Genomic DNA, 922,746 nt, shown 5'->3' with positions numbered 1-922,746 from the left:
TAAGCAAGCACAGAGGGATGATACACTCCTTCTCATTTCCAAACACACTATATGAGCCACTCAAATCTTTAAGCCAGAAGGAGAATGTTCCTCTATTTGATATTCTATTCACGGCATTTCAAACGCTACTTTTTCGTTACACGGGGCAGGAAGATATTATTACGGGAATCTCAAAACTTAAGTCTTTTTCTTCCCAAAGAGACACTCTTGGCACTCACTTCATTAACTTATTACCACTTCGCACAAAGATATCTAACAATTCTACTTTTCAGGAATTGTTAAGGCACATGCATGAGGTGATACTTACAGCAGAATTTCACTCCAATTTACCTTTTGATTTTGTAGTAGATGAACTGATGATCAATCTTAATAATAAGACACACCCCGCTTTTCAAATTTTCTTTGATTTAAACAATAAAACACAATCAAATATGATTTCGATCGAAACACCAAACATATTAAAAGATACATCTGAGGTAGCTAGCAAGTTTGATTTAGCACTTCTCATTGAAGTATATGAGGATAGTCTATATGGTTCTTTGGTATATAATCCAGACCTTTTTGCCGCTACTACGATAAGTAGGATGGCAACACATTTTCAGACGTTATTAGGTGGGATTGTAGAGGATCATACTCAACCTATTTCGCTTCTCCCCTTATTGACATCAGGAGAGCAGGTGCAAGCTCTCTTAACCTGGAACAATACAGCTTGTGGCTATCCAGAAGAGTTATGTGTTCATCAGCTTTTTGAAGACCAGGTAAAGAAAACTCCAAATGCTTGTGCTATTGTCTTTGAACATCAGCAATTGACGTACCATGAATTAAATCAACAAGCTAATCAGTTAGCTCACTATTTGCAAGAGTGTGGAGTCAAACCAGAAACTTGTGTGGGTATCGCCTTAGAGCGTTCTATTGACATGATTGTTGCCGTTCTAGCTGTTTTTAAGTCCGGCGGTGCATACTTGCCACTAGATCCCAGATATCCTTCGGAGCGCTTGGCGTTTATGCTGGAGGATGCGCAAGTCTCTATTATCCTTACTCGACAAGATATTGTTAAAAAGCTGCCATCGCACAACGCTCATTTTGTCAGAATGGATGAAGATTGGAAGACTCTTGCACAACAAAATGGAAACAATCCTAGGAGTGAAACAATCGCTCATAATTTGGCTTATATTATCTATACTTCTGGTTCTACAGGTACACCAAAGGGCGTATTGGTTTCTCATCAAAGCTTATGCAACTTGGCTACAGCCCAGATCCAGGTATTTCATGTTTCTCCACAAAGCCGTGTTCTTCAGTTCGCTTCTCTGAATTTTGATGTTTCTATTTCTGAAATACTGATGGCTTTGCTTGCTGGAGCGACTCTCTATCTTGGATCACAAGAGGCGATATTGCCAGGTACAGTTTTATTACACTTTCTACAACAGAATGCTATTACCATAGCAACGTTTCCTCCGGCTGTATTAAAAGCCCTGCCAGATGCACTATTGCCGTCACTGCAAACAATCATTAGTGCTGGGGAAGCTTGTTCCCCTGATATTGTCGCACGCTGGGGACACAATCGCCAATTCTTTAATGCCTATGGCCCAACTGAAACAACTGTTTATGCCACTATTGATGAGTGTACTAGTAGACAAGAAAAAATATCTATTGGTCGTCCTATCGCGAACACTCAAGTCTATATTTTAGATCAGGAAATGCAAATTGTGCCTGTAGGGATACTAGGTGAGCTTTACATAGGGGGAGCGGGAGTCGCTCGAGGATATTTAAATCGTCCCGAACTTACAAAAGATCGCTTTGTTCCCCATCCATTTAGCGATACAATTGGAGACCAACTTTACAAAACGGGAGATTTAGCCAGATATTTACCAGATGGCCGTATAGAGTTAATAGGGCGTGCTGACCGCCAAGTGAAGTTACGAGGTTATCGGATTGAATTAGGCGAGATAGAGTCTGCTTTATGTGGCTATCCAGGTGTTGATCAAACGATTGTCATGCTACGTGAAGATAAACCTTCTGATAAGCGACTTGTGGCATATATAACAGTACATAAAGAACATCAAGTAACAGGTACAGTGCTACGAAACCATCTGCAAAAGCGTCTGCCTGATTATATGCTGCCTTCAAGCTTTCTATTTCTAGAAACCATTCCTTTGACTCCTAATAACAAAATAGACTTTCGGGCGTTGCCGCAGCCCACATTAGACCAATTTGAACGGGAATCTCCTTTTGTTGCACCTAGCAATGATGTAGAGAAAATGCTGGTAGATATTTGGAACCATGTATTAGGTGTGACAACGATTGGTATCCATGATAATTTTTTTGCGTTAGGAGGACATTCTCTTCTTGCAACGCAAGTTCTCGCTCGAATACGTGATATATTCCAAGTCGATTTGTCATTTCGAGATTTCTTTAATGGGCCAACAATAGCGCGTATAGCAGAAAACATCCTTACTGCGCAGAAAGTAAGGGAATGGAAACCAAAGCTTCCTCTTTGTCCATTTAACAATCGCCGCGGTGTTTTCCCACTCTCATATGCGCAGAAACGTCTTTGGTTTTTAAATCAATGGGATCGAGATAATGTTGTTTATAGTATGCCCATGGCACTACGGCTTGTAGGCCTGTTTGATGCGTCAGTTCTCCAACAAAGTTTGTGTGAAATTGTAAAACGCCATGAAACTCTACGCACAGTGTTTAAAATGGTCGGTGGCCAACCTATGGTTTTTGTTGCAGATACTACTACGCAAGATTTTCAGTTAATAATAACTGACTTAACGTTTTTGCCTTGTCTCGAAGAGCGTGAGCAGGCGGCAATGAATTTTATATCTCAAGAGGTGAAAATTCCCTTTAGTTTAAGTGAAGGTCCATTGCTACGAGTGACTCTTTTCCGCTTGGAAAAAGAAGATCATGTCCTGCTTATAAACATGCATCATATTATCTCTGATGCCTGGTCTGCAAGTATCTTCTTCCGTGAGCTAAACACACTTTATAGTGCTTACGTTCAAAATTGCTCTTCTCCTCTTGTAGATCTACCTGTGCAGTATGTGGATTTCGCTTCTTGGCAACGGCAATGGCTCCAGGGAGATCTCATGGAAACACAGTTGTCATACTGGAAGCAGCAATTGAGCAACGCCCCGTCAATTCTTCAACTCCCTACTGATAAACCTCGACCTTCTGTTCAGTCTTTTCATGGTTCTTCCCATAGTTTCTTCCTTTCCCCTAAACTTACGAATCTCCTTAAGAAGCTCAGTTTAAAAGAAGACTGTACTCTCTTTATGACATTGTTTGCAGCTTTTACTATTTTACTCCACCGGTACACAGCTCAAGATGATCTCTGTATAGGTACTCCTGTTGCTAATCGCACACACACTGAAGTTGAGCAATTAATTGGCTTCTTTGTCAATACTCTAGTGTTACGCACAAAATTGTCGAGCACCTCAACCTTCCTAGAGTTATTAAGCAACGTACGTGATATCGTATTGGAAGCTTACTCTCATCAGGACGTTCCTTTTGAGCGCCTTGTAGAGGAAATGCAACCTGAGCGAAACAGTAGTTACCATCCTCTAGTTCAAGTTATGTTCGTCTTGCAAAATGCTCAAGAAACATCACTTACCCTTCCCGGTGTTTCGGTACACCCATTTGAGATTGATAATGTTACCTCGCAGTTTGATTTAACCCTTGAATTGAAAGAGTTTGCTGGAGGCCTACAAGGCCGCTTTGAATACAACACTGATCTTTTTGCCTCCTCCACGATAAAAAGAATGATAGGCCACTTTCAAACCTTACTTGAAGATGTCGTTGAGCATTTCGAACTTTCTATAAATGATCTGTCCATCCTCACAAAAGATGAGTTGCAGCAATTTCTTCTTTGGAATACTACGGATAAGTCTTATCCAGATAACAATTGTGTTCATCAACTGTTTGAGCAACAAGCTCAGAAGACTCCTGATGCAATTGCTGTTGTTTTTGAGGATCAACAATTGACCTATCAGGAGCTGAATAAGAAAGCAAATCAGCTTGCCCATTATCTCCAAGGCTTAGGCATAAAACGAGAGATATCAGTAGGGGTTTGTGCAGAGCGTTCTATCGAGTTGATCGTGGGTTTATTAGGCATTCTTAAAGCTGGGGGTATTTACGTTCCTGTAGATCCATCATATCCACAAGAACGCCTAATGTTTATGTTAGAAGAAGCGCAAGTGCCCGTGGTGTTAACGCAACAACAATTCCTTGTGACATTATCCTTCTATAAGCATCAAGTAATCTGTTTGGACATGAGGAACGAAAACTTAGAACATTGCGCAGAAGGAAACCCTATCGATACCGTAACCTGTAAAGATCTTGCATACATTATATACACTTCTGGCTCTACTGGTCGTCCTAAAGGTGTGATGATCGAACATAAGGGGTTACTTAACCTTATTTATTGGCATCAACAAACGTTCAACGTAACTAATATTGATAAATCAACACAAATTGCTGGGCCCGCTTTTGATGCATCTGTGTGGGAGCTTTTGCCATATCTCACTATTGGTGCAAGCATTTTTATTCCTACAGAGCAGACTCGTAGAGACGTTTCACGCCTACGTGACTGGTTAATAGAGCAATCAATAACAATTTGCTTCCTACCTACACCCCTAGCCGAAAGAATAATCACTATTACATGGCCTCGTCATACTTCATTAAGGTTTCTTCTTACGGGTGGCGACAAACTTCGTCATTATCCTCCTTATGGCCTGCCGTTCACGTTGGTAAATAATTATGGACCAACAGAGAACACCGTCGTAACAACATCTTGTACTGTACCCATTGAGCAAGATGGAATATCTCCATCTATTGGTCAGCCCATTTCTAATACACGTGTTTACTTGTTAGACCATTGCTTGCGTCCCGTTCCCGTTGGAGTACCAGGAGAACTTTTTATAGGTGGAGATGGTTTGGCGAGGGGCTACTTAAATCAACCTTCATTGACTGACGAAAAATTTATTTCGGATCCATTCTATAAAGATTCGCAATTGCGTCTGTATAAGACTGGGGATATAGCCCGCTTCCGTAAGGATGGATCTTTAGAGTTTCTTGGACGAAGCGATAGCCAAGTAAAGATTCGCGGCTTTCGCATTGAACTAGGGGAGATAGAAGCTGTACTCCGTCAACATATAGATGTACGTGAGGCTATCGTCGTAGCACATGAAGAAAATACGTATGGTAGCTACCTTATAGCTTATATAGTGCTTGAAAGAAAGCTCTCGGAGGCAACTACTGAGCTACGAAATTACCTTAAAGGGGTGATTCCTGACTACATGCTGCCTACCGTGTTTATTTTCCTAGATACCTTTCCCCTGACACCGAATGGTAAAGTAGACTATAATCACCTGCCGCTCCCTAATTATATTGATCATAGCTCTAATAGTGCTTTAACTACTCCCTCTTCTCCTACAGAAGAAGTACTCGCAACTATCTATGCCCAAACTTTAAATATTGAGCAGGTGGATATCCATGCAAACTTTTTTGAAATGGGAGGTCATTCTTTGCTTACGACTCAACTTGTTACTCACATTTACGATACCTTCCATGTGGAGGTGCCTTTAACTCAAGTTTTTGATATGCCTACGATCTTCGAGATGGCTCAGTATATAGAAAAGAGGTTGAAGAAATAGAGTAGAGACTAAATTAAAAATGATGGCAAAAAGAAAATAAAGTATCATTAAATCGGATTTTTTGGGCATTTTCAGAGGTATCCATTACATTCTGCTAGTCGCAGGGAAAGAGAGAGAATATGGGTATTGTATTGAAAGAAAAGTTCCGCTTTACCCAAGCTTTGCAATCAAAGCCATTTGCACTCTTATGGGCAGGCCAATCTATTTCGGCACTTGGCAATGGCGCTTATATAACAGCCATTAGTTGGCAAGTTTTACAACTGACGAATTCTGCAGCTGATACAGGGCTTGTCTTATCAGCATATATGATAACTCATATTATATTTCTCCTAGTTGGAGGTGTAATTGCTGATACGCTCCCTCGTCGTTTAATTATGCTTTGGTCTGATATTGGCCGAGCGTTTATTGTGTTATTTATTGCTGGTTTGAGTTGGACACACACCCTGCAATTCTGGCACTTGATTGTTCTTGCTGTTTTCTTTGGCATCATTAGCGCCTTTTTTAAGCCGAGCTATCGCTCGCTTCCCCCCCAACTGGTTCACGCAACCTCTTTATCTTCCGCTAATGCCTTAACTGAATTGAGCGATCAGATGGGCACTTTTATAGGTCCTTTGTTAGGAGCAAGTTGTATCTCATTCGCTGGATCTGCTGGTGCTTTTGCGTTTGATGGTGTCACATTTCTCTTTTCTGCAGTTTTCCTTTTCCTCTTGCGTGTACCAAAAAAACTGAGAGAAAGCGAAATTGATGACGTAAATGAAGTGAATTTGCAATCTAAAGCAAATAAACAGGGCATATATAATGCTCTCTCCCTGATAGGAGATAAAACGCACCAAATGGTTGCAGAGATAGGTGAGGGAATCAGTTATGTTACACGTTCTATCTGGCTCTGGATGACTATCCTTGTTGTTTCTATTGTTAATATTGGCTTGACTGGACCTTTAGAAGCGTCTTTACCGAAACTCGTTCATGACTTTTACAAGGCAGATGTTTGGCTTTTAGGGGTGTTAGGTACAGCGAGCGCTATAGGCCTAGCGTTAGGAACCCTATTGGTAGGACAATTTCGTCACTTACGCCGTCGTGGTTTACTGGCATACCTTGCGATTATTATCGCATCCGTTGGGGTTATCGCATTTGGCCTTCCAATAGCGGAGCCTTATGAAGCAATGGTGGCCTTTCTCGCTAGTGCTAGTGTTGGCTTTGGTTTCGGGATGCACGGAGTGATATGGCTAACTATTTTACAAGAACTGGTTCCTAGTGATAAGCTCGGGCGCGTAAGCAGTATCGATATACTAGGATCATTTTGCTTAATTCCCCTAGGATATACAATTGCAGGATTGTTGTCCGATCGTATTGGCCCGAGTTATGTATTTATCGCTGGAGGTCTTCTCTCACTGATTGTAACGAGTGCCGCTCTCTGTGTAAGCGATATTCGTTCACTTGAATAAAATGTTAGGATTTGAGTCCTTGCATACCAAGATGCAAGGACGGCAGGATGGAGAAAATAGGTTTTAAATTATTAATTAAAGGAGTCTATAGTTGCTGATTGAGCCAGAAACAGAGGGTATATGCATCGGCCCCGCTCTCAACAATTGGTTGCGCAAGTGTCACAGATCGCGCGCCTATGTGCCAATGAGGGAGCGAACTCGCCCCAACCCGCGGCTTTGATAGGCTCCCGCTTGAAAAGAATGGGTTTTGCGAAAAGGGATTTGCAGAAGAAAGCTCTTGCTTCGCAAGAAGGTTTGCAGCTTGGGGAGCCCGTAGTGGCTATCTACTCCCTTCGTGTCTTTAAGTAGAAGGGGAGCAATCTTCCCATCGACCTCATTGGCAGAAACCTGAAACGGATGGGTGAGTATACCAGGCCAACTGAGTTGAGCATTCAAGCGGAAGCCGTAAAACGTTTGTCGGTTCGCATGATCTTTTCTCTAGCTGGCTTGGCCCGCAAACCAGGGAGCGCGAGCAAAGCGACAGACGGGAAGAGGGACGCTATCAACAATCAGCTCATAGCTGATTACCTCGTTACGCAGCCAACACCACAAACACTCTTTGATGACCCACAGATTGGCGGCTTGCCTGACAAAGGCTGTGCGATGGATACGAGTCATTGCTGGGAAAAAGTGGGTGTAGTGACGTCGAAAGTACTCGTAGAGTGCTTGATCCTGGCTCAGGCCAAGATAGCTGCCCGACATTTCCAAGGTGATCACTTTACTGTTACTCAGCTTGGGCTCTTGGCCGTGTTGGCGCACTTGCTTTCCTCCTATGATCTGAGGCAGTACCTCGTCAATCAGGAAAAAAACATGTGAGGATGAAGTCGCCCAGGCTCATGAAGCCTCTCCTCCGATGCGTTTTTTGGGCGTTCTGAGGAGAATTCATGAACCTTGGTTTGCAGCCCAACTTGCACATCGCGTTCGTTGGATTCAGCAGAAAGGAGCTTTATGTTTTTATTTGGTATTGAGCATGAGGTTGCTTTTTTTGATAAAAAAGGGCAGTTCGTGGATTTTTTATCTACCACATTTGAAGATCTTAATGTTCTTATTAGAGAACTTCCTTTCTATGTGGAGGATCTTTCGCAATTGCGTATTGAAGAGGATGGAATTAAAAGAAAGCGATGGTATATCGAAGGTCTTGAGCGCTTTAATCTTTCAGGAAAAGCGACTGCATTTTTGCCAAAGGGTATTGAAATTAGGACAACTACTCATACAACTATTCAGGAGACAATAGTAGAGCTGGAAGAAAATTTCCAGCTTTTATGCGAAGTTGCAGTTCCTAGGGGTTTTGATCCTGTGTTGATTAGCTTTAATCCTTATCTTACTAGGTATATGCCTGATCCTCCTTTAAATAAATTTGAGTTACGTCAGAGGAGGCTATCTTTAGATAAAAGGACTGCTGAGATTCCAATACTAACGTATGGGCCAGATCTCAATTTCTCACTTCAAGGTTTGTCTGATGAAGAGATTATTGACGTTGGACGAAAATTAACGTTTTACAGCCCCTATATCATTCCTTTTAGCTATAGCTCTCCATTTTATGGGGGTCGGCTTTGGGGAGGAAGATCCATCCGAACATTTGTGCGTACAGGAGCTCGACCATCTACCAGAGTTTTTTTAAGCCGCAAGAGTAGCCTATTAGCTCGCTATGAACCACTTATTAAAATAGCGCGCATCCCTGCTGAAATGGGAAGGATCGAGTTCAAAGCATGTGACAGCTGCGCAGATTTTGCCATCTATGCGGGCTTACTCGCGCTGCTTAAAGGTTTAACATTGGATAAGACCCTTGCGGGTCGAGCTACAGTACCAGACACAGCGCTTCATCAGTTATCTGCACATGAAGGTTTTACTAATCAAATTATTGCCACGGGAGCAAAAGAGGTTGCGCAAGCTGCAAAACAGGCTCTAGGCACAGACCCAGATAGCCAGTTACTTGTACCATTACTTGCTATGTTACAAAGCCATAAAACGCCTGCTGATGACCTTATAATGCTCTACAAAGAAACAAAGTCAATTGAGATAACGCTGAGATCTACTTACGCTGACAGAATGAATATTAAAATTAAGCGATAAGTGGAATGATGCGGGAAGTAGCTTCAAAAATATCATTACATTCCCAATCATGTTGTCGCACGACAAATTGTCTATGGTGATTGCAAATTGTGCAAAAAGAGGTCGCGTGTTGTGCTTCGAACAAGACAGTTTTTGGGTTTGACTTTCGAGTTGTCTATGCCAGGTTATTACTTTCACCCAATTGGTTGTCGTACTTGATCGCGCAGGGCGTTTATCGCTGCATCCTAAATACCAGCTAATTTACAAAAATAGAAGGCGAGATACACCATTTTCCCCTTGAGCTAGTCATGACGTATCTGGTACCAAGAACATCCTGCAAGTATAAAGACACTACCATGATTATCCTTTTGTATAAGGAGTGGTTTGATGGAAAATTTTACTGTTAGACCAATGAATAGAGAAAACGCCCTTATCGTTCAATCGTGGCGTTACGAAGGTCCTTACGCGGTTTATAATTGGACAGAAGATTCTAAAGCAGCTTTGTGTGAGATGCTCAATCAGCACAGTCCTTACTATTCAGTCCACGATGAACAGGAAGAAATAGTTGGCTTCTTCTGTTTTGGTACATCTGCCCAACCTTGGATAAGCAAATCTGCCTCTTTAAAAGATTGTGATGGAATTATTGATATTGGGTTGGGTATGAGACCGAATTTGATAGGTCGGGGATATGGTCTGTCCTTTGCATCCACTGGTGTATCTTTTGCGCAAACATCTTTCTCCATAGAAACCCTTCGTTTGTTTGTTCGAAGTTTCAATACAAGAGCTAGGCACGTTTATGCTCAAGCTGGTTTTATGCCTATCAAAATTTTCTTACTTAGTAATATAGAGCATCCTGATAAATTCTTAGAAATGCGCTGGCATCTGTAGGCGCGAGATATCTACATTGGATTTTCGTGCAAAAATCAAAGGATTTGCATGTAATTAGAGGATTTAGAGGGAGACTTATGTCGATAAAGCGTAAGGCTGGTTTCATTTTGTTTGGCGGTTTTACTGCCTCTATCTATCCAGCAATTCTCACTACTCTTAAAGAATGCCAATTTACAGTTCTTGTCATTGATGATCCAGATCCAATGTACTACCATTTTCTACGCATACGAGCCTTTGATGCTAAACATCCATTCTGGCAGATGGATGAAATTGTCTTTATTTCTCCTGTTAGTCAGAATACAATCCTTAAACAGGTATTGGCATGGGAAAGTAAATATGACATTCGAGGCTTATGTTGTATAGAAGAAGAGTTTGTTGAGATAGCAGGTATTGTTGCTAACTGTTTGAGCGTGCCTCACCCTGGTTTGCATGCTGCAAGAGTTTGCAGCGACAAATTCTTGCAAAGGACGTATTTACGTGAATGGAGTCCAAATTTTACAGTTTTAACACCTAGAGATCGGCAAGAAATATGTAGCCATTTTCATACCTTCCCTATTCTTTTGAAGCCCACAAAGAGACACTCGAGTTCAGGTGTTCAGCTTATCAATGACCAACAAACCTTACTTTCTCGTTTATCTGACTACGAGCCTGAAGAAAATCTCCTTCTTGAAGAATATATTCTTGGAAGAGAGTTCTCTGTCGAAGCTTTAGTGCAAAAAGGTGTGGTTATATTTTCGAATATAACTCAGAAGCGGACAAGAGAGGTTAACAATCGATTTTTTATCCCTATAAGTCACACTGTTCCAGCTGTGGACTTGACAAATGATGAGACTGCAAATTTGTTACGAACAAATCAGTTAGCTCTTCAACGGTTGGAGTTTCAGGACGGAATTGCTCATGCTGAGTACCGGATTGCATCTGATGGGCGGGTCTATTTAATAGAAATTGCTGCTCGTTGTCCTGGCGGAAGTATCATGACTTTGTATCATCTAGCTACTGGCAAACCACTTGAATCGGTTATTATCAACCTTGCTCTTGGAATTCATACAGATTATCCGCAGCCACAGCGATTTGCAAGACAAGTATATCTAAATCACTATCCAGGTTTTCTCTACGATGTTGTGATTACAAACTCTTTTTACTCTTCTCCCATTTGGCTACCTCTAACAGGAGTGGTGAGGGCGTTACGTCCTGGGCTAATAGATGAACCAGCTACATTAAGAACAATTATCGTTTTTAAATCGCGTGGTGAGTGGTTAGAAGAGGTAACCTCAGGAGAAGACAGGGTTGCCACATATCTTATTGATGCCGCCCAACCTGATGATTTGGATAGATTGGAACAGTCATTACTTGCCGCAATGACCGTCCTTACAACGATATAAGTTGAAGGAACGGAACATTTCCTTCTCAACAATCACACCTCCCTGTAAAATGATGAAGTATTCGTCGCTCTCTCGATGTGCATGTGGCAAAGGGTCAACCCATGCTTCTGTGGTGTGATTGTACCAAATTTGAAGCCGATCCGATTGAAAGCCAATTTCGTCAGGTGAAAGACGCCCTGCTAATAAAGTGGAATAGTTCGGTAACTTACGGTGGTGAAAGTATGTCATCGGTGCCCTCCATGGCTCGAAATAGTCAGGTTTTGCTGGATTCAGGGCAGTCAGAAACCCCTTGTGTACTCAAACGTGCATGAGGAGTGTCGTGGCACTGCACTAAGACCTTTGGAGAGGAAGTGCTGGCCGAAGAGAGGGCACGAGGCAAGGCATGCTTGTCCGAGGAGAGAGCCGATGGTGGCTGCTGGGAGCGAAAGTCAAGCCGTTATCAAACTGAGTGAGATGGCAAAGGTTTCTGGAACGCCGAACAGTCTCATCGTCACCTGCTCAGATGTTGAAACGCGAGCATTGCGAGCCAGCCGCTCTTGTCACGAGAGATGAGTATGTGCCCGTAGCGCGCGGGAAAGAGGCGAAGGCGAAACGGCGAGAGTGGCAGAGGCAGCGCCCCTGGACTCTGTTTGCGCCTCCACGCGTTGGTGGCGAAGCAATTGGATGCAGGCCCGCCGATGAATCCTTCGACTCCAGTCCCGCTATTGAAGAGGAACTGAACCGATAGCCACTGGATGCAGCAGAACTAGCCGTCCATCGGAGAGAGCGTTACACGCCCAGCTACAAATGACGTGTATTCCGATTTCATCGCGTCAGGTATGCTGCGATGGGCCAGTGCTTAGACCATTAGAAACTTGGTTGGGTAGACCGTTGGCGAGTTACTCAATATATCTTAAGCACTTTTCCATCGGTCCCCCGCAGAACCGTGCTTGAACCTTTCGGTCACACGGCTCGCCAGTGATTCATTCCGAGTGTGGTTGTGGTAATGGTTTCCCGGCATGGATAGCTTGATGACATTGTCAGCAGATGATGAGTGTTTTTCGTCGTCTGGCTGCCATCATGTGTACCCAAGCCGGTTTCTCCTTACTGACTGTTAACGGTCAATCATTTTGGCCCTTCACTAAAAGAAGTGAGCCTGCTTGCTACGAATGATAAAAAAGATAGGGGCATCCGCATGTACTTCAGTTGGAGGGGAGATACTGAGGTGGCTCGCCGAAACAAGTTGACCGGTTTTGCCCTTTGCGCCTGTTCGCTGGAGACAAAAAATGGTCAACTTATTTCGGAGGGAGCCCTGAGAGGAGAAACTCCAATGACAAACAGAGGATGAAAGAAATATTTTACAAATTAAGCCGCATTGAGCAAACGCTGCCGCAACAGGGGAAGCTTGGCACGGCCAAACATGGAACGCTTGACTAACTTCAGCTTCTGGACCTGTGCCTCGACCGGCCCATTACTGTAGGGTAGCGTGAGCCCTGCTACCACCGCATCCTTGTCCTTGAGGATACCAATGGCAAATCTTTGCAACTCGGAGATCGCACTCTCCTGGACGGCTTCAATCCAGCTATCCAAGCGTTCTCCCTCTCGCTTGCGCACCATGGTCAAAAAATCCTGTACGAGTCCGTAAGCTCTCTCAACCGTCAGGCTAGCTTGCCTAATGAACGTGAGTTCCTCTTGTTCGCGGATGGTGAGAGCCGTTTGTTCATGGATAAAAAGCCAGACCGCTTTGCGTGCCGAAAATCGTTCGGAAGGCAGCGGAGGAACCAGTTCAGTCAACGGGCGGCGCTGCTCTCGAAGCGTTTGGAGAAAACGCCTTACCAGACGAGCACTTCCTTTGAACCCCTGAGCCTGGATTTCTTCAAACAGTTGCTGACCATCATGCACTCCCTCTTGCCAGCGCCCCAGCACATAGGCAGCATACGGGTCAAAGATACTGTGACGGCTCGGGCGGCGATGGAGGGGAGGACCGCCTTGCTTGATCCATTGACGGACACTCCGCTCTCCCATACCAACACGCTTGGCAATCTCAGCGAAGAAGAGTCCTTGAGACCGCAGGGCCATGATTTGTTGAAACCGATCCTCTCTCTCGCTTCGATGGGCTTGATATTTGCGTTCCATCTGTTGGGGAGGCTGCTGCTTCCAGGTCGTGGGGTGAGGGAGAGGATGTGGAGGTGAAGCGGCAAGCTCAAGCAAGCGTGCTTGTTCCTCCTGACGAATTTCGGCACGGCAACGGGCAAGCAATTGCTCCAGGACATCAGCAAGATTACGCACGAGATGAAACCGGTCAGCTACTTGCCTTGCCTGGGGAGCTGCTTCTCGCGCAGCGGCAGCGTAATCGGTTCCCCGATCACGGCTGATAATGTCAACCTCTGGATGAAACCGTAACCAGTGAGCAAACGTTTTTTATCACGGTCTGGCAGGAGATCAATAATCTTGTGCCGCTCTAAATCGACCAGGATCGTTCCATAGCGTCGCCCTTTCTTCCAACTCCAATCATCCACTCCCAGCACCCGGACCGCTCTTGCCACGGGAGAAGAAAACTGCATCAGATAGCGTAACAGAGTGGACGGGCTAGTGGCGATGCCTGATCGGTCGGCCAAGCGGGTGCCCATTTGCCCACCTGCCACAAGCCCATAAGCTTGCAGGAGCGCGATAAGCCTGCTGGTCATCCGTGCATAGGACTCAACCAACCCTCTGAGGACAGGTCGGCGTCGTACAGACAAATTTGCGCACCGTGAACTCCAGGATCACGTTGCGACCAGCGCAAGGCAAATCGGCAACCGTTCGTTGGTAATGTCCATGGATGCGAGCCGAGAGCTGGTGGCATTCTGGACACGGCATGCTGGGAGTATGACACGCTATGCCAATAACGAGTTCGGTGACACTGGGATGAACAGAGGTGACTGTGATTCCAGTAGGAAGATGTAATAAGGAGGACAGGAGAGCTGCCTCTCTGGGGTCCATTGATAGATTACTCCTAATAGAGAATGTTGCATGCATTCTATCACACATCTGAGGTATTTACAGCAAACAGGCTCACTTCTTTTAGTGAAGAGCCGTATTTGTGATGATGCTGGCAGTGCGCCGAGGCTCTGATCTGGATGCCTGGCTGATCCAAGCTGAACATTGTGGTCTGCCCGAATTCCACAAAATGGCGAGAGGGATTCGCCTCGATTATGCAGCGGTGAAGCCCGCGTTTTCTTCAGAATGGAGCCAGGGTCAGGTCGAAGCGCAAGTGAACTGCTTGAAACTTCAGAAACGGATCGTGTTCGGTAGGGCAAACTTTGACTTATTGCGGCTTCGCGTTCTTTGCCGTGTGTAGCCCTTCTTTACCATACAGGGAATCATTCCTCTTCACTTGATATGGGGGCAGACACCTCATAGACCACTCGCGTTGCATGGGGACGAAAGCCTACACGCTCATACACGCGACCAGCTCGCGCGTTGGCTGCAATGAGGAAAACCAGTGTTGCCCCCTGTTGAAACGCTCTCAGTGTCATATATGCAGTCAAAGCTGCAGCAATTCCTCGTCGGCGAAATGGCTCCAGGGTTGTAATGCCAACGTGTTCTGTCAATCCCTCATAGATCTCCGTGAACATGCCTGCTCCAACAGGTTGTCCATGGAGACGAGCGGTAAACGCTCGGCTGAGAAAGAGGGATGAACGGAACTCCTCAGCTTCGTGAATCGTCGCCCGTTCTGCTTGCGGGTCAAAACCCAATGCGTTAGTATCAAGTCCCTCGCAGATCTCCTCCACTCTCGACTTATGAGAAAGGGTGGTGATCGCTAATCCTAAAACCTCGGGGGCTAGTCGATAAGTTTCTGGAGTGCAGATCATGACCTGTGATCGTTCGACCTTCGACCAACCAGAAGAGCGGAGTATGGGCACAAGATGCGAGAACCCTTCTTCTATGAACTGAAGGCAGGGTTTTCGGGCACGCTCTGTAAAGATGGTTTGCAGTCTCCTCAGGCTGTCTCGAAGATCACTGCTTTCAAACGCGTCTGGAAGAGCATAGTTGGCGTCTGAACTTTCGTCGGTTGTGTGGAAGAAAAGAGTAAAGGGAGGAGCGGAAACCACTTCGTGATGTTGGCTGGCTTTGAAACGCAAGTACTCTTGGAGGCTGATCAGTGAATGCATGATACTCCTTTTACGAGCTGTATTCTCTCAAGTTCATTATATGATACTTTGCCCCGTAGTAAAGCAAGCAGGCTCACTTAATATGAGGACGAGCCCAAATACTTGCCCCAATTGATAGGCTGTCTCCAGATCAAGATGGGCAGCTTTGATCTGCTCAACCGACTTCTGTTGTTTTTCATCGAGCTTATCGGGCTGACTGACGCAGAGCCAGGATGCACGTGTCCCGGACATCCGACGAGTAATACGAGGCTTGGGTGGGAGGGAAGTTGGAATTTCGAGAACCTGTGTAGCAGTATCCAGTGTGAGAACTGAGGCTGATCCTGCTTCCTGATGCTTTCTCCTCAGTTCTGCGAGAAACATTCCCAGCAGAGGAGCCGATCCTGGATATCCGCGAGCTTTGATCTCATCATAGAGTTGAACACCATTGGTGCATCCATGTTGCCATCGCTCTAAGAGGTAGGGCTTGTAGGGATCAAGGATACTCCTTTTTTCTCCTCGTTTTGGGTGGTGCATCTCTGGATACTCTTCGGCCTGAGCAAATTTGCTGACCGTCGCCCGCGCCAGGTGCAGTTTCCGTGCAATGGTACGCAGCGAGAATCCTTGTTCCACGAGAGTACGCACTTCTTCATAGCGAGCCGTGCGTTTGTCTCGTCGGACCTGCTTTTGAAATTCGTCGTATCGCATCCCTTCTGGTTGCTTGTTGGGAAAGGCTGATCTGTTTTTGTAGTGTTTCTCTGGTCCAGACTCCGCTAGCAGTTCTGCCATCTGGTGGATGCCCTGATCTTTGATGCCTCGCGCCCTGGCCGGGATTGCATCAGAAGCGCGCTCTTCGATTTCAGGCAAACAATCTTGTTTGCGATCCATGACCTCTTTGAGCCTCTCACGTAAGTTCTGCAAGAGGTGGAAGCGATCAGCCACCTGCGTCGCTTGGGGAGCACCTTTTTTTGGCCGCCGCTGCGTAATCTCCGCCTCGGTCGCGGCTAACTACCTCCACTTCAGGGTGGGTACGTAGCCAGGCTTCCGCAGTCGAGGCTGTTCGATCTGGCAGTAATTCGATGGGCTTACGTAATTCGAGATCGACAAGAATACTGCCGTAGGTCACGCCTTTTTTCCAACTCCAGTCGTCAATGCCCAGGATGCGTACGGAAGCTGGCTCTGGACAAGCACGCGTGCGCATCCTCCGCAAGAGCGTGGGGCCTGAAACCCGCATTCCCAGTTTGGGAGCGAGACGTTCTCCTAATTCTCCGCACGTGGCAAAACCAAGTGTTTGGAGAGCGTCCGACAGTCGATTGGTCATGCGAGCATACGACTGCACCAGCTCAGAGAAGCGCTCCGTGAAAATCTGGCGCGGGCAGGTGGCTGTGTCACAGACAAATTTGCGCACTGAAAGCTTCAAAATGATGCGACGACCGCCACAAGGCAGGTCTGCAACCGTCCTCACATAGTTGCCATGTATCCGCTCAGATGGCTGCCCGCAGAGGGGACAGTGGGCGATGGAAAAACAGCAACCAATATGAACGACCACCCTGCTCGTCTCAGCATCAATGGCAACAATGACCATGCCATCTGGAAGAGGTAAAAAGGGAGAAGAGGCGTCTGCCTGGCTCATCGATGATGCCCTCCTTGCAACATAACAGCACATAACCATCGATGAGAATCTATCAGAAAACCGAACCGTTGTACAAGCAAGCAGGCTCACTTAATGTGAGGATGAGCCACTATCCTCTTGACGTTTACAACCAGTCCCCTCACATCTTTCGGCTGGAAGTAAGGGTCTGCGTTACTCACCTCGCCTGAGTGAGGCCGCGCTCTCGCACGACAGAAGATCGTGTGCCTCTTTGGGCGCACTTGCGAGCATGCTCTGTTCCCATATGACGTTTCCATCTCCGGTAAGCTCGTTGACCATACGGGCTCTCTCTACCCGTAGCTTCGTTTGAAGTAATAAGAAAGGCGTTTTACGGACGCACTGCTACTTTCGTTTCCTCGTCAGGTAGGTTGGATGTCCTTGAAGTCGATTGCCCTCAACCTCATCTCCTTTTGCAGAGATTTGATCAGCGCCGAAGCGGCGCATGTAGCTATTGTTTACGTCTTGAGAATTGGCATTCCAATGGAATGCCTTGCCTCGTGAAATGGGAGCTAGTTCCACCGTCTACGGCCGGCTCCGCCAATGGGAAGGGATCTAATTGTGGTATATTCTTATGAAAAATATTATTTGTGCGGAAATTTATTCTATCAGACGCGCAATGACTTTAAAAGCTTGACATGGCAATATGTAGCAATATATAATAAGTTTTGTGCTAGAATACAGTTAAATAGAATTGATTCTTGTAAAATAGTATTGCAATAAAAAAAATTGATACTATTTGGTAAAATTTGTGAGTTATTGGGTAGTAGATGGCTAATATTTTCATTGTGGATTTGATGCAAAATAGATGAATATACCAATAAAAATGTTAAAAGTGTATTTACTGCTTTGAGTTACTTGTCTTTCTATTTGAATCGAAGGTAGATGAGCAGTATACCTAAGTTTTGGCCAAATAAATGGCGACATGCGCAGGAGCAACGAACGATTGCAAGGAACTGAGTAAAAGTGGGACAAGGGGAGCATCCTGATTGAGTCCTATTTGACGAACGCGCCCCCACGCATCAAGGAGCAGAAAGCCACTGATATGAAAGACCTCGCGCACCAGACGCAAAGGCCCGTAGCGCCGCACCGTGGAGGCCGTGGCTGCCAACCACTTCTGTGCCCAGACGAGGACATTGTGAGCCAAGGTTGCCAGGAGCATGACCATGTGTTGCGCTTCAAACCGCTTTTTGTTGCGTTTGCCCAGCGAGAGCCCTTGTTTGTCGCCCTTGAAAGACGTTTCCACGCCGCCTCCCCGCTGGCCGTAGAGTCGCGCAGAGGCAAGCAGCAGATCTTTCGCAGGATCAAGGCTGCGCGTCAATGGACGTTCACTCAATTCTTCGACCTCGGCGGGCAGCAAGTTGGAGATCAGGACAGCGATGCCCCTTTGTCCATTGGGTTTGCGCTTGCGAACAGCGATGCGACCAACCGGGCGCACCTATTCGCGGGCCTCCAATTCGACCCAGCCTACTTGTCGGCCTGGTTCGTTGGGATCGTCTACCCAACGAGTGACGGAGGCTGCCAGTCGAGTGGCGCGCTGGCCAGAGTAATCCTTGCACAAGAGCAGGTAGCCCCGGTTCAGAGCCCAGTTCACGTTGTCCAGGCTGCCTCCCCCCGCATCAATGCGCAGCAGGGTGCGAACCCGTTTCGCTTCATCCAGTTCCAGGATCTGCTCGGCGGCTTGGACCAGAGGAACCAACGCCTCGGACAGCTTGGTCCGGCCCTCAAAGAGTTGATCAACTACCACTTTTCGGTAACGGGTCGCCAGCACTCGGCCCACCTGGCGTCCACGGCGGTTGCGCGCTCCAGCAAAGGAACCTTTGGTAGCCAGCGCAGCCTTTTTGCCACACGGCAAGCCGGTCAGGTCCACATCCAGGATGTGATACTGTCGATGGGAGTCATGCCGATACCCCTGGCTGTGCTGGCGAGAGATCTGCGTCATGGCTTGCTCCATCTGCTTGACCGTTTCGGCAGTGCAGGCCGAGAGCGTCTCCTGGACCACCAATTGCTCGGCACAGCGCTTCCGCCCAAAGGCTTGTTGCAGCCCACGGTCGCTCCTCAAGCGGCTGTTGATTCCCACCAGCCCACCGGCCCCTGCCAGCAGATTGATCAAGGCATCGAACACTTTCTCAAACGGCGTGTCCTTCACGGTTTTCTGCAGGATCTGCATGTGCTGGCGGATTGGTGCCAACAGGTCCAGTTTCCGCAACTTGATCCCCAGAGCGGCCAGGCTGGCGCATCCTGTAAAATGTGGGGTCAACTTCATGGGAGATTCTGTCATGATGATGGTTTTCCTCTTGCTCGGTTGATTTCCTGCAAGAGCTAGAGACCATCATCTTTTCCTTTGCAAGCTCTTCTTCGGCCAGGCTTGCTGCCGCTACTTTGGCCAAATTTTACGTTGGAAGCATAATCAGATATATTTTGTTTTACGTCGCAGAAAGGACTAACCTTGGAAGAAAACCAACTGTTGAGGAAAATTGTAAGCCCTGCTTTGCCTCCTGCTTTACTATATCGAGAGGCGCTGGTCAGGAGACTTAATGATGCCCTTTGCGGAAGAGTATCCGAAACGCAGGAAAGGTTGCCAAACTACAAGCTTATAGGGCTGTATGCACCTGCCGGTTATGGAAAGACGACTTTGCTTGCTGATCTTGCCCGGCATACTACAATACCATGTTGTTGGTATTTACTTGATCGTACGGATACGGATAAACTGGTTTTCCTCAAGCTTATTATTTTTAGTATACGTCATTGTTTTCCTACATTTGGTTCTGCGCTTGACCAATTAATTGAAAGCGTTGCTATTCCCAATGTGAATAAGCCGAAGGATAGCTCCCACTTCGATGCTCTTGTGGAGGCTCTTATCACAGCAATCAATACAGAAATTACTGAGCGTTTTGCTCTTTTTCTTTCTAATTATCAAGAGATAAATGAATGTCCTCCAGTTGTTGAGGTAGTAAATCAATTATTACAAAAAGTATCTGAACACTGTATCATCGTTATTGAGAGTCGTGTTATTCCTGATCTTGACTTTGCTCATTTGTTGGCCTACCGAGAGGTATATTGTCTAAGTAGCAAAGAACTGAGATTTACTGCGCATGAAATATGCTCTCTTGCACAAATACAAGGCGTTACTGCTCTAAATTACCCGGAGGCGGAGCGACTTTCAACATCTTTTGATGGATGGGTTATGGGTATATTATTAGGGACTCGTATAGGCGATATGCAATTTTTGCGTACACATCAAGGAGATAAGCAACTTTTATTTAAATATGTAGTTGATGAAATATTTAAACAAGAAGCTCATATCTATCATTTCCTAAAGGAAGCGTCTGTGCTCCAACAGATGACTCCCTCTCTTTGCTCGAAGTTGCTCATGATTTCAAATGCAGAAGATCATCTAGTATATTTGGAGAAACATGGGCTGTTTGTCACGCGTTGTGATAGTTCTCTTGAAAGCGTTTACACCTGCCATCCTATATTACGAGATTTATTGAGGGAGGAATTGAAACGAGAAAATTATGAACGTTTTATTTTACTTCATCGACAAGCTGCAGATTTATTTTTAGCTAATCATGATTACGAACAGGCTATCTATCATGCTCTAGAATCCGGAATGGAGGATATTGCCATTTATCTTGTCTCTAATATTTACCAAGATCTTTTTTCCCAAGGCCATGTAGACACCCTTACACGCTGGATTCGATCTTTTTCGAGTACTGTTCTCGCTACCAATCCTCTTCTACTTTTGATTCAAGCTAACATTGCTTTGCTGTCTGGTGATTATGTATTGGCACTTACTCTACTTGATGCTGGCGACCAGGAACTCAAACAGCAAACGCCGTCAACGGTGACTCAATCATTCCCTCCTTTTGAGACCACTATGGCCCTTGCACGAAGTAAAGCACTTTTTCAGGCAGGAGAATATCGTCAGTCTTATAATCTATGCCAAATTGTACTAGCGCAACTATCTACTGATGATGTTTTCTCACGAGCCGAGGCTTATATGCGTATTGGGATATGCATGAATTTATTAGGAGATTTTTTTACGGGAATTGATTACTTACAAAAAGCGCTACTATTATGGGGACGGCATACAATCAAGTTGCAGGTTGCAGATGTCCACAGTGCTTTGGCTAGCGCATATAGTTTAGTCGGAAATTTTTCTTTGGCTGATCATCACCTCTCTTGCGCTATTGCTTGTGGAAACTTCTTACATAATGAACAGGACAAAGTGACTAACTTAACAAGGATGGGATTACTCAAAATGCGTCAGGGAAAGTTCTCTGAGGCAGAAACTTTCTTATCGGATGCTCTGCTACTAGCTCGTGGCCTTCTTCATTTTCGACGTGGAGAGGCATACGCTTTGGTAAATCTAGGAGAGCTTTTTTTAGATCAAGGGCAATATGAGCAGGCTCTGACTTATGCCGAAAATGGATTGGCCCTTGCTCGAGAGATTAAGGATTACTATCTTGCTGGATGTGGTCTCTATGTACTTGCTATGATCTATCTTCTTCGAGGTGATATTTCCACAGCATTATTGCTCGCATCCGAGATGGAACAACCCAAGGATCAAGAAAACTCTTTTAGCTATCAACGTGTAATATATGAGATTATTTGTGCTACAATATTGTTCTATCAGCAACGCTACGAAGAAGCTTTGGCCTCTTTTTCTAAAATAGAGGAAATCCTTGAATTTGTTGGGTTGAGACGGGAACACCTTCAAGTGATGGTGCGCATCGCTGCCTGTTATTCAGCTATGAATCGACTTTCTATGGTCAATACCTACCTAAAAAAAATTATGAACTTTTTGTCGGTTTATGTGCATTATACTCAGCTGGCTTTTATAGAGGTAAGCCGGCATTCTTCGCTTCTTTACAGTATAAGAACTCAACAAGAAGCCACTGAAATACGGAAAATACTTCATATTGAAGCAGAAGAATTGCCTGCTGCTAAAGAACTTCTGGGCAAGGAAGATATCATAGTAGCTTTAGATTCTAAAATAACCATCAAGGAGCGATTTAGACTCCAACTTGTAGCGTTAGGAGAGCCTGTAGTCCATAAAGATGGAATGCCTGTTACCAACTGGCGTATGGCGCGCACAATGGAACTCTGTTTCTTCTTGTTGGATCGTAGCCGCCCAATTCGTAAAGAACATATCATTACAGAATTATGGTCTGAGATTGATGAACAGACAAGCCATACATTTCATACCACTTTATACTACTTACGTAAAGTCTTTGGTGGGAAATGTGTTGTTTTCCAGTCCGGAACTTATACACTTCAGTTAGATACTATTTATGGTAATGATATATGGTACGACGTGGAAGTATTTCAGACATATTATGCTCAAGCAAAGCAGTCCCTTGCAGCAGGAGATGATGATAAAGCGCAGAATGAATTCTTGTCAATGATTGAGTTATACCAAGGCGATTATCTCCAACCCATTTATAGTGATTGGTGCGCCCTTAAAAGGGACGAATTGCGAAATGTTTATCTTGATGCCCGCCGTTCCTTAGCCCTTATTGCTTGGCGCAAAGAAGCCTTTGATGAAAGTGTACAACATTGGCAGCGTATACTTGTAATTGATCCCTCTCAAGAAGAGGCTCATTATGGGATTATGCGTTGTTACGCCCGTCAAGGAAAAAAAGGATTAGCCTTACATCAGTATAGAGTATGCCAGGAAATCCTGCAACAGGAACTGAATACTGCACCAAGTCAAACATTACAACGTTTCTATCAACGCTTGTTAGGTACTTCTTAATACTATTCTGTGGGGTTCGTCCAGAATGAAAAGCTTTGGCAGTATTCAAGTACTGTGTGAAAGGGCAAGATCTGGTTGAGCTTGCGATGCTGGTGGCATTGTGAGCTTGTGGGAGGTCAGACTGCGAATGACGGCATCGAATAGCAGTAGACAACTCCCTCCGTTGCGAAAAGCGGTAGTTATCTTGTGCAAACTACGCTTGACTATAATGATCCTGCGATTTTGGACAAGAATTAGTCGGCTTGTAAGGTGTAAACTGGAGTATGCAAAAGAAAACCCGGAAACAGTATAGCACCGAATTCAAGGCAAGAGTGGTCAGGGAGATGCTCAAGGAAGAAAAGACAGTGGGGCAACTGGCCGCCGAATATGGTGTGCATAGTAATATGTTGTATCGCTGGAAAGATCAGGCATTAGCTGGCTTGCCCAGCCTTTTCAATGACCAAGCTGCCCAGGAGCTAGCCAGAAAGAAGCCGAGTGGCAGCAGGAATGAGACACATTATATGCTGAGATTGGCCGCTTAACCACGCAGGTGGCGTGGTTGGAAAAAAAGGCTGAATGGCAATCTTTACATGAGGCGAGCTTGAAAAGAGACCATTTCAAGCTCGCCTCATGTAAAGATTGCCATTCAGCCAAAAAACTGGTAGGGCAATATCACGCACATGTTCCTGGCTCCTGCCAAAGTTCATGAGGGCGAGGTCGCTTTTGATCTGACCACTGGCACCCATGGGCTGCTCTTGGGCGATCGCAACTACTGGCTTCCTTCGCTCAAGGAGACCTTGCGTTCCTCGGGAGTGCTCTTGTTGACGCCTTATCGCAGCGCCAAGCATCAATCGCCGCACAGTTGGAGTCTGATCTTGGGGCGGGTGCGCTATCGCATTGATACCCTCTTTGGGCAATTGGTAGAGCGAGGAGGAGCCAAACGCGAGTGGGCGCGTGATGTCTGGCATTTGCGCAATCGTTTGTTGCGCTTGGTGTTCATGCATAGCATGGCTCTCCTCTTCAATCTCGAGTTGGGTCACGCTCCCCTTCAATTGGGGGCCTTAGTCGCTTCGTTTAATAACTTGCACATCGGGTTAATTAGTCATTGAGACGATACATCAATGTCTTAACCTAGTTAATCGCACCTATAGAGAAGGAGATAATGCAAATGACAAACAACAATTTAAAAAGCAGAACACCTTTTATTGAAGGAGATCGCATTCGTCTTTGTCTATTTGATCCTAAGCGCGACTTCCATTTACTTTCGTCATGGCATAATAAAGAAGAAATACGGCGTTATTTTTCTACTTACCCGTGTAGCAATTTCACGGTTAGGAAAGGACTCGAATCCAGCGAAGAGGATTATAAAGAATTTATGTTTGGAATAGAAATGATCGATAGCAATCGATTAATTGGTTTGGTAGGCCTAGAAAGTATAGATTACATTAATCGTAATGCAGAATTGTACTTACTTATTGGTGAACGCTCATTATGGAACAGGGGATATGGAACCGAAGCAGAAAAGTTAATGTTGCATTATGGATTTATGGAACTAAATTTAAATCGTATTTATACCTTAGATATGGAAGAAAATCTTGCAGCACGAAAATCCGATGAGAAAGCAGGTTTAAAGTATGAATTTACAATGAGAGATGCAATACTAAAGTTTGGAAGATATCATAATGTTTTTGTCTATAGTATCCTCAAAAAAGAATATCTTTCTGTATTTTTCAATAAAAATAAACCTATTTCTACTGATTTATTTTCACAAAACAGTTGGGCACCGCTGGAGCAGGGCCATGCATAAAGCCTTCTCAACCAACTGTTCATCGGCTGAGATGTCCATCGCCCATCCGACAACCCTGCGTGAAAACAGATCAAGCACCGTCGCCAGGTACAACCAGCCATCGTACGTCCAAATCGCGGTAATGCCCCCGACCCATTTTTCGTTGAGGCAAGTTGCTGTGAAGTTCCGATCCAAGTGATTGGGCATAAGCCTCGCCTTCGGATCACGACCACCAGGCGTGATCCGAAGGCGAGGCTGGCACGCAACGAGTTCCAGTTCACGCATCAGACGGGCAACCCGCTTGTGTGCACAGACAATACCTTGAGCATGCAATTCTACATGTACACGTGGACTTCCGTAGCGTCCTCGACTCTGCTGGTACGCCGCCTGGATCTGTTGGGCAAGTTGGCCATCTTCTCGCTGATGCCGGCACATCGGACGGTCGCGCCAAGCGTAGTACGCACTGACGGAGACACCTAATGTCTCGCAGAGGACCTTTACCGGATACAGGTGCCGATGCTCTTCAACGAACTGAAATCTCATGGCTGGGGGCACGAGAAGATGGTGACTGCCTTCCTCGGAAAATCTGCGTCGTCGGAGCGGAGGACGAGAAAACGTCTCCTCTCAGGCAATGTGAGCAGGGGCAAGTTTTACATTGAAACCCAGCTGCTCCAAGCAGCGAACGTGATAGTGCTGTGTCCGTTCGGTATCTAACCGATCAAAGTAGTCTGGACCAAGTTCCTCATATGGCTTCTTCTCACGCAAAACGTGATAGGCGATGACAAGAAAACTGTGAGCAACTGCCATCACGGCACGACGTTTGCCTTTCCCTCTCCTCTCTAAATGACCATTTTGGTGCTGGGTGGTGTCCCCAGACATGATGGTCTTCTGTCAGAACGTGTGGTTTGCCAATCCCCCCGCGGCCGGTTTGATGCCATACCGAGTTTTGTGTAAAGGAGCAAAGTGGAAAAATGCGAAGCCTCCTCTGGAGAGGGATGAGCGGTCACTTGCTATCCATGATTACACAACATTCGGTATGGTGTCCACTTTTTTTTTGGTGGAAGAAGAAGAAAACTTCTTCTTCCACCAAAGTGGGTCAAGGTCAAATAAGATGCAGTATTTTTGCTGTCAGAATGCTGAGAGTAGTCTTTTATACTCCAATCATACAAATTAAACAAAGTATTGCTTATTGATGGAGGGATCAGCCATGCTTGCACAGCGCAATCAGAATAGCTACACCAGATTTCTAAGAAAGACATACAGTAGCTTTCATTTTCTTTTCCTTTATACACATGCCTTAAGAGTAATAGCAATGGTCGTATTGGTAAGCTTGAGCATAGCTCATATGCATTACTTTGTCTCCGACATTAATGCTCTCGTTGCTATAAATCCTTCAGCTGATCCATGGCCGATTTCAATCAAATAAAAGCCTAAAGCGATTATCTGCAGTAAATTGCGTATGTCTTGAATGCCAATATAGGAGCCAGCCCTTTTCACTCTTTTTTCTATCAAGTTGTCAGAGTTTGTACTCATCGCGCGTAGCGGCAGTATCCTGAGTAGTGTGTAAAAAAGGTCTGGTATCCTGAACTGGTGAATGAAAAAAACAGAACCAGGAGGATACCTATGACGCATACTAACAACACATCGAAGACATCCTCACACGTCAAGAGGCCTTTGAGCAACTGGTGAGAGAGCGACCCCAATACGCCGTTCGCATCGCGCTCATCAGCGTACTGGAGGAAGAAGTGACGGCTTTTATTGGAGCCAAGCCCTACGAGCGTAGCCCTCATCGCCGAGACCAACGCAATGGACACTATAGCCGCCATCTGGACACCACCGTGGGGGAGATCGCTGGTTTGCCCGTTCCTCGCACACGAGGAGGGTATCACACGCAGTTGTTTGAGCGGTATCATCGTCGTCGCGAGGAGGTCGATAGCGCCATGCAAGACATGTTCATCACGGGGGCCAGTATGGCCAAAGTGGGAGAGGTGATCGAAACACTGACCGGCTCGCATCCCAGCCCATCAACCGTCTCGCGGGTGTTCCATACGCTGGAGGAAGAGTACGAGCAGTGGAAAGCGCGTCCCTTGGCCGAGCGTTATGTCTATGCCTTTGCCGATGGAACCTACTTCACCGTCATCTACCAGGGAAGGCTGCAAAATGCCGATCTTAGCGGTGGTAGGCATTGCCACCACAGGAGAGCGCGACGTGCTGGCCTTTCGCGTGGGGGATCGAGAGAACCAGCAGGCGTGGGAGGATCTCATGGAGGATCTCAAAGCCCGAGGCGTCAAGGAGATCGGGCTCTGGATCAGTGATGGCAACCAGGCGATGTTCAACGCCATCACCAAGGACTTTCCGGCTTCGCAGAGGCAGCGCTGTGTCATGCACAAGATGGAGAATGTGCTCAGCTACGTTCCCAGTAAGCAGCGAGAGCAGCTCGAACCTGAGCTCAATGCCCTCTTTTACCAGGGAAGTCGCCAGCAGGCCGATCAAGCCGTAGCTGCTATCATCGAGAAGTATCAGCAGATCTATCCCACCACTGTGGAGTGTCTGCAGCGAGATCTGGAGGCGTGCCTGACATTTTATGCCTTCCCGAAGCAGCATTGGAAGACGATTCGCACGAACAATGTGATGGAGCGTCTCTTCGGAGAAGTCAAACGTCGTTCGCACAAGATGGCTGCCGCTTTTCGCAACGAAGGCAGTTGCCTCCTACTGTTCTATGCTGTGATTCGCAGCTTGACCTTCCATAAGCTCACGATGCCATCGCCATCGCAAGCTCAGCCAGATCTTGCCCTTTTACACAGGACTTAACATACTGCCCGCGTAGCACCTTCACACGCAAACGTTTAGAGAATTAGAATTAAAACCACCTACGATGAAGACTGCTCAGTAATTACAGAAGTCAGAAAGACGAAAGCAATGTCTTGGAAAACTATCAATCAGATCCTTGGTCTCGCGACAGCTGACCAGGAGTTTTGGAAAGCCCTTCAAACCAATCCTCTCGCAACTATACATTCTCAAGGGTTCGAACTCACAGCGGAAGAGCAAGAGGTCTTTAAAAATATGGAGGCGGAAACTATTTCCGAATTTTGCAGATATTTGCTGGACAAGCTTAGCTCAACATAACGTTAATTTAAGCGCATAGACAGCTATATCTTTACTCACACCTGCATAGAGCTAATCCTCTATTGCTAGATAAAACCCACGTGCCTTAATTGATAACCTCTTTTTAGTTCCTTTGCTAGGAGTAGCCAATGCAAACATACAAAGCATCCATGCCTACGTTACTGAGAAAACCCCATTTGGTTGGTAACAGTAACGATTCGAAAACAGAGGACAGGGAACCTATTGAAATTGAGCAAGATCTGACCGTTTTAAATGAATGGATCCGTGTACAAGAAGAAATTCTTAAATCTATGATCACTCCTAATACATCAAAAAAGTCATGGCGCAACAGAATAGAAGATACAATCTACCATTGTACACATGGGTATGCGCAGGTTTTGTGGGATCCTATCTCTCTAGAACACTTAAGGGGAAACTGCCATCTTATTGAAATTTGTTTCCAACAAAAACGGTATGGAATGTTGAAACTAACATCAGGATATTTAGTTTCCCATTCTGCACCGAATATTCCTCAGTCATTTGCAAATTTATGTGCACTCATTATTAACCTTGCAGAGCATCAAAAGCTTGTTGAGTCATTGATGAAACAATTACCTTCTCTAGACATAAATGACTCGCTTTCGCCTCGTGAAAAAGACGTTCTGAATGGTATGGCTTTTGGCGAAAACGAAGATGCCATAGGACAACGGTTAAGTATCGCATTAACAACTGTTCGCACACATCGACATGCTATTTATCGATGTTTAATGGTTCGAAATCCTCGAGATGCCGTATTGAGAAGTTTTGCACTTGGGCTTGTGAACTGGTTGGATCTATCATGTGACCCCCCCCATTAGTACGATGTCATTGGACTGAATCCATTTCAATACTAGGGAGCTGTTTATAAAGGGGCAAAATAGGCAAGCAATTTCGAAGGAGTAATATGGAGAAAGTTGATTCAAACCTGAAAGCTGCCATGAGACAGCAAATTACAAAGCGGAATCATTACACAAAATCTCCAATGAATTGACTATTCTCTTTTCAACTTAAATCAAGGAGGATTTTACAGCGTGAGTCATAGGCAGTATTTGAGTGGCGCGCAAGCAATTATTGCTACGTTACGGGCATATCATGTTGACACCATCTTTGGTATTCCTGGTATACACACGCTTCCACTTTATGATGAGATCTACAAGACACCCGGTTTACGCCATATCCTTGCACGACACGAACAAGGTGCAGGCTTTATGGCAGAAGGTTACGCACGCATCACCGGTCGCCTAGGAGTCGTTAGCACCATTACTGGTCCTGGCCTCACTAATGTCACGACGCCTATTGCCAGTGCTTATGCCGACTCTATTCCTCTGCTTGTCATCAGTAGTAGCCTGCCGCAAGCTACTGCTGCGCTTAAGCGCGGAGAACTACACGAAGTTAAAGATCAATTAGGTGTGATGGAATCGCTTGCAGGTTGGGCATATGCAATTAAAAGAGTTGAAGAAATCCCTGAGATGCTACAAGATGCATTGCGAATCATGAGTCAGGAGCGATCCAGAGGAGCATACCTACAAGTTCCACTTGATCTTCTGAAGGAAAGTGCATATGTTTCGCTTCCGACGGAGGAAGACTTTACCTTTGAACCAGTACAGCCACATCCATCAGATATTGCTCAGGCATCCAGTCTCCTACGTAATGCACAGAAACCTATCATTATCGCTGGAGAGGGAGTCTCAATGGCTCGTGCCAATAATCAGCTTATAAAATTAGCTGAATGTCTACAAGCTCCTATAATACTAGGAAGCAAGAGCCACGACGTTATACCTAGCGATCATCCTTTGGTAGTGCATACTACTACTTATACAAGTAAGGAATTGTATCCATTGCTAAAAAGCGCAGACTTGGCCTTGGTCGTAGGTAGTAAATTAGGAGCAGAACGTACCGCATATGGTCAATATCCGTTACCAGCTAATTTAATTCATATTGATATTGATCCCGCTGAAATAGGACACAACTACCCAGCAACGTTGGGTATCGTTAGTGACGCACGCTGTGCACTTGAAGCTCTCTACGAGCAATCTCAGGACTTTACTGTACTACGCCCAAATCTAGAACAGGAGTTACTCCAAGTACGGGCAGAGATACGACAAGAAACACGAACGCGATTTGGCAAAGATGTGGCATTATTGGAAGGGGTACGGGAAGGCGTACCATCTGAGGGCATTATTGTTGCAGACATGACTATGCTCGGCTACGCCAGTACAGTTTATTTACCTGTGTATGAGCCGGGTACCTTCATTCATCCATGCGAGTTTTGTACAATTGGCTGTGCCTTTCCCTTAGCACTAGGAGCCAAAACTGCCAGGCCAGAGCGCCCTGTAGTAGCACTTTGTGGAGATGGTGGTTTCCTCCTTAACTCCAGTGAACTCGCGACCGCAGTGCAAGAGCAATTACCAATCGTCGCTATCATCTTTAATGACTCGACTTTTACAGCTGTAAAGACAGATCAGTGCCACACATACGGTAGGCGATATATAGCTACAGATATCATTGAACCCGACTATGCTGCATTGGCACAAGCATTTCACGTGCGCGGCGTGAAAGTTGAAGGGCCAGAGGCACTACGTGATGCTATTAAAGAAGCACTAGAAGAAAAACGACCAACTGTCATTGAAGTCCCTTTGTCTGCTAAATCATGGTAGCCTAGTGTCTAGTTCGGTTAGGTCTTAAGGAGGTGGTATACTGAGCGAAAACGGAGGGAAGCCCCATGCCACGTCAGCCAGCCGTCAGCTTGACCCAAGAGGAACGGATAGCCTTAGAAACCTTTGTCCATCGAGGCAAAGCCAACGCGCGCACCCTGACACGTGCGCATCTTCTGCTCAAATCCGCAGACGGGTGGAGTACCGCCGAACTGGCCGCCGCCTTCGATGTGTGTGAGGGCACTGTGACCAACGTGCAGGGACGCTTCGCACGAGGAGGACTGGAGGCGGTGTTACACGACAAGGTGCAGTAGCATCGCCGCAGCGCCCTCTCGGGTCTGCAAAGCGCCCACTTGATAGCCGTGGCCTGTAGCCCGGCCCCCGACGGTCATGACCACTGGACAGTACGCTTGCTGGCCGACAAGGCGGTGGAACTCGGCTTCGTGGAGAAGATTTCGCTGGATACCATTCACCGCCTGCTCAAAAAAATGAACTGAAGCCCTGGCGATACGAGCACTGGTGCCTGCCCGCCGTCGGAGGAGAGTTTGTAGCCGCCATGGAAGACGTGCTGGAACTCTACGCAGAACCCTATGATCCGTTGTGTCCGACTGTCTGTTTTGATGAGAAACCAGTGGTCTTGCACGCCGAGGTGCGTCCTCATGTGCCAGCCTCTGCAGGGCAGCCAGAGCGCATTGATTGCGAGTACCAACGGCGAGGGAGCGCCAATCTGTTCTTCCTGGTTGAGCCACTGCGAGGTTGGCGGCAGGTTCACGTGACGGCCCAGCGGACCAAGCAGGACTATGCCGAGCAAATGCGCTGGCTGGTGGATGTGGCCTATCCGTCTGCTGAGTACGTGCGCGTGGTGCAAGACAACTTGAATACTCACACGCCGGGAGCGCTGTATGAGGCCTTTCCGGCTTCGGAAGCCTGCCGCATCTTGCGTCGCCTGGAGTTCCACTACACGCCTAAGCACGCCAGTTGGCTGAATATGGCCGAGATCGAAATCGGGGTTTTCCAGCGCTCCTGCTTGCAACGCCGCATAGCCGATGAACAGCAACTTCGCCAGCAGGTCACGGCTCTGCAAGAGGAACGTAATGCCAACACAAAGGAAAGTCATCGCTCTCTCAATCACCTGTGCACAGAGAGCGATGACTTTCCTTTGTATGCGTGAGGTTATTGATGGCTATCCCTTTAAGACGGCATCTTCAAGGAAGGTGCGCAGCTGGGATTCATATTCCTGGGAATTGGCATTCCAGCATTGGGTGTGTTCTGCATCAGGAAAACGGACATACGTGATAGCGGGGTGAATCGATGCAAATTTGTCGCTTAGTGCTATGGGGGCGCTCGTATCATCTATGCCGTGAAAGAGCAGAGTTGGAACACCACGGGGTGGTTGTGTGAGGAGATTCAGCGCCTCAAAGTTGATGTGTGTGCGCCTTGAGATAACAGCTTCTGCTCCTCTGGCAATGAAGGATGGGAGACGGTTCTTTCTCGTTTGGCTCTCGATCGTGGCTCGCCAATCAAGTACAGGCGAGTCGAGGATTACCGCGTGAATATGGTCCGTATAGGAGGAGCGAGCCAGGAAGACTTCGACAATGGTTCCTCCCATGGAGATGCCATAAAGGAGAATGCTTTGTGCTCCCTGCCCCAAGGCATACTTGATGCTGGCTTCCACATCTTCCCACTCCGTATCTCCCAGGTGCGATAGCCCATCAGTGCTTGCCGGAGCGTTGGTATCATTGCGGTACGTGATATCTAAAATGGGGAACCCCAGGTTAGCCAGCGTTTTAAATGCACGGAGCCCTTGTTCTTGTGTGCCCGTTGCGCCATGAACGAGAACGACCCAGATCGGTTGCTGCCCGGGAACAAACCATGCTGGCATAGTGCCGAGAGGGCCAGGAACGGATACCTCATTGATGGTGAGGTGGAGCTGCTCTCGTAATTTCCCTCCGTAGACAGTCGTGTTCCAGGCGACGTTGGTCTGAGGGGTAAGCGTTCCTGCTACGTGGAGCAGCTGGCGAGTAACCGTCCTGGTATCAGCGGAGAGAATAGGCCCCACAATTGCCTGTCCCTCTGGACCCTGAATACCAAACACCCCTGGCCGCCTGGTATTCTTTGTGCTTTGCAGCGTAATTGCCTCCGCAGTGATATCCACAAGTGGAAGGGTAAAAGATGTCGATGCATGTGTTGTGCGATGGAGCAGTCGGCGTGTAACATACCAGCACAAACCGGCACTGAGTATCACTAGCAGAAGCAGAACGAGAAGAAGAATAAATACGAGTAACGTCAACATAATCAATCCTTTAGCACTGTAATAGGTATGGTAATAAAGAATGGTAGTTGATACTACTGGAAGCTCTCCCATTAGAATGCGCTGAGCTCCTGGTGCACACTGCGTTCTTTGGGTTCGCTGAGCGCAGATCCTGGCCCATTATGCTGTGATGAAGCGAGCTGCGCAAAATACTCTAAGAGCAATCGGTGCGTGAACATGTAGCCTCCTCCAACCTTGCGCATCAATGCATAGCTGGTGACACAATTGAGAAAGTTCACGTAGTTCCTGGGAATGCGATTCCACTTCCAGAGATACCAGCGGAGCGTATAATGCTCTATCCATGCAATACCACCATGGGCTATGGTAAAGATGACGAAGAACACGACCGCAATCATCACCGCAAAGGCTTTCGCCATCACTGGCCAGGTTGAAAGTTGTCCAAGAAGGCCAAAACCGATGCCAGTAGCGAGACCGCTGGCAATTCCTCCAATTGGAGCAAATATACAAGCTCCAATCAGTGCATTTCGTCCCGAACGTATGATGCCTTCATTAGGAATCGTATGCTGGTCATCTGCGAGAATATCACTTGACCAGGCACTTTGAAGCATACTTGTTAACATGCCCGCAATCCCAACAATGAGGCCACTGATCGTTCCGAAAACCAGCCCGTAGTGGAGACCATAAGCAGGATCGGCAAAAAAGAGGCTTGTGATCCCGGCGATGATCACGCCTACGCTCGCGAGTGTGACGAGTGCAACCAGGAGACTCTTTGTGATATTGCTTCCCATATCCTGGGCCATCTGTTTCCAGGACCAGGTGACAATCTCAGCTGGTTGAATGGTTTTTCCCAACGAGGTGAAGAGATGTGTCCCCCCACCAAAGCCAAACGCCAGAAAATAGAAGAGCGCAGCGATGAAGCTGTAAATGATGGTGGACTGGTGATTGACCTGGAGCAGCAGTTCGACGATAGAGAAGCTGAGTCCTCCCCCAACGCCAAAAATCAGACCGTCAACAAGTCGATCTCCAAATGACTCCTTTTCTGGTGGTTCTTCTTGTGGGTAGCGTAATCCATCTCCTAATCCACTGAGCAATCCGATTAACATGGCGAGAAAGAAACTAATTCCCACTCCATAGGAGATCCCATGTACAAGACCACCAAGAGCGGTAAATAAGGCAATGGAGCATGGACTGATGATGAGGCCAAACTTCACTCCAGTGCGTAGTCCTTTCACCAACCCATGCCAGATGGCGCGAGGGGTCAGCGTTGGGAGAGAGGGACTTCCCACCAGAATGGAAACCAGCCAGATCACGATGCCAAGTATGAGAATGAGACTGGCTCCCCCTTGGCTTCCACCTCCAATGCCTGGTGCCATCCACCCGAGCATGCTATTGCCTGTTCCTCCACCAAAGAGCCCCAGGATCCCATTCCCAGAGCCTACCACCCCATTCTTGAGCCCGCCTTTCAACCACGCTGCCAGGGCTCCTCCGACGATGCACTGGATGACGGTGACGAGACGAATGACCGTTCGCTGATAGTGATGTTGCTCACGGTTGCTTTCCAGCCAATCGGGTTGAAGGCGCTCGATATAGAATTATGTCTGGTTGTGTGCTTGTAGATGCCGCGCCAGCCACGTCAAATACTGTTTGATGTGTGCGCTGGTGTACGTCTTTGTAGTAGCACCTCCTCGCTCAATCAAGCGCTCAACATATTTTGCAAAGATCCTCTGTCGTTGTATCTGAAATGAACCATGAGTAAGGACCTCCTCCATCGGTACGCCCTGGTAGGCAATGGCCAGGGTATTAAGCATTAAGGGGGTGGAAGCCATTTCTCGGAGGGCCGCATCACGCTGGAGCGCCAGACGAAGGATGGCAAGATCCTGGCCCGCCTGAGCCACAAATTCGTCTATCTGCTCGGCGGTCAACGTGTTGACCACGATCGCCTTGTTCAAGGCAAGACGAGCTGGTTGGGCCAGATAATCTGCAGAGCGGCAACAGACCACGACCGGCGCCAACCCGTATTTTTGCCGGAAGGTGTTGATCTCCTGAATACATGCTGTCCGGTATTCAGGTGCAACGTCATCCAATCCATCCAGCAGAACTGCGATGTGTTCCGCTTCAATCCATGTTTGGGCAAGTTTGGGTGAAATTCGATATTTGATATTGATTTCGTCGACCAGCCATTGTTCCAACGGAAGCTGCCTCTCTGCCCACGATGCCAGGTTGAAATAGATTGGAAGAGGATATCGTTCATATTGTCTGGCGCGTGCAATCTCATGACGAGCCAGTTCAAGGAGCAGGGTTGTCTTGCCTGAACCAGGCTCACCAAGAATGAGCAATTCTCCATCCGCCTGGTCATACACTTGCGTAATCCGTGTTCCAGGTGGCAACGAGCGTGATGGCAAGGAAGGCTCCTGAAACACCTCTTGCCATGGGTCTTCAAGCACATCGGGTCGTTCTTGTAACGGTACAACGAGAAGGGTGGAATGATAGAGCGATTCTTCAAAAACGCCCTTGATCCAGCGCTCGTAAACACGGGTGAGCAGACGTTGGCGGTTCACATCATCGTATACATATGCGAATGTATTCCGATGAGCAGTTTGTGATGGTTTCGCAACATCCCGCCTCCGCTCTGAACCCTCTTCTGGGAAGACGTTATCTTCTTCAGCAGAGAGCACCACTGTGTAGGTGACGTGGTCTTTCTGGGTTGACGAGTGGCGTAATCCTTGATCGAACGGAGGTAAACCAAGTTCCTCTGGAGACTTTCCTAAGATCTCACATAATCGTTTGCGAAAGATCTCACATAATCGTTTGCGAACTTCTGGCTGCGGAGCGCGTTTTCCCCGTTCCCAACTGCTGACGGTTTGAACACCAACATGGAGTTGTTCGGCCAGATTTACCTGAGTGAGACCCCGTTCTCTTCTTGCTTTTTTGAGGAAGGTATTCGAACTCATAACGCATTCCCTGCAACAGCTAAGAAGACAATGTGTAACAATGTATAGAAATACATGATTCTAATCCTTACAATCTACAAATATTCAAAAACACAAACTGATAGTAGCACAGCTTTTCATATTTAACAAGGTTTCAAGCACTTTGAAGCGATGAGAAGCTGTATGGATCCTCCTGTATGAGTCTTGTATAAGTTTTGTCTGAGTTTTGTGTGATTGCTGTAGGTTCTTTTCTCACATGAAAAACTGCATACTAACACCAAGTGTTTGGAGATAAGTGCCTGCTCTGTCATCGAGTGACAGGATTGTTTGCATGGCTTACGAGGGGACGCTGCTCGTCCCACTCCATGCACTTCAGGAAAGGAAAGAAGAAATGTATCGTACCGCTTAAAGAACAGAAAGAGACGGTGAGATAATGATTGTTCTTGAGAATACTCTATCGCCGATAGATTTCCCGGCTCAGCACCAGGGGCAGAATGGATCTTCAGACCACGCTCCCACACTCATTTCATGCTGGTCCTATAAGGCGCTGATTTTCCACGAACGTTTTATTTACATTTTTCAGCGCAAACAGCTGACTGAGGGCTTTCAACTGCATTGTACCCCGATGCAATGCCGCCTTCTGGTTGCGTTCCTTCACCATCCTGAGCAAGAACTCTCCTTTCGTGACCTGGCTGCCTATGCTTTTCGTCTTGATGTCTCTCGCTGTGACTTGCGAGATATTGTGGCGCTACAGAAGCACATGTCCAAACTCAAGCAGAAATTGCCACCATTTCTTGAACTGGTTGTCGTCAAAGGGCATGGCTATGTGCTTCGCCATTGCCAGGATGAGCCAAAAGAGAGCCGCAATCTAGCGCCTGAATGAGTAAACGCCTGGGGCATTGCTCACATGGATAGCACTTCGCCCAGAATTGGGAATTACTTCGTCCACTATTGGGTGGTTTTCATCTTCCCTTGTCTCCTTTGCTTCAGGTACACTTAGTCACGTACTTCACGATGTTGACCGGAGCACCCTGGACCATGTTGGTGGTAGTGATGATGGCTGACTGAGTGCCAGGAATGGATCAAGGATTGCTTCATCATCTAACGCTTTCATAGCAACGGTTTACACGCTAAAGACGTATCGACAGAACAACAGTATGTCTAGTCAAATTACAAAATTTTGGTAAAATCGGAGGATTTTTCGCGATGGGAACATCCCTTTTACCTTGCTCTGATCAGCATGTTCCTCTTCACTCAGTCGGACGACGAATATGGTGCCGTTTCGCAGGCACCCCTGAGAACCCACCATTGCTTTTGCTTCATGGCGAGTGGCAAAGTAGTGCCGTGTTTACCCCCTACTTTGAATCTCTTTCTCGCCACTACTACGTTGTGGCGCCGGATCTCCTTGGGCACGGTTTTTCTTCCAAACCAGTGGAACAGTCTGCTTATACCATTTCCGCCTGGGTTGAGGACCTGGCGAGCCTGTACGATACCACTCTTCATTTGGACGATATACACGTGGTCGCAGTAGGCCGGTTTGGCCTGTGTTTGCTCGATGTGCTTCAGTGGCACGTGGTTATGGCAGAGCGTCTACGGGGATTCGCTCTTCTTCCCTTCCCATGCGCTTATCCTCTCTCTCTCCTGAAGCACCTGGCCTCAACTGATGTCGACATTTCCTATAACGCTGCTCAAGAGCTCACAATGGTGCTGTCCCCTCTTTTTCCACAGGATGGAGTAGGCGTAGAGCGTGTACATGGAGAACTCCTGTCACAGGTTCGACTGGTGCATCCTCAAGCCAATCATGTTCTCTGCCACCTGGTTGAACATATGGAGACGGAGTACACACGTTGGCAAACGCCGCTCATGATTCTTCAGACGCTCAAGAACCTCTCCTGCCTTGTGCCGCAGAGCGATGTGTCTCTCGTCGCGGAAACCGATTCTCAGGAGGAGAACCAGATGACAGATACTGTGCCTTTCTCGCTTCCATGTGTTCCTGATCTGTCCTGTTGACGGTAGTTGTGCGTTCATAAACGCCCCAGAGGACAGGCAGTTTTCTATCGCGGTCTTGTTTGTCTGGCAATGACAACAGGAGGATATGTTGTCTATAAAGAGAAGAGATGAGAGTATGATGCATATAGTTTCCCACTCCATCCATCCGCAGGAAACATCGCCACGGTCTCAAGGTGAGCAGCAGTGGCTCCCGCTTTCCCATGTGCTCCTTGAGAACGTGCTTACACAACGCGAGGCTCCCCTTGATGCCGTAGCGCTTCATTGTCTTCCTCCTCTTCAAGAGGAGGAGGCTTTGCTCCTGCGGTTCTGGCACCAGGGACGCCCTACACTCACGAACATTGTGACAACGCCACTTGGGCGCGTAGGAAATATACTTCTGCCCATAGCGATCTCGCATGCTGATGACGACGAGCAGCGACAGAAGCTGATTCAGCAGGCCTGCCAGGCGGTAGCCATTGCCCGGTCCTGTGGTGCCAGAAGTGTTTCCCTCTCTACTCCTCTTGCCTCTGTCACGCATGAAGGGCAGCTGATCCAGGAGTACCAGGTTTTGCGGGCAGATGATCGGCCAAGGCTCACCACTGCAGATGCAACTACCAGCGCTGCAGCGCTGCTCACGCTTGAATGGATACTTGCTCGCGTCGCCCGTGATCTGCGTCGTGAACAGATTGTGGCAGTAGGATCTGACCCTCTTGCCAGCACGTTCCTTCGCCTTTTGCTTGTAACTTTGCCCCATCCTGCATCCGTAATTCTCTGTTCTCAGCCGGGTCAGCAGGCACAGATTGAGCGGCTTGTGAGAGAACTACGCGCCTCTGGCTTTGAGGGGGAAATACTGCTTATCGACACGCTGCAAGAAGGCGAAAGCGCTCCAGATGCTGTGTACGAGGCAACGCTTCTGCTTGGGACAGGGAGTTTTCTTGAACGGCTCAACATCGATCGCATTCGCGCTGGTACGATCGTCTTCAGGTTTTCCGGGCTCTCGCCTCTTGTTGCAGAGCCGCTTTTGGCTCGGGTAAGAGCACACGAGGACATCCTTGTCCCCCTGGTAGATGAGCTGACATTCCCCACAGCAGTACAGGCGCACCGGGGGTTTGAAAAAGGATCGATGCTAGATCTGCTCTTACAAGCTGAGGAAAGGTGGGGAGGACGCACTCCATACCAGATCAAAAGCTCCTTGCTAGCCGGGCTTGCTGTGGCAACACTCGATGTTCCCCCGGCCCTTGGATGGGTCGACACAAAAACGGCACAAAGCCACTACCTTGCGCTCAGGCGGGCCGGGGCCCGAGGAATTGCGCCTCATCTGGGCGTACAGGACGCCCCATCGGCATGCCTTATGGAGTTTCGAGCTCGCTTTCGCAACCGTGTGTGAGGGGATTCTACCAGGGAGTGTTCTCTCTGCTTGCCTCTGTAGAGCAAAGAAGGAGGGTTGTGGTACACACCCACCATGTTGTTTACACGAAGAATATGCTTCATTGGATGTGATGACTCTGAAGGATTGGTGAAGAGATGATGTTTGACCCCACGCTTTTCTTAAGGATATGCTTTTCTATCCTTACTGGTATGGCGTTTTTACTCTATGGTGTCCGATCGTTGCTGATCCACGGAGGACGAGATACGACGGTTAACCCCCAGGAACTGGAACGGCTGGTTGCGGCTGCGCCTGATTCTACTGAACACTGGCAGGTGTCAGGGGCAGAGCACTGTCGGGCGTATTTCGCGGATCGTCAGGCGTATCGCACACGGGTTCTGACGTTCTTTGAGCGTGCTTTACGCCCGGTTCCCAACCCCATGACGATCTCTCAGAAAGATCGACAGCAAACACGTTCGCGACGGACTGTTCTGCCTGCAGAATCGCGCGCCCTGATGGAAGAACAGGATGCGCCCAAACAGGAAATCCCTGCGGCACATCGAAAGCGAACCATGTTTCATGCTTTCGCGATGTTCACGGGATATCCCCGAGCCTACTGGTACCTGCTGTTTGGGACATTGATCAATGGAACGGCCACCTTTGTCCTCCCGTTTGAATCGCTCTACCTGGTCTCAGTCCGACATCTTCTGGTAAGCCAGGCGTCGGCCATTGTCGCACTCTATGGGATTGGCTCGTGCGTCTCGGCACTGCTTGGAGGAGTGCTAGCCGATAGGATTGGACGTCGCCCCACCATTCTTTCTGGCCTGGTGGGCCTGACCGCGACGACCTTTGCCCTGGCCTTTATTCAGGAGACCTGGTTGATTGCACTGCTCACATTCCTGATGGGCTTCTGGATCTCGTGGTATCGCCCCGCGTCGAATGCGGTGCTGGCCGATCTCATTCCGCAAGCGCGCCAGGCCCAGGCCAATAGCCTGGTGTATTGGGCCTATAATCTGGGCATGGCCGCATCTCCCCTGTTGGCAAGTATCATCGTCCCATATATTGGCTATACCATCCTGTTTTGCGCCGATGGCATCGGGACCGCACTCTTTTGTCTGCTGATTTTCCTCGGTCTACCGGAAACACGTCCAACCGCGACCAGATCCTCCATGCATTCAGTGCCTCAGCTCAAACAGGCGGCGAGTACGTCCGGAATCTGGCGGAATGGTCGCTTCCTGCTCTATACTGGTCTGTCTTTCTTCCTGACAAGCATATACTTTCAATACTCTTCCACGCTGCCAGCAGATATGCAGCTCCATGGGCTGGATGCCGCGCATTATGGCCTCGTAATCTCTATCAACGGGATCGTGGTGGTCCTGCTTGGCCTGCCACTCTCCCATCTGCTGACGCGTTTTGCCCCTTTCAAGGCCCTCGCGGTATCGGTCTTGCTCCTGGGGGCGGGATTCGGCCTGACCGCTCTCGCTGACTCCCTGTTTTCGCTTCCTCTGTATGCTGGCTCGGTTCTGGTGTGGACGATCGGGGAAATCATCTTTGTCCCCGTCTCAGCCACGATTGTTGCTCTGCTTTCTCCCACCACTGAGCGTGGGCTGTACCAGGGGGTGGCACGCATGTCCTGGGGCCTCTCTGCCTTTGCTGGTCCTCTGTTGGGAGGCCTGGTCCTTCAGCAATGGGGATTCGCCTTATGGATCGGTTGTGCGGTGCTGGGAACTGGACTGGCGTGGAGTTTCCTCCTGCTCGGGCGCGTGAAGAACCGCGCTCAGCTCAACGAAGAAGCCCTGCCTTCATCTGCGAATGCTTTAGCTTCAAAGCTGGTACCTTCGCCCGAAATGGAGATGTACCTGGCAAAATGTGGGAAGAGTGTCCTCACTGACGGCAAGCGGAAGGCAAAAACGGCTGCTTCGTAGAAAACTAAGGGAGGCTCTCCTCTGTTCTGCCACGTCTCCCTGAAGGTTAATGATCTCCAGCGAGATGATCGGGAGGAAAACAATCACCCAGGTGCACGGAAATGCGCGAGCGCCTGGGTGTAATCGACTGTTTTGAAGGCTCTACTCATGACAAGGAACATCACAGTGAGACGTTACTGTAACAGACTAAGACAGCCAAAATCTCGTGCGGCACTCAGCAGGCAATGTGAGGGAGATGCAGGTATTCACGTGTTGATCCCCAGCGGTTCTTCCTCTCAACGTGGCGTGGAAACCTCGGTGGTTCGCTGAAATCTCTTCCCTTTTGCTCACTGAACAGAGCCGTCGCGTGATCTGGGGCTGAATTCTTGCCATTGCTGCTAGTCGTGGGTTTGTGCCGAGGAAAAGGAGAGTCAGGCGAGGCGTCGAATGCGGTACAATAAGGAGGGCTATGGAACAAGGAGGGCTCATGCGGTTGATGAAGAGGCAAGAGGGAGTGACAGTCCACATTTCCTTGCCATGGGAGATTGAGTATTTGGCATCTCTGTCCGAGCAAGGAAGAGAATGGGTCCCTCTCTCAAGTACTGGAGATAATGCCCAGGTAGTGGGTATGATCAATAGCCGGTCGTACGAAATCCAACTCCATCCAGGAGTGGAGATTGTCGATCGGCAAGTGGTGGTCCTTTCGCCACCAACGTCTTCCAAAGGCTAAGTGGGAGATTGCCAGGGGAGGGATGCAGGGCATCCTCGAGGATGCCCTGCATCCCTCCCCTGGTTTTTGCTGTATGCTCTGGCAATTCGATACAGATAACAGTACGTTTTCGCTTAAGAGGGCGGAAAGGAAACAACTTCATATGCGATTTGGTCTGGCGCTGCCCAATGTCGGCAGATATAGTGATATTGCTACGCTGGTTGACCTGGCGTTTCTGGCGGAAAGCGATGGCTGGGATGGTATCTTTCTCTGGGACACACTCCACTACCAGGCCGATAGCCAGGAGGTATGTGACCCTTGGATCGCGCTAACGGCCCTCGCGTTGAACACCGAGCGCATTCACATTGGTACCATGGTTACGGCTCTGACGCGCCGCCGACCCTGGAAGGTCGCGCGCGAAACGGCCACGTTGGATCGCCTGTCTGGTGGCCGCTTGATTTTTGGCGTGGGTGCTGGCGACGAGGGTGATAAGGGCTTTACCCATTTTGGTGAGGAGCAAGACAGTCGCACACGTGCCAAATTGCTCGACGAAAGCCTGGATATCCTGAATGGTTTATGGAGCGGAGAGCCGTTTAGCTACAGTGGCGAACATTACCAGGTGCAGAAGATTACCTTCCTACCCACTCCTCTCCAGCAGCCGCGCATTCCAGTCTGGATAGCTGGAACTTGGCCGCGAACGGGACCTATGCTTCGTGCCGCGCGCTGGGATGGTGTGAATGCCTTTGCCCAGCGCGAAGATGGAACCTTTGGAGAAATCTTGCCAGAAGAGGTTGTCCAGTTGCGTGCCTTTATGGATGAGCACCGCGAATCCGATCTACCACTGGATATAGTCGTAAGCAGCAATGTCTTTGCCGCATATGATGATGAGGATGCTCAGGCGCTTTTAATCGACTATAAGGACGCGGGCGTGAGCTGGTGCCTGCAAAGCGTCTGGCCTGAGACCGATCCAGAAGACGTGCGAACTGGCCTCCAGCGAGGACGTGACACCTGGTACAAATATTCACTCCGTGAATAAGTTGCCTTGTGGAGAAAGAGGATACTGTCCCTGGCTTCGTCAGGGGCAGTATCCTCTTTCTCCACAAGATCACTGTCTGGCTGCCTTGTAGGGATAATGCAAGGTCTTGTCGTCCTCCCAGTTCTCGCGGAGGCCCGGTTTGGCGAGATCCCAGTCAGGGCGCGTCTTCTGCATGACGGCGCGTAAATCTTGACGGAGATCGTCAGGCGACGGGCGCCCCCAGAACCAGTAGCCATTGTAGATCTTGTAGATCATCAGTCCTGGCTCTAATACGATGGTATGCGGGATCATAGGATTATGGTGGGGATCGGTGTATTCCTGGATATCCAGGTCTTGCTGAATCTTGCGACCTGAATCGGAGAGGAAGGTCCATTGCGCCCCCACTGCGCTGCGAAACTCGTTTGACTCCAGAATATTATCCGTCGAGATAGTCACGATCTGGGTATAAGAGACGGCTATTTTTGGATAGAACGCAGCCAGCTCCAGGTGTTGCTGATGATCTTTGGGACAGTAGTGTCCACGCGAGAGAATCAGGATCATCGGGTCGATGCCCTGTAGCTCACTAAGCTTACGCCTGGTTCTGGTGTGATCGGTCAGTTCATAGTCGGGAAATTGTGCACCGGGAATAATATCTGCTCGCATACTAGATCTCCTCTATGTTATAGATGGAACGGCCGAAGGCCTCACTCCTACTATCGGTAGTTTGTTGACTTCGGATTTCGGCTTGTTTTAAGCTCACCAGATCGTGACAACTTGAGCTCAAATTGCTCAGGATAGATACCCGAAATCAGGCATGCTTTCCCAAGTCAACAAACTACCGCTATTGCTCAATTCCTCAAAGGCGGTAAGAAAAGAGACGGTGCAGGTGGCGTCGCGTTTTGGGCGGCCGTCCCCAGATCCACGGTTTGGCTCGCCGATTGAGTTGCGCCGTGGCGACGCTCATCGCTCGCTCGATCTCATGAGCATTGGCAAAACTCTGGCCAGCGAAGGCATCGCGTCGGAAGAGGCGCCACCACCCTTCTTGCAGATTGAGCCAACAGGCGCCTTTGGGAATGAAGATGTGCTGGATGCGCGGATGGTCCACCAGCCAGGTGCGGGTTTCCAGACTATTGTGACTGGAGAGATTGTCCGTGATGATAAAGATGTCCCCTGTCGGATTATCCGCCTCGATGTCTTTGAGCAGCTCAATGTAGTTCTTGGAATTACGCGCAGCCGCACAGCGCGTGATCTCCTTGCCATCGCGGACCCGCAGCGCTCCATAGATCCACACCTTGTCATCCCCACGACTGTATTCCAGGGGAGCTTTGATGCGGTGCCCATCCGCTGACCAGCCAGGCGCTGGCGCGAAGGTACGCGGGGTCACCGGTCCTAACTGGTCAGTGCAGATGGTCGTCGACCCGTCGGGTGGCTCGGTGTAGTGGGTGACGACCGCAGTTCTTTTGGGGCAAAGTCTTTGTCATCACTGGTTCCCCAACTATGGCGATTGCGCCAGCGTACCCCTTCACGCAGGTAGATCCGTCGGATCTGGCTCCGCTCCACCTGGATACCCGCGGCATGGGCCGCCTCCGTGAGAGCATCCAAGCTCCATTGCGCTGAACCTTCTTCCTCGCGGGCCTGCAGGCTCCCATCGGCATACCGCTCTAACCTCCCTGGAGGTGGTCGCTTCACCAGGGCGAGAATCCGGCTGCGCTCCTGCTCGGTCAAGCGCGGTTTACGTCCCGCTCCTTCCCGCATTCCCAGGCCGTTGATCCCTTGCGCATTGAAGCGGTTCAGGTGGATGCGCACGGTTCTCGGATGGCATAAGAGCGTGGTGGCGATCTCTTGCGGCGTCTTGCCTGCCCAGCTCTCCACCACCATCTGGGCATGAAACTTCCAATCAGCAGGTGCGTGGTGACTCCTGGCCAGTTTGCGCACCTGGCGTTCTTCCTGGGCATCCTGCGCCGCTCGGGCTTGCACGTGTTTGGGCATAGCTCTGCTCCTCTCTTGGTGACTTGCTTTCTCTCTTTTAGCGTATCACCAATGAGGAATTGAGCACTATATCGGTGTTCACAAAGGTTGAGCCACCTCATTCTTTCGCCTGTCTTTCAAACCAGCGTGCTCGCCCTGGTAATCTCCGTGTGATGAGATTGCCATCTCTTCTCCACAACACATACAATAACTGTAGTGGGTGCTCTTTTTCTCAGCTTGCAACACGATTGAGCATTTCTGAAAGGAGTTCTCAGGTGGGGAAAAGCTCGCAACATGTCACACAACACAAACAGGAACGGGGTGGGATGTCTGGAGGAAAACCCGTACCTCACACTCGCCCTTTGCGGGTAACACACAAGTTCCTCAACCGAGTGGAAGCCATTTGGGAGTCTTTCCCGGAGGGTCTCATTGCGTGTGATCGCAACCAGAAGCTTGTCCGGATCAATGCCGCTGCTCGCAAGCTCTTTGAAATGGGTTCCGAAGCTCAATGTCAAGGAAGAGACTACCAGCAATTTCTCACTTCCTACATCAGCTCTGATGAGCAGCCACCATTCGTTTCGAAAGAGCAATGGCTGATGAACCTCGCTCTTGCCGGGATAACAGGAGCCTCTTCGCCAGCACAGACGCTGCTGCTGCATCTGCCTTCGGGGCGCAAGATCTCGGTCACGGTTCGCACCTTTCCCATGAGTGCTCAAGGGCGCGACACAGCAGAAACCGTCTCGGTCTTCCATTGTGGGGATGAAATCTCCTATCTCCGACGTGTCCACGAGGCCATGTTGGACCTGATCACCGCGATCGCGCAGATTCCTGAGCAGATGGAATGCGTCTTGCCAGAAGAAACCTTCCTCCTCTCGCCTCCGGTGCTCTATGTGGCCCAGCAGGTAGTGGATATCATCCAGTCTGTCCTGAATTGTCACAATGTGAATATGCTCGCGTTCGGTCATCGAACAGGTCATCTGTATTATGTCGCAGGAACTGGCTGGACCGCTGAACAAGAACAGTACTGGCGGGACATCGGGGGATACTTCCATGGCTCAGAAATGGTTGGCGACGCGGCATGGGCTCGCTTGGGCGCCAACCAGGAGGTCGTGCTTGCGATGGATCAGTTGCACACGATTGAACGTCTCGGGAAACAACTGCCTTTTCCGGCGTCTCTTTACCCCGTGTCTCCTGGCTCCGAGACCATCCTGTTCCTTCCTCTGTTTCTGGAGCAGCAGTGGGTTGGTGTGCTGGTTGTCGTCAAAGCGCGTTCGGAAGGGGCGTACACGCCAGAGGAGATCGCGCTCGTGAAAGCTGTCACCGCGCAGACCATGCTGCTCATTGAGGGCATTCACGGTTTCTCTGCACAGGAAGGGAAAAAGAACAGAGCCCTTGCCCAGCAGGAAGTGAGTCGCCTGGCTGGCGAATTTCTGACCCTGGCTACCCATGAACTGCGCACCCCACTGACGGGGATCATGGGCAATCTGCAATTAGCACAGCGCCGATTGCAGACCTTCAACGGGCAGTTTGCTCCTTCGCCTGTTCAGGTCCGCGAACCTCTTGCCCATGTTCAGCAACCCCTAGCAGCCGCCTCGCAGAGTGCCCAACTTCAGCAGCGTATCATCAATGACTTGATCGATGATGCGCGTATCCAGACCCATACGCTCACGTTGTCCTTGACCCCTGAGGATCTGGGCACCCTGCTCAGAGAGGTGGTGGCCGGGCAGCAACACGCCGCGCCAGAGCACCCCATCATGCTGGATGTTCCTCCTTTGGAACAAGGCGTGCCCATCCTCGCCGATGCCGGGCGGATCAAGCACGTGCTTACCACCTATCTGACGAATGCACGCACCTATGCTCCCCCAGGACGGCCTGTGACGGTGCAGTTACGCATTACGAAAGCGCTCGCCCGTGTCTCCGTCCATAATGAGGGATCGGGCATTGCGAGAGAAGATCTTGATCATATCTGGGAGCGCTTCTATCGTGCCAAAGGCAGTGCCGTCCAGCATGAACTGGATCTGAGCTTCGGATTGGCCCTCTATTTGTGCCGAGTGTTCATTGAACGGCATGAGGGGAGCGTTGGGGTACAGAGTGCTCCTGGCGAGGGCGCCACGTTCTGGTTTACCGTGCCCCTAACACCATCTCTAGGGAAATGATACACGTTCCCTTGCCATCTGGCTCCATCTTTGTGAACACCGCTGTAGCGGTAGTTTGTTGACTTCGGATTTCGGCTTGTTTTAAGCTCACCAGATCGTGACAACTTGAGCTCAAATTGCTCAGGATAGATACCCGAAATCAGGCATGCTTTCCCAAGTCAACAAACTACCGGTAGAAACTTGACTGCTTACTTCTCTAGAACACATGAGGCGCGAGGCTTCTTCCCCTGGCTGAAGTTGGTACCGTGTACTGCCGAGTGTGTCTGACATTCAGTATATCGATCAAGAACCAGCTATTCATAATATGAAGTACATGAGAATGATGCATATGCGTTTTCTCTTTCTACTAGTGTGTTTCTGGAATCGCCTGAGATGGAACAGGGTGAGAGACGGCCTGTTGTTCTGGGAGTGAGACCGATGTTTCCTGGAGAGGAATCGCGGTTGATGCCTGTATTACCGGTGCCTTCGGGTGGCGAATACGGACCCGTTTCTCGCTCGGTGCGTGTGTCTGTTTGTCTTGAACAACGACCTCTTGTGCTTCCTGCGAGTGTGAGGTTTTCTCTTGTGCCTCCAACCTCGCGAGAGGGGATGCGGGGGTGATAGCAGGTGAGGAGGAAGATGCCATATGTTGATGTTCTGCTCCCGGAGCAGTGGGGATTGACTCCAGGTGTGGGAAGGGGGAAGGGGGAAGCTGTCGGTTCATGGAGACTCTCTTTCTTGCGTGGACGCGTTCCATGGCGCGCATTGAGCACATCAAGCAGAGTATCGACCTCACTAACCGGGCGACCGTAGCGCAGCGCACATTGCTCGCGCAGGCGCTCTGCTCCCTCACGACTCCCAGACGGGGGGAGATCGAGGGTGAGGGAAAAGAACGGGAGCCGTTGCCCGTTGAGCGACCAGCGAGCGTAGCAGGTGTAGTCGGGGAGGTTGGTCACGTCCTCGGGACTGAGGAGATGCCCCAGTTCATGTCGCAGCAAGTAGGCATCTTCTCCGGCGAGCGTAAACACAAAGAGATGATCGGCGTTCGCAAACACCGTCGGCCGCAAGGCCCGATCCAGCACATCGAGTTGAGCCAGGGATTGGGTGGCCAGGACCAGGAAGGTGCCTGCTTTGCGCAGTTCACTCAGGATGGAGCCGTAATTGACCGGGTAGTTCTTGAACTCGTCGACCAGGAGCAGGAACGTGTTGCGCTCCGCCGGCGGGAGGGACAGTTGCCGGGAGAGCGCCGCGGAAAAGAGTCCCAGGATCGAGGCCCCAATGAGCGAGGAGACATCCTGGCCGACGTGCCCACTGGCAGTATTGAGGAGTAGGATCTGTTGCTTTTCAACAATGTGCGAAAAATTGATGGTTGAGGTGGGTTGCCCAAGCAGGCGCCGTGAGATCGGAGCACTGGCATAGGCCGAGATTTTGGTCAGGACGGGCGTGGTAATCTCCTCCTGCATTCTGGCATCAAGACGTTCATAATACTGGTACCACCAGTCAAGCACATGGACGTCTTCCACCAGGTCGAGCACGCGTGCGCGGAAGCTCTGCTTATTGAGTAAGACGGTCACATCCAGTAGGGTATATTGTTGCTCCAGACCCTGGTGGGGATCCGTATGTACGAGTGTCCGGTTGGCCTCTAACAACGTCTTCAACGAAAAGCGCATGACGTTCTCCACACGCGGTCCCCACGCTGTGCTCCAGATGCCTTTGAAGGTGGTCAGCAGATGGCTGACGATGAGGTCCGCTTCTTCCAGAGAGGTGACCTGGGTGGCATCAAGGGGATTGATCCCGGGAGGAAAACCCTGTTGATGTAGATCAATGAGCACGACCTCCTCTTCTCGCTCTGGTGGCAGTAAGCCCAGAAGATCCTCGATCAAATCTCCATGCGGCTCGATGACGCAGAGGCCAGGATGCGGTCGTGGACAGGTGGAGAGATGCGCCAGTGCCAGGTGATGAAAGAGCGTGCTCTTGCCTTTGCCGGTACGCCCGATCACGAATTTGTGCGTGAGGAGTTCCGAGGGAGGAAAGCGCACCGGCACGCTTCGGCCAGCGTGAGTGGAGGTGCCAAGCTGCCACCCGTTCCCGGTAGTGAGCACGTGGGGGGCGAGCAGGGAGCGCTCCTGCCGTTGTTCGACATTGGTCCCTTCACTCAGATGATCTCCAGACGGCAGATGCCAGAGCGTCGCTACCTCCTCCCCGGTGAGGAAGAGTGTGGCTCGTTGGAGTCCCCGCCACCAGGTACCTTCCCGGGTCAGGCGCTGGGCGTGACGTGTCGAGAGCCTGTGAGAGGTGAAGTAGGCCGTTGAGGTGTGGCAGTGCCGGTAGGCGGCAAAGAGCATGGCATGGATCTGCTGATGGCGTCGTTGTTGTGCACACTTCCGCTGCACTGCGTGCCAGGAGGAGGTGAACTGTGCTTTGATGGTATGATTGAGCATGAGCGGTTGTGTCTGATGTGCGTCCGTCCTGGGAGCCTCTTCGATGAGATAGACCCGCAAATGTGCCCGATAGGCACTCTTGCCGATTTTCTCGGCCACTCGTTTCATGTCGTAGTACCGTGTGCCTCCAAACACATGCTCTCCCAGCCAGCGTATCCCTCTGCCCAGCACCGCGATGAGCATGATCACGACTACCAGTCCTATCCCAACGATGGCTTGTTGGGAAGAGGAGAGATGGGGAAGGGAGCCATGGAGCAGGCTCAGCACATCCTCTTGAAGCCACCGCGGGAGGAGGTGATGGGCCTGGGCGTAGTTCCAGGTTACCAGGAGCCCCACCACGATGCCCAGGAGCAGGATCTGTTCCCAGCTGGGTGCGCCACGACGCAGGCGCGCTTGCGCTTCTCGACGTTGCTCCCGCTCTTCCTCAAGCGGGTGTTCGACGGAGAGGCGTTGATATTTGCGCGCCCAGGTCGGCGGCAGTGGGGTCAGTACCAGTTGGGTGACGGCGCGCATTCCGACAGGGAGGTGCTCAAGCGTAGTCAGCACCCCTATCAACGGATCGCTCCCTTGTTCATGAGGTTTTCCCGCGGACCAGGAACGCAGCGTTTCGTAGGCTGCGCCCCCGGCTCGCAGTTCCATCGCACTCACAAACGCATGTGTCCCCACCTCGAAGGGGTCTTCTTCCGGGGGGACGGGACGCACGATGGCCTGGGGATAGCGCACCTGGATCTGCCGCGTGGCGGCACGTAAGGCGTCTTCAGAGGGGGCGCGCAGCAGAAATTGCACGCTTCGTGCCTGGTGCCGGTCTGTTGGTGTGCTTGCGATTTCCAGGGCGAGCGCGCTTCCTTGCAGCACCAGTGACTGCATGGTACCCTCCAGAGCACTACGTTCTACCAGCGTCATCCCACGAGCGGGGATGATGCGGGCGAGAGAGGGTGTGCTTGTTTCGTGTGAAAACGGCCAGATGTCTTTCATGTTCTGCCTGCTTTCTCATGGGTCTGCTGGCGTCGTTGCGCCGCCAGTTCCTGGGGGTCGGTAGTGATCAGAGTATGCTCTTCGGGTGATGCGTTCATTTCGACCAGCATGCGTTTGGAGCCAACGGAGAGCAAGGCCCGGTTCTGCTGTATGGAGAGGAGCAACTGCTCTTCTTCCTGTGTCAACCCGAAGGCCTCACGAGCGGCCTGAGCCCCCACGCTATCCAGGCGTTTTAAGACTTTGATGAGCGCGTTCTGTGCGATGATGTTGCCATAGGGATTGAGGATGAATTGTTCCGGGTTCTGGGTGATGGTGATCAGGCTCAGGTAGTGCTTGCGTGCCTCACGTGCCAACCGTTCCAGAAAGCGTCCCCCTTCCTCGTGCGCGATCAGGGACCAGGCCTCATCGATGTAGCAACGCCTGGGGCGTGGATGAAAGAGGGCCTGGGACCAGATCAGTTCTGCGATCAAAAACATGCCAATGGGACGCAGTTCTCGACTGCCCCGCAGTTCGCTCACATCAAAGCTGATGAGCGCGGTCTCAAGGGTGACACTGGTCTGGCGGTTAAACAGGCCAGAGAGGCTTCCATGAACGTAGCGCTCCAGCCGGTCAGCGAGACCGTAGTCATCCTGGCCCACGACCCCGCTTTTGAGCACATCGTAGAGGTCTCGTAGCAGGGGCGCCTGCCGATCATGGGTGCGTGGGTCTGTCGTGATGCCTACCCTCCGGTAGCACTCGTAGAAGGCCCGATCCAGGAAGGCCTTCTCCCGTGCCGAGAGCGTGGTGGGATGCGGGATGTACTCCGCGAGTAGTAGGTCCAGGAAGGCGTGCAACTGCGTCATCTTTTCCGCGAGCCGGTCCCCTCGCCTCTGGGTGGTGACATACCAGTCCATGTCGACCCCACGGGGGAGCACATCAAAGGGGTTAATGGCATGCTCTGAGCCTGGTGAGAGGCGAAGGACCGTCCCTCCAAACACGTCGACCAGGCGCTCATATTCGCGGGAAGGATCGAGAATGAGCACCTGGGTGTCGGGATGGCGGAAGCGTTCATGCAACAGCCACAGCTTGACGGCATAGGATTTTCCACTCCCGGTGACTCCACCCCAAAATTCGTGCGGGCTCTCTAGCGCCCAGGGATTGAGCAGGACGGGTTCGCCACTGGTGGTCACCCCCACAAAGGTGCCGTCCTGCATGGCGAATGACTCACTCATAAAGGGAAAGGTGCAGGCTGCGACCGTGCTGGTGGTCGTGAAGGTGCGCCCGAGCGTATCCATACAGGTGGGCTGACATGCGCGGAAGGCTTCGGCGTGTTCAAGCGTCGTCGGATGGGCCACGAAGAGATGCTGATGTAGGATCTGGCGCAGGCGGTCGGTGCGCGCGTTGAGCGTGGCGAGGTCGGGCGCACGTACTAATACGTAGAATCCCATCTCCAGCATGCTCTCTTCCCCAGCGGCGAGCGGCCCAATGAGTGCCGTCACATCGGCTTCAGCGACCTGGAGGGTCGGGTCCTGCTGTCTCCCTCGATGCAGGTTCATGCGCTGAGTGGAGGCGTACTGCTCTTTGCGGAAGAGCAGCCGCTTGACGAATTCCGCCGTGTTTTGTGGCGAGAAATGAAAACACAGATCAAAAATCTCATCACAGGCGAGGAGCGGCGAGAGACACCCCTCCACAATCTCGCGTGGGAACCCAACGACCGCGAGCCCGCGCACGTACTCCTCACCGACCTGCGCGTAGCGCGGGGTGACGCGAACGCTTTCCGGGGCGAGCAGGTCTTTGAGGGCCATGAGGTCGGCTGGTGCCAGCAAACGATCACGTGCCGAGGGCAGGAGCAATGCCTCCTCCATCTGCACGGCGTAGGGATCGAACGAGGTCTCTTCCTCCTGGGAGGAGGGCGTGAGCACGTCAAGAGCCGGACGTGCGAAGGGTTTGTCGGAGAGCGCGAAGATGCTCTCAGGCAGCGGAAAGCGTATTGCCTGCTCTCCCTGGAGCGTGCCGTGGGCCAGATCGGCCAGTTCTTTGCCTGCCAGGCGGTGGCTGAGTAACCCCATGGCGGCCAGTTGATGCTGTATCGCCTGAACGCGTGTAGCGAGGATCTGTTGGGCCTCGTCCAGACGCGCCTGTCGCGCACGCGTTCTGGCTCGACGGCTGAGCATGCGCCAGAGGGAGCTGTTCCAGGTGCTCTGGACCCCCTCTTGATCAGCGGTGAGCAGGAGGTAAAAGCGGCGATCAATGAGCGTGCGTTGTGCTCCAAGCAGACGCATCGCGCGTTCATGCGAGATAGCAATCTCCAAGGCTTCTCCTTGCCAGAGGCCTTCGTGGGTCTGAAGCTGTTCCACATAGGAGGAGAGATCCATCGGCTTCGAACGAATAAGGATCTGGAGAGGAAAGCGGAGCGAACGCAAGAGCGCGCGAAAGGCCAGCATCATTGTCGAGCGCTCCTGAGGAGACTTGAGCGTGTAGTTGGTGGCTCGAATCTCAAGGGCTGCCAGATACTCACGTTCCTGCGATCCCTCTGCCAGAGGCGCACGATTGACCTGCACATCCTGTACAACCTGATCGAGAAAGACAAAGTGGCGCTGTACGCTCCCATGTTTCCTACGCTGACGATGCTGGCGATGAGCACGAGGTGGACGCTGCGGGCGTGCATGTTCTGGACGAATGATTTCTGTCTGCGAACGCTTCTGCGGCAATAGCTCGTTGGCGAGCTGGTCATTCTGTGAGAGCATCATACCTCTTCCCTTTCGAGTTCATCCAGGCCCTGCTCATGTTGTTGTGTGCGCGCTCGTTTTCGGGCCTGGAGCGCCCGTTGCTCGGCCTCATCCCATTTCGCGCTGCGCCAGACATAGGTGGTCGGGGCCAGATGCGCGCGCATCCAGACCACGGCCCAGAGTTCAAGCGAGCGATCTGCAATCTGGACAAAGGTGCTGGCGAGCGTCACCAGCAGGAGTGGAAGCACGATCAGCAAGGCGAGGCCTCGACTCCAGAGGAGGTCCAGCCCCCAGGCCATGGCCCAGGAGAGGACCTGGAGCCAGACGGCATAGACGACACTTGCACCGGTAATCAGGACCAGGAGCTGACGAGCCGTCAGACCAAAGAGCAGCTTATCCGGTTCATTGATATGCGTAGGGACGGTATAGGACTGGCGCGTGGACGAAGCATCGGTGGTGGATGTCATCGTAAAAGTCTCCTTTCCTTGAGCAAGATGTGAACCCCCGAGAAACGTTAGTTGGGGGCCGCATTATTGATAATGGAAGAGATAGCCGTTGCTAAGAGGACAAGCGCCAGTCCTCCCAGAGCGCGGTAGAGCGCGGCCTTCGCATGATCCTGGGAGCGTTCATGAGGAAACATCAGACCAATGGCACCCCACGCAAAGAAGAAGAGGGCGACGGCGTAGGCCACGGGTTTGATGCCGTTGTCATAGAGATTTTTGAAAAACTGCGTGATCGTGGAGGCATCTCCACCTCCTCCCGTGGCTGCTAGTGAGAGTGGGAAGAGGGGATTGGGAATGGGAGCGCCAGCCAGCGAGGTCACAAGGTGATGCACGGGCAGGTCTCCCAGGACCCGCGCCACGGCGGAAACGAGCGCCGGGTGCCAGTAAATCAGGATAATCATCGTCATGCTCCTTTTCGTTCTTTATTAGGAAAGGGTGAGGGGGTGGAGGTAGCCCACCACCTCAAAGGCATTCCAGTACCCGTTGTGGGTATTGACAGTTCCATCAGGATTGAGCGGAAGGGTTTGAATCGGGAACTCGCCATTGGCCTGGGCAAAGGTGATGGCGCTGTGATGAGGGTCAACGCCAAGCACAATGCTCACATGGCCATAGGCTCCTCCATTCCAGGCCATGATATCGCCTGCCTGTGGCACATTCCCATGTGCTGGCAGGCGCTGCCAGCCAGGTTGGGAGGCAAAGTGCTCCCAGTACTGATTGGCATTTTGGCCCTGAACGGGAAGTGGTTGGACATAGGCGTAGGCCGCAATCACAAAGACCACACATTGAAAGCTGTCTGGACTCCAGGAAGCGCACCCTGGGCAGTGTGCGTTGCCCCACGCGACGATCTCAGGCGGAAAGCCTGCGTCATAGTAGTGGTCAGCGCCACTGCCCTGGCAATCCGTGACAAGGCGGAGAGGCGTGCAGTGCAGGTGGGCCGCCATCTTGAGCGCCCATTGCACCACTTCAGCCCGCCGTCCAGTGCCCGACGTATCAATGGTTTGTGTGCCAGGACTTATCATGAGAGGTGACCCCTGAGCCTGGGCGTCCATCGCGGCTGTCATGCTCGTGGCGAACATCATGAGCACCATGAAGAGGCTTCCGCCAATCAGGAGTAGCTTGAGCATCCCTTCTCGTTCTCCTTTTCTCTGCTAAAGAGCTGCAATGGCTCGGATAGCTACCTGTTCGACCTGGGTACTGATCTGAGTTTGAACATGGTCTGCGTGTTGTTGCGCTTGTAAGATTGGGCGCAGGGCGTAGTCCTGGATCATGGAAGGCAGGCGTGGGACCAGAAAGAACACAGCTCCACTCAAGAGTAGCGAGACGATCTGCTGGATGACTGTTTCCAGCCCCTCGATTGGGCCGGTGGAGACCTGAATGCTGGTGCCATAGCTCACCAGGAGGCCACCTAAACTCAGCGCCGTGATCTGGACAAACTGGATCATGACCGTTGAGACAAAGGCGGAGAGCCAGATCTGTCCCCAGCGCTGTGTCTGTGGTAGGGCCAGGCAGAGAAGTCCCAGTGGCGAGAGGGCCGTCAGCAGGACGATGACTGCCAGACGGACCAGCATCTGCCAGGCCAGCCAGAGCATGTTCCAGAAGAGGAAGATCACAAACCAGACCCGGAGCAAGAAACCAAGGGCCACCTGATCGGGCGTCTGCCCCACAAAGTTGATCATCAAGGAGAGTGTGTCCTTGAGAAAGGAGTGGAGAAATAACTCGTCGACGCCCAGGCAGAGGGCATTATTAAAGTCAATGATGAGTCGACACACATACAGGCTGATGTGGGCGGCGAGAAAGGCCACGCAGAGCCGCGGGAGGGCTTCGTGCAGGGAGGGCATGGGCACGCCGATGCTTCGTCCAATGAGCACGTTGTAGGCCAGAAAGCCGACCAGGATGACCACGGCAGTATCCAGAAAGCCCAGCTCCCACTGCACCATCTGCTGAATCTGGCTATTGTCATAGGTGGCGAGCGCTGGTGTCTGAGAGAGGAAATTAAAGGGATTCTGCATAAAGAGCTCGATGATGGGGCGCACCACATTCCAGATCTGCTCGGTCACGTAGGCCAGGAACTCATTGCTATAGCAGGCCACATCTCCAATGCCACAGGCTGTTGAAAGTCAATAAGAATCGGCATCAAATGGCGATTACTCTGACCGAAAAGGGTTCCCTGGTAAAAAAAACAGAAAAGCTGAACAAGGAACGCCGATTACCTCAGAACCAGGTGTCGATTACGGCATCGGAGCTGCTGCTGCTCCCACTCCCGTTTCGGACGGTGTATGGTCATCCCGCGCCTGAGTTGCACGGAAGCTCTCCACCCCTGCCATATCGAGAATGACTGAGTGATGAACCACACGATCGACCGCTGCTAAAGTGGTCATGGGATCCTTGAAGATCCGATCCCAGGCAGAAAACACGAGATTAGTGGTAATGAGCACCGAGCGTTGCTCGTAGCGCTCGGCAAGGAGCGTGAAGAGCACCTCCATTTCTTCCCGATCCTGTTGGACATAACCAATATCATCCAGGATCAGACAGGCGACTTGCTGAAGCTTAGCAATCTCCTGAGGGAGACGCAGCTCCCGTTTAGCAGCAAGCAGGCGTTGGACAAGCGCTGCCGTAGAAGTCCAGAGCACGGTATGCCCCTGTTGGATGAGCTCATGGCCTAACGCCGCCGCGACGTGACTTTTCCCGACGCCTGGCGCCCCAACGGCAATGACATTGTGAGCATGAGTGACAAACGCCCCGCTGCGCAAGCGCTCAATTTGGAGCCGTAAACCCGCCGAGAGGCGCTCCCACTGAAAGGTGCGAAAGGTTTTCTCACGCGGTAATTTGGACTGCGCCAGATAGCGCTCGATGCGCCGCTGCGTTCGCGCCTCGCATTCCAGGCGTGCGAGTTCGTAGAGAAAACCCTCATGGGTCAGATTCTCTTTGCTGGCTTTGAGCGCGATCTGAGCAACGGTGCTGGCCATGGTCGGCAGACGCAGTTCGCGCAACATGGCCGTCAATTCTTCCTGTCGATTAGGCATGGGCACACCTCTGGGAGGGCAGCAGCTGATCGTAGGGCTGCAAATTGACCGGTACGGTCGTTACCTGGCGGACCTCGATGGGACGGACCAGATCGCGCACTGCCTCCGCTGTCGGCACCGTCTTGGCTTCTTCTAGCAACAGCAGCGCGGTTTCCACCTCGGCCTCTGAAAGGGTAGCTGCCAGATGGAGCACGCGCACATATTCCCGATCGGCACGCGCAGGTAGATCACTCCTGAGCCGATCGTAGGCCCGGCGAAAGGCCAGGGTCGGATAGAGATCGTCACGATAGCGATAGGCAGCAAAAGCCCCCGGTTTGCGCACCAATGACCAGATGATATGGCGATAGTTAATCACGTGCTGCGCGCGTCCGTGCAGGCGAGGCAAGGTCACCACGTGTTTGGAGCCAAGATAGCCCTCCAGGTGTTCGGCACGAACCCGTATCAGCAGCGTTGCTCCAATCAGGCGGGAGGGCACGGAATACATATTGCCTTGCACCACGATGGTGCTGAAGCGGCTCACGCTCACGCGGACCTCGCGGCAGGGAGCTAACGGCTGCGCTGGTAAAGGGCGCAATGCCTGCTGCTCCTGGGCATACCGTCCGGCGCGGGTCTGGTTGCGATAGCGCGCCAGATCCTGGAGGAAACGCTCATAGCTGGCACGATCAGGAAAATCTCTGCTTCCCCGCACCCGGAGTGCTTGGTCTAGCGCCTGTTGAAAGCGGTAATGCGATTGTTCGACATCTCCGTTCTCGTGAGCGACCCCTGCGTTGTTTGTCGTCGGCGTCATCGCGTAGTGCTGCATGAGCGCCTCATAGCGCTGCGTCCAATCTTCGCGCCCTGCCTTGTCCAGGCGACGTACTGCTGCGCTGAGATGATCGGTGCGATGCTGGGCTGGGACTCCGCCAAACTGCCACAACGCTCGCTCCAGGCCTTCAGCCAGCGCCTCAAACGTTTCTGCGAAGCAAATGCTGATAGCTTCGACGTTGGAATACGTGAGCACGCAATGATAGAGGAGATGAGGAAATGCTTCCCCAGCGATGGTGACGTTGAACTCCTCCATGTGGGTAAAATCGGACTGCGCACCTTCCCCAGGGGTATGCACTTGCTCAAAATAGACCTCTTTGTCCGGTCCCTGCGTCGCTTTCCAGGTCGCAATATGCCGCTGCAGGGTGCGTACCTGCGTCGGGCGATATTTGCTCGGATGCCGTGCACACAACAAAGCAAACAAGGTTGCCCCTTGCAGTGCTGGATCGCGTTGTAACTGTTCCACCACCCAGAGCCAATCTTCCTCAAAAGGGTTCTCACGTGTTCTCCAGATTCGGGGACGTTTGAGCTGGCTGGGCAATTTCCCGGCTCGTTCATACCGACGGGCAGTGCGTTCACTCATGCCTGCCCGTGCCGCAGCTACTTGCTGTGTAGTACCTTTGTGTCTTTCCCGCATATACAACATAACCTCCGCGTCTTTCTTCATGACACTCTCCTCATTGCTTGATATGAGTGTCATTCTAGGCCATCTTGCGGATTTCTGCCTCAAGGTGGCCGGACTTTCTCATTGTCGCCATCGGACGCGGTAATTATCTCTCAACAACAGGCAAAGGCTTGTTGCTGAGAGGATGGGCTGAGACGTATGCCTGTGTCTTCGCTTCCACCAGCCTGTGTGACGGGAGGAGCAGAAAGCGAGGTCTCCTGAGCAGTGGAAGATGCGGCATAGGGAGCAGGCGTATGAGCAGTGAGGAGCATCCCCACGATCACGAGCAGAACAATACCTCCCCATCGTGTGAGTATGACGTACGGTCTTCTTGTCATCAGGGATAGCAAGGCGCGAGTAAACAGGTGAGACATCAGGTGGCTCCTTCCTCGTTGTCGATCTATCTGTGTCAGGGGTAAGTGTACTCAAAGAGGATGGTGAATGGGAAGAGGAAAACCACCCAATAGTGGGCGAAGTAATTCCCAGTTTTGGGCGAAGTCGAGGATGCGAGCGTGCCTCCACGCCTCTGCCCTCATAAAAGAGGGATATTTTTCAACCGTCAAGCGTCTCTGGGAGGGTGTTTATGACCAAGAGGCAGAAAATTTTGATATGTTTTTTATGGGTTGGGGTGGATGAGGATGCTATAGTATTCAAATTGTCTGGATATTAGCGGAGACTGGGGAAGAGAGGAAAATGAATCGACGAGTCATCGCTTTTTGCGCTCATCTGGCGAGAAGCAAGGTAAACCAGAAGGTTGACCCCTGACCTGGAGCGCTCTGTACCCCAACATGGCCCTGATGCAGCTCGATGAGCGATTTGCACAGATACAAGCCTAAGCCGAAACTCAAGTCCAGTTCATGCTGGATAGAACTCCCTTTGCCGCGATGGAAGCGGTCCCAGAGATGCGCTTGCTCTTCGGCAGGGATGCCCGGCCCCTCATCATGTACCGAGACTCGCGCGACCGTATCCTCAACCGTCAGCGCCACCGACACGGGTCGTTCAGCAGGGGCAGAACGCAGTGCATTCGTCAGGTAAGTGGTGAGGACCTGGGTAATCCGCTGAACATCGGCGAGGATGGGCACGGCTTGCTCTGTGGGTATCTTCTCCAGTATGATCGCGTGTTCTGGCCTATCGTGTTGCTGCTTGGCTATTGCTTCTTTTAGCAGCGTAGACAGATCACAGGGGGTCATGGATAACGCCAGTTGGTTGGTCTGAATGCGTGCGTCGTCGATCAGGTCATTAATCATGCGCTGCAGAAGCCAGGCACTCTGCGAGGCAGAGGTTAAGGGCTGCTGGGCGCGTGTAATGTGCTCACTCACCTGGTCGGTTTGCTGACACTTCAAGGTATCTAACCGGCGCTGTACTAATTGTAGATTGCCCATGATTCCCGTCAGCGGCGTGCGTAGTTCATGACTGGCCAGTGTTAGGAAGTCATTGCTGAGGTGCTGTACTTCATGCAACACGAGGGTCCTGGTCTCTGTCTCAGTCTGTTCGTGCAAGCAGCGGAGACACCCCATGACCAGTACTGCCTGCGCCGCGACGGCTTTCACCAACTCCACCTCTTCTGGCGAGTACTCCCTCTCACCCCCGGCCTTAACGATGGCCAGATACCCAGCCAACTGTTGATCCAGAAAGAGGGGGACTATCAGAAGGTTCTCAGGCTCTCCTCCTTCAGGGCACACAAGGCGTCTTAGCAGGCTATCAGACGCGAGAATCGCCTCCTGGTTGGCGGGAAGACGAGCGATTACTGTTTCATCGACTCCCTCTGAGGGCAAGTATTTCCCTCTTTCCTCCCGGAAATGCTGTTCTTGCTCAGGAGTGAAGCCACTCCCCGCGACATAATACAGATACCTTGCTGGAGGCCGATAGGCGAGCAGCGACACCCGCAAACAATCCAGGACGTGACGAATCACCTCTACCAACCGTTGGGCCACGAAGACGGCTGGATGCGACAGGAGGAGGGTTTCTTCTGGCCAGGCGAGATCGATCAGCTCAGGAATCTGTGAGATAGCTGCATTCAGGGTCAACAGTGTCTCGTGGACGCGTTGGAGCTGGATGGCTTTCTGATGGCAGTAGGTGAGGTCATGGAACGTATAGGCGTTTCCCATCAGGTGCTTCTGTGCCTCACCTATGGCTACATTCCATAGGGTGACAGCAACCTCGCGCCCGGAGGGCAGATGCAGGATGAGCGCCTTTTCTGGCGAACTGGAGGCTGCTTCCTTGTTCAGTACGAGGTTCATCAGCCATTGTTCTGAGGAAATGTCTTGCTTTTGCTCGTCAGGCTGGGTGTAGTGCTTAAGAAACTGCTGATAGTCTGTTCCTCGACAGGACACTTCAGAGGGCACTTCAAAGAGCTTGCGGGCTGCGGCATTGATCCAGAGGATCTTCCCTTCCCGATCACAGGCGATGATACTTTCCGGGAAAGCCTCCAAGATTGCTTCTGCCTGGTTGAAGGGCATCCTGCGCTTGTGCCGTGTTTTCACCGAAGGAGAGCGAGGAGCGTGCTTCCCTACAGGTGTCATACCTGGCCTCCATTTGCTCTGATGAACCTGCTGCGGGTTTTTCTCCATCTCGTTCATCCTTGAAGATAGGACGGCTTCGACACAGACATGAGATCGTTCTCCCCTCTTGCCTACCCCCTAGACAAATAGCCAACGCACATGTTCGCGCGCCTGCACTCCTATCAGAGCACAGGTCACGGCGCTTTGGGCTGAGAACGCTCTGCCACATTCAGCGAGCCCTGTGAAATGTATGCGTTAGGAAATTTCTCTCTTACCTTCATTGTAGAAGGAACTGTCAAAGGCAAGATCACTGTTCCTTGTGACACTCCGCATGGGCTTAAGCCCAGCAGCTTCTGACACGGCTCCGTAAGCGCCTCCGTGAGACATATCCCGTAGGGACTACTCAAAATGGAGGCGTAGTGTGGTAGCCATATCTGAGAGGCGCGCACCCATCCGGCGCAATCCCCCCTGGGCGGTGCCAGGCCCGTTGGCGTGATCCCCTTGCCTTGCTTGAGCAAGAGATGGTTGCCCTTCGCGTTCGGCATCCTGAGAGATCCCAACACCTGGGTCTTTCGACCCCCTCATCGCACATCGCGAACGAGCATGAGGCTTTTCCTTCAACGGTTCTTGGGAGCGCTCGATCAAGCGCTGCCCGATTCTCAGACTGGCATTGCGGTCGGCATGGTCGCGCATCTGGCATTGTGGGCACAGGCAAAGCGCCGCGCCGGGCGTGTATCCCTCAACCGGCTCGCCCTCATTGTAGCGAATGACGGGCGCGTGACAGCGATGGCATTGCCGGCTCGTATTGCGCGGATTGACGCGGCACGTGATGAGACCACGTGCATTCCACGCCTTATACTTCGCGTACTTGAAGATGCGCCCTGCGCATCCAGTAGGCGCGTTTCCTGTTGCTGCGGCGCGAATACCTGCCTTTTTCCGGGCGCAGGGTGCCTAGATGCTCGAAGACGAGAATACTCGCCTCGTGCTTGGTGGCGAACTGGACAATGCGAGCGCTCACCAGGTGCGCGATCTGTTCGTCCACGTGCCTGATTTTGGCCCAGAGGTCGGCATTGTCCCGTTCGTTCTCGGCAATGATGCCAGTCTGAGATCGGTTGCGTGCAATGCGTCCAAGCAGTTTCTTCCTACAGCCCGATACCGCTGTGCCATTTCCAATGAAGGAAGTAGCCAGGATGGTGCCGTCAACCGTCTGGACGCTGCACACCGCGAGATGCTTGTCGAGATTGAGATCCACCGCGCAGAGACGTGTCTGCGCGGTAGTGAGTTGCTCTCCGCTCTTTGCGGGAGCCTCGAAGGTCTTCTCAATGGGAGTATGTAACCACCAGCGATCCCCCTTGCGAACAAGCTGTGGACTGCCCATCGCGTACCCCTGGGGAATATCGCGAGAAAGCGCACCAATTTTGAGCCAGGACCAGCACGAGCCAGTCCACACTCTGAGCATGATGGAGTGCTCAGCGCGTTCTTTCCACAAGCCCGCGTAGAAGGAGGCCGATGTGTTCCAGGTGCGCGGCGGGACCGGTGGCCGCTCCCTGAACGGCGGCTTCTTCTTGCCCTTTTTGCCTGGTTTGGCCTCGTGCTTCTCTTTGCGGGCTCGCCACGTTTTGAGCGAGGAGAAAAATGCGCGAGCAGAGCCAAGGGCCGCATTGATGGCGGCGCGGCGGAACATCGCGGGGATATCCGGGGCGATGTCGGAGAGTGGCAGAATGGGATGGGGGCTCTTCTCCGTCGCATGGGTGAGTTTCTCCAGGGCGGTGAGGGCCTCCTTGCTCTTGAGAGAGAGGATGCCCTCATGGGCCTGGATGACCTCAAAGTAGAAGGCCACGACACGATTGTAGAGCGCCTGATTCTCCGCGAAGGAGTGGGCTGACTGTGGCGGATACTGCAACGCTTGTCTGATTGTTTTCGTGGCTTTTGCCATTTTTCGTACGTTTCTCTCAAAAAATATATATCGTGCCTCTTGTAGAGTATACTCCAATGTATTGGAGTTGTCAAACATATGTTCTATAGTGTGCTATACACGGGCGAAAGCCGGGGCACGCCTCACTGCCGCCGTTGAAACGGCGCAGCTTGCGGCGGGCTAAAGCCCGTTGTGTCAACTCCACATCGAGCATAGAGCAATAACGTATATGTTGGCGAAGGATAAAAACGTCGCAGTCTCAATGCATGAGATATTATGATCTCGTGTTAAATATGTTGAGCATGCTCAAGAAGAGGAAATATGAGCTCGTGATAACGAATGTGAAAGGCCTTTTCATGCTGTTTGTGACGCAAAGAAGAGAACGCCTTTCAAGAGAAACGTTTGACGAAGAAGTACTCATCAAATCGAGGCAGGAGACCCCCGCATTCATGCGCGGGGAGGAATGCCGAGTCCTTTTCAGGCGCATGGGTGGCGGGGTCTGCCCTCTCCTTTCCGGTTTTCCTGTGTTGCCTAAGAATAGATGTGTATATGTTAAGAACAGGCTAGAGCAAAGGCACTCCTCTGACTCAAGAGAAACTGTTTGTGATGCATGGATACCTGCATCAGCCAGACCGTTCAGCATGCACGGATCGGCATGAGGGCCAACGCCCTGTACGCTAGCTCAACCTGCGTACCCTTTTCCGTGTGGGGCGACTTCCTCCGGGAAGTGGCGGTTGGTTGAACCGCTTGTCACCCGTCCTAGTGGTGTTCAGGCTTGTCCTGAAGGCTAACGTATCCTTCCCTGATCCATGGGTAAGCGTGAGGAGAGATACAAGCCCCCGGCTTTAGCCGTGGGGTCTGGTGACTGCAGAGTGGTACAGGGTTGGCGGAACCGATACCCAACACCTGTAATCGTTTCCAGATAGGTGGGATGCCTGGGATTGTCTTCCAACTTGAGGCGTAACGTATGCAAGTAGACACGAATGTAGTCCACTTCCTCATGATACCCTTGACCCCACACAGCATGGAGTAATGCCTGGTGGGCGAGTACCTTTCCTCCTTCGCGCATGAGGGTGAATAGCAAAGTGCATTCAATGGGTGTGAGACGAAGCACCTGCCCACGAACGACGACACACCGCTCTTTGCACAGTAAGCGAATCTGCTGATCCTCGCTTTCAAGTACCGTGCAAGGGCCAGCCAGCCTTGAAGCATCACATGAGGACGCCAGAGACGCTCGATAGCGCCTGGCATGTCCGTGTAAGCGGGCATGTAGTTCCTGTTTGCCACAGGAAAAGAAGACATAATCGTCGGCTCCAGCATCGAGCATGCTGACAATGTGTGCTTCCTCCTCCTGCCTGGAACAGATCACCAGCGGTGTGCGAGGCGTCATCTGACGAATCTGTTGGACCTCACGTGAGCATGTGCAGCAGGCAAGCCAGACATCGTGTTGCATCAGCCGCACCGTCATGGCGGAGGCACTACTCCCTAGATGCACCAGATGCGTGACCTTGAACTGGCCTCCTCGCAGTCGTGGCCGAAGCATGCGCGCTTCATCCCGAGTACCGAGGAGGAGGATGTGAGGAGGGTGCAACGGCACGGTCTCTCTGGTGTCTTCTGCGTTCATAGCTTCTTTTTTCTCTCCTTTGTTCAGTGAGGCCGTCTTAGTCGGGATTGAGATGAGAAAACGCCTGTGTACACGATGTGAAGGCCATTGGGCGACGCGCTCAGGATGCTCTCAACTGCCAGGTCATCAGGTTGCGCTTCTGGAGGATCTGGATGAAGCGCTCGACCTCACCCAGCGGCAACCGCAACACGTTCGCAATGTCCTGGGGCGTACGCTGCCCATTACTGAGCAAAAAGACGTGGCGTACGCGCACAGGGAGCGCAGCCAGAGGCGCTTGCTCAACAGGAACGGCTTGGAGCGGAACATGGACAGATGCTTCCGTGGTGCTGCTGGTGGCTGTGATCGCCGAGACGGGCGCTGTTTCTGCCTCATGGTCGTGCTGGTGTGCGTGAACCTGCCAGGGAAGAGCGCTGACTCCGTTCAGGACCTGCAAGGCTTCGCCCTGTTGCATGAGCACGCGTCTGCTCGTACGCAGGCACAGCTGGCAGCGAGTGATCCTTCCCTGCTCAAAGGACAGCTCTGCGATGACCTCCTGCCCTTCCGAGCGTTCGGCAACAGGCACAGATGGGGGAAGGATGGCAGAAAGGGAGAGGGTTGCTTGCGCAGTGCGCATCTGCTCAATTAAGGCGGCGAGTGGCATGTGATAGACCTGTGCTGTCTGTGTCGTGTGTCTGTGTTGCATAGCGTATCTCCTTGTTCTTGGTGTGATGGTTTCTCTGGGCTGATCTCTTGTTTTTTTTCTTCTTGTTTGGCTGCTCTTTCTCGCGCTGCTGTGTTCACTCCTGCTGGATGAAAAGGGAACAGGACTGGGAGCATGGTCGAAGGGACTGTGGGATGGGTCGCTCCACCTGCATGCTGCGGACCGTTCGTGGTACGCGTCCCGATGGCTTGTAGCCCCAGATGGTGCAGAGGTGCCAGTACCCACGAAAGGTGGGTTCGAGGAGCTCCAATTGCATCTCGTGATAGACCTGTTGATAGGCCTCGCGAGCAAGAGGACTCTCATGACGGGTGCAGAGTGGCGCCACGAGCTGATAGAAGTCATCGGCCTGCTCACGGAGCGTGCTATGAAAGGGCGTTCCGGCAGAGAAGTCGAGCAGACTCTCGTGTTGCTCAACAGAGACAAAGCCTCTCTTCTCCATCCGGGCGGGGAGGAGTTCAGGTCGAGAGAGACGTACTGTTCGTGCTCCTGGGAGCGATGGACGAGCCGCCGCTCGCAGCCTGTCCACCTGGTGCCAGTAAGAGGCACACAGGGTGCCGGCAGTAGCGCTGGTACTCGCTCCTTGCACACATTCCAACAGGCGCAAGACCCCACCTGGTCGAAGGAGCCGAAAACAGTCGTCAAGCAACAACGGCCACGCGTACTCAGGCAGGGCCGCATGGAGGAAACGTCCGCTGATGAGGTCCATACTCTCAGCAGGGAAGGGAAGAGGTCGGGTGAGTGGACACACCTGAAGAGAGACCTTGCGGCATCCCTGGACGGCGGCAAAGAAGGCAGCCTGTCTGGCATAGATCGCCTGCGAGGTGACGCCGATGATCTCCGTGGTTGGCTTCAAGGAAGCCAACTGTCGCAGCCACTCGCCGTGAGGATCTGTTCCGAGTTCCAGTACGCGCTTCATCTGGATGCCCTCGCCTTGCTCGGGAAGCGGCGTACGGAAATGCTGCACGAGCATACGCGCCTGCTGGCAGCGCCGCCGCCATTCCAGAGGATGCACCGGGGACACCAATACCTCCTCATCCAGGACCAAAGGATCCGAGGGGGTATAGAAGGGGTAGAGCGCCCCCTCGTGTGCACGAGGCGCCTGGCATCCCGCGTCTTCACGAACCTGTGGCATGAGGATGTGGGACGGCTTGTCATGTGCCGGGTGCTCGTTCTTTTCTTCAAAGAAGAGCAGGCCTTGTGATGATGGAAGGTGAATGCTCTGTTGCAGGCTCATTGCACGCCTCCCGGTTTGTAGGCATGGACACGAGAGAGGGTCCAGTGCCCCTTGAAGGTGGGGGCACTCATCTCTGCTCGCATCTGCTCAAAGATGTCTTCAAACCTCGCCTGGGTCAGGTCGGTGGTCTGGTAGAACACTGGGGCAAGCTGGTAAAAGAAGGATTCGGCATTGGTGCGCATACTGGCCTGATAGAGGGTGCCCGCCGAAAAGTCGAGCATCATCCGTTGTTCTTCAATGTCACAGTAGCCGATGTCGTGCAGGAGTTCGAAGAGGTGTGTGTGTTGCAAAGGTGAACTGGCAAGCTCTGAGCACTCCTGGCGTTCTTTGTGCTGAGAGAGAAGCGTCTGTGTGCGCACGGCAAGGGCTTGCTCATAGAAGCGGGTCAGCGTTTCACAGGCGAGGCTATTGGAGAAGGCGGCGATGCATTCCGTGAGGCGGAGCAGCCCTCCAGGGCGTAGGACACGCCAACACTCTCGGAGCAGTCGGAGCCAGCCAGCCTGGGTGAGAAAGGTGCGTAAGAAGCGAGCGTTGATGAGCGTGGAGAAGTTGGCAGGGCAGCACAACTCCCTGGCAAAGTCCATCTGGAGAAATTGGACGCGCTCCTGGGCCTGCATCTGGCGAAAGGTCGTGGCCTGCCGGACGTAGGGGGCAAGGGCCGAGACGCCAAAGACCAGGCAGAAGGGATCGTCAAAGGCCACATCACAGGCCCATGTGCCTCCTGGCCCACACCCAAGGTCCAGGATGATTTGTGGTGAGGTGGACGTGGTGATACTCATCTCTTCCAGTTCAGGTAAGGGTTCCTTGAGGGCTGAGGCGAGCATATGATATTGCGCGATCACGCGCGCCTGTTCGGCGGAGGCCAGTGGATCAAGCAGCAGGGGGCCATGTGCACTGGTTTCGGCGTAAATACGATGGGAGGCGTGAAACATCTTTCCCTTCCTCTTCTTCTTTCTACTCTCAACCTGACAAAATGACAAGCGTATCTCTCTTTTTACATCAATCTCATTGGTGCTGCGTATAGTCATGCTCTGCCCACGTTTCCTCGCGAGGGGTGCCTGAGAGGGGAGCAGTGCCATCCTTCCCGTGTGGTGGTTGTGCTTCCTCTGGTGCTTCACCAGGCTGATCGTGCTGCCTGAGAGGAGCACCATAATACTGTACTTTGTGGGCTTGTAGGCGGGTGATGAGGCGATGTTTGCCGTCGGTGGCGTGCTCCCAGTGGTGGGCAAACCAGGTGGTGAGATGATCCAGGAGCAAGAGGGTAGGGAGTCGGGCAGCGAGCAGACGTTGCTCCTGAGAGCATTGGAGCAGGAGGGTGTGTTCCTCTCGCTCTAAGAGGCCTCGGAGACGCTTGAGCGCGATGTCCTCGTGGGTGAGGTGGGCGCGATGCACAACGTTGAGTTCGGCGTTGGTGAGGAGCCCTGCACGGGTGATATCGGATGAGCCAATGATCGCAGTCTGAGGTGCTATGCGTGCACTATCCTGGTCGGCGTAGAAGAGAAAGCAGCGGGCGTGGAGGTGGGTGTGTTCAGCAGCAAGGCGGACCTCCACGTGGTTCTGCTGCAAGAAGGCGATCAGAGCTTCGATGTGCGCGGGCTCCTCGTAGGCGCATTTGGAGTATTCGTTGCTTGACGGCTTGTGTGTGTGCGTGACGTACGTGTCCTCCAGAGGCTCATCGTCACTGGTGGCGAGGGCAGCGGGATGAAGGAGGAGGCGAAGGTTTCCTACCTGTTGGAGTCCTTCACGCACAAGTGCCCACCCTTCAGGGGTGAGACGTGTGGTACAGATATCAAGGGCTCTTCCAGCGTGGTGGGCCAGGAGATGGTGTAAGGTCTCGTTGAGCGTAGTATGTTGGTTGTCAAGCAGCAATGGGCGCGTCATGCTGAGTGGCTGGATGGTGTTCATGGTAAGAGATGATCATCCTTTCCGCATTGATGTTCGTCACTTTGGTCAAAATGGGTATGGGAATGCTTCTGTGCACACCAGTTCATCCGGGCAAATGCCTGGAACACGCAAAGGCCCGATCTGAAAGCCGTTTGGGCAGGAGGTGAAGGTGTGATTGGGAAGATGGGGATGTTGGGCAAGCCAGGTTTGAGTGCGAAACTGTGCCTCCAGTTCGTCACGGGCATAGACAAAGTGGTAGGCATCTGTACCCTCTCTTTCTCCACCTTCCTGTTGTTGTTCTGAGGCGGAGGCTCGAAGAAGCCAGAGGGTCAAATATTCTTCCCAGAGCATCATGTCAATGTTCTCAAGGGTCAGTGTGAGCTTGGTGCAATTGGAGAGTCCGTGAAGGATCTTTTCGGCGTCCTGGCGATGAACGGGGCGCAGAAGCAAAGCCTGATAGACAATACTGGTTTCTACTCCTGCGGCTCGCGCTAGATCGGGCACATCGAAGGGAAAAAGGGTTCGTATCTGCTCTAACGTTGGTTTTTTCTTTCTTTCATGCATTGTTTTACCTGCTACTTTTTAGTGGAGTAAGTTGTTCTTGATGTGTCTAGAGATGCTATTTGCGAGCGATAATCTTGTGACATGCAATTGAAAATAGACTATAGAGATCCCTGACATTCCAGTTCAAACTGTTTCTTCAGTTGAGCTACCTTGCTTACAGACATTTAAAATACTCCTCTCTTATTGGAAATTTAAGGCTTGAATTCTTTTGTCGATATTGGTTTTAAGTACCACTCTTTAAGTGATAACCACTTAAGTAATACCATTATAGACTAGCTTACGTCAAGAAGCAAGCTGTAGTAGTATGAACTACATCTGGTGAGTTATGAGGTAGGAAATTGCTACGATTGCGTGTAAAAGAAGTTGCCCAAGAGAAGGGTATGGGGATGGCGAAATTATCGAGACTTTCCGATATTTCGTACAAGACGATACAGAAGATATGGCGTAATCCCTATCACGATGCCTCGCTTTCTACACTCAACCGTATAGCAAGAGTGCTTGAGGTTCCAGGGACCGAGCTACTTGAGGATGTTCCTGAAGACCAAGTTCCAGAAGAGTTTCGAGTATAGGGTAAATCTAACTTGCCCTATTATTATTATGCCCATAACAGCCGTCCTCGATTTAACCCCTACTATTTATTTGAAATGAGTTCGTCAAAAATTTGGATCCCCATCGGAGTAGGAAAAGTATCTTTTTCGTAGATGAAAGCCAGAATTCCATGTATATTTCCTTCATAGGCGTGAGAAGTAAAACACGTGAGCGTATGAAGGAAAATGTGAAACATGGAAGACATTCATTCAATCCTCATCAATGTCCTTTCTAATATTGTTTGGTTGCCTGTTGGTGCCTTTCTCGCCTACATTGGTTTTTTCTTCAGTGTTCGTCTTCCCCATAGAGCGCTCTGGCAGGTCAAAGATCCCGCGAATCTCGTTATCTGTGCCTCTACTTCCACCACAACAAATACTGGTGTGTACAACCGCCCAGCAACAGGAATCGGACAGGTGCGGGCTTTAGCCCTTGCTCTTCGCTCGCTCCATCATGCCTATCATAAGCATCTCGATATTCGAAATATTTTGCTTTCGACAGATCACCTGCAAGAACGTATTGAGAGCGATTTGCTCATTCTCGGGAGTTCTAAAACCAATGCTGTGACTGCACGCTTTCTAGAATTGTTGGAAGATGAGCAACCAGCTAAAGTCATTGACAGCCTCATCATCTGGCGTATTCATAAGGCAGGAGGACAGTGGGTTGATCAAGGAGCCATTGAATATGAGGGGAGCGCGATGAAGCGCCAGGTCGTGAACGACTACGGCCTCATTGTACGCGCATATAACCCCTTTACCTCGCGGAAAAGAACGGCAATCCTCTTTTCAGGTTCGCATACCTATGGTACGGTAGCAGCAGCAAAATTTTTTACGGAGAATATGCAAGGTCTGCTGCGGAAACTCACAAAAGATGGGCGAAAAAACTTTGTGGTGCTCGTAAGTACGCAAGTTGTTGAAGGTTATCCCACTCGCATGAAAGTTGAGAGAAGTTACGCATGGTAGAGAACAACGCTTCAAGGCAAATGTCAACATATGTTACCTCGCTTCAATACACTGTGGAAGAGCAGTTCCTCGCATCAAAGACGGGTGTCGAGGCGGATTGTGAAGATGTCTTCTACGTTGGCCCTCATTTTGTTGCTGTCATTGATGGGGCGACCTCGAAAACGCCGAGAAGATGGGATGGTCAAACGGGAGGTCGTATTGGTGCAGTGGTCATACGAGATGCGTTTGAATTGCTGCCACCTGATGCCACTGCGCGCCAGGCCATTGATCAATTGACGATGGCACTCCAGCAATTATATGAACAGCATAAGGTCGTTGATATCATGCAAGCTGACCCTGTGCAACGTGCGGTTGCTTCATTTATTGCGGTGAGCTTCTTTCGGAAAGAGGTGTGGTTCGTTGGTGATTGTCAGTGTTTGCTCAATCAGGAACACATTGTCAATACCAAGGAAGTGGATCGTATCACGTCCCTGGCACGCTCACTGTTTTTAGAGGCTGAGATGGTTCAGGGAAAATCGCTTGAGCAGTTGCGTCAGGAGGATACTGGCCGCGCATTTATTCTCCCCCTGTTAGAGCGGCAAATGATATTCCAGAACAACCCTTCAGCAGGTCAATACTGGTTCCCCGTACTTGATGGTTTTCATGTCCCTGATGAGGGTATCCGTGTTCTTCCTTTGCCCGAGGATATTACAACCATTGTGCTGGCTTCAGATGGATACCCAGCATTGAAAGAGACATTGGCTTCTTCTGAGCAAGCGTTGCAAGAACTGCTAGACGAAGATCCTCTCCTCTTTCGCAAATACCTATCCACAAAAGGCGTGGTATCTGGGAATAATTCGTATGATGACAGAGCATATATAAAAATTCATGTGGTTAAAAACCGTTGAAGGGGCGTTTTTCTATAAAAGAGACTTTTATTAGTATAAAGTGAAAGGACTACATGGGAGCATGGATGCTTCTTTTGTATCCGGGCAAGATCCGTATATTCTTGCTCTCTACGCTGCCAATGAGAAGAATGCAAGGTATTTGCAACGCCTAAAGACACACCTCGCTCCTTTTGTACGAACAAAAAAGCCTGGAGATGTGATATGGGATATCTCCATGACACCGGTGGGGTAGATACACTTGCTTATTTTGCGCAACAACTCCAGAAAACAAAGGCCGCTGTATTATTGCTTGATGCCGATTTTTTTGCATCCCCCTTGATCCTTGATCAAGCACTGCCTTTGTTGCTCACGGCTGTTGAACAAGGAACACTTCGTATTTTTCCTGTGCTTGTTGGACCCTGTCAACTTGAGCTCTATCCAGGGATTGCTCGTTATCAGCCTGCTCATGATAGTTCTCGCCCGTTATGGGTTATAGCGACCCCGCAACGGCGCGAAGAGTGGTGGGCTCAGGTGGCACAGACTATTTATACGGCAGCATTTGCTTCAGGTGAACAGGATGGGAAGCAACTTTCTCATGCAGAAAAGATTGCTTCTGAGCAAAAGACGAATGTTCGTCCACGCAAGCAGCAAAACATACGTCAGCCAGGCCTCTTTGATCAGCCGATGACGACTCCATCGTTTCCTGTTACGCTCAATCATCCTCAAGGGACAGTAATTGGCGAACATAATACTGTTACAATATCGTTCTATAATACAACCCCTGCCGTTCCAGTCGCCTCTGAGCCACCGCTACAACTAGATGATTTTCTTGCAGTGTATCGCGAAAAATTGCATGATGACCCAGAGATCGCGAAGCTTCAGATCTTGGGGATGCGAGAACCGCTTTCCGTGTCTGATCTCTATGTGAGAGTACGTCTGCATGATGATCCACGCCCCCATTCACGTCTAGATTTTGAACAGCAGCAATCGCGGGACCCGCTAATGGCCTTGCAGCAGCGACAGGCATGGATTGAGCGCCGTTCCTCCTCCTCAATGGACCCTGCCGAAGCTGTAAAAAGGCATCGTAATTGTGTCATTGTGGGGGATCCTGGTGCTGGAAAAACGACGCTACTCAAGCGCCTGACACTTTCAGCAATTGATGGGGCATTGGAAGCTATGCCTGTATTGCCGCTCTATATCAAGCTCCACAAAGTTGCCAGGAAACAGCAATTTGATCTTTTCGCTGCGTCTGTAGACGTATTAGTTGCATATGGTTTTTCCCGTGCCCAGGTTACCTTGCTGCTTGAGGAACGTATGAAGGCAGGCGATATTTTGTTGCTGCTCGATGCGCTGGATGAGACGGTAATTGGTGAGACAAGCCAGGCCGCCGAAGAGTCGTATCGACAGGTTCATGAGGCGATCCTCAATATGAAACGGCGATTTAATCGCATTCCTGTTGTAGTGACTGCGCGTAAAGCTGGCTACTTTCAACGTGGACAGCTTCCAGGTTTTACTGAATTAGAGGTTCTGGATTTTTTACCCAGGGATATTGAAGAGTTTATAGGCAAATGGTTTCGTCATGGCAGCGAAGAGCGTCAAGCTCTTGCCCCGCGTTTGATCGCTGCACTCAAAAATAATCCACGAATTGCTACTCTGGCTGCCAATCCTCTATTGCTTTCCCTTTTAGCAATTACCTACGAGCATGATGACCCAACATTACCTGAGAGTCGTGCAGATCTTTATAAACGTTGTGTTGATACACTTCTTTCCCGTTGGGATGCTGAGCGTTTTATTCCTCGATACCATATTTTGAATCGCGAGGATCGAAAGCAACTGCTTCAACAAGTGGCCTGGCATTTCCATCAACAAGGTTTGCGCTACTTTAGTAAGAGGGATCTCTGCCCCCTTATCGAGGACTTTCTAGAAAGTTTGGGAAAATCATCAGCATTAACGGAAGCTGTTTTGCAAGAAGTTGCAGGTGAAGAAGGTCTGTTACGTGAGCAGGCCGATGAGATCTATGGTTTTCTTCATCTGACAATGCAAGAATACTTTGTTGCTGTATTTGCGAATGAAGATGTGAATCTTTTACTCCCTTACTTGGGGTCTCCATGGTGGGAAGAGATTGTATTACTTTTTGCCGGGCAGGTACGCGATGCTAGTATGTTGCTTGCTTACCTTGTTACTTATCGTGGAGTCGATGAAGTTCCCGAAGATATATTCTCAACGAAGTTAGTTCTGGCTGGACGCTGCCTTGCCGCGCGTCCTCGTTTGAGAACTGACAGGTCGTTACGTGATACGATTCCGCAACGCCTTTTCCAACTTCTTGAAGAGGTTCCCTATGCACTTCTACGCCAACATGTTGCGGAAGTACTGACTGAGATTGCACGCACAGATCCTTACAGAAGTATTGCAGGGAAGTTATTGTCATATATGCTGACAATGCCAGAAGAGGGAGCCCCTCTATCACAGGATGCTTTATTTGAGGTGTTAAGCTCCTTCGGGTCAGAGCAATTGGCCTCTCTCTTGCTTGATCTTTCACTCGAACAGCACACACTGACTGCCTCTCCATTTTTTTTAGATATTTTTAGCAGGTATGGCACATCTGATATGGCCTCTCGTCTGTTACCTCTCCTTAATGATGCTCAGGCTGATAATTGGTTTCGTATGTATGTGATCTCGCTACTTGGGGCGATAGGTGATCATATTGTGTTACCCACATTGCATCGTCTACTTCGTGATACTCAACAGGATGAATTGCTTCGAGTCGCATGCATTAAGTCCCTGGCAATGCTCAAAGATCTCTCCATAGTGCCAGCTCTTCTTGCTTTTCTTGCCGATCCTCATACCTCGAAGACATTGCTTTCTACGAGCATTATTGCTTTGAGGCGAATAAGAGATCGCTCTATTGTTGCAGATGTGGTTCAACTTCTCTCGGATCTCTTTCTCTCTGAGGATGTTCGAATAGAAATCTCACTTTTAGTTGATGTGTTGTATGAGGAGCATATTGTTGCTCATCTGGCATCGCTCCTTCATGATAGCTCTCTTGGAGCAGGTTTGCGCGCTCGTATTGCCACTCTGCTTGTACATCATGGCGGTTCTACCTTTGAAGAAGACTTGATTCACCTAGTAAATGACGAGGCAACGAATATTTCCATTCGTTGCGCCATTATACGAGGATACGGGCTAAAGGGTAATAGTGCCTACATTCCTCTCCTGCAAAAATTGACCCTAGAGAAGCAACCAGAAGAAGTCCATAACGAAACTGTTTTAGCTCTTGCCATGTTAGGAGATCACCATGCGCTTCAGGAACTGTTACAGCTTTGTATGCAGAAACAATTCGCTGAACGGCACCAGAGGCAGTTAGCTCTTCGATGCCTTGCTCTACATAGTGATGTAGCAGAACTATTACCCCTTCTTGAAGGCACTACCTTGTCTCTAGAGTGGAGGATATATCTCGTTCGCCAGCTTAGGAAGAGGGATGAGAAGACTGTCATTCTGCCTTTGCTGGAACTCCTGCATAGGCGTGTCATTATTAGGGAGGTGCGAGCTGTTATTGCCGATGTTATTGGAATGCTTGCCGATGATGAAGCGACTGTGCATCAGCTTGTTGATCTATTACCTGGTTCTGATATTGCCAATCAGATTCATCAAGCGCTTTGGTCAGTCTGCCGTCGTGCTGGTGTCACTGTTATTGCTAGTGGCCCTGGTAACACGCAGTTACGCGTTGAGAAAAGGCGTCACTAGTTTTGCTATAAATTCCTCTTATTTATTTTTAGGTAGTAAACACACGAGGTCTATTGACAACTCTTCAGTAGAAATGATAGCCTTATTTACACGTATTGATATTTTTGTTGTTTAGACTTGCACTTCTGCTAGAATTTGAGATGGTACTATGCTACTCAATGAGTATGAAATTCCTTCGCAAGTTATCTTAGATCTCTCTTCGATTGAGCGTATCGCTGAATTCTTTGCCGCCCTTGGCTATAATCCTAATCCTGAAAGTTTCCCTCAGTCCACAGATGCCTTAAAAAACAATTTACATCCAAGTGATGAAGAATTGCGTAACAAAATACGCTGGATGCGTCAAATTGGTTTTCGCAGCGATGTTTCTTTTTCCAAGTTTTATGTTTATGTTTATGTTTTACCATCTCTTACACAGACACTCATAAAAAGAATATTTCGTGATTTGAGCAAACATGAGGGCGATTATCTCGTAGTCGTTTGCGACGAAAAAATTGAAGAAATTGATATCGTATATATTGATCGCACCTTTGGAAGCAATGCACAATTTGCCACACAACCCTCTCTTCCAGAAATACAGCCTGTTTTTCAAAATCCTGTTTCCACCCGTATGCGCCTTCTATCTATTAAGCGTTCAAATCCTTCCCATGTGGTTCGCCGTGTTTTGAATCGTTTTCGCTGGCCTACCAACCGAAGTGTGGCTACGCAATGTGAAATTCTGAGTGGGGCATATGATGTGGCCGAGTGGAGTGAGGAATATTTTAACAACCGCGCGCTTTTCTCGGATCACTACCTAACGACGAATGTTCCTGAACAAGGCGAATGGTTTGACTCACGAAGCAACATGCGTGAGGCAAATCATTTAACAGCAGCTTATCTGGGGCTGCGTAGATTTTACGATGGCGCAGCCGATACTTTTTTTGATCAGTCGGTCGGAGCAATGAGGCAACAGCTCATTGAACGAGCGCTCAAGATCCTTGGCTTTGCAATAGAGACCGCATCTCAATCCTATACGCAGGATGGTGAGAATCGTCGTTTCCCTGACTACACACTTTATGTACCAGATGACATGGGACAGCCTACATCAAAAGTGGCGATTTGCCTGGCCTATAAGTGGGGGCGTAATTTAGATGGTTATGAAGAGGTAGATGATGTGCTTGGCGTGACGTCTCTTGATCCAACTGATCGTGAAAATCCAGGCGCTGTAGTGGTGAGTTTACTTGATCAGGAACAGGTTGATTGGGCTTTCCTAACAAATGGACGTACCTGGCGTCTCTATTCGGCCAAAACTCATAGCCGAGCAACAAATTACTATGAGATTGATCTCGATGAAACACTTGCCATGCCGCGCGATCATGCAGATGCTAAAGAAGCGTTTCGCTATTTCTGGTTCTTTTTTCGAGCCAACGCTTTTCTTCCAAAGAAGCGTTATGGCTATGAAGAAGCCCTGTCATTTCTTGACTGGCTGTTGCGTGAGTGTGAGCGCTATTCGCTGGCTCTTGGTGATTCGCTGAAGAAGAACATCTTCGAAGAGGTGTTTACCTATTTTGCGGGAGGACTGGTGCATGATGCACAGCGCCGAGGAGCACTCCCTGAGGACATGGGGACGTTAACATCCGAGGATCGGGATAGTTTACTGAAGCCTTTCTTTAATGCTACCCTGACCCTGCTTTATCGCTTACTCTTTTTGCTCTATGCTGAGAGCCGATATCTGTTGCCACTACATGAGCGACGTGGTTTCTATCCCCATAGTTTGACAAATCTTAAGGCTGAAATTGCAGGGTTTGCTGAGAACAATGAAGTTCAGGTTCGCGCGAAACTGCAACAACACCACAGCGATAAGTCTTATGACCTCTATGCTCGTTTACAGGCGCTTTTTGAGGCTATTGATCGAGGTCGTGAGGATTGGAACGTACCGGTCTATAATGGCGGTCTTTTTGCGACTCAAAGTGCTATTACGCATCGACCAGCTACACCTGCAGGTTGGAAGGAGTTGATTGACTCATCAACTCCGGAAGAGGTTGTGACCTATATTCTGGCAACATTCCGTGTGCCTGATCTTTCTCTATCACTCGGCCTTGATAAACTGGCTCGCGGGGTGGATCTAGCTCGTCATGAACTAGTCTCTGTTGATTATAAGAGCCTTGGGGTGCGCCAACTTGGGAGTATTTATGAGGGATTACTTGAGTTCAAATTACGTATCGCTCTTGAAGAAATGGTTGTCATCAAAGAAAAGTATCTTCCCTTGAGTGAGGCGGTTCGTGGGGGAAGTTATGTTGTAGGGAGAACACCTGTTATTCAGGCTAATGAGCTGTATATCGAAAATGATCGCCAGGAGCGCAAAGCAACTGGAAGCTACTACACTCCCGATTATATTGTTGAGTATATTATTGAGCAGACCGTTGGTCCAGTTCTGGACATGAAAGAAGCACAGTTGCTGCCAAAATTTCGTTCATTTGAACAACAGATTCTGCAGCGTCAACGCGAGAGCCGGGTGTTGCAGCTACGTAATATGGTAGCAACAGATCTCAACGATATCTACAAAGGCTATCAGCATCTTGTTGAGGAATTTTTTGACATAAAGGTGCTTGATCCAGCTATGGGGAGTGGACACTTTCTCGTCGAAGCTGTTGATTATATCACGCGTCGCATGCTCAAATTTCTTGATCAGGTACCAACAAATCCTGTGCGCTATGAGCTGAAACAAATCGAGCTCTCTATTGCCGAGGAGATGGAACGGCAACATATCGTCATTGATCGCTCAAAGTTGACTGAAATCAATTTGCTTAAACGTCAGGTTCTCAAGCGCTGTATTTACGGAGTTGATATTAATCCTATGGCTGTTGAACTGGCAAAAGTGAGTGTCTGGTTGGACAGCTTTACCCTTGGGGCTCCGCTCTCTTTCCTTGACCACCACTTGAAGTCGGGAAACTCGCTAGTAGGTGCAAAGATAAAAGATGTGCGTAAAACTATTGAAGAAGGGCAACTTTCCCTATTTTATGGCAATAATGTTTGGGCTGGTGCGCTCCTCTCGACTGAAGGTATGATTCGCGTAAGTAAGCTTACTGATGTCACGCCTAGACAAGCACGAGAAAGCAAAGAAGAATATACTCGTGCTGATGAAGCTATTAAGCCTTATAAACGCTTACTAGATATTTATTTAAGTCGCTGGTTCGGCAATCCCATTGTGGTCAGCAAACGTGACAAGGTCAACAAAGATATAGCTCTTGACTTTTTGCGGTCCGAGGAAGTACAGCTTTGGGTGGAAAATGGAGTTCGACAGCAGATCAATGATGAGCAATATTTGGTACTGGAAAATGCCGAAAGAGATGCTATTATGCATTCATTTTTCCACTGGGAACTAGAGTTTCCAGAAGTGTACATTGATTTACAAAATGCAAGCTTGAAAAGTAGCCCTGGTTTTGATGTGGTCATTGGCAATCCTCCATATGGTAGTGCGCTAGATACTTTGACAAGGGATTTTGCCAACTCAGACTATCATGCTACAAAATCTGCTATGGACTTATTTGCCCTTTTCTTAGAAAAGGCATCGGTTTTAGGTAAAACCCAAGCTAATGTTGGTTTTATTGTTCCCAGTGGTTGGCTTACATCTCCGCATCATGAGTCCCTAAGAGGATACCTTTTAAGTACAATTTCTTTTCGTTACATTATACATTTGCCATATGATGTATTCCCGGATGCCTATATTGATACCATTATTTGTATCGGAACAAAGCAGTCATCAAAGACTAGGATTCTGGAGAATGTAAAAGTTAAGAGGCTGGGTAAACGTGATAATGCTGAAGATGCTTTCACTAAGGGACTAGAATATCAAGAAGTTGATACAACACGTTGGTATCAAGATGTCTCTAAACGAATGATTACTGAGAACCTTGAAAGAGTATCTATTGCTCATAAAATAAGCACACATTCTATAAAAGCTGGGGAGATTTTAGATGTTGACAGGGGCATAACACCCATGGTACGAGTCAGTGAAAATATGCTCGTCAATGCGGCAGAGGCTTTTGAAGGAGAATTTAGGCGTTATTATTTTTCAGAGACCTCGGTGTACGTAAAATATGATACGACATTGGCTGAGTATACGCCTCCAAAGTATTTTTCAAAGAAAGGGATTGTTATTAGGCGCATCATTAGTAGGCAACAACGTATAGTGGCATCTCTAAACGAAAGAGGATATGTTTTTAATAAATCTTATTTAGTTGGTTTATGTTTGCCAGGATCTAATTACAACCCGTATTTCTTGTTGGCAATTATAGCGTCTTATTTGCAGTCACGTCTATTCATATGGTCTTCTGAAATTGCTAAGCGTGATGATTTTCCACAGCTAGATATTCAAACCATTCGAAACATACCTATTCGTCGCATCAATTTTTCATCTTCTCAGACAGAGCGAGAACTTGCTCTTAAAAATTTCCAACTGATCTATAATCGCTTTTTACGTGATACTGACCTTCGTCCTGTATTGGTGTTTATTGATAATTGTTTACAATCCCAGCCGGAGGCTTCAGATATTGTGCATGATTTACTTGCTTTCCTGGCTAAGGAGATGCTAGATCTGAACAAAGAAAAGCAGTCTATTCAGCATGAATTTCTCGAATACTTGACCTCTATACTGCGTATTCAGCCTCAACCTGATAAAAATGGCAAGATTGGTATTGATTCTTTGAAATACAAGGCTGAATTGCTCAATTATCCTGGTGATTATCAAAAAGAAGAGTCGCATCTAACATTTGAAAAGCTAAAAGGGATCCTCTTGGAGAGCAGCAATAGGAAGCGTTATCTAATACCCTTAACTGCTGGTGTGCTTGAAGATATTGAGAAGGCTTACCAGAATAATCTGCCAGAGGTATTACAGCTCAAGAAGCATTTGCAACGCACTGACTACCTTATTAACCAAATCGTCTATCGTCTCTATGATCTAAATGACGAAGAGATTCGTGTGGTGGAAGGTGAGGTTCATTAATGGAATATCTTGAGTCTGCTAACAAACAACTGAGCCTCCCACTCGATGATGACGGTGTGCAAACCAAAACGCTCGACGAACTTCCTTTTGTTATTGATAACCAGCAATACATAATGAGTGATGTCCTTAATACTTTATTAGAACATCACCAGGGGCATGCACTCGATATTGCAACGGCCTATTTTAACATTGGTGGCTGGCGTCTTCTGCACGAACGTCTCATTGCTCTTGCTTCTTTCCGCTTACTCCTTGGCGATGAGCCTGAGGTTGGTGCTGATATTGGTTTACGTGAGATTGGGGCCAGGCCAGTGAAACGGCTTATTCAGGAACTGTCTGAGGTGAGCTTCAATGAGCAGATGCTTCGTCTTGTTGAGACGCTCGTTGCTTTTTTACGCCAGGATTCTGTACAGGTACGTCGGTATACCTCTTCCTTTCTGCATGCCAAATGTTACCTCTTCTACAACGATAGCGACTTTGCGCGTTTCTCTCCCCATACGGCCATTGTTGGCTCGTCCAACTTTACTCGGGCGGGTCTTTATGCCAGTAAAGAGTTGAACCTGGTGCATCGAGCTGCCTTACTTCCTGAGGAGATTGATCCTGAGCGCCTCAAAGGTATTATGGAGCGACCTGAGCGGAAACAGTTGACGCAAATGGACGAGGAGCAACGTGTCCTGGCTGGTAACGTTCCAGGATTGCTTGCTATGAACCAACTCTCTCAATGGTATGAGCAACACTGGGAGGCCTCTCAGGATTTTAAGAAAGAGCTCTTAGAACTGCTCAATGCCTCCAAGTTTGGGCAGAAGGAATACAGCCCCTATCAGGTGTATATGAAGGCGATTTATGAGTATTTTCGCGATGACCTGGAGACGGAGCAAGAGGACAAGCCTGTCGCGCGTTCTGCCGTAGAATTGAGCGAGTTTCAGGAGGACGCGGTTAAAAAGGCCAGGAAGATTCTCGCACGCTATGATGGAGTGATGGTGGCTGATAGCGTGGGACTAGGGAAAACCTGGATTGGGAAGAAACTGCTTGAAGATTATGCCTACCACTTGCGCTATAAGGCGGTGGTGATTTGTCCTGCGGCATTGCAAAAGATGTGGCATGATGAGCTCCTCAACGCCAGTATTGCCGCGCAGATCATGACCCAGGAGGCGCTGGGGCGCGAGGAATTTGACCTACACAGTGTTGCCGATGCGGATGTGATCCTGATTGATGAGAGTCATAACTTTCGGAATCACGCTACCCAGCGCTACGAGAACCTGGAGCGGTTACTTGCCGCAAATCAGCGCCGCGGGGGGATTAGTCATGAGCGCAAGAAAATTATTTTGCTCACGGCTACCCCCATTAATAATGGTGTCTTTGACCTCTATAATCAGATCAACCTGTTTACCGGTGGGGATCGCAGCTATTTTGCCGCTGCGGGTATTGGTGATCTACAACGCTACTTTGCCGCCGCACGGCGGATGAGCCGCCAACGTGAGAGCAGTATTGCCCTTTTCAACTTGCTTGAAGAAGTGGTGATTCGTCGTACACGTCCTTTTATTAAAAGAGCGTATCCTGATGCGACAATCAATGGGCAGCCTATTCACTGGCCGGAACGTCGACTCAGGACCATTCGCTATCACCTGGAGCATGCCTATAGTGGTATTTATGGCCAGATTGTTGATGGCATTGAGACGTTGCGCCTGGCTCCTTATCGTCTGGAAACGTACAAGAAGAAAGGGGTCGAGCGCGATCAGTTTGAGGAGGGGCGTGAGGAGGCGCTGGTAGGCATTTTCAAGAGTCGCTACCTGAAGCGCTTTGAGAGTAGTATCGAGGCCTTCCGTATCAGTGTGCGGCGTGCGTTGGAGTTCCTTGAAACCTTTGAGAGCTATATCCTTGATGGCAAAGTGCTTGATAGTGCGAGTTTCCAGAAGGCAATGCGGTTCCTCTCACGTGAGGATGAGGAAGATGATGCTACGGCTATGCCCAACTCACGTGCAGATGACCTGGATGCCAATTTGGAAGCGCGTCAGTTCCTGGAGGGCTTGCCCACACTTGAGGCATCTCAGTACGATCTTAAGCGATTGCACAAGGATATTCGGAAAGATGTCGATGCATTGCGTGTCATCTGGCAACGTATCAATCTCATTACGCCGCAGAATGATGCGAAGTTAGCGCGCCTCAAGGAGTTGCTGGCCGGGGAACTTAAAGGGCAGAAGGTCCTGATTTTTACATATTATAAGGATACTGCTCGCTACCTCTACCGAGAGCTGTGTGCCGATGATGCAGCGAGCGCGCAGTGGCGCAGTGAGGCGGGGAATCCACATATTCGCCGTATGGATAGTGGGGCCGATACCAAAGAACGAGCACGTCTGGTGGCACAGTTTGCCCCTATTGCGAATAAGCGGACCGAGATTATGGGGACAGATGATGAGATTGATATTTTGATCTCGACGGATGTGCTCTCTGAAGGACAAAATTTGCAGGATTGTGGTGTGCTCATCAACTACGATCTGCACTGGAACCCAACGCGTATGATTCAGCGTGCCGGTCGTATTGATCGCCTGGGGACGAGCTTTGAGACGCTCTGGGTCCATAATATGTTTCCTGATGATGGGTTGGAGCAACTGCTCAATCTGGTGGAGAGCCTCTCGCGCAAGATTAGTGAGATTGATCGCAATGGTTTGCTTGATGCAAGCATTCTGGGTGAGGTGGTGCACCCTCAAAACTTTAATACGCTCAAAAGAATTGCGGAGGAGGATGGAAGCGTCATTGAAGAGCAGGAGCAATTCGCAGAGCTGGTCAGCAGTGAGTTCTTATTGCAACACCTCAAAGATCTCTTAGGCCAGGGCCTGCTACAAAGCCTGTCAGATTTGCCTGATGGTATTCATAGTGGGTTGAGGCGTCGCGGGGCCAAGGGTGTTTTCTTCTATTTTACGGCGCAGGAGAAGAAACGTCGCCAGTCTGGATCTGCGTTGAGTTTTGAGCGAGGGCAAGTAACGACGACTGGAAAACGGCAGCACTTTTGGCGATACATTGACCTGGTGGATGGGAGTGCTGACTATGGTGAGATTGAAGAGAACCGGTATCTGATTACCAATCTTGTTCAGTGCCAGCCAGATACCCCACGTATTGTTCCTGTACGTGGAGAGGTGAACATCTTTGAATTGCAAGAGAAAGTGATCGCTTCTATCTTGCAATCATCGGCTGAGCAAGTGGCTCGTGAGGAAGCACCGCGGGTACTGGATCCCATTCAACAAACGGTGGCTTCTGTGCTGAAACGGTATCTGAATCATCCTGGCGTACAGCGTCAGGAGGTTATTGCCGCGTTGCAACGGGTAAATGTACCGCAACCGAGAGTCTATACGAGAACGCTGCGTAAGGCCTATGATACGTTCAAGCGTGATGGACAACTTACGGATTTACTTTCCATTGTGCTCAGTATTGGAGAACAACGCCCGACCCAGGAAGAAGATCGGGAGAAAACCGAGCGGATACAGCGTGAAGATCTCAAGCTGATTTGCTTTGAGTATGTCTGGTAATTAAGCATATTTCTATGATGACCTTGGGAAGTAGCAAACTTAGAGGAAAACATGGATACACCTACTAACTTTGAAGATTCAAGGGAACTCTCTGAAGCTGTTCTTATCAGCCAAAGGATAATTCCATATCTAAGAGGTATGGGCTATAGGTACATAAACAGCGAAGTAAAAGTACATTCAGCTAGTTCAAGTCCGACCGCAGATGTAGTTGTTTACCTCGATGAAGCAAAGTCCCATCCTTATATTATAGTTGAGATAAAACAAAAACTCTCCAATGAAATAGAACTACTTGACCCAGTCGTGCAAACGACTTTTGTTAAAGCAACGGCCATAGGAAAACAGGTTCGTTATTTATTAATAACTGATGGACAAAAACACTTTTGGTTTGAACGAAGTTCAGAAGGGCGATCAATAGTTCAGTTAAGTCGTGCCCCTGAAAATTTACCCGGAAGCCAATCTACATTATTAGAAGTGCCTCTAATTACCGTGGAAGACCCCCAGCAGTTTTCGAAGCTTATGTATCTGTCGCTTGATAGCCTCAGGCAAGATGGAATGGATTTCGGGATAAGAATGGGCATTGAACTAAACAGAGTATTGATTGCAAAGTTGCAGGATGAACGAGTAATACAAACTGGGGGTCCTCGTCGTTTTAGAGCAAGTAACTTATCAAATCATCAAATTAAAGCAAATATTGCTCAGCTTTATAAAGAAGCGTTCATTAACCTTGATGGAAAACCGATTGAGGAAAAACCTTGGTTTTTTTCTCCACATGCACTGTCAAATATTGTCAAAATTCTTGAGCCTTATGCATTACTGCCAGTAACTGACAGTATACGAGGACACCTTTTCTGGCAGATGTTTGCCGAGTTCATGAGAATGAACGAAACTGGTTTCACAACCCCTGTGCCACTAGCAGATTTTCTTGTTCGACTTACTCAGCTACGTGAAGGACAACGTATTATAGATCCTGCCTGTGGTACAGGTTTACTATTAATAGTTGCACTGGAAATTATCAAAGCGCAAGTGGCCACGAACCATTTATCCTCACAAGATAATCCTTCGCTACAAAAGAAGCCCCAATATGTAATAGCAGGGATAGAAATAGAAGCAGAAGTAGCTGAACTTGCAGCCACAAATTTAGTGCTTAATGGAATTTCGCCAAGCGCCGTTATAAATGCAAATGCTCTTGACAAGCACAATTTAAGATATTCTGGTGTTCAATTGAGCACCTATGATACTGTATTACTTCATCCACCAATGGGCTTAGCCCCAAAAAACGAAAATATTCTAAGTCAATATGAAATTATTGGTAATAACAAAAGGCCAACCTTAGAAATGCTGTTTATAGAATTAGCTATTGACCTTCTTCGTCCGGGTGGACTTTTAGTTTCTTTGGTGCCTGACTCATTTTTATCTTCACCATCTTATCAAAGCGCCCGCTCTTGGCTTCTTCAGAGAACTCTACCGAGGGCGATTATTAGTCTCCCGCCAGAAACGTTAATGCCAATAGGTCACTCAGGAAAAACCACAGTTCTATTGTTGGAGAAAAAAAACATACAACAAAATCACCAAGATAGAGTGCTTATAGCAGATGTTCAATCTGTAGGGTACAACAGGTTTGGACAACCTACAGGCGAAAATGTTTTACCAGATCTATTGGAATCATTTGAAACATATTGCAAAAGAGGGGATATCGAAAATAGTTTCTCCAATGAAAAAATACGTGTCTGGACAACTTCTACAAACGATTTGAGCTCTAAAAGGCTAGATATTGGTCAATTTGATCCTACGAGTACTGATCTTGTGTATACACTTAAACATGGTCAATATCCTTTTGTAAAGCTCAATGAGATTGTCAACATCATCGGTGGGCGAAACTTTAAATATGTAGAATATGCTGCCAATACAGCAATCGTTATTCAGGCCGGAGCAGTTCGAGATTTAACACTTGATCTTTTAAATGCGCCATCAATATCAGTCAAAGATTTTGATAATGCCAAAAATGCTCATGTCGAATTTGGCGATATACTTGTAACTACTACAGGAGCCTATTTAGGAAGGGCTTGTGTCTTTGATAAGAAAGATCTGCGGGCAGTTGCAAGTGGTTCAGTTACTATTCTCAGGCCACAATTTAGAGACGATATTGATCCCTTTTTTCTGACCTCGATAATCAATAGTAAACTAGGTAAAGATCAGATTTTCCAATTACAGGCCGCCTCAGCTAGCCAACCATATATTCGTCGAGCGGATTTAGGGGCGATTACTATTCCTCTTCCTCCTTTATCTAAGCAAAAAGAATTAGCTCAACGCATTAAAGTACTACTTACTGAAGCTCAGGATCTAGTAAGGCGTGCTCAAGAAATCGAAACAGAAGCTAAAAAGTTAATAGTTGACGAGCTTTTAGGAGTTAACAACAATGAGTGATCGTTTTGCTCCCAACTCGTCCAGAGTAAGGCCTGTATTGGAGAAGCTGAAAAATGATGGATATGGAGAGTATTTAGCAAAAGCTTACTTTACAATAACTCATACAAACTCCAAAACCAAATCAGTATCAGACATAGAACGTGATTTACTTGCAAGAATGGATATGGGCCCTAGTACGCCGTGGGTACTGTATGATCTCTTTTCAGAATTGATGAAATCTTCTCCTCTTGCATCAAGGCAGGCCCTGAGAGAAAAAATAAAGATAGAAACAGGATATATGTATGAGCGGTTGAGAATCACCATTGATGGACATTGGCAAATTACCTGGGAAGTTGATCCAGATGCAGACTCTGAATACAAGGAAGTTGCATTAAATTGGTATATACCGCCTAATCAAGATAGTGCTCCTATTGTTCCCTTAGCTATCATTGATTGCATAGCTAGTAGCGTTTTGCTGCTAAGGCAAAATTTAGTGCTTCCAGCAGCAACAAACTTATCAATCGCCCTCGAAGCTGCCTTGTGGGATGCGCTTACATATAGTGGTTTTTCTCGATATAGTGAGCAACTTACATACATCTCTGTCAAATGGAACATTAAAAAGACCGCTGATAAATTTCTATTATGGATTGAAGGTGCAGATAAAAGCGTTAAAGATTTAAGCACTAATGATGGCTCACCATTTACCGAGACGCTAAACCTCAGAAAATTGCAGTCGCGCGACTCCTCAGAAGTTGTTGGGCTTAGGGTGGAAGTTAACAAAAAACTCGCAAGTTTTTTAGTCTCGGACAAGGTTGAAGCAACAGAGCAGATCAAAGATAGAGGATTTTCTGTAGCCATACAGAAAGCAAGACGAGAAAAATTAAAGTGTATAGAAGAGATAGTTCCAGATTTCTTGGATAGTACGCTAGTTTCATTACGTAATAACCTTGTCCATCTTCCATCTCAAGGTAAACTTGATCAACCCATTCCAATTGAAGGGCAGAGTAGCCTACAAAATGTAGACGACCTAAGAACAAATATCCGCTTTGTGCGCTCTCTTCTATATAAAGTTGTTGATATCATTAATACAGTTTACGCTGATCAAGTACAGCCTGTAGATGATGAGAGTAGCACTGGATTGGCTGAGGCTACTAATAGAGTAAATAATAATGAGAAAACTGCTGCTGAATTTCTTAATCAATCTCCAGCAGATTTAAAGGCACGTTTTGAGTTGACTAAAGGTTTTTTGTTGTCTCTAGGTAAAGATGTACAAATGAGTTCGCGAAAAACATATTTTGCCTTCAAGCGTACTAAAAATTTCGCTTGTGTGGAAGTCCATCCACAAGCAAAATGTATTGTTATATATGTCAAGGTTGACCCTGATAGTATCAGCCTTGAGAAGGGGTTTACTCGCGATGTGCGTAACATAGGACATTATGGTACAGGTAACTTGGAGATTACTATTCGAAGCAATGAGGATCTGGATCGAGCAAAGAAAAATTTGCTCAAGAGTTACGAAGCCAATTAGATCAATGAATGCGGATGAGCGAACTTTGGTAAATTTGTGAATGCCGGAGCTGATTTCTTCCACCAATATCCTGTAAATTGAGGTAATACAAACGTTGATGCTACAAAGGATAGGAAAGCATATATAGCTGGCGTTCTCCTAAGAAGCAAGCTAGGATCGATACTTGTGCTTGTTTCTTGCTAGAGGGAAAAATAGCTACTCTTTGTCATGTCGAGTAGCAGAGTTAATAATATCTTAGAGGGGAAGTGCAATGTCAATTAGTCCTAGCACTGCCAACGTACTAACGCCTCCTCATGAAGAGGTGAACAAATTAGCCGTTATAGTCGGAATCAATTCCACATCGAGTGATTTCGTTGTACCTCTTCAATACGCGGAAAATGATGCTATTGAGATAGCACAAACTCTACAGCAACCGGCTAGTAACTTTAGGCTGTTAACTCCTCCTCTACTGGACGAAAAGGCTGATAGTGCAAGTGTAAAACGAGCCGTGATAAAGTTGGCGCAGCGTAAAGCAGAGCAAGATTTCTTGCTCTTTTATTTCTCTGGTCATGCGATGCCGATAAAGCTAACTGCGGAGACTAGCGATATCTATCTAGTTACATACGACTTTAATCCGGAAGAAGTTGAAGCTGACTCAAATTCGCATATTTCTTTGTCCTGGTTAAAGAAAGTACTCTATGAGCAGACCGAAGCAGGGAGAGTACTAATCATCTTAGATTGTGCTTATTCTGGAAACATTTTGCAGACAAATGTTAGTCGCTTCGTCGAAGAAGAATTTAACACTTCTAGTTTACTAAGGGGAACAGGCAATACACGGGCTATTCTAACAGCAACTGGGATAGGCGGCATCACCATGGAGATGAACGGACATGGTCTCCTGACAGGTACATTATTACTTGTATTAACAGGCCAGGTAGCAGAGGCCTTAGATAGCAATGGGCGGGTTGATATTCTTTCGCTCTACAGATATCTAACAAGCAAGCTATCTGAATCTTCATTGAAGCAGGGAGCTATGAAGCAGGTTCCCGCATTAGCGGGAGAGTTTGGACGTGATTTGATTTTAGCAGATTTTTCTCATCCATTTACTTTTAGTAGTAGACCACTTCAAGAGGGTTCTCCAGTACAAGATGTTTCCACAAATCCTACATCTCTCGCATCTCCTCAGGAACAAACTCAAGATAAGGGGACAAGTACAACTGGAGCTACTTGTGTAACTTCTCAGCGAGATCAAGAAAACACTCAGATTCTGAAAGAGGTACAAGCACTTTCACAAATACCTGAAACAATTCCAAGTCAGACTGAGCCAATCGAGGTTGAGGTTACTATCAGTGCCCTATCAGATATCCCAAACAATCAAGACCTACTGGAATTTTCTGATTATGCGAAGGCCATAGTTGACTTAATTAAGAGTGACAAAACCCAGAAACCCTTAACGATAATGATTGATGCCGCATGGGGTATGGGCAAAACAACCTTGATGAAACTGATACAGGAAGAGTTGGAGAAGAAGCAGATGGGTAGATCATTTCCCACTGTATGGTTTAATGCTTGGAAGTATGATCAAGAAGAGTCAGTATGGGCGGCACTTGTATTGACTATCCTACAGCAAGTACAAGAGCAGTTCAATATGCAGCAAAAGGTAAGGTTTTGGTGGAATCTTAGTAGAGACCGCTTCCATCAGAACTTTCTTCTGAAGAGCTTCTTCAAATCGTTGCCATATATTTTCGGCTTAATCCTTATATTGGGAGTACTTATTGTAGTAGTATGGCTTGTATCAGGCTACACATTACAGGAAACAATCAATATACTGATATTACGCTTCAAACTGTATGTCATGCTCATAGGTGGGGGATTTCTTGCGCTATTTTTTACTGTTGGCAAGGATATTTACAACCGGATTGTCAAACCACTCAGACCAAATATCACTAAGTATGTTCGAGGGCCTAATTATGAGGAACGAGTGGGCTTTCTAGCACAATTCGAGAAAGATTTTGGCTTTGTCGTAAAAGCGATGACTGATGGAGGTAAATGGCCTTTAGTCATTTTTATCGATGATCTTGATAGGTGTGCACCAGCTAAATGTGTTGAAATTGTAGAGGCAGTCAATATATTACTCGATACGAAGTACTGTGTGTTTCTAATCGGGATGGATGCCCAAACAGTAGCAGGAAGTATTGAAGCAAAGTATAAAGATTTGCTCGGATATCTCGACGACCTCGGTAAATCCAGTGACTTGACATTGGGGGAGCGTTTCTTAGAGAAGATTGTACAGATCAACTTCCGTATTCCTAAAGCTGAGTCAAAGTTACTGGAGTCTTTTATTGATACAAGCCTTCTTGCACTGGAGCATGATTCAGCTACTGAATCCATATCAGAGACATCAGGGGAAAAGAAGTCAACCAGATCGGAAACAGCGGAGCTAATTCAAGCGGAGATGAGAGCGGGTAAGAATGTGGAGAATGCGGCTCAAGCTGTGAAAAAGGAGAACCCTGGAATCTCGGGCATGCAAATAGAGGATGCAAAAAAAGAAATAAAGGATAAAACGTCTAATAACGATGCTATCCAGTTTGCCATTCACGGTGTGGCTTCCTACTTAGATGCTAATCCTCGCAAGATTAAGCGATTCATCAATATTTTTAGACTTCAAACTCTGATTGCAAGCCGACGGGGGCTATTAAAATATAGAGCGATTCAGTTGGATCTGCTTGCGCAATGGCTAATTATTACAATGCGCTGGCCTGATGTTGTTGAAGCGATAATTGAAGACTCGGACTTTATAAGCAATCTAAAGGACGCATATGAAGCAAAAGAACGATTGAGGAACATACGGCGTGATAGCGCTGGAAAAGCAGAAGAAGAGGTTCTAGAGAGAGCCTACCAAGCCAGAATTGACTACCATACGGCCAATCCTTATATAAAACGACTGATAAATGCAACAGATCTGATGATCTTATTGAATAAAATGACCAACGCTCAATTGCTCAATTATCTCTATTTCACTCAAACAACTCTCTGAAATCGATCCAATGTGTGATGGCTTACGTAAGCAAATATTGAACAGTGTTTCAGCCAAAGGTGGAGATGGCTCATGTAGAATAAGAAGCCTGCCGTCAGGTAGCCGTGGCTGGATCTCGTTGACACGCTGACAAATGGCGAACAGATCATGATTCATAGTATGCAGCGTCGGCTACAATCGAGTGCGTGAGACTGACCAGGGAGACGATGAGCGTTGTGGAAACCCAACTTCAGCGATTGTCCTCCCTGAAAGGGCAGTTCGTGGACATTCGGAATGTTCCCGGCTAAGATGTCGGGATAATTAAAAACGCTTGAGTCTTTTACGAATCGAGCAGCTTATCCTCGAAATGCTTTGTTTGAGTCAGAAAGACGAAGTAAAATAGGGGGTGAAAAGTTCCGATATGAAAAATGATATCGGCAAGTCAAACGCATGAGAAATCGGAGTGAAGTGTGTTTATGAGACAGGAATGGCCGACGCTCCACGATATTCAACAGGCCTATTTTACCCTGGTGGAACGATACTTTGCTCAACCCTTTGCTGAGATGCAACGCTATAAGGTAAGTCCACACGATGTTGCGGAACAACTTGCCAATCGTGAACCCACAGTACAAGCATTTCTGCACGGAGCAGATGAAATGGCTGCTGAGTTTCAGCAATTCTGGCAGTCGGTCCGCGCTCCTCTTGACCACCATCTCCACCAACTTCAGGGACTCAAAGCTGTCTTTGGTGGCGACATCGCTCCTTCCTATACCACCAATATCGTGCGTTCGACAGGTCTGTATATTGATACCATTCTCCTCCCAGATCCTTTACAAAGGATTCCTGAGTTCTTTACTTCGATGCGACCCCACGCTGCTGTCTATTACATGACAAAGCATGCACTCAACATCCTGAACTACAAATCCCTTGCTCTGACCAGGCTCTCCCCACCACTTCTCCTCGTAGTCCCTGATTATGCGCTCATGGATGCTTCTACCAGACAGATGCTTACCACATCAAGCATTGCCGATTTGCTTCTTCACAGCTCGAAGCTCTTCGGACGTGATTTCTCGATGCAGGAAGAACTCTCGTCGTTCCTTCATAACCTCTCGGGCTGGGAAACGTTTATGTCACGGCTCGTTGACCCTTCGCGAATGCTCATCGATGCTGAATCATCAGCAGGTCTACAAGAGCAATTGCAAGAGATGCGGAGAACGCAAGGGGGCAACTTCGACTTTCAGCAATATGGAGATCAATGGGCCACTATCATCTTGATGAATCTTCTCGGAAGAATGTTGACTACCAACAAACTGGTTATGGGCAGTTCGTATTATCATGGTACACCACTCATCGATGCACCGACGTCATGGCAATATTTGCTCTGGAAATATCAGTATGATAGTGAGAGAGGCAGTGAAACGCATCAAGACATGAAAGATCTCTTCCTATCCAAGGTACTGCAAGATCTGACGCTGATCACAGATCTCCCAGAACAAAGACTAATTGACCTGCGCCGCCGTGGGGCGCTTGCCGAGTTACGAGAAATACTTAGCCGGAATATTCATGAGGTTGATGCGGCCTCTCCATCCGCGCTTGCCGAAGTGACTCAAACAGTGAGCACCAACCTGGAAGAAGCCTTTCAGAAGCATAAACACGATCTTGACACATATTCACAAGTAAAGAGGAATTTTGGTTTTGATGTTGGTGCTTTCATCGCGACAGGAAGTGTGACAATCGCGGCAACATCGACAGGAAGCATTCCCCTCTCTCTTCTTGCACTTGGGCTGACATTAACGGTTGGCGCTCCATCGGCCAAAGAGTTATGGCCAAAGGGAAAAGAGCTTGTGAAGACACACCAAACAATTAAACGATCACCGGCAGGCATTCTTTTTCAACAAAGGAAACGGAAAAAATAGAGTATGAAAAAGGACCTACTGATGCAGGAGATTCAGGACCATCTTCCGAGTACTGGAGCCCTCATCACCGAACCACTGACCCTAGCACAAGTCGCCAAACTTGCTACCACTGCCGCTCAGGCACGAGCTTTATAGGATTCCAGGAGTGCAAAGTTGAGGCGCTCCTGTGTTGCAGCGGGCCGCCTTGGCTGCCTTCTCCAGTGCTTGATCCCCTGCAAAATTACCATTCCTGCCGGATTAGCTAAGAATCTTTCTGACCTACATCACTAGCTTTCTCGATACAACTATTTTATCTTATTACATTATCCAGTTCCCGAGGTAATCTTAGTTTTGTAGTTGAAATTTTCAAAAAAGTCCTTTTTTTGAGAGTTTTACTCATAATTTGGAAGGTAAGTTTTATATCGTTAGAAAAGATAAAATTCTTTCCGCTTCTTAATGTAGCGCTCTGTTCTCTTAAGTTATAATTTGCTGTATACTAGCCTGGGATAAGTTAAACGACTTGCTATTCAGATAGAACACAGCAAGTCATAGGCTCTACATTCAGACGCGTCGTGTACTTTCAGCGCTACATTGCCTTGGAATATCGCCTGAAAGGCTTCTGATTATGAATATGGCTTATCCCTCTCGTGATTCTTAGTAGTTCTTGAAGAAGGGTTTCATGGATCAGTACACCTACCTCATTACCTTTGATGATATCTCATCTGCTGATGCTAATCAGTACGCTCAAGAATTGAGGGAGTTTGTGTTGGACGCCGTACCGGATGCCAACGTTCAACGAAAAAGAAGTGATCTGCGTACCCAGGATTGGGGAACTATTCTAGAAATTGTCCTGGGATCGGCATCAGTTGTATCTCTTGCACAAGCAGTAGGCAATTGGTTGCAGCGTCGTCAAAGTGTTAGTTTGACATTTAAGCGGCCAGAAGGAGATGTCATTGTACAGAATGTCAATAATAAGACAGTGCTGAAACTTACTGAGCTTCTTCTTCAAAATGCTAAAGAGTGAGGCTTGTGCTTACATAATGGCAGAACTATTACTTCCTTCTCCTCAAACAACGCTTGTCGTATTACTTGGCGCGAGTGAGTTTCCCCAGGCTCCCAGCTTCGAGTCATCTGAGGCTTTTGTCAATTCTGCAAAAAGCCTCAGAGCATATTTTATCAACATCTTCAAACTTCCCAAAGAGAACCTATTAGATCTATTTAATGCTGATGGCAGTCCCCCAGATATAGAAAAAAGGATTGGAAATTTCCTCAAGACACGTGTGTCAGAATTAAAGCAATCCGGGTTTGTTGCAAGGGATATTATCTTTTATTACGTGGGCCATGGAGGATTCGCAAGATCAAACCGATACCAACTCCTTATTCGTTCCTCGCAAGAACCAGGACCACAATCCTCTAAATTAGAGATGGAATCATTGGCGCACACTATTAAAGAGAACGCACGCTTTCTTCGGCGTATCCTGATCCTCGATTGTTGTTTCTCTGCAACAGCAGTCCAGTATCAAGCGCCAATGCCATTGATTGCTCTTAGACAAACTATGCAAGCATTTGAGGAAAAAGATAAAGGGAGAGGCTTTCCTTCCCGAGGAACGTCTCTTCTTTGTTCATCTAATCGCTATAGCCCTTCTGTAACCCTTTCTGGCGCTAAATATACGACGTTTTCAGAAGCACTACTATTTGTCTTGCAAAATGGTGATGTACATTCACGCAATAATCTTTCTCTTTATACGCTTGCTCACTTAATGGATGAGTTTCTATTCAAGAGCTATCAAGATAGTGTTCCCCGACCGGAAGTTCACTCTCCAGATCAGAGCGAAGGAGATATAGCAGAGATTCCCTTTTTTCCTAATATTGCGTTAGTAGATCAAGAAGTACTAGACGCTAATGCACATATAAATTCATCAGAATCTCTCCAGCTAACTAACGAAGCTTTTCTTAAGCCCATAAAATATATTCATTCTTATAATGCAATTAAGGGATGGGAATACGTTACTTACGAAAATCAGCGAGATTTAGGAGCTGCTTTAGCTGGACGTTCGCTTGGACCCTCAGACGTCGAGTCTTGTCCACAATTGCCCGAGGTCAAAACCATCTTACAGCAATTATCTGTCGCCTATAACGCCATAATTAAGGGAAGAAGCGGTTGTGGAAAGACAATCACAGCGTTTCAATCCGCATATGAGATGCATAAGCAAGGTTGGAAAGTCCTGCGTTTAGTAGAGCCTCACCTTGCTGTAGATGAGCTTATTGGTGCGATTAGTAATCTCCCGCAGCGAACAGTCTTAATACTCGATAACGCACAGTCACTTGATCAGCATTTAGTTCGACGTTTACAGGAACATTCCGGAAGTAACTTAGCAGTTATCATTGTTTTAACAGAAGAGGGTATTAACCCTCTTGATCATGATGCTGTTTCTATTGTTAACTCACGAGCAGTAGACATTCTTGCTAAAGCTATCCGTAATGGGGAAAAAGAAATTCTGTCTATAATTCAAAAATTGGATCCACACATCGGAGAAGGTTTCTTCGATGTACCTCTTGAGCGACGTATTGAAGAAGCTGTTCAATGCGAAACGCCTTGGCAATTCAACTTTGTATTAACAGGGGGAGAACTGCGCTCAAGGGACATCCTGGCTAAGGCAAGTGAAATGAATCGTGCAGATCTACTTCTTGTAACAATTGCAGTAGGCCAAATAGTTACCCTTGATGAGGGTGTGCCAATGTCTTGGCTCGAACGAGCTATATCCTTTCTGGGAAGAGACAAACAGTGGCTCGAACAATCTTTTCAACTGTTGCAAAAACAACGGGTGGTTTTTGGAAAAACTTACTATCGGTGCTCCCATTTACGGTTTTCAGTTTATGCTTTGCGTTTCTTGGTTGAGGACACAAAAAACCTAGAATGGAGCAACGTGGTAACAATGCTTCGAGGAATTATCTCATGGGAAAGCACCTCCTTACGAGGTATTAGTTGGCTTCTACGTGAGTTGCGCTTTGCTGACACCTTTATGTATCAGCAAAAAAACTATTCGATAGTTACTTATTCCAACTGGCAACAAATAGTTGAGAGATGCTGGATTGCTAATAGCGGAGAGGATCGCCGTGATGCTGCTTTTGTCTTAGACACACTAATCGATTGGTATCCTAATCATATACAAACTATTTCAGACAACATATTACTTCTTGCTCAGTGGATCGAGAATGCTGATAAGCATTCAGGCTTTGGCTTAGGATTACTGGTGAACAGTCTCAGCCAAGAATATAGGCAGAGCAAGCATGTCATACTAACTCTTATGAAGCATATTGATCCTCATGTTATGGCTTCTAAGCTCCCTCAATTAAAATGGGAAGGAGTTGCAGCATGGTCCTTTCTCATAGGTCGATTGTATGTAGCTTTTACTCAAGAGTGGCGAGTACAATTTAACCTTTGTTTAGACTTTACCTGCTTTAACGCATTGGTTGATGCGATGTCTAGGAATGACATATATGCCTTCGATCTCTTTCTTAATAATATAGGTCCTTCTCATACTGATAAGGCTTTAAATCTCATTGAAAGAGCCATCCCTCAGCTTGTGAATGCATTTCATAACGATTTTATCGAGACCTTTAAAGAATTTCGCGACGCTATTTGGTTTGTGCTCGGTTATGCACGAGGATTTTTACGCCGTAAGAGGCCCTCATCCTCTCAACACAGAATTGCAAAAAAAATTGCTAACGCTTTACAGCCACAAATAATAGCTAATGCAATATCATGTGCTGCACAACGTGATTGGGGTTCCTGTGCAGATATGCTCTCTTTCATCAAAGAAGCGGCCCCAACACAAGCTGCTAAAATTGCAAATTTGATTAAATTTTCCCAACTGGATGCAACAGCACAAGGACTTTGGGGAAGTTGTCCCCATGAACTATTACAGCTAATCTTATCTTTATCTATCTTGCCAAATCATGAACCAGCTAGATCATGGATTACGCAGCACTCAGAAGAGCTAAAAGAGATACATTGTGTTCTTGCTGTTGTTGCACCACAAACTATTGTAGAAAAGCTACGGACTGGTCATAATCTTCCGTTAACGCTTTTTAATTCAGAACTTTCTCTGCTAGCCTTGCGGTCAATCGCTACTATGGACAGTTTGCTAGCGGTTCGAGCCTTCAAACATAATGTAGCTACAATTGCAAAGGAGATATCAGAGCTTCAACCACACAATTGTCAAGGTGTATCCCCATTGATATCTTATCTTTATAGCTTATCGCAAGATGACTTTATTGCAATGATTAAAGATGTTAATCCAGTGGAAGCTAAGAAGAATTGGGGCTTGTGCTTACAGGGGAATACTGAATCTAAGAAGACTGTTGCTCTGATATTCGCATATTCTCAATTAGCAGAAGGTCCCATTGCAGAGATTATAAGTCATCTGAAAATGAAGTATCCAAGAGCATCTGTGTGCTGTAACCAGTGTTATGTATAAGTTGGTTGATCCGCTCGGTACGTCGCTGATTGACCTGCGTGACCGTGCGTTACTCCTGATCGGCTTTGCTGCCGGTGCGTTTCGACGTTCCGAGTTGGCGCAGCTGCGCCTGGCCGACATCACTGAAACCGAGGGCGGTTTGCGCGTGCAGCTCCGGCAATCCAAGACCGATCAAGAGGGTGAGGGCTTTGTCAAAGGCATCCCCTACGGTCATGAACAAAAAACGCGTCCAGTGCGCGCTTGGAGAGCATGGAAAGAAGCAGCAGGCATCACGGACGGCCAGGCGTTCCGGTCGATCACTCGCCACTCCAAGCTTGGCACTTCTCTATCAGATCGGGCAGTGGCCGAGATTGTGAAACGGCGTGCGAAGGCCGCAGGGCTTGAATATAACGACTTTTCTGGACACTCATTGAGAGCAGGATTGTGACGGCTGCGGCTCAAGCTGGGGTGAGTGAGCGGGTGATCGCTAAACAGACGGGGCATAAATCGCTGCAGGTGCTGCGCGGGTACATCCGCGATGGGTCACTGTTTACGGAGAATGCAGCGGCGAAGGTGGGGTTGTAGATCGGTTAACTCCTGTTCTAAAGTGCTGTGTGGTAGAGTGGGCGTTGATACTCAACCTACTTAATAGTGCCAATCGAAGATCAGCTGCTTGTTACATATTTACACCAGAATTTTGGTGATTTATTGACCCTCTTTATTCTTGTCATAAAGAAGGAAAGAAGAGTATAATAGGCGCGATTAAAAACTTATGCAAATATTAGTAGTATCAAAATTGTTTGCAGCAAGAAGTTTTTCCTAATGAGATTGCAGTAGCAGAGGAGAACACGAATTGGGTTTATTAAGTCTTCAAGGAGAAGGCCCTTTACTGGAGTATAAACTAGCCATACCTTCGTCACCTATGCTTGCTCATGTTATTGCGAGTTTTGCGAATAGTGAGGGTGGGGAAATTATCATTGGGGTGGACGATGATGGGACTATTAGAGGACTTGACTCTACAGAGTTAGAGAAGTCTCCTGGTGCAATACGTTCAGCTTTAAAGCTATTAAGACCTCATCCGGAGCTTAGTCATCATATTAAAGAGGTAGAAGGGAAAAGCCTCTTCGTTATTGAAGTACAAAAATCTCCGACGCCAGTTCGCACAGTAAATGGTCGTTTATATGTTCGCCGTGGGAGCAGAACAGTTTTAACGGAAGAGATCGCTTTCCAAGCGCTAGCGAATGCGGTTCCTACCGCAAAGCAAAATATTCTTTCATCGCTCGGAGTTAATGCACAGGAAACGGTTAGAGCTCAAAAATCTAACCAATTTGAAGAAATCGTTCATAAGCGAATTGAAGAGGAAACAGGTCTCAAAGCTAGCGAAGCTCTAATCGAGACAATCAAACTTACCCGCCAAGAACTTTTTAGCGAACGGAGAGAGAAACGCCTACAAGGACGCATCGCTTTTTTCGCCGCACTTATTGCCCTTGCGTTTGCTCTATCCTTGATATTTGTTGGAGTTATTTATATCTATGCTGGTATTCTGCAAGCTGGTATAGTTACCTCTGCTTCAAGTATTGTTTCTGGGATAGTCAGTGGGTTGGCATTTGTCTTTTTCAAGCAAGTAAGTGATAGATTGGATGAAACAGCGAAGGAGTTAGTTACTCTAGAGCAAACTCATACAGCTATAGAGTATATTGTTTTGTATATCAAAGATGAAACAAAAAGGGATGAGGCAATTATCGATTCTGTAAAGAGCCTCATGCTTAAAAAGTAAAAATAGAAGAGAAGTTCCTCTTAAGATAGGCTAGCAAACAGCGCATATATCTTACGTTCACGTCATTTTTGCTAGCGCTTCGGATTTCTAGTGACTCTCTATATTGTAGTATCGCTAATAGTACACCTCTACCTGTCGATCAGCAATACTATTCCAACCTCTGGTGATCGATGAAATTCGCAGAGTCATTCCGGCTCTCCCCTCCCCCACTTACCTATCAGAAGAGACCATGGCCATAAAGCGGAAAGGCTGGCGCGGGCGCTTCATAAGAAGGATGAGAGTGCTCGTGACTCTGCGAAGTAGTATAGTAGGGGTATGACTATAGATCAGTCTACCCTCTTTGACCGCAGAAAGTACGCAGGAGCACCGGAGCAGGTGTATCAGATAGAACCTCCAACTTCCCACCATACTGTACTGAAGATCCTGCTTGCCAACTATGCATATTTACAGAGCGGAGATTATTCCAAATACACGCCAGCCGATTTTACCAGCGATGTCAAACGGTTTGGCTTATTCGTCAAAGACACGCCGCTTTGCGAGATGCGGACGACAGATGTTCAGCAGTGGATTGGCGAGCTAAAAAAGACCCTGACGGCAAAAACGGTGAGCCGCAAACTATCGACAATGAACAATTATTTTAACTGGCTGGTGCAAACCGAAGTGATCGCCACCAACCCAATCCAGGCAATCCCCTACGTGCGAGTCACCTCCCCACTTCCCGATATCCTCTTTGAGAACGAGTGCCGCCAGTTGCGGGCGGCGGCCAGCCAGTACCCGCGCGCCTACTTACTGGCGCTGCTTTTGTTGGAGACCGGCATGAAGAAAGCCGAGTTGCTTACCTTAAAGCTGTTCCATTTTGATCTCTCCGATGCCTATGCTCCCGAGGTATGGCTGAAACATATCGATAAGCAGGTACACAAAGACTGGAAACTGAAGCTGCCGCCAGAGGTTGTACCAGTGCTGGCCGATTACGTCAAGCAATACGCCATAACCGACGCGCTCTTCCCCTACACGCCACGCTTTATTGAACAACTGCTCACGTCCACTGCTAGGCACGCCAGGCTCCAGAAGAACGTGACTGCCAGTATGCTGTGTGATATGTTTGTGGTCCTCAGTCTCAAGCAGGGAGCGAAGCTCGAGGACGTATTGCAGAAGATCGGGCAGAGCAACTCACCCTGGGCTGATGCGCAGCGGAAGTGTAGTAAGTTGGCGGCAGCGGGAATGTAAAAGAAGATATACAGTGCGGTAAGATTCCAATACTCATAAGCCATTACTAGGATGATCTGCTCGGTCTGGTAGGTGAGAAGATGGCTGATCCGGTGGCCGTCGTCGTCATTGATGAAACAGGCTTCTTGAAGAAGGTGACCAAATCGGTGGGAGTGGCACCGCAATATAGTGGGCAAGATCAGCAACTGCCAAATCGGTGTCTTTGTGGCCTATGCCGCCCAACAGGGACAGGTGTTGGTCGATCGGGAGTGGTAAGTATTATGATTGTTCCTCGGCGGGCGGCAATGGGTGGGTTTCTCCCGGTCAAACATCGTGTTATACTCCAATGGTGGGTGATTACCACTCATCTGAATCTGCCTATGCTGCTGGCTTTTATTCGACGAACGGCACATGGAAGCAGGTAGCCACCACAGCATCGTATTAGTCCCTCTCTGACATTTCTGGAGTCAAGTGGCTGGCTTGCACATTTCCAATGCATACCCTTCCCAGGCCGCTTGATGGAAATTCCAACAGCCTGTTGGCGAACATTGCAGAAGTATTCTGTGGGTGAGTTCTCTCGAATATCAGGATAGTTCTACAATGTTCGTCAGCAAACTGTTGGGATGGACAAACAACAATCAATGCTCTGGCGCTTCAGTGGCCTATGTACACCGTGGTGATGGCAAGAATACCATCGGGAGCGGCTTTCCCTGGATGACCACCACCAATTCCCGTGATTGACGCTGATTTCAAATCGGTCGAAGTTTGCCCAATGTACCAGCTCTCTCCCATCGTACTGTCTCTCTATTGCTCTGGATGAGCTCGGCGCAAAAAAACTTGCGCACCCATCCAGAGAAGCTGAGATAATGCGTGCAAATGTCACGCTGATATTTTCTCACCCTTCTTCGAGAGCCTCAGCGAGGTCGGAGAGCAGATGTCCAATGATTGAAGAGAGAGAGGGAATCAAGTGGGTGAGAATCGGTACACGCGTTCGAGAACTAAGAAAAGACGCTCTCCGCTCTTTTGAAACCCAAGATTACCAAACTTTGGTAATGTGATTATTTATAGAATTGCTTGTGCGAAAAAAAGAACATTTGACAGACTTAAAGACACCTTCAGGTACTGCATCCTTTCACACTACTGCATCCTTTCACACTACTGCATCCTTTCACACGCAGTGCCTGAAGGTGTCTTTCATTGCCCATTATTAGGGACGCTTCCGTTTCTCTTGCTGGAGGAGGGCTCTCATTTCCTCTTCGGAAAGGCAATCCGATGGACGCTCGTTGGTGGGCCATGGCTCCTGTCGCGCGCCATCAAGGGCGACTTCGGTGACCAGACACTGTGTGAAGCCAAAGGGAAAACGGAATGTGGAACTATCAATAATCCACGCGTGAAACTGATTTGATGTGTCCACTTCCCTTGAACGAGCAGGAAGCAGCTCAACACCTTCGCATTCTGGTCCGACGAGTTCGTCTTTGATACGTATTTTGTCCCTATACGGCAGAAAGATTTCTCTGTCTAAGCGCCGAAACGAGAGGTGGATCAGATCGGGTCCACCGTCGTTTGCCTTGAGGCGTCTGAGATGGACCTGATAGCGACTGTTAAGATAGATCTCACTTTCAGGGTCTCGTGGATCCTTCTCGCATTGGACAAACGGCGTCCAGGGGATGCTCAGAAGATCGTGTGTGGTGCTGTTTCTTGCGTTTCATCGCTTGTTCTTTCTTTAGAAAAACAGACGAAGCCTTACTGGGGCGTCGTCTGTCACTTTTCAAATCATTTCTTGTGGCGTTTGGCTCAGCGCTCATCTTCGTTGTAAGCAGTCGTTTGCTCTTGCTGCGCTGCGAGAGGAGTTCCTGTCACCTGCTGACAGTAGCGTTCTGCCGCTTCAGCTCCAAAGAATCCGGAGAGGATTTTTTGAGCGTCAAAGTGGTGACCAAAACAGGTGACCCCACCAGGCGCAAATGAGAGCACCGCCAGGGCTTGCGCTGTCTGATTGAAGATGTCAGCTGTTTCACCTCTCACCTCGCTCCGAAAGAGAAGGCGATCCCCCTTTGATGCAAGGAGTGTTCCCACGTGATGCGCTGCTTCCAGGTCGTTTTTATCGGGACCTTGCCGTTCATAGAGCCCGAGCACGCGAAGAGGAACGGCTGCACTGAGTGCGATGGCAAGATGGCTTGAGGCGACTGAAGGCTGCCCAGTGAGGTGAGGTGATGCACCCAGGGGAGGGCGAGGTGGTATTGCCTCGTGGGTAGCTGCCGCTTTTCGCTCGGCGCGACGTTGGCGTTTCGCTTGTCGTTCTGACATGTCTATCTCCTTTTTTGAACACAACAATGCCTCCTGCCCAGCCGTGATCATGGCCGGGGAGAAGGCATGCTTTTCCATGACAAGAGCACAAAGATGCGCGTGTCTTCTCTGCGTGCTTGTCGTCTTGATGCTGTTCCTCTCTCTTCCTTCCTACCTGTCTGTGAACGTGTGGTTCAGATGCAACAGGAAAGCGATCCGCTTGCCGTGGAGCAGTGTGCTCTTACTGGAATCAAAGCAGCACACCACTGCGGGTGTGCAGAGAGGAGAAAGTGGAGGTAATGAAACGGGGAAACTGGCTAGGAGGTGGGCCAGTCAATGAGCGTCGAGAGGATGCTACAATCGCAAGTGATCCCAAGCGCTCTGAGGTGTGTCAGGTGACTCTCCACCTCCAGACCCTGACGTCTCAGCCAGACTGCTGTATGCTGAAAGGTGTGGTTACATCTATAGCGCCACCCATTCTTGCTCGGTTGGGCATGGCACTGGTGTGGTTCTTGCAACCAGGTATAGAGTGCATCAAATTGCCGTTGATTCAACATCGTTATGCTGTCCCTCCCATGGTGTTTCCATCACCCCCTTCGATATCCTCTGGAGTAGGTGTCCTCTGAGACTCACTCGTGCTTTGCAGAGGATTCACCGGAGTGAAGAGGGAGCCTTCGTAGCCAATCTCAGCACACCTGGCCCAGGACAGCAGGAAGAGTTGCCACGTGGCTTCAAGCAGCGTAGTGTCCTCTTCCTTGGGAAACAGGAACCAGACGGCCCTGGGGAGGCGTTTCTGACAGGCAGGGAGCATCTCTGGGTCTATCCAGGGAGAGAGGTAGGTCAGCACCTGCGTCCAGGGAGTGAAGAAAAGATGGAGACAGTAGAGACGCGCCGGGTAGGCCACCTGATCTTGCCGGGAGAACAGTTCATCAAAGCATTGCCAGTGCATACGTAGAGCATAGCCATGAGCCTCAAAGCATAGTTGATTGACCAGGGCAATGGCCTCTTGCAGCGATGCCTCATCCTGTATCACCTGTCGACTTCGCTCATATGACACCCTTCCCAACGTTACCACCTGCCAGGGTCGCGTGGCGAGACGTGCGCGCAGCGCCTCTTCCTGTTGGGCACAGGTGGCCAGGGTACGCTGGAGCATCTCCACTGCGTTTGCCAGGAGTGTGCCTTCCCCCAGACGAGAGAGGGGACCAAAGAGTATCTCTGGATCAGGATCTTCTTCAGGTTCATGCACCATTTCCCCGCAGGCATGAAGGACGCAGCGATCAAAGGTGAGCATCTCACCAAGCAACCCAGGATCAGACCTGGTTCCTGTGAGTACCTCATGCAGTAGTTCACCCGTCCACCCACGCGCATCAGCTTCAAGCCAGAGTTGTTTGAGTGCACGCTCAGTTCGCTCCATATCGGTACTGCCCACGATGGACGCGGTAGCGAGACGCTGCTGCAAACACGCCTCCACCTCTTCCAGGAGCTCTGCAATGATCTCCTCCGAGAAGAGATGGCTCACTCTCCAGGCGTGCGCCAGGGCAATGGCGCGCTTCCAGGTCGCGCGTTCTTCCGCCCACTCTTCTTCGAATGACGCGTAGGGCAGTGTGGGAGGACACTGAGCATGGGCCAGTTCGTGGAGAAACGTACGCAAGGCCTGCTCCTCTGGTACATCGGAGGAATACCAGACCCAGATGTCGTGATCCTCGATGGAATAGGCCCCCGCTGCGCGAAGATCAAGTGGCTGGCGAACCACCAGGAGGTCGCTCACGACGATCCCCGCGGCTCTGGCGCACTCCCATAGGTGGAGGAATGCGTCAGGTGGCGGATCGATCAGGGGGTCAGGTGCCCCTGGAGGCAGTGACGCACGCAGCTCCTGGAGTTGACGGGTGAACGTGGAACGTCGGCGGTTATGCATGCGTGGCTCTCCCTTTCGTGCGTGGGGTAGAGGTGGTAGGCACGGCAAGCTGTGTGCCCAGGCGTTGCATGACGATGAGGAAGCAATCCGCCAGTGCCTGGTCTTCTGGCATTTCGTGTAAGGCATGCCAGAGATCCTGATAGGCCGCCTGCCAGTGCTGCTGTTTAGCATGGAGCAATCCACGAATGTGAAAGAAACGCGCACACGTTGGATGGAGCCTGATCGCCGCGTTGAGGTCCTCAATGGCATCCTGATGAGAGTGCAACAGGGAACAGACGCCACCACGCTGGGCATAGAGTTCTGCATAGGCCTCAGCCCGTTCCTGCTGCCGTGGCAGGCGTGGATCAGGGCTGACTGGCGTGAGGATGTCTGTAAGCACCTTGTGCGCCTTGTGCAGGTGTTTGAGCTGAATGAGGACCTTCGCGTCGTACCAGGTCCATGCTAGCGGGTCATACTCCTGTGGCTGAAGCCAGGCCCGCGCCTGTTTCCAGAGTGGAAGCGCATCTGGGTAGCGTTCCTGTGCTGTGGCGAGGACCGCAAGCACCAGACAGGCGAGCCCTTCCAGTCGCCTCGTTGTTCCCCCATTGCTGCTCACATGTTGCAGGAGCGCATGCAGATCCTGCCGTGCCTGCTCAGGCGCTCCAAGCAGGGCATAGGCTGTCCCACGTTGTAGCAGCAGGCGTTGTGTATTGTTGTGTTGAAAGAAGAGCACGCGTGAGTTGGCTTGAGGACGCCTCAATTGTGATGACCAGAAACTCACGTGCTTCGCGAGTCGTGAGCGCTCAACGGTGCCGTCGTCGCTCACGCGGGAGCACACCTCTATGAGCGGATGGGTTGGATTCAGCATGAGGATCTGGTGCAAGGCGTACCCGATCTCTGATGCGAGCGTTGGTGCTGATATGGTGGACATGATGGAACTTACTCCTTTCAAAACTGAGAGCATGGTCTGATGGTGAGGTACCAGAAAGAGGGCAGCATTGTCGCCCTCTCCCTGGCATGGCTTGTGTTGTGTGGGCAAGGGTTAGTCTTCTCCCCCCGCGTGGGCCATGGCGCAAAGCACGGCATGGAAGGCCTGGGCACATTGAAGGGGATTGGGTGTGGGTGGCAGGGTGATCCCGCATCGTTGGCAGAGATCTGAAAGCCGTAACCCCAGTTCGCCAAAGTAGGCCCGGGTATGAGCGCGCAGATCTTCCATCTGGACGCAGAGAGGCGGGAGGTGCAACTGTGCAGCGGCTTCTGCAAGTCGTGCCAGATCATAGTCACACTGGAAACTAAGCAAGAAGCGGCCCTGACAGGATTGGGCAAGGTGATCCCACACCTCAGGCAAAGAAGGTGCCGACGCCAGTTGGGCTGCGCTCAGCCCATAGGTCTCCCCGCGTGCAAAGGAAATGGGGTTCATTGGGCGAACTACGAGCTGTTTGATGGGCAGACCTGCTCGATCAACCAGGGTGACCGCGATGATTTCGGCGTCATGTGAGAGCCCGGCGGTGGTTAGGTGGAAGATGGCCAGGTCAGGGCGTGCCAGTATCTCCTGTGCCCACCGGATTTCCTGGAGTGGTGGAAGCGGTGGGAGGGTGTGGAGCGCGTAGCGCAGGTGCCCGATGTCCTGCTGCATACGGACCTGGATCTGCATCAGCAACTGCTCCAGGTGCTCGCGTCTCTGGGCTCGCACAGCGCGAGAGTTTCCTGCGGGTAAAAGGCTTGCCTGCTGCTCTTCTTCCAGGAGGGCACGTGCCTGTTCGATGGCCTGCTGGTAATCAAAGGGGAATGGGTTGATGATATGCGTCATATGCATGTCCTTTCAGACAAAGGACGACAGCTTCCCACTATACATGGGGGAAGCTGTCGTCATCAGAAAACAATGGGAAAATGTTGTATGCCGGGGAGATCGTGAGGTATGCTCAGAGGAGAGAGCGTTGGAGGAAATCCCGCTTCCTCTTGGTGGTGCCTCTTCAGGAGTGATGTTACAGATCGTATCCTGAAGAGGTTCTTTCTGTTTAAAGTTGATCCTCACGCCTTTGCTGAAGCAGGTGTTCAACGGAGGCAAGGGCATCGCGTATCTCCTTCAGCTTGTCGGGGAAGATGTAGTAGTAGTTATGCTTCCCCTGTTGTTTCACTCCAATCAGCCTGGCAAACAGTAAGAGCCGCAAATGGTGCGACACAACGGGCTGGCTGCGTGGGATTCGTTCGACCAGTTCACTGACACAGAGGTTGCCGCCTTCTTGTGCGAGCAAGCGGAGCAAACGAAATCGGATGGGGCTGGCGAGGGCCTCAAGCAGGAGCACGAGGTCTGCGTCCTCTTCCAATCCTGCTTCTCTCCAGTCTGTGTTCTCACTCGGCGCTGAGTCTGCCTCCGGAACGGAAGGCATGAGCGAGAGATGAGGGGAACGTTGTTGTTGTGTATTCATAGGGGTTATCCTTTCCTTGGTGTGTTGGTTGAAGGTGTGTGTTCCTCGTTTCGGGTAAAGGGCCGTCGGTGTACTGACAGAGCGGGCAGATCAGGGTCAGGGTGTATTGGGTCTGGTCCACATGAGGAGTGAGCCAGCTTTCGCAATGGGGACAGGAGGGGGATTCCTGCATGAACCCCAGGGCGGTAGAAGGCAAACTGGAGGCGGCAGGCCTCAAAGGCACAATAACTTCTGTCTGTGCCACAAGCCAGTGGCGAATGGCATCGGCGGTCTGTCCTCGCAGTTCCAGGGTCTGGATAGAGGAGGTGGCGTCGCCCATGAGCGGATCTGGCTGTGACATGTAACGCAGGAGCAGAGAATTGTCACCCTCGATGGCACTCTCCTGCAACTCACAGATGTGTGTATGTGAGAGCAGGTGGATGCCGAGCTGAAGAAATGGCCGAGGGGTCGAGAGATGCGCGTGGAGGTACCAGGTGAGCAGGGTTTCCTGATCGGCTGGGTTTTGAATCAACAGTGGTGCCAGTCGTTCGCTTGCAAACACGATCTCGATCCCTGGTGCAAGCAGACGAGAGCGGTGATCAATGAGGGTGACAATGTGTTCGCGATCAAGGATACGACCACCAAGTGGCAGGTACCTGTAGGAGTGCCCTGCGGGTGGGAGTGGTTGCTTGTCGTTCGTGTCAACGGGTGAAGACGTGTCATGGCGTGCATGTGTCTCAGACATGGCAGCATGATTTCCTTTCTATGCATGAGATGTGGGTAGTGACGTTGATCCTGCTGGAGGAGTGATGGAGGAGGGCTGCGGCAATGGAGAGGGAAACAACTATTCATGAGCAGTGGGTCTCTGCATGCTCTGTTGTGAGTTGCTCAGGCAGGACGGCTCGTGTGAAGGCAATGGCAGTGGGATTACCTGAAAAGGGCGCGCAGTGTAAAAGGTGATCAGTTGTGTGACGCGTTTCGCGAGGGCGCGGCTGACGGCAGGTGGAAGTTGTTCCAGTTGTCGCTAGTCGGTGAGGGCAGCGAGCCGATGGAGTCGTGGAAGCAAGAGTTGAGGCAGGACGCGCAAAGGCATGGGAGGGAGCGCAACGCTCCAGATAACGTAGCCTGTGCAACACGTGCTTACCTGACAGCGGCGCGTTCTCATCCCACCTTCTATCTTTACCAGGAGTTGATCGGTATAACGCCAGGTGCGAAATCCGCAGGGGATGAGTGCCTCTGGCTGTGTGGATGGGGCGGGTGGAATATGGGCAAAGTCAAGATGCTGGCGTCGCCACTCTCGTCTCCACCACTCGGCGAGGCGCAGCTCCATTTCGTGATTGAAAGGGGTAATGACCTGATCATAGTATGGCAAGAAGAAACGTGTTGGTTCGGGGCGCCCAAAGGGCTGGAAGAGGCGTTTCAGGGTGTCAAAGCCTTCGATACGGGCGAGCACCTGCTCAGGAAAGACGCGTCTGTAGCCATGTTCCTGGTCCGTGATGTTGGCTGGGTCGCTAGTAAAGTCCGCAAGCCAGGCCTGGGCTGTCTTCTTGTAGACGGTAGTGAAGGCCTCGATTTCTTTGAGCAAGAAACGATAGCGTGCATCTTCTCGACGCATAGAGCGTTCTCCTTATTTCGTTGAAAAAAGACATGAAAAACTGGCTCACCCGCCTGCATTGGCAGGCGAATGAGCCAGTAAAAGGGAATCTATATGAACAGGAACATCGTTGTTCCTGGGATGAGCGTATGGTTAGCGCAGGTAGTAGGTCAGGACCACGTCTCGACGGTTATGCCCAAGCGCCCGCGAGACGGCCAGTACTGCCTCCTCATCCAGAATGCCGCGTGGAAGTCGACCAGTGGCAGGAGGGAGTGGCAGGCCTGAGAGTTGTTGATAGAGGGCCTGAGCATACTGTCGTCGATACGCGTGGATATCCAGGCGGCTTGGGATGCGAGCAAAGACCTTCTCTTCCTCACCCCTCCCTTGTACCAGGCCAAGCACTATGGCTTCTTGCCCTGAAAGAACCGGGACCTGGCGCACTTTGCCCCCCTTGCCCTGCACGTGAAGCACCACGCGTCCATCCGGCTGCTCCAGGATCTGGCCCACCTGAAGCATTCTCACTTCGCGCCGCCGTAATCCGGTCGCACGGAGGAAGGCGAGCAGGGGTTGCCAGTGCTCAGGTTGAAAGTGATGTGAAGGCAGTTCCTCATGCATGGGAGACTGGCGGGAACGCTGAATGGCTTCCCGGTGACGCGGTGGGAGAGGTACGTTTTCTGCCAGGAGTGGGGAGCCAAAGAAGAGTCGTAACGCGCTGCGCTCGGTGGCCAGCGTCCAGGGGCTATAGCCTTCCTGCACGTGCAACTGTAAGTAGGCCGAGACGAGTTCGTCGGCACGCTGGTCGACCTCGGCCAAACGTTTGGTGCCGTGAGTCGCTCGGCACCAGCGCAAAAAACGCATCACCATGTCCTGGTAGGTGGCCCGTGTCTGGTAGGAGTGGATCTTCCCATCAGAGAACGACCAGAAGTGCTCGCCCTGCGCGCGAGCCTGGGCTTTTGCTTGCGCACGGCTGTCTCCCAGTGCCATTAAGCCATCAAGTCGTTGAAGCGCTTCATAGAGGAGTCCTGGTCGTTTTCCCATGGTGAATACATCCTGCTTCGGTCGAAAGGCATAGTTTGCCCCAGGAGGGCAAGGGGTCAGTTCAGTACTTCCGAAGCTGCGTGCAGGTACCCTGAGGCACCGTGCCAGGCCAGATGAAGACAGGGAGATGCTCCGTCCTCTCTCAAACCTCCTGTTTGTCTGTTTATTCTTCCATCGGAAGATGCCCACAGGAAACCAAGCAGGCCCAGAACACAGGATGCTTCTGTCTTCTCTTGAATATGCGGCCAGGGAGCAGGGCTACGACCTGGCGCACGTGCAGCGCCAGGAGACCCGGGGCGAATGGAGCGACTCAACATCCACCCTGGTCCCCCTTCTTGTGCGCTACAGTTCTCACGAATGAGAACGTATGTTCTCCTGTAATACGGGTGAGAACAGGCTGTGGTTACATGTTTCTCCTCACCTTCTCAAAAAACGGCTTTTCTCTTGAAAAAGGGAACAAGCACCTCACTCTGGTTTGGTGACAGGAGGCTGCGAGAGGGGTATTTGCCGCTGCAGTAATTCCTCGCGCACAATATCGACCTCGGGAGGAGCGGTGATACCGAGTTTGGCCCTTCCCTCATTCACCTCAAGGACTTCAATGAGAATATTTCCAGAGAGGATGATGCGCTCTCCTGTCTTGCGTCGTATGACTAGCATAGTGGGTCCCTGCTTTCTTCTGTGTTCTCGCTCACTGATGGTGCTTGCATCGGCTGGTGTGCGTCCGGTGCTTCCTGTATTGGAAGAACTGGGGACGTTTCGTAGGCGCTGGCAACAGCTTTTTTGATGACCTGATGCTTGCGCAGTTCGGGTCGGAGGAGTGGAATCCACTTCGGTTCCGAATGTTTGACCGTAACCCCTCCCTCCCGGCGGGTGCCATCCTTGCGCCTTGGATAGCTACGAGTAAAGGTGTCGATAACCCTCTGCTCATAGATCAGGTCTTCGGGGTGGGCCTGGGTCAGCCAGTTCTGGCGTTTTTGGGGGCGCTCATCCTCCATGTGAACGATGGACGGCTTCTCTGAAAGATCATAGGCAACCTTGATGTAGGTCTTCCTCTGTGTGACCCACTTGTCTTTGGGTTTCCCTTTGCCTCTGACACGTGGGACCTGTTCTTTCGCCTGGTAGGACATGACATGATCTGGAAATTCCGGGGTTGCTGCGGTGCGTGCATAGCGTTTGTGCAGCATCCCGGTCACAAGAGCAAGCCAACGTATCCACGCAAACACCTCGCTCATGTGTTGCTCTTCGAGCAGAACCCAGCATGCGTAGTGGGTGTCGTATGACAGGCGGAGGGCGACAGAGGCATTTTCGCCAATCACATCAATATTCCAGCGCGAGGCTTCCTGACCAAGAATCTGATGGGCTTGAAACCACTTGATTGGATCCTCATGTGGGTCAAGGACCTCATTGAGTTCCTGTTCAGGGTAGCGAGGATACACAAACACGGCTCGTACGCGACCATGAGGGCTGGGTTGAGGCTCATCAAACTCAATCCAGAGCCGTTGTTCCGCCCGAAACAGGTCTTGGGAGAGCTGGTTGTAATGAGCCAGTTGTGCTTCAGGGGTGGTCCAGCCCTTGCGTAAGCAGAGATCCTCGTCGACACGCGCCAGATCCTGGCACATCTTCCTGGCCGAGTCCGTCCAGAGCCAGAGTTGTGCATGCTCCAACATCTGGCGGAACATCGCCGCTTTGAGGGGATCAGCGTGCTGTACCAGAGGGGAACCAACCACAATCTGCTCTGCGGCAAAGGTCATTTTGAAGATCTCAACGAAAGGTCTCCCCTCCGCAAGCAACGCCTCAATCGTCGCAATCCAGGATTGTTGACGTTGCACTCGTTCTTCCTCAGAAAGCTCGATCTGAGCGGGATCAGTAAAAGTGATAGGACGCTGCTTGCGAGAGACATGGATTCGCCCATGCCGCGTTTCAGCTGCGATCTCAGGCTCTTTACTTAAACGCGCACGCACCAGGGCATCAAGGAAGGTCTCATCGAGCCTCAGGAAAGGGGTATAGGGTGCGAAAGCGGCCTCTATGCGCTTCTGCTCATGCTCTGGAGGTGATGTCTCATCCAGGGAAAAGAGGATGGCATAGTAGCGACCAGCCGCCATGTAGGTGTTGACTGTGAGGGTCCCTTGCAGGGTCGCGAGCAGGGTCTGGCATGCGCCAAAGAGGGCCTTTTGCTCGCGAGGGCCGGGGACTTCAACGGCTCGGTACCAGCAGGGAAGAAGCAAATCCGTCATTGTGATACGGACTCCTTTCCAAAAACACACTCCCACCAGGAGTACGCTCACGATGCTACGCCTCATGACGCACGTGAGCATGTTCCTGATGGGAGTGAAGGAAGAAGAAGGGGCGTGAAAAATGGACGTGTGAGGGGGAGAACGGGCAGTGGGAAGCGTCGAGCAGCCTTGATGGGTCTGGGTCATGAGCGCGGCTCATCCCATTGGGCGACGTCAAAGACGCGTGGGAGCAGGCGTTGCCAGAGGGAATAGATACCCACATTGGTGGCGGGTTCGTCCTCTGACGAGAGGACGGCGAGCAGGAGGGTCAGGGGGCGACGCGTGACAAGCTCTTTGCTGAGCATGGCTGGGAGTCGCCAGAGAAAGCCCTGCCATCGCATTCCTGGGTGAGGTTCAACCAGATGTGCAAGGCGTGCGAGGTGAGAGGTGCCGAGTCCCTCGCATTCCTCGTGCCTGGGAGGGGGAAGAAGGCGTTCCACCCAGCGTAACTGCCAGGAGACCGCATCAAGTTCCCCAGGGAGATCGGTTTGCAAGGTGAGCAGGGCCGTTCCCATGTGTGCCAGAGACCGCGACATCTCGTGCTGGGTGTGTTCGGCCATTGCGAACACACAGGCCTGAGGAAAGATGTCTCGTTTCTGGAAACTGCTCGCCGGGAGGAGCGTACCAAGGCCGGTCGACGGAGGCTCCGTGGAGGCAGTAGCAGCATCGGGCAGGGCCTGCCAGAGGATTTGGGTGCCCAGGCGACCAGGGTAGATCTCGATGGTACAGACGGCACCTGTGCAGCCGGGACACATGCGCATCGGTAACTCATAAAAGGTGCCATCTCTGTGCATCGGAGCGTGTAACTGATGCCCGATCCGAGCGGCCTGTTCGGGAGAGAGTCGAAGCACGAAGAGACGGTGATCGGCTTGCCACCAGGGAAACGCACAGCGAGGACACCACCAGAGGACCTGCCTCCCGCCATACACCGTCTCGGGAAAGAGTTGGGAAAACTCTCGGGAGAGGAGGACTTGTTGCTGGGTGCGAAAATCGTCATAGTGAGGTGGAATTGCGTTGAAAACATCATCGAGGGATGTTACACTACCTAAGTTTCGCCCAAACTAGCAACAGGTTCGCCAGCCCTTGAAGAGCTTGCGAAAAGAAAGGTGATGATGCTCCATAGCTAATGAAGAAACGAAACAACTTTCATTCGCGAGGAGAATCATCATGAACGAGTGTATCACACCCACAACGAACCATTTTAGCCCGACAGCGAGTCTCGCCGCCATAGGAGTGAAGTTGAACCAACAAGACCTGTTTGGCCCGATCCGCACCAATGTACACATCAAGCAGAAGACCGTCAAACATACGCCTGCTGACAAGCTCTATGATGCGTGGATCAGCCTGTTGGCCGGAGCCCACGGGCTGGTAGAAATCAATACCCGCCTGCGAACGGACCCAGGCTTGCAAAGGGCCTTTGGACGTTCGGCCTGCGCCGAACAGTCGGTAGTGCAAGAGACTTTAGATGCCTGTACGGCAGACAATGTAACGCAATTGCAGCAAGCGCTCGATGAAATTTTTCGGCGGCACAGTCAAAGCGTTCATCATGACTACCAGGCACGCTTTCTCCTGCTGGATGTGGACATAAGTGGTCTGCCCTGCGGCCCTAAAGCGGCTTTTGCCACCAAGGGGTACTTTGCCGGGCAATATCACCGCCGGGGACGGCAATTGGGCCGTGTACTAGCCACTGAGTACGCGGAAGTGGTCGTTGATCGTCTCTTTGCGGGCAATGTCCAATTGATCAAAGCCTTGCAGCCGTTGGTAGAAGCGGCTGAGGAGACCTTACAACTGGATGAGGCGAAGCGGGCGCGGGCGATTCTGCGCGTGGATGCTGGTGCTGGGACCCTGGATGACCTCAATTGGCTGCTTTCTCGGGGCTATGAGGTCCTGGCGAAAGAGTACTCGGGGCAACGCGTTCTCCGCCTGGCCAAAACAGTTACCGAGTGGGTCCAGGATCCGGACTGGCCCGAACGCTCGTTTGGATGGGTGACCGAGCCTCCTACCAACTATGTCCGTCCCGTCGAGCGCATTGCGGTACGTTGTCGCAGGCAAGATGGCACCTTTGCCTATGGCGTGTTGATCTGCTCGTTGTCGGCTGAGCAGGTGCTCGCGATGCTGGGGCGTACGATCTTGCAAGCGGTTGATCCCGTCGCCGTCTTGGCTGCCTATGTGACCTTCTACGATCTGCGCGGTGGAGGCATCGAAACCTCTTTGAAAGGTGACAAGCAGGGGTTGGGTCTCACCAAACGCAATAAAAAGCGCTTTGAGGCTCAACACATGCTGGTGCTGCTTGGCTCTTTGGCTCACAACGTGGTGATTTGGGCACGCCAGTGGCTGATGAGTCCTCCGATCCAACGCTGCGGCATCTTGCGCATGGTGCGTGATGTGTTTCATATCAGTGGCTTGCTCCGCTTTGACGCCTTGACTCATGTTGTTGAGATTGTCCTGAATCAGGACGCTTGCTTGGCTCGCTCGCTCATCCATCCCTTGCGGGAGTTGCTCACTCCCTTACACATTGTTGCTAGTTTGGGCGAAACTTAGGTACACTAAACATGAACAGAGATTCCTTTCTTTTCCGCGTGAGAAGAGAGGACCGAAGGAACACCCAACGTACGGCAAATACGTTGGGTGTTTTTTTGTGGTGTTATCATCGTTCTCTTTCTCACGCGATCACATCGACACAAGGTCGACGCTTAATTTTATCCATATATGTAGTTTTGAAAACGCTACCTGAACGAATGGGTTGCCCTATTCCCGAAACTATGAGGTATGCGTGACGACGCCTGTGGAAGCGCTCCAGTGACGAGCAGCAGGCTCCGCCATTCAAGGGGGGTCAGCTGTTTTTGCCGGGCGGCAGAATACTCAGGGTGAACCTGGAGACTTGCTAAAGGACCCTGTTGCGTCCACCAGATCCGCTGAATAGGGAAGGGGCTGATCCGAGGAAGCAAGAGAGGGCCATGCACCTGGAGAACGTGATTGAGGTGCCTGGTGGCTGCAGCGCAATCGAGCGAATACCCGGTGTGGGGAACATGGCCCGGAAATGACCAGGATGTGCCAACATGGTGTGTCATAAGCAGACCTTCCTTTGTTCTTCAAGGTGAAGAACAACAAAAAACGCAGCCCGTCCTTCTCCCGAAAGGAGAAGGTGGTAGGACTGCATTTGGCGACGACGAGATGGGTTAGATGAAGTACGAAAGGACGAGGGATTGGAGCGCAGGAAGTTGGTCAGGATCAGCGATATCCACAGACAATTGCGCGTGCAGCATGTGCCAGCGCTCTTGTTGGGCGGCAAGCACCGTTGCCTTGTACTGACCCTCCATTTGCTGGACGTAGAGGCGAAATTGTTCGGCTTTGGTGGTCAGAAACAGCTTGCATTGCTGGGAGTAGAGCTCCAACTGCCGATTGTGCACCATGAACCGGTAGTTCATGGTAGTCTGCGTGAGACTCACAGGTCGACCAATACCGGTAACGACATACAACCCCCAACGAGCCTGCGCCTGATTGCGACCCGCTTGATAGGCTTGAGGAACCTGAGCAATCTCATAGTCGAGACGATCTCGCTCGTAGTCCCAGCGCTGCTCAAATTGCAGGAAGAGTTCGTGCGCGCAGATGGATGCCAGGTGGTGGTGCTCAATCCGTTCTTCCAGATGGCGCAGAAGTTCATCAAGCAGAGGAAGACACAGCGCCAGACAGTCTGGAGTGAGCACGAACTGTTGCACACACTTCTGGATGTAGGTGTGATAGTTGGCCATCCCCCGCTGGATCTGCAAGAGCCGTTGTTCCCAATGATGTTGCTCCTTCTTTACCCACTGGTGAAAAAGACGCTGCTCGGCTTCGACAGCCCAGCGAGGCGTTGTACTCCTTGACCTGGAGACGCTTTGGGCAATTACCAGGTTTGCCTGAGCCGTCTCACAGGCAGCAACCGCACTCAACCACGAGGTAAAGCGGTGTTGTGATGCGCTCACGACATGGTGAAGATGCTCCACAATGCTCACAATGACGGACTCTTCGCGCGCCAGGAGGCAGAGCTGGTTCTGGGTTTCAGTCAGGTCGCGAAGGGCCTGGATAGCGCGGCAGTGTTTCCCGCAGGGGCAGAGTGATCCTTGACTCATGGTTGTGACTCCTTTCTGGATGGGAAAAAAGCACAGAAAGGGGCCACACCTCTTTCATCCCAAGCTGGGGAAAGAGGAGAAGAGTCGCTGATACTCTTGTGTGGGAAAGACCTCCTTTCTGCGCAAAATACGAAGGAAACCGTTGGACGAAAGACGCGAACTCATGCAGGCGGAGATGCTCGACACCTGAATGAGGGTTGCCTGGAAACGCGAAGCAATGGAGAGACTCGACGTTGCTTCGCGTTCCGTGGCGCCACCAGGGCCGAACGGCTCTCTCTCATAGTGACGAGAGAAGAGAGAACCATGCGGCTCTGGTGCAGGCTGCGCCACTGCCTTCCCCTCGGTGCGAGGTGGAAAGGCTCCCCTGGACATCGCCAGGATCCATTCATTCCCTGTGGATGAACAGCAGTTCCACTCTTGTTGTACCCAAAACATCATCTCGGGTCAATGGTGCATTTCCGGGAAGAAAACAGTGAAAATTGAAGCTGAAGAGGGGGTTGCCTGTCACCTCATCGAGAATACGCGCTTCTATTGCGCGCAATTGGCTTGTAGAGCGGGTTTAGCACAGAATAATGTGAGAGATGCAAAGGAAAAAACACGCTGTGTTTCTCTGCATGCGTTCAACTTCGCCCAAAATCGCGAAGTACTTCGCCCACTATTGGGTGGTTTTGTTCTTCCCTTTTTGGAGGGTTTTTCTGTACACTAGAAGCAGGTCGTGTGGCTCTCGCGTTGTGCCTCCCTACCCCTATTATTCTCCACGACCAACACACGCGTGAGGGCCGCACGACCTCATACCGATGAAAGGTAGACAGAACAACATGATCAGTAGAGAGAGTCTCTTGCTATCCTCGCCTGCCCCTGAACATGTGTGCCACGCTCCTGGTCTGCAAGGGCGTGAAGGGCAGCCGATGGCTCTGAGTATGCTGCATCTGGTGCCACTCGCGTTACAGGAGCAAGTGCAACAGTTGTTTGGGTCACAGGACCGGCGTTGTCTCAACGGGCAGGTGTTTCTGAACCAGTGGCTTCGGGTGGCGAGTATCAAGCAGATCCCACTTGTCCCTCATGAGCCTCCTCATCCCGTTGCGGTGCTCACGATCCAGAACCTTCGCGCGTTTTGTAGCTCACCTTCACACGTCTGGCCCTGGTGCTATGACAGTACCGCGAAATACCTGTCGGTGTTACAAGCGGCAGGCCTTCTCTACAAAGTAAGACAGCCTAAAGGGATGGGGACCACCTATTATTTTCCACTGACGTCGACGCCCTGTCTGCCCGTCTCTGTCGAACAGGTGCAGCAGCTCACGCATCGACGTAAAAGCGTCAAACGTTCGCGGGCGCTGCAACGGGTTTCAGCGTATTTGAAGGAGCAGACTACCAGCGTCGAGAGCGATCACGATGGAAAGGAGGCAAGCGACATGAAAACCCGTCCGGGATATCTGAGTCTGGTTCCACCTCCACAGCAGGGACAAGGACCACATGATCATGCTTCCCAGACGATGGAAAAGCATAGTCAGCCATCTGGCGTAGAAGAGCAGGCGGGGCGTACGGTTGAGCGCCTGACGGCGATGATGCAGTCCTATGGAATGCATCTCACTCCTGCCGTGAAAGCATCGATAGCCACTATTATCTGGGAGGAACTGACCCACCCAACGCAGGCGGTCTCATCACAACCACCCGAGGAGCGGGAGCCGGTTCCTTCGTTCTCCGGAACGCAGACGAAACCAGCAGGTGCGGTGATGCATCATGATCGAACGATGATGAGACGCCAAAGTCGACGGTTTCGAAGAAGGTCTAGGATAGTGGAAGAAGATCCTCGACCAGAACGCGATAGGGGAACTCCAGAGGAAAACCGTCGACTTCAACCTACGGCATCGACGTGTGTGGAGCAGGGGAGATATGCTGAGAAACCGTCGACTTCTGTGGAAGACCGTCGACCTGGAGGAAATACCTTAGTGCTTGAGGGAGAACGTCGACCTCAAGCCAAACCGTCGACTTCTGTGGAGAACCGTCGACCTGTGGTGCAAGAAACCGTCGACTTGGGCGGTGCACAAACACAGACCCAGGAGGCGCATACGCGTACACGCGCGCATGCGCGCGTTGAATTCACTTCTCTCACTAATCATCAATTACCAAAAAAAGAAATAGATGATAAAAGTGAAGATGAAGTGAGAGAACAGGGTCTTACAAAAAAACAGGTCGACGGTTTGGTGCGTACCGGAGAGCCGCAAGGTCGACCATCTGCTGCCTGTATCCGTAGAGAGGTCATTGATGAACCTTCCCCCACTCCGGCTTCTCCAGCGCAAGTGGATGTCTCCCTTGTGCCCACAGAGGATGAGGCTGATGCTCCTTTTCGCTCACTTCGAGATCAGGTAGCTGCGATGAAGCGTGTGTATGAACCGGCGGCCCATGAGATGCTGGAAGCGCTGGCTCTGGATTACTCAGAGCGCTTTAGTGAGACGAGTGAGAAAGTCGGCGTCTACCTCAAGCGTCTGCGTGAGCACCCAGAGTGGCTGCATGTGGCGGCGGTGGATGCTCTGGTGCGCACCTGGTTCCCTGATCCTGGACGTCGTGCGGCTCGCTTGGGAGGAGGATGGGTGATCAAGAAATATCGTGAGTATGTGGATGGGCTGGAAGAGCCTCCCGCCGAAATGGTGGCCTGGGCACAGTGGATGTTGAATGGTGGATTGAGCTATAACCACCTGGAGTGGGTGCTGGAAGGTACAGCGCGCAGTGGGCGTATCACGCCAGGTGAGGGAAAGCGTCCTCTTCCCCATGAGGTGATGATTGACGCTGAATGGTTGCAGGAGTTCTGGGCGGCAGGTGGCGCACAAGGTCTGGAGCGCTACGGCTATCTCTTTGTGGATCGTGATGGCGAATTCTTGACCCCTCAGGAGTACGAGCGGCATCGTCAGGCCGCGGTCAATGACATCCTTACCACCCCCTATGATCTTGATGATGCCGAGGCGAGGTATGAGATCCAGACCTATCTGGCCTGGGCTGAGTCTCAGCGGCTTCCTGCGGAGGAAGAGCAAGCTCTTCTGACTGATCTACCACGCCCCTTGCAGCAATGGGTGAGTGCGCTACACAGGCGGATTGATACTGACTGCTACCGCATCGGTGTGCGCCTGGCGCCACGCAGTCGGCGACGGGTCATCGAAATCATTGAGCGTGCCAATCCAGAACGAGTCTGGCATCTGGAGAAGCAACAGCAGATTCTTGCCTGGCTCGAATGGTATGCTCGCGTCGCTGTTGTCGCACGTGAAATGGTGGGTGCTGGAGTCTAACATCTGGAAAGGTTCGAGAGCGAATTGATTGATGTTTATATGACACACCACTCTTCTAGCAAACAAAAATAGATATGATGATACCTGTAACAAGGAAGCATGCGATGAAAAAGAGCGTATCCCCTCTCTCTCAGGTGACGCGGCAGTATGAGCCAGACCACGACAAACAAGTACGCGCGCTTGCACTGATCCTTTGCCTTCCCGTTCCTCGGCCGCGACCGATAGAGGAAGTTCCAAAGGGTGTGGGTAGCGATAGCGCTCAAACTATCGCCGAGGCGAAACGGACCAGAAAAGGATAAACGTAGTGGGGATGGTGAGCATTGCATAGGAGCATAGGTGTGATGGGGACAGTGCCGTTCCCGGACTCATATGCGTACACCACGTCTATAGTGGAATGCCTCCGCAAGGTGGGCTGGAGCAATATCCTCAGAATCAGCAAGATCAGCGATGGTGCGTGCGACCTTGAGAGATCGTAGTGTTGCATCTTTAGTGAACCCAAGGGTGGCCTGGGCATACGTCAGAAGGTGTTGGCTGTCATCGTCGAGTGGACACCATTGGCGTACCTGCTTCTGTGGGATAAACGCGTTCAAGGTGCCAGTGCGTTGTTGTTGTACATGCTGAACATGATGAATGCGGTCTCGCATGAGTGCGAAGGTGTCTGTGCCCCTTTTGGGAGGAAGGATGTGATCGGCAATGCGGGGGACATTGATTTCTATATCAAGGAGGGCGTTGAGTGGTGCCACATGGCGCTTCCAATACTGTTCTCTCCCGCGTGACGAACAGTAGCAGAGCGTCACAGGATCTGAAAAGTACCCGCAAGGGCACGGTTGGCTTGTTGCGAGAAGTTGGATATGTCCCGGGCAGAGCTGGATCGAGGCAACCAGTTCTTTGAGAAGAGCAGGTGGCGTCGCCTCCCCACACTGAAGAAAAAGGAGACACCCATGAGGCAGAGCGTCAATATTCCCTTTCCAGGTATCTGGACTGAGGGACTGTGCCTGCATCGCTGTTGGGGTTTCACCTGTTCCGACGACAATGCATTTCTGACTCGTTGCGTCTCTCTTGCGAGAGGGCCAGGCGCAGGAAGCTATCTGATGCTCCAACGCAGGGCGTAGTGAGGAGGCAAGAGATGCAAATGGGAACATGCTCACTTCAGGGGGGCCATGGAAGAGCAGATGATGCCCTCCACTGACGGCTACTTCTATCGCTCGCTTGACATGCTCGTGACCACGAATCTGGTCAATCACGTTCTCTGAGTTCTCGTGTGGCGTTCCCATGCGACAGTACTCTCTCTACAAAATATAGACTCATTCTTTCAAACGTGTGGCAACCTCTTTTTTTAACAAAGGAAGTGGCCTCTGTTTTGTCATATCACCACTGCTGTACCGAAAGCGAGAAAGAAGAGGAGTATGCAATCCGTCACATAGTCCTTGTTTGCTTGGCCCTATTTGCAGTGTCGCCATTATTGACCCTGGCAGAACCCGAAGGCCTCGCACGTAAACCTTTCTGACGTATGGCGTTCTCACACACCTAAGAGGAGCGCAAGAGAGGAAACGCCGCTTCCCGCGCGCATTCATGTGGGTAAAAGTATTGACTTTTAAGCATGTAAAATGATAAAATAAGTGTAAAGTGATATAATGCATTTTACCAAATTTTGGTATTTTGCAGCAATGCAAGCAATCATCGGTGTTGCGTTTTTCGATGTGAATAAGAGGGGGGACGTATGAAGAAGACCGGGGTCTATCTGCGTGTGAGTACGGAGGAGCAGCGTGAACGGCACACGATTGCTACACAACGCCGTGCTGCGGAACGGTATTTGCAACAGCAGCATGGTGTTCAGGTGCAGTGGTATGAAGACAATGGGGTGAGTGGGATGATTCCTCTTGCTGATCGCCCAGCTGGAGGGCAACTGTTGCATGATGCACGAGAAGGCGTTATTGATCGGGTCGTGGTCTATAAGTTAGATCGGCTTGGCCGTGATCCTCTGGTCATTCTTACTGCGGTGAGTGAGCTTGAAGCGTTGCATATTATCCTTGAAAGCATGACGGAAACGCTTGACCATAACAGTCCATCGGGGAAATTTTTATTGGCGATTCTGAGTGCGGCAGCGGGTCTGGAGCGGGATGTGTTTCTTGAGCGCTCGATTGAGGGGACGAATCGACTTGCCCAGGAAGGGGCGTGGTTGGGTGGTATTGTTCCCTATGGCTATCGTGTGACTGGAAAACAGAGAGATGCTCGACTTTGTATTTCTGATGAGCGTATTGAAGGATGCGAGTATTCTGAAGCGGATATTGTCCGTTTGATCTATCATTTGACGGTGGAAGAAAATAAGTCGTGTTTTGCTATTGCCACGCATCTCAATGATCTTGGAATTTCACCTGTGTATGCGCGTGACCAGCGAACGATGCTGCGAGGGAAGCGGCAGTGTCGCACGAGTGGGAAGTGGACGCCAGGCCGTGTTCGTAGCATGATTGTCAATACGACCTATAAAGGGATCCATTATTATGGTCGTCGCTCGAAAAAGGTACGAGACGTCATTGAGCGTGCTGTACCAGCGATTGTTGAGGCAAGCACGTGGGAACAAGCACAGCAGGTGTTGCAGGGCCATCAACTCTTTAGCAAACGCAATGCCAAACGGCAGTATCTGCTTCGCGGGCTGATGAAATGCGCCCATTGTGGCTTGACCTATGTGGGAACAGGGACTGATGGTAAACGCGACTCCTATTATTATGCCTGCAGTGGAAGACATAGCCGTTCCCTCTTTCATGCGCGTGGTGAAAAATGCTTTGCGAAGGCTGTTTCGGGAGCAGAGATCGAGGCCCTGATCTGGAACGATGTGGAGATGTTTCTCCGTCATCCTGGCGCGTTGCTCTCTCAGTTTGAGACGCAGATGCGTGCGCAGGCGGCCAATTACGATCAACTTCTCCAGTGTATCGCCTCAGAAGAGGCGGTGATACAAGAAAAAGACCAGGAAAAGCAGAGTGTGATTGGCTTATTTCGCAGAGGACGTATCAGTGAGAGTGATCCCGATCAGCAGCTTGATGAGATCGAGGCTGAGACGCAGCAGGTACGAGACCGCTTGGCGCAGGTGCAGGAACAGGTCTCGTTGTTGCAAACACACAGCAGTTCGCTCCAAACGGCGGAGGAGGTACTCTATGCACTTCGGCGTCGGCTGCACGAACGGCTTGAGCAGCCCTTGTCCTGGGAGATCAAGCGTCGGGAGATTGAGGCTCTGGTAAAACAGATTCAGCTGGAAACGGTGGAAGGCAATGATGGAAAGAAAACGGTGCGTGTTTCGGTAACGTATCGTTTTGGTGAGGCTATAGACCTGTGCAAGACGTATCCATCACCTCAGGCATCCCAAGCGTCCCAGGAGGCGAAAGAGCATGTGCTGTTGGGGTCATCATAGAGGACTTTAGGGGCTGATTAGAGGCTCTCGTCGGGGAGATCCAAGCCGAAGTCGGCAATATGATAGTGTCCATCGGGAGCGCGTTCAACCACGCAATAGGGTTCGAGGGGTGGAAGATCGTGGGTGTGCTGCTGCTGCTGTGCGAGCCAGGCAGCGAGAGCCTCGGGCAGATCTGGCATCTGGTCGTGAAGCCAGGTGAGAAAGGCAAGGGCCTGTTCTGGAGTCAGGCGGACGACGCGCCCATCTGAGAGCTGGATGTCATGCATGTTGTTTATGGGGTTTACCTGCTTTCTTCGTGATGTTGAGAGGACCTGGTGGCTCTGCATGCTCTACAGAGAGTATACCGCACAAGGCGTGTTTTTTGTGGAGAGGAGTTCTGTCAGAATTCAGAGGAAGGCTTGTCGCAGTGATCGTTCGCGAGATAGGCTGAGAACAACGACCCAATTGAGAAGGAGCGAACGATTCATGAACTGCCCCCATTGTGCTGCCACTACCACCAAGAATCGAGCGAAGAAAACCAAACTGGGTTATGCGACATTCTCCTGCCCTCATAGTCACTGTGCTTTCAACGAAAGAACTGGTACTCCCTTCAACTCCCTGGAATTTCCTCCCGATAGTGTTTTGCTCGTCGTTTTCTGGCGCCTGCGTTACAAACTGAGCCTGCGTGATCTTGCTGAAATGTTTTGAGCGCGTGGTTTCATCTTTACGCACGAGGCCGTTCGCGATTGGGAAGCACGATTCGCCCCACTGATAGCGGAGCAGTTGCGAATCAAGCGGCATGGGCAGGCGGGAAGATCCTGGCACATTGACGAAACTTACCTGAAAGTGCATGGGAAGTGGTGTTATTTGTATCGAGCTATCGACCAGGATGGAAAGCTGGTGGATTCCATGCTGAGTGAGAAGCGGAATATGGAAGCGGCTAAACGTTTTTTTCGGCAGGCTGTTGACGTTGTTGGTCATATTCCCGAGCAGGTGACGACAGATGGGCATAGTTCCTATCCGCGAGCAATTCGTGAGATAATGGGCAGCGATGTTGCCCATCGAACGAGTAAATATCTCAACCATCGGTTGGAGCAAGACCACCGTGGAATCAAACAACGATACTATCCAATGCGCGGTTTTGGAACAGTTGAAGGGGCAGCACGCTTCTGTTGTGCCTTCGACGAATTGCGCAATTATCTTCGTCCTCGTCGCACCATGGGTGAAGCGGTCTCTCTCCTAGAACAACGACAGGTTTTTCTCCAGCGTCTTGCTGCTCTCCAGACAGCTATACAAGCAGCCTCATAGGTCAACGAGCGAGAGGTGAGCCTTCCATTCGTCCGAGAAGCTTTTCTGTGATCTCAGTTCTGACAGAACCCTTTTAGGCAGAGTTGGCATCTTTTCTTTTTCCTTGAACAGAATTTTGAAAGAAGCTTACTCTGCCTTTCGTTTTTGTCTACCGATTGGATAAAGTCTACCTCAGGTGATCCCAACAATTTTGATATCTGCCGCCAAAGAGAACATGTTTGCTCCTATCAGAAAATGCTACCCGGATTTGCAAATTTTGCGGAAGCCTTTTAAGATCCAGGCCCTTGTCTCTCTCATCAACAGTGCTACTGCTGGATAGACTGAATAGGAGGAACGTACCCATTAGTATTCTCTCTGAGCTTTTTCTTCCGGCACTAGCTTTTGCATGAGCCGACGTTGTGCCTGCTGAAGATGCCGGGCCATCAGAACTGCTGCAGCCTCGGTATTATGCTGTTGAAGCGCGCTAAGAATTTCCTGATGTTCAGAGATAGTTTCCAGCGCTATCCCTGTATGGAAATACAGACGATAGAGATGCAAATGCGCATAGAGGTGCTCAAAAGCGTCCTGAAGAAATATATTGCCGGAAGTTCGCGCAATGATGTTATGGAATACGGCATCTATAGCTGAGAATTGCTGATATTCTTTGTAGGTCTCTCCAATCTTTACCTCCTGCATCGCCAGCACTTGCTGTTCCAGTAGGAGCAAATCATTTTCCGTGATGATTTGTGCCGATTTCCGTGCGGCCATTGGCTCGAGCAGTAAACGCATTTCATAAAGTTGTTGTAAAGACGAAGAATCCAGCAGAGGCGTAGAAGAATATCCACGTAATGGTTCCTTTGTCACCAGCCCCTCTGCTTCCAGCCGTGCCAGCGCCTCGCGAATCGGCGTTTGTGAGACTTGAAGCTGTCGTGCTAGTTTGTCAATATTAATCCGAACTCCAGGTTGTATTTGCTGATCCATGAGTTGGCTTTTAATGTTCTCATAAACTTCACTTGTTAACATATATCGTATAGGTAATTTTAACGCCGAAGCTGGATCTTCCATCTGCTTATCCCTTGCCATGGTGTTTTGCTTCTCCTTTTCCTTTCGCCGCAGTTCAGAGCCGACTCGGCATTGTATATCATATATGATTTCTTGTAGGATATCAACACTCAGCTCTCTTTGTCTGATGAGGTCTCACTTCATGCTGATTTCTATGGATCCGCTCTCTTCCTCGATTTAGCATGCATTACTACGAGAAAAAGCTCCTGGATATCCTGATTCGCTAGCTGCATTTCCCCTTGACAGGCACGAAAAGAGATGTTACGCTACGATAAATCCTATATGATATATGATCTATCGTAGGTAGTCCACTGCTTTGGGCTAAAGGAGGTCAACGTATGGAAATTTCAGTGATGATCAAGGGAGATCATAAGAGATCGATAGCCAGTTTTTCAATAGTCCTCATTGTTGTGGCAATGCTGCAACTGATACTCAGCGCTTGTGGAGGCTCTGGAGGGGCAGGAGGCGTCACGTCTTTAAGGGTACAGGCTACTCAAGGCCCTGGAGCACAGGCCTTGCAGCAAGCCGCCAGTGATTTTGAGAAAAGTCACCCAAACGTCAAAATCAGTATTGAGACAGTCGATGATACCACTTCACGTGGCCCCAATATCAGCGTGCTGAGTTCCCCCAATGCGCCGGATATTGGTTACCTGCAACGTAGCACTGGCGTATACAGCACACTTGTACAAAATAATGAATTGGTAAATCTCGATTCACTATGGCAGAAAAACAATCTTGCCAGCCAATACGGTACACAAGTGGCAAGCTACTTTACCACCAACAGTCATCATTATGCTGTTTTGTTAGATGCCCTCTATATCAGCCCTATTTTCTATCAGAAGCACATCTTCGCGCAGGCACATGTAAGCGCTCCAGCTAATCACCAGTTTACCAGTATGGATCAATGGTATGCATTGGTGAATGGTCTCCACAAGGCTGGATTTGAGGCGCTCGGCGTAGGTGGTGCGAGTCCCTATGACCTCGGGCATGATATGGACGCGCTATTACCGACGGCTGTAACTAAAGAGCAGTCCAATGCCTATCTCACTGACTGGCAGCCAGGTACCCCTGAGACGGCGAAGTATACCGATTCTGGTTTTGTCAACACGCTCCAAACGCTGATGGACTGGAAGCAACGGAACGTCTTTGAAAGTGGCTTCATGGGCTTCCAGGTGCAACAGGTGCAGGGTGAATTTGCAGCAGGGAAGCTGGCGATGATACAGGGTGGAAGCTATTCTCCTAGCTCACTTGAGCAAGCCGGGGTTAATGCGAATGATCTTGGATGGTTTATGCTACCTCCTATGACTCCTGGCGTTATGACTCCGTTCGATGTCTATACAGGGGACAGTTTTGTCATCCCGACGCATGCCAAGCATCAACAACTCGCGGAAGAGTTTCTCTCCTACTTTCTGCAACCAGATATCCTTAATAAATATGCTGCAGCGGGAGGCTCGATTACTCCTTATGCCAACTCACTTTCGGATAGTGTAATCAAGCAGTATGAGCCAATTGTGCAGGATATGCTTGCATATCGGCAAAAGTTTGGCCTCGTGGGTATCTGGGATTCGGACATCCCTGGTGAGATTGGCCAGAAGACAGAGGTTCCCCTCTTACAGGCTATGCTCTCCGGGCAGGCAACTGTCCAGCAAACAGCACAAAAATTCCAGGACGCCCTCGATCATGTACGTAGCGAACCTCCAGCCCCTCTCGATTAACTAAGCACGGATGAACAAAGATCTCCTCGACCTCGTATGCTCAGGCTGCAAGGTCGAGTGAACTTCCCGTCCAGCTTATATGTTCGTGGCAAAAAACAGTGGATGTCCTGTCAAAAAGAGAGGTATGCCTTATAATGGCTGAAATTGCAAAGAAATTACGCTCCTCCGACCAACTCAAGTATCGCCGCAGAACAACGGCGTTGACCTTGCGCCTGATGGTCCTTCCGGGGTTGGTGATGATTTTGCTCTTCATTGTGTATCCCATTGTGCGATCGATCATTTTGAGTTTCGATACGTGGCCTGGTGTAGGGTCAGCTACGTTTGTGGGCTTACAAAACTATCGCACCTTGTTTGCTAACCCCGACTTCTGGGTGTCTCTGCGCAATAACCTTGTCATATGCGTCGTTACTACTCTTTTCTCAATCGCGTTAGGAACAACGTTCGCTGCTGCGATTCATCGGAATGTTCCAGGTGCTCGTTTGTTCAAGGTGGCGTATTTCCTTCCCTATATCATTCCGGCCATTATTGTCACCGTTTTCTGGGAGCTGGCTTTCCAACCAACCGGAGGAATTGTGAACACGCTGTTGGGAGCCTTGCATCTCGGTTCAAACTATGTCTGGCTGGGATCTCCGAATGCGGCTCTTTTTGTCGTCATTTTTGTCAATATCTGGTTCCAGGCTGGTTTTTGCATGATTTTTGTGCTGGCTGCAATGGATGGTATTCCCCCGGAGATTGAAGCTGCTGCCCGACTGGATGGTGTGAATGCGTTTCAAAACTTCTTTTCCATTCTTGTGCCCATATCACGTGAAGTGCTTGTCACTATAGCGATGCTCGAAATGCTCTTTTCATTTCGGCAATTCACGGTCGTGTGGGGCCTCACGCAAGGTGGACCTGGCACGGCGACAAGTGTTCTTGATGTTTTGTTGTATAAGCAGGCCTTCATTTTCACGAACTTCGGTTTGGGATCGGCGATTGCGGTGGTTTCAACTGTTGTCGTTGGACTGATGGCGCTCCTTTTTATTGTTGTATTCAGGCCCGCAGCAATTACTACAGGGGAGGGATAGGTCATAATGGTTCAGTCTAGCATTCAGCCCCCGTTGATAACGCAGGATGAGATAAGGCAAATACCTCGTCGACGACGCATGTGGCAGTTGCACCATCCGTTATGGTACATCGGCTATGCAGTGCTCATTCTCTGGGCGATTATGACGATCGGCCCATTTGTAGAAATGCTCCTGCTCTCTTTTAAGTCGAATTTTGGGATTTATGCTGATCCCTTTGGGCTGGCCGGATTTGCTCCCTCTAACTATCTGGTGGCATGGAATGGGCCGCTGGGACAAGTTGGTTTCGCGACCTATTTTGTCAACACAGTTGAAGTTGCTGTGCTGGCGGTGGTGTTCGGAGTCGGCTTTGGTGTTCTGGCAGGTTATAGTCTGGCGCGGACAAGTGGGCGGTTAAGCAATATTCTCTTCAGATTGTTTGCTCTCAGTTTGAGTATACCTCTCGTTGTGGCGGTTATTCCGATCTATGAGATGCTCGAAAACTGGCAGTTGCTTGATACGCAAATTGGCATTGCGCTGGTCTATGCGGCATTTATTGTGCCAACTGCGACGGTTATCATGCGCTCGTTTTTTGCAACTTTCCCCAAAGAGATGCTCGAAGCTGCTACGCTTGATGGTTGCTCGGAATTGGGCTTGCTCTGGCGTATTGTGCTGCCTCTCTCAAAAGGTGGGCTGGTGGGCGTGATCATTTTGAGCTTGATCTATGTTTGGGGCGAGGTGCAATTCGCTATTGTGCTTTTGAATAGCCCAGAGAACAAGACGTTGGCTGTCGGACTACTGGGCTTTCAGGGGCAGTTTCTCACCAACGAGGGAGCGCTTTTTGCTGGACTCGCTATGGCGACGGTACCCATACTGGTCGCTTATCTGCTCCTCCAGCGCAATATTACAAAAGGGCTGACGTTGGGCGCTTTTCACTAAGTAGTGGGCGCGTGCAGCATTCTTTTATGAAAAACACTATGACACACATCGGAGGGTGATATATGCCGAATGATCAATGGTATGCCTCGCTTGGGCGCAAGTTGCACCTTGATTACCATGAGCCGGAGTGGATGACCGGGATCGCTGAGGGAATGACACCAGAATATACTAGCCAGCAGGTGCGTATGTTCCGTGAGGCGGGCATACAGTCGGTGAGCTTCTTTCTTCATGACCATCATGGGTATTGCTTTTTCCCTACGGAGCAGGGGAAACCGCACCCTCACCTTTCACGCGATTATGCGAAAGCGATGTCAGAGACGTTACATGCTGAGGGCTTAAAAGCAGTCGGTTATTTCTGTGTCTTTACGAATGTCTCTCTCAAAGATCAGCACCCAGACTGGCTTGTGACTCTCCCCGACGGGACCAAACCTTCGGGAGCGTGGCTTCAATACGAAAGTTCGTCTCCCTGCCCTTCATCGCCCTATCTTGAGGAGTATGTGCTCCCGTTGCTGCGTGAGGCAGTGAGTCGCTATGAACTGGATGGCATCTGGCTAGACGGTGGTGCCTGGCTTACCAGCACTCTTTGCCACTGCACTTTTTGTCAGCAGCAGTTCCGCGAGGCTACTGGCCTGGAACTCCCAGTGAGTAGTCCCCACACTCCAAAACGACCCTGGCCGGTGGTCCCAACGACCAGCTGGAGTTCTGGTGATTCTAGCGAGAATGATGTCAGGCTGACAGAGTGGACCACGCAGGATGAGAGCGGCGATAACGAGCAATGGGTTGCGTGGCGAATCTGGAGGCGCGGACAGGTTCAGCATTATCTCAATTCCGTGGCTGAGGCGCTCAAGTCTATTCGTCCTTCGCTGCTCTTCACCGACAACGCGAGTGGCCGCTGGTCGAGCCCGCTTGTATTGACAGAGAATGGTCGCTTCGTGCGCTGGCTTAGCCCTGACGAGCTAGCGATCGATTTCTTCTCCTGTGATCCCGTGCCAATGGGAGGCCACCATGAAATTGTCCTGAGCAGAGAGGGACGCTATCAGGCAACGATTGGGAGACCCTTTGATTTCATGAATGAGCGCTTTCACCGCTGGGGAGAGTGGCAACTCCGCTCGCTGACAGACTTTAAGCTCGAGTTTGCGACGATCCTTGCGGTCGGAGGCACCTGCAACTTTTCCGACCAGCCCTATCCAGATGGCACACTGGAGCCAGCTGTCTACGATGCTCTCCGCGAAGGCTACGACTTTGTTCAGAAGCGTGAGCCGTTCGTGCTAGGGAATGAGCCGGTACCAGAAGTGGCTCTTCTTGCCAGTGGTCCCTCTCAGCTCTTTGGTCCGCTGGGCAATGGCCGTGACGCAGAACGACCGCTGGGGCCCGTAGGAAGCGCGGACACAGAGAGGAGAACGGATCGAGTCGCTGGCGCTCACTTGCTGCTCGTTGAGGGGGGATTACACTGCTTGATTTACGATGAGCCCACCCTCCGTCGTGAACTGAGCAAGCAATCTGCCGTGATCATACCAGAGCAGTGCTTGCTCGAAGAAGCGACAATCGAGGCATTGGATCAGTACGTGCGTGATGGTGGTCGCTTGCTGGTGACGGGTCGAAGTGGATGGTGGGATGAACAGTATCGCTGGCAGGGAACGGAACGACTGGCGAAGATATTGGGTCTGGAGATACAGAGCAAGCTTCCCTCGCCAATTTACTATACCCGGCTTACCCCTGAGCTGCGTCATCTGCAAGAGCTCCCAGACATGCCAATGCAATTATGGGGGACAGCGTTCCGGGTTCAGCCGCAGAGTGCGCAGAGCCTTGCGGACCTGATCGCACCGCGAGATGACGTCTGGCGCGACGGTATTCAGGATGAGGCACACTGGCAGCACTATACCACATTTGGGGCCTGCCCTCCGGGTCAAAAGGTCGTTGGTCCTGCCATCACTATCAACCACTATGGCAAAGGAATTGCGGCCTTCATTGCGGTAGATCCTTTCGCTTCCTATTACCGTGATGGACATGCCCAGACTCGCAGTATGGTGCTGGCATTGCTGGAGCTTGTGTTACCCACGAAAGAGCGGAAGCTCAGTGTTGAGAAGCCTTTGCACATGGAGGTATCGCTTCAGCGCAAAGATGATACCTCCGTTGTGCATCTCGTGAACTTCTTCGCACAAAAACGTCTGGGGACGCTGATACACAATGAGCAGGTTGTTCCTGTGCGAGGGGTCCAGGTGCGAGTTCGGAGGGAGAGTGCTCCTTTGTCAGTGACCTTAGAGCCAGAAGGGAAGCCTCTTGAATGGACATACGATGAGCATGTGGTAACAGTGCAGGTGCCTGAAGTCGAGATCCATGCTATGGTCGTCATACGATGAGCTTGTAGACCGCAAGAGTTGATTACAGCAAATGACTCACGATCGAAAAAGGATACAATTGGGATGAAAATCACGCAAGTAGAGGTGTCCCTCTATGATCTTATGCCAGAGCGTCCGCGCCATGATGCGATCCAGGCTTTCGTCAAGCAGGAGACGATCCTGGTTGATATCACCACGGCTGATGGCCTGACGGGAACGGGTTATGCCTATACCATCGGCACGGGGGGTCGGGCCATTCTCGAACTCCTGCGCCACAATCTTATTCCACTCCTTATTGGCGAGGATGCCAGGCAGATTGAGGCCATCTGGCAGAAGCTATTCTGGTTTACGCATGGGACGGCGGTAGGTCCTATCACCAGTCTTGCGCTTGCCGCCGTAGATACTGCCCTGTGGGATCTGCGTGGCAAAGCGTTAGGGCAGCCGCTCTGGTTGCTGGCGGGTGGTGCTCAGCGCCAGGTACCTCTCTACGACACAGAGGGAGGTTGGCTGCAGCTCTCTACAGAAGAGCTTGTCGAGGGGGCCAGGCAGTCCAGGGCACAGGGCTGGCCTGGTGTGAAGATCAAGGTTGGCAAGCCAGATCCCTCTGAGGACCTGGAACGCCTGCAGGCGGTACGTGAGGCTGTGGGACCGCGCATGCACTTGATGATAGACGCCAATCAATCGATGACCTATGCCGAAGCCAAACGACGAGCGCGCCTGTTTGAATCGGTCGATGTCTACTGGTTCGAGGAGCCATTGCCTGCTGAGGACATCAGCGGTCATCGTCTCCTGGCGCAATCTACCAGCATTCCGATTGCAGTCGGGGAGAGCTTATACTCAGCCAGTCACTTCCGTGAGTATCTGGCAACCGGAGCAGCCGGTATCGTCCAGGCCGACGTAGCGCGTGTAGGAGGAATCACCCCATGGCTGAAGATAGCGCACCTTGCCGAGTCCTTTAACGTCAAGATCGCGCCTCACTTCCTGATGGAGCTGCATGTCAGCTTGGCTGCTGCCGTGCCCAACGCTCTCTACGTGGAGCACATCCCACAACTGCGCATGGTTACACACTCGCAGATAGAGGTCGTAGATGGGAACGCAGTCGCGCCATCCGAGCCCGGAATCGGGATAGATTGGGATCGAAAGGCTATGGAAGCGCTACGCGTAATGATTTGATGGTATATGTTGTAGGTTGAGACTAGAAACGAAAAGTGTGAATTTGCTCATTTTATGGGTCTTCCGCTCCTTTGAAACGTCATGCGCCGCTGACGCGGCGCACCACTCCGTATGAAACGCGAATACCAGGGCTTTTTTAGGTGTTTCAGAATATGTCAAGTATCCACTTTGCTAGACAACAAAATAGGGAGGCACAAAACTTTTCTTCTTGTAGAGAAGAAGGAACGCGCTTGTTTCAACGTTCGGGGAAATGCATTGATCGTATACCTCACCGCTCTGAATCCTGATCTATCTCAAGCATTGAGTGTGCCAAAGGACGTGCCTATCGGTGTGCCCGAAGAGAGGAGAGGATCAGTGCAAGAACGATCCCTTGCACTGATCCTTTCCAGGTCACTCTGGAATTGACCTGATTTGGAAGAGTACCTGAAGTGAAGGGTGAAGGACGAGTATCTCTTGTCTCGCGGAGGAACCACGAACAGCACAAAAAACCTTGATTGTTATCTGCACGGGTGCCCGTGCGGATTCTTCAGTGATCCTATCAAAGAGTGCGTCTGTTCGCCGACGGCAATTGCGCGCTATCAGAAGCGCATGAGTGGTCCCCTATTGGATCGCATCGATATTCATGTCGAGGTGCCACGCGTCGACTACGAGAAGCTCTCTGAGAAGCGCAGTGTGGAATCCTCTGCTGTCATTCGCGCACGTGTCCAGGAAGCACGCGAGCGTCAATTGAGGCGCTTTGCAGGCTCTAGTTTTACCTGTAACGCGGAGATGGGACCAGCCGAGGTGCGTGCCTTCTGCGAGCATGATGAGGCGGCTGAACGCTTGATTAAAGCAGCGATGCAGCAGTTGCATCTCTCGGCTCGCGCCTATCACCGCGTCTTAAAACTGGCGCGCAGTATCGCCGATCTGGCTGGCAGTGACATCATTAGCGCGACCCATATCGCTGAGGCCATTCAGTATCGCCCCAAGGTGGGGCGCTAGCATTTGCCCACCCATACGCACCAACTTAAGAAAGGATGAGGTAAAGATCGGCTCCATCTGCGATGATATCAGAAAGAAAACCCCGATATCGAGAACAGAAGGAGCCATATCATGACAAATGTAGCACAAGTCGAGCAGTCTTTGAAACACATCCTGGAGGACCGAGCCAATGTGTTAGCTCGCGAAACCGGTTGTATTGAACGGCAGAGAAAATTCAGCGGAGCCGATCTGCTTCAAACGCTGGTCTTTGGCTGGCTAAGCCATCCTGAGGCCAGTCTGGAGACGCTAGCATCAGTGGCGACGCTTCGGGAGATAGAGGTGACAGATACGGCGGTCCACAAGCGCTTCACCCAAGCATGTGCCCATTTCCTGCATGCCATTTTGGAGGAGATGACTGGTGTTGTCGTGGAGGCGGATCGGCAAGTGCCTCTGGAATTGGTGAACCGATTTGAAGCAATCATGCTCGAAGACAGCAGTACTGTCGCGCTGCCAAATGAGTTGGTTACCTGCTGGCAAGGCTGCGGTGGAGCGCCTGGAGAAGGTCACGCGGCAGTCAAACTCCATGTGCGCTGGGAATTAAAGCGAGGGGGCCTGCAAGGGCCAAAGCTCACCCCCGGCCGCACAAGTGATCGGTCCAGCCCTTTGAAAGAGGAACTACTGCCCGCTGGCAGTTTATATATCGCGGATCTGGGATACCTGGACTGGGGAAGCATTGCAGCCCGGCGAGCGGCTGATAGTTACACGCTGACTCGCGCTCAAGCCAGAACCCTGTATTGGACGGTGGAGGGCAAACCACTGAAGTTGGACCCCCTGCTTCCGCGCCAGGTAGGACAGACGAAAGAACTTTGGGTGAGGGTTGCCGATGAGCACCGTTATCTGATGCGCTTGCTCATCATCCGGGTTCCCGAGGAAGTAGCCAAGCGGCGACGCGCCGATCTGGAAACAGAGGCGTTGCGACGAAACCGCCCGCTTGGGCAAAGGGCCTGGGAACTCGCTGATTGGACAATCTTGCTCACCGATGCTCCTGCTCACCTGCTCAGTTTGCAGGAAGCTCTGGTGCTCCTACGAGAGCGGTGGCAGATGGAGCTGCTTTACAAATTATGGAAGCAGTACGGACGAATTGATGACTGGCGAACGGAAAATCCGTGGCGAATCCTCTGTGAACTGTATGCCAAGCTCATTGGGCTGCTTCTGCAACACTGGCTCGTCATTCTGTTCGCCTGGCAAGATGAACAGCGCAGCTTGGTCAAGCTGGCCCAGGTCGTTCGCGATGCAGCTTGTTCTCTCCTCGAAGCTCTGGCAGGCAACGGCTCACTTGACTCTGCCTTCCAAAGCATCCAACATCGCATGCGTTCAGGCTGTCAAATGAACAAGCGCAAAAAGCATCCCAATTCCACCCAACTCCTCCAGCGGAGATCGACGGGCTGGGTCCTCGATCCTTAAGTTGGTGCGTATGGGCGCTAGCATTTGCCCACCTCATTACAGAGGAATAAGTTTTATATATTGTTCCTTTGGAGGGGCTTTTTTACAAAACATTCTGGTAGCTGTTCGAAGCCAATGGCCTCATAGAAAGGGATGGCTGGCTTTTCTGCGATCAAGTTGACGATCGTAGTGGGGTAGAGAAGATGGCATGTCTCGATAAGCAGGCGACCGATTCCCAATCCTCGATAATTGGCGTCAACAATCAGGTCCGCTATGTGCATAATGACCGATTCATCAGTTAAACCTCGTACATAGCCAACTACTCGCGTATCCTTTTCCGCGACGAGTGTAGGGCACGAATGGCGCCACACCTTTTCCGGATTTGGATAGAGAGGCCAGCCTTGAAGTTCTAACAGGTAATTTATCGCTGGCATATCATCCTCTCTCCAGTAGCGAATTTGAAGAGCAGGGGGAAGGTTCAGTGTGCTGAGAACAGTATCAAGCTGTTCCTGCTGTGAAATACCTTCAGTCATGAGAGCGCTTTCCTTTTGCGTGCCTACACGATATGTAACACATATCCCGATGCCTCCCTGGGAGCCATCAGGATATGTGTTAGCATTTTCTTAATATTCTATCACTGCTTTGATAGGCATTCCTGGGCGAAGAGGCGAAGCGAAGCGAGTTGAGCGGAATCTTGCAGGAAGATGATCAACTCCTGGGCGCCAGCCTGCTCAATCTCGACCAGGCGCTTGCGAATGGCATCAGGAGTGCCTACAAGAGCCTGCTCACGTAAACGTCCCGAGGGAATGTTACGTTTGTAGTACTCAGATTTAGCGAGCGCCTCCTCGTCGGTTTCAGCAATGGCACAGTTGAAGAGAACAGTACGGCGAATTTCGTTGTAGTCGCGTCCAACCTCTTCACAGTGATCTTTGATGATCGCGAACTTGCGTGCCACCCCTTCATTATCCAGGTGTCCGATGTTGCAGGCATCGGCGTATTGCGCGACAAGTTTGAGCGTGACCTTTTCGCCTCCGCCGCCGATCAACAAAGGAATATGGGGCTTTTGAGCGCCCTTAGGCTGGTTGATGGCTCCACGCACCTGGTGGAATTTTCCCTCAAATACGGCTTCTTCATCTGTCCACATGCTTTTGATGATGCGCACTGCGTCACGAAGCTGGCGTAGGCGCGTTGGCCCATCAGGGAAGGGATAGCCATAGGCATTGTACTCGTGCTCATACCAGCCCGCGCCAATGCCAAAGTCCAGGCGTCCATGGCTCAGGACATCAACGGTGCTCGCCATCTTCGCCAGGAGGGCGGGATTGCGATAGCTATTGCAGGAGACCATCTGTCCAATGCGGACGCGCTTCGTATCGCGTGCCAGGGCCGCTGTGCTGGTCCAGCATTCAAAGGTTGGCTCTTGCGTTGGGATCGGGACGGTGTGAAAATGATCAAAGAGCCAGATGGAATCAAAGCCTAGCGCCTCGGCCTCCTGGGCGACGCGCGTCATAGTTTCATATGCCTCAACGGGGTCCGCGATACCAACCAGGTCCATGCGCCACCCCTGTGGAACGATTACGCCTACCTTGAGAGCCATACGTCTCCTCCTCTGGAACTAACTATTTGCTGAACGCTTGCATATTCTCCTTCCCCTATCTTATGCTTTTCTCTTGCCCAGCGGCAAATGGAATGGGTCGGTTTTTTTATTTTGCTTTGCCGTACCTGCTTTCGCGCCTGCGACTCTCAAGGGTAGTGTGTATGGGCGTGTGGCATGGGCTTTTGCCCATGCCACACGCCCATACACACTACAAGAGGCGAGCTTGCGGGCCGAGACTGAAGAGGATAGAGGACTTGCGAGAAGCCCTGATGAAATGGCGATTTTTGCTTGCGTCTATAATGGTCTTATGGTAAAATAATCTTATATTTCATTTTCTCGGAGGTGTACATATGGCGCAAGTAATTCTCTTCTCAGTTTCCAGCAGCAAGGTGGCAATCGTTTAACCAATACCTGTTGCGCGCTGAAAAAGCATAGGATCACTTTTGGTCGTGTGTGCATGGCTTCTTCATGAAGCAGCCTCCGCACCCCCCTCTTTTGTGCAGTTATGTTTATGTGCATGGCTGTATCTCCTATGGCTCTCAAACCACAGCGTAGATGTTCTATGGTTCCCACCTCGTTATGCTATAGAGCAGGTTGAATTTGTGGTTTAAGAGGGCGAATTTCACCCTTCCCTGAAGCCAATACTCGTATTCCTTGCAGACAAACACTTGGGGCGAACTATGCCCTCTCCACGGTGTTTTCATACCTGCATCCTGCTGCTGGATACTCCCACCCCTTTTCTTCCTGCCATCCATTATGCCGCAGGACTTCTTATAGGCATACCCACAAGGAGCACGTGTGTACGAGAACAACGATGAGTTCGATTTTGAAGAGAATAGCTCTTCATTCGTCAAGATGAAAAATAAGTATCGCACCAAGCACCAGCCCAAGCCCACGCGTAAGACGAGTTATGAAAGCAATAAAGATGTCCAGCTCTGGCTGAAGGAGCAGGCCGCAGATGCCAGTGCCTCCAAGGAATTTCACCCGACGATGCTCTCTTCGCAGCGCGATGGACCCTGGATTCAATCCTCGCTCTCGCAGTTCTATGAAGAGGACCTGATCTCTGATGTGCTCTATATCGCCAAAAGCGGGAAGGAGGCATCTGTCTTCTGCTGCGTTGCTCACCCTTCCAGTGGATATGATGTGCTGGCGGCGAAGGTGTATCGCCCGCGTATGTTTAGAAGCCTGCGCAATGATGCCGTCTATCGCCAGAGTCGTGTGGTGGTTGATGAGCATAAAAAGGCGATGAGCAATTCCCGGGCTAAGCGAGTCATGTCGCGTAAGAATACAAAGGCGCGTGCCTTGCAGGTCTCTTCATGGATCGGCTATGAGTATGAGACACAGATGCAGCTCTATGAAGCAGGCGTCCATACACCAAAGCCTCTCTCGCACATTGGTAATGCCGTCCTGATGGAGTACCTGGGTGATCGTGAGCGCCAGGCTCCGCTCTTGCGTGAAGTGGCACTGGAACCTGAAGAGGCCAGGCCACTTTTCACACAGATTCTTACCGACATAGAGTTGATGTTTTCATGCAATCGGGTGCATGGCGACCTCTCGGAGTACAACATTCTCTACTGGGAAGGGAAGGTGATCATTATCGATTTTGCCCAGGCCGTTGATCCGCGTCATAGCCCGGCCGTTCTGGAACTGCTGCACCGCGACATTGAGCGCGTATGCACCTTTTTCGCGCCATATGGGATTGAGGCGAACGCGCGAGAGCTTGCGTATGAGATCTGGCTACGCTATATGGGACCGTTGCCTGAGTAGGTGTGCGGCATTTTTTGCGGGGGCATAGAGAATAACCACTCTTTATGCCCCCGCTTGGTTTAGCCTGGAAAAATGGAGAGTGTGAGAGAGAGGTTTCTGGATGAATTGTGGCGCTATGGAGAATATGCTACAATCGAGCGAAAATATGGAAGCATGCCTGGCCTGACCGGCACAAGGACAATAGATAACATGGAGAAACCAGATACTTCTCAACCACCTCTGATTATTCTCAACCCCGCCGCTAACCGTGGAAATATGGTGCTGCATCGCTCCTTGATCGCGAGCTATCGTCAACGGCATGAGCTGGAGTATATCGAAACTCGTCTACCAGGAGAGGCGCAAGAGCTGGCGAAACAGGCGGCGCAATCCGGGCAAGCGGTTGTGGTGGTTGGAGGGGACGGTACGCTCAACGAAGTCGTCAATGGTATTTTATCTTCGAAGAGTCGCGTTGCTCTCGGGATCGTTCCCGCTGGATCAGGAAACGATTATGCCTGCAATACACTTCAACTGCCTCGTGAGCCAGAGGCTGCGCTGGAACGTGCCTTGCATGGAAGCCCGGTTGAGGTTGATGCGGGCATCGTCAATGGCCATTATTTTATCAACGCCTTCAGCGTTGGCCTGGATGCGGATATCGCCGTGGCTGTGGGGCAGCTCAAGAAATATCCCCTGATGAGCGGTGCCCGCCTCTACTATACCGCTGCCTTGAAGCAGCTCCTTCTTGGTTATCGGCACTGTCCCTGGTTGACCTTTAGTATTGATGGGGTAGAGATTGTTCCTGAGAAGCACCAATTTGTCCTGTTAGCGGTCTCCAATGGTCCAGCCTATGGCGCGGGCTTTCGTGTGAATCCACAGGCCGACTACCGCGATGGCTATTTTGATATTTGCGCCATCTCATATACTCCGTTGCTGCGTGCACTCAAGCTGTTACCAGTGCTTCAAAGAGGTGAACATAGCAGTGAGCCAGAAGTCAAATTCTATCGAGCCAAATCGGTGCGAGTGAGTAGTGCGTTGTCAGCCAATATGCAGTGTGATGGCGAGACCCTGCGTGCCTCTATGTTTGAAGCCCAGGTGTTGCCAGGGGCGCTCAGTGTACGCATATAGCTTTTATATCCTCTAGGCCTGGCTGTCTTTGCTTTTTGTGGGAAGCGATGCTGATGGGCAGAGCACGGCCAGGGTACATTGTGTGCAAAGTGGCTTGCGGGCATCACAAATAGCGCGCCCATGAAAGATCAGCAGATGTGAGAGATCCAGCCAGTCCTGCTGAGGAATGATGCGCATAAGCTCTTGCTCTACTTTTACCGGATTGGTCTGCTGTGTCCAGCCCAGGCGGCGCGAGAGGCGACCTACATGTGTATCAACCACAAAGCCATCCACGATCCCAAAGGCATTCCCCAGTACCACATTGGCCGTTTTACGTGCCACCCCCGCTAAGCTCAATAATCCCTCCATAGTGCGGGGTACCTCGCCATGGTACTCGCTTAGAATACGTTGGCAGGCTGAACGAAGATTGCGTGCTTTATTGCGATAAAAGCCTGTTGAGCGAATATCCTGCTCAAGCTCCTCCTGGCTGGCGCTGGCGTAATCCTCAACGCTACGATATTTCTTGAAGAGCCTGGCGGTAACAATGTTGACGCGTTCATCTGTGCATTGAGCGGAGAGCTGCGTTGCAACCATCAGCTCAAGCGGATTAGAAAAATTGAGCGAGCACATCGCCTCTGGATAGAGCCGGCGCAATTCAGCGATAATCGCGTGTACCTGCGTTGGCGAGCCAGGCTCTGGCCCTGCATAAGTTTGGATAACGGTCTGTTCCATAAAACGCATCGTACCTTTTTCTGGCTAGCCCACGTGAGTGTATAGCTTGCTACCCTTTTAATCTTATTGTATCGTGTGGTGCAGGCAAGAGAAGTCAAGCCAACAGTTTAACCAGATTGCTGTAGAGACACAAGTATCTTGTCGATAATAAAGAGAGGTTTCCCACAAAAAAACGGCTTCAACATTGAAGCCGATTATTACAAACATGTTGATGAATTGTCAAGTCCTTACAAGTGCTTTAAGAATGAAGAAAAAGAATCTAAAGACCTTTTCCGTAGTGTTCTCGTTGTGAGCGAAGCAACACCCGCAATGCATCCGCCTGGCCACGGTTCCAGGCGGCAGAGTGGACCTCGCGCCCTACGATAGGTAAAGAACTTTTTTCACGGATCTGTGCAGCGCGCTCACGTTGCATGATTTCATGCACAATCTGGCGGTCGCTGAGTTTCCAACCCTGAAGTTTGGCCTGTTCTGCGAACCACATGACACGCGAGAAGCCAGCATGATATTCCTGCTCTGTTTGTTCATTGCACAAGGGGGTATCTCGCATTATGGTGCCTCTCATTTACAAAAAATATGCAAGATGAATGTAAGAGTTTATGTTTCGATTATGTCAGAAAATCAGGGTGTCTACACATAAACCCGCTTCACAAGCCTTATTAGCAAAGAAGCCTTTGTTTTTGACAGCACTCTTGACAGCAGTGTGACGGATTTATTGCATTTCTTTGCCAATATTTTGCTTACGACTCATGCATACAGCATAGCACAATAGAATGTGCGCTGCCAAGAAAATTTAAAAAGAAGCAGGCGATCACAGTGATTGTCTGCTTCTTTTTTAAAGAAGATTAACAGGGTTTCAGGCCACTCAACATCTCTGCATATCTAGAATGAGACTGCCGATCTGGTTCCTGCTCAAAAGGAAGAGCTTCGTCCCATTCTAGATGTGCAATGGAACCAGTGGCCCGAAGCCCTGACCTGGGTGGCTCCCTTAATGGTTCTTGCCGACAAGAAGCATCTAGCTGGGTTATACAGAGGGCGAAATCCCGGCAACCAGCTTGCCTGCCATGTCCGGGTGCGAAGCTGCAATCGCGTACAGAGGTCACTGGTTCGATTCCTGTCGCAGGGTTCTCGATGCTACTTCCCACACTTTGTCTTTACACCCAGTACGTTGTTCGCAGTAAGGGTAAAGTGTCCATGTTTCACTGAACTCGTATCCTATGATGCCCTGCGTCACCGAGCGATAGGCTACACCACAGTTTGTCAGCGTTCCGCAGGCGACACAAGGAAGTTCTTTATCAAATGTAAGTTCAACACAGATCTCATCCATATCTTCCCCTTTCTTTTGGCCTAAATAGGTAGACAATTCTAGATAGCAGGTTCGAATCCTGCCAGCGGACCTTATAGCTTAACCTCTCTCGGCTCATACTTATACCCATTCGATACCCATTGGTTGCGAATCTCTTCTGCCTTTTGCCGCTGTTCATCAGTGATATTCAATGTCTCAAACCAGATGATAGGTGATGAGCTGTAGGCTTTGGTCAGAGACTCGATACTGCTATGACTCTCACAATCAACCGATCCCACGCCAATCGAGTCGCACTGATCGAGCGCGACTCTGCCAGAGTCAAACTCTATACCATCGACCAGCTTGAGTTCGGTGACGAGTATAAACCGTCTCATGTCCTCACTTCCTTTCTGGTGCCATTATAGGCCAGTTCACAACTCCCCTTGCAAGTTAACACGACGTATATCTTGGAACACCTCATCCCCATACTCGTCAACAAACTCCTCAAAAGGCAGGGCACGAAGCTCCTGACTTAACTTTCGTTGCAGCACTCCTTCAACATCCTCTTGCGTGACAGGAAAATCTAGTTTATTCGCCGCGAACTGATACACATTCACAGGCATCTTTTCAGGGCTTCGGGCCACTGGTTCCATTGCACATCTAGAATGGGACGAAGCTCTTCCTTTTGAGCAGGAACCCAGGGAGTGAAGCTTTTTTGCAATCGGCACGACTAGACTTGGATAAAGTCGTGGCGCTGCCAGACAGAAGGTGGTTGAGAGCAGCGCAGGAGGGCTTCGGCGCTGAGGGGCAGATGGCGTGAACCGCTGCGTCTTACTCTAAATGTCTCGACACGAAAAAAAGCTTGACTCCCTGGAACCAGATCGGCAGTCTCATTCTAGATATGCAGAGATGTTGAGTGGCCTGAAACCCTGATTAACTATGCCCAAAGATCTGGTCTATCTCATTGGCGGCACTTTGTTTCATTTCTGGAGTTACCCAGGCGTAGAGATCCATTGTCGTGCTGATTTTACTGTGCCCGAGCAGGCCCTGAATGGTTTTCATTGGCACACCTGCCGCTAGTAAAGCGGTCGAGACATTGTGGCGAAGGTCATGGGGATGTAAATGAGGAAGGTTATGGTCTTGGCAAAACTTGCGAAACTTCTTTGAGATCGAATTACGCCAGGTGTGCTTTCCGCAGTAACTCGTGAATACCAGGTCGTGATCTTCCCATTCAGGAATTAGGAGCCGTAGTTTCAGTTGGTTAATACGATGTGCAGAGAGCGTTGTGAGCGCGAGCTGTGGGAGTGTAATCTCGCGCTTGCTACTCTCAGACTTTGGATCTGCTTCATACTGTACATGCTGCTCTTTATCGTAGCTCAGTGTCCTATCGACAGTGACAACCCGTTTTTCCATATCAATGTCTCGCCAATGCAGTGAGAGCGCCTCTCCGATGCGTAACCCTGTTGTAAGCAGAAGCAGGAGAACCGCGCCCAGTTGCCAATCATTGGCATCAGAGAGCAGATCCTGGCAGGCATCAATCAGTTGCCGCGCCTGATCTGCTGTTAAGATCGTCTGCTTGCGTTTCTCTTTTCGTGGTGACTTTATGTGGTCACAGGGATTTTTGGCGAGCTTGCCGATTTCCACGGCATAACTGAAGGCAGCATGTAGCACTGTACAAATGGTGTTGACGGAGGACGCTTTTTTCCCTTTTACAGTAAACTACTACCAAGCCTTCTCGACACAAGGGCACAGCAAGCGGTACACTTGCTGGTATGGATGCTCGAATCTGGAAGGCGAAAGACTCTCTTTCCCACGTGGCTTGACCAATTAAGGAAGATCGCTCTTCGCCTTCCTGGGTTCCTGGAAAACGAATCATTGGAGAGTCGCGCCGTGAGCGCCGCAGTAAAAGGACCCTCTCGCCTCACCAGGAACCGTTGTTTCAGCAGGAGGACCTGCTTATGTGGTTTGCAGGAATCGATTGGGCAGACACCCATCACGACATTCTCGTCCTCGATGAACGAGGGCAAAAACTCGCCTCGTTTCGGGTCATGCACACCTCGAAAGGCCTCGACGAGCTGGCCAGCCGTCTGACAGCCATTTGTGGTCCAGAGCACAAGGCAGAACTGGCCTGCATTGTCGAGACCACTCGGGGGTTGTTGATTACCCACTTGTTGGAAGCAGGTTTTGCTGTCTATCCGGTCAATCCCAAGACGGTGGATCGTAAACGTTCGGCATCGGGAGCCAAAACGGACCAGATCGATGCGTATCTGCTGGCGAAACACGGGCGGTCGGAAATTGCTGATCTGCGGCGACTGGAACCCGATAGCCCGCTGATTGCCGAACTGAAAGCCCTGACACGCGATCAAGATGGCTTGATCCAGATGCAAACCCGCCTGGTCAATCAACTGACCGCCTGTCTCAAAGCGTACTATCCAGTTGCGCTTACTCTGTTTACCAAGGTGCAGCAACCTTCGACCTTGCACTTCTTGCTCGCCTATCCGACCCCGCAGGAGGCGATGAACGCTTCGTGTGAAGAGATTGCTGAGCTGTTGAAAAGCACTGGGTATCCAACGCCAAAGAAGACTGCGGCCTCGATTGTGCACCAGGTGCATCAGCCCCCGTTGACTGCCGATGAAGTGACGTGCAGGACCAAATCGCGTTTGTTGATTGCTCTGATCCGTCAATTGCAGCCCGTGATGGAAGAGATTGCCGCCTATGATCAGGAGATTGAGCGCCTTTTTTTGATGCATGCTGACAGTCATCTCTTTCGCACGCTGCCTCGTGCAGGCAAGCGGATTGCCCCACGACTGTTGGCTGAAATTGGGGATGACCGCTCGCGCTATCAGGATACTGCCAGTTTGCAAGCCTTGGCTGGCACCTCGCCAGTGCCTTATGAAAGTGGCAACTATGCCAAACCGCATCGGCGCTATGCCTGCATCAAACCGTTGCGCAACGTGCTGCAGCAGTTTGCCTGGCAAAGCATCCAGACCGAAGCATGGGCCAGCGAGTACTATGAGCGCAAACGTCGGGAAGGCAAAAGCCACACCGTCGCTGTCCGTGCGCTGGCTAATGTCTGGGTACGCATTCTCTTTGCGCTGTGGCTTAAAGGAGAACACTACCAGTCTGCGATCTTTGAACAAGCCAGACACATGCATGCGCCTCGTGCAGCGTGAGTGCTCAACCAACCACAGATGAGCGAAGCGCTCCTTCTCCCAGGCAAAACAGGCGCCTGTTTTTTGCCTTTCAACTCGGCATGCCTTTTTTTGACCACGCAAGCTCAGGTGTGTCAAGGAAAGCGCAGCGGCTTGACACGCCTGAGCGGCGTGGTACACTCCTTCATGCCGTGTTGAAAGCATCGTTTTTCCTCCTGTTCTCAATTTTTGCCTTGTTTCAAATTGACCGTTTTTTGACTTGACATAGAGAGTCTTCCTTGAGCAGTGCGTCACACATGCGCTGAACATCCTGCGTAGTAACTTTCTGCAAAGGGATATGTCCAAGGTGTGGAATAAAATGAACACGGATATGCCCACGGTAGGATTGAGCAGTGGTAAGTTTGGTCGTGTGCCCATGAACAGAAATCCAATACTCCAAGAACTCACCCGTTTTCATTTTAGAGATATCAACGTACTCATCACGTGCCAGTTTTGCGAGCGCCTCATCTCTCTTCTTTCTAGCCTCTGTTTTGGTTTTCCCATAGAAGCTCTTGCGCTTCCCTGTCCCACCGAAATTGGGAACAACTGCTTCGTAACGGCCGTCTTTGCGCTCGAAGACACTCCCCTCGCCATAGTGCGGTTTTCTTCCCATCGTCATACCTCTATTCACATACACAAAATTTCCCGCCCATGCACTCGGGCCACAGGCGGGAATGTTTCTCTTGAATGGCTTACTGCGCTACAGGGACCTGTGATTCACTGAGCCAGGCATCGATCTCTATTGGGTTAAACCGGATAGATCCGCCAATTTTATAATGAGGGATAGATCGTTCTGCTACCATTGCGTATATTTGACTCCGCGACAAACCAAGTTTGGCAGCTACCTGAGGTGCCGTCAAATACGACACTGATGGTTGCTCCTGTGTTACTACTTTCCTGTTTGTTCTAGACATGACTGATAATCTCCTGGTGGGTTTCAAGGGCGCGCTTCCAATGGTTGATAGCATATTGCTAGCTTCAGGGCTTTTAGACATAAACAGATTCCTTTCTTCTTTGGTTTTGGTATGTTTTTTCTTTTTAAAGAGGGCTTGTGGAGCTAAATCTCTATGAGAGCCGCAAGAGGCTCCTGTTTGAAGGTAGATTAGTAAAGATACCGCCTGCCTTCAAATAGAAGCCTCTGTGAGTGTTCTGGGCACACGTTTTTGCTTACTTACTCCTGCTTGCCTTCATCGTCGAGAGAATCGAGCAATTTTCTTATCAGACCGAGCGTAAGACCCCTGCCTTCAGGCATGGGGATACAAGCGAGTCCTTTTCTGGTGGAGAGGGTTGTGGGGGATACACCCGTATTGACATACTCACTCTTCCCCGATAGACTAGAACAAGTGTTTTTGTGCATACACAAGTGAAAAGTGTTTCCTGGGTTCGTAGGGAAATTCGCGTCCTATGGTAAAAATGCTTGCGCACAAGTGTTCCTGTACCTCTCGAAAGGTCTTTAAGAGCTCACAAGCCGCATGCGCACACAAGAGAGCAAATACGTTTTGGCTCGGACGGAGCCATCAGGAAGCTTCGGCTTGCTGAGAAGCCCCCGGCTTTCGCCGTGGGGAGTCGTCACAGCATCTTCATATTGATCAGGAGTCATGGACCCCGGTTTGAAAACTGGGGCTTGCAAGAAGTTTGAACGCTTCTTGTACCCCCAACGGTTGGCAAGCTGAAACATGACCAGATCCAGCCACCGCTCTTCTTCGGAGGAGCGATGGGGCTACGTTATCAGGAAGTGTCAACGTTCGTACCGGAGGATGCGCGGCCAGTCTTCCGCTCTACAACCAGCAGGTTAAACAGACCGTGGGTATAGTCAGTGCTTGCTGGATGTACCGCCTGATAACCTCATCGAGGCCACCATCACCCGAGCAATCGGAGGCTCTGAAAGGAGCAAGCACATGAGCCACGTTTTTGTCATCGATGCCAACAAGCAACCGCTCAATCCGGTCCATCCTGCAAGGGCACGCGTATTGCTCTCGCAAGGGAAGGCGGCAGTACTGAAACGCTTCCCTTTTACCATCATCCTCAACGTTGCGATAGATGCTCCAGTCGTTGAAGAACTGCGGATCAAGATTGACCCAGGCTCAAAGACCACAGGCATAGCTCTCGTCAACGACCAGTCGGGTGAAGTCGTCTTTGCGGCTGAACTCCATCATCGTGGAGCAAAGATCAAAGAGGCGCTCGATGATCGAAGAGCCGTCAGACATTCACGACGCCGACGCCATACACGCTACAGAAAAGCGAGATGGCAGAATCGGAGGCGACGCGAGGGCTGGTTGCCGCCATCGCTTACTAGCAGGATCAGCAATGTACTGACCTGGGTGAAGCGTCTGCGCAACCTTTGCCCGATCACAGCAATGAGCATGGAGCTCGTGAAGTTTGATATGCAAGCGATGGAGAACCCCGATATCCAGGGATGGGAGTATCAACAAGGCACACTGGCAGGCTATGAACTCCGTGAGTACCTGCTAGAGAAGTGGAACCGAATGTGCGCGTATTGCGGCAAGGGCAATGTCCCTTTGCAAGTGGAGCACATTGTGCCTCGTGCCAACAAGGGCACGCATCGCGTCAGTAACTTGACGCTCGCATGCGAGAAGTGTAACCAGGCCAAGGGAACCCAGGACATCAAAGACTTTCTCAAGAAGAAACCAGCGATGCTCAAGCACATTCTTGCTCAGGCAAAAGCCCCGCTCAACGATGCCGCAGCGGTCAATGCCACCCGTTGGGAGTTGTTCAGAGGGCTACAAGCGTTAGGGCTGCCAATCGAATGTGGTTCTGGCGGGTTAACGAAGTACAACAGGACGACACGTGAGCTTCCAAAAACGCACTGGATAGACGCGGCGTGTGTCGGTCAGAGCACTCCTGAGTACCTGAACACCACAGGGATCTCTTCCTTGCTGATCACGGCGACGGGCTATGGCAAGAGACAACTGTGTGGCGTAGATAAGCATGGTTTTCCTCAGCGCCATCGACAACGCAAAAAGGTGCATCATGGGTATCAGATGGGCGATCTGGTGCGAGCGGTAGTACCAGAGGGATTTGCGGCAGCGGGGAGACATGTGGGGCGCGTCTTAGCACGAGCAACGGGATCGTTTGATCTGAGAACCGCACGTGGGCGCATAGAAGGAGTCCCTGTGCGCTATTGTCGTCCTCTTCATCGCAATGATGGATATAGCTACCACAGCACGAGAGGCGGCAATTCCTCCCCGCTCTAAAGAGGCGGGGCTTCCTTGCCGCTTCTCTGTGATTGAGGTGAAGGCTACCGTAACAGTGTCGAGCCATTTAACTCCCAGCATTGCTTGCACTACTCTTGTCTCTACTCCCAACATGAGAAGTAAGGAGATGGTCGTATGGCGCACCGCATGAAATGGGATGGAAGGAAGGTTTGCATCCTTCAGGGCCTTCGAAAACTGGCGCCTCAGACGGAAAGGCGAGAGGTAGTTTCCTCTCTCGTTGGGAAAGATGAGATGCTTTTCTGCCCACTTCTTGCCAGCTCGCTGACGTTCCTCATGTTGTGCCTGGTGATGTTGCTGAAGTTGTTGTACGAGCACGGCAGGAAGTTTGATTGAGCGTTGCTGTGGAGGCTGGATCTCTCTTTCTAGGAAGTCGCTTTTAGGGAAGAGCGATACAGTGCGCTGGATTGAGAGTACCCTGTTTTCCATATCCAGATCCTGCCAGCGAAGGCTGAGCAGCTCTCCCTGCCGGAGACCGGTGCAGAGTGCGGTCAGAAACAGCAGGCCGATACCGTTCTTTTCCGTGGACTCCTTCAAGAGGAGAATCTGGTCTCTTGTAAGCACCTTCACCAGACTTAGCGTTTGTGAGCGAGCTTCTTTCTTCTCGGGATCCGTCATTCTCTTTTCCTCTCGTTCTTTTTGAAGCTGAGAGCCACATACAAGATCATTTCGTACGTGGCTCTCAGCTTCTTTTTTCAATTTTGGACGGCATTCATGTTGTTTTTAAAAAGGATGCTCGCCAGTATCGAAGGACTGATCCTCGCTATTGTCTGCTCCAGGTGCAGGAGTAGATGTGTTACATGAGGTGACCGCATTCGCCATGGCTTGCAACGTATGCAATTGTCCCCTGGCTCGATCTACCCCTGTTTGATGGGGTCGTTCAGGGAGCGGGTGCCCTATGCGTGTGCAGGCCTCCGCCAGTTTGATATAGCTGTTTCCCAGGAAATGACCCAGGTGAAGCTGAAGATCCTCGCCGATGAAGTTTATGCGGGGGAGCTGATCGCGAAGAGCAGTCTCATTGAGCTTCTCCCGGTCAAAATCCTGGGCAAAGCTCAGAATGTAACGGCCTTCAAGACTCTCCGCAATCCGTGGCCAGGCCTCGCGAATAGAGAGAGCCTGCTCCAGGTCCTCATTGCGCAATCCATTGATCTCGCTCAGACGTGGGGTAAGGGGATACTTTGGCTTGATCAGGATGTCATCAATGAGCGTCCCTGTAGGGCTCAGGAGCGTCACGCGGACGATCTCAGCGTCTTCGGAGAGGCCCGTGGTATCAATCTCCAAGAGGGCCATATTGGGCAGGGCAAGCACTGCATTCGCCCAGAGAACTTCTCGCTCTGGCGGAAGCGACGGGAGAGACTGAACGGTTCGCCGCAGGGTTTGTAGCTGCTCCTCGATGTATTGCAACCCTTCGTAGAGGTGTGCTCGATGTTGTACGCGCTCGATCAAGTCCTGATAGCTTTGTACAGGGCCTTTGGCACGCTCATCGGCAACGCCGGTCCCCAGGGTCACAACAATGGCATCCAAACTTTTAGACATTGACAGGTTCCTTTCTGGTCGAAGACCATAAGACTTGTGAAGAAACAAAGGAAAAACGTGAAGACACGTTCTTTCCAAAACTTTTAGACCATAACCAACGCCGCATACGAGGGGGTATAGACGCTTCAAGAGGCGTAGCTGATAAATGGCGTGAAATGTGGGCAGCTTTTGATGAGGTGAAACGTGGAAAATCGGCGTCAATCATGGGAATCGACGATTCCATGCCTGAGAAATCCGCTCCCCAGGTCGCTTCTTCCATCGACACCTTGTCCGTTAGGGACGTCGCGCGCAATTGGCTGGAACTCGACCGCAAGAGTCGTTCTGGATGTTTCTCGCGTCTGCCTTTATCGTCATACCCAGGCCCGTGAGAAGGAACAGACGACCACCAACGCGAAGCCACCACTGACGCCCGCAAGAACGGTTTTCTCTAAGAGAAGGAGCAAAAGGAGCAGCGTTCTCAGCCTGGTTCCTCACGTTTCGAGGATGCTCTGCTTCTTGAGCGTTCTGCGAGGCTGCTTGAGTGTCTCTCGTTGTTGCTCATTTTAGTGTTCCTTCCAGGCCTGGTACGGGAGTCCAGTCCAGCTTGCTTGTTTCTCGAAGATAGCACATACTAGACGTGCTCTCGATTCGAGCAGGAATGCGTCTTTGTTCTCAGGGATGGGGTACGTGAAAGGGAGAGGTACCACCGTATGTCCAATGCAAAGCAGACCAAGCGTGTCACTCCTGGGTCGCGTGAGACGCTCCTCCACATGCTTGAGATCCTTCCTGATGCCGTATTTGTCGTCGATGACACTGAGACCATTGTCTATGCCAATGCGAGCGCCCAGACGCTCACCGGAACCACGCGAGAGGAGGTCTGTGGCACGTCCTTGTGGTGCAGCGCGCCCCACCTGGTCAGCCCGTCGCTCTACCAGGCGGTTCACAAGGCCAAACAGACCCGAGAACCAACCGAAGTGGCGTATGTGTCTCCCGCCACCAACCGCTGGCTGCACGTCTCGCTCTCTTCGACTGACGAAGGCCTCGCGCTCTTTTTCCAGGAACAGTTGGAACCATTGCCCCTCCAGCATGCCTTGAGCCAGGACGAACACATGTACCGTGATCTTCTGGAGGGCTTCTCTGATGGAGTCATGATCGTGACTCCCGACGGGCTGGTCCTCGACATCAATCAGCGTCCCCTGGCCGATGCCCACCTGCGGCGGGAGGAGGTGGTGGGCACACCGGTGACCGACCTGCCTGCGTGGTCCTCTGACCCGGTGGTCCAAGAGCACTTGAGCGCAGCCATTGCGAGAGCCAGCCGGGGAGAAACCGTGCTCTTTGAGGCCAAAATCCATCCCCGACCCGACTTGTCTCTGGACATTTTGATGACGATTACCTCCCATCGTGATGCCAGCCAGCAGGTCGAATATCTCATCTGTGCAGGTCGGGATATCACCGAACGCAAGCACGCCGAAGAAGAACTGCGTGTCCTGATCGATGCCATCCCCCAACTCGTCTGGATGGCACGCCCCGATGGCTCGCGTGACTACTGTAACCGACGCTGGTGTGACTATACCGATATGACCTCTGAACAATACCAAGGGGATGGCTGGCTCCAGGCCATCCACCCCGACGACCAACAACGCGTCCTGGAAGTGTGGCAGCATTCCGTCCAAACCGGCAGGCCCTATGAAACAGAACTGCGCCTGCGCCAGGGCACGACCGGAGCCTATCGCTGGTTCCTTGTCCGAGCAATGCAGCACAAAGATGATCAGGGGACGACCCTCAAGTGGTTTGGGACCTGTACCGACATCGACGATCAGAAACAGGCTGAGCAGCGGCTCAAAGCCAGCGAGGAGAACTGGCGGGTGCTGGCCGAAACGGTGCCCCAGCTCGTGTGGACCACGCGACCAGATGGCCGTGTTGACTACTGTAATCAGCGCTTTTGTGAGTATATGCATGCCGCTTTTGAGCAACTCCAAGGCTATGGATGGCGTCAGTTCTTGCATCCTGAGGATGTTGAACGTGTGGTGGCTCTTCGGCATCATACCCTCGAAACAGGTGAACCCTTTGAGAGCGAACATCGTTTCAGAAATGGTCGAACGGGAGCCTATCACTGGTTCTTAGCCCGCGGCATGCCGGTGCGCAATGAAGCAGGCCAGATCGTCAAGTGGTTTGGGACCTGTACCGACATCGACGACCAGAAGCGCATCGAGGAAGCTTTGCGCCAGAGTCAGAAGCGTATCCGTGCCCTCATCGATTCCAATATTATCGGGATTGTTTCTGTCGAAGGGGAGGAGGACGTGCTGGTGGAAGCGAATAATGCGTATCTTCACATGACCGGCTATACCCAGGAGGATGTGCGCAGCAGAACACTGAACGTGGAGCGGACCACTCCCTCAGAACAGGCACATCTCTTCCACCACGCGCTCCAGGAGTTAGCCGCACGCGGGCAGCATACGCCCTTTGAAACAGAACTGGTGTGTAAAGATGGCAGTCGCCTGCCGGTGTTGGTGGGAGGCGTCATCTTCCAGGAGTGTCCACGCCAGATCATCGGCTTTGTGCTGGATAATTCGGCCCGCAAGGAACTGGAACAACGCAAAGATGACTTTATCAGCATGGCCAGCCATGAACTGAGGAGCCCGCTCACAGCCATGAAACTGCAGACCACCTTGCTGCACAGGCAACTGGCCAAGCAAGGCATTCCGGCTTCTGCTCCGGCTCTTTCCAGCATGGAGACCCAGATCAACAAAGTCAGTCGGCTGGTGGAAGAGTTGTTGGATGTCTCCAAGATTCAGGCAGGCAGACTGGAGTATCGGCAGGAAACGGTGGATCTCGACGCATTGCTGTGGGAGATCGCCGACACCATGCAGCAAACGCATCCCAGCTATCGCATCCTGGTGCATGGCGCGGTGCGGGCCAGCCTGATGGCGGATCGCGACCGGCTGGGGCAGGTCTTCACCAACCTGCTCAGCAATGCCGTCAAGTATTCTCCCGATGCCCAGACCGTCGAGATGGACCTGAGCACCTCCCAAGAGACGGTCACGATCCGTGTGCACGATCATGGCCTGGGCATCCCGCGAGAGCAGCGAGAGAAAATCTTTGACCGGTTCTATCGGGCCACGGGTCCCAGTCAGAAGGCGATCCCCGGCCTGGGCATGGGGCTCTACATTGTGGCGGAGATCGTCAAGCATCATGGGGGAACCATTATGGTGGAGAGCACCGTCGGGAAAGGGTCGACCTTTACGGTGACCATTCCCCGTAACAGGGATAGCTGAGCAGGGAAGGCACACGCCGCGCGTCATTGGGGGTCTACACGACGCCGCGCGTCTCCCGCTCTTTGAGCCAGGCGATGAGTGACGAGAGCATGACACGCCTTACACCATCGCTGAGCTTGACCGAGGGAAGACCGTCGCGGAGGTAGTCATAGACCTTGGGGCGCCCAACTCCCAGGTATTGCGCCGTCTGCTCAATGGTAAGCGCGCGCTCCTGGCCGAGATCGAGAAGAGGCGGAGGTGATGCAGGTTGAACTGTCTCCTCTTTCCTCTTGCGTCCTCGTCGAGGCGCCTCTGTCGAGTAAGAAAGAGCGGGGGCAGTCGTGGTTGAGGTTCGAGGCATAGTATTTCTCCTTCCAAGCTGTTCGTATAAAAGTTGCGGAATAACGCCACATCGGTACAAAGAGGAGCGCGTGTTACTAGACCGCGCCCCACAAACTACCGCAATACAATGATATGTAGGGGGATCATTGAAACAAAGCAAATCCAGATGTGCATAGGGGTTTGGATCGGGTTACTTGATCTCGCTCACTTGGTTGAAATGAGATGAGATTGCATCCCTTCCATGAGAAGCATACAATAGTGATATCAAGACACTACTTTCCCTTGCTCATGAAACGTTTGGTTGTTTCCAATAGGAGGGTTGAAGTGGGTAAGAGTTCTCGGCCTGTTACCCGTCGTCAAGCGAATAGAGGGAAGCGATATCAACGCGTGATGCCTGCAAGGAAGCGAGTGTCCCACGCTTCCCCATTGGAAAAAGCCATAGCACACAACGGTACTTTGACGTTGCCTGAGTTGAACGCTGTTTTGGACGTTCTCCCCGATAGCGTCATTGTCTGTGATCGAGAAGGGAAGATCCTTCAGATCAATGCTGCGGCCTCTCAACTCTTTGAATTGGCTCCTGACTCCCCTTATCAAGGAACCTCCTATCGGCAGTTTCTCGGGTCCTATGAGCTGCATGACGACCAGCAACGCCTCTCCTCCATCGAGCAATGGCCCATCAACCTTGCTCTCGCTGGCAAAGTGATGTCTCATTCGCCAGAAAACACGCTCGCCCTCCATCTGCCTTCCGGGCGCAAGATCTATGTGTATGTCTGGCGCTTTCTCCTTCCGGATACACATAAGCACATCGCCAAATTTGCGTACATCTTTCGTAATATCACCTTCCGTTATCAGAAAGCCTTGCACCTTCAGCGCGTTCAGCAGGCAGTGTTGACTCTGACCCAAGCCATTGTGCAAGTTCCGTCGGATATGGATTTTACCTTGCCGAAAGAAACGCCGCTCCTGTCACCTCGGCTGCTTTTGGTCGCCCAACAGTTGGTGGACGTGATCCATGAGATTCTGGATTGTCGCCGGGTCGCTCTTTGGGCGCTGGGATCAACAGGGTATATGCACTATGTGACAGGAAGTGGCTTTACCACTGAGCAAGAACACCGTCGTCGGCGCGACAGTGGACACCTCTTGCCCACAGAATTAGCCGGGGAGGCCGTGATGGCCCGCCTTCAGTCCAACGAGGTAATTATCTCGGCTGATCATATACATTTTTCATCTGAATATGCGAGAGAATTTGGCTCTGAGGATCGCTTCCTGATAGTCCCTTTGTTTCTGGAGCAGCGGCTGGCTGGGGCGCTGATCATCACCAAGGCGGTTTTGGAGAGCGAATACCTACCAGAGGAAATCGAACTGGTGAAAGCAGTCGCAGCACAGGTCGTGCTAGTTGTTGAATGCATCCTTTGCTTACAGGAGCAAGCTGAGACGAAAATGAAAGCACGCATGCTGCAGGAAATGAATCACATCACCACGGATTTTCTGACTCTGGCCAGTCATGAGCTGCGCACGCCACTGACAGGGATCTTCGGCAATCTGCAATTAGCTCAGCGCAGGTTAAAGACATTGCAGTGCCAGGTTGCCGAACAGTCTGAGGAGATGGAGACGCGCGTTGAACATGTCCAGCAGCCCTTAATATCAGCCTCGCAAAGCGCCGAGCTTCAGCAACGCATGATCAACAATCTCATTGATGATGCACATCTGCAAAGCAACACGCTCAGTTTATGCGTGGAACGCTGTGATCTGCTCGCGTTGGTCAAAGACGCGGTGGCCAGGAAGCAACCATTCCTCCCCAAACGCACCATCATACTGGAGTGCCTGCCGACGGAACACACGGTCCCCATTCTCGCCGATGTCGAACGGATCCGACAGGTTCTGACTACCTACCTGACGAATGCCTTTCGCTCCGCGCCTGCGAGGCATCCCATCAGTGTGCAGTTGACCGTCGAGGACACAATCGCGCGAGTTTCGGTGCATGATGAAGGGCCGGGAATCTCCCTGGAAGAGCAAGCACATCTCTGGGACCGCTTCTATCGAGCCAAAGGCAGCGCCGTCCAGCATGAACTGGATCTGAGCTTAGGACTAGGCTTGTATCTTTGTCGGGCCTTCATTGAGCTTCACCATGGCAACGTTGGAGTGCAAAGTACCGCCGGGCAGGGGGCAACCTTCTGGTTCACCTTGCCAATTGCAAGGTCTACAGAGGCAAACATGGGCAGAAGTAGTGCTCTGGTTGGCGGCTCGTAGCTCAATCTTTCTGCCCTCTGCTGTAGTGCGTGTATTCTTTTTGTTCCTCTTTTTTGTAGAAAGAGAAGGGTTTCTTGCCTCTATTCGTTTATAGTGCCCTACGTGCCATCTTTGGGCTATTGCTCCCTACTGACTCTGTGAGAACGCAACGACGTCATCGCCATCGGCGTCGCTTTCTGTTCTCCTGGACGAAAATCGTTCATACAGGATGGGCTCATCAACACACCATCTATGTGCATGACTGGTACGTTGTTTTTCCTCTTTGCTTTACCACTTCCCTTCGTATTCCTGTTTCCCTCTTCTCTTCCTGCTCTTTGACTGCCACCCGTCTATCTCGTATGGCAATGGATTGCCTTCCATCTTTGACGGTGCAGTATTTGCTTTTGACTCGACGGCCAGCTATCTCCACTTGAGGGATTAAAGATGAAATATTTGCTATTGAGTGCTTTTCTCTGTTTGATGCTGCTCTGTCCATGCTCGTATTTGTATGCATTAATCTTGCCTTTATCTTCACCTCCTGTTGCAAAACATGCGCCATTGACGTCATCTCCAACTTCCACCCCTACCCCAACCTCTACGCCAATGCCGACAGTGTTGCCAATGCCATCTGGAAACCTTCCTGGCTGGTATAAGCGTGAAAGTCCCCTGTGGAGCGGGTATACAGCGTCAAAGAGAGGGGTTGTGGGCGTGAGAGCGCAATGGATTGAACCTGAGGTGTCTGGTGGACCAGGCTCAAATGTATATATATGGATTGGAGTAGGAGGATTGGCGCAAACACAAAATGAGCTTGTGCAGATAGGCACACTCGCCTATACTGATTCGAGTGGAAACACGAGTCATCGGGTGTGGTATGAAACGGTTCCCCAGTTAAGCCAGTTGACAGAGATGCTTGTCTCGCCCGGAGATACAATCTTTGCTGTCATGGAGCTTGATCCTGGAAGTAATCAACATTGGAACCTCTCGCTAAGGGATGTGACCCAAAATACTACTTTTGCCACCAGGATCGACTACCCCTCAAGCCAGATCTTTGCGGACTTTATTGTAGAGGATCCACACCTCAATTCAACGGAACTTTCAGCACCATTGTATCCTTTTCAACGTTTCACGTCGGTAAGCTTTACAGGTGCTCAGGTCCACTACGCAGATGGCTGGCATTCTATCGGGGCGTTACCAATGTTACAGATTAGTATGTTGCAAAAAGGCAAGATGGTTGCCTATCCCAAGGATATTGCTCTTCCAGATTCATTCTCAGTTATCCATACCTCTTCCTAAGGGAATCTGCTGACCTGGGTAAAGCTTGTCCCGTTCCTAAAAACCTAGTACTCTGTCATCCTTGATTTGATGAGCTGAAAAAGATGGAGTATCCTTGAAGGACAAACGAAACAGATCCATTCAAGGAGGCTCCATGAAGAAGTATAGCGTCCAGTTAGATGCCCAGCAACGCCAGATGCTCGAAAGCCTGCTGACAGGAGGGAAGGCAACAGCGCGCAGTCAGACACACGCGAGAATTTTACTGAAAGCCGATCAGGCAGAGGGAGGGCCAGGGTGGACAGATGAGCAGATCGCCGAAGCGCTCTCAGTCGGAAGGGCCACAGTAGAACGGGTGCGCAAACGCTTTGTTGAGGGAGGGCTGTTGGATGCTCTGGTGCGGCGTCCACAGCCGGAACGGCCCCAGAAGCGGAAAATGGATGGAGAACTGGAAGCACGCCTGGTCACGCTGGCCTGTAGCCAGACGGAAGGGGGACAAAAGCGTTGGACGATGCGGATGCTCGCCGAGAAGCTGGTGCAACTGGGGTACATTGATCAGATCAGCCACAATACCGTCTGGGTCACACTAAAAAAAATGAACTGAAACCGTGGCGAAAAAAGCCTTTCTGCATTCCGCCAGAAGCGAATGCGGAATGTGTGTATCACATGGAGGATGTGCTGGAAGTGTACCAGCGTCCCTATGATCCGCGGGTGCCGAAGATGTGTATGGATGAGGGAAGCAAACAAGTGCTGGCTCACACGCGCAAGCCGATCCCGATGGAAGCCGGCGAGCCAGAGCGCGTCGATTACGAATATGAACGCAAAGGAGTGTGTAGCGTGTTTCTCGCCATGGAGCCGGAAACGGGAGCGTGCCAGGTGCGCGTGAGCAAGCGGCGAACCAAAAAGGACTGGGCGCTGTTTCTGCGTGATGTGATTGACCTTCACTACCCCCATGCCGAAAAAATTGTGCTCGTGATGGACAATCTCAACACGCATACGCCTTCCTCGTTTTACGAGGTCTTTGAGCCCGCAGAAGCTCGACGGCTGACCGAAAAACTGGAGATCCATTACACGCCCAAGCATGGGAGTTGGCTGAATATGGCCGAGATCGAACTGTCCGTTCTCGCACGGCAATGCTTGTCCGATCGCTTTCCCAACATGCAGGCGCTTACTGCTCAGGTGGATGCTTGGCAGCAGGAGCGCAACCAGGCAAAAGTGACCATCAACTGGCGCTTTACCATGGCTGATGCGCGCATCAAGCTCAAGCGTCTTTACCCATCCATTGAAGCATGACAGAATACTAGGTAACAGACATGGCATTGTGGGCGTCGAATCTTCCTCCACCAACAACTCGGTCTTTTTACCTCTTTAAACACGCTTTGCTGTTCAGGTATTCCCCCTCATCATCAAAAATGCGTTTGAGCCCTCCAACGAAAAAGGCCCTCATGGCAGGTTTAATAAAACCGCTTGGAGAGACGATATAGACGTTATAGGCACCGTAGGAAAATGACAGCAGTTTTGACAGCAAATAACGTCATACGCTATGTGATTTGTGTAACATATAGAGGGTGTTTTGCTGTGTAAAGGAGCTTAAAAACGGCGTGGGATCGTGTGAAAAGATGCGAGGATGAGCCAAAAAAGGTGGTTCGATTATGTCAGAAAAAGTAGCTAGACGTCAAGCATTACCTTCCGATTCACTACGCTCATAGGCATAAAAACTTGTAGTGTTTGTTGAACTCTTGATTTTGCGAATGCGTCTTCTCTGAATTTGTTTCATGTCAACCAACTAAGATTAAACCTGTTCAAGCGGCTATACGTATATATTTGTGTCCTGGCTTTTGCCTGGCTATACTGATTAGAAGAGGTAAATGCCTACTTTTGATCATTGCTTAATAAAGTCCATTGAAGCTCTGTAAATTTTTACTTGATATTCTCTCGTAGTGGGTAAGCAAGTGCGATAGGCTCATCTCCAACAAGTGTGAGCTATCCGTGTAATAGATACCGTTTGCTCTTGACGGATTGGACGAATTGTAATTGCTAATCGTTATAATCATAAGCATGTGTTGACACATGCCTGAACTTATACTGATGGGCGAAGCGTTTTTTTGCGCAACCACATCAGGGAAGGAAGAATGAGCGTGGCAAAGCCGAAATATTCAGCAGGCGATGAGAAACAGCGTAAAGATCTGGGGAAGAAGCTGACAGACAGTGTCTGGCGTCAGAGTAATCGCCCGGGATCCATGAAGGACCTGGGCGTTAGCGCACTCAAGAATCTTCCCGCGAACATCGGCATGGTCCAGGGCTTAATGAAGGCCATCAACTGGAATCAGGCTCAGCAGGATGTAATACAGGGATTAAGCAACACAGTTGCGATTGTGGGTATGCCGAATACGGGAAAGAGCACGCTCTTCAACCAGATGAAGGGACAGACGCTCTCGCCCGTTTCCGCCCAGGTAGGGACCACGCGTACTCTCGTGCGTACAGACTTTGGCCCCTTTACGCTGATTGACACCCCTGGACACTTACCCGATGTCATGGAGAGTGGCATGGAGCAAGCAAGTGTGGTAGTATTCTTGCTTGATGCAGCCAGGGGATTGCAGGCTGAGGATCGCGAGCTGTACAACAGTATCCGCAAGCTCGAAAAGCCAACTATCATTGCCGTCAACAAAGTTGATACCTTGCGTGGCGGTGAGAAGGGTGATCAGATTGCGACAGAGATGGCAGTCTTGCTAGGTTCTCCAGGCATTATTCCCATTTCGGCCAAGAATGGTAGAAATGTGGCTGAAGAGCTTATTCCAGCTATCATTGATGCCAGTCCAGAGGCCGCGCTTGCCATTGGTCGCGAGTTGCCAGCCTATCGGCGCCAGGCCGCGCAACGCATTATTCGTAACGCTACCTTGGTGAGTTTGGCGGCAGGCATTGAGCCAATTCCTTTTGTGGATATTCCGATCCTTCTTGGCACGCAGGCGCGCCTGGTGCTTCGCCTGGCGGCATTATATGGTGAACCAATGGATAATACCGAGGCCATCAAGCACGCTCGTGAACTTATCACAACTATGGTAGGTGGCCTGGCGTTCCGTTACCTGGCTGAGCAGGTGGCCAAGCTCGTACCCTTTGGTGGTGATTTTGTGGCTGGTGCGATTGCTGGCGCGGCTACATGGTCAATTGGCGAGGTTGCGCTGGAGTACTATGAAAATGGGAAGCGCCTGAGTCCGAGCCGGTTGCAGCAGCTCTACAAAACTGCCTATCACCGTTTTCGTAAGGAGAAGACCTCGGATGAGTTGCTTGCGGAGGCCAGGGGCGAGAGCACCCTGGGGAAAAAAGATCCACTGGCAGCCTTAGACGAGGCAAAAGAAGCGTAAGCAAAAATACAAGAGAAGAAGGGACAGTATGAGCGAGTCAATGCTCTTTCCCTATGAAAAATATATGACCCTGTCCGAGTCCGTACCGGTATATTATCCTGCCGGTGACGAGACTCGTGCTAAACAGGTATTTCAAATCCTGACCAGGGCAACTGAGCAATTAGAGCAGTTGTTTGGTCAGAAGCGCCCGGAGCTTGAGATTCTCCTCTTGGCGCCCGAGGATTTTCAGATAGCTCCCCATGATGAGATGGAAGAGGTTGGTATGCCACATCCTTATTGGACGGATGTGACATCTCCTCCCACAATTGTCGTACCGGCTGAAGTGGACTTGATCTTTGGCGAGGTAACGCCTGCAAAGTTTTCTTTCATGCTCTATCACGCCCTTGTCCTGGCCTTTCTCGAGAACGATCCACGCCCCTGGCCGGAAGATAATCCCCTCTGGGCCGATGAATGGCAAATCAAGTTTGGTGCCCTCTGGCTCTCGCAGACGCTGGATGGTGAAAAAGGGGTTATCAATACAGATCTGTTCGCAGAATATGACGATATTTTTGAAGTAGAGCCTGACGGCAAAACCCCCAATACGGTGCGAGGCTTTGATTGGTATGAGGATACCTCGCCTGAGGACTATCTATGCTATCAGCTCCTGTTAGAGCAGATGGCCGCTGACCTATTGCAAAAATACCCGGCAGACATTCTTCCGCGTTTTCTGGCTTTATATCGCGTGGAGCGTGATGTGTGGCTTAGTGATGAAGTAACTTCTCTCCTGGCTTCGGTACTTGGTCCGGGTGGTGAGGAGTGGCTGGAGGACCTTGTCTACTTCTAGCGCTCTCTAGTAACGTCATGAGTTAGCAATCTGTACATGTCGGTATGCTTTCAGGCATACCGGCTTGTGCTTTTTCATATCTTGATTTGGGAAGAGGCGATGATATGTTTAGTCGTGTGGCAATTGTGGGTCTGGGCCTGATAGGAGGGTCTATTGGCCTGGCTTTGCGTCGATCTAAAGCCGCGCAAGAGGTGGCTGGTTATGACCTGGGAAAGGGGGTCTGCCAGCAGGCTCGCAGGGTAGGAGCCATAGATGCGGCTTATGAGTCGCTAGAGGATACCGTGCGAGGGGCAGATCTTGTCATTTTAGCGACTCCTGTTGGCGCGATTCGGGCGTTACTGCAAACCCTTGGTCCTGTGTTAACACCTGGGACTGTGATCACCGATGTGGCAAGCACCAAGGCACAGGTGATTAGCTGGGCGGAGGAGTTTCTACCCGAAACCGTGGCGTTTGTGGGAGGCCACCCCATGGCTGGTAAAGAAGTAACTGGCGTTGAAGCCGCAGATGCAGACCTCTTTTGTAATCGTGTCTACTGCCTAACACCCACGGTTCGCACGCGCTCAGGTGCCATCAATAAAGTAGTGGCGCTGGCGGAAGTGTTAGGTGCCCGCATACGTTTTCTGGAGCCGGCTGAACATGATGGCCAGGTGGCGACTGTCAGCCATCTACCCTTTCTAGCCTCTGTAGCGCTCATGGAGACTGCTGGAGAGAGCGCTTCCTGGCGAGATGCGTCGCTACTGGCAGCCAGTGGCTTTCGCGATGCTACCCGTCTGGCTGCTGGAAGTCCTGAGATGTATCGTGATATTTGTTTAACCAATCGAGATGCCGTAAGTCGTGGTCTGGATGAGTATATAGCGACTTTACAAGAGCTACGCAGGTTGATTGTAGATCATGACACGAGTATAGTTGAGCATTTCTCAGTGGCTCAACAGATGCGCCTAAAATGGCAAGCTACTTATGAAGAATAAGGACCAGGTTTTATGAAGCACTAAATTTAGTGTGTTGCAAAAAAAGTGCCAAAAAGGGTTGACAAGGTAGCAATATTGTGGCATACTTACCTTCGCTCCAACGACAACGGCTAAATTACTGCTATGTGTCGTGCTGATTGTACCACGCTAAAGTGGTTCTACACGGGATCCTAAATCTTCCCCGCGGTAATGGCGTACAGCATGCGTCTTGCTTCGTTGTGTCCGCTAAAGCTTACCGCTTCATGACGACACAAGAGGGAAAAACGGATTTCGCAAAGATCACAAAAAAGGGGTTGACAAACCCCAGGCGGTGTGCGATACTACCGGAGCAGTCGACGAGCGAACAAAAACAGCGACAACGCTGCAAGAGTTCGAAACGCCCGACACACAAGCGCAAGCCCACGGGTTTGCCGGGTTGCGGTTCAACAGGCAAAAGAAGAACGAACCAGAGCACCCTGAACAACTGAAGAGTGGAATGCAGAAGTACAACGGAACTTCGTTGAGTAAGCTTGTCTTGCTTACGAAGAACACCGTTCCTGTCAATTCTGCGAACAAGCAATTTGAAGTAACGACAACGTGCTTCTAGCCTGGACGCAAACTTACAATGCTTACTACATCACTGTGTAGCAGTGGTGTGGAAGATACATTCACAACTTGAATGGCGAGTTTGATCCTGGCTCAGGATAAACGCTGGCGGCGTGCCTAACACATGCAAGTCGAACGCCCTCTCGCAAGAGAGGGAGTGGCGGACGGGTGAGTAACACATGGGTACCTGCCCCGAGGTGAGGAATACCGGCGAGAAATCGCCGACAATACCGCATATGTTCCTCCGGGAACAAAGCTCGCAAGGGCGCCTTGGGATGGGCCTGTGGCCGATTAGCTTGTTGGTGAGGTAAGAGCTCACCAAGGCCACGATCGGTAGCTGGTCTGAGAGGATGGTCAGCCACACTGGGATTGAGAACGGCCCAGACTCCTACGGGGGGCAGCAGTGAGGAATTTTCGTCAATGGGGGCAACCCTGAACGAGCAACGCCGCGTGCAGGAGGACGCTTTTCGGAGTGTAAACTGCTTTTCTTGGGGACGAGTAAGGACGGTACCCAAGGAATAAGCCCCGGCTAACTACGTGCCAGCAGCCGCGGTAATACGTAGGGGGCAAGCGTTGTCCGGAGTTATTGGGCGTAAAGCGCACGCAGGCGGTTTCGTACGTCCGGAGTGACAGTTCCTGGCTCAACTGGGAAAGGTCTTCGGAAACGGCGAGACTTGAGGGCTTCAGAGGGACACGGAATTCCGGGTGGAGTGGTGAAATGCGTAGAGATCCGGAGGAACACCAATGGCGAAGGCAGTGTCCTGGGAAGCATCTGACGCTCAGGTGCGAAAGCTAGGGGAGCGAACAGGATTAGATACCCTGGTAGTCCTAGCCGTAAACGATGACCACTAGGTGTGGGAGGTATCGACCCCTTCCGTGCCGTCGCAAACGCAATAAGTGGTCCGCCTGGGGAGTACGGTCGCAAGATTAAAACTCAAAGGAATTGACGGGGACCCGCACAAGCAGCGGAGCGTGTGGTTTAATTCGATGCAACGCGAAGAACCTTACCAAGTCTTGACATGCAGATGCACCAGCGGTAATGCGCTGTCCCTTCGGGGCGTTTGCACAGGTGCTGCATGGCTGTCGTCAGCTCGTGTCGTGAGATGTTGGGTTAAGTCCCGCAACGAGCGCAACCCCTACTGCCTATTACAACTTCTAGGCGGAACTGCCCTCACGGGAGGAAGGCGGGGATGACGTCAAGTCAGCACGGCCCTTACGACTTGGGCGACACACACGCTACAATGGCCAGCAACAAAGGGATGCCAACCCGCGAGGGGGAGCCAAGCTCAAAAACCTGGTCTCAGTTCAGATTGCAGGCTGAAACTCGCCTGCATGAAGGTGGAGTTGCTAGTAACCGTAGGTCAGCACACTACGGTGAATACGTTCCCGGGTCTTGTACACACCGCCCGTCACACCACGAAAGTCGGCAACACCTGAAGCCGCCAGGCTAACTCTTCGGAGAGGCAGGCGTCGAGGGTGGGGTTGGTGATTGGGGTGAAGTCGTAACAAGGTAGCTGTACCGGAAGGTGCGGCTGGATCACCTCCTTTCTAGGGAGTCATCACTCTCCATAGCGAGAGTGCACTCTCAGGTCGAACAGGAACGACCTGTCCGTTGTCCCCTGCTTCCACTCTTCAGCGGTTCGGCCGCTGGTTTTGACCAGTACCGAGACCCGCATAGTACCTGAACAACCAAAGAAGTATTCCTTCAATTTTGCTGAGCGAGCACGTTGGCACGTAAGTGTTCAACCGTGACGGAAGTCATGTTCAGCTCGTGACAGTGAAGAAAGAAGACCGAGATCCCATACAACAAGGGTAACAGACCAACAAGAAGAAGCAGACAAGGCAGAACAAGCGAAACAGAGTACGAGGTGGATGCCTTGGCGCTGAAGACCGATGAAGGACGCGGAGACCGGCGAAACGTTCAGGGGGAGCTGCATCCAAGCGATGAGCCCTGAGATTCCGAATGGGGCAACCCCTCCAGAGTGATGTCTGGAGACCTATCGCTGAACACATAGGCGATATGGAGGATCGTGGGTGAACTGAAACATCTCAGTAGCCTGCGTAAGAGAAATCAACCGAGATTCCCGTAGTAGTGGCGAGCGAACCGGGAAGAGCCCAAACCATCTATTCCTCGTGAATAGGCGGGGTTGTAGGACTTCTATCAGCAGACGTTTTCTTACTCGAAGGCATTGGAACGTGCCACCAGAGGGGGTGAGAGTCCCGTAGAGGACGAGAGAACGACTGTGAGAAGTATCCTGAGTACCACGAGACACGTGCAATCTTGTGGGAAGCTGGGGGGACCACCCTCCAAGGCTAAAGAACTTCAGCGACCGATAGCGAACAAGTACCGTGAGGGAAAGGTGAAAAGTACCCCGAGAGGGGGATGAAAGAGTCCCTGAAACCACGTACTCACAAGCAGTCAGAGGCCACTGTGCCGTTGCGGCACCAAGGGCTGATGGCGTGCCTTTTGTAGAATGATCCGGCGAGTGCATCGCACGTTGCAGGTTAACCAGCGCTAAAGCTGGGGAGCCAGAGGGCAACCGAGTCTCAAACAGGCGTGTATGTAGCGGCGATGCGACCCGAAACCGTGTGAGCTACCCATGAGCAGAGTGAAGCGGATGTAACAGTCCGTCGAGGCTCGAACCCACCAGTGTTGCAAAACTGGGGGATGACTTGTGGGTAGGGGTGAAATGCTAATCGAACACGGAGATAGCTGGTTCTCCCCGAAATGTATTGAGGTACAGCCACCTGAAACGACTATCCTGGAGGTAGAGCACTAGATAGGCTAGGGGCCCTGTGCGGGTTACCAACCCTACTTAAACTCCGAATGCCAGGACAGGATCCAGGTGAGTGAGACGGCGGGGGCTAAGCTTCGTCGTCAAAAGGGAAACAGCCCAGACCATCGGCTAAGGTCTCCAAATCGATGCTCAGTGTCAAAGGGGGTCAATGCGCCCAAACAGCCAGGATGTTGGCTTAGAAGCAGCCATCATTTAAAGAGTGCGTAATAGCTCACTGGTCGAGTGCAATGGCACCGACAACGTATCGAGGCTTAAGCATCGTACCGAAGCCGTGGAATACAGTGCATAACTGTATTGGTAGGGGAGCGTTCTCGACGCCTGAGAAGCCAGACCGCAAGGACTGGTGGAGGTAAGAGAAGTGAGAATGCCGGAATGAGTAGCGCAATGTCTGCGAGAACCAGACACACCGAATGCCTGAGGGTTCCTGGGCAACGTCAATCGTCCCAGGGTGAGTCGGGCCCTAAGCCGAGGGCGTCATGCCGTAGGCGATGGAAAGCAGGTCAGAGAATCCTGCACCGGAACGTTTCGTTATGAGCAATGGGGGGACGCGGTAGGGAAGGTGAGCCGATCGAATGGACAGGATCGGTGCCTCTGTTGAAGCGCGTGACCGAGGAAAATCCCGGACACAGTATGCGTAACACTGAGGCCGAGCGCCCGCGAGGGTGCGGAAGTCATTGGTCCCCAGGCCGTCAAGAAAAGCCTCTCGCCAGAAATTGTTCCGCCCGTACCGCAAACCGACACTGGTAGGCAGGGGGAAATCTCCCCAGGTGATCGAGCGACCCTCTGTTAAGGAACTCGGCAAATTAACCCCGTACCTTTGGAAGAAGGGGTGCCTGCGTAGCTGTGTGTGCTTGCACACATGGTGAGAAGGTTGCAAGAAATCGGCTCAAGCGACTGTTTACCAAAAACACAGGTCTCTGCGAACGCGAAAGCGGAAGTATAGGGGCTGACTCCTGCCCAGTGCCGGAAGGTTACGAGGAGTGGTGTGCGTAGCCACGAATCTAAGCCCCGGTGAACGGCGGCCGTAACTATAACGGTCCTAAGGTAGCGAAATTCCTTGTCGGGTAAGTTCCGACCCGCACGAAAGGAGTAACGACTTGAGCGCTGTCTCGACAGAGGACTCGGCGAAATTGAAGTACCCGTGAAGATACGGGTTACCCACGACAGGACAAAAAGACCCCGTGGAGCTTTACTACAGTTTGGCCTGGAAACGAAGTATGGTGTGCGTAGCATAGGTGGGAGCCGGAGAGAGCAGGCTTGTGGGCTTGCAGGAGGCACTAGTGAAATACCACTCTCACCATGGTTTGTGTCTCACACGTCACCGTGAACCGGGACGTGAACAGGGCCAGATGGGTAGTTTGACTGGGGCGGTCGCCTCCCAAAGAGTAACGGAGGCGCCCAAAGGTTCCCTCAGGGTGGATGGACATCACCCTCTGTAGAGTGTAAAGGCACAAGGGAGCTTGACTGTGAGGCTGACACGCCGAGCAGGGACGAAAGTCGGGCTTAGTGATCCCACATTCCCGTGTGGAAGGAGTGTGGCTCAACGGATAAAAGCTACCCCGGGGATAACAGGCTTATCTTGCCCAAGAGTTCACATCGACGGCAAGGTTTGGCACCTCGATGTCGGCTCGTCGCATCCTGGGGCTGGAGTAGGTCCCAAGGGTTGGGCTGTTCGCCCATGAAAGCGGCACGCGAGCTGGGTTCAGAACGTCGCGAGACAGTTCGGTCTCTATCCGTCGTGGGCGTCGGAAAAGTGAGGGGAGTCATCTTCAGTACGAGAGGACCGAGATGGCTTGACCGCTAGTGCGCCAGTTGGGGGGCCTCCTCCAGAGCTGGGTAGCTACGTCAAGAAGGGATAAGCGCTGAAAGCATCTAAGCGCGAAGCCGACCCGAAGATAACTTTTCCCACTCTCTTTTGAAGAGTCAAGATCCCAGGAAGAAGACCTGGTGGATAGGCTGCGCGTGGACGCCTGGTAACAGGTGGAGCGGAGCAGTACTAATGATCGTACGGCTTGTTTCCCAGTGTGTTTCTTCATGAGTGGTGTGCGTCTCCTGTTGTGTGTGAGAGCGGTCTTTGATCGGACCTGAGCACGAGCGAGAGGGCTTGGCGGCACGGGGAGCATGAGCAGGCCAGCGTGGCTCAGCAAAATTGAGGGAATACTTCTTTGGCAGGTAACAGACACAGAAAGAGCGTGATTTCATCAGCAGACACTTGATGGAGTCACGCTCTTTCTATTTTTTTGATCTTGATTTCGCCGTGATATACTGGAGCTACCATCTTGATTCCCAAAGGAGAGCTCCCCATGGCTGATGTGACTTTGCAACGTGAGAAGATAAATCAGGCAATACAAATTCTTGATGAGCTTCAGCTTGATTGCTGGCTGACTTTTGTACGTGAGACGGGTGAGCAACCGGATCCTGCACTCAAACTTATTTTTGACCAGGAGCTGACCTGGCATTGCGCTTTTATTTTGACGCACACAGGTGAAAAGATTGCTATCGTCGCGCGCTATGACGATGACCTGGTTAAGCAGGGAAACCTGTACAATACCGTGTTTACCTATACCGATAACTTTGCCTCTGTCCTGGTTGAAACATTGACGCGGCTCAATCCTTCCTCCATTGCATTGAACTATTCTATCGATGATGTGGCGGCCGATGGCTTGACGCATGGCATGTACCTCCAATTAGTGGAAGCACTGAAAGCCACTCCTTTCCCAGAGCGTTTTACCTCCTCTTCTCCCCTTATCTCTCGCCTGCGCAGCCGTAAGACTTCCCAGGAATTGGTGCGTATGCGCCAGGCCATCCAGGAGACGTATGGCCTCTTTGACTTGATTACACGCTCCCTTAAAGCTGGAGTGACTGAGCGGGAGATTAGTGATTTGGTCCATGCTAAGATGGCGAATCGCTCCCTTGGAAGCGCCTGGTCTTATGATAGCTGTCCAGGCGTTAAATTTGGCCCCAATACGCTCTTTGGACATGGAATACCTGGAGGAATTGAAATCGAGCCAGGATTCGTGGTTAGCGTCGATTTAGGGGTATCGTACGCGGGTTACTGCTCTGATCTCCAACGTATGTGGTATCTGCGCAAACCTGGAGAGCAGAATGTGCCAGAGGTTGTCTCCCAAGCCTTTGCCGCTGTTAAGGGGGCTATCGAGGCTGGCAAGGCCGTGCTTAAGCCAGGCATTCAGGGGTGGCAGGTAGATGCCGCGGCACGTGAGTATCTCGTGCAGGCTGGCTATTCTGAGTACCAGCATGCTCTGGGACACGGCGTTGGTCGCTATGCTCATGATGGTGGACCCATTCTAGGGCCGCGTTGGGCCCGTTATGGCGAAACACCCTATTATACGATTGAAGAGGGACTTGTATTTACTCTAGAACTGGGTGTTATGACCGAGCGTGGATATGTGAGCCAGGAAGACGAGGTTATTGTCACAGCACAGGGCTGTGAGTGGTTCTCACAACCTCAAGATGCGATATACGTGGTTTAAGCGCTTGTTATAAAAGGGTGCGGCTCTGAGCTGGAAGGCTTAGAGCCGCACCCTTTGGCGTTTGAATAGGTCATGTGGCAGTTTATTTCTTACGTCTCCCTAGCAGGAATAGCCCCAGCAGGAAACCTAGCCCAATGCCTATGAGCAACGTCTGTCGCTGTTTCTGGCGCTGCCTCCCTGATGAGCGATGCTCCAAATCCACTTGTTGGGCTTGATCATAGAGACCACCTTGCTGATAGGCCTCGTCGAGAAGCTGAATTGGATGGACAACTTTCATGGCGAGACCGCGCTGGCGTACTCCCATGTCGATCTGCATCATACATCCCGGGTTGCCTGTGGCGATGATCTCCGCGTCAGTCGCGGCGACATTGTTCATCTTTCGCTCGAGCAGCTCATTGCCCATCTCCTGATTGACGATATTGTAGATGCCGGCGCTCCCGCAGCACCAATCGGCCTCTTTGAGTTCTGTCAATCGTAAGCCGGGAATGGATTTGAGCAACTGGCGTGGTTGCTGCCTGATTTTTTGCCCGTGTGCCAGGTGACAGGCATCATGATAGGCGACGGTACGTGAAATCTCGCCCATTTGTGGATTGAGCGTGAGTCCAGCTAGAAACTCGCTGATGTCTTTTACCTTGTGGCTAAAGGTCTTTGCTCGCTCGGCATAGGCGGGATCATCGCGTAGCATATGATCGTACTCTTTGAGGGTTGAACCACACCCAGCGGAATTGATGATAATGAAATCACAATTATACTGCTCAAAGGTGTCGATGTTGCGCCTGGCCAATTCGCGTCCGCGCGCAGCCTCGCCTCCATGTACATGCAACGCTCCACAGCAATTCTGTTGAGGTGGCGTAATCACCTCGCAGCCATTGGCGGCCAGTACACGGATGCTTGCTTCATTGATATCGCGAAAAACCTGGTCCATAATACAGCCGCTGACGAAACCAACGCGATAACGCCTTACTCCGATTGCGTATGTTATCTCGGGGAGGAGATCAGGAAATAGGTCTCCAGAGGCCGAGTTCATGAGCTGCTCGGGAAGTTTCAGCTTGCCTTGAAATGGTGTGGGAAGCCCATTGGCCACGTCGATGAGGCCTGTGCTGCGCGCGAGCTTCTGTAGCCCACTCCGTTGGTAGATCTTTAGCCCTGAGAAGACAAGCGTCGTTATCGGACGCGAAGGGAGCATATAGTCAAAGAAGAAGCGATGAAGCAGTTTTCCAGCCACTGATCCCTGTGCATTGGGGCGCTCCTCTTCTTGCTCGGATGCTGGAACAGTCTGGGTACGCGCCTCGGGCTGCTTGTCGGCTAGCTGAATCTGCTCGCGAGCCGCTTCAATCAGCTTGCCAAATTGCACGCCTGATGGACAAGCGGTTTCACAGGCGCGGCACCCCACACAGCAATTCATATGCTCGATGAAATCATCAGAGATGTCCAGTCGCCCTTCCGCCACTGCCTGCATCTGATAGATGCGCCCACGGGGCGAGTCCATCTCTACGCCCAATACTGCGTAGGTAGGGCAGGTAGGCAGGCAGAAGCCACAATGGATACATTGACGCATTAGGTCATACGTGTGTGTATCGCGGCGCAATGGCCCCTCTGTGGGGGGAGTGATCTCTGGATATGTCTCATGCCTAATGATCGGCTCTGATGCCATGAGGGGACCTCCATATGATGAAAAAAGGCGCGCATGCCTTTATCTACGCGTAGGAAGCGGCTGCGCCGCCGCAACGGTGATCTCTTGCCTGTTATGAAACAACTGGTGTGCTCGCACTATATTGAAGTGTTTACGCATCGTTTTCAAGGCTTCGTTCATTGTTTTGAGTGGGTTAATGCTCTCGGTTGCGTGAGGCAACTTAAACACACTGATAATGAAACCCTCCGGTCGCAACTGCGCCGAGGCTCGCGCCAGGAGTCTCGCGGCTTCCCGTGCATCCATCTTCATATCATTGACGATCAGGTCAAAGCGGGTGAAGTGCTTCAATTGGGCCTGGGCGTCGAGATAGCGTTCGGTATACCCTTGATAATGTTCGAGTCCTCTATAGGCGCGTAAGCGTGGATCCAGATTTGCTGGGTCGACAGCGACGACGTCCAATCCTGCGTTGAGCAGCAGGCGTGTCCAGCCACCTGGGGCTGCTCCTAGATCTAGCGCCTTGCCTTGCTCGGGAAGCGTAATATGAAACACCTCCAGCGCTTCAAGTAGCTTAAACTCGGCCCGGCTGATTTGCTCTTCTGTCTGGGCGTAGTGACGTGCTCCTCCAGGCCAACTGCTCAGGTTATCTTCGACGTTTGAGATGCCGACGTAACACTGGTGGGAAGCGCAGAGCAGAGAGACCACCACTTCGGGTTTCTTTATATCTTCGATGGCACCTGTCTCTTCCGCGAACGCTATGGCCAGTTCACGATTGAGCATGCCACTACTGTAGGGGCGTTTGCCCTGTTGTTTGTCCGTCTGAATAAAGCGGGTTTGTACGGCGAAATGAATACCACGTTCGATGCGCACAAAGCCTGGTAGCTCTGCTATCGCAGTGGCAATGTTACCTAGATCCTGTTCGCTATTGTGTAGCGCAACTATGTCCTGTACGGGCGCCAGGTGACGTACAAAGATAAGCTGAGCCTGGCTGGCACGTCGCATAAGTACTGCGCTATCAGGCACGCTACAGTGCAGGATGCCTGGCACAAGCTCTTCCAGAACTTCGATCTGTTTCTCTAATATGCGCAACTCATCTATGGCAGCCTGGGTAAACTCAGGCTGAGTTGTAATAAGCAAAGTATTCTGACTACTCACAATCCTCCCAAAAACCGTCCTTTAATAAATGTTTCCTGTGGATCAAACTGACTTTTGAGGCGCTGCATCATCGTGAAGGCGGCTCCAGGCTCGCCCCAGACATCAATATGTTGTTTCAACTGAGTTGGACAGCGCTCTATTACTAGACTACCACGTAGGGCTTGAACAGCGCTACGTAGCGCTGTCAGCGTGCCAACCAGGCGCGGTGTAGCGTCGACTGGTTGGAGTTCTGTATAAACAATGCCGTTGCCAGCGTGCGCAATATTGGTGGCCTCAAGATCATATTGGTGACAGGTTGAGGACAGTATACGCAGATAATGGGGTATTTGTGAAGGGAGGAGATTTATTTTGCAGGTAAGCGTTCCCTGTGTTTGTTGACGAATAGTCTGCCAGAAGTGCTCTTGCGCGTGATTAGTAAGATCTTCTCCCAGCAGGGCATGCTGCCTACGCGCCAGGAGACGGGTCTCATCGATCTGCCGTTCTATGGTCGAGAGACTGCCCTCAAAATTTACAGCCAGAGTATAGCCATTCACAGGCAAGTTGATGCCGTGAAAGTCGCTCATGACGCTGGCTGCACCGCTATCGATTAACTCAAGGGCTGTAGGGGCGATTACTGAGCCGAGTAGCTGGGTAACGGTCTGTATAGCATCTTCTACATTGGTATAGGTCAACAGGAGTGTATGCTCCGCTGGTGGCAGGGGTTGGAGCTTAAAGTTCGCCTCAACAATAATTCCCAGCGTGCTTAGGGAGCCGATGAAGAGTTTATTCAGGTCATAGCCCGCGACATTCTTCACGACCCGTCCGCCACTCCTGGCGATCTCTCCATTGGCTTGAATGAAGCGTAAGCCAATGACGAGATCACGGGCCGTTCCGTAGAGAAGGCGTTTAGGCCCGCTGGCATTGGCCGCGAGAAGGCCTCCAATGGTTGCCTGCTCAGCATGGGGTGGGTCAAGGGGTAATCTCTGCCCCTTACGTGCCAGCAATGTCTGGAGAGTTGCTAGTGGCATGCCAGCCTCAACCCGGCAGGTCAAATCGGCCGCCTCATGCTCCAGGAGATGATTAAGCCTGGTTGTAAGCAAGACGGCATCAAAGGGGCTGGGAATGCCGCCGAGATGCATGTAAGTGCCGCTTCCACGTGCCTGTACGGTTCCCCTATATTGGTGAATAAGCGCGACTGCCTGGGCGGCCTCTTCAATCGTATCTGGTATGAGGATGGATGCTGGCTCAACGTCATCGACTGCATAGGTGTGTTGCTGCTCGGCCTCTTGTAGTAGCGTTAAGCCGGGTAGATGTGTTTGCAGGCTCTGCGCAAGCAAGATGCTCTCTCCCATTAGTTTTTCAGCTCCTCATCAAATAAATATGTGCAGGGCGTAGCATCTGGTATACGAAAATAAGGCATACCAGAGTAGTTATGGCTGGTGCTAGCGCTGTTAGAGTTGTTTCATGTCAACGCAACGTCCTGGTAGGGGAAAGAGTTTTCCTGGATTGAAGAGCTGATCGGGATTGCAGGCATGACGAACCTGTTGCATAACGCGTAAGTCAGTGTCATTGAAGATAAGCGCCATTTCAGCCTGCTTTTCAATCCCTACCCCATGCTCACCGGTAATGGACCCACCAACGTCAGCGCATACCTGGAGAATCTCGTGCCCGGCCTGGCGCACGCGCTCAACCTCGCCGGGGATATGGGAGTCAAAGAGGATGAGTGGATGCAGGTTTCCATCGCCAGCGTGAAAGACGTTTCCGACTCGTAAGCCATAGTGTTGACAGATCTCATTCACGCGCCGTAGGACATAGGGGAGCTGTGTTCGAGGTACCACGCCATCCTGCACATAAAACTCCGGGCTAATGCGTCCCACCGCGCCGAAGGCATTTTTGCGCCCAGCCCAGAAGCGCTGGCGTTCTATTTCGTTGGCAGCAATGCGTACCTGGCGGGCGCGATGCTTTTCACAGATGGCGACGATCTGTTGCTGCTGCTCCTCAACACTTTCGTATAGTCCTTCTGTTTCTATTAGAAGGACAGCGGCGGCGTCCAGGGGATAACCTGCGGGAGTATCGGCTTCAACTGCCTGCAAAATCACCTGGTCCATCATTTCAATGGCGGCTGGAATCACTCCGTGCGCAATGATCTCTGTGACCGTATTAGATGCATCCTGCATGGAGTCGAAGATTGCAACCATAGTCTTCACAGCCTCGGGCAGGTGAACGATGCGTACGATAATTTTGGTAATGATGCAGAGCGTGCCCTCAGAGCCGATGAGTAGGCCAGTCAGATCATAACCAGGGGCATCATATGTCCAGCCGCCAACCTCGGCAATTTCGCCCTCGGCAGTGACCAGTTCAAGGCCCAGGACGTGATTTGTGGTGACGCCGTAGAGGAGGGTGTGTGGCCCACCTGCATTCTCGCCCACGTTCCCACCAATCGTGCAGGAGCGCTGGCTACTCGGATCAGGGACATAGTAGAAGCCATGTGGATTAAGAGCATGGCTCAAATGCAGATTGACCAGCCCGGGTTGCACGACTGCGCGCAGGTTTTCGTAATCGATCTCTAGGATTTGATTCATACGCGTGAAAACTATTACGATTCCTCCGTAGCGTGGAATAGCCCCACCGCTCAGGCCCGTCCCCGCACCGCGTGGCACGACGGGTATATGATAACGGCGCGCACATTTGACGATGGCAGCTACGTCTTCGGTGCTGGCTGGAAAGGCAACAATATCTGGCCGACCTCGTTCGATAGAGGCGTCATACTCATAGAGCGCGAGATCATAGGGGGAGTGGAGAACATGTCGCATCCCAAGAAGCTGTGTAAGCTCTCTTACCAGCGCCTCTTTGGTTTCCGGAGTCACCCGTTCATAGACTGAAGCGGTGGTCCCGGCTGTTGGTCGTTCTGCGATACTCATAAACCCCTCCTTGCGTGATGCTGCATTGCAGGCAATAGAAGCACTACACGTGCACTCTCCTGCCATTTTCTAGCGTTACTCTGCTACTGTTTGTCTTCTTCGACTACATCCCTTGTGATAGATGATACCATGCGCTCTCTAGCTTGTGAAGCTGAACAATTGTAAGACAAGAAGATGGTAGTAGAGATGTGCTATCGCTTATGAAGCGCGAACATGCAATGTTTGCTGTGCTATGACCGATAGCTGCTTCTTTCTTTTTTGGCGTTGGTTATATCACCATGCTTATGGTTGGTTTTTTGTTGGGGATCAGATGTAGGTTGCTTCGCTGGACGTAGTAGCCAGCGGCGTGCGCCCCAATATATGCCAGCTGCCAGGATGACTGTTAGCCCGCTAAGGAGAAGTTTGCGCGGCGTTGTATCAGGTGTCGTGGATGACATTGACATCCTCCCCATGGCTAAAGCCAGGGGATTCCTAGAGTCACCTCTAGGCTTTCCTGCTTCGTCGAGACTTGCCTGGTTTGGTTTTCACCGCACCAGGTCTTACAGCCTCTCCACAGGCATTGACCGTGAGCCCCACGGCAAGGATATTGTTTGCTGCGTTGATATCGCGATCATGATGGACTCCACATTCAGGGCAATCCCATTGACGGACATCAAGGGTCAAGGAGTCGAGAATATGGCCACAATCGAAACAGCGTTTACTGGAGGGATACCACTTGTCAATTTTGACAAGGGCTCGACCGTACCAGTCGGCTTTGTATTCGAGCTGGGCCACAAACTCAGACCAACCGACATCACTGATGGCTTTGGCAAGACTGCCATTCTTGACCATGTTCTTGACTGCCAACGACTCAACACACACGACTTGGTTCTCGCGTATGAGTCGGGTCGAAAGTTTGTGCAGAAAGTCACGGCGGCGATCAGCGATACGGGCATGAATGCGTGCTACTTTGAGACGTGCCTTGTCTCGGTTTTTCGAGCCCTTTTTTTTCTTGGCGTGACGACGTTGGGCTTTTGCCAGTTTCTTTTCATCCTTGTGAAAGAACTTGGGATTGCCCACAATTTCGCCTGTCGAGAGAGCCACAAAGGATTTCAAGCCAAGATCAGCACCAATCGCCTGCTCAATGACAGGCAAATGCGCAATGTCATCTTCCACCAGAATGGAGATGAAGTAGCGATTGGCGCAATCTTTGGAAATAGTGACACTCGAAGGAATTGCATCTTTGGGCAGAGGACGCGACCAGCGTATATCAAGGGGTTCACGCATCTTAGCAAGCGTGAGCGTGCCAGTACGCCAGGTAAAAGCATTGGAGGTATAGGTAGCCGATTGCTGGTTTCGTTTCTTGTGAAAGGTTGGATACTTGGCACGTCCTTCAAAGAAATTCAGAAACGCTTTGTCCAGATGGCGAAGAGCTTGTTGCAATGGCACGCTGGAAACGGCGTTCAACCAGTGCATCTCTTCTTGCTGTTTCAAATCAGTCAACAGAATGCTCAGGTCTTTGTAGTAAAGTCGCTGATGGTCCTTGTAATAGGCATCGGTTTTCTTGCGCAATGCCCAATTATAGACGAAACGACAACACCCAAAGGTCTGAGCAAGCATCTGCTGCTGTTCTGGTGTGGGATACACCCGATACTTGAAAGCGCGTTTCTGTTTCATACATTACATTGTAGCAGTTACAGTGTAAAAAGGCAATACCTCTTTCCATCCTCTCTCCCACACAAAAGGAACGCGCCATTCATCCCCATGTTTCAAAACAGGGGTCTTCTGGCGCGGTTCAATAATGCAGGTATAGTGGGCAGAGATGAGGAGGCTGGTTGTTGCTGGTCAGATGTGGCAGCTGGCTGCTTGAGCGCCTGCCACGATGGCTGGTTGCCATCGTTTGGTTGTGATGGATTCCCCGTACTCCCAGTAGTATGAGTTGTGCCAGCACTAGTCTTCCGTTGGGGAGTGGATGAGGGAGTACCACCAGTGCTGTGGGTTGCCGTGGGAGTGACTCCGCTAGTTAGTGTTGCTGTCGCGATTACTTGAGATGGCAAATTTTGCGCGCCAATAGTTGGTTGATTTCTGAGACCTCCCCGGCATGAATGCACGAGGGTTCCTGTTGCTCACCCAACGCTTCCGTTCTCCCTCGAAAGGGGGAGCGGCTCTTGGTGGGGATAGGCAGGACTTTCGAGCCGACGCGCTCTTGCACGGGCAGCTTTGCCAGAAGCCACCATGCCCATGCTTCGGGGCAAGACATGCCCTTCATTCGCACGTTGTTGCAGACCCTCCATCACGGCTTGCAGGCGCGGCTCCGCACCTTCCCAGTCCGACTGGGTGACAGAGGGGATGATCTGTTTTCTTTGCAGGTGAGAAAGCCGCGAAGGCCGAGTACAGATCGCGTTGCACCGGCCCACAGCCGCAAGGGCAGCTGTGCCAGCGCTGCGATCTGGGCTTCTTGACATAGGCTCCGCAGGCATGACAGTATTGCGAGAGTCGGGTCTTGAAGGTCGAGACTTCGCTCAGGGTGCCGCCAGTTTTTGCAACTATGCGAGCTAGGTGCGCTACAAACATCCCTGGAGCGCGAAGTCCGATACTTCTGCCATACTGCTTCTGCCATGCCACAAACGAGGTGTGTTCTATGATGATGGTGTTGCCCACCTTGACGATGTCGTGGGCAAGCTTGCCATGCAGACTCTTGCGGTGGGCGGCCAGTTTTCTTTCCGCAGTGGCATGCTGCCTGCGCGTGGTCTTGTATCGCTGACTCTCGTTCCACCGCAAGCGCTTCTTCCCATGTTTCTTGACGCGTCCCTGCTCATCATAGTGCTCGGGATTGTTAGCGCGGCGCTGCCGCTCCATTTTACGCTGGAGGCGTCGTTTCTTGCGAGCATTGGGGGCAAGTTGCTCACAGAAGGTCACCAGACGAGCGTTCCCCTCACGCGTGACGATGGCAAGCGTCTGGGGGCCAATATCAAGGCCAATGGTCTGGGTGCCAATCTGCTCATGTTTTTTCTTGACGAAGGTGTGCCCCTCTAAAATGAGTTGCACAAAATAGCGGTTGCCATCACCATCAGCCCCTTTCGCCTGCGGAGAGGACGCTTTGCGACGGACCAGGCGCACATACTTGATCGTGTGACGCAATCCATGCTGGATCACCGGGTCCAGCCAGTCGATGATGGCAGGGATGACCAGCTGATTCCAGATGAGAAAGCCACCATCGCCTGCGTTGGGGTCGAGGACAAAGCGCAGGCCGACATCGTTGCGCTTGCCCTCCACGCTATCGATGCCACGCCCTTTGCTGCGGAAGCGCACCCGTTTGGCTTTGCCAACACAGACGCGATTAACAGCTTGATAGGCGCGTGTGGCCGGGGTTTGTGCCATCGTGGCATCAATGTGGTCCGCAAGCCAGGAGACGCGAGCCGTTTTGGCAAAGGCATGCAGCTCGTATTCGGAAAAGTGATGCTTCTTGCGCAGCTGAGAGAAGGCCTGCGCGCGTTCCTCTCGCCTGGAGCGAGGGATGGCGCGCGCCCTGGCCCAGGCGGGGTCATTCCTCATCTGCTGGAGCCGTGTGTTGCCTTCAGAGAGCAACGCGTTATAGAGACAGCGTGCTGCTTCTAGGTGGGCACGCAGCTGTCGTTCGCTGCTCCAGTCGATCTGGAGGGGCAATTCGATGAGAAAGGTGGGCGTCTTGGCTCGCTTCATCTGGGCTGGCGGACCTTCCTTTGGAGACTACGAGGGTATTTTACCTTGAAAAAAGCGGTACGTCTCTGGCATCAATGACCAGGGCTTTCTCGCTCGCTTTTCTGTAAATGACACTCGCCTGTTCTAGTAATAGCAGCAAGCCGCCCTCGAGCGATGGATTCCGCTTGCGCGAGAACCTCCGGCCCAAGAGCGGCAAGCCCACAGGGGGACAAGCAGGACACCCCGGACATACGCTGCAACAAGGAGCGGAGCCCGATCAGGTGATCATGCATCGACCAACGCATTGCGAAGCCTGTCACTGCGAGTTGCCGGAGGCCGCTGGCCGGACCGTCGAGCGCCAGCAAATCCATGAGCTGCCAGAGGTGCAGGTGCAGGTGACCGAACATCGCGTCGAAGCCGTTGGTTGCCCCGCCTGTGGGCATGTGACGGTGGCACCTTTTCCCACAGGCGTGCACGCCCCGGTCCAATATGGCTCGAGGCTGCGAGCGGTCGCGGTCTATTTGTCGCAGTTTCAGTTGTTACCCATGGGACGCATTGGGGAACTGTGTGCCGACCTGTGGGGGTGCGCCCTCTCGGACGGGACGTTGGCCAGCTGGATAGCCGAAGCCGCCAGTACGTTGGAACCCACGATGCAGGTGCTCAAAGGGAGGCTGTTGGCCAGCCGGCTCACGCATGTCGATGAAACAGGCGTCAGGATCAAGGGCCTCTTGCATTGGATGCATGTGGCCGCGACCAGATGGCTGACGGTGTATGGTTGGCATCGGAAACGTGGACAGGAAGCCATCGATGCCATCGGAGTTTTACCGCAATATCAGGGCCGTACGATGCATGATCGCTGGCGCAGTTACGATCGCTATCCGTGTGCGCATAGTGTGTGTGGCGCCCATTTTTTTCGCGACTGCCTGTTTGTGGCTGAGCAGGAGAAGCGGCCCTGGGCTCAGGCGATGTATGAGTTGCTCCTCCAGATGAAAGAGACCGCCGATGCGTTCCGCGCGCAAGGAGCCAAAGCCGTTCCGCAAGCCGAGCGCGATGCCCTCGTGCTTCAGTATTTCGAAGTGCTCCGGCAGGGGTTTGCCGAGCACTTTGCCCTGGCTCCTCCTGGGCGAGGTCCCGCCCCCAAAAAGCCGGGCCGAAAGAGCCAGAATGCCTCGGAAAATCTCCTGGATGCGCTGCTCAAACGGGCCGAACAAGTCCTGGCTTTCCTGGATGATCTCTCGGTGCCTTTTACCAACAATCAGGCCGAACGCGATCTGCGCATGATCAAGGTCCAGCAAAAGATTTCCGGCACCTTCCGCAGCGAGCACGGGGCCAGCGCCTTTTGCGTGATTCGCAGCTATCTGTCCACCATGCGCAAGCAAGGGCGTTCCATGCTGGCCGCTCTGGCTGCTGTCTTTGAAGGCTCTCCTTTTCCGATTGCATGGGAGCCAGGTACCTGAGCAGGGAGTCTGCCATTTGAAACAAGGACGCACGAAGCATGAGAAAGGAGTTGTGGGAGATGCTTGCCCAGTTCCTTATTCTCACTTTCGATGCGTCCTCTTTCAAAATGGCTGAAACCCTGTTACAACTCGCTCAAGAACCTTAGCACAATGCGGGTGAACTCCTCTGGTTGCTCCATGTTGACCATGTGGGCCACGTCAGGGATGATGACCTGCTGCGCTCCGACGATCTGGTCGGCGAGCTGTTGAGTGAGGGTCAGCTTGTCGGGGAGATCGTGGTCGCCGACCATGAGCAGGGTGGGTACGCGGATCTCGGCCAAGCGCGTGACGGCCGGCGGCTGCAAGACTATCTCGTCCGCACCCTCAGGCAGGGGGACGGCAATGATGGGATAGAGCATGTCATGCACCCGCTTACGCACCAACGGGTTCACCTGCTCTGGTGTGCGCCTGGGACCATCGACCCACATACGCAGGTTCAGCTCAGTTGCACCCTCCACGTCGCCCCGCTCAAGTGCTGCCTCCTCTTCCGCAAAGAAATGCCGCACCAGTTCCGATGACTGTACCCCGCCAACACTCGTGGCGACCAGCACCAGTGAAGCCACCATCTCAGGGTGTGCGAACGCGAAATCGAGCGCGATCTTGCCACCAAACGAGATACCGACGACATGGGCTTTCTCGATCCCGAGAGACGTGAGGAGCGCAGCCGGGTCCTCATGATTGGCAAAAGGTCCGGTGGGGAAGGGCGACTGGCCATAGCCGCGTAGGTCATAGCGAATGATGCGGTAGTGACGCGCAAATTCAGGGAACTGCTCGTCCCACATGCGGCTATCCGCGATCCCGGCGTGGAGCAGTAGCAAGGGATAGCCCTGCCCAGCAACTTCATAATACAATGGGGCACCCTGTGCCTCCAGAAAGCCTGTTTGTGAATGGAATTCTGCCACAAAAATCTCCTTCATTCTCATCTTTTCGCTGTGATGAGTGTCGCCGCAGACGACATTCATCACAACAGCATGAAAAAACCTGCGAACTGCCGTAGGCAGTGAGGGCTCAAAAATTGCACTTGGGGACGTTGGATGAATGAGGCAGAACTTACTTCATCGGAGTGCAGGTGTACAGTTATGCCTTACTTTCCGTTTGTTTGTCAAAAGCATAACTGTACACCTCCTTTCTGTTTTTGTTGTAAGCACTCATTATAGCTCAAGCAAACAGCTTTGGCAATGGACAGTGGCCAAAAGCCAGGGCTTTTTGGTTTACCCGTATTACCGTGATAACTTGCCACACAGCAGTTGCAAGGCCTCGCGAGGCTGAGCACAACAATGCCGCATAGCAGAGGCGACATTGTTGACCTGCAACCAATCCATCATGGCGAGTCCCCCTCCATTAAGGGCTGCTAACGCTGCTGGAGCCCCTGCCAAACGGACTTGAGAGGCATCTTCACCCATCGTCACATCACGCCGATAGTGTAGGCGGTTTTCAATACACCAATGGGCTTGCTGCAACTGGAGTAAGCGTGCTGCGTTGGCCAGACGAGGCGGCAGATTGGTGAGACCATAGACGATCTCCTCACGCACCTTCCCATCCTTTTGATGCGTCGTGTGCCTGCGCAACCGGAAGACCTGTGCCACACCTGCCCATTGCGGCTCAAACCAGTCATTCATCAGCGTGCTGCTCCACAGTTCTCTGATTTCCAGACGTCCATGCCCCTTTTGAACGCTCCTGGCATACTGCCACTGCTGGCGGGGAGCGTCTTCTTCCTCAAAAAAGTCGCGGAGATCTTCATAGAGTTGTGGCTGATTCAGCTTGGCAATCAGCAGATAGTAGCCTCCATAGCGCTCAACCGCCGCACACCACTTTGTTTGCGTATGCATGGCATCGGCACTAATGATACGCCCTTTGACCAAGGCGGGATGCAACAAGGCCGCCGCCGCACTGATCTCATTTTCTTTGCTGCGAACCCCACGTTGGGCGAGGACAATGCCGCTTTGGCACTCATAGAGGCAGAGCAGATGGACAGGAGGCTGCTCACTGCTCTGGTGTCCTAAGGTTCCTCGCATCTGTTTGCCATCCATGGCTGTCTGAATGAGCGGCTTCTCTTGACCTGGCTTGGAAAGCCGACCAGATTCCTCACCGCAGTGCTCAACCGCTCTGGCTTTCAGCACAACACCAGCCAAGACGGTGGCAATCTCCTGGTCATTACACTGACTGAGTGCAAAGGTGTAGGTCGAATTCGTTGGAAAGCGCCTCGGCCAGCCCAAATAGCCCTGAAGCTGCTCCTTTCTCTCGTCAATCCACTCCACAATCCCGTGGATACTGCTCTCTCCTGCCAGCTTTCCTAACAGCAGCAGCGTCAATATCAACGGAAGGGGATAACGTCTCCCTCGTTTGCCACGTCGATCTTTCACCTGAGCAAAGGCGGCGTAGAAGGAGGTGGGATCCACGTGAAGCGCTTCGGGAAAGGCTTTTTTCATTTCGTCAGATATGGTAAGGTACATCCAAGGTCATTTCTTGCGACACTTAGGGGTGTTTTGAGTTTTCCTAAGTGTCGCAAGAAATGACTTCTTTTTCACTCTTTTCGGGTAAACCAAAAAGCCCTGGGCCAAAAGCGAACGATCAGGCAGTGAGAATTCAAAATGGCTGAAACCCTACTGAGTAGTTACAAAATTCTATGTGATGAGTAGGAATTGAGTAGGAGAAATAGGTGTAAGAAAGAAAAAGCCCATTAGTTACGTCCAATGACGTAACTAATGGGCTTAAGTTCTGCTTATTGTTGGAAGGGGTTCCTCGTACCAGGGTAGAAGCTTGAGAAACCCGCAAGGATTGAGAAAGAGCAGAGAAACTATTGTGAGAGGTACTTGAACGGCACCTTGTTTCTTTTGGGGAGGCGCGTATCAATGGCGCGGCGAAGTGCCTCTACACTGCTTTCACCAAGTGTGAAGGCAATGATAGAGCCGATGATAAGCCCACAAATGCCGCCGAGGGCAATTCCTTCGAGAAACATGCGGTTGCGAAAAAATGTCATCGTCGTCACCTTTTCTAATTTTTATAGAGGCGTGGCGAGAAAACTACGAGATCTTCAACCTCGTGGATGAATCGCCGGATCGCCCCTTGTTCTTTTGAGCAAGAGACGATCCATTAACTCAAAAAACGCTGCCCGAAGGCAGGTGATGCGTATCTCTTCGCTAGCGTGCCCTTTTGAGGTGGCATGGCAGCCACGAAGAGAATCCGGCTTCATCTCGACAATGTTCAAAGGCTTTTTGCACCTGAATCACCGGACCTTGCCTCAGTCCTACTTAAACCCAGGCGACAGAGCAGCGGTCTGATGCGTCAACCGCAGGTGTCATGACCTATCGAACGTAGCTCCCATTTCTGGGGCTGAGTCTGGTGAACTCAAGCTTCTCACGAAGCTACCAAACTGAAGACTCAAGCCTCCGAAGAATCTGCTGAGTCTTCAGCTCAGCGGTAGTTCACTGGAGGTACACAACTGTTTTTGCATCGCTCCAAAGTCGCTCCAATCGGTAATATTCGCGTTCTTTAGGTGCGAAGATGTGTACAACGACGTCGCCAAAGTCCAGGAGAATCCACCCTGTGTCTGCTGTCCCTTCGCGGTGCAGCAACCTGGCTCCCTGTTTTCCCAACTCCTCGTCAATTGTGCTGGCGATTGTCTGGATCAACCTGGGGTTGCTACCGCTACAGATGACAAAGTAGTCGGCAAAGACAGTAACTTCTCGAATATCGAGGAGTAAAATGTCTGATGCTTTTTTATCAGACGCAATATCGACTGCGGCTTTCGCTAACTGTGCTGGATCTAGCAGAACTCCCTCCACAAGTACTCCCTTGCTTACTTCTAAATGACCCGACACGACGTAGGTCACACATTGTTTTCGCCTAATATAATTTCTATACGTATCTACCAGCCCTTGAGTTCACAACCAGGAAAAATAGGCGGTTCCTTTGGGTTATGGTAAAGACCAGTGACACTGTATTTGTGTATGGGTCCTTAAAGACCTACATGCCCTGGTACGAGTATATTCACATTGTATTTTGTATCCGCATTATAGCATGCTGGGCAAGGCTTGTTAAGTAGTGGGAGATCCTGGTGAGATCGAGACTGGTTGGTCGATGCGAAGAATGCCCTGTTGTGAAACTACCTCAAGTAATTCACGCATGTTCTTGCCAAGAGCAGGGTGCTTGAGGTCTGGGGCGATCTCGGCCAGGGGAGCCAGGACGAAGGCGCGCTCAGCGAGTCGCGGATGTGGAAGCGTAAGCCCTTCTTGCTGCCACTGCTCCTGGTCATAGAGGAGAATATCGATGTCAATGAGTCGTGGCCCGTTGCGAAACGTCGCCTGGCGACCTAGTGTCTGTTCTATGCCCTGGGTGGTCTGTAGGAGCTCTGGTGCGCTTAATACAGTCGTTCCGCTACAGGCCATGTTCAGGAATTTCGGCTGGTTGGCGTAGCCTACTGGCTCGGTTTCATAAACTGAGGAGATACGCTCTAGTTGGAGGTGTTCGCGCAGGAGGTGCAAGGCATACTCCAGGTTGTGGATGCGCTCGCCCAGATTCGTGCCAAGCGCCAGGTAGACGTGATGCCTGGCAGGGACGGCTGTACTTGCTGGTTGCTCTGAAAAATGTGAATGGGGCATGCCTGAAGAAACCTCGCGAACTCTTTCTATCTCCAATGTCGCATGTGTGGAGAGCATGCTACTTCTCAAATATCCATAGATTGCGGAAGACGGCTTCGCTATCACTCTCCTGGTCGCTACCGGTCAGGAAGCCAACCATCCCCGAGGTATAGGCGTTATCCACAACATTGGAAAAAATAAGTTGCTTATTGATGTAGAACGTAAACTGCGTTCCCTGCATAATTGCGAGCAGGGTATTAAGTTGCCCATACCCATTTATAATAGCACCTGAATGCGTCCAGTCAATAAGGGGTAGCCAGGTGGCCGGGTCGCTGCCCTGGGCGCGGACAAAGCGATATGAGCCTGTATTATTGAGTTCGAGCACATAAAATGACTGGCTCTCTGGTTGCAGGCGGAAGATAAGCCCATAGATGGTGCCGCGTGACAGGCGAGCCTGGACCGTAATAGCCATGTTCGTAAAGGAGGGTGCATTCGTATAGCACCAGGCCAGCGCTCGGCTGGCGGCGTAGACATGATATCCTTGAGGCGTGAAATGGCACTGTTGGCCATCATTGAGCCAGCCACCACCTGGCGAGGTGAGGTCATGCGTATAGAGGATGGGACCGGCCCCAATCTCTGAGGTAATACCGGCTGTCGCCTGGACACGTGCGCGTGCTGCCAGAGTTGCCTGAACTGGGTTGCCTGGGAGGAGTCCCTGCGAGGATTGGCTGGCGAGAGAGAACAGGGAGTTTGGCGCTGCCTGCCAGCGGATACTGTACCAGAACATAAGCAGGGGCAAGGCCAGGAGCAGGAGCAGGAGGCTAATGAGTGTGAACAGGAAGGGGCGGCTAGGGCGATGTGCCTGGCGCAATTGGTTCGGTGAAGGCCAGCTAGCCATCGGCATTTGCAGGGGGAAGAGTGGTGTTGGGACCTCTGAGAGCACGAAATCTGGGTCCACTGGTGGCTGAAGCTTCGTTGTCTTCTTGATTAGTGGTGAGGCGTCTTCAGCAGGCTCTGTTGGCTCGGAAATAGTGATCATGAGATCTGTTTGGGTGAGTGCCAGGGCATTCTCAAGCGAGCAGGTGGGGATCGCCTTTTGCAGGGCTTGCAGATAGGCGTTGGAAAAGGCACGTGCGCTCTGGTAGCGTTGCTCGGGATCCTTAGCGAGGGCCTGGAGCATGACGCTTTCGACGATGGTGGGGATGGCGTCATTGAACTGGCTTGGAGGGGGAGGCGGGACCTGGATATGTTTTAAGGTGATGCCGACCGGTGTCTCTGCGCTAAAGGGAACGCGGCCGGTAAGCATTTGATAGAGAATGATACCCAGGGCGTAAATATCGCTGCGATAGTCGCTGATGCCATTAGACTGTTCGGGTGCCATGTATTCAGGCGTGCCAACCGTCGCGCTGGAGTGGTTATAGGCGTCTGCCTCAATTTTGGCTTTCGCCAGGCCGAAGTCGGCGAGATACGCGTACCCATCGGGACGCAGGAGAATATTGGATGGTTTGACATCACGATGCAGGATATCATGGTCATGTGCATATTGCAGCGCGGATGCGATCTGATAGAGATAGCTGCCAGCTTCGTCGAGAGGGAGACGTTCACGATGATAGAGATAGTCGCGTAATGTGCCGCCTTCGATGAAAGGCATCACGAGATAATACCAGGGGCTTTGCTCGCCGAAATCGTACAGAGGGAGAATATGGTTATGGGAGAGCGCGCCAATTGCCAGGGCTTCGCGTTCAAAGCGACGGACGAATGGTTCATTACTCCCGTAGAGGACCTTGATGGCGACGCGCCGTTTGACGCGACGATCAAAGCCCAAGTAGACCTCAGAGGTTGATCCTTGTGCTACACGCCGATGTAGCTCATATCTGCCGAGGGTTGTTCCTTCTATGCCCTTCATCTATCCACACTCCTGCTGTTCCCTCTTGTTCAAGTTGCGCTGCACGGTGCCAGATCGAGCATTTGGTATTTGCCGTTATGAGGAAATTTTGCTGGCGATTGGCGGTGAATGCGCCCGACTGGACGTTTTTCCTGTCACTCTTCAGGATACCACGCAAGGCCATGACAGGCGTTTTCTAACGCCTGTCAATAGCACAGATGAGTAAGTTTAGCGGCGGTAGGTCCAGTAGCGCTCCAGATAAATGGTTTCTACGGGACGAATATTGTGCGTGTAGTGTGTCATGGCCTGGCGCATCTGCTCGGAGCCGCCAAAGTTCTGCTGGGTCTGTGTCGCGTATGCCTCAGCCGCCTCAATGCGCAGCTCAAGCATTTCTGACATCTCAACCAGGGTAGGTTCGAGCGGGAGGTCCAGTTCTTTCAAACGCGTATCGAGCGCGCCGCTCTGGGTCACATAGGGAAAATCCTCGTAGAAGTAGACCTTTGCCCCATGCTGTGCCAGGCCATCGGCCATGGATGCCACAATCTGATGATCGACATGGCGTCCAACGCCAAGTGGTGCGTACCACACCGTATCGGGAAGGCGATTGTGCAGTGTGAGCAGGCCATTGAGCAACTGGCGCTCGATCTCGGCGTCGGCGGGATGTACATCACCACCCATCAATTGCGAATCGCTGTTGTAATAGGTTGGGGTGCCGCGATAGATGGCATCCTGGTAGTCGAGCCAGAGATAGTCGGTTGGGAAGAGATCAAGCGCCTTGGCATCTTCTTTGCGGCGTATCTCAATAACGTCCTGGACCGTGGTTGTGCCACCAAAGCCGCGCTGGCGATGCACTTGTTGGGCGAAGGGGCTGAGGGTACCTGTGGTTGGGGCGCCCCCAAAAACGGTGATGACCAGGGGACGCAATCCGCTGCTCAACTGTACACCCAGTGTGCCTCCGCAGGAGTAGACTACGTCATCATAGTGTGGCGAGAGAAAGATGTGGCGATGATGCGTTTGTATATCGTTCAAGCTTGTTAGTCGCAACGGCTCGTTCCTCCAAGTAAATATAGTGCCTCTCCGAAAACCTGAGCGCGCTAGCGCTAGCCGCGAGAGCGGCGTTGGTTTTCGCATAAGGAGGTAGGCTCCAGGTAATGAATAAAACAGGTTTCTTTGGTCACCTACAGGTGGGTTAGGGTAAGCGGACTCTATCCTCTGTATAGTCGACCAGGCCGTCTTTTGCCAGACCGCTCACCAGACGTTGTAGCCAGGGTTGGTCCGCATCGCTATACTCAGGCTTGATTTTTGGTCCGAGAAGAGTGAGAGTGATGCACTCCCCCGCTGGCAACGAACGAAGCAGATCAACGATTCGCCCACGAAAGTAGCGATTTGTGCTTGTGAAGGGTTGGCTCTGATAGCTGGTTTTCTTTTCCGCCACCTTGCGCATCTGCCGTAGAACCACGCCGGACGGGAAGAGGCTATGCTGGCTCATCTCCTGATAAGCTTTGCAGGGCTCTTGTAGTGGGCATGCCATACAGCGCGGATTGTTACTTGTACAGATCGTCGCCCCCATATCCATCAGGGCCTGATTCCAGTTGTAGGCCTCGCCAGGTGGCAAGACCTGTTCCGCAAGCGCCAGCATTGCCGCGTCGTTCAATGCCGTCTCCGGCTGCTCAACACCAATGAAGATGCGATGGAGCACGCGGCGAATGTTGGTATCAACGGTGGCTACTTGCTTATGATAGGCGAAACAGGCAATCGCACCAGCCGTATAGCGGCCAATCCCTTTGAGAGAGAGCAATCCCTCGATGGTATCGGGAATACGCCCATCATACTGAGCCATAACCTGCTGCGCAATGGCTTGTAGGCGCACCGCGCGCATGTTGTATCCCAGGGGAACCCACACGTTGATGACATCGGCGGTAGGGGCCACGGCCAGGTCTGCAAGTGTCGGGAACGCACTCAGAAATTGTTGATATTTGGGCAGCACGCGATCAACCTGGGTCTGTTGGAGCATTATCTCTGACACCAGAATCGCATAGGGATCGCTGGTGCGACGCCAGGGTAGATCACGTTGCTCTGCTGCATACCAACGCAGTAAGTCGCTCTGAGCGCGTGTAATATGGTCAGGCGCGAGCTGAGAAGAAATAGGTGAGGGCTGTGAATCCATGCTCATGCAGATCTAAACTTTGCTCTTTTGCGCGCTTGCTTCTGGTGACGATGCCTGGTCAGCACTGCGCTTGCGCGGCGTAATGTCGAAAAGCGTTTTGCCGCCCTCTTTCCAGCATTGCGCGTCGGGAGCAGGCAGGTTCTCGCACAAGACCCAGTCCTGGGCATCTTTGAGAACATGGCCCTTAACGCATTTGGCATACATAATATGCTCGTTCAGGTCGGGGTCGCCCGGCTTGATGTTTGCTGAGGCAATTTTAGGAATAAAAAATCTACACCACGGCACGGCTAGGTACCTTCCTTAATTTTGATTGATAAAGACACTTGAAATACCACCGCTCTATTCCTTCATTTGACTATGGTGGCACTGCCAATTATAACGCATTATGTTTGATAGCGTCTAGAGCACTCATTATTGCGATGGTGTGGGTTTCTGGCTGACGATGACGAGCCGGCTATCGAGTGTCAGGGCGTTGCCATCCAGGTCGCCATAATAGCCTGTGACCTGTAACCCTGCTTGATTGATCAGGCTGATGAGTTCGGTAAGTGTATAGATGCGTATGGATTGGCGATGTTCGATGCGCTCGCCATTGGGATGAAGCAGGGTGATGCGGACGTTGTTGCGGCTCTTGAGCAGATCGATCTCACGCTCTTCCATGACGATTAAGCCGTTGTCGTAGCGAATCATACTTTGAGGGGTAAAGGCGCGTACAACTCGTGGTTGGTAGACGGTTTCTAGCAGAAAGATGCCTCCGGGCGCGAGTGCTTTGTGAATCTCTTTGAGCACCAGAAGATCATCTTCTTCCTGCTCAAAATAGCCAAAGGAAGTAAAGATATTGATGGCTGCGTCAAAGGTGTCTTCATAGGGGATAGAGCGCATATCCTGCTGTAACCAGTCGATGTTGAGGTGTAATCTGGCAGTCTCCTGGCGTGCTCGATCAAGGAGGGACGCGCTAAGGTCTAGCCCGGTAATAGCATATCCGCGTTGCGCTAATGGGAGGCTATGGCGTCCATCTCCACAACACACATCTAAGATTCGCATGCCTGGTGTGAGATGAAGTAGCGCTTCAATGGCACTGACCTCATGTTGAGTGCGAGATGCGGGTAGGAATGGGGAGTAGATTTGTAGATAGTCTTCGCCAAAAAACGTCTGGTACCAGGGCGGGCTGCTCATGTTCATCTCCTGTGGCCTGTGCTGAGAACGTCTGGCTAAAAGTGTCTTATACTATTTCTTCTACTAAGAATAAACGATCTTATACCCTCTTTTTGTGGGAACCACGTATCTAACTCTTTACAAGATGTTCTCAGCGTCTGCGACGCTTCGCAGGGGCAGCGCTTACGGCAAAAGTGCCAGGCGGACCCACCACGTGCAGGCTTTGAAGGCAAGGAGGCCGTAGAGTACACCCCACACTTCGTGCAGCAAGGCATAGCTGGCAGCCATCGTGAGGAGGAAGAGCAGGGCCAGGCCAGCGGTTTGTTTCATGTACAGGGCGCGCTGGTAGCGGCGAAAGCCGCCTGGTGGCGAGTCGCGGAAGTGCCAGGTAATAATCCATACCCGGGAAAGTAGTACTATAATCCCAGTAGGCCCTATAATATGCAGGCAGAGCGAGAGCACTGAAAGATAGGACACCTGCGCCTCCTGGTTAGACCATGTGACGACTAATAGTATAGTAGAACGCGCAAACACGGCTGGAATGTATTATAATTGAGACGGCCTGAGAACTGGAAATGGGCCTGATTGATCTCTTATTTCGAAAGGCAGTTGTACGTGTGTTTGCAGAAGAATTAGTGGGGATAGATACTGACTCGGCATTATGGGAGGCGGTCAGGCCTTTAGTAGCCGCTGCGCTACGACTCGATCAACAGCAGGAGGCATCCTGGCATGGGTGGAATAAGGAGCAGATAACCACGTTCTTACGCACGCTCCCAGAGCACTGTACCCTTGTCTGCGGGGTGTGGGATACGCTGACTGATGAAGAGGGCGATGAGCGTGAGGTGCTGGTGTTGGGATGCGTCTGCGAAGTGCAGAGGGGAGAGGTGCTGACGGTGAGGACGTTTGAGGCGCTACAGGACGAAAAGCTTCCCCCACTACAGGAGTTAGAGCCGGGTTTTGAGCATGCACGCGAAATTATGCGCACCATAAAAGCCCAGATTGCTCCCGTGGCCTGGGCTTTGTTTACCGATAAGACGACCTGGGATGAGTGGTTGCTGGCTGAGGGTAATGAGGGGGGCGTAGTCGATAAAAAAGCGCTACTTTCACTCTTTGCCCAGCAGGGGCGCTGTGTGCTGATGGGGAGCCAGGCCGCGCATCACTCACATCATCCATAAATAGAGACTTGCTCTTCGAATATAAAGCAAAGAATTTGGGAATAATATGGAACAGAAGACACCTTTAATTTGGAATCCAATTCTACGGCAATATTTGGTGAATGCACCTCATCGTATGAGCCGCCGCGAAGGAACGACGCAATGTCCGTTCTGTGCTGACATTACCGAAGGGCGTGTAAGTGAGGATACGCAGGTATGGCTCCATCCGAACGATTTCCCTCCCTTGCAACCTCCAGTTGGTGAGGCGGTTGTAGTTATTTATAATCGCGACCATGAAAAGAGCTTCACCCAGCTGACCGTGGATGAAGTGTTCGCGGTGACGAAGCTCTGGCGCGAACTGTATAACGATCTCTCTTCGCGCTACCCGGCGGTAATGATCTTTGAGAATAGCGGTGAAGCTATCGGCCAGACGCAGCACCATCCTCATGGACAGGCCTATGGCGTCTCTGTCTTACCTCCTGTTCTGGAGCGTAAGTTGGAGACAACGGTACTCGAACATGAGGCTGGCCGCGGGTGTCCCTTCTGCCGCATGCGCGATGAATTGACGGATACCGATTTTGAGGTGGCTCACAATGAGACCTGGCAGGCGTTCTTGCCCCCCTATGTGCGCTATCCCTATGAAACGCATCTCTATTTGAAGCGGCATGTGCCTAGCCTGGCACAAACAACCGACGAGGAACTGCGCGACCTCGCTGCCATGCTCCTGAAGGTCATTCGTGGCTATAATAATCTCTTTGATGGCGCGATGGCTCCGATGCCCTACCTGCTAGGTCTGCATCAATTGCAGGACGAGCGGTTCCACTTCCACGTTGAGATTCTTGCTATTGGACGTGCGCCGGGTAAGCTTAAATTCGCCGCCTCCTCAGAGTCTATCTGGGGCATGTGGACCAACGACTCCGCTCCGCAGCAGAAGGCGCTGGAACTGCGACAGGCTATTGAGAAAGAGATGGAGTAGTAGCATGGAGAGAAAGCAGTATCCACAGCCCGCCCTTGAGGCGGCCCAGAAGTTCGCTACGGTTTTCCAGGACGATGGCGTGTACGCAGGTCCGCTCAGCGCTGCCTGGGCGCCGGGTCGTGTCAATATTATTGGCGAACATACAGACTATAATGACGGCTTTGTCTTGCCACTGGCGGTCGACCGTGTCTCGGCCTTTGCGGGCCGCACGCGCCAGGACCAGGAGGTGCGCCTCTGGTCAGCGCATTTTGAGGAGTATGCGCAGTTTTCGCTTGAGCAACTGCCTGGCTCATTTGAGCAGCAGCGCCAGGGACTTCCCAGCTGGGCGCGCTACATCCTGGGTGTGGTGACCGAACTGGTACGCGCGGGCTTTGCGCTCAAGGGCTTTGGCGCGGTTGTGGCTGGCGATGTGCCCCTGGGTGGTGGTATGAGTTCTTCGGCGGCCCTTGAGGTGGCGACGGTCTATGCCTGTGCCCAGTTCTCGGGTGGGCAGCTCAAGATTGGCGAGGAGAGCCAGCCGTGCCCCCGGTGGGGGTTACAGAAAATGGAGGTCGCGGCGCTCTGCCAGCGTGCTGAACACATTGCCTCTGGCCTGCGCTCGGGTATTCTGGACCAGGCGGCCTCATGCCTGGGGCAGCCCGGACAGGCGGTCTTGCTGGATTGCCGCTCGTTTGCGTACCAGTATTTTCCCTTCTCTGACCCAGAGGTCGCGATTGTAGTCATAGATACCAGCGTGCGTCGTGAACTGGCGAGTACGGCTTATAACGAGCGTCGCCAGCAGTGCGAGGAGGCGGCGAGCCTGTTGCGCGAGGCGATCTTGCGCGATGAGCCGGAGAACGCCCAGGCGCGTGAGATCAAGGCTCTCCGCGATATTACGCCTGAGCAGTTCGCGCGCTACAAAGATCAGCTTCCTGAACTCTTACGTAAGCGCGCGGGCTATGTTATCGCCGAGGACGAGCGTGTGATGCAGGTTGTGGAGCTGTTAAAGCGCAATGATTTTGAAGCTGTTGGCCAGGTCCTCTGGCAGGGCCATGCGGGTTTGCGTGATGAGTACGAAGTAAGCTGTTCAGAACTGGATGCCCTGGTGGACATCGCGCATAGCGTTCCCGGTGTGCTCGGAGCGCGTATGCTGGGTGGTGGCTTTGGTGGCTGCACAATTAACCTGGTGCGCCAGGAGGCGGTCACCGCGCTGGCACAGGCCGTCGAAGAGCAGTATCCCGAGCGCACAGGACGCCAGGCCAGCATCGACATCTGTCGCGCGGCAGGCGGTCCCGGCATGGCGGTCCTGGAGTAAGCTACCTGCCTGGCTGCATCCTGTCGAACGACGTCTACAGGTGCTCCGTGTTCCTCATGTTGCACGATGCGTGTGGAGAGGTGGCGCGGAGCACCTGGCTTTAGTAAGGGAGCTGCTATGAAGCTTTTTCTTTCGACCGATTTTGAGGGAACAAGTGGGATCGTGGCCTGGGAGCAGATCATTGAGGGCAATCCTGAGTACGCCCAGGGGCGAAAATTGCTGACTGACGAAGTCAACGCTGTAATCGCTGGCGCTCAGGAGGCTGGCGCGCACGAGTTTGTCGTCAATGATGCCCATCATGCGATGCGCAACCTCCATCCCCAGGACCTGCTGGGGCGTGCGACCCTCATCACTGGTCGGCATAAGCCACTGTATATGATGCAGGGATTGGATGCCTCCTTTGATGGCGTCTGTTTCGTCAGCTATCACGGTTCGATTGGGGCCGAGCGCGCGATTCTCTCGCATACCTATAATCCTGGGGCGATCTGGGAGGTGCGCATCAATGGCGAGGTCGTGGGCGAGTCTGGTTTGAATGCCCTGGTCGCGGCGCATTATGGTGTACCTATTATTCTGGTGAGCGGTGATGCGGTAACCGCCCAGGAGGTGCAAACCTTTGCTCCCCAGGCTGAAACGGTTGTGGTGAAAGACTCTATTGGACGTTTTGCCGCGGTCAACCTGCATCCAGAGGTAGCCTGTGAGATGCTGCATGCAGGGGCAAAACGAGCTGTTGAGCAGCTAGCACAGACACAACCACCCCATTTCAAACTGCCCATCACGCTGGAGATAACCTTTATGGTGGCGGATATGGCGGACATGGCGCTCTGGATTCGCGGGGTGGAGCGCCTCGGCCCCCGCACCGTGAAGGTTGTCAGTGAGCACCTGCTGGACCTCTATTGTACATTTGTGACGATTGTCACCTTGACACGCTCGCTGGTAGATCGCTAAAGCAGATTTGTAGGTTCCCAGCTGGCTTGGACTCCGAGCGAAGTGACCTCCCAGCGTCAAGGTAGCGTCCTGTGGGCCAGGCGAGTCCATACCAGCTTAGACCCTACAACAGCCCTCTAGGCGTGTTCGATTTCGACAAGGGGAGCTGCCTGAGGCATGGTGACGCCAGCTTGCTGGAAGAACAGGCTGTATCGGCCAATCTGGATGTTGTCTCCGTGATGCAGGGGATAGCCAATGCCGCTGGTAAGCTTGCGCCCATTGATGAACACTCCTCTGGCGCTGCGCTGGTCGAAGAGCACAAACTGATCATTGACACATTTGAGTAGCGCGTGGTGGCGCGAGGTAAGGTTATCTTGCTCCAGAAGAATATCGCTGGAGCCAGCGCGCCCCAGAGTGATGATCTCGGATGGCTCTAGCTCGATCTCTATGGGGGTTGCATTGTAGGGCGAGGTAATGGTAAAGCGCGCTTGCGTTATTGCAACCTCTTCTTGTGCATCTAATGCAGTAATAGGCTCTTGCTGGGCCTCGGGTTGAGGCTCATCGACTGGCTGGGTACCGGGTGGTGGCGTGAGCGGTGGCGTAGGAAGCGGTTGTGCGATATCTGGCTCGGGTTGTGGTAGCGTTACTGGTTCCTCGGGAGCAAGTGGCTCTGTGCGTGGCTCCTTTGGCTCAGGCACCTCTGTTGGCTCTGGGGGCAGCGATGGCTGTTGTGGTTGTGGTTGAGGACGAACGGGTTCTGTCGGCTTCTCAGGTGCGGGCTGTGTAGGTTGAGGCTCAGTGGGAATAGATGGCTCCTGTGGCTGAGGACGTGTGGGTGCAGGTTCAATCGGTGGCTGGACTGGCTCTGGCGCGGCAGGAGGGATGGGCTGCGCGATATCCGGCTCGATGCGTGGTTGTGGTTGTGGTTGTGGTTCTGGCTGCTGTTGTTGTTCTATTGCCGGAGTAGCGCCTGGAGCGTGAGAAGACGCCAGCATCTCCAGGAGCGAAAGAGTATTTGATGTCTCAGCCTGTCTCATTGGTTCCAGTGGGGTGGTATGACTGGTTGGTGTGGTCTCCGATGTAGGTGTAACCGGGAGGGAAGGGGTGAGCAGCGAGGCCAGCAATCGCTCGAATTGAGAGGGTTCTGGCGCCGCAGGAACGATCTCTTCAGGTTGCTGTTCCTTGTCTTGCTGAGCGGTCTGTGCCTTAGCCTTCTCTGAAGCTGAAGCCGCGAAGATCTCTTTGAGCAGGTCGAGTGAAAGCACGGTTGTCTCAGGCATTTCAGCAGCGCCTTGCTCTGCATTGCCGAATTCGTTTGGTAAGAAAAGGGTGCCTTCTAGAGCCTGGGCGAAGGCTAGCACAGTGGGATAGCGTCGCTCGGGGTTGGGATCGAGGGCGCGGTGGAGAATCGTCTCTTGCTGTCTCGTAACGTGGGGATTGAGAGGGAAGAGCGAAGGTGGGATCTCAAACTGTTTCTGGCGCAGGACCTCCTGGGGGCGACCAATAAATGGGAGGCGGCCAGCTAGCCAGAAATAGAGCATAATAGCTAAGGCATACTGATCGCAAGCGGGGCTATAGTGACGGTGCCACTGTTCTGGTGCTGCGGTTGCGGGTAGTAGAAGAGGCTGTAGCCCTCCCACATGCTGCGCGAAGTAGGTAAAGCCTGCGTCCGCGACCTGGAGCGATGTGGTTTCCGTAGGGTTAGAGATTTCTTCATTGAGAAGGACATTGGAGAAGGTGAGGGCACCATGGATATACCCATGAGTATGCAGGTTATGGAGGGCCTGTGTCAGTGGCACAAGCTGCTTGATCGCGACCTGTGGCAGCATTGGTGCTTGAAATTGTGCTCGCCCGGCATCGCCAAGCAGGGAGCCAGCCGCAAAGTAGGTGCGTGTGGCGTACAGGCGCCCCTCGAAGTCGCCATAGTCGATGAGGGCTGTGAGCTGTGGGTGAGCAATCAAGCTGATATCTTGCATCTCATGGAAGAATTGATAGCGAGCAGAATTGGGGAGCGCAGGCCATGGGTGCATGACTTTAAGCGTCACTATACATCCGAGATGGGAATCTTCTGCGGCATAGCTCTGGCTGATCAAGCTACCCCCCAGGGCGCGCACAATGCGATAGCGCGCAAATATTTGACCTTCTGCCAATTCTTGCATACTTTCACCTCACAATGCGTATTCCAGTGCTATGAAGCATGGGGATATCGGTGCTCGGACTTATGCTTCGCGTCGTTATTGTAGCATACCCTGCTCGCCAAGAATAGAGAGAGACCTGGAACACCCAGGATAGCCCAATGGTGGGAGTGCCTTGTCTTCAGGGAAGGACACTACTATGCTGCCAGTGTGACCCGGCGATGACTAAAACGTCGTAGAAATAAAAGATAGAGAAATTATTTGATGAATACGGATATCTCACAAGAGGGCGATGCTCAACATAGCTCTTCAAGCATACACACTTCCCCGAATGCCCAGCAGGGACATCTGCTTGCTGATCCATGCGTTATTGCCCTGGGTGTAGCTGTAATCTTTTATGCTGCCTCGCTTACGCATCTTTTGCCGGGCCTGGGTATTTGGCACGCCGTGCTGGATATGGGTTTACTCATCTGTATAGGGGCCTTGCTACTCTATAAAGCCTACCAGGTTGCGTGTGCGCATGTATGGCCTGCCAGGAGGCGCCAACGCGTGGTACTGGATGCCTGCCTCTTGCTCTTGATGGGTTCTCTCCTCTTCTACGGTGCCTCCTGGCAGATGTTCAAGGCCTATACCGATGCCGCGAAATACAATTGCTATGCCCTAGCTTTCTGGCAGGGCCTGGACGCGGTCAAGACCTTACCTCCAGCGCAATGTGAGTTTATCTTTCGCCCGGTCACTTTTGACCAGGTGGCCGCGCCTCAGACACAGCAGCATGTGCAGCAACCTCCATCTCTGTTAGACCAGGCGGAGCGGTATGGCATTCCCGCCTCCTGGGTGCATCAACTGCGCGCCTGGCAGCCTACCTCGCAGCCCCTGCATACGCTGCCGAATGAGTATCCATTGCCCGTATTGCTGCCATTCTCGCTGGGCCTTTTAGCACCACAGGGATGGTACCAGGTCAGTTTCGCCATCTGGATGGCGTTGCTAGCAGGCCTACTGTGTTATCTGCTGGCGCACTATCGCACACGGGAGGCGGCCCTCTCGTGTGCCTTTTATCTCATTACCGGTTGCTGGGCGACGGCGGTGGGCCGTTTTGACCTGTTGCCAGCGCTGTTTACGTTGCTGGCGGTCGTCTACGCGGCCCGCTCGCGTTGGGGCTGGGCATTTGCCTACCTGGCCCTGGCCACACTCTGTAAATTTTACCCGGTATTGCTCTTGCTTCCCTTCCTGCTCCAGCAGCAGCGCCTGGTGCAGGGGAACTGGCGTGCCTGGCAACGCTGGCTTCCCCTGGTGGTCTTTGGGCTTGTGTGCGTGGGCATTGTTGTTGTTTCACTGCTCTTCAGTGTAGAGGGAACCTTGAAGCCTCTGACCTACTTTGGTGACCGCCCAATCCAGGTAGAGTCGCTGCCCGCCTCGCTAATGTGGCTCACGAGCCTGGTCACGGGACTGCCCTTGACCTTCAAGTTTACTTATGGTTCCTTGAACATGTTTGGCGCGCCCGCGCAAATCATTGGTAGTCTGAGCACTCCCCTGTTGTTGGTAGGCCTGGCGTACACCTACTGGCTGCAATGGCGAGGCAAGATCGGCCTGGCGACCAGCTCACTCTTGACGCTCCTCCTGGTGATTGGTACCAGCAAAGTGTTCAGTCCCCAATACTTGATCTGGGTGGCGCCGCTGGTGGCCTACGTTGGCCAGGCAAACTGGCGCTGGATGGTGTCCTGGGGACTTTTGGGTGTGCTGACAACCTTGATCTATCCCTATATCTATATCTCCGTCTCGTTGCAAGCGGTTCCCCAGCAGCCGATCTTCTTTCCCATTGTCACCATACGCAATTTTATTCTGGCCGGTTTTATTATTGCACTCCTGGTAGCAGGTCAACGCGGGCGGCTCTCTGCGCGTTCGCAGGAGCCTTCACATGCCGCGATTTCATGATGTCGTGAGGCTGGATAGGTAGCAAGAAGGCCCAAGTCACATACGACTTGGGCCTTCTTGTCTCTCTGGTGGATAATAATGTTTTCAGGCCTGGTGTGCAGGCTTTTCCCGCGTGAGCATTGCTGCCTGGGAGTGACGGGGCCCCCAGTAGTAGAGGACCAGGAAGGTAGCTATAGGGGGGAGCAGTGTCGTCAAGAAGTCCCAGCCATTCCAGCGCCCAAAAGGCGAGCTGGGAAAGAAGAAGAGGTAGAGGAAATGGATGGTAAGCGTAAATTGCAGGGCTGTACCCACCAGGGCGCGCGGCAGGCGACCACGCGCGGGTAGGCAGATGCAGGCCAGACCTATGACCCAGGTAATATACCAGGGGAAGAGCCAGGTGATGACGAGGTAGAGCAGCGATAGGAAGGCGATACAGGCCAGTGCCCATACTTGAATACTGGGTTTACGCCAGAGCGCGACCAGGCCTGCTAGCATTGAGGCGCCTATGACAATCACATTGATGATCCGCCAGACAACGGGGGCTGCCAGCACGGTAAAGATTGTGTAATTGACACCCCCCTGCTGACTCTTGTTCCAGTCGAGCCAGCGGCCAGCGGCTTGCTGAATGGAGTTGTAAGATAGGTAGGAGGATGGTGGGGACGAGAAGCTCTTGATAATATCGGGAATGCTATGTCTCAGGCAGAAAGGCAGGTAGAAACCGATCACCAGCACCGCGCAGAAGGCGCCACCAATGAGGATATCCCTGCCTGCCTCTAAGAGCTGACCCCGAAGCGCTTTCCCTTGTTGAGCCGCGGCCAGCATAGCACGCCGCCCCATGAGCACGAAGAAGAGCAAGACCAGGGGGGCGCAGGAATACTTGATCAGGAGCGCGATAGAGAAGCAGGCCAGCGCGGGCAGGTAGTCGCGTACCCTCAAGCGCTCTGTGAAAGCGCGTAGTTCGTGCTGTAGCCAGCAGTAGGCCCCCAGAAGGAGGAAGGTGACCATAACCGTATCGTTATGGCCGCCCAGGCCGTTTTCTTGTAGCATCAAGGGATTCCAGGCATAGAGAAGCATGCCCAGGGTGACTGTGCGCTCAGAGCGTCCCAGTTTGCGGAGAATCAAACCCACCAGGAGAATATTACAGAGATTGGAAGCCAGTGCCAGGAGGCGATAGGTCAGCAGGTAAGACAAGATATTTGTGCCTGCCAGGGTTGAGACCAGTGTACAGATGAGTACCCAGAAGGGGCCATAGGCGCATGTGGCACCCCGCCAATCGTCATACAGATTGAGTTTATCAGGGTAGTTTGTGAGCAGCTCAAAGTAGGGACTGGCATGATAGGCTGAGACCAGTCGTCCGTAGCCAGCGTATACAAAGACATCATTGGAGAGCATGGCTGGCGTGAAGACGAAGCAGAGGCCAGCCAGGAGCGCAATTGCCATAATCCAGCGTTGAGTGACGCGGTAATTTGCCTGAGCGGGCTGGCGTGCAAGCCACCAGGCGCTTATGCCATAGACAAGAAACGCGAGAAGGGTCGCACCAATAAAGAACACCAGGCTGGTATTTTTCACTGATCTGGCAGGGGTGCCCACGAGATGGAGATCTGTTGGGAGCCAGGCACTCAAGCTGAGAAGTGCATTGATGAAGGGCGCGATCCCATTCATATGCTCTACCCCAACCAATCGTGAGAGGGGTGAGAGCATCAATACTGTGCAGAGCAGGAGCGCCAGAGCACAGAGGCCGAGTGCTCTCAGGGAGGGACTCGGCGCCTTTGCTTCTATACTGGTATTCGCTGTGGCCGGGAAACGTTCTGATATGGTTGAATGCATACGGTAAACAAACTCCTGGCTACATACTCAAACGCAGATCGCTTTCTGAGTCGCTAGAGAGGCGACCTGGGGACGGTTAGCGCGAGAGAATGTAGCAGTAAATGGTATTGCCACCGGTGATGGTATGCACAATATGCGAGCGCCAGGGTTCGGGTATCGTAAACCCGCGCTGTTGCAGGTGCATTGGCCAGACAAGGTAGTCGCTTTTGTAGGTGTGATCGGATGGGGTCACCGTCGAGAGGCTGAGCTGTTTGGGTAAATCCTGATTGTAATAGTACCAGCTCCGCTCATCCTGAGGGCCGCTCCCCAGAGTCGTTAAGGAGATCGCCACGAGACCAACCCTGGCGGATCCTTTAGTGTGGTCAGCCAGCCAGAGGACGGCATCGCGATAACCTGGATAGGCCACTTGCAGTGAGGCATTTTCGTTCGGAAAAAGTTCACTGGTATAGCCCTCGGCATCCCGAATAGTCACGAGGCCGATCAGGTGTGGAATTGTGAGGATGAGCACCATTAGCGCAATGGTGATCCCTGCACGGGCGTTCAAGGGCGTATAAGGGCGTACACGTGAAATTTTCTGCTCATCGAGAGGCGTCCCATCTGCCGCGACTGCCTGGCTGCTTTTCTGAGCCCAGGGCAGACGGCGCCGGTAGCGTAACAGGACTGCCAGGCCAAAGGCTCCACTGAGTGCGATAGGAGGCGCCACTGGCAGATAGTAGTGTGTCCCCACAACGATATTCAGCAGACTATACATCGCAATAGCGCTTACAAGCCAGATTGAGAGAAAGGCCAGATTGGCCGCCTCTATTGGGGCGACAGCGCTGGGGGTACGGTGATAGCGAATGAGCTTGACCACGGCATACACGATAAAGCCGAGCGCTGGCAGGGTTAAGAAGACACTGAGCTTGGCCCCCAGCATGTAGAAAATGGTCCAGCTTGGCATATGCTCGTAGGAGGCTCCGGCCATAAAGGTGAGATGCCCCATTGTAGAGTGATTCCACTCATAGAAGAAGCTTTCAAAGAGCTTCACAGGTGGATTGGTCCAGATGGCGGGATCAACGAGCAGGAAAACGAGTAGCGAAAGCAGCATGGCGCCAATCCACCATTTCCATGGTGGTTTGCTGGCATCGCCCAGGCGAGGGCGGATGAAGAAGGTATAGTAGAGCGCATAGAGCACCATACCTGGCACCAGGAAGACGGCGGGATATTTGCTATCAGCTGCCAGCCCCAGGAAGACGCCTACCAGCAGGTACATCCAGGGACGCTGGACCGCGTACCACAGTAGCAAGAAGGCGATGGTCGCGAGCGTGGTCATGGTCATATCCAGATAGGCCAGGGCGCTAAAATAGGCCAACCAGGGGCTGACCGCCAGGCAGAGCGCCGCCAGCGTGGCCACGGTACGCCCGAAGGGGCGGCGACCAAGCCAGTAGATAGCCCCGATCAGGAGCACGCCCATGACGATACTGGGAACGCGCTCGACTTGCAGCTCTGTGAGAGGATGTCCCAGGTGGGAGTTACACGCCAGGGTGAAGCCAATTAAGAGCTTTACCAGCGGAGGATGCTCGTAGTTGTAGTGCCAGGCTGGCGAGGTAAATTGTAGATGGGTGAGGAGGGAAAAATAGACTTTTCCGCCCCAGATATAGACAATCTCGTCGGTAACCATGTCAAGCTGGTTTGCGAGCTGGATGCGTGGAATAAGCGCCACGATGAGCAGAACGAGGACCACACAAATATCGATAATAGCAGGGCGTGTAAGCCTAAAACGTGAGGTGGTGCCGCTCTGGATCGTGCTCTCTTCCTGGCGTTCGGTGAGTTGTTTGATCATGCTTGGAAAGCCCCTCCGCCAAGATGTTATGTGTCAAACGAAGCGTGTTGATGTGTCAGTGAGCTATTAAGAAGCTGTAGCCGTAGTATATATAGCATACTCTGGTAGAGTTGTCGAGCAAATAGCACGAAACGCATACCACTGTAGCATGCACAAGAGGGCGTCTGCATGTGCAGACGCCCTCCTCTTATTCTGTTTTATACTATGCCAGGTTAAACGCAGTCGTGAAGTGCTTGCGCGTTGGTGACACTGCGGAGCTTCATGAGCGCCACGACTTCGAGTTGGCGTACACGTTCTCTGGAGATACCGAGCTCTTTGCCCACCTCCAGCAATGTACGGCTGCGACCATCACCTATGCCATAGCGCAGCATCACGACTGAGCGCTCTCGCGGCGTGAGCACGGCCAGGGCGCGGTGGAGTTCTTCGCCAAGCAGGTGGCGCGAGGCTGTCTCGGCTGGCGCGGGAGTGGTATCGTCTTCGAGCGTATCGCCCAGCGAGTAGCGTGTTTCATCGTCAACGGGTGTGTCGAGGGAGACTGGCTGCTCGATAACTCCGAGCAAATTTTTGACCTCGTCGACCTCAAAATGACAGGCCTCCGCGATCTGCTCAGGCATAGGATCAAGCCCGTTTTCCTGAGAGAGTTGAGCAGAGATGCGGCGAACCTTGCGCAGGCGTGTCGAGACGTGTTCAGGGAGATGGATCATGCGCGATTGCTCGCCAGCGGCGCGGCTGACGGCCTGGCGAATCCACCAGGTAGCATACGTGCCGAAATGGCAGCCACGCTGGTGGTCAAACTTCTCAGCGGCGCGCATTAAACCCAGGTTACCCTCCTGGATAAGATCGATCAGGGGGACACCTGTGCTGGTGTAGCGGCGTGCAATGGAGATGACCAGGCGCAGGTTGGATTCGACGAGTTTACGGCGAGCTATGGTGTCGCCTGCCGCCGCTCTTTGTGCCAGGTCGATCTCTTCCGCGTGTGTGAGGAGTCCATACCCGCGAATGTCACGCAGGTAGCTCTGGAAGGCATCTTCAGAACCATTGGCCTTGGTACTGGTTACCCCACCGCGATGGGTATGTGCTGATGAAGTGCTATCCTCATCGCCCTCTTCGTCGTCGTCATCATCATCATCACTCAGCAGGGCTGCGATCTCGTCTTCCAGCACCGCAAAATGGGGAAGAGATTCGGTTGTACGTTGCTCTGTAAGTGCCTCGTCGATCTCAATGCCCAGGGAAGTGGTGAATTCTGCTAGCACATCCTCGTGGCTAGTAAGCCTGGATCGACGCTCATCACGAATAGGATTGGCAATTGCCATGCTTCCACGCTCCCTTCTGGAAATCTACCGACAAATCAGCGTCGGCTCCATGGCCTGGTCTACAAAATAAGCATTCAGCTTATTGTGGCAATCTTTGGCTTCTGTCTGTTTATCTATACGTCCTAAGTGTAGTCAATGCCGCTTGTTATTACATCAGGTAATTACCTTAAATCGAGTAAGGTTCTAACCGTATCTTGTAGGGAAATAACAGTAGGCAGTTTTGTGCCAGGTCCAGGAACCCACGGTTGCCTCCGTCGATGCTACAGCATAGCCAGAAAAACGGGATTTTGAGGTTCTATGCCTTAAGGTGATTTTTCTGAAAGCAGGTTGCCTGATTGTGGTAGAGCGGGTAAAGATGTACGCCTCTTTTCGGGAAAGTGCAAAAAAGCACCGGTCTGGCTGCTTGCTACACCGGACCGATGCTCTTACTGCATGTAGTATGCGGATTCAAAGAAATTATGCGCGATGGGTATTTAATGGATTATCGAGGTCAGTGCCGTGATCGTAGAACGTTTGCAGGGTGTCACCTGTATGCTCGCTGGGGCGCTGATCCCAGCGCATCTCTCTGGCCTCGGCCTTACTGACCATAAGATGGACGTTTTCCTCATCAATTGTTGAGATCACACTATAGGGAATATAGCGATCCTTGTGGAAGAGGAGTCCTTTCTGCACCAGGAAGGAATCATCGTAGGCCTTTTCGATATGCCCCAGGTCCTCATTCTCTGCTGAATATACCTGCATCCCCTTATGTATATTATTCGATGTCCACTGTGTCATGTAGTTTTACCTTCCTTTCTGTCGAGTGTGAATGTCACAATGCAAAAGTTGACCTTATCATCTGCCTATCTCGCCATATTCACGTGTTAAGTACCAGAAAAGTTTCATTTTCTCTTCTTCTCAGCTCGCAAGCTCGCATGGGTAGGGAATGTGGGCGTGGCGCGCATTCGCGCGCCACGCCCACATTCCCTACCCATGAGGAGCGGTGTTACAGACGGAAAAGGGAATATTTGTGAGGGCTTGTAGCCTGCCATGATTACATCCCTTACCCCGAGGAGCGATGTCACAGGGAATATTTGTGAAGCTCTTTGCCTATCTGCACGAGCCTTCCAAAAAGGGTAAGGTGTGTGGCGATGGTGGCTGGCGCAGCCAGCCACCATCGCCACACACCTTACCTCTCTGAGCGCCGCAGGCGCGAAGAGCTACTTGACTCAACCGTACAAAAGCGGTATGATAATCCCTGTAAATAAAATCTATAAAGTGACTGCGAACGAGCGGAGTAAGGGAAACGCGGATTGCCAGAGAAGAGAGGCCACCGGGTGAGAGCCTCTTTCAATTTAGTCCCCTGAACGTGGCTCGGAAGTCGAAGAACTGAGATGCACAAAACGTGTAGTAAGTTCTTCCGGGTGTGGCCCGTTATTGCTGCACATAAGGATAGTCTGACCCTTGTCATGGTTGGGCGGGTCGACTATCGAATCAAGGTGGTACCGCGAGCGCTGCCCTCGTCCTTGTTTGACGGCAGCGGAATGTCTCTACCTGAAGGAGTACCACGATGAGTTTGCCCGACCGCTACAATTTTCGCTCCGCTGAGCCGCGCCTGGCGCAATTCTGGCACGATGCCCAGACCTACGCTTTTCTTCCTGATGGCTCTGCGCCTGTCTACACGATTGATACCCCACCCCCTACCGTCTCTGGTGAACTCCATATTGGACACTGCTATTCCTATACGCAGGCCGATGTTATCGCGCGCTTTCACCGTATGCTTGGTGAACGCGTTCTCTACCCTATGGGCTTCGATGACAATGGCCTTCCTACCGAGCGCTATGTTGAGAAGACCATCAAGCGCAAGGCCCTGGAGATGGAACTGCCCGAGTTCCTGGAGCAGTGTCATACCCTGATACGCCAGACCGAGGAGCGCTTTGAAACGCTCTGGCGGCGTTTAAGCCTGAGCATTGACTGGCGCTATCGCTATTCCACCATTTCGCCGCAGGCGCAACGTACCTCGCAGTGGTCATTTATCCAGCTCTACCAGGCGAAGCGTGTCTATGCGCTCCCGGCCCCCACCCTCTGGTGTCCCGAGTGCCAGACCGCCATCGCCCAAGCGGAAGTTGATGATACGACACTGCCAACGCGCTTCTCTACCCTGGCTTTTACGCTGGAGAATGGCGCGACACTTCCTATTGCGACCACGCGCCCAGAGCTGCTGTCAGCCTGTGTCGCCATTTTTGTTCACCCTTCGGATGCGCGCTATGCTGGCTTGGTTGGGACACATGCCTCGCTCGCGAGCGCGTCTTTCTCCTCCAGAGAGCGTATCGAGGCTCCTATCCTGGCGGATGAGGCGGTCGATCCCGCCAAGGGGAGTGGCGCGGTTATGTGTTGTACCTTTGGCGATTCCACCGATGTTCGCTGGTGGCGCACCCATCAACTGCCCCTGCTGGCGGCTATTGGCCGTGATGGACGTATGACGGAACTGGCGGGACCACTGGCTGGCCTCTCGGTTCCACAGGCACGAAAACGCATCCTGGAGATTCTAGCGGGGCAGGGATTGATCTTGCAGCAAGAGACGATTGAGCATAACGTCGGCGTTCATGAACGCTGTGGTACGCCCGTCGAATACCTGCACACGCGCCAGTGGTTTATTCGTGTCCTGGATCAGAAGGAGCGTTTCCTTAAGGCCGGGCGCCAGATTCGCTGGACGCCTGCCTTTATGCAGGCGCGCTATGAGCACTGGGTCGAGAATCTGCAATGGGACTGGTGTATCTCGCGCCAGCGCTTCCTGGGTGTTCCCATTCCCGCCTGGACGTGCCGAGCCTGTGGCCAACTATTGCTGGCCTCGCGGGAGCAGTTGCCGATTGACCCGCGTATCACCGCGCCTGGGCACCCCTGCTCTTGCGGCTCGACGGAGTTTGAGCCTGAGCGCGATGTTATGGATACCTGGGCGACCTCGTCGTGCTCGCCCCTGATCATCGCGAACTGGGTTGATGATCCAGAGCGTTTCGCGCGCCACTTCCCGGCCAGCCTGCGTCCTCAGGCGCATGACATCATTCGGACCTGGGCCTTCTATACCATCGTCAAGGCCCTATACCATGCCGGTGAGCTTCCCTGGCGCGAGGTCCTGGTCTCGGGCCATGCGCTCTCGGCGGAGCGCTCAAAGATCTCAAAGTCCAAGGGGAATAGCCATACAGGCGGACCACTGGAACTGGTTGAGCGCGAGTCGGCGGACGCGCTACGCTACTGGGCGACCTCGATCAAGCCCGGCCTGGATACGCCCTTTCATCCTGAGCTGATCGCCAACGGTCGTCGCCTGGTCACAAAACTCTGGAACGCGGCCCGCTTTGCCGCGCGTCACTTGCAGGAACTCTCGCCCGAGGAGATAGCCTCTACGCCTGAGCCGAATGGACTCCTGCCAACGGATCGCTGGCTGCTGGCTCGTCTGGCGCAGACCATTGAGCATGCCACCAGGGAACTCATAGAGAACGACTATGCCGCCGCGCGTGCGGAGGTCGAGCGCTTCTTCTGGTCGGATCTCTGCGATAACTACCTGGAGCTGGTCAAGGCGCGGTTGTATAACGATATGGGCGAACAGACGCAGGCGGCCAGGTGGACGCTCTACCAGGCTCTACTGTCAGTCATAAAGCTGCTGGCTCCATATATGCCTTTTATCACTGAGGAGATCTATCAGGGTCTCTTCCAAGAGAGAGAGGGCGCCTCCTCGTTGCACCTGGCGTCCTGGCCCCAGGCGCCAGCGTGGTGGCAGAATGCACGGTCTGAGGCGGATGGGCAGGCGCTACTGGAACTGCTAAAACAGGTTCGGCGCTATAAAGCGGAGCAGGGGCTCTCGGTCGGGGCAGAACTGGAGCGCCTTGAGCTAAACGTTCGCCCGGATCTCAAGGGTACGCTTGAGGCCGCCCTGGTCGACCTCAAAAGTGCCACGCGTGCACGTGAATTAATCTTCACGCCGCAGGAGATGGAGGCAGGAGTGAGCCTTACCAGGCAAGAGGCGTTGTAGCCTGAACGTTTAAAAGTTGTATGCAGTGCGCTACTTACGTCCGCGCCTATGCGTAGGCGCGGACGTAAGTAGCGCATAGTCCTTCTCTACAGCACAGAAGCGATCATTGCAATGATACCAAAGACAACTGTCAAGTCTCTGAAATGATGAACACTAGAAGAGGGGTAACTAAAACCTCCCCGGCATGAATGCGCGGGGGTTCCTGTTGCTCACCCACCGTTTCCTTGCTCACCTGACGGAGAACAAGGCTCTTGGTGGGGATAAGCAGGACTTTCGAGCCGACGCGCTCGGGCACGGACAGCTTTCCCAGAAGCCAGCAAGCCCATGCTTCGGGGCAGCACTTGCCCCTCATTCGCACGTTGTTGCAGCCCCTCCATCACGGCTTGCAGGCGCGGCTCCGCACCTTCCCAGACGTGCTGGGTGACAGAGGGGATGGTGTGTTCCGGTTCCAGGTGGGCCAGCAAAAAGGCCGAGTACAAATCGCGTTGCACCGGCCCTAAGCCGCAAGGGCAGTGGTGCCAGCGTTGTGATCTCGGTTTCCTCACATACTGCCCACAGTGATGGCAATACTGACTCAGTTTGGTCTTGAAAGCAGAGACTTCGCTCAGGGCGCCGCCAGTTTTCGCAACTATGCGGGCCAGATGCGCTAGAAACAGCCCTGGGGCGCGAAGTCCAATACTCTTGCCATACTGCTTCTGCCATCCTTTGAACGAGGTTTTTTCGATGGTGATGGTATTACCCACCTGGGCAATGCGATGCGCGAGGTTGCCATGGAGGCTTTTGCGGTGCGCGGCGAGTCTGCGCTCCAGGTTGGCATGCTGTCTCCTGGTTGCTTGATACCTCTTGCTCTCTTTCCAGTGCAAGCGTGCTTTGCCCTGTTTCTTAGGGAATATATGCCGAAGGAACGAACGAACATTTATATCACTGAACGACAGAAGCGACAACTTGAAAAGCGTAGCCAGGAGGAAGATTTACCAATGGCTGAAATTATACGCCGGGCCTTAGATGCCTATTTAGCGTGGGATGACCCAACGTATCAGCCTACACCTCCCACCCACCAAACAAGGAAGAGCCATTCATCCCCTGGATACATCACAGGGGCTTTCTGGCTCGTTTCCTGTAAAGACACAGAGAGGAAGCTCATTTCAGGTGATAGAATGCGTACCTGATCCTCTCTGTGCTGTATGCTTTACTGAAACTTTCCTCTCCGCTGAGCGTGTTACCCTGTGAAGTCGAGAAAGGTTCCTCCTTTCAATGAGTTCACCAGATGGCGAGAAAGCATATCTTTTCGGGTATCTCTACAATTGCCCTCTCAACAACCACGCTATATGGCAACTCTTCTTTCTGTCCTTGAACGGTGAAACATTCTTTTATTCCGTAAGTGTTCCCAGAATGGAAACGGTTGCTATTTGTGAGAGTCGTCCCCGTCATACTGCTCCTTCTTGTATGAAGCAGTATGTGCACCCCCTAATCGCAGGGCTACATCTGCAAACCAGGGCCGGAAGTGTTAACCATCTGACTCCTTAAGCGGTGTGGTCTGCTTCTGAGGAAGAAAGAAAGACATATACATGACTTCTCCGCATTTAGAAACAACTACGACGAAATGGGCACGACGACGCGATATCCCTCTTGCCATACTGGCGTGGACGGCGTTGGCAGGTCTTGTTCTGTGGGGCGCGAGTCATATCATCCATACGCTTCTACTGCTGATAATTGCGGTCCTTCTAGCCTATGCACTGGCTCCTGGTGTTAAGCTGCTCCATCGTTTTATGCCTCGCCTTTTGGCGATCCTGATTATGTACGTGTTGGTGCTTAGTGTGCTCAGTTTCCTGATCTATCTAGTGGTGACGACGACAATAGACCAGGTGCGCGCCCTGGCCAGTTCTGTCCAGACACTTCTCACTCCCAAGGGAGCTGGTCAGCTTTCCCCAATTGAGCAGACGCTGGGTTCCATTGGCATCTCGCACACACAGATCTCGTCGTTTGGTTCACAAATCACCTCTCGCCTTGAAGGAGCTGCCAGGGATGCAGTCCCCTTGGTCAGCGGAGTGGTAAACGCCATTTTAGATTTGGTGCTGATCGCTGTACTGAGCGTCTACCTGCTTAATGATGGGACACGTATCTCCACCTGGGTTCGCAAAAACTCTCCTCATGTGGCGCGTGCCAGTACCGTTTTGGACACGCTCCAACGGATCGTTGGTGGCTATATTCGGGGTCAGCTGATCATGTCAACCCTCATTGGGGTTCTAGTGGGTGGGGGCATGTTCATTTTTCATGTTCCCTACGCTGTCTTCCTGGGAGTCATGGCATTCGTCCTGGAGTTCATTCCAGTGTTAGGAACACTAGTATCTGGAGCTATCTGTGTGTTGCTTGCGCTGACTCAGGGATGGCTTATCGCGTTGGGTGTCTTGATCTACTTCATTATCGTTCACATCCTCGAAGGCGATGTCATTGGCCCCCGAATTGTAGGCCAGGCGGTGGGATTACACCCGGTGATCTCTATCGCCGCTCTGATTGCAGGTGCTGAACTTTTTGGTATCTGGGGAGCTCTCTTTGCTGCCCCTGTTGTGGGTGTGCTTCAAGTGCTCGTCGTGGCCCTCTGGATAAACTGGCGACACACACGTCCAGAACAATTTGAACAGGTGGAACAGCAAGCTTTGGAAACAGTTGATGTAAATTTGTCTGCCCCTTCCAAGATAAAAACGATACCGGAAGAACTTGTGTAGAGGAGTATCGAACGAACAGCAGAAACGCTCGATTGGGACTGAGACTCGGAAAGGGAGCAGTTCACGGCAAGGCTTTCTTTCAACCAGGGGAAGACAGGCCAGAGAGCAAAGAGGAAGAGGCGGAAGTGAAACGACATCACTTCCGCCTCTTCCTCTTTGTTCTCCAGAACCTGGTTACATGGTGACCGCTATTCCCTTTTTCTCCAACAACTCATGGATGTTACTCAGTAGTTCCTCTATGTCGTGAGGTTCTATACGCTTACCTTCATCAAGAGGAGGGAATCCTTCTGACACAACTTCTCTGTTTCCAACGGTATCAGACTCTACAGAGTATCGCGATAGAATCGCCTCTTTCCAGCCTCTGCCAAAGTGAGTCAACACCAAACACCGGAATTTTGAGGGGTTTTCTGTCGGGATCCCAACTATGCCGCAGGGTCGTTCTGAATGGTGGTGTGTCTTGATCTTCTTTTTTCAGCTTTCAGCGAGGTTTTGAGGCCTCTTTTTCCACGCTCACCGTCTGGTAAGGGTGTCTGCTCAGGGAATGGTTTGCGAAAGAGACCTCTGTCGAGGTTTGCGTCTCGTAGGTCCACTTTATCAAGGTTGGCCTCACGAAGGTCGACTCCAGCCATATTCGCTTTGTGAAACCTCGCTTTGCCAAGGATGGCTCCAGAGAAATCCACGCCGCGCAGATCCGTATTGTTGAGGTCAGCGCCATTCAGGCTTGCGTTATGGAAGAGAGCACCGCGTGCGTCTACCCCATACATACGTGTCTTCATGAGATTCGCGTTGCTGAGATCGGCTCCTCTGAGATCGGCATGGCGCAGGTCCGCTCCGTGGAGGTCCGCCCCTCGTAAGTTTGCTTCACGTAGATCGGCTTCAGTCAGATCGACTTCGTGGAGATCGAATCCCGTGAGATCTGCTTTGTGGAGATCAACGCCATGAAGCTCTGGCTCGAATGCCTGTATTTCAGCATAATCGTGTCGCCATGTATTCCAAAGTGTTTTGCCTTCCGCGAGACGCTCAAGAGGGGATTGATTGACCATATACCTCACCTGCGGTTCTACTTATTGCATCGATTACATGTTTCTGAAGGCTGACATAGGGAAAGAAGAAATGCACCAGAGAGAACGAGACCATCTCAAACGGCAGATGTTGCTGATGAGGGGGAGTCCATGCAAAGTTGTATGAACTCCTTTAAGTATACCCGCTTTCTGGGCAAGGAGCCGACCAGCCATCGCGACACCAGTTCAACGGATGGGCCTGCATGCTACGGTGGGGGTGACCGCTCGCTCGACGAGATTGTCGCCGATGCGTCCAGTGGCGCAGGCGGCGATGAAGCGGCTGGGGCGATCTTGGACGAGGTATCCCCAGCGTTCACCGGCATCAGCTTCCTCCTGGCTTCCTCTTCTCTTAAGCCGTTATCCGTCGCAGCGGAGTACCAATTTGATGTAAATGGCTCAAGATCTCTGTCAAGGATTGCCAGACACTTGTCTCATGATAGGCAATGGCATATGCCTGACAAAATTCCTTGACAATAGGTTGGGCTGCCTTCAACTGGTTACGAGCCATACTCGGGAATAAATGATGCTCAATCTGATAATTTAAGCCCCCATAGCAAAAATCGGTCACGGGATGGGCATGGATATTGCGAGCCGTCAGCACCTGCCGGTGCAGGAAATCCATGGCACTCTCTTTCTCAAGCACTGGCATCCCTTTATGATTGGGCGCGAAAATCGCTCCGAGATAAAGCCCGGTGAGAGCCTGATGCACCACTACGAAAAGAAAGGCCGGCCAGAACGGGAGCAGTATGAACACGCAGGCCAGGTAGACCACAACGTGTGCAAGCATCAGAACCCATTCGAGCGCATAATATCTCGCCTTCTTGTGCAGTAGGAAGGTAAAACTATTATACTGAAGTCCTATAGCGACCGTCAGCAATGCGGGAAGGAAGAGCCATGCCTGGTATTTCACGAGTATTTGCCTGACCCTCCCCATCTTAGCAAGGTCGGCTGTGCCAGTAAAATCGAGGAGAGGGATCGCAAGGTCGGGATCGGTGTCTACTTGATTGGGATGGCTATGGTGTGCATTATGCTTCTCAAGCCACCACCCATAACTCATGCCAATCAGTAAATCTCCCCCGATGAGGCTCACGAGGTCGTGTTGCCAGGCGTGATGAAACATCTGCCGATGTCCGGCTTCATGGCTCAGTAAGCCAATCTGCGTCCAGACAAACGCCAGGTAGGTGGCATTGAGTAGTTGGAGCCACCAGACGTGGACCAAGAGGAGGAAGAGCACACCAAGTCCAAACATAGCGCAGAGCAGTGCAATCCGGTAGATGTAGTACGTTGGCTGCTTCTCCAGCAACCCTCGTTGCTTCAACACGTGTTTTAATTCAGCATACGTTCCCTGGGTTGTCTCCTGGGAGGAAGACGTCAGTGGTGACATATGCGAGGGAGAGAGTGTCTGGTGCATGGTAATTGTCCTCGATTCTCGTATGGAATGCTTCCTGAGTTCCAGGGCATAGGGGACACCAATAGAGAGCGTAGCATTGCTGCTAGCATGTCGTGCTCTTTGGGAAGAGCTGTTCATTCTGCGGAAGCTCATCCCTTATGGGCTTTGTATCCCTGCTCATTCATTCGAGGTCCAAAAAATTCGATGCGGTAGACACCATCTGGACATATGATCTCATGATAGTAGCAGAATTGGGGGAAGATGCTGTGGAGATCACTCCGGTCATGCGCCTCCTGTGATACCAGGAGAGCATACCCCTGTATTGCCTTGGCCCTGTCTGAATACTCATGGACTTGCCCATCAGCAGTAATCACGGTGTAATGGGTCGTAGAGGGAAACTGCATACAAGGGCGAAGGAAGAGAATATTACTGTGCGTGCTGCCATTGAGAAGCGCGGCAACGTCCGAAGGGAACCAGGCTCTCCAGGAAGCATTGGTAGCATGGCCTCGTTTGGGGTCGAGATAGCAGACGGCATATTCAACCCCAGAGACGACCTCCGGCATTACTTTGGCGTTTCCATAAATGAGAGTGTACACGTTTCTATTTGGCCTCCATGTCTCAGAGGCTGCTTTCAAATGCTCCCACCGATGCTCGCCATAGAGCAGAACAGGATTTCCTGCCTGGTAGCTGATATGTGCTTCTTCTGGTGAGGTTTCCATCCAGGTGGAGATTGGGATGGAAACGTTGGTACTCTTCTTGGCAGGCAACTGCTCTGGTAGCTTTGATTTCCAGGACTGCGACAAAAGAGGAACGTCGACATCAGTGAGCTGCTTCATGGCCCATGTGAAGTCGGGAACAGAAAGCTCGCGACCATCGCGCAATTGTGCATGATATGTCCTCTCAAGAAGCCATTGTTCGCTCTGCTGTTCAGAAAATGGGGTAGTCATTATCATCATCTTCTCTCTTCATTATATGTGTTCTAAAGGAGCGAACGGAAGCGTAAACCAGAAAGTTGATCCCTCTCCAGGAGTGCTTTCGACGCCTATCCGACCGCCATGGCGCTCAATAAGTGTTTGGCTGATATAGAGACCTAAGCCCAGGCCCATCCCTGATCCACTTTTCGCCTCAATCTCTTCTATCCGATAAAATTTTTCCCAGACCTGCTGCTGTTGTGTTTCAGAGAGACCTGGCCCCTGATTATGCACTGATACGCGTACCATTGTTTCTTCTTGCTCCAAGTGAACATCTATCGGCGTGCCGGCTTCAGAGTACTTGAGCGCATTGGAGAGAAAGTTGTTGACCACCTGTCCAACACGGTCTGCGTCGGCCCATACCTCTGCCTGGGGAAGCAGGGTATGCCAGCGAATCGTACGCGTAGGGGCAAGGATGCGCTGATCTTCAATCACCTCGCAAACAATCCTGACCAGGTCGCACCGGGTACGCTGCAGGGTGAATTGGTTCGTCTGGATACGCGAGATATCAAGAAGATCATTGACCAATCGATTTTGCCTCTTGATCTGGCGCTCGACACGATCAAGCAAGCTCCGAGCCGTGGTAAGGGCCTGGGCCATGGTCTCGTCGAACGTTGTTTCCGGTTGTTGAAGGTGTGTGAGCTGGAGTTGTGCGAGTTGAAGATTCCCTTTCATGGAGGTTAATGGTGTTTTGAGTTCATGGCTGGCGATACCAAGAAACGCATCCATCTGGCGTGCTGTTTCCTGCAAGGCTAACTCACGTGCCTTCGCTTCGGCTTGTTCTTGCAGGAACTGTTCACGCTCGGTAACATCCTGATTCATCTCCACGATGACCGCTGCTTGACCAGCCTTCGCAGGCACGAAGATCTGGCGGCTCTCCACGATCAAGCGTTTCCCATCACGCGATGTCTGGGTGAGTTGCCCTTGCCAGTGTCCACGTGTGGCCAGGACGAGAGCGACCGCCTCACGCGAAGCGTAAAAGCAGGTCTGCAAAAGGGTGTGGATATCCTTCCCAATAGCTTCCTGCTCGGTCCATCCATAGAGCGCAGTCGCCCCCTGGTTCCAGACGAGAATACGGTCGTCTGGGCTATGGATGATGATAGCATCGTGGGCTTGCGCAAGGAGATCTCCCTGCACCTGGACGTTCTGCGAGCGTGACGTCTGTTCCTGATATGTTCTCATAAGATACTCAGCAAAGGGACGCGAAGGGTCCGTTGGTGTTACAACCCTCCAAAAACGCGCTCTTCCTCTAGCGGCTTGCTGCGCTATGACATGGATACCAATTGTATTCATCACCACCATGTTCCGTTGTGCCAGGAGCGGATGGAGGACAGAAGAGGAACGAACATCGTCTTGTTGGGCGCGTTGTTGCTCAATTTGCTGAGGGGTATGCCCATAGTACACACTGGCAGCATGCACTTCCTGCAACAAATCATGCTCTGACAGCACGAAAATGGCGTCCAAGGCTCGCAGCAAGTTCATTCTCCGATTCAGCAAGACGAGACGACCATGGGCAAGGCGCTGTGCCAGATCCTCATGAGGAGGAAGAACAGTTGCAGCCTTCTCGATTTTGCGCGTGAGACCAACAAAAGCGAGCCCATCCAATTTTCGCTCGAGGAATGCCACCACCGCAGCTGTCTTTCCCTCCTGCCAACCCTGTAAGAGACCTAAGCACATGTTCCCCTCATATCGTCGGCTGTGCGTCGAGACATTCAGGAGGTGGTCTTTACATGCACAGATCCAGAGGGCATGAAGATAGTGGACAGTTTCAGCAACAGAAAATGCTGAGAAGCGCCGCTGCCCATGTACGTCCTGAATGAAGTCAAGACTTGCCTCAAATTCGGATTGTAGCCGCTCAAACGCTTCGAGTTTCTGCGTTACCAATACCGTTCTAACGATTGCTTCTTCCATAACAAGCTCTTCTTTCTTCGCAGCTCACACCTGGGAGCTGCCAGAAAGAGGCTCTTTCGAGGCACACTCGTGGCAGCACCTGAGAGGCGTTAGAGTTGTACATTGTGGCGAGGTGAAAGGCTTCCCATCTCAAACGCGGCATCAGATGCGCCGCCATCGTCGAGCCAATGTCCTATTGCCTCGGTCTCGGAGGCGTTGCCATCATCACGCCAGCATTCCGTTACCTCAGCCTCAGAAATCACCTCCAAGAAGGTGTCATCAGGACGGTACGTTCCGGCTCTCGTTTTCCGCATCACCTGGGTTGCAGGAGCAACGCATGGTCTTCCTCGCTCCTGGTCATAGCAGTCATAGACCATCTGATCAGTGCGCGTTGGGTGCGGTCTCTGCCCTGGAGGAAGGGGGGTGACCGGCGGGCCGAGCTTAGATGTCGGCCATGCCGGGTAGACATACGGAGTTTGAGCATGTCTCTCCGGCATGGTCGTCTCTGCGAAGTTGCCTTGGCTTGCACTGTCTTCTCTTGCAGAGGAGCTCTGCCCAGATGGAGAGACGCCTTGAACGATCACGACTGTTTCTGGATGCTCATCTGGTTGTGCGTTTCTCATCGCCTTGAGTGGCGGGTGTGTTTCTTGAATGGTGCTCATAGGAGTTGCCTTTCTTGCGAGAAACCAGAGGAGCGCTTCTTTGGTTGAAGGCGTGTCAACCGGGAGCGGACGCTTGAAACAGTGTCATCGAAGAGATTGTGTCGTTTTTTCTCAGTGGGCTCGTTGGCGCCGGTCCTGTATTTCTCTGAACCAGAGAAGAGTGATCAGGAGGACAAAGAGCACTAAGGGGAAGAGGAAGAGTTCCATAATCATGTGATCCTGTATGGTTTGCCTCCAGATGCATATGCCTGAAGGTAGAGAGGAGGCACAAACGCGAGAGCGCGAACGCGACCATTATGGCAATCATGTCTGCTGAGTGGGGAGAAGAGCGCTCAGAACGTTGGTAGTTACGAGGGACATGGTGTGAGAGGCTTGACTCAAGAAAAGATCTATGAGCTACTTTTAGTATACACTATTTCTGAGAAAAATACAAATATATATCTAAGCTATGATATTTTGATTTCATTGCTTTTTATGAAAAGTTCAACTATTAAATAGAATATCCCCAGGATCTGGGGATATGAAGACGCAATTCACGCTCTTCCTGCTCGCTCAAGGGGGGCAGGGGATATTTCTGGGGGCGAGCCATTGCTCTTTTCCTTCTTTCTCTCCCCTCATTCTCTATCATCTCTGCCTCCCTACTGTTGCTCAATTGCTAGCTGACCCACCAGGTTACACTCAGCCGACACGCACTGGCCGACCAATTTCTTTCACCTTCTGTTGTTCTTCTTTAGGGCGTATCAACGTATAGCCAACGCCAGTCACGGTGAGAATAGAGTGTGGGTTACTCGGATCAAGTTCCACTTTCTGGCGGAGATGGCGTATATGTGCTTTGACCAGACAGGTATCACCATCGCCATCATATCCCCATACATGGGTTACGATTTGATTGGCAGTGCAAACATCATTGGCATTCATAGCGAGCAGATGGAGTAGCTTACTCTCTGTCGGCGTCAAATGCACAGTTTTTCCACGAATTCTCGCTTCATTATGCAGCGAATCAATACACACAGGTCCGACCGTTAACACCGAAGAAGGGCGACGCTCCAATGTTGAACGCGCGCGTCGACTTACAGCCCGAATACGTGCCAGTAATTGTGAAGGGAAGAACGGTTTGCGTAGATAATCATCGACCCCTGACTCCAAACATCGTATTTCATCCTGCACATTTTTGCCCTCTGTGATCACCAAAACAAGCGTATCATGCTTCGTACGTAGATCCTCACACATACCCAGGATATCGACGCCTTTTAGTACTGGATCCACAATGACGAGGTCTGGCTGCTGCTCCAACCATTCACTCTTCGCTTGCTCGCAAGTATACGCCCAATAGACTTTATATCCAAGTGTTTTGAGCCAACTTACGAGCATTTCCACCAAATCACAGTCACTATCAATAACCAGTATTTTCATCTGGTCTGCTCCCTATCTATCAGCCGGCTCACAAGAAAGCTAGCGACCAACCCCACAATCAGCCCTACAAGAAGGCCTCTTGGGGTAAGAGTAGCTCCCAGAAGAAGTTTTGCAACTCTCATGATCTCGTCCTTTGCTTGAAACGATACCCCTGTATCGTTCTCAATAGAGTCAAAACATGCACGTTCACCGCACACCCATCACAGCACCTGAGAGGCGTTGCTTCCATGACAACGACAACTTCCAGCAGTCATCTAATGCGGGAGAGAGAACTCCTTCAGAGGAACATCGTTGGGTGGCTCACGTACTGCCACGTCCGCCTTCTGGTGCGTCATCTTTAACATCGGTTCAATCAGGTCGATCGGCAGCGGGAAGATAATCGTCGAATTCTTCTCCACCGCGACCTCTGTCAGCGTTTGCAGGTAGCGTAGTTGTAGCGCGGCAGGCTGTGAGCCAAGAATTTCGGCGGCTTGAGCCAACTGGGTCGAGGCCTGTAATTCTCCCTGAGCATGAATCACCTTCGCGCGCTTCTCGCGCTCTGCCTCCGCCTGCTTGGCCATGGCACGCTGCATCGTAACAGGTAACTCAATATCCTTGATCTCAACTGCGGTCACTTTTACTCCCCATCCCTCCGTCTGCTCGTCAATAATGGTTTGCAAATCACGGTTGACCTTGTTGCGCTGCGCCAATAGCTCATCCAGTTCCGATTGACCGAGGACGTTGCGCAAGGTCGTTTGACCAATCTGTGTGGTTGCCTGGTTAAAGTCCATCACATTGACGATAGCCGCAATGGGATCGACGACGTAGAAGTAGAGGACCGCCGTCACCTTGATCGTGACATTATCACGGGTGATGACCTCTTGCGGGGGGACGGTCAGCGTGATAATTCGCAAGTCGACCTTACTCACGCGTGAAATGAGCGGGGGAACGAAGAAGAGCCCGGGACCCTTTGCTCCGATTAAACGTCCCAACACGAAAACCACGCCACGCTCATACTGCTGCACCACGCGAATCGCAGAAAACGCGACCCACACTAGCAGAGCCACGATGACACCAAACACAAACATGGCAAAAAGATTCATGACAAGCCTCCTGATGGCGTTAGCGTTGTACATTGTGGTGAGGTGAAAAGCTTCCCATCTCAAACGCGGCATCAGATGTGCCGCCATCGTCGAGCCAACGCCCTATTGCCTCGGTCTCGGAGGCGTTGCCATCATCACGCCGGCGTTCCGTTACCTCAGCCTCAGAGATCACCTCTAAGAAGGTGTCATCAGGACGGTACGTTCTGGCTCTCGTTTTCCGCATCACCTGGGTTGCAGGAGCAACGCATGGTCTTCCTCGTTCCTGGTCATAGCAGTCATAGACCATCTGATCAGTGCGCTTTGGGTGCGGTCTCTGCCCTGGAGGAAGGGGGGTGACCTGCGGGCCAGGCTTAGATGTCGGCCATGCCGGGTAGACATACGGAGTTTGAGCATGTCTCTCCGGCATGGTCGTCTCTGCGAAGTTGCCTTGGCTTGCAATATCTTCTCTTGCAGAGGAGCTCTGCCCAGATGGAGAGACGCCTTGCGCGGTCACGACTGTTTCTGTATGCTCATCCGGTGGTGAGTCTCTCACCACCTTGAGTGGTGAATGTGTTTCTTGAATGGTGCTCATAGGAGTTGCCTTTCTTGCGAGAAACCAGAGGAGCGCTTCTTCTGCTGAAGGCATATCAACCTGGAGCAGACGCTTGAAACTGTGTTATCGAAGAGATGGTGTCGCTATCCCTTGGTGGGCTCGTTGGCGCCGGTCCTGTATTTCCCTGAACCAGAGAAGATACACTAGGAGGACGAAGAGGAGCAAGGGGAGAATGAAGAGTCGCATAATCATGTGATCCTGTATGGTTTGCCTCCAGATGCATATGCCTGAAGGTAGAGAGGAGGCACAAACGCGAGAGCGCGAACGCGACCATTATGGCAATCATGTCTGCTGAATGGAGAGAGGAACGCTCAGAACGTTAGTAGTTACGAGGGACATGGTGTGAGCGGCTTGACTCATAAAAAGCTCTATGGGCTTACTTTTAGTATACACTATTTCTGATGTAAATACAATATATATCCAAACTATGATATTTTTGATTTCATTGCTTTTTATAAAAAATTCAACTATTAAATAGAATATCCCCAGATCCTGGGCAGACGAATAAGATAGAATGGAGCTATGAAGCGGGAAGTTAGAAGGATATCTATTTAACGACAACGGTAGAGTTCAGAAGAAATTGCTCACGGGTGAGAAGGAAAAAGCAATGTCACAACCTGCCATATCACAGCAAGAAGTAAAGAGTTATAGACCCGGCCTGTTTCATTCATCGTATCAGAAGTATGAACATGACTTGAAACGTCACACAGAACGAGGCTGGCGACTGGTCTCTTGTACAGTAGCGGGACGAGATATCTTCGGGCGTATATGGCTCACGGCAACCTATGAGCGGTGAACGAAAGAGAGTAGGGATCATTCTTCATTCCTATCCCTTTGCTCAAGAACAATACTGCGGTCCTTTTGGGGCAACTCCAAAAGACGTTACCCTAATTTGGTGAAAACTCCTCATGCATACCGTCGCATCAAGCGGCGCTTGACCAACTCCACGAGGAGCAAGTAGCTCATAATCATCCCTGCCAGGAAGAGAAAGTAGAGGGCGGGCAATGGTGTGAAACCAAGTGGTCCGGCAAGTGGCGTGTAGGGGAGCACAAAGCCAACCAAGACAATCAGGAGCGTCGTCAGCGTGAGCGGGAGACTGGGGCGACTGTGTAGCGGATTGCCTGCTGTGCGAATACTAAAGAGGACCAGTGTCTGAGTCGCAAGCGACTCCACGAACCAGCCAGTATGGAAGAGTACTGCTCCAGCATTGAAGATCCGTAACATGATGAAGAAGGTCAGGAAATCGAAGATCGAGCTGACTGGTCCAATGAAGATCATAAAATGACCAATTCATTATCACCCGTCACGATCTTGACCTGCACCCCATCACTCTTGAGTGCCTGGAGAACCTGGGCAACATCCGCCTTGGGCGGATCGGCAAAGGTCAGGAAGCCGAGCAGCACCAGAGACTGCTCGTCCGTTTTCCGATACGTTTCTTGTGGCGAGAGTGTGCGATAGGCGACAGCGAGCACACGGTATCCCTGCGAACTGAGATCACGATACCTGTTCACGTAGGTTGTGCGCTCCTCATCACTCCCATCATCCAATGGCTTGCTTTCACCATTGCTTTCATAGGCAGTGCAACGCGCCAGAACACTCTCGGGAGCACCTTTGATGATCAAGAGATTCTCATGCTCGTGTCGTATGACCACCGAGAGGCAGCGCCGTTCAAAATCAAAGGGGATCTCGCCAACTTTGGTATAGCCACTCATATCAACAGTGCCATGGCGTACAATAGCTTCATCGAGGGGACTTTTGATCCCGGTCTGGTAGGTACTGTTCAAGGAGCCAAACAGCAGCACGCGCTCAGATGCTTTCTCCGAGAGATCAAGATAGCCTTCGAGGTTCGTTTCGCCGTTGGTCAACGTCCCTGTCTTATCGCGACACAGGGTGTCGATTGGGAAAGGGGGCCCAGGGGGAATTCCCCCTGGCGGGGTTTAAGGGGTATCCCCTTGTTCTCTGCTCCGATTAATGTAGGAAAACGTATGCATGCATCGTTTTCTTCCATCTTTCGTTGTTCCTGCTTCACTCCCAGGAGCCGCAAAGCCGAAGCCCATTGGTCTTACCCCAAGTCCACAGGCGTCTTTTCCGTCTCGTCCGAGCCAGTACCGAAGACGACTTGATCCATCAGCCCGATCAAGCGAAGGGCTTCCCGTAACACATTCTGAGCCGCATTGTGATCACGATCTTGCGGGAACTGATCATAGGGACAGGTTGGGTTTTGACAGACAAACACCCGATCGTTGAGCGTCATCTGCTGCCATGTCCACCCGCAGCAGTGACAGGTTTTGACTTCCGGGAAAGAAGCGGTCCACTTTGATGACCTGTCCCCCGCGTTGGGCTACCTTCGCCTCAAGCAGCCGTCTGAGCGTGCCGAGCGAGGCATCAGAGAACAAGCGCGCCAGGCGTCGGTTCTTGAGGAATCCCTTGAGGTACAAGGTTTCCACGCCAATGATCCCATAACTCTCAGCGAGTTGGGTGGTCAACGTGTGGAGCACATCATCTCTCAGACAGGTAATGCGGTAGTGCACGCGTGTGACCTGTCTGCGCGCTTTCTCCCGATTCGCGGGATCCACGTTTGCGACGATGCAAGCGTTTGTTGGCCTGACGCAGTTTCCCCAGGGCCGTTTTGAGAAAGGCTTGGTTCTCGACGTTCTCTCCCGTACTCAAGGTCGCCAGTCGGTTCAGTCCGACATCGATGCCACAGGCCGCTCGTTTCTTCACCGGGATGGGATCAGGCATTTCTACCTGGATGGAAACAAACCACCAATCCGCTGACGCGCGTGATCCGCGCGCCCGTCACCTTGCCGTGAAAGCGCAGATTCTCTGCCATATTCACTCATCCGAGTTTGGGCACCCAGAGGCGATGATCCCCGAGTGTCAACTGATCATTGGCAAGGTAGAAACTCGGCTTCCTGCGTTTCTTGCTTTTGTATTTCGGAGGGCGAGCCTTGCCTTCAAAAAAGGTCGTAAAGGCTTTGCCCAGGTCCAGGAAGGGCTGATCAGAAGCGTTCTTGGTGACTTCCCAGGTCCAGGGGAATTGCTCCCGCCTGATCTGGTTGAACTGCTTCTTGAGTTTCAAAGCAGTGGGTTTTTCCCCGGCTTCATATTGGCGGTTCCATTCGGCCAGCGCCCAATTCCACACAAAGCGAGCAACGCCTGCGGCACGAGCAAAGGAGTTGGCCTGCTCAGGTGTGGGACGTAGTCTGATCTTATGGGCGCGAATCATGCGGTTCTGCTCTTTCTCTTGCCTCATATTTTCTTTAGTATAGGACAAACGTTCTCATCTGTCAAGAAGCCCGAAAGCGTGGCGTCTTGCCCACGGTTGATCCCTTTTTCCCACTTTTTTGGAAACAGTTGCATTCTCTTTTCCTAAAAGGTTGAGTGGAAGTGCATTAAGTACAATCACGCAAAGTTTTCGGTATGAGTCCCGTTTATCAAGGGTAGCCAATGCCAAAAAAGTTGCTTGACTGCACTTAGGCCGCCAGAGGAAGGGTAAAGAAGAACGTTACTCCCTCGTTGAGGGTACTTTCCACCCAGATCCGCCCTCCCTGCTGCGTCACGATCTGTGCGGCAATATAGAGCCCCAGTCCCATACCTTTCACTGTGTTCTGTTCGGGTTGAGCACCCCGAACGAAGCGCTCAAAGATCCTGGCGTGCTGGTCCTGGGGAATACCTTTGCCCCGGTTCTGCACGCTCAACCGAATCATATCGTCATCGACTGAGACGCTCACCCACACTGGGTCAGCCACAGGAGAATATTTCAATGCATTGCTGAGCAGGTTCTGTAAGACTTGCCCGCTACGTTCTCGATCAGCGTAAGCCCGTATCTGGATGGTACTTTCAAGAAAGAGGCGATGAGGCCAGAGCTGTTTTTGTTCCTTGACCATCTCTCGTACCAGATCATCCACCGCAAAGACGCTTGCGTGGATGGAGAGCATGCCTGTTTCCAACGCGTTGGCATCGAGCAAACTGCTGATCAAGCGCGATAGCTTCTCCAGGCTTCTATCGACCTGCTCAAGCTCGGGTGCCATGTGCTCATCTCCCGCTTTGCTCAGACGCCGTTGGAGCAGTTGGACGAAGCCCTTCGCACTGGTGAGGGGCGTTTTGAGTTCATGGCTGACCATGCCAAGGAACGTCTCTTTCTGCCGCTCGAGCTCCTTGCGTGCAGTGATATCCTCCATCGCCAGCAGGATCAAATGATCCCTGACGCCTTTTCGTTCGCTGACGATAGCGCGACCGCTGAGCAGCATGATCCTGCGCCCAATGGTGGGAAAGTCGTGTTCGACCTCAATATCCTGGAAAGAGTGGTGTGTGTCTCGGACCTGCTGGAGGAGCGCTCGGACCTGGGGACGATCCCATTGCCCATTGCCCAGTTCCCATAGCGTCTGTTGCGCAATCTGTGGGGGAACGACATGAAAGAACGCATAGAAAGCCGTATTGGCACTCTGCACTTGCATCTCTGCATTGAGGACGACCAGCGGTTCGCGAACCGTCTCGACAATGGACTCCGCATAGTCCTGGGCCACACGCAGTTGCTCATTGCGCGTTTGCAGTTCTTGGTTCGTGCTGGTCAGTTCTTCATTGATGGCTTGTACTTCGGCCTGGGATGTCTCTAATTCTTCATTGAGGCTTTGCAGTTCCTCATTGTTTGACCGGACCTCCTCGTTGGCTTCCTGCAAGGACACATTGGCTCTCTCGTCTGCATCCAGCGTGGCCTGTACCTCTACCTGAGTCTGTGCCAGTTCTTGTTCCAGGGTGGCGATTCGGGTGGCACCGGTGGTGCGCCCGGCTTCTCTACCCAGGAGCTTCCTCAGGGAGAGCGGTGCTGCGACGAGCGCGGCCAGAGGCGGTCCCTCTGCAAAGAGGACGAGAAAACCACGGATGAGGGAAGACGTTTTGAGTGGCACGACTGTAATCTGCACCAGGCGATTCGTGTTGCTCAGGTGTAATCCTTCTCTCGTGATAGGACGATCTTCCTTCTGTGCGGTAAAAATGGCTGCACGCAGACCCAATTTTAACCCTTCACGGACCCATTTGAGCACATGAAAGGTGGCTTTCCCGGCGCTTGGCTCCAGGTAGAGGCCGGTGTTTCCACGCAGGTGGAGGATGTGCAGATCTGCATCGAGAATGACGCTGGCCGGTGCATACGTGGTCAGCAGTAGACGTTCAGCTTCTTGTTGAAGAGTAGGTTCATGGATCATCTCCTTTAGCTCCTTCTTGACGCTCTCTTGTCTGGTAGCACGCTCAACTCCTGTGCTGAGAACAGGCGGCAAGAGGTGTTGCGCCCAGCTTTTTTTGGTAAACACTTTCTGGTGCTGCTCCACACGGGTAAAAAGCGTGGAATCTGGACCAACACTTTCTGAGGCCCCAAGCAGCAAGAAGCCATGTGATTTGATGGCATAATGCAGGGTTTGCAAGACCTTCTCTTGCGCAGGAGGCATCAGATACATGAGGACGTTGCGGCAACTGATCAGGTCTACCCGCGAAAATGGCGGATCGTGCATAATGTTGTGTCGTGCAAAGACACACAGTTCACGGATGGCCTCGTTGACCTGGTAGCGCCCTCTACTCCTATCGAGAGGAAGAAAGAAGCGCTGCAAGCGCTCCGAGGATACCGCCTGTAAGGTCTCTCGCTGGTAGATGCCCGCCCTGGCCTGCTTGAGAGCCCCCGCATCCAGATCAGTCGCAAAGATTTGAAAAGGGAATGGAAGCTCTTGTGCTTCACGAAACTCGAACAACGAGATGGCGAGCGAGTACACTTCCTCGCCCGTGGAACAGCCTACGACCCAGATCCTGATGGGCTCTGCTGGCAAGAGATGCTGCACGACTTCTGGAAAGACCAGGCGGGTGACAGCTTCAAAGGCGGGTGGATCGCGAAAAAAACGCGTGACATGGATCAGGACTTCCTGACTCAACGCTTCCGTCTCAGCCGGATGGTCTTTCAGATAGGTCGCATACGTAAGGAATTGGTTCATGTGCATGACGGCCATGCGACGAAAGATGCGCCGTTGCAGCGTGGCGGTCCGATACGCGAGAAAATCCACACCGGTAGCAGCGCTGAGCAACAGACGAATCGTTGTGAACGCCTGCTGCTCATCAGCAAGCAAGCTCTCCGATTCCTGTGAGAAGGGCGTTTTGAAGGAGGGATGTCCGAGACCAGCCAGCAGCGCCAGGGCAATTTGCTCTGGTGGCAGGATCCGATCCACGCAGTGGGAGGAAATCGCATGCTGAGGCATCTGTGGGTACGCTGCTGACTCCGCGTTTTGAGCAAACGTCATCCCCCCTTGTGCCTGAATCGCTTGTAAACCCTTGGTGCCATCAGTGGCCGTTCCCGAAAGAAGCACCCCGATAGCCTGACGCTTCTGATCAGCCGCTAGCGAACGGAAAAAGCGGTCTATCGTGAGGCGCTGACCACCGTGCTGCGTTCGTGGCAGAAGATGCAGGGTTCCTTGTTCCAGCGTCAGATCGACATTTGGAGGAATGACATAGACCTGATCCGCTTCCACCCGCATCAGGTCCTGGACAACACACACAGGCATCTTGGTTACGCGTGCAAGCAGATCCGGTAACATGCTGTGATGCATGGGGTCCAGGTGCTGTACAAAGACGTAGGCCATTCCTGTCGTTGGTGGCAAGTGAGAGAGCAAATGGGTAAATGCTTCTAAGCCTCCAGCAGAGGCACCGATTCCCACAATAGGAAAGGGCGCCTCCCTAGGCTCATCAGACAGCGCCAGTCCTTTGAGATCTTCTCCCATATCCAGCCTCTTTTCCTCTTCAATGGGCATGCAAAAACCTGGGTGTCATGAAATACAAAAATGGTATACGTACAAGTATTACAGAGAGGAGGACAACATCTGGATGTGTTTTTGTTTGCATTCTCTATGCGCGAAAGAGAGTACAACCATATATGCTTCTGACCAGAAGATGAGCGGGGAAAGGTCAAGGTGTTCGGGACGCTTGTCGAGAACGAGAAGAGGCAATGCCACGAGAGCACAATATTTCTCAAACAGACTGTTTGACGATCCTTCTCCGCTGAAAAGCAAAAAGGGAGGGCAGCATAATTTCGTTACGCTGTATTATCCTCATCATACCACATTTATGGATGGGACGTTGGAAATCAAGCATCTCCTAGCAGTGGAGTGCTTCGACATCACAATTTGAGCTTCCCCTGTTCAGAAAATGGGATGGCCGTTATCATCATCTTCTCCCTTCATCATACGTGTTCTAAAGGAGCGAACGGAAGCATAAATCAGAAAGCTGATCCGTCACCAAGTATGCTCTGGTGGCGCCACACCAGCAGAACCAGGATGACACCAAACACAAACATGGCAAAGAGCATCATGGCAAGCCTCCTGATGGCGTTAGCGTTGTACATTGTGGCGAGGTGAAAGGCTTCCCATCTCAAACGCGGCATCAGATAGGCCGCCATCGTCGAGCCAATGTCCTATTGCCTCGGTCTCGGAGGCGTTGCCATCATCACGCCAGCGTTCCGTTACCTCAGCCTCATAAATCACCTCTAAGAAGGTGTCATCAGGATGGTACGTTCTGGCTCTCGTTTCCCGCATCACCTGGGTTGCAGGAGCAACGCATGGTCTTCCTCGCTCCTGGTCATAGCAGTCATAGACCATCTGATCCGTGCGCTTTGGGTGCGGTTTCTGCCCTGGAGGAAAGTGGGTAACCTGCGGGCCGGGCCTGGATGTCGGCCATGCCGGGTAGACCCGCTGCGTTTGAGCATACCTCTCCGGCATGAGCGTCTCTGCGAAGTTGCCTTGGCTTGCACTACCCTCTCTCGCAGAGGTGCCCTGCACAGATAGAGAGACGCCTTGCGCGGTCACGACTGTTTCTGGATGCTCATTCGGTTGTGCGTTTCTCATCGCCTTGAGTGGCGGGTGCGTTTCTTGAATGGTGCTCATAGGAGTTGCCTTTCTTGCGAGAAACCAGAGGAGCGCTTCTTCTGCTGAAGGCGTGCCAACCGGGAGCGGACGCTTGAAACAGTGTCATCGAAGAGATTGTGTCGTTTTTTCTCAGTGGGCTCGTTGGCGCCGGTCCTGTATTTCTCTGAACCAGAGAAGAGTGATCAGGAGGACAAAGAGCACTAAGGGGAAGAGGAAGAGTTCCATAATCATGTGATCCTGTATGGTTTGCCTCCAGATGCATATGCCTGAAGGTAGAGAGGAGGCACAAACGCACGAGCGCGAACACGACCATTGTGGCAATCATGTTTGCTGAATGGAAAGAGGAACGCTCAGAACGTTAGTAGTTACGAGGGACATGGTGTGAGCGGCTTGACTCATAAAAAGCTCTATGGGCTGCTTTTAGTATACACTATTTCTAAGGAAAATACAATATATATCTAAACTATGATATTTTGATTCCATTGTTTTTTATGAAAAGTTCAACTAGTAAGAAATCTCCCAGAGAAAAAGAGCGAAGTAGCCAGGTTTATTCGGGCTGGATATCAGAAACGTAGGAAACAACATTGACTTCGGATTTTTCAGCCAGGAAAACTACTCACACTTCATCTGTGGAATAATTTCCTCCTGGTTGTATCCTGGCAGTTGCTTCTACCTTCGATCAGGTAGAGCAGATAGCAAGCGTGAAGAGGCATGCATGCACAAAGTATGATCTGCTCTAAGATCTATAATGCCCAATGGCAAATATAGTATTACTAAAAACACAAACAGAAAAGCTATTGACATTTCCAGCCACAAAAATCTGCGTTAGGTTAATAATAGTGGACAAAATTTCAGAAACATGGTATTGTTTTTTATAAACTAAAGATAAATTAATTGTAGAGCATGCTGGAGAGGCATCCTCTTCGGGCCTCTCAACATCAATCGGTAAATGGAGAGCAATCCCAACACGTTCCAGATAAAATGCGCATTTTATACAAAAAAGGAGGGTATCAGAGTTATATCCCTCTACATGTCTAAAAGCTGGAGTGTGAAGAGATGCGCCCTGTAGCAGAGCACGCGTATGGCACCAAAACGGACCAGGGCCTGCTCCTTTGGCAGCTCATTGTTGTGTTGGTAAAGTGAGAGGGAGGGAATGATGGGTGAGCATCATGTGACGGTACTTGTACCTACATCAGTAAAGAATGCCTATGCGTTCTTTACACATTTTCATGATTTTCCAAAGTATATGCATTCCGTTCGGGAGGTGACGTACTATGACACTCAACGTAGCCATTGGGTTGTACAGGTAGCAGGAAAACAAGAGTGGGATGCTGTGAATGAGAACTGGATTCCTGAGCGGCAGGTAGGCTGGCGATCGATAAAGGGGTTGCAGAATAGAGGTACGATCAAGTTTACGCCCTTAGGAACTGAGCAGACAGTAGTAGATGTCTTCATCCACCATGACCCTCCGATGGGTATCGTCGGGAGAATGGCAGAATGGCTGGGAATAAATAGCCATTTTCAAACCGTGCTGGAAAAGGAGATACAGAACTTCACCAGAATGGTAGAGGAGGCACCTCAGGGAACATCAGATCCAATGTCATCGCACTACCTGTTTCATCAAGAGAGCGCATTCACAAGAGGGAAGACGACGGAGAGACAACGGGCGGCAATGAAGGATGATCCGATAATGTCTCCAGTGCATTTGCGAGAGAGAGAAAAAAAAGTGGCATCTGAACGTGAGGAGGAAAAGCGAGAACACGAGGTCAGGCAAGCTGGAGCACAACTAAAACGGCAGCAGATGCAGGATGCGGTTAGAGCGCAAGATGAGGCGCTGCAGCGACAAAAAGTGTCTGATCTGCAAGAAAGACATGCAAAGGAAGAGAGCGAAAAGGGACAGAAAGGCATCACACACGAGTTGGATCCAGTGCATGATACTATAGGGGGAAGGAACGCTTCAATGGAGCGTACGGCCTTTGGCGATCAAGATGCCAGACATGAGCGTTTTCCACAACATGACGCAGGCCCAATGACGGCACGTTCGTTGAAACCGCGGAAAGATGAAACGTCAGAGCCTGTAGCAGACGAGAAAGCTGAATCGCAGTGGAAAAATCTTATTCGAGGGCGATCATTAGATGATGAGACGAGGTGAGTATGACGCCTAATGTTCAAAAGCGAACGGATAGTAGCAGGAGTGCGCTAAGAGATCAATAGGCTCTTAGCGCACTCCTGCTACTATCTCCTGACGACCCGGTCAAGATGGTAAAACGGCTCTACGCATGGGATTTCCTTTGCTTTTCACTATGGTGGCTGTGAGGTGCCTTTTAGGAGGCGAACCTGTTCGAGCGAGCTTCAAATCGCCCTTTATGAAGTTGACCCGTGTCTGTAGAGCATCTACAGACACGGGTCAACTTCATGCAGACAAAAGGCTTGAGTGGGCATGGAGTAAAAGAACAAAAACGGGTCATCTTGTACGTCTGAGTTTGTTAGGAGGGTGTAGAGCAAAAATAGAAGTGCTCACTCCTCTTGTCAGGCGACCTGAGCTCTGCTAGAGGGAAACGTCAAAGAGAAAGGAAGGCAATCATGACAGAGGGTAGTACCACCTCGGACATGCTGGATGATCAGTGCGCGCTAGAAATTCCTGTGCCAGCCTGGTTCAACGAGTACAAAGAGACGTATATCGCAGGCGCTGCGCACGGTTTTATTTTGACTGGTGATATTTATGGTTTTGTGGTCAGTGGTGTGTCCCAGCGTGGTTATCTGGAAAATGCACTCGCCGAAAAACGGGAGATCGTCTTGCGTTATGATCGAGCAGGTGGATTTCGCTTTACTATGGAATTTATGCGTGCCAAGGCAGTGAAGCTGGTCAACTCCCAGGGAATCGGAGCTACCGCCCCACTTTCTAAGGATAGCACAGCCATGCTGGACAAACTGAATTCTTGCTTGAATAACCCGAACCAGGATGCAAATTTAGGCTCAGATGGTCCCTTTGGGGGCTCGCCCGGGCCGGTCGAAGCGCTTCGTCTTCTTGAAACCCTCTTGCGTGCTCCCAAGGCCAGGGGAAAAGTGGCAGTCATCCTCGACTTTGCTGAGCTCATTTGTCCCAATGTGCAAGAAAAGGCTATTATGAGTCCCACGGATCGTGATATCCTGGGCCTCTTGCTGCGCTGGGGCCAGGATACAACGCTAGGCAAAAGCAATAATCCCATCTTTCTTTTAGTGGCTAAAATCCCTGAATTGCATGCTGATCTTCGTGCTTCTGGATCAGGATATAAAGTAATTGATGTCCCTCTGCCAACACGTGAGGACCGACTGATGTACCTACGGCGGTATCTTGCAAAGCGCGAAGAGCGAAATAAGCCCATTTCGCTCCTTGATGTGAACACAGAAGAAATGGCGAATCTGACTGCTGGCTTGAACCTGCGCCATTTGGAGGAGATCTTACTTTTAGCATATCGGTTAGGAGGCGTGAGCCGTCAACTCGTCAAGTCCAGGAAAGATGCCATCATCACCAGCGAGTTTTCTGAGGTTGCAGAAATGATTGAACCACTGGAACAGGGCTTCGCTGCCCTCGGCGGCATGGACCATCTCACCAGTTGGGCAAGATCAGAGCTGATCGAACCATTAACGCGTGGGCTCGATGACGTTCCCAAAGGTGTGTTACTCGTAGGACCTCCAGGCACAGGGAAAACCTATTTCGTCAGAGCTCTAGCAAAAGAAGTGGGCTTTAACGCGGTGATGTTGCGCACAGAAAACATCTTGAGTAAATATGTTGGTGAGAGTGAAAACAAGCTAAAACGCTTCTTTGAATTTGCGCGTGCATTGACTCCCGTCCTGGTATTTTTCGACGAGTTAGATCAGTCAGATATGTCGAGCCGTGGCAGCGAAAGCAATCCAGTGGCGCGTAATCTGTTCAATCAAATGCTCCAGTTTATGAGCGATGAAACCTTACGCGGTAAGATGGTGGCGTTCTTTGCATCCAACAGACCAGATCTCATTGATCAGGCGCTCCTGCGTTTTGGTCGCATGGATGCAGTCATTCCAGTCTTACTTCCTAACGAAGAAGCACGCGCACGTATCGTTCGTGCCCAGGCAAAGGGACAAGCCATTGCCATTACAAATGAGGCCGTCACCATCATTGCCACCCGCTCGAATGATTACAGCGCGGCTGATATTGCTGCTGTCGTAGCAAAGGGCAAGAAACTTGCCCGACGTGCGCAACAAACGCAAATTGTGGGTGCAGATGCCGAACAGGCGCTCAACTATATTCGCCCGGCCACGCCTTCTATCGCTCGGTATTATACACTGCTTGCAATTGAGGCTTGTAATGATACGGAACTTCTGCCCCCTCAATGTGCCATCGAATTGGCAGATCGCCAGATGTTGCGAGCCAAGATCCGCGCAGAGAAGAATGAGCCGGCGCAACATCCTGATCGGGAGGATCGGGAGGATCGGAGTTGGTAAAGGTGAAATTCCCCCTTTCATAGAGAACTTGAAGGGAGAAACAATATCCTTGCTTTTCGTAACCTCAATCATGGCTCATAGCTTCTCCTGCCCATTCTTGTAGCTGCACTATGGATAGCGACAGATTACGGCAAAGTTACATCAACGCGGTTGGCAGATTAACTGCAAGCATGTTCAGCGCGTGATGCGGGAAGACAATGTGCTGATGTATGGGAGCTACTGCCACTCTGGAAAGAGAAAACGTTTTGGAGCGATGGCTATTTCTGCTGTACTATTGGGAATGCAAGTCAAGAAACTCTTCGTCACTCCATTGAAAGCCAGGGATAGCGCGGCGAGAAAACCCCGAAGCTGAAGACTTCGGGGTTTTCTCGCCGCGCGTATATAATAAAAAAGAGAGGAGAGACAGAGAAAAGTGCAACTGGGTTTGTCCTGATAGAAAGAGAATGCAACTGTTTCCAAAAAAGTGGGAAAAAGGGATCAACCGTGGGCAAGACGCCACGCTTTCGGGCTTCTTGACAGATGAGAACGTTTGTCCTATACTGAAGAAAATATGAGGCAAGAGAAAGAGCAGAACCGCATGATTCGCGCCCATAAGATCAGACTGAATCCCACACCTGAGCAGGCCAACTCCTTTGCTCGTGCCGCAGGCGTTGCTCGCTTTGTGTGGAATTGGGCGCTGGCCGAATGGAACCGCCAATATGAAGCCGGGGAAAAACCTACTGCCTTGAAACTCAAGAAGCAGTTCAACCAGATCAGGCGGGAGCAATTCCCCTGGACCTGGGAAGTCACCAAGAACGCTTCTGATCAGCCCTTCCTGGACCTGGGCAAAGCCTTTACGACCTTTTTTGAAGGCAAGGCTCGCCCTCCGAAATACAAAAGCAAGAAACGCAGCAAGCCGAGCTTCTACCTTGCCAATGATCAGTTGGCACTCGGGGATCATCGCCTCTGGGTGCCCAAACTCGGATGGGTGAATATGGCAGAGAATCTGCGCTTTCACGGCAAGGTGACGGGCGCGCGGATCACGCGCGTCAGCGGATTGGTGGTTTGTTTCCATCCAGGTAGAAATGCCTGATCCCATCCCGGTGAAGAAACGAGCGGCCTGTGGCATCGATGTCGGACTGAACCGACTGGCGACCTTGAGTACGGGAGAGAACGTCGAGAACCAAGCCTTTCTCAAAACGGCCCTGGGGAAACTGCGTCAGGCCAACAAACGCTTGCATCGTCGCAAACGTGGATCCCGCGAATCGGGAGAAAGCGCGCAGACAGGTCACACGCGTGCACTACCGCATTACCTGTCTGAGAGATGATGTGCTCCACACGTTGACCACCCAACTCGCTAAGAGTTATGAGATCATTGGCGTGGAAACCTTGTACCTCAAGGGACTCCTCAAGAACCGACGCCTGGCGCGCTCGTTCTCTGATGCCTCGCTCGGCACGCTCAGACGGCTGCTTGAGGCGAAGGTAGCCCAACGCGGGGGACAGGTCATCAAAGTGGACCGCTTCTTTCCCGGAAGTCAAAATCTGTCACTGCTGCGGGTGGACATGGCAGCAGATGACGCTCAACGATCGGGTGTTTGTCTGTCAGAACCCAACCTGTCCCTATGATCAGTTCCCGCAAGATCGTGATCACAATGCGGCTCAGAATGTGTTACGGGAAGCCCTTCGCTTGATCGGGCTGATGGATCAAGTCGTCTTCGGTACTGGCTCGGACGAGACGGAAAAGACGCCTGTGGACTTGGGGTAAGACCAATGGGCTTCGGCCCTGCGGCTCCTGGGAGTGAAGCAGGAACAACGAAAGATGGAAGAAAACGATGCACGCATACGTTTTCCTACATTAATCGGAGCAGAAGTGCTAGACCAACAGAAGACGCCCAAGAGAGAACACCATGGATACCACCTTTGACACAAATTGTGCCTTCCACAAGTCACCATCCGGACAGCCAGGCTTCCCTGTTGTGGGTATTGGAGCCTCCGCCGGAGGACTGGAAGCCTTTACCCAATTGCTCAGGGGTCTGCCAGCGGTCACGGGCATGGCCTACGTCGTGATCCAGCACCTGGATCCAACTCGCGCCAGTCTCTTGCCCTCCCTGCTTGCCCACATCGCACCCATGCCTGTACACGAAGCACAGGATGACATGATTCTGGAACTGGATCATGTCTACGTGATCCCCCCGCAAGCCGAATTGACACTCGAGCAAGGTACACTCAAGCTCTCCCCCAGGCTACCGGGTCTCGGACAGACCTTCTCGATTGATACGTTCTTCCGTTCCCTGGCACACGAACGCGGTCAGCAAGCGATCGGAGTATTGCTCTCGGGCACTGCCTCCGATGGCACCATGGGTCTGCAGGAGATCAAGGCCGAAGGAGGCATCACCTTTGCACAGGATGAACACTCCGCTGCCTTCCCGCAGATGCCGCGCAATGCCATCGCTGCCGGGTGTGTCGACCACGTACTGGCACCCGAGGGCATTGCCAGCGTACTTACCCGGTTGAGTTCCCACTCCTATATCTCCCAGGCTCAGATTGCGGAACCGGTCGAGACACTCCAGGAAGAGGAGCAATCTCTAACCAATATTCTCCTGGTGCTCAGACAACAGACAGGCGTCGATTTTCTCGCATACAAGCGAGGCACGCTCAAACGGCGCATTCTGCATCGCATGGCTGTGCTGCAAGTCGAACTCTTTGCGGAGTACGCGACCTATCTGAGCAAGCACCCTGCCGAAATAGATGCATTGTACCAGGATGTGCTGATCCCGGTCACCAGTTTTTTTCGTGATGAAGCAGCCTTTGATGCTCTCACCCACTACGCCTTTCCCGACATCGTGCAACACCTTGCTCCAGGGGATGCCATTAGAATCTGGGTGCCGGGATGCTCCACGAGCGAAGAAGTGTACTCGCTGGTCATCTGCTTACTTGAATTCCTGGAGGAGCGCTCGTTAATGCCTCCCATTCAACTTTTTGCAACTGATATCAATCCCAGGGTACTCGAACGGGCCAGGACGGGCGTCTATCCAGAGACCGCGCTTAGCGCGGTCTCTCCTGCACGCCTGGAGCGATTCTTCACCCCGGTCGATCGGGAAAAGGGGAGCTACCGCATTAGCCAGGCGATCCGCGAGCGGTGTATTTTTGCGCTGCACAACGTGATAAAAGATCCTCCATTCTCTCAATTGGACCTGGTGAGTTGTCGCAATGTACTCATCTATCTGGGACCGGCTTTACAACAGAAGGTGATCCAGACCTTCCATTACGCGCTGAAGCCGCATAGGTTTCTCTTGCTGGGGGTCTCGGAAAACGTCGATCCCCTATCATGGCTCTTTACTCCTGTCGAGCGCCGCCAGAAACTCTATGCCAGAGAAGCCAGTAAGCCCGGCTCTCCCCTCAGTGTAGTAACGGGCGAGGGAGTATTGTCAGCCAGCAACCCACAGGAAGGAGGCCCCCGAATGCCCGAGGAGACGACGCCAAACGGTGATATCCAGCAAGAGGCGGATCGCTTGTTGCTAGCAAACTATGTCCCGGCCAGTGTGATCATCAATACGGAGATGGAGATCCTGCAAGTGCGCGGGCATACTGGCTCCTACCTGGAGCTAGCTCCTGGCAAGACGAGCTTGAACCTGCTCAAAATGGCCCGCGAAGGTCTGAGGCTTGGCTTGCGCATGGCCATCCATGCCGCCAGAAAGGACAATCGCCCGGTAACGAAGGAGGGCTTGCAGGTAGCTACCTTTGGCACGGCGAGAGAGGTTCGCGTGACGGTCATCCCGCTGAAAGGCCCGCCTGCCAAGCACTACTTCCTGGTGCTCTTTGAAGATATGGCACCTCCTGTGCCTGCCACACCACCGCCAGGAGAGCAGACAGGCCGCGTGAGCAAGCGTGGTCCCGCAGCCAGACGCAACGCGGCCCTGGAACTGGAACTGGCTACCACACGGGCGGAAATGCAGGAGATGCTGGAAGAGCGTGACTCTACCAACGAGGAACTGCAAGCCGCCAACGAGGAGATCCGTTCCAGCAATGAAGAACTGCAAAGTGTCAACGAAGAAATGGAAGCCTCCCAGGAAGAACTGGAAACCTCCAATCAGGAGGTGACCACCACCAATCAGGAACTCGAGGCACGTAACGAGCAGATCAAAGTTGTCCAGGAGCGTGCTGACGCCATTGTGGAGACGGTGCGCGAACCGCTGGTGGTGCTCTCTGATGATCTGCATGTCGAGCGCGCTAATGACGCCTTCTACCAATTCTTCAAGGTCGCACCCTGGGAAACCGAGGGGTGTTTCCTCTACAACCTGGGGAATGCCCAGTGGAACATTCCCCGCCTGCGGATGCTGTTAGAACAGGTGTGTCTCACCAATCAGCCTTTCCACGACTTTGAGGTGGAGCACATCTTTCCCCTTATCGGGCACAAGGTCATGCTGCTCAATGCCCGCCGTGTCTTGCATGAGCACAAATCGGTGAGAAGTCACCTGATTCTGCTTGCCATAGAAGATATCACTGATCGCAAAGAGTTGGAGCGGCAGAAAGATGCCCTGCTTGGTCTAGCCAGTCATGAACTCAGGACCCCAATCACGAGCGCAAAACTCACGTTACAGATGCTTCAACGGCGCTTAACGAAAGCGGGAGATGAGGCGTCAGCTACCCAACTGGGAAAGATTGATGCGCACTTGAACAGTCTTACGGGTCTGCTCGATAGTTTCCTGGATACAACGGCGATTGCAACAGGGAAGCTGTCGTTACACCTGGAGTTGTTTGCGATAGATGACCTGGCACGGGAGATCTGTGAAGAGCTCGAGCGCACAACCCCGTCCCACCGCATTTTGTTTGCGCAAGAAGCCCACGCGGAGGTCTACGGGGATCGAGTGCGCACCGGGGAGGTGCTCTGTAACCTGCTGACAAACGCCATCAAATATTCTCCGTCGGCAGAACCTATTGAGGTGAGAGTTGTTGGCGATGCAGGCATGGTTACCGTGAGTGTGCAGGATCATGGCGAGGGTATCCCGCAGGACCTACGGACCAGAATTTTTGAGCGTTTCTACCGCGTGGGTGATGATACCAAACAGAAACGGCCACCCGGAGCGGGGCTGGGATTATATCTCGCGGCGGAAATCACGAAGCAGCAAGGAGGGCGAATCTGGATAGAAGGTGCACCTGGGGAAGGGGCAACGTTTTTCTTCACCATTCCAGGCGCTCAACTTCAGAAAACTGTTAAGAGCGTGGAGGAGAGCAGCTAAGCTTAATGAAGTGAACCTGGGTTTCTGCGAATAATCTACAGAACCAGGTTCACTTCATCTGCTCATAAAAACGAGCAAGGATAACGAGAGTAGTGATCCCTGCTCGTTACTGCCGTTTAGCCGACGCTTCCCGACATCTCCAACTGGATCAGGCGGTTCAACTCAACCGCGTACTCCATCGGAAGTTCCTTCGTGATCGGCTCAATGAAGCCATTGACGATCAACGAATAGGCCTCTGCCTCATCGAGGCCGCGGCTCATCAGGTAGAAGAGCTGATCATCACCGACCTTCGAGACGGTTGCCTCATGACCGATTTCAGTCTGGTTCTCTTCAACACGAATAGTCGGATAGGTATCGGTGCGGGCGTGCTCATCGAGCAAGAGCGCATCACAGCGCACACTGGACTTGGTGTGGTGCGCACCCGGGTTAACGCGAACCAGACCACGATAAGAAGCCCGACCATTTCCTTTCGAGACCGACTTCGAGAGAATCTGTGACGTCGTGTGCGGAGCAAGATGTGTGACCTTTGCTCCCGCATCCAGATGCATCCCGTCGCTAGCGAATGCTACTGAGAGAATATCGCCACGAGCACCTGGCTCCATCAATAGGACCGCGGGGTACTTCATCGTTACCTTCGAGCCGAGGTTCCCATCGACCCATTCCATAGTTGCGTCCCGGTATGCCACCGCACGCTTTGTCACGAGATTGTAGACATTCTTCGACCAGTTTTGGATAGTTGTGTAACGAACACGAGCACCTTCCATCACTTTAATTTCTACGACGGCGCTATGCAGGCTGTCGCTCGCATAGGAAGGTGCGGTACATCCCTCCACATAGTGAACATAGGAGCCTGGGGCAGCGATAATCAACGTGCGCTCAAACTGGCCCATATTCTGAGCATTGATACGAAAGTAGGCTTGCAAGGGAATTTCCACCCGTACGCCCTCTGGCACATACACAAAACTGCCACCGCTCCACACCGCGCTGTTGAGCGAGGCAAATTTGTTATCAGACGGCGGAATAACGGTACCGAAATGCTCTTTCACGATGTCGGGATACTCGCGCAGTGCCGTATCCATATCAGTGAAAATTACACCGAGCTTTTCAAGGTCGGCCCGCATCTTGTGATAGACGGCTTCACTCTCATACTGCGCCGTGACACCTGCCAGGAACTTCTGCTCAGCCTGCGGAATGCCAAGTCGATCAAAGGTCTCCTTGATTTCAGCTGGAATGTCATCCCAGGTCTTCCCCTGTTGAGCAACTGGCTTAATATAGTAGTAAATGTTCTCGAAATCGATTCCCGATAAATCAGCGCCCCAGGTTGGCATTGGACGCTTCTCGAAGAGGGCCAGGCTCTTGAGGCGGAATTGGCGCATCCAATCAGGCTCGCCCTTCATTTCGGAAATTTGCTCAACACCCTTCTTACTTAGTCCTCGCTCAGATTTGAAGACGTACTTTTCTGCCATATGGAATCCGGCAGTATACTCCTGTTGTTCTGTACCATATACCTGAGTACCCATCATACTTTATTCCTTCTCACATTGCTCTTCGTACAGGAAACTCGATGTTCCTGTATGAAGTTCTGGCTTATCTACTTCCAATTCATGTATTTGTATGAAGTTGCCTGTCAGCATAGTTGGGGAGAATAATCAGTCAAATCTCTTATGGGAGGACCTCATCTTTTAGCGCTTGCCTCTCCAACTGATATTGAACGGTCATATACCCAAAGGACCCCAAAAAGATGACAAGGATGAGTATCAGAAGGATGAGGAGTTGCATGTTGGCCTCCTTCTCTAGAGTGCTTCTCTGTGAAGGTTGTATGAAAGAAAGATCGCCAGGATATGAATGAAGAAGGCGATAGTGAGTGTGAAGAGGCACCTTATACGCGGGACAGATCTCATAAAAAGAGCTATGAGACACCCCATATTATATACTATTTTTTAAATTATTGCAATTAAAACTTGGGAAGTTAAAATGAATTATTTGATAAAGCATCTGCTTCGCAATTTATATAAGTTGCATTTTTAATTAAAATTGATGTATGTTGATAATAGAGTGCGGACACTCTGAGCTTGCCCCACTTTCATGGAGAGGTGAAATACATGTGGGATTGTATTCGGTGATCCTTGGCGTCGGCTATCTACTTGGAAACCTTATGGGAGCATCTTTACCCAATTTGCCTATTTTAATGGCCTGGCCCTCTTGACTATCATTTTTGTTATGATAGATATGGCGTCAATAGGAAGCCTGCTTATCGTGCAGTGGAAACGTCGTGGAAATGAGCGTGAGAAATGAGAGAAGAGCATGCAGAGCACATATTATAAGGGAAGGCAGGCCGCCGCTTACAATCAGTCGTGGAAACAATTTTCAGAGAGGACGCATGCGGTGGCATGCTCCATGCTTGATTTCGAGCGACTTCAGCAACCTGTTGGAGTACAAGGTCGCCCACGACGTATTTTAGATGTGGCGTGTGGAACAGGGTTATTGCTCCACAACCTCTCCATTCGTTTCCCTCACGCCGAACTCTATGGAGTGGATGCGAGTCAAGAGATGCTTGCGCAGGCATATTTACGCCTCTACGACCACGCTCATGTTCATTTCACCCAGGCTTCCCTCACTGGCGGGAAGAGGGCTGGTCTTCCCTATGAGCCAGAGTCCTTCGATCTGATCACCTGCACGAATGCCTTCCATTATTTTTCAGATCCTGTAGCAACACTGCACGGCTTGAGTGAATTACTCCTTCCCCAAGGCCAGCTCCTCATCGAGGATTACGCTCGCCGAACATTTCCATTTCCCTGGCCTCTGTTCGAATGGCTGATCAAACGTGTTGATCCGCAACACAGGCACGCTTTTATACTGGAAGAAGCACAAGAACTCTGCCAGCAAGCAGGATTGGAGGTGCGCACGGCAACACGTTTTCCCATTGATCTGTTGTGGAAGGGATGGGCTCTTCTCGCATGGAGCGGAAGCGTCTATTGAAGCTGCCTTGTTCCTGTGGACATTGGCCTGCCTGAGTGAGAGAGTTTTTCTCAGACAAAAAAACATGTTCTCTCTATCTGGTTAATATGTAGGCACATGTATGACCATTGAGCATGAGCTTGCTTGTTCTTGAGTTTCCTGATACATGATCTTTTCTTAAAAGCAAGATGGGCGATGAGAGCCATTGTATTGGCGCAGGCCCTCGATTGTTTGAATGAATGTTCCAGTTGGCCAGCACAGGGAATACACCCACGGAAAAATCAGTCTCTTGTGGTAGCAGGGAAACGATCCTTTTCATTGATGTGATCCATCAGAAAGAATATCGGGAGGAGAGTTATGCCACGAACACACTACGACTTGGCTATTATCGGCGGTGGCTCAGCTGGCCTCACCGCCGCCCATCTCGCGCAGTCTCTCGGTGCCAACGTTTTGCTGATCGACAAGGAATCGCTGGGGGGAGACTGTTTGCATTACGGTTGTGTGCCGAGCAAGAGCCTGATCCACGTGGCACGTGTAGTACAACAGGCCAGGCAAGCGGCACAATTTGGATCGATGGCGACGTACCAGCGTGTTGATATGGCAAAGATCAGCGCATCTATTCAGGGGGTAATTCAACGTGTGAGCGATGCGGAAAAGACGTACACTGAAGGCGTGACAGTTGCATTTGGACACGCCTCATTTACATCATCGACAACGCTTCTCCTCAATAATGAGGAGGAGATCACCAGTCGTAGGATACTCATCGCCACAGGATCACATCCCGCAGTACCACAGATAGAGGGATTGCAAACAACAGGCTACTTAACAAATGAAGATGTGTTTGACTTGACAGCCCTGCCAGAATCACTCGTTATCGCTGGAGGGGGTCCTATCGGTGTAGAACTGGCGCAGGCACTGGGGCGGTTGGGCACAAAGATTACCCTGATCCAGGGACCAGAACGTCTCCTGCCACGCGAAGATCCTGAGGTTTCGGAGACGATTGCTGGCATCCTCAAGTCAGAAGATATTGATATCATCACGAACGCACGCGTCGTGAAAGCGCACCACAATGGTACCAAGAAAGTGGTTACGGCCCGGCAAGGGATGCAGATGTTGCAATTCGAGGCTGACGAACTCCTCCTGGCCCTTGGCCGTCAGCCTAATATCGAAGAACACTTGAACCTGGAAGCGGCCGGGGTTCAGTATAATGAGAAAGGGATTCTCGTAGATGAGCATCTCCAAACATCAGTCCCGAACATCTTTGCCCTCGGCGATGTGATTGGAGGCTACCTTTTTACGCATGTCGCCTCGTATCACGCCGGGATAGCCGTGCGTAATGCCCTGGTGCCACTGGCAAAGAAGAAAGTGGATTACCGTGTCGTGCCATGGTGTACCTTTACTGAGCCAGAAGTGGCCAGAGTCGGATTACTCCCCGTCGAAGCAGAGCGACAACATAAGCATGTGCGCATCATGAAATTCCCCTGGTCTAAGATCGACCGTGCTCAAACGGCGAATGAAACAGCAGGTTTCATCAAATTGGTTCTGGCTGGGAACAAAGAGCAGATTGTAGGTGCACACCTGGTCGGAGCAGGTGCCGGTGAACTGCTGGGGGAAATAGCCCTGGCCATGCAGCATCGCCTTACCATCAAAGACATCTTCAATACCATTCATCCTTATCCCACAATGAGCACTGGGCTACAGCAGGCCACCTTTGAGGCATTCCTTACTGGGCCTGAAGCTGCTAGCAATCGTAAGTTCATACAAATATTATGGGGAAAGCCCACAAGCTACATTAGAAACGCTTTCCTATACTAGCCTGTGGCTTGCCCCACAGAAAAGAAACATGCACTCATCATATCGCGGACAAGAGATATGAAATCGAGCACGAGCCAGAGGTGTTAAAACTGTAACACGCTGAACTGCGTACCATGTATTCTATCAGGGCGAGGCTTGCATCAGTCGGACAAATTGCTGCAACTCATTCAGATTTAGATCTGAGACGGCCCAATAGGTCATCCCTGATTTTGTCCAGTGAATCATGTGATAGCCCTGGAGAGTGGTCGTATGCGTTTCGCTTCCCATGTTTTGCGTGGATGGCCAGATGAAGAGATTAATAATATGTTTTTTATGCTTGTATACGACTGCTGCTACTGGTCTGTTATCGAGATAATCCAGGCGTCCACCAAGCAAGGGAAATCCTTGGGGCGCCAGATCGACCACTGAAGGTGAGAAGTCAAGTTTTCCATCAAACCATGGTTTGACGGTGTGTTGGTCAGAAGATGGTACGTCGACCAGATGATTTGCCATTAATGAGCGTATATGACTGGCGAGCACCTCCTGTGGCACAGTATTTCCTTCAGAAGATGTGGGCCAGAAACGAGTGATCCCCCAGAGCGAAAGAAGGATGGCAAAGATCAGCACCGCCGCAACGCTCAGCCCGCGCCAGGACGTCACATGAGAAATAAATGCGGCTTTATTGGCTTTTAGCACCGATGATCTAATACGCTTTTGGAGCTTCTCAGGAGCTTGAAAGTACAGAGAGCTTGTTTTTATGGCTGTTCGGAGCTCCTGATAATTGTTGTAGGTTTGTGAACAAGCTGTACATGTCTGGAGATGCTGCTCGACCTCTAAGGTGTCAGCCATGTCCAATTCAGCATCTAGATATGCGTGGAGAAGACGCTGCGCCTCTGTACAATTCATATTATCCCTCTTCATTCATGTGAGCAGCGAGATAGCGCTGAAGCCATTTACGTCCGCGTGCCAGACGGGACATCACTGTCCCCAGAGGCACATGAGCAATGACACTAATCTCCCTGTATGATAATTCTTCCAGTTCGCGTAGGATGATGACTTCACGAAACTCTATAGGTAACGTTTCCAGGGCCTCTCTCAGCCTCTGCTGATCGATGCGATGCAAATGCAGCGCTTCTGGATTCAAGGCCTCGCATTCCACATCGTGGAGTTCTTCCTGAAAAGGTATGGTCAACTCACCTACGCGTTGCTGTTGCAGCCAGGTGTAACAGGTATTGCGCACAATGGTCAGCAGCCAGGCGCGACTATCTCCACCACGAAAACCATCAAAAAAGCGAAAGGCTCGCAAGCATGCTTCTTGCACCATATCTTGCGCATCCTGATCATTATGCGTTAGCCAGCGAGCCAAGTTGTATGCCGCATCCAGATGTGGCAAGATGAGTCGTTCAAAACGTAAGCGCTTGTCATGCTCTTGCACTTCCTCTCCTTTTTACCCTCCACTAAAAGAGACTGATTTTTTCATGATTCTATTCCCACCCCACGCACGACGAGGCGAAAGCTTCGGCAGCGATGGCACAAGGCCATTGACTCTAACGAATGCGCTCGAAAACGCCGCATGACCTTCATCGGAACGAACAAACAGGTCGCTTCGCGATTTATTTGGAGTCAGTAGTATAGGACCGGCGTCTACACATCGGCCTATCAGCATTGCTCACAAGACGTCGAGACTCCAATGTGTAGACGATGGTAGGAGCGCCCCTTGTGGGCGCTGGTCACCACACATGTGCTCGTTCATTTGCGAACGAGCACTGTTCCATATCCCTCTTATGTATTCATTATGGAAATACTACTATAAAATTTCCAATTTGGATTCTTCTTTAATAATGTAGAGTTTTATTTTGCGATTGCAGAGGGAATATTTCTCTCGAAAAACAGTCTGGGTAGGTGAAGGAAAAACATACAGGGAGATGTGCTTAGACAACCGGCCATAAGGTCATCAGGTTGCACCTCTCCCGGCAACACAGTGGACACTATCTGTCCAATGAAGAGAAGGAGAATTTTGATGAATAAGGCACTCGCACTTGAGGCGACAGACCATGCATCTGTTGCTTCCCCACCCAATAGCCTTGTAAAGGGGTATAGCCTTGTAAGCGCGTCTGCGTTCACCATTCTCGGCATCGTCATGCTGGTCCTGGCCCTCTTGACTCCGACGAGCATTGTCTTCAAAGGGAGCAATATTGTCGTCAGCCTGAGCACAATCTTCAAGGTGGCCGAGATTGTTTTCAGCCTTGGCATGCTCCACGCCGCTATTATGCTATGGCGTGCGAACTTGGATAAAAAACACATGTCTCGTGGTATAGGGATACTTCCCGGTGACGCCGCTCTTGCAAACGCATTTTTCTACCTTGGTTTCTCCATGACAGCTTTTCACCTGGGCTACTCTCCTCCAGCAATTGCCCTCGCTCAGTTCATCACTGTCCTGGTGGGCCTGTTCTTTGGGGCTGGTGGGCTGGCCTTATCCGGGGTCTCCAAGCCTGCACGCCCACTAGGGCACATCACGTTTTCTCTCATGCTCCGTGACGGTGTCATCCTGATTGTTGGAACCATCCTGATGGCGATTGCGTTTGGGCAACTCTCGGGAGCGGCACTCAAACCTCCTCAGTGGAATTGGTTCAGCTTTTTAGGGATTACAACTCCCGGCATGTTGCTTCTCATGGGTCGTGAAGGCGTCAAAGCGCGGTTGGAGACCTGGCAGGGCCTTGCCAGATTCCCTCGTCTGCTGCTCACAGACACCCTCCTCGTCCTTGGTTTAGCGATCATGCTGTACGGGAGCTACTCCAACTTGACGCTGGGCGTAAACGGCTATCAGGTGGGGCCAAAGGGGAACACGGCTGGACTTATCCTCTGGATAGCGGCTGTCCTCTTGCTCCTGGTGATACGGGGAGCCTTCAAGATAGCTGTTTCCCAAAGATACAACCACGTCGGCTATCGGATGGTGAGCAAACTCCTCTACGTGATGGCGATCGTGTTCTTCATCTACGGTGAGCGCTCCTTCCTCTCAGGTCACGCTCCGATTTTCTCTATTGGGGGGGCTGCTCCGGCAGTTGCACTGATTCTGTTCAGTGCGTTCATGGTACTTGTTGTAGGAAGAGCTGCTGCTCAAAAGGTGAGTTCGTCATATTCCAGTGCTAGATGAAAAGGCACGCAGCGGCGGAACTTACCGTTGTCCAGGAAAGAAGTGTTGCATCATGGCGAGCGTGAACGAACTTCACCAAAAGTATCCACCGATCAATTCGTATGGCGTCATCGGTGATTGCCATTCGGTGGTCCTGGTATCACCGGAAGGGTCTGTAGACTGGGGGTGCCTCCCGGACTTCGACAGTCCGGCCATCTTTTGTCGCTTGCTCGACGTAGAGCGCGGCGGCTACTTCCAGATTGCGCCGACAGATGGCTCGCTTGTCGGATCACAGCGCTACCTGCACAGGAGTAATGTTCTGCAAACCCACTTCGCCAGCATTGCTGGCGAAGTGGTGCTCACCGATTTTATGCCAGTAGAAGCGTTGAGCGCCTGGCCATATACAGGAATGGATAATAACACCTGTGCGAAGGAGGATGGCTCCTGCCACAGCCTGGTGCGTATTGTTGAATGTACGCATGGTGAAATGTCGGTCACGATGAAGCTCAAGGTGAGCCCACATTATGCCGCTGCACCCAGCGAGGTATCCCTTGCGCCCAATCATCTGGGGGCGCTCATTTCCGGTGGAGAGCAACATGTGGCCCTGGCTATTGTTGGTGCTCATCTGTTGCCATCATTTGCGATGAAGGTAGTACAGGAGCCAGAAGAGTGGCACCCAACCATTCAGGCACAATTTCTCTTGCTTGAGGGCGAGCGCTTGTGCTTTGTCATTGGAATAGGGCGTACCGCCCAGGCTGCTCGTCGGCTGCTGGAGAATGAACTGCCCCGACGCAACTTTGATGCGGAGCTAGCACATACCCTGCACTGCTGGCGCACGTGGCTTGCCGGTTGTGCCAAATGCACCTATATGGGTCCCTATGCGCACTGGGTAGAGCGTAGTGCTCTCGCTCTCAAGTTGATGACCTACGCTCCCACGGGCGCGATCGTGGCGGCACCAACGACCTCACTGCCTGAGGATGTGGGCGGTGTGCGCAACTGGGACTATCGGTTTACCTGGTTACGTGATGCTACCTTTACGCTCTATGCGTTCAACATCCTGGGCTTTACGGAAGAGGCTCACGCTTTTATCCACTGGTTGTGTGGTCTCTCATTTGCCGATGGCGAGGAGTTGCAGATTATGTACGGCATCCGTGGCGAGCGTGAGCTGACCGAGCAAGAACTGCCTCATCTGAGCGGCTATGGTGGCTCCAGTCCTGTACGCATTGGCAATGGTGCGGCGAAGCAGAAACAACTGGATGTGTTTGGTGAGGTGCTGGACTGCATCCATCTGTATCGTCGCCAGGATGGCTTTGAACGCTATGGCGAAGCATTGGAAGGTCCACTGTGGGCGATGATGCGCTCGCTTGTTGACTACGTCTGCACCCACTGGCAGCAGCCTGATTATGGCATCTGGGAGGTGCGCGGCGGCCCACGGCATTTTGTCTATTCGAAAGCGATGTGCTGGGTTGCTCTGGATCGTGGGATTCGCACTGCCGAACGACTCAACCTGGAGGCTGATCTGCCCCGGTGGATGGCTGTGCGAGACCAGATTCGGATCGATATCCTGGCACGGGGCTACAATACAAGCATTGGCGCTTTCACTCAGTCATACGACGACATGGCGCTCGATGCCGCGAATCTCTTGCTGCCGCTGGTTGGCTTTATTCCTCCTGACGATCCACGCATGCTCTCAACCGTTGATCGCATTATGGAGAAGTTAACAGACAAGCATGGCTTTGTCTATCGGTACCTTTCCGATGATGGCCTGCCGGGTGATGAGAGCACCTTTACCATCTGTACCTTCTGGTTGGTTGACAACCTGGCGATGCAGGGCCGTGTTGATGAGGCTCGTGCGCTTTTCGAGTGTCTGCTCAAGTCTGCCAGTCGCCTGGGTCTCTTCTCAGAAGAGATCGATGCTCAGAGCGGCATGGCTCTGGGCAATTATCCGCAAGCCTTTACGCACATTGCCCTGATCAATAGTGCCAATAATCTGCGGAAAGCTGAGATTCGTCGATCTGAGTACCATACCGATCCGGTTATTGCTGCCTTTCACTGACGCAAGCAGCAATAGACTTCGGCATTCGCGCATCCGGGAGATTGTCACGTTCTAGGCAGTCTCATAACCACGCTGAACGGCAAGGTTGCCAAAAAGGACAATGGGGAGTAATAACGCATACGCCCAGGATGAGCCGGGCTGTCATAGGTAGCAGCATCGCACTTCTGTCATTCCACTTGATGCTACTCAGTTGGCTATTCAGGGCGTTTGCGGCAGACCACGCGTAGCCAGAACATGCGTTCGGTTACGCGTTGGACAGTCAAGGAGAACTGAAACATGAAGAAGTTGATCCTGATCTTGGCACCCTTCATCGGCATTTTCTTGGGGATCGGTTCATCAGGTATCGCCCTGGCCGATTCATCCGCAAGAGTGACCGCTACGGGCGGGGGAGGTACGAGTGAACCTGGTGCTATCGTCATTGCTTGGAACCAGGAGCTGTTACACATCTTACAAAAGCCCGGGGCTCAGCCAGCCACCGTTCACCCGACTCGCAGCTTCGCCATGTTGCATGCAGCGATCTATGACTCCGTCGTCTCCATTACCCGGGACGCCCCTGCAGCTGTCTTCTTGCTAAACGCTCCGCACAGTGCGCAGCCAGACGCCGCAGCGGCCACAGCTGGCCATGACACCTTGGCGGCGCTCTACCCCAAGATGAAGGCAGCGCTCGATCAACTGCTCGCCGGCGAACTCTCCAAGATCCCGGATGGAGCTGGCAAGCAGGAGGGAATCCAGGTTGGTCACGTCATCACCGAGCGCCTGCTGGCCATTCGCGCTCATGACGGTTCTGCTGCTACACCGCCACCCTTCGTGCCAGGCAACCAGCAGGGAAACTACCGACCCACACCGCCAAAATTCGCAGCACCTGTTTTCACCCACTGGGCGAAAGTGACCCCTTTTGTGCTGCATACGGCAGCACAGTTTCGCCCGGGACCACCTCCGGCACTGACCAGCCGTGCTTACGCGCAAGCGCTGAACGAGGTGAAGAGCTTGGGTCAAAACAGCAGCAAGACACGGACAGTCGACCAGACCGTGGCCGCAAAGTTCTGGGCGGGGCCAATCTGGAACACGTGGAATGAGGTGGCCGAGAAGGCCGCTCTCATTCACCGGACGAACCTGGAGCGCACCGCACGCCTGTTCGCGGCTCTCAACTTATCCCTCGCCGATAGCACAATCGCCTTCTATGACACTAAATACCACTACGAGCTGTGGAGACCTATCACAGCAATCCGCAAGGCCAACACAGTTGGAAATTCACTGACAATCGGCGACCCTACCTGGACGCCGCTCGCCATCACCGCACCTGATCCCTCTTATTCGGGTGCTCACAGCACGATAAGCGCGGCTGCAGCGACCGTACTATCTGGCTTCTTCGGGAACCAGGATCACGTCCGAGTAACCTCTGACGTGCTACCAGGCACCGTTCGAACCTTTGCCAGCTACACGGACGTTGCGAAGGAGGCGGGCCTGAGCCGGATCTTCGCGGGACAGCACACTCGGCTCGATCACGAGTCGGGCACAGCGCTCGGGCACAACATTGCGCAATTTGTGCTCTCCCACTTCTCGGTACGTGTGCCTAAATGATGGAGTTTTCAACAACAATAGTCCTGGTCGGTCTCTCCCTCCGTAGGTCGGTTGGTAATGGATCCTTCGCTAAGGGTAGAACATTGGAGATACACATTGGGGGCTTGATCTATCCTCTCTCTATAACTCACCCCTTAGCGATAGGTCCATTACCGTTAAGGTAGCATAAATGCTATCGTTTCGAGTCATGAAGCGCTGAAGCGGCTCTTTATCAAACCGCGCCAGAAGACCCCTGTTTCAAAACAGGGGTCTTCTGGCGCGGTTTGATGAATGGCGCGTTCCTTTTGTGGGGGAGAGAGGATGGAAAGAGGTATTGCCTTTTTACACCGTAACTGCTACAATGTAACGTATGAAACAGAAACGCGCTTTCAAGTATCGGGTGTATCCCACACCAGAACAGCGGCAGATGCTTGCTCAGACCTTTGGGTGTTGTCGTTTCGTCTATAACTGGGCATTGCGCAAGAAAACCGATGCCTATTACAAGGACCATCAGCGACTCTACTATAAAGAGTTGAGTATCCTGTTGACTGACTTGAAAAAGCAAGAAGAGACGCACTGGTTGAACGAGGTTTCCAGTGTGCCATTGCAGCAAGCTCTTCGTCACCTGGACAAAGCGTTTCTCAACTTCTTTGAAGGACGGGCCAAGTACCCGACCTTCCACAAAAAGCGAAACGCGCAATCGGCCACCTATACAGCAAATGCCTTCACCTGGCGCAATGGCTCTCTTACGCTTGCCAAGATGAGCGAACCTCTCCAGATGGTGTGGTCGCGTCCTTTGCCAAACGATGCAATCCCTTCGAGTGTGACCATCTCCAAAGATGCGGCTGATCGCTACGCGCATCTCTCTGCTGGTAGAAGAGGACATTGCGCATCTGCCTTCCAATGAGAAGGCCATAGGTGCTGATCTTGGGCTGAAATCCTTTGTGGCCTTGTCCTCTGGGGAAATTGTTGGCAACCCCAGATTCTTCGCCAAAGATGAGAAGCATCTGGCACGTGCTCAGAGACGACATGCCAAGAAGAAAAAAGGCAGCAAGAACCGAGACAAGGCACGCAAGAAGGTTGCGCGTCTTCATGCCCATATCGCTGATCGACGCCGTGATGCGCCTGCACAAGCTCTCGACACGACTGATCCGTGAAAACCAAACGATCTGTGTCGAGTCGCTGGCAGTCAAGAACATGGTCAAGAATGAGAAGCTCGCCAAAGCGATAAGCGATGTCGGATGGTCTGAGTTTGTGTCCCAATTGGAATACAAAGCCGACTGGTATGGTCGAACCCTGGTCAAGATTGATCGGTGGTACCCTTCCAGTAAGCGCTGCTTCGAGTGCGGTCATCTTCTCGACGCTCTCACGCTTGATGTCCGTGAATGGACCTGCCCTGAATGTGGTGTCCATCACGACCGTGACATCAATGCAGCAAACAATATCCTTGCCGTGGGACTCACGGTTCATGCCTGTGGAGAGAGCAGAAGACCTGGAGCGGTGAAAACCAAACCAGGCAGTTCTCGACGAAGCAGGAAAGCCTCGAAGTGATTCGAGGAATCCCCCGGCTTGAGCCGTGGGGAGGATGTCAATCCCATCCCTCTCGTGCCATTGTCGCCTAAGAGAAGTCCTCATCAACAACTAATTATTTCTCGCCTACTTACAGGGATTCTCTGCGCCATTGACTTGCACTTTTGTTTATGTTATCTATTGAATTATACTATTTAATATAATTTGTAGTTGTGCTTGTATTCATACAAAGATCGCAAAATATATACTCCTCCTTTCGTGTACGACAAGAAGTGACAAAGAAAAAGGAGTTCCGATGAATACGCAATCGCACACCACATCGAATCCCAGTGGCGAGGCAAGCCCAGATGCGCAAGTAGCAGGTGGGCTTGCCTCACATGCTGTGCCGCGCAAGAAAAAAGATGTAGACTACGTCTTTTATGAGTTGACACGCAGCATTTGTCCGGAATGTCGCCGAGTTATTGATGCGCATATACTTTTGCGCGACAATAAGGTGTACATGCGCAAGCGCTGCCCTGAACATGGTACATTCGAAGGGTTGGTTTATAGTGATGCCAAAGCGTACATGGAGAACGCTCGCTTCAATAAACCCGGCACTATCCCGCTTGCGTTTTCTACCGAGATTCAGCATGGCTGTCCATACGACTGTGGTCTCTGCCCCGATCACCAACAACATGCCTGCCTTGGTATCATTGAGGTCAACAGTGCGTGTAATATGGACTGCCCGTTGTGTTTCGCCGATGCTGGTGCAGGTTTCAATCTGACCTTAGAAGAGGTCGAGGGCATCCTGGATCACCTTGTGGAAACGGAGGGTAACCCGGAGGTTGTGCAGTTCTCAGGCGGTGAACCGTCTATTCATCCGCAGATTATCGAGATGATGTGGGCGGCCAAAAAACGCAACATCAGGCACGTTATGCTCAATACCAATGGGAAACGAATCGCCGACGATGATGCGTTTCTGCAACAATTAAGTGAGTTACATCCATCGGTGTATTTCCAGTTTGATGGTTTTGAAGCCGAGACCTATCGTATTATCCGTGGCGAGCCAGATATATTGCCGCAGAAGTTGCGCGCATTGGATCGGTTAGCCGAGATTGGAGCGAACGTTGTACTGGTGCCAGCAATTGATCGCTACGTCAATTTGCACGAGGTGGGTGCGATTGTCGAATTTGGCATGAAGCATCCAGCGGTACGTGGCATTAATTTCCAGCCCGCTTTCCAATCAGGTCGTCATGGAGAGCATGATCCCATGCAGCGCTTGACGATCCCTGATATCCTGAGAGCCCTGGAGGAGCAAACGAGCGGTACATTGATGGTGTCAGATTTTGTGCCGGTGCCCTGTTGTTTTCCCACCTGTAACTCCGTCACTTATGTGCTCAATGATGGAGATACCGTCCTTCCAATGACACGAATATTGAATGTAGAAGATTATTTGGACTATATTACCAATCGCGCTGTGCCTGATCTTTCGGAAGAGGTCAAATTATCGCTTGAAGGTTTATGGTCTTCTTCCGCCGTTCCTGGTTCGGACAAAGCCGCGCAGCAATTTGCTCTTTCGTGTGCAGCCTGTGAGCTTCCTGATGGGCTAGATCTGGGCACATTTGCCCAGAATATCTTCATGATTATGCTTCAGGATTTTATGGATCCATGGACGTTTAATCAAAAAAACCTGATGAAATGCTGTAAAGAGATTCTGCTGCCCGATGGCAAACAAATCCCGTTTTGTGCCTATAACAATGTTGGCTATCGAGAGCAGGCACGTCTCCAGCTTCAGGCACGCGAACGTGAGCGCAACAAGGCCAGGCGCGCAGGCATTCCCTATGCACCGGCCCCCTTGACCTTCACTTTTGAGCAGAAGCAGCAAAACGACGTCATCCAGGTGATGCCACCTGGAAAAGGACTGGCGCATGAACCCAGAGCATGAGACCCATGATACTATCGATAGCGCAGAGCTGAAAACGTGTTGCGCGAATGCCTACCAGAGCGATCTGGCGCGCGTCCTGCTGGGCGACTCGTTTCACCCTGGTGGAGTCAAACTGACGGAACATCTTGGCCGGCTACTCGGCTTGAGTCCCCAACAGCGTGTCCTCGATATCGCATCGGGACAGGGCAAGAGCGCGATCACGTTCGCGCAGCGTTTTGGCTGCCAGGTACTCGGGATCGATTATGGCCATGAAGCTGTCCACAAGGCAATGCAGGCAGCGAAGGCAGCAGGAGTTGCTCATCTGGTGTCCTTCCAGCAGGGTGATGCCGAACGTCTTCCGGTCCCGGAGTGTACCTTTGACGCTGTGATGTGTGAATGTGCCTTTTGCACGTTTCCAGACAAACCGACCGCAGCCGCAGAGTTTATGCGTGTGTTGAAACCTGGTGGACGTGTGGGATTAAGTGATCTGACACGTACTGGGAGGGTCCCGGAGGATCTGCAAGGACTGCTTGCCTGGATAGCCTGTATTGCAGATGCTCAACCGATTGAGGAATATATGCGTTACCTCACCGATGCAGGGTTGAGCATCGACCTGGTGGAAACACATGACGACGCCCTCGTTGAAATGGTGCAGCAGATTCAAGGGAAATTGTTGGGTGTAGAATTGCTCGCACGAATCAAGAAAATCGAGCTTCCATCCGCCGTTGATTTTGAGCAAGCAAAAGCGCTAGCGAAATCGGCATCCACAGCAATTCGGGCACGTCAGTTCGGATATGTGGTGATAACGGCAGGCAAGCCGGCCTGAAGGGAGGATATTGGCTTGCCTGGAGTGTGCCATCTACCAGTTCGAACGACGCAGCCAACTGTGCCTGGAGATAGCCAGCAACAATGGGGTTGCTTCAAGCAGGTGTGATAAACGTTTCCAAGGAATCATGCCAGATATTGACAACTGGAGATATCTCTGGTAGAGTTTTGTTAGAAAGAATGTTCTTGCATGAAACGCCAAGAGAGAGGTTCACCGACACGAAGGACGTGTTGTCGGAATGGAAGGAGGCACCAGGTGCAGTTGGTCGAACGACATCTCATTCGTCATCAGGATGCACGCTTTGCCGTCATTGATCGAGCAGCCTTTGCCTCCAAGAACCTCTATAACCAGGCCAATTACCAGATCCGACAAGCCTTCATTCACGAGGGAACCTACCTGCCCTACGCTGCCATCTTCCATCGCTTGAAACACCACGAGGCCTATTGTGCCCTCCCTCGCAAAGTCAGTAATGCCATCCTCATTCAGCTCCACCACAACTGGGTCAGCTTTTTTGATGGGATGGAGGCTTACCGCGAAGACCCCTCTCCCTTCACGGGACGCCCCAAGATCCCTGGCTATCAAGACAAGACCAAGGGCCGTTTCCTGCTCATCTACGAGAAAAAAGCCCTGGGCAAGAGGGTATTCAAGCGCACAGGCAAGCTGGTCCCATCAGGACTTCCCATTGAGATAGCAACTCAGATCACCTGGGAAGCCATCAGGCAGGTTCGCATCGTTCCACGCGCTGATGGCTACATGCTGGAGGTCGTCTATGAGCAGGAGATCCAACCGGCTGCGGTCACCCCACAGCTTCGGGCAGCCGTGGATGTAGGTGTCAACGTGCTCGCAGCCATCACCAGCGACAAACCTGGTTTTGTGCCTCGTCTGGTGAGTGGCAAACCCCTCAAAAGCCTGAATCAGTGCTACAACAAAGAGCGCGCTAAGCAGCAGCAACGCCTCGCGCATGAGAACCGATACACCTCGCGCCAGTTGGATCGTGTGACGACGAAGCGCAATCGCCGTGTGGATGCGTATCTGCACACGGCCAGCCGTCGGATCATTGATCTGCTGGTGAGCGAAGGCATCGGAACGCTGGTGATTGGCAAGAATCCCTTGTGGAAACAAGAGGTGAGTATGGGACGCAGGAACAACCAGCAATTTGTGCAGCTTCCCCATGCTCGTTTCATTGAGCAGTTGACCTACAAAGCGCACCTGGTGGGGATCAGAGTCATCCTTCAGGAAGAAAGTTATACCAGCAAGGCCAGTTTTCTGGACGGCGACCCCATCCCAACCTATGAGGCCAACGCGGCTGAGAAGCCAGTGTTTTCAGGCAAGCGTCTTGCGCGCAGTTGGTATCGTGCCAGGGATGGACGCCTCATTCATGCCGATATCAACGGATCGTACAACATCTTACGCAAAAGTAGCTCCGACCCTTTGCAAGTGGGGCGAGGAGTAGCGGGAGCCGCAGTTCTCCCCAGACGGCTGGCCGTCTGAACGGATGACCTCTAGGCATAGAGGTCATCATTTTAAGATACTGTAATGCCTGTTTCCAATGCTCTGCGGTGACAAGATCGTACCCCTTTTTCCGTAAGAAGCTGGCAATCTTCTCTTGTATCCGCTCTTCACCAATAGCGACCAGAATTGGTGCTTGTGTTTTTCCAAACAGTTCTGTCATGGCTGCGCTCTTCCTCTCTGCGCCAATATAGGTTGGTGCCAAGAACCATCACCGTCCTTACAAAAAGTTGGGCTTGAAAGCCCCCGCGATTCCATCCGGGGGATGAAAAGCCGTTCCTTGTTTGGGGGGGAGGTGGGGGAGCAATCGAGGATGGTTTCTCCAAACTTGACAGGAGCCGCTGGTTGTAGCACACTTGTTCTAACTTGCCGTGATCGGCACCGCGCTCTCGTCGGTGGTCGACATTCCCAGCAACGGGACTGATGCGGGGGTGAGTCGGACGAGAGAACCTCGTCTTCCCCCTGTGGGAACGCGAGACTGGACGATGCGGCGAAAACGGTGCTGATCGGGCCGGGACGCGATCGTTTTGCGCAGATGGCAGGGGACGTGAGCTTTTGCATGTGCACCCCGTGCAAAAAGACAGAGAGAGGCTGAGCACCCCATGAAGCGAGCCCGCGACCCCAACGTTTCTCCTCGAAGTGCCCCTGTGCGTGGACTGGAGCCAGGAGCAGCGCTTGCGCGCTCACTTGGAGGCTGCTCGGCAGCTGTATAACGCGCTGCTTGGAGAAGCCAACAAGCGACTCAGGCGGATGCGTAACGATCCTGCCTGGAGCAAAGCCTGTGCCATTCCTCGTACTCACAGGCAAGAACGAACTCAGGCGTTTTCTCATGTGCGCACAAAGCATCACTTTTCGGAGTACGCCCTGCATGAGTACGCCAAACGTGCTCGTGCCTCCTGGATCGCTGATCACATTGACAGTACCATGGCACAAACACTGGCAAGCCGGGCGTATCACGCGGTAGAGTAGCGTCTGTGTGGGCAAAGCCAAACGAGTCCGCTTTCGCAGTCAAGGGCGCGGCATCGATAGCGTCGAGGGCAAGCGCAACGATGTTGGCCTGCGCTTTCTCCTTGACCCAGGTGTGGGCGATGGAGGCTTTCTCCTCTGGAATACAGAAGTGATCCCGGCGATCATCGACTGGCGTGATCCTGTTGTCCAGCATGGTCTGCACCACCCCATCAAGTATGTGCGCCTGGTCCGCCGCAAAGCCTCCTCTCCACGAGCACAGGGCGCTGACCATGACGGCAACCGCTATGTCGTGCAACTGGTCGCGAGAGGGTCATGCGTTCGTCAAGCCCAAGCACATGGAGGGAAGAACCGATACGATTGGTTTGGATATTGGCCCCTCCACGCTGGCGATTGTCCCGCGCGATGGCGACGCCGATCTTGTGGCGTTCTGTGAGGGGCTGGTTCCTGATGCTCAACAAAAGCGGCGCTTGCAACGCAGGATGGAACGACAGCGCCGTGCAAACAATCCAGGAAACTACGACGAGATGGGACGCATCAAGAAACAGGGCAAAGCACGCTTGCCCTGGAAAGAGAGCAAGAGGTATCAAGCAACCTGGAGACAGCATGCCAACCTGGAGCGCAGACTCGCCGCGCACCGCAAAAATCTCCATGGCAACCTCGCGCATCGCATTGCCCAGGTGGGTAATACCATCACCATCGAAAAAACCTCGTTCAAAGGATGGCAGAAGCAGTATGGCAAGAGTATCGGACTTCGCGCCCCAGGGCTGTTTCTAGCGCATTTGGCCCGCATAGTTGCAAAAACTGGCGGCACCCTGGGCGAAGTTTCTGCTTTCAAGACCAAACTGAGTCAGTATTGCCATCACTGTGGGCGATATGTGAAGAAACCGAGATCACAACGCTGGCACCACTGCCCTTGCGGCTTAGGGCCGGTGCAACGCGATTTGTACTCGGCCTTTTTGCTGGCCCACCTGGAACCGGAACACACCATCCTCTCTGTCACCCAGCACGTCTGGGAAGGTGCGGAGCCGCGCCTGCGAGCCGTGATGGAGGGGCTGCAACAACGTGCGAATGAGGGGCAAGTGCTGCCCCGAAGCATGGGCGTGCTGGCTTCTGGGAAAGCTGTCCGTGCCGGAGCGCGTCGGCTCGAAAGTCCTGCTTATCCCCACCAAGAGCCTTGTTCTCCGTCAGGTGAGCAAGGAAACGGTGGGTGAGCAACAGGAACCCCCGCGCATTCATGCCGGGGAGGTTTCAGATCTTGTGACTCAAGAAAGAGGCGGAATGTGGGTACATACTCCACTAGTTGTCCATCAAAGAGAACACCTGTTGTGTCAGCCATACGGCGTGCCTGGTGGGGATTGGACGTTGTCAGGATAATGGTCATCTCCTGCCCTAGCGTTTGGAGCAATGTCTCGATCTGATAGGTTGCGGCTGGATCAAGGAGGCTACAAGGCTCATCCAGCAAGAGGACATCAGGTTCTAGAGCAAGAGCGCGTGCCAGACAAAGTAATTGCTGCTGTCCCGCCGCCAGATGGAGCGCATGCTGTGTGAGCCTCTCTTTGACGTCGTGCCACAAGCCAACACGCTGCAGGGTCTGTTCAACACGCTCATCGAGTTGGCGCTTGCGATACCCATATCGAAGACGGAGGCCATAGGCCACATTTTCATAAATTGAGCGTGGAAACGGGTTCGGGCATTGGCAGACCATACCCACTCGCTGACGCAGAAGCATAATTTCAGTACTATTGCGCCCATAGAGGGAAAGATCTTCACCATCGAGAAGGACATTTCCCTCGATACGTACATCAGAGAACAGGTCGTAGGTGTGATTGAGAACGCGTAACAAGCTGGATTTTCCGCTCCCTGACGAGCCAAGAAAGGCCGTAATCCCATAGCGCTCAATATCCACGCTGACATGAAATACCCGTTGTGTTCGCCCGTAGAAGACGTTGAGATCACGAATTTCAAACTGGGGTGTTGTGCGTGACATCTCCGGGTCCCTTTCCTGCACTTATGGTACCAACTAGAATGCGCAATGACGCGCATTCTGGTCTCTGCTTCTCCTATGGTCTCTGATATTATAAACGCCTTTACTTGACGGCTGTGTTGCGAAAAGAAAGCTGATTCGTTAGAGTGGGCAAAAAAGAGCAGAAAAGGACTCGTTATGACAGAGCAGCAGCCGTTCAAATGGCGTCATTTCCAAGCCGACATCATTCTCCTTTGCGTGAGATGGTATCTGCGTTATGCGCTCAGTTATCGTGATCTCGAAGAACTTATGCAGGAACGAGTCTTACAAGTGGATCACACAACCATCTACCGTTGGATCCAGCGCTCTGCCCCCGAGTTGGAGAAGCGCTGCCGACTCCATCTCAAAAAGACGACAGATTCCTGGCGTGTGGACGAGGCCTATGTGAAGATTAAAGGGGCATGGATGTACCTCTACCGCGCAGTAGACACTCGAGGAAACACCTTAGAATTTTGCTGCGTGCGACCCGTGATGCACAAGCAGCCAAGCGTTTTTTTGCGAAAGCGCTCAAGCCCTCCCACATGGTGACTCCCCGCGTCATCACGGTCGATAAAAACGCGACCTATCCTAAAGCCTTCAAGGAGTTGAAGGCTGCAGGGGCTTTTGCAGCTTCTTGTGAATTTACGACAGAGCAAATATCTGAACAATCTGGTCGAACAAGATCACCGCTTCATCAAACGACTGGTGAAGCCAGGAATGGGATTCTTTTCGTGCAAGACTGTGTGGAATACGTTACAAGGATACGAAAGTATGAATATGCTTCGGAAAGGACAGGTGTATGGAGTGGAAAAGGGGAACATCACTGAGCAGGTCACGTTCATCGCCAGTTTGTTTGGGTTGGTCGCCTAAGCTCAACTGACAACGAGACTTCATATCCATCGTGTCCCCTCGTAAATCTTTGCAACACAGCCCGAAAAGGCAACAATGCCGTATATAGAGGTGCAACTATCGTCGCGTTTGCCGCTTATCCGCTTAAAAGTTGATGCTCGCAGAAAAGAAACCAGGGAGCACAAGTATTGCTTCCTGGTCTGTGTGAGTTCTATCCCTGGTTACTCTCAGTTAACTCGTAGATACTTGGAAGAAAGGCGGCTTAATCGCTCTTCCAGTGAGCTTATAAACTGCTCGAGGCCACTCAACCGATATTCGTACTTTTCGTAAGATGGATAAAGGTCTGTACCATGCCGGCGAGATACCCTGGCGCGAGGTCCTGGTCTCGGGTCACGCCCTCTCGGCCGAGCGCTCAAAGATCTCAAAGTCCAAGGGAAATAGCCATGCGGGCGGACCACTGGAACTGGTTGAGCGCGAGTCGGCGGACGCGCTGCGTTACTGGGCGATCTCTATCAAGCCGGGCCTGGATACGCCTTTTCATCCCGAGCTGATTGTCAATGGCCGCCGCCTGGTCACGAAGCTCTGGAACGCATCCCGCTTTGCCGCGCGTCACCTACAGGAACTCTCGCCCGAGGAGATGACCTCTACGCCCGAGCCGAATGGACTCCTGTCAACGGATCGCTCCAGGGGAAAGGCTGTTGCCACAGCCCAAAAGATGAAGCAGAGGAATAGCACAGGAATACCACCAAAGACGATGGCGATATCAACCCAATCGTGAAAGGTGCATTCGCGGCTATTTGTTTGCCGCTGGGGTTGTCCCTGTACGTGCTCCGTCATTTGTCTGCCTTTCTAAATCTACTCAAATGTGCTTATGCACCCTCGAATAGATTCAATTGCTGCACTTGGCCCTCACAGGAAGTCCCCATGACTTCTACGCCGCTTTGGGTCGCCTGCAGCACATCGCGCTCAGGACGAGCCTGAGTGTATGGCCCTCGCCGGGCAAGGAACCTCGTCAAGATGTTGTGAGCACTATTCTCATCTCGATCCATGACGAGTCCACATTCCGCGCACTGATACGTTCTTTTCCACAGGGGCATGGCGTGCAGATTTCCACAGCCACTACACTGCTTGGACGTGTTGCGCTCATCTACGAATTGAAGCTCTTTCCCATACCTCTGGCATTTATATTTGAGCATCTGGACAAAGGCATACAAGCCCCAGTCGTTATAGACTGCCCGATTGAGCGCCTTGTTGCGCTCCTGATGCTCTTTCATGACCATCTGCCGCTGAGAAAGATCGCCCACGACGACAGTTCTCTCAACCAATCGCCGTGCGATGAGATGCGACGCCTTGTGCAGGCTATCGCGCTGTTTGTTGCGCTTCCTCTGCGAAACGCGCTTGTACACCTTGCTCAGATGAAGATAACGACGCGACTTCTTCTTGCACTTGCTGCGTTTCGAGCGAAGCCGATCCAACTGTTTGTTGTACCAACGCGAGCCTTTGAACCCACCGATGTGATAGATCCGGCCCTCTTCCGTGACCCCAGTTGCCAGCGTCTTGATGCCCAGATCGAAGGCCACAGTGTTGCCATCGCGTTTGGCTTGCTCGGGCTCTCGGTAGCTGAAAGAGGCGTAGTAGTTGCCTCGGCCATCGCGACTGATGGCCACCTCTCGAAAGCCTTCGGGAGGTTCTTCGGTGAGGTGAGCACGGATGGCAGGAAAGCGTTTGTGCTTGCCCTTGCCTCCTGTGGGCAACATGAGCATGTTTCCCTCAAGCGTGAGATACATCGCCGGATGACAGAGGGTAAAGAAGCCATGGCGAGGGCGCACGCGGGGAAAGCCTGGGGTTTCCCCATTGGCGACGCGACGAAAGAAGGCTCGCATGGCCCCATCCAGGCGATAGTACACTTCCGCAAGCAACTTTCCATAGACCTGATTAAGTTCAGGATCATAGGCACGGCTCTCGGCCAACGTTTTCTTGCAGGCGTTGAAGCGCCACTTCTCTCCGTCTCGCAGTTTCATCACCCACCAATTGTAGAGGCCTCTGCATTTTCCTTGCATGAACTCAAGGGTGGCCATGTCTTGCTCGCTGAGGTCAAGTTTGATCTTTTTGCACAGGAGCATGAAACCCCCTTCCCTTTCAACACCACACTGAAAGATCGACTTCGCCTCTTTCGCTAGAAACGTCAGATACCATGGATTAGAACACTTTTTCTTATCTGGTGCATGTAGCATACCATGATATCTTCTCTCTGTCAACGCCTCCAAAGGTGGACAACAAGCACACCTTCGACCAGAGTCGCGCACATTTTCGATTGCTGTTCTTACGCTTCTTTCCAGGGAATGTTCTTCTGCTCCTTTGTCATGTGTACTCTTATACGTCTATTTCGTCTGAATACCAGGATTGGTACCGTGAACAGCACTCCAATCACGATATAGGCAGCAAGAGGGAGAAACGTACTCACTATATTGGCCTGCTGGGGCGTTGTGCCAATGACCGGAGGATTCAAGCCGGTGATGATGAATTGAGGATTGCCACCGACATTGAACGTCGTCATAAGCTGTCGTCCTGGAATATCGAGCATGGCAACGGATCCTCCCTGCAGGGCGACCAGCCCAAGCTGCCCATCACTCGTAATAGCGACCGAATTGGGCGCTGATCCAAGTGCGATCGTACGTTCAGGCTCTTTGGGCGTGGAGAAGCCAGGCGTCACCGGAGCAAGCACGTCAAGTTGCCGGTGAAGATGGTCTGGGACGAAGACCTCACCGGTCTGCTCGTCAAAGTCCATCGGCCCATATTGTCCACCAGCGATGAGCGGCATGATCTCGTGCCTGACAAGGCCAACCGCTAGAACACTGCCCTGGCGGGTCGTGAGGTAAGCGGCTGACCCTGGCGGAATGGAGAGATAGTGCGGTCCGCCAGGCACATCGATGCTGCTGACTGCGCGACCATCATTCTCGCGAAATATCTCAAGATGGCTGGTGGTCGCAACCCAGATCTGATCGCTGTTGCTGCTGGTGTTGGTCGTGCTACTCACGGCTATTGCCAGTCCATAGACAGGCCCATCCGCCTGGAGTGAGCGTTTGAGGTTGCACGTGTTCGGGTCAAGAGCACTTACCCTGGAACTGCCATTGCCCGCGACATACAACGTATTTGAATTGCTGTCGAGGGCGAGCAACGCTGGTTGACCAGGTAAAGCGGCTTTGCAGATGACCGCACCCGTTGCCGCCGACAGGATAGCCACGTTCCCCTGCTGTGGTTGCGTCACATACAAGAAACGTCCATCCAGGCTCAAGAGCACCTCGTGAGGATCCCCCTGCGCCGGAAGGCTGCCTGCCACCTGTTGCTGAGCGATATCGATAACGCTGATGCCCTTCGTGGTTCCGGCGACATATGCCCGATTGGGGGCTCCACCGTCCGCATAGCTCGTCAGTGGTGTGAGGAGCAACAAGCAGAGACAGGCAAGGAAGGCTCCGCAAAAAGTGCGGTAAAAGTGTACTCGCATGGCGCTGTATAGTCCTGGCCTTTCCTATGGTTTGGGAGTGAGTGACATCCATGTTTGACTGGCCTGGTCAAAGTGAGAGACCTCTGTTGGATACGACAGCGTGAGGTAGACCTCTGACGCGTCATGTGCATCTGCCGCCAGGCCAAACAGGTTCCCCGCTATATGGGGCAAGGCCTGCCAGGATGTTCCTCCATCCGTACTCCGATACACGCCCGTGCCGGTCCTGCCATAGAGGACGTGTGGCTGCGTTGTGGAGGCGGTAAGTGAACTGTAGGCAATGCCTGCATTGGCGAGTTTGAAGGTTTCGCCACCATCAGTTGAAGCATAGACTCCCGCGTCTCCAGAGGCATAAAGAGGGTTGCCAGGTCCTGTAGAAACGACGCCGCCAAAAATGCCACCAGAAATACTCTGGATCTTTTTCCAGTGCCTGCCACCGTCAGTACTGCGCGCCATACCGTCGCTGCTGGCCGCCAGCAACTGTCCGGGTTCTCCTGGGAGCGCGAGGAGGGCTGTCAAGCTGCCAAAGGGGAGTGAACCGGTCGCATGAAAATGCGCTCCCGCATCTGTGCTGACCTCGAGACCGGCAGAGCCGAGTGCTGGGAGGTAGACATACACCTCGTCTGGTGTGTCATTGCCTGCTGCTACAAGATAAACATCTTGATTCGAGACCAGGCTCTGTGCTGTGATTGCCAATTTCCAACTACGGCCCTCGTCCGTGCTCGTATAGAGTCCGGGGATGCCTTTATGGGGACTGACGGCGGGCAGCGTCAATTCATACAGACGCTGCGAGTCGAGTGGACTGCTTGTTAGTGAGTACGCCATGAGACCATCCATAAGCTGACTAGAGCCGCCTGCGACCTCTGTCCAACGTGCACCGTCGTTCCCCGACCAGAATGTGCCATAGTGCGTTGCCAGGACCAGAACATGGTTCGGCAGGGCAAGCAATGCATGCGGGTGGTTCGCTCCTGTCCCAAAACCATTCACGCGTGTCGGCGCTGGTGGTGTACTCGTGGTATTACTGGACATCGCTCCACCACAAGCGGCTAAGAGGAGTAAGAGTGCGACAAACATGCTCTCTACTATCAAGTGTGAAGAACGTGTAGAGCACTTTTCTTTTGTGTACATAATGGCGGCTATCGCTTTGCCGCATCTCAAGAGATGACGTTCCTTCATGGTAAGGGCTTCTTCTACCTGTTTCTCCTGCATAGCAGGCGGCGTCCTTTGTCAAAGAAACAACGACACCGCCAAATGTGCAGGGACTTATCCTCAGTACGACGAAGTGATAGAGCTTCTATTGGTCTCAGCATAAAGACCTAAAGAGCCGTAGCCGGCATGAACAAAACAGCGACACAGAGCCTGCTTGAGATGCCTGAGCCTTGCACGAGCGAGTAGCAGTTCATGGTCTGGTCCCTTGTAAGAGCGCTCCTGTTGTCTGCATAAAAAGACGTTCCCCTTCATTCCTTTGGGGAGCCAGTTTGACCGTTTTTTGCACACTGCGCTTGGCCGCGCGAAGGAGGCAACTACAATGGGCTGGATGCCACCTGACGCCAAACTGTTGCTTGATCAACACTGCTACCCGAGCAGTGGTCCAGGCCTCGCCGCCAAACCCATAGTGCTCGGATCCTTTGGCCAGCAGGCCTGGCACATGGGCGCGTTATTCCTCAGTCAGTTTTGGTTGGGGGGCTGGAGGCGGCCGGTGGCGCAGCGCATCAGGACCATCTTTCTTCGCTCGACGCACCTATTGACTTACCGCGCCCTCAGCGACTCCCTGGGCCTCGGTGATCTCTTTCTGTTTCCAGCCTTGCTGATTCAGTTGCCAGGCACGCAATCTTCGGCCTTAGCGCCAATCTTTCGGAAGGGGTTCTTTCTTGCTCATGCCTCATTTCATCGGCTCGTACGGTTCTTCTCTTTAGATCCTCATGCCCAGGTCAATTACCTTTCTGAGACGCTCATCGTCTGACCAATATTCCGACCAAGCTTCATTCCCCCATAGATGGCAGGGAAAGCCAGAGCAACGGTCAGCACGATGCCCAGGATATTCAAGTTTGCCACTGTTTTCAGAATGGCTGTAGGGTTGACCAGGGTGAAAGGAATACACCCGATCAGAACCGCGCCACCCAGCATGAGGCTCAGCCACCGTCTGGAGAGGTTTTGCTTTCGTGCCATGTGCATGGCAATGTCAATCAGGATCGCACTTACTATAGATAGCATCGGCCAGCCGAGCGCAAGTACTGAAACCTGTGGGGGGGTAGACCTGTGGAGCGACTTGAACGTCAACTGTTCCACCTGCATCAGCCAGGTTATGGCAGGAGGCACAGCTAGTTGGCTGATGACCATAAAGAGAGCAACGACCCCGACAACGCTTGTGGCTGCCCACTTCCACGGGAGGGCATACGCAATAGCGAGCAGCAGCGTAGCGAGCAGCAGTCCCTGAAGCATGGGGAAAATGTTCACTGCGGTGAAACCCAGTTGGATAAACCTATTGGGGCTGATTCCCTGAGCGGTTAGAACATTGAACGTGGCCAGCGATGTTGCCATAGCCACCACCGCACTCACGTAAGCAACATCTTTTTCCTTGAATGCGTTGAGGTTCGTGGCCATGTTCGCAACCGAGACCAAGGTATACACCGCTCCCAGAGCCATAAGCCCCAGGCCAGCAATGGCCATAATGTGGAATGGGGCCCAGATGGCTACATCGACTCCATACAAGGTATGCCAGTATTGATCGACGGGGAAAGCTACTGCCATATTGAGGGCAGCATACCCACTGATATAGATACCCAATGGTGCGGCAAAGCGATTGGCGAAGGGCGTATATCGCTGCTGCATTGCCTGATTGTTCTTGACCCACTGCGTTTCGACGATGACAGCGACCAGAGCGCCGATGCCGCATACCGCGATTCCACTCAGCAGGAGGACGTGCGGTGGTGTCAGCGTCCGGTCACGCCCAACAAAGGTGTGCCACTGAACATCCCAACTCAGCGCAAAGAAACTGATGACCGCACCCAGCAGCGTCGTCAGTCCGCAGGTGAGTCGTAACCAGAGAAACGCATACAATGAGCGCGCTTGTGACGTGGAATTGCTCAGCGCGCTTGTGTTTCCAATGCTATGTTGTGCCATAGAAGTCTTTCCTTCTTCAAAAGTTCCTATGTCTCCTCTTCTCCTCAAAAAGGCCTGGATGGCGGTCCGCCTTGCAGCATGTTCGGGAGGAGCACCGAACAGAGCAGAAGGTTTTCTCCCTCCTTGAGCCTCATTGCCTCACAGGAGCACGGTCAGACGACCGCTTTATCGTGGCCCCCTGAGCATACGTGCTCTTCCTGAAGTTGGTATGAAGCGAAGATAAAGATTTAATAAAGGACTTTCGTCCAGGGTAAGGGCTTCTTTTACCTGTTTTTCCCGCATAGCAGGCGGCGTCCTTTGTCAAAGAAACAACGACACCGCCAAATGTGCAGGGACTTATCCTCAGTACGACGAAGTGATAGTGCTTCTCATTTCGGATGCATCCTCTGGTGCATCTGTTTGCAAAGACTCCTCCTGTGGAGCACGCTTTGGTTTTATGAAGTACTTCACCAGGAGAAAGGTGATCAGAACATAGAAGGGAATGAACCCTAAGAACCACCCGAGCCAGGTCGGCATGGGCGGAAGGGCTGTCGCTGCCACCGGGACATTGGCAACTCCCTGTCCGGCGGGACCGTCTACCTGGATTTGCAAGGTCCAGGGGCCCTGGACGGTAATTTCTGCTGCACCTTGTACGCCATTGCGCACCTTGGGATCAGCGCTAAAGGTTGCCCGGACCGGGTTCGCATCCACATGTGGGCCTGGCAAAGAATTAATATGAAAGGTCAGTGCACCGTCGATGGCTTGCTCTGGTGCAACAGCAAAGGGCAAGGCAAACCCGGCGTTAGCAGGATAGGTATACATGCTGACCGCCAGGTGATAGGGACCAGCTGTGACATGGTCAACACGTACCGGGGTTTTGCCTGGTATGGTTGCCGCTATCGAGTACGTGCCATCGATGAGGACCACTACTAATGCGATCACTCCTGCGAGAAGCAAGATCCGTTGAAGCATCATTTTTGGCATCGCGTGCCACTACCTTTCTGAGACGCTCATCGCCTGACCAATATTCCGACCAAGCTTCATTCCCCCATAGATGGCAGGGAAAGCCAGAGCAACGGTCAGCACGATGCCCAGGATATTCAAGTTTGCCACTGTTTCCAGAATGGCTGTGGGGCTGGCCAGGGTAAAAGGAATACACCCGATCAGAACCGCTCCACCCAGCATGAGGCTCAGCCGCCGTCTGGAGAGGTTTTGCTTTCGCGCCATGTGCATGGCAATGTCAATCAGGATCGCGCTGATGAGAGAGAGCATCGGCCAGGTGAACGCAAGCGCCGAAATCTGTGGAGCTGCAGACCTGTGGAGCGACAGGAACGTCAACTGTTCCACCTGCATCAGCCAGGTTAAGGCAGGAGGCACAGCTAATTGGCTGATGACCATAAAGAGAGCAACGACCCCAACAACGCTTGTGGCTGCCCACTTCCACGGGAGGGCATACGCAATAGCGAGCAGCAGCGTAGCGAGCAGCAGTCCCTGAAGCATGGGGAAAATGTTCACTGCGGTGAAACCCAGTTGGATAAACTTATCTGGATCGATTCCTTCAGCGGCCAGGACACTGAATGTGGCCAGCGACGTTGCCATAGCCACCACCGCACTCACGTAAGCAACATCTTTTTCCTTGAATGCGTTGAGGCGCGTGGCTATGTTCGCAACCGAGACTAAGGTATACACCGCTCCCAGAGCCATAAGCCCCAGGCCAGCAATGGCCATAATGTGGAATGGAGCCCAAATCGTTACATCGATTCCATACAAGGTATGCCAGTATTGATCGACGGGGAAAGCTACTGCCATATTGAGGGCAGCATACCCACTGATATAGATACCCAATGGTGCGGCAAAGCGATTGGCGAAGGGCGTATATCGCTGCTGCATTGCCTGATTGTTCTTGACCCACTGCGTTTCGACGATGACAGCGACCAGAGCGCCGATGCCGCATACCGCGATTCCACTCAGCAGGAGGACGTGCGGTGGTGTCAGCGTCCGGTCACGTCCCACAAAGGTGTGCCACTGAACATCCCAACTCAGCGCAAAGTAACTGATGACCGCACCCAGCAGCGTCGTCAGTCCGCAGGTGAGTCGTAACCAGAGAAACGCATACAATGAGCGCGCTTGTGACGTGGAATTGCTCAGCGCGCTTGTGTTTCCAATGCTATGTTGTGCCATAGAAGTCTTTCCTTCTTCATACGTTCCTAGTGTCACCTTTTCTCCTCAAAAATGCCTGGATGGCGGTCCGCCTTGCAGCATGTTCGGGAGGAGCACCGAACGGAGCAGAAGGTTTTCTCTCTCCTTGAGCCTCATTGCCTCACAGGAGCACGGTCAGACGACCGCTTTATCGTGACCCCCTGAGCATACGTGCTCTTCCTGAAGCTGGTATGAAGCGAAGATAAAGATTTGATAAAGGCCTTTCGTCTAGCCTTAAAGTGAGCCATAGCCGACCCTGGAATGAAGGGAGAGGTGTGGTATGCTTTATCCAGAAAAGTGATGAGCACGAAGAGGCATCGCTCATCCTATGGAATAAGAGGAACTATCTCTATGGCGACTCGCGTCTTGCTTGTTGATGATGATCAGACAATTCTTTCGTTACTCAAACGAGGGCTGGCCTATGAGGGCTTTGAGGTCTATACCGCCCCCGATGGTGAGACAGGCCTGGCGGCGACGAAAAAATACCAACCACACCTGGTGCTACTGGACATCGCAATGCCAGGTCTTGATGGCCTGGAGCTCTGCCGCCGCCTGCACGTGCTCGGCGACATCGCGATTATTATGTTGACAGCACGTGATGATGTCGCCGATAAGGTGCATGCTCTGGGCCTGGGCGCTGACGATTATGTGCCTAAACCATTTTCCTTCGATGAACTGGTGGCGCGCATGCGGGCAGTGTTGCGCCGCCATACAGGTAGTCAGGAAATGCTCAGCTATAGCGACCTGGAACTGAACCAGGCCACGCGTGAGGTCCATCGCGACGGTCAACTGATAGAACTGACCACGCGCGAGTACGATTTGTTGCTCTTGTTGATGCGCCATCCTCGCCAGGTACTGACCCGAGATCAGATCCTGGAACAGGTGTGGGGCTATAATGCCGATCTGGAGACGAATGTGCTCGAGGTCCATATGGGGCACCTGCGGCAGAAGTTGGAAGCGTCCGGCGGCTCGCGCGTGATTCAGACGATTCGCGGCGTTGGCTACGTGCTGAAAGGGTGAGTCATGTCTACACGTACCCGCCTTGCGCACTGGTTCGGCCTTATCCGCACGCGCCTGACCCTCTGGATCATCACCATTCTCGCGGTCGGCCTCCTGGTATTCATCGGAACCACGCTCATCATTGCCCGCCAGCTTTTGAACAATTTCGGCGAAAAACGCTTGCAGCAGAGTGTCAGTTCTCTCTCCGTTGCTCTCGCTCAGGAACCGGGCCTCAGCCCCACACTGGTGCAAAGCCAGCTCAACGCCTTCAGCTCCTCCGAGATCTTTCTGCAGTACCAGGATCGGCAGGGGAAGCCGATTGCCAGCTCGACGAACCTGGGCAGAAAGGTCTTCCCGCTCGCACCACTGCGGCCTGCCATCGCCGCAGGCCGTTTCGCTTCGCTCACCATTGATCGGACGCCCTTTCTTCTCTATGGTCAGGCCATTGTGGTGAAAGGGCAGGTGCAGGGCTATATTATCGCCGCTTCGGCGAGTGCTGGTGATTCAGAGTCCTGGATCTTTACGTTGATGTACAGTGGCGTCTGCGTGATGCTGACCCTGGTCGCGGTGCTCGTCTGGCTGCTGGTGCGCCGGACGCTGCGCCCTCTGGAGCAGCTTGCGGAATCCGCCTCGCACATCGCGCAGACCCGCGACCACGCGCTGCGCGTGCAGATGCAGGGGCGTCCCGATGAGATCAATAGCCTGGCACGGACAATCAACGGGATGCTGCACGCTCTGGAAGAGGCGTATCAACACGTCCAGCAGGTCAATGATCTTCAGCGGCGCTTTCTGGCGGATGCCTCACACGAACTGCGGACGCCATTGACTATCATGCTATCCTCGCTTGAACTGATGAAAAAAGAGGAGGGGCGCGATCCGGAATTTCAAACCAACGCGCTGGAAAATATCTCTACGGAGGCAGAGCGCATGGCCCGGCTGACCACGCGACTGCTCTTGCTCGCCCGTACCGATGCCCGTGCACCCTTTGCGCCTCAGCCGTTGCTCATCGTTGATATCATCAGCGAGGCGTATCGCCAGGGATGTCCTTCTCACCGGAAGATCGCCATGCAATGTCAAGGTTTAGAGACGCTCGAGGACGCTGTCGTCTCTGGCAACGCCGATTATCTCAAGCAAGTCTTTTTGATTCTTCTGGAAAACGCGTGCAAATATACGCCTGATGGTGGCCAGGTCACCATCATAGGAGAGAGGAAAGAGCGAGAGCTGGTCGTCACGGTTGCCGATACAGGGATTGGCATTGCCCAGGACGATGTGCCCAGGCTTTTTGAGCGCTTTTACCGAGCCCCAAACGCTTCCATCCAACCAGGGATGGGACTTGGCCTCTCGATTGCCCTGAGCATTGTCGAACAGCACAACGGGACGATCAAGGTGGAGAGCACGCTTGGGCAGGGAAGCCGCTTTACGATCTCGCTCCCACTGCTCAACGAGTAGTGGTTTGCCTGTGTAGACCGTGTGGCCCTCTCTGCCTCAAGACTTCTACAAAAGTGGTTCATGCTCAAACCACTATCCAGCGTTACCTTTGCTTTCAAAGCTCCACGAAACCCGGGATACGGTCATCCCTCACTATGTATCACACGCAGTCTGCCATAATGTCTAGACCTGGTTCCTTTTTTCTGCACCTGTGCAAGAAGAGATGCAGAGATGTTGAGAACAGGCGAGAGCAAAGGCACTCCTCTGCGCGGCACGAGAAACCGTTTGTGACGCATGGGTACGTGCATCATTCGTCCTGCATATCCTTGCGGGTCACGGTCAGATACCAGACGAAGCCGATGGCTGCAAGCGCGAGAGCCAAGCTCACCCATTTGTCACCCAATCCCAGGCCACTCAGCGTCGCTTTCCCCATCCAGTCGGCAAACGATGCGCCAAGTGGCCGGGTCACGATGTAAGCGAACCAGAAAGCCAGAATCCCGTTCAACCCCATTTTCCAGTACCCCAGAGCCGGGACAGCAATGACAGCGAGAAACAGGAGCGTCGAGGAGAAATACCCCCACCCGAGGGTTTTCGCGGTCAGGTCACCTGCGGCAGTTCCGAGCGCGAACGTTGCCATGACCGCGCCCCAGTAAAAGAGTTCGCGGCGCCGGGTGGAAATACTGTGGATCGACAAGGTTTTCTCGCTCACGTACCAGGTCACGAAGATGACAGCCAGTACGGTGACAAAAAACATCGTTGAGGCTTGATAGGGGACACCCAACCCAACGTGTGCGACATCTGCGGCCATGGTGCCGAAGACAGCGACCATGGCGACAGCGAACCAGTAGATCCAGGCGATATAGCGACGGGCAGTCAGTTGCAAGATCAAGGCGACAATGAGTCCAATAGTCCCGATTGCGAGCGCAATCAGCGGTTTGAGCCCGAACACCTGAAACAGGTAGTCCGCACTTGACTCACCGAACGCTGTGGTCAACAATTTCAGTATCCAGAAAAATACCGTCACTTCCGGGACTTTTTTCAGGGCCTGACGGGCTCGATGCAGAGATTGAGTTGTTGCGCCGGAAGCATCAGAAACCGTAGGCAGTGGGTGTTGTCGCATGGGTTTATCCATCGGTTCTTTCTCCTCGTACTTACAAAAGGACGCTTTCAGTGAGCGACTTCCTCCAGTGTCCGGCCTGTCGTCCTGGGACCGAGCAAACCCACATCCAGGCTCACGATACCCAGAATGATGGCGCAAGCGGTGAACACGGCCACTGGACCTGAGGTTTGTAGCAAGGGAAGCGCTACAAAAGGGAGAATGCCGCCGGAGAGGCGACTCAAGCTATAGGCAATTCCTACCGCCGTTCCGCGCATCCGCGTCGGAAAAATCTCTGCCTGGTAGATGTGGTAGCTGTTGGAGAAAACCTGACTTGCCACTGTCAGCAGGAAACCAGAGGCAATAATCACCAGGACCGAGGTGGCGAACCCAAAAATGAGACCGAAGAGGGCCATCAAGAGAGCTGTACCAATAATCAACCACTTGCGCTCCATACGCTCGACGATGGGAACTGAGAGCCATGATCCCAAAGGATACCCAAGGGCAATCGGCGCGGTATACGCCAGTGTGTTGACGACACTGAAGCCTTTTGCGGTCAGGATAATTGGAGCAAGTGAGCCGAAACCATAGAAACCGACCGTCTGAAAGAACTGAAAGATCAAGAGCATGATCGTGCGCTTCGCATAGATGCCACGGAAGGACTCCGCGAGCGTCGCGCGTTTCGGAGGCTCCACCACAACCTGGGCAGGTTCGGGTAATGCAGTCAGATGGAGTTCGCGTATGGCTGCTTGCTCAATCGCGAGGACCGCAGTCTCGGCATCTGCCGTTTTCTGGCGGATCTCGAACCAGCGCGGCGATTCGGGCAGACCACGGCGCATCCACCAGACGAAGAGCGCGCCTAAGGCTCCCGCGACCAGCAACCAGCGCCATCCTGCCATGAGGAAGGTCGTTGAGACCAGTACTTTTGAAAGCAGACCAGCGATCGGCACACCCAGTAAGCCGAAGGTATAGGCCCATGCGGTGTAACGCCCGCGCACTCGGCTGGGAAGCATCTCGCTCAAGTAGACATCGGTGAGTGCGGGTGTGGCCCCAAGGCCGATGCCAGCCAGAAAGCGAAACACGATCACCCAGGTCACGTCGGGCGCAAAGGCGGTGGCCAATGAGAAGAGCGAGTAGATCAGCAAGTCAATCAGGTAGAGGGTGCGCCGACCAAAGTAGTCCGAGACGACGCTGAGGGCGATGGCCCCAACGAACATCCCAAAAAAACCGGAGGCGATGATTGCCGCAGTCCAAAAGGTATTCAAGTGGTAGAGATTTGCCAGGATCGCCCCTAACAGACCACCTAAAGCGACATCGAAGAGATCGAAGAACGTTCCGATCCCCATGACAAAGACAAGCTTGCGATGGAGTGAGAACAGAGGAACACGCTCCATACGAGCCGCAATCGTTGCTTGTGCGCTAGTCACTGCCATAGTGCTATCTCTCTTTCTTTTTGCAGATAACGTGTCGTATCAGGACGCTCTGACACGCTTCAGGGCTTCTGTTTCGCGCAGAAACATAAGACTTTCTCATGAATGGAGCGTCACTCTACATGAGTGTCGGAAGGGGTGGTCTGGTGTTCTGGCCGCGGGACATCTATGCTCATCAGCGGGGTAAACTGTTGTCCTCCGTGGAGGTCGCCATCCCCCAAATCCCCTTGAGGAAGAGGGCGGGGAATGGAGAACTTGAAGGCGAGTGCGTTATCGCATGCAAAGAAGTGCACCGTCTCCGCCGGACATGCGTAGAGCGCGGCAAACGTCTGCACGTTCAGGCACTGCGAATCTTTGACGAGTTGGTAGTGTTCCTCGTCATCAAACAGGATGTCAAAGGTCAGGAAGAAGGGTCCAGCGTTCTTGCTACGGATCAGGGTGGCGAGATCTGCCAGTTTCATCTCAATGCTCCTTGGGGAACGTCTATCAGTGCGGTTTATCCAATCTCCACGAATTTCGTGCGGAACATCTCCAGCGGAGACTGGGGAATGGCCACATGGTGGAAATTGAAGCGGTAGACGGGGCCACGCTCGGTATGCGCAGGATTGTGGAGACATGCAAAGCTCGTAGTCGCGCCGCGCCATTCTGCGATGGGATAGTGCAGGAGTGGCTGGCGGCTAAGTTGAGCAATGATGGTCGCGAGTTGCTGGGTGGCGGCTGTGGCCTCCAGGACAATGCCCACCTCTTTGGGAACCACTTCGCGTTCCGGTTCCAGCGAACCCATCACACCATCGCGGCCATAGACGTGGAACATCAGGTGGTAATCTTCTTTTGTGACCTGCTCTCCCAGCACTCGTGCAATCGTCTCCTCGATATAGGCACGCACCTTCGCCAGCCAGTTGTCGAGTTGCCGAAGCAGGAAGGGGTCACGTATCCCTCCGATGATGATCGTTTGATAGCCCACCAGTTCTGCACCTTCCAGCTTGATCGTGTAGGGGTCTGCCGATTGAAAGGAGCTATTGGTCACGCGAACGGTGATCGGATCAACCGCTTCGTAGGTTGCCTCGCTAATGTCAACGGTGCCAGAGGCTTCGGTGAAATGAAACGGGTCGACATTTTCATACAGGCTGTGGGCGGCAACGCTCTGGGGCGTGCAGCGCAACCCCTGCCCGAAAGGCTTGACAAGAAAGTGGTCATGGTGCAAACGCACGAACATGACCCCTTTCCCGGCGGTTACACAGGCCATCGTGCCGCATTCCACCACCTTGCCAGCGTGCCAAGCCAGTCCCTCAGGGAATCCCTTGAGAATGGGCAGTGCGGCATACAGCGCCGAGTCGCTGCATCGACCGGTAAGGATCAAATCAACTCCCTCCGCAAGTGCCTGCTGTAAGGGTTCGACCCCCATCATCCCCACAATGTGCGAACTCCTTTTGATCGTGTCTTCATCCAGGTGAGGCGCGGCATCAAGCGGCTTGATACGTCCTTGCTGGAACAGCTTAACCAGCACATCTTTGTCCTGCTCCGCATAAATCACCGCCGCGCGCAATTTCACCCCCTCTTCCCTCACAATCTCATTGACAATATCGAGTGTCCAATCCACCTGTGCATCCCCCCCCGCAGTCCCGGCAGAGCCAATCAACACCGGAATTCCCGCACGGCGACCCGCGTCCAGAAGGGCTGCCAAGTCGCGCTTTACTGCTGCGTGCGCAAACGCGGGTGCCCCAGAACCGAGCGAGAACGGGCCTGGGTCTGTGGAGCCTGCGTCGCACGCGATAAAATGAGGGGTCTCTTTGAGGGCTTCATCAAGTGAGGCTCGGTCAACACCTGCCCCAACCAATGTGCCCGCGATATATCGTATTTCATCCATACTGCTATTTTCCTTTTATATCGCATTCATTGTTTGTGTGAACTTCGTCAATCCAACAACACGGATGACTGCCGTAACGATATGCATGAGCATGTTTCAGTGCTTCTTGTTGTGTTTGTATTCTATTTGTCCCCTTTTCAGTGCTCATTTCACCATAATTGTCAACAATTATTGGTGAAAAAGAGCCATCACCAGCACGAGGTATTGAACATTGCCCGCTGTTAAAGTGTTAACACTTTGTCTAATAATAGGATGAAAAACCCACTTTGTCAAGGATATTTGTATAAATTGCCAACACTTTACGGGGAAAAAAAGAGGAGGAGAAGACATTTGCTTGACGTTCCTAGCAGTTACGCCTTATAATTGTCAACACTTCTTCCATTTGAAAAGAGCCGAGTGAAGAAGAGATAAGAGAAGGCATGCATGTTTTCCTACAAGACAAGAGAGAGGGCAGCCGTTCCTATGGCGAACGAAGATCAAAGTATCAAGACCAATAGCCAGCGAGAAATGGCGCGGATACTGGAGGCCTCAGATCGCACGAATCCACGTGTAACCTCTATTGCGCAATCGATTGGATGTGCGATCATCGAAGGCCGCTTGCAGCCTGGAGACGATCTCAATACAGTCGATCTCTCCAAGCAATTTCAAACGAGCCGTACGCCGGTCAAAGAGGCCCTCTTGCTGCTCGAAAAAGAAGGATTAGTGACTATTCCACCGTACCGTCGTCCCTTTGTTACCCAGGTCAGCCTCGAAGAGGTACGTGAAATCTACCAGGTACGGGCGAATCTTCTGATGCTTACCGCAGAGTTGATTGTGAACACCGCCTCAGATGAGGCTATTGCTTCACTCAGAGCCTTTCTGCCGCCTCTGCGTGAGATGGCGGCAGCTCACGATGTCGATGGAGCGTTCTGGGCCAGTGTGGCCTTTCGCACGAGGGAAGCTGAGATCTGTGGCAACAGGCAGGTGAAGCGTATTCTGGATTCCTTAGGATTGCGAACCCTGCAGTTGCGTCACTTGAGTATGAAGCTTGGGCAGACTCATGCTGAGCAAAGACTCCGTGATAGGGAACGTCTGGTGAGCGCATACGAGGAACGTGACGTGTCTTTAGCTGTGGCCTTAACACGTACGATGGTTAAGAGGTCGCTCGCCATCATTGAGCAGTCCGAGCATGTTCGCCTCAAGAAGGATGAGAGTCAGGTAGCGTTAATAAGCCCGGTGCAACATACGCCGTCCTAGCTCTCTGTTTTCAGACGAAAAGCTGATTTTGCGAGGTCCGTTGCATAGATCTCACAGCTCAACTTTGGAAATTCGATCCCTGCAATGAGCTTCCTTGGTCAAACCTTGGCGTTGTCTCTTGTTTCATTCATACTCAAGAGTGATGAAGCATTTTTGGATATAGTACAAGGCATTGGAGAAGTTATCAAAACAGTGATACCCACCGAGATGTTGACTTGACCGGTCTTAGGGGTTCAGGCCAGTATGTGCTCTTTGCCCCACCAACCGTTGACCCTTCAGATCTTCCTGAAGCCAGGCAGGTTTACCTGGAAATTGAGCGCATACGTGTGGAGGGGAAGGCACAACGGCAAAAAATAGCTGAGGATGCGGTTGCTCAGATAGCTGACATAGTTGATCAAAGCATAACCATCTATTGCAATGATTATCCTTCTCACTTTAACCTACGCCTGTTTACCAAACAGCGGACTAGGCGGGAGGATGCACTACGAGCATCCTATGCACCTCTCTCTACTGAGAGATGTTCACTCGTGAGATGATTCCAGGAACATCTCTGGGGGATCCCAGAAGCTCAACTGGACGGGAGGCCCGGCATCCTGGATCCTCTGCTGATTCTGCTGTTTCCACGCTTCATGCCGCGTCATGAGGAGCGCCTTGACCTCCGAGGTCGAGCGACATGCCGCCAGTTTCCGATCCCCCCAGCGTCCCGCGAGCGTCTGTGCGGCTTTGCGGTCGGCCTGGTCTGCGTAACCACAGACCAGGCACTTGAAGGTTTTCTGGTTCGGCCGATTAGCGCGATCGACATAATGGCAGCGGGGGCATTCCTGAGAGGAATAGGCGGCTCGGACCGTGTGGGCTGCCATGCCCTGTTTGGCGGCGGCCCAGGCCAGCTGCTCTGGGATATGCCCCAGGTGAGAAGCATACAGATAACTGTTCATCACCCTTGCTTTGAAGCGCATCGAGGCCACATTGAGGTCCTCATAAATGAGTCTGGCATCTCGATGATCTTTGACCAACGCATTGACCGCCCGGTTGATCTCTTGCTTGACGTGACGGCTCAAGCGTTGCGACGTTTCAGAACTTGTCGAAGGAAGCTTGCCCTTTGGGACGCCTTTCTTTTCCAGACAGGCTCGCAGTTTCGCCTTGCGGCGACGCTTTTCCCGATCGTGCTTGTGCTGTCGGGCCATCTTGCCATGAAAACTGCCATACGCTTTATTGGTGGAGGTCGTGAGGAAATGGGCAATGCCCACATCGACGCCTACTGTAGGGGCGTCAGGCTTGGTTTGAAGAGGAACGTCCTCGTCAAAGGAGAGCGTCAGCCACCAGACTCCATTGCGCTTGTGAAGTGTTGTGGATGTATTGAGCGTGCGGCCTTCGAGTGCTCGTTTGTGATAGGAGGCGAGTTTGACTGGGACTCGAAGCGGATTCCCGACATCTAAGGTGGACACGCGCAGCCAGTAGTCGAACGTGGAGTCCTCCGACTTCTCGAGCACCACCACGTTGACATTGGCTTGGATGACTGGCACACGCAGCACAGGGAGATCCCATTCGGTCCAGGTCGGTTCGCGGCGTTTGAAGGCGGACATCCGGCCTTCCGCCTGAGCCTTGGCCTGAGCATAATCAGCCACATCTTCCAGGTACGCCTGATAGGCGTTCGCTCGATTCGTGCGAACGCTTTTGGCAATGCCTGCGGCTTGCTGTATTGCCACTCGATGCAAGCGGTCGGAAAGATCGGTTTTGAAGACGGTTTCTTGGTACTTGTCCGGGCTTGTCTCGGCCTCGCAAAACAGGGTGGTGTACTGTTGGCACAGCGGCAAGTAAACCGCCACAAGCTGATCGAGCGCCTCAAGTTTGCCAGGATTGGCCTCAATGAGACGGATATGGGTCACCGCTCGAGTGATGGTCTGCTTCGTCTTCTTTTTGCGCTTGCGCTTTTTTTTCTCATCAAGCGAGGCTTTTTGGGGCTTCTTGCTCACGGGCGGGTCCATTCTGCTGCAAAGCCGCTAGCACTTGTTCCGTCTTGCGTTTGGCTCGTCTGCGACCATAAAGACGAGCGCAAAACGAGGGAATGATGCTGATAAAATCGCCCATGAGATCATCTTCGGCGGTATCAGCGGTGTTGACGATGACCAGTTTCCGTCCTTGCATAGCCAACAAGGTCTGAATATAGGCCACGCCAAAGCGAGAAGCGCGATCTTTGTGTTCAACCACGATCTGCCCGATTTTGAGATCTGCCAGCAGCGCCAGAAACTTGGGCCGCTGATCGTTGATGCCACTGCCGCACTCTTTGACGACTTTGCTGACCGACCAGCCTTGGGCATTGCACCAGGTCACCAGCCGCTCGGCTTGCCTTTCCAGGTTGTCTTTGTTTTCGCTGCTTGAAACACGAGCATACACAGCGACGGCGTGGACCGGAACCGAGCGAAGCTCTGGCGGATCAATGATCACGGTGCCGGTGGGCAATTGATAGCCGGGAATCTGGCCGCGTTTCCACATACGCCAGGCGCTGTTATAACTGATCCCAATCTTCTTGGCATAACTCGATAACTTCATACATCCAAGTTTACTCTATCTGCTTGAGATATGCAAGAGATGATGATACTTTGTGATGGTTGCTTATACAAAATGGATACTTGGTCGCTATCAAGCAGATATGGCAGCCCAGCAGGAGGACCCAGAACGCACGAAAAGAGCTAGTTCAAGTATTGCTTCCTGGTCTGTGTGATACCGTGCGCTACGTACGTACGTGCCTACGCCCTTCGAGATCGCGAAGGAAGGGCAGGCATTTAGTGGGAGTAACGTCGACCCAGCATGAGTTGCGTCGGCGCGTACGTACGTAGCGTACTGTCCCTTCCTACAGGACAGAAGCAATCATGGCTAGTACGCCAAAGACCACTAATGTCCCTCCCAGGTAGATATCTTCAACCTGGCCATGGTTTGTCGCTGACACTACAGTGCTCAAGCCTTCAGCAATAATGAGAACGATAAAACCAATGATCGTGATACCTAGAAAGGCCAGTAAACGTACCCACCACTTTAAACGTGGTTTTTTGTGCTTGATCATAATAAAGACAAGCGTCACTATAGCAACCAGGAAGAAAACTAAAAGAGCAACAATAGATATATCATTGCTAGTGAAGCCGGTTAGAAAGCCAAATACTCCCAGACTAGCCCAACATAAATTGAAGAGATAGAGCATAATACTCAAAATAATTCCACCAGTGGAACGTCCCTGTTCGATTGGAACTTGAGGATATATCGGGGTTGCGTAGTAAGGCGTTTGCATTCCCGCAGATTGTTGTGCGTAGGGAGGAGGTGCATAGGCTTCCCCTGAGCCATAAGGACTGTAGGAAGCTGGAGTTGTATAGACAGGTGTTTCCTGGTAATTAGGGGGAGTAGATATCGCATCTTGCGATCGTCTAGTGACCCCATACATCTCTTCTCGCTGATTGACTGTATAGAGATCATTATTGGCAGGTTTCTCAATAATTTGCCCACAGGTCTCACAATAAAAGGCGCTGAGATCGTTGGCTTTACCACAATGAGGACAGTTTTTCATATAGTGATGTGGCTTGCTTTCACGTGTTAGCGTGGAAAGGTTCGCCCTCCTCCTGTTTATGTGTTTTTGTGTACCCAAATATTAGATCTATTTCTTATACACTCAGACGACAGTAGAAATACTGAGTTATAGGAGTTTCCCGGCATAATCATAGAAGCTCCGTATCTGGACCCCTGTGCTTGAGCCAGGGAGGAAAGAAACGTTCCTTTTTAGGGCAGGGAAGAGGTGTTGCCCTGCCGATAACGATAGCCATCCTTGCGATGTAGTGTACGACAAAAGCGGTGGCCAATCCCCTCGATAGTTGCATACTGGGTGGTGATGTTAAATGAACCCGTTGTGCGAATGGCGATCTTGCCCACATACGTTCCCACTTTTTTGCCAGATGAGACCACCGCTTTGACCATATCTCCTGTTTGAAAGCCCTCAATGGACTTCGCTTTTTTGGGGCCGGTACGTGGGAAGCCATAACGATTCATCCGGCACATTTGCCGCGATCCATGCCCTTGGCTGTCACACACAAGGGCCCAACCCCCTTATAGGAAAGCGCAACAGGGGTACTCTTGCCCACACAGGCAGCATCTACCCAATGTGTTTTAGGCAACCCTCTTGTGGTGCGGTTATATTTGGTCAACCCGCCGCTGCCACATTCCACAGGCAATCCAAAGGCTTTCAGCCGTTCAAGCAAGGCCCAGCGCGTGGCATTGACCGCACTGGCATCTTTGAGTGGCTTCTTCACCTGAGCCAGAATGCGTGTGAGCACATCAGGCTTTTTGGCAAGAAACACCGCAATATCCTGGGTTCCTTTTGTACGATTGCATCGCTCACACGCCAGGGTCAAGTTGCTGATCCTGTGAGTGCCACCATTGGCCCGTGGATGAATGTGTTCAATCCGCAAGGGAATATCTTGCTTGCAGCAATAGGCGCACGTGCGTCCCCATTTTTCGAGCAAAAATTCCCTGACTTCATAGCCTTGCAATGTGCCTTGTTGGTATTCTATGCCTGTGATATCGGGATTGTCCAGCAGTTGCAAATCAAACTTCACAAGCTCCTGGCTTACAGCAGCAATAGGAGCAGAGCGACACAAGCGAGCGACCCACGTCAGAATATTGGCAAGGCGACTTTCCAGCGATGGTGGCAACCATCCCTGCTTTCGCTTTCTATTTTTGTACCGTGGCTTTCTATAGCGTGTTTTACGCTGTCTGCGACTATGACGAATCGCACGACGATTCTCCAGACTGGCTTTAATGGCATGGCCTCGATGCTCAAGTTCAGCCGCAAAGACCACCTTGCCGTTGGCATCATTTACAATGGCAATTCCTGTGGTTTTACTGCCTGGATCGATTTTGAGACGCAAAGGGGGTGCCTCTGGTTGCTCAGCTACGCGCTTGAGCACAATAGTAAACGGGTATCTTCTATACACGGTGGCTTTGCCTTGCGTGAGCAAGAGCCTTGCACGGGCGGGATGCACCGGATGTAAGGGTTTGTAATCACTGTCAATGACAAAGACGTTGCTCATGTTGAGCCTCTACTTTCGTAGGTAATGGTTGCCTCGTCAATGTTAAAAACGGTTTGGTGTACAACACACTGGCTTCACCCTCTACGCCTGTTTAATGTTGCACCGTAGCGGTTGGGGCCGGCATGCACTCCAACGTACCTATTTAACGTAGCCCGATTGCCTTGATGATTCTATCCATCAAGTCTGCCCTGGCTGAGACTGGTCAGGTTCAGGCTTGCTGAAGCAAGCCCCCGCCTTGAGGCAGAGGTTCCTGACACACTGTTTAGTTCCCAATGTACAGCGAGAAAATGGTAATGGTTGCTTTTGAGGTATGATAAACAAAAAACGCTCTCTTGGCAGTGAATTAGGTTACGCTTGTACCGCTTATGAATTTACAGAATTTACGCATCTTTTTGAAAGTCGCGGAGCTTGAACATGTGACGCGCGCGGCGGAGGAGCTTCACCTGAGCCAGCCTGCTGTGACCAAGACGATTCATAGTCTGGAGCAGGAGGTGCATCTGAAGCTCATTGAGCGCCAGGGGCGGCGCATCGCCTTGACTAATGCTGGGCGTGTGCTCAAGGAATACGCGCAACAACTCTTCTCGCTGGAGCGAGAAATGGAAGATGCCCTGAAGGAGTTGCGCGATGTCGAGGGTGGCGAGGTGCGCCTGGCCTTCAATCGCACGGCAGGTGTCTATCTGTTGCCGCTCGTTGTCTCGCGCTTTCGTGCCCGCTATCCGCAGGTGACACTGCATATTTCTATCCTGAATTCACCTGAGATTGTGCAGGCGTTGCTCAACTGGCAGCTGGATTTTGGTCTTGTCGAGAGCGATACCTCGATCTGCCCTCCAGAGTTGCAGGTCGAGATGGCGACGAGTGATGAGCTGATCCTGGTGGTGGCTCCTACCCATAAATGGAGCAAGCTTCAGGTCTTGCCTGTCACGGCGCTAAATCAGGGCGAATTGATCCTGCGCGAGGAAGAGAGCGTCATTCGGGGGATGATCGAGCAAGAACTGGAGCGCCACGGAGTTCAAATTCACTCCCTTTTTACCCTGACCGACAACGAGGCGGTAAAACAGATGGTCATGAGTGGCGTGGGCGCGGCGATTATCTCTGCCTTCTCGGTGCAGCGTGAGCTTATGCGTGGAGAACTGGTGCATGTCCCTGTGAGCAACCTCAATCTGCGTCCACAACTCTGCCTGATGCGGCGCGCGGATCGGCGGCTCTCGCCCGCGGCCCAGGCCTTCTGCGCCGTGCTCTCGCCCATTCTGGAGCATGGCCTGGAGGCCATACGCGCCTCGACCTTCGAGGGTGGCAGGTAATATCGTGTATGTAGTGTTGATGGGGCAATGCCCCATCAACACTACATACACTTTTGGCTAGAATAAAGTCGGCATACTTACGGCTGGTGAGGCTTTGGGTGGTTGCTCGCGCGGATCACCATCGCGTGTCATCAGGTAGGGATTGAGGATGCCGTCTTCGTCGGTGGGCTTGAGTCCAGCCTCGTAGATGAAGCGAGAGGCCTGGGCATCGCTACCGCGATAGCGCAGGAGCGAGGTCAGGAAGAGCAAATGTTGCGCGCGTGTGTAGGCAACGTAGGCCAGGCGGCGCTCCTCGGCGATGCCCGAGGTTTCAATCGGGCCATCCTCCGTCATGGTAAAAGAGCGCTTGTGCGGGAAGATGCTCTCCGTCATGCCCATGACAAAGACTACCGGCGCCTCCAGTCCCTTAGATTTATGCACCGTCATCAGGCTGACGCAGTCGCGCTTGTTCTTGCTGCTGTCCTCGGCCTGCTCCTTGAGCTGGGCCATGGCCTGCAAGAAGTGGCGAATGGTGTGGTGGCGCTGAGCGATCTCGGTGAGCTCTTCCAGCTCGTCAAAGCGTCCCTCAAGCTTGACCTCTTCGCGTGGCTTGGGTGTCTCCTCGTCCTCGTCCGCGTTCTCTTTGTGGCGGCTATCATAGTGCAGCAGATGGGTGTCATAGGCATATTCGCGCAGGAGCTTGATGGCTTCGGCTGGTCGATTGTGACACTTATTGCTGATCCGCTGAATCAAGCCGACGAAGTCTTTGACGCCCAGCTGGAACTCGGAGGCGATGGTATAGGCCTGCTCCTCACAGAACTGTAGTAGCGGTTGTCCACTGGCGAATGAGGAGAGTGTGCCATAGAAGGTCGGCGTAAAGCGATGCGAGATCTTGCCTGTGCGTGTGAAGTACTCCCGAGAGGGAATATTCGCTACTACGCGGAAGGCCGCGTTCTGCTCGCCGCAGTGTACGGGCGTCAAAACGTCTTCGCGTCTGCGCGGATTGGGCGTCTGGCGCGAGGCGAGAAAATCCTGATAGATACGCATGCCATCGACCAGAGTCAGGAAGGCCAGGATGTCACGCGTGGTCTTGCGCTTAAAGAACGAGGAGCCACCTACCGTGCGGTAGGGGATGTGGTGCCGGGCCAGGGCGATCTCCAGGTTGGCCAGGTGGTAATTGGTGCGCGCCAGCACGAAGATATCACGGTAGCTGAGTTTATCCTGCTGGGTACGCCAGGCGCGTGCGAGCTCCTCAATGCGCGTCGCGACCCCGTCAGCCTCGCTCTCCTGGTCCGGATAGGCCGTGACCAGTACCGGTGCGCCACTGGGCAGCGTCGGGCGCAAGACCTTTTCAAAGCCGGGGGTAATATCATTTTTGCTGATCAGCGTATTCGCGGCCTCAAGGATCTGTGGCGTTGAGCGATAGTTATGCTCGATGCGATAGATCTTTCCTTTGGGATACATGCTTTTAAACGAGAGGATTGAGGCCTCGGGACTGGCGCCACGGAATTGATAAATGGCCTGGTCTGGGTCACCAACGACGACCACGTTATGCCTGGGTGCGGCCAGGTACTGAATCAGCTTATACTGTGAGGGGCTGGTATCCTGCGTCTCGTCGATCTGGAGATACTGATAGCGATTCTGCCAGGTCTTGCGGAATTTGGGGCTGCTCTCAAGCAGCAACAGCGGAATATAGATCAGGTCTGAGAGGTCGTAGAGCTTCTCCTTCTGCTTGGTCTGCTCATAGCGCTCAAAAAACTCCTGATAGCGGACCGCCAGTTCGGGCATGAGTCCCAGGTGGCGGCGGAAGAAGTCCTGTGATTGTTCGGGCTGGATGAGCTCTTCCTTGGCCCTGTCGACTGCTGCCAGCACGTCGGTAATATTGACCTCCCAGTTCATGCCGCGTGAGCGGTCGCTGCGCCAGGGACGCACAATATCCTCGGCCAGCCACTGGCGTGGATCGCCGCTGATGAGGCGCTGGTTGAGTTCCTGGGGTTTAAGCTGGAGTTTCTCGCGGAGCATGACGTGTCCCAGGCCGTGAAAGGTCACGACGCGGAGAGCCTTGAGATCTTTGATGAGTAGGCCTCTGGCCTTCAGGCTTTTGAGGGCGCGCTTCTCCATCTCCTCTGCGGCGGCGCGGGTAAAGGTGACACAGAGAATGGCCTCGGGGGCAACCCCGACATCGGCGATCAGGCGTACAAGGCGTTGCACGAGAATCGCGGTTTTGCCTGTACCTGCCGCCGCGATAAAGGCCGCGGGGCCATCTGTATGGGCGATGGCGGCCGCCTGTTGCGGGTTGGCGACAAACTCTATCTTTGAAGCTGTGGTTTTCGAAGCTGTGGTTTTCGCTCTGGATTGTGCTCGCTGCGTTGCCATCCTACGATTTCTCTTCCTATACTTACTATCCAAGTTATCTCGGTCACGGTTTTGTACTATAGCATGCCCCGCCAGTGATGGCAACGACGCATAGTACCGGCCTCATGATCGCTTAAATTAGCTTTGTCTCTATCACTGAATGTGTATGTGCGGTGGAGGAAAATGCCGCAGGCATTTTCCTCCACCGCACATACTATCCCCTGCGAACTACGTAGTGGCGAGAAGTTCTGATATAATTTTAAGGGGTATCCTGCTCTGCTGTCGCGTGTGCGCTATAAAGTGTACTTATGACCTTGTGTTCTGGCAAAAAAAAGCTACAATCAGAGAAAAGCAGCTTAATAGGTATGTAAATTCTATGTTTCGAAATTTAAAAGCTATTGAAATTGCTGAGGGCGCTCTGCTGGCGGACGTCGCGGTCATCGCGCAACTGGCTGTGACCTATCTTCCCCTGGTAGGAGATATCTTTCGCAGCCTGATCTTTCTGGTCTTCGCCGTTCTGGTCTTGCGCCGTGGACTCTATACGGCCTGTTTTGGTCTGGGAGTCGCGCTCTTCCTGATTCTGGTGTTGCTGGGTCCAGCGGCAATGCCGCTCATCCTCCTAGAATGCGTGGGTGGGCTTTTTCTGGGTTTCACCATGCGCCTGCGCCTCCCACACTGGCTCCTCCTCTTCATTGGCATTACTTGTGGGGCTATGGCGTTTTATGGGTTGGTCCTGCTGGCGTTTGTGCTCTCGGGTCGTCCATTGGGGACGATTACCCAGACCGTCGATCAGCTTAACGCAAGCATGGGCCAGCTTGTCACGCTCTTCACAAAGCGATTGGGATGGTATGCCTGGTGGCAGCATACCTGGGCCACGCGTGCGCAGGCACTTGGACTCTGGCTAAAATCGTACTGGTGGCTGACGCTCTATCTCGCGATCTGTGCGATCATGCTCCCATTTGTGACGATTGTGTATACCTCCATCAATCTTTTTGTACGTCTGCTTGGCTATGATGTGCGCCCATTCCCTGGACCACGGATTGAGCGTTTCGTGCGCAGGCTCCTTATGGGCGCCTTTAAGTTTGCGCGTGGGATGCTCTTACGTTTGCGCGGCTGGAGAAGGCAGGAAAAGAGAGGAGAGGTCGCGTGAGAGAACAGGCACCATTTATTGACTTGCAGGGTATTTGCTATGCTTATCCAGTTTCTGGTGAGGCAGAAACTACCCCCCCTCTCGCGCTCAATGAGGTCTCGTTACAGATCGCGCGCGGTGAATATGTTGTGTTGTTGGGCCATAATGGCAGCGGCAAGTCAACCCTGGCACGCCATTGTAACGCTCTGCTCCTGCCTGATGCCGGACGTGTGCTGGTGAATGGTATTGATACGCGTGATGAGGGGAAGCGGCGCTATGTACGCGATAGTGTGGGCATGATCTTTCAGCATCCCGATAATCAGATCATCGCCACTATTGTGGAGGATGATGTGGCCTGGTCTCTCTCTGTGCGTGGTTTCTCGCGCCAGGAGATTCAAGAGCGCGTCTCTCAGGCACTTGAGGCCGTTGGCATCGCGCATTTGCGCCATTCGCCTCCGCATAAGCTCTCCGGAGGGCAGCGTCAGCGCCTGGCAATCGCTGGAGTGCTGGCACTCCGCCCACAGTGCATCATCGCCGACGAGGCGACATCCATGCTTGATCCGCTCTCCCGTCGCGAGATTACCCGCCTGTTGCATCAGCTTCAGCAAACGTATGGTCTCGCTGTGATCCAGGTGACGCACCTACTGGAGGAGGCTGTACTGGCTGAGCGCGTGGTGGTAATGGAACAGGGCCGTATCGTGCATGAGGGGCGCCCCGCTGAGGTCTTTCGTGACCTGGAGCATTTGCGGCGTTTGAAACTGGCTATTCCTGAGCCGCTAGAACTGGCCCAGCGTCTGCGGTTGAGCGGTTTCTCTATCGCGCCCGAGGCCTTGACGCTGGAGGCCATTGCGCGGGAGGTGGCCCGTGCCTGAGCCGATTATTCGCGTGCGTCAGTTGAAGCATATCTATCAAGCTGGCTCCCAGCCAAAGGTGGCGCTTGACGAGGTAAGCCTGGAGATTGCTCGTGGGAGCTGCACTGCCATCATCGGCGTTACGGGCTCTGGGAAGAGCACGCTTATCCAGCACTTTAATGGTCTGCTCTTTCCCACTGCGGGCGAGGTTATCGTGGATGGCGTGAAGGTGATTGAGCGGGGCGCCGACCTGCGTTTACTGCGACAGCGGGTGGGGATGCTCTTTCAGTTTCCGGAGATGCAGCTTTTTGAGAAGACCCTCTTCGACGATGTAGCCTTTGGCCCAAGGCGGATGAAATTGTCATCCGCTGAGATAGAGGCGCGGGTGAACACGGCGCTTGAGAGCGTAGGGCTCGCGCCCGAATACTACGCGAAACGCTCGCCCTTTGAGCTGAGTGGGGGTCAGCGGCGGCGCGCCGCTTTGGCTGGCGTCCTCGCGATGCAGCCCACAGTCTTGATTCTGGATGAGCCAACGGTAGGCCTGGACGCCGAAGCTCGTACCGAGTTCTATACCTATCTGCGCGGGGCCTCTCTGGAGCGCGGTATAACCATTATTCTAGTTTCACATGATATGACTGAGGTCGCGGCCCTGGCGGATAATCTACTGGTGCTCCACCAGGGGAGACTGGTCGCCCAGGGAACTCCGCGTACGATCTTTGCCCAGGCGGATCAACTTATAGGCTGGGGGCTGGCGCCACCGCCGCTACACGAGCTCTTTGTCTTGCTGCGGCAGCAGGGGGTTCCGCTTCCCGTTGATGTATATTCGCTCGAGGAGGCCTTTGCCTGGCTAGCTACGTATAGCAAGCTCTCCCGCTCATCGTCGTAGTTGTGCCTCCAGGTAGGAGGTCCATGAGAGAAGAAAGATAATGCTACAAAATTTGCCTATTGGCGTCTATTATCCTGGTCAAAGCTTCCTCCATCGTTTGCGAGGGCGTACCAAGCTAGTGCTGCTCTTCTGGTATGCGATCTGGCTATATATCGCGATGACGCGTACATGGCATTTTGCACCTTACATAGTGGGCATCATCCTGCTGGCCGTGATCATTTACGCTTCAGGCATCGCGCCGCGCGTGCTCTGGTTGCGCATGCGCTTTCTCCTGCTGCTGTCCTTGCTCGGCTCACTTACGCTACCCTTTGCCACCGTTGTGCCCAAGGACGACCGAGCGCTCTCCACGCTAGGTCCCTGGCCTGTTTCTTATAGTATTGCCCTGAACGGGCTACTGGTTATCCTTGGCGTTTCTCTAGTCGTGATGGCCTCTCAGTTTCTCCGGATGTCTGCGGTACAGGCCTTTTGGCGGCGCCCATGGGTGAGGCGACTCCGTTTTCTTGCCTGGGTTCTGTTGCTTGGTTCACTACTAGGTATCTGGTTGCTCAGTGGTAGTGCCGGAACCCAGATGTTGGCGCTTGGGCCTGTGTTTGTGACGCGCCTGGGCGTCTGGTATGTCGTTGAGGTGGAGGGGCTGTTGCTGCTCTACGCCTTTTCTCTACTGATTATGCTCACGACCTCGCCAGTGATACTCGTCGAGAGCGTTACCGGCTTGATGGCCCCCTTGCGCCTGGTGCGCTTCCCCGTCGATGATTTCGCTTTGATGCTGCTGATCGCGTTGCGCTTTATCCCGACACTCTTGGAGGAGATTGAGCAACTTAGTAAGGCGCAGTTGGCTCGTGGAGCTTCACTGGCTAATGGAACCCTGGCCGAGCGCTTTCAGGGCTTTACCATGCTGGTCATTCCCCTGATGCGAGGTATATTTCAGCGCGCCAGTGACCTTTCAACAGCGCTTGAGTCGCGAGGATATGCTGTCGATGGCAAGCCGACCATGTTACACGAGACCAGGATGCGGGGGATGGATTATGTGACGCTTGTCGCTGTCCTGGCCCTGACCATTGGCTCGCTGCTGTTGTAGGTAGAGCGTGCAGCGTAAGAGGTATGCTCTCTGTTCGTTCAATACAGCCACTGTCTACAGTCCTCCTGCCAGGTTTATGCATGTAGTTTTCTCAACCTGAAGCATTATATTTCAATGAATCTCAATCGTATCTTAACAAGTCGATAACCCGTTCTTATACTCCATCAGCTACTATATGCTCTGGGGAGCGAGAAACGACTACATGCTCTATATATACTTATGTAGTGTTTGTAGAAACGAATGATTGCCTGGGTTAAGTACCGCTTATCTGTGCATCCTGAGTATAGGACTATCCATAAGCGATTGCTCCTCACTTTAATATGCCGGGATAAAAACGTCAAATAGGGTTGTAATTCTATTTGCGTTTGAGTGAACGGTACTGGTGGGCTGTCTTGGGGGAGAACGCTCACCAATAATTCGGCATCTGGCTCCCTGTTGGGGGCAATAGGAGAGAGTTGCGAAACGACTCTCTCCTATTGTGTTTTTGGTAGAAAAATTTCCTATAGTATTCGCTTGAGAGCCTGCTTCTCTCGTTAGATTTGAGGCGAGATCAGACCATAGTGCAGGGCAAAGCGCACCAACTGGGTAATGTCATGCAACCCCAGTTTCTCCATCATGTTTGAGCGGTGGGCCTGCACCGTTTTGATACTAATGACCAGCTTATCGGCGATCTCCTGATTGGTAGAGCCCTCAGCAACCAGCTTCAAGACCTCCATCTCACGCCCGGTGAGCGTTTGTAAGGCTTTGTCTAGCTCGGCCCTTTGGGGAGGGAGTGAGCCAGGTTGCTCAGGCGGATTCTGTGGCGCGACATAGGCGCGAATCAAGGCTTTGGCCAGGCCAGGGTAGAGGAAGGCCCCACCTTGCGCGATAGTACGTACCGCGTTGCACAGTTCCGCGGGCGCCGCTTTCTTGACAATATAGCCTGCAGCCCCTTTTTTGAGCGATTGGAGAAAATATTCTTCGCTCTCGTGCATGGTGAGCATAAGCACCTGCGTGCCAGGGGCCAGGGCGCGGATGCGCTCGCAGGCCTCCAGCCCATCGAGCTGAGCCATACTAATATCCATGACGACGATATCGGGCCGTTGCTCCTGAACGAGCTTGATTGCCTCCAGGCCGTTACGGGCCTCGCCCACGACGCGCATATCGGCCTGGGCTTGCAGGAGGAGCGTTAAGCCTTGGCGTAAGAGGTCATGGTCATCGGCCAGGACAATACGCGTGATTCGTACTGGATTGCTCTGGGTCATAGCTTCTTTCTTCCTCCAGAATTTGTGGGGATGTCGCCTGTTCAGGCAGGGGGAGGCAGACATCGATATGGGTGCCCTGTTCTGGCTGTGAGCGCAGGGTCAGTGTTCCCTGGAGTAACGAGGCTCGTTCACGCATGCCAACGACTCCAGAACCTGCGTGTGCCCTGGCGGGATCATAACCGCAGCCTTGATCGCTAATCTGGAGCAAGAGATGTTGCTTGGTCTGGCGGAGCGTAATTCTGGCCTTCTGTACCTGGGCATGGCGCGCCACATTGGTCAGGCTCTCCTGGGCGATGCGAAAGAGCGTCGTCTCGTAAAGCGGTGGCAGCGCATGAACCTCTTCGCTTATGCCCTCAAGTGTCAGCCCGACCTCTAACTGAAGTCGTTGCGCGCTATCTTCAACCAGCCAGCGAAAGGCGGCTGCCAGCCCCAAGTCGTCCAGGACGCTGGGGCGGAGCTGTTGTGCCAGGACGCGTACTCCCTCAAGGGTCTGTTGCGTGAGCTGGTTCAGATGTAGTAGGCCTTGCTCAAGCTGCTGCCGGGTCGCGGGGTGCATCTCCTGTTGGGGCAGGAGTTGAAGCTGCTGGCGCAGTAGCTCGTTATGAATAAGGAGCGCGGTCAGATTCTGCCCCGCCTCATCGTGTAGCTCCAGGGCGATGCGCCGGCGCTCATTCTCTTGTGTCTGGAGAATGAGGCGCGTTTGCTCTTGCCGTGTATGTTCCAGGCGATCAAGCATGGTATTAAAGGAGCGTGCTAGCTCGCCAATTTCGGTATCTACATGCCTATCGAGAGGTGCGCGTAGTTGAGTCTCTCCTGTACTAATCTGGCGTATGGTCGCGAGCAGGCTAAAGAGGGGGCGAAAACTGAGGCGGAGGAGGACGAAGTTGATCACCACAGTTGTCAGGGTCGCCACGACGATAAAAGCAGTGTCTAGCAGGTAATGCGCGGATTCAAGGTTATGGCTGGTAACCCAGAAGCCGACCTGGGCCTCGCCCAGGAGCATGAGAGTGTTGGCGAGAATGACTTTCTCAAAAAGTGAGAGTCGCCAACGTCGAACCTGCCGCACGAGAAAATGAATCACTGTCTGCTCGCTTCACGTAGTATACTTTGGTATTTGATGCTATATCTTGCCATAGTCTAGCATAGATTGATAGGCGCGACTATATCCTGGCCTGTTGAGAAGGGAGAGCGCGCGAACCTGCTGATGAGGTCTGTGTGTCTTTTGCGACTTTGACATGCAGTATATAGGTAAGGGGAGCAAACCCATTGGCCTGTGTCTGAAAGGTGATCTCCCAGGTCCCCGCCATTGTCAGGTACATATGTATCGCGTATTGGCCCGAACCCAAAGGAGCGACGCGTGAACTGACGGGTTCCATCTGCATATCGGGCATCTGGGCGCTAGGTGTTACCTGCGCCTGGTTAATTGGCAGCCCCTGAGTATCTGTGAGATGAAGATGAATAAGTGCCGCATGGTTGGCGACCAGGCTCTCCTCACTAATCTGTACCTGGAGTTTGGCTGGAATAATCGCGGGTCGAAGTAGCGCTACACTCAAGACGCCTACACAGGCGAGAGCCAGGCAAAGCCAGAAGAATGGTCGTACACGCATCTGCTAGAGATCCTTATCACTGTAGAGAAAATGAACGTTTGCCGTCTTCACTATCTATAACATAGAGAACTGTCCCTGTCTATTGGAGCAAGTCCCTATTTTTGCTTTGTTCCACCCTACATTGTCTGTTTTTGCTGGGAGTGTGATATGTGTTGGTAGTCGCAGGCTACCAACACATATCACACTCCCAGCAAAAACAGAGCGCCACAGGCGCGAATTTGTGAGTCCCCAATGAGTGCAAGGCTAGACTATTGCAGCTAATATACAGTGCAATAGTCTAGCCTTTATCCACCTAACGCTCGATTGGTGAAACGGAAATAGAAGAGTGGTAGGGGCAGAAGTCGAGGATGGATGAGAAAGTTGCCTCTTGTGCAGTATCTACATCTTAGAAAAATAGATGAGGTAATATTTGTCCAATACTGGCTGTTTGTTGAGATCACCCTGCTCAAGGGTATTCAATCAAGTTTCCGCTTTTATGCATCTATATCTTTCTCTGCTTTTATGCATAAACTATAAATAGATGATGTGGCTAAATATTATATCGTTTTGTGGTGTGCTTAATGCAGCAATAAGGTTTTGCTTATTTTTCTTTTTTGTTATATAATAAAAATAAATATGCATGCATCCTTTTATAAGCGTGTAACAGTTTTGTGTGATACACCGTGTTAGAGGTCAAGAACCCCCACATTCAATGTGGGGGCTTGCCCAAACGGCTAGAGCAAAGCAATTCTTGGACTAGTGGGCTTTGTTTTTCGGAACAGACAGCAGCGTGAGAGGCTACAAGGATGTACACGGACGCCACCCTAATCCGTACCACTCCTAGCCACGCCGAAGCTAATGCTACGGATACAATCGTAGCTACGCCTCTCATGCCACCACGAAGGGTCATAGTCACCCTGGCTTGACCAGGAGAAGGGCAATCCCTTATGCGAATACCTGTTGTCGATACACGCGGGATCGCGCTCATGCCATGCACACCGGCGAAGGCACGCCACTTGCTCAAAAGCGGCAACGCACGACCCAAGCGCAACAAGCTCGGGCTGTTTTACGTCCAACTGAGCTACGAACAGGAACCGGAGAACCAATCCCTCGTCGCAGGGGTCGATCCTGGCTCCAAGTTTGAAGGTTTGAGCGTGGTTGGCACCAAAGACACCGTGCTCAACCTGATGGTGGAAGCTCCCGATCATGTCAAAGGTGCGGTTGAGACCAGGCGCACGATGCGCAGGGCAAGACGGCAACGAAAGTGGCGCAGGCCCAAGCGCTTTCACAACCGCCTCAACCGCAAGCAGCGCCTTCCCCCCTCAACGAGAAGTCGATGGGAAGCCAAAGCCAGGATCATTGCGCAATTACGGAACATCCTTCCACTCACGGATGTGGTGGTAGAAGATGTGCAGGCGGTCACACGCAAGGGCAAAGGAGGCACGTGGAACGGCTCCTTTAGTCCTGTCCAAGTGGGGAAGAACCATCTCTACCAACTCTTGCGAGAGATGGGACTCACCGTACATCTGCGTGAGGGCTGGCAGACGAAGGAGCTTCGAGAGCAGCATGGCCTCAAAAAGACGAAGAGCAAGGCGAAGCAGTCCTTTGAGTCGCATGCGGTGGATAGTTGGGTGCTCGCAGCCTCGATCAGTGGGGCGGAGCACCCCACCTGCACCCGTCTGTGGTACATGGTGCCAGCCGTCTTGCATCGTCGACAACTCCATCGCTTGCAAGCGTCCGAGGGAGGAGGGCGCAAGCCCTATGGGGGAACCCGCTCATTGGGCGTGAAACGGGGAACCCTTGTCGAGCACAAGAAATACGGACGCTGTACCGTCGGGGGATGTGACCGCAAGCGAAACACCATCAGCTTGCATGAATACAGAACGAACACACGACTCACGCAAGCAGCGAAAGTGGAGGCCTGTCGAATCTTCACCTGGGTGGCATGGCGCTCCTGGTTGATCAGAGGAACGCATACATCGTCAAAGGGCAAGGGAAGCCACCCTTCCTAGCCCAAACAAGGAACGCCTGTTTCCTCCCCTGGCTGAAGCACAGGGGTCTCCACAGGCGGAGGTCTGATGATAAAGAGAGATCAATGGTTCTCTCCTATCCTCTTACTACTGGTGCTTGAGGAGGCAAGCATATTGTATACCTTGTCTGCCGGTTTCACCCGCTCCTGTTCATGGATGTTCTGAGGTGGTTGGCTCAACTTTGTAGTGCGTTGAACTGCCTGGAGAAATTATCATATGAACATCGTACATATTGCTCCCGCCTGGATTTCTATTCCACCCAAAAATTACGGGGGGACTGAAGTTGTCATTTATAACTTAATCGAGGAGCAGGTCGCTCAGGGACATTCTGTCACCCTTCTTGCTCCCGGTGATACCAAAACATCGGCACGCCTGGTCTCATTTTTGCCTAAAGCGCTTGGGGAGGATGGCGTTCCCTGGTACGCCCATCTGAAAGCGTTCTATCATCTCCAAAAATCCGTTGAGTATATTCGCGAGCATACCTTCGATATTGTGCATATGCATCTCTCTTCTGCATCTGATATGTACCTCCTGCCGCTCACCGCGAGTCTCTCGGTTCCCAGGGTCATGACGCTCCATAGCTGCTTTCCCTTTGACCGGGCAGGTTCCTATATTGGTGACGCGGACAGCTATTATATGGACTGGCTTGCCGATGTGCCACTGGTCGCCATTAGCGAACAGGCGCGTAAAGAGGTTCCTTATGATCTCAAGTTTCTGGATGTGATTCATCATGGTCTGCCCATGCAGGTGTTTACGCCGACGACCAGCGAGCCAGAGCCGTACCTGGCCTGGTTAGGACGTTTCGTTCCTGAGAAGGGGGCGCACCTGGCAATTGCCGCGGCGAAGGAGGCGGGGGTGCCATTGATGCTGGCGGGCATTGTGGATCGTCACTTGCCCGATGCCGTTCGCTACTTTGAGGAAGAGATTGAGCCTGAGCTTGATGGGGAAAGGATCAAATATATTGGTCCTGTCAATATGGAGCAGAAGCTCGACTTCCTCAGTCGCGCGAAGGCGCTGCTCAATCCCATTACCTGGGAGGAGCCCTTTGGTATGGTCATGCTTGAGGCAATGGCGCTAGGCTGTCCTGTCATCTCCTTTAGGCGTGGGGCCGCTCCCGAGGTGGTGCATCATACCAGGAGTGGTTTCCTGGTCTCCAATCTTGAGGAGATGGTACAATCCATCGTGCGTATTGATGATCTCGACCGGGCTCAGGTGCGTGCCCACGTGGAGCAGCATTTCTCGGTCAAGGCCATGGCCGAGCGCTATACTCAGGTTTATCGCCGTGCCATCGCGATCCATGTGCGCAACCATTGGACGCGTCCAGCCCTTGTGGCACCTCCCATTGTTCACCTGCCTGTCTCTTCTACCCTGATCTCTAAAAGAGGCGACCTTGCGTCGGCTGTGTTTCCGTCGCTGACGACTCAGTTTCCCATGGCAGAGACGGAAGCGTGACGTGTGCCTTGATGCGGGTATAGAGCTCACGACAGATTGCCGGTGAGTGCTCTTCAAATGGGCAGTGGCAGAAAGCATAGACGGTTGTTCCCTGCTTGAGCCATGTGCCCATTTGTTGTGCCCACTCATCGAGGAAGGGGGCGTTGACCTCCATGCGCGGATGCCCGATATAGCGGACAAAGGCAAAGTCTGTAGTGTGAGCTATGTGCACTGGCAGATTGGGTTTACGTTCGCGGGCCTGGAGCATCTGCTGCTCGCTGCTCGACCCTGTGCGTATTGGGCGTGTATCCATAATCACGCGCGCTACCGCGTAGCGCTGGAGCAACTCGTCCAGGGGGTGAGCGTGGGGTGCTTTAAAGAAGTCGGGATGGCGCACCTCGACGGCGAGGTGCGCGTCTTGCGGCCAGAAGTCAAGGAAGTGTTCGAGTTGGGTCAGTTGCCCTGGGCCAAAGGAGGGAGGCAGTTGTAAGAAGATGGGTCCCAGGCGCTCGCCTAGTCCACGCATGCGCTCAAGGAAGTGGAGCGCGGCGCTCTTTTGCGCGTCGAGTGGCGCGCTATGGCTGATATCACGTGAGACCTTGGGGCAGAAGCGGAAGGTGGCCGGGGTTTCCTGGTGCCAGCGTGCCACGGTCTCCTCGGAGGGTAACGCGTAAAAAGTCGTGTTTCCCTCGACGCAGGTCAATCTTCTACTGTAGAGGCGTAGAAAATCGCTCGCGGGTGTCTTTGCCGGAAAAAAATCTGTTCCCACCCATGCTTTATAGCCCCACATGGGACAGCCCAGGTAGAAGTGCGGTTCCATCTTGTGTCCTCCTCCCTTGTTTATGCTCAGCGTGTGTATGCTCTAGATGATAGCGGCATGCCTTGCCGGGTCAGTATAGCATATTTGCTTTATATTCTCTCGTTGGCTTGTGTAAAAATGTCGGATTATTGTCGATTTCGCCTTGTACTTTCGCATCCTGGCTGCTGAGGCCTCTCCGGCATACATGCACGGAGGTTCCTGTTCCTCACCCACCGTTTCCGGTCTCTCCCGAAGGAGAAATCGGCTCTTGGTGGAGATAGGCAGGACTTTTCAGCCGACGCGCTCCGGCACAGGCAGCTCCGCTTTTGCGTCGAGCCACTACGCCCATGCTTCGGGGCAAGTGCTGCCCCTCATTCGCACGTTGTTGAAGCTCCTCCATCACGGCTTGCAGGCGCGGCTCCGCACCTTCCCAGACGTGCTGGGTGATGGAGGGTGTTGTTTGCTCAGGTTCCAGGTGGGCAATCAGGAAGGCCGAATACAGATCACGCTGCACTGGTCCCAACCCGCACTCACAACGGTGCCAACGCTCAGATCGTGGCTTCTTGTGATACTGCCCCGACTTCTGGCAATATTGAGACAGTCTGGTCTGGTAGGCTGAAACTTCGCGCAGGGTGCCGCCAGTTTTTGCAACTATGCGGGTCAAATGCGCTACAAACATCCCTGGGGCGCGAAGTCCGATGCTCCGACCATACTGCTTCTGCCATCCTTTGAACGAGGTTTTCTCTATGGTGATCGTGTTCCCCACCGAAGCGATGCGATGGGCCAGATTGCCATGCAGACTCTTGCGGTGAGCGGCTAGCCTTCTTTCGGTAGTGGCGTGTTGTCGCCTGCTCGCCTGGTATCGCTTACTCTCCTTCCAGGCTCGGCGACCTTTTTTTACACGTCCCTTTTCGTCGTAATTGTCGGGATTATTGGCGCGTCTTTGCCGGTCCATCTTGCGCTGCAACCGGCGTTTTTTGCTGGCATTGGGGGAAAGCTCCTGGCAGAACGTGACCAGGTCCGCCTTTGCTCGACGAGGGACAAGAGCGAGGGTCGATGGGCCAATATCCAGGCCAATCGTGTCTTTGCCTCCCTCCTCATGCTTCGGTTTGACGAAGGCATGGCCCTCTAAAACCAGTTGCACGCAATAACGATTGCTGTCTTTATCGGCTCCCTGTGCCTGTGGTGAGGAAGCTTTGCGGCGAACCAGGCGCACATACTTGATGGGGTGGCGCATGCCATGCTGCACCACCGGGTCTCGCCAGTCGATGATGGCTGGGATGACCTCTTGGTTCCAGATCAGGAAGCCGCCATCGCCCGCATTGGGATCAAACACGAAGCGCATGCCGACATCGTTGCGTTTGCCCTCCACGCTATCAATGCCACGTCCTTGACTGCGAAAGCGTACGCGTTTGGCTTTCCCAACACAGACCCGATTGACCGCCTGATAGGCGCGAGTCGCAAGGGTTTGAGCCATCGTGCTCTCAATGTGGTCGACGATCCAGGAAACACGGGCAAGCTTGGCATACTCGTGTAGCTCGTATTCCGAGAAGTGATACTTCTTGCGTAGGGCAGAGAACGCTTGTGCGCGTTCCTGCTTTTTTGAGTGAGGGAGAGCCCGCGCCTTGTTCCATGCAGGATCATTGCGCATGCATCGGAGCCGCTTCATGGCTTCAGCAAGCAGAGCGTTATACAGGCACCGAGCCGCTTCCAGGTGCGCACGTACACGGTGTTCCTGGCTCCAATCGACCTGGAGAGGGAGTTCGAGGAGAAAGGTCGGTGTTTTTGTTCGCTTCATGACGTGCGTTGCCTTCCAATGCAGAGTATCTCTTCAAGAAAGTGAGGGGACTGCTGCCCGCCCCTGGTGTTTTTCTCCACGTTCACATGCCTACACAGCTATTCCAGTTGGGCAGGCTTCTTCCGGTCACTCGACGACGTACCGTTCGGAAATGGCTTTGTGAGAAGCGACCCCGTGCTCTTACGTGAGGTCGAAGAGGAGGATACCATATCCGGCGCTCTGACTTCAATGAGCTTCGCGCGCAAGCGTGAGACAAGAAAAGACGATGATCTTTCTTCATCCTGTGGAGAACACAGTGCGAAAGGAGAGCGATGCTTCCTCTCCACCCACCCAGCCCGAAAGGAACGCCCATTCATCCCCGCCTTAGAAAGAGCTGAAAATTAGGCTCATACGCATTTTTGCTGAGACAAACGTTCCACTTTTCCTCGTGCTGATTTGTTTATGCACTTTTAATAGCCTTTTACAGGAGGGAGCGATATACTGGCTTGCTGATTGAATTGTGGAATGGATAAAAGGAGTCCCACCTCAATGGCAAGCGTTTTGTTGCTCCCTGATCCTACCGTCCTCGCTCTGCTCGACGTTGAAGTGAATGAAGAGGCGAAGATAATCACTGCTACCGCAAAAACGACTTCAAAAGAGGCTCATTGCCCAGTGTGTGGGCATGCTGCGGATCGGGTTCACTCGCGCTATGTGCGTACTCTCGCCGATCTCCCATGCTCTGGGCAGCGGGTCCGCTGGCTCGTTCAGGTCCGCCGCTTCTGGTGTGAGAATACAGCGTGCTCTCGCACGATTTTTACCGAACGACTCCCCGTCTGTGCGCCTGCCCATGCTCGTCGAACGGTTCAGCAGGCTGCAGTGCTGTGTGAGGTGGCCTTTGCGCTGGGAGGCAAGGCTGGATCCCGGATCGCGAGACTGCTCAACATGGAAACCAGTCATGATACGTTGCTCCGACTCATGCAACGCAGCGAACCGCCTGTGGTGACCGCTCCTCGCATTTTAGGGTTGGACGATTTTGCGTGGAAGAAGGGCCACCGATGGGGGACGCTACTCATTGACCAAGAAACGCATAAGGTCGTTGATGTTTTGCCTGACAGGGAGGCGGAGACAGTGACCAGGTGGTTGGTGGATCACCCTGGTGTAGAAGTTATTAGCCGCGATCGAGCGGGAGCATATGCTGATGGGGCAAGAAAAGGAGCCCCACAGGCTCAACAAATCGCCGATCGCTTCCATCTCCTGGTGAACCTGCACAGTGCGATGGTTCGCTTGTTTGAGCGCAAACATGAGATCCTCAAACAGGTAGTGACCAAAGAACAGGCTCAGAACAAGGGGACAGCTTCCCATTGCAGCGAGCCTGACGCGCAGGGAAAAGACGAACCAAAACCCTTGACGCCCACCGAAGCGCAACGACAAGCACGGCATGCCAGACGCAAGAATCGCTATGAGGAGGTGATCAAGCTGCATGAACAAGGCATGAGTCAGGCTGCGATTGCCACCTTGGTTGGGCTCAATCGGAACACAGTTCATAGCTACATCCAGGCTCCGGAGTTTCTTGAACAAGCTCGATCCAGCAGGCATAAGAGCAAGCTTGATCCCTACAAAGACTATCTTCATCAGCGGTTTGCAGAAGGGCAACAGAATGTGACCCATCTGATTGCAGAAATTCGAGAACAAGGATGCGCGAGGGAGCAATACGATCGTGTTTGACTATCTCAGATCGCGTCGTGGAGAGCCTGCCTGGAGAGATGTCTATCAGCAGCGCAAACAGCAGATTGCCTGCGGGGTTTCCAAAAAGCCGCTTTCTGCCCACCAAGCGGCTTGGCTCTTTGTCTGTAATCCGCGCAAACTCAAATGGCGGCAAATCTGGTGGCAACTAGAGCCACTCCGAGTCGAAGATGAAGAGCTGGGAAGAGCGTATCATCTAGCACAGGATTTTCGTGCCATGATCACACAGCGACAAGTTGCTGTCCTACCACGCTGGCTCAAAGAGGCTGAGACATGTGGCATTCCCGAATTGCGCAGCCTGGCCGTAGGCGTCTATCGCGATTACCATGCGGTGTATGGTGCGCTTGAAACCTCGTACAGCAATGGACAAACCGAAGCTCAGGTCCATCGCCTGAAACTGATCAAAAGGCAGGCGTATGGCAGGGCGAGCTTTGAGCAGCTTCGTCTGCGGGTACTGCATGGATCGGGAGTGACGCATCAAGAGAATTTGAGAATGGAACGTTTGTCTCAGCAAAAATGCGTATGAGCCGAAAATTACCCGCATTTTACAATTGGGTTTTGCGGAACAGCACAAGAGGCCAACTTTTCCTGTTGGGCGTTTCACAAGCACATACATAGCGACTGGCTTCTGAAGACCCTCCAAAAAGATGTGGGTAAAAGACAGCCTTAGAAAGAGCGGGGCTTTCTGGGCCGTTCTCTGTAATGTTGTGTTTTGGTATTATTCGTGTATTTTGCTCTTTAACACGCTTGTTTTTGCGAAAGGTCCGGGTGCGCTTCCGATGAAATTGCAGACAATTCTTGATCCCGTTGAGGCCTCTCCTCCTGAGACACAGACACAACCTCTACGCCGCTCTGGCGGCTGGACCCCTTTTGCTCTTCCTCGTATTGGCCTCCATCTCCATAGCGACGGCGAGCAGTTGCTCCTGGCGAACCGGACCACCATCTCCTGGGTGATCTACCACAAATTTCACCAGCTTGGCGTTATCGATGCCGATGAGACGCTGTTGCTCTCCCTCCCCAAATATGGTTCCTTGAGTGTACGGCCTCATGGGACCAGCGATAATGCGGGGTTCTTGGTCCTGCCCTTGCACCATACCATTCAGCAGGTGGTAATTTACAGGCATGCGATGGGTGCAAATATAGAAATCTACGATATGAAGGGCATGTAATCTAAGGCGTATTCCTCCACCGACAATACGAAAAGTTGCTACCGTTGCGTTCTTTTCTCAAGAGAAGGACTTGCTGTCTCTCTGAATATGGGAAAGATTCCCATCATATGGCCGTTTTGGGGGATGGGTTAGTTGTGTGGCGAGTACCTGGGCTATACTTATGGATGGCTAATTATGAATGTAAAGATTCGGGGAAAGCGTAACGGCGCATCTTTCCATGCGCAAGCAAGGATTCTTGCGCCCCAGGGATTCTTACAATATAAATGGGGTTTTATATATGTCGGCTGCTGCCATCACATCATTTCTGACTGTCGTGATGCTGTCTATTGTTGCTTTTGTTGCCGTGAGTGCCTGGCGTGACCATCAACGTAATAAGCAGATGTTTGCCGCGCAAAATCGCCTCCCGGCTCACCCCCTGGATCGCCACGTGACCGCTATTTTACACCTGCATGATGGGCAGATTGTCTCCGTTGAGAAGCCTACAGGCGCGCTCATGCCTGTCTCGAAGCCGTCGCCCTGGTATCAGCACCGTCGCTCGCTGGTTTCAGTGGGCGTGCTTGTTCTCTTTGTGTTGGCACTCTTCGTGCAGACCGGAATCGCCGGTGGAAGCGTCAAGAGCTTTTCGCAGGGTCTGAGCCTGGGCCTGTTTAATACCTCCGCCAATGGCGATAAAGCGTATGAACCCACGAGCCATGGCATGCCTACCAGCGCTAGCTCGCTCCTGGTGCGGGTCGATTCGGCTGACCCTCATCAGTATGCCAACCTGTATCAACTCCAGGTCTGGAGCTACTCTTCCTGTTCAGGGATCGCCTTAGAGATGGTGATGAATGCCTACGGGCGTCATCTTATCGCCTCCGATGTGTTGACGCAGGAGCTAAAACTGGGGGTGTGGGACGTCAATCTTGGCCTTTTGCGCGAAGAGGGAATCGCGATGGCTGCTGATAGCTATGGCTTCAATGCCAGTGCCGGTCGGACGCGTACTCTGCAACAGGTCATTGATAGCGCAAATAGCGGTGCTCCGGTCATTGTCAGCGTGCGCGATTCCTTCTATTTTCCAGGTGGCCACTTCTTTGTCATTCGCGGTGGCGATAGTCAGAATGTCTATATTGCTGACTCTGCCCCCTCAAACTTCCAGCGTATGCCCCGTGCGATGTTTGTCGGGATGTGGCAGACGTTTAGTGCCGTGCTCACTCCACGCGAGTAGATGTGCGCAGTGTGTATCCCTTGCAGGGAATGCCTCTTATGAGAGAAGCGCCCTGGCAGCCTTCAGGCTGCCAGGGCGCTTCTCTCTACTTGTATATTGGGTTAGTAGATGAAGACGCCGGTATACAACTGGACGAAGTCGTAGACCTGGCTGGCGTTCTCCTTGGAGAGGTTGACGCAGCCGTGGGAGCCTTGCGAGGAGAAGGAGTCACCACTATCGTCGGCGTGGGGGAAGTTCGTTCCCGGGCCATAGTTGACGCGCCACCAGCTATCGTGGATGAAGTAGCCTTCGCTATGGTACTGCATGGCGAAGTTGATGGGCGTATCGGGATAGTAGTCGGGATTGCCTGGCTTGACTCCTGATTTAAAGACAGTCGGCGCTTTTTTGCCCTCTACCCACCAGGTTCCTGGCGGGGTTGGCTTATTGGGACGCCCGGTCGTGACCAGGAAGGCCTTGACCAGCTTCCCATGGTCGTAGAGGCGCATAGCCTCTTCACTGAGCGAGACGACCACCACTTTGCTGTTCATCTTGTTATAGTGTTTGAGCATGTCCATATCGCTCTGGTGGACCTGGTCGTAGGGCGCCTTATCAGCGCTCGCCTTTTTCATCTCCTGAAAATTGTACAGGTACATCTGCTCATTCTCGATGGCCTGCTGGTAGTCGGCGATGTTCTTCGCGCTATCCAGGTCATCTTGAATCCACCCACCAATACCATTGGAGCCGTATTCAAAGCCCAGCGGGTAGTTTGTATTGTCGTAGGTGTCATGATAGCTATGCCCATTGCCCCAGTCACTGACCTGTTTTGCCAGATTCTGTTGCAGATTCTTACTCTCGGTTTTGAGCGCGTTGAGCTGAATGGAGGCAATTTGGCCGTTAAGGGTATTCAGGGCAGTCTGGTAAGCAGACGCCGATTTTGCGCTGTCGAGTGCCTGCTTTGATGCGCTAAATTGTTGGTCATATGTGGTGGTATCGCCTCCCGATTGCTTCATCAGGGTGATCCATTGTTGAAAGGTTTGCAGCTTGGTATTGCCTTGATTCTTGAGCGAGGCATCAACCGTTGGCGTGGAAACGCTCGTCCCCGTGGTCTGATTCGCGGAGTTGGGCAGGCTGCTACACGCGCTCAAAAAGAGTAGGCCAAGAACGATCACACCTGGAAGTAGCCTGGTGAGCCGCCTAGATCTCTTGTCTTGATGATGGCGTTCTCTATTGTACATGGCCCCCTCTATCTCTCTAGCCAGCCTATCTGGCTCTCACATAGAAACATATGTATATATATGAATATTCGTCAATGGGAGCGTATCTGACACATCTTTATATATACAAGCGTACCTTTATCCTGTGGGGAAGAACAATGAGCCACTTCACAATAATTTTGTGAGAATGGCCTCATGTAACTCTTTTGTCCCGGCAACGACCAGTGAATAGCCCTCGGTCAGGTTCTGGATTGGACGCAAAGGGTTTCCCTGGTGATCGCTGACAACTCCCCCTGCCTCTAACACGATGCTGGCGGAGGCGAGGAATGATTCCCCCGTGACGACATCTCCCACATCTATATAGGCGTCGTATGTGCCGCTGGCGACATAGACGCAATCAATGGCTGTGCTTCCCGTACGGCGAATCTGACTGGTCGTAGGCGGCTTTGTCAGAAGATTGCGTACCACGCGTTCATCGCGCTTATCCAGGTTTAAACCCACCAGGCTATGTTTAAGACTGGTAGCATGACTGGTCTGGCAGCGCAGGCCATTGCGGAACGCTCCCTTTCCACGCTCAGCCTGGTAGACGCTCCCATTAAAGAGATCTCCCACAAGTGCCCATTGGACATGCTCGGGCACAACCGGGGCGTCAATAGGGAGGACTGCCATGGCCACGGCTGCGATCATAATGCCGCGCGCCACATTGGTAGAGCCGTCAATGGGATCAATAATGATCCGATACTGGACGTTGTCGCTGGTGGAAAGGGTTTCGCGTTCTTCCGTGACGATTTCAAAGCCATGCCCACTCTGGATCAGACCTTCGATAATAATATCTTCCGCGTCCCGATCGAATTGCATGGTCGTGTGCTTTGAGGATTGGTGATAGACTCTGGCTCTATCCCGGTCAAAGCGTTCGGTTTGCGAGTAGTGTCGCACCTGGCGAAAAAGTTGCTCTAGCAATTCAAGCATGGCTATTTTTGTTATTCCAATTTCTGACTACGCACATAGAAACTGCCTATGTATGCTCATTATAGCATACGACCAGGATTAGCCTCTCTCTATGTGGTATGCAAGCCAGTCAGTTACCTCACGCCTGAAGGCGGGGGCTTGTGTCCGTGTTCCACCTCAATTCACAATAGCGTTGCCGCCTTTGTGCTTTGGCTTCTTCGCACGACACATCAGGGGATACCGGTAGGGTAGACCGCCAGCGAGGTACTCTATCCGTTGCACATTAACAATCGAATAGCGTCCTTTTCCAACGGTCTCCCTCAGAACCGTGCGGGCACGATTTCCATGCACACGGCTCGCCAAGAATACCTTTGGTCCTCTTTAGCTTGGAATGTACGCTAGATCCGTCAGTTTTACAGCGTCGTATTCACCTCGGTGGATTTTTCCGTGACAGATTCCACAGACAGGGATTTGTTTTCGGTTAATTGCTCGGAGTATCCGGTTGAAGCCCATTGGTTCTCGTCGGTGAGAGAGCTTTCGTATATGCCGGACATGATGCATGACAATTTGCTCTGCGCTTTCTCCGCAAATGCAGCACGGCTTTCTTAGCTTGGAGCGTGTTTTCATCTGTGTCGCCATCCGAACTCGGTCTACATTTAGAGCAGTTTTGTCCTGGAAGGCGTCTCTGTTCTTTGACCAGTTCTGATTCGAGTAGAAAGAAACTTCTCTGTCTTTCTTTCCATCTTGGCCTTTGATGACGATACTCAGCTTTTTTCCAAAGCGTTTAAAGACTTTGGAAAGTGAGATTTTGTACTTCCTTGCCAGAGTTTTTGCTAACGAGAACCTGAGAATGTATTGGATTCGCCGTACTCTGGACCAGTTGTCGGTAAATCGGTAATAGTTCTGTATGCCTCGATTAACGCTGCTGTACAGACTGATAATCTGGTCTGTGTCCAGGTAGGCCCAGCCTGCTTTTCCGATGGGGAAGCCTTTCGCTGTGCAGAAGCCTCTTTCACTCAATCTCCTGATAAGCTTGGGTATAGGTGTTATTATCACCGTTTCCCAACCAGTAGATCGCCGTTTGACTTTCTTTCCTGACCTGCTGGTGGACAGCGTTATCTTAGCCGTCCCTCCGTTTCCGATCTTGAGGATCGTTCCCAGGAAGAAAGCTTCTTCAGCTTTGGCATTGGTGATGCGGGTCTTCTCTTCGCTCAGGGTAAGTTTGAGTGTTTCACTCAGGAAGTTTTTTATTTCCTGTTTGATTTCTTCTGCCAGTTCTTGACTTCCGCATATGCCGATGATCCAGTCGTCGGCATACCTCAGGTATTTGAGACGGATAAAGTGTGGATCGTTCACTACCATCGTTCACTACCCTAGATGGGAGTGTCCGCATTTGTGCGACCACTTTTCTGAATTCGTCGGTTTTGGTTCTGCCTTGCTTCACCATGACCCGCTTTTTCTCAGAAAGTCTATGGTAGAGGGGATTTCGGGCTTTTGTCTTTCCCTTTTCATGCCTCGTTTGGAGTTCTTCAACGAATTTGTCAAGTTCGTGGAGGTAAACATTGGCGAGAATGGGGCTGGCAATTGAGCCTTGTGGGGTTCCTACAAGGCTATCCTTCCTGGTCCCATGGAGGTCCATGTATCCTGCGTTCAGGAGTTTCCAGATGAGGTTGATAAACCGTTCATCCGTAATCTTTTTGCGCAGGATGGCGACCAGGGTCAAGTGATCCACTTCGTCGAAGCAGGCGCGAATGTCCCCTTCGATGTACCAGTTGATGGCTGGCCAGTTTTCTCTGATTTCTCGTAACGCCGTGTGGCAACTGTGATTGGGCCGGAAACCATGACTGGTTTCCTGGAAGTAAGGAGTGTGAGGGCTATCATAGATCGCCTCCAAGATCATGTAGATAGCTTGTTGTACGATTTTGTCTTTTGCGCTGGGGATGCCGAGTTTCCTCATTTTTCCGTTCGCCTTTGGGATAAAGCTCTGGCGGACAGGTTTGAATTGGAAAGATTCGGATCTCATCGCTTCAATGATCTCTCTGATGGTTTTGAGAGAAAAGCCGTCAAGGGTTTCTCCGTCCGTTCCAGGAGTCATGTTTCCAGGTTTTGACTTGATCTGTTCGTAGGCGATGATGTATAAGTCTTCCTTAAACATCAGCCTATAGAGATCGTCGTTTGTCCACTGTCTGTTGCTGTTGAGTTTCCGTAAGGTTTCCAGTCTCTCCGGGATCTTTTGACTCATCCAAGCCAACCCCTTTCAAGTGGAATGTATTCTCTAGAGTCCTTCCCCCTGTCTCGCCCATTACGGTGAGCATTTGGGGTAGGGTAAGAGGCCGGGTCCTGATGATTCAGGAGCACCAACCCCTCCCCTCCGAACGCAGCATGCACCTTTCGATGCACTACGCTCTCCAGAGGCCAGTGTCTTTTCAACACGACTCCCACAGCGGTCTTTTGACACATCCATGTCAACCGCCACTTTTGAGTCTGGCCTCCTGCGACCCTTTGTCAGATAAAATCCGACTCGTATGGTCGCTCCGTCACCTTGCGCTTTACAGCGTTTAGGCGATCCCTCAGTTCCTCCAAATGTCTCAGTCTGTACGTAGGTGCCCATTTCGTCACTTCCTGCTCCTTGCAGGCTGGCTCCAACGAGAGCTTGCAGGGGAAGTAGTACCGTTCCCCTGCACGTTGAACACAGGCGATAGTCCCTTCTCCTGTGGGCTGGCGTTTTTCCGCCATGACTTGGATTCAGCCAATCAAGACTTCACCTTATACAGCTTCGCTTGACTTCCCTCTGGCTCCTGGGACTGGAGCTTCACCAGCATTTTACACGACATGCTACTTTCCCTTCAGTCCTTTCGGTTGAAGGTATCTCCGTCCACTTACGTGGGCGAATAAGTCGCTGTGTTACTCACCTTGCTCTAGTGAGCTTACCCCGACGGGTAAGAGAGACATTTGTGGTACAAAGGCGCACTACTACGACTCCTCCGTCGCCATGCGTCTCGCGACGTGTAGGCGATCCCCAGGTTACACAGCGAACTCGGTTCGTACGTAGGTTCCCGCTCGTCGTTTCCTCTTCCCTAGAGGCCGGTTTTGATGGAAGCTCCACGGAAGTTCTTGTCTTCCTTCGTAGCATCAAACAGCAGGCATCGGCACTCGTTGGGCCTGCGGATGGGGGTGGCATCACCACGACTTGGGTTCAAACAATACAGTTTTCGCCGTATACGACCTAACTGACCAACATTTGGCTCGTAGTGCTCGAACTTCATTGGCCTTTTCGCACCATGCTGTTGTCCCCTCTGATCTTTCGATAGAAGGTAAGGTGCTGTTTTAGCTACCTTGCTTCAGTAGCGCCGTCCATTGACGGCAGAGTTCACTGCGCCTCTCTGGGCGCACACAAGATCCCCGTACGCACCCAGTCCTGCCGGGTGAGCAACGTTCGCAGCGCCACATTTCTGGCACCGATCAGGTCCGCATGGAGTCGATACCCACACTCCTGGCACACAAACAACCGCCCCAACAAGGGGCGGTTGTCAGGAGAGGCAAAGCTACATCTAGGGCAGGCCTGACTGGTGTGGTAGGCATCCACCTTGATGGCCAGACTGCCTGATAGCCTCGCCTTATAGGCGATGTAGCCATGGAGTTCGGCGAACGCCCACGAGGAGGCATGGCGATTGGCTCGCCGCTGCTTCTTGCTGGCTTTCCTTCCTCGCTTGCGCTTGGTGCGTTCGCGAATGTAGGTCAACTCTTCCAGACCAATGAGACTCTGAGGGTGCGCATGCACGATGCGTCGACTGATCAGGTGGTTGTGGTCCTGTTTCAACCGTCTCTCTCGTCCGCTGATGGCAAGCAAGCGTCGCGTCGCGGAACGAGTGCCTTTCTTCTGCAACCGCTTTCTCAGACGTGCATAGTGATCCGCCTTGGCGCGGATCTGTTTGCCAGGAAAAAAAAGAGAATGCAACTGTTTCCAAAAAAGTAGGAAAAAGGGATCAACCGTGGGCAAGACGCCACGCTTTCGGGCTTCTTGACAGATGAGAACGTTTGTCCTATGCTGAAGAAAATAGTAGGCAAGAGAAAGAGCAGAACCGCATGATTCGCGCCCATAAGATCAGACTGCATCCCACACCTGAGCAGGCCAACTCCCTTGCTCGTGCCGCAGGCGTTGCTCGCTTTGTGTGGAATTGGGCGCTGGCCGAATGGAACCGCCAATACGAAGCCGGGGAGAAACCCACTGCCTTGAAACTCAAGAAGCAGTTCAACCAGATCAGGCGGGAGCAATTCCCCTGGACCTGGGAAGTCACCAAGAACGCTTCTGATCAGCCCTTCCTGGATCTGGGCAAAGCCTTTATGACCTTTTTTGAAGGCAAGGCTCGCCCTCCGAAATACAAAAGCAAGAAACGCAGCAAGCCGAGCTTCTACCTTGCCAATGATCAGTTGGCACTCGGGGATCATCGCCTCTGGGTGCCCAAACTCGGATGGGTGAATATGGCAGAGAATCTGCGCTTTCACGGCAAGGTGACGGGCGCGCGGATCACGCGCGTCAGCGGATTGGTGGTTTGTTTCCATCCAGGTAGAAATGCCTGATCCCATCCCGGTGAAGAAACGAGCGGCCTGTGGCATCGATGTCGGACTGAACCGACTGGCGACCTTGAGTACGGGAGAGAAAGTCGAGAACCAAGCCTTTCTCAAAACGGCCCTGGGGAAACTGCGTCAGGCCAACAAACGCTTGCATCGTCGCAAACCGGGATCAAAAAACCGCGAGAAAGCGCGTAGACAGGTGGCACGACTCCATTATCGTATTACCTCTCTGAGAGACGATGTGCTCCACAAGTTGACCACCCAACTCGCTGAGAGTTATGGATGCATTGGCATCGAAGACCTCAACCTCAAGGGGCTGCTCAAGAATCGGCGGCTGTCTCGTTCGTTCTCTGACGCAGCATTGGGCAAGCTGCTCTCCCTGCTCGGGGCGAAGGTAGAGCAGCGGGGTGGACAGGTGATCAAGGTGGGACGCTTCTTTCCTTCGAGTAAGACCTGCCACTGCTGCGGCTGGAAGTGGGAAGCGATGACGCTCAAAGATCGCACCTTTGTCTGCCAGAATCCATCATGCCCCTATTCTCAGTTCCCGCAAGATCGCGATCACAATGCGGCTCAGAATGTGTTACGGGAAGCCCTTCGCTTGATCGGGTTGATGGATCAAGTCGTCTTCGGTACTGGCTCGGACGAGACGGAAAAGACGCCTGTGGACTTGGGGTAAGACCAATGGGCTTCGGCTCTGCGGCTCCTGGGAGTGAAGCAGGAACAACGAAAGGTGAAAGAAAACGATGCATGCATACGTTTTCCTACATTAATCGGAGCAGGTTTGTCCCGTGATGGTGGCTGTCACGGCCAGGTAGCGCTGACCAACGTCCACGCCAACGACCTGGGAATGGGTCTCGGGCGTTGGATCAGCCACCTCTAGTTCAAGGGAGACCAGGAGGTAGAACTGTTTACCTGGCTTGTCATACCAGAGCTTGGCAGCCCCGATGCTGGCTCCCTGCTGAATGAGGGCCACATGCCTCTCGTAGCCGCGGTAGGGGACCACGACTCGTCCCTGCAGGGTGAGGATACTGACCCGCTGCTCTTTCTTGAAGGAATAGTCACGCAGATAGTTGTAGGTGAGGGTCGGCGAGACGTACTTGGGTGGCTGATCGAGTCCCTTGTAGCGTTTCCTGGTCCAGCCGGCTTTGCGGGCCTGGGCATTGTGTCTGGCTTTGGTCCAGAGAGTCTTGTAGGTGGCTCCAACCTGTCGGGGAACATTACAGGCCATCTGGGCAGGCAAGCCAAACAGCAGACGGATATCATCGTAGCACGCCTGCTGCAAGGCGCGCTGATTGCTTGTCTTGCCATATGCAAAGCTGTAGCGACTCACGTGGTTCAAGGCATCACGATAGGCCAGCCGTGCCCCCGAATGGGGGTTGGGTCTCTCGCAAGACCGCGAACTGGGTGGGATCGGTCTGCAGTTTGAGCTTGGCCGTGATGACATGTTTCATGCGAACAAATGTACCATATTCGCTGATGTCTGTCAATGCCTTCCTTGTGTGCATTTGCCTCTCTCATCCTCTCCAAGAAGGAACGCCGCATTCTCCCCATGCGTGAACGACAGGGGACTCCTGCGGCGGTTTGTTGAAGATTTTAGCTTTTCCGTATGCAACTGTTTTGTGTAACTTCTCGCGCCCGTAGCTCCTCTATAATCCTGGGCATTTGCACACGGTGTGAGCTAAGCTGATGTGCGTTCGCATGTTGGCAACCCGCAGCACATTCACAACCAGGAAGATGTTGTACATGGTGTAAGCTAGCCTGATGTGGACTCGCATGAGGTATTGAAACCAATCATTGAAGTTATAGCGAATCCTCGACAATCACTGAGAATCCTGGTACACTTTTCCTATGAAACTCAGTGATTACGCAAAACAACAAGGGGTCCGCTATGAGACGGCCTGGCGCTGGTTCCGAGACGGCAAGATTCAGGGTCGACGCGTGGGAGCGCACACGATCCTGATCGATGAACCTGCAAGATCCGCCAGCCCGGTGAAAGCTGCGACGGTGGTGTACACCCGCGTCTCCTCAGCCGAGAACAAGGCGAACCTGGACAGTCAGGCGGAGCGGCTCGTGGCGTACTGTGCGGCTCGTGGCTATCAGGTGAGCAAGGTGGTCAAAGAAATTGGTTCGGGGGTCAACGACAATCGGCCCAAGTTTCTGGCGCTCCTGGCTGATCCCAACGTCGGGCGGATTGTCATTGAACACAAAGACCGGGGGACGCGCTTTGGCTTTCGCTATATTGAGACGCTCCTCACCGCTTACGGGCGGGAAATCGAGGTGGTCAATCAGGCCGAAAATGGGACCGAAGATCTGCTCACCGACCTGACGAGCATCATTTATAGCTTCTGTGCCAGACTCTATGGGCAGCGTCGAGCGAAACGAAAGACCGAGCGCATTGTCCAGGAATTGGAGGCGCAAGATGCAACTGGTTGAAAAGCATGTGATTGCGCAGACCGATCCGCGCTTTGCCTGCGTGGATGCAGCCTGTTTTGCCTCCAAGAATCTCTACAATGCCGCCCTCTATGAGTTGCGTCAAGCCTTCTTTTTGACCAACACCAGCCTCTCCTATCCTGCGCTGGATAAGCGGATGCAAGAGCACGAGGCCTACCGGGCGTTGCCTGCCAAAGTCGCGCAACAGGTGCTCAAGCAGGTCTGCACCGCCTGGTCGAGTTTCTGGGCGGCGCTTCTGGTGTATCGAGAGACCCCGGCAAAGTTCGTGGGGCGTCCTCAACTCCCAAAGTACTTGCCCAAGGCGAAGGGGCGTAACCTGCTCGTCTATACCATGCAAGCGGTGAGCCGGGGCAAACGGACCCTGGATCGGGGGATCATCCAGCCCTCGCAACTGGGCATCCAGGTGAAAACCCGGCAAGACCCCAAAGCCATCGCGCAGGTGCGCATGGTTCCCAAAGTGGGCTATGTAGTGGTCGAAGTCATCTCTGAACACGAACCCACCGTCACGGCGGTTGATCCTGATCTGCTCGCCGGACTCGATCTGGGTATGGATAATCTGGCCACGCTAACTTCAAACAAACCGGGCTTTGTCCCGGTGATTGTTAACGGGCGCGGCATCAAGTCCTGTAACCAGTATTATAACAAACAACGAGCAGTGCTCCAGAAATCCCTCGGACATCCTGGCCGAAGTCGGCGCGTGGAACAGTTGACGACTCGACGCAACCGGCGGATCGAGCACGACCTGCATACGTCCAGCCGCTTCCTGATTGATCTTTTGGTCGCCGAGGGGATCGGGACGTTGATCATCGGCAAGAATCCGTTGCAAAAACAAGAGATCCGCTTAGGGAAGCGTACCAATCAGCACTTTGTGCAGATCCCGCATGCGCGCTTCATTCAGATGCTCCAGTATAAAGCGGAACTGGTCGGCATTCGCGTGATCCTCACCGAAGAGTCGTACACGAGCAAAGCCAGCTTGCTTGATCTCGACCCCCTGCCCGTGTATCGCAAAGGCGAGCAGGTGGCCTACCAGTTTAGCGGCAAGCGCATCGAGCGGGGACTGTATCGAGCAGCCGATGGGCGAGTCATCCATGCTGATGTCAATGGCGCAGGGAATATTATCCGCAAAGTAGCTCCTGGAGCTTTCGAGCGCAAGGGAGTAGAGGATGGGGAGTGCAGGGTCCATCTGCCGGTAGTCCATCCGGTGAGGAAGCCATTCCCTCACAAACCCGCTCGCGAGAAAATCCTGGCTCCTGTCAGGATTCGCTAGTCGCGACGGAACTATGGTGTGTATATAGCCTTTTGTAAGGGTAGTGCAGCGTGTATTGCTGGAGTCGCTGGCTGGTGGTGGTAATGGCCAGCTCACTCTTGTCGCAGGCAATCCATCTCCGTTTCAGGTGCTCCGCCACGATTGGCGTGACTCCACTGCCACAGAAGCAGTCCATGACCAGGTCGTCCTCCTCGGATGAAGCCAGGAGAATGCGTTCCAGGAGCGCGGCGGGCTTCTGCGTGGCGTAGCCTGTACGCTCGGGATCGCGCTGGTGCAGATGGCTGATATCGCTCCAGACATCGCTGGGAGGGATGAGCGTATCTTCGTTATAGGTATAGAGCTTTCCCGCTGATTTAATTGTCCAGCTAATCTGTCCATCTGGCCCCACCACCTGGCGCATATGGTTGCGTTTCTGCGCTCCACGTCGTTCACCGATGCGCTCTTTATGGAAGCAATAGTCCCCGGACTTGGTGTAGAACAGGATGGTGTCATGTTTGCGCGTATAGTAGCGCCTGGTCTGTCCCCCGCTCTGGTAGTGCCAGATGATCTCATTTTTAAAGCCCGGCCCATTGCCCTGAACGTTGAAGCCAAAAATTTCATCCAGCATCACTTTAACATAGTGGCTGGTGCGCCAGTCGAGATGAAGGTACATGCTGCCAGTCGGGGCAAGGAGTTGATGGAGGGTCTGGAGAATGGGATAGAGCCATTGCAAGTAGGCATCGATGTCATTGTTCCAGGTATCGCTATAGGCCAGTTGCTCTTTGCGGCCAAAGGTGCGCCCGGTCATAAAGGGTGGGTCAATGTAGATGAGATTGACCTGATCACGAAAGAGTGGGAGGAGAGCTGGCAAAATATCCTGGTTATCACCCCAGATGAGCCGGTTAGACCATCCAGGCTCATTATTGACTTCTGATGTTTCTTCCATGGTAATCAACTCAATGGGCGGGCGTGAGACCGCTAAATTGCTCCCCTCCGTGCCACCCATTTGCTGCTGTTTCTTTTTCCATACCAGTTCGGCCATCTGCTCTTGCTCCTGCTCGCTATGCTGTTCTTTTTTTGCCTTCAAACTGTACCATATGTCGCCTGGCTTGAAAAGGATGAGAGAGGGGCTGCCTATAGCCTCTTTAGGCTACCCCTCTGCATAGATAGGCTGCAATATAGTGGCATGCTCTGATATAGTTTGTATCGATGTGTTTATTGTTATGAGCTCCAACCGCTGAACTCTCTAAACGTAGATGTTGAGGTTATTTGCTATGCGGCGATATCTCTCTCTGACGATGCTTATTTTGACTGTGGGCCTGGTGTTGCTTCTGGCCGCCTGTAGCCCAAAGAGTGGCTCTGTGCCTTCAGGTATCCCCGATACTGGCAATGGTACTCCGGCCGTGCTTGTTTCGCCCACCCCCACGCTACAGGCTGCTTCTGCTGGCTCAAAGGTTGGCTTCTATACCTTTGTGCGTCAGAATCAGCTCTGGATGGCGCTCAATAGCGAAAATGCGACTCAGGTAACCCATTTCGACTTCTCGCAGGCGCCGGAGGTGTTCTGGCAGTCTCCTGCCTGGTCGCCTGACCATAAACACCTTTCTTATCTCTTTAATGCCCTGCCCGCGGGCGTTGGTGGTGGTGGTTGCCCCGAGCCAGATTATACCGCTACCAGTAGCCTGTATGTGCTTGACACCAGTACCCAGCAATTGACGTCCATCACCCTGCCCCAGGTCGTGACAGATGCCAGAGCGGAGGGAAAACCTCGTAGCGATTCCTGGCAGTACGCCTTCTGGGAGGATGCGCAACATCTCCTGGCATGGTACAATGGCGTTACAGGAAAAACAAGCAATGATGCGGGCCTCTACCGCTATGATGTGCAGACGCATCGCCTGAGTAAGGTCGTTTCGAGCGAGCAGCTGGGCGCAACCTCGCCTATCAATGCTCAGCAGGGGCAGTCGATGTTGCTCTCATTGCGCTATCGCCAGGGACAGCTCTATTATGAGACGGTAGAACAGCCTGGGCAGCAAGATAGCCGCCTGGCGATTTATCGTCTGTCGGTCAATGACGCAGGCGCGCCGCGCCAGCAGGTCGTGGAATTAGGCAAGGAGAACTGGTGTGCTGGAGGACAAAGCAGTGCGCTAACTCAGCCCGGTTGGGATGTCTCGCCCGATGGGACGAAGCTCGTTGTGCAGAAGATTGAGAATGGAACGCCGGGTCAGGAGGCCAGTTCGCTCGATATTGTGCCGGTTGATGGAAGCGCCACGCAAAAGGTATTTTCGCAAGCGCCTACAACTTTTCTGGCACAGAATGTGTTGCTGCGTTGGAGTCCTCAAGGGAACGCTGTTGCGGCCTCCGAACGGCATCATATTACTGATCAGGGACCGTACCTGGTCTCCCTCGATCACCCGCAAGATACCCAGGCGTATGCGCCTTTCGTCTCAGGAGCTGTCTCCTGGCGCAGCGATGGGCAAGCCTTCGCGCTACAGAGCAGTGAGGTCGCCGAAGGTATGGTGCCCTCTGACGTCTACTTGTTTGCTCCTGGCGAAAAGAACGCGCGTCTCTTAGAGAAAGATGCCCGCGTGTTCTCCTGGGGATAAAAATTTTCTTGGGATAAAAAAATTCGGGGATACGTTCGCATGCAATTAGCAATTCTGTCTTTACTCAGTATTATTGCATATATTGGTGGTTTAGTACTCATCTTGCGCATCTCTCCCAGGATGTTGGGGGCGGCCTTTGATGAGCCGCGCTTTATGGGGCTGGCCATTCTTGAAATCCTGGGTGCTATTCTGATGTTTGGCGCGGTGGTGATCACCTTCGCGGTCTTTAATGGCGCCTTTCCTATACGCGTCCTGGATTTTGTCTTCCTGGTAGGTATCTTTATTGTCTCGGCCAGGGTGGCTCTGTATAGTTTTCAGCCACCGGCCCATATGTTGCGTCGCACGCACCGGGTCTCGCGTATTATTACAGCCGCCTTTGGTATCTTCCTGGCGCTAGCGGCCATATTCTACGTCGTCCAAATCTTTACCGCCAGTTAATTAGTAGTAGGAGAAGCATAAAACGCCTGGCAGCCAGAGGCTGCCGGGCGTTTTATGCTTCTCCTACTACTCTTAATCCTACAAAAAATGCTCGAACCAGGCAATGGTGCGGCGCAGGCGGTCCAGGCGCTGCCTGGGTGTACCCACGGCTGGCCAATCCATCAGATGACTGGTGTTGGGATAGCGCACCAGTTGCACCATCTGCTTGCGCTTGCGTAGTTGCACAAACAACTGGATCGATTCGCTGGTGGGACAGCGCAGGTCGTTCTCGGCATGCAAGAGCAGGAGCGGTGTCGTGATGCGCTCGACATAGGTCAGTGGCGAGCGCTCGCGCTGTAGCTCTGGGCTTGTGAGCGAGAGGTTGAACCAGAGCGCCTGATCCGAGAGCATGCTGGCGTGAGTAATATCGCTGATGCCGTTGCGGCTGACGGCAGCCTTAAAACGCTCGGTTTGCGTAATGGCCCAGTTTGTCATATAGCCACCATAGCTGATACCGCCGATGCCCAGGCGCTCACCATCAACGGGTTCGTTCGCAATCATGGCATCGACACCAGCCATGAGGTCCGCGTAGTCGGCGCCTCCCCAATCGTTGAGGACGGCGCGGCAAAAATCTTCGCCATAGCCAGCACTTCCCCGTGGATTGGGCGCCAGGACTGCATATCCTCGCCCCGCCAGGACCTGAAATTCATGGACATAGCTATCCCCCCAGGCCAGGGAGGGACCACCATGTGGTGCCAGGATGAGTGGCGCACGTCTCCCCTGTTCAATCGTTGGTAGGTAGAGCCAGCCCTCGATCTCCGTCGTGCCATCGCCCCCCTTCCAGGTCACCTTTTTCGGACGAAGTAACTGACGTTGGCGTAGCAGTGCGTCGTTGACGCTGGTGAGCTTGCGTAAATTTTCGCCATTCCCATCCATGCCCCAGACGTCGCCGGGGGTAAACCAGTCCGCGCGCACCAGGGCGATGGTCTGCCCATCGCGTGAGAGTTGGGGCGAGAGGTAGCGTCCATTACCGCGCGTGAGCTGTTCAATCGTATTCTTTGTGGGGTTTATGCGATAGAGGTGAATTTGCCCATGGGTCTGCCCTGGAACCAGGAGCGCCTGCCCATCCGGGGACCATTGAGGCGCTACGAGGTAGTCGGTGCGTAGCTCATCGATAATCCACATCTGGGAGTTGATGTCTTCGGCTCCCGTGGCGGCGGGACGCGGCGTCTCCTGCCCATTAGCCGCGACGATCCAGGGGGAGATATTGCTCGCCTCTGTCTGGTCGGGTGAGCGCAAGTAGGCAATAGACCTGCCATCAGGTGACCAGGAAGGCATCTGGGCCAGTTCTTCCTCTGGCGTCAAACGGCGCAATTGTCCCGTTGCCAGGGTCAGCACCCAGAGGGCCGCGCTCACGCTCAGGTCGGGATCGGCCCGGCGATTGGCGCTAAAGACGATCTCGCTGCCATCGGGCGACCAGCAGACCTGGGTGAGATCGACTGGTTCGGAGGTGAGGCGGGTCGTCGTGCCATCCAATCCTAGCAGCCAGAGTTGTTCATGTCGACCATGCTTATAGCCTGCACCATCCCAATGGCTGGCCAGGCGCATCACGACATAGGAGGTCTCTTCTCCCTGTCCCGATCCTTGCTCGTCAGCAGCCTTCCAGGCGCTGTGGGCGAGAAGTATCGCGCCATCGGGTCGCCAGCTATACTCGGAGACACCCAGGGGGAGATTACTCAGCTGGCGGGCCTCGCCGCCCCGCAAGGGGAGGAGATAGATCTGTGGTGTGCCCTCTCTATCGCTTAAGAAGGAGAGATAGCGTCCATCGGGCGACCAGCGAGGCGCGTAATCATGCTGTGTGCCACTGCTGACCTGCCAGGGAGACTGAGTCTTGCCACCCCTGCTCTCTACGATCCAGATGGCGCTGCTCGTGCTATTGGTCTCCGTATCGCATTGGAGCACACTAAACGCGATGCGTTTGCCATCGGGTGAGATCTGTGGCTCCCCCACGACACGTAATTGTGCCAGGTCCTCAATACTCATAAAGGGAAGGGCTGGTATCGTGGGGGCCGGCTGCTCTTTGGGGGCAGGTGTAAAGGCTTCAACGGGAACGCTCACCGTTGCCGGGGTCTCTTCGGAAGCGCGTAGTATGGGTGGCACGGTCACCGCGCTCTCGCGATCTTCCTCCGGGTGGATCGTAGGTGAAATGGCGGCTGCCCCTGGCTGAGTTTGTTTCTCTTCTAGCTCTAGTGGCAGATCGACATCGGTTGTGGGTTCTGTTGGATTGTCTATCGTGTTTGCTGCTGCTTCTGCCACATCGTCCCTGGTGGAAGATGCTGCGTTCTCGTTTGCTGGGCGTTCGGGAACGGTGCTATCGCCCAGGGGATGGATTGTAGCCTCATCGATGTTTGGCTCGCCTGGAATGGGGTGCTCTTGTTCCGCGTTGCGTGTTTGCCCTCCTGGACTCGTTTGATCATCGGATGCTTGCATAGGACGTGGCGTTGTGTGTTCAGTATTTTCGGCCATTGGCTATATTCCTCATCTCTTTAAAAATTTGTATCTCTATCTTCAGGATAGACGCGTGTAGATGGCTGCGTATGTAGCCTGGCGTGATAAAGTGTGATGTTCTTTCTCTACGCATATTTACGGTGGGTACACGAAGAAGTTGTGAAGAGTGGCTGGTTAATATGCTATGATACAAACTGTTTCCACCGGAGGTCGTTTTTCTCTATTTTGTTGCGTCTCTGTACTGCTGCCTCTCTCCGACTAAGGGGAGACTGCGTCGCCTCCGTTCTGGCGTGTAGGGAGGGAATAGATGATTGTTCGCGATATTATGTCCACCAATCTAACGACAGTCGCTCCAGATGCTACGCTTGCCCATGCTGTCAATTTGTTGCGCCAACATGGCTTCCACCATCTGCCCGTGGCGCGTGTACGTCATGTGGCCGATCCAGAAGCAAAGAGCAAGAAGAAGCATAAGACGTTGCTCTTGCTTGAAGGTATGCTGACCTCTCACGATATCGATATGCTGGCGGCCCTCGCGCGCCAGGAAGCCTCCAGTAGAGCGCTGCAACGCTCCTGGCTTGAGCGCCGTGTCGTGGAGGTAATGCATCGTGCCTTGATTCGTGTGACGCCAAACACGAGCGTCCCCTCTGCCGCGCAAATCCTGGTCGAGCGAAACTTGAACTACCTGCCCGTGGTCTCCTATGAGCAGCTTGACGGCGAGAGTAAGGCGGTCCTGGTGGGCCTGGTAACGCGCAGCGATCTCCTGGTGGCTCTCTCGCGTGCCATGGGGGCTTTTGAGCCAGGAATGCAACTGACTTTGACGCTGCCCCTGGGGGATATTACGCCCCTGGCGCGCTTCCTGGACATTGCCTCGCAGATGCATGTGCATATTCGCAGCGTGCTCGCGTCTCCCTCCGAAGGTGGAGTGCCCTCCCTTGCCGTTGTGCGCCTGGGTACAATTAATCCAGCTCCCCTGCTGATGCGCTTGCAACAGGAGGGTATTCAATATGCATTTGGTGCTTCGCCAGCAGAAGGGGATACTATTCATGCCGAATGAGATCACACCATCGACCAGCACGCAGGCAGACAACCACTCCACCCTGGCTCGCTTACTCTTCGATACAGAGGAGTTACGTTACAATTTTGGCCCTCAGCATCCCTTGCAGCCAGCGCGCTTAAGCGCCCTGATGGATCTTCTGGAGTGCTCTGGCCTCTGGAACCCCAAGGACGAGGATACCTGTTTGCCCCTGCGCCAGGCTACTTATGAAGAACTGAGCCTGGTGCATGAGCCTGAGTATATTCAGGCGGTGCACCGCCTGAGCCAGCCGCCGGAGGATGAGAGCAACGCGAGCCAGCGCGAAGAGCGTCAGCGCCTGGAGCTGCGCTTCGGCTTTGGCGGTGATGATACACCTGCCTTGCCCGGCATGCACGAGGTTGCCGCGCGTATCGCAGGGGGAACGCTGGTTGCGCTATCGACGGTGATGGGCCTGCCAGAGGGAGAGAGCTTGCCGGAGCAGGAGCGCCCCCTGCGCGTCTTTCATCCCTCGGGGGGTCTGCATCACGCCTGGCAGGACCGGGCCTCAGGCTTTTGTGTCTATAATGACGTGGCCATTGCCATCGCGCACGTCTTGCAGGCCAGCGAGGCCAAGGTGCTCTACATCGATTTTGACGCCCATCATGGCGATGGTGTACAGCGCGCCTTCTATGATGACCCTCGCGTGATGACGATCTCGCTGCATGAGACGGGGCGCTATCTCTTTCCAGGGACTGGAGATGTCCTGGAGACCGGGAGTGGTAGTGGGCGCGGCTTCGCGGTCAATGTGCCGCTGGAACCCTTCACCGAGGACGACTCCTATATTGAGATGATGGAAGCGCTACTCTTGCCGCTGGTGGCCTCATTCTCGCCCGATGTGATTGTGACGCAACATGGTTGTGACACCCATGCCTGGGACCCGCTGACACACCTGAGCCTGACGATGCGTGGCATTCGTGCCCAGGTCAAGATGGCTCGCCGCCTGGCGGATGCATATAGCCAGGGGCGCTGGGTGGCCGTCGGTGGTGGTGGTTATGCGCTCTATCGTGTGGTTCCGCGTGCCTGGAGCATGGTCTGGGCCGAGATGACGGGGCAGGAGTTGCCAGAGATGTTGCCCGAGTCGTGGGTTGAGCGCTGGCGTCCTATCTGGCTCGCGGTCAGGGAGGATGATGAGGCGGCGCAGTCGGTGATGGGGAAATCCTCCATGCCACACGACTTTCCGCTCACCTTTATGGACCGCGTGGAGCATTTTCCCGCCCAGCCACGACGAATGTCGATCAGCAGCACCAATCGCCACACGGCGGCCCTGGTGCGCCACCTGGTGATTCCCCCCTCGGTGCGCCAGGCCTTCCCTGCTGGACGCCATCGCTCGCCCCTGGCGGGCCTCTTCGACCTCCTCCATCTCAATCGAGATCCCACGACATCGCCCTCGCGTAGTCGCTCGTTGGAGACCCCTAGAGGCCCTTTACTCTTGCGTGACTTCTGCCCGGTCTCGCTGGTGGAGCGTTTGCGGCCCGACCCCGGTTTGCGCACCTTTGCTCGTCTGCCCGAGCGCGAGCATCAATTACTGCTCGATATTGCGCGTAGTCCTGATTGCGCGCTAACCCTGGCTCATACTCCCCTTGGAGCCATTGTAGGCCAGGTTACCATTGCCCCCGCTGATGAGTGGTGGGAGGGCATCGAGAATCTCTACGAGGTCGCGATTGAAGTCAGCTCCGATTGGCGTGGTGCGGGTATTGCGCGCAATATGCTGGCCTTTGCCCTGGAACTGGACACCCTTGAAGATATGATTCTCTTCGCCATTGGCCTCTCCTGGCACTGGGACACAGAGAGCCTGGGCATCTCTGTCTATCGCTATCGCGAACTGATCTCGCGCCTCTTCGGCTCGCAAGGCTTTATCGAGTATCCCACCACCGAACCCAATGTGAGCATGGAGCCAAGCAACGTCCTGCTGGCGCGCATCGGCAAGCGCGTGGACAAGCGCACCGCGAACCAGTTCCTGAGCCGTTTACTAAGCTCTCCCAACCTCGCACGCATTTAAGTTTTTCAGAAAGCACAGCACAAAGCTTAAGCCCAGCTAGCAATGCTTAAGAATTGCTTGGGCAGAGGCCTCTTCACACCGCTGAAGGGGCCTTTTTCTATCCTCCCTGCTTGCGAGGTAAATGCCTTTGTGTAACGATGTATCTAAACGTTCCAAGATGTGTTATTTGGCTGTCTTAGCACATCCGAAGTCTCGCAATAGTTAACGATTTGTATCTCTTTGGGATTGGCGCTTCGTACTATATGTAGGTATCTCGCAGTTCCAACCTCACCCCGCCCCTGGAAAAGCTTAGAGATCGCTTAGAGAATGATTAGAGGAAGATTAGGAATCGATTAAATTCTCTCTAAGCTTAAGCTTATATGGGCTTAATGTTGTTAGTTTACGCTTAAAGTCGTTTATTGCAGAGTTTATAACCCCCAAAAATACTTGAATTCCCAACCTGAAGAGGCTACTCTATAGAGGACAAAGAGAAAGCGAGGTTGGAACAAGAATGCAAGTACGTGAACGCTCTAAATCCCAGGCGAAGAATGAAGCCGCTCAAATTACAGATGGTATGCTCGTCCAGCGCACAATGGCTGGCGATCAGACTGGTTTTGAAATGCTGGTCAGCCGCTATAAAGTGGCGCTGTTTAACTTTATCTGCCATTGCCTTGGCGACTATGACCTGGCAAACGATATTCTTCAGCAAGTATTCTTGCAGCTGTATATTTCCATGCCAAAGCTGCGCACCGGCGAGCCTTTGAAGGCATGGTTATTCCAGGTCGCGCGTAATCGTTGTCTCGATGAGCTGCGCCGCAAGCGTGCGATTCACTTCTCCGAGTTGGAGTCTTCCAGCGACGATGATGATCTTTCTCCGCTGGATATCATGCCCGACAATAGCCCACTGCCTGATGAGACTGCTGAACATAATGATTTGAAGCGCGCCTTGCGCCAGGCTATCGACAATCTCCCTCCCAAGTTTCGTTCGGTTGTCTTACTGCGTTACGCAGGTCAGTTGAGCTTCTCAGAGATTGGTCGTACCTTGAAAATGCCTGAGGCGACCGCGAAGACCTACTTCCAGCGTGCGCGCCCATTGCTACGTCAGGCACTTGCGCTCCAGTGGCAGACATTGAAGTCTACTATCTAAGCTAACAAAGGAATTTTTTAAAAATTAGATAAGAATGCTTGGAAATCTGAAACTCCTTTCTTATGTTGTTCGTGATATGCTTAGAAGCAATACATACGAACAAAGAGGGAGCAGATATGGACAAGCAGTCATTTGATAAAGATTTCTTCAATGCAGATATTGTAAATAATATCGAGAACGCTGATGATTTCATGGCGGATGATGAGGTTGACAGGCTCTTCAGCCAGCTTGGGCAGATGGAGCCGCCAGCGGGGATTATTGAGAATATTCTAAATACTGTCTCGCGTTTGCCTCTGCCTCAGTATCTCTCGGATGAGGACATCGAAGAGGCGATGAAGTCGCTACGCTCGTCTGAGCAGGAGCCTGAGGACTCGATTGTGGTTTCGCTCGACGGCCTGGTGGCGCCTACTCCTCACCTACAGCACTCATAGGTGCTGGCTAGAAGGAGGTGGGGTATGGGGAAAAGACCCAGACTCGTGCTGATTCGTTCAGGACCATGGATGCTGCCACATGCAGAAATTTCTTGTGGCATCCATGGTTTCTTTTTTTTAAGCAAAACAACCGATTTCTAAGCCATTTCTAAGCTTTCTGCTCAAAGCTTGTCTCTCTGGCTATCTAGAAACCGGTTGTGTATCTGTTCCAGGCTAAAGCGCTGGTATATTTCCTTATCAAGCGATCTGGTCGCTCAACTTCCCAGTGACGACGAGCCAGCGAATAAACTCCAGGCGACGCTTCGTAGCTGCGGCCTGTTGCTTCTCTTTCTCCGCGTGGAAGGCACGCAGTTTACTCAACTCTACTACTTCATTCTCAGCGAAACCACCCTTGCGCAGGATATCTCGATCTTCCTTGCGATCCATATGAACCTCCTTATTGAAGAATCAATGGCTTACGAATTGGGTGCGACCATCAACATGCGCTGCACCTGTTTAAGGAGGGAAGGCATGGTGTACGGTTTTGCCAGGTGGTCGAGGGTCGCTCGGCTTTCTGCATGGTCTCGTAACTGTTTGCGTACCCCCACAATCGCGCTTGTCGTCAGCAAAACCGGGATGTTGGCGCGGTGTCGCAGGGAGCGTAACACCTGCCAGCCGTTTAAGCTGCCAGCCAGTTCGATGTCGAGTACGACCATATCAGGGAGACTGCTCTGCAAGAAAGCTATGGCATCCTCTCCATTGTGTACGGTGATAACAGTAAAGCCATGAGTTGCCAGGAAATTCGCTTCGAGGCTCGCAAGATCAAGATCGTCCTCAACCACTAAGAGATGCTTGAGAGGCTTTTGCATTGCCAGTACTTCTTTTGTCGGTTGGGCCAATACTTGTTGCAGTGCCTGTGCTCCTTTTGACAAGCTCACATGGTCGTCACGACCAGTTTGGTCACTCGCCGCTTGTATGTTGTGCATATCACTTGCATCCCGCTGAGGTGATGATGTACCGCTAGGCGGTGCGTCGACTGGTGCGACGCGAAGGCGCGAGTTCTTCTGCCTCCGTTTTTATAGTGTACCCGAAAAGGAGTGAGAAAGACGTAAAGATCAGGCGTGTTCTGTGAAAATGGTGTGAAAAATATTGAAATATATGTGGCTGCGCCTGATCTTGTTTTAGGGCTGTGAGGGGGTACCCTGGGCCTCTGTTTCCAGATCGCTTTCGGTATCGGGCGCAGGCACATAGTAGCCTACCCCCAGCTCATTGTGTAGGAAGCGTGGGTTGGCTGGATCTGGCTCCAACTTTCGGCGCAGGTGACGGATGAAGGTACGCAGGTAGGTGTTCTCCCCGCTATAGTCTGATCCCCACACGCGCTGTAGCAGTTCGCGGTGTGTGAGTACCTTACCGGGATGGCGTGTAAGCTCGCAGAGCAGGTCATACTCAGTTGGGGTGAGATGTACCTCCTGTCCATTGGCGATGACCTGTCTGCGGGCAAAGTTGACCCGGAGTCCATTCTGTCCACCATAGCTATACCCTGGACGCTGCTGCTCTGCCACGGCATTGTTGCGCAGTCGGTCCGTCTCCTCGCTCCGCCTGAGCGCGACGCGTATGCGCGCCAGTAGCTCGTTTAAGCTAAAGGGCTTGGTGAGATAGTCGTCGGCGCCCATGTCCAGCGCTTTGATCTTGATCGGCTCCTCATCATGGGCCGAGAGGACGATCACGGGCGCCTTGCTCCATTCGCGCAATCGTCGCAGAAAGGTCAGACCATCCAGGGAAGGCAGCGACAGATCGAGCAACACGAGCTGGGGCTGGAAGATGGCGGCTACATCGATGGCCTGTGCTCCATCGCGTACGGCTTGCGTTTGAAAACCACGCGCCTTGAGCTGCGCAGTCAGAAAGGTGCGCATCTGGGCATCATCTTCAATACAGAGTATACGCGTCTTTTTTTCGCTGGCTGCCATGTTGTGTCCCTTCCAAGTCCGGTATAACCTTGGTAGGGACCAGCTTTAGCGCGTCCGAAGGCGATTGATCGCACTTCGGCGCTAGCCTAAAACGCTCCTGTTTCGTCATTGTGGGGAGGACGCGTTCCCCAGACAAAGAACGGCTTGCGCCGCACTGCCATGAATGGCATTCGGACGCGCTAAAGCTGGTCTCTACCGAAAAAAATATCTATCGCTTGCATTGCAGATCGCTTGAATTTACTGGGGTTCTTTCCACATTATTGTGTCAAACTCCATGAGCGGCGTCGTGCAACCTCTAATGTTCCCCTGCTGGCTGTGTCACGTAGAGCGGAAGCGTGAACGCGAAGCTGGCTCCCTGACCCGGGCTGGTGCGGAGCGTCAGCTTGCTGCCATGGGCCTCGATGATGCCCCGGCTGATGTAGAGCCCTAAGCCTGTGCCGGGACTCCAGCGCGCGGCGCCACGTTTGCGTGTTGGGGTAGGCTGCTCCTGGGAACGATTGCGCATTGCAGCGAAGGTGTTAAAGCGCCTGAAAATGGCTCTCTGTAGCTCCTCGCTCATACCCGGACCGTGATCGGTGACGCGTAGGGTGACCCCTGTCGCGCCTCGCTGCTTCCCACTCCTGACAATTTCCGCCTCTAGCTGAATTATATCGCCATCCGGGGCGTAATTAAAGGCATTACTCAACAGGTTTGTGAGTACACTCATAATTAGCTCATAATCGCCTTCTACCGCTGGTACCTTTGGGGGGACCGTGATCTGTAACTGGCGGCTGGAACCCAAGATCAGGGCCTCCAGGCGCTCTTGCAGGTCTTCAAAAAGCTCTGGGATGATGATTGGCTCCTGGTCAAGCCGTAGCGCTCCCGCCTCCACCCGCGAGGCATCCAGAAAATGGTTGACCATACCTACCAGGCGCTCTACTTGCTCGTCTGCGGTTTGCAGATAGCCTGATTGTTCTTCATGGGTAAACTTGAGATCGGGTGTCAGGAGTGCGCTCAGGTGGGCGCGAATGTTTGCCAGGGGTGTCTTCAATTCATGAGCCATGGTATTGAAGAGATCTTCGCGTGCACGCTCCAGGGCCTTGGTTCGGCTAATATCGTGCATTACAACAACGGCGCTGGTGATGGTCCCCTCTGGTGAGAGCATTGGCGCCGCATTGACGAGCATACACGTGATCGAGCCATCTTCACGCGTCATATTTAACTCGGCCTCGCTAGCCTGTCCTTTGTGTAGCGCCAGGTACATAGGCTGTTCTTCATACGGCACTACTTGCCCTGTTGAATTATACATGGTGACGCTACATAGCAAGGTGTCGTAGCAGAGGCCAATGGCGTTCTGAGCTGCCTGGTCTGGATCATCAAGAGGTTCCAGGGACAGGCCCATCTTTTGTAAGAGCTGGATGCCACGCTGATTGATGAGATTGATGTGCGCGTCCGGGGCATTGACGAGGAGCACGCCTGAGGGCATGCGGGTGAGCAGGAGTTGCAGGCGGGCATTGGTAAGCTCCTGATGGGCCTTGGTCTGCTGAAGGGCTGTGTTGCGCTGGGCCAGTTCAGCTGTTCGCTTGATGACTTCGGCCTCAATGCGCTCCATGGCCGCAGCCTCTTCGCTGATGTCGTGATAGACAATGATAAAGGCGAAGATATCGCCTGAGTCGTCACGGATAGGCGTATAGGAGCAGCGCAGGGTGTAGCTCTCTCCACCAGGACTGATGAGCTTCATCTCATCGATGACGCGGTTGAGTGCGCGCTCCTCCAGGACGGCAATAAAGTCCGGGCTGGCCGTGACTTCGTGTGGTAGCAGCGGCACGCTGCGTGTCACCAGTTCCTGGATAGAGAGGCCCTGGATCTCCTCGCCCCAGCCAAAGAGCTGACAGGCCGCGGGATTGGCATCGGCCACGCGCCAGCGGGGGTCAAAGATGACGATACCATCGGGAATCGCGCGCATCATATTCTGCTGCTGGTGTGCCTGGCGGTTCGCGGTCCTGGCCCAGTTCTCGATACCACGGAAGAGGCGCGCGTTATGAATGGCCAGCCCGGCCTGTTGTGCGAAGCGCTCCAGGAGCTGTACCTCCTCGGCGGGGAAGCCCCGCGCTCGCTTATGGTAGACCTCAATGGTGCCCAGGATGCTGCGCATATCAAGTGTTGTCGCAGGCTGAGCTGGTGCGGTAGTATCACCCTCGTAGGGAACATGAATAGGTACACACAGGGCAGAGCCAGGGCGGCAGGGTGTACCATGATCATCGATCAATGGCAGTTCCAGCTCGGGCTGGGTACTGGTATTGGGGATGATCAGGGCGTGACGACTCGCGGTTACCTGGGCCAGCAGGGTGTGCTGACTCTTCTCGGGACTCCACTCATAGGACATGGGGTGGATGCCCTTGCGGGCGGCGATGCGTATAAAGCGTAAAGGTCGGGCTTGCGCTTCAGGTGTTTGAGCCTGGCTGCGCTCTCCCTCTGTCGTGGCCTGCTCGGTGAGCAGGATCGCGCAGCGCTTGGCGCCGATCATCTCGTTCAAGGCTTGCAGGATGCCATCAAGCACCTGGGGGAGGCCCGTGGGACCGGCGATGACCGCTGAGATGTTATGAATCGCGTTCAAATGCAGGCGAGAGCGTACCTGCTCCGTCACATCCTCGAGCGTGATCAGGAGCATTGGCTGCGCCTCCTGCCCATCACAGGACACGCGCACATACTCTAAACCCAGCTGCCAGTAGGTTCGTCCACGTGCCTCTAGCAGGCCTTCATAGGGGACCTCGGTGTAGCGCAGAGCGTGATGGGTATTGGCGACCTCTTGCAGACGTGGTAGGGCCGCCGCAAAGACTTCTGTGGGGAGAATCTCGCGTATATGTCGTCCACGCACTTCCTGATAGCTGCTCCATGGCTCGCTCATCAGCGTACGTAGGTAGGAATTGGCATAGCGAATATTCAGGGTACGGGCATCAAGCAGTGCGACCCCACTGGAGAGATGCTCCAGGATCGGCTCTAGTTGCATAGTTGGTACTAGTTCCATCGATTGGTGCTTCCCTGCTGCTTGTACTCCAGAGGCATACAATTGACTGTTGGTTTTCGGCTCCACACGCACCCTACCTTCCTCATCCACAACATGCTTGCTAAGAAGTTATACGAGTGTTCTACGAAATGTATAGGAAACAACAGTACAAAAGATGTCGCTATTTTCCCTTTCTCTGACACCTAAAAAATAGTATAAGCTAACCTGGAACTGTCGCATCTTCTATTGTACCATGAATACTCATGCCTTTGCATGGCATACCGCAAAGCAATGCTTTTGCGGCAAAATATCATCGATGAAATATTATTCATATTATTGTATACGTAATAAAATGCAAAAGGATCTAACGTGCAAAGAGACGAGTTTGATCGTATCCTGCAAATGGGCTTGGGGCGTGCGTTGCTCTTCTTGGAAGAGCATGATGCTGAACCATACAAGGACCTGATTCTCGCTCATTGTCTGCTCAACACAACCTATGACCCTCAGAGCGAGGGCAATAAGACCGGATATCTTTTTGAGATTATCCAGCTTACGCAGGACCAGGCCTTCTACCGCGACGCCATTCTTGCAGCTATGAAGGCGCTGCCCGCACCGCCCGAGGATGATTTCGATGAATTGGACTGGGACGCGAGCCAGTTGTTTGAGTTTGGCGTCCTCTTTGCGCAACAGGGTGATGAAGCCTTTCGCCAGGCTACCTATGATCTGCTCCGATTAATGTAGGAAAACGTATGCAAGCATCGCCTTCCTGCGTCTTTCGTTGTTGCTGCTTCATCCGTAGGTGCCTCAAGACCGGCTGGTCTTTTTGGTCTTACCCCGCGTCCACAGCCCAGTTTACGTCTTCGTCCGAGCCAGTACCGGAGACGGCTTGATCAATGAGCCCGATCAGGCGCAGGGCTTCCCGCAGGACATTGTGACCAGCATTGTGGTCGCGATCCTGGGGAAATTGAAAATACGGGCAGGAGGAGTTCTGGCACACAAAGATGCGATCCTTGAGGGTCATCTGATCCCATGTCCACCCACAGCAGTGGCAGGTCTTACTGGAAGGAAAGAAACGGTCTACCTTGATCACCTGTCCACCTCGTTGGGTGGCCTTGGCTTCCAGCAGGCGCACCAGAGTGCCCAACGAGGCGTCGGAGAACGCGCGGGCTAGGCGCCGGTTTTTGAGCAGCCCCTTGAGATGCAGGTTCTCCACCCCGATGATTCCATAACTGTCCGCCAGCCTGGTCGAGAGCTTCTGAAGGACATCCTGGCGCAAGCACACAATCTGGTAGTGCAGGCGTGCCACCTGCCTGCGCGCTTTTTCCCGATTCGCGGGATCCCGGTTTTCTGCGATGCAGGCGTTTGTTGGCCTGGCGCAGCTTCTTGAGCGCGGTTTTGAGAAAGGCTTGGTTCTCGACTTGCTCTCCCGTACTCAAGGTCGCCAGGCGGTTCAGTCCGACATCGATGCCCACCGCTGCCGCTTTCTTCACCGCTATCTCCTCAGGGAGTTCGACCTGGATGCTCACGAACCACCAATCTGCTGTTCTGGTGATGCGTGCACCGAGAACTTTTCCCTGAAAGCGGAGATTCTCGGCCATATTGACCCATCCGAGCTTTGGAACCCAGAGGCGATGATCTCCGACCTCGAATTGGTCGTTGGCGAGATAGAAGCTCGGCTTGCTGCGTTTCTTGCTCTTGAACTTCGGACGGCGAGCCTTCCCCTCGAAGAACGCCGTAAAGGCTTTGCCCAGATCGAGAAAGGGCTGGTCAGAGGCGTTCTTGGTCACATCCCAGGTCCAGGGGAATTGCTCCCGCCTGATCTGGTTGAAGTGTTTTTTGAGCTTGAGCGCCGTTGGTTTCTCCCCGGCTTCATATTGCCGATTCCACTCGGCCAGCGCCCAATTCCACACGAAGCGGGCCACCCCTGCGGCGCATGCAAAGGAGTTAGCCTGTTCTGAGGTGGGATGCAGTCTGATCTTATGGGCGCGAATCATGCGGTTCTGCTCTTTCTCCTACCTGATGTTTCCTTAAGTATAGAACAGATGTCCTCATCTGTCAAGAAGCCCGAAAGTGTGGCGTCTTGCCCACGGTTAATCCCTTTTTCCTACCTTTTTGGAAACAGTTGCATCCTCTTTATGAGACGTGCGACAAGTCACTGCGAGTTTGGCGCAGACGATTTGATTGAGCTAGATAGTCTCGCGGGCTTTCTCTTTGTGGCAAAACATCTCTACTCGCTTCCCGACCCATTTACGCCTACGCTGAATGGATGGTACATCGACATTGTCGAAGAGCGTTTTGGCGCGGAGGCTGTTAGACAATATATTGAGCGTGAGATTGATGATCCCGGCCTTAAAGCCTACATTGCCTATCCGCGTGAGCATCAACTGGCGAGAAGCAGGCGGCATAAGGTAAGCACAACTCCCTATGACAAGGTGAAGCAGTGGATTACGCAATGGCAGACGGAACCTATACGTGAAGTAGGCGATGTAGACCCGCGTCTCCCCCGTTTTGCGCGCTGGGGGCGCGATGCCAGCGAAGAGATGCTGGTGGAGGTCGCGCACGATCTGCTTCTCGCAGAGGATACTTTTCTCCTGCCATATCTAACGATCTTTCGCTTTCGACGCTTTCCCCTTAACTTTGAAAGGCTGCTCACTTTAGCAGAGTCTGCCAGCAGTGATATAGCCCTGGCAGCAATCGATGCGCTGGCCCATATTGAGCATCCCACCGTGCATGCCCTGGCTCTGCGCTTACTGCAATCCTCAACCGAAAACTACGAGGTGCTCGATCTTCTAATCAAGAATTACCAGGAAGGCGACCATGTTCTCATCGAAAGTGCGCTTGCCCAAGAAAGTGATAAAGATCGCCTACATAGTGCAGGCATTAGCACACTCGAAATTTTCGAAGCGCATTCCACTACTTTCTGTGCTGAGTCGCTGCTCTGCATATATGAGTATGGCCCATGTACCTCTTGCCGCCGGCGAGCCATTCAACTTCTCCTCTCCCAGCATCTGCTGCCTGACTCGATCGCCAGGGAGGCGCGTTACGACAGCAATTTCGCGATTCGAGAGCTGATTTTGAAGTATTAGAACACGTTTGCTGGCGTAACCACCCTTTGTGAATCCAAAAATAAATGCGAATCAATCGATTTGGTAGGTATAACCATACTTTTCTTGTAAGCGACTTATGGATGTCTAGTCGCGGAAGTTAGCGCAGGGAACCTTTGAGCGAACTAACAGGTACTTACAAACTCCAAGTAGGAAGGAAAACAAACTATGAAAACAACTAATAACGATAGTTAGGCGCGGGAGAGAAAGCTTTCCGCAGGGAACCTTTGAGCGAACTAACGGGCACTTACAAGCTCCAAGCAGGAAGGAAAACAAACTATGAAACCGACTAATAACAACAGTCTGGCGAGTGAGAAAAAGCTTTCCGAACAGCTTGTGGATTTTGTAGATCTGACAGATGAAAATCTGGAAGAGGTTGAGGTTCCTGGAATTGGTCGTATTCAGGGAGGTTGGGGTGGAAGCTGTGGAGGTTGGGGTGGAAGCTGTGGAAGCTGTGGTTGGGGTGGTGGGGGTGGAACTTGGTGGGATAGGGGTGGAAGCTGGGGTGGGGGTGGAAGCTGCGGAGGTTGGGGTGGAAGCTGTGGAGGCTGGGGCGGAAGCTGCCGCGGCCACGGCTGGGGCGGAAGCTGTGGTGGCTGGGGCGGAAGCTGTGGTGGCTGGGGTGGCGGAAGCTGTGAAAGCTGTGGAGGCTGGGGTGGCGGAAGTTGTGGCAGCTGTGGAGGCTGGGGTGGCGGAAGTTGTGGCAGCTGTGGAGGCTGGGGTGGCGGAAGTTGTGGCAGCTGTGGAGGCTGGGGCTAAGCTTGCCTGACCACAACAGGGAAAGTTAGCTAGCTCTGTATATATCAGGTAGCAGAGCATTGTTGAGATAACTTTCTCTCTAGAAATGGGATGCTTTTCAGTCCTTGTTCAGGATCTTAACGATCCTGAACAAGGACACCCACAAAGGGGAATGAAATCTATGTCAATGCGAAATATGCAGCCAACCTGGAAGGCAGATACTTACTGTGTCCCTCTGCCCGATGGCGTCTATTTACGTGGAAACAATAACCGCCTCATTCTGAAAGGAAAAAGCTTATATCTGCTCTTACAACAACTCATTCCCCATCTCGATAGCAAGGTGACGCTTGGAGAGATAACAGAAGGCCTGGATGCAGATAGAAAACGGATGGTGACGAATCTGATCGAGAAATTGTTCACCCATCATTTTCTTACTGATAGCAGCCAGGATCAACCGCATACGCTTCCCCTGCTAGAGCAAGAAAGCTACGCCTCCAACATTGCTTTCATTGAGTCGTTTCAAACGTCGGCCACCCATAGATTTGAAGCGTTTCGTGATAAGCATTTTCTGTTTGTCGGTGATGGACTTGCCTGTGTTTCGCTCATCCATGCAAGCCGCCAATGTGGCATAAAGAACGTCAGCGTAATCACAACGTCAGAGGAAGAGCGTTTCCGCCAGGAGATGCTAAATTTGTTTATGAGTGATGCTTCGGCAGAAGATATGCAAGTGATCGATCCTCTCTCATGGGCTAACGAGGCGGAGGTGCGCCATACTATCCAGGCTTATGATGCCATTCTTCACATTGCACAAAGCCCCATGCTAGCACGCGCGCAGCTCTTAAACAGGCTGTGCATTGAGGAGGGGAAAACGCTGCTCCAGGCCATTACGGTCGATGATCATGCCTGGATTGGCCCGCTGGTATGTCCAGAGACTGATGCCTGCTGGGAATGCGCATGGCGACGCCTGCAAGCTAATCTGGCTGATGCAGACCAGCCTGCACACTATGAATTTCGCGATCTGCCACTGCCATCTAGTAGCCAACCTGCTGTCGCGCAGGGATCTAGCATACTTGCCAATCGACTTCTCTTTGACGTATTTCGGCATTTTACGCAAGCTGGCCCTACAGAAACTGGCGGAAAGATAAGCGCACTTCACACCCAAACATCCCTGAGTGAGAGCCACACCTTTCTGCCGCACCCTCATTGTCAGGCCTGTCGACATACTACTGCCCAAACCGCATCGCAGTTCCTGGAGCAGATGCATAGCGTGCAGCAGCAGGAGCCAGTTGACCTGGACCACTTCCTGGAAAAATTTGCTCATTGTGTTGATGCGTGCGTGGGACTCTTTACAGCAGTTGAGAACAGTCACTTTGTGAGGCTGCCTCTCGCGGTGTCTAAGGTCAAGATATCTCATCTCCTATCCAGGGAAGATCACCCGGAAACCCTCAGCGTTGTTGCTGCAAGCATTGATACAAGAGGCGCGAGAACGCGTGTAGCGCAAAAAGCCTGTGAGCGCTATGCGGCCAATTGTGTGGACCAACGACGATTGCTTTCTTTTGAAGCGGTACAACAAGCGGCTTTGCCTACCATAGCATCCGAGCAATTGCTTGCTCTAAAAGCGTCCTCTTCAGAAAGTGAGATGTGGACCTGGGCGCTGGATTTACAGACGCAACAGGCCGCGCTTGTGCCAGCGATCTCTGTTTTCTCTTCTTCCTGCGAGCATGAGCGAGGGATTGGGTCCGGAATGACCTGGGAGGAAGCAATCTGCCAGGCACTGTTGGATTGGTGTTGCTACCTCACTGTTGCCCGATTGAAGACCGCACAGCAGCCATATCCCCAGATTGACCTTGAAAGGGCATGCTCAACTCCAACAGGAGCATACCTCTATCGCCAGCTCAAAGCAGCAGGTGAGCAGATCACCGCTTACGATATCACTGGCCGGTTAGGTGTTCCAACCTTTGCTGTGTGTGCCGGTGAGAAGGCCGTTGCATACAGCACACATTGCGATAGCGCTCTGGCCTTGAACAGGGGACTGGAACAGGCATTGCAGCAGTACCAGGCCACCCACTTTCAACAGCCTGCATACGCGCTAAGTCCTGTCCCAGATTTTGCGGTCAACCTTCGCGGTGACCAGATGCTTGTGCCTGATTACGCATTGCCAGGTGCATGGCAAGCCAGGAATGAGTGGCTATTACAGCAATTGCAGAAGAATGATTTACAAGCGTTTGTCGTGCCCTTGGATCATGATTCGGCCCTGACCCAGGTATTGCCATATATTGTGCGTGTGCTTTTAAGCGGAAAAGCGTCGCAGGAGGGGAGATAATCTCATGAGCGAGAAGCAGAACTACTCGATTGGGCTTATTGGGCAGGGACTCATCCACCAGCAGATGAAACGTCATCTTGAGAACACACATCAAATCATGCCTTTGACGACAGAGAGTTCTTCCCAGCAATTGGCAGCGTGTAGCATCATTGTGTATTGCAGCGATACCTGGGCACCTAGAATACTTCGGGAGCTCAATCGGCGTTGTCTGCAAGCTGATGTAGCGTTGCTTCCTGTGTACACGCAATTTGATGAAGGTGTGCTTGGCCCTTGTGTCGTTCCCCACAAGCAGGGATGCGTAAGCTGTGCCGAGCTACGTAAATTAGGGGCCGCGTCCTTTGAGGGTGATCGTGAGCTTCTGCACCAGTATCTCTCTCATGAGCGGGAACCAGTCGCCTCACAACCCTGGCTCTCATCCTTCAGTCTGGAGACATTGGCAGCGCTTGCCAGCAGGGAAGTTGCCACATATTTGCAGCGATCAGGCCAACTCCAGACGGAGAGTGCTCTGTTCACTCTCTCACTGGCAACGCTAGAGTGCCGCAGTCATGCGTTCCTTCCATTTCCTGCCTGTCCTGACTGTGGACAGCTTCCCAGAGATGAGGCGGAACAGGCAGTCATTGAGCTCCAATCGCGGCCTAAAGCGGATGTGTTTTCCTACCGTATCAGTCAGCCAGCATCCACCCCCGAACAGATCCTCTCAACGTACGTTGAACCGCAGACGGGGCTGATCTCTACGCTTGTCGTAGAGAATTCAAATCTCTTGCCGACAGCCTCATCGCATCTCTTCTCGGCTGGAGAGACAATGACCGGCACTGGTTGTACGCTACGCCCAGAACAGAGCAAGGTGGTCTCTGTGCTGGAGGCCATTGAGCGCTATGCTGGCTCGCGTCCCAGAGGTAAACGTACCACAGTGCAAGCGAGCTACAACCGGCTCGTCCGAGATGGGCAACCGGTACTTGATCCCACTGTCCTGGGACTGCATACTCCAGAACAATACGAGCAGCACAGGCAGAGTCATGCCTGTCGTCAATTGATTCCATATCATCATGATCTGCTCTGCCGCTGGGTGTGGGGGTATTCTTTCCAGAGGCAAGCTCCCCTCCTCATCCCAGAACACTGCGCTTATTATAGTGTTCCCGCAAGCAAAGACAATCCAGTTTTTGCCTTCGAAATATCTAATGGTTGTGCGCTTGGAAATTGCCAGGAAGAGGCGATCTTCCATGGCATGCTCGAAGTAGCTGAGCGCGATGCTTTCTTACTCACGTGGTATGCTCGGCTCCAGGTGCCGCGCCTGGATCTGCACTCGCTCACAGATCCTACGATTCGTTTGCTTATTGAACACCTTGAGTATCATTCAGGGTATACGATCCGCGCTTTTAATATCACCCTGGATCACGCGGTTCCCTGCATCTGCCTATTATGCGTCGATGAACAAAATCGAGATGAGATGCCAAAGGCCTTTGTCGCGGCTGGTTCACATCCTCATCCTGAGCAAGCCGTGTTGAAAGCACTGCGCGAGTTTGCCATGTTCCTGGCTTTTCCGCGCTGGTTGAATCAACACAACAGAGCCGAGGCCCTGAAGCTGCTCGCGGATTCGAGCCTGGTACTCAAAATGGATCAGCACCCATTGGTGTACTATCTCCCGGAGGCCTTTGAACGTCTAGACTTTCTCTATCACACGCCACGCCAGCAAACTTTCCAGGAAGGATTCCGTGATTTTTATGTGCAACCGTCAGAGTGCCTGGACTTGCGTGAAGACCTGGAATCACTGACTAGCTACTATCTCAAGCGTGGTATTGATATTATGGTAGTCGATCAGACCGCGCCAGAACACAGTGCTTGTGGCCTACACTGTGTGAAAGTACTCATGCCTGGGATGCTTCCCATGACCTTTGGACAATATAACCGCCGCGTTACCGGGTTTGAGCGCCTGCACCAACTCCCATATACGCTGGGCTATCAGAGTCACCCGCTAACAGTGGACGAGATAAATCCATACCCACATCCATTTTTCTAGCATAGTTCTGCCACGTCAAAGCGAAGAGGGGTGATACGTATCACCCCTCTTCATGTGTTTTGGGGGAGATGCACTTCTTTTTCTTAACCACTATCTGGTACTTTTCTGTGCACAAAGCTATAGCGACTCATGTGGTTCAAGGCATCACGGTAGGCCAGCCGTGCCCCCGAATGGGGGTTGGGTCTGTTGCAAGGCCGCGAACTGGGTGGGATCGGTCTGCAGTTTGAGCTTGGCGTGATGAGCTGTTTCATGTTCTCATAGAGGATGATGGATAGTTAGGAATAGGTCCAGCATTAAGGAAGAGGACAGATTGCCATAAAGTAAATAAGTGCGGTCGAGGAGGTGCAGGAATGCCTGCGGCCGTTAGCAATACAGACCAGAGTTATGAAGTTGCTCGATAATAGAAAGGAAGGCCAGACTCTCTCTCTATCCAAGAGAGCCTGGCCAATCCTGTTAAGTCGCTTGAGGTGCTAGTTAGTTAGCAGCCGTGGGCGACATCAGAGTAGTTATTCAGGTAGGTGAAATATCCTTGAGCGGCTCGCGAGGGTTTCTCACGTGCAAACCAGGAGTAATGCACCTCGTCCTCGGGATGATAATCTACTCCATTGGGCATATGGATGGTAAAGCCATAGCCGACGACAGGATCGCCGGTCTCCAGATCGCTGGTGCAGCCATACTGCGGAGCGGTTGGCGTTACCCAGGGATTGATGCTGTTGTTCACGAAGGGATCGTCCATCCACTCCTGGACCTCGTGGCTCAGGCCGTGAATATCCTGGACGTAGGAGAACGCGTCGCCGGGATTGGCGCGGAAAATGCCGGGGTCGCTGTAGGAGGCAAACATGTAGGTATTTACCTGCTGCTGACCATTGCCGTTGGCCGAGGTAGTTGCCCCATGGTAACCAAGCACACAGCAGTTGCTGGGAGTGGTCTCATAGAGGAACGTGTTGTAGACCAGGAAAATGGGCAGGACATTGGGACTGATGTGCAGATTGCGCATAGTCTCGTTCAGGCGGTTGGAGAACCAGTGATAATCCATTAACCCGATGCGAGCCTGCGAGCGGCTACCAATCTCAATAAAGCCTTGGTTGCTGGGTACACTGTAAGAGACGGTTGGGAGAATCGTAGGCTGTCCAAGAAGAGTATGATAGCCAGTGCCTGATTTCCCCCATTGCGCACGGTAGATCGCATCACCAACCTGCGTCACATCGCTGGGCTCGTTGACAGGGCGAGCGTTGGCTGGTGCAACACCAGGAAAGGTTGGTGGGGTGCTTGCGGTAGCATTAGCCGCGGCACCAATATCAGCCTTCTGGAACATAGGAGACTGAGCCGTGAGCGTGGACTTCACAGAGCCGTCAAGGACGGTGTTATTGGGATCGGCTGATTGCACAAAGGAAAAGCGGAAGGGGATAATGACTGTCGGGATCGTCGTCGAGACGTCGCCTTTCGCGGGATTCGTTCCTACCATCGTGAAAGGGTAGGTAACCCCATTGGTCGGATCGGTAAAAGAGGAGCTCCAGTAAGGAATAGTATTGGCATTGGATGAAAAATTCGATGCGCTCTGATCGCTCTTAAACTCAGGCGTACCAATGCCATCATCACTGGTCGTCGCATGGGCGACACCTGTGCCGCCATGGAAATAGAACACAGCCAGGGCGAGGCTTAGTACAACAAGAGCCGCTGCCACGGTCTTAAACAGACGTGATGTCCTTTTCATGAAGAGAATCCTTCCTAAATTTGCGAACGCTGTATCCAACAATGTTCGGAGTCTACTTTGAAGCCAGGTGCTTTCGATGCTTCAAAGCGAAACTGTTGCTTCTCTTTAGAACTGCTTTCCCCTCCTTCTTCTAGCTACTAGCGCGTTTTCTAGCTGTTGCCTGAGCTTCCCATTAAGTCTGGGCAAGTCCTGGTCAAACTATGCATGCGCATGTATAAATGTTAAGCGTGTTGTAATTTAGCCCGAAACAAGGGCGCAACCCTAAAATGAGATTATACTATACAGTTGCTTGTTTTGCTAATTTGGTTAGGATGGTGAGACTTCATTATCTGGTGAAACTGGGAGGGGCTTGAAAAAATCAGGCGCAGGTATCGACGCCAAGGTGCCAGTCAATGCCTCGGTCACGGTGACCTTCTTGAAGACTGGAACGTTTACGCTCAAAAGCGAGAAAGGGGCAACCATCACCGTTACAGTGAAATAGAGGAGGTGTGTGTCATAGCGAGGATGGCTGAATATGTATCGGCCCTCTTCGTTTGTGTTTTTGGTGAGTGATGTTTCTTTGTTATATGCTATGAGTAAGATTTGCGGTACTCTAGCCACCTGCTAAGGAGTTTGCATACATGACACACTTGCTGGTCGGGGTTGATACTGGGGGGACATTTACCGACATTGTGCTCTTGCGTGATGGCGGCTTCAAAGTTCATAAAGTGCTTTCGACGCCCGAGGACCCCTCGCGAGCCATTCTTCAGGGATTGCATGAACTGGGTATTCTAGAGGATATCGAGGCCCTGGTGCATGGGTCGACCGTGGCGACAAATGCCGTTTTAGAACAGAAAGGTGTGCCCACGGGCTTGATCACGACGGCGGGCTTTCGCGATGTCCTGGAGATTGGTCGGCAAACACGTCCTAAGCTGTATAGCCTGCGCCCACAAAAGGTTCCTCCCCTGGTGCCTCGTGAACGACGCGTAGAAGTCAAAGAGCGCTTAAATGAGCGAGGGGAGGTGCTTATCGCGCTGGATGAAGCCTCGTTGGAGCGCGCACTGGACGCCTTGCAGTCCGCTGGCGTGGAGGCAGTGGCGATCTCTCTCCTCTTTAGCTTTGCCAATCCTGAGCATGAGCGGCGTGTGGCGGCGCGGGCGCGTGAGGTAGGATTCTATGTGTCAGCCTCCTCAAGCGTTCTGCCCGAGTTTCGCGAATATGAGCGCACGAGTACCACCGTTTTGAATGCCTACATCGGCCCCTTGATCGCGCGCTATCTAGAGCGCCTGGAGCAGGAACTACCCTCGCGTACCACATTGCGCATTATGCAATCTAATGGTGGCTCGATTTCAAGCGCGATGGCGCGGAGCGAAGCGGCCAGGACCCTGCTTTCGGGACCCGCCGCCGGTGTCGTTGGGGCCGCCTTTGTCGCGCAGGCCTCGGGATTCACGCAGACTATTTCCTTCGATATTGGCGGGACCTCGACCGACGTGGCCCTGATCAATGGGACCGCGACCGAGACAACCAATGGCATGATTGGAGGCTATCCGACTCGCCTGCCGATGATCGATATTCACACTGTGGGCGCGGGCGGTGGCAGCATTGGCTGGTTTGATACGGGTGGGGCGTTGCGTGTAGGTCCAATCTCGTCCGGGGCGAATCCCGGGCCTGCCGCCTATGGACGCGGAGGAAGTGCAGCCACGGTCACTGATGCTCATGTCGTGCTTGGGCGCCTGATACCCGAGGACTTTCTCGGAGGAACGATGAAATTGGATACTCAGGCGGCGCAGCAGGCGATGCAGGCCATTGCGGAGCGGCTGGGGGGATCAGTTGAAGAGGCTGCTCTGGGTATCATCCGTGTTGTGAACGCCAATATGGAGGCGGCCATACGCGTTATTTCAGTGGAGCGTGGGTGCGATCCACGCGATTTTGTCCTGGTGGCCTTTGGCGGCGCGGGACCGCTCCATGCCTGTGAACTGGCGAGCGCACTGCGTATTCCACGCGTGTTGATTCCTACCGTCCCCGGCGTGCTCTCGGCGCTTGGAACCCTGGTCGCGGATACATTAAAGGACTATGTACGCACAATTATGCTTCCCGCTGAAGAGGCTCAGGAGGTTGCGATCACGGTCCTGGGTGAGTTGGAACAACAGGGACGCGAGGATTTAGCGCATGAGGGTATCGCCCCTGAAGATATACGAATCGAGCGCTACCTGGACCTGCGTTACGTTGGGCAGGCCTATGAACTGCTCATCCCCTATGGGCATGATGTGGCGCAGGCAGTGCTGGACTTCCATCGCATGCACGAGCAGCGCTTTGGGTATAGCGACCCTAATGAGCGAGTGCAGGTTGTAAACGTACGCCTCAAGGCGCGTGGGGTAGGTGATAAGCCCGCCTATGAGCGCAGAGAGGCTGAGGAGCAGGTGGATGTGCGTCCGTTTGCCCGGCGCAAGGCTCTTTTCACGGGCGCGATGGGCGAGGCGCTCGCGTACGAGGTGCCAGTATACGAGCGCGCTGCACTGCCGGTGGGAGGCGTGTTGCAAGGTCCGGCGATTATTGTGCAATATGATACAACTACCGTGCTACCACCTAACTGGCGCGGCTATGTTGATGCCGTCAACAATCTGGTGCTTGAGCACATAGAGGAGGGTGAATCCGCATGATTGAGTCACGCAAGGTGACGCCCATTAGCCTGGAGATCTTTCGCAGCGCCCTCACTGCTATTGCAGAGGAGATGGGGACCGTCTTGATGCTCAGCAGTTACTCGCCCAATATCAAAGAACGCCGCGACTTCTCCTGCGCGCTTTTCGATGTGCGGGGGCGTTTGATTGCCCAGGCGGCACATATTCCTGTACACCTTGGCGCCATGCCCGACTCTGTCGCGTCTGCGCTGGCAACCTTCGACCATTTCGCCCCAGGCGACATTATTGCGCTCAACGATCCCTTCCTGGGTGGCTCCCACCTGCCCGATATTACCCTGATCGCGCCCATCTATGTCAATATTCAGAGCGAGCCATGTTTGATCGGCTTCGCGGCCAACCGGGCGCATCACTCAGATGTAGGAGGCATCTCCGCAGGCTCGATGCCACTTGCCAGCGAGATCTACCAGGAGGGGATCATTATTCCCCCGGTCAAATTGTGGGAGGCAGGGCAGCCCAATCAACCTTTGCTCTCGTTGCTCTTGCGTAATGTGCGTACGCCTGCTGAGCGCAGGGGCGACCTGGCGGCTCAGGTGGCGGCCAATCGCACCGCTGTCCGCCGCATGGAGGAAATGGTCGCGCGTTGGAGTCTGCCCACGCTGCAAGCGCATATCGAGGAGCTAATCGCCTATGCCCAGCGCATCACCTGCGCGACCATCGCGAATATGCCCGATGGCACCTATCGCTTCGAGGATCATCTCGATGATGACGGCATCGGCGAGGAGTCAGTGAAAATAGCGGTGAGCGTGACCGTTAGCGGCGAAGTTATGACGGTCGATTTCTCAGAGAGTAGCTCGCAGGTGCGCGGGAATATCAATACCGTGGCGGCGGTGGCGAAGTCGGCGGCTTACTATACCGTGCGCTGCCTGATGCCCGATGATGCTCCCATGAATCACGGGACCTTTGCCCCAGTGACGGTCATCGCGCCCGGTGGAACGGTGGTCAATGCGCGCCCTCCAGCGGGGGTGGCCCAGGGAAATGTTGAGACCTCGCAGCGCATTACCGATGCTATCTTTGGTGCGCTGGCCCAGGCGCTACCGGAGGTTATTCCTGCCGCCGGGCAGGGTACAATGAACAATATCACCGCCGGAGGCCTCGATCCACGAACAAGCCAGCCCTTTGCCTACTATGAGACGATGGGCGGAGGTATGGGGGCGCATCCTGAGCAGGATGGTCTCTCGGGCGCGCATGTGCATATGAGCAACACGCTCAATACGCCGGTCGAGGCTTTTGAATACGCCTATCCAATGCGTATCAGCCGCTATGAGCTGCGCGCAGGCTCTGGCGGCCAGGGTAAGCATCATGGTGGTGATGGCCTTGCGCGTGAGATCACCTTTGAGGTACCCACCGATGTCACGCTACTCACTGAGCGGCGGCGCTTCGCCCCCTATGGCCTGCAAGGTGGAGAGCCGGGTCAGCGTGGCGAGAATCGCCTTGTTCACGAGGGGCAGGAGACACTTTTGCCGGGGAAGGTCCATTTCCGTGCGGCCGCAGGGGATCGGTTGACCATCGCTTCACCCGGTGGTGGTGGCTGGGGTAAAGCTAGCGAGTAGACGAAGAGAAGTCCGACAACACTCTCTCGGCCCTCTCTTCACCCAAAACGCCGCAGGATGCCCCTGCCCTTTCAGGCATGGGGAGGAATGCGGCGTTCCTTTGTCGGTGGCTTGGGTGGAATACGCCGTAGACATGCTCTCATCTGCTCATGTATTGTTGACAGTCAGATGAAAACTATGGTATAATTTAGCGTATGCAAACGGTATTAACAGCGAAACTCAAATTGAATACAACGCCCGAGCAATTCAAGGCATTACGTACAACGCAACTGGCGTATCGGGATTCTCTCAACTATGTGAGCCAGTACGCCTTTGCGCATGGCAAGATGAGCAATGCTGTTCGTTTGCAAGATGCCACCTACGAAGAGATCCGCCTCCGTTTTCATCTGCCTTCGCAAATGGCCTGTTCTGTTCCTCGCCAAGTTGGTGCCTCGTATAAAACCCTCTGGACAAAGGTCAAGAACAATGCTGTTCATCGTAAGGAAGGGAAGACCAAGAAACGCTACAAAGGGCTTGATAAGGCTCCCAAGTTCATCTCCCCCACGTTGACCTATCAGTACAAGAAAGACTACACCTTCAAGAAAGAGCAGCAGGTGAGCATCCTGACCCTTGAGGGACGTGTTATCGTGCCCTATACTGGCTACAATAAGCATGTGGCATTGATCCAGCGTGGAGCGGAGATTGGTGCATCGAAACTCTGGTATGACAAGCCCAAGAAACAATTTTACCTCCTTGTCTCTCTTGAAATTGAGACGGCTGATCCTACACCTGAAACACACAAGCAGGTCGCCGGAGTGGATGTGGGGATGCGATACCTTGCCGTCACGGCGACGATGCAAGGGGATTGCACCTTCCATTCAGGCAAACAGATTGTCCCCAAGGCAAACCACTCCGCACGACTGAGAAAACGTCTGCAAAAGAAAGGCACTCGTTCAGCGACAAGAAGGCTCGTTGCCATCAGTGGACGAGAGAGACGGTTGAAGCAGAATACCAATCATGTCGTGAGTAAGCGGATTGTCCAACAGCACCCTCAAAGCTTGATTGGACTGGAGCATCTGACAGACATTCGAGAGCGTACCAAACGACGCAAAGGCAAAAATGCAAAACAGCGAAAAGCCAATCGTACCTTCTCCAAATGGTCCTTCGCTGAGTTGCATAGCATGATTGCCTATAAAGCGCTCTTACATCGAAGTATGGCGATCAAGGTCGATGCCAACTCTACCTCGCAAGCGTGCCCCAAATGTGGGCACACCTGCAAAGAGAATAGACCCAACAAAGGATTGCTCTTCGTCTGTCAGAATTGTCAGTACACGCTCCATGCCGATCTGGTTGGTGCAAGAAACATTGCGATGCGAACGCTTCTTATCCGGCAAGACTGGAGAGGAACGGGCCTCTTGTCAGTACGCGCCTTCTGTGTCGGATGATGAAGCCAAAGCCGCACGCCTGAAACGGTATGCTGAATTGCGGTGGAGTTCAGACACAACTCCAAGCCCTCGGCTTTCGCCGTAGGGTACTGACTTAGTATAAACTATATATCTGCTTATGCGCATCGTTCATTAGGACAATGTTTTTATGTGGCTTTTCTGGTATGCTCTCCGAGAGAAAAACTTAAGGAGGCCTCTATGGTTGCTATTCGCCGTTTCTCTTCCGATATCAAGACCAAGATTCCCGGTAATCATCCGGGTGTGTATGCCGTTCCCATTCAGTATCCGCTCGCCATCAAAGAGCGAGCGAGCGAGGAACAGTTAGCACAACGTTTCAATGGGTTGCCGTTTTTCTTAAACAGCCAGAGCAGCGTGGTGGCGATGTATATTGAGCCACATGGCTCGATTGAGGAGCATAGCAATGCAACGAATTCGGCCCTGTTTCTAGTTACGCGTGGTAGGGGCTTCGTGCGCATAGGTGGACCAGGAGGAGAGGAACGCGAGATCCAGGCTGGAGACGCTGTGCTCTGGCCTGCGAAGATCGATCACACCGTCTGGACTGAAGAAGACTCCCTGGATGCTATCGTGATCGAAATTTCTACAGAGGAGCAGCAGGGTGTATAGTGGAAAATTGTAGGGTCCAAGTTGGCTTGGACTTTGTCCGCCGGAGGATGCGTTTCAGTCCACGAGAATAAGGCCATGCAAGCATGGCCCCTACAATTTTATCAGACCGCGCCGTAAAACCCTTATCTTTAGATATGGGGATATAAGGCGCGTTCCTTATCTGGGGTAGGGGTTGGGAATACGCTTGAAATGATATCACTAAAATGCTAAAATGATGTCATGAAAGAGAAACAAGAACACCACTTTAAGGCTCGTCTTCCTCAATCCGTGTGGGATGCGTTAGAGCAGATGGCACAGGATGAGGAACGATCCATTAACTGGGAAATTGTCCAGGCGGTACGAGAGCGTATTGCTCGTCACAAGATAGGCAGGAAGCCGCGTGAGCATGAAAACCTTTAAGTATCGCCTCATGCCTACCAGAAAGCAGCGAGAGAAGCTTGAATGGACTCTAGCTCGATCTTGCGAGTTGTACAACGCTGCTCTTCAAGAACGTCGGGAGATGTACACGTACACTGGCAAAGGCACCACCTACAACGCACAAGCCAACCAACTCCCTGAAATCAAGGAGATTCGAGAGGAGTATAAGGATATCCACTCTCAGGTATTGCAGGATGTGCTGCAACGTGTGGAGAAAGCATTCAAAGACTTCTTCCGCCGTGTGAAAAAGGGCGATACTCCTGGATATCCCAGGTTTCAGGGGCGCAATCACTACGATAGCTTTACGTACCCACAGGCAGGCTTCAACATCGATGAGCAGGGCAAGTTATTCTTGTCCAAGATAGGGCATATCAAAATCAAGCTGCATCGCCCTATCCAGGGAATCATTAAGACCTGCACGATCAAGCGAGAGGGTGATTGCTGGTATGTGTGCCTTGCTTGTGAAGTGGAGGCGATGCCACGTACGCCCTACACAGACGAGGCAGTAGGGATTGATTTAGGTGTCTCGAAACTGGCAACGCTCTCCACTGGCGATGTGATAGAGAATCCTAAGCACTATCGACATGCTGAAAAGAAACTTGCCAAAGCACAACAAGCCTTGTCCACAAAGAAGCGAGGTTCGCACCGACGCAAGAAGGCAGTCAAGCGCGTGGCTCTCCTGCATCGCAAAGTGCGAAATCAGCGCAATGACTACCTTCACCAGTGGTCGCGCCGTCTGGTCAACACCTACGGAACCATTGTGTTTGAGGATATTGCGCCTGCCAACCTCTCACGAAAGGCCAAGCCCAAACAAGATGAGGAAACAGGTAAGTATCTTCCTAACGGGGCCAGTGCGAAATCTGGCTTGAATAAATCGATACTCGATGCTGGTTGGCATCAATTCATCACGTTCTGTCAGTATAAAGCGGAAGAGGCTGGTACGTCAGTCGTGTTGGTTGATCCTCGTTACACCAGCCAAGTGTGTAGCAGTTGTGGCAGCATTCGCAAGAAAGAGCTTTCTCAACGGTGGCATTCGTGTGAGTGCGGTTGTGAACTAGATCGTGACCACAATGCCGCCATAAACATCAAAAACCTTTGGCTCGGACGGAGCCATCGGGAAGCGCAAGCCTCCTGAGAAGCCCCCGGCTTTAGCCGTGGGGAGTCGTCACAATAGGGCGAGATAGATATAGAAGTAAATATAGTAGGCAGGAAGCGAGGAGACTTCACGATGAGGTTTGGTATCTGTGCATCCATGCGCGAGGTTGCCGCACTCAAAACGATTCCCTTTGATTATCTTGAGGAGAGTGTGCAGCGTTTTCTAGTGCCAGAGGCGCCCAGAGATGTTTTTCTGGAGCAGCTACAGTTTGCGCGCACCTTGCCTGTTCCTGTTGAGACAGCCAATGTTTTCCTACCCGGGGATCTGGCGTTGATCGCTACCCCCACGCGGCCTGTAGATCGATCACGCATTGAGCGCTACGTGCAAACTGCCCTCCAACGAGCGGCGGAGGCTGGTATTCGTTTGATTGTCTTTGGCAGTGGCGCGGCGCGTGCCTGTCCAGAAGGTTATGCGCATAATGAGGCCCTGTCACAGCTTGGAGAGTACCTGGAGCGCTGGAATATCTGGGCCAGCAGGTATGGTGTCGAGCTTGTGCTGGAACCCCTGCGCTATGAGGAGGCCAATATCTTCAATACGGTCAGTGAAACGGGGGCCTTTGTCGCAAGTCTGAACGCATCGCATGTGCGCTTGCTGGCGGATACGTATCATATGGCCTGTAATGGTGAGGCTCCTGAGACCCTTATCCCCGTTGCTCGGAATCTCGCACATGTGCATGTGGCGGAACATGCGGGACGCTCGGCCCCGGGGCGCCATGGCGAGGACCTGCGTCCCTATTTTCGGGCGCTTCACCAGGCTGGCTATGATCATCGTATCTCGATAGAGTGCAACTGGGATGATTTCGCGGTCCAGGTCGCTCCCGCCTTTGAGGCGTTGCGCGAGCAATGGGAGGGTAGCGTACACCACTAGCGCAGCTTGATGCCCGACGCGTCATGATATGTAGGCGCGTGTTTGAGCAGCGTCGTCTTCTGGAACTTTTCTGGCTCCGCTTCGTTGTATCTCCGAAGGAGGTGCATGCTTATGCGTCGTACATTTGTTTTCTTCTCTTTGTGTCTGCTTTGCGTCCTGCCATTAGGGATGGCTGCTTGCGGAAGTGGCACTCAGCCAGGTTTTGGTTCAAGTGCCACTCCAGGGGAGACTCCAACGCCCACCGAAAAAACTGCTACGCCTGGCGCGTCAACGCCAGTGCCTTCGCAGAAGACGCCTGGCGCTTCCACCTCTGTGGAGGTCATTGTCAGTAAGACATCCTATGCGAGACAGGAGGCGATAACGGTAACGATCTCTAATCGTTCTGCGCAAAGCATCTTTGCCGCTATCAATCCCTCCAGTTGCACGATTATCCAACTTGAGCGCCAGACCAGCGCGGGCTGGCAGGCACAACGACTCTGTAGCCCGCTCGCAGCAACCAGTATGCTTGCGATCACCGCTCAATCGAGCAAAACCATTGTGCTTAAACCCAGATTTCCAGGCATGCAGCCCGCAACAACGCCGGGTATGTGGACTGCGGGAACATATCGCGTCGTTCTGGCCTATCATCCAGCTCCAGATCCAGATACGATTGGTGGCGGAACGCAGGTTTATTCACAGAACTTTGCAATCGCTTGAAAACATGTTCTTGCATATATATTGACATTGCTCAAACTTAACGGTATGCTTATAAACATGTAAGCAACAAAAGCATTTCCGCCACCTTTGCTATTATTGATGTGCTTGCATGACATTTTCCTGTTCCCTTCACACTGCATAGCCATGCATTACATCTCACATGGTTCTGGGGGAGAGCCTGGTTCCCTTCCACTATACGTACAACTTAACAAAAGCATATACGGACATGCACATGGTTCTTTGAGACAGCTATGTGCCAGGACCGCGTATGCCTGGAGGGTGCATGGGGTAGTAGGGTATGGCCCGCGATGTATCCAGTTGATAAGACTATGTTCCTATCGTGCTGAGATACTTGACTGATTTCTGACTAAATAATCTGTGCTATCAGTCGTGTCCTCGCAAAAGCAAGGAGGTTTTTCGCGTATGTTTCGCTCCCACGCATGGCGGCGCTATGTCATCGCGAGCGTTTGTGCAGCACTTATGCTTTTTAGCTCATCCGCCGCGTTTGCCAGACCAGTGCAGCCACACTTTAATCACTTCCTCTATACCAATCCCGATGGCGATGCTCTGTATGCTGATGGCCCCGAGGGGCAAGCTCAGGCAGCAGCACAACAGTATGATGATCGTGCCTATCCACAAACGTACATCGATTATACGCGTGTCAACACTGCCTATAATGCACATCTTGCTGTTACCCAGCAGGTGATGCCAGCCAACATCAAGTCAAACAGTAAAGGTGACTGGCAACTTGTGGGTCCTAGCACTCCCCAGGTTGCGCCCCAGGCTACCTATACCGGGCGTGCTACGGTTACATCTGGCCGTTTGAACGTTATTTTAGTGGCCAATGACTGTAATGCTACGCTCTGCCGCGTCTGGATTGGCGCCGCTGGCGGCGGCATCTGGTCGACCGAGAATGGCCTGGCAGCCAAGCCAACCTGGACCTACTCTTCGGATGGCCTCTCCTCCAATGCGATTGGATCGATTGTGCTTGATCCAAATGATCGCTCGGGACACACGCTGTATGCTGGCACTGGCGAGCAGAACGGCTCAAGCGACTCCGAGGCAGGCGTTGGCCTCTTCAAGTCAACCGACTACGGCAAGCATTGGAAACTGGTCGAGGGCAGCGTCCCGGCGGCTAAGGATCGCGCGATCAGCTCGGTTGCAGTCGATCCCACAAATGCCAATCATATTTACATTGGTACGGCGGTTGCGCGCCACGGCTCGTCCGCGGTCAATGGTGGACGTTTTACGCCTCCCCACGCGCCAGTCGTTGGCCTGTACGAGTCGCTCAACGGCGGTAAGACCTTTAAACTGGTCTTTAGCAAAGAGAGCGATACCGTCGATCCCTCTTCACCAAATGGCAATGACTTCTTCCGCGGTGGCGTAAGCAAGGTAAGCTTCTATCACCAGGGCTCGACGACGCAGGTCTACTTCTCCATCTTTGATTACGGCCTGTATCGCAGCAACAACGGCTCGTTTGAGCAGGTCTTTGCCTCTGCCGGTCAGGGGACAATCGCCAATAGCTCGCTCTCGCGCACCCAGTTCGCTCTGGCCCCCAATGGGGATAAATTGCGCATCTATGTTGGCGATAGTGGTAGCTCTGCCGCGCAGCTATACCGCGTCGATGATGCGAATGTGCCAGCCAGCACACTGACGAATGGTACAGCCAATCCCGGCTGGCTTGACCTGTCAAACCCGAATCCTGGTACTCCTGGCTACTCATCGTACAACTATTGTGGTGGGCAGTGTACCTATGACATGCCGGTAGAATCTCCCGCCGGGCATCCAGATACCGTCTGGATTGGCGGGCAGATGCAGTATAATGAGATCTTTACCACGACCCCGCCCTCCAATGGTCGCGCGGTTCAGCGCTCTACCGATGCCGGAGCCAGCTTTACCGACATGACCAATGATACCCAGAATCCGCCCCTGGGTATGCATCCCGACCAGCACGCCATCGCCTTCGCACCCAGCAATCCCGATATTGCCTTCCTGGGTTCGGATGGTGGCATTGTGCGTACAAGTGGGCAGTTCGCGGATACCTCCAGCGATTGCGCGAATCGCGGCATCTCGGGAACTGATTTGACCGATTGTCAGGCATGGCTGAAGGTGATTCCGACGCGCATTTACAGTCTCAACGGTGGTCTCTCAACCCTTCAGTTCCAGAGCTTGTCGGTCAATCCGAAGAATCCCAAACAGGACCTGATTGGTGGCACTCAGGATAACGGCACCTTTGCCAGCACGCCATCAAACCTCTCCGTCTGGACACAGACAGTGGGCGGCGATGGTGGCAACTCGGCTATTGATGCTGGTAATCCCTCTATCCGTATGCACACCTATTATGGTCCAAATGGCGACGTCAACTTCCGTGGCAACGATCCCAATGGTTGGGATTACTGGGCTGATCCGCTCTTCGCGAGTGGAGAGGCGGCTTCGTTCTATGTGCCTCTGATCGGTGATCCCAAGGTGAGCCAGACGATGTTTGTCGGTCTGGCGCACGTGTGGCGCACGCAGGATAGTGGTGGTCCCCAGGCGTACCTGGATCAGCACTGCAACGAGATCACAGGCGACTTCACGGTACAGTGTGGCGACTGGGTCCCCCTGGGTCCCAACCTGGTGGACTCCACCTTTGGCACAGATAAGGGTGGCAGTTATGTGGTAGCCCTCAAGCGCGCACCGAGTGATACGGGTACGCTCTGGGCGGCAACACGCCGTGGCCGTCTCTTCATCTCGACCAATGCCAATGCTCCCGCCGCTAACGTTACCTATACACGTATCGATACCTCGGCACAGCCCAATCGCTTCATCAGCGGTATCGCGGTTGATCCGAAGGATAAGTATCACGCCTATATCTCGTTCTCGGGGTATGACGCGTATACTCCCAACACTACAGGCCATGTGTTCGATGTCCATTACGATCCCGCGACGGGCAAAGCGTCGTGGAAGGACATCAGCGCTAACCTGGGCGATCAGCCTATCACGAATGTCGCCTATGACAGCGTGACCGGCAACCTTTATGCCGCGACCGACTTTGGTGTCGATGTCCTGCGCAAGGGTAGCTCGCATTGGCGTACTGCCTCTAAGGGCTTGCCGATGGTGGCTGTGTATAGCCTGACCATCTCCGAGTCCGGACGCGTGCTCTATGCGGCCACGCACGGGCGCAGCGCCTGGCGGCTCGACCTCTCCAACGACTAAGTGACTGCCCTGTCAGTCAGTATCAGGGACCAGGAGCTCAATTGAGCTCCTGGTCCCTTTTTTATGGCTCGGGCTTCCTATTGGTTGGCACTGTGCTCTATTTATTGGCTGTTGTATCGCAGTCGGATATACTATAGGCTTTCTGTAGGTATATGTGATGGAGTGAGGAAAATGCAGGAGGCATTTTCCTCACTCCATCACATATACTCAAACGAGCCACAAGGTGGCGAGAAGTCCTGAGTAGAATACATAAGAGAATGGATACTACATGCGGCATATCTTCTGGCGCTCTCTCTTTTCGTGGAAGTATTTTTTGCGTTTGCTGGTGGTTATCGCTGGCTTATTCCTCTACGCGCTTGGTATCGTACTGACCTATCGCTCTGGTGTGGGACTAGACCCCTGGGATGTCTTTCACCAGGGCATTAGCCGGCATACTCCGCTCTCCTTTGGTATGGCCAATATCGTGGTTGGCGCGGCTTTGATTGTGTTGACGCTGGCGCTCAAGGTCTACCCCGGCGTAGGGACCATCTTGAATATGTTCCTTATCGGAACTTTCGTGGACCTGCTCTTGCGCTTCAATATTATTCCAGATATAGGACACTTCGCTCTGTTCTGGCGCCTGCTCTGCAATGCACTTGGCGTAGGCGTCATTGGCCTGGGAACGGCCTTCTACATTACACCCCGTCTGGGCACGGGACCTCGAGATGGCTTAATGATGCGCCTGCACACCCTGACTGGGCTGCGCGTGGCGATTGTGCGTACCTCTATCGAGGTATGTGTGCTGGTGATAGGGTTCCTGCTGGGCGGCACCGTGGGTATTGGCACGCTCATCTTTGCCCTGGGCATCGGACCCGCGGTTGAGGGAAGCTTTTACCTGTTAAAGAAAATGATGGCGTGGATGGGCCTGACTTCCCAACCCAGATCTGCGCCACAAGCTTACATGGATACTGCCGGAGAAAACGCGACCCTCTCGGGCGAAAAATAGGGCATTTGACCCATCCCTCCCGTTCTGCCAGGTTGTATGCTAAGAGGCATAGAGTGGTAAGTATGATAAGGCGAGGTCATAGGTTGATGCATCTAACTATCAATCTAGATAGGACCTCGTTTGCAATAATCTTTGGACAGGAGGGCTCGTAATGGCTCGAAGCCTCTATCGTTTCTACTTATATGTGGTTGCCACGGCATTATTGATTTTTGCGATTACCGCCTTTGGCTCGTTGCTCTCGACTGGCCTCGCGTTTACGCCCCTGCGTGGCACATATCAGAGCATACCGACGCAGGCGCAGCTCGTGCAGGCTGTGAGCTATGCCTGTGTGGCATTTCTCATTGCAGGCCTCTTAGGCGGCCTGCACTACTGGCTCATACGCCGTGATCTCCGGCAAGAGCCTCAGGCTGCACACAGCGCTATCCGTTCCTTCTTCTTGAACACAACCGAAGGGATAAGCGTTGCATTTGGTGTGCCATTGCTGGGCGCGGCAATCTCGTCGTTGGCGTCGACCAACTATAGCGGTGTCATCTTCATCTGGTCGTCAGCTCTCTCCTTCTTGCTTCTAGCCTGCCTGGTGCATCTTGAGCGCCGACGCACTGATGAGCCTACCGGACTCGCACTCGTCTTTCAACGCATCCACATCTTCGGTGTGCAACTCGTTTTATTGTTCACTGTGACGGCCTTCTTCGTGTTTGTGCCTGCGATCAGAGAGGTGATCGATACGCTTTTCTTTGGTGGCGCTGCCCAGTGTGATATGAATTCCTCCTGCAATCCTGCCAACCCCTTCTGGCTACTGATCTCCTTGCTCTGGGTCGCGGGAAGCTGGATTTTTTACAGCTGGATGGCACGTCAGGATCGATCCCTGGCGACACGTTTGATCTTTCATGGCCTGGGCCTGGCGTATGGTGTAGCCTTCCTGCTGCGAGGATGTTTTCTGGCGATTGTCGTGCTGCTTCACCTGGGGTATAGAGATACTGTTCACCTGACGCAGATTTTGGGGTATCAGGGAACATTTGACTTCTTCTCGCCCCTGATACTGGGTGCGCTCCTTATTGGCATCTATGTCTGGTCATTGAACAGTAGCGTACGTCAGGAATTGATGCGTTTGGAAGTATTGCGCCTGACCATGCTGGCAATTGTAGGGGCCGTCCTGGCGGGTGCGTTCTGGTGGGGGCTAGGGAGATTACTCTTCAATGAGTTGGGGATAGTGTTCCCAACCAATGGAGTGCTGGTAGATCACCAGGCGTGGTTTGAGGCCTGGGCATTGGTGCTCTGTGGGGCCTGCTATGTGTTGGTAGACTGGTATGTGCGCAGAGTATATAAACGGGATGGCGAACTGGTAGCGGGACCGCGTCGTGGATATGTGCTCACCCTTCTGGGAGCAGGCGTCCTGGCGAGTGCGATTGGCCTGGCAGTGGTATTGTATACCGGTGTTACCACACTGCTTGGTTCAGCTGTGTCGAACTGGCAGCTGGCGGCGCAGGGAGGGCTTAGTGCCTTCCTGGTTGGCTGCATCCTGGTGGGCATCTATCTGCCAACCGCGCTTCGTGAGCATCTCTTCAAGGGGAGCGAGGCGCCACATGAGGAGATGCCCTCTTCTCTGGTGGTTCAGCAACCCACCGGTGTTGCACCGGAAGAAGGTCATGAGGAACAGCTTGCTTTGCCGCAAGACGCGGCGATTGAAGCGATCCTGGATGCCTTGCTGGCCAACACGCTCTCGCGTGATCAAGCTGCTGCGCGTCTGCACGAGCTTATACACGTGGGCAAGTAGTATACGCTGGAGCGAGACAAAGCCCTGATAGTGCGTCTGGCCTATCAGGGCTTCGAGGTTACGTTATGTTCCGGATGAGCGGCCCGAGGGAGCCTTAGGCATGCGAATAGTGGAGCGCCTCCACCTCAAGGGGTGTCACTGTCTGCGTATGCGGTGTGGCCTGCGTTTTAGGTGAGCAGTGTGGGCAATAGGAGAACAGAACCGAGCTATGTGGACGGCGCATTTTACATGCGTGACGGTTGCAAATGGTATGCCCGCACTTGACGCAGGACTGAGTGTTCCACCAACCTAGTGATGCATTGCACAGGGTGCAAGATTTTTCATTATGCATGAGCTTCATGCCTGTGGCTCCTTTGACTGATTCTCAATCTGGATGATACGTCTGGTCAAACCAAACGCTGATCCATCCCTGGTAAATGATATATTTCCGACCGCTCTAATAAGATATTAGCACACCCTAACAAAGACGTCAATATAGTGGTAATGATGAGTGGCTACTGGTTCTTCCGGGTTTGCTAGCCGTACTATTTCATATAGGCGAGGAGAGTGAGCTAACCAAGCGCTAGTAGGAGAAGAGCTTTAAGACTTTCAATATGAGCAGGCAGAGCCGCTCTATGAGCGTGCCCTGGCCATCTGTGAGCAACAGTTGGGGCCACTGCATCCCGACACTGCAACGAGTTTCAACAACCTGGCCGAACTCTACCAGGATCAGGGCAAGTATGAGCAGGCAGAACCGCTCTATGAGCGCGCCCTGACCATCTATGAGCAGCAATTGGGACCCCTACATCCCGATACCGCAACGATACGAAACAACTATAACTTACTTCTGCAAATGATGAAAAGGTATAGGCGATCTTGATTAAAACAAAAGGCTTCTCTCAGATCTACTCTTTACACCAGTAGGTGCCAATCAGCACCTCGGGCTCAGGGATATGAACCACTTTGAGAAAATCGCGGCAGGCCTGCACCATCGCCGCCCTCATCACCCCGGCGGCTTCCTCTACACACTCCTCGGGACACTCCACCACAATCTCGTCATGCACCGCTAAAATCAGGTGTGCGCCAGATGGAAGGGATGCGTGCAGAAGTGCCAGGGCGCGCTTGAGAATGTCCGCATTCGTCCCCCGAATGGGATGGTTTTTCGCGGAGCGTTCTGCGCTGGCGCGCACCTCTCGGTTCCAGTCTACGGAGGTCGGTATCGATGCGAATGTCCTCCGTCGCCCGGCCAGCGTTACTGCATATCCCTGTTCGAGTGCCTGCTTCGCGGTGAGTGGAAGCCAGCGGGCAATTCCTCGGTAGGTTTCAAAGTAGGTGCGGATCAAGGATTTTGCCGTCGGGAGATCGACACCTGCGCGGTTCGCAAGGCCGTTCGCTCCCATCCCGTACGCGAGACCAAAGTTAATGGTCTTGGCAATTTTGCGCCCTGGCACGCCTTTGTAGAGATGCCTCTTTGTGTCCGTCTCTGGTGAGAGGTGAAACATCAGCTTCGCGGTCTCGGCGTGCAGGTCCTTGCCTTCGGCGAAGAGGCGGAGCATGGTCTGATCACGCGAGACTTCCGCGAGAATACGAAGCTCGATGTTACTGAGATCCGCCTTGAGGATGCGGTACCCAGGAGGCGCCACAAAGCAGTGGCGCACGGGTTCTTCCTGGCCCTCCTCCTCTTCTTCGGCCGGGATCTGCTGGAGGTTGGGCTTGCTACAGATGATGCGCCCGGAGGCGGCGCCGATCTGCGCGTAGTCGGTACGCAATCGCCCGTCGGTGTCGACCATGGCGAGCAGATTTTCCCCAAAGGAACTGGCGAACTTGTGCAGCTCCTTCCATTGCAGGAGTGACGCAACCGCCGCATGCTCCTTAGCATAGGGTTCGAGTGTTTCCTCGTCGGTCGCACTGACAGGGACGCCAAGGGCTCGAAGCGCTGCCAGCAGTTGCGGCGGCGAGGCCAGATTGATGGTTCCCCTTTCTTTCGGCTGGGGCGGCTTTTTATGCGTTGCCTGCCACTGGGCAAGGCCCTTACGTCGGAAGAGTCCCCAACTGCTCTGTGCAGGGTTGGCGCGATAGGCCTCGACCAGGCGTTTCTCCTCCCGGGTAAGGGCTACCTGGTAGTCGTCACATGCGCGCTGCAACGCCGTACCAAGCGTCTCTCTCAGTCCAGGCTCCAGCGCCTGCTGGCGCGCTTGCTTGCGTGCGAGGATGGAGCGCCAGCGCTCGACATCAATGCATACACCGCGCATCTCCATCGCTGCCAGCGCTGGAACGGCCTCGTTTTCGAGGTGGACGACTCGCGCCAGTTTCTGCTCTTTAATACGGGGCCGTTGGTGCTGCGCAATGGCATAGGGGATTTCAATGTCTTGCACCATGTAGACCAGTTGTTCAGCAGGGAAGGGGGCCGCCCACTCTGTTGGGCGTGTGTGCAGGCCAGGGAACCAGGCGCGTGCTTCTTTGGAGACTGGCAGGCGGTAGCGGGCCGCTGATTCGCGCATCCCTGCTCGGTTGAGGCTAGCGCCGTGAATGAGCTGCTCAGCAAGCATGGTATCGTAGGCGCGCGGGAGACATACATCAAAGTGGATCGCCAGGAATTTTCAATCAAATTTGAGGTTATGCCCGATCCAGGTGATGCCGTCCCGGTGAAAGAGGTAGTGGAGCACTTCGCGCCACGTGGCCTGCTCTTCAGCGGGCAAGCCGTAGTAGGGGCGCATGTCAAGAATGGCGACTTTGCCAGGCTTGCCCAGGGTAATCGCAACCACTCGGTCGAGATGTTCGTGTATGCCCGTCGTCTCCAGGTCGACTACGAGGCTCTGGTAGTTTTGCGTCCATTCGGTGATGCCTGCGACATCTTGCAGGAAGAACGGGGCCGAGGTCACACGTACGAGTGCAGAGGAGGCCGCGCACTGTGTACGTGATGCCTGATTGCGACAGTCCTCACAGAAGGGGTCTCCCTGGTCGCTGTAGCAGGTTGCGGGCCGCTGGCACTGACAGATGTCGCCATTTGGCGTGGGAGGGAGATCAGAAATCGATGGCGCCGAAAGGTGCGCGATCAGTTCGGCCTTCCTCCGCGCCAGTTGCTCGCATAGCTCTGGTGTGATCATCCCTTTTCTTGGTGCCTCGATTTTGAGGCGATCTCCTGCCAACGTCACGGCAATGCCCTGGTCTTGAAGCCCTTGGAGAAACATAGCAGGAGATAGTGTCTGTGTTTTCATGGGTGTATCTCTCCGAGATCCGACTTGCGGGAAGTTCGCCTGAACTTCCCGCAATTTTTGTGAGGTGGTTTCTTTACAATGATGGGTTGGCGTGGCTTGCAGAGGCGCTTTATGGTTTTGGCTCTTAGGGGCGAGACGTACTCGTGCGGGAAGTTGCGGAAGTTGTAGCCTGTGCTATATATATGTACTTTCTCCCTCAGAATTTTCTTTATACGTAACGGGTAGAACTTCCGCAACTTCCCGCACGACTTTCCAAACGCCGAGTTTTCGATGCGAGTCAACATGCTTCTCCATGCGAAAATTTTCCTCGCCAAAGCACGCATCAACCCACTTCTCAAGCGCCCTGCCGAGGCGTATGCTAAAGCTACGGGGCTTCTCTTTCAGGGCGATTTGCAGGGTTTCAGGGAGCGCCTCAAAGAGTGGAATGTTCTCACAATTTCCCGCAACTTCCGCAGGAGGGTCGCCTTCGTGTGATAGCTCATTCTCGTTCTCTGAGAGATGGGCGATCACTTCCTTAATCGTGACCCCTTCTTCCCCAAGGAGTGAATGCCAGGTGCGTAGGAATATTTCCCACTGCGCAGAAACTTCATCCGCCTCCTCATAGAGCTTCCCCAGATTGGAGAGAAAACCAGAGACACCGGCATATTCGAGAATGCCTCCTACGGTATTCACCCATCAGGTAAATGTTCCCAGAGCAGGCAAATGAGAATACTTGGGCTTCCCGGCCGCAAACCACGCTCGCAAGAGCGTGAGCAATGCTTTCACCAGCTCGCCCCGGTGCTCAGTAACCCAGGAAAGAAGATCCTCATGTTTAAAGCCTTTACGCATAAAGGGCGTGATACTTTGGCGTCCAAACGAATGCGGTAGCAGCGGCGCGCCAGGTCACCGCCTAGTCTGATATTATTGCCTGTAGCGAGCCAGGTTGCCCGATGCGGGACCTTCGTCATCTTTGACTGGCCGAGAATACGGCCTTTCCATGTCGTGGAAGTGAGCACACCATCCAGGTGCTTGGATTGGAGGCGCCCCGTGATATTGTCGATGGTGATAATGGTAGAACCCTCAAGCAGGAGAGAGGTAATCGCCTTCTGCAATTCCTCCTCGCTGTCTGACATCGTGAGAATGGCGGCACTGGTGCCGGTTGCGATCACCGACACAACGTCGCTGAGTAAGCCCTTTCCGGTCCCCTGTTTGGGTGCATCAATCAGGGCAAGTGGTACGTGACGAGCAATTGCCGGGCGCAAGATCGGGGTGAGAAGCAAGCCCAGAGCATTCGCTTTGTCTGCTTCGCTCACGTACGGGAATTCTCCGATGGTATCCCAGAGCAGGGCCAGGGCCGCCTCGCGCTCCTGTTGTGTGGGATGGAGCGAGACTTTGCAGTCTCCCATTCCAGGAGCTGGCGCATAGTAAAGCTTAGTTACCTGATCATATCCTGGTGTATCAAGGATAGATCCATCCGGGCGAATCACAGGTGTCTCGACAATGGCAGCCAGCGGGGGAAAAGGGAGGAAAGGAGCCTGAGTTTGTCGAGCAAGCGCCTGTTCAGCCAGTTCCCTGGGCGGGGAGATCGGCACCTTCTCATATTCGCCTTCTTCCCCAGCGACTTTTCTCAGCCGGTAGTAGTTTGCTGTTTGCGTGAGCACTTCCTTGACTTCTGTGACGCCTATCTGGGCAATGATCGGGCGTCGCATCTCGTCACGACTGACACGAACCATGCGCGAGGACTGCATGAACAAGGAGGGATTGCGCCGCTCCTGCCGCATAATTGCGTCAATCGCCTGATCAGTGCGCTCACGTAACTGCGAGTTGTTGATCAGGATCTCTGGCAGTGGTTTCGGCTCCTCGGGCTCCTCGGGGGTTGCGGTCCCTGTGACCGTCGTTCCGGACCCGTTCCCGCTGCCACCACCTCGTCGACCACTTGAAGCAGGTTGCAGGTCTTCGCGTGGGGTCCAGGGATCGCGCGCGTCTGAACCATAGGCGCTTCCCAGGCTCGCCAAGGCTTCATCAATGGTATAGGGCTCCACAATGCCCTTGGTATTCGTCTTTGGGGCGCGCTCGACATACTGGCGCATGACCCCCTCGGCCTCGTCGGCGGTATAGCCGTTGTCGCGCACCTGGCACACAAGCCAGAAGCCAGTATCGTTGCGTCCCTTCCCCTGCTCATGAATACATTTGAGCGCGCGCTCAATAAGCGTCGAGGTCGCAATGCGCGCCGTCGATGCAGCTCCAGCCTCATGTCCCTCTCTGGTGGTACTGGCTGAGACTGGAGGCTGAAGCAGGTTCAGAAAGGCCCGTAGTTCCTCGGGCAAACAGCCGAGAGGGTCAAGCTGAGGATCACGGAGCCAAAGGTAGGGACCGCTCTCGCTCTCTCCGCAGAACGCGGCATAGCCGTCATCTGCTCGGATATCCAGCCCTGGCCAGCGCGCTCCAAGTTCCCGCTTGCTCTTGCTGTTGAGAGTGGGAACAAGCCAGCCTGGGTGCTCAAGGTAGACGTGCGCGCCGCCTGAGCCTGTCTGAACGTGTGGGCTGAGTCCAAGCCTCTTGCGTGTTTCTTGCCCTGCTTCCCCATCGAAGTCGAGCACAACCAGGCGGCTGATTTTGCCAGTGATGACCGCTCACAATTGCGGTGCGTATCGCCGCTCCCAATACTGGATCTCTTTGAGCGAGGCACACCGCGTTTGATGCATTTTCCATCCCAGCCGCTTGGGCGTTCCATCAGGATAAGAGGTTCCCAGTGGAAGGGGGCGCTTGTCAGGATCGAGCGGAAAGACAGACCATCCGCGCTGCTCCAGCGCGTCACGAGCAATCTGGGATGGAACCATCTCTGCCCAGGCTGGGGCTGTGAGACGCGATGAAGTGAGAAGCATTCGAGACCTTCCTTCCCTCCTCGCCCTGCTCAGATGTCGATGTCCCCTCTGTCGCTTCTGCACGAAGTCGCTGGCGTGTCTCCGTGATACTCTCGCCATTGCGTATTTCTAAACCCAAGGCATTCTGGAGCAGTTGCGGCTGGAGCCGATGCTTGAGGCAGTTATCGGTGACATCGAGAATCACACAATCACGCTTCCCCGGAGCCAGCCGAGCCCCTCTACCTATCGCCTGGGTATAGAGCGCACGCGACTTGGTAGGACGGGCCATGATAATACAAGAGGTTGCGGGATGGTCATAGCCCTCGGTGAGCACACTCACATTGCAGAGCACTTGAAGCTCCCCACGTGCATACTCCTGAAGGAGACGCTTGCGCTCTTCGCGAGGCGTTTCGCCACTGACCACGGCCGCCCCACATCCAGCCGTGAGGAAGGCCTCTGCCAGGTGCTGGGCATGTTCGATGGTCACTGCGAAGCAGATGGCCTGTCGATTCTTACCATGCTCCTGGTAGGCACGTACAATACGCTGGTTACGCTCGGGGGTATCAACGGCCTCCTCCAGCTCGCTGGTTTTAAAATCACCTCCTTGTGTGTGTATGCCGTCCAGGGATGTCGTCGTTCGGACGGCGATGGCGCGCAGGTCGCAGAGGTAGCCTTGCTCGACCATCTCAAGGATGCTCGTGGAAAACACTGGTTCCCCAAAGATGGATTCAATCCGCTGCTTATCGAGCCGGTCAGGGGTTGCGGTCACCGCAAGCATGAACGCGTTGGAGAGGGCTGCAAGCACCAACTTATAGCCGTCAGAGGCTGCGTGATGACTCTCGTCAATCACGACCAGCTGGTACCCGAACTGAGAGAGGCTCTTGAGATGCTCAGGCCTGCTGATTGTTTGAATGGAGGCCACGGTGATGGGCGCGCCCCACTCATGTCGACCAGCTCCCACCTGCCCAACCACCGCAGTCGGGTCAGCGAGGCGAAACTTGTCCGTAGCCTGTTGGAGCAGTTCCTGACGGTGCGCGATGATCAGGGTCGTGAGGCCTAAGCGGCGCGCCACTTCGGTAAACATGAGCGTTTTCCCGCCCCCCGTGGGAACAACAATCAGCGCTCTCCCTCCCTGAGGACGCTGCTGATACGTGCTCAGCACACACTGCACACATTCCTCCTGGTAAGGGCGCAGCGCAAGGGCAGGTGGTAAAGGTGGTGAAAGCATCGGTAAAAGCTTCCTTCCATGCAAAAAGCCCTTATAGTGCCAACTATAAGGGCTCTGAGCAGTTATAGAGTAGGGGCGCGTGTTACTAGACTGCGCCCCTTGCTTGTAGTAAGCTCTATTGTGAAGTGGTTAGATCTGGCTTCTCGCGCAGCTTGCTAGCATTTGATCTTTTTTTCCTCATTTCGTTCTACTCCTTGCTGACGTTTTAACTTTTGTAGGCTTTCTGAAAGGACTCTGCTATGGCCTTTGGTGTTCATCCTTTAACATTGATCTTTTTGCTCATCCCATTGCTTCTCAGTATTTTCTGGCTTTGGGCGCTTATCGATTGCATTCTCAACAAGCGTCTACAAGGTAGCCAGAAACTTCTCTGGTTTCTTCTTATCCTCTTTACCCACGTTATCGGTGCTCTTCTTTATGTCCTTATCGGGAAAAGTTCTCAAAAAGCCTCTTGAGGTGAATACATCTGAAGCAAAGCCCTTATAGCACTCGCTATAAGGGCTTGAAAAAGCCCCCGGCCAATGGTCGAAGAGCTTGCTATGAACAGATTAAGGATTTTGTTCTTTGGGCGTTGGAAGATCTAGACCTTTTTCACCGCCCATTCCTGAAGCCAGGAATTGAAGGGTTTCATCGTCTTCTCCAGCTCGTAGTACCCCGGGCGTTCTGAGGCATACCAGTAACACAAAAAACCATGCTGATCACAGCAAACTTCTACGCAATCGCCCCAGTCGCAAAGCGGGATAATCTGGCGCGGCCAGACCTCTGCAGGGAGAAGCAGACCTTTAGAGCCTGATGCTCGTTGTTGCCGCTGGTCAGGTGAATAGGCCTCAAGATCTACCAGGGAAGCAAGATCAAGATGATTTTTCACCATGGACTCCTCGTTATAGAACATCCCCCCATTTGGCATCGCTGTATACCGAGTGCCGTAACCTCCAACAACTCCCCGTAATCCAGCCCCAGGCCCAAACCCTCCATTAGCAATAGCCTGATAGAGGTCAGTTAGAAAGAACGGAAGGGGAAAGCCAAGTCGTTCTTCAGTCGCCTGAATTTGTTCGGGCATTGCTGGAGGGCACCAAAAGCCCGCTAGAGTTGTGTTTCTTGGGCGCAAACCCGTTGGCCCATATCCCGTCACTTGAGCTTTCAGCCGAACTTGCTCTATAAGCTGCCTGGTTGTAATAGATGTGCTCATTTGCTGCTGCTCCATAATAAAATGCTGCAAAGGAACTGACAGCCAATCCGAAATCAAAAGTGCAATGGCAATATCGGAAATCTCACCTCGCTCAATCCGCTGCAATGTGGGGGCACTCACACCGATTTCAGAAGCGGCATCACGTAATTGGCGTTACTGCGGTGCGAATTTCGATAAGTCTCTGTCTCCTGGGCCAACGCATAGGCTTTTGCCCCGGCATCAAATCCGCCTCCTGGCACACCTTTAAGCCCGCCACTGCCAATGCGAGCACTTGGTAAATTAACTGAAGGGTGGACCGCTTTTGCACTGAAGGATGGAATTTTTATCTGAATGTTGGGAATCAATGTTGGTCATTCAGGTGAAGACGCTCCTGATATAGTTTCTGCTATCACTATCTTGTAAATTGGCCTCCTGATCGGGAGCGGAAAACGCCCGGCAAAATACATCAGGAATTTGCATCTGGCCCTTGAGTATAAATGGACCGGAATACAACGTTAAAGCTTAGCGTTGCATCCTGGTCCATTTATACTCAAGGGCCTCTTTATGGCATATCTGGCGGGCGTACAATCGGGCGGAGCGGCTGCTGCGACGCTGGCGCGGGTGCCGGTGCTGGCGCTGGCCTCGATTGTGACGCTGCGCTTCTCACGACCCACAGAGACGGAGCCGGGATCGGCTGAGGCGCCAGCATAGCACGTTTTTCAAAGCTGCATACCCATAGGTTGGCAAGTCTGGCGGCTTGCCAACCGGTCCCATTGTCAGGCACTGTTCTTCGGAAAAGCACAGCCCATATCCTTGTAAACCCCAATATTCTGCAGCTCACCCGCGCTTTGCGTGATCAAGGATGTGATACCCTGCCTCCCACATGTGGATATTAGAGCGGTACGCATAAGCTTTGAACCAAAGAGTAGGCTAGAGAGATGAAAGCCTATTCAACCGACTTACGAGAACGAGTGGTACGGGCTGGTTTGCTCACTGTGGGTATCTCGCCCGCGAGAGAGAAGTTCTCTTTACGGAAGCACAACAGTTTGAGGCTCAAGCCTTTTGATTACTGCTGTAGAAGCCTTCGACGACGACTTTCCCCAGCGTGTGCCCGCTCTCGACCAGGGCATGAGCCCGGCGCAGGTTAAAGGCATTGAGAGGCGAGAGGCGTTGGGTCAGAGTTGTTTGGATCTTGCCAGCGTCAACCAGCCTGGCAAGTTGGTCGAGGATAGTCCCCTGCTGCCCCATATCTTCCGTCTGGTAGGTCGAGCGGGTGTACATCATTTCATAGCTAAGCGTTCCACTTTTGGCAAAGAGGCCGCTGAAATCAATCGCCCCGTTCAATGGGAGAATGGAGACAATACGTCCCTGAGGCTTGAGCGCCTCGACAATGTTGGCCCAATGACCAGTGGGATCAGTGGTAACAAACACATACTCAACGCCACTGATGCCAAGTTCCTGCAACTGTGGCACAAAGGGTTGGTTGTGATCGATCGTGGCACTGGAGCCATGGGCCAGGGTGAAAGCTCTACTCTCCGGGCGTGAGGCTGTGCCAATGACCTCCAGCCCAGTCAGACGTGCAAGCTGAGTGGTAATCGAGCCTACACCGCCAGCCGCACCTATCACGAGGATGCGTTGGCCTGTGTGAGCGGTCGGGTCTAGCTTCAAGCCAAGCCGGTCGAAGAGTCCTTCCCAGGCTGTGAGTGCTGTCAGTGGCAGCGCGGCTGCCTGGGCAAAGTCGAGGCTGTCCGGCTTTGTGCCCACTAGGCGTTCATCTACCAGGTGATACTCACTGTTAGCGCCTGGCCGCACGATGCTACCGGCATACCAGACTGCATCACTCGGCTGAAAGCGCGTCACCTGCGGTCCAACAGACTCGACGACCCCCGCAACATCCCAACCAAGGATTTGCGGTTCTGTGGTTCCGTCTGGCACGCGCATCCGCTGCATGGTGTCCGCAGGATTTACCGAGACTGCCGTCACTTTTACCAGCAGATCGCGCCCGCTGGTTGTGGGCTTGGCCATCTCCACATCGACCAGGCTCTCTGCGTCAGTAATCGGCAATGAACGAGTAAAACCAATTGCTTTCATCTATTTCTCTCCTTCCGAAAATGTGTGCTTCCGACAATTTTCTTGGCCTCGTTGGCTCATCTTAGATATATCATTTGCAAGCGTTCCTGCGAAGTACGCACAATTTTGTGATATAGTATCAAAAAAGATACCGTTGAGATGATGGAAGGAAACACCATGAAGGGACCGCAGAAGTCCATCGTTTGTCCATCGCCGAGTCGTCGACGCTATGGATGTGGCGTAGAGGCCACGCTTGATCTCATTGGAGGGAAATGGAAAGGCCTGATTCTCTTTTATTTAACTTACGGCACCCTGCGCTTTAATCAGCTTCGCCGACTCTTGCCTGAAGTGACACAGCGCATGTTGACCCTCCAACTGCGCGAGTTGGAAGAGGATGGAATTGTCCATCGCGAGGTCTATCGCGAGATTCCGCCCAAAGTGGAGTATTCCCTCACACCCTTTGGGCGAAGCCTGGAGCCGATCCTTACCCAGCTCAGTACATGGGGCGACACCTATCGGCAAAAAATCGGCGATCTCAACCCTACTGAGGTTCAAGATCAACCCGCCGAGGGGTGAGCGTGGGCAAGTCTGGCGGCTTGCCCACTGTCCTCATCGCCAACCAGCCCCCGCAAGGGAGGGCCCATCTCTGCTAGAGAATGGATATTACTGGTACCCAATATTCGTCTTCAGCCAGCGTTCAGAACCTCAACGGTAGATAATCTTTGTATTACCTGCGACATGACGCCGCTCAGAAACGCTTTCCACAAGAATGCCAATTTACAAGGTATCGATGGAAGAAGTCAGATGTGGAGCGGATTTACAAGGTATCGAAGTATCAATTCCCACTCTTCAGTGCAAAAGCGGTCAGCCCTTCGGTTAATTTACCAGCACCGCTATACAATAGGGCCACCACGACAAGGCCTACAATGAGTACAATGATCCAACAGCCACCAGAACGGTGATGCTGCGCACCACCGGTACGGAGCTTTTCGCCCTCGTCTTGATCCTGGTCCAGCTCTTCGAATTCCTGATCTTGAGAAGACACGTTTTCCCCTTCTTTGGTAGGTGTGATAAACGTTTCCAAGGAATCATGCCAGCCGGATATTGACAACTGGAGACGTCTCTGGTAGAGTTTTGTTAGAAAGCATGTTCTTGTATGAAACGCCAAGAGAGGTTCACCGACTCGAAGGACGTGTTGTTGGAAAAGGAGAAGGTACCAGATGCAGTTGGTCGAACGACATCTCATTCGTCTCCATGATGCACGCTTTGCGGTCATTGACCAGGCGGCCTTTGCCTCTAAAAACCTGTACAACCAGGCCAATTACCAGATCCGACAAGCCTTCATTCACGAGGGAACCTACCTGCCCTACGCTGCCATCTTCCATCGCTTGAAACACCATGAGGCCTATTGTGCCCTCCCTCGCAAAGTCAGTAATGCCATCCTCATTCAGCTCCACCACAACTAGGTCAGCTTTTTTGCGCGTGATGGAGGCTTACCGCGAAGACCCCTCTCCCTTCACGGGACGCCCCAAGCTTCCTGGCTATCAAGACAAGACCAAGGGCCGTTTCCTGCTCATCTACGAGAAAAAAGCCCTGGGCAAGAGGGTATTCAAGCGCACGGGCAAGCTGGTCCCATCAGGACTTCCCATTGAGATCGCAACTCAGATCACCTGGGAAGCCATCCGGCAGGTTCGCATCGTTCCACGCGCTGATGGCTACATGCTGGAGGTCGTCTATGAGCAGGAGATCCAACCGGCTGCGGTCACCCCGCAGCTTCGAGCCGCCGCGGATGTAGGTGTCAACGTGCTCGCAGCCATCACCAGCGACAAACCTGGTTTTGTGCCTCGTCTGGTGAGTGGCAAACCCCTCAAAAGCCTCAATCAGTGCTACGTGCGATCCGTTCAGCCGAAACTTGCTGGATAAGTAAGGGGAAGGCTGGCAAGACATTGATCAATGTCTTGATAACTGATTATCTGACGTGAGGTGCAATTCCTCACCTGTGAAGTGAGCACGGAAAGACGATGCCCTACGGTAGCGACTGGTCCTCAATCCGTAAAGCGGGTATCCAGGAGAGGAAACTGCTAGTCTGAAGCAGACCCATCTCCGAGTCAGGCGGCTATGGTTAGCAGTTCATTCAACAGAATGAATAACGCGAATGTGCAACGGAACCATCGTTAGGTTGAACAAGTCAAACAGGCTGATAGACTTGACCAAAAGGTAAGGTACCAATCTGCGAAACAATGGAGAAAGTGAAAGGGTAGTGTAGTGATACCCTGCCTCACTCACTAGCGTACCCGGTGGATAGCACAAACCTACGGCAGCGCAAAACAGATAATCGGAACGGAGTAACTCGAAGGTACGCTCTCATTGGAGGTCGATACGATGAGCAGGAAACCATCCGCAAGCTGCCTCCGAGAAGGATTGCCTAAAAAGCCAATGCCTGGGGTAATGCCCAGGATATGCTGACGTAGGCACGGTAACATGGAATGAAGAGAAACGAGTAGTATGGTGAAAACGAAGGCACCCAAGATCAAGCTACCACCTGACCCTGAGAGTGAAAGTTGGAACAAACTGCCCTGGCGCAAGCTCGAGCAGCATGTTTACCGCCTACAAAAGCGCATCTTCAAAGCCGAGAGCCGTGGCAACACAAGAGCAGTCCACAAACTACAGAAACTTCTGATGAAATCCAGAGCGACAAGGCTTTTAGCGGTTCGACGAGTGACCCAAGACAACCAGGGAAAACGCACAGCAGGCATTGACGGAGTAAAATCAGTCAAACCGGCCCAGCGTTTCACTCTGGCTGAACAAATCCACCCCAAGCAATGGTCTCAATACAAACCCCAACCAGTGCGAAGGATCTATATTCCCAAGCCTGGAAAGGATGAGAAAAGACCCTTGGGGATTCCCATCATGCGAGATCGCTCGCACCAGTGCCTCGTAAAGTTCGCTTTAGAGCCACAATGGGAAGCCAAATTTGAACCCAATAGCTTTGGTTTCCGCCCTGGACGTTCCTGTCATGATGCAATTCAAACCATTCACACCAATATCTGCACACAGGCAAAGTATGTCCTGGATGCCGATATTAAAGGAGCATTTGATCATATTGATCATCAGGCACTTCTCGCCAAACTCGACACCTATCCCGCAGTAAGGCTGCTTGTGAAAGCTTGGCTCAAAGCGGGAATCATTGATAATGGCATATTTGACGAGACCCGGAAAGGAACCCCGCAGGGGGGAGTCATCTCACCATTACTTATGAATATCGCGCTTCATGGTATGGAAACGGACTTGATAGCGGCCTACCGGTGGAAGGAGGGACGACCCAAATTTGTCCGCTACGCCGATAATCTGGTGGTTTTCCATCCCAAGCTCGAAGGCGTCGAAAAAGCAAAAGAAATCCTTTCGGAATGGTTACAGCGCATTGGACTAGAACTCAAGCCGAGCAAGACACGGATCACGCACACCTTGATGGAATATCAGGGAAAAACGGGATTTGATTTCCTTGGTTTCACCATACGCCAGTATCCGATGGGGAAAACACACACCGGAAAGCGGCCTAATGGTCAACCACTTGGCTTCAAGACACTCATCAGACCCAGTAAGGAAGCGATTGCGCACCATGTGAAAGAAACGCATCGTCTGGTAGCAGAGCACCGGAGCATGAAACAGGAAAAGCTCATTAAAGAGTTGAACCCGGTCATTTACGGATGGGCAAACTACTACCGAAGCATCTGTGCAAGAAGGGCATTCAAGCACTGCGACATGGTACTTTTTCGACAACTGGAAAGATGGGCGAATCGCAGGCACCCAAACAAAAATCGACACTGGATTATGCAAAAGTATTGGAAAGTGGATGAAGGAAAGGGATGGATCTTCCGAACCCCCGACCTACAACTACGAAACCACCAACAAACATACATCCGGCGTCATGTAAAAGTGAAAGGAACTGCCAGCCCATATGACGGAAATCTTCTTTACTGGAGCCAGCGACTCAAGAAACACCCGCTTCTTAACGGAGTTAAAGCAAAACTTTTACAGAAGCAAGAGGGAAAATGCCGTTGGTGTGGACTGTACTTCAAAGATGAAGACCTCATAGAGATCGATCACATTACCCCGAAAAGTGAAGGAGGCGGAGAGGAATTGAGCAACAAGTTCGCTCTCCATCGTCATTGCCACGACGAGCGCCACTCGAAAAAGGCCAACGGTACCTACGACAAAGGCCATGTTACTGAGGAGCCGTGTGACGGGAAACTGTCAAGCACGGTTTTGAAGACGAGTAGGAGTGGTGACACTCATGCTTAGTTTTAACAACAAAGAGCGCGCCAAGCAGCAGCAACGCCTCGCGCATGAGAACCGATACACTTCACGCCAGCTGGATCGCGTGACGACGAAGCGCAATCGCCGTGTGGATGCGTATCTGCACACGGCCAGCCGTCGGATCATTGATCTGCTGGTGGGCGAAGGCATCGGGACGCTGGTGATTGGCAAGAACCCCTTGTGGAAACAAGAGGTGAGCATGGGGCGCAGGAACAATCAGCAGTTTGTGCAGCTTCCCCATGCTCGTTTCATTGAGCAGTTGACCTACAAAGCGCATCTGGTGGGGATCAGGGTCATCCTTCAGGAATAAAGTTATACCAGCAAGGCCAGTTTTCTGGACGGCGACCCCATCCCACCCTATGAGGCCAACGCGGCTGAGAAGCCGATGTTCTCAGGCAAGCGTGTGGCTCGCAGTTGGTATCGTGCCAGGGATGGACGCCTCATTCATGCCGATATCAACGGATCGTACAACATCTTACGCAAAAGTAGCTCCGACCCTTTGCAAGTGGGGCGAGGAGTAGCGGGAGCCGCAGTTCTCCCCAGACGGCTGGCCGTCTGAACGGATGACTTCTAGGCATATTTGTCATCATTTTAAGATACTGTAATTGCTGATTTGTAGGCATAAAAAAGCCCTTGAACGAAAGTGATCAAGGGCAGGTAATGTTTACGCATATATCTAGGGAACCCAATCGCCAGCATCATCGACATGGGGCGGTACTGTTGTCGTAGTGGTGCCTGTATACTCACGGGATACGCAACGAGATGTGCATTCGTCTGAAGCTGTCTCGCAGGCTCGTTCAATGCTCGTGCTTTTTAAAACAGGGTAACCACACATTTGACAAGAGCAATCTGTCTACGTTAAGATCGGCAGAGTACTTCATTCAAGAGAGCAGAGGACAATACCATGCAACCCATTCCAGACGTGATCCTCCAGCCTCTCCGAGATCTCGCTCCCACAAGCCTAGACTCAGAATACTGAAAAGAAACAGAGGGAAAATTTATCTCATGCAGAATGACCTTCTTCTGTTGAGCAGTTCAGCCGTTTTTGGCATGAAACCGTTGGAATACGCGCTGGATGTGGTGAAAGAATTTCTGGACGGCGAAAGCAATCTTCTCTTTGTCCCCTATGCCCTTGCCAATTACGATAGCTACACCATTAGGGTGCAGAACATGCTGGCCCCGCTCGGCGTCGCTGTCGAAGGAATACACACGGCGGTCAACCCTCGTCAGGTCGTAGAGACGGCCCGCGTGCTCTTCGTTGGAGGCGGCAACAGTTTTCGCCTCCTCAAAGCGTTGCAAGAACACGACCTCCTTGCCATTGTGCGCAAACGTGTCGAGGCTGGCGAGTTGCGCTACATGGGATCGAGTGCGGGCACAAATATGGCCTGCCCCAGCCTGCGAACGACCAACGATATGCCCATCGTCCAGCCATCCTCTTTTGGAGCATTCGGCTTGATCCCATTCCAGATTAACCCGCACTATCTCGATCCCGATCCCCATTCCCATCACCAGGGAGAGACGCGTGCTGATCGTATTGAGCAGTTTCTGGAAGAGAATGATGTCCCTGTGCTGGGGATGCGTGAAGGTTGCTGGCTACGTCGGCGTGCTTCCGCGCTCATTCTGGGTGGCATCACTGGGGCACGTCTCTTTACCCGGAAGGCAGAACCGCAGGAGATCGCACCAGGAACAGATCTTTCCTGGCTGTTAGAGACACGAGCTCTCTTTGATTGGCGTGGGTAGTCAACTGCGTACCATGAATCCCATCGTTGCATTGCTGAAGCTGCATGTCACCTCTCATTTATGGGTGCAATGTAATAGCGTGAAGTGTATGCTCGGAAGCCTTGATAGACTCAGCACACCTACACCGTGTTGCATAGGCATGCTCAGCCGCTTTGGCTAGCGCTTCTTCTTCCGTTTGCCCTTCTGCGGTATACAAAGGTGGTAAATGACTTGAAAAGTGGTCACTTTTTGCCCTCAAACCTGCACATTTGCCCTCAATGTTGAGCAGCATAAGCATGCAGCATACAAGAAGTCGCCTCTGAAGGGGGTTCTTGTCCGCTGTATTTGTAAATTCGATCAGCCGTTTTTGGACGCTAAGGCATTTTCACTGATAGAATGACGTTACTGTGATTTTACCCATATTTTGGCTCTTACACAATTTAGGTGAAGAATGAGCTTATTTTTGAAAGCGCCTCGCGTTTTTGAGCACAAAGAATTGCTTCTCATTGTTCTATTGATGTGCTTATCACCTAAATTATGTAAGATCCATATTTAGGCCGCGCCTCTGAAGTATATCCTGGCGCTGTTCTACGCTCACAGGCCGATCGCGAGCAATTAGGTAACATGGTGCTCTGAAGCATCTTTTGGCAGCGATTCTGCACTGTGTAGCATATTGTGGCAGTATATCGATAGAACGTTGTCTTCATGCTCTTTCGCTCACTTTTCCCTGATTTCCTTGCCACAATATGCTACACAGTGCCAATATATGTATCAAGTGCCGATGCCGGCACATTTTATGACAACAATCATGGCGGAAAAACGCCAAGAATTCTTCCAGTCAAAGGACACGAATCACCATGGTTACGATTACTGTTCATGAAGATTGCGGCAATGCGCCTAAGAAATTATTCCTGAAAGATTTTATCGTTGCGGCCGTCAGCAACGACAGTGCTTTTGTTGCCCGCAACACTACCGACGATATCCACTGGAACCTCGTTGGCGGCCGGTGCATCAGCGGAAAACAGGACGTTCTTACAGAACTTCAACGGTCGCGAAGTGATGAGGTTGCGGAACTGATCATCAAGACGATCGTCACGCACGGATACAATGGTGCTGCCGATGGATTACTGAAGTTCAAAGACGGGAAGACGGTCGCTTTCTGTGACGTCTACCAATTCCGTGCCTCAACGAACAATGCGCCCATAAAAGCGATAACAACGTATGCGATTGCGCTGGCGTAAAGGTAGGCAATCAGTCAGCCTTGATTACCAGAAAGCACGGAGAAGAGCCTGAGACGCATTTGTTCTTCGTGAAGCATATGTTGGCAGTCTATTTCTTAACCAGAAGGATACATGAATGATGAGTGGCTTTTCCCTGTACAACCTTGGGAAAGGGACGAGGGAAGAGCCATTTAGGTTATGAGCACGCTTTACAGGCCAGCTTGATTGATGAGAAAGCTCCTTTTCTCGACTCGAATCCTCTTTGTGAAGCATATCGTGCCGCCTCCTTTGTGAAGCATGTCGCGCGTGATTTTGCCACCATATGCTGCAAATTTCAGTTACATGAAACCAGTGCTGAAGGAGTTCATTTTTATTTCGCGTTTTGTAACTTACTCAGAACGTTCTCTTTTCCGACGAAGATTGATCCACCTTCCTGAACCGTTTCGCGAATAAGCTGAATGAGCGCTTCTTTACCCATATTGACCTCTTGGAGCCATGCTTCACTTCCAGCAGTTTCAGGTTCATGTTTGGCTCCCCATTCCGCCATATCGAGTAAAATGGGTATCAAATCTAAACCTTTTTCCGTCAGTTCGTACACATCTTTGCGCCCATCGGTTGGATGAGGTTTTTTCAGCAGGATACCTTTTTGTTCCAGTTGGACAAGACGGGTCGCGAGAATATTCCGAGCAATCCCTTCATCAGAAGAGAGAAACTCTCCATAGGTTTTTCTCCCAAAATAGATAATGTCTCGGACAATAAGAAGCGACCAGAGATCACCGACCATCTCTAAAGAGAAACTAATCGGACAAAGTGATCGTCGCTGGTGCATCGTCTTCATGTTCATCACAAGCCTTTTGACTTTCCTTTCACATTGTAGTATACTCTTTTCAGTTGCATCTTGCAACTGAAAAGAGTATACTACAATGTGAAAGGAAAGTGAACTGATAGTATGAAATTTCTTTTACTATCACGTCATACGGGCGGCCGCGAAGTTCCTGAGAATGAAAGAGAGCAGAATGTTAAAGATTTGATGGAATGGTGGTCGCTGCTCAAAGCCAGCACAGCATTGCCTGTTAGCGGCGGCAAAAGCGTCACTTCGGAAAGCACTGAGGAATATAAAGGCGAAGTCGAAGGAATGTTGGTTTTTGAGGCTGAATCTATTGATCAAGCGGTGGAAATGGCCAAAAAATCGCCGGGGTTGAAATATGGCTGGACACACGATGTTCTTAAAGAAATGACCATGTAAAACTCATTTGTCTGTTTTACTTTAGGACGGAAATTTCTGTCCTGCATAAGCGGACAAATCGGAAAGGAGGTGAAATTATGACACAACAAGATGCTCCAGCGGTCGCCATTGCCCGCGCTCACATTGAAGCATGGAGTCATCATGATTGGGAGAAGACAAGAGAGCTACTCGCACCAAATGTACACGCTGTGGTAACAACTACGCAGCCCATGAAGGCTACCGCAGAATTGACAGGCATCGACGCTTACATGGAGCCCAAGATCAAAGCCGCGCAGCTTATCGAGCCCGGAAGTGTTCATGAGATCTCGGCAATTGGCGATGAAAGTAACGCACTCATTCTGGTAACCTTTAGAATAGGCTTGGGTCCCGGTGGGACGATGGTGACCATGGCGAGAGCTATTCTCTACTTGCTAGATGAGAACAAGAAAATCAAAGAAGAACGGGATGAATACTTCATTCTTTCACAATAGTGCGAATAGGGACTAACAGGACTTTCTGCTTCAAGAACTACGCAGATGAATGACCCGTCCCTCAATGATGGTGGAATGTCTGTGCGCATCGTTCATTCCCTTTCTCGTTCGTTACCCGCCAACCACGTCCCAGTCTGTTTTTCCTGTGGCCGACCAACGTTTCTCTGTCAAAGGCGTCTGCTGCACGGCGCTCGGGTGTGTGCTTTGAACCGGAGGACGCCCTTGTTTGGGGAGAGCGAACGCATTCTTCCTGAAGTCGAGGACATTCCACCAGGTTGATGCCGCTGTCGGTAAATCGTTTGAGATCAATGGGAACCAACTCTCCAGAAAACGTGCAGTTGGGTGAGGTGCTCGTTTGTGCCTGTTCTCTCACCGTTTCCACCGTTTGGGACGATTCGACACGTTCGTTCTCCGGGATGGTTTGCCGTTCGTGCTCTTTCCCATTCACACTTGCAGGTTCTGCTTTGTCCTCAATCACGGTGCCCGTTTGAATGCTCGGAATCCATCGATGCCAATGGAGCGGCCCGCTCTGTTGAACAAATCAATACCCTGTACGCGCCGCGTGCGGCCATGAGCATTCTCGCCTGGTATATGCGTCCGTCTTTCGCATATCAATGGTTCGTCAATCTCTGCTGAGGAACGCAATTTACAGGTTTAGAACACAGTGCACCTGATGGGGAGCGATTTTTCCAGGAAATGTTGTCCCAGTGCTCAAGATTGAGGGCAATTTCTCACATTTGAGGGCCAGACTTGCTCACTTGGTAGGGCATTTACCACTTACAATGGCACATACGACGCCTTTAGGATTTAGAGCACTTTATTTCCCAGATAGGTTGCAGTACCAGTAGGAACATAGAAAGATAAAACAAACAACTATGAAAACCGTCACAGCCGCTATCCTCACATTGAATGATAAAATCCTTATCGCTAAAAGAAAAAAGGGGGATGTTCTAGAGGATAAATGGGAGTTCCCTGGGGGGAAAATCGAGCCTGGCGAATCACCGGAACAGTGTCTCAAGCGCGAAATGATGGAAGAATTTGGTGTTGAAATCGAGGTAAAAGATTTTTTCTGCTCGAGCATTTTTCGTTATCAGCATATTGAAATTGAGCTTTTAGCCTACCACGCCGTGTACCTTCAAGGCGATTTTCAGCTCAATGCTCATGCAGAGATACAATGGGTTACGAATGAAGAGCTAATGAAGTTCAAATTTTCTGAAGCAGACATACCCATCGCCCAAAAATTATACGAATACAATATCAGTTAACTTTCGCCTAGTTCTGTTTCCTGGCAGATATCTTCTAATTGTTCTTGATTAAGAGAGGATGCACTTATGTCATATGTGGATGGATCTACATGTGGTTGGCACGGCACTATCAATGCCTTTCTACGAACCTCCGAACATGGCTGGCTACACAATCTTCAAGATCACCACCTCGCTTGTATGAATGAGCAAGCTAATACATCACAAGTCAGAGCATGGGAGAATTGCTTCAAAGTCCTTCACACGCAGCTGTCCGCTCTCGTAAACCTGCGTCGAGACGCTGCTGACTGGAATATTATTTTTGAATATGAGCTGCCACGAGAACGTGGCCGACGCATTGATGTTGTCATTCTTGCCCATAACACAATACTTGTTCTCGAATTCAAAGATTTTAGTACGATCCAGCAGGCCCATATTGATCAGGCCGCTGCTTATGCACGAGATTTACACCATTATCATGCGTATTCGCATAATTATCGCGTCTATCCCATTCTCGTTTTAACTCGCTCAAACACACCTATTGCCAAAGATAAAGATGTTTATGTCACCTCACCAACCAATTTGCCAAATCTGCTCCAATCTTTGGTAACTACGGAAAATAAGGGCTCAATTGATCCACACGAATGGTTGGTTGCTGATTATGCTCCGCTCCCATCGCTGGTGAGTGCAGCTCGTACAATCTTCCGCCATGAGCCACTGCCTCAAATTCGGCGGGCGCAAAGCGCCGGTATTCCAGAGACAATAGCGAAACTTGTGCAGATTAGTCGGCAAGCTCAAATCAATAATGAACATCACTTGGCTCTTGTCACAGGTGTACCAGGTGCTGGGAAAACGCTGGTTGGATTACAATTCGTCTACGAAAATCATTTTGGCGACACCGAAAGTAAAAGGACGACAGTTTTTTTATCCGGGAATGGCCCACTCGTTAAAGTACTCCGGCATGCTCTTCAAAGCACCGTTTTCGTTCAGGATGTTTACGGCTTTCTGAAACGATATGGTGGCTCACAAAAATGGGTTCCAGAAGAACATATTTGGGTATTCGACGAAGCTCAACGCGCATGGGACGCAAAGAGAGTTCAAGAAAAACGGGGGGCACGGAGCATCAGAGCCCGAAGACTTTCTCCGCTTAGCTGAAAAAATGAATTCCTGGACACTCATGATAGGGTTAATTGGTGAAGGGCAGGAAATTTATTTTGGAGAAGAAGCTGGTATTGAACAATGGAATGCCGCAATTAAAACAGTAAACAAGCCATGGACGGTTCATTGTCCAACGAAAATTGCCTCTACCTTCACCTCAGCTGCAAACGTCTACACGTCAGATCTCCTTGACCTGACTGCATCTCTGCGTTCTCATTTAGCTGAAGACGTACAAACTTGAGTAAAATTTCTCCTCGAAGGGCATCCTAGGGAGGCAGCACAAGCCAGCCAGACAATCAAAAACCAAGGGTTCGATATGTATGTTACCCGAAACCTTGAAGACGCCAAACAATATGTACGAGAACGGTACCAGGGCCAAGAAGAGAAGCGCTATGGGCTGCTAGCATCATCAAAAGCAAAGAATTTGAGTGCCTATGGCATACACAACGATTACAACTACACCAAGAACTTACGTGAAGGTCCTTGGTATAACGACTCTCCAAATTCTAACCTTTCTTGCCGTCAACTTCACGATGTAGCTACTGAGTTTGCTTGCCAAGGGCTTGAACTAGACTTTCCTATCATAGGATGGGGGAGTGATTTATTGTGGAAAAATAACAAGTGGGTGAGTCCTCCCCAAACTCGATCACAAGCGAGGGATCCACATCAACTTCGAATCAATAGTTATAGAGTTTTATTATCCCGAGGACGGGATGGTTTTATTGTTTTTGTGCCACAAGAACCTCTGATGGATACGACATATCAAGTACTTATATCAGCCGGGCTTAACCAGCTATAGCGTCGTTAATACCGTTTCGACATCGAGCATTTCTTGATTACGCTTCACTAAGAGATGTTCGCCATCTGATCCAACGCTATTTCAAGTTTTTACAATCATGAGCTACCTCATCATGCTCTGAACCATCAGACATATGGAAAAATCTTGGGTTCACCCGCCATCTTGATGATGAGACTGGAAAGTATGAGCAACCGGGCAAACAAACCCCGAAAAGCTGCGTTCAACGAAGCAGAGGTCAGCCACAGTGAGGTTCATGCGGCATGTTTTAATACGCTTTGCCGCTCAGATATTCCCCTCAACATCAAAATGGCGGGTGAGAAGCCATAGGATTTGTCAAGCCCCTTGTGGGCCATGCCGAAAAAACGTGTAGTCATGTGTAAAATAACTCCCTCCTTGCGCTTGAGGACAAGCCTGAAGCACCCGAGAACGGTCTACCTGGGGGGTGGGGCCAGCGGGCTAACCCCAACAAGTCACACAGTTAGGGTTAGCCCGCTGGCCCCACCGCGACTTTGGTGGGATCAAATTCCTCCTCCTCCTCATGCATAAGTAAATGGGCAGCCACGGCCAGCATTTTGCGCATGACGGCCATCAGAGCTGACCCCTTTTTGAGACCGCGTGCCACCTGGCGCTGATAGTAGGTTCCAAACACCGAACCTTCCAGAGAAATGCTGCGCAGAGCGGCCATGTAGAGCATGCGTCGCAGCAAGCCGCTGCCGCGTTTGGAAAGTTTGGCTTGGCCCTTCCACAGACCACTTTCCTTGATCTCGATGTCCATTCCTCCGTAGGCGATCACCTCGTCTGTCCGTGCAAACCGTTGCGCGTCTCCCAGTTCAGCGCGGAGCACTGCCACCGTCTTGGAGCCCGCATCCAGGAACTTGTTGTAATCCTTTCACTCCTGGGTCATTCGTCAGGAGTTCTTCAATCTCGGCCTCCAAACGTGCCAGATTCGCTTGGGTGTGCTCCAGTTGATCGCAGAGAATCCGCAAGCTGAGCGATCGCCCGGCGAGTGCTCGCCCACTACTCACACTCGCTTTGGCCAAAGCTACCAGCTTCTGGGCGGTTGGACGGCCATAGTGTGCAGGCTTCAGCGTGCGCAGCAGTTGGAAGAGGGGCTCAACACCTACCTCGGCCACAGCCTGAGCGCTGGGAAACGCTTTGAGCACAGTGAGCGCCGTCTGTCCGCAGGGATCAGTAAAGATCTGGGTGAACTCAGGGAAAAGTACCACGACCAGAGCCGGGATCTCGTTTTGATAGGCTGCCGCCTCATCGCTCAAGCGCATATGCAAGCGAACCAGTTCCCGATACGTGACCACTAGCTCGCTGGGCACATAGCCGACTCGCGCTTCCCCACTCGAACCGCGACTTTGGCGATCGTCATCGCGTCCAGCCGATCGGTCTTCGCGCGTAATCCCTGCCGCTCGTGGAATTGATGGGTTTGGCGAGGATGCAAGAGACGCAGGACATAGCCACGTCGCTCCAATTCGTGGTAGAGATTCTCATGGTAGCGGGAGGTGGCTTCCATGCCGATCACGATCTGGTTGGGAGGTGTATCCAACTGGCTCAACTTCTCTTCCCAGACCTTCCAGCCTTCTCTGGCATTGGCAAAGGCGATTGACTTGACCACGATGCTTTTGTCAGGCCGGCAAATGCAGCCTACGCAGGATTGGCTTCCCACGTCAACACCACAGACGTACTTGATGCTCGCTTCCTCTTCAGCAGGGGAAGCCGATGGAGTCGTATTCATCGCGCACCTGCTTTGCTTCTTCTTCCTATCCCTGGATGTGCCGTTCGGTGCTGCCTAGCACCATTCTCAGCGAGAAACCCGACCAACCGGGGCGAGCGTCAGCGCGTGTCCGGATAGGCAATCGAGCCTGGTGGTTCCTGGGTACGGACCACTGGCGGTTGCAACAAGCCTCATAGACCCTTTCTGCCCTGGTGGACGGGGAGCCGTCTCTCGAAGGCGGGTCACTGTTCAGGTATCTGAACAGGCCACAAGCCTAAACGTCGGCTCTCCCGCTGCTCTCACCAGTATACCCTCCAGAGGGATCACTCCTCAGGGGCTACACTCAAACTATTATATGAGCCTTATTTACCAGCTGGCTCAGGCCTTAAAACAAGCGCTTCAGTGATGTTTGTCGATGTGGAGCAAAAAGCATCGAGGTTGGTGCTGGTCAACCTCGATGCTTTTTGTTTTTTGCTGCTGGTGAGTTCAGGACTCGATGGCCAGGGGCTTTTCTTCACGCTAGTCTTCAAGCACCGCCTTGTGCTGCGCGTGTTTTGCCTGGTGTCCAAGCGCTTCCTCTTCGCTTCTTGTTCGGAAGTCGCATCCTGGGGCACTGCACTTCCACCAGCCTTTGTCGAGCAGATTAAATACCAACACAACCAACAGGATAACCAGGAGTATGGGCAAGGTCGATACTGCAAAGGCGTTCGGGTTGTTTAGTGGGTCCATTCCTCTTCTCTCTCCTTATCCCTGAAAAAACAAAAGCGAATTCGAGCATGCACATTTACAATTGTACTCGAGTTTACAAGAGACAAGCGGCATTATGTTGCGAGCCGCTTTTCGAGCAGTGACAAGGTGATATAGTGACACCAAATTTGGCACCAACTACACAGAACACAAGGGAATTCCACGTAACACAAGAAGACACAAATATAGAGCAAAAAGATAGATTCGTGCCTGTAAAACTCAAAAATGCTCCTCCCTACGGTGTGGAAGGACAGTGAAAATTCGCTCTTTTTGGTGTAACTGACAGCCAAAGTCTATGCCTGGGTGCAGGCGAATAACCTCTGGGGACGGCGCGCCTACTATCTCGATAACAATCAGAGCCTCCGGCAGCTCCTGAGCCCGGGCGATTCTCAACCGTTCGAGGCCAAGTGGGCGGAACTGGCATAAACGTTGCACTAATCCTGTTCAATCAGTTCCCTTTCGCCGGGCGAAGGGAACTGATTGAGCCGTCGCGCGCCAGTACCGTTCAACGTATCTCGATTCGTTTTCTTTCCTGGTGTATTGCTCGATATAATCTTCAATCCGCTTTGGTGGGCGACAGAGCATGGGTAATTGGGATCGATATTGGAGTGTTGCCTGGATGCGCTGGCCCAAAGCGGCGGTGATATCGATCTCCTCACACTGTAGTCGATGGGAAGTGGTGAGTGTATGAAGCTGCTCTGTAGCAAAAGCCGCGTACGGAAAATCCTCATAGAACAGAACTTTGTGAGGGTCAAGGACCTCGTCTGCGGCCTGCCGAATGAGAATGTGGTCTCTATGGGAGCCCAATGCCAATGGGACAAAAAAGCGAGCGACTGGAAATGATTGCTGCAATTCGGCCAGCCAGACACAGAGGTCTTGGTAGATTGGATCCTCTTCGGCAGGGATGCTCGCATTACAAATGTCTTTGGTACTCACAAGACCCGGAATACGATAGAGAATCTCTTTGGTACTCATCCAAAGATAGTCTGTTCCCAGCACGTTCATGGCCTGCGCTTCTTCCTCTCGGCGAATAACGTAGGGATCTTGGTCGGGCATGTTCCATAGATGATGATAGAATTCCGCGAGCGCGGAGTAGGGGCCAGGATCGCTTCCAGCAAACGCCGTGACAATGAGAAGACGTTTACCCTGTTGTTGCCAAACGTCAAGGGCTCCGCCACAGGAAAGGACCGCATCATCGAGATGAGGCGAGAGAACAATCTCGTCATAGGATGCATAGCGCATGCGCTGCTGTAGTGGTGTCAAGGAATGCTTGTCGATCGGCATTGGGAATAATACCCTAGTACAGATCTCCTTATCGCGACATAGAAGCAGTTGCTTAGCAAGCAAATTATCTTCGCTCGATAGGTATAGTTTAGACAGTGCTGTTGGGAAACTCGCGCGCTTCTTGCCGCACAAAAAGATCAAGGCGATACCTATTGCCATCCATTTCCGCTCGCAGATGAAGCACAGGCGTCAACGGAGGATCGCAGGCCTGAAAAAATTTCCCATGAACTTCGTCGGCGGTCAGCGGATGCACCGGGCGGGCCCCTTCCCAATGCACGAGCCAATGCACGAGCAGGAGGTGCCCCTGTGGGCTAAGATGCCCGGTGATCGCCGTGTGCGCGAGCGCCAGATCTTCGCGGGACCAGTAATATCCCACCTCAGAGAGCACGATCAAATCATACATATTCGTGGGGAATTCACGGGGAATGCTCAGGCACGCGAATGCTACATGTTCATGCCTTTTACACCGCTCCCTCGCGTGCTCCAGGGCGACCTGAGAATGGTCGACCGCCAGGAGCGCATCGCAGCGAGAGGCGAGCATGTTGGTCATCACCCCAATCGAGCAGCCGATTTCCAGGGCAGACGCATAGCGCTCTTTGAACAGGGCTGCCAGGCTGATCCGGTATTTGGTCTGCTCGTACCGACTGGTCGTGTAGTTCCAGGGATCCGCGTTTTTTTGATAGAGGCGATCAAATACAGAAGCTGGCGTTGAGTGGTGCCCTTTATCATCAAGGAACATCGTGAACCTCCTGTTCGGGATTGTGATCCCGCTAACATTTGTTTTATTGATCTCAGCGTAAACAACTAAACCGGGCAACTGGCATGAGCAAAACACTGCAAAAGGATTGGTTTGCGATGGCGAAGACGCTCTTTGGCATGACGAAATTCGTCTTCGACCTGCCAGAGATCTGCACAGCAAATATTTTTGAGTTCGCGCCGCTTCAGGAGGTTCCAGACACCCTCTTGGGGATTGAGCTCGGGTGCATAGCCAGACAACGGTTCCAAATGAATGCGTTTGGCTGCCCCTTGTGCCAAGAAATCCAGGAGCGCTTGACAGCGATGAATGGAGGCTCCATCCTAGATGATGAGCAATTTCCCCAGTATCTTGCGCGAATCTGAGGTGCAAAAAGCCAATCACGTCGGATTCTTTGTAGGCTTTGCGTTGCATTTGCATGAACAAGCGCCCATCCGTGCTCAGAGCCCCAATCACTGAGAGATGATCGCGGGTCAAGGGAACCGGCAGGATGGGCCTCTGCCCACAAGGAGCGTAGGTCGAGACCGCCATGGGGAGCAAGGCAAAACTCGCTTCATCCACAAAAAGGATCGTCCGCTTCTCCTCCATGGCTTTTTTTTATCGCCGGCCATTGCTCACATTTCCAAGCTTCAATGCGCTGCTCATCACGTTACGTGGCCCTGGTCACCGGCTTCTGACGGCTGTAGTGACAGGCTCGTAACAGGCGACTACAATGAGCCGGATGATAGCTCATTCCAAACTGCCGCTTGATCATTGCGGCCACACGCTCGGTGGTCCAAACCGCTCCCGAAAAGCCAAAGGCTTCAGCCCCTTTCGCCAACAGCTCTGGCAATTGCGCTCGTTGCTCTTGACTCAGCTTGGCAGGACACCCGCACCGAGGTTGCCGACGCAGCCCTTGGGTTCCTTCCTCTTTCGCTTTGTTGATCCATTGGCTCACCGCTCCTTTACTCACTCCCAGAGCCTGAGCGATCTCCTTTTGTTGCCAGCCTTGCTCATAGAGGTACCAGGCGCGTCGTCTTCGCTATTCGCGCCAATCGTGGACGAGTGGTTCGTGTTTGCTCATACCACTAGTGTACTCGGCCTTCTCTCCTTCTGTTTAGCTAATTCTGCTGAGATCTATAAGATGTCTCTGGCAATATTGTAATGGAGGGAGATGTCAATAAGCGGAAGTTATTGCATCAACCTTGGATAATGTCCTTTGTTCAAAGCCACTTTTCAGGCCGTTATGAGGATGGTATCGTGACACCAAATTTGACACCAACGACACCAAACGCAAGAGAATTCCACGTAACACAAGAAGACAAAAAAATGGGGTAGGAATATAAATTTGTACCTGTAATCTACAAAAATGCTCCTTAATATGGTGTGGAAGGATGGTGAATTTCCCCCTCTTTTCCGCAAATAAGACATAGGGTGTCATATAGGGAGCGCTATACTCTGTGGAGGAAAAAGGCAGGTTGTGTTTAAGAAAGGAATGTTATGGTGCGTATGAAGTACGGCTTTGTCTTACTGGGAAACGACAAGCAGGTCGTGGAACTGGCTCAGGAGGCAGAGGCGGCGGGCTGGGATGCTATCTTTTTACCTGATGACTATGGGAGTGCCTGGCTTAGACTGGCTGCTATTGCGATGAAGACTGAGCGCATACGCCTGGGGACTATGCTTACTCCCTTGCCTCAGCATCATCCCTGGACTGTTGCGGCGCAGGCGGCAACGCTGGATCATCTCTCCAATGGACGTGTGATTCTGGCCGCTGGTCTGGGAGTACTGGAATTGGACAAGTTTGGCTTGCAGGAGAACCGTAAGAGGGCGCAGATGCTAGATGAAGGTTTGGATCTATTGTCGTTGTGGTGGCAGGGAACCTCTATGCGAGAACTGACCTACCAAGGACGACATTATCAACTGGCAGAAATGGCGGCGGATGTTTCCTGGCCGACCCATAAGCCGCTTCAGCAGCCGCGTATCCCTATCTGGGTCGTAGGCGGAGAGAAGGCGAGCCAGGTACGAAGGTCAGCACGTTGGGATGGTGCGCTTATGCATGGCAGCCCCGAGGAGATTCGTCAGCGTCGGGCCATGATTGAGGCACAGCGCATAGATAGCGTTCCTCTGGAGTATATCGTCGAAGGGGAGACGCCAGGCAACGACCCAGAACAGGCCCGCGCGATAACTCAGGCCTATGCCGAAGCGGGAGCTACCTGGTGGATCGAGAGCATGTGGGAGGAGAAGGATCGTGGCTATGACATCCGAGAGCGTATCAGAATGGGACCTCCTGGAGGTGTACAGGTCAGGTGATAGAGTCAATAACCTCATGCATGAATGCAGAGGCTTGCCCACATCCTAGGACTGGGCTTCAGGGCTGATTGACAGCAGCCCACTACCCCGAAAGGCAGTATAGCGGTTGCGAATGTTGTGAAGTAGGCGGCTGACGCGTTGCCTTGCGGTACGTTTTCATCCGCCCCTTCCCGAACCAGGACGTGCGCGATTTCCGCGCCTCCGGCTCTCCGGTTTCTTGTCGTTTCATGGAGGTAGGCATAACGCATCTCGCGCACCGCTCCATCTGCGACAATACTCCCTGCTTCCCTTCCCCTTGTATCAAGCATTACCTTGATCGTTTGAGGTAGGGTAAGAGGCCAAGTCCCGATTGCTCGGGAGCATCAACCCCTCCCCTCCGAACTCCACGTGCACCCTTTCGATGCATGAAGCTCTCCAGAGGCCAGTGTCTTTTCAACACCACTCCCACAGTGGTCTTCTGACACATCCGTGTCAACCACCATTTTTGAGTGTGGCCTCCTGCAACCCTTTGCTGGGTACATACCCAACTCGTATGGTCGCTCCGTCACCATGCCCCTTACGGGGTTTAGGCGATCCCTTAGTTCCATCAAATGTCTCAGTCTGTACGTAGGTGCCCATTTCGTCATTTCCCTCTCCGTGAGGGCTGGCTCCAACGAGAGCTTGTAGGGAAAGTAGTACCGTTCCCCTACACGTTGGACACAGGCGATAGTCCCTTCTCCTGTGGGCTGCTCCATTTCCGCCGTGACTTGAATTCAGCCAATCAAGACTTCACCCTATACAGCTTCACTGATGAGCCTCTGGCTCCTGGGACTGGAGCTTCACTCACCTTTGACACGACATGCTATTTTTCCCCCCACGCCTTTCGGGTGAAGGTGTCCCCGCTCTCTATGAGAACGGGTAAGTCGCTGTGTTACTCACCTTGCTCTAGTGAGCTTACCCCGACGGGTAAGGGAGACATTTGTGGCACAAAGGCGCACTACTATGGAAGCTCCGTCGTCATAGGCTCGCACCCGTAGACGATCCCGCATTTGCGCACATCAAACGTTAAGTACGTTTAGGTGCCTCGTTCGTTTCCTTGAACCAGTTCATTACTGGTCGTTCATTGGAGAGAGTATTCCACGCCCGCGCTAAAAAGGCGTGTATTCCAATGACATCGCCACAGGTATGCTGCGCTGAGCCAATGCTTAGACCACTGAAAACTGAGGTTCATCCAGTCTAGGTTTCACCATACGTACAGGACTCGCGGTGCATCACACTACATACCTTCGCGTTTAACCGCTTTTCCGACATGCTATTTTCCTCTTTGAGTTTCCTCGCCAAGTAGGCCGAATGTCCTTGAGGTTATCACTCTCAACCCCATCTTCCTACGGAAGAAATTTAATGTACGCCGAAACGGCGCACTACCGCCGCATTCACATCAGCATGGTCCGTGTGACCACAGTGAGGGCAGGAGAAGGCATGACGTTTGCGCACCCCACGCAAACCACAACGAGAACAATTCTTACTCGTGTAGGCGGGGTTTACCTGAGTGACACTCAGCCCACATTCCTGTGCTTTGTTCTCCACACAGGTGCGAATGAGGCATCGTTGCCACAGCGACATTCGACGTCGAAGTGCCTTGCCCCTGAGCTTGCCCTTCTCTGGTTTGGGCATCTGCAAGTCCTCAAAGACGAGCACGGCATTCTCAGGGGCAAAGGTGATCAGTTGCTTGGCTGTTTGTTGGGCAAAGGTGCGGGTACGATTGCGTTGTGTGCGACCAAGCCGTTTGAGAAGACGCCGAATACTGCGTGTATCCTTCTTCTCTGCCTTACGGGTCGCGTGTTTGCGCTGGAGACGAGTGCGGGTCTTGGCGGTACGTCGGTTTTTGACTTTGATGTCTTTCCCACTCACAAAGAGGGTGCTGCCCATCGGGGTCAACGGCGACAAGGGCATTTGTCTCATTGAGGTCAATGCCTACCGGGAGAATGCCTTGAGGTTCTGGGGCGTCGAGCGTGAGCGTCACACGCCCAATGAGCTTGCCGTCGCGTTTGATGACCGTAAGGCTATCAATCTCAAGAGCTTTCTCAAAGGCGGTCTTGAAGTCTTGAGGAATGGAGTAGGTCAGATGTTTGCGCCCCGCCACGGTCCAGATGGAGAGGGTGCCGTCCGACACCTCGTCACATGAGTATTGACGCCCGTGGGCAGTCGAAATGAGCAAAAACGCCAGGAGGTCAACTGTCTGAGTCGGCTTTATAAGCCCAAAGAAGCTTTCGTTTTTTGCTCAAATTGAGTGACCACCCCTGTCAACACTCATATGACGGAGTGTCTGCCGTCCCTGCGAAAATCAGCGTCACGTCCACGCTTTCCGACCAGGAACAACGCACGGGCGGGCTTTCTTGAAGAGGAAGGGGCGCTGAGCTGGTTTCTTGTTGGACGTTCCAGAAGCATAGGCAGCAGAGACCAGACGAATGGCAGAGATGGTCATTTGTGCCGAGAGCGAACCTTTCACCTGATGGTAACACGCCCGTTGCAAGGGGAGAGCGCCAAGAGGCTTCCCATCATTGAAACAAGGTTCAGAGAGGGCATGTTGCACCTCCCGAAACACATCAATGGTGCGCTCAAGGTCGCGATCAGGCTCTATCACAAGAGTAACGGTTCGTTGTATCTGCATGCGCACATTTTACCACTAAACTATAGTAGTGTCAATTCTATATGTGGCATCTGTGGCAATTCCTCCCTACGGCTCAGGCCGAGGGCACCCTTGCCGCAATCCTGGTGGTATGGCCCCGACGCGTGCTAATTGGTGCATCTGGCAAGTTGTAGGGTCCAAGCTGGCTTGGACTCTTTAGGCCGAAAGATATGCTCACCCTGCGTGAACAAGGCCATGCAGGCATGGCCCCTACACATTTCCGTATCACTTGGCGGATGCACCAATTAGTAGTGCCGGTCGGGAGCATGTGCGAATATTAAAAAAACTTCAGGAGGCTTGCGACCCCCTGAAGTTTAGCTGTGAATATGTATTGGAAGTTAATCTTCGCCTACACTGACAGCCTCTGCCAGTTCATATTCCTCTGATGCTGGCACATGGCCGTTGGGACCCACCAGGGAAGGCGTCAGCCCCATCATAGCGTACTCAGGATAGGCGACCGCGCCATGCTCGTGCAGGTCCAGGCCCTCAAGCTCACCCGCTTTAGAGACGCGCAGCACGCCCACATATTTCAGCGCAAACATGAGGGCAAGGGAGACAACCATGGTTGCCGCCACCACCGCGCCAGAGCCGATGGCCTGGTCGAGCAGTTGCGTGGCCCCGCCACCGTAGAAGAGACCAGTGACCACCGAACTGGTGTCGGCACCTGTGGGTGTTGGCAAACCGTAGGCACCCGACGCGAAGAGACCAAGGGAGAGCGTACCCCAGATACCCGCCGCCAGGTGGACAGGAACGGCACCAATAGGATCGTCGATGCGCAGGTATTCCAGGGCATCAATGCTCCAGGCTACGACCAGAGCGGCAATCGCCCCAATGAAGAAGGCGCCAATAGGATCAACCCAGTAGCAGGGGCAAGTAATGGCGACCAGTCCTCCTAAGAAGCCGTTGACAGTGAGACCGAGATCCCATTTTTTCGTACGAGCGTAGGAGTAGAAGAGAGCAACCAGACCACCGCTACAGGCTGCAAGCGTAGTGTTGAAGGCGACGCGACCAATGCCAACGGCATCGAGCGCTGAGAGCGTGCTACCAGGATTAAAGCCATACCAGCCAAACCAGAGGATCAAGCCACCGACAGCACCGATGATCAGGTCGTGTGGCGCAGGTGGACCACCGCCGTCGCGCTTGAAGATGCGACCCAGGCGAGGACCAAGAGCGATAGCACCCGCTAACGAGATGGCACCGCCAATGCTGTGAACGACCGTCGAGCCAGCGAAATCGTGGAAGTTGAGGCCGACGAGCCAGCCATCAGGACCCCAGGCCCAGTGACCAATGATCGGATAAATGAAACCGGTAACGCCAATGCTATAGAGGATGTCGCCCCAGAAGCCGCAGCGGCCGATCATCGCACCCGAGGTGATGGTCGAAGCTGTATCAGCGAAGGCGAACTGGAAGACCCAGAAGGCGAGCAAGGGTACGCCTGTCGAAAGATAGGTGGAGGGGAGACCCATAAGGAAGAAGCCCTGGGTGCCGATAAAAGGCGTGCCAGGCTCGAACATAAAGGCGAAGCCCCAGGCCCAGAAGAGAATACCACAGATGCAGGTGTCAGCGATGCCCTCGACCAGGATGTTGACCGATTCGCGAGAGCGTGCGAAGCCCGCCTCAAGCATAACAAAGCCAACCTGCATACCAAAGACCAGGAATGCAGCGACCAGTACCCATACCGTATTCACGGCATTTATTTCTGGTGTCAGGGTAGGAGCGCCATGGACCGTTGCGTGTACCACTGTTGGCAGGATTACCCACATTGCGGTGAGGACAAGAGCCAGGCCTAGCAACTTTCCAGTCATGAGGAGTGCGACGTTCTTACGAACGATTGGATTGCTTGCGTTTGTGCGCAAGCGCTCCCAGGTAGTGCGGAGAAGTTTCGTCATCTTGCAATAAGTCCTTTCGTGCGAAAGACAACTTGAGTAAGAAATGTGCTCAATGCGAGCAGATGGCGAACGTACTCGGCGCTGAGTAATTGTGGGCAGGCCTGTGGGGGGCGCTGCCACCAGGGAGGGAGTCTGTAAATATCATCATTGATGTGCATCGGTTCTATGGATTAGTATAGAGCCTTTTGATTTATATTCTTAGATACAACTTGTCACAAATCGCTCGCCTGTTTTTGTGCAATTTTTACAAAAAAAGACACTTTGGTGAGTTTTTCTTGAGAGAAAAGACCTTTTTATTGAGCTTAAATTTAGTATAAAGGATTTTTTATTGAGAACTTCTTTAGAAAATACTGCGGCGATTTGTTTAAAATGTCCATATTATGGCGAACAAGGTTACTTAGGTGGTGTGTTTACTAAGTCCAGGGGAGAACGGAATTAGAGAGGTTGTAGGGGCAGAGCTTGCTCGGCCTCCGAGCGCAGCGATCTTCCCGCGCCGGGGTATCGGCCTGCGGGCCGGGCGAGTCCATGCAAGCATGGACCCTACACGTTTTGTTGGAGCCCCAATGCATGATATTGAGCAGTAGAGGAATGGCTTCAGGAGGTGTGTGTGTTCCTTTTGCGGTTCCACCAGCGGCGAAAGGCGACTATGGCCCAGATGCCCTCCACCACGCCAAATGGCCAGGTGCCAGCCAGCCAGCCGTAGAGCGAGGAGGCCGCACAGGCACAGGCAAAGATCAGAACCCAGTAAGCAGCGCGATGTTCGAAGGCATAAGAAAGTAGCATGACGCCCACGGCGCATGCCCCAAAGATCGTCAGCACATCCATAGATTTTCGGTTCTCGTTTCTAGAAGGGTAGCGAAGTATGCTTGCCAGGATACGTAATCCAAAGCTAGCGCTCGATGATATGTCCAGCCTGTTCTAGCACCTGCAAGGCGCGTTCCACGTTCTCCTCTTTGACCAGCAGGTAATCAGTCGCATACGTTGCGATGGCCAGGACACTGATGTAGGCCTCTGCCAGGGGAATTGCGAGTGAGGCATTGACGCCCGCGATCGAGAAATCAAAGGCCCCGCGTACCTGAACACAGCGCCACCCGCGCTCCGCTTCAATATCGCCAGGAACATTATCCTCCTGGCAGACGATAGAGAGCTCTTCGGGTGTACGTGTCAGGGAGACAAAATCGCCGAGCAGAGCCCAGTAAGGGATATGTTTATCAGGGTGGAACTGACACACAGCATATTTATCTGGGAGTAGTGAGAGATTGAGTTGTTTCATCGTTAACTGCGCTTGCTCCTTTATTGCTTGCATTTTAGTCTTTAACTGCATCAGGTTGCCGATTACAAGCGTATTGGTCTTTTTGTTTCTGCCAGAGCGTCCACAGCGATAGCAGGCCGGGACGCAATTCTCAACAGTTGTTCCTCCTCCTTGTGGCAGTGAAATAATGTGACTCATGACCTGGAAAGGTCGCTCCTGGCAGTAGGCGCAATGCCAGTTGAAATAGTGCAGGGTCGTAAGCCATTCAAGTAGCGTTAGCGTGGCCTGTGCCTGGAGCGAGCGTGTTTTGCATAATTGTCCCTCAAGGCGATCTATTTCACGGATAATCAAGAGATAGTATTCTTCCGTACCAGCGAGTTGGCGAATCGTCTGTACATGTTTACGCTTGCTCGTCATGACTCGTTCTGCGATGCAGAATAAGGCTCGCTGATGTTTTGGTCCCATGATGTTTCCTTACATCTCTAGGCGCGTCCTTACCTTGTATATTATGACCGCTACCCCTTCGATCCCTTTATACATAATGGGTCGAAGGGGTATACGAACGGCATCGAAAGCTATTAGTCGCCGCTTGTTAGCGCACTATCACTACCAGCTTCGAGTACAACATCACTGTCGCTACCAAAGCTCGCCTTGTGATCCTCTGGATAGAGGATGGGAATACCTTTGACGAGCTTGCGAATGTAGAGATAGGCGAAGCCAACAACCAGCCAGAGGAGTGAGAAGACACCTGCAATAATCGTGTCTGTCTGCGTAGTACCACCACCAGCGATGGCGAAGTAGAGCACTCCGATCAGCATCGCGATATTGAGCAAGGCTCCCAGCCCTGGGAAGATGAACGTTGTAAGGAAATTCCGTCCCACGACACCGGCAAAGGCGACGATGCAGATGAGGCAGGTCAGGCCATAAAGTATGAACGTGCCGATATTTGAAATGAGTGTTACCTGAGTGAGATTATCGATGTTGAGCACGCCGTAGCTGCCAATGATGGCTGAGATCACGGAGAGCACAATTACACCGACATGTGGTGTGCGATATTTGCCATGTAGAAAGCCGAAGACCAGGGGAAGCTCTGTATCTTTTCCCATTGCATAGGTTACGCGAACGCCTGTGTTGAGACAGGAGAGCGCGGTACCGATGAGCGCGATAACAACTGTAGCGGCCAGGATCACTGCGAAAGCCAAGCCATTGCCACCGAGCATCTGGTCACCAATGATTTTCGCCATGTCCCCAATGGGTGCCCCAGAGGCGAACGCGGCGTCAAAACCAGTCTTGCCAGCAGCATGGTAGCCCGTGTTGATAAAGTAGTTCGCGGCGAAGTATTCCAGGAAGTAGAAGACAACAGCCTGGATAACCAGGGAGAGCAGGACGCCACGTGGAATATCACGCCCAGGATTCTTGGACTCGGCGGCCAGTGCCGTCGCCGATTCAAAGCCGACAACCAGCAAGATGGCGATAGTGGATTGCTGAATAAGACCTGAGAGGTCATGTGGCATAATCACGCTCAGAGCGCTGGTGTGCAGATAATGTACCGCGGGATGCTGAGCACGATAGATGATGGCAAGTACAGAGAAGGTGACAAGGGCGATAATCTGAATCGCGTTGATAACGATATTTGCCAGCGTCGAACCAGTCACGCCAACATAGGCGATGGCGCCGACGATCCCGGCGAAGACCACGCAGACCAGTACCTCTTGCCAGGGGGCGCCAAAGTCGGGATAAAACGTCTGGATAATGTAGGTGATAAGCAGGCCCATAAAGGCCACCATCACGCCTGGGTAGATCCAGTAATACAGGTGAGAGGCCCAGCCAACCAGGAACTTGCTCATGCGCGCGAACTTGAAGTGCCGATGCTCTTCTTTATGCAGCACCGAGGCTTCAGCAAAATAATACGAGCTACCAGCACCCGCTTCAGGATAACGGTTCGCCAGCGCTGAGTAAGCGACGGCTGTGAGCAAGGCAATCGCAGTTGCAATGAAGACTGCGGCCCACATGTTCATTGCGGAGGAGGGATTGGCTTGCAACTGATAGGTGGTCCAGAGGAAGGCTCCAGGCGCGATAAGCGCCATGGCATTGATCGTGACACCGGTGAGACCAAGGGTAGGTACCATTTTGACTTCGCTTGGGTTTTGAGCTGCCATGTCAGACTCCCTTCTTAAACTGGTTTGAACCGTGCATATGGCGTCATTACCATGGAGAGGGGTCGTCTTTGCTCACCTGGAGAGAGGTTCGCGTCCGTTGCGTACCTGTTCCAAATCTTCTTCTCCGAAAACCCTGAGCGCGAAGCGCTAGTCACGCAAGTGACGCTGGGTTTCGGAATAAGATCATATCTCTTAGAGCAAAGTATATGAATTTTCTGGCAGAGATGCTATGTGTAAAACAGAAAAATTTAAGCGTGATTTTTGTGTAAGATGCACAAAGGTTACGCTTTCCTTGAGCGTCCTTTGAGGAGTGCTAATCCTTCTTTGCGCGAACTTTGAGTCTCACAGCGCAGTGAAATAGTCAATTTGTACAGAGGGGCAAAAAGTCAGGAAAAGAGGGGATTGGCCCGCTTCTATGGCTGCGCGGGCCAGGATGTTGGCGCCTATCAGAGTTGGTGTACAAAGCCGTGTCCGCCAAAATAGAGGCCGCCATCAACATTGATGCAGCAGCCACTTGCGTAGATCCAGGGATGCTCAACTTTTTTAGGAGAGCAGCCAAGCATAAGGTGAATTGGCGTATGACCATGGAGGAGTTGCTTGCCACCATAGATGCCTAAGAGGCGGCGCGCGAACTCCTCGCCGTGCTGTGCATGGAGAAAGGCGCCACGCCTGGCGAAGTCTTCCAACATTTCCTCCCAGGCCAGGGCATCGCTGTGACTTAATAGCTTACGAAAGGTAGTGTTGACCTCGTCGATGGTGCGCCCACATTTAAGGTAGAGCGGTGCGTCGGCATGTAGCAGCAAGGTCTCGCCCACCAGGGCCATGGCAGGCAGGTGTGCCATCCAGTCGAGATGGCTTAGGGTTAAGCTGGCGATATCTTTCTGATTGCCACCATTGCGTTTCCAGCGTGTGAGAAAGGTGCTTCCTAGTCCGGTTGAGCGTCTGCCGAAGCGGTAGGCTGCTAGCAAGAGCATCTCATGATTGCCCAGTAAGGAGGCCACGGTGCCGCCCACGGCAGTGGCCTCGCCCTGAAGGCGCATCACGAGGTCCAGTACCTCAACGCCCTGGGGGCCTCGGTCCACAAAATCGCCCATAAACCAGAGGATCGCATTCCCTCCACACCAGGCGTGATGTTCATCAATTAATTGTGTCGCATGTAGCAGTTTAAGCAGCGGCTTGAGTTGTCCATGAATGTCGCCTATAACATAGACCGGCGCTGAAGCAGTATTCGTTGTCATAGAATTTATTGAAATAGTCAATCCTTGTGTGAATTATGTGGGGCAGTGGGTATGGGTAAGTGCTGGCGACCATTGGTCGCCAGCACTTACCCATACCCACTGCCCAGGCGCGAGCAGTCAATGCTGGGCATTATGTACAAATTGTACAAGGAAACCAAGCGCGATGATTACCACAAAGATGGCGAGAATGATCAGTGTCGCGGTAAGCGCGGTCCGGCTGGACTGGTTGAGTTTGGGAGCCTCTGGCTCATAAGGTACTGGCTGAACCTCTTCAAAGTTGCGCAGATCATGATAGAAATCGCGTATCGATTTGTAGCGCTTCTCCGGATCACGGCGAATAGCGCGCATGACCACCGTTGCCAGAGCGGGTGAAAGGTCCGGATTCGCGAGAAGCAGTGAGGGAGGATCCTGCGAGACGTGTTGGTTGATGATGGCGAAGACATTCTCTCCCTCAAAAGGTGTATGGCCGCAAAGCATTTCGTAGAGCATGATGCCAATCGCGTAAATATCAGAACTGGCGGTGCCACGCTCGCCTTTGAGTTGTTCGGGTGACATGTAATCGGGCGTGCCTACGGTTCCGGAGAGTCCTCGCCAGGTCACACGGCGCGCCCCCTCGAGTAAGGCGATACCAAAATCAATAATTTTGATGTCTCCATCGTCTGTGACCATGACATTCTCAGGCTTAATATCCCGGTGAAAGACACCTTGCTCATGGCAGTAGGCAAGTGCATCGCAGAGTTGGAGCGTGATGTGAAGCGCCTGGCTGGTTGGCATTGGTTTGCCCTCTTGATCCTCCAGTAGCAAGCGCAGCGTCTGCCCTTTGATGTACTCCACAACGAGATACTCTTGTGAACGTTTCTCATCTGTATTGAGCAGTTCCTGTACTGAGGGATGATGCAGCCGGTTCCCGATCTCTGCCTCGCGTCGATAGCGCTCAAAGACCGCGACATTGCCAATGAGATCTTCACTAGGAAATTTAAGAACCACGTCACGCTGATCGGAGAGATCACGCGCGAGATAGACCCGGTTCATCCCACCATGACCCAGCATGCGAATAATTTCATAATGATCAATACGCGTGCCGGGTTTATAGGCTGTGGTCATGCGTGCCATCGGCCTTTCTTCAATACGATCACGATCAATTTGGGACCTGCGACGCTAGTATAGCATATCCCTAATTTAAAGGAATAGAGTGAGACCAGGGAATATGCCTAAAAATTTCTTGAGAGTATTTTACTTTTTTTCGATGCGATGGTGAGACCACCAGGTGGAGAAATCGGCTCTTGTAGGACTTCTCGCGCAACGTTGAGGAAGGATTGAATGGCAGGCGAGAGCCATTTCTCTTTATGCCAGAGCATCTGTGTTAGCACCTGAAAGTGCTGCTTGCCCCACTGGAGGGCGATGAGCTTCCCCTGGGCGATCTCTGTCTCGACCACGAGCGACGGCAGAAAGGCGATGCCCATGCCTGCTATCGCGCATTGCTTGATGGCCTCGACAGTGGTAAACTCCAGGTCGGTCACGGCGTCGACGCCAGCAGCATGGAGTGAGCGCTCAAAGACATTGCGGTAGGTGCATCCTTTCTCGGTGAGGAGAAATTGTTCGCCTCGGATATCCTCGGTCTCTACATAGTGTTTGATCGCCAGGGGATGATCGGGTGAGACCAGCATTAGCAGGGCTTCCTCTGCGAGCGGCTCGCTTTCAAGCGCGCTAGAGCGAACCTGGTCCTCAAGGACAAAGGCAACATCGATGCTCCCCTCGTGGATGCTCTGGCGTTGATCCAATGTTGGACGAAAGATCAGGCGCGAGCGAGGGAACCTGGCACGAAACTGCTGAAGTACTCCGGGTAAGCGATAGGTACAGAGCGATTCAGGTGCGCTGATCGTCACGGATCCAACTGGATCTCCATCCTCCATAACCGCGCTTCGCGCCTCATCCACCAGCCCCAGAATTTTCTCACTATAGAGGAGCAGCTTCTTCCCTGCCTCAGTAAGCGCCACGCGTTTCCCCAGGCGATCAAAGAGCTTGACCCCCAGTTCCTCTTCCAGGACTTGAATCTGTGTTGTGACACTTGATTGTACATAGTTAAGGGCGATGGCGGTGCGGCTGAAGCTGAGCGTATGCGCCACCATGCGGAATGTGGTGAGTTGGCGTACATCCATGCTAGTTTTCCTATCGGTTTTATCGATGGTAGATATCAAAAACGTTTCCTTGACTTGATACTACCACTATATTACACTTATGACAAGGGTAAATTCTTATATGCGCATGGAGACATGCAGAAGGATGAGAACGTTATGGATGCCGCTTTTGTCTTCTTCTTTTTCTTGCTTTTAGGAATTGCTGCCTATCGCTGGGGCGTACACAGCCAAGAAGGACCGAATGGCCTGGAGTGGGAGCGACGCGCGCGCTACTGGGCCACGCACCTGAGATGCAGCCATGAATAGCCTGGGTATACGATGTCGCTTGCCATTGTTGCAATGACTGTAATACATCAGGTTGTGCGTAAAAGAAGAGACAAAGCATAGGTTTGATGATGCTTTGTCTCTTCTGTTCTTTTCAACCTGACTTGCATTTCTCTCTGGATGCATAGGTGACCACCTCTGAGGCCTCTCCGGCATACATGCACGGAGGTTCCTGTTCCTCACCCACCGTTTCCGGCCTCTCCCGAAGGAGAAACCGGCTCTTGGTGGAGATAGGCAGGACTTTTCAGCCGACGCGCTCCGGCACGGGCAGCTCCGCTTTTGCGTCGAGCCACTAAGCCCATGCTTCGGGGCAAGTGCTGCCCCTCATTCGCACGTTGTTGAAGTTCCTCCATCACGGCTTGCAGGCGCGGCTCCGCACCTTCCCAGACAGGCTGGGTGAGAGAGGGGATTGTTTGCTGCGGTTCCAGGTAGGCCAGCAAGAATGCCGAGTAGAGATCACGCTGCACCGGCCCGAATCCGCAAGGACATTGGTGCCAGCGCTCTGATCTTGGCTTCTTGTGATACTGCCCCGACTTCTGGCAGTACTGAGAGAGTCTGGTCTGGTAGGCTGAGGCTTCGTGCAGGGTGCCGCCAGTTTTTGCAACTATGCGAGTCAAATGCGCTAGAAACATCCCTGGTGCGCGAAGTCCGATGCTCCGACCATACTGCTTCTGCCATCCTTTGAACGATGTTTTCTCTATGGTGATCGTGTTCCCCACCGAAGCGATGCGATGAGCCAGATTACCATGCAGACTCTTGCGGTGAGCGGCGAGTCTGCGCTCAGTATTGGCGTGTTGTCTCCTGGTCGCCTGGTACCGCTTGCTCTCCTTCCAACGCAGGCGTTTGCCCGACTTCACCCGGCCTTGCTCATCGTAGTTTTCTGGATTGTTGGCACGGCGTTGCCGGTCCATTTTCCGTTGGATGCGCCGCTTTTTTCGGGCGTTCTGGGTTAATTCCTCGCAGAACGTGACCAGATCGGCTTTGCCCTCGCGCGGCACAATGGCAAGGCTGGAGGGGCCGATATCCAGACCAATCGTGTCGGTTCCGGTCTGCACGTGCTTTTTCTTGATGAGTGCGTGACCCTCTAAGATGAGCTGGACGCGCATAGCGGTTGCCATCGTGATCGGCCCCTTGAGCGGAGGGCGAGGAAGCCTTGCGGCGGACCAGGCGGACATATTTGATCTTGTGGCGCATACCATGCTGGATCACGGGATCGTGCCAGTCGATGATCGCCGGAATGACCTCTTGGTTCCAGATCAGGAAGCCACCGTCTCCCGCATTGGGGTCCAGCACGAAGCGCATGCCGGCGTCGTTGCGCTTGCCCTCCACGCTATCGATGCCTCTGCCTTTACTCCGAAACCGCACCCGTTTGGCCTTGCCTACGCAGACCCGATTCGCAGCTTGATAGGCGCGTGTAGCGAGAGTCTGAGCCATTGTGCTATCGATGTGATCAGCGATCCAGGAGACACGGGCAGACGTGGCATACTCGTGCATCTCATATTCTGAGAAGTGGTATTTTGTGCGTAAGGCAGAAAAAGCCTGAGCGCGTTTCTGTTTGTGCGAGCGTGGGAGAGCCTGCGCCTTGTTCCAAGCAGGATCATTGCGCATGCACCGGAGCCGCTTCATGGCTTCAGCAAGCAGAGCGTTGTAGAGGCACCGAGCACCTTCCAGGTGCGCACGTACATGGCGTTCCTGGCTCCAATCGACCTGGAGAGGGAGTTCGAGAAGAAAGGTTGGTGTCGCGGGCTCGCTTCATGACGTGCTTTGCCTTCCGATGCAGAATATCTCTTCAGAAAGAGACGGGACGGCTGCCCGTCCCTCGTGTCTTTCTCCACATTCACATGTCTACACCGCTATTCCAGTTGGGCAGGCTTCTTCCGGTCACTCGACGACGTACCGTTCGGAAATGGATTCGTGAGAAGCAACTCCGTGCGATTACGTTAGGTCGAAGAGGAGGATACCGGATCCGGCGCTCTGACTGAAAGGAGTTTCGCGCGCAAGCGTGAGACAAGAGAAGACATGATCTTTCTTCATCCTGTGGAGAACACAGTACGAAAGAAGAGTGATGCTTCCCCTTCACCCAACCAGCCCGAAAGGAACGCCCATTCATCCCCGCCTTAGAAAAAGCGGGGCTTTCTGGGCCGTTCTCTGTAATATGCTTGTCTCTGACGCCGCTTCTTCCTCTATCTTTATTGTATAATAAGTTTCCTTATGCTGTACTATTGTGAGAGAAGAATGCTTGGTATTGTGTCCCTATGACCTACTACGCAACGTTTCCCTGTGGCCGACCGTGTCAAGGCATAGAGAACGGAAATCATGCTGCCTGGTATGCGTATACCCTCTAGAGCAGAAAGAAGGATGAAAGCTATGAGTGAGGATCTCTTGTGGAAGGTCAAAGAAGGCGATTATATCAAGCTCAAGGACTATGACCCCGACCACATTGCAAGCCAGATTGATCGTGATGCAGCCGAGAAGCAGTTGCAGAAACTGAGCCAGGAACTGGGAGAACTCCAGGAGCTGATGACGGCGGCGCAGAAGCATAGCTTTTTGATGATTCTACAGGGGATGGATACCAGTGGTAAGGATGGCACCATTCGTCATGTGTTGAGTTCTTTGAATCCCCAGGGCTGCCAGGTGCATTCATTTAAAGCCCCTTCCCAGGATGAGTTGCAACATGATTTTCTCTGGCGTATCCATCAACATGTACCACCACGGGGCATGTTTGGAGTTTTTAATCGCTCACACTACGAGGATGTGCTGATAGTGCGTGTACATAATCTTGTACCAGAGTCTACCTGGCGCAAGCGTTATCATATCATTAATGCCTTTGAAGAAATGTTAACTGAGAGCAATACTATCGTGGTCAAGTTTTTCTTGCATATCAGCAAAGATGAGCAAGCCAGGCGTTTAAAGGCGCGCGAGGACGAGCCTGAGAAGTCCTGGAAGCTGAGCGTCGATGATTGGAAGGAGCGGCAGTTTTGGGGTGATTACCAGGAGGCATATGAGGATGCCTTGAGCAAATGTAGCACGAAACAAGCACCCTGGTATATTGTGCCCGCCAATCATAAGTGGTATCGTAATCTGGCCATTGCCCAGACGCTGGCAGATACGCTGAAGCCATATAAAGACGAATGGCAAAAGGACTTGCTGGCGCGTGGTCAGCGTGAGCTGGAGGCTTTGAAGCAGATGCACATCCGGGCAGAGAAATAGCCAGAGCAGGCACGAGAAAATAAAACGAGTAGAGAGGTGTCTATGTATCTCGATTTGTATGATTACCGTTTGCGCGTTCAGGCCATGTACCGTGAGCGGAACCAGGCCATACCTGCTGGAGAGGATGCAGAGATGGTGTGGCAGCGTTTTCGCCAGAGCCGTGACACACTCTTTGCTCAGCACTCACAGTCGGCGCTTGATGCTGAGCAGCGTCGCGTCTTCTCCGGCTTGCGGTACTTCCCATACAATCCCACGCTCCGCTTTGCGGTCACGATTGAGACCGATGTCGAGCCACAGCGACAGACCATTACGATGAGCAGTACTGAGCAAATGACCATGCTCACGGTGGGACGCGTGCGTTTCGCCGTTGAGCAGGAACCGGTGACGCTGCATATCTACTGGCTCGATATCTATGGTGGCGGCCTTTTTCTTCCCTTCCGAGACTTGACCTGCCCTGAAGAGGCGTATGGCGGTGGGCGCTACCTCTTTGATACCATCAAAGGGAGCGACTGGCTGCCCGTTCCAGGAATGGCGCACCAGCAGCAAATCATGCTCGACTTTAATTATGCGTATAATCCATCCTGCGCTTACAATGACGCCTGGATGTGTCCTCTCGCGCCCCGAGAGAATCAATTGCGCGTGCCTCTACGCGCAGGCGAGCTGCGTTATAAGTAAAAGGGCGCCTGAGTCCAGGATTTAGGCGCTGATACGCGTCAGACTAACTGGGGTCGCAGGCGTTTTGTGCAGCTCCACGCAAGCTTGCTGGACAATGATGAGCCTGGGCTCACCATCGATGGTAACAGAGAGTTCATAGAGCGCTGGAGATTGAGTGGTCTCGTGGATAATGCGTAATATTTGCACATTGGGATAGATTTCGGCCACAGAAAAATAGGTGCTATGGCCGTAGATATCGCTGAAGGTCATGGAACGACGAAATGCAAGCGCATAGGTATCCTTGGTAGATGGCATGAGTTGAGTCCTCCTTTGGCGAAAAATAGACAATTAAGAAATGTATCTGCCTTAACCATCGAAAGCGTGCAGATATGCTGGTCTAGCTATCTTGTTGGCTCGGTACAGAGTCGCTGGGTAACTGGTAGACACCTTTGTGGTAGGCCTGGGGATTATGTTGTCGTAACCAGAGTTCAACGTAGCCAATGGGGAGCGGTTCGGCGGCGAATTCCGCGATAAATGTGTAGAGTTGGGCGCGTGCCTGACGCGTATCCGTCCCCTCTGAACACTCGATCTCGGCCTCAAGAAAGTCGCCCAGGCCCGTGACATGATCCACACAGAGCTGGACCGAGTCCAGGCTATACTGCCGGCGCGTATTCTCGATTCGTGCAAGTTCCACCAGGTTGTTTTCCAGCTGGGTGGCCTCCCAGGTGGGCATCGGGTTCCAGGCGGGAAGAAAATGGCTAAAGAGCTCGTTCATCGCCGCCGCTTGATCGGGCTGTGGTTGGAGCGCAAAAGCACGCTCGGTACTCTGAATATGGGCTTTCTCCGCCTGCTCATTGAACTTAAACTCAAGCTTTTGCTGGTTGCGTACTCGCAGGAAAATCGCCCTCTGGAGCAGATCCCAATCAGGTGTATCGTAGTAGACATCGACATTGTGGATGTGCCGCTCGAAGCGGGCCTCGCGTAACCTGGCTTCAAGCAAGGGCCACGCTTGAGGCACGACAGCACATTTTACTTCAACTTCAATCATGCCACTGCTCTCCTCTGGCTCAGGCCCGCCATGGCATCGGCCGACGAAGTGTACACCGTTCCCTCTTTCTTCTCGATGAAGGTTGCCAGCCGTTGGAGGCGCGCCTCGTCTTCATAACGGGTCCATTCCGGGGCATGCGCGGACCAGGAGACTGTTGCTCTCCGACTGGGTACCTGTGTCAGTACCTCGGGCGGAATGAAACGTGCGAATTGTCCACGGTCATCGACGTAGAGCGGCCCAAGCACAAAGCCATCACAGCCTGCCAGCAGCGCCTCGGCCACCAGGCGCTCGTATTCAAGGTCTGGAATATGGGGAAGGATAGGGCGTACAGCGATAAAGACAGGAATGCCCAGGCGTTTCAAGCTAGCAACGGTCTGCATACGCTCGGCAGGTGAGGGGGTATGAGGCTCGACAAGTGGGGCAGAGTCCCAGCAACTGACAGATACCAGCGCGCTTAAGGTTGTACCATATGCTTCCATCCGGCTTTGAATAGCGGCTAATCCCTCTAGCGTGGTGGCGTTCATCGCGCCCTTTGTGCTGAAATTAACATGTTTACCGTAGGTGGCCAGTCGTCCTAGCATGGCTATTCCTCTCTCGGGACGTGCGAAAGGGTCGCCATCATAGCCAAATTGGATCGTATCAAAGGCAGCTTCGTGCACGAAAGCCTCAAACTGGGTAAGAACCTCCTCTGGATCTACACGCGAAAGTCCAACCTCGCCACCACGCGTATAGCAGTAGCGGCAACCAAAGGGGCAGGGCTCCCCAACCGGGACAAGAACGCGATTTTTTTCAACTTTGAACATAATGCGCTTCTTCATCAAGAACCCCTTTCTCACTCTTCCCTACTCTTGATTTTGGGTACGTCGTACTGCGAACCTGACAAGCGTAAGTGCACTTGCGAGGTATAATGTCCTGGATGTTTCTTAACTCTCCCAGTAAGAGTATAACACAGGATTGTCAGTTAACATACAATTTATGAGAAATTGTAAAAATTGTAGCATTTGCGCAAATAATAGGATGAATCCGAGGATAGTCTTAAAGCAGTTTTTTAAAAGACAGTTGTCATAGGCGTAGGGAGACAGAATTTGTTGTTCAATATATGTTTCCGTGAGGACATATGTAAGATATTGCCTGCTTGGAAAGTACTTGTAATTAAAGTAGTTGCTTTGAGGATATTGTTTACACTTACTTGAAAAAAGAGGGTGCGTTATGTTTTGGTAAAAATAGCTGCTATGTTCCTTCCCATGAAGAAGAGTAACAATGCGTAGCTTTTTGTAGAAAAAAGTTCTCTCATCATGCAAAGGTGGTAAAGAGAACATTTTTGAGAATATACAGGTTAAATACTTGCATTGCCTATGAATATAGGGTATGCTCTTTCTATAACGTAAAAGCTAGATTTTGCGTGCTTCGCTATATCCACCCCCCATATGTCTGGCCGTGTTGCCCAGAGATGCAAGAAAACCTGGTTCAGATGGAAAGGAATTGAGATGCTATGCCAGTAGATGGGCCACAAGTAGGCGGTTCAGAGACAAGATTGCTCGGCGATGAGCGCTTTCTTCGTAAAGTTGCACATCTCTACTATGAAGAGGGATATTCTCAAGAGATGATCGCTGAGAAGGAGTACTGCTCCAGGCAGACCGTAAGTAAGGCACTCCAGAAGGCTAAAGAGCGAGGTATTGTGCGTATTTCGATTGTGCCTGATCTGCGCGCGGGCTTTTTGCGGAATCTGGCGCGTGATGTTCGCACAGAGTTGGATCTAGAAGACCTGGTTCTTGTTCCGGGCCGCAGCTTTGATCATCTGAAAGAGGGCCAGTCTTCCTTTGACGATGTTGTGATTGAAATTACCACCGCGGCGGCTGATTACCTTGATCAGCTTTTGAAAGATGGAGATAAGCTGGCTATCTGTGGTGGTAGCACATTTATGCGCAACATGGAGCGGTATCTCAAGCCAACGAAGCTGCTTCCCAATCTCGATGTTATCGCAACGATTGGTTTTGTCCAGGCTCGCACCACCTATGGCGATGCGAACTTGATTGCGCATGATATTGCGACTGCTTATGGAGGAAGGCATACCTGGTTCTGTGCAGGAGCGTTTTTCCCCAATGCCACAGACGATTTTAACTTAGAGGGATTTCAGGCCCTGATTCGAAACTATCCTATGCTAGATGCGGCCTATTCGCTGTATGAGCAAGCCTCGATTTTTATGTTGAGCGTCTGGCCTCCTCACACGAATGATGATGTTATCACGCACGGCATTATCTCTCAAGAGCAAATGCAGGCTATAGATAACCTCAATCCAGTGGCTGATATTAACCACTGGGTGTTTGATGTCAGGGGGCGCTGTATCAATGAGCTTCTGGACTCGCCTCCCTATTACCTTACAGGGTTTGAGATACCTCGCTTAAAGACGATATTGCAAGGCAGCGGAAAGAAGTCGATTCTCGTTGCTGGGGGCGGTCCAGGCTATATTCCAGCCATTCGTGCCGTCTTGAGAGCCGGTGTGGCTAACATTTTAATCACTGATCATGTGACCGCCCAGCTTTTGTTGGAAATCTGAGTACGACATGCCTACCCTGGTCATACAAAGGATGCGGCAAGCTGCTCTATTGAAGAGCATATCTTACCGTAATATAAGCTTATGGAACATATACATATACCCCCACTTTATTGTCCCTTTGAGCCACGTGTCAGCCAGCATGTCCAGATTGTCCAGGACCATACACAGGGCTGGGTACAACATTTCCGTTTGCTGAAGGATGAAACAGCACGCCATTTCGCAGCAGCACGGATGGGTTGGCTCGTCGCGCGTTGCTATCCCACGGCGACAGTGGGTGAGCTATTGCTGCTTGCTGATTGGCTCACCTGGTTGTTTATTGTGGATGATCTTTTTAGTGAAGGGGCGATGAGCCAGCACCCAAAACAGATGAAGTTTATTATGAATGAGTTTATAGTCACTCTCTACGGCATATCCGAGGATTTTAAGAAACCATTAACGGAAGCGCTGCATGATCTCTGGTCGCGAACAACTCAGGAGGCGACTGCATCCTGGCAAGCGCGCTTTAAACGCCACCTGGTTGCCAATTACTTCGCCGGTACATGTTGGGAGGCGGATAATCGAGCGCAGGGACGTGTGCCGGGCGTGGACACGTATATTGAAAATCGCCAGAGCTCTAGCGGTATGCTCATGGGGATCGACTTTATTGATTTTGTGGAGCGTATCTCCTTTCCAAGTACTTTGCGCTTGAGCGATGATTTTCAAGCGATCCTGCGCATGACGAACAATATTGTGTGCTGGGCTAATGATATCGTTTCTCTGAGGAAGGAGATAGAGCACCATGATGTCAATAACCTGGTGCTCGTGTTGCAACATACCTATCAATTGCCTTTGCAGGATGCTGTAAATGTAACATCTGAAATGATAGAGAGAGAGACGAAGGATTTCCTCCTGGCTGAACAGCGGCTGATTACACATTTTCCCCTCTTTGAGGCGCAATTGCAGAGCTATACCGCAGCACTGCGCGCATTGATACGAGGGAATCTAGATTGGTCGCTTGAAACTGCACGCTACTTACAAAAAGAGTCTACCGCCGGGAAATGAGCGATAAGGTGACGGAAAAAAGGCCTCAGGTGGTACCCGAGGTTTGGACATGTGAGCAATAACAGGCTGAAGCGTTATACTCAGTAGACAGGGCAAGATTCGCCTGTCTGGCAGATGTGCTTGAGAGTCTGAACGCAGGTACGTTTCGTAATAATCTTAAGGAACGGGTTTTCTGTGTTTTGTTCTGTCCGCGATATTTAGAGTGGTAGCAGGCTGATTGAGTTCCAAGGAGGAGACATCATATGAGTAATCAACCTTATGGGTCGGATCCACGATATCCGCAGCAAGGTTATCAACAGGCTCAAGAACCAACGGAACCCGTCTATGATGAGCGGGTCTACCGCAGGAATGAAGGCGATGGCTATGTCCAGAGCCAGCAGGAGCGCTATGTAGGACCCAATCAGGTGGAGCGGCGCGAGGAGGTCTATGTTAATCCTGATGTGCAGCGGGCCAAGATGCGCTATTGGGTGGCGGCAACCATCTACTTTATCCTCAGCGTGTTAGAAATTATCCTGCTTTTGCGCTTTATCTTCCGCCTGTTGGGCGCCAATGAATCTAACGGTTTCGTCAAGGGGCTGTATGATCTAAGCTATGTCTTTATGGGACCGTTCAAAGGCATCTTTAGTGATCCATCCTTTGGCCAGGCGAGCATGTTTGAGATCTCAACGCTGATTGCGATGCTTATCTATGCCCTGATTGCCTGGGGCCTGGTGGCGTTGAGCCGGGTCGCGTTGGGCCCAACGGTACGCGCTTAAAGAACTTCTCGCCACTATGTGGCTCACAGGGTGATGAGATGAGGGATAAAAATGCTGAAGGCATTTTTATCCCTCATCTCATCACCCTGCTCAGCGTCGCAGACGCTGAGAACATCTCTTTTTATTTGACTTCGATCGTATCTAGATATTTTGGCGCTCTTCGGGCATGAGTACCCTGCTCAAAGGCGTAGGCGAGGCGGATAAGGGTTGCTTCGCTGTAAGCGCGGCCCATAAAGGTCAGCCCTACGGGAAGCTCAAAGACAAAGCCTGCCGGGACGGTGATCGCAGGGTAGCCAGCCAGGGCCGCGGGCTGAGAGCTTCCGCCGAGTGGATGGTCTCCATCGATGACATCAATGCACCAGGCGGGGGCGCCTGTGGGCATGATCAGGGCGTCCAGGTTGTGCTGCTCCATAATGGCATCGATCCCCTCCTGGCGCGAGAAGCGGTGATTCTCCTCCAGAGCATGCAGGTAGGTGGGAGCATCCAGTCCCACTGTCTCCTGGGCGCGCAGAAGCAATTCCTGTCCAAAATAGGGTAATTCCTTAGCGGCATGAGCCTTGTTAAAGGCGATGATCTCCTCCAAGCTGCGCACGGGACTGCTTTCGAGATCCGCCAGGTAGCTATTAAGGTCGGCCTTAAACTCATGTAGCAAGACGATCATCTCGCTTTGGGACTCGCTCATCTGCCTGGCAGTAGGAATATTGGTGGGATCAATAATCTCAGCCCCCAGGCTCCGCAACTGCTCGATAGCTTCTTCAATAATGGCGTCCGCCCTGGCGCTATAGCCAAAATAGACATCGCGTGCTACCCCAATGCGTGCTCCCTTCAACCCATTATCATCGAGGAATTTCGTGTAGTCAATTGCCCCTGGATGAGGATTCTCGTGACTTGCCGGGTCGAGTTCATCGGGACCGGTAATGGCGCTCAGAAGGGCGGCGGCGTCTGCGACCGTGCGCGCCATTGGACCAACGGTATCCTGGCTATGCGCGATAGGTACCACGCCCGCGCGGCTGGTCAGATCGACCGTTGGCTTGATGCCGACGAGACAGGAGACGGCTGAGGGACAGAGAATAGAACCATCGGTCTCAGTTCCCAGAGCTGCGGCGGCCAGGTTTGCAGCGATGGCTGTGCCTGAGCCGGAACTGGAGCCACAGGGTGTGCGATTGAGCACATAGGGGTTGCGGGTCTGACCTCCTCGGCCACTCCAACCACTGGAAGAGGCGTCTGAGCGAAAGTTGGCCCATTCGCTGAGGTTGGTTTTCCCCAGGAGAATGGCTCCCGCTTCGCGGAGTTTGTGCGCCACCGTTGCGTCGCGACGTGGGCGTGATCCAAGCAGAGCCAGGGATCCAGCGGTGGTCTCCATCTGGTCGGCGGTAGCGATGTTATCTTTGAGCAGGATGGGAATGCCGTGGAGTGGACCTCGTGGCCCCATGTTTCGGCGCTCCTCGTCAAGCGCATCGGCGATCTCAAGGGCCTCGGGATTGATTTCAAGGACAGATCGCAGGTGTGGCCCCTGCTGGTCAAACTGCTGGATGCGTTCGATATAGTCTTCGGTTAACTGGCGCGCGGTAAGGCGCCCGGAGTCCATGGCGGCCTGTAGCTCGGCAATGCTTGCCTCTTCCAATTGCATATATACCTTTCTGCACGGAGGACGTTTGATCTCTTTGTGTATATATGCTCTGGAAAGCGTGTTCCTCACATAGACTACCATACGAGTAAGCTCAGTACTTTACTGGTGTAAACCAAAATGGCTAAGCAAGGACCTTAATCTCTATCATATAAATAAAAAATGTCGAGAAAGCTTTATAACATAGTAGTTGACCTTTGCATCAGTAGTGTGTTGCCTTCTGTTGATGCGAGTGCATACGAGCAAAGGGCTTGTATACCTGATCCTTTTGATGAGAGCGCGCATATATGCTTCAGTGTTAGCTCATTATTCCAGGGAGTGAACCGCCCATGTCTACCCAGATTAAGCAGGAGAGAATGCCAGATTTTCGTCAAGAGATACCACCTGAAACTGATAAGTTGTTGGTGTGCTCTGCCTCGCCCGCTCCCAAAGAGCGTGTGTCCTGGGCTGTGGGCCTCAAAAAAATTCTCCAGTCTTCTTCATTCTCACCCGAATGGCTTCCCCCTTCCTTACAATCTCCTTTTGTTGGGTATCTTCTGGCGGTGCTGCTCCCTATCTTGATGGTTGGGTGCGTGTACCTGATTACATATTTTTTGCCCTCGTTTCGCTTTGCGAGCGCTCCTATTATCCTGGCCGTTGTGCTCATTTCATTGGGTTGGGGAACGCTAGCCGGCTTGCTTGCTACCCTGGTGGGGACGCTCGCATTGACAATCTTAGTCGTTCCCTCGCTGATGCCGCTGACCTTTGATCACGATGAGTATGTCTATAGCGCGATTATGTTTACAATTATTGGCGTCAGCTTGAGCCTACTTACTAGCCAGACTCAGCATGCCCGTCGGCAGTCTACAAGAGCGCAAGTTTCCGCTGAATCTACCAGGGGCTTTCTCTATCATATCCTCATGCATGCGCCGACTCCTATTGCGGTTGTGAGCGTGCCTGAATATCGTTTTGAGTTGATAAATTCCCATGCCTCTCGTTGCTTTGGCATGTGCGCCTCCACGATTCTTGGGAGATCGGTAGGTGAGGTCATTACGCATGATGATATTCACCAGGTTATCCCGGCTCTCGATTGGGTTCAGAAGACTGGGAATGAATTATCGCTTCAGGAGCGCCCTTTCTTTGTTGATCTACGTTGTGATGGCAGGCGTGTGAAGCAGTACTTTAATATCTACTATCAGCCGATGTTTAGCCTGCAAGGCGTCCTGGATGGCATTATCATCTTTGGCGTGGATATAACTGAGCAGGTAGAAGCGCGGCAGAAGATTGAACAGCTACTCTCTCAACTCGATAGCTTTATCGGGGTGGTGGCCCATGAATTGCGTACCCCTTTAACTGCTACTAAGACCAGTCTGCAAATGGCGCAGCGCAAATTGAAGCGCACGTTCACAACGCAACCGCTGCCGGGCGTCTCTCTACAGAAAAATGAGGTGTTGGGCACGTTAAAGAAGAATCTCATGCGGGCGGAGCAGCAGGTGGACCTGCAAAATCGCCTGGTAGGAGATTTATTGGATGCATCTCGTATGCGCTCTGATCGCCTGGAACTGCATCCCAGGCGCTGCGATATCACACGTATCGTTCAGGAGTCTGTCGATGTACAATGTGAACAACACCCTCAGCGTGTGCTGACATTGAAGATGCCTTCAACTCAGAATATCTCGGTCATGGCCGATCCTGACCGTGTTGGACAGGTGGTGACGAATTACCTCACCAATGCGCTTAAGTATTCCGATGCGGAATACCCCGTCGCGGTTGAGGTCACGCTGGAAGGGGCACATGTGCGTGTCTCTGTGCGTGATCAGGGACCGGGCCTCCAGATGGAGCAGCAGGAACATCTCTGGGACCGCTTTTACCGCGTGCCGGGTATTCACGTGCGCAGTGGTTCTGGCGTTGGTCTGGGCCTGGGTCTGTATATCTGTCGCTCTATCATGGAGCGCCTGGGAGGAACAACAGGCGTGCAAAGCCAGCCAGGTGAGGGTTCGACCTTCTGGTTCACCCTGCCTGTGAGTGCGTAGTAGGCAGAGTGGCAGGAAATATGATACGCTGCTAGCATGGCCATTCGACATATTAAATGTATCATCGATTGTGAGGGGGGAAGTATGTCAACTGTTCTTGAACATATCCTACGGAGTCGCCTGGTCGCCATTGTGCGCCTGGATCACTATGAAAAAGCCTTAGATATCGCTCGCGCGCTCCTGGCGGGTGGCGTCACCGAGATTGAATTCACGCTGACTGGTAAAGGAGCCAACCAGGCCATTACCGAGGTGCGCTCGGCTCTGGGCGAGCAGGTGCGTATCGGTGTTGGCTCGGTGTTGGAGGCACGTGCGGTTGAAGAGGCGATTGCCGCGGGCGTCCAATTTGTGGTTACTCCTGTCGTTGTGCCTGATGTCATTGTCGCTTGTAAAGCGGCTGGAGTTCCTATTTTGTGTGGAGCATTGACCCCAACCGAGGCTCTAAACGCGTATCGCGCGGGAGCCGATCTCATCAAAATTTTCCCTGCACGCGTAGGTGGACCACAATATATTAAGGATATCCTGGCGCCTCTGCCGCAGTTGCGCGTCGTCCCGACAGGCGGCGTCAGCCCAGAGAACGCGCGCACCTTCCTGGATGCGGGCGCTGTCGCCGTCGCTATGGGTGGCAACCTTGTCTCAGCAAAGGCGGTTGCTGCTGGCGACTGGGAATATATCACGGCTCAGGCGCGTGCCGCCGTCGAAGCGGTGCGCTAAGGTGGAGCACTGTTGTGATGCTAAAGGGAGCGTCTCATGTATGATGTGGTAACGCTTGGCGAGTGCATGGCTGTACTCTACCCCATGGAACCAGTCACAATGGATCATGTCTCCACGTTAACGCTCGATATAGCGGGGGCTGAATCGAATACGGCCATTGGTTTGAGTCAATTGGGACATCGCGTGCGTTTTGTGAGCCAGGTGGGCAATGATTCGCTTGGCCAGCGCATTCGAACTACGCTGGCGCAGGAGGGCGTGGATACCACGTATCTCTTGACTGATTCGGACGCCCAGACAGGCGTCTTCTTCCGCGAGTGGCTGCCAGATGGGGCCAGGCGTGTGCAGTATTATCGACGTGCCTCCGCAGCCAGCAGGCTCAGCCCCGAGCACCTGAAGTCGGAGATGTTCGCGGGCGCGCGCATCGTGCATATGACAGGTATCACTCCCGCGTTGAGCGAGACGTGCGCAGCCAGCGTGACACGCGCCATTGAACTGGCACATGAGGCGGGCGCTCTGGTCTCCTTTGATCCAAATTATCGCGCACCCCTATGGAGCGTGGAGGCTGCACGCGTGGTTCTTCTTCCGCTCATGGCCCAGGCTGATATCCTGCTACTGGGCCACGAAGACGCGCATGCCATCCTGGGAACGCATAACGAGGAAGAGGTGCTTGCCCCTATGCCAGGTTTTCGCGCCCGGGTAGTCGTATTGAAGCAAGCCGAAAAAGGAGCCTGCGCCAAGGCTGGGGAGACGCGTGTCACGGTTCCCGCGATGCCAGTGTCCGAGGTTATTGACCCGGTAGGTGCGGGCGATGGCTTTAATGCCGGTTTCCTCTCGGGCTGGCTACGTGGCTATGCGCTTGCCGATGCCTTGCGCCTGGGGGCACAGGTAGGCGCGCAGATTGTCTCCCAGACAGGCGACTATGTACACAGCCGCGACAAGGCTTAGTGACTTCTCCGCATGGTCTAAAGACCAGCGGCTTCTCGTAAGTACCCTTTCTCCTTACGAGCTACATCGGTCTGCGATCTATGTCGTAGGCCGATGGGGGCAGCCATAGTAGCCCCAACTACGTGAGGGTTCCCAAATTCCCCACGATACTTGTACCTGATGTTCATAGCTCCCACCATGTCTCTATGCCCTTTCCACTTGCAGTCTTTATTGATGCAGTGGAAGTTACGCCCTTGCACAGCTCCTTTGCGCCGTTTTCCACAGACCGGGCAGGTTTTACTGGTGGAGGACTCTTCTTGCATCTCAACCTGCATCCCTCTTCTCTCCGCCTTATAAGTGAGCTTCTGACGAATGGAACCGAAGGACCATTGATGCAATTTCTGGTTATTCTTGGAGCCAACATCTAAGCCTTGCCGGATATCACGCACATCGCCAATCGCCAAGATTTGCACCCCGTCCGTGTGAAGGGTGGAAATGAGCCTGGTGGTCGCTTTGTGCTCAATGTCTTTGATCTGGTTGGCTAGTTTCTTCAGTTGTTTCCGTTTTGACTTCACGAGTTGCTTGCGACGACGTGAGCCTGGCTTTTTCGCGTCGATCTTCTTCTGCAGCCTTGCCAGAAGTTTGTGGCGATACTGTCGCTTGGAACACAACAAACGCCCATTGAGGATGTAGGTCTGTTCTCCATCGTGACTGACAGCCATATGAATTTCGCCTAAATCAATGCCAGCTATCTTGTTTCCTCCCTCTGGAACCGGCAAATAACAGGGTTCATAGGTTGCAAGCGCTTCGTATTGGGTGCCAGTCCAACGAATCACCAGCGTTTGGGGAAGGGTCCAGGCCCAATCGAGCACCAGTGGTTCATTGCCTTTGCCATTGGAAAGGATGAGCTTTCCATCCTTCAGGCGCATCGCACTCCGCTTGTACTCGATGCGAAAGTACCACTTTCTCCGCCGTGGTGGTCGTGCTGTTGGATCGCTCTTGCGGCGTTGTCTCCATGATTTGAGGCTGGCAAAAAACGCTTGGACGCAGGCATCAGCCGTATGAGCATGCAACAGAGGGGAGGTGTGCCAGCGCATGAGATGTTTGGGCTTTAACCAGATGCCCTGTTTGCGAACCACGCGCCAGAAAGACACCAGGGTCGCCGTATAGACCTCGCCACACGCGTGGGCAAGCTCATCGCGTTGGGCAGTCTTGCCGATGGTGATGCGCTTGATCTGATACACGCTAGAGTCCTTTCTGGGCTTCAAGAGAGCGTTGAATGGTTTGCTGGCTGACAGTGCCAGCCGTTGAAGCAAAATAGCTGCGTGTCCAGAGTGAAGGAAGCTTCTGCGCAATCTGTGGAAACTCCCTCCGAAGCGCAAAAGAGGTCACCTGGTTGAAGAGGGTCTGGGTGGCAAGGAACCAGCCCGCCTGTTCGCAGCGGACGAGCACAGCTTGCTTCATGGTCTTGGTGCTGCTGAAGGGTTTTCCTGCCATGGCTCCTCTTCCTTGCTTCCTTCCTCGTGATGCCCCCAATGGGGTTGGGGCTGCTTCCTGTGCTCACGGCAACGGAAACAGCTCTCAGTCTGATGAGGTTCGGAGAGAGTATACCACAAGTAGAACAGAAGTTCAATCCATTCGGGGGGCAGCCAGCCGGCAAGGGCTGAAGCCCGCGAGAAACCCGCCTCACCGCTGGGGCTCGAAGCCCCGCGGCTTGCGGCGGGTTCTTTGTCAGGTATTGTCAAGTATTGTCAGGTATTTAAAAAGGACCCTCGAAGCAGACCTGCTTCGAGGGTCCTTTTGTGTTTCATTTAGTGAACGGCTACTACCTCAGGTGAAGTAGGTGTTTCGTCGATGATCGGGGCTGGGGGAGGCGTGGGGGCGCCAGAGCGTCCACGCGCACTCTCCGCGATGACATAGAGCGTCGGAACCACGATCAGGGTCAGGATGGTTGAGGTCGTCAGACCACCGATGACCACAATGGCCAGCGGGCGAGAGATGAAGCCACCCGAGCCTGCACCACCGATACCCAGCACCATTGGCATCAGAGCCAGGATGGTCGCGATAGCCGTCATCAGGATGGGGCGCAGACGATGGCGTCCGCCTTCGACAATCGCTTCGCGGGCCGTCATCCCCTGCTCGCGATACTGGCGTACCAGGTCAAGCAAGACGATGGCGTTAGTGACCACGATACCGACCAGCATCAGGAAGCCAATGAGCGCCGCGGCACCCAGAGGCGTGTTGGTTGCCAGCAGGAGGATAAGTGAACCCGTCGCGGCGAAGGGAATCGAGATCAGCAGGATAACAGGCTGCAAGAGGCTGCGGAAGGTCGCAACCATGATGCAGTAGACCAGAATGATCGCGATGAGTACCGCGAGTCCCAGATTGCGGAAGGTATCGGACTGGTCGGCACTGATGCCACCCAGGGAGACCTTGGCGCCAGAAGGCAGGCTCAGCTTGTCCAGGCTCGACTGCACGTTGGCGCTGACCGCGCCGACATTGCTATCGGTCACAGTCGCGTTGACTGTGGCTGTACGATTGCCATCGATATGCGTGACCTGCGTTGGCCCATTGACCTGGGTTACCGTCGCGATATCCCCAATCTTGACGCTGCCAGTTGTCGTGGGAATGCTCAGTGCTTTGATCGCGTCGATATTTGAGGCTGGATTACCCACAAAGAGATCGACATCCTGCTGGCTGCCATTCACGGTGATGTGCGTCACCGTCGAGCCGGAGTAGACCTGGCGGATGTTCTGCGCGACCTGGAAGGGGGTCATGCCAATTTTGCCAGCCTTGGTCGAATCAACCACAATATTGTATTGCGGAGAGCCCGAGGTCAGGCTGCTGGTGATATCAGCCAGGCCCGAGATGTTTGCGATGCTGTCCTGTACCTGCTTGGTAGCGTCATTGAGCGTCTGATCATCGTTGGCCTGGATATTGATAGCGATACTGGAATTTGTTGGACCCGAGTTGCCCGCTGAAACCGTCAGCGTACCCAGGCTTTTATCCGTCTCCAGGCGGTCGCGGAGATTTTTCTCAAAGACGGTCTGATCGATACCGTCTTTGGTTACGATGGTGAAGCTAATGGCGTTAGAGCCGCCACCACCAGAGAGTGATGAGAAGCTACCCGCGGAGCCAACAGTTACCTGGTAGGTTTTGATGTCGGAGAGATCGGAGATGGATTGCTCGATCTGCTTGGCGACTTCGTTACTCTTATCCAGGCTGGTTGCAGGTGGAAGCGTCAGACTAACGTTATAGGCTCCCTGGTTGGATGAACCGAAGAGGTTTGTTTGCAGCCCGCCCGCAAAAGCGAATGAAACCACCAGCAGTGCGATGGCTGCGACGACCAGGACGGTGCGCTGCCACCAGGCACCCGTGACCCAGCGTACAATCGCCACATAGCCGCGCTCAAGCCAGGAGCCAGAATGCTTCTTTGTCCCCTGTCTTTTGGCAAGTACCTCGGCTTTCGGCCCTTTGAGGAACCAGTAGGCCAGCACAGGGATAATGGTCAAGGCCACGAAGAGCGAGGCCAGCAGGGCGACAGTCACCGCCACAGAGAAGGAGCGGAAGAGTTCGCCGACCAGGCCGCCCGTAAAGGCGATGGGGAGGAAGACTGCCACGGTCGTCAGGGTTGAGGCTGTGACCGCGCCCGAGACCTCGCGTACACCGTTGATCACGGCGCTTTTCTTCTCCTCACCCTCGTTTAGGTGGCGATAAATGTTCTCCAGAACGACAATCGAGTCATCCACGACGCGACCCACGGCAATGGTTAAACCACCAAGGGTCAGGATATTGAGGGTATAGTTGCCAAAGTAGAGACCGATCAAAGCGATAACGATGGAGAGCGGAATGGAGACCGCGGTCACCAATGTCGAGCGCAATGAGAAGAGGAAGAGCAGGATCACCACGATGGCGAAGAAGGCGCCGATCAGGCCCTCGCGTGTCAGGTCATTAACCGACTGCGTAATCGATGGTGCCTGGTCAGAGATGACCGAGATCTTCGCGCCATGTCCCAGTTTGTTCTGGAGAGCGGTGATGTCCTGATTGACGGCCTGTGAAATCGAGACTGTATTGCCGCTCGTGGTTTTGACCAGCGAGATGCCCAGGCTGGGCTGCCCATTGGTGCGTGTGAGCGAGGTCGAAGGCGAGAGATCCTCCTTCACAGTCGCGACATCTTGCAGCTTGACAGGTTTAGCGGGCGCGAAAGTCTGTGTTGTGTTCGCACCAGAGATGGTAAAGCCCGCGCCCGTGCTCGTACCTGGAATGGTAACTGTGCCGGGGAAGCCGGAACCTGTAGAGGCCGACTGGCTGCCAACGACCAGATTTTTCAGGTCGTCCAGCGAATTAAGGGTGTTGCCCGCGGTGATAGGAATAGTCTTGCCATCACTCGTCGTTGAGCCAGCGGGGAGGGTGACGTTATTGGCCTGCAGGGCACCCTGCAACTGGCTAAAGCTCACACCATGATCTTTCAATTTCTGGAGATCAACTGTGATCGTTACGATCTGTGTGCGTACGCCAGTGACATTGACAGTACCAACACCATCGATACGTTGCAAATCTGGCACCACATCATGCTTGAGTGCGTCAGCCAGCACCTGCTGATCCTCATCCGCGCTGACCGCCAGCTGAATGATGGGGAAGTCAGTGAAGCTGAAGCTTTGTACCTGTGGTGTCACATTGCTCGGCAGGCTGGTCTGCGCCTTGTTAATGCGCTGTGTGACGGTCTGGGTTGCGCTATCGATGTCGGTCCCGTAGTCGAAGGAAACGACGAGGACCGCTGTCCCCTGATTGGAGTAAGACGTGACTTTTTGTACGCCTTTGATGCCCTGAATATTTTGCTCCAGGGGATTGGTGACATCGCGCTCGACGACGGAGGGCGATGCGCCCGGATAGACCGCAACAACCGAGAGTGTCGGGAACGTAATGGAAGGGAAGAGTTCCTGCTTGAGGGATGGAATAATAAAACCGCCGAGCAGGAGGATCGCGATGGTCGCTAGTGCGACGACACTTCTATTAGCGAGGCTGAGCCTCGAGAGGTATGACATACCTCGTGATCTGCCTTTCTAAATCTACTCAAATGTGCTTATGCACCCTCGAATAGATTCAATTGCTGCACTTGGCCCTCACAGGAAGTCCCCATGACTTCTACGCCGCTTTGGGTCGCCTGCAGCACATCGCACTCAGGACGAGCCTGAGTGTATGGCCCTCGCCGGGCAAGGAACCTCGTCAAGATGTTGTGAGCACTATTCTCATCTCGGTCCATGACGAGTCCACATTCCGCGCACTGATACGTTCTTTTCCACAGGGGCATGGCGTGCAGATTTCCACAGCCACTACACTGCTTAGACGTGTTGCGCTCATCTACGAATTGAAGCTCTTTCCCATACCTCTGGCATTTATATTTGAGCATCTGGACAAAGGCATACAAGCCCCAGTCGTTATAGACTGCCCGATTGAGCGCCTTGTTGCGCTCCTGATGCTCTTTCATGACCATCTGCCGCTGAGAAAGATCGCCCACGACGACAGTTCTCTCAACCAATCGCCGTGCGATGAGATGCGACGCCTTGTGCAGGCTATCGCGCTGTTTGTTGCGCTTCCTCTGCGAAACGCGCTTGTACACCTTGCTCAGATGAAGATAACGACGCGACTTCTTCTTGCACTTGCTGCGTTTCGAGCGAAGCCGATCCAACTGTTTGTTGTACCAACGCGAGCCTTTGAACCCACCGATGTGATAGATCCGGCCCTCTTCCGTGACCCCAGTTGCCAGCGTCTTGATGCCCAGATCGAAGGCCACAGTGTTGCCATCGCGTTTGGCTTGCTCGGGCTCTCGGTAGCTGAAAGAGGCGTAGTAGTTGCCTCGGCCATCGCGACTGATGGCCACCTCTCGAAAGCCTTCGGGAGGTTCTTCGGTGAGGTGAGCACGGATGGCAGGAAAGCGTTTGTGCTTGCCCTTGCCTCCTGTGGGCAACATGAGCATGTTTCCCTCAAGCGTGAGATACATCGCCGGATGACAGAGGGTAAAGAAGCCATGGCGAGGGCGCACGCGGGGAAAGCCTGGGGTTTCCCCATTGGCGACGCGACGAAAGAAGGCTCGCATGGCCCCATCCAGGCGATAGTACACTTCCGCGAGCAATTTCCCATAGACCTGATTAAGTTCAGGATCATGGGCACGGCTCTCGGCCAGCGTTTTCTTGCAGGCGTTGAAGCGCCACTTCTCACCGTCTCGCAGTTTCATCACCCACCAATTGTAGAGGCCTCTGCATTTTCCTTGCATGAACTCAAGGGTGGCCATGTCTTGCTCGCTGAGGTCAAGTTTGATTTTTTTGCAGAGGAGCATGAAGACCCCTTCCCTTTCAACACCACACTGAGAGAGAGACGTCGCCTCTTTCGCTAGAAACATCAGATATTATGGTTTAGAACACTTTTTCTTATCTGGTACGTGTAGCATACCATGCTATTGTCTCTCTGTCAACGCCTCCAAAGGTGTACAACAAGCGCACCTTTAAGCAGAGTCGCGCACATTTTCGATTGCTGTTCTTACGCTCCTTTCATAATGGCCGCGAGGCACATTATTGAAACAGTGATGGCTGTAGAGATGAAAAAAGTTCGCAGGCTCTGGTAACGGCAAGATGTTTACACATAATGGCCTGTTCAGAGCATGCTCTGGATTAGTATGCGCGTAGAAACGCTAGCTTCTGTCAGGTATCTCAGGGCTGCTCCTGCGCGTGAGGATGGTCCGGCACGTAGGTTTGCAGGACTTTGCGGACCTCTGCCTCCATTTGCTCTGGCGGTGTCTTCACCTCAAGGAAGACATAGCCAAAGATGAGGCCCAGGCCCAGACAATGCAGCAGATCTACCATCGCCTGGGAACCCTGGAGTTGCGCCTCTTCCTGATGGGCCTCTTCCTGGCAACGATCTCTGTCGCGCTGGCGTAAAGAGGCAAAAAAATCTCGTAGACGCTCGCCGATGTCGGGTCGATGAATGGAAGAAGAGGCAAAATGGAGTAACAGCAGGTAGAGTGAGCGGTCAGCATCAACTGATTGGCAAAGAGCTTGAAAGAAATGATTCAGAGAGCGCGGTGTTCCCTCTTCCGGCTGTGTTTCTTTAAAACGCGCATGCAGACGCTGAATGACATCTTCCAGAACGGCAAATAAGATCTCGTCTTTATCTTTGAAGTGATGTGTCAGGCCGCCAACTGATATATCAGCCTTTTTGCATATATCGGCGATAGTTGTCTCGGCCCATCCTCGCTGCGCTGCGAGTTCTTCAGCGGCTTGAATAATTTGCCTGCGCCGGATGGAGCGGATGTCGATCCTGCTCATAGGCTCTCCTGTGCTCTCCTTCTTGTCTCTGTTGTTATTACCTTACAGAATTATCGTTCGATAAACAGAATATACATTCTGTTCAGGTAATCGTCAAGCCTATTAGGAGTAAGGGATGAGAGGCCTTAGCCTGATCCCTCGCGCGGGGTAGGTGATGTAATACGCCCTGGCAACCGCAGGCTGCCAGGGCGTATTACCCCTTTTTCTGGCTTATGATCAGGCGCGATGCTAAGCGTGCTGCGGCGCTGCTATTGCGTCGCGTGTCCAAGTGCCGTCGATGAGGCGCCAGGCATGGGTGGGATTCTCATCCTGGAGTTCGCGCGGCAGGCGCGAGGGGCGGACATTGTCATAGCTTTGCAGCACTGTGAAGCGACTGATAGAGGCGGGGATACCGACGGAGGTAAAGCCCGCGTGCCCCGTGGAGGGGAAGGGGCCACCGTGCTGCATGGCAGGGCTGACCTCGACGCCCGTAGGCATTTTGTCATTGAGCAGGCGTCCCACGCGCTGGCGAAGGACCGGTTCCAGGCTCTGATACAGGGTCTCGTCGGCACTTCCGGTGTGGCTGTAGATGGCGCCAGTCAGGTTGCCTTCCAGGTGGTGCGCGATCTCCACCGTTTGCCGCTCATTCTCGGCGACGACGAAGAGGCTGACGGGGCCAAAGGCTTCGGTTTGCAAGGCCTCGCTTTCGTGCAGGAACTGTTCTCCGGAGACGCGTAGCAGGGTATTGTTGAAGCGGAAGCCCTGCCCTTCTACAGGTGTACCTCCCGTGAGCAACTCGGCACCATGCGCGGTAAGAGTCTTGAGGCTTTCCTGTAGCCCGGTAGAGGTGCGCTCGTTGAGCAGGACACCTGGAGCCTTTTCCTGAAAGAGTGCGGCCACGCGCTGGACAAATGTCTCGCTCTGGGTGCCACCAGGGAGAGCCACGAGTCCAGGATTGGTACAGAACTGGCCCGTACCCATCAGGCATGAGGTGGCGAATTCATTTGCCAGAGCCTCCAGGCGCTCTTCAAGCGCTCCTGGAAGGATAAAGATTGGATTGACGCTTGAGAGTTCGAGATAAATGGGCTTGCCTGCGCGGTCCGCAGCCGCTTTCAAAGCCAGTCCCGCGGGGCGTGACCCCGTGAAGCCCGTGGCACCAATCCGGGGATGGGAGACAAGCTCCAATGCGAGCTCGTTGGGGAAGTGATAGAGCAATTGAAATGTGCCTGCTGGCAGGCTAACGCTTTGTAGCGCCTGCGAGGCCAATTCCGCTAGCAGGCGTGTCGTTCCTGGATGGCCAGGATTGGCCTTGGCGATGACGGGATTACGCGCCACGAGCGCCGCGGTAAAGTCGCCTCCGGCCACGGCATTGAAGGCGAAGGGGAAGTTATTGGGACCAAAGACGACCACCGGCGCTCCCAGGGGAGCATGATACGAGCGAATGTTGCGTTTAGTATCGATGACGGGATTGGTCCAGGATCCTTCACGAGCGGCCTGCGCCCCCAGGCGGAGCTGGTTAGAGGTGCGGGGCAGCTCGGTTGAGTTCAGGCGTGGCTCTTTCGGTAGACCGGTCTCGCGATGAGCGCTCTCGACCAGGGCCACGCGGTTGGCTTCAATCAGCTCCGCGAACTGTTCGAGAAAGACTGCGATCTGCTCAGGCGAGGTCGATGAGAGCACCTCTGCCGCCTGGTGCGCGGTCGTGATTGCCTCGTAGACATCCTCTTTCCCAGAGATGGGGTAGCTGCCTTCCAGGGCCTGCCCCGTGCTTGGATCAACTGCCTGGAAGGTTCCTACCGGGTTGCGTGCCTCGCGCCATTGCCCCGCGATAAAGACTGGTCGGGTGCTACTCATCGTCTCTCCTCCTTTGTGACTTCTCGTAATCTATGCGAGTGAGCGAAGTCAGTTCTACATCGCTCACTCGCTTTTTGACACTGCTTAATCTATGACTGGTCGGTGCTTCAGAGCCTCCTCGATGATCTGTCTGGCGCTGGCAAGCTCCTCTCCTTCCAGTTCGAGGCGTGGTCCTCGCACCTGGGCGCTGCCCATGCCGACCATCTCCTGGGCCAGTTTAATAAGCTGGACAAACTTGGGAACCGTGTCCAGGCGTAGCAGCGGCAGGAACCAGTGATAGAGTGCTTCGAGCTGCGCGTGGTCTCCCTGTCCCAGGCGGACCTGTTGTGCAAGCTGGAAGAGCGCGACCGATTCTTGGGGGAAGGCATTGACCAGGCCAGCGATCCAGCCCACGGCGCCTGCTTGCACTGCCTCGACAAGGCAATCATCGACGCCCACAAGCAGCTCTAGACGCTCACCGATCAGCGCGCGAATGGCCGCGATGCGTCGCACATCGGCGCTGGATTCTTTGACAGCCTGCAGGTTGCTATGTTCACGCGCCAGTTCCGCAATCTGTTCGGGCAGAAAATCGGTCTTATAGGCCAGGGGATTGTTATAGAGCATAGCTGGCAGCGAGGTCGCGCATAAAACCGCGTCGACGTGTGCCTTCATCTCGCGCCAGTCTGTCGAGTAGACATAGGGTGGGAGGACCATGAGGCCACTACAACCTATGTGTTCCGCGGCTTGTGCCAGGCGCACCGCCTCTGTGGTAGAGAGCGCCGCGATACCAGGAATAACCGGGACACGGTCTCCGATTGCCTCAAGGGCTGTCTTGAGCAGGGCGATCTTCTCTTCAAAGCTTAGAGTTGCCCCTTCCCCAAGCGAGCCGAGTGGTACAAGCCCTACACATCCCGCATCGATCAGCCAGCGACAATGGTTGGCAAAGAATGTATAGTCAATTGTATCATCTCTATTGAATTTTGTGGTAATAGCCGGAATAACGCCTTGCCAGTTGACTTTCATCGAGAAATCTCCTTTGAGTGTGTGTCTTGCATGGATGCGAGACTTGCGACGCGTGCGGAAGCGAGAGGGGGACGGATGGCATCCTGGGTCCAGCCAAAGAGAAAATCGGTCGCGGCGCCACAGACGCGCCCCTGGCAGGGACCCATCCCACAGCGCGTCTGTAGCTTGGCACTACGCCAGCTTGTATGTTGTTCAAGCTCGCCATAAGTAACGTCTTCACAGCGGCAGACAATGGTTCTGGCATCGGCCAGGGTGCGCAGCTCCGGGCGGAGCGCGAAATATTTGGTTTGCAGGGTGGCGAAAGCGCGTGCGCGTATGCATCGAGTGAAGAGCTGGCGAGCTTCCTCGAAGCGTTCAGTCGCGGCCAGGCCTGCAATTTGCCCCTCAAGCAGAGAGAGCTCCAGTCCACCGATACCAGTAACCTCGCCCGCGCAGTAGACACCTGGCTGGCTCGTTTCCTGCCACTCATTGACGTGGGCTAACCCTTCCTGACGCTCACAGTTAAGCGCGGCTGCCAGCTCCACGTTGGGCGCGAGCCCAAAGCCACAGGCCAGGTAGTCACAATCCAGGATCAGGCTTCGCTTTCCATACTGGAGAACGACCGCCTCAAGTCGCTGTTCACCCAGGGCTCGCGTAACCCAACAACTGGTTTTTAATGGCACTCCTGCTAGCTCGCGAGCAAAGCCAGCCGCTTGCCAGAGGTACGAGGTGTGGCGTGGCAGGTGGAGCGCGAAGCGCGCCAGGTTGCTCCATGACGTTTGCTCTGCGATCAGGCTCACCCGGGCACCCTGGTGCTTGAGGTAGACCGCCACCGCCAGGAGAAGCGGCCCACTACCAGCGATGACGACTCTTTTTCCTGCGATTGGAAGACCTCCCTTGACCAGGGCCTGGAGACCACCCACTCCCATGATACCAGGCAGCGTCCAGCCAGGGAAAGGGAGAAAGCGTTCGCGCGCCCCCGTCGCCAGAATGAGCTTCTTATAGCACAGCTCCAGCGAGCCATCAGGAGTTTCTACAAGCAGTTTTCCTGGCTCAAAGGCCCCGATGACACGGGAGCGCATATAGTGCGTGATGCGCTCATTTTTGCTCTTTAAGAGCCAGGAGTGAGCCTGGATACCTGGCTGCTTTGTATGGTCGGCGCGCCAGATCTGTCCACCGGGTGCGGGATTATCGTCCACGAGAGCTATGCTAGCCCCACCTTGGGAGGCGCTACTGGCTGCGGCCAGCCCTGCTGGACCCGCGCCAATGACCAGGACATCAAAAGAGGCGTGTTTCATGTTGTCGTCACCACCATTCCTTCCTCGCAAAGTGTCTGACAACTCAGGGTGTGCTCTCGCTGGTTGATCGTGACCCGGCACTCATAGCAGATGCCCATGCCGCAAAGAGGAGCGCGAGCTTCTCCCTGTACCGAATGGCGATAGGCCTCCACGGGGAACCGGGCGATGGCCGCAGCCACCGTACTACCCACGGGAACGCGAATGGCCTGTCCATTGATTGTAAGCTGGACGTGATGATGCATGAGTTGTGTATCAGCCATGTGTCGCCTCCTCCAGCTTGCGGGTTGGGAGATAAGGCTCCCAGGGAATGGCTGAGGGGCGCGCAAGTATCTGGGCCGCGAGCAGGTGTGCCGTGCTTAGAGAGGTGGTGATGCCCAGCCCCTCGTGCCCGGTCGCCAGCCAGATATTTTCGCGCTCTGGATAGGGGCCAATGAGAGGGAGTCCATCGGGCGTGGCTGCACGCAGCCCAGTCCAGGCGCGAATGCAGGCGCAGTTCCCTAAGTCTGGCAGGTACTCAAGCGCGCCGACGAGTATCTTTGCCAGTATAGACTGCTCTATCTCGCGGGAGGCGACGCCTGGCTGGCGCGAGGAGCCGATGAGGATCTGCCCGGTTGCGCGTGGCTGGACGTTGAAAGAGACAGTGTCGCCACTGGCTGCATGGGCGTTTTTGACGTAGCCTAGCTCTACCAGTTGGTGGCGTAGAAAACCTGGATAGCGGTCCGTAATCAGAAGATGGCCTTTCTTCGGTTCGATGGGGAGTCCTGGTACGAGTGTGGTTGCCTGGACACCATTAGCTAGAACGACCTTTGCGCCACTGATCACCTGACCATCCTCCAGACGGACGCCATCATTCAGGACATGCGTTACCTGCCCATAGAGTAGCCTGGCGCCATGTTTCTGTGCTTGCTGGAGCAGCCAGTTCGCGCTACGCGGGGGATAGACAACGCTATCGCCGGGGACCAGGAGCCCTCCCGCCAGACCCGGACGTAGACGTGGCTCCAGCTCATAGAGCTGTGTAGCTTCGAGGATAGAGCTGGGAATGGTATGTGCCGCATATAGGCTGTGCTTGCGCTCTATCTCCTGCATCTCCTCGGCATTGGCGGCTACCCAGATGGTGCCACAGCGCGTGTATTCATGCTGGCCGGGCGCTTCCTGGACCAGCTCGTCCCAGAGCAATTGCGAATGGCGCGTGAGCGCAAGCTGGGCGGGACTGTCATCCATGACAACGATATGGCCCATGCCTGCCGCCGTCGCGCCGCTACCCACCGTATCGCCTTCGAGGATGCCTACGCTGCAACCTGCTTTAGCGAGCTCCAGGGCGCATGCCGTACCCACGATTCCCGCGCCTACGATGAGCACATCAAAGGTCTTGCCCATAGCGAATCCCCTTCCAGAAAGGATCGTGCTCGTCAAGGATCAGTCTCCCTTGCAGGGTGATGAAGGCTTCCCCGGTAATCTGGGGAGAGATCCGCCCATTCTCTACCTGGTAGCTGGCTATAAAACGGCTGCCGATAATGCTCTCCTGTATCCAGGACTCTCCTGGAGCCAGTTTGCCATCGGCTGCCAGGCAAGCCACTTTGGCGCTGGTCCCGGTCCCACAGGGGGAGCGGTCATAGGCTTTGCCTGGGCAGAGCACGAAGTTTTTGCTTTGTGTGCCGGGGGAACCCGGACCAAAGAGTTCAATATGATCGATGAGTGCGCCCTGTGCTCCGGTGATTCCAGCCCCTTCCAGAGCCTCGCGAATGCGCCAGCAGAAGGCGGTGAGTTGCTCGACACGCTCAAAACTGAGGTCTTGCCCATGCTCCTCTACCAGGAAGAACCAGTTGCCACCCCAGGCGATATCGCCCTTAAGAGGGCCATAGCCCGCCATGTCGATGGTGATCTGGCTGGCATAGCGATAGCTGGATACATTGTGAACGGTAACGCGTCCATCCTCATGCAGCTCAGTTGTGACGATCCCAACCGGGGTTTCGATCAGGTGCCGCCCGGGCTGAATACGTCCCAGGTGCGCCAGGGTCGCAACCAGGCCAATGGTTCCATGCCCGCACATGCCCAGGTAAGAAACATTATTGAAATAAATGACGCCAGCGCTACAGCGCGGATCGACTGGCTGACAGAGGAGGGCTCCCACCAAAACATCTGAGCCGCGTGGCTCATTGATAACTGCACTGCGGAACCAGTCAAACTGCTCGCGAAAGATCCGTAATCTCTCAGAGAGGCTCGTCCCCGTTCCCAGGTCCGGCCCCCCCTCAAGCACGACGCGTGTTGGCTCACCCGCAGTGTGTGAGTCAATCACATCGACATAGCGCATGTCTTTACCACCTTCTCTTTGTTTCGTACAAGTCGGAGCTTAAAAATTTTGTACGCCTTTATCTTATGCGCTAGGAAGGCACAGTTTCTTGTACAATTAAGGAAAGATATATGCGGATTTTGGCATAAGTGAGGTGCGAGAATGTCTTCGTTCCAAACAGAGGCGCGCTCAAGGCAGTCGGTGGAGTGGGTAATGTCTGCTCGCCAGCAGCTCGCGCATGCGCTCATTGACCCCTTTTTCGTCGAGGTGCTTTTTGATCAATTGTCCGATGTCGTTTTCTTTATCAAAGACCTGCATGGTAGATACCTGGTGGTCAATGATGCATTGAGGCGGCGCTGTGGGTATAAGCAGAAGAGTGAGCTTTTAGGTCGTTCATCCCTGGAGGTCTTCCCAGCCGAGTTGGGGGCGATCTACCTGGCTCAGGACCTCGAAGTAATCAGGCAGGGGCGAGCGATCTCGAATCGACTTGAGCTTCACTTGTATAACGATGGTGTGCGTGGCTGGTGTCTGACACATAAGATTCCTTTGCTTGACCAGCATTCCCAGGTCGCTGGACTGGCCGGTATTTCGCGCGACCTGCGTATGCCCGATGAAGCTCACCCTGTCTATCAACGACTCTCCGAGGTTGTGGCTCATATCCAGCGCTTCTATGCTCAGCCGCTCAGGCTCGAGGACCTGGCTGCGATCTCACACCTCTCTGTATCGCAACTTGAGCGACATATGCAGCGTATCTTTGAACTAACCCCCAAGCAATTTATTATTAAAACGCGTCTCGAAGCGGCGACACGCCTGCTGGAAGGCGATGCCTCCATCACGACCATTGCCCACGCCTGTGGTTATACCGATCACAGCGCATTTTCAAGGCAGTTCAGGCAGGTCGTTGGTCTCGCACCTGCGAAATATAGGGAGCTTTTTCGCAGCCATAGGACGTGAAGTATCGCATGGTTGCATCTAGTCTTGGGCTGCTCACGTAAATAGAATAGAGTGAATATAAAGTGGAAAATATGTTGAAGAACAGTTTAAAAAACATCATATACTTGTAAAAAAAGAGAGTTGGTATTATGCAACGCGAAAAAGCATTATTAACGATCAATCCCCGAGCCGGGCAGAACGTTACCAGGATTCCGGATGTCGTCTCAGTGCTCTCTGCGGCTGGCTGGGAGACCGAAGTGGCCCTGAAGCAGTACGGCGGCCAGTCGATTGAGATGGCGCGTGAGGCCAGCGAGGATGGTCATGATCTCGTAATTGGCTACGGTGGTGATGGGACAGTCAACCAGGTGGTAAATGGTGTTATGCGCGCGAAGAAGCCTGGCAAGAGCGTGGTGGGCGTCATTCCAGGGGGAACGGCGAACCTATGGGCTGGTGATATTGGTGTGCCAACTGAACCTGTCAAGGCTGCCCTGGCATTGGTGAATAGCGAAGTTCGCCGTGTCGATGTAGGGCGCGTAGAGGTCTCCTCCGTCTCTTTCCCGGAGAACATAGAGGCTCAGCGGGCGACACAGAATGGGAAGAAAGCGAAGAAGCGCGCGCGCAAGCAGGTTGGTTCGCGTGTACGCAACCATTTCTTGCTCATGGCGGGTCTGGGCTTTGATGCCGAGGTCATGCGACATGCTCCCAAGCCGCTGAAGTATCGGCTCGGTCCGCTTGCTGTTGGCCTGACGGTCGCGCAGAAGTTGCCTGACCATCAGACCTTCCCCATTGAGATTCGCGGCGTTGGTGAGGGCGGGGAGAGCGATATGATCTGGCAGGGCGATGCGCTCCAGGTCATTATCGGTAACACCCGTCGCTATGCCATGGTGCTGGAGACCACGCCTGAAGCCTATATTGATGATGGTGTACTTGACGTCTGTATCATCATAGGCGGCGATCCAGTCTCAACCATGCAGCAGGTAGGTTCGCTTTTATTGCGCCATAAGCCTCACAACACGACGAGTCAGTACTTCCATGGCTCGCACCTGGAGATCAAGGTTCCAGCCTCCGTGCCTATGGAACTGGATGGAAGCGCGGTCAAGCTCAAAGACTACGTAAGCAAGGATGACTATGAGCTAATTGGCCAGGTGGAAGACTCCAGCCAGGTGATGGTCTCCTATCGCTTCGACGCCCTCCACAAGGCGCTTCCCATGGCCTTCCCCTGTACTTACAACGAGGAACTGTTCCAGCATCCCCGGCGACATAAGAAGCTGGACCCGGAGCAAGAAGAGGAACATAATAAGGCCAGTGACATTGGTGACAAGAAGAAAGATGACATGGCACAGACAGAACTGCAAGTGGCGACCGAGCGGGTCATTTCGCAGCCGGATCATTCTGTGGATGTGGAGAAAGAGAAGCGCCAGGAAGAGATTCGTGCTGAACTGCCGAGTCTTGTTACCTCGCTCTTCGAGAATGGGCGCAAGGTAACCGTGATAGGGAAGGCGCAACACCCGGAGAAGCCCGGCACCTATATCGTGGCGGGTACGACGCTAAACGCCTTGACCAGCGAGCAGAAGCCCGCCGCGGTCATTATCGGTAACAATACCGAGGTCTTCGACCAGAACGGCCAGCATATCCCCAGCTCTGCTGTCGCAGACATTCATGAGGGCGCCACGATGGTAGTTGAGGGCAAACGCAGCAAGCTTGGCGTGATCAAGGCTACGCGCGTGGTCCTTTAAGGGGAGGAGGTGTGAGATGGCCCCTGATTGTCGCAGGCAACCAGGGGCTACCTCGCACCTCCTATTAATCCAAAAAACTGACGCCATACTGGCGGGCGAGCTTCTCCAGGCCCTCTGGCGTCAATGCATTCTGACGAATGCGTTGCCCCATGGTGATAAAAAAGTCTTCCAGCCCGGCTGGAGTGACCAGGATCAGGATATGTCCATGCCCTGATCCTGTTGTGTGAAAGGTGTGGGGGATGTTGCGTGGCCCGAAGATGGTCATCCCTGGACTGGCGGAGACGAGATTATCGCCAATGCGAAACTCGTAGTTGCCTTCGAGGATATACCACGTCTCATCCTCACGTGTATGGACATGTAGCGGTGGTCCGACATTAGGAACCGAAGAGTAGGCATTGATCAAGAAGAAGGCTCCCCCTGTCTCCTTCCCGGTCAAGGTAATCGCGGTCGGATCCTCGGGAGAGCCCGCGATACTAATTCCTTCGCCGGGCTGCCTGATGAGGGGCTGGAGAGCAGGAAGTGTCTGGACCTGTGTATGTGCCTGTTGGCTCGCGTTGCGCTTCCTTGCCTCATAACCTATTTTGTTATCTGGCATAGAGTCACCCTTTCTGCTTGAAGAACGGGGAACAGGGAGACATTGGCTTCTTGAATGCAACAGAGAGAGGCCAGCTATACTGGCGCTTCTCTGATCAGTATAGCCCCATTGACAAAGATTGCTATGCGCAAAAGTAGCAATCTTTGTCAAATTATTGATGAAACTTTAGCTTGTCTACGATCTTGTCAATCACTTTTCTCTCTGCTCTGATGGCGAGACCCACTAGATTCAGGTTCTCTCGTTCGACACCGCGAACAACTTCACGATTGGCGGCATCATGGGTGGTCGAAAACATCTCTTCTGTATAGAGAGCAGGCTGTACTCCTCGTGTGAGGGCGCGATCAAGCGCTCGTGCTAGCGCGGCATGATCCGCCCCATAAATCAATATAGGCTGACCAATGAGTCGCAGATATCCATTTCCGGATGCATCTTCGTATGGTTCTCCAATACTTTGTGGGTAGGATGCAGCAATCCCGCTTGCCAGGAACGCTGCCACATTCATTTTTTGCCAAGAAGCCAAATCGTCTCGAATGATCAACGCAATTTTGGTATCAAAGAGCATAAAAATAGTCCTCACTTTACAATTTTCTATGTGAGTCCCCGGGAGGGTACTGCTCTCATAATATTCGCGCTTCTCTCTCAAACCACTATCAAGTAGTAGTTGGAGGCTCCGTCTGCTTCCATCTAGCGAGGGTTGTGAGCAGATTCCGTAAAATTTTCCTTTCTTCAGAAGAGAATTCGCCGAGGAAATCCTGATTCATTTGATCCATCTCGCGATCCAGCGGAGCTTGGAGATCACGTCCGCGAGTAGTGAGCGCAACTCTATTCACACGACGGTCGGTCGCATGTGCCTTGCGCTCAATTAGTCCCGCATGTTCTAGGCGATCAAGGAGTCCGGTCATCGTCGCGCTGTCTAGCAAGAGGCGCTCACCTAGTTCGGCACCACTCTGCTGATCGTGCTCCCAGAGGACCTTGAGTAGTGCGTATTGCACTGGCGTAACACCATACGGGGCTAGGCGCTGTTTGGCTGACTGAGTGACCCGTTGATATGCCTTGCCGAGATAAAAGCTTAAACAATCCTCAATCTGATCCATGAGCACCTCCTGTTGAGAGAGGAAGGGATACGTTCTTGTATTAATATATATGTATGTAAGTATAACGTAGACATAATACTTTTGCAATAGTTACTTGTATACAAGGTGAATTTTGTGCAAGAATGCAGCTACTAATTCTTGCACAAAACATTTTCAAAACGTAGGTGCAGGTGCGCGGCGGAGAGAGAGATTTTCCAGGCTCTCGTGGACGTAGCGGGGGAGGAAGAAGCCCGCTAGAAAGGCCACGCTGGCCGCGACGAAGGGGAGATAGGGGGTCGCAAACGTGTGAGCCAGCCAGACGCTCAGTAACAGGAAGAGTCCTGTGAGCAGGCCACCTACCAGGCTGACTATCATCCCTTTGATGAGGGAACCAAAGATCGTATCACCCAATTCGCGACGAAAAACCTGTGCCCCCATCCGCTTGAGCAAGGCGCTTCTCTCTTGTGGCTCAAGCGCCTCGATGGCGCTGACCAAACGAGCGCGCTCCTCTTTGGTGAGCTTGCGTGTGAAAAGCGAGCGTAGCATGTGCAGAAAATCAAGCAGGGCAAAGAGCAGGAAGCCAAGGAAGAAGGCTATCAGGGTGGCGAGCGTGGTCAAAAAGGCTGAGCCTGGGGCTTGTAACAGCGCCAGCAGGAAGACACAGGCGATCGCCGCCACGATATAGATAGCTGACCAGAGGATGCCTTTGACATAGTGCTCGATAAGCAGTTTGAGCGCCAGGTGTGGTACCTGGTGCTTAAGAAACTGGATGCCAGCCGCCCCCAGCACCTCACTCTTCTCTTTTGTACCCAGCGGGCGCGTGGCTTTAAAGAGAATCTCAATCTTCTCCCGTGTCGTAAGGAGAGGGAGCCTGCTCTGAATAAGCTGGTGCGAGCTTACACGCTTTGGCGGCTGGTTCATCGTCTTATGTGCCTTCCTCAGAGATAAGAGTCAATGTTCTATATGCTAAATTAAAGCAGAAAAACATTGCTCTTTCTCTCTTATACGCGGCTAAGCTCACGTTCCGCTTCATTGCGTGATTTGGGGTGCACAAGAGGATAGAAGTTGATGGTCCAGCCTACCCCGAAGATATGAGGTGTGAAAATGCTTGAGGTGTTGGGGTTCCACATTCGCTCACGGATGCGCTCAGGCGTGGGGGCGCGGAAGTCATAGGGCACGCCCAGGATCTGCCCCTCCCAGGTGCGCTCCTCTTGCGGTTTGCGCAGTTGCTCACGCAGGGCGGCCCCGGTCAGCGCGATTACGGCCACGCCAAGCGCGGCGTTCTTGACGTCGAACTTTTTCCGTCGTCGACTCATGATTTGTATGTCTCCTTGTTTTTCATCTTGATAATGAGCGTGGTACTCATAATCATTTACGTGTATCGGTATTCCCGGTTGCAATGGATATGCTCTCTCTGCTATTTCTAACAGATGCGAGGCAGGGGATCGCCTACCAGCATGTCCAGGACGCGCAAGCCGCCGATATCAGTATGCAAGAAGACCATGCCCGGCGGCTCGGCCTGGACGGTGCCGATCAAGGCTGCCTCGCGCCCCAGGGGATGCGCGTGGAGCACATCAAGGGCGTGCTCAGCCTGCTCTGGCGCGACGACCGCCAGCAGCTTGCCTTCATTGGCTATGGTCAGGGGGTCTAGGCCGAGAATCTCGCAGGCGCCACGCACTCCGGCATGAACCGGGATGGCGTGTTCTTCGAGGCCAATTGAGACCTCTGAGCTCATGGCCATCTCATTGAGCGAGGTCGCGACACCTCCACGCGTAGGATCCTTCAGGCAATGCACGCCCTCGCCCACGGCTGAGAGCAGCGCCTCAGTCAGGGAGTGTAGCGGTGCTGTATCGCTCTCGACGTCGGTCTCGATATCGAGGGCCTCGCGAGCCATCATAATTGCGATGCCGTGATCCCCTACAGGCCCGTTGAGTAGGATCTTATCCCCCGCTCGCAAGAAGTTCTGTCCCATATTCCATGTGGCCTGGATGTGGCCGACACCAGCGGTATTGATAAAGAGACCATCGGCCTTGCCGCGCTGAACGACCTTGGTATCTCCCGTCACAATTGCGATTCCCGCCTCGCGGGCGGCATTCGCCATCGAGTCGACGATGCGGCGTAGCTCGCTGATGGGAAACCCCTCCTCCAGGATAAAGCCCGCGGAGAGGTAGAGTGGCCTGGCGCCCGCCATGGCCAGGTCATTGACCGTGCCATGGACCGCGAGCTTGCCGATATCGCCACCGGGAAAGAAGAGTGGACTCACCACATAGGTATCGGTAGTGAACGCCAGTCTTGGCTGCTCGCCAGTGACGGTGAAGATCGCTGAATCATCCATGATATCTAGCATAGGATTAGAAAAGGCCGGTGCGAAGACGCCCTCGATGAGGTTATGCGTGGCCTTGCCACCGCTACCGTGGCTTAGCGTAATGCGTTCATCTCGCAGGTAGAATTTGTGCTTGCGCGCCTGCCGCGTGCGCTCAATCTTCTGTAAAACGCTCTCAACCATGTCCGGGCTGCCTGGGATATGTGCTTGCATCGCGACCTCTCCTCTTTTATGAGCGGGTGGGAATAGTGGCGTTCGATTGTATATGCAGGCGGGAGCGCTCGGCCGCCATCGAGAAGCGTCCATAGTTAAAGTAGGCGGCGCAGGCCCCCTCCGGCGAGACCATGCAGGTGCCGATAGGTGTCTCAGGGGTGCAGGCCGTGCCAAAGACCTTGCATTCCCAGGGCTTGATCACGCCCTTGAGCACTTCGCCACACTGGCAGGCCTTGGGATCGGCCACGCGTAGCCCCGGCACGTCGAAGCGTAGCTCGGCATCCCACTCCGCGAACTCTGGGCGGAGCTTCAAAGCGCTATGCGTGATAAAGCCCAGTCCGCGCCACTCGAAGAACGGGCGTAGCTCCATCGTGCGTGCCATGGCCTCCAGGGCTTTGATGTTCCCCTCCGGGCGAACGACGCGCGTATACTGGTTCTCGACCTCTGAGCGCCCCTCGCTGATCTGCTTGACGATCATATAGACCGATTGAATAATGTCGAGTGGCTCAAAGCCTGCGATGACGACTGGCTTGTGATGCTGCTGCGCGATAAAGTTATAGGGTCGCATGCCGATGACCATACTCACATGTCCAGGTCCGACAAAGCCGTCCAGGCGCAGATCGGGCGAATCAAGGATGGCCTTGATGGCGGGAATGATGGTCACGTGATTGCAGAAGACCGAGAAGTTGTGCACACCTTCGGCCTTGGCGCGCAGGAGTGTAACCGCTGTTGAGGGTGCCGTCGTCTCAAAGCCGATGGCGAAGAAGACCACCTGGCGGTCGGGATATTGACGGGCCAGCTTAAAGGCGTCCAGGGGTGAGTAGACGAAGCGCACATCAGCTCCCTCGGCTTTGGCATCCAGCAAACTCCCCTTAGAACCCGGGACGCGCATCATATCGCCAAAGGTAGTGAAGATGACATTCTCCATGCGCGCAATCGCCAGGGCATCATCGATGCGACCCATGGGCAGCACACAGACGGGGCAGCCTGGACCATGCACCAGGTCGATATTGTGTGGTAGGACGTCCTCAATCCCATGTTTATAGATGGTGTGGGTATGCCCGCCACAGACCTCCATAAGCTTGAGCGACTGACCCTGGCTCAGGCGGTCTACTTCCGTGGAGATGCGCTTCGCCAGTTCGGCGTCGCGGTATTCATCAATGTATTTCATGCCCATTCGCTTGCTCTTTCTGTTGCTGCTCGCTGAGCAGGACGTGTATTATTTCAAGGAGCGCGTGATAGACGGTGGCCTGCGCCTCCTGGATGCGTGGAATATGGTCGCTTGGTGAGTTGATGCAGTAGTCAAGCGCCTTCGAGCGCAGCATTTTTCCGCCCTCGTAGCCCGTCAGGCCGATGGTCAGCATCTGTTGCTTTTTGGCCTGCTCCAGGGCCAGAAGGACGTTCGCGGAGTTGCCGCTGGTCGAGACGCCCAGCGCGATATCGCCGGGATGGCCAAAGGCGATGACCTGGCGTAGGAAGACGTTTTCATAGCCTACGTCGTTGCCTACCGCCGTGACGACGGCGATGTCATTGGTGAGGGAGATGGCTGGCAGAGGTCTTCCTCCTGGAAAGGGCGGGTCCAGCAGCTCGGCCACGATATCCTGGGCGTCGGTCGCGCTGCCGCCGTTGCCAAAGGCCAGGAGCAGCGCTCCATTGGTGAAGGCGTGCGTCATGGCCTCGCCCGCGGCTACGATCTGCTCTTCAAACTCCGCGAGCGTGGCGCGCCTGAGCGCCACGACTTCGTGGCATTTCTCCAGTGTGGAGTGTCGTACCTCCGCCAGCACCTCTGCTACATCAGCTTTTCCCCCTTCAAAGAGGAAGGGATAGAAGAGCTTGTCGTATTCTGAACCTTGTGCTTCACTCATCGCTTTCCTCCTCCTACTTTCTCTCCAGCGCGGGATGCAGGTCTCTCTTGCTCTTGCTTTGCCCTCACATCGTTTCATAGGAGCATTTGGGAAAGAAGAAAAAGGAAACGGGGACACCCCGCGCCCCGGCAGGGGAGACCCCTGCACCCCCTTTTCTAGTACCGTGATATACCTGTGCCTCCATGTACCAGGATCATGTCGCCTGGCTCCAGGTGATCGAGCAGCGTGACATCGACCTCAGTCTGCTCATCTGCAATCTCTACCAGCGCTATTCCACATGCCTCGTCAACGCTCAGAATGCGTGCGGGTAGCGCTTCGTCTGAGCAGGTGATACAGTGCCCATCCACACCTGTAGTGCAATTGCTGTATGTATCCTGCATCCGTTGCAAAAGTGTCTCTTCCTGATTGTGTGCCTCATGTTTCTTCATTGCGAAAGTAAGCCCTCATGCTCGAAGAAGACGTGAACCAGTTCCCAGAGGACGTGATAGAGCGTCTCATGCGTCTCTTGAATGACCAGTGGATCGTTGGCCTGGACGACGAAGCAGAAGTCGAGATCACTCCGCGCGATCTCTCCGCCATCACGCCCCAGCAGGGCCAGGGTTAGCAGCCCTTGTTGCCGGGCTTGTGCCAGCCCAGCGAGTACATTGGCGTCCTGCCCACCAATGGAGTAGCCAATGGCGATATCCTGCGGGCGCGCCAGGGCTTGTAGTTGGCGCGCGAAAGGCATGGTAGGCGCGCCACCAGCCATTAAACCGCTAATGGTGGCGCTATCATTGGTCAGGGCCATGGCCGGAAGGGCGCGTTTCCCCACGATGACCGGGTGCACAAACTCCACCGAGATATGCTGGGCATCGGTGGCCCAGGCCCCATTGCCAAAGGCAATCAGGCGGCCCTGCTGGTGGAAGCGGCGCGCCATGGCCCAGCAGGCCTCCGCGATATGCGGGGCCTGAGCGGCGAAAAACGTTTCGGGGACCGAGGTGCTCTGGGCGAAACGGGCCTCGACGAGTGTGCGCAGGTCGACATGTTTTTGTGGCATTGCTTGCCTCATGCTCTCCCCCTCAATCTAGCGTAATAATAACTATGGCTGGCTGGATAGATCTATTCAATTTGGCTTGAGCGCAGCATCTTCAATTCATCGGTGTAGACATCGCCCATCTGGTGGAGGGCGGTCATCGTCTCCTGGGCCTCGTGCTCATCGATCTTGCTCATGGCGAAGCCGACATGAATCAGCACCCAGTCGCCAGGACCAATGCCCTCAGGCCGCACCAGTCCTACATTTACGTTGCGCTTGACGCCCGAGACATCGACTTTTGCAATCGAGTTGGCGTCGTCAACAATATCTACAATCTTGCCAGGGATGCCGAGACACATAGCGTTTCTCCTTTTATATTAGCTAGTTGCTGTACGCAGACGCGCCGCCGCTGTGGCGAGCTGCCCCAGGCAGAGCCCGCCATCATTAGGTGGGACCTGCCGATTGACGTAGACGTGAAACCCGGAGGCCTCCAGGCGCCGCTGCACTTCTTCAAGTAGGAAGCGATTCTGGAAGACGCCCCCGCTCAGCGCGACGCGCCGTTGCCCGCTGCTCGCCCCTAAATCGCAACAGATTGTGGCCAGCATCTCCGCAATAGTGTGATGAAAACGAGCGGCGATATTGGCTGAGGATTCACCACGCTTCATATCTTCAACTATGGCTCGTATGGTCGGCGCGACATTCAGGAGCCTGGGATGCTGTTCGCCCTGCTCCTGGATGGCGAAGGGATAGCAGTCGTCTTCCATGCTCAGGCCTGCCTTGTGCGCCAGGATTTCAAGCTCAATCGCTGCCTGTCCCTCGTAGAGCACCTCCCGGCGTAGTCCCAGGAGCGCGGCCACGGCATCAAAGAGTCGCCCCAGGCTGGAGGTGGCTGGACTATTGAGCTGGCGCTCGATCATCTGTGAGATGGGTCTCCAGGCGCGGCGATCAAGCATATGCGTGAAAGGGATGGGTAGCTCAGGGAAGCTCGCGCCAAAGGCCTGGTCCAGGTAGACCGCCGCCATGCGCCAGGGCTGACGGATAGCTTGCTCGCCCCCTGGGAGCGGTACGTAGGCCAGGTGCGCCAGGCGCGTGAAGTCGCCAAGCGTGGCCTCCATAATTTCGCAGCCCCAGATGGCGCCATCCGTCCCATATCCCGTGCCATCGGCGGCGATGCCGAGCACGCTCCCCTCAAGCTGGTGCTCCGCCATGACGCTGGTAATGTGCGCGTGGTGATGCTGTACTCCGATCTTCTGAGAAATGTCCGTCTCAAGGGCATATTTGGTCGCCAGGTACTCGGGATGCAGGTCGTAGGCGATGGCCTGGGGCTCGATATCAAAGAGACGCTGAAAGTGCGTGATGCCCTCACGGAACGAGGTTAAGGTCTCCCAATTCTCCAGGTCGCCAATGTGGTGGCTGAGGAAGGCACTGCGTTGCTTGCCAACGCAGAAGGTGTTTTTCAGATGTCCACCACAGGCCAGCAGGGGGACAGGCAGGTCAAAGCTCAGCGCGATAGGCTCGGGCACATAGCCGCGTGCACGGCGCAGAAACTGTATCCCTCCGCCAATGACGCGGGCGACCGAGTCGTCGGTGCGCATATGAATCTCGCGGTTATGGCTGAGCATACCCTCCGCGATGGGGGCGAGACGTGTTCGCGCATCCGCGTCGCGATAGGCAATGGGCTCCTCGCTCAGATTCCCGCTTGTCATCACGAGGACTGGCACACCTTCCGCCCCTACGCACTCACGAAAATGCCGGAGCAGGAGATGGTGGAGTGGGGTATAAGGCAACATCAGTCCTAGAGTGTCATAGCCTGGCGCGACACCAGAAGCCACCGGGTTCTTGGGTAGCTGATCAAGCAGAACAATCGGGCGGCGATGAGACTGGAGCAGAGTCGCCTCGTTCTCGTGGATATGGCAGAGCTGTTGCGCTATCTCAATATCCGGCACCATGAGGGCGAAGGGTTTGGCCTCGCGTCGCTTGCGCTGTCGCAGTCGCTGCACAGCTTCGGCGTTGCAGGCATCACAGGCCAGGTGATAGCCACCCAGTCCCTTGATGGCGAGGATGACTCCTTGCGCAAGCTGCTCAGCTGCGAGCGCAATCTGATCTCTCTTCGAGTCGAGATCGGCTTGTGTTTCTTGCCATGCCTGGAACTGCACATGGGGGCCGCACACAGGACAGGCGTTGGGCTGAGCATGGAAGCGTCGATTGGCCGGGTCCTCGTATTCCGCCTGGCAGGCGGGACACATGGTGAAGGCGCGCATGGTAGTCTTCTCCCGGTCATAGGGGACATCCTGGATGATGGTGAAGCGCGGACCACAGTTGGTGCAGTTGATAAAGGGATAGGCGAAGCGCCGGTCGCCTGGCGTGAAGAGCTCGCGCAGGCAGTCAGGGCAGGTCGCGCAGTCTGGCGAGATGAGGGCCTGTCGCTCGTCTCCTGCCTCGCTGTGAGCAATGCGAAAGTTTTGCTCATTGCAAAGGGGAATGGACTCTACTTCCATGGTATCGACGTGTGCCAGGGGAGGTGTGTCATGGCGCATAGCGTGCTGAAAGCGCTCAATTTGTGCAAGGACGCCCTCGACCTCGATGGTGACTCCCAGACTGTTGTTGAGCACAAAGCCTGTCAGCCCGCACTGGATGGCCTGGGTGTAGACGAATGGGCGGAAGCCTACGCCCTGGACGATGCCCCGGATAGTGAGGCGTCTACGCTCAATTGTCGTGTCACTGACCGTTGCCATGACTGCTCCTTCGCAGGGCTACGCGCGTCACTGCGACCTCACACCTGATCCTTCCCTAATCTATACAAAAACGCTAGAAAACGCTCTACACTCGGTAGGGACCCGGTTTACCGCGTCCAAATGCCATTCATGGTAGTGCAGCGCAAGCCAAAAACCTTTGTGGCAACAGACGAACCACTTTCAGCGGAGTGCAATGGAACCTTTGGGCTGCGCCTACGGGCGATTAATCGCCTTCGGACGCGGTAAACCGGGTCCCTACCAGATGGGAAACGGACGCGGTAAACCGGGTTCCCTACCGGGGGGAAGCGACTTGAGCCAGTCGCACCAGGCTGGTAGGCCGGTACCTGTTCGGCAACTTACCTCGAAGATCGTCAGATCTGGATTGATAGCCCGCGCCTGCCGTTTGACCTTTTCCCGGTCATAGGTGACATAGGGCAGAAGATCCAGTTTGTTGATGACCAGGGTCTGCGCGCTGGCGAACATCTCGGGATACTTGGCTGGTTTATCATCTCCCTCGCTGGTGCTGACCATCACTACGCGAAGGTCTTCGCCCAGATCCCAGGCGGAGGGACAGACCAGGTTGCCGATGTTCTCAATGAAGAGCAGGCGCAGGGGTGCCAGGTCCATCTGCGTGAGCGCGTCACGCACCATATGCGCCTCCAGGTGGCAGGCCCCACGCGTATTGATCTGGACGGAGATGCCACCTGCCGCCTCAATACGCTCTGCGTCCGCGCTGGTCTCAATATCACCCTCGATGACGCCGATGCCGATGCGTGTATGCAGGCGCGCAATAGTCTGCTCCAGCAGTGTGGTCTTCCCGGCGCCCGGTCCGCTCATGAGGTTGATCGTGCGGATGCCGTGTGCTCGTAGCTGCTGGCGTATCTCCTGGGCGATATCCTCGTTGACCGCCAGGATCTTTTGCGCGATGGTAACCTTGGGCATGCTCACTACTCCTCTGCCTGCATGGTGGTATCAATCTCTATGTCAACGATCTGCATCTCAGTGCCAGAAATGATCTCTGTCTCCCAGCCCTGGCAGGCCGGACACTGGCGAATAAAGTTTATGACGGTGAACTCGCTGGCACAGTGCTGGCAGCGCGCGCGGTATGGGATGAACTCAATTGAGAGCCGTGATCCCTCCAGCAGCGGGTAGAGGCTGGCCACCATCTCAAAACAGAAGGTGAGCGAGTCATTCACCACGCCCTGGGCCTCTCCAATCTGGAGGTGAATGTCGCGTACATGCGTGGCCTGGTGGTTCTGCGCCTGGGCGTCGACAGCTTCGGCTATACCCTGCGCGATGGCGAGTTCATGCATGGTGGCCCCCTGTTACATATTACATATCGCATATCACATATGGCGTATGCGCATATAGCGCTGATAGTCGGGATAAAGTTGCCTGAGGATGAGCACTATCAGACCAAGCGCGGCGAGTAAGGTAAATGGTTTCATAACATTACCAGACCTTTCCTTGCTAAAAGGATGACTCCTTTGTCCTGGATGAAACGGCTGCCTGCTGAGTATCTACGAGGGCCTCTGCTACAAGCGTGTCAATAAGCTGAATGGCCTCACTAATCGCGGCCTCGACTGGCTGGCTTAACCCTGGATGAATATCGAAGTCGTCTGCCTGGGTATCGAGTGGCGAGGGTTCGCAGCCAACCAGCAGAGTGCGCCCGGGCTGGGCACCGAGTGTATGGGCGAAGGCCAGCATCTTGACCGGATCCATGCTGTGCGCATCCAGGGCGATGCGACCCGCCTCTGTTCCTTGCTCAGGCGTCGGTTGTGCCTGGTCTATTTCGAGCAGGTGGAGGGTGCCGGGCGCTCCTCCTCGTGCCACCGTGTCGATCAGGATCAGGGTATCGTAGCCATCGAGCAGGGTATAGGCGAGCTCCACGCCTCGGATGCCGAAATCAACTATCTCTACACCTGCGGGATACGGCCTGGCCTCGCGGCGCAGGAGGCGTTGAGCCACCTCGCAGCCGAAGCCATCATCGCCCAGAAAGATGTTGCCAATCCCTGCGATCAGAATGGATGGTTGGCTTTGCGGCCTGGATGCAGACTGACTCATAGCGTTCCCTCCACCAGTGGTTCAACCTCCTCGGGCGCGAAGAAGAAGCGATGCCCGGGCAGGACGCGCTCATCCCATTGCTCGCGCCCAGGATCATCGTCCAGCGTCACGACGAGGAAGAGCCGGTTCTCAAAATCCTGCTGGATGCCTTCGACGCGTGCCACCTTACCATTGAGCAAGAGATCAAAGGCATCCGCCCGCAGTTTGGGATGCAGGCGCACGCGGTCGCCAGCGCTTACCTCGCGGTTAGCGATGCGTATCGCTCGTGGCGGCGGATAGTCCTCGCCAGGAAAGGTCTGCTCATAGGTCTTGCGCGCCGGTTGTGGCTTGCTGGTCTGCCACTCGCGAATGGTGCCGTGAAGCGTCATCAGTTGTTCTGGCGCCAGGGTTTCGACCCGTTCGAGAAGCTGGCGCGCCTGCTCGCTCCCATGGCGCATGGCCTCTTTCTCTTCATCGCTGAGCGTGAGAATGCGTAGCGTGAGCAATTCGTCGATCTCGGTACCGTCGAAGAAGGTGCCGGGACTCTCGGGCGCGATCTGAGGATAATCATAGAGAATGATGGGCGCTGAAAGCATGGTGTCGCGTGCGCCCTGTTCCCCAACCAGCACCGGCCATGTGCGGACATTCTGGCAGCCCTGTACTGCCTGACTCAGCTCGTCGGGGTACTCCAACAGCGAGATAAAGCTACCATGTTCTACCTGCAAGATTGTGTGAGTGGAGACGAAGGTATGCAAGAGAATGGCATCATGGCGATTGCTGACCTGCTCCGTGCCGGGCGTCGTATTTTCAATCTCAACCCGGAGCTTGAAGAGCTGCGACTCAAGCCGCGTCGCGCTGATGTATAATCTGCCCTGAAGCGGCTGTTGTACCCGCGTGACAGCGGTTCTGCCAGGTGAGGTGGACGCATCTGTCTGTTGCATGCCCTTGAAGCTGATCTCTACTGTCTGTGGCTGCACAAGCAGGTTGCCAAGTACCATCTCAGGGGCCAGGACCTCGCGCTCCATGCCCTCTTGCCAGCTCTCTTGTTCGCTTGCCTCACTTTGTGGTGTGTCTGGAGTGCAGGCAAGCAGGTGGAGGAAGCGGGCAAGGACCGCCAGGCGGATGGAGGGTGAACCCTGAATCAGGCATTCGGTGCGCATGTGCCAGGGTTCAATATTGCCTTGCGCCTCGCTATAGGGGCGAGGATAGACCACGCCGATGGTCCAGCGCAGGCGATTTTTGAGCGCGTCGTGACGATAGGGATAGAGCAGGTAGCCCTCGTAGAGCACCGCGTCGGCGATGGCTTTGATATGCTCTGATATCATGGCTCTACCTCCTTGCTGGCTGTATAGAGCAGGCGTTGCAGGGTATCATCCCAGGTCAGCAATTTATGTCCCATCTTATAGGCATAGAGAAGATCAAAGACGTCTTTATGCATGCGAATCCAGGCGCTATTGGGATAGTAGTGATTCATCATGTCATGCCAGTGGCTGACTGGTAGGCGATAGAAGGCCTCTTTCGACCATGGGATCTGCCCGATTTGTAACTGTCCCTGCTCTCCACTGTAGAAGATCGTCCCGCTAAAGAGAAAGCTGAGAGGGATCTCGCCATCCTCAAGGGCGTCAAAGTATTTTGTTCCGACGACATCAAAGTCGTAGGTGCAGGGAACGGGCAGATCTACAAGTGTGCTGTCGCGAAACTGTGGCACAACGACGCCCACGTGCATCCAGTGCAGGCTGCGCAGGGTCTCGCCCCAGCGCTGGGGTTCGCCAAAGACTTCAAGCAGGCGGGCCTGGGCGCGGGGGCTGTAGTGGCGCTGCGTGACCGCGATCTGGATCTGGCAGCGGAGCGCGATGCTGTGAATGGTCTCTTCTGCGTCTTCATTGCTCACACGTAACTGAAAGAGCAGCATGGGCGTCGCGGCATATGTCGGAACCTCGGCCTGGACAATTTCGAAGTTCAGCTCTGGCATGGCTGCTCTCCTCCATCTGTGGGCGAACCTATCGGCCTGGTATAGATCGTTGCCTGCGCCCGCAGGCGCTCGAAGAAGGCCCTGATTTTCTCCCACGCTTCCTGTCCGCCACTGAGGCCACGCCAGTGTAGACGAATCTTGCCGACAAGCTGATAACAGGCATCGATAGGCGCCAGGTAGTATTCGTGCTGCTCGCGCACCCGGTTAATCAGCAAGGCCTCTACATCCTCCTCCATCTCCTCCAATACTGGATTGGCCGCGAGGATACCCTGCCACTGCTCCAGGCCTAGCAGCGACTCCATAGCGCCAGCTGGACTGGGATAGAAGGCGCGTGCCCCTTGAGCCGTGTGAAAGATGTAGACCATGTTGACCGGGAGCATAAGCGCCTCCCACTGGGCCTCGTCGAGCTGAAAGTCTGAGAGGAGCAGGACGCGCCGAGGAATAGCCCGGTAGCGTGCCTGCTGGCGCTCACCTGCAAAGAGGAGCGTGCAGGCGTTACAGGCACAGAGGCAGGCGCGGCTGGAGAGGTCCAGGAGGTGGCGGTGCTCTGACGCGAGGACCTCGCCACACAGCTCACAGTGTTCCGCAGAGGCCTGTTCGATAGGTTGCGTGCGCGCGAACCTCCTCAGCGCTCGCAGGGGAGACGGCGCGATATGCCCGTCATCTGGATAATTCGCTGTCATAGCGCTTCCCTCGTGCTCTTCTTCTGGCGCTGCCTGGGAACAAAGGTCACAGGCATCGTTGCCTTATGATGGTTGTTCTGCTCGATCAGGATCTCCTCCAACTCAGGAGCCACCTCATGCACAGCCTGTTCAATCTTTGCCGTCAGGGAGGCATTTGAGGAGGGACAACTGGAGTGGTTCCCATTGAGAATGAGGTAGGCTCTGGCCTGTTCAATCTTGAGCAGGTCGAGCGTGCCTCCGCGCGGCCCAAGCGTGGTTTGCAGTTTGCCCAGAGCCTGGCGCACGCGTGTCTCCAGGTCGAGGGGGTGAAGTCCATGTAGCAGCAAGAGCGAGGCCAGAAGCTCATCCTGAGCAAAGCGCTCCACCAGGGCGTCTCCCGTGCTCTGAGCGCGTCGGGCAATATCGAGCAGGCGTACCAGGCCCTCGCCATAGAGATCGAGCAGCAATTGTACAAGCTCTTCGGTGGTCTCACGAGCCTGCTGGTCGCGAAACTGCGCTACCTCCTGAAGTAGTGCCTCGATGCGCTCTGCTCGTCGCTGGTGCTCCTGTAAATGCTGCTGCATGGACTCTTCTCCCTACCTGAGGTACGTTCTTCTTAAACTAATACGAAAATGCTTGACGTTTATGTATCTCCATGCCATAATCGTTCTGCACGTGCAGGCTAGGTGAAGGAGGCGATTGCTGAGCTACCGAAGTGATCCTTCGATCCGTCTGAGGATCCTGCAACATGCTATCTACTGTTTTAGGGTGCTGGCAGGTATGGGCTGTTGGGATCAATCGGTTCTTCCTTTTTGGGGTTTATACCCGTAGAGAAGCGACCCGAGGCCTTACCTGTGCGGCGCTGTGCTCCGCTGATGCCAGTATCATGGCGTCCGGCCTCCTGCCCAGTCTTTTGCATTGCCTCCTCACCCTTGCCTGTCCCACTCTGGTGTACGGGTTCAACGTGTTTCTTGCCTTTTGGCATCGTCGTACCTCTTTCTATGGTGGAAATGTGCTACAAGGGTTGTCCGAACGTTGGCGAATGGACAACCTGTAATTCTTTCCCCTCGCCCAGGTACATATGCACGCCACAGGGTAAGCAGGGATCAAAGCTGCGTACCGTGCGCATGATGTCAATGCCCTTGAAGTTATCTGGACCATTCTCCTCGAAGATGGGGGTGTTCTGAACGGCATCTTCATAGGGACCAGGCGTGCCATAGATGTCGCGCACGCTGGCGTTCCAGGGTGTGGGTGGATAGGGATGATAGTTGGCGATCTTCCCGTTCTCGATCACCATATGGTGTGAGAGCACGCCGCGAACCGCTTCATGGAAGCCGCAGCCAATGGCCTCCTTCGGCACCGAGAAGTCGCTCCAGGTCTTGGTGTGTCCGGCGCGGATCTCGGCCAGGGCCTTATCCATACAGTAGAGCGCTACCGCCGCCGCATAGGCCTGGAAGTAGGTACGCGCGCGGTCGCGTTCGAGAGCATTGCTCCACTGGGGAATCTTCCACTCATACTCGACTTCTGGCTTCATGGCCGTCTTGGGCAGGCGGATCTTCACGCTATGGCCTGTGGCCTCGATATAGCCATCCAGGTTGACCAGGCCAGCCAGGGCCGTGGCCCATAGGCGAGCGATGGGGCCGCCGCCGGTATCCAGGGCCAGGTACTTGCCACTACGCTGATCGTACCAGCGGGGCGACATGACCCAGCTATACTTCTCATTGAAGTCGCGCTTCTGCGGCTTTGGAATCGTCGTCTGGTTCCAGGGATGATGCTTATCGACCGGGTTCCCCAGGGGATCGCGATCAACAAAGGTGCGCTCGTTCTGCCAGTCATCATAGTACGAACTGCCCAGCAGGATGCGAATGCCCAGGTTGATGTCTACGAGGTTCGTGGTGATTAATTCATTGTCGACGATGATGCCCGGCGTCACAAGCATGGCCTTGCCCCACTCATTCATGGTGCGATAGTCATAATCGCAGACATCCGGGTCCTGGAACGAACCCCAGCAGCCGAGCAGCGTCTGCCGATAGCCTACTTTCTCATAGCCTGGGAGGGCCTGGTAGAAGAAGTCAAAGAGGTCATCGTGCAGGGGGACGACCTTCTTCATGAACTCGACATACCTCATCAAGCGGACCAGGTAGTCCGTGAAGAGCTGGACGGTTGCCACTGTGCCGACGCCACCGGGATAGAGGGTCGAGGGATGGACGTGGCGCCCCTCCATCAGGCAGAACTTCTCGCGTGCCAGCCGGCTCATTTGTAGGGCTTCGCGATAGAACTCGCCGCTGAAGGGATTGAGCGAGCGCATGATGTCGGCAATCGTGCGATAGCCATGCTCTTTGGCGTGCGGAGCCTCGGTCTTCTCCGCCAGGTCCAGTACACCAGGGTTGGTCTCGCGCACCATCTGCTCGCAGAAATCGACCGCCGCCAGGTTCTCCTGGTAGAGGTTATGGTCGAACATGTACTCCGCGGCCTCGCCCAGGTTCAGAATCCACTCGCCGAGCGCGGGTGGTTTGACGCCATAGGCCATGTTCTGGGTATAGACCGAACAGGTGGCGTGGTTATCGCCACAGATGCCACAGATGCGGCTGGTAATAAAGTGCGCGTCGCGTGGATCCTTGCCCTGCATAAAGAGGCTATAGCCACGGAAGATCGAGGATGTGCTGTAACACTCGGCGACCTTGCGCTGCTGAAAATCGATTTTGGTGTAGATGCCCAGGCTCCCTACGATACGGGTAATAGGATCCCATGCCATTTCTACGAGCTGGGTTGGTGGCGCTGGAGCTGCTCCTCTCTTGATTTGAGTCGCCATAAATCTCTCTCTTTCTGTCGAAATGCCCACGTTTGTAGGTATCCCGTGATGGCGTTTACCATGTCGGGTGATAGCTCGTCGCCAGCTCCCGGCCCTTGTGCCGCCAGGATGGCTCTTTGTTAAGCGTTGTGTTGGTGATACTGCGCAGCTTGCGCATGACCGGGCCATAGAGGTTGATCAGGTTAGTAGAAGCCTTGGCGCCGGGTGGCTCATCCATGAAGGGCATGAACTTGTCGGGGAAGCCGGGCATGGTGCAGCCGATGCAGATGCCGCCCACATTGGGGCAGCCACCCAGGCCCGCCATCCAGCCGCGTTTAGGCACATTGCATTGCACGACCGGTCCCCAGCAGCCCAGTTTGACCAGGCACTTGGGCGAACCATATTCGGTCGCGAAGTCGCTCTCCTCGTAGTAGCTGCCTCGGTCGCAACCCTCGTGGACGGTTTTGCCGAAGAGCCAGGTGGGGCGTAGGGCCTCATCGAGGGGGATCATAGGAGCCATGCCAGCGGCCTGGTAGAGCAGGTAGAGCAGCGTCTCCATGAAGTTATCGGGTTGTACTGGGCAACCTGGCACATTCACGATTGGGATGCCGGCCCATGAGCGCCAGTTCTTGCCCAGGTAGTCTGCTAGTCCCATAGCGCCAGTAGGATTGCCCTGCATGGCATGGATGCCACCATACGTGGCGCAGGTTCCTGCGGCAACGACAGCCCAGGCCTTGGGGGCCAGGCGATCTATCCACGTGGCCGTGGGAATAGGTTGGTTGGTTACAGGGTCATTGCCCTGGGCGGCCCAGTAGCCCTCTGCTTTGATGCTTTCATTGGGAATGGAGCCCTCAACAACGAGGACAAAGGGGTCAATCTCTCCGCGCTCGGCCTTATACCACCACGACATAAAGCCTTCTCCAACCTCGTAGGCCAGTACCGGATTGTGTAGATGCACCTGAGGAAGTCCAGGGATGGCGCCCATTACCACGTCTTCGACGCTTGGTTGGCTTGCTGCGGTAATCGAGATGGTATCTCCATCGCAGCTCAATCCCCCTGTCATCCAGATAATATGAACTTCCTCTACGCGTGCTCGCGTTGCCATACTATCCTTCCTTGAGCATCTCTGCTCCTGGTTGGTAGCTCTGCCCAGGCTGCTCATGTGCTGAGCTGAGGACAGAAGCGGAGGCTGTACAAAACAGATCACGAAACTCTGGAGAACAGGCCAGATAGCCGCCTGGCGTTTTCTTTTTTTATGCTCTAAAGAGGTTCTAGAAGCATACCTTCAGGTTGTGTTCGCTAGCAAGGAAGAGAAACAGGCAGCGCTCCGAGCAGAAATTAGCCCGCCGCAGCACATACTTGTTGCCATTCATAGGGCATATGCAGCGAAGACGGTGCGACTTCTCCTCTGCCCTATCCTTACAAGCGAGCAAAATGTATCATAAAAAAAGTAGATTAGCAAGCTAAGCTATATGTAGAATAATAGCTGCGTTTGTGTGTAAATAGACGATACTGCTAAAGTCCGCGTCGGTCCCACTACACTATCGATGTCACCTTGCCGAAATTATGGTATCACTAGGTACATTGTCCTATATATCGACGTGTATCATTGCATATCTGGCGATTTCAAGATAATATATCCTTAATCTCAGAAACACCGCTTGTTTGTCGAAGCGATGGTAAGAGATGCGCGTAAGGTTAAGGCAAAGGATTGTTTGCGCGTACAAATGGTAGTCGTTATATTGGCTTTTCTCAATGTATGCTTTGAGATCTGTGACCGCACAAGAAATCACAAAGCCGCAAGCGAGAACGCGAGCAAGGATTATACCCTAGCCCTGGCCGTGCCAGGATGCAGAAGAGTGTCAATGGGATGGGTGGACTGCTCGTATGAGGAACATACAACCTGACGTTACGAAGAAAGGTTGACTGTTTTAGTTCCTGGCCAATGAGCTATGTTCTTATTCCGAAACCCAACGTCACTTGCGTGACTAGCGCTTCCCCCATTCGGGGACAAGCGCGCTCAGGATTTTCGGAGAAGAAGATGTAGAAAGTCGAGAGGTCCTAATTGAAGGATTTTAAGCAGATCCGTAATACCTTACGTTTGAACAATATTCAGCGCTTCGGTCTGGTGCGCTTCGCGCTTGTGCTTACCGTGCTCTGTCTGAGCATTCTCTGGGGAGCCAACACGATGGGCGCTCATGCCCAGACCCGTTGTAGCGGAAAGTCCTATGACGTGGTGAGTGGTGATACGTTGAGTGCCATTGCAGAACACTTTGGCCTGAAATGGCAAGATCTGGCGAAGCAGAACGAACTGGCAAATCCCGACCTTATTTTTGTCGGCCAGCAAATCTGTCTTTCAAATGTTGCGAAGAGCAATCCCGCCCCAGCTCCCGCGCCTGTGCAGAAGACGCCTGTCACGACTGCGCCTGCCGCGCCTGTGCAGACCGCAAGCACGAGCATTGATGGGATGATTGACCAGGTATTTGGCGCTTATGCTCCTGGGGCCAAGCATGTCGCGATGTGTGAATCATCGATGAATCCCAATGCGACTAATCCATATGCCATTGGTGGTAGCCATGCCGCCGGCCTGTTCCAGATTCTCTATCCAAGCACCTGGAACACGACGTCGCAGGCCAGCCAGTCGCCTTACAACGCTCAGGCGAATATCAAGGCCGCCTATGAAATCTTCCAGCGCGACGGCTATAGCTGGCGCGAGTGGGTCTGCCAGCCCTAATACTGGCAAGTAGATTTACTAACGGCCCAACGTATGGACCCGGCTAGAGATATGCTCTAGCCGGGTCCATACGTTGGGCTGGCGCTCGAACCATGTGCCAACCGTGGCGGACGACGCTGCAAAAGCACGCGTCGGTAGCGCACTCCGCCAATAAGATATTTGTGTTATCTCCCTCTTTGGGGAAGTCTTCCCCACCGATCTATGCTACAAATAGCCATGCTTTTCCCCTATTGACAAAACAATGACGTTCTGTTAAATTTATGACTGAAAAGTCAAAGATTTAAATGTTAAGTCAAACTGAGCGAAGAAAAGTCATGCTTTGGCTTTGTAAGTCAAGTATTGGGAGGCATGGAACGGATCGTATGGCTCAATCCCTCTCTCTAAAGGAGCGACAACGCAAGGAGCGCGAGGACCTGATTCTACAGGTCACCCAGGACATACTTTTTGAGCAGGGTTACCACCAGATGTCTATGGACGAAATTGCGTCTCGCGTGGGGATCGCCAAGGGTACGCTCTATCTGCATTTTCAACACAAAGAAGACCTTGTGACTGAACTCTTTGCGCGTCGCCTGTATTCTTTTCAGGAGATGGTTGAGCAAGCCATGGCGACTCCGGGCTCTCCTCGCGAACGCCTGATCTGCGTGCTTGATTCAATGCTGCTGTACCTTTCCGATAAGTACGCACACTTTATGTATGCGTACCATAATAATCTGGAACTGGCATCTTTGCTCCAGGCGAAGCTTTCACAACCTTTTACCTGTATTCGGCAGGGCATTGCCACATTGCTGGAAGAGGGAAAGCAGGTTGGTGAGTTTGAAGCCTCTCTGCCTACCTTTGTGATGGTGCAGACGTTTTTTAGCGTACTCTCGCCCCTGGCCTATACCCATGTGCTACGCGAGAATCCGCAGCTCACACCTGAAGAGCTGTCGGGCTACCTGAAACGCATTTACTTTCAAGGTATCACTGCTCATAGATGAGCTGAATACACTGCTGTTATTTCCCATTGTTCTGTTATAAACTCTTATTAACCTGATGACCAGACGTACATATTACCCGTCACCGGTAACTGGATATGCTGCCTTAATCTTCTATCCGCTACCAATGTATGTATGTTTGTTTTGAACCTTTCTCGTTTGCCTCGCTTTTAACTTGAAATTCTTAGATCGAAATTTTTGTATACATGCTAGGAGGTGCTTGCATGCAAGTTTCCGTCCCCGCTGCAAAGCGAGAGGGAGGCCTCCCGTATAAGTGGATTGTGGCTGGCGTGGTGATTTTTGGTATCTTCATGTCTATTCTGGATGGTACCATCGTCAATATCGCTGTCCCCCGGCTAGAGACGGCCTTTGGTTCTGATCTTAATAGCGTACAGTGGGTGCTTACCGCTTATACGCTAGCTCAGGGCGTCGCTACTCCGCTTACGGCTTTCCTTGCAGATCGTATCGGTACTAAACGTTTTTATATTCTGTCTCTGGCAGGCTTTACCCTTGGCTCGGTCTTATGTGGCCTCTCCTGGAGCTTGCCCATGCTCATCCTCTTCCGTATCATGCAGGGGGTTGCAGGTGCCTTTCTCTCGCCTCTGGCGATTACCTTGCTCTATCGCGAGTTTCCTCCTCAGGAGCGTGGTACTGTAATGGGTGCGCTGGGTATTCCTATCTTGCTTGGCCCGGCTCTGGGACCCACCATTGGTGGCTACATCGTGACCTATATGGACTGGCAGTTGATCTTCTATATTAATCTGCCAATCGGTATTCTGGGCGTCTTGCTGGCCTTCTTCTTCCTGCACGAGGGCGAGATCGTTCCGGATAAAAAGTTCGATATTCCCGGTTTCTTATGCTCAGGCATTGGCCTGGCTCTCCTGCTGTATGGTCTCTCTGATGCCAGTACAGATGGCTGGACCTCACCTATCGTCATGGGCTCGTTGATCGTGGGTATTGTTCTGTTGATAGCCTTTGTTCTCGTGGAGTTGAGGCTTTCTCGAAGAGGCAAGCAACCATTGCTGGACCTGACGGTGTTCGCGGATCGCTCGTTCTCTACCAGTAGCATTGCCAGTATTCTGGTAGTCTTCGCGCTCTATGGTGGCCTCTTCTTGATCCCTATCTATCTGCAAAACCTGCGTGGTTTGAGCGCGTATCAGGCTGGCCTGGTGCTGCTGCCGCAGGCGCTGGCTTCGATGGTGGCTGTACTTGTTGGTGGCCGCCTGGTGGATAGGATTGGTGTGCGAGCCGTGGTTATTCCAGGCTTGATTATTCTGGCGATTGCCATGTGGCTCTATACCTCGCTGAACACCTCAATTCCCATTGGTGATTTCCAGTGGCTCTTGATCTTGCGTAGCTTTGGCATTGGTCTCTGCTTGCAGCCATTGAGCGTCTCGGCATTGTCCAATATCCAGCCTCGCCGCCTCTCGCAGGCTTCTTCTGTCAGTACAACGATACGTTTTGTCGGTAGCTCTCTAGCTGTGGCGATTATCGCGACGCTGGTGCAATCACAGAACAAGGTTCACTACGCCCACCTGGCTGAGCAGGTGACTCCTACGTCTTCGTTTGGTCACCTGGTAATGATGATCCAGGCGGGGCTGATGGGGAAAGGCGCTTCGGCGATCGCGGCGTATGCCTACGCCCTGAAGACTATTGGTGGACTTCTGCAACTCCGATCATACATGATGGCGATGCAGGATGCCTTCCGTGTGAGCTTCTTCCTGGCTATTGTCGCCATTATTGCGACGCTCTTTGTGACTGGCAACAAGAAAAAGGCTGTCGTGGTTGACGAAGCGTCGATGAGCGCTGAAGAGCGTGCGGAGGCGGAAAAAGCCCGTGAGGAAGCGTCGATGGCGCTCTAATCCGGCATACACTCGATTCGTAATTTATTAGCCTGAGTAAGCACTTTTGATATTCTTCGTTCTTCTCATTTTACTAAGGAGGAAACGCATCGTGCGTCGTCTCATTCTTGTTCCAGTTCTTGTCTTTGTGGCCCTGCTGGCTATCGCGGGTGCCGGTGCCTACTGGTTTTATAATAGCTATAATTTCTACTCTACCGATGATGCTCAGATTTCCGGGCAGATTCTCAATATCAGCAGCCCCCAGGCGGGCCAGTTAACGCAACTGAATGTCAAACAGGGCGATAAAGTTCAGGCCGGACAGGTCATTGGTAGCGTGGCGGCTGTCGCGCAGACCGGCCAGAAGGTGAATGTCAATCTGACCAGTCCTATTGATGGCACCATCGTGCAGGAGACCGGTGTTGAGGGACAGCTTGTCAGCGCTGGCCTCTCCCTGGCTCAGGTCGTTGACCTCTCGAAGCTCAATGTGACCGCGTATGTTGACGAGACTCAGCTCAACAATATCAAAAATGGTCAGGACGTGGATGTCAGCGTCGATGCCTACTCCGGCGAATCCTTTACTGGTCATATCGATCACATCGTGCAGGCGACTGCTGGCCAGTTCTCGCTGCTGCCTTCTTCCGATAACTCAAGCGGCAACTTCACCAAGGTCGGTCAGCGTGTTCCCGTGGTTGTGAGCCTGGATGGCAATGGTGGTCATACCCTGGTCCCTGGCTTGAGTGCTACTGTAAAGATCCACCTGCACTAATTTGTAGGGATTTACCGTACCACTAGAAAGGAATGTCGCATGTTTATCGTCGGAGGTCTGATCGCGGTCGCGATCCTGGCGATTATTGGAGCTTTCCTCCTGGCGCGCGGCGGCGGAGCCACCAGAGAAGCGAAAAAAGCGGCGCCCGCCGCGCCAGTTCAGGCTCAGGAGGCCACCCAGCAACAGCTGGCTGTGCCTGCCGAGGAGGGAGTGCATACACGCCCACTCGCGTCTGAGTCTACCGTGCAGACGCCTGTCGCTATCGCTGACGCGCTCACGGCTGCTATCCCGGTTCAGGTCTCTCAACCTCTCGCTGCGATACCATCTCTGGACCATTTTGAGCAAGAGATTCACATGCTGCAAGATAATGTCTATCAACTGACCGAGCAGCTTCAGATTCTCAACCATCATTCCCGTGAGATCGAGCAGCGCCTGGGACGCATCTATGCATCCCTCTCCCAACGCGAGCACAGTGCTCCGGCCCCAAAGGAAGAGCACACTCTCTTCTCCCTTTTTTATTTGTCTCCTCTTGGGGATTCTGATATGATGGAAGCACGAAAAAAGGGAAGCGAGGGTTTGAAGCATATGAACCTGCGGGGAAAGCGCGTGCTGGTCATGGGCCTGGGGCTACAGGGCTCGGGCATGGCCTCAGCTCGCTACGCCGCTCAGCAAGGCGCGGTCGTACGTGTGACCGATATGAAATCGCCTGAGGTCCTGGCCCCCAGCGTGCGCGCGCTGGCTGGCCTTCCCATCGAGTTTATCCTGGGCGAGCATCGCGACGAGGATTTTATCTGGGCCGACGTGGTGATCCGTAATCCCGGGGTGCCGCGCACCTCGCGCTACCTCCTGCTGGCGCAGGAGCACGGGGCGCAGATCGAGATGGAGATTGGCCTCTTCTTCCTGGCCTGCCCCGGACGCATCATTGGTATCACCGGGACGCGTGGCAAGACGACCACTACCAGCTTGATCTATGAGATACTACGCGCTCACGGGCAGGCGCCAGTTGTGATCGGTGGCAATGTCGCGGGCGTGGAGACGCTCTCGCTCTTACCACAGATTACCCCTGAGACGCTGGTGGTGCTGGAGTTGTCGAGCTGGCAGCTTGAAGGGCTGGCCCCACACAGTATTAGTCCCTTGGTCGCGGTCATGACCAATATTTATCCCGACCACCTCAATACCTACAACGGCATGGAGGACTATGCCGAGGCCAAGGCCAATATCTTTCGCTTCCAGACGGAGCATGGCATTGCCGTCTTCAACTATGACAATCCCTGGACGCGCCACTTTGGCCTGGAGGCCCCAGGCGAGACCTGGTTTACCAGCGTTGAGCATGGCGGTAGCTTCCCACGTTCGGCCCTGGTCGATGGCACTCCCACACAGGTTGAGCCCCTCGCCTTCGCCGAGACGCCTTTGAAGGGGAGGCATAACCTGGAGAATATCTTGCTGGCGACGACGACTGCGCGCCTTCTCGGGGTATCCGAAAGTGTGATCGCTGAGACTGTGCGCCGCTTCAAAGGCGTCTCGCATCGCCTCGAAGAGGTCTGCGTGTGGCACGGCGTACGCATTGTGAACGATAGCACCAGTACCTCACCTATCGCGGGCCAGGTGGCTCTGGAGGCCTTTGAGCAGCCCATCGTGCTCGTCGCGGGCGGCAATACCAAACACCTTCCATTGGAGCAATGGCCTGAAACTATCATTAAGCGCTGTCGCGATGTGATTCTGTTGCCTGGCAGCGGTACTGATGAACTTTTACCTGCCCTGCGCCAGGAGATCGAGCGGCAAGGTGTGATTGATCCCGTTCGCGGCACCTTTGCTGACTTCCACCAGGCGATTGATGCCGCCCTGGCCCTGACACGCCCTGGCGATGTCCTGCTCTTCTCGCCCGGATTTACCAGCTTTGGCATGTTCCTAAACGAATTTGACCGAGGCGATAAATTTGTCGCCTATATTCGCGAGAAGACGAAGGGCCAGTAAACTGGCGTAGCTTCGACCCTTTGCCCAGCAAATTTATTATCGATCACACTGTCATTTCCTTCTTATAGGGAAGCGGCAGTGTGATCGATTGCGTTTTTCGCCTATACCGGATCACCCTCTCTTCTACCGCGCTTGTGATTGGGGAATTTATCTTTGTGTACGTATGTGTGGATATGTGGAGTTGTTATGGGACAATTGTGAAGTAGTTGATAGCGCTATTCTGTGTCATCGTTTATGATATCTACCAGTTAGATGCGGTGAAGAGTGAAAGAGGATAAATAAGAGCATGAATAGATGGATGAGACCTATAAATATATATCTAGGTTTGAGTTGTCTTCTGCTATTGTGCGGCGCTGTAACTGGAGCCTATCTCTCTGAGCCTTCTCAGGAGGAGAGTATTAAGTATGGGATCAGAAATGCGTCGACGCTAATGGCGCGAGTGGCTTACCCTGCATTGCCAGGCATGAGCTTCGCGCAGGGAAAAGGCGTGGATGCTATTTTGACGAGCCAGGGGCGTCCATGTACATGTAGACATACTACTACTTACCACTATCATAGTTCATACCATAGCTCATCTAGTTCATCTGGCTCATCTATGCCCGCATGGATGGTCTGGCCGCTTCTCGGCATTGTCGTCCTGATCGGGATCGTTTCCTGGATTGTGAAGCTTAGGCGAGGTGGGGCAGCAGATGACGATGACTGTGATGACTACACCTGGAGACGCGAGAGCCATGCAAGTGGCAGCATCTTTACTGCGAGCGCCGACACTGGCTGGCCGAGTAGTAGCGATAGTGATAATACTAATGAGGGTGGCGGCTTCTTCGGTGCGGACGCTCCCATCAACTGGAGCGATGGCGATATGTCCAACAATAATGGCGGTGGTAGCTTCTAAGTGGCGGATTCACAAAATTTGTAGGGGCCATGCTGGCATGAACTTTCGAGGCCCACAGGCCGAAATTCAGGCGTGGAGAAATCGCTTCGCTCGGCAGTTCATGCCAGCATGGCCCCTACAACTTGCTGGATGAACCAATCAACATTATAGGGTGAGGGTAAGAGATCTAAAGGGGCCTGGAGACGTTGCTTCAGGCCTCTTTTGTATTTTGGGCAAAGGGAGAATGGGGTGGTTGTGAAACCAGGCAGGGGTGCCAGTCGTTTTGAAGATGAATCACACTTATGTGTAAGGTGTATATGTATTTACTTTTTTGTTGGGCTATTCTTGACATTTATTGCTAGATCTGGCTATTCAGACTGAAAATGGGTTGCTTTATAGCCATGAATTGTATTAAACTAACGGTGGTTAGGTTGGGGGCCGGACGCGTTATGGTACTCGGTGGATGAGTGCCAACACCATTGTAGTTGTGAAGCGCGCAAATCAAGAGAGGACCTGGCCCCGAAGGAGATTAAACAATATGACAATGATGATGAGCAGGAAGGCTCTTGAAGATTACGGTTTAACAAATCTAGGCTCTATTAATTGGAATTTAGATCCTGCTGTGTTGATTGAGCAAGCGCTGTCTCGTAAAGAGGGTGTTCTGGCGTCGAATGGTGCTTTTCGTGCGACGACAGGAAGCCACACTGGCCGCTCCCCCAAGGATAAATTTATCGTTTCAAACGAGGAGATCGCATCGAAGATCTGGTGGGGCGAGAATAATCATCCCATGTCTCCCGAGACATTTGCTCTTATTCGCCAGAGCTTGTCGGACTATCTTCAGGGGCGCGATGTCTATGTCTTAGACGCGGCGGCTGGTGCTGATCCCAACTATCGTATGCCGATCCAGGTCATTACTGAGCTGGCCTGGCATAATCTCTTCGCACGCCAGCTTTTCTTACGCGCGAACGAGAGCGATCAGACGAGCGAGAATCCTGGCTTTACGATTCTCTGCGTTCCTCATTTCCGCATGAATCCACGCGCTCATGGTACACGTTCCGAAACCGCTATTATTATTGATTTTGAAGAGCGCTTGGTCTTGATCGCGGGTACAGAGTACGCGGGCGAGATGAAGAAGTCGATCTTTACTGTGCTTAACTTTATTCTTCCGGCCCAGGGAGTGCTGCCGATGCACTGCTCCGCCAATATTGGCGAAGATGGTGATGTGGCGCTTTTCTTCGGTCTCTCTGGCACGGGTAAGACCAGCCTCTCAGCCGACCCCGAGCGCCGGCTGATCGGTGACGACGAGCACGGCTGGGGTGATAATGGCGTCTTCAACTTTGAGGGCGGCTGTTATGCCAAGTGCATCAACCTCTCCGAGAAGTACGAGCCTCAGATCTGGAACGCGATCCGCTTTGGCTCGGTCTACGAGAATGTTGTTCTCGATGAGAAGACTCGTAATCCCAAATACGAAGATAGCTCGCTGACCGAGAACACACGCGTGGCCTACCCGATCGACTTCATCGACAATGTCGTGGAATCTGGCATGGGCGGCCAGCCCCAGGCGGTGATCTTCCTGACGGCCGATTCCTTTGGCGTCTTGCCTCCCATCTCGAAGTTGACGACTAAGCAGGCTATGTACTACTTCCTCTCGGGCTATACCAGCAAGCTGGCGGGTACCGAGCGCGGTGTGACCTCGCCCCAGGCGACCTTTAGCTCCTGCTTTGGTGCGGCCTTTTTGCCCTTGCGCCCAGGTGAGTATGCGAACCTGCTGCGTGAGCGCATCGAGAAGCATAATGTGCGCTGCTACCTGATCAACACCGGCTGGACGGGTGGTGCCTATGGCATTGGCTCGCGTATCAACATCAACTACACGCGTCAGATGGTCAAGGCCGCGATTAACGGCGACATTGAGCAGGCGGAGATCATGACCGATCCCATCTTTGATCTGCAAATTCCCACGAGCTGCCCAGGCGTTCCGGCTGAGATCTTACAGCCGCGCAACACCTGGATCGACCAGGACGGCTATGACCAGCAGGCCACCTACCTGGCCGAACTGTTCAAAAAGAATTTTGAGCAGTTCCTCCCCGATAGCGAGGATATACGCGCCGCTGGCCCACGCTAAGCTAATAATCTCATGAAGAGAAAAGCCTGGACCATTCACCGAAGGTGAATGGTCCAGGCTTTTCTCTTCATGAGGTTGTGAATTGAGACAAGAGAACCTCAAGAAATTTTGAGAAACTCGGATAATGATGGACATTTTTATTGACAGCGATCCATGTATGAGCTTATACTATGAATAATAAACCGAGAGTATGTTTGTTAATTGGGAGAGGGAGATCTGTACTAGGATATGGCACGAGTCGTTAACGAGGCAGCCCATGCAGCCAGGCGCAACGCTATTCTTGACGCGGCCCAGCGGGCTATTGCGACCAAAGGTTATGAGCAGATGGCAATTGCTGACCTGCTGGGTGAGCTGGGCATTTCTTCTGGGGCGTTCTATCACTACTTTGATTCCAAGCCAGCATTGCTCGCGGCACTTGTCGAACGCATGGGGAGCGCGGTTGAAGCCCAAATGCTCCCCATCGTTCATGATCCAGAATTGGGCGCGATTGAAAAGTTTCAGCGTTTCTTTGCTACGGCCGACCGCTGGAAGTTGGCGCATAGAGACCTGGTGCTTGCGTACACTCGTGTCTGGTATGCCGATGATAATGCCATTGTGCGCCATAAACTGCATTCCACCAGGATCAGACGCCTGGTTCCCTGGCTTGAGGAGATGATCCTGCAAGGCGTCCAGGAGGGCGTCTTCCAGACCTCTTATCCAGACCAGGCCGCGCGATTGATCATCTCCCTGCTGGAAGACCTTGGCTATGCGTGTGCTGAGTTGCTTCTCTCTGAGGACTGCTCGCTTGCAGATTTGCCTTGCCTTGAGCGGATCGCTGCCGCAACCTCTGATGCCATGGAGCGGGTGCTCCGAGCACCCGCCAATAGCCTGTGGCTCGCTACGCGCGAAGACCTCGCTCAATGGCTGCCACCCTCTCCTAATAGAGAGGAACAGGAGGTTTAAAGCATTATCCCATTTATAGGGTCCAAGCCAGCCCGCAACCACACCCCACTATCCGGCGAGCCACGCAGTGGCGAGAATTCACAGTTATTGCATTTTTTTCTTGCAAAGAGATTAGAAAAAGGAATGTTTAGAGCCTCTAAAAGAGGAAAAGGACGCTAACATGACAGCGATTATTGAAGTGGACCACCTGACCAAGCGCTATGGTAGCAAGCGCGGCATCACCGATGTCTCCTTCCAGGTGGAAGAGGGCGAGGTCTTTGGCTTTCTTGGCCCCAATGGCGCGGGCAAGACGACGACGATTCGCCTGCTGATGGCGCTGTTACGCGCCGACGCAGGCACCGCACGCATCGCTGGCCTGGACATCTGGCAGCAGTCCGTGGAGATCAAGCGCCTGGTTGGCTACCTACCGGGCGAACTCTCGCTTGATCCCAACCTGACCGGGGGCCAGATTCTCCAATACTTTGGCCATCTACGCGGCGGCATCGATCAGAGCTATCTCAAGCAACTGATTGCCCGGCTGGATTTCGATCCCACCCGTAAGATCCGCCAGTATTCCACTGGTAATAAGCGTAAACTTGGCATCATTCAGGCCTTTATGCATCGTCCGCGCCTGTTAATTCTGGATGAACCGACCAGTGGCCTGGACCCGCTGAACCAGCAAGAGTTTGATCGCATGGTTACAGAGGTGCGCGATGAGGGGCGCACGGTCTTTCTCTCTTCGCACGTCCTGACCGAGGTTGAGCAGACATGTAATCGCGTCGCCATTATTCGCGGTGGCCAGCTCGTGCGCATAGGTCTTATTACTGATTTGAAGGATATCAAGCGTCATGAGCTGACCATCACCTTTGCCAGCCCGGTTCCTGTCGAGGCCTTCAAAGGGCTTGCTGGTGTGGAACAGGTGGAATCGCTAGTCGATGGGCATACCTTGCGCCTGTTTGTACAGGGCCAGGCTGATGCTGTGATCAAAGAGGCGGCTCAGTTTTCCGTCATTGGTTTGACGAGCCACGAGCCTAGCCTGGAAGACATCTTTATGCGCTATTACGAGAGTGACGGTCAGGCCGTGAAGGAGGCCAGTCATGTGGTTCACTAGCGTCTACCTCAAGACCCTGCGCGAGGCCCGTATCGCCATTTTGGGCTGGGGCCTGGGCTTGGGCCTGCTCATGTATGCCGTGCTCACCGCCGTTCCCTCACTGATAAATACGGCGCAGGCACGGGCCGCGCTCGTCAGCCTGTCTAGCTCGTATGCCTGGCTGGCAGAGCCGGTCGCCGTGGATACCCCCGGAGGCTACGCGACCTTTAAGTACGGTTTTACCATCTTGATCGTCGCCATCTGGCCGCTCCTGGTGTGCAGCCGCCTGCTGCGTGGCGAGGAGGAGCGCGGCTCCATGGATGTCCTGCTCTCGCTGCCGCGTGGACGCGTGCGCATCGCGCTGGAGAAGCTGGCCGCTGTATGGACCGCTCTGCTGGGTATGGGCCTGCTTATCGGGCTCCTGACCTTTGCGGGCGGCCAGTCTGCGAAGGCATCCTTTGGTCTGGGCGACGCCCTGCTCTATGGCTTGAATGTGTCACTCATCAGCGCTGTGTTTGGATCGATCGCGCTGCTACTCTCCCAATTCTTTCCTGAGCGCGGCAAAGCGGCTGGCGTGACTGGTGGCCTGCTGGTACTCTTTATCATGCTGGATATGGTACACCGGGTGACACCCAATACCGAATGGATCAGCCGTTTGTCTCCCGTCTACTACTATAATCTGAGCAAGCCTCTGGTGCCGGGTCACAGCGCCGACACTCTTGGGCTACTTGTCCTGCTGGGCCTGAACGTTCTGCTGAGTGTCGCGGCGCTGGTTTTCTTTATACGGCGCGATATTGGGAGTGTGGTGGCTTTGCCACGCTGGCTGCGCCTGCCAGAGCGAACTATGTCCCTGGAGCGGGCGCTCCCGGTGAATTCCTGGTCGCTGAAGTCGGTCTATACACGCAGCCTGGGGATGATCATAGCTCCCGCCTGCTGGTGGACGCTGGGTATCGCTGGCTTTGCCGGGTGGATCGTTGTGATTGTGAAGCAATCTGAGGCGCAGCTCACCTCCATGTACCAGGGCTCACCTTTGCTCAAAGGTTTTATTACAAAAGTTGGTGGGAGTGATATCAGTACTAACGCAACCCTGCTGAGTGCGCTCTTCTCCTTCCTGCCGTTGCTCCTGATGGCCTTCGCCATTACCCAGGCCAGCCGCTGGTCATCTGATGAAGAGGATGGTCTTCATGAAATGGTGCTGGCAACGCCGCAGTCGCGCCTGACTGTCATTCTAGCACGCTTTGGCGCGCTCACCACGGCCACGGTGCTTATCGGCCTGGTGACCCTGGGCGTGACTGCGCTGGCCTCGGTCGCCAGTGGCCTGAAGCTCGACGGAGGTAACCTGGCTGCCGCGACGCTCTCGCTTATTCCCCTGGGGTTGCTGATGGCCGCCATCGGCTACCTGCTCTCGGGCTGGCTGCGCGCGGCGGTGGATACTGGTCTCTTGAGCTTCTTGCTGGTGATCTGGTTTTTTATCAGCTATGTCGGTCCAGAGCTAAGTTGGCCAGAGACGACGCTACGCCTCTCCGCCTTTTACTACTATGGAACGCCGCTGATTCATGGCCTGTCGCTGGGCAATATGCTAGGGGTGCTGGCGGTTGCCATCGTGGCCCTGGTCCTGGCGGCGGCGCGCTTTGTCCGCAAAGATATTGGGCGCTAAGCGGTGAATTCACGTAGTTTGTAGGGTCCATGCTTGCATGGACTCTCTTACACGTGGAAAGTCGCTACGCTCGCAAGTCCATGCAAGCATGGACCCTACTTTTAAAATATCAGCAGGTGAAAGCCATTTTTGAGTGTGATTGGTTGGTTTTTGTAGAAGGATTTCCAGGCGTACTTGCTCATATGGGCCTGGGTGCGAATGCGATCTAGCAGTTCATCGCAAAAGTGTTCCGAGGCAAATAAAATAGCGCGATGAAGTTCTGTGCGTTGGCGAGTGATATCATTGGCCAGGAGGTCTAGCTGGCGTTCATTGTAGGGAAGGTGCTGAATGGCGAGCCGTGCCAGGTAGGCCCATTGCTGATAGGGGAGACGCAGCGCCGCGTAGCGCTGGCTGATATAGGCCGCCAGGGTTGGGAAATCGGGCTTGTCGTGGTAATCGATCATGACGTGCATTCCTCCTTCCTGGATACTGGAATGAGAAAAGCATACCACGGGCCGACACGAAAAACAATATATATAAATGGAGAGAAGAGGAGCATGTTCCTCTTCTCTCCACTTATATATATTTAAGCTAGCTTGATCAGGCAGCCTTCGTGGGCGCGGAGCTGGAGGTGCGCCAGGTCGACATCTTCTTCGCGGTCCAGGTGAGTGGAGAGGATGATGCGTCCCTGACCTGCTGGCAAGGGTTTCACTATCTGTTCGGCATCTGCGAAGTTGAGGACGACCAGGTAGCGTGCACCCTCGTGTTCGCGCAGAAAGGCGAAGCAGTTGGCGTTATCCTGGTCCAGGGTCTGGTAGGTACCCTGCGAGAGCGCCGGGAGTGCGCGGCGCAGCGTCAGGAGCGTGCGCGTCAGAGTCAGGAAGGAGCATGGGTCCTGCTGTTCCGCGGCGACGTTATTGTTCTGGTAGTCTGAGGCGATGGGAAGCCAGGTCTGGACACCCGCCGGGCTGAAGCCCGCGTTCGGCGTGTCGTCCCACTGCATGGGTGTGCGATTGGGATCGCGGCTATTGACGGGATTATCCTTGCCCTGGGGATCATGCATCATCTCAGGCGGAATCGCTACGTTCTGCATGCCCAGTTCATCGCCATAGTAGCAGGTGGGGGTGCCGCGTAGGGTCAGCAGGAGCATCTGTGCTACGCGTGCCTGCTCGCGACCCAGGCGTGAGGCCACGCGTGGACGGTCGTGATTCCCCAGCACCCAGTTGGGCCAGGCCCCCTCGGGCAGGGCCTCCTCATACTCATGGACCATGCTCTGGATGGTGCGCGCCTCCCAGGTTGGCGTGGTCACAAACTGGAAGTTGAAGGGGAGATGGGCCTCGTCCAGCATCTCGCCATAATAATGCATCAGGCGGTGGATGGGGAGGTAGATCTCGCCGATGAAGACCCGCTCGCCAAAATCGTCGAGGGTCTTGCGCATCTCGCGTACAATCTCGTGTATGCCGGGCTGATCCTCAGTATAGCGGCCTTCCTGGCGGGCATAAGGGGGATCGCCGGGCTTCCAACCTGGACGCTGTGGGTTGTCGCGCAATTGTTCATCTTTAAGTAGCATCCAGAGTACATCGACGCGGAAGCCATCGATGCCGCGCTCCAGCCAGAAGCGCAGGACATTATACATCGCTTCGCGCACATCGGGATTGCGCCAGTTCAGGTCAGGCTGCTTAACATCAAACATATGCAGATAGTATTGTCCCGTCTGCTCATCGAACTGCCAGGCCGAGCCACCAAAGAAACTGGTCCAGTTATTGGGAGGGCCACCATCGGGCGCGGGATCATGCCACATATACCAATCGCGGCGCGGATTGTCGCGGCTAGAGCGTGACTCCTGGAACCAGGGATGCTCGTCCGAGGTGTGGTTGGGCACGAAGTCGAGGATGACCTTGAGGTCACGCTTATGAGCCTCCACGATGAGTTGCTCCATATCGGAGAGCTTGCCGAAGATCGGATGGACATCGATATAATCGGCGATGTCATAGCCGAAGTCGGCCATAGGTGAGGGGTAGATCGGCGAGAGCCAGATCGCATCGACGCCAAGCCAGCGGAGATAATCGAGTTTGCTAATAATGCCAGGGATGTCACCGATGCCATCCCCATTGCCATCCATAAAGCTACGTGGATAGATCTGATATATAGTCCCGGTCTGCCACCAGGAGGGAGTCTGCGTCATAGATTAAAAATTACCTCTCTGTAAAGGATTCTGTTTTGTATAGTAGAGCATGAATATGAAGGATGCAAGAGGGCAGAGCTTATCCTGGTCAAAAGGTTTTTTCTTTACGCCTGCGGCGCTTCAGGAGTAAGTGTGTGATACGTGGGTTCGGGCATCTGCCCGAACCCACGTATCACAGAATGCGACCACATTCCTCCCCCGCGCTTTCGCCGGGGGAGGAATGTGGTCTTCCTTTCAGGCTGGTTGGGTGGTGCGGCTGGTTATGCTCCTGCATAGGGAACTCCTTTGGTGTAACTGTACCCATCGCATCTCTGAATGGGCCGACAGTACTGGTATCCCACACCGGCTACACGGGTCCCTGGCTTCGTCGTGATGTCGAAGGACCCCGTTGCCCGAGCCTGCACCCGCCCCACATGGGTGCCTGCCGTCTTCAGTGGCTCTGGCACCACTGCCCGGACCAGGTCGCCGGTTTGATAGCCATGATGCATCTTCTGTCGTTGGCGGTGGCGAATCGGGAACCCATGTTTGTCTGTCCCGCACATTTGCCGGTTGCCGTGCCCGCTGGCCTTGATACACAGCGGCACGATCCCTTCTGCATGAATGCTCTCAGGCGTCGATCTGCCCACGCAGGCTGCATCAAGCCAGTGTGTTTTCGCCAGCCCTCTCTTCGTTCTATTGAACTTCGTGAGCCCACCGCTGCCACACTCTATCGGCAGGCCGAACGGTTTCAATCGCTCAAAGAGCGCCCATCGCGTTGCATTGACGGCAGTCGCATCTTTGAGCGGTGCCTTCGCCTGAGCCACGAGTCTGGCAAGCAGTTCCGGCTTTTTCTTGAGAAACACCGCAATATCCTGCGTGCCCTTTTTCTGGTTACATGGCCCGCAGGACAGCGTGAGATTTGAGGCTCTCTCGGTGCCCCCCTTCGCCTTTGGCTGCATGTGCTCTATCTGCAGCGGCACATTGGACCTGCCGCAGTAGGCACACGTGCGGTGCCACTTGTCGAGCAGGTATTCTCTGAGCTCGTATCCTGCCAGCGTTCCCTGCTGATACTCTGCCCCGCACATCTCAGGGTTTTCCATCTGCTGGAGATCGAATTTGACCAGCTCCATGCTGATCGAGCTGACCGGGCACAGCTTTTGGAGGCGGTGTACGAGGCTCGTGATATTGCTGATCCGACTCTGCAACGAGGGTGGGAGCCAGCCCTTTGGTCTGCGCCGATTGCGGAAACGTGGTTTTCTGTATCTGGTCTGGCGGTTCCTGCGTGAGCGGCGCACTCCTCGGCGCGATTGCAGAGCATCCTTGATCGCATGTCCGCGATGAGAGAGGTCGGCGGCAAAAACCACCTGACCGGACTGGTCACTGACCAGGGCGACGCCGGTGGTGTTGCTCCCTGGATCAAGCTTGAGCCTGAGCGGGGCCAGTGTTGGCTGCTCTACGCTGGTCTTGAGCACAATCGTGAAGGGAGAGCGTTTGAGCACGGCAGCCTTGCCCGATGAAAGCAAGATGCGTGCGCGACCCGGATGCACCGGGTTCAAAGGGTGCAGGTCGGTATCGACAACGAAAACGTAGGACATACGATGGACTGCTACCTTTCTCATACTCGAATGTGCGCGAACACTCCCGAGCGGTCAGTTCTTCCTGCTTCATCGTCAATAGCCAGCGCACGGGAACCTTTGGATCAGCCCTCCCGTTTTGGTCTCACATCAACTCCCCAGGCATTTTACGTCCGGCGGTAGCCACTCTCCAGGACGGCCAGCTTTACGCGTGAAGCTGGCGAAGCTGTTGTGTTGCCAACCACAGCAAATTCAAGGCGGCATTGAGATCCCGGTTGATCACCAGCCCACAGGCCAAGCACTCATAGGTGCGGTGTTTGAGCGGCATGCGTTTCTTGACCTGCCCACAGCACGAACAGCGTTTGGTGGAAGGAAACCAGCGCGAGGCGATGAAGAGATCTCCCCCGGCGTTGGCCACTTTGGTCTTGAGGAACTGCAAGAGTTGCCCCATCGCGGCATCAGCCACGGCACGCGAGAGCTTCCGGTTGGCCATCATCCCCAGGATGTTGAGGTCTTCGATGCCAATGACCCCACAGGTGCGCGCCAGTTCGGTCGTGAACGTGTGCTGCACATCCCGCCGGATGTTGGCGATCTGCTGATGCTTGCGTGCGACCTTGAGCCGCTGTTTCTCGTAATTCCTGCTGAACACGGTTCGCTTGGTTTGCGGGTCTTTCGTCTTCTGTTTCTTACTGAGTTGGCGTTGCAGCTTGCCGAGTTTCTTGAGATGGAGCGCTAAAGGCCTTTGGTTCTCAAGCCTGCGTCCATCACTCACCACAGCAGCTTGCTTTACGCCCACATCTACCCCCACCACTGCTTCGGGCGTTGTGGGGCGCTCCCGTGCGATGTCTACTTGAATGGAGACGTACCAGTGCCCCGCTTCACAGCAGACCGTCGCCCCCAGGATCTTGACCCGTTCGCACACGACGTGCTTGCGCTGGTTGCGCTTCTTCGTGGGAGTGGTGGCTTTCCCCTTTTCGACGAAGCGCAGTTTTTCGGCGATGTTCACCGTTCCCAGTTTGCGTAAGAGCTTGCCTCGGTCCTTCTTCGTTTGGCGTTGATCGAGGATAAAGCGGCCAAGCCCGGGAATCGAGATCCAATGGCTTCCCAAGGTGAATTTATCGTTCGACAAATAAAACGATTCGTGCGATTTTCCTTTCTTCTTGTATTTTGGGTAGTTCGATCTGCCCGCGAAGAAGTTGTCATAGGCGTTTTTGAGGTCATCGAACGCACCCTCCACCACACACTTCGTCACCTGATAGGTCCACGGATACTCCTGCTCCCGGATCTGGTTGAATTGCTTCTTGAGTGCGAGGGCATATGGCGGTTTGAGCACGCGCTGCTCTTGGGGAACGCTTTCCTGCTCAGCTTTATACGCCTGATACTGCTTTTCCCACTGCTCCCGTCCCCAGTTGTAGATAAATCGCCTCGTGCCACAGGCTCGTTTGAGATACTCCACCTGTTCAGGGGTGGGGTTCATCCGAATCTTGTGTGCGGTTTTCATCCTTGAGCGCCTTTTCTACCGCTTTGCGGGAATTCCGGTCGAGCAGGACGGGACACCCGGCAAGAGGCTCTCGTTCGGCGAGCGGCTGGCAGCTTCGGAAGGTTGAGCGCCGTGGTCAGATCGACCTCATGATAGGAGCGACGCCCAGAAAGCGTTCCTTTGGCTTTGGGCCTGCCTTCTCGATCCCAGCGCTGCACTGTTTTCACGCTGACATCCACCTGCTTGGCAAACGGTGCGACTGAGTACCTCTACTCATTCTCACTCACTTTCCCACACATTGTCAATACCTAGTATGTATCTCCTTTTGCTCGTTCCCGAGCCTCAACGCGGGGCAAGCCCCTTGTTGGTAATGGTGGCCTCGACGATGTTCTCAGGCGGCACATCCGACGAGCACTGGGTATACCCACGCCCTGTTTAACCCGCCGGTTGGAGAGCTGCACGCTGGCCTCGCACGCGCAGGTACGATCTTTGACACTCCCTGAGAACGGAGCCCCATCAACGTTGATGCACGCATCAGCGTCGGTGGCTGGGTCTGGTCATGTTCGGGCCTACAGACACCGGTGAGGATGCCTGCAAGCCCCAGCATGCATGCCGGGGTCCATGACACACTTACCTATCTCACATGCGGTGTACGACAAAATAGTTGTCCTGGTCGGCGTTCTCAATCAGTTCGTCCAGGCGCTCCATATGCATGTGGATCTCTGCGGGCGGTTCGCTTGCCAGTAGATCTTCCACGCTGGCCCAGAAGCTCATGACGATCAGGCGATTGGGATCACTATCGCTATGCTGAATCTGAGCACCTTTAAAGCCCTTCTGCTCCTGTGCGCTGGGGAGAATAATGTCGCGGAAGAGGGCAATGGCCTCCTCATATGTGCCCGGTACAAGACGGATGATCGAGGTGCGTACGTGCATGATCTACTGCCTTTCCGTGGTCTGAAACGCGGAATATATGCGTCTATTCTGCTCATATAATATCACACTGGCATGTGTGCCTATATCCAAAAACAACTCGGGTCAGTTGTGGAGTGGAATGTGCGCTGGTGGCTGCAGGCCACCAGCGCACATTCCACTCCACAACTATTTTTTTCTCACTCTAAAGGGTCAGGGGAGAATCACCCCTTCGTGGGATGTAGCAAGAAGTAGGGGTGGCATATACTGATTCGTACGTGTTGTGTAGCGGTTTGCATGGTGTGTGTTAGCCGGTTAATTTGGTTTGGAGGTTTGGCAGACATGGAGAACGAATATCAACGTGACCAGAATCTCAATGGTGAGCTGGGAGGCGAGCCTCAGCGCGACTTAGGTGCTGAACAGGGGACAGAAAAGAAGGGGCTGTTTGAGCGCGCGAAGGAATTGTTTCAGAAACCGAGTGAGCGGCACGACCAGGATGTAACACAGAGTGATGTTCCGCAACGCGATGAGGACCTGGCAGGACGTTCCTGGCAGGGTGATGCGGGTGCGTATGAGCAGGATCAGGGGGTGAAGCAGAGGCCGTCGCAGGGCGATGTTACCCAGCAGCAGAACATCAACCAGGAGCCGCTTCAAGGTGGTATCCCTCAGCAGGACCAGGATGTATCAGGGATGGGCCAGCGAGATGTCTACGAGCGTGATCAGGATCTCAATCAGGGACAGGGGCCGCTGGCAGGCAGGGATAGGGACGTGACCCAGAACCGCGATGTAAGCCAGGCCCCGTGGAGTGGGCAGCAATTTGATAACCAGCCAGAGGAGAACTTCTCGACGGAACCGACCAAGCAGACAGAATCAGGTTTCGACCTCATACGCGAGCGTGATGATGAGCCGCGAAGCGCTGGGTCCACGGGCGCGACAGGCGTGACGGGGAACGAGCCCTATACGCAAAGGGGCACCCAGGGAGACATTACAGAGAATCGCCCTCCTGATGTCGAGAGACGCCCCGATGATTTGATTGACAAAGCCAAGGATAAGCTTCAAGGCTTCTTTGGGAATCCCGATGACCCCAGCCCCGAACGCTAGAAATAAGGGTAAAGAAGGCAAAACAGCGATCATACCGGACATGTCCGGTATGATCGCTGTTTTGCCTTCTTTACCCTTATTATTGGCCAGTGCTGATGATGATGATTTTGATCTGGTCGGTCTCGGAGGGGAAGTGGTCGCTGTTGAAGGGGAGGCGGAGTTCGACGCGCGCCACGCCGGGTTGCTGGTTCAGGTAGGCAAGGGCGGTGGTGCTGGTCGAGCCTTTGAGATTAGTGGGCCAGCTTGCGATCTGGCTCTGACTGAAGTTGTAGATCCACTGGCCGTGTACCTGGATATTGAGATAGAGGGCGTTGTTCTGCCCGGCCTTGACGCTGGTTGTTCCAACCTGACTTACCTGGTCGTGGAGGGTATAGTTCGCTCCCAAGGAGTGTTGCGCCTCGGTGGTAAGGAGTTGCGCGGCGATATGCGTGGCTAGCTCTTTGTTGTAGACCAGGGTGTCGCCTGTGATAGTGATATCAATTTTGACCTGGTCGATGGCGGTTCCAACAGGCTGCTCGGGCGTGGTATTTATATCGTAGTGGGGTTGGGCGCCTAGAACCTCGCCGGAGGAGAGGTTCTTTTGGAATTGTTGCTCAAGCTGCTGGCGCAGGCGCGGGACGAGATCGGTTTTGACGTTATCGACGTCGCTCTGCTGGACGGTGTGGATGGTCTGGCCGTTGCTGCCGCCAGCGAAGGGGCTGGGATTGGCGACGCTAACACCTGGAACGCTGTAGTTGCCATCCAGGACATGCGCACCCAGGTTGCCCGCGTCCCCTGGCGTGGTGACGAGCGCCGGGATAACGGCGGTGGCGGGTTTATTGCTACGCTGTCCTTCGAGCTGTACGGCCTGGGTGGTGCGTATTGTCAGGCCATTACGGGTCAGAGTAACGATGCCCAGGTTCATGGGTAAGATGTTGCTATTGCTAAAAATAAGGGTGCCTGTGGCCTGGGTCGGGTTGCTGGTCTTGGTACCCGTGGCTTTGACGGTGCTATTGCCCTTCACTGTATATTTGAGCTGGCGCGCGGGAAGGCGGTGCGTGGTGGGGTCGGCGACCTGCACCGAGGGCGAGGCCGTCAGAACATAGGTATTCTGGAGGGATTTGCTCTCCGCTGTTACATAGACGGTGGCGACCGATGAGCCGCCGAAGAGGTTAAAGCCGAAGACACGCGGCACGATGAGTAAGAGCAGCGCAAGCGCCGTAAGGAACATAGATATGATGATCAAGGGGAGGGCGACGCGCCTCTGCTTGCGGCGTCGTTTGATCTTTCCCGGACGCATGACCTTGAAATCGGTGGGCTCCTCCGTCACGCGGTGCTGTTGAGTGTGGGCCATCGAAGGGCGAATATCGCCTGTTGTGCGCGCCCGGCGCTCCTGCATAATAATGGGCTGGGGCTGTGCGATCTCGGTATCCAGCGTCGTGCCCTGGTGAGGTGCCCCGGCAACCTCGCGCTTAAGCTCCTGGCTGGCGGCGGCTTCGCGTGGGAAGGGACGAGGTGAACGCCCGGTATTGGGTAGCGTGGCCTGGCCGTGGAGGTCCGCGGAGGTCTGACGTCTCTCCTCGTCGAGATCGGGGGCGAGGAATTGATCTATATGCTCTCCGGGTTGCCCATCACTATCGGTAAAGATTTCGACGCGCGGGCCAGAGGTGGCCTTGAGAAATGCCTCACGCAGCTCGGCCACGTTCTGGAAGCGCTGGGCTGGATCTTTGGCCATGGCTTTATACACAACCTCGCCTAATTCTATGGGAATGGAGGCGTCGCGGCCGCATGGTGAGGGGATGGGATTATAAAGCTGCATCTCGATGACGCGTACATCATCGGGATCGTCATAAGGTAGTTCACCGGTAAGCACCTGGTAAAGCAGGACGCCGAGCGCGTAAATATCGGTTAAAGGTGTGATGATGCCTCGTGTCTGCTCGGGGGCCATATAGTGTGGCGTTCCCGGCACCTGGTTGAGGGGAATGGGCTTCCCAGCCTGCGTGGGATCACCGGGCCAACTCGCTCCGGCGCGCCGCCTGCCACGGCCCGCAATGCTTTTACTCGGACGAACGAGGCCAAAATCAGCCAGGTAGAGGTGCGGAACCTTGCCGCGCCGCATCTCTAGCAGAACGTTCGAGGATTTAATGTCGCGATGGATCAGGTCCTCGTCGTGCGCATACTCGACGGCATCAAGAATCTGCTGATAAAGCGCGGTGACCTCCGCCAGATCCGGGAGACTACGCCTGAGATAGCTGGTAAGGGTGCCTCCATCGATAAAGGGCATCACCAGGAAGAGGACGCCGCGCTCCTCACCAAACTCAATTAAGGGGAGAATGTTTGGATGGTGCAGACGAGCGACTGTACGCGCCTCGCGCATGAAACGGCGGCGCATGTCCTGGTCAGTGGCATAGTCGCCCAGGATGACCTTGATGGCGACGCGCCTGCCAAAGGCACTGCGTTGCCGCCCCTCGTAGACGGCCCCCATGCCGCCTACACGGATGCGACGTATAACGTCATAATTTCCAAGTTGCTTGCCTTCCAACGACAGCATTGGCAGCAATGTTCCTTTCCAAGTTATTTGGTGCCTTACCCGTGTCAGGTAAATGAATGAATCGATTGTGTTCGAGGCAAAGCCTCGAACACAATCGATTCATTCATTTACCCTTTCCCTCCCTGGGCGGGTTGGGTTGGTGCGGTAACGGTGGGTGTGCCCTGGCCTGGGGGAACGTCGCCCAGACCCTCGATGTTCTGAATGGTAAAGGTGATCTGGTTGGGATCGCCTGGCAGGGTATCGCCGTCGACCTGGATATTATTGACCTTGCCTACGCCCTTGGTACTGCTCAGGATGGTCTGGGCCTCGTTGACGTGTTTCCCCGCGATATGCCGGGCCAACTCCTGCTCAATGCTGGTCGTGATCTGGTAGACCCAGATGCCTCGCGCCTCCATGACCCAGGAGATGCCTTTGTCATTCTGGCGCTGCTGAACGGCGCGTGTCTGGATCTTGCCAACCAGCTTGTAGCCGCTACCCAGGTCGGTATTGGCCTTATCCTGGAGCTTGCTCGCGACCAGGCTCTGGAGCTGTTGCCTGTTATAGACTTGGGCCGTACAGGTCACGCTGACACTGACACTGGTCGAAGGTACATTGGCCCCAGTATCGCCGATGGGTTGGCTATACTTCGGTGCCGTTGGTTGGCACTGCGGATTGCTTGCCATCTCCTCGCCGCTCTGTATCTGCCCGCGTAGCTTGGTCAGGGCGCTTTGCGTGGCCTGGGTTTGCAGATCATTCGCCACTTTGCCAGCCTCGTCAGTTGTGACAAAGGTATAGTTCTGCGGGTCCTGGCCGCCGCTAAAGCCACCCGTATTCTTCACGAGAATAGAGTTCCCGCCAGTGCAGCAATTTTTATTGATGGTCATGGCGCCGATGTTGCCATTGGCACCCGGATCGGCTGCGTGCGCGTTGACGGTGGCTGTGCCGAAAACACCCGCGCTCTGATTAGCGGGAGGGATAACGACTAGCGAATCGGTGACGACGGTAACATGGCCTCCGTTAGTAGTGATAAGCGTTCCACCGGCCAGTGAGAATGAGTTAGATGATCCATTTACAAAGGTAAGCACACCAGAAGAGCGCGTTCCTGGCGTTTGCTTGTGACCGCTGCCGTTGACGGTCCTGGTGTTGGATTGCACGGTCGCGGAGATCTGGCGGGCCGAGACCTCCAGCTTGGCCGGGTCGGGATTAGTCGTCACGCCATTGACGATGTAGTCATTCTTGACGAGCTGGCTATCAGGTGTGATCGTTACCGTCGCCGGGGATTGGCCCGTGATGGCGTGCAGGACCTGGGTACGCAGGGCGGGCTGGGCGTAGGCCGTCATGCCGCAGGCCGCCAGGAGGACGAGCACAACTACAGCCACGATGACCCAGGGCAGGCCACGGCGCTTCTGGCGCTGGTTGGGTTGGAAGCGTCCGCCGCCACCGCCACGACCGCCGCCACCGCCACGCGTTGGTGGCAGTCCACCGCCTCCACCGTTATTAGGCAGCGTTGCCGCTCCAGTACCCGCACCAACGGCGGCGGTCTTGCCAGTGTTGCGAGAACCGCTGGCAAGGGCCTCGCCCGCTGCAAGGCCAGCGGCGGCCCCAGCCGCGCCAGCCGCGACTATCTTACCGCTATTGCGCTTAGAGGTGCGGGTTGCCGGATCGTCGTTCACATTCTTCTTGTCAATTTTGCCGCTGGGGCGTCGCTTGCTCGCGAGGGCGGCGGCGGTTGCCGCACCCTCGGGATTGGCGCTCTTGAGATTGACGGTGGTGCGCCTGCGCGGAGCTACTGTCAGTTCGATGGGTTCTGGCTCTGGCGCGCCAGATCTGGAGTTGGACGTGGCCTTCGCGCCTAGCGCGCCACCCACGACGGCCGCGGCGCCCAGTCCTGCCAGGCCCGCGCCTCTTCCTGTGCCTTCTTCGTTCTCATCACGCGGCGAGATGCGTCCCCGGCCAGTCTTGCCGCGGTCTGTCTTACCAGTGGTCCGGCGCCTGGGGCCAGCTTCTTGCAGCTCACGCGATGGGCGTGGCGCTGGTGGGGTCTCACGCCGCAGGCTGAAGGGGCGTGGGGTTGCCTCGTCGTCCTCCAATGGCATATCGACGGTCTCATAGTCCTCGGCGCGCATCATGCCAGCGCGCTGGAGGCCAGGTCCTTTATCGCCGAACTGCTCATCCATTTGCTCAGGCGTGGGAGGGGCCAGCAGGTCACCCGCATCGTCAAAGGCCGGATCGAAGTCGAGTGGCTGTGGCCTCCCCTTCACGGGACTGATAGGCTCGGCATCCTCGTCCAGGTTCGGCGTGTTTGCCACCTCATCAAAGTCGGAATCATCCAGTGGCCCGTTATTGATAGTTGTAGCCCTGGTAGGGGCAGCCTTGCTCGGGCTAACAGGCTCGGCATCGACGATGCGTGGAAGTTGCTGCGCCTCCCGCTGTGGAGGACGCGAGGCCATAGTGGCCCCTGCCGCGGCGGCAGCTCCGCCCAGCACAACTGGATTGACCTCTTGCGATTTACGGCGACCGCTTCCCGATGGTGGCTCGTTGGCGTCTTGGCCTGCGGATGACGTAGTCAGAGGAGTATTCTTCTTAGCAGGCGTGGCGCTCTTCTTCTCGCCGCGCTTAAAGATGCCACCCAGGAAGCCAGTGGGTTTGGGTTCTGCCTCGGCGGCTGGCGTCTCCTCAAGTGATTGCGTAAAGCCTTCAAGCGATGAGAAAACCGTGAAGTTGCGATGGCGAGCGAAATTGGCGGGAGGCGAACCGCTGGGAGCCACAAATACAACCTGGGCATGCAGCTTCTTGCGGAGTGACTTGAGGCCATCAAAGTCCGCCGGGCGCTGAAAAGCTTTATTCTGGGCTGGCAAAACAACCGCAATCCTCTCGCGGCCGACCTTTTCCTGGGTAAGGATCGCTGTAAGCACATTTTTATGCTCATCATTGGCCGTTACATAGATCATGCCTATCTTCTGGCTGCGGGGATCATTAGGCCCCAACACATCCGAGCCATTTCCTTGTCTCATTGTACAAACCTCTGAATCCTTCAAAGTCGGTTTCTTCTCGCTCCGCAGATATTGTACTATATCGAGCTCTTCTCGTACATACCCACGTACCCGAAGGCAACGCGCATGGGCGCGCGGAGCGATGTTCCCGTACATGAAAATTGGCTTATAAGTGCTTCTTTATTAAGACTCATGAGTCCACTAACCATTGTTGGTATCACGCACCGCCCGTTTGCCGGGCTTCAAGGCCGAACCCAATTTCCCGATAACCATAGGTGCCACGTTTACGGCGCGCCGATTCATCACATGAAGGCAATACACATCCTGAAACGCGTTTCGTTCCCCTGGCACCATGCAAAAAATGGCGGAGAGGGCGTTTTGCCCAGGGGACATTGATGCGTGAAGGGTAGATTAGAGCAGCCGATGATAAATCGGCGCGCCGTAAACGTGGCGCCTATGGGATTCCCGAAAGGGAAATGGGTGCGTTGCGAATAGGGCATAAACATGGTTTGCCCCATAGGATTAAACGCTTGTGGAGCTGGTTTTGGCTGGTTGGTGATGGTAAAGGTGATCTGGTTGGGATCGTTGGGCAGGGTTGCGCCGTTGAATTGGATGTTGGCGCGGGCGACGCCATGGGTGTTCTGGAGCAGGGTTTGGGCCTCGGCAGGGTTCTTGCCGGCGATGAGACGGGCCAGGGCTTGCTGAGCGGTGACGTCGAACTGGTAGGCCCAGGTGCCCTGCGCCTCTATGACCCAGGTGACGGTATCGCCGTTCTGGCGCTGTTGGACGGGGCGCGTCTGGATCTGCCCAATCAATTTATAGCCAGCACCTAGATCGTTGTTAGCCTTGTCCTGGAGCTGGGGCGCGACCAGGCCTTGCATCTGCTGTCGAGAATAGGTGAAGGCGTTACAGCTAACGGTCACACTGATGGTGGTGCTGGCGACATTGGCCCCAGTATCGCCGATGGGGTTAGTGTAATTGATCGTATTTTTGCATTGTGGGTCGCCCGCCATCTCCTCGCCGCCCTGAAGCATCCCGTGTAGCTGCTGAAGGGCCTGCGCCTGCGCGCTATTCTGAAGCCCTCCGCTCACACCATCCACATCCTGTTGCGTGACAAAGGTATAGTTTTGCGGGTCCTGTCCACCAGTGAAAGGATTAGCGTTTTTGACAAAAACACTGTTATCCGTTTTACAACATATTTTGTTTATTGTTAAAGCTGGAATATTTCCTTGTGTTCCTGTTTGTGTTATGTGAGCTGTAATAGTACCTTGACCATTAACTTGGCGATTAGGATCAGCGGCAGGAATGCTTATTGGCGCATCGGTGATTGCTGTTAATCCATTTGGCGTTGATACTTGTGTTCCACTGGCTACTACAAAAGGCGTGGTGAATGATCCATTAAAGAATGTGAGTATTCCTGTTGCTCTCGTTCCTGCTGTTTGTTTTTTGCCGGTGCCCTGGATGGTCTGGGTGGTGGATTGGGCGCTGGTGGTAAGCGGGTGGGCCTGGACCTGGGACTGGGCGGCGTCGGGATTGGTGGGGACGCCGGTTACCTGGTAGGTATGTTGCTCAAGGTGGCTGGAGGTGGTCAGGGCGATGGTGGCGCGGTTGCCGTTCAGGAGGGTCGCGATGGGGCCTGACACGTCGCGCAGGCCGGGAAGGGCAAAGATCACACCTGTAACGAGGATGAGAACCAGGAGTGCGGCCAATAGAATGGGCACGACACGCCCCGTACCATTATATGTAGACGCGTGCTTTAGCAGCGTCGGTCGGAGAGCAGGTGTGATCGGTGAGTTTTCCATGCCGGAACGCGAGCGGCGGGCGGAGGATGGTAGCACGACCGGTCGGGGCTTTGGACGCAATTTGGGAGCAGGTGTGATGGATAGATTTTCACCGCTGCTCTCTATATCACTCTCCTCCACATCCTCTATAAATAAATAGCGGACAGGTGTGATCGATTCTCTGTCCAGGTATGCCCCCATTGAGTAACCGCGTACCATGTGCTCTTTAGGGTCGGACCTGGAAGGTGGGATTGATCCCTTATTCGTGTGTGCCACACTTCTAAAATCATCCCAAAGAGCCTCCGCATCCTGGTAGCGCTGTGTGGGATCGTGGGCGAGGGCGCGCAGGATGACGGCATCCAGGTCGGGCGAGAGGAGGGGCTGAAGACTGCTGGGCCTGGGCGGAGGCGTGAGCTGTTGCTGGCGTGCCAGGTCGCGTCCAACCTCGAAGAGGGTGTGGCGGAAGGGGAGGCGCCCGGTGCAGAGCTGGTAGAGGATTACGCCCAGGGCGAAGATATCGCTCTGAGGGAGGGCGCCGCCCCGGAACTGCTCCGGAGCCATATAGGGGAGTGTGCCCCCGCCGGGGAAGGTGTGATGGGTCGCGCTGACCTCGACCGCCAGGCCAAAGTCGCTCAGCACGGCCTGCTCTGAGCCATCGGGGAGGGCGCGAAAGAGAATGTTTAGCGGCTTGAGATCGCGATGAATCACACCATGGGCGTGGGCATAGGCCACGGCGCTACAGAGCTGGGGCGCGAGGGTCAGAATTTTATTGAGCGGGTAGGGCTGGCCTGGACGGAGGCGTTTATGCAGGTCGCCCCCGGCGGCATATTCCATTACTATATAAGGAATCATTGAGCCGCGCGTGGGGTCAACCAGCTCAAGTTTGAGGTCGCTATAGATATGTAGGATGTTGGGATGTTTCCACTGCGCGACCTTGGCGGCCTCCTTCACAAAGCGATCCAGTGTGCGCTGATCAAGCTCGTCGGGCTTGATGACCTTGATGGCGACCTCGCGCTGGTCGTGCTCATCCCAGGCCAGGCAGACATCGGCCATGCCGCCGCTACCCAGAGAGCCCAGGAGCTCATAGCGCTGTCCCAGGGTTTCAAATGCGCGGTTATAGCGCCACAATTTCACAATAGATGCCTCGCTTCCTTGCCATGGGTATATATGTTGAGGGAGTATACCCGATTAAAAGCATTATTGCATGTGAATAGACAAAAAGGCAACGTATTTGCAGGGACAGTGGAAAAGAGCTGCATAACGTCACAAAATTGGACGCGAATCGTCGAGGTATAGGAGGCGAAGACGCGCCTACACATTGAGTGTAGGCGCGTCCTGTGAGCGTGTATATAGATGTGGATGTGAGCGTTATTGATTAGGAGTGACGCTGGTGATTGCAGGAGCGTTCATCTCCGGGCTGTAGGTGGTGCTGGGCGCGTTAGACGCGGTGTTGGGCGCGCTAGGAGCCGTAGGAGCACTGGCTTCGGTGGCCTGGCTGGCGTCAGACATCGAGCTGCTCTGCTCGCTCATGTCGGAGGGATCGCTCTTCATCCAGCCACCACGCTTCATCATACCGTGATGATGGTGGTGGTGATAGCCTTTACCACTGATCTTGAGGATGCAGTTGGCATTCTTCTCAAGCTCAAGCTCGAAGTCGCGATTGACATTGACGGTCATGTTGGTACTATTCTTGCCATCGACGGCGAGAATGATAAAGGTGGAGCAGATTGAGAGGGCGCGTGGTGACCCTTTAGAGCCCATAGGATAGTCCTGGTGGCTCTGAGGCAGATTGGCCCGTCCAGGTGTAAGGCTGGAGGCGTGAACGGATGTCGTATGTCCAAAGGCCATGTAGAGGAGGAAGAGGCTGGTGATAGCGAATATGCATGTGCTTTTCTGGATGCACGAACGCGACATTCTCTGTTCCTTTCCACTGTGTCATCTCTGACGGTGAGGATGACAATTTGCTTTTCTTATAGTGATGGGTGCGGATGTGCTGATGCACGCTACAAGGTTCGCTCTACAAAACCATCCCAGGAGCCATAGCTGTTATCCGTAGATGAGTCTTCGCTATGTCTGCTCTCTATTGTTATAGAGGGTCAACCAAGCTCAAGCGTTAGTATACAGAGAAAACCAGAGCTACCACGGTGACGGCGTGCCGTCACCGTGGTAGCTCTGGTTTTCTCTGTATGACAAATTTTATGACAAAATTTTAGGTAGTGACTCCTCTAAGAGGTGATAGGGAGTCGAGTAGTCAACAAGTCTTGGAAGGACCAGAGATGATCAGTCACGCCCAGAGCCATTGCTGGAGATCGATGGTGATAGCGATGAACGCCATCGACAATCTGAAGCGGCAGGCGTAGAGCGTAATGAGCCCGATGGAAATTGTGATCGAAGATCTGCAAGCCGACCAGCGCATCCCAGGTCGCGTCTCGTTTGGCAAAAGCATGCGTCTTGCGGGTCAGCGCATTCAACCGATCACGCAACGCTCCATGAAGTCGCTCCACGTGCACGGTCCCGGCGGGTCCCTGGCTTGCTCCCATCGCCATGCGGATTGCTACTGACAGGAGGCGTCCATGCTCATCACGGTGTTTGACTGTTTGCGTCAACGACACGGTGTCAGGCACCACCAACTTGCGCCGTCCGGTTTTGCCCTGACGCGACTGGGGTTGGCGATAGGCACGATGGAGAATGGCCACATAGCCATGCCAGCCATCACTAAACCAGCAGAGCGGGCGGCGATGGGTTCGCAGGACCGTCCTGCTGACGGCCCGCGTCATCAGGTTCTCGCCCAGCGGTCCGGTGGCACTGGCAACCACGAAGCGGCTCTCTCGATCTTGGACGAGGCAAGCCCAGCGTGCTCCTTCGTCGGACGCCCCTTCAGTCCCCTTTTTTTCTGGACAAACGACCAGAACTCATCGATTTCCACCTGGCTCACGTGCAGATCGCAAGCCATCACCTGCGTCAGGGCCTCGGCATGCTCTGCTGCTCGCTTGAGCCAGACACTGATCGTTTCGTATTTGTGCCCGGTGATCTCCTCGGCAGCCCGCAAGCTGCCGCGCCGCATCACCACCAAGAGCGCTTGCGCTACCTCGGGGGCAGGCGTCTTCAACCCATACATCGGCGTGCCTTGCGTTGCTCCAAAGTACGTCTTACAGGTGCGGCACAGATACCGTTGCCGTCCCCGGTGGCTGCCATTGCGCACAACGCGCGGCCCTGAGCATGCGGGATTGGGACACGTTGGCAGACTGCTCTGCTCCTCTGCTTCTCGCTTGTTCATCGTTCACCTCCTCCTCTCTATTCTATCACCCCCTTCCGGAGTCACTACCAAATTTTAAAAGGGGCATAAAAATGGGAGGGAGCGTCTGAGACGCTCGCCTCCCTCGTTGTGCTTATAGGTCTGGCAGGTGCTTACCAGTAGTGGCAGCCGTACCAGCAGGTGCGATAGAAGCTGTGGTTAACGTTATAGCTGTAGCTAACGCTATAGATGTAGCTAACGTTATAGCTGCTGCCAATGCTGCTGCCAATGCCGCCACCCCATTGTGCGGTGGCATGAGTTTGTGCTTTCGTGGGGGCCAGGCTGGCCGCGGAAGCGGTATGGATGCTTCCAAACAATAGCGCTACTGCTACAACACCGCTAAGCATAACGAGACAGACAGCCTTGCGGAGAGTTGAAAGTGCCATTGTTCACTCCTTTCCCTCTGCTTGGGAATGTGCTTTGTCAGGTGCCGATTCCAGTCACGCCTTGAGAAAACGGCTGGAGTCGGACTGCTGGAAGCGGTGCGCTTATACCGCTTCACTTACCATCTGGCGTGGCCTCCAGGGTCACGCCAGCATTGGTTTTGCATGTGTAATTGTCTGATCTGGTCTTAAGAGCTGACCTCTGCTGGCTAGCGGAAGCCACGGCCACCGAAGCCACCGCCAAAGCCACGGCCTCCGAAGCCACGGCCGCCGAAGCCACCGCCGAAGCCACGACCGAAGCCGAAGCCACGACCGAAGCCAAAGCCACGACCGAAGCCGCCCCCGTAGAAGCCACGACCGAAGCCGCCCCCGTAGAAGCCACGACCGAAGCCAAAGCCGCGTCCATAGAAGCCACGGCCGCCGTAGAAGCCGCCTCCATAGAAGCCGCGACCGAAGCCAAAGCCGCGTCCGTAGCCATAGCCGCCCCAGCCATAGCCGCCCCAGCCGCGTCCGTAGCCATAGCCACCGCCCCAACCGGGGCCACCCCATGTAGTGGTTACATGAGTTTGTGCTTTTGTGGGGGTAAGGCTTGCTGCGGAGGCGTTAGCTGTCGTTCCCATGACTAAGGCAACGGCGACGATCGCGCTGAGCATAACCAGACATAGGGTTTTCCGTATGGCGGAAAGTTGCATGTCTTTTTTCTCCTTAGTGCCTGAGCCTAGATTGCTCCTGTCATGTGTACCGTTTGAGGATGCTACTACAAGTGATGCTTTCCAGGGGATGCACTACAGGTTTCTGCTTTTTCTGGTTTTAGTATACAGGCATGTATAAACTCATGTATGCTAGGGTGCCGCGCCTTTGATGAGTATGCGACTGAAACACTGTTCTTCTAAGTGGTGCTGCGTACGCTAGTAGCAGCTACTGGTGCCTGTGCGTATGTTTAGTTGATTCAATGAGTACACTTTGAAGATACGCTGTAGGTTACAGGGAGACTGGGGGCGCGACAGGATCGGGGAGAGATTGGAGAATGAGGTCATTTCTTCCTTTCGTTGGGTGGGGACCCAGCGGGATGAATGTCGCCACTGCAAATTTTTGAATTGCAATCTGACATGGCCTAATCTGACATATAGAGAACAGGACTTATGTGAGTCCTGTTCTCAGAAAGTTTGGATGATGCGATAGTTTAGAGGCTAGGCGTTATTTACAGCCGCACTAGAAGCCGAAGCCACGGCCACCGAAGCCACCGCCGAAGCCACGGCCACCGAAGCCACCGCCAAAGCCACGGCCACCGAAGCCACCGCCAAAGCCACGGCCACCGAAGCCACCACCAAAGCCACGACCGAAGCCGAAGCCACGACCGAAGCCACCACCGTAGCCGAGGCCAAAGCCTTTGTTGCCTTTGAAGCCTTTACCGCCACCGAAGCCACCACCAAAGCCATAGTCACCGAAGCCACCACCATAACCAGCGCCATAACCATAGTCACCGAAGCCACCACCATAACCAGCGCCATAACCATAGTCACCGAAGCCACCACCATAACCAGCGCCATAGCCGTAGCCAAGGCCTCCACCACAGCCGCAGGAGTGGGCCGAGGCGTGGCTGGTGGTGCCTACCATCAGCATCAGGGCGAAGACGACGGTAAATATGACCGTACAAACGGTCTTCTTAGCAAGTGACATGTTTGTTCCTTTCCTTGCTTAGGTTTATGCCAATTACTCCCTTGTCCTGTGCAGGAACGGGTTTGTTTGGGCATAAACCAACAACATTCCGGAAACTGTTTGTCTTCTCTTATGGCTCGAGAAGGCGATGTAGCGAGCTCTGTATGTTGCAGAGTTTGGCTACCAGTGCCATTATACGTAGGCTTATAAACTTATACATGTGTACATATGGAAGGGAAGGAACAGCATTGAATGGTGTGTGGCCCGACGTGTACAAAAGCACACGTCGGGCCACACACCATTCAATGCTACGTAGTGTTTCTAGAGGATGGTCAAAAGTTCGGGGGCGCCATCGGTCACAGCCAGCGTATGCTCGAACTGCGCGGAACGCTTGCCATCGGCGGTGCAGACGGTCCACTGGTCCGCGAGCACGCGGGTCTTGGCGGTTCCCACGTTGATCATAGGCTCGACGGTGAAGACCATGCCCTGGCGAATACGCAGGCCGGTGCCACGCCTGCCAAAGTGCGAGACGTGGGGATCTTCGTGCAGGGAGCGTCCAACACCATGGCCTCCCAATTCACGCACAGTGGAGAAGCCATTGGACTCGGCGTATTCCTGGATGGCCGCGCCCACATCGCCGAGACGTTTATTGTGGCGAGCCTCGGCGATACCCAGTTCAGTGCAGCGTTTGGCGACCTCCATGAGCTTTTGCGCCTCCTCATCGATCTCGCCAACGGCGTAGGTCACGCAGGAGTCGCCGACCCAGCCATTGAGCAGGACACCGATATCTACGCCGACGATATCGCCCTCCTTCAGCTTGACCTCTGCGCTGGGAATGCCGTGGCAGACCACCTCATTGATAGAGATACAGATGGTGCCTGGGAAGGCAGGAACGGCGGGATGCCCGTTATAAGCGGGGCGAGCGCCATAGCCTTTATAGATGGGGAGCGCGCCCTTACCGCGAATATAGTCCTCGGCGATCTGGTCCAACTCAAGAGTCGTCACGCCCGATTTAACATATGGGCGCATAACCTCAAAGGTCTGAGCCACCAGTCGCCCGGCCTCGCGTAGTTTGGCGATCTCCTGGCGAGATTTCATCATCACTGCCATCGTATGTAATCCTCGTTTCTTCTAGAACAGAAAGTAGCTATTTAGCTTCTCTTGATGAGGCCTCTCAGCGTCTGCGACGCTTCGCCAGGGTTAAGGGATGTGGTAAAAAAATGCTGCAGGCATTTTTTTACCACATCCCTTAACCCTGGCGAGCCACGGAGTGGCGAGAAGTCTTGAGTAAACACATGTAAAGTAAATGCCCATGTATGTAAGGCTTGGGAAGGCATGGAAAGCCTTGTCAGGTGGCGCGTCCTCGGCTCGCATCGAGGGTGAGAGGAACCTCATCTTGAAGGGCGTGTTCCCAGGTGAGGAGATCATTGACCGTCACACCGAAATAGCGGTTAAAGTAGTTGAGTAGCTGATCGATGGTGGTATAGTCAACGCGCCGGCTCTGGCCACGATGAAGCGCGGCCAGGACACTCAACGAGACGCCGCTTTCCTGAGCCAGGCGGCGCAGGCTCAAGGGGGGCAGGCCCTCTTTTGCTCGCTCTACATTTGCCCTTGCCAATAGCAAGCGTAGTTTGCACGAGATGGTCAAAGTATTCTAGCCTCCCATAAAGCTTATGGAAACGTGTGCTGTTTGGGCCTCACGCGTCCCCATGACCCGCGACATATGTCCTGATTTAAAGAATGTTTGTGTTCCTAAGATAGCAGAAGTGTAGTGGAATGTCAATACAAATGTGAGCGATCTCAGGTACAAAGGGGCGATGGTCAGGTATTGTATCTGTAAATATCAATTTTATGATACAATCGCATCGGTATGATCCCTGATGCTAGAAATGGCGAGTGGTGGCGGTTGAGGAGAGAGATAGCGTTGAATATGCAGGTAGATGCGCGTGAGTAAGCAGATAAAAATGTGCAAAGGAAGCGATAAACAATGGTCAAATTCTGGGGCATAATTGTGCTTGGCATTCTTGTATATGCTATAGCTTTATTTGGAGCCGTCTTATTTAGCAGGCTGGACCCGCTGAACAAGTATCGCTGGCAGCGTGAGAAGTCGTTCACGTTCAAACTGGCACGCTTCATGCTCGACTATGGGCAAGGCTTATTGATCGGCCTCTTCTTTGTGCTCGCGACGGTGGCGACAGGCGCGCTCAGTTTGTATACCACAAATACGACGAAAGCGCTCCCCAAGGATTGGTACGCCCTGGTCAGCGAGAACCTGGCCTGGCTGAGCAATGGTTTCCTGGTGATCGCGGGCTTGACGGCTGTTATCTGGATCCTGGCGGCGCTTGGAACCACCATTATAGGGAACAAGGGCGCGCGTGGGCGTGGCCTGGGGCTGATGACCAGTCTGGTGGCAATCGTATTCGAGTTCCTCTATGGAGCGCAATGGTATCACATGTTTGTACACGTGAAATAGAAAAATGCCAGAAGCTCCAGGGGATTGCCAGGCAATCTCCTGGAGCTTCTGGCATTTTTCTATGTTTTAAAAGAGGCATGAGCATACGTTCTTCTAATAGGAGAGTTTTACTGGCAATGTTCATGCTAAGAGGAAGAGAACTATGTTAAACGAACTAGCAAAAACGTTTTTTGATAATATCTGGCTAATTATGATCTTTTTGTTTATTTTCGGCGGGTCGATTACAAGCATCGTGCGAGGGATATTCAAAGCTTCTTTCGAGCAGCAGTTGAAGATGCAGGAGAAGAAGAATGAGGAATTACGCTTGCGGTTGGAATTGGAGCACTTGCAGAAAGGGCCGGGCAGAGGGTCCAACATGCCCCAGCCGAAGGAGTCGGCCTGGGACGAGCAGCCGCTGGCGGGCTACGATGATGGATACCAGGGGCAGGGCCTGGATCAGAGCACAAAGGAGCGCGAGCAGCAGCCAGTAGAGCCATATGTATCAGAAGGACAGGAACTGCCGCCGCAGGTCCAGGGGTAGAGGGGTGTAGTGTAGTCGCGGGAAGGTTTGTGTTATACTGTGGAAACGTGACATATGCTGTAATGTCTTATCAGTTCTGACGACATTACATCTGTATGCTTGTTTGACGCTGACACAGGGAGATTGTAAGGGCCAGGGTTGGCTAAGCTGCGGGGCCTCGAAGTGGAATCGCCGTTGATCTCACGCGCTTTATCCCGCCATGTCCTCGTGTCGTCCGCGTTTCGCTGTGTCGTCATTTGTACATCGACGAGGTCGAAATGATAGAAACCAATAAGGATAAGGCTCCCTTGCGGGAGGGGAATATGCGTTATTACGATTCGCTGTTAGAGGGGATCGGGAATACGCCGCTGGTGCAATTGAAGCGCATCGCAAGCGATATGCCGCCGATGGTGCTGGCGAAGGTGGAGTTTTTTAATCCGGGTGGGAGCGTGAAGGATCGCATTGGTCCGGCGATGATTGAGTACTGCGAGCAGCAAGGCCTGCTGCGTCCAGGCGGGACGATTGTCGAGCCAACGAGCGGTAACACCGGGCATGGCCTGGCAATCGCGGCAGCGATCAAAGGCTATCACTGCATCTTCGTCATGACCGACAAGGCCAGCGAGGAGAAGAGGAGCCTGTTGCGCGCGTATGGCGCGGAGGTTGTGATCTGCCCGAGCAGCGTTACCCATGACTCGCCGGAGTACTATAAAAACGTCGCCTATCGCCTGGCGAAGGAGATTCCGGGCGCGTGCTGCCCCGACCAGTACTCGAATCCGGCCAACCCGGCGGCGCACTATGGCTCCACGGGTCCAGAGATCTGGCGCGATACTGCGGGCAAGATCACGGCCTTCGTCGCGGGCATCGGCACAGGTGGAACTATTTCTGGGACCAGCCGCTATCTCAAAGAGCAGAATCCACAGATCAAAATCATTGGCGCGGATCCTCCAGGCTCGGTCTACTCGGGCGATACCCCCAAGCCCTACAAGGTCGAGGGTATCGGCATGGACATGTTCCCGCGCAACTATGATACCGCTGTTGTCGACGACGTGATTCGTGTTGATGACCGTACCTCGTTCTACTGGGCCAGGCGCCTGGCACGCGAGGAGGGTATCCTGGTTGGTGGCTCGGGGGGCACGGCCCTGGCGGCAGCTATGACCTATGCCAAGCGTCTTACCCCCCAGGATGTGCTGGTCGTGTTGCTCCCCGACACGGGTCGCGGCTACCTGACCAAGCAGTTTAACGACACCTGGATGCGCGAGAACAACCTGCTGGTCCCGGCCGAGAGCGAGCAGCCAGTCATGCAGGATGTGCTGGCGTATCGCCGCTCGCACTCACAGAGCATGCCCCTGGTGGTCAGCATCACTCCCAACGACTCGGTCGCCGATGCCGTTGAGTTGCTGCGGCGCTATGGTATCAGCCAGACGCCCGTCATGGAGGGCGGCAAGATGGTGGGCAGCCTGACCGAAGACCTGCTGCTACGTCGCCTGGCGAGCGGAGAGCCCCTGGAATCGACCACGGTTGGCCAGTTACAGGGACCAGCCTTCCCCGTACTGGACGCGGTCTCTGAGGCCCGCGAGGCCTATACGCTCTTCAACATGGGGCACTCGGCGGTCGCCGTCGTTCACAATGGCCTGCTTGAGGGCATCGTTACCAAAAGCGACCTGCTCGAATTCTGGGCCCACGCTAGATAATAAATAAAAATCAACAGGCAAAGAACCTGAACACTTCAGGTTCTTTGCCTGTTGATTTTTATTTATTACCCAAACACCGCGCCTGAAAGCCCCTGTGCTTCAGCCATGGGGATGAAAGGCGCGTTCCTTTTTGGGGAAGGGGAATAGGGGAAGTTCGTTCCGCGAACGCATGTTCTTGACAGGAGATAGCTTTCTGCTGTATACTCCATGATATGGGCAAGACAGACAAAAGCAATCGGAACGTGTTCTACCGTTGCCACTCTCACGTGGTCTGGTGTCCCAAATATCACGGAAATTGCTGACATGGTGGACCAATTCGTACTTCGTCGGGACGCCTAGCAGTGCTCCATTGAGCGTCATCAAGCACTCTATTGAGCAACAAAAGTATAGCTACGGCTTCACTGAACATGCAAACAAAAGCAGCCGAAAAGAAACCAAGAAAAACGTATCTCTTTCGCATCTATCGTGCGACCCGTTTGCTCCAAACCATGATAAATGGGGGACGAGCAGCGGTGTTTTTTTTTTTTGAAAGACACTGACAACTGTTTCTCTGACGAGAGGCGCAATTCCTCTCCCATTCGATAGGAATGGATAGCATCATCCCCACTGTAGCGACTGGCCCTCAAACAGTGAAGCGGGATGAAACGGGGGATGCCTCATAAACCTGATGTGAGGACACCTTCTAGTTGGCTACTACGGTGAGAAGCTTGTCTAACAAGGCAGGTAAAACGAATGCATGACTGAACCATCGTTACGAAAAACTGGCCTACGCAGGATAACAAGCCAGCCCAAAACGGGAACGAGTCGAGTACACAATGGAGATGGTACAGCTCCATTGCCTATCTGTCAGGACTCCGGTGGAGAATGCACACCTACGGTAGCGCAAAACAGAGCAACGGAACGGAGTAACCGCGTGTTTGCTCTCATGGGGGTCGATACCATGAGCAGGTGCCAACCGCAAGCAGCACGACGGAAGGATTGTCCAAGAAGCGAATGCCTCTCGGAAAGCGAGAGGATAGGCTGACGTGGACACAGTTGTATGGAAAGTAGAAAATCAAGTACGATGGCAAATAGGAAAGCACCCAGGGTCAAGAAGAAACTTGACCCTGAGAGTGAGGCTTGGAACAAGCTGCCCTGGCGCAAGTTTGAGCAGCATGTCTACCGCATCCAAAAGAGAATCTACCGAGCCAGTCAACGTGGCAATCAACGCGCAGTCCAAAAACTTCAAAAGCTCTTGATGAAATCGGAAGCAGCAAGGCTTCTTGCTGTACGCCGCGTCTCACAGGATAATCAGGGCAAGAAAACAGCGGGGGTTGATGGAGTGAAGAACTTGAAACCTCAACAGAGGCGACAGGTGGCATCGCTCATTCATCCCAAACAATGGCCGCAGAAAGTAAAACCAGTCCGAAGGGTATTTATCCCCAAGCCTGGAAAAAACGAACAACGGCCTTTAGGGATTCCTACGATGTATGAGCGTGGACGACAATGTCTTGTAAAATTCGCGCTCGAACCAGAATGGGAAGCTCGCTTTGAAGTGAACAGCTATGGTTTTCGCCCCGGACGATCTTGTCATGATGCTATCGCAGCAATCTTTTCTGATATCGGAAAAAAGGCAAAATATGTCTTTGACGCCGACATCTGGGGTTGTTTCGATAACATTGACCAGGCAGCACTCTTGAAAAAACTTCAGACCTATCCACGTCTGAGACAGACCGTCCAGGCCTGGCTCAAATCGGGAGTCATGACAGAGGGAGAATTCACACCCACACCCAGCGGAACCCCGCAGGGTGGCGTGGTCTCCCCTTTACTCATGAATATAGCGTTGCACGGACTGGAAGAGGCTCTCAAAGGCGTAAAGAGGACCACAAGGGATAAACCCCAAATGGTACGATACGCTGATGATCTGGTGGTCTTTCATTCAACGTTAGAAACCATCCTTGAAGTGAAAACAAGAATCAATGACTGGTTAAAGGACATGGGACTGGAACTGAAGCCAAGTAAAACGAGAATCACCCACACACTCACACCCTATGAAGGAAATGTGGGATTCGAGTTTCTAGGATTTTCCATCCGGCAATATCCGGTAGGAAAGAACCGTACAGGGACCAACTCACAAGGCACCCCACTTGGCTTCAAAACGATCATCAAACCGAGCAAAGAAGCCGTCAAACGACACATAGCCCAGATGAAGCAGCAAATCGACAAACGGAGATCAGCGCCGCAAGGACAACTGATTAAGGAGCTTTCTGCCATCATCAGGGGATGGTCCAATTACTACAGAACAGTCTGCTCCAAGGCTGAGTACAGTAGATGCGACTACATTCTCCAGCAACAGCTATGGTCGTGGGCAATTCGCAGGCACCCAAACAAAAACAGACATTGGATTAGGCAAAGGTACTGGAAGAGAGGCGAAGGCCAACACGGCATCTTTGCAACCTCCGAAGACTATGACCTGAGAAGGCATGATGCGACGAAGATCCAACGACATGTCAAAGTAAAAGGTGCTGCCAGCCCCTATGACGGAAATCTCTTGTATTGGAGCCAACGACTGAAAAACCACCCAACAACGAGAGGAACACTGGCAATGCTGCTTCTGAAGCAGCAAGGCAAGTGTAGATGGTGCGATTTGCAGTTCCGTGAAGGAGATCAGATCGAGATAGACCACATCACTCCTAAAAGTGAGGGAGGAGGAGAGGAACTGAGTAACAAGTGTGCTCTCCACCGACATTGCCACGACCAAAGACATGGTACCCATAACAAGGGCCATATGACTGAGGAGCCGAGTGAAGAGAAATCTTCATGCTCGGTTTTGCAGACGAGCGGATGGGGCGACCCATGCGCTTAGTTTATCCCAGCCGCAAGCAAAGACAGAAGCTAGAAGCGTGGCTTGGCTTGTGCTGTGAGGTCTACAATGCGGCGCTCGATGAACGCAAAAGTGCCTATCGCATGGCCGGCGTCTCCCTCTCCTATGAGCATCAATGTGCAGAGTTGCCCGCTTGCAAGCAAGTGTGCCCGGCATTGAATGAGGTGCCATCGCAGGTGCTTCAGGATGTCGTCAAGCGGGTGGATCGAGCCTTTGACGACTTTTTTCGGCGGGTTGAGCAAGGGCATAAGCCAGGCTATCCCCGGTTTAAGTCACGCTTTCGCTATGACTCACTGACCTTTAAACAATATGGCAATAGCTTCAACATTCTGCCAGCAAGCAAGAAGAATAAGGCAACCCTCGTTCTGGCGAAATTAGGGCATGTGAAGATGGTGATGCACCGGGCCATCAAGGGGACGCCAAAGACGGCCATTGTCAAACGGACCCCGACCGGGAAATGGTTTGTCTCGATCAGTGTGGAGATGGAGGGCGAAGACATCATCAGCAAGCGCCTGCCTGTCTCTGAAGAAGCGGTCGGCATTGACGTCGGGCTGAAAACCTTTGCCTATTTGTCCTGGGGGAAGAGATTGCCAATCCGCGCTTTTTGCGCGCAGAAGAGGCGGCGCTCGCTCGCGCAGGACGCAAGCTCTCCAAAGCGCCCCAAGGGAGCAAGCAACGAGCGAAGAAGCGCAAGGTGGTGGCACGCGTCCATGAGCGGATAGGGAACCGTCGCAAGAACTTCATTGAACAAGAGGTCCGCCACCTCGTCAAGCAGTTCGGGTTGCTTGCGGTGGAAGCCCTGGTCGTGCGCAATATGGTGAAAAATCCGAAACTGGCGAAGTCGATTGCCGATGCGTCGTGGTCGATGTTCTTCACACGCTTGCAAGCTAAAGCGGAGGAGGCTGGGCGGCAAGTGGTGCGAGTGAACCCGGCCTATACGAGTCAGACTTGTTCAGCCTGTGGTCATCGCCAGCAGATGCCGCTGTCTGTGCGGATCTACGAATGCTCTCAGTGCGGTCTGGTCATCCACCGCGACCACAATGGCAGCCTAAATATCTTATCTGACGGTCTTCAAGCTGTGGGACGACACAGCCGAGTCATTCCAGAAGCCCCCGGCTTGTAGCCGTGGGGAGTCGTCACTTGATGCAGAAGGATTGTTTACTCTGATGGGAGGGATTCGAGTAATTGCTGGCTAAACTCGCTTAAATTGTTGCGGGGAAGATTGCAAAAGGCTTCTTGCTCTTTGTCCGTCAACTGAAAACCTCCTTCGCGTAGAGCGGTACGAGGATCATTTTGCAGGGCCTGCCAGAATGTCGTGTCGACGAGAGCCAGGCCCAGTATACGATGGATGATCTGCCAGGACATAGTGCCTTCCGCCCCTTTCAGGCCCAGCCACCTCTATCTGTCTCTCTGACGCGAGTGAGTGGCTCAATCAAACGCTGTACACGCTGCTTTTATCGCGAGTATAGCAAGTGGCACTTGCAAGCGACTTCGCACTCACTTCGCACTCTTTATCACTTGTCCTTGTTGATCTGGGACGTAGCATTGTTTAGTCGTTGGTAGAACTGCTGGAGCGTAGGGCCTGGCCTTGCCCCTAACTCCTCTTGTAAGATCTTCTCACATTGTCGATACTGGCGTAGCGCCAGACTGCGCTTTCCCTGGCGAACATAGCAGCGCATCAAGCCATAGTGTGCCTCTTCCTGAGTGTTATCGCTCGCCAGGATCTGTTGCCAGTGCTTCATGCTTGTTGCTATCTTTTCGTGATGCCAGGCTATCAATGCTAACTCTCGGTGAGCATCTAGACTTTCCTGGCGTAGTTCATTGCGTCGGCTACTCGACCAGTCGTTATAGAAGGTCTGCACATAGTCGCCTTGGTACAACGCAAGCATGGCCTCAAAAGCGCGTTGTGCGCCCTCCTCATCCTCTTGCTCAAGGAGCTGTTTGCCTCTGACAAAGTGTTCTTGAAAAAGCTCGACATCATACTCAATAGAGGCGTAATGGGCCGCCAGGTTGAGGACGTATGTCCCTCCTTGCGAGACGATACAAGCCTCTCCAATAGCTTTACGCAGGTAGAACAAGGTCGAGTGGAAGGCCTGATTACTCTGCTTATCATAGTTTTGCCAGAGCGCATCAATAATTTGCTCTTTGCGTAAAGGATGGCCCTGATCCAATAGCAAGAAAAAGAGTTCCATTGAGCGTGCCATGCGCCAACGGGTAACGGGATTCTCATCAATCAAGACAGCAGGCTCACCCATGGCGCAGATCCTTAGCCGGCTTCCTTTCTTCTGTTCAACGCTACTCACAGGCATAGAGACAGGCTCTTCAAGAGGCTGGGGAGCGCCTACCTCTTCTAGATGCAAAAGAGTTCGCAATTGGGCGAGATCCGGGTGGGTCTGGAGAGTATGCTTTAGCCGTGGCTGGTTCCTGAGTTCTGCTAAAACACAAAGGCCATATCCATTCGAATCAGCCAGAGCCGTTTTCACCTTGCGCAGGCAGGCCAGCGTATCTTCGCTTTGTTGTTTCCCCAGATAACAGGCTGCCAGGCGTATCTGCAACACAAACATTAATTCCTTTTCCGTAGTGCTTGGGGATGCTTGGAGTGCTGTAAGATAGGAGAGTGCCTCGTCATAATGCTCCTCATGCAGCAGAAGCGCACTATAGGTAAGATCATGGAGAAAGCGATCATAGTCAGGCTGCTCATTTTGGGTAGGCGAGAACTGGGCATTGGAGAGCAGGAAATGAGCCGTTTCCACATCTTGCAGGGAGAGATAGGTCAGCGCCATGATGCACAAGGTATGATTTATTAGGTAGCGATCCTGTAGCTTTTCAGCCAGTGCCAGTCCCTCTTCTAAAGTGCGTAATGCCCGCTCAAAAGCTGCCTGATCAAAGTACAGGTTGCCTAGATTGACGAGGGCATAAGCTTGCCCAGATTCATAATGCAAAGGGGAACGGGCTAATTCCAGTGCTTGTAGGAGATGAGCTTCGGCCTCTTGTATGGCTCCCTGGCTTCTTTTAAGAAGACCCAGACGGTTGAGGTCTTCTATTTGACCACAGATATCATGCATTTGCAGTCGGCATGTCATGGCCCTCATCACGTGATGTTCAGCAAGTTCCAGTTTGCCAAGCCAGCGATAGGCGTTAGCCAGTATCGAGTGTAAACGCGCTACTTCATAGCCAGAACTAGAGCGCCCATAGAATTGCAACGTTTTCTGAACGGCGGCTATGCCAGCCGGCAGGTTACCCCGCAAGCACAAAGATAACCCGATGATAGAATAGGCTTCCCCGCGCAGTACGTTTTCATGTGCAGGTAACTCATCCAGGGCCTGCTGGCATTGGTCGGCAGCTTGCTGATAGGCTCCATATCTGAAGAGGGTTGACCCTTTGTAAATACGTATCTCTGTTAAGAGCAAATGTGGATGTTCGGGCGGAATGAGTGAGCTTTTATCGAATATCACCTGTTCTGCACGCTCTAGCAGCGGCAATGCCTGGGTGTGATTATATAACCGCAAATAGACACGCGCCTGAATCAATAATATTTGGGGCGCATATTCACGAAATGCAGGAGAGAGCAAATCACACCAGCGCATAAGGGTCGTCAGGCGCTGCTGGCCAAACATACCTGGAAATATATCGATGATAAAACGCGCAGCCATGAGATCTTCCTGGGCCTGCAAGGCGTGGTGTATGGCTTGTTCATAGCGTTGTTCTTTGCCCAACTTGTGCATAGCCCGCTGATGTAAAGCGTGAAAACGTTGCGGATTGCTTCGCTCAAGCTCCTCAAGAAAGAGATCACGCAGTACCTGGTGGCAGACATAGACCTGTTGCTCGCCTTCATTCCTATGAGTCACAAAGAGGCCATTGCGCTCCAACTCTTGTAGATATTCCTCAGCGTGTTCAATTTCTAAGACCTCTTCACAGAGCGAAGGAAGCATCTCTTCCAGGATGCAGGCCTCTTGCAGGAAAGTATACAGATCTGGATAGCGCTGAAAGACACTGTCAACGACATACGTGAAGAGTTGCTGGTGATGCATGGAGGTGTTAAGTGCGCGTGGTCCTGGAATGCGTTTTCCTTGAAGGAGACGAATATTGCTCAGGCGCGTTCCCAGGAGCATGCCTGAAATCCAGCCATCGAATGACGACTCCAACTGTTCAGCTTCTCCGGGGCTGAGCGAAGGAATGCCCTGGATCTGCGCCAGCCTGGCCACCTCATGCGCGGAAAAGCGCAGATCATCTTGTGTGAAGCTATAAACCTGGTTGTGAGCTAGCAGGTGGGCGAATTCCAACTCGGGTATGGCCCGACTCTCAATTACCAGGGCGTAATGAGGTGGAAGGCCACGTAGCAGATAATTGGTCACCTGGTTGAGGATCGGTGTATCATTCACTTCCTGATAATTGCAGAAGAGCAATACCACTTGTTGCTTTGTCTCCGTTTCCAGAGCCTGGAGGAAAGCATCTAGCAACGGAATGAGGTGTGAAATGCCTTCAGTCTCCCTTATGTGTTCTTGGGCGATGCTCACGAGTATATCGTCGAGTTCTTCACCAAAATTCGGAAGCTGTTGACGGATACTGAGCACGAGTCGTTGCAGGAAGGTGATGATATCGCTATCTGTACGGTCAAGCATGTACCAGCAATAGCGAGCGTTTCCCCGGCTCGCAAAGTCTGCCAGGATGGTGGTTTTCCCATATCCAGCAGGAGCGAGAAGCAGGATAAGCTTTGACGCGGCCTGAATCTGTGGCTGGGAATGCTGTTGTGTCTTTCCGGTGAGCACCAGACTCAGGCGTGAGAGGATCTCTTCTCGATGAAGGAGCGTCTGTGGGAGTGGTGGGCCGGTGAGCTTTCGCAGTATATACGCGTCTTGCATTACGCCTCGTCCTTGTGTCTGTAAAGGCTTGTCAATTAAATATAGCAACGTGAATGTAAATATATATATTTCTGGCAGTACACTTTTTCTTTTTGCAGAGGCAATTACATATTAACAAAAAGCGTTTTTCCTGTCAAAGCGAGTGTTCTGCGAAGCATATGTAGAGATGGTGCGAAGAGCGATTCAAATCTTGCCCTCTATACTTCTGATATGGAAACCGGCCCCATTTGGGGACACGGCATCACACTTATGGCGAGCGCTCTCTCGCTTGGTTTTCCAACAGGCAGAGGCTCGTCTCAGAACGAATAATAGTCATATGAAGGAGCTACATGCATGTCTACGCGACTCTTCAGTATTCTGGCTGCCCTTGGTTGTATTCTGGGCGTCGTCTTTCTCTTTGTCTCTTTCTCGCTCAATCCTGCTCCGCCAACTGACCCTGCACAACTAGTTGCCTATGGTAAGCATTACCACAACGCTATCCTTATAGGAGCCTGGTTGCAGGCTATTAGCCCGCTGCTCATCATCTTGTTTGTGCTCGCACTCGTCATTTTGGCGAAGGCAACGACACGCTTTGCGGGCCTGGCGACGATCATTGGGGCTGGTATCTTCATGCTCGTAGACCTGATCGAGGTCACCTTTTATCTTGGAGCGGCGAACGCGCACAACCTGAACACAGCCCAGATGAGCCTGAGTTTCGTTAATGCTGTCCAGCACCTCTACTCCATCGTGGCTGGCCCGGCACTCATCATTCCATTAGGGTTTGTTATTCTGGAATCACGTGTCTTGCCGCGAGTGCTTGGGTATGCAGCGATTGGAATTGGTGCTCTCTTCGCCATCATCGGATGTCTCTTCCTCTTCACTCCTGTTGTCGACGGAATCGCTACGCTGGCGGTTATCGAGGCCATTGAGGAGTTGTGGTTCCCAATTGCTGCGATCACGCTCATCATCCGTGCGCTCATGGAATCGCGCCAGGTTTTGGGTCGGGAGCGGGTAGCGGTATCAGCATAACCTCGTGCTTAATAGAGCGTGACCCGACAAATATAAGCGTAATCTCTTATGTTTGTCGGGTAGCACACCAATTCATTCCCCATGAAGAACTAATTGGTCTTTCCGACATGATGCTCTCTCGACGACAGAAATAGCCTCCAAGAAGACGGTTGGATCAGGCTAAAGAGTGCAAGAGACAAGAAACATGCTATAGAAAGAATTTAGGTATGAAAACACACGAAACAAGGATGCCTCTCTTTGCGCATCACCCACACTCCACCCCAGGCTGGCTTACGGCTCATCCCCTCAAACGCGGAGCGCTCCTCTCTTGGGCGGCCTTGCTCACGGCAAGCGCAGCAACCATTCATGTGATTGGCGTGTTGAAACAACCGCCCCAACTTGCGCTCCTGACCACGCTCTTGTTGATCTGTGCCATTCTCCAGGCTGCTTTTGCCGTCGCGGTCGTGGCTACTCCTGTGCGTCGCCTTCTCATCGTCGCTGCTGTCATCCAGGGGGCTGCACTGCTGTTTTGGGTGCTGGTTCGTACCATTGGTGTACCCATCGGTTCACCTTCCAGCCTGATGAGTTGGCGGCCAGAGACGCTTGGATTTCAAGATGGCTTTCTTCCCTTCACTGAGGGAGTCACAGCCCTCTTTTTTCTCAGCCTAGCGGCTCGCACCTGGACTACCAGGTCGAGTGCATGGCGTACCATATGGGGCTTTCTTCCCGTTCTTATCCTTTTGCTCATCCTTTTGGCTTTGGTGGTTCTTTTTGCGGTCAACTCCTACGCGGCTGAACTAGTCTTTGCGACGTTCTTTGCCTCTGCTGGACTCCCTGAAAGCCTCCTTTCCCTCTTCCTTCCTGCTGTTGGATTGCTCATACTGGTCTTGCTTCTGCGAGCTCTTGTTCCTTGCCTCCGAGCCATGATGCCCAGAGCAGGGCGGACGATTCTCGTTCTGGTGCCTGCATTGCTGGTGGTCAGCCTCCTCCTGTGGGAGGGTGGCAGTACAGCGGCCATCAGAGGGTGGTTCCCTGTCTCATCGGTAATCAATGCGCCCGCCGGTCAGACGACAACGCTGGCCTATTGTAGTCCTGGCGGCAACCCGCTTGCGATGGATCTCTCCGAACCGTCCACCAAAGCCCTGCGCCCCGCGCCAGTGGTCTTCTACGTGCATGGGGGGGCCGGGTTCCTCAACAGCCGCGACTTGCCAACGGATTACGATGGGGTGTACTTCATGCAGCTTCGTGATGAGCTTCTCCAGCGCGGTTTTGTGGTCGGATCCATCGATTATCCCCTGATCCCACTGGCCTCGGGGCAGGAAATGGTCAATGATGCCAAATGTGCTGTGCGCTTTTTGCGTGCTCATGCATCAGTGCTCGGCATCAACCCGCAACGCATCGGGGTGTATGGCGATAGTGAAGGGGGCTATATCGCCTCCATGTTGGGGACGACAGGAACCAACCCCAGCTTCGATGGAGACCAGTACTCCAATCAATCGAATCAGGTGCAGGCTGTGGGGGATCTCTGGGGCTTCACCGATTTGACGAATTTCAGTGGTTCACCCAGTTGGGTACATCCCTTTGGAGAAGGAGAGCCGGTGGCACAGCAACGTGCGAACAGCCCAGTGACCTACGTCGCCCCCGGCGATCCCCCTTTCTTGATCATCCATGGGACTGATGATGGACTCATTGCCCTTCATCACTCGTTGGAACTGGCCAAACTGCTGCATGCGGCAAATGTTCCCACACAACTGGTCCTGGTACAGCATGGTGAACACGGCTTCGCTGCCTCTGCAGCAGGAGCCATGCAGCAGCCAGGTCCTGAGGCGCTCGTCCACCTGATCAGCGATTTCTTCGTCAGAACGCTGGCGATCTGATCCACAAATGGTCCTCGCTATGAGGTGAAACCGAGTTTCCCCTTCGTGGCCCTTCCAAGCTTGGAATAATGCAAGCATTGCGCACGGATATTGTTCACAGAAAAGGTGTTTATCGAGCCAGGTTCGGATCGCTCGTCAGGTGAAAAGGACCCAAAGTTGCCACACGCTTGGAAGAGTCTCCATCGTCGCTTCAGCGTGGTTCGCGCACATTGCCACGCTGAAGTGACGATGGAGGAGATTAATTCAGTAGCACTGAGAGGCCAGATATGGGCCACAGAGTTCTTCAAATTGAGCGCCATTTAATTTTTGAAAGGACAGGCGTTGCACAATGACGTTTGTCTCTCTGAATTGCTTCTGAGGTCGAGGCTCTGGCCTTTTGGCTCTGACACAGCTTTGGTGATAAGCTCTTAAATAATACATTGGTAGAGATTCTGTTTCGTGCTCAAAGGAAAAATGGTTTTCGTCCAATAAGCTCATCCTTCACCAAAGTTGTGTCAGAGCCTTACTTGTGCATAATTAGTGGGTTATTGCTCTGATTTTATTGATGCCATTCAATTTGGTGGCAAAATGTATTGACAAATCACAATGTCGTGGGTACTATTAAAGCATCTACTACTAATACTTCATAGGAAAAGGAGGGCAGTCATATGTATCGCAGTAATAGCTTTACCTCTGCATATATCCCCTGTCTGAGACTGTCCTGGAAAGGTTGGCGCTCGTGAAGAACTTTGCGCACCCCTATGAAGTGTTTGAGCATACTGCGGATGTCGGGCTACATGCCTATGGTCGGGATCTACCAGAACTCTTTTCTCATGCCGCGCAGGGCATGGAGAGTCTGATGATCGCGCTGGAGCAGATAAAGCCAACGACAATGCGGGAAGTCACAGTCGAGGCCCATGATCACCTCTCATTATTGATCGGCTGGCTCGATGAACTGATCTTCCTGTTTGATACGCAGTTTCTCCTCGTACGCGATGTCGAGATCCTGGATCTGACCGAGACGCGTTTACAAGCCCGAGTGATGGGTGAGGCATATGATGCCCAACGTCATGAACTGGCAAGCGCGATCAAGGCCGTCACCTGGCACGAGGCCGCCATCACTCGTGATGAGGCCAGTGGCTCTTACCAGGCAAGGATCATCTTCGACATTTAGGGATTCGCGGAGTCGCTCGCCCATCTTCCAGTTCATCTCCCGCGTCGTGTAAGCATTTGGGCTTTATGCCTTTGCCTGTCACGCTGTTGGCACCATAGGGTTATGGTGCGCGGGTGGATTCTCCTGGTGGCAAGAAGCAAATCTCAAATACGCCATGCGTCTATGGAATCATGTCCAGAGAGGGCTTAGAGCGCTTTTGTTCCAGGGAATATACAAGTGTGATGGATAAGTTAAGGCTTCCCATGTAATGAATCAACGCTTCGTAGCTTCGTGGCTTTGTAAAAGGCGACGCTTAGGGGCAGAAAAGCGCATTTGAACAGTATGGCAGGTGCTATGCCTAACCTGTTGTAAGGTTGTATTGTTTGTCTTTTTATAGCTGAGCTTTGTGGAGAATATTGATATGGATTTAGCAAGCGAGCGAGTGTGAGAAATCTCATAGACGCTTGCTTCTAGATAAAGCAGAATTGGCTCTGTAAACGAGTCGATGATGCAAGGCTTAATGTATTGTTACAGTTCCGGAGGAACGGCAAAGATGATGCAGAATGTAAAGACGAGAACCAGGACTACCGGGTCGTATGTGACCAGGCGGTGGGACATTGGTAATGAGCAGCCCCAGCTCCGCCGCGCCGTGACCGTTTCCGCTCCGGTGACTGGCGAGACAATACGCCTGACGAGGCGCCCAACGTATGTCTACACGCGTATTGGTCGCTCGATGTTGAAGCGGGGTGGACGTGCGGAGTAAGCGCCCCAAAACATGGAATTGTAGGGCCTATGCTGGCATGGACTTGAGCGTACAGGTTGCATTGTGCTTGGGCGGGAGTAAGTCCAAGCCAGCCTGGACCCTACAGGTGCAGATGGATTGATTAGGAAGGAGCCAGCCAATGAGTAGTTTGATTGTGCCAGTGGCGACCATTGATAAGATTGGGCCACATAGCAATGCTGACGCGCTGGAACTGGCGCAGGTGCTTGGGTGGCAGATTGTGGTTCCCAAGGGGCAGTACACGGTAGGCGACAAAATTGTGTACTTCCCACCGGATACTGTGCTGCCACTGGAGTTATCGGAGCGCTTTGGCGTGACGAAATACCTTAGCAAGCAGCGTATCAGATGCGCGAAGCTGCGTGGTGAGCCATCCTTTGGCCTGATCGTGAAGCCCGAGGATGCAGCCTGGGAGCCGGGGCAGAACGTTGCTGATTTTTACAGCGTGAAGAAGTATGAGCCACCTTTACGTTCCAGCGCCGGAGATGCTGAGGTAGACAACCCGCTCTTCTGGGAGTATACCGAGATTGAGAACATGCGGAATTTTCCAGACATCTTTACTGAGGGCGAAACGGTCCTGGTCAGCGAGAAGGTTCATGGCACCTCTTCGCGCGTGGGCATGGTTGAGGGCGAGCTGATGGCTGGCTCCAAGGCCCTGCGGCGCAAGCGGCCAGATGACGATAGGTTCGCGGTGAGCACCTACTGGTTTCCCCTGACGCTAGAGTCAGTGCGGAGGCTGGTTGAAGACCTGGGCCAGGAGCACCAGCAGGTCATCCTCTTTGGCGAGGTCTATGGGAGCCGCATCCAATCCTTTGCCTATGGCTTGAGCAATGGGCGCATCGGCTTTCGCGCCTTTGATTTGCTCGTGGATGGAGCCTACCTGGATTGGCCGGAGTTCCTGGCGTATTGTGAGCGCTATGGCATTGAGACCGTGCCCGTCATGGCCAGAATACCGTTTAGCCTGGACGAGATCAAGCGTTTGAGCGAGGGGTCAACTCTGCTGACTGAGAACGCGCATATCCGAGAAGGCGTCGTCGTGCGCCCGATACAAGAGCGTACCTCGCCCAAGACCGGGCGCGTCATCCTGAAGTACGTCAGCGACTCATACCTCTTTGGCCCAAAGAGCGACTACACTGATAAGTAACGAATAAATTGAGGGGAACAGAGACATGGGCAATGCGAATATCCCATTGGAACGGATTGATCCTAACCGTTGGCAGATACCCAAGCGGTATAATGACGCGATGAACGTGCCGGGCATTGTATATGCCGACGATGAACTAATTCAGCAGATACTGTCCGACAATGCCCTGACACAGGTGGCGAACGTGGCCACGCTTCCGGGTATCGTCGGGTACTCGCTGGGCATGCCTGACATTCACTGGGGCTATGGCTTCCCCGTGGGCGGGGTTGCCGCGACCGATGCCGAGCACGGCGTTGTCTCCCCGGGTGGGATTGGCTTTGACATTAACTGTGGTGTGCGCCTGCTCGCAACTGACCTTGTGCGCGACCAGATCAAGGGCAAGGCGGATAGGCTCGCGGACGCGCTCTTCAATACCCTGCCCTCGGGCGTGGGTGGCTATGGCATGCGGCGCCTGACTGAGCGTGAGATGCTCGAGGTCATGAAGCGTGGCTCGGCCTGGGCCGTTGAAGAGGGATATGGTGTCGAGGAGGACCTGGAGGTCACCGAAGAGAATGGCTGCCTGAAGGGGGCCAGGCCCGAGGCCGTGAGCCGTAAGGCCCTGGAGCGTGGCGTTGGCCAGCTTGGGAGCCTGGGTTCGGGGAACCACTTCGCCGAGGTGCAGTACGTGGACCATATCTATGACCAGGAGGCCGCTGAGGCTCTGGGCATCGGGCAACTGGGCCAGATTGTCACCACCATCCACTGCGGGAGCCGGGGTTTTGGCCACCAGATCGCGGAGGATTATATCAAAATCGCCGAGGCGAAGCAGAAGGCGTACGGCTATCACCTGGCGGACCGGCAACTGGCGTGTATGCCCATTCATTCAAAGGAGGGGCAGGACTATCTCGGCGCCATGGCCTGCGCGGCGAACTTCGCCTGGGCCAACCGGCAGTTGTTGATGCACGGTGTACGCGATGCCTTCTCCAGCGTCTTTGGGCGCAAGGCGCGGGCCAAGGATATGCCGATGGTCTATGATGTGTGCCATAACATCGCCAAGATGGAAGAGTACGAGATCGACGGCGAGAAGAAGCGCGTTTGCGTCCACCGCAAGGGGGCGACGCGGGCCTTCCCTCCGGGGCATCCCGCCATGCCGGAGAAGTATCGTGCCGTGGGGCAGCCGGTGCTCATCCCAGGCGACATGGGGCGTTACTCATTCGTCCTGGTTGGCGCGCAAGGCTCGATGGAGCAGAGCTTCGGCTCATGCTGCCATGGTGCGGGTCGGCGCCAGAGCCGTACCGCGGCCAAAAAGTCCATCACCGGCAAGGATCTCTTGTCGCAGCTTGAAGCCAAGGGCGTCACCGTCCGCGTTCACAGCAAGAACCTGCTGGCGGAGGAGGCTCCCACTGCTTATAAAGACGCCCAGATGGTTGTTAATACTGTCCACAATGCCGGCCTGGCACGCCTAGTTGTGCGCTTGAAACCTATCATTGTTATAAAAGGGTAAAGCAGAGCGCTTGATCTCATCCATTTGTTGCATGAGATCGGACTGTGCTATAAAAAGTCCTCACCGGACTCTTATATGCCATCGGTGAGGACTTGTTCATATCTTGCAATCTCGTATAAATAAGTGAAAATAAACTGCCATTGTTAGAGTGCTGTTTTTCAGCGCCTCGTATAAATAAAACCTGATCAGTTATCATCTCCAGTAGTGCTCCGCTTGCGCAGAAACTCTTCAAAGGCGGATCTGCGCACACGGTAGTCTCGCCGACTGGCCTTAATCGCGGGCAACTCCTTCTTTCGTACGAGTTCTCGGACTGTCTCTATGTGTATTTTGAGCATGTCTGCTATCTCTTGCAGAGTATAAAATTCTTCCAAGGTTGCGCCACCTTATTTTTGTTGCTTATTATAGTGTATCTTTTGATTTTATGTCAAATATAGGTTAAAATGGTGTTTGGCATGATAAATATTGACATTGCTGCCTTTGACTGTGTAAAATTGTTGAAGTTCATGCTTTTTGATGCTCGATGTTCTTGGATTGGGGTAATACATTTCAATTCTCCTGTCAGCACAGGAGAATTGAAATGTAAGAAGTGTTCTACTTAAGAATGGTATTCCCATGTGGTAGTAGGTACGAGGGGCTGCTCCATTAGAGTGACGCTGTATGGTATGAAGGATAACTCATTTAACAAGAACCCACGGAGAGCAAATAATGACGGCTTTAGAACTTCCTTTTAACTAGGCGTAAAAGCTGATCAAGATCGCTCTATTGCAAAACGTGGCCTATTACTACAGTCCCACATACATGATCAGAGAGCAGGACCTGGCAGCGCCCCCTCCTGGAGTAAGACCTCTCGGATGCGCTGCCAGAGACCTACTTTGCCCCAGCGGTAGAAGTGATAGGCCACCGTCTCCCAGGGGCCGAATCGCTCTGGCAGTTCGCGCCACGATGAGCCAGTATGCACAATCCAAAGCATACCCTCCACCATCCGGTGATAATCCGCTGCTCTGCGGCCTCGCTGCGGGGTCTGGGGTGGTAACAACGGCGTGATGCGTTGCCAGTCCGCCTCGGTGAGGGGAGGCAGCCCACAGAGAGGGACCGGAGCTGGAAGCTGAGCAGGCGGGCAGGGAGCCTGACGAGCACGACGCAGCGCATGCAAACGCTTGGACGTTGCCTGGTGTCGCCGCCGAAAGGTGGACCAGTGCAAGCGCAAGCGCTGTTCTTCTGACGAGGCGCCCAACGCAGCCAGCAAGCGACGCACTTCTGGTACACTCACTTCGATGCGCTCGCCGCAGGCTCCGCTTTTTTTTCCTGCTCCTGGATGCTACGGCGCATCACGACGAGAGCGGCATGGGCGAGCAGAGCCAGGGTCACGTAGCGGTGCCAAGCCCGCCAGGTTCGCACCTCATACTCGTCGAGTCCAACCTCGCCCTTGGCCTGTTCAAAGCCCTCTTCAATTTGCCAGCGACTCCCTGCCACGGCTATCAGTTCCGCTAAGGTTGTTTCTGCTGGCCCAGACGCACGATAGTAGGCCCGCTCGCTCGGGTCGGAGAGCGAGCGCCGGATCAGCACCCAGCGGCCCTGGGCAGCGGCCTGCTCGCGCGCGCTCTGGCAATTGGAGCCAGGCCCATTCATAGCGTCGCGCGCCCTTGCTGCCTTCGCCGGCGGAGAGCACAACCCAGGCTGACGCGGGTAAAAGCGCCGCGAGCAAGCCCACAGGTTGTTGGCGACCAGCGACCCATACCAGATGTGTTTCTGGGACTGCCAGGAGAGCGTGCTTGTGCTGTGCCTCCAGCCACAACCGCAGTTCGTCAGAGCCATAGATCGTATCGCCAACCACCCATTGTGCTGGTACCCCTGCAGCAAAGGCGCGCGCCAACATCTGCTGTGCTAACTGGCCTTTAGTGGCGAAAGCGACCTCCTCGGGGATACCCGCCTCTCGACAGCGCACCCGATCTTGGGTCCACTCCTGGGGCAGGTAGAGCTCTCGATCAATGAATGCCTGGCCTTTGGAGCTCGCATAGAGCAGGAAGACACCAATCTGGCAGTTGGCTGTTCCCCCCGCCGCACCGCTGTACTGTGAGGCGACCCCTGCGGACTTCTTTCCCTTCTTGAGAAAGCCTGTTTCATCGACGACCAGTACACCTTGTTCGCCTGCTAGGTGCTCGATGACGTACCTGCACAGCTCATCGCGTAGGGCCTGCTCATCCCACTCCGCTTCTTGCAGGAGCCGCTGCACCCCATGCGCATTGGCTTCCCCAAGAGCCTCGGCCATCTGCCAGCCATTCTTGCGCCCAACGGGGGCCAACAAACCCCGGAGATAGCGTTCCAGGCGTGAGCGGACTTCCGCGCGGCGAACGTGCTTGCCCAAGCGTGCGGTAAGCTCTTCCAGCACCTGGGCTGCACCAGTGATGCGGCGTAGGGCCTCCTCTTCTTGTAGATGTTCCTGCTCGATCCTAGCTGATGTGGTCATGGGCTTCTCCTCCCCGAGAGATCCTACCACATTTTTTCCTTAAGTGGGGCTGTAGTACTATTAGCGATATGGAGCTGCCCCTTATTAAGAGGTAGAAATTTATGTCAGTGCAAGATCAACAAGCTATACAGGAATTTGTCAAACGCAAACGCGCTATCATCTACTGCCGTGTTAACTCGGAAAGACAGAAACAGGACGGTGAGAGCCTGGAGTACCAGGAAGAAAGATGCCGCCAATGGGCTGAGGCGAATAATATACAAGTTATTGTCGTCCTTGCTGAAGCAAAGAGCGGATATATCCATTATTCGTACCGCGGGAAGCTGACCCTCGCCCGTCAGATGATACGCGACCATGTTGCTGATATGATTATCGTCTGGGACTTGCGCCGTTTCAGCCGCAATTTTGTCCACTCGGCTATGATCTTTCAGGAGATCGAGTCATATGGCGGCGAAGTTATAAGTGTCAGCGAAAATATCGACAACTCACTGACTGGCAAATTGATCCGCTCCGTGCTCGCCTGGTGTGCGGAGTCCGAGCGCGAGAAGATCAACGAGTATGCCAACCGCCACTGGCAGAAGCGTCACGAGCTGGAGCTGCCGATGGCGACATCAACACCTCCGTATGGCTGGCAATGGGGAGATAAGACCAAGACCTTTTATGGGTTAAACATCGAGGAAGCAGCCGTGCGCCGCTCGCTCTTCGAGATGTTTGTAGAATTGGATATGAGTATCCGACAGATTGGCCACAAGCTGACGATTGACGGCATCCGCACGCCGCGTGAAGCCCGTAAAGAGCCGCTGAACGGGGATAAAAAGCTGGCCGCGCTTGAGAATGGGAAGCCGAAGTTGATCCCCTGGACAACCGGAACCATCTCTCAATACCTCAGAGATGTAGCTAACCTCGGCACGCTCGTCATCTGCAAACAAAAGAGAGTGTTGCTGGAAAACGGCAAGACAAAGCACATTGTGCATCCCGACCAGAAAGTTATTCCCGGCGCAATGCCCGCTATTGTCTCACCTGAACTATTCGAGCGGGCGCAGCGCAAGCTGGCAACTAACCGCGAGACAAAGAGCCAACGGCCACGCGACCCAGAAAGTTTCTTACTTGTCGGACATGTCTACTGTGCCATCTGCGGCTACCGCATGAGGCCCGCATGGGATAAAAAACTGCCAGTCTATCGCTGCACCAAGCATATCAGCATCTACGATGCCAATCCACACCAATGCGAGCCGCATATCCAACGCATCAGGACGTCACTGCTTGACCCTGCTGTCTGGCAGGATTGCTGCCACCTATTCGAGCGCCTCGAACCTATACAGGCCACAATTGAAGCAGAGATTAAAAACTCTATCAACAATTTGTTGGAGGATACTACTGGCAGGGAGCAGATTGCTGCGCTAAAACTTGCTATCGAACACGCCAGTCAGGAACATGCCAAGCAACAGAATGAGTATCTGCGCTCGCTTATCGCCCAAGACATTCAGGCAAAACTTGAGCAATTAGAGCGCTTTGAAGCGGAATGCAAAGCGGCAAACGGTATCGCCGCCCTGACTGCGACCTACCAGCAGCGCGTGTTGGAGTTTATCGAATTCGTCAATGTCATGCGTGGCAGATATCACGAAGCGACCTTCCAAGAGAAACGCAACGTACTCAATGTGTTGGGCGTTAAAGTACACGTCCATCCCGATGTAAAGGGGACTCCACCATTGCCCCCTGTTGAGACCGATCAGGAATGGTTGTCCATCTCCGAAGCGTCGGAACTCACAGGCATACACAGGAACTCACTCATGTTACATGTACATAACGGTGACCTTAAATCTCAGAAAATGGCTACATCCCACTTCATCTTCCATCGGGATGAGATTACGCGCTACCTCAAAGAGAAGAAACAGAAAGTGGTTGATCTGAGCCAGTATGAGGATGAATGGTTTACGATGCACAGACTGGTAGCAGTCTTGAGGGTAACGACCTGGCGTATACTTAATGAAGCCATCTCGCAGGGCGAAGTTGAGTTCAGCACAAAAGACATAATGCGCACCTACATCCACCGAGACGAGTTAAATCGTTTTCTACAGGAGTCGCCAATCAAGTTACGATCACTCGTGGAAGATGTCTCGGATCGGATTAAAATCACCTATTCACCGCTTTTTGTTGGCACAGGTGTTCAAACATCCAAAGACGCCAGCAAGTCGTCAACGTCGTCCACAACGCCGGTTTTGCGAAGCTGGTCGTGCGCTTGAAGCCCATCATCGTCGTAAAAGGGTAAAAACTCTTTGTTAAGGAGACAGAGAGGGCAGCACAATGCCCTCTCTTGCTACTTCTTTTATTACGGTAGTAGAGAAGTATTGGCTAACAGGAGCAAAAAGGAAAAGGGGGTATGGATGCGCATCATTTTCTGTTCTAATTACTGGAATCCACTTTCTCCCGACAGTGCCTATGAGGCTGAGTCGAGCATTGTAGAGAGTTTACACCTTAACTATTCGCTAATTAATATTGAAGCCTTGGTCGAGCAAGAGAACGCCGCACGTGCAGTACGTAAGGTAGAACCTGCGCCGACAGGCGAACTGGCTATTTATCGCGGGTGGATGCTCAAGCCCCATGTATATGAGCGTCTGTATACAACTCTTGCAGAAAAAGGCCTTTGGCTGGTCAATACTCCTGCGGCCTATACCCATTGCCATTATTTGCCAGGATCTTATCACCTGATTGAAGGGTTCACACCTAGATCGATCTGGCTCAAGACAGGACCTGATATCTCCATAGATGCAGTGATGGCGGCGCTGCATCAGTTTGCTGGGAGGCCTGTAATCGTCAAGGATTTTGTCAAGTCGAGAAAACATGAGTGGGGTGAAGCATGCTACATTCCTTCAGCCTCTGACAGACAAAGCGTTGAACGAGTGGTCACACGCTTCTTACAACTACAAGGCGCAGATTTGAATGAAGGCCTGGTCTTCCGTGAGTTTGTCGAGTTTGAACCATTAACAACACATTCTAAGAGTGGGATGCCTCTCATTAAGGAGTTCCGGCTGTTCGTTCTTGATGGGCAGATCATCTCCTCAACCCCGTATTGGGAGGAGGGGAACTATGGCAATGACAAGTATGAGTTCCCCCCGATTGACCTGTTTGACCATGTTGTGCAGAAGATTCAAAGTCGATTTTTTACTATGGATGTTGCAAAAAAGAGAGATGGCGCATGGAATATCGTTGAACTTGGTGATGGTCAGGTCGCGGGACTGCCTGCAAGAGCTGATACGAAAGCTTTTTACCAAGCTCTAATCGACCTTTGATCTTCTATCATATTCTTGGAGAGGAGAATTGCTGAACGTAGGGGGATCTCAGTTTGTCTCCCTATGTTGCAATTTTTAGCCAGACCCTCTCTTTTTTATGAGCGTAGCCAGGAGCGGTGGCGGACCTCCTGGGGGCCGTAACCGAGTTCCTGGCGCACACGGCGCGAGAAGTGGTGGCGGGTCTGGAAGCCACATTGGTCGGCGATGGCCTGGACGGAGAGGCCGGTTTGTTGGAGCAGCGAGATGCCGTGTATCACGCGGAACTGCCAGAGGTAGGCCATAGGGGTTGTGTGAAGTTGGGCCTGGAAGAGGCGGATAAGGTATGAGGGGCTGATTGAGACCGCCTGGGCAATCTGTTCCAATGTCAGTGGTTCATGCAGGTGATCTTGGATATAGGCGCGAGCTTGTTCGATTGTTGCGTATGTAGGAGCCACCTTGTGCTGCATGTGGAGTTCTCCCTCACCGACGTAGAGCCAGAGCATCTGTGTGCCCAGGGATTGCAGGAGTTCGCTTGTTGTGGAGAGGCGCGTAGGCTGAAGCGTGAGCGCGGTATGAATAAGCTGTTGCATTAGGGGCGTTAACGGCAATGGGCGTGGGAGGGCCAGCAGGCGGGTGTGTAGCTCAGGGGAGAGTTCGGGAACATCCAGGTGGAGCCAGGAGTGATGCGTCTCCTCGCTTTCGGCAAAGGCAAAGCGCTCCTGATGTCCGGGGAAGAGCAGGAAAACGGTATTGGCCTCCGCCTGGTGCGCGACATTATCGATCCAGACGGTCATACGGCCGGTATGGAGAAAAACGAGTTGTAGACACGGCTGATAGCGGGGGCCGAAGTGGCTACCAGATGGGTAGTGAATGGTGCCCACATTAGCCTTGGTGGGCCAGAGGAGAGGGTGTTCCATAGTCATAGATATCCTGGATGATGCGTATTACAGACACCTTCTGGTCAATTCTAGATCTCTTTATTTTGCGTGGAAGTGGGTAAACTGTCAAGAGTGATGAATGTCAATCTTGTATTGGTAAGGAGCATGCAATGGCAATGATGGCTGCGGCAGGGAAGCAGTATGAGACATACCGGGTCAGCGTGCAGGAGTATGTCACATTTCGCGAGCAGGGCTTTCTGGTGGTGAAGGGGTTAGTTCCCCAGGAGGATGTGCAGGAGATGCTGGAGCATCTGGATAATTTGCTGGCGGGTCGCGAACAGATTCCGGGTATTGAACGTCCCTCGTTCAGGCTTAACGCTGATGAGCAGGTGCAGTACTGGCAGCGTGTACATATGTTGCACCGGTTATTGCCGTTGCACGAGCGCTTCCTCTTGCATCCCCGCGTCCTGGATGTGTTGGAGGCCCTGATTGGACCGGATGTACTGGCCTTGCAGAGCATGACCTTCTTTAAACTGCCGGGTCAGCCGGGGCAGGGGTATCACCAGGATTCCTATTATATTCCCACCTTCCCCGATTCGCTCTGTGGCGCGTGGGTCGCGCTGGACCGGGCCGACGAGGAGAACGGCTGCCTCTGGATGACGGCTGGCTCGCAGAACGAGCCGGTCTATCCTGATCCCGATGGGCACAATTATGGGCAGCGCGAGCTTGGGGATATCGGGTCTATCCTCAATGCCAGTCATACCGATGAGAATAAAAATGGTCTGACGAAGATTGCGCGCAAGTATGTCGGGCGCGAGGTCAAGGCCGAGGTCGACCCGGGGGATGTCGTCTTCTTTGGTGGGCATATTCTGCATCGCTCGCATAGCAATCATTCACAGGACCGCAAGCGGAGGGCATTCGTCGGCCATTACTGTAACGCGCGCTCCTGGGTGCCCTGGAATCATGGTGAGTCATATGAGGGCGAGGCCGCCAACGACAAGCATATCCTGGCGCGCGGAACGACGCACCTGCCATATGCGCAGCCAAAGTTTGGCACGCCCTGCGCAGCCAACACTCCTGACCTGGCGCAGCGCTATCGCGTCGCGGGCAAGGCCATGTCCATGATGGGAAATATGGACGGGACGATGGGCATGAGCGAGCATGGCGAAGAGGTGCATGAGGATTAATTGTAACAAAAAGGAGCACGGTCCTGGACAGGACCGTGCTCCTTTTTGTTATGTTTATTACGCGAAGGCCGGAATGGCTGGTAGCTCGCGTGTGGCCACCTCATGCAGGGGCGTCGAGACGGGTTCCACCTGCACGTTGCCGCGACGATGGACCACTACCTGGCGCTCGCTGCGATTAGCCAGGCTAAAAGGAACCGCTACACAGAGGCAGAGCAGAGCCGGGATAATCATTCCACCACGTGTACCCAGGAAGGGGATCAGCATCCCGATTGAGAGCGGAACCGCCATACCCGCCAGGCCAGTGCTCATCAGAACCATGCTCGAAACAAGCGTTGGCGAGTGCGAGAAACGGCGCGTCGCCATCGACTGCAAGCTCGGGAAGATGGGCCCGATACAGATGCCTTCAAGCAGACTGCCAATAAAGCAGATGTAGGGCTGGTTCAGCAAAGCCGTGACCAGGATGCCACTCAGGCCACCACCGAGAATGCAGGCATAGAGCAGGTGTACATCAGAGATCAGCCCACGCTTAATCAGCTGCGCGACGATAACACGACCAAGGGTCATACCGATCCAGAAGAAGGTCGCGGCAGGAGTCGCCACCGTCACAGCTACATTCGCGCTCTGACTAATTGAGGTCACCAGCCAGTTGCTAAAGCCAGCTTCCGCGCCCACGTAGAGACAGATTTGCAGCGCCATAAACCAGAGCAACGTATGCTTAAAGATGCGTGCCATGCTGGCTTTATCCGAAACCTGGACGTTGCCGCCAGCGCTTGTAGTCGCAGGAGCCTCCTTCGAGACGAAACGCAGCATATTGAACGCAAGCAGACAGGTAAGGCTGACCAGGGCCACAATAACAAAGGAGACCAGCAGACTACCCGTGAGCGACATCGTAAACGAGAGCAGGAGCGGGGCCAGCAGAGAGCCAACACCTGCGAAGCTATAGAGCATGTTGAGCTTTTCGCCCAGGTTCTGGCGAAAGTTCAGCGTCATCGTAATTGAGAGGCCAATGCTAATAAAGCTACCACTCATACCCTGGAGAACCTGAGCAGTCAGCCAGAATGTGAAGATAGGCGTCGTAGGAATAATCAGGCTGGCGATGGTCAGACCAGCCAGGCCAAGCATAATCACGGGCTTGGCGCCAATTTTTTTGATAAAGAGACTACTGAGTAGAACCGCGATAATGGAGCCAAAGGCGCTACCGGTAAAGGCCAGTCCGGCGGTACCAAGCGCGACATGGGTATGTTGGGCTAGCAGAGTCAGTCCTGCACTGGGAAGCACGCCCAGCAGACCATTGGCGATATAGGCCAGACAACAAATGGCAAAAAGAACGGTTGGATTGTGGCGTATGGTTCCAAGTGACATATGCGTAACAAAATCCTTCAGTTACAATTTCAATTGGGACGAAAGTTTTCTTCTTTTAACGACGTGCTTTTGAATAAATTGTGGTCGTAGTATTTATGTATCCCGCGAAGACGTCAATGCTCAGGGCTACGACTTGTTGAATTCTATCTGCCTGTGACTGGTGGCATTATCGATTCTGGAACCACCAAGAGGAGGCTATCTACCGTAGATAAGCGCTAAGATAAAAGTTGGTTATGCCTCAGATAGAATGTTTGATGTGGAATCAGGAACGTGTCTTTGTGTTGTTACCTCGTTGTTGTTTACCATCGACGAGAGCGTAACATACTTGAATAGTGGTTGCTAGCCTGCATGCTGGGCGGTGAGAAAATTCAGTACTTTTTTGGGGGTGAATAGACTTATACTAGAGTTTTGTCGGCGTATCTTGCTCAATCGTGAAAAGTTCGAGCATTCTGCCCAATTCCTCTTGATGTTGATCTGCGTCATGCACATGGCTTAAGCAGACGACCAAAAGGGTGCGGATATGGGCGTCGTCGAGACTATAGAAGACCTGTTTGCCCCGGCGCTGGCTTTTGACCAGGCGGAGCTGACGCAGGATGCGTAGATGTTGGGAGACGGAGGACTCTGAGCTACCGATAATGGCGGCGAGATCGCAGGTGCATAGCTCCTGTTTGAGCAGGCTATAGACAATCTTGATGCGGCTGGAGTCGCCAAGTGCGCGAAAGATCTCAGCCACCTCAATAGCGGTATCATCGGAGAAGAGGTTGGCGCGCCCACTTTCTACCCGCTCACGGTTAGCGCCTGGAATCTGGCAGCGCTCGTCGCCTGATTTCTGCTTTGTCAAACGGGACTGCATGACTTTCCTCCCCGGATAAAGAACCTGATGTGTCGTAATGGGTATTTTAATTGGAGTTCCTCTACGCATTATAGCGTTACTTTTTGGCTCCCACAAGTGGAGGAGAGAGCTGGAAGGTGCTTGCGAAGAGGTATATTTTTGAGTACAATTTAGTAAATGCTAAATTGTTTAATTGACAGAGAGTCGCGTGCAGGGGAGGGTGTGAGATAAGAGGGCTGCGACCTTGTTGAGCGCATAAAGCATGTTTTGTGAACCGTAAGAAAAAGGGGAAGACGTATGGCGTTGCACACCACAACCTTAAAACTCGCTCCCGATAATGGGAATGCGTGTGGGTCCTGTTTGCAGCAGGAGTTGCTCAAGGCCGAGGGCATCAAGGCGGTGGATGAGGGGAAGGGTAACTTGCTTGTAGTGACCTATGAGGATCTACCTGATCCAGCCTTCGATGTCGAGCGCCTGATCGCACAGACGCAAACGTCGTTGGAGCAGAGGCTGCGCCATGAAACGCTTATCCTGAGCGGACTCGATTGCGCCGATTGCGCGGCCACCCTGGAGAAGGGGCTGCGTAGGATGCAGGGGTTGGTACACGTCAGCGTTAACTTCGCGACCTCAAAGATGGCGGTTGGCTATGAAGCGACAGGTGTGAGCCATGCCAGGCTGGTAAAGCGTGTGCGGGAACTGGGCTATAGCGTCGTTTCCCCTTTGCAAGTATCAGTGTTGAATAAACAGGTTGCCGAAAAGCAGGAGGCTGGCGCGAGCTGTGGCTGTGGTTCGTGTGGTGACGAACACGCGGATGAGTATGCGCATGCAGAAGAGGTCCCTGTCATCAGGGAAAATGCGCTCCAGCAGTACTGGCAGAGCGCTCGGGCCTGGCTGCCAACCCTGGTGGCGGCGCTCCTATGGAGCATAGCCTTTCTGTTGAGCCATATTCCTGGCGTGGGCTGGCTGTCGACCCTGTTTTATGCGCTCGCCATCTGTGTTGGTGGGTATCGCGTGGCCTTGAGTGGCTTTTTCGCCCTGGTGCGTGGGCGTACGCTAGGTATTAATCTCCTGATGACGATTGCCGTTGTGGGCGCGGTCGCGCTGGGTCAGTGGTCAGAGGGGGCCGCGGTAGTTGTTCTCTTCGCCCTGGGCGAGTTCCTGGAAGGCTTTACCATGGAACGGGTGCGCGACTCACTGCGCAGCCTGGTGGATCTCTCACCCAAGAGCGCGCGCATCAAGGTAGAAGGCGAAGAGCGCCAGGTTCTCGTAGACGCGCTACGCGCCGGAGATGTCGTCCTGGTGCGCCCCGGTGAGCGTATCGCCGCCGATGGCAAGATCTTGAGCGGTGCCACAACTGTCAACCAGGCACCCATCACTGGTGAGAGCATCCCGGTTGAGAAGCAGGTCGGCGACGAAGTCTTTGCTGGAACGCTCAATGAGCATGGCTTTATCGAAGTGCAGGCCAGCAAGCGTGCCCAGGATTCTATGCTGGCGAAGATCATTGCCCTGGTGCAAGAGGCGCAGGGATCACGCGCTCCCGTACAGCGTTTTGTCGACCGCTTCGCCCAGATCTATACGCCCGCGATCATGGTCTTAGCCTTGCTGGTCGCCATCGTCCCGCCGCTGGCGTTCCATGGAGCGTGGACGACGTGGATCTACAAGGCGCTGGTGCTGCTCGTCATTGCCTGCCCATGTGCGCTGGTAATCTCAACACCGGTCTCGATTGTAGCCGCGATTGGGCGTGCCTCACGTAGTGGTGTCTTAATCAAGGGCGGAGCCTACCTGGAGGCGCTGGCGCGCGTCAAGGTGCTGGCTTTTGACAAGACGGGAACCCTCACCCAGGGGCAGCCTGTTGTCACGGATGTCTTGCCGCTGGGAACGCTCACGGAAGATGAACTATTGAGCCTGGCGGTGACGGTGGAGAGTCGTTCGGAGCATCCTCTGGCGCGAGCTATTCTCCGGGAGGGCGAGCGGCGTCAGCTAGCGTGGAACGAGCCAGAGAGCTTCCTGGCCTTGCCGGGCCGGGGCGCGCAGGCCACAATAGGCGCGGACATAGTGTTAGTGGGGAGCACGAAGCTCTTCCCCGCGTGCGACGCACATACCCGCAAGAGCATCGAGACCCTTCAGCGAGCAGGGAAAACGATTTTAATTGTGGGACGCAATGAGGAGCCACTAGGCCTTATTGCCGTCGCGGATCAGGTGCGCCCCGAGGCTGCGCAGACTATCGCTCAACTTAAGCAAGCAGGTGTTGAGCAGATAGTTATGCTGACCGGGGATAATGAGCAGACGGCAAAGGCCGTGGCGCAGCATACAGGTGTTGACCAGGTGTATGCTGGCTTGCTTCCTGACCAAAAAGTAAGCGAGGTCAAAAAACTCTTGACGGCGCATACGTCAGTGGCTATGCTTGGAGATGGAATAAACGATGCTCCAGCTATCGCGCTTTCGAGTGTGGGTATCGCCATGGGTGCCGCAGGCAGCGATACCGCGATCGAGACGGCGGACGTTGCGCTGATGAAAGATGACCTGGCGCAGCTCCCGTTTGTGATCAGGCTCAGTCGCGCGGCGTTACGAACCATCCAGACCAATATTGCATTCTCTCTCTTCATCAAGGCGCTTTTCCTGCTTTTAACCCTGTTAGGGGTAACCAATCTCTGGCTCGCCATCTTTGCCGACACCGGGGCCGCGCTGCTCGTCATTGCATACAGCATGCGCTTATTGCGCTTTGAGAAGAGCAAGTAATAGCTAGAAGTAAGCACGCGAAAGAGAAAATATGATAGACCTGCTTGCAATGATCGTGCTGGCGGAGGTGCTGGGCCTGTTCTGCCTACCCCTCACGTTCAGCGTATTTCGCCATCTCCCAGATCGTGGCTGGGCCTTTAGCAAGGGCCTGGCCATCGCCCTCCTGACGTTCTGTGCCTGGTTCCCCCTCATGGTCGTGCGCGCTCTCCCTTATACTCAGGTGTTTCTTATAGTCGAAGTGTTGATACTGGCGATATGCAGTATCCCGGGACTACTTAAAATGCGGGGCGAGATTGGTCGATTTGTGAAGACGCAGTGGCCGTATGTCGTGGCGAGCGAGGTCGTTTTTATCGGTATGGTCCTGGGGCTGGGGTGGATTCGTGGCTATGGGCCGGATATCCGTTCATATGAGATGTTTATGGATGGGGGCTTCCTGGCATCGATTATGCGCAGCGAGCACCTGCCGCCGAGCGATATGTGGTACTCGGGTTCAAGCATCAACTACTATTACTATGGGCATTTTATGGTCGCCACGCTGGCCAAACTGCTGGGACAGGTTCCAGCGGTCGCCTTTAATACGGGTTTCTGCCTCTTATTTGGCATCTGTGCCGCGAACCTCTTTGGCGTTGCCAGTAATATTGTCGCCTGGTCAAAGGGATTGCGTGCCAGGAGAGACGCGGCCCTGGTCGCGGACGGCGGAGAGCAGAGCGAGCAAGTCTATCCTTTGAGCCAGGCTATCCTCTATGGCGGAGCAAGCGTTGCGTCGGGCCTGGTCCTGGGCAACCTGGCGGCCTTTGTGCAGTGGTGGTTTGACTCGCATGCTGGGCGCGTCTATGACTGGTTCTCGCCCTCGCGCGTCATTGGCAAGACCATCAACGAGTTTCCCGCCTTTAGCTATCTACTCGATGATTTCCATGCCCACGTCCTCACGTACTCATTCACTTTTATGGCCATTGGCCTGGCGTTCTCGCTCTTGCTCGCACCAGCAGGGAAGGGCCTGGATCTCTTTGGGCAAGGCCTCGCGCGTATCGCGACCATTGGCGTGACTGCGCTGGTAGTGGGCAGCCTGTTTGTCATGAATGGCTGGGATTATCCGACCTATATGGGCCTGGTCATTGTCTGTATCGCCTGGCAGCAGTGGCGGGTCTATGAGCATCGCTGGCAGTGGCTGCTGCTCCTGGACATCTTCGCCGCTGCGGGCACGCTGGTCGCGCTCTCCTTCTTGCTCTTCCTGCCTTTTTACATGGGCTTTATCTCGCCCTCGCAAGGGATTGGCATTGTGCCACCTGGACAACGCTCGCCACTGTGGGACGAAGTGCTTATCTTTGGCTTGCAGGCCTTTGTCTTTCTCTCATTGCTCATCTGTGGCTACTACCGGTTGATTGGCGCACGCCTGCGTGCAGCGCGCGAGGCCAGGGCAGAGGGCGTCGCGGCAGCGGATTGGAATCCCGCCTGGATCGTGTTGGGTGCGGTCGTTGTACTGGGGATCATTGTCGCGATCATCACGCCGGAGTGGCGGACATTTTTGATCTCCCTGGGGCTGACGGCGCTTGCGATCTACCTGGCCTTCAAAGTGAGTGATGACCTGGGGCATATGTTTGCGCTCTGGCTGGGGGCGCTGGCTCTGTTGCTGATCGCCGGGTGCGAAGTGTTCTTCTTACGTGATGTATTCGCGGACTCCTATCCACGTATGAACAGTGTTTTCAAGTTCTACTTTCAGTCCTGGGGCTTGCTGGCGCTGGCTTCGGGCGCGGGCCTCTTTTATATCCGCGAGACGCTGGCGTATTGGTCTAAGCATGTGCGGCAGCCAGCCTGGCTCAAGAGTAGCGCGCAGGGAGTCTGGTATCTTGGACTAGTGGTACTGGTGGTGATGGCCATGGCCTATCCGCTTGTTGCTCCATACGCGCGCTATGTCCAGAGCAAACCCCTCACGGGCGAACTGTACCTGCAACATACCCTGAACCTGGACGGCATGGAGTACCTAAAAACCTCCTCCCCAGGCGATAAAGGGGATTATGAGGCTATTCACTGGCTTAACGCGCATGTGAGCGGCACGCCAGTCATCGTCGAGGCGCTGGGCGATGACTACTCTAAATTTGCCCGTGTTTCCGCGCTGACAGGTTTGCCCACCCTGATGGGCTGGGTTGGACACGAGTACCAGTGGCGCGTCAACTGGCTGCGTAATCCGGTGAACGCGGAGGACTTCCAGCAGCGGCAGACAGATATTAAGACTATCTACACCAGCAGCGATAATGCCCAGGTGCAGGCACTGCTCAAGCACTACCAGGTCACCTATCTCTATGTGGGTGAGATGGAGCGCGAGACCTATGCCCCCAGCGACCTCCAGCGCTTTAGCAGCTTCATGGATATCGCCTACCAGGCCGATGGCGTCACCATCTACAAGGTCCGGTAGGGAGTGGTGACTGTCATGCCCAGGTTCAGATCGGAGCGTGCGCGGACGCTCTTTGCGTTGCTTGCCACCTGCTTAATTGTGGGCACGCTTATATTGAGCGTGCTCGCGCTGGTGGTTCTGCTCAGGGTACAACAAGATCCCGAGGCCTTTTTTCAAGCCTCTCATGCCAGCCCAGCCACCCTTGAGCAGCCAACACCTCCCGGAATCTACCTGGAGAATGGCGGGCTGGTCATGCGCATAGATCCGACTACGGGTCGGGTGCGCTGGCTTTATCAGCTTGACCTGATGAAGCAACCTGACACACAACTCACGCAGGCAGATAGTATTGTCAGCGTCAGCCGTAACACGGTCTTTGTCGAGACTCGTGTGGGAGGCGTCTATGCCCTGGAAGCAAGCACGGGCGCGTTGCGCTGGCAGAGTAATGTCGCCGGGCAACTGGATATCACACGCACTAGCAGAGCGGAGACTCGAGGCAACGAACTGTATGTAGCGGGAGAGAACTCCATCTATGTCTTGCGCCTCAGCGATGGGAACCTGACACGGACTATCGGGACCCGAGGTATCCGCGAGTTTACCCTTGATGGAGATATGTTATATATCGCTGGTAGTGGAACGCTCGCGGCCTATAGTTTGCCTTCGGGTGCCCTACGCTGGCAGGTGCAGGTCCAGAGAGCGCAGCCTTTGACCCAGTCTCACCGAGCAGGAGATATGCTCTTCAGTGTTTCTCCTGGCAAAGAGGCGAGCACGCTCTACGCGTTTGATGCCAGTACGGGAAGGGTTGAGTGGGAAGTAGGGCAGGCGGGCGAGGTGCGCGATGTCAGTCTGGCTGGTGGTGTTATCTATGCTGGCGCGACGGGCAAAGGGATCACGGCCTACGCCGCAAGTGATGGGAAACTGCTCTGGCAGAGCGTGGATATAGGTTTCACAGGGAAGGCACCCCGGGTAGAGGGCGTGCAGGTGTATGTCACCGGTAATGTTGCGTCTGACGAAACAGGAACACCGCGAGCGCACAGCGTGTTCTCTCTCGCTACAGAGACTGGACGCATCAACTGGGTGTACACACCCCAGACCAGGGTCGCGATAGACTCAGTAAGCGTACAGCACGGCAAGATATATGTAGATCGCGAGAACGGCATTGATGTGCTTGATACGCAGGGGAAGCTCCTCCTGAGTGCGCGTTCGCGTGGAGGCGCGCAGTATACCGCCATCGTCGTGGTGGCGTGAGTTTGAGTTTTGACAAGTGTTTTTTTAAATTAGAACGCAGAATAAAAGGTAAGGGCGATGGGGGTGCGGCATGGACAATTGTCCATGCCGCACCCCCATCGCCCTTACCCTATAAGAGTATGCTGATTAGGTAGCGTATCTATGAATATGAGGAGGGAGTGTAAGTGCATGTTTCAGCAGATTCTTGTGCCACTGGATGGCTCAGCGTGTTCTGAGCAGGCGTTGGTGCTGGCGGCCAGGCTCGCCCGGGCTGTGGATGGAACACTCTACCTTTTGCGTATAGCCAACCAGGAATATACATATGCGTCGACCTCTGTCGCGGGCGTTTTCGTACCCGCCGACCTGGCGGAAATGACGGATCTGGAGATGAAGGGGGATCATGCCTATCTGGACAAAATCGCGAGCTCTCCTCTCCTGGCAGGTCTCAATGTGGTGAAAGAGGTGCGGGCCGAACTGGCGATTCCAGACGCCATCCTGAATTTTATCACCAGTCACCATATGGAAATTGTCGTGATGGGAAGTCATGGGCGAGGCGGCCTGGCGCGCCTGGTCCTGGGGAGCGTGGCGCAGAAGATTGCCTGGAATTCTCCGATACCAGTCCTGGTCCACCGTGTGCAGAAGCCGGAACAGGACGAACAGGTCTCAGAATTGGCGACACCGATTCATGCCCTGGTGCCGTTGGATGGTTCACCGCAGGCCGAGGAGGCTATAGTCCCCGTGGGCTTGCTTGTAGCAGCGCTCAGCGGTGCGGGCGTCGGTTCACTCCACCTGGTCCAAATCATAAAGCCATCAGCCCACCATACAGACGAGCAGCATGGGCAAGCACGCGAGGAGGCAGAGCGGTATCTGCAAGACCTGGCTGGACGTTTACGAGGTGGCCTGGCATCAACCTTCCAGCTTGAGATCAAATTCTCAGTATACAGTGATGAGCAGGTCGCACCAACCCTGGTCCATATCGCCGCGTCAGGCGACGGAGCCGCGGCCCCACATAACCTGATCGCGATGACGACTTCGGGGCGCGGAGGGAAGCGGCGTTTTATTATGGGCAGCGTCGCGGAACATATTCTGCAAAAAACGCCTCTCCCCGTCTTGCTGATCAAACCTGATGAAACATCAGAGCAGCGCAAGGATAGTTGATGATGGAGGAAAGCAAGAGGCCGGAGTTTTTGCGTAGTAAACGGAGGTAAGCATGTTACGGCGAAGTATCCATTTCGTATAAGCAACCATCACAAAGTATCATCATCTCTTGCATATCTCAAGCAGATAGAGTATACTTGGATGTATGAAGTTATCGAGTTATGCCAAGAAGATTGGGATCAGTTATAACAGCGCCTGGCGTATGTGGAAACGCGGCCAGATTCCCGGCTATCAATTGCCCACCGGCACCGTGATCATTGATCCGCCAGAGCTTCGCTCGGTTCCGGTCCACGCCGTCGCTGTGTATGCTCGTGTTTCAAGCAGCGAAAACAAAGACAATCTGGAAAGGCAAGCCGAGCGGCTGGTGACCTGGTGCAATGCCCAAGGCTGGTCGGTCAGCAAAGTCGTCAAAGAGTGCGGCAGTGGCATCAACGATCAGCGGCCCAAGTTTCTGGCGCTGCTGGCAGATCCCAAAATCGGGCAGATCGTGGTTGAACACAAAGATCGCGCTTCTCGCTTTGGCGTGGCCTATATTCAGACCTTGTTGGCTATGCAAGGACGGAAACTGGTCATCGTCAACACCGCTGATACCGCCGAAGATGATCTCATGGGCGATTTTATCAGCATCATTCCCTCGTTTTGCGCTCGTCTTTATGGTCGCAGACAAGCCAAACGCAAGACGGAACAAGTGCTAGCGGCTTTGCAGCAGAATGGACCCGCTCGTGAGCAAGAAGCCCCAAAAAGCCTCGCTTGATGAGAAAAAAAAGCGCAAGCGCAAAAAGAAGACGAAGCAGACCATCACTCGAGCGGTGACCCATATCCGTCTCATTGAGGCCAATCCTGGCAAACTTGAGGCGCTCGATCAGCTTGTGGCGGTTTACTTGCCGCTGTGCCAACAGTACACCACCCTGTTTTGCGAGGCCGAGACAAGCCCGGACAAGTACCAAGAAACCGTCTTCAAAACCGATCTTTCCGACCGCTTGCATCGAGTGGCAATACAGCAAGCCGCAGGCATTGCCAAAAGCGTTCGCACGAATCGAGCGAACGCCTATCAGGCATACCTGGAAGATGTGGCTGATTACGCTCAGGCTAAGGCCAAGGCTCAGGCGGAAGGCCGGATGTCCGCCTTCAAACGCCGCGAACCGACCTGGACCGAATGGGATCTCCCTGTGCTGCGTGTGCCAGTCATCCAAGCCAATGTCAACGTGGTGGTGCTCGAGAAGTCGGAGGACTCCACGTTCGACTACTGGCTGCGCGTGTCCACCTTAGATGTCGGGAATCCGCTTCGAGTCCCAGTCAAACTCGCCTCCTATCACAAACGAGCACTCGAAGGCCGCACGCTCAATGCATCCACAACACTTCACAAGCGCAATGGAGTCTGGTGGCTGACGCTCTCCTTTGACGAGGACGTTCCTCTTCAAACCAAGCCTGACGCCCCTACAGTAGGCGTCGATGTGGGCATTGCCCATTTCCTCACGACCTCCACCAATAAAGCGTATGGCAGTTTTCATGGCAAGATGGCCCGACAGCACAAGCACGATCGGGAAAAGCGTCGCCGCAAGGCGAAACTGCGAGCCTGTCTGGAAAAGAAAGGCGTCCCAAAGGGCAAGCTTCCTTCGACAAGTTCTGAAACGTCGCAACGCTTGAGCCGTCACGTCAAGCAAGAGATCAACCGGGCGGTCAATGCGTTGGTCAAAGATCATCGAGATGCCAGACTCATTTATGAGGACCTCAATGTGGCCTCGATGCGCTTCAAAGCAAGGGTGATGAACAGTTATCTGTATGCTTCTCACCTGGGGCATATCCCAGAGCAGCTGGCCTGGGCCGCCGCCAAACAGGGCATGGCAGCCCACACGGTCCGAGCCGCCTATTCCTCTCAGGAATGCCCCCGCTGCCATTATGTCGATCGCGCTAATCGGCCGAACCAGAAAACCTTCAAGTGCCTGGTCTGTGGTTACGCAGACCAGGCCGACCGCAAAGCCGCACAGACGCTCGCGGGACGCTGGGGGGATCGGAAACTGGCGGCATGTCGCTCGACCTCGGAGGTCAAGGCGCTCCTCATGACGCGGCATGAAGCGTGGAAACAGCAGAATCAGCAGAGGATCCAGGATGCCGGGCCTCCCGTCCAGTTGAGCTTCTGGGATCCCCCAGAGATGTTCCTGGAATCATCTCACGAGTGAACATCTCTCAGTAGAGAGAGGTGCATAGGATGCTCGTAGTGCATCCTCCCGCCTAGTCCGCTGTTTGGTAAACAGGCGTAGGTTAAAGTGAGAAGGATAATCATTGCAATAGATGGTTATGCTTTGATCAACTATTATGCGTCCAGGAAGGGCACACGCTGAACCCATGACCTGGCAGAGGCGTTTATGGCTGGTGTTCCGTGGGATCATGATTGTCGTCTTTGGCATTGTGCTCGCTCTTATGCCACGAATCTCCTTCTTCCTGTTTCTTGCCGCCTTTGCCACGCTGGGCATCATCGATGGGATCGCCGCACTGGCAATTGGCATCAGTAAGAGAAGGCAGAATCCTCGCTGGTGGCTGATCGCCTTGAGTGGTGTCGCGGGCCTGGTTATCGCGGGCCTGATCATCTTTGCGCCTGGACTCACCAAGATAACGCTCATCTATGCCTTTGCCATCTGGGCTATTATCGTCGGTGTCACGCAAATGCTCGCCTTCTTCCGTACGCGTAGTCTCCGTACTGACTGGCTTTCGCTGCTCCCGGCGGTGTTTTCCTTGATCATAGGCGGCTATCTGCTGCTGAAGAGTTCGCCAAATGTGGTTACAGATGTGCGCTTTATTGGTCTCTACGCCATTGTGTATGGCATCTTGACGTTTTTCCAGGCCTTGCAGCCAGCGAGGACACGCGAGGCGGTGCCTCAGGAGGCACCACCACGCCATGGCTATGACTAGCGGCCAAGCGCCGCGAGCACGATGGAGGGAACCTTCCAGGGAGAGGGCTGGGCCTCAAAGTCTGCGAGTAGTGGAAAGGTTTTGGTAAGGACCTGGCCCCTGGTCGCGAACCAGGGAGGCGTGGGCGTGCTTTTGAAGGGAGCGCGTACCACGCTTTTCTGTGGGTGCGAGAACATGTATGTGTTATGTACAACGCCAACGCCAGACTGGATATCATCGATGGTGTGGCCGGGATATGCGCCCCAGGTCGTGCTGCCCAGCGTAAAGCTGGTGCCAGCCCAGTAGTTCAGGCTGACCGTTCCATAGCGCAGATCGGCGATGGCTTGCTCCACAGCCGTGGAGACGGCGGGATCTTTGAGCGATTTGGGATGGGCAAGCAGCGTGACGTTGAGTGTCCCCCAGAGATCCTCATTGGCGAAATTGACGGCCTTCTGGATGTAGTCAACCACACCGTCGGCCTCCAGGGCCGTCTCCGCGAAGAGGCTACAGAAGGCCTCCGTGGTAAAGCAGATATCATTTTCAGCCGTAGGATCGACATCGGCAATCAACGTCCAGGGAAGATTGCCGTTGTCCGTCGCCCCAAAGCGCTCGGCCTGAGGATGGGCCTCAACAAAGCCCTGCATACGCTGCTGCGCGCCTGGATAGTAGGCCTGGCGTGCAGGTTGGGCCGCCATCAGCTCGCGCAGCTTGTTTAAAAGAGCCTCGCGCTGGCCCCATCCTTTATGCGTAATAATCACACGTGTTGCATTGCAGTTGAAGCCAGCATTGGTAGTGAGCATCGAGAAAATATGCTCGGCCTGGTAGCGCAGATCAGCCTCGCTCCAGGGACCAGGGACGACGATGACGGGACTGACATTGCCTAGCTCGCCTGTGACACGTTTTGTGCGTAAGGGCTGCTTCTCCGCCTTGCGCCGCGCTCCCTCGCTGCCAGGGCCAAAGACGATGGCATCAAAGGTCTTATCGGAACCGGTGACGTGAATTTCTTCAATGCCGGGATGATCGCAGAGATATGAACCCTCCTCGGCTCCGCCATAGGTCACACGCAGAAAGCCTCGCTTGACAAGTGGCTGAAAGCTCTCTTCAATCAGGGGTCCCAGATAGGCGTTGACCGGATTCATCTTGAGCAGGACAACCTGGTTCTCCACCAAAAGCTTATAGAGCACATCTGTAGGCGCGATAGAGGAGACATTGCCCGCGCCCAGCACAAGAGCTACCATGCCTGACTGCTGGGCTTGGCCTTCCTGATAAATAAGGGCCTGTGTCTGTGGGAGGGTTTCGGCGCTCACGCCTGGCTCCATCCAGATCTCGGCGGTCATGTTTGTAAAGAAGATGCGATCATAATTATTTGTGGGGAAGACCTGGGCCACCACCTGTCCGTTATCGCGAGTTGTGACGGGACCGGGGATGCGTGGGCGACCAAAGGCCTCGATATCTAACAGGGATTGGCGTAGTAGGCGCAGGTTGCGCAGAATGGGCCAGGGGCCCATGCTCCACTCCTCGCCGGTCAACTGAGGCGAGAGATGCTTGGCCTGACTACAGGCCTCAACCCAGCGTGGCGCGAGAGCGGCAATGTTCTGAATTAATTCTGTGAGGAGGGAGACACGCTGCTGGAGCGTAGTCGCGACCCAGGTGTCCTTGTGCTCCTGTAGTGCGTGGATGGCCTGATCCATCTCCTCATGGGTTGAGACCTTGTCGGCGATGGTGGGAAATTGTGGCGAACCAGCCGGTGTGAGTGTGGACATGAGTGTCCCCTCCTTCTCTTCTGTGCGAAGCACATACGACTGCGTATATCTAAGTGTGATTACTGGATTTTCTGAATAGAGATCTTTTATTATATGCCACGTCATAGATCAACGACCAGCCTGGAGGAAATCATAGGCGTTTCCTCCAGACTAGTGTGAAGAGGGGGCACGTTGGAGAAAGAGCGAGTGCCCCCACCTATCTCATACAGGGCCAGGTAGACCAGCGTTAGACTGAAAGTTCGCTCCATGTGGCGTGAAGAGCACAATGTGGGCGATGCTACTCCCAATACATATAGGAAAGCCGATAAGCATCAGCCAGAAGCCAGGACCAGAAGTATGGATCTCGGTCCCGGTATGAGGGAACGAGAAGGATAGGAGAAGTAGCGAAGAGGCTAGAAATTCTAGGAGCCCCAGGGTGGCAAATATCAAGCTGAGGATGAAAATGGCACGCTTCCTTTTACCGAAAAGCCCGGTAAGAAAGGTCAATAGCGGAACGAGAATAGAGAGCAAAAATGATCCGATTGCCATTTCCGAAGACAAATCATGTATGGTACCACCAGTTACTGTATTAACGAGCATGCTCCAAAACGAATCTGTTGAATATAATGGCGGCTGTAGGTGGAATATCACTGTAACAAAGCGAGCCGGCAAGAAGAATCCAATGATTACAAGTCCAGAGCCCAAGAGTCCGATCAAGCTGGCAAGGCGGAGAGAATATAGGCGTGACATCATCCTTTGTCCTTTCTGATAGTCTATGACTGCCAATGCACATCACGACTTTTTGTAGAGTCTTTGAGAAAAGTATGAGTATCACTTTTGGCTCTTGCAAGTGTCATTTGTCCTATATCTACCTTTGGTAGTTTAAGTAAGGTTTTTACTACTGTATTGTGTAGCGGGCAGAGGGTGATAAAAAAGCCTGAGTTGTACGTTAGATGTGTATAGAGGAATATGTAAGTCAGGTACCCCATGTCTAAAGGCAGGGGCTTGTGAAAGCGAGTCTGGACCTGACCAGACTCAGCCAGAGCTGATGGATACAATCATCAAAGCTATCGGGCTACGATAGAGGTAAAGTGTTCAAGTTCCTACCTACGGGTGCGTGCCAGCCTGTAGCTCTAGAATTCCTGGGTTAAACGGCAAAACGGGGTTTTATGCAGTGCTCAGGGAAAAGTACCGCCCTCTATCCTTGTCGAGGCAACCATTACCCTAGCAATAGGAGGCTCAACTTGAGCAACGCGTTTGTGATTGATAGTGATTACAAACCACTTAATCCGGTACATCCAGCGCAGGCGCGGCGCTTACTCACGCAAGGCAAAGCTGCTGTGTATCGCAGATACCCCTTTACGATTGTGCTTAAGCGTGTGGTTGAGCAGCCAGAGGTCCAACCTTTGCGGCTCAAGCTTGATCCTGGAAGCAAAACCACAGGGATTGCCCTGGTCAATGATGCCAACGGGAAGGTAATCTTCGCGGCTGAACTTGAGCATCGAGGGCACGCTGTCAAAGATAGCTTAGAGCGTCGTCGTACGGTTCGTCGTAGCCGACGCAACCGCAACACACGCTATCGTAAACCACGATTTCAGAATCGACGGAGGAAGAAAGGGTGGTTGCCACCCTCATTGGAAAGTCGCCTTGCCAATATCCTCACGTGGGTAGCTCGCTTGTGTCGCTATGCTCCTATTGCAGCTCTCAGTCAGGAGCTTGTGAAGTTTGATATGCAATTGATAGAGAATCCCAATATCGCAGGCGTGGAATACCAACAAGGCACGCTGCAAGGCTATGAAATCAGGGAATACTTGCTCGAAAAATGGGGACGGGCTTGTGCGTATTGTGGTGCGCAAAACGTTCCTTTGCAGATTGAGCATATTCATCCTCGTGCCAACGGTGGCACAAAGAGAATAAGCAATCTTACCCTGGCCTGTGAACCGTGCAATACTGCCAAAGGCACGCAGGATATTCGCGTGTTCCTTGCAAAAAAGCCTGAGGTGCTCAAGCGGATTTTGGCGCAGGTCAAAAAGCCACTGAGGGATGCCAGTGCCGTCAATACCACGCGATTGGCTTTATTGGAACGGCTCAAGAGGTTTGGATTGACTGTCGAGTGCGGAAGTGGCGGCTTAACAAAGTACAATCGCACCACAAGAAGGCTAGCAAAAACGCATTGGCTCGATGCCGCTTGTGTGGGCAAGAGTACCCCTGCTGGACTTTCCCAGAAAGGAATCGTGCCATTGCATATTCTTGCGACAGGCCAAGGGAAAAGACAAATGTGCACGACTGATAAATATGGATTCCCGAAGCAACACAAAGAGCGCAAAAAGAAGTTTCTTGGCTATCAAACGGGTGATCTGATCAAAGCCATCAGCCCCAAAGGAAGGTTTGAAGGACGAATTGCCATTCGCCATCGTCCTTCGTTCCGGCTTGGGAACGTCGACATCCACCCCAAATATATACGATGTGTGCAAAGAGCTGATGGCTATGAGTATAAACAGAAAGGGGTGCGCCATGCTCCTCCCCATGTCTAAAGACAAGGGCACCCGCATGGCGCTATTTTCTGGTGGTGGAAAGGGAGCGTAATGGTTAAAGTACTGGTAACTGGCGGAGCTGGATTTCTGGGAGGACACCTGGTGGAGATGCTGCTGGAGCGCGGGAACGAGGTGCGCGCCCTGGTACGGCCAGCCGAGGATCGCACTCACCTCAACTCCCTCAAGCAGGTGGAAATATGCTCTGGTGATATCTGCGATCCCCTCTCGTTGAGACGCGCCGTACATGGCGTGCGCTATGTCTATCACACAGCGGCGCGGACGGGGCCCTGGGGCATTGAGAAAGAGTATTATGAGGTCAATGTACAGGGAACGATCAACCTGGTGAAAGCCGCACTGGGGGCTGGGGTCAGGTGCATTGTCCATACGAGCTCGATTACAGTCTATGGGCATCACCTGTTTGGGAAGGTCAGCGAGGAGCATCCCTTGCACGCGGAGAATAACTTCTATAGTCGCAGCAAGGTTGCCGCAGAGTTGGCCTTGTTGCGATTGGCAGGGGAGCGGAAGGCACCGATTGTGATTGTGCGCCCTGGCTGGATCTATGGTCCACGCGACCAGGCCAGCTTTGGTCGCCTGGCAGGACTGATCCAGACGGGACGGGGCGTTATCTTCGGAACAGGACAGAACATTCTGCCCGCGATATATGTACGCGACGTGGCCCAGGGTATGATCCAGGCTGTCGAAGCCGGGACGCAGGTGCTTGGGGAGGCCTATACCCTGGTTGATGATCGGCGCGTCACGCAAGAGGAGGTTTTTCAGTTGATCGCCAGCTACCTGGGAGCAAGGCCTATTCGCTGGCATCTTCCCTACTGGCCAACATATGGCGCGGCGTGGGCGGCGGAAAAGCTCTGGGGCCTGCCTGGACCGGGTCGTGTGGGGCCGCCGCCCTTGACGACCTATGGCGTCACGCTTTTTGGACGTGATCAGTATTTTGCGCTGGAGAAGGCCCGCGCGCAACTGGATTTTGTGCCTGCGTATGACATTACCCGCGGGATCGAGGAGAGTGTGCGCTGGTACTTGCGGGAGCAGAAATTAAGCCAGGGCATGCGCGAGCTATGAGCGCATGACCTGGGCCTCCGTTACGTGCTGCGTCTCGCGTATCCTGAACCAGTTGGCAAGGTAGACCAGGGTTAACAGGACGAAGAGCAGATTGCGTAGCGCGACCCACTCAAAAAAGCCCGGCACTTGCATGATATCAGGCGAGCGAGAATAGAGGTAGGCATAAATGAAGGTCGTCAGAGCTGAAATGGTACCCCAGCAGAAGAGCCAGAGCCCCTCCGCAGAGTAGACATAGGCCAGCAGTGGCAGGAGCCAGATCAAGTACTGGGGGCTGAATACCTTTCCAGTCGTGATAAAGACCAGGTGGAGCGCGATCAGCGTTTGTCCCAGGCTGAGTTTGCCGCGCCACTGCAAGTAGAGCGTATATGCGTAGCCAAGGACCAGGCCCAGCGTACTTAACTTGGAGACGATGTCACCCAGCGCGCTATCCATATTGAGCGAACCAAAGTCATAGACAACCCTGAACGAAACGCCAAAGCGGCTGGCAAGCCAGAGGAGAGAACTGCCGCTTGCCTCTACCTGGAGAGGGCGCTTGAAGAAGTAGCTGAGCTGGCTGAGAACGGCCCCATCAAAATTTAACAGCGCAAAGCCGCCGGTGAGAACGACCAGGCAAGCCAGGAAGAGCAAGCAGTTGCGCCATGACCAGCGGCGAAATTCGCGTAGGGTCAGCCAGAGCTGGCGCGGGATATCACGTGGCTTGAGACCAGTTGGAGGTTGGTGGAAGCGTCCCAGGGTGCGTTGTTCCGCGATAAAGAAGGCTGGCAGCAAGAGCAGGGGATAGAGCTTTAGGAGCGTCCCGATGACCAGGGCAAGGTAGGCCATAGTCCAATGTTTGCGCTCAGCGGCGATCAAGGCCACCAGGGTAAGCGCCGCGGGCAGGATGTCGAAGCGCACTTGAGTCGTCGCGATAGCTCCAATGAGTAGATAGAAAGCGCAGGTAAGCGCGGAATTGCGGGGTCCATAGCGTAGCAGGAGCCAGTAGATAAGGAAGGCTACGAGCGACATCAAGAAGGCGAAGACAAATTGATAGTAGGAGAGGGGAGCCAGGAGTGCCAGCGAGAAGGGGATGAGGGTAAGCGGCGGATATTCAAGGGGCAGCATATGAAAAGGCGCCTGCAGGATGCTCCCTTGTAGAAAGGCGCACTGCTCAACTGGCAGGCGTTTGAGCGCATCGCCACCGAACCAGAACGACAGGGCATAGCACTGATAGCGCGCGGGATCGCTTTTGGGGAGAAAGAGTTGCCAGGATGTGCCCACAAACATGGCAATGGTAACAAAGATAATCGGGGTGTAGGAAACGAGATCGCGTGGATTGTGCATATACGCAAGCAAAGATGAGAAGACACCACGCTGTTTGTGGGTATAGTCGAGATGTAGCTCTTTCTGTGACACGATAACCAGCCCCTCTCCGTCAATGATGCACTATGTATTGGCAAGTAGAAACATGCATAGTCAGTCTATAAGTTAGTATAAAAGTCTGCCTTAACCATGTTTGTTGATGTATGCGAACTTACTTGTTGTACTTCGGTGTATCTGGTGTATAGGACTGCATAAAGGGTGTTTTGAGTTCTGGCAGGCAGCCGATTATGAGTCACGAGCAGGATACGCCCTGACGTACACCAGCACACAGGCTTTGAATGGTGGTATACTTCAACATGGTTTCGCGCACCATACAAGACGAGCCATGTGTATGTCAGGTAACCAGAACGCGGACACGATCTCGCTATTCGTTGCCTGGGAGAGTATAGTGGATAGTATCAGTCTGAAGATATCACCCACTCTATTTGTGTTAGAAGAGGGAAGGTTAACACAAAGCCAATGGATACTAGAAATCGCACCGAGACAAAGACTTTAAAGGTGGGCGACGTCGCCCCCGATTTTACATTGAAGACTGAAGGGAAAGAAGATTGGCGCCTCAGCGATTTTCGCGGTAAAAAGAACGTCGTTCTCGCTTTTGTGCCTTTCGCGTTCAGCAGTGTCTGCTCCGCCCAGTTGCCCTCATACGAGGCCGACCTGGAGCGTTTCAAGGATTATGACACTGAGGTAGTTAGTATCAGCATGGATAGCCCCTTTGCCCTTGAGGCCTGGCAGAAGTCCATGCAGACATCTTTCCACCATCTCTCAGACTTCTATCCCCAGGGGAAGGTTGTAGACCTGTATGGGATACGGCATCCCGCGGGTATGTCCGAGCGCGCCCTCTTTGTCGTCGACAAAGAAGGCATCATCCGTTATATTGAGATCCAGCATGCGCCGGGTGAGATGCCCGACAACGAAGACCTCTTTGAGGCGTTGCGCAAACTATAAGCAGCAAAAAAGCGGCCTGGGCGAATGTATGTTCGCCCAGGCCGCTTTTTTGCTGCTTATAAAATTCCCCTTGCGTATTGGTGGCGTCTGTGGCATACTAAGGAAAAGTAAGACCTTCGGGGCAGGGTGTAATTCCCGACCGGCGGTATTGCCAATGTGGTTCGCAAGGAACCAGTGGCAGAGCCCGCGAGTCCTCAGGCATGGAAATGCCTGGCGTGATTGATTCGGTGCAAATCCGAAGCCGACGGTATAGTCCGGATGGGAGAAGGTTTCTATAAGGACCAGTTTCTACTTATCCAACCAATATCTACTGATCCGAAATCCTGAGCGCGGAGCGCTAGTCGCGTGAGCGACGTTGGTTTTCGGAATAAGAATTATTAAGGGTTGGTGAGTGGCGTAGTTACGCATATCTGTGATGCATGCGGGCTATGTTCTGTATGGTCGTTACTGCTCTCCCCCCAATGCCTCCCCGAATCAGTTGAATTGACGGATCTCTATGCCTTGTTCTGGCTGAGGCCTGTCAGTAGAGCTATCGAGGGATGTTATGAGCATGACAACTCCTACACACCAGCGCGCGGTGTTGCCTGAGTACGAGGCAGCGGCTGTGCGGAGTGAGGCGCAAGCGCGACGAAGTGCTAGCCGCGCCTCCCAGGCGCCCAGGCGCAATTTTACCTGGATGCTATCGGTTGTTCCCCCCCTGATCCTGGCCGTGGCCCTACTAATTGGCTGGTTTGTGAGCAGCGCCTATGGATATGTCAACACCCTGTTCTTGCCTGCGCCAGCCGATGTCTTGGATAGCTTGAGCAGCGGCTTTAGCTCGGGAATATATCTCAGCAATCTTTGGGTTACAGTACAGGAGAGCCTGGTAGGTTTTCTTCTGGCGCTGGCGCTTGCTTTGCCGCTAGGGTATGTCCTGACCAAGTCGCGTGTGCTTGCCGCGGCCATCCATCCTTACCTGGCGGCGGGCCAGGCCATTCCAGTGGTCGTGATCGCGCCGTTGCTGGTCTTATGGCTGGGCTATGGCTGGGTTCCCAACATGTATGTTTGCGCGCTCGTGGTTGTCTTTCCCATGGTGGTAAATACCATGCTAGGGGTGCAGACGATAGATCGCGCGCTGACAGATGCGGCGCGTGTGGAGGGAGCTGCTGGCTGGGCAATGTTTGCGCATATCGAGTTTCCCCTGGCGCTGCCCTCGATTATCGCGGGCGTGCGTACGGGATTGACTCTCTCCGTCATGGGGGCGCTCGTGGGTGAATTTGTCCAGGGAGGCGACCAGGGTTTGGGATCGCTGCTCCTGGTGGCAAAGAATCAATATAATACACCGCTGATGTTTGCCACGCTTGTGGTACTGGCTGCTCTGGCGGTCTTGTTCTATAGTAGTACCTGGTTGATTGGTAAGCTGGCTCAGGTGGTTTACTAGGCTAGCTGTAACCAGACTACAAAAGCTTTTTCTACAAAAGCTTTTTAGGGAGAATGGAGTAGCCCACGATGTCTGCACGTCATCGTTCTTCAACTGTGGCAACGTTCGGTATTCTTTCGCTGCTATTTATGCTGTTGATAACGGCATGCGGAGGAACGTCCACTACAAATACAAGTTCTAATTCATCCTCACAGGGAAAACAGGCGGTCTCGATTGGCCTGGGTTATGTCCCTGATATTCAGTTCGCGCCGTTTTATGTGGCAAAGTCAAAGGGCTATTATAGCCAGGCGGGGCTGGATGTCACCTTCCACCATGGGATTGTGCCTGACCTGATCGGCTCAATGGTCGCCGGGAAAAATACATTTGTCTTCGCCGGTGGCGATGAGCTTTTGACCGCGCGTAATAGCAATAAGCAGATCAAAGCACTAGATGTCGCCACGATTTTCCAGAAATATCCAGTAAGCTTGATCGTACCCGCGGACTCCTCGATTAAGAGCCTGAGCGATCTGAAGGGGCATACCATCGGCGTTCCTGGAGCCTATGGCTCGACCTACACGGCGCTGCTGGCTTTCCTCTACAAGGCGCATCTCTCAACCTCGGATGTCAAGATCCAATCGATTGGTTTTACCCAGGTGCCCGCGCTCCTGGCGCATCGTGTAGATGCCGTGATGGGCTACTCGAACAACGAGCCGTTGCAACTGGAGCAGCATGGTCTCAAGGTGCGTACCTTCCCGATCTCCGACTACCAGCCCATTGTCTCAAACGGCATTATCGTACCCGAGGGGACGTATCAGCAGCAGCCAGCAATGGTGCGCAGCTTTGTGCAGGCTACGCTCAAGGGGCTGCGCGACGTGATTGCTAACCCCGACGAGGCTTTGCAGGTGAGCCAGAGTTATATTCCCGGCATGAATACCACGCAGGCGCGCGCGGTGTTAAAGGCCACGATTCCTATCTACCAGGGGGATGGCAAACTGGGCAATAATGATGATGTCACCTGGCAGTCTATGGAACAATTCATGGTCGCAGAGAAATTGATCGCGCCCGTTGATAATCTCACATCTGTATACACCAATAAAACGGTTGCCTAAGCTAGTTGTAGTTAGCAAGCCGTTTTATGACGCAAACATGCTCCCTCTCATTAACGATGAGAGGGAGCATGTTTATATGAAAAACCTACGTTTCGGGCTAGGAGCTAGTGAGATAAAAGGACCGTTTAACACATACGCACATTGCATACTAGATGCTTTATGGTGTATAAAGGCGGTAGGATAGCCTTTTTCTTGGGCTATCTGACCAACCAGGCGATGATTTTTAAGCGATTGCGAGGCAACTTTTATGAATCATACAACTGATCGCTGTAGCCGGCTCCGTACGCTTCACGATCACCTGACCAATGAAGTAAAAAATATGCGTGAGAGTCTTCAGAGGGCGCAGCAGGAGGGCATCAGCACCTCAGCAGAGTCGCGCAATACACTCCGAAGCCTTCAGGCTGCTTTAAATAACATTTCGCGCGAACTGCAAAAATGCCCTCCCGAAAAGAGCGAGGAGCGCGCGACCGAGAGGGAGAAGTCAACCTTGCTGCGCCAGGTGAAAGCGATCTTGCCGGAGCAGCGAGTTCGTAACTGGTTCCCTGACTCCGTGCAGCGCGACGACGAAGAGAGCATCATTGATGCCATGGAGTCGCGCTAGGCCTAAATCATAGAAGCGAGGGAGCCTACTGACGTACGCGCCTACACGTTCGGGGCAGGTATTCACACCACAGTGTAGGTGCGCACGTCAGTAGTGCTTCCTCTTATTGGGCTGCGAAGACCTGCAAGTTTTTCAGCGTGACATGCGAGCCGGGGGTGACAAGAATGCCAATCGCGGCATTCGTACTAGTTCCGTTGTTGGCATTCCCCCAATACGTTCCGTCCACGGTATAGGTATAGCTCGTCCCCAGCACCTGGACATCCACGGTATGCGACTTTGTGGTGTCGCCCTGCGTTGTACCCGAGGCTAGTTGTCCCTGGTTGTTCCAGGAAGAATCATAGTTGTCGCTATGCCAGTTGCCTGTCGAGAGAATAAAGACATTTGACGTTTTGGTATCGGGCAGGTTGCGGTAGAGAATGCCGTAGTCACCGCTGGCGCTCTCGATCTGAACCTGGATAATATAATTGCTCGGGAAGGTCTGACCTTGTGGTAGACCTTTTAGGACGAGGACGCCTGTGCTACCATTGCTGCGGAGTTCAACGTTCGTGTCATGACAGGTCACGTTGAGATTGATTTCGTTCCAGGTGCCTCCACGTTTATCGCATGATTTTCCTGGTAGATCGGTCCCATAGACACGGTTTCCAGCGGAGACCTTTGGCCCTGGTAACGAAAGTGGCCTGGGGGTCGCGGTCGCAGTAGGCGTCGACTTGTTTGTCAACGTCACATCATGCGTGGGCTGAGCCGTTGGAGCCTTTGAGGCTGTCTGGCCGCCCGCAAAATGCTGATAGGAGACGACCGAGCCGATGATGATCAAAAGCACCAGGAGCGCTCCTCCAAGCACGACTGCCAGTGGCTGGCGACGCGCGTGAGGACCCTGTGGTCCAGGCTGAGGTGAGGGCTGGGGCATAGGCGAGAATGGTGGCGGACTCAGCGGCGTATTTGTACGCGGCTCTCTCATCTGGGGAGAGGCTGGTACCTGCTCTATGACGGGCTGGTGTCTGGGCGCCACTTCCACTTTGGCTGGCATATGAGGCACCGGTTCGTCGCGTTTGCTTTCAACCTGGGCAACAACGCGTGGCGCGGCCTCTGTTGAGGCGTTGTAAATTGTCGTTGGCGTATTTTCTAGCTGGGTAACAGCATCATGCTCAAACACGGGCTGAGGATGTTTGTGCTCAAGCTGCTCTTCGGTGTTGGGTGTGCCCTGATCGGGCAGCGTGACAAAGACGGTCTGGGCCTCAGCGATGAGTGGCGTACGCTGTGACGGCATTCCTGCTTGCGAGGGAGTCGTAAGCGTGGTCTTGAGAATCCGGGCTAACTCGCTCGCGCTATTGTAGCGCTCAGCGGGATTTTTTGCCAGCGCCCTCATGACGATGCCCTCGATCTCAGGGGTGACCAGGGGATTGAGGGCGGAGAGAGAGGGAGGGGTCTCCAGCGTGTGTTTGATGGCAATCGCGACTGGTGAGGTGCCAGTGAAGGGGACCTGCCCTCCCAGCATCTGGTAGATCATCACACCAAGCGAGTAGATGTCGGTACGGTGATCGACATCCTTGCCGGTGCCCTGTTCGGGCGAGAGATATTCAGGGGTGCCAACGATTGTGCCGGCGCTGGTCAGACCCTCCTGGCTGGAACGGCCCTTTACGCCGCTTTCATGTAGGTCGCGCACAACTTTGGCCAGGCCAAAATCGGCCAGGAGCACCCGGCCATCGGCATGGAAGAGAATATTGGCTGGTTTGAGGTCACGATGGATAATACCTTGTTTATGGGCGCCTTCAAGCGCGTCGGCGGCCTGCTCGATAATGCGCGCGACCTCTGTAAAGGGGAGGATGCCTCGCTCTTCGAGCAGTTCGCGTAGGGTCCCTCCCGTGACATAAGGCATAACCAGGTAGGCCATATCCTCCTGCTCGCCATATTCGTAGAGCGGTAAAATATTAATATGGTCGAGGGCCGCGATAGCATCGGCCTCTCGCCGGAAGCGTGCGAGGAATTCTTCTCGGGGTCGCTTGTCCATAAACGTATTGGGCAGGAGTACTTTCACGGCGACAGTGCGTCGTGGACGGCTCTGTTGTGCTAGATAGACTGCGCCCATGCCACCTCGTCCAATAAGGCGTCGGATTGTGCATGTTCCGAGCGTTTTGCCTATCAGATCATTTGTATCTAAGATCACGCTCGTAATGTCCTCTCAGAAAATAAGCTTAGGTCCTCTCGGAAACCTGAGCGCGCTTACTGTGCCACCTTCAGGTGGTCCCCGCGTGTCCCCGAATGGGGGTTGGTTTCCGCATAAGAAGTTGCTGCTGCTGATATGTAAATGCGTTTAAATGTATTTTATGTCTGGGTAAGGTAAATGTGTTTTTAAATCACGTACTTTGTACTATTGTTTGCTATTGACCCTACTACCACTGAGTCTATTCGTACTTATGCTCATCATCCAACCTGGCTAGCCTGTGCGCACACATGTACCCTACTACTATAACCACTTCTGCTGATAAAAGCCAGGAAAGTAGCGAAGAAGTACGGAAATATATAAGAAAAGCCGATACCTGCGACGTATCCGGCACTCATTATAGTATATATACAGCAATAAGGAAAGTTTTTCCGGACCTTTTTATATAATAGGCAGGTGGAGACCTCTTCCATCGTGCATGTATAGGCGAGTGCTCGCCCCATAGAGTGATGCATGGAGATTGGCCAATACGGGCTATCTCCCCGCCTTATTGGGCGTTCTCTCATGCCAACAAAAGAGGTAATTAGACCTGGTAGAGCGTAAAGCTCTGTGCGGTTATGCTTGCACCTTTATCGACTGCGATACCAGCGGTTCCCTGAGCATAGGTCGTATTTGTTATCTCTCCCAATTTGTGGCCGTTGGCGTAGAAAGTGAATGACTGACCATTGGCGATAACTGCGAGAAGAATGGCGGCATGGGCATCGCCAAGATTGCCACCCGCTAGCCTAGTCGGTGCGCCCGTATTATTGTCGTACACATAGGTGTTCCAGGTGCCATCAGGGTGGACAAGAAGCGTGTAGACGCCTTGTTGTTGTCCAGGTTGATTGCGGAAGTAGAGGCCAAAGTCGCTGCTGGAGGTGTTAGCTTGTTGTAATTGGGCCTCGACAACATAGTTGGAAGTATAGGCCTGTCCCTGTATCTTGCTGAGAAAGGTGCCTTGAAGCTGTGCCGTTGAGGCTGTGTTGCGGATCACCGTCTGGTTGCCAGAACAGGTGATGCCGACGCCATTGTAATCACTCCAGGCCCCCCCATTATGATCACAGCTTTGACCCACACCCGTTGCTCGATAGAGGCGTGCTCCATGCGGAACCTGGGATGTGCCTGGTGTCGTTGTGGCAGGCGCGGAGGTGCTTGTCGTTGAAGGCGTGTATTGTGCTTCCCTGGAGGTTGTTGCCGTCGTATATCCAGAAACAGATGTCGCTGTCGGCGAGGACGCAGTGCTGTTTCTGGTGAGGAGTTGCTGGGCAAAGACAACGCTGCCTCCAAGGAGAAGGAGAATGATTACCATAGTGAGCGCGATGGTCCAGGAGGAGCGTCTCCGTGTTGCCTGTGGTGGATAATATGCAGGCGGATGAGGCGTGTAGGGATGTGGTTGTGTCTGACGGTTCCCTACCGCATAGGGGGCATAGATGGCGGGTGTATCCTGCCTGTTGTTGGGCCAGTGAGAAGCTGATTCTGGCTGGGGTTGCCATTGAGCCTGCACTGGCGGTTGCTGGACTTCGGGCGCGGCAAAGGGTGGAGGTACTGGTTGCGCTGAGGCGTTAGAGAATGCAGGTGCCTCAGCATTGTGTGCAGAAATCTCAGTAGGAGGCTCTACCAGCTTGAATGTGCCTGGGGAGATCGCGGCCTGGTGCAGCTCACGCATGAGGGCTTGTGCCGATTGATAGCGCACCTCGCGCTGCTTAGCGCATGCCTTTTGCAGAATTTCATCGTAAACCTGGGGGATCTCGGGACGCAACTGGTGTAGAGAGGGGAGTGGTTGCTGAACATGACTCATTGCCAGAGCATAGAGGGTTGTGCCAGGGTAAGGGAGACGCCCACTCAAGAGCTGAAAGAGCACGATACCAAATTCGTAGATATCGGCCAGATGACTTACCTCTTCTCCCAACATCATTTCGGGTGCCATATATTCAGGCGTCCCTGGCAGCATACCTGTGGTTGTCAGCGCGGGCATTGTGCCCGGTTGATCCTGGAGGATGCGGGCAATGCCAAAGTCAGCCAGTACCAGGCGGCCATCGGCGTGCAGCAAGAGATTGGATGGCTTGAGATCGCGATGCAGGATACCTTGAGCGTGCGCGTAGTCAAGGGCTGAGGCTGCCTGGTTGCCATAGGTGAGTACGGTGTTGAGTGACAGGTGTCCCTCGCGTGCCAGGAGATCGCGCAGGCTTCCGCCGCTGAAGTAGGGCATGACGAGATAGGCAAAATGCTCTTGCTCACCGTATTCATAGATAGGGGTGATATTAACGTGCTCCAGGCGTGCGATGATGTTAGCCTCGCGGCGAAAGCGCTGGAGAAATTGTATGTAGTGTTCGGAATCTGTTGAGCCAGGTGGCTGAAGAATCTTGACCGCGACTTTGCGAGCGGGGAGTTGTTGCTGTGCGAGGTAGACTGCTCCCATGCCTCCCCTGCCCAGGAGACGCTCCAGAGTGTAATTTCCAAGCTTTGTACCGATGAAATGATCTGTTTTCTCAGCCATAATCTTCCCTGCCATGTTAGTTTTTAGTTTTTATGCGAACTATGTGGAGTGATATGTTTGCTAAAATAGGACTTTTATAGTGTTCTGCCAAGAGAAGAGTGGAATGCTAATAAAGCTGTTTTTATTGTATGCTATGCTAATCATAAGAGCAAGAAGAGAGTCCTTTGGACAGCATAAACACTGCCGAGAGCACATATGTGTGTATTTCGGCCACTTTTTCGGCTTTTGGCGCACCAGAGTTCCTGGTGGGGGAAAAGTTGGTTGACATTGCTACCCCTGGCTGTTATTCTTGGTCATAATAGAACATAAACTGAAGATCCTCGTATTCTCTCAGTAGTATAGTGTTTTCTGCCCGTGATGACCGGAAGAAGTATGAGGTGCGGAGCCAGACAGCGATCCGACGTCCAGTGCAAGGTCGGAATGGAGTAGCCCTCAGAACGCGTCCGCGAGCGGCTGGCGGAAGAAAATCGTCTCGTGACGATAAGTACGCCGGGTGTGCGACTCACACGCAAGCTTTTTGAGTCGAAATGAGTGGTCTTTGCTCTCAATTGAGGAAAGGCAAACTGGGTGGCACCGCGGGAGCCAGGCTGTAGCTCTCGTCCCTGTATCATATGATAGGGATGAGGGTTTTTTTTGTTCCAATATCTTAACTCTTGGGGGCCAGATAATGATTTCTACTGCTATTATTAACGTTACTAGTTATACCGGCCTGGAACTTTTGCGCCTGCTTGCACAGCATCCTCAATTAAAGGTTACCTCCGTCACTGCACGCAGCCTGGCGGGCAAGACGCTGGTAGATGTCTTCCCACAACTACAGGCCCTTGCAGCCACGACCGCGATTGATCCAACGATGGTGATCGCGGAGGAGCCAGCACAGACAGACCTGGCGTTTGTCTGCTTGCCCCATGCCGCCGCCGCAGAGGCGGTCGTACGCCTGCTTGAGCGCGGCACAAAGGTCGTCGATCTCTCAGCGGATTTCCGCCTGCATGATGTGGCGGTGTATGAAGAATGGTACAAGCACACCCATCCTGCTCCAGCCTTGCTCGAAAGCGCGGTCTTTGGCCTCTGTGAGCGCTATCGTGAGCGGATCGCGGGGGCTAGCCTCGTCGCTAGTCCCGGTTGCCACTCAACCACCGCCATTCTTGCCCTGTTACCCGCTTTTGCCCGGGACATTGTAGAGCCAGACGTCATCGTGGACTCGAAAACGGGCATTAGTGGCGCGGGCCGTGGCTTGACGCTGGGGACACATTTTGCCGAGGCGAACGAAGATATGAGTCCCTATAGTGTGGGCGGTCATCGGCATATGCCCGAGATCAAGCAAGAGTTGCTCGCTGCTGCCAGGGATGGCGGACATGCACTCTCCGATATCCGCCTGACATTCCTGCCGCACCTGGTACCCATGACGCGGGGCATTCTGGCGACCTGCTATGCCACGCTTGCGCCTGGCGCTGTAGAGAAGAGCCTCTCGTCAGAGGCTCTCGTGGAGCTGTATCGCGAGTATTACGCGGGCGAGCCTTTTGTGCATGTAGTGGATCAGCCACCTCATACCAAGTGGGCCTATGGCAGCAATCATTGTTTTATCTATCCAACGCTTGATGCCCGAACGGGACGCCTGATTGTAATGTCCTGCACCGATAACCTGGTTAAAGGCGCGGTGGGTCAGGCTATTCAGAACGCGAACTGTATGCTTGGTTGGCCCGAGAGTCTGGGCCTGGCAGGGGCTGGAGTCAATCCCTAGTCTGAAAAAATGTATGCAATGTGATCCCTCTACTGTTGTGTGTAACCCGCGAGCCTCGGAGCACATGATGTAGAGTGAGGAGGAACATAGGAACAATGACAATAGCGTTTGAACGCACACCAGATGGTGAAATTATCAATGATCAACATCTTATAGCCAGAGTGTTAAGCGAAGCAATTAATTATATTAACTACCTTAAAGACAAGATCCTGGTGTTTAAGCTTGGTGGCAGTATGCTGGAGCACCAGCAAGAGGTATTGCAGGATATCGTCTGGCTGCATCAACTGGGCGCGCTTCCTGTACTGGTGCATGGTGGTGGACCCTATATTAATGACTGGCTGACGAAGCTCAGTATTCCGACGCGTTTCCTGGATGGTATGCGCGTCACCGACGCGGAGACCTTAGAGGTGGTACGCATGGTGTTGCGTGGGCAGGTCAATCAGCGCCTGGTACTGATGCTCTCGCAGTTGGGAGCTAATGCGGTTGGCCTGTGTGGGACAGATGGCAATATGGTACAGGCACGTATGTTAGATGAGCGCCTGGGCTTTGTGGGTGAGGTGGAGTCGATTGATCCCTCATCTGTGCATACCTTGCTGGAGCAGGGCTTTATTCCTGTAATCGCGCCATTGGGTCAGGGGCCAGATGGCTCCTGCCTCAATATTAATGCGGATCTGGTCGCCGCGCACCTGGCGGGCGCGTTAAACGCGGAGAAGCTGATCTTTTTGAGTAACGTGGTTGGCATCTGTCGCGCCGATGGAACCTTGATTTCCGAATTGAGCGATGCCGAGGCTCGCCGCTTGATCGACGAGGGCGTGATCAGCGGTGGCATGATCCCCAAGGTTTCGGCCTGCCTGGACGCGCTGGCGGCAGTGCCGCGTGTGCATATCGTGGATGGTCGCGAGCCGCATGTGCTCCTGCGCGAACTTTGCACAGACCAGGGCGCGGGTACTATGATTATCCGCTAAAAATTGGGGGATAGTGAGTGTGGTACGTGCTTGTGGCCTGCGGCCACAAGCACGTACCACACTCACTATCAGGCGAGCGCCGTAGGCGTGAGAAGTACTTTAGACGCATGGCCTCACCGCAAGTCAGCAAATATGTTTTATACTACATAGCAGAGAACAAGAGAGTGGTCCCCGTCAGCGTTGACATCTGGAAAGGGCAGAGTCTTTCCAAACGCTAACGGGGACATGCGTTTATTGCCGCCTGCATTACGCAGGAAATGTGACAGTAACAGTGGAGAGGACGTTCCATGAAGAAGCGCGTTGAGCGATTGCGAGGTATGTACGACCTGTTACCAGAGGTCTATCAGCAACAGCAGTGGGTAAGCGAGAAGGTGAGCAAGCTGTTAGAGCACGCGGGCTACGCCCATGTCGATTCCCCCGTGCTAGAGCATAGCGACCTCTTTCATGCCAGCTTTGGTCAGGAGCTATGGCAGAACCTCTACGCCTTTCGTATCCATCAACGCGACCTCTGCTTGCGCCCAGAATATACCGCCTCCATCTGCCGTTTGTACCTGGACCATTATCAGCAGCAGGGGCTGCCGCAGCGTTTTCAGTATGCTGGCCCAATTTTTCGCTATGAGGCTCCGGGGCGCAGCCGTTACCGACAGCATACGCAGCTTGGCATTGAAATCTTTGGCGGTCAGCCAGCGGCCGCGGATGCTGAGATGATCCAGTTGGCATGCGAGGTCCTCCACGATCTAGGGATCTCACGTTATCGCCTGGAACTGGGGCATGTAGGCGTCGCGAGCGGCTTCATCAACCGCCTGCACCTCGATGACCATGCGGCCCGCCTCTTGCTTGGCCTGATGGAACAGATCAGCCGGTCGGAGGAGGGGGAGCGCCTGGCGCAGGAGCGGCTGGAGCGCCTCTATCCCGCGGACCAGGCCTTGAACAAGATGGCGTCAGAAGTTTCGCCGCCAGCCACGGTCTTGAGCGGAGTAGATGCACGCTATATCTCGTCGTTATTGAGCGGTATCAGCATCTCCTTTGGCGATGACGACGTACGGCGCGAGGTCGTGGAGCGCTTCTTGTGGAAAATGGGACGCAATGAGCAACGGCGGCAGATCCTGAACGCACTAGAGTTTTTGCGCGAGCTGCATGCCGTCTCGGGTCCTCCTCCAGCCGTCTTTGAGGCAGTGGCAGAACTGCTAGAACGCTATGGCCTCGACACCGCCCCCCTCAATGAGTTGCGCCAACTGGTGGCCGTTGTTGAGCAGTGTGGTGTGCCGAGCGAGCAGATTCTGCTGAACCTCTCGCTGGGGCGTGGTGTGAGCTATTATACGGGCCTGGTCTTCGAGATTCACGCGCAGGAGGCGGATGGCTTTGATGCTCAGCTCTGTGGCGGAGGGCGCTATGATCGCCTTATGCGAGCCGTAGGTAGTTCGCGCGATATCGCGGCCTGTGGCTTTGCCATTGGCCTTGAGCGCCTACTCGCGCATATTCCCCAGGCCACGCTACCGGTGTTAAATCAGACACAGGCCCTGGTAATTCCAGTTAGCGCGAACGAGTTTCCCTATGCGCTTCGCGTGGCGCGAGCCGCACGCGAGGCGGGTCAGCCCGTAGAGGTGGATATCAGCGGGCATGGTGTCGGCGCGGGATTGAAGCAAGCTGTTAAGAAGCAGATCCTTCTGGCGCTGATTGTAGGCGAGGATGAAGCCAGGCAGAACGAGGTAACGGTACGCAATCTAGAGACAAGCGTCGAGTGGCGCCTTCCATTTGGCGAGCTTGCCAATGGCCTGGTAGCAGATTTTGGTGAAGAGCAGAAGGAGCAGTTGGTATGAGTGCCCAGGAACGAGTGCGTTTAGCCCTGCCAGGGAAGGGAGCCCTGGAGGGCGCGACTATGTCATTTCTTGCCGAGTGCGGCTTAAAGGTCAGCCGCAGCAATCCGCGTCAATACCTGGCGCGCATCAAGAGCATGCCTGACCTGGAGGTTGTCTTCCAGCGAGCCGCCGATATACCGGACCTGGTCCAGAGTGGCGACGCGACCCTGGGTGTCTCAGGCTATGATATCCTGGCAGAACATCGAGGCTACGGTGATGACCTGGACGAAGAGGACCACCTGGATGAAGACCTGCTGGTGCTTATGCGTGACCTGGGGTATGGGAGCTGCCGCCTCGTCCTGGCTGTGCCGGAGACCTGGATTGATGTCAGCTCCTGCGCGGATCTCTGGCACTTATCGGGGTATTATCGCACACATCGAGGGCGAGGACTGCGTATCGCCACCAAGTATCCCGTGCTGACCTCGCAGTTCCTACGGCGGCATAACATTACGCACTGCAAGATATTTTCGCCGCATGGCGCGCTAGAGGCAGCTCCGTTGACCGACACCGCCGATCTGATCGCGGACCTGACCGAGACGGGCACGACCTTACGCGAGAACCATCTCAAGCTGCTGGACGATGGCGTGATCCTACGCTCTCAGGCTTGCTTGATGGGCAATGCGCGTCTCCTCAAGCAGCATCCACTCGCGCTCAAGCTGACCGAGACGGTCCTGGAGTTGATCGATGCGCGCAACCAGGCGCGCAACCGCTCACTGCTGACCGCCTATATGCGCGCGGAGAGCTTTGAGGGAATGCGCGATGCCTGTGGACGGCTCAACCAGCGCCTGAAGGCCATGGGGGCGGGCATCGAGTTCCGTATGGTCAATTCAGAACTGGATGGCGAGTCGGCCCCTGACCAGTACACGCTCTCGGGTGTGGCCAAAGTCGGCGAGGCCGCGCCTCAACTGCTGGAGACGGTGGCGGTGCTACGCCAAGCTGGAGCCACGCATATCAACGTGACGCCACTGACCTATCGCTTCGCGCAGGAATCCGTGAATGCGCGCGCACTCAGGGAAAGGCTGAAGAGATTATCTTGAAAAAAATAGTGATTTTTGACCTGGATGGCGTGATTACTAGCGAGGAGATGTACTGGACGACGGCAGGCCTGGTCTTGCATGAACTGCTCTATAGCCCGCGCTATTGGAATGTCGATGGACGCTCTGAGTACATGCCACCCCAGACAGTCGAGGAGTGCCGCACCTGGAGCGAGGCGGTCTTTCCCGAGGCCTTGATTCAGGGCTTAAAGGCACGGGCCGTCAACTCAAACTGGGATACCTGCTATGCCGCTTTCTGCCTCTATCTGATCGATGTGCTTGCCCAGGTGAGCGACCACGCCGCCCTCTGGCCACCGCGTGTAGAAGATGCCGCCTGGAATGCTCGCTTACGCGGGCAACTGGCCCAGGCCCGTCCCCAGGTAGACCATGAGCGCCTACGACCGCTCACCGATCCCACGCTTGCTAGCTATACTGGCTTTGATCTGTTGGCGCGCCTGGATATCCTGGCTCGCCAGGTTTTGAATGTCGAGGGCGAGGGAGGGCTTGGGCATTATAGCCCCTCCTGGAAGTTCTGCCGTGACCTCTTCCAGGAATGGTACCTGGGCGATGCGCTCTTCACGCAGGATTATGGGCGAGCGCCCTGGCAGGCGGGCAAAATTGGTTGCATCAATTTTGAGCAGCCTCTTCTGCCAATTGAGCAGTTGCGCGCAACGCTTGAGGATTTGCAGGCCCAGGGATATACCCTGGGCATCTGCACCGGGCGTGGCCGCTTCGAGGCCCTTACCCCCCTGCGTAACTATGGGCTGCTCACTTTCTTCAGTACTGAGCATATCGTGACGCATACCGAAGTGGCGGAGGCGGAGCGGCGCCTGCGAGAAGAAGGAAGACCCCTGACCTTGGCCAAGCCGCACCCCTTCCCCTTCTTGCGCGCCGCCTTCCCGGAGTATATGCCGGGTGATCCCCTGCCGCCTCGTGGAAGCTTTCTCGTGGTTGGAGATACGACCAGCGATGTGCGAGGGGCGCACGCGGGAGATGCCTTCTGTATCGCGGTCCGAACCGGGGCCAGAACTGAGGAGGCACGGACACTGCTTGCGCAGAGCGCTCCCGACTTTCTGTTAGAGGATGTGACACATGTTCCTGCCCTGGTGCGCCAGATCGATGACCTGGGGACAATCCAGCGGCTACAATTTCATGAGCGCGAAAAAGCAGAGCAACTGCTACAACGCTGGTTCGCGGTTCAGATGGATCTGCGTATCGACAGCATCCAGCTTACACCCAAAGCCGTCTCGCTCAATTCATTTAATGGTTTCTATCGGGTTGGTGGAGAAGAGTACTTCTTTAAGACGCATGTAGAGGACCAGGGGGTTCTGGCGGAGTACTATAACGCCACGCTCCTGCACGAGGCGGGCTATAACGTGGTCTTGCCCGTGCGCACATTGCGCAGGAGCGGCCAGCAGATGGTCATCTACCCGGTTATTCACTGGCCAGTCATGTTCGACATGATGCGTGCCATCGAGACTGGGCAGACGGCGCAGGCCTCCCTTGAGCAACTGGTTGCCGCTGAGCGACTGGAGTGCGAGCGCCTCTTGCGTATTTACCAGGAGACAGAGGCCCCGGTGAGCGCTGAGGAGCACGAGGCGGCTCCCATTCACCAGCTGTTCTGGCATCGCCTGACCGGAGGACGCCTGGCCAGCTTCTACGAGGAGAAGAGCCTTCCGCTTCCCACGCAGCCCGAGCGCGAAATTACCTTTGCGCAGCTCTGCGCCTATCGCTGGCGTATTAATGGGCAGGTGCAGCGCCTGACGCTGGGTGAGTTGGTTGAGCGCGCCAAAAGTGTGCTCCAGCCAGCCCAGGCCGGGCTAACGGTGGTGGGGCATGGCGACGCGCACTTCGGGAATGTCTTCCTGGAGGAGGGGCGCGAATACCTCTACTTTGATCCCGCCTTCGCTGGTCGACACTCGCCCTTGCTGGATGTCATTAAGCCGCTCTTTCATAACGTCTTTGCAAGCTGGATGTACTTCCCGCTGGAGATCGCGCCGGACTGCTCCTTGCAGGTGAAAGTCGATGAACAGGAAGGCTGTATCGAGATCGCATATGATTTCACGCTCCCACCCGTGCGCGAGGCCATCCTCCAGACCAAGCGCGAACACTTGTTGAGACCATTGCTCGCCTGGCTCTCTTCACAGGGGGCCTTGCCGGAGAATTGGGAAGAGATCATGCACGCCGCGTTGCTCTGTTGCCCCTTGCTGACGATCAACCTCTTTGATGGGCGGCGTCTACCGCCGCTCATTGGCTGGCTGGGATTGACCTATGCCGTGTCGCTGGGACAGGAGACGGAGATACTCTCGCCCTGTCTGCTGGCGGAGACGGTTGAGCAGGAACGCTAGAAGGGAGAGGAAGTATTCATGATTGCTATTGTTGACTATGGAGCGGGCAATATTCATAGCATCGCCAAGGCCCTGGAGCACGTTGGCGGCGAGGTATGTGTTACCGACGAGGCGGCGGTGGTCTCGCGGGCTAGTGCCGTCGTCCTGCCCGGTGTGGGCTCGGGTGGCTCGGCCATGAAGCGTATGCGCGAGCGCGGTCTGGATGACGCCATTCGCGAAGCCACGCAGGTGGGCAAGCCATTTTTAGGTATCTGCCTGGGAATGCAACTTCTCTCTGAGCACCATGACGAAGGGGAGACGGCGGGCTTAGGCCTCTTCTCAGGCGAGGTGCGGCGTATTCCTCATGGTCCGAAGATCCCGCATATGGGCTGGAACCAGGTGCAACCACTGCGTGAGGACTTACCCATCTTCGCGGGCATCCCCAACGAGGCATATTTCTACTTCGCGCATTCGTATTACGTGGAGCCACGTGACCAGGCGGGTGTCGCGGGCGTGACCGAATATGGCTCGCCCTATTGTACCGTCATCGTCACTGAGCAGGTTTGGGGCACGCAGTTTCACCCAGAGAAGAGTGGCGTGATTGGCCTGCGTATGTTGCAAAACTTTGTGGATTGGACGAAACGCGTATGATTATTCTTCCCGCGATAGATATTAAAGATGGCCTGTGTGTACGCCTCTACCAGGGCGACTACGCGCAGGTGACGACCTATGGTCGTGATCCCGTGCAGGTCGCACAGCGCTGGCAGGAGGCCGGAGCGAGCTGGTTGCATGTCGTTGATCTGGATGGCGCGGCCCAGGGACGCCCCGTCAATACAGAGCTTATACAGCGAATGCGGCGAGAGACAACGCTGCAGATCGAGGTTGGGGGGGGCATGCGCAGCCTGGAGCAGATTGGGCAGGTGCTGGCCCTGGGCGTGGAGCGTGTCATTCTGGGTACGGTCGCACTGCGTGATCGTGCGCTGCTGGAGGCGGCGCTTGCGCGCTGGGGAGAGCGAATCGTGGTTGGCCTGGATGCGCGTGATGGCTTTGTCGCTGTCTCGGGCTGGTACGAGACCTCGCAGGTGCGCGCCACAGAACTGGCTGGCGAACTGTCCAGGCTGGGCGTGCGGCGCTTTGTGTACACCGATATCGCGCGCGATGGCGCGCTGAGCGGTCCCAATCTGCCCGCCTTGCGCGAGATGCAACAGGCGTCCGAGAGCGCGCTGATTGCCTCGGGCGGGGTCAGTTCACTTGAGGACCTGCGCGAACTGGCCCAATCAGGCGTAGAGGGCGCGATTGTTGGCAAGGCCATTTATACCGGCGCGGTCGACCTGGCGCAGGCGGTACGTGAGTTAGAGAAGGGAGCGTGATCAAAGGCTATGTTGACCAAGCGTATTATTCCCTGCCTCGACGTCGCCAATGGTCGTGTCGTCAAAGGAGTGAACTTTGTCAACCTGCGTGACGCGGGCGATCCCGTAGCCCTGGCGACCTTCTATAACGACGAGGGAGCCGATGAGGTGGTTTTTCTTGATATCACCGCCTCCTATGAGCAACGCGCGACCATGCTTGATGTGGTGCGGCGTACCGCCGAGCAGGTCTTTATCCCGGTCACCGTAGGCGGAGGTATCCGCACGGTAGAAGATATCCGTGCTACACTGGGGGCTGGCGCCGACAAGACCTCGCTGAACACCGCCGCGGTCCAGAAGCCTGAGCTTTTGCGCGCGGGAGCCGAGCAATTTGGCGCGCAGTGCATTGTGCTGGCGATTGATGCGCGGGCCAATTCCGCCATGCCCAGCGGCTACGAGGTCTTTGTACATGGTGGGCGCACGCCAACCGGGAAGGACGCCCTGGAGTGGGCGCAGTATGGTGTCGAGCTTGGCGCGGGCGAGATCCTGCTGACGAGTATGGATCGCGATGGCACCAAGCAGGGGTATGATTTGGCACTGACACGTAAGATCGCGAGCGCGGTAAGCGTCCCTGTGATTGCCTCGGGTGGCGTCGGCACGCTAGAGCATCTCTATGCTGGTTTAACGGAAGGGGAGGCCGATGCCGTCCTGGCTGCCTCTATCTTTCACTTTGGCGAGTATCGCGTACGCGACGCCAAGGCATATCTGCGTGAGCGTAATGTGATTGTGCGCCCAGCGTGAAACTTACATACTGAAAAAGCATGGGGCGTGCGAGCAACCTCAGGTTGCTCGCACGCCCCATGCTTTTTCAGTATGTAAATGTGTTAGATTTTAGGCGAGCAGGTCTTTGGCGTGGAGGTCGTCGAGGACGAGTTGGAGCACGGTAGAGCAGCGTGCGCGGTCGGCGTATGCCACAAAGGCAATCTCCTCGATCTCGCTACTGGCCTGGGGTTCTCCGTGGATCTTTGCGTTGTAGCAGGTTGTGCGCACGAGGGTCCCGGCGGCTTTCCCGTGTGCCTGTGCCTCAAAGGTGCCGAAGTAGTGTTCTGTCCCAGGCTCAAGCGAGACATTCAACTCTTCCAGTACCTCGCGACTGAGCGCGGCATAATCGCTCTCCCCAGCCTCGCGCTTGCCGCCAGGCAGATAGTACATATCTTTCCCCTGTGAGCGTGTCACCAGGAGCTTACCGTCCTGTAGATAGATAAGGGCTAATTTATCGATGAAATGTGTCTCTTGCATGGTGATACGATGCCTCCTGAATTCCTGAACAAGGAACCAGGCAGTATCATAGCAGAGGTATATGCGGGCTGTCCATAGCCCACCACTGGCGTACGCGGCTACTCGGTCTGAGTAGCCGCGTACGCCAGTAATGGGCCAAGCATTAACGCGTGGGCGTGGCATGGGCGATGAACTTGCGCACTCCTGGATCGCGGGGGAAGGCCTCGATGAGCACATGTTGGTATTCGAGGAGGCGGTTCATCAGCATTTTGGAGGAGAGCGTATGTACCTCTGAGGCTGCTTCCTGGGCTATCACCAGGCTGGCCTCTTTCTCGCGCTTTTTGGCATAGGCCTCCGCCAGGGGAATAAGAGTCAGGGCGCGTCGTGAGCGCCAGTGTTCCGGAAACTGAGCGAGAGATTGTTCGAAATGGGTAATGGCCTCGTTGTAGCGTCCATTCATCAACGTGCAGTTGCCTGCTATTTGATGCCAGGTCGCGGCGTCAAACTCATCATTAGGAGTCAGGGCTTTGAGCAATTGTCCTGAGGCTTCGAGCTTCTCCTGGACGATGGCATAGTCCTGGAGGATAGCCGCGTTGTAGGCCCAGTTCGCCAGTAAGTGTGCTTTGGAACAGAGAAACTCTTCGCCCTCCAGTTCTTCAATCAGGCGATAGGCCTCCTCGATATACTGGATAGCGCGACTGTAGCGACCCGCAAAGTTGGCGGCAATCGCCTGCCAGTTCCGGCTCTGAGCCTGGTGCCAGGGGTCTTGCGCCTCGGAGGCCGCGGCATAGGCCCGGGCATACATTTGTTCCTCGGCCTCGCTGGCATCCAGGTGATGGAGGGCCGAACCAATCAGGTTATAGATTGAGGCCGAGAAGATGGCGTGGATGCGTGGAGGGAGCAAGGTATGAATATAGTCCAGGAGCATACGCAGGGCATGACCAACGGCAAGAACCTGTTCGGGCCGGCTGGCGTGAGAGAATTGCCAGGCCTGGTTGACGCTATGCGTAAAGGATTCTTGCAATTGGAAACACTCGCTGGCAGACATATGCTCCTTGAGATGCAAGGAACCGATACCATAGTGTTGCAGCGCCAGGCGCACGGATGTGGGCATACCGCGCAGGCTTTGGGAGACGATGTGTAGTGATTCAAAGAGCGTTTCGGGCGTCCATTGCTGTTCGAAGGCTGAGGAGAGCTGACTCGCGCCAAGAATGAGCCAGAGTCCTGTCTGTTCCTGGAAGGGCGTCGTCGCGATGGGCGTGGCTGTTGTGTGAGTGGCGTGCCCCTCGTGCCGGGGATAGGTGTTAGTAGGGTCTAGCTCATGCAAGTGTGCAGGGGCTAGTGTCGGCGACGATGAAGCGGCTCGAGTTGTCAGTAATTTTTTTTGCCCACGCTCAGGGGTTATGGCCAATCCCAATTCTTGCGAGGTCATGCCAAAATAAGTGCATAAACGCCGGCGTGACTCCGCGTTGATGGAATAATTATGTTCCGCGCGCCAGATAGTGGCCGTACTCATACTCGTCTCCTGAGCCAGTTGTTCAATTGTCAGGTTGTAGCGAGTACGCGCGGTGCGCAGGGGATGGGTAGCTGCTTTCCTCATTTTCGACCTCTATGTCGTTAGCGATGCAAAGCACTGAAGATACGCTTATCTTTTACAGTATGTTATTTGTTCATAGCTGTCAAGTAAGCCACCCTACCTTCTTTAGCCTGTTCTTGGACTTTTCTATATTGTATAGGTATATCTCTCCTCTTCTAATGGGCTGTGATGTAGAGTGAAGATGCATCTCCTGCTGATTTCTATTCAGTTTTTTATCAATCACGCCGCCGAAATTGACTCGCTCCCAAATAAAAAGGTATATCAAGAAGAGAGTTAATTGTTTTGCATCTCCAAAGCAGGGAAGCAAGCTATGAAAGCGAGGAGGTCTATGTCTGCGCAAATGCTCCAACGTCGCAGTTGGTGGCAACAGGGACGTTTCACTCTCCCAATGGTTGTGTTATTAGTGCTCATATCGTGTCTCGCTATGGAATTTACGACTCACACCACGGCCCAGGCTGCCGGCACGGGCTACTGGCACACCAACGGATCACAGATCTTAGATGCAAATAATCAGCCGGTGCGTATCGCGGGCATTAACTGGTTTGGCATGGAAACGGCTAACTATGCGCCCCACGGACTCTGGACGCGTAGTTACAAGGACATGCTGGATCAGATCAAGAGCCTGGGGTATAATACCCTGCGCCTGCCCTATTCAAACCAACTCTTTGACTCTGGAAGCACCCCCAACGGGATCGATTACAATAAAAATCCCGACTTACAGGGTTTAAGTGGTATCCAGATTATGGACAAAGTGATTGGCTATGCCAGCCAGATTGGCTTACGGAGCATTCTGGACCAGCATCGCCCAGATTCTGGTGCGCAATCGGCCCTCTGGTACACTTCCGCGTATCCTGAGTCACGCTGGATCTCCGACTGGCAGATGCTGGCTCAGCGCTACAAGGGGAATCCCATGGTCATAGGTGCAGATCTGCACAACGAGCCGCACTCGCCGGCCTGTTGGGGCTGTGGCGACCAGACCGTAGATTGGCGTCTCGCCGCCGAGCGGGCGGGTAACGCGATCCTCTCGGTCAACTCCAACTGGTTAATCTTTGTAGAGGGTGTCGATTGCTTTGGACCGGGTGGTCAGGCCAGTGGCGACTGCTACTGGTGGGGTGGCAATCTCGAGGGAGCGGCGCAGTACCCTGTGACCTTGAATGTTGCTAATCGCCTCGTCTACTCCGCGCATGACTATCCCGCAAGTGTCTACAATCAGACCTGGTTTAGTGATCCAAACTATCCCAACAATCTGCCTGGCGTCTGGGATACGCATTGGGGCTATCTCATCAAGCAAAACATTGCTCCTGTCTGGCTGGGTGAGTTTGGTACGAGGCTGGCCACTACCTCGGATCAGCAGTGGCTCGCGACATTGACCAACTACCTGGGCAAAGGCGCGAGCGGCATTAACTGGACGTTCTGGTGCTTGAATCCAAATTCCGGCGATACAGGCGGCATCTTAAATGATGACTGGACGACCGTCAACCAGACGAAACAGGCCTATCTTACGCCGATTGAGTTCCCGCTTGATGCAAGCTCTGGTGGCGGTGGTACACCGACGCCCACTCCGACCACTACCAATACGCCGACGCCCACACCAACGACAACTACTACGCCCACACCCACACCGCCTCCTGGCTCGGCCTCTGTAAAAGTGTATTACAAAAATAATGACTCTAATCCCACCGACAACCAGATCAGGCCGGGGCTGGAGGTCACCAACACAGGGAGCAGCGCCATTAACCTGAGCGATATAACCGTTCGCTACTGGTATACCATCGATAGCAATGTCTCCCAGACGTACTCGTGTGACTATGCCCAGATCGGTTGCTCCAATATCAGCGCTAGGTTTGTAGCCGTCTCCCCGGCGCGTACAAACGCCGACTATTACCTGGAAGTTAGCTTTACCTTGGGCGCGGGAACGCTTGCCCCTGGCGCTAACACTGGTGATATTCAGAACCGCTTCAACAAGACTGATTGGAGTAATTACAACGAGAACAACGATTACTCTTACAGCCAGAGCACGACAAGTTATACGGCCTGGACGAAGGTGACTGCCTACTATAAAGGCCAGCTCATCTGGGGAACGGAGCCATAGACGAAGGGCCTTTCTTTCCCCTACCCTTCTAGCGCCCCTGCCCTGTCTCAAGACAGGGCAGGGGCTTTTTGTGTGCTCGAGGTTAACTATCAACATGGATAAAGTTTATCGTGTGCCGGGTCGATAGAAGAGAGCGGTAGATCGTGTTAGCTTTGTTCGTGGTGTGCCCCCTTGACAAATCGACGAGGAACCGACTATAGTAGTAGTTGTTGCTACTACTAAAGACGAAAGGGAGAGCGAACTGTGGTGGGCGCGATGATTGAAGAGCTAAAGCATCTGGGCTTTACCGGAGCGGAGGCGCAGGTCTACATCTATCTTTTGCAATATCCCAATGCAACGGGCTATGAAGTAAGTAAGGGGACCGGGCTGCCGCGTGCCAATACCTATCAAGCGTTGGAGACGCTGGTTACCAAAGAGGGCGTGATTGCTGTTACACCTGACCCGGTGCGTTACGCTTCGGTGCCGCCTGCGCAGTTGCTCAAGCGTATTCAGCAGAAGACGGCGCAGCGTTGTCACGATTTGGAGCAGCAACTCTCAGCCCTGGAGCAGCCTGACACTATTGGACACTTCTGGGAGTTGCGGGAGCGCCAGCGTATAGAGACGCGCCTCACCGAATTGATTGCGGGCGCGCAGCATCGGATCGCGGCCAGCCTCTGGGCAGAGGATGTCGAGCGCCTCTCGGGCGTCTTGCGCGCGGCGCGTGACCGTGGCTGTGTCATTATTTTGAACCTCTTTGGCGAAGTGGACGCGGATTTTGCGACCATCTACCGCCATGAGGTTCCTGAAAAGGTCGTAGGCGGCCATGTAGTCGCGCTGGCAATCGATTTTCAAGAGGCCCTGGTGGCCTCCCTGGATGTCCCGGCAAGCGGAGTGGTAACGCAGAACCGTACCATGGTACGTGTGGTGGAGAAGTTGATCCGAGACGAGGCCTACTTGGCCGCGATCTATGAGCAGTTCTCACAAGAGCTGGAGACGGCCTTTGGCACGCACCTGGTTCATTTACGTCGCCGCCTCCTGCCGCAGGCGGACGCCGAGCGACTGGTTGCTGTCACCAGGTTGGACGCGCAAACCCTGCATCTCTCATCCGAACTCGGGCGAGAAGTCAACACGGAAATGCTTTAATTGATAAGGAGCACTAATAGATTATGACTGCATCGGTAACTGTTGTAGTTGGTACACAATGGGGGGATGAGGGGAAGGGAAAGATTGTTGATCTCCTGAGCACAGAAGCGGACATGTGTGTTCGCTTCCAGGGTGGTGGGAATGCTGGTCATACCGTGATCAACGAGTATGGAACATTCAAGCTGCACCTGGTGCCCTCGGGCGTCTTTAATTCCCAGTGTCTCTCCATCCTGGGTACCGGCACCGTCATCGATCCGCCCGCGATGCTTGAGGAGTTGCAGGAGATCGCCTCCCAGGGTGTGAATATCGATAATGTGAAGATCTCTGATCGCGCGCACGTCGTTATGCCTTATCATAAAGTGCTAGACAAAGTCGAGGACCAGGCGCGTGGAGCGTATCGCGTAGATACAACCGGGCGTGGTATTGGCCCTGCGTATACCGATAAAGTAGGTCGCATCGGTATACGCATCAGCGATTTGCAGCAAGAGCAGGTGTTGCGCGACAAGCTGGCGATTATCCTGCGCCGGCATAATGCAGTGTTGACAAATGTATATGGTGAACAGCCGTTTGACCTGGAGCAACTGGTGGCTGAGGCCCTGACCTGGGGCGAGCAGCTCAAAGCGCGCATCGTAGACACGGTTCCTTTGATGCGAGCCGCCTTGCGCGATGGGAAGCGTATCATGCTCGAAGGCCAGTTGAGCGCCATGAAAGACATCGACTGGGGTTCCTATCCCTTTGTAACCAGCTCTTCACCTTCGGCTGGCGGTGCCGCGGTGGGCGCGGGCATCCCTCCACGCTATATTAATCGCGTGATTGGTGTTGCCAAGGCCTATAGCTCTCAGGTTGGCACGGGTCCCATGCCAACGGAGCTCCTGGACGAGCTGGGCGCGCACCTGCGTGAACTGGGCGGAGAGTTTGGCGCGACCACGGGCCGCTCCCGACGTATTGGCTGGTTTGACTCGGTCGTCACACGCTATGTCACCGAGCTTAATGGATGCACAGGCCTGGCTATTACCAAGCTAGATGTACTGGATACCTTTGCCAAAATTCCCGTCTGCACTGGCTATCGTTATCGCGGTGAGCTGATTACCGACCTTCCTGATCCATTGGCTCACGAGGCATGTGAGCCTGTTTATGAAGTGCTTCCTGGCTGGCAGCAGCCAACCAGAAGCATTCAGTCTTTGACGGGCCTGCCCTACAATGCGCGCGCCTACCTGGATCGCCTGGCCGAATTGACCGGTGTCCCCCTGCATAGCGTGGGCGTCGGTCCGCATCGTAACCAGACACTGCTGGCGTAAGGCTAGAGCTGATGAAGAGGGGCGTTGCCTGGGGCCTGTGGGCTACATGCAGCGTCCCTTCTGCTATCAAGAGCGTCTTCGTGCCTGCGAGCCGCGAAGAATATATTATAATATCTCTGGAATTTAAGAATAGAGATAGTTAGATACGAAGGAATTTGTAACATAATGAGTGAGCAAATACTCAATAAAGTGGCGTTGTGTATCGTGGCGCATGCCGACGATACCGAATTTGGCATTGCGGGAACGGTCGCGAGCTGGGTGCGTGACGGCTGGGATGTCTATTATGTTATTTGTACTGATTGTAGTGGTGGCGGTCCCGATGACGCTGAGGATCTTAGCCCGGCTGTCCGACAGCGCACGGTGGAGACACGCAAACTGGAGCAGCGTGCGGCGGCCCAGATTCTAGGCGTGAAGGATGTTATCTTCCTGGATTATCCTGATGGCCTGTTGCAGCCAACACTGGAGCTGCGTCGCGAGATTGTGCGCCTGATCAGGCAGTATCGCCCCTCGCGCCTCGTTTGCCAGTCGCCAGAGCGCTCCTGGACACCTACGATGATTATCCCGCGCTATCATCCCGACCACCTTGCGGCAGGGCAGGCCGCACTGGCGGCGGCCTATCCTGCCGCGCAGAATCCCTGGGACTTCCCCGAACTATTTGAGGAGGGGCTAAAGCCGCACAAGGTCTCAGAGATCTATATCACCGCCGCACCGGTCCTAAACCACTATATTGATATTACCGAGACCATGGATGTAAAACTGGAGGCCTTGCGCGCACATGAGAGCCAGGTAGGCCATAACCTGGAGTTTCTGGAACGAATGCTACGTGATGGCGCGGGCGCCCTGGGCGAGCCACACGGCTATACCTACGCCGAAGCCTTCCACCTGACCCGCAACGGCTAAATCTCTCGTAGAGAGCCTGCATACATAAAAAGTAAGTAGAAGAGGAGCGCTGGGGGTGCTGCCATGGCAGCACCCCCAGCGCTCCTCTTCTACTTGCGACCTTACCTTAACTGGTGCCCCAGATGTCGACCAGGTAGCGGTTCTGGGTACTCATCTCTTGTAGCCATTGATCAGCCTCCTGGCTGCTTTTACCAGTTTTTGCCTGGTATATCTGTTTATAGCTCTCGGCAACGGCGGGAACCATGCGGGTGGTATCGCCACATACATACGTAACCGCCCCCTGCTGTAGCTGATTCCAGATGGCATCCTGCTGCTCCAGTACCTTATCCTGGACGTAGACCCTGGGTTGTGACGCTACACGTGAGTAGACCGCGAATACCTTGACAATACCATTGTCTTCGCCGCGTTTGATCTCCTCTGGATAGAGCAGGTGTTGCGGATCGCGACAGCCAAAGAAGAGCAGGGCCGGTCCAATCTCTTTTCCGGCTTGCTTTTGCCGTCCTCGCTCCTGCAAGAAGCCACGGAAGGGCGATACCCCGGTGCCTGCCGCGATCATAATAATGGGCGTGCGTGGGTCCTCTGGGAGGTGGAAGGGACCATTAGTGTTCTGCACAAAGGCATAGACGATATCACCGGTGTGCTGATTGCGCAGGTAGCTGGTGCAGACGCCCTCGAAGGTGCCATGTCCTGACCAGGCGGGCCCCTGGACCATTCCCACGGAGAGGCTGCACTCATCGGGCTTGAGCAGAGGCGACGAGGAGATGGAGTAGTACCTGGGGCGTAAAGGTGTCAGGCAGTCCAGGAACACATTGAAAGGTATCGTACACGAGGGATATTCTTCGAGCAGGTCAATGAGCGATTTGTGTTGCTCAAGCACTTCTTTTTTGTAGGCCGCCTCGCTTTCTGAACCTGAGCCAACCAGCATTTCCAGGCGCGCGCGCTCACTATCATCATTGGTATATTCAAGCATCAGCTCGATATGGGTGCGTGTGGCGACGTCCTGGAGCTCGATATAATTGGCGAGCAGATCATAGACAGAGATGGGCTCCTCAACTGGTGCGGCGGGCTTGCGCTCATCATTGGCGTGGAGCTGGATAATTGTCTGACGATCAAACTGGAAATGGTCCGCGATGCGCGTTACCTGCTCCTCAGGATTGCTGGCCAGCACGCCCAGGTGGTCGCCTGTGCGATAGGGCATGTTTGGAGGTAACGAGACCTGGAGATGGCGTGTAGAGTCGCCATTGAGCGCATCTGGTTGATGTTGAACCAGCTCCCTGTTTTCCAGGATCGTCATTGGTTGTGCCCCGAAGGAGTTAATGAAGGGATAGGGATGTGGGCGGCGAATGATCTCGATATCGTAGCGCGGCCTATACTGGCGTTTGACCTCTTCCTGTGGTGTGAGCGAGAGGGCCTGGGCGACCGAGTTCCATAGCCCATTATACCAGGAGCGGAACTGCCCATCGAAATCGCCCGCGGCATCGCCCTCGCCCCGCTGATAGACACGCCTGGCCCCTGCCTGCTCAAGCGCGCTATCCAGCAACTTGGGAATGGCCTGGTAGGTGCCCGCCCACTCATGGTTGCCGCATCCAAAGATGGTATAATTTACTCCTTTTAGAGCATCTGGCGCGAGATCGCTCTGTAGCCACTGGCAAAATGCACTGGCATTATCGGGAGGCATGCCATTGTAGGACGAGGTGACAAGCACAACGAGACCCTCTTTGGGCAGCTTATCGACATAGTTGTCTAGCTCACCCACGGTGGCCTCAAAGCCACGGGCTGTGCCAGCCTCCGCGATACGATGCGCAACCTCCTCGGCTGTGCCAGTATTTGAGCCATAGAGCGCGAGTAGGGTCGTCTTCTGGGCTATCTTTTGCGGTACTTCAGGCTCGGGGTGTATCGCCTCGACCATGACCAGCTCTGTTTCACTGACGGTATCCTCGTCTAGAGGCGTGATAATGATGTGATCGATATCGGTGCGCGGCCTGACGCGCATATAGAAATCGGCGGGCTTAATGGTTAGCGCCTCACGAATCTTCAGCTGATAGATGCCGGTTGTGTAGGGATAGAAGCGCTGGAGCATCATACCCAGAACGAGTGTAGCTTCCTGGAGGGCAAACTCGCGCCCGATACAGGAGCGTTGCCCGGTGCCAAAGGGCTTGTAGGCATTGGCTGGACGCTGCTTCTCAGCCTCTGGATTGAAATGGTGGTCGGGATTAAAGATCTCCGCGTCGTCGCCCCAGATGCTGCGATCACGGTGGAGCATAGGCGTCAGCACGGTAATAGTGTCGCTGGGTTGAAGCTGATATTTGCCTGCCAGAGGGCGCTCCTCATAGGGGTAGCGATTAAACATTGGCGCGGTTGGGCAGAGACGAAGCGTCTCTTTCAGAATCTGCTTGATATAGACAAGCTGGTGAATCTGTTCGTATGTGGGGGTCTTCCTGGTGTCTCGGCCCAGGACGCGGTCGACCTCTTCATAGGCGCGATTGAGTACATCTGGATGGTGCAAGAGGAAGTAGGTCGCGAACGAGAGGAGTCCACTGGTCGTCTCATGCCCCGCGATCAGGAAGGTAATGATCTGATTGCGGATATTGACATCGTCGAGCTTCTCGCCTGTTTGTTTGTCTATCCCGTTCAACATGGCGTTGAGCAAGTCATTGTACTTCTGCCCCTCTGTCCCCATCATCTTGCGCTCTCTCACGAGCTGGTCGGCGGTCGATAAGAGGAGATCAAGGTCGGCCTGAAGCTGTCTGCGCTGGCGGAAGCGCAGCTTTTCTTCGATAGGTGGACGTGTCGCTCTTGCTGCGGTCGTGCTAAGGATATGCACCATCGCCTCGACGAATGGATGCATTTGCTCGCGAGTGATGGCGTGAAAATGGTAGCTGAAGCCACAGAGACCAATCGTCTCCAGGGTGACCCTGGTCATATCATCGGGAACATTAATGAGATCCTCAGGATTAAGGTGCTCCCATTTGGCCATCAGTTGTTCTGCGGCATCGACCATCATAGGTTCGTAGTTGCGCATGGCCTGAAGGCTGAAACTGGGCATAAGGATGGTGTGGGCCTTGCGCCAATTGGGGTCACTGGTATCCGCGGAAAAGAGGCCGCTACCAATAGCGCTACGCAGGTTGCGAACATTGACAGAGACGCGTTTATCAAAAAACTGATCGTTGCAGACCTCGTCGACGAGGGCAAAGCTAGAGAGAACGATACGCCTTGTGCCATCGGGCAGGGGGAGTTGGAAGATGGGACCATGCCGCTGGGCTTGTTTGATAAGATCGCGCACAGCCGACTCAGGATGAACTTCCTTCATATCGCCCATGGGGATGGTGTCTAGCTGGGATCGTAACATGACAAAAAGGCTCCTTCACGAGAGCGCTTCCCTGCATTAACGACGCAGCAAAGATGAGAGACTGCTTCTAAAGATCGTTGTATGTGCATGGTTTGTTCTCTCTATTTATGATACCTGGATCGCCATGACGTATGCTTTTTTTACGAGATTTGGGGCAATTTGCTACGCTACAGATAGATGCTGTGATGTTGTGGACTGGGGTGGCAGACTCTGATTATGTTTTCTGTTCGCAGAAAGGAGAGAGCGCTTTGGAGCATACAGACAGAGGGCGCCAGGTAACTTCTCTAGATCCGCGTTCCTTACAGGATCAACTTCTCTATCCGCATGCGTGTTTTACGGCCTTGCGCGAGAAGCATGGCCCGTTGATGTATAACAACGCGGCACGTTTCTGGGAAGCCTTTGACTATGAACTTGTGCATTTTATTGCGAATCAGCATGAATTATTCTCATCTGATAGCGTGAAATATGCCGCAGAACGTGGTGTTGATGAGTTCCAGAGCATGCTCAATACTGACCCACCGCGTCATCGCCAGCTGCGCTCGCTTGTCTCTCAGGCCTTCACGCCGCGTACGCTTGCTCAGCTTGCCCCACGTATTGCCGAGATTACCCAGAGTTTGCTTGATGATGTGATCGAACGTGGCAGAATGGATGTGATCGCTGACCTCTCGTTTCCCCTGCCAGTGATCGTCATCGCGGAGTTACTAGGGGTTCCCTCTGAGGATCGTGTGCAATTTAAGCAGTGGTCGGATGAACTAGTGATGGGAGAGTATGGCGAGTTTGCCAGCGAAGAGCGCGAGGAGTATGAGCGTCGTGCGCGTGAGCGCTTCCGTAAGACGCTGGATACCATTTATGATTACTTTCGCGTGGTCATCGCCCAACGGAGGCGCGAGCCGCGTCATGACCTTATTAGCGAGCTGATCGCTGCTCAGATCGAAGGTGAGTATCTAACAGAACAGGAACTGCTTAGCTTCTGTGCGCTCCTGCTGGTCGCGGGCAATATTACGACCACCAATTTGATTGGCAATGCCATCCTCTGTTTCGATGAGCATCCCGAGGTTATGGAGCGCTTACGACGGGAGCCTGACTTCATGCCCGCCGCAATTGAGGAAGTCCTACGCTATCGCTCGCCAGTGACGGGGATTGGACGCTTCGCGACCCAGGATATTATCCTACGTGATCGGCATATTCGCCCGGGTGATTTCGTTATTGGCTGGGTCGCGTGCGCCAACCACGATCCCGCGCAGTTTCCTGAGCCTGGAACGTTTGACATTACGCGTACACCCAATCGCCATGTCTCCTTTGGCCACGGCATTCACTTCTGTCTTGGAGCGCCGCTGGCACGCCTGGAAACAAAGATTGCCCTGAACATTATGCTTGAACGTCTGCATGCTTTGCGACGTAATCACGATCTGCCGCTCCCTCCGGCGCATAGCTCCTTCATCTATGGCGCAAAGTCGCTGCCTATTCTCTTTGAGGAACGCTAAACAGAGCATCAATAGGGGATACTGAAACCTCCCCGGCATGAATGCGCGGGGGTTCCTGTTGCTCACCCACCGTTTCCTTGCTCACCTGACGGAGAACAAGGCTCTTGGTGGGGATAAGCAGGACTTTCGAGCCGACGCGCTCGGGCACGGACAGCTTTCCCAGAAGCCAGCAAGCCCATGCTTCGGGGCAGCACTTGCCCCTCATTCGCACGTTGTTGCAGCCCCTCCATCACGGCTCGCAGGCGCGGCTCCGCACCTTCCCAGACGTGCTGGGTGACAGAGGGGATGGTGTGTTCCGGTTCCAGGTGGGCCAGCAAAAAGGCCGAGTACAAATCGCGTTGCACCGGCCCCAAGCCGCAAGGGCAGTGGTGCCAGCGTTGTGATCTCGGTTTCTTCACATACCGCCCACAGTGATGGCAATACTGACTCAGTTTGGTCTTGAAAGCAGAAACTTCGCCCAGGGTGCCGCCAGTTTTTGCAACTATGCGGGCCAAATGCGCTAGAAACAGCCCTGGGCGCGAAGTCCAATGCTTTTCCCATACTGCTTCTGCCATCCTTTGAACGAGGTTTTTTCGATGGTGATGGTATTACCCACCTGGGCAATGCGATGCGCGAGGTTGCCATGGAGACTTTTGCGGTGCGCGGCGAGTCTGCGCTCCAGGTTGGCATGCTGTCTCCAGGTTGCTTGATACCTCTTGCTCTCTTTCCAGGGCAAGCGTGCTTTGCCCTGTTTCTTGATGCGTCCCATCTCGTCGTAGTTTCCTGGATTGTTTGCACGGCGCTGTCGTTCCATCCTGCGTTGCAAGCGCCGCTTTTGTTGAGCATCAGGAACCAGCCCCTCACAGAACGCCACAAGATCGGCGTCGCCATCGCGCGGGACAATCGCCAGCGTGGAGGGGCCAATATCCAAACCAATCGTATCGGTTCTTCCCTCCATGTGCTTGGGCTTGACGAACGCATGACCCTCTCGCGACCAGTTGCACGACATAGCGGTTGCCGTCATGGTCAGCGCCCTGTGCTCGTGGAGAGGAGGCTTTGCGGCGGACCAGGCGCACATACTTGATGGGGTGGTGCAGACCATGCTGGACAACAGGATCACGCCAGTCGATGATCGCCGGGATCACTTCTGTATTCCAGAGGAGAAAGCCTCCATCGCCCACACCTGGGTCAAGGAGAAAGCGCAGGCCAACATCGTTGCGCTTGCCCTCGACGCTATCGATGCCGCGCCCTTGACTGCGAAAGCGGACTCGTTTGGCTTTGCCCACACAGACGCTACTCTACCGCGTGATACGCCCGGCTTGCCAGTGTTTGGGCCATGGTACTGTCAATGTGATCAGCGATCCAGGAGGCACGAGCACGTTTCGCGTACTCATGCAGGGCGTACTCCGAAAAGTGATGCTTTGTACGCACATGAGAAAACGCCTGAGTTCGTTCTTGCCTGTGAGTACGAGGAATGGCACAGGCTTTGCTCCAGGCAGGATCGTTACGCATCCGCCTGAGTCGCTTGTTGGCTTCTCCAAGCAGCGCGTTATACAGCTGCCGAGCAGCCTCCAAGTGAGCGCGCAAGCGCTGCTCCTGGCTCCAGTCCACGTGCAGGGGCACTTCGAGGAGAAACGTTGGGGTCGCGGGCTCGCTTCATGGGTTGCTCAGCCTCTCTCTGTCTTTTTGCATGGGGTGCACATGCAAAAGCTCACGTCCCCTGCCATCTGCGCAAAACGATCGCGTCCCGACCCGATCAGCACCGTTTTCGCCGCATCGTCCAGTCTCGCGTTCCCACAGGGGGAAGACGAGGTTCTCTCGTCCGACTCACCCCCGCATCAGTCCCGTTGCTGGGAATGTCGGCCACCGACGAGAGTGCGGTGCCGATTACGGCAAGTTAGAACAAGTGTACTGCAATCAGCGACTCCTGTCAAGTTTGGAGAAACCATCCTCGATTGCTCCCCCACCTCCCCCCCAAACAAGGAACGGCTTTTCATCCCCCGGATGGAATCGCGGGGGCTTTCAAGCCCAACTTTTTGTAAGAAGGGGAGGCGTGAGGTGCCAGGCGACCACCTGGCACCTCACACCTCTACATCTCCCTTGAGCGCTGCAGGCACGACGTCCTGGATGGTGGCTCAATCGCCCAGTGTTTAGTTGAAGATGGGCGTGTAGTGAAGCGTACCGCTATAGCTCTGTCCAGGAGCGACCTCAAGCAGATGCGCCATCTGATGCTCGCGCTCGCCCTGGTTGTGGAGGTTAATGGCATCAGTTGAGCAGGTCTGATGCTCGACACAGAGGTAAGAGGTGCCTGGAGGCGCGTATATGACAATATGCGTAAAATCGTCACTGGCGGTAATCCGTAGTTGCAAGCCACGCTTCTTATAGTCTATGATTGCCGCTTCGCCTGGATGGGCCTGGGTGTAGACATGGTCCAGGTTCAGACACGAGACTGGACGACCCTGGCGTAGATCATACATAGCGTACATCAGCTTCCCAACCTCAAAGATGCGGCCTGTTGGCAGCAAGGCATCATCGGCCTCCATCACTGCGTCCGCTGGTAGCGTAACGTAGGTCTCTTGTGCGCCGTCAAAGACCGGGAAGTAGGGGTGGAGCGCAAAGCCAAAGGGGAGATCGTGTGTGTCTTTGTTCTCTACTTTATAGGTAATGTCGATGCCCTGGTGGGTGAGGATATAGGTCAGTGAGAGACGGCTGCGGAAGGGATAGGCCGCAAAGTGGGGACTCTCAGGCGTCTGCTCAATGTAGGTGGTGACGCTAACGCTATCGCCTTTGATGATGGGTTGCTCATATTGCCATACCTGGTCAAGGACCAGGCCATGCACCAGGGCTTTATCTGTCTCAACCCGCTTTACATCCTGTAGCGAATAGTTTTTTCCCTGATAGCTATAGCGCTTGTCGCGTACACGATTGGGGAGAGGCCAGAGCACAAAGTTGCCAATAAACTGCTTTTGTTTGAGGAGTTCACTCTCATAGTAGATAAGATCGAGTGCTCCAACGCGAAAGCGAAACAAATTGCTTCCCAGTTGAGGCGCAATGCCTACCTCCATGCTGTGGGTAGCGTCGTCTTTATCTGTGTAGAGAAGTGAAATAACGGTTGTGTTAATTTCGGGATCAATGCCTATTCGTGCTCCAAAGGGACTCTTCACTCCTTGCTTCATGGTATCACTTGCTCGCTGCTGGTCTGTCATAAGGACCCTTTCTAAACATGTTTCATGTCTTCCTAACATGGAAAGCTCTGCTGTTGGCATACCAATCGTGAAAAAGCGCGTGTGCTCCTGTTGTTTCAGCCTCAGCTCGCTGAGCGAATCCTCGGGGTAAGGGGATGTGCCATAACATGCGTTTGCAAGTAGTATATGCTATGCCCTCTCCCCTGTTCAAATCGCTGTTTGCCAGCTGCGCAAGGCGCATCACGTAACCCCACTCTAAGAGGAGGTCGCTTCGTGCCAGACCACATCTTTTTACCCCTACGAGCCGTGTAACGACGAGAAAGTTTGTCACAAAAAGCAAGCTGCAACGATTATTATATACGGCTTTTAATCTATGGGTCATTTGACACATGCTTTTCTATTATCAGTGCCCTATACTACACCGACTCCTGGTGTAGCATATTTCTGGAAAGCTAAATATATATGAATTCGCGAAAAATACTTTTGAGTGTACTTCTGATTGCGATGGTTCTCTTTCTTGTCGCTATGGGAACGTTTGTGTATTTCTCGTTGAACGCTGCGCCTACGATTGCTGCGGCTCAGGCGACGCCAACGCCGGAGCCAACACCTTCACCAACGCCATCTCCCACGCCTTCACCAACGCCATCGCCAACCCCAACTCCTATCATGAATGGGAGCAGCGCATATATCATAGACAATGCCAATAATCGTGTCCTCTTCGACAGCGATAGTCAGAGAAGCGTTCCGATCGCCAGTACCACCAAGATTATGACCGCGGTCGTGACGATCGAGAATAGTAACCTGGATCAGATTGTCACGGTGCAGCAGGCGGACCTGGACCAGTTACCCCCTGAGGCGAGCGTGGCCCAACTGCATGTGGGTGATTATTTACGCATTCGCCACTTGCTCTATGGGCTACTCCTCCCTTCGGGTAGCGACGCTGCTTTAACCCTGGCGCGTGTAGTGGGTGGCTCGACCGATGGCTTTGTTGCCATGATGAACGCCAAGGCCCAGGCGCTCGGCCTGGCACATACCCATTTTTCCAGCCCACACGGTGTTATTCCTGATGGGAACTATTCAAGCGCACAGGACCTGGTGAAGCTCGCACGCTATGCTATGCGTTACCAGATTTTCGCCGAGATTGTGCGGCAGACCGAGTATCATATTCCTCCTACACAATATAACCGGCGCTACGACTGGTATAACACCAATCAACTGCTCACAAGCTATTCAGGAGTGATCGGGATTAAGACCGGCTCAGGGAGCGGCGCTGGCTATTGCGTCGTTTTCGCCGCTGTACGCAATAATCGTCTGCTCTATGGCGCCGAACTGGGTGCTCCTGGTAGTTTTGATGTTCTCAACAGCGACGTCACACGTCTGCTTGATAAGGCCTTTGCAAGTTAGATATAGGTGAAGTACCCCACGCCTAAAGGCGGGGGCTTCGACAGTGGTCGGCACCCTCCTTGGAGGGAACCGATCTCTGTGGGGCGCTTCCCACCCCGACCACCTTCCTGGTGGCTTTGCGTTTCTTGCGTTCGCGAATGGGTCCGTGCAGCTCATAGCGGCGCAGGATGTTGAGAGCGGCATTCTCATCGCGATCTAACTCAGCCCCACACGTGGGACAGGAATGCCATCGCACCGAGAGGTCTTTGGGGACCAGGACCCCGCAGCCACTGCACAGCTGACTCGTTTGCTGGGGCGCCACCTTCACCACCATGCCGCCAGCCTCTTCCGCTTTGCAGGCACACAGTGTGATGAACCGACCCCAGGCCGCATCCAGGATACTCTTGTTGAGGCCACCTTTGGCTGCCGCTCCATTGGGCAGATAGTGCGTCACCGCCGCTGCCGTGCCACTGTTGCTCCCCTGCAGAGGTGCAGGGGCTTCCGCAGGTTTGGGTTTGGGTCTTGCCGTCATATTGGGGATCTGCAACGCTTCAAACACCAGCATCCCATACTGATTGACCAACTGGCGCGACGCCTTATGCAGGAAGTCCTGTCGACGATGGCGCACCTTGCGGTAGAGTCGCGTCAAGGCACGCTTGGCTCGGGCGCGTCGATGACTGCCCCGCTTACGCCGAGAGAGCCTGCGATGGGCCTCCTTGATCTGCTGCTCGGTGGAACGGTAGATGCGCGGATTGGCGATCTGCTCGCCTGTGGAGAGCGTGGCATAGGAGGTAATGCCCATATCAATGCCCACCGTCTTCGTGGAGGGATGCACCGGCGTTGCACCAATGGCCTGCTCCACGCTGAAAACCGCATACCATTGGTCGCCATCGTGTTTGATGGTGCAGCCTTTGATGGTGCCTTTGATGGGTCGATGCATCACCATCTTGAGATGCCCGATCTTCGAGAGCTTCAACCGACAGGTTTTCTTCTTCTTGGTGTCATGGGACGTGAGGGCGCCGATGATCTCATAGCCACTCTGCGGATAGGTGAAGGAGCGATAGCGCGCGTTGGATTTATAGCGTGGATAGCCTGGGGTCTGCCCCTCATCAACGCGCCGAAAGAAGGCCTTCATGGCTTTATCGAGGCGTCTCAATACATCCTGTTGGACCTGGGAATAGATCTCCTGATACTCGGGACGCTCCTCTTTGAGCTGAGGCAATTGCTCGGATTGCATGCCATAGGAGACCGAGATGCCTGCCATTTTGTAGGCGGCGGTGCGTTCTTCCAGGCTCGCATTGTAGAGCTCTTTACAGCGCCGAAGCGTCCAGAGAAGGGTGCCTTCTTGCTTGCGGGTGGGATACAGGCGATAGACAGAGGCTTTGACGCGCACCGGCAACGCTGTCTCATCTGGCTGTCGCTCTGGTGTCTCCCTCGCATCTTCCATGTATCCCCTCCTCTCACGGCATTTCTGCTCACTTCGGTGCTGAGATCTTGTTACAGGTATAGAACAGGATTTCAAGAAGCAGTATACAGAAGCCTCGCGTTTCTGTCAAGCCCTCGCTTTTCTTTGTTGTCCCAACCAACTCCCACAAGGAACGGCCCTTGTATCCCCATGGCTCAAGCCAGGGGTTTTACGGGCCGGTTTGATAAAAACTGTCATGAGGAAGAAGCCAAGCCTGCTTAGCCTCTTCCTCATGACGGCTACACTCTTGTCTCTAGGCTTCGAGGAGAGAGGCCTCCAGGAGAATCTCAGTGCCAGCTAGCGCCTTGGAGACGGGGCAGGAGCGCTCGGCCCTTGTTGCGATCTCCTGGAAGGTGGCGGCATCAATTCCAGGAACGACGGCCTCTGTTTTGAGGTCAATGCGTGGGATGATAAACTCACCACCACGCTGGGAGAGGCGCACCTGAGCGGTTGTATGAATGCGTGTAGGCTCATGACCCGCCGCGCCAAGGGCCATGGAGAACGCCATTGTGAAGCAGCCCGCGTGGGCCGAGGCCAGCAGTTCTTCAGGGTTGGTCTCAGCTCCGGCATCCATACGGGTGCGCAACGAATAATCGCCCTCAAACGCGCCACTCGCGAGCTTAATATGCCCATGTCCGCTCTGGACGTTGCCCTGCCATTCAACATCTGCACTGCGAAATGCCATGATCAAATTCTCCTGTGAACTTGGCTACCTACTAGAAGGTAGATATATATCAAAAAAATTTGTGCCTTGTCTACTTTTGCAAATCTGAAGACACCTGGAGCGCGATGGCGCGGAAACGCTCGGGATCCTGGTAGGTTCGAGCAGCAATCATCGCACCTTGCATAGCGGCCACGACGCTCTGAGCCTCGATCTCTGGGTCACCTCCAAAAGTAAAGATACCCTTCGCTCGCCCGCTCGTCAGCAGCGCAGAAAACCAGGTTGCCTGGTCGCGGAAGTAGCCCTGAACCTCGTCTCGTACATTCTCAGGTAAGGTCGGAAGCTCAGCGGCAAAGAGGGTACAGAGGCAGAAGAAGTTCTCCTCCCTCATTTGCTTGTGTACCTGCTTAATGTACATAGCGAGCTGGCGCCTGGGATCATCGCTTGCCTGCTCAATCTGGTTGAGGCCCTGCTGCACCAGCGCGCGATAATAGACCACGACCGCGCGCCCAAGGTCGCTTTTATTGGGAAAATGATAGTGGATACTGGCCTTCCGGATCTCTAGCCGCTCAGTAATGTCGGCGTAGCTGAAGGCGTTGTATCCGCGCTCGATCATGAGCGCTAGCGAGATCTCGATAATTTGTTGTGCGGTATTTACCTGTGTCTTCATTACCTTAAGTCTACCATCTAGTAGGTAGAATGTCAAGAGGGAAGGTTTGACAGAACAAATTCGTCCAGTTATGATGCTTTCGAGGCCGTTAATCGATGGTGCCTAAAGAATGAATATCTGAGCCATACATGTGTTATTGTTATAGTAACTAGCCAGTGGAGGGATGGATATATTATGAAGCGTGTTGTAGTGACAGGTATGGGGATGGTGACATCCCTGGGGCATACGCTTGAAGAGACCTGGGAGGCGCTCTGTCAGGGTCGCTCGGGTATTGGCCCTATTAGCAGCTTTGATGCCAGTGAGTACCTGGTACGCTTTGCAGGCGAGGTGAGGGACTTTGATGCCAGCCAGTATATGGAGCGCAAGGAGATCCGCCGCAATGATCCTTTCACGCACCTGGCGGTCGCGGCATCTCGCCAGGCGCTTGCCCAGGCTGGCCTGGAGATCACTGATCAGCTCGCACCTGATGCGGGCGTCTGTATTGGTAGCGGCGTGGGCGGCTTTATCAGCCTTCATGAACAGTTCGCGGTCCTGCACGAGAAGGGACCCTCTCGTGTCAGCCCATTTCTCATTCCCATGATGATGCTCAACGCGGCTCCTGCCATGGTCTCGCTATTGACCGGGGCGCGTGGACCCGTATGGGCCGCGGTCTCCGCCTGCGCGACCAGTGGTAATGCGCTTGGCGAGGCCTGGGAGACTATCCGTCGTGGAACGGCGAAAGTCATGCTGGCGGGCGGCTCCGAAAAAGCTGTCACTCCTCTCGGGATGGCCTCCTTCGCTAATATGCATGCCTTGTCGCGCCGCAACGACGACCCTCAGCGAGCCAGCCGTCCATTCGACGCCGAGCGAGATGGCTTTGTGATGGGTGAGGGCGCGGGCATGCTGGTGCTGGAGGACCTGGACTTCGCCCTGGAGCGTGGCGCGCCCATCATCGCGGAACTGGTTGGCTATGGCTCAACGGCGGATGCCTATCATATTACTGAACCCGCCCCGGGAGGAGAGGGACTAATACGCGCCATGCAGCGTGCTTTACAGAGCGCGGATCTGCGTCCTGAACAGGTCGATTATATCAACGCGCATGGCACCTCGACGCGTTTCAATGACTCTACGGAGACGCAGGCCATCAAGGCCTGTTTCGGCGAGTATGCCTATAAGCTGGCGGTAAGCTCGACAAAATCCATGCTGGGGCACACCTTTGGCGCGGCTGGCGCCATTGAAGCCGTCATCTCTGTTCTCAGTATCGTGCATGGCATTATGCCGCCAACCATCAACCTGGAGCATCCTGATCCCGAGTGTGACCTGGATTATATCCCCAACGAGGCCCGACACGGAGAGGTCAACGTTGCTCTCTCTAATTCCATGGGCTTTGGTGGGCATAATACATCCCTGATTTTTCAGCGTTATCAGTAATCTGTAGGGTCCAAGCTGGCTTGGACTCTTCGGCCCGCAGGCCGATACCCAGGCGCGGGAGGATCGCTGCGCTCGGAAGTCCATGCAAGCATGGACCCTACAAGCTTTGTGGCTTATTCCTCCTGCTCAATTTAGTTGCCGGGGCTATGCTCGTATCTGCAACACAACCTGGCAAATAGCCTCTACAACGAGATCGGGCACATCGCGATTGAGCATGTGCCCACTCTTCTCCGCTCGCATATGCTGGCTCTTTGAGGAGAGGCGAGCAAGCTCTCTCTGCATTTGCAGCCATGTCAGTTCGATCTCTTCTACGACTCCAGGTGGAAACTTGGCTGGGTCGCGGTCGGAGTGCCCACGACTGATGACCATGAGCGGGAGGTCATCAAGGGAGTGGCAGTGGCGCATAAGTGCGCTATTGGCGCGGTGGTCGAATTTCTCCTCGTTTTTGTTTGGATCATTCCAGCGTGTGCTGAGTATGTGACGTAGATGTGCCAGGTGGCTCAATTCATCCTCTTGCTCAGGTGGCAGTACCGCCAGCAAGCGCTCGCGTTGTTCCTCGTGCGAGGCATCGAGGAGAACCATACCCGCGACCTCTTCTGGATAGTGCTCCCGGTAAAAGCGTACCGTCAAGCCTCCCATAGAATGGCCCACCAGCACATAGGGTCCTGGGATAGAGGCATGAAGTAATAATGCATGCAGGTCTCGTGCGATATCTTGTATCGTTCGTGGCGTGGGTGCCGGATCACTGTAGCCCAGGCCTGCTCGATCATACCAGACCACGTGAGTCAGGGCCGCAAGGCGTTCAGCAATCTCATTAAAGACGCTACCTGCGGCACCTAGCCCCATTTCTAGCACTACTGTTGGCTGTCCCCGCCCTTTATTGCTTACTGCCAATCGGCGCTCGCCAATATTGATCAGCCTTGGCATAAACTGCCCCCATAATTGCTTCTGCGAAAGTCTTTCTATGCTTAGTATAGAAGACTACTGTGTTCCTGGCTCAGGTATTGTCGTAGAAACTCGCGTTTAGGTATTGATCCGTTTGGTTAACTTTGGTTGGTTTGTTCATTTGTGCTTTGCTTCTTCGTCTTAAAGATTGAGTAGGCAACAACATCCGTTGCGTCCGCATTGCGGGCGGATGTCTGGTGTATAGAGTTGGGTGATGTATGCCTATGACGTATTTTTGATGGGAGAGGCTATGTTATGGCGTATTTTCTAGCGAAAACCGATCCAGAGACCTATGCTATTGAGCAGTTAGAGCAGGAGCAGCGTACGACCTGGGATGGTGTGCGCAATGCCCAGGCGGTCCGCTTTATTCAAACGATGAAGCCCGGCGATACTATGTTGATTTATCATAGTATGGGAGGGGCGGCGCTTGTCGGAGAGGCGCGTGTGATCTCAGAGCCGAGACCTGATGAGCATGATAGCAAGAGCTGGGTAGTTGATGTTGAGTTTGTGCGGCGTTTCGCTACGCCTGTAACCCTGCGCGAGATTAAAGAGACCCACCTGTTTGACGATTGGAGTCTGATTCGGCAGAGCCGCCTTTCGACCATGAGTGTTCCCGAAAAATTTGTGGAATGGCTGCGGGCAAAACATATTCTAGAAGTACGCTGATAAGGAGTTCCGAACGATGGATACCGAAGCCCTCTGGTATGTCGATGGACGCTGGGTGCATCCGCACGAGGCCACGCTTTCAATCAATGATGTCGCAGTCCTACGGAGCTACTGTGTTTTTGAAAGCCTGCGTACCTACAATCGCCGCCCCTTCCACCTCGATGAGCATTTGCGCCGGCTCTATCGCTCGGCAGAGCTTATCGAGCTAGATATTCCCTATACCTCTGAGGAAATTGCCAATGTGGTGCGGGAAGCCATTGAACGCAACCGTTATACACACGCCTCGCTGCGTCTGCTGGTGACCGGCGGCACAAGTGAGGATGGTGTCTTTCCCAGTGGCAAACCAGTCCTGGCAGTGCTGGTCACACCCTTGCCCGAGCGAGATATGCAGCGCTTCGAGCGTGGCATCAAGGTCATTACCACGCGCATGGAGCGCGAGATGCCCGAAGCTAAAACCTCAAGCTACCTGGCGGCGATGCGCGCCCTGAAAGAGGCCCAGCGACGTGGAGCAAGCGATGCTCTGTATGTAAATGCCGTGGGCCATGTGCTGGAGGGGACGCGGAGCAACTTCTTTGTTTTCCGTGGAGATACGCTGATTACGCCACGCTCTGAGATCCTGATGGGGATTACGCGCCAGGTCATTGTAGAGCTGGCGCAAGGACGTTTTCCTATTGAAGAGCGCCCCATCCTTCTCAGTGAGCTCGCGGAGGCAGACGAGGCTTTTATTTCATCTTCCTCACGTGAGATCACACCCGTAACCCATATTGATGATGCCCCGATTGGTGAGGGCAAGGTGGGAGCACGAACCTATGAATTAGAGCAACGCTTTATCGCTATGATCGAGCGCGGCAATTTCTAATGTCGAAACAAACTTGCTTAACATATTATTGGGAGCTATATGCCAGTTCAAGCTATAATCTTTGATCTAGATGAAACCCTCATTGAGGATCGTCAGGCCACGCAGTGCGCCTTGCGTAAGGCCTGTCTCTATGCACAAGCGCGCGTTCAGCTTGATAGCGCGCGGTTGCGCATAGATGCTTACAGACACGCAAAACTACTCTGGGCAGAGGCCCCCACCTACGCCTATTGCTATGCCATCGGCATCAGCGCGTCAGAGGGGATGTGGGGCCGCTTTGAGGGTGAGGCTCCAGACCTCCAGGCGCTCTTCCAATGGGCGCCTGTCTTCCAGCAACTCCTATGGAAACGCGCTCTGGCGGAGCAGGATATCATCAATGATGCGCTGGCCGAAGCGTTGGCTGCCTGTTTCCGTGAGGAGCGCCGGAGCTGTTATCGCGTTTTCTCTGATGTAGAAGCGGCGCTGAGCACGCTAAAGCAGCGGTATGCGCTAGCTCTTCTGACGAATGGCGCACCCGATCTACAGCGAGAGAAGATCCGTGCTTCTGGTCTGGAGTCGTATTTTGATACGATTGCCGTATCGGGTGAGGTTGGTATTGGTAAGCCTGAGCCGGAGATATTTGTGCATGTTTTGCGGGAGTTAGGCGTTGCGCCTGAGCAGGCGGTCATGGTCGGCGATAGCCTGCCCAGGGATATCGCCGGCTCCTATCACTCTGGCATGCGTGGTATGTGGATCAATCGCTATGACGATGCTTGTCAGGAGGAGTACCGTCCAATGATTGCTTCGCAGATCTCTGTGCTGGACGAATTGGAGGCTGTACTCTAGCAGGCACACAACGCCTGCTGTTGACCTTACATTTCTGAATACAAAAAGAACAGGCAGATGACTTGCGATGATATGTGCAAGCCATCTGCCTGTTCTCATTCATGTGCACAGCAGGGATGAGGTATAGCTAGCTCAGGCGGCGCCGCCGAGCGGTTGATGAGAAGTCTTCTTGCCTAGTATATGCAGAGCGGATGCCTTCAGGCGTTCCTCGCTGCGCGCACCAAAGCCTGCCAGCTGGCGAATGCGTTGCTGCTGCGCGGCGCGGAAGAGCTTCTCGGGCGAGTCGATACCCAGTTCCTCGTAGAGACGGATCGCGGTGTAGGGGCCGACATGTTCGATATTCATTAAGGCCCGTACTCCCGCGGGTAGCGCTGGCATACAAAGGCCATTCTGGAAGGTCATGGTTCCGCTCTGGGCCAGCTCGCGGATGCGTGTACGCAGCCTTTCTCCCACACCGGGAATCGTCGGTTCCTCGTTGCGTGCCAGGATATCGATCACCGACTCGGACAACTCAAGAACGCCTCGCGCGGCATTGCGGTAGGCTTGGACGCGATAAGGGTTGCCGTTTTGCGCTTCGATCAGGTCCGCGATGCCTGAGAGAACCTCCGCAATCTGGCGATTAGAAATTTTTGGCTTTACTTCGATCTCCGGCTCCAGCCCTGGTAGCATAGGTTGTGAAGGACGCTTGCTTGAACGGGTAGGGAGCGACGGCATGATCTGGATGGTTTGTGTTAATTGAAAAATGCTCATATGTACACTAACCTCCGGCCCTGCAGGGGGCACATTTATGATAGAGAAAAAGAATAAGCAAACGTGGTGGTAAATAAGTGAGTAATAATCCGTTAGTGTACGATGCACATTGAAATCTTGTTCTAATTATAGCATGAAACGAGCTCACTTTCAAGTCTTTTAATCTTCAATTAGCTCTACAAGCCAGACCGCGCCACAGGCGGTTGCAATTGACAGCGGTGTCGCCAAAAAGCGCGTCATTTTGGAGTGTTTTTCGACAATCTGTTCTAATGTTTTTTGCTTTGAAGAGAGGCAACGATGCTCGCCTTATTCTGCTTGAAGGCGCTCACGCATCCTGATAGTTGAACCATTCAATTTTTATATAGGCGTGGCGAGAAAACCACGAGGCTGAAGGCCTCGTGGATGAATTGCCGGACCGCCTCTTGTTCTTTTGAGCAAGAGACGATCCATTGACTCAAAAAACTCTGCCCGAAGGCAGGTGGTGCGTATCCCTTCGCTATGACCACGAAGGGAATCCGGCTTCATCTCGACAAGGTTCAAAAGGCTTTTTACACCGAGAGCACCGGCCCTTTCCTCAAGCCTACTTAACTCTCAGCGACAGAGCAGCGGTCTGATGCGTCAACCGCAGGTGTCATGACCTATCGAACGTAGCGCCCATTTCTGGGGCTGAGTCTGGTGAACTCAGACTTCCGAAGAAGCTACTGAACCAAATCTTCAGTGACTTCCGAAGAAGCCGCTGCGTCTTTAGCTCAGCGGTAGTTCACTGCTGCCACTGTATTCCCTATCTGCTATTCTATTCTTTTTCTGCCATAAAAAAGGGGGCAGTCTGTTGCCGACCCCATAGGCATTAAGTTAAGAAAAGATGACAACAAAAAGCTCCTTGAAAGATGATGAAGGTTGATCAAATCATCATCCATCAAACAAGGAGCCATCAGATGACCAGTGTAGCACAGCTTGAGCGCATATTGAAACACGTCTTGGAAGAGCGAGCCAATGCATTGGCAAGAGAAACCGGCTTCGTGAAACGAGAGCGTAAGCTTACAGGAGCCGATTTTGCCCAAATTTTGCTCTTTGGACACTTGCATACCCCACAAGCAAGCCTGGATCAGTTGACCCAGGCGGCTCAGCTTCGCCAGGTGCAGATCAGCAGTTCGGGGCTGCATCAGCGCTGCACGCAAGAGGCAGCAAGGTTTTTGCAAGCAGTGCTCTCTGAATTGGTGGAACAGGTTGTGAGCGTGCAAGCGGCCCCCATTGCCCTCTTCAAACCATTCAAGCAAGTGATCGTTGAGGACAGCTCGACCATCATTCTGCCAGCCGCTCTCAAAGAGCTGTGGCCGGGATGTGGTGGAGGCAGTCAAGAAAACAGTGAACGCAGCCAGGCGGCTCTCAAACTGCATGTGCGTTGGGATGTCAAACACGGGCAACTCATGGGACCACGCTTGTCAGCAGGGCGAGTGCATGAATTGCATGGTACGCGTGAGTCAGGAGCCGATTGGCCCTGGCAGTTTGTACGTGGCTGACCGGGGCTACTGGAGCCTGGCTCACTTGCGCCACCTCCACGAGCAGAAGGTGCGCTTCTGCCAGCATCCGAAAGCCAACACGGTCTTTTGGGATCGAGAGGGCAAGCGGATTGAGCTGGAGAGCATCTTGCCTCGCATGATTGGGCAGGTCAAGGTAAAGCATGTCTACTTAGGAGCACAGAACCCCTTGCCCGTTCGCCTGCTGATGGTACGCGTACCTGAAGAGGTGGTAGCACAACGACGCGAGCGCTTGGCTCAAGAGGCAGCTGATAAAGGTCAGGCAGTGAGCCCTAAGCAATGGGAATTGGCAGCGTGGACACTCATTGTAACCAACGCTGCAGCCAAACATGTGGGACCAGCACACGCCTTGGTGATCATGCGTGAACGCTGGGTGATCGAGCTGCTCTTCAAGCTCTGAAAAAGTCAAGGACACATTGATGAGTGGCGATCGCAACATCCCTGGCGAGCGTTGTGTGAGCTGTATGCCAAACTAATGGCAGTTGTGGTCCAACATTGGCTCCTCTTGTTTGGGTGTTGGCAGGATCCCTGGCGCAGTTTGGTGAAAGCCTCCGCCGTGGTGCGATCTCTGGCCCTACAAGGGTTGGAAGTGCTCTGTGGCTTTTGCCGCTTGCGCCTGCTGGTCGACTAACTCTCTCGAATGATGCAGTCGGGCTGTCGGGTCAATCCTCGCTCGACTGAACCCTGCTTGACTCAGTTGCTTCTCGATGGTCTCGATTGGCTCTTAACTTAATGCCTATGGGGTCAGTCTGTTGCCGACCCCTTTGGGGCATACTATTCTACGTTTGCTTTTAGCCGCCAAAGATTTGGTCGACGTTGTCGGCCGCGCTCTGTTTTATTTCATGGCTCACGTGTCCGTAGAGGTCCATCGTCATCGCAATCTTTGTGTGGCCAAGAAGTGCTTGCACTGTTTTCGTTGGTGTGCCTGCTGCGATCAGGGCGGTAGACACGTTATGGCGAAGATCGTGTAGCTTGACATCAGGAAGGTCGTGGTACTTGAGGAATTTTTTGAGCTGTGCACGAACCAGGCTATCCCAGGTATGCCCGCCCTTCGTATTGGTGAAGACCAGGTTGTGATCCTGCCATTCTGGAGCTTCTAAACGCGCTTCTATCTGATTAATACGATGGGCTGAAAGCGTCTTAAGCGCCAACTGTGAAAGTGCAATCTCGCGCTTACTGCTTTGCGATTTGGGATCTGCTTCAAAGCGTACGTGATCCTCTATATCATAGCTGAGTGTTGCATCAACGCTCAGAACTTTCTTTTCAAAGTCAATGTCATCCCAATGAAGCGAGAGGGCCTCGCCAATGCGAATGCCAGTTGTGATCAGCAAAAGGGTGATCGCACCGATTTGCCTTTGGCTGTGGAACAAAAAACTTTCATCAAGTCTATTCTCGCTCTGCTCTATAAGCAATTTTGCCTGCTCTTTGGTCAGGATGGGGTATTCGCGTTTCTTGACCTTGGGGAGCTTTACATGATTGCAGGGGTTCTTTGCAATCTTCCCCGTTGCACGCGCTCTTTTAAGTCCTGATAGCTTTGTACAGGGCCTTTGGCGCGTTCATTGGCGACACCAGTACCCAGGGTGGTAACGATGGAATCCAGGCTTTTAGACATAGACAGGTTCTTTTCTGGTCTGAGACCACAAAACTAGTAAAGAAACAAAGGAGAAACTTGAAGACACATTCTTCCCAAAACTTTTAGGCTGTGACCAGCGCCGCATACGAGGGGGTATCAGGCGCTTCAAGAGGAGTAGCTGGTAAATAGCGTGAAATGTGGGCAGTTTTTGAAGGGTCTTGCTCAATTTCGGTAGACGTTGAGTTTCTCCAAGAGAAATGATAGCTCTTTTAGAGCACAAACCGAAGCGTTTCCCAACCTTCTTGAAGAGTCTCCGCCGAAATTGAGCAAGACCCGCTTTTGAGGTGAAACGTGGGAAATCGGAGTCAATCACGGGAATCGACGATTCCTTGCCTGGGAAATCTGTGGAAATCTGCTCCCCATATCGCTTCTTCCATCGACACCTTGTCCATTGGGGACGTCGCGCGCACTGGGCTGGGACTCGACCGCAAGAGTCTCCTTGGACGTTTCTCGCGTCTGCCTTTTTCATCATACCCAGACCCGTGAGAAAGGACGGAACGACCAACAACGAGAAGCCACCACTGACGCTCGCAAGAACGGTTTTCTCTGAGAGAAGAAGTAAAAGGAGCCGCTTTCTCAGCGCTGTTTCCTCACGTTTCGAGGATGTTCTGCTTCTTGAGCGTCTCTCGCTATTGCTTGTGCTCGTGTTCCTTCGAGACCTGGTACTGGAGTCCAGTCCAGCTTGCTTGTTTCTCACAGATATCACATCATTTCACTAGATATGCTTTCGGTTCGAGCAGGAATGCGTCTTCGTTCTCAGGGATGGGGGTACGTGAAAGGGAGAGGTACCACCGTATGTCCAATGCCAAGCAGACTAAGCGTCTCACTCCTGGGTCGCGTGAGACGCTCCTCACCATTCTTGAGACCCTTCCTGATGCCTTCTTTGTCGTCGATGACGCCGGGACGATTGTGTATGCTAATGCGAGCGCGCAAGCCATGAGCGGAGCCACACCAGAGGATGTATGTGGCAAGTCATTGTGGTGCGGCGCTTCCCACCTGGTGAGCACCGCACTCTATCAGGTTATCCAGAAGGCCAAACAGACCCAAGAACCAACCGAAGTGGAGTATGCTTCTCCCGTGACCCGGCACTGGCTGCACGTGCAGCTCGCGCCGACCGTTGGGGGACTCATGTTGCAATTCCACGAGATGAGAGCACCAGCACCACGCCAGGAGACGTTTCCCCGGGGCGAGCGTCTCTGCATCGGTGACCTGGATGGCTTGCCTACCTGGATCGGGATTCTGACCCCTGAGGGGATCGTGTTGGACATCAATGCGGTTCCGTTAGACGACGCGCAGGTCCGACGCGAGGAGGTGATTGGCAAACCGCTGGCCGAGGCCCCATGGTGGTCCTTTGCTCCTGCCAGTCAAGAGTGGCTCCGTGCCGCCATCGCGCGAGCCAGCACGGGAGAAACGGTGCATTTCGAGGTCCTGCTTCGCCCGAGGGGAGGAATAGTCCTTTCCTTTGAGGGCACGATCACCCCCCACATGGATGCGGATCACCACGTCGAGTACCTCGTCATCGCCGGCATCGACATCACCGCGCGCAAGCAAGCCGACGAAGCCATCCATACCCTGATCGATGCCATTCCCCAGTTGGTCTGGATCGCAAGACCCGATGGATCGATCACCTACAACAATCAACGCTTGATCGACTATTTGGCGATGACCCTCGAACAGGTCGAAGGGGCTGGCTGGCTGGCTGGAGTGCATTCTGATGACCGGCACCGGGTATGGGAGGCGTGGCAGACCGCTATCCAGACAGGCGTGCCCTATGAAGTGGAGCAGCGCTTGCAAGACGGCACCAGCGGAGCGTATCGCTGGTTTCTGGTCCGAGGCGTGCCGCAGAGAAATGCCCAGGGCACGATCCTGCACTGGGTTGGCACCTGTACCGACATCGATGAGCAGAAACGAGTGGAACAGCAGCTCAACGAAAGCCGGGAGAACTGGCGGGTGCTGGCCGAAACGGTGCCTCAGCTTGTGTGGACATCATTGCCAGATGGCTTTGTGACCTACTTTAATCAGCGCTCTTTTGAGTATACGCATGCCGCTTTTGAGCAACTCCAAGGCTATGGATGGTATCAGTTCGTGCATCCTGAGGATGCTGAACGTCTTGTAGCTCTTCGTCGTCATGCGTTCGCAACGGGTGAAACCTATGAGGTCGCAAATCGTGTCAGGAATGGCCAAACGGGCGCGTATCGCTGGTTCTTAACTCGCGCCATGCCGGTGCGCGATGGAATCGGCCAGATCGTCAAGTGGGTTGGCACCTGCACCGACATTGAAGACCAGAAACAGGCCGAGCAGAAGCTTAAAGAAAGCCGAGAGAACTTTCGTGTGCTGGCCGAAACGCTGCCGCACCTGGTCTGGACAATGCAACCCGATGGTCGCCTCGATTACGTGAATCAGCGAGCTTGTGACTACATTGGTGCTTCTCCCGAATACATGCTGGGCGATGAATGGTGGCAATTCGTGCATCCGGATGATTATGAGCGTATTCAGGCTCTTCGACGTCATTCGCGCGAAACGGGGGAACCCTATGAGATCGAATATCGTTTGAAGGATGGCCAAACGGGAGCGTATCGCTGGTTTTTAGGCCGCACCTTGCCGGTACGTGATGACACAGGTCAGATCATCAAGTGGTTGGGCACCAGCACCGATATTGAGGGCCAGAAGCGCATCGAGGAATCCTTGCGCCAGAGTCAGGAGCGGGTGAGTGTCCTGATGAACTCCACCATGATCGGGATCAACATCATCGAAAAGGAGCAGATTGTGGACGCGAACGACACTTTTCTACGCATGACCGGCTATACATGTGAAGACCTGCGTGCCGGGCGCATGAACTGGATGCGCATGACGCCTCCAGAATATCTGGCTCGGACTCGTCAGGTTCATCAGGAACTGGCCACCCAGCAGTCGGTAACATATGAGAAAGAGTACATCTGTAAAGATGGCAGTCGCCTTCCAGTGGTCGTGTGTGGGGTTGTCTTAAAGCATCACCCACGCCAGGCGATTGCCTTTGTGCTGGATAATTCGGCGCGCAAAGAGTTGGACCAACGCAAAGATGCTTTTATCAGCATGGCCAGCCATGAACTGAGGAACCCGCTCACGGCCTTGAAACTGCAGACCTCCCTGCTGCACCGGCAACTGGCCAGGCAAGGCATCCCGGCATCGGCTCCGGCTCTTTCCAGCATGGAGACCCAGATCAACACCGTCACCCGACTCGTGGAAGAGTGGCTGGACGTCTCCAAGTTCCAGGCGGGCAGACTGGAGTACGTCCGGGAGAGGGTGAATCTCGACGAACTGCTGCGGGAGATCGTCGACACCATGCAGCAAACTCATCCCAGTCATCGCATCCTGCTGCGTGGCGCAGTGCAGACCAGCCTGATGGCGGATCGAGACCGGCTCGGACAGGTTTTCACCAACCTGCTTAGCAATGCCATCAAGTATTCTCCCGGTGCAGAGACGGTCGAGATGGACCTGAGTACCTCTGAAGAGACGGTCACGGTCCGTGTCTGCGATCATGGCCTGGGCATCCCACGAGAGCAGCGAGACAAAATCTTTGAACGGTTCTATCGGGCCTCTGGTCCCAGGCAGAAAGCGATCCCTGGTTTGGGCATGGGACTCTACATTGTGGCGGAGATCGTCAAGCGTCATAGGGGAACCATCACCGTGGACAGCACCGTCGGGAAAGGATCGACCTTTACGGTGACTCTTCCCAAGAAGAGGGATGCCTGAGCAGGGAAAGAATACGACACGTGTCATTGGGGGTCTACACGACACCGCGCGTCTCCGGCTCTTTGAGCCAGGCGACGAGTGAAGAAAGCATGACACGGCGCACACCGTCACTCAGTTTGACTGAGGGAAGGCCATCGCGGAGGTAGTCATAGACCTTGGGGCGCCCAACTCTCAGGTACTGCGCCGTCTGCTCAATGGTGAGCGCGCGCTCCTGGGCAAGATCGAACGGTGGTTGTTTGGGTGTGGCATCGGTAGCGCTCTCTTTCCTCTTGCGGCTTCGTCGGGTTTTCTCTGGGGAGCTAGAGGAAACAGGTGCTACAGGAATCAAAGCATGTGACATAGGTATTTCTCCTTCTGAACTATTCACACAAGAGCAGTGAATAACGCCAAATCGACATCAAAGGAGCGCGTGTTACTAGACCGCGCCAAGTATGATTTTCGTTGTATTTATGAATGCCTCTTGAGTTTGTCACCGGTCTTATAAAAAAATCAGACCTTGCTAAAGGCATCTTGTAGTGCTTAATCACTTTAAGTTCAAATCTTGTTTTTTTGTTTAGATACTCTAAAGCATCTAAGATACCTAACTAAAAGAGAGTAACTTAATGAAGCTGTCAATGTGTGGTAAGATCATTTGTCTTACGGCCTTCAGCGGTTTGTTTGCTCTATTGCTGCTAACTGGTACAGCACGCCCAGCAGTAGCTTCTAGTGCAATCCAGCCGTTACCGTGTTACGTCGCTCCTTGCCCGTATATAGATGATTATGGCCAGTTAATCGTGCCACGTCGCCCTGTCAGCTACTCGCAGTTCCCCATCTATCCTTGGCCCGTTTACACGCCTCAACATCCTACCTATCCTGGTCCATACACTAACGCCAACATTGCAACTTGTGTTTCTTTTAGCAACTGGTAGCACTGGGACGGGTGGCAGCAGTTGTGCTGGCGGTGGTTATGGTGGTTGTGGCAACGTTGGCCCGATTAGCCCTACTGTTCCCGGCAGTTCCAATCTGGATTGCGCTTGCAGTATGTGCTATAAGGGCTGGATATATCTACGCCAACATGTCAGCAAGAGCATGCCCATGCTGAATGGTGTGCCCAGTTTCGGCTTCAATTGCTGAAGCTCGTTCCATCACAGCCCTACCCTCCTGGGTGTAGTAGCCAGTACGTAACTGCTCGGGACTCTTGAGGAAGCACATCACGCACGACATCCGAGAGTCGCCTTCCACGTCCGTTTCATACATGTCCTTCTGGGTCATGCCCTGAAGCTCATAACAGTAGTGTGGCTCGACCCGGTAAGCTCGCATCTTCTGAAAGACCTCGATCCGTCTCCAGCAAAGCACAGGCCGCCATTCATGCATCCACCCTTGTTTCAGGCCAGAACGTTCACGCCAGACAGGGAGCTTTGCGCGTCCACGCGATTCTAAGGCCCGCTCGCCCAGGCAAATCACGGGATGATCCCCCAGAAGTTGCGCATGAGCCCTAGCCCACGAGTTGAAGTTGTCACGCTTGAAGTAGGATGTACAGAAGCGAACCGACAGCGAGGGCCAGGCTTGCCGCCATTCCACCAGGTCAAGCACACTTTCTACTTGGCGCAGGTACTTCGCTTGGCGAGAGCCACACGCCCGACACCAGGGGATAGAAAGTGTGGCACACGAGATGAGGTAGCGATGGTGGCACTCCAGGCATTCATAGCCGCTATATGTTGCCTGGGTGCAGTAGAGCGGAACGCCTAACCGTCGACAAACCGTTTCACAGTATTCCACCGTTCCAGGCCAGTCCTCCAGCACAATTTGATGATGAGCAATCACCAGTTCACGTGGGATGGTTTCCAGTACCTGGAGCAACATGGCGATGCTGTCTTTCCCACCACTCACCGAGACCACAATCCGTGTTGGTTGGTGCTGGCCAGCAATATATTCATCCAGAACAGAGATGTTTATTGTTTCACCTCACAAGAAAAGCCCTTACAGCTGGTGCTATAAGGGCTGACAAAACGGTAAAAGAAAGCTTGTCGGGTTCATCAAAGTAGCGGGGGGCACTCCAGCCAATTGCCTATGCATCTGACCTGAAAAAGGAAAATAGGAGTGTTTGTCCCAGTCTCATTTGGCACGTAACTGGGAATATGGTGTACGTTTCTCTCCACTTTGTTTGCAGATACACATGAATCTGTTTTTGAGGAAGCTATACTGGTGAGGGACGGATCTTTCCCTGGCTAATCTGGTGCGTACGTGTATCTTGGAAAGAAAAGAAAGCTTTGGACTGGGGTAAGGTAGGAGTGGATAATGGTTAATTTTTTCATAAAAAAGAGCGTGATTCCCATTGTTGCGAGCTTGGTACTCTCAATGTTGCTTTTGTGGGGTATGCCATCAACGGCGTTCGCTGCTTCTAGGCAGGCAACAGTCACCACGAGCCTCAAAGGGGCACCATCTTCCCTGGCAAAGACACGCAACGCGATAAAGGGTGGCTATGGGTACCCCCTCTCGAAGTTCCCAATTCGTCTCAATTCTCAGGTGAACAATCAATACAAAGAGGGAAACGGCAACAATAGTAATAACAGCTACTACTGGGGGATTGATCAGGGCAATAGCGGAAATCTGGGATATAATGCGGGCAACAATCAGGACAACGCTAGCAACAGTGGGGACCAGGTCAACAATCAGAAAAGTATTATTGGAACCCAGATCAATAGACAAGTGATCCGCCGAGGAAGCGGCAGCAACAATAATAACAGCTACTACTGGGGAGTTGATCAGGGCAACAGCGGGAACCAGGGTTATAACGTGGGCAACAATCAGGACAACGCCAGCAACAGTGGGAACCAGGTCAACAATCAGGCAAACGCTATTGGAAAGCAATTTAATGCTGCGGGAAGCAAGGTGAACAATCAGGGGAACACTATTGGCTATCAGGAAAATCATAACACGTACAACTTGCTCCCCGACCTCCTTCATAGTCTGCATAGTCTGGGAGGCAAAGGGAATTATCAGGGAAACACCGTGAGGCATCATGAAAATCATAACACGTACAACTTGCTCCCCGGCGTGCCTCTTTTGGAACTAACAACACACCGTTAGAAAATGGAAAAGCCTGTATAGCACCTGCTATAAAGGTTGGCCAAACGGCACGGGAAAAACTTCTCGCGTACATCAACCTAACGGGGTGCCACGCCAGCTGATCGTCTGTGCATCTGAACTGAAAAGAGACAGGAAAAGCGTTCCTGTCTCTTTTTTGGTGCGCCACTGAGAACGTGGCGGAATTCAGCCCTATGTCGTTTGCAGATACAAATGGATTAGTTTTTGAGGAAGGTACACTGGTCACTGTGAGAGGTTATCCTGGCGAGCCCAGTACGTACGTATTTCTTGAAAACGAAAAGGAAAGATTTTTGTCTAGTGTCAGGATGGGAGGAGAGTGTGGTGGTTTCTTCGTTCAAAAAAAAGTGTTTGATCCTCATAGTTACAAGCTTAGTAATCTCACTGTTGTTGGTATCAGGTATGCCAACAACAGCGCTTGCCTCTTCAAAGCGGGCAACAGTCGCCATGAGCCCCAAAGGGGCAACCTCTTTCCTCGCAAAGAGAGGTAATGCAACAAAGAATGGCTATGCGTACACTCCCTCGAATTTCGAGAATGGTAAAAATTACCAGGTGAACACGCAATACAAACAGTCAAACACCTACGACAGTTATAACAGTTACTATTCAGGAACTAACCAGGCAAACAGCGGGAATTCTGGATATAATGCGGGCTACAACCGGGACAACGGCAGCAACAGTGGGAACCAGATAAGCCATACCAAGTACACTTTTGGAAACCAGAAAAACACACAAGTGATTGGCTCAAACGGTCCAGGGGGTGCCGACAATGGGAATAGCTATTATTGGGGAACAGATCAAAGCAATACCGGGAATTCGGGATATAACGTGGGATACAATCAGAACGACTACAGCAACTATGGGAACCAGATAAACAATTAGGTGATCGCTATGAAGATGTCATTTCACATTCCGGGGTAGTCAGGAGAATACCCTTCTGAAGACTCCCCGTGCTAAAGCAGCGGGGGTTCTGAGCGTTCCGTCCACGCTTCCAGCCTCCCTGCTTGGGCAAGGAACGCTGGCTCTTGTGTGGGTCCACTCAGACTTTTGGGCAGACGCGCTCCGGCTCTGGAGATGCCAAAGCTTCGGGGCAAGATCTGCCCCTCTTTCGCGCGTTGTGCTGTACGCTCGTGTGCTGCCCGCAGGCGCGCCTCCGCACCCTCCCAATACCCCTGGTATCGGGCACACGAGGGAATGGGGTCTGCTGGATCAAGGTAGGCGGCAAGAAAGGCCGAATACAGGTCTCGTTGGACGGGACCCACGCCACATGTGCACTGGTGCCAGCGCTGGGAGAGGGGCTTCTTGACCCGTCTGCCACAGCCATGGCACCATTGGCTCAGCGCCGTCGTGCGTGTGGAGACCTCGATCAGGGTGCCGCCCGTGCTTGCAACGGTGCGTCTCAATAGTTCCACAAACATCCCTGGTGCTCGCAGTCCCACGCTCTTGCCAAACTGCTTCTGCCACGCCTTGTAGGAAATCTTTTCGAGAATGACGGTATTACCCATCGCCACGACTTCATGCACCTTGCGCCCATGCAGGCTCTTGCGGTGCGCTGCCAGCCTGCGCTCTTTGCTCGCCTTGCGCCGTCTGGTGGCCTGGTAGCGCTTGCTCTGCTTCCACCGCAGTTTCTGCTTGCCCTGCTTTTTGATGCGCCCCTTCTCGTCATAGTGCTCAGGATTGGCGGCTCGCCTCTGCCGATCCATCTGCCGCTGCAGGCGACGGATGGCACGGGCCTGGGGAGCCAGTTCGGCACAGAACACCTCCAGGCGTGCCTCCCCTTCCTGAGGAACAACAGCCAGGCTCGAGGGTCCCAGATCGCCTCCTACGATGCTCTTGCCAATCGTGTGCTTGGGTTTGTGGTGGGGCTTGCCTTCCAGTGCCAGTTGGACAACGTAGCGGTAGCCCTGCGCATCGGCACCAGCCGCTCTGGAGCTGCTGGCGGGGCGTTGGATGAGGCGGGCATACTTGATCCGGTGCCCCAGACCATGGGTCACCACCTCATCCTTCCAGTCGATGACGGCAGGCAGGTGGTCTCCATTCCAGAGCAGATACCCTGCGTTTCCGGATTCTGGCGGCAGCAGGATAAAGCGGAGACTCGTATCGTTGCGTTTGTTCTCGATGCTGGAGAAGCCACGTCCTCGGCTCTTGAAGCGGACCCGTTTGGCCTTGCCCAGGCACACCCGGTTGAGAGCGCGGTAGGCGCGGGTGGCCAGCGTTTGCGCCAGCACCGCCTCGATGTGTTCGGCAATCCAGCCCACGCGCAGTCCTTTGACCGCTTCATGCAAGGCCGCTTCGGTGAAACCATACGTCTTACGCAAGGCAGAGAAGGCCGCTGCTCGCTCCGCCTTGTGGGTGCGAGGAAGGGCACGTGCTTCTTGCCAGGCGGGATCAGCCCGCATACGCCTCAAACGCGTTTGGCCTTGGGAGAGGATGGCATTGTAGAGCTGACGGGCGGCTTCCAGGTGGGCGCGCAGGCGGGCGGCTTGTCCTGCATCGACGACCAGAGGCAGCTCGAGCAGAAAGGTGGGGGTCGCAGGCCGTTTCTCCTGCTGCTCTTTCTGCTTTCTCGGTCCCTGGCATTTCTTGGGCACTTCCGCTCCTCCTTTGGACGCACACGTACGATCAATCATCGTGCGTCTATTGTACCAGAGAGACCGGAAGAACACAAGTTCTTTTGGCATGTTTTCTCCTGTTCTCTTCTCGCACGCTGAGGGTGGCGATTCATCCCCGGCATCAAATGACCGGGGCTTTATCGCCACCTTCTCTGTAAAGGAGCCAGCCCTTATAGCAAGTGCTATAAGGGCTGGCTCTATCTACGCCACGTTTCAGGCTTGAACACATGCGCCACGTTGTTGGTGCATATTCCTCCACTTTGTTTGCAGATGCAAATGAGTCAGTTTTTTGGGAAAGCTACACTGGCATAGTGAGAGATTATCCTGGCTACCCGGTGCATAAGAGTTTCTTGAAAACGAAAAGGAAAGATTTTCGTCTAGCGCCAGAAAGGGAGAAAGGTGTAATGATTTCTTCTTTCAAAGAGAAGAGCGTGATCCTCATTGTTACAAGCCTGGTAATCTCAATGTTGCTTTTGTGGGGTATTCCATCAACGGTGTTCGCTGCTTCTAGGCAGGCAACAGTCTCCATGAGCCCCAAAGGGGCAACCTCTTCCCTCGCAGGGACATACAATACAACAAAGAATAGTGATGGGTACACTCCCTCGAAGTCCTCCAATGGGAAAAATTACCAGGTAAACTCGCAATACAAACAGTCAAACAGCTCCAACAGTAATAACAGTTACTATTCTGGAAGTCACCAGGGAAACAGCGGGAATTCGGGATATAACTGGGGCTTCAACCAGGACAACGGCAGCAACAGTGGGAACCAGGTAAGCAATAATAGGCACACTTTTGGAAACCAGATCAACACCCAAGTGATCGGCTCAAACGGCCCAGGAGGCAACAACAATAATAACAGCTATTATTGGGGAGTTGATCAGGGCAACAGCGGAAATGAGGGATATAACTGGGGCTATAATCAGAACAACAGTAGCAACAGTGGGAACCAGATAAACAATTAGGGGAATGCTATTAAGATGTCGTTTAACATTCCCGTGTAGTCAGGTAAACAATCAGGGGAACCACCGTTGTAAAGGAAAAGCCCTTATAGCACTTGCTATAAGGGCTGGTTATACCGCCTTGTAGCAATGGCTGATACTGACTCGGGTATTATTGAAGTGAGGCGATAACCCGGTCCATCAGCAGTCTCATGATGGGTGGGGTAACGGCATTCCCTAACATTTTGATTTGCTCTCGACGAGTACCTATCAGAATGTACTCTTTCGGGAACGCCATTGCGGCCTGGATCTCTTTGGGCGCGAGCACCCGAAAGCCGCAATCCTCAACCTCAATCTTCTCTGCTGGGCTCTGACTCGTTACCAGGGCATGGCGCGCAAGCGTTGTCACCGTCGGTGCAGCTTCCTGTAATTGATAGCAAGCCGTACATCAGCGCCTGCGGCGACGGCTCCCGTGGTGGACCCACCTGCACCGCAGAACATGTCCGTTACGGTGAGATCGAGGGTCATAGGCTACCCTAGTATGTATCTCCTTTCCCTGGACCGTTCTTTACGCGCTTTCCTGAAGAATAGTGCTAAACCCGCGCCAATACTTGAGGAATGTAGCCTGGTCCATGACTTGCATATTGAGGCGTGAAGAGTCGACGAGGCGTACTGTCTGCTCATCTCCCCCGGCCAGGACAACAATATGGCCTCCACCAAAGGCCGGTGGGGGAAAGCTGACGATGCTTGGCTCCCCTCGCTGTGCCAGCGCGATCAGCTCATCGAGGCTGCGTACATGGCTGATCGCAGTACCCAGTCCAAAGCGTGCGGCTGTTCGTGTAATACCCTCGTCATCGAGCATGCCCAGCTCTACAGGGATGGCATTGATTGCCAGTTGTGCGTGGAGGATGTCTGTGAGGCGGTAGGTCTCCCGGTGTAGTAGTTGATGACTACCGCGAGCGAGGCAGAGGAACAGGTCGAGAGATGCCAGTCGTCGTATTCCTGCTGACTGGCGTACTGGCTCACATCCCACTGGTTCACGCGTACGAAGTGGTGTTGTTCCTCTCTCCGGTTGCGTAGCAGCTGGTGACGCCGTGACTGAGGGCGATTGCGTATGCGTCGAGCGTTCACAGCTCCAGATGTTTAGAAAAGGAAACTTCCGAAGAGGGGAAGGCTCGGTGATCCCTCATGGTCCGCTTAGGCTCGACGCTGTTGTCCCTGCGCTGGCTGTGGCTGGCTGGCAGTGGTGCCGTTCCCACCTTTACGGGCCTGGAGGCAAGTCTGACGGGCACTCTGGAACTTCGTGGTATGCTGGGTGCGAGTGGTCCGCAGTGCGCTGCGTGCAGCTTCCTGAGCCAGCGCCCTGGAGCAGGCGCGCCCGATCTTGCCGTACACTACCGCAGCCTCGGCGGATGTGGCCGTGTTTTCAATCTCCTTGATCATTTCCTCTGAGAGCTCCTCCAGGCGTTTGACTTCGGTTTCTGAGAGCATGTGTATCTACCTCCCTGCGCTCAATATAAACAACAATCATATGAGAGGGCAGGGGCCGCACCTCTGAGCGCAAAAGGCGCGGCTAACCCACGAGAAAGGATGCCTATTGCAGTACCAAGAACAAAACTTACACCTATATATGTACAAAAGCGTCAACTACTTTTGAGGGAAACGCCCAACGTTGGTAATTGCATGACTTTTACTCTCACATCATTTCTGCCTTTTCTGATACTCTTGAGCAAAATACCAAAGTTTGGTATTTTGCGTGGCGAATCTTATATACGTCTGTATTATTCCAATCGCATCTTTAGGGATTAATCTGCCAAATCGCCATTGTGGTCTGCCGAGCAGCGAAAGGTGGCAACCCGCGACGAGAAAACCGTGATTCTAGGAGACAGCAAGGATTGGTGAAAAAGGATGTCCTTGCACACGATATTTTTTCCTTCCAAGTGCTATCGTAATAGATGGAGGGAGGTGAATTGCTGTTGAGATGGGTGCATGTGCTCGCAACCCGAAACGATGTTGGGGGAGGAGCGCCCATCTTCTTTGGCGTGGTTTCTCGCGCGTACCTGGTTGATTCCATTCTGGAGAAGGAAAGACGAGATGGGCCAGCATCGGCAATAACCAGCTGTATCAGGGCGAAAAGAGCCTCTGTCATGCTCGCAACTCGGATCGTGTCTTGCCTCACAACCCGATGCCATTGTGGTGTGGGATCGGGCAGGCCCGATCAGCTCTCTCAACGCACAGCATGTACCTTCTTCTTTGAGAACGCAGCCTCTGGATTGGGGAAAGGGAGCGCGATTGAGCACGGACTGAATCTGCGTTGAGCGTTCAGCTTCTCCCCTACGCAAGGCGCTCATCGAACGCCATCATGGTAGCGTTGGTATGCAGAGCGCCCCCAACCGGGGAACAACGTTTGGGTTGACCGTACCGATTGTATACGACCTGCAGATGCAGACCATTCGCCACGCCCTGGCCGACGAGAAGTCAAAGTGAGGACCATCAGGAGAATTGAATCTCTCCAGAGAAAGAAGGTGTGTCTTCGATGAAGAATCCACAAGACCCTAACCTCCACCCAGAGAAACAGGGTGCTATGTCCGGGGAACTGCCCATCCAGCCCGACAGTACCGCGCTGATGGTCTCGTTTTTGCTGACGCTGAACATCCTGGCTGCCTTTCTTGATCTCTCACCCGATGCCCTGATTGTGGTTGACACAACAGGCATGATTGTTCTGGTGAATACGCAGTTGGAAATGCTGTTTGGTTATGGCCATGACGAACTGATTGGCCAGACAATAGAATGCCTTCTTCCTGAGCATCTGCGTGCGGCCCACGTGGCCAAGCGAACGCACTACATGCAGGCAGCGCGTCCTCGCTTGATAGGCGCCGGGCTCGACCTGGTGGGTCGGCGCAAAGATGGCAGCCAGTTTCCCGTCGAGATTAGCCTGCGGCCCATTCGGATCGAGCACACCCTGCATGTAATGGGCGCGGTCCGCGATATAACCGCTCAACGTGAGGTGGAACGCGAGCGCATGCGGATTCTCCAGCGCTTGCGCCAGCAGGACAAACTCATCAGCCTGGCCCACGATGCGATCCTGGTGCGTGATGCAGAGAACCGCATCCTTTCTTGGAACGAGGGGGCTGAGCACCTCTACAGGTGGACAGCTCAGGAGGTCACGGGCAAGGTCTCCCATACGCTGCTCCAGACGCGTTTCCTCATCTCGCAGGAGGCGGTCGATCAAACCCTGGAGCAGCACGGCCAGTGGCAAGGGGAGCTCATCCACACGTGCCGGGATGGGACCCAGGTGATCGTCGAAAGCCGCCAAGTGCTGGTGCGCGATGAGCAGGGAGCGCCTTCCGCTATTTTGGAAATCAATCGAGACGTGACTGAGCGTCGTCGCCTGGAACATCTGGAGCAAGAGGCACGTGCCGACATGGATGCGCGCTTGCATGTCTTACAATCGATCCTGGATCGCTTGCCGAATGGGGTCTTCCTGGTGCAAGGGCCTCAATTGCGCTTACTGATGGCCAATGATGCGGCGGCGGCTCTCTGGGGCGCAGAATGGCCACGAGGCCAACCTCAGGAGGAGTTTCTCCAACAACAAGGCATCCATCTTTTCAACGCGAATGGGCAACCGCTCCCCATGGACGACTTGACAGGCGCCCGTGCCATGGCCTCTGGTGAACCCGTGCTCTACCGCCAGTTGGGGATCCGACGACCTGATGGCACCCGTCTTCCGGTCGTGGTGGATGCGATCCCCTTTACGAATCTCTCTCTGCTTCCTCGTCTTCCCCAGGAGATGACACCGGCGCTTCCTTCAGCAGAGCGGGTGGTTCTGGTGGTCTATCAGGATGTGAGCGCCCTCAAAGAGGCGGAGACGCTCAAAGACCAATTCATCAGTCTGGCAACGCATGAACTACGCACTCCCTTGACCATCGTCGCGGGCTATGCCGATCGCCTGCTCATACGCGCGGCCCGTGGGAAAGAACATGGGCTGGACGAGTGGCAGCGTGAAAAGGTGCAGGAGATGAAGCAAGCCTCGTGGCAATTAGCCAGCCTCACGGAGGATCTGTTGGATGTGACGCGGATGCAGGCAGGCCAGTTCGCGCTGGAACGACGCTCGACCGATCTGGTTGACCTCACCCGGAAGGTGATCCAGCGGCTCCAGGCCACCACAGACAAGCATCAGCTCGATGTCCAAGCCGCTCCGCCCCAGCTCTGGGCAACGGTCGATACCTTCCGGATCGAACAGGTCCTTTCCAATCTGCTTTCCAATGCCATCAAATACAGTCCAGGCGGTGGTCCCATCGAGGTGATGCTTGAGGAACACGCGGAGACACACGAAGCCCGTTTCCGTATCCGCGATCAGGGGATGGGGATTCCACGTGCCCAGCAAGCGCACCTCTTTGGACGGTTTGTCCGTGCCGAAAATGCGCGTGCCGCTGGCATCCGTGGAACAGGACTGGGTCTCTATCTGTGCCGGGAACTGATTGAACGGCATGGAGGGCACATCGACTTCGAATCCGAGGAAGGGGTTGGCTCGACGTTCTTCTTCTCTCTTCCCTGCCACGAACCTGCCCCACGTTGAGGGAGGAAGTTGACATCAAGCCAAATTAACCTTCGTACTGACGCAGCGCCAGATTATGTGAGAGAGCCTATTTCGCTGAGAGCGCTGAGCCTCATGATGAGCGATTTGCGAAGGAAACGGTAATTTTTAACTAATAAATGACAGTAAATGTCATTTAAACGCATTACTGATAAATGACAGTAAAAACCCTGTACCTTGTCTTAGCACACGCGTCCATGATCAACCAGATGTACTGCCGCGTCGATTGTGGAATCTGGCATCCTCATTGCTCACCGCCAACCCTGACTGCATGTGCCAGGCATCTGCCTCCACAGTTATAGCCTGCCAGCGCTTTGGCATAATCTTTCCCATTGGCTTGATAATATCTAGCCATCAACTGGGCCGCTGCATGCAGGGCCTGGTGTGGGTCAGAAATTCAGGTGCTCATTAGCACTGATGTCCTCTCCGAGGGGCAAAACCTGCAAGACGCAGGGATCGTCATTAACTATGACCTGCACTGGAATCCTGTGCGTCTCATCCAGCGAGCAGGGCGTGTTGACCGTATTGGGAGTTCCTTTGCACACATCATGCTCTACAACGTTTTTTCAGAGCGGAGTTGGAGAGTCTCCTCGGTTTGGTACAGAAGCTCTCTACACGCATTGCACAAATCGATCAGACCGTAGGACTAGACGCAAGTGTCTTGGGTGAGGTCATCTCGCAGAGCTCGTTGGAACAATTACGGCAATTGTATCGCAACGATCAGAACTTGCTGCAAGATCTGGAGCGCCAGGCTGAGCTCGTCTCTACTGAGGAGATGAAGTTTCCACTCATCAACACCAAATCAGTAAGCTCTGAGAGAGCTTTTGGTTAACTCGAGTGAGGCTCAAACGCCTTTTGATGATGAGACTGGAAAGCATGAGCAACCGGACAAACGAGCCCCAAAGAGTTGCGTGTCAATGAAGCAGAGGTCAGCCACAGTGAGGGTTATGCTGCTCAGAAATTCCCCTCAGCATCAAAATGGCGGATGAGCCCTCCTATCTCTTATGGAGAGCTTTCACGTCCCCTCCCATTCTGACAGAAGAGGGACTAGTGAATGCGATCTTGGCGTAATCTGCCAGCACGGCAGATTACGCAAATGCCATCCGCGCCGGATTGGCGGACCCATCCAGGAAGCAGGCTACACACCAGAAGTGACGCTGTGAGACGCCTATGAGTGTTTTCGTCTCGCGTTCCTCTCACAGCAATCAATCGAGCAATGACATAGCGTATCATATTCATCCTAAATTCGTAAGGCTTCCGAAATTGTGATGTTGGCCTGCGACCGGCGTTGTTGCGTGACATCTCGTGTGAGGGGTGGTTAAGAAAGACTAGTCTCATGAGATAATAGATGAATTTTCTGGGATTGATATACTCAAAGTGAAGTAGGGTTCCCCCTTGCATATTGAGAAAGGCAAAGGTGACTCTGGGCGAGGTAGAAGTGCCTGCCGGTCTCCTGCAATCCGCAAAGGAGAAATTGATGACAAGTTTACCAATGCGCGACCCTATGAAGGATCACTTGCTGACTTCGAAGAACGCAGCGCTGGTACTTATCGACTATCAGCCGTTGCAAATCTACACCGTAAAATCGATGAATTCGGGTGATCTTATCAACAACGTTGTTACCCTTGCCAGGCTTGCGAAGGTGTTTGAGCTTCCTATCATCCTCACGACAGTCAATGTGAGTACTGGCGTCAATCCAGATACCATTCCGCAATTGAAGGAAGTCCTCTCGGATGTGAAATCGTATGATCGTACATCCATTAACACCTGGGAAGATAAAGAGACTGTTGCGGCTATTAAAGCCACTGGACGGCGAAAACTGATCATCGGTGCATTGTGGACTGAAGCTTGCCTGCTGTTCCCGACCCTTGATGCGCTCAAGGAGGGCTATGAAGTCTATCCAGTAGTGGATGCACTTGGTGGCACGACTCCCGTGGCTCATGAGACCGCGTTACATCGAGTATCTCAGGCTGGTGCGCAACTGGTGACGTGGAACTCGGTGGCATGTGAACTTCAGCGCGATTGGGCGCGGAAAGAAACGGTCAATGGGTTCTTGCAGACGGTCATTGATCAGAATAGGGACTGGGGTTGGTTCGAGGAACTACGAGGAGCGGGCAAGAGAAGTGCTGCCCCTGTGGCTGCCGGTGCCAGGACCAGGTAGGACAAAGATTGATCATAATTTAGGCATCCGATGCAATGAAAAGGCTCTCACCGCGTAGTGAGGGCCTTTTCATTGCATCATTTTTTACCTCATTCTAAGCTAGCTCTTCTGGTTCGTCAATGAACTCTTAGCCTCATCATCAAACGTGCGTTTGAGCCAAACATTCCCATGAAGACCCCGAAGGAAAGGAAACAGGCGACAATCGAGATTGTCGCCTGTTTCTGCTGATGAGTCAGCGCTGGTGTTTTTCTGTGGATGTTTGCTCTCCTTGCACCATGGGGAAGGGAAACCGGAAGGTTGAACTCTCTTCCCTGGTGCTGGGGACGCCCACATCCCCTTGCTGCTCCCGGATGAGTGCCTGGCAACTGGGCAACCCACCTTCGATCCCATCGTGCCATCTCTTCCCTGGTCAGCTCTCTCTGGTGAGAGGAAGCGTCACGTGAAAGGTTGATCCTTTGCCCACTTCGCTGTCTACGGTGATGGTTCCGCCGTGCTGCTTGACAATCTCCGTTACAATGCACAAGCCCATCCCCAGGCCAGGAACCATGAGCTGGCTCGGATTACTCACCCGATAAAAGCGCTCAAAGATTTTCTCGCACAGCTCCTTTGGGATGCCGATGCCATGATCGCGGACGACTACCGTGGCGGTTTCCGCCGATGCGCTCGCCTCAATGTCGATCAGCAGGGCATCAGGAGCATACTTGATGGCATTACTGATCAGATTGAGAAAGACTTGTGCTAAGCGGTCTTTATCCCCGAGCAGGAGGCGCGAGATGGTGCCACGCACGGCAATGATATGGGTTGGGTCCATCTGCTGCGTCGTGCTCGTCACGTCCTGGAGTAGGGCATCCAGATCCACTGGCTCCCAATGGTACTCCAACCTCCCAGCCTGAATCCTGGTGACATCCAGCAGATCTCCGACCAACCGTTCCAGCAGGGTGAGCGGCTCCTCCACACGCGAAAGCGCTGCCGCCGCCTCGTGAAGGCCCTGCCTGACCAGACGCTTTTTCAGCAGCTGGGTCTGGATCTTGATCGCGGTAAGCGGCGTCCTGAGCTCATGGTTGGCCATGCTGATGAAGGTATCCTTGCGCCGTTCCAGTTCTTTGCGCGCGGAATTGTCCAGCACAAAGCCGATGCCCTGGAGCACCTCCCCATGAAAGGCCACACCACCCATCAGCACATCCAGGCGGCTGCCATCCTTACACACGAGTTCAGTCTCAAAGGGCGTGGCATATTGCTGCACGACCAGTTCCTGGTGCGCTTGCTGGGTTAGCGAGGTCTTCAAGCCTAGCAGGGCGAGCCTGCCCCAGGTGAGGCGCCGCTGGCTCAGGTCGTTCCGGCTATAGCCCGTCATGCGCAGAAAGGTGTGGTTCCCTTCCACCACCACGTCGCCTTCGGCGAAAAAGATGCCGATCACGCTGGAATTCATGAGATGGTTCACGCGTTCCTGGCTCTGACGCAAGGCGTCCTCGGTTTGTTTCTGCTTATGGATATCGGTGCAGGTGCCAAACCATTGGACGATCTGCCCCTCCTCGTTTCGCAGAGGTACACCCCGTGATAAAAACCAGCGATAGGCGCCCGGCTGTCTCTCTCTGAGACGATATTCAAACTCATAGGGTTCCCCTGCCTCCAATCCCTGGCGCTGAATAGCCAGGACCCGTTCTCGATCCTCAGGATGTACAAACTGAAGCGAGACCGCTTCATCATATGTGATGTCCGTTCGGGGGGCTGTGCGCCACATGCCCTGGATGCACTGCCGATCATTGGGAGCCAGTTGCGGGAACCATTCATCCTCTGGGTGTCGCTCGGACATCATGCGGGCATAGTCGTGTGAGCGTCGATTACTGTAGGCGATGGAACCATCAGGCTGTCTGACCCAGACAAATTGGGGTAGGGTATCGAGCACAGTATGAAGCTCCTCTTCCACGCGCTTGTACCGGGTAATATCGAATCCCGTACAGATCAGATACTCGACCTGCTGATTCGTCCCGCACTGGGGCGTCAGCGTCACGGCAAGGTCGAGACACCTTCCTGAGTGTGGACAGATGCGGGCTTCAAAGCGCACCGTCTCTCCCTGTCTGGCCTGTTCGATCGCCGCACATAATTGCCCTTGGGCATGCGGGACAGACGCCCACCAGGGAACAGCAGTGAGCGGTTTGCCAATCACCTCCTCGCGCAGGACCTGCGCGTCCGCCAAGGGACGCTGACTGATCTCCAGGATCAGTCCCTCTGGTGTCAACATCGCGACACGCTCAGCACTGTGCTCCAGGAGATCCCGATACCGCTGTTCACTTTGACAAAGGGCGTCCTGGCACTGCGTTGGTTCCGTGTTTTTCTGGAAAAAGACCGCGAGGCCCACTCCGGTGGGCGAGATCTGTGCATGGAACCAGGTCTGGGTCGCCGGGGAACGATATTCCACGTCGGTCAGTTTCCGCGTCTGTCTGGCCTTGAGCACCGCCTGATAGAGTGCGGTGCTCACCAGGGGGGGAGCGGAGTGCCAGAAGCTGTTTCCAACAAGCGCCTCTTGTGTGGTGCCGAGCATGGTCTGCGCGCTCGCATTGGCATACACAATGGTCATGTCGTCATCAATGACAAACAAAGCACCAGGAAGTGTCTCCAGAAGCGTGAGGAGCGTCTCATTCCTGCGCTGAGTGAGATGCTTGGTCTGCGTTGTCTTTATCATCGTGCGGTCAACCTCCCTTTCACGTGTCCCCATCCCTGGTAGCGAAGATGCATACCTGCTCAAACCTCAAGCAGTCTCTTGAAATGATGTGATAGCTTCGAGAAACAAGCAAGCTATACAATGTAGATATCAGTGAAATCGCTCGTCCTATATAGCGGATGACCTCTGACACCCGAAGTATACTGGAAGAGTAGAGAGGATGTCATGGGTCGAAAGAGTCATTGTTGGGAGAAGTGACAGCCGAGACCCGGCACGAAAGTTCTAGTGCGCGACTCGACTTTCCTATCAGTTGAAGCGAATGCGCAGGGATGCAGCCAATCAGAAGAATCCGGACACCGTGAAGAGGGGCAGGGAGCTCTTTTAATGGACCATGGCACAGCATATTTCAATGAGTTGATCTATTGAGTTAGAGAGGCAAAATGAATAAGCACTCCAACCACCGTTTTCCCTCATTCCGCTTGAGATGTTAAGGGAGTCTTACCCATTTCTTTAAAAATACCATCAAAGCATCTTTTTTTGACAGCACATATGCCATTTTTATGAACGCAGATACTGAGCCAGAGCCGCAAGGTCTTGATCATCAGCGCGTTTGTAATCAGACTCATCCGCACTTTTGATGATGAGGCTGGAAAGCATGAGCAATCTAATAAACGAACCCCGAAAAGCTGCGTTCAACAAAGCAGAGGTCAGCTACAGTGAGGTTCATGTATTCCCCTCATCATCAAAAGTGCGTTTGAACCTAACTACACACTGTACAGCACACAGGAGAGACACAATAAAACCTCTGTCAAATGCAACGCCGCTCGAAAGGTGGTAAGGCACGGGGGACGGATGAGTCAGCAAGCGTTTATCTATGTGTAAAAAAAGAGAGAGGCGCATACACTATGCGCCTCTCTCCTGCTCTGTTTTGGGGCATTGTGCCCGCATATAATATTAGTATTGATTGTCCGCTGGTGGCGGCGTGTTCTCTTTACGCATTTCCTCGGGGCGGAGTTCACGACGTCGCTGAGGATTGTTGGGCTGATTACTGCCAGGATTGTTGGTGGTATCAGAGCGCTCCTCGTAAGGATAGTTCTCGCGTGGCGCCATATTGGGATCTGCGTTGGGATTATTATACGTATCTGTCGTGTCCGTCACGCGATAGGGGTCATTACCTGGAGCCGCATTGGTGCCGTATCCTGCCTGATCCTGGGTATACGGTGACTGTGTCTCTGATTGTTCCATCCCCTGATTGTAGCGCTGCTGAGCCGACTGATCGTAGGCGGGATCATTCTGGCTGTAGGGCTGGGTCTGCATATTGCGCTGGTCATAGGGCGTCTGGGCAGTGGTATTGTCATATCCAGGTTTGTTCATACTACCCTGCTGTATTGAAGGCGCGTGTGTGGTGTAATCATCGAACTGACGATACTGCGAGACATCACCCTGCTGCATAGGAGGCATGTCCTTCCGATACATACCAGCGTTATTGCGCTGGAAATCTTCGCCCTCTTGCGGATTGTTTATGCGGTAGCTCTCCGCGCCAGCACCGACGGGAGAGCCAGTATATGATGTGTCGACGGCATTGGCAGGCTGTTCTACATTCGTGACAGGATAGTTTTCTCGGTTGTAGGTGCGCTGCTCGTTTGTCATATAGCGCGAGCCTGCGTTTTGTGTATCATAGGTGCTAGCGATAGGCTGCTGAGAGCCAGGCTGCGCATGCACATCATAAGCGCCCTGTCCGCGCAGAATGGTTACTGCCTCATTGTAGCGGTCGCCCGCGTTGACCGTAACAAGGGTACGACCCGCTTCAAGCTCCTGCTGGTAGTAACGCGCCTCATCTTCGGGAATACCCATATTCGTAAGCGCGCCAATCAGTCCGCCTGCTACCGCTCCAATGGCTGCGCCTCCTAGCGTCGTAATCAGAATGCCGCCCGCGATGGCCGGGCCAATACCAGGAATGACCAGGGCCGCTGCCGCGCCGAGCAAGCCACCCAGAATGCCGCCTCCCACTGCTCCTGTCGCCGCTGCCCCGGTCTTATCATCGGCAGTTGCGGGCATCTCAATCGCATCTGTAGCGGCGCGACCAGTATTAGCATTACGCAGGTCACGCTGGATAAAACCGATCATATCATCGGTAAAACCCGCATTATGCAAAGTCTCCAGGGCACGATCTGCCTGAGCACGCTCTGTAAAAACACCTATTGCAGTGGTATGTTGATGCGTAGTCATAAGCGTTTCCTCCTAACATGCAAGCCAGGCGGCATAAATATGCTTACCTGACAATGCGGCATTCTTCGTAGGACACCGCTCTATTGCTTACGTCAATTTTGTCACCGATAGAGTATCTATAGTTAGATACACGTATGTCAATGTGTGAAAGTTGCATTTGTTGAATATCTGAATAGTTGAGTTGCGCTATTAGCTGTGCAGTATAAATGTAAAAGCTGGGCAAGTATATGATTCTGTTTACAGGCAGTGGCTCGATTGTGTGTTTGTGCGCGTCTAGCCTATACTAATGATGTGACTGGAGAGCCTATACATGAATCATCTTGTGCTATCTCAAATGAGTTCCGACAATGAACCTATCGTTGCGTTTACCTTGATCCGTTACCAGGAGCCGAGTCTACGCACGTTGGTGTATCTGGGGCTGGATCGCTGGACGATGGCGCGTACGCCAGGATTGCGCTTCTGGCGCTTGTTAGGTGTGGGCCAGGGCAAGGCTTTTGATTCACATGCCGATTTGCGGCGTTCAGCCATTTTCTCCGTATGGCACTCTTATGCCGCTTTGCACCAATTTGAAGTTCAGTCTGCATTGATGAAGCGTGTGCGAAGCCAGGCTAAGGAGGTCTGGACAGTGTATATGCAGCCTGTGCGCTGGCATGGTGCCTGGGGAGGCCAGGACCCTTTTCGCGAGATGATGCCAGCCTCACCACCCCAGCCAGGCCCCTGGGTTATCTTAACGCGTGCTACCATTCGCCCCAGTCGCGTTAGAGCCTTTCTGGGCGCGGTGCCAGCCGTGGCTGAGCAATTGTTGGAGCAGCCAGCGTTACTCAATTCGGTGGGGGTTGGCGAGGTCCCCCTGTTCTACCAGGCCACGCTCAGCCTCTGGCAAAGCCTGCCAGATGTAACCGCGTTTGCCTATGCTCAGCAGGCTCATCGCGAGGTCATACGGCGTACCAGGCAAGAGGGTTGGTATAGCGAGGAATTATTTGCGCGTTTCCGACCTCTGGCGGCAAGTGGAACGTGGGATGGTACTAATCCCCTGTCTCAACTAATGACCCCCGCATCCTAGTCGGAGGCCTTTATCCAGGTTGCATAGTATAGACAGCAATAGATCCGTGGTCTATACTATGCCTCAAATGGAGCCAGGAAAAGTGATCTGGTTTTCGCTGAAACTATATCAGAAATGGCTCATACTGTTCCTATTTCAAATCACCCCTTTCTTATACGAAAACCGACCTCCCACTCGGGGGCAAGCGGTGGCACGGCAGTGTCACAACCGTGGCTAGCGCTCCTGTGCCCAGGTTTTCGCATAGGTAGTCTCCGAAGTTTGTAGAAGGAATCTCATGCCAGACGAGTATCAAGTGCTTATTGTAGGCGGCGGCCCCGCTGGTCTGGCCGCGGCTGAGGCTGCGGCTGCCAAAGGGATGCGTACCCTGGTTCTGGAGCGACAGAACGAAATCGGCTATCCTATCCATACCAGCGGCGGAAGCTGGATCAGCGATATGAAGGCATTGAAAGTGCCTGATCACCTCTACCACCCGGTCACGAAAATCGTCTTTGTCTCCCCCAAACGCGAGTTCGAAGTAAACTATAATCCCGCGGTTGCCTGTGTGATTGATATTCGTGGCTTATACCAGCACCTGGCGGGCCGCGCGGTGAGTGCCGGGGCTGAGATACGCGTACGCCACACGGTTGACAAGGTGTTGACTGATGGTGAGCGTGTAGCAGGTGTGACCTATAAAAATCACGTGAGTGAGCGTAGCGAAGTACACGCTGACGTGACAATTGATGCCAGCGGCTTCTCGCGCCATATCGGGGTGCGCACGAATATGGGCGAGGCCTTTCATCGCTATGGTTTTGGCGCTGAGTATGACCTTTACGCCCCCCATTATCCCCAGGATACCGTCTATCTCATTATGGGAAGCGAGTACGCACCACAAGGCTATGCCTGGGTCTTCCCACGGGGAAATGGGCGCGTGCGCCTCGGAACAGGTGTGATTCATCCCGATTGTGATAACGATGCGCGTGTTTATTTGGATCGTATCCTGCACATGCCGCAGCTAAAAGAGAAACTACGCGGTGCAAGCCCGGTTGAATATCATACCGGTCTCTTCCCAGCTGTAAGGCCGGTGGAGCGTTTCTGCCGTGATGGACTGGTACTGGCGGGCGATGCCGGTGCTCAGGGGTCGACTTTGGTAGGTGAGGGCATTCGTTTTGCGATGTACTCAGGCCAGATGGCGGGCGAGGTTGCCGCCGAGGCCGTTCAGCAGCGCGATGTATCGGGCGTCTTTTTGAGCCGCTTCGATAAGAAATGGCGTGCGCGCTTTGGTCGCGATATGGAGCTTTCCTATCTGATTAATAAGCACATCGCTGCGTATACAGATCAACAGTGGGACGATGCCTTTGATCTGTTAAAGCGTCTGACCCCTGCGCAAATGGCCCAGGCCCTGCACTGTGACTATAGTGCCAGTCTCTTTATGGGAATTATGGCGCGTAATCCCATGCTTGTGGCTACGGGCGGCAAGAAGTTTTTAAATGCACTTCTTGAACGCATCAATAAACCATCGGTAGCCGTTGCAGAAGGCTAGAAGCCGCACGAAGCTTATCGAGGGGACCGGGAAAAAGATTTTCTTTTCCCGGTCCCCTCTTTTGGGTGGGGCTATAATGAGATTAAAGTCAGGGTAAGGCCTTGACATGGAGATAAGGTCTATGGCATAATACCTTCACTCCAACACACGGTAAATAGCGACAATCACCGACCTGGTCGGTGCTCCTGTCCGATTTACCCGGCGTCTGTACCTCGCTTTTGAAGCGCAGGTGAACAGATGCCCAGGTGCCACGCTAAGGTGGCTCGCCACGGGTACTTCCCCCGCTGCATCACACGTTCCTTCACACGATGAATGGACGCGGTTTTGTGCTGTCCCCATCTGGGGACGAGCTGGGGAGCCGACTGGGTTTTGCGCGACTGAAAATGAGTTTTCAGCCATCTCAAAAAGACGTCGGAAAAGTACTTGACAAAGCGCAAAGCATATGCGATACTGACACAGTCAACGGCGAGCACGGACACCGCGAACGCCGGAGCGACACCAAGAATACAAGCGCAAGCCCACGGGTTTGCCGGGTTGCGGTTCAACAAGCAAAAGAAGAACGAACCAGAGCACCCTGAACAACTGAAGAGTGGAATGCAGAAGTACAACGGAACTTCGTTGAGTAAGCTTGTCTTGCTTACGGAGAACACCGTTCCTGTCAATTCTGCGAACAAGCAATTTGAAGTAACGACAACGTGCTTCTAGCCTGGACGCAAACTACATGATCATGACAGATACCTGTTGGTGTCTGTGAGATACATTCACAACTTGAATGGCGAGTTTGATCCTGGCTCAGGATAAACGCTGGCGGCGTGCCTAACACATGCAAGTCGAACGCCCTCTCGCAAGAGAGGGAGTGGCGGACGGGTGAGTAACACATGGGTACCTGCCCCGAGGTGAGGAATACCGGCGAGAAATCGCCGACAATACCGCATATGTTCCTCCGGGAACAAAGCTCGCAAGGGCGCCTTGGGATGGGCCTGTGGCCGATTAGCTTGTTGGTGAGGTAAGAGCTCACCAAGGCCACGATCGGTAGCTGGTCTGAGAGGATGGTCAGCCACACTGGGATTGAGAACGGCCCAGACTCCTACGGGGGGCAGCAGTGAGGAATTTTCGTCAATGGGGGCAACCCTGAACGAGCAACGCCGCGTGCAGGAGGACGCTTTTCGGAGTGTAAACTGCTTTTCTGAGGGACGAGTAAGGACGGTACCTCAGGAATAAGCCCCGGCTAACTACGTGCCAGCAGCCGCGGTAATACGTAGGGGGCAAGCGTTGTCCGGAGTTATTGGGCGTAAAGCGCACGCAGGCGGTTTCGTACGTCCGGAGTGACAGTTCCCGGCTCAACTGGGAAAGGTCTTCGGAAACGGCGAGACTTGAGGGCTTCAGAGGGACACGGAATTCCGGGTGGAGTGGTGAAATGCGTAGAGATCCGGAGGAACACCAATGGCGAAGGCAGTGTCCTGGGAAGCATCTGACGCTCAGGTGCGAAAGCTAGGGGAGCGAACAGGATTAGATACCCTGGTAGTCCTAGCCGTAAACGATGACCACTAGGTGTGGGAGGTATCGACCCCTTCCGTGCCGTCGCAAACGCAGTAAGTGGTCCGCCTGGGGAGTACGGTCGCAAGATTAAAACTCAAAGGAATTGACGGGGACCCGCACAAGCAGCGGAGCGTGTGGTTTAATTCGATGCAACGCGAAGAACCTTACCAAGTCTTGACATGCAGATGCACCAGCGGTAATGCGCTGTCCCTTCGGGGCGTTTGCACAGGTGCTGCATGGCTGTCGTCAGCTCGTGTCGTGAGATGTTGGGTTAAGTCCCGCAACGAGCGCAACCCCTACTGCCTATTACAACTTCTAGGCGGAACTGCCCTCACGGGAGGAAGGCGGGGATGACGTCAAGTCAGCACGGCCCTTACGACTTGGGCGACACACACGCTACAATGGCCAGTAACAAAGGGATGCCAACCCGCGAGGGGGAGCCAAGCTCAAAAACCTGGTCTCAGTTCAGATTGCAGGCTGAAACTCGCCTGCATGAAGGTGGAGTTGCTAGTAACCGTAGGTCAGCACACTACGGTGAATACGTTCCCGGGTCTTGTACACACCGCCCGTCACACCACGAAAGTCGGCAACACCTGAAGCCGCCAGGCTAACTCTTCGGAGAGGCAGGCGTCGAGGGTGGGGTTGGTGATTGGGGTGAAGTCGTAACAAGGTAGCTGTACCGGAAGGTGCGGCTGGATCACCTCCTTTCTAGGGAGTTATCAGTGCTCACTGTAGCACTGCACTCTCAGGTCGAACAGGAACGACCTGTCCGTTGTCCCCTGCTTCCACTCTTCAGCGGTTCGGCCGCTGGTTTTGACCAGTACCGAGACCCGCATAGTACCTGAACAACCAAAGAAGTATTCCTTCAATTTTGCTGAGCGAGCACGTTGGCATGCAAGTGTTCAACCGTGACGGAAGTCATGTTCAGCTCGTGACAGTGAAGAAAGAAGACCGAGATCCCATACAACAAGGGTAACAGACCAACAAGAAGAAGCAGACAAGGCAGAACAAGCGAAACAGAGTACGAGGTGGATGCCTTGGCGCTGAAGACCGATGAAGGACGCGGAGACCGGCGAAACGTTCAGGGGGAGCTGCATCCAAGCGATGAGCCCTGAGATTCCGAATGGGGCAACCCCTCCAGAGTGATGTCTGGAGACCTATCGCTGAACACATAGGCGATATGGAGGATCGTGGGTGAACTGAAACATCTCAGTAGCCTGCGTAAGAGAAATCAACCGAGATTCCCGTAGTAGTGGCGAGCGAACCGGGAAGAGCCCAAACCATCTATTCTTCGGAATAGGCGGGGTTGTAGGACCAACAGTAGCGATCATGTGCTTACTCGAAGGCATTGGAACGTGCCACCAGAGGGGGTGAGAGTCCCGTAGAGGACGAGGACATGAGCGTGGTTGGAATCCTGAGTACCACGAGACACGTGCAATCTTGTGGGAAGCTGGGGGGACCACCCTCCAAGGCTAAAGAACTTCAGCGACCGATAGCGAACAAGTACCGTGAGGGAAAGGTGAAAAGTACCCCGAGAGGGGGATGAAAGAGTCCCTGAAACCACGTACTCACAAGCAGTCAGAGGCCACTGTGCCGTTGCGGCACCAAGGGCTGATGGCGTGCCTTTTGTAGAATGATCCGGCGAGTGCATCGCACGTTGCAGGTTAACCAGCGTTAAAGCTGGGGAGCCAGAGGGCAACCGAGTCTCAAACAGGCGTACTGTGTAGCGGCGATGCGACCCGAAACCGTGTGAGCTACCCATGAGCAGAGTGAAGCGGATGTAACAGTCCGTCGAGGCTCGAACCCACCAGTGTTGCAAAACTGGGGGATGACTTGTGGGTAGGGGTGAAATGCTAATCGAACACGGAGATAGCTGGTTCTCCCCGAAATGTATTGAGGTACAGCCACCTGAAACGACTATCCTGGAGGTAGAGCACTAGATAGGCTAGGGGCCCTGTGCGGGTTACCAACCCTACTTAAACTCCGAATGCCAGGACAGGATCCAGGTGAGTGAGACGGCGGGGGCTAAGCTTCGTCGTCAAAAGGGAAACAGCCCAGACCATCGGCTAAGGTCTCCAAATCGATGCTCAGTGTCAAAGGGGGTCAATGCGCCCAAACAGCCAGGATGTTGGCTTAGAAGCAGCCATCATTTAAAGAGTGCGTAATAGCTCACTGGTCGAGTGCAATGGCACCGACAACGTATCGAGGCTTAAGCATCGTACCGAAGCCGTGGAATACAACGTTCATTCGTTGTATTGGTAGGGGAGCGTTCTCGACGCCTGAGAAGCCAGACCGTAAGGACTGGTGGAGGTAAGAGAAGTGAGAATGCCGGAATGAGTAGCGCAATGTCTGCGAGAACCAGACACACCGAATGCCTGAGGGTTCCTGGGCAACGTCAATCGTCCCAGGGTGAGTCGGGCCCTAAGCCGAGGGCGTCATGCCGTAGGCGATGGAAAGCAGGTCAGAGAATCCTGCACCGGAACGTTTCGTTATGAGCAATGGGGGGACGCGGTAGGGAAGGTGAGCCGATCGAATGGACAGGATCGGTGCCTCTGTTGAAGCGCGTGACCGAGGAAAATCCCGGACACAGTATGCGTAACACTGAGGCCGAGCGCCCGCGAGGGTGCGGAAGTCATTGGTCCCCAGGCCGTCAAGAAAAGCCTCTCGCCAGAAATTGTTCCGCCCGTACCGCAAACCGACACTGGTAGGCAGGGGGAAATCTCCCCAGGTGATCGAGCGACCCTCTGTTAAGGAACTCGGCAAATTAACCCCGTACCTTTGGAAGAAGGGGTGCCTGCGTAGCTGTGTGTGCTTGCACACATGGTGAGAAGGTTGCAAGAAATCGGCTCAAGCGACTGTTTACCAAAAACACAGGTCTCTGCGAACGCGAAAGCGGAAGTATAGGGGCTGACTCCTGCCCAGTGCCGGAAGGTTACGAGGAGTGGTGTGCGTAGCCACGAATCTAAGCCCCGGTGAACGGCGGCCGTAACTATAACGGTCCTAAGGTAGCGAAATTCCTTGTCGGGTAAGTTCCGACCCGCACGAAAGGAGTAACGACTTGAGCGCTGTCTCGACAGAGGACTCGGCGAAATTGAAGTACCCGTGAAGATACGGGTTACCCACGACAGGACAAAAAGACCCCGTGGAGCTTTACTACAGTTTGGCCTGGAAACGAAGTATGGTGTGCGTAGCATAGGTGGGAGCCGGAGAACTCATCCTTGTGGGGGTGAGGGAGGCACTAGTGAAATACCACTCTCACCATGGTTTGTGTCTCACACGTCACCGTGATCCGGGACGTGAACAGGGCCAGATGGGTAGTTTGACTGGGGCGGTCGCCTCCCAAAGAGTAACGGAGGCGCCCAAAGGTTCCCTCAGGGTGGATGGACATCACCCTTTGTAGAGTGTAAAGGCACAAGGGAGCTTGACTGTGAGGCTGACACGCCGAGCAGGGACGAAAGTCGGGCTTAGTGATCCCACATTCCCGTGTGGAAGGAGTGTGGCTCAACGGATAAAAGCTACCCCGGGGATAACAGGCTTATCTTGCCCAAGAGTTCACATCGACGGCAAGGTTTGGCACCTCGATGTCGGCTCGTCGCATCCTGGGGCTGGAGTAGGTCCCAAGGGTTGGGCTGTTCGCCCATGAAAGCGGCACGCGAGCTGGGTTCAGAACGTCGCGAGACAGTTCGGTCTCTATCCGTCGTGGGCGTCGGAAAAGTGAGGGGAGTCATCTTCAGTACGAGAGGACCGAGATGGCTTGACCGCTAGTGCGCCAGTTGGGGGGCCTCCTCCAGAGCTGGGTAGCTACGTCAAGAAGGGATAAGCGCTGAAAGCATCTAAGCGCGAAGCCGACCCGAAGATAACTTTTCCCACTCTCTTCGAAGAGTCAAGATCCCAGGAAGAAGACCTGGTGGATAGGCTGCGCGTGGACGCCTGGTAACAGGTGGAGCGGAGCAGTACTAATGATCGTACGGCTTGTTTCCCATGTTGTTTCTTCATGAGTGGTGTGCGTCTCCTGTTGTGTGTGTGAGCGGTCTTTGATCGGACCTGAGCACGAGCGAGAGGGCTTGGCGGCACGGGGAGCATGAGCAGGCCAGCGTGGCTCAGCAAAATTGAGGGAATACTTCTTTGGACAGGTATCTACAAGAGTGCTGACAACAAGAGACCTTGCGTTGTCAGCACTCTTTGTGTTTTTGGTCTCAATTAATAACAACACCCCTTCTGGGTAAGAGGTGAGCGCCGCGGGCGAGAAGAGTTCTGGTTGCGCCAGGAGAAGATTCCCATTATGCTAATAGTTGAGTTCGAGGCGCTATAATGGGAATAGATCAGTGCCAAGGCTTGTTTTTAGAAGCGAGACCCAAAACCTCGTCGATAAATTACTTTCTCACTAAGGAGCTATCAGTGTCGGATACAACAACCTCTAATACAACCATTAAGATGTATAGCACTACCTGGTGTGGTGATTGCCGTATGGCGAAACGCTGGTTTGATTCGCATAGCATCGCCTATGAGGATATAAACATTGAAGAGGATGAGCAGGCCGCGGAATTTGTGGTCAAGGTCAACGGCGGTAAGCGTACTGTCCCAACCATTATTTTCCCCGATGGCTCGATCCTGGTTGAGCCGAGTGCTCGCGAGCTAGCGGCGAAGTTTGCTTAGTAGTAAGTACCCTGGCTCACAGACGACCCTCATACACATGTGTATGGGGGTTTTATCTTTTTGCTCACATCGGGTTTGGGTCAGTTCAGAGCCGTCATCTTCAAATGTGCGTGCCTTAAACAGGCTGCGCCCCGGGCGGTTGTAGCGGTGTCTGTCGCGGACGCGAAGCAAAGGCTCGAATAGCTGCAAGACCTCCGCCAATCACCGCAATAATACCCAGAAGAATCGGCAGAAGAATAACTCCAATGAGTGGGTTCAACAGCAAAATGATTGCAAAGATGGCATTCATGATGCCCAGGATAGCGAGGCTGGAACCGCCACCTCTGAACGCATGAATGTTCTGTGTCACCCCCATAACAAACGCATCTATTGCCAGAAAGATCACCAGCAATTTTGGCACTAATATCGCGCTCAATAATGGATTCCGTAAGACGAGCAGACCTGCAACAACGCCTAAAACACCAGAGACAAGCTTCCACCCCCACAGCGTCCTATCAATGCAGAGGTTGGCAAAAGCAAGAACACCAGTTACCAACCAATAGACTCCTAAGAGTTGTACGAGCACAAGAAGCGTCGTTCCTGGCGAGATAAGAAGCAACAATCCCACAACAATCGCTGCAATCCCTGCGATCATGACAAACCACCAGGCACTATTGCTTGATGCTGTTGTTTCCATTATGGATGAAAAACGTGAACGCATGTTTACCTCCTCATTTCCGTTTCTCCCTCCAGTATAAGGTGGCGGAAAAAGCCCTGGAATGGAGCACGCGAAGCGCTGAAGCACGATGGGCGGAATTCTTCTCCTGTGTGACCCGTTTCTTTGAACCACAAACCAGCCACCTCAAGGAATATCGGGCGAAGTTCTGGATCGAGGAGTCCTTTATTCGTGAGCCATTTGGTGTCAGGCTCGCCTGCACCAAACTCCTGCTGCAGGAGTTTGGGGGTTATGTTGCAAGAAGTAAGCAGATCTACTAAATTTGAGAGAAAAGAGCAAAAGAGGGCCTCTTTATGACAGATCAGCATCCATTCAAATGGCGTCACTTCCAATCCGACATTATTCTCCTGTGCGTACGACGGTACCTCCGCTATGCTTTGAGCTACCGGGACTTGGAAGAAATGATGGCTGACTGAGTTCGACTAGAGATGGGGAAGCCGCCAAGCGCTTCTTGCTGAAAACGCTCGCCGCCTCTCATTGCAGTGAACCACGCATCATCAACGTGGACAAAAACGCTGCCTACCCCAAAGCCTTTGCTGCGTTGAAAGCAGAAAGGTACCTTCCTCAACACTGCGCATTACGGCAGGTCAAGTATCTCAATAATCTGATTGAGCAAGACCATTGCTTCATCAAACGGTTGGTGAAGCCTGGAATGGGTTTCTTCTCGTTCGAGACGGCCTGGCGAACACTGCAAGGATTCGAGATAATGAACATGATGCGGAAAGGGCAGCTACAAGGGGTAAACAAAGGAAATGTGAAAGGTCTGGTTGCTTTGGTTCCCAGGCTCTTTGGAGAGGTTGCCTAAACAGAACAAAGGGAGACTTTCTCTGCTCATCTCGTTTTCCTCATCATTCTTGCAACACAACCAGCAAAAGAGCAATGGGCGTTTCCTCACCTGAAAAGGTAGGGTCAAGACGTTAGTATTTCGGAAATGCCTTTCCCTGTTGATTTTGTCTAAAAGCAGCCCCTATCCCTGTAACCCCAAATCCGACGATCAATGCCAGAAAAAGATCGACAAGAAAGGCAAAAATATAAATAACAAGTGTATATTTGAATGAGGTGTATCGTGAGACTGAGCCGGAAAAGATCACAAGATAGGAACAGCCATCGACAAAGAGAAAACAGGCCAGAGCAATCAAGCAAGCAAACGCTGAATATTTCCGGGTGAAGTAACCAGTAAAGAAGTAGACTGGAGTACAAAGAGCAGTAACGATCAGACTGATCACGATGTTTCCTTGATACAGTAAACCGAAAAGATACGAGCTGGCAAACGTGCTGAAGAGCGCATTACTCACAACTGGAGTGGTAAAAATGGTTGTGGTAACAATGACAATTCCTGCCAGGATAGCCCCAGCTAGAAACCCATGCTTGAGCACGCTCATCATATTTGAGTGTTGTGACGGAGTGTATCGGTGATCTCGTGAAGTTGAGATCATTGTCGGTTCCTCCATCTGATCATCTTGATATTGCATGTCATTGCGCATCCCGTAGGACTGGTAGAAATGTTCCTGGGAAAAGCGCTCTCCATCTGATATACTTCCTGTGAAAGTTGTAAATTGCGTTCTTCATCGCAGGATGATTGACCGTGAGAACGCTTTATCTACCGCTCGTGTATGCTAAACTTTTTTGCTTTCATAGCTGAAATTCTCAGAAAAGGAGGTGGTGCATTTGATGCAATCTCTCTGGATCTTTTTTTTACGATGCGCGACCTTCAGGAGTGCGGGACTTCGGCAGGGAAAGATGGTCTGGCCAATGAAAAGCCGTTAGCATAAACGCTACGGCTTTGTAGGACCTCCCTTGCTTCTCCTCATTCCTCTCCGGTCTGCTCTTCGTGTTCACAATGACCGATCCCTCTCACCCTTCTATGTGTGTGTTCTAGAACAGGTTATGCAGCGCCTTTTCTCAGACCTACAGGACCATGGACGCGCACTCAGATCTGTGCTTTTTCATGTCAATTTACACTTGAAACGCTTCCGTGAGGAGAAGAAAAGAGATCTATGGACATTCAGTTGAGACGTGTCCTTCGACGCTTGGCCAACGCCCTGCGGGAGACAGGTGATCTGCGACGCCTCCGTCCGGTTGATGGGTGTGATGTTGCGACAACGTTCGTGCAGTGGACGTATCTGCGTGCGGTGTTCCATCGAGGCTATGTGCTTGCCTCCGGCCTCTATTTCGTAGTCGATGCGCATCTTTCCGCCTCCCAGATCGTCTTCCTCGGCACGGTGATGTCCGCCACCTTGGTACTGACGGACATCCCTACCGGCGTCTGGGCCGACGCGCTCGGACGCAAGTGGCCGCTCGTGATCGGCCATCTGTTCCTGGCTGCTGGCATGGCGATGACTGGCGTGGTAACGGCATTTCCCTTGATCCTGGTAACGCAAGTCTTGTGGGGAGTAGGATGGGCCTTCCTGACCGGTGCCGACGTAGCGTGGGTCACCGACGAGCTTGCTCAACCCCACCGAATCGCCCGCGTGTTGACGGCTTCTGCCCGCTGGGAGCTTGCAGGGGGAGCGACGGGGATGATCGCCTTCGGTGTGCTTAGCTGGGCAACGAGCCTAGCGACGGCGATTGTGGTATCAGGCGTCGGCATGGCGCTGCTCGGACTCTTCGTCGCGGCGCGGTTCACCGAACGCAACTTCCTTCCCACGAAAGAGAAACGGTGGAGCGCGTCGCTCTCGACCTTCCGGCTCGGAGTCAGCCTTTTGTGCCGCGACCACGAGATTCTGCTGGTCTGCGTCGCGACAATGATCGTCAATGGCGCGGCCGTGGTCGGATGGCTGTTTCCCAAGCAGATCGTGAACCTGGGCTTTCCTTCAGATCCCGTTCTGTGGTACACAGCAGTCGGGCTGTGCTCCTCGGCGGCAGGCGTCGTCGCGCTGCATATCGTCCAGGCGCGCATCGACGGCGTGGGCGTTGCCCGGCACATATATGCGCTCACCTGCTTCATCGGTGTGCTCGGCCTGCTTGTGCTGGCCGAGGCCCCTGATGCCATCATCGGCGGCGCCGGGGTGCTGCTGGTGAGCGGCATCGCGTTCAATGTGACGCGGACGGTCAGCGTGATCTGGGTGAACCGGCGCACCACGAGCGATGTACGGGCGACTGTGCGCTCATTTCTCGACCAGGCCGAATCCATTGGGGAGATCTGCGGCGGGTTCGCGCTCGCTGCCATAGCAGGGGTCGCAGGCATTTCGATAGCGCTCCTCATCTCAGCTGCACTCATTGCGTTCACTGGAATGATGGTGGCTCTGTCGAGCGCTGACCGAGCGAGTCCTGGCTCACGATGAGTCTAGTGGCATGGCGAGGAAACCTGATCATCTGACTGATCGATGGCAACATCGCAACGGAAAGCCGCTTGCATCAGGAGATCTCCACGGTATTACCATCTGGGATGTTGTAACAAGGACGAAGATACGGCAATTTCCAGCACACACGGGTCGTTTCGCTCGTCTTACGTTTAGCCCAAGTGGTCGGATGCTCATCTCTATAGGCGATCGGAAACGAACAGTTCGTTGGTGGGATATAGAAAATGGACAAGAAATCTATCGCTTGAGTTAGCTCAGCGGATAGTAAACCATACATCAGGAGCTATTTCGAGAGAAAACGCTTGAATGTGCTGATCGCGATGACACTCCCATTCATGAAACGACCAAATGTAGGCTAGATCATCTCGTTTACGATCATGAGGTTGCGCCTATGCTTAGAGATCTCGTGTTGCCTCGCTATTGGTCGGATATGTAGCCAAGACCTCTTGGCTCTTGCTGAAAAAGAGTCAGGAGGTCGCTTGTTTTATTTCATACTCAGCAGTTTTATTTCGTAATATTGTACTGTGCCACGTAAGCTATCACCCATAAGGGCTAGTGGGCAAGACCATCAGGTTCGTGGTTGATACCAGCCAGTCGAGATTCTCGGCATAGCGTATCGCTGTACTCAATTTCCTCTATAATCATTAATATGATGAGGCGCCCGCTTCTTTTTCTTCTATTGCTTTATTTGTCAAAATAAGGGAAGTGATTTTTTATGACTTTTTCGTTTCAAGAAATGTATTTGTGTTTTTATTTGTTTCATTCTATCTCGACAATAAGGATTATCTTAGTTATACTTAGCAATACATCCAACATCCAATTTATGAAAAGGGAAAACTACTAAAGCAGGGATGTTGAGATGGTCTTCTTGGGAAGTTACCAGAGAGGGTCAATGGAGAGAAGAACCTGAACGATTGTATTTTTTTACTTTAATGCATTTGCATGCATTAATTTATGAGAGAGAGAGAGAGGATTATTTGTGAAAAGCCACTCCCTTTTTTCCTTTGTTCGACGCGGTAAACAGGCGCTGTTTATCCTGGTTTTACTGCTGATGTGTTCCCTTCACGTTCCTATCGCCCATGCAAGCGAGCTTACATCTGCCTTGACTGGCTCTGGTCAAGGTATACAACCTGGTCAATTGTTGGCTGGAGGAAAGGGTCACCAGAAGCAGAATCCAACCTTCTTGCAACAAAAAAATCAATGGAAACCACATATTGTACTGGCTTCACAGGCTCACCTGAGCTATTCTCCGGCACAATATGTCAGTGAGCCTCCTTATACCGGTACCGATTCGGCTGGACACGGCTATACCGATAAATATTTTTGGAATGAGTGTGGACCAGGAGCCTCAACAGCTACGCTTGGGTACTGGGGCGTCAATCTCAAGAGGGGGACTCACACTTATAGTGATCCTTACACCACGACGGCTTGGAATGATACGCATTACACTTCCTATGTCCAGTATATTGCGACGCAGAGCTATCCCTCAGCTTTTACTTCAGCTGGTGAGATGAGCTACCAGAGCTATCCAAACGCTTACGCTACCTTCGATGATGTCAGGGACGTTTTAAACTGGGAAGCGTCGGGCCATAGCTCTAACTATTCCAGCTATTTCTATGCAGTGCTTGGCGTAGATAGTTTGACCAAAGCGAGCTTTAAGAATGACGTGCAGCAAGATATTGCCTTAAGCAAGAAGCCACTCATTGTTTCTGTCAATGACAACGTCCTGCCGGATTGGATCAACGCGCCTGGAACAAGCCATTTTATCACCATCCTCGGGTACGATTTCACCAATAACACCATGACCTATTCCGAGACCTGCGGGCAGAAGTCTTGCAATACACAGGGTACAGGAGTTTACACCATTACTATTGATCAACTCTGGAACGGGATGGTCTATGACAATGGCAATGGTGGCATTGTCTGGTAATAGTGACATCTTATGCTTGCTCTGATTCTTGAAGGCAGCAACACATGAGACAAAGGTTTTTGGTGAAAGAAGAGATTTATCTTATGGGCAAAGGCATGCGGTCGTCTACCTGGCTGCAACTCACGGCAGGCCTCTGCATTCTCGGCCTCGTCCTTCTTTTGACAGCCTGTGGAGATCATTCTGCAGCGGTTTCACAGGGCAAAGCGACACCCCATGCAACCGCAACGCCGCATCCTGATGCGCACATCGTCCCGACTTTTATCGACGATAAAACTGGGCCAGGCTCAAGAGCTGTGCCGCAATTTGCCTATGACAGGCAGCACAAGACACTTGTGCTCTTGGGTGGCAAGAGCTTCAATGGCTATTTACAGGATACGTGGACCTGGGATGGGCATGCCTGGACGCAACAGCATCCCGCGACCTCGCCAGGACCCATTCTTGGGGCCAGTATGGCCTATGATGATGCCACGGGTCTCGTCGTGCTCTTCGGCGGCTCTCCCATCTTCGGTTCAGCTACGAACGATACGTGGACCTGGGATGGCAGCACCTGGACCCAGATGCATCCTAGCATTGCTCCACCGCCACGCAGGGATGCCACTCTGGTGTATGATGCAGCGATTGGGCAGCTTGTCCTCTTTGGGGGGTATGGAACGGACACGAAATCTCCCTTGAACGATACGTGGACCTGGGATGGGCAGACCTGGACTCAGCAGCATCCCGCTACTTCTCCTTCAGCCCGCTTGAATGCAAGCATGGCCTATGATGCTGCCATGCGCACGGTGGTGCTTTTCGGGGGAGATGACATGGGCGCACCCATTCCCCTTTTGACCGATACGTGGACCTGGGATGGCACGACGTGGACCCAACAGCATCCCGCCACCTCTCCCGAGGTGCGTTTCACCAACGATGGGATCTTATATGGAGCCTACTCCTCTTCCACCGCTATGGTCCTGGATGAGGCTTCCCAGCAGGTGATCCTGACGCTGGCGGGAGGTGAAAATTCTGACAAACAGAAAATCCAGGTTTCCTGGGCCTGGAATGGAAGAACCTGGACTCAACAGTCAGTACAACATCTTCCAGAACAAAAGATGTACCTGTTCTATAGTGCGGCGCAGAAAACCGTCTATGCCTTTGCCACTTCCATCACTATGAGTACATTCAATGATAGCTTATGGCGGTGGAACGGCAAAACATGGCAATCCCCTACAGTGTAAGTTTTGAGAGCTCTAGAGCTTAGATCAATGCGGAGGCATAATCGCCTCCGCATTGACCTTCTTATCGAACCAGCCCGTAAAATGACGTTGACCCACTTTGGAAGAGTATCCGAAGAGAAGAAGGACGTGTATCTCCTCTCTCGCAGAAGAAATACGAACCGAACAAAAACGTTGATTGTTCCATGTGCGGGTGCCTAACTCGCTCATTATAGTTAACTTGCCAGGATGTTCCCTCCTTTGTGGGCACAGCACCATTCAAAATACTATGAACGATCGCATATGATCAACTTGTTTCTCTTTACCCACGAGCAATACGTGAAACGCTGGGCGACCATGTGTTCCATAGAATCAGTAAATATCTCAATAATCGTTTGGAGCAAAATCATCGTGGAATAAAACAGCGATACTATCCCATGCATGGCTTTGGACATTTCGACTCATGAGGTGGAAATACGGCAGCTGTGTGACCACTTGACGCAATTGCAGGAGCAGTTCTCATTAATGCAGACGTACTCTCGTACTCTCCAGTTTGGCGTCCCAAGCGCTTTTGCGGCCTTCCTCGGTCTGGAAGGCGTGGGCGTGTGAAACCAACGAGGAGGGAGATGTCTATCGCTGAGGATTACCGCGCTCGGCCTGTGGTCAGCCACTGTGCCCAATCAGCGCGCTGATTGCCACGTGCGATCTGCGCTGCCTGTTCCCATGCGTACGGCACCTGTATATGCTCCACCTGCCACCCGTGCTGTTTCTGGTGCAAAAGCGCATAACGAGCGTGAGGGCTGCCGGATTCCATAACATATGTCTCCATAGAGTAGGCTGGCATCCCAACGCTGCCAGGGTTAATAAGGAGCTTTCCTTGCGATAGGGAAACCGTACGAGGGATGTGGCTATGTCCACTGAGGATGACTGGTTGGGTAATCTCGGCGACGCTGGTCGCGATGACCAAGGTGTTTCTCAAGAAGACACCGGAATGAGTTACCTCTTCAAGTAGATAAGGCGCATCGAAGAGGTCGCCGTGGCAGACAAAGAGCTCATCGGCGATAACGGTTGTGTCCGGCAAGGAGCGCAGCCAGGCAAAATGAGCCGGGGTGAGCTGGGTGCAGGTGTAGTTTTGGGAGAGCGAGCGTTTTTCCTGCGGCAGAAAAAGTTCGCGATCGTCGTTGCCACAAACATTCACCATCTTGCGGGCTATGAGCAGGTCGGCGGTACCCGCGGGATCAAGCGGGCCTGTCAGGTGATCTCCCAGATTCACGATCTGTTGGATGCCTCGGCGATCGATATCCTGCAAGACCGCCTCCAGGGCCCAACGATTCCCATGGATATCGGCAATGACCGCCAGAGAAGTTTGAAAAGTCTTCGTTTCGCTCATGGTTTTCTCTTTTCTCAAAGCAGAGTGTTTTCAGAAAAGTGTACCACATCGCTGCTTCTCTGCAACTATGCTCACGTTGAGGAACGGCTGGCCAGCAAGCTGTCACTATCTTGCTACTACCTCGTTGCGCAATTCCTGGGCAGAGCCACGTAATTCCAAAGAAACCATGCGTCGCAGCCGCACCACCCGGCATGGAACTGAGGATGAGACGACAAAAAGCTCTTGCTATCCAGGAGTTCCAGACGAAGCGTCATGCACCGTAGGTGCACCATTCAGAATGAAAAAGAATTCGATGGACGAAGTTGGTACACTACGGAGGAAAGATCCCAATACTAAAAACGATGGAAATAATAAGGCAGTCAAGCTTGAAGACGAAGCTGTCTTCGGGTGTCTGGAAGAACCACTCATTGTTGCTCCCATCAGGGAAGCACGTAGAGGAAAATCTCATGTGGAAAGACGCCCTGTTGGTGATCTTTCAGAGCAAGCGTCGAATCAGTTTTCAGGAGGAACATCTCTGGAAGTCGTGTCCCCACAATGGAGGTGAGCTGTAAGAGAGGAACTGACTCCTTTCCCATCGCAAATAAACAGAAGATTCAACAACGGCTCGTTCGCCCATTGGAACGCCTAGGTAATACGGTCATCTTGCAGCCTTAAGCCAAGACAACCCCTGCCTAAGCACTCTTACATCATCTGAACAATTGATACGGAAGGTTCAGATCTGAGGGAGAGATTTTTGTCTCTCGTGCCAGGTTTTCAGAGGAAATTTACACTGTCTGCACCGTCTACCATGATTGTTCAAGACAGACAGGCATCACTATCCTTCGGAAGCCAAACTGAGGCGGAAAAAGTGCCTCTTGTGCTAGAAGCCAACGGAAACCTGACCAGGATGCTTGAACTGGTTGCCCTCGGTGAGGAGGAACGCAAATTGGTCGAGCAGGGGATGGCGCTCAATCAGTTATTGCTGTCCCGACTGGCCGATGAGCCGACACCAGCGGGGCCAACGCCGCGCGAGCTTCACTCAGGAAAACGGAAACCACTTTCTGTCTTGACGGAGACAGTTGGTCTGGTCAAGCCTGATTGAAGCCCCAATCGTTTTGAACTGGAAGGGCAGGAGGATGCCTCACATGGCTCCTGCCCTTTCTCATGCTCGGGAGAAAGCCATGCTGCCCTTCGGCTATGGCCAACCGACGCCCGGTGCAGATGCGTGGGTGGTGAGGATCTGACCCGTTCGTGCCCCGTCAGCCATGTGCTCAAAACCACGCCACTCGGCTGCCATCAGGAACAGCGTTTGCTTATTTCCCCCTCCGAGCATGCATGCGAAGCAGCCACGGTCAAGATGGATCGTCTGCAAGACCCCACTACCTTCTCTAACCCGCACACAACACTTGTTCGGGACATCGCCGTACCAAACGGCACCTTCAGCGTCGAGACAGATGCCGTCAGGGGCTGCTCCTTCGAGCGCGGCCCAGACTCGCCGATTCGACAGGCTGCCGTCGCCATCAATGTCGAAGGCTGTGAGAAGGTTTCCATGGGACTCAGCGACGATCAGCGTCAAGTTATCGGGTGTCACGGCCATCCCATTCGGGAAAGCGATGTTGTCAGCCACTTGGCGCACCGACCCATCGGGGGTGACCAGCGCGATGATTCCGGGAGCATCAAAGCCGCCGCCGTTGATGTAGATATTGTCGCGACCATCCACGACGATCTCGTTCCAGATGCCAGCAAGATCGGAAAGAATGGCATGGGTCACTAGCTCCCCGTCGGGCTCCCTGCGCAGGAGAAGTCCCTCGCGCCCTGAAACGACGAGCAGACGTCCATCGGGCAGCCAGTCGATGCAAAAGGGAATCGTGGTCGGCACGCGGACCATGACTTCGCTCTTGCCCTCCAGATCGACGGCAACGACCTCCTGGGTGCCCCAGTTAGAGAACCACAGACGGTCCTCGTGCCAACGCGGCGACTCACCGAATGCGAGACCAGTCAACAAGATTTGCAGTTCATGCATTCTGAAAATTACTTCTATTCACCAGATCACAGAACCTGTATTCTCCTTGCCTTTTACAAGTAGAAAACAGCATACCCCGAATGATCAGAAAAAACTTCTCGCATCTTGCTCTCATACGAACAATGCCAGGATTCATGCGCCCATTGTAGCCAGTTCTGCCAGATCTCACATGAACAAGGAAGATGACTATATAGCTCATTCCATTCTACATAATGGTATTCACTGTCTGACTCCTGAGCATGGCTGGTCTCCTGAGGATTGGTGTTGATTTTCCTCAGCTTACAGCCTGCTTGGGGGTCGGTCAATTCTCCATTGGCTCGAGTATACACCGTCTTTAACATTATCGACGATGCCGTCCGGGATGCCCTCTCGCAGGGGATCGAACAAGTGGTGATCCTGGGAGCCGGGCTTGATACGCGCCCCTATCGCCTGGCCGGGATGGAGCGCACGCGCGTGTTTGAAGTTGACCTCTCATCCGTGCAGGAAGACAAAAAGAAGAAGCTGCACAAACATTGTGGTCGGCTGCCGCAACAGGTCACGTTTCTCCCCATCGACTTCGATACAGAGAGCCTGGAAGCGGTCTTCAGCGGGACCCCCTTCAACCCTACCAGTCTGGCGATCTTTGTATGGGAAGGCGTAACGCCAATATCTTGTGGAGGAAGCCGTCCGCAAGATACTGGCCTTCGTTGGCCGATCTGCTCCTGGAAGTATCCTTGTATGAAACGATTCGCCAGTGGTGCCTGAAATTCGGTCAGCAGTATGCTAATACACGCAAGTATAGCCCTGGTAAGATGGGAGACACGCGGCATCTTGATGAGGTATTCTTGAAGATCAATGGAAAGTAGCACTATTTGTGGCGTGCTGTGGATCAGTATGGCAACGTCCTTGATATTCTGGTGCAGAGTCGGCGCAATACGCAAACTGCCAAAAAGTTCTTTCGGAAATTGCTGAAAGGGCTCCAGTATGTGCCGCGTGTGATTATTCCCGATAAGCTGGCCAGCTATGCAGCCGCTAAAAAAGAGATCATACCAGGCATCGAGCACCGCCAGCACAAAGGTCTGAAGAATCGAGCTGAGAATTCACATCAACCAACACGGTGGTTTCAGTTCTGACACTTCCTATTCCTCACAGATTTCTGGGTAACATTCCAATTACACCAGTATGGGGAAGGGATAGAGGAAACCTTGATCAATATATAGTCCATGTATAAGTTGGCGTGCAATGTCTACTCTCGCCAATACCATCCTTTTCGCGTATTCAACGTCTCGTCCAGCGCATAGCAGGCTGTAATCAGTGCCAGATGAGAAAAAGCCTGTGGGAAGTTTCCTACGGCCTTTATGCTGGAACTGATTTCTTCAGCATACAGCCCCACATGATTGCTCATTGATAACAGCTTTTCCAGACGCAGGCGCGCCTCCTCCAATTTATTTATACGCGCCAGGTTTTCTATCATCCAGAAGCAACAGGCGGTGAATGCTCCTTCAGAACTCCGCCCCATGCCATCATCTGCTGCGGTTTTCTGATCATAACGCCGAACGGTTGTTGTTCCGACTGTAAGCTCTTCCTTAATGCGCTCTATTGTCGCCACAACTCGTGGCTCATGTGGCCCTGTAAAGTGTTTTAAGAGCAGTAACAGAGCGCTTGCGTCCACTGCGTCGCTGCCATAATACTGCGTGAAACAGTTTCTCTGCTTATTCCAGCCCTCTTGCATAATCTGATCATAGCTTTCCGCTCTGATTTGTTCCCAGGTAGAGAGTGGTGCGGGCCACCCCCAGTCTCTCGCTATACGCAAAGCACGGTCAAACGCAACCCAACACATCAGGCGTGAATGCAGAAATGGTTTTTCTCCTCCTCTTACTTCCCAAATACCGTTGTCCGATTCTTTCCAGTGCTGACTGAGCCAATTCAGCAAGCGGCAGAGGTTTTGCCACAGGTTGTAGGAGATTGCATCATAGTTATTGTAAATATTAATGGCTTCCATCAATTCACCGTAGATGTCCAGTTGCTTTTGCGTGTAGGCTCCATTGCCAATGCGCACTGGGCGGCTACCTCGATACCCTGCAAGATGATCGAGCGTTGATTCCTTCAAATCCTGCTCTCCAGTAATGCCATACATTGGTTGAAGTGTCCCGTTCTCCTTTAACTCATGGCAGCGTTCGTTTAACCAACCTGTGAAAGCCTCCCCCTCTTCTGTAAAGCCCAGTTTTAGCAGGCTGTCAAGCGTAAACGCAGCGTCTCGTAGCCAGCTATAACGGTAATCCCAGTTGCGGTTTCCTCCAAGTGTTTCAGGCAAACTGGTGGTTGGAGCGGCAACGATCGCACCAGTTGGTGCATAGGTGAGCAGTTTCAGCACCAGTGCCGAACGCTGTACCATTTCTCGCCAGCGTCCCTGGTAGGTGCAGTTAGAAAGCCAGCGATACCAGTAGTGTAGCGTTTCGTACAACAGGTCCTGGTATGCTGTTTCCGTGAGTGGGCCGGGCAGATACTCCAGTTCACGGTCGCTGATGAGATGAAAATGAGCGGATTCTCCTCTTCGCAATGTGAAGGCGGCTGTTACTCCTCCTTTCCCATCTCTCTCTAGAGGAACTGGTGAGGTCAAATAGAGGTCGAACTCATGACTGTGAAAAATCGCTCCTCCCGCAACTAATTCAATGTGATGCGGGTCTCTCGCATAGTTAAACGCGGGCCGGCAGGTCAATTTGATTGGCAGCGTGCCTACTGCACCGGAAATAGAACGTACAAGAGTATGTCGATACGGGGCTGTGTGCTTCTCTTTGATAGGCATGAAGTCTGTCAGTTCCCCTCCGCCGTAATCGGTGATAAAGCGTGTCAGTACGACGTTCGTTTCCGGCAAGTAGATTTGGAGATATTTAGTATTTACATCATTAGACGTGAGACGGAACATACCACCCTTATCGGCATCCAGAATCGCTCCGAAAATGCTTGGCGAGTCAAAGCGTGGAAGGCAGTACCAGTCAATAGTTCCATCAATACCAACTAATGCGACAGTATGGAGGTTGCCAATAATGGCATGATCTTCAATCGGTAGGTAATTTCCCTCAAGGTTTGAAGCAAATTTCATGGTTATATCCCTTTTTCGACTCTTTTATACATGGAAGGTACAGGACAGGCGATGCCCTCTGCTAACACCCCCATGAAAATCACGTATACGGCGTACACAGGGTCTCATCATCAGGTAGACCCTCTATGATTGAATCTCTTTAGAAGAGTCTCTAAAGTAGAGAGAAGAAGGAAGAGTATCTCTTCTTTAGCAGAGGAAGCACGTACCGATCAAAAGCCTTGATTGTTACATGCAGGGGTACCCCCTGCGTGTAACAATCAAGGCTTTACACTTAATTTTGAATTTTAGAGTATTTGTCGTATTTTTCTCAGCTTTGCAGGAAATTCAGGAGGATACAGCGTGGTTTCCCCTCTCCTGCGAGCAGCATCCCATGCTTCTCCTTCGGGGGAAGCATCTTCCTGGCTATCCCGCCATGGTTGAGGCTCGCCTCAGATGCCTGGCAACACTTTCTCTAGAACGGTACTTCTTCCTGCCAGCATCTAGAGCGGCTGAGCCGTCTCAAGATTTCGACCCCGTCAAAGACCAGCAGGCCCGGTGGCGACTGAGCGCTCGTATCGCTGAACGCTCGGGATTGGCTCCCGGCTCCTCGCCAAAGAGACGCGCGAGGTCCTCATACATCCCTATGAGGCAGAGGTATGAAACGAATGGTAGAAAATCCCATCAGGAAAGCTAGTGCTTTGCTCCTGGTGATCTACTACATGTGCCAGGACTGTGGCAGCCAGACCAGTCTTTCCTATGCCGCTAGGGTCGTAAAGGGCCAGAATGGCGCCCTCAGCTGGGTCCTTCAAGTGCTGAAGAAGCCAGTGAACGTCCTCTTCTCGACCCACAAAGGCTTGAGCGCGTGGTGGTAACATTAGCAGTGGTATCCACAGAGCTTCTGGGGCAACATGATAGACAGGCACATTCTCTTGCACATTGTCATCGGTTGTGTCCTCCGTGTTAGGTAATGGGGTGAGTGGGGAGGAAGGGTCCAAACGTGTATGGCGCGCGCTGTGTGGTAGGTGCGCAATTGCTTGCTGCGTCTAGCGCTCGTGCATACCATGGCTCTCCTCTTCACTATCGGGTTGAACCACGCTCCTTTCAATTGGGGATTTCGTCGCCTTGTTTCATACTTTGCACATCGGGATAGTACGGCTCTGTTCGTTTTGAGAGCTCAGATGAGAAGATGGAGACCGTCGCGTTGCCCAACGGTACATGATGGCTGGCTACTAGCTGAGCGCCCCTATCCGGGTGAGAAGGGGATCCACAATGGTTGTTCGCTTCTGACGCCTCTGGCGGCATTGGCCCATCGAGTAGGTCCAGGAAGATGCCAGGGACGAATAAGGATGTGTGGTTCGCTGACTCATTGAATCAGGGCTCTCGGCGAAACGAACAGAGTCGTAGTATGATCTATCGCTGTAGGATTAGGCATACCCATGTGCTAGTAGCTGCATACCTGTCTGTCTAAATCCTTCTGCGTTCGGTATCTCAACTGCAAAGGCGTCCGCTAGTCGAGCGATGATGTGAAAGCAGGCACAAATCCGTAATGCATCCTCTATCGCTTGCTTACTCACACCGAGCGCGAACAACGGCCGTATATCGTCAGGGGAAACGTGATCTGGATCGAGGGTGACCTTCTCTAGGAGTCCTAACATCGCGTGAAGCTGTGCGTTAAGTGGCGCACTACGCCAATCGATGAGGGCTGCCTGTACAAAATTAGCATTGATGGCCTGTGACGCAACTGCGCCGTGAGCCCCTGTTCAATAGACACATTGTAAGAGTGACGCAGTAAAAGCTGCGAAAAGTTCTCGCTCACCCACACTCCAATGGGAGGGGCCACGAAGCAACTGCTGTAGACCGTGAGAGAATGCATCCCCAAACATATCCGACCGATACGTTAAAATACGCCGAATATCTGAGATCGGTTCATCCTTGTGGATTGCTTGAATGATCTGTAATCGCATCGCTTGCTCCTTCAACCGCTGCCATTCCTTGCATGAGGCACTTGGTGCCCGCACCTAACGCAATACTCAATGTGATTTCGAAGATAGCCTCTTCAGTATAGCCAGTGTGGCGAAGTTGCTCTATATCTTCGTCTGTCACTTTGTATGCATACTTTCGTACCTTCGTGATATACGCCTGAAGGTCAGAGGGAAGATTGCTCTCTGACCCCATGGAACCCTCGCTTGCAATGCTCGCCTGTATTACGTATTCAGTCAATGCCTTGCGCAGAGCAGGCGAGGTTGACCCGGGAGCGGTCTGAATCGACTGGGTGAGCTGCTGGTAGAGTCTGCTGTGTTGTTCTGCGATATCTGTCATGGTCCACTCATCCTTTTTCTGTATCTGTCCGCACGTTCAGAAAAACGACTAAAACGCTGCCTTCAGTAAACACTCACGCGAGCAATACATGATGAAAAATGCTGACTATGGGGCTTCCCGTCGGTACCACATGCGTTGTAGTTTCTGCTTTATTGCCGCTGTGCCAGGGCTTGAAACAGGAAAGGCTTTGCCTCTGCCTGAAAGTCTAAGAACGGGTACAACTGCTTTGCAATCCCTTCAAACACAAGGAGCGAAAGAATTGCCATGGTGAAGTTGATAGAACCACGCAATCCGAAGCGCCTTTCAATGTCGAAGATCTGGGCGGCAAAGGGCGCGACCTGAAATGTATCTGCCTTTGACCCTGTGCTTCGCTCAATGAGTGCCATCACTTCTCGCTCAAAACCTTCTCGGTCGAAGGTGGCTGGTTTGGAGAGCGCTGTCTCGTAGATGATGTGCGCACACTTTTTACCAGCATTGGTGGCAATGCCAAGGAAAAATTCGGCGAACTGATAACGGTCAGTCGGTTCCATTTTGGCAATGAACCCTGTATCCAAAATGACCACTTGCCCCCTTTTGCGCAGGTAGAGATTCCCAGGGTGTAGATCACAATGGATGAAGCCATCGAGGAAGATCATGTGGTACAGCACTCTGAGACCGGTGATGAGTGACTCCTGATACTCGGCCTCCTCCCAGTGAAGCTGATCAATCCTCACGAGCCCATCGATGAACTCCATCACCAAAATGGCCTGGCTGCAATACTTCTCGATAAGGACGGGGAACAGGACCTGGGGATTATGTGCGAACTGTTCTCGAAAGTGCCGTGTGTTATGAGCTTCGATCCGCAAATCCAACTGTTGCTCGATAGATGTTCCAAGCTCATTGACCATTTCGATGACAGGGACCAGCCGCAATGCGGGGATCCGTGATAGCCCCCTCGCCATGAAGCGCATAAGCCACAGATCTTTCTCTACTTTTTGCACGATACCTGGTCGGCGCACCTTGACTGCGACCCATTGGCCGCTGTGAAGGCGTGCGCGATAGACACTTGCAATACTGGCACTGGCAATGGGTTGCTCTTCGAACTCAGCAAACATCTCTGAGATGGATCGGCCGAACTCGGCCAGGAAGGCCGCTTGAACGTGGCGAAACGCAAAGGGCTTGACGCGATCCTGCAGTTTAGCCAGGGGCGCGATTATTTCTTGTGGAAACAGATCATGCCTCGTGCTCAGGATCTGCCCGATTTTGATAAAGGTCGCTCCCAGGGAAGCGCAAAGCTCTGCTATCGAGCGCCCAAGCAATGCTTGCGACGAGGAGCGCTGCTTCCCAAGTGTATTCCACAGCAATAGTGCCCCAAATCGGGTCACGTGAAAGCCGGTGTGCGCTAACAGTTCGCCAAGACGGAAACCTATCTTCAAGGGGAAAAAGGGCCTTTGTACAGCCTCTAAGGAGAAAGATCCGTTTGCCATTCCCAATCCCTGGGGTTTTGCCATCGTGAGACTCCTTCCCAATTTCTTCTACTGATACTCGGAGTATATCTGGAGAGGTGCTCTGAAGTCTTCTTCTCGTTTGCTACAAGCAACAGGAGGGACGTGCCGAAAAAAGAGCAATGGAAAAGAAGCAAAAAAAACAAAATTGTTCTATCTTTACCTAAAGATAGAACGTATCCTGCCTCGCCACTTTGATGTTCTCGTGTTGAAGGTTCTCTCTGTACACCACTGTTCCCAAGTGGTGTGCTCACCATACATGAGAGTGTTCATCTGAGCAGAAAGTGAGATGACGATGTCGCTTGACTATGATCGTGAGTTCATACTCGATCACTACCACCACCCTCGTAACTATGGTATGCTCGAGCAGCCTGATGGGCATTCCGAAGGCGTGAATCCCATCTGCGGTGATCGCGTGGCCCTGGATATACGGGTAGAGAATGGTCGTATTACGCGTATTGGTTTCCAGGGGCGGGGGTGCACCATTAGCCAGGCCTCTGCCTCTATCCTTACAGAAGTAGTCGAAAACCAAACGGTGGAAGAAGTGGCGACGCTCACGCAAGAAGCGTTTCTGGACACACTTGGTATCCCCATCAGTCCCGCACGCTCGAACTGTGCCTTTCTCGCATTACATGTATTGCACGCCTGTCTCAAGACGATAGAGCAAGATCCCTCCCCAACGACAGCAAAGGAGACGAATTGAGGAGCTTATGAGCGACGCTACATTTTCACGCCCCCTCTCTTCCGAGCCTCTTGCGGCGCATTCGCTGTTGCAAAAGCCGGTTTCAGACGATCGCCTGGCATGGCGTGCTTACTGGCAGGCGCATCAACAGCCCTGGCGTACTGAGCCAGAGATTGGCCAGGCGCGCCAAGACGTCCTGCAGTCCCATGCCCGCTTGTCAGCGAATATTGCCCAAGGAATATTCCCTTTTAAGGGCGTGCAATTGACGCGCGCCGATATTGAGTGGCTGATCGCGGCGCGGGAAGAAGGGCGCAGGCGTTTGGAGGAAGATTCCGCGCGACAACGCTTGCCTGGTTTGGATCTACGGGGCGCTGACCTGCGCTCAACGGACGTCGGTGCGCTGAATCTAGCAGGGCTGCCTCTTGCTCGTGTGCGAATCGGATTAGCGCGCAACGAGTGGAAAGGGAGGGATGCCACCTTGTTGCAGGCGGCATCAAGCAATATGGATGGGGTAGACTTCTTTGAGGCGCATTTAGAGGGAGCGTGCCTGGCAGGAGCCAGTCTGAACGCAGCGGATCTTCGCCTGGTGCATGGAGAAGGTGCTGATTTGCGTTATGCGCGCCTGGAGCACGCCAACCTCTCGGGCGCTCTATTCGAAGGAGCTAACCTGACCGGAGCACTGTTAGATCATGTCTATTTCACTGGTTGCCAACTTGGCTCTGCCAAACTGGTCCATGCTCGGCTCAATGGTGCAACCCTCTTTGGGGCGCAATTGCAAGGAGCGTTCCTGGTAGAGGTTGAGGCGAAGGGCGCGAATTTTACGGGATCACAACTGGCGGGCGCGGATCTGCGGAAGGCGAATTTGCAGGGAGCCAGTTTTCTTGGAGCGAATCTGCGAGGCGCTGATCTGTCTCAAGCGAATCTTGAAGGTGCCGTGTTCGTGGGCGCGCAACTAGAAGGGGCTAATTTGACCGCCGTGAGGTTGGCCGGGCGTGAGCGCGTCGGGCCGTCCCTGCTGGACGTGCAATGGGGGGCTACTCGCTTGAGCGTTGTTGATTGGTCGCAAATAGAAATGCTTGGTGATGAAGCGCATATCGCCCAACGCGAGAAGGCAATCGACGCTATGGAAGCGAAGGGCGAGTGGAAGAAGGCGATGTGGGCGAATCGGCAAGTATCTCATGTATTGCACCAGCAGGGATTATATGAAGAGGCAGCGTACTTTGCCCAGCGAGCTGAAGCACTACGTTCACACGCCTTCACACCCCTTTAGCGCGATAGGCATATGTACCAGAACCATGCCAGGATACCTCCGTATGACAGTCGGGGGCATCCTGGCACGGTTCCTTTTTCCCGTTGGGGAAGGGCCATTGCCCATGCGTTTGTGCTCTCGATCGGTGGGAGGAGAGGAAGAATAAAGGCCTGGTGGTGCATGGTTCAATACACTGTAATTCTGCTGTCAGGGCTCCAATGATTGCTTCCCAGGCTGAAGGTGGGTTTGCTGTTCCAGGGACGCCTCCTCAACTCCGATGGTGAGCACCCCTATGGGCCAGAGCGCCTGCGCCAGTTACAAGAAGCGGTGCAGGTCATTCTGGCTATGTGGACCCAGGAGGAGGCCACTTACGCGGGAAACTATTACCAGATTAGGGGTGCGATCAATCAGCCCAAAGGAGTGCAGCAACCACATATTCCTCTGCTGATCGGCGGAAGCGGTGAGCAGGTGACGCTCAAGTTGGTGGCACAATATGGTGATGCTGTAATCTACAGGGCAATCTTGCGATGCTGGAGCACAAGTTCGCGGTGCTCAAACAGCATTGCGAGACCATTGGACGAGACTACGAGAGCATTCATCGTACCGCCCTCACGCTCTGTATCATTGGTGAGACAGATGAGCAGGCCAGGGCTCTGATCCCAGGATGGGCGGATACCGTTTTCCCTGGAGATGTCGCGTCATATGGTCTCATTGGCACCCTTGAGACCATCCGTCAGCGTCTAGCCGCCTATGAGACAGTGGGTGCCCAGGGGCTGGTAATCCATTTCTTGGACGCGACCCGCCTGGATGACGTTCGTCTTTTCGCCAGAGCGTTCATCGCGTGAATAAAGAAAACGCTGCGGATAATCTTTGGGTAAAGTTACAAGGTATTCCTTAAAATACACATAGAGGTTGGCCCAGGATGTTAGCATGTCAGTTGCAGAGAGTGCGTCGTTTCGGTATCCTTGACAGGTAAAGCTGACGGGGACGCTCGATCAGTCCGCGGCGTCAGGGTTGGCCCGTTTGCACGATGGGATCTCAAGCCCGATAGGATGTTTGGCCACCCGTCGAATCCGCTCAACTGGGAGCGTGAAAGATCGCAGCCCGAATCGGTGTCTGAACACTGCGAAACCCAAACGGCGTACTCTCGTCCTTACTCGTTGCCTGAAAAAGGAGGAAATGCATGCTTGCATCTGTTTGTGGAGAACGTTTCGTAGCCCTGGATGTGCATAAGCACTATGTCGTTGTCGGAGCAGTCAATCCCTCTCAACAGGTAGTGCTTTCCCCTCGCCGAGTAGATCTGGATGATTTCTCCTCCTGGAGCCAGCAGCATCTGTGCTCGACCGATGCGGTGGTATTAGAAGCCACAACAAACGCCTGGCATCTCTGTGATCAGCTCCGTCCTCTGGTTTCTTCGGTCACGGTCGCTCATCCGAACCTCGTGAAACTGATTACCACTGCTCGAGTGAAGACTGATGCGCGCGATACGTTGCATCTCGCCCGCCTCCTAGCCGCAGGTCTCATTCCTGCGGTGTGGATCCCTCCTCAGGATGTGCGTGAGTTGCGAGGTCTCATCGCGCACCGTACCCGCTTGATCCGTCAGCGGACGCAGGCCAAGAATCGGCTGCGCAGCACCTTACATCGCTACAATATCATCCCTCCAGATGGAGGGCTCTTCCTCCAGGCTCAGCGTGGCTGGTGGGAGAAGCTTTCCCTCTCAGCGGTCGAGAAGCTGCGCATCCGCCAGGACTTGAATTTGTTGGAGAGCTTAGAGCCATTGATTGGAGAAGTGGAAACGGAGCTGACGCGCTTAAGTGGGACCGAGCCGTGGGTCAGCCAGGTGGTTTTTCTGCTCCAGGTGCCCGGCATTGGGGTCATCAATGCGCTCATTCTGCTGGCGGCGATCGGGGATATTACGCGTTTTCCCGGCGCGAAGCAGCTTGTGGGATATGCTGGCCTGGGAGCGAGTGTCCACGCTTGCAGTCCAGACCTACCAAACCGGCCACATTACCAAGCAGGGGCGAAAGGAAATGCGGGCAGCACTCGTTGAAGCGGCCTGGATGGCGGTCGAGCACCATCCTCATTGGAAAGACCAGTTCGAGCGACTAGCGATGCGGATTGGCAAGAGGAAAGCCATTGTGGCCATTGCTCGCAAGCTGCTCGTGATCATCTGGCATGTGCTTTCCAAACAGGAAGCTGATCGGCATGCTGACCAGGCGATGGTGACTCGGGCGATTATGGAATGGGCGCGCAACAAATCGACCGCGACGCGGCAAGGGCTTTCTCGTGTCGAATTCGTGCGTCGCGAGCTGGACCGGGTCGGAATCGGGGCTGAGATGGAGAGCTTCGTGTTCAATAGCCGAACCTACCATTTACCGGCATCGGCTCGTTCGGGCTAACCCTGCCAAAATTGACAAGGAAGCGAGCTCCGCTCGTCCTCCCATCACGTTTCTGGAAGAGATCACAGCAAATGCTGTGAGACCAGGGGATTTTGTGCCTGGCGAGAGGCAGCGTACCACGTTTTCTCTTTTTCTTCCCTCTTGACAAGGGTGCTTCATCGGTACATATAAAAATCGATCACTATGATCGATTTTTATATGTATCCTGGGCCTACCTCTAATATTGTAAATTTCGTTGGAGGACCTAATAGATCTGGTTGAGACGACAAGTGCATGCCGCTTCTTCTACCGGAAACTTCCTCCTCGACCGGCTTTACAAGAAGCCATAAGATTTGTCAAACAAGATGGAACCCATCGGCTCTCTGGCCCTAAGAGAGCACCAGATCAACTATGGACTGGCGTGAACAGTTGACCGGGTGCCAACTGCTGCACCCCGACAACGAATTGCATGATATCTGGGATCGATCCAGCGACGGTCAGTTCCACAGGAGGATGCGACGATGGTCGTACTGGGGTGCCTAAACTTGCTGCTTCACTGGCCCAGGCGGATGTGACCCATGCCGCGTAGGGAACGAAGGTTGCCGCTCCCCGCCTGGCCGGACGACGGCGAGCATTCCCGGTATTGATCGGGGTGACGGCAATCTTCTCGGCATAGGCAGCCACGAGCTTGCTCGCATCCACGGTCAAGACCACCTGCGGGCGGGGATTGCAGGCGGCTCGCTGTCGATTGAGTCGCGCCGGGTCGAGCCAGAAGAAGACGTGGGCATTGATGAGAGTGTACCATTCGGATGGGACGATGCCGATCAAGCAGGTTGCCAGGGCCACCGGAGGCATGGGCCGCTGATCCCGCAGCTGAACACCGTTCGGTAGTTCGGTATGCGTCAATCGCTGGTGCTTCTCCAATCGTTCCCGTTTCTCTCCGAGAATGCCCGCGAGATCCAGAAGTGTGCTAGCGCTGTGCAGACCGTCCCGCTTGATCGCAGGCCAATTTGCGGCTTCAGCCATATGGTAGAGAGAGGGAAGCTGAATCATTCCTTATTTATCGGCTTTCTGACCTCAAGAACTCCTCAAGATGATTTCTCTTGCAGGGCAACGTCGTGTAGCTCTAAGTGCGATCGAATCTCCTGTTCATGCGTTTCCCCCCAGGTCGCGATGGCTGCGATCACTGGTTCGAGCGTCTTGCCAAAGGCAGAGAGCGTGTACTCAACTTTGGGGGGAACCACAGGATACACTCTCCGTGTAATCAGCCCATCCGCTTCCAATTCACGTAACTGCTGAGTGAGCATCTTATCGGTAATATCGGGTAACATCCGTTTAAACTGACCAAACCGCATGGTTTGGTAGCGATACAATTTCCATAAAAGACGCGGCTTCCACTTTCCAGCCATCAATGCCAGTCCAGCATCGACTGGACACTGAAAGAAGCGGGCTTCTACATGTGTACTCATACTTTCCTCCAGGAGAGTATCCACCTTTTTTGTACGTTCTTGTTTTAAAGATAGCTCAATGGTATGCTTGTGTCAAGCCGGCGCGTATCACAGAGAGAGCGAGGTAATTATTCGTCCTCGCCTTCAAGGAATGAGAGGAATGTCAAAAGAAACACATGCTGAAACATCGAGAGAGCTGGACACGAGCGCGAGACACGCCCCAGAGCAAGCCGAAGAGACATGTTGTCCTATTGTTGTCCTATTATAGAATTGCGCCAATATATTCATCACCCAGGGAGACACGATGCGTTCATTGCCTTATTCGATGAATATTTCATTGAAGAGCAAGAGCGTTATGATGCGTTCATCCCTGGTCAATTTCGCGATCGCACCAACTCTGATCGATTCGTCTGGTTGCGTGGGTTTGCCGATATGCAAACGCGACGGACAGCGTTGCACGATTTCTACCATGTGAGGCCACTCTGGCAAGCGCATCGAACGGCGGCCAACGACACGATCAGTGATGTGAGCAACGTTTTCTTGCTCAAGCCAACTCACGCTGCCACTGGTTTTTGCCTCGACCCGGCAAACCGTCCGATGAGGGACGCGCCAGAAGTAGCAGGAGGGGTCATCATCGCGACCATCTCTGCTTTTGATGCACCAGTTGATCCGCGATTCGTGGATTTCTTTGAAAACACCATGACCCCTCTGCTGCGCTCGGCAGGAGCGACTCTTTTGGGGCACTTCGTGGCCGAACCAGCCGAGAACACCTATCCAGCGCTGCCAGTACGCGAAGGGGAAAACGTCTTCGTCTGGTTTGCTTCGTTCGCGGATGAGGAAGTTTATAGAAGCTATCATTCCGCTTTGACGCAAAGTCATGAGCCGAGGCGGCCACACGCTTTTTCTGCAAAGCGCTGCACACCACTGCGGATGTAACGCCTCAAGCTCGACACAGTGAGGAACAGGGAGCCCAACCCACGGCCTCGACAGTGATACTGACTCCTCGTGTGATCAATGTCGATAAAAACGCGGCCTATCCCAAGGCCATTGCCGATTTGAAAGCCGCTGGAGTCCTGCCTCAGCACGTGGAATTGCGACAGGTGAAATACCTCGACAATCTGATTGAACAAGACCATCGATTCATCAAACGCTTGACGAAGCCGGGGATGGTTTTTTTCTCGTTCGAGACAGCGTGGTGCACCTTACAAGGATACGAAATAATGAATATGCTGAGGAAAGGGCAAGTACAAGGAGTGCTAAAAGGAGATGTGGGAGGCCAGGCCGCGCTAGTCGCTACATTGTTTGGCGTGGCTGTTTAAGAAAGGTTGTGAGGAACAATCACGCCCAGTTTCTTCTTTGCAATTCCTTGCAACACAACCACACGACTTGGCTTTGCCCCTTTAGGCCCATTGGAGAAATTTACAAGCGCTTTGCCATCAACTGACTCCAGGAGCGGGGAGCAGGAACAATGCGAAATATCCCATCAGAATGGGGCAGTTATTTTTCTTCTCCCTTTTCCTCGCTAAGGATTTGTGGGCCTGATGGACAATTTGAAATTGTAGCTCATTCATCATGATGAGCAAGCTGATCTTCGGCTTTTGCCGTACAAGTAATGCTTCGATGCGCAGGTACTTTTCATAAACGGTTTGGCGCGGCGTGTGCCGCCGCCGTGCCTGAATTGGAGTACGGGCCATATCGGATGCTCTCTTCTTCACGAGCTGAGTCAGACAACGCTGTCGAAACGTCTCTTCTGACAAGATATCAAGCCATTGCTCAGCAGACGATAGTACCGTTGTCGTCAGCATCGAGGGCGGGAATGTGCCGCAATTTCTCAGGGTTGACGATGATATCGATCTCCTGGATCTGGTTATCGGTGCATGCAAGTACCATGACAAATATAGCCTTCCCCTTCTCAATGGCACGTTGATACCACGCAACCTGTTGTTTGATGTTCTCCTTTCCTTCCAGTCCCAGGCTGAGAAGTTGCTTTTCATCCAGACCTTTCTCCAGGTAGCCAATCAGACCCGGTTGGCCATTGATGAGCGTCGGTCGTATCGCTATCTTGACCAGATGGGGAAATTCCTGCTGAATTCCAAGCAGATAGCGAGCCACGCGATCGGGTCCATAAAGAGGATTGCGTGCCGCGCTTACTTTCCCTCCGCCATCGGTGTGGAGCACGATCTCGTCTGAGTGCACATGCAGCAGTCCTTCCATATCGCCGTTCATGCGCGCCTGTAAAAACTGCGTGAAGACCTGCCGTTGTTGAGCATGGGGTGCAGGCGCGTGGCTGCTGCGCGCGGGCAAATGCCGCCGTGCTCGGTGCATGACCTGACGGCAGTTCTCCGCGCTTTTTCCCACCATGGCCGCAATCTCTGCGTAATCGTAGTCGAAAACCTGGCGTAAGAGAAAGACGGCCCGTTCGATGGGAGACAAGCGCTCTAGCAGCAGGAGAAACGCTATGGAGAGAGATTCGGTTAGCTCCCAGAGATCGGACGGATCGGTGGTTTCGATCAGCGGCTCGGGGAGCAGAGGCCAACGTACGTTTCACGCTGCGTTTGAGCGGAGCGTAGCCGATCAATACATCTGCGCGTCACCAGTGTGCAGAGATAGGCTTTGGGATTTTCTATCGTTTCTTTCTGTTCGGAGGCATACCACTGCAAGAAGGCTTCCTGCACACAATCTTCAGCATCCATAACGCTGCCCAGCATGTGGTATGCGATGGAAAAGAGTTCGGAGGCAAGGTGCGCATAGAAACCCTCCTCGAGAGTCCGCATGGATCATTTGTGCTACACGATGATGCTTCAAAACCCGTGGTTTTTCTCGGAGTCACCTCGATGGATCTCAGGACTATGATCACCGGCTCTCGACTGATGCCGATGATGTCCGGCGCTTGATCGAGCATCTGACGGACCAACCAGCGCTCGTCTTTTGCAACAGTTTGGGAGCTATTGTCGCGCTCGAAGTCCTGGCCCATTCTCCCGAACGGGTCCAGACGGTGATTGCCCATGAGCCGCCAGTCGTTTCGCTGCTGCCCGATGCGGCGAAATGGTGGGCCTTTTTCGACAGGATTTACGATTCCCACCGCAAAAATGGGATTCCCAAGGCCATGCACCAATTTGCCAGCATGATTGTTGGAAAAGAAGACCATCAGGTGATTGAGTATTCTATGCGACAGCATGCGAACGAGTATGCTATGGCGAATGCTGCGTACTGGATAGAACATGAGGTGCGCCAGTATCCACGGGTTCAGCTTGATCTCGCGGCTCTTGCAAAGCACACTAGACAGATTGTGCTCATTGGAGGATGGGACGCCCAGGACAAGGTATCATATCAGTCGAATAAGGTGCTGGCGAGGCAGTTGGGACTCAATCTCATCGATTTCCCTGGCGGACACCTCGGCTTTATAACCTCTCCCGCCGAGTTTGCAAAGGAGCTCATGTGTTCTTGAGTAAAAGAAGGCCTCCAGTGGCTCGCGATCATCGGGATGGGTCTGCTCCTGCCTTATGGCCAAAGTGAACCATTGTAGAACGACCACTGTGTCCAGATTTACCTGGACACAGTGATCGTTCTACAATGGCTTTTATCTGGTGGAGCAGGAATTAATTATTCGATGTCTGACAGCCGCAGGAGCAGCCACCTTGTTGCTGAACCACTGGCATGGGTGTGCTTTTCACGTCAGCCACGGTGTATCCAGCGTTGCTCACTGCGCCCTCCATCTGTGGAGAGGCGATCTGCTCTGGCTGATACTGGACCTGGACCAACTTGGTTGCTAGATCCACCTGCACCTGCTCCACACCAGGCAACTGGGTCAGGGCTTTATCAATGGTATTGACGCAATGTTGACAACTCATATCTGGAACAGAAAGCGTCAGTTCTTGCATATGTCTTGTTCCTTTCGTTGATAGGCAATCTCGTAGATCCGAAAAACGTTTCTCTCTACAAGCTCTTTTTGCCCAAAAAGTTGCCCCTCTGACTTGTCATGTCAGAGGGGACAATCCTGGAGGATAAGCGGCAGACAGCTCTTCTTTATGCCTTAAACCATTCTTTCTGCCAACTCTGCATCTGCTGAACTTCCTGTGATTGGGTGGAAACAATATTTTGTCCCAGGGTCACCAGTTCAGGACGTTGGGTTTTCTCGGGGAGAAGTTTGGCCATATTGATGGCCTGCTGATGATGTTGGATCATCATCGTGGCAAACTGCTTATCGAAGTCGGTATCCTTCGCGTTCTTGAGCATGTCCATTGAACCCATCATGTCCATCATCCCTGGGACACTCATGGTATCTGTCAGTGGTTGCTCGTTATACCATTGTTTGAGCCACTGCTTCATCTCACCAATCTCACTGGTTTGAGCCTTGATGATATTGGCCGAGAGGGTATTGAGTTCAGGACGTTTAGTATGGGAGGGAACCAGTTGAGCCATATCAATTGCAGACTGATGATGCACAATCATCTCTTGCATAAATTTGATCTCAAAGTCTTTTCCACTCAGTGGTTTAAGGTTCTCAGTCATCGGGTCAGTTCCCGTTGAAGCCTGGGCCGAGGTTGCTGTGATGGTCGCAGTGTGCTTCATACCCGAGTGATCCATACCAGGCATGGTATTGGTATTTGACGTTGTTCCTCCACATGCTGCTAGGAGAAGCAGCAGGAAGAAAGAACTTATTGGAAGTATTCTAAATGGTTTCTTCATGACGAACCTATTTCCTTTATTTCAATTTACAAACGTCCATTGACACCTCCAAGAAGAAGGAAGCGCAATTTTTTACAACTCCTAGAAATATTATAAAACTCTTCGTACTACCAACAATAATACTGTTGATGATAGTAGATAAAGGCTTGAGGCATAGATGCTTGCACCTCCTGAGAAAAACGCATATGAGAGGAAGGCTGAAGCACATGTTGATCTTTCAGGTGAAGGCATACTGCAAGCCATAGAAGACGAGCACATTGATGCTTGCCCCCAGGAGGACGAAAAAGAAGAGCAGGCTGATTTGCCATGGAAGGGAGAGCTTCTTTTCTTGCTGCCAGTGAACAAGATCTTCTTGAGAGTGTAACCTGGTTCTCCAGACATACAACTGGTCGATTCGCTGCTCCGTGAGTGTTGCCATCTCAGCAAATGATGGCAACACGTTGCTCATGCCTAGCGGGGAGGGGTTTTCTATAGCATACAAGTTCACTTTGAGCAGGGCAGAGGCCAGGGCGAGTGGGCGGCGTGTTGCGAGTGTTGCCTGCTTGTCACAGGCCAATTCTTTTTCCTGTCTCATAGAGTTGCTCAAAGATAGCACGTACCAGGACACCTTGCTCGGCGGGCCGAGTCCAAATGAGCTCCATAATTTCTGCTTCTAAGTCTCCTAACACTTTTCGAATACCTGGCCGGTCGATACGGAACGTGGTGATATCGGGATCTGTGGACTCAGCCGTCATATGCGTTTCTCCTTGCCGCTTCTATTGCTCATGCCCGTTGAACGCTCTTCCGATGAGACGTCCTGGGAGCATCCCCTAGTGAGTATTGAAAATGGTGCTACTATTGTCAATCGTACGTAGAAAGACTGCACACGGTACTTCTCAGCTACCCTTGCCTGCCATATGTGGTATTTACTATCTATGATAGTACTATGTGGTATAAGAGTAAAAGCTTTTTACTGCCTGCGAAACGGCGTATGTGCCTACATTTGATGACACTTGTGTTAACGGTACTTGGAACGATATCTCCCACGGGATGCGCAACGAGATGAGAGTCTGTCATGTCTCACGCACTGCCTGTTCCTGCGCATCTAGGAGTGACACTTTCCGATCTCTTGTAACCTTACTCGTGCTTTGTCCAGTTTGAAAATTGACGCGTGTTCTTGACAAAAGAACAATCCTTACAAGAGGAGATCCCCGGACTCGGTGAGGTAGTGGCCTTCGACGTGAAGCATATTTATGCCTGGGTCACGCGAAAACAATCCACGCGCTTACGTTGACCGAGCGTTACGACAAAACCCGCGTTCTGCCGGGTGACCCTGACTGTACGCTTGGCGTCAAGCGTAGCAGCAACCAGGAGCAGCCCGATGGCTCCCTCAAGGAAAAGAAAGAATATGTGTGGGGCTATGGCTCTGGCGTGGTTGCTGCCACCACCCCGGACTATGGCGATGTGGTCATTGCCGAGTGCACACTCCCTTTCAATGAAGGGGATGTGACGTACTTTCGCCCTCTCTACCAGCAAGCCGTCGTCGCGCTAGAAGCCTTTCCAACGCATGTGACCGCCGATGCGGCCTTTGATGTCTGATATGTCTATGAGGCTGCCACTTGTCATGGAGGCATTGGAGCCGTTCCCAAGAATGGGCATGGGCATCCTGAGATGCAACGTGATCCTGACGGCGTGCCTAGGTGTGCCAAAGGGCTTCGCATGACGTCTCGCTTCACTTTCCAGCATGCCAACGGCTATCGTGCGCAACGCTTTGGCTGCCCTCTGCTCTTCCCTACCCTGATGGGTGAGGCCTGTGAACAGCCCTCATCCAATCATGGACAGGGATGCCACAAAGATCCCAATTGGGAGGCTGGTGGCCTCATGCGTGTGCTCTTAGATCGAACCAGCCCGTTCTACAAGGCGGTCTATACCCAGCGCACCAGTTGCGAACGCATCAACAGCCAGGCGAAAGAGCTGGGGATTGAACGGCTCCGGTTGTGCAACCGGCGTTCGATTGCCAATCTCAATACCTTAATCTATGTCATTATCAATGTGCGAGCACTACAACGAGCCATTTCTATCAATAAGAGACATCTACAAATGAATTAGTTGCGATCCTCTTAACACCGAGGAACAGGTGCGATCTTTGTATAATTACATTGAAACTATGGCTCATTTACAACAGCTATTACCTGTCCCTGACATTCTACGTGACTATGTGTTTGAGAAGCAAGATACTCTGTTTGAGAACTAGAGCGCTTTCGTGCCTAAAGAAAGAGGCCCCTGCTGGACAGGGAAGGTGTTTGGCTTCAGCCTCTCCAGTCCTCACCTTTCAAGTATGCGTGCTCAAATACGTCGTTGACTCACTTTGAGAAAGGTTGGAAAGAGCGATATTCCATTACAACACAACGTATAGCCTGGATTTATGGTGAGCATGAAGATTGCATCAGTTTGCCTCCTTCCCATTGATGAAGTTGAGCGTTTGGAACCTCACGTCATGGAAGAAATACTGAGTGACATTCATGATTTATTCGAGAAAAGCGGAAGTCATGATGCGCTTCTCGCAACTGGCGCACGTCCTGGAGGCTGAGTGGGCTGCGGCCCTGCATGGATGAGTGGGATAGGCCGGGTGACTGCGGAAGACCTGGTTAGGGAGATGTCGTTTCCGTAGTGGCGGACGGTGAGCGGCGAACCGCTGAGCAGGTGATAGCTGGCTTCTTTCGCTGTGACTTCGATGCGCAGACAACGGCCACGAAACACCATTTGGAAGGCGAGCCGTGTGATCTGTTCTGGCAATCGCGGAGCGAAGGAGAGCATGCCGCCTCGAATGCGCACGCCGCCGAAGCCCATGACCAGCGCTGTCCAGGCTCCCGCGAGCGAGGCGATGTGGATGCCGTCGCGCACATTGTGTTCCAGGTCATAGAGATCCATGAACGCCGCCTCGCCGAGGTAGTCGTAGGCAAGTTGAAGTTGGCCCACCTCGGCGGCAATGACTGCTTGCGTGGCTGCTGAGAGTGAGGAATCGCGCACGGTGAGCGGCTCATAGTAGGCGAAATTGCGCGCCTTCTGCTCTGGTGTGAATGCATCCCCACGCAGATGCATGGCGAGGATGAGGTCGGCCTGCTTGACGACCTGCTTGCGATAGAGGTCATAGTATGGGAAGTTCTTGAGCAGAGGATACTGCTCTGGCGTGGTCGTCGCGAAATCCCACACCTCATGCTCGGTGAAGGCTTCGTCCTGTGGGGTGACACCGAGGCGCTGGTCGTAGGGGATGAATATTCTCTCGGCCGCTTGTTGCCAGCTGTCTATCTCAGCGGCATCGACTCCAAGGGCCTGTGCGACTTCAGGATAGCGCTTTGCTGTTTCGGCTGCGGCGGAAAGGTTATGCTGTGCCATCAGGTTAGTGTAGACGTTATTGTCGACGAGAGCGCTATATTCGTCGGGTCCCGTGACCCCATTGATGCGGAATTGTCCCTCGGCGTTCTGGCATCCGAGTGAACGCCACAGCCTTGCCGTCTCGACGAGCAGCTCAAGGCCAACTTCCTGCTCGAACACTCTATCTTCGGTTGCCTCGATATACTGCGTGACAGCATAGGCAATGTCCGCGTTAATGTGGAATGCGGCAGTGCTGGCGGGCCAGTAACCTGAACTTTCTTCGCCATGGATCGTTCTCCACGGGAACGCGGCACCGCGTCGCCCGAGCAGGCGCGCGCGCTCCCTGGCTTGATCGAGAATCGAGGAGCGCCAGCGAAGCGCATCGGCGGCGGCATGAGGGAAGGTCAACGTCACCGCTGGGAGGACGAAGGTTTCTGTATCCCAGAAGGTGTGGCCGTCGTAGCCGGGACCCGTCAGGCCTTTCGCCGGGATGGGGCGCTGCTCGCCACGGCATCCCGCCTGCAGAATATGGAAGAGGGCGAAGCGCACCGCCTGCTGGATTTGCGGATCGCCCTCGATCTCGACATCTCCATGCCCCCAGAAAGCGTCCAGATAGGCACGCTGCTCAGCCAGGAGACCCTCCCAACCAGTCAGGCGGGCCACCGAGAGGGCAGCAATGACCTGGTCATGAATCGCGGGCCGTGAGCGTTGGCCTGACCAGCCATAGGCAAGGAATTTGACGATGCGAAGCCGTTGGCCTGGCTGCAAAGGAGCCGTGATGAAGGTGCGGACAACATCGGGAGTGCTTTGAGACTCCACAAAGGTTTCGGGTGGCCCCTCAATGTGATGGTCCATCGCGGCGCCTACTCGCAGACCGCTGACTCGGGTGTGATGAATCAGGAGCCCACTCGTGCCCTCTGCCTGGTGCTCTTCGCATTCGAGCGAAGAAGGGAGAACGGCCCCTCCTCGCGGATCTTTGCCCATAGCCGGGAGCGTCTCGTTGGCGACCAACTCCGACTGCACCACGACACGTACGGGAGCATCAAGCGGCTCGACCTCGTAGCTGACCGCTGCGACGGCCCGCTGCGTGAAAGACACCAGGCGCACTGACGATACGTTCACTGTGCGCCCCACTGGTGAGGTCCAGCACACGGTGCGGCGGAGCACGCCGTTGCGGATATCGAGCACGCGCTCGTGACGCTGGACCCGGCCATAGCGGACATCAAAGGGCTCATCGTCAACGAGAAGGCGAAGGACTTTGCCGTTGGTGACATTGATCACGGTCTGCCCCGACTCGGGATCACCGTATCCGATCTCTGCATAGGGGAGAGGGCGCTGTTCATAGAAGGAGTTCAGGTAGGTGCCGGGCAGCCCGTAGGGTTCCCCCTCATCGAGGTTGCCTCGTAGTCCTACATGTCCGTTGGCGAGGGCAAAAATGGACTCTGTCTGCGCCAGAACGTCGAGGTGAAGCTCCGTTTCTCGGATGTTCCAATCTTCAATGGTGAAGGAGGGATGCTGAATCATGACAAACCCATCCATTGTGTTGCACTGGAATGTCAGAACAATCTATGGAGGTATTGTACTTGTATGAGGAAAACTCAGGGGCTTTCCCGCCTGCAGAGATTTCTCTAGAAGGTATGCTCTATAGAGGTGGGAGACAGACATGTTCATTTGAAGAGCTGTCAGTCTAACACATCCTTACCTCTATCGCTGGAATGACACAGGTGAGAAGAAGGGAGCACATGATGAGGATGACAGGATACACCAAAAAGCTCGCCATTTTACCGTTTGATCATCGCTCCTCCTACATCAGTGGGTTGTTTGGCTGGAAGGAACCGCTCAATGTCGAGCAAGCGTTGACGGTCGCGGAGAGTAAGAGGGTCATCTACGAGGGGTTTCAAAAGGCTTGTGTCCCCAAAGAGGAGGCGGGTATCCTCGTGGATGAGCAATATGGCGTTGGCATCCTCCGCGACGCGGTACAACAGGGCGCCATCACGGCAGTCCCCGTGGAAAAAAGTGGACAGGACGAGTTCGATTTTGTCTATGGCGACGACTTCGCGCACCATATTGAGGCCATGCGGCCCACCTTCGCCAAGGCGTTGGTGCGCTATAATCCCGAAGGGAACCGCGCGCTGAATCAGCGCCAAACCCAACGGCTGAAACGTCTCTCCGACTACCTGCACCAATCGCCCTCTTTGTTCCTGTTTGAACTCCTTGTTCCGGCTGAGTTCCACCAGCTTGAACACGTTGATCAGAATAAAGACGCCTATGACACCCAGCTTCGGCCTCGCCTCATGGTCCAGGCCATAGAAGAATTGCGACAGGCTGGGGTGGAACCAGATGTCTGGAAAATTGAGGGGCTGGATCAACGCACCGATTGCGAGAAGATCGTCGAGGTCGCACACCGCAATGGTGGTCAGCATGTTGGCCTCATTGTGCTGGGGCGTGGAGCAAGCCAGGAGCGCGTCATTCACTGGCTCCAGACGGCTGCCAGCGTGCCCGGTTTTATCGGTTTTGCCGTTGGTCGCACCAGCTTCTGGAAAGCCGTGGTTGACTTTGAGGCCAAACGCCTCTCTCGGGAGGCCGCCGCGGCACAGATCGCGCAGAACTTTGAGGAATGGAACAAGAGCTTTGATGCGGGGCGCCAGGCAGGGATGGAGGCCCACGGCGGTCAGGGCCGCTAGCTCGCTTTCGGTGAGCGGTTGGTTGAGCACCGTCTTGACCAATTGCTCACTAAGCAAAAAGGTTCCCGCCTGGCTGTTTTCCAGCCGTCCTGCTGTGCTCCCGTATTGTCGAACCATCCTCACCGATTTTGCCTTTTTTCGACATCCGCCCGTTTCATCAACCACAAGGGAAGGAGATCCTGTGGGCATTACAGGATCATTCACCTGCTTTGCTCTCACTGTTCATAGGGGAGAGCGTGTGATCTCCTCAACTGCTAGAAAGCTGGGGACGCTCAGCCCGTTTTGCCTCATGGTTGGTTGCATCCTTTGCCATCACCGCGATAGCAGCAGAAGCCAGAACCACGTCCTTCAGCAAGAACTGTCCCATCAGGGTGAGCAAGGGAAAGCCTGTCACCCCTGGAGCAATCACGAAAATGGTCAACGTCCCGGCAAACAGCACCAGGGAGAGCAGCGCGACATAGCGCACCCAAAGGCCAGCGATGAGCAGGATGCCAGCAAGGACTTCAAGCACGCCGAGCACATAGACGGACGCGCTGAAGGCCAGGAAAGGAAGTGACCGGGAGAGCAATCGCACAACCGGTTGGGGAGTGATTAGATGGATGAGCCCAATCCAGAGCAGGACCAGGCCTAAGCTAATGCGCAAGAACGGCCCCGCGAGGTGTTCGGCGAAACGGAACAACGTCTTCATACGATCTCCTTTCTGGGGGTATCTGAGAACCACCTCGTGATAGGTGGACAACCAGATGACCAGCAAGAAACAAGGAGATCAACTCCTCGCGCCCAGCTATCTCAGCGGTGGAGCAAGCATCCATCATGCATACTTCCATCCGCTTCATACGTCGTTTCACCTGCTTCAGGTTGCTCGCCTTTGCCGCATCGCTTCTCTGTGCTGATACTTCCCTTCAGAACAATCAGAACAATCAGAACAATCAGAACAAGCTGCCTTCATCGAAAGTGGCTCTCCGTCACCTTCGACACCGTTGGGAAACCCTATCTGCAAACCTTTACCACGCGTCTCTGGAAAAAAGAGAGCCTCATACTCTGCTCGATTAAAAAGTTTCCCAACAGGGTCGCCTTCGGTGAGAGATGCGTTTGTTTGAATGCTCTCCTTTCAGCCAGGCGCTCAGAAGATCATGTGGAAAGCTCACGATTGATCCGAATCTCACCGTCAAAAACCGTCTGAACCTCTCCAAACAGCTCCGGCGTTCGTCCGCATTGGAGCACCATTCCAGGAGCGCCAGCAGGATCTTCAAGATGGCGACCCCTGAGTTGGAGTAGGAGCCAAACCTAATTGCTGTAACATGCCCAGCTGATCTGAGCTGCCCCAGCGCTCAACTAGCTGGCCGTTTGCGAACTTCGCAATCTGGAGGCCGCGCACCTTCACCTGCTTGCCCGTTGGAGGAAACCCCAAGTACACCCCTTTGTGCGTGCCAGTCAGGGTATACGCAACCGCAATCCTGTCTTCGTCAGCGACAACCTGGTCGTACGTCAAGTGCAGGTCTGGGAAGGCTGTACGAAACTCTTTGAAAAAGTGCTCGTAGCCCTCTGGTCCTCGACCTTGCCCAGGTGCTGGATCATGGTCAACAGCATCTGGTGCGACGACCTCATAGAAAGCATGATAATCCCCCCCGGCAGCTTCAGCGAAGCGCTGCTGGGCAGCGAAGTTTTGTTCTTTCGGCATGTCTTCCTCCTGGACTTTGCGTCCCTCATGGTACCGTTTCACGCTGTTTTCTCCCCTTTTCAGTATCGGCATCTCGGCAAAGCCAGCAGTCTGAGGCTTTTTCGCCCAGAGTCAAAGAGTCGCTCTGCATCAGTCAAGGAAGCTCATCTCTCACCAAGAGTGACGGAGAGCCCAATGGTTTAACTTTTGTCAAAAGAACCCCCCGTCGATACCTCATCTGCGGCTGTTTGCGGAGTACAATCTCGTTTGGCGTCGAGATTGGCGCTCTGCGCTGGTGGACGCATTCCTTCGTGTGGTCCAAGAAGTTTTGCCGCAAGAAGCGAGAGAAGAAATGGTAAAGTAAAGGCAAGTGAACCGCACCACAGGAGGGTGATATGCTTAGCAGGCACCTTGCCTAAACCTACCTCGAAGCCGTGGGGAGAGCACCTTTCTTGCCAGCCACCGGAGTTTCACGTACTAACCTCAGCCCTTGTTCTGGTCGATGACCGTCTGCAAGAAGCCCCGGCAGTATTGCCATCCAGTTAGTTGTCCATTATGCTCCTCCTGCTGTTCCAAAGCGTTCAGTCCTGATGTACACGGTATCGTATCCCAGAGTGACGAGATGGGTCGCGACAGTTTCGACGAACGACGTTGGACCGCAGATATAGATCAATGGGTTGTGCCCTTTGCCAGGCGGTTGAGTTCGTCACGGTAGATCACGTCCGCCTCTGACCGTGAAGAGTAGAGCAGGCGAGTCGCAACGGTACTCCCCACGGCAGCGCGGTGGCGAATCATCGCCATGAGCGGCACGATGCCTGATCCCCCGGCTACCAGCAAGAAGGGACCACCCATCTGTGCCTCCCAGACGAAGTACCCCCCAATCGGGCCGCGCAGTTCCAGTTGGTCACCGACACGGAGCTCACCCGCGAGGTAGGGGGACACTTCCCCGTCATCGAGCCGTTCGACGGTGAGCGTCACACGGGGTTCCTGCTGGGGAGCAGACGCGATCGAATAGCTGCGCTCCGCCTGGTAGCCGTCTTCAGCCGTGAGTCGCACATCCACGTGCTGTCCCGGCCGATGCCCGTTCCAATGCGGGACGGCGAGCGTGATGCTCTTCGCCCGCGCTGTTTCTTCCCGCGTCGCAACCACCTCGCCGAGCTGCCAGCTTAGTCGCCCTGGTACCGTTCTTCGTTCCATGGATCACCGTGATTGTGATAGCCAAGCGACTCCCAGAAGCCCGGTTCATCCTGATCGACCAATCGCAGACCCCGGACCCACTTGGCGCTCTTCCAGAAATAGAGGTGGGGAACCAGCAGGCGTGCTGGGCCGCCGTGTTGGGGGTCCAGGGGCTGGCCTTCATAAGTATCGACCACCCACGCCTTTCCACCCAGGACGTCTTCCAGAGGCAGGTTGGTGGTATAGCCACCATCACAGAACGCGATGACAAACCTGGCGCTGGTGGTGACCCGTGAGAGCAGTGTATCGAGGGAGACCCCCTCCCAGTGGGTATCCAGCTTTGACCACCTGGTGACACAGTGGATATCCTGCGTCACCGCTTCACGGAGCAAGGCGCGAAAGTCGTCCCAGGTCCAGCGTAGCGGTTGATCTACTTCCCCCTGAATGGTGAAATCCCAGGTGCCCAGGGGGGTATGGGGAGTTGCCCCTGCCGACAACACGGGAAAGCTTCGCTCAAGATGTTGCCCTGGTGGAATGCGTGCGCTCAGTTCACTCTCCTAGCGCCGACCATGAAATCCTCGTGAAAAAAACCTACGTCGGTAATCTTTCCTTGATGAGCTTTTCCTCAAGAGTCGCAAGGTACCTTTCGGACGATTGGCGGAAGCGGTATTGCATGCGCCGTGTTTCGTGACGATGGTTCAATTCGCTGCGCAAGGTACGCCATCGGGTGAGATCGGTCGGACAAAGCTCTGGTCCAGAAAAAGGGTGCAGACGGGAAGCAACAGAGGCTACTACTCGCACAGCGCCACGGACGACCAAGCCTGGTGACGCCTGCTTTCGCCCGGTCGCTCGCCGTTCGTGATAACGTGCTGAGCCAAAATACTGCACCAATTCGTTGTTGGTGCGTGGGAGATCGGGAAGATCATAGCAGTGAAAGAGGCCAGGCCAATAGCTGATGGTCACTTTGCGAAACGTCGAGAGCATCGTGATGAGGGTCTCGAAGGAGGAAGGCGCTTGCTCCATTTCCGCCAGGAGTTGTTCATAGTCGTGCCTCACTTGAGCAGTTGATCGCTTTTCTTCATTGGAGAGGATATGCGCAGCACGATGGACCCACGCATATCCGAGTTTTACGTCTGACCAGAGTGCCGTTGTCCGCGTGAGTCCTTTCATCAGGAAAAGTTGCATGCGTTCTAACTCACGCGGTAAGCCCCTTTTTCAGAGACCCGGGTGAGTGAGGCCACAATGGCGGAGAGACGTTTGTAGAGTTTCAGACCAGGAGCTTCTAACGGTGGTCTGCCATCGTCAGTTAAAGCGCTTCGGACTGCCAGACAATAGCCACGAATCGCTTCGGCCTCTGCATCATTCCGTTTTTCGACAGCTCGTTCAATCGGATGGACTCCGCGAATATGCTTTTTCAGTTCTTTCTTAGCGTGCCGATCCGCTTCATAGACAGGCTTGGCCGCTTCACGCAGATAATGGAAATGGCACAGTTGATGCGGAACGTCTGGCAACACCTTCTGAACCGCCTTGCGAATCGAGTGTTGCCCATCAGAGATGACTCCACGAATGGAAACGTCAAGCGCCTGTTGGACCTCGCTCAGGAGATTAGCGAGGTCCGCCTCACAGGCGCTGAGGAGACTCCGAGCGAGGAGAATTTCCCCAGAGAGACAATCTCGTAACACCCAGAGCACTTCATGGCTCACGTCTGGTGGTAAACCATCAAGAGCAAGGATAACCTGCCCTTGTTCTTTGAAACAGTCTCGTAATCGAGGCTTTTCCGAAAGGTTGAGTGCGATCAGTTCCTCATAGCGCTGGAGCAAATGGGTCACAGTTCGCTCGGCGATCTGAACTCCTCGATCACAGAGCGCCTGATGGATTTCAGGAATACTCCGGTGAGTGGTATAGCGCAGCGTGCCAACCAGAGCAATCACGTCCAGGCCGAACTCACCGTGCGGTAAGGCCCATCCTCCCTCTTCTTCTGGTCGATAGGGGCAATGATACCGTTCACACTGGTGATTGCGACAACGACGGACATGAAGTGTCAGGCGATAGACCCCATGCAGCGTCGTAATAGACCGATGAGTATGGTAAGCGACCCACATGGGTTGGCCGCACACGACGCAATGCGTGCGCTGTGGGGTCAATGTCTGTTCTGCCGTCGTTTTAGCTCGATATCCCCTTCTTGCCATCGCATTCTCCTCATGCGAGCGAGCAAAGATCATCGCACAAATCGTTCGCTGCCTCTTTGGGCAGGGATCTTCGCTCACTCTTTCCTTCAGCAACGAGATCATAAAGAATGAAGGGATGCTTTTCGTTCCTCACGATTCCGGCTGAAACAAACGTGTTTCTGTGATACCACCGCGTGTGTGATGGACTTTGTGGAAGCGGAAGACGGTATGGTATTCTGCAAGTTATGGCGTGATCTTCGCTGCTTTCACCGCTGGCATAATCTGTTCAGCCAAGAGCCGTAGCGTTTCCATATCGTCTCGAAAGAGTGAGCAGATAAAATACTGGACGCCCGCAGAGGCCAGAGCCTGATAGGAGGAAATCACCTCTTGCGGCACTCCTGCGATCAGGCTTGATCCGAACATCTTGAGCCACCCCTGCGGTAAGTTGTCGAGTTTGGCATGCAGCATCTCGTGGGTCTCGGCCAAGACCAGTGGGAAGGTCAGATGGCTGCGCAGGATCGAGTCGTAGGGACGTTCCTGTGCTTCACAGTGGCTCCGCAAGACATCGTACTTGCGCACTACGTCGGACATCTGATAGGCCCCGCCCATGACAGCATGTGCACCAAAGTTGGCGACATCGGCATATTGAGCCACCTGTCGCAGAGTCACGCGCTCACCCCCACCAGCGATCAGCAACGGGATACGGGGCTGTTGTACCGGCTTGCCAGGCAAACGAGCCTGTTGTGCCTGAAGAGGAGTTCCCTCAAAGGTGAACTCCTCGCTCTGCCACAATCCCACGATGGTCTGGATCGCCTCTGCCAGCGCCTGCTGCCGTGCTTTAGTGCTCTGGAGCGCAATACCAAGCTGTTCAAACTCCTGGGGCAAATCTCCAATGCCCACACCAAGAATCACGCGTCCATTGCTCAGACGATCCACGTCAGCTGCCAGGCGCGCGAGCATGGCGGGGCTGCGGTAGAAGATACAACTGACCAGGGTGCCCAGACGAATCTTCTTTGTCGCCTGAGCCGCAATGGTCAGGGTGATCCAGGCGTCCTGAGATAACATGGGATGATCACTGGCCCAGTACGAGTCGAAGGCAAGACCTTCTACCATCTGCACCCAATCGCGTTGCTCTTGCCAGTCGGTGCCCTGATCCATCATCTGAGCGCCGAAGCGGATCTTGTGCTGTCCTTCGGCTACCCAGGGATGTGTGATCCATGGTGCCACCTCTTCACGCGGCTCGGCTTTGCTGTCCCTCTGCTCATCGTGTGTATCCATCTGTTCCTCCTTCAATGTTTCTCAATATGGTCGATCATGTTGTGCCAACCCTGCTGTTCTTAGAGGAGAAGTGTAGTGGAGGAATGCGGACAACCCTATGTCACTGTTCGCGATATCGGTCTGCAATCTCCTGGGCCATCTGCTGAACCAGACTGCACAAGTCAGGAGGGGCGAGCACTTCAGCATCAGGACCAAAGCTGAGTAAGAATCGGGCAAGCCAGTCATTTTCGGCTGGGGGCCACCGAAAACAGAGGAGTCCTTCCTCCTCGCCGAGTGGTTGGATGGCTTCACTGAAATACGGATTACGCTCCATCATGAGGAGACCACGGGCAGTCAGTCGAATACGGACTTCCGGGTGTGAGGGGTGCTTGTAAGGGAGCCGGGAGGGCAAAGGCGCAGGGTGTTCCGGTGGCTGGGTCGTACTCACAGCAAGAAAGCGATCAACGCGATACGTCCGTTCTTCTTGATGGTCTTGTGAATACGCTTCGCAGTACCAAAATCCTCCTGTGGAGTAGAGGCGACGGGGAAAAATAGTTTGCTGAGAAGTTCTTCGCTCGGAACGATAGGTGACACGGAACCATTGTCCGCGGCGTATCCCCTCGAGAAGCTGTTCAATAAACGGCGTGGCATAGGTCCGCGCCGGAATAGCAAACTGAAGCGCTTGGAGCCACTGCTCTGTCTCCTGGTGATGCTGGGCGGGAATCAGGGCCTGGATTTTGGCGAGCAAGGACTCTCGTTCCTGCTGAAAAGGCGTCTCGGCGAGTTGAGAGATACTGCTCAGCGCGAGACGTAACAGCAAGGTCTCATGAAAGGTCAATTGGAGGGGCGTCAAGGAGTAGTCTGGCATCAGCGTATAGCCACCGTTCACCCCCGCTTCGGTCACAATGGGGATGCCCATCTCACAGAGCGCCTCGATATCGCGAAACACGGTCCGTTTCGACACTTCAAAGCGGCGAGCAATCTCACTAGCGGTGCGTCTGCCTCCCTGGAGGAGCAAGACGATAGCGGTCAAACGGTCCATGCGATTCACTCTCGTTGCTCCCTCTCTTATCCAGTAATCTCTTCACAAGGCACAAAAGATGTGGTGCCTCGATGAAATGTTGGAAGATCGAGGCGCAAGCGACTTGGCGCAGAACACTCATGATTGTAGCAGGCACAGGGGGTCAACAGCAATCTGATAGGAATGACTTGGAGTGAAACCCGGTCTCAAGGGTTCAGTCCAATTATTCCCCCTTTCGCTCATTGACATCAAGGAAAGATTGCCGTTCTTGAAAAAAACTTGGCTCATTGTTTTTCCTTCTCTGTTCAGAACATATTCAGATGTACTCAAGCCCTTCCTGAAAAAGAAGCCCGCGTGCCTTTGTGAAGGCTTCTTCTCAGGACACTGGGAGGAAGATGAACCACTCTTCTCCCGTTGTGCTTCAGGCAGTGGGATGTAACTGGTTCTGCCTCTCGCTTCTCGGCGAATCTCCATCTAGGCTCCGCCATACCTCATGCCGCTATGGAGAGGCGTGGGTCTGCTCCATGAACGTGCTTAACTGAAGCGACCGCTCACATAGCTCTCTGTCTCTGGCTGTGTTGGATGCTGAAAAAGGTCAGCCGTCTGGCCATGCTCAATCAGCCGACCGCTGAGAAAGAAACCCGTAAACTGCGCAATGCATGTCGCCTGCTGCATATTATGTGTCACAATGACAATCGTGTAGCGCTCGACTAATTCATTGATCAGTTCCTCAATTTTCAGGGTGGCGATCGGATCAAGTGCCGATGCTGGCTCATCCATCAGCAACACCTCGGGTATGACAGCGAGTGCACGGGCTAGACACAGGCGCTGCCGCTGTCCACCGGAAAGGCTGAGTGCCGAGCTTTTGAGCCGGTCTTTCACCTCATCCCAGAGCGCCGCATCACGTAAACTCCGCTCAACCTGCTTTTTAATAACTTTTTTAGAATGCCCCTGTACACGGAGCCCATACGCAACATTCTCAAAGATCGATTTGGAAAACGGGTTGGGACGCTGGAACACCATGCCTATTTTTTGACGTAACAAGACCACATCCGTCTTTTTGGCGTAGATATTTTCTCCATCCATTATGGCTTCTCCCTCAAGCCGCGACTAGGGAATCAGATCATTCATGCGATTGAGGGTACGTAAGAATGTCGATTTTCCACTCCCCGAGGGCCCGATCAACGCAGTGATCTGACGTTCACGTATGGGCAGAGAGATGTCGAAGAGGGCTTGCTGCAATCCATAATAGAAGTCAGGGCAATCGCATCTAAATAAACTCATCAACGAAAAACAAGAAAGGGGGAGTGATACAATAGGTCAAAAAAGCAGGAGAGCAGAAGTTGGAAGAGAATACCCGGTCAGACCTGGAAAGTATCTTTGCCCAAGTGCAAGACCCTCGGATGGAGCGCACCAAGCGGCATCGATTGCGCGATATCATCATCCTGGCCATTTGTGGCGTCCTGTGTGGAGCGGAGGGGTGGGTGGAGATCGAGGAATTTGGGAAGGTCAAAGAGGCCTTTTTTACGGAGTTACTCGACTTATCCAATGGCATTCCCTCTCACGATACCTTCGGGCGCGTCTTTGCCCTCCTTGATCCCAAGCAGTTTGAAGCCAGTTTCCTTCAATGGGTTCAAGGGATCAGCCAAAGGGTTCAAGGGGTCATCGCCATTGATGGGAAAACGTCGCGCCGCTCGCATGATCGGGCCAACGGCAAAAAAGCGCTGCATCTGGTGAGCGCCTGGGCAGTCGAAAATCGCCTCGTGTTGGCGCAATTGGCAACGGAAGAAAAGTCCAATGAGATCACGGCTATTCCCTTGCTCTTGGAACAACTGGCCCGCGTATGGGTGCATTGTGACCATTGATGCGATGGGAACCCAGAGCAAGATTGCCCAGCAGATTGTCGAGCAAGAAGGGGACTATGCCCTGGCACTCAAAGACAATCATGGGGACCTGTTTGAGGAGGTCAAAGCCACCTTTGCTCTGGCAGAAAAGGAGGGCGTTGAAGCTCAGCACTGGGAGTTGGATCGGCAAGTGGAGAAAGGGCATGGTCGTTTGGAGATTCGTGAACATTGGACCCTGAGCGATCCAGCGATCCTGGCGCATCTGAACCCAGAGGGCAAGTGGAAACGCTTGCAAGGCATTGGGGTCGTTCGAGCTGAGCGGCGGATGCAAGAGAAGACGACGAAAGAAACACGCTACTTCTTGCTCAGTTTTTCCTCCGTCAAAACGTTTGCGACCGCCGTCAGAAGCCACTGGGGGATCGAAAACAGTCTGCATTGGGTGCTCGATGTCGCTTTTCGGGAAGATGAATCGCGTGTGCGGCTTGGTCATGCCGACGAAAATCTCGCGGTGCTGCGTCACATCAGTTTGAATCTCTTGCGCCAGGAGAAATCTTCTCGCGTTGGCATCCATGCCAAGCGTCTCAAAGCTGGCTGGGACAACTCGTATCTTCTTCGTGTTCTAGATGGGGTTAATTAGATGCGATTGCCCTGTAATAGAAGTTGGCATGCTTGACCTCAATTTTGCATGGCTCATTGGGGCGAAGATGCTGCTGCGGCGTTCCCTTGCGAATAGCAAGTTGCAAGGACGTCCCAATCTGGTTCTCGGGTTTGCTCTCAACTTTCTTGCTCTCCAACTCGGCTTCAACCTGCATATACTGAAGGCCAGGATGGCTCTTGCTCTCCATGAAGTCGCTTCCCTTCTCCTTTGCTCACAGTGCCGCCATCATGGCTTGCACAACGTGGATCTCATCCTGGTTGATGGTATGGCCCATGTTGGGATACAAGCGCGCCGTCACCTGTCCTCCCATCCGTTGCAGCACTTGAGCGGAGTATTCAACCCGCTCTTTGGGAATGTGGAAATCCCTCTCACTACAGCCGAGAAACATGGGTGTCCCATCGAACGAACCAGGATAGTTTCGTGGCGTACCATCCGGCCCGATGAGGCCACCGCTCAAGTCAGAACGTTTCGTTCCATATGTTCCTCCTAGTGCAATCGTTCAAAAGAAAGTAGGAAAGTAGCCGATATGAGAAGGTATGCAACCCATTTTCATTCGACCACTCACCGAACCCGAGCGAGCCCATATCGAGGCTCGCTTACGCTCCGGCTCAGCCTTTGTGCTACGCCGTTGCCAGATCCTTCTGGCTTCAGCCCGTGGAGAGCGAGCCATCGCCATTGCGCGGCAACTGGGCTGCGACGACCAGACGGTGCGCAATGTGATCAAAGACTTCAACGAGCAGGGGCTCGACGTGCTCAAGAAGGAGTCCTGTCGCCCTCATCGGCTACGCACCAGCATTGCCGACGAGAATCTGCCAGCCCTGCGCGATCTGCTGCATCGCAGCCCGCGCGATTTTGGGATCGCGCGCAATCTCTGGTCTCTCCCACTGGTGGCGCAGATCTGCTTGTCACAAGGACTCGTGGCTGCCCCGACCACTGCTGCCAGTGTCCGCCGTGCGCTCAAGCGCTTGGGGGTCAGTTGGAAACGCGCCCGCGCACTGGATCACCAGCCCCGATCCGCAGTATGCACGAAAAAAAAGGCTCGTGACCGCTTGATCGCGTACGCTCAACCCCGCTCTGATTGGGCCATTGGCTTCCTCGACGAGGTCTGGTGGAGCCGATTTGCTCTTCCACGCCTTTATGCCTGGCAAGACTCCGAGCACCCCGTCCGTTTGGTTGAGCAATCCTGGCAAAAGAATGATCCAGACCCAAAAGCATTGGCGTGCTATGGGGTTCTCTGGCAAAAGGGAACCACGGAGGAACCCGTGCGAGAGCAGATGTGGCTTCGTTTTGTCACAGGACGCCCGGTGAGTGAGATCACCATCCAGTTTCTGGACTGGTGTTGTCAGCAATTGGCCGCACAAGGCAAACGTCAGTGGCTCCTCATCTGGGACAACGCCTCCTGGCATGAAAGCCGCGAGAGTGCGCACCTGGATCAGAAAACACAACCTCGCGGTCAAACAAACGGGCGAAGGGGTACGGATTTTGCCTTTCCAACTGCCCACCAAAAGTCCCTGGCTCAATCCAATTGAGCCCAAGTGGGTCCATGGCAAACGCAATGTGGCCGAAACCAATGGGTTGCTTTCGGCTCATCACCTCGCTGAGCGGGTCTGTGCCTATTATGGGTGTGCATATGAGCCACATTTATCTCTTTCCGAAAAGGTTTCGTAATCTTGCACTAGGTACTCTGCGATACTCTGCTCCGCTTGTGTTGTCTCGGATAAGAATAGGCAGTATAACACATACATACAAGCTTATTGGATAAGCTTGTATGTACCTCTCTTCAAGCACACGGTTGTTGTTTAGGGGAGGTTAGGCAGTAATTTCTTTAGCCTGATCAACAGTCATGGGAGCGTTGTAGATTGGCGAGCCAGGTTGCTGGCGGCGTCCACCTTCATGCAGGAAGCCGGTATCAACTGCGGCAAAGCCAATGTCTTCGATCAAGTGGGCGACGACCTCTTTCGCTTCTGAGTCGTCTCCCGCGATGAAGAGGACAAGGCGCTTTTCTGGTATGCTACTGCCGCCGGTTTGCAGTGTTTCGAAATACATGGTGTTGAAGGCTTTGACGAGGCGAGCACCTGGCATCAATTTCAAGATCTCTTCACTGGATGTGGTCTCTCCCAGTGGAGCGGGCTGGAAATTCCCATCTCCATCTGTGGCATAGGCATTGATTGCATCTATGACAATTTTATTTTCAAATAGTTGGGCATTAGGTAGACTGTTACGCTGCGTCCAGCGTATAGCTAGCAAGATGACCTCACCAAATTTAATAGTATCTTCAACGGTAGCTGCTTTGGCGTTTGGGCTGATTTCCGCAACCAGTTGCTTCAGCGACTCTGGTCCTTTGGTATTGCTGATAGCTACTTGATGTCCCGCCTGAGCAAACAATTTTGCCACAGTGGCGCCAATGTTTCCAGCTCCGATAATACCTATGTTCATTGTTAATGCACTGCCTTTCTAAATCTACTCAAATGTGCTTATCCACCCTCGAATAGATTCAATTGCTGCACTTGGCCCTCACAGGAAGTCCCCATGACTTCTACGCCGCTTTGGGTCGCCTGCAGCACATCGCACTCAGGACGAGCCTGAGTGTATGGCCCTCGCCGGGCAAAGAACCTCGTCAAGATGTTGACAGCACTGTTCTCATCTCGATCCATGACGAGTCCACATTCCGCGCACTGATACGTTCTTTTCCACAGGGGCATGGCGTGCAGATTCCCACAGCCACTACACTGCTTGGACGTGTTGCGCTCATCTACGAACTGAAGCCCTTTCCCATACAACTGGCATTTATAGGTGAGCATCTGGACAAAGGCATACAGGCCCCAGTCGTTGTAGACTGCCCGATTGAGCGTCCTGTTGCGCTCCTGATGCTCTTTCATGACCATCTGCCGCTGAGAAAGATCGCCCACGACGACAGTTCTCTCAACCAATCGTCGTGCGATGAGATGCGATGCCTTGTGCAGGCTATCGCGCTGTTTGTTGCGCTTCCTCTGCGACACGCGCTTGTACACCTTGCTCAGATGAAGATAACGACGGGACTTCTTCTTGCACTTGCCGCGTTTCGAGCGAAGCCGATCCAACTGCTTGTTGTACCAACGCGAGCCTTTGAACCCACCGATGTGATAGATTCGGCCCTCTTGCGTGACCCCAGTTGCCAGCGTCTTGATGCCCAGATCGAAAGCCACGGTGTTGCCATCGCGTTTGGCTTGCTCGGGCTCTCGGTAGCTGAAAGAGGCGTAGTAGTTACCTCTGCCATCGCGACTAATAGCCACCTCTCGAAAGCCTTCGGGAGGCAGTTCGGTGAGGTGAGCACGGATGGCAGGAAAGCGTTTGTGCTTGCCCTTGCCTCCTGTGGGCAACGTGAGCGTGTTTCCCTCAAGCGTGAGATACATCGCCGGATAACAGAGGGTAAAGAAGCCATGGCGAGGGCGCACGCGGGGAAAGCCTGGCGTTTCCCCATTGGCGACGCGACGAAAGAAGGCTCGCATGGCCCCATCCAGGCGATAGTACACTTCCGCAAGCAATTTCCCATAGACCAGATTAAGTTCAGGATCATGGGCACGGCTCTCGGCCAGCGTTTTCTTGCAGGCGTTGAATCGCCACTTCTCACCGTCTCGCAGTTTCATCACCCACCAATTGTAGAGGCCTCTGCATTTTCCTTGCATGAACTCAAGGGTGGCCATGTCTTGCTCGCTGAGGTCAAGTTTGATTTTTTTGCAGAGGAGCATGAAGACCCCTTCCCTTTCAACACCACACTGAGAGAGAGACGTCGCCTCTTTCGCGAGAAACATCAGATATTATGGTTTAGAACACTTTTTCTTATCTGGTACGTGTAGCATACCATGCTATTGTCTCTCTGTCAACGCCTCCAAAGGTGTACAACAAGCGCACCTTTAAGCAGAGTCGCGCACATTTTCGATTGCTGTTCTTACGCTCCTTTTGACGTCTGGATATTCTAACTCGTTGCGCATTCCGTGGGAAGAAGAGTCCTCTTCTTCCCAGGTAAAATATGAGAGTTATTCGTTGCTATTCCATTGTTGAGTGATGAAGGCGAGAGCCATCTCGGTCACTTCCTGCCAGCCATTATCTATTTGGACTTCGCTTCCGATGGTCTTGCGGCCAAAAAACAATCACTGTCATCAGAAATTTCCTTGATTCAATAAGCTGTACCTCCTTCGGTTGGTTTCTCTGCTCCCCAAACACGTTAGCCACTCGCCTTCTGCTTGCCTATCTGCTATGACAGGGGGCAAAACATCAAAGGGAGGGCCTGGAAGCACATGAGAGGTCTCCTGCCCTCCTATGTCAACGGTGACTCGCATGTGTCAACGGTGACTCGCATGTGTCAACGGTGACTCGCATGGAGCACATCCGACAGAAATCAGTATACTGGCAGAGGTCGAGGAAAACAATATCCAACCGTCCCATTTCCTGTCCCTTCCTGCAGTCCTTGAAAGGAATCTATTCATGAGTTGGCCCTTGCACGGGGAGCCAGATTATGTCTTCGGCCAGAGGATGCTGACCCTGCGGACCAGCATTGGGCTGACACAGGAGGGCCTGGCGGCGGCCTTGGGCATCACGCGCAAAACCATTGGCCGCTGGGAGGCAGGTGAGATGTACCCCAAAGCCACTCACCTGCAAGCCCTGCTGGCGTTCGCCCTGCAGCACGGCGCATTTGCAGCTGGGCAGGAGGAAGAGGAAATTCGAGCCTTCTGGCGAGCGGCCCACCAGAAGGTGCTGCTCGATGAGACGTGGCTGCAGGAGTTGCTCAGCCAACCAGCCATGCCTGGGAGCGAAGGTGCGGCGCAACAGCCCTTGAGCGCTGGCCTGTCCAACCCATCGGCTCCTGGAAGCGGGCCACGGGTGGATTGGGGAGAGGCGCTCGATGTACCCAGCTTCTATGGACGCGAGGAGGAACTGGCCTTGCTCGCACGGTGGATCGGAGAGGACCGCTGCCGGGTGGTCAGTGTGCTGGGCATGGGCGGCATTGGCAAGTCGGCGCTGGCCATCACGGTGATGCACCAGGTGGCCAGGCAGTTCGAGGTTGTCATCTGGCGTTCCTTGCGTGATAGTCCCACCTGTACCGCGCTGGTGGAGAGCTGCTTCCAGGTGCTTGATCCACAAGCGAAGTCGGCAGGTTCTCCTGGTGCTGGACAATGCGGAGACCCTCCTGGAGGAGGGGACTGGCACAGGTCGCATACGTGCAGGCGCACCAGGCTATGCCCAACTCCTTCGACTCATGGGGGAAACCAGGCACCAGAGTTGCCTGTTGCTGACTAGCCGGGAGAAACCGGCGGATCTCGTGCCCCTGGAAGGCAAGCGCTCGCCAGGTCGTGCTTTGCGTCTGGCTGGACTGGACGACCTGGCGAGCGCTCAGATCCTGACAGAGAAAGAGGTGGTGGGTTCCCCGCAGAACCTGGCGCGCCTGGTCGAGGTGTACCAGGGCAACCCGTTAGCTTTAAAGATCGTGGCGCAGACCATCGTGGAGCTCTTCGGGGGCGAGGTTATCCCGTTTCTGAGGCGAGGCGGTCTTTGGGGGGGGGCGAGCACTGCTGGACGAGCAATATGCCCGCCTCTCGGCGCTCGAGCAGACCGTTTTGGGCTGGCTGGCCATTCTGCGCGAGCCGGTGAGCCTGGAGGAGCTCCTCTGCGCGTTGGTGGCCCCGCTTGCGCCTCTGCAGCTGTTGGAAGCCGTGGATGGGCTGCGCCGGCGCAGTCTCATCGAGCGGGGGCAACGGGCTGGCAGCTTTACCTTGCAGTCGGTGGTGCTGGAGTACGTGACCGACTGGCTGGTCGCCACGGCCAAACAGGAGATCGAGCACGGCAGGCTCCGGCTGTTGCGTGAGCATGGCCTCTCGCAAGCCCAGGCCAAGGAATACGTGCGACAGACGCAGGAGCGGTTGCTGCTCACTCCCCTGCTGGATCTCCTCAAGACCGTGTACCGGGAGCGAGCCGAGGTGGAGGAGCGCTTGCGCGAGCTGCTTTCGACGGTGCGCGCATGGGATGAACAGGCCCAGGGGTATGGCCCGGCGAACCTGGTGACGCTGCTGCGGCTGTTGCGCGGGGACCTGCGTAGGCTGGATCTCTCGCACCTGGCCCTGCGCGGCGTGCATCTGCAAGGCGTCGAGATGCAAGATGCGACCCTTGCCGGTTCGCATCTCCAGGAGAGCGTCTTTCGGGCCATCACCGCAGTCGCCATCAGCAAGAGCGGACAGTACTGGGCCGCCGCTAGTGGGCGCGGGGAAGTGCGGGTGTGGCGCGAGACAGGCCAGACCTTGCACCTGGTCTGGTCGGCGCATGCGGACAGTGTCTGGACTCTTGCCTTCAGCCCGGACGAACGCCTGCTCGCCAGCGCGAGCTGGGATGGGACCATCAAGCTGTGGGACGTTGAAAGCCGTGCCTTGCTCTGGGCAGGTTGGCATACCAGCGCCATCGTCTGCCTGGCCTTTTCCCCCGATGGAGACCTGCTCGCCAGTGGGGGACATGATGCCAGCATCCGAGTCTGGGACCCGAAGCTGGGCACTCTCCTCCAGGACGTGCCCCATCCCGGTGCGGTCTGGGCGCTGGCCTGGAGCCCCGATGGGCGCAGGCTCGCCAGTAGCGGCTCTGATGGACACATTCAACTCTGGAAGAGGCAACCGACTGGACTGGCTCACGACTGACAGACACTCACTGGGCATAACAACTGGGTGCGGGGACTTGCCTTTTCCCCCGATGGAGGCAGGTTGGCGAGCAGCGGTGATGATGGAGCGATTGTGCTCTGGGACCTCGAACGAGGCAAACCTCTTCGAACGCTGCGGCGGGATCGCCCCTACGAACGGCTCGACATCACGGGCATCCGGGGGCTCTCCGACGCACAAAAGGCGTCTCTGCGCACGTTGGGAGCGTTCGAAAAAGCGTCTATCGGCGAGAGCACATGCGTGCTCTTTTCGATGAAAGAGGGATGGCGACGGGAATCCTCCTGCCGAGATGTCTCATAACCCACGGGGCGCGCAACGAGATGTTTGCTCTCGTCATGAGCTCCGGACCAGCCTTGAGCGATTTGGGCTCTTGCGTCCTGGAACTTGGGTCCAAGAAGGTATCAGCAAGCGAGCAAGAAGAATAAAATGGCTTGTCGTAACCATTCATGCTATACAATCTGCTTGTTGCATGCTCGTTGCGCAACCTCGTTCTAGAAAACGTTGCCCATCAGACCCACGAGATGCGCAACGAGATGGCAAGGGCGGGGAAGATGGCCTGCCATGCAGTTTGAAGACAGTTTGCTCTCGTTGTCCAGCAACGGTCAGGTGAGGCTCACGCGCGTCGCAAAGAGGCCAGCGAGGGAGACCAGAAGAGTTAGCCAAGTTGAGCCATCCTCAGGCGATGCAGAGGCCGAGAGCAGTAGCAAAGGCCTCTGGTATTCCGAAGAGTTTGATTGCGACATCTGGGGCTGCTGATCTGCGAGCATTGCGTGTCAGACGCTCAACCCAGGAGAGACGGTAGTGTGCTCGTTCTGCACGGGAAAGCAGTCGAACTGGCGGAGGCTGAGCCGATGGGGTCATTTCAGTGAGTTGGATATCGACCCGCTGGTGATGAAGGAGCCTCACCACTTCTCATCGCAAATCTACATACAGTCTACGCAAGTCTGGTGCTTCTGCGGCAGGAGGAAGGACCAGAACTGCTGGTGGCCGGGTGTACTGAGCAAATACGACAGCGAAAGGACGCTATGCTGATAGCGTATCGTCAAATGGAATCCTCAATTGATGAACTGGGTCAGCAGGTTGAAGAGGAACGACAACGGATTGATGTGGCACTTCATAAATATGGCGACTCGGAGAAGCTGAGATAATGTATTGCGAATGTCTCACAGAGGCTTTTTCTCATCCTTCTTCAAGTACATGACCAATTTTGTCAGAGTGCGCTTTCAACCCCGGCGCTGTATACTATCGGCACGAATAGCCTGTTACTTGCTACATAAATTGAGCAAGCAAAATATGATATACTGTTGCTGAGGCAAAAAGTATACAAAGGCGTGTTCTTGCCTGTTGGCATGAATAGTGTGTAGACGCAGTGCCGCGTCATTGCAGAGATAGAGTGCAAAGATGCATATATCGAGTGATCCTCCCAGGTACGTGTAAGTAGCTTTACATGTTATCTCTCATCCACTATCTATACAATGCATGCTTTCGCTGACTCTCAGCCCCTCGCTGGTCTTGACAACTAGTTGTCTCGTCGTATTTTTGTCTGTTCAGCGGACAAAAGGCCTATTTGCAAGAAGTATAGAGGAGCAATGGCATCGCGCTCGGTAAAAGCCACATGAACTTGGACTCCTATGCGTATATTTGATGCCCGCAATATTGATCTTCGTCAATATATTTCGCATGAGGAAAGGATTACTCGATGTGCAACAATTGTGAGGATGAAGGGAAGCAGCCTCAACAGCAGGAAATACGACGCCGAACTCTTTTGAAGACGGGTCTGGGTGTTGTGACTGCTATGGGCCTGGGAGGCCTGCAATTTTTAACGTTGGCTCCCCACGCCTCGGCTCACACCCTAGATGGTGCCGTACCCGAGATCATCAGTTGTGACGAGTGGGGGGCACGTTCACCCTCTTCACCCATAACGGTGCTGAATAAGAAGGCAACGAAGATCCTGGTGCATCATACTGCTTTCCCTAATGTGACTGATTACTCGCGCGACCAAGCTATCAAGTTGGCACATGATATCCAGAATTTACATATGGACACGAATGGCTGGATTGATACAGGCCAGCACTTCACTGTGAGCCGTGGTGGGTATATCACTGAGGGGCGCCATCGCAGCCTGGAAGTACTCCAGACTGCGGACCGCTTTGTGCAAAGCGCGCACTGCCCGTATCTCAACCAGGAGGCCATCGGTATTGAGAACGAGGGCACCTATATCGATGTTCTGCCTCCCGAAGCGCTGTGGAACTCCCTCGTCGATCTGTGTGTGTATACCTGTCAGCAGTACGGGTTTGGCGCGAACGTCATCTTTGGACATTGGAACTTCCAGGAAACTGATTGCCCGGGTATCATGTTCTACAGCAAATTCCCGCAGTTGCGCCGCGAGGTAGCGGCAAAACTGGGACAGGGTATGCCCGAGCGCACCTGGGTCGATCTGCGTTGGGGAGTTCGTGGTGATACCGTTCGAGCGTTGCAGTATGTCTTGCGCGCCCAGGGCAGCGATATCATGATTAGCGGTACCTATGATGATCCAACCTATAAGCTCGTGACAGCCTTTCAGAGTGCTAAGGGCATTGCTCCTGATGGGTACACGCGCAATGACACCTGGGAAGCGCTGGTGGGTGCTATTCGCCTCGATAACCAGAGTCAGGGCGACTATGTCAATGCCGTGCAGGTCATTCTTAAGCGCAATGGCTATGATGTCACCGTCAATGGCCAGTACGACCATGCAACCATGAAGGCGGTCAAACAAGTGCAGTCGCTGCACCTGTTTCCCCCAACTGGCAAGGTTGACCTGAATGCCTGGTGTGCCATTATTGGTGGCGTACTCAGTCGCGGTTAATATCCCTGAGTGCTACGAACATATTTCCTGAGCGAGAGATGGCTCCTCTGACAGTTGTCTCTCGCTCTGTGTTTTCAAAAGCGCGGGAGAAAGCCCCAGTGAGTTTTGATAGTAGATGCCACGAAAAGGCTAAAGGTGCATAGCGTATAAGGTGTCAGTGCCTATCTGAAGACTCCCCGTGCGAAAGCAGCGGGGGTTCTGAGCGTTCCGTCCACGCTTCCAGCCTCCCTGCTTGGGCAAGGAACGCTGGCTCTTGTGTGGGTCCACTCAGCGTTTTGGGCAGACGCGCTCCGGCAATCTGGAGATGCCAAAGCTTCGGGGCAAGATCTTGTTGTAGATTTTGTTTTTGCACTGGAGTGATGTGGGATTTTACCCCTGGGAACGTGATTTACTCGCCTCCGGGCGCCTTTTGCACCTACTTTTCATGTATTGGAAATTTCTGGAATGGGCATGGCTACGTTGAGGAGTGCCAGGATGGGATGTATAGCAAGTCTGGAGGTATCCATTTTGTATAAGCAACCATCACAAAGTATCATCATCTCTTGCATATCTCAAGCAGATAGAGTATACTTGGATGTATGAAGTTATCGAGTTATGCCAAGAAGATTGGGATCAGTTATGACAGCGCCTGGCGTATGTGGAAACGCGGCCAGATTCCCGGCTATCAATTGCCCACCGGCACCGTGATCATTGATCCGCCAGAGCTTCGCTCGGTTCCGGTCCACGCCGTCGCTGTGTATGCTCGTGTTTCAAGCAGCGAAAACAAAGACAATCTGGAAAGGCAAGCCGAGCGGCTGGTGACCTGGTGCAATGCCCAAGGCTGGTCGGTCAGCAAAGTCGTCAAAGAGTGCGGCAGTGGCATCAACGATCAGCGGCCCAAGTTTCTGGCGCTGCTGGCAGATCCCAAAATCGGGCAGATCGTGGTTGAACACAAAGATCGCGCTTCTCGCTTTGGCGTGGCCTATATTCAGACCTTGTTGGCTATGCAAGGACGGAAACTGGTCATCGTCAACACCGCTGATACTGCCGAAGATGATCTCATGGGCGATTTTATCAGCATCATTCCCTCGTTTTGCGCTCGTCTTTATGGTCGCAGACGAGCCAAACGCAAGACGGAACAAGTGCTAGCGGCTTTGCAGCAGAATGGACCCGCCCGTGAGCAAGAAGCCCCAAAAAGCCTCGCTTGATGAGAAAAAAAAGCGCAAGCGCAAAAAGAAGACGAAGCAGACCATCACTCGAGCGGTGACCCATATCCGTCTCATTGAGGCCAATCCTGGCAAACTTGAGGCGCTCGATCAGCTTGTGGCGGTTTACTTGCCGCTGTGCCAACAGTACACCACCCTGTTTTGCGAGGCCGAGACAAGCCCGGACAAGTACCAAGAAACCGTCTTCAAAACCGATCTTTCCGACCGCTTGCATCGAGTGGCAATACAGCAAGCCGCAGGCATTGCCAAAAGCGTTCGCACCAATCGAGCGAACGCCTATCAGGCATACCTGGAAGATGTGGCTGATTACGCTCAGGCCAAGGCTCAGGCTCAGGCGGAAGGCCGGATGTCCGCCTTCAAACGCCGCGAACCGACCTGGACCGAATGGGATCTCCCTGTGCTGCGTGTGCCAGTCATCCAAGCCAATGTCAACGTGGTGGTGGTCGAGAAGTCGGAGGACTCCACGTTCGACTACTGGCTGCGCGTGTCCACCTTAGATGTCGGGAATCCGCTTCGAGTCCCAGTCAAACTCGCCTCCTATCACAAACGAGCACTCGAAGGCCGCACGCTCAATGCATCCACAACACTTCACAAGCGCAATGGAGTCTGGTGGCTGACGCTCTCCTTTGACGAGGACGTTCCTCTTCAAACCAAGCCTGACGCCCCTACAGTAGGCGTCGATGTGGGCATTGCCCATTTCCTCACGACCTCCACCAATAAAGAGTATGGCAGTTTTCATGGCAAGATGGCCCGACAGCACAAGCACGATCGGGAAAAGCGTCGCCGCAAGGCGAAACTGCGAGCCTGTCTGGAAAAGAAAGGCGTCCCAAAGGGCAAGCTTCCTTCGACAAGTTCTGAAACGTCGCAACGCTTGAGCCGTCACGTCAAGCAAGAGATCAACCGGGCGGTCAATGCGTTGGTCAAAGATCATCGAGATGCCAGACTCATTTATGAGGACCTCAATGTGGCCTCGATGCGCTTCAAAGCAAGGGTGATGAACAGTTATCTGTATGCTTCTCACCTGGGGCATATCCCAGAGCAGCTGGCCTGGGCCGCCGCCAAACAGGGCATGGCAGCCCACACGGTCCGAGCCGCCTATTCCTCTCAGGAATGCCCCCGCTGCCATTATGTCGATCGCGCTAATCGGCCGAACCAGAAAACCTTCAAGTGCCTGGTCTGTGGTTACGCAGACCAGGCCGACCGCAAAGCCGCACAGACGCTCGCGGGACGCTGGGGGGATCGGAAACTGGCGGCATGTCGCTCGACCTCGGAGGTCAAGGCGCTCCTCATGACGCGGCATGAAGCGTGGAAACAGCAGAATCAGCAGAGGATCCAGGATGCCGGGCCTCCCGTCCAGTTGAGCTTCTGGGATCCCCCAGAGATGTTCCTGGAATCATCTCACGAGTGAGCATCTCTCAGTAGAGAGAGGTGCATAGGATGCTCGTAGTGCATCCTCCCGCCTAGTCCGCTGTTTGGTAAACAGGCGTAGGTTAAAGTGAGAAGGATAATCATTGCAATAGATGGTTATGCTTTGATCAACTATTAGTGGAAGCTGTTCGCATCATGGAGGGGATATTCAACCACTCTATTCGCACCAATAAATATGTGACGATTCCCCACGGCTCAAGGGGAGCGGCAAGTTTTTTGCGCGAGGCCGAGTCCAGGAAAGATACAAGAGAGCCATCAGCAGGATCACACTGGAAGACCTTCTGCCTTCAGAAACCGCTCGAACCAAGCTACCATGTACTGACGGGAGGGTTCCCACAGGTGTGGTAAAAGCCTATGACCAACATCAGGATATTCCAGGTAGCACAACCGATCTGGAGCAGTCGCATAGAGTGGTGCAAGCTGCTCGTGGAATGCACGGATGGATCGGGCTGGCACTGCCTCGTCCTTCTCAGCAGCTTGGGAAAACAGAGCAACCGGGAAAAAGCGCTCTGCATGTCGGTGTGGACTCTCGGGCCAGGGTAGTTCCCATTCTGGAGAGCCAAGGATGGGGGTGGCCACACGCAAACGGGGCTCGTTGACGATGGCGGCGTAAGTGATTTCGCCGCCCATCGAGATTCCTCCGATGCCCAGATGCTCGAGGTGTGCCCACCCGCAGGAGAGGAGTTTATCAACAATCATTGGCACTTCGGCAGCCGTCTGGCGCACAATTGTCAGGTAGTGAGCCTCAGTGGCTTCCGGTTCCCTTGCCCAGCGTTCGTCATTGAACACCTCTGCGAAATGGGGGAAGCGTCGTTGCCCATGCCCAATAGCATCCAGGCTGATCACCAGAAATCCGGCTTGTGCGAGACTGATCGAATGAACTTCAATCTTCTCTTTATTTCCGCCAAAGCCGTGGTAGAACAACACCGTTCCCCGCTCGGCACATGTTTCTCTCGAAGTGTGGAAGTAGAGAAGGGCAGGAACAGAAGCAATGGTGGTAACTTCTTTTGTAAGAGGCATTCAGTAATCCTTTCTATTGGAGAGAATCCTGCTTGTTCAAACGCTTCAGATAGACGTTCGGTGTCTCTTGCTCAGGCCAAAAGATCGATGTCCTCATGTTCACAGATGATCTGCCCGAAGGCAAAATTCACGGCCCATCGTCCTGCCAGTGTGATCCTGCATTTTTTCGTACAGTTTTCCCCGTTAAGCCCTACCTGGGCTGAAATAGCTTCCAATCTTTCCTGCAGAGGGATCAGTGCATCTTTTTGTGATAGCTGTATGAAAAAATGGTATGACCCCACTTTTGGGGACTGCTTTGAGTCAAACTACCGTCATTGTATCATCCTAATCTGTCACTTTTCCGTCTCAATGTACTGTTTGTGTCAGGTAAGTGTATCGATCAAGCATGAACAGAAGGGCGTCAATATCTGCGAGAAGAACAATTCTCAGCAAAGAGAGTGGGGTATCATGACCAAGAACGACGAACAGCAGTTTGCAGGAGAACAACAGAGGCCACTGAGTCGACGACGTTTCCTCGAAGGGACCCTTGGCGCAGCCCTGGCATCCGCAGGCATCTACGAACTCATCGACACGCTTGTTCAGACACCTGAGTGGGTCGCTTTCGCGGTCAATCAGCCCTTACCACCGGAACAATATGCCATCCCAACCCCACGGCTCATCATGGACGATGGCTCTGGTGTTGCGAGTAGCATTGGCACCATCCCAGTCCTGATTCCCCCATTGCACACTCATGTCATTACGGCGGCAGTGAAGGTTCCGGCGAATGCAAAAGCCTTGCAGGAGGCTCAGCACCACCTGGAGTCCGTCATTGCGGGTCTGGAACTCCCCCTCCCAGTGTCTTGGGCATGGTGGTCGCCTGGGGACTTCCCTACTTCCAACATTACATCCCACGCCTGGGGAACTCGTCGCGTTTCTTCAAGGCGGGAACGCGCTACCCAGCGTATTTACCAGTTGATCTGATGACATCCAAACAGCGGGGCCAGACGGTCTATGCGATCCAGGAGGCGGGGACGTTCCCCAGTGACCAGTCCCCTGCTGGCTTTGGGCCAGTTCGCCTGGAGCAGAATGCGGTGGCCGTGTTACTGCGCAGTGACTCGCTGAACAACATCATGACAGACACCAACGCCCTCTTCGGGACGGGAAGCAACCAGACAGGTAGCCTGTTCCAAGTCACCAGTATCCGCAGAGGCTTCACCGGCGGCGGGCACACGGGGCAACAGAGTCTGGCGAGCAAACTCGCGCTGGCAGCCAATATTCCTGGCGCAAAGTCGATCCCTTTCCATGCGCCGATCTTCCTTGGCTTCACCACCACCGTCCAATCTGGGGAAAGCTCCATCCTCGTGTCGAATCTGGAGATGTTGCCCGGATGGACCGATCAGTGGCCCAACGGCTATTTCAAGTATGGGACGACGATGCCCCTCTCTCACCTGTATGAGGACCTGACTGCTTGGTACGGAAGTGGGGGTTCGCACAACTTTTCCACGTATGCGGATAGTGTCTGGGCGATGTTCCGGTCTAGATGGGCAGTGGGTGGGTGTCAATGAAGCCATGGATCAAGGAGGGGCCACCGTTGGTCCGCTCGTGGTCGCCCTGGTCTTATATCTCAATGGGGGCTATCGCAATGGCTTTGCCGTGCTGCTGAGTGTGATTCTGAACTGGTTGTGGTAAACAGCCAAAAGGGAAAACCTGTTGCGAAGTCTCACCATGACCGTGGCTTCTTTACGTATAATAGAGCTTTCACACAAAGTGCGGGAGAGCCTCAGAATGAGGAGATTTACACGTTGACTTTGCACATTTATATGTACTTCTACGAGTAGGTAACTTCCATCATCGAGGCGTCTTTGATCTCTAACGAAGTTACATGTGCAAGAAGATGTGGAGGAGCAACGAGATGAAACCCACCATCGATCAGACCACCTTTGGCTCAATTACCATTGAAGGAACTGCCTTCGCGCACGATGTGATGATCAGGCAGAGCGGTCAAGTAAAAAAGCGGAAGAAAAAATTATCTAAGGCCCTCTATGGTACATCGCACATCCTTTCCCAAGACGAGGCGAAATACGTCTATGAAAAAGGGACGAAACGGCTCATCATTGGCACGGGACAGTATGGCAACGTCAGGCTTTCTGATGAGGCAGCTGAGTACTTCCAGCAAAAACAATGCCAGGTGGATTTGTTGCCAACACCTCTGGCAATCCAAGCCTGGAATGAGGCCAACGGCACAGTAATTGGTCTGTTCTATGTCACTTGTTGAGTACAAAGCGCTTTTTCACACGTCACTGCGCTTCGGCGACGATGAGACTAGAAGGCCCTGAGAGAGGCAGATGCTCCACATAGCGCCAGTCACTTTGCGGCAGCCATGCGCGCACCTCTTCCTCGCTATATACATCGCCTTCGCCGGTTGCAACCAGAAACTCGCCAGCTATCAGCGCGGCAAACGGGGGGTGAGTATGGGTGGTGTCGGTCCAAAAATCGACCAGCAACAGGCGCGTACCAGCAGAAACAGATGCACGGAGGCGCTGGAGCAATTTCAGGTTCCGTTCTGGTGAGAACATATGCACAGTGTGGGCAAGAAGAACACAATCATAATCAGGTGGAAGGGGATCATGAAAGAAATCTCCTTCCACAACGGTGATCTGCTCAACCACAGAGGCCGTCACCAGGCGCTGGCGTGCCAGTCTTGCCACACATGGAAGCTCAAAGAGTGTGGTCTTGAGGGGAGGGTACTGGCCTAAGAGCGCTAGCAGAAACGATCCAGTTCCCCCACCAAGGTCGAGCACCTGATGATGGCAACCAAAGTCATAGGTGCAGGCAAGTGCCTGGGCAGCCCCACTGGTGATGGCTTCCACCCCTTCCGAGAAGATCTTGATTTGCTCTTCGTCCGCAGGTTCAAATGTGGCTTGACCGATACGAAGACGTGTTTCAAACTGCTGCCATGCTGGGTAGCTGATCTGGTTCCAGAAGCGCAGGAATGGACGGAGATCAGGAGAGGAACGCCCACTGAGAAAGGCGGCAGCCACCGCGCTATTCTGATAGCAGCAATGCTGGCATTCGACAAAGCCCAAGGCCACCATTGCATCGACGAGAATGCGCAATCATTGGTATGGAATCCCTATCCGTTGCGCCAAAAGCTCTAACGTCATGGGACTTGCGCAACTTCTATGGCGACCTCAAGGTCACTATGGAAAAGGCCGAAGCGGAGATGGACAGGGTGTAGGCTGCACGAAGGCGTGTACGTGGAATCGTTACCTGATACACGAAACCTAGAACCATTTTGGCAACATTGTAGGAGGAGTGCAGATGGAACCTTGAGGAACTCCGCTGTAAGTGGCGTGATAGCGCCAGTCCTCTAAATAGCCAGCATCTAGCATGGCTTGGATGAGGCGAAGAAAGCGTTTGTCCTCAATTTTCTTCGAGAGCAACTCCAGTAACAAATCATGTGGGATCGTGTTGAACGATCCCACAACTCAATACCCGGTTCAAGAACCCAGATGACACAAACCAGAGAGAGGTTGAAGTCATCGATCCCAGGCATCCCCTGTTCGGACGCCGCTTTCGCCTGGTTTCCATCATGTCTTCCCCTCATGGGGATGGGCACCTCTTCGTGGCGTATCGCGACTCGATGCTCTTGTGCCTTCCTCTGGCATACACTACACTGGCTCCGTCTCGGTCACCCGTTTCAAGTAAACTGACTGCTGAGAGTGTCACCGATCTGTTGAGTGTGGCCGAGGATTGCGAGGCTCTCCGTGATTGCGTCCATTCTTCCCTCTCAACTCTGGATGCGCTTGCCAGCTCACATGCAGCAAGGCATCAGAGACGATCTCTCCTTGGTTCTTCAGGAGGTGCTGTATGAGTACGTCCGTGAGCACAATGAACACCGTGACGCTCATGAAGAGCTCGTCCGAGTTGGTCACCCCACTCCATCTCCAAAAGAAAGCCCTGATCTACATCAGGCAGTCGACGTTGCATCAAGTGCTCACCAATCAGGAGAGCTTACGCCTGCAGTATGCCTTCCAGCAGCGTGCGCACAGCCTGGGGTGGCATCCCGAGGAGATTGAGGTTATTGATGCGGATTTAGGCTTGACAGGAGCTTCGGCGCAGCATCGCACCGGGTTTCAAGAGCTCGTGACCAAAGTGACATTGGGGCAGGTGGGAATGGGTAGGGATTTTGAGCTCAGCGCGAAACGTGAGCAACATTGGTAGCAAGGAGTATCCTTGTAGGAGAGCAGCAAAGGGAGATGCCTGCTTGATTATCTACTCATGATAGAGCCTTAACGCCTGAATCTCGTGCAACATGCGGCGCACATAGGTATATTTGAGTGGGATATCTTAATGAATGCCATTGTCTGGACGAAAGACGAGTTCATGGGCATTGTGAGCCATGGTTAGGAACACCAGTGACCAGCCTGAAGGTATTTGGTCAGGTGTTGCAAAACAGATTTCAAAAAGCCGATGACCAGAAATCTATAGATCTCTTGAAGAAGTACGATTCCTGGTATCGGGCTGGGGTTATATATCTTCGCTGAAATCATTAAGCGCCATGGGGGGCATATGTGGCTGGAGAGCGAGCCTGAGCAGGGATCAACATTCTATTTCAGCTTACCCCTGGTAAGAGAGCAGGAGCAAGCGAGCGATTTTTCTACGGAGAAGGAGCCTCAGCATGATTGAGCCGAAACGAATCGTCATTGCAGATGATGATCGGTTTATTCTTGAAGCGATGACTATGATCCTGGAGGACGAGGGGTATATCGTGGAGACGGTGCGCAATGGCGCGGAGGTTGAGAAGCACCTGGATGCGGGGGTGGGTGTTCTGCTACTAGACGTTAGAATGTCGGGCATGGATGGAAGTGAGTTGTGTAAACATTTCAAGAGCCAACCAGCAACCAGGCATATTCCGGTTATCCTCTTTTCGGCCAATAGAGAAACGCAACATATCGCCCAGGAGGCGGGGGCGGATGATTTTCTCGTCAAGCCATTTGAGTTGAGCTTATTGCTGGAAAAGTTGCAGCGATATATGTAGACGATGCAATGAGTGGTTTTTGTGCTTGACTCCTCGTGCCTGTGGTGCTTGCCCTGGTGAGGAGTGCACATTAACAGGCTGCGGCTGTCAATGTGCACCACACCACCTATGAGCTTAGAGAGCGCTCCAGTAATCGGCGGCCTCATCAGCATTTTGTTCTACGTTAGGCGAAGCCGCGATGATGTTTTCGCCTCCCTGTTGCAGGGCACGCATTCTACCAGTGACCTGGTTTTGTGAGGCGAAGGAGCCATTGGTGGGCATCTGCTGTGGATAGCGTGGCGCTGTCCCAGCCCCAGGCATGGAAGTAGAGTTCGATGCTGGCGCTGGCGGCGTGGCACGCGTAGCTGTGGGTGTGGCCTGGGGCGCCACTTCCCGGGCAGGGCTATTCTCAACCTCCGCGGAAAGCGCGATGGCTGGAACACGAACCACCGGTTGAACGATGCCTTTGTTCATCATCTCGTAATATTCAGTCAGACGCAAGGCGATCAATTGACCGGGCTGGTCAATCATATGATGTTTTAAGGCATCCTGCCTCAGCGCCTCCAATGCAGTCGAATCCTTGAGCAGGCTCACTGTGAAGTGAATAAACTTGTCTGACGAATTCTGTGTCATAGCTAAAACCCTCTCTCCCTAAGTGCGTTTGTGAGCTATCCTTAATTTCCTCTAGACCGCGCTGCTGCTTGGGCTGGCTTGCGTTTTGCGCATCAGCAGGCGGCCAGCAAGGTTGCAGTAGCCGAGTGGGTTCGCGTGGACAGGATCCTCAGGGCGCGAGAGATGTGGAATGCGCTGCTTCAAGAAGGTATAGAAGTAGTACACGCCTCCACCGATATTGAGTACTGGTTTGAAACTGGCGGCGACGGCATCGCGGTCGCTCTGGCCCCAGGCCGCGGCGACGAAGGAAGCGATTTCGCTCCCAACCTGCGACACCCCTTCTTTGACCAGGCGCTCAAGCTCAAACTTGCTGATGGCCGTGCCATACGAGGAGACCTCTGGATAGGGCTTCTCGCCCTGTGCGGCGTAGGCATGCATGAGTTCACGCGCCTCAAGCAGCGAGAGCGGACGATCATATTTGTTTTCAAAGGCATCCATGACCATCTGCGTGGCGCGCTCGACTCCCAGGGGTTTACCTTTACAGTACTCGGTGACAGGCACCTGGCCACGAGCGACGTAGAGATCGGTTGTGCGACCACCGATGTCGATAACGGCGCTCTCTGTACGATTGCTTCCTTTGTCGCCATAGGCGATAAGGGCGCCTGCACCCTCCATAACCACGGTTGCGACTTCGACGGTGACCCGGCGCATCGTCTGGCTGCCATTGAGGGTAAAAATGTAGGTGCCGTCAAGGGCGGCTTTAATGGCGCTGCGCAGAGCCGAGTTTTTGATATAGGTTTCGGCGGGCAGGCCCGTGACAACGTAGATACCGAATTCGGTATCTGGAATCAGCGTTGCCGCGATGGTAAGCAGGCCACGCAGGCTATATTTTCCGGAGTAGCGCTGGATATCGCCGCGTCCATGATAGACGTCGAGAGATTGTTCGAGCGCGAGGTCGCCCAGCGCGTAGGCGCTTTCCTCTTCATAGAATTGAATGATATGGACGTTGGATTGATCGAGTTTAATACCAAGGTTGCGCATCGCGGTTGTATCAACTTTGGAGAATGCGGTAGGAAGGCTAAGTGATTGGATTTTTCCGTTAATAACGGTCACTCCACCTATCTCTGCGTTGCCGAAATCATGACCATAGGGATACCATTTCATCGAAATAGAGTCCTTCTTTACTTGGTTAATATCAATATGTGCAAATTATTGAGTCCAGTCCTCAATACTTAAACGGTTTAGCCTCACGTTAGTATCGTCACCTGAGGTAATCGGCCGAAAGAGGTTTCTCTTTAATGAGGCAATTGAAGCAGGACGAGAACGCTTCTTATCGCCGTCTCCTCTCCTCATCGTACTGGTCTAATCTGTTGACGGGCAATCGTTTACTATAAACCCAAGTGAGGGTGATTTTTGCGTCGAATGTGAGTGTGGAGCGTCCATGATGTAAGCATGGCAGCCCGTTACAGCCTATTCGTTTGCCTGAGTACTATGATAGAAGGAGATTAGAGCGATAAATTGAAACGCGTTTAGTATGACCCATTTGGGGGGTGTGATGGCTAAGGATCATTTGCAAGAGACGTGTCTGACCTCAAAGAGCTACCTGCCTATTGAAGATTATGGCATGATTGGGGATCTGCATACCGTGGCTCTTATTGGCAAAAATGGCTCGATCGATTGGTGTTGCCTACCTCGCTTCGATTCGCCAAGTGTCTTTGGGCGTTTGCTAGATGTCAATAAGGGCGGCTTTTTTCGTATAGCACCGCCTGAATCTATTACCGCGGGCCATCGGCAGCTCTACTGGCCAGAGACAAATATCCTGATTACACGTTTCCTCACAAATGATGGCGTCGGCCAGATTACGGATTTTATGCCAGTGTATCCCGCCCAACGCCTTGGATATCAGCACCAGATGATCCGTATGGTAAAGGTTGTGCGCGGTTCGCTGGACTTTTGCATGGAGTGCCGACCAGCCTTCAATTACGCGCGCGAGGCTCACGAGTTGCAGCTCTCTGAAAGCGGGGCGTTGTTTCAGAGCAGTGAACTGGCTCTGGCACTTGACGCGAGTGTCCCCCTTGAGGCGGATGATTATGGTGGCGTTCATGCCTCCTTTACGCTCCAGGAAGGCGAATCGGCCTACTTCTCCATGGAGTGTGTGACCGAGGGGGAACTTGTGATTCATTACTATCCCCAGTATTACGAAGACGCGTTTTTGAAGACACGCTCGTACTGGCAGAACTGGTTATCGCAGTGCCAGTATCTGGGGCGCTGGCGCGAGGTGGTACGGCGTTCAGCGCTTGTGCTCAAACTCCTGACCTATGCGCCAACGGGGGCCATCGTCGCCGCGCCCACCACCAGCCTGCCCGAGACGATTGGTGGCGCGCGCAATTGGGATTATCGCTTTACCTGGCTGCGCGATGCGGCATTTACACTCTATAGTCTGCTCTTACTTGGTTTCTCCCAGGAGGCTGAGGCCTTTATGGGATGGTTGAACGCTCGTTGTCATGAGATGGAGGAGGATGGTGGTCTACAACCCATATACGGCATTGATGGCAGTCATGACCTCTCTGAACATACCCTGGATCACCTGGAGGGGTACCTGGGGAGCAGCCCCGTGCGTATTGGCAATGGTGCGTATAATCAAAAACAGCTCGACATCTATGGCGAGCTGATGGACGCCATCTACATTTATAATCGCTACGAGGACATTTCCTATGATCTATGGCAGAACTTGCGTCGCCTGCTTGGCTGGTTGACTCTGCACTGGCATGAGCCTGATGAGGGGATTTGGGAGGTGCGAGGGGGTCCCAAACCCTTCGTCCATTCGCGCCTGATGAGCTGGGTGGCCTTTGACCGTGCCATTCGCCTGACACGTCATCGTGGCTGGTATGCCCCTCTCGAGGAATGGTTACGTACGAGCGGCATCATTTATGAAGAGATTATGCGCAAAGGCTGGAGCGACAAAAAAGGGAGCTTTGTGCAGTACTATGGGAGTGAGGCTGTCGATGCCAGTGCACTACTGATCTCAATCACCAAATTTCTGGGGGCGACCGATCCGCGCATGTTAAGCACGGTGGAGTGCATCAAACGCGAGCTAAGTCGTGACTCGCTCGTATATCGCTACCACCCCGAGCAGGCCGCTGATGACGGTTTGCGTAGCCAGGAGGGCGTGTTTAGCCCCTGTAGTTTCTGGCTGGCTGAGGCGCTGGCAAATGCGGGCCAGTTGGAAGAGGCGCGCCTGATTCTGGAGAACGTCTTTACCTATGCCAACCACCTCGGATTGTATGCGGAAGAGATTGGACCAACGGGCGAGGCGCTGGGAAATTATCCGCAAGCCTTTACCCACCTCTCACTGATTACCGCCTGCCACACGGTTGACCAGGCGCTTAATAATCCGATGATGCGTTATCGCAGTCGCGAATTTAACCTGTTCTCGCCGGGTAGGATCTAAAACGCTTTAAAGGATAAAAGAGGAGTGGCCTGCGAGCGTATACGTCCACAGGCCACTCCTCTTTTATCCTGCCTGCCGGAAGTCGTGCTCTTGCGTCGAAAATCATCTTTGATGCGTGTGGAACTGAGAGGGATTGTAGTGGGGGTCCTACAATCGTTACCTTTGTAGGTGTAAAGGTGTGAAGATTGTATAATAGAGCAGAAGGGTTCCTCTCCTGGCAGGAAGAGATAATCGCTGACCGAGTGTGCTTTTAGCTGTATCTGCGAAAGAAATCATTGTTTGTTTGCTCCCTGCCTTTCTTGTCTTCTACGAAAAGAGTGGAGGGCACTTCATGCGCTTTCGCTTTTTCATAGTTTTTAGTGTCAGATAAGAGCGGCTTCATTTTTAGACCTCATGAGGAGGAAAATCGATGTATTGTCCCAAGTGTCGTGTTGACAGCATGACTGAGGATACATTTTGTCGTCAGTGTGGGAATGAGTTGGTAGAAACATCCAGAAGTATGGTCACAACACATCAGGTGAGTCTGCCCGCGGTATTATATAATCCGCAGGTCTCTAAAGGTGTTGCTGCTGGTGTGGGGGCTATCGCGCTTGGTGTAGGTATTGAGTTGTTGCGCCGTAATCTTCTGGCACGTCTGGCGCCTTCGCCCCGCATGGTTGCGAGCACTTTACCCTCAGTAAAGAACATTAAAGATGTGTTGATGCCCCAGAGCGAGAAAACTACGAAGCTCCCCAAGGGCTATGAAGTCCAGGAGACCGTCGTATATATGCAACGGGTCATTCGGCGGGCGCGCTAGCCTGGAACCATATATGGCCTTCTCGGCTGGTATACTCACCAGGAGTAGGGAGTGTTGGTGTGCGGTGCGAGCGAATGCTCGCACCGCACACCAACACTCCCTACTCCTGAGTGCCGCAGGCGCGAAAGGGGCAAGAAGCTTGCCTTTCTTCCCTGAGCACTGTATGTTATAGTTGCATCATGTTTTGAGGGAGAAAAAATTCGTGCAGGCACAACGATCACGTTCTGAACGTGTTTTTTTATTTTGGCGCCGGTTAGCTGCTTGTGTGATGGGGAGCGTCGTCTTGCTCTCCCTGCTTGCGGCCTGTGGCTCTGGCGCAGGCGCTCTGGGAGGAGGCGACTGGCAGCAGAGCAGTCTGCGGCAGCCTGAGATACGGGCCCTTGTGGCGCAACCAGACGACCCTAATACCCTGTATGCTGGCAACAGCCAGGGGCAGATATTTTATAGTACCGATGGTGGCAGTAAGTGGAGCGCCACCAGCCCGGAAGTGCTCCAGGGAAGCGCAATTCAGGCGCTTACCTTTGACAGCGCGGGGAAGAAATTGTACGCGGCAACAGGGCATGGCCTCTTTGTCAGTTCAGCACCTACGCAGCAGTGGCAGACGCTTGTGAACGCATCAACACATCTGCCCTCGACCAGTTATACCACCATCGCTGTTGACGAGGTGCGCTCTAACCATCTCTATGCTGGTACCGCTGACCAGGGAGTCTTCATAAGTAGCGATAATGGCACTACCTGGAGGCAGGCGAACTCGGGCCTGCCAGGTCACGCGGCGATCAAGCAACTGGTGTATGATCCTGCGACGCATCGACTCTGGGCCGTGACTGCTGGGGGCCTCTATCGCTCCGATGACCGGGGCGAGACCTGGCAGGCGGTGTCGACGAGTCTACCAGCGACGACCGAGCTAAACGTAGTCATGCCTGCCTCCGTTGGTGGGGGACGCCAGGGATTGATCTACCTGGGAACCTCGAAGGGAACCTTTCTCTCACAAGATAATGGCTTGCATTGGATAAGTGGAAAATCGCCTCTGCCAGGGCTACAGATTTACAGTATTCTTGTTGATTTTCGCCAGCAAGCGAATACGGTCCCGGTCTATGTTGGTAGCAGTATCGGTCCGCTACGCAGCGATGACGAGGGACAAAGCTGGCGCAGCATTGCCAGCGGCTGGCCCCGGAAGGTCCCTGCCTATACTATGATCCTGGGAGCTAGCGACTATGCTCGTTTATATGTCGCTGGTCGCGATGCCCTTTATCAGTATCCTGGTACGAGCACAGGCTTCTCGGCTGATCGGCTGCTCCCATTTGTGATCGTAATTGCGTTCTTTGGCCTGCTCTACTGGCTCCTTCAACGTGGACGAAGGCGTGGTTTGCGGACCAGGGAATCGGAGCGCGAGAGTGGGGCGGCACAGAAGGATTAAGTATGTCATCCAGCAAAGAAGATGAGATGTGAGAGGGCGCGTAACGCCCTCTACGGATGATGTGTGCCTAGGAAGGCGACGGCGAGATAGAGGAGATAGAGGAGGACGCAGATCAGGACAATCGAGCCATAGCAGGTGAGTGACCAGGCACGCTTGGTATTGAGAGCCTGGCGCAACTGCTCACCCATGTCGGGTGGATCTAGCTCCAGATCGGGATGTAGCTCTTGCAGGTGAGGGAGGAGGGCGCGAAAATCTTTGGCATTACTCATGCCCTCGGCTAAAATAATGGTCTCTCCATCCGTCAGGTCGGCCATAAGAACCAGCTTGGAGGGGGTTGGATCACCGGGCGTCAGAATCAGGCGTTTGAGCTCCTCCAGGGGCAGGCGTATTTCATGGCCTTCCTCTAGCGAGGTAACGACCAGTTCATCCTTATAGAGCTGTATTTCTTTGCCCATGCCATAGCGTACGGCACTGATGGGGTACTTTTTGACTACTTCATTATCGCTCATGCGTACTTCTTCTCTCTGATATAAGAGTGGTCTATCGATTAAGATTGTACAGCATATTGATGTGAGCGTCGAGAGTGAAGAACTTGCTACTGATAGTGGAGCCTGGTAAGGCTTTGCAAGAGGAAGCGGGTTTTCTTGACAGAAAGCGCATTTGAATTTACAATCAGGAGAGAATATCAGAGCAACCAGCCAGGCGCTTTTGTCCCTTGGGGTAAGACGCGTGTGAGCTGTATAGACGACAACGTCTCGCCTCTAGGCGCGTTCCTGCCATCCCGTGAACGGAGATGGGCCTCCAGAACGGAGTTTCGGTGAAAGTTGCGGTGTTATGGCCCAAGTAGGTTTGCTGGAAGATAATGTACGCATAGCACGCCTGTGTGCAACCATGCTGCAATATGCAGGTCACCAGGTGACGATCTATGACCATGCTCTCGAATGTCTGCAAGCGTTACTCCCCCCAACAGAGACCTCTTCCCAAGCCACTTCCTTGCAGCCTCCCCTTTTGCCGATCGATGTACTGATTCTTGATCTGCATCTGCCAGATGTTGATGGTTTAGATGTGCTGCGCCGCTTACAGGCGCATTCCCTCACACAACGTCTCCCGCTGATCTTTTGCACCGCGGCTGCGCTCTCCGAAGTTGAACTGGCTCTGACGATTGCTCCTCACGCCAGCGTGATTGAGAAGCCTTTCACCTTTAAGGATCTGACCTCGGCGGTCATCAATGTGTTGCCCTCCGCTACCAAGTGAAGCATACCTGATACAGGGCTTTCCCATTCTGAGCAATGTGTGTCTCTCGCGCCTGCGGTGCTTAGAGGAGGGTGTATGGGCGTGGGGCGCGAAGCGCCCCACGCCCATACACCCTCCTCTAAGGCGAGCTTGCGAGCCAAAGCAGGAACGCTCTGATTCTATTTGCTCCGAAGACAGGCAGGATAAACTATGTAAGAGACTCCAGGTAGGCATGCACCGCCTGGGCGTTAGGCAGGCTGAGGGCGTGAAGCGCGATGGCGCGAGCCTGCTCCGTACCTAACTGGCGTAGACGTTGTTTGACGAGGGGGACAAAGCTGGCGGTCATGCTAAACTCGTCCAGCCCCAGGCCAAGGAGAACCACTGCCGCCAGGGGATTTCCAGCCAGTTCGCCACAGAGGCCAACCCATTTTCCATGCGTATGGGCGGCGTCGATAACCATGCGGATGAAGCGCAAGACCGCTGGATGGAGGGCATCAGCGAGGTGAGCCACTGCGGAGTTGGTGCGGTCAGCCGCCATCACATATTGAGTGAGGTCGTTGGTGCCAATGCTAAAGAAATCAACATGTGGTGCGATGACATCAGCCATCACGGCGGCCGCAGGCACTTCAACCATGATGCCGATTTCAACCTGTTGCGCGTACCGGGTGTTTTGCGCGCTGAGAGTGGCCTGAGTCTGCTGGACCTGTACTCGCAGGGCCTCGACCTCTTCCAGGCTGCTTACCATAGGGAACATGATTTTGAGATTGTGACCCTCACCAGCTCTGAGCAGCGCGCTGAGTTGCGCTTGCAGGAGGTCGTTATGTTCCAGGGCCAGGCGTGCACCACGGATACCCAGAAATGGGTTCATCTCGTTGCTCATGTGCAGGTATGAGGCGGGTTTGTCGCCGCCGATATCAAATGTACGCACGACAACGGGGCGCTGATCCATTGCCTGGAGAATAGAGCGATAGATGGCGTATTGCTCGTTCTCGTCGGGGGCGGCCTCACGCTCCATGAAGAGAAATTCTGTGCGCAGAAGACCGACACCATCGGCTCCCTGGTGCAGGGCTTCGGCAACCTGCTCCGGTGTGCCAATGTTCGCGACGACCTCTATCGTGTGCCCATCGCGTGTCGTTGCGGGCTGGTGCGCATCCTGGAATGCCTCCTGGTGCGCCTGGGTCAGGGCCTGGATTTCTTGTTGGTAGGTTGCAAGCGTGGCTTTATCTGGATCGAGGATGATTTCTCCACTCGCCCCATTCACAATGGCTCGTTGCCCATCATGGAGGCTTTCAATGGCCTTCCCAAGCCCGGTGATGGCTGGAATGCCAAGCGCTTTCGCCAGAATGGCCACGTGGGAGGTTGGACCACCTTCGGCGATACAGAAGGCGCGTATCTTCTCGTTTTCAAATTGAATAGTCTGGGAGGGCGTGAGATCCTGAGCGACAATAATCGCGGGCTCGGAGAGCGCCAGTTTCTGCTCCTCGACACCTTGTATGATCCGCAAGACGCGTTGGGCAACATCTTGCAGGTCCGTAGCGCGGGCGGCGAGATATTCATCATCAATGGCCCGTAATTCGGCGACGGCCTGTTGCGTGCTCTCTTGCCAGGCGTAGGCAGCGCTTACCTGTTGTTGCTGTAGCATACTGTCTACCCGGTCAAGCAGTTCTGGATCGTCGAGAAACATCTCGTGGGCTTCAAAAATAGCGGCCTCGCCTGCGCCAACGTTGTGCCGCGCCTGCGTTGCGAGCGCCTGAATTTCTTGCCTGGCCTGAGCAAGGGCCTCCTCCAGGCGCGCTTTTTCTCTCGCGGGATCGGTGCTTGTGCTGTGGGCGACATTCAGGGTCGCCTCCGCATAGTGATGAAGGTGTCCGATGGCGATACCAGGAGAGGCTCCGACGCCTCGCAAGGTGGTGGTGGGCATGCCTATCTACTCCGTCTCCTGAAAGTTTTGCTTGATCAGTTCGCAAAGCGCTTTGACGGCGGCCTGTTCATCATCGCCCTCAGCGGTAATACGCAACTGGTCATTCATCTGAATGCTGGCCGAAAGAAGGCGGAGCATGCTCTTCGCATTGACCGGCTGACTCCCCTTGGTCATATTCTCAATAGAGATGGCCGAGGCGTATTGCGCGGCCCTTTTGGCAAAGAGGGCCGCTGGGCGCGCATGCAGCCCAACTTCATGTTGAATGATAACTTCCTGTGATGTAGCCAAAGGTATCTCCCTTTCCAGGTATGCTCTACTCTCAAAGATGGGGGTAACGTTTTGGGTTGCTCCTGTTACCTTTCTGAAGAACGGTTGTGAAGATGGGCTTATTCGTCTTCGTCAGCGGGCTGACCACTAAGGCGAATGACCCCTTCGCGTGCGGTTTGAACCGCGAGGCTGGCTAACTCTTGCAGCGTCGAATTTTCGCGTTGGGTAAGCATCTCCAGGAGCATAGGTAGATTGGTGCCACAAATGACCTCTGTGCCGCTCTTGGCCAGGTGCAGTCCGATATTGGCCGGACTCCCGCCGAGAATATCTACAAGGACGAGCGCCCCTTCCTGGTCCCCAACTTGCAGGAGCGCGGCCTCTATTTCATGACGCAAAGTGGCAAGATCAGCCTGAGGAGGCATGCCAATCGCGATTAGCCGCTCCTGAGGACCAATAATCATCTCCGCTGCATTTTTGAGACCTTCCGCCAGTGCGCCATGCGACACAAGGACAATCCCAATCAAGTGTTTCCCTCTCTTTGATGCAAGCAAGGAGACACCAGGTGTGGTCGTGTAGGTGTCTCAAGGTAGTGAACATTGAACGAATGAATAGCCAGGAATATCCGTTTAGACTTCCAGGCTGACTTCCAGGACAAAAAGCACATCTTGTCCGGCTTTAACAGGTCCCTGGGCATGCTGTGTGACTGTTCCCGCACCCGAAGAGACGACGGGGCTGATGACAGATTTACCCAGGCGCTCGATGGTAGCCCGATTGAAGCGTACAATCGGCGTTCCCGCCTCAACGTGCTGCCCCTCGGTAGCGATATTCTCAAAGCCCTCACCGCCCAGTTCAATTGTGTCCAGGCCAATGTGGACGATCAGTTCCACGCCTTCGGGAGTGGCGATACCGAAGGCGTGACCGCCCGGGAAGAGCTTGATCAGGTCGCCGCTCACGGGTGCGACCGCGACCGCACCTTCTGGCGCGATAGCGACGCCGTCTCCGGCCATCTTCTGCGCGAAGACTTCATCGGGAACGGTTTCCAGGGCGACGGCTGTGCCATCAATGGGTGCTAAAATGGGAATACGGGCCATTATGTTCCTTCCATCCAGGTGAAACGTAAAAAACCAGGTATGCTAGCCGTATGAGCAGCCAGTCATTGTATAGACTGGCTACTCATACGGCATCAGGCGTTAAGCGTTTTCTTCTACAGTGGTCTTCTCTTTAATAATGCGGCCCATACGAGCAGCGATGCGATCCGACTGGGTTCCCATCACTACCTGTACAACTTTACCGCGTTTGACAACCCCAGAGGCACCGAGGCTCTTCAAGCGAGGCTCGTCAATCGACCCAGGCTCGTTGATGAAAAGGCGCAGGCGAGTGATACACCCCTCGACGCTCTGGATGTTCTCTTTGCCTCCCAGGGCATCAACCACGTTGCGCGCCAGGACGGTATCCTGGTCTTCCTCAGTCGTGGCTTCCACAGCGGTCGCCGTTGCTGCGGCAACAGTACCCTTCCTGGGGCCGCGCTGGCTCTCGGGGAGAATCCAGTCCGCGCTTAAGCCGGTGGATTCTTCGCCGCGTCCAGGAGTTCCCAGGTTGAAGCGCTTGATGCAGAAGCTAAAGATGAAGTAGTAGACGACGCCGTAGATGAGACCGATGAGCAAGAGTAACAGCGGGTTGGTCGTATTCGACTTGTTAAAGTTCAGGGCATAGTCGATAAAGCCAGCCGAGAAACCGAAGCCGATTTTAATGTTGAGCAGGGTACAGATGGCCAGTGCGGTTCCTGTGAGCAGTGCGTGAATGACGAAGAGAACTGGCGCGACAAACATGAACGCGAACTCGATGGGCTCGGTGATACCGGTCAGGAACGAGGCAAAGGCGGCGGAGAGCAGGATACCAGCCGCGACCTTCGGGTATTTCGCCTGGCGAATCATCGCCAGACAGGCACCTGGCAGGCCGAACATCATCATGGGGAAGAAGCCAGCCATAAAGTTGCCAGCGGTGGGATCGCCCACGAAGTAGCGGTTCAGATCGCCATGGACCACGCCAGTCGCACCTTTGTATGTGCCGAGCTGGAACCAGACGTACGAGTTAAGAACGTGATGCAGACCAACGGGAATCAGCAAACGGTTCAAAAAGCCATAAATACCAGTGCCGATAGGGCCAAGTGAGACGATGCCCAGGCCTACACTATTGATGACTTGCTGGATAGGGGGCCAGATATAGCCCAGGACAATACCCAGAATAAGCATTGTGAAGGCGGTAATGATGGGGACAAAACGGCGCCCGCCGAAGAAGGCCAGGTAATCAGGCAGGCGAATATCATGGAAGCGTTTATACAGCCCGGCTGTGACCAGTCCAACCATGATACCAGAGAGGACGCCCATACTAATGTTAGGATCAGGCTTACCGTCGACCTGGGGGATAACGGTATTGAAGACGGCGGTAAATACCAGGAAGCCGACCAGGGCTGCGAGAGCGGCCGCGCCCTCCCCACCGGCGAGTCCGATGGCGATGCCAATAGCAAAAATTATTGGCAGGTTGCCGAAGACCGCATTGCCTGCGGCCGCCAGCCAGGGACCAAAGACATGGCTTCCGATAGCCACCATCCAGGGAAGCTGTACGAAGTCGTCCTGTCCAAAGCGTAGCAGCAGGGCGGAGGCTGGCAGAACGGCGATAGGTAGCATAAGCGAGCGGCCAATGCTTTGTGCGCCGCCTAAAATACGGTCCCATCCGCTCAATTGAGAGGATGTGGAGGCAGCTGGATTGCCAATACTCATGTGTGTGCTCCTCTTTCCTTGCGAGTCTGGCGTAATGAAAAGTCGCTTGCATGAAGCGAGACCTTTCTCTACGCATTCCATTGCGCGTGAACCTCTGATCCGAACACCCTGAGCGCGAAGCGCTAGACACGTACGTGGCGTTGGGTTTCGGAATAAGATTGAAGTCGAAAAATGAGAAAACGAGTGCTGTATTGATACAAACAGTGTATCGAAAGGACGAACGTTGTCTTTGTGGATTCACCTCCTTTTGCGTCTATGGTGCTCCATTGACATAGACTCTTCTTATTGGCCACATACGCGTGAAAAACGAACAGAATGTGATATCGAACATGCCGCTCGGGTTGAGTGACAGGGAAAGAGCAAGCGAACTCACCCCTTGAGCGTACCAGCTCCATGACCCTGGCGTGTCTGTTGGACGAAGAAGAAGGACGATTTGCTCGTATTGCTACTATCGCGCTTCTCAACGGGAAATTGAATCTCAGTGATATAAGACTCAAGCTCCCCTTCGCGTTGCAGACAGACCTTGCGGCAATGGCCGGTAATGGTGTAGTCATTAACCTGGAGCCACATGCCCAATGCCTGGTAGGCCTCCATCATGGTATCGGGACTGCCGTGATGGAGGAGTGTTGCCATGGTATTGACTCCCGGAAGCTCGCGTACCGTGATTTTTCCACCGCTCTGCTCCACAATGTTGCCAACGGAGGAGCTATGCACGGGAACAGCGATCTCGACGCCACTGGTATCATCTTCGTGATATCCACCATCTTGTTCGATATAGAGAAGATGATCGACCTGCTTTACGCCCTGGCGTTGCAGAAAGTCAAGCATCTCGTTCGCAAGTTGATGTCGTCGTGTGCTATTTGCCACAACCTTTCGGCTTGAAGCGATGATTTGAGGCTTAATCTTTTTGATGGTCACTTCGTGAGTAAGTTTCGCATCATCCATCTCAATTTGTTTGAGACGAGATTCGACACGTGCCAGCCGTTCTTGTTCTGCCTGGACACGTTGCTGGAGTTCGATTTGTTTGAGACGAAGCATGCCACGTATTTGCGCAGGAGGAACCTCTTCGTCCAGGAGCTGGACGATTTGTGAGAGCTCAAACCCCAGGTCTTTAAAGGCCAAAATACGGTTCAGACGGGGTAACTGGTCAATCGAGTAGTAGCGATACCCGGTTGTGGGATCGACCTGTACTGGTTTGAGCAGCCCAATTTCATCATAGTAGCGAAGTGTGCGCATGGACACCTGACTCAACTTTGAGAAATCGCTAATTTTGAACAAGGCTTGCGTTCCTCTTTCTCTTGCAGAATCTCCAGGGATAGGTAGAACTCGTCATCGCGTTCTTGCTGAAGTTATTACTAAGCATAAACTTTGCCGTGACGTGAAAGTCAAGTCTTCTTCAGACGAATTTTTCTCCTGAGAGAAATATAGCAGAAAAATAGCAAGCAAGCACGAGCGACGCAGGCGCGAGGAATCAAGCCAAAAGCAGAGGCAGGAGAGAGGAAGCATATATCCTCTCTCCTGCCTCTGTCTTGCGTCTAGAGTCTTGTTTAAAGAAACTCTAGTAGCTAGATTTAGCGCTCACGTGTGTTGGTGTTGCGCGGGGACTGTTTCTGCGAGCCTGAACTCATTTGCTGACAGGTGTCCATCAGGTTTTGTGCGGCCTGCTCGGGAGTGATGCCGGCCGCCTGAGCGGCAGTGACAATATCGCTCTGGGTGATATTGCGGCTATCACCATGATTGTCATTCACTTTGCCGCAACCACAGCTAACGCACATAGTAGATGCTCCTTATGCTGACTGACGACGGTAAGAAAAAAGTCTCTCTCAGAGAACCCATTACTGGCCAATACTGGCTAAACGCGAGCATAGGCCTCTTGCACCACACGATCAATCATGTAATGAAGTTTTTGCGCGTAGAGAGCCGTCTTCTCACCAGTGAACCAGGCGGCTTCGCGAGCAGCCTGAAGCTGGCGGCTATCGTTGGGAAGACCACGCGCAATCGGGGTGCGTGGAGTCAGGCGATCATAGTTTTCGCGCAGACTGAAGCGCTGCTGTACGGGTGATGTGCCCAGATCGACATAGCCACCATCGACGCCGAGCTGGCGAAACTGCCAGTAGTGTCCATCATTGGCGTTGAACCAGGTGATATAGCCACCGGGAAGCACCTGGCGGGGCTCAGTAATGGCGCCGGTGTAGCTATAGCGCTCGCCGTTGGCGCGCACAGGCTCATAGTAGTGAGGTGTGCAGAAGTCGGAGACGAGGATGTCATTGACGGTGTAGGCCAGTTCCGCGCCCTGACAGGGATCGCAGATGCCAAGGAGGTACTGAACGCGACCATGCTCTCTCTTCAAAGAGGGTCCGGCAACCAGGCGATTCCCATAAGGATCGGCCAGCATCTCCAGGCACTCATGGCTGGCGCTGAGTGACCAGCTATTGGAGTACTGGACGAGTGCGTAGGGCTGACCCTGCTCATCGAGGTGGAAGCCGAGCGCGTGATCAGGAACATTGGCGCGAACGATGATGGGCCAGTAACCCAGAGGCACATCCTCCAGGCGGCTGAAGGCATCAACGGTTCCATAGATATTCCAGATGGGGGCAAAATCGCGGGTTACCTGCTTTTGGAGTGCTGCGGCGACGCGAGTTAGTTCTGGCATGCTAATGGCATCGATCTCCGACACCAGGGCAATGTGTGAAAACATCATAGTATCTTTTTCTCCTGAATAGAAATCTGACAGGAAATATGTTCCGTAAAAAGGAAGCGAGTGGCCGATTGGCCCGCGCTCTCTTTTTGTTTCTACACTCAACGTACCCCTGCCGAAGCAAACACGCATTTGCAAAAGAGAACTCAAGAATGAGAGCGATAGAATGGTATATAGAAAGAAGCATTTCTTCCTGACTTACTAATCTTTAGCTTTTTCTGCTCGCTATAATGGCAATGGGAAAGAGCACCATGCAAGGAAAAAGGAGTGAAATAGCTATGTCGCAATGTGAACAATGTGGCAATGAGTATGACAAGGCCTTTGAGGTCAACATGTCCGGGAAGCGGCATGTATTTGATAGCTTTGAGTGCGCCATCGCGGCTCTAGCGCCTACCTGTCAGCACTGTGGCTGCCGGATTGTGGGGCATGGAGTAGAGACGCATGGCTCGATGTATTGCTGCGCCCACTGCGCGCGCAAGGCGGGTGCGCAGGACATGCGTGACCGCGACGCTTAGGCAAACACAGATACTATTTTGATATTGCTTATAGTCGAGTAGAGAGGGAAGCAGAATCCTATAAGTTTTAGCTGTATAGGGGGCTTCCCTCTTTTATTGCAAGGAAAAGGAGGGAGAACAGCAGGGTCCCAATCCATTCTTTCTCAACTGTGACACTCCTCGTCCCCTAGAAAGGGACGGGCTTCTGAGCATCGGAGGGAGACTGACCGTGTTCCCGAAGGAACCTCACGAAAGGTGAGTGGCTGCTATCCAACCTAACTCAGACAACAAAGAACGGCAGTTCTCAGGGGCGTGTCTGCCCTACTACTACTTCCCAGAGGCGAAACCCTGGTTATGTAGATACGTTGGTGCTACAAGTCTACGCGCTTTCTCCTGCGCCAACACAGGAGGCCATGGGTGAGCAAACGAAACACTTCAGTGCCGTGTTGTTGCGAAGGAGCAGGCCAATGGGCTTGTACCATACCTACGAGCACACCAGCCACGGTTATTCGCATAAGCTCTACCTAGTTATTCTATTACAAAGGCGAGAAAGTAGAAACCCATCCACCCATGCCCCGAAGAAGGAACGGTGCTTTCATCCCTCCCCTAAACGGGCTGAAAATTACCCGCATTTAACAAAATGATACAATATGGAATGGAAACAGACCTCCTGCTGAGCCCAAAGCACTGGGCGGAAGAAACGTTTGGACAAGTGCTCTTGCACGATGTCCGTCGAACAAGGCGAGCAGTGAAAGCTGCCAGCGCCATGGTAAGGGATGTCTCGGCCTCTTTGCCCAAACAACAGCACATCTGGAAAGAGGGAAAAGCGTTGTACCGTTTCCTTGACGAGCCGGATGTCACGTTTGCTGCTCTGATGCAGCCCCACTGGTTGCAGACGCGCGGAGAGATGCAAGAGCGTTCCGTCATCCTGCTGATCCAGGATACGACGGAACTGGATTTGACGCATCGACACAAGATGTCTGGCATCGGGCAAATCGGCGATGAAAAGGGACGAGGATTGCTGCTGCAAACGGTGTTGGCCGTGGTGCCTGAGAGCCGAGAGGTCCTGGGGTGCGCAAAGCCAAGAGCCTTTTGTGCGCATCCCGGCTCCCAGAGGAGAAACCAGAGCCCAAAGAAGAAAACGTCCCAAAGAAACGGATGTCTGGACGCGCATGGTCACTCAGATCGGAAGCGCTGAGAAGGGTTCTGATTGGGTCCATGTGGGAGATCGAGGGGCCGATTTCTTTGACTTCTGCGCGGGCCTGTCACCAGAGTCAAGTGGAGTTTTTGATTCGTGCGACCCAAGAGCGAAGAGTCCAGCCAACCGATGAGCAGATTGGTTACTTGCTCTCGCAGAGCAGAGCGCGGCCATGTCAAGCCACGCGCCCCTTTCAACGCCCCGCAAGCCATGGACGCAAAGCACGTCAGACCCAACTCTCGCTCTCCTTTGGACTCATGACCCTCTTGTCCCCTCGTAATGAGCCCAAGGCGCTGCACGAGCAGAGGAGCCTGTGGGTGATTCGCGTCTGGGAAGAAGATGGCTTGAGACCACAAGGAGAAGAGCCTGTCGAATGGATTCTGTTGACCTCGGTTCCAACATCCACCTTGCAAGAAGCATGGGAACGCGTCTCTTGGTATGCGCACCGATGGATCGTGCAAGACTATCATCAATGCCTCAAAACAGGTTGTCGCATTGAGGAGCGTCAGGTCCAAAGTGCTGAGCGCTTGATGCGCCTGCTGGGACTCTTGTCGCCCATGGCGGTGCGCTTGTTGCAACTGCGTTCGCTTTCTCGTCAAGAACCGGAGCGTCCTGCCGCCCAAGTCATTGAGCCTGAGCTTCTGGCGGTGGTGGCGGCATGCGCGAAGCAGGATGCTTCCCTCATGACGCTGAGCACGTTTTGGACGGAGGTTGCTCGCCTGGGTGGCTTCCTGGCTCGTCGCAGCGATGGCTCTCCTGGCTGGAAAACCCTTTGGAAAGGCTGGCTCCATGTGCAAACCTTGCTTGAGGGCGTCCATCTCGCTTTTCACCTCCGTTTGTAATTTGCGGGTAATTTTCAGCCCTAAACGGGGAGGGATGAAAGCACCGTTTGTTAATTACGAATTAATGTTAGTTACTATTTAGCCTCTGGATGCGCCCCTTCCCGAACCCCTCTTTGCAACGCCTGCGCGCCGTCTATGATTCGATTCATGGCCGCATCGTAAGCGCCTGGGCCTATGAGGAGTCAACCTTTACCTGGCAGATTGAGCTACCGCCCAATACCACGGCAACGATCTATGTTCCAGCCGCTCCAGGAGCACTCATCAATGACCAGGAGCTCCAGGCGCTTCGGGAAGAGGGCATTACCTTCCTTGCACTGGCACAAGCGCATTGGCCTGAATTCCTTTTCCTGAAGAGGCGTATTGTGACATACTACAACGTATAGCACAGTAATTTAAAGCGAAGGAGAGGAGATGTTATGAAAGACCCACAGAAGCGTTTATCGTTTATGGGAGCCAACTATGTCGCTCAGCAGGTTGGTTATCATATGACGCAGGGCTGGGGTGAGGGCGATAGCTCCACCAATGCCTATTTTCGACCCATTGAAACCTTCGCGCAGCGTTTCGAAGCCTTACTACTCGCTATTCGAGGGATGGGCTTCTCGCTGATGGATCTCTGGATGGCCCAGTTAAACTGGTCGTGGGCCACCCCTGAGCATGTCTCCATCGTGCGCGATCTGCTCCAGCGTTATGATGTTCGCATCGTCAGTCTGGCGGGATATTTTGGCACGACCAGGAGCGAGTTTGAGGCTGCTTGCAGCCTGGCGCGGGACCTGGATGTCTCGATTCTTGGCGGCTCGACTGGCCTGCTGGCCGATGATCGTGCCTCGACGGTTGCCATTCTCAAGCAGTATGGTGTCCGTTTGGGGATCGAGAATCATCCTGCGGAGAAGACTGCTCAGGATATGCTCGATCTCATTGGTGACGGCGGAGATGGTTTTATCGGAACCGCAGTTGATACTGGTTGGTACGCCACCAATGGCTATGATGCCGTACGCGCCATCGATGAGCTCTATCCTCATCTTGTCTATGTGCATCTCAAAGATGTGCTGGCGCCTGGGGCGCATGATACCTGCCGCTATGGTCAGGGCTGCGTTGATATTCCCAAATGTGTTGAGACGCTGGAGCGCCTGGGGTACCAGGGGATCTACAGCATCGAGCATGAGCCAGAGCATTTTGACCCGACCGAAGATTGCATCGCCATGCGTGAAATGCTATTGAAGTGGCTCACACAGGCGTAGTTTGCTATGGACTGAACCGGGTAGGCAAAGGGAAGTGTGCCTACCTTTCCTCTCACTCTACAAAGGAATAAACACTATGGAGAAAAAGCCATTTCGTATTGCCGTCGTTGGTTGTGGAAATATTGCTGGCGCCTATGCCAAAACCCTGGAGCCTTATTCTCATATTCAATTATTGGGTGCGACTGATGTGGATCTCACGCGTGCGGAAGCCTATGTCTCGACCTATGGCGGCCAGGTCTACGCCTCGTTAGATGAGCTGCTGGCGGATGAAGATGTGGACCTGGTAGTCAATTTGACCATTCACCATGCCCATGTCGAAGTGATCCGCAAGTGTCTGCTTGCCGGAAAGCACGTCTATAGCGAGAAGCCCCTGGCGCTGGATGGGCGGGATGCCTGGGAACTGGTCAAGCTGGCTGAGCAGCAGGGCAAACGTCTAAGCTGTGCGCCGATGACGATTCTCGGTGAGGCGCAGCAGACCGCCTGGAAGCTTATTCGCGAAGGAGCCCTGGGAACGGTACGCCTGGCGTATGCCGAGGTTAACTGGGGGCGTATTGAGTCCTGGCACCCGGCGCCGGGTCCCTTCTACGAGGTGGGTGCGCTCTTCGACGTAGGTGTGTATCCACTCACGATCCTGACTTCGATCTTTGGTCCGGCGCGGCAAGTGACCGCTTTTGGCAAGGTGCTCTATCCAGATCGGGTGACGAAGGAGAATGTGCCTTTCCATATTAGTACGCCTGACTTTGCGGTGGCGGCCATCGAATTTACCTCGGGCGCAGTTGCTCGCCTGACGACCAATTTTTATGTTGGCCATCATAGTCCTCAGAAAGGCATCGAGTTCCACGGCGATAAGGGTTCCTGCTTCCTGAATGACTGGCAAAATTTCTCAGGGAAGGTCGAGTTCACCGAGTTTGGGGGTAGCTACCAGCCGGTACCTTATGTGAAAGAGTCATTCCAGGGAACCGAGTGGGCGCGTGGTGTGGTTGAACTGGCCGAGGCTATCGAGGAGGACCGGCCTGCGCGCATCACCGGGGCCCAGGCCGCCCATGTCGTCGATATCCTCTGCGCCATTCAAACATCCTTTGGTGAAGGCCACCCAGTTGCCATCGCTTCGGAGTTTGCGCCTCCTGCTCCCATGGACTGGGCGCGCTAGTTTACATAAGAAGGAGACCTGGCGGATGCCAATGTCCAAACGGTGTATTCCCTACACCCCGCGCTCGCGCGAGCTAGCGGATAGCGTTATTGCGCTGGTGAGTACTGCGGGCGTGCACCTGCGCGAGCAAGAACCCTACAATGTGGATGGGGACAACACCTGGCGTCTTCTTCCCGGCGATGTCAGCGCGAACCAGCTCATGGTGACTCATAGCCATTATAATCATCAGGATGCGAACCAGGATATTAATTGTGTGTTCCCTATTGATCGTTTACGCGAACTGGCTGCTGAGGGGATCATTGGGGGCGTCAACGATAAACATCTTGGCTTTATGGGCTATACTCAGAACTTTCGTGACCTGTATGAGCGCGTGGCGCCAGAGATGGCGAAGCTTATTTCTCGCTCAAAGGCCGACGCTGTTGTGCTCACTGCTGGCTGCCCACTCTGTCATCGCGTGGCGGCGGCGTTAGCGCGTGAGATAGAGATGACGGGCCTACCCACCGTCTTTATCAGCGTCGCGCCAGATCAGACGAAGCAGGCTGGTCCTCCGCGTGTCCTGGCCCCACAGCATTTTAAGCTTGGCAATAGCCTGGGAGGGCCTGGTCAACGGGACCTGCAACGCCAGGTTTTGTTGGATGCCCTACGCCGTCTGGAAGCGCGCGAGGAGCCAGGTCGCTTCTGGGAGATCGAGTACCCCGCGTACGATAGCAGTCAGTGGCAGCCTATCAACCTTCAAGAAGGATAAACAAGGGTAGTACATAAGCATAAAAAATTTCCAGGGGGCAGGCCTGCCCCCTGGAAATTTTTTATGCTTATGTACTACCCTTATGAGAGGTAGACGTTGGACCAGTCGCCGAAGTAGAGTCCGCCACCGTTGAGAACGACGCCATGGAGATTGGCGGGGATAATGCCCGCTAGCGTCTGATGTGAGAGGGGGAGCCAGCCCACATCGTCGATTGCGACTCGCTCGGCCTGGGCATAGAGATCCAGGCGCTCCTGGCCTGATTTCTGTTCAGCCTGAGCCACCAGGCTATCGAATTTCGGATTGCTCCAATCGCCATTGTTATTGGCCGAGGTGGAGAGCAGGCTCAGGTCCAGCCATTCATAGGGATCAGGGAAGTAGACACCCCACTGGGTAAAGCCAAATTGGACCGTGTGTTTGGAGGTCTCGCTATTGTACGAGGTTAGTTCCATCGGATTGAGCTTGACTTGCACGCCAAGGGCAGACTGCCACATTGCCTGCATGGCCGTTGCCGCATCCTGGGGAAACTGTGAGCCAGGATACGAAAACGTCACGGGCGGCATCTTACTGACATCTGGATAGACCGATTGGAGGAGCTGTTTGGCTTTGGTCATGTTATATGAGATGCCAGCATAATCTGGCTGGGCGCCGGGCTGGCCTGGAGGAATAATGGTGCTGGCTGGCGTAACAGAATCTTTAAAGATGTTTGTCGCCAGAATCTTCTTATCTATAGCCGCCGCGAAAGCCTGGCGGACGGCTGACTTGTTGAAGGGCGCGGTCTTATTGTCAAAGAAGAGCAGATTGCTTTGCAGGATAGGCTTGCGAATGAAACCGGGAAGGTTTTTCGCCGTCTCCTGATCGTGGGGGGTAATGCCCCAGGTAAAGTCGTATTGTTTGGCCTGGTACGCTTTATAGGCGGTCTCGGGTTCTTTGACGAAGAACATTTCGACCTTCTTCAGCTTTGGTTTTGCTCCATAATAGTTGGGATTGGGCACCAGGTCCATTTTGACCCCGTGTTGCCAGGACTGGACGATGAAGGGGCCGGTCCCAGCCCCCTGTCCTGCCACGTGCTGTGCCCAGTCGACCTGCCCATATTTCTCGATGAGCTTCTGATTGAGCGGATAAAAGAGGTTGACGGTTAGTAGCTGGAGGAAGTAGGCGGTGGGGCGTTCCAGCGTGACCTGGAGCGTCTGGTCATCGAGTGCCTTCACTCCCTCTAGCGTTGTAGTCTTGCCACTATTGACATCTTTTGCGCCGACAATGGCCTCCTCCAACACGGGTGCAATGGGAGACTTGACCTCGGGGAGCAGGGCGCGGGTCCAGGTATAGACATAGGTCTGCGCCGTAACAGGAGTGCCATCAGAGAAGGTGATACCCTTCTTGAGATGGAAGGTGTAGACCTTGTTATCCTTCGAGATATCCCAGGTGGCCTGGTCTGGTTGGGCGCTCAGGTTCTGATCCGCCCTTACCAGACCTGTGAAAAGCATGTTGATGGCCAGGTTAGAGTTAGAGTCGGAGCCGCTGGCGGGATCAAGCTTGCCAATGTCAGTGGTTCCAACGTTGGGGAAGCGCAGGACCTGGTTGTTTGTAGATTGATTGTTCTGCTGCGTGCCTCCTCCGCAGGCGGCCAGGAGGAGGATTGTCAGGCTACTCAAGAGTAAAAAGGGCAACAGATGTGTGCGCTGTTTCTGTGTACGCTGCATACACAGTCTCACTTTCTATAGTTCATATGTAGTAGGGAAGAGTGACGCGGACCCGAGCCATCATATCTGCACAAAATATATTTGTATGCTTCAATGTTATTTTCATGAATTTGTCAGAAAACCGCTCCGGGTCGTACATGACTTCTGGGTAGATGAAGCTATCTCTTCTCTAGAAGATAGCTTTCTAATATAATACTCTATTGCTTACTAAAATGGATATATTGGCGGGTTTCCTTCATATGTATCGGCTTGCTACCAGGTTTTCTACATGTCAATCAAACGTGTAATAAAAGTAGGTGGAATTGCTGAGGCTGTGGCGTGTTTTTCTTCACCTCCGACTATGCAGGAAGTACCAGAAATTCGCAGATGGCTACTGTATAGGCGGTTGTCTATGTTATGGTAGAGAGGAGAATGTATTTGTGCGAATGGAGGCGCTTTGCAGTGAAGAAACGCTTGTGTATTTTATCAGCGCTAGCTGTGTGTATATTTCTGGTTTCCTGTGGCGCATCTTCGGGCTCTGCGACCACGCCTGGTGAGAAAAGCACGCAGGCGACACCGACCTCGACACAGAAGCAAATGGGCACGGAGGTGGCGGAGCGTCCTCTCGCGACGCCAACGCCGAAAAAATCAGTTCAACCCACGCCAACACCACAACCTACCCAGGGAGGAGCGAATGGTGGAAATGGCAGTGGCAATACTGGTGGAAGCAGTGGCGGAGGCAATGGAGGTAGCACCCCTCCTGTTTCGAGCACAGATCAACAGTTAGCGCAGCAGCTCTTCGCGCTGGTGAACCAGGATAGAGCCTCTAATAGCCTACCAGCGCTGGTCTGGACGCCAGCGCTTGTGGTGAGCGCATCTCGACATACCCAGGTGATGGCTGGTGGGTGTGGGCTTTCGCACCAGTGTCCAGGCGAGAGTAGTCTGGGGACGCGCGAAACGAATGCAGGAGTCAACTGGAATGCCTGTGGCGAAAATATTGGTACAGGTGGTCCTACCCCTTCCTACAATGCGCAGTGGAGCATGGCCTCAGGCCTTCATCGGAGCATGATGAATGAGACCCCTCCTAATGATGGGCATCGTCGTAATTTGTTGAGTAGCACTTTTCATCGTATTGGGATTAGCATCTTCGTCGATGCACACAATACGCTCTGGTTAACCGAGGATTTCGCGAATTAGTTGTGTGAGGATTTTGTTCTCGTTCCTGGAGGAAATGTGTGATGGAAGTGCTTGCTCTCGATTTTTTAAATAGCGATTGGAGTGATTATCGTGGAAGCGGTCGAGCAGAGGACCGCTTCCTGCAACTTGCCTGGCGCCAGCAATTTCTGACGCGCTGGCATTTAGACGTGGATGCAGCAGCTCTAGATGAGAGTATGGTGCGTTCTCTGATCACACTCCGATCGCACTTATGGGACTATGCGGCCCGCCTGGTGCGGGGGGAGCCGCTCGCTGTGGCTGATATGACGCAACTACAGCCGTATCTCCAGGCTTCTGCTGTGCGGCGAACCCTCTGTCAGGACCAGGATGGTCATTGGCGAATTGTGTTGGAGCCGCTGCAGAAGGATTGGCTCTGGGTACAGAGTGAGATCACGGTCTCTTTTGTGGAGCTAGTGACAACACAAGAACCTGCGCGCATAAAGATCTGTGAGAACGATGCCTGTGGCTGGATCTTTTTTGACGCCAGCAAGAATCGTAGCAGGCGCTGGTGTGCGGGGTACGCCTGTGGCAATATGATGACAGTGCGGCGTTACAGAGCACGCCAGACGCATCATAGCCATGCGACAGCGAGCGAAGAATCTCATTGATTCTCGCTCTGTCGCGTGTCTTTGGCTACTGCTAGATCACGAAGTTTTCTTCAGTTTGATATACGCATGCTGTTTGGGATCATAGCGGTAGATGGGATTGTCATCTTCATATTGCAGATCACCGCCTTTGCTTGATAGCCACATTAGAACCTGCGTATTAGGTGGAAGGTGTGTGTTCCATTGCCAATGCCCCAGGGCCTGTGAACCCGTGACGCCATAGAGCCATATTCCGCCGTCATCGTCAATAGTGTTAGGCGAGAGTTTACGGCAAGGGATCATATCATTGTCTTGCTGCCCCTCAAGAGTAAAATCGCAGGCTCGTAGCACCATCTTCTCTACCGTTGAGTGCGATTCAAGATAGGGATAATTATCCAGGCCCGGCATCTTTTGTGGCTGCATCATTGCCAGCGCCCAGACCCATGAACCAACCTGGACATGCATATCAGTTGCGACAAAGAGGCTCACCGTGTCGTTGTTGGTGATCTGGATCTGCAAATTGCAGCCACCACTGCAATCAACGTATCTATTTGCCTCCGCCTGTTGTCTGATGGTTTGTGGCAAGTGAATCAGAGGAGTAGGCGTTGGCTTCACAAACGAGGGTTCACTAATTTTACGCACGATACCACCAACCGCGACCAGGGGAGACTGGGGCTGGAGCGGGATGACGGCCCCGACTGTTAAATTCTGGCAATTCTGACCAAGGACACGGTTGAGCGCTTGTATAGAATTTTTTTGCGCGTCGTTAAAAATTTTCGTTGATTGCCCCATGTTCATTTGATTGGCCAGGATTTCATTACAGGAGTCGCCATCTTGAATGGTATAGGGAATAACTCCCACCTGTGGTGAGACGGCAGGAAACTGAAATGATGTATGAGGTGGTGGAAGGTCCGCATGTGTGCCGGTAATAGTTGAAAAAATTTGTGAAAGACTTAAAAGGCCGCTATTTGCAATAAATAGAGAGCAAGCGAGAAAAGGTAAGAAGCCAACAAAGCATATAACAATTCCAATAATAGTTTTCCACGGTAGCGAACGAACAATAATATCCACGTTCTCTGCCGATGAAGACCTGGGAAGAAATCGGCGGGACATGATATACTCCAATCTTAGCCTTCTATTGTTTATAACTTACATATTCTTATTATAAGAAGTGTCGTGAAAATTGCGATAAAATCATTTAAATATGCAGATGGGTGTGTGATTGTTTTCTCATGAAAAAGCTTGTTTTATGTATTTTTTATAACTATGTTATGCTGGACTTCTCGCCACTATGTGGCTCGCGGGGTATGGATGTGTGGTAGAGATGCCGAAGGCATCTCTACCACACATCCATACCCCGCGAAGCGCCGCAGGCGTTTTCCCCACACATCCATACCCCCGAGGGGCGTCGCAGGCGCCAAAGAGTAAACTCTTAAGAAGACTGACTATTTCGTATAGACGAAACGTTTGCCATGCGTTGGTAGATGGCAGGCGATGTGTGGATGCAAGGTGCGGATGTAGTCAACAAAGAAACCCACGCGCCCGGTATTGGCGGCAAACATCTCATAGTGGGTCGGAATGACGCAGTTTATTCCAGCGGCGGCAGCCAGGTCTGCGGCCTCGCGTTCATCCATATTGCCCACGAGTTGCTGTTGCTCGCGGAAGTAGTTGCGTCCGTTGATGGGGAGCAGGGCCAGGTCAATTGCATGAGAACGTAAGTGTGCGGCCATGCCATCATAGACAAGCGTGTCTCCGGGATGATACAGGCATACGCCATTGAGATCCAGGACATAGCCCAGGTAGCGATACTGCCCCTCGCTCTCCTCAAAGCCAAAGTTGTAGATTGCAGGTGGGCATTGAATTGCGTGTACAGCGGGAACGGGCCTGAGCCGGCATGTCCCTAGCATATGCTCTTCGCCAGGCTGGACACCAAGAATGCGCTCGCTCTCTATCCCCGTTTCAGTGAGTTGCCCGATGATAGGACGAGGAACGACGAAGCGGAGCTGTGGCTGACGCTGAGCCAGCTCTTGTAGGACAGGGAGATCCAGGTGGTCCAGGTGCTCATGTGTGCAGAGCACAAAGTCGATCTCTGGCGCGGTTGTGGCGCTAAAAGGAGGAACGACCAGCCGTCCCTCATGCTCCGAGAGGAAGGGATCAATAAGCATGGTCAACGAAGCACTTTTGATAGCAAAGCCTGCCTGCCCCAGCCACCATAGGGCGATACTTCGGGTTGGTAGTTTTTCTGTGGCGCTTATCTCCTGAGCGCAAGTATGTGGATAGGTTTCCATAAAAAAAGCCTCCTTCTGGGATGCTTTCAACTCGATGACTGGCAGATAGGCGCGGCCCAGGTCTCTAGCATCTGGTGCCGTGCCTCTTGAGGAGAGATACCAGCACACTAATTATTTTACTTCGGAAAATTCCTAATCGAACATGCATAGTGTAGATGATAAAAACGGCACTGACAAGAGGAAGAAAGGTCTGTTCAGCTTGCAAAAAAACATTCCTTACTATAGAGCAATATAACGTAAAAGATGCTTGGTCTGGCTTTTCTATCATCCGTTGGCGGAGGGATAGTGTCTGTCTATAACATGCTTGAATTGGGAAAAGAGGCATTGACATTAATAGAGAATATCTTTTATACTGTTGCTTACCGTTCGCTTAAATCTGGACGCAATAACACGATTCTGATAAGCTCAAGGCATGAAAGAAGCTTTGAGCATTGAAACGGAACGAATGGATGATATTCCGTTGCTGATCACCCACATGCAGCGCATGAAACTGAGCGAACTGCTGGACAAGCACATCCCCACGCACGGCCATCGCCAAGGACTGAGCGTGGGTGAGTTGAGCGTCGTCTGGTTGGCTCATATTCTTTCGCAAGCCGACCATCGGATGAATCAGGTGCAAGAGTGGGGGAGCCGGCGGTTGGAAACCTTGCGAGGATGCGCAATGGATGGCTTGAGTCCACAAGATCTGACAGATGATCGTCTGGCGGATGTGCTGCGTCTGCTTTCCCACGACGTTCACTGGCAGGCATTTGAGCAGGAACTGATGGGACATTTGCTTCGTGTGTACGATCTGCCCGCAATGTGTGTGCGGATCGATACGACGACCGCCAGCAGTTATGCCGAGGTGAACGAGCAGGGATTGTTGCAATTGGGCCATAGCAAAGATCATCGTCCCGATCTGCCCCAACTCAAACTGGTGCTGGCCGGTTTGGACCCGCTTGGGCTGCCGCTGGCCACAGAAGTGCTCTCGGGCGAGCACGCCGATGATCCCGTGTATCTGCCCATCATTGCCCGTGTGCGTGAGGGTCTCCACCAGCAGGGATTGCTCTATGTGGGAGATTGCAAGATGGCCGCGTTGCAGACCCGCGCGAGTCTGGCTGCGCAAGGGGATTTTTACCTGTGCCCTCTTTCGGCCCTGCAAGCACCTGCAGAGCAGATACATCAGGAAGTAGAAATCCAACGCCGAGCCGGCAGCCGACTGATCGAAGTCTGTCGCGTGGACGAAAAGGGAAGCAGCATCTGCATCGCTCAAGGCTATGAAACGACCCAGATCGTGACCGCCGAGAGAGACGGAGAGGAACTTCGCTGGCAAGAGCGTCGTCTGCTCGTTCAATCGATGGCTGCTACCCACGCCGCTCGAGCGAGCTTGCAAGAGCGCCTGCAGAAGGCACAACAGGCGCTGGCTGAACTGGCTGTCCGGCGACAAGGCAAACCTCGCCTGACAGGGCGCACGCAAGTCGAAGAAGCGATCAAAGCGGTTCTCAAGCAGTTTCGTGTCGAGGGGCTCTTGCAGGTGCAGATCCAGGAACACGTCCACCAGCGTCTGGTGCGCGCCTATCGGGGGCGCTTGTCGGCAGAGCGCCGCGACCTCACCTTCACGCTGACCAGTTCGCGAGAGGAGACGGCTCTTGCCAGGGCCATGAGTCAACTTGGCTGGCGGGTCTATGCCACCAACCATCCGATGGACCACTTGACGTTGGAGCAAGCCGTCGAAGCCTATCGCGATGAATATCTCGTGGAACGCAACTTCGCTCGCCTCAAAGGCCAGCCTCTGTCCCTGGCTCCGTTGTACGTGCAACGCGATGACCACCGCATCGGGCTGGTCCGTTTGCTCACCCTGGCCTTGCGCGTTCTGACTGTGCTGGAAGGCGTGGTACGTCAACGCCTGGGCGAGCAGAAAGAGGAACTGGCTGGCCTCTTTGCTGGCAACCCCAAACGTCGGACGGCTCAGCCCACGGCTGAACGCTTGCTGGAGGCTTTCCGCGAAGTGACCTTGACGGTCATTTCTGCTCCTGGTTTTGCACAGCGGCATGTCACGCCTCTTTCTCCTCTTCAACAGCAGATTTTGGCCCTCTTTGGCTTCTCTCCTGCTGTCTATCTTGGGTTAGCTGATGATTCGTAATATCGACCTCACATTTAAGCGAACGGTAAGCTGTTGGGTATTAATTAGATAATTGCAGAATTAAATCTGTCTGAGTAGATGGATCTCTCTGTTCTGAGACCTCCCCGGCATGAATGCGCGGGGGGGTCCTGTTGCTCACCCAACGCTTCCGCTCTCCCTTTCGGGGGAGAGCGGCTCTTGGTGGGGATAGGCAGGACTTTCGAGCCGACGCGCTCTCGCACGGGCAGCTTTGCTAGAAGCCACCACGCCCATGCTTGGGGGCAAGATATGCCCTTCATTCGCACGTTGTTGCAGACCCTCCATCACGGCTTGCAGGCGCGGCTCCGCACCTTCCCAGTCCGACTGGGTGACAGAGGGGATGGTCTCTTCGCGTTGCAGGTGAGCCAGTAAGAAGGCCGAGTACAGATCGCGTTGCACCGGTCCACAGCCGCAGGGGCAGCGGTGCCAGCGCTGCGATCTGGGCTTCTTGACGTAGGCTCCGCAGGCATGACAATATTGACTCAATTTCGTCTTGAAGGCAGAGACCTCGCTCAGGGTGCCGCCAGTTTTTGCAACTATGCGGGTCAGATGTGCTACAAACATCCCTGGGGCGCGAAGGCCGATGCTTCTCCCATACTGCTTCTGCCATGCCACAAACGACGTTTTTTCGAGGATGATCGTGTTGCCAGCCTTCACGATGTCGTGGGCCAGTTTGCCATGCAGACTCTTGCGGTGGGCGGCTAGTTTTCGCTCCGCAGTGGCATGCTGCCTGCGCGTGTTCTTGTACCGCTGACTCTCGTTCCACCACAAGCGCTTCTTCCCCTGTTTCTTGACGCGCCCCTTCTCATCATAGTGCTCGGGATTGTTGGCACGGCGTTGCCGCTCCATTTGACGCTGGAGGCGTCGTTTCTTGCGAGCATTGGGGGCAAGTTGCTCACAGAAGGTCACCAGAGCGGTTCTCCCCTCACGTGGGACGATGGCGAGCGTCTGGGGGCCGATATCAAGGCCAATAGTCTGGGTTTCCATCTGCTCATGCTTTTTTTTGACGAAGGCATGCCCCTCCAAGATGAGTTGCACGTAATATCGGTTGCCTGACACGTCGGCTCCCTGAGCCTGTGGAGAGGAGGCTTTGCGACGGAGCAGGCGCACATACTTGATCGTGTGGCGCAACCCATGTTGCACCACCGGGTCACACCAGTCGATGATGGCAGGAATGACCTGCTGGTTCCAGATGAGAAAGCCACCATCGCCTGCGTTGGGGTCAAGCACAAAGCGCAACCCCACGTCGTTGCGCTTGCCCTCCACGCTATCGATGCCACGCCCTTTGCTGCGGAAGCGCACGCGTTTGGCTTTGCCGAGACAGACACGGTTGACGGCTTGATAGGCGCGTGTGGCCAGGGTTTGCGCCATCGTAGCATCAATGTGGTCAGCAAGCCAGCAGACGCGGGCCGTCTTGGCATAGGCATGCAGTTCGTATTCGGAAAAGTGATGTTTTTTGCGCAGGTGAGAAAAGGCCCGTGCTCGTTCCTCTCGTCTGGAGCGAGGGATGGCGCGTGCACTGGTCCAGGCGGGGTCATTCCTCATCTGCTGGAGCCGTGTGTTGCCTTCAGAGAGCAGCGCATTATACAGACAGCGTGCGGCTTCCAGATGTGCACGCAGCTGTCGTTCGCTGCTCCAGTCGACCTGGAGGGGCAATTCGAGGAGAAATGTCGACGTTTTGGCTCGCTTCATCTAGGCTGGTTGACCTTTCTTGGGGTGCTATGAGGGTATTCTACCTCGAAAAAGCGGTATGTCAAGAGGGGAGGAAAAAAGAAGGAGGAACAAACATCACACGCGGCTACCTCCCATCCCAGCCTCCCCAAAAAGGAAGAGCTATTCATCCCCGGCATCAATGACCTGTCTTTTACCCACATTTTACAAACGGAGGTGAAAAGCCAAATGAGCGCCCTCAAGCAGTGCCTGCAAGTGGAGCCAGCCCTTCCAAAGGGTTTTCCAGCCAGGAGGCCCGTCACCTCGACGCGCCAAGAACCCTCCCATGCGCGCAATCTCTGTCCAGAAGGTCTCAACCGTCATGGTGGAAGGCAAGAGACCGACGTGAGCAGCCAGGATCGTGAGCGTTTCTGGCTCGATGACCTCATGGGCCGGGCTTTCTGGCGCTTGACGGGAGAGATCACGCACTTGCAACAAACGCACGGCGAGAGGAGAGAGCATTCCCAGCAAGCGGATCAGGCGCTCGGCGCTTTGGACTTGCCGCTCTTCGATACGACATCCCGTTTTGAGGCAATGGTGATAGTCCTCCACCCGCCAGCGAGCGCGATACCACTCGACCCGTTGCCAGGCTTGCTCACAAGTTGTCCCGACCAGAGAGGTCAACAGAATCCATTCGAGCGGCTCTTCGCCTTTTGGAGCCCCTTCTTCCCACACCCGAATGACCCAGACAGGCAAGGGAGGAAGTTTGTTGAGACGGCTATCATTGCGCGGTGGCAGCAGTTCAAGAGAGGTCCACGACAGATACAACGTGGTAGAACGAGCCTGGTGCCCATGCCGAGCGGGAAGATCAAACGGACGCACGTCCGAACTTGGCTGCGAACGGACCTGCTCAAAGAGATACCCGAGCGTTCCCTCCTGGGTTTGAACACGCCGATCTTGCGTCGCACGCACAACAAAGTGCGTATCGATGCTTCGGCAAACGTGCAGGAACTCAAAGATATCGGCTCCACGATCTGCTACCTGCACCCGCACACTCGATGCGGGAGAGGGTCCAATGTGCTGGACACATTGGTGCCAGATATCGGTTTCTTTCTCGCGCCTGCACCGCTGCGCTCGAGTTTCGCCTTTGGGTGCAGGAATGCGAATGAAGGGACATTGATAGGCACACCCCAGCACCGCCCGGCTGTCCGGTTCAACGGCCAGGACGGTTTGCAGGTACATCCCACGCCCATTCCCATTGCCGATTTCTCCCAAGCCGCTCATTTTGCGCCGATGGCTCAAATCCAGGTCCGTCGTATCCTGTACCAGCAACACAAGTGGCAAGGTATCCATGCGCAGGCGTGTCTGTTGCCAATGGGGTTGCATCAGCGCATCAAAGGTGACATTGGGTTCATCAAGCAGTCGATACACGGCTTTTGCATCTTTCCAGGTCTGCGCCTGGGCTGGCAGCGAGGCTGCGGGCTCCTCGGCCATGTGAGCCGCTGTCGTCACGGCCCGCCTCGTGCGGCGCATGTCTTTCAGTTGCGTCTGTCCAAAGGTAGCTTCTGCCCATTGCTCTGGGTCCAGAATCTCTTGCGTTTTCATCTCTCCATTCTATACGATTGTAAATTGTGGGTAAAAGACAGGCATCAATGACCGGGGCTTTCTCGCTCGGTTTTCTGTAAGGTGCCTTTGGCCAGGAAGTGCCGAGTGGGAATAAAGATATGGTGATAGGAATTGATGGGCGCTCTATCAGCGACATCAAGACGCAGGATCTTGGACTAGAGCAGAAGCCGTATGTCGAAGTGCGCTTTGGCATCAAGCCTGATGCCTTAAATGTAGGAGGCATCAACCTCTTTGGCGAAAAGTTTGGCAACTATCCCCAGCCAATTGTCTTGAAGGTAAACTTTGCCCACCCCAATGGAGGCACACGTATAGAGCAAGCGCGCCTCAATGGCTCCCAGCCAAATACTCTTTCGTGAATGCTAATATTTGCATTTATGAATAAAGAGCGCTACACTTGAGCCATGATAGCTGACCTTTTTTTAGAAAAGAGAGACATAATGCAGCAATGGTTGTTTGTAGATGCGGATGATACGCTTTGGGAGAATAACATCTATTTTGAAGAGGCCATCCATCGTTTTATTGAGTTCCTTGCCCATAGTAGCATGCAGGTGCATGAAGTTCGCGCCGTACTCAACGAGGTTGAGCATACTGCTGGATATGGCTCTAAAAACTTTGCGCGTAGCCTGGTAGAGACCTATCATCGCCTTGTCGAGCGGGAAGTGAGGGACGAGGACCTGGACTATGTCAGGCGCCTTGGCGAGGAGATTGCGCACCACCCCCTGCAAATTCTAGAGGGTGTTGACGAGACGCTCAAAGAACTGGTGCAGAAGCATTACCTTGTCCTTCTGACCAAGGGGGAGCGCGAGGAGCAGCAACTGAAGGTTGAGCGCTCTGGCCTGGAGTCTTACTTCCAGCGTATTGTGGTCGTAGAAGAGAAAAACACCCGCACCTATGAACTCCTGACACAGGAGTTTCAATGTTCTCTCGCGGACACCTGGATGGTTGGGAACTCTCCTAAATCCGATATTAATCCCGCGTTAGAGGCAGGCCTGAATGCCGTCTTCATTCCTCATGAGCATACCTGGGTTCTTGAGCACCAGGAGTTGCGCGAACCAGGACCAGGCCGGTTGCTTATCCTGGACACCTTTGCCGACCTGCGCACACACTTCTAAGCAGTTCCAGGCAGAGTCTAACTACAAAAAAGGAGTCACTAGAGGCTTAGCGGATACATACAGCTTGTTCCCTCTGGTGGCTCCTTTGCTGTCTGTTCTTTAGAGGCATGCTAATTCTATATCCACCTTTTGAACGCTTTATCATGAAAAATGCTTGACAAGGAAAATAGCAATAAGCTATAATGCATATAGCTAAAAGTTATTATTAACAAGAGGTGAGATGGAGAAAATCGCCGTTATTGGGAATGCTGGCGGAGGAAAATCTACCCTCTGCCGCGCCCTGGGTGCAGCTTTGTAACTGCCCGTATATGCTATCGACAAGGTGTAATGGGGGTCAGGCTGGACGCGGGTACCTGAGACAACGGTAGGCGCCACACATGCTGGATGGCTGGCTCAGGAGCGCTGGATTATCGATGGGTGGGGAGACTGGGAGATCATGGAGGAGCGGTTTGAGGTAAAGGTCGTCAGGATTGGTTCAGCTCATGAAATGCAGAGTTTCTTGCGCAAGCATGGCTCGTAACTGGCGAGCGAACATGCTATTATATGAGTGTTTGCTGTCTCTTTAAATGTGTTCTTTGATATTTATGGTTGTGGCGCGTCTTCACTATTATGATGGAGGATATGCGTATGTACTCGCGCCAGAAGAGAGCCCATTGGTCTTATTGGCTTGGGGCGGGCCTGTTGCTTGCCTGCGCTCTGGTGTTCCAATTTGGCACAGGTTCATCGGTTGTCCTGGCAGAGACCAGGGCCACTGCCCATGTCGACCAGGTGATTCTCAATAGCAATATCAGTGCTTCTTCATTGCGCCTCCTCTCGCGGGCCATAGAGCGTGCCTCAAGCGATGGAGCGCACGCGCTCGTGATCGAGGTGGATTCTCCGGGGGGCGATCTGGATTCCATGAAGGCGATGACGCAGAAGATCCTTGCCAGCACGGTCCCTGTGGTGGCGTATGTGACGCCCGCGGGTGGAAGGGCAGCTTCAGCGGCGGCGTTTGTCACCCTGTCGGCACAGATCGCGGCTATGTCTCCTACGACGCGTATCGGCGCAGCCAGCCCGGTGACGAGCACTGGTGGCGATATCGAGAGCACGTTGAAGGCCAAGATTACCAACGATCTTGTCGCCTCAATGACCAGTATTCAGCAGCGTTATGGACGCAATGTCTCCCTGGCCGTGCGGATGGTGACCAATGCCAGTTCCTATGATGATGCGACCGCGATTCGCTCCCATATCGTGGACCTGGGCGCCCCCAACCTGAGCAGCTTACTGACGAGCATTGATGGGCGGCAGGTGCGTCTAAATAATGGGCAGCAGGTGCGCTTGCAGACGGCGGATGTCGTCATTCAGGATGTGAGCGCGACGCCCGCCGATGTGTTCTACAATTTTCTCCTTGATCCAACAGTCATTTTCTTCCTGTTCCTGGTCGCTATGCTGGGAGTGTACCTGGAGGTATCTCATCCGGGCGCGATCGTGCCTGGTGTGACTGGCGCCATTGCCTTACTGCTTTTCCTGTTTGGAGCAGGCTCACTTGCGCCAAACTGGGCGGGCTTGGCGTTGATGCTTCTGGCCTTTGTTTTGCTTGTGCTGGATGTGCGTCTTCCAACGCATGGTGCGCTGACCATTGGAGCTGTAGTCTCGCTGATTGTGGGCTCGCTGATTTTCTTCGACAGTGGCGGCTCATATAATGCAGCCTACCTCAATCCGTGGATCATTTACGGTGCGGGCGTAGTGGTTGGTTTGATGGGCCTGGGTATCGTCGCGTACGCTGTACGAGTGCGTCGAGCACCAGTACGAAGTGGCCAGGAGGCGATGTATGGCGCGAAGGCTGTGGCCTTAACACCGCTACAGCCTGAGGGACGTGTTAGCTATCAGGGCGAGAATTGGGCTGCGCTCCTGGATGTTCCGGATCTGGCGGTAGATAGTGGTACGGAGCTTGAGATTGTTGCAGTGGAAGGGCTGTGTTTGCGCGTTCGCCCCCTGGTTACTCCTGGTGTGGACACTGGTAAGATTGCTCCACCTCTTGAGTAAAGAGGCGATTTCATACATCTATTCGTCGTTTTTGCATATGCATGAATGTCTACAAAGTAGACCGTTGGAATGAGCAGGCTCGTTTCAGCGCGTGCAGGAGGTTTTTTATGGATGCCTTACTTGGTTTTGGCACATTCCTCATCATCTTCGTTATCATCGTGGTGGTGATCTTAGTGCTCTCTGGCCTGCGTGTGGTGCAGGAGTATGAGCGTGGTGTCGTCTTTGTCCTGGGTAAGTCGACGGGGGCGAAGGGGCCAGGCATCTTCTGGGTGCCCCCATTCATCTCGCGCATGATTAAGGTCGATCTGCGTATTGTGACCTTGAACGTACCCGCTCAAGAGGTGATTACGCGTGATAACATCACGATTAAGGTCACAGCGGTTGTCTATTTTTACGTGGTAAATCCTGAGGCTGCGGTCATTCGCGTCTTGAACTTTATCCAGGCAACCACCCAGATTGGGCAAACAACCTTACGTAACGTACTCGGTCAGTCTGAATTGGATGAGTTGCTTGCCCAGCGCAACAAGATCAACCAGGAGCTACAGAGTATTATCGACGAGCATACCGAAAGCTGGGGTGTGAAAGTCACGGCGGTCGAGATTAAGGATATCGAGTTGCCAACGACGATGCAGCGCGCGATGGCCAAACAGGCCGAGGCCGAGCGCGAAAAGCGCGCGAAGATCATTCACGCTGGCGGTGAGCTGCAAGCCTCTGCACAACTGGCTCAGGCGGCTGGTGTCATCGGTTCGCAGCCCGGCGCCTTGCAGTTGCGCTACCTGCAAACCTTGACGGAGATCGCGGTTGAGAAAAACTCGACCATTATCTTCCCGCTTCCCATGGACCTGATCGAGCCACTGTTGCAAACAGTACGCCGCGATAGTGCCAATGGGCAGGCGAATGTCGAGGTTCCTCGCTATACGCCATCCACGCCCGCTCGTCCGCAGACGCCACCGGCACCAACTCAGCAGCCTCGCCATCCTCAAGAGTAGGTGGCATAGAAAAACGCGAGCAAGGACACACATACACATGCGTGTGTCCTTGCTCGCGCATACGTGAATGCGGCTCACACTAGATGGGCTAGAGGCGAGGAGAGGAGTTATTCTCTCCCTGTTTCGCGCGGAGGTACTCAGCGCAGGCGCGATAGGTTTCCTCTGAGATGAGTCCCCTCGACATATAGTGATTAAGCATCACATCTAGCTTTAAAATACTCATCAGGTTGTAGCCATGACGACGCAGGCGCTCAGCGGCGCCATGCTCGCGGTCTACGAGGACAATAACATCTTTGACCGCCAGGCCATTTTCTTGCAGTAGGGATGCGGTCTCTACAATGCTACTGCCCTGGGTGACGAGATCGTCGATGATGAGGGCGGTATCACCCTTAGTAAAACGGCCCTCAATGCCCCGGTTCCCGGTTCCTTCTGGGCGAATACGGGCATAGATAAGCGGTGTGTTGTTTTCAAGGGAGTATGCGGTTGCCAGGAGAAGGCCGCCAACCGGTACGCCTGCCACAACATTAAAGGGATGTACCCGCGAACGGCGTAGTGATTGTGCCAGTTGAATCTCTTGCTGCATCAGTTTGCTGGCAACGCGAAGGGCGGTTGGATGACTGATTAAAACCTTGGGATTGACGAAGACCGGCGAACTGACCGCGGACTCGCTCACGGTAAAGTTGCCAAATTGAACGCCTCCCAGGTCGAAGAGAATCTGTGCCAACCAGAGATTATCCAAAGACTGCTCTTTTGCCACCTTAGCACTGCGGCGCAATAGCTCTCTTTCAGAAGAGAGATGCACCGCCTCCTTTCTTTGCTCTAAACTCTCTGATGCATATGAAAACAAGCGAACATATGAGAAATGGAACCCTTCTTTTACGCGAAACCTGCATGCTCGCTTGCATCAGATAAGAAGGATGCGCTATTTCAGTATATCATAGTTCCTGAGTTGATAGCTAGGCAGGGGGAAGTGCTTCTCCAACGTTCACTTTCTGGCCCTTTGGGTTCTATGCAAGGTTGTCGATTATGGTTAGGAGAGAAGGGGAAGTGCGCGCCAGGCCCTACAATCCCCCTTCAGTCTGCTCCTGTACCATATTTATGCAGGGCGAGGGCGAGGGATGGCAAGGAAAAAACCGCGAAACAATGCTATAATATGCGCATAACATGACGCGATCGCTCTCTGTATACACCTCAGGATGCCATCTGTGTCGAGCATCTAGAAGAGAGACCTTCGTAGCGTGAGTGGAAAGCGTAGGAGGTCTCGTTGTTCTCCATATTCAAAGAAAAATAATTTAGGTGAGACTACATGCCTATTGTAAATGTTATTCAATTGGGAAAATCCTTTGGTGCCGAGCGTATCTTCTCTCAGCTCAATTTTCAGATTGATCCCCTGGATCGTATTGGCCTGGTTGGCCCCAATGGCGCGGGAAAATCTACCTTGATGAATATCCTGGCCGGTCTTGAGGAGCCAGATGAAGGGACTGTGGCGGTCGGACGTACTATCCGTATTGGCTATCTCACGCAGATCTCTGCTTTTGATCCAGATAATACACTGCGTGCCGAGATGCTGACAGTATTTGCGCAAATTCAGGAGTGGGAGCGCGAACTCAGCGACCTGGCTACCCAGATGGCGGCCCCTGATGCTCAGCAGGATCACGCGCTCTATGAGCGTATGCTCGCTCGCTATGCTGAGCTGCAAACGCGTTTTGAGCATGCTGGCGGGTATACCTATGAGAATCGCGTAGAGCAGGTCCTCGATGGTCTGGGCTTCACACGCGAGCAGCAGCAGGCACCATTTAAGCATTTGAGTGGCGGCCAGCAGACGCGAGCCTCGCTAGGTAAGCTTCTGTTGCAGGAGCCGGATGTCTTGCTGCTGGATGAGCCAACCAATCACCTGGACCTGGACGCCCTGGAGTGGTTAGAGACCTATCTCTCCACCTGGAAGGGCGCGATTGTCATCGTGGCCCATGATCGCTACTTCCTGGACAAGATCGTCACGCGTACAATTGAGTTGGCGTTTGGGCGTATTGAGGAGTATCCAGGTAACTATACCAAGTACCTGGAGCTGCGCGAGGAGCGTATGGAGCGCCGCCTGCGTGAGTACGAAGCGCAGCAAGCCTACATCGCGCATACAGAAGAGTTCATTCGGCGTTATAAAGCGGGCCAGCGCAGTAAAGAGGCGCGTGGTCGCCAAACCTTGCTGAATCGTATGGAGCGCGTGGAGCGGCCGCAAGATTTCCAGACGATGAACTTTAAGTTCTCGCCCGTGGTAGACAGTGGTACAACTGTGTTTTCTACGCGTAAGCTCTTGATCGGTTATGGGGTGCGTGCACGCCAGGATGTTCCCGCCGCGCAGGAACCGAGGGTGCTTGTGCAGGCGGCCGATGTTGAGTTTATGCGCGGCGACCGTATTGGCTTGCTTGGCCCCAATGGTTCAGGGAAGACGACCCTCTTGCGCACCTTAATCGGCGAGCTCTCTCCGGTTAGTGGCCAGCTCCAGCTCGGGCATAATGTGCGGGTGGGCTATTATTCCCAGACACACGAAGGGCTAAATATGGAGCGGACCATTCTGGACGAGATCCGCCAGGTGAGCGCCTTGAGTGAAGAGGGAGCACGCACCTTCCTGGGACGTTTCCTCTTTTCAAATGATGATGTCTTCAAGCAGATCGGCTCCTTGAGCGGCGGTGAGCGCAGTCGCGTTGCCCTGGCCAAATTAACCCTCCAAGGCTCCAACTTCTTGATCCTTGACGAGCCAACCAACCACCTGGATCTGCAATCGCGACAATTTCTCGAAGAGGTGCTCAGCGACTACGATGGAACCCTGCTGTTTGTCTCGCACGACCGCTACTTTATAGATCGCCTGGCGACAAAAGTCTGGTCCATTGAACAAGGGGTCCTGATTCCCTACATGGGCAACTACACGGAGTACCGCACCTTCAAGCGGCCGCTGGTCCTTGATGTGCCCCAGCCGCTACTGGCGCCAGCCGCAAAGAAGCAAGTGACAGAGCCAGAGCCAAAAAGCGCGAGTCCGGCACGGCCTGCTGGCAAGAAGGGGAAAGGGAAGGTCAAGACGCGCACCATCGAGGATGTCGAGAAAGACATCGAGAAGGCGGAGACGCGGGTAAATACTCTGGAAGAAGAGCTGTCTGAAGCAGCATTACAGGCAGATGCGGCGCGACTTACTACGTTAAATGAAGCCTACGAACAAGCGAAAACGCAGGTGGAGGAGCTCTTAGCCGAGTGGGAGCAACTGGCCGATGTTGCCAGCTAAGAATAATTGTCTGTAATAAAAAGCGCGGTGCTCAGCACCGCGCTTTTTATTACAGACAATTATTCTTAGCCGCGTTTGCGTAGGCGATTGATCAGTCCCGCGATATAGCCGATGATGGCGAGGAAGAGGGCTAGCGTGCTCAGGATGGGCAACGCAATCGCGAAGAAAATGGTTGGCTCAAGCAGCGAGGGATGCGTCTTAAATAAACTGATGAGGCGTGTCTCGCCGAATTTATAGGCTCCTCCCACAATGGCGAAGCCTACGAGGCTGAAGAGCAACGTCGTGAACACGCTCTTGAGGCCATGGCGGAAGGCGCCAAGGAAGGCATGCACACATAAGAGTCCTAGACCAATACTGGCGATAAGCAGGCCAAGAGGCGCCGGTAGCTTTGGAACGACAAGGAGTGCCAGCCCACCAATGGCAAGAAGGGTACCCAGGAATTGCAGGGTGAGACTCCCCAGGAATCTTCCGGGGAGAGAGGTGGTCGCGGTCTCTTTGCTCAGAGGCGTCATGGGACTTTTTCCGTTAGAGCTCTGGGCTGAGGCCAGGCTGGCCATGATATTGGTTTTGATCCCATAGGTCTCAGGATTGTTGGGGTTGAGTTCCAGGGAGCGTTCTATGGCAACCAGGGCCGCCTGGTACTGACCACTGTTATTGAGCAGGACGGCACGCATGCTCCAACCAAGCGCGTTATTGGCATCAACCTGGATTAACTGATCGACGGTCGTGAAGGCCTCGCGGGTGCGACCCAGCGAGCCGAGCAGTTGGGACTTGAGCGTCAGGGCTTCCACATTTGTTGGCTGTACCTGCAAGGCCTGTTCAAGCAGTTGCAAAGCGTAGGGTTGATTATTTTGTTGCAGCTGTTGTTTTGCCTGGGCCACTAGCTGCGCGATCTGTTGCTCTTTTTGCGCGTTGGCATTAAGTTGTTGCGGGGGACCAGGAGGGGGGGCAACCTGGGTCGCGGTCGCGTTACCAAAGTTACCTGTAGTGGTGTGTAGGGGCTGGTGTGCGGGCGATGAGCCTGCGGCGGTATGAACAGGCTCTATAGGTTGAGGAGCGGGTTCTCCAGCCAGCAGGAAGGGGGCCTGGAGTTGACCAATCGCGATGATTTTATGCTGCTCATCCAGGTTTTGTGCCAGGACGCTCTGGAGCTGTTGGAAGGTAATATTCCCGCTCTGGGGATCTCTGGCTGGGCCACAGAGGCCCGCGATCATGCGGTGAGCGAAAATGCCCAGGCCTTGTTCTCCGCGCTCCTCACCAAACTCATTGCCGCGACAGGAGAAGGTAAGCAGGTGTTTAGTTGGTTGCAGGCTGCCGGAGAGGGTGCGCCCAAGCAGGGGCGTAAAATCGAAGGGTGAGGTCCGGCGCATACTCCAGAGTTGCCCGGTCTGATAGCAGTCGAAGACGAACACAAGCTGTGAGGCGCGACATTGGGGTAAAATCTGGCGTATCAGGGTCCCCAGATGGAGTGCAGTCTGTGTATTCTGCATCTGTGTGTTTGCCAGGGCCAGGTAGCCATCACCGGTTCGCTCATCCACGAAGGCCTGCCCAGCAAAATAGAGCAGGACCTGGTCGCCGGGTGCCGCAAGCTGTGTACACATTTGTGACACGAGTGATTTAAATAATTCATGCGTAACATGCTGACCCTGGATCAATTGCACATCACCGGGTGACCACTTTCCACCCTGATTATTCACAAGCCATTGTGCAAGCGCGCGTGCGTCGTTCTCCGCGTAGCGCAACGGTCGAAAAGCGGGATCTTGAAACGTATTTATGCCAGCAATGAGGCCCAACCGCCTACTCATCTGTACTCCTTGATCATCCTGTGTATTTGGTCTGGCTATTGGGTTATTGTACGATATGAATTATTGAGAGTGTAAGAAACAAGCGGGAACAAGTACTTTTGGGAGAGCGCCCGCGTCGGATCGCTACTGAAGATGTGCCTTTGATCGATAATAGTGTATGTGTTTCTGCATTGATGTGTGTTATTTTTATATACCACCATCTTGTGTTGTGTCTATCTTATCATGCTAAAAAGGGAAATATGTACCAGATGCCAATGCCGTATATATTGGGCCTGACGGGAAACATTGCCTGTGGCAAAACTTCCGTGGGTCAGATGCTGCTCGCCTCAGGTGCGCAGCGCTATATTGATGCTGATGCCGTCGTACATCGACTCTATGAAAAAGATCAGCCCATTGCGCGCCAGGTCGCCGCCGCCTTTGGTAACAGTGTGCTGAGTCCTAACGGCGACGTGGACCGTAAGGCCCTGGGAGCTATTGTGTTTTCTGATGCAGAGGCCATGAATCGCCTGGAGGCAATTGTGCATCCAGCGGTTAGTCGCGCGCTACAGGCTGAATTGCAGCAGGCAGACGAGAAGGATATCGTGGTGCTCGACGCGGTAAAGTTACTTGAAGGTGGCTCGGGCGCACTGTGCCAGGCAAAATGGCTGGTTGTCTGTACGCAAGAGCAGCAGCTACGCCGCTTGATCCAGCGGAACGCGCTGAGTGAAGAGGATGCCTGGGCACGTTTGCGTGCGCAAGCGCCAGTTGAGCCGAAGAAGAAGCTGGTGGATGTTGTGATTGATAACAGTGGAACGCTTGAAGAGACGCGCAAACAGGTAGAGACAGCTTTCACCTATTTTTGCGAGCAATTTGTATATTAAGGGTCCCTGATAGGTGGTGTGGTGCGCCTGGACAACCTTCGGTTGTCCAGGCGCACCACACCACCTATCAGGGCGAGCTTGCGAGCCGAGACGCAAGAGCATAGAAGCCGTTTGAGCAGTCCCAGGAGGCAGAAAAAGGTATATTGACAGAAAACGTTGTACTACGTATAATCGTCGCAACCTTAGCTTAGTTTCATATTGAAAGGCATTTCTCTGCGCGAGTAGGCGCGATTGGTTTGTGTTGTTTCACGTAGAGAGAAATGGCTTTTCGGAGGGATAAAGATAAGGGAACCTGAAAGGTTTGGTGAGATTTACGGTTTGAAGAACGTAATTCTTATCAAAGAGGTCACTGGAGCCGATCTATGGCCAGTCGTTTTTTATCATCTGCCTGGCGTAGAATGCTTGCTTCCATGGTGTCCTACTTCCATAGTTCTCGATGTGGCATGAAGGATAAGTGCTATTTCTAAGGAGGCTAACGTGCGTATGCAAAAACGTTGGACACGGATGTGTGCCCTGGCGTTGGGTGTTCCGCTGTTGCTGGCGATCCTGGCGGCTTGCGGCCCCGGGACTGCTACCACAGGCTCAAACGGTGGTGGTTCTGGCTCAACCACCATCAAAGTGGCAACCGACTTTCCCGCCTCTGGCCAGGATACCGCCAATGGTAAACCTGCTCAGAACGGCGCAGAATTGGCAGTTAATGAGTCCAAGAATTTAATCCCCGGCTACACACTGCAATTTGTGCCCAAGGACGACGTGGGCGCGCAGGGTGTTAATGATCCAGATACCGGCAAAAAGAATGTGACCGAACTGATCGGTGATGCGCTGGTTGCTGGCATTGTTGGCCCCTTCAATAGCGCGGTCGCCCAGGCTGAGATGCCGGTCGCGAACCAGGCTCCCATTGTCCTTATCAGTCCCTCCAACACCAACCAGTGCCTGACCCAGGAAGGCGCGAACGTAGGGTGTACCGGTGCGCAGGACAAAGTCCCGACGCTGCGTCCCTCTGGTAAAGTGACCTATTTCCGCCTGGCTACCACTGATGATCACCAGGGGAGCGTGATCGCTGACTTTCTCTTCCAGAAGAAGGGCTTGAAGAAGGCCTATGTGGTAGATGATACGACCGTCTACGGTGTCGGTATCGCTAATGTCTTCGTCCAGGAATGGCAGAAGCTGGGTGGCACTATCGTGGGCAACCGCGAGAGCAAGCAGAAGAGCAATGACTACGGCGGTACCGTCGCCAATGTCAAAGCCGCCAATCCCGATGTCGTCTTCTATGGTGGTACCGATAGCCAGGGCGGCACGCAGTTGCGCCAGCAGTTGCTGAACGACTCCGGTACCGCGAACCTGGCCTTTGCTGGTGGTGATGGTATCGTGACCACCGCCTTCGCGCAGGCCATCGGCACCAAGGGCGGCGCAACCTATGGCACCGTCGCGAAGGTTAACGAGACCGTGCTTCCCGCCGCCAAGAGCTTTATCGACAACTATGACAAAGCCTATGGCGCGGACCAGTACGGTGCCTATAGCGCGGGTGGCTATGACTGCATGAAGGTGCTGCTCAATGCCATTAAGAGCGCCATTGATAGCGGGGCCAAGACACCAAAGGACTCCAACGATTCCGCCGGTGCCAAGACCTTCCGCCAGGCCGTCATCGACGCGATGATGAAGACCGACTACAATGGTATCACTGGCCACCATACCTTTGATAAGAATGGTGATACTACCAACAAGGTCATCTCCATCTACCAGGTCGCCGACGTCAACAGCAAACCTGACTTCAAGTTTATTGATCAGATTGCCGCGAAATAAGAGCAGGCGCATATGTCAGGAGGAGTAGAGGATGCTCTGCTCCTTCACTTTTGCAACGAAGCTTGGACAAGGCGCAATCGGCTACCCAAGGATGTAGGTAGCTATGAACGACGCTGGGGGGAGTCAGCGACAGGTGTTGATCTGTGGCTACTCCTCCTTTGCTATTGAGGGTTACTCCCTGAAGGCGTGTGCCTCTCTTTGACAAAGACGGAGAAAAGACGTACATGATACACTTTTTTCAAGTCCTGACGATTGGCCTGGTGGCGGGCGCGATTTATGCCCTAATCGCGCTAGGATATACCATGGTCTATGGTATTATTGAGCTGATCAACTTCGCGCATGGCGATATCTTCATGATCGGCTCGATGCTTGCTATTGCGGCGTTGACTTTGATGGGCGTGACTGGAAGCTCTCACCCCACTGGACTCGCGTTGGCAGGCTTATTGATTGTATCGTGCCTCTTTGCTATGCTTGGCTGCGCGGTGTTGGGCGTATTAATCGAGCGTATTGCCTACCGGCCCCTACGCAATGCTCCCCGCTTAGCCCCGCTGATCTCGGCTATCGGTGTCTCCTTGATCCTTGAGGATATTGGCAAGCTCTGGAATGGCATTAACTTTGTTCGCTTTCCACAAATCTTCCCTCGTTATGACTACTGCCTCTGGCCTATCTCGCTCGATTCTGTCTTTCCTCCTCATGTGACCTGTCTTGCCAGGCCTGCGGATACTGTTATTATCACAAGCAATAACCTGCTCGATATCATTATGGCGGTTGTGCTGATGATCGCGTTGCAGTGGCTGGTGTCACGCACAAAGATGGGTCGTGCAATGCGCGCCGTGGCCCAGGATCGCGAGGCCGCAGCTTTAATGGGCGTGAATGTCGACCGCGTCATTTCAATGACCTTCTTTATTGGCGCGGCGCTGGCTGGTGCGGCAGGCTTTATCTATGGCTTGCAGTATGGCAACACCATTTATTCTATTGGCTTCGATTATGGCCTGGTTGCCTTTATTGCCGCGGTCTTAGGTGGTATCGGTAATATTCGAGGTGCCATGCTTGGCGGCCTTTTTATCGGCGTCATCGAGGCGATGACGTCCTTTATCCCCGACTCCAATGTCTATGGCTTTGGCCTTCCCCATGGTGGTGGAGCCTGGACGCGTGCCGTTATCTTCGCCATCCTGATCCTGATCCTGGTGTTTCGTCCCTCGGGCTTGTTGGGTCAGCAAACACCTGAAAAGGTCTAGACAGAGACTAGAAATGCTCTTGCTGTCTTCCTATTCTCTTATGAGGTGAGGTTATGTTGTCTGCTCGTATGCTTCTTCCTCCACCCGAGACACGAAAGTTGTTGCTCAAGTGGGTCATCGCGCTTCTCATCCCGCTTGCGGTGTTTACCTTTGTCTGGAGTGGCGAAGGCATTATCAACAACGTCTTTTTGAGCTATGTCTCTCCGGGGGAGGCTATACTTCCGTTCGCAGATTGGCCCTCGCTGATCGAGGCCACTGTCTTTATCGGGCTGTTATACCTGACGATTATCGCGCTGGTAGGCTATTTGGTCGCTGCTGATAGTGGACGCCGTGGCATGAGCGAGCTCTGGATCGATATGCTCTTCCAGGTGGTGGCTCCCCTGCTGCTGATCCAGGCCCTGGGCCTGATTATGGGAATGGCTGCCAGCATCATCGTCTGGGGCCTCTATGCCTTTGGACGCACCAGGATTCGCCAGGCGCTCAAATATGTGCCTCCAGCCCCTCAGGCCAGCCTGGATATCCTGACCGAGGAGAGGCGTGCGCAGCGCGTGCAGCAGGCTACTGCGGCAGGCCTCTGGTTTGCCCTCGCTTTTGCTCTGGTCTCTCTGGTGCTCGATATTGTCTACTACATCGCTGGCTCTATTCCCAATACGTTGCTGATATGGATCGTCGCACGCACGATCTTGCTGCCAGTGGCAGGCTATTTCCTGGGTCGTCTTGGTGGTAGACTCGCGATGCGCCGGTCACTTCAGGCCAGCGCGAATGGCACGAATGGGAATGGTGCGGCCAAACGTACAGAGCGCCAGATTGCCGTCCTCTCTCTCTCTCGGGCGAAGGAGAAGATCCGTGAGATTGTGCCCACTGACCTGCCACTGCTGAGCCAGGGGGCGCAACGCTTCTATATGGTGTTGATTGTGGCGTTCGCGCTCTTCTATCCCGTGTTGGACCCACTCCTGTTTGGCTATGGTACGGATGGACGCCTGGCGGCGTACGGCGATGCTGGGTACTATGTGATCCTGGCGCTGGGTTTGAACATCGTGGTTGGCTTCGCGGGCCTGCTGGACCTGGGCTATGTCGCCTTCTTCGCCATTGGCTCCTATGTCTGGGGCTTCTTTGGCTCCTCTCAGTTCCAGATTGTGACGGGCATTACGATTGCGCCTACCACCTGGGCCTGGCTCTTCTGGCCCATGGTCATTGTGGCGGCCTTGATCGCGGCCCTGTGGGGCGTGATTCTGGGTGCGCCTACTCTGCGCCTGCGCGGTGACTACCTGGCGATTGTAACGCTGGGCTTTGGTGAGATCGTCCCGGTGATCTTTAAAGAACTGGATAAGTACACCAATGGCATCAATGGTATCGTTGGTGTCTACTCGCCAGCTTTCCCAGGCGTGAGCTGGACCTCGATTACCGCGGGTCCCTACTACTACCTGATTCTGGCGCTGATCGCCCTGTGTGTCTTCGCCAATTTGCGCCTGCGCGACTCACGCCTGGGACGCGCCTGGATCGCCATTCGCGAAGATGAGATCGCCGCCTCTTCCTCTGGTATTAATCTGGTGAACACCAAACTGCTCGCCTTTGGCGCGGGTGCCTTCTTCTCAGGTATCGCGGGCGCCTATCACGCTGCCAAACTGGGAACGGTCTCGCCTGATAACTTCAATTTCAGCGACTCGATCATCTACCTGGCCATGGTGGTCATTGGTGGCCTGGGGAGCATTCCTGGTGTGGTCGTAGGCGCTATCGCCGTCTACGCGATCAACCTGCAAATTTTGGGACAACTGGATACGCTAGCGGCCGACCCCAACAATATTCTACATGTGTTCAAAACGCTTCCCAACTTTGCCTTTAGTAATATTCGCGGCTTGATCTTTGGTGTCATCCTGGTCCTGATCGTAATTTATCGACCAGAGGGCTTGATTCCAAGTGCGCGTCGTAGGCGCGAGTTGCACCATGAGGAGGAGAAGATTCCAGAGGCGGATGCCGGAGATGCCCTGGAGGTTCCTCCGGGCACAACCGATTTTGAAGAAGGCGTGCGTGTTGAATAAGTCAGTAGCAGGAGCATGAGGATGAGTGAAATGCAAGCAGAACGTGTTGAAGGCACGCCCTCTGAGCCTGTGACAGGCGAAGCCTTGCTGGCGTTGAATAACGTCAGCAAGGCCTTTGGTGGCCTGACCGCTGTCGGCGACCTTGACCTGTTTGTGCGGCCTGGGGAAATTGTGAGTGTGATTGGTCCCAATGGTGCCGGCAAAACGACCGTTTTTAACCTGATTACTGGGATTTATCGGCCAACAAAGGGCGAGATTACCCTGGAAGGGAAGTCTATTGTGGGCCTGAATCCCGACCAGGTACTGGTGCGTGGTATCGCCCGTACCTTCCAGAACATTCGCCTCTTCAATAATATGACGGTGCTGGAGAATGTCCTGGTGGGGCAGCATACGCAACTGAAGGCCAGTGTCCTGGGTTCGCTTTTTCGTACTCGGCGTGTGCGCCAGGAAGAAGAGGCTGCACGCGAACGGGCTATAGAGCTGTTGAGCTTCTTTGGCTCCTCCCTGGTGGATCGGCAAGATGAGTATGTTATTAACCTCTCTTATGCGGAGCGCAGGCGTGTTGAGATCGCGCGCGCGTTGGCCGCGAAGCCTAAACTCTTGCTGCTCGACGAGCCGACGGCTGGTATGAACGAGGCCGAGACCTTGGAGGCGGTGGGTTATGTACGGCGCCTGCGCGAAGAATTGGGCCTCGCGATTCTCTTGATCGAGCATAAGCTGGCGGTCACGATGGGCATTTCAGATCGTATTGTGGTGCTCGACTATGGGCGCAAGATCGCCGAGGGCCTCCCCGAAGAGGTGCGCCGCGATAAGAAGGTTATTGCCGCGTACCTGGGGCAGTCCGCTGAGGAGCCAGAACAGACAGAAGAGCATGAGGTCAAGTAGGATGTTACAACTCAGCAATGTCAATACATTTTATGGTCCCAGCCAGGTGCTCCACGAGGTGTCCTTGGAGGTGCAGAAAGGCGAGATCGTCTGTCTGCTAGGCGCGAACGCGGCGGGCAAGACCACGACTATGAAAACCATTTTTGGCCTGGTGCGCCCACGCGGTGGCTCTATCCTCTTCGATGGCAAGCCCATCGAGCGCCGTTTGACGGGCGATATTGTTGCTTCTGGCCTGGCGTTAGTTCCTGAGGCCAGGCGCATCTTCCCGCGCATGTCGGTGCTGGAGAACCTGGAGATGGGAGCATACACGCGCAAGAGCCGCGCGGAGCTTAGCCAGGACCTGGAGCATGTGTGCGATATCTTTCCTCGTCTAAGGGAGCGCCTGAAGCAGGCGGCAGGCACAATGTCGGGTGGCGAGCAGCAGATGCTGGCCATGGCACGCGCCCTGATGTCGCATCCACGTATGATTTGTATGGACGAGCCATCAATGGGACTCTCACCCATTATGGTGGAGACCGTCTTTGAGACGGTTCAGCGTATCCGTAACGAAGGTGTGACGGTCTTCCTGGTTGAACAGAATGCCTCCATGGCCTTGAAACTGGCGGATCGTGGGTATGTCTTGCAGACTGGCAAGATTGTGCTCAGCGATACGGCCGCCAACCTTTTGACCAACGACCTAGTGCGCCAGGCCTACCTGGGCGGCGCCTAGTCATCGAGTGGCCCGACGCTACTAAAGTACGCGTCTACATATAATGGTACGAGATGCCCCGTACTATTTATATGTAGACGCGTACTTTAGTAGCGTCGTCGTCCTATAACACTCTTGACGCTTCTGGCTATGCCTTGGCGTCGAGCTTCTGGTGCAGTTCTTTGATCTGTTGGATGACATCGTCTAGTGTACGCACATTGAGCTCCTCCATGTCCTCGCGCAGCGTCTCCAGCCGCTCAAGAAGCTCCATGTCGTCGTATTCTTCCTCGTCAAAATCTTCTTCAAAGCTCTCATCCTGGTGTTTATTCATTTGTGTTGATTTCCTTCCTCCGTATTGTTTGTCTTGTCTTGTTTAAAACAGGAAGGAGGTATTGGGGTCCTGGTAGGTCCAGCCGGGCTGGCTAATTGCGCCCGTTGCGACCAGGGTAGGCGCTCCTAGACCTCCATCAGGTGTCAGGGATACAGTGTAAAGACCCTCTCCCTGGGCCAGGTGTTTCCCCTGCCAGGAGAGACGCTGCTGCGTCAGGAAGAGGAAATGCTGGCTATCGGCTGCCCAGGGACTATTGGGCAAGGGTTGGAGCAGCGCTTTGCTATCGACCGCGTTTCCTAACTGGCCCCCTGTATCAGCGGGGCTGCTCAAGAGGGTCTGGGTACGTTGATGGATGACGTCGACCAGTATCAGGCTGTGTGGACTATTGAGCAGGAGAAAGCGGCCATCAGGCGACCAGGAGGGCGTGCTCTCTTGATCAGCATGGAAGGTGAAAGCATGTTGCTGGTTGAGAGGTAAGATAGTAAATGAGGTGCCAGTTGTATAGAAGATCGTGTTGCCATCGGGACTCCAGGCAAACTGCGTGCAGGCGCAGGTTGCCAGCACGCGTTGCTCTCCCTTCAGAGAGCGCAGTATCAATTGTACCTGTGTCGGGTGTCCAGAAGAGGCGGGCTGAGAAGCCACGCTTTGCGCGTACAGCAGACTCGTATCCTGGTGTTGTGGTTGCCAGAGCACGCGTTCGAGTCCAGCAGGAAGGGGATGCCCAGTGAGTTCCTGGTTGGTGAGCGCGCGTTGTTGTGTGCCAGCCAGGGTTGCGGTGAAAAGTCCTTTATCAGCAATTCCCGCGACAAGATCATTCATATAGCCAAAAGAAGGGAACGCATAGCTGGTAGGGAAGATTTTGGCGGCGATTCCACCGGGCTGATCGTTCTGGGTGAGCCACCAGGTAGCATCGCCTGCCTGAAACGTATCGCCTATACTCGTTTGGCGGAGCAGGAGGCGATTCCCAGATGGATTCCAGGTGGCATTGCTATAGCGTGCGTTTGTGTTGGAGAAGGCGACAACGATGGGTGTGCCACCATCGATTCCAACAGTGCTGACGGCGCCAGGGGTATCCTGTATTATGCCACCTGGCCTCTGCTCTGCCAGGACACTTCTGGCGGCCGGGGTATGTGCGAAGTCCGTATCGAGCGTGCGAAAGGCCACAATCTGGTGACTGGGCGACCAGCTATACCCCACGACTGGCACCTCTTGTTTGACGATGGCGAAGCTATTGGCGCCATTGGCGTCAACCGTCCAGAGTTGTCCATCTTTGAGATAGCCAATGATTTTTGTTCCATCATGCCCAGGTTGGCATGCAATGAGGAGCAGGCTAGCCAGCAGTGGCAGGAGGGCGATAAGCGCCAGATCTTGTCGTTTCATGCCTGCAGTATATGCGCCATGGGCCGCGTGGTCAAGAGCGTTTTAACCAGGGCTTACAGTTACTTCTGAGATGTGCTATGCTTCTTGTTGGCAGTCAATTGTGAGGTCGCGCTGTGTCCCCAGATGGGGTTTTGTGTAGTATATAGGCTCATCGCTATGAAAAGAATAATCGAGCAGCTTTTGTTCCTCAAAGCGGATAAGGGGCAGAAGGGACAGCTTTATATCATCGACTCATGCCTGGGAATTCTGAGTTCTCTGGCAGTGACGCTGTGTCTCTACCTTCTCAAACTGTATCCAACGATTCCAAACGTCTCGCTCATCTATTTACTTATTGTGCTGGTGCTGGCAAGTACGCGGGGACTCTATGCCGCGACGGTGGCCTCAGTCGTTGCTTTTCTTTCTTTTGACTATCTTCTGGTCCCGCCACTGTATACCTTTACCATTGGCAAGTCTGAGGAGTGGTTGGCTCTCTTCATTTTTCTGGTCACGGCTATTTTTACTGGTCAGCTAGCGGCTGCCCTGCGACAGCGTGCCCAGCAAGCAACAATGCGTGAGAGCGAGACGCGTGCGTTATATGAAATGGTGAGCGCTACCACGAATGAGGCGAGTATGGAGCGCCAGCTCCAGGTGGTGGCCCAGGCGGTTGTGCGTGAGTTTGCCTCGTCAGGTGTACGTGATTGTGCCATTCTTCTCCCCAATGAGAGAAACCAGTTTGTTTTACATGCCGATGTAAAACAGACACCAGGTACAGTCATGGAATTAGTACCTGACGAGCAGGCGACGGCCATGACGGCCATGCGTGAAGGAAAGGTGATCGACCTCTATAGTGATGCGTTGGTGGCGGCGCGTGACCCTATCCGGTATTGGTATCGTCGCAGGATGTATGCCGACGCCTCAAAGCGGGGATACATTCGTATGTTGCCCTTGATGTTGGGACAACGCAGCGTTGGTGTCGTGCGCCTGTTGATGAACGAGGATCCCCAGCAATTTATGCTGGGGACGCGTGCGCGTGGAAGAGGCGAGCAACTCTCACAGCGAGCCGCGTTTTTCTGGACCTTTATGGACCAGGCTGCGGCGGTTATTGACCGGGCGCGCCTCCGACGTGAAAGCATGCAGGTTGAGCTATTGCGACGCACTGATGCCTTGCGCTCGGCTCTGTTGTCTTCGGTTTCCCATGATTTGCGCACGCCCCTGGCCTCTATCAAAGCGGCGGCCAGCAGCCTGCTCCAAGAAGATGTCTCATGGAGTGAAGAGGAGCGAGCGGGTTTTATTCAGGCGATAGAGCGGCAGGCTGATCGCCTGAATCGCCTTGTGGGCAATTTACTCGATATGTCTCGCATCGAGGGAGGGGCATTGCATCCTGAGAAGGAGTGGTACCCTATTGATGAGCTGATTCACGATGTGCTGGGGCATATGCAGACAACGTTAGAGGGGCGTGAGATCCGGACCTCGCTTCCAGAGGATTTACCCCCTGTTCAGATTGACTACCTACAACTGGACCAGGTGGTCACGAATTTGTTGGAGAATGCGGCACGTTATACCGCTGTTGGCTCGCCCATAGAAATCTCGGTCGACGTCATGGATGAGAATATGCTTGTAAGCATTGGTGATTATGGGCCAGGCATTCCTCCAGGCGACCTGGAGCGTATCTTTGACAAATTCTACCGTGTATCAGGAACCAGGCGCTCCAGTAGTAGTACAATGGGAACGGGATTAGGTCTGGCAGTCTGTCGTGGTTTAATCGAGGCGCATGGAGGTCGCATCTGGGCTGAGAACAGGCTTGAGGGGGGCGCGATTTTCCGCTTTACCTTGCCACTGACAAAGGGAGAAGAACTGGACTATGCATAAAAGCGGTGCTCGTATACTTGTAGTTGATGATGAAATTGAGATTGTGCGTGCCTTACAGCGGAGCCTGACGGCTTATGGCTATGAAGTCTTTTCCGCCTCCAGTGGCGAAGAGGCGCTGGAAGAGGTGGTGCGCCATCGCCCGGATCTTATCTTGCTTGATCTGGGACTCCCTGGAATCAGTGGGCTTGAGGTGTGCCGAAAAGTGCGGGAACAATCGAACCTGCCCATCATCGTGCTTTCAGTGAAGGATACAGAACGTGACAAGGTGCAGGCGTTGGACCTGGGGGCAGACGACTACGTCTCCAAACCCTTTGGCTTAAATGAGGTCCTGGCGCGTGTACGTGTGGCGCTACGGCATTCAGCCCAGGTCAAGGTGGGAACGGAACCTGTCTTTCAGGCTGGCCCTTTGCGTGTGGATTTCTCCCAGCGCCTGGTGCAGGTTGAGGGGAAAGAAGTGAAGCTGACGCCGACCGAGTATGATCTCTTGAAGGCGTTGATCCGCAACTCGGGCAAGATCATGACGCGCCAGATGTTGCTGTCGCAGGTATGGGGAACGGGGTATGGCACGGAGGCACATTATTTACATGTGTATATTGGGCAGTTGCGGCGCAAAATCGAGCCAGACCCGGCTCATCCTCGTTTTATTCTGACCATCTCGGGCGTTGGCTATCGCTTTAACAGCGAGGAGCCAGAATAGAGCGAGAACGAGCTATTGACTGGCAACATGATGGCCTACCAGCGTTTGAGCAGGTGGGCCACTCTGCCTTCGGGTGTAACTTCGTAGCGAATACGATCTGGATTGATATTTTTGATCTTTTCGTTTTCCTCAACATCAGCTGCCGAAACGAGCGTATCCTTTGGATGGAGCATCTGCCAGATTTGCGTGGCAAGCTCTGGCTGCCCTTGCAGGTACACATACTTGCGGACGGGCAACTTGGCATTGAGTGCCATGCTCTCGGCTTTGCCAAAGGCTTCTTTAGCCTGCTCATCATCCAGATACGGATCAACGATCTCCATCATACGAGGCGTATGAGGCCGCGTTTTCGCATCACTCAGATACAGGAAGACGACCGGGCGATGTTGCTCATTGTTATTGATTGCGGCACGGATAACCGCCTCATTACGTGGATCGCCTGGCTTGAGAATGGCCAGAATCGAGTTGGGCATCCGCTCTTCGATGCGTGTGACCACCACTGGTACTGTGACACGGCCGGTGACTCTCCTGGAGCGCGCATGATAGAGATAGGCAATAATCATACCCACAATGGTGATACTGCCACCAAAGATCGTGGCATCGCGCTTAAAGATCAGGTTCGTCACCCAGGCGATCGCGACCAGCAGAGTGGTCAGAATACCCAGGACGTAATCGATCTTAAACCACAAGCCATGCGTCTCTTTTTGCACTTCTTGTAGCGGAAGGCTGGAGCCATTCCTGAGAGGCGCATCCGTATTACTGAGCGCTTCAACCTGCGAGAGCTGCAAATCGTGCGTCGAAGTAATGCTGCCGACGCTAGCGTGGCCATTACCTTGTGTGCCCAATGCTAGACGCTGCTGACGTGCGGCCCGCGCCTTCTTCCAATCACGTGTGCGAACCACGTCCAGGCCCAGGCAGGTGAGCGTAAAGGCACCCAGGAGGCCGAAGGCATACATATCGCCCAGCAGGTTGATGTTACCGTTGACGGCGACAAGGATCGCGACCGGAATAAAGGTTGCCAGGGCGATAGAGAAGTGAGGAGTGTCACGTATTTTATTGCGCTTCAAGATGACTTCCGGCAGGAAGCCCATACGCGAGAGGGCCATAAACACATGATACGCGCCGATGATCGCCGTATTACTGGCGAAGACCAGGAGCGCGCTAGCGCTGATAGCGACCTCTGTTTGGAGCGCAACGCTGCCCCAGTTGCCTGCCAGCAGTGAGATGACCTGCCCGGAGGTATCCGGATTGGTCAGGATCTTGGAAGGAAGCAGTTGTGTCGAGAAGAGCGTCAGGAGTGGGCTGGTGAGGCCAATTGTGATGACCACCAGAAAAAGGGCCTGTCCTGCAACCTTCTTATGTGGGCGCTTCATGACAGGGGAGAGCTGTGAAATACTCTCCAGACCCGAGAAAGCCAGAAAGGCGTTCGCGAAGCCAATCAGCAGGGCTAACCCGGTCAGATGCTGGTTGGCGAACATTTTAGGGAAGAGCTGTAAAAACTCGCCAAACGAAATGTGGGTAAAGACGGTGACGAGGATGGCGATATCGCTAATAAAGGCAATAATCGCGCCAAAGAGGCTCACCTTCGCGCTTTCACTGATACCTACCCAGTTGAGGGCGCCAAGGAGTATAACGACGGCAATTGTGACCCAAAGGATATAGGGTGCCAGCGTAGGAAGAACCACGCTCAGGTACTGGATGCCGGAAAGACTACTAATGGCTGCGGTCAGAAAGTAGTCAACCAAGATAAACATACCCCCCAGCGCACCAAACCAGGGGTTGAGAGCTTGAGCACCCACCGTCACGACGCCGCCACCCTGGGGATAGCGATGTGTTACCTCTGCATATTTTAATGTAAGCAACACAAAAACGGTCATCGTCAGGAATACAAAGAAACCCGCGAGCCCATGGACGGTTTGATAGAGAATTCCAGGTGTGTAGTAAACCGAGGTACCAATATCTGCAAAGACTACTGCCCAGCAGAGTAAAGGGCCAAGCATATTTTTTGTATTATGCTCGCTCCCCTCATGTCCTACCTCTGATGTTGTTGAAGCCACAGATTCCTGTGCCATGTCGAACTGTCATCCTTTTGGTCGAGAATGATGCGAGGAGGCTTGCCCTCCTCTATGAAACTTGCATGCTTGCTAGACGTAGCATGCAAGGCTCTCACGCATGCTACATAGTGTAACACACAAGCCATTTTAAGCCCAGCTCAACACTGTGCCAAGCTGGTCTCTTTCCCTCATTGGGGCCGCAAAATTGTCTAGATGTGTTAAACCGTATCCACTTCTGACCAGGCACATTGCTGTCAATTTGACAGTCAGTTTCAAGCAGGCTACAGCTGCTTTCCTCCTCGTTTCGCCCATGAAATGAAGCATTATGAAATACTTCTTCCCCATATGCAAGAGATGCAAAATAAACGCCATTGATGTTTGGTCAAATACGGAATACACTTTTAGAAGTGTACCCCAATTGGACAAATGTTGGCAACAAGCCGCGATCAAATAAAATAGCGCTTTCAAGCCTCCTTTAGGAAGGAAACGCGTGTGATGGAGAGCTGAAGACTCCCCGTGCGAAAGCAGCGGGGGTTCTGAGCGTTCCGTCCACGCTTCCAGCCTTCCTGCTTGGGCAAGAGAGGCTGGCTCTTGTGTGGGTTCCCTCAGACTTTTGGGCAGACGCGCTCTGGCTCGAGTCACACCCAAGCTTCGGGGCAAGATCTGCCCCTCTTTCGCGCGTTGTGCTGTACGCTCGTGTGCTGCCCGCAGGCGCGCCGCCGCACCCTCCCAATACTCCTGGTATCGGGCACACGAGGGAATGGGATCTGCTGGATCGAGGGAGGCGGCAAGAAACGCCGAATACAGGTCGCGTTGCACGGGCCCCACGCCACATGCACAGTGATGCCAGCGCTGAGAAAGCGGCTTCTTGACCCGTCTGCCACATCCGTGACACCATTGGCTCAGCGCCGTCGTGCGCGTAGGAACGCGCCACCAGGATGCCGCCCGTGCTTGCAACGGTGCGTCTCAACAGTTCCACAAACATCCCAGGTGATCGCAGTCCCACACTCTTGCCAAACTGCTTCTGCCATGCCTTGTAGGAAATCTTTTCGATGATGATGGTGCTGCCAAGCTTCACTACCTGATGCACTTTGCGCCCATGCAGGCTCTTGCGGTGCGCTGCCAACTTGCGCTCTTTGGTGGCCTTGCTTTTTGATGCGCCCCTTTTCGTCGTAGTGCTCAGGATTGGCCGCCCTTCGTTGCCGCTCCATCTGCCGTTGCAAGCGACGAATGGCCTTGGCATCGGGAGCCAGTTCGGCACAGAACACCTCCAGGCTCGCCTCTCCCTCCTGGGGGAAGAGAGCCTGGGTGGGGAGGGACCAAGGTCACCGCCAACGATACTCTTGCCAACCGTGTGCTTCTTCTTCTGGTGGGGCTTGCCTTCCAAAGCGAGTTGCACGAAGTAGCGATCCCCATGGGCATCAGCGCCCGCCGCTCTGGGGCTGTGACAGGGCGCTGGATGAGGCGAGCGTACTTGATGCGGTGCCTGAGCCCATGGGTCACGACTTCATCCTTCCAATCGATGAGAGCGGGCAACCCCCATTCGGGGGCACGGCTGGTCTCCGTTCCAGAGCAGAGACCCTGCGTTTCCCTCCTCGGGTGGTTGCAGGACAAAGCGCAGGCTGGTATCGTTGCGTTTGTTCTCGATGCTGGAGAAGCCGCGTCCTCGGCTCTTAAAACGCACCTGCTTTCCTTTCCCCAGGCAGACGCGATTGAGGGCGCGATAGGCGCGAGTGGCCAGGGTTTGGGCTAACACGGCCTCGATATGCTCGGCAATCCAGCCGACGCGTAATCCTTTGACCGCTTCATGCAACACTGCTTCGGTGAAGCCATACGCTCTGCGCAAGGCGGAGAAGGCGGCGGCCCGTTCGGCTTTCTGGGTGCGAGGAATGGTACGAGCCACGTGCCAGGCAGGGTCAGTGCGCATGCGGCGCAGGCGCTGTTGGCCTTGGGAGAGGATGGCATTGTAGAGTTGGCGAGCAGCTTCCAAATGGGCACGCAAGCGGGAGGCTTGCCCTGCATCGACGAGCAGGGGCAGTTCGAGCAGGAAGGTGGGGGTGCAGGCCGTTTCTCCTGCTGTTCCTTCTTCTTGCGTTGTCCCCGGCATGTCTTTGGCATATCCGCTCCTCCTTCAATCTCATACGTGCGATCGATCATCGCACGGCTATTGTACCAGAGAGTTGGGAAGAACACGAGTTCTAGAAGGCTGGCTTTTTCCGGCCCTCACGCTCACGCGGGAGTGGCGATTCCTCCCCGGCTTAAAAGACCGGGGCTGAATCGCTCGGGTTTCTGTAATCTCTCCTTCAGCTACGAGTAGAAGGAACCTGCCACATAGAGGCATAGAAAATGCTATGATGTATCTGGGAATACGCTCGCGCAAGGCCATGAAGCGCTTCTGTTTTCTTCTGAGGAGGAGATCGCGTGACTTCAAAAGCTACCTGCTTGTCCTGTCGACATTGTCCATTAGAACTGCTGCCCGAATCCGATGCAAAGATCACTTTCTACCGCTGTCCTACATGTTATCGCCACTTTGCCCAGCTCCCAGGTCGATCACTCACCGAGAAATGGGGGGGATCTCTCAGCCTGGTCTTATACGGCACGATCTTCTCTCAGAAGCCCCAGGCAGATGCTTGGCGTATTGCTAGCATGTTCCGCAACCGAGAGAGCCGGGAGCAATTGGCTCGCATCGTTGCCGACATTCGACAAGAACTCGCATATCCGAGCCAGCCCGTTCGTGACATCCACGGTCAATCCGCTTCCGAAGAGGATCTGAGAGCATTTTTAACCCTGGTCGCGGATCTCTTGACGGAGGAAGTGAAAGAAGATGCGGTCGTGCAGACGCTTAAGGGTCATACGAGTTGGGTGCGTTGCCTTGCCTTTCGTCCCGATGGGCAGATCCTTGCCAGCGGCAGCATCGATGGCTCCATCAAGCTTTGGGATCCTTCGCACGGCCACTTGCTGCACACCCTCACGGGTCATGTCGGCGGCGTGTTCGCTCTTGTCTGGAGCCCGAGCGGAGGGCTTCTGGTCAGTGGTGGACAGGACAGCGCGATCAAACTCTGGGATCCTCAGAGCGGGAAACTCTTGCGCGCTCTTGAAGGTCATGGCAATGGAGTGCGCGCCCTTGCGCTGAGCACTGACGGACAAACCCTGGTCAGCGCGAGCATTGACCAGACGGTCAGACCCTGGGACCTGCAGACCGGACGGCAGAAGCCGTCCTTTATCGACCATCCAAGTCCTCTTTACAGCGTTGCCATGAGTCCCGATCACCAGATCATTGCGAGTGGAGACGAGGTCGGCGTGATTCGCTTATGGCACGCTCACACTCGAAAACTTCTCCGTACCCTCAGAGACCACAGCGGGAAAGTGTTGTCTTTGATCATGGTGAACGACAGGCAATTTTCCATCAGCTCAACGATGCTGATGAGTGGGAGTGCAGATAGGACCATGAAGTGGTGGGGGGCCGACGACGGGAGGCTCATTTCCACCTTCACGGGTCATGCCGGGCCCGTCCGTTCAGTAGCGTTTCATCCCACATGGCAAACAGTCATCAGTAGTAGCGAAGACAAAACCATCAAGGAATGGAATCTCTACGGCGCTCAAGAAACTATTCGTACCTTACCGGGCCATGCAGGTCCTGTCTACAGCCTTGCCATCAGTCCCGATAGTCGGTTCATTGCCAGCGGCAGTCTGTCGATCAAGATTTGGGGAAAAAAACGTTGATCCTTGACCAGAATACTCTGTCTTCTCAGGCATCCTTGAGAGGTTTCCAGAACAGGAGATTATCGCTCTTGAGCCCTCCAAACTCATCTATCTTATATTTGCCAGCCTCAAGGTGCTCAGTGAAGGCAGCGAAGAGGGCCTGGAAACTCGGGGCGAGCCAATGGTCCACATCATCGTGCCAAAACACAAAGATTTGCCCTACCTGTTCCTGGGGAGATGGTGTATCATAGAAAGCTACTGGCGCCAGATCAATGCAAATCATATCACCACATCCATCGGAGGCAAGCGGGAGCCATTTGGGATTCCACCATTCCTCATTATCACGAAAGAGGTCAATCATGAACTGCCGTTGCTGCACCACCTCATCAAGATTATGAAGGCGCCAACCATCGATGAACGCATCGAAGGTCCCATTGTAGGTTTGCCATGAAGCTTTTACACCCTCAGGGAGTCTCATACCCATCTCTGCTTCAATCTCCTGGAGATCATCGTCTGTGGCTCCCTCTATCAGGGTATCCAGGATCTCTGGAGCATTATCCTTGAGCCACGCTTCGATACGCTTCCAGATTCCCTGCATGTTTTCCATGTCCTTCCTCACAATACCTAGTGAATAATCTCCTCTGCGAGGCGCACTAGCGACCTATTCTTTATAGAGGGGCAAAAAAGGGTGAGGAGGAGCACGAGTGACCCTCGCCTCTGTCAAATTCAGCTTGGTTGACTAGTCACGACCGGAGAAGAAGGTGTGCTAACATTCGCGAAGTGGTATGCCTGGTAGCTGGCAAGTCGGACATTGATCCAGGTAATTTCCTGCCAATCCTCGGCTGGCAGCTCCCTATGGCGAAAATGCGTGCTGGCATCGCCAGCATTGGTCAAAAATTGCAAGAAGGGCAATTTCATCTCAGCGCACAATGGATCTCCCACAAGCTTGCTGCTACCAAAAGTGATCTGATGCACAGTAATTCCTGGGATTGCGTGTTACACTTTCATTACTAAATACACACTTTCCGTGCACGATTTTCATATAACAAAAGGATTTTATGATAATGATGAAAAAAATATTATTAAAAATGCCTATTATTGGTTGCGTGTTTTTTCTTCTCCTTGTAGCCGCTTGTGGATCGAATAGTAAAACATCTATTACAGGTACCCCTACCGATATGCAGACTGTGCAGACGAAAACAACAACGACTCTCACACCCACTTCTAACGTTAGCACGGAAATAACAGCGACCCCCACAACTACTTCAACTGTGAACCAAGCAGATTTTGCCGCAACGGTAGGGAGTAGCGGTAATCCTATAAACCGGGACGCCCAGGGGGACAATCTCACAACCATTCACTCTGCTGTTGATCGCCCGGTCGCCAAAATTACCCAGACGATCTTGAATGTACCTCCTCGGGCAAAAGGAGTTGTGTATATTCAGAATGATTCGGCCAACGCCCAGACGCTCGTAAGCGATACAGCAGATGGTTTTGCACCGTTTACGGTTGCACCTTACACCTCCACATCACTCGTCTTCCATCGTACAGGAACCTTCAAGGCTCATCTCAAAGATTATCCTATAAGCGCTGATACTGTCATCACGATCATTATCACCATACCCAGCCCGGACTAGGAGGTCCATTGGCCTCTAGGGCCAAAAAGCTTTGTTGCAAGGAAAAAATCATAGAATCTCCGCTTCTGGAAACCCCTGAGTTTTAAGCCTGTCACTTATACACAAATATGAACGTTTGTAGAAGATCCTCAGAATGATGCGAGGGAAAGGTGTTGAAAAAACGCCCCTTGATGCACAATGATGTGCTTTCAGCTTGGCGAGACAAGCGACGTTTTCACCGAACGTGTGTCACCTCTCGTGTGGGGAAAAACGAGGCACCTGCAGCGCATCGCTTCCGTGTTCTTTCTCAAGATCGCATATTTGTGTATAAGTGACAGGGCTAAAGCCCAGGGTTTTACGGCGCCGTTCGATAAATCAAGGCTTGTATAGAAAACGATTACTATTTTGGCACTCAACTTTCGTATGAAGGGAAGGCAGAAGGCAGTTTAACGAGATTCTCAGGTGTGCAAACATTTGCAGAAAGTGATCAGATTTTGTAGTATGGGAATGTATAGCAATGCTGATTGTCTGTAGAAAACTGGTTTTGTCACTTACGCTCTGATCCTTGCAAATGAAGATGGGTGAACGTTTACTATGAAATTTGGTATCTGTACATCGATCCAAGCAGTTGCCGCGCTTCCGCTTTCAACGGTCTCCTTTGATTTCATTGAAGCGAATATTCAGCAACTGCTTGTGCCTGAGCAACCACAAGAGGACTTCGAGGCGCTCTTGCGTGAGGTGCGTGCTTTACCTGTACCTGTGGAGACCGGCTACTCGTTTCTACCAGGTGATTTCCGGCTTGTGAGAACGGCCAGCAGTCATATGGACCAGGCACGGCTGGAGCGCTACGTCAGGACGGTCCTACGTCGTTCTGAACAGGTCGGTATTCGGGTGATCTGTCTGGGGAGTGCTGGTGCCAGGTCATGTCCAGAAGGGCATGATCATGCTGACGCTTTGCGGCAGGTCGAGGAGTATCTTGCAACCTGGAATTGCCGGGCCCGTGAGCATGGAATCCAGATCACCTTACAGCCAATGGATTATGCCGTTACGAATGTGGTAAACACGCTTGAGGAGGGTGCTGCCTTGATCTCTCGTATCCGTGATACGGGGGCGCGCTTGCAGGCAGATACATTCCACATGACCAAAAATCATGATGGTCCGGAGGAGTTGCGTCCTGTTGTGCCCTTGCTGGGACATTTTCATGTCGCTGAGTTTGAGGGACGTAGCGCTCCAGGCGTGCATGGTGAAGACTTCCGTCCCTATTTCTCCGTCTTACGGCAAGGTAGGTATGACCAGCGTATTGCGATTGAATGTAACTGGCATGACTTTGCCGCCGAGGTTGGGACAGCGATTGCCGTGCTCAGAGAGCAATGGGAGGACAGCGAACTGTAGCATCTCCTCGCTGGTGGTGGTTGACGGGTCAAGTATGTGAGGCATACTAGCTACTCACAGAGACCTCAAGCGCCTGACACATCAGCGTGATCGAATACTCGTCCTTGTGCCTGGCAAGAAACTGGTATTTCACGCCGGGAAGTGCGAAAAGATGCTGGTGGGGGAGATTGAACGGATGGCACATAGGCATATGCGTCATCACTTTAAGATACTGTGTGACACTCCGCGTCGGCTAAAGCCGAGCAGCTTCTGACACTGTGCCGTAGTCGGATTCGTGAGATAGGTGGCGTAGCCACTACTCAAAGTGAATCCGTAGTTGGGACGCAATATCTGAGAGGGGCGCGCCCATCCGGCGCCTTCCTCTCTGGGCGGTGCCATGCCCGTTGGCATGATCTCCACGCCTTGCCGCGGGGAGAGATGGTCCCATCTGGCGTTTGGCATCCTGGGAGATCCCAACACCTGAGCCTTTCGGCTCCCTCTTCGCACGTCGCGTCAGAGCATGAGGCTTTTCCTTCAAAGGGGCTTGCGTACGCTCGATCAAGCGCTGTCCGACTCTCAGGCTGGCATTTCTGTCGGCATGGTCGCGCATCTGGCACTGTGGGCAGAAGCAGAGGGCGGCGCCGGGAGTATAGCCCTCCTGGGGTTGTCCCTGGTTGTAGCGCACGACCAGGCCATGACAACGATGGCATTGCCGGCTGGTATTGCGCGGATTCACACGGGCCGTGATGATACCGCCTCCATTCCACGCCTTGTACTTTGCGTAGCGGAACATGCGGCCCTTCATCCAGTAGGCCCGTTTGGTATTGCCCCGACGCGAATACGTGCCCTGCTCTGGTTGCAGGTTGCCTAGATGCTCGAAGACGAGAATACTTGCCTCGTGCTTGGTAGCGAACTGGACAATGCGAGCGCTCACCAGGTGCGCGCTCTGTTCGTCCACGTGCCTGATTTTGGCCCAGAGGTCGGCATTGTCCTGTTCGTTCTCGGCAATGATGCCAGTCTGTGATCGGTTGCGCGCAATACGTCCAAGCAGTTGCGCGCCTTGTGCCCGATACCGCTGTGCCATTCCCAATGAAGGAAGTAGCCAGGATGGTGCCGTCAACGGTCTGGACGCTGCACACAGCTACGTGATGATCAAGATTGAGATCCACCGCGCAGAGACGTGTATCGGCGGCGGTGAGTTGCTCTCTGACTTTTGCGGGCGCCTCGAATGTCTTTTCGAGAGGGGTATGCAACCACCAGCGATCTCCCTTGCGGACGAGTTGCGGACTGCCCATCAGATCATCATCAGGGAGATCGCGACCGAGCGTGTGTAGTTTGAGCCAGGACCAGCACGAGCCGGTCCAGACTTTGAGCATGATAGAACGGGTACAACGCTCGCGCCAAAGGCTTGCGTAGAAGGGAGCCGACTTCTTCCATGATCGGGGCGGGACTGGTGACCGCACCCTGAACGGCCTCCTCTTGCCCTTCTTCGTTTGTTTGGCTTCGTGTTTCTGCTTATGTGCTCGCCATGTTTTGAGAGAGGAGAAGAAGGAGCGACCCGAGCCGAGCGCGGCATTGATAGCAGCGCGTCGGAACAGAGCAGGGATATCTGGCGCGAGATCGGTGAGTGGCATGATCGGATTGGGGTTGGCACCCGTTACATGGGTGAGTCTCTCCAGGGCCGTGAGGGCCTCCTTATTGTTGAGGGAAAGAAGACCTTCGTGTGCCTGGATACAGTCGAAATAAAAGGCCACGACGCGATTGAAGAGGACCTGGTTTGCCGCGAAGTAGGCAGCATACTGCGGTGGATAGTGTAATGCCTGCCTGATGGTTTTCGTGGCTTTTGCCATGTTCAGTACCTCCTCTCGCAAAATATATGGTATCTCTCTTCGAGAATACCAGACTGATGTGAAATTGTCAAACATGTGTTCTATATAGTACTATATTTTACAAGGGCTAAAGCCCAATAACACGCCTCACCACGGTCTAAAGAACCGTGGCTTGCGGCGGGCTCAAGCCCTCTCCTGTCACAATTACTATCACTAGATCTTCACAGAATGCTTTTGCAGGCATTAGGAGATACATACCAGGTGGCATCAATCATTCAGAGCGCAATGAGAGATAGAATGGTTGGAGAGTATCTTTTTTTGTCGCTCTAACTCAATCTTTTCTGCGCTTATCTGCTATACTAGGAAACAGCACATGTAGAAGAGGAGACGCACTTGGGAAGTTATCAGTCAGAGAGCCGCTATTATCTGCACGTCCAGTTGACTGACATTGAGCCACCAATTTGGCGCAAAATAGTGGTGCCTGGTGCCATTAGTCTTCATACCCTCCATAAAATGCTTCAGGTGGTGATGGGATGGGAGAACGCCCATCTCTATTTGTTCAGGTTAACTATCAATAAGAAAACAATGGTGTATGGTCTTCCTGATCCTGATTGGGATAATGCAGATATGCGCATCAGGGATAGCCGACGCACAAAACTTGATGCAACTGTCTGGGCTGAGTGGCTGACGTTGACCTACGCATATGACCTGGGAGATAGTTGGATGCACCAGATTACGATTGAAAAGATCGAGTATCTCCAAGATGAAAACAGAAATGAGGATGCTTTTTGGATCACGCCTCGGTGCCTCGCTGGTGAACGGACATGTCCTCCAGAGGATGTCGGTGGGATAGGTGGATACACGTCTTTCCTTGAGGCATTGCGGAATTCCAAGCATCCTGAGCATACACGTATGCGCCAGTGGGTTGGTGCGTCTTACCATTCTGAGCTCTTTTCTGTCCAGCAGGCCAATTCAGCTTGCATTGAATTGGCTGCTACAGAATCTTAAAAAAGCCGGGAAATGAAGGGCATTCCTCCACAGCAACTCTCACCCGTGAGAATGTTTTGGGAGGTATCTCCCCACATTTATCTGAACAATTAGAGGAAAACCAGCAGCATAAGGCATACTAGGAGATCTCTTCATATATTCATCTGCACCTCAGCCTCTGGAGACCCCAGCCTTGAGGCCTGTCTTTTCTACACATTTAACATTGGCAAACGAGAGGCAACATCAGAAGTGCCCTGTTAAACATGAGCTTTCATGTCCCTGGTTGCCAGCTCTTCTTTTTCAGACAGCTTCTTCAGCCTGGTGAAGAAATCACTTTGTTAAATGTGTATAAGGATCAGCTTTCAAAGCCAGGGGCCTTCAGAGGCGCTGCTCTGCTAGAAGATAACGAAAGATGCTTGAGCAGCGACCAGCGCAATGTGAAATTGCCCTTCTACTCATATTCTCTAAAACAACGAAATTCGGCTTCTGCTAAGCTCTATCCTCCTAAGCGTGCAAAATTCGTTTGCTACGTCTCAGAGGCCTATATATCTTTTTGCGTAATGGATGGGCAAATAGATGGATAGACCTTCAGGTTGCTGTAGATGATTTCGGTGGGTGAATTGTCGGCGAGAGCAGCGAGAGCAATGGGAGATGATGAGATATAGGAATTCTTATCATCTGAAGTTTGCCCTAGGAATGCATTATTGACATAAAATTTAAAATGATGCCCACATGTGATGACTGCAAACGTGTTTTTTTCACCCATCTTAATAGCCGATGAGGCGGCCCAGCCGATTAAGACGTTTGCTTGCCAATTCACGCTTGAGATCTTATACTCACCAGCGCTACTGATCTCGAAGAGGTAACCTCCATACACCCCTCCGTTGTCTTGGAAATGCACAAAGATACCTCCGCTATGCCCCTGGAGAATTCGCATATCGACGGAAATCGTTGGATTGGTATATGACGTTCCAGAAGCCACGCAGGCATGCTGGTTGTGTCTGTCGAACTGTTTGACATGGTATCCATCCCCTTGAAACTGGCACCAGCTGTCCTGAACCCAGCCCTTGCTACTGGTGCTGTCTCTGTTCGGGTCATTCAACGCATCGCTATAATCAGGAGTACCTTTCGTGGCATCAGTGAGGGTAATTTGAGCAACAGCGGTTGCCTGAATCTGCGCCAATGCCGTCGCTGTAGGCGCGACAAAGGCGGTGGCCGTTTGTTGGGCACCCTCTGTAGCTGTTTGCTGGGCATCACTGGTGGCTGTTTTGCCCGGTTTCGTTTGTGGCGTTGTGGCTGGAACCTGTGTCTCTGTGAGAGTCGTAGTGGTGGCGGCATCGGTGATACCTGGGTCCATATGAAGCGAGGTCGTGATGGGACTTGGAATGGAGCAGCAGAGCAAAGGTACAAGTATCAGCAAGGTAATGGCAATAGCCCACAGTTTTCTTCGAGAAGCCGACCCGTTTGGTGGGGGGAGAAGAGTTCCTGGCATTGAGAATGGCGAGACCGGAGGCGGAGGTGGCGTGTGCACAGGCGTGAAAAGTGGGTACGGAGAAGCGAGTGTGTCAGTAGAGTGCAATGTTTGCGAAGATGCAACCTGCTGAGCCCCAATGGGAGAGGGCACTGGCAGGAACGGGGTAGGAGGGTCCACTCTGATCTGGGAAGAATGGGTTGCGTCGTCTGGGCTAGCACCTTCCAGCGCGCTTACAAAGTCAGAGACGCAATGGAAGCGCTGTTCCGGATCTTTGGCAAGTGCTTTGAGGATGGCATCATCGATGTATTTGGGTAAGGAAGGTGTGAGAACACTGGGAGGAGAGGGCTGATAATAGAAATGCTGATTCATCAGATCTACTAGATTGCTTGTGGTATGAAAAGGCATCTGTCCTGTAAAGAGGTAATAGGACATCACTGCAAGCGCGTATTGGTCAGAAGCGTAGGTGGTATTGTGTGTCCATTGTTCTGGAGGCATATAGGCAGGAGTACCACGTACGACCGCTCCGACAGTTGTTGTGGAATTCATGATTGCCGCCGTACCAAAGTCGGTGAGCAAGAGATGAGGGTGGGTGGCGGAACCCTGCTCTGAGAGCAGGAAATTCTGGGGTTTGATATCATGATGAAGAATATGGTGGTCATGTGCATATTGTAACGCGTCCGCTGCTTGACGCAGGAGGAGAAGAGCTTCTGCTAAAGGAAGTGTGAGAGGATGCCGCCTCCTCAACAGCCATTGTTCAAGCGAACCTTGCGAGCAGAAGGGCATAACCATGTAGGAGATTCTCGTACCCTGGACGTCTTGTTCATTATATTCATACAGAGGGAGAATGTGAGGATGACTGAGACGAGAAATAGCCTGAGCTTCACGTTGAAATAGATGCAGCATTGTTTGCAGATTGTGCGTATCTGTGGTAGTAAGAAGATCCATACGTAGTAATTTAATGGCTATCTGACGGGAGAGATGCAGGTCCTCTGCAAGATAGACCTCTCCCATACCGCCACTCCCGATGCGTTGTGTGAGTCGATAGTGGCTGATCTCAAGCCCCAAGAATTGCATATTGTCTCACTCCATTCTAAAGCACTGAAAGAGCGTAAGAATATGGTATCCGTACCTCTCGTAACGAAGGCAAATCTCGCCACGCGCCCCTGGTAACAACGGCATAGGGGTGCTTTTGCGAAAAAAAACAGCCAACTCGAGTCTATGATAGAATTTTGCGCGCGAATCAGGTGAAAACAGGCCAGTTTCGTTACTAACACTTCTATGTGCGGCTCTGGCGGGGTTCTATAACGGCTTGCTGTAAGTTCGTTGGTTAATGGCAAAGAGTATAGAGCAGAGAATAGACCGATGACAAGGGACATATGACCTATCTTGCCAATGCAACGCTTTGTAGGCAGCGCCAGGGCCTTTTGCGGAAACCTTCAGGCAATTAGGGGGACGAAACCTAGTACAGATCTCCATATGGGAGATGCTGCTAATAGTCTGCCATAGAGGAGTGGTTTGACGCATGAGTCACCAGATCGCATGCATTAATGTGTGAGGTTCGCGGCTTGGTCATCGCGCGAGAACACAATGCCAGCTTCAATATTGTAGCTCAAGCCGTGGGACGACACGGCGGTGTAAGCAAGTAGGATCGGGGAGCAATGTCGGCTGTGCCATCGCATCTGGTATCCTTCCATCAGATCTTCTCCAGGGATCAGGAAAGCATACCAACCCCTCTGTGCAATAACAAGTGCAGCCGCCAAATACCTCATCTTTAAAGGAGCGAACGCATGTTCTTCACCAAAAGTTGTGGAGACCCCAGAGGGTTTACAGATCCTGGCAGTGAGGATGACCGATAGCCTCGAAGAAGCTCTCCCTTTTGCCGCAAGTATATGCTCTGTGGAGGGAAAGAGCACGATTCGAGAAGTTTTTCCCCGTGAAGTATGCTACACTCCTTCTACGTGCAAGAGGGATAGTTCACGTTCATGCTCAAAAACGAAACAGGTCAACTCACTTGCACACCGAGCTTCAACACGAGCGAAAGTCATGTGACTCGCGAAAAAAGGAGAACGGGCATGCGGAAAATCATTGTCTTTAACATCATCTCACTGGATGGGTATCACACCGGGCCAAACAACGATGTCACAGTCATGTTCCCAATGATGGGTGGCGTCTTCGACACCTATAATGCCGAACTGCTGCGTACAGCCGACGTGCATCTTGTGGGCCGGGTTTCCTTCGAGTTGTTCCACAGTTTCTGGCCCAGAGTCGCCGAGAATCCTGACTCTGAGGAGTGGACACCCGAACAGAGGGAGCTCTCACAGGCGGGTAGGTCCGTCAGCCCCATCGTCGTCTCAGATACGCTGACAGGAAACTGGCCCGATATCTCCATCATTCGACGTGCAGATGCTCATCAAAAGATTGCCGAACTCAAACGCCAAGCAGGCAAAGACATTCTGATTACCGGGAGCAGGACGCTTTGGAACGATCTGCTGGCGCACGATCTGGTTGATGAGATCCATCTGATGATTGGCAATGTGGTCTTAGGAGAAGGAGTCCCTGCCTTCGTGGGCAAGCCCCCCGCATCACTTCGGCTCGTTGAGGTCCGCAGTTGGAAGGACTCCGACAACATCCTCCTCCGCTACGAAGTCTGCCACCCAAGTGTGTAAACGCATGAATCGGTCAGATACCCCATGGCTAAAGCAGGGGTCCCCGCATAGCGCGGTTCTTATGATGGAAATCGACCGCGTCTGCGGTGGCCCATGCGGCGGTCTTCATAGCCTCCGACTGGGCTACCGCGATGACCGAAACCATTGCGATCTTGATCCTCTCGCTCGATCATGGAGGCGTGTGGGGCGAGCACACGCCAATGTAACGTGCCAGAGCCTACTCGCGCCACCTCTGTGCTGATCAGGCTCGGCCTGTGATCGGCTGACACCTGCCGCCTGCTCATCGCTTACAACCAGGAAGATTTTCCCTCCGCTCTGATGCATTGGGCATCGGTCATCCTCACTATCAGAATTTGTAAACCATCCATGGCGGGTTTGATTTGCTCGTGAATTTACACTATTGAAAGTTGTAAACCTGCTTGTAGAGCCATGTTGCTAATCAGCAATAGATGAGCTGCTCACCCTTCGCCCAAAACTGTCCGCACACACCCAAAAACCGGCTCACTCTTCACGCCTATTACCAGAAAGCCAAGAAAGCCCTCAGGATTATCGTACTTCTCCACCAGTTTCATGGGAAACTCTATAGCTAGGGGACGATGTCCTTCCGCTTTTCCCACGCGCCCGAAGAAGAGAAACAGGAAAAGCGATCAAGAGCCACTCTATCCCTTGTCAAGGGATAGAAAGGAAGGATAAATGATCACGAGACCCGTTTTGTATGTCTCCAACTCGTTGGGATTTCTTCCATTGACACGAAAGACCCTCTATGTCAAGAGCCAAAACGAGAAAGGAAAAAGTAAGGTGAGCAGAAATGAAACTGCCTCCCGTGTGGGCTTACAAGTCTCCCACCTCGGTCAAGGCCAAGACGAGCGCGCCCACCCCCGACTCTTTCCCATCCTGCGCGGCCTTGACTCGGGGTGGTCTGCTGCGAGTAACCCACACCGGAAGTCGGGAACGCGGTGGTGGGCTGCGGCAGACGTTGGAGCGAAGGGCAGGGATGAAGGAATGGCTCACGCTCGGCAGAAAGAGCGTGGCGGGAACCGTTTGGGCGACTCCGTTGGAGCACACGGTCTCCGCACTGACAAAAGATGTTGCAGTGCTGAGTCTGCCCAACCAGCCATGACGCCAAGGGACAGCCTGGGTTTAGGCGACACGTTGACGAGACGCGTGAGCCTGCTTCGCCGCTTCAAACGTTGCGGCCTGATAGACGTCCTTACTCACCCACATGCGATAGATGATGCGTACCCAGACATTTGCCAGGCAGCGGACGGCCGTACTGTGGGTCTTGCCTTCCATCCGCTTGCGCTGATAATACTCTCGTGCCCAGCCATCTTGTCGCGTCGTCTGCCAGGCGAACTGATAGAGCACATTGCGCAGCGGCTTGAGGCGGGCAAAGCGTTTATGGGCTTTGGAAAAATTGCCGCTTTGCAACGGCACAGGAGCCGTACCCGCCAGTTCCTGCACGCTTTGGGCATCTCGGTAACGCGCTCGGTCATCCCCCCATTCGGCAAGCAGCCGCGGAGCCAGACGCTGAGCGGCCCGAGGCAGAGATTGCCACAGGTCATGGTCGGGATGCTTCAAAAAAAGGGAAGCAATCTCCTTATCGTAGCTTTTGATGTCCTCAAGCAGTGGCAGCAACTGTCTGACCAGCGAGAGCATCAGGCGCGATTTGGCACGCACGATAACCTCATTGGCCGTCAACTCTTGGTGATGCAGTTGCTCCACTATCTCAGTGGCTGCCCGCCTCGCATTGGGATACTTGCACCTTTTGAGCAGTGCCTCAATCTCTTCAAGGGAAGCGGCCGCCGCTGCGGCTGGAGTCGGATACGCCTGCAAAAACAGCAGTGTCGAGGGCTGATGCAGTTTTCCAAACAGCTTCAAGCCGACTGGGTAATACTCTTTGAGGCAGGCGGTGAGTTGGTTGACCAGTCGCGTTTGGCTTTGAATCAGGGCATCCTGATCGCGTGTGAGCGTCTTCAATTCAGCAATGATCGGGCTATCAGGAGAGAGGCGACGCAGATCGGCCAGGTCAAAACGTCCGGTTTTCGCCAGCAGATAGGCATCAATGCGGTCGGTCTTCGCGCCTGCTGTTTTACGCAGTTGATTCGCGGTCTTCGGGTTGACCGGATACACCGGAATGCCTGCTTCCAACAGGAAGGTAATGAGCAGGCCATGATTCGTTTCGACGATACAGGCCAGATCCTCCGGCCTAGAGGCTATGCTCAGCAAAAAGTCTTTCAAGTGGTGCAAACCTTGATGGCTGTGGGCAAAACGCTGCGTTCCCACCCGATGTCCGGCTTCATCGAGCACAACCACATCATGATGGGTATCGCTCCAATCCAATCCAACATACCACATCTTCGAAGTTCCTTTCGCCAAAACGTCCTGGGAGCGGTCGGGTCCTTATATAACGGGTGCTCGAAGCAACTACCCTCCAATCATCGATTGGCCCAGGAAAAACTGCTGGGAAAGAGCGATCTTTCGTTGCCGGTCAAGCCGTGTGGAGTCCTTAGCCTTTCCCCAGCAGGACGAATCGAGCAGGGAGCGACCCTGCTAGCCCTTGGTCGAGAGGGCTTGAAAACATATTAACATATAAGGAGTTAAGATGACCCGCACCACGCTCCCACGACCAGTCGATATCGCAGCCGTGTTCCCAGAACTGGCACCGCTCGCACGCACCACGACCCGGTTGCACCCGCGTCCGGGCACGCCGACGCCCCAGGAGAGCTCGGTCGGAGGCCCGCTGCTGTGGCCAATCGATGACCCGTGGCCCTTCTGTGAGGATCCACACCTACACGTCGCGCCGTTGACGACCCTTGCCGATGTCCGGCTGAAACGGGACACGTTGACCGCTGCCTGGAAGCGGCCCAGACATCCCGGTGTCAACCTCCTCACGCCGGAGGAAGACGCCATCATCAAACGCATTCAAGCTGGACATAGCTGGACCGATGAGCCGATTGCGATGATACCCGTGGCGCAACTCTACGCACGCGACATCCCCGACCTGCACCCACCTCTTGGCTGCGATCTGCTTCAGGTGCTGTGGTGCCCGTTTGATCACCCTGAGGAGGAGCTACCCAAGGCGAAGCTGGTGTGGCGTTCCTTCTCCACGGCCACCGCCTTGCTCTCCAACCCGCCACAACCCGTTGCGGTGCAGTCCGGGGACTATATCCCCGAGCCTTGTGTCGTCCATCCTGAACAGGTCATCGAATACCCTGCCCTCTCTGATCTCGATGAGGCTCTGCGCGAGCAGATCAAGGCATGGCAAGCGCGTGAGAAGACAATCGCCGATGCAGGAAACTTTGCCTATTCATTTGGGCTGTCCGTGGCACCCGGCTGGAAGGTCGGAGGCTGGACATCCTTTAGCTTCCGAGATGCCGAGCCAGCGATCTGTCCCTGCGGGACTCAGATGCAACCCCTGCTGAGGATCGATTCCACCGAGTGGGACGGGGGCAGTGGCAGCTGGATTCCCATCGAGGACCAGGCCCTCAATAGAAATCCTGATCTCAGCTATACACCACCATGGGAGCCGGTTATGGTCACCATCGGTCGCGCTTACACAATGCAGATCTACACCTGCCCCGCATCGGTCGATCATCCGCCCGTCGCCTGGATGCAATGACCCTCTGGCTCACCTGCCCACAGACGAGAAGGAGAGGCGCCAGATAGTCTGGCCAGACCTCTCGCCATGCGGGCAGGACCTTCAACCTCTTTGGCTTCGATCTCTCTCAACTGTTTTCCTTTTCCCCATGCCGGCCAATTGACAAGGGATGAAGAGAAGGACCCAGATGGGGAGCGGTTTTCCCAGGCGATGAATCGCCAATTCCCATGATTCAGATCACATTCCCACCCTTCAATGCAAAATCTGTCCACTCTTCAGTTAATTTACCATCAAAAGAGCTTCTCGAACAAGAAGTGAAGCCTCTTGTAGAGCAGTTCCTCTCAGAACGGGGGTTACAACTCTCCTCTGAGAAAACGGTCATCACGTATATCGAGCAAGGGTTTGACTTTCTTGGGCAAACGGTACGCAAGTACCAAAAAGGAAAAGAGGCCAAGTTCTTCATTACTCCCTCAAAGAAGAACGTGAAGGCATTCCTTGCCAAGATCAGAAAACACATCAAGAAAAGTCGAAACCTGACGGCAGGAGAACTGATCGCCGAACTGAATCCGCAGATTCGCGGATGGGCCTTGTATCACCGCCATGCGGTAAGCAAGGATGTGTTTCATGCGGTTGACCATGAAATCTTCAAAGCCTTGTGGGTTTGGGCGCAACGAAGACACTCCCACAAAACGCGCTGGTGGATCAAGGAGAAATGCTGGCCGTCCACTGGTCCGAATCGGTGGGTGTTCACGGGAATCCTCAAGGGCGAGGAAGGGCAGATCAGAGTGGTTCGCCTCTGTTCCGCCGACTCGATTCGTATCGAACGACACACGAAAATTCGTGCTGAGGCCAATCCTTACGATCCTGCCTGGGAACCCTACTTCGAGAAACGGCTTGATGTGCAGATGGTCGGCACGCTCAAGGGAAAACGATGGCTGCTGCACCTCTGGAAAGAACAAGGAGGTCTCTGCCCACTCTGTCACCAAAAGATCACCAAAATCTCAGGATGGCACAGCCATCATGTACTTTGGCGATCCAAAGGAGGATCAGATCGGACAGAAAATCGGGTTTTGCTTCATCCCATCTGTCATCAGCAAGTTCATAGCCAGGGTTTACACGTGGAGAAACCGCGTCCGGTGAAACGGGCGAAATGAGAGGCTTGAGCCGTGTGCCGCGAAAGCAGCCCGCATGGCGTGCGCCGCAAGGCGCGTTGTGATATCCCTGTCACAGACAGGAAGAATGGGAGAAGAAATTCCTGGGTTATCAGTCTACCTGAAAGCGAAAGCCGAAGGGGACAAAGCAGACTGAGAAAGCGGTGCATGCTCGAAAGCGCTGTAGAGCAGGGCATCCGTAGGACCCGCTCGCTATGGGTAGAGCTAGACTGCCCGAACTCCAATCCTGACATGGTGCATGGGACCACCCATCGGAAGAGGGCTTGAAACCAATGTCACGTTCTCTTTTGGCATGAACCGGAGGCCGAAAGACTTCTCTGAACGTGAACGGGAACCAACGAGGTCCAATAAAAGGATGAGTGGAGACCCTACGGCGAGCTCGTACGTACCACAGCGACGTACTGCGGGATCACCTTCCTGTCGCGAGGCAGATGGTGACAGAGCCGCCATATGATTGCGCCCATGTGGCATAGAAGTCTCTGCCTTGGAAAAGGCATCACTGGAGCATGGTGATTAAAGCAGCATCTTACCTGCGCTCACAATGAGTTCAGGGATACCTTCCTCCGAAAGGTGAGAGGGGACAGTAGCATGATGTGAGCAAGGCTGGTGAAGTTCGAGTACCGCGAACCAGAGGTCAGTCAGCGAGGTCGTGCGTGGTGAAGACCGGATTGTTTGAAACCTAGTCGTGGGGGAAAAGTGGCAGCCCGCAGGATACGGTATGATCGCCTGCGCTCGATGTTGTAGAGAAAGCTCATATTTCCCTGCAAAGCTCCCATCGAGACCAGCCCGCAAGGAGCGGGAAACGACGGACGGGACACCTAAAACACGAAGCGAGGCTTCTAGAGCAACTTGGGGATGGCCTACAGCCTGTGAAGGCCAAGGTCACGGAGGAGTCATAGTACTATCTCATCAAAAGTTTTTGTTGAGAAGGAAGGACTCTAGGGAATCTGCTTAATTCTAAGGAGGTTGACTTGGACGAGTCACACAAGACCTTACAGAGACTTGAGCGCCTACGACAACTGAATACAGACAGGAACTGGATCAACTCGAACCTCTATCGCCTGATGTACAAAGAAGATTTGTACGTTCTGGCCTACGAAAGGATTAAATCAGCCCCAGGGAATATGACCCCAGGAACGGATGGAAAAACCATCGACGGCATCTCCATGTGCATGATCCAACACATCATCGAGGAGATGCGAACGGAACGATTTCAGTTCAAACCGGTCCGAACGGTCTATCTGCCAAAACCCAACGGAAAGAAGAGAAAGTTAGGAATCCCCTCCACGCGCGATAAAATCGTGCAAGAGGTGATCCGCACCATTCTCGAATGCATCTATGATAGCCCAAAGGGACCATACTTTCACGAAACCAGCCACGGCTTCCGCCCGAACCGCAGTTGTCACACAGCGCTACGGGAGATTCGCGGGAAATGGCCGGCCATCAACTGGTTTTTGGAGGGAGATATTCAATCCTGCTTCGACGCGATCGACCACGGCGTGTTAGTGAGCCTCCTTCGCAAGAAGATTCGAGACGAGCGCTTTCTCAATCTCATATGGAAGCTCCTGCGGGGCAGGATACTTAGACCTACGAGAAGCGAGACACGATAGTCTGGCAGGAACCCCGCAAGGCGGCCTGGCAAGCCCAATCCTTGCAAACGTGTACTTGCATGAACTGGATGAAAAAGTCGAAGAAATGTGCAAACAGGTAGAGAGAGGCGGGAAACGGAAACGACGAAACCCCCTCTACCACAAACTGTCAGAACAAAAACTCCGCCTTGTCAAGAAAGGAGCAACACGCACAAAAGAATTCCGCGAATTAGTACGACAAATCCGAAATATGCCAGCAGTAGACGTGGATGACCCTAACTTCATCCGCCTCAAATATCTGAGGTATGCGGACGATTGGCTGGTTGGGATCTGCGGACCTCGAAAGCTTGCAGAACAAGTCAAGGAAGAACTGAAAACCTTCCTGAGTCAACGCCTCAAGCTCACCTTGAGCGCGGAAAAGACAAAAATCACGCATGCACGCAAAGAACAGGCCCACTTCCTTGGAACTCGACTAGCCATTGGAAGAGAAGGAATTCAACGAGTCGTCACGACCAACAACGGTTCCGTACGGCCTGTCAAACGCCGTTCAACGGGCTGGGAAATAGTTATGGTGGCTCCCAGAGATGAGCTCATCAAGAAACTCCATGCGAAAGGATTTTGCACTGCACTAGGACAACCCACCACCAAGTTAGGATGGATACATCTAGATGCAGACCAAATCATCGCCCTCTACAATGGCATCAATCGAGGAGTACAAAACTACTATCGCTTCGCGGACAACTTTTCACACCTGATACGTATCCAATACATTCTCAAGTTCTCACTTGCTCACACGCTGGCAGCGAAATACAAGTGCTCAGTGCGCCAAGTTTTCAAGCGCTTTGGGAAAACTCCTACCGTTACCATCAAAGCAAAAGATGGGAAACGAGATCGTCAGGTCGCATTCTACAACAACAGCGACTGGAAAAAGCAACGGAACGGTTTTCAAATCAACCAAGCGACAGTCGATCAGCTCCGATGGAGCATGAAATTGCGATCACGCTCAAAATTGGGAATGCCATGCTGTATTTGTAGCAGTTCTGAGCAAGTAGAAATGCACCATGTCCGCCATATTCGGAAAACTGGCGCGAAAAAACCAGCCGGCATCAACGCCATATTACAACTGATGAATCGAAAACAGATCCCTGTCTGTTCAGAATGCCATCAGAAGATCCATCGAGGCGACTACAGTGGAATACGTCTCTCTGATCTGGCATACAACCCGTACGAATCAGTACAACGTAGGAGATTCCGTGAGAGCCGTATGCGGTGACAAGCTGCACGTACGGTTCGGGAGGGGGAGGTTGATGCTCTTGAGTGATCAAGACCTGGCCTCCTACCTCACGTCGTAGGAGTGACGACCTACCAGGGAGATCGGGAAATCCGATTCTCTCCATTCCTGCCTCACCTATTTCGCTGATTTACAGCATCCATTGCGGCTATGTTCCAGGCAGCGGCAGCCAGAACCAGGTCTTTCAGCAGGAACTGTCCCGACAGGGTAAGCAAGGGGAAACCTGTCGCTTCTGGAGTAGCCACGAAAATGGTCAGGGTCCCGGCAAACAAGATCAAACAGAGCAAGCCAACGTAACGTAACCATACACCCACAAAGAGAAGGATGGCAGCAATGGTTTCGAGCGCTCCAAGGACATAGATAACTGCATTAAACGCGAGAAAAGGAAACACCGGGTGAAGCCACTTTGTGCCCGGTGTAGGATCGATGAAATGAAGCACTCCTATCCAGAGAAGAACGAAGGCCAGACTGAAACGCAAAAAGTAAGGTGCAATATGTTCGACAAACAGAAATATGGTTTTCATTATATGCTCCTTTGTTATGGACTTTATGGTGAGCAACTCCTACTATTTTGCCACGCCATGTGATGTCGTGGGGAAGATCGACGTTCACCCGATAAAATCGCTCAAAGATTTTCTCGCACTGCTCCTGGGGGATGCCGATACCGTGATCGCGCACGGCTACCGTGGCGGTTTCCGCCGATGCGCTCGCCTCAATGTCGATCAGCAGGGCATCAGGAGCATACTTGATGGCGTTACTGATCAGATTGAGAAAGACTTGTGCTAAGCGGCCTTTGTCCCCGAGCAGGAGGCGCGAGATGGTGCCACGCACGGCAATGATATGGGTTGGGTCCATCTGCTGCATCGTGTTCGTCACGTCCTGGAGTAGGGCATCCAGATCCACTGGCTCCCAATGGTACTCCAACCTCCCGGCCTGAATCCTGGTGACATCCAGCAGATCTCCGACCAACCATTCCAGCAGGGTGAGCGGCTCCTCCACACGCGAAAGCGCTGCCGCCGCCTCGTGAAGGCCCTGCCTGACCAGACGCTTTTTCAGCAGCTGGGTCTGGATCTTGATCGCGGTAAGCGGCGTCCTGAGCTCATGGTTGGCCATGCTGATGAAGGTATCCTTGCGCCGTTCCAGTTCTTTGCGCGCGGAATTGTCCAGCACAAAGCCGATGCCCTGGAGCGTCTCGCCATGAAAGGCTACACCACCCATCAGCACATCCAGGCGGCTGCCATCCTTACACACGAGTTCGGTTTCAAAGGGCGTGGTATATTGCTGCACGACCAGTTCCTGGTGCGCCTGCTGGGCCAGCGAGCTCTTCAAGGTTGGCAGGATGAGACTGTCCCAGGTGAGACGCCGCTGGCTCAGGACGTCCCAGCTATAACCCGTCATCCGCAAAAAGGTGTTATTCGCTTCCACCACCTTGTCGCCTTCGGCAAAAAAGATGCCGATCACGCTGGAATTCATGAGGTGGTTCACCCGTTCCTGGCTCTGACGCAAGGCGTCCTCGGTTCGTTTTTGTTCATCGATATCGGTGCAGGTGCCCACCCATTGGATGATCTGCCCCTCCTCGTTTCGCAGAGGTACACCCCGTGATAAAAACCAGCGATAGGCGCCCGGCTGTCTCTCTCTGAGACGATATTCAAACTCATAGGGTTCCCCTGCCTCCCAACCCTGGCGCTGAAGAGCCAGGACCCGTTCTCGATCCTCAGGATGTACAAACTGAAGCGAGGTTGCTTCGTCATATGTGATGTCCGTTCGGGGGGCTGTGCGCCACATGCCCTGGATACACTGCCGATCATTGGGAGCCAGTTGCGGGAACCATTCATCCTCTGGGCGTTGCTCGGACATCATGCGGGCATAGTCGTGCGAGCGTCGATTACTGTAGGCAATGGAACCATCAGGCCGCCTGATCCAGACAAATTGGGGTACCGCATCGACCAGCGTACGAAGCTCCTCTTCCACGCGCTTGTACCGGGTAATATCGAATCCCGTACAGATCAGATACTCGACCTGCTGATTCGCGGCATACCGAGGAGCCAGCGCCACGGCAAGGTCGAGGCACCTTCCAGGATGTGGGCAGATGTAGGTTTCAAAGCGCACCGTCTCTCCCCGGCTGGCCTGTTCGATCGCCGCACCCAATTGCCCTTGGGCTCGTGGGACAGACGCCCACAAAGGAAAAGCGGTGAGCGGTTTGCCAATCACCTCCTCGCGCTGGACCTGCGCATCCGTCAACAGACGCTGATTGATCTCCAGGATCAGCCCCTCAGGTGTCAAGATCGCGACACGCTCAGCACTGTGCTCCAAAAAATCCCGATAATGCTGATCGCTGTGGCAAACAGACGCGGGGAAACACGTTGGTTCCTGTTCGAGTGAGTGGATCAAGATGGCGAGACCCTCGCTGGTCGGGAAGAGCTGCCCGCGAAGCCAACGCCGGGTGATCGGAGAACGGTAGTGCACTTCTTGCGACTGCTGCGTGCGCATCGCTTCACCGACCGCCTGGTAGAGCGCGGTCGTGACGAGATGGGGAGCGCTTTGCCAGAACAGATGACCAGGCAAATCCTGGGAGCTTATCCCCATCAGGGCTGAGGCTTTTGCATTGGCATACTGGATCGTTGCTCCGATATCCAGAAAGAAGAGGGCATCAGGAAGCGTATCCAGGAGCGATGCAAGTTGAACAGATGGTCGAAAACGATGGTTGGAGTTTAATGGTTGTATACCCATAGTGTTGATGTGATCCTTTCCCTTGCCCATCCCTGGCCCTTAAAAGTGGTCTTCCCCTGGTTGTGACGCTCGAAGTATACCGAGAAACGCCAGGGAAAGTCATGGATAAAAAGTGATATTCGGACAAAAGCCTGGATTTGCCACCAAAGTGACTGTAGGGACTTACAGCCTGAGCAGAATGCCTCTTTCTATGCTTCTGGTATCTGTCTAAATCTCAGGAGAAAGCCTGCGCAACAGTCCTTTCTCGCCACAGTTAGCACAGAACCAGGGCTCATCTCCGGCAGCCTAGAGACACGTCTGGAGGTCTCACCATCACAGCCCTCCGAGGGAGCGGTTGAACCTTCAGGCTCCCCTCGACATCTGACATAGCTGCTTGTACGTGATCCCAAAGAGCTTGATCAGCAAAACCAATTGACGCTGACGTTCATTCGAGAGATACGAGACATCAATATTACCTATGACTTGACCCAACGCTTCTTCACGATGGTACGGGAACATCAAGCTGATCTACTTGACACCTGGCTTGAGGAGTATCAGTCCAGTGGGGTTCCCGATCTACAAACGTTCGCCGAAGGCTGGCAACCACTGATGCCCGGAGTATACTGGAAGAGCCGAGGGGAAGTCATGGGCCCAAAGACCTATTGTGGGGGCACAGTGACAGCTGGAACTCGGTACCAAAGTGCTAGTACGCAGCGCGACTTCTCTGATCAGCCTGACGTGTTCGAGTGTTTCATGCTTGATGTACCTGCCTCTGACAAGCGCACTCTCAGTCAAGGAGATCTGAAGAAAGGAGGCCAAGAGCCCACGCACGGGCTACCGCCTGGGTGCGATTGGTGACTTCGAGTTTACTGAGGATGTTACTCACATGGTGCTTAATGGTGCTGGTTGCGGTCACCAATGCTTCCGCGATATCCTGGTTCGAGGCACCACGCGCAAGCAAGTGGAGCACTTCCTGTTCACGCACGCTTAACGGGTCTAGCAACGGTTGGGGTGGCCTTGGGGCTGGCTCTCTTTCCCGATGGGTTGGCTGGGCCGCTGGTTGCTGGTTGAACGCGCGCACAAGCGTCTCCAGATACGGGAGATCTTCCCCCTGGCGCTCCTGTGCTCTGAGCCGGGAGAGCAATGTATTGATGATGGCTCCCCCATCCACAAAGTGACGGATATAATCCTCTGGCGCCTCCAGGTGCACGGCCTGTGCCAGGAGAGATACTGCGTCGCTGCCGCTGGAGCATGGAATACGCCTGTATCTGCAAGAGCCACATTTCCAGCACATGGTTCCACCGCTGGGTGGCCGTTGCCCGTTCTACCAAGGGGGTGAGCAGGTTCAACGCCTGGTCTGCTTGGGATTCGGCAAGCAGCAAGTAAGCAAAGGCAACACGCTGTCGTTCACGTGCCAGCGGAGAGATCAGCGGCTCTCCCCGCTCTCTCTCCCTGACACATTTTAAAAACGTAGCGAAAAGCGCCATCCAGAAGCATGTTTGCGGAAAGGGAGGCAGTGAACCAGGTCAGCTGGGTTGCTTGTTCGACGCAGAATATCCAACAGCCAGAGGCGTCCGAGACGAAAGATGCCTTTGTCACGCCGATCAGTACGATCAAAACGATCTCGTTTGCCATGATGCATGCACGAGGCAGCCAAATGACTGACCCACCACATCGCCAGAAAAAGCGCCAGCAGCAAACGATTGAGGCGAGCTTCTTCCTTGACCAAACTGGCTTCCAATGTCCAGCCGCGACGTTTGCTGTCCTGAAAGGTTGACTCAACACGCATGCGTAATGCATACTCGTTCACACGCCGTTTGCCGGCTTTCAGGTCGGAAATCAGGATCCAGCCTTCCTCGCAATCGGGCATCCAACAGGCACTCACGTAGGTTTCGATCGTGTCCTCTTTCCAGACTTTTGCCCATCCATACCATTGCTGTCCCCTTTTGTGCACAAATGCATCAAAACGGGACCAGGAACTCCAAGCGTCGCCCATCTTGCGCTGACAGGTATGTTCTTTCGAGACACGTAACAGATAGTGCCACTTGCGATCGCGACAGAGCTTGACCAATGGGAAACCTGCCAAGCCTCGATCCGCGAGCAAGGTGCAATCCGTCCCGGTCAGATGCAGGATGGTGCGATCCAGCAGCCGTGCCACAATGCTCCATTGTTTCTCTTCCCATTTCTCTTGAGTTGGCATCACTGCCCATGCGACGGGCAAGACCCGTGAATGCACGAGCAGCCCCAGATAGACGATGGTTGCATCGTCGCGAAATGGCGTGCGATCCAGCACGAACCGCAGCGACTTCCCGCGCCAGAATACCAATACCTGCGATAAAAAATCGTCCCAGACGTTCGTGACCACGACCCGATCATTGGCGAGAAAACGGGCAAGCCTCCGTTCGATGCTGGTCATCTTCGCTGGATCGATACCATGCAAACTGATACCTTCGGCCACTCGTTGCAGCACAGCATTTCCTGTGAACACGATGCCGATGACAAACAAGGCAAGCGTTTTCTTTTGATGCCCATGGATCTTTGGAAACAACTCCTTGACTTGAGCGCTCCATCGTTCCCATAATACAGCGGATGCATCCATTGAGGCCGTTCCTCCGAGAATGATTTTTGCTTTCTTCTCTTTGGACGGTCTCTTTTTCTGCTCGCTTCCTCTCTAGCTAAAATGTGTCAGGGAGAGAGCTCTCCCCGCTTCACTTCTCTCACCCAGCGTCGTGCCTGCTCCAGATCTCCACCTGCCAGCCAGAAACGCATCTGATCGACGCTGCTCCAGATCGCTCGTTGGCTGGGGCCTTTCAAGGGTTGGGAGCGCGTGGATCGCCTGCTGGCTCAGGTGCCATGCCTTGTGCAGGTTCCCCGCCATCGTGCTTTACCAGACGGACTCGCGTCAGTAGATACTCTCGAGTGTCCGATCGCCCTTCGCTTTGATTCGGCGCCATTCGGTCTGCAGTTGCAGGATACCGCGCTGTCGGCATGCCCCTGAGAGACGTTCGCCCGAGCCTGGACAAACGCCATCTGGACCCGTGCCGCCCAGTGTTTCTCCTCAAGATAGGTGAGCGCCTCCTGAGAGAAGGCGCGCGTCGCTCCCACATCCCCGTGATAGAAACCCGCAATCGTGGCCTGCAAGGCAGCGATCTCCCCCAGAAGATGAAGTGACGCCTCTGGTTCGTGCGCGTCTCGTGCCATGGGCATATGTTCTTCCCGGAGATGGGCTTGCGCCCAGGCGCGTCTGGCATCACGCACCCAACTTTCGGTGACTGCTGGCAGAGCGGTCCAGAACAGGCTTTGGGCCGAGGCCAGGCATAAACGGGGTCGCTCGAGCACGACCTTGCGGGGAAGTTGATCCATCCAGGAGGGAAACAGCGCGTACTCGAGCTGGCTCCAGAGGCCTTGATGGGGGATCTGCTCCATCAGCCACGCAGCCCAGGACCATTCGTGCACCTGCAGCGTGTGCCGGATCGCTTTGCCGCGCATCTGATGTGCTGCATACCACTGACTGGCCCGCAGATGCAGACCAGGCACCTCTGCGGGAGCAATCTGCTCCAATTGCGCACGCAGGGCCGAGGCCCAGAGGGGGTGGTAGGCATATCACTGTTGTTGATAGTCGAGCGGGCTGAGAAAGAGATTGACCCGTTCTAATTCCTCCAGGAAGCGCTGGCTGTCCTGCTGCTCAAGGACCGCATTGCACAGGGAGGTGTGCAAACAGGATAAGATAGACGTTCGCAGGAGGAAGCTCTGCACTTGCTCTGATTGGCGATGAGGCACCTCCTGCACTAGGTACTCGAAAAGCTCACGCTGAGTTCCCTGGAGTACTTGCAGCAGATCGCCGGGAGACGCCTTCTCTTGCAAGCTAAGCGCTGCCAGTTGCATGCCCGCCCACCAGCCCTGCAGGCGCGCGTCCACTGCCTGTAGCTCAGTGATCGAGTTGGCCGGATATGCCGTCGTTATTTTCGCTGTAATCTATCGTTATCGCCATCGCTCCAATACCCTTGAGCGACAGCAAACAAAGTGGGTCGTCTTCGGTACTCTGGTGATGCTCATTGTAGCCGGTCTGAATGTTGTTGCTGGCAATCTGTTCCAGTCGGTTGATGGCTTTACAGCATTCTATCGCCTGTATAGCACTCCCCTTCTCAGCATCGTTGGCTTGATTATGCCGGTTTTCTTCTGCATTGCTGTTTTGCGTTACCACTTATGGAATATCGATGTTATTATCAATCGCACGCTTGTCTACATGTCGCTTACCTGCTGCGTTGTAAGCACCTATATGCTTATTGTGGTCTCATCTGGTACTCTGCTGCAACAGGCGCAGGGAAACTTTTTCATCTCGTTATTTGCCACAGGCATTATCGCTATTGGTTTTCAGCCCTTGCGCGATGCCCTCCAGCGGAGCGTTAATCGTCTGATGTTCGGAGAGCGCGATGACCCCTACAGGGTGTTAACTCGTCTGGGTCAGCGACTCGGAGCAACCCTGGCTCCCGAGTCGGTGTTGCCTACGATTACCGAGACGGTCGCCCAGGCGCTCAAATTGCCGTATGTCGCCATTACTTTGAAGCGGGAAGCCGCCGCTTTTGAGATTGCCAGCGTCCATGGTCAGCCCCTACCCAACCAGCAACTGACGCGTATTCCACTGCTCTATCAACAAGAGGATATCGGCGAGCTTGTTCTGGCTCCCAGGTCGCAGGGCGAGACATTGAACATGGCAGATCAGCGACTTCTGTCTGACCTGGCTCATGAAATAGGGGTCGCTGTGCATGCCATGCAACTGCATATCCATTTGCAACAGGCCACTGTCGACCTGCAGCGCTCGCGTGAGCGTCTGGTCGTGACGCGCGAAGAGGAGCGGCGGCGTCTTCGCCGCGACCTGCACGATGGACTCGGGCCGACGCTGGCCGGGCTTACCCTGACAACCAGTACGATCGTTGATTTGATCGAGACTGATCCTTCTACCGCGCTCATGCTTGCTAATCGCCTGCAGGAAGAGATTCGATTGACGATCAGTGACGTCCGTCGCCTTGTCTATGAATTACGCCCACCTGCGCTCGATGAACCGGGCCTTGTGGCGGCGATTCGCGAACGGGTTGAGTATTATCAGGCCCATGTTCACAGATCCTCGGTCACCAGACCCACTGTAACCATTGAAGCACCTGAACATCTACCTGACCTGCCAGCGGCGGTTGAAGTGGCGGCCTTTCGTATCATGCAAGAGGCGATGACCAATGTCCTGCGCCATGCGCAGGCCCGGACCTGCATCATCCGCCTGGAAATGAGCGACGTCCTACAGGTAAAAATCCTTGATGATGGAATCGGATTGCCCGCGGGGTGCGTCTCAGGTGTCGGCTTGCTCTCCATTCGCGAGCGCGTGGAGGAGCTTGGCGGATCATGCACAATTGAGCGGCGGCCAACAGGAGGAACGTGCATCTTTGCTCAATTGCCACTGAAGAAGGAGTAGGTTGATGGATTATTTACGTGTCATTATCGCTGATGATCATCCCATGTTCCGCTTTGGACTCTCGGCTCTTCTCAACTCCCAGCCTGATTTTGAGGTTGTAGGGGAAGCGACTCATGGCGAGGAAGCCATTGCGCTGGTCAGTTCACTCCAGCCCGATGTAATCTTGATGGATATCAGTATGCCGGGTATGAACGGTATTGAAGCAACACGACGTATTTTTCAGATCAACCCGCACATACACATCCTGATCATTACTATGTTCGAAGACGATACCTCTGTCTTCACGGCCATGCGAGCCGGGGCGCGAGGCTATGTACTGAAGGATCCCAGAAAAACGATATGCTGCGCGCCATTCAGGCTGTAGGGCGAGGGGAGGCCATCTTCAGCCCCACCATTGCGTCCCGTCTGATCGACTTCTTTACGGCGCCTCAAACACTTTCCGCGCAGGCCTTTCCCGAACTGACCGAGCGTGAGCGCGAAATCCTTGATCTGATTGCTGCAGGACGCAGCAATACGGAAATTGCCACACGGTTGACACTCAGTCCCCACACCGTGCGCAACTACGTATCGGCTGTTTTCAATAAACTTCAGGTGGCCGACCGCGCACAGGCCATTCATCGCGCTCGTCGAGCTGGCCTGGGATAGATAGATCGGCGACCTTGCATGATTGTTTTCATCAGGAGGTTGATCGAGGCAATTGCCAGTCCTGCAACTTGGGGAGAACGTACCTCGCTCTTTTTGCTGCTTGCTTCCCGAAACACGCACGTCTCTCTCCATTTTCATGAAGGGTGTTTCCATATTCTAGTTGCCGCGTGATTGGAGAAGAGGGAGCGCTGGATGATGGGGATGGACAGGTGTATATGCCTGGTGCCCTGTGGGAGAGGAATGTGCTGGAGGCGAAAATACATTTCGGGGGGAATTGGAGGAGTTTGCTCTGGAGGAGAGAGAGGCGGATAGGGTAGGCTTCTTCTAAGAGCTGGTTTGAAAAGGTCACCTTTTAGGCAAACGTCGGATCATCAAGCGAGTCATGGCAATAGAAATCATGGCTTCGCTGCTCTGGGTCAAGGTTTCATAATCCTTACTCAAGCGACGGCATTGGGTGATCCAGGCAAAGGTTCGTTCAATGACCCAGTCATACTACCCCCAAAAGCTGTTTTCTGTTTCTGAGAGCTTGCCATTGTGCAATCCTTTCTTCATTTGCTGGTATGATATCCTCGTCAAGGGTGTTCGGCAAGTGATGCATCTGTCCAGCGGTGACGGAAATCGTCTCCAATCGCACGCTGATGGTACGCTCGAAGCCGTTCCTGTTCCGCTTCATCAGCCCACACGACCCAGCGATGCAAGGGCTCATTAAGTTGGCGTGCTCGGACCACTCCCTGACGAATCCAGTGCAAGAGCGTCCCCCGTGGAATGTGGAGGTAGCGAGCCAGTTCAGCGGGCCACCATTCGTTGGGCAGGAACCACTCATGGTGTCGAACCCGCGGGCGTGGCGCTTTCACGCCTAATTGGCGTTGCAGTTGCGAGATCATCTCTGCGCGAAAGCCGGTGGTGGAACGAGGAGGACGAAAGCCAGCATCATTCAACGCCTGAGCAATCGCCACCGCCGCCCAGCCCGCCTCGGTTAACACCTGGACCTGGTGACAGATCTGCGGATACGTACTCAGCTCGCTTAGCTTGCCAATGGGTCGAATCACAACGCCTTCAGTGTGACTACCACCGATCCACTCGATCCGTACTTTCACCTGCTCGCTGCTGCCCTGCACATCGACAATGACTCGCTCGATGACCTGCCGCAGGATCTCTTTGCGATCGGCATCCGTGGTCGTTGGAGCTGCCCAGATCGCGGGAATATCGGTCGCCAAACGACGAATGGCCTCCCGTTCGGAATCCGAAAGCACGCGAGGCTTCTGTTGGAGAAATCGATGATACTCCTCTTCCAGTTGTTGCTGCGCAACTAACTTCTCTTCCCACGCCCGTTCCAGGGTTCGAGCCACGAGTCGGTGTTCCGGTTCGACCGCATGGTATTGACGAGCCGCCCGTTCCGCTTCGTAGGTTGCTCGTTCTCGCCGATGTTGCCAGAGCTGATCCAGTTCGGTCCGCTCCTGTTCCATCCGTTCGGTCGCCGTGAGCGACAATTCTAATGCGGCTGGCTCCAACGCAGCAAGCACCTGCTCGCTCACAAAGCGATCCAGGCACGAACCTGCCAGATGTTGGCACCTGGGCTCTCCGTAGTGGGTGTACCGCTCGACACATTCGTAGGTGTGATGGGGACCACCACCATCGTAGTGGACTGTCAAGCGACAACCACACCGCGCGCACACAACCAATCCGGCAAGGAGGGCTGCTCCGCCTCGTGCTGCTCCTATCGCATCTGCACGAACCCGATTAGCTTGTAGCCGCTCCTGGTTGCGCTCATATTGCTCAGGAGAAATGTAGGCTGGACAACGATTGGGCAGCAGCACGAACCATTCTTCCTGTGGGACAACCATCCGTCCAGCACGTGGGCGTTGCGGCTGTTTCCGGCGTGGATCTTCCTGGCGCCGTCCGTACACGTAGTAGCCTGCATAGAGGGGATGTTTGAGCATCATCTAGACAGTGGCCCGATTGGGACAACGCCAGACCAATCCTCCCTTGCCAGGTCCCTCACGTACGCGAACTCCCAACTGAATGTGGTGAGACGCGAGATAACGAACCAGCCCACCGAGAGTGCCCAGCTCGTCAAATGTGCGGAACAGGAAGCGGACGATCTGTTGCACCTGTTCATCTGGATCAAACTGAATCTCTCCCGTTGGGCTCCAGACATAGCCAACGGGTAAGGCAAACTGGAGGTCACCTCGTTGGGCTTTACTCAAGCGTCCCTGATACATCCGTTGTTTGAGGATATGCAGCTCTGCTTCTGACATGGTGCCTTTTAATCCGAGCAATAACCGATCATTGTACAGCGCGGGGTCGTAGATCCCATCAACATCAGCGATCAAGGTGCGAAACAGGGCACACAACTCCAACAGTTGGTGCCAGTCCCTGTTAGAACGAGCCAGGCGCGACATCTCCACGCCGAAGATGACCCCGACATGATCCAAACTGACCTCGGAGACCAAGCGCTGAAAGCCTGCTCGCCCCTGTGCGCTGGTTCCTGATTTCCCCAAATCATCATCAATGACCAGAATACGCGATGGGTTCCATCCCAGCGCCTGGGCTCGGTTCACTAACCCATATTGCAATCGCGTGGACTCCTGATGCTCCAGCACCTGTTGGGCCGTGGATTGGCGTACATAAACGACCGCGAGCCGTTCTCGATGGAACGGACGAAGTTTCTCTGAGCGCCCCTCATCCACAGGTGTGAGGCCAGCTTTACTCAGCGCAGTCGTCGCGTTCATCGCTGACCTCCTTGCCGGGAACCAGACACTGCTCCATCTGGCGTTCGAGGAGCTGACTCAGCAGCCAGAGGAGCCGCTGACGATTGGCCTGAGGGAGATTCCCCCACTGGATGATTGCTTGCCGAGAATTGGGTGGGGGGGACTGTGTTGGGTGAAAGACTGGACATGGAACACCACCTTCCTCATGCTGTGAGGCTTGGGCTACCCGTCTCTGCTCAACCCAGGTAAGCAACTGCAGCAGCCCACTCAGACCAAGCATAGGACGTGGAGTGGGTTCTGTCAACCAAAGTGTTTCAGGGGCATTGTGATTGGGTTCTCTCGACCACCCAACGCCTGGGCAGGACAACAAACCCTTTCTGATCGTCGCTGCGTAGCACTGGCTGGAAAAGAAAGTGAAAATGCAGAATCACCCATTCGAGCAGGTGACCGCGATAGCCACCATCGACCCAGATGCGCCGGAGCGTTTTGCACGCTCCACCCAAGCGCTTGAGCACCAGTTTGGCCCCCGCCACATCGGAAACCGAGGCTGCGGTGACCACAACGGCCATGAGCAGGCCCAATGTCTCGACCAGGATATGGCGCTTGCGGCCATGGACGTGTTTGCCTGCGTCATAGCCACGGATACCAGGTCCTTGGGTCGTTTTCACGCTTTGGCTGCCCAGGGATCCTGCTGTTGGATGCTTGTGACGACCAAGGCGTTGACGAACCCGAGCACGCAACGTCTCGTGAATGCGGTACCATGTTCCATCACGACGAAATGCACGAAAGGAGGTAGAGACACTTTGCCAGGCGGGATACTCTTTGGGGAGCATGCGCGCACTAGCATCCGGTCACGACCACGTAGAGGATGGCGTTGATCACGGCTCGCATCTGCAAGCTTCTGGGTCGCCCTCCCGGCTTCGCCGATGGAATCAACGCTTTGATACAATACCATTGGGCATCCGTCAGATCTGTGGGATAGGTTTGTTTGGCTTTCATATTCCAAGTCTATCTCACCTGACTGGTTGCCCCTTTTCAAACCAGCTCTAAGCGGCGCAAGAAGGCTGTACAGTGGATTGCCAGGCTTCACAGGAAAGTGAGAAATCAGCGCAATGACGACCTTCACCAGTGGTCCTGTCGTCTAGTGAATACCTACGAAACCATTGTGTTTGAGGATATCGCGCCTGCTCATCTCTCCAGACGGGCGAAGCCAAAGCAAGACGCAGAAACAGGGCACTATCTCCCAAATGGGGGCAGTGCGAAATCTGGCCTCAACAAATCCATACGTGATGCTGGTTGGAGTCAATTCATCGCCTTCTGCGAGTACAAAGCTGCGAACGCTGGTACGGTGCAGGTGGTGAAGTTTGACCCCAAGTACACCAGTCAAGTGTGCTCGGGTTGCGGAGCGGTGGTCAAGAAAACGCTCTCAGAACGTTGGCATTCCTGTGAATGCGGCACTGAGTTGGATCGTGATCACAATGCCGCACTCAACATCAAAGCTCTTTGGCTCGGACGGAGCCATCAGGAAGCGCAAGCCTCCTGAGAAGCCCCTGGCTTGAGCCGTGGGGAGTCGTCACGGAATGCTCACAACAACAAGCAGTTCCATGCTCTTGCCCTTCGTCGATGACCGTCCAGTCAGTTCCGTCACGATCGCGTTTCTGGAATGGCTGTGCGAGCAGGTAGCAACATCAGGCAAGCAGGTGCTGATTCTGATCTGAGATAACGGTGGTCATAGCAATGATCTTCTCCTCTGATTTTTTTCTTTTTTCGCTGTCCCGTGCTTGATCAATGCCAACCTCGTGTCAATGTGAGAATATCACATGTGGCAACATTTGGGGATCGAGTCTTTAACATGTACCCTATTCTTTCTAGGGTATGCATCGCATTAGCACTGAGAATGTGGTTTGTGACCAGGGCTGGATGCAGCAGGGCAACTGCGGCACTGATCTCATCCTCACGGCTTTCCACGGCGCGTTGCGCCAGCACAAGAGCGAATCGACACCTCTGCGTTTTGCTGTCAACGATGCGTTTCCCAAAAAAGGAAAACGCCATCAGGAGTGTCTAGAAGCGGCTGAGAGTACCGTCCCAATAGTAATTGGGGACACGTCGTGCACAACTGGCTGGAACTCGACCGCAAGAGCCGTCCTGGATGTTTCTGGCGTCTGACTTTTTCGTTATACCCAGGCTCGTGTGAAAGGACGGAACGACCACCAATGCGAAGCCACCACTGACGCTCGCAAGAACGGTTTTCTCTGAGAGAAGAAGGGAAAGGAGCAGCTTTCTCAGCACTGTTTCCTCACGTTTCGAGGATGCTCTGCTTCTTGAGCGTCTGCGAGGCTGTTTGAGCGTCTCTCGTTGTTGCTCATGCTCGTGTTCCTTCGAGGCCTAGTACTGGAGTCCAGTCCAGCTTGCTTGTTTCTCACAGATATCACATCATTTCACTAGACTTACTTGAGATTCGAGCAGGAATGCGTCTTCGTTCTCAGGGATGGGGTACGTGAAAGGGAGAGGTACCACCTGTATGTCCAATGCCAAGCAGAACAAGCGTGTCGCTCCTGCGTCGCGTGAGACGCTTCCTGATGCCTTCTTTGTCGTCGATGACACAGAGGCCATTGTCTATGCTAATGCGAGCGCCCAGACGCTCACCGGAACCCCGCGAGAGGAGCTCTGTGGCACGTCCTTGTGGAGTGGCGCGCCCCACCTGGTCAGCCCGTCGCTCTACCAGGCTGTCCAGAAGGCCAAACAGACCCGAGAGCCAAGCGAAGTGGAGTATGTGTCTCCCGCTACCCACCGCTGGCTGCACGTTTCGCTCTCTCCGACAGACGAAGGCCTCGCGCTCTTGTTTCAGGAACAGCTGGAACCATTGCCCCTCCAGGATGCCTTGAGCCGCAACGAACAGATGTATCGGGATCTGCTGGAAAGCTTTGCTGATGGCGTCACGATCGTGACCCCTGAGGGCCTGGTCCTCGACATCAATCAGCGCCCCCTGACCGATGCCCACCTGCGGCGGGAGGAGGTGGTGGGCAAACCGTTGACCGACCTGCCTGCGTGGTCCTCTGACCCGGTTGTCCAAGAGCACTTGCGCGCAGCCATTGCGAGAGCCGCCAGGGGAGAAACCGTACGCTTTGAGGCCAAAATCCATCCCCGACCCGACCTGTCTCTGGACATTTTGATGACGATTACCGCCCATCGTGATGCCAGCCAGCAGGTCGAGTATCTCATCTGTGCAGGTCGGGATATCACCGAACGCAAGCATGCCGAAGACGAACTACGGACGCTCGTCGCTGCCATCCCCCAACACGTCTGGATGAATCGCCCCGATGGCTCGCGTGACTACTGTAACCGACGCTGGTGTGACTATACAGGCATGACCTCCGAACAAGCACAAGGAGACGGCTGGCTCCAGGCCATCCACCCCGACGACCAGCAACGCATTCTGGAGATGTGGCAGCGTGCCGTCCAAACCTGTATGCCGTATGAGGTGGAACTGCGCCTGCGCCAGGGCACGAGCGGAGAGTATCGCTGGTTCCTTGCCCAAGCAATGCCACACAAGGATGATCAGGGCACGATCCTCAAATGGTTTGGCACCAACACTGACATCGATGAGCAGAAACGGGCCGAGCAGCGGATCAAAGCCAGCCGGGAGAACTTGCGTGTGCTGGCCGAAACGGTGCCACAGTTGGTGTGGAGCACAGGACCGGACGGCTTGACGCAAGACTGGAATCAACGGTATGCGGACTATTTCCAGGCGACGCCAGAGCAATTACGAGGGTATGGCTGGCGCCAGTTCCTGGATCCAGAGGAGTATGACCACGTGTGCACAGTCCGGGACCGCTCGCTGGAAACGGGTGAACCCTATGCGATCGAATATCGTCTCAAGGAGGGCAAAACAGGGAGTTATCGCTGGTTCTTAGCCCGTGCCATGCCGGTGCGCGATGACGTAGGCCAGATCGTCAAGTGGTTTGGCACCTGCACCGATATCGAGGACCAGAAACGAGCGGAACAGCAGCTCAAAACCAGTGAGGCGAACTGGCGCGTGCTGGCCGAAACGGTGCCACAGCTGGTGTGGACCACGCGAGCCGATGGCTTGTCGGATTATTTTAATCAACGGTTCTGTGACTACACTCATGCCACGTGGGAGCAACTGTACGGCTATGGATGGAGTCAGTTCGTGCACCCGGAGGATTACGAGCACACCCTGGCGGCGCGAACGCACGCGTTCCGCACAGGCACTCCCCATGAGGTCGCCTACCGTTTCAGAGAGGGCCAGACGGGCCGCTATCGCTGGTTTTTAGCCCGCGCCATGCCGGTGCGTGATGAAACAGGCCAGATCGTCAAGTGGTTTGGAACTGCCACCGACATCGACGAGCAGAAACGGGCCGAGCAGAAAATCAAAGAGAGCGAGGAGAACTTGCGCGTGCTGGCCGAAACGGTGCCGCAGCTGGTGTGGAGCACGGGACCGGACGGCCTGCACGAGTACACGAACCAACGCTGGCGTGACTACACCGGGCTCACACCTGAGCAGGTACAAAGCAACAGGTGGGCTCATCTCCAGCTCATCCATCCCGACGATCGTGAAGGCACCCGAGCGCTCTGGCAGCATGCCCATGACACGGGAGCCATGTATGAGCGCGAAGAGCGTCTCAGAAATGGCCAGACCGGGGCGTATCGCTGGTTCTTAGTCCGCGCCATACCGGTGCGTGATGAAGCAGGTCAGATCGTCAAGTGGATTGGCACCGGCACCGATATCGAGGATCAGAAACGTATCGAGGAAGCCTTGCGCCAGAGTCAAGAGCGCGCGAGCACCCTGATGAACTCCAACATTATCGGGACCAATATCGCCGAAGGTGAGCAGATTGTGGACGCGAACGACACGTTTCTGCGCATGACTGGCTATACCCGCGAAGACCTGCGTGCCGGGCGCATCAACTGGATGCGCATGACGCCTCCAGAATTCCTGGCTCGGACTCAGCAGGCCCATGAGGAACTTGCCACCCAGCAGTCGATGCCGCCCTATGAGAAAGAGTACATGTGTAAAGATGGCAGTCGCCTTCCGGTGCTCGTGGGTCGTGTCGTTTTAGAGCATCACCCATCCCAAGCGATCGGCTTTGTGCTGGATAATTCGGCCCGCAAGGAGTTGGAGCAACGCAAAGATGACTTTATCAGTATGGCCAGCCATGAGCTCAGGAACCCGCTCGCCGCGGTAAAGATGCAGACCCAACTGGTGCGAAAACGACTGGAAAGGCAATCCCATCACGAGGCAGCCACAGCGCTTTCCAGGGTAGAGGGGCCCGTCAAGCAACTGGAACGCCTGATCGGAGAGTTACTGGATGTCTCCAAGATCCAGGCGGGCAGGCTGGAGTACGTCCGGGAGACGGTCGATCTTGATGCGTTGCTTCATGAGGTAGCAGACACGATGCAGCAGCTCAGTACGACGCATACCATTGTGGTGCGCGGTGCCGCACCGCGCTTACTCGTCGGAGACAAAGACCGGCTCGGGCAGGTCTTCACCAACTTGATCAGCAATGCCATCAAGTATTCCCCCGGCGCAGAGACGGTCGAGATGGACCTGAGTGCTTCCGAAGAGAGGGTCACGGTCCGTGTGCATGATCATGGCCTGGGCATCCCGCGAGAGCAGCGCGACAAAATCTTTGAGCGCTTCTATCGGGCCACTGGTCCCAAGCAGAAGGCGATCCCCGGTTTGGGCATGGGGCTCTACATTGTGACGGAGATCGTCAAGCGTCATGAGGGAACCATTACGGTGGACAGTGAAGTCGGAAAAGGATCGACCTTTACAGTGACCCTTCCCCTCAACAGGGATACCTAGCAGATGACGCGAACACGACGCGCGCCATCGGGGGGGGCAGCGGCACAGGAATGTGGTTGAAGGCCAATGCTCGCGTGAGATAGCCTTGGAGAAGCTGTAATGCATGCCAAAAGAGCAGAGAGAGCGCGAAGAACACCTTCCTACCGGTTTCGCGTCTCTCGCATGATGCCCCATCTTTCTGGTCTGGGTTTGTGGGAGCAGTCCAACCGTTTTGCAGTCACTTTTGCCGTCAACGATGCGTTTCGCCAAAAAGGGAAACGTTCTCAGGAGCGTCTAGAATAGGCCTGAGAGCGTCATCCTCATAAGAGGGAGGCGGTGGAGAGATCCGTGGGCGCCTCCCCGCCCATTATTGCCGCTGTCCGCCAGGGCGCTTCCCGCGCGGCGCGAGGGGAATCACCGTTCATGGGCGCGCATCGTAATCCGCTGGCGTCCGGGGGCTTTGCCGTCAATTTGCTGTCATAGTTGAGGGTGAGAATCGATATCCTCGCAGCTCACGACGGGGGCTGCTCCCGGAGGGACCCTGCGCACCCGCCATCCTAAAGGAACCAGATTACCCCTGGAGACGGTGGTCAGCTACATCAAGCAGGCCGCAGCCGCATTGTAGTACGCTCACGATCGCAAAGTCATTTACCACCAACGATCCAGATTCTGTTCCTCGTCTTCATCTGCCAGCACCGCCTCAAATGCCCCGCGATGCAAGTACAAGGCAACGACATCAGCGGGAGTAAACGCATCCACCGGCAAGGCAGTGAAAAAAACTCGTAGACTACTTCGCCGCGCGTGGTCCCGACAGGCGCCTTCGTCTCGGTCCCTGGATGGGTTGCGACGATGACCCGTGTGCGCTGTCCGATCGGGGTTAAGAGCAGACCAGGGCAGTCAAAAAGTGCCCGACAGGTTCCTGTTTCTGGATGGGTCGTGTGCTGGTCAGGCGGTTGGGCCAGGCGGATTTGCACCTGGGAAAGATCGAGGAGACCATAGTCCTTGCCCCGCATGATTAGGCAAGTCCAGCCAGATCCGCGACAATCGCGCCATTGCCATATTGCCCATCCAAGCGCACCACGGCCTGACTCAATGGAACAGATAGCTCTTCCAGGTACGCGCGGATCGCCGTGATTGCCTGCCGCAGTTCTCCGCGATAGTCGCCGTTGCCTGCCCCCGATGCTCCTGAAAAGGTGCCGAGCCATTGGTGGGTATGTGCCTGGAGCACGGTGGTCCGCGTCCGGACGGTTTCATCCCGCTTGCGTCCTGTATAGCCAGGAGCGCGACCTCGTTCAGTCGGCGTTGGGCTGGTGGGAGATCGGGTATGGAGGGCAGGGCACGTTGGCGAGCCGCTTGTCGTGTGCCATCAACGTCGAACACCACCCAATGGTTTCCCTGTCGATCCCATAACCCAACCCGTTTTCTCCTCCTTCTCCAGAGGCCGGGCCACCAGATCTTCGAGAAACGCCAGGCGCAATGCCTCAACCACTGGTTGGTTCAGCGCAGCGAGAAAGCGACTGAGTGTCGAGCGGTGGGGGAGGTGTTCTCGGCCAAAGAGAGCCATGAACGGGGCAGCGAAGGGTTGTAAACCCTCATAGAACGTTTCCAGCGTGCGTTCACCGCTGATGGCATAACCCAATAACACCGCGACAAAGTCAATCAGGTCGTAATGGCCGAACCGACGCCGGGCAAAGCGCACACGCTCCGTAATGGCCGAAAGCACGCCCTGGTATCCAAGGTAGCGCGCGATCACGGTCACTTCACTGAATCAGAATGGTGTTGAAGGCACAGATTGCGCAGAGGTCTGGATGGCAACATCCGAAGAGCAAGAGGAGCCATCGGTCTTCTTCTCAGGGGTCATGTGTTTTTCTTCCCGAAAGCCGCAGGAGAGTGAGGGTTGCTGTCACCACGCAGCTCTCGCTCGTGCGCAAGTATGGCTTTGTGCCTTTCCTCCTCTCCATGATGCGGCTTCTCTCCTCTCTTACAGAAATTCGCTTTCGGTTAAATCCGTATTGACGCCTGCGGCTGCCCGACTTCCCGCGGCGGCGGCGATGATCAGTTGATGAGGGACACCCACTAAGGCATCGCCTGCGGCATACACGCCTGGAACTGTCGTTCTCCCCAATGGATCAGTGACGATTCCCCCCATGACATTCATCTCACAGCTGAGTACCTCGCCAAAAGGCGAAGCCTGGAGCAACTGGGAGGTGACAAAACCGCCTTCACGGCGTTTCTCTTCCTGCGTGGCAAACACAATCCGCTCTAGCTGCCCATGCTTTCCAACAAGAGCGGTAATACGATCTTCCACCACCTGAATCCCTTTCTTGCGCAACGTTTCTTGTTGTGCTTCAGTGAGAATCTGATGGCCATTCGTACAGAGGAGCAGGTCGTGACTCCAATTCCAGACAATTTTGGCCATATGGAAAGCCTGTTGTCCTTCTTCTGCGATCACGACAAGGGGCTTCTCCTTGAGTTCCCATCCATCGCAGTAGGGGCAGCTAAACACACTTTTCCCGTAATAGTCATGCAAACCATCTATCGTGGGAAGAATCTCTTTGAGACCGGTGGCAAGCAAGACGGTCTTTGCGGAGAGCAGATCCCCTTTCTCTGTGGTGATTTCAAAAGAGTCATCAGCATGGCGAATACCAGTGACTCGCACGTGCTGAATTTCCACCGAAGGATATGTGCTGATTTCCTGGTGTGCAATGGCTCTGAACTCGTTCGGTTTGACTCCGTCTCGTGTCAAAAATCCATGCGACTCCTGCGTTACGGCATTTCTTGGTTGATTCTCGTCAAACACCAGAACCGTTCTTCTGGCTCTCCCCAGGACAAGAGCCGCATTTAACCCTGCCGGTCCACCGCCGATAATGGCACAGTCAATGATCATCGGATGACCTTCCTTTCTTAAAAGAGACTTTCTCGATCCTTTATATCTCTGATAACGGTAAAAAACAGCGAGAAGCGGTTCGTTTACGTTGTCCTCGGAGAGCGCGACGAGTCAAGCAGATAGGTGACGACCCAGGGGCCAACGCGAGCGCCAGCGGCGGTTGCATGAGCGAGATGGCCGACAGGATCGGTTGCATTCCCAATGACCCAGACGCCGAGGCGGCTCGTCCGTCCATCAACATCGGTGACGGCGAAACCAGCCTCATTTACCTCGCAGAGGGACGCTGGGAGATCAGATGCAGCCCGAAATGGTGCGGCCACGAAGACGGCATCGGTTGGCAACTCCGTCCCACCCGCCGTCGAGACCGAGACGAGTCGATCGTCCTGCTGCACCAACGCCGTCACTTCATCTCTAAAGGATATTGTAGACTCTTAATATCTACAATAGGGCAAAAAAACACGCAGGCACGTTCACACAAGCGCGTTTACATCGCCTACTTGTCCAACCAGTTCAACGAGCTTTCGCTCTTTGAGATACGCTTCCATCTGCTGTTCTGCATGCGTCATCACCCCCTGAATTAAGCACCCTTGATGATCTTTACCGTCATCACAATGAAACAGGGAGGCAGTCCCTTCAATGGCATGAATCACCTCCAGAAAAGAAAGATCTGCTTTGTTTCTCGTCAGCTTGTATCCTCCGTTGATTCCGGGAGTAGACTCGATCATGCCTGCCTTCACCAGCTTGGTCAAAATCTTGGAGAGATACGTCGGGGAAAGCCCCTGAAGCTCTGCCAATTGCTGGACACCGACGGTTTTTCCGAGAGGGAGAGCCACCAGATACAGCATGGTATGGAGCGCATAATTGGTCGCTTGGGAATACTTCACACCTCTTTCCTTTCTATTACAGACTCATTGAGTCCATAATAGAACATTCAGAGGATCATGTCAAGCTTCTCCATCTCCAATGGTTTCTTTTTTCGAGAGAGTACTTTCCATTTTGAGGGTGCGTGCGCAATTTTCGCCTTTTGACAACCTCATTGCGCACCCCGTGGGCGGTTAATGCTCAAGGGCCATTGTCCCAGGAGCTATAGAGCGAATTGGTGACGTAGAGCCGTTTGCTATCAAGACTGAGCTGGAGCATCTCTGGATCTCCGACAAGCTTGTGATCTTGAACATCCTGGCTTTTTTCAAGTAAACTACCGCACCAGACTTGCCCAGTCAGTTTGGGATGAGAGGGATCGCTGATATCGTACTGGAGAATATCACCATGCAGCCAGTTCGAGAGGTAGAGATACCTGTCGTCCATCGAGATGAGGAAATCAGTGATGAGTGATGGCACAGGGATGGGCCAGCCTTCTATGGGATAGCAGAATATGGCCTGTATCACAGCGCAAAGCGCCGAAACAGGGTATGCTCGTGGTAGAGCTTTTTAAAGCATGTGGATATGGGCATGATGACGAGGGGCTGATCACATGTCGTCTATGAATGAATTCTCAGGGAGCATGCAGATGTTTTGCGCGTATTGCGGGATGGCGAATGACTCTAAGCAACGTTTTTGCCCGAACTGCGGGCATCCCTTGCAAAATATGCCGGAGCTGGTTCAAGGGGCCAATAGCGTTATCCAGGCGAGAACACGCCTCTCTCCGGCACAACAACACTATCTCAGGATGGAAGGTCGCCTCCTCTTGTTTAGGCTGTTGAGAAATGGCCTGGGTCTGGTCGTTGTTATGTTGCTCTTCATCGTGTCATTTGTGGTGGGGTGGCAATGGTTGAGGTCTCTGGAAGGGCAGACTCCGCTCGTCAACCTGTCGGGCCATACAGAATCGGTCACAATGGCTGCCTGGTCCCCGGATGGGAAGCGTATCGCCTCTGGAGGCTATGATAATACTGTGCGTGTATGGGATGCCAGCAGCGGGCGGCAGCTCTTTATTCATCGTGGCTATCATACTGATGCCTATGACAAAGGCCTGGGGTGGTCACCAGATAGCAAGCACATTGCTTCTATAGATAAAGATTCGTCCATACATATATGGGACGCGACCAATGGTGGCAACGAGCGCGTCATTCGTCTCTCTCTAAAGCCATCCTATCTGTCCTGGTCACCAGATGGAACACGCCTGGCAGTCTCCGACAACCACACCAGCGATGGAGTGGTGCAGATTGTGGAAGTCGCGAGTGGGGACGTGCTCTACACCTTCAAGGGGCATACCTCGTTTGTCTCTCAAATCGCCTGGTCGCCAGATGGGAAACGTATTGCTTCGTCGAGCGAAGACGGGATGCTGCTCGTGTGGGACCCGGAGGGCAAAGGTTCCACGCAGGTTTACAAGGGACATCAGGGCGAGGCAAGTTACCTGGCGTGGTCGCCGGATGGGAAGCGCATTGCCTCAGTGAGCATGAGCCGCAGACCTTATGATGATGATATCGTCCAGGTCCGGGAGGTTGCAAATCTGCGCCTTCTCTATGCCTATCAGCTTGCTAGTGACTATCACGTGACTGGTGTGGCGTGGTCACCGGATGGGAAGCGCATCGCCATCAGTGCCGATCCCGATCTGATACAAGTGTGGAATGCCGCCACCGGGCATCCCATTTTTAGCTATTATGGCGCCTCCAATGGTGATCGGTTTACTACTCCAGACTGGTCACCTGATAGCACAAAGCTCGTCGTCGCTTCTAGCGATCACAATGTCTTCATCATAGAGCCGCGCGATACCTTCATTGGACAAGCATCCCTCTTCGATCTGGTCACCATTGGCATGTATGGTGCTGGCCTTCTCCTACTCCTGCTCGCGATTATGATTTTCGGAATGAGGAAGAAGGTCAGTCTGTTGAGGATGGCTGGCATTGCACTAGTCATTGTCCTGATCACGGGTGCGGTTATGGTGATTATGATTATCAGTGGTTGGAATCCACTGCTTTTCCGGCCAAACGCAGAATAGCAATGGTTCGTTTGATTAATCAGAGGTCTGGATTTAGGGGGGGCCAATTCATACTTTGGCATGGTCGAGCGCTGTTGAGGCATTTGAGAACAGCACTGGAACGGCCCACACCTCAATTGCTGCAGGCTGTTAAACACATACAGGAATTACTACGCAGTCACAATCTCTAGCAAGAGAGCAATGAAAGCACCTGGGGAGCTAATTGAAGTTATCTTGTATCCAGAGAAAATTGTGTGCCAAATGCATATCTGCTTGTCCTGTCTCTACTAGTGGTATATGCTCTTTGAGACTATTTGTCTCTCTGTCTTTGTCGTGTTTTGAGACTGTCGTACATTTACTATAAAAATACTTCTAACAAGAGAAGAACACCCACACAATGAGGAGGTAGCCCTGATGAATCACTCTGTCTGGAGGAAATTATTAGGCAGCGTTATCCTGAGCCCATGTATTGTTTGGCTGCTCCTGGTGGGCTCTGCTACTCCAGCATCGGCTTCGAGCATACAGAAGACTATCTTCACAATTCCTGCGTTCTCGCACAGCAAGACAACTGACACATACAGAAACTTTTTACGTTGTGATTATGATAACTCATCGGGAAAGATGAATTGCTACGATACAGAGGCAACTGAGGAAACCAGGCTAACGACCATACCCACAATCAGGGGCGCAAAGGTGCTAGTGCATTCCCACCAAAGGTGGTAGTCAATGTGGTACAACAGAGGGCATGAGAACCCCCATCTTTATTCGACCAGTAACCGAAGACGAACAGCGCCAGATCCAGGCGGACTTGCGTTCGTCCGATGCCTTTGTGTTGCGGCGCTGCCAGATCTTACTGGCCTCTGCGCGTAGAGAAAGCGCTCCACTCATCGCGCGCCAACTGGGCTGCGACGACCAGACGGTACGCAATGTCATCCACGGCTTCAATGCCGAAGGTTTCGGTATGCTGCACCAAGGGTCTTCGCGGCCCCATCGGCTCCGCACGACTTTCACAGAAGAGAGAGCACAGCAATTGAAAGACCTGTTGCATCGCAGCCCCCGCGATTTTGGCAAGGAGCGCAGCACCTGGACCTTGGAACTCGCAGCCCAGGTCAGCTTCGAACAGGGGATTATCTCCCAAGAGGTTTCTGACGAAAGTATACGCCGCGCCCTCAAACGATTGAAAACCAATTGGAAGCGCGCCAAACACTGGATTACCAGCCCCGACCCGCAGTACCTTGTAAAAAAAACGCTCGCGACCGATTGATTGCCTGGGCGAGCCAGCAGGCCGACTGGGCCATTGGCTTTCTCGGGCGCGCGTGTGGTGGAGCCGCTTTGCACGGCCTCGTATGCACGCGTGGCAGGATGAGGAGCAGCCGGTGCGTTTGGTTGAGCAATCCAAGAAAAAGGAGGACCCTGATCCGAAAGCACTTGCCTGTTATGGTGTCCTCTGGCAAGACGGAACCCCAGACGATCCGGCGCGAGAAGAGATGTGGCTGCGTTTTGTCACTGGACGCCCTGTCAGCGCTATCTCGACCCAGTTTCTTGACTGGTGCTGCGAGCGTTTGGCCGCTCAGGGCAAACGTGCCTGGTTGCTGATCTGGGATAATGCGTCCTGGCATATCAGCAAAATCGTACGTACCTGGATCCGAAAACATAACCAGCAGGTCAAGCAAACCGGCACAGGCGTACGCATTCTGCCTTTTCGCTTGCCCACCCAAAGCCCCTGGCTCAATCCTATTGAGCCCAAGTGGGTGCATGGCAAGCGCGCGATTGTTGAACCCGATGGTCTACTTTCTGCTCAACAACTGGCTGAACGTATTTGTTCCCATTTTGGGTGTTCCTCTGAACCACATCTTTCTCTGCCCGAAAAGGCTGCCAGCTGATCAGAAGTGAGGGAGATAGGGAGCTTCAGCCTCGATATCACCGACAAACTCTGGCAGATCAGTGTGTCCAAGCATCTGGCGAATCGCCATATTTTCGCCCAGGTGATACCAATAGTGATAAATAATGCGTTGGAGGACGACGCCAGGTGTATAGACTCTCTGCTCCTCATCGATATGAACCACTTCCTGAAGCTTCTGAGTGGTCAGCGTGTCGAGGAAAGGATCAACAAGTTGGGTCACGGTATGCCAGGCCGTCCACATCTCAGCAAGGGGTGGGGTACAAGCCGCTTGCTCGTATCCCACCAGTTCGTTCAGCTGAGGCAGTGGCGTTTGCCCCTGCATGCGAGTGAGCCAATTCAGTTGTTCCTGCCAGGCCAGATGGCCGATATTCCAACTGATGCAGTTCATGGGTGGCACACGGCGGTGCGCATCAGCATCGCTGAATCCAAGAAGGGCGCGCTTGAACTCGCTACGAGTAAAGCGCAATTGTACAACAAGAGGATGTGGCATCCTTCCTGCTCCTTTCGTAAGGGCTTGATTCTGTCTCACAACAGAACGTTGTTCTTGCTCGAGTATAGCAGCAAAAGAGGGCAATATGGAACCTGATTAGAACAAGGAACGAAGAGATGCAGCAGAAGCTGTCTTCATCTCAATGCATTTGCTTTCTCCCACATCAACCAACAGATGTGTAAATTTGCTCGCTTCATGGGAGGAATTTCGCTCATTACGTGGGAGATTCGGTCTCTTTGATGGAGCGATACAATGTCGCGCTGGCCCATGGAATGTGCAAATTTCCTCCCATGCGCGTGAGCAAATTTACAATCAGGCAATCTTCTGCAAGAGGAGATTGTCTGAGCTTATTTTTGTCTAAACACTTACCGTTCGCTTAAATTTTTGGGCATAAAATGAATTGCATTCCCCACTTGGGGCCAAAAAACGCCAAAAAAACGGTTCTCATTCCCCACTTGGCAATAATGCTTGAGATTAAAATCAGGCTCCTTTGCCAAAATCAGGTTCGGTTGTAGTTCAAGCACTCAAAAATTAGGTACTTGAGAGGGCAATTCTCAAAAACCGTCCGAAATTTAAGCGAACCGTGAGTAAACATCAATTGAAAGGTAGATTATGTCTAAAACTCATTATTCCGAAGTAGATCAGCTTATTAGCGAGCTGCACACTTCTATTAAAATCGCTCTTGGCGAAAGGTTACGCGGCTTTTACTTGTTCGGCTCACTGGTTGGTGGCGACTTCGATTCAAAAACCAGTGATATTGACCTCCTAGCTATCGTTGAAAGTGATGTCACGGACGACGAGCTACACGATTTAAAAGCCATGCACGAAGACTTTGTCCATAAGCATCCCGCTTGGCACGATCGAATAGAGGTAGCCTACGTTGATGTTGAAGCGATGCGAGCCTTTAAGACAAGTACAGTGAGAATCGCTCGTGTCAGTCCAGGTGAATCTCTCCACTACCGCGACATGGACATTCAGTGGCTCATGGACTGGTATATGGTGCAGGAGCAGGGTTTGACGATAGAAGGCCCTTCGCCCAAGACATTCATTCCGACTATAACTGAGGATGAGTTTGTTACCTCCATTAAGGGCGAGTTCTCGTCTTGGCTAGGCCGAGCAAAGGAAGCACGCTGGGTGGGCTACCAATCATACGTGATTCTCTCCTTGTGTCGCGGCTTGTATGCGATACGGTTCGGAAAGCAGGTATCAAAGTTCAAGGGTGCGTCATGGGCTGCACAAGAGTATCCGCAATGGGCTGAGCTTATTCAACAGGCGACTCAATGGCACGGCTCGTCGGATAAAGCGGATAGTCTTGCAGCGCAAGCTGAAACGATTACATTTGCCCAATTCATGATCAGCCAAGCCTAACTTGAACGGTGCAACATGTAAATCTGCTCACGCGCATGGGAGGAAATTTGCACATTCCATGGGCCAGCGCGACATTGTATCGCTCCATCAAAGAGACCGAATCTCCCACGTAATGAGCGAAATTCCTCCCATGAAGCGAGCAAATTTACAAGATGTTCTTGCGTCACCGCTGTCTGCCTGACTTATTTCCGAAAAGGTTGTGTGATTATGCACTAGGCACTTTCTGCAAGCAAATAGGCACCATTTATCATTGTGATACGCATTACGAGAACAATAGTATTCAGCGATGTGCCCTACTCTGGGAACGCGTAAACCAAAAGTGGATTACGCTTAACTGCCAGGTGGTAAAGTAGAGCAGGGGATACCCAGCCAAAGTCAGCCCTTGCTTTCACATGTGCCTCTGTGTCTCCATAAGACACTACCTTATGCTTTCATCCAAAATCCATCATAAGAACCGCGCCATGCGGGGATCCCTGGCTTTATCCATGGGGTATCTGACAATATTCATGTGTTTTGATGCTGTTGTTATTCTGAAAAACAGAGGGATGTATAAGAGAAAAGATTTTTGTTCTGCTTCAGTCGCAAGAAGGACTCTAGTAGTGTTTCTTTATAGGACGGGAGTAACGTGGAGAGTTCGCGAACAGAAGCGAGAAAGAAGTTTACAGTGAGGCATCCTATCCTCAAGAAGGGCATTTGTCTTGTCATCCTGATAAGCGTGATGGTGTTGCTATTCGCAGTTGGCACAATGATTGGTGCAACGGCACCAGTGTCAGCCGCGAGTATAAAAAGAACAGGAGCAGCCACCAGCAGCGCGAAAACAACCACAGTAGTTCCAACAGACATAAAAATTAATACGACCCCGGAAAAGAGCACTGCTTATGGTCCGAATGGTGCCCATTACGATGAGTGTGACCAGGGAGGAACGCATTGCTATAACTATGACGACGAAGGCTACTGGACATATCACTTCGGGAACAGCAAAGAGGTTCAGCGCTCCAATTATACCTATTGGTCCGAGGCGGGTCAGGAAGGGAACGACGAAGGGAATCACGGAGGTAGTAGTCAAGGTAATAGCCATTCAAGCTCATAAACGTCATGTTGCGCTTCAGCATTTCCTCTCAACTTTTGGGGGGAAGTGCTGGGGCATGTGGGGATGTTGGTTTGTCGTCACGGAGAGGAGCCGATAAGAGTGCATGAGGAATCGCGATGTGTATGGCGAGGAAGCAGTGTTAAGAGAAACGACTCCATGCGAAAGGAGAGACAGAATGGCTAGCATGCTACGATGGCACAACGCCATCATGGCACTTGTGCTCAATCTGGTCCTGGTATTGAGTGTGACGCACCTGACGGAGTATTGTCAAGTTAATGTATGAAGAAGGCGTCGTTGTGGGGGAACGCTTATGAGGAAAACAATAGTGAGCGAGAACTGGAGAATATGAACGTGTCATGCAACCCTGTTTCCAGTGGTGATATCGTTCCAGATCTCAAAGCGCTCCTGCAGAAGGGCACGATAGTTTGAAGCGCTAAGACGATGCCTTCTCGGTCGGAAATGGTCAGAGATGGGTCCAAAGGCCGAGAGGAATCGTTGGGCATGACCAGGTGATGTGAAGCGCCGCATCGTGCGTTCCCGTTGTCGCGTTGATTGATGGGAGTTCTCCGCTCGATTGTTGAGGCCTTTGTGTTGTCGATGCTCGACATGAGGTATGATTTCTTTCCTGGCGGCGGCATAGCTTGCCAGTTTGTCGGTGATGATGACACGAGGCACGTACTGGAGCCCCTTCAGGAGCTTACGGAAGAATTTCTTGACTGCTTGTTTGTCTCGTCGACTCTGGACAAGAATATCAAGCACGTTGCCGTGTTGATCGACGACCCGCCCTAAATAGCTTCGCTTTCCATTGGTGGTGAGAAACACCTCATCCAGATGCCACTTGTCTCCCAGCCTTACGCGGCGATGCTTCAGCTTGTTGGCGTATGTTTGACCGAAGTTGAGGCACCATTGCCGAATGATTTCGTAGGTGAGTCTGACTCCACGCTCTGCCATGATCATGAGGGCGAAATAGTCTTCCAAGGGCATCTGTTGCCCGTAGAGGTGTTTGATGGGCACTGTTTTGAGCACGTTGGGCCATGCCAGACCAGAAAGGTTCGCTCGCTCACCACCACCTGTAAGGCCATGTATTGCCCTACGACCTGCTGACTGATGTAGTAGGGGGCCAGATCCACATTCACACACCCATCTGCCCCCACTTTACGGACGAAGATCTGTCCCTCGATGGCTTGAAGCCAGGCATCGGGGTCCACCACCTGTGGAAGCGCAGGTAAGGATGGCAACGTTGGGAAGGCCACCCGTGGCGCAACGTTGTGACACGTGCGCCCCTGGTGTGGTCTTTCCCAATTGTAATGCTGTATGAAGGCTTCAGTGATCTCTCGAACCTCTTGCAAGGTGCCGGGGCGTTGGACGTGCAGACACTCTTGCCCGTAACTCTTGTGATACCGCTCGACAAACTCATTTTTGTCTGGTCGGTGAGGTGGGCACACATTGGGCTGGATGCCCAGACAGAGCAGCAAGCGACGAAGGGCAGAGGGAAAATCCCGTCCGCTGCTACTTCCAACCCATCTGGGATCGCGGTCAAAGGTTATCATCGGCAGTCGTCCATGCTCACGCAAGAAGCCAATAACGGTTTGTATTGCGGTTTGCGCATGGAAATCTTCCCGGGCTTGAGCGCAAAGCAGCACCGAGGTGCCAACATCGACCCGCATTGCACACCTCGACCACATGTTGCCGCTTGCCCTCCTGATGTTCATTGGCGAGAACCGTGCTGACATCTTTAAAGTCCATCTGGATCTCTTCAAGCGGTGCTCTTGACTCTAGAGGCTGCTTCTTGAGAGTGGAGTGGTCCAGGATGCAGCCGTGTTTGTGCAAGATCTTCCACACGGTGCGCGTTGAACGTGGCAAGGGCAATTGCAAGCGTTGCAGTTCCTCATCACGTAGTAGGTAGTACAACAAGGTCCGGGGTCCTGGCACGCGGTGGAGATGCTCTGGAGGGGTCTGGCGCATCTCGACGATGCGCTCCTCCACCTGCCGGTCCCAGGACGGACAGGGGGCATGATGGGCTCGTGAGAAAGACAAGAGCACTTGTGGATCATGAGGATCGGCTTGGCGCAAGCGTCTGCGCCATTTCTTGACCCAACTGATCGAACGACCCACGGCCTGGGCATAATCCAGCAGCCTCCAATGAGGAAAGCGAATCAGCAGTTCGCGTAACCGGGCGCGATCACGCATCCATTCTTCTTCCATTGTTCTCTTCCTCCTACGTGAGGAGTGGTAAAACCGTTTTCTGCCTCGATTCTATCCCATGTTCCCTTTTCTGGAAGTCTCTTTCTGCTGAGATGGACACGAAGTCGTTACCCAGTTAAGGTGACGATGACGCAACATCATACACCGATTGATCACTCTTCACCCTAAAATCTGACCACTCTTAGCACTTATTACCACCAGACTATTGGGGTAACATCTACATCTCCAGTGCTACCCCCTGTGCTAACGTGAAACAATACAGCTAGCCAGGTAGCCGCGTAGACCAGTAGCAGACAAAAGGCCGGGGCGATATGCCTCGGCCTTCTGTTTGTAGGAGATGTGATACCAAATCCGGTTGATCACTGATTAAAGAGAGCAGGGAGATCGGCGACGCTGGGCAGCAGGCGAGTGTGGCGATAGCGGCCCAGAGACTCAGCGGTATGCGCTCCACTGAGCACACCAATGACCTCGCCGCAACCAGCATTCATGCCCTCGTCCAGGTCGGCGGGCGAATCACCGATCTTCATGACCTGGCGCACATCCTGCACGTCCAGTTGCTCCATGGCACGGAAGATCATGTAGGGCGCGGGACGTCCCCGGGAGACATCACTGGAGAAGATAGCGCAATCGACCACACCGTCCAGCCAGCCAAGTTGTTCGAGGATCAGGCCACCGATCACGGAGTCAAAGCCGGTGTCCAGGGCGATCTTCACGCCGCGCTCACGCAGGAAGGCAAACGTCTCCTCTGTGCCGGGAATGGCCTTGACGTTCTGGGAGTAAGCTGCGCGCATACGCTCGACAAAGGTTGCCAGCGCCGCCTCCGCTAGCTGAGATACCTGCTCAGAGTCACGATCAAGGAGCTGTTCGGCCAGCAGGGTAAATACCTCCCGCTTATTCATGCCCATCAATTTATTGAGCTCGTCGGGCGTTCCCGGCAAGTCATGAATGCGTGCCGCCTCCACCAGGGCCGTGAGTACTTTATTTCCGCTATCATCAATGGTCGTTCCTGCCATATCAAAGACAACCAGTTGTATGGATCCCATCACTCGCTCCATTTCTCTCTTCTATCATCTCAAGACTTCTCGCCACTTCGTGGCTCGCGGGATATGGGGCAGTGGAGTGCAGATGCCAGCGGCATCTGCACTCCACTGCCCCATATCCCGAAGCGTTGTAGACGCTGAGAATACTTCTTAAGTCGCATTTATAATGTAGAAAGGTATATATCTATCAGGCGCAAGGTATATTGAAACATCGGCGACAGTTTCTCCAATCGAAGCCTACGCTCAAAGATTGCGTAACCATTTACGTGATTATTTTTACCCTAAAGCAGTGAGGGATTCAAGGGGTTTGTGTTAAGTATTGTTAAAATTCAGATTAAGCAGGCGTTATTGTTTCTTACTGATCTCGGCATAGATTACTGAGAATCCGAAAAACTACGCTCGTGATGAGAAAAAACTTGCCAAAGCGCAACGTAAGCACGCCAAAAAGAAAAAAAGGAGCAAGAACCGAGACAAGGCACGTCGTAAGGGTGCACGTCTGCACGCTCGCATTGCTGATATCCGCCGTGACTTTCAGCACCAAGCATCCACCAAACTGATACGCGAAAACCCGCGTGATCTGTTTGGAGACGTTCAATGTGAAAGGCATGTTGCAAAATCATAAGCTTGCCAAAGCGAAGCAGGTGGTGTCGATCCAGATAGAGCATGCACGAAAAAAGGGATTGGCTTTAGAAGCAGCTCAGTACGAAAAGCGGCTTAGACAATGTGAAGCAGAGTTGCGCGAAATGGACATGATCGAGGCATGTCGTGCTGATGAAAAGTTAGAACCGGAGGTTGCATTCGATGTCGAAGCGTAACTCACAACCAGCACCGGCCTGGCTCGAATAAAGCGTCTACGAGCCGAAGCGCAAACATTCAGTGGACCTGGTAAAGCAGTCGGTAGATGTGCTTGTCAACCAGCGAAAACAGGACAGGAAAACCCGGATCTCGCTCTCAACGATTGTGGCCACCTCGAAACAACTAGACCCAACGGGCACAGGGGTAGCCCACACGACCATTCTGGAAAATGCAGAAGCCTACTCGTACTACAAAAAGCATCGGACGACTTCACCGAAAACCGTGAAGCGCCGCAGTCAGCGCGTTTTCGCCGCGATGCCCGAGTCGCACTCTCAATGGAGACAGGCGGAAAAACGAAGGGACTGGATAATTATCTGGTGATCAATGGTCGTGCCAGAATTACCGAGGGGGGTGTCCCCGCATTGCTGAACCGACTGGCCCAGATCTATATCGCTCCAGGCACGACGTACGCGCCTTCGGGAACGCCACCGGGATATATTACCCGCATTACGGCTGAACGCATTCATGGCGTTGGACCTTGGAGTGAGGAGTAGAAGCTCTGGTTTCCGAGTGTTGGCCTGTAAGACCTTATCCGAAAACCTGTGGTAGAATGAGAGCCAAAACGAGTTGAGGAGAAAAGAAACATGCCACGAACGCACCCATGGGAAGTCAGCGACGAGTTATGGGTGCAGGTTCATCCTCTGATTCCACCAGCACCATCGCATGCCAAAGGAGGTCGCCCGCGTATGCCGGACAGACAAGCCATTGCAGCCATCGTGTACGTATTGCGCACGGGTCTGCAATGGAATGCCTTGCCACGTGAGTTGAGAGCCAGTTCAACGGTCCATGATCGCTTTCAGGAATGGGAGCAGGAAAGTCTCTTCCGTGCTCTCTGGCAAGCGGGTCTGTAAAGGTACGACGAACTGGCTGGCATCCAATGGGAATGGCAAGCCGTTGATGGAGCGATGACCAAAGCCCCTTTCGGTCACGCCGCGACCGGCCCCAATCCGACCGACCGCGGCAAGTTGGGAACCAAGCGCAGTCTCTTGACTGACGGGGCTGGGATTCCCTTGGCGCTGATCATCGAGGGAGCCAATAGTCATGATATGAAACAGCTTTCTGCCACCTTAGATGGGATTGTCATCGCTCGTCCGGAGTCAGGGGAAGAGCAGCCGCAACATCTGTGTTTGGATGCAGGATACGCTTATCCGGTCAACCGAGAGGAGGCAGAGAACCACCACTATGTGCCCCATATTCGCAGTCGTGGGCAAGAAAAGCAGGAGAAAATCGTGATCCCTGGCCATCGTGCCCGTCGGTGGGTGGTGGAACGCACGCATTCCTGGATCAATCGCTCTCGTCGGCTTCTGGTCCGTTGGAAAAAGAAAAGCGAGAACTATCTTGCTTTTCTTTATCTCGCTTGCGCTCAACTGATCTTTGCCAAGGTCGCCACTTTCGGATAAGGAGATCATGATTGTTCAACGAGATTTCAGGCTAAGTTGTGTACACAACCATGCGACACGATCATGGCGAGCCTCGGGATTGAACTGATGATCGGTTTCATACCACTTCGTCAACTTTGGCGAACTTGCCACCTGCTCGTACCAGAGTGCGTCTCTTTCCGTCACAAACTCATCATGACGAGCAAACTGGAAAAAGAGGGCTGCAGGCGCAGCTTTGCCCACATAATGGATGGCATCAAGCGGTTCCATAAGGCTGATGAGGTGTTCCAGTTCCTCCGTGGAAGTGGTTGCTCGCATCTCCACCATATCTGGATGGGCACTCGTGCGGAAAGAATCCGCTACGCTTGGTAAACCTGCCATGAACACATAAGCTCGCACACGCTTCTCTATGCCAGCGACAATCCCTCCTTTTGTTGCCCCGAGACTATGACCGACATAGCCTAAACGTTGCCGGTCTATGTCGGGACGAGTGAGAAGCAGATCTATCCCATGCTGTATATCAATAACCAGTTGGATATCACTCTCGCGGAATTCTTCTGGTGTGTTGCCGGGGGCCGTCCACGGCTCCGGGCGTGCAAGTGGTGCATCAATCAAAAGAGATACTGTGCCCAGAGGAGCCAGTTCCAGTGCTTCATCAACAAACTCGTCACGGTTGCCTTCTCCCCAGTGGACAAAAATAACTCCGGCAAACGGGCCAGCCTCAGGCGGAATAATCAGATAGGCAGGAACTTTTCCTCCTTTAGGGCTGGTATAGGTGATATCTTGTAGCGTCGTGTTCCTCTGTTTTTGTTCAGAAAGAACCTCGAAATCGAGCGGGGCAGATGGGTCGTAGTTGAACATACTGCATTTCTCCTCTAACATATGACTCTTCATGTCTGCAATGGATTTGTCTCTCCTTTTACGTACAACCAAGGGAGTGGCGTAACTTCCCATATCATCAGTTTTCGGATAAGGTCTTAGCCCGGAAAGTGAGCAGGTAGATCGACCTGAATAGCTGTGTTGCTCATATTTCGAGGCAAAACGAACAGAATTCGCTCGTTTACTACCAGAAATGCCAATCTGAATTTACACCCGATTGATGAAAAACAATCGCGTCTTCAGCCATTTCTCAGCCCACCAATGGCAGTGCTGCTCACTCTTCGGGGCAAACTGCCCACCCAGAGGGAAAAACCTGCTCACTCTTCAAGTCATTTACCAGTTCTCAACCGCCTTACCTGGGCTTGTTTGCTACTGATGAACAATGTACAAAGTCGAGCTGTGAACATGGACGAGAACGAAGGCCGCACGCTGCTTCCGGTCCTTTCGGGATGCGAATTTACCAAAATTTTGTATTCTATTATTTGTGGGATAACTTGCTCGAGTGACGACTCCCCACGGCTCAATCCGGGGGCTTCTCAGGAGGCTTGCGCTTCCCGATGGCTCCGTCCAAGCCAAAGATGTTTGATGTTGATTGTGGCGTTGTGGTCGCGATCCAATTCACATCCACACTTCACACGAGTGCCACCGCTCTGAGAGCGTTCGCAGCTTTGTACTCGCAAAAGGCGATGAACGTTGACCAACCAGTATCAAGTATGGATCTGTTCAAGCCAGATTTCGCACTGGCTCCGTTAGGAAGAAAGTGTCCTGTCTCCTCATCTTGCTTGGGCTTTGCTCGTGCGCGAGAGGTTGGCAGGCGCGATCGCTTCAAAGACAATGGTTTCGTACGTGTTGACGAGACGACGCGACCACTGGTGCAAGTAGTCATTGCGCTGATTGCGTACCTTGCTAGGTTTCCCCACCGTGCTCCCTCAAACTGAGCGGACCCCTTTCGGAGTACTCAGCTTTCCCTGTTGACTCTTGTTGTTTAGCAAGATGTGTTTGTTCCTGTTTGACGTTGTTTAAGGGTCTAGTTCCCTCGTCTTTCGGTACTAAAACACCGTCAACACTACCGCCCTTCCCCATGTTCGCGGCTCTCCCGCGCTCAGAGTACTACAGCGGTTCCGCCCCATATGTCCTCTTCGGTGTCCTCACCACCTCTCCTTCAAAAAAACTTTGGAGGAGCGAGGAACACATGGTTCTCCGGTAGCGCCAGATCACTTTACCCGCTGACCGTAGGTAGGACAACCACATGCGTAACCTCTGCTACGCTGAGATCATTCCTGCTTTGGTGATGCAGCCTCTACAGCACTCGCAGGGCGAGGGAACGGCTACGACGAACAAGTAGCCTATTCGTCAGATCTCATCGGCCCTTCAACCGTCCTGAGCCGGGTGTGCTATTTTAGTGGCTTTATCCTTCGCGGATTCGACCCGCTTACCTTAGTCAGCTCTCCTCGCAGCACATGCCTCTTGGTACGACGATTTCCCGCACATGTGCCGCATGTCCCTCTCCGGGCTAACCGATACGCACAGGGCTTATTGGCTTCGTCACCTGCGCCCCCTATCGAGTGAGACCGACAGGGCGGGAGAGGTTAGGAACGGACAGCTTCATCCTGTCCGTAGGCTGTTCACAGCCTGGTCATCTGGCACCCGAACGGACGCCCGTTATCGAAACAGCCCCGGATGTCGGCGTCAAAGACATATTTTGCCTTTTTTCCAATATCCAGAAAGATTGCTGCGATAGCATCGTGACAGGATCGTCCAGGGCGAAAACCATAGCTGTTCACCTCAAAGCGAGCTTCCCATTCTGGTTCGAGCGCGGATTTCACAAGACATTGTCGTCCGCGCTCATACATCGTAGGAATCCCTAAAGGCCGTTGTTCGTTTTTTCCAGGCTTGGGGATAAATACCCTTCGGACTGGTTTTACTTTCTGCGGCCATTGTTTGGGATGAATGAGCGATGCCACCTGTCGCCTCTGTTGAGGTTTCAAGTTCTTCACTCCATCAACCCCCGCTGTTTTCTTGTCCTGGTTATCCTGTGAGACGCGGCGTACAGCAAGAAGCCTTGCTGCTTCCGATTTCATCAAGAGCTTTTGAAGTTTTTGGACTGCACGTTGATTGCCACGTTGACTGGCTCGGTAGATTCTCTTTTGGATGCGGTAGACATGCTGCTCAAACTTGCGCCAGGGCAACTTGTTCCAAGCCTCACTCTCAGGGTCAATTTTCTTCTTGATCCTGGGTGCTTTCCTATTTGTCATCGTACTTGATCTTCTACTTTCCATACAACTGTGTCCACGTCAGCCTATCCTCTCGCTTTCCGAGAGGCATTCGCTTCTTGGACAATCCTTCCGTCGTGCTGCTTGCGGTTGGCACCTGCTCATGGTATCGACCCCCATGAGAGCAAACACGCGGTTACTCCGTTCCGTTGCTCTGTTTTGCGCTACCGTAGGTGTGCATTCTCCACCGGAGTCCTGACAGATAGGCAATGTAGCTGTACCATCTCCATTGTGTACTCGACTCGTTCCCGTTTTGGGCTGGCTTGTTATCCTGCGTAGGCCAGTTTTTTGTAACGATGGTTCAGTCATGCATTCGTTTTATCTGCCTTGTTAGACAGGCTTCTCACCGTAGTAGCCAGCTAGAAGGTGTCCTCATATCAGGTTTATGAGGCATCCCCCGTTTCATCCCGCTTCACTGATTGAGGGCCAGTCGCTACAGTGGGGATGATGCTATCCATTCCTATCGAATGAGAGAGGAATTGTGCCTCTCGTCAGAGAAACAGTTGTCAGTGTCTTTCAAAAAAAAAACACCGCTGCTCGTCCCCCATTTATCATGGTTTGGAGCAAAACGGGTCGCACGATACAGGGGAAACTTATACGTCTTGAGTGCCATGCTGTTTCGCCTCCTCTTTCTTGAGGGCTTCACGCACTAACCGCTCAAGGACTTCGACCATGCTTTTCTTTTGCAGGGCTGCAAGAAGCCTCAAATTATCATGCGTTTTTACCCAGATTTTGATGGTGGTTTGCTCTTCTCTATGTCTCTTCATAGTTGTAATTATACAATATTATGAGCACAAAAACAAGGCAGGCTGTTCTCCCCTATACCACCCAATCCACCCACAAAAGGAACGCGCCTCATATCCCTAGGGCTAAAGCCCTGATTCTTACCCACATTTTACAATTGATATCCTGTGTGAGCTTGGAAACGCTGTTGATGTGCTTTCCTTTTCAATGGAAAAGATCTGTGCTCAAGCTCACTTTGTTAAATGTGGGTAAGAATCAGGCCTCAAGGCAGAGGATTCCTGCGGCGATTTGTTGAGCACAATCTGGGAGAGGAGGAATATCGCTACTGGCGACCCGGTCAGGTGAGGATTTTGTTGAAGGTCGCTTCTGAAAGACTACGCGAACGATGAAAGGGATGTTCCAGCCACTAAGTACATCCACTCAAGGCACCTGGCCCCTTGCGGAAATCCCTGGGACCTGAGCAACGTTTGCAGGCGTTCCCGGTCAGCGATCATGACCTGTACAGTGAGAAGTGCCAAACCAGCTGGAGCAGACTCTTTCTTTTCCTGACCTTGCTCTTCGCCTTTTGCGGTATTACCCCCCTCATTATCTGTCAGTGCGAATGCTGAATTTTTTTTCCCGAAAGAACGAGCGCTTTCCCCTTGCGCAGGGGACGGCACTCATTTGAGGTCGGGCCAGGATCTCTGGCAACGCTTAGCGGGGAATTTTGGGCTCTCCCGCACTTTGCGTGATGCGAGAGAGCATTGGTTGATTGGCGCTTTTATAAGAACTTACGTGAACCCAGTCCAGACCACCTGCTGGTAAAAACGGTGATCTCTCGGACCTGATCGAGGGAGAGTTGCCAGAAGGTCCCCTGGATCGCTTTTTCGTCTTGGGTCTGGTTGCCGATCCAGTCCGGGCGGCCAATGTCTTCCAGATCAAAGATGCGTTGCCAGCTATCGAGGATCCTCTGATGGAAAACCGGATCGGAGAGCGGTCCTGACGGCATGTGAGTGAGGCCACACAACGCCAGTTCGGTCTCAAAGGCTTCCTCTTCTGCTTGACTGAGGGAGAGATATCCATAGTTGAGTGCATGATGCCAGAGTAGAAAATCGGAGAGCAGAATCTGCTCGTCGGGGATCTCACAGGCGAGACGTACTCCCCTCGTTCCTGGAGCAAGATGGCCAAAACTCCGAAGATCCGGCTTGCGATGGATGGCATCTCTCCACTGAGACCAGGCCCACAGCGGATAAATGTCCGGCTTGGGCCTCTTTCCAATGCGTCTCTCCATCTGCTCGGCCATCCATTCATAGGCGGTCTGCCATTGCCAAGACTCTGCCACTTGGCCGATGAGGCCGGGGCTAGGCCCGTAAATGAGGCCATCTTATTGAGGTGAAATGCGCGAAGTTGTCACCAGGGGCAAACTAGCCTCGTAGGGAGTTCATATCATCTCTTCATTATTTCCTCTTCAGGCCTTTTACCTCTTGCCTTGAGCAGCATTTTACAGGCCCTTAAGTGTTTTTTTGACGATAGGATACAATGTGCGGTATAAGTAAACATATATCGCACATTCTTCGATTTTCCTCTGCTCACTATCCACGTCATCCCGCTTCTTTCCTAGATGAACCCCTTTCGTGTTACTCTGTTCTTCACAGGAGAGTTTTAGTAGTTATATCGCACGTGAAGGGGAACATCTATGGCGACGACAGCGGAGACCGTTGAGCAATTTCTGGCAAGCTTGCGTGCTCGCCATGCTCCAGCCAATACGATCAAAGCCTATAGCCATGACCTGCGCCATTTTCTGGCAGCAGCGCCAACGTTCTTGGTTGAGGTCACTGCCCCGTTGATCCAGGAGTTTCTACAAGGGGATGGACATCACAGCGTAGCTACCCGTGGGCGGCGCTACTCAACCCTCTGCACGTTCTATCACTGGGCTATACGGCAAGAGCTTGTGAGCAGCAATCCGATGGAGCGCTTAGATCCCATTACTCAACCCCAGAAGGAACCTCGCCCGCTTGCCCCTGAAGAGGTGGACAAGATCTTCAAGGCCATTTCCCCTTCCAGGTTGCGAGACCGGACACTGTTCATGCTCCTTTATGAAACGGGAGTTCGCGTCGGGGAAGCCCTCGCCTTACAGTATAGCGATGTGACATTGGCTCAGGATGATGAGAAGATCCGAGTGTTCGGCAAGGGGCAGCGCGAACGGACAGTGATGTTGACGGCAGCCCCACAGAGTATTCGCCTCCTGCGTCGGCACCTCAAAGAGAGCCATATTACCTCTGGCTCCGTCTTTCGTGGGGATCCCAGGTACGGGGGGTCACCCCTGCCGCTCGATTATACGGTGGTGCAGAAAGCCTGGCAGAAGTATTGTCAAGCAGCAGGAGTCCAGGCCACGATTCACCAGCTCCGTCACAGTCGAGCCTCCCAACTGATTCAAGCTGGGGTTCCAGTCACCACCGTGCGCAAGCAGATGGGGCATCGCAATTTGCAAAGCACCCTGCGCTATGCCGAAGTGGATCAGGCTACCGTCAAGCAGGATCTGCTGGAGTATCAACGGCGCAAGGGGAAGCGAGGCTAAGTGGATGGTGAAGACCTACTCTTGGAGCACGGATGCCAAAGAGATGCGCCGTCTCTTCACCCTTACCTATCATGATCTGCAGTTTCTGGAGCCGTTGCGTGCGGATGCTCAGCGGCTCTATCGTGCTCTGGTGTTGGTCTGGGCGCGGGTTGAACGCGTGCTCGTTTCCGATCCGAACGATGTTCCAGAGGACGTGATCGAGCAGGTGAGCAAGCAGTTGAGTTTGAAACCTGCTGTCCTCTCTCAACTCCGTAATCATCCCTCGGCGCGGTCAGCAACCTTTGAGGCGGTGCGCAAGCACCTGGAGGTACGAGCCTGGCAAGAGTCAGATGCCGAGCAGTTATCAGCGTATCTCGCCCAGAAAGTCGCCCATACTGGCAATCCTTCGGCCCTCTTTGATGCGGCCACTGACTGGATGGTGCGGGTCGGGGTGCTGCGTCCGCAGGGGGAGACGACCATTGACCGCCTGATCTATCAAGTCCGTAATCAAGCTGAAGACACTTTCTTTGAGCAGATCGTCGCGCAACTCTCTCTTGAACACCGCAACAAACTCGATGCCCTGCTGGATACCTCTCAGGGTGATAGTCGCCTCGCCTGGCTTGGCGCTCCCCCACGAGCAGCTTCTGTTCCAGCCATTAAAGAGGAATGTGAGCGATTGGTACATGTTCGGCAGTCCTTGCCTGCCCCGCTTCAGTGGGGAGCAATGACGACCAATCGCTTACGCCAATGGGCGGCGATTGTGAAAAAACACCGCGCACGCAATATTCGTCTCTATCCACCAGCCAAACGCTACACTCACCTGTGCGCTTTTTTGACCATCCGTGCGGAAGAACTGACAACTATCATCGTGGAAATGTTCGATATCCTGGTGGGACGCCTCTTCTCACGAAGTGATGATGATTTAATGGAAGCCCGTGCCAAACGTACCGAGACCCATCAGGAGAGTGCGCGGCTGTTTAAGAAAGTGGCCCAGGTCTTGCTGGATGCGAATGTGCCGGAAGAGCAGGTGCGTGAGCGCATTTTCAAGCAGGTCTCCAGAGAGCGTGTGAGCGCTCTGGTCGATCTCTCCGATGAACTGGATAAAAGTGAAACAGCCACCTTCTTTGGCATTTTGGACCATCGCTATGCGCATCTGCGCGATTTCGCTCCTGTTGTACTGCGAACGCTCCAATTTGACTCACCCCGTACCAATAATCCTCTATTGGAAGGGTTGACCACCCTGACGCAGATGAATCAGGAGGGCAAGAAAACTGTTCCAGATGAGGCCCCGGTGGATTTCGTGCCCCGCAAATGGGAGGGTGCGGTCGTCAAAGATGGCGAGATCAACAAACATGCCTGGGAGTTTACCTTGCTGCATGAAACACGAGCAGCCCTGCGTGCAGGGGACTTGATCGTGGAAGGAAGCCAACGCTATGCGGCCTGGGATAGCGATCTCTATCAAGCTACAGAGTGGGCACAACGCCGTGCCGCCTGGTATGAAGAGAGCGGATTACCGGAGGACGGCAATCTCTATCTCCAGGAGCAGCTCAGCGGCTTGGAGCAGACCGCCAAGCGGGTTGCACGGCGCATTGCGCGTGGCAAGAATCCGGATGCGCGGGTAGAAGGAGACAAACTGAAGCTGACGGCCCTGGAAAAAATCGAGATCCCACAAGAGGTGATCGATCTGCGTACCGATCTCATCGAACTCTTTCCTCCTACCGGACTGCCGGAAGTCTTGATGGAAGTGGATCGCTGGGCCAACATCAGTCCCATCTTTTTCCGCCTGACCAGCCGCCGCGAACCAACGGAGGAGGCTCTCGCCGAGCTAAGGCCACAACTGTACGCGGTTCTGGTGGCTGAGGCGACCAATATCGGCCTCTCGGCCATGGCCCAATCATCAGGAATAGCCTTGCACGAGCTGGAACGTGTGTATGATTGGTATCTACGGGAAGAGACGATGCGTGCCGCGATTAGTAGACTGATCAGCTATCACCGTTCCCTGCCTTTGACGATGAAATTCGGGGACGGAACGACCTCTTCCTCTGATGGCATCCGTTTCGGCATGGCGGCTTCCTCCTTACACGGTCGTCATCTTCCCCGGTATTTTGGCGTGCGACGGGGGGTCACGCTCTACAACCATACGACCAACCAGAGCAATCAGCCCTGGATTGATGTCGTCAATTGTTTGGTCCGAGAATCAACCTATGTCCTCGATGGGCTTCTCTACCAGGACGCACCGCCTATTAAAGAACATTATGTAGATACAGGTGGGTTTACCGAACTGTTGTTCGGGTTGTTTATGCTCCTGGGCTTTCGTTTTGCGCCACGGTTGCGTGACCTCTCGGACCAGACGCTCTATCGCCCGCGCAAGCACACGGATTACAGCGTGCTCACGCCAGTTCTCAAAAAGGATATTCGCGAGGATTTGATTGTGGCCCACTGGGATGACATGAATCGCCTGGCAGCTTCTCTCAAGGATGGGTTAGTACGCCCCTCGCTCGTCGTGTCCAAACTACAAGCGATGCAACGACAGAATCCGCTCCAGCAGGCCATCCAAGAGCTGGGGCGGCTCGGCAAAACCGGCCATATTTTGCACTACGTCGATGATCCCCCTTTCAGACGACGGGTGCTGGTAGGACTCAACAAAGGCGAAACGCTGCACTCCATGGCCCGCGATCTCTCCCTCGGACATCAAGGACGGTTCACCGAACGCAGTTATGAAGCGCAACTCAATCGAGCTTCAGCCCTCAGCCTGGTCATCAATGCGATTGTGGTCTGGAATACCCGTCATTTTGACCGTGCCCAGGCCAAGTTACTCGAACAAGGTGAGCAGGTGGCAGACAGTGTGTGGCAGCACCTCTCACCATTGGCCTGGAAACATATCAATTTCGTCGGTTCGTATCATTTCTCCGATATCCACCTGGAGGGAGACTTTCGACCTTTGCGTGAGTCAGAGAGAAAGAGTCATCGGGGTGGAGGAGAAAAGTACGCGCGTTCGGAAAGCATTCAAGAAGGCAACGAACTGCCATCGCAGGAAGATGAGTCTTCAGAACAGCAGCTTATACAATTGCCACTATTACAGGATACACCAAGAGATACGGAGAAATAAGGCATGACCCAAGACAAGCGACCTCTCTCTTCATCGTCGTCGTCCCAAACGCTTCCCCCTGAGATCTCCCATCTGGCGCAGACATCATCTCTGGGGAAAATGCTCACTGATTATACACTTGCACCTCGTAAAGTAACTCTACGCAGGGTAGCTGGTCTCATCCTGACCTTTTGTCTGATCATAGTTGGCTTGATGCTCCTGTTCCTGACAACCCACGATGACCTATCTTTTGGCGATCACCTGATCAGCTCAACCATCCTTGCATTGCTCCTGTGCGCTGCATGGATCGTCATACTTGTTCGAGAGGCCTGGCACGGTATCTACCTCCTCCATGTCTATATCTGTGATCACGGCTTCATCTACGCTCAGAAGCATCGTTCCCCGAAACCCTTTCACTGGGAGAAAATACAGGTATGGCGCAGTGTTACCAGATACTACCGGTATAAAGTCTACTCCGGCACAAGCTATGCCTATACCATCCGCAGTCAGGACGGTCATCAGGTGAAGCTCGCCAACCCATTGGATGTTCAACGCGTGGGGGAGATCATTTGTAATGAGGTCACAAAGAGGCTTTTCCCACAAGCCATCCAATCCTATCACGCCGGACAAACACTCCGCTTTGGTCCATTGTCACTCAGCCAGCAAGGAATCGTCCATGGCTTTTTCACTCTTGCCTGGACAGATGTCGCTTCGATCACGGTGCAAAACGGTTTCATCGTCATCATGTCCCGGCAGAGCCGCCGGTTCACGTGGGCCAAAGTCGCCTTTTCTAAAATCCCGAATGGGTTTATCTTCCTGGCCCTGGTCGATTCTCTTCTGAAATCCGATGGGAAATGCTAACTTATGAGCATGTACGGATACTGGAAGAGATGGCTATGATCTGGCAAGAGCCACGAAGCCAAAGGATTTCCAACCTACTGGACAGTTCAAATAAAGCGATCCATTCCCTTTTCCTGAGGGATTGCTGTATGGAGCGACGATCTCTTGCGCGTCGTTGCTCACTCTGTCTCCTTGAAAGTGAGGTCAAAAAGATGCTCCAGGTCTGTTGCTGTTACGCCTCTGAAGATACGGTCTCCTTTTCGGAAGTCAAAGGACTCTTTGGGAGATCTGAAGATGCTGTCTCTTTTTCGGAAGTCAAAGGACTCTTTGGGAGATTCGAGCAGTTAGTTTCCTGGCACTACAGAGAAATATCGCCGGGGACGGAAAGGTATGGCGAGGAAGCAACGCTTTTGCGAAAGGCTGATATGATTTTTCTGCTCATCAGCCCTGGTTTTCTCTCGGCCATCAGTGAAAGCGGCCTGCTGGATGTGGTGCTTGAGAGGCAGAGAACGCAGGCAGCGCGGATCGTTGCCCTGATCCTTCACCCATCGAATTGGCAAGAGAGCTGGCTCAGCCAGCTGCCCATCCTTCCTGCCTGGCCCGAGTCTGGCCACCCTCTCACGCGAGAGCACCCTCGCTACGATCGTTCCTTGATCCAGGCCAACGTGGCTATCGGTATATACAAGGTGATCCGCAACCTGATCGCCGAGAAGGCTGACAGAGCATGGATTCCCTTTCCAGAGTTTTGCCCCGAGGATGGAGGGTCGCAGATGATCATGCTCACCACGCAGCAAGGAGAACAGATCTTTGGATGCGACGGCTGTTTTCAGTTGTGGCGTGGCAACCCCTGGATGTAAATTGGATCGCTGTGCGTCGCAGTTTTGTGATCATTAGCTGTCGCACAGGTATTTCAAAAGTCAGGATTTTTCATGGTAAAAATGAATAGAGTGTGTCTTATGCAAGAGAACAAGAAAATATCGTCTTGCTCAGGTGCTGAGCCCGGTTCGCAGAACGAGAGGAGCGTAGAGACCATGCCTGGCAAGCTTACATTGACGATCACCGCAGGTCCCAATGCAGGGAAGGCCTTTGTGTTCGAGAAACATGATACCTTGCTCTTTGGTCGCATGGACGACTGCCATGCCTGTCTGCCAGAAGACCAGCAGATATCTCGACATCATTTCTTGCTGGAAGTCAATCCTCCTGAATCTCGGCTGCGCGACCTGGGGAGCCGCAATGGCACCTCCATCAATGGCCAGAGGTATGGAGGGCCAGCAAGGCACGAAACACCCGAAGAGGGAGCAAAGCGGAAGTCACCTCAGGTCGATCTGTCTGATGGAGATGAGATCCAGGTGGGCAGGACCATTCTACAGGTGCGTGTGGAGGAGTCCCCGGCATCTGTGGCCTCTCTCCATTGCCAGCACTGTGGCAAAGAGATTCCGGCTTCAAGGGAAGCAGCGGGTCAGCAAGCATCCTTCTGCCAGTCTTGCCAGCAGCCCCTAGCGCAGAACCCCTCTGAGGCAATAACAGTGGGGGCACACACGCCACCGTCAGATCAGCAGGCTTTCGCCCTGAGCGACTATACGCTGGGAACGCTGCTTGGCATGGGAGGTATGGGTGCTGTCTATCTGGCCAGGCACAAGCAGACTGGCGAGCAGGTCGCGGTCAAGGTGATGCGCTCCAAAAGGCAGGTCGATGAACAGGCCCGCCAGCAGTTCCTGCGCGAAATTGGCATCACACGAACCTTCCAGCACCCGCACCTGGTCCAGTTTCTCGGCAGCGGGTCGCAGGGCGAGGAGTTTTACTGTGTGCTGGAGTACTGTGAAGGTGGCAGCGTGGCCGATCTGATGCAACGGCGCGGGGGGCGTCTCCAGCTTGCCGAGGCAGCTCCTCTTCTGTTGCAAGCGCTGGAAGGGCTGACTTATGTGCATGCCCAGGGATTTGTGCATCGCGATCTCAAACCCCAGAATATCTTGCTCGCAGGCAAAAAGGGACAGTGGAGTGCCAGACTCTCAGATCTGGGCCTGGCCAAGAGCTTTGAGCAGGCAGGCTTGAGTGGCATGACCGCGACTGGCGACTATGCTGGCTCTTTTCCCTTTACGCCTCGTGAGCAGGTCATCAATTTTAAATATGTCAAGCCCGACTGCGATGTCTGGGCGATGGGAGCGACCTGTTACTATCTGCTGACCGGGGCCTATCCACGTGACCACCAGGGAAAGGACCCCTTGCTGGTGATCCTGGAGGGCGACATCATCCCACTGCGTCAACGGGGCATACCTCTGCCATCGTCTGTGGTTGAAGTCATCGAGCGTGCTCTGGCGAGCAAAGCCAGTGAACGCTACCAACACGCAGGCCAGATGTACGAAGCCCTGGTAAAGGCACTTGCAGAAGCAAAAAACAGCAATGCCTACTCATGAAAAAGAAAAGACAGAGAGAATCTATGGAGAATCAAAGCCAGAGCCCCAACATCATCAAGCCATCTCTTTCGGCTCAGGGGATCTCGCTCGACCAGCCTGCGACAGGAGATGCTGACGTGGCCATTCCTGCGGTCTGGCAGGTGGGGGACATCATCCTCGATCACTACGAGGTGACAGGCACATTGGGCGAAGGCGGCATGGGAACCGTCTACAAGGTCCACCACCGGGGATGGAAGACCGATCTGGCGGTGAAAAGCCCGAAACCGGAGATCTTCGCCAGAGCAGGTGGCAAAGAGAATTTCATCCGTGAGGCAGAGACCTGGGTGAACCTGGGACTGCATCCCTACACGGTCAGTTGTTACTATGTGCGTACCCTGGGCGGTATCCCGCGCGTCTTCGCTGAGTATGTCGCAGGCGGCAGCCTCGCGGACTGGATTCGCACACGCAGGCTGTACGATGGTGGGCACGCCCAGGCTCTGGAACGCATCCTGGACGTCGCCATCCAGTTCGCCTGGGGGCTCGACTTTGCCCATGAGCAAGGGTTAATCCACCAGGATGTCAAGTCAGCCAACGTGATGATGACCGCAGACGGCATAGCGAAGTTAACCGATTTTGGCCTGGCGAACGCACGAGCGATGGCAGGAGAACCAGGCGTACCGGGAGGCCATGGAACCCAGAGTCTCCTGGTGAGTTCGCGAGGTATGACACCGGCCTACTGTTCACCGGAGCAGGCCACTGGACGAGGCTTGAGTCGCAAGACGGATCTCTGGAGCTGGGGCCTCTCGGTGCTGGAGATGTTTGTCGGAGGCGTGACCTGGATGTCCGGGGTCGTGGCACGAGAGGCGCTGGCTCGCCACCAGGCCCAGGACCCGGCCATCCCGCTGATGCCCGCCGAGGTGGTGCAACTGCTGGCGCGATGCTTTGCGCTGCGGCCCGAGGAACGCCCGGCGACGATGCGGGAGGTGGCGACTACACTGCAAACCATCTACGCCCGCCTGCTGGGGCAGTCCTATCGGCGTGACGTGCCCCGGCCTGTGGAGGTCCAGGCAGACAGCCTCAACAACCGGGCACTCTCACTGTTTGACCTGGGAAAGGTGCAGGAGGCCCAGCAGGTCTGGGAGCAGGCCCTCCAGGTGGACCCGCAACATCTTGAGGCGACCTACAATCGGGGGATTACCCTCTGGCGACACGCAGAGCTAACCGACGATATACTGGTACAGCAGTTGGAGAACGTCTGCGCGACATATAAAGATCGGTGGCAAGCGTTGTATCTGCTAGCTCTAGTGCACATGGAACGAGGGGATAGAGGCGCAGCCCTGGTGCTGCTCGCAGAAGCGGCTCAACAGGCACCTGGAGAAACAGAGGTACAGACGCTCTTGGAGCAAGTACGCCCCAGCACACTTGCTTCAGGCGGCTGTCTGCGCACCTTCCAGGATCCCAGGAGCCAGGCGGCCAGTGTGTGCCTCTCGACCGATGGCCGCTTCGCCCTTGCCAGCAGCGGGTACCAGATGCGGCTGTGGGAGGTGGCCACGGGAGACTGTCTGCGTACCTTCCAGGGGCACACGAATATGGTGAGCTCAGTGTGCTTCTCGGCAGATGGCCGCCTCGCCCTCTCCGGCAGTGGGGCCCCCCCAGGATGGCGGAGCGTGGATGGGCGGCAGCCGGACAACACCATGCGGCTATGGGATGTCACCACCGGCGACTGTCTGCGCATCTTTCAGGGACACAGGCTCGGGGTGAGCTCAGTGTGCCTCTCGGCCGATGGCCACCTCGCCCTCTCCGGCAGTAGGGACGGCACCATGCGGCTATGGGAAGTGGCTACGGGCGACTGCCTGCGCTCCTTCCAGGAGCGCATGGGTCCGGTGAACTCCGACGCGACTCCTCGTACTCGATATTCTCGGCACCCACGCTCCTTCCAGAAGTACATGGGTCCAGTGAACTCAGTGTGCCTCTCGGCCGATGGGCACCTCGCCCTCTCCGGCAGTGGAGACGGCGGCTTACGACTGTGGGATGTTGCCACGGGCGACTGCCTGCACACATTTCGGGAGAGCTCGTACTCGGTAAGTTCGGTGTGCCTCTCGGCCGATGGCCGCTTCGCTCTCTCCAGTGACAGCACCCTGCAACTGTGGGAGGTGGCCACGGGCCGTTGCCTGCGCACCTTCCAGGGGCACACGAAAGGGGCACACTCGGTGTGCCTCTCGGCCGATGGCCGCTTTGCCCTCTCCGGCCATAGTGACAGCACCCTGCGGCTGTGGGAGGTGGCCACGGGCCGCTGCCTGCGCACCTTCCAGGGGCACACGGGTACGGTGAGCTCAGTCTGCTTCTCGACTGATGGCCGCTTTGCCCTCTCCAGCAATTACCACGACCTGCGGCTGTGGGAGGTGCCACATGAACCTGTCCTCGCCTCAGTACAACTCTCGCTGGTCCAGCCTCACGCAGACGTGCTGGACGTCGAGACCCGTGCGGCTGGACTGCTCAAGCTAGCTGAGGATGTGCTTGGGAAAGCCCAGTTTGCCACAGCATTGGACTTAGTAAATCAAGCGCGAACACTGCCGGGGTGGGAACGTGTGCCAAAGAGTCTGGAGACCTGGGCAAGGCTCTTGCTGCATTGTCCGAAAGTCAGGTTGCACGCAGCCTGGCAGGCAGGAACATTCCAGGGGTATAGGCACGTAGTGATCTCGGTGTGCCTCTCTGCCAATGGCCGCCTGGCCCTCTCCGGCAGCAATGACCGGACGATGCGACTATGGGATGTAATCACGGGAGACTGCCTGTGCACCTTCCAGGGGCACACGGGTACGGTGAGCTCAGTCTGCTTCTCGACTGATGGCCGCTTTGCCCTCTCCGGCGGCTACGACAGAACCCTGCGACTGTGGGAGGTGGCCACGGGCCGCTGCCTGCGCACCTTCCAGGGGCATACAGACTGGGTAAACTCAGTGTGCCTCTCGGCAGATGGCTGTTTTGCCCTCTCCGGCAGCAAGGACAACACCCTGCGGCTGTGGGAAGTGGCCACGGGCCGCTGCCTGCGTATTTTCCAGGGGCACACGGACGCGGTAAACTCGGTGTGTCTCTCGGCAGATGGCCGCTTCGCCCTCTCCGGTAGTGGGGACAACGGTCGGCCGGTGAACAAGACCCTGCCGCCAGACAACACCCTGCGACTGTGGGAGGTGGCTACGGGCACCTGCCTGCGTACCTTCCAGGGGCACACGAGACGGGTGACCTCAGTGTGTCTCTCTGCCGATGGTCGCTTTGCCCTCTCTGGCAGTGGAGACTACACCCTGCGATTGTGGGAGGTCGCTACTGGCACCTGCCTGCGCACATTTCAAGAGCACACGTATGATGTGACCTCGGTGTGCCTCTCTGCCGATGGTCGCTTTGCCCTCTCTGGCAGTGCGGATCAGACGGTGCGGCTGTGGGAGGTCGCTACGGGCACCTGCCTGCACACCTTCCAGGGGCACACAGACTGGGTGAAATCGGTGAGCCTCTCGGCAGATGGCCGCTTTGCCCTCTCTGGCAGTACCAACAACAACCTGTGGTTATGGGAACTTGATTGGGAACTGGAAGCTCGTGATCTGATCAATTGGGATGAGGGGGCTTTGCTAACATTGGAAACCTTCCTCACCTTGCATACCCCATTTGCGGGAAGACTGCCGCAAGACCGCGAGCCATCCGAACAGGAGATCCAGCCCGCCCTCACTCGTCATGGCCGTCCTTCCTGGAACGAGCAGGACTTCCAGAACCTGATCCGCCAATTGCAATATGCAGGCTATGGCTGGCTGCGACCAGAAGGGGTACGGCGGAAACTGGAAGAGATGGCCGCTTCCTGGCAAGGGCCACCACCCGTAACGGATACCCAGTTGAGCGAGAGTCCCGTGGCTGATACCTAAACACGTTCATAAACCGTCCCTGTAGTCACGTCTTTTTGGGAAATGCGGTATAATGAGATGGTACATTTTGCCACCATCTCCTCATCGCATTTACACTTAAACAGGCCTATACCAAGAAAAGCACTCTACAATTTTATTATCAAGCGTCACCACCACGGAGGAGTACCTCAGCGATAAGGAGGATTTCGATGAGCATAGGGAGAATTTTGCTAAGAATAGCATGTGCACCTTTCTTCCTGAGATGTTTAGTTACTGGTGCCCTTATCGGTATTTTGTCGCTGTTTTTTCGTGCAGATTGGGTGTTTATGATAGTATTGTGCGTGGGTATTCCTGCTATTTGGGGTGGAAGTGGTAGGTTTGACGGATCTTCGGGAGGCGGAGGGAGTGCGCATAGTGGACATGGATGTGGAGATGGCGGTGGACATGGTCATTGACTGATAAATTGGTCATCATCTCGCGGGGTCGTGCTACTTTGCGCGACCCGTTCTTCATTTATCCTCCAACCACGTTCCAGTCCGTTTTTCCCTGTGGCCGACCAACGCTTCTCTGTCAGAGGAGTCTGCTGCTTGCGTCGGGTGTGCGGTTTAAACCGGAGGACGCCCTTACTTGGAGAGAGCGAACGCATCCTTCCACAGTGAGGACATTCCACATGGGGAAAACACCAGAAAAATGTCGGGACCCCATGTTCGCCGATCAGGGCTATTCGATCCCAGCGATCTGCTCAGCCTTGGGGATCTCCCGCACCACGCTCTATCGCTCTGTCAAAGAGGCCGAATCACCCACGGAATTCCAAAATGTACAGATATATAAACGCTGCCGTACTTATATCGCACATTGTATCCTTTCGTCAAAAAAACACTTATAGGCCTACAGTAGAATAGCTCGTACTAGAAATCTCATCATAGATACGTGGTTCTAGTACGAGCTATTTGGAAAACTTGCTTGAGAGAACGAGAAAGCGTCGCACACATGGAATCGGAGCCATCAAAGATCCTCGCCTTTCCCAAAGATCCTGCTCTTCTTTGGATCGAGACCTATCAACAGACACGTCTGATGCATCTCCCGGTAGGCACGAGGGCCGTGTATATGAGTATTCTCCGTCAGTTCACCCAATGGGTTGCGGAGAGAGCAAAGGAAAAAGAAGGGTTTCACCCTGACCATCTCACAGCCCCAGTGATTGAACGCTATCTCTTCGATCTCTCAAGCCAGGGATACAGTTACGCTCACTGCAAACGCGTGAAGTCAGTCATCACGCACTTCTGTCAATGGTTCGTTGATGAGCAAAGAATGCTTCCTCAGAATCCTGCACGCGGCGTGAAACTTGCCCGATCTTCTGCATCTGAGCCGACGCCTCCTCGCACGCTGTCTCCTCAACAGCGGAGCATCCTTCAGAATCTCGTCAAGCAAGGTGACTTGCGTGGGCAGGCACTTTTTGCACTTGGCTACTGGGCGGGTTGCCGCGTCACTGACCTCACCCACCTTCTCATGGAGCATACGCATGTTGGAGGAAAGAGTGGATGGCTACATCTGGGAGAACCATCCTCCAAGGTTCGGGATATTGACCTGGTGAATGAAGCACGCCGTTCCCTGTATGCCTACCTTCAGAAGCGAGCGCGTGATGAGCCGAGTCCCTATACCTTTCCTTCGCAACGAAGTGCACAACTCTCCGAAGCCGGTCTTCACCATTGGTTTCGTGCCCTCAAACAGCAAGCTACTCCAGAAGAGTACGCAGTGATCGCCGATATCAGCTTCCATGATTTGCGCGATGACTTTGCTCATCGCGCACTCTCGGCGGGATGGACGCTGGAAGAGGTTGCCTACTATTTGGGGCATGTGACGCTGAGAGGCACCCCTGCCCTCCAGACCACGTTGCGCTATACGCAGACGACGCGAGCACAGGTCAAGGAAAAGCTGCACACGCTCAGAGGGTAGATGGCTTGTTTTCTGCTGGTTTCTCCGGGTTGACGACATATTTATAGAACGTGGCCCGGCTTTTGAAGCCGGTGAGGGCCATAATCTCGGCGATGCTATTCTGCCGGGCAGCGTAGAGGTGTTTTGCGCGATCCAGTTGCTCGGGGCGCAGCGTCTCGCTGGCCTTGCGCCGACCTCCTGTGCGTCCACGGGCACGTGCGGCGTCCAGGCCGGCCAGGGTGCACTCGCGGATCACATCGCGCTCGAACTCGGCCAGGGCAGCCATCATGTGAAACATCAACTTGCCGGTAGGCGTGGTGGTATCGATATTTTCCTTCAGGCTCCTGAGTTCAATGCCGCGCTGCTCCAAGGCCTGTACCGTTTCAATCAGATCTTTGAGTGAGCGTCCGAGGCGATCGAGCCTCCAGACGACAATCACATCGCCAGCACGCGCCAGGTCGAGCATCCGCAAGAATTCTGGGCGGTCAAAGCGCTTGCCCGTCATTTTGTCGGTAAAGGTTCGTTCGCACTGCTCTTGCCGCATCGCGTCTTCTTGAAGCGCGGTGGTTTGTTTATCTCGGCTGACGCGAATATAGCCCAGTTTCATCTGGTCATCTCCTTGCTCATTGTTGTTGATCTAATAGTACAATAACCCATCGCAAGAGGCAAGAAAATGAACGTTGATTCGCAGATGCCAAAGCAGACATATTGTTGAGTTTGTTTGAGAAACGGTTGAGCACGAAAACGGAAACGACCAGGGAAGTTGTGGAAGAGTTCAGTAAACGACCGTTTTTTGAACTGCCCAAAGAGGGCATTTTTAGCGGAATTTGGAAGGGATTTTATGTCAGAACCCCTATATGTTGCAACCAGCTTTTCTGGTTCCGGCGGGGGTAACAACTCTTGCTCTTACTCTGGATGTACACCAGCTCGTGGAGGCCGGCGAATCGAACACCGCCCTGGCAGGCCAGTGGCATTTTTCGTTTACTGTGCCTTTTCACCATGAAAACAGACGTGATATTCCTGATCCGATTCATAAGGGGAGCTATCTTCGCTAAGTTCGGGGAGAAAGCTCATCACTTTAACTGGCACAGCGAGTTTCGAAAGCGGGTTGGCTTGTGGTAAATTGTGATGATAGACTATCATAAAACGAAATCTTCTGAGTTTCACCTGTTTGCTGAACGGCCCTCAAGTGTCACTCAGAAGATTTCTTATCAGGAAGTGTGTATCACCTATCTATTCGTATCCCCAGGCGAGATCTGGCAATGGGTAAGATAGGAACCCGCAAGTCTGGAAATCACTAATACCACCATTCAATGGAGGATGTGTGGTCATTCATCGCCCCCATCGTATAGCAACGTGAGTTACAGTCAATATTTGCTCCCCAGTAATTTGCGTTGTCCCAGTGTCGGACATGGTTACAGTTACTGTAACCTATTGCGGACGAGATTCCATCGTTCCAATCGCTGCCCACATAGCTCATTCCATAACTACTGACCTGGTCGCAGGGCAAACTACTGCTTATTGCCCATGTGGCACCCTGGTAATGCCAATCCCAGTACTCTACGCTCAATACATACGAGCTTTGTGGTGAAACTGCCGTAGCGTGAGTGTCCAGCATAGCTTGTGTCAAATTTTGCGGTTTGACTGTCGCTGGTAGGTGTGTGCGTCCTCCCGTTGCAGCAGCAATGGATTCAGAGAAAGTGTGGAAACACTGAGAGGAGAGCACATCTGATGTATGCTGACCCTGGTGAAGGGGGGCTAGCTTGATCGTACAATATTTAGCGGGTGAAGTAGCTGATTGCGATTGAGGGGCGGTAGTAAACGCTGACAACGGCCATAAGCAAAGGAACAGAACTACTACTAGACCTAGGCCTTTCTTCATGATAAAGTCCTCCTTGACAAAAAATAGCCAATGGGAATTGTGGCTACACTCAGAATCATCAGGTAACGAAGGCTTCCATACATGTCATACACGGCATCTCTTTGTCCGTTTCCCTTATTGTAAAAGAGCGGATGCACGAATCAGTCGTGCATTTTGGTGGTAAAATTCTTCTTAGAACAAACAGGGAGGAAATCTGGGATGAATACGAGTTCATATGGATCATTCGGCGATTTGCTGCGGGACTTTCGCAAGCGACGTAAACTGCGTCAGCAGGAGTTGGCAGAGAGACTGGGCATTCACCGCAATACCATCGGAACCTGGGAGCGCGGCGACTATCTGCCTGACAGTAAGGCGATGGTGCTGGAACTGGCCAGATATCTGGCTTTGGGCGATGAGGAGACACGCCAGCTGCTGGAGGCGAGCCTGAACGCGCTGCCCCGCTATTGGAAGGTTCCTTTCCAGCGGAATCCCTTTTTTACTGGACGCGAGGAGATTCTCGCCTCTCTCCATTCTGCGTTCTCCGCCGCGAAGACAGGGGCCGTATCCCGCTCGGTGGCATTGCGCGGGATTGGAGGCATTGGCAAGACTCAGACCGCCGTTGAGTATGCGTATCGCTACTTTCAAACGTATCGCGCCGTTTTCTGGCTGGCTGCCGAGACGCCGGAAAGCTTGATCACCAGCCTGGTGGGCCTCGCCGGCCTTCTGGAACTTCCCGAACAACGAGAGCAGGAGCAGGGCCGGGTGGTGGTGGCGGTGTTGCACTGGCTGAATACGCACCGTGACTGGCTGATGATTGTGGATAATGTCAGCTCTGTGGATGTGGTCAAGCCTCTGCTGCCTACGGCCCGCGAGGGTTCGCTACTCTTCACGACTCGCCTGCCAGAACTGAATACCCTGGCGTTTCCTCTCTCGCTTCAACCGTTGAGTTGCGCCGAAGGTACGCGTTTTTTGCTGCAACGCACGGGTTTCAATTCCCCATCGTCTCTGGCGCAGCCGCAAGCGGAGTGGGCGCTGGAGGAGATCGTGACGGCCCTGGGTGGACTGCCGCTTGCCCTCGAACAGGCCGGGGCGTATATCCAGAAAACCCAATGCAGTCTGGCCGAGTTTTTGCAGCTTTTTCGAGATTTCCCGCTGGAGGTGCTTCAGGAACAGGATACAGCCGCCGATCATCCCTTTTCCGTTGCCAGGACCTTCGCCCTCTCCTTTGAACTGCTACAGCACGAGAGTCCGCTGGCCGCCGAAATGCTGACCACCTGTTGTCTCCTGGCCCCCGATGCCATCCCAGAAGATCTGCTGCTCGCCTATACTCCTCCCAGCAAGCAGCAGGATGGCCTGGCGCTCGTCTCCCTCCTGCGCTTCAACGCCTTGCTAAAGGACCTATTGGCATATGCGTTTATCTCTCGCAATGTGCATGAGAAAACCCTCACAGTTCACCGTCTGGTGCAGCTTGTTATTCGCGAACAATGGGATGCGTCCGCGCTGCGGCAGCGCGCGGAGCAGGTAATCATCGCCTTGAACAGCATTTTTCCTGGCAGCGAGCAACTCTCAGCAATAGAAAGCTGGCCGCACTGCCAGCTCCTGGTCCCCCAGGTCTTCGCCAGCGTGCATCTGCTTGATCTCTACCACATCCTCTCACCCGCAGGCCCGGACCTCCTGCGTCGAGCGGGAGCGTATCTGCATCAGCGCGGCCAGTACCAGCAAGCCGAGCAATTGCTCAAACGTGCATTGGTCCTCCAAGAGAAGATAGGCGGGAGCATGAACCTGGCTCTTGTTCCTTTACTGACTACCCTGGGACGCCTCTATGTGAGTCAGGGAAACTACCCGGAAGCTGAGCCTATTCGGCGGCGCGTCTTTGCTCTCTCTGCACAGGAGTTGGGTGACGAGCATCCCCAGACCGCAAAAGCTCTGCAGCAGTGGGCGTTCATCCACATAGAGTTAGGAAAATTCGGCGAGGCCTTGGAGCTCTATCAACGAGTGCTGGCTCTCTACGAGCGAGTTGTTGCCAAGGATGATCCAGACTGGGCCGAAACGTTTGACAATCTCGGTTTCCTCTATTATTGCCAGGGACGCTACACCCAGGCTGAGCACTACTATCAACGCGCGCTCGATCTATCCAGGCAGATATCAGGACCCGAGCACCCGGATACCGCGAATGTGCTCAACAATCTGGCGCTGACCTATATCAAACAGGAACGCTATGCAGAATGTGAACGTATCTACGGGCAGGCTCTTGCCATCTATCACCGCACACTGGGAGCGGAGCATAGCCACACAATCAATGCCCTGCAAAATGTGGCTCTCGTTTATTTGCGCCAGCGGAGATATGAGGAGGCTGAGGAGCATTTTTTGCGTGTATTACGCAGTTTGCAAGAGAACGATCTGACTAATCCTACGATTTCGTCCGCCGCGCATCGCAATCTTGGTTCCCTCTACTTAGATCAGCGCGCCTACCAGCAAGCCGAATTCCACTTACAACAGGCACTGGCGATCCATGAGCGTAACCTGCCCTCCGATCATCCTAATATAGCTAGCGTCCTTGTGCATCTGGCCCGGCTCGCTCAAGAGCAGGAGCGCTATACAGAGGCCGAGGCGCATTATCGTCGAGCCCTGGAGATCAGAGAACGCAAACTGGGCAGTGATCATCCGGAAGTTGCCACAACTTTGCGCGGATATGCTGGACTCCTGCGCGCCATGAGACGTGCGGACGAGGCCCGAGCCCTAGAGTACCGCGCGCAGACCATCCAGGGGTAACAGGCGCGAGCGCGTCTGGAAACGCCTCTCCTCGTGTCTGGAACAAAAAAACGCTGAGTGGCAAACTGGGGTTGAAGGGAGGTGTAGCCTGGAAGGAGAAAGCGTATGATAAACCCAGGAGGCGAAAAAAAGCCCCTATGAATGGAGAACTGTAACGACCAGGCTAGGAAATCAAGTAGCATGAAATGTTACCGACCCTGGCTTTTAAAATTCAGCCTTCATGATTGGTTGGCTTCTGCATGCGGGACCTTGGTATGATAGGCGAGGTTCCTGGAAAATGGCTGCGTTTTGTGCATTCCCCTTTGCACTAACGACAAAAGCCATAAAAGGAGATTAGCATTCATTAATGCCCCCATATGATAATGTCATATTATGCCGTAAAATTCAAGTGTGGCAGAACATTAATGCGTAAACAACTGTAAGGGATTGGCAAGATTAAGAGTCTCAAAGAATTTATAAAGCAGTTATCTATTTCGATGCTTTTCGACTCAATTTATCGGTACTCCGCAAATTTATGGTAAAGTAGGGGTCCCTTGGTAGCTCTCCACTAACCGGTGGTTGAGCACAAGGCCCCTTTGCGCAGCCGAACCAGCGGCCGAAGACGAGATGGCTCGGCTGCTGGGGGAGACGGTTGAGCCTGTTGCTTTCGCCGCCCTCGACGCTTGGGCTCAATCCATGGCGGGGGAGCCACTTTATAGTGCAAGAGTTCGCTCACGCTCCAGATGTGGTCCGTGAGCCCAGCCGCCATCGCAGGTGTACAGGCTCTGCCCTCATGGATCGGCTTGCAGAGCTCGTGGTGCGACCAGCAGAGATTGTAGGTCGTCCCAAGCAGATACATTCCCGTCTCGAGTGGACGCAGGCGGCGAGCACCTTGACGGCATTTGCGTGTTAAGGTGGCAAGTCGCTGACGCATCGTGGCATTCAAGCGTTGCCATGAACGCGGTGTTGAGCACATTGCCTCCTCTAGACTGCTGTAAGAGCCGCTCCGCCTCCTCTTGTGAGCCATGTGACATGGTGCGCGTGACCTCGACTACCCGTTTCTTCTGCGCTCGCTTGTGGTAAATTAACTGAAAGGTAGACCGATTTTGCACGGAAGGGTGGGAATTTACACCGAAGGATGGAACTTGACGCTTCAATATCTGGAAAAGCCGCTCTAAATGCGAAGTAAAAGTCAGAAATATTGTAAATAAATTACTTGCGCGCCTCTCGCTCCGGCGTCCTTGTCGTTCGGATAGTGTCACGCCATCAACTGCCAGCTGATACTCAATGAACTTGAGAGCGGGCAAAAACTCCCGAGTTGAGACATTGTTTCTTCGTAATGTCTCAACCAAGAGGAGAGCTTGGTCCATCTGAAATGAATGAGGGGTTGTCATCGTGCGCGTTGTGTGTAACCGGCTTTCATTCCTTCAATGAAGGCATCAATGGACTCTGGCTCGACACTGCTCTTCAAACCAAGCAGGCAATCTTTGACGATCTGGTGGAGAAAGATCTCGTCTGTATCGGGGGGAGCCTTCTGAAGTCGTTCGCCATTGCTGTATCCAAGTTGCCTCCACTCCTCAGGTGTACGTTCCATATATTCTGGAGCATAGAAAGAGAGATTCCCCCAGATGTCGGGTTCATCGAATTCTCGCGTGCTTTCATCGAGAGCATAGAGAGATGCTGCCACATATCCTTGCGATTGTTTCCCTTGCAACACAAAAAGTTTCTCTGAATCTTGCAGGGTCACACCTGAAATGGTCGTCATGAACTCGACGTGTTCTGGACTGGCTTCTTCAACACGTAAATCTGAGAAGCCAGTGGGAAGGCTCATCCAGGCCACAGGCTTAAAGAGAAGATCAATCCGTGTTGAGATCCCTTGCTTTGTGTCTTTGACACTCCGCAGGACCAGTTGGCGGTGAGAGATGGTATACTTCCAGACGGTAAAAACCCGATTAGGAAAATGAATCAGCGGTGCCATGATATTTCCTTGCTTTCATAGAGGGTCAGTTTCTGTTGGTATTCAGCCGACCACATCCCAATCCGGTTCTCCCCTGGCCCATCGTCGCCCGGTATTGGGAGTGTTCGTTTTGCGTTTGTCATGAGACTTGAAGCGCAGGACTCCACCGCTTGGAGAAAGAGTCCATGCTCTCCCACAGTCAGGACATTCCACAAGCGCGACACCACTCTTCTCAAAACGCTTGAGATCAATGGGAACGACCCCAGAAAATATGCATTTGTCCGATGCGACGGAGAGCGATACCGCCTTTTTCCGAGGTCGTGACTGTATCATCGGTTCTGTGGGGACTGATGGTGGGAACGTTTGCTGGGTATTTGAGGAAGAGACCTCTTCTGCTTGCGTCTCACTCGATGGCAGCTCTGCTTCGACACTTGGTCCTGCCCCCTCGATAATCCTCAGCGTATCGTGGCGCAGCACAAGCAGCTCCGCAGCCTGTTCCAGCCACTTGGCCTGCACATCAGGAGCTTTTGCCTCATACGACCATTCGAGCGCAGGGATCACAAGCTTCATGAGATTATCCATCGTCACGCGGCTTGAGTGGGTTGGGTCGAGGACTGGATTCGTGAGCCATGTGTAAATGCTTCCAGTCCATTGGCGTAAGTTGAGCAATGGCATGAGTGGCTGGTACACCGTTTCCAGAGTGGCGAGGATGTCGCGGATTTCTTCTGAGGTGTGGCTTGCAACGCGGCAGAAAGGTTGCAACGAATCGAGGCGGCGACGTCATTGCAGCCAGGTCGGATCAGGTTGGTCTAACGTCAGCTTCAAGGGGATCGTGTTCCCACGTCCTGCCGCAACCAGGCATAGCCCAAGCGGATGATCGTATTGCAAGCGCCCCTGGTCTGTCACTTCCTTGATGAACATTAAGTGTTCCAGAGAGAGATCATGCGCATCATCCACAATAAGGCATTCTGTCCCATATTGGTGCAGATACCCCATGAGTTTCGGCTTGCGGGTGCGCCAATGCCCTCGCAGCGGAAGTCCTAACGCCGTAAAAATCTGGTCGCCCAACGCCTGCTCATCGTCATTGTTTTTCGGTGCTACCACCGCAAGGACGGTACGAGAACCAGCCTTTTTTTGCATATCGCGAATCCCCATCGTTTTCCCTGCGCCTGGATCAGCGACAATGACATGCCAGGAACGATTGTGCCAGGCAGCATGTAGCATCGCCTGGAATCTTTTTTCAAAGGCGTTCTCGATAAAAATATGCTTTCTGAAAGGGGAATGCGTCATCGTGACGGCTCCTCTCGTATCGTGCGAACAGGTAACACATGGACAGGACGATCTGATTCGGCATCTGGGCGTGCCGGTGGGAGCTTAGGTGTAAATTTTGGAATTACGTGAGCGGAAATTTTGACAATTCAATGGGCGGGTAAAACGAGTAAGAGTGTATAAAATGCGTGCAACTTATCGCTGTTTATGGTCTATTTAGCTGTTTGCTCGTTTTACCGCTCACCTAATTGTCAAAATTTCCGCTCACGTAATTCCAAAATTTACAAGCAGCACTACATCACTGCCTACCTGTAACAAATGCACAAAGTCTGATGCTGAATCGAGGGAAACCATAAAAACCGCCTGACGCTTGCTCCACAGAACTGGAACGAGAACTCCGGATATGCGTAAGGCATGGTATAGCAAATGGCCAGTAACCGTCAAGACCACTCCTGGCGCACACGACTACTGTAGAGATAATTCTCTCAGAGAGGCTGGGTGGCGCGCTTGGCGAGAAATTCTGGGGTGGCGAGCGCTTGCTGTCTGAGGCAGGTCAGGGAGATGCCCAGTACAAGGACGAGCGTGACGACTAAGCCACCTTCAGGTCCAAAGTCGCCGCCATTGAGCAAGGTTGCGTAGGTGTTCTGGAAGAGGAACAGGTTTCCACCGTGATATTGCACGCCGCTTACGGGCAGGGCAAAGACATGGCCCTGCATCCAGTTCCACGCGGTATGTAGACCCGCTGCGCGCCAGATATTGCCATCCGCGAGGGTACAGAGAGCACAGAGCACACCGAATAATGTGAGATTGAACAGGGCCAATAGATTAATGTGAGGATTAAGGATGTGCGCAAGCGCAAATACCAGGGAGGATAGCATAATACTGAACCAGCGGCCATAGCGCGTGGTCAGCCTGGAGAGCAACCAGCCTCGATAAACGATCTCTTCTTTTGGCCCTTGAACCATCCAGCCAAGCAAGGTAAAGAGAAGGGCGACCACGCCACCTCCTCCGGCTAAACCCGTAAGTTGCAGTGTCGCGGTACCAGAAGAGAGCAAGATGCAAACAATCACACTCATCAATACAACACCAAGAAGCAGGCCTTGTAAGTAGGTACGCAAAGCCTGGCGTCTCGGTAGCCTGAAAGGCCAGAGACCTCGACGCTCAACAATGCACATCCAGATCCAGAGCATGAGGAAGGTTGAGCATGAAGCGATCAGCCAGTACAGGGTAAAGCCCAGCGCAGCGGGAATAGTCTCCGGACGATGCGACAGATTAGCAATTGCTTCACCTGCTGGCAAATCTCTAAGTAATTTATAAATTAGAGGAATACTACTATAGGCTGGCAACAGCGTAAAAAGCGTAGCGAGAAGAGAGGCCAGCAACCACCAGGTATAAAACGTTGCCTTCTTTTCTATCTTAACACTGTTGTTATTACTACATGATGTCTGCATTTTAGTACCCCATCCTTTTATATTTCAGGTTCGTAGTCACAGAGGTATAACAGTAATCTCTCTGGTTATTCCACACAAGACATGTCGTCATCATGTCTGCGCGGCATGACGGAAATGGTTCGATTAAATCCGCATTTACACATTTTCGCTAACATCTTAGGCCACCCTCTAACTCATCCACAGAATAATCACAAAGAAATCAATGATTAATTTCCAAGACATCATGCTGCCTGCACAGCCGCACTACCTGGTGTATAGCCCCGAGAGGTGCAGCCTTGTTCCCTTTCTGTAAGGAAAAGCCTTCAACTCCTTTGCCACGTGCAAAGAAGGCCGTGAAAGCGGCAGGTGATGCGCGTTCCCAGGCGTTCGAATGTGAAGAGGGGCCATCATTACCTCTTGACACGAGAGAGAGAACGCGCATCGAACATGGCACCGCTCAGGGGGGAAACACGCACGATGGATGGGTGTTCCCCGCGATATTCCCTGCCTACTACAGGCTCACTTGAGTAGGAACTCCGTTCCATCTTCCTAGGAGTCCGACTACGCGAGAGGGTTAGAAGCCACAGGGTTTCTAACCCCAGTGGAGTGTCACTTATATTAATGCACTGAAATCTCAGGCTATCCAGACCTTTACCACAGACGATGGCTGCGTTGGGAGCCCGGATGGTGATTTGGATGGTGTGTTTGAAACTGTGCTCTCGCTGGTTACAATATACTTGCCATCAGGTGACCACGCTGGCACACTTATATTGACCGATTGATTCGCTTTAGCAGACACACTATAGGTGTAAACCTTCTGGCCAGTATTACTATCCAGAATCGTCACCCCTGCAGTATGACCACCACCAACCCTGTTATCGTAAGCAATCTCTTTCCCATCTGGCGACCATGCCATTGTGTTAGCTGCAATGCCAGCAAAGGTCTTGATGCGCTGTTTGGTCTGGACATTCCAGATTTGCAGTACTGCTGCGTTGTAAGACCCATCGGGAAGTAAGGAAAACGCTAGATTGTGACTGCCAGGTTGCCAGATAGAACCTATTACATATTGATTCATAGATTGCTGGAACACAACCTGCCGTGTTTGTACATTCCACACCTGCACCTGACTTTGTGGCAAGTTTCCCGAATTCGACATACTGGCTGTAATCTCTGCTCCATCAGGCGACCAGGATATATCACTAATACTCCAGCCTGGTTCTGTGGTCAGTGAAGTAGAACTCTTTCCAGTAAAAGGATTCCAGATCTGAATAACAGCAGGACCATCCGCCCCGGCACCAGAGCTATACACAGAGGCAATCGATTTTCCATCGGCAGACCATGCAATACTCCTGAATGAAGGTGCTGAGGAAAGCGGCAAGCGATAAGACAGGGTGCTCATTTTCGTTGCAGGGAGCTCCACCGAGGTCAATGCTGTTGAGGCAGAAACCGCCGAGACAGTTCCCGTTGGGGTCGAAGCGATCGAGTTAGCCCGGTAGCTTGTAACGATCTTTCCATTCTGCCCATTCACAATGAGCACTCTTTCGCTTGTTGCAACCGCAAGGAGCTCACTTTTGGGGGACCACGCTTGAGGGATCGAGAGTACTTCGTTCGGGTTCAATTCCAGGTTGACTCGGTGCAGGCCTGTCAGTGCATCCCATATCTCTACTGTCCCTCCCCCTATGGCATTCGTACCGTTACGAACGGCTGCCACCCGCTGCCCATCAGACGACCAGCTTACAGAGGATGAACCATATTCCTGTTGAGCGCTGTAGACAACGTGCCCATGTGTTGGAGCTGTACTTACCGATGGCGATGGAGCAGCTTGGCTACCTGTCACACTCGTAGGGTGGCTTTGCTGATAGGCGTTCAAAACGATAACAACACTCGCCAGAATGAGCGCAGCCACTAATCCTAATCCAATGCCTGAAAGACGTTTCAAAATAGTTTTTCCCTTGTCATCGTTCCTTGAAATTACTTGATCTTGCATGTGACGATTCCCCTTTGCGATTTGATAGTCTTGAATTGGTATTGGCATTTCCGCTACTGTTTGCTGTTCTGTGCCCTTTATCTGCTGTGTGACGCGTTTCCAGGCACGATCCAATACTTCAGGATCATCCATATACTGTTCGTGTATCGCACGAATCAAAGGAACATGTTTTTGTTCTGTGATCTTTGCTTGCGTTTGTATCTGTAACAGTTTATCGATATCTGCGTCTACGCTTTCAGGATAAAATTGATTATCATGATTTTTCATCATGTTGCTCCTCCTGTTGCTGTTCGTAGAGCGAGCGCAATTTATTTAAGGCGCGGCTTAATATCGCCCGAATAGCAGATGCATTTTTATTCAGTCTCTTGCCGATTTCGACTGAATGCATATCATACACGAAGCGTAGCTGTAGCACCTCCCGTTGAAGAGCATTTAATTTTCTGATATGAGTCCTTAGACGAGCATAATCTTCATAGCGCAACGTTAACTGTTCTGGTAACTGATAGATATTGTCCTCCTCCAGGACCCCGATGATCTCATCGATTGATGATTGATCTCTATACCGGCGATTGCTACGATAGTGATCAACCATTTTATTGCGCGCAACTCGAAGTAGCCATGTTAATTGCTCATGAGAACTCATGTTTTGCAACGCGGGATTCTTTAATGAGGCCATGAACACCTCTACCAGAAGATCTTCTGCATCTTCTTTTATGGTCAAACGTGTATTCAAATAACGCTGAACTGTCTGTGCATGACGCTGGTAGAGGATGCCAATATCGATTTCTTCACGGTTAGAATAAGTGCCTAGTCTATGATGCATCAATATATTTCCTCTTCGTTTTTGAGCCCTCACTTTATTCATCGGATACGGACATCAATGTGTGATGCTTTTTTTCTTTTTGGTGAAAATGAGACATTTTTTGTAGATTGCTGTTTGGACTAAAACATTCTGTCGGAACGCTTTGAACAACGTTCCATCGAGTCAGTACAACCTATGAAATTGAGACGTCATCAAGCTCATTTAGCCGGTCCGACTGGCAGACGCAGAGGATTTGCGAACGACATCAAAGCGCGAACGAGGAATCAGACGCGTGCCTCTGGCTCTGCCTGGCGATTTTCCTCTCGGTTTGGGAGGCTGTGTAGGAGTACCAACACCAACCTGCATCAAAATCGCCGGCATGAGACGGCGCACTTGGCGCGGGGTCAGCACCGATCTGCGTGCTTCCCAAGGACGATAGAGCGCTAGTCCACCATGACGTGCCAGGACCAGTTGGTTCATGGCAGTGGCGACCAGCAGACTCCAGCGCTCAAACTGCTCAGGGGTACGCACCCTGGCCTTCGTCCACAAGAGATCTTGCTTGAGAAAGCGATAGGTGTGTTCGTGAGAAAAGCGACGTTGGTAGGAGCCGACGACCTCTTCGAGCGCAAGAGGGGTCGAGCCAATCCAGACAAACCAGCTTTCCCGGCGCTCTCGCCTGCTCTCTTGAACGTGGAGGCGCAAGACACGGAAAACGGTCAGATCGACCTCCCGTGCCTGACGGAAATGCAAACGATGCTATGCTTTGAGGTAGAGCTAGGAGTGCGCCTGTTCGCTTATCGAGGAGTTGCTTATAGAGCCGTACTTGAATAGTGGTACGAGGGGTAAGCGGCCTGCGTCCAGCAGCGGCACTGGTGGAGGTGGGAAGCCCGCTGACAATGTACCGGATGGGTCTAGCCGAAAGGGCCATCGGGCTACCCCTGCGACCTATGCTGACGAATGGGGCGTTGCCCCGCGAAGGAATCTGCGTAAGCGTCGTTACTACCGAAGAGGGAAATGGCTGACACCCTCTAGCCAAAAGGCACGGCGGCTGGCTCATTGGTTTCTTAGTCCAATGAGTGCTATTCCATTGTCCGCCCGGCGTAAAGCAGGCAGCTACGGGTTGCTATCACTTCTCGATGGGAAATCAGGGAACGCTCACATTGCCATTGCTCGCAAGAGCCGCGAGAATGCCAGCGGGCAGGTGAGCGGACGGAGGCGGCGTAGTAGTGCGCCTTTGTGCCACAAATGTCTCTCTTACCCGTCGGGGTAAGCTCACTAGAGCAAGGTGAGTAACACAGCGACTTATTCGCCCACGTAAGTGGACGGAGATACCTTCAACCGAAAGGACTGAAGGGAAAGTAGCATGTCGTGTAAAATGCTGGTGAAGCTCCAGTCCCAGGAGCCAGAGGGAAGTCAAGCGAAGCTGTATAAGGTGAAGTCTTGATTGGCTGAATCCAAGTCATGGCGGAAAAACGCCAGCCCACAGGAGAAGGGACTATCGCCTGTGTTCAACGTGCAGGGGAACGGTACTACTTCCCCTGCAAGCTCTCGTTGGAGCCAGCCTGCAAGGAGCAGGAAGTGACGAAATGGGCACCTACGTACAGACTGAGACATTTGGAGGAACTGAGGGATCGCCTAAACGCTGTAAAGCGCAAGGTGACGGAGCGACCATACGAGTCGGATTTTATCTGACAAAGGGTCGCAGGAGGCCAGACTCAAAAGTGGCGGTTGACATGGATGTGTCAAAAGACCGCTGTGGGAGTCGTGTTGAAAAGACACTGGCCTCTGGAGAGCGTAGTGCATCGAAAGGTGCATGCTGCGTTCGGAGGGGAGGGGTTGGTGCTCCTGAATCATCAGGACCCGGCCTCTTACCCTACATCAAATGCTCTTCTGTAATGGGGGAGACAGGGTGAAGGTCCGCCAGGGTAAGTCCTGAGAAAACGAAAGAAACGGATAAAGGAAGGAATGCAGATGACGAGAGGCTTGACCTCTTGGTGCGCCTTCCCATGGATTTCCATGAATCTGCTCTTCGCGAGTACTTGGACCCAACTGGAAAGCGCAGTGCGGTAAAAGTCGCATGCTGCGTTTGGAGGGGGGGAAAGGCCGCAAGGCCCTACCTATCCCTACTCACTGCAAAAATCTATCACAGGATTGCCTTGTGATAGATTTTTGCAGTGATCCTAGCTCTACCTCAAAGATGAGCGTGCCGAGAGAGCGCTGGCTACTGACAGCGGATCGAGATCGAGGAAGGGGAGGAAGATGACCTCGATCCGCTTTTGTTTGGCTGGCTGGTCCTCTTTCTCTGGGGTAGGCGCGAGATCTCCTAACTCCAGATGAGAGGCGCCTTCTTTCACCACCTATGCGAGAAGCCGAAGAGATGTGATACGGGATGTGTTTGCTCATTGGTCTTTTTCTGATCGTCTTGGTTTATTCCCCTTTCTATACCCTCGGCCTAGTGATACTGATCCTCACAGGGATGACTTAGAGCCTCTTGCATTTCCGGTATGGGAAAGGGAGGTGTTTCCTACAAATATCCTACACATTTTTTCGTCCACGCGCTTTGCTGGTTTTTGGATGTGGTGTACTGTAGAAGTTTTCCATGTTCTTTGCCTGATAATCTCTTTTTCTCCCTCCAATTTACAAAATATCAGTGAATGAAACCAGATGAAGAGCAGTTTCCCAGGAAACATGGATGCTGGTGCTCAAGATTGAGGGCAAATGCTTACGTTTGAGGGCCAAACCCGCTCACTTCGTAGGTCATTTACCAGCTTGATCACTGTCCCAATGTGCAGTTGCGGCCAGAGGCACAAGCGGGCTCGCCCCCGTCCTGGTGTCTCTTTGACCTTTTCGCGAAAGGCTCGCTTGATGCTGCCTGGGTACGCCGACCAGCCATCGGTCAAGACGAGCAGCGCTTGCAGTGTCCTGGCACAGCGCCTGACCTGCTGCATGAGTCGATCAGCGAGGGCTCGATCTCGGGTGAGCGAGACGGTGCCGGCCAGCCACAGGCGGGTCGAGACCATCATCGCTAGCCCCATCCATACCACCATTTTGCAGCCTTTGACACGAATCTCATCGGCCTGCACGTGTTGCAGATCCAGTTGTCCTGCTTCGACGATATCTTGATGCACCTGCTGACAATGAGCCCCGGCTCGATCCCGCCAAGAGGCAATCGTGCGTTCATCCAGACCAAAGGCATGCACGATGGCTTGAAGCGGACAGCCATACGAGAGCAGCGTCACCACGATGACGACAAGCTCCGTTGGCTTACGCAGCCCCTCCAACATGGTTCCCCTGCGAGCACTGAAGGTCTTACGGCAACACGTACAACGATAGCGTTGCCGCTTGCGGTCATGAATGACGATATTGCCTACCCCAGTTTGCCCTCTTGCGCAACACGCCGAATTGGGGCAAAATTGCTTCGACGGCTCCATTGAGGGTGATATGGTTTTTTGCATACACATATCTTGTCAATGGAGCTCGATTTTTGCAACCCCTCCCCATTTCACCAGTTAGTGGAGTCCTACCGGGTCCCTTCGTTTTTCCCTTGTTAGATTACTCTAAGATGTGTCTCAAATGCTCGTCAGATGGCCTAGAACATGCGGCTTTAATTATGAGATGAATTTCTGGGGCAAGGTCACAAGCTCAAAATCTGCTCTCCATGGCTCATTGTGCCAGTTCGCAATATACGAGTGCGTTTGCAACTACTTGGATGACAGGCTTGGAGTAATAAAGTTAGCCGCCTTTTTCATCATTCGTTGGCCCTTAGAGTAATTTAGCAGGGAAAAAACGAAGGGACCCCAAGGATGGCGTCGATGCGCTGGAGCACTTCGTCGCTTAGCTTCTCGACGAAGTCGATGGCCTGCACATTGTCCTCAACCTGCTCAGGACGGGTCGCACCGATGATGGCACTGCTTACGCCGGAGTTGCGCAGCACCCAGGCCGGCCCAGGCTCAACGCATCTTCATCCTTGGCATTGGGACCTCGTTTCATGCCGCCCAGGTTGGCTACCACCTGTTCAGACACTATGGCGTAACAGTTCCCACCCAGGCCATGCATGCCTTCGATTTTGCTCTTTACTTTTGGAAAAACCAGCCCAACCAGAACATACGAAGAAGTTGAGGTAGGGCTAGGATCACTGCAAAAATCTATCACAAGGAGTTTCACGCTTACATCGATCCATAAGGCCCACTTCTAACGCTCTCAACATGTGTATGAAAAAGCTTGTCTTGCGCTACAGTTACCCTGCTTAGGGTATTCATGAAAATAGCTTGACCTTATGAGGGAGAAGGTTGCGGTCGAATGGTATAGTTCCACTCTCCATGAAAGGCATCATGAATCAAGTGGAGAGCGGCTAGTTCCTCATCGCTCACCTTGAGACCGGTTGGGTAGACATTGCTATCTTTCATCGCCGTTACCGTGAGCCCTTCTTTGGTGGACGTATGAGAGAGTAACTCCAGCACGACTTCCAACGAGGTAAGCGGCTTGGCGCGCCAATTGATCGAGATAAAGGAAAATAGCCGATGTTCGATCTTATTCCATTTACTGGTTGCAGGAGGATAATGTGCGACAGTTATGGTTAGTTGCTCTTGATTGGCCAATTCCTGGAGTTGTTTCTTCCAGAGTCGGTTTCTTCCCCCATTGGATCCACCTCCATCGGCAGTGATGAGCAGGTGTGTTGAGCCCCGGTAGAGCGCCTTGCCAGACTGCTGCCACCATCGCCGAATACTTTCTACTGCAAACGCTGCTGTGTCATGATCGATGCCAACATTGACAAAGCCTCGATTGTGCACCAGATCATACACTCCATACGGGATCGCCTTCCCATCGGCAAGAGAAACAAAGTCATAGACATTGACCACGGTGTCTTTCCCCCTTTCTTGCCATTCACGTCCCTGGTTCTTAAAATCGCCAATCAGTTCTTTTTTCTTACAATCCACGGAAATAATGGGATCGCCTCGCGCTTCAAACAGATGACATTGCCCTTTGATATGGGCAAATTGAGCATCTCGATCAGGATGCGATACCCCCTCGATGTTTTTCTTGTTCGACCGCAACGAGTATCCCAGAGTTTGTAACATTCTTCTGATCGTGCTCTCTCCCACGTGATGGCCCATCACTTGAAGGGCCTGCTTCAAGTGAGCCATACTCTTGGTGGTCCATCTCACCAGACTCATAGGGTCACCCTTTGGATCAAGCAAACTCTCCAGGTCGGCAAGCAAATTTTCATCCTGGCTCTCTTTCTTTTTTCTGCCTGCTCCCTTTTTCCTCTGCCGGGCTCCTGATGTAGAGAGATTGTCCTCTTTCATTTCCTCTAGCCCGCGGCGAATGGTATTCTTCGAGGCTCCCGCATCTTGCGCTACCTCCTGAATATTCTTCCGCTCCAAGGCCTCTAATGCTAGAAACTGTCTCCATTGTTTCTCATTGAGGATGACTCGCATCTGCCGGTATCTCGTTTTTCGATCAACATGCATCATGTGGTCACATGCCGCTGGTCCGAAGATACAGCTGTTTCCCCTCAGCAAGTGCCCTCTTCGCGAATTGACAAAGCTGCTGCAGCAACGCTGAAAGGCTCTCTGCATCATCCTTGCCCACGGCTCGCCCATCAAACTCTGCCCATTGTCTTGCCCATTGGGTTGCGACAGGGAGCACTTGTTTAGCGGGGAAGATGGCTAAACATTCCACGAAAACCGAATCGAAGCGTTCAATCACTAAGACGAAGCTCATGAGATCTTCCTCATTGCACTCATCAGGGGAACGGAACTCTCCTTCTGATGCGCCTTTCACTAACACAAGAAAATCGGGTTGCTTCTCATTCGGCATGTGTTCCTGTGAGTTTCCAACAACCAGCTTCGCTAGTATCTCAACCTTGCTTGAATCCACATTTTTCATTTCGAGCGTCGGAAACAGGTCTCGTAGGAGTTGTTCTGGACGCAAAGTATTCACGTCTTCAGTGGTCGCGATAAAAAAGTCGGTTAATATACCCATTGACCTTCCTTTCCAGCATATCTTCTCGCACCTACTGCGAAAATGTTTTGCAATGGCTCAAATAGCTTCTGTTGAGAGCATACGCAATTCTTGGGTCAAAAATCTCTGCTCACTCCTATTCTCCCCACTCCGTTGAGCCATCTTTTCGCCCTCAAGCCGAGGCTCCACCGGAGTATGCCATATCTCTTTTCCAAGATCAAGTTATTTTCGTGGCTTTCCTTAGGCATAATCAGTATCGGTACAGTGAGAACAAAAAGACGCTCTGATAGATTTTTGCTGTGATCCTGATATTCCCCTGAAAAAGGGAAGCTATGCGAAGGATCGCGGAGAGTACAAAGAGTCCTGAACTGAGAAGCAGAGTGCTGTCAGCTCATCCGGATTCAGATTTTTGTTTGCGGGAGTGTCAAGCAGTTGGGGAGCTTGGCGTTAAGGTTACCTCATAGCCAAGCTTCTCCAAGCGGTGAACGAGCCGCTTCTGGACTGCTTGTTGGTCGTAGTTGTCGAAGTAGTTGCCTCCTAGTTCCTGATAGTCTTGCTCATCTGCTAACACGTGATAGACGATCACCAATAAGGTATGCCCAACCGCAATGGTTGCCTTCTTGCCTCCCCGCCGGAGCATGAGGCGGCGGTATTGCGCTGCAAGGTAGGAGTCCTTACAATGGGTCGCTGCATGTGCCGCTTCCACCAGAGCTGTTCGCAACCAGGGATTGCCTTTGCGCGTTTTGCCGCTGAGCCGTTTGCCGGCGCTTTCCCGGTTGCCTGGGCAGTAGGATAGGCCGCGGGCGAGGTACTGCATAAACAGCCCTTTTCCCCCGGCCCTCCTCCGAACGCCGCATGCGAGTTTCCAGGCACGGCGCTCTCCAGTGCTTCTCTGTTTCCAGTGAGTCTTCCTTCAGTTATGGCAGAAGCGCATCTCGCGCACCTCCCTGAGAGGAAGACTCCAAGCACCTGCTTGGCTTCCCCCTGTGGCCAGCTCTCCTGGCTTCCCTGATCGGGCGTGACTCCGAGGAGTACTATCCAAGCTCCGTAACCATGAGGGTCTCCCCTTTTAGGTCATCCTGCATTCCGTCACTTGAGTACGTACGAGCACAACGTAGGTGTTCCATTCATCCCCTTCAAGAGACTCGCTGTCCATCATCTCGCCTCACGAAAGGTGGAGTGTCGGCATCTGAGTTCACTCCATGAGGCGACACCGCTCTTAGACGCTGTAGCGATGGGTGTGGGCATACACCGATTGGGGATTGGAATTTGAGCAGTGTAGCTCTCACCATATTGCACGGGTCTTGCGAGACGGTTCCATAAGCGTCTTCTGGTTTCCTCTCGCTTTCAGTGGCATGCTCTTGTCCCCGTTGTCTTTCGACTCAAGGTAAGCCATTGACCCAAGAACCTCCTTTCGAGTTCCTCCTGGCTGCGCCAGGGATACTCAAGTGCGTGATACAGCGCACCATCCCCGCCCAGGAGGCGAGGTGTCGGGCACTGGGGAAGCGCTGCATATCGGGGCCAATTTCCGCCAGGATCACTTCCGCCAGGCGTCGCTTGATGCCGGGAATCGTCTCCAGTCGCCTCAGTTGCGCTTCATACGGGCACAGCCGCTGAGCAATGTCAGTGCTCAGATGTTCGATCTCCTCATCAAGCGTGTCAATGTGTGCCAACTGTTCGCCGATCAAGAGACGGTGATGGGGCTTGAAGTGCCCCTGCAATGCCTGCACCAGCAGATCACGTTTGGCACGCATCTTCCCGTGTGCGAGCTCGGCCAACACCGCCGGATTGGTTTCCCCGGCCAGTAAGGCGGCCAGCATTTGGCGTGCGGAGAGACCCATGAGGTCAGTCGCGACCGCAGAGAGCTTGAGATTGGTATCCTCCAAAATCTTTTGCAAACGATTGATCGTCCGGGAACGCTCTTCGACGACACGGCTCCGATAGCGGGTGAGTTCGCGCAGCTCCCGTTGCCAGGCGGGAGGCACGAAACTGGGCCGAAGCAGGCCATGCTGCAATAAATCCGCAATCCATTCGGCATCTTTCAGGTCGGTTTTGCGTCCAGGGACCGCTTTGAGGTGCTGGGCATTCACTACCAGCACTTCCACATGCCCTTCAAGCACGTTAAAAATGGGCTTCCAAAAACTCCCCGTACTTTCCATCGCAACGTGGGTTACGCCCAGGTCTTGAAACCAGTGACACATCCGCAGCAGATCGGGCGTCATGGTGCTAAAGGTGGTCTGCTCTTTGTGCCGCCGTCTTTGCTGATCGGGAGTGATGGCACACACGACCACGTTTCTCTTGTGGACATCGATGCCTGCGCATCGCTCATAGACAATATCCATCGGTTTCCTCCAAGGAGAACTGCCAAGGATCACGGGCGGGCGATGGGGTGCCAGCCATGGGTCAAAATTTCCCCTACGTGCTTCCCGATGGTGGGAGCGACAAACGGTGGTGCTTGCGTGGCACCCAGCTCACATTGTTGGTCCGGCTCGCAGCACGAATATCAAGCCGATCTTTGGCACCGCTCCGCCTAGGAGGATTCTATCCTTTTTCATGCGCGGTGGTGCACCCTAGTGCATGGCCCATTGTTGGCGAAATCAAAAACCGAGCTCATGATGGAAACAATATATCTCTGGTTTGAGCTCAGGAAACCAATCCGCCAACACTATCGATCCTAGTCCTACCTCTAGTATTCTTCACTTGGGCTAGCTTAATCACTGTACTATACACAGCATTCTCGGGCAGGAGAGGCTAGTGCCATGAAGAACACGAAACTGAAGCGTCTCCGACTCGCTCACCTCTGGACCATTTCTCAAGCCGCTAATAAAGTAGGGGTATCGACCCTCACCTTTAGCCGATGGGAAAACGGAGTACAACGTCCACAACTCGTTTACCTTGCAAGCCTATGCTCTATATTCGGGAAAACACCCGAAGAACTAGGATACGAGGATTTAGTAAGAGTCGACGAAATGCCAAGACCACACGAAATGGTACAACTTTCTAGACCCAAAAGAAGACTCTCTAGCAAGCTATAAAGAAGCTCCCACAAAGGCCCTTGAGTATTAACGGATCGGGAAACAACGCTAGCGTTGTTTCCCGATCCGTTAATACTCAAGGGCCAATCCCTACATACAGTTGAATAACCAACCGTCACGACCTGGTCAACTGAGGTCCGCATGACGATTGCTATATTTTGCTTCGAGCTGAGCGGACACCTCGGCCAGATGTTGCCGTGCTCGCCTCGCTAAATGGACTGAATCACGCATCGCGTAGAGCTCCTCCAGGCTCGCTCGCCCGATGGCGTCACAATACGGCTGTACTCCCCGTAGCGTCTGGTTCTGAGGGCCAGTGATGGCGACGAAATTGAGCTGTTCTCCCACGAGCATGATTTCCTCCCGCAGCGCGTTCACGGCCTCATTGTATGATCGGTGTGCTTCCTTGACTGCCAGGATCAGCATCTCGCCAACCTGATACATGAGGCCCACGCTATAGTGGGAGCGAAGCTGCAACAATCCATCGAGCACTTTGGGCGAGAGTGAGTCGAGACCATAACGTTGTCGCAGGGCATCGACATCGCGCTCATACTGTGCCTGTTGAGCAGCGGCTTCCGCCTGTAAGCGTTTTTCATCTTCGCGTTGTAGATAGGCAAGCTGCTTGCAGCCGTTCCCACAATACTTGCGCGGTCGGTGGCCTGGAATGATCTCAACAGGATTTGTGCATCCCGGCCGAGCGCACTGTTTGATCTCAGTCATCGTCTCGGCCAGATCCAGGTCCTTTTGGTCGTCAATCACCATCATGCGCTCCTCTCTTTCTGGCAATCGTCAATGCAGATCTCACTGGCCAGGTCGTGACGATTGCTCTGTATCCAGCTATGCATTCTTTCGAGATCTTCGTCGCTTAACCGGAAGGTGCGCGAGCTGGCTGTCACGGCGAGCGCATCGTCGTCGATCAGCACGACTTCCACCGTCGACGCGCCTCGCCGGAGAGGGATCGACTGACCTGGGTGATCACAGAGGTATCGCTGGAGCGCGGAAACGGCCACATTCCCTCCGACATGCTCCTGGCCTCGTTGACCCAGCGCCGAGGTACGTGCAAAATAGGACATAGGGGGAAACGAGCAGAAACAGTAAAACTAGTTCTTTCTGCATTACGCAGACATCTCCTCCGAATCTCCGTTCTGTTCCAAGAGTGGAGGTGTAGGCTTCGATCAGCTCTTTGGTGGTGTAACTCCGTTTCATCCGACGATAAATTGTTCGATCAAGAGCGGTCATAGTCATACGCCCTTCCCATATGTGGAAAATGACCCGACATGTGAGCAGGTTTGGCCCTCAAACGTAAGCACTTGCCCCCAATCTTGAGCACTGAGAGGAATGTGCCAGGGCAAACCGCTCCACATCTGGGATATCAGCAGAGAATGTTGGAAATAAGCATGCTTCCTGGCGAACCCTGGATACGTCTGTGGGCAGTCCCTTGAGCCAAGAAAAGAAAGATCAGAGAGGAAAGAGAGGAGCTATTGGGTGTTTGCCTCTTCATCGTTCCGATTTGCTTGCGGTTGTTTCTCCCTTCTCTGGTAACAGGATGAACCAAAGGGGCAGAAAGCTTTGGCCTCCTACCCAACGACGTATCCAGGGGAGATTAGTTTGAGCATCCAGTGAGACTGGATTGGCTCATCAAGAGCCACCTCTCCCACCAGCGACAATCATCACTTGCAGAGCTACTATCTGAGGCGGAAGACTTTGCATAATGTCACCATCAGACTGGATCTGGATCCGTTGCCCGACCTTTAAACTGGTCAAAGAGACGGCATGGCATCCTTTCTCCTGCTGCTCAAATACCCTGGTCTCCTTCAAGAAATGGACAATAAAATCCCCGCCCAGGAGGCCGTGAAGCTGCTCCTGGGGCCCTTTCACTACAGCGCCGCCGACGGTGGTCGCGTTCCCTAGGGACCCGTTCTGGAATTCCACGCTGGTGATGGTTCCGCTCACTGGATAGGCCTGGGTACAGGGAGTCGCAGCAGCAGGAGTCCCTGACCCGTGAGCAGGTGTTCCATGATCTGGGGAGTGATGTTGGAGGAACAGCAACAGGGCTGTAAATGAACCCGTGAGCAAGATCACCGCCAGGGCCGTTGCCAGGAGGGTGAGGGAGGCAGCCTTTGGACGGGAGGAAAGGGGAAAGGAAACCGGTTTTGGCGCTTGATGCTCCCTGTACCTCCCTTGCCAGGGAACGCTTTCTCGCACGGTCGGCCAGGGGAATGAGGCGAGGCGTGCTCCAATAGCATGCAGCGCTTGCTCGTCCTGGATCCGGGTATCATACAGTTTCTGTAAATGCTCAATAAGGAAGAGATTCTCCCGTTCCTCTTGAGTGAAATCGTCAGGGGTGGTCATCTTCAAGCTCCCTTCTATTGATCGTAAAGGGCTCGCAACCGAGCTAGAACGCGCGCATGTTGTTTGCGTACCGCCGCTTCTGTTTTGTTGAGCAATTGACCGATCTCGGCAAAAGAGAGTCCATCTCCGTAGCGTAGGCGCAATATCTGTTGATGCAGAATGGGCAGGCGCTGAATGGTCTGGTGCAGACGTAAACAGGCTTCTCGTTGGAGTGCTATCGACTCAGGGTCAGTGCTTTGCACATCTGGAACAAGTTGGGTCACGGCTTCCAGAGAGATTTCGGGATGGCGGCTGGCGCGTCGATACCGATCGGCGACCTTGTAAGAAGCCACCCGGCGTAACCACTTGAGGTGTTCCGTCTCCTGGATCGCGCTCAAATCATCATGGGTCCAGGCAATCTGAAAGACTTCCAGGGTAATGTCTTTGCATTCCTCGTAGGAGAGGGCATGCAGTCGCACATAGGCAAAGATGGCGCGTCCATAGCGGTTGAAGAGCGAGGAAGTCTCACTCTCCAGAAAGAGCATCTTTGGCTCTGATGGGGGCTTAGACACGTTGGGCTTCCTCCTGAAAACACGCATTGGTCGAATGCTTTGCACATATATCGCGCTGGCAGGGGGAAACGTGACATCAGAAAGAGAAACAAGTACGTCTTGGCGGTGACCTTTTGCCCAAAGACGTATCCAGGGTTCGCCAGGAAGCATGCTTATTTCCAACATTCTCTGCTGATATCCCAGATGTGGAGCGGTTTGCCCTGGCACATTCCTCTCAGTGCTCAAGATTGGGGGCAAGTGCTTACGTTTGAGGGCCAAACCTGCTCACATGTCGGGTCATTTACCACCTCCCTCTTCTCAAGCCATTTCACACGCATTTCACGCCAAGAGCCGAATTTGGCCCTCAAGGTCATAGGGATACCGGGCCTCTCGTTTGAGGCCCGAAATTTTCGCTCGGAGCGATTCGCGCACTCGGATAGCTCCGAGTTCACTTTACACAGGAAATCAAACTCAAGCCCTTTAAATTGGGGAAGCTACAGGTATTTACTCAATACTATGCTGCTTCAGCCAGTGGCTCAGGTTTCGCCGCGTTGTGCCATACCGCTGCGCGATCCAGGTCTTGGTTGACCCGTTCTTGATCAAAGCGCGAATTTCCGCCTCGTATTCATCAAGCTTACTCTTACCTACCCCTTTGGGACGGCCCAACAGCATCCCCTGCTGCTTCCGAGCAGCAAGGGCCTCGGTTGTACGTTGCGAGATGAGGTCACTGAACGTTGAAGCATAATATGGCAAAATCTGCCTACGATATATGTTATTCGGAATAGGCCCAGTGCTACGTAAGCTGCTACGAAGTGCAAAGTGGCGGGTATAAGAAGTGTGCAGATGATATTTCGGGTAGTAATACAGGCTCTTTCACCGATCTACCGCTCTCACAACCTCTTCGGTTCGACTTCGAGCCGTCAGATATACCCGTATTCTCTTCTCATGCACTGCAATGAAAGCTGTTTGGATACTCTTTCTCTATGGTTCATTGCACATTCGCGTGTTTTGCCCGCTACTTTGCGCTTCGTAGCAGCTTACGTAGTACTGGGCCAAAGTGAGATGCGACGTGCTCCAGGCGTCTTGTTCGTCCTTTCTGCCCCTCTATGGGGGTCCGTCAGCGTCGATGGATAGAGGCATCTTTCGTACATCTGCCTCTAGACGCTGATCCTAGCGTGTCTAACTCCCTTTCGCTAGGGTCACATTCCAAACCAGAAGGACTGAGCTTCAACCAGTTGAGGCTTCGCCATACACGTCTTGTACTGACCACTCGAAGAATTGGGAGTTTTCTCCTACGTAGCCTTCCCTACATGCTTTGTTCGCCCTCCTCTTTCGAGGTGTGGGGTAAGTAGGGTGTACATAGAACGCTCCATCAGTTCTAGCAACTTGCGTTGCACTCCACTTTTGCCGCTTCAACGGCGCACACGAAAAAATGTTATCACCCCATTTTCGGTGAGGCCTTTGCTCTTCAGGTTATCGCGAAAGTAGACCGCGCTTAATGCCAACAGCCACTGCCGAGGCACGCGAATCGACGCCGAGCTTAGCATAGATACTCGTGAGATGTGATTCAACTGTGCGTAAACTGATACCAAGCCGAGAAGCAATCTCTTTGCTTCGTTCGCCGCATGCTACGGCCTCCAACACGTCACGCTCGCGCTCGGTCAACTCGCTCTCTCCTTCTGCTTGAGATCTTGAGGGTGTTGGATGAAATGCATCCGTGGTTCGGACCAGAATGCGTGCCATGACCTCTGGCTGGAGAAATATATCACCACGAGCTGCCGTGCGAATAGCATGAAACAATGTCTCACGGTCAGTATCCTTCAGAAGATAACCGCACGCGCCTGCACGCAATCCTCGCAGCATCAAATCATCTTCATCATAGGTCGTCAGGATGATGACCGCGATGTGCGGCCACTGCTCCTGTATCTGAGTGATCGCCTCCAAGCCATCCATGCCTGGCATGCGCAGATCCATCAGCACGACGTCTGGCTGGAGTGCTTCTACCACCCGCACAGCTTCTGCCCCATCGGCCGCATCGCCAAGCCAGGTAAAGCCCCCTCTAGCGATTTCCAGCATCATATGCAGCCCTTCTCGCACGACAAGATGGTCGTCAACCACGACGATGCGAATATCATTCTGCTTTTCGTCCATCTTCGCCTCCTCTCTCCAAGGAAAGGCAGAGGCGTACGATTGTTCCCTTGCCCGGCTCGCTACTAATCAGCAGTTGGCCGTTCATCAGGCGCGCGCGTTCACGCAAGCCCTGGAGCCCATAGTGACCAGTTGTGACCTTTGCTGGATCAAAGCCGATCCCATTATCACCTATTTCAAGGGTGATCGCCGCATTCTCGCCACCTACCCGTATCCATGCCTGGCTGGCCTGGGCGTGGCGTGCGATGTTGGTCAGCACCTCGCTGACCATACGCAAAAGATGCTCATGATACTCGCCTGGGAACTTTGTTTGCAGACAACAGGTACAGGGAATACCGGTTGCCGTCGTGAAATGGTCCGCTTCCGTCTCAATGGCGACGAGAATATCACCTGTCATAGGTATCTCTGTACGCAGATCGGTGATCGCGGCTCGCGCGCTGTTGATCGTAGCTCGCGAACGGGTCATAGCCCGCTGGACAAAGGTTCGCGCCTGCTCGCAACGCTGGCTGATCAAAAGCAAGTCAATGGTTTCCAGTTGCATGGTCAGGCCAACCAGTCCCTGAGCCAGCGTATCGTGCAGTTCGCGAGCCATGCGCTGCCTCTCTGTAGTCAACGTTAGATCTTTGACACGTGCTGCATAGTCTTCGAGCTGAATATGCGCCGTCTCCAGCTCGTGTAAGAGTTCCTGATCTCTGCGATGTGCGCTGGTTTGTTGGATGTAGAGAATCAAACTGGCGCACACGAACAATAAGATGGGTGAACCCTCCGCAATTGCCTTGATCAGCTTCGGCGCAACAGCAAGATCTGGTATGCCTTTACTATCTGACAGAAAGGTAAGCAGGACTATACCTTGAATGACAAAGCAAAAAAGCAGACAACCAGCAACCACTACGATGATATGGGATGTCCGTTTGAGCAGGATAAATGCCTCAATGGCTAGCGTGAGCCACAATCCAAACACTGCGTTATCCGCACCGATCAGGAAATAGATGAGCCATATACACACAGCCTGGAGCAGGAAATAAGGCCACAGATAGCACTGATTGATATTTTTAAAGAGAGCCCACCAGTGCAGGCCACCATGAAGCACCATCAAGAGAGTAAAGACAAAGAAAGGAAACAGTATGGCGCTTTTGCTATCCATTCGCAAGAGATCTTCGGTAACAATACGAAGGATCGTGATATTGATGCTTGCTGGAGATCGGGCCTCCATTGGCAGCTGCAGCTCTGTAATACTTGCCAGCATATATTGCACATAGGTAAGACAAAGCCAGAAGAAAAGCAACCAGTTCAATAGCCTTTTCTCTTTGTGTATGAGTGGATGAATTGGTGTGTTTCCCATCGCGTTCCCTCTTCTCCGTGCGTGGGCTCGTCCCCGAGCTCGTTGCAGAAATGCTCGGAGCTATCCTCAAGTATAACATGAGCCACTCCTGGATACCATGTCAATTCCCGCACATACGCTTGCATGTTTCCGCAACATCTCACTGCGGGGTTTGGCAGAGAAAAGTGCGGAGTTTCTCGATAGCTTTGTCTTTCGCGGTTAGCTATCCTTGGACTCAAGGTAGTAAATGGTCACCTGCTACGAATTATTGCAAGGAAAGAGGTATCAACATGGAAATGGGTATATCCATAGATCTACCACAAGAAGATGTCATCATTGAGGCTATCGATGTTCACAAGCATTACGATACGGGGAAGGTGGTCGTGAAGGCTTTACAGGGGGTGACGCTGCGCATCCAGCGCAAAGAGGTCGTCGCTATTATGGGGCCGAGCGGCTGCGGTAAGACCACGCTGCTCAATTGCCTGAGCGGATTGGATCGGGTGACAACGGGGAGCATCAAGATTGCGAATCAGGATATTCGCCACCTGTCAGATCGTCAGCTCACGCTCTTTCGTGCCCGCGAGATGGGGTTTGTTTTCCAGACCTATAACTTACTGCCGGCCCTAACAGGATTGGAGAATGTGGAGCTGCCACTGCTGGTGAGCGGTGTGTCTTCCAGAGTGGCACGTGCCCGTGCGCTGGCGAGTATTGAACAGGTTGGCTTGCGCGCCACATCCGACGTTGCTCAAAGCGCGCAACGGAAACGACAACCATGCAGTGAAAAGCGCATGAGTGATTTTTACGCCTAGCAAGGAGAAGCGAACTATGGCTGAGACTACTACCACACGTGCTCAGGCTGAACCTGGACGTCCGACAGAACAACAGGAACCGCAGAAGGATGCTGCGGTCTGGCAGCGCCTAGCGCTGGGAGCAATTCTGCTCATCTCAGTCTTCATGAACTTCTACAAGTTGGGGCAAATCGGCTTCGATACGTATTATCCTCCCGCCGTGAGAAGTATGATGGATAACTGGCATAATTTCTTTTTTGCCGCCTACGATCCAGGTGGTTTCACGTCGCTTGACAAGCCTCCTGTGGGCTTCTGGTTGCAGGTGCTGAGCGCCAAAATCTTCGGCCTCACCCCCTTCAGCGTGCTCTTGCCCCAGGCACTGTGTGGCATGCTGGCGGTGCTGCTGCTCTATTCCCTGGTACGCCGCCAATTTGGGGTTATGGCTGGTTTGCTGGCAGCGCTCGCCCTGGCGCTCTCGCCGGTCAGTATCGTCACCAATCGCAATGTGACGATTGATAGCACCCTGACGCTGGTCCTGCTCGTGGGAGCCTGGGCCGTCATGCGCGCTGCTGAGACTGGGCGGTTGCGCTGGCTCCTGCTGTGCGCCGCCATGGTCGGCATCGGCTTCAATATCAAGATGCTAGAGGCGTACCTGGTGCTTCCTGCCTTCGGACTGCTCTACCTGCTGGCGGCTCCCACCAGCATCTGGAAGCGTCTCTGGCACCTGGCGCTCGCTTTGCTCTTGCTCCTGGTGATCTCGTTCTCCTGGGCGGCTGCAGTGGACCTCACCCCGGCGACGCAGCGGCCTCACGTTGGCAATACCCAGGAGAACTCGGAGATCGGCCTGGCTCTGGGCTATAATGGCCTCCAGCGTCTGCTGGGAGTGGGAGGGGGAACGAACAACCAGCAAGCCCCTGGCAATCAACCGCCCCCTGGCAAGGGAGGGGGAACGAACAACCAGCAAGCCCCTGGCAATCAACCGCCCCCTGGCAAGGGAAATGCCCCGGGGAACGCGGTTCCAGCTCCCTTCCACCTCTTCACTGAACCTCTTGCGGGCCAGAGTGGCTGGCTCTTGCCACTGGCGATTTTTGGGATGATCGCTCTCGTGAAGTTTCGGCGCCCCCGCCCGCAAAGTGATCACCTGCTGCAAGGGCTGATTCTCTGGGGCATGTGGTTGCTCACGATGGGCGTCTTCTTTAGCGTTGCGACAGGCAGAGTTCACGAGTACTACCTGACGGTGATGTATCCAGCGCTTGCGGCGCTGTGCGGGATTGGTCTGGTGACGATGTGGCAGGACTATCGTGGTGTGGGCTGGCGCGCCTGGCTGTTGCCCCTGGCGCTGCTGGCCACGGCCGCTGAACAGGTCTTCATCCTCACCGGGTATCCTGATTGGGGCCGCTGGATGATCCCACTGCTCATCGTGCTGTGCGCCCTGGCAGTGTTGGTGCTCATTGGCGCCCGCCTCGCATTGCGCTTCACCCGCAATGAGAGGGTGGCCCGCCTGCTCATGCCCGCACTGGCTCTTGGGCTGATCGCCCTGATGATCGGCCCGACGCTGTGGGCAGCCATCCCCATCTTCCAGGGAACGGAATCGGATCTCCCGCTGGCGGGTCCCTCGCAAAATGATGGTCCTAGGGGGGGGGATTCAGCGCTGATTCGCTACCTGTCGACCCATCAGGGGAACGCGCAAATCCTGGCCGCTGTGACTGGTGGGGCTGATGACATCATTCTCGCGACCAACAAGCCGGTGATCCCACTTGATGGTTTCTCACGCTATCCTCTGACGACCACTGAACTCGCGTCCCTGGTCGCCTCGGGGAAGCTACGCTTCTTGCTGCTGAGTGAGCCGCCCAGGAATGGTCAACAAAATGATGCGCTTACCTGGGCGAATGTGCTTACCTGGGCGAAGCAGCACTGTAAGGTGGTACCGTCGAGCCAATGGCAATCTTCCTCACCCGGGCCCAGCGCTGGTTCTGGCCCTCAGCTCAGTTCTGGCCCTGATCCCAAGTTGTACGATTGCGCCGCTGCACACTGATGATCCACGAGCGTTCGGGCACCGGTATCTTGTCGCCCCGGTGCCCAGCTCCCGACCCTTTCTCGCTGAAGGACTCGCGCATAATGAGCAAACAACCTCCGATAGCAGGTGCCGATCCAAAGGACCGGTATGCCCAGATTCCTCAACCGGAAGCAGAACTGCTGCGCCTCTATGGTAGCCACACGCTCGCATTCTTTGGGCTGGCCCCGAAAAACAGGCACTTCCTGGCACCCGGTGGATCGGGATTGGTGAATTATCAACTGATGCACAAGGTCGCTGTCGTGCTTGGTGACCCTGTGTGCGCACCAGAAGCCCACGAACACATTGCACGGAGTTTCCTTGACTTTTGCGCCTTGCATCGTTGGCGTGTCGCTTTCTATCAAGCAGCCCCTGAGCGCCTGGCCGCCTATCGCTCCCTCCATTTGCGAGCATTCAAGATGGGTGAGGAAGCGATCCTTCATCCTCAAACCTTTACGCTGCGAGGCTCGGCTCTGGCAAATGTGCGCACCAGTTGTCGGCGCGCCGAGCGCGAAGGCGTAGACATCCAGTGGTATGAAGGTGCGCCTCCCCTGGACGTGATGCAGCATCTTGAAGACATCACAAGGGTCTGGCTGGGTCAGAAAGCGCACAAGCAAGCATCGGAGAGAGGCTTCGGCATGGGGAGAGTGGATGAATTGACCGAGTCAGCTGAGCGGGCTGAAATGATCGCCACCATCTCCACACTGGCTCCCGTCCTGCCCCTCGCCGCCCCGCGCCTTCTGACCGCAGTTGCAAAAACGAGCGCTGGCCAGCCCTGCGCCTTTGTGACCTTTACCCCCATCTACGGCTGCTTCACAGGTAAAGCCGCGATGCCAGGGAGGCCCTCCGAGATGCAGGGATGGGGGTGGACACTCGATTTGATGCGTCGGGTCCCCAACGCACCGCCGGGAGTGATGGAACTCTTATTGGTGCGGGCCATGGAGCGCTTTCGTTTGTGCGGAGCGCATAGGGTCAGCCTGGGTCTGGTTGCCCTGGCTGATAGCAGGCAGGAGATGGCTGCTGCAGGGCGGGTGCTTGCCAGTTTTGTCACTGATCGGACGGCACTGTTGGGCCCCAGCCGGACACTTTTCGCCTTTAAACAGAAATTCGATCCCTGCTGGGAGAGTCGATACCTGGTCGCCAACACCACATTGGGCTTACCGAACATCGCACGCTCTGTCCTCCAACTGCGAAACTCCTCGGGAAATGGACAAGGCTGAGAATACAATGGATACCATTCTTGCACTATGCTCCTTAATAAGCAGGAGGGAGTGATCGTGATCTTGAGAGAAAGAAAAGAAAGACAGATACAAGCAACTTCATCAAAGAACATATCCGATACTCATATCCATCGCTACCATAGCTGGAGCAGTCTCCTCTGGCAGTGGTTCCGCTACTGCCTGGTAGGTGTCGCAAACACGCTCATAGATGTATTGGTCCTCAATATCCTGCTCTGGTGCTTTCCCACGACACAGGTGCACATCCTGGTCATCTACAATTCACTGGCCTATATCGGTGGCGCCGCGAGTAGTTTTTTCTTGAACAAGTATTGGACATTCGGGCACAAGCAGAGACCGACCACCCAGGAAGTGAGACGCTTTCTCTTGAACATGTTGCTCGAAATCCTGTCGAGCAATGGGCTGCTGTGGCTCATCGGCAATGCCTTGCATCCATTTCTTGCCAATGCCATGCTCTGGGGGAATGCCTCAAAACTGCTGGCGGTTGTTGCGAACACCGTGCTCTCTTACCTCATTCTGCGCTTCTGGGTCTTTGCCAGCGGACCACAGAAGCGCCTAAAATAGCGGGTCCCGATCAATGAGCAGGGTTCCTGTGCATCTGGAATGCAACGAGACCCAGCCGATGAGATCTCCTGAGGATCGTTGCATTCCAGATGCACTGAAGGCGTCCAAAATACTGTGACTCCCTGTTAAACTCTATCCTGGCACGTTCTTGCGGGAACTGCGCCTGGAGACGCGTGGGGCCATGATCAATACAGAAATCCTCTATAAATTCAAGCACGCTGGCTTGGCCTCTACCCAACTGGGTGTGCGCCACCTGCCGCGTAAAGGGGGCCAGGCAACGGGCGCGAAGCCAACGGTGATCCTGCGTGCTCTTCGCGAACTCTCTTTCTCTGCCTGGAAGTGGTATCGGTGTAAACTTTGACATTACGCTGCTGATTTTTAGGCAATTCCTCTGCTGATCAGGGATGCCCTTTCTCGAACAACCATGAGGAAATTGGCTGAAAAAGCCAAAGGAGGAGAAATTCTCCAACAGCAGAGGAATTGCCTAAAAATCAGCAGCGTAATGTCAAAGTTTACATGACCCCTACAATGCGAGCGTTGTTTCCCGCTCGGTTCATACTCGAGGGCCTTGCACTATCCCAAGGAGATGCCTGGTTGAAGCCGAGTGCACCGTTTCGGGGGATTATGCAAAAAAACCTTATTGCACCTCCAATACAAACCTCTCGTGACCGAGAAAAGGAACGCTCACAACGGGTTCTCTTTCCTCGATACACCTGTTATGCTGAGAAACGCTCCTCAATCTCGATCCGTTCGGAAAGGTCGAGACGAAACATACCATAAGGGGTCACATGGCTATAGATCAGAGGCGTCAGTCCCCGCAGATCCTCTTGCTTCATCCGTTGGAATTGCTCTGGTTCAGCCAAAACGCGTTGAATGAGCAACGTATTGATGAAGACCAAACAACTCTGCAATAAGTGAAGAGATAACGCTGCCAGTTCCTGCTGATCCAGACGATTGGTGGCAAATTCCCCGCTGCGACCATACCAAATAAAATCGTTTGCCCCATTCCAGTTCTCAATCACGTTGAGCCCTGCATGCACTTCTCGACGCAGTTCTTCTGATTCCAAGTAACGACAGAGAAAGATGGTTTTCACTGCTCTTCCTAATTCTATGAAGGCTAGATAGGCGGGATGCTGCGGTCCCGTGCTCGTAAAACGCCGCAAGATCGCTTCTGTCTCTGCCGTACCCAGCCGCATGGCAGTCGCGTACTTGATCATCAGATCATAGTTTTGTTCAATGAGCTCCCAATTGATCGGGCGGGTCAGCACCAGTTGGAGGTTGGAGGACGCATCAGGCTCTCCCGCTTTCGGACGATAGAGTTTTTGCCCGCCAATATTTTTGAGCCGTGGCATGAGTTGGAAACCCAACAGATGGCAAAATCCAAATGCCACCTCGTCCTGTCCATGAGTATCCACGAACTGCTTCTCAACCTTCATTTGCGTACAATGCCGCAAGACCCCTTTGATCATCGCTGCCACCTCGGAAGAGGAGCAGGTTTTGAGTTGTGAGTAAATACAAGCGGCATGCTTTTCGACATGCCAATATAGCATCACTCCTTTGCCTCCATAGCGCAGGTGCCATTCGGTCATCAGGTTTTCGTCCCACGCTCCAAATTGGGTGGAGTCAGACGCACAGGTGGTCGTCACTTCTCCCCAGATGTGTTGCAAACGGGCCTGGAACGTCGCATTGGTCACATCGATAATGGCGGCGCGCAATTGATCGGCATGGATATATCGTCGGCGTGTGGTCAAGAGTTCCTGATAGCTTTGTCCATGATCTCCCTCGCTGACGGCTTTGATCCCGATGTTGGTTCCCATGCCATACAAACAGAGCAACAAGCGCATCAGGAGCGTCTCCTGGTCGAGTGTTTCGCGCCTGCCGGGACTGCGAAAGTGGCTGAGAAAGCCTGTGCGCAGAGCGGCTTCTTTCAGAATATCCAGCAAAGGCGTTCCGCCCCAGTGCTTGCGGATTTCTGCCTTCAACCTCCCGAGATTCTGTGGTTCCGCTTGGCGTTTGAGTGGAGAAAGATGAATCCAGCCCCCTTTTTTCGGCAAGAGGCGCACCTGGTCACTGATCTTTGGCAATGCTCGATCAAAAGAGGAGAGTGCCTCTCTCATCTCTTGCTGAAGCGCTTCCACAAAGTCTTTGGCCTCACGTGGGACCGAGAGAGCCTGGTAATACTCCTCTCGTTTCGCATTGAAATCCGTGGGTAAATCGCGGTCAGGATCGCGGTATTTGTTGGCTCCCACAACCCAGAGTTCTCGACACCGCAATTGATCTCGCATCGTTGCTAACACACACAGTTCATAGTTAATGCGGTTGATGCGCTCTTCTCCCTGTGTATCTTTCTCAACGACCAGATCATGCCACAGAGGACGAACCACTCCAGAGAGAGGCGGCTGTTCTTCGGGAGGATACCAGACGCCCCCTGTTCCCAAAGAGCGCTTGAGAAAGGCAATTGCTTTGACAACTGGCTGGTGGGCATCGTTACTGGAGCGGAACTCTAACATATTGAGTAGGCCAGGCATCATGCGTCGGTAGTGATCCCGATACGAAGAGCGCATCCGGTGGTAGACCCGATCATGATAGGTGTCCTTTGTCTCCTTCTCGCTGAGGATCGCCTGGCATTGCTTTTGACTCATCACGGGATAGATCCCCTCGCGAATCGTCTTCTCTGGACCGTCCAAGGCGGCTTGAGCGACCCGCCGGAGCAAACGAGGTTTATTGTCCACCTTGTCTCGTATCTCCTCGATGACCTGTTTGCCCACCCGTTTGTTGGCGGTCGTCTCGATACGGCGGACAACCAGGATCAGCAGTTCAATGAGACTATCGATAATCTCTGCTTGTCGAAGCTGACAAAAAGCCGCCAGATAGGTGTAGCGGGTCGCGTCAGGATGACGACGTAATTCATAGCGGGTCTCCGTCGCTGCTCGTTCTCGGTAGAGCCGAACCACTGAGGGAGCGACTGGCTCAAAGAGATCGGAGGGCAGCGTGAGCTGAGACAAAACACGCAACTTGTCTGTCTCAACGAGCACACTCTCCAGCCCGACGGCTCCTGGGTTCATCTTTAAGTCATTCCAGCTCACAGGATCTCTTCTGGCTTTTGGTCCCTCATCTGCTTCTTGCTCTCCTGCTTCGGCGTCCTCGGTGACATCCTCGCGCTCTAACAAGCCATCGAGCAGCTTCCGTGTCTCCACGGGGAGTCGCCCCAGCACCTGCTCAAAAAATTGCTGTTCGTAGGTGGCACATGCCGAGTGAATGAGACGTTCCAGGCGCTCGTTGGTCGGTGGCTCGATTTTGCATTCACGGAAACGTTTGAGCACGTGGGCTTTGAGGTGTTCCAGGCGTTGATCAGCAGCCAGGTGTTCAGCCATGAGCCAGCTTTTCATCTCCTCAGTATCAAGGGCGGTGGCCTCGCGAAACGAGAACTGTTCTCGGATTTGGGCACGGTGCACTTTCACGGTGCGTCCCTCCCAGTCATACTGGGCATAGATCGCTGGATCGAGCTTCAACTGATGGGCGACATAGTTGACAATATCTTTGGGGATCTCATGTTTGGCGTGAGGAAAGCGTCCTTCATAGTGAAAACATTTGAGTAGCAGGGCAAAGCCCAGTCGCGTTGGGCCGGACTTATTGGCGAGCAAATCAAGATCATCCTTGACCAGAGTGAAATGCTCAATCAATTCTTCGATATCCCATTGCCGTTTCATAGGTAGCTAGCGCTCCTCTTGTTCTTGAGATAACCTCGTACTAGATTCAAGTATCTAATCCGAGATTTCTAGTACGAGTTATTCTAACAAAAAGAGTCACTCAAGACAAGGGAGAAGAAGACTAAAGGGATAGTATGATTATGGCGGAATAGGTTTGATCCAGGGCTACTTTGCCCCTGGTGACAGCTTCGCGCATTTCAGCCCTTATTGGAGCTTTTCCCATACCTGAAGAGATTGAATCGTCCAAACCAGCATCGAGGCGTTGTCTTTCTTTTTCAGTTCTTACATGGGTCGAACCATCTGCAGAAATTCATATGTTCCCCCATTGGTCCGCTGCATAAGCAGCCAGCGCAGATCCGAGGCTGCGGGCCGATCATAGAGATCTTGAGCAGTGGTGCAGATCTGCTTTAACGCCAGGATGGCTAGAGCATCGGTCAAGAAATCGAGAAAAGGATTGACAGCGTGAAAAAGCATGATGAACGCAAGAAAAAAGGAACTTTGACCCGATGTTTCTGTGATCATGAGTATATCCATCGCAATGACAGACGTCGCGATCATGGTGATTGCCGAAGGTATCCTCACCTCCGTTTTCTGATCAGGCACACCGTTGATGTCGCCGAGCTGTCCTCGAAAAACCAATGGATGCAAGCGCGCAGGATACCGCATTTATTGAGGGAGTTGAAGCGGGAAGCCGAAAGAGGTGACAAGCTTCGGACCAAGGAATGCCGTCACATCGGCGACCTGCCTCTGATCGCGCCGCGAACCATCGAGGGCAACGACTTGAAGCGCAAACGCTCGATAGAACCCTGTTGCTTCGTCAGCTCGATACACGGCAAAAGCTGGCTGTCCATTGGCGCGCGTCGGAAATAAACGCCACCGCTTTTGTACACCAGATGGGAATAAGACAGCAAGGAGAATAGTACGAATCGCTTCTCGTCCCTGATACCACGAAGGGACCGGTGGCATAGAGAGCGTCGCGTCTTCTTTCAGAAGGGCCACGAGTCCATCCACATCGTCTGTTTCCCACGCCTGTAGATAGCGGGCGAGCAACATATTCGTTGCTGTATCAGCACGGCGGACCTGTTCCATCTCTCGCTGCTCGCTGTGATAGTTTTTCCCAAGCGTCACCCGAGCGCGGTGCAAAGCGCTGTTTGCCGCTGGGACTGAGATCTCAAGCAGTTGCGCGATCTCGACTGCACGCCAGTCCAGGACATCCGAGAGGAGCAAGATGGCTCGTTGGCGGGGCGGGAGCAACTGAAGGGCGGTGAGAAAGGCCAGCGAAACGCTCTCCTGTCTGGTATAGCGTGCTTCCGGGTTCTCGGTCGCTTCAGTCAGCCAACTGTCAGGGAAAGGCTCAAGCCAGAGCACTTCGGCACTCCTGGGCGCAACTGGCCTCGTTGGGTCGGACGCAAGAGAGGTTGCGGTCGGCAGCGTGCGCGGTGAACGTTTCTTGAGTATATCGAGGCTGGTGTTGGTTGCAATCGTGTACAGCCAGGTGCGCAGCGATCCCGGACCCAGATCCGTGAACGTGTCAAAGTGCCGCCAAGCCCGCAGCATGGTTTCCTGCACTGCATCCTCGGCATCGTGCAATGCCCCCAGGAGGCGATAACAGTGCAGGAGCAACTCCCTGCGATAGGGTTCTATCAAAAGGCCACTCTCAGATTGGCCATGGGCAGCAAAATCTGTGATCAGAGCCTCGTGAACGTGATCAGTCTTCCTGTGTTTCTCTGTCACACTGCTTCCCCTGGTCGCCATGTTTTTTTGGAGAGTACTGTTTGTTGGAACTCTCGCACTTGTCCGGGCTATTGGATGTGTTCCCATCTTTTTCGACCTGCTCCACTCGAGTATGCTACCTTCTTCGTGCGCCCACTATCATCGGAACGTCCCCAGTCGGATAGATAACTATTAAACTGTCGTGAAGAGCAAAACTGTGCGGTCTGATGGGAGGTATTTTCTGCTCAGCTTCTCGCCCCTGGACTGGCTCATCAATGCAACCAGGCCGCTGGTGCGATACTCTTGCGCCAAACACGCTCATTCTACCACACGGTGCAGGTTCTTTACCACTCGTCCGAGCGTTCCCAAATCGTGCGTATCACCTGTCATATCAAGCAGAAAATACCTCCCATCAGACCGCACAGTTTTGCTCTTCACGACAGTTTAATGAGTGTCTATTGGCAAACAGGCACGACCCTACCATTAAGAAGGAGATGTTATTCATGGCTCAGATCAATCAAGTCGCAGAGGGGATCTATCGGATCTCATCTTTCTCCCCAACTGTCGGCATCAGCTTCAATCAGTTTCTTATTGATGACGAGTATCCGACGCTCATTCATACCGGGACGTATCCTCTGTATGAAGGGGTGCGCCAGGCTGTATCCGAAATCCTTGACCCAAAACGGCTCACCTACATCGTGGTTTCTCACTTCGAGGCTGATGAATGCGGTGGGATGGGACGGTTTCTCGCCGAGGCACCTCAGGCGGTACTGGTATGCAGTCTGGTGGGAGCAAGAGCCAATCTCATGCAATGGGACTATGCTGGCCCTGTGCGAGGAGTGCAGGATGGCGAGGTGCTTGAACTGGGAAGGCACCACTTACGTTTCCTGGAAACCCCGCATGTTCCCCAGTGGGACTCGCTGATGGTCGTGGATGAAACCACTCACAGCCTGTTTCCCGCAGACCTCTTTGGCCAACCCGGCGACCAGCCTGCCATCGTACGCGAAGATTTGAGCAAGCTGGAGTGCCAGTGGCATCGCGAGAACGGCCTCTTTGCCGCAGCAGAACCAGTGCTGCACGTGGCGGATCGCCTGGAGAAGCTGAACCTGCAATGGGTTCATCCGATGCACGGCGGGAGTTTACCCGGCGAGATCTTGCCCCACTATATTCATGGGCTGCGGTCGGAGCCTTTTGCCTTTGACGGAAGGCTGTTAGGACGAGTGCTGCCGAGCTAAGCACCGACTGTCTGCGAACAGGGACGGAGAACGATTCGGAAGTCGTCCTGGGTGCTGCTCACGGCGACAATACCATATGACTTCAATCGTTCTTCTGACCTTTTCTCATGATGACCTGCTATCAAATTCACCGAAAACGCCGCAGGATGCCCCTGTCCTTTCAGGCATGGGGAGGAATGCGGCGTTCCTTTGTCGGTGGCTTGGGTGGAATACGCCGTAGACATTCTTTCATCTGCTCATGTATTGTTGACAGTCAGATGAAAACTATGGTATAATTTAGCGTATGCAAACGGTAGTAACAGCGAAACTCAAATTAAATACAACGCCCGAGCAATTCAAGGCATTACGTACAACGCAACTGGCGTATCGGGATTCTCTCAACTATGTGAGCCAGTACGCCTTTGCGCATGGCAAGATGAGCAATGCTGTTCGTTTGCAAGATGCCACCTACGAAGAGATCCGCCTCCGTTTTCATCTGCCTTCGCAAATGGCCTGTTCTGTTCCTCGCCAAGTTGGTGCCTCGTATAAAACCCTCTGGACAAAGGTCAAGAACAATGCTGTTCATCGTAAGGAAGGTAAGACCAAGAAACGCTACAAAGGGCTTGATAAGGCTCCCAAGTTCATCTCCCCCACGTTGACCTATCAGTACAAGAAAGACTACACCTTCAAGAAAGAGCAGCAGGTGAGCATCCTGACCCTTGAGGGACGTGTTATCGTGCCCTATACTGGCTACAATAAGCATGTGGCATTGATCCAGCGTGGAGCGGAGATTGGTGCATCGAAACTCTGGTATGACAAAGCCAAGAAGCAATTTTACCTCCTTGTCTCCCTGGAAGTGGAGATGGCTGATCCTCCCCCCGAAACACACAAGCAAGTCGTTGGCGTGGATGTGGGGATGCGATACCTTGCCGTCACGGCGACAATGCAAGGGAATTGCACCTTCCATGCTGACATCTCTACGGTTGCCAAATCACACCACTCTGCACGACTGAGAAAGCGTCTGCAAAAAAAGGCACTCGTTCTGCAACGAGAAGGCTCGTTGCCATCAGTGGACGAGAGAGACGGTTGAAAGCAAACGTCAATCATGTCGTGAGTAAGCGGATTGTCCTACAGCACCCTCAAAGCTTGATTGGACTGGAGCATCTGACAGATATTCGCGAGCAGACCAAACGACGGAAAGGCAAAAGTGCCAAACAGCGCAAAGCCAATCGTGCCTTTTCCAAATGGTCCTTTGCAGAGTTGCACAGTATGATCGCTTATAAAGCGCTCTTGCATCGAAGTACGGCGATCAAGGTGGATGCCAACTACACCTCGCAGGCCTGCCCCAAATGTGGGCATACCTGCAAAGAGAATCGTCCTCACAAGGGCTTGCTCTTTCTCTGTCAGAATTGTCAGTACACGCTCCATGCCGATCTGGTTGGAGCAAGAAACATTGCGATGCGAACGCTTCTTATCCGGCAAGACTGGAGAGGAACGGGCCTCTTGTCAGTACGCCCTGATGTGTCGGACGATGAAGCCAAAGCAGCACGCCTGAAAAGGTATGCTGAATTGCGGTGGAGTTCAGACACAACTCCAAGCCCTCGGCTTTAGCCGTAGGGTACTGACATCTATTTGACACTTATGAGAAGTCTTTATCAAACCGCGCCGTAAAACCCCTGGCTTGAGCCCTGACACTTCCACCCTTGACATGGGAGAAGTAACATAACGTGAGTTCTGGCTAGCTGACCCCTCTCCGATGAGCGGTGATAGGAGCTCTCCCAAACGCGCTTCTACCAGTCATCGGAGGGATCAGCCAATGCATTTGACTGCCGTTGTTGTGTTCGGGCGACGATTTGTGGGCGCGCTTTGTGCCACCTTGGAAAGCCATTCTTGAGGAGCGCCACAATTTCCATAAAAAAGATCTGGAGAAGCTACAAGGTCAAAAGCAAGCGTTGTGATCGCCGAATCCTCCACTAGATGTGTGATGAACCTTGCTGAAACCTCGCCACGGATGGTTTACAAATCCCGGCAGTGACGATGACCAATAGGTGCAAATAATCTCTTCATTTTGTCTCACTTACTCATTTCACGCATCAAAAAATGAGATGTTGATTTTGGCACGATTTTTGAGATAGCTCATCAATTTATATCCTCCTCGCGCTTCCAGCCTGACCCACCATCTAGTAAACCGAACCATGTGTGTCAAAAAACCGGTCGGTTTTGGAACTCATTTAACGATTGATGGTGATGCACGTCTCATCACCCGCCCAGCATAGGGAGAGGATTGCCTCTGTAGGATGAAGGAGACGGCCTCTCTATGAAGGATGTATCGGAGAAGCTGCCAGAAGTCTTGACACCCAACGAAAGCGAGCCTACAATGAGTAACGAATGAACAAAATTTGTGAAAGTGAGAAGTCATGGGGATTGATGAGAAAGAACGCGAACGGGCCATCCTGGATGTGACCGCTGAACTGCTGCTTCGACATGGGTACAACAAAGTGACGATGAGCGATGTGGCAGATGCTGTCGGCTTAAACCGCAGACTGGTCTATCTCTTGTTTCCTTCAAAGGATGCATTGATAAAAGCCCTTCTGCTTCGGGAATTGAACATCTATGCAGAAGTCTGGAATCGCTATCTCGATAGTGATCCTTTGGGGGGCACGGTCGCCAGCGTCTATCGGGGTCTGCTCGCTGCCCTCAAGCAGTTACCATTGATGGCTGCGATGTATACGCGAGATGAGCAGACGTTTGGCAAATATCTCTCCAGGCCAGGCAATTTCTTCGCCTCCTGGCCGCCTGATCCTGGTCCGACACGGGAGTATCTCCAGGCCATGCAAGAGATCGGAGTCGTTCGTCAGGACATCAACACGAGAGCCATGGCTTTCATCCTGGATGCGCTGGCTCCTTCCATCCTTGCCGCCCTCTCTTCTCACACGAAGGCACCTCTCGAGGACTCCAACAGGCCGGACCAGCCATCTTTTGATGAGTTAGTGGAAACAGTGGCCGGGCTCTGCGAGTGCTTGCTCACGCCGAAAGCGGGGGCGAACCTCGAAGCAGGGAAAGCGATGATGCGCCGGAAAATCGAAGAGGCGCAGGCACAGTTGACTGAAAGGAGCAACCAATGACAACTGAGAAGATCCACTTCACAAAAGAAAAAGAAACGATGCTCATGACCTTGAGTGGTCGAGCTATCCAGAGCCAATGGAAGAATCCCATCTTGCACGACCCGTGGGCAGAAGAAGCGATGCGGCATATTGATTACGACATCGGCAAGAGCTACAGGGGAGTGGGCTCGTGGAGCATGTGGAGCAAGATCGGATGTACCATCATCGCCACGCGAGCCGCGACCTTTGATCTGCTCACGAACCGCTATTTGGCCGATCACCCGGATGCGACCGTGCTCCACGTGGGCTGCGGCATGGACAGCCGTGTTTTCCGAGTTGATCCGCCTGCCAGCGTCCAGTGGTTCGACGTGGATTATCCCGATGTGATCGACCTGCGCCGCCAACTGTTCCCCGAACGGAGCGCCTATCACCTGATCGGTGCACCGCTCTCGGATTTGCGCTGGTTGGACGAGGTTCCACGGGACCGGCCCGGGCTACTTATCGCCGAGGGGGTGCTGCACTACCTGAGCGAAACGGAAGTGAAAGCGCTCCTCAATGCGGTGGTCGCTCACTTCCCCGGCGGTCAGATGATCTTCGATATAGGCAATCCGTGGATTGTGAAAAGAGCGGGCTCGAACGTCGGGGGCACGGGTGCAACCTACAAATGGGGCCTTGATGATCCCCAGGACATCAAGCAGCTTGAGCCAAAGCTTGAACTGATCAAGGAATTCAGACCAAGCGAACTGGTCGCGTTTTCCCGCTTCCCGTTATGGTGGCGGGTCCTTTACCGCGTCCAGGAGGTCAACCCCACGCTGCGTAGGATGGAACGTACAATAGTTTACCGATATGAGAACGCAAGCTCGGAATCACGATCCTGAGCCGGGTGAAATGGAAAAACGTATGGCAGTGGAAAAATGCAATTTAGCATGATTTGAGAAGAATGGGGAAATGACAAAGAGGGAGGGAAGCGCCGCAAGCATGAGCTGTATCTCTCTTTGTCACAACAAACGAACGGTTTTTGGCACACCTCATCAGCAGAAGCAGAACATATTTTCTGCCAGTGCTGTCGGGAAGCGAGGCAGAACGGCACTCGAATTACTCCTGATCTGCTGGCGGCCCACGGAATGCGCAACGAGATGCATATTTGGTTGAAGTGGCTTGAAAGCGTCCTTCATTGCTCTCGTCCCCATAATCCAGCGGTATTTCCCCTTTTTCTCTCCGAAATGGGGACCGATTCTGACCTCCTTTGAAGGTAGACTGTACATGTCGATATGGTGAGTAAGCTCCTTGGTAAATTGAAAGAGAGTAGGAAAGAACAGCTATGAGCGATTTCAACCTTGAGCGATGGAACAGTGAGGTCAAGAATTGGAGCAGCCAGACCAACGCTTGGAACAACCAGGTCATTGAGGAGTTTCGCGCAAATAGAGGGAACGTTGGTGGAACCTATGAAGGTGCAGTCTTGCTTCTTCTCACGACAACGGGTGCCCGGAGTGGCAAACGCCACACCGCGCCGCTGGCATACCTGATTGATGGTGAGCGCCTGATCGTTGCCGCCTCAGTCCTTGGCGCCGCACACCATCCTGCCTGGTATCACAATCTGGTAGCTTATCCAACAGTGACCGTTGAGCTTGATTCTGAAACCTTTGACGCGACTGCCACCGTTATCGCAGGCGAGGAACGAGAGCGACTCTGGGCCTGGGCAACAAAACAATGGCCCTTGCTCGTCGAGCATCAAGCAAAGACCACCCGCCAGATTCCCCTGGTCGCTCTGCAACGATAAGCAATGGGACTTCTCTAGGGAATAGCCCACAGAGTGCGCAATGAGATGCATATTCAGCAGAAGAGGCTTGAAAACACTCTTCCTCACGCTCGTCTCTCTGTAAGGCAGTGGCATTTTCTTCTCAGGAAAAAGCGAGAAGGCTGGACGGGCCTGTGAAGATACTTTACCTGAGATGTCTATCTCGTTGCGCATCCCGTGGGTGGCGAGTCTTCCAAGAGTGGTAAAGAGCGAGCGGGTGATGATCCAGAAACCGGGCGAGTGAAATGATGAGGGAAGGTCATCCGCTTTGATGATTGCTTTCTTGCGCACATCCTCCGGATCCTCTGCTGAACAAGAAGAAAACAGATGTTCAGCAGAGGAGAGAACGGCTCACGTGTGCGTTTCGCTCATTTACGGCTCATACCATTTGAAAAGAAGGCATGTATTGTGCCCTCCAAAACCCATGGAGTTCGATAAGGCGACGTGGACCGAAGCCTTTCGCGCTTGATTGGGCACATAGTCAAGGTCACATGCGGGATCGGGATGCTCCAGATTGATGGTCGGAGGGATGATTCCATGGACAATACTCAGAATGGATATCGCGGCCTCGATGGCCCCAGCAGCGCCAAATGTATGTCCCAGCATCGATTTCGTCGAACTGATCGCCAGTTGGTAGGCATGGTCGCCAAAACAGGTTTTGATAGCCTGGGTCTCAGTGGCATCGTTGAGACGTGTTGCTGTCCCATGTGCGTTGATGTAATCCACCTGCTCGGGACGCAGCCCAGCGCTTTGTAACGCGCGCTCCATGGCTCGCACCAGCCCCTCACCTCCTGGAGCCGGCTCGGTAATATGATACGCATCCGCCGTCGAGCCATATCCCACCAGTTCCGCGAGAATAGGCGCACCACGTTCCAATGCGAAATCGAGATCCTCCAGAAGCAGCATGCCCGCGCCTTCTCCCATCACAAAGCCATCGCGTTCGGCGTCAAACGGGCGACTAGCTCCTTGTGGATCTTCATTGCGCCGCGACAGGGCGTGCATATTCGCAAACGCAGCCATAGAAAGCTTCGTGACTGCCTTTTCTGCGCCTCCCGCTAGCATCGCTTTGGCCGCCCCACGGCGAATAGTCTCCCAGGCTTCGCCAAGCGCGTTTCCACCAGTCGCACAGGCGGAAACCGCAGCCCACGCTGGTCCCTGCGCGCCGGTCAGCAGCGAAACCATCCCAGGAGCTGCGTTGATCATCATCATTGGTACCAGGAAAGGACTGACGCGAGCTGGCCCTTTTTCATGCAAGATGACGAACTGTTCGTGGAGGGTCAGCAGCCCACCAACACCACTGCCAATGCACACACCAATGTGGGGGGCCAGTTGTTCAGTGATCGAGAGCCGCGCTTGTGCCAGAGCCTGCCGGGATGCAGCGGCTGCCAGGTGTGTAAAGGGATCGTTCCTGCGGATCTCCTTGTGCTCCAGATAGCGACTGGGATCAAAGTTCCTGACCTCTCCGGCAAACCGGACCGGGTACTCGCTCGCATCAAAATTCCTGATCGGTCCAATGCCCGAACGCCCCTGGCAGAGTGCCTCCCAGGTTTCTTCAACGGTGTGCCCTAGCGCCGTGACCAGCCCCATACCAGTAATGACTACGCGTTTCATTGCTCCTACTCCTTAAAACGTGTGTCGATACCCGAGCACAACCACTCCTTCGCCGGGCCGAAAGTCGGTTTCGGGCGTGCGCACAAAGCCCAGACGCTCATACATGCGTATCGCGGCCCTCATGACCTCCATGGTGTGCAGCCCAATGGACTGTGCTCCCGCCTCCCGAGCACGCCGTTCGCACTCCTTCATGAGAGCGGCTCCAATGCCCTGTCCGCGCATCTGTGGGAGCATCGCGAGAAACCGGACCTCTGGGTAGGAGGTGCTGATGGCAGCACCCGCATAGGAAGCAGCCGCTGGTGGGTAGAGCAAAACGCTGCCGACGAGCGCTCCATTCTGCTCAGCGACAATTCGTTCGAAGTTTCCTTCCCCATCAAGGGTAGCGATAAGATTGTGTTGATAGCGTGTCCAGAAACGTGGAGGCATCACGGCTTGATATTCCGCATACGCAGCTACGGTGATATCTCGAATGATCCTCCGCTCGTTGTCCTGGGCATTCCGAAGAGTGAAATGCTTCTCCATCATCCATGTTCCTTTCTCTGGTCGTTGGGCCATCAGTCGTTGCAAGCAGAGCAGCGCGCTTTGCCCATGAGCATCACGGAGCAGTCTCGATTCTGTCTCAAGAACAGGAGCAACTTTCCCATGTACCCATTGTTTCTCCCCTTCTTGCCTCAACGGCCATATTGCCCATCAATGGGCAGCGTGATGCCATAGAGAGAGCAGGCTTCATTGCTGGCCAGGAAGTACGGCAGCACCAACCACCTCGGAGCTCTGCGCCGCCCTCCTGGCCAGAATTGCGCCCGCTCGCTGTGTTAGGAATGCTTGTCTTACAGAGCACACCAATTTCTCCACCTGCAGGTGGTTTTTGCAGAGAGATCAGACGCGCTCCTCGTTTCTCACAAGCCAGCCACAAGGACCGCCTCTCTTAGTATCATGATGTCTTTTCATTATCACAACCTTGCAACCTGTGTTACATATCCAGACTACTCATGGCTGCATCTCAGGTGCTTGGTCCAGTAGCGCGCGCGTCGCTCCCACTCCAGATTCTCCAGTCCATCACGACTATCCACGCCCCAACGATATGCAGCGATTCCTAAGAGCAGGAAGAAGAAGAAGACAAAAGCAGCATCCATAACGTTCTCGTTTTTCTGCATGTCTCCATGCGTATTTAACGATATTACCCTTGTCATAAGTGTAATATCTTGCCGAACACTGCTCACGAGATCAGAGATGTTTCGCCTGGCGTGAGAATGCTGACAGAGCATCAACATGCTTGGAAACATACATTTCGAGGGATTTTGGCTCAGAACCAGTGATCTTTTGTACCACATTGGTTCTTATGCCACCGGCTGGTCCTCGCCTTTTGAACTCACGTGCCAGACACGATAAGTGCTCAATCAGGTGAGGGCTAGGCCCTTCAAGTTCCAGCAGTTCTTTCTGCCACTGTTGCAACGGAATATCAACGTACACCACAGGCCTTCGCAAAACACGGCTAAACAGAGCGGCTATCTCATTATTGGTGAGTATGTCGGGGCCTGTTACGTTGTATGTTTGACCTCTATGAGGTGCTGGATCACAAAGGATTGCAGCAGCGACCTGTGCAATATCCTCTGCAGCAACCCAGGATACCTTTCCTTCACCATCACCGAACGGAAGGTGGATCTCCCCCATTGAGGCGACACTTTCAGTAGTCCAGCGGATGAGGTTTTCATAGAAGAAGGCCCCCCGGATATGTACAGCTCCGACATCTGCCCAGTCAAAGATCCGTTCAGCAAGCCAATGTTGCCGCGCCTCTGGACTCGGGTGATCGGCACGTGCAGGCATGAGCGAGTTGTTGACAAGGCCATGAACACCACACTCTCGTGCAACTACTGCAACGTTGGTTGCTGCTTCCAAGTGCCTTGCATCTATAGGGTAGCTGAAATAAACATGGTCAACATTCCCCATCACAGATCGTAATGAGGTGATACTTAAGAAGTCTCCGAGAACGACCTCAGCTCCAAGAGCACGTAAGTGGTCACTGCGATCATCAAGTTGACGAACCATAGCGCGCACATGGAATTGCTGCTCGCATAGTAAGCGAACAACGTGGGGGCCAGTTCCGCCATGTCGACCGGTTGCGCCGGTCACGAGAATGGTTGGCTTTTTCAAAGGCTCTTTCCTTTTTACATATGGCTAAAGGGGTGGCATACATTGCTAAGAAACAGTGATTATGATGAGTTCTTCTCCTACAAAACGAGGGTCTTTAGATAGCCCGTCAGGTGGTCGACAACTCGCCGTTGATCCCAGCGTGTCTCACCTCTGTTCTTGTCAACACAGATGAGACACCCTTTCAATGGTCATGGAGACGGCTCATTCAAATGCCTCTCGATGTTTTCTGATATATGTCTCAAGGTCCATTGGCGGCTGACCTGTCATGTGCTCAATCGCTTCATCTGTTCCAGAGAAAATGCCTGCGGCATGGTCTTTCGCCACTTCAACGAGATGCTGCGCAACGAAGGGCCGACCCCTCTTCACCAATTGCTCGTGGAACGCTTCAAGCGATATTCTTTCGTACGTGATTTGACGCCCCAGGATCTGCGAAATCTTCTCGAATGCCTCAGCATAGGTGTATTCTTTGGGGCCAAACAGTGGGTAGGTTTTCCCAGTATGCGCCGATGGATGCTCTAAAATGCTCGCGATGAGACGCGCTTGATCCTCAGGCGCGATAGGAGCATGCTTCCCTTCGCCAAAGGGCAACTGCACCAGACCGTCTTTGATCTGTTGCGCCATGTTCAGGAGGGGGCCCTTCAGAAACCATGTAGCAAAAAACGTCGGGCGCAGATGGGTGACGGCAAGGCCCGACCAATCAAAGACGCGTTCTGCCACCCAGTGATTGAACGCCGCGTGACTCTTCGCTTCGCGCCTTGCTGAGATTTGCGACATATTCACGATGGCTGGCACCTTGGCCTCTTTGGCGGCTTGAGCAAAGTAGGCGGTGGCCTCGATGAGGCCAGGAGCAATGGGATACACAAAGTAGGCACCTGAAACGTCTTCGAGGGCGGGCCGAACCGTGGTGAAATCGAGCAAATCTCCCACGACTATCTCGACGCCTTGTTTTTCTAGTAGTGCACTTCGTTCGTCGTGCTGATGAACGAATGCCCTCACGTGATAGCCTCGTTCAAGAAGCAATTCGACGGTTTTTCCGCCCGTTGCTCCCGTTGCTCCTGTAATTAAAAACCGTTTTGAACTCATCATGTTCCTCCAGACTGATTCTATTTGCTATGTTCTTTGCTTTTCCATCTCGTTCAGAGCCCAACGAGAGCCGATGACCAGCGCATCCTCAGTGAGACTGAAATCAAGCTCAAGGGGTCAGCAATTACTCACCTTTATGGCTGAACTCCTTTTGTCAAATGTAGGTATATACCCGCATTGGACAAAAAAATTAGATGCTGATCTCTTCCAATTGAGAAAGGAGCGTCCTCAGCGTTTTCAGTTGATCCTCTCCGAGTGTCTCTTCAACGGCTGCCTGGGACTTTTGCCACAAGGGTGTAGCGAGAGAAAAAGTTTCACGCCCCTTCTGGGTGACACAGACGGTATGCTCTCGTCGGTCGCTCCCTCTACTCAGAGTGACCAACCCATCGCGTGCGAGAATACGCACGTTTCTTCCAATGGTCGAACGATCACTTCCCAGCTTTTGGGCAAGGTCGGTAAGGCTTTGCTCAGCTTCCTCCTGAAGAATGCTTCTCAGAAGCACATATTGCGTCACCTTGAGACCACTGGGTGCAAGGACTCGATCATAGGCCTCGGTGAGTGTTTGTGCTGCGTAGCGCAGCGTGGTGCAATGACAGGAAAATGTCCTTTTCATAATGCAAGTATATACCCGCATGTAGCAGATGTCAAGGGTCTGTCAGAACTGAGAACACAAAACGGTTCCAGGAGCAGGCGGGTTCGGTCAGAACGGGAGAAGAGGGCATGTCTTGAAAATCGTTTGCGGGGTCAAGGAGTCAAGCCGCAGTTACAATCAGAGTTGTTGAGGAAGACGTGTGCGCTTCGGAAGTCGTTCTCCCTCAACAAGGATGAGTGTTCCTCTCACCTGCGGTCGTAGCCCACGAGTTCCGCGCTTCGGACGTATGTGCGGGAGAGCGTGCAGATTGCGCCAGGTTCCCACCCGTATCTGGCCATATTGACGCTCTTTCGTTGTCTACTCCTGTTCGGGCTCAAGTTAGGGGGTAGAAGAGGATGGTGGAGAAGCTGATTGCTTCCTCAATGAAGACGCTGCTGGCACATGGCGCGCATGGGCGAAGAGGAAGCTGATAGCGGGCACTGACTCCTTTGCACCAGGCAGAGGATGGTTCTGATGATCTTTCTGAGGAACGAAGCATCTGCCAGCCAGCGCGACCTCGGGCCTGGTCGATGGATCAGCCTACGGCTTCTTTGCAGGGAGACGACCACAGGCGGCTCCTGTCACGCTTGCAGGCGCTGCGCGAAAAAGCATATGCTCGAATCAGCACGCTCCCGGTCCGAGATACACCTCAACGGAGGAGAATGAAGGAGGCTTGTATGGCAGTCTACACATGCATCACACAGGAAGGAGCGCTGTCTGCTGAACAGCGAGCTGATCTCGCTCAGGAGATCACCCGGAGCCACGTCGCGATTAGTGGCGAGCCCGCCAGCTTTGTGCGGGTGATCTTCGAGACCGTGTCTCCCAACAGTACCTTTTCAGGCGGCAAGCCTGCCGTAAACGCCAGCATCGTGGGGATCATTCGGAGCCGCAGTACAGAAGTCAAAGCGCAGTTGCTGAACGATCTTTGGTCCATGTTCAAGAACGTCACGGGTCTGTCGGATGACCAGCTCTGGGTCTCGGTGACGGAAATCCCTCCGAGCAACGCCATGGAGTTTGGCGCGATCATCCCTGAAGTCGGCCGCGAAGCCGAATGGCAGGCTTCGCTCGGCCTGACCAAGGAAGAAGCGTGAGCTTTCTCCACTTTTGCGGAGAAGGCGAGAGCGTGAAGAGAGCGGTTTTGCATCTGCAAAGATATAAATATTGGGATTCGATGAGGTACTCTTTTGGGAATTCGTCTTCGGGAATCTCCACGGAGGAAAAAGGGTCCGAAGGGCCTGTGAAGGGTTTTTCTTGAGTGATGCGATTCCCTCAGATACTTGTCGCGCATTCCCTCACTGAATTTCAATATGCACACCGAACAGATCAACAATTGCATCTTTTGCTGGGCATCTGCCTGCTTTAGACGTTTTCGTTGATCCGGGGCATTCACCGTGTTGCTGTTGCTTGGCTGTTTCGTCACGCTCTTCAAGGTTCGCCAGCAGGATCACTTTCTGTGATTCTGGACGAGAGTAGATAGATATCCACACATGACGGTCTGCAAGGAAGCCCGTTCATACCGAGTGCTTTTGTGAATGCTAGAGCTTTCACGCAATATGCGGATGAGCCATCCAGAGATCTCAGTCATCTTCCGTGCAACAATCTCATCAAGAAAGCATTTGAGAGATCTTGATCTGCTTGGGAAGCGGAGAGCGAAAGAGAGAAGAGGTCTCATAAGCTCATCCTTCACGAAAGATGACGCAGAACCATCCAGTAATCACATGTACAACATAGTGACACAGAAGGAGCAGGACCATGCACGCCCTTCAGATAGCAATACTCGGCAACCCATCCGAGGTGGTCGAGCTGGTAGAGATTCCTGACCCGGATGCCCCTGGTGTCGGTGAGGTGCTGGTCGCCATCGAATATGCGCCGATAAACACTTCCGTCCTCTTGACGATTAGTGGCCGGTATGGCGTTCGGCCTCCCTTGCCCATTGGCGTCGGCAATGAAGGGGTTGGGCGCATTCTATCGGTAGGAGAGAAGGTGGACCATCTCCAGATCGGGGATCGGGTACTGATTCCAACCACCGCTCCCTCCTGGCGCGAGCGGCTTGTATTACCAGCAAAGGATCTCTTCGCTCTGCCACCTGAGGCTGATCCGCAACAGTTATCGATGCTGCGCATCAATCCTCCGACCGCGTCGCTCTTGCTGAGTGAATACGTTGCCCTCTCACCAGGTGATTGGGTGCTGCAAAATGCTGGCAATTCTGGCGTCGGACGCTGGGTGATCACCTTTGCCAGGGAGCGCGGCCTGAAGACGGTGAGCGTGATTCGCCGCCAGGAACTCATTGACGACCTCATCGCTGCAGGAGGGGACGTTGTGCTGGTGGATGGAGCCGACGTAGCTAGTCGGGTCGCCGAGGCCACCGGACACGCGACAATTTCATTCAGGAAGATTCGCCGGACGAGATCGGGCGGGCTATCGCCGACTGGATGGGGGCGTTGGGCTGACGGGGGCCATGCAGGGCCACAATGGCGTGGCGTCGTCCAGCTGGCTCGACGATCTCGGCGTAGGGTGGAGAGCGGTCCACTTCAAGAGGCATCCGCCATCGTGCCAGGCTGTCCATTTTGGAATGAAACGGGGCTGCCCCAGTTTTGGTGATTGATGAGTTTACAGAGAACGGCCCAGAAAGCCCCGCTTTTTCTAAGGCGGGGATGAATGGGCGTTCCTTTCGGGCTGGTTGGGTAAAGGGGAAGCATCACTCTTCTTTCGTACTGTGTTCTCCACAGGATGAAGAAAGATCATCGTCTTCTCTTGTCTCACGCTTGCGCGCGAAACTCCTTTCAGTCAGAGCGCCGGATCCGGTATCCTCCTCTTCGACCTAACGTAATCGCACGGAGTTGCTTCTCACGAATTCATTTCCGAACTGTACGTCGTCGAGTTACCGGAAGAAGCCTGCCCAACTGGAATAGCGGTGTAGGCATGTGAACGTGGAGAAAGACACGAGGGACGGGCAGCCGTCCCGTCTCTTTCTGAAGAGATACTCTGCATCGGAAGGCAAAGCACGTCATGAAGCGAGCCCGCGACACCGACCTTTCTTCTCGAACTCCCTCTCCAGGTCGATTGGAGCCAGGAACGCCATGTACGTGCGCACCTGGAAGGTGCTCGGTGCCTCTACAACGCTCTGCTTGCTGAAGCCATGAAGCGGCTCCGGTGCATGCGCAATGATCCTGCTTGGAACAAGGCGCGGGCTCTCCCACACTCGCACAAACAGAAACGCGCTCAGGCTTTTTCTGCCTTACGCACAAAATACCACTTCTCAGAATATGAGATGCACGAGTATGCCACGTCTGCCCGTGTCTCCTGGATCGCTGATCACATCGATAGCACAATGGCTCAGACTCTCGCTACACGCGCCTATCAAGCTGCGAATCGGGTCTGCGTAGGCAAGGCCAAACGGGTGCGGTTTCGTAGTAAAGGCAGAGGCATTGATAGCGTGGAGGGCAAACGCAACGACGCCGGCATGCGCTTCGTGCTGGACCCCAATGCGGGAGACGATGGCTTCCTGATCTGGAACCAAGAGGTCATTCCGGCGATCATCGACTGGCACGATCCCGTGATCCAGCATGGTATGCGCCACAAGATCAAATATGTCCGCCTGGTCCGCCGCAAGGCATCCTCGCCATCCGCTCAAGGGGCCGATCACGATGGCAACCGCTATGCGCGTCCAGCTCATCTTAGAGGGGCACGCACTCATCAAGAAAAAGCACGAGCAGACCGGAACCGACACGATTGGTCTGGATATCGGCCCCTCCAGCCTTGCCATTGTGCCGCGCGAGGGCAAAGCCGATCTGGTCACGTTCTGCGAGGAATTAACCCAGAACGCCCGAAAAAAGCGGCGCATCCAACGGAAAATGGATCGGCAACGCCGTGCCAACAATCCAGAAAACTACGATGAGCAAGGCCGGGTGAAGTCGGGCAAACGCCTGCGTTGGAAGGAGAGCAAGCGGTACCAGGCGACCAGGAGACAACACGCCAATACTGAGCGCAGACTCGCCGCACACCGCAAGAGTCTGCATGGCAATCTGGCTCATCGCATCGCTTCGGTGGGGAACACGATCACCATAGCGAAAACCTCGTTCAAAGGATGGCAGAAGCAGTATGGTCGGAGCATCGGACTTCGCGCACCAGGGATGTTTCTAGGGCATTTGACTCGCATAGTTGCAAAAACTGGCGGCACCCTGCACGAAGCCTCAGCCTACCAGACCAGACTCTCTCAGTACTGCCAGAAGTCGGGGCAGTATCACAAGAAGCCAAGATCAGAGCGCTGGCACCAATGTCCTTGCAGATTCGGGCCGGTGCAGCGTGATCTCTACTCGGCATTCTTGCTTTCCTACCTGGAACCGCAGCAAACGATCCCCTCTCTCACCCAGCCTGTCTGGGAAGGTGCGGAGCCGCGCCTGCAAGCCGTGATGGAGGAGCTTCAACAACGTGCAAATGAGGGGCAGCACTTGCCCCGAAGCATGGGCTTAGTGGCTCGACGCAAAAGCGGAGCTGCCCGTGCCGGAGCGCGTCGGCTGAAAAAGTCCTGCCTATCTCCACCAAGAGCCGGTTTCTCCTTCGGGAGAGGCCGGAAACGGTGGGTGAGGAACAGGAACCTCCGTGCATGTATGCCGGAGAGGCCTCAGTAGACACCTCTGGCCTTTTCTTCGAGCACAGAAGAAGGACACAAATCCTTGTTGGCTTTCGTGCTTTCCCCAAATGGGGACAGTTCCATACATTGGCGCACGATTGAAAAGGGATGAGCTTAACTGCTATGCAGGCCTAAAGAACAATCGATGAAGAAAACTTCTTGCTCTTGCTCTCTTCCTTCAGAGAGTGGATCTGATCCTTTCCGGGGAGGGCTGATCCCGCGCAGCACAGCGATCAGGTTCTTTCCAACTGCGGTTGAACCTGGATCTGTCGTAATGATTCGCCCAGCGACCAGACGGATGCCCCCAACAAAATGATATCCTTGAGCAGAAACTGCCCAAGGGTCCCCAGGATGGGAAAGCCGAGGGTGGGTTCCCAACCAGGTGTCGAAAACAAGAAGGTCAGCGTGGTCAGGAATAATCCTATCGCTAACACGCTTCCTATTGCCGAGGCTTTTGCGGAGAGTGGTCGCAACGCAATCAGAAGTGCGACCACAAGCTCCAGGACTCCCAATGCATTGGAAAAGGTCTGCACACTGAGGAAACGGTAGAACCAACTGAGCAATGGGCTCCTGGCGACGAGAAACGCCGTCGCCTTCGCTTCAAACGGAGTAAATTTCATCCCCCCAATCCAGAGCAAGACGAGAACAAGGCCATAGCGTGTGATCCATTGTCCCCAGGCTTCTATTCGCCGAGCAAGAGGCTCCATTGACGTGTTTCTCCTTTGTGATGAGTCGTTGAGATTGCCTTGGTTGACTCACTCATTTTTCTCTCTTTTCTCTGCCCAGTTCACGAGTCCTCTGCATCCTCTCACCTCATTTTGAGCGTTTAGACGAGTTACAATTGACTCTTTTTAGAGTAACATGAGTTTGTTGCGAGAGAACCAGAGAGAGTGGAAGATGTCGATTTGAAACCTCCTTGACACATCTTCAGCCTTGTTCAGATCAGCTTCTTGGTGGAACCTTGACTTGCAGAACTGAAGGAGGCTCCCGCAAGAAACCACGTCCGGAAAGCGGCCGTATTCATCATTCCTGTTGGTTGCCGGGGCTTCTACTCCTCACCCCAAGGTCCAGTGCCATGAATACGTTCAGCCGTAATGCGGGTAATATATCCCGGTGGCGTTCCCGAAGGCGCGTACGTCGTGCCTGGAGCGATATAGATCTGGGCCAGTCGGTTCAGCAATTCGGGGGCACCACCCTCAGTAATGCTGGCACGACCATTGATCACCAGATAATTATCCAGTCCCTTCGTTTTTCCGCCTGTCTCCATGGAGAGTGCGACTCGGGCATCGCGCTGAATATTCTTCAATTTTTGGTGGAGAGTCTTGTGCCCACAGACAATGTCATCACCATCCAGGCCCACCCAGACGACAGAGACGTGAGGACTGCCATCCTCGTTCAGGGTCACAAGATGGGCGGGATGACCCGCAGTCAATGCTTGTCGTACGTTCTCATTCAACCTCATTACGATCAGCTCCTTTCTTGCGTCGTTGATAGTATCAGTATAAAGACGTCTCGCAAGAACGCCTGCTCAGGCAGCACCATCTCTCTGGACTGAGCATTAAGTGGAAAGGAAGCGCTTGACAATATCTGCGGTATCATCAGGATTTTCTTCTGGGAAGAAGTGGCCCCCCTTCATTGCCTGTCCTTGTGCCTGTGGAGCCCATTGCCGCCAAATGCCGAGCGGACCTCCCTCTTTGGTATAGAACGTGTCGAGCGGGCCATCCTCTGCCCAGAGATGCAGCATCGGGCATGTGATGCTTTTCGATGCTTCCTTATCCTTGCGATCGTGTTCGACGTCGATCGTTGCAGCCGCTCGATATTCCTCGCAGATGCCGTGTACGCGCGCCGGATCGCGAAAGGTTGAAACATATTCGTCGAGAATCTCCTGGTCGAAGGAACCTTGGCCGAAGGGGTTATGAAAAACTGCCTCAGGAGCGCCGAGAAGATAGTTTTCCGGAAGCGGTTTCTTCTGCGACAGCAAAATCCAGGGCCAGTACGTTTGTGCAAAGCGCGTATCGCATCGGTTCCACGCTTCAAAAATCGGAATCACGTCGAGTACAGCAAGGCGCTCCACATGTTTCGGATGATCCAGGGCCATCCGATAGCTCACGCGTCCTCCACGATCATGGCCGATCACTAGGAAGGTTGGAAAACCAAGTTTGGACATCACATCAACCAATTCCTTTGCCATGGCACGCTTTGAATAAGGAAAATGATCATCCGTCGAAGCAGGTATACCGCTGCGTCCGTAGGCGCGCAAGTCGACGCAGATGACGGTATGATTCTCGGCAAGCTTTGGCGCAAGGAATCGCCACATCAGACTTGTTCGTGGAAAGCCATGTACCAGCAGAATCGCCGGGCCCTTTCCATAACGGCGCACGAAGACGGTGTTTCCTGCAATTTCGACCTCCAGGGTCGTGAAAGAACTTTGACCCGCTCCGCTGGCGTCAGGTTTCTTTGGATATTGTGTCTTATTTTTCATCATGTATTTTCCATTTCTAGCCAATGAGAAGACCACCCATCTCATTGGTGCAACACCGCGAGAGAAGGCCAACCATCAGGCTGTGCGCTCTGCTCAATAGCACGTTTCTTTGCTCCTTAAGAATCGAGCATTAGAAACAGGGCGTTGAGTCCTTCCGCCAGGGTGGGATGGGTGAAGATGCCGTCTCGTAAGGCAGTGTAGGGAAGCTTGCCCATCATGGCCACCTGGATGATGGTCATAATCTCACCCCCCTCTATGCTCAGAATGGCGCAGCCCAGGATCTGTTGGGTTTCGGCATCAACGATGGTTCATAAACCCGCGCGTCTCGCCAGTTTCCAGGGCGCGGGGCACAGCAGTCATGGGCAATTTCGCTATGCGGATGGTACGCCCCTGTTTTCTGGCCTCGGTTTCGGTCATGCCAACCCGTCCAAGCTGGGGATCGATGAAGGTGGTATGGGGAACCAGGCGATCCCGCGTGCTGGCGTAACTATGCTCCAGCAGATTGGTGCGCAGAATGCGGAAGTCATCGTACGAGGCGTGGGTGAACGCTGGCCCACCTCTCACATCTCCCATGGCGTAAAAACCAGGGATGTTCGTTTCCAGGTGCTCATTGACCTGGATGTAGCCCTCCTGGTTCAGGTGGATACCAGTTGCTTCGGGGGTGAGCGCTTCGATGTTGGGGATGCGACCGGCTGCCACCAGCAGATGCGAGCCGGTCAGCTGCTGTTCCCCTTGAGGCGTGCTCACGGTCACCTGCATGCGTCCATCGCCAAGCGGCTCCACCTGTTGCGGTGTGGTGCTGGTCAGGACCGAGATCCCCTCCTCGCGAAACAGCTTCGCGATTTCCTCAGAGACGTCCTCATCCTCATTCATCAGCAAGCGTGGACCGCGCTGAATGAGCGTGACCTGGCTGCCAAAGCGCCGAAACATTTGTCCGAACTCCAGCCCGATGTCGCCACCACCAATAATCAACAGGTGTTCGGGGAGCGTGTCCAGCTCCATGATGGTGGTGGAATTGAGCACAGGTACACGCTCGATGCCTTTGATCTCCAGTGGCTCTGGTCGGTCGCCGGTGTCGATCACCATCAGGGGCACGGTGATCTGCTGCGTCTCGCCGCCGTTAAGAGAGACCTCAAGCGTTTTGGGGGCGACAAAATGGGCCTCGCCTCTGAGCAGTTCCAGATCGAGCCCTTGCGCCGCGGTCAGACGGTTCTGGTAGCCGTTGCGCGCTCCCTCGACGATCTCTTGTGTGCGTTGGCAGACGGCCTTCATATCGACCGAAATCGGACCAATGTGGATGCCGTACTCAGCGCCACGCCTGGCCAGGTAGGCGAGGCGGGCGCTGGCGACCATCGTTTTGGTTGGGGTACAGCCCGTATTGACACAGACCCCGCCAATCGGGCCGCGCTCAATCAGTGCCACGTTCCAACCTGCCTTCGCCAGGGCGATGGGGAGAAATCTCTCGCCCTGACTGGTTCCGATCACGAGGGCATCATAGGTGGTGGCTTGTGGCATTTCAGGGTTCTCCTTCTGCTTCTCCTCAAAGGACCATGTGCTTTCTGCGAGCAAAATACATCCATCCAGAGTGGCATAGTATCTATAAAAACTATAGGAGGGCGAAAAAGGCCAACTGGTGGAAAGAAGAGAGAGCATCTCTCACAACACATCCTTTCAAGGAGGCGGGAACGCGCGCGGGGATGGTGTTGTTTGCCAGAGGAATGATCACCTTTTTGAACCGGCCTATGATGGAGAAGAAGGCGAGTGAGACAGACAGACGAAAGGAAAGAGGCATGCAGAAGTACTTCTGCTGGCAGCCGTGCTTCCTAATAGCAGCGCCCGTCGGCTGATCGCGGAGTTGATCCTGGCGACAAGCGGACCACTCGTGGCTCTCTCACCTCTGGGAAAGCTGAGCGGCGCTCATCTCAACCCAGCTCTTTCGCTCGCATTCTGGCTGCAGGGCAAGATGCATCCACACGATCTGGTTCGCTACCTTGGGAGCCAATTGCTCGGAGCAGTGCTCGGCGCGGGATTGGCTGTGCTGATCTGGAAGGAGTGGGCAGCACGCGTCCACAATGGCGTCACCGCTCCAGGGATGGGATATCCCATCTGGGGCGTCTTTCTCAGCGAGATGGGGCTTATCTGCCTGCTGGTGCTGGCCATTTTTCTCTTTCTCAGCAGCCATCGCCTGATGCGCTGGACCCCTTTGATGTCCTGGCTGCTGGTGGCATTCATCTACTGGCTGGTGGCGCCCATCTCTGGCTCCAGCCTCAATCCCGCTCGCAGCTTTGGCCCGGCGCTGGTCTCCTGGTTCTGGCGCGACCAGTGGGTATATGTTCTTGCCTCTCCCATCGGGGCGCTCCTGGCCGTTGGCCTCTTTCGATTGCTGAACGGTGGGGGCATCCACGATGTGCTGACGCCCAAGCTGTTCCACGACCCACGCTATCGATGCATCTTCAAACATATCAAAGCGCCCCAGGTAAATACCGATCAGGATGGGAAATTGCTCGTGCCGAGAGAGAAGAATTGAGCAACTACCAACTTCGCAGTATACGCGCTTTACCAAATGATATTTATCAAGATAACGGTTCTTCGACAGTGCACAGAGGCTCCTAAAGCATACTTCGTGTACTTTGTTGCCTCTGTCAAAAAGGAATCGAGATAACGTCAAAAACACGCTGACAGGCCTTCTGCTGTTTCAGACCTGTCCGATGACGAGCTGTTCTCGCGCAGCATCAACCACTTCTTTTGTCACCATGCGTATCTCGTTAATGTGAAGAATGCGTTCAATTTGGGTACACAGACGATGAATGAGACGGAAATTTCCTCCTGTGATCCGAATGACGGCTGCAACGGCCTCCATATCGCCAAAATCGTCTGGTTGTAAACGCACCAATCTGCTGCCACTTATGTTCCAGGATGAAACGGACTTCTTCTGTAGAAAGAGGTCTAGATAGGCTTGGGCTTCACTTTCCGTGGCTGCTGAATAGATCAGTTTCAAGTCGTCCGCCACTTCCTTGCGATGTTTGTAGGAGACATATTTGAGGGAATTGCGCACCATGTGCACCATGCAGATCTGGACACGCGTGTGCGGATAGAGCGTTTCTATGGCCTCGGGCAAGCCCATGAGTCCATCTACTCGCCAGGATAGTAGAATTGCTGAGCACGGAAGTTGCGGAAGTACCGATGTCTCGTGTCGTTCGAATAGTTTCAGGCGAAAGGCAAGTATTCCTGGAGGCCGTTATGAGCAATTGCTAGACTAGGAGTATGGAAAGAAAAGCATACCCCGGCGATGTAAGTGATGAAGAATGGAGCGGATGTCGGCTCCTTACCTGACCTTGATGGACGAAGAGGCACCTCAACGAGAGCATGACCTGCGTGAGGTGTTCAATGGCTTGCGCTGGATGGTGTGCACAGGAGCCCAATGGTGTATGACGCCTCGCGACTTGCCGCCCTGGGCTGCCGTCTACCAGCAAACGAGAGCGTTCGGCTCAGAAATGGGGTGTTTGAGGCCATTGTCAATGACCTGCGCCATCTTGCGCGCGGGCTCAGGGGCGTCAGCAAGAGCCCTCGGCGGCCATCTTTGATAGCCGAACGCTGCAATCGAGTCCGTGATCCGCGAATATCGGGCTGGCTATGATGGGGCCAAACGACGCAAGGGCAGGAAAGTTCACCTGGCGGTCGATGCGCTGGGTCATCTGCTGACATTGCATGTGACGCCTGCCGACGAGCAGGATCGTGCTCAGGTTGGCAAACTGGCTGCTGGCGTTCAAGATGTGACCAACCAGCATGTAGAACTGGCTTTTGTGGATCAAGGGTATACCGGTGAGGACCCCGCTCAGGCAGCCCAAGAGCATGGAATGTGCCTGGAGGTAGTCAAATTGCCAGTGACCAAGCGCGGCTTCGTGCTTTTGCCACTTTGATGGATAGTGGAGCGCAGCTTCGCCTGGATGACCCGTTTTCTTCGCCTGGCTCGCGATGATGAACGCTTGCCCGAGACGTTGGCTGGTCGCGCACTTGCTGGCGTTTACCGTTCTCATGCTTCATCGCTTTGCTCTCTTGATGACTCATTGCTCTTTCTCTTCATAACAGCCTCTAGCCTTTGTAGCGTACACGCTTTTCATAGCGCCGTTGGAGTGAAAGGTTACGCTCGATCCCCCCTTCAATATTGTCTGAAACAAAGGCCGGAACATCTTTGCCACGCGATTGCAATGCATTGACTATTTCGCTATTCAAAAGCTGAGCAACCAGGACACCTATCAACGACGAGGCCGAACAGATCTGCTCAGATGAAGGTAACGCCAGCAGCGTATCACCACAGCTCGTACAATTATCGATCACAATGTCAGCAAGTTCATAGAGCTTCTGACCGCCAGGATGGCGTGAAGGGGTCTCCCTTGTATGCTTCAGCGATGTGAGGACAATGAGCTGGTGCTGGCGCTGTTTTATCTGAAGAGCATATTCAACAACAGCGGCATTAACCCCCGATTGCGAGGCAATCAAAAAGACATCGTGCGGTTCGATCCGGTGGTAGGAGAGTAATGCAGCTCCCGCCGTCAGGTCACGCTCACATTCCAGGCTACGAACACGTTTCAATGACCAGTCACCATAAAGTGCGAGATCTTCAAAATCGATGCGATTAATCGGCGCGAGACCACCGGCACGATGGACCAGTTCGGCAGCGAAGGCGCGTGAGTGCCCTGATCCAAAGGTGTGAATGACGCCTCCATATTCAATGCATTCGGCACAGGCCTGCGCCGCTTGCTGAATGGCTTCGGTCTGTGTTGTGAGAAGTTCTTCCTGCATATGGAGGAGTTGTAGCCAGCACGCTTGTAGCGAAACCGGTTGATCGTGATGTTCGTTCATATTTTTCCTTCAACACACCATTCTCATGCTGATCGTTTAGAAGCCTGTAGTGACGACTCCCCACGCCTACAAGGCTGTCCCCTATACACATTTAACAATGGCAAATGGGAGCCAGCATCAGATGCGGGACGGGGAGCTTGAGCTTTCACATCTCTGTTTGTCAGCTCTTCTTTCCAAGACAGCTTCTTCAGCCACGTTGCCAAATCACTTTGTTAAATGTGTATAAGAGACAGGGTTTTACGGCGCGGTTTGATAAAGGAGACCTCTTTCGCTTTTTCCCTTCACTCTAGCAGGTCAGCTTCCTTTTTTGCAACACAACCCTTTTATGACGCGGCGGTCGGCTCCTGCATACCTTCCTGCATATAGGCCCTGGACATATGACGGGTATTGTGGGCAAAGCCGATATTGCCACGGCGATCGACTATGATCAGGCCGCCGGTTCCGCTGGCCCTGGCGCCCAGCACGTTGATCGCAGCCTCGGCTGCCTCCTGAGCATTCATACCACCAGCTACAAAATCACTGGCACGTTTGGCGATGAGCAGACGGATGAAATCCTCACCATCGCCGGTGCAGGAGACGGCGGCATCTTCGTCGGCGTAGTAGCCGCAGCCGACCAGCGGTGAATCGCCGACGCGTCCGGGATATTTGTTGAAGATGCCACCAGTTGAGGTGGCGGCGGCTAAATGCCCCTGGCTGTCGATGGCGACCGCGCCGACCGTGCCATGCTTCTCTCCTTCCTGGAGCTTGCCCTCGTCGAGCGCCTTACGTGCCGCTTTCCAGCGTTCGTGCTGGTACTCGGTGAGCAGGTCTTTTAGCTCACACAGAGAGATGCCCCTTTCCTGCGCAAATTGTTGTGCCCCTTTGCCGACCAGCAATACATGCGGGCTTTCCAGCACCTGGCGCGCCAGCGAAATGGGATTTTTGATCAGCTCGATGCCCGCGATTGACCCAACCTGCAAGGTGTGCCCTTCCATCATGCCGGCGTCCATTTCGATCTTGCCGCCCAGGGAGAGGTAGGAACCGGTGCCCGCGTCGTAGAGCGGGTTATCTTCCAGAGATCTCACAGCGGCTTCGACGGCTGCGAGCGCGGTCCCGCCGCTCTGTAGCACGTTCCAGCCGATGGCGGAGGCTTCTTTGCAGCCCTTGCGCGCGCCCTCTATTCTTTCGGGAGCAATAGTTCCTGCTCCTCCGTGAACAATGATCGCGATAGACATAAATAATGTATGTACTCCTGATGTTTGATATGGTTGGGTCCATTGTATCATGCAACCTGGCTGTATTGCTAAACGGGGCGCGCCGCCCGCATGAAGCCGGCCACCTCTTGCGGGTGGCTGGCTTCATGCGGGACATGAGCGAGATGTATCACCAGAATTTGCCAATGTTCATAGTTCGACTTTGTACATTTTGGGGAAAGGTAGTGGTACTGAAGCTCCCCGCGCTAAAGCGACGGGGTTCCAGGGGTTCGGCCCACGCTTCCCGTCCTTCTCGCTTCAGCAAGAAAGCTGGCTCTAGTGGTGGTCCCCCTGAACTTTCGGGCAGACGCGCTCTCGCACGAGTCAAACCCATGCTTCGGGGCAAGGTCTGCCCCTCTTTCGCGCGTTGTGTGAGACGCTCGTGTGCTGCCCGCAGGCGCGCTTCCGCACCTTCCCAATACCCCTGGTATCGGGCACACGAGGGAATGGGGTCTGCTGGATCAAGGTAGGCAGCCAGAAACGCCGAATACAGGTCGCGTTGCACGGGACCCACGCCACACTCGCACTGATGCCAACGCTGCGAAAGCGGCTTCTTGAGCTTCTTGCCACAGCCATGACACCACTGGCTCAGCGCGGTGGTGCGTGTGGGGACTTCTACCAGGATGCCGCCCGTACTCTCAACGGTGCGCCTCAACAGTTCCACAAACATCCCTGGCGCTCGCAGTCCCACGCTCTTGCCAAACTGCCTCTGCCATGCCTTATAGGAAATCTTTTCGATGATGATGGTGGTGCCCAGTTTCACTACCTGATGCACTTTGTGCCCATGCAGGCTCTTGCGATGTGCTACGAGTTTGCGCTCTTTGCTCGCCTTGCGTTGCCGGGTGGCCTGGTAGCGCTTACTCTGCTTCCAGTGCAGCTTTTTCTTGCCTTGTTTTTTGATGCGCCCCTTCTCGTCGTAGTGCTCGGGATTAGCCGCCCTTCGTTGCCGATCCATCTGCCGTTGCAAGCGACGAATGGCTTTAGCATCAGGCGCCAGTTGTGCACAGAACACCTCCAGGCTTGCCTCTCCTTGCTGGGGAAAGAGGGCCAGGGTGGAGGGACCAAGGTCACCGCCAACAATACTCGTGCCAACCGTGTGCTTTTTCTTCTGGTGGGGCTTGCCCTCCAGTGCGAGTTGCACGACATAGCGATAGCCCTCTTCATCAGCGCCCGCCGCTCTGGGGCTGCTGGCAGGACGCTGGATGAGGCGGGCAAACTTGATGCGGTGCCTGAGCCCATGGGTCACCACTTCATCCTTCCAATCGATGAGGGCGGGCAGGCGGTCTCCGTTCCAGAGCAGATTCCCCGCGTTTCCCTCCTCGGGTGGTTGCAGGACGAAGCGCAGGCTGGTATTGTTGCGCTTATTCTCGAGACTGGAGAAGCCGCGTCCTCGGCTCTTGAAACGCACGCGTTTCGCTTTGCCCAGGCAGACGCGATTGAGGGCACGATAGGCGCGAGTGGCCAGGGTTTGGGCCAGCACAGCCTCGATGTGCGCGGCAATCCAGCCCACGCGCAGCCCCTTGATGGCTTCATGCAGGGCGGCTTCGGAGAAGCCATACGTTTTGCGCAAGGCGGAGAAGGCTGCCGCTCGTTCCGCTTTGTGGGTGCGAGGAAGGGCGCGGGCCTCTTGCCAGGCAGGGTCAGACCGCATACGACGCAGGCGCTGTTGTCCTTGGGAGAGGATGGCGTTGTAGAGCTGACGAGCGGCTTCCAGATGGGAGCGCAGGCGGGCGGCTTGCCCTGGATCGACGGCCAGGGGCAGTTCCAGCAGAAAGGTGGGGGTCGCAGGTCGCTTCTCCTGCTGTTCCTTCTTCTTGCGTTGTCCCTGACACTTCTTCGGCATTGTGGCCCCTTCTTCGAACACACACGTGATCTCGATCCACTGACGTCTATTGTACCAGAGGAACGGGAAGAACGCTAGTTCTAGGTATCTGACCCTGCTCTCTTTCCTCTCATCCAGCAGAGGCGGCGGTGTAAGCAATTGACTTGTGAGTGCAATGGCCTGTGCGGTTCCGAGTTGTCGATAAATACGGGTTGTCTCGAAGAGTGGCCAGAGTTGTTGTGTGAATATGGAGAAGAATGGATGCTGTTTATCTTGCCAGACGAGTTCATAGATGCCATTAGTATTTGCCCGCACAGAGATAATACCAGCCCAGGTGAGTTCCTCCTCCTTTGTCGTAATGAGTGACGTATGATGAGCAAGTTGCTGCAGTGCTTTATAAATGACGATCCCTTGCTCTTCCTGGCGATATCTGCGTGAGGGAGGTAGGATTTCAATAAAGGAGAAGCGGCGTTTCAGTGCCTCACTGAGCTGGTTGAGATAGTTGCGGTCGAAGCTATTGAGGGTTCCAATGATGCGGAAATCTTTAGGTAGTGGTAGTCGCACTCTTCCACCATCAACTGGCACTTGTAATGCTTCTCCATTGCTCAATGCCCGGCTTCGTCGCGCACAGCCAGAGCGAGATATGCGCTGGCTGCATGGTCTCGTTGACCACCGCCAATACGTGTTCACTTAACTCCTGCACATCAACTTCGTTGTGCAAGGTGGAGGCAAAGGCCGCCAGGGTCTTCTGCGCGTCATATTTGCGCCGGTAGAAGCGCCGGTCGATGACGTTCTGAACCCGGTGACGTAAGGGTTGGAAAATAGCAGCAATCACCAGGGTGGAAAGCACAATGCTTACTGGTTGCGAGGTTTGCCTGGCGATGAGCCCGACTAGGCTTTCCAGGCCGATCGTCAGGCCAACGTAGAGCGTCACCAGGATACTGGTGAGCAGACCGTAGACCAGGGTGCGATTGATGATGAGATCAATATCGAAAAGCCGGTCGCGCAGAATAGCAATGCCGAGAAAGATGGGGATCAACATCAACGCCAGGCAGGCGCTGCCACCACCCAGCAGGTTCCCCGCGACTTGCGAATTGAGCACAGTTGGCGGCAGGACAAAGACGAGCAAGCGAGAGAGGATAAAGCACAGGATCGCCAGGACAAAGCCGAAGACCACCCACTTGGTCTGCTGACGCTCTCTGAACGTCGAGACCCGGCGATAACGGTAAACCTGCGCGATGACCGCCGTGAGAAGGAAGGGAATCACCAGAAATCCCAGCGGGCCAGCAGTCAGCGCGGGAAAAAAGAACATCACAAACCAGTAAGGCACACAGAGCAGAGTGAACCAGCCCGTCCAGCGCGGCACGAAGCGCCCGGAAGGAAACAGAAAGAAGAAGGCGAGAAAGCTTACCTGACCGAGCAGGAAGGGCACAAAGATGACCAGGTTCCAGGCCAGCGAGGCTCCGGAGACATTTGACGGAAAACCGTCGACAACTCCTCCAAAGGTGAGCAGTGTCAGCGAGCCAAAGAAGGCCATGCGATCACCGGAACGTCGCCAGAACAGCAGCGCGGCCATCGCCAGGTAGCATATGATGCACATACCATTCATCCCAACAACCAGCGTCAGATAGAGCGTTTGGGAGAGGCCAAGGGTGTGCAACTCTCCGCTGATTTCTGGCGTGAGGAACGTTGATGCGATGACAGCAGGCACAGACAGCACATTGAGCACGACAATCGCCAGAGCCAGGATTACCCAGAAGAGCCGTGCAGCGAGCAGCCAGCGCCCTTGCAGGAGCGTATCGGAGCGCAGATGTGCGGAAGTCGCCTTGCGTTTCATTCTCATTTGGTTCATCTCTCTTTTCTTCCTCGGAAGATCACTTTCCCAGGCCAGCATCCTTCGCGCGCAGAATCGCCTGGGCGCGATCAGCTACCTGGAGCTTACTGATGACATTGGAAACGTAGTTGCGCACACTTTTGGGACTGACGACCAGGCGCTCAGCAATCTCGGCATTTTTGCACCCCTGGGCCAGCAATGCGAGTATCTCGCGTTCTCGCTGGCTCAGCTCGGGAAAGACCGGCGCGAGATGTGCTGGTTGCAACGTCGAGAAATAGCTGACCAGTTTGGTCGCAATCGCCGGGCTGAAGATGGCGTCGCCGTTGCCCACAGCTCGTATCGCTCGTACCATGTCTTCATGCCGGACTCCTTTGAGCAGATAGCCACGTGCCCCCGCTCGCATCGCGGCGAACACCAGGTGATCATCCTCGAACATGGTCACTACCAGGACGCGAATCTGGGGACTGTTCTTCATAATCTGGTGTGTTGCGTCCACTCCACCCATGCCAGGCATATGCACATCCATGAGCACCACATCGGGCTGCATCTCGGCTGAAAGGCGGATCGCCTCTTCACCAGTCGTTGCTTCTCCCACATATTCCATGTCAGATTGAGCATCCAGGAGCGCACGCACACCATCACGAAAGAACTGATGATCGTCCACAATGAGAACCGTTAAAGCGTCCATCTCTTTGCTCCTTTACCCACGTGCGCTTGTCTCGGCACTGCTCTCTCCCAGTGGGAGATGCGCGAGAATCGCTGTTCCACAAGGCTGGTTTTTTTTCAAGGTGAATGAGCCTCCCAATTCCTCTGCCCGTTCGCGCATTGAGATAAGGCCTACGCCGGTTGATTGCGTTTCCTCAAAGCCTGCGCCGTCATCCTGTACCTCAATTTGGAGGGTCGTATCTACCAGGAGACGCACCTGGCATGTGTGCGCGTGGGCATGACGAATGACATTCGTTACGGCTTCCTGCACAATCCGATAGGCTGCGACTTCTACGGCGGCAGGGAGCAGAGGTAGTGAGGAGGGGATTTTCACCATGATTTTGAGTGCCTGCGCTTCACCCCCGAGCCTGGCTGCATACTCGCGGACGGCTCCAGAGAGCCCGAACTCGTCAAGCGCTGGAGGTCGAAGATTATAGACCAGGCGCCGAATATCTGCGATGACCAGTTCAATTTCTGACTCAAGCTGGTTCAGCAAAGCATCGGTCGCGGCCGGATCGCGTTGGTAGAGCGTACGCACCAGCCCTACTTTCAGCATGACCGCACTCAGTAGTGGCCCCAGGCCATCGTGCAGGTCGCGCCTCAACCTGCGCCGCTCTTCTTCTCGTGCCGTTACCAGGTGCTCCCGTGAGCGCTGCAAGGCTTTGGTCAAGGTCTGCAAATCACTGGTTAGGCGTACCGTGTGGACGGCAATCCCGATCTGATGGGCCAGATCATCTAAGAGGCGCACATCGGCGGGTGTAAGATTATCATCGTATCCACGAGGCGCGATAAGCAGCGTTCCCACCGGCTCGCGCTGGTACGCCAGGGGCAGCCGCAGAGTTTCTCGCGCTGGAGGAGAGCCAGAGGAGGCAACCAGCATCGCTGCGGCCCCTTCCTTCACTTCAATGGCAGCGTACGAGAGCTTGAGTGCCTCCTTTATCGTCGTCACGATCGTAGGCAGGACGGCATCAGAGTCCAGGGTCGTCTCCAAGCGCTGTCCAAGCCCAGCCAACACCACGTACGGCTCATCGCGTAGGCCATAGAGCAGTCGGTTAGCGCTCCGCTGAAGCCAGTTGCGCAGCGGTTGAAACAACACAGCTATCAGGCCAGTAGCGAGAAGCTCGATAAGCAGGTTCCCACTGGTACGAAAGAGCGCGCCTAGATAGCCAACCACCAGCACATAGAAGCCAACAACGCACGCTGTTAGCGTTCCATAGACCAGGGTGCGATTGATGATGAGATCAATATCGAAAAGTTGGTCACGCAGGATAGCAATGCCAATAAAGATCGGGATGAGCATCAAGGCCAGATAGACGCTCCCACCGCCCAAGAGGGTCGCTGCCACCTGTGAACGTTGCAAAGCTGGCGGCAAAACGAAAAACAGGAAGCGAGAGAGAATAAAAAGCAGAATGGCAGCTACAAAACCGAAGACTACCCATTTTGTCTGTTGGCGCTCTTTGGATGGAGACACTGAGCGATAACGGTAGACCTGAGCAATGACTGCTGTGATCCCAAAAACAAACATCAAGGCACTGGGCGGGCCAGACATTACCTCTGGTAAGAAGAATGACGCGGTCCAATACAAGAGATTGAGCAGAGCAAACCAGCGAGTCCAGCGCGGAACAAAGCGCCCGGAAGGAAAGAGATAGAAGAACGTGAGGAAGGTAGACTGGCCAAGTAAGAAGAGGGGAAAAACCGCTAGATTCCAGGCGAGAGGCGCAGACGACACCTGTGGCAAGAAACCGCTTGCAGCGCTCCCAAAAGTCAGCAACATTAGCGAGCAAAAGAATGCCATACGATCATCGGAACGCTGCCAGAAAAGCAGCACAGCCATAGCCAGGTAGAGGAGCAAACAGAGACCATTCATGCCAACGCCCAGGATCAGATAGAGAGGCAGCGAGAAATGGAGTTCGTGCAATTCGCGTATGATTTCTGGCGGAAGAAACGACGCCATGGCTGCGGGAAAAGACAGGATGTTGAGGACAACAACTGCCAGCGCCAGCACTAGCCAGCAGAACCGTGCTATCAGGAGTTGATGCCCTTGCAAATGGGTATCAGGATGACGATGCGCCCCTATGGTTGTCGTCTCTCTCTCTGCGAGGTTCATCGCTGCGTGCCTCCTGCTCTATGCCGTTAAATTTCAGTATATCATCATTTAGCGCTACTATTTTATGTGAAAAGAGACATTCGTACAAGAAAAGCATCCTGGTTTTACCTCTGAAGGCTCCTTCTACTCTATTCTGTAAAGGAGGGCATATTTTTATTCATAGATATTCTTGCTGTGCGTGGGCCATCAAGCCCACGCACAGCAAGAATTCCATACTTAGGAGCGAGCTTCCACTCCAACACTGACAGGTGTAGATTGCGCAGTTGTACTACTTCCTGACGCAAGCAGGAAGTAGCCGAAACCAGCCAACGCTATGTACGTGAGGACGGGAGCAAGATTCCCCAACGCATGTGGGAAGAAGGGCAAAAAACTCAGAAAGGCCGCGACCAGGGTGGCAATGAGCAGCCAGGAAGGCCAGCGAGGGAAAATTCTGGCGCGCAATGTGGCAATAACAAACAAGAGGCTCCCAAGAATCTGTGTGACCAGGCTTAAGAAGAAGAACGGGTCCATAGCAGGCGGCGCACTGGTGGCAAGTGCCTGGATCGCGGGATTCGTGCTTCCAGCCAGGAACGACTGAATAGTAATCGACGTGAAGGGAATCAGAACGCATGACATAAGCGTCACATATGCAAGACTCAGAAAGCCTAACAGCCCCAGGATCCCCGCTTGTTTTGCCTGGCGAGTGTATACCCCTGGCAGCCCAAGCAGAACAAGCAACCCACCAATAAACCCAATGATGCTACTGATCAAAAACAGGGGACTGGTCAACGCTTTCACATCCGTGTCACTGCTAAACGCCTGAGTCACATAGTAGACGACCGAAAGAATGCTGCCGCTGAGCAAGGCAATGCCGCTCAGACGGTACGAGGTGCTTGATGACATGAGATCTTTCCTCCTTCAAGAGATAGCTCAAAAACGCGATGGAGGTTGAGGCTTGCGTGATCTGCGCCCCACCGCTCCTGCCTGTAACTGTAGCAGGTGAGTTGCCCCAAGGTCGTCTGGCAATGTCCTCAAAAATGTCCCAACTTTTTCGGGACACTTTTTGGGATGCTCCAGGTGTGTTTGTTGAAGAAAATGTGAAGGTGGGTACCCACTTGCATGAGAAAGATGCAGCAGATCTCGAAAACGGCCCAACCTGTTGGAAAAGTCATCTATGGATGAGCATATCCCACAATCGCCCTGTCTTCTACGCTCAAAATTTGCGTGTCATATGTAAAATGATGAGATTACTTGGACTTTTTCAACAGGCTGGGCCGTTTTCGAGATAACTGAGTGGCACCGAAATCGGCCGATGGTAAGACAAAGCAGAGGGCGATGAAACGTATTCCTCCCAGCTAAGGAAAGAACCACGAGAAGGTCCGCAAGAAAATTCCCGGTCTCATTGGGAATCTGTCCCCATGACAACGGGAAAGCTCACCAGTTATGTTCTCGAGAGAAAGGCAGGGATACATGAAACAGCTCATTTCTGCCGGTTCTCTACACGCTCTCTACCCAATACGTCGACACGTGTCTTTAAGGAGGTTTTCCATCATGTCTTCTCGAACCTTGTCTCGCCTGAGTGGTATCGGCTTGCTCATTGGTGGCTTACTCGCTGCTGTTGGTGCCGCTCCTGAGTTCTTCACTGGTGATGATGATGATCCTACCAACACCATCGCAGCCATGGCGGCTCTCCTGCGTGTTCTTGGCGCACTCGTAATTGTTGTCGGGTTGCCAAGCATGTATAGCCGACAAGCTCAGCGAGCTGGTCTGCTGGGGCTTCTCGGTTTCCTGGCAACCGCTTTCTACATTCTCATTCTGGGAGTGGCTGGTGATGCCATCAATGCCTTGTCTACGGTCTACTGACGCTGAGCATTATCAGCCTGTACGCGCTCATCGTAGGAACGCTGGGGGCAGTGCTTCAAGCGCAGGGGAACTTCTTTATTGCCCTGCTAGCTGCTGGTCTGATCGCGGTGCTCTTTCAGCCCTTGCGTGCTTTCCTGCAACGTGGCGTGAATCGCTTGCTCTATGGTCAGCGTGACGAACCTTACCTGGTGATTGCGCGTCTTTCTCAGCGGCTGAAGGAGACGCTTGAGCCCGATGCGGTCCTCTCGACCATTGTCGAAACGGTGGCCCAGGCGCTCAAGCTCCCCTATGCGGCTATTTTGTGGAAACAGGAGGAGACTCTTGAGTTGGCAGCCAGCTATGGCTAGCCTGTGGGAGAGCTCCTGACACTGCCGCTTGCCTACCAGGAGCAAACCCTCGGCCAGTTCCAGCTCGCTCCGCGCTCTCCTGGCGAAGCCTTCACACCTGCAGATATGCGCCTGCTCGATGAACTGGCGCGGCAGGCGGGTCTCGCTGCGCACGCCGTCCGGCTGGCGACCGATCTTCAAAAGGCACGTGAGCGTCTGGTACTGGCACGGGAAGAGGAACGCCGTCGCTTGCGGCGCGATCTACATGACGGCGTTGGCCCAACGCTTGCCAGCCTATCCCAGCGTATCGATACGGCCAGTCACCTAGTCCTGCATGATCCCGATGCCGCTATTGTGCTACTGGATACCCTCAAGGCGCAGGTCAAAGCAACCATTGCAGATATTCGCCGCGTCGTCTATGCGCTACGGCCACCTGTGCTGGATGAACTGGGCTTAGTCTCAGCCATCAGCGAACACGTGATGCAACTCCAGGGGACAAATGGCCTGCACGTCTCTCTAGAAGTGCCCACTGCTCTATCGGATATATCGGAACTTTCTGCTGCTGTGGAGGTTGCGGCCTATCGCATCGCCCTGGAGGCGCTCACCAACGTCGTGCATCATGCACACGCCCAACACTGCCTCCTGCGACTAGGACTGGCAGCCGAGCGCTTCCTGTACCTTTCGATCAGCGATGATGGTCGCGGCCTGCTCGAGGATAACCGTGCTGGCGTCGGTATCACCTCCATGCGTGAACGGGTCGCGGAACTGGGAGGTGAGTTCACGTTGACAACAATACAAGGCCGGGGTACCTATGTCCAGGTGCGGCTACCCCTGAAATCGGCCCCTGAAATCATAGGAACATCTCCTGGTTGAGAAAGGGAAGGAAACAAACCAGATGGAGCTCATTCGCCTGCTGATTGCCGATGATCATGCCTTCTACCGTGAGGGAGTGCGGACCATGTTGCGCGATCTCCCAGACATGGAAGTGATTGGGGAGGCCGCGAGCGGCAATGAGACCGAGTCCTTGGCAGAGGCTCTCCAGCCGGACGTGATCCTCATGGATATCAAAATGCCCGGGATAAACGGTATAGAGGCTACACGCCGCATTCTGCATACCAGCCCACACATGAAGGTCTTAGTCGTCACGATGTTTGAAGACGACGACTCGGTCTTCGCTGCCATGCGCGCTGGCGCTCGTGGATACCTGCTCAAGGACGCGGACCAGGATGAGCTGTTGCGGGCAGTCAAAGCAGTCTCCCGGGGTGAGGCTATCTTCAGCCCCGCCATCGCGCAGCGCATGATCCATTACTTCTCCGCTCTCCCACAGACCGCGTCTGCCATCGCCTTTCCCGACCTCACTGAACGTGAGCGGGAGATTCTTCTCCTGATTGCACAGGGCGAGAGTAACGCAGCCATCGCCAAACACTTTACCCTCAGCCTCAAGACTGTACAGAACCACGTCTCCAATATCTTCAGCAAACTCCAGGTGGCCGACCGGGCCCAGGCGATTGTGCGAGCCCGCGATGCTGGCCTCAAATAGGAGAGACAACATTTTGGAGTTCCACGAGAATGCCGAGAGGAAACCTGGAATTGTGTTCAAGTGTAAATTCTTCTGGAACTCCTGGATAGCAAGAGCTTTTTGTAGTCTCATCCTCAGTTCCATGCCGGGTGGTGCGGTTGCGACGCATGGTTTCTTTGGGAATTCCATGGGTGGAATCAGGATACATCGGTGAGTGACCTGCTCTCTTGTCTCCGGGAAGACCCACTCACCGATGTATCAAAATTTTCGCTATGCTGGTAAAATGATTTTTTGGGAGTCTCTCTTGCCTATGTCCCCCAACCAGCTTCTCGAGCGCGGATAATAGCCTGGGCGCGCGTGGCAACCTGGAGTTTGCTGAAGATATTAGAGACGTGATTGCGCACGGTTTTGGGGCTGAGCGCGAGGCGCTCGGTGATCTCGCTGTTGGTAAGGTGCTGAGCAATCAAGGCGAGGATCTCTTGTTCGCGTTCGGTCAGTTCAGGGAAAGCCTGGGCAGGGGGCGCGGGCAGGGGTGCGGAAGGTTTGAGCGTGGCAAAGTAGGACATCAGGCGTTTGGCGATGGTAGGCCCGAAGATAGCCTCTCCCTGGCTCACGCCGCGAATGGCGCGCAGGATTTCGGCCTTGAGCGCGCCTTTGAGAAGGTAGCCACGCGCGCCAGCCTGCAGAGCGGCGAAAACGGAGTCATCGTCTTCAAACATAGTCAGCACGAGGATGCTGATGTGCGGGCTAGAAGCAAGGATGGAGTGTGTTGCCTCGATGCCGTTGCCATCGGGCATATGCAGGTCCATCAAAATAACGTCAGGCTGCAGGTCTGCAGCCCTGGCAATGGCCTCTCTGCCTGTAGCGGCCTCGCCAACGGTTTCGATGTCGCCTTCTGAGCGCAAGAGCGCGCGCAACCCTTCGCGAAAGGGTGCGTGATTATCGGCAATCAGTACGCGAATTGGCTCCATAGCTCGATTACTCCTGCTGTTTTGTTCCAAGTGGCAGAACCACGTCCACACAGGTTCCGCCCGATGGCACGTTCTCTACGCTGCAAGAGCCGCCCAGCTCAGCAGCTCGCTCGCGCATAGAGCGGATGCCTACGCCCAGCGAGGGCTCGGCGGGCAGGCCGCGCCCATCGTCCCTGATCGCCAGGTTGAGCGCGTCGTCACAGTCCAGCTGGATCAGGCACGAGCGAGCGCCCGCATGGCGCATGACGTTGGTGAGCGCTTCCTGAATAATCCGATAGGCCGCGACCTCGACCGCGGCTGAAAGCTCCGGCAGGCGTGAAGGCGCGTCGATAGTCACACGCAGGCCGGTATACTCGTAGTGCATGATCTGAGCGCGCACTGCGGCGATCAGGCCAAGGTCATCGAGAGCCGGCGGGCGCAGATCATAGACCAGGCGGCGGATATCGCTAATGGCCGTCTGGGCCTGGTTGACCAGGCTTTCCAGCAGGAATACGGCCTGGTCAGGTTCCGTTGAGAGGGCATCGCGGGCCGCTTCGGCCTGGAGCGTGATCGTGGCGAGGGCGGGACCAAGTCCATAGTGCAGATCGCGGCGTAGGCGACGGCGTTCCTCTTCACGAGCCATCACAAGTTGCGTGCGAGATTGCTGTAAATCGCCGGTCAGGAGCTGGAGGTCGGTGGTGAGGCGAATGGCGTGCGCGGCGATGCCCGCCTGGCGCGCCAGGTCATTCAACAACTGGCGATCAGCGGTTGAGAATGGTTCGGCCGATCCACGAGGCGCGAGAGTGAGTTCGCCAATCTGCTCACTCTGGTAGGTAAGCGACAGAGAAAGAGGCTTCTCTCTCAGTTCGCCATAGGACGCTGTGGTCAAGAGTTCGCTCCCCTCTTTCAAGGCGATCGCGACATAGGGCAACTTGAGCGCCTGGGCAACTGTCTCCACAATTGTTGGCAGAACAGTTTCGGGGCCAGCGCCGCTTCCAGGCGGCTTCCCAGGCGCGAAATAACCTTGTACGGATCGTTGCGTTCCCCATACAGCAGGCGATTGACGACCTGCTGGAGACGTTCGCGCAGCGGCTGAAAGAGGACTGCGACCAAGCCGGTCGCCAGCAGCGAGATAAGCAGGTTGCCGCTGGCTTGCAGCAATGTGCCAAGCCCGACAACGACCAGGACATAGAGGGCGACCACGCAGGTAGTGAGTGCGCCATAGACCAGTGCGCGATTGATAATAACATCGATGTCCCACAGGCGCGAACGCAGCATGGCAACGCCGATGGAGAGCGGGATAAGTGAGAGAAAGACGTAGAGCAGGCTACCCCCAATCAGGTCGGGAATGATCGGCAGCGGGATCACCGATGCCACGATCATCAACGAGAGAAAGCCCAGCAGGGCCAGGGAGAGGCCAAAGACGACCCACTTCGTTTGCCGGCGCTGCTCAAAGGTGGAGACGCGCCGATAGCGATGCACCTGGGTAACGACCATGCTCAGGAGTAGGCAAAGAAAGATCACGAAGTCGGGGCTGGAATTCGTGGTGATCATACCCATAACCAGATTTTTGACGGCCCAGTACAGCATCCAGACCAGTGCGAGCCAGCGTACCCAACGCGGAGCAAATGCTCCGCTGGGAAATAGATAGAAAAAGAGGCCGATGCAACAATTGCCGAAGAAGGCCATCACAAGGGCCAGGACATAGAGAAACAGAGAGGCCGAGGGATCTGGATTGAAGTCGCGAAAGACCGAACCAAAGGTCACCAGCATCAAGGAACCTAAGAGCGCCATCCAGTCGTCGGCTTTGAGCCAGAAGATTATCACGCCGGTTGTAACATAGACCACCTCAAGGAAAATCGAGAGTCCGACACCCAGAGTGCCATAAAAATCGAGAGAGAGGCCCAGGTGTGCGAGCTGGCGCGCCTGGTTCACCGTGAGACCGCCGCTGCATTCGGCGGCGGAGGGGCAGACGATATGGGCGGCGGCGAAAGCGCCCGGGATGCTCGCGATAAAAGTGATCAGCGCCGCAGCAACCAGGAGCAGCCAGAGGATTCTGGCAACCAGGAGCGGCCTGCCCTGCAAATGTGATATCGTTGTGCCAGGCTGCCGGGAAGGCAGGCCCTGGCTCAATGATGGTTGAGGCATATTTATCCTCTTACGCTCGCTGGTAAAACGGCAGCACTGGCCGGGGCATCGGCCTGCTTCGGCCACAGACCGATGGTCAGCCAGATCAGTCCGATCAAGACGATCACTGTGCCCAGATCACCGATGGGGCCCTGGAAGAAGCCACCGGCGAAACTGACCAGGGCGCCGATGATGAGCGCCAGGCCAGACCAGCGAGGTGAGGTGGCGGAGCGCAGAATGGCGATGCCCAGCAGGACGCCGCCTATGAGCAACATCAGGCCGTCAATCGTAAAGAAGATGAACAGTGGGGCCGGAGGCGGGCCGCTCACGAGCGACGGGTCTTTGACAGCCAGGTAGGGAAAGACAAAGGCGAAGATGGGCTCCGTGGCCAGGGCCATGAGGAAAAAGAGCGACGTGCAAACAGATCCGATCAGCCCCAGAACCCCAGTTCTCTGGTTGCCTCCAAGAGAGACGCCGGGCAGGCCCAGCACTACCAGCATCGCGCCAATCAGGCGGATCAGGGCAGTGGCAACGCTGAGCGTATCAGCCGGGCTGGAGTCTACAAAAAAGCCCGGCACAATGCCGACGATCACGATAACGCTGCCAGCGAGCAGGCTCAGCCCGCTCAAACGCTTTAAAGGAGTTGATAACATGGGTGATAGCCTCCTTGCAGGTTTTTCCTGCTTCCCATTGGTATGTAGGCACGCAGCAGGGCGTGCCTGCGAGAGCCGCGCCGGGTACAAAAGCCGGTGCTACATTCACAAGTGAAACGTTTTTCATATCGCTACTTCAATGGTACTGGAGAGGCTATTGCCCTGTCATGGGACAACGACCCAATTCTTGCGGGCTATTTGTCCTATGGAGAACACCCAAGCGGGATAAATGTCCCAACGAGAGGTAGAGGTAAGCCCAGGATACGTGTAAAAATCTATCATAAAGCAATTCCTGAGTGTTGAATGTCAATTGAATAGTACTCGTGGTGGTGATTACTGTTGCCGCTAGCTTCTCCTTGCTTCCCAATGCTTGGTCGAGGCCACCTCATCAGGGACTTTACCGTCATCGGACAGGTGGTTGCACCTCACGCGAGACTTGAGCCTTCTCTTCACGAGCTCTCTGGATGAGGAGGCGGATAAAGTCATGCTTGGCAGCAGTATAGCTGGTCCGATCTGAACCGAACCTGGCCGCCAGCTCCTTCTTGAGAGCTGCGTAAGCTTGCCTGGCCTCAGCGTGCGTCTGCAAATAGTCGCGGAAGAGGAGGTGGAACTCGTACTGCTCGTTGCTGCGCTCCATCAGATGAATGTGAAAGTCGCGCTCGAAACCTTGGGGCGGCTTGCGGAAGAAGTGACGGCCAGCAATGCCTCCCTCGCCCTGATAGCTGTACCCAAGGCGCTCGAGTGGGAAGATACAGTACGGCACCACAGAGAGATTAGGGACAACAATGAGCATATCAATAATGGGCTTAGCTGCCAGGCCAGCAACGGACGTGCTGCCGATGTGGTGGATCTCTTCAACAAACTCACCAATCCCGCCTTGCAGGCGTTGCCTCTCTTCTACGAACTTCGCAGACCAGGTCGGATTGTAATCGTTTACAACGATGGTAGACAAAATCGTCCTCCTACGGTATTGGTTCTTTCAAGCGTATCTCATCTCCCATAACCATCCGCGTCTGGGGCACTTTTTCAGCTCGTCAATGGTTGAGTTGCTCACTTTTCGGGGCAAGTGCTAACCTTTGAGGGCAAAAGGTGCTCACTTTTCGGTTCTGCCCACAGGTTGCGCAACGAGGTGTTCCCTCAAAGGTCTAAAATGGGGGTTCAGAGGGGAAAGCTCATCAAGTAAAAAAACAAGTTGACAATACCCCGCAGAGTGTCACGCTCGCCTTACGCGTTGAAGGGCACAACCCAGAAGGAAAGCTCGCACCCGCCTTCGGGGAGGTTGCGCGCAGCGATGCTCCCACCATGTCGCGCCACCAGTTCCTTACAGATGTAGAGACCCAAACCCGTTGACTTCTTGGGCGTGCCTTCTCGCTCTACCTCTCCGGCTGAGCGATGATAGTACTTGTCGAAGATATGCGGCAGATCCTGCACGTTAATGCCCGGCCCTCTATCGCCCAGACGGAAGCTGAGCACACTTCTATTCCAGGCCCAAGCGAGCGAGATCGTTCCCCCCGCGGGCGTGAAGCGCAACGCATTCTCGAAGAGGTTGTCCAGCACTTGCCCAATGCGCTGCATATCCAGTCCAGCCCTACCTTCTAGCCCTGGCAGCTTGTCCACATGGTAATGGAAGGTGATACCATATTCGGCGCAGCGCAAGGTATAGCTCTCGGCCTTGCGTGCCAATTCGTCCTCCGGGTCAATCGGACGCGGCTGAAGGGTGAAGCCGCTCTGTTCAAGGGAGACTGCGGTCAGCATCAAGCCGAGAAGCTGATTAAGTTGCTGTACGCCCTCTTCCAGCGCGGGCAGATAACGTTCCAAGCGTTGCGCACGCTTCTCTGGTCGCACACTCGCCAGGCTCTCAATATGTCCCTGAAGAATGGTCACGGGCGTACGCAGATCATGCGAGAGGGTAGCGACCATCTCGCGCGCCTCCTCCTCCCTGGTCCACTCCTGTAGCAACGAGGACTGTAGCTGATTGCTAAGCTCGTTGAAAGCCCGGCAGAGGTCGCCAAGCTCGTCGGGTCCGTTGTAGGAGATGGCGAAGTTGAGGTCTTGCCGCTTGATCTTCTCCACAGCAGCCTTGAGTTCGCGCAACGGCGGACCATACCAGCTTGCCAGCCGTCGCCCAAACAAGACAGTCGTCACCAGGAGAGTAACAAGCGAGATCAGGATAGGAGCCAGGAAAAGCATACTCTGCAGAAGACTGACATACCACGCTAAATCCTCTCTATAGTCGTACGCCACGCGGACAAGCTGTAGGACCAGAAGCCCCTCGACATAGGCCGAGAGCAAGAGGATGATGCCCAGCGCGCTTAGTACGTAGAAGAAGAAGAGCTTCTTGATATCTGTGTGACGCTCGGTTCCCATTTATAGCCCACTCCCCAAATCGTCTTGATGTACTCCGTGTGCGCATCGACTCTTGCCAATTTGCTCCGGATGCGCTTGATATGCTCGGTTACGGTCTCCAGGTAGCTCTCCGTGTCATCCTGCCAGACTCGATCAAAGATCACATCGCGCGCGAAGACCTGCCCCGCATGGCGAGCCAGGAGGCAGAGTACCTCGAACTCCTTGCGACTCAAGGCAAGAGAGGTAGTCCCAGAGGAGACCTCGTGCCGCTCCATGTCAATGCTCAGCCCGCCGCTCTTGAGCAGCGCCATCCGCCTCTTCGGCTGCCTGTAGCGCTGCTCTCGCCTGAGATGCGCCTGCACTCGCGCGAGCAACTCACGGATGCTAAACGGCTTCATAATGTAGTCATCCGCACCCACACCAAAGCCCTGCACCTTATCAGCGTCGCTCTGCCTCGCACTGACGATCAGGATAGGGATGTGGAGATCCTCGCGCAGCACACGACAGACGCTAAAGCCATCCAGCCCTGGGAGTCCGATGTCAAGCAGGACCAGGTCAATCTGCTTCTCCCTCGCGAGCTTGAGCGCGTTCAGGCCATCTTCCGCGCTCAATACCGTATAGTCGGCATCCTCCAACGCATCTCGCACAAACTGAAGGATGCTCTTTTCATCTTCGACCAGCAGTATTGTAGCCATAGCCTCCCCGTTCATTGGAAAAGCCAGACATGCGGGCGCATATATCCGGCGTTCCATAGTATCATGTGAGCCTATTACGCAGAGTGTATCACATTTCCTTGCTCGCGTCGCTCGAACCAGAGGAGGCTTGCGAGCACGACCGCCAGCAACAGGAAGAGCGTTGCAACGAACACAGCATATATGAGATGCAGACCGGGCTGAACAGAGGGCGTGGTGAAATCCCCATGAAACTCGCTCCATATTGCTGTCAGCAGCATGTACAGGCGCAACGGCCAGGCCCAGGGGATGTAGACCCAGACACTCTCTCCCATGGAGGTAGCACCCAGCAAGGGACCGAGCAGCAGACCAACAGCCCCCAGGCCAATCGCCATTCCCATTCCCTTCGCGGTCGCAGCCCACATGTAGAGGACTTGCAACGGCAGGGTAAAGAGTGCTGTCCCCAGGCCAAGCAGCAGGATCACGTTCCACGGCACCGCGCCCTGAACATGCAACAAGACGCCTGCCAGGACCAGCACGACGCTCAGGATCAGCGTATGGATGAGCAGGTGCGCCGCCTGGACGAGAAACTTAGCCCCCAGCAGCATCGCGGGCGCGACTGGACGGACCAGCAACGCTTGCCAGTTGTTCTCTTGCATATCTAGATTGGCGGCGAGTGCGGCCTGAAGGGCTACCCCCCCGGCGGGCCAGAGAGAGAGCCATGCGCCAAAGGTAAACTGAAGCATGTTGTTCCAGTCCAGGCGGTACGAGACCGTCAGATACCAGCCCATGCCCAACATACAGGCAAGCGGGAAGAGCAGCGTGAGCCACAGGGCAGGCGTGCGCCGCTGCTTGAGCCATTCGGAAGCCAATGCGCGTAGAAACACCTACTTCACCTCCTTGCGCACGAACCAGAACGCGCCCACGATGGCGAAGAGCACATAGCCAACCAGCGCGACGCCTACTATCGGCAGGACTGGCATCTGCCAGAGCGGATCATGTGCTTGCAGCGGAATACCATTGGGCAGCACTCCCACAATTGGTACTGCCATGCGCAGGGGGACTGCCCAGGGAACGAGGAGCCAGTAGTTGCTGAGGCCTGCGACCGCCCCAGCGAAGAAGCCAAGCAAATTGGCAACAATCGCCAGGATGTAGCCGCCCATATAGGCGAACCAGAGCATGAGCGAGATCAGTGGAAGCGCGGCCATCCAGAGCATGAATGACGCCTTGCAGACTAGGAGCCAGGGAACCTCTCCTTGCAGTGCGATCACTCCCACCAGCAGCGTCGATACGATCAGTAGAAGCGAACTAACGAGCGTATGGATGGTCAGGACCAGCAGTTTCCCCAGGTACAGGTGCTCCGGCGCGACGGCACGCGCCCGTAACGCCTTCCAGGCTCTGGCGCGCTTCTCCACTTCCATAGAATGTGAGGCCAGCAGTGCGATCCCAAAGGGAAGCCAGATCAGCGGCCACCAGTTGAGGATTGACCAGAGATAGAAGCTCCACGCCCTCGCGTTCGGTGTCAGAAAGCGCAAGAGTGCTTCCAGGGCCACCAGGCTCACGGGCAGAACCGCTAGAAAGATCGGTGTGAATGTACGCTTCAGGCGTAGCCATTCGGCACGTAGAATATTGAACATCGAATATCTCCTCCCTCGCTGCGATTAGCGGTAATCACCGCTCTCAACGATCCGCAGGAAGAGCGCTTCCAGGTCATCCTGCGCTGCATCGACCTTTGTAATGGCAATGCCATGTTGCGTCAAGAGCGTCACGATGTGCGCGGTCTCGGCATTGGCCCCCGCGAGCAGGATCTTCGTCCCATTGCTCTGTACGTCCGGATAGGAGGTTCGCAGGAGAGCAACCGCCTGCTGCACCTGGAGGGTCTCGATCTCTAAGCGCTGCTGTCCATACTTCATTAGTTCCTGGAGCGTGCCCTGATAGCGCAACCGCCCTTTGCTGATGATGCCCAGATGCGTGACAATATGCTCAACTTCGGAGAGGATGTGGCTAGAGACCAGGACGGTCATGCCCTGCTCACAAAAGCGCTGGATCAGTTGCCGCATCTCGCGGATACCGGCGGGGTCCAGGCCATTCGTTGGCTCATCCAATATCAGGAGGTTGGGTTTGCTTAACAGGGCGGACGCGATGCCCAGGCGCTGTTTCATGCCCAGCGAGTACTGAGCGACCTTCTTGTCGCCCACGTTGCTCAACTCAACCTGTTCCAGGACCTCGTCTATACGGCGCTGTGGCAGACCCAGCAGATAGGTGTGGACTTTGAGGTTCTCACGCGCCGTCAGGTGCCCATAGAGCGAGGGCGACTCGATCAGCGTACCAATATGCCAGAGGTGTTTGCGCTGCCACGGCTCGCCCGCGATGAGTACTTGTCCGCTGGTGGGCCGCAGCAGCCCTACGAGATGCTTGAGCAGGGTAGACTTTCCCGCCCCATTCGGTCCGAGCAGGCCATAGATGGAGCCTTGCTCGATAGCCAGATCTATGTTCTCAATGGCTACCTGGGAACGGAAGTGCTTCGTCAGTTGTTGGGTTTGTACGATAGCGTTCATTGGGATAGCTCCTCCTTATCAGTTCGGAGCCTATCATACTGCCCAATTCTAAAGAAATCATAAACAGGCGTTCTTGGCCCTTGAGTATGAGCAGACCGGAATACAATGCTAAGCACTTAGCGTTGTATTCCGGGTTCTGACGCAAAGTTAGTGGTAAGCCCAACAATGAAAGCGGAGAACGCTCTTCCCGGCGACTGATCTTGTGAGGCCAAAGAGATCTGGCTTAATTTCCGGAAAAGCATCATGCTGCACACAACACCCGTATTCGCAGGAAATCGAACTTCGCCCTCCCATACATAGGCCCTTGAGTATTAACGGACCGGAATACCACGCTAAGCGCTTAGCGTGGTATTCCGGTCCGTTAATACTCAAGGGCCTAGGAGTGCAAGGAAATGAGGCGAGCCGAGTGGGAGTGTACATCTACGGACAAGCCTGTCATGCGGGAGTCTCTCCTGCTCTACCTCTATGTGAGTTTCGTCAGCCATGCATGTCCAGGATGGACGAGAGCAAGGGACTGAGCCAACCATTCTCGACGCTTTCCATCAAGAGCGGGGAGTGTTCTGGCGAAATCCACCTCGTCCTTAGGGCGCAGCCCCTTGGCTTTGTAGAACAACTGAATTTCTGGAGCAAGATAGGGAATGCCATCCTTGGTTACCGATCCCAGAGTAGAGAGAGAACCACGGATCTGTGCCGTGCGACGAGAAATCCATTGGTTATGGTCGGTGTCTATGACCATCAATTGGAGTGCCCAGGGATCACTCTCGTGCGGACGACACCAAATATCATGGACCGAAGCAGAGAGAGGCATGTCTTGTTTCCATTCTTGGAAAGGCCACGAACTGGGTAACAGTTCCGGATGCGCTTCTTGAACATCCCATCCCTGAAACTGCGCACGGATCTCGTGCTGATCTCGACGCAGAAAGAGGATATCGATATCCTCATGCTCTCGTGTTTGAACTCCGAGAAAGAGATCGAGTGCCCATCCGCCAGCGATCCACCAGGGAACCGTGAGCGTGGAAAAGAATTTGGCAACTTCCGCTGGTTGCCACGGCTGCCTTGGCCCAAACTGATTTGCCACGTTTGTCGTACCATACCTTTCAAACAGTATTTCCGTATTGACCAAGTAATCCTACCCAATGTAGCGACCGCACACAAGGTTTTTGCAACGGATACTGCGCATATATGTCAAGACTCATCTGGCTAGGTTTCGGGCTGATGATGGTTTCGTGCGAGATGCGCTCTGGGCTGACCTCCTGAATTTACAAGAACGGTGCGAGACCATCCGCCTCTGGAGCGGTTTCTCCAGATCTCGAATGATCTATTCCTCGGTTTCACGCCGATTTCCTTCGTTTCACCCAAAAATCCGCAGGAGTTTGGCCCGATTTACTACCAGGCAAGGGAGCGGAGGGCGCAAGAGGATGCCTGCATACTGGAGTGATTTCCGGTCACAACAGGTTCCACAGATCATTCTGCTCTTCTCAAAGAGTACCAATTTACAAGATATCGATGGAAGAAGCCAGATGCAGAGTGGTTTGCCCAGGCATATTCACGCCAATGCTCATGATTGGGGGCAAGTGCTCATGTTTGAGGGCAAAATCGGGCAAGCTTTTGGGTCATCAAATCGAGGCAGGAGACCCCCGCATTCATGCCTGATTCTTACCCACATTTTACAAAGTGAGCTTGAGCACAGACCTTTTCCATTGAAAAGGAAAGCACATCAACAGCGTTTCCAAGCTCACACAGGATATCAATTGTAAAATGTGGGTAAAAGACAGGGCTTTAGCCGTGGGGTCTGGTGACTTACCCGGTGTGATTTGGCGCTTTTCAGCGAGAAGGAACCCATGTGGAAGTCAGGGCACTGATCAAACAACAGGAGGTGCCAGGAGAAGCACAGATGGCACACGTTCTGGTTCTGCAAGGCGCAGTAATTCGTAGCCTATGCCTGACAGTCCCATCATAAGTCCAGGGGTCTCGACGTTTAGTGGCACTCCCATGCTCCATCCGTGCATACCGATACTGCCAAGGAGTTGCGCGGTAAGATGCTCTAGATGTTCACGGTATTTTCCAGTATCGAGCCTGCACGTCGCCAACAATACTGTCTCCAGGTTGCCACAATCACCGTGGTAAAGTGAGTGATTTGACCAACTATGTTCATGATTGAACTCAAAGCCTTCAGTAATGGTTGTTTGCAATGCCACTTCAATCTCCTCGCGGATCATTGCGTCATCGATATGTTGAAGTGACGCGATCCTACCAAGAGCGATGCCTGGCACACCTACAGTACTTGAGCCGTCGATAGTTAGGATCGTAGGTGTCATATGCAGGAAGTTGCTGGGCTTGTTTTCGCAAGCCTTGGGCAGCCTCCGTCTGTCCTTTTACAGTAAACTAGAAACAAGCCCTCTCGACAAAGGGCCGGAGCAAGCAGTACACTTGCTCATATGAACAGTCAAATCTGGAAAGCGAAAGCCTAGTTTGTCCATGCGGCTCGACCGATTAAGAAAGATCGTGCTTCGCTTTCCATCGTTCCTGGCAAAGCACTCATTGGAGAGTCGTGCTTCGAGCACCACAGTAAAAGGACTGCGCCCTTCCAGGAACCAGTATCTCCAACGAGGAGGACTTGATGTATGTGGTATGCAGGTGTCGATTGGGCGGATAGCCATCACGACATCGTCGTCCTTGACGAGATGGGGCATCGGCTCACCTCGTTTCGCATCATGCACACCCCGAAAGGACTCGACGAATTGACCAGCCGACTGACCGCCATCTGTGGTCAAGAGCACAAGGCGGAGCTGGCGTGCATTGTCGAAACCAATCGCGGATTGTTGATTACGAACTTGTTGGAAGCGGGTTTCGCCGTCTATCCGGTGAACCCCAAAACGGTGGATCGCAAACGCTCGGCATCGGGAGCCAAAACGGACCAGATTGATGCCTATCTGCTGGCAAAACATGGTCGTTCGGAGATCGCAGACCTGCGACGGCTGGAACCTGATAGCCCACTGATTGCCGAACTGAAAGCGTTGACACGGGATCAAGATGGCTTGATCCAGATGCAAACGCGCCTGGTCAATCAACTGACGGCGTGCCTCAAAGCCTACTATCCGGTCGTGTTGCATCTCTTTGGCAAAGTCCAACAACCTTCGACCTTGCACTTTTTGCAACGCTATCCTACCCCAACGGCAGCGATGGAGGCGACGTCGCAGGACATAGCTGCTGTGCTGAAGGAAAGTAGGCATCCAACGGCCGAGCAGACCGGGATGTGGATCGTGGAGCAACTGCATCAACCGCATCTGACTGCGGATGCAGTGACGACCCGCACGCGCGTCGCGCTTGATGCTGGCCTTGATCCGACAGCTCTTGCCAGTGCTGGAAGAGGTTGCTGCCTACGATCAGGAGATCGAGCGCCTTTTTTTGACCCATGCTGACAGTCATCTGTTTCGCACCTTGCCTCGTGCGGGCAAACGCCTTGCTCCTCGACTGTTGGCAGAATTGGGAGATGATCGTTCTCGTTACCGAGATGCGAGCAGCTTGCAGGCATTGGCAGGTACTTCGCCTGTGCCCTATGAAAGTGGCAACTATGCCAAACCTCATCGACGGTATGCCTGTATCAAACCCTTGCGCAATGCGCTGCATCAGTTTGCCTGGCAAAGTACGCACACCGAAGCCTGGGCCATGGACTACTATCAACGCAAACGGGCAGAAGGCAAAAGTCATAGTGTCGCGGTGAGAGCACTTTCCAATGTATGGGTGCGCATTCTCTTCGCGCTGTGGCTCAAGCGAGAGGAGTATCAAGCCATCATCTTTGAGTGCGCCAAACGTGAGCATGCGCCTCGTGCTGCTTGAGCACTGAGGATTCTGCTGGATCAGCCGGGATCGCCAAGAGGCAAAACAGCCGCCTGTTTTTTGCCTTTCAATCTGGCATACCTTTTTTTCACCATGCAAGCGGCGGGCTGTCAAGGAAAGCGAAGCGGCTTGACAGGCTGACGCGGCATGGTAGACTTTCTCATGCCAGATTGAAGCTGTTCCTTTCCTTTGCATCATGGCCTCTTTTCCCTCTCATTCCAAATTGGTCATTTTAGGGCTTGACATAGAGAGTCTTTCTTGAACCTTCTCTGTGCTCGGCTCATCAACTGAATATATTCCTTGTTGAGCTTGCGTTTGACACCCCTTGTGTATTGAGGAATGAGCACGGTTTCGACGAACCGATCCAATTTATCGAGCAGAATATTGCTGAGAACAGGACTGACAATCGAGCCTTGCAGAACCCCGCTCAGCGTTTGATTAAACTTCCAGTCCTCCAAATATCCTGCATCGAGGAGCTTTTTCATGAGGTGGAGAAACCGGCCGTCCTGGATCTTCTCACCAAGTGTTGCGAGGAGCAATTCGTGCGAGAGTGTTCCAAAACAGTCAGCTATGTCGCCCTCAATGATCCACGTTGTGCCTCCCCATGTGTGGTAGATGTCTTGTAGGGCTGTGTGGCATCCTCGTTTCGCGCGAAAACCATGTGAGTGTTCGCTGAATTGGACATCAAAGTAGGCATCCAATATCATACGGATGACCTCCGCTAGCACCTTATCCGACCAGACTGGCAGGCCTAATGGACGCCTTTTGCCGTTCCGCTTGGCTATGTACGTCCGTCGCGCTGGTTGCCATTGATACCGTTCGGTGCGTAGTGCCTCGATGATGGTAGCAATTTTTGCCAGCGACATGCCATCTGCTGTTTCGTCGGTGACGCCAGGCGTTAATGCGCCAGCATTCCTGTAGATTTTGCCATACGCGGAGAGATACAAGTTAGGGTTAAACAGTTGTCGATAGACGCGCTTGAGCGGCAGACCTCGTTTGCCTCGCTCTTGAAGAAGTCCCAGATACGTTTCGGTGCTCTGCATTTCGCATACCTTTCCGTGTGAGAACTTCACGATACCTACCCTGCACGCCGCTATCACCTGGCGTGCTCTGGCTCATTTTCATGAGCTGCCCCTTCACTGATGAGGGACCTCTTTGTCCTCGTTCAGCTAGTATGGGGGTTCCGTGACCTTGAGTGTCGCCACTTGTAGGCCATCCCGCTTTTGCACAGATGAAACGTTGAGTGCGTGTAGGTTCCCTTCTGTTCCTTCTCAGGCTCCTTGCCTGCCATTCGCTGGAGAGAGCCTTCCACATCCGGCTACAACTGATGTGTATTCCAGCGTCACCACTTAAGGTATGGTGTGATGGATATGGGCGGTATCGTGCGGAACTCAGGTTCGACAGTCCCAGTCTAACCATGCGCACAGGACTTGCAGAGCGACGACATACATAGTTGATCAAAGCATAACCATCTATTGCAATGATTATCCTTCTCACTTTAACCTACGCCTGTTTACCAAACAGCGGACTAGGCGGGAGGATGCACTACGAGCATCCTATGCACCTCTCTCTACTGAGAGATGTTCACTCGTGAGATGATTCCAGGAACATCTCTGGGGGATCCCAGAAGCTCAACTGGACGGGAGGCCCGGCATCCTGGATCCTCTGCTGATTCTGCTGTTTCCACGCTTCATGCCGCGTCATGAGGAGCGCCTTGACCTCCGAGGTCGAGCGACATGCCGCCAGTTTCCGATCCCCCCAGCGTCCCGCGAGCGTCTGTGCGGCTTTGCGGTCGGCCTGGTCTGCGTAACCACAGACCAGGCACTTGAAGGTTTTCTGGTTCGGCCGATTAGCGCGATCGACATAATGGCAGCGGGGGCATTCCTGAGAGGAATAGGCGGCTCGGACCGTGTGGGCTGCCATGCCCTGTTTGGCGGCGGCCCAGGCCAGCTGCTCTGGGATATGCCCCAGGTGAGAAGCATACAGATAACTGTTCATCACCCTTGCTTTGAAGCGCATCGAGGCCACATTGAGGTCCTCATAAATGAGTCTGGCATCTCGATGATCTTTGACCAACGCATTGACCGCCCGGTTGATCTCTTGCTTGACGTGACGGCTCAAGCGTTGCGACGTTTCAGAACTTGTCGAAGGAAGCTTGCCCTTTGGGACGCCTTTCTTTTCCAGACAGGCTCGCAGTTTCGCCTTGCGGCGACGCTTTTCCCGATCGTGCTTGTGCTGTCGGGCCATCTTGCCATGAAAACTGCCATACGCTTTATTGGTGGAGGTCGTGAGGAAATGGGCAATGCCCACATCGACGCCTACTGTAGGGGCGTCAGGCTTGGTTTGAAGAGGAACGTCCTCGTCAAAGGAGAGCGTCAGCCACCAGACTCCATTGCGCTTGTGAAGTGTTGTGGATGCATTGAGCGTGCGGCCTTCGAGTGCTCGTTTGTGATAGGAGGCGAGTTTGACTGGGACTCGAAGCGGATTCCCGACATCTAAGGTGGACACGCGCAGCCAGTAGTCGAACGTGGAGTCCTCCGACTTCTCGAGCACCACCACGTTGACATTGGCTTGGATGACTGGCACACGCAGCACAGGGAGATCCCATTCGGTCCAGGTCGGTTCGCGGCGTTTGAAGGCGGACATCCGGCCTTCCGCCTGAGCTTTGGCCTTGGCCTGAGCGTAATCAGCCACATCTTCCAGGTATGCCTGATAGGCGTTCGCTCGATTCGTGCGAAAGCTTTTGGCAATGCCTGCGGCTTGCTGTATTGTCACTCGATGCAAGCGGTCGGAAAGATCGGTTTTGAAGACGGTTTCTTGGTACTTGTCCGGGCTTGTCTCGGCCTCGCAAAACAGGGTGGTGTACTGTTGGCACAGCGGCAAGTAAACCGCCACAAGCTGATCGAGCGCCTCAAGTTTGCCAGGATTGGCCTCAATGAGACGGATATGGGTCACCGCTCGAGTGATGGTCTGCTTCGTCTTCTTTTTGCGCTTGCGCTTTTTTTTCTCATCAAGCGAGGCTTTTTGGGGCTTCTTGCTCACGAGCGGGTCCATTCTGCTGCAAAGCCGCTAGCACTTGTTCCGTCTTGCGTTTGGCTTGTCTGCGACCATAAAGACGAGCACAAAACGAGGGAATGATGCTGATAAAATCGCCCATGAGATCATCGTCGGCGATATCAGCGGTGTTGACGATGACCAGTTTCCGTCCTTGCATAGCCAACAAGGTCTGAATATAGGCCACGCCAAAGCGAGAAGCGCGATCTTTGTGTTCAACCACGATCTGCCCGATTTTGGGATCTGCCAGCAGCGCCAGAAACTTGGGCCGCTGATCGTTGATGCCACTGCCGCACTCTTTGACGACTTTGCTGACCGACCAGCCTTGGGCATTGCACCAGGTCACCAGCCGCTCGGCTTGCCTTTCCAGGTTGTCTTTGTTTTCGCTGCTTGAAACACGAGCATACACAGCGACGGCGTGGACCGGAACCGAGCGAAGCTCTGGCGGATCAATGATCACGGTGCCGGTGGGCAATTGATAGCCGGGAATCTGGCCGCGTTTCCACATACGCCAGGCGCTGTTATAACTGATCCCAATCTTCTTGGCATAACTCGATAACTTCATACATCCAAGTATACTCTATCTGCTTGAGATATGCAAGAGATGATGATACTTTGTGATGGTTGCTTATACAAAATGGATACCTTCTCCCGCCCTCCGCTTTATGGACATGCTGTTGTTCTCTTCAGGTTTCCCTTCTAAGTAAGTCCTCATCCTAGAGGTTATTGCTCTCAACCTCTCCTGTCTCAGGCAGGAATTCCATCTGCACCGACGCGGCGCACGTAGCCCACCCACGTCGTGCTGCGCTTTTTACTGTAGTGAGCGTCTCCGTCGTAGGGAGAGCCGATGTAACGCGATGATGGTGGAATATTGTCAGACGAACGCCAACGAACTCTCTCTTCAATCCGTTGGTAATTTTGGATCCAGACCTCTCGCAAGATATCGACAGCTGGAACCTGACGGAGCCACTGAGGAGCCATGGGATCATACAAGGCATCAAGCAATGCTCTCCCTTGTTGTCCGATTACTTCAGCAAAAGCGACTCGTTCAGCTTCTCCCACAGGCGAGCGCGAATCTTTACTCCGAGGCCCATACTGTTCCACCCATTCTGGCTGACTATGAGCACGTAGCCAATCGGGAGCCGCCACTGCCAGGCTGTTGAGGGCAGCACGCATCGTTTCCCACACACAGAGCACCCGATTGAGCGCGCGAATCTTTGCGAGCACATGGGTAGAATCGGTGCGTTGTCGTCCACGCGCTTTGAGCCAGCCTTTCTGTTGAAAGAGCGTGAGCATGCTCTCAAGCAAGCGATGTTCAGCCTGCTTCTCGAGAAGACGCGTGCGAAATTCAGAGAGCACCGAGGCATCAAATCCAGCGTCGGTGAGATCGAGGCCCAGGAGATATTTCCAATCGATCCTCCCTCGCACTGCATCGGCAGCTTGCCGATCAGAGAGATTCTCTACAAATTGCATGACTGTGACCAGGGCCAGTCGCCAGGGAGCTTCAGCTGGTTGTCCTTCTTTAGGGAAAAGATCCTGAAACGCTTCATCGATGTACATACATCCCAACACATCGCGCATCTGCATGTAAAGATTTCCTTTGGGGTAGGCTGCACGTGCAACTCGGGCGGTTTCTTGAGGTACTGGTGCCATCGGTTGCGGTTTGAGTGACATCGATTGTTTCCTCCTGGCATTCCCTGGCCGTTTTTTCCTTCCTTTGCTTCTTTCTCTCTTTCAGTATGATCGCTTGCTCCAAGGTTCGCCAGCAGTATCAAATCAGTGCCAGGCCCAAATTTCAAAGAAACCATGCGTCGCAGCCGCACCACCCGGCATGGAACTGAGGATGAGACGACAAAAAGCTCTTGCTATCCAGGAGTTCCAGACGAAGCGTCATGCACCGTAGGTGCACCATTCAGAATGAAAAAGAATTCGATGGACGAAGTTGGTACACTACGGAGGAAAGATCCCGATACTAAAAACGATGGAAATAATAAGGCAGTCAAGCTTGAAGACGAAGCTGTCTTCGGGTGTCTGGAAGAACCACTCATTGTTGCTTCCATCAGGGAAGCACGTAGAGGAAAATCTCATGTGGAAAGACGCCCTGTTGGTGATCTTTCAGAGCAAGCGTCGAATCAGTTTTCAGGAGGAACATCTCTGGAAGTCGTGTCCCCACAATGGAGGTGAGCTGTAAGAGAGGAACTGACTCCTTTTCCATCGCAAATAAACAGAAGATTCAACAACGGCTCGTTCGCCCATTGGAACGCCTAGGTAATACGGTCATCTTGCAGCCTTAAGCCAAGACAACCCCTGCCTAAGCACTCTTACATCATCTGAACAATTGACGCGGAAGGTTCAGATCTGAGGGAGAGATTTTTGTCTCTCGTGCCAGGTTTTCAGAGGAAATTTACACTACTCTGCCCCTGGTGACAGATCAGTAACCGCCCTTGCCTGAAGGAACTCTCGGCAACGGCAGGAAGCTCAATGGTCTACAAACTACCAGCGCATGGCTATGCGCTGGTAGTTTGTAGATACGAGCGCTCGCGGCCGAATGTGGGCGCGTTTCCCACGCAAATGGTTAAAAAGCCAGCGTAGCGCTACCCCTGCTTGAAGGTGCCAAATTCATCTCTCGCGCCACCTCGGAACACGCCCGGGGAACTTTTCATCGCCCAGCCGGTGGCAGACATCTTTCAGCCGCTCGTAGGCGCCCTGCCATTCCAGATCGGCGAGCGTTTCCTTCAATGGCACATCCTCGCGCAGCATAGCCAGTTTGCGGAAAAGCAGCGCCTCAGCCCAGTGCTGTGCCAGGCTCTCAGCCAGGCGCGCCGCGCGGCTGGCGCTCAACCCCCAGGTTTGCGGATCTGCAGGGATCGCCTCGAGGTGCTCGTATTTTGCAAGCACGGCCGCCGCGGATTTTTCACCCCAGCCCGGGATGCCGGGGAAGCCGTCGGCCGCATCGCCCACCAGCCCCAGCCAGTCGGGGATCGACTGCGGGCGCACGCCAAATTTCTCCACCACGCCCGCCTCATCGATGAGAATATCGCGGCGGCGGTCCCAGCCAACGATGCGGCTTCCAGAGACCAGCTGGGCCAGATCCTTATCCGGCGAGCAGATCACGATCTGTTCGACCCCAGCTTCGTTCTTGAAACGGGCGGTCGCGCTGGACAGGGCATCGTCAGCCTCGAACTCCACCATCGACCAGACCACCAGCCCAAGCGCGGAAACAGCCTCTTCGGCCAGCGGGAACTGGGCTATCAGGTTGGAGTCAACGCCCGCGCCGGTCTTGTAGCCGGGGTACTGGTCGTTACGGAAGGACTCGATCACGTGATCGAACGCGCAGGCCACGTGGGTGATGCCAGGCGTAGTCAAGAGCATCAGCAGGCTGCGTAAAAGGCCCAGCGTAGCGCCGACCTCGCGCCCATCTGGTGCCTTGCGCGGCGGCGCGCCAAAGTGGCTGCGAAACAGCTCATAGGTACCATCCACTAGGTAGATCTTCATAGAATATCTGGTGCTCCTCCCATAATTTCAGAATTGTCCAGCCTCTGCTAAAATAGACATCACCATAGGGCAAGATAAATGATGTCATCTGTATACTTTTAACGATCTGGATGATCGGTGCATACATTGCTGTCTCGTCGTTTATCTTATCACGAAAGGCACATCCGTTGTTCTCATCTGGACGAGCTGCGCCGCTCTGGCTACCATCATCTTCACGTTGTAAATCCCAACATTGAACGGGAGAAATCTGCATAACTTTGCGGGCCGTTGGAGGCTCAGGAGTCTCTCTCCAGACCAATTGCTTGTTCAGGATAGCTATGCAGATTTCTCCCGCTCAATGTTGGGATTTACAGCGTAGAGACCTGATGCGTCCTTTTAGCGACGAGCCTATGCCAGGCGAAAACGACAACACCATGACCCTCTGACGCAGATACCCTTGTGAAGGATATCGTGGCTCTGACAGAGGTTTGCTGATAAGCTGATTGTGATTTTACCCTAATTCTGGCAATAGCTCTTACCCATATCGTGGCAGTAGCTTGAGGCCAGAAGCGGCATTATATTGATGTGGTAATAATTATTATGGAGGATATTCTGGCAGCGATTCAAATTTGTGATCCATATTGCGGCAGTGAATAGGTTTGCCTGAATTCAGGCGAAAAAACCGCAATCGGAAGCTGGTTTCACTGCCACAATATGGGTAATTTGCCAGATTATGATTCACTTGGCTGAAGAATCACGGCCAGTACCGCTGCAATTCATACGAACATGATCAGCAATATACCGCGCATCCCAATCAGGCTCTCATCGTAGCATTCCAAATGCTCATGCATATTCATTGGGGAACGACGGCCAGCGCGAGGCCGCCCAGGCAGACCAAGACTCATATCCAGGAGGGGCGTCTTCCAGAATGGTACCATTCAGCTCAGCTTCATCTGGTTCGTTTTCGTTAAAGAACGCACGCCATTTCGTCAGTTCTTCTTCGCTCATCTGCCATGTCTGGTCCGGTGTCTCTGCAAAGCGGTTTTGGACGCGCTTCCGTTGCGTTTTTGGGTCAATAGGCAAATAAATCACTTGGCTTTTCGCTCCTATTTGCTTGGCGATCCATCTCAGAGACGACCGTTCGTCTTTGCTCCAAAATCCGAAATCCAGGATGACGTTGGTATGAAGCTGAAGAGCCCGCAGAGCTATCCAGATCAAACGACCTTCCAGGATATCTCTTGTTGCCTGATTATTTCTTCCAAACAACGTTTTCATCCACTCATCAGGGGTAAACCGCAAGGCAGAGGCTTCCACTTCTAATTGCCTGGCTTTTGTTGTCTTGCCAGCACCTGGAAGCCCTACTATGAGATACAATATTGCAGGTTCTTTCATACCTGTATTATGGCACATTGAGGGGCTGTGATGGCGAGTCTATCCTCTTGGCGTTTGTTCGGTTTATAAATCGCTCTGAAAAAAGTAAAATCCACTCAGACTCAGAAACTGGTTGTGAACCATATTTTGCCGGTTGCTCATTTGGAAAGGACCTCTGTGATACTGTACGTATCAATTCAATGGTGTTTTCATCGATAGAGCTTCCATCCAGACTATTGGCTGCTTGAGAAACATCTACGAATCAAAACGGCCTGTGAACTATAATGTGCCGATGTGCTTATGAAGTATATTATAGGCCGAAAATGCCAGGATATGAGTAAAATTTCACTGATCAACGAGAAATTTCAGCCGTTGTTTTATGCTCTCACAGGAAACGACTTTATCCTGATAAGCTCATCATTCACCAAAGTTGTGTCAGACCGACGTAATTTCAAAGAAACCATGCGTCGCAGCCGCACCACCCGGCATGGAGCTGAGGATGAGACGACAAAAAGCTCTTGCTATCCAGGAGTTCCAGACGAAGCGTCATGCACCGTAGGTGCACCATTCAGAATGAAAAAGAATTCGATGGACGAAGTTGGTACACTACGGAGGAAAGATCCCGATACTAAAAACGATGGAAATAATAAGGCAGTCAAGCTTGAAGACGAAGCTGTTTTCGGGTGTCTGGAAGAACCACTCATTGTTGCTCCCATCAGGGAAGCACGTAGAGGAAAATCTCATGTGGAAAGACGCCCTGTTGGTGATCTTTCAGAGCAAGCGTCGAATCAGTTTTCAGGAGGAACATCTCTGGAAGTCGTGTCCCCACAATGGAGGTGAGCTGTAAGAGAGGAACTGACTCCTTTCCCATCGCAAATAAACAGAAGATTCAACAACGGCTCGTTCGCCCATTGGAACGCCTAGGTAATACGGTCATCTTGCAGCCTTAAGCCAAGACAACCCCTGCCTAAGCACTCTTACATCATCTGAACAATTGACGCGGAAGGTTCAGATCTGAGGGAGAGATTTTTGTCTCTCGTGCCAGGTTTTCAGAGGAAATTTACAATAGGTCGCAGAACGTGAGATCTATCGTTGCGAGCGTTTCTTTTCTTCCAGTGCTTCCAGCTGTCATGATTGACAGAAGTGCAGGGGGGACGATATGCTCACAATAGGTTCGATGGTGAGGTACCTGGATTGGGAAGTTTTTCAGGTGAAAACAATCAACCCCAACGGAAAAGAAAAAAGGGTATGAATGTCATACGTGAGCAAGGAGGCCTTGAAAAGACAATAGACCTATCAGGCAAGCAGATAGAAGCGTATCGCATCCATGCGGAACCAAGATCTTTAGCACTCAACTCTCAATTGAGGATCCGCTTGACCCACCGAGGCATTCATATTGCGTTTCGTGAAGGGCAGATCATATCGCTTGAGGCCTATTTCGAGCGTCAAGCAGAGGTCTCGTTCTACCGCCAATACTATGGTTTCTCAGAGAAGCGCATTCGTGCTGGGCTTATTCATGTACTGGAATATCGACGTACCGAGCATGAAAACATTGAGGACAAAAAAAGCATGCTTGTGCCACTATGGCCTGGACACATGCTTGCCAAAAGTTGTGAGGCGTTGCACCAGGGGGAGCCAATTCAATTGGAACCAATAGAACTCCATGCGCTCAATGCCTTTTCTTTTTTAAGCCTCGCTACGCTCTACATTCAGGAACATTTCGGTGGCTGCCTGGCATTCATGAATTTACTGGGTACAAGCGTTGATATGCAAGGAATCAACGAACCTGCGCTAAAGGAGGGCCAAGAGGTGAGTCCATTATTCGCTGGCGGGCTTATGCAGTTTCTTCTCAATTACGTCTTGAATCGTGACAACGCGCGAGATGACCTGGATGCGTTTCGTTCCTATCTAGAGAGGGCAGGCATGGCCTCGTTGGCAGCGCCACTTTTGCTCAGTGAGCGCCACAATTTGCATGAATAGTCTTTGTGTTTTTGCTTTCCCGTCAGACGCTGGCTTGCTCGTATTTTAACTAAACCGGCCGCGAATTCGTCATGTGCCTGCGTCGCCGTGTTGTCGAGTGGTCCTGGAAGGCCGAGGGCGCCGATGCAATCGATGGGAAGTTTGGTATGAGGTTGAAGGACAGAGATTGCCCGTTGTGGATCTGGTTTTTCTTGCTGCCTTTCATAACCCTCTGTTGAGTCGGTGGTTTCAGGTTGTCGTGTTTATGCTTTAGGGGAGATCGAGGCCGTAATCAGTGATGTGATAGCGACCGTCGAGGGGGGAGCGTTCGACGACGCAGTAAGGTTCAAGCGGTGGGAGGTCGAAGGAGGGAGGATGCTGTTGGGCGAGCCAGGTGGCAAGAGCTTCTGGGAGGTCGGGCATGTGTGGAGCGAGCCAGGCAACGAAGTCCAGGGCCTGCTCAGGCGTCAGATGGATATGGCGCCCATCGGGGAGCTGTATGTCCAAGGGGGTGTCCATCGCCATAGGGATCTCCTTACGTTGAACAGCGTGAGAGGGTCGACGGGTCTTTCTCTTCAGAGTATACCGCATTCTTGTCTCTCTCAAGCTGTGTGAGAGGACAGATGAGAGTCTATATTCATAGTATAGTGAGACGGTTTCACTGTGTGATTCTTTGCTCTTTTGGCCTGCTCATCGATCTTGTGGGTGCGTCTGAGTCAAGAGCAGAAGGTGCTGGGAGCGCGATCGCACTTTGGAGAAGAACATCAGGCGCGCGTGGGCTTTCCTGGTGAGGTCGCCGCAGGCTGATTTTATCCAGGTCTGGGGTACCTGGTGTACCAGTGGCGGTGAGCGCTGGTTCGGTTGTTGGAATGCTTGTTCAGGGAGGATGTTGTATGATGCAAGAAGACGCAAGGTCTCAGGAGGAGGTTGTCGCTCGTCTTCACAGTTGGCGATGCATCACCGCCGCCAGAGAACGGCGCTGTTTGTCTTGTTTGCAGCCACTGCCAAAGAAGGCGGAGAAATGGTGTCCAGCGTGTCGCGCAGCACATCTCTCCCCTGCTGCGCAGGCAGCGCGGGACGCGTTACGAGGCCTGCATCGGCAGCGCATTGGTGAACTGGATCCCCAGGTAGTTGTGTCAAGCATCAACGAGGTGCAATGCGTTGTAACTTTTCTTACCAAGCTCTTGCGACCTTATCCAGGGGAGCGGTTGGTTCCGACAGAGAGACTCAGGGACGTGGTGCATACGTTGAGGCGCCTTGCCCGGGAGCAGCCCTGGCTCAATGATTTTCCCTATCATATCGACCGCTTTCCTCTGTATACGGCGGAGTTATTGCTATGGAGTCACCCCAAGACTGAATGCGTTGCTCTTTCCCCTGGGGTCATGCAACGAGCGAGGAGTTGTTTGCTTCCGATCATCATCGAATTGAAACAGTGTTCTGTTTTCTCGCTTTGAAAACAGGAGGACAGAAGCAGACGTTGCCAGGGGAGGCACGGTTTTGGCAGGAGGCGATTTGGGCTCCGAGAAGCAGGAGAGAAACGCAGGTGAAGAGCGTGTATGGAGAAGCGCTCTATGCGAGTGAGTGAGTCGGTGGTGTTGCCGTTGCCCCGTCGAATGGAGGTGATCGTGCTGGCTACGTTGTTGTTTACTGAGCAATATGGAGTGGGAGTCAAGATTGAGGTGCGCGGCCAGGTGCAGGGGAAAAGGCAGCAGGTGCATGTCTTGCGTGAGTGGGTGGAGGTGGGAGAGCCGGACATGGAGCTAGACTTGTTGGGGCTGAATGATTCGGAGTATGCTGCGGGAGAGAATTATGATGAGGAAGAGGATGGGCTGAGGTGGGTCAACCCGACAGGCCCTGGTGAATACCGGTTGTCGGAGCGAACATAGCTCATTGGTGAAATGCGCAGCGAGCTGAAGGGAGGATTGGGGAGTGTCATGGTATTCTTTCAGACGCTGGCGAATGGAGAGAAGAAATTTGTGGCATGAGTGATCCGAACCGGGAAAACCAGCCTCAGGATGAGATTGGTCTTAAGCTGGTACGTCGAGACTGGACGATCTATGATGACCAGACCCAGAGGATGCTGGAGCGCATGCTCACCTGTTACGGGGAAGCAGCGGCTCAATGGATGTCGCAGGCGATCTGGCTTGAATTGAACTTGAGGGAAAGCGCAGCCACACAATGTATTGAGCGCCTCCAGAGGCAACTCGACGACACACGTGTCGTGCTTCATCTACAGGAGCAAGAGCTCGCTCGGCTCAAGGCAACCAAGGGGCGGAAGCGCATTCAAGAGCTCGAACAACGCTGCAGTGAACTGGAGGAGGCCTTGGCCAGGAAACCTGTCGAAGAAGCGGCTAAAAGGGCTGAATTGGTCGACGGCATCTTTCTTTCCGGCGAAAAAATTGAATTCCAAACGCTCTTCTCTGATGAAGGTGTGCTGGTAGAGCAAGGTTGGGATGGGTATTGCACCTTTTGCAATACAGCCTCGCCTGAAAGGCTCAAGATGGTGAAAGAGGCAATTACCCTGGTTCTGCATGGTAGAAAAGGACGAAAAAGGTTGGAAGCATTAGGATAAAACCAGGAAAGGATGTATGACTGTACAAAAACACATCACACGTTTTTAAGGTGGTGTGGTGTGTGCGTGGGTATCGGGACCTGCGCAGCAGGAGTGAAGGTGGATGATGTGAGGACGTTTCTGCTGGAGGGGGGCTTGAGCTGAACCTGGATGATGATAGGGGGAAGGGGAGAGCGGAGGGAGGAAGTCTGAGGTTCCCTGGAAGGCTGAAGCGTGCGGCTAAATTTCTTGTAGTCGGGGAGCAGGTAAAATTACTGCTGGACCTGATGGCAACCTCTGGTTTACAGGGCATGATTCTAATCATGGGGCTATTTTTCGGATGGCAGGATAAGACTTGAAAGAGGTAACAGGCGCCTATTCTCGCGTTGATATGGTGCGTGATTGATCCTAGAGAGCTAGACCCAGTCAGAAGAGTTGTTTTATACTACTGATGTTACCCCGCGAGTAAAGAGTTTTATCCATGGTATTAGCGTGAAAGAGCGAGTCCTGACGACCCGCTCTTTTTTTGCGGGTTGTGAGCAGGTGGGAATGCGAGAGCGCGTATGTTGTGGGAAAGGGATGTGTATGAGGAAGAGCAGCAGCAGCAGCTGAGTGCGTAGGGGAGTGGAAGCCAAGGGAGGAGAGAGGGATGCCTGCGGTGGCGACCGACAGTTGTATGGTCACTGCCTGTGATGGGTCACCTGGCGGAGAGTGTCTGTCGTCGTTGTGTGTTTTGGATGGAGGCTCTTGTTGACGTGAGAGAACCAGATCGCGAAGGTCGGCCGCGATTTGCAGCCGTGAGACTGGCGTAGCTGGGGTGAGAGGGTGTGTGTACCTATGCCTGGCCAAGGAGAAGAAGCGGACGGATGCCAGCGATAGTCTCATTTGGGCTGGAACGTTTTTCAAGAGAGGAATGGGTGTAGAGGTGAGCAAAGGGAGGCAGGAATGCGAAAAGAGGCGGTTGTCCTGAAATCTCCAGGGAGTGTGCGAGCGCTGCATGAGGCAGCCGATCAGTATCGAGAGCAGTTTGTCTGTATTGCGCGTGTGCATATCCGTGGGAGTGTGCGAGATGAGGATGGGATGGATCTTTTCCTGGAGGAGTGGCAAGAGGTTGTCGTGCTTAGTGATGTGCTGGATCTCGTGGGTCTGGGGGAGCTAGTGGTAAATGCCGTACCAAGTGAGCAGGTTTGGCCCTCCGACGTAAGCACTTGCCCTCCAATGTGAGCACTGGTACAAAACTACTTAAGCCAACCGCTTCACATCTGGGGTATCAGCAGAGAAGAGTGTAGATAACAACGAGATCTACATCCCTTTGAGGGGTCACAAGACTACGGCGGGCTTAGCGTATGTTTTGCCCGCCGTAATCTTGTGACCCCATATTGGGCAGGCCGACGTCACCTTGCTTGCCGATCGAGGGCCCACAGGTTTTCCGCTCGTGAAGATGTGTCGCGATCGCCAGTGGCATGATCTCTTACGAGTCTGTAAGGAACACACGTGTCAACGCAACATGGGCGAGAACTGGAGCCTGTGGTGCCGCTTTGATTTGTTCTTGCATCGTACGGGACAGCAGTGGTATGGGCGAGCAAAGGTCTGGCAAGAAGAGACGATTGAAGCCTTTGTCTCTGCCTGCTGGAAGGAGGAGTTCAAAGAAGGCTGAATCTTGATTTCTGATCAGCCCGCAGGCCGACGACGAGTCAAGGAGTACGCCCTGCGTATGCGGGTTGAGTCAACCTTTCAAGATAGCAAGAGCCGAGGATGGAAATTGGAAACAAGTCTCGTGACAGATCTAACTCGTCTGGATCGTTTGTTACTTGCCTTCCCAGAGCTGAATCTGCAACAATGGACCGGAAGTATGTACACCTGGTTGACTCATCCCCTTCTCGATCCGCAGAGCAGCGGCCGAGTGATCAAGGACAACTTGGAGTTGTGAGTAAGGCGGAAACCCTTGAATGACAAAGCCAGGAAGAGAAAAGGGACGTGGAAGCAAAATCTTACCTCCCACCAGCAGAATGGTTTATGCGTTTCATGGCTCGATGGGTCTGGCAGATGATTCGCGTAAATCGGGTGGCACGTCTCTTGCTCTCATCAACTATTCTTCTTGTTGGAGCACTCGCAGATTAGCAGGGATGGCCATAGAGAGGAAGATCAAGGCCATACTAAGAGCCTTCTAGCGTTTTGTCGTATTCCTGCGCCGATGGGGAGAGTTCAAGGATGAGGACGCTCCTGCTTACAGACGATGTCGAGGATCTGTACGTTCCCGAAGGAGACAAGAGGAGGATGTGATGGGAAGAAGGCGATCAATATACGTCCTTGGAACTCGCGGGCAGCGACGAGCGGAAGCGCGTCTACGTGCATCCGAGCAGCGTGATGAACCTTCACGAGCAACGACTATGGACAGGCTGAGAGGCAGTGTGCCTCTCTTTCACTGTATGCTGTTCGGTTTAGGGGTGTTACTCCTTGCCGCCGCTCTCATCATTGGCATCACCCTGAGCAACACGACACCCTCTTCGAATGCTGAGGAAATGTCGTTCTTCGCCAAGAATAATGCGGCAATGGCAAAAATGATGGTAGGGATGAAGATCAAACCATCTGGTGACGTGGATAGAGACTTCGTCGCCATGATGGTGCCGCATCATCAGGGTGCCATTGACATGGCAAAAGCTGAACTGAGCTATGGGCATAACGAGAAACTCCGCGCCATTGCTCAGGAAATCATCGTCACTCAGCAAGAGGATATTGCTACGATGCGGCTCGCACTCGTTGATATTCCTACATCTTCCTCCCAGTTCACCAGCCAGGATGAGGGGCCGTTCTTCGCCAAGAATAATGTGGCGATGGCAAAAATGATGGTAGGGATGAAGATCAAACCATCCGGTGACGTGGATAGAGACTTCGTCGCCATGATGGTGCCGCATCATCAGGGCGCCATCGACATGGCAAAAGCCGAGCTGATGTATGGGCATGATGAGCCTCTTCGCGGCCTTGCTCAGGAAATCATCGCCACCCAGCAGCAGGAGATCGTCGCGATGCAACTCGACGAGCGTGGGTGACCTCCTTCGTCTGAGTCATTTGTCTGAGTCGTTGTCCCATGAGCTATCTTTGATCAGCATATAACGGATATCTTCACACTGGACACTTATGCATGTATCGATAACAAATAGGAGTATCCACATGAAACACAGCTTTTTTACTATTGTGCTGATCACCATAACCCTGGTTATGGCATCGCTTATTCCCACGGCCTTTGTCTCTCCCCCAATTGCCTGGGCGGGGCAGGTTCCGTTTGGGACACCAACCTCTCCAGATATAGCCCTCAGCCACCGAGACCGCGTCTATACTGCGGACCAATGGTCAAACACCGTCACCGTCACCGATCCGGTCGACAACAAGCTCCTGGGTGTCATTAATCTGGGAGCCCCGACCCCAGCCAATCTCAACCCACTGTATACAGGGCAGTTGCTCGTGCATGGCATGGGCTTCTCACCCGATCATCACACCCTCCTGGTCGTTTCGATCGCCTCGAATTCCGTCGCCTTCATCGACACGGCAACCAATACCGTGAAACACGTCACCTATGTCGGACGCTCGCCTCATGAAGCGTTCTACACGCCAGATGGGAAGGAGGTCTGGGTGACCGTCCGTGGCGAGAACTACGTCTCCGTTCTTGATGGCGCCACGTATCAGGAGAAGGCTCGCATCACCGTGGCGAATGGACCGGGCATGACGATTTTTTCCCCCGATGACAAATACGGCTATGTCTGCTCCTCCTTCACTCCTGAGACCGACGTGATCACGGTCGCCGATCACAAGGTTATCAAGCGGATCCCCCAGGCTAGCCCGTTCTGCCCAAATATTGCGGCGACGCCGGACGGTAAACAGGTCTGGTACACATTGAAGGACACGGGTAGGGTGCAGGTGTTCGATGGCCAGCCACCTTTCTCGATGTTGAAAACGCTTGACACGGGACCGATTACCAACCATGTCAATATCGTCCACAATGCCCACGGCACGTTTGCCTATATCACAATCGGTGGGCTCAACGAGGTCAAGGTATTCCGCACCGACAACTTCGCTCAAGTCGCGACCATTCCGGTCGGCGCGTTGCCGCATGGGATCTGGCCGTCCGGCGATGGAACACGGGTCTATGTCGGGCTTGAAAACGGAGATAGCCTGGTTGCCATTAATACGCTGACCAACCAGGTGGTAGGGAAAAGCCCGATTGGGCAAGGGAGTCAGGCGATCACGTACGTGCCCAATGCCGTGCCGAGCGGTACTGGTACGCAGGGCCTCACATCGCTTGGCATCGCTAAACAAGCTACACATCTCTCGCTCGTGCCACTGAAGAATGGCAAGCCGGCAAAACTGGCAGCCGGACAGCAAGCCCCTACCAGTGTCTCGCTGTTTGATCAAGGACAGGTGCAGGTACTGCAAGCAGCCGTGACCGGGCTCGCCCCTAAGCAATCCTATGTGCTTGCGCTCTCCTCAGATCCAAATGGCAACGGCACGCTGGAGCCGCTGGAGGCCTTCATGACGAACGCAGCAGGAGCTGCTATTGTCAACACCATCGGCCCGATCCGACAAGTCGTGCAGGGGCAGAACAACATGCCACGCCGCTACCTTGTGATCTATCCTGGGACCGCTACGCAGCACGCAACGCCCGTGCAGGTCCAGGCGCAATGAGGAAGAAATGGTGCCATGATGGGGTCACAAGATTACGGCGGGCTTAGCATATGTTTTGCCCGCCGTAATCTTGTGACCCCTCAAAGGGGTGTAGATCTCGTTGTTATTTACACTCTTCTCTGCTGATACCCCAGATGTGAAGCGGTTGGCTCAAGTAGTTTTGTACCAGTGCTCACATTGGAGGGCAAGTGCTTACGTCGGAGGGCCAAACCTGCTCACTTGGTACGGCATTTACCAGTTAGGGATGGATGAGAGCGAGTTGCGCTGGGTCAGATTAGTTGGACCTAGTGCTGCTTTTGTTAAATCCACCAGTAACAAAAACAAGCAGGCTTATCGCATGATCCGGTTCTAGAAGCCAATCCGTTTTGCTACTGCACTTAACGAACGGAGCACTAGTGCTGCGTTCCTCATTGGTATGAATAAAACGCTGAATCAAGGTTTAGAACCAATGCAGGCATATTTTATCCATAGACTCTGCCTGGCAGTAATGATAGCGCCAATGAGGAACGCAGCACTAGTGCTCCGTTCGTGAAGTGGTGATAGAATCAGAAGAGAGGAAGGTGGAAAAGAGAAAGGAGCGCGAGAGATGCCGAAGATCCTGCGAGCGCGAGCAGCGCAAGATGAACGCGAAGAGAGGCGAGTGCGCAAACTGGCCGTCAGCCGGCATGGACCAGCGGATTGGATCCTGCATGCACAGATGGTCGTGCGCAGCTGGGATGGAGAACGCGTGGAAGCCATTGCGCAGGCCCTGCACTGTGACGCGCAGACCGTGCGCCGTCGGTTGCACCGCTTTGAGACAGGGGGGATTGAGGGGCTGGGTGATCGACCCAAAGCCGGCCGTCCTCGTCGCTTGACGACAGAAGATGACAGCCGGATCATTGCCCTGGCCAAGCAGCCGCCTCCCGGGCGGTTGGTCAGGTACACTGACGGAAGCCTGGAGGCCAGAGAGGAGCAAAAAGCCGTGCAGTGGAGCCTGGATGCACTGGCCCAGGCAGCCAAGGAAGCCGGGATTGCCGTGAAACGCAGCCAGATCCGTACGATCTTGCTGCGCGAAGGGGTGCGGTGGCGTCGGACCCACAGTTTGGGGGACCAGCGATGAAAAAGACGCGCGTCCCAAAAGGGTAGCGGTCGTCAGCCACTACACCGACCCACCCGCAGGCTCGACGACCATCTGTACCGACGAATTAGGGCCGGTCTTGCCCCGCAGCTTTCCCCCAGCACCTGGCTGGTCGCCGAATGGGCACCGGATCAAAGCGCCTCTGGAGTACAGCCGAGGACTGGAGAAAACCTGGATCTATGGGGCGTTGCGTGTGCGCGATGGCAAAGAACTCACCCGCTGTGCGCCCGCGCGCAACTCGACGAATTATATCGAGTTGCTCAAACTGATCGAAGCCGACAATCCAACGGGCGACATTTTCATTATCACAGATAATCTGAGCAGCCACAACAGCCTGGAAACCCGCACCTGGCTGGCAGAACATCCCCGCATCCACCACGTCTTCATTCCCAAAGGAGCGTGCTGGCTCAACCTGCAAGAAGGCTGGTGGCGGCTCTTCCGCCGCGATGCCTTCGCCGGCCAGAGCTTTGCCAACCCGAGCGAGATTGATCTGGCCAGGCGCGTGGCGACCGCGCAACTCAACCACCGAGCCAAGCCCTGGGTTTGGGGACGGCCTCCCAAGACTCGTCGCCACTATCGGCGGCTCTTTTCTTACCGCATTTAACGAACGGAGCACTAGGGAAGTACGGCTCTCGGAATTGGAGGAAGAGCATTGAAGAGAGAAGTATATCCTCACGAGAGGAACGGCTGCTGGTGGCGGCATGTCTGAAGGAGCAATTGCTCGTGGCAATTGGTTTCGGGAGCCAGGTTGATTGTCGCCGGAGCTGGTGAGTGACTCACTCTGGGGTCTCGCTTCGCGATCAGCTGCTGCTGCGTATCCACGAGACATTGTTGTGTTGCCTGGCAGCGATCTCTTGCTGTAGGGGCGGGTCAGGGTTGCCCATGCTGGCGCCCATATCGTTCGTGTGTGGAGCGGTTGCCTGGCGAGAATGTTTTCACCATTGCCGCGACCTTTGCGACGATCTCTGTCACCAAGGCGATGAGGACCAGTAGCAGTAGCCAGACAGGGGTATTTGCCTTGAATGGTTCCGCGAGGGGAATTGTTCGCTGTAGCGGTGCTCAGCCCTCGTCTTCAAGTGACTATCATTACTTGAATGAGCAATGGAGCGTGAGAGGGATCGGAGAGAAGCAGCAGTTGCTACTGGCTGTCTTCCCATAAATGGTGGCGTGCCTCTTGTTCAGGGCTTGGGAGGGCATTACTGGTGCGGTGGAGGGAGATCGCCCTGCTTTTGGCTGTGCTCTGGTTCTGCCCGTGGCTTGCGTGGTGACGGCGGGCGTGAGTTCCACAGTACCTATTTTGATGCACTCTTGTTACGCTATCATATCATCTCTCCAGGAAAATATGCGCTTCAAGAGAGGTTTTCTTTGTCACCTACCGGGTATCTCTCAAGAAAGCTTCCAGCCATTGCACAATCCGCGAAGGCGCATCTTCCTGTAAAAAGTGGCTCGCATCCTCTAGCTCATGCGTTTTTGCCTGTGGATAGAGGTGTTGCCACTGTTGAAGAACTGAGGGCGAAAGCACCGGGTCTCGCATTCCCCAAACGAGGAGGATAGGTACCTGACTAAACTGAGATAAACTCTGCTCGATCCGCTTCATCTCTGCGTACGAAACATCGGTTTCTTGAACGGGAATATCCCGCGACCAACAGAGCATCGCCAGGCGAGATTCAGGGGTAGGAAACGGGGCATGATAGGCTGCCAGGACCGTCTTGGTGAGATGTTCCGTGTGATGAGTTGTTCCTAAGAGAGCTGGCTCAAGATAGCCATGCTTCTTGAGCACAAAGACTTCTCCCCGTGGCGAGCGAATCAGCTCCAACAGGCGCGGGAACGGACCGCCAGGCCAGGGTGCAAACGCCCAAGTGTTCATGAGTACCAACCGTTTGATGCGCTCAGGGTGACGTGTGGCAAAGCCGAGTCCAACTGGTCCTCCCCAATCATGCAGGACGAGCGTGATGTCGCGCACATCCAGGTGCAGGAGCAGTCCTTCGAGATTGGCGATATGGCGTTCGAGACAATAGCGTGAACGATCTTGGGGAACATCCGACTTGCCCATTCCCATATGATCAGGGACAATACAGCGGTATCGACGTGCAAGAGGGGGGATAAAGTGACGATACAGATAGCCCCAGGTGGGATCACCATGCAGCATGACGATTGGCTCACCGCTTCCGACATCGACGAAGTGCATAGCGAAGCCGTTGCCAGCATAATACCGTGGGGGAAAGGGAAAGGTTCCCTCAAATGTCTCTTCTTCGATACTCAACATCGGTGTACTCCAAGCTTTCTGTCGGAAGAAGTCGCCTCCATGCAGTACCTCAAGCTTACCATACGGGGCAAGACCCAGGTAAGCGCCCCTCCTTCCATCATCTCCACCACCTTCTTAGCTTGGAGATCCGTTTGCTTGTTGATAGAGCAGGCCATTGGCCACTTCCACCTGCTGCTTGAGGATACAATTCTCCTCTTCCAGCTTCTTGACCCGCTGGCGTAAGGCTGCGATCATCACGTCTTTTGAGGCGGAGGATGCCTGTTCTCTTGGCGGGATTTTGACCCGCACTGCTGGTACCTGCTGTACCCGCAGGTGCATGATGCGTTGCTTGAGCGCCTCGTTGCCATACAACTATGCCGTGGAGATCCCAGCCGTCTCGGCGACGGTCTTGAAATTGACGGGGCGCTGCTCTTTCAGGAGATGAACAATGGCCGTCTCAGCTCGTCGAGCAGTCTCTACGGCTTTTTGCTGCGCGTGTGTGCTTGCGTTGCCAGAGGCTGAGGAAGGAGAAGTAGTTAGTGAGGGTCTCTTCAATTTGCAGCGTCGCTCCCTGGACTAAAGACTTCCTGCTCACCACCAATGTGTGGTTTCTCCTGGTGGCTCTCTTGCTTCTGGTCAAAGCACTCTAGCGCATGCCAGGAAACCTGAAGCATACGACGATGTGAACTATTGCTTGCTTTGTGTACGGACACTCTCGCCCAAACAGAGCAGAGGAAAAAATATCCCAGGAAAACGGCTCCTCTGGTTCCAGAAGCGTTTTCAATCTATAGTTGATCAAAGCATAACCATCTATTGCAATGATTATCCTTCTCACTTTAACCTACGCCTGTTTACCAAACAGCGGACTAGGCGGGAGGATGCACTACGAGCATCCTATGCACCTCTCTCTACTGAGAGAGGTTCACTCGTGAGATGATTCCAGGAACATCTCTGGGGGATCCCAGAAGCTCAACTGGACGGGAGGCCCGGCATCCTGGATCCTCTGCTGATTCTGCTGTTTCCACGCTTCATGCCGCGTCATGAGGAGCGCCTTGACCTCCGAGGTCGAGCGACATGCCGCCAGTTTCCGATCCCCCCAGCGTCCCGCGAGCGTCTGTGCGGCTTTGCGGTCGGCCTGGTCTGCGTAACCACAGACCAGGCACTTGAAGGTTTTCTGGTTCGGCCGATTAGCGCGATCGACATAATGGCAGCAGGGGCATTCCTGAGAGGAATAGGCGGCTCGGACCGTGTGGGCTGCCATGCCCTGTTTGGCGGCGGCCCAGGCCAGCTGCTCTGGGATATGCCCCAGGTGAGAAGCATACAGATAACTGTTCATCACCCTTGCTTTGAAGCGCATCGAGGCCACATTGAGGTCCTCATAAATGAGTCTGGCATCTCGATGATCTTTGACCAACGCATTGACCGCCCGGTTGATCTCTTGCTTGACGTGACGGCTCAAGCGTTGCGACGTTTCAGAACTTGTCGAAGGAAGCTTGCCCTTTGGGACGCCTTTCTTTTCCAGACAGGCTCGCAGTTTCGCCTTGCGGCGACGCTTTTCCCGATCGTGCTTGTGCTGTCGGGCCATCTTGCCATGAAAACTGCCATACGCTTTATTGGTGGAGGTCGTGAGGAAATGGGCAATGCCCACATCGACGCCTACTGTAGGGGCGTCAGGCTTGGTTTGAAGAGGAACGTCCTCGTCAAAGGAGAGCGTCAGCCACCAGACTCCATTGCGCTTGTGAAGTGTTGTGGATGCATTGAGCGTGCGGCCTTCGAGTGCTCGTTTGTGATAGGAGGCGAGTTTGACTGGGACTCGAAGCGGATTCCCGACATCTAAGGTGGACACGCGCAGCCAGTAGTCGAACGTGGAGTCCTCCGACTTCTCGAGCACCACCACGTTGACATTGGCTTGGATGACTGGCACACGCAGCACAGGGAGATCCCATTCGGTCCAGGTCGGTTCGCGGCGTTTGAAGGCGGACATCCGGCCTTCCGCCTGAGCCTTGGCCTGAGCGTAATCAGCCACATCTTCCAGGTACGCCTGATAGGCGTTCGCTCGATTCGTGCGAACGCTTTTGGCAATGCCTGCGGCTTGCTGTATTGCCACTCGATGCAAGCGGTCGGAAAGATCGGTTTTGAAGACGGTTTCTTGGTACTTGTCCGGGCTTGTCTCGGCCTCGCAAAACAGGGTGGTGTACTGTTGGCACAGCGGCAAGTAAACCGCCACAAGCTGATCGAGCGCCTCAAGTTTGCCAGGATTGGCCTCAATGAGACGGATATGGGTCACCGCTCGAGTGATGGTCTGCTTCGTCTTCTTTTTGCGCTTGCGCTTTTTTTTCTCATCAAGCGAGGCTTTTTGGGGCTTCTTGCTCACGGGCGGGTCCATTCTGCTGCAAAGCCGCTAGCACTTGTTCCGTCTTGCGTTTGGCTCGTCTGCGACCATAAAGACGAGCGCAAAACGAGGGAATGATGCTGATAAAATCGCCCATGAGATCATCTTCGGCAGTATCAGCGGTGTTGACGATGACCAGTTTCCGTCCTTGCATAGCCAACAAGGTCTGAATATAGGCCACGCCAAAGCGAGAAGCGCGATCTTTGTGTTCAACCACGATCTGCCCGATTTTGGGATCTGCCAGCAGCGCCAGAAACTTGGGCCGCTGATCGTTGATGCCACTGCCGCACTCTTTGACGACTTTGCTGACCGACCAGCCTTGGGCATTGCACCAGGTCACCAGCCGCTCGGCTTGCCTTTCCAGGTTGTCTTTGTTTTCGCTGCTTGAAACACGAGCATACACAGCGACGGCGTGGACCGGAACCGAGCGAAGCTCCGGCGGATCAATGATCACGGTGCCGGTGGGCAATTGATAGCCGGGAATCTGGCCGCGTTTCCACATACGCCAGGCGCTGTTATAACTGATCCCAATCTTCTTGGCATAACTCGATAACTTCATACATCCAAGTATACTCTATCTGCTTGAGATATGCAAGAGATGATGATACTTTGTGATGGTTGCTTATACAAAATGGATACTTCCTCTCAGCCGGTTGGCCCTCTTGGTATCCTGAAAGCGGGAGGAAGATGGTTTGGAGCAGAATGCGTGAGCCGCCAAACAACCGTCACATGCATCTTCCCTCTTGAGGAACAGAGGACGTTCTTGAACATCATACGAACATTCCTTCTCTCCAGAGAAGGACGAGAAAAGTGGAGGAGATACCACATGCAAGACATCATTCGTACAGAGCTGATTCTGTCTCAATCATCCTTCAGCCATACCCTGAACATTCCCATCGATAACGTTGATATCGCCTCCTGGTTGTTCAATCGATAGATTTCACAAAGAGAGGAAAAGGAAAGAAATGACCGAAGACACACACAATGATCAAGTTCAGAAAGACACGTTGAACGTATCATCCTTGGGTGAGAGTGCATCGTTTGATGCGAACACCTTTCTTGTTGTGCCGCCACGTACATTTGACGAATTGAGGATCGGTGACATATTTCGCGCTCCCTCCCGCACGCTTACCGATGCTCATTCAGCCGCATTCCAGACCGTTTCCGCAGATAATCATCCCATTCATTACGATGTTGAGTGGGCGCGCAAGCATGGGCATTCGGCCCCAGTCGTTCATGGCCTGCAAGTGCTCGCATTCACTGCGCCTGGGGCAACCCTCTTCCCACATTTTATCGGCGAAAGCTTTATCGCATGATGAGGACACCCACTGAATGGTCCCAGTGGAGAGGACATGGCTGCCAAATGGTCCCGGCAGAGAGGACAATAGAGATCTAGGAGGCATATAGCATAGATGTGGGTGGACAAGCAACGACCCTCTAATCATCGATGTGCCCAGGAGGGCTGCCAGGGGAAGGACAATCTTGCTTTATCAGTCAAGCTGTGTGGAGAAAAGAGCCTTTCCCCAGCAGTGTTTCTTGAGCAGGCTCATCCTGCTCAGCTCTTGTTTGAGAGAGCTTACCAAAATCTTAACATATAAGGAGAAATACGGAGAGAATGAAACGCTAAATTGAGCGGAGTGAGTGTGTGTGGGAGCCAGGGAAGCGGAGCAGAGTGGTAGGGAGGGTGGAAATAAAACATCGAGTGAACAGCAAGGGAAGCAGCAGCAGTGTGCGAAGGGGAAGGGGGAAGAGCGTTTATCCGGAGGGTTTGAGGGGAGCGTGGCCGCAGTTGGCAGGAGGGAGAGACCGGAGGGGTGAGGGTGGAATACATGTGATATCGCATCGAATAGCATGTAGCCATAGAGGGAGAGGGTGGCGATGGTGGCGATGGTCTTGTTTAGTGGGGAGTGTCTCACCCATGGTGCTCTGGCCTGGAGGTGCTGAGATGTTGCCTGTTATCTGCTCTTGGCAGATAACGCAGCGAGGACGGCTGCAGGTGAGTGGTGTTGTGCAGGTTGAGCGAGGCTCCGTGGGTGCTGTAGCTGTTGAACTTGCTTTGGTCTGTGCCTGGTATGGAAGATATCAGCCCTTGTGATGGTTTGAGATGGTGCGGATGTCGCAAGCCAGATCTTCCTCCCGATGCAGGAGTGCTGGGGGGCTGTAGGAGAGCGGGTAGTATAGGCTGTTGCTGAACTTGCTTTGGTCTGTGCCAGATATGTGTGTGATCTGGTGCTCTGGATTGGAAGGCAAGAGGAGGTGGCGCATGGACGAGGGTGTCCTGTGCTCGTGGAGAAAAAAAAGAGGGTGCCCGACGCTGTAAGCAATAGAGTCCCGTGTGGCAAGCTGAGCGTTCCCTGGAGGAGTGTGTGTGTCGCTCCCCGACCAACACACGCTTCTGCCATTGTCAGAGCACGTGTGACCAACACAGGCCTGGTTGGAGCCGGAGAAGGATCGGGGCTATCTCTGCCAGGGTCTCGGGGAGGTTGTTCTCAGGGGAGATCGAGGCCAAAGTCGGTAATATGAAAGCATCCGTCGAGAGGTGAGCATTCGACGACGCAATAGGGTTCAAGGGGTAGGAGGTCGGGGTTGGGGGAGGGAGGGTACTGGTGCGCGAGCCAGGTAGCGAGTACCTCTGGCAGATCGGGCATAGAGGGAGCGAGCCAGGTAACGCGCGTCGAGGGCCTGCTCTGGAGTCAAGTCGATGGAGCGACCATCGGGGAGCGGCATGTGCAAGGTGTTGTCCATGTTCATTCGTGTCTCCCAGCGTGTGTATAAGCGTGGTCAGAGGAGGTGTGTCATCCTTCTCTTATTGAGTATACCGCATTCTTGCTTGGACACGAAAAGGCTAATGAGGATGAGTAAGACGAGGCCGCCACAACAATCGGAAGGATCTCACGAAGGGTGGTGTGATTCTTGGCGTTGCTCCCTGGAACAATTCGATGTGGATGGAGCGTTTCGCGATAGCTGACAAATGATTTGAGAGTGAGAGAGGAGCAGCAGCCGAGGAGGCTGCCAAGAAGAGCGGTCGGCACCTTCTGAGGGGTGTGGAAAGGGGGGTTCCAGCGTAGCTGAGGGAGCGGAGGTGTGGAGTTGAGAGGAGGGCAGTGGCATGGGAGAGCTGGAGGTGAGAGGTGGGGGAGGGAGGCGCGAGGGGATTGCACAAGGCAGAGGTGCCTTGTGTAGAAAGAAGGAAAAAGAGGGACGCCCAGCATAGGGATAATATAGCCAGGAGCACAAGCTGAGGAGAAGAGGGGGTATTGTTGTGGGGAGCCAAGCGTCGATGTTGCCCTTCCTCGTGACGTGTTGCCAGGAGAACTGGTAACGGGTTCCCAGAGAGAGGAGAGGGAAGGAAGCGAGAGGGGCGGCCGAATGAGGTTTCTACCATCACTACCTTGTTAATTGGCTCCTGCAGTGTACATCCTATCCATGCCGTCTGATGAACAAGATCAAAAGTTGAGACAGGAGAGAGATAAACTTCAGCATTCACTAAGATTGGACTTGAGCCATATCTTTTCATCAGTGTCAATCCCAACATTCTCCGCCAGAGCCGGAGAATGTTGGGATTGAGAGTTGGACTTGCAACCCTTTGATGTACGTCAAGGCATTTTAGCGGCGCACTTTGATCGCAGGCCCTGCCAGGATGACCGTCCATGGTATATAACTCACCATGGCAAACCGAGGGGCCAGGCGGCAGGCCAATATTCAGGCCAGGCTAAATGTATGATCGCCCAGGGTTCCACAAACATGGCGGTAGAGATCACGAACCCAGTGAGGCCAGGCATTGGTCTGCCATTCCGTTATTTCATCTCCTGCAAGACTTCGTCCAACCTGGCGTACGTTTGCTGCATGCCTTCCTCCATACCACTCTGCAACATGCCATCGCGGTCGGCAACGCTCATAAAGGTACCCGTTGAAATCAGTTTTGTTTTGCCGTTGCCCAGGTCGAACAGTTCCATTTTTTCGAGTCCAACGTGCCCGGACTCAGGCAGGCCGTCAAACTCGGTTGTCTGAATGATGCACTCGGGTGATATGTAATGGAAGACGCCATGAAAACTGAATTCGTGGCCTTCCTTGTTTCTTTGGACAAACTTCCATGAACCTCCATCGCGCACGTCTAAACGCTCAACATGTACATCATAGCCTGGACCTATCCACCACTGTTCGATCTTGTCTTTTTGTGTCATGGCGGCAAATACTTTGTCGCGCGGGGCGTCAAAGACTCGTTCAATAATAATGTTTTGCTCTGAGGGTCTGGCTATTACGGTTGCCTTATTCATTCGTTCTCCTTTAAGACTTTGTCTAATGCGTCAAAACGGTAATTCCATAAAGCCTCATACTGTGCCAAGTAATGACTGGCGTCCTTGAGAGCTTGTGGCACAAGACTCACTACCTGTTCTTTTCCCCTCCGTTGTTTCATGACCAAGTGTGCTTTTTCCAGCACGTGGAGGTGCTTGGCAACGGCGGCAAATGAGATCTGGTAGTCTTGTGCGATTTGGCTCACGGTATATTGCGCGTTCATCAGCCGACGCAAAATATCCCGGCGGATCGGGTCCGCTAGTGAGCCAAAAATTCCATCTAAGTAAGTGTCTTGTTCAACCATATGGTTTAATGATAATAGAACATCTGTCTTCTGTCAAGACCTTTTGGGCAGGGTCGCAAAAAATCGGGGTCATACCATATTGGAATTTACAATCAGATACGCGAGATCCAGTCTGAGAAGCTGTTTCATCTGTTTCGACTTTCGATCTTGTTCATCAGACGGCATGGATAGGATGTACATTGCGGGAGCCAATTAACAAGGTAGTGATGGTAGAAACCTCATCGGGCGCGGCTCCGCCTGGATGATCAACCCCAATTCCCATGATTGACACCGATTTCCCACGTTTCACCTCAAAATTCGTGCAGATTTGACCCCCGGCCAGTACGTTTCCAGCGTGTAGTACAGTCTCCACACCGAATGAAGGATGCAACACCTTTTCCCCTGTGTGATAGGGGGGATCAAATGCCCTCTGTTTCAATTCTTCCTTCTTGCGTCGTAATTCTTCTCTCGCTTGTTGTCTTGCTTCCTTGTCAATGGCGATCTGCTTCAGCCGTTCATCGATGATATCGGAAGCATCGCCCCATGTGAGTGTAAGCGGGATAGGTATCTTCTCTCGGAAGAGAAACATCAGTTGCTGCGCTGTTGGTGGCCCTTTGCGTCGGCGCTCTAGTCTTTCTTCTAATTTCTTCATGTGGTTTGACACTCTAAATGGGTTCTGTCTCCCTCTTGGTGATGCCACTCTCTGCCTTTTTACACCAGATTTGGGAGCCTCTCACAAGAGCGACTTCTCCTGAGCGTCAACGGGGAATTCCACCACGGCCTCTTTTGAAGGGGGCTGGAGCGCAGCCCCCCCTTCAAAAGAGATGGGAGCAACCAGAGCGAGACATGGGCTGGCTGGAGCGTTTGCTGGACGACTGCGACAATTTGCTCGCTCAAATGGGAGAGATCGGTTTCCTGGTGCAGGGTAGTGCTAAAAGCTTGCAGGGTGCGCTGCGCGTCGTATTTCTGACGATAGAAGCGTCGATCTATGACGTTCTGGATATTTTGGCGCAGGGGCTGGAAGAGGATGGCAACGATCAGAGTTGAGCCGACAATGATGATGTCCTGGTTATTGCCGATGAATGCGACGAGCAGGAACTGTGCGCCGAAAACCAGGCCAAGATAGAGCAGTGCCATGATGGTCGTGAGCGGGCCATAGACCAGAGCGCGATTGATCAGAACGTCGATATCCCAGAGCCGGGAGCGCTGGATAGCAATCGTGATGCTCAGTGGGATGATGAGAAAGGCCAGAGATGGCAAGAACTGAAGCATGACCTGATAGGCGCCCCAATCAGGGAAGAGGGCGCTGCCAAAGAAACCGAAGAAGAGAAGCGGGAGATAGATGACCAGACCAAAGATAACCCATCGCGTCTGTTGACGCTGAACTGGAGTGAAGACGCGCCTGTAGCGGTAGATCAATAAGGCGATGGGACTACAATACGCGAGTATCAGCTCGATGATGATGAGTGGAAAGGGCCAGTTCAGGACGCCCAGCCCGAAAGGAAGCTGGAAGAGGATGGATTGGATCAGGAGTGAACAACCAACTATCCAGCTCCAGCGGGGAGCGAAGCGGCCATCAGGAAAGGTTACGAAAAAGAAGCCCTCACAAAGCAGCACCAACCCAGCGTCCTGAATGATACCAACGAATATCAGGAGAGATGAAGGTGCGTCATCACTATTGCCATGCAGGTTGCTTACCGCCAGCAACAGGAAGGTAAAGGATGTGAGCCAGCCGATTGGCTGATCGGACATACGCCAGAAGAGCAGCACACTGAAACTCAAAAGGATCAGTCCGTAAATGATGCTATAGATATTGAGATAGGTTTCGAAAGTTGGAAGAGAGATATGTGCCAGTTGGAGAGCATGGAGCATACTCTCGTCATAGGGAGCACAGGTAAAATCCAGTGGGCAGAAAGTTGTTGTGCCTCCGAAGGGTCTGAATACGTTGATGATGAATAAGACGAGGTTGAAAAGAGCAAAAGCGGACCAGGTCGCTCTGGCGGCCAAGAGGACGCGACCCTGGAGGCGAGGATCGGTCCTTGTTTTCCCGCTCTTCATGATGGATAGTTCTCTTCTGTCCAATATTCTGTAACCTCCCTTTTCTCTGGAGTCAGAGATTTGGCTTTTCTGCTGGTGCGTAGGTGGAGAGATATTGCATTCTCCCTGACTGCGCGGACCTGGAGAGAGTATAGCACGGAAAGCGTCTCAAAAACGTTACCACTCCCTCAACGCCACCTTCCCCTTCCCGCTCGACGAAGAAGTGGTCACCCTTTGAGCGCCAAGCGGTGGAAGGCAGCAGGCAGCATCACCAAATTTGGGCCAGAGCCATTCCATGGGTGAAATCAGGATAAATCGGTGAGTGACCTGCTCTCCTTTTGTCCTTTTTCTCAACTCTACCAGATCAGCTTTCCTTTTTGCAACACAGCCCTTTCTGGCTCGTTTCCTGTAAAGCATCTGCTTAAATCTATAGTGAAAATATTTTATAGATTAAGAGTGATGGAGACGATTTTAAATGAAAATTGCGTGACGTCTTTATTTTTCTAAAATATCCCTTTTTATCCTAAGAAAGTAGATTTGCAGGCTTAGCCACTCTTGATTATTTTGCACATTTATGGTACCGTTACTTCTAAGTCTATTGATGGTGGAAAAAACTATTACACGTAAAGGATGACGTGCCCTGAAGGAAGAGAGGATATCGGGATGTGCTTTAATCCTTCTCTTATGACAATAGACGATCACTGTGGCTAGCAGTGTAACCTGAATAAAAGCCATTCCAGGCCATTCTTCCCCACGGCTCGCAAGTGTGTAGTTGCTGAAACAAGGAGGATCAGCATGATGCGTGTCCGAAGCACCAGGTTCCCTCTGACTATCAGTATGGTAGTGATAGTCATGCTCCTCGCGGAGGCCCTCTTCTTACCAGCCGTGAGTGCTAAGGCTGCCAGTACGAATGTGGAGCGCTCCTATTATTCATCCTCGTCGACGACAGATCTTGCTAAATATGTCAACCCGTTCACGGGGACGGGTGTGCAACCAGGGGCACCGTACGGTGGTGGTGATACCTTTCCTGGCGCGGACGTCCCCTTTGGTATGGTCCAGTGGAGTCCTGACACCGCGATCTACAATTCTGGTGGTTACTGGTATCCCGACAATCGGATCAAGGGTTTTAGCCTCACACATTTGAATGGTGCAGGTTGTAGCACTTATAGCGATATCCCGTTCATGCCCTATGTCGGCACGGTCACGACCTCGCCAGCCAGCAATCCCTCCCAGTATTATTCAACCTTCTCACATGCGAATGAGACGGCCTATGCTGGCTACTATCGAGTCAAACTTGACAATGGAGTGACTACTGAATTGACGGCGACGCAGCGCAGTGGTGCGGGGCGCTTCACCTACCCACAGGGCCAGCCCGCGACCATGCTGGTCAACGTCTCGGGTTCGATCAATGGCGTTAATGACGCTCAGGTAGATATTGGGAAAGACACCATCTCCGGATGGGCAACCAGTGGCTACTTCTGCGGTGCCAATGATGTCTATCGCGTCTACTTCTGGGCGAAGTTTAGCCAGTCCTTTGCCTCAATTGGTACCTGGCATGATGCTATCGTGACCCCTGGCGCTTCCACGTCGACGGGTGGGCGTACACCGGTTGCCCCAGCCGTGCGTAAGGTCCATGATGCGCAGGCACAGGTGAAGAATGGGCAGAAGGTGCCACCATCAGTGATGAAGAGCGCTCAGGCGCATCCTGATACGACGGTCTCAGGCCCCGGTTCCGGCGCTTTTGTCACGTTCAACACGAGTGCAAACAATGCTATCAGCGTCAAGGTTGGCCTCTCCTTCGTGAGTGTGAGCAATGCCCAGGCGAACGTCAACCAGGAAAATAAGACGGGCAACTTCACTACTATCTCGCAACAGAGTGATCAAACCTGGAACAGCTGGCTGGGTAGACTCAAGGCTGGTGGCGGCACGTCGACCCAACTGGCAACCTTTTACTCGGCGCTGTACCATGTGTACTTGCAGCCAAACGTCTTTTCTGACGTGAATGGTCAATACATTGGCTTTGATGGACGTATCCATAGCGTTGCGAAAGGTCATGCGCAGTACGCGAACTATTCGGGTTGGGATATTTATCGTTCCGAGGCCCAGCTTCTTGCCTTCCTGGCACCTAAGGAGGCCAGCGATATCGCTCAGTCGATGGTCAACGAGTATACGCAGAGCGGTCAGCTGCCGAAGTGGACGGCGGCGAACGGCGAGACATATGTGATGGTTGGCGATCCCGCCGATGCTATCATCGCGGATATCTATGCGTTTGGCGGGAAGAACTTCGATACCAAGACCGCTTTATCCGCAATGATCAAAGAGGCCACACAAACCAATAATGTGCGCCCAGACCTGAATTACTTGCAGAGCCTGGGCTATGTGCCTCTCAACGGGAACAATAGTTGTTGTAACTTCTATGGCCCGGCGTCAACTACGTTGGAGTATAACACGGCGGACTTCTCTATCGGCGCGTTCGCCCAGGCATTGGGTGACAATGCCAATTACCAGAAATTTGTCTCGCGTGCGCAGGGGTGGACGAACCTGTATAATCCCGCGGATGGTTACCTGGAGCCTCGCCTGCTTGATGGCTCCTTCCCCGGTTCGTATGATCCAACCAGCGGAACTGGTTGGGTTGAGGGTGATGGCGCGCAGTACAACTGGATGGTGCCGTTCAACCTGCGCGGCCTTTTCGACGCGCTGGGTGGCAATGCCACCGTCCAGCAGCGGCTCGACACATTCTTTACCCAGCTCAATGGCGGCCCGAATTCTCCATACTCTTTCCTGGGAAATGAACCAACAATCGAGACGCCCTGGGAGTATGATTACGCGGGCGCCCCATATAAGACTCAGAAGGTCGTGCGTGACATCGAAAATACACTCTGGTATCCAGGTCCTCAGGGGATAGCAGGGAACGATGACCTGGGGACGATGTCGGCCTGGTACGTCTGGGCTGCTCTGGGCATGTTTCCTGAGACCCCTGGAACGGCGAACCTGGTACTGGCAAGCCCGCTCTTCCCGAGCATGACTGTGTCCCGGGAGAGTGGCCAGACCATCCAGATTACCGCGCAGGGTGCCTCGGCGGACACATACTATGTGCAGAGTTTAAAAGTGAATGGCCAGGTGAGTACAAAGCCCTGGCTAGCGCCCGATTTCATTACGAAGAGCGGCACGCTCGACTATACCATGTCCAGCATGCCGAACCCATCCTGGGGCTCCAACGCCAATGATGCACCGCCATCGTACCAGTATGGAGAAGTGGGAACCTTCGTCTCCTTCAAACCTGGCCGCGCTGTCGTAACTCCTGGTGGTAATACGCAGATCAGCATCCTGGGGCAGAATGTTGATGGAAATGGGACGACCATCAGTTGGAGCGCTGCGGCTCCCTCAGGACTGAGCGTACTACCCGCCTCTGACAGTTTTGTTGTCCCGGGCAAAGGGTCCGGTAGCCAGTCCTTCACGGTTGCGGCTTCCTCTAGCCTGGCGGAGAGCTATTACAGCATCACCTTCTCGACGCAAACTGGCAATGGCCAGAAATTGCCGTCGATCAGCCTGCCGGTAGTCGTAGCGAAGCCAGGTAGCCTGCTTCCGTACTTCAACAATATCGGTATTGGTGACGACAGTAATCCGGGCTCAGCCGACTACGATGGGGTTGGCTATAGCTACTCTGCTCAACAGTTAGCCCAGGCTGGCTTTAACCCGGGCGCAACGGTGAGCGTGAACGGCACGAGCTATACCTGGCCTAACGTTTCAGCGGGAAGCTATGATAACATCGAGGTGCATGGTCAGACTCTTCAATTGCCCGGTGCCAAAGCAGGTGCCTCTCAACTCGCCTTCCTGGGGAGCGCGACGAATGGTGATACTCAGGGGACTGTGACCATCACCTATACCGATGGGAGCACACAGACTGCCCAATTAGGCTTCTCCGATTGGACGCTTGGTGCCGGCTCTGAGCCGATCGCATTTAATAACGTGATTGCCGCCAAGATGTCATATCGCGACTCTGGTGGCTCGCCTGACCAGACAACGACGTACCTCTTCGGGAGCGCGCCGATCTCGCTCGACACGAGCAAGACCGTGGCTAGTATCACGCTGACTGGCCCGAACAATCAGGGAGCTCTGCATGTCTTTGCTCTGGCCATCTCCTGATCCTTTGTAGTGTAGAGATTGTGGGAAATACGCTTCGATATTTCCCGCAATCTCCCACATGTATGTTAGTCTGTGACGACTCCCCACGGCTAAAAGCCTGTCTTTTATAGATGATTTGGGGACAGGGGAAGAGCCAAGCGTACACCTGCTGTAAACGCTTCCTGCATAGAGGCATCGTGCATCGCTATCATGGGTATCTCAGGATTGCGTTGGGCAAAGTGATGTAATTTGATCAGGGTATTTATTGCGGTTGCCTTATCGCTAGAAAGAATAGACCAGACAAAAGGATGCATGGGAGAAGGTGTCTGGTAGTTCTCATCAAGCCACACTGCATCCGCAATCAAGAAGAGGGGCGCACCATTAGCATTAGAGATAAACATGCCGACCTGTCCTTCAGAGTGGCCAGGCAAGGGAATCAGGAGAATCGATCCGTCACCAAAGAGATCATAGCTTGCCTGAAAACCAGCGTGTGCGGGTCCAGAGAGATCAAAGAGTTCAATGGGATTATCGCCAAGCAAGCGTTTGACCATGCCCTGATGTTGGGCCATCACTCCCCGTGGAGTGGCCTCGTACTCAACACGGTGAATACGTAGTGGTCTTGACCCAGAAAAGTGGGGAAAGTAAACTTCAAGAAGTGAACCCACAAAGAGAAGGGGAAAGATGGGATATGACAACGATTCGTACAAATTTGGGCCATTTGCTCAGAGCGGTCCTCTCATCTGTGCTGACGGCTTTACTCACGTCCGCAAGAGTCTCCTCTGGATTGGGGATGGCGACCTCATAGGTCAGAGGGTTGGGTGGGCGAGTATGGTCTACCTGATAGAGACCAAAGCGCACCAGGGGCTGGGTGATGGAGGGACTGAGGAAAGCCCCAGACCGAGATACATGCAAAACAAAACAGAGATATGAGCCAGAACCAGTCCAGCTACTGCTGCCAAGGTTCTCGGCACGCAAGGAGCACCACATAAAAGACAGAAAGAGGAGAGAATGCCATATTGACACTTCATTCCCTCTGCCTTCTTTTCACACATACCTCGGCGCTGGGTCAATCTGGTCCGTGAGGGCGGCGGAAAGCTGTTTCGGCGCAGCTTCCGCCGCCCTTATCTGCTCAGGCATCGCGCGTGCGGGGCAGAGGGATCTCGCGGATAGCGAAATAATAGGAATTAGCGAAGCTTTGTTCTAACAAAGGCAACCCGCCCGGTTTTTTCGCCTGTTTTTTAGGAGTGTTAGAAAGCAAATTAACAAAGCATTTTGTCATTTCTCAGGTAAATTGGCGCGTTTCTCTTAGATAATGTGCCGACGATTAGCTTGAGGAGTGCATTGAGACGATTTTTGAGAAAAATTTCTCTCTCATAATATGGCAGTGCAATTTCATCTCGTCTCTTTGATGCTTTTCAGAAAAATGCAAAGGTTCATTTTGTAAGCATAAAATGGCGTCCATTTCGGGCTGTTGCTTCGATCACGAGAACTGCGACTAACGAAGGGCAAAACCTACGCTAAGCGCTTAGCGTAGGTTTTGCCCTCCGTAATCTTGTCACCCCTAGATGGATGCATGACGAGGGAGAAGGAGAAAGGCTCCCTCGTTTCTCATGGCTGGCTTACAAGGGTTTGCGATACCTCGGATGGCGTGACACTATCTGATAACCAACGCTTTCGTACAGGTGGAGAGATTTGCCGGGATTTTCCGCTCTCGTCCCGATGTCTGCCTGCTGAATGCCGCGCTCCTGGCAGCGTTGGAGCATGCGCGTCATCAACGCTTTGCCCAGACCGCGCCGTCTCCAGGGACGGCGTATCCCGACCCAGGGCGTATGTGCGCCTGCTTCATCGCTGGTACTGATGACATGCCCCGCAATCTGATCTCCATCCCAGGCCACCACCCACAGACTGGTATCCAGGTCAGGTCCGCCCAGCTCGCGCAGCCAGGTTTCATAGGTTTCGAGGCTGTCGTGGCTCTCAGAGAACGCTTCCACATTCGCTGCGTAAATGGCAGGCAACTGGTCACGCGAAACCTGGCGAATTTCCAGGCCATCGGGGAGCGGTGTGAGCTGGATGGGTTCGGTGGGAAGCTGGCAGGTCATCCACACGATGGTAAACGCTAGCGTGTATCCCTCACTCAAGAGCAAGGCTCGGTTCCCTGGTTGGGTCTCGTCTGCATTGCCACCGAACACACAGGGTTTCGTCGTTGGTTGTACCTGTACAATCTGACGTAACCGTTGCTCTTGCCAGCGTAAGAGCGCACGTCCAATGCCTTTGCGTCTCCACTCCGGGACCAACCAGCCCAGATGGAGAAACAGCTCAACAGCGGGCTCTGACCACCAGGTGAGCCAGGTATAGCCAATCACCTGGCCATCAACCTCGACGATCAGGCAATCGTGCAAAGGATTGCACACGTCATCGGGATCGGTATCTGGTCCGGGGAGCCAGATGTCACCATCGACGGCTTGCACTTGCTTGCGCACTGCCTCGATTGCAGGGAAGTCAACTTCTCCCTGAAACAAGCGGAAGACTAAGCCAGGAATGGCTGGCGCGTCGGGAAGCGTGAGGGTTGCTTGTGTATTGCTCATGAGTGAGCTTGTTCCTTTCTCCTGTTGATGTTCTCTGGACGTTTACCAGGACATCACGTGCATGTATCGTCGCCATTTCTCCATGTTGCCAACAAAAAAACCACGAAGCGTCTCATGGCTCGTGGTCTGAAAGAAGGCGTAAGCGGGAAAAAAAGCCACAAAAAACCACGAGTTGTCAGTGCGCCTCGTGGTATGTTTTGCTTGTAAAAAACGAAAAATCTACCCTTTTGAGGACGCACTCATAGATAGGTAAGCGGAAATGCCAATTTTCGCGCCTACGCCCCACTTGATTTGCCCGTGGAAAACCATCATGTGCGTCCCTTCTGAAAGATAATAGCTGGGCTATTGACCTAAGAATACCAGAGATTTCGTCGTGATACACGCCTTGGGGTGACAAGGTGACTGCTGCAACTACCTGAGAGTGTCACAGGCCATCGGGTTGCTGCACCGGATAGAGTCGCTTCAGTTTGATGCGCGCGTCCGCCGTGCGAAATTGCCAATTGACGGTGCCCACGCGCTGATTGCGATGCGCTTGCCACGTCTCCACCTGCCGACAGAGTTCCTCAATGGTGGCGATATTGTGAGCCAAGCCCTGCCGCGCCAGCACACTTAATTCGATTTCGGCAATGTTGAGCCAGGATGCGTGCTTGGGCGTGTAGTGAATTTCCAGACGGTCGATGAGGGCTTTAGCCTGTGCTGGCGGAAACACCTCGTAAAACGAAGCGTGTGTGTGTGTATTGAGGTTGTCCAGCACGACCACTACCTTACTTGCTTCGGGATACTGCTCTTCGAGGACCTCTCGCATGAACAGCGCCCAGTCCTGCTTGGTGCGATGCTCGGTCACTTTCAGGCAGCGTTTGCCTGCCAGAGGTTCATAGGCAATGAAGAGATTGGCGCGACCCTCTTTTTCGTAGGTGTAGTCTTCCCGTGTCACCTGCCCCGGCTTGGCGGGTTCGGGGGGATACTTGTCTTTGACGAGATTCTTCCCCATCTCGTCCATACAAATCCTGGGAACGGCTGGATCATAGGGCTGGCAGTACACATCGAGGACATCCTCCATGTGATAGACAAAGTTGCCGTCTGCTTCCTTCGGGAAGCACCAGGATTTCTTGAGCCACGGCTTCAGCTCGTTTTTTTAAGCGTCTTTCTTACCGTTTCAGGGCTGATGTGCTCCACATATTCTAAGCGCACCATCTGGTTAGCCAGCAGTTCCAGGGTCCAGCGTTGCCGTCCGTCAGGTGCCTGGCTACAGGCCAGGTGAATCAGATGGGCTTCTCCCTTGCCATCCAGGCAGCGGCGTTCGGGCCGTTCGCGTGGGAAGCTTCCGGTGAGAGCCACCTGCAGGTTCCCTTGCACAAACCGTTGCTTGATACGAATCACGGTGCGGCGACTGATGGAAAGCGCTTCGGCAATCTGTCCGTCGGTCGCCTCGGGTTGGCCCTGGCTCTGATCGCTCATCAACAAGACACGGGCGACGAGATACTGCTTGGTCGAAGTTCTGCTCGTGTGAACCATCGTCTCCAGCCATCTTCGCTGCTCTTTGCTCAATCTCACCGGATAGTGGTAGCGATACGTGCTCATATTTGCACTCCTTCGATCTGGCGTCTGTCCTCATGTCAAGGAGCGGATTTCGGGCAAGCAGAGTTAGGAAGTTTCTCCATGGCTCTGTCTCGCCTGGTTTATTCACCCGCCTGCTCGTAGAGATAGGCCACATCGTAGGTATGTGGGTCGATGCGCAAGGCGTTCTGGCCCCATTGGGCAAATTGCTCTCTGTACTTGTTGAGAAAGCGGTGAAAATCCGCGTCGGATCTCCATTGGGCGTAGTTGATGACGCGAGTGCCATCTATGCTTGTGTGCAGCGCTGCTCCGATGAGGCCCGGCTCACCCTTCACCTGCTCTTCGGTGAAGCGCGTCCACTGATCGACCAACTGCTGCTGCTGCTCTGGCGTCGTCTCAAACACATTGATCAAGGTCACAACATTCCCCTCTTGAGTAATACGCATATCCTTGCTCCTTAGATGTGGAGCAGGAGGCAAGTACGAGCCGCCCCCTGCCCTATCTCGCTCTGACTCCTCGCGTGTCAGACCGGGTTCGCGCTTCTCATCGAGCCTCTTATGGCTTCTTCTCCCTGTGCCTTCACCCGAGGGTACGGCTCTGGCTGTCGCAGAAAGCTCCAGACCATCCAGGCACCGGCAATTATCATGACGACTCCACCAGTCCACCTAATGAGATGGATGGGAACAGGGATAGCGATCAGCAGACCAGCGACGGCGAAGAGGACTGCTGAAAACCGAGAGAGCGCTTCCGACCTCCAGATCCCGATACTGAAGAGGATCGTTCCCACCGGCTGAAGCAGGACCGGAAAAAACACGGTCAGCAGCGGAAAACGAAAGAAGTTGTTGACCAGGCCGATGGCTCCTCTGTCTCCTGCTAGATAGGCGTGCCCAAGAGCAGGAAAGGCGTAGTTCACGACTCCCAGCGGCGGCAGCACCAGGGCGCTGCCCACGACGCTCAACACCATCCCAATGGTGGCCCATCGCCGGGCCGTGGTATTGAACAGGTACACGAACAAGGCAAAGGAGCCAAAGATGAAGAGGACGGTGGGCAGAATACTGCCGACGAACTCGCCAATGAAGAAGCCAGATCCAGTGATCGTCTGGGCGGCTTGCTGATCAGGGATGCCATAGCCCACGCTGTTGAAGGTGCCCAAATTGCCGACTAACTTGAGTACCCCGGTCAGGGGGATGGTGAGCAGACCGAGACGGATCAACTGCGTCGCTGATGGTGATGACATACACTTACGTTCCTTTCTGGTGTGTTTCCTTGCTGTCCTGGGCCTCCACGATCTGTTCGCGGAGACGCTGGACCCAGGCTGCTTCCAGTTCCCATTGCTGTGCCAGCAACGTCATCAAGTCCAGCGCATTCCCTCGCATGGAACTGCTGACATGCTCCTGTTTGACTGGATCGCTGACAAGATCCAGTGTCTCCGTGCGCAGGTAGCGCAGGGTCGTCTCGCAATAGGTCAGGTAATGGTCGACAAGGTAGCGTTGATCCTGCGAGGAAAGAAACTCCAGGTGGTGGACTTTGATATGGAAGAGCCGCTGGTACGTTCCCGGATTGGAAGTGGTATCCAGCATCAGTTGGAAAAAGCGCTCGCGTCCGGCGGGGGTAATGGCAAACACCCTGGCTTTGCGCGTTGTGGGGAAAGGGACCAGCGCCGGATCAGCAGGAGCAATCAATCCGGCCTGTTCGAGCTTCTTCAATAAGTTGGAGAGGTTCCCACGACCGATCCGTTCCCAGGGGCCAATGATGTCATTGGTGGTACCAGCGATCAGGTAGGCATGCAGCGGGAAATGCATTAGTAGGCCCAGGACCAACAATTCATACACGGCGTTCCTCTTTTTCCCTTGATAGTGTTCTCTCAGATAGTTAGATAGGTATACCATAACGTTATATTATAACTATCTAATGAGATTATAGATGACGGCAAGAAGTTTGTCAAGGACTCTGCCGCAATGAGTTAGAAGGAGGAGCTGGATAGAACAAGCTACTTCCTGGCAGGGTTTGAGCTGTGACAGTCTCACGTAGTTGAAGCAGTGACAATCATATGATGAGGCTCTTGCTAAAAAGGTGCCATTTCGTCTATACTGTGATAGTGCAACAATTGTTGCAATGGTCCAAGAAACAGTTGCTTTCGTGGAGAGAACTGGGATGACAAACGCAACAGGAAGACCAGGTGATTCCACCATCCGGCTGCACGATGGACGAAAACTTCAGTCTCTGGAGGTCGGCAAGAGAAATGGGTTTCCCATCTTCCATTTCCACGGCAATGGGTCCTCACGCTTAGAAGTGTTGACGGTCCACGTGATGGCCGAATATCTTGGGATACGGCTGATTGGCCTGGACCGGCCTGGCATTGGAGGCTCGGATGAAAGGCAAGGATATCGGCTGCTGGATTGGCCCGATGATGTGGTGGAGGTGGCAGATCAGCTTGGTCTCGAACGCTTTGCCGTCGAGGGCCTTTCCGGTGGCGCACCCTTCGCCCTGGCCTGTGCGTACAAAATCCCGCACCGGCTCACGGCTTGTGGCCTGATCTCCCCAGCGACAGGCCCCTTCATCCAGCAAGCTGGCTCCTTTGCGTTGCGTTCACAGATCTGGATGCTCGTCCATGTTCCCTGGCTCGTTCGGGCCTTGTTTCGCCTTTCCATGCAGCTTTCAGGATCAGATGAAGCCAGCCTCGAACAGAAGCTCGTCCGCGCTGGGGCGCGACTCGGAGAGGCAGATCACCAACTCTTAGGTCACCCAGAAATCAGAAAGATGTTTGCCCAGGCTATGGCTGAGAGCTTCCGGCAGGCTGCCGACGCGAGTACAAAGGATGGGCTCGTGTACAGCAAGCCCTGGGGCTTTCAGGTCGAAGCGATCACGTTTGAGAACCTGCTCCTGTGGCAAGGAGAGCAGGACCCGGTCATGCCAGCTGCGGCGGCTCGTTTGCTTGCGCAAGCCTTGCCGCATTGCACCGCGACGTTCTACCCCGATGAAGGCCACCTCTCTACGTTTGTCAACCATGCCCAGGACATCTGGAAGGCGCTCAGCCTTGAGCGCGAACAGAGCACCGAGCAATGAATGCACTCGCTCGGAAGCGGATCAGAGGTACGATGAGAAACACCACAAGAAGAACAAGGAAAGAGCAAATATGATGGACACGACATGGCTGGTCTTCTTTCCTCAAACGCCCGCCACACCGTCGAGTTTGCGCGTGCTCGTCTGGAGACGCCTGCAACACTCCGGCGCGCTCAACCTGCAAGGAGGAGCATGGATGCTCCCCCATACCAGAGAACAGGAACAGATGCTCTCGACCCTCCTCGCGGAAATGGAACAGCAGGGAGGGAGTGGCATCTTTCTCAAAGCCGTTGCGCCCAATGAGGACATTCAGGCTGGCTTGATAGAACGCTTCCAGGGAGAACGTGCGAAGGAGTACCAGGAATTTGGCGAGCGCTGCCAGGAGTTTCTTCAGGAAATCGAGAAGGAGACACGTGCGTGTAAATTCACGTTCGCAGAACTGGAAGAAAACGAGCAGGATCTGCTCAAGCTCACCCGGTGGTTGCGCAAGGTCCAGCAGCGAGACTTTTTCCCGGGTTCCTCAAGCCAGCAAGCACAGGAGTGCCTTGCTCAGTGTCGTCAGGTTTTACACACATTCACGACAACCATCTACGAACAGGAGGGGCTTCCCACACCACACGCAGGGGATGCCTTACCAATCTCTTCAGTTCAGGAGGAAGGGGAGACATGGGAGCACTGATCATCGCTCTGGGCCTGCTTGTTGTCGGAACAGCTCTGCTGCTGGCAGGAGCTGACTGGTTTCTTGATGGAGCAGGCGACCTGGCCCGCGTCTTTGGCATCAGCGCGCTGGTCCTGGGGGGGGTGCTGGCGGGACTGGAACCTGAAGAAATGCTTACCGCAGCAATTGCATCAGCGCGTGGTGCTCCCGCCCTTGCTGTGGGCGATGTCATTGGCACGAATGTCACCATTGTGACGGCTGCCCTGGGCCTTTCAGCGTTGCTTTTCCCCATAGGAATTGACCGAAGTGTGCGGCGACAAGCCCTGATTGCGACCCTTGTCTCAGTCGTCCCTACCGTGCTGCTCTTTTTGGGAGTGGTCACCCAACTGGAAGGAGTATTTCTCCTGTTGGTGTTTGTCTGCTATACATTCTCCCTCTTTCGGACGGATCAGGAGGCCGTCAAGCGCATGGCAGAGGCTGAAGCCGACGATGATGACGATGATACGCAGGAAGGACAGGTACGCCCTCGATTTCATTGGAAACCAGTCCTCCTGACGGTTGGTGGTTTGGCGGGTATGGCAGTGGGAGGACCAGCCATCGTCGAGGGCGCACTTCGCCTGACACAGGTGATCGGGCTCAGCCAGGGTGCAGTCGGGGCTACCATCGTCTCGCTGGGAACGGGGGCAGAAATGATTGCCCTGGGAGTGAGCGCGGCGCGCAAAAAGCGCTCGGACATCCTGGTGGGCGGTATTCTTGGCTCGTTTGCCTACAATCTCCTGGTCACTCTTGGACTCGCCGCTACCATCCACGCGCTTCCGGTTGACGTCCATGTCACCTTTCCAGCCTTACCAATCATGATCGCGGTTCATCTGATACTCCTGGCCCTGATCTGGTATGGGAAGATTCCTCGTCTGATGGGTGGTCTTCTCATCGGAGTGTATCTTGTCTATCTCATTGCGGTTCTACGAGTCTAACGCTCAGGCCATGGCTAATCTCCAAGGCTCACATCTCACTTTTGTGAAAGAAAGAAGGATCTTCTTGTTTTGCGAAAGGAATCACCGTGCATCTACAATTCAATAAGAATGGCTCAGGAAGAAAAGAAGCCGAGTGCGTTCAATACGAGACCACACCAGTCTTGCCCAGCCAACAACGAGGAGGAGGTAGACCATGCTAGCCTCGACACCCCTGCATATCCATCTCCTGGGTGATTTCCACCTTGTTTCAGGTGAGACGTCCTCTCTCTCCATGAGCCACGTCCCCCGAGCGCAGTCCTTGCTTGTCTATTTACTCCTCCATCGCGGTATCCCGCAGGTTCGTACGCACCTGGCCTATGTGTTATGGCCCGACTCAACGGAGGCTCAGGCACACTCCAATCTGCGCAAGGTCTTGCATCAACTGCGGCAAGCGCTTCCCTTCGCCGACCAGGTGCTTGCTATTGACCGGCAGACGCTGTCATGGCAACCCAGGCCTTCTGTTTCCTGGGCGCTGGATATCCTGGAGTTTGAGCAGGCGCTTGCCTCGGCAGAGCACGCCGAGCAGACGCACATGCTGGCAGACGTCCGCCAGTCCCTCAAACGCGCCGTTCTCCTCTATCGTGGTGATCTTTTCCCCGGCTGCTATGAAGAGTGGATCTTCCCCGAGCGTGACCGCTTGCACCAGCAGTTTCTCCGGGCGGCAGAACGTCTCATCGCCTTGCACGAACAGGCCCGCGAGTATGAAGACGCCCTTCAGGTGGCCCATCAGTTGCTTCGTCACGAGCCACTGCATGAGGGGGCGTATCGTCAGAGCATGCGCTTACACGCCTTGCGCGGAGACCGGGCAGCGGCGTTACGCACCTATCACGCCTGCGCCAAACTCTTGGACCGTGAGTTAGGCACCAAGCCAGGCGAGGCCACACGAACCCTTTACGAGTCACTCATGCACGCAGATGCTTCCTCAGAGACGAGCACGAGCGTTCATTCGGCAGGCAGGACGACGACGCGGCTCATTGGTCGGCATACAGAGTGGAATGCCTTTCAGACTGCCTGGCGTACTGCCGTGGAAGGACACCCGCACCTGCTCCTGCTTTCTGGTGAAGCAGGGATTGGCAAAACACGATTGGCTGAGGAAATGGAGACATGGGTCAGTCGTCAGGGACTTCTTACTGCGAGCGCCCACTGCTATGCGACGCTTACCCCTCTGGCCTATACGCCTGTGGCGACCTGGTTACGCACCCTCGCTACACAACGAGATCTCGCCTCCTTTGGATCAGTTTGGCTCACGGACATTGCCCGGCTCCTCCCAGAAGTACTGGACGCGCGAGCTGATGTGCCTCCTCCGACAGCGCTAACTGAAGGGTGGCAACGCCAACGCTTCTTTGAGGCAATCACCCGTTTCGTGCTCTCTGCCCGTCAACCCATGTTGCTACTGCTTGATGACCTGCACTGGTGTGATCATGAGACCTTCGAGTGGCTCCAGTATTTCTGGCAGATAGCCTCGCAGGAACATGCACGCCTGCTCCTTGTCGCAACGGTTCGATCCGAGGAGGTCCATCCTGGACATCCGCTCACGACATGGCTGCCCCCTTTCCAGCGACAGGCGCAGGTCACAGAACTGTCACTGACGCCTTTGGGGCTTGCCGAAACGACAACCCTGGCTGAGCAGTTCCTGGGTCACCATCTTGCCCCCGAGGTGATGAGCAAGTTCTATCGCGAAACCGAAGGCAATCCGCTGTTTGTTGTCGAAATGATTCGTTCGGGAACACTGGAAACCCACCAACCGGGACACGAGCAAGAGGCATCCCTGCCTGGAGCAGAGCAACAGGGACGTTCCATAGTACCCACCTCCTCGCTCCCCCCAACACTGCGGACTATTCTCACCATGCGACTTGGACAACTGACGCCTCTGGCACGCGAACTGGTCGATGTGGCCGCAGTCATCGGTCGCACCTTTTCCTTTCCCCTGCTGGCAGGAGTGAGTGGGGAGCCTGAGGAGACACTCATACGCGGCCTGGATGAATTATGGCGACGCCGCATTGTCCAGGAACACACAGACGATACCTATGATTTTAGCCACGAAAAGCTCCGTGAAGCGGCGCTCTCTGAACTCAGCGCCCGACGTCGGCGTTTTCTGCATCGTCGTGTTGCAGACGTGCTCAACGAGCTTGCCGCCGGGAATCTGAATGCTCTGAGTTCGCAACTCGCGTTCCATTATGAACAGGCGAACCTGTTGGAACAGGCAGTTCGCTTCTACCAGCGGGCGGCAAAGGCCGCATATCGAATCTACGACCACGTGGAAACGGTCGCGCTCTGCCAACGTGCGCTTGCCATCTTCTCCTCATCGGAACAGGTTCAACGCACACTTCCAGGGAACGTGATCCCCTCTGTCTCCGAACTGCTGGGCGATGCCCTGGAGGTCACAGGGAACCACCAGGAGGCTGCCGAGGCCTATCACCAGTCCTTGCGTTTCGTCTCTGAACAGGAGACCGTCTGGCACGCTCGCCTCTATCGCAAAATCGCGGTCACACGCGATTATCCACCCCACCTGGCAGAGGCACTCCAGGCCTATCAACGTGCAGAGCATCTGCTGGAGCAGGAAGAAGACCAATCCGGAGACGCCTGGCACCAGGAGTGGCTGCAAACGCAGCTTGGACAGCTCTTCATTTTCTTCATGCAGAGCCGGGTCCAGGAGATGACACGCACCCTTGAACGCGTCCGGCCACATCTCCAGGCCGATGGACAGGTTGCGCAACGCGTCGAGTTCTCTGGTTATATCGCCATGCGCGATGCGATCCGCGACCGCTATATGCTCTCGAAAGAAACAGTCGATCTCTGCCAGCAAGCGCTTGCTCTCAGTCTTGATACGGGCAATCCCCGCCTCAGAGGGACTGCCCACTTTAACCTGGGATATAGCCTGTTCTTAAGTGGTGCGTTTGCACAGGCAGAAACGCATCTGCTCACAGCATGCGCAGCAGGCGAGCAGGTGGGAGAGCGAGAATTGGTTGCCCGATGTCGTCTGCATTTCCTGCCCTTGGTGTGGAGGAGACAGGGCAAGATCGAATCGCTGCGAGAGCTGCTGAGTCAGGCACAGCTTCAAGGAGAAAGGCGGTTTGCAGGCGTGCTCGCAGCCCATCGTGCATGGATCTCCTGGCATGATGGTGAATTTCAAGAGGCCAAACGCCATGGGCAGGCAGCGCGAGAGGCATGGCAACACCAGCCCCAGGCATATGCCTTTCAGTGGACAGGCTTATGGCCCCTCATGGCTCTCGCGCTCAGGCAACAGCAGCTTGAGGAGGCTATTGGCCTCGCGCGCGCGCTGCTTGCGCCTCCCCAACAACGGCTTCCGGGTGCACTCTCAGTACTGCTTGAAGAGACGATACAGCTTCGAGATGAGGAACAACAAACCGCTGTTGCTGCACGCTTGCAACAAGCGCTCTCATCTGCACAGGATCTAAGCTATCTGTAAGACGACCTATCTATCAACGCGTGTCTCATACGACGTGGATGCAATCACGTTACGAAACGAGGGAGAAGCGATGGTGTTCCTGAGCATTATTGCTTCTCCCTCGTCTTGTGGAGCGCTTTACGCGGGGACGTGCTCCTTGTCCAGAGGCATTTGGGCCAACGGGGTCGTCCGATGCTGTGTCAGGAGCCGCCCGACGAGGACCAGCCAGAGGGGGAAGAGGAACGCTGAAGGAATGAGGAGAAAAAACGATCCATGAGGAATATAGGAAAAGAGTGCGATATCACATGCGTACAGCAAGCCAACAATGCGCGTTGCTTTTGTCGCTTGCCAGGAGGCACATGCCACCCAGAGTGCCGAGGAGATGTGTCCGCCATAGCGTAGGGCAAGGTAAAGAGCGGGAGAAACCCCTTGCAGAGCCATAATATCGGTTGCCATGTCGACAACGAGCCATCCATATCCTGCCTGTTTTGCCCATCGAGGGGCTGGCAATGCCGCGATAATGGGGAAGAGGACGAGGTGTTCAGCATTCCCCAGAATGGCACCTCCCAGTGTCCCATCCTGCACCAGGCCGGAGAGGCCGGAGGGAAGGAAATGAAGGTACGGAAGGAAGAAGAACACAAAGCGGAGTGTGAAGAGACCGGCAGCGACAAAGGCGACTCTGGAGACCGCTTCTGCTGGATGAGATGATGTGGTCGTATTCATTGTCTATCTCCTTTTCTGTGCAATCGAATTGAGTGGAAAAACAAGTGCGTGTCTACTGCGTTTAGGCGTTTGGCTCTTTCAGGAAATTACCCTCCAATAACATGGTCAATAGGAGAGGGGCCAATGCGTCCCATTGACGAAAGTAGCGTACCGTCTGGTTGGTGATCAGTTGCACGCGACCTCTCCATTCCCGCTGACCAGGGGTGACATCCTCTTCCCACAGACGAACAGTAAACAGATAGGAATGAGGACGTTGTTCATGTGTATCCAAGCGCTGCTCCTTATAGGTCCGTTATAGGTCTGTTCCCGCCTTAAACTTACATACATATCATGCAAGAGAATCTTTGTCTGTGTTTTTCTCTTGAGCAGAGTATAGAGCATCAACCGCTTCTTAAACGCTTCTCACGAGAGCAATAAAAGGATGCAGCAAATCAATTCGGCGCAAGTCATTCACATACTAAAAGAAAGCTTGCTGTCATCGAGAGTGGAAATTTGCTAGAAGAAGGCCCATTTCCTGAAAGGAAACTGGAAAGCGAAGTGACAAAGTGACAAGTGACAAGATTGCATGCCGTTCAAGTAAGGACAACGAATAAGACCTTCGCCAGAACCAGCTCTGTAACGCTCTCTCTACTTTTCAGAGAGTCGCCAGATTTCTCGCTTGACCCAACGTAAGCCCTGATGAGGAGTAACTGTGGTGCGCTTCGGATGCCAGGGGAACTTTACGCTTCCCTCGGTGAAAGGAATAGTTCTCGTTGCCAGACAGGTTGGACACTCAAAGCGCGAGACACCCGCTTCTTCAGCTTGAGCACGTGTGACTGGGATAATTTCGGTAAAGGAACATCCGACAGCTTTCTGCGCCGGAGAAGGAGTATTTCCAACAGAATCACGTTCTGGCGCACGTTGCCCCACACGAGGTTTGGTCGGTTTGGGAGTCACTTGCGGCATGGGGAGTACCGTTACAGCGGAGGATGCCTTCATCTGGTCGGCTTGGCCAGCATGAGGCACCCCAGATCCGTTTCCGGCTGCTTGTTTTGCCTCTTCCTTTGCTACTTTGGTCGGCTTTTTTACCAGTGCCTGGAATTGTTTGGCGCTCTCGCTATCGTGGCGTGCGATGCTATGTTCGCCTGCCCGTGCTTCCATTTCCAGACTGAGCCGTCTGGCCGGATGTGGCATGGTCCGCGTCAGGACCGCTTCGGTCAGGCTGGTCCCGTTCTGGATGAGCGTTGCTGCCACTGCGTCCACCAGCCAGTCCTTCAAGACCCCAATGCAACCAACGCAACCAGTGCCCCACCACCGCCAGCAAGACAGCGATGTATTCAGGTCGACCTCAAGTGGAACTCGTTCCAGCAAATACTTCAAGGCGGCCACAAAGGCGATGCGTTCTTCTTTGTTGTCCACGTGATAGCGGGCAAAATGAATATCTCGCCCCCGACGAGCAAGTTGCCCACTCGTATTACGAAAGCCGAACAAGGCATAGGGACCTGCCAGCACGTGCAATACCTTTGTGCGATTGCTTAACGACTTCAGCCATTCCAGTTGCTCATCAACGCTGTGGCTCCCGTCTCCCTGCATCAGGCGGTGTCCTTCGTCAGCGAACACTGCTTTCACGCGTGCGCGGATCAGCGCTTGTTCCGCCACCTGGCGCATCTTGAACCAATCAATTGTGCCTAACTTGGCACGGGCTGGTTTGGGAGCAGCCATGATATGAGCCACACTGCCTACCAGTTCTTTGACCAGCACATGCTCCTTGAGTGCATCGATGATTTGCCAGTAGTAATCGAGTCGAAGGTAGGCTCCCTGGTCCGGCGGGATCGGCTCTAACAGGAGAATGGGAACGACGAAACGATCTGTTTCCTCGTCTTTAAACCGCTCTGCGATGACACTCAGCGCTTTCGACTTTCCAACGCCACCAGGTCCACAAAGCAGCACATGGGTCGCATCAGCATGTTCTTCGACCCGCAAAGAGAGTTGATCATCCACATCCTGCAGATGCGCGTGTTTGACGATGACCGCTTTAAATGCCTCCAATCGTGCTCTTGCATCTGGGGTCAATTGTGCCATGTTACCGATACTCCTCTAAGGTTGGAAGGGTCGTCAGATCAAGTTCATCGTCCATTTCCAGGTCGATGTCGCTTGCTTCGAGAGAGGCTCTGTTCGTCGGACCAACAATCGCTTCGCGAATGGCTACGCCTTCCAGATCGCGTTGTTGCTGAGAAAGCAGCGCTTCCTCGGTGAGCATTCCTTCCAGAAACGCAGCCAGCCTTGCACTGTCGATGCCGACGCGCTTGCGCTGATGGACCCGTTGCTGTTCCCGCCATTCATCCAGGATCAGTCCCCATTCTCGTTCAGAACGGCCTTGGACCTGAAGAAAGGCATCCGCAGCACAGGTCAACCATTGTCCATCCACAAAGGCATAGGCCCGGCTCATATCAAACGGCTCGTACCGAACCTCGACAGGTTTGCCAGCCTCTTTGGAGAAGCGCATCAGGGGATGGTAATAACGCAACCCATTCACGACTACTCCGCGTGCAGCATCAAGCTTGGCATATTTGGTGCGCGTGGTGGGACAGGAGAGGATGAGAAACTCTTCTGAGTAGGGGATCAGGCGATGGGTACGCATCCCTGCGAGCTGCATTCCCTGGGCAAAGGCTTCACGGGGACTCTGCCCCAGAGCAGGGTGATCCATTTGATCATAGACTTCGTAGGCGTATTCACAAAACCGT

762 protein-coding genes, 4 rRNA genes, 59 pseudogenes and 1 riboswitch (2 of these 826 running past the window's edge) are annotated in these 922,746 nt (G+C 53.4%); of the genes and pseudogenes, 387 read left to right on the top strand and 438 right to left on the bottom strand.

Features of this window, described 5'->3' with window-relative positions; all coding sequences use genetic code 11:
* Positions 1–5,654: the 3' portion of a non-ribosomal peptide synthetase gene (locus KRAC_RS05645; protein WP_007905160.1), read on the top strand. It extends 199 nt beyond the left edge of the window; 5,654 of the gene's 5,853 nt are visible here — the last part of the coding sequence; the start codon falls outside the window, past its left edge; the stop codon is at positions 5,652–5,654.
* A 119-nt stretch (positions 5,655–5,773) separates the two neighbouring features.
* Positions 5,774–7,099, top strand: a complete 1,326-nt coding sequence (locus KRAC_RS05640; protein WP_007905158.1) for an MFS transporter — start codon at positions 5,774–5,776, stop codon at positions 7,097–7,099.
* Between the two features lie 85 nt (positions 7,100–7,184).
* Here KRAC_RS05640 and KRAC_RS79315 read toward each other — a convergent pair.
* Positions 7,185–7,976: pseudogene (locus KRAC_RS79315) on the bottom strand (transposase family protein).
* A 110-nt stretch (positions 7,977–8,086) separates the two neighbouring features.
* On the opposite strand from KRAC_RS79315, the gene KRAC_RS05625 reads away from it, so the two are divergent.
* The 4 genes from KRAC_RS05625 (at position 8,087) to KRAC_RS05610 (ending at position 12,187) form a co-directional block, all read left to right on the top strand.
* Positions 8,087–9,211: a hypothetical protein gene (locus tag KRAC_RS05625; protein ID WP_007905146.1), complete on the top strand. Its 1,125-nt coding sequence runs from the start codon at positions 8,087–8,089 to the stop codon at positions 9,209–9,211.
* Between the two features lie 366 nt (positions 9,212–9,577).
* Complete coding sequence (locus tag KRAC_RS05620; protein ID WP_007905144.1) at positions 9,578–10,078, top strand: GNAT family N-acetyltransferase; 501 nt, start codon at positions 9,578–9,580, stop codon at positions 10,076–10,078.
* Between the two features lie 77 nt (positions 10,079–10,155).
* Positions 10,156–11,460: an ATP-grasp domain-containing protein gene (locus KRAC_RS05615; protein WP_007905142.1), complete on the top strand. Its 1,305-nt coding sequence runs from the start codon at positions 10,156–10,158 to the stop codon at positions 11,458–11,460.
* A gap of 556 nt (positions 11,461–12,016) precedes the next feature.
* Positions 12,017–12,187 (top strand): hypothetical protein, encoded by a 171-nt coding sequence (locus tag KRAC_RS05610; protein ID WP_157506322.1) that lies wholly within the window; start codon positions 12,017–12,019, stop codon positions 12,185–12,187.
* 292 nt (positions 12,188–12,479) lie between these two features.
* Here KRAC_RS05610 and KRAC_RS79310 read toward each other — a convergent pair.
* The 5 genes and pseudogenes from KRAC_RS79310 to KRAC_RS68950 all read right to left on the bottom strand — a co-directional run.
* A pseudogene (locus KRAC_RS79310) lies at positions 12,480–12,542 on the bottom strand (HNH endonuclease); the annotation flags it as partial.
* 262 nt (positions 12,543–12,804) lie between these two features.
* The gene (locus KRAC_RS68960; protein ID WP_244422103.1) at positions 12,805–13,464 is read right to left on the bottom strand and encodes a transposase; all 660 of its coding nucleotides are present in this window, start codon (positions 13,462–13,464) and stop codon (positions 12,805–12,807) included.
* Positions 13,465–13,707: 243 nt separating this feature from the next.
* Positions 13,708–13,767, bottom strand: a pseudogene (locus KRAC_RS79305) (hypothetical protein); the annotation flags it as partial.
* The gene (locus KRAC_RS68955) at positions 13,746–14,003 is read right to left on the bottom strand and encodes a transposase (protein WP_420795793.1); all 258 of its coding nucleotides are present in this window, start codon (positions 14,001–14,003) and stop codon (positions 13,746–13,748) included. The pseudogene KRAC_RS79305 and the gene KRAC_RS68955, both read right to left, overlap by 22 nt.
* A 136-nt stretch (positions 14,004–14,139) precedes the next feature.
* Complete coding sequence (locus tag KRAC_RS68950) at positions 14,140–14,421, bottom strand: transposase family protein (RefSeq protein ID WP_157506321.1); 282 nt, start codon at positions 14,419–14,421, stop codon at positions 14,140–14,142.
* Between the two features lie 103 nt (positions 14,422–14,524).
* Here KRAC_RS68950 and KRAC_RS05595 point away from each other — a divergent pair, with 103 nt between their 5' ends.
* Positions 14,525–14,779 (top strand): transposase, encoded by a 255-nt coding sequence (locus KRAC_RS05595; protein ID WP_052567995.1) that lies wholly within the window; start codon positions 14,525–14,527, stop codon positions 14,777–14,779.
* 22 nt (positions 14,780–14,801) lie between these two features.
* On the opposite strand, the gene KRAC_RS05590 is transcribed toward KRAC_RS05595, so the two are convergent.
* The 3 genes from KRAC_RS05590 to KRAC_RS05585 all read right to left on the bottom strand — a co-directional run bounded on the left by KRAC_RS05590 (position 14,802) and on the right by KRAC_RS05585 (position 17,202).
* Positions 14,802–15,344: a GNAT family N-acetyltransferase gene (locus KRAC_RS05590; protein WP_169460861.1), complete on the bottom strand. Its 543-nt coding sequence runs from the start codon at positions 15,342–15,344 to the stop codon at positions 14,802–14,804.
* 285 nt (positions 15,345–15,629) lie between these two features.
* Positions 15,630–16,457 carry a response regulator transcription factor gene (locus tag KRAC_RS60850; protein WP_007905134.1) on the bottom strand — a complete coding sequence of 276 codons (828 nt, stop codon included), beginning with the start codon at positions 16,455–16,457 and terminating at the stop codon, positions 15,630–15,632.
* Positions 16,458–16,503: 46 nt separating this feature from the next.
* Entirely contained in the window at positions 16,504–17,202 is a 699-nt protein-coding gene (locus KRAC_RS05585) for an ISL3 family transposase (RefSeq protein ID WP_007905132.1), read from the bottom strand.
* A 456-nt stretch (positions 17,203–17,658) separates the two neighbouring features.
* On the opposite strand from KRAC_RS05585, the pseudogene KRAC_RS74415 reads away from it, so the two are divergent.
* A pseudogene (locus KRAC_RS74415) lies at positions 17,659–17,767 on the top strand (transposase); the annotation flags it as partial.
* Between the two features lie 348 nt (positions 17,768–18,115).
* Here KRAC_RS74415 and KRAC_RS75545 read toward each other — a convergent pair.
* Together KRAC_RS75545 and KRAC_RS75540 are read right to left on the bottom strand one after the other, a co-directional pair.
* The gene (locus KRAC_RS75545; protein WP_007905129.1) at positions 18,116–18,655 is read right to left on the bottom strand and encodes a hypothetical protein; all 540 of its coding nucleotides are present in this window, start codon (positions 18,653–18,655) and stop codon (positions 18,116–18,118) included.
* Complete coding sequence (locus KRAC_RS75540; RefSeq protein ID WP_007905126.1) at positions 18,656–19,498, bottom strand: hypothetical protein; 843 nt, start codon at positions 19,496–19,498, stop codon at positions 18,656–18,658.
* Positions 19,499–19,666: 168 nt separating this feature from the next.
* Between KRAC_RS75540 and KRAC_RS05570 the strand changes: the two genes are divergently transcribed.
* Complete coding sequence (locus KRAC_RS05570; RefSeq protein WP_007905124.1) at positions 19,667–22,978, top strand: AfsR/SARP family transcriptional regulator; 3,312 nt, start codon at positions 19,667–19,669, stop codon at positions 22,976–22,978.
* A 45-nt stretch (positions 22,979–23,023) separates the two neighbouring features.
* Here KRAC_RS05570 and KRAC_RS79300 read toward each other — a convergent pair.
* Positions 23,024–23,188 (bottom strand): annotated as a pseudogene (locus KRAC_RS79300) (IS256 family transposase); the annotation flags it as partial.
* 53 nt (positions 23,189–23,241) lie between these two features.
* Between KRAC_RS79300 and KRAC_RS05565 the strand changes: the two are divergent.
* From KRAC_RS05565 to KRAC_RS60845, 3 genes are all read left to right on the top strand, one after another.
* The gene (locus tag KRAC_RS05565) at positions 23,242–23,499 is read left to right on the top strand and encodes a transposase (RefSeq protein ID WP_075164175.1); all 258 of its coding nucleotides are present in this window, start codon (positions 23,242–23,244) and stop codon (positions 23,497–23,499) included.
* Between the two features lie 129 nt (positions 23,500–23,628).
* On the top strand, positions 23,629–24,066 hold the full coding sequence (locus KRAC_RS05560) for a hypothetical protein (protein ID WP_338010114.1): 438 nt from the start codon (positions 23,629–23,631) through the stop codon (positions 24,064–24,066).
* Positions 24,067–24,125: 59 nt separating this feature from the next.
* Positions 24,126–24,764: a GNAT family N-acetyltransferase gene (locus KRAC_RS60845; protein ID WP_007905123.1), complete on the top strand. Its 639-nt coding sequence runs from the start codon at positions 24,126–24,128 to the stop codon at positions 24,762–24,764.
* Here the strand turns inward: KRAC_RS60845 and KRAC_RS05550 are convergent.
* Positions 24,723–25,286 (bottom strand): IS3 family transposase, encoded by a 564-nt coding sequence (locus KRAC_RS05550; protein WP_007905121.1) that lies wholly within the window; start codon positions 25,284–25,286, stop codon positions 24,723–24,725. The two genes, KRAC_RS60845 and KRAC_RS05550, sit on opposite strands and share 42 nt — an antisense overlap.
* A gap of 81 nt (positions 25,287–25,367) precedes the next feature.
* Entirely contained in the window at positions 25,368–25,622 is a 255-nt protein-coding gene (locus KRAC_RS05545; RefSeq protein ID WP_052567988.1) for a hypothetical protein, read from the bottom strand.
* 764 nt (positions 25,623–26,386) lie between these two features.
* On the opposite strand from KRAC_RS05545, the pseudogene KRAC_RS75535 reads away from it, so the two are divergent.
* From KRAC_RS75535 to KRAC_RS05510, 7 genes and pseudogenes are all read left to right on the top strand, one after another.
* A pseudogene (locus KRAC_RS75535) lies at positions 26,387–27,554 on the top strand (IS256 family transposase).
* A 108-nt stretch (positions 27,555–27,662) separates the two neighbouring features.
* The gene (locus tag KRAC_RS79295) at positions 27,663–27,869 is read left to right on the top strand and encodes an Os1348 family NHLP clan protein (protein WP_007905109.1); all 207 of its coding nucleotides are present in this window, start codon (positions 27,663–27,665) and stop codon (positions 27,867–27,869) included.
* A gap of 128 nt (positions 27,870–27,997) precedes the next feature.
* Positions 27,998–28,705 (top strand): LuxR C-terminal-related transcriptional regulator, encoded by a 708-nt coding sequence (locus KRAC_RS65370; RefSeq protein WP_007905108.1) that lies wholly within the window; start codon positions 27,998–28,000, stop codon positions 28,703–28,705.
* Positions 28,706–28,918: 213 nt separating this feature from the next.
* Positions 28,919–30,544: a thiamine pyrophosphate-binding protein gene (locus tag KRAC_RS05520; protein ID WP_007905107.1), complete on the top strand. Its 1,626-nt coding sequence runs from the start codon at positions 28,919–28,921 to the stop codon at positions 30,542–30,544.
* Positions 30,545–30,609: 65 nt separating this feature from the next.
* Complete coding sequence (locus tag KRAC_RS70790) at positions 30,610–30,855, top strand: helix-turn-helix domain-containing protein (protein WP_157506319.1); 246 nt, start codon at positions 30,610–30,612, stop codon at positions 30,853–30,855.
* A 48-nt stretch (positions 30,856–30,903) separates the two neighbouring features.
* On the top strand, positions 30,904–31,038 hold the full coding sequence (locus tag KRAC_RS78115; RefSeq protein ID WP_274532082.1) for a hypothetical protein: 135 nt from the start codon (positions 30,904–30,906) through the stop codon (positions 31,036–31,038).
* On the top strand, positions 31,035–31,712 hold the full coding sequence (locus KRAC_RS05510) for an IS630 family transposase (protein ID WP_338010113.1): 678 nt from the start codon (positions 31,035–31,037) through the stop codon (positions 31,710–31,712). The genes KRAC_RS78115 and KRAC_RS05510 overlap by 4 nt, the downstream gene beginning before the upstream one ends.
* A gap of 12 nt (positions 31,713–31,724) precedes the next feature.
* Here the strand turns inward: KRAC_RS05510 and KRAC_RS05505 are convergent, their stop codons facing one another.
* The 3 genes from KRAC_RS05505 to KRAC_RS60840 form a co-directional block, all read right to left on the bottom strand.
* A complete protein-coding gene (locus tag KRAC_RS05505; protein ID WP_040441953.1) occupies positions 31,725–32,834 on the bottom strand; it encodes an alpha/beta hydrolase family protein in 1,110 nt (369 codons plus the stop codon).
* A gap of 71 nt (positions 32,835–32,905) precedes the next feature.
* A complete protein-coding gene (locus KRAC_RS05500; RefSeq protein ID WP_007905104.1) occupies positions 32,906–34,279 on the bottom strand; it encodes a hypothetical protein in 1,374 nt (457 codons plus the stop codon).
* A gap of 126 nt (positions 34,280–34,405) precedes the next feature.
* Positions 34,406–35,764 carry a helix-turn-helix domain-containing protein gene (locus KRAC_RS60840; protein ID WP_007905102.1) on the bottom strand — a complete coding sequence of 453 codons (1,359 nt, stop codon included), beginning with the start codon at positions 35,762–35,764 and terminating at the stop codon, positions 34,406–34,408.
* 412 nt (positions 35,765–36,176) lie between these two features.
* Here KRAC_RS60840 and KRAC_RS05490 point away from each other — a divergent pair, with 412 nt between their 5' ends.
* From KRAC_RS05490 to KRAC_RS05475, 4 genes are all read left to right on the top strand, one after another.
* Positions 36,177–36,626, top strand: a complete 450-nt coding sequence (locus KRAC_RS05490; RefSeq protein WP_007905100.1) for a helix-turn-helix domain-containing protein — start codon at positions 36,177–36,179, stop codon at positions 36,624–36,626.
* A 323-nt stretch (positions 36,627–36,949) separates the two neighbouring features.
* Entirely contained in the window at positions 36,950–37,753 is an 804-nt protein-coding gene (locus KRAC_RS05485) for an alpha/beta fold hydrolase (RefSeq protein ID WP_007905098.1), read from the top strand.
* A gap of 115 nt (positions 37,754–37,868) precedes the next feature.
* Entirely contained in the window at positions 37,869–39,119 is a 1,251-nt protein-coding gene (locus tag KRAC_RS05480) for a hypothetical protein (protein WP_007905097.1), read from the top strand.
* A 221-nt stretch (positions 39,120–39,340) separates the two neighbouring features.
* Positions 39,341–41,023, top strand: coding sequence for an MDR family MFS transporter (locus KRAC_RS05475; protein WP_157506317.1), 1,683 nt, complete (start codon positions 39,341–39,343; stop codon positions 41,021–41,023).
* Between the two features lie 611 nt (positions 41,024–41,634).
* On the opposite strand, the gene KRAC_RS73625 is transcribed toward KRAC_RS05475, so the two are convergent.
* Positions 41,635–41,784, bottom strand: coding sequence for a hypothetical protein (locus KRAC_RS73625; protein ID WP_169460860.1), 150 nt, complete (start codon positions 41,782–41,784; stop codon positions 41,635–41,637).
* Between the two features lie 90 nt (positions 41,785–41,874).
* Between KRAC_RS73625 and KRAC_RS60835 the strand changes: the two genes are divergently transcribed.
* Positions 41,875–42,747: an LLM class flavin-dependent oxidoreductase gene (locus tag KRAC_RS60835; RefSeq protein WP_075164244.1), complete on the top strand. Its 873-nt coding sequence runs from the start codon at positions 41,875–41,877 to the stop codon at positions 42,745–42,747.
* A 69-nt stretch (positions 42,748–42,816) separates the two neighbouring features.
* Here the strand turns inward: KRAC_RS60835 and KRAC_RS05460 are convergent, their stop codons facing one another.
* From KRAC_RS05460 to KRAC_RS05450, 3 genes are all read right to left on the bottom strand, one after another.
* On the bottom strand, positions 42,817–43,389 hold the full coding sequence (locus KRAC_RS05460) for a peroxiredoxin family protein (RefSeq protein ID WP_007905092.1): 573 nt from the start codon (positions 43,387–43,389) through the stop codon (positions 42,817–42,819).
* Positions 43,390–43,582: 193 nt separating this feature from the next.
* Positions 43,583–44,134 (bottom strand): transposase, encoded by a 552-nt coding sequence (locus tag KRAC_RS65365; protein ID WP_157506545.1) that lies wholly within the window; start codon positions 44,132–44,134, stop codon positions 43,583–43,585.
* The gene (locus KRAC_RS05450) at positions 44,116–44,715 is read right to left on the bottom strand and encodes a helix-turn-helix domain-containing protein (protein ID WP_007905090.1); all 600 of its coding nucleotides are present in this window, start codon (positions 44,713–44,715) and stop codon (positions 44,116–44,118) included. The genes KRAC_RS65365 and KRAC_RS05450 overlap by 19 nt, the downstream gene beginning before the upstream one ends.
* Before the next feature lie 254 nt (positions 44,716–44,969).
* Between KRAC_RS05450 and KRAC_RS05445 the strand changes: the two genes are divergently transcribed.
* The gene (locus KRAC_RS05445) at positions 44,970–46,850 is read left to right on the top strand and encodes a PAS domain-containing sensor histidine kinase (protein ID WP_007905089.1); all 1,881 of its coding nucleotides are present in this window, start codon (positions 44,970–44,972) and stop codon (positions 46,848–46,850) included.
* Between the two features lie 293 nt (positions 46,851–47,143).
* Here KRAC_RS05445 and KRAC_RS05440 read toward each other — a convergent pair whose 3' ends face one another.
* From KRAC_RS05440 to KRAC_RS05345, 17 genes and pseudogenes are all read right to left on the bottom strand, one after another.
* The gene (locus KRAC_RS05440) at positions 47,144–50,245 is read right to left on the bottom strand and encodes a type IV secretory system conjugative DNA transfer family protein (protein WP_007905088.1); all 3,102 of its coding nucleotides are present in this window, start codon (positions 50,243–50,245) and stop codon (positions 47,144–47,146) included.
* On the bottom strand, positions 50,242–52,974 hold the full coding sequence (locus KRAC_RS05435; protein WP_007905087.1) for a VirB4 family type IV secretion system protein: 2,733 nt from the start codon (positions 52,972–52,974) through the stop codon (positions 50,242–50,244). Before KRAC_RS05435 ends, KRAC_RS05440 begins: the two co-directional genes overlap by 4 nt.
* Entirely contained in the window at positions 52,971–53,420 is a 450-nt protein-coding gene (locus KRAC_RS05430) for a PrgI family protein (protein ID WP_007905086.1), read from the bottom strand. The genes KRAC_RS05435 and KRAC_RS05430 overlap by 4 nt, the downstream gene beginning before the upstream one ends.
* Before the next feature lie 47 nt (positions 53,421–53,467).
* Positions 53,468–53,857, bottom strand: a complete 390-nt coding sequence (locus tag KRAC_RS05425) for a hypothetical protein (RefSeq protein ID WP_007905085.1) — start codon at positions 53,855–53,857, stop codon at positions 53,468–53,470.
* Between the two features lie 24 nt (positions 53,858–53,881).
* The gene (locus tag KRAC_RS05420; RefSeq protein WP_007905084.1) at positions 53,882–54,580 is read right to left on the bottom strand and encodes a CHAP domain-containing protein; all 699 of its coding nucleotides are present in this window, start codon (positions 54,578–54,580) and stop codon (positions 53,882–53,884) included.
* A 24-nt stretch (positions 54,581–54,604) separates the two neighbouring features.
* Positions 54,605–55,546 (bottom strand): hypothetical protein, encoded by a 942-nt coding sequence (locus KRAC_RS05415; RefSeq protein WP_007905083.1) that lies wholly within the window; start codon positions 55,544–55,546, stop codon positions 54,605–54,607.
* A 138-nt stretch (positions 55,547–55,684) separates the two neighbouring features.
* Positions 55,685–56,479: an IS21-like element helper ATPase IstB gene (istB, locus tag KRAC_RS05410; protein ID WP_007905082.1), complete on the bottom strand. Its 795-nt coding sequence runs from the start codon at positions 56,477–56,479 to the stop codon at positions 55,685–55,687.
* Positions 56,472–57,950, bottom strand: coding sequence for an IS21 family transposase (gene istA, locus KRAC_RS05405; protein WP_007905079.1), 1,479 nt, complete (start codon positions 57,948–57,950; stop codon positions 56,472–56,474). Before istA ends, istB begins: the two co-directional genes overlap by 8 nt.
* Before the next feature lie 110 nt (positions 57,951–58,060).
* Positions 58,061–58,321 (bottom strand): hypothetical protein, encoded by a 261-nt coding sequence (locus KRAC_RS05400; protein ID WP_007905074.1) that lies wholly within the window; start codon positions 58,319–58,321, stop codon positions 58,061–58,063.
* 348 nt (positions 58,322–58,669) lie between these two features.
* Entirely contained in the window at positions 58,670–60,469 is a 1,800-nt protein-coding gene (locus KRAC_RS05390) for a sensor histidine kinase (RefSeq protein ID WP_244421968.1), read from the bottom strand.
* Between the two features lie 378 nt (positions 60,470–60,847).
* A pseudogene (locus KRAC_RS05380) lies at positions 60,848–62,384 on the bottom strand (zinc ribbon domain-containing protein).
* Between the two features lie 766 nt (positions 62,385–63,150).
* Positions 63,151–63,987: a winged helix-turn-helix domain-containing protein gene (locus tag KRAC_RS60830; protein WP_007905071.1), complete on the bottom strand. Its 837-nt coding sequence runs from the start codon at positions 63,985–63,987 to the stop codon at positions 63,151–63,153.
* A gap of 100 nt (positions 63,988–64,087) precedes the next feature.
* Entirely contained in the window at positions 64,088–64,669 is a 582-nt protein-coding gene (locus KRAC_RS05365) for a hypothetical protein (protein ID WP_007905070.1), read from the bottom strand.
* A gap of 94 nt (positions 64,670–64,763) precedes the next feature.
* A complete protein-coding gene (locus KRAC_RS05360; protein WP_007905069.1) occupies positions 64,764–65,921 on the bottom strand; it encodes a class I SAM-dependent methyltransferase in 1,158 nt (385 codons plus the stop codon).
* Positions 65,918–66,853 (bottom strand): class I SAM-dependent methyltransferase, encoded by a 936-nt coding sequence (locus KRAC_RS05355; protein WP_007905068.1) that lies wholly within the window; start codon positions 66,851–66,853, stop codon positions 65,918–65,920. Before KRAC_RS05355 ends, KRAC_RS05360 begins: the two co-directional genes overlap by 4 nt.
* Before the next feature lie 73 nt (positions 66,854–66,926).
* Positions 66,927–67,826, bottom strand: a complete 900-nt coding sequence (locus KRAC_RS05350) for a phospholipase D-like domain-containing protein (RefSeq protein ID WP_007905067.1) — start codon at positions 67,824–67,826, stop codon at positions 66,927–66,929.
* Between the two features lie 45 nt (positions 67,827–67,871).
* Complete coding sequence (locus tag KRAC_RS05345) at positions 67,872–68,369, bottom strand: hypothetical protein (protein ID WP_007905065.1); 498 nt, start codon at positions 68,367–68,369, stop codon at positions 67,872–67,874.
* 338 nt (positions 68,370–68,707) lie between these two features.
* On the opposite strand from KRAC_RS05345, the gene KRAC_RS79290 reads away from it, so the two are divergent.
* From KRAC_RS79290 to KRAC_RS68945, 17 genes and pseudogenes are all read left to right on the top strand, one after another.
* On the top strand, positions 68,708–68,938 hold the full coding sequence (locus tag KRAC_RS79290) for a helix-turn-helix domain-containing protein (RefSeq protein ID WP_075164174.1): 231 nt from the start codon (positions 68,708–68,710) through the stop codon (positions 68,936–68,938).
* Between the two features lie 213 nt (positions 68,939–69,151).
* Positions 69,152–69,916: a hypothetical protein gene (locus KRAC_RS05335; RefSeq protein ID WP_007905064.1), complete on the top strand. Its 765-nt coding sequence runs from the start codon at positions 69,152–69,154 to the stop codon at positions 69,914–69,916.
* A complete protein-coding gene (locus KRAC_RS05330) occupies positions 69,910–70,803 on the top strand; it encodes a hypothetical protein (protein ID WP_007905062.1) in 894 nt (297 codons plus the stop codon). The genes KRAC_RS05335 and KRAC_RS05330 overlap by 7 nt, the downstream gene beginning before the upstream one ends.
* A 201-nt stretch (positions 70,804–71,004) precedes the next feature.
* The gene (locus tag KRAC_RS05325; RefSeq protein ID WP_007905059.1) at positions 71,005–74,526 is read left to right on the top strand and encodes an NACHT domain-containing protein; all 3,522 of its coding nucleotides are present in this window, start codon (positions 71,005–71,007) and stop codon (positions 74,524–74,526) included.
* Between the two features lie 148 nt (positions 74,527–74,674).
* Positions 74,675–79,507 (top strand): Eco57I restriction-modification methylase domain-containing protein, encoded by a 4,833-nt coding sequence (locus KRAC_RS05320; protein WP_007905057.1) that lies wholly within the window; start codon positions 74,675–74,677, stop codon positions 79,505–79,507.
* Positions 79,507–83,028, top strand: a complete 3,522-nt coding sequence (locus KRAC_RS05315; RefSeq protein WP_007905055.1) for a helicase-related protein — start codon at positions 79,507–79,509, stop codon at positions 83,026–83,028. Before KRAC_RS05320 ends, KRAC_RS05315 begins: the two co-directional genes overlap by 1 nt.
* 51 nt (positions 83,029–83,079) lie before the next feature.
* Positions 83,080–85,452: an N-6 DNA methylase gene (locus KRAC_RS05310; RefSeq protein ID WP_007905054.1), complete on the top strand. Its 2,373-nt coding sequence runs from the start codon at positions 83,080–83,082 to the stop codon at positions 85,450–85,452.
* The gene (locus KRAC_RS60825; protein WP_007905052.1) at positions 85,445–86,959 is read left to right on the top strand and encodes a DUF5655 domain-containing protein; all 1,515 of its coding nucleotides are present in this window, start codon (positions 85,445–85,447) and stop codon (positions 86,957–86,959) included. Before KRAC_RS05310 ends, KRAC_RS60825 begins: the two co-directional genes overlap by 8 nt.
* Positions 86,960–87,209: 250 nt before the next feature.
* Entirely contained in the window at positions 87,210–89,975 is a 2,766-nt protein-coding gene (locus KRAC_RS05300) for a P-loop NTPase fold protein (RefSeq protein WP_007905051.1), read from the top strand.
* Positions 89,976–90,430: 455 nt separating this feature from the next.
* Positions 90,431–91,870 (top strand): hypothetical protein, encoded by a 1,440-nt coding sequence (locus tag KRAC_RS05295; protein WP_007905049.1) that lies wholly within the window; start codon positions 90,431–90,433, stop codon positions 91,868–91,870.
* Positions 91,871–91,873: 3 nt separating this feature from the next.
* Positions 91,874–92,005 (top strand): hypothetical protein, encoded by a 132-nt coding sequence (locus tag KRAC_RS78110; protein WP_007905047.1) that lies wholly within the window; start codon positions 91,874–91,876, stop codon positions 92,003–92,005.
* Positions 92,006–92,528: 523 nt separating this feature from the next.
* Positions 92,529–92,873, top strand: coding sequence for an effector-associated constant component EACC1 (locus KRAC_RS05290; RefSeq protein ID WP_007905045.1), 345 nt, complete (start codon positions 92,529–92,531; stop codon positions 92,871–92,873).
* A gap of 16 nt (positions 92,874–92,889) precedes the next feature.
* Positions 92,890–96,330, top strand: coding sequence for a DEAD/DEAH box helicase family protein (locus tag KRAC_RS05285; RefSeq protein ID WP_040441935.1), 3,441 nt, complete (start codon positions 92,890–92,892; stop codon positions 96,328–96,330).
* Positions 96,323–96,757, top strand: coding sequence for a site-specific integrase (locus tag KRAC_RS05280; RefSeq protein WP_052567978.1), 435 nt, complete (start codon positions 96,323–96,325; stop codon positions 96,755–96,757). Before KRAC_RS05285 ends, KRAC_RS05280 begins: the two co-directional genes overlap by 8 nt.
* A gap of 405 nt (positions 96,758–97,162) precedes the next feature.
* Positions 97,163–98,086 carry an AlbA family DNA-binding domain-containing protein gene (locus KRAC_RS05275; RefSeq protein WP_007905041.1) on the top strand — a complete coding sequence of 308 codons (924 nt, stop codon included), beginning with the start codon at positions 97,163–97,165 and terminating at the stop codon, positions 98,084–98,086.
* A gap of 315 nt (positions 98,087–98,401) precedes the next feature.
* Complete coding sequence (locus tag KRAC_RS05270; protein WP_007905040.1) at positions 98,402–99,313, top strand: tyrosine-type recombinase/integrase; 912 nt, start codon at positions 98,402–98,404, stop codon at positions 99,311–99,313.
* 68 nt (positions 99,314–99,381) lie between these two features.
* Positions 99,382–99,559, top strand: a pseudogene (locus tag KRAC_RS68945) (transposase); the annotation flags it as partial.
* Between the two features lie 387 nt (positions 99,560–99,946).
* On the opposite strand, the gene KRAC_RS70785 reads toward KRAC_RS68945, so the two are convergent.
* The 11 genes from KRAC_RS70785 to KRAC_RS05220 all read right to left on the bottom strand — a co-directional run bounded on the left by KRAC_RS70785 (position 99,947) and on the right by KRAC_RS05220 (position 108,509).
* Entirely contained in the window at positions 99,947–100,084 is a 138-nt protein-coding gene (locus tag KRAC_RS70785; protein WP_157506314.1) for a hypothetical protein, read from the bottom strand.
* A 415-nt stretch (positions 100,085–100,499) separates the two neighbouring features.
* Entirely contained in the window at positions 100,500–100,838 is a 339-nt protein-coding gene (locus KRAC_RS79285; protein WP_420795792.1) for a DUF7694 domain-containing protein, read from the bottom strand.
* A 248-nt stretch (positions 100,839–101,086) separates the two neighbouring features.
* The gene (locus KRAC_RS05260) at positions 101,087–101,596 is read right to left on the bottom strand and encodes a hypothetical protein (protein ID WP_007905034.1); all 510 of its coding nucleotides are present in this window, start codon (positions 101,594–101,596) and stop codon (positions 101,087–101,089) included.
* A 296-nt stretch (positions 101,597–101,892) separates the two neighbouring features.
* The gene (locus KRAC_RS05255; RefSeq protein ID WP_007905030.1) at positions 101,893–102,132 is read right to left on the bottom strand and encodes a DUF2695 domain-containing protein; all 240 of its coding nucleotides are present in this window, start codon (positions 102,130–102,132) and stop codon (positions 101,893–101,895) included.
* Between the two features lie 2 nt (positions 102,133–102,134).
* The gene (locus KRAC_RS05250; RefSeq protein ID WP_007905028.1) at positions 102,135–103,490 is read right to left on the bottom strand and encodes a hypothetical protein; all 1,356 of its coding nucleotides are present in this window, start codon (positions 103,488–103,490) and stop codon (positions 102,135–102,137) included.
* Positions 103,483–104,400, bottom strand: a complete 918-nt coding sequence (locus KRAC_RS05245; RefSeq protein WP_007905026.1) for a tetratricopeptide repeat protein — start codon at positions 104,398–104,400, stop codon at positions 103,483–103,485. Before KRAC_RS05245 ends, KRAC_RS05250 begins: the two co-directional genes overlap by 8 nt.
* Before the next feature lie 111 nt (positions 104,401–104,511).
* Entirely contained in the window at positions 104,512–105,279 is a 768-nt protein-coding gene (locus KRAC_RS05240) for a 3'-5' exonuclease (protein ID WP_007905025.1), read from the bottom strand.
* Between the two features lie 208 nt (positions 105,280–105,487).
* A complete protein-coding gene (locus tag KRAC_RS05235; RefSeq protein WP_007905023.1) occupies positions 105,488–105,796 on the bottom strand; it encodes an ArsR/SmtB family transcription factor in 309 nt (102 codons plus the stop codon).
* A gap of 25 nt (positions 105,797–105,821) precedes the next feature.
* Positions 105,822–106,622: a hypothetical protein gene (locus KRAC_RS05230; protein WP_007905022.1), complete on the bottom strand. Its 801-nt coding sequence runs from the start codon at positions 106,620–106,622 to the stop codon at positions 105,822–105,824.
* 279 nt (positions 106,623–106,901) lie between these two features.
* A complete protein-coding gene (locus KRAC_RS73620) occupies positions 106,902–107,492 on the bottom strand; it encodes a hypothetical protein (RefSeq protein ID WP_007905021.1) in 591 nt (196 codons plus the stop codon).
* 132 nt (positions 107,493–107,624) lie between these two features.
* Positions 107,625–108,509 carry a site-specific integrase gene (locus KRAC_RS05220; RefSeq protein WP_007905020.1) on the bottom strand — a complete coding sequence of 295 codons (885 nt, stop codon included), beginning with the start codon at positions 108,507–108,509 and terminating at the stop codon, positions 107,625–107,627.
* A 217-nt stretch (positions 108,510–108,726) separates the two neighbouring features.
* On the opposite strand from KRAC_RS05220, the gene KRAC_RS70775 reads away from it, so the two are divergent.
* Positions 108,727–108,870: a hypothetical protein gene (locus KRAC_RS70775; RefSeq protein WP_007905019.1), complete on the top strand. Its 144-nt coding sequence runs from the start codon at positions 108,727–108,729 to the stop codon at positions 108,868–108,870.
* A 104-nt stretch (positions 108,871–108,974) separates the two neighbouring features.
* On the opposite strand, the gene KRAC_RS05210 is transcribed toward KRAC_RS70775, so the two are convergent.
* The 3 genes from KRAC_RS05210 to KRAC_RS05200 form a co-directional block, all read right to left on the bottom strand.
* Positions 108,975–109,166 (bottom strand): carbon storage regulator, encoded by a 192-nt coding sequence (locus KRAC_RS05210; RefSeq protein ID WP_007905017.1) that lies wholly within the window; start codon positions 109,164–109,166, stop codon positions 108,975–108,977.
* The gene (locus tag KRAC_RS05205; RefSeq protein WP_040441929.1) at positions 109,160–110,743 is read right to left on the bottom strand and encodes a hypothetical protein; all 1,584 of its coding nucleotides are present in this window, start codon (positions 110,741–110,743) and stop codon (positions 109,160–109,162) included. The genes KRAC_RS05210 and KRAC_RS05205 overlap by 7 nt, the downstream gene beginning before the upstream one ends.
* 182 nt (positions 110,744–110,925) lie before the next feature.
* Positions 110,926–111,711: a hypothetical protein gene (locus tag KRAC_RS05200; protein ID WP_244421966.1), complete on the bottom strand. Its 786-nt coding sequence runs from the start codon at positions 111,709–111,711 to the stop codon at positions 110,926–110,928.
* Positions 111,712–111,949: 238 nt separating this feature from the next.
* On the opposite strand from KRAC_RS05200, the gene KRAC_RS05190 reads away from it, so the two are divergent.
* On the top strand, positions 111,950–113,323 hold the full coding sequence (locus tag KRAC_RS05190; RefSeq protein WP_007905013.1) for a hypothetical protein: 1,374 nt from the start codon (positions 111,950–111,952) through the stop codon (positions 113,321–113,323).
* 185 nt (positions 113,324–113,508) lie between these two features.
* On the opposite strand, the gene KRAC_RS05185 is transcribed toward KRAC_RS05190, so the two are convergent.
* Both KRAC_RS05185 and KRAC_RS05180 read right to left on the bottom strand, forming a co-directional pair.
* Positions 113,509–113,853, bottom strand: a complete 345-nt coding sequence (locus KRAC_RS05185; RefSeq protein ID WP_007905012.1) for a hypothetical protein — start codon at positions 113,851–113,853, stop codon at positions 113,509–113,511.
* A 108-nt stretch (positions 113,854–113,961) separates the two neighbouring features.
* Entirely contained in the window at positions 113,962–114,894 is a 933-nt protein-coding gene (locus KRAC_RS05180; protein WP_007905011.1) for a hypothetical protein, read from the bottom strand.
* A 394-nt stretch (positions 114,895–115,288) separates the two neighbouring features.
* Between KRAC_RS05180 and KRAC_RS05170 the strand changes: the two genes are divergently transcribed.
* The 3 genes from KRAC_RS05170 (at position 115,289) to KRAC_RS05160 (ending at position 118,474) form a co-directional block, all read left to right on the top strand.
* Entirely contained in the window at positions 115,289–115,600 is a 312-nt protein-coding gene (locus KRAC_RS05170; RefSeq protein WP_157506313.1) for a hypothetical protein, read from the top strand.
* A gap of 112 nt (positions 115,601–115,712) precedes the next feature.
* Positions 115,713–118,175: a hypothetical protein gene (locus tag KRAC_RS05165; protein WP_040441923.1), complete on the top strand. Its 2,463-nt coding sequence runs from the start codon at positions 115,713–115,715 to the stop codon at positions 118,173–118,175.
* Between the two features lie 104 nt (positions 118,176–118,279).
* Positions 118,280–118,474: a hypothetical protein gene (locus KRAC_RS05160; protein WP_007905008.1), complete on the top strand. Its 195-nt coding sequence runs from the start codon at positions 118,280–118,282 to the stop codon at positions 118,472–118,474.
* Between the two features lie 66 nt (positions 118,475–118,540).
* Here the strand turns inward: KRAC_RS05160 and KRAC_RS05155 are convergent, their stop codons facing one another.
* Entirely contained in the window at positions 118,541–119,449 is a 909-nt protein-coding gene (locus tag KRAC_RS05155; RefSeq protein WP_007905007.1) for a magnesium chelatase subunit ChlI family protein, read from the bottom strand.
* Positions 119,450–119,895: 446 nt separating this feature from the next.
* On the opposite strand from KRAC_RS05155, the gene KRAC_RS05150 reads away from it, so the two are divergent.
* Entirely contained in the window at positions 119,896–121,581 is a 1,686-nt protein-coding gene (locus KRAC_RS05150) for a recombinase family protein (RefSeq protein ID WP_007905006.1), read from the top strand.
* Between the two features lie 17 nt (positions 121,582–121,598).
* On the opposite strand, the gene KRAC_RS05145 is transcribed toward KRAC_RS05150, so the two are convergent.
* Positions 121,599–121,847: a hypothetical protein gene (locus KRAC_RS05145; RefSeq protein ID WP_040441921.1), complete on the bottom strand. Its 249-nt coding sequence runs from the start codon at positions 121,845–121,847 to the stop codon at positions 121,599–121,601.
* A gap of 199 nt (positions 121,848–122,046) precedes the next feature.
* Here KRAC_RS05145 and KRAC_RS05140 point away from each other — a divergent pair.
* A pseudogene (locus tag KRAC_RS05140) lies at positions 122,047–122,868 on the top strand (IS6 family transposase).
* Between the two features lie 342 nt (positions 122,869–123,210).
* Here KRAC_RS05140 and KRAC_RS05135 read toward each other — a convergent pair.
* The gene (locus tag KRAC_RS05135; RefSeq protein ID WP_007905004.1) at positions 123,211–123,930 is read right to left on the bottom strand and encodes a GntR family transcriptional regulator; all 720 of its coding nucleotides are present in this window, start codon (positions 123,928–123,930) and stop codon (positions 123,211–123,213) included.
* 317 nt (positions 123,931–124,247) lie between these two features.
* Between KRAC_RS05135 and KRAC_RS05130 the strand changes: the two genes are divergently transcribed.
* The 7 genes from KRAC_RS05130 to KRAC_RS05100 all read left to right on the top strand — a co-directional run bounded on the left by KRAC_RS05130 (position 124,248) and on the right by KRAC_RS05100 (position 133,539).
* On the top strand, positions 124,248–125,624 hold the full coding sequence (locus tag KRAC_RS05130) for an ABC transporter substrate-binding protein (protein WP_007905003.1): 1,377 nt from the start codon (positions 124,248–124,250) through the stop codon (positions 125,622–125,624).
* Positions 125,625–125,758: 134 nt separating this feature from the next.
* Positions 125,759–126,688, top strand: coding sequence for a carbohydrate ABC transporter permease (locus KRAC_RS05125; protein WP_007905002.1), 930 nt, complete (start codon positions 125,759–125,761; stop codon positions 126,686–126,688).
* A 6-nt stretch (positions 126,689–126,694) separates the two neighbouring features.
* Positions 126,695–127,603, top strand: a complete 909-nt coding sequence (locus tag KRAC_RS05120) for a carbohydrate ABC transporter permease (protein ID WP_007905001.1) — start codon at positions 126,695–126,697, stop codon at positions 127,601–127,603.
* 62 nt (positions 127,604–127,665) lie between these two features.
* Entirely contained in the window at positions 127,666–129,963 is a 2,298-nt protein-coding gene (locus KRAC_RS05115; RefSeq protein WP_007905000.1) for a family 10 glycosylhydrolase, read from the top strand.
* A 63-nt stretch (positions 129,964–130,026) separates the two neighbouring features.
* The gene (locus tag KRAC_RS05110) at positions 130,027–131,115 is read left to right on the top strand and encodes a mandelate racemase/muconate lactonizing enzyme family protein (protein ID WP_007904999.1); all 1,089 of its coding nucleotides are present in this window, start codon (positions 130,027–130,029) and stop codon (positions 131,113–131,115) included.
* A 435-nt stretch (positions 131,116–131,550) separates the two neighbouring features.
* Positions 131,551–132,096 carry a magnesium chelatase subunit ChlI family protein gene (locus KRAC_RS05105; RefSeq protein ID WP_040441920.1) on the top strand — a complete coding sequence of 182 codons (546 nt, stop codon included), beginning with the start codon at positions 131,551–131,553 and terminating at the stop codon, positions 132,094–132,096.
* A gap of 111 nt (positions 132,097–132,207) precedes the next feature.
* Positions 132,208–133,539, top strand: coding sequence for an IS4 family transposase (locus KRAC_RS05100; RefSeq protein WP_007904998.1), 1,332 nt, complete (start codon positions 132,208–132,210; stop codon positions 133,537–133,539).
* A gap of 53 nt (positions 133,540–133,592) precedes the next feature.
* On the opposite strand, the gene KRAC_RS05095 is transcribed toward KRAC_RS05100, so the two are convergent.
* On the bottom strand, positions 133,593–134,051 hold the full coding sequence (locus KRAC_RS05095; RefSeq protein WP_007904997.1) for a GNAT family N-acetyltransferase: 459 nt from the start codon (positions 134,049–134,051) through the stop codon (positions 133,593–133,595).
* A gap of 101 nt (positions 134,052–134,152) precedes the next feature.
* A complete protein-coding gene (locus KRAC_RS05090; RefSeq protein WP_007904996.1) occupies positions 134,153–135,112 on the bottom strand; it encodes an LLM class F420-dependent oxidoreductase in 960 nt (319 codons plus the stop codon).
* 798 nt (positions 135,113–135,910) lie between these two features.
* Between KRAC_RS05090 and KRAC_RS60820 the strand changes: the two genes are divergently transcribed.
* Entirely contained in the window at positions 135,911–136,879 is a 969-nt protein-coding gene (locus KRAC_RS60820; protein WP_007904993.1) for an RIO1 family regulatory kinase/ATPase domain-containing protein, read from the top strand.
* An 81-nt stretch (positions 136,880–136,960) separates the two neighbouring features.
* Positions 136,961–137,980 carry a diacylglycerol/lipid kinase family protein gene (locus KRAC_RS05075; RefSeq protein WP_244421965.1) on the top strand — a complete coding sequence of 340 codons (1,020 nt, stop codon included), beginning with the start codon at positions 136,961–136,963 and terminating at the stop codon, positions 137,978–137,980.
* A gap of 12 nt (positions 137,981–137,992) precedes the next feature.
* Here KRAC_RS05075 and nth read toward each other — a convergent pair whose 3' ends face one another.
* From nth to KRAC_RS05045, 5 genes are all read right to left on the bottom strand, one after another.
* Entirely contained in the window at positions 137,993–138,691 is a 699-nt protein-coding gene (gene nth / locus KRAC_RS05070; RefSeq protein WP_007904991.1) for an endonuclease III, read from the bottom strand.
* Positions 138,692–138,950: 259 nt separating this feature from the next.
* On the bottom strand, positions 138,951–139,238 hold the full coding sequence (locus KRAC_RS05065; RefSeq protein ID WP_007904990.1) for a hypothetical protein: 288 nt from the start codon (positions 139,236–139,238) through the stop codon (positions 138,951–138,953).
* Positions 139,239–140,086: 848 nt separating this feature from the next.
* On the bottom strand, positions 140,087–140,368 hold the full coding sequence (locus KRAC_RS05055) for a hypothetical protein (protein WP_007904988.1): 282 nt from the start codon (positions 140,366–140,368) through the stop codon (positions 140,087–140,089).
* A 36-nt stretch (positions 140,369–140,404) separates the two neighbouring features.
* The gene (locus KRAC_RS05050; RefSeq protein ID WP_211221243.1) at positions 140,405–140,590 is read right to left on the bottom strand and encodes a hypothetical protein; all 186 of its coding nucleotides are present in this window, start codon (positions 140,588–140,590) and stop codon (positions 140,405–140,407) included.
* 316 nt (positions 140,591–140,906) lie between these two features.
* Positions 140,907–141,617, bottom strand: coding sequence for a site-specific integrase (locus KRAC_RS05045; RefSeq protein WP_157506311.1), 711 nt, complete (start codon positions 141,615–141,617; stop codon positions 140,907–140,909).
* A gap of 314 nt (positions 141,618–141,931) precedes the next feature.
* On the opposite strand from KRAC_RS05045, the gene KRAC_RS05040 reads away from it, so the two are divergent.
* Positions 141,932–143,146 carry an IS110 family RNA-guided transposase gene (locus KRAC_RS05040; protein WP_007904986.1) on the top strand — a complete coding sequence of 405 codons (1,215 nt, stop codon included), beginning with the start codon at positions 141,932–141,934 and terminating at the stop codon, positions 143,144–143,146.
* Between the two features lie 217 nt (positions 143,147–143,363).
* Here KRAC_RS05040 and KRAC_RS05035 read toward each other — a convergent pair whose 3' ends face one another.
* Complete coding sequence (locus KRAC_RS05035; protein ID WP_040441915.1) at positions 143,364–143,777, bottom strand: tyrosine-type recombinase/integrase; 414 nt, start codon at positions 143,775–143,777, stop codon at positions 143,364–143,366.
* Between the two features lie 79 nt (positions 143,778–143,856).
* Positions 143,857–144,078: a helix-turn-helix domain-containing protein gene (locus KRAC_RS78105; protein WP_007904985.1), complete on the bottom strand. Its 222-nt coding sequence runs from the start codon at positions 144,076–144,078 to the stop codon at positions 143,857–143,859.
* Between the two features lie 984 nt (positions 144,079–145,062).
* Here KRAC_RS78105 and iscB (KRAC_RS05025) point away from each other — a divergent pair.
* Positions 145,063–146,379, top strand: coding sequence for an RNA-guided endonuclease IscB (gene iscB, locus KRAC_RS05025; RefSeq protein ID WP_007904983.1), 1,317 nt, complete (start codon positions 145,063–145,065; stop codon positions 146,377–146,379).
* Between the two features lie 57 nt (positions 146,380–146,436).
* Here the strand turns inward: iscB (KRAC_RS05025) and KRAC_RS79280 are convergent.
* The 3 genes and pseudogenes from KRAC_RS79280 to KRAC_RS74405 form a co-directional block, all read right to left on the bottom strand.
* Positions 146,437–147,015, bottom strand: a pseudogene (locus KRAC_RS79280) (tyrosine-type recombinase/integrase); the annotation flags it as partial.
* A 105-nt stretch (positions 147,016–147,120) separates the two neighbouring features.
* Positions 147,121–147,933: a 3'-5' exonuclease gene (locus KRAC_RS05015; RefSeq protein ID WP_007904982.1), complete on the bottom strand. Its 813-nt coding sequence runs from the start codon at positions 147,931–147,933 to the stop codon at positions 147,121–147,123.
* Entirely contained in the window at positions 147,926–148,192 is a 267-nt protein-coding gene (locus tag KRAC_RS74405) for a hypothetical protein (protein ID WP_157506310.1), read from the bottom strand. Before KRAC_RS74405 ends, KRAC_RS05015 begins: the two co-directional genes overlap by 8 nt.
* Before the next feature lie 430 nt (positions 148,193–148,622).
* Here KRAC_RS74405 and KRAC_RS05010 point away from each other — a divergent pair, with 430 nt between their 5' ends.
* Positions 148,623–151,187 (top strand): PAS domain S-box protein, encoded by a 2,565-nt coding sequence (locus KRAC_RS05010; RefSeq protein WP_007904981.1) that lies wholly within the window; start codon positions 148,623–148,625, stop codon positions 151,185–151,187.
* A gap of 34 nt (positions 151,188–151,221) precedes the next feature.
* On the opposite strand, the gene KRAC_RS75525 is transcribed toward KRAC_RS05010, so the two are convergent.
* On the bottom strand, positions 151,222–151,527 hold the full coding sequence (locus tag KRAC_RS75525; protein WP_007904980.1) for a helix-turn-helix domain-containing protein: 306 nt from the start codon (positions 151,525–151,527) through the stop codon (positions 151,222–151,224).
* Positions 151,528–151,832: 305 nt separating this feature from the next.
* On the opposite strand from KRAC_RS75525, the gene KRAC_RS05000 reads away from it, so the two are divergent.
* Entirely contained in the window at positions 151,833–153,755 is a 1,923-nt protein-coding gene (locus KRAC_RS05000; RefSeq protein ID WP_075164168.1) for a sensor histidine kinase, read from the top strand.
* Between the two features lie 229 nt (positions 153,756–153,984).
* Here the strand turns inward: KRAC_RS05000 and KRAC_RS70760 are convergent, their stop codons facing one another.
* On the bottom strand, positions 153,985–154,293 hold the full coding sequence (locus KRAC_RS70760; protein ID WP_169460859.1) for a hypothetical protein: 309 nt from the start codon (positions 154,291–154,293) through the stop codon (positions 153,985–153,987).
* Here KRAC_RS70760 and KRAC_RS04995 point away from each other — a divergent pair.
* The 8 genes from KRAC_RS04995 (at position 154,179) to KRAC_RS04950 (ending at position 167,030) form a co-directional block, all read left to right on the top strand.
* The gene (locus tag KRAC_RS04995) at positions 154,179–155,027 is read left to right on the top strand and encodes a G1 family glutamic endopeptidase (RefSeq protein WP_007904978.1); all 849 of its coding nucleotides are present in this window, start codon (positions 154,179–154,181) and stop codon (positions 155,025–155,027) included. The genes KRAC_RS70760 and KRAC_RS04995 overlap by 115 nt on opposite strands.
* 133 nt (positions 155,028–155,160) lie before the next feature.
* A protein-coding gene (locus KRAC_RS68940; RefSeq protein WP_085954388.1) for an IS630 family transposase occupies positions 155,161–156,296 on the top strand; the annotation gives its coding sequence in 2 pieces (ribosomal slippage) (positions 155,161–155,590 and positions 155,590–156,296; 1,137 coding nt in all).
* A gap of 845 nt (positions 156,297–157,141) precedes the next feature.
* The gene (locus KRAC_RS04980; RefSeq protein WP_169460858.1) at positions 157,142–158,365 is read left to right on the top strand and encodes a GTP-binding protein; all 1,224 of its coding nucleotides are present in this window, start codon (positions 157,142–157,144) and stop codon (positions 158,363–158,365) included.
* Between the two features lie 28 nt (positions 158,366–158,393).
* A complete protein-coding gene (locus KRAC_RS04975; protein WP_007904974.1) occupies positions 158,394–159,188 on the top strand; it encodes a hypothetical protein in 795 nt (264 codons plus the stop codon).
* Positions 159,189–159,292: 104 nt separating this feature from the next.
* Positions 159,293–160,156 carry a prephenate dehydrogenase gene (locus KRAC_RS04970; RefSeq protein WP_007904973.1) on the top strand — a complete coding sequence of 288 codons (864 nt, stop codon included), beginning with the start codon at positions 159,293–159,295 and terminating at the stop codon, positions 160,154–160,156.
* A 655-nt stretch (positions 160,157–160,811) separates the two neighbouring features.
* Positions 160,812–162,289 (top strand): 16S ribosomal RNA (locus KRAC_RS04960).
* A 297-nt stretch (positions 162,290–162,586) separates the two neighbouring features.
* Positions 162,587–165,559 (top strand): 23S ribosomal RNA (locus KRAC_RS04955).
* Together the 16S and 23S rRNA genes form the textbook arrangement of a ribosomal RNA operon.
* Before the next feature lie 283 nt (positions 165,560–165,842).
* Positions 165,843–167,030, top strand: a complete 1,188-nt coding sequence (locus KRAC_RS04950) for a M24 family metallopeptidase (protein ID WP_007904972.1) — start codon at positions 165,843–165,845, stop codon at positions 167,028–167,030.
* Positions 167,031–167,112: 82 nt separating this feature from the next.
* Here the strand turns inward: KRAC_RS04950 and KRAC_RS04945 are convergent, their stop codons facing one another.
* The 7 genes and pseudogenes from KRAC_RS04945 to KRAC_RS60810 form a co-directional block, all read right to left on the bottom strand.
* On the bottom strand, positions 167,113–168,684 hold the full coding sequence (locus KRAC_RS04945; protein WP_007904971.1) for a (Fe-S)-binding protein: 1,572 nt from the start codon (positions 168,682–168,684) through the stop codon (positions 167,113–167,115).
* Positions 168,685–168,723: 39 nt separating this feature from the next.
* Positions 168,724–169,815: an SAM-dependent methyltransferase gene (locus KRAC_RS60815; protein ID WP_007904970.1), complete on the bottom strand. Its 1,092-nt coding sequence runs from the start codon at positions 169,813–169,815 to the stop codon at positions 168,724–168,726.
* Positions 169,812–171,146 carry an FAD-binding oxidoreductase gene (locus KRAC_RS04935; RefSeq protein WP_007904969.1) on the bottom strand — a complete coding sequence of 445 codons (1,335 nt, stop codon included), beginning with the start codon at positions 171,144–171,146 and terminating at the stop codon, positions 169,812–169,814. Before KRAC_RS04935 ends, KRAC_RS60815 begins: the two co-directional genes overlap by 4 nt.
* A gap of 99 nt (positions 171,147–171,245) precedes the next feature.
* A complete protein-coding gene (locus tag KRAC_RS04930) occupies positions 171,246–172,715 on the bottom strand; it encodes an FAD-binding oxidoreductase (protein ID WP_007904968.1) in 1,470 nt (489 codons plus the stop codon).
* A 230-nt stretch (positions 172,716–172,945) separates the two neighbouring features.
* Entirely contained in the window at positions 172,946–173,152 is a 207-nt protein-coding gene (locus tag KRAC_RS70755) for a hypothetical protein (RefSeq protein WP_007904967.1), read from the bottom strand.
* Positions 173,153–173,198: 46 nt separating this feature from the next.
* Positions 173,199–174,371, bottom strand: a complete 1,173-nt coding sequence (gene tnpB, locus KRAC_RS04925) for an IS200/IS605 family element RNA-guided endonuclease TnpB (protein ID WP_007904966.1) — start codon at positions 174,369–174,371, stop codon at positions 173,199–173,201.
* Positions 174,372–174,820: 449 nt separating this feature from the next.
* A pseudogene (locus KRAC_RS60810) lies at positions 174,821–176,396 on the bottom strand (nuclease/transposase family protein).
* 107 nt (positions 176,397–176,503) lie between these two features.
* On the opposite strand from KRAC_RS60810, the gene tnpC reads away from it, so the two are divergent.
* Positions 176,504–177,832 carry an IS66 family transposase gene (gene tnpC / locus KRAC_RS04910; protein WP_007904963.1) on the top strand — a complete coding sequence of 443 codons (1,329 nt, stop codon included), beginning with the start codon at positions 176,504–176,506 and terminating at the stop codon, positions 177,830–177,832.
* A gap of 122 nt (positions 177,833–177,954) precedes the next feature.
* Here the strand turns inward: tnpC and KRAC_RS04905 are convergent, their stop codons facing one another.
* From KRAC_RS04905 to KRAC_RS04855, 11 genes are all read right to left on the bottom strand, one after another.
* Positions 177,955–178,773, bottom strand: coding sequence for an alpha/beta fold hydrolase (locus KRAC_RS04905; RefSeq protein WP_007904961.1), 819 nt, complete (start codon positions 178,771–178,773; stop codon positions 177,955–177,957).
* A gap of 318 nt (positions 178,774–179,091) precedes the next feature.
* On the bottom strand, positions 179,092–180,324 hold the full coding sequence (locus tag KRAC_RS04900; RefSeq protein ID WP_007904960.1) for an ISAs1 family transposase: 1,233 nt from the start codon (positions 180,322–180,324) through the stop codon (positions 179,092–179,094).
* Positions 180,325–180,668: 344 nt separating this feature from the next.
* Positions 180,669–180,851, bottom strand: coding sequence for a hypothetical protein (locus KRAC_RS04895; RefSeq protein ID WP_007904959.1), 183 nt, complete (start codon positions 180,849–180,851; stop codon positions 180,669–180,671).
* Positions 180,852–181,296: 445 nt separating this feature from the next.
* Complete coding sequence (gene rsfS, locus KRAC_RS04890; protein ID WP_007904958.1) at positions 181,297–181,704, bottom strand: ribosome silencing factor; 408 nt, start codon at positions 181,702–181,704, stop codon at positions 181,297–181,299.
* Positions 181,705–181,908: 204 nt separating this feature from the next.
* A complete protein-coding gene (gene folK, locus KRAC_RS04885; protein ID WP_075164241.1) occupies positions 181,909–182,472 on the bottom strand; it encodes a 2-amino-4-hydroxy-6-hydroxymethyldihydropteridine diphosphokinase in 564 nt (187 codons plus the stop codon).
* A gap of 58 nt (positions 182,473–182,530) precedes the next feature.
* On the bottom strand, positions 182,531–184,357 hold the full coding sequence (locus tag KRAC_RS60805; protein WP_007904956.1) for a serine/threonine protein kinase: 1,827 nt from the start codon (positions 184,355–184,357) through the stop codon (positions 182,531–182,533).
* A gap of 207 nt (positions 184,358–184,564) precedes the next feature.
* On the bottom strand, positions 184,565–185,380 hold the full coding sequence (locus tag KRAC_RS04875) for a PIG-L deacetylase family protein (RefSeq protein ID WP_007904955.1): 816 nt from the start codon (positions 185,378–185,380) through the stop codon (positions 184,565–184,567).
* Positions 185,381–185,525: 145 nt separating this feature from the next.
* Positions 185,526–186,503 carry an A/G-specific adenine glycosylase gene (locus tag KRAC_RS04870; protein ID WP_075164240.1) on the bottom strand — a complete coding sequence of 326 codons (978 nt, stop codon included), beginning with the start codon at positions 186,501–186,503 and terminating at the stop codon, positions 185,526–185,528.
* Between the two features lie 12 nt (positions 186,504–186,515).
* Entirely contained in the window at positions 186,516–186,788 is a 273-nt protein-coding gene (locus KRAC_RS04865) for a hypothetical protein (protein WP_007904953.1), read from the bottom strand.
* A 126-nt stretch (positions 186,789–186,914) separates the two neighbouring features.
* A complete protein-coding gene (locus tag KRAC_RS04860) occupies positions 186,915–187,676 on the bottom strand; it encodes a class I SAM-dependent methyltransferase (protein ID WP_007904952.1) in 762 nt (253 codons plus the stop codon).
* Between the two features lie 162 nt (positions 187,677–187,838).
* Entirely contained in the window at positions 187,839–188,132 is a 294-nt protein-coding gene (locus tag KRAC_RS04855; RefSeq protein ID WP_007904951.1) for a hypothetical protein, read from the bottom strand.
* Between the two features lie 140 nt (positions 188,133–188,272).
* Here KRAC_RS04855 and KRAC_RS04850 point away from each other — a divergent pair, with 140 nt between their 5' ends.
* The 4 genes from KRAC_RS04850 (at position 188,273) to KRAC_RS04835 (ending at position 192,024) form a co-directional block, all read left to right on the top strand.
* Complete coding sequence (locus KRAC_RS04850) at positions 188,273–188,830, top strand: hypothetical protein (protein ID WP_157506309.1); 558 nt, start codon at positions 188,273–188,275, stop codon at positions 188,828–188,830.
* 115 nt (positions 188,831–188,945) lie between these two features.
* Positions 188,946–189,785, top strand: coding sequence for a galactose-1-phosphate uridylyltransferase (gene galT / locus KRAC_RS04845; protein WP_169460857.1), 840 nt, complete (start codon positions 188,946–188,948; stop codon positions 189,783–189,785).
* 4 nt (positions 189,786–189,789) lie between these two features.
* On the top strand, positions 189,790–191,079 hold the full coding sequence (gene galK / locus KRAC_RS04840; RefSeq protein ID WP_007904948.1) for a galactokinase: 1,290 nt from the start codon (positions 189,790–189,792) through the stop codon (positions 191,077–191,079).
* Between the two features lie 117 nt (positions 191,080–191,196).
* Positions 191,197–192,024: a M55 family metallopeptidase gene (locus KRAC_RS04835; protein WP_007904947.1), complete on the top strand. Its 828-nt coding sequence runs from the start codon at positions 191,197–191,199 to the stop codon at positions 192,022–192,024.
* Between the two features lie 116 nt (positions 192,025–192,140).
* Here the strand turns inward: KRAC_RS04835 and KRAC_RS78100 are convergent, their stop codons facing one another.
* Positions 192,141–194,162 (bottom strand): FHA domain-containing protein, encoded by a 2,022-nt coding sequence (locus KRAC_RS78100; protein ID WP_007904946.1) that lies wholly within the window; start codon positions 194,160–194,162, stop codon positions 192,141–192,143.
* 240 nt (positions 194,163–194,402) lie between these two features.
* Here KRAC_RS78100 and KRAC_RS04825 point away from each other — a divergent pair, with 240 nt between their 5' ends.
* Positions 194,403–196,070 (top strand): DUF2029 domain-containing protein, encoded by a 1,668-nt coding sequence (locus KRAC_RS04825; RefSeq protein WP_007904945.1) that lies wholly within the window; start codon positions 194,403–194,405, stop codon positions 196,068–196,070.
* Positions 196,071–196,154: 84 nt separating this feature from the next.
* Here KRAC_RS04825 and KRAC_RS04820 read toward each other — a convergent pair whose 3' ends face one another.
* The 4 genes from KRAC_RS04820 to KRAC_RS04805 all read right to left on the bottom strand — a co-directional run bounded on the left by KRAC_RS04820 (position 196,155) and on the right by KRAC_RS04805 (position 201,788).
* Positions 196,155–197,876 carry an MptA/MptB family glycosyltransferase gene (locus KRAC_RS04820; RefSeq protein WP_007904944.1) on the bottom strand — a complete coding sequence of 574 codons (1,722 nt, stop codon included), beginning with the start codon at positions 197,874–197,876 and terminating at the stop codon, positions 196,155–196,157.
* Positions 197,877–197,952: 76 nt separating this feature from the next.
* Positions 197,953–199,698 carry an ArnT family glycosyltransferase gene (locus KRAC_RS04815; protein ID WP_007904943.1) on the bottom strand — a complete coding sequence of 582 codons (1,746 nt, stop codon included), beginning with the start codon at positions 199,696–199,698 and terminating at the stop codon, positions 197,953–197,955.
* Between the two features lie 212 nt (positions 199,699–199,910).
* The gene (locus tag KRAC_RS04810) at positions 199,911–201,011 is read right to left on the bottom strand and encodes a sigma-70 family RNA polymerase sigma factor (protein ID WP_007904941.1); all 1,101 of its coding nucleotides are present in this window, start codon (positions 201,009–201,011) and stop codon (positions 199,911–199,913) included.
* A gap of 456 nt (positions 201,012–201,467) precedes the next feature.
* Entirely contained in the window at positions 201,468–201,788 is a 321-nt protein-coding gene (locus KRAC_RS04805) for a DUF2171 domain-containing protein (protein ID WP_007904940.1), read from the bottom strand.
* 347 nt (positions 201,789–202,135) lie between these two features.
* Between KRAC_RS04805 and KRAC_RS78095 the strand changes: the two genes are divergently transcribed.
* Positions 202,136–202,258: a hypothetical protein gene (locus KRAC_RS78095; RefSeq protein WP_274532081.1), complete on the top strand. Its 123-nt coding sequence runs from the start codon at positions 202,136–202,138 to the stop codon at positions 202,256–202,258.
* A 302-nt stretch (positions 202,259–202,560) separates the two neighbouring features.
* Positions 202,561–205,017, top strand: a complete 2,457-nt coding sequence (locus KRAC_RS04800; RefSeq protein ID WP_007904939.1) for a valine--tRNA ligase — start codon at positions 202,561–202,563, stop codon at positions 205,015–205,017.
* A gap of 209 nt (positions 205,018–205,226) precedes the next feature.
* Here KRAC_RS04800 and KRAC_RS04795 read toward each other — a convergent pair.
* Positions 205,227–205,889: pseudogene (locus KRAC_RS04795) on the bottom strand (transposase); the annotation flags it as partial.
* On the opposite strand from KRAC_RS04795, the gene KRAC_RS68935 reads away from it, so the two are divergent.
* Positions 205,773–206,186 carry a ribbon-helix-helix domain-containing protein gene (locus KRAC_RS68935; RefSeq protein WP_338010112.1) on the top strand — a complete coding sequence of 138 codons (414 nt, stop codon included), beginning with the start codon at positions 205,773–205,775 and terminating at the stop codon, positions 206,184–206,186. The pseudogene KRAC_RS04795 and the gene KRAC_RS68935 overlap by 117 nt on opposite strands.
* Positions 206,187–206,585: 399 nt before the next feature.
* On the top strand, positions 206,586–207,743 hold the full coding sequence (locus KRAC_RS60800) for an AI-2E family transporter (protein ID WP_007904936.1): 1,158 nt from the start codon (positions 206,586–206,588) through the stop codon (positions 207,741–207,743).
* Between the two features lie 422 nt (positions 207,744–208,165).
* Here the strand turns inward: KRAC_RS60800 and KRAC_RS60795 are convergent, their stop codons facing one another.
* The 13 genes and pseudogenes from KRAC_RS60795 to KRAC_RS04725 all read right to left on the bottom strand — a co-directional run bounded on the left by KRAC_RS60795 (position 208,166) and on the right by KRAC_RS04725 (position 224,720).
* Entirely contained in the window at positions 208,166–208,786 is a 621-nt protein-coding gene (locus KRAC_RS60795; protein ID WP_007904934.1) for a pentapeptide repeat-containing protein, read from the bottom strand.
* A 367-nt stretch (positions 208,787–209,153) separates the two neighbouring features.
* Positions 209,154–210,215 carry a fatty acid desaturase family protein gene (locus KRAC_RS04780; RefSeq protein WP_007904933.1) on the bottom strand — a complete coding sequence of 354 codons (1,062 nt, stop codon included), beginning with the start codon at positions 210,213–210,215 and terminating at the stop codon, positions 209,154–209,156.
* Positions 210,216–210,343: 128 nt separating this feature from the next.
* The gene (locus KRAC_RS04775) at positions 210,344–211,141 is read right to left on the bottom strand and encodes a hypothetical protein (protein WP_040441907.1); all 798 of its coding nucleotides are present in this window, start codon (positions 211,139–211,141) and stop codon (positions 210,344–210,346) included.
* A gap of 21 nt (positions 211,142–211,162) precedes the next feature.
* Complete coding sequence (locus KRAC_RS04770; protein ID WP_007904931.1) at positions 211,163–213,076, bottom strand: PAS domain-containing sensor histidine kinase; 1,914 nt, start codon at positions 213,074–213,076, stop codon at positions 211,163–211,165.
* A gap of 89 nt (positions 213,077–213,165) precedes the next feature.
* Positions 213,166–213,717 carry a hypothetical protein gene (locus KRAC_RS04765; protein WP_007904930.1) on the bottom strand — a complete coding sequence of 184 codons (552 nt, stop codon included), beginning with the start codon at positions 213,715–213,717 and terminating at the stop codon, positions 213,166–213,168.
* Positions 213,718–214,395: 678 nt separating this feature from the next.
* A complete protein-coding gene (locus KRAC_RS04760) occupies positions 214,396–215,130 on the bottom strand; it encodes a response regulator transcription factor (RefSeq protein WP_007904926.1) in 735 nt (244 codons plus the stop codon).
* Between the two features lie 254 nt (positions 215,131–215,384).
* Positions 215,385–216,212 (bottom strand): slipin family protein, encoded by an 828-nt coding sequence (locus KRAC_RS04755; RefSeq protein ID WP_007904925.1) that lies wholly within the window; start codon positions 216,210–216,212, stop codon positions 215,385–215,387.
* Positions 216,213–216,231: 19 nt separating this feature from the next.
* The gene (locus KRAC_RS04750) at positions 216,232–216,783 is read right to left on the bottom strand and encodes a hypothetical protein (protein WP_040441906.1); all 552 of its coding nucleotides are present in this window, start codon (positions 216,781–216,783) and stop codon (positions 216,232–216,234) included.
* A 927-nt stretch (positions 216,784–217,710) separates the two neighbouring features.
* Positions 217,711–218,082 (bottom strand): cation transporting ATPase C-terminal domain-containing protein, encoded by a 372-nt coding sequence (locus KRAC_RS04745; RefSeq protein WP_040441905.1) that lies wholly within the window; start codon positions 218,080–218,082, stop codon positions 217,711–217,713.
* Entirely contained in the window at positions 218,079–218,669 is a 591-nt protein-coding gene (locus KRAC_RS04740; RefSeq protein ID WP_040441904.1) for an HAD family hydrolase, read from the bottom strand. The genes KRAC_RS04745 and KRAC_RS04740 overlap by 4 nt, the downstream gene beginning before the upstream one ends.
* A 197-nt stretch (positions 218,670–218,866) precedes the next feature.
* Positions 218,867–220,033: pseudogene (locus KRAC_RS75505) on the bottom strand (RNA-guided endonuclease InsQ/TnpB family protein).
* A gap of 247 nt (positions 220,034–220,280) precedes the next feature.
* Positions 220,281–223,562, bottom strand: coding sequence for a chemotaxis protein CheB (locus KRAC_RS04730; protein ID WP_052567968.1), 3,282 nt, complete (start codon positions 223,560–223,562; stop codon positions 220,281–220,283).
* 606 nt (positions 223,563–224,168) lie between these two features.
* Entirely contained in the window at positions 224,169–224,720 is a 552-nt protein-coding gene (locus KRAC_RS04725; RefSeq protein ID WP_007904918.1) for a hypothetical protein, read from the bottom strand.
* A gap of 1,135 nt (positions 224,721–225,855) precedes the next feature.
* Here KRAC_RS04725 and KRAC_RS60775 point away from each other — a divergent pair.
* The 5 genes and pseudogenes from KRAC_RS60775 (at position 225,856) to KRAC_RS04705 (ending at position 234,385) form a co-directional block, all read left to right on the top strand.
* Positions 225,856–226,854: an SRPBCC family protein gene (locus KRAC_RS60775; protein WP_083814517.1), complete on the top strand. Its 999-nt coding sequence runs from the start codon at positions 225,856–225,858 to the stop codon at positions 226,852–226,854.
* 431 nt (positions 226,855–227,285) lie between these two features.
* On the top strand, positions 227,286–229,166 hold the full coding sequence (locus KRAC_RS04715) for an ATP-binding protein (RefSeq protein ID WP_007904906.1): 1,881 nt from the start codon (positions 227,286–227,288) through the stop codon (positions 229,164–229,166).
* Between the two features lie 228 nt (positions 229,167–229,394).
* Positions 229,395–229,493: pseudogene (locus tag KRAC_RS70145) on the top strand (transposase); the annotation flags it as partial.
* Positions 229,494–229,743: 250 nt separating this feature from the next.
* A pseudogene (locus KRAC_RS65330) lies at positions 229,744–230,910 on the top strand (RNA-guided endonuclease InsQ/TnpB family protein).
* A 142-nt stretch (positions 230,911–231,052) separates the two neighbouring features.
* On the top strand, positions 231,053–234,385 hold the full coding sequence (locus tag KRAC_RS04705) for a chemotaxis protein CheB (RefSeq protein WP_007904903.1): 3,333 nt from the start codon (positions 231,053–231,055) through the stop codon (positions 234,383–234,385).
* Between the two features lie 116 nt (positions 234,386–234,501).
* Here KRAC_RS04705 and sufB read toward each other — a convergent pair whose 3' ends face one another.
* Positions 234,502–235,908, bottom strand: coding sequence for a Fe-S cluster assembly protein SufB (sufB, locus tag KRAC_RS04700; RefSeq protein WP_007904901.1), 1,407 nt, complete (start codon positions 235,906–235,908; stop codon positions 234,502–234,504).
* Positions 235,909–236,689: 781 nt separating this feature from the next.
* On the opposite strand from sufB, the gene KRAC_RS60755 reads away from it, so the two are divergent.
* Together KRAC_RS60755 and KRAC_RS04690 are read left to right on the top strand one after the other, a co-directional pair.
* Positions 236,690–237,364, top strand: a complete 675-nt coding sequence (locus tag KRAC_RS60755; RefSeq protein ID WP_007904898.1) for a class I SAM-dependent DNA methyltransferase — start codon at positions 236,690–236,692, stop codon at positions 237,362–237,364.
* Positions 237,365–237,700: 336 nt separating this feature from the next.
* The gene (locus KRAC_RS04690) at positions 237,701–239,158 is read left to right on the top strand and encodes a dihydrolipoyl dehydrogenase family protein (protein ID WP_007904897.1); all 1,458 of its coding nucleotides are present in this window, start codon (positions 237,701–237,703) and stop codon (positions 239,156–239,158) included.
* A gap of 123 nt (positions 239,159–239,281) precedes the next feature.
* On the opposite strand, the gene KRAC_RS04685 is transcribed toward KRAC_RS04690, so the two are convergent.
* Together KRAC_RS04685 and KRAC_RS04680 are read right to left on the bottom strand one after the other, a co-directional pair.
* Positions 239,282–240,043, bottom strand: a complete 762-nt coding sequence (locus KRAC_RS04685; protein ID WP_007904896.1) for an anti-sigma factor family protein — start codon at positions 240,041–240,043, stop codon at positions 239,282–239,284.
* Between the two features lies 1 nt (position 240,044).
* On the bottom strand, positions 240,045–240,572 hold the full coding sequence (locus tag KRAC_RS04680; RefSeq protein WP_007904895.1) for a sigma-70 family RNA polymerase sigma factor: 528 nt from the start codon (positions 240,570–240,572) through the stop codon (positions 240,045–240,047).
* Between the two features lie 585 nt (positions 240,573–241,157).
* Here KRAC_RS04680 and KRAC_RS04675 point away from each other — a divergent pair.
* The 8 genes and pseudogenes from KRAC_RS04675 (at position 241,158) to KRAC_RS65320 (ending at position 253,834) form a co-directional block, all read left to right on the top strand.
* Complete coding sequence (locus tag KRAC_RS04675) at positions 241,158–242,291, top strand: hypothetical protein (RefSeq protein WP_007904894.1); 1,134 nt, start codon at positions 241,158–241,160, stop codon at positions 242,289–242,291.
* A 52-nt stretch (positions 242,292–242,343) separates the two neighbouring features.
* The gene (locus KRAC_RS04670; protein WP_007904892.1) at positions 242,344–244,326 is read left to right on the top strand and encodes a glycoside hydrolase family 15 protein; all 1,983 of its coding nucleotides are present in this window, start codon (positions 242,344–242,346) and stop codon (positions 244,324–244,326) included.
* A gap of 276 nt (positions 244,327–244,602) precedes the next feature.
* Positions 244,603–245,907, top strand: coding sequence for a vanadium-dependent haloperoxidase (locus KRAC_RS04665; protein ID WP_007904883.1), 1,305 nt, complete (start codon positions 244,603–244,605; stop codon positions 245,905–245,907).
* Between the two features lie 349 nt (positions 245,908–246,256).
* Positions 246,257–247,437, top strand: a pseudogene (locus KRAC_RS79275) (RNA-guided endonuclease InsQ/TnpB family protein).
* Between the two features lie 274 nt (positions 247,438–247,711).
* Positions 247,712–249,340 (top strand): radical SAM protein, encoded by a 1,629-nt coding sequence (locus KRAC_RS04655; protein WP_083814516.1) that lies wholly within the window; start codon positions 247,712–247,714, stop codon positions 249,338–249,340.
* The gene (locus tag KRAC_RS04650) at positions 249,324–250,145 is read left to right on the top strand and encodes a class I SAM-dependent methyltransferase (RefSeq protein WP_007904878.1); all 822 of its coding nucleotides are present in this window, start codon (positions 249,324–249,326) and stop codon (positions 250,143–250,145) included. The genes KRAC_RS04655 and KRAC_RS04650 overlap by 17 nt, the downstream gene beginning before the upstream one ends.
* A 255-nt stretch (positions 250,146–250,400) precedes the next feature.
* The gene (locus KRAC_RS04645) at positions 250,401–251,636 is read left to right on the top strand and encodes an RNA-guided endonuclease InsQ/TnpB family protein (RefSeq protein WP_007904877.1); all 1,236 of its coding nucleotides are present in this window, start codon (positions 250,401–250,403) and stop codon (positions 251,634–251,636) included.
* A 657-nt stretch (positions 251,637–252,293) separates the two neighbouring features.
* Positions 252,294–253,834: pseudogene (locus KRAC_RS65320) on the top strand (nuclease/transposase family protein).
* Here KRAC_RS65320 and KRAC_RS04625 read toward each other — a convergent pair.
* Positions 253,780–254,610 (bottom strand): phosphate ABC transporter ATP-binding protein, encoded by an 831-nt coding sequence (locus KRAC_RS04625; RefSeq protein WP_007904876.1) that lies wholly within the window; start codon positions 254,608–254,610, stop codon positions 253,780–253,782. The pseudogene KRAC_RS65320 and the gene KRAC_RS04625 sit on opposite strands and share 55 nt — an antisense overlap.
* 174 nt (positions 254,611–254,784) lie before the next feature.
* Here KRAC_RS04625 and KRAC_RS04620 point away from each other — a divergent pair.
* Together KRAC_RS04620 and KRAC_RS04615 are read left to right on the top strand one after the other, a co-directional pair.
* Positions 254,785–255,495, top strand: a pseudogene (locus KRAC_RS04620) (IS6 family transposase).
* A gap of 310 nt (positions 255,496–255,805) precedes the next feature.
* Complete coding sequence (locus tag KRAC_RS04615) at positions 255,806–256,252, top strand: class I tRNA ligase family protein (protein ID WP_040441901.1); 447 nt, start codon at positions 255,806–255,808, stop codon at positions 256,250–256,252.
* A 91-nt stretch (positions 256,253–256,343) separates the two neighbouring features.
* Here KRAC_RS04615 and KRAC_RS04610 read toward each other — a convergent pair whose 3' ends face one another.
* The 4 genes from KRAC_RS04610 to KRAC_RS79270 form a co-directional block, all read right to left on the bottom strand.
* Entirely contained in the window at positions 256,344–257,597 is a 1,254-nt protein-coding gene (locus KRAC_RS04610) for an RNA-guided endonuclease InsQ/TnpB family protein (RefSeq protein ID WP_157506307.1), read from the bottom strand.
* 200 nt (positions 257,598–257,797) lie between these two features.
* Positions 257,798–258,979 carry a YncE family protein gene (locus KRAC_RS04605; protein ID WP_007904874.1) on the bottom strand — a complete coding sequence of 394 codons (1,182 nt, stop codon included), beginning with the start codon at positions 258,977–258,979 and terminating at the stop codon, positions 257,798–257,800.
* 24 nt (positions 258,980–259,003) lie between these two features.
* Positions 259,004–260,050, bottom strand: a complete 1,047-nt coding sequence (locus KRAC_RS04600; RefSeq protein WP_244421961.1) for a WD40/YVTN/BNR-like repeat-containing protein — start codon at positions 260,048–260,050, stop codon at positions 259,004–259,006.
* A 325-nt stretch (positions 260,051–260,375) separates the two neighbouring features.
* Positions 260,376–260,549 (bottom strand): helix-turn-helix domain-containing protein, encoded by a 174-nt coding sequence (locus tag KRAC_RS79270; RefSeq protein WP_420795778.1) that lies wholly within the window; start codon positions 260,547–260,549, stop codon positions 260,376–260,378.
* Between KRAC_RS79270 and KRAC_RS70740 the strand changes: the two genes are divergently transcribed.
* Positions 260,505–260,939, top strand: a complete 435-nt coding sequence (locus KRAC_RS70740; RefSeq protein WP_007904872.1) for a hypothetical protein — start codon at positions 260,505–260,507, stop codon at positions 260,937–260,939. The genes KRAC_RS79270 and KRAC_RS70740 overlap by 45 nt on opposite strands.
* Here KRAC_RS70740 and KRAC_RS04590 read toward each other — a convergent pair.
* The 3 genes from KRAC_RS04590 to KRAC_RS04580 form a co-directional block, all read right to left on the bottom strand.
* Positions 260,912–262,099, bottom strand: a complete 1,188-nt coding sequence (locus KRAC_RS04590) for a hypothetical protein (RefSeq protein ID WP_007904871.1) — start codon at positions 262,097–262,099, stop codon at positions 260,912–260,914. The two genes, KRAC_RS70740 and KRAC_RS04590, sit on opposite strands and share 28 nt — an antisense overlap.
* A 342-nt stretch (positions 262,100–262,441) precedes the next feature.
* On the bottom strand, positions 262,442–263,062 hold the full coding sequence (locus KRAC_RS04585; RefSeq protein ID WP_007904869.1) for a hypothetical protein: 621 nt from the start codon (positions 263,060–263,062) through the stop codon (positions 262,442–262,444).
* A gap of 9 nt (positions 263,063–263,071) precedes the next feature.
* Positions 263,072–264,259 (bottom strand): hypothetical protein, encoded by a 1,188-nt coding sequence (locus tag KRAC_RS04580; protein WP_007904867.1) that lies wholly within the window; start codon positions 264,257–264,259, stop codon positions 263,072–263,074.
* A 369-nt stretch (positions 264,260–264,628) separates the two neighbouring features.
* On the opposite strand from KRAC_RS04580, the gene KRAC_RS04575 reads away from it, so the two are divergent.
* The gene (locus KRAC_RS04575) at positions 264,629–265,297 is read left to right on the top strand and encodes a response regulator transcription factor (RefSeq protein WP_007904865.1); all 669 of its coding nucleotides are present in this window, start codon (positions 264,629–264,631) and stop codon (positions 265,295–265,297) included.
* A gap of 3 nt (positions 265,298–265,300) precedes the next feature.
* Positions 265,301–266,725 carry a sensor histidine kinase gene (locus tag KRAC_RS04570; RefSeq protein WP_007904863.1) on the top strand — a complete coding sequence of 475 codons (1,425 nt, stop codon included), beginning with the start codon at positions 265,301–265,303 and terminating at the stop codon, positions 266,723–266,725.
* A gap of 286 nt (positions 266,726–267,011) precedes the next feature.
* Here the strand turns inward: KRAC_RS04570 and KRAC_RS04565 are convergent, their stop codons facing one another.
* The 4 genes from KRAC_RS04565 to KRAC_RS04550 form a co-directional block, all read right to left on the bottom strand.
* Complete coding sequence (locus KRAC_RS04565; protein WP_157506305.1) at positions 267,012–267,824, bottom strand: COG4705 family protein; 813 nt, start codon at positions 267,822–267,824, stop codon at positions 267,012–267,014.
* Positions 267,825–267,871: 47 nt separating this feature from the next.
* The gene (locus KRAC_RS04560) at positions 267,872–269,233 is read right to left on the bottom strand and encodes an MFS transporter (RefSeq protein WP_007904852.1); all 1,362 of its coding nucleotides are present in this window, start codon (positions 269,231–269,233) and stop codon (positions 267,872–267,874) included.
* 110 nt (positions 269,234–269,343) lie between these two features.
* Entirely contained in the window at positions 269,344–269,691 is a 348-nt protein-coding gene (locus tag KRAC_RS04555; RefSeq protein WP_007904850.1) for a DUF4387 domain-containing protein, read from the bottom strand.
* A gap of 35 nt (positions 269,692–269,726) precedes the next feature.
* Complete coding sequence (locus KRAC_RS04550; RefSeq protein WP_007904848.1) at positions 269,727–271,097, bottom strand: acyclic terpene utilization AtuA family protein; 1,371 nt, start codon at positions 271,095–271,097, stop codon at positions 269,727–269,729.
* Positions 271,098–271,559: 462 nt separating this feature from the next.
* Here KRAC_RS04550 and KRAC_RS04545 point away from each other — a divergent pair, with 462 nt between their 5' ends.
* Complete coding sequence (locus KRAC_RS04545; RefSeq protein ID WP_244421960.1) at positions 271,560–272,333, top strand: GntR family transcriptional regulator; 774 nt, start codon at positions 271,560–271,562, stop codon at positions 272,331–272,333.
* Between the two features lie 521 nt (positions 272,334–272,854).
* Here the strand turns inward: KRAC_RS04545 and KRAC_RS04540 are convergent.
* From KRAC_RS04540 to iscB (KRAC_RS04525), 4 genes and pseudogenes are all read right to left on the bottom strand, one after another.
* Complete coding sequence (locus KRAC_RS04540) at positions 272,855–274,306, bottom strand: RNA-guided endonuclease TnpB family protein (RefSeq protein ID WP_040441900.1); 1,452 nt, start codon at positions 274,304–274,306, stop codon at positions 272,855–272,857.
* Positions 274,275–274,883 (bottom strand): IS607 family transposase, encoded by a 609-nt coding sequence (locus KRAC_RS04535; protein WP_007904842.1) that lies wholly within the window; start codon positions 274,881–274,883, stop codon positions 274,275–274,277. The genes KRAC_RS04540 and KRAC_RS04535 overlap by 32 nt, the downstream gene beginning before the upstream one ends.
* 301 nt (positions 274,884–275,184) lie before the next feature.
* Positions 275,185–275,889: a zinc ribbon domain-containing protein gene (locus KRAC_RS04530; RefSeq protein WP_007904834.1), complete on the bottom strand. Its 705-nt coding sequence runs from the start codon at positions 275,887–275,889 to the stop codon at positions 275,185–275,187.
* Between the two features lie 209 nt (positions 275,890–276,098).
* A pseudogene (gene iscB, locus KRAC_RS04525) lies at positions 276,099–277,405 on the bottom strand (RNA-guided endonuclease IscB).
* A gap of 365 nt (positions 277,406–277,770) precedes the next feature.
* Between iscB (KRAC_RS04525) and KRAC_RS04520 the strand changes: the two are divergent.
* Entirely contained in the window at positions 277,771–278,706 is a 936-nt protein-coding gene (locus KRAC_RS04520; protein WP_007904830.1) for a LysR family transcriptional regulator, read from the top strand.
* A gap of 57 nt (positions 278,707–278,763) precedes the next feature.
* Here the strand turns inward: KRAC_RS04520 and KRAC_RS04515 are convergent, their stop codons facing one another.
* The gene (locus KRAC_RS04515; RefSeq protein WP_007904825.1) at positions 278,764–281,061 is read right to left on the bottom strand and encodes an ATP-dependent helicase; all 2,298 of its coding nucleotides are present in this window, start codon (positions 281,059–281,061) and stop codon (positions 278,764–278,766) included.
* Positions 281,062–281,416: 355 nt separating this feature from the next.
* Between KRAC_RS04515 and KRAC_RS04510 the strand changes: the two genes are divergently transcribed.
* From KRAC_RS04510 to KRAC_RS60750, 4 genes are read left to right on the top strand one after another with little or no spacing between them, the layout of a single operon-like run.
* On the top strand, positions 281,417–282,190 hold the full coding sequence (locus tag KRAC_RS04510) for a YybS family protein (protein WP_007904824.1): 774 nt from the start codon (positions 281,417–281,419) through the stop codon (positions 282,188–282,190).
* Positions 282,187–283,041 carry an energy-coupling factor transporter ATPase gene (locus KRAC_RS04505; protein ID WP_007904823.1) on the top strand — a complete coding sequence of 285 codons (855 nt, stop codon included), beginning with the start codon at positions 282,187–282,189 and terminating at the stop codon, positions 283,039–283,041. Before KRAC_RS04510 ends, KRAC_RS04505 begins: the two co-directional genes overlap by 4 nt.
* The gene (locus tag KRAC_RS04500) at positions 283,034–283,906 is read left to right on the top strand and encodes an energy-coupling factor transporter ATPase (protein WP_007904820.1); all 873 of its coding nucleotides are present in this window, start codon (positions 283,034–283,036) and stop codon (positions 283,904–283,906) included. The genes KRAC_RS04505 and KRAC_RS04500 overlap by 8 nt, the downstream gene beginning before the upstream one ends.
* Positions 283,907–283,946: 40 nt before the next feature.
* Positions 283,947–284,984, top strand: coding sequence for an energy-coupling factor transporter transmembrane component T family protein (locus KRAC_RS60750; RefSeq protein WP_007904819.1), 1,038 nt, complete (start codon positions 283,947–283,949; stop codon positions 284,982–284,984).
* A 533-nt stretch (positions 284,985–285,517) separates the two neighbouring features.
* Here KRAC_RS60750 and KRAC_RS04490 read toward each other — a convergent pair.
* The 3 genes from KRAC_RS04490 to KRAC_RS04480 all read right to left on the bottom strand — a co-directional run bounded on the left by KRAC_RS04490 (position 285,518) and on the right by KRAC_RS04480 (position 287,835).
* Positions 285,518–286,228 carry a response regulator gene (locus KRAC_RS04490; protein ID WP_007904818.1) on the bottom strand — a complete coding sequence of 237 codons (711 nt, stop codon included), beginning with the start codon at positions 286,226–286,228 and terminating at the stop codon, positions 285,518–285,520.
* Complete coding sequence (locus tag KRAC_RS04485; RefSeq protein ID WP_007904817.1) at positions 286,179–287,309, bottom strand: sensor histidine kinase; 1,131 nt, start codon at positions 287,307–287,309, stop codon at positions 286,179–286,181. Before KRAC_RS04485 ends, KRAC_RS04490 begins: the two co-directional genes overlap by 50 nt.
* Before the next feature lie 79 nt (positions 287,310–287,388).
* Positions 287,389–287,835: a FixH family protein gene (locus tag KRAC_RS04480; protein WP_007904816.1), complete on the bottom strand. Its 447-nt coding sequence runs from the start codon at positions 287,833–287,835 to the stop codon at positions 287,389–287,391.
* 926 nt (positions 287,836–288,761) lie between these two features.
* On the opposite strand from KRAC_RS04480, the gene KRAC_RS04475 reads away from it, so the two are divergent.
* A complete protein-coding gene (locus KRAC_RS04475; protein WP_007904814.1) occupies positions 288,762–289,826 on the top strand; it encodes an RRXRR domain-containing protein in 1,065 nt (354 codons plus the stop codon).
* 234 nt (positions 289,827–290,060) lie between these two features.
* Positions 290,061–291,296: a glycosyltransferase family 4 protein gene (locus KRAC_RS04470; protein ID WP_007904813.1), complete on the top strand. Its 1,236-nt coding sequence runs from the start codon at positions 290,061–290,063 to the stop codon at positions 291,294–291,296.
* Here the strand turns inward: KRAC_RS04470 and KRAC_RS04465 are convergent.
* On the bottom strand, positions 291,220–292,095 hold the full coding sequence (locus tag KRAC_RS04465; protein ID WP_007904812.1) for a DUF72 domain-containing protein: 876 nt from the start codon (positions 292,093–292,095) through the stop codon (positions 291,220–291,222). The genes KRAC_RS04470 and KRAC_RS04465 overlap by 77 nt on opposite strands.
* Before the next feature lie 205 nt (positions 292,096–292,300).
* Positions 292,301–293,872, bottom strand: coding sequence for a hypothetical protein (locus tag KRAC_RS04460; RefSeq protein ID WP_007904811.1), 1,572 nt, complete (start codon positions 293,870–293,872; stop codon positions 292,301–292,303).
* Between the two features lie 528 nt (positions 293,873–294,400).
* On the opposite strand from KRAC_RS04460, the gene KRAC_RS04455 reads away from it, so the two are divergent.
* From KRAC_RS04455 to KRAC_RS04440, 4 genes are all read left to right on the top strand, one after another.
* Positions 294,401–295,576, top strand: coding sequence for an ISL3 family transposase (locus KRAC_RS04455; RefSeq protein ID WP_007904810.1), 1,176 nt, complete (start codon positions 294,401–294,403; stop codon positions 295,574–295,576).
* Complete coding sequence (locus KRAC_RS75485; RefSeq protein WP_007904809.1) at positions 295,569–296,120, top strand: transposase; 552 nt, start codon at positions 295,569–295,571, stop codon at positions 296,118–296,120. Before KRAC_RS04455 ends, KRAC_RS75485 begins: the two co-directional genes overlap by 8 nt.
* Positions 296,121–296,373: 253 nt before the next feature.
* Positions 296,374–296,763, top strand: a complete 390-nt coding sequence (locus KRAC_RS04445) for a hypothetical protein (RefSeq protein ID WP_157506304.1) — start codon at positions 296,374–296,376, stop codon at positions 296,761–296,763.
* Between the two features lie 277 nt (positions 296,764–297,040).
* A complete protein-coding gene (locus KRAC_RS04440) occupies positions 297,041–297,967 on the top strand; it encodes a C39 family peptidase (RefSeq protein WP_040441898.1) in 927 nt (308 codons plus the stop codon).
* Between the two features lie 101 nt (positions 297,968–298,068).
* Here KRAC_RS04440 and KRAC_RS04435 read toward each other — a convergent pair whose 3' ends face one another.
* From KRAC_RS04435 to KRAC_RS04410, 5 genes and pseudogenes are all read right to left on the bottom strand, one after another.
* Positions 298,069–299,181 carry a L,D-transpeptidase gene (locus KRAC_RS04435; protein ID WP_007904806.1) on the bottom strand — a complete coding sequence of 371 codons (1,113 nt, stop codon included), beginning with the start codon at positions 299,179–299,181 and terminating at the stop codon, positions 298,069–298,071.
* A gap of 147 nt (positions 299,182–299,328) precedes the next feature.
* Complete coding sequence (locus KRAC_RS04430) at positions 299,329–300,129, bottom strand: inositol monophosphatase family protein (RefSeq protein ID WP_007904804.1); 801 nt, start codon at positions 300,127–300,129, stop codon at positions 299,329–299,331.
* Positions 300,130–300,489: 360 nt separating this feature from the next.
* Positions 300,490–301,164, bottom strand: a complete 675-nt coding sequence (locus KRAC_RS75480) for a group II intron reverse transcriptase/maturase (RefSeq protein WP_052567962.1) — start codon at positions 301,162–301,164, stop codon at positions 300,490–300,492.
* Positions 301,165–301,339: 175 nt separating this feature from the next.
* The gene (locus KRAC_RS75475; RefSeq protein WP_052567960.1) at positions 301,340–302,350 is read right to left on the bottom strand and encodes a reverse transcriptase domain-containing protein; all 1,011 of its coding nucleotides are present in this window, start codon (positions 302,348–302,350) and stop codon (positions 301,340–301,342) included.
* A 1,128-nt stretch (positions 302,351–303,478) separates the two neighbouring features.
* Positions 303,479–304,054: pseudogene (locus tag KRAC_RS04410) on the bottom strand (RNA-guided endonuclease InsQ/TnpB family protein); the annotation flags it as partial.
* A 140-nt stretch (positions 304,055–304,194) separates the two neighbouring features.
* On the opposite strand from KRAC_RS04410, the pseudogene KRAC_RS65300 reads away from it, so the two are divergent.
* Positions 304,195–305,359 (top strand): annotated as a pseudogene (locus KRAC_RS65300) (RNA-guided endonuclease InsQ/TnpB family protein).
* Positions 305,360–305,467: 108 nt separating this feature from the next.
* Here the strand turns inward: KRAC_RS65300 and KRAC_RS04400 are convergent.
* Positions 305,468–306,134, bottom strand: a pseudogene (locus tag KRAC_RS04400) (nuclease/transposase family protein); the annotation flags it as partial.
* Positions 306,135–306,531: 397 nt separating this feature from the next.
* Between KRAC_RS04400 and KRAC_RS04395 the strand changes: the two are divergent.
* Positions 306,532–307,116: an IS607 family transposase gene (locus tag KRAC_RS04395; RefSeq protein ID WP_007904801.1), complete on the top strand. Its 585-nt coding sequence runs from the start codon at positions 306,532–306,534 to the stop codon at positions 307,114–307,116.
* Positions 307,103–308,401, top strand: coding sequence for an RNA-guided endonuclease InsQ/TnpB family protein (locus KRAC_RS04390; protein WP_007904800.1), 1,299 nt, complete (start codon positions 307,103–307,105; stop codon positions 308,399–308,401). The genes KRAC_RS04395 and KRAC_RS04390 overlap by 14 nt, the downstream gene beginning before the upstream one ends.
* Here KRAC_RS04390 and KRAC_RS04385 read toward each other — a convergent pair.
* Positions 308,388–309,467 carry a DNA methyltransferase gene (locus KRAC_RS04385; protein ID WP_157506303.1) on the bottom strand — a complete coding sequence of 360 codons (1,080 nt, stop codon included), beginning with the start codon at positions 309,465–309,467 and terminating at the stop codon, positions 308,388–308,390. The genes KRAC_RS04390 and KRAC_RS04385 overlap by 14 nt on opposite strands.
* Before the next feature lie 187 nt (positions 309,468–309,654).
* On the opposite strand from KRAC_RS04385, the gene KRAC_RS04380 reads away from it, so the two are divergent.
* Both KRAC_RS04380 and KRAC_RS04375 read left to right on the top strand, forming a co-directional pair.
* The gene (locus tag KRAC_RS04380; protein ID WP_007904798.1) at positions 309,655–310,980 is read left to right on the top strand and encodes a hypothetical protein; all 1,326 of its coding nucleotides are present in this window, start codon (positions 309,655–309,657) and stop codon (positions 310,978–310,980) included.
* Between the two features lie 39 nt (positions 310,981–311,019).
* Positions 311,020–311,418, top strand: coding sequence for a hypothetical protein (locus KRAC_RS04375; RefSeq protein ID WP_007904795.1), 399 nt, complete (start codon positions 311,020–311,022; stop codon positions 311,416–311,418).
* A gap of 78 nt (positions 311,419–311,496) precedes the next feature.
* Here KRAC_RS04375 and KRAC_RS04370 read toward each other — a convergent pair whose 3' ends face one another.
* On the bottom strand, positions 311,497–313,923 hold the full coding sequence (locus tag KRAC_RS04370; RefSeq protein ID WP_007904794.1) for a S9 family peptidase: 2,427 nt from the start codon (positions 313,921–313,923) through the stop codon (positions 311,497–311,499).
* A 289-nt stretch (positions 313,924–314,212) separates the two neighbouring features.
* Between KRAC_RS04370 and KRAC_RS04365 the strand changes: the two genes are divergently transcribed.
* From KRAC_RS04365 to KRAC_RS04350, 4 genes are all read left to right on the top strand, one after another.
* Positions 314,213–314,959, top strand: a complete 747-nt coding sequence (locus KRAC_RS04365) for a CBS domain-containing protein (RefSeq protein WP_007904793.1) — start codon at positions 314,213–314,215, stop codon at positions 314,957–314,959.
* On the top strand, positions 314,949–316,976 hold the full coding sequence (locus tag KRAC_RS60725; protein ID WP_007904791.1) for an acetoin utilization protein AcuC: 2,028 nt from the start codon (positions 314,949–314,951) through the stop codon (positions 316,974–316,976). Before KRAC_RS04365 ends, KRAC_RS60725 begins: the two co-directional genes overlap by 11 nt.
* Before the next feature lie 490 nt (positions 316,977–317,466).
* Positions 317,467–318,102, top strand: a complete 636-nt coding sequence (locus tag KRAC_RS04355; protein ID WP_007904790.1) for an RNA polymerase sigma factor — start codon at positions 317,467–317,469, stop codon at positions 318,100–318,102.
* 116 nt (positions 318,103–318,218) lie between these two features.
* Positions 318,219–318,533, top strand: a complete 315-nt coding sequence (locus KRAC_RS04350) for a hypothetical protein (RefSeq protein ID WP_007904789.1) — start codon at positions 318,219–318,221, stop codon at positions 318,531–318,533.
* A gap of 237 nt (positions 318,534–318,770) precedes the next feature.
* Here the strand turns inward: KRAC_RS04350 and KRAC_RS04345 are convergent, their stop codons facing one another.
* From KRAC_RS04345 to KRAC_RS04330, 4 genes are all read right to left on the bottom strand, one after another.
* Positions 318,771–318,959, bottom strand: coding sequence for a hypothetical protein (locus tag KRAC_RS04345; protein WP_007904785.1), 189 nt, complete (start codon positions 318,957–318,959; stop codon positions 318,771–318,773).
* A 29-nt stretch (positions 318,960–318,988) separates the two neighbouring features.
* Complete coding sequence (locus KRAC_RS04340; RefSeq protein WP_007904783.1) at positions 318,989–319,498, bottom strand: response regulator transcription factor; 510 nt, start codon at positions 319,496–319,498, stop codon at positions 318,989–318,991.
* A gap of 195 nt (positions 319,499–319,693) precedes the next feature.
* The gene (locus KRAC_RS04335; protein ID WP_007904782.1) at positions 319,694–320,479 is read right to left on the bottom strand and encodes a response regulator; all 786 of its coding nucleotides are present in this window, start codon (positions 320,477–320,479) and stop codon (positions 319,694–319,696) included.
* Between the two features lie 295 nt (positions 320,480–320,774).
* Positions 320,775–323,486, bottom strand: a complete 2,712-nt coding sequence (locus KRAC_RS04330) for a sensor histidine kinase (RefSeq protein ID WP_157506302.1) — start codon at positions 323,484–323,486, stop codon at positions 320,775–320,777.
* Positions 323,487–323,834: 348 nt separating this feature from the next.
* On the opposite strand from KRAC_RS04330, the gene KRAC_RS04325 reads away from it, so the two are divergent.
* Positions 323,835–324,206 carry a hypothetical protein gene (locus tag KRAC_RS04325; protein WP_007904778.1) on the top strand — a complete coding sequence of 124 codons (372 nt, stop codon included), beginning with the start codon at positions 323,835–323,837 and terminating at the stop codon, positions 324,204–324,206.
* Between the two features lie 88 nt (positions 324,207–324,294).
* On the opposite strand, the pseudogene KRAC_RS04320 reads toward KRAC_RS04325, so the two are convergent.
* Positions 324,295–325,459, bottom strand: a pseudogene (locus tag KRAC_RS04320) (RNA-guided endonuclease InsQ/TnpB family protein).
* Between the two features lie 141 nt (positions 325,460–325,600).
* Between KRAC_RS04320 and KRAC_RS04315 the strand changes: the two are divergent.
* The 4 genes from KRAC_RS04315 to KRAC_RS04300 all read left to right on the top strand — a co-directional run bounded on the left by KRAC_RS04315 (position 325,601) and on the right by KRAC_RS04300 (position 331,647).
* Complete coding sequence (locus tag KRAC_RS04315; RefSeq protein ID WP_157506301.1) at positions 325,601–326,551, top strand: hypothetical protein; 951 nt, start codon at positions 325,601–325,603, stop codon at positions 326,549–326,551.
* Between the two features lie 376 nt (positions 326,552–326,927).
* On the top strand, positions 326,928–327,338 hold the full coding sequence (locus KRAC_RS04310) for a hypothetical protein (protein ID WP_040441893.1): 411 nt from the start codon (positions 326,928–326,930) through the stop codon (positions 327,336–327,338).
* Between the two features lie 150 nt (positions 327,339–327,488).
* Positions 327,489–329,630, top strand: coding sequence for a TOMM precursor leader peptide-binding protein (locus tag KRAC_RS04305; RefSeq protein ID WP_007904774.1), 2,142 nt, complete (start codon positions 327,489–327,491; stop codon positions 329,628–329,630).
* Between the two features lie 4 nt (positions 329,631–329,634).
* Complete coding sequence (locus KRAC_RS04300; RefSeq protein ID WP_007904773.1) at positions 329,635–331,647, top strand: TOMM precursor leader peptide-binding protein; 2,013 nt, start codon at positions 329,635–329,637, stop codon at positions 331,645–331,647.
* A 478-nt stretch (positions 331,648–332,125) separates the two neighbouring features.
* Here the strand turns inward: KRAC_RS04300 and KRAC_RS04295 are convergent, their stop codons facing one another.
* The gene (locus KRAC_RS04295; RefSeq protein ID WP_007904772.1) at positions 332,126–333,361 is read right to left on the bottom strand and encodes a hypothetical protein; all 1,236 of its coding nucleotides are present in this window, start codon (positions 333,359–333,361) and stop codon (positions 332,126–332,128) included.
* 349 nt (positions 333,362–333,710) lie between these two features.
* On the opposite strand from KRAC_RS04295, the gene KRAC_RS78090 reads away from it, so the two are divergent.
* The 13 genes and pseudogenes from KRAC_RS78090 to KRAC_RS78085 form a co-directional block, all read left to right on the top strand.
* Positions 333,711–333,842, top strand: a complete 132-nt coding sequence (locus KRAC_RS78090; RefSeq protein ID WP_274532080.1) for a hypothetical protein — start codon at positions 333,711–333,713, stop codon at positions 333,840–333,842.
* A gap of 139 nt (positions 333,843–333,981) precedes the next feature.
* The gene (locus KRAC_RS04290) at positions 333,982–336,000 is read left to right on the top strand and encodes a hydantoinase/oxoprolinase family protein (RefSeq protein ID WP_007904771.1); all 2,019 of its coding nucleotides are present in this window, start codon (positions 333,982–333,984) and stop codon (positions 335,998–336,000) included.
* On the top strand, positions 335,997–337,589 hold the full coding sequence (locus KRAC_RS04285; RefSeq protein WP_007904770.1) for a hydantoinase B/oxoprolinase family protein: 1,593 nt from the start codon (positions 335,997–335,999) through the stop codon (positions 337,587–337,589). Before KRAC_RS04290 ends, KRAC_RS04285 begins: the two co-directional genes overlap by 4 nt.
* 194 nt (positions 337,590–337,783) lie before the next feature.
* A complete protein-coding gene (locus KRAC_RS04280; RefSeq protein ID WP_007904769.1) occupies positions 337,784–339,013 on the top strand; it encodes an RNA-guided endonuclease InsQ/TnpB family protein in 1,230 nt (409 codons plus the stop codon).
* Positions 339,014–339,211: 198 nt separating this feature from the next.
* Positions 339,212–339,637: a cupin domain-containing protein gene (locus KRAC_RS04275; RefSeq protein WP_007904768.1), complete on the top strand. Its 426-nt coding sequence runs from the start codon at positions 339,212–339,214 to the stop codon at positions 339,635–339,637.
* Positions 339,638–339,856: 219 nt separating this feature from the next.
* Positions 339,857–340,036 carry an Arc family DNA-binding protein gene (locus KRAC_RS04270; protein WP_040441891.1) on the top strand — a complete coding sequence of 60 codons (180 nt, stop codon included), beginning with the start codon at positions 339,857–339,859 and terminating at the stop codon, positions 340,034–340,036.
* Positions 340,023–341,189: an RNA-guided endonuclease InsQ/TnpB family protein gene (locus KRAC_RS04265; RefSeq protein ID WP_007904767.1), complete on the top strand. Its 1,167-nt coding sequence runs from the start codon at positions 340,023–340,025 to the stop codon at positions 341,187–341,189. Before KRAC_RS04270 ends, KRAC_RS04265 begins: the two co-directional genes overlap by 14 nt.
* A 93-nt stretch (positions 341,190–341,282) precedes the next feature.
* Complete coding sequence (locus KRAC_RS04260; RefSeq protein ID WP_007904766.1) at positions 341,283–342,077, top strand: sugar phosphate isomerase/epimerase family protein; 795 nt, start codon at positions 341,283–341,285, stop codon at positions 342,075–342,077.
* Positions 342,078–342,188: 111 nt separating this feature from the next.
* Positions 342,189–342,773, top strand: coding sequence for a hypothetical protein (locus tag KRAC_RS04255; RefSeq protein WP_007904765.1), 585 nt, complete (start codon positions 342,189–342,191; stop codon positions 342,771–342,773).
* Positions 342,774–343,196: 423 nt separating this feature from the next.
* Positions 343,197–345,968, top strand: a complete 2,772-nt coding sequence (locus KRAC_RS04250; RefSeq protein ID WP_007904764.1) for a WD40/YVTN/BNR-like repeat-containing protein — start codon at positions 343,197–343,199, stop codon at positions 345,966–345,968.
* 268 nt (positions 345,969–346,236) lie between these two features.
* Entirely contained in the window at positions 346,237–346,953 is a 717-nt protein-coding gene (locus tag KRAC_RS04245; protein ID WP_007904763.1) for a YczE/YyaS/YitT family protein, read from the top strand.
* Positions 346,954–347,104: 151 nt separating this feature from the next.
* Positions 347,105–348,727 carry a DUF5671 domain-containing protein gene (locus KRAC_RS04240; RefSeq protein ID WP_007904762.1) on the top strand — a complete coding sequence of 541 codons (1,623 nt, stop codon included), beginning with the start codon at positions 347,105–347,107 and terminating at the stop codon, positions 348,725–348,727.
* 595 nt (positions 348,728–349,322) lie between these two features.
* A pseudogene (locus KRAC_RS78085) lies at positions 349,323–349,586 on the top strand (tetratricopeptide repeat protein); the annotation flags it as partial.
* Positions 349,587–349,611: 25 nt separating this feature from the next.
* On the opposite strand, the gene KRAC_RS04230 reads toward KRAC_RS78085, so the two are convergent.
* The 6 genes from KRAC_RS04230 to KRAC_RS04210 form a co-directional block, all read right to left on the bottom strand.
* Positions 349,612–351,255 carry a DNA polymerase A family protein gene (locus tag KRAC_RS04230; RefSeq protein ID WP_083814512.1) on the bottom strand — a complete coding sequence of 548 codons (1,644 nt, stop codon included), beginning with the start codon at positions 351,253–351,255 and terminating at the stop codon, positions 349,612–349,614.
* Between the two features lie 51 nt (positions 351,256–351,306).
* Positions 351,307–351,924 carry a TubC N-terminal docking domain-related protein gene (locus KRAC_RS04225; RefSeq protein ID WP_007904758.1) on the bottom strand — a complete coding sequence of 206 codons (618 nt, stop codon included), beginning with the start codon at positions 351,922–351,924 and terminating at the stop codon, positions 351,307–351,309.
* A 174-nt stretch (positions 351,925–352,098) separates the two neighbouring features.
* Positions 352,099–352,596 carry a hypothetical protein gene (locus KRAC_RS04220; RefSeq protein WP_007904757.1) on the bottom strand — a complete coding sequence of 166 codons (498 nt, stop codon included), beginning with the start codon at positions 352,594–352,596 and terminating at the stop codon, positions 352,099–352,101.
* A gap of 89 nt (positions 352,597–352,685) precedes the next feature.
* Positions 352,686–354,503: a bifunctional DNA primase/polymerase gene (locus tag KRAC_RS04215; protein WP_007904755.1), complete on the bottom strand. Its 1,818-nt coding sequence runs from the start codon at positions 354,501–354,503 to the stop codon at positions 352,686–352,688.
* A gap of 33 nt (positions 354,504–354,536) precedes the next feature.
* On the bottom strand, positions 354,537–354,743 hold the full coding sequence (locus KRAC_RS70735; RefSeq protein WP_157506300.1) for a hypothetical protein: 207 nt from the start codon (positions 354,741–354,743) through the stop codon (positions 354,537–354,539).
* Positions 354,718–355,995, bottom strand: a complete 1,278-nt coding sequence (locus tag KRAC_RS04210; RefSeq protein ID WP_007904753.1) for a DEAD/DEAH box helicase — start codon at positions 355,993–355,995, stop codon at positions 354,718–354,720. The genes KRAC_RS70735 and KRAC_RS04210 overlap by 26 nt, the downstream gene beginning before the upstream one ends.
* A 239-nt stretch (positions 355,996–356,234) precedes the next feature.
* On the opposite strand from KRAC_RS04210, the gene KRAC_RS79265 reads away from it, so the two are divergent.
* A complete protein-coding gene (locus tag KRAC_RS79265; protein ID WP_007904750.1) occupies positions 356,235–356,447 on the top strand; it encodes a PLD nuclease N-terminal domain-containing protein in 213 nt (70 codons plus the stop codon).
* 125 nt (positions 356,448–356,572) lie between these two features.
* Here KRAC_RS79265 and KRAC_RS04200 read toward each other — a convergent pair whose 3' ends face one another.
* Positions 356,573–357,181 carry an SMI1/KNR4 family protein gene (locus tag KRAC_RS04200; RefSeq protein WP_007904749.1) on the bottom strand — a complete coding sequence of 203 codons (609 nt, stop codon included), beginning with the start codon at positions 357,179–357,181 and terminating at the stop codon, positions 356,573–356,575.
* 543 nt (positions 357,182–357,724) lie between these two features.
* Here KRAC_RS04200 and KRAC_RS70730 point away from each other — a divergent pair.
* Positions 357,725–357,871, top strand: a complete 147-nt coding sequence (locus KRAC_RS70730; RefSeq protein WP_007904748.1) for a hypothetical protein — start codon at positions 357,725–357,727, stop codon at positions 357,869–357,871.
* 342 nt (positions 357,872–358,213) lie between these two features.
* Here KRAC_RS70730 and KRAC_RS04195 read toward each other — a convergent pair whose 3' ends face one another.
* The gene (locus tag KRAC_RS04195; RefSeq protein ID WP_007904747.1) at positions 358,214–359,251 is read right to left on the bottom strand and encodes a zinc-binding alcohol dehydrogenase family protein; all 1,038 of its coding nucleotides are present in this window, start codon (positions 359,249–359,251) and stop codon (positions 358,214–358,216) included.
* 156 nt (positions 359,252–359,407) lie between these two features.
* On the opposite strand from KRAC_RS04195, the gene KRAC_RS04190 reads away from it, so the two are divergent.
* The gene (locus KRAC_RS04190) at positions 359,408–359,806 is read left to right on the top strand and encodes a winged helix-turn-helix transcriptional regulator (protein WP_007904745.1); all 399 of its coding nucleotides are present in this window, start codon (positions 359,408–359,410) and stop codon (positions 359,804–359,806) included.
* Between the two features lie 259 nt (positions 359,807–360,065).
* Here KRAC_RS04190 and KRAC_RS04185 read toward each other — a convergent pair whose 3' ends face one another.
* On the bottom strand, positions 360,066–360,275 hold the full coding sequence (locus tag KRAC_RS04185) for a hypothetical protein (RefSeq protein ID WP_007904743.1): 210 nt from the start codon (positions 360,273–360,275) through the stop codon (positions 360,066–360,068).
* Between the two features lie 175 nt (positions 360,276–360,450).
* Here KRAC_RS04185 and KRAC_RS75465 point away from each other — a divergent pair, with 175 nt between their 5' ends.
* From KRAC_RS75465 to KRAC_RS04160, 7 genes are all read left to right on the top strand, one after another.
* The gene (locus KRAC_RS75465) at positions 360,451–360,696 is read left to right on the top strand and encodes a hypothetical protein (RefSeq protein WP_052567837.1); all 246 of its coding nucleotides are present in this window, start codon (positions 360,451–360,453) and stop codon (positions 360,694–360,696) included.
* Positions 360,697–360,706: 10 nt separating this feature from the next.
* The gene (locus tag KRAC_RS75460; RefSeq protein WP_244421959.1) at positions 360,707–361,153 is read left to right on the top strand and encodes a transposase; all 447 of its coding nucleotides are present in this window, start codon (positions 360,707–360,709) and stop codon (positions 361,151–361,153) included.
* Positions 361,154–361,735: 582 nt separating this feature from the next.
* On the top strand, positions 361,736–363,532 hold the full coding sequence (ltrA, locus tag KRAC_RS04175) for a group II intron reverse transcriptase/maturase (protein ID WP_007904741.1): 1,797 nt from the start codon (positions 361,736–361,738) through the stop codon (positions 363,530–363,532).
* Entirely contained in the window at positions 363,525–363,857 is a 333-nt protein-coding gene (locus tag KRAC_RS75455; protein ID WP_052567947.1) for an IS200/IS605 family accessory protein TnpB-related protein, read from the top strand. The genes ltrA (KRAC_RS04175) and KRAC_RS75455 overlap by 8 nt, the downstream gene beginning before the upstream one ends.
* 75 nt (positions 363,858–363,932) lie before the next feature.
* The gene (locus tag KRAC_RS75450) at positions 363,933–364,106 is read left to right on the top strand and encodes a hypothetical protein (RefSeq protein ID WP_244421958.1); all 174 of its coding nucleotides are present in this window, start codon (positions 363,933–363,935) and stop codon (positions 364,104–364,106) included.
* A 446-nt stretch (positions 364,107–364,552) separates the two neighbouring features.
* The gene (pepE, locus tag KRAC_RS04165) at positions 364,553–365,287 is read left to right on the top strand and encodes a dipeptidase PepE (protein ID WP_007904740.1); all 735 of its coding nucleotides are present in this window, start codon (positions 364,553–364,555) and stop codon (positions 365,285–365,287) included.
* 836 nt (positions 365,288–366,123) lie between these two features.
* The gene (locus KRAC_RS04160) at positions 366,124–366,507 is read left to right on the top strand and encodes a hypothetical protein (RefSeq protein WP_007904739.1); all 384 of its coding nucleotides are present in this window, start codon (positions 366,124–366,126) and stop codon (positions 366,505–366,507) included.
* A gap of 349 nt (positions 366,508–366,856) precedes the next feature.
* Here the strand turns inward: KRAC_RS04160 and KRAC_RS04155 are convergent, their stop codons facing one another.
* On the bottom strand, positions 366,857–367,330 hold the full coding sequence (locus tag KRAC_RS04155; protein WP_007904737.1) for a winged helix-turn-helix transcriptional regulator: 474 nt from the start codon (positions 367,328–367,330) through the stop codon (positions 366,857–366,859).
* Positions 367,331–367,435: 105 nt separating this feature from the next.
* On the opposite strand from KRAC_RS04155, the gene KRAC_RS04150 reads away from it, so the two are divergent.
* Together KRAC_RS04150 and KRAC_RS04145 are read left to right on the top strand one after the other, a co-directional pair.
* Positions 367,436–367,732 carry a YciI family protein gene (locus KRAC_RS04150; RefSeq protein WP_007904736.1) on the top strand — a complete coding sequence of 99 codons (297 nt, stop codon included), beginning with the start codon at positions 367,436–367,438 and terminating at the stop codon, positions 367,730–367,732.
* 77 nt (positions 367,733–367,809) lie between these two features.
* Positions 367,810–368,202, top strand: a complete 393-nt coding sequence (locus KRAC_RS04145; RefSeq protein ID WP_007904735.1) for a nuclear transport factor 2 family protein — start codon at positions 367,810–367,812, stop codon at positions 368,200–368,202.
* 61 nt (positions 368,203–368,263) lie between these two features.
* On the opposite strand, the gene KRAC_RS70725 is transcribed toward KRAC_RS04145, so the two are convergent.
* A complete protein-coding gene (locus KRAC_RS70725; RefSeq protein ID WP_244421957.1) occupies positions 368,264–368,650 on the bottom strand; it encodes a hypothetical protein in 387 nt (128 codons plus the stop codon).
* Positions 368,651–369,077: 427 nt separating this feature from the next.
* Between KRAC_RS70725 and KRAC_RS04140 the strand changes: the two genes are divergently transcribed.
* From KRAC_RS04140 to KRAC_RS79260, 3 genes and pseudogenes are all read left to right on the top strand, one after another.
* Positions 369,078–369,467 (top strand): (deoxy)nucleoside triphosphate pyrophosphohydrolase, encoded by a 390-nt coding sequence (locus KRAC_RS04140; protein ID WP_007904734.1) that lies wholly within the window; start codon positions 369,078–369,080, stop codon positions 369,465–369,467.
* A gap of 66 nt (positions 369,468–369,533) precedes the next feature.
* Positions 369,534–370,598, top strand: a complete 1,065-nt coding sequence (locus KRAC_RS74400; RefSeq protein WP_211221242.1) for a DNA/RNA helicase domain-containing protein — start codon at positions 369,534–369,536, stop codon at positions 370,596–370,598.
* Between the two features lie 4 nt (positions 370,599–370,602).
* A pseudogene (locus KRAC_RS79260) lies at positions 370,603–371,400 on the top strand (DNA/RNA helicase domain-containing protein).
* Between the two features lie 484 nt (positions 371,401–371,884).
* Here the strand turns inward: KRAC_RS79260 and KRAC_RS80710 are convergent.
* A pseudogene (locus KRAC_RS80710) lies at positions 371,885–373,144 on the bottom strand (IS110 family RNA-guided transposase).
* On the opposite strand from KRAC_RS80710, the gene KRAC_RS70720 reads away from it, so the two are divergent.
* Both KRAC_RS70720 and KRAC_RS04115 read left to right on the top strand, forming a co-directional pair.
* A complete protein-coding gene (locus tag KRAC_RS70720) occupies positions 373,129–373,320 on the top strand; it encodes a hypothetical protein (protein WP_157506299.1) in 192 nt (63 codons plus the stop codon). The pseudogene KRAC_RS80710 and the gene KRAC_RS70720 overlap by 16 nt on opposite strands.
* Positions 373,321–373,525: 205 nt before the next feature.
* Positions 373,526–373,843, top strand: coding sequence for a hypothetical protein (locus KRAC_RS04115; protein ID WP_157506298.1), 318 nt, complete (start codon positions 373,526–373,528; stop codon positions 373,841–373,843).
* 471 nt (positions 373,844–374,314) lie between these two features.
* Here the strand turns inward: KRAC_RS04115 and KRAC_RS04110 are convergent, their stop codons facing one another.
* From KRAC_RS04110 to KRAC_RS75425, 4 genes are all read right to left on the bottom strand, one after another.
* Positions 374,315–375,154: a PIG-L deacetylase family protein gene (locus tag KRAC_RS04110; RefSeq protein WP_007904731.1), complete on the bottom strand. Its 840-nt coding sequence runs from the start codon at positions 375,152–375,154 to the stop codon at positions 374,315–374,317.
* 88 nt (positions 375,155–375,242) lie between these two features.
* Positions 375,243–375,893, bottom strand: coding sequence for an SAM-dependent methyltransferase (locus KRAC_RS04105; RefSeq protein ID WP_007904730.1), 651 nt, complete (start codon positions 375,891–375,893; stop codon positions 375,243–375,245).
* Between the two features lie 65 nt (positions 375,894–375,958).
* Positions 375,959–376,189, bottom strand: a complete 231-nt coding sequence (locus tag KRAC_RS75430) for a hypothetical protein (protein WP_244421955.1) — start codon at positions 376,187–376,189, stop codon at positions 375,959–375,961.
* A gap of 368 nt (positions 376,190–376,557) precedes the next feature.
* Positions 376,558–376,878: a helix-turn-helix domain-containing protein gene (locus tag KRAC_RS75425; protein ID WP_338010111.1), complete on the bottom strand. Its 321-nt coding sequence runs from the start codon at positions 376,876–376,878 to the stop codon at positions 376,558–376,560.
* A 509-nt stretch (positions 376,879–377,387) separates the two neighbouring features.
* Here KRAC_RS75425 and KRAC_RS04090 point away from each other — a divergent pair.
* Positions 377,388–378,197, top strand: coding sequence for an LLM class flavin-dependent oxidoreductase (locus tag KRAC_RS04090; protein WP_007904728.1), 810 nt, complete (start codon positions 377,388–377,390; stop codon positions 378,195–378,197).
* A 1,377-nt stretch (positions 378,198–379,574) separates the two neighbouring features.
* On the opposite strand, the gene KRAC_RS04085 is transcribed toward KRAC_RS04090, so the two are convergent.
* From KRAC_RS04085 to KRAC_RS04040, 10 genes are all read right to left on the bottom strand, one after another.
* On the bottom strand, positions 379,575–380,087 hold the full coding sequence (locus KRAC_RS04085; RefSeq protein ID WP_040441881.1) for a zinc ribbon domain-containing protein: 513 nt from the start codon (positions 380,085–380,087) through the stop codon (positions 379,575–379,577).
* Positions 380,005–380,349 (bottom strand): hypothetical protein, encoded by a 345-nt coding sequence (locus tag KRAC_RS70710; protein WP_169460854.1) that lies wholly within the window; start codon positions 380,347–380,349, stop codon positions 380,005–380,007. The genes KRAC_RS04085 and KRAC_RS70710 overlap by 83 nt, the downstream gene beginning before the upstream one ends.
* 177 nt (positions 380,350–380,526) lie before the next feature.
* Positions 380,527–380,847, bottom strand: a complete 321-nt coding sequence (locus KRAC_RS04075) for a hypothetical protein (RefSeq protein ID WP_007904726.1) — start codon at positions 380,845–380,847, stop codon at positions 380,527–380,529.
* A 356-nt stretch (positions 380,848–381,203) separates the two neighbouring features.
* Positions 381,204–382,754, bottom strand: a complete 1,551-nt coding sequence (locus KRAC_RS04070) for an ammonium transporter (RefSeq protein ID WP_007904725.1) — start codon at positions 382,752–382,754, stop codon at positions 381,204–381,206.
* Positions 382,755–383,348: 594 nt separating this feature from the next.
* Positions 383,349–383,579: a hypothetical protein gene (locus KRAC_RS04065; RefSeq protein ID WP_007904724.1), complete on the bottom strand. Its 231-nt coding sequence runs from the start codon at positions 383,577–383,579 to the stop codon at positions 383,349–383,351.
* Between the two features lie 64 nt (positions 383,580–383,643).
* Positions 383,644–384,471, bottom strand: a complete 828-nt coding sequence (locus KRAC_RS68920) for an ACT domain-containing protein (protein WP_007904723.1) — start codon at positions 384,469–384,471, stop codon at positions 383,644–383,646.
* A 113-nt stretch (positions 384,472–384,584) separates the two neighbouring features.
* A complete protein-coding gene (locus KRAC_RS04055; RefSeq protein WP_007904722.1) occupies positions 384,585–386,165 on the bottom strand; it encodes an APC family permease in 1,581 nt (526 codons plus the stop codon).
* A 446-nt stretch (positions 386,166–386,611) separates the two neighbouring features.
* A complete protein-coding gene (locus KRAC_RS04050) occupies positions 386,612–387,403 on the bottom strand; it encodes a metallophosphoesterase family protein (protein WP_007904721.1) in 792 nt (263 codons plus the stop codon).
* A gap of 117 nt (positions 387,404–387,520) precedes the next feature.
* The gene (locus KRAC_RS04045) at positions 387,521–388,516 is read right to left on the bottom strand and encodes a serine/threonine protein kinase (RefSeq protein WP_052567942.1); all 996 of its coding nucleotides are present in this window, start codon (positions 388,514–388,516) and stop codon (positions 387,521–387,523) included.
* Between the two features lie 98 nt (positions 388,517–388,614).
* Positions 388,615–389,562, bottom strand: a complete 948-nt coding sequence (locus KRAC_RS04040; protein ID WP_007904717.1) for a LysR family transcriptional regulator — start codon at positions 389,560–389,562, stop codon at positions 388,615–388,617.
* 114 nt (positions 389,563–389,676) lie between these two features.
* Here KRAC_RS04040 and KRAC_RS70705 point away from each other — a divergent pair, with 114 nt between their 5' ends.
* Entirely contained in the window at positions 389,677–389,847 is a 171-nt protein-coding gene (locus KRAC_RS70705; RefSeq protein WP_157506296.1) for a hypothetical protein, read from the top strand.
* Positions 389,848–390,044: 197 nt separating this feature from the next.
* Here the strand turns inward: KRAC_RS70705 and KRAC_RS65260 are convergent.
* Positions 390,045–391,605 (bottom strand): annotated as a pseudogene (locus KRAC_RS65260) (nuclease/transposase family protein); the annotation flags it as partial.
* A 627-nt stretch (positions 391,606–392,232) separates the two neighbouring features.
* On the opposite strand from KRAC_RS65260, the gene KRAC_RS04020 reads away from it, so the two are divergent.
* Both KRAC_RS04020 and KRAC_RS04015 read left to right on the top strand, forming a co-directional pair.
* A complete protein-coding gene (locus tag KRAC_RS04020; RefSeq protein ID WP_007904715.1) occupies positions 392,233–393,075 on the top strand; it encodes a polyphosphate kinase 2 family protein in 843 nt (280 codons plus the stop codon).
* 42 nt (positions 393,076–393,117) lie between these two features.
* Positions 393,118–393,750 carry a DUF1684 domain-containing protein gene (locus KRAC_RS04015; protein WP_007904714.1) on the top strand — a complete coding sequence of 211 codons (633 nt, stop codon included), beginning with the start codon at positions 393,118–393,120 and terminating at the stop codon, positions 393,748–393,750.
* 21 nt (positions 393,751–393,771) lie between these two features.
* Here KRAC_RS04015 and KRAC_RS04010 read toward each other — a convergent pair whose 3' ends face one another.
* The 3 genes from KRAC_RS04010 to KRAC_RS04000 form a co-directional block, all read right to left on the bottom strand.
* A complete protein-coding gene (locus tag KRAC_RS04010) occupies positions 393,772–394,044 on the bottom strand; it encodes a hypothetical protein (protein WP_007904713.1) in 273 nt (90 codons plus the stop codon).
* A gap of 82 nt (positions 394,045–394,126) precedes the next feature.
* Positions 394,127–394,777, bottom strand: a complete 651-nt coding sequence (locus KRAC_RS04005) for a CYTH domain-containing protein (RefSeq protein WP_007904712.1) — start codon at positions 394,775–394,777, stop codon at positions 394,127–394,129.
* The gene (locus KRAC_RS04000; protein WP_244421954.1) at positions 394,774–395,580 is read right to left on the bottom strand and encodes a radical SAM protein; all 807 of its coding nucleotides are present in this window, start codon (positions 395,578–395,580) and stop codon (positions 394,774–394,776) included. Before KRAC_RS04000 ends, KRAC_RS04005 begins: the two co-directional genes overlap by 4 nt.
* Before the next feature lie 689 nt (positions 395,581–396,269).
* On the opposite strand from KRAC_RS04000, the gene KRAC_RS03995 reads away from it, so the two are divergent.
* From KRAC_RS03995 to KRAC_RS68915, 3 genes are all read left to right on the top strand, one after another.
* Positions 396,270–397,334: a sugar-binding transcriptional regulator gene (locus tag KRAC_RS03995; protein ID WP_007904709.1), complete on the top strand. Its 1,065-nt coding sequence runs from the start codon at positions 396,270–396,272 to the stop codon at positions 397,332–397,334.
* Positions 397,335–397,415: 81 nt separating this feature from the next.
* Positions 397,416–398,375 carry a terpene synthase family protein gene (locus KRAC_RS03990; protein WP_007904708.1) on the top strand — a complete coding sequence of 320 codons (960 nt, stop codon included), beginning with the start codon at positions 397,416–397,418 and terminating at the stop codon, positions 398,373–398,375.
* A gap of 242 nt (positions 398,376–398,617) precedes the next feature.
* Positions 398,618–399,130 (top strand): YggT family protein, encoded by a 513-nt coding sequence (locus tag KRAC_RS68915; RefSeq protein ID WP_007904707.1) that lies wholly within the window; start codon positions 398,618–398,620, stop codon positions 399,128–399,130.
* A gap of 121 nt (positions 399,131–399,251) precedes the next feature.
* On the opposite strand, the gene KRAC_RS03980 is transcribed toward KRAC_RS68915, so the two are convergent.
* Positions 399,252–400,841 carry an amidase gene (locus KRAC_RS03980; RefSeq protein ID WP_007904706.1) on the bottom strand — a complete coding sequence of 530 codons (1,590 nt, stop codon included), beginning with the start codon at positions 400,839–400,841 and terminating at the stop codon, positions 399,252–399,254.
* Positions 400,842–401,086: 245 nt separating this feature from the next.
* Here KRAC_RS03980 and KRAC_RS03975 point away from each other — a divergent pair, with 245 nt between their 5' ends.
* The 3 genes from KRAC_RS03975 to KRAC_RS03965 all read left to right on the top strand — a co-directional run bounded on the left by KRAC_RS03975 (position 401,087) and on the right by KRAC_RS03965 (position 404,425).
* A complete protein-coding gene (locus tag KRAC_RS03975) occupies positions 401,087–402,769 on the top strand; it encodes an ATP-binding protein (protein ID WP_007904704.1) in 1,683 nt (560 codons plus the stop codon).
* Positions 402,770–402,853: 84 nt separating this feature from the next.
* On the top strand, positions 402,854–403,480 hold the full coding sequence (locus tag KRAC_RS03970) for a bifunctional 4-hydroxy-2-oxoglutarate aldolase/2-dehydro-3-deoxy-phosphogluconate aldolase (protein ID WP_007904703.1): 627 nt from the start codon (positions 402,854–402,856) through the stop codon (positions 403,478–403,480).
* 36 nt (positions 403,481–403,516) lie between these two features.
* On the top strand, positions 403,517–404,425 hold the full coding sequence (locus KRAC_RS03965; RefSeq protein ID WP_007904702.1) for a sugar kinase: 909 nt from the start codon (positions 403,517–403,519) through the stop codon (positions 404,423–404,425).
* 17 nt (positions 404,426–404,442) lie between these two features.
* Here the strand turns inward: KRAC_RS03965 and KRAC_RS03960 are convergent, their stop codons facing one another.
* The 11 genes and pseudogenes from KRAC_RS03960 to KRAC_RS03910 all read right to left on the bottom strand — a co-directional run bounded on the left by KRAC_RS03960 (position 404,443) and on the right by KRAC_RS03910 (position 418,146).
* Entirely contained in the window at positions 404,443–405,648 is a 1,206-nt protein-coding gene (locus tag KRAC_RS03960; protein WP_007904701.1) for an RNA-guided endonuclease InsQ/TnpB family protein, read from the bottom strand.
* Position 405,649: 1 nt separating this feature from the next.
* Positions 405,650–405,793, bottom strand: a pseudogene (locus KRAC_RS75420) (transposase); the annotation flags it as partial.
* 422 nt (positions 405,794–406,215) lie between these two features.
* The gene (locus tag KRAC_RS03950; protein WP_007904699.1) at positions 406,216–409,449 is read right to left on the bottom strand and encodes an efflux RND transporter permease subunit; all 3,234 of its coding nucleotides are present in this window, start codon (positions 409,447–409,449) and stop codon (positions 406,216–406,218) included.
* A gap of 38 nt (positions 409,450–409,487) precedes the next feature.
* Complete coding sequence (locus tag KRAC_RS03945; protein WP_040441876.1) at positions 409,488–410,741, bottom strand: RNA-guided endonuclease InsQ/TnpB family protein; 1,254 nt, start codon at positions 410,739–410,741, stop codon at positions 409,488–409,490.
* Positions 410,742–411,111: 370 nt separating this feature from the next.
* On the bottom strand, positions 411,112–411,726 hold the full coding sequence (locus KRAC_RS03940) for a TetR/AcrR family transcriptional regulator (protein WP_007904697.1): 615 nt from the start codon (positions 411,724–411,726) through the stop codon (positions 411,112–411,114).
* Between the two features lie 228 nt (positions 411,727–411,954).
* Positions 411,955–413,556, bottom strand: coding sequence for an aldehyde dehydrogenase (NADP(+)) (locus KRAC_RS03935; RefSeq protein WP_007904696.1), 1,602 nt, complete (start codon positions 413,554–413,556; stop codon positions 411,955–411,957).
* 84 nt (positions 413,557–413,640) lie between these two features.
* On the bottom strand, positions 413,641–414,558 hold the full coding sequence (locus KRAC_RS03930; protein ID WP_007904695.1) for a dihydrodipicolinate synthase family protein: 918 nt from the start codon (positions 414,556–414,558) through the stop codon (positions 413,641–413,643).
* The gene (locus KRAC_RS03925; protein ID WP_007904694.1) at positions 414,555–415,835 is read right to left on the bottom strand and encodes an FAD/NAD(P)-dependent oxidoreductase; all 1,281 of its coding nucleotides are present in this window, start codon (positions 415,833–415,835) and stop codon (positions 414,555–414,557) included. The genes KRAC_RS03930 and KRAC_RS03925 overlap by 4 nt, the downstream gene beginning before the upstream one ends.
* The gene (locus tag KRAC_RS03920; protein WP_007904693.1) at positions 415,832–416,095 is read right to left on the bottom strand and encodes a (2Fe-2S)-binding protein; all 264 of its coding nucleotides are present in this window, start codon (positions 416,093–416,095) and stop codon (positions 415,832–415,834) included. Before KRAC_RS03920 ends, KRAC_RS03925 begins: the two co-directional genes overlap by 4 nt.
* A complete protein-coding gene (locus KRAC_RS03915; protein ID WP_007904692.1) occupies positions 416,088–417,212 on the bottom strand; it encodes an NAD(P)/FAD-dependent oxidoreductase in 1,125 nt (374 codons plus the stop codon). The genes KRAC_RS03920 and KRAC_RS03915 overlap by 8 nt, the downstream gene beginning before the upstream one ends.
* On the bottom strand, positions 417,196–418,146 hold the full coding sequence (locus KRAC_RS03910; protein ID WP_007904690.1) for a proline racemase family protein: 951 nt from the start codon (positions 418,144–418,146) through the stop codon (positions 417,196–417,198). The genes KRAC_RS03915 and KRAC_RS03910 overlap by 17 nt, the downstream gene beginning before the upstream one ends.
* Before the next feature lie 141 nt (positions 418,147–418,287).
* Here KRAC_RS03910 and KRAC_RS03905 point away from each other — a divergent pair, with 141 nt between their 5' ends.
* The gene (locus tag KRAC_RS03905; RefSeq protein WP_007904688.1) at positions 418,288–419,079 is read left to right on the top strand and encodes an AraC family transcriptional regulator; all 792 of its coding nucleotides are present in this window, start codon (positions 418,288–418,290) and stop codon (positions 419,077–419,079) included.
* Positions 419,080–419,207: 128 nt separating this feature from the next.
* Positions 419,208–420,794 carry a diacylglycerol/lipid kinase family protein gene (locus KRAC_RS60690; RefSeq protein WP_007904687.1) on the top strand — a complete coding sequence of 529 codons (1,587 nt, stop codon included), beginning with the start codon at positions 419,208–419,210 and terminating at the stop codon, positions 420,792–420,794.
* A 64-nt stretch (positions 420,795–420,858) separates the two neighbouring features.
* Here the strand turns inward: KRAC_RS60690 and KRAC_RS03895 are convergent, their stop codons facing one another.
* From KRAC_RS03895 to KRAC_RS03790, 23 genes are all read right to left on the bottom strand, one after another.
* On the bottom strand, positions 420,859–421,389 hold the full coding sequence (locus KRAC_RS03895) for a cupin domain-containing protein (protein WP_007904686.1): 531 nt from the start codon (positions 421,387–421,389) through the stop codon (positions 420,859–420,861).
* Between the two features lie 151 nt (positions 421,390–421,540).
* The gene (locus KRAC_RS03890; protein ID WP_007904684.1) at positions 421,541–421,951 is read right to left on the bottom strand and encodes a DUF2000 family protein; all 411 of its coding nucleotides are present in this window, start codon (positions 421,949–421,951) and stop codon (positions 421,541–421,543) included.
* Positions 421,952–422,039: 88 nt separating this feature from the next.
* Complete coding sequence (locus KRAC_RS03885) at positions 422,040–422,483, bottom strand: MarR family winged helix-turn-helix transcriptional regulator (RefSeq protein ID WP_007904679.1); 444 nt, start codon at positions 422,481–422,483, stop codon at positions 422,040–422,042.
* Between the two features lie 153 nt (positions 422,484–422,636).
* Positions 422,637–423,383, bottom strand: coding sequence for a hypothetical protein (locus KRAC_RS03880; protein ID WP_007904677.1), 747 nt, complete (start codon positions 423,381–423,383; stop codon positions 422,637–422,639).
* Positions 423,384–423,463: 80 nt separating this feature from the next.
* Positions 423,464–423,778, bottom strand: coding sequence for a DUF5808 domain-containing protein (locus KRAC_RS03875; RefSeq protein WP_007904676.1), 315 nt, complete (start codon positions 423,776–423,778; stop codon positions 423,464–423,466).
* Between the two features lie 107 nt (positions 423,779–423,885).
* Positions 423,886–424,998, bottom strand: coding sequence for a hydrogenase expression/formation protein HypE (gene hypE / locus KRAC_RS03870; RefSeq protein ID WP_007904675.1), 1,113 nt, complete (start codon positions 424,996–424,998; stop codon positions 423,886–423,888).
* A 16-nt stretch (positions 424,999–425,014) separates the two neighbouring features.
* A complete protein-coding gene (gene hypD / locus KRAC_RS03865) occupies positions 425,015–426,169 on the bottom strand; it encodes a hydrogenase formation protein HypD (RefSeq protein WP_040442774.1) in 1,155 nt (384 codons plus the stop codon).
* Complete coding sequence (locus tag KRAC_RS03860; RefSeq protein ID WP_007904673.1) at positions 426,156–426,863, bottom strand: D-sedoheptulose-7-phosphate isomerase; 708 nt, start codon at positions 426,861–426,863, stop codon at positions 426,156–426,158. Before KRAC_RS03860 ends, hypD begins: the two co-directional genes overlap by 14 nt.
* Before the next feature lie 155 nt (positions 426,864–427,018).
* Positions 427,019–427,291 carry a HypC/HybG/HupF family hydrogenase formation chaperone gene (locus tag KRAC_RS03855; protein WP_007904672.1) on the bottom strand — a complete coding sequence of 91 codons (273 nt, stop codon included), beginning with the start codon at positions 427,289–427,291 and terminating at the stop codon, positions 427,019–427,021.
* Entirely contained in the window at positions 427,288–427,899 is a 612-nt protein-coding gene (locus KRAC_RS03850; protein ID WP_040441875.1) for a D-sedoheptulose-7-phosphate isomerase, read from the bottom strand. The genes KRAC_RS03855 and KRAC_RS03850 overlap by 4 nt, the downstream gene beginning before the upstream one ends.
* A gap of 62 nt (positions 427,900–427,961) precedes the next feature.
* On the bottom strand, positions 427,962–428,234 hold the full coding sequence (locus KRAC_RS03845) for a HypC/HybG/HupF family hydrogenase formation chaperone (protein WP_007904667.1): 273 nt from the start codon (positions 428,232–428,234) through the stop codon (positions 427,962–427,964).
* An 18-nt stretch (positions 428,235–428,252) separates the two neighbouring features.
* Positions 428,253–430,610: a carbamoyltransferase HypF gene (gene hypF, locus KRAC_RS03840; protein WP_007904666.1), complete on the bottom strand. Its 2,358-nt coding sequence runs from the start codon at positions 430,608–430,610 to the stop codon at positions 428,253–428,255.
* A 255-nt stretch (positions 430,611–430,865) separates the two neighbouring features.
* Complete coding sequence (hypB, locus tag KRAC_RS03835) at positions 430,866–431,552, bottom strand: hydrogenase nickel incorporation protein HypB (RefSeq protein ID WP_007904665.1); 687 nt, start codon at positions 431,550–431,552, stop codon at positions 430,866–430,868.
* A gap of 5 nt (positions 431,553–431,557) precedes the next feature.
* Positions 431,558–431,923, bottom strand: coding sequence for a hydrogenase maturation nickel metallochaperone HypA (gene hypA, locus KRAC_RS03830; protein ID WP_007904664.1), 366 nt, complete (start codon positions 431,921–431,923; stop codon positions 431,558–431,560).
* 33 nt (positions 431,924–431,956) lie between these two features.
* On the bottom strand, positions 431,957–432,058 hold the full coding sequence (locus KRAC_RS79255; RefSeq protein ID WP_007904663.1) for a DUF6893 family small protein: 102 nt from the start codon (positions 432,056–432,058) through the stop codon (positions 431,957–431,959).
* Between the two features lie 22 nt (positions 432,059–432,080).
* Positions 432,081–432,674 (bottom strand): hydrogenase maturation protease, encoded by a 594-nt coding sequence (locus tag KRAC_RS03825; RefSeq protein WP_007904661.1) that lies wholly within the window; start codon positions 432,672–432,674, stop codon positions 432,081–432,083.
* Positions 432,671–433,978 carry a hypothetical protein gene (locus KRAC_RS03820; protein ID WP_007904659.1) on the bottom strand — a complete coding sequence of 436 codons (1,308 nt, stop codon included), beginning with the start codon at positions 433,976–433,978 and terminating at the stop codon, positions 432,671–432,673. The genes KRAC_RS03825 and KRAC_RS03820 overlap by 4 nt, the downstream gene beginning before the upstream one ends.
* The gene (locus tag KRAC_RS03815; RefSeq protein ID WP_007904657.1) at positions 433,975–434,625 is read right to left on the bottom strand and encodes a DUF6084 family protein; all 651 of its coding nucleotides are present in this window, start codon (positions 434,623–434,625) and stop codon (positions 433,975–433,977) included. The genes KRAC_RS03820 and KRAC_RS03815 overlap by 4 nt, the downstream gene beginning before the upstream one ends.
* Positions 434,613–435,308, bottom strand: coding sequence for a DUF5947 family protein (locus tag KRAC_RS03810; RefSeq protein ID WP_007904655.1), 696 nt, complete (start codon positions 435,306–435,308; stop codon positions 434,613–434,615). Before KRAC_RS03810 ends, KRAC_RS03815 begins: the two co-directional genes overlap by 13 nt.
* Entirely contained in the window at positions 435,305–435,871 is a 567-nt protein-coding gene (locus tag KRAC_RS03805) for a NifU family protein (protein ID WP_007904653.1), read from the bottom strand. Before KRAC_RS03805 ends, KRAC_RS03810 begins: the two co-directional genes overlap by 4 nt.
* Before the next feature lie 179 nt (positions 435,872–436,050).
* A complete protein-coding gene (locus tag KRAC_RS03800) occupies positions 436,051–436,272 on the bottom strand; it encodes a hypothetical protein (RefSeq protein WP_007904651.1) in 222 nt (73 codons plus the stop codon).
* A gap of 30 nt (positions 436,273–436,302) precedes the next feature.
* Entirely contained in the window at positions 436,303–438,099 is a 1,797-nt protein-coding gene (locus KRAC_RS03795) for a nickel-dependent hydrogenase large subunit (RefSeq protein WP_007904650.1), read from the bottom strand.
* 55 nt (positions 438,100–438,154) lie between these two features.
* A complete protein-coding gene (locus KRAC_RS03790; RefSeq protein WP_007904649.1) occupies positions 438,155–439,183 on the bottom strand; it encodes an NADH-quinone oxidoreductase subunit B family protein in 1,029 nt (342 codons plus the stop codon).
* Between the two features lie 960 nt (positions 439,184–440,143).
* Here KRAC_RS03790 and KRAC_RS03785 point away from each other — a divergent pair.
* The 10 genes from KRAC_RS03785 to KRAC_RS60680 all read left to right on the top strand — a co-directional run bounded on the left by KRAC_RS03785 (position 440,144) and on the right by KRAC_RS60680 (position 453,028).
* Positions 440,144–440,812, top strand: a complete 669-nt coding sequence (locus KRAC_RS03785) for a LysM peptidoglycan-binding domain-containing protein (protein WP_040441873.1) — start codon at positions 440,144–440,146, stop codon at positions 440,810–440,812.
* A gap of 362 nt (positions 440,813–441,174) precedes the next feature.
* Complete coding sequence (locus tag KRAC_RS03780; RefSeq protein WP_007904648.1) at positions 441,175–441,789, top strand: TetR/AcrR family transcriptional regulator; 615 nt, start codon at positions 441,175–441,177, stop codon at positions 441,787–441,789.
* 221 nt (positions 441,790–442,010) lie between these two features.
* The gene (locus KRAC_RS03775) at positions 442,011–443,648 is read left to right on the top strand and encodes a DHA2 family efflux MFS transporter permease subunit (RefSeq protein ID WP_007904647.1); all 1,638 of its coding nucleotides are present in this window, start codon (positions 442,011–442,013) and stop codon (positions 443,646–443,648) included.
* Positions 443,649–443,739: 91 nt separating this feature from the next.
* Positions 443,740–444,393, top strand: a complete 654-nt coding sequence (locus tag KRAC_RS03770) for an HlyD family secretion protein (RefSeq protein ID WP_007904646.1) — start codon at positions 443,740–443,742, stop codon at positions 444,391–444,393.
* A 39-nt stretch (positions 444,394–444,432) separates the two neighbouring features.
* Positions 444,433–446,367 carry a UDP-N-acetylmuramoyl-L-alanine--D-glutamate ligase gene (murD, locus tag KRAC_RS03765; protein ID WP_007904645.1) on the top strand — a complete coding sequence of 645 codons (1,935 nt, stop codon included), beginning with the start codon at positions 444,433–444,435 and terminating at the stop codon, positions 446,365–446,367.
* A 595-nt stretch (positions 446,368–446,962) separates the two neighbouring features.
* Entirely contained in the window at positions 446,963–447,259 is a 297-nt protein-coding gene (locus KRAC_RS03760) for a hypothetical protein (RefSeq protein ID WP_040441872.1), read from the top strand.
* 517 nt (positions 447,260–447,776) lie between these two features.
* The gene (pckA, locus tag KRAC_RS03755; RefSeq protein ID WP_007904643.1) at positions 447,777–449,360 is read left to right on the top strand and encodes a phosphoenolpyruvate carboxykinase (ATP); all 1,584 of its coding nucleotides are present in this window, start codon (positions 447,777–447,779) and stop codon (positions 449,358–449,360) included.
* A gap of 228 nt (positions 449,361–449,588) precedes the next feature.
* Positions 449,589–450,302 carry a TetR/AcrR family transcriptional regulator gene (locus KRAC_RS60685; protein WP_007904641.1) on the top strand — a complete coding sequence of 238 codons (714 nt, stop codon included), beginning with the start codon at positions 449,589–449,591 and terminating at the stop codon, positions 450,300–450,302.
* A gap of 160 nt (positions 450,303–450,462) precedes the next feature.
* Complete coding sequence (locus tag KRAC_RS03745) at positions 450,463–451,392, top strand: ABC transporter ATP-binding protein (RefSeq protein ID WP_007904639.1); 930 nt, start codon at positions 450,463–450,465, stop codon at positions 451,390–451,392.
* Positions 451,379–453,028, top strand: coding sequence for an ABC transporter permease subunit (locus KRAC_RS60680; protein WP_007904629.1), 1,650 nt, complete (start codon positions 451,379–451,381; stop codon positions 453,026–453,028). The genes KRAC_RS03745 and KRAC_RS60680 overlap by 14 nt, the downstream gene beginning before the upstream one ends.
* 101 nt (positions 453,029–453,129) lie before the next feature.
* On the opposite strand, the gene KRAC_RS03735 is transcribed toward KRAC_RS60680, so the two are convergent.
* The 6 genes and pseudogenes from KRAC_RS03735 to KRAC_RS03715 form a co-directional block, all read right to left on the bottom strand.
* Entirely contained in the window at positions 453,130–453,471 is a 342-nt protein-coding gene (locus KRAC_RS03735) for a hypothetical protein (RefSeq protein WP_007904628.1), read from the bottom strand.
* A gap of 122 nt (positions 453,472–453,593) precedes the next feature.
* Positions 453,594–455,192 (bottom strand): alpha-amylase family glycosyl hydrolase, encoded by a 1,599-nt coding sequence (locus KRAC_RS03730; protein ID WP_007904627.1) that lies wholly within the window; start codon positions 455,190–455,192, stop codon positions 453,594–453,596.
* Positions 455,193–455,452: 260 nt separating this feature from the next.
* Positions 455,453–456,766 carry an RNA-guided endonuclease IscB gene (iscB, locus tag KRAC_RS03725; RefSeq protein ID WP_007904625.1) on the bottom strand — a complete coding sequence of 438 codons (1,314 nt, stop codon included), beginning with the start codon at positions 456,764–456,766 and terminating at the stop codon, positions 455,453–455,455.
* A 184-nt stretch (positions 456,767–456,950) separates the two neighbouring features.
* Complete coding sequence (locus KRAC_RS03720; RefSeq protein ID WP_007904624.1) at positions 456,951–458,246, bottom strand: RNA-guided endonuclease InsQ/TnpB family protein; 1,296 nt, start codon at positions 458,244–458,246, stop codon at positions 456,951–456,953.
* A gap of 32 nt (positions 458,247–458,278) precedes the next feature.
* Positions 458,279–458,491 (bottom strand): annotated as a pseudogene (locus KRAC_RS65250) (MerR family transcriptional regulator); the annotation flags it as partial.
* A gap of 373 nt (positions 458,492–458,864) precedes the next feature.
* Positions 458,865–459,158, bottom strand: coding sequence for an antibiotic biosynthesis monooxygenase family protein (locus tag KRAC_RS03715; protein WP_007904623.1), 294 nt, complete (start codon positions 459,156–459,158; stop codon positions 458,865–458,867).
* 318 nt (positions 459,159–459,476) lie between these two features.
* Between KRAC_RS03715 and KRAC_RS03710 the strand changes: the two genes are divergently transcribed.
* Entirely contained in the window at positions 459,477–460,235 is a 759-nt protein-coding gene (locus KRAC_RS03710; protein WP_007904622.1) for a hypothetical protein, read from the top strand.
* A gap of 79 nt (positions 460,236–460,314) precedes the next feature.
* Here the strand turns inward: KRAC_RS03710 and KRAC_RS03705 are convergent, their stop codons facing one another.
* The 11 genes from KRAC_RS03705 to KRAC_RS03655 form a co-directional block, all read right to left on the bottom strand.
* Positions 460,315–462,765 carry a serine/threonine protein kinase gene (locus tag KRAC_RS03705; protein ID WP_007904621.1) on the bottom strand — a complete coding sequence of 817 codons (2,451 nt, stop codon included), beginning with the start codon at positions 462,763–462,765 and terminating at the stop codon, positions 460,315–460,317.
* 107 nt (positions 462,766–462,872) lie between these two features.
* Positions 462,873–465,695, bottom strand: coding sequence for a baseplate J/gp47 family protein (locus tag KRAC_RS03700; RefSeq protein ID WP_169460853.1), 2,823 nt, complete (start codon positions 465,693–465,695; stop codon positions 462,873–462,875).
* A gap of 344 nt (positions 465,696–466,039) precedes the next feature.
* Complete coding sequence (locus tag KRAC_RS60675; protein ID WP_007904618.1) at positions 466,040–468,652, bottom strand: serine/threonine-protein kinase; 2,613 nt, start codon at positions 468,650–468,652, stop codon at positions 466,040–466,042.
* A 234-nt stretch (positions 468,653–468,886) separates the two neighbouring features.
* Complete coding sequence (locus tag KRAC_RS03690) at positions 468,887–469,432, bottom strand: hypothetical protein (protein WP_007904616.1); 546 nt, start codon at positions 469,430–469,432, stop codon at positions 468,887–468,889.
* Between the two features lie 311 nt (positions 469,433–469,743).
* Positions 469,744–470,334, bottom strand: coding sequence for a hypothetical protein (locus KRAC_RS03685; protein ID WP_244421951.1), 591 nt, complete (start codon positions 470,332–470,334; stop codon positions 469,744–469,746).
* On the bottom strand, positions 470,295–470,795 hold the full coding sequence (locus KRAC_RS60670; protein ID WP_007904614.1) for an IS1/IS1595 family N-terminal zinc-binding domain-containing protein: 501 nt from the start codon (positions 470,793–470,795) through the stop codon (positions 470,295–470,297). The genes KRAC_RS03685 and KRAC_RS60670 overlap by 40 nt, the downstream gene beginning before the upstream one ends.
* 131 nt (positions 470,796–470,926) lie before the next feature.
* Positions 470,927–471,199: a hypothetical protein gene (locus KRAC_RS03675; protein WP_007904613.1), complete on the bottom strand. Its 273-nt coding sequence runs from the start codon at positions 471,197–471,199 to the stop codon at positions 470,927–470,929.
* A 206-nt stretch (positions 471,200–471,405) separates the two neighbouring features.
* Positions 471,406–471,816: a hypothetical protein gene (locus KRAC_RS70140; RefSeq protein ID WP_157506295.1), complete on the bottom strand. Its 411-nt coding sequence runs from the start codon at positions 471,814–471,816 to the stop codon at positions 471,406–471,408.
* A gap of 592 nt (positions 471,817–472,408) precedes the next feature.
* Positions 472,409–472,876 (bottom strand): hypothetical protein, encoded by a 468-nt coding sequence (locus KRAC_RS70135; protein WP_007904611.1) that lies wholly within the window; start codon positions 472,874–472,876, stop codon positions 472,409–472,411.
* Between the two features lie 300 nt (positions 472,877–473,176).
* Positions 473,177–473,965, bottom strand: coding sequence for a type I methionyl aminopeptidase (gene map, locus KRAC_RS03660; protein WP_007904610.1), 789 nt, complete (start codon positions 473,963–473,965; stop codon positions 473,177–473,179).
* 238 nt (positions 473,966–474,203) lie between these two features.
* Entirely contained in the window at positions 474,204–474,503 is a 300-nt protein-coding gene (locus KRAC_RS03655) for a helix-turn-helix domain-containing protein (RefSeq protein WP_007904609.1), read from the bottom strand.
* 339 nt (positions 474,504–474,842) lie between these two features.
* On the opposite strand from KRAC_RS03655, the gene KRAC_RS03650 reads away from it, so the two are divergent.
* The 6 genes from KRAC_RS03650 to KRAC_RS75410 all read left to right on the top strand — a co-directional run bounded on the left by KRAC_RS03650 (position 474,843) and on the right by KRAC_RS75410 (position 481,504).
* Complete coding sequence (locus KRAC_RS03650; RefSeq protein ID WP_007904608.1) at positions 474,843–475,328, top strand: hypothetical protein; 486 nt, start codon at positions 474,843–474,845, stop codon at positions 475,326–475,328.
* A 142-nt stretch (positions 475,329–475,470) separates the two neighbouring features.
* The gene (locus tag KRAC_RS03645; RefSeq protein ID WP_007904607.1) at positions 475,471–475,848 is read left to right on the top strand and encodes a hypothetical protein; all 378 of its coding nucleotides are present in this window, start codon (positions 475,471–475,473) and stop codon (positions 475,846–475,848) included.
* Positions 475,849–476,150: 302 nt separating this feature from the next.
* Positions 476,151–477,518: a cystathionine beta-synthase gene (locus KRAC_RS03640; RefSeq protein WP_040442759.1), complete on the top strand. Its 1,368-nt coding sequence runs from the start codon at positions 476,151–476,153 to the stop codon at positions 477,516–477,518.
* A gap of 1,039 nt (positions 477,519–478,557) precedes the next feature.
* Positions 478,558–480,363, top strand: a complete 1,806-nt coding sequence (gene ltrA / locus KRAC_RS03635; RefSeq protein WP_007904602.1) for a group II intron reverse transcriptase/maturase — start codon at positions 478,558–478,560, stop codon at positions 480,361–480,363.
* Complete coding sequence (locus KRAC_RS75415; protein WP_052567941.1) at positions 480,318–481,103, top strand: RNA-guided endonuclease InsQ/TnpB family protein; 786 nt, start codon at positions 480,318–480,320, stop codon at positions 481,101–481,103. Before ltrA (KRAC_RS03635) ends, KRAC_RS75415 begins: the two co-directional genes overlap by 46 nt.
* On the top strand, positions 480,986–481,504 hold the full coding sequence (locus tag KRAC_RS75410; RefSeq protein WP_244421950.1) for an RNA-guided endonuclease InsQ/TnpB family protein: 519 nt from the start codon (positions 480,986–480,988) through the stop codon (positions 481,502–481,504). The genes KRAC_RS75415 and KRAC_RS75410 overlap by 118 nt, the downstream gene beginning before the upstream one ends.
* 35 nt (positions 481,505–481,539) lie before the next feature.
* Here KRAC_RS75410 and KRAC_RS03625 read toward each other — a convergent pair whose 3' ends face one another.
* Entirely contained in the window at positions 481,540–481,746 is a 207-nt protein-coding gene (locus KRAC_RS03625; RefSeq protein WP_007904598.1) for an Os1348 family NHLP clan protein, read from the bottom strand.
* A gap of 149 nt (positions 481,747–481,895) precedes the next feature.
* Complete coding sequence (locus KRAC_RS03620) at positions 481,896–485,243, bottom strand: AfsR/SARP family transcriptional regulator (RefSeq protein WP_007904597.1); 3,348 nt, start codon at positions 485,241–485,243, stop codon at positions 481,896–481,898.
* Between the two features lie 333 nt (positions 485,244–485,576).
* Here KRAC_RS03620 and KRAC_RS03615 point away from each other — a divergent pair, with 333 nt between their 5' ends.
* The 6 genes from KRAC_RS03615 to KRAC_RS03590 all read left to right on the top strand — a co-directional run bounded on the left by KRAC_RS03615 (position 485,577) and on the right by KRAC_RS03590 (position 492,644).
* Positions 485,577–486,251, top strand: a complete 675-nt coding sequence (locus tag KRAC_RS03615) for a hypothetical protein (protein WP_007904596.1) — start codon at positions 485,577–485,579, stop codon at positions 486,249–486,251.
* Between the two features lie 206 nt (positions 486,252–486,457).
* A complete protein-coding gene (locus KRAC_RS60660; protein ID WP_007904595.1) occupies positions 486,458–488,107 on the top strand; it encodes an alpha/beta hydrolase in 1,650 nt (549 codons plus the stop codon).
* 718 nt (positions 488,108–488,825) lie between these two features.
* Positions 488,826–489,260 carry an archease gene (locus tag KRAC_RS03605; protein WP_007904594.1) on the top strand — a complete coding sequence of 145 codons (435 nt, stop codon included), beginning with the start codon at positions 488,826–488,828 and terminating at the stop codon, positions 489,258–489,260.
* Positions 489,261–489,792: 532 nt separating this feature from the next.
* Positions 489,793–490,002, top strand: coding sequence for a hypothetical protein (locus KRAC_RS03600; RefSeq protein ID WP_007904593.1), 210 nt, complete (start codon positions 489,793–489,795; stop codon positions 490,000–490,002).
* A 139-nt stretch (positions 490,003–490,141) separates the two neighbouring features.
* On the top strand, positions 490,142–491,161 hold the full coding sequence (locus KRAC_RS03595) for an RNA ligase (ATP) (RefSeq protein WP_007904592.1): 1,020 nt from the start codon (positions 490,142–490,144) through the stop codon (positions 491,159–491,161).
* Between the two features lie 25 nt (positions 491,162–491,186).
* The gene (locus tag KRAC_RS03590; protein WP_007904591.1) at positions 491,187–492,644 is read left to right on the top strand and encodes an RtcB family protein; all 1,458 of its coding nucleotides are present in this window, start codon (positions 491,187–491,189) and stop codon (positions 492,642–492,644) included.
* A gap of 185 nt (positions 492,645–492,829) precedes the next feature.
* On the opposite strand, the gene KRAC_RS03585 is transcribed toward KRAC_RS03590, so the two are convergent.
* The 3 genes and pseudogenes from KRAC_RS03585 to KRAC_RS03575 form a co-directional block, all read right to left on the bottom strand.
* Positions 492,830–493,015 carry a helix-turn-helix domain-containing protein gene (locus tag KRAC_RS03585; protein ID WP_007904579.1) on the bottom strand — a complete coding sequence of 62 codons (186 nt, stop codon included), beginning with the start codon at positions 493,013–493,015 and terminating at the stop codon, positions 492,830–492,832.
* Positions 493,016–493,446: 431 nt separating this feature from the next.
* Entirely contained in the window at positions 493,447–493,914 is a 468-nt protein-coding gene (locus tag KRAC_RS60655) for a transposase (protein WP_052567936.1), read from the bottom strand.
* Positions 493,911–495,111, bottom strand: a pseudogene (locus KRAC_RS03575) (IS701 family transposase). Before KRAC_RS03575 ends, KRAC_RS60655 begins: the two are co-directional and overlap by 4 nt.
* Positions 495,112–495,212: 101 nt before the next feature.
* On the opposite strand from KRAC_RS03575, the gene KRAC_RS03570 reads away from it, so the two are divergent.
* Together KRAC_RS03570 and KRAC_RS03565 are read left to right on the top strand one after the other, a co-directional pair.
* Entirely contained in the window at positions 495,213–497,351 is a 2,139-nt protein-coding gene (locus tag KRAC_RS03570) for a recombinase family protein (RefSeq protein WP_007904574.1), read from the top strand.
* Between the two features lie 141 nt (positions 497,352–497,492).
* The gene (locus tag KRAC_RS03565; protein WP_007904573.1) at positions 497,493–498,398 is read left to right on the top strand and encodes an ATP-grasp domain-containing protein; all 906 of its coding nucleotides are present in this window, start codon (positions 497,493–497,495) and stop codon (positions 498,396–498,398) included.
* Between the two features lie 95 nt (positions 498,399–498,493).
* Here KRAC_RS03565 and KRAC_RS03560 read toward each other — a convergent pair whose 3' ends face one another.
* Positions 498,494–499,294, bottom strand: a complete 801-nt coding sequence (locus KRAC_RS03560; RefSeq protein ID WP_052567934.1) for an AraC family transcriptional regulator — start codon at positions 499,292–499,294, stop codon at positions 498,494–498,496.
* 131 nt (positions 499,295–499,425) lie between these two features.
* Between KRAC_RS03560 and KRAC_RS03555 the strand changes: the two genes are divergently transcribed.
* The gene (locus tag KRAC_RS03555) at positions 499,426–500,442 is read left to right on the top strand and encodes a phytanoyl-CoA dioxygenase family protein (protein WP_007904571.1); all 1,017 of its coding nucleotides are present in this window, start codon (positions 499,426–499,428) and stop codon (positions 500,440–500,442) included.
* Between the two features lie 57 nt (positions 500,443–500,499).
* Here KRAC_RS03555 and KRAC_RS03550 read toward each other — a convergent pair whose 3' ends face one another.
* Entirely contained in the window at positions 500,500–501,804 is a 1,305-nt protein-coding gene (locus KRAC_RS03550; RefSeq protein WP_007904570.1) for an MFS transporter, read from the bottom strand.
* A 400-nt stretch (positions 501,805–502,204) separates the two neighbouring features.
* Positions 502,205–502,657: an ArsR/SmtB family transcription factor gene (locus KRAC_RS03545; protein ID WP_007904569.1), complete on the bottom strand. Its 453-nt coding sequence runs from the start codon at positions 502,655–502,657 to the stop codon at positions 502,205–502,207.
* A gap of 276 nt (positions 502,658–502,933) precedes the next feature.
* Here KRAC_RS03545 and KRAC_RS03540 point away from each other — a divergent pair, with 276 nt between their 5' ends.
* From KRAC_RS03540 to KRAC_RS03510, 7 genes are all read left to right on the top strand, one after another.
* Positions 502,934–505,375, top strand: a complete 2,442-nt coding sequence (locus KRAC_RS03540) for a heavy metal translocating P-type ATPase (RefSeq protein ID WP_007904568.1) — start codon at positions 502,934–502,936, stop codon at positions 505,373–505,375.
* Positions 505,376–505,406: 31 nt separating this feature from the next.
* Positions 505,407–507,788: a DUF2298 domain-containing protein gene (locus KRAC_RS03535; protein WP_007904560.1), complete on the top strand. Its 2,382-nt coding sequence runs from the start codon at positions 505,407–505,409 to the stop codon at positions 507,786–507,788.
* Positions 507,789–507,803: 15 nt separating this feature from the next.
* Positions 507,804–509,012: a PQQ-like beta-propeller repeat protein gene (locus KRAC_RS03530; RefSeq protein ID WP_007904558.1), complete on the top strand. Its 1,209-nt coding sequence runs from the start codon at positions 507,804–507,806 to the stop codon at positions 509,010–509,012.
* A gap of 168 nt (positions 509,013–509,180) precedes the next feature.
* Positions 509,181–510,149, top strand: a complete 969-nt coding sequence (locus KRAC_RS03525) for a universal stress protein (RefSeq protein ID WP_007904556.1) — start codon at positions 509,181–509,183, stop codon at positions 510,147–510,149.
* Positions 510,150–510,294: 145 nt separating this feature from the next.
* On the top strand, positions 510,295–510,903 hold the full coding sequence (locus KRAC_RS03520; protein ID WP_007904553.1) for an IS607 family transposase: 609 nt from the start codon (positions 510,295–510,297) through the stop codon (positions 510,901–510,903).
* A complete protein-coding gene (locus tag KRAC_RS03515; protein WP_040441867.1) occupies positions 510,872–512,329 on the top strand; it encodes an RNA-guided endonuclease InsQ/TnpB family protein in 1,458 nt (485 codons plus the stop codon). Before KRAC_RS03520 ends, KRAC_RS03515 begins: the two co-directional genes overlap by 32 nt.
* 166 nt (positions 512,330–512,495) lie before the next feature.
* The gene (locus tag KRAC_RS03510) at positions 512,496–513,059 is read left to right on the top strand and encodes an HdeD family acid-resistance protein (RefSeq protein WP_007904551.1); all 564 of its coding nucleotides are present in this window, start codon (positions 512,496–512,498) and stop codon (positions 513,057–513,059) included.
* Here the strand turns inward: KRAC_RS03510 and KRAC_RS03505 are convergent.
* Entirely contained in the window at positions 513,056–514,801 is a 1,746-nt protein-coding gene (locus tag KRAC_RS03505) for an aldehyde dehydrogenase family protein (RefSeq protein ID WP_007904546.1), read from the bottom strand. The genes KRAC_RS03510 and KRAC_RS03505 overlap by 4 nt on opposite strands.
* A gap of 1,223 nt (positions 514,802–516,024) precedes the next feature.
* Between KRAC_RS03505 and iscB (KRAC_RS03495) the strand changes: the two genes are divergently transcribed.
* Together iscB (KRAC_RS03495) and KRAC_RS03490 are read left to right on the top strand one after the other, a co-directional pair.
* A complete protein-coding gene (gene iscB, locus KRAC_RS03495) occupies positions 516,025–517,314 on the top strand; it encodes an RNA-guided endonuclease IscB (protein ID WP_007904541.1) in 1,290 nt (429 codons plus the stop codon).
* Between the two features lie 51 nt (positions 517,315–517,365).
* Positions 517,366–518,391 (top strand): NAD-dependent epimerase/dehydratase family protein, encoded by a 1,026-nt coding sequence (locus tag KRAC_RS03490; protein WP_007904540.1) that lies wholly within the window; start codon positions 517,366–517,368, stop codon positions 518,389–518,391.
* Here KRAC_RS03490 and KRAC_RS03485 read toward each other — a convergent pair.
* Positions 518,386–519,783, bottom strand: a complete 1,398-nt coding sequence (locus KRAC_RS03485) for a glycosyltransferase 87 family protein (protein ID WP_007904539.1) — start codon at positions 519,781–519,783, stop codon at positions 518,386–518,388. The genes KRAC_RS03490 and KRAC_RS03485 overlap by 6 nt on opposite strands.
* 426 nt (positions 519,784–520,209) lie before the next feature.
* Between KRAC_RS03485 and KRAC_RS03480 the strand changes: the two genes are divergently transcribed.
* From KRAC_RS03480 to KRAC_RS03465, 4 genes are all read left to right on the top strand, one after another.
* The gene (locus KRAC_RS03480; protein WP_007904537.1) at positions 520,210–520,695 is read left to right on the top strand and encodes a redoxin domain-containing protein; all 486 of its coding nucleotides are present in this window, start codon (positions 520,210–520,212) and stop codon (positions 520,693–520,695) included.
* A gap of 108 nt (positions 520,696–520,803) precedes the next feature.
* Positions 520,804–520,969, top strand: a riboswitch (FMN riboswitch).
* A gap of 276 nt (positions 520,970–521,245) precedes the next feature.
* Positions 521,246–522,115 carry an ABC transporter permease gene (locus tag KRAC_RS03475; RefSeq protein WP_157506294.1) on the top strand — a complete coding sequence of 290 codons (870 nt, stop codon included), beginning with the start codon at positions 521,246–521,248 and terminating at the stop codon, positions 522,113–522,115.
* A 68-nt stretch (positions 522,116–522,183) separates the two neighbouring features.
* Positions 522,184–523,203: an ABC transporter substrate-binding protein gene (locus tag KRAC_RS03470; RefSeq protein ID WP_007904535.1), complete on the top strand. Its 1,020-nt coding sequence runs from the start codon at positions 522,184–522,186 to the stop codon at positions 523,201–523,203.
* 247 nt (positions 523,204–523,450) lie between these two features.
* Positions 523,451–523,804: a hypothetical protein gene (locus KRAC_RS03465; RefSeq protein WP_007904534.1), complete on the top strand. Its 354-nt coding sequence runs from the start codon at positions 523,451–523,453 to the stop codon at positions 523,802–523,804.
* 103 nt (positions 523,805–523,907) lie between these two features.
* On the opposite strand, the gene KRAC_RS60650 is transcribed toward KRAC_RS03465, so the two are convergent.
* Both KRAC_RS60650 and KRAC_RS60645 read right to left on the bottom strand, forming a co-directional pair.
* Positions 523,908–525,968, bottom strand: coding sequence for a serine/threonine-protein kinase (locus KRAC_RS60650; RefSeq protein WP_007904533.1), 2,061 nt, complete (start codon positions 525,966–525,968; stop codon positions 523,908–523,910).
* A gap of 580 nt (positions 525,969–526,548) precedes the next feature.
* A complete protein-coding gene (locus KRAC_RS60645) occupies positions 526,549–528,501 on the bottom strand; it encodes a serine/threonine protein kinase (protein ID WP_007904531.1) in 1,953 nt (650 codons plus the stop codon).
* Between the two features lie 667 nt (positions 528,502–529,168).
* Here KRAC_RS60645 and argC point away from each other — a divergent pair.
* The 8 genes from argC to hisF all read left to right on the top strand — a co-directional run bounded on the left by argC (position 529,169) and on the right by hisF (position 538,571).
* Positions 529,169–530,239: an N-acetyl-gamma-glutamyl-phosphate reductase gene (argC, locus tag KRAC_RS03450; protein WP_007904529.1), complete on the top strand. Its 1,071-nt coding sequence runs from the start codon at positions 529,169–529,171 to the stop codon at positions 530,237–530,239.
* A gap of 95 nt (positions 530,240–530,334) precedes the next feature.
* Positions 530,335–531,204 carry an acetylglutamate kinase gene (gene argB / locus KRAC_RS03445; RefSeq protein ID WP_007904528.1) on the top strand — a complete coding sequence of 290 codons (870 nt, stop codon included), beginning with the start codon at positions 530,335–530,337 and terminating at the stop codon, positions 531,202–531,204.
* 287 nt (positions 531,205–531,491) lie between these two features.
* Positions 531,492–533,024: a histidine--tRNA ligase gene (locus KRAC_RS03440; protein WP_007904527.1), complete on the top strand. Its 1,533-nt coding sequence runs from the start codon at positions 531,492–531,494 to the stop codon at positions 533,022–533,024.
* Entirely contained in the window at positions 533,021–534,100 is a 1,080-nt protein-coding gene (gene hisG, locus KRAC_RS03435) for an ATP phosphoribosyltransferase (RefSeq protein WP_007904526.1), read from the top strand. Before KRAC_RS03440 ends, hisG begins: the two co-directional genes overlap by 4 nt.
* The gene (locus KRAC_RS60640) at positions 534,097–536,445 is read left to right on the top strand and encodes an HAD family hydrolase (protein ID WP_007904525.1); all 2,349 of its coding nucleotides are present in this window, start codon (positions 534,097–534,099) and stop codon (positions 536,443–536,445) included. The genes hisG and KRAC_RS60640 overlap by 4 nt, the downstream gene beginning before the upstream one ends.
* Positions 536,446–536,463: 18 nt before the next feature.
* Positions 536,464–537,075 (top strand): imidazole glycerol phosphate synthase subunit HisH, encoded by a 612-nt coding sequence (gene hisH / locus KRAC_RS03425; RefSeq protein WP_007904523.1) that lies wholly within the window; start codon positions 536,464–536,466, stop codon positions 537,073–537,075.
* Positions 537,072–537,794 carry a 1-(5-phosphoribosyl)-5-[(5-phosphoribosylamino)methylideneamino]imidazole-4-carboxamide isomerase gene (hisA, locus tag KRAC_RS03420; RefSeq protein WP_007904521.1) on the top strand — a complete coding sequence of 241 codons (723 nt, stop codon included), beginning with the start codon at positions 537,072–537,074 and terminating at the stop codon, positions 537,792–537,794. The genes hisH and hisA overlap by 4 nt, the downstream gene beginning before the upstream one ends.
* Positions 537,795–537,803: 9 nt before the next feature.
* Complete coding sequence (gene hisF, locus KRAC_RS03415) at positions 537,804–538,571, top strand: imidazole glycerol phosphate synthase subunit HisF (protein WP_007904519.1); 768 nt, start codon at positions 537,804–537,806, stop codon at positions 538,569–538,571.
* 90 nt (positions 538,572–538,661) lie between these two features.
* Here hisF and KRAC_RS03410 read toward each other — a convergent pair whose 3' ends face one another.
* A complete protein-coding gene (locus tag KRAC_RS03410) occupies positions 538,662–539,069 on the bottom strand; it encodes an NUDIX hydrolase (protein ID WP_007904514.1) in 408 nt (135 codons plus the stop codon).
* Between the two features lie 142 nt (positions 539,070–539,211).
* Positions 539,212–540,648: a helix-turn-helix domain-containing protein gene (locus tag KRAC_RS03405; protein WP_007904513.1), complete on the bottom strand. Its 1,437-nt coding sequence runs from the start codon at positions 540,646–540,648 to the stop codon at positions 539,212–539,214.
* 385 nt (positions 540,649–541,033) lie between these two features.
* On the opposite strand from KRAC_RS03405, the gene KRAC_RS03400 reads away from it, so the two are divergent.
* The 4 genes from KRAC_RS03400 to KRAC_RS03385 all read left to right on the top strand — a co-directional run bounded on the left by KRAC_RS03400 (position 541,034) and on the right by KRAC_RS03385 (position 546,057).
* A complete protein-coding gene (locus KRAC_RS03400; RefSeq protein WP_040442746.1) occupies positions 541,034–542,737 on the top strand; it encodes a cellulase family glycosylhydrolase in 1,704 nt (567 codons plus the stop codon).
* A gap of 243 nt (positions 542,738–542,980) precedes the next feature.
* The gene (locus KRAC_RS03395; RefSeq protein ID WP_007904510.1) at positions 542,981–543,859 is read left to right on the top strand and encodes a TrmB family transcriptional regulator; all 879 of its coding nucleotides are present in this window, start codon (positions 542,981–542,983) and stop codon (positions 543,857–543,859) included.
* Between the two features lie 23 nt (positions 543,860–543,882).
* Positions 543,883–545,157, top strand: coding sequence for an adenylosuccinate synthase (locus KRAC_RS03390; RefSeq protein ID WP_007904508.1), 1,275 nt, complete (start codon positions 543,883–543,885; stop codon positions 545,155–545,157).
* Positions 545,158–545,322: 165 nt separating this feature from the next.
* Positions 545,323–546,057, top strand: a complete 735-nt coding sequence (locus KRAC_RS03385) for a PIG-L deacetylase family protein (RefSeq protein WP_007904507.1) — start codon at positions 545,323–545,325, stop codon at positions 546,055–546,057.
* A gap of 106 nt (positions 546,058–546,163) precedes the next feature.
* Here the strand turns inward: KRAC_RS03385 and KRAC_RS03380 are convergent, their stop codons facing one another.
* A complete protein-coding gene (locus KRAC_RS03380; RefSeq protein ID WP_007904506.1) occupies positions 546,164–549,406 on the bottom strand; it encodes a bifunctional cytochrome P450/NADPH--P450 reductase in 3,243 nt (1,080 codons plus the stop codon).
* Between the two features lie 248 nt (positions 549,407–549,654).
* Here KRAC_RS03380 and KRAC_RS03375 point away from each other — a divergent pair, with 248 nt between their 5' ends.
* Positions 549,655–550,890, top strand: a complete 1,236-nt coding sequence (locus KRAC_RS03375; protein WP_052567932.1) for a cytochrome P450 — start codon at positions 549,655–549,657, stop codon at positions 550,888–550,890.
* Positions 550,891–550,952: 62 nt separating this feature from the next.
* Here the strand turns inward: KRAC_RS03375 and KRAC_RS65240 are convergent.
* Both KRAC_RS65240 and KRAC_RS03350 read right to left on the bottom strand, forming a co-directional pair.
* Positions 550,953–552,492, bottom strand: a pseudogene (locus KRAC_RS65240) (nuclease/transposase family protein).
* A 527-nt stretch (positions 552,493–553,019) separates the two neighbouring features.
* Entirely contained in the window at positions 553,020–554,075 is a 1,056-nt protein-coding gene (locus KRAC_RS03350; RefSeq protein ID WP_007904503.1) for an aldose 1-epimerase, read from the bottom strand.
* 441 nt (positions 554,076–554,516) lie between these two features.
* Here KRAC_RS03350 and KRAC_RS03345 point away from each other — a divergent pair, with 441 nt between their 5' ends.
* A complete protein-coding gene (locus tag KRAC_RS03345) occupies positions 554,517–555,458 on the top strand; it encodes a D-alanyl-D-alanine carboxypeptidase family protein (protein ID WP_007904502.1) in 942 nt (313 codons plus the stop codon).
* A gap of 22 nt (positions 555,459–555,480) precedes the next feature.
* Here the strand turns inward: KRAC_RS03345 and KRAC_RS03340 are convergent, their stop codons facing one another.
* The 3 genes from KRAC_RS03340 to KRAC_RS03330 form a co-directional block, all read right to left on the bottom strand.
* Entirely contained in the window at positions 555,481–556,884 is a 1,404-nt protein-coding gene (locus KRAC_RS03340) for an RNA-guided endonuclease InsQ/TnpB family protein (protein WP_007904501.1), read from the bottom strand.
* 271 nt (positions 556,885–557,155) lie between these two features.
* Positions 557,156–557,587, bottom strand: a complete 432-nt coding sequence (locus KRAC_RS03335; protein ID WP_007904500.1) for an OsmC family peroxiredoxin — start codon at positions 557,585–557,587, stop codon at positions 557,156–557,158.
* 70 nt (positions 557,588–557,657) lie between these two features.
* Entirely contained in the window at positions 557,658–558,233 is a 576-nt protein-coding gene (locus tag KRAC_RS03330) for a TetR/AcrR family transcriptional regulator (protein WP_007904494.1), read from the bottom strand.
* A gap of 174 nt (positions 558,234–558,407) precedes the next feature.
* On the opposite strand from KRAC_RS03330, the gene fabF (KRAC_RS03325) reads away from it, so the two are divergent.
* The gene (fabF, locus tag KRAC_RS03325) at positions 558,408–559,643 is read left to right on the top strand and encodes a beta-ketoacyl-ACP synthase II (RefSeq protein ID WP_007904492.1); all 1,236 of its coding nucleotides are present in this window, start codon (positions 558,408–558,410) and stop codon (positions 559,641–559,643) included.
* Positions 559,644–559,787: 144 nt separating this feature from the next.
* Here the strand turns inward: fabF (KRAC_RS03325) and KRAC_RS03320 are convergent, their stop codons facing one another.
* Positions 559,788–560,570, bottom strand: coding sequence for an alpha/beta fold hydrolase (locus KRAC_RS03320; RefSeq protein ID WP_007904491.1), 783 nt, complete (start codon positions 560,568–560,570; stop codon positions 559,788–559,790).
* A gap of 273 nt (positions 560,571–560,843) precedes the next feature.
* On the opposite strand from KRAC_RS03320, the gene KRAC_RS03315 reads away from it, so the two are divergent.
* From KRAC_RS03315 to KRAC_RS03305, 3 genes are read left to right on the top strand one after another with little or no spacing between them, the layout of a single operon-like run.
* Positions 560,844–561,254, top strand: a complete 411-nt coding sequence (locus KRAC_RS03315; RefSeq protein WP_007904490.1) for an EVE domain-containing protein — start codon at positions 560,844–560,846, stop codon at positions 561,252–561,254.
* 16 nt (positions 561,255–561,270) lie between these two features.
* On the top strand, positions 561,271–562,113 hold the full coding sequence (locus KRAC_RS03310) for an aminotransferase class IV (protein ID WP_007904489.1): 843 nt from the start codon (positions 561,271–561,273) through the stop codon (positions 562,111–562,113).
* A gap of 39 nt (positions 562,114–562,152) precedes the next feature.
* Complete coding sequence (locus tag KRAC_RS03305; protein WP_007904488.1) at positions 562,153–562,935, top strand: HAD family hydrolase; 783 nt, start codon at positions 562,153–562,155, stop codon at positions 562,933–562,935.
* Between the two features lie 132 nt (positions 562,936–563,067).
* Here the strand turns inward: KRAC_RS03305 and KRAC_RS03300 are convergent, their stop codons facing one another.
* Positions 563,068–563,685, bottom strand: a complete 618-nt coding sequence (locus KRAC_RS03300) for a helix-hairpin-helix domain-containing protein (RefSeq protein WP_083814500.1) — start codon at positions 563,683–563,685, stop codon at positions 563,068–563,070.
* Positions 563,686–564,620: 935 nt separating this feature from the next.
* Here KRAC_RS03300 and KRAC_RS70700 point away from each other — a divergent pair.
* From KRAC_RS70700 to KRAC_RS68895, 3 genes are all read left to right on the top strand, one after another.
* Positions 564,621–565,205: a hypothetical protein gene (locus KRAC_RS70700; RefSeq protein WP_040441860.1), complete on the top strand. Its 585-nt coding sequence runs from the start codon at positions 564,621–564,623 to the stop codon at positions 565,203–565,205.
* Positions 565,144–565,623, top strand: a complete 480-nt coding sequence (locus KRAC_RS68900) for a transposase (RefSeq protein WP_157506293.1) — start codon at positions 565,144–565,146, stop codon at positions 565,621–565,623. Before KRAC_RS70700 ends, KRAC_RS68900 begins: the two co-directional genes overlap by 62 nt.
* 75 nt (positions 565,624–565,698) lie before the next feature.
* Entirely contained in the window at positions 565,699–565,854 is a 156-nt protein-coding gene (locus tag KRAC_RS68895) for a hypothetical protein (protein WP_157506292.1), read from the top strand.
* 160 nt (positions 565,855–566,014) lie between these two features.
* Here the strand turns inward: KRAC_RS68895 and KRAC_RS03280 are convergent, their stop codons facing one another.
* Positions 566,015–566,656 (bottom strand): site-specific integrase, encoded by a 642-nt coding sequence (locus tag KRAC_RS03280; protein ID WP_274532103.1) that lies wholly within the window; start codon positions 566,654–566,656, stop codon positions 566,015–566,017.
* Positions 566,657–566,691: 35 nt separating this feature from the next.
* Entirely contained in the window at positions 566,692–566,835 is a 144-nt protein-coding gene (locus KRAC_RS70695) for a hypothetical protein (protein WP_157506291.1), read from the bottom strand.
* Between the two features lie 816 nt (positions 566,836–567,651).
* Here KRAC_RS70695 and KRAC_RS03275 point away from each other — a divergent pair.
* Entirely contained in the window at positions 567,652–570,588 is a 2,937-nt protein-coding gene (locus KRAC_RS03275) for a PAS domain S-box protein (RefSeq protein WP_007904486.1), read from the top strand.
* A gap of 34 nt (positions 570,589–570,622) precedes the next feature.
* Here KRAC_RS03275 and KRAC_RS75400 read toward each other — a convergent pair whose 3' ends face one another.
* Together KRAC_RS75400 and KRAC_RS03265 are read right to left on the bottom strand one after the other, a co-directional pair.
* Positions 570,623–570,928: a helix-turn-helix domain-containing protein gene (locus KRAC_RS75400; RefSeq protein WP_007904485.1), complete on the bottom strand. Its 306-nt coding sequence runs from the start codon at positions 570,926–570,928 to the stop codon at positions 570,623–570,625.
* 704 nt (positions 570,929–571,632) lie between these two features.
* Positions 571,633–572,457: a phosphoadenosine phosphosulfate reductase domain-containing protein gene (locus tag KRAC_RS03265; RefSeq protein WP_274532079.1), complete on the bottom strand. Its 825-nt coding sequence runs from the start codon at positions 572,455–572,457 to the stop codon at positions 571,633–571,635.
* A 408-nt stretch (positions 572,458–572,865) separates the two neighbouring features.
* Here KRAC_RS03265 and KRAC_RS03260 point away from each other — a divergent pair, with 408 nt between their 5' ends.
* Positions 572,866–573,657 (top strand): hypothetical protein, encoded by a 792-nt coding sequence (locus KRAC_RS03260; RefSeq protein WP_007904483.1) that lies wholly within the window; start codon positions 572,866–572,868, stop codon positions 573,655–573,657.
* Between the two features lie 336 nt (positions 573,658–573,993).
* Positions 573,994–574,554, top strand: coding sequence for a hypothetical protein (locus KRAC_RS03250; RefSeq protein ID WP_007904482.1), 561 nt, complete (start codon positions 573,994–573,996; stop codon positions 574,552–574,554).
* Positions 574,555–574,625: 71 nt separating this feature from the next.
* Here the strand turns inward: KRAC_RS03250 and KRAC_RS03245 are convergent, their stop codons facing one another.
* On the bottom strand, positions 574,626–576,263 hold the full coding sequence (locus KRAC_RS03245) for a zinc ribbon domain-containing protein (RefSeq protein WP_075164231.1): 1,638 nt from the start codon (positions 576,261–576,263) through the stop codon (positions 574,626–574,628).
* A gap of 248 nt (positions 576,264–576,511) precedes the next feature.
* Here KRAC_RS03245 and KRAC_RS60635 point away from each other — a divergent pair, with 248 nt between their 5' ends.
* Entirely contained in the window at positions 576,512–577,246 is a 735-nt protein-coding gene (locus KRAC_RS60635) for a hypothetical protein (protein WP_007904479.1), read from the top strand.
* A gap of 148 nt (positions 577,247–577,394) precedes the next feature.
* Here the strand turns inward: KRAC_RS60635 and KRAC_RS03235 are convergent, their stop codons facing one another.
* The 4 genes from KRAC_RS03235 to KRAC_RS03225 form a co-directional block, all read right to left on the bottom strand.
* On the bottom strand, positions 577,395–577,631 hold the full coding sequence (locus tag KRAC_RS03235) for a DNA cytosine methyltransferase (RefSeq protein WP_040441852.1): 237 nt from the start codon (positions 577,629–577,631) through the stop codon (positions 577,395–577,397).
* A gap of 159 nt (positions 577,632–577,790) precedes the next feature.
* Positions 577,791–578,084, bottom strand: a complete 294-nt coding sequence (locus tag KRAC_RS70685; RefSeq protein WP_157506289.1) for a cysteine peptidase family C39 domain-containing protein — start codon at positions 578,082–578,084, stop codon at positions 577,791–577,793.
* An 8-nt stretch (positions 578,085–578,092) separates the two neighbouring features.
* The gene (locus KRAC_RS70680) at positions 578,093–578,353 is read right to left on the bottom strand and encodes a hypothetical protein (protein ID WP_157506288.1); all 261 of its coding nucleotides are present in this window, start codon (positions 578,351–578,353) and stop codon (positions 578,093–578,095) included.
* Positions 578,354–578,419: 66 nt separating this feature from the next.
* The gene (locus KRAC_RS03225) at positions 578,420–578,713 is read right to left on the bottom strand and encodes a hypothetical protein (RefSeq protein ID WP_007904475.1); all 294 of its coding nucleotides are present in this window, start codon (positions 578,711–578,713) and stop codon (positions 578,420–578,422) included.
* Between the two features lie 656 nt (positions 578,714–579,369).
* Here KRAC_RS03225 and KRAC_RS70675 point away from each other — a divergent pair.
* Together KRAC_RS70675 and KRAC_RS03215 are read left to right on the top strand one after the other, a co-directional pair.
* A complete protein-coding gene (locus KRAC_RS70675; RefSeq protein WP_157506287.1) occupies positions 579,370–579,540 on the top strand; it encodes a hypothetical protein in 171 nt (56 codons plus the stop codon).
* 218 nt (positions 579,541–579,758) lie between these two features.
* The gene (locus KRAC_RS03215; protein WP_007904473.1) at positions 579,759–581,801 is read left to right on the top strand and encodes a PAS domain-containing sensor histidine kinase; all 2,043 of its coding nucleotides are present in this window, start codon (positions 579,759–579,761) and stop codon (positions 581,799–581,801) included.
* Positions 581,802–582,063: 262 nt separating this feature from the next.
* Here KRAC_RS03215 and KRAC_RS79250 read toward each other — a convergent pair whose 3' ends face one another.
* The gene (locus tag KRAC_RS79250; RefSeq protein WP_420795790.1) at positions 582,064–582,216 is read right to left on the bottom strand and encodes a transglycosylase SLT domain-containing protein; all 153 of its coding nucleotides are present in this window, start codon (positions 582,214–582,216) and stop codon (positions 582,064–582,066) included.
* A gap of 4 nt (positions 582,217–582,220) precedes the next feature.
* Between KRAC_RS79250 and KRAC_RS79245 the strand changes: the two genes are divergently transcribed.
* The 3 genes from KRAC_RS79245 to KRAC_RS03205 all read left to right on the top strand — a co-directional run bounded on the left by KRAC_RS79245 (position 582,221) and on the right by KRAC_RS03205 (position 583,980).
* On the top strand, positions 582,221–582,463 hold the full coding sequence (locus KRAC_RS79245; protein WP_075164159.1) for a C-terminal helicase domain-containing protein: 243 nt from the start codon (positions 582,221–582,223) through the stop codon (positions 582,461–582,463).
* Positions 582,415–582,651 (top strand): hypothetical protein, encoded by a 237-nt coding sequence (locus KRAC_RS74380; protein ID WP_040441846.1) that lies wholly within the window; start codon positions 582,415–582,417, stop codon positions 582,649–582,651. The genes KRAC_RS79245 and KRAC_RS74380 overlap by 49 nt, the downstream gene beginning before the upstream one ends.
* Positions 582,652–583,296: 645 nt before the next feature.
* Positions 583,297–583,980, top strand: a complete 684-nt coding sequence (locus KRAC_RS03205) for a hydrolase (protein ID WP_007904472.1) — start codon at positions 583,297–583,299, stop codon at positions 583,978–583,980.
* 409 nt (positions 583,981–584,389) lie between these two features.
* On the opposite strand, the gene KRAC_RS03200 is transcribed toward KRAC_RS03205, so the two are convergent.
* A complete protein-coding gene (locus KRAC_RS03200; RefSeq protein ID WP_007904470.1) occupies positions 584,390–586,663 on the bottom strand; it encodes a PAS domain S-box protein in 2,274 nt (757 codons plus the stop codon).
* Positions 586,664–587,596: 933 nt separating this feature from the next.
* Positions 587,597–588,871: a general stress protein gene (locus KRAC_RS60630; RefSeq protein ID WP_007904457.1), complete on the bottom strand. Its 1,275-nt coding sequence runs from the start codon at positions 588,869–588,871 to the stop codon at positions 587,597–587,599.
* A 310-nt stretch (positions 588,872–589,181) separates the two neighbouring features.
* On the opposite strand from KRAC_RS60630, the gene KRAC_RS03190 reads away from it, so the two are divergent.
* From KRAC_RS03190 to KRAC_RS70665, 5 genes are all read left to right on the top strand, one after another.
* Positions 589,182–589,934, top strand: coding sequence for a DUF3291 domain-containing protein (locus KRAC_RS03190; protein WP_007904453.1), 753 nt, complete (start codon positions 589,182–589,184; stop codon positions 589,932–589,934).
* A 274-nt stretch (positions 589,935–590,208) separates the two neighbouring features.
* Positions 590,209–591,453, top strand: a complete 1,245-nt coding sequence (locus KRAC_RS03185; protein WP_007904452.1) for an NAD(P)/FAD-dependent oxidoreductase — start codon at positions 590,209–590,211, stop codon at positions 591,451–591,453.
* A gap of 769 nt (positions 591,454–592,222) precedes the next feature.
* A 16S ribosomal RNA gene (locus tag KRAC_RS03175) occupies positions 592,223–593,700 on the top strand.
* 297 nt (positions 593,701–593,997) lie between these two features.
* Positions 593,998–596,972, top strand: a 23S ribosomal RNA gene (locus tag KRAC_RS03170).
* Between the two features lie 454 nt (positions 596,973–597,426).
* Positions 597,427–597,648, top strand: a complete 222-nt coding sequence (locus KRAC_RS70665) for a mycoredoxin (protein ID WP_040442734.1) — start codon at positions 597,427–597,429, stop codon at positions 597,646–597,648.
* Between the two features lie 115 nt (positions 597,649–597,763).
* Here KRAC_RS70665 and KRAC_RS03160 read toward each other — a convergent pair whose 3' ends face one another.
* Positions 597,764–598,348: an HdeD family acid-resistance protein gene (locus KRAC_RS03160; RefSeq protein ID WP_007904447.1), complete on the bottom strand. Its 585-nt coding sequence runs from the start codon at positions 598,346–598,348 to the stop codon at positions 597,764–597,766.
* Here KRAC_RS03160 and KRAC_RS03155 point away from each other — a divergent pair.
* Positions 598,339–598,623: a hypothetical protein gene (locus tag KRAC_RS03155; protein ID WP_040441842.1), complete on the top strand. Its 285-nt coding sequence runs from the start codon at positions 598,339–598,341 to the stop codon at positions 598,621–598,623. The two genes, KRAC_RS03160 and KRAC_RS03155, sit on opposite strands and share 10 nt — an antisense overlap.
* A gap of 33 nt (positions 598,624–598,656) precedes the next feature.
* A pseudogene (locus KRAC_RS03150) lies at positions 598,657–599,168 on the top strand (DDE-type integrase/transposase/recombinase).
* A 112-nt stretch (positions 599,169–599,280) separates the two neighbouring features.
* On the opposite strand, the gene KRAC_RS03145 reads toward KRAC_RS03150, so the two are convergent.
* Positions 599,281–599,835 carry a hypothetical protein gene (locus KRAC_RS03145; protein ID WP_157506286.1) on the bottom strand — a complete coding sequence of 185 codons (555 nt, stop codon included), beginning with the start codon at positions 599,833–599,835 and terminating at the stop codon, positions 599,281–599,283.
* 525 nt (positions 599,836–600,360) lie between these two features.
* Here KRAC_RS03145 and KRAC_RS03140 point away from each other — a divergent pair.
* The 4 genes and pseudogenes from KRAC_RS03140 to KRAC_RS65215 form a co-directional block, all read left to right on the top strand.
* The gene (locus KRAC_RS03140) at positions 600,361–601,647 is read left to right on the top strand and encodes an MFS transporter (RefSeq protein WP_007904439.1); all 1,287 of its coding nucleotides are present in this window, start codon (positions 600,361–600,363) and stop codon (positions 601,645–601,647) included.
* 997 nt (positions 601,648–602,644) lie between these two features.
* A complete protein-coding gene (locus tag KRAC_RS03135) occupies positions 602,645–603,595 on the top strand; it encodes a cysteine peptidase family C39 domain-containing protein (protein ID WP_007904437.1) in 951 nt (316 codons plus the stop codon).
* A gap of 83 nt (positions 603,596–603,678) precedes the next feature.
* Positions 603,679–604,809: a Kelch repeat-containing protein gene (locus KRAC_RS03130; protein ID WP_040441840.1), complete on the top strand. Its 1,131-nt coding sequence runs from the start codon at positions 603,679–603,681 to the stop codon at positions 604,807–604,809.
* 299 nt (positions 604,810–605,108) lie between these two features.
* A pseudogene (locus tag KRAC_RS65215) lies at positions 605,109–605,249 on the top strand (IS6 family transposase); the annotation flags it as partial.
* Positions 605,250–605,428: 179 nt separating this feature from the next.
* On the opposite strand, the gene KRAC_RS03120 reads toward KRAC_RS65215, so the two are convergent.
* Positions 605,429–606,175 (bottom strand): metallophosphoesterase family protein, encoded by a 747-nt coding sequence (locus KRAC_RS03120; protein WP_007904434.1) that lies wholly within the window; start codon positions 606,173–606,175, stop codon positions 605,429–605,431.
* Positions 606,176–607,031: 856 nt separating this feature from the next.
* On the opposite strand from KRAC_RS03120, the gene KRAC_RS03115 reads away from it, so the two are divergent.
* On the top strand, positions 607,032–607,256 hold the full coding sequence (locus tag KRAC_RS03115) for a hypothetical protein (RefSeq protein WP_157506284.1): 225 nt from the start codon (positions 607,032–607,034) through the stop codon (positions 607,254–607,256).
* Between the two features lie 93 nt (positions 607,257–607,349).
* Here the strand turns inward: KRAC_RS03115 and KRAC_RS03110 are convergent, their stop codons facing one another.
* Positions 607,350–608,177: an SMP-30/gluconolactonase/LRE family protein gene (locus KRAC_RS03110; protein ID WP_007904427.1), complete on the bottom strand. Its 828-nt coding sequence runs from the start codon at positions 608,175–608,177 to the stop codon at positions 607,350–607,352.
* A 261-nt stretch (positions 608,178–608,438) separates the two neighbouring features.
* Here KRAC_RS03110 and KRAC_RS65205 point away from each other — a divergent pair, with 261 nt between their 5' ends.
* Positions 608,439–608,921 carry a class I SAM-dependent methyltransferase gene (locus tag KRAC_RS65205; protein WP_274532078.1) on the top strand — a complete coding sequence of 161 codons (483 nt, stop codon included), beginning with the start codon at positions 608,439–608,441 and terminating at the stop codon, positions 608,919–608,921.
* Positions 608,885–609,274: pseudogene (locus KRAC_RS03100) on the top strand (IS6 family transposase); the annotation flags it as partial. The gene KRAC_RS65205 and the pseudogene KRAC_RS03100, both read left to right, overlap by 37 nt.
* Before the next feature lie 128 nt (positions 609,275–609,402).
* On the opposite strand, the gene KRAC_RS03095 reads toward KRAC_RS03100, so the two are convergent.
* The gene (locus KRAC_RS03095; RefSeq protein WP_007904425.1) at positions 609,403–611,259 is read right to left on the bottom strand and encodes a glycoside hydrolase family 15 protein; all 1,857 of its coding nucleotides are present in this window, start codon (positions 611,257–611,259) and stop codon (positions 609,403–609,405) included.
* 635 nt (positions 611,260–611,894) lie between these two features.
* On the opposite strand from KRAC_RS03095, the gene KRAC_RS70655 reads away from it, so the two are divergent.
* Positions 611,895–612,110: a hypothetical protein gene (locus KRAC_RS70655; RefSeq protein WP_007904422.1), complete on the top strand. Its 216-nt coding sequence runs from the start codon at positions 611,895–611,897 to the stop codon at positions 612,108–612,110.
* A gap of 357 nt (positions 612,111–612,467) precedes the next feature.
* Here the strand turns inward: KRAC_RS70655 and KRAC_RS73580 are convergent, their stop codons facing one another.
* The 4 genes from KRAC_RS73580 to KRAC_RS03080 all read right to left on the bottom strand — a co-directional run bounded on the left by KRAC_RS73580 (position 612,468) and on the right by KRAC_RS03080 (position 615,047).
* Complete coding sequence (locus KRAC_RS73580) at positions 612,468–612,605, bottom strand: hypothetical protein (protein ID WP_169460850.1); 138 nt, start codon at positions 612,603–612,605, stop codon at positions 612,468–612,470.
* Between the two features lie 57 nt (positions 612,606–612,662).
* Positions 612,663–613,202 (bottom strand): carboxymuconolactone decarboxylase family protein, encoded by a 540-nt coding sequence (locus tag KRAC_RS75395; RefSeq protein WP_007904409.1) that lies wholly within the window; start codon positions 613,200–613,202, stop codon positions 612,663–612,665.
* Positions 613,165–613,557, bottom strand: coding sequence for a hypothetical protein (locus KRAC_RS03085; RefSeq protein WP_007904404.1), 393 nt, complete (start codon positions 613,555–613,557; stop codon positions 613,165–613,167). Before KRAC_RS03085 ends, KRAC_RS75395 begins: the two co-directional genes overlap by 38 nt.
* A 149-nt stretch (positions 613,558–613,706) precedes the next feature.
* Positions 613,707–615,047, bottom strand: a complete 1,341-nt coding sequence (locus tag KRAC_RS03080) for an ABC1 kinase family protein (RefSeq protein WP_007904398.1) — start codon at positions 615,045–615,047, stop codon at positions 613,707–613,709.
* Positions 615,048–615,330: 283 nt separating this feature from the next.
* Between KRAC_RS03080 and KRAC_RS03075 the strand changes: the two genes are divergently transcribed.
* The 6 genes and pseudogenes from KRAC_RS03075 (at position 615,331) to KRAC_RS78075 (ending at position 619,371) form a co-directional block, all read left to right on the top strand.
* Positions 615,331–615,744, top strand: coding sequence for an iron-sulfur cluster assembly scaffold protein (locus KRAC_RS03075; RefSeq protein ID WP_211221239.1), 414 nt, complete (start codon positions 615,331–615,333; stop codon positions 615,742–615,744).
* A 7-nt stretch (positions 615,745–615,751) separates the two neighbouring features.
* The gene (locus tag KRAC_RS60620) at positions 615,752–616,993 is read left to right on the top strand and encodes a pentapeptide repeat-containing protein (RefSeq protein WP_007904396.1); all 1,242 of its coding nucleotides are present in this window, start codon (positions 615,752–615,754) and stop codon (positions 616,991–616,993) included.
* Positions 616,994–617,317: 324 nt separating this feature from the next.
* Positions 617,318–617,422: pseudogene (locus KRAC_RS75390) on the top strand (LLM class F420-dependent oxidoreductase); the annotation flags it as partial.
* 77 nt (positions 617,423–617,499) lie between these two features.
* On the top strand, positions 617,500–617,817 hold the full coding sequence (locus KRAC_RS75385; RefSeq protein WP_052567926.1) for an LLM class oxidoreductase: 318 nt from the start codon (positions 617,500–617,502) through the stop codon (positions 617,815–617,817).
* 338 nt (positions 617,818–618,155) lie between these two features.
* A complete protein-coding gene (locus KRAC_RS03060; protein ID WP_007904395.1) occupies positions 618,156–619,022 on the top strand; it encodes an IS110 family RNA-guided transposase in 867 nt (288 codons plus the stop codon).
* Entirely contained in the window at positions 619,003–619,371 is a 369-nt protein-coding gene (locus tag KRAC_RS78075) for a hypothetical protein (RefSeq protein ID WP_007904394.1), read from the top strand. The genes KRAC_RS03060 and KRAC_RS78075 overlap by 20 nt, the downstream gene beginning before the upstream one ends.
* Positions 619,372–619,755: 384 nt before the next feature.
* Here KRAC_RS78075 and KRAC_RS03050 read toward each other — a convergent pair whose 3' ends face one another.
* Together KRAC_RS03050 and KRAC_RS75380 are read right to left on the bottom strand one after the other, a co-directional pair.
* Entirely contained in the window at positions 619,756–620,403 is a 648-nt protein-coding gene (locus KRAC_RS03050) for a DUF7002 family protein (protein ID WP_007904393.1), read from the bottom strand.
* Between the two features lie 35 nt (positions 620,404–620,438).
* Positions 620,439–620,819, bottom strand: coding sequence for a winged helix-turn-helix transcriptional regulator (locus KRAC_RS75380; RefSeq protein ID WP_007904391.1), 381 nt, complete (start codon positions 620,817–620,819; stop codon positions 620,439–620,441).
* Positions 620,820–621,038: 219 nt separating this feature from the next.
* Here KRAC_RS75380 and KRAC_RS03040 point away from each other — a divergent pair, with 219 nt between their 5' ends.
* Together KRAC_RS03040 and KRAC_RS03035 are read left to right on the top strand one after the other, a co-directional pair.
* Complete coding sequence (locus KRAC_RS03040) at positions 621,039–621,734, top strand: NIPSNAP family protein (RefSeq protein WP_007904389.1); 696 nt, start codon at positions 621,039–621,041, stop codon at positions 621,732–621,734.
* Positions 621,680–622,117, top strand: a pseudogene (locus KRAC_RS03035) (DDE-type integrase/transposase/recombinase); the annotation flags it as partial. The gene KRAC_RS03040 and the pseudogene KRAC_RS03035, both read left to right, overlap by 55 nt.
* A gap of 117 nt (positions 622,118–622,234) precedes the next feature.
* On the opposite strand, the gene KRAC_RS03030 reads toward KRAC_RS03035, so the two are convergent.
* The 3 genes from KRAC_RS03030 to KRAC_RS74370 form a co-directional block, all read right to left on the bottom strand.
* Positions 622,235–622,492, bottom strand: coding sequence for a hypothetical protein (locus tag KRAC_RS03030; RefSeq protein WP_007904386.1), 258 nt, complete (start codon positions 622,490–622,492; stop codon positions 622,235–622,237).
* A 79-nt stretch (positions 622,493–622,571) separates the two neighbouring features.
* Positions 622,572–623,231, bottom strand: a complete 660-nt coding sequence (locus tag KRAC_RS03025; protein WP_052567924.1) for a sigma factor-like helix-turn-helix DNA-binding protein — start codon at positions 623,229–623,231, stop codon at positions 622,572–622,574.
* A gap of 77 nt (positions 623,232–623,308) precedes the next feature.
* Entirely contained in the window at positions 623,309–623,572 is a 264-nt protein-coding gene (locus KRAC_RS74370; RefSeq protein ID WP_052567922.1) for a sigma factor, read from the bottom strand.
* Positions 623,573–623,619: 47 nt separating this feature from the next.
* Here KRAC_RS74370 and KRAC_RS03020 point away from each other — a divergent pair.
* Positions 623,620–624,246, top strand: a pseudogene (locus tag KRAC_RS03020) (alpha/beta fold hydrolase); the annotation flags it as partial.
* Positions 624,247–624,397: 151 nt separating this feature from the next.
* Here the strand turns inward: KRAC_RS03020 and KRAC_RS03015 are convergent.
* From KRAC_RS03015 to KRAC_RS03000, 4 genes are all read right to left on the bottom strand, one after another.
* Positions 624,398–624,679 carry a heavy-metal-associated domain-containing protein gene (locus KRAC_RS03015; protein WP_007904384.1) on the bottom strand — a complete coding sequence of 94 codons (282 nt, stop codon included), beginning with the start codon at positions 624,677–624,679 and terminating at the stop codon, positions 624,398–624,400.
* A 145-nt stretch (positions 624,680–624,824) separates the two neighbouring features.
* Positions 624,825–625,487 (bottom strand): DUF305 domain-containing protein, encoded by a 663-nt coding sequence (locus KRAC_RS03010; protein ID WP_007904382.1) that lies wholly within the window; start codon positions 625,485–625,487, stop codon positions 624,825–624,827.
* 217 nt (positions 625,488–625,704) lie between these two features.
* A complete protein-coding gene (locus KRAC_RS03005; RefSeq protein WP_007904380.1) occupies positions 625,705–626,061 on the bottom strand; it encodes a M48 family metalloprotease in 357 nt (118 codons plus the stop codon).
* Positions 626,033–626,221, bottom strand: a complete 189-nt coding sequence (locus KRAC_RS03000) for a hypothetical protein (RefSeq protein ID WP_007904379.1) — start codon at positions 626,219–626,221, stop codon at positions 626,033–626,035. Before KRAC_RS03000 ends, KRAC_RS03005 begins: the two co-directional genes overlap by 29 nt.
* A gap of 535 nt (positions 626,222–626,756) precedes the next feature.
* On the opposite strand from KRAC_RS03000, the gene KRAC_RS75375 reads away from it, so the two are divergent.
* Together KRAC_RS75375 and KRAC_RS75370 are read left to right on the top strand one after the other, a co-directional pair.
* A complete protein-coding gene (locus tag KRAC_RS75375; protein WP_007904378.1) occupies positions 626,757–627,065 on the top strand; it encodes a hypothetical protein in 309 nt (102 codons plus the stop codon).
* A gap of 120 nt (positions 627,066–627,185) precedes the next feature.
* Positions 627,186–627,575, top strand: coding sequence for a hypothetical protein (locus KRAC_RS75370; protein ID WP_007904377.1), 390 nt, complete (start codon positions 627,186–627,188; stop codon positions 627,573–627,575).
* Positions 627,576–628,013: 438 nt separating this feature from the next.
* Here KRAC_RS75370 and KRAC_RS02985 read toward each other — a convergent pair whose 3' ends face one another.
* Complete coding sequence (locus tag KRAC_RS02985) at positions 628,014–630,365, bottom strand: glycoside hydrolase family 65 protein (protein WP_007904373.1); 2,352 nt, start codon at positions 630,363–630,365, stop codon at positions 628,014–628,016.
* A 218-nt stretch (positions 630,366–630,583) separates the two neighbouring features.
* On the opposite strand from KRAC_RS02985, the gene KRAC_RS02980 reads away from it, so the two are divergent.
* The gene (locus KRAC_RS02980) at positions 630,584–631,525 is read left to right on the top strand and encodes a 2-deoxy-5-keto-D-gluconate 6-phosphate aldolase domain-containing protein (RefSeq protein WP_211221238.1); all 942 of its coding nucleotides are present in this window, start codon (positions 630,584–630,586) and stop codon (positions 631,523–631,525) included.
* Between the two features lie 247 nt (positions 631,526–631,772).
* Here the strand turns inward: KRAC_RS02980 and KRAC_RS02975 are convergent, their stop codons facing one another.
* From KRAC_RS02975 to pstB, 8 genes and pseudogenes are all read right to left on the bottom strand, one after another.
* The gene (locus KRAC_RS02975; protein WP_007904369.1) at positions 631,773–632,213 is read right to left on the bottom strand and encodes a DUF417 family protein; all 441 of its coding nucleotides are present in this window, start codon (positions 632,211–632,213) and stop codon (positions 631,773–631,775) included.
* A 561-nt stretch (positions 632,214–632,774) separates the two neighbouring features.
* Complete coding sequence (locus KRAC_RS02965) at positions 632,775–633,206, bottom strand: ester cyclase (protein ID WP_007904366.1); 432 nt, start codon at positions 633,204–633,206, stop codon at positions 632,775–632,777.
* 532 nt (positions 633,207–633,738) lie between these two features.
* Positions 633,739–634,382, bottom strand: a pseudogene (locus tag KRAC_RS02960) (ferredoxin reductase).
* Complete coding sequence (locus tag KRAC_RS02955) at positions 634,352–634,909, bottom strand: sulfite oxidase-like oxidoreductase (RefSeq protein ID WP_085954387.1); 558 nt, start codon at positions 634,907–634,909, stop codon at positions 634,352–634,354. The pseudogene KRAC_RS02960 and the gene KRAC_RS02955 overlap by 31 nt, the downstream one beginning before the upstream one ends.
* A gap of 43 nt (positions 634,910–634,952) precedes the next feature.
* Positions 634,953–636,463 (bottom strand): transposase gene (locus KRAC_RS75365; RefSeq protein WP_085954398.1). Its coding sequence is split into 2 segments (ribosomal slippage): positions 634,953–635,572 and positions 635,572–636,463, totalling 1,512 coding nucleotides; the frame shifts between segments, so codons are not numbered across the junction.
* A gap of 309 nt (positions 636,464–636,772) precedes the next feature.
* Entirely contained in the window at positions 636,773–637,807 is a 1,035-nt protein-coding gene (locus KRAC_RS60600; RefSeq protein WP_007904359.1) for an LLM class flavin-dependent oxidoreductase, read from the bottom strand.
* Between the two features lie 100 nt (positions 637,808–637,907).
* Positions 637,908–638,828 carry a helix-turn-helix transcriptional regulator gene (locus KRAC_RS02935; protein ID WP_007904357.1) on the bottom strand — a complete coding sequence of 307 codons (921 nt, stop codon included), beginning with the start codon at positions 638,826–638,828 and terminating at the stop codon, positions 637,908–637,910.
* 513 nt (positions 638,829–639,341) lie between these two features.
* A pseudogene (pstB, locus tag KRAC_RS02930) lies at positions 639,342–640,091 on the bottom strand (phosphate ABC transporter ATP-binding protein PstB).
* A 59-nt stretch (positions 640,092–640,150) separates the two neighbouring features.
* Here pstB and KRAC_RS02925 point away from each other — a divergent pair.
* Positions 640,151–641,288 (top strand): annotated as a pseudogene (locus KRAC_RS02925) (ISAs1 family transposase).
* Here the strand turns inward: KRAC_RS02925 and KRAC_RS02920 are convergent.
* Positions 641,281–641,496: a hypothetical protein gene (locus KRAC_RS02920; RefSeq protein WP_007904355.1), complete on the bottom strand. Its 216-nt coding sequence runs from the start codon at positions 641,494–641,496 to the stop codon at positions 641,281–641,283. The pseudogene KRAC_RS02925 and the gene KRAC_RS02920 overlap by 8 nt on opposite strands.
* Positions 641,497–641,520: 24 nt before the next feature.
* Entirely contained in the window at positions 641,521–641,766 is a 246-nt protein-coding gene (locus tag KRAC_RS02915) for an alpha/beta hydrolase (RefSeq protein ID WP_211221237.1), read from the bottom strand.
* A 79-nt stretch (positions 641,767–641,845) separates the two neighbouring features.
* On the opposite strand from KRAC_RS02915, the gene KRAC_RS75360 reads away from it, so the two are divergent.
* Positions 641,846–642,838, top strand: a complete 993-nt coding sequence (locus KRAC_RS75360) for a helix-turn-helix domain-containing protein (RefSeq protein ID WP_007904354.1) — start codon at positions 641,846–641,848, stop codon at positions 642,836–642,838.
* Between the two features lie 280 nt (positions 642,839–643,118).
* Here KRAC_RS75360 and KRAC_RS02900 read toward each other — a convergent pair whose 3' ends face one another.
* Positions 643,119–643,745: an NADPH-dependent F420 reductase gene (locus KRAC_RS02900; RefSeq protein ID WP_007904353.1), complete on the bottom strand. Its 627-nt coding sequence runs from the start codon at positions 643,743–643,745 to the stop codon at positions 643,119–643,121.
* A gap of 38 nt (positions 643,746–643,783) precedes the next feature.
* Entirely contained in the window at positions 643,784–645,037 is a 1,254-nt protein-coding gene (locus tag KRAC_RS60595; RefSeq protein WP_157506282.1) for an RNA-guided endonuclease InsQ/TnpB family protein, read from the bottom strand.
* A 736-nt stretch (positions 645,038–645,773) separates the two neighbouring features.
* On the opposite strand from KRAC_RS60595, the gene KRAC_RS75355 reads away from it, so the two are divergent.
* The 4 genes from KRAC_RS75355 to KRAC_RS75335 all read left to right on the top strand — a co-directional run bounded on the left by KRAC_RS75355 (position 645,774) and on the right by KRAC_RS75335 (position 648,286).
* A complete protein-coding gene (locus KRAC_RS75355; protein WP_052567913.1) occupies positions 645,774–646,586 on the top strand; it encodes a helix-turn-helix domain-containing protein in 813 nt (270 codons plus the stop codon).
* A complete protein-coding gene (locus KRAC_RS75350) occupies positions 646,576–647,151 on the top strand; it encodes a hypothetical protein (RefSeq protein WP_244421944.1) in 576 nt (191 codons plus the stop codon). Before KRAC_RS75355 ends, KRAC_RS75350 begins: the two co-directional genes overlap by 11 nt.
* Positions 647,069–647,968 carry a WD40 repeat domain-containing protein gene (locus KRAC_RS75345; RefSeq protein ID WP_244422087.1) on the top strand — a complete coding sequence of 300 codons (900 nt, stop codon included), beginning with the start codon at positions 647,069–647,071 and terminating at the stop codon, positions 647,966–647,968. The genes KRAC_RS75350 and KRAC_RS75345 overlap by 83 nt, the downstream gene beginning before the upstream one ends.
* A gap of 63 nt (positions 647,969–648,031) precedes the next feature.
* Complete coding sequence (locus KRAC_RS75335; protein ID WP_052567909.1) at positions 648,032–648,286, top strand: hypothetical protein; 255 nt, start codon at positions 648,032–648,034, stop codon at positions 648,284–648,286.
* Between the two features lie 375 nt (positions 648,287–648,661).
* Here KRAC_RS75335 and KRAC_RS70650 read toward each other — a convergent pair whose 3' ends face one another.
* Entirely contained in the window at positions 648,662–648,892 is a 231-nt protein-coding gene (locus tag KRAC_RS70650) for a hypothetical protein (RefSeq protein ID WP_157506281.1), read from the bottom strand.
* Between the two features lie 119 nt (positions 648,893–649,011).
* On the opposite strand from KRAC_RS70650, the gene KRAC_RS78070 reads away from it, so the two are divergent.
* The 4 genes from KRAC_RS78070 to KRAC_RS02870 all read left to right on the top strand — a co-directional run bounded on the left by KRAC_RS78070 (position 649,012) and on the right by KRAC_RS02870 (position 653,444).
* On the top strand, positions 649,012–649,134 hold the full coding sequence (locus KRAC_RS78070) for a hypothetical protein (protein ID WP_274532077.1): 123 nt from the start codon (positions 649,012–649,014) through the stop codon (positions 649,132–649,134).
* A gap of 551 nt (positions 649,135–649,685) precedes the next feature.
* A complete protein-coding gene (locus tag KRAC_RS02880; protein WP_007904351.1) occupies positions 649,686–650,831 on the top strand; it encodes a peptidoglycan recognition protein family protein in 1,146 nt (381 codons plus the stop codon).
* Between the two features lie 578 nt (positions 650,832–651,409).
* Positions 651,410–652,018 (top strand): IS607 family transposase, encoded by a 609-nt coding sequence (locus KRAC_RS02875; RefSeq protein WP_007904349.1) that lies wholly within the window; start codon positions 651,410–651,412, stop codon positions 652,016–652,018.
* Positions 651,987–653,444 (top strand): RNA-guided endonuclease InsQ/TnpB family protein, encoded by a 1,458-nt coding sequence (locus KRAC_RS02870; protein WP_040441829.1) that lies wholly within the window; start codon positions 651,987–651,989, stop codon positions 653,442–653,444. Before KRAC_RS02875 ends, KRAC_RS02870 begins: the two co-directional genes overlap by 32 nt.
* Positions 653,445–653,728: 284 nt before the next feature.
* Here the strand turns inward: KRAC_RS02870 and KRAC_RS02865 are convergent, their stop codons facing one another.
* Complete coding sequence (locus tag KRAC_RS02865) at positions 653,729–654,484, bottom strand: serine aminopeptidase domain-containing protein (RefSeq protein ID WP_007904346.1); 756 nt, start codon at positions 654,482–654,484, stop codon at positions 653,729–653,731.
* Between the two features lie 447 nt (positions 654,485–654,931).
* Between KRAC_RS02865 and KRAC_RS74355 the strand changes: the two genes are divergently transcribed.
* From KRAC_RS74355 to KRAC_RS02845, 3 genes are all read left to right on the top strand, one after another.
* Entirely contained in the window at positions 654,932–655,444 is a 513-nt protein-coding gene (locus KRAC_RS74355) for a hypothetical protein (protein ID WP_040441827.1), read from the top strand.
* Positions 655,444–656,028, top strand: coding sequence for a DUF7405 family protein (locus KRAC_RS74350; RefSeq protein ID WP_007904344.1), 585 nt, complete (start codon positions 655,444–655,446; stop codon positions 656,026–656,028). The genes KRAC_RS74355 and KRAC_RS74350 overlap by 1 nt, the downstream gene beginning before the upstream one ends.
* Before the next feature lie 347 nt (positions 656,029–656,375).
* The gene (locus KRAC_RS02845; protein ID WP_007904342.1) at positions 656,376–656,738 is read left to right on the top strand and encodes an Mth938-like domain-containing protein; all 363 of its coding nucleotides are present in this window, start codon (positions 656,376–656,378) and stop codon (positions 656,736–656,738) included.
* Positions 656,739–656,760: 22 nt separating this feature from the next.
* Here the strand turns inward: KRAC_RS02845 and KRAC_RS02840 are convergent, their stop codons facing one another.
* Entirely contained in the window at positions 656,761–657,579 is an 819-nt protein-coding gene (locus KRAC_RS02840) for a methyltransferase (RefSeq protein WP_052567908.1), read from the bottom strand.
* Positions 657,580–658,333: 754 nt separating this feature from the next.
* On the opposite strand from KRAC_RS02840, the gene KRAC_RS02830 reads away from it, so the two are divergent.
* The 3 genes from KRAC_RS02830 (at position 658,334) to KRAC_RS02825 (ending at position 659,504) form a co-directional block, all read left to right on the top strand.
* On the top strand, positions 658,334–658,687 hold the full coding sequence (locus KRAC_RS02830) for a recombinase family protein (RefSeq protein ID WP_007904341.1): 354 nt from the start codon (positions 658,334–658,336) through the stop codon (positions 658,685–658,687).
* A 285-nt stretch (positions 658,688–658,972) separates the two neighbouring features.
* Complete coding sequence (locus KRAC_RS79240; protein ID WP_083814492.1) at positions 658,973–659,152, top strand: ATP-binding protein; 180 nt, start codon at positions 658,973–658,975, stop codon at positions 659,150–659,152.
* Positions 659,145–659,504 (top strand): response regulator, encoded by a 360-nt coding sequence (locus KRAC_RS02825; RefSeq protein WP_007904340.1) that lies wholly within the window; start codon positions 659,145–659,147, stop codon positions 659,502–659,504. The genes KRAC_RS79240 and KRAC_RS02825 overlap by 8 nt, the downstream gene beginning before the upstream one ends.
* 114 nt (positions 659,505–659,618) lie before the next feature.
* Here the strand turns inward: KRAC_RS02825 and KRAC_RS02820 are convergent, their stop codons facing one another.
* Both KRAC_RS02820 and KRAC_RS02815 read right to left on the bottom strand, forming a co-directional pair.
* Positions 659,619–660,116: a hypothetical protein gene (locus tag KRAC_RS02820; protein ID WP_007904339.1), complete on the bottom strand. Its 498-nt coding sequence runs from the start codon at positions 660,114–660,116 to the stop codon at positions 659,619–659,621.
* Positions 660,117–660,167: 51 nt separating this feature from the next.
* Positions 660,168–661,259 (bottom strand): ParM/StbA family protein, encoded by a 1,092-nt coding sequence (locus KRAC_RS02815; RefSeq protein ID WP_007904338.1) that lies wholly within the window; start codon positions 661,257–661,259, stop codon positions 660,168–660,170.
* A gap of 391 nt (positions 661,260–661,650) precedes the next feature.
* Between KRAC_RS02815 and KRAC_RS02810 the strand changes: the two genes are divergently transcribed.
* From KRAC_RS02810 to KRAC_RS02800, 3 genes are all read left to right on the top strand, one after another.
* On the top strand, positions 661,651–663,546 hold the full coding sequence (locus KRAC_RS02810) for a glycoside hydrolase family 15 protein (protein ID WP_007904336.1): 1,896 nt from the start codon (positions 661,651–661,653) through the stop codon (positions 663,544–663,546).
* A gap of 499 nt (positions 663,547–664,045) precedes the next feature.
* Positions 664,046–664,342 carry a hypothetical protein gene (locus KRAC_RS02805; protein ID WP_157506279.1) on the top strand — a complete coding sequence of 99 codons (297 nt, stop codon included), beginning with the start codon at positions 664,046–664,048 and terminating at the stop codon, positions 664,340–664,342.
* 202 nt (positions 664,343–664,544) lie between these two features.
* On the top strand, positions 664,545–665,759 hold the full coding sequence (locus KRAC_RS02800; protein ID WP_007904331.1) for a WD40/YVTN/BNR-like repeat-containing protein: 1,215 nt from the start codon (positions 664,545–664,547) through the stop codon (positions 665,757–665,759).
* Between the two features lie 50 nt (positions 665,760–665,809).
* Here the strand turns inward: KRAC_RS02800 and KRAC_RS02795 are convergent, their stop codons facing one another.
* On the bottom strand, positions 665,810–666,268 hold the full coding sequence (locus KRAC_RS02795) for a hypothetical protein (protein WP_007904330.1): 459 nt from the start codon (positions 666,266–666,268) through the stop codon (positions 665,810–665,812).
* Between the two features lie 325 nt (positions 666,269–666,593).
* On the opposite strand from KRAC_RS02795, the gene KRAC_RS02790 reads away from it, so the two are divergent.
* Positions 666,594–667,013 carry a response regulator gene (locus KRAC_RS02790; RefSeq protein WP_007904329.1) on the top strand — a complete coding sequence of 140 codons (420 nt, stop codon included), beginning with the start codon at positions 666,594–666,596 and terminating at the stop codon, positions 667,011–667,013.
* A 187-nt stretch (positions 667,014–667,200) separates the two neighbouring features.
* Here the strand turns inward: KRAC_RS02790 and ptsP are convergent, their stop codons facing one another.
* From ptsP to KRAC_RS02750, 8 genes are all read right to left on the bottom strand, one after another.
* Complete coding sequence (gene ptsP, locus KRAC_RS02785; protein WP_007904328.1) at positions 667,201–668,913, bottom strand: phosphoenolpyruvate--protein phosphotransferase; 1,713 nt, start codon at positions 668,911–668,913, stop codon at positions 667,201–667,203.
* A gap of 6 nt (positions 668,914–668,919) precedes the next feature.
* A complete protein-coding gene (locus KRAC_RS02780) occupies positions 668,920–669,201 on the bottom strand; it encodes an HPr family phosphocarrier protein (RefSeq protein ID WP_007904327.1) in 282 nt (93 codons plus the stop codon).
* Between the two features lie 98 nt (positions 669,202–669,299).
* Positions 669,300–669,704: a PTS sugar transporter subunit IIA gene (locus tag KRAC_RS02775; protein ID WP_007904326.1), complete on the bottom strand. Its 405-nt coding sequence runs from the start codon at positions 669,702–669,704 to the stop codon at positions 669,300–669,302.
* 102 nt (positions 669,705–669,806) lie between these two features.
* The gene (locus KRAC_RS02770; protein ID WP_007904325.1) at positions 669,807–670,271 is read right to left on the bottom strand and encodes a PTS sugar transporter subunit IIA; all 465 of its coding nucleotides are present in this window, start codon (positions 670,269–670,271) and stop codon (positions 669,807–669,809) included.
* Between the two features lie 99 nt (positions 670,272–670,370).
* Positions 670,371–671,960 carry a PTS transporter subunit EIIC gene (locus KRAC_RS02765; protein ID WP_007904324.1) on the bottom strand — a complete coding sequence of 530 codons (1,590 nt, stop codon included), beginning with the start codon at positions 671,958–671,960 and terminating at the stop codon, positions 670,371–670,373.
* Between the two features lie 369 nt (positions 671,961–672,329).
* Positions 672,330–673,238 carry a MerR family transcriptional regulator gene (locus KRAC_RS02760; RefSeq protein WP_007904323.1) on the bottom strand — a complete coding sequence of 303 codons (909 nt, stop codon included), beginning with the start codon at positions 673,236–673,238 and terminating at the stop codon, positions 672,330–672,332.
* Positions 673,239–673,531: 293 nt separating this feature from the next.
* A complete protein-coding gene (locus KRAC_RS02755; RefSeq protein ID WP_007904321.1) occupies positions 673,532–673,735 on the bottom strand; it encodes a hypothetical protein in 204 nt (67 codons plus the stop codon).
* A 77-nt stretch (positions 673,736–673,812) separates the two neighbouring features.
* Positions 673,813–674,661 (bottom strand): hypothetical protein, encoded by an 849-nt coding sequence (locus KRAC_RS02750; RefSeq protein WP_007904317.1) that lies wholly within the window; start codon positions 674,659–674,661, stop codon positions 673,813–673,815.
* 275 nt (positions 674,662–674,936) lie between these two features.
* Between KRAC_RS02750 and KRAC_RS02745 the strand changes: the two genes are divergently transcribed.
* The 7 genes from KRAC_RS02745 (at position 674,937) to KRAC_RS02715 (ending at position 680,325) form a co-directional block, all read left to right on the top strand.
* On the top strand, positions 674,937–675,173 hold the full coding sequence (locus KRAC_RS02745; protein WP_007904316.1) for a hypothetical protein: 237 nt from the start codon (positions 674,937–674,939) through the stop codon (positions 675,171–675,173).
* 634 nt (positions 675,174–675,807) lie between these two features.
* Positions 675,808–676,350, top strand: a complete 543-nt coding sequence (locus KRAC_RS75330) for an IS4/Tn5 family transposase DNA-binding protein (protein ID WP_040441819.1) — start codon at positions 675,808–675,810, stop codon at positions 676,348–676,350.
* Positions 676,351–676,439: 89 nt separating this feature from the next.
* Positions 676,440–677,192, top strand: a complete 753-nt coding sequence (locus KRAC_RS75325; protein WP_244421943.1) for an IS4 family transposase — start codon at positions 676,440–676,442, stop codon at positions 677,190–677,192.
* Positions 677,193–677,281: 89 nt separating this feature from the next.
* On the top strand, positions 677,282–677,575 hold the full coding sequence (locus KRAC_RS02730; protein WP_075164153.1) for an alpha-L-rhamnosidase C-terminal domain-containing protein: 294 nt from the start codon (positions 677,282–677,284) through the stop codon (positions 677,573–677,575).
* A 33-nt stretch (positions 677,576–677,608) separates the two neighbouring features.
* Positions 677,609–678,430, top strand: coding sequence for a sugar phosphate isomerase/epimerase family protein (locus KRAC_RS02725; protein ID WP_007904312.1), 822 nt, complete (start codon positions 677,609–677,611; stop codon positions 678,428–678,430).
* A 76-nt stretch (positions 678,431–678,506) separates the two neighbouring features.
* Positions 678,507–679,580, top strand: coding sequence for a Gfo/Idh/MocA family protein (locus KRAC_RS02720; protein ID WP_007904310.1), 1,074 nt, complete (start codon positions 678,507–678,509; stop codon positions 679,578–679,580).
* A gap of 25 nt (positions 679,581–679,605) precedes the next feature.
* A complete protein-coding gene (locus KRAC_RS02715) occupies positions 679,606–680,325 on the top strand; it encodes a glycine/sarcosine/betaine reductase selenoprotein B family protein (protein WP_007904308.1) in 720 nt (239 codons plus the stop codon).
* Between the two features lie 80 nt (positions 680,326–680,405).
* Here KRAC_RS02715 and KRAC_RS02710 read toward each other — a convergent pair whose 3' ends face one another.
* The gene (locus tag KRAC_RS02710) at positions 680,406–682,025 is read right to left on the bottom strand and encodes a peptide ABC transporter substrate-binding protein (protein WP_007904307.1); all 1,620 of its coding nucleotides are present in this window, start codon (positions 682,023–682,025) and stop codon (positions 680,406–680,408) included.
* A 441-nt stretch (positions 682,026–682,466) separates the two neighbouring features.
* On the opposite strand from KRAC_RS02710, the gene KRAC_RS02705 reads away from it, so the two are divergent.
* Complete coding sequence (locus KRAC_RS02705) at positions 682,467–683,201, top strand: CAP domain-containing protein (protein ID WP_007904306.1); 735 nt, start codon at positions 682,467–682,469, stop codon at positions 683,199–683,201.
* A gap of 41 nt (positions 683,202–683,242) precedes the next feature.
* Positions 683,243–683,827 (top strand): CGNR zinc finger domain-containing protein, encoded by a 585-nt coding sequence (locus KRAC_RS02700; protein WP_007904304.1) that lies wholly within the window; start codon positions 683,243–683,245, stop codon positions 683,825–683,827.
* A 36-nt stretch (positions 683,828–683,863) separates the two neighbouring features.
* On the opposite strand, the gene KRAC_RS02695 is transcribed toward KRAC_RS02700, so the two are convergent.
* Both KRAC_RS02695 and KRAC_RS02690 read right to left on the bottom strand, forming a co-directional pair.
* Positions 683,864–684,916: a hypothetical protein gene (locus KRAC_RS02695; RefSeq protein WP_007904303.1), complete on the bottom strand. Its 1,053-nt coding sequence runs from the start codon at positions 684,914–684,916 to the stop codon at positions 683,864–683,866.
* A gap of 332 nt (positions 684,917–685,248) precedes the next feature.
* The gene (locus tag KRAC_RS02690) at positions 685,249–686,091 is read right to left on the bottom strand and encodes an MBL fold metallo-hydrolase (protein WP_007904302.1); all 843 of its coding nucleotides are present in this window, start codon (positions 686,089–686,091) and stop codon (positions 685,249–685,251) included.
* Between the two features lie 412 nt (positions 686,092–686,503).
* On the opposite strand from KRAC_RS02690, the gene KRAC_RS02685 reads away from it, so the two are divergent.
* Positions 686,504–688,213: an IS1634 family transposase gene (locus KRAC_RS02685; RefSeq protein WP_007904300.1), complete on the top strand. Its 1,710-nt coding sequence runs from the start codon at positions 686,504–686,506 to the stop codon at positions 688,211–688,213.
* Positions 688,214–688,348: 135 nt separating this feature from the next.
* Here the strand turns inward: KRAC_RS02685 and KRAC_RS02680 are convergent, their stop codons facing one another.
* Together KRAC_RS02680 and KRAC_RS02675 are read right to left on the bottom strand one after the other, a co-directional pair.
* Positions 688,349–689,923, bottom strand: a complete 1,575-nt coding sequence (locus tag KRAC_RS02680) for a zinc ribbon domain-containing protein (protein WP_007904298.1) — start codon at positions 689,921–689,923, stop codon at positions 688,349–688,351.
* 183 nt (positions 689,924–690,106) lie between these two features.
* A complete protein-coding gene (locus KRAC_RS02675; protein ID WP_007904297.1) occupies positions 690,107–691,486 on the bottom strand; it encodes an IS4 family transposase in 1,380 nt (459 codons plus the stop codon).
* A gap of 119 nt (positions 691,487–691,605) precedes the next feature.
* On the opposite strand from KRAC_RS02675, the gene KRAC_RS02670 reads away from it, so the two are divergent.
* The 4 genes from KRAC_RS02670 (at position 691,606) to KRAC_RS02655 (ending at position 695,633) form a co-directional block, all read left to right on the top strand.
* The gene (locus KRAC_RS02670; protein ID WP_040441814.1) at positions 691,606–691,863 is read left to right on the top strand and encodes a hypothetical protein; all 258 of its coding nucleotides are present in this window, start codon (positions 691,606–691,608) and stop codon (positions 691,861–691,863) included.
* Between the two features lie 81 nt (positions 691,864–691,944).
* Positions 691,945–692,619, top strand: coding sequence for an HAD family hydrolase (locus tag KRAC_RS02665; protein WP_007904296.1), 675 nt, complete (start codon positions 691,945–691,947; stop codon positions 692,617–692,619).
* Positions 692,620–693,246: 627 nt separating this feature from the next.
* Entirely contained in the window at positions 693,247–694,644 is a 1,398-nt protein-coding gene (locus KRAC_RS02660) for an NfeD family protein (RefSeq protein WP_007904295.1), read from the top strand.
* A gap of 107 nt (positions 694,645–694,751) precedes the next feature.
* Positions 694,752–695,633 carry a slipin family protein gene (locus KRAC_RS02655; protein ID WP_007904294.1) on the top strand — a complete coding sequence of 294 codons (882 nt, stop codon included), beginning with the start codon at positions 694,752–694,754 and terminating at the stop codon, positions 695,631–695,633.
* An 88-nt stretch (positions 695,634–695,721) separates the two neighbouring features.
* Here KRAC_RS02655 and KRAC_RS02650 read toward each other — a convergent pair whose 3' ends face one another.
* Positions 695,722–696,372: an orotate phosphoribosyltransferase gene (locus tag KRAC_RS02650; protein ID WP_211221236.1), complete on the bottom strand. Its 651-nt coding sequence runs from the start codon at positions 696,370–696,372 to the stop codon at positions 695,722–695,724.
* 567 nt (positions 696,373–696,939) lie between these two features.
* Here KRAC_RS02650 and abc-f point away from each other — a divergent pair.
* Entirely contained in the window at positions 696,940–698,904 is a 1,965-nt protein-coding gene (gene abc-f / locus KRAC_RS02645) for a ribosomal protection-like ABC-F family protein (RefSeq protein WP_007904287.1), read from the top strand.
* Positions 698,905–698,969: 65 nt separating this feature from the next.
* On the opposite strand, the gene KRAC_RS02640 is transcribed toward abc-f, so the two are convergent.
* The gene (locus tag KRAC_RS02640; protein WP_007904286.1) at positions 698,970–700,709 is read right to left on the bottom strand and encodes a tetratricopeptide repeat protein; all 1,740 of its coding nucleotides are present in this window, start codon (positions 700,707–700,709) and stop codon (positions 698,970–698,972) included.
* A 239-nt stretch (positions 700,710–700,948) separates the two neighbouring features.
* On the opposite strand from KRAC_RS02640, the gene coaE reads away from it, so the two are divergent.
* The 6 genes from coaE (at position 700,949) to KRAC_RS02610 (ending at position 708,243) form a co-directional block, all read left to right on the top strand.
* Positions 700,949–701,569 (top strand): dephospho-CoA kinase, encoded by a 621-nt coding sequence (coaE, locus tag KRAC_RS02635; RefSeq protein WP_007904285.1) that lies wholly within the window; start codon positions 700,949–700,951, stop codon positions 701,567–701,569.
* Positions 701,570–702,052: 483 nt separating this feature from the next.
* The gene (locus KRAC_RS02630; protein WP_007904284.1) at positions 702,053–703,372 is read left to right on the top strand and encodes a branched-chain amino acid ABC transporter substrate-binding protein; all 1,320 of its coding nucleotides are present in this window, start codon (positions 702,053–702,055) and stop codon (positions 703,370–703,372) included.
* Between the two features lie 224 nt (positions 703,373–703,596).
* Positions 703,597–704,610 (top strand): branched-chain amino acid ABC transporter permease, encoded by a 1,014-nt coding sequence (locus tag KRAC_RS02625; protein ID WP_007904280.1) that lies wholly within the window; start codon positions 703,597–703,599, stop codon positions 704,608–704,610.
* 53 nt (positions 704,611–704,663) lie between these two features.
* Positions 704,664–706,649, top strand: a complete 1,986-nt coding sequence (locus KRAC_RS60575; protein WP_007904278.1) for a branched-chain amino acid ABC transporter permease — start codon at positions 704,664–704,666, stop codon at positions 706,647–706,649.
* A gap of 21 nt (positions 706,650–706,670) precedes the next feature.
* Positions 706,671–707,534: an ABC transporter ATP-binding protein gene (locus tag KRAC_RS02615; protein WP_007904275.1), complete on the top strand. Its 864-nt coding sequence runs from the start codon at positions 706,671–706,673 to the stop codon at positions 707,532–707,534.
* A 1-nt stretch (position 707,535) separates the two neighbouring features.
* Entirely contained in the window at positions 707,536–708,243 is a 708-nt protein-coding gene (locus KRAC_RS02610) for an ABC transporter ATP-binding protein (protein ID WP_007904272.1), read from the top strand.
* 127 nt (positions 708,244–708,370) lie between these two features.
* On the opposite strand, the gene KRAC_RS02605 is transcribed toward KRAC_RS02610, so the two are convergent.
* Complete coding sequence (locus KRAC_RS02605; RefSeq protein ID WP_007904270.1) at positions 708,371–708,553, bottom strand: hypothetical protein; 183 nt, start codon at positions 708,551–708,553, stop codon at positions 708,371–708,373.
* A 42-nt stretch (positions 708,554–708,595) separates the two neighbouring features.
* The gene (locus KRAC_RS02600) at positions 708,596–709,933 is read right to left on the bottom strand and encodes a TolB family protein (protein ID WP_007904268.1); all 1,338 of its coding nucleotides are present in this window, start codon (positions 709,931–709,933) and stop codon (positions 708,596–708,598) included.
* A gap of 156 nt (positions 709,934–710,089) precedes the next feature.
* On the opposite strand from KRAC_RS02600, the gene KRAC_RS60570 reads away from it, so the two are divergent.
* Positions 710,090–711,781: an ATP-binding protein gene (locus tag KRAC_RS60570; protein WP_007904267.1), complete on the top strand. Its 1,692-nt coding sequence runs from the start codon at positions 710,090–710,092 to the stop codon at positions 711,779–711,781.
* Positions 711,774–712,478 carry a response regulator transcription factor gene (locus tag KRAC_RS02590; RefSeq protein ID WP_007904266.1) on the top strand — a complete coding sequence of 235 codons (705 nt, stop codon included), beginning with the start codon at positions 711,774–711,776 and terminating at the stop codon, positions 712,476–712,478. Before KRAC_RS60570 ends, KRAC_RS02590 begins: the two co-directional genes overlap by 8 nt.
* Before the next feature lie 35 nt (positions 712,479–712,513).
* Here the strand turns inward: KRAC_RS02590 and KRAC_RS02585 are convergent, their stop codons facing one another.
* The 3 genes from KRAC_RS02585 to KRAC_RS79230 form a co-directional block, all read right to left on the bottom strand.
* Positions 712,514–714,547: an APC family permease gene (locus tag KRAC_RS02585; protein ID WP_007904264.1), complete on the bottom strand. Its 2,034-nt coding sequence runs from the start codon at positions 714,545–714,547 to the stop codon at positions 712,514–712,516.
* 884 nt (positions 714,548–715,431) lie between these two features.
* Positions 715,432–715,797 carry a hypothetical protein gene (locus KRAC_RS79235; protein WP_040441810.1) on the bottom strand — a complete coding sequence of 122 codons (366 nt, stop codon included), beginning with the start codon at positions 715,795–715,797 and terminating at the stop codon, positions 715,432–715,434.
* A gap of 239 nt (positions 715,798–716,036) precedes the next feature.
* On the bottom strand, positions 716,037–716,636 hold the full coding sequence (locus KRAC_RS79230; RefSeq protein WP_040441809.1) for a hypothetical protein: 600 nt from the start codon (positions 716,634–716,636) through the stop codon (positions 716,037–716,039).
* Between the two features lie 314 nt (positions 716,637–716,950).
* Between KRAC_RS79230 and KRAC_RS02565 the strand changes: the two genes are divergently transcribed.
* On the top strand, positions 716,951–718,252 hold the full coding sequence (locus KRAC_RS02565; protein ID WP_007904262.1) for a WD40 repeat domain-containing protein: 1,302 nt from the start codon (positions 716,951–716,953) through the stop codon (positions 718,250–718,252).
* A gap of 25 nt (positions 718,253–718,277) precedes the next feature.
* Here KRAC_RS02565 and KRAC_RS02560 read toward each other — a convergent pair whose 3' ends face one another.
* Positions 718,278–718,829: an SMI1/KNR4 family protein gene (locus KRAC_RS02560; RefSeq protein ID WP_007904260.1), complete on the bottom strand. Its 552-nt coding sequence runs from the start codon at positions 718,827–718,829 to the stop codon at positions 718,278–718,280.
* 128 nt (positions 718,830–718,957) lie between these two features.
* Positions 718,958–719,206 carry a hypothetical protein gene (locus KRAC_RS02555; RefSeq protein WP_007904258.1) on the bottom strand — a complete coding sequence of 83 codons (249 nt, stop codon included), beginning with the start codon at positions 719,204–719,206 and terminating at the stop codon, positions 718,958–718,960.
* An 89-nt stretch (positions 719,207–719,295) separates the two neighbouring features.
* Between KRAC_RS02555 and KRAC_RS02550 the strand changes: the two genes are divergently transcribed.
* Both KRAC_RS02550 and KRAC_RS02540 read left to right on the top strand, forming a co-directional pair.
* The gene (locus KRAC_RS02550) at positions 719,296–719,868 is read left to right on the top strand and encodes a hypothetical protein (protein WP_007904254.1); all 573 of its coding nucleotides are present in this window, start codon (positions 719,296–719,298) and stop codon (positions 719,866–719,868) included.
* A 573-nt stretch (positions 719,869–720,441) separates the two neighbouring features.
* Positions 720,442–721,239 carry a sugar phosphate isomerase/epimerase family protein gene (locus tag KRAC_RS02540; RefSeq protein WP_007904253.1) on the top strand — a complete coding sequence of 266 codons (798 nt, stop codon included), beginning with the start codon at positions 720,442–720,444 and terminating at the stop codon, positions 721,237–721,239.
* A gap of 295 nt (positions 721,240–721,534) precedes the next feature.
* Here KRAC_RS02540 and KRAC_RS65160 read toward each other — a convergent pair.
* A pseudogene (locus KRAC_RS65160) lies at positions 721,535–722,816 on the bottom strand (zinc ribbon domain-containing protein).
* Between KRAC_RS65160 and KRAC_RS75320 the strand changes: the two are divergent.
* The gene (locus KRAC_RS75320) at positions 722,736–723,035 is read left to right on the top strand and encodes a hypothetical protein (RefSeq protein ID WP_244422147.1); all 300 of its coding nucleotides are present in this window, start codon (positions 722,736–722,738) and stop codon (positions 723,033–723,035) included. The pseudogene KRAC_RS65160 and the gene KRAC_RS75320 overlap by 81 nt on opposite strands.
* A gap of 405 nt (positions 723,036–723,440) precedes the next feature.
* Entirely contained in the window at positions 723,441–724,055 is a 615-nt protein-coding gene (locus KRAC_RS02520) for a plasmid pRiA4b ORF-3 family protein (RefSeq protein WP_007904252.1), read from the top strand.
* 520 nt (positions 724,056–724,575) lie between these two features.
* Here KRAC_RS02520 and KRAC_RS02515 read toward each other — a convergent pair.
* On the bottom strand, positions 724,576–726,582 hold the full coding sequence (locus tag KRAC_RS02515) for a serine/threonine protein kinase (protein WP_007904247.1): 2,007 nt from the start codon (positions 726,580–726,582) through the stop codon (positions 724,576–724,578).
* A 998-nt stretch (positions 726,583–727,580) separates the two neighbouring features.
* On the opposite strand from KRAC_RS02515, the gene KRAC_RS02505 reads away from it, so the two are divergent.
* Positions 727,581–728,174 carry a dihydrofolate reductase family protein gene (locus KRAC_RS02505; RefSeq protein ID WP_007904245.1) on the top strand — a complete coding sequence of 198 codons (594 nt, stop codon included), beginning with the start codon at positions 727,581–727,583 and terminating at the stop codon, positions 728,172–728,174.
* Between the two features lie 59 nt (positions 728,175–728,233).
* Here KRAC_RS02505 and KRAC_RS70635 read toward each other — a convergent pair whose 3' ends face one another.
* On the bottom strand, positions 728,234–728,443 hold the full coding sequence (locus KRAC_RS70635) for a hypothetical protein (protein WP_157506274.1): 210 nt from the start codon (positions 728,441–728,443) through the stop codon (positions 728,234–728,236).
* Between the two features lie 539 nt (positions 728,444–728,982).
* Between KRAC_RS70635 and KRAC_RS02500 the strand changes: the two genes are divergently transcribed.
* Positions 728,983–729,294 carry a hypothetical protein gene (locus tag KRAC_RS02500; protein ID WP_007904242.1) on the top strand — a complete coding sequence of 104 codons (312 nt, stop codon included), beginning with the start codon at positions 728,983–728,985 and terminating at the stop codon, positions 729,292–729,294.
* A gap of 20 nt (positions 729,295–729,314) precedes the next feature.
* Here the strand turns inward: KRAC_RS02500 and KRAC_RS02495 are convergent, their stop codons facing one another.
* A complete protein-coding gene (locus KRAC_RS02495; protein WP_007904241.1) occupies positions 729,315–730,529 on the bottom strand; it encodes an IS110 family RNA-guided transposase in 1,215 nt (404 codons plus the stop codon).
* A gap of 247 nt (positions 730,530–730,776) precedes the next feature.
* On the opposite strand from KRAC_RS02495, the gene KRAC_RS02490 reads away from it, so the two are divergent.
* From KRAC_RS02490 to KRAC_RS78060, 4 genes are all read left to right on the top strand, one after another.
* Complete coding sequence (locus KRAC_RS02490; RefSeq protein WP_007904240.1) at positions 730,777–731,793, top strand: hypothetical protein; 1,017 nt, start codon at positions 730,777–730,779, stop codon at positions 731,791–731,793.
* 293 nt (positions 731,794–732,086) lie between these two features.
* A complete protein-coding gene (locus tag KRAC_RS02485; RefSeq protein WP_040442705.1) occupies positions 732,087–732,926 on the top strand; it encodes a group II intron reverse transcriptase in 840 nt (279 codons plus the stop codon).
* Between the two features lie 989 nt (positions 732,927–733,915).
* Complete coding sequence (locus KRAC_RS78065) at positions 733,916–734,554, top strand: reverse transcriptase/maturase family protein (RefSeq protein WP_052567900.1); 639 nt, start codon at positions 733,916–733,918, stop codon at positions 734,552–734,554.
* Complete coding sequence (locus tag KRAC_RS78060; RefSeq protein WP_476629958.1) at positions 734,493–735,806, top strand: group II intron reverse transcriptase/maturase; 1,314 nt, start codon at positions 734,493–734,495, stop codon at positions 735,804–735,806. The genes KRAC_RS78065 and KRAC_RS78060 overlap by 62 nt, the downstream gene beginning before the upstream one ends.
* Positions 735,807–735,937: 131 nt before the next feature.
* On the opposite strand, the gene KRAC_RS79225 is transcribed toward KRAC_RS78060, so the two are convergent.
* The 7 genes from KRAC_RS79225 to KRAC_RS02450 form a co-directional block, all read right to left on the bottom strand.
* Positions 735,938–736,138 (bottom strand): DUF417 family protein, encoded by a 201-nt coding sequence (locus KRAC_RS79225; RefSeq protein WP_420795789.1) that lies wholly within the window; start codon positions 736,136–736,138, stop codon positions 735,938–735,940.
* A 55-nt stretch (positions 736,139–736,193) separates the two neighbouring features.
* Positions 736,194–738,554 carry a sensor histidine kinase gene (locus tag KRAC_RS02470; RefSeq protein WP_040441799.1) on the bottom strand — a complete coding sequence of 787 codons (2,361 nt, stop codon included), beginning with the start codon at positions 738,552–738,554 and terminating at the stop codon, positions 736,194–736,196.
* A 766-nt stretch (positions 738,555–739,320) separates the two neighbouring features.
* Positions 739,321–739,503, bottom strand: a complete 183-nt coding sequence (locus KRAC_RS75300; RefSeq protein WP_244422082.1) for a response regulator transcription factor — start codon at positions 739,501–739,503, stop codon at positions 739,321–739,323.
* A 7-nt stretch (positions 739,504–739,510) separates the two neighbouring features.
* On the bottom strand, positions 739,511–740,020 hold the full coding sequence (locus KRAC_RS02465) for a tetratricopeptide repeat protein (RefSeq protein WP_244421941.1): 510 nt from the start codon (positions 740,018–740,020) through the stop codon (positions 739,511–739,513).
* On the bottom strand, positions 739,996–741,132 hold the full coding sequence (locus KRAC_RS02460; protein WP_007904238.1) for a transposase: 1,137 nt from the start codon (positions 741,130–741,132) through the stop codon (positions 739,996–739,998). The genes KRAC_RS02465 and KRAC_RS02460 overlap by 25 nt, the downstream gene beginning before the upstream one ends.
* A gap of 245 nt (positions 741,133–741,377) precedes the next feature.
* A complete protein-coding gene (locus tag KRAC_RS02455; RefSeq protein WP_040441796.1) occupies positions 741,378–742,070 on the bottom strand; it encodes a hypothetical protein in 693 nt (230 codons plus the stop codon).
* Positions 742,071–742,136: 66 nt separating this feature from the next.
* Positions 742,137–742,418 (bottom strand): winged helix-turn-helix domain-containing protein, encoded by a 282-nt coding sequence (locus tag KRAC_RS02450; RefSeq protein ID WP_083814484.1) that lies wholly within the window; start codon positions 742,416–742,418, stop codon positions 742,137–742,139.
* Here KRAC_RS02450 and KRAC_RS02445 point away from each other — a divergent pair.
* Both KRAC_RS02445 and KRAC_RS79220 read left to right on the top strand, forming a co-directional pair.
* Complete coding sequence (locus KRAC_RS02445; RefSeq protein WP_083814483.1) at positions 742,417–743,997, top strand: sensor histidine kinase; 1,581 nt, start codon at positions 742,417–742,419, stop codon at positions 743,995–743,997. The two genes, KRAC_RS02450 and KRAC_RS02445, sit on opposite strands and share 2 nt — an antisense overlap.
* Positions 743,998–744,001: 4 nt before the next feature.
* Positions 744,002–744,642 (top strand): annotated as a pseudogene (locus KRAC_RS79220) (response regulator).
* Between the two features lie 345 nt (positions 744,643–744,987).
* Here the strand turns inward: KRAC_RS79220 and KRAC_RS65150 are convergent.
* From KRAC_RS65150 to KRAC_RS02425, 5 genes and pseudogenes are all read right to left on the bottom strand, one after another.
* Positions 744,988–745,128: pseudogene (locus tag KRAC_RS65150) on the bottom strand (transposase); the annotation flags it as partial.
* Positions 745,129–745,214: 86 nt separating this feature from the next.
* Positions 745,215–746,585, bottom strand: a complete 1,371-nt coding sequence (locus KRAC_RS74345) for a recombinase family protein (protein ID WP_211221235.1) — start codon at positions 746,583–746,585, stop codon at positions 745,215–745,217.
* Positions 746,586–747,374, bottom strand: coding sequence for a recombinase family protein (locus tag KRAC_RS74340; protein ID WP_211221234.1), 789 nt, complete (start codon positions 747,372–747,374; stop codon positions 746,586–746,588).
* Entirely contained in the window at positions 747,349–747,657 is a 309-nt protein-coding gene (locus KRAC_RS02430; RefSeq protein ID WP_157506272.1) for a hypothetical protein, read from the bottom strand. The genes KRAC_RS74340 and KRAC_RS02430 overlap by 26 nt, the downstream gene beginning before the upstream one ends.
* A gap of 28 nt (positions 747,658–747,685) precedes the next feature.
* A pseudogene (locus KRAC_RS02425) lies at positions 747,686–748,352 on the bottom strand (IS5 family transposase); the annotation flags it as partial.
* 22 nt (positions 748,353–748,374) lie between these two features.
* On the opposite strand from KRAC_RS02425, the gene KRAC_RS02420 reads away from it, so the two are divergent.
* The 4 genes from KRAC_RS02420 (at position 748,375) to KRAC_RS02415 (ending at position 753,180) form a co-directional block, all read left to right on the top strand.
* On the top strand, positions 748,375–748,896 hold the full coding sequence (locus tag KRAC_RS02420; RefSeq protein ID WP_274532101.1) for an RNA-guided endonuclease InsQ/TnpB family protein: 522 nt from the start codon (positions 748,375–748,377) through the stop codon (positions 748,894–748,896).
* A 37-nt stretch (positions 748,897–748,933) separates the two neighbouring features.
* The gene (locus KRAC_RS70630) at positions 748,934–749,071 is read left to right on the top strand and encodes a hypothetical protein (RefSeq protein ID WP_007904234.1); all 138 of its coding nucleotides are present in this window, start codon (positions 748,934–748,936) and stop codon (positions 749,069–749,071) included.
* A gap of 157 nt (positions 749,072–749,228) precedes the next feature.
* On the top strand, positions 749,229–749,519 hold the full coding sequence (locus tag KRAC_RS70625; protein WP_007904233.1) for a hypothetical protein: 291 nt from the start codon (positions 749,229–749,231) through the stop codon (positions 749,517–749,519).
* Positions 749,520–749,874: 355 nt separating this feature from the next.
* Entirely contained in the window at positions 749,875–753,180 is a 3,306-nt protein-coding gene (locus KRAC_RS02415; RefSeq protein WP_007904231.1) for a PAS domain S-box protein, read from the top strand.
* 623 nt (positions 753,181–753,803) lie between these two features.
* On the opposite strand, the gene KRAC_RS70620 is transcribed toward KRAC_RS02415, so the two are convergent.
* The 7 genes and pseudogenes from KRAC_RS70620 to KRAC_RS02385 all read right to left on the bottom strand — a co-directional run.
* The gene (locus KRAC_RS70620; protein WP_007904225.1) at positions 753,804–754,172 is read right to left on the bottom strand and encodes a hypothetical protein; all 369 of its coding nucleotides are present in this window, start codon (positions 754,170–754,172) and stop codon (positions 753,804–753,806) included.
* A gap of 2 nt (positions 754,173–754,174) precedes the next feature.
* Entirely contained in the window at positions 754,175–754,387 is a 213-nt protein-coding gene (locus KRAC_RS70130) for a hypothetical protein (protein ID WP_007904224.1), read from the bottom strand.
* Between the two features lie 138 nt (positions 754,388–754,525).
* Entirely contained in the window at positions 754,526–754,912 is a 387-nt protein-coding gene (locus KRAC_RS70125) for a hypothetical protein (RefSeq protein ID WP_040441794.1), read from the bottom strand.
* A 228-nt stretch (positions 754,913–755,140) separates the two neighbouring features.
* On the bottom strand, positions 755,141–756,046 hold the full coding sequence (locus tag KRAC_RS02400) for an NAD(P)/FAD-dependent oxidoreductase (RefSeq protein ID WP_007904217.1): 906 nt from the start codon (positions 756,044–756,046) through the stop codon (positions 755,141–755,143).
* Between the two features lie 83 nt (positions 756,047–756,129).
* Positions 756,130–756,450 carry an FAD-dependent oxidoreductase gene (locus tag KRAC_RS02395; RefSeq protein ID WP_075164152.1) on the bottom strand — a complete coding sequence of 107 codons (321 nt, stop codon included), beginning with the start codon at positions 756,448–756,450 and terminating at the stop codon, positions 756,130–756,132.
* Between the two features lie 66 nt (positions 756,451–756,516).
* Positions 756,517–756,930, bottom strand: a complete 414-nt coding sequence (locus tag KRAC_RS02390; RefSeq protein ID WP_007904210.1) for an Rrf2 family transcriptional regulator — start codon at positions 756,928–756,930, stop codon at positions 756,517–756,519.
* A 187-nt stretch (positions 756,931–757,117) separates the two neighbouring features.
* Positions 757,118–757,432, bottom strand: a pseudogene (locus KRAC_RS02385) (selenium-binding protein SBP56-related protein); the annotation flags it as partial.
* A 121-nt stretch (positions 757,433–757,553) separates the two neighbouring features.
* Between KRAC_RS02385 and KRAC_RS02380 the strand changes: the two are divergent.
* The 3 genes from KRAC_RS02380 to KRAC_RS02370 all read left to right on the top strand — a co-directional run bounded on the left by KRAC_RS02380 (position 757,554) and on the right by KRAC_RS02370 (position 760,843).
* Positions 757,554–758,981: a zinc-ribbon domain-containing protein gene (locus KRAC_RS02380; protein ID WP_169460848.1), complete on the top strand. Its 1,428-nt coding sequence runs from the start codon at positions 757,554–757,556 to the stop codon at positions 758,979–758,981.
* Positions 758,982–759,705: 724 nt separating this feature from the next.
* Positions 759,706–760,224, top strand: a complete 519-nt coding sequence (locus KRAC_RS02375; protein WP_007904206.1) for a helix-turn-helix domain-containing protein — start codon at positions 759,706–759,708, stop codon at positions 760,222–760,224.
* Between the two features lie 112 nt (positions 760,225–760,336).
* Positions 760,337–760,843 (top strand): transposase, encoded by a 507-nt coding sequence (locus tag KRAC_RS02370; protein WP_007904204.1) that lies wholly within the window; start codon positions 760,337–760,339, stop codon positions 760,841–760,843.
* On the opposite strand, the gene KRAC_RS02365 is transcribed toward KRAC_RS02370, so the two are convergent.
* Positions 760,844–761,353, bottom strand: coding sequence for a DinB family protein (locus KRAC_RS02365; protein ID WP_007904203.1), 510 nt, complete (start codon positions 761,351–761,353; stop codon positions 760,844–760,846). It lies immediately after the preceding gene.
* A gap of 612 nt (positions 761,354–761,965) precedes the next feature.
* On the opposite strand from KRAC_RS02365, the gene KRAC_RS02360 reads away from it, so the two are divergent.
* Complete coding sequence (locus tag KRAC_RS02360; RefSeq protein ID WP_007904201.1) at positions 761,966–762,721, top strand: nucleotidyltransferase domain-containing protein; 756 nt, start codon at positions 761,966–761,968, stop codon at positions 762,719–762,721.
* A 664-nt stretch (positions 762,722–763,385) separates the two neighbouring features.
* Positions 763,386–763,811 carry a hypothetical protein gene (locus tag KRAC_RS70615; protein ID WP_157506270.1) on the top strand — a complete coding sequence of 142 codons (426 nt, stop codon included), beginning with the start codon at positions 763,386–763,388 and terminating at the stop codon, positions 763,809–763,811.
* Between the two features lie 354 nt (positions 763,812–764,165).
* Here KRAC_RS70615 and KRAC_RS70610 read toward each other — a convergent pair.
* The 3 genes and pseudogenes from KRAC_RS70610 to KRAC_RS02330 form a co-directional block, all read right to left on the bottom strand.
* Positions 764,166–764,765: pseudogene (locus KRAC_RS70610) on the bottom strand (IS6 family transposase); the annotation flags it as partial.
* Positions 764,763–766,016 (bottom strand): annotated as a pseudogene (locus KRAC_RS79215) (integrase core domain-containing protein); the annotation flags it as partial. The pseudogenes KRAC_RS70610 and KRAC_RS79215, both read right to left, overlap by 3 nt.
* A gap of 359 nt (positions 766,017–766,375) precedes the next feature.
* Positions 766,376–767,059, bottom strand: a complete 684-nt coding sequence (locus KRAC_RS02330; protein ID WP_007904191.1) for a phosphonatase-like hydrolase — start codon at positions 767,057–767,059, stop codon at positions 766,376–766,378.
* Positions 767,060–767,429: 370 nt separating this feature from the next.
* Here KRAC_RS02330 and KRAC_RS65140 point away from each other — a divergent pair, with 370 nt between their 5' ends.
* The 5 genes and pseudogenes from KRAC_RS65140 to KRAC_RS65135 all read left to right on the top strand — a co-directional run bounded on the left by KRAC_RS65140 (position 767,430) and on the right by KRAC_RS65135 (position 769,311).
* Complete coding sequence (locus KRAC_RS65140; protein WP_083814676.1) at positions 767,430–767,678, top strand: transposase; 249 nt, start codon at positions 767,430–767,432, stop codon at positions 767,676–767,678.
* Entirely contained in the window at positions 767,653–767,871 is a 219-nt protein-coding gene (locus tag KRAC_RS02320) for a hypothetical protein (RefSeq protein WP_157506269.1), read from the top strand. Before KRAC_RS65140 ends, KRAC_RS02320 begins: the two co-directional genes overlap by 26 nt.
* A gap of 61 nt (positions 767,872–767,932) precedes the next feature.
* Positions 767,933–768,232 carry a hypothetical protein gene (locus KRAC_RS70605; protein ID WP_157506268.1) on the top strand — a complete coding sequence of 100 codons (300 nt, stop codon included), beginning with the start codon at positions 767,933–767,935 and terminating at the stop codon, positions 768,230–768,232.
* Positions 768,229–768,405 carry a hypothetical protein gene (locus KRAC_RS02310; RefSeq protein ID WP_244421937.1) on the top strand — a complete coding sequence of 59 codons (177 nt, stop codon included), beginning with the start codon at positions 768,229–768,231 and terminating at the stop codon, positions 768,403–768,405. The genes KRAC_RS70605 and KRAC_RS02310 overlap by 4 nt, the downstream gene beginning before the upstream one ends.
* Positions 768,406–768,495: 90 nt before the next feature.
* A pseudogene (locus KRAC_RS65135) lies at positions 768,496–769,311 on the top strand (IS5 family transposase).
* Between the two features lie 15 nt (positions 769,312–769,326).
* On the opposite strand, the gene KRAC_RS02295 reads toward KRAC_RS65135, so the two are convergent.
* The 4 genes and pseudogenes from KRAC_RS02295 to KRAC_RS02280 form a co-directional block, all read right to left on the bottom strand.
* Complete coding sequence (locus KRAC_RS02295; protein ID WP_040441778.1) at positions 769,327–770,151, bottom strand: alpha/beta hydrolase family protein; 825 nt, start codon at positions 770,149–770,151, stop codon at positions 769,327–769,329.
* Positions 770,152–770,942: 791 nt separating this feature from the next.
* The gene (locus KRAC_RS75275) at positions 770,943–771,089 is read right to left on the bottom strand and encodes a transposase (protein WP_244421936.1); all 147 of its coding nucleotides are present in this window, start codon (positions 771,087–771,089) and stop codon (positions 770,943–770,945) included.
* Between the two features lie 741 nt (positions 771,090–771,830).
* Positions 771,831–772,424: pseudogene (locus KRAC_RS02285) on the bottom strand (reverse transcriptase N-terminal domain-containing protein); the annotation flags it as partial.
* A gap of 1,522 nt (positions 772,425–773,946) precedes the next feature.
* Positions 773,947–774,507: a DUF3841 domain-containing protein gene (locus KRAC_RS02280; protein ID WP_274532075.1), complete on the bottom strand. Its 561-nt coding sequence runs from the start codon at positions 774,505–774,507 to the stop codon at positions 773,947–773,949.
* A 354-nt stretch (positions 774,508–774,861) separates the two neighbouring features.
* Between KRAC_RS02280 and KRAC_RS02275 the strand changes: the two genes are divergently transcribed.
* The 8 genes from KRAC_RS02275 to KRAC_RS02240 all read left to right on the top strand — a co-directional run bounded on the left by KRAC_RS02275 (position 774,862) and on the right by KRAC_RS02240 (position 787,880).
* Positions 774,862–775,743, top strand: a complete 882-nt coding sequence (locus tag KRAC_RS02275) for a tyrosine-type recombinase/integrase (protein ID WP_007904166.1) — start codon at positions 774,862–774,864, stop codon at positions 775,741–775,743.
* A gap of 4 nt (positions 775,744–775,747) precedes the next feature.
* Positions 775,748–778,831 (top strand): Tn3 family transposase, encoded by a 3,084-nt coding sequence (locus KRAC_RS02270; protein WP_007904165.1) that lies wholly within the window; start codon positions 775,748–775,750, stop codon positions 778,829–778,831.
* Positions 778,832–778,834: 3 nt separating this feature from the next.
* Entirely contained in the window at positions 778,835–779,671 is an 837-nt protein-coding gene (locus tag KRAC_RS02265) for a DUF6585 family protein (protein WP_007904164.1), read from the top strand.
* 389 nt (positions 779,672–780,060) lie between these two features.
* A complete protein-coding gene (locus KRAC_RS73560; RefSeq protein ID WP_169460846.1) occupies positions 780,061–780,507 on the top strand; it encodes a hypothetical protein in 447 nt (148 codons plus the stop codon).
* A gap of 174 nt (positions 780,508–780,681) precedes the next feature.
* On the top strand, positions 780,682–782,064 hold the full coding sequence (locus KRAC_RS02255; protein ID WP_007904161.1) for an FHA domain-containing serine/threonine-protein kinase: 1,383 nt from the start codon (positions 780,682–780,684) through the stop codon (positions 782,062–782,064).
* A 23-nt stretch (positions 782,065–782,087) separates the two neighbouring features.
* Positions 782,088–785,948, top strand: a complete 3,861-nt coding sequence (locus KRAC_RS02250; protein ID WP_052567882.1) for a protein kinase domain-containing protein — start codon at positions 782,088–782,090, stop codon at positions 785,946–785,948.
* Between the two features lie 403 nt (positions 785,949–786,351).
* Entirely contained in the window at positions 786,352–786,813 is a 462-nt protein-coding gene (locus tag KRAC_RS78990) for a helix-turn-helix domain-containing protein (RefSeq protein ID WP_338010099.1), read from the top strand.
* A gap of 104 nt (positions 786,814–786,917) precedes the next feature.
* On the top strand, positions 786,918–787,880 hold the full coding sequence (locus tag KRAC_RS02240) for a tyrosine-type recombinase/integrase (protein WP_007904157.1): 963 nt from the start codon (positions 786,918–786,920) through the stop codon (positions 787,878–787,880).
* Here the strand turns inward: KRAC_RS02240 and KRAC_RS02235 are convergent.
* Both KRAC_RS02235 and KRAC_RS73555 read right to left on the bottom strand, forming a co-directional pair.
* Positions 787,870–788,466: a recombinase family protein gene (locus KRAC_RS02235; RefSeq protein ID WP_007904156.1), complete on the bottom strand. Its 597-nt coding sequence runs from the start codon at positions 788,464–788,466 to the stop codon at positions 787,870–787,872. The genes KRAC_RS02240 and KRAC_RS02235 overlap by 11 nt on opposite strands.
* Positions 788,467–788,840: 374 nt before the next feature.
* A complete protein-coding gene (locus KRAC_RS73555; protein WP_007904155.1) occupies positions 788,841–789,002 on the bottom strand; it encodes a hypothetical protein in 162 nt (53 codons plus the stop codon).
* A gap of 937 nt (positions 789,003–789,939) precedes the next feature.
* On the opposite strand from KRAC_RS73555, the gene fxsT reads away from it, so the two are divergent.
* A complete protein-coding gene (gene fxsT / locus KRAC_RS02225) occupies positions 789,940–792,492 on the top strand; it encodes an FxSxx-COOH system tetratricopeptide repeat protein (RefSeq protein ID WP_007904152.1) in 2,553 nt (850 codons plus the stop codon).
* A 547-nt stretch (positions 792,493–793,039) separates the two neighbouring features.
* On the opposite strand, the gene KRAC_RS02220 is transcribed toward fxsT, so the two are convergent.
* The 8 genes from KRAC_RS02220 to KRAC_RS02185 all read right to left on the bottom strand — a co-directional run bounded on the left by KRAC_RS02220 (position 793,040) and on the right by KRAC_RS02185 (position 800,666).
* Positions 793,040–793,447 (bottom strand): hypothetical protein, encoded by a 408-nt coding sequence (locus KRAC_RS02220; RefSeq protein WP_040441770.1) that lies wholly within the window; start codon positions 793,445–793,447, stop codon positions 793,040–793,042.
* A gap of 414 nt (positions 793,448–793,861) precedes the next feature.
* Positions 793,862–794,449 carry a hypothetical protein gene (locus KRAC_RS02215; protein ID WP_007904150.1) on the bottom strand — a complete coding sequence of 196 codons (588 nt, stop codon included), beginning with the start codon at positions 794,447–794,449 and terminating at the stop codon, positions 793,862–793,864.
* A gap of 42 nt (positions 794,450–794,491) precedes the next feature.
* Positions 794,492–795,103, bottom strand: coding sequence for a hypothetical protein (locus KRAC_RS75270; RefSeq protein ID WP_007904148.1), 612 nt, complete (start codon positions 795,101–795,103; stop codon positions 794,492–794,494).
* Between the two features lie 105 nt (positions 795,104–795,208).
* Positions 795,209–795,718, bottom strand: coding sequence for an ATP-binding protein (locus KRAC_RS75265; protein WP_007904146.1), 510 nt, complete (start codon positions 795,716–795,718; stop codon positions 795,209–795,211).
* A gap of 464 nt (positions 795,719–796,182) precedes the next feature.
* A complete protein-coding gene (locus tag KRAC_RS02200) occupies positions 796,183–797,148 on the bottom strand; it encodes a CPBP family intramembrane glutamic endopeptidase (protein WP_007904144.1) in 966 nt (321 codons plus the stop codon).
* 613 nt (positions 797,149–797,761) lie between these two features.
* On the bottom strand, positions 797,762–799,384 hold the full coding sequence (locus tag KRAC_RS02195; RefSeq protein ID WP_075164148.1) for a WD40 repeat domain-containing protein: 1,623 nt from the start codon (positions 799,382–799,384) through the stop codon (positions 797,762–797,764).
* Positions 799,368–799,937 carry an RNA polymerase sigma factor gene (locus KRAC_RS02190; RefSeq protein ID WP_007904141.1) on the bottom strand — a complete coding sequence of 190 codons (570 nt, stop codon included), beginning with the start codon at positions 799,935–799,937 and terminating at the stop codon, positions 799,368–799,370. The genes KRAC_RS02195 and KRAC_RS02190 overlap by 17 nt, the downstream gene beginning before the upstream one ends.
* 201 nt (positions 799,938–800,138) lie before the next feature.
* Positions 800,139–800,666 carry a hypothetical protein gene (locus tag KRAC_RS02185; protein WP_052567879.1) on the bottom strand — a complete coding sequence of 176 codons (528 nt, stop codon included), beginning with the start codon at positions 800,664–800,666 and terminating at the stop codon, positions 800,139–800,141.
* Positions 800,667–800,746: 80 nt separating this feature from the next.
* Here KRAC_RS02185 and KRAC_RS70600 point away from each other — a divergent pair, with 80 nt between their 5' ends.
* A complete protein-coding gene (locus tag KRAC_RS70600) occupies positions 800,747–800,938 on the top strand; it encodes a hypothetical protein (RefSeq protein WP_157506267.1) in 192 nt (63 codons plus the stop codon).
* Positions 800,939–801,502: 564 nt separating this feature from the next.
* On the top strand, positions 801,503–801,829 hold the full coding sequence (locus KRAC_RS79210) for a hypothetical protein (RefSeq protein ID WP_007904137.1): 327 nt from the start codon (positions 801,503–801,505) through the stop codon (positions 801,827–801,829).
* 789 nt (positions 801,830–802,618) lie between these two features.
* Here KRAC_RS79210 and KRAC_RS02175 read toward each other — a convergent pair.
* The 6 genes and pseudogenes from KRAC_RS02175 to KRAC_RS02155 form a co-directional block, all read right to left on the bottom strand.
* Positions 802,619–803,371, bottom strand: coding sequence for a hypothetical protein (locus tag KRAC_RS02175; RefSeq protein ID WP_244421935.1), 753 nt, complete (start codon positions 803,369–803,371; stop codon positions 802,619–802,621).
* Positions 803,372–803,688: 317 nt separating this feature from the next.
* Positions 803,689–803,856, bottom strand: a pseudogene (locus KRAC_RS65115) (aldo/keto reductase); the annotation flags it as partial.
* 334 nt (positions 803,857–804,190) lie between these two features.
* Positions 804,191–805,390, bottom strand: coding sequence for an ISAzo13 family transposase (locus KRAC_RS02170; protein ID WP_083814480.1), 1,200 nt, complete (start codon positions 805,388–805,390; stop codon positions 804,191–804,193).
* Between the two features lie 4 nt (positions 805,391–805,394).
* On the bottom strand, positions 805,395–805,901 hold the full coding sequence (locus KRAC_RS02165) for a hypothetical protein (protein WP_007904135.1): 507 nt from the start codon (positions 805,899–805,901) through the stop codon (positions 805,395–805,397).
* A 403-nt stretch (positions 805,902–806,304) separates the two neighbouring features.
* Positions 806,305–806,697 (bottom strand): transposase, encoded by a 393-nt coding sequence (locus tag KRAC_RS02160; protein ID WP_040441765.1) that lies wholly within the window; start codon positions 806,695–806,697, stop codon positions 806,305–806,307.
* A 565-nt stretch (positions 806,698–807,262) separates the two neighbouring features.
* Positions 807,263–808,222 (bottom strand): IS110 family RNA-guided transposase, encoded by a 960-nt coding sequence (locus KRAC_RS02155; RefSeq protein ID WP_052567877.1) that lies wholly within the window; start codon positions 808,220–808,222, stop codon positions 807,263–807,265.
* A 417-nt stretch (positions 808,223–808,639) separates the two neighbouring features.
* Between KRAC_RS02155 and KRAC_RS79205 the strand changes: the two genes are divergently transcribed.
* Positions 808,640–808,915: a helix-turn-helix transcriptional regulator gene (locus KRAC_RS79205; RefSeq protein ID WP_007904132.1), complete on the top strand. Its 276-nt coding sequence runs from the start codon at positions 808,640–808,642 to the stop codon at positions 808,913–808,915.
* A gap of 126 nt (positions 808,916–809,041) precedes the next feature.
* On the opposite strand, the gene KRAC_RS02150 is transcribed toward KRAC_RS79205, so the two are convergent.
* The 7 genes from KRAC_RS02150 to KRAC_RS60550 all read right to left on the bottom strand — a co-directional run bounded on the left by KRAC_RS02150 (position 809,042) and on the right by KRAC_RS60550 (position 815,284).
* Positions 809,042–809,677, bottom strand: a complete 636-nt coding sequence (locus KRAC_RS02150) for a hypothetical protein (protein ID WP_157506265.1) — start codon at positions 809,675–809,677, stop codon at positions 809,042–809,044.
* Entirely contained in the window at positions 809,674–809,985 is a 312-nt protein-coding gene (locus tag KRAC_RS02145; protein WP_007904130.1) for a PH domain-containing protein, read from the bottom strand. Before KRAC_RS02145 ends, KRAC_RS02150 begins: the two co-directional genes overlap by 4 nt.
* Before the next feature lie 565 nt (positions 809,986–810,550).
* On the bottom strand, positions 810,551–811,264 hold the full coding sequence (locus KRAC_RS02140; RefSeq protein WP_007904129.1) for a hypothetical protein: 714 nt from the start codon (positions 811,262–811,264) through the stop codon (positions 810,551–810,553).
* A gap of 14 nt (positions 811,265–811,278) precedes the next feature.
* Positions 811,279–811,815: an RNA polymerase sigma factor gene (locus tag KRAC_RS68865; RefSeq protein ID WP_007904128.1), complete on the bottom strand. Its 537-nt coding sequence runs from the start codon at positions 811,813–811,815 to the stop codon at positions 811,279–811,281.
* A gap of 483 nt (positions 811,816–812,298) precedes the next feature.
* Positions 812,299–812,547, bottom strand: coding sequence for a hypothetical protein (locus tag KRAC_RS02130; protein WP_244421933.1), 249 nt, complete (start codon positions 812,545–812,547; stop codon positions 812,299–812,301).
* A 720-nt stretch (positions 812,548–813,267) separates the two neighbouring features.
* Positions 813,268–813,945 carry a response regulator transcription factor gene (locus KRAC_RS02125; protein ID WP_007904126.1) on the bottom strand — a complete coding sequence of 226 codons (678 nt, stop codon included), beginning with the start codon at positions 813,943–813,945 and terminating at the stop codon, positions 813,268–813,270.
* A complete protein-coding gene (locus KRAC_RS60550) occupies positions 813,926–815,284 on the bottom strand; it encodes a sensor histidine kinase (protein ID WP_007904125.1) in 1,359 nt (452 codons plus the stop codon). Before KRAC_RS60550 ends, KRAC_RS02125 begins: the two co-directional genes overlap by 20 nt.
* A gap of 269 nt (positions 815,285–815,553) precedes the next feature.
* Between KRAC_RS60550 and KRAC_RS02115 the strand changes: the two are divergent.
* From KRAC_RS02115 to KRAC_RS02095, 5 genes and pseudogenes are all read left to right on the top strand, one after another.
* Positions 815,554–816,003, top strand: a pseudogene (locus KRAC_RS02115) (ABC transporter ATP-binding protein); the annotation flags it as partial.
* 85 nt (positions 816,004–816,088) lie between these two features.
* Complete coding sequence (locus KRAC_RS02110) at positions 816,089–818,086, top strand: ArnT family glycosyltransferase (protein ID WP_007904121.1); 1,998 nt, start codon at positions 816,089–816,091, stop codon at positions 818,084–818,086.
* Between the two features lie 83 nt (positions 818,087–818,169).
* The gene (locus KRAC_RS02105; RefSeq protein WP_007904119.1) at positions 818,170–819,324 is read left to right on the top strand and encodes a bifunctional lysylphosphatidylglycerol flippase/synthetase MprF; all 1,155 of its coding nucleotides are present in this window, start codon (positions 818,170–818,172) and stop codon (positions 819,322–819,324) included.
* Between the two features lie 57 nt (positions 819,325–819,381).
* Positions 819,382–819,906 (top strand): GtrA family protein, encoded by a 525-nt coding sequence (locus KRAC_RS02100; RefSeq protein WP_244421931.1) that lies wholly within the window; start codon positions 819,382–819,384, stop codon positions 819,904–819,906.
* A gap of 181 nt (positions 819,907–820,087) precedes the next feature.
* The gene (locus KRAC_RS02095) at positions 820,088–820,267 is read left to right on the top strand and encodes a hypothetical protein (protein WP_007904115.1); all 180 of its coding nucleotides are present in this window, start codon (positions 820,088–820,090) and stop codon (positions 820,265–820,267) included.
* Positions 820,268–820,622: 355 nt separating this feature from the next.
* On the opposite strand, the gene KRAC_RS02090 is transcribed toward KRAC_RS02095, so the two are convergent.
* The 3 genes from KRAC_RS02090 to KRAC_RS02080 all read right to left on the bottom strand — a co-directional run bounded on the left by KRAC_RS02090 (position 820,623) and on the right by KRAC_RS02080 (position 825,350).
* Positions 820,623–823,616: a Tn3 family transposase gene (locus KRAC_RS02090; RefSeq protein WP_007904114.1), complete on the bottom strand. Its 2,994-nt coding sequence runs from the start codon at positions 823,614–823,616 to the stop codon at positions 820,623–820,625.
* 282 nt (positions 823,617–823,898) lie between these two features.
* Entirely contained in the window at positions 823,899–824,138 is a 240-nt protein-coding gene (locus KRAC_RS02085; RefSeq protein WP_157506264.1) for a hypothetical protein, read from the bottom strand.
* 144 nt (positions 824,139–824,282) lie between these two features.
* A complete protein-coding gene (locus KRAC_RS02080) occupies positions 824,283–825,350 on the bottom strand; it encodes a sigma-70 family RNA polymerase sigma factor (protein ID WP_244421930.1) in 1,068 nt (355 codons plus the stop codon).
* Positions 825,351–825,832: 482 nt separating this feature from the next.
* Between KRAC_RS02080 and KRAC_RS02075 the strand changes: the two genes are divergently transcribed.
* The 5 genes and pseudogenes from KRAC_RS02075 to KRAC_RS02050 all read left to right on the top strand — a co-directional run bounded on the left by KRAC_RS02075 (position 825,833) and on the right by KRAC_RS02050 (position 831,427).
* The gene (locus tag KRAC_RS02075) at positions 825,833–826,564 is read left to right on the top strand and encodes an FprA family A-type flavoprotein (protein WP_007904111.1); all 732 of its coding nucleotides are present in this window, start codon (positions 825,833–825,835) and stop codon (positions 826,562–826,564) included.
* 283 nt (positions 826,565–826,847) lie between these two features.
* A pseudogene (locus KRAC_RS02070) lies at positions 826,848–828,154 on the top strand (RNA-guided endonuclease InsQ/TnpB family protein).
* A gap of 806 nt (positions 828,155–828,960) precedes the next feature.
* Complete coding sequence (locus KRAC_RS02065; RefSeq protein WP_007904109.1) at positions 828,961–829,668, top strand: TetR/AcrR family transcriptional regulator; 708 nt, start codon at positions 828,961–828,963, stop codon at positions 829,666–829,668.
* Entirely contained in the window at positions 829,665–830,525 is an 861-nt protein-coding gene (locus tag KRAC_RS02060) for a class I SAM-dependent methyltransferase (RefSeq protein ID WP_007904108.1), read from the top strand. The genes KRAC_RS02065 and KRAC_RS02060 overlap by 4 nt, the downstream gene beginning before the upstream one ends.
* 443 nt (positions 830,526–830,968) lie before the next feature.
* Positions 830,969–831,427, top strand: coding sequence for a nitroreductase family deazaflavin-dependent oxidoreductase (locus tag KRAC_RS02050; protein WP_007904106.1), 459 nt, complete (start codon positions 830,969–830,971; stop codon positions 831,425–831,427).
* Between the two features lie 390 nt (positions 831,428–831,817).
* Here the strand turns inward: KRAC_RS02050 and fabF (KRAC_RS02045) are convergent, their stop codons facing one another.
* From fabF (KRAC_RS02045) to KRAC_RS02020, 6 genes are all read right to left on the bottom strand, one after another.
* The gene (fabF, locus tag KRAC_RS02045) at positions 831,818–833,056 is read right to left on the bottom strand and encodes a beta-ketoacyl-ACP synthase II (RefSeq protein ID WP_007904104.1); all 1,239 of its coding nucleotides are present in this window, start codon (positions 833,054–833,056) and stop codon (positions 831,818–831,820) included.
* A 12-nt stretch (positions 833,057–833,068) separates the two neighbouring features.
* On the bottom strand, positions 833,069–833,581 hold the full coding sequence (locus KRAC_RS02040) for a GNAT family N-acetyltransferase (RefSeq protein ID WP_007904103.1): 513 nt from the start codon (positions 833,579–833,581) through the stop codon (positions 833,069–833,071).
* 458 nt (positions 833,582–834,039) lie between these two features.
* The gene (locus tag KRAC_RS70590; RefSeq protein ID WP_157506263.1) at positions 834,040–834,210 is read right to left on the bottom strand and encodes a hypothetical protein; all 171 of its coding nucleotides are present in this window, start codon (positions 834,208–834,210) and stop codon (positions 834,040–834,042) included.
* A 70-nt stretch (positions 834,211–834,280) separates the two neighbouring features.
* A complete protein-coding gene (locus KRAC_RS02030; protein ID WP_007904101.1) occupies positions 834,281–835,207 on the bottom strand; it encodes an NmrA family NAD(P)-binding protein in 927 nt (308 codons plus the stop codon).
* 201 nt (positions 835,208–835,408) lie between these two features.
* On the bottom strand, positions 835,409–836,290 hold the full coding sequence (locus KRAC_RS02025; RefSeq protein WP_007904100.1) for an NmrA family NAD(P)-binding protein: 882 nt from the start codon (positions 836,288–836,290) through the stop codon (positions 835,409–835,411).
* A gap of 190 nt (positions 836,291–836,480) precedes the next feature.
* A complete protein-coding gene (locus KRAC_RS02020; protein WP_040441758.1) occupies positions 836,481–836,903 on the bottom strand; it encodes a MarR family winged helix-turn-helix transcriptional regulator in 423 nt (140 codons plus the stop codon).
* A gap of 695 nt (positions 836,904–837,598) precedes the next feature.
* Here KRAC_RS02020 and KRAC_RS70585 point away from each other — a divergent pair.
* The gene (locus KRAC_RS70585) at positions 837,599–838,012 is read left to right on the top strand and encodes a tautomerase family protein (RefSeq protein ID WP_007904098.1); all 414 of its coding nucleotides are present in this window, start codon (positions 837,599–837,601) and stop codon (positions 838,010–838,012) included.
* 201 nt (positions 838,013–838,213) lie between these two features.
* Here the strand turns inward: KRAC_RS70585 and KRAC_RS73550 are convergent, their stop codons facing one another.
* The gene (locus KRAC_RS73550; protein WP_169460845.1) at positions 838,214–838,408 is read right to left on the bottom strand and encodes a hypothetical protein; all 195 of its coding nucleotides are present in this window, start codon (positions 838,406–838,408) and stop codon (positions 838,214–838,216) included.
* 265 nt (positions 838,409–838,673) lie between these two features.
* Between KRAC_RS73550 and KRAC_RS02010 the strand changes: the two genes are divergently transcribed.
* Positions 838,674–839,522, top strand: a complete 849-nt coding sequence (locus KRAC_RS02010; protein ID WP_007904097.1) for a zinc-dependent alcohol dehydrogenase family protein — start codon at positions 838,674–838,676, stop codon at positions 839,520–839,522.
* Positions 839,523–840,180: 658 nt separating this feature from the next.
* Here the strand turns inward: KRAC_RS02010 and KRAC_RS79200 are convergent.
* Positions 840,181–840,597, bottom strand: coding sequence for a hypothetical protein (locus tag KRAC_RS79200; RefSeq protein ID WP_040441756.1), 417 nt, complete (start codon positions 840,595–840,597; stop codon positions 840,181–840,183).
* Between KRAC_RS79200 and KRAC_RS79195 the strand changes: the two genes are divergently transcribed.
* Positions 840,569–841,552, top strand: a complete 984-nt coding sequence (locus KRAC_RS79195) for a hypothetical protein (protein ID WP_420795774.1) — start codon at positions 840,569–840,571, stop codon at positions 841,550–841,552. The two genes, KRAC_RS79200 and KRAC_RS79195, sit on opposite strands and share 29 nt — an antisense overlap.
* 235 nt (positions 841,553–841,787) lie before the next feature.
* On the opposite strand, the gene KRAC_RS01990 is transcribed toward KRAC_RS79195, so the two are convergent.
* From KRAC_RS01990 to KRAC_RS01975, 4 genes and pseudogenes are all read right to left on the bottom strand, one after another.
* Positions 841,788–842,261 carry a YkgB family protein gene (locus tag KRAC_RS01990; RefSeq protein ID WP_007904095.1) on the bottom strand — a complete coding sequence of 158 codons (474 nt, stop codon included), beginning with the start codon at positions 842,259–842,261 and terminating at the stop codon, positions 841,788–841,790.
* A gap of 341 nt (positions 842,262–842,602) precedes the next feature.
* Complete coding sequence (locus tag KRAC_RS01985) at positions 842,603–843,016, bottom strand: PPOX class F420-dependent oxidoreductase (RefSeq protein ID WP_007904094.1); 414 nt, start codon at positions 843,014–843,016, stop codon at positions 842,603–842,605.
* A gap of 96 nt (positions 843,017–843,112) precedes the next feature.
* Positions 843,113–844,036, bottom strand: coding sequence for an alpha/beta fold hydrolase (locus tag KRAC_RS01980; protein WP_157506508.1), 924 nt, complete (start codon positions 844,034–844,036; stop codon positions 843,113–843,115).
* Positions 844,037–844,152: 116 nt separating this feature from the next.
* A pseudogene (locus KRAC_RS01975) lies at positions 844,153–845,551 on the bottom strand (mercuric reductase).
* 301 nt (positions 845,552–845,852) lie between these two features.
* Here KRAC_RS01975 and KRAC_RS01965 point away from each other — a divergent pair.
* Positions 845,853–846,563 (top strand): MIP/aquaporin family protein, encoded by a 711-nt coding sequence (locus KRAC_RS01965; RefSeq protein ID WP_007904089.1) that lies wholly within the window; start codon positions 845,853–845,855, stop codon positions 846,561–846,563.
* A gap of 419 nt (positions 846,564–846,982) precedes the next feature.
* On the opposite strand, the pseudogene KRAC_RS79190 reads toward KRAC_RS01965, so the two are convergent.
* A pseudogene (locus KRAC_RS79190) lies at positions 846,983–847,172 on the bottom strand (transposase); the annotation flags it as partial.
* A 128-nt stretch (positions 847,173–847,300) separates the two neighbouring features.
* Between KRAC_RS79190 and KRAC_RS68855 the strand changes: the two are divergent.
* Positions 847,301–848,122 (top strand): annotated as a pseudogene (locus KRAC_RS68855) (IS5 family transposase).
* 6 nt (positions 848,123–848,128) lie between these two features.
* Here the strand turns inward: KRAC_RS68855 and KRAC_RS01950 are convergent.
* From KRAC_RS01950 to KRAC_RS01920, 7 genes are all read right to left on the bottom strand, one after another.
* The gene (locus KRAC_RS01950; protein WP_007904088.1) at positions 848,129–848,899 is read right to left on the bottom strand and encodes a sugar isomerase domain-containing protein; all 771 of its coding nucleotides are present in this window, start codon (positions 848,897–848,899) and stop codon (positions 848,129–848,131) included.
* A gap of 323 nt (positions 848,900–849,222) precedes the next feature.
* The gene (locus KRAC_RS01945; protein WP_244421929.1) at positions 849,223–850,164 is read right to left on the bottom strand and encodes an isoaspartyl peptidase/L-asparaginase family protein; all 942 of its coding nucleotides are present in this window, start codon (positions 850,162–850,164) and stop codon (positions 849,223–849,225) included.
* A 97-nt stretch (positions 850,165–850,261) separates the two neighbouring features.
* Positions 850,262–851,974 (bottom strand): transposase, encoded by a 1,713-nt coding sequence (locus KRAC_RS01940; protein ID WP_338010110.1) that lies wholly within the window; start codon positions 851,972–851,974, stop codon positions 850,262–850,264.
* A gap of 553 nt (positions 851,975–852,527) precedes the next feature.
* Entirely contained in the window at positions 852,528–853,805 is a 1,278-nt protein-coding gene (locus KRAC_RS01935; RefSeq protein ID WP_007904082.1) for a hypothetical protein, read from the bottom strand.
* Positions 853,806–853,827: 22 nt separating this feature from the next.
* Positions 853,828–854,475: a response regulator gene (locus KRAC_RS01930; protein WP_007904081.1), complete on the bottom strand. Its 648-nt coding sequence runs from the start codon at positions 854,473–854,475 to the stop codon at positions 853,828–853,830.
* Between the two features lie 12 nt (positions 854,476–854,487).
* On the bottom strand, positions 854,488–856,599 hold the full coding sequence (locus tag KRAC_RS60540; protein WP_007904080.1) for a histidine kinase: 2,112 nt from the start codon (positions 856,597–856,599) through the stop codon (positions 854,488–854,490).
* Positions 856,600–856,815: 216 nt separating this feature from the next.
* On the bottom strand, positions 856,816–857,481 hold the full coding sequence (locus KRAC_RS01920) for a hypothetical protein (protein WP_007904078.1): 666 nt from the start codon (positions 857,479–857,481) through the stop codon (positions 856,816–856,818).
* A 648-nt stretch (positions 857,482–858,129) separates the two neighbouring features.
* Here KRAC_RS01920 and KRAC_RS01910 point away from each other — a divergent pair.
* Genes KRAC_RS01910 through KRAC_RS01900 form a run of 4 tightly spaced genes read left to right on the top strand, consistent with a single transcriptional unit; the run spans position 858,130 to position 860,307 of the window.
* Positions 858,130–858,441, top strand: a complete 312-nt coding sequence (locus KRAC_RS01910; protein WP_007904073.1) for a hypothetical protein — start codon at positions 858,130–858,132, stop codon at positions 858,439–858,441.
* Between the two features lie 50 nt (positions 858,442–858,491).
* Complete coding sequence (locus tag KRAC_RS60535; protein ID WP_052567868.1) at positions 858,492–858,788, top strand: hypothetical protein; 297 nt, start codon at positions 858,492–858,494, stop codon at positions 858,786–858,788.
* Positions 858,789–858,791: 3 nt separating this feature from the next.
* A complete protein-coding gene (locus KRAC_RS01905) occupies positions 858,792–859,640 on the top strand; it encodes a GAF domain-containing sensor histidine kinase (RefSeq protein ID WP_052567866.1) in 849 nt (282 codons plus the stop codon).
* A gap of 22 nt (positions 859,641–859,662) precedes the next feature.
* Positions 859,663–860,307 (top strand): response regulator, encoded by a 645-nt coding sequence (locus tag KRAC_RS01900; protein WP_007904071.1) that lies wholly within the window; start codon positions 859,663–859,665, stop codon positions 860,305–860,307.
* Positions 860,308–860,594: 287 nt separating this feature from the next.
* Here the strand turns inward: KRAC_RS01900 and KRAC_RS01890 are convergent, their stop codons facing one another.
* The 12 genes and pseudogenes from KRAC_RS01890 to KRAC_RS01835 form a co-directional block, all read right to left on the bottom strand.
* Positions 860,595–861,257, bottom strand: coding sequence for a response regulator transcription factor (locus tag KRAC_RS01890; RefSeq protein ID WP_007904068.1), 663 nt, complete (start codon positions 861,255–861,257; stop codon positions 860,595–860,597).
* Positions 861,258–861,264: 7 nt separating this feature from the next.
* On the bottom strand, positions 861,265–862,125 hold the full coding sequence (locus KRAC_RS60530) for a sensor histidine kinase (RefSeq protein WP_157506262.1): 861 nt from the start codon (positions 862,123–862,125) through the stop codon (positions 861,265–861,267).
* Positions 862,126–862,142: 17 nt separating this feature from the next.
* Complete coding sequence (locus KRAC_RS60525; RefSeq protein ID WP_052567861.1) at positions 862,143–863,384, bottom strand: hypothetical protein; 1,242 nt, start codon at positions 863,382–863,384, stop codon at positions 862,143–862,145.
* Between the two features lie 2 nt (positions 863,385–863,386).
* Complete coding sequence (locus tag KRAC_RS01880; protein WP_007904067.1) at positions 863,387–864,016, bottom strand: hypothetical protein; 630 nt, start codon at positions 864,014–864,016, stop codon at positions 863,387–863,389.
* 403 nt (positions 864,017–864,419) lie between these two features.
* On the bottom strand, positions 864,420–864,968 hold the full coding sequence (locus KRAC_RS01875) for a GrpB family protein (protein WP_007904066.1): 549 nt from the start codon (positions 864,966–864,968) through the stop codon (positions 864,420–864,422).
* A 272-nt stretch (positions 864,969–865,240) separates the two neighbouring features.
* Positions 865,241–866,383, bottom strand: coding sequence for a HAMP domain-containing sensor histidine kinase (locus KRAC_RS01870; protein ID WP_007904064.1), 1,143 nt, complete (start codon positions 866,381–866,383; stop codon positions 865,241–865,243).
* Positions 866,329–867,057: a response regulator transcription factor gene (locus tag KRAC_RS01865; protein ID WP_052567858.1), complete on the bottom strand. Its 729-nt coding sequence runs from the start codon at positions 867,055–867,057 to the stop codon at positions 866,329–866,331. The genes KRAC_RS01870 and KRAC_RS01865 overlap by 55 nt, the downstream gene beginning before the upstream one ends.
* A gap of 74 nt (positions 867,058–867,131) precedes the next feature.
* The gene (locus KRAC_RS01860) at positions 867,132–867,920 is read right to left on the bottom strand and encodes a lantibiotic immunity ABC transporter MutE/EpiE family permease subunit (protein WP_007904062.1); all 789 of its coding nucleotides are present in this window, start codon (positions 867,918–867,920) and stop codon (positions 867,132–867,134) included.
* Positions 867,921–868,670 (bottom strand): lantibiotic immunity ABC transporter MutE/EpiE family permease subunit, encoded by a 750-nt coding sequence (locus tag KRAC_RS01855; RefSeq protein ID WP_007904061.1) that lies wholly within the window; start codon positions 868,668–868,670, stop codon positions 867,921–867,923. It abuts the gene before it with no gap.
* A gap of 225 nt (positions 868,671–868,895) precedes the next feature.
* Positions 868,896–869,591 (bottom strand): annotated as a pseudogene (locus KRAC_RS01850) (lantibiotic protection ABC transporter ATP-binding subunit); the annotation flags it as partial.
* 463 nt (positions 869,592–870,054) lie between these two features.
* Positions 870,055–870,669 carry a nucleotidyltransferase domain-containing protein gene (locus KRAC_RS01845; RefSeq protein WP_040441750.1) on the bottom strand — a complete coding sequence of 205 codons (615 nt, stop codon included), beginning with the start codon at positions 870,667–870,669 and terminating at the stop codon, positions 870,055–870,057.
* Between the two features lie 784 nt (positions 870,670–871,453).
* Positions 871,454–871,909 carry a lanthionine synthetase LanC family protein gene (locus tag KRAC_RS01835; RefSeq protein ID WP_040441749.1) on the bottom strand — a complete coding sequence of 152 codons (456 nt, stop codon included), beginning with the start codon at positions 871,907–871,909 and terminating at the stop codon, positions 871,454–871,456.
* Positions 871,910–872,215: 306 nt separating this feature from the next.
* On the opposite strand from KRAC_RS01835, the pseudogene KRAC_RS01830 reads away from it, so the two are divergent.
* A pseudogene (locus KRAC_RS01830) lies at positions 872,216–873,431 on the top strand (IS110 family RNA-guided transposase).
* 263 nt (positions 873,432–873,694) lie between these two features.
* On the opposite strand, the pseudogene KRAC_RS01825 reads toward KRAC_RS01830, so the two are convergent.
* The 4 genes and pseudogenes from KRAC_RS01825 to KRAC_RS01810 all read right to left on the bottom strand — a co-directional run.
* Positions 873,695–874,474: pseudogene (locus KRAC_RS01825) on the bottom strand (reverse transcriptase/maturase family protein); the annotation flags it as partial.
* 541 nt (positions 874,475–875,015) lie between these two features.
* Positions 875,016–876,473, bottom strand: coding sequence for an RNA-guided endonuclease InsQ/TnpB family protein (locus tag KRAC_RS01820; RefSeq protein ID WP_040441748.1), 1,458 nt, complete (start codon positions 876,471–876,473; stop codon positions 875,016–875,018).
* Positions 876,442–877,050 carry an IS607 family transposase gene (locus KRAC_RS01815; protein ID WP_007904049.1) on the bottom strand — a complete coding sequence of 203 codons (609 nt, stop codon included), beginning with the start codon at positions 877,048–877,050 and terminating at the stop codon, positions 876,442–876,444. Before KRAC_RS01815 ends, KRAC_RS01820 begins: the two co-directional genes overlap by 32 nt.
* Positions 877,051–877,232: 182 nt before the next feature.
* Positions 877,233–878,159, bottom strand: coding sequence for a transposase (locus tag KRAC_RS01810; protein WP_007904048.1), 927 nt, complete (start codon positions 878,157–878,159; stop codon positions 877,233–877,235).
* Between the two features lie 258 nt (positions 878,160–878,417).
* On the opposite strand from KRAC_RS01810, the gene KRAC_RS75250 reads away from it, so the two are divergent.
* Positions 878,418–878,669 (top strand): hypothetical protein, encoded by a 252-nt coding sequence (locus KRAC_RS75250; protein ID WP_244421925.1) that lies wholly within the window; start codon positions 878,418–878,420, stop codon positions 878,667–878,669.
* 435 nt (positions 878,670–879,104) lie between these two features.
* Here the strand turns inward: KRAC_RS75250 and KRAC_RS01805 are convergent, their stop codons facing one another.
* Together KRAC_RS01805 and KRAC_RS01800 are read right to left on the bottom strand one after the other, a co-directional pair.
* Positions 879,105–879,980, bottom strand: a complete 876-nt coding sequence (locus KRAC_RS01805) for a 5'-3' exonuclease (protein ID WP_007904045.1) — start codon at positions 879,978–879,980, stop codon at positions 879,105–879,107.
* Positions 879,981–880,802: 822 nt separating this feature from the next.
* Entirely contained in the window at positions 880,803–881,351 is a 549-nt protein-coding gene (locus tag KRAC_RS01800; protein WP_040442674.1) for a P-loop nucleotide/nucleoside kinase family protein, read from the bottom strand.
* Between the two features lie 312 nt (positions 881,352–881,663).
* Between KRAC_RS01800 and KRAC_RS70575 the strand changes: the two genes are divergently transcribed.
* Both KRAC_RS70575 and KRAC_RS01795 read left to right on the top strand, forming a co-directional pair.
* On the top strand, positions 881,664–882,170 hold the full coding sequence (locus KRAC_RS70575) for a hypothetical protein (protein WP_157506261.1): 507 nt from the start codon (positions 881,664–881,666) through the stop codon (positions 882,168–882,170).
* A gap of 408 nt (positions 882,171–882,578) precedes the next feature.
* On the top strand, positions 882,579–883,310 hold the full coding sequence (locus tag KRAC_RS01795; RefSeq protein ID WP_007904034.1) for a hypothetical protein: 732 nt from the start codon (positions 882,579–882,581) through the stop codon (positions 883,308–883,310).
* Positions 883,311–883,559: 249 nt separating this feature from the next.
* Here KRAC_RS01795 and KRAC_RS01790 read toward each other — a convergent pair whose 3' ends face one another.
* Positions 883,560–883,814 (bottom strand): hypothetical protein, encoded by a 255-nt coding sequence (locus tag KRAC_RS01790; protein WP_007904031.1) that lies wholly within the window; start codon positions 883,812–883,814, stop codon positions 883,560–883,562.
* Between the two features lie 368 nt (positions 883,815–884,182).
* Here KRAC_RS01790 and KRAC_RS70570 point away from each other — a divergent pair, with 368 nt between their 5' ends.
* The 12 genes and pseudogenes from KRAC_RS70570 to KRAC_RS74325 all read left to right on the top strand — a co-directional run bounded on the left by KRAC_RS70570 (position 884,183) and on the right by KRAC_RS74325 (position 892,796).
* A complete protein-coding gene (locus KRAC_RS70570) occupies positions 884,183–884,743 on the top strand; it encodes a hypothetical protein (RefSeq protein WP_007904030.1) in 561 nt (186 codons plus the stop codon).
* A 102-nt stretch (positions 884,744–884,845) separates the two neighbouring features.
* The gene (locus tag KRAC_RS01780) at positions 884,846–885,175 is read left to right on the top strand and encodes a hypothetical protein (protein WP_075164141.1); all 330 of its coding nucleotides are present in this window, start codon (positions 884,846–884,848) and stop codon (positions 885,173–885,175) included.
* A 95-nt stretch (positions 885,176–885,270) separates the two neighbouring features.
* Entirely contained in the window at positions 885,271–885,861 is a 591-nt protein-coding gene (locus KRAC_RS01775; RefSeq protein ID WP_007904027.1) for a hypothetical protein, read from the top strand.
* A gap of 924 nt (positions 885,862–886,785) precedes the next feature.
* The gene (locus KRAC_RS01770; protein WP_007904026.1) at positions 886,786–887,064 is read left to right on the top strand and encodes a hypothetical protein; all 279 of its coding nucleotides are present in this window, start codon (positions 886,786–886,788) and stop codon (positions 887,062–887,064) included.
* A gap of 175 nt (positions 887,065–887,239) precedes the next feature.
* A complete protein-coding gene (locus KRAC_RS75245; RefSeq protein WP_244421924.1) occupies positions 887,240–887,497 on the top strand; it encodes a hypothetical protein in 258 nt (85 codons plus the stop codon).
* Positions 887,498–887,500: 3 nt separating this feature from the next.
* Positions 887,501–887,770 (top strand): hypothetical protein, encoded by a 270-nt coding sequence (locus tag KRAC_RS75240; protein ID WP_157506259.1) that lies wholly within the window; start codon positions 887,501–887,503, stop codon positions 887,768–887,770.
* Positions 887,771–887,817: 47 nt separating this feature from the next.
* Positions 887,818–887,961: a hypothetical protein gene (locus KRAC_RS73540; RefSeq protein ID WP_169460844.1), complete on the top strand. Its 144-nt coding sequence runs from the start codon at positions 887,818–887,820 to the stop codon at positions 887,959–887,961.
* A gap of 290 nt (positions 887,962–888,251) precedes the next feature.
* On the top strand, positions 888,252–888,890 hold the full coding sequence (locus tag KRAC_RS74330) for a DUF305 domain-containing protein (RefSeq protein WP_211221231.1): 639 nt from the start codon (positions 888,252–888,254) through the stop codon (positions 888,888–888,890).
* A gap of 121 nt (positions 888,891–889,011) precedes the next feature.
* Positions 889,012–890,520 (top strand): YncE family protein, encoded by a 1,509-nt coding sequence (locus KRAC_RS01750; protein WP_007904024.1) that lies wholly within the window; start codon positions 889,012–889,014, stop codon positions 890,518–890,520.
* 586 nt (positions 890,521–891,106) lie between these two features.
* Positions 891,107–891,619 carry a helix-turn-helix domain-containing protein gene (locus KRAC_RS75235; protein WP_244421923.1) on the top strand — a complete coding sequence of 171 codons (513 nt, stop codon included), beginning with the start codon at positions 891,107–891,109 and terminating at the stop codon, positions 891,617–891,619.
* A 64-nt stretch (positions 891,620–891,683) separates the two neighbouring features.
* Positions 891,684–892,241 (top strand): annotated as a pseudogene (locus tag KRAC_RS75230) (transposase); the annotation flags it as partial.
* Between the two features lie 312 nt (positions 892,242–892,553).
* Positions 892,554–892,796 carry a hypothetical protein gene (locus KRAC_RS74325; RefSeq protein WP_157506258.1) on the top strand — a complete coding sequence of 81 codons (243 nt, stop codon included), beginning with the start codon at positions 892,554–892,556 and terminating at the stop codon, positions 892,794–892,796.
* Between the two features lie 213 nt (positions 892,797–893,009).
* Here the strand turns inward: KRAC_RS74325 and KRAC_RS01735 are convergent, their stop codons facing one another.
* The 5 genes from KRAC_RS01735 to KRAC_RS01715 all read right to left on the bottom strand — a co-directional run bounded on the left by KRAC_RS01735 (position 893,010) and on the right by KRAC_RS01715 (position 896,833).
* On the bottom strand, positions 893,010–893,903 hold the full coding sequence (locus tag KRAC_RS01735) for an alpha/beta fold hydrolase (RefSeq protein WP_007904023.1): 894 nt from the start codon (positions 893,901–893,903) through the stop codon (positions 893,010–893,012).
* 114 nt (positions 893,904–894,017) lie between these two features.
* Entirely contained in the window at positions 894,018–894,254 is a 237-nt protein-coding gene (locus KRAC_RS01730; RefSeq protein ID WP_040441743.1) for a hypothetical protein, read from the bottom strand.
* Positions 894,255–894,437 carry a hypothetical protein gene (locus KRAC_RS01725; protein WP_040441741.1) on the bottom strand — a complete coding sequence of 61 codons (183 nt, stop codon included), beginning with the start codon at positions 894,435–894,437 and terminating at the stop codon, positions 894,255–894,257.
* A 367-nt stretch (positions 894,438–894,804) separates the two neighbouring features.
* Positions 894,805–896,256, bottom strand: a complete 1,452-nt coding sequence (locus tag KRAC_RS01720) for an RNA-guided endonuclease InsQ/TnpB family protein (RefSeq protein ID WP_040441739.1) — start codon at positions 896,254–896,256, stop codon at positions 894,805–894,807.
* Positions 896,225–896,833 carry an IS607 family transposase gene (locus KRAC_RS01715; RefSeq protein ID WP_007904019.1) on the bottom strand — a complete coding sequence of 203 codons (609 nt, stop codon included), beginning with the start codon at positions 896,831–896,833 and terminating at the stop codon, positions 896,225–896,227. The genes KRAC_RS01720 and KRAC_RS01715 overlap by 32 nt, the downstream gene beginning before the upstream one ends.
* Positions 896,834–897,239: 406 nt before the next feature.
* Here KRAC_RS01715 and KRAC_RS01710 point away from each other — a divergent pair, with 406 nt between their 5' ends.
* The gene (locus KRAC_RS01710) at positions 897,240–897,590 is read left to right on the top strand and encodes a MaoC family dehydratase (RefSeq protein ID WP_007904012.1); all 351 of its coding nucleotides are present in this window, start codon (positions 897,240–897,242) and stop codon (positions 897,588–897,590) included.
* Between the two features lie 1,249 nt (positions 897,591–898,839).
* Here KRAC_RS01710 and KRAC_RS65060 read toward each other — a convergent pair.
* From KRAC_RS65060 to KRAC_RS01690, 5 genes are all read right to left on the bottom strand, one after another.
* Positions 898,840–899,019, bottom strand: a complete 180-nt coding sequence (locus tag KRAC_RS65060) for a hypothetical protein (protein ID WP_244421922.1) — start codon at positions 899,017–899,019, stop codon at positions 898,840–898,842.
* 1,052 nt (positions 899,020–900,071) lie between these two features.
* Positions 900,072–900,551: an SRPBCC family protein gene (locus KRAC_RS01705; RefSeq protein ID WP_007904003.1), complete on the bottom strand. Its 480-nt coding sequence runs from the start codon at positions 900,549–900,551 to the stop codon at positions 900,072–900,074.
* Positions 900,548–900,874, bottom strand: coding sequence for an ArsR/SmtB family transcription factor (locus KRAC_RS01700; RefSeq protein WP_007904002.1), 327 nt, complete (start codon positions 900,872–900,874; stop codon positions 900,548–900,550). The genes KRAC_RS01705 and KRAC_RS01700 overlap by 4 nt, the downstream gene beginning before the upstream one ends.
* Positions 900,875–901,028: 154 nt before the next feature.
* Positions 901,029–901,505, bottom strand: coding sequence for a hypothetical protein (locus KRAC_RS01695; protein WP_007904001.1), 477 nt, complete (start codon positions 901,503–901,505; stop codon positions 901,029–901,031).
* A gap of 59 nt (positions 901,506–901,564) precedes the next feature.
* Positions 901,565–902,911 carry a hypothetical protein gene (locus KRAC_RS01690; RefSeq protein WP_007903999.1) on the bottom strand — a complete coding sequence of 449 codons (1,347 nt, stop codon included), beginning with the start codon at positions 902,909–902,911 and terminating at the stop codon, positions 901,565–901,567.
* Positions 902,912–903,685: 774 nt separating this feature from the next.
* Between KRAC_RS01690 and KRAC_RS01685 the strand changes: the two genes are divergently transcribed.
* A complete protein-coding gene (locus KRAC_RS01685; protein WP_007903995.1) occupies positions 903,686–907,036 on the top strand; it encodes a GH92 family glycosyl hydrolase in 3,351 nt (1,116 codons plus the stop codon).
* 104 nt (positions 907,037–907,140) lie between these two features.
* Here KRAC_RS01685 and KRAC_RS60520 read toward each other — a convergent pair whose 3' ends face one another.
* The 6 genes from KRAC_RS60520 to KRAC_RS01645 all read right to left on the bottom strand — a co-directional run bounded on the left by KRAC_RS60520 (position 907,141) and on the right by KRAC_RS01645 (position 912,989).
* Positions 907,141–907,587 carry an MBL fold metallo-hydrolase gene (locus tag KRAC_RS60520; protein WP_211221230.1) on the bottom strand — a complete coding sequence of 149 codons (447 nt, stop codon included), beginning with the start codon at positions 907,585–907,587 and terminating at the stop codon, positions 907,141–907,143.
* 1,047 nt (positions 907,588–908,634) lie between these two features.
* Complete coding sequence (locus tag KRAC_RS01670; protein WP_007903992.1) at positions 908,635–909,600, bottom strand: GNAT family N-acetyltransferase; 966 nt, start codon at positions 909,598–909,600, stop codon at positions 908,635–908,637.
* A 424-nt stretch (positions 909,601–910,024) separates the two neighbouring features.
* Positions 910,025–911,181 (bottom strand): IS630 family transposase gene (locus KRAC_RS68845; RefSeq protein WP_085954386.1). Its coding sequence is split into 2 segments (ribosomal slippage): positions 910,025–910,728 and positions 910,728–911,181, totalling 1,158 coding nucleotides; the frame shifts between segments, so codons are not numbered across the junction.
* Between the two features lie 98 nt (positions 911,182–911,279).
* A complete protein-coding gene (locus KRAC_RS01655; RefSeq protein WP_007903990.1) occupies positions 911,280–911,603 on the bottom strand; it encodes an antibiotic biosynthesis monooxygenase family protein in 324 nt (107 codons plus the stop codon).
* 77 nt (positions 911,604–911,680) lie between these two features.
* On the bottom strand, positions 911,681–912,394 hold the full coding sequence (locus tag KRAC_RS01650) for a hypothetical protein (RefSeq protein WP_007903989.1): 714 nt from the start codon (positions 912,392–912,394) through the stop codon (positions 911,681–911,683).
* Between the two features lie 4 nt (positions 912,395–912,398).
* Positions 912,399–912,989 (bottom strand): PadR family transcriptional regulator, encoded by a 591-nt coding sequence (locus KRAC_RS01645; RefSeq protein ID WP_052567852.1) that lies wholly within the window; start codon positions 912,987–912,989, stop codon positions 912,399–912,401.
* Positions 912,990–913,311: 322 nt separating this feature from the next.
* Between KRAC_RS01645 and KRAC_RS01640 the strand changes: the two genes are divergently transcribed.
* The 4 genes from KRAC_RS01640 (at position 913,312) to KRAC_RS01625 (ending at position 919,321) form a co-directional block, all read left to right on the top strand.
* Complete coding sequence (locus KRAC_RS01640; RefSeq protein WP_007903984.1) at positions 913,312–914,223, top strand: alpha/beta hydrolase; 912 nt, start codon at positions 913,312–913,314, stop codon at positions 914,221–914,223.
* Between the two features lie 70 nt (positions 914,224–914,293).
* The gene (locus tag KRAC_RS01635) at positions 914,294–914,899 is read left to right on the top strand and encodes a Chromate resistance protein ChrB (RefSeq protein ID WP_007903983.1); all 606 of its coding nucleotides are present in this window, start codon (positions 914,294–914,296) and stop codon (positions 914,897–914,899) included.
* Positions 914,887–915,852, top strand: coding sequence for a sodium:calcium antiporter (locus KRAC_RS01630; RefSeq protein WP_007903982.1), 966 nt, complete (start codon positions 914,887–914,889; stop codon positions 915,850–915,852). The genes KRAC_RS01635 and KRAC_RS01630 overlap by 13 nt, the downstream gene beginning before the upstream one ends.
* 193 nt (positions 915,853–916,045) lie before the next feature.
* Positions 916,046–919,321 (top strand): ATP-binding protein, encoded by a 3,276-nt coding sequence (locus tag KRAC_RS01625; RefSeq protein ID WP_007903980.1) that lies wholly within the window; start codon positions 916,046–916,048, stop codon positions 919,319–919,321.
* Between the two features lie 117 nt (positions 919,322–919,438).
* On the opposite strand, the gene KRAC_RS01620 is transcribed toward KRAC_RS01625, so the two are convergent.
* The 4 genes from KRAC_RS01620 to KRAC_RS01605 all read right to left on the bottom strand — a co-directional run.
* On the bottom strand, positions 919,439–920,023 hold the full coding sequence (locus KRAC_RS01620; RefSeq protein WP_007903979.1) for a hypothetical protein: 585 nt from the start codon (positions 920,021–920,023) through the stop codon (positions 919,439–919,441).
* 61 nt (positions 920,024–920,084) lie between these two features.
* Positions 920,085–920,294 (bottom strand): hypothetical protein, encoded by a 210-nt coding sequence (locus tag KRAC_RS01615; RefSeq protein WP_007903978.1) that lies wholly within the window; start codon positions 920,292–920,294, stop codon positions 920,085–920,087.
* 356 nt (positions 920,295–920,650) lie between these two features.
* Positions 920,651–922,084, bottom strand: a complete 1,434-nt coding sequence (locus KRAC_RS01610) for an AAA family ATPase (RefSeq protein WP_007903976.1) — start codon at positions 922,082–922,084, stop codon at positions 920,651–920,653.
* A gap of 1 nt (position 922,085) precedes the next feature.
* Positions 922,086–922,746, bottom strand: the final stretch of a protein-coding gene (locus KRAC_RS01605) for a TnsA endonuclease N-terminal domain-containing protein (RefSeq protein WP_007903974.1). 1,973 nt of this gene lie beyond the right edge of the window; only the last 661 of its 2,634 coding nucleotides appear in the window; the start codon falls outside the window, past its right edge; the stop codon is at positions 922,086–922,088.

The sequence above is a fragment of the Ktedonobacter racemifer DSM 44963 genome (assembly GCF_000178855.1).
Classification (GTDB): Bacteria; Chloroflexota; Ktedonobacteria; order Ktedonobacterales; family Ktedonobacteraceae; genus Ktedonobacter; species Ktedonobacter racemifer.
The sequence above is the reverse complement of the archived record's forward strand: the minus strand, read 5'-3'. Positions and strand labels throughout refer to the sequence as shown.

Coding starts and splice junctions, on each gene's coding strand:
- KRAC_RS05640 (WP_007905158.1), top strand. CDS start 5,774: ATGGGTATTGTATTGAAAGAAAAGTTCCGCTTTACCCAAGCTTTGCAA.
- KRAC_RS05625 (WP_007905146.1), top strand. CDS start 8,087: ATGTTTTTATTTGGTATTGAGCATGAGGTTGCTTTTTTTGATAAAAAA.
- KRAC_RS05620 (WP_007905144.1), top strand. CDS start 9,578: ATGGAAAATTTTACTGTTAGACCAATGAATAGAGAAAACGCCCTTATC.
- KRAC_RS05615 (WP_007905142.1), top strand. CDS start 10,156: ATGTCGATAAAGCGTAAGGCTGGTTTCATTTTGTTTGGCGGTTTTACT.
- KRAC_RS68960 (WP_244422103.1), bottom strand. CDS start 13,464: ATGGGAGAGCGGAGTGTCCGTCAATGGATCAAGCAAGGCGGTCCTCCC.
- KRAC_RS68955 (WP_420795793.1), bottom strand. CDS start 14,003: ATGCAGTTTTCTTCTCCCGTGGCAAGAGCGGTCCGGGTGCTGGGAGTG.
- KRAC_RS68950 (WP_157506321.1), bottom strand. CDS start 14,421: ATGGACCCCAGAGAGGCAGCTCTCCTGTCCTCCTTATTACATCTTCCT.
- KRAC_RS05595 (WP_052567995.1), top strand. CDS start 14,525: ATGATGCTGGCAGTGCGCCGAGGCTCTGATCTGGATGCCTGGCTGATC.
- KRAC_RS60850 (WP_007905134.1), bottom strand. CDS start 16,457: ATGGATCGCAAACAAGATTGTTTGCCTGAAATCGAAGAGCGCGCTTCT.
- KRAC_RS05585 (WP_007905132.1), bottom strand. CDS start 17,202: ATGAGCCAGGCAGACGCCTCTTCTCCCTTTTTACCTCTTCCAGATGGC.
- KRAC_RS75540 (WP_007905126.1), bottom strand. CDS start 19,498: ATGACAGAATCTCCCATGAAGTTGACCCCACATTTTACAGGATGCGCC.
- KRAC_RS05565 (WP_075164175.1), top strand. CDS start 23,242: ATGCAAAAGAAAACCCGGAAACAGTATAGCACCGAATTCAAGGCAAGA.
- KRAC_RS60845 (WP_007905123.1), top strand. CDS start 24,126: ATGACAAACAACAATTTAAAAAGCAGAACACCTTTTATTGAAGGAGAT.
- KRAC_RS05550 (WP_007905121.1), bottom strand. CDS start 25,286: ATGAGATTTCAGTTCGTTGAAGAGCATCGGCACCTGTATCCGGTAAAG.
- KRAC_RS05545 (WP_052567988.1), bottom strand. CDS start 25,622: ATGTCTGGGGACACCACCCAGCACCAAAATGGTCATTTAGAGAGGAGA.
- KRAC_RS79295 (WP_007905109.1), top strand. CDS start 27,663: ATGTCTTGGAAAACTATCAATCAGATCCTTGGTCTCGCGACAGCTGAC.
- KRAC_RS65370 (WP_007905108.1), top strand. CDS start 27,998: ATGCAAACATACAAAGCATCCATGCCTACGTTACTGAGAAAACCCCAT.
- KRAC_RS70790 (WP_157506319.1), top strand. CDS start 30,610: ATGCCACGTCAGCCAGCCGTCAGCTTGACCCAAGAGGAACGGATAGCC.
- KRAC_RS05505 (WP_040441953.1), bottom strand. CDS start 32,834: ATGTTGACGTTACTCGTATTTATTCTTCTTCTCGTTCTGCTTCTGCTA.
- KRAC_RS60840 (WP_007905102.1), bottom strand. CDS start 35,764: ATGAGTTCGAATACCTTCCTCAAAAAAGCAAGAAGAGAACGGGGTCTC.
- KRAC_RS05490 (WP_007905100.1), top strand. CDS start 36,177: ATGATTGTTCTTGAGAATACTCTATCGCCGATAGATTTCCCGGCTCAG.
- KRAC_RS05485 (WP_007905098.1), top strand. CDS start 36,950: ATGGGAACATCCCTTTTACCTTGCTCTGATCAGCATGTTCCTCTTCAC.
- KRAC_RS05480 (WP_007905097.1), top strand. CDS start 37,869: ATGATGCATATAGTTTCCCACTCCATCCATCCGCAGGAAACATCGCCA.
- KRAC_RS73625 (WP_169460860.1), bottom strand. CDS start 41,784: ATGCAGGGCATCCTCGAGGATGCCCTGCATCCCTCCCCTGGCAATCTC.
- KRAC_RS60835 (WP_075164244.1), top strand. CDS start 41,875: ATGCGATTTGGTCTGGCGCTGCCCAATGTCGGCAGATATAGTGATATT.
- KRAC_RS05460 (WP_007905092.1), bottom strand. CDS start 43,389: ATGCGAGCAGATATTATTCCCGGTGCACAATTTCCCGACTATGAACTG.
- KRAC_RS05450 (WP_007905090.1), bottom strand. CDS start 44,715: ATGCCCAAACACGTGCAAGCCCGAGCGGCGCAGGATGCCCAGGAAGAA.
- KRAC_RS05440 (WP_007905088.1), bottom strand. CDS start 50,245: ATGAAAGACATCTGGCCGTTTTCACACGAAACAAGCACACCCTCTCTC.
- KRAC_RS05435 (WP_007905087.1), bottom strand. CDS start 52,974: ATGATGCTCTCACAGAATGACCAGCTCGCCAACGAGCTATTGCCGCAG.
- KRAC_RS05430 (WP_007905086.1), bottom strand. CDS start 53,420: ATGACATCCACCACCGATGCTTCGTCCACGCGCCAGTCCTATACCGTC.
- KRAC_RS05425 (WP_007905085.1), bottom strand. CDS start 53,857: ATGATTATCCTGATTTACTGGCACCCGGCGCTCGTTTCCGCCGTGGCG.
- KRAC_RS05420 (WP_007905084.1), bottom strand. CDS start 54,580: ATGCTCAAGCTACTCCTGATTGGCGGAAGCCTCTTCATGGTGCTCATG.
- istB (WP_007905082.1), bottom strand. CDS start 56,479: ATGCCTAATCGACAGGAAGAATTGACGGCCATGTTGCGCGAACTGCGT.
- istA (WP_007905079.1), bottom strand. CDS start 57,950: ATGAAGAAAGACGCGGAGGTTATGTTGTATATGCGGGAAAGACACAAA.
- KRAC_RS05400 (WP_007905074.1), bottom strand. CDS start 58,321: ATGTCTCACCTGTTTACTCGCGCCTTGCTATCCCTGATGACAAGAAGA.
- KRAC_RS05390 (WP_244421968.1), bottom strand. CDS start 60,469: ATGACACCTGTAGGGAAGCACGCTCCTCGCTCTCCTTCGGTGAAAACA.
- KRAC_RS60830 (WP_007905071.1), bottom strand. CDS start 63,987: ATGAACGCAGAAGACACCAGAGAGACCGTGCCGTTGCACCCTCCTCAC.
- KRAC_RS05365 (WP_007905070.1), bottom strand. CDS start 64,669: ATGCAACACAGACACACGACACAGACAGCACAGGTCTATCACATGCCA.
- KRAC_RS05360 (WP_007905069.1), bottom strand. CDS start 65,921: ATGAGCCTGCAACAGAGCATTCACCTTCCATCATCACAAGGCCTGCTC.
- KRAC_RS05355 (WP_007905068.1), bottom strand. CDS start 66,853: ATGTTTCACGCCTCCCATCGTATTTACGCCGAAACCAGTGCACATGGC.
- KRAC_RS05350 (WP_007905067.1), bottom strand. CDS start 67,826: ATGAACACCATCCAGCCACTCAGCATGACGCGCCCATTGCTGCTTGAC.
- KRAC_RS05345 (WP_007905065.1), bottom strand. CDS start 68,369: ATGCATGAAAGAAAGAAAAAACCAACGTTAGAGCAGATACGAACCCTT.
- KRAC_RS05335 (WP_007905064.1), top strand. CDS start 69,152: ATGGAAGACATTCATTCAATCCTCATCAATGTCCTTTCTAATATTGTT.
- KRAC_RS05330 (WP_007905062.1), top strand. CDS start 69,910: ATGGTAGAGAACAACGCTTCAAGGCAAATGTCAACATATGTTACCTCG.
- KRAC_RS05325 (WP_007905059.1), top strand. CDS start 71,005: ATGGGATATCTCCATGACACCGGTGGGGTAGATACACTTGCTTATTTT.
- KRAC_RS05320 (WP_007905057.1), top strand. CDS start 74,675: ATGCTACTCAATGAGTATGAAATTCCTTCGCAAGTTATCTTAGATCTC.
- KRAC_RS05315 (WP_007905055.1), top strand. CDS start 79,507: ATGGAATATCTTGAGTCTGCTAACAAACAACTGAGCCTCCCACTCGAT.
- KRAC_RS05310 (WP_007905054.1), top strand. CDS start 83,080: ATGGATACACCTACTAACTTTGAAGATTCAAGGGAACTCTCTGAAGCT.
- KRAC_RS60825 (WP_007905052.1), top strand. CDS start 85,445: ATGAGTGATCGTTTTGCTCCCAACTCGTCCAGAGTAAGGCCTGTATTG.
- KRAC_RS05300 (WP_007905051.1), top strand. CDS start 87,210: ATGTCAATTAGTCCTAGCACTGCCAACGTACTAACGCCTCCTCATGAA.
- KRAC_RS05295 (WP_007905049.1), top strand. CDS start 90,431: ATGAGACAGGAATGGCCGACGCTCCACGATATTCAACAGGCCTATTTT.
- KRAC_RS78110 (WP_007905047.1), top strand. CDS start 91,874: ATGAAAAAGGACCTACTGATGCAGGAGATTCAGGACCATCTTCCGAGT.
- KRAC_RS05290 (WP_007905045.1), top strand. CDS start 92,529: ATGGATCAGTACACCTACCTCATTACCTTTGATGATATCTCATCTGCT.
- KRAC_RS05285 (WP_040441935.1), top strand. CDS start 92,890: ATGGCAGAACTATTACTTCCTTCTCCTCAAACAACGCTTGTCGTATTA.
- KRAC_RS05280 (WP_052567978.1), top strand. CDS start 96,323: ATGTATAAGTTGGTTGATCCGCTCGGTACGTCGCTGATTGACCTGCGT.
- KRAC_RS05270 (WP_007905040.1), top strand. CDS start 98,402: ATGACTATAGATCAGTCTACCCTCTTTGACCGCAGAAAGTACGCAGGA.
- KRAC_RS70785 (WP_157506314.1), bottom strand. CDS start 100,084: ATGGGAGAGAGCTGGTACATTGGGCAAACTTCGACCGATTTGAAATCA.
- KRAC_RS05260 (WP_007905034.1), bottom strand. CDS start 101,596: ATGTCAGAACGACAAGCGAAACGCCAACGTCGCGCCGAGCGAAAAGCG.
- KRAC_RS05255 (WP_007905030.1), bottom strand. CDS start 102,132: ATGTTGAATCAACGGCAATTTGATGCACTCTATACCTGGTTGCAAGAA.
- KRAC_RS05250 (WP_007905028.1), bottom strand. CDS start 103,490: ATGCATAACCGCCGACGTTCCACGTTCACCCGTCAACTCCAGGAGCTG.
- KRAC_RS05245 (WP_007905026.1), bottom strand. CDS start 104,400: ATGTCCACCATATCAGCACCAACGCTCGCATCAGAGATCGGGTACGCC.
- KRAC_RS05240 (WP_007905025.1), bottom strand. CDS start 105,279: ATGACGCATATCATCAACCCATTCCCCTTTGATTACCAGCAGGCCATC.
- KRAC_RS05230 (WP_007905022.1), bottom strand. CDS start 106,622: ATGTCTGAGACACATGCACGCCATGACACGTCTTCACCCGTTGACACG.
- KRAC_RS73620 (WP_007905021.1), bottom strand. CDS start 107,492: ATGCGTCGAGAAGATGCACGCTATCGTTTCTTGCTCAAAGAAATCGAG.
- KRAC_RS05220 (WP_007905020.1), bottom strand. CDS start 108,509: ATGGGAAAACGACCAGGACTCCTCTATGAAGCGCTTCAACGACTTGAT.
- KRAC_RS70775 (WP_007905019.1), top strand. CDS start 108,727: ATGCTTCTGTCTTCTCTTGAATATGCGGCCAGGGAGCAGGGCTACGAC.
- KRAC_RS05210 (WP_007905017.1), bottom strand. CDS start 109,166: ATGCTAGTCATACGACGCAAGACAGGAGAGCGCATCATCCTCTCTGGA.
- KRAC_RS05205 (WP_040441929.1), bottom strand. CDS start 110,743: ATGACGGATTTGCTTCTTCCCTGCTGGTACCGAGCCGTTGAAGTCCCC.
- KRAC_RS05190 (WP_007905013.1), top strand. CDS start 111,950: ATGAACGAGTGTATCACACCCACAACGAACCATTTTAGCCCGACAGCG.
- KRAC_RS05185 (WP_007905012.1), bottom strand. CDS start 113,853: ATGACACACCATGTTGGCACATCCTGGTCATTTCCGGGCCATGTTCCC.
- KRAC_RS05180 (WP_007905011.1), bottom strand. CDS start 114,894: ATGAGTCAAGGATCACTCTGCCCCTGCGGGAAACACTGCCGCGCTATC.
- KRAC_RS05165 (WP_040441923.1), top strand. CDS start 115,713: ATGATCAGTAGAGAGAGTCTCTTGCTATCCTCGCCTGCCCCTGAACAT.
- KRAC_RS05160 (WP_007905008.1), top strand. CDS start 118,280: ATGAAAAAGAGCGTATCCCCTCTCTCTCAGGTGACGCGGCAGTATGAG.
- KRAC_RS05155 (WP_007905007.1), bottom strand. CDS start 119,449: ATGGGAACGCCACACGAGAACTCAGAGAACGTGATTGACCAGATTCGT.
- KRAC_RS05150 (WP_007905006.1), top strand. CDS start 119,896: ATGAAGAAGACCGGGGTCTATCTGCGTGTGAGTACGGAGGAGCAGCGT.
- KRAC_RS05145 (WP_040441921.1), bottom strand. CDS start 121,847: ATGCATGACATCCAGCTCTCAGATGGGCGCGTCGTCCGCCTGACTCCA.
- KRAC_RS05135 (WP_007905004.1), bottom strand. CDS start 123,930: ATGGCAAGGGATAAGCAGATGGAAGATCCAGCTTCGGCGTTAAAATTA.
- KRAC_RS05130 (WP_007905003.1), top strand. CDS start 124,248: ATGGAAATTTCAGTGATGATCAAGGGAGATCATAAGAGATCGATAGCC.
- KRAC_RS05125 (WP_007905002.1), top strand. CDS start 125,759: ATGGCTGAAATTGCAAAGAAATTACGCTCCTCCGACCAACTCAAGTAT.
- KRAC_RS05120 (WP_007905001.1), top strand. CDS start 126,695: ATGGTTCAGTCTAGCATTCAGCCCCCGTTGATAACGCAGGATGAGATA.
- KRAC_RS05115 (WP_007905000.1), top strand. CDS start 127,666: ATGCCGAATGATCAATGGTATGCCTCGCTTGGGCGCAAGTTGCACCTT.
- KRAC_RS05110 (WP_007904999.1), top strand. CDS start 130,027: ATGAAAATCACGCAAGTAGAGGTGTCCCTCTATGATCTTATGCCAGAG.
- KRAC_RS05100 (WP_007904998.1), top strand. CDS start 132,208: ATGACAAATGTAGCACAAGTCGAGCAGTCTTTGAAACACATCCTGGAG.
- KRAC_RS05095 (WP_007904997.1), bottom strand. CDS start 134,051: ATGACTGAAGGTATTTCACAGCAGGAACAGCTTGATACTGTTCTCAGC.
- KRAC_RS05090 (WP_007904996.1), bottom strand. CDS start 135,112: ATGGCTCTCAAGGTAGGCGTAATCGTTCCACAGGGGTGGCGCATGGAC.
- nth (WP_007904991.1), bottom strand. CDS start 138,691: ATGGAACAGACCGTTATCCAAACTTATGCAGGGCCAGAGCCTGGCTCG.
- KRAC_RS05065 (WP_007904990.1), bottom strand. CDS start 139,238: ATGCGAGATACCCCCTTGTGCAATGAACAAACAGAGCAGGAATATCAT.
- KRAC_RS05055 (WP_007904988.1), bottom strand. CDS start 140,368: ATGAGACGGTTTATACTCGTCACCGAACTCAAGCTGGTCGATGGTATA.
- KRAC_RS05040 (WP_007904986.1), top strand. CDS start 141,932: ATGTGGTTTGCAGGAATCGATTGGGCAGACACCCATCACGACATTCTC.
- KRAC_RS05035 (WP_040441915.1), bottom strand. CDS start 143,777: ATGGGAAGAAAACCGCACTATGGCGAGGGGAGTGTCTTCGAGCGCAAA.
- KRAC_RS78105 (WP_007904985.1), bottom strand. CDS start 144,078: ATGTCTAGAACAAACAGGAAAGTAGTAACACAGGAGCAACCATCAGTG.
- iscB (WP_007904983.1), top strand. CDS start 145,063: ATGAGCCACGTTTTTGTCATCGATGCCAACAAGCAACCGCTCAATCCG.
- KRAC_RS05015 (WP_007904982.1), bottom strand. CDS start 147,933: ATGTCTAAAAGTTTGGATGCCATTGTTGTGACCCTGGGGACCGGCGTT.
- KRAC_RS74405 (WP_157506310.1), bottom strand. CDS start 148,192: ATGGAAGAAGCGACCTGGGGAGCGGATTTCTCAGGCATGGAATCGTCG.
- KRAC_RS05010 (WP_007904981.1), top strand. CDS start 148,623: ATGTCCAATGCAAAGCAGACCAAGCGTGTCACTCCTGGGTCGCGTGAG.
- KRAC_RS75525 (WP_007904980.1), bottom strand. CDS start 151,527: ATGCCTCGAACCTCAACCACGACTGCCCCCGCTCTTTCTTACTCGACA.
- KRAC_RS04995 (WP_007904978.1), top strand. CDS start 154,179: ATGAAATATTTGCTATTGAGTGCTTTTCTCTGTTTGATGCTGCTCTGT.
- KRAC_RS70760 (WP_169460859.1), bottom strand. CDS start 154,293: ATGGCGCATGTTTTGCAACAGGAGGTGAAGATAAAGGCAAGATTAATG.
- KRAC_RS04975 (WP_007904974.1), top strand. CDS start 158,394: ATGAGCGAGTCAATGCTCTTTCCCTATGAAAAATATATGACCCTGTCC.
- KRAC_RS04970 (WP_007904973.1), top strand. CDS start 159,293: ATGTTTAGTCGTGTGGCAATTGTGGGTCTGGGCCTGATAGGAGGGTCT.
- KRAC_RS04950 (WP_007904972.1), top strand. CDS start 165,843: ATGGCTGATGTGACTTTGCAACGTGAGAAGATAAATCAGGCAATACAA.
- KRAC_RS04945 (WP_007904971.1), bottom strand. CDS start 168,684: ATGGCATCAGAGCCGATCATTAGGCATGAGACATATCCAGAGATCACT.
- KRAC_RS04935 (WP_007904969.1), bottom strand. CDS start 171,146: ATGGGAGAGAGCATCTTGCTTGCGCAGAGCCTGCAAACACATCTACCC.
- KRAC_RS04930 (WP_007904968.1), bottom strand. CDS start 172,715: ATGAGTATCGCAGAACGACCAACAGCCGGGACCACCGCTTCAGTCTAT.
- KRAC_RS70755 (WP_007904967.1), bottom strand. CDS start 173,152: ATGTCATCCACGACACCTGATACAACGCCGCGCAAACTTCTCCTTAGC.
- tnpB (WP_007904966.1), bottom strand. CDS start 174,371: ATGAAACAGAAACGCGCTTTCAAGTATCGGGTGTATCCCACACCAGAA.
- tnpC (WP_007904963.1), top strand. CDS start 176,504: ATGACACTCGCCTGTTCTAGTAATAGCAGCAAGCCGCCCTCGAGCGAT.
- KRAC_RS04900 (WP_007904960.1), bottom strand. CDS start 180,324: ATGTACCTTACCATATCTGACGAAATGAAAAAAGCCTTTCCCGAAGCG.
- KRAC_RS04895 (WP_007904959.1), bottom strand. CDS start 180,851: ATGACATTTTTTCGCAACCGCATGTTTCTCGAAGGAATTGCCCTCGGC.
- folK (WP_075164241.1), bottom strand. CDS start 182,472: ATGCCCCATTCACATTTTTCAGAGCAACCAGCAAGTACAGCCGTCCCT.
- KRAC_RS60805 (WP_007904956.1), bottom strand. CDS start 184,357: ATGAAGGGCATAGAAGGAACAACCCTCGGCAGATATGAGCTACATCGG.
- KRAC_RS04870 (WP_075164240.1), bottom strand. CDS start 186,503: ATGGATTCACAGCCCTCACCTATTTCTTCTCAGCTCGCGCCTGACCAT.
- KRAC_RS04860 (WP_007904952.1), bottom strand. CDS start 187,676: ATGAGCAGCCCGCCCTGGTACCAGACGTTTTTTGGCGAAGACTATCTA.
- galT (WP_169460857.1), top strand. CDS start 188,946: ATGAGCCGCCGCGAAGGAACGACGCAATGTCCGTTCTGTGCTGACATT.
- galK (WP_007904948.1), top strand. CDS start 189,790: ATGGAGAGAAAGCAGTATCCACAGCCCGCCCTTGAGGCGGCCCAGAAG.
- KRAC_RS04835 (WP_007904947.1), top strand. CDS start 191,197: ATGAAGCTTTTTCTTTCGACCGATTTTGAGGGAACAAGTGGGATCGTG.
- KRAC_RS78100 (WP_007904946.1), bottom strand. CDS start 194,162: ATGCAAGAATTGGCAGAAGGTCAAATATTTGCGCGCTATCGCATTGTG.
- KRAC_RS04825 (WP_007904945.1), top strand. CDS start 194,403: ATGAATACGGATATCTCACAAGAGGGCGATGCTCAACATAGCTCTTCA.
- KRAC_RS04820 (WP_007904944.1), bottom strand. CDS start 197,876: ATGCATTCAACCATATCAGAACGTTTCCCGGCCACAGCGAATACCAGT.
- KRAC_RS04815 (WP_007904943.1), bottom strand. CDS start 199,698: ATGATCAAACAACTCACCGAACGCCAGGAAGAGAGCACGATCCAGAGC.
- KRAC_RS04810 (WP_007904941.1), bottom strand. CDS start 201,011: ATGGCAATTGCCAATCCTATTCGTGATGAGCGTCGATCCAGGCTTACT.
- KRAC_RS04805 (WP_007904940.1), bottom strand. CDS start 201,788: ATGACACAGTGGACATCGAATAATATACATAAGGGGATGCAGGTATAT.
- KRAC_RS04800 (WP_007904939.1), top strand. CDS start 202,561: ATGAGTTTGCCCGACCGCTACAATTTTCGCTCCGCTGAGCCGCGCCTG.
- KRAC_RS68935 (WP_338010112.1), top strand. CDS start 205,773: ATGCGCGAGGTTGCCATGGAGGCTTTTGCGGTGCGCGGCGAGTCTGCG.
- KRAC_RS60800 (WP_007904936.1), top strand. CDS start 206,586: ATGACTTCTCCGCATTTAGAAACAACTACGACGAAATGGGCACGACGA.
- KRAC_RS60795 (WP_007904934.1), bottom strand. CDS start 208,786: ATGGTCAATCAATCCCCTCTTGAGCGTCTCGCGGAAGGCAAAACACTT.
- KRAC_RS04780 (WP_007904933.1), bottom strand. CDS start 210,215: ATGCACCAGACACTCTCTCCCTCGCATATGTCACCACTGACGTCTTCC.
- KRAC_RS04775 (WP_040441907.1), bottom strand. CDS start 211,141: ATGACTACCCCATTTTCTGAACAGCAGAGCGAACAATGGCTTCTTGAG.
- KRAC_RS04770 (WP_007904931.1), bottom strand. CDS start 213,076: ATGGAAGAAGCAATCGTTAGAACGGTATTGGTAACGCAGAAACTCGAA.
- KRAC_RS04765 (WP_007904930.1), bottom strand. CDS start 213,717: ATGAGCACCATTCAAGAAACACACCCGCCACTCAAGGCGATGAGAAAC.
- KRAC_RS04760 (WP_007904926.1), bottom strand. CDS start 215,130: ATGAAAATACTGGTTATTGATAGTGACTGTGATTTGGTGGAAATGCTC.
- KRAC_RS04755 (WP_007904925.1), bottom strand. CDS start 216,212: ATGAATCTTTTTGCCATGTTTGTGTTTGGTGTCATCGTGGCTCTGCTA.
- KRAC_RS04750 (WP_040441906.1), bottom strand. CDS start 216,783: ATGAGCACCATTCAAGAAACACATTCACCACTCAAGGTGGTGAGAGAC.
- KRAC_RS04745 (WP_040441905.1), bottom strand. CDS start 218,082: ATGATCTTCATTGGACCAGTCAGCTCGATCTTCGATTTCCTGACCTTC.
- KRAC_RS04730 (WP_052567968.1), bottom strand. CDS start 223,562: ATGGGAGAAGATCTCAAAGGACTGGCGCTGTCTGATGAGCCTAGGGAG.
- KRAC_RS04725 (WP_007904918.1), bottom strand. CDS start 224,720: ATGAGCACCATTCAAGAAACGCACCCGCCACTCAAGGCGATGAGAAAC.
- KRAC_RS60775 (WP_083814517.1), top strand. CDS start 225,856: ATGATGGGTGAGCATCATGTGACGGTACTTGTACCTACATCAGTAAAG.
- KRAC_RS04715 (WP_007904906.1), top strand. CDS start 227,286: ATGACAGAGGGTAGTACCACCTCGGACATGCTGGATGATCAGTGCGCG.
- KRAC_RS04705 (WP_007904903.1), top strand. CDS start 231,053: ATGGATACCACCTTTGACACAAATTGTGCCTTCCACAAGTCACCATCC.
- sufB (WP_007904901.1), bottom strand. CDS start 235,908: ATGATGGGTACTCAGGTATATGGTACAGAACAACAGGAGTATACTGCC.
- KRAC_RS60755 (WP_007904898.1), top strand. CDS start 236,690: ATGCAGAGCACATATTATAAGGGAAGGCAGGCCGCCGCTTACAATCAG.
- KRAC_RS04690 (WP_007904897.1), top strand. CDS start 237,701: ATGCCACGAACACACTACGACTTGGCTATTATCGGCGGTGGCTCAGCT.
- KRAC_RS04685 (WP_007904896.1), bottom strand. CDS start 240,043: ATGAATTGTACAGAGGCGCAGCGTCTTCTCCACGCATATCTAGATGCT.
- KRAC_RS04675 (WP_007904894.1), top strand. CDS start 241,158: ATGAATAAGGCACTCGCACTTGAGGCGACAGACCATGCATCTGTTGCT.
- KRAC_RS04670 (WP_007904892.1), top strand. CDS start 242,344: ATGGCGAGCGTGAACGAACTTCACCAAAAGTATCCACCGATCAATTCG.
- KRAC_RS04665 (WP_007904883.1), top strand. CDS start 244,603: ATGAAGAAGTTGATCCTGATCTTGGCACCCTTCATCGGCATTTTCTTG.
- KRAC_RS04655 (WP_083814516.1), top strand. CDS start 247,712: ATGAATACGCAATCGCACACCACATCGAATCCCAGTGGCGAGGCAAGC.
- KRAC_RS04650 (WP_007904878.1), top strand. CDS start 249,324: ATGAACCCAGAGCATGAGACCCATGATACTATCGATAGCGCAGAGCTG.
- KRAC_RS04625 (WP_007904876.1), bottom strand. CDS start 254,610: ATGTCACGCACAACACCCCAGTTTGAAATTCGTGATCTCAACGTCTTC.
- KRAC_RS04615 (WP_040441901.1), top strand. CDS start 255,806: ATGGATAAAGGTCTGTACCATGCCGGCGAGATACCCTGGCGCGAGGTC.
- KRAC_RS04610 (WP_157506307.1), bottom strand. CDS start 257,597: ATGCTCCTGTGCAAAAAGATCAAACTTGACCTCAGCGAGCAAGACATG.
- KRAC_RS04605 (WP_007904874.1), bottom strand. CDS start 258,979: ATGCGAGTACACTTTTACCGCACTTTTTGCGGAGCCTTCCTTGCCTGT.
- KRAC_RS04600 (WP_244421961.1), bottom strand. CDS start 260,050: ATGTTTGTCGCACTCTTACTCCTCTTAGCCGCTTGTGGTGGAGCGATG.
- KRAC_RS70740 (WP_007904872.1), top strand. CDS start 260,505: ATGGGCTGGATGCCACCTGACGCCAAACTGTTGCTTGATCAACACTGC.
- KRAC_RS04590 (WP_007904871.1), bottom strand. CDS start 262,099: ATGGCACAACATAGCATTGGAAACACAAGCGCGCTGAGCAATTCCACG.
- KRAC_RS04585 (WP_007904869.1), bottom strand. CDS start 263,062: ATGCCAAAAATGATGCTTCAACGGATCTTGCTTCTCGCAGGAGTGATC.
- KRAC_RS04580 (WP_007904867.1), bottom strand. CDS start 264,259: ATGGCACAACATAGCATTGGAAACACAAGCGCGCTGAGCAATTCCACG.
- KRAC_RS04575 (WP_007904865.1), top strand. CDS start 264,629: ATGGCGACTCGCGTCTTGCTTGTTGATGATGATCAGACAATTCTTTCG.
- KRAC_RS04570 (WP_007904863.1), top strand. CDS start 265,301: ATGTCTACACGTACCCGCCTTGCGCACTGGTTCGGCCTTATCCGCACG.
- KRAC_RS04565 (WP_157506305.1), bottom strand. CDS start 267,824: ATGCGACAACACCCACTGCCTACGGTTTCTGATGCTTCCGGCGCAACA.
- KRAC_RS04560 (WP_007904852.1), bottom strand. CDS start 269,233: ATGGCAGTGACTAGCGCACAAGCAACGATTGCGGCTCGTATGGAGCGT.
- KRAC_RS04555 (WP_007904850.1), bottom strand. CDS start 269,691: ATGAAACTGGCAGATCTCGCCACCCTGATCCGTAGCAAGAACGCTGGA.
- KRAC_RS04550 (WP_007904848.1), bottom strand. CDS start 271,097: ATGGATGAAATACGATATATCGCGGGCACATTGGTTGGGGCAGGTGTT.
- KRAC_RS04545 (WP_244421960.1), top strand. CDS start 271,560: ATGGCGAACGAAGATCAAAGTATCAAGACCAATAGCCAGCGAGAAATG.
- KRAC_RS04535 (WP_007904842.1), bottom strand. CDS start 274,883: ATGAAGTTATCGAGTTATGCCAAGAAGATTGGGATCAGTTATAACAGC.
- KRAC_RS04530 (WP_007904834.1), bottom strand. CDS start 275,889: ATGAAAAACTGTCCTCATTGTGGTAAAGCCAACGATCTCAGCGCCTTT.
- KRAC_RS04520 (WP_007904830.1), top strand. CDS start 277,771: ATGAATTTACAGAATTTACGCATCTTTTTGAAAGTCGCGGAGCTTGAA.
- KRAC_RS04515 (WP_007904825.1), bottom strand. CDS start 281,061: ATGGCAACGCAGCGAGCACAATCCAGAGCGAAAACCACAGCTTCGAAA.
- KRAC_RS04510 (WP_007904824.1), top strand. CDS start 281,417: ATGTTTCGAAATTTAAAAGCTATTGAAATTGCTGAGGGCGCTCTGCTG.
- KRAC_RS60750 (WP_007904819.1), top strand. CDS start 283,947: ATGCTACAAAATTTGCCTATTGGCGTCTATTATCCTGGTCAAAGCTTC.
- KRAC_RS04490 (WP_007904818.1), bottom strand. CDS start 286,228: ATGACCCAGAGCAATCCAGTACGAATCACGCGTATTGTCCTGGCCGAT.
- KRAC_RS04480 (WP_007904816.1), bottom strand. CDS start 287,835: ATGCGTGTACGACCATTCTTCTGGCTTTGCCTGGCTCTCGCCTGTGTA.
- KRAC_RS04475 (WP_007904814.1), top strand. CDS start 288,762: ATGCGAATACCTGTTGTCGATACACGCGGGATCGCGCTCATGCCATGC.
- KRAC_RS04470 (WP_007904813.1), top strand. CDS start 290,061: ATGAACATCGTACATATTGCTCCCGCCTGGATTTCTATTCCACCCAAA.
- KRAC_RS04465 (WP_007904812.1), bottom strand. CDS start 292,095: ATGGAACCGCACTTCTACCTGGGCTGTCCCATGTGGGGCTATAAAGCA.
- KRAC_RS04460 (WP_007904811.1), bottom strand. CDS start 293,872: ATGAAGCGAACAAAAACACCGACCTTTCTCCTCGAACTCCCTCTCCAG.
- KRAC_RS04455 (WP_007904810.1), top strand. CDS start 294,401: ATGGCAAGCGTTTTGTTGCTCCCTGATCCTACCGTCCTCGCTCTGCTC.
- KRAC_RS04445 (WP_157506304.1), top strand. CDS start 296,374: ATGAAATTGCAGACAATTCTTGATCCCGTTGAGGCCTCTCCTCCTGAG.
- KRAC_RS04440 (WP_040441898.1), top strand. CDS start 297,041: ATGTCGGCTGCTGCCATCACATCATTTCTGACTGTCGTGATGCTGTCT.
- KRAC_RS04435 (WP_007904806.1), bottom strand. CDS start 299,181: ATGTACAATAGAGAACGCCATCATCAAGACAAGAGATCTAGGCGGCTC.
- KRAC_RS04430 (WP_007904804.1), bottom strand. CDS start 300,129: ATGCTTGAATTGCTAGAGCAACTTTTTCGCCAGGTGCGACACTACTCG.
- KRAC_RS75475 (WP_052567960.1), bottom strand. CDS start 302,350: ATGAGTCAAAAGATCCCGGAGAGACTGGAAACCTTACGGAAACTCAAC.
- KRAC_RS04395 (WP_007904801.1), top strand. CDS start 306,532: ATGAAACTCAGTGATTACGCAAAACAACAAGGGGTCCGCTATGAGACG.
- KRAC_RS04390 (WP_007904800.1), top strand. CDS start 307,103: ATGCAACTGGTTGAAAAGCATGTGATTGCGCAGACCGATCCGCGCTTT.
- KRAC_RS04380 (WP_007904798.1), top strand. CDS start 309,655: ATGCGGCGATATCTCTCTCTGACGATGCTTATTTTGACTGTGGGCCTG.
- KRAC_RS04375 (WP_007904795.1), top strand. CDS start 311,020: ATGCAATTAGCAATTCTGTCTTTACTCAGTATTATTGCATATATTGGT.
- KRAC_RS04370 (WP_007904794.1), bottom strand. CDS start 313,923: ATGGCCGAAAATACTGAACACACAACGCCACGTCCTATGCAAGCATCC.
- KRAC_RS04365 (WP_007904793.1), top strand. CDS start 314,213: ATGATTGTTCGCGATATTATGTCCACCAATCTAACGACAGTCGCTCCA.
- KRAC_RS60725 (WP_007904791.1), top strand. CDS start 314,949: ATGCCGAATGAGATCACACCATCGACCAGCACGCAGGCAGACAACCAC.
- KRAC_RS04355 (WP_007904790.1), top strand. CDS start 317,467: ATGCAAGTACGTGAACGCTCTAAATCCCAGGCGAAGAATGAAGCCGCT.
- KRAC_RS04350 (WP_007904789.1), top strand. CDS start 318,219: ATGGACAAGCAGTCATTTGATAAAGATTTCTTCAATGCAGATATTGTA.
- KRAC_RS04345 (WP_007904785.1), bottom strand. CDS start 318,959: ATGGATCGCAAGGAAGATCGAGATATCCTGCGCAAGGGTGGTTTCGCT.
- KRAC_RS04340 (WP_007904783.1), bottom strand. CDS start 319,498: ATGCACAACATACAAGCGGCGAGTGACCAAACTGGTCGTGACGACCAT.
- KRAC_RS04335 (WP_007904782.1), bottom strand. CDS start 320,479: ATGGCAGCCAGCGAAAAAAAGACGCGTATACTCTGTATTGAAGATGAT.
- KRAC_RS04330 (WP_157506302.1), bottom strand. CDS start 323,486: ATGGAACTAGTACCAACTATGCAACTAGAGCCGATCCTGGAGCATCTC.
- KRAC_RS04315 (WP_157506301.1), top strand. CDS start 325,601: ATGAGACGTGCGACAAGTCACTGCGAGTTTGGCGCAGACGATTTGATT.
- KRAC_RS04310 (WP_040441893.1), top strand. CDS start 326,928: ATGAAAATCTGGAAGAGGTTGAGGTTCCTGGAATTGGTCGTATTCAGG.
- KRAC_RS04305 (WP_007904774.1), top strand. CDS start 327,489: ATGTCAATGCGAAATATGCAGCCAACCTGGAAGGCAGATACTTACTGT.
- KRAC_RS04300 (WP_007904773.1), top strand. CDS start 329,635: ATGAGCGAGAAGCAGAACTACTCGATTGGGCTTATTGGGCAGGGACTC.
- KRAC_RS04295 (WP_007904772.1), bottom strand. CDS start 333,361: ATGAAAAGGACATCACGTCTGTTTAAGACCGTGGCAGCGGCTCTTGTT.
- KRAC_RS04290 (WP_007904771.1), top strand. CDS start 333,982: ATGACACACTTGCTGGTCGGGGTTGATACTGGGGGGACATTTACCGAC.
- KRAC_RS04285 (WP_007904770.1), top strand. CDS start 335,997: ATGATTGAGTCACGCAAGGTGACGCCCATTAGCCTGGAGATCTTTCGC.
- KRAC_RS04280 (WP_007904769.1), top strand. CDS start 337,784: ATGCAAACGGTATTAACAGCGAAACTCAAATTGAATACAACGCCCGAG.
- KRAC_RS04275 (WP_007904768.1), top strand. CDS start 339,212: ATGGTTGCTATTCGCCGTTTCTCTTCCGATATCAAGACCAAGATTCCC.
- KRAC_RS04270 (WP_040441891.1), top strand. CDS start 339,857: ATGAAAGAGAAACAAGAACACCACTTTAAGGCTCGTCTTCCTCAATCC.
- KRAC_RS04265 (WP_007904767.1), top strand. CDS start 340,023: ATGAAAACCTTTAAGTATCGCCTCATGCCTACCAGAAAGCAGCGAGAG.
- KRAC_RS04260 (WP_007904766.1), top strand. CDS start 341,283: ATGAGGTTTGGTATCTGTGCATCCATGCGCGAGGTTGCCGCACTCAAA.
- KRAC_RS04255 (WP_007904765.1), top strand. CDS start 342,189: ATGCGTCGTACATTTGTTTTCTTCTCTTTGTGTCTGCTTTGCGTCCTG.
- KRAC_RS04250 (WP_007904764.1), top strand. CDS start 343,197: ATGTTTCGCTCCCACGCATGGCGGCGCTATGTCATCGCGAGCGTTTGT.
- KRAC_RS04245 (WP_007904763.1), top strand. CDS start 346,237: ATGCGGCATATCTTCTGGCGCTCTCTCTTTTCGTGGAAGTATTTTTTG.
- KRAC_RS04240 (WP_007904762.1), top strand. CDS start 347,105: ATGGCTCGAAGCCTCTATCGTTTCTACTTATATGTGGTTGCCACGGCA.
- KRAC_RS04230 (WP_083814512.1), bottom strand. CDS start 351,255: ATGCTTGCTGAGCAGCTCATTCACGGCGCTAGCCTCAACCGAGCAGGG.
- KRAC_RS04225 (WP_007904758.1), bottom strand. CDS start 351,924: ATGAAAACACAGACACTATCTCCTGCTATGTTTCTCCAAGGGCTTCAA.
- KRAC_RS70735 (WP_157506300.1), bottom strand. CDS start 354,743: ATGGTTCCATCCCAGATTGCTCGTGACGCGCTGGAGCAGCGCGGATGG.
- KRAC_RS04210 (WP_007904753.1), bottom strand. CDS start 355,995: ATGCTTTCACCACCTTTACCACCTGCCCTTGCGCTGCGCCCTTACCAG.
- KRAC_RS79265 (WP_007904750.1), top strand. CDS start 356,235: ATGGCCTTTGGTGTTCATCCTTTAACATTGATCTTTTTGCTCATCCCA.
- KRAC_RS04200 (WP_007904749.1), bottom strand. CDS start 357,181: ATGAGCACATCTATTACAACCAGGCAGCTTATAGAGCAAGTTCGGCTG.
- KRAC_RS70730 (WP_007904748.1), top strand. CDS start 357,725: ATGGCATATCTGGCGGGCGTACAATCGGGCGGAGCGGCTGCTGCGACG.
- KRAC_RS04195 (WP_007904747.1), bottom strand. CDS start 359,251: ATGAAAGCAATTGGTTTTACTCGTTCATTGCCGATTACTGACGCAGAG.
- KRAC_RS04190 (WP_007904745.1), top strand. CDS start 359,408: ATGAAGGGACCGCAGAAGTCCATCGTTTGTCCATCGCCGAGTCGTCGA.
- KRAC_RS75465 (WP_052567837.1), top strand. CDS start 360,451: ATGCAGTTGGTCGAACGACATCTCATTCGTCTCCATGATGCACGCTTT.
- ltrA (WP_007904741.1), top strand. CDS start 361,736: ATGGTGAAAACGAAGGCACCCAAGATCAAGCTACCACCTGACCCTGAG.
- KRAC_RS75455 (WP_052567947.1), top strand. CDS start 363,525: ATGCTTAGTTTTAACAACAAAGAGCGCGCCAAGCAGCAGCAACGCCTC.
- KRAC_RS75450 (WP_244421958.1), top strand. CDS start 363,933: ATGTTCTCAGGCAAGCGTGTGGCTCGCAGTTGGTATCGTGCCAGGGAT.
- pepE (WP_007904740.1), top strand. CDS start 364,553: ATGCAGAATGACCTTCTTCTGTTGAGCAGTTCAGCCGTTTTTGGCATG.
- KRAC_RS04160 (WP_007904739.1), top strand. CDS start 366,124: ATGGTTACGATTACTGTTCATGAAGATTGCGGCAATGCGCCTAAGAAA.
- KRAC_RS04155 (WP_007904737.1), bottom strand. CDS start 367,330: ATGAACATGAAGACGATGCACCAGCGACGATCACTTTGTCCGATTAGT.
- KRAC_RS04150 (WP_007904736.1), top strand. CDS start 367,436: ATGAAATTTCTTTTACTATCACGTCATACGGGCGGCCGCGAAGTTCCT.
- KRAC_RS04145 (WP_007904735.1), top strand. CDS start 367,810: ATGACACAACAAGATGCTCCAGCGGTCGCCATTGCCCGCGCTCACATT.
- KRAC_RS04140 (WP_007904734.1), top strand. CDS start 369,078: ATGAAAACCGTCACAGCCGCTATCCTCACATTGAATGATAAAATCCTT.
- KRAC_RS74400 (WP_211221242.1), top strand. CDS start 369,534: ATGTCATATGTGGATGGATCTACATGTGGTTGGCACGGCACTATCAAT.
- KRAC_RS70720 (WP_157506299.1), top strand. CDS start 373,129: ATGGAGTCGTATTCATCGCGCACCTGCTTTGCTTCTTCTTCCTATCCC.
- KRAC_RS04110 (WP_007904731.1), bottom strand. CDS start 375,154: ATGCCGATCGACAAGCATTCCTTGACACCACTACAGCAGCGCATGCGC.
- KRAC_RS04105 (WP_007904730.1), bottom strand. CDS start 375,893: ATGTTCCTTGATGATAAAGGGCACCACTCAACGCCAGCTTCTGTATTT.
- KRAC_RS04090 (WP_007904728.1), top strand. CDS start 377,388: ATGGTGCGTATGAAGTACGGCTTTGTCTTACTGGGAAACGACAAGCAG.
- KRAC_RS04075 (WP_007904726.1), bottom strand. CDS start 380,847: ATGCAGATACAACGAACCGTTACTCTTGTGATAGAGCCTGATCGCGAC.
- KRAC_RS04070 (WP_007904725.1), bottom strand. CDS start 382,754: ATGACGAAACTTCTCCGCACTACCTGGGAGCGCTTGCGCACAAACGCA.
- KRAC_RS04065 (WP_007904724.1), bottom strand. CDS start 383,579: ATGGATGTGCTGACGATCTTTGGGGCATGCGCCGTGGGCGTCATGCTA.
- KRAC_RS68920 (WP_007904723.1), bottom strand. CDS start 384,471: ATGGGACCAAAACATCAGCGAGCCTTATTCTGCATCGCAGAACGAGTC.
- KRAC_RS04055 (WP_007904722.1), bottom strand. CDS start 386,165: ATGGCAGCTCAAAACCCAAGCGAAGTCAAAATGGTACCTACCCTTGGT.
- KRAC_RS04050 (WP_007904721.1), bottom strand. CDS start 387,403: ATGACAACGAATACTGCTTCAGCGCCGGTCTATGTTATAGGCGACATT.
- KRAC_RS04045 (WP_052567942.1), bottom strand. CDS start 388,516: ATGGCACGCATGACCACAGCCTATAAACCCGGCACGCGTATTGATCAT.
- KRAC_RS04040 (WP_007904717.1), bottom strand. CDS start 389,562: ATGGATGTACGCCAACTCACCACATTCCGCATGGTGGCGCATACGCTC.
- KRAC_RS70705 (WP_157506296.1), top strand. CDS start 389,677: ATGCAGAAGGATGAGAACGTTATGGATGCCGCTTTTGTCTTCTTCTTT.
- KRAC_RS04020 (WP_007904715.1), top strand. CDS start 392,233: ATGAGTGAGGATCTCTTGTGGAAGGTCAAAGAAGGCGATTATATCAAG.
- KRAC_RS04015 (WP_007904714.1), top strand. CDS start 393,118: ATGTATCTCGATTTGTATGATTACCGTTTGCGCGTTCAGGCCATGTAC.
- KRAC_RS04010 (WP_007904713.1), bottom strand. CDS start 394,044: ATGCCATCTACCAAGGATACCTATGCGCTTGCATTTCGTCGTTCCATG.
- KRAC_RS04005 (WP_007904712.1), bottom strand. CDS start 394,777: ATGATTGAAGTTGAAGTAAAATGTGCTGTCGTGCCTCAAGCGTGGCCC.
- KRAC_RS04000 (WP_244421954.1), bottom strand. CDS start 395,580: ATGTTCAAAGTTGAAAAAAATCGCGTTCTTGTCCCGGTTGGGGAGCCC.
- KRAC_RS03995 (WP_007904709.1), top strand. CDS start 396,270: ATGCCAGTAGATGGGCCACAAGTAGGCGGTTCAGAGACAAGATTGCTC.
- KRAC_RS03990 (WP_007904708.1), top strand. CDS start 397,416: ATGGAACATATACATATACCCCCACTTTATTGTCCCTTTGAGCCACGT.
- KRAC_RS68915 (WP_007904707.1), top strand. CDS start 398,618: ATGAGTAATCAACCTTATGGGTCGGATCCACGATATCCGCAGCAAGGT.
- KRAC_RS03980 (WP_007904706.1), bottom strand. CDS start 400,841: ATGGTAGTCTATGTGAGGAACACGCTTTCCAGAGCATATATACACAAA.
- KRAC_RS03975 (WP_007904704.1), top strand. CDS start 401,087: ATGTCTACCCAGATTAAGCAGGAGAGAATGCCAGATTTTCGTCAAGAG.
- KRAC_RS03970 (WP_007904703.1), top strand. CDS start 402,854: ATGTCAACTGTTCTTGAACATATCCTACGGAGTCGCCTGGTCGCCATT.
- KRAC_RS03965 (WP_007904702.1), top strand. CDS start 403,517: ATGTATGATGTGGTAACGCTTGGCGAGTGCATGGCTGTACTCTACCCC.
- KRAC_RS03950 (WP_007904699.1), bottom strand. CDS start 409,449: ATGTCATACCTCTCGAGGCTCAGCCTCGCTAATAGAAGTGTCGTCGCA.
- KRAC_RS03945 (WP_040441876.1), bottom strand. CDS start 410,741: ATGCTCCTCTGCAAAAAAATCAAACTTGACCTCAGCGAGCAAGACATG.
- KRAC_RS03940 (WP_007904697.1), bottom strand. CDS start 411,726: ATGAGCAGGATCGACATCCGCTCCATCCGGCGCAGGCAAATTATTCAA.
- KRAC_RS03935 (WP_007904696.1), bottom strand. CDS start 413,556: ATGAGTAGCACCCGACCAGTCTTTATCGCGGGGCAATGGCGCGAGGCA.
- KRAC_RS03930 (WP_007904695.1), bottom strand. CDS start 414,558: ATGAAAGTCAACTGGCAAGGCGTTATTCCGGCTATTACCACAAAATTC.
- KRAC_RS03925 (WP_007904694.1), bottom strand. CDS start 415,835: ATGAAACACGCCTCTTTTGATGTCCTGGTCATTGGCGCGGGTCCAGCA.
- KRAC_RS03920 (WP_007904693.1), bottom strand. CDS start 416,095: ATGGCTGATACACAACTCATGCATCATCACGTCCAGCTTACAATCAAT.
- KRAC_RS03915 (WP_007904692.1), bottom strand. CDS start 417,212: ATGGGCAAGACCTTTGATGTGCTCATCGTAGGCGCGGGAATCGTGGGT.
- KRAC_RS03910 (WP_007904690.1), bottom strand. CDS start 418,146: ATGCGCTATGTCGATGTGATTGACTCACACACTGCGGGTGAGCCAACA.
- KRAC_RS03905 (WP_007904688.1), top strand. CDS start 418,288: ATGTCTTCGTTCCAAACAGAGGCGCGCTCAAGGCAGTCGGTGGAGTGG.
- KRAC_RS60690 (WP_007904687.1), top strand. CDS start 419,208: ATGCAACGCGAAAAAGCATTATTAACGATCAATCCCCGAGCCGGGCAG.
- KRAC_RS03895 (WP_007904686.1), bottom strand. CDS start 421,389: ATGCCAGATAACAAAATAGGTTATGAGGCAAGGAAGCGCAACGCGAGC.
- KRAC_RS03890 (WP_007904684.1), bottom strand. CDS start 421,951: ATGCTCTTTGATACCAAAATTGCGTTGATCATTCGAGACGATTTGGCT.
- KRAC_RS03885 (WP_007904679.1), bottom strand. CDS start 422,483: ATGGATCAGATTGAGGATTGTTTAAGCTTTTATCTCGGCAAGGCATAT.
- KRAC_RS03880 (WP_007904677.1), bottom strand. CDS start 423,383: ATGAACCAGCCGCCAAAGCGTGTAAGCTCGCACCAGCTTATTCAGAGC.
- KRAC_RS03875 (WP_007904676.1), bottom strand. CDS start 423,778: ATGAGTCGACGACGGAAAAAGTTCGACGTCAAGAACGCCGCGCTTGGC.
- hypE (WP_007904675.1), bottom strand. CDS start 424,998: ATGCAAGCACATATCCCAGGCAGCCCGGACATGGTTGAGAGCGTTTTA.
- hypD (WP_040442774.1), bottom strand. CDS start 426,169: ATGAAATACATTGATGAATACCGCGACGCCGAACTGGCGAAGCGCATC.
- KRAC_RS03860 (WP_007904673.1), bottom strand. CDS start 426,863: ATGAGTGAAGCACAAGGTTCAGAATACGACAAGCTCTTCTATCCCTTC.
- KRAC_RS03855 (WP_007904672.1), bottom strand. CDS start 427,291: ATGAAGAAACATGAGGCACACAATCAGGAAGAGACACTTTTGCAACGG.
- KRAC_RS03850 (WP_040441875.1), bottom strand. CDS start 427,899: ATGCCACAAAAACATGTCGACCTGCGCACACTCGTCGAGGCCCGTTTC.
- KRAC_RS03845 (WP_007904667.1), bottom strand. CDS start 428,234: ATGTGTCTCGGCATCCCTGGCAAGATTGTAGATATTGTTGACGACGCC.
- hypF (WP_007904666.1), bottom strand. CDS start 430,610: ATGGCAACGGTCAGTGACACGACAATTGAGCGTAGACGCCTCACTATC.
- hypB (WP_007904665.1), bottom strand. CDS start 431,552: ATGCCCAAGGTTACCATCGCGCAAAAGATCCTGGCGGTCAACGAGGAT.
- hypA (WP_007904664.1), bottom strand. CDS start 431,923: ATGCATGAACTCGCCATCGCGCAGGGTATAGCCGAAGCTGTCGACGCC.
- KRAC_RS79255 (WP_007904663.1), bottom strand. CDS start 432,058: ATGAAACCATTTACCTTACTCGCCGCGCTTGGTCTGATAGTGCTCATC.
- KRAC_RS03825 (WP_007904661.1), bottom strand. CDS start 432,674: ATGAGTCAGTCTGCATCCAGGCCGCAAAGCCAACCATCCATTCTGATC.
- KRAC_RS03820 (WP_007904659.1), bottom strand. CDS start 433,978: ATGATATCAGAGCATATCAAAGCCATCGCCGACGCGGTGCTCTACGAG.
- KRAC_RS03815 (WP_007904657.1), bottom strand. CDS start 434,625: ATGCCAGAGCTGAACTTCGAAATTGTCCAGGCCGAGGTTCCGACATAT.
- KRAC_RS03810 (WP_007904655.1), bottom strand. CDS start 435,308: ATGACAGCGAATTATCCAGATGACGGGCATATCGCGCCGTCTCCCCTG.
- KRAC_RS03805 (WP_007904653.1), bottom strand. CDS start 435,871: ATGCAGCAGCATTTACAGGAGCACCAGCGACGAGCAGAGCGCATCGAG.
- KRAC_RS03800 (WP_007904651.1), bottom strand. CDS start 436,272: ATGCCAAAAGGCAAGAAACACGTTGAACCCGTACACCAGAGTGGGACA.
- KRAC_RS03795 (WP_007904650.1), bottom strand. CDS start 438,099: ATGGCGACTCAAATCAAGAGAGGAGCAGCTCCAGCGCCACCAACCCAG.
- KRAC_RS03790 (WP_007904649.1), bottom strand. CDS start 439,183: ATGGCAACGCGAGCACGCGTAGAGGAAGTTCATATTATCTGGATGACA.
- KRAC_RS03780 (WP_007904648.1), top strand. CDS start 441,175: ATGGCTCAATCCCTCTCTCTAAAGGAGCGACAACGCAAGGAGCGCGAG.
- KRAC_RS03775 (WP_007904647.1), top strand. CDS start 442,011: ATGCAAGTTTCCGTCCCCGCTGCAAAGCGAGAGGGAGGCCTCCCGTAT.
- murD (WP_007904645.1), top strand. CDS start 444,433: ATGTTTATCGTCGGAGGTCTGATCGCGGTCGCGATCCTGGCGATTATT.
- KRAC_RS03760 (WP_040441872.1), top strand. CDS start 446,963: ATGCCCGCATGGATGGTCTGGCCGCTTCTCGGCATTGTCGTCCTGATC.
- pckA (WP_007904643.1), top strand. CDS start 447,777: ATGACAATGATGATGAGCAGGAAGGCTCTTGAAGATTACGGTTTAACA.
- KRAC_RS60685 (WP_007904641.1), top strand. CDS start 449,589: ATGGCACGAGTCGTTAACGAGGCAGCCCATGCAGCCAGGCGCAACGCT.
- KRAC_RS03745 (WP_007904639.1), top strand. CDS start 450,463: ATGACAGCGATTATTGAAGTGGACCACCTGACCAAGCGCTATGGTAGC.
- KRAC_RS60680 (WP_007904629.1), top strand. CDS start 451,379: ATGTGGTTCACTAGCGTCTACCTCAAGACCCTGCGCGAGGCCCGTATC.
- KRAC_RS03735 (WP_007904628.1), bottom strand. CDS start 453,471: ATGATCGATTACCACGACAAGCCCGATTTCCCAACCCTGGCGGCCTAT.
- KRAC_RS03730 (WP_007904627.1), bottom strand. CDS start 455,192: ATGACGCAGACTCCCTCCTGGTGGCAGACCGGGACTATATATCAGATC.
- iscB (WP_007904625.1), bottom strand. CDS start 456,766: ATGTCCTACGTTTTCGTTGTCGATACCGACCTGCACCCTTTGAACCCG.
- KRAC_RS03720 (WP_007904624.1), bottom strand. CDS start 458,246: ATGAAAACCGCACACAAGATTCGGATGAACCCCACCCCTGAACAGGTG.
- KRAC_RS03715 (WP_007904623.1), bottom strand. CDS start 459,158: ATGCACGTACGCACCTCGATCATCCGTCTTGTACCGGGCACATATGAG.
- KRAC_RS03710 (WP_007904622.1), top strand. CDS start 459,477: ATGGAGAACGAATATCAACGTGACCAGAATCTCAATGGTGAGCTGGGA.
- KRAC_RS03705 (WP_007904621.1), bottom strand. CDS start 462,765: ATGCTGTCGTTGGAAGGCAAGCAACTTGGAAATTATGACGTTATACGT.
- KRAC_RS03700 (WP_169460853.1), bottom strand. CDS start 465,695: ATGATCTATGTAACGGCCAATGATGAGCATAAAAATGTGCTTACAGCG.
- KRAC_RS03690 (WP_007904616.1), bottom strand. CDS start 469,432: ATGTCGCGTTCGTGCATCCAGAAAAGCACATGCATATTCGCTATCACC.
- KRAC_RS60670 (WP_007904614.1), bottom strand. CDS start 470,795: ATGAACAAGCGAGAAGCAGAGGAGCAGAGCAGTCTGCCAACGTGTCCC.
- KRAC_RS03675 (WP_007904613.1), bottom strand. CDS start 471,199: ATGGCACTTTCAACTCTCCGCAAGGCTGTCTGTCTCGTTATGCTTAGC.
- KRAC_RS70140 (WP_157506295.1), bottom strand. CDS start 471,816: ATGGGAACGACAGCTAACGCCTCCGCAGCAAGCCTTACCCCCACAAAA.
- KRAC_RS70135 (WP_007904611.1), bottom strand. CDS start 472,876: ATGTCACTTGCTAAGAAGACCGTTTGTACGGTCATATTTACCGTCGTC.
- map (WP_007904610.1), bottom strand. CDS start 473,965: ATGGCAGTGATGATGAAATCTCGCCAGGAGATCGCCAAACTACGCGAG.
- KRAC_RS03650 (WP_007904608.1), top strand. CDS start 474,843: ATGGTCAAATTCTGGGGCATAATTGTGCTTGGCATTCTTGTATATGCT.
- KRAC_RS03645 (WP_007904607.1), top strand. CDS start 475,471: ATGTTAAACGAACTAGCAAAAACGTTTTTTGATAATATCTGGCTAATT.
- KRAC_RS03640 (WP_040442759.1), top strand. CDS start 476,151: ATGCGTTATTACGATTCGCTGTTAGAGGGGATCGGGAATACGCCGCTG.
- ltrA (WP_007904602.1), top strand. CDS start 478,558: ATGGAAAGTAGAAAATCAAGTACGATGGCAAATAGGAAAGCACCCAGG.
- KRAC_RS75415 (WP_052567941.1), top strand. CDS start 480,318: ATGCTCGGTTTTGCAGACGAGCGGATGGGGCGACCCATGCGCTTAGTT.
- KRAC_RS03625 (WP_007904598.1), bottom strand. CDS start 481,746: ATGTCCTGGCAGATCATCCATCGTATACTGGGCCTGGCTCTCGTCGAC.
- KRAC_RS03620 (WP_007904597.1), bottom strand. CDS start 485,243: ATGCAAGACGCGTATATACTGCGAAAGCTCACCGGCCCACCACTCCCA.
- KRAC_RS03615 (WP_007904596.1), top strand. CDS start 485,577: ATGTCTACGCGACTCTTCAGTATTCTGGCTGCCCTTGGTTGTATTCTG.
- KRAC_RS60660 (WP_007904595.1), top strand. CDS start 486,458: ATGAAAACACACGAAACAAGGATGCCTCTCTTTGCGCATCACCCACAC.
- KRAC_RS03600 (WP_007904593.1), top strand. CDS start 489,793: ATGATGCAGAATGTAAAGACGAGAACCAGGACTACCGGGTCGTATGTG.
- KRAC_RS03595 (WP_007904592.1), top strand. CDS start 490,142: ATGAGTAGTTTGATTGTGCCAGTGGCGACCATTGATAAGATTGGGCCA.
- KRAC_RS03590 (WP_007904591.1), top strand. CDS start 491,187: ATGGGCAATGCGAATATCCCATTGGAACGGATTGATCCTAACCGTTGG.
- KRAC_RS03570 (WP_007904574.1), top strand. CDS start 495,213: ATGTCAGTGCAAGATCAACAAGCTATACAGGAATTTGTCAAACGCAAA.
- KRAC_RS03565 (WP_007904573.1), top strand. CDS start 497,493: ATGCGCATCATTTTCTGTTCTAATTACTGGAATCCACTTTCTCCCGAC.
- KRAC_RS03560 (WP_052567934.1), bottom strand. CDS start 499,294: ATGGAACACCCTCTCCTCTGGCCCACCAAGGCTAATGTGGGCACCATT.
- KRAC_RS03555 (WP_007904571.1), top strand. CDS start 499,426: ATGGCAATGATGGCTGCGGCAGGGAAGCAGTATGAGACATACCGGGTC.
- KRAC_RS03550 (WP_007904570.1), bottom strand. CDS start 501,804: ATGTCACTTGGAACCATACGCCACAATCCAACCGTTCTTTTTGCCATT.
- KRAC_RS03545 (WP_007904569.1), bottom strand. CDS start 502,657: ATGCAGTCCCGTTTGACAAAGCAGAAATCAGGCGACGAGCGCTGCCAG.
- KRAC_RS03540 (WP_007904568.1), top strand. CDS start 502,934: ATGGCGTTGCACACCACAACCTTAAAACTCGCTCCCGATAATGGGAAT.
- KRAC_RS03535 (WP_007904560.1), top strand. CDS start 505,407: ATGATAGACCTGCTTGCAATGATCGTGCTGGCGGAGGTGCTGGGCCTG.
- KRAC_RS03530 (WP_007904558.1), top strand. CDS start 507,804: ATGCCCAGGTTCAGATCGGAGCGTGCGCGGACGCTCTTTGCGTTGCTT.
- KRAC_RS03525 (WP_007904556.1), top strand. CDS start 509,181: ATGTTTCAGCAGATTCTTGTGCCACTGGATGGCTCAGCGTGTTCTGAG.
- KRAC_RS03520 (WP_007904553.1), top strand. CDS start 510,295: ATGAAGTTATCGAGTTATGCCAAGAAGATTGGGATCAGTTATAACAGC.
- KRAC_RS03510 (WP_007904551.1), top strand. CDS start 512,496: ATGACCTGGCAGAGGCGTTTATGGCTGGTGTTCCGTGGGATCATGATT.
- KRAC_RS03505 (WP_007904546.1), bottom strand. CDS start 514,801: ATGTCCACACTCACACCGGCTGGTTCGCCACAATTTCCCACCATCGCC.
- KRAC_RS03490 (WP_007904540.1), top strand. CDS start 517,366: ATGGTTAAAGTACTGGTAACTGGCGGAGCTGGATTTCTGGGAGGACAC.
- KRAC_RS03480 (WP_007904537.1), top strand. CDS start 520,210: ATGGATACTAGAAATCGCACCGAGACAAAGACTTTAAAGGTGGGCGAC.
- KRAC_RS03475 (WP_157506294.1), top strand. CDS start 521,246: ATGACAACTCCTACACACCAGCGCGCGGTGTTGCCTGAGTACGAGGCA.
- KRAC_RS03470 (WP_007904535.1), top strand. CDS start 522,184: ATGTCTGCACGTCATCGTTCTTCAACTGTGGCAACGTTCGGTATTCTT.
- KRAC_RS03465 (WP_007904534.1), top strand. CDS start 523,451: ATGAATCATACAACTGATCGCTGTAGCCGGCTCCGTACGCTTCACGAT.
- KRAC_RS60645 (WP_007904531.1), bottom strand. CDS start 528,501: ATGGCTGAGAAAACAGATCATTTCATCGGTACAAAGCTTGGAAATTAC.
- argC (WP_007904529.1), top strand. CDS start 529,169: ATGATTTCTACTGCTATTATTAACGTTACTAGTTATACCGGCCTGGAA.
- argB (WP_007904528.1), top strand. CDS start 530,335: ATGACAATAGCGTTTGAACGCACACCAGATGGTGAAATTATCAATGAT.
- KRAC_RS03440 (WP_007904527.1), top strand. CDS start 531,492: ATGAAGAAGCGCGTTGAGCGATTGCGAGGTATGTACGACCTGTTACCA.
- hisG (WP_007904526.1), top strand. CDS start 533,021: ATGAGTGCCCAGGAACGAGTGCGTTTAGCCCTGCCAGGGAAGGGAGCC.
- hisH (WP_007904523.1), top strand. CDS start 536,464: ATGATTGCTATTGTTGACTATGGAGCGGGCAATATTCATAGCATCGCC.
- hisA (WP_007904521.1), top strand. CDS start 537,072: ATGATTATTCTTCCCGCGATAGATATTAAAGATGGCCTGTGTGTACGC.
- hisF (WP_007904519.1), top strand. CDS start 537,804: ATGTTGACCAAGCGTATTATTCCCTGCCTCGACGTCGCCAATGGTCGT.
- KRAC_RS03410 (WP_007904514.1), bottom strand. CDS start 539,069: ATGCAAGAGACACATTTCATCGATAAATTAGCCCTTATCTATCTACAG.
- KRAC_RS03405 (WP_007904513.1), bottom strand. CDS start 540,648: ATGAGGAAAGCAGCTACCCATCCCCTGCGCACCGCGCGTACTCGCTAC.
- KRAC_RS03400 (WP_040442746.1), top strand. CDS start 541,034: ATGGTTGTGTTATTAGTGCTCATATCGTGTCTCGCTATGGAATTTACG.
- KRAC_RS03390 (WP_007904508.1), top strand. CDS start 543,883: ATGACTGCATCGGTAACTGTTGTAGTTGGTACACAATGGGGGGATGAG.
- KRAC_RS03385 (WP_007904507.1), top strand. CDS start 545,323: ATGAGTGAGCAAATACTCAATAAAGTGGCGTTGTGTATCGTGGCGCAT.
- KRAC_RS03380 (WP_007904506.1), bottom strand. CDS start 549,406: ATGTTACGATCCCAGCTAGACACCATCCCCATGGGCGATATGAAGGAA.
- KRAC_RS03350 (WP_007904503.1), bottom strand. CDS start 554,075: ATGACAGACCAGCAGCGAGCAAGTGATACCATGAAGCAAGGAGTGAAG.
- KRAC_RS03345 (WP_007904502.1), top strand. CDS start 554,517: ATGAATTCGCGAAAAATACTTTTGAGTGTACTTCTGATTGCGATGGTT.
- KRAC_RS03340 (WP_007904501.1), bottom strand. CDS start 556,884: ATGGAAGATGCGAGGGAGACACCAGAGCGACAGCCAGATGAGACAGCG.
- KRAC_RS03335 (WP_007904500.1), bottom strand. CDS start 557,587: ATGGCATTTCGCAGTGCAGATGTTGAATGGCAGGGCAACGTCCAGAGC.
- KRAC_RS03330 (WP_007904494.1), bottom strand. CDS start 558,233: ATGAAGACACAGGTAAATACCGCACAACAAATTATCGAGATCTCGCTA.
- fabF (WP_007904492.1), top strand. CDS start 558,408: ATGAAGCGTGTTGTAGTGACAGGTATGGGGATGGTGACATCCCTGGGG.
- KRAC_RS03320 (WP_007904491.1), bottom strand. CDS start 560,570: ATGCCAAGGCTGATCAATATTGGCGAGCGCCGATTGGCAGTAAGCAAT.
- KRAC_RS03315 (WP_007904490.1), top strand. CDS start 560,844: ATGGCGTATTTTCTAGCGAAAACCGATCCAGAGACCTATGCTATTGAG.
- KRAC_RS03310 (WP_007904489.1), top strand. CDS start 561,271: ATGGATACCGAAGCCCTCTGGTATGTCGATGGACGCTGGGTGCATCCG.
- KRAC_RS03305 (WP_007904488.1), top strand. CDS start 562,153: ATGCCAGTTCAAGCTATAATCTTTGATCTAGATGAAACCCTCATTGAG.
- KRAC_RS03300 (WP_083814500.1), bottom strand. CDS start 563,685: ATGAGCATTTTTCAATTAACACAAACCATCCAGATCATGCCGTCGCTC.
- KRAC_RS70700 (WP_040441860.1), top strand. CDS start 564,621: ATGACCAGTGTAGCACAGCTTGAGCGCATATTGAAACACGTCTTGGAA.
- KRAC_RS68900 (WP_157506293.1), top strand. CDS start 565,144: ATGAATTGCATGGTACGCGTGAGTCAGGAGCCGATTGGCCCTGGCAGT.
- KRAC_RS68895 (WP_157506292.1), top strand. CDS start 565,699: ATGGCAGTTGTGGTCCAACATTGGCTCCTCTTGTTTGGGTGTTGGCAG.
- KRAC_RS70695 (WP_157506291.1), bottom strand. CDS start 566,835: ATGTCTAAAAGCCTGGATTCCATCGTTACCACCCTGGGTACTGGTGTC.
- KRAC_RS03275 (WP_007904486.1), top strand. CDS start 567,652: ATGTCCAATGCCAAGCAGACTAAGCGTCTCACTCCTGGGTCGCGTGAG.
- KRAC_RS75400 (WP_007904485.1), bottom strand. CDS start 570,928: ATGTCACATGCTTTGATTCCTGTAGCACCTGTTTCCTCTAGCTCCCCA.
- KRAC_RS03260 (WP_007904483.1), top strand. CDS start 572,866: ATGGTTAATTTTTTCATAAAAAAGAGCGTGATTCCCATTGTTGCGAGC.
- KRAC_RS60635 (WP_007904479.1), top strand. CDS start 576,512: ATGCGCCACGTTGTTGGTGCATATTCCTCCACTTTGTTTGCAGATGCA.
- KRAC_RS70685 (WP_157506289.1), bottom strand. CDS start 578,084: ATGCTCGATGACGAGGGTATTACACGAACAGCCGCACGCTTTGGACTG.
- KRAC_RS03225 (WP_007904475.1), bottom strand. CDS start 578,713: ATGCTCTCAGAAACCGAAGTCAAACGCCTGGAGGAGCTCTCAGAGGAA.
- KRAC_RS70675 (WP_157506287.1), top strand. CDS start 579,370: ATGCTCGCAACTCGGATCGTGTCTTGCCTCACAACCCGATGCCATTGT.
- KRAC_RS03215 (WP_007904473.1), top strand. CDS start 579,759: ATGAAGAATCCACAAGACCCTAACCTCCACCCAGAGAAACAGGGTGCT.
- KRAC_RS03205 (WP_007904472.1), top strand. CDS start 583,297: ATGACAAGTTTACCAATGCGCGACCCTATGAAGGATCACTTGCTGACT.
- KRAC_RS03200 (WP_007904470.1), bottom strand. CDS start 586,663: ATGATAAAGACAACGCAGACCAAGCATCTCACTCAGCGCAGGAATGAG.
- KRAC_RS60630 (WP_007904457.1), bottom strand. CDS start 588,871: ATGACTACGCATCAACATACCACTGCAATAGGTGTTTTTACAGAGCGT.
- KRAC_RS03190 (WP_007904453.1), top strand. CDS start 589,182: ATGAATCATCTTGTGCTATCTCAAATGAGTTCCGACAATGAACCTATC.
- KRAC_RS03185 (WP_007904452.1), top strand. CDS start 590,209: ATGCCAGACGAGTATCAAGTGCTTATTGTAGGCGGCGGCCCCGCTGGT.
- KRAC_RS70665 (WP_040442734.1), top strand. CDS start 597,427: ATGTATAGCACTACCTGGTGTGGTGATTGCCGTATGGCGAAACGCTGG.
- KRAC_RS03160 (WP_007904447.1), bottom strand. CDS start 598,348: ATGCGTTCACGTTTTTCATCCATAATGGAAACAACAGCATCAAGCAAT.
- KRAC_RS03145 (WP_157506286.1), bottom strand. CDS start 599,835: ATGCAATATCAAGATGATCAGATGGAGGAACCGACAATGATCTCAACT.
- KRAC_RS03140 (WP_007904439.1), top strand. CDS start 600,361: ATGGACATTCAGTTGAGACGTGTCCTTCGACGCTTGGCCAACGCCCTG.
- KRAC_RS03130 (WP_040441840.1), top strand. CDS start 603,679: ATGGGCAAAGGCATGCGGTCGTCTACCTGGCTGCAACTCACGGCAGGC.
- KRAC_RS03120 (WP_007904434.1), bottom strand. CDS start 606,175: ATGAGCGAAACGAAGACTTTTCAAACTTCTCTGGCGGTCATTGCCGAT.
- KRAC_RS03110 (WP_007904427.1), bottom strand. CDS start 608,177: ATGCATGAACTGCAAATCTTGTTGACTGGTCTCGCATTCGGTGAGTCG.
- KRAC_RS03095 (WP_007904425.1), bottom strand. CDS start 611,259: ATGAAATTTGCTTCAAACCTTGAGGGAAATTACCTACCGATTGAAGAT.
- KRAC_RS70655 (WP_007904422.1), top strand. CDS start 611,895: ATGAAACGAATGGTAGAAAATCCCATCAGGAAAGCTAGTGCTTTGCTC.
- KRAC_RS73580 (WP_169460850.1), bottom strand. CDS start 612,605: ATGAGTCAGCGAACCACACATCCTTATTCGTCCCTGGCATCTTCCTGG.
- KRAC_RS03085 (WP_007904404.1), bottom strand. CDS start 613,557: ATGACAGATATCGCAGAACAACACAGCAGACTCTACCAGCAGCTCACC.
- KRAC_RS03080 (WP_007904398.1), bottom strand. CDS start 615,047: ATGGCAAAACCCCAGGGATTGGGAATGGCAAACGGATCTTTCTCCTTA.
- KRAC_RS03075 (WP_211221239.1), top strand. CDS start 615,331: ATGACGATGTCGCTTGACTATGATCGTGAGTTCATACTCGATCACTAC.
- KRAC_RS60620 (WP_007904396.1), top strand. CDS start 615,752: ATGAGCGACGCTACATTTTCACGCCCCCTCTCTTCCGAGCCTCTTGCG.
- KRAC_RS75385 (WP_052567926.1), top strand. CDS start 617,500: ATGCTGGAGCACAAGTTCGCGGTGCTCAAACAGCATTGCGAGACCATT.
- KRAC_RS03060 (WP_007904395.1), top strand. CDS start 618,156: ATGCTTGCATCTGTTTGTGGAGAACGTTTCGTAGCCCTGGATGTGCAT.
- KRAC_RS78075 (WP_007904394.1), top strand. CDS start 619,003: ATGCGGGCAGCACTCGTTGAAGCGGCCTGGATGGCGGTCGAGCACCAT.
- KRAC_RS03050 (WP_007904393.1), bottom strand. CDS start 620,403: ATGATTCAGCTTCCCTCTCTCTACCATATGGCTGAAGCCGCAAATTGG.
- KRAC_RS75380 (WP_007904391.1), bottom strand. CDS start 620,819: ATGAGTACACATGTAGAAGCCCGCTTCTTTCAGTGTCCAGTCGATGCT.
- KRAC_RS03040 (WP_007904389.1), top strand. CDS start 621,039: ATGTTGTCCTATTGTTGTCCTATTATAGAATTGCGCCAATATATTCAT.
- KRAC_RS03030 (WP_007904386.1), bottom strand. CDS start 622,492: ATGGCCCGTACTCCAATTCAGGCACGGCGGCGGCACACGCCGCGCCAA.
- KRAC_RS74370 (WP_052567922.1), bottom strand. CDS start 623,572: ATGCGGACTCTCGAGGAGGGTTTCTATGCGCACCTTGCCTCCGAACTC.
- KRAC_RS03015 (WP_007904384.1), bottom strand. CDS start 624,679: ATGCAAGAACTGACGCTTTCTGTTCCAGATATGAGTTGTCAACATTGC.
- KRAC_RS03010 (WP_007904382.1), bottom strand. CDS start 625,487: ATGAAGAAACCATTTAGAATACTTCCAATAAGTTCTTTCTTCCTGCTG.
- KRAC_RS03005 (WP_007904380.1), bottom strand. CDS start 626,061: ATGAGACAGGAAAAAGAATTGGCCTGTGACAAGCAGGCAACACTCGCA.
- KRAC_RS03000 (WP_007904379.1), bottom strand. CDS start 626,221: ATGACGGCTGAGTCCACAGATCCCGATATCACCACGTTCCGTATCGAC.
- KRAC_RS75370 (WP_007904377.1), top strand. CDS start 627,186: ATGACGTCTCGCTTCACTTTCCAGCATGCCAACGGCTATCGTGCGCAA.
- KRAC_RS02985 (WP_007904373.1), bottom strand. CDS start 630,365: ATGATTCAGCATCCCTCCTTCACCATTGAAGATTGGAACATCCGAGAA.
- KRAC_RS02980 (WP_211221238.1), top strand. CDS start 630,584: ATGATGAGGATGACAGGATACACCAAAAAGCTCGCCATTTTACCGTTT.
- KRAC_RS02975 (WP_007904369.1), bottom strand. CDS start 632,213: ATGAAGACGTTGTTCCGTTTCGCCGAACACCTCGCGGGGCCGTTCTTG.
- KRAC_RS02965 (WP_007904366.1), bottom strand. CDS start 633,206: ATGCCGAAAGAACAAAACTTCGCTGCCCAGCAGCGCTTCGCTGAAGCT.
- KRAC_RS60600 (WP_007904359.1), bottom strand. CDS start 637,807: ATGGATACACACGATGAGCAGAGGGACAGCAAAGCCGAGCCGCGTGAA.
- KRAC_RS02935 (WP_007904357.1), bottom strand. CDS start 638,828: ATGGACCGTTTGACCGCTATCGTCTTGCTCCTCCAGGGAGGCAGACGC.
- KRAC_RS02920 (WP_007904355.1), bottom strand. CDS start 641,496: ATGGAGAGCAAGAGCCATCCTGGCCTTCAGTATATGCAGGTTGAAGCC.
- KRAC_RS75360 (WP_007904354.1), top strand. CDS start 641,846: ATGCAACCCATTTTCATTCGACCACTCACCGAACCCGAGCGAGCCCAT.
- KRAC_RS02900 (WP_007904353.1), bottom strand. CDS start 643,745: ATGAACATAGGTATTATCGGAGCTGGAAACATTGGCGCCACTGTGGCA.
- KRAC_RS60595 (WP_157506282.1), bottom strand. CDS start 645,037: ATGCTCCTCTGCAAAAAAATCAAACTTGACCTCAGCGAGCAAGACATG.
- KRAC_RS75355 (WP_052567913.1), top strand. CDS start 645,774: ATGAGTTGGCCCTTGCACGGGGAGCCAGATTATGTCTTCGGCCAGAGG.
- KRAC_RS78070 (WP_274532077.1), top strand. CDS start 649,012: ATGCTGATAGCGTATCGTCAAATGGAATCCTCAATTGATGAACTGGGT.
- KRAC_RS02880 (WP_007904351.1), top strand. CDS start 649,686: ATGTGCAACAATTGTGAGGATGAAGGGAAGCAGCCTCAACAGCAGGAA.
- KRAC_RS02875 (WP_007904349.1), top strand. CDS start 651,410: ATGAAGTTATCGAGTTATGCCAAGAAGATTGGGATCAGTTATGACAGC.
- KRAC_RS02865 (WP_007904346.1), bottom strand. CDS start 654,484: ATGCCTCTTACAAAAGAAGTTACCACCATTGCTTCTGTTCCTGCCCTT.
- KRAC_RS74355 (WP_040441827.1), top strand. CDS start 654,932: ATGACCAAGAACGACGAACAGCAGTTTGCAGGAGAACAACAGAGGCCA.
- KRAC_RS74350 (WP_007904344.1), top strand. CDS start 655,444: ATGACATCCAAACAGCGGGGCCAGACGGTCTATGCGATCCAGGAGGCG.
- KRAC_RS02845 (WP_007904342.1), top strand. CDS start 656,376: ATGAAACCCACCATCGATCAGACCACCTTTGGCTCAATTACCATTGAA.
- KRAC_RS02830 (WP_007904341.1), top strand. CDS start 658,334: ATGAGTACGTCCGTGAGCACAATGAACACCGTGACGCTCATGAAGAGC.
- KRAC_RS02825 (WP_007904340.1), top strand. CDS start 659,145: ATGATTGAGCCGAAACGAATCGTCATTGCAGATGATGATCGGTTTATT.
- KRAC_RS02820 (WP_007904339.1), bottom strand. CDS start 660,116: ATGACACAGAATTCGTCAGACAAGTTTATTCACTTCACAGTGAGCCTG.
- KRAC_RS02815 (WP_007904338.1), bottom strand. CDS start 661,259: ATGAAATGGTATCCCTATGGTCATGATTTCGGCAACGCAGAGATAGGT.
- KRAC_RS02810 (WP_007904336.1), top strand. CDS start 661,651: ATGGCTAAGGATCATTTGCAAGAGACGTGTCTGACCTCAAAGAGCTAC.
- KRAC_RS02805 (WP_157506279.1), top strand. CDS start 664,046: ATGGTCACAACACATCAGGTGAGTCTGCCCGCGGTATTATATAATCCG.
- KRAC_RS02795 (WP_007904330.1), bottom strand. CDS start 666,268: ATGAGCGATAATGAAGTAGTCAAAAAGTACCCCATCAGTGCCGTACGC.
- KRAC_RS02790 (WP_007904329.1), top strand. CDS start 666,594: ATGGCCCAAGTAGGTTTGCTGGAAGATAATGTACGCATAGCACGCCTG.
- ptsP (WP_007904328.1), bottom strand. CDS start 668,913: ATGCCCACCACCACCTTGCGAGGCGTCGGAGCCTCTCCTGGTATCGCC.
- KRAC_RS02770 (WP_007904325.1), bottom strand. CDS start 670,271: ATGGCCCGTATTCCCATTTTAGCACCCATTGATGGCACAGCCGTCGCC.
- KRAC_RS02765 (WP_007904324.1), bottom strand. CDS start 671,960: ATGAGTATTGGCAATCCAGCTGCCTCCACATCCTCTCAATTGAGCGGA.
- KRAC_RS02755 (WP_007904321.1), bottom strand. CDS start 673,735: ATGTGCGTTAGCTGTGGTTGCGGCAAAGTGAATGACAATCATGGTGAT.
- KRAC_RS02750 (WP_007904317.1), bottom strand. CDS start 674,661: ATGATGTTTTCACACATTGCCCTGGTGTCGGAGATCGATGCCATTAGC.
- KRAC_RS02745 (WP_007904316.1), top strand. CDS start 674,937: ATGTCGCAATGTGAACAATGTGGCAATGAGTATGACAAGGCCTTTGAG.
- KRAC_RS75330 (WP_040441819.1), top strand. CDS start 675,808: ATGGAAACAGACCTCCTGCTGAGCCCAAAGCACTGGGCGGAAGAAACG.
- KRAC_RS02730 (WP_075164153.1), top strand. CDS start 677,282: ATGCGCCCCTTCCCGAACCCCTCTTTGCAACGCCTGCGCGCCGTCTAT.
- KRAC_RS02725 (WP_007904312.1), top strand. CDS start 677,609: ATGAAAGACCCACAGAAGCGTTTATCGTTTATGGGAGCCAACTATGTC.
- KRAC_RS02720 (WP_007904310.1), top strand. CDS start 678,507: ATGGAGAAAAAGCCATTTCGTATTGCCGTCGTTGGTTGTGGAAATATT.
- KRAC_RS02715 (WP_007904308.1), top strand. CDS start 679,606: ATGCCAATGTCCAAACGGTGTATTCCCTACACCCCGCGCTCGCGCGAG.
- KRAC_RS02710 (WP_007904307.1), bottom strand. CDS start 682,025: ATGCAGCGTACACAGAAACAGCGCACACATCTGTTGCCCTTTTTACTC.
- KRAC_RS02700 (WP_007904304.1), top strand. CDS start 683,243: ATGGAAGTGCTTGCTCTCGATTTTTTAAATAGCGATTGGAGTGATTAT.
- KRAC_RS02695 (WP_007904303.1), bottom strand. CDS start 684,916: ATGTCCCGCCGATTTCTTCCCAGGTCTTCATCGGCAGAGAACGTGGAT.
- KRAC_RS02690 (WP_007904302.1), bottom strand. CDS start 686,091: ATGGAAACCTATCCACATACTTGCGCTCAGGAGATAAGCGCCACAGAA.
- KRAC_RS02685 (WP_007904300.1), top strand. CDS start 686,504: ATGAAAGAAGCTTTGAGCATTGAAACGGAACGAATGGATGATATTCCG.
- KRAC_RS02680 (WP_007904298.1), bottom strand. CDS start 689,923: ATGAAGCGAGCCAAAACGTCGACATTTCTCCTCGAATTGCCCCTCCAG.
- KRAC_RS02675 (WP_007904297.1), bottom strand. CDS start 691,486: ATGAAAACGCAAGAGATTCTGGACCCAGAGCAATGGGCAGAAGCTACC.
- KRAC_RS02670 (WP_040441814.1), top strand. CDS start 691,606: ATGGTGATAGGAATTGATGGGCGCTCTATCAGCGACATCAAGACGCAG.
- KRAC_RS02665 (WP_007904296.1), top strand. CDS start 691,945: ATGCAGCAATGGTTGTTTGTAGATGCGGATGATACGCTTTGGGAGAAT.
- KRAC_RS02660 (WP_007904295.1), top strand. CDS start 693,247: ATGTACTCGCGCCAGAAGAGAGCCCATTGGTCTTATTGGCTTGGGGCG.
- KRAC_RS02655 (WP_007904294.1), top strand. CDS start 694,752: ATGGATGCCTTACTTGGTTTTGGCACATTCCTCATCATCTTCGTTATC.
- abc-f (WP_007904287.1), top strand. CDS start 696,940: ATGCCTATTGTAAATGTTATTCAATTGGGAAAATCCTTTGGTGCCGAG.
- KRAC_RS02640 (WP_007904286.1), bottom strand. CDS start 700,709: ATGAGTAGGCGGTTGGGCCTCATTGCTGGCATAAATACGTTTCAAGAT.
- coaE (WP_007904285.1), top strand. CDS start 700,949: ATGTACCAGATGCCAATGCCGTATATATTGGGCCTGACGGGAAACATT.
- KRAC_RS02630 (WP_007904284.1), top strand. CDS start 702,053: ATGCAAAAACGTTGGACACGGATGTGTGCCCTGGCGTTGGGTGTTCCG.
- KRAC_RS02625 (WP_007904280.1), top strand. CDS start 703,597: ATGATACACTTTTTTCAAGTCCTGACGATTGGCCTGGTGGCGGGCGCG.
- KRAC_RS60575 (WP_007904278.1), top strand. CDS start 704,664: ATGTTGTCTGCTCGTATGCTTCTTCCTCCACCCGAGACACGAAAGTTG.
- KRAC_RS02615 (WP_007904275.1), top strand. CDS start 706,671: ATGAGTGAAATGCAAGCAGAACGTGTTGAAGGCACGCCCTCTGAGCCT.
- KRAC_RS02610 (WP_007904272.1), top strand. CDS start 707,536: ATGTTACAACTCAGCAATGTCAATACATTTTATGGTCCCAGCCAGGTG.
- KRAC_RS02605 (WP_007904270.1), bottom strand. CDS start 708,553: ATGAATAAACACCAGGATGAGAGCTTTGAAGAAGATTTTGACGAGGAA.
- KRAC_RS02600 (WP_007904268.1), bottom strand. CDS start 709,933: ATGAAACGACAAGATCTGGCGCTTATCGCCCTCCTGCCACTGCTGGCT.
- KRAC_RS60570 (WP_007904267.1), top strand. CDS start 710,090: ATGAAAAGAATAATCGAGCAGCTTTTGTTCCTCAAAGCGGATAAGGGG.
- KRAC_RS02590 (WP_007904266.1), top strand. CDS start 711,774: ATGCATAAAAGCGGTGCTCGTATACTTGTAGTTGATGATGAAATTGAG.
- KRAC_RS02585 (WP_007904264.1), bottom strand. CDS start 714,547: ATGGCACAGGAATCTGTGGCTTCAACAACATCAGAGGTAGGACATGAG.
- KRAC_RS79230 (WP_040441809.1), bottom strand. CDS start 716,636: ATGCCGGGGACAACGCAAGAAGAAGGAACAGCAGGAGAAACGGCCTGC.
- KRAC_RS02560 (WP_007904260.1), bottom strand. CDS start 718,829: ATGCAGGGAATCTGGAAGCGTATCGAAGCGTGGCTCAAGGATAATGCT.
- KRAC_RS02550 (WP_007904254.1), top strand. CDS start 719,296: ATGATGAAAAAAATATTATTAAAAATGCCTATTATTGGTTGCGTGTTT.
- KRAC_RS02540 (WP_007904253.1), top strand. CDS start 720,442: ATGAAATTTGGTATCTGTACATCGATCCAAGCAGTTGCCGCGCTTCCG.
- KRAC_RS75320 (WP_244422147.1), top strand. CDS start 722,736: ATGTGCTCGCCATGTTTTGAGAGAGGAGAAGAAGGAGCGACCCGAGCC.
- KRAC_RS02515 (WP_007904247.1), bottom strand. CDS start 726,582: ATGCAATTCTTGGGGCTTGAGATCAGCCACTATCGACTCACACAACGC.
- KRAC_RS02505 (WP_007904245.1), top strand. CDS start 727,581: ATGCGGAAAATCATTGTCTTTAACATCATCTCACTGGATGGGTATCAC.
- KRAC_RS02500 (WP_007904242.1), top strand. CDS start 728,983: ATGAAACTGCCTCCCGTGTGGGCTTACAAGTCTCCCACCTCGGTCAAG.
- KRAC_RS02495 (WP_007904241.1), bottom strand. CDS start 730,529: ATGTGGTATGTTGGATTGGATTGGAGCGATACCCATCATGATGTGGTT.
- KRAC_RS02490 (WP_007904240.1), top strand. CDS start 730,777: ATGACCCGCACCACGCTCCCACGACCAGTCGATATCGCAGCCGTGTTC.
- KRAC_RS02470 (WP_040441799.1), bottom strand. CDS start 738,554: ATGGGTATACAACCATTAAACTCCAACCATCGTTTTCGACCATCTGTT.
- KRAC_RS02465 (WP_244421941.1), bottom strand. CDS start 740,020: ATGGCGCTTTTCGCTACGTTTTTAAAATGTGTCAGGGAGAGAGAGCGG.
- KRAC_RS02460 (WP_007904238.1), bottom strand. CDS start 741,132: ATGGATGCATCCGCTGTATTATGGGAACGATGGAGCGCTCAAGTCAAG.
- KRAC_RS02445 (WP_083814483.1), top strand. CDS start 742,417: ATGCCCGCCCACCAGCCCTGCAGGCGCGCGTCCACTGCCTGTAGCTCA.
- KRAC_RS02450 (WP_083814484.1), bottom strand. CDS start 742,418: ATGCAACTGGCAGCGCTTAGCTTGCAAGAGAAGGCGTCTCCCGGCGAT.
- KRAC_RS74345 (WP_211221235.1), bottom strand. CDS start 746,585: ATGATGCTCAAACATCCCCTCTATGCAGGCTACTACGTGTACGGACGG.
- KRAC_RS74340 (WP_211221234.1), bottom strand. CDS start 747,374: ATGAACGCGACGACTGCGCTGAGTAAAGCTGGCCTCACACCTGTGGAT.
- KRAC_RS70630 (WP_007904234.1), top strand. CDS start 748,934: ATGCTCACAACAACAAGCAGTTCCATGCTCTTGCCCTTCGTCGATGAC.
- KRAC_RS70625 (WP_007904233.1), top strand. CDS start 749,229: ATGCATCGCATTAGCACTGAGAATGTGGTTTGTGACCAGGGCTGGATG.
- KRAC_RS02415 (WP_007904231.1), top strand. CDS start 749,875: ATGTCCAATGCCAAGCAGAACAAGCGTGTCGCTCCTGCGTCGCGTGAG.
- KRAC_RS70620 (WP_007904225.1), bottom strand. CDS start 754,172: ATGCGGGGCAAGGACTATGGTCTCCTCGATCTTTCCCAGGTGCAAATC.
- KRAC_RS02400 (WP_007904217.1), bottom strand. CDS start 756,046: ATGATCATTGACTGTGCCATTATCGGCGGTGGACCGGCAGGGTTAAAT.
- KRAC_RS02380 (WP_169460848.1), top strand. CDS start 757,554: ATGTTTTGCGCGTATTGCGGGATGGCGAATGACTCTAAGCAACGTTTT.
- KRAC_RS02375 (WP_007904206.1), top strand. CDS start 759,706: ATGAGAACCCCCATCTTTATTCGACCAGTAACCGAAGACGAACAGCGC.
- KRAC_RS02365 (WP_007904203.1), bottom strand. CDS start 761,353: ATGCCACATCCTCTTGTTGTACAATTGCGCTTTACTCGTAGCGAGTTC.
- KRAC_RS02360 (WP_007904201.1), top strand. CDS start 761,966: ATGTCTAAAACTCATTATTCCGAAGTAGATCAGCTTATTAGCGAGCTG.
- KRAC_RS02330 (WP_007904191.1), bottom strand. CDS start 767,059: ATGGGATCCATACAACTGGTTGTCTTTGATATGGCAGGAACGACCATT.
- KRAC_RS02295 (WP_040441778.1), bottom strand. CDS start 770,151: ATGTTCAACTACGACCCATCTGCCCCGCTCGATTTCGAGGTTCTTTCT.
- KRAC_RS02275 (WP_007904166.1), top strand. CDS start 774,862: ATGGCGACGACAGCGGAGACCGTTGAGCAATTTCTGGCAAGCTTGCGT.
- KRAC_RS02270 (WP_007904165.1), top strand. CDS start 775,748: ATGGTGAAGACCTACTCTTGGAGCACGGATGCCAAAGAGATGCGCCGT.
- KRAC_RS02265 (WP_007904164.1), top strand. CDS start 778,835: ATGACCCAAGACAAGCGACCTCTCTCTTCATCGTCGTCGTCCCAAACG.
- KRAC_RS02255 (WP_007904161.1), top strand. CDS start 780,682: ATGCCTGGCAAGCTTACATTGACGATCACCGCAGGTCCCAATGCAGGG.
- KRAC_RS02250 (WP_052567882.1), top strand. CDS start 782,088: ATGGAGAATCAAAGCCAGAGCCCCAACATCATCAAGCCATCTCTTTCG.
- KRAC_RS78990 (WP_338010099.1), top strand. CDS start 786,352: ATGTGGAGATGGCGGTGGACATGGTCATTGACTGATAAATTGGTCATC.
- KRAC_RS02240 (WP_007904157.1), top strand. CDS start 786,918: ATGGAATCGGAGCCATCAAAGATCCTCGCCTTTCCCAAAGATCCTGCT.
- KRAC_RS02235 (WP_007904156.1), bottom strand. CDS start 788,466: ATGAAACTGGGCTATATTCGCGTCAGCCGAGATAAACAAACCACCGCG.
- KRAC_RS73555 (WP_007904155.1), bottom strand. CDS start 789,002: ATGATAGTCTATCATCACAATTTACCACAAGCCAACCCGCTTTCGAAA.
- fxsT (WP_007904152.1), top strand. CDS start 789,940: ATGAATACGAGTTCATATGGATCATTCGGCGATTTGCTGCGGGACTTT.
- KRAC_RS02220 (WP_040441770.1), bottom strand. CDS start 793,447: ATGTGCTCAACACCGCGTTCATGGCAACGCTTGAATGCCACGATGCGT.
- KRAC_RS02215 (WP_007904150.1), bottom strand. CDS start 794,449: ATGGCACCGCTGATTCATTTTCCTAATCGGGTTTTTACCGTCTGGAAG.
- KRAC_RS75270 (WP_007904148.1), bottom strand. CDS start 795,103: ATGCCATTGCTCAACTTACGCCAATGGACTGGAAGCATTTACACATGG.
- KRAC_RS75265 (WP_007904146.1), bottom strand. CDS start 795,718: ATGACGCATTCCCCTTTCAGAAAGCATATTTTTATCGAGAACGCCTTT.
- KRAC_RS02200 (WP_007904144.1), bottom strand. CDS start 797,148: ATGCAGACATCATGTAGTAATAACAACAGTGTTAAGATAGAAAAGAAG.
- KRAC_RS02195 (WP_075164148.1), bottom strand. CDS start 799,384: ATGATGAAAAATCATGATAATCAATTTTATCCTGAAAGCGTAGACGCA.
- KRAC_RS02190 (WP_007904141.1), bottom strand. CDS start 799,937: ATGCATCATAGACTAGGCACTTATTCTAACCGTGAAGAAATCGATATT.
- KRAC_RS79210 (WP_007904137.1), top strand. CDS start 801,503: ATGGGCACCTACGTACAGACTGAGACATTTGGAGGAACTGAGGGATCG.
- KRAC_RS02175 (WP_244421935.1), bottom strand. CDS start 803,371: ATGCAAAAAACCATATCACCCTCAATGGAGCCGTCGAAGCAATTTTGC.
- KRAC_RS02170 (WP_083814480.1), bottom strand. CDS start 805,390: ATGATGCATGTTGATCGAAAAACGAGATACCGGCAGATGCGAGTCATC.
- KRAC_RS02165 (WP_007904135.1), bottom strand. CDS start 805,901: ATGGGTATATTAACCGACTTTTTTATCGCGACCACTGAAGACGTGAAT.
- KRAC_RS02160 (WP_040441765.1), bottom strand. CDS start 806,697: ATGCAGTACCTCGCCCGCGGCCTATCCTACTGCCCAGGCAACCGGGAA.
- KRAC_RS02155 (WP_052567877.1), bottom strand. CDS start 808,222: ATGGATATTGTCTATGAGCGATGCGCAGGCATCGATGTCCACAAGAGA.
- KRAC_RS79205 (WP_007904132.1), top strand. CDS start 808,640: ATGAAGAACACGAAACTGAAGCGTCTCCGACTCGCTCACCTCTGGACC.
- KRAC_RS02150 (WP_157506265.1), bottom strand. CDS start 809,677: ATGATGGTGATTGACGACCAAAAGGACCTGGATCTGGCCGAGACGATG.
- KRAC_RS02145 (WP_007904130.1), bottom strand. CDS start 809,985: ATGTCCTATTTTGCACGTACCTCGGCGCTGGGTCAACGAGGCCAGGAG.
- KRAC_RS02140 (WP_007904129.1), bottom strand. CDS start 811,264: ATGACCACCCCTGACGATTTCACTCAAGAGGAACGGGAGAATCTCTTC.
- KRAC_RS02125 (WP_007904126.1), bottom strand. CDS start 813,945: ATGGACGAAAAGCAGAATGATATTCGCATCGTCGTGGTTGACGACCAT.
- KRAC_RS60550 (WP_007904125.1), bottom strand. CDS start 815,284: ATGGGAAACACACCAATTCATCCACTCATACACAAAGAGAAAAGGCTA.
- KRAC_RS02110 (WP_007904121.1), top strand. CDS start 816,089: ATGGCTGAGACTACTACCACACGTGCTCAGGCTGAACCTGGACGTCCG.
- KRAC_RS02105 (WP_007904119.1), top strand. CDS start 818,170: ATGAGCAAACAACCTCCGATAGCAGGTGCCGATCCAAAGGACCGGTAT.
- KRAC_RS02095 (WP_007904115.1), top strand. CDS start 820,088: ATGATCAATACAGAAATCCTCTATAAATTCAAGCACGCTGGCTTGGCC.
- KRAC_RS02090 (WP_007904114.1), bottom strand. CDS start 823,616: ATGAAACGGCAATGGGATATCGAAGAATTGATTGAGCATTTCACTCTG.
- KRAC_RS02085 (WP_157506264.1), bottom strand. CDS start 824,138: ATGATCACAGAAACATCGGGTCAAAGTTCCTTTTTTCTTGCGTTCATC.
- KRAC_RS02075 (WP_007904111.1), top strand. CDS start 825,833: ATGGCTCAGATCAATCAAGTCGCAGAGGGGATCTATCGGATCTCATCT.
- KRAC_RS02065 (WP_007904109.1), top strand. CDS start 828,961: ATGGGGATTGATGAGAAAGAACGCGAACGGGCCATCCTGGATGTGACC.
- KRAC_RS02060 (WP_007904108.1), top strand. CDS start 829,665: ATGACAACTGAGAAGATCCACTTCACAAAAGAAAAAGAAACGATGCTC.
- KRAC_RS02050 (WP_007904106.1), top strand. CDS start 830,969: ATGAGCGATTTCAACCTTGAGCGATGGAACAGTGAGGTCAAGAATTGG.
- fabF (WP_007904104.1), bottom strand. CDS start 833,056: ATGAAACGCGTAGTCATTACTGGTATGGGGCTGGTCACGGCGCTAGGG.
- KRAC_RS02040 (WP_007904103.1), bottom strand. CDS start 833,581: ATGATGGAGAAGCATTTCACTCTTCGGAATGCCCAGGACAACGAGCGG.
- KRAC_RS70590 (WP_157506263.1), bottom strand. CDS start 834,210: ATGCAGAAAAACGAGAACGTTATGGATGCTGCTTTTGTCTTCTTCTTC.
- KRAC_RS02025 (WP_007904100.1), bottom strand. CDS start 836,290: ATGAGTTCAAAACGGTTTTTAATTACAGGAGCAACGGGAGCAACGGGC.
- KRAC_RS02020 (WP_040441758.1), bottom strand. CDS start 836,903: ATGAAAAGGACATTTTCCTGTCATTGCACCACGCTGCGCTACGCAGCA.
- KRAC_RS70585 (WP_007904098.1), top strand. CDS start 837,599: ATGGCAGTCTACACATGCATCACACAGGAAGGAGCGCTGTCTGCTGAA.
- KRAC_RS02010 (WP_007904097.1), top strand. CDS start 838,674: ATGCACGCCCTTCAGATAGCAATACTCGGCAACCCATCCGAGGTGGTC.
- KRAC_RS79195 (WP_420795774.1), top strand. CDS start 840,569: ATGGCAACCGCTATGCGCGTCCAGCTCATCTTAGAGGGGCACGCACTC.
- KRAC_RS79200 (WP_040441756.1), bottom strand. CDS start 840,597: ATGAGCTGGACGCGCATAGCGGTTGCCATCGTGATCGGCCCCTTGAGC.
- KRAC_RS01990 (WP_007904095.1), bottom strand. CDS start 842,261: ATGGAGCCTCTTGCTCGGCGAATAGAAGCCTGGGGACAATGGATCACA.
- KRAC_RS01985 (WP_007904094.1), bottom strand. CDS start 843,016: ATGAGGTTGAATGAGAACGTACGACAAGCATTGACTGCGGGTCATCCC.
- KRAC_RS01980 (WP_157506508.1), bottom strand. CDS start 844,036: ATGAAAAATAAGACACAATATCCAAAGAAACCTGACGCCAGCGGAGCG.
- KRAC_RS01950 (WP_007904088.1), bottom strand. CDS start 848,899: ATGAACGAACATCACGATCAACCGGTTTCGCTACAAGCGTGCTGGCTA.
- KRAC_RS01945 (WP_244421929.1), bottom strand. CDS start 850,164: ATGATACAATGGACCCAACCATATCAAACATCAGGAGTACATACATTA.
- KRAC_RS01940 (WP_338010110.1), bottom strand. CDS start 851,974: ATGCCGAAGAAGTGTCAGGGACAACGCAAGAAGAAGGAACAGCAGGAG.
- KRAC_RS01935 (WP_007904082.1), bottom strand. CDS start 853,805: ATGAACCAAATGAGAATGAAACGCAAGGCGACTTCCGCACATCTGCGC.
- KRAC_RS01930 (WP_007904081.1), bottom strand. CDS start 854,475: ATGGACGCTTTAACGGTTCTCATTGTGGACGATCATCAGTTCTTTCGT.
- KRAC_RS60540 (WP_007904080.1), bottom strand. CDS start 856,599: ATGAACCTCGCAGAGAGAGAGACGACAACCATAGGGGCGCATCGTCAT.
- KRAC_RS01920 (WP_007904078.1), bottom strand. CDS start 857,481: ATGTCATCAAGCACCTCGTACCGTCTGAGCGGCATTGCCTTGCTCAGC.
- KRAC_RS01910 (WP_007904073.1), top strand. CDS start 858,130: ATGTCTTCTCGAACCTTGTCTCGCCTGAGTGGTATCGGCTTGCTCATT.
- KRAC_RS01900 (WP_007904071.1), top strand. CDS start 859,663: ATGGAGCTCATTCGCCTGCTGATTGCCGATGATCATGCCTTCTACCGT.
- KRAC_RS01890 (WP_007904068.1), bottom strand. CDS start 861,257: ATGGAGCCAATTCGCGTACTGATTGCCGATAATCACGCACCCTTTCGC.
- KRAC_RS60525 (WP_052567861.1), bottom strand. CDS start 863,384: ATGCCTCAACCATCATTGAGCCAGGGCCTGCCTTCCCGGCAGCCTGGC.
- KRAC_RS01880 (WP_007904067.1), bottom strand. CDS start 864,016: ATGTTATCAACTCCTTTAAAGCGTTTGAGCGGGCTGAGCCTGCTCGCT.
- KRAC_RS01870 (WP_007904064.1), bottom strand. CDS start 866,383: ATGGGAACCGAGCGTCACACAGATATCAAGAAGCTCTTCTTCTTCTAC.
- KRAC_RS01865 (WP_052567858.1), bottom strand. CDS start 867,057: ATGGCTACAATACTGCTGGTCGAAGATGAAAAGAGCATCCTTCAGTTT.
- KRAC_RS01855 (WP_007904061.1), bottom strand. CDS start 868,670: ATGTTCAATATTCTACGTGCCGAATGGCTACGCCTGAAGCGTACATTC.
- KRAC_RS01835 (WP_040441749.1), bottom strand. CDS start 871,909: ATGACACCTACGATCCTAACTATCGACGGCTCAAGTACTGTAGGTGTG.
- KRAC_RS01815 (WP_007904049.1), bottom strand. CDS start 877,050: ATGAAGTTATCGAGTTATGCCAAGAAGATTGGGATCAGTTATAACAGC.
- KRAC_RS01810 (WP_007904048.1), bottom strand. CDS start 878,159: ATGTCACTCAAACCGCAACCGATGGCACCAGTACCTCAAGAAACCGCC.
- KRAC_RS75250 (WP_244421925.1), top strand. CDS start 878,418: ATGGACGAAGTTGGTACACTACGGAGGAAAGATCCCGATACTAAAAAC.
- KRAC_RS01805 (WP_007904045.1), bottom strand. CDS start 879,980: ATGAAGATCTACCTAGTGGATGGTACCTATGAGCTGTTTCGCAGCCAC.
- KRAC_RS01800 (WP_040442674.1), bottom strand. CDS start 881,351: ATGAAAGAACCTGCAATATTGTATCTCATAGTAGGGCTTCCAGGTGCT.
- KRAC_RS70575 (WP_157506261.1), top strand. CDS start 881,664: ATGAGTAAAATTTCACTGATCAACGAGAAATTTCAGCCGTTGTTTTAT.
- KRAC_RS01795 (WP_007904034.1), top strand. CDS start 882,579: ATGAATGTCATACGTGAGCAAGGAGGCCTTGAAAAGACAATAGACCTA.
- KRAC_RS01790 (WP_007904031.1), bottom strand. CDS start 883,814: ATGGCGATGGACACCCCCTTGGACATACAGCTCCCCGATGGGCGCCAT.
- KRAC_RS70570 (WP_007904030.1), top strand. CDS start 884,183: ATGATGCAAGAAGACGCAAGGTCTCAGGAGGAGGTTGTCGCTCGTCTT.
- KRAC_RS01780 (WP_075164141.1), top strand. CDS start 884,846: ATGGAGAAGCGCTCTATGCGAGTGAGTGAGTCGGTGGTGTTGCCGTTG.
- KRAC_RS01775 (WP_007904027.1), top strand. CDS start 885,271: ATGAGTGATCCGAACCGGGAAAACCAGCCTCAGGATGAGATTGGTCTT.
- KRAC_RS01770 (WP_007904026.1), top strand. CDS start 886,786: ATGCGAAAAGAGGCGGTTGTCCTGAAATCTCCAGGGAGTGTGCGAGCG.
- KRAC_RS01750 (WP_007904024.1), top strand. CDS start 889,012: ATGAAACACAGCTTTTTTACTATTGTGCTGATCACCATAACCCTGGTT.
- KRAC_RS75235 (WP_244421923.1), top strand. CDS start 891,107: ATGCCGAAGATCCTGCGAGCGCGAGCAGCGCAAGATGAACGCGAAGAG.
- KRAC_RS01735 (WP_007904023.1), bottom strand. CDS start 893,903: ATGTTGAGTATCGAAGAAGAGACATTTGAGGGAACCTTTCCCTTTCCC.
- KRAC_RS01715 (WP_007904019.1), bottom strand. CDS start 896,833: ATGAAGTTATCGAGTTATGCCAAGAAGATTGGGATCAGTTATAACAGC.
- KRAC_RS01710 (WP_007904012.1), top strand. CDS start 897,240: ATGACCGAAGACACACACAATGATCAAGTTCAGAAAGACACGTTGAAC.
- KRAC_RS65060 (WP_244421922.1), bottom strand. CDS start 899,019: ATGGACAACACCTTGCACATGCCGCTCCCCGATGGTCGCTCCATCGAC.
- KRAC_RS01705 (WP_007904003.1), bottom strand. CDS start 900,551: ATGAATAAGGCAACCGTAATAGCCAGACCCTCAGAGCAAAACATTATT.
- KRAC_RS01700 (WP_007904002.1), bottom strand. CDS start 900,874: ATGGTTGAACAAGACACTTACTTAGATGGAATTTTTGGCTCACTAGCG.
- KRAC_RS01695 (WP_007904001.1), bottom strand. CDS start 901,505: ATGAAGAAATTAGAAGAAAGACTAGAGCGCCGACGCAAAGGGCCACCA.
- KRAC_RS01690 (WP_007903999.1), bottom strand. CDS start 902,911: ATGAAGAGCGGGAAAACAAGGACCGATCCTCGCCTCCAGGGTCGCGTC.
- KRAC_RS01685 (WP_007903995.1), top strand. CDS start 903,686: ATGATGCGTGTCCGAAGCACCAGGTTCCCTCTGACTATCAGTATGGTA.
- KRAC_RS01670 (WP_007903992.1), bottom strand. CDS start 909,600: ATGAGCAATACACAAGCAACCCTCACGCTTCCCGACGCGCCAGCCATT.
- KRAC_RS01655 (WP_007903990.1), bottom strand. CDS start 911,603: ATGCGTATTACTCAAGAGGGGAATGTTGTGACCTTGATCAATGTGTTT.
- KRAC_RS01650 (WP_007903989.1), bottom strand. CDS start 912,394: ATGTCATCACCATCAGCGACGCAGTTGATCCGTCTCGGTCTGCTCACC.
- KRAC_RS01640 (WP_007903984.1), top strand. CDS start 913,312: ATGACAAACGCAACAGGAAGACCAGGTGATTCCACCATCCGGCTGCAC.
- KRAC_RS01635 (WP_007903983.1), top strand. CDS start 914,294: ATGATGGACACGACATGGCTGGTCTTCTTTCCTCAAACGCCCGCCACA.
- KRAC_RS01630 (WP_007903982.1), top strand. CDS start 914,887: ATGGGAGCACTGATCATCGCTCTGGGCCTGCTTGTTGTCGGAACAGCT.
- KRAC_RS01625 (WP_007903980.1), top strand. CDS start 916,046: ATGCTAGCCTCGACACCCCTGCATATCCATCTCCTGGGTGATTTCCAC.
- KRAC_RS01620 (WP_007903979.1), bottom strand. CDS start 920,023: ATGAATACGACCACATCATCTCATCCAGCAGAAGCGGTCTCCAGAGTC.
- KRAC_RS01610 (WP_007903976.1), bottom strand. CDS start 922,084: ATGGCACAATTGACCCCAGATGCAAGAGCACGATTGGAGGCATTTAAA.